This is a genomic window from Halodesulfovibrio oceani subsp. galateae (genome assembly GCF_055397225.1).
In genome coordinates this window covers 173,014-1,095,759 of sequence record NZ_AP042453.1, presented here as the reverse complement: position 1 = coordinate 1,095,759, position 922,746 = coordinate 173,014, and the positions used below count along the sequence as shown (strand labels likewise).

Sequence of the window (922,746 nt, the reverse complement as noted above, 5' to 3'; positions counted from 1 at the left end):
GAGCCATTCCTGCACGTCCATCCAGAAATCTTGCTCTGGAAGAACCCCCGCACGAATTGAAGAGAAATTAACCTGTGACAAATCGCCGGAAAGTGAAGCGTACGAAACCCCCAAATCGGCCGCGATAATATGTAGGTTTGTTGTAATGAACTGCTGATACTCACCCTGCGGAAACTGCGGACTCCATTCTGCGAACTTATAGCCAACCGGAAGCACATCAAACGTGCCCGGCTCTGCATCCATTGGAATATCTTCCGCGTCGTCGTCCTCATCGGGAAGATCTACTTTGTCAGGATCAAGCTCGAAAAAGCCTTGTTTAGACGCACCGACACGAGCGTTAACAATCGACGCTTCCGTGTATTTATCCAAATGGTGCATTTGAGGCAGTGAACCAGCCAACCAAGAGAAGCCGCGCTTCTGTCCGATCATCTCCGCAGCAAACAAGTGAATCATGTCTTCTGCGGGAACGCGGGTTGCTTCCTGATAGCTGGTTACCCCCTGCATGTAGTGCGGATCTTCGTTAACTACATAATAGGCAACAGGTCGCCCGTACGGGGTGTACTCAATGCCAGCAAAGATACGGTTGCCGTTGGAAAGTTCTTTCTTGAGATTAACGGGTACGCGGGTCGGATCAATAGCCTGTAGCTGATAGCGGTACTTGCCGAAGCCTTTACCACGTAGCTTGCGAATGAATATTTCCCCGTCTGTAGCAACTGTACGCATGGCAAGCTTTTCTAGCTCATGCCATGAGTACAGTCCTGTTACTTCCGGATCTTTACCCCAATCTGCAAACGCTGCTTTAATAGCCTCACGCGCAAGAGTATCCGCTTTGCCGTTGTAAGAAACAGCCGGAGAAATCTGCATTCCCTTATGACCAATGACATTAGTGGTACACAGACGAAGGAACTTTTTAGCATGGGGTTTGTTTCGAGCTGCTTCGCGTCCACGAGCGCAGACAGGTTGCCAGCAGTGTTCAACAAGAAAATATGGACTCACTGGCGTAGTCGTCCATCCGGCGGTTAGTCTGTCCGCATCTGCCGCAGCAAGTGCACCTGTAGCGGTGCCAAAACCACGCCCAAGATTTCCACCGCCGCCAATGCGGGAGAACTTCGGCATCGATGCGCCGGAGTTCGCGGGTACCTGTGCAACGCCGTTGTTACCTCGAAAGAAATCAAACAGACTCATAACCACACCCGCACAGGTTTCGGCTTAATACCGCGCTCTTTGCGAACAAGCGTTACGTAAAACGCCCGTAGCTTCAAAAGCTCATCGACGCTGTAACGGGTGAGGCTACGACCTTTGATGGTGTAACTTAACTGGTCTTTGCTTGCCTTTCCTGCGAGGCAAGCTTTAACGGCATCCAATCCTTTTTCAGCATCGGTTCTACCGTCAAAGCCTGCCCCTTCATTCAGGAGGTTCGGACTTACATTCAACGCGCCACTTTCGAGGAGTACTTTTGTTTCCTCACGTTCTGCAAAAAGCTGCCAGTAATACCGACCAGCTTGCAGATTCGCAGGTAACGAAATCTTATGTGCATCACCTTCCGGCTGACTGAGAACAGTAGCCGCGCCCACACCGCGCAGGGCAAGCACAAGGCTGTACCCTGCTGACGGCGGGAATCCGTCCGGTGTAATCAGGCATTCCGCTGGAGTATTCGCAACGAGTTTTTTAGGTATGCAACGCAACAATTTTTATCCTGATACAAAGCCGCTCCTTTTACGGGTTCGGCGTTTGCGCTTAGTTGTTGTTTTAACTTTACGCTGTTGTATCTCGGTTTCGTTTTCCGATTCCAGTGTGGTTTGAAACTCTTCAACTGGTTTCAGCTCTGCGGCGCGCTTTTCAATTCGTTTCTGATAGCGGATAAGGGAAGGGTTCATAATATTCAGCGCAGCATAGGCATAGTTACGACAATCAAGTGCTTCGTTACGCGGACGGATCTTCACCCATTCACGTTTCGGGAATCCCTTAATGTAGCGGGTAATGCACTTTTCTGCTGTGAGCTGTTCAAAGTATGTATCCGGATAATGATCGGGAAAATGGCAACTGCCCTTTGTTCCCACCTCTTTTTCCAAGCGGCGATACAGCAGCGTTTTACACTGATCTACGCCCACCATATACAAATCAACAGGCCGCCCGCGCTTGCCGGATTTCTTTTTCTTAGCAGCAGAAACAATCGGCACCCCAACGCCGCCCTGTCCTTTGATGGCATAACGGCGGGAGCTTTTACGCTTGGCGCAATACTTATAGACCGATTGGGTATTGTTACCGCCGGAGTCTATGCACGTTGCGAGGATAGAAAGCTCTACACCGGATTCATGCATAAACTTACAATCACATAAATCATCCAACGCATTCCATACACTATGCTCTCCGAAGTCATCAGGATCGCCCGGAAGAACTGCATAGGCAATGGACCAACTTTCTTCGTTCATGCCCCAACCGACCAGCTCAAGCTCCAACCTATCCGGCTGAACATCTACGCCCACGGTAAGAACAATTACACCTTGCGGACATTCTGCCGCGTACGCTTCCTTGCGGCTCATCAAAGTAGATTCGTTGATTGTCTCGCCGTCCTCTTCCCACGTTTCCGCAAGAGAGACGTTTACGAATGACTGCGAATCGCCCGCTGCTTTCTTGTCTATGCATGACTGTGCAATCTGCGCCCATGTTCTCCACGGGCTATACATCTCATTCAAATGAAAAGAGGCATGTCCCATGAACGGCTTGGAGCCAATCCACACACCTTTTTGCAGCATCCCATATTTGTACTTGTCCTCAATTCCAACGCCGCAGTGTTCACAGAAATACAAGGCGGTATGCGGTAGATGTGTTCCGTCTTCGCCCTTCTCCCACTTAACCTGTCCCCATTGGAACCTCTGCAACTCGCCGCAATGCGGACAAGGCACATAAAAATATCTCTTATCTCCAGCTTCAAACGCCTTTTCAATTCGTGAGAAGCCTTTAATTGTAGGCGTGCTGATCTCAAGCAACTTGCTCAGATCGCCAAACGTAGCGGAACGCTGGTGAAGAAGCTGTACCGGATCACCTTCCTCCGTCACGCTGTAGCCGTCCACTTCATCACATACGATAATTGGAGCAGATCTCCCGCGCATAGTGTTCGCAGATCCCGACCACGAGAACATGAGAAAGCCGCCCGGGTAGGACTTCATGAGCTGGTTGTTTACACCATCCCTACTACGCGGTTTTGCAACCACTTCCGAAATTTGTTTTGTATCAGTCAGCAGCGGAGTAAGCTTTGTTTCCTGCCACGTTTTCAAGTCCGACTGCGTAGGCTGCATGAACATGACGGACATAGGATTCTGCCCGATATGGTAGCCCACCACGTTGTTAGCAATTTCTGTCTTGCCAACCTGTGCCGACCACATAAGCGAAACGCGCCTAGTCCTGCGGTCACTCATACAATCCATCGGCTCACGTTGATACGGAGCATTGTCCGTTTTCCACGGTCCCGGTGTTGCGTTGGCTGCACCGATGATTCTAAAATTATCGGCCCACTCAGAAATATTCATCCGCACTGGTGGCTTGAGCATCTTCATAGATTTTTTAAAAACCGACAGCACGCCTTGCCAGTTTGAAAGGGGGTTTTCCTGCACTGCGCTACTCATCCACAACATCCTCCAGCAGCTCTTGCTCACACAATCCGGAGAGCGCAGAGTCTATTTCAGATTCAAGCAGCTCCTTAACTGAAACCACATCATCACAGGCCAGCACTCGCCCGCCTACACGGTCAGGAATGGAAAGCATTGCTTGGCGAACTTCCACGAACGTAGTGGATAACGCGCGCTCTACTTCTTCCAGCGGAGCCACTTCACCTAGCAGCTTGGCAACCTCAAGCCGATCACGCTGAACTTTGAGCCGCAGGGATTCCATTTCAAGATCTCCCTTTGTCATGCCATCATCAAGCACCGTTGCGCTTCGATTAACTTCGCGCTGGGTGTTCCACTGGATGCACTCGGCAAGGTCAAACTGCCACGACTTGCCTAGCCCCCCTTCCTCCACAAACGGCATCCCTTCGCGGATTCGAGCACGAAGAGTAGGAAGGCTCATAGAAAACACCTGCGCGAGTGTGTTCATGTCCACAAACTGCCGTATGAGAGTGCTCTCAATTTTCTGTTTTTTCTTTTTCTTATCCGTTGCCATTTCAAGACCTTAATCCGGTTATCCACAGGGTTCACACGTAAACAACAGAAAGCCGTTTCAAAACTCCACGCACAATGCGAAACTCGCGATAGCCATTCACCCACAGAGCACCCCCCTCGGGAAGAACCTATAAAGGGAAAGAACGTCCGTAATTGTCCCTCATTGCTTCAAACCTTTTTGTTTTAGGGAAAGTTGTAGGTTTCTACCTTTCTCGGCTTATGCACGTTTATTGGCTCTTAATTCTGTGTCTTCAACCAACGATAATAGACCGTCTTCACAGACGACACAGACATACCCATTGCACGGGCTATTTCTAAATGCGTCAGCCCTTCACACCTCATCTGGATAATCTGCCCATTACGCTGCTGCTTAATCAGTCCCGAACATTTAGGAATGCTCAACGGCTCGCCCGCGTACTCTGCCGCCAGCTCACGCGCTGCATCTTCCCCGATGGTCTGTATGAGCCAATGAGAAGCCCTCATACGGCTAGGTGCTGGCACGTATATATTCCGGCACTTATCCTGCTGCTTGCCCCGCACCAGCTCCATTGTCTTCTCGATACCGATAACGTCCGCAATGGCCTGTGCTGTTGCTGGTAAAGTTGCTTGTTGCTGCATACCTACCCCCATCACTTTCTGAGTTTGATATTCTCGGCGAATTCACATGTTCTCTTGGACAAAATATCCAGAAGCTTACCGCCGTTGTATCCTGCCAATCCGGTAGCCGCTGCCTTCTGATCCGGAGTAAGAAACGCCACGTCTTGCAGGAACAATGACACCACAACGCCAGTAAATGCAGCCACCAACATAGCAATCATTGTGGCTTTAAACGTGCAATTGGTCCGCACCGCCCGAACAAGGCCGCCTAGTATCGATATGACGATAGGGGGCAAAAGCCCCCATGCTTGCGCAAGCAGATCCTTTTCAGGCATCAGACACGCGCCTCTGCGGGTAATGGAGAATTGCCTTCAGGAAGATCCGGAAGGTTGCGGAGCTGCAAAGTACGCCGCTGGAACTCATCAAGCCCCGGCACTTCATATCCAGCAGCAGAAAGCCGCACTGCTGACTCATAAGCTTTGATGCCAAGCCCAAGCCCTGCGGAGATCAAATTGATTGTGTCCTGTGTGTTCATAGCCATGCTATTTGTCCTCCTTACTGGTGATTTGAAGCATCAACCTTGCAGCGTCTTTCAATGCGTCCTGTGCCCCTTTCTTCAGACGATCATAATTATCCGGTTTCTCTTTGTACGCGGCGTAGATGTACGCGGCATCTCGATACAGAACGATTGCGCCCTTAGTTCTATTCAAAACAGGCGCGACCATCGTAGACATGCGCTGCTTTAATTGCGGGCTAGTTGTTTTATCGTTGTACAATTGCAGATACTCGCCATGCATGGACGCATACTGCAACCGTAGCTCTTCACCTGCACCAAGTGACTGTTGATCTGGTGGTAGATTCTTAAACGCACATGCAGAAACCATAAGAGGCGTTAACAGCATGAACACAAGCATCAAGTTAGCCTTTTGTTTTGAACTAACTTTCTTCACCTGAACTTTTGTATTTGCTTTTAATCTTCCATAAATTGCAAAAATTGACGCAATTACACCTCCAAGCGTTGCAAGTTGATTTACAAGTTCAGTTTTTGAGCTTTTATCAACTTCAATTCCAAATTGCATAAACACAATGCATAAGATAGAGACAACACAACCCCATACTGTTTTTGATTGCAATAATCCTTTAACTTCGTTCATAGAACATTCTCCAAACTAATTAAGATAATAAAAAAGGCATGGACTTAAGTAAGTACATGCCATAATAGTAGTTATGCATAAAAAAAGCCTGTGCATACACATGTATACACAGGCAACTAGTAAATTTTATTACAAAATATCAGACAGCTTTTCTTGAGTAAGAAGCTCCAACCCGTTTTGCATAGAAGATAAATAAATCTCTACAGAAATCTCACTATGCCCGCACCGCTTACAGATCCGATGCCGGACGATATACTTTTCATCGGAGATATTCGAACGCGGCACATGCGTCTTGCCGCCACATGAAGGACATAACATGTTTACCCCCCTTCTATACCAGTAACGGCTCGTTCATTCATGAATGCTATCAAGTCGCCTTCATTCACGCGGTACACCGCGCGTTCGCCCTTGCTCATGTTTGCCGCTGGCAGCTCACCCGACGCAATGGCAGCGCGTACCCATTTAGACGATACAGAAAGCCGCTCTGCAACTTCCTTTGTGCTCAAGTAATTAATCAAACATGCCTCCAAGCTCTGCAATAGCATTCTTGCGGTAGTGATCTCTAAACGTAATGTAGTGTGTGGTGCTCTTCGGATCTTTATGACCTAACGCTTGGCTCAGTTCCATAAACGGATCAATGTGCTCACCACGCTGCCGCATAGCAATAAATTCGTCATACATCATATTGGCGAAGGTCTTACGCAGTGTATGCGTTCCCACATTTTCGACAACACCCACCCGCTGCATTGCCTCAATAAGAACCATCCGCGCCCGCTCGTAACTAATAGGCTTATTGGTATCACCCTGTGCTTTAAACAGATACGTTTCAGGATTCGCCCACACCATCGCCTTAACCTGCTCAAGAATCGCACTACGAGCCGCCGGAGCCAGATACACACTGCGCGATTCGTGCTTTCCTTTCATAAAACGGCGTTTCACTTGAATTGTGTTACGAATACGCTTATTTACAACAACGTCTTTCACACGAAGCGACAACATTTCTTTGATACGAAACCCTGCCAGTACACCAAGCACAAAAAGGCACTTGTCACGACTGTGGTAACGTCCTTGGAAAGCGTTGGAGCACTGTAGTGTTTCTTCTTGTGTTAATGGTCTACAGCCGGACATAAATTTAATCGAAACTACCAATTAGGATTAACATGGATTTCTCTTTCATTGAAAAATTCTTAGATACTGACGCAGGTATTAAAACACAAAGAAAAAATATTTTAACCCTTTCAGTGATTAGCATTATACTCACAGCAGTTTACAAAACTAATACATCAAAATTATCGATCACCAAGCTACCTGATACGATACAAGTAATAATTGAATTTATACAGCTAAATGGTCAAACCGTGACGCTTGGAACATTAGGACTAGCTTTAACCTATCTAACATTTAATTACACTATTACGTTATTTCATGAAGGCCTCTCGAAAAACATTACGATTCTTAATTCTAAATTAACGCATTGCCATGATAAGAAAGTAGAGATTGCCCAGAAGTATAATTCTGTAGAAGACGAATTAAAATTACTTGAAAAACGCAATAGTGCTTTTGTACGAGTTTCAGACGAGGATTACGATCCCTACAATGATGACAATGAGGTTAAAGAGCTATGTAACCTCGAAGATATGTTAACCAATAAAAAATCCTGGGTAACTAAATGTCATTACAGTCTAAGTCACATCAGAAATATTTCTTTGATTGCAATTCCAATTATTATCCCTATCTATGCAATTATTCTTTTAGCTCCTCATAGTTATCATTTAATTGGTCGATTACATACTACCCCCAAAACAAATGATTCACGGCTTCATTCTCCAACTATGCAGATTCATCTAAAGACACCCCCTGCTTCTAGCAAAAAATTCCCATATTGTACTTCCTGCCATTATCTTCCTTCTTGGTACGAAGGAACATTCAACGTATACAAATCGCAACTAACAAATCGGGATAATGACTTAACTAGGATTAAATTTTATGATTATAAACAAATTAGTTGAACTCGAAAACGACATTCAAAAAAACTGTCAAAACACTATCCTATTATCCTTGTTCAGCATATTTTTAGTCATTTCGACTCATAACATTAACTCTTTTGACGACCTTTCTCTTCACTTTCCAACTTGGTTCTTACCAACAAATAATTTTTCGTCTTTCTTGTTCGCCTACTTTACAACCCATATAAGCAAATTTTTATGTGGAATTATTCCTTTTTTACTTCTAATTAAAGTTTTTAATCTGTGCATGTTAATTGCTGTGCTACTCAAACAACATACTGCAAATGATCTAAAAGACACCATAAAAGCAGCACAGGAATCTCTTCAATTTTTAGATTCCCCTGAAACGAAACAAGAAGCTAACTTAGCTGAAATGAACATGAAACTCATTCATGATTATTGCTCAGCGACTCAATCAGCGAGATATAGAAAATTCATTAACTTAATGGCCACTTGTATCCTTCCTATGCCATTTGCATTTATAGCCCTGAATCTAACTTCACCATACTGTGCTCAACTCATAGTACATATTATGAAGCTGTAGCCTCTCTACAAAACTAATCAACCTCCTCATTCCTCCCAAGCTGTCCCATATCAAAATGGAACCAAGACATGCCTTAAAAGCTTCAATGCGCTGGATGTATTCAAACTCCGGCGCTTTTTCATATCACACTTGAATTATCACACAAATACGCTTAGTTAGAAGTCACCATTCACACGAAGCGACAACATTTCTTTAATACGAAACCCAGCCAGCACACCAAGCACAAAAAGGCACTTGTCACGAATGTGATACCGACCTTGGAAAGCGTTGGAGCATTGTAGTGTTTCTTCTTGTGTTAATGGTCTACAGCCTGACATAGCTACACACAATTAACTTATAAGCTAAAGCGATATATATGATCGATAAATTACTCTCAATTTTTGAAACAGACCCACAACTCTCAATCATCTCAAGAAATGTGATTTTCGTATCTTTTACAATTATCGTTATACACACAAGCTACACTATCCTCCTACAACCACTACTTAAGTTTTTAGACAGCGAGCTGATAAAAATATTATTGTTTATTGTTCCAATTCTCGTATTAGGGTTTCTCTTTTTCATTTTAGCTCTTCTAACAATACATTTTTTTGGGGCATGTTTTATTTCTATCTGTGAATTAGAAAAAGAATCAGCAAATGCCATCAAAGAAGAGTTCCCAACACTTGATGAAATCAAAAGACTTGAGCAAGAATACGACCTTGAGAAACAAAAATTTGATTCAGAGAACTCTCGAGTAGATTACAAGTTAAGCTTAGCTAAAGAAGAACCTAGCAAAGAAAAACTTGATGAATTAAATTCCAATTTATCTTCTTTAGAAGCCCAACTTAAGCGATATACTGAAATTAAACGAAAGCTTGCCTGTGAACAAAAGCTGCTTGAATACCATCAAAAATTTACTAGATATTCTCGTACCAGGTTCGTTATTAGCTTCTTCTTAACAAGCATAATTATCACCATTGCCATATCCTTCTCTCTCCCCAATGCCTTTAATATCTACCTTTATTACTCTGGAGCAAAACAGCTTATTGTACTTTCAACATTTAATATCCCACTAGCAATCCTCTCTTAGCACTAAAAAGCTTATTAGCTTTAGCTCTTAAAAGGCGCTGGAACACTGTAGAAATTCTTCTCGACATATTTTACCTTTTTAAAAAACAAACATGGATAAATTAAATAATAGTCTTTTGGTCATATCAAACTGGTTAGATGCATCTGAAAATAGCCCCAAAATTCGTCGTAACCTTATAGCAATTTCATTCATTCTCATCTGGTTAAAATGCTTTGTAATTCCATTACAAGCCCACACAACCCTCCTCACTCTCTTCCCATTTTCCACCTTACCAGAACAAGGGAACCTCACGTTCTTATTAACATTCTTCATCTATAAAGCGAGCAACCTGCTTATTCCAATACTAACCGTTATTTTGCTCTACTTAGTTGTTATTTATGAGCTCAAAAAGAAAGTTGAATCACTGGGATCTAGATCAAATGGTTTATCAAAGGCTTATAAAGAGGTTTGGGAGGCTCCTCCCGATAAAATAAATTTACTGGCTAGAGACGAAGCCAAAAACCTGTCATATATTTTAGATGACATTGACAACAAACATCAAAAATTATCGAGATACCTTTCAACAATTCAAAATGTCGTACTTTATAGTTTAATTTCCTTCGCGACCATTTATAAATTTACCTCCATATTTAAAAGCTTTATCAACTAGCCTACCTTTTAAATAAATGCAGAAATATCGGCACAGTTTACTTTTCCACCAATAACTTGAATCACTTTGTCATGTATCTCCCTATGTCCCATATCAAAATGGAACCATGACATGCCTTCGAAAGCTTCAATGCGCTGGATGTATTCAAACTCCGGCGCATTTTTATTTTTACGAAGCTCTGCCCAGATCTCAGGCGGGGTTGTATGTTTGAATTTGCAATCCATAGCGCGGAAAAACTTGTGCTCGGAAAGCTCCGCTCCTTCTGGGCAATCCAAAGGCCGCCAGCCGGAATATCGGAACACATGCGAAGCCTCGTACCATTCCGACTCGTTGAACAGGTTCCAGTTATTCACACTGCATACACCGTATCGTTCTCGCAGCCGATCCAGCGTTACAAGCATACGGTAGTCGAACAGGCGAAAAAGCTTGTTCTTGTCCCTGCGGAATACATCCCGAATCGGAACCGGCAGCAACTTCGGTGGAGGTAACAGCTCCTCAATTTGAAAATGCTTGGGAATTAAGCCGTTATACATAGGAAACCCACTTTCTTATCTATCTGTGTCGTATATAGTCCCAACTCGTTACAAATCGGCTACTCACTTCTAACAACTCACTTTTAAAATTTTTAAATTTGAAGGTGAGTTATGAAACAATTCTTTCGGAATCTACTTAAAACGATTTCAATTAACTTCGCTGTAACTTTTGCGAAAACATTTGCCACACTTCTAGCAACATATATTTTCATTCTCTTAACCAACTAGCTTCTTACCCCTATCGCGATCTTTTGACTTACTTCGTCAACAAGCATGGTGATAGGGGTTGTCTTATTCCCACCTACTGCAAGCGCGGCCTGTGCCTTCCCTGCATCGCCAATCAAAGCAATTTGCTCTTTATGCGGCTTGAAGTGTGCCTCGTTTGCTATGGCTGTACGTCCTGCCAGTTCGCCGAAGTGGCGCACGTTTTGGCGAGTAAAGCTTGCGTAGGTCTTGCAAAAGTCTTTGCGGAACCACTTTTCATCTTCGGCTCGCATTTCGCTGCACAGCTTCACCCAGCCGCCGAAACCTTGTTCTACCACTGCAGCAGTAACAGCGTTGTCGAAGACTACGGAGCGATACGCCCCGACGCGGGTTATGGCTGTCCACACCTTGCTTGCTTCAACCTCTGCAGCATCTTCCGGACTGCCCTCTATGAGTTCAATCAGCTCCACAGGCTTTGGAAAGAATTTGCAACGCACAATGGCCTTATCGATACCCCGCACTACGTCTTGCACGTCAAAACGGGACAAGGCTCTAAAATACACCTTGGTGTTGAACTCGTTTGTCTCTTTGGAAAACAACTCACACAGCCCCATAAAGCGTTCCAGAAAAGCGGCACGGTCTTGCTTATTTTCCCACTGCATCTAGTCTTCTCCCATGAGTGAATCCATGACGGACTTGTTAGTCTCAGTAACGCCGCTAGCCTTGCCCTGCTGTTTCTGCGCCTTACCCTTACCCTGTTTCTCCAAATACTTGCCTTCCTGCACCTTGAGCATGTTGTTCACGTTCAGCAGCCACTCAAAATCCGCAGACCATGAATTAACCTCGCCCATCAGGTACGGGCAGCAATGAACGCGAGTAAAATACGTTTCCCAGCCTCCCAAATCATGAAACTCTGCATCGGACTTCATACGAGCACGAATAAGCTTTTTACGCTTATCTGTGAGCTTAGTAAGCTTTGTCAGCTTCCGGCCTTCTGGCTGCTCATCAACGAGGATAGCGTTGTACAATGCCGCAACGTCGAAGAAAAAAGCCTCTTCTTCCTGCGCCTTGGTTTTACCCTTCACGGCTTCAGGTTTAGAAATCGGTTCCGGCTCGGATTCGATATGCACACCAGAATCGGATTCCGATTCGTCTGGGCTTTTGACGTATGTATTATCTTCTCTCTGTTCTCTGCTCTCTGTTCTCTGATTAAGGGAAGCTTGCGCTAGCTCTTCCGCAAAGGTTTTAAGGAAGGCTTCCCGAAAGCCTTGCGAAAGTCCGTCTACCAACGCCTTAACGCCAACAAGTATGTCTGTACGAAGCTCACTTTCTGGCAACTCCATGTATCCATAATGCCAGCTCTTAACTACGTTCGGAGACTCCGGCAGGTTGTACCTTAAAAAATTAGGGAACCAAAAGAGTAGCTTCCCGTCATGCTTAACAATCCCTTGCGTTAAGACTTCCTGAAAGCCTTTCGTGAAGGTTTCCAAATCCATACAAAGCTCACACGCCAGACCGGGAACATTTGCCCGTAACGCTCCGAGCTGAGTCAAATCCGGATGCGTAAGCATGAAGAAAACAATCAGCTTTGCATCGTTAGACAGGGCCATAAATTTAGCATCGTTCCAAATGCACACAGATATTTTACGGTAACGCCGTTTAGTCATGAATTTACTCACTAAATTTGTTGCATTGCGAGTTAAGTTCTTGCGCGTAGCCCCGCTTTGCGGCATAGTGCACGCCTTAACCCCCTAGTTAAGATTTATCTTATTGCGCTCAGTGTTACCGCACTGGGCGCTCTTATTTTACCCTTCCCGCTCCATCCTCACGGCGGTAACAGTCTCTTCAATTTCTGACTTTGCATTCTCTGCAAGCCGTTCTATCTCTCGCAGATCCGCACCGTTGCGAATTGCTTCGTGCAGTTCCATAAGCGGCGGGTAATCGTCTAAACACTCGCCCTCTATGCTGTCCTTATCCGGCTGCTTACAACTGTTCGGCGTTACGTGCATGTCTGCACCTTCTGCCATGTAGTTAAGAATGCCCTCTGCAAGCTCACGCTCTCCACGCTGATCCAGCTCGTACACAAGCACTCGAATCCGCTGAATAGGTGACCGAATAAAGTCCTCTGTAAAATCAGGGTTCCGCACCTGCCGATAAATCTGCATATGCCCTACCCCTAAAATGCGCCCTAAAGAGGGAACCCCAAGCACATCCTTCGCCGCGCTCATAAGCTCCCAAGGCTCTAACATCACATTATCCATATACTTTTCCCGTTGCTTAAAAACTTGCCCCTCGCTATGCGTAGTTCCACAAACATTACGCAAAACAATAAGGAACAAGCATCATGGATATTAATTCACCATTTGATTCATTTACTACTGGTAGCAGCAAGGCACTTGAAGCTGCATACAACATCACGTTAGCCCACGCTCAAAAAACTGATAAAGCAGACTCACCAGAATACTTTTCACAGATGTTTACGAGCCTTTATGAAACAATTTCTGGAATAGAAGCTAAAGATAAAGATTCTACTTCAACAGATACTCAAGAATAGTCTTTTTAATTTCGTCCTTAGAGAGCCCAATTTCTTTAAGGACGATTACAATCTCAAACAATTCTCTTCCCTTCTCACTTGTCATTTGTGAATTAAATGGCATCGTTTCTCTCCTATCTAAACAGTGAATACACACGCACACATTATCTGTGCACCTTTTGACACCAAATGTTATAGTGCGGTATCAATCCAATTCTTTGTCCCTAATACAAATCAGGGCGTAAATTCTGCAAAGGGATGCCGAGCTTTACGTGATAACGTAAGGCTGCTTCTCCGCTTAACGTGCACTCCCCTTTGCAATGCCGAAGGACAATGCTCCGACTAAGATCGCAACGCCGCCCAATCTCTGCATAGGAAAGATCATTATCCCGTCGATATTGATTTAATATGTTCATGAGCATTATGTTTTCACATGGAAACAAGGAGTGTCAAGAAAAAGTGTTTACACACGGCAACAAAAAACAACGTACCAACCTACAAATGGGAAAGTACGATCCAGAAACAGCCCAAGCATGGGCACTCATTATGAAAAGAATCCAGCTGCTTCGCGCTGAAGGTCACACACTAGAAGCCGTTGGCAAACTTATGCATGTTGGTCGAGCCGCTGTCTCTCGCTGGCTTAGCGAGGATGTTGGTGGGGAAAAAACTACTTACGGCGATATGATTCGCTATGCGAAAGCCTTGGGTATCCCCCGAGAGGAACTACTCGGTAAAACTAGTCACAATTCTTCAGTTACACCTTATGACAAAGCTGTTGGAAGGATTCTTGAAGAATTTACAATGGATTCTAAATTAACCATTACTGACATTGCCAACCAAACCGGACTGGCTCCCGTAACTGTTAACTCAATATTTGTTGGCACAACTGCTGCCACTTCGAATTCATTGTATAAAATATGCTCTGCCTTAGAAATTGGTGCAAACATCGTACTTAACCGTGCGTCAAGGCGGATTGAAGAACCTGACAACGATATTGCTTAGCTAGTAGAACCGTGGGGACGGCTCTAGTAATCTAGATGTAATATCGTTTGAGACACACCATTATCTAAAACTAGTCCCAAGGGGGAGATGATGGATTTTGCTGATCGCGTTGAAAACTTTACTACTCGTGTAAAAAATAGAAGCGACCAAATTGCTACTGAAGAAGCAGCCAAGAGCGCACTGGTCATGCCTTTCCTTCAAACTTTAGGCTATGACGTCTTTGATCCATGCGTAGTCATACCTGAATTTACCGCTGATGTAGCTGACAAAAGGGGTGAAAAGGTCGATTACGCCATCATTAAAGATGGACAACCGATAATGCTTATTGAATGTAAAGCCCTCGGCGATGCACTTGATAAGAAAGCTACGGCTCAACTTGAAAGATATTTCCAATGCACTGATGCGCGTGTTGGCGTTTTAACAGATGGCGTTCGCTATAAGTTTTTCTCTAACTTAGACAGAGTAGAAAGAATGGATCAACGTCCATTTATGGATATTGATTTCAATCAGTTTGATAAAAATTTACTTGAAGATTTACGAAAGCTTACTAACGACAAGTTTGATGTGGACACAGCCCTTTCTGCCGCTCAAAACTTGAAATACACTCGTGAAATTAAAAAGATTTTTGCTGCAGAACTTGAAGATCCGACAGACAATTTTATTCGGCATTTTGCATCACAAGTCTATTCAGGTCACCTTCGAGCAAACGTAATCGAAAGTTTTAAGGAACGCGTTGTCACAGCAATTGAAGGCCATATCACCGACGTCATTAATGGACGCCTACAGTCTGCAATGGTTGGCGGCAACAAATCAGCTACCCTGCCTAAAGAAGTAACAACTCAAGTGGTCGAACCTGAGACCGCCTCTACCGAAAACAACGATGATGGCATTGTTACTACGCAGGAAGAAATTGATGGATTCTTAATTGTTAAAGCAATCCTAAGCCAAGTTATTGCGCCTGAACGTATCATTATGCGTGACAAAAAGTCATATTGCGGCGTATTGCTTGACGACAACAATCGTAAGCCACTGTGTAGACTACATTTCAATACTGCACAAAAATATTTAGGTTTATTAGACGATGAGAAAAATGAAACTCGCCATGCAATTGAAAAGCTAGATGATCTTTTCAAGTTTGCAGATCAATTAAGAGAGCGAGCAATAAGCTACGACGCTTAGCCCAAAGGCAACTCAAAAACCCCACTTAGGTGGGGTTTTCTTTTACCTTCTCTCAATTTGCCAGAACTCACTGATAATTTTTTTTGCAACAACTGTTTCCTTGTGTAAACATTTTTGCTTGACCTTTTTGTTTCCACCTGTAAACATTTCTCCACGCCGCAAGAAAAAGACAAAACGCAACGCGAGTATAGCACCGTTGTTAGTCCGTCACTTCTTGGGTGCATGTCTGCGGCATACGCATAGCGGTGCAATGGATATGGTTGGTGATACTGGTAAGAATGCTGACTAGCTGTGGTGCAGCCTTGCAAAATAACGGCTGCAAGGCTGCACCACTAAAAAAACGAGAGGGCTGCATGTACGCAAGCAGATCAAAAGAATGGCCTACGACGGCTTTTATTAACCGCCTGTTCATTGCTGGCATTTTGGCACTTAGCTTTGCTGCCCTGCTCAGTTATGGCGAAATTTTAACGAGGTAAGGAATTATGAGTTACGAAGTAACCCTCGAAAGTCTTAAAGGCGGAGCCGCTGTTGAGATGGTGAACAACGCCCTTGAGGAAGTATGGGCAAACGTTCTTGATCCGAACACAAACGCCACAGCAAAGCGTTCTGTGGTTATGAAAATCGAATTTAAACCAGCACAAGACCGCGCAAGTTCACCAGTAAGCATTGCTGTTGAAAAGAAATTAGCTTCTCAGGCTGCGGTATCTGCACACGTTAATATTGGCACCGACAACGACGGAATAGCCACCGCTTCTGAATACATGAATCCAAATCAGAACGAGCTGCCAATTGACCAGAAAAGCGCATCCTCTGGCGAAAAGACCGCGCCCATAGCTGAGAACGTAACTCCGTTCAGATCGGCCGCGAACGCGAACTAACCTCACCCTCTAACTACTTCGAGAAATAACCATGGAAAGCAATACATTTGAAACTGCGGAACTGCTCATTAACACTGGTAAAGAACTGACGCGCGAAGAGCTGAAAAACGAAAATGCTTTCGTTGTGCACGAGCACGAAGGCCGCCCATACATCAAAGGCAACTGGAACAAACTTTACAAACCAGAAGCCGAAAGCTTGCACATCCACACTCTCACAGGCTTGAAAGACTACCTCGAAAGCAACCCCGACAAGCTCGATTACGACGAACTCATGGTGCATGTCGTAAGCCACGACACCGTACTTATCCGCTCCGTTCCATACGGCCCGCACAAGCAACGCCCTACGTTCATGCAATCCGAAGCTATCGTTCCAGTGCATATGTTCTCCAGTGCTACACGCCCTGAGTACCACTCTCCAGAGCAATTCTTGCCATACATGCAGTCCTGCTTTGTAGAGACGGAAGGCGACCACCTGACCGACGTAATTCAAGTCTGCGGCAATATCTCTACTTCTGCAGAAGTACAGCAGCAGGACGACGGCATGAAGCAGAACGTAACGACTCGCGCTGGTGTAGTTACTAAAGAATTAACCGAAGTGCCAAATCCTGTAATTCTTTATCCGTTCTCCACATTCACAGAAGTTGCCCAGCCTGGTCGAAAAATGACGCTCCGTTTCAAGGGCGGCGACAACGGCGCAAAATGCGCTCTCATCGAAGCCGACGGCGGCGCATGGAAGATCACCGCTATGCAATCGATTGCTGACTGGCTTCGCGAAAACCTGCCGGAAGAAGTAAAAGTTATCGCCTAACTCCCCCCCTCCATACACTGCGCCGGATGCAACGGGAATGCATCCGGCATAACCAAAGGAGCAAAGAAAATGGTAGCAACAATTTTGAATCAAACAGGTCAGCTCGAACTCTCCGGCCTTGCCGAACAATTTCGCGGCAATCTGCACAACTCCCCCTACTATCTCGAAGTAGATACCGTTGCAGGTGTTCCGGTAATAGCCCACTGCGACTGCTGCGGTCACCTGATCTGCGAAGGCGAAGTACACACCAGCAACAACCACGGTGTATGGTGCACCCGCTGTATGCCGAGGGGGTGTTAAGAGAATGACGAAATTCACTGTGACCGTCAGTATAGACGGCATGCGGCTTAACGCTGCTCAGAACTACGCAACTGCTCACCGTACACTTGAAACACTCTTCGAAGAAATGAACGGAGCATACAGCCATCTTACTGATGAAGTTAAGGACGCAATGAACGATCTTGGCATATCAATTCAAAACCTTTTTTACATCCACCTACCCGAAGTCAAAGATTTCTCCGATCTGACTGACGAAGTAGACGAAACTTTTCCAGAAGCCTTCGACTTGGATTAAAAAGACAAGGAACCACCATGCACCACTCAATTACCACACAACAACTTCCCCCTATTGCCAATCTTGATGAAATGGCCGAGCTTGTTAAAATGAGCAAAGGTAGTCTGGCTGGTGTATGGAAACAATGGCCTCACTTCTACGTGGGTACCGGAAGAAACGCCAAAGGCGCACGGTTCATCCCCGCCGATGTGATTGCCTATCTATATGAAAATGGAGGATTCGATGTCCGTAACAGCCTACCAAACCAAGAAGGGGCGACGTTACAAGGCCGTTCTGTATCTGGACGGAGCCGTGGTCAAAACAAAACGAGGGTTTCTAACCAAAAAAGTGGCTCGTCAGTGGGAACAGACGGAAACAAGAAAACGTACTATGAAAACCCCGACAGGCACGAGCTTCGGCTTTGTGGCTAATGGGTATCTCGATTTCATGCAGGAACGACGGCAAGCTCAGACTTTCGCATACAAGCGCACAGTAATTAATCGCCTTCTGGAGTTTCTAGGAGGCGATTTTATTATCGAGGAGCTTCCAGATTCAACAATTGAAAACTACCTTGTGCACCTGAAACAAGCCGCCAGCGGCAAAACTGCTAACAGGCATTGCAAAGAACTTTCAATCCTCTGGAACTGGGCAATACGTCGAAACCATATTCAAAAAAATCCATGGAGAGCTGCCGAGCCTTTTCCAGAAGAAAAATTTATTCGTCACGTCCCAACACTGGAAGACATTCTAAAGGTTCGAGAGGTTGCAACAGATGAAGAACGAGACTGGATAGATGCGCTCTATTACACAGGCGCACGGATAGGCGAAATTACGAGTCTTAAATGGGACGATATAGATTTTGAGCTGAACACCATTACGCTCTACACGCGAAAGCGCAAAAGAGGGAACCACGAGCCGCGAACGCTCTCTATTTCGCCAGCGTTTAGAGAAATGCTTGAAAGAAGAAACCAACGCCGCACCGCTGATCTGGTTTTTCCGACACGATACGGGAACCCGCAACCGCGCTCCGGGAGCTTTCTAGTTGGTCTATTTTCTAGGAACTGCCACAAGGCAAAGGTGCCCAAATTCACTGCTCACGGAATACGCCACCACGTAGCAACGCGGCTTAAAGATAGTAGGCAAGCAACCTCCTACCAGATTCAAGCATTCTTGGGGCATATGAACCACTCTACTACAGAGCGATACTTGCATGACCTCGCCGTGGATCGGGACGTTCCGCACCTGCTCACGTTGGAGGGGTTGGAAGAAAAGGAAACGTAGTTTGTAACTCAGCAAAATGTTAAAGGGCTTTATCCAGTAGGATGAAGCCCTTTTTATTACAATTCAAATAGATAGCTAGCACCTGCTGAATACGAATAACGTAACGACCGAAATAAGCTGTGGCTTAACTCAATGATCTTCCGCAATCTAATGATTCTTCCTTCACTGCCACAAAAGTAGGTCAGAAGATTTTAATTCTTAAATATATAGACTTGTTAAAGTCTAAATGGCAAGTCATCTCCTGTAATGGGAGGGCATTCATTTAAAAAATGCTCCTTCACTGCTCCATAAACCAATATAGGGTCGTCATCATGAAAAAAATACTCCCACTCTTTCTAGCTATCTTTCTATCTCTAGTGTCTCCTGCAATGTCAGGTGAGAAACCCGACTTTCATTATTATGACTTTGGGTATGCAACCAAAATTGTTTCATATAGTTATAGAGCAAATGGCTCAGCTATAATTACCATTACTCCAATTGGGGCTATGGGTATGAGCGCTCATTTTAATGGTAAGAAAGAACATTTTATGTACTTAACCATAGAAGATCTAAAAAAAATGAGGTTGCACCTTCAAAAAGCTATTAAATGGAGCAAAATCTCAATAGAAAAAGATGTTGATCATGAAAAAGACTTAGGGACTTTTCATAGCTATAAAGCAAAATGGAGTTCCAATTACAATAAATTTGGAAATAAACGGTACGTAATCTTAAGCTATTCTGGAGAACGTAGACTATATGGGTTCGAATGGGAGCTTGAGTTTTACGGGATAGAAACGATGGAAAAGGCACTGAAGACTATCAAAAAAGTTATTAAACATTATGATTACTATCTTGCATACGAAAAAAAACGAAAGAAAAAACTACCTCCAGAAATGAGTCATGCTGAAAAAGAAAAGTTATTCCAGTAAAGATTGTTGCATCACAGCACACGATCAACATAGCTTAAAGAGGCTTGCATGGGTTCACCGTAAATCGGGATATCCCACACCTGATACGCTTGAAGATTTCAATCAATATGGAACGTAGGTTGTGACTCGATTTTGACTCGATAGAGTCTAAAAAAGACTACTTTAGACAATCTATTATTCCGCTACAGCCCTTGCTACTCCAGATTCTACAGGAATAGCGAATTACTTGGATTGACTCGAAATCGTGCTTAGGTCTTAAAGCCTAACGAGGGTTCGAATCCCTCCCTCTCCGCCATTAAGTGAATAATAAAAAGGCTTTAGTCAACTGACTAAAGCCTTTTTATTATTCAACATTCGTACGTTTTTAAGTCTTACACGTTAAAAATCGACATTGAATCCAACTTGCACATACTGATCTGGCGCTGCGTAGTAGTCATTATCAAATGCAAAACCAAATTTGATCATTAATTCAGCTCCAGCTTCTGGAAGCCAACTCATCGTAACACCAGCATCGCCCCAGTCCTGATCAATTTTGCCTTCACCGTAATCAAACGAGGTAACACCGATTAACTCACCTTTCATTGTAGGGCCTTCATCTTCGTAACGATGGTTCCAAGCGCCCCATATAGAAAGCGTCAGGTCATCTCTAACCATATATCCAGTTTCAAGACCAAGACGAGTTTTATTTGTCAGAAGATCTCGATTTTCATACTTGGCGGGGAAAGGACCTGTTTCTTCTGTATAACCATTTATCTCAATCTGTTGTATTTCATATTGAACAAATGGCTGTACAAGGAACACACGCTGAAGTGCAAACAACCATGAAATATGTGCTACACCACCCAACACATACCCGTCCGTATCGCCTTCTGATGTGGTTGTTCCTGTACCATTACTGTAGGCACGATCTAGTTTAAGATTCACATAGTTGTATATGCCGCCTACTTTTACCTTTAAGCCTGTAGCCTCAGGCATGTACCCGATAAAGACACCCGGACCTACGAGGGTTGAATTTTGTCTGCCTCCGAAAGAAGTCTGAAGTGTTGTATTGCCAACAAACACACCACCACCAAAACTCCAGCCGGAACGACAGAAGTGCGTCATACCGACAGCACCATAGCCATTTATGTCTTCACCGGAAAAATTGTAATCTGAACCAAAGGTTCCCAATCCCCAAAAATTATCCAATGAATCTTCGGAATAGCGTTGAGCCTCCAGAAGAGAACGAAGTGTTAAAAGGGACATGCCCGAAATACGAGGGGTTATTGTAGAAAGATCTTCGAGCGATTCGTTAACATCTTCAAATGTCGTCAGCCCTGCAAATCCATCATCATATTTAGCAATCCACGATACATCACTGCCGTCAGGAGCAATACCAGCACCTGTTATGATCTTACCATCTTCTGAAATATCGGAAGCATTTTCTAGAGCGAAACCATCCAAAGGAACTCCACTGTCACTCAACAGCTTCTTAAGTGGCTTCATCCCTGTAGGTTCAGACCATCTGAAAGCCTGCCCACCGCCGCTAGAGCGTGAAGTACCTACAACAATTGCACCGTTACCACTTACTGCTTGTGCCTTTGACAAGTCTCCTCCAGACAAAACCCCTAGGCCCTTCATACCATCTTTTTCTGTCCATCTAAATGCTTCTTCGCCAGTTGTAGCTGTTGCGCTACCAACAACAACAGAACCATCGGAACTAACATCCGTGGCTTCTGAATAAAAAAAGCTACCAGGCAAATCTCCCAACCCAACCATACCTGTAGATTTTGTCCACCTAAATGCTTCTGGGCCCGATCCAGAAATTGAATAACCAACAATAACTTGCCCGTTTGCACTCACGGCGTTTGCTGATGAAAGAAAAATACCACCGGTTAAATCTCCAAGTCCTTCCATACGGCCTGACTCCGTCCACTTAAACGCCTCTTCTCCATTAGCGGAAATAGAAGTCCCCACAACTGTTGTACCATCTTGGCTAATGCCATTTGCAGTAGAATAGAATGCTCCTCCGGGTAAATCTCCTAATCCAACCATACCTGCATCTTGTGTCCACTTGAAAGCCTGTGTTCCTCGTAAAGATTCAGAAGACCCAACAACAATTTTTCCATCACCACTAATATCCAAGGCATTCGATTGCCCAGATGGAGTTAATGCTCCTAGATAAACATAACTACCATCTGCTTTCCTAATCATTGCCTGAGTAGCAAACCCTACAAAATTTCTCCCGACACTAACCGAACCATCTGAGCTAAGCGCGTTAGGTCTAAACTCTGTATCAGGCCACGAAGAAAAATCAGCGTAGGCAGTTGTTGTTAAAAAGGACAACATCATGCCGAACAAAAGAACTATCTGGCATAACCGAACCATCTGCTTCATTAGTCGAACCATAAGGCACCTGCATTGTTTTGTGATTAAATTCATTATTCAATGTATAGGCTAAGCATATATATCGTTATGTTTTAATTATACATTTACAGACAATACAAACAGATAGAACCATCACACCCAAAAAGAGGTGCCGGAATGTGATTGAAAAACAACCATTCTGGTACCTCTTTCATGCTCGGTGTCGTTTTAAAAATCGACATGAAATTAAGACTAAATATATAGATCAAGTGCTAGGCAGGGTCACGTCAAATGTAGTGTCTGAACTATGCTTCTCGATGAACTGATGAGTAGATAACTTCATAAAGAGGCACAGCTAGATGGGCAACGGTTCCTGTGTGGGTGGTACCGTCTTCAACCATGATATCTGCATGAACATAAGCGGTAGTCCACGCCATCTGGATAGGATAGGTGCCGGGCAGGATATGGTAGAAAAAAGTCTCCTGCACTTTTGGGTCATACTTCTCGCGATACTGCATTTTTCTTGGAACAATAAGGGAATTATTTTTAATGGTAGGCATACCTGCCTCCTTGTAAAAAGTTATTCCACACTATTATCGTCTCAAAAAATGGTGAGAAAACAAGATGATAATCATGATTGTGATTATAAGAGAGTAAAAACGTCCGTGCTTTCCCTGTTGTTGAAGAGAGGTTTTCCAACCTTTGTAGCTGATAAAAAAGAACTTCACACCGCCGCAACGGGCACAACCTCCAGAACCTTACCAACAACGCATTTTCCGATAAAACTCTCGCCTCACTGTCTACCAAATTGATAGAAAACTACCCAGCTATCCACGCAAAAACATCCCACTATCATTCCGCTGTCAGCTCACTCGCAGCTTACGGCAGAACCAATCCTTTTCGTGACAACTATTCCCATCATTGAGCAGAAATTTTCATTCTAGACACAAAAACACTTGCAGCATTGCAACTTGTTTTGTTAACGGACGCAGTCCTTTCCAACAAATTCATGATGAGTTCAACGTGAATAAAAAGAAGGACCTACAAGTTACCTCGTAAAATAAAACATTGAAGAATCTTTGGACAATATAAACCAACGCCATAAAGCGCGCCGTATTCGCACTGCTATGGAACTGTTGGCAACGAGTGCCCTGCTGCAACGCAGGCATTGGAACACCGTAAGATTTACCGATGACAACATAATGATGAACAGCTTTACCTCATAAAACCAAAGGGACCAACTGTTCACGCCACAATTTGCATGTGCTGGCACATTGCGGAAGGAAAAACGGATGGATATAGTAAGTTACACACTTGGAATGATAGGAACAGCGGCTTTTGCAATAACTGCTGTGCTTGAATCTTCCAGACAACGCATCGCATTATTCGGTGCATGCGTACTCGGAGTTATCACAGCCATCGGCGGCGGCACCATCAGAGACTTAATTCTTGATGTTCCCGTCTTTTGGGCAAGCGACCTGAACTACATTTGGGTTGGTCTTGTTTCAAGCCTCATCACCTTTGCAGCGACTCCATTTTTCAAACGAAGATTCATCTATTCACTTATGTTGTACATTGATGGACTTGGTGTATCTCTTTTTGCGATACAGGCAATGGATAAAGTTTCTGCATTAGACTTTGCGATGCCTGTTGGGCCTATCTTATTAGGTGTTATAACAGCTGTTGGAGGCGGTGTAACCCGTGACGTAGTTGCGGGACGTACAACACTCATTATGACACGAGAACTCTATGCAACGCCTGTACTTTCAGGTTGCATACTCTATTCTATTGTCACTCACATTTTCCCTGAACACAGAGCTACGTTGGGATCTATCTGCATTGTCACCATTTTTGGGATTCGCTCTGCTGCGATTCACTGGAAACTTTCTGTTCCAGATTGCTTTATGACTAAAACAGCAGAAGACGAACCAAGCTAGACCATAGCTTTAGGTTTCTCGCACTACTTCAAAAAAACAAGCTCATAACTTTTTAAAGATTATGAGCTTTTTCTTTTAGCCGCTGTCAAAAATCTAACGCAACACAACGCACAAAGTACAAAGCAAGCAAAAGCCCAGCTACCTAGGCCTTCTCGCGTTTTAGACTCTAAACGCTTTCCATTTTTGCATTGTTTTGCACGTAACAAGCTAAAAAAAGAGAACTCACACTAAGCAGAAAAAAGTTTAGGGGTGTTTACTAACTTTTTTTAGCCTCTCACTCTCATCCTACAGCACTAAATTTGTGAATAAATAATGTTGGTTATAAATTCATTGTAAAAGGTTAAATGCTGTTAGTTTTTTGACATGCATTATAAATTTGATACTACGTATAGTAAAAAAATTCATTTTGACTATAACATTTTTTCTACTGCATCCGATTAGATACTTACATATTAAATTTGCACTTATTTTACTTGCAAATAATGTTTGTAACATCTGAGTTAGTGTTTCTATTAAAATATGAGGTCATAAAAATGAGACAATCCCATTTTGAACTGCTGTCAAATGGATCAACAGCTTGGAACAACTGGAGAAACGAGTACCCGGAAGTAGAACCAGACTTATCTTCTGCCGATTTGTCTGAAAAGAACTTGAGTGGATACAATTTACATAGTTGCAACTTACGACACGCTACTCTTGCCAACTGCGATCTTCAGGACGTTAATTTAACCAACGCAAACCTTGAAGGTGCAAATTTAGCCGGAAGTTATGTATATTGGACCACATTGCGAAATGCCAAAATTTGTATGCTTCAATTAGCAAAAGCTAATGTTTGGAAACCAATTCTGTAATAACAAGCAGAAAGTGGAACAAAGAAGGCTGGTAACACCATGTTACTACACAACTAAGCGCATAAATAAAAAAGCCCCCTACCGTACTAGGGGGCTTCTTGATTGCATTCTATTGTCTATTAACTATTCAGTTTCGCAGGCATCAAGAATCTCTTCTATTCTCTCAGCTACAAGCGCAGTTATCTCTTCAGGGTCAACTTCATATGCTTCAGATTCCGCTTCTACAGCAGCTTCCAGAATAGCTTTGGCAACATCTTCAGGCTTTTTCTCTGCCTTCAAGGCTTCACTCTTCGCCCAGTCTTTAGCCAACTCTATCGCATCTTCTCTTTCAGCTTCAACCTCTTCTTCAATAATCGTTTCTTCATAAGCTTCAATTATGAAAGATAAAACTGTTGCTGCCTCCCGACTAGAACTCACGAGCCAGCCATCAACCTTTACACCGTAGGATACTTTCTTTTCATCAGGGCAAATGCTGATTGAATGTTCCTCGAATGTTCCTTCCAACGTTCTACCTGAACGCATAAAAGAATCCATTCTCTCAATCCAGTCACTATGACTGGGAGCATAATCATACATTGCAATATCCTTTGTAATTAGTTGATGAAGGCAGTCTTCACTAAGGGGTGAATCAACTATCATGTATAAAAAAGCATAACAACACCGAATAATTAGTCAGTTATTCAAAGTAGAAACATCGTCTTTTGGCTTATAGCAAAAGATTCTTTTTTCGTATTGTATGCATCTTCCTATCGCACCCCTGACAGTTCTGCCTGGTAAAGATAGCAACCGCCACCTACTCCCTTTGTAAATTTAATAGAGACAATGCAAGCTACATATGTTTTTTCATAACGTATCCATACGTTAGAAAAGACAAGATGGTGCAATGAACCTCTGTTCCAGATATTTATCCGTATGCTTGACGGGCACAGAAAAAACGATAGAGTTTTTTAATAAATACCGCGTGTACTCACACGCTAAAAAAGTTTTAAGCGTAGCAATGTTGTTTGCTACAAATTATACAAATTTCCTATAAGACTACATGCATCATCATGTGCTTAAAAAACAGAGAGACTACAATGGAATACCCAATTGATAAGTTAATTCTTCTACTTTCCAAAGGCTCATCCTTAACTGTTTCTACCTGCGACATCATTCCAGAAGAGCTCGAACAGCTTCTCACCGTTGCAAACGAATCCGGTTCCAGCTTAAAAGTTATTGCAAACATGTCCGAAACCAACTTTGCAGTAGCAGAGCTTGTATCAGAATATGCTTGCCCCAATATTTCATTAAACATTGCCGCAACAGACAAAGCGTAACAACAAAAAGTCCTCTGCTGAATTGTAGAGGACTTTTTTATTTCCACATACGAACCTAAAAAGCGCTTACAGTAACTTGTAAGCGCTTTTTTTAAATAATTTTATAGGTTTTCTTTTAAAACAATTTTGACTATAGGTTCTCGCTGCTTATTTCGCAGATTATTAGGAGAATACTATGGGAATTTTTGATGCCTTATTAGGCAATGCATCCGAAGTTGATGCAAAAAAACTATACAAAGATTTAGAGCCGATTATGGTTGAAGGCGAAGAGATTGAACGCGCTTTCAAAGTAATCCGCGACATGTATATATTTACTTCAGGACGCCTTCTTTTGATCGACAAGCAAGGTATGACAGGTAAAAAAGTTGATTACCTGACCATTCCATACAAATCGATCACCACTTTCTCCGTTGAAACCGCAGGCCATTTCGACATGGACTCAGAACTCACCTTGTGGATTTCCGGCCGCCATGCGCCAATCAAAAAAGAGCTCAAAAAAGGCAGCGACGTTGTGGGGATTCAGAAACTCCTTGCAACCAAAATGCTGGGCTAGAAGAGAGAAAGAAAAAGCCCTGCTCATTTGCCTGCCCTTCTCACAGGATGCAGACAAATTAGCAGGGCTTTTTTCGTATGTTTTCGATGGCTAGTTACATTTTGCATTAACCGAATTTATATAAAACCCAATAGCTCTCAAGCAACTCCACACGTAACCAGAGCAGCAATCACACGCTCTCGCTTGCCGTCACCTAATTAGGTGATGCGATCACATACAAAAACTCCCATCAACTGATGAGAGTTTTTCTTTTATCTTCGTCCAGTCGTTTATTTGAACTGGTTGCTTATTCTTCTGGTCGAACTAGTCGCCTATTCTTCTTTTCAAACTGTTCGCACTATTCGCACTGGTTGCTTATTCGAACAGGCCGCACTGATCGCGTTACTTGCGCCTCTTCTTCTCGTTAACAACCAAACCCTGCCGTCGTATCTCGTACCAGATAAAGGGAGCGTAGCGGGCAATCTGAGCGTTTGTAAGGGCATCATCACGGGTGCGATCTTTGTAGCGGGCGTAATACTCTGCGCGTTCTATGTCGTACATTTCTTTGTCCAGACTCAAGGCATCTAAAATCTCATACGCTTTGTCTTCCTGCTCCATTGTCAGCTCTTCAGAAACCGCGATCATGCCGGTATCCAACATCAGCTCAAAGGGATAGAAATCCAAATCATACGGACACGTCAACGTCTCCTGCCCACGGGAGGAATTTACGCGCCTGTCCGCAAGGAGATAATTCCGCCACTCATACGCCTGCCATGCATCCTGTGCTTTAGGAATAAAATGCTCTACGCTGCCTTCGCGATTTCCTGAACCGTCGGTATCAGGATCAAGATATACGCCAAGGTACGCACAAATATCGTGATAGCTTCTATGGAGCATGGGTATGGCTCGGCTCCAGAACCTTCTCCATGGGAAATTTGCAGGCGGAGGATCACCCTGTTTAACATGATGACGCTTTAAAAACATTCTCCCCGGCTTTCTGACTTTCTTATTGAAACCTAAAGGCTCCGGAGCGCGGGTCACTGGGATCATAAATTCCAGCCCCGTTTCTCTGCACGGGTACGCCAGAATGACCAGAACGGGTCGGCCTGATGCAACGCGGCGACCAATTTTTGATGAACAACTTTGGCTTCTGCTTCGCTAACGCGGTTACGCACTGCCAGCCTTGCCTCTTTAATCGCTTCCTCGCGCTGTTCTGAAGAGTCTGTTTCCAAACCGAAAACAGGGCTTGTAAGCCACGCAGCAGAAGACCCGCGCCGTACCCATTCTTCTTTTTTCAGCTCTATTTCACACTTTTCTTTATTCATATCAAAAGTATAGAGCGCGTCCTCCTCTTCATCAAAAATAGGATCAAGAGACGCCAGAACCAACGGAGAATGTGTGGTGCAAACTAGCTGCGTAGAAACATCGTACCCTGTGAGCAGGTTGCCCATGACGGATTCGAGAGATTTCAAAATACTGCGCTGCCATTGCGGATGCAGATGCGCTTCCACCTCGTCGACCATGAGAACAATTTTTGAGGCTGCCTTCATGTTGTACTTTTCGCACAGCTCAATGTGCTCATTCCATGCCCATGTCATAGCATAGAGAAGAGACAAAATTTTACGGATACCTGCTGATGCGTAAATGAGTGGGGTTTCTTTGCCGAACTCAGATTTGATTGTAGGAAACTTGCGGCTGTCGTCTGCCTTAACCCTGCGCAAACTGCCAATAGAAAATGGCTCACCCTTCGGGGATAAATGACGCACGCCCTTCTTCAAACACTCATAAGCAAAGCTGTCTTCACGCTGCCAGTCGCCCCAGTCTGCAATCAGACCATTAAACTCCTGCCTGCGACGCTTCTGCACACCGTTCCAAAGTTCTGCCTGAGAATATATACGGGTAGTTTTCTGCGTAAAAGAAATGCTCACGTTTTCATAATGCCGCGCACGTTCCTGTACAAGCGCCCGTGCAAATTCATCTGCCTGCGCTTTAACCGGATCGTACATAGCCACGGTTCCGTCATATTTCATATACAGCACAATGGAATCACTCGGGGAGTTACCTTCTATAATCCGTTCGTCTTCGTTCGAATTACAGCTCCACACCTGCCCCAGAGGCTGAAACACATAATGCTGCACCACATCCATTTTATTAATGGAATCAAACTGGCCGCGAATAACCGGCTCCGGCTGGTCACTATTATTGTAGGAAGCAGTAATCAGCGATTCCGGCATTGCCATCTCGCCAGCCCACTCCTTTGTGAGCATCCACCATGCAACATCAAGAACAAAACTCTTTCCCAAGCCGTTATCACCCGTAAACACGGTGAGTCTGTCCCCGAACTCTATTTCTAGATGTTCGGAAGGGCCCACGTTGTTAAGCTCAAGAGTTTTGATCATCATCTTCTCCGTGAAAAATATATACGGCGCAGCCCGCGCTAATAAACTAATTTGTTATGACTAATATAGTCCACTTGGCTATTTTGTCTAGTCGACTCAACTTCAACTACGCCACCATCACTTACAGCTTCATTCTATCCACAGCCTGACTTTTATACGAAATCTCCCCGTATTCCGCACAAACGACGCCCGCCACATCTCAAATGAAGCTTTTATTTTTTACAGTCGCACCACACGGCAGCTCCACATTTTTTCCACAAAACAATTCCACCAACCCGAAGCTTGTTGTAGAATCATAGTTCGAACATCCTCCCATAACCTTTGGCGGCAAATGCAGGGAACTATATGCAGCACCTTACTCCACAAGAAATTTTTGATGTAATATCTCAGGACTTTGGAAGCAAAGTGCGATTCACAGAAGCTGATCGCGTACTCTGTGACGACCGTATAAATAGATTCAACAACCAATCACCCCAAGAGTATCAATGCAAGTACCAATGTTTTCTTAGATACGATGGTTGTTGCGGAGCGCACAACACAGGTAGAATCGCCTATTTGATTAATCCGGATCATGAAAAAAAGTTTGAAATAACTCTGAACGTGCACGTAACAATAGATGAAGAGACATTTTCGCGAGAGCTTCTGCTCGTCCTTCCACCAAGTACGAAGCTGGGTTTAAGCTGTACAAAAACATTCACCCAGCCGGAAGCGACTCTTCGCTTTACCATCTTAAATGAGAATATAGTGTAACTAACACAACAGATAGACTACTAGCATGGAGATTAGCGCCTTAGTTTTTACAAAATTTTTAAACAGGGGACGGAACATCACACACCGCCCCGCATAGCACCATGCTAGCCAAGGAAACACACATGAAACTTATATTGTTACTTTTAGTTGTATACATCGGCATCGGAACTTTGATCCTGCAACACCTGCTCAATCTCGATCGCTTTGACGATGCCATATTCCCGGGCATCGCCATCGGTATCCTGGCAACAATAATTCACATCAACATCAAACGAAAAATGAGTAAGCAAGTAGAAGAAGATCCCCACGTATAAAGCCCACAGCAAAGCCCCTGAAACACAACGCTTCAGGGGCTTTTTATTCGTTACCTCATCGACAGAACCAACCATGTTCTGCTTTCCGAGATCTTACCCGCCGATCCTTTCAATCTGCCTTGGCAGACCGGCACGATCGCCGCGGTTACTGATTACGTAAATCGCCTTTCCATAACGGGCGTGTTGTCCCATATCAAAATGAAACCACGACATACCGCCAAAGGCTTCAATGCGCTGCATGTACTCAAACTGCGGCGCATTAGCATCCACAAGCATTTCATCCCACACCTCGTCCGGTGTAGTATGGCTGAATTTGCAATCCATAGCGCGAAACAGTTTATGTTCCGACAACGCCGCGCCTTCACAACAATCCACAGGTCGCCAGCCAGAAAAACGAAACATAGAAGGAACGCTGTCTACCCATTCCGCTTCAGAAAATTTATGCCAGTTGTTAATCGAACACGCCCCATAGCGTTCACGCAGTCTGTCCAGTGTTACCAGCATACGGTAATCGAACAAACGAAACAGCGCAGACTTATCCTTATGGTACACAGCCTCAAAGGGCGCAGGTAGCAAAGCAGGCGGCGGCAGCAGCTCATCAATGCTAAAATGTTGCGGAATATAGATACTACCCATCCAGTGCCTCCACTGCGAGTTTTTTGCCGACACGGCCTGTCAGCATGGCAATCGGGGTTCCCTGCTTTATAACTCCGGCTTCGAGCATCGCCTGCGCTTTACACGCATTGCCCACCAGTGCCACCGGCTCTTCATGCTCGTTGCAGTGCGCGTCGTTAGCAATGGCAGCCTGCCCTGCCAACGCGCCTTTAAACTGAACATTCTGCCGTGCAAAGCTGACATACAGTTTGCAAAAGTCCTTACGGAACCACTTTTCATCTCTGGCAGTCATTTCGCTGCAAAGCTTCACCCAGCCGCCGAATCCCTGTTCAACAGCAGCAGCCGTTACAGCATCGTCAAAGACTACAGATTTCCATGACCCCACACGTTTTACCGCTTCAATAACCTTACCCGCTTCCACTTCGGCTATGTCTTCAGGGCATCCCTGAATAAGCTCCAGCAGCTCCACAGGCTTTGGAAAAAAACGGCACTGCGTGATGGCTCTATCAATCCCCCGTGCCACTTCCTGCGCTGAAAAACGATTCAACGCCCGAAAATACAATTCTGTTTTAAACTCGTCAGCAGCAACGCCGAACAACTCGCACAGACCCAAAAAACGTTGGAGGAACACGTCGCGTTCCGCAATATTATTCCAGTCCATCCCCTATCCCCGCTGCATCATAGATTCATACACAGCGCGGTTCGTTGCACTAACACCAGCCGCTTTCTGCGACTTCCCCTGCTTAGGCAGATAGTTACCTTCTTCTATTTTTATCATATTGGCAGGCTTCACAATCCAGTCAAAGTTTGCCGTCCAACCCCGATCATTTTCACCCGCCAAAAAAGCGCTTTCATGCACTAAGGCAAAATAACGTTCCCACCATGCCAGATTTTTCCGGTCTAAACCAGAGTTCCATACAGATTTTAGCCGAGCCTTTCTTAACGGCGTAATTTCTCTGCATTTTGGGAGTCTCGTACAGGTCGCATTGTAAGCTTGCTGAATCCTTTCATATGGGCATGGAATGCGGGTTTGCTGCACATTTGAGGCAAGGGTTTTAGCGTCTGAAGCAGAGGGATTTTCTTCGGTATTTTTTATGTCTGAGGTTGTTTTCTTGTCTCTGGTGGTTTCATCGTCAGTGGCTGGCTTATTGCTTGCGGCGGCTTTTTTGCCTACGGCAGCTTGTTTGCCTCCGGCGGGCAAGGGGGCTTCCCCTTGCATCCCCGCGAGAGGGACGCCCTCTCGACTGCGATTATGGCTATCGAGACTTAGGGAAGATTCATGAAAGTTTTGGGGAGAGGTTTCATTAGGCAGCTCCGTTAATGATGTTGGGTGGATTTTCATTGGAGTAAAAGGATGAGACGAGTTTTTAGGCTTCACAACAAAGGAGTTCAGTGACTGAACATTCTGTTTGGGAGGTGAATAAGGATCAGGGGAAGCATTGGGTGAAGCGGGTTGTGACAAGGCAGCCGGAGAGTCACCGACTCTCTTTTCTTTCTCCTGTTCCCTGTTATCTGCTCTCTGATTAAGGCAAGTTTCCGCAAGTTCTTCCGCAAAAGTACATGTAAAAGCTTCCCGAAAGCCTTGCGTAAGTGTTGCTACCAATTCCTTTACACCCAAGAGGATCTCTGACCGCAGTGCTGTTTCCGGCAACTGGCGGTACCCATAATGCCAGCTTTTCACCACATTCGGGCTTTCAGGTAGATTATGTTTCAAGAAATTAGGAAACCAGAACAACAGCTTTTCGTCATACTCCACAATCCCTTGGTGCAACACTTCCTCAAAAGCTTTACCAAAGGTTTCCAGTTCCATGCCCAGTTCACACGCAAGCCCCGGAACCGTTGCCCGCAAAGCTCCAAGTTGCGTCAAATCCTGATGCGTAAGCATAAAAAACACTACAAGCTTAGCATCATGCGACAACGCCAAAAATTTAGCATCGTTCCAAATACACACAGAAATCTTTCGATACCGTCTTTTTCCCATACATAGCCAAACCTTGTTGAATTGCAGAAGAAAAGGTCTTCCAATCAACAAGATACCCTAACGAAAGCCTTTCAGTAAGATATGCCACGCCATGCTAGTACCATCGCATCACCCCCTTCTGATCGCCGCACAGGTGCATTCGCTTTTTTAACAACGCCGAAACAGTAGACCGTACAGCAAAATCTATTTTTCTTATCAATCTGATATTGAACTTTTACGCATGAATCATTAAGGTCACTCGCGAGGTGAACATGCTAAATAGATTTTTATTACTGATCAGTAACTGTGTCCTGTCCTTCACTCTTTTTATAACCTTTCTATTTGTATTAAGTTCTTCCGCTTATTTCCAGTAATGGCTCCACAACGCCAGACCTGTACATTTTTTGAATAAGCACTGCTGACACCTGCTCAAAACTCGGTAGCAGTGCTCATTTCCCATATTTTTCATAAAAAAAACCGCCTCTACCTAAGTAGAAGCGGTTTTTTTGTATCCATAATACCACCGGCACACATTCTGCGCCTGAAATACAAAGCTGAAAAAAGCAGCCAACGCAGATTAAGCGTTACTAGCTAAACGTCCTGTACGATTCCTCTGCCATTACTCTCGGCTAGTTGTAATGCAGACGCAATCCGCAGACGGTTTCCAGCAACTCATCCAGTGGAATAACCTTATACATAGGCAATTTCAGATGCGATGCCAGCGTTGTAATATCGATGAGCCGCTCTTCTTTACTGCTCCTGTCCAATCCCTGCAAATACACGTTACCGCCTGTATCCTGCACAACTGACTTCAACGTAAATTTTATGTTTTCCGCATCCGCGCGCTTGCGGGTGTATTCAAAATCCATGGGAAAACCTTCATCAGTAGCCCACAACACAGTCAGTTCTGAATCCCAGTCACGGTTGTTCGCGTATTTTTTACGCTTACGTGCTGCAACGTGTACATCTTTCACTACATCAGGCCGCTTTGATACGATCTCTGCAATCAATTCTTTATAGTTACGTACAATACTTCTACGCCACCAGCTATTAAAAGCTAATGCAATAACTGCGATGATAACAAATATCCAATACATGTAACGCTCCTATATCATACAAGATGCAGAAAAAAGACATTCAACAGTAAGTGAGTTCAGTAGAATAGAAAATTAGAACGCATCTTCATAGCAAGTTATCATTCACTAACTATAAGATTAGTCTATATATAATACAGCGCCTCATTAAACGCTAAATAAAAACTATACATTCAAAAAGAGGAGGATTTCTATGTCAGGCGAATGGACACAATTTAGACCATGCACAGACGGTGAATGCTCCAAACTTCAACAAGTACTAGGCATTGGTGTTCAATACCAGCCGCTTTCTGTGTCAACTCAAGTAGTTAATGGTACAAATTACTGCTTCTACTGTAACGGTACAGTAATATCACCCGACAGCCCTGCTAGGCCATACAAAATTTATGCATATCTGCCTCAAGGCTCGCAGAAATTCGACCCTAACCAAATCGAGATAGAAGAGCTACCTATCAAGCCTTAGTTACATTGAAAAACTGCCCTCACATGAGGGCTTTTTCAATGCTTCCGGCTAAAAAACACTATTTTCACGAAAAAACACCCATCCACGCTAAAAAACATTCTCCAACTCAAAAAAGTAAATCCCTTCCATACCCCAAAAGAACCCAATCTACACCCCCAAAGAGAACCACTCTCTTGATTGTGGATATATTACCGCCATAGACTTCTAAGCCCCCCCTCCCCGGGTGACTTATTTCCCCTTTACGATCAAGAACACATCTCTGCTCCTGCATACGCCCACTAGTTCACCCCCCTAACAATAAACAGGTAGTACAACCTCATGAACAGAGAGTTAATATCACGAACAGGAAGTTCAACCTCGCGAACAGGAAGTTCAACCTCGCGAACAGGGAGTACAACCTCGCGGTCAAGGGGGCGTCCCCCTTGCGGGGATGCAAGGGGAAGTCCCCTTGCCCGCCGGAGGCACAACAACAGCCCCTTCTGCCGCTTAAAAATCCATGCGAGCAAACATTACTGTCAGAGGTCACAGACACATAAAAAAAGCCCCACGAACAATATGTTCCGGGGCTTTTTCTAAAAAACTATTTTTACTTATCTCAAGCTGATCATGACACATCAGCACTACTGAGTGCGCTACTTTTTCATTTTGCTACGGACAACGGGGATTATGCCACTGCAAAGGATAACCGCTGCCCCCAGTATTGCTAAGCTATTGGGTGTTTCAGCAAATATCAGATAGCCCAGCACCATTGAGTACACAATCTTTATGTACTGCACGTTGATGATAATATTAGCTTCACCAAGGCTAATGGCCGTCATAGAAATCCATTGTCCTAGAGATGCTAACCCACCAATCAGGAGCAGCAAAAACAATTCTTCCATTGTAGGAGTCTGCCATACAAACAAGGTTGGTATGAAGGCGAGCAGACCGACAAACACCGCTTGATACACCATCAGGGACAATACTGGCTCTGTACGTGAAATCCATTTGATAGATATGGCGGCAATTGAGGCGCCAAAGGCACCGGCAAGTCCTGTCAGCGTGTAAGTCAGCGTCAGGTTATCAAATGAGGGCTGTACAACGAGTACAACACCGGTAAATCCTATGGCGATAGTCAACCGCCTGCTCCATCCGACGTACTCACCGAGCACTACAGTTGAAAGCACAGCCACAAACAATATGTTCGTAAAGCTTAATGCAGTTGCTTCTGCTAACGGAAGATTACTTACGGTAATGAATCCCAAGCAAAGCCCACTAAATGCTCCGACAACACGAAAAGCATGGGGAAGTAGATTCTTTGAATGCCGCAACGTCTTTGCATTGCGACATATTGCCGGAAGCAATAACGTAATAAGAACAAGCTGCCTGAAAAACACAATCTGAAACACATGGATACGATCACTGACAAGGCGTACTATGATGGCAACACACAAAATCACTGCCGTAGAAATAAGCGCTAAACACACACCTTTTTGATTATCTGTCAGATTTGGTGCAACTCGCTGTAAAACTCTTTCAATCAACGGCTCTCTCCCACAAAAATTTCTCTATAGCATAACATTAAAGTCGCGCTGTTGGACTATGAAATACTGGTGCGGTCAACCATTTTATCATTTTGGTCATACGCTGCTAAAAATTGAAAAGCCCCATGAACAAAATGTTCCGGGGCTTTTTGTTCATGGGGCTTTTTGCTTATGTTTTTTTGCTCATGGTTTTTTTGTAATGTAAAACCAAAAGCAACAACCAGCCGAATGGCCTGTCGTGTGAGTTTTCTTTTAATCGATTGTAACAATCGCCTTTTCGGGTTGTTTTCCCCGCAGCGCATAGTCTTAGTAATTACTAGTTGGCGACATTAAGCTTGGCACCAAGCTGATTGCCTACTATGGCAAGGTTAGACTGTACTGATATTTTGTACGGACACTAACATGAGGTATCACATCTTGATTGGTTCAACCCATATGCGTTTTTGGAGATCATAGAGCCCGTAGCGCATTTCTCTTTCAGGAGCCTTTTGCTTGCCAACTTTGAGCAGCCCGTTATCACTCAGTGAAAAGAGCGTGTATTTGCAGGGCAATACGGTTTTTCCAGAGAAATCCAATATTCCTACCCCGTCATCGTCTGTTACTACGTATCCGAAGGTGTCGACATAAAGACTGCAATATTTTGGCGGAACAATTACAGTTCCGTCAGCCAGCAGCACGCCACCCTCTTTTTTGTCATTCCAGACAATGTAGGCATTCTTCACACCAAAATTGTTGATGCTGTAGGCTTTAGAATAGGTGTCTGCATCGCTACGGTTCTGCGGATTCAAAGTTCGCAACTGAGAATAGAGGCGAACAATTTCCTTAATACCACCAGTTCGAGGCTGCCTGTGCGTGCATCTGCTATGGGCGTTTGCAGATGCGATTCCGGCTGTTGCAATCATGGTCGCAGCCTCACGCGGCATATCTGCCTCAGCGGACAAACCGGAACCTACGACTGCTGCATCTCTGAGTGCCACACCGCACGGCTGCGCATCTTTGTTGCAGCAATTCACATTCTGTAGAACTTCATCGTTACTCGCGGTGGAGATATCCTTTGCAGATTCGCTTGTTTCAGCGGCACAGGAAACACCGGAGATAACGGATCTGCCGACTATATGCAGACCGGAAATTGCATCATATTGATGGTATACAGCAACGAGCGCGTTACTTTTATGATCATAATAAATAACTCCGTCCGGTTCGCGAAATAGAATATCTCTTGGCGAACGCACGGTGGAGGTAAGGAAACGTTCCCATTGAACGGCATCCTTTGAGCCCGGAATGACTGCCACAATAGCAGCGCCGTAATCAACGTCGTAGAACGATGTTCCGGCTGTTGTATTTGTGGCGGAGAGTCCGTCAAACCGCAGCCCGAGGGCATTGTTGGCAAACGGAATCAATGTACTGCCAAGCGGCAGTTTAATGGTAAAATCTTTAACGGAATGCACAGCACCCGAAAAACGTTGTATACCGAGAGTTGTGACCTTGTTACGCAATCGTTTGAGACGTACGGTGTCTCCTGCGTGCTGTTTTTGTAAAGAAGAAACAAACTCTGTAGCAACGTTAGAATCACTCTGTAGAGTGTTACTTGCATAGGCGCATTGAACCACAGTGAGTAGTAGCAACATGTGCAGTGGAGTCATTCTCAATACAGTAGGCAAAGTAAAAAACACTATTGAACACCTTTTGTTATCATTCTATAACGACGTAAAAGCATCCCCCTGAGCGCACTGCATGGCAACGACTATATTTCGCAAAATAACTATGCATCGTGCTACTATCTTTCATCCCCCAACAAAAAATAGTACACACTCACCAACAGAAATACCTGCGGCAAGTCAAGCAAAAAGTACATATAGACACGCACATTGATTATAAACACACTGAAACTACAAATTATTTCATAACTGCCGAATACTATATTCGGCATCATGGTAACGATGCGCTTAAACTTTGGGAAAAAAAAGAGCTGTCTAAGACAGCTCCTTTTCATGTTATTTATGCATGGCCTGCATAATCCGTCGGCAATTGAGCTGGTGCCCCCCCACTGCCAGATGGCGATGCCGTCTTACGGGGCAATCTGTGCAATTCTACAATACGGTTTTCAAACTCGAGTAAATTAGGGACAGTATAGCCCGCCGCTTCAATACGACGTGCACTTTCATATGCTTTGATACCTAATCCTAACCCTGCAGCAATGACATTAATCGTTTCCTGAGCACTCATTATAATCCCTTTACTATGTTATAGACTAGCCGATATTAATGGCGTAGTTATTAATACGAGCAGCGCTATTATTTTATGGACATACAAATATCACAACACAGTAGGGAGCGCTATGTGCATACATATGTATCCGCATAAACGTTAAATTATCTCATTGTTGTAAGGATTCTTCTTTTTTCTGCACCAGAAAATTAAGCCCTTTTCGCATTGAAGATAAATATACCTCAACCGATATTTCTTTGTGTCCACATTGCTTGCAAACACGTTGACGCACGATACAATTGTCGTCTGACACGTTTGAGCGCGGAACATGTGTTTTTGCTCCGCAGACAGGACATAACAACATCCCAACTCTCCTATGTTATAAAGTGCACTGCCTGTGCTTATAGCACGTCATTATCCACATCTTACGTAGATATTTGTATCAACATCCTGAGTTGTTTCTAAAAAAGATGCAGAATTCACCTCTTACATATATTTTTTCATTAAGAAAATGCTCATTTCAAATGCAACACATAAACAGAACGAATACTGAGACAGCAGTTATGAGTTGCTTTATTCAATGACAATGCATTACAACTACAAAATTTTATTAAAAAAAACATTTTTTATTAACATGCAATACATACTTCTACTTTTGACATAGTGAAACATGCATTTGTACTCAATATTTTATCTATTTAATAATTTATTGTTGTGTTTTATTTTAGTATTTTAATTTTTACATAAACATGTACATTTATATATTTCCATACGTCATTTTGACACTGCTCTTTACAGTGTGGTATCAATTTTTTTCTGTCGTTTAATACTCTAAGTCCTTCGTACAACCGACCAACTACATCGTTCATGCACCAATGATGCGTCAACACAACAAAAAAAGTCAAGCCCCATGCTAAGACAACAAGACAAAACGCGCACAGCCTCCAAAACAGTCGCCAAACATGACCCTGAAAATGCTCAGGCATGGGCTGTCATTATGGCAAAGATCCTAGCTCTACGAGCGCAAGGCAAGACGATGCAGCAAATAGGCAACTTGTTCGGCGTTGGACGCGATACCGTCTCCCGCTGGATAAGCAAAGAATTCGGCGGTGAAAAAACTACTTTTGGAGATATGCTCCGATATGCAAAGGCACTGGAAGTACCTTTTGAAGAGCTTCTTGGAACCCCCTGTAAATCGACTTGCGTGTCTGCGTACAACCGCACTGTTGGCGATATCTTGCAGGAATTCGCACAGGACAGCGGCATGTCCACTACAAACATTGCAACCACGGCAAACCTCTCAGCCGACGAGATCAACGCTGTCTTTTCCGGTCAAACAGCCGCGACCCCTGAACAGCTGTACGGCATATGCACAGCCATAGAAATTAATGCTTCTATCGTACTGAAAAGAGCTGCAAAAGAGGCATACAGCACGACCTAAAACAGAGAGACAACGCTTCCCAAAAAATTCTTAGAATCATTCTTAGGAACATTTTCAGGAACTCTCTCTGCAAACTCCACCTGAATGACATCTTTCAACGCATTCAAAAAAATCAGAGTACTAATTTTCATTTTTTGCGGATGCCACATGCTAATCTTTTTTAGGCTTTGTCTAGATTTTCAGTTTTAAGCAATCATCCAGCTTCAAAGAATTTTTTGCTTCGAACAAGCCCCTTATTCCTTCAGCGAATAGCCAATCCAGTCGAACATTTCGCCAAAAAATCAATAAGAGCACTCCAGAAACGGGGTGCTCAACACCCACCGATACACGCATAACCGTCCCCTGTTATGCAGCGCATGTCCTTACTTACAGCATCTTGATGTGCCAGCACAACAAAATCCTTACTTTTCTGCCAAAAAAGAATTCAAAGGCGCTTCAGACCACTTTCATCTGTACAACTCCCACCCTATTTACGTACTATCAAACTAAGCCTTATTGTTCAGGCACCCCCAAGTGAACGCAATCACCACACGGAGAAATACATATGCTGACGACATTTCCCTGCTCCAACTGTGAATCTACCGTTTCATTCACCATTAAGAATATTGAAAACTATGCTGTACACAGCGTTACATGTCCGCAGTGCAACGTCGCCAACAGCAATGAAAACATAGACAACCTCGCCAATCAGGTGGGGAACAGGTACCGACGCAAATCCACAGAAGACGAGAACATACACATTCTCATTCGCAACGAACCCGTGGAAGACGTGAACAATGCCATGGCGCACAGCTTTGCGTGCTCTGAATGTAATGCCGAGGTGCAATTCAGCCCCACAAAAATTCAGAGTCACATAGAGCACACAGTCACCTGCGCAAAATGCGCCACCCGCAACAGTAACGCCTCTATTGACGCCAAAGGGGTGTCCACGTGCAACAGCTTTATTGTCATTAATACTGACGGAAAACTCATGCCGCAGACGTAGCTTTTAGTTGCTTGATTAGAACCTAAAAAAGCAATATACTTAACTTTTCGTATAAGGTACTCAGATAATAAGAGTAGGATTTTTTTTTGTAACATACGTCAAGTGAGTGTTGCCATGCAGTACTATAATGACCATGCGTTCGAGTATTCAAAAAAGACCTTGCCCATCAGTATGACTGAACAGTACGAAAAGTTTTTGCGTGTACTTCCAGAAAACGGATTTATTCTGGATGCAGGCTGCGGCTCCGGCCGTGATGCTCTTCACTTTCTCAAGAACGGGTACAAGGTCGATGCGTTTGATGCCTCTATTGAACTGGCAAAACTGGCAGAAGACCTTACCGGTCTGGACATCAAATGCCTCCGCTTTCAAGAGTTCGAGCCCAAACCTATTTATGACGGCATCTGGGCGAACGCCTCTCTGCTACATGTTCCGCACGAAGAACTACACGACGTGCTCATATCGTTCAGGAACTCCCTTAAGCCGGGCGGATCGCTCTACTGTTCCTTTAAATATGGGAAACAGGATTCCATAGACACGGCAGGCAGAAGCTTTACCAATAGAACCTGTGAAGCGTTGAATAAAGACTTAACCCTCGCCGGATTCACGGCACGACGCACCATCACGTTACAACAAAGCACCACACCGGAAGGTGCTCCGCAAGAATGGGTTATAGGACTTGCCATCGCTCCGTAATTATTCATCTACTTCGAACTAGCGTACTATTTGCCTATGTGATCTCCGGTACTAAAAACATAAAAAAGCCCCTGCATTTCTTTGCAGGGGCTTTTTTATGTTGAAGCAACTTTTCTTATCCGTTCATAATCATGAAGATTAGACCGTAATTTTGAATAGTAGTCTGTGGTTATTCAACTTTAGTACCTTTCACAATTTCACAAATATCAAAGAAAGACGTATATGGGATGCATGTTTTTCGGTGCCTGTCTCGCTTTATAAAACGGCAGGTAAAAAGAGACCACACAGGAACACCCATAAAAAACCTCTGCATGCTCATCACACAACTTGCTCATTATACGACTTGCTCACCACACAAATTGCTCACAAACAATCCCTGCTCCAGCTAGTCGAGAATCACCTGAGCATCCACCCTCTCGTCGGCAATGCGCTCGACACACCCATGCCACGGGCAGGCAGTTTAAGCTCGTCAGCCCACACACACAGCCCGTTACTCTGTACACCGTATCTTCTACACCGCGAGAAGCCCTTGAGTGGCTGAAATCCCCATCATTTCAATCCCCCGGCAAGGATTGTCGCTATACCATTTGCCGAGTCGCCTATCACCTCCATAGAATAAAAAAACGGTCCTCTCAGTCCACTCTGGCCACGCAGTTTGGTTTGAAGAAAAAGACTGAACGGAAATTAAGGCGGGAAGAAGGAATAGTTGACAAATAGCATTTTGAATGACAACTAAATTGTCATATTGACAATCTAGTTGTCATGGTTGCTTTCGCCATATCAATAAAAACAAGGAGGACATTATGAGAGCCGACACCAACTTCAGTCCGAAGCCTGATTCCCCAAATGTGAACATTATGCCGCCGAGAATGTTTAATATTTGCCTTATTTTCGGGATTGCAATGGAATTCTGCTGGACTAGTACGCTGCCTTTTATTCCTGCCATTTTGCGAATGATACTAGGGGGAGGCATCGCCCTTGGGGGTTTTATGTTTATGATGTGGGGTCATAATCTTTTTACCACCCTTGGTGTTAAGGTTCCAACTAACTTGCCTTCCTCCATGCTGGTTACCGGTGGTGCGTATACAATCAGCCGTAATCCAATGTATGTAGGGTTTGTCTCTATTCTCATCGGACTTGGACTTGCGGTTGGAAGTGTATGGATACTTTTGACTTCCCTGCCTATGGCGTTGTATCTAGGGCTTCACGTTATTCCACAAGAAGAGGCATACCTTGAGAAAGCCTTTGGGGAAGACTATCGCCAATACCGTTTAACAGTACGAAGGTGGCTGTAACCAATGCCCATATCCGACCAACGCAAGCGTACCGGTGGTGCAACTGAAAGCTCCGTTGACATGCAAATAAAAGAGCAATCCGATACACCTTCGCGTCCCAGTGGACATGCCACCGGTCACGACCTGCATGATCTTTTTCGAAATGTGTTTGCCCTGCATGCAAGCCTGTCCTCAGCTATGGACAGTGTGCACGAGCACTCTGGCTTACGTACTCCCCAAGTGCGGGTCGCCAACAGACTTTCGCACGGTCCGGCAACGGTTCCTCATGTTGCGACAGACCTTGCCGTGTCACGGCAGTACGTACAGACCGTTTGCAACGAGTTGCAGGAGCAAGGCTTGATGGAGTTTGTTGAAAACCCCAGACATAAGCGTTCCAAGTTGGTGGCATTAACAGAAAAAGGGCAGAAGGCGCTTGCTCAAACCCGTGAAAATGAAGCGGCGCTCATTCAGCAGAGTCTTCCTGACATTTGCAGTCAGCAGGTAACCGAAGCCTCTACCTTGCTTAAGGAGCTTCGTGAGAGAATAGAAGAGACCCGTTTTGAAGGTAGTGAAAACTCTTAGGTGATTTATTTTACGCTTCAATCCGCGCAAATTTATATATCAACAGTGTAAGGCGGTCCAGTTTGGATCGCCTTTCTTTCTAACTTCTTCCCAATAAACTGAACCAGTTACAATATAGATACTTGGCAAAGCAACCCATTGTAGATCAATAAGTTCGCCATGAAAAATACGAAGTTAACCGATTAACAGACCGCTTTCATGTTACGACAAGCTGACAGCTCAAAACTAGAACTTGTTAGTACAAAGAGCGAGTTGAATTAAAAAGTACGAAAAAGCTCCTTATCAAATTGATATGCAGGGGCTTTTTTATGTTTAACCAATTTACGTTATCAATCTGTAGTTATTCAACATTACTATCTTTCACAATTTCGCAATTCTCAAAGAAACGCGTATGTGGAGTACATGTTTTTCGGTATTCACTGCGCCTTATAATTCAGCAAGTTATAGAAGCACTACCCTAATCCCCCCATAAAAAGCATCAAAGCACCTATACATAATTCTAGGTAGAAACATACGACTTTATGCTTGTTGCACCTGCATGATTTTCAACAGATGATAATTCCATAATTCAGACGATGTGCATTTTTCTCTTGTTTTATAAAACATCTTCAACAACGAGACGACATTCTGTTCATGCAGTGAGACATACATCACTATATGAACACTGTATAAAATAGTCTTCTTATTTGTGTACAACTGTATGCAACATAAGAAAGTTATCTATTTTTTACATATATGAATGCTGAACGTCCTATTGCTCACGTTCTAAAGAGCACAATTTGGATAGCCACCAGATTGTTTTAGTACAGTGAGTATTTTTTGGACATCTCGGTATAAAATTTTGAACGGCTTTTGTTTTTGAGTCTTTTTTGAATTTAAGAAGGAATTATCATGAAACGTATTATTACTCTTGCACTCGCAATGTGCATGGTATTCGGCGCAGCGCTCAACGCTTCTGCAGCTGAAATCAAAGCTACTGGTAACATGTGGGTTGGTTACGACTACCTCAACAAAGACAACGACGGTAAAACAAACGACTTTGTTCAGCGTTTCCGTACTCAGATCGACATCGTTGCTTCTGAAGCTCTTTCCGGTACCGTATTCTTCGAAATCAACAACAAATGGGGCCAGACCAAAGCAGGCAACGTTGGCGGCGGTTCTGGTGGTGCTATTGGCGCTGACGGCGTTAACATCCAGACACGTCGTGCTTACCTCGACTTCCTCATTCCTAACTCCACTGTTAAAGTACGCGCTGGTATCCAGGGCTTCGCTCTTCCAGGTGCAGTAGCTGGCAACGTTGTTCTTAACGACGACCTCGGCGCAATCGTAGCTTCTACTAGCTACTCTAACGTTGACCTCACCGCTTTCTACGGCCGTCCTTACGACCGCAAAGACGCTGATGGTAACGACATGTCCGATTCTTCTGTTGACATCTACGGCCTCGTAGCTGGCATCAACTTCGACACAATCACTGTTTCCCCTTACGCTATGTTTGCTGCTGCAGGCAAAAACGCTCAGCGTACAGACGGCACAGCTTACAACAACGACACTCAGTGGTACGGTGTAGCTCTCGAAGCAACCCCTATCCAGAACCTCGTTCTTTCTTTCGACGGTGTATACGGTAAAGCAGCTGACAAAGACGCTGGTTTCCTCGTAGCTGGTAAAGCTGCTTACACAACAAATTACTGCATCCCTGCATTCATGGCATGGTACGGTTCTGGCGACGACAGCGATGGCGAAGGCCTCATGCCTACCCTCGATAACGGTGGCGACTTTGCAGCTACTACTCTCGTAGGTGAAGGCGCTGTTGGCCCTACATCTGACGCTGTATTCGGTAACGCACTCGGCAAATGGGGTATCGCACTTCAGGCTGAAGAAATTACCTTCATCGAAAAAGTTTCCCACATTGCACGTATCACATACATCCGTGGTACTAACGATGATTCCAACACAAACCTCGACATCGAAAACTGGGGCGAAGACGACTCCGCTCTCGAAATCGACTTTGTTACTACATACAGCATGTACGACAACCTCGACTTCGTTGCTGACCTCGCATACGTAGCTACCGACTTTGACAGCGATAACGCTGCAAGCAACGTAGACAACGTATTCAAAGCTGGTATCCTCGCCGTTTACAGCTTCTAGCATCACCCCCATCTCAAAAACGAAAAGCCTAATTAAGGGAGTTGCTGTTATAGCAACTCCCTTTTTTTACGCCCTGTCACTTCTGCGGACGGGCATTTTTCGGTTTACATTGCGCATAAAAAAAAGGCTCCAAGTTTGGAGCCTTTTTCGTGCCAGTCGTCCATTTCGTACCAGTTGTCTATTTCGTATCAGTTACCTGCTTCTCACAAGTCATCTGTTTTTTGACGCCGTCTATTTCTATCAGGCGTCCATTTCTTGTAAGGCTATTTGTCCTTAAACAGATACAAAAACTCGCCGTACCCTTCTTTTTTCATATCGTCTTTAGGGATAAAGCGCAGTGCTGCAGAGTTGATGCAGTACCGCAAATGGGTAGGCGGCGGGCCGTCTTTAAATCTGTCACCCAAATGTGAATCAGATGTTTTGCTGCGTACTTCAAACACTTCTCCAAAGAAGGAGAACTTTTTATGCAGCGTAATATATTTAGCGTCTATAGGTTCGGTGAATGCAGGCCAGCCGGAGCCGGAATCAAACTGTGTGGTTGTGCTGAACAACGGCGCACCGGATAGTAGATCCACATAGATGCCCTGCTTTGTGTAAAACTTGTAATACGGGTTTTCAAACGATCGTTCCGTACCGTCTTCCTGCGTAATCTTATACTGCAACGGAGTAAGAAGCTTTTTAACTTCTGCGTCACTTGGCTTTTTATACGAATCCCACGGTGCGGCGTCTGCCATGGCGGCACCGGCTGCGAAACAAAAAACAGTACACATAGTCAAAATAAACATTACCATATTCTTCTTCATTATTCCTCCAAAACGTATCCATAACGTCTGTCATATATAATGATGTTCGAGCTACTTCAGTTACAAGTTTTCGCGGCTACTGCTCGTTGTATCGCATTCTCGCGCCGCTCTTCTAGTATTTATTCTCAATCTATGATGACTCCTTAACCCTGTGCAAACCTTACCTTCCTTATGGTGCACGCGATCAACAGGTACGCAACGACATAGATAACTTGATATTATTGCATATAAAAATTGATATACACCAGAAAAATGCCGTCAACTTGAGTTCATCCGTCCTATCCTGTAGAGACACAGAGCCTATTATAACTGGTAACGGGGTGGGAAATGAAACAATTATTGTGCGTGTTACTGATATCAGTAGCACTATTAGGCGGTTGCGCTGCTATGCAGCAGGAAGAGCAAAAAGCTTTACTTCAACCGTACTATTTAGGCGACACCACAACTGCTTCCACAATCCTTGATACAGAATACGACAAGGCGCTGCCTTTCTTGCTCGACGCAAGTATGGTTCGCTTCAATCAGGGACGCTTTGAGGATGCATACACACTCCTGAATGAGTCTGAAGCCGAAGTAAAAAGTGATGAGACTGAAAGCGATGTTTACGCGGCATCAAAGGTTATGGGGGAAATTCTCTTTAACAGGGAATTCATGGACTACGAGCCTAAGACAAGCGACACAGTTCTCATCAACATGTACAAAGGTGTTTCTTTGCTTGCGCTCAATAAAGGCAGCAAAGCACGTGTAGAATTTAACCGCACACTGGATCGACAGCGCCGTGCTGTAGAAGAATATAAGGAAGAAATTAAAGAGCTGCAGAACGACGCAAAAGAACAGCGTGCAAAGCAGAACAGACAAATTTCATCCCGAAGAAGAGGCGATGATCCAGTACTCGACTTGCTCCGCATTCAAGATTTTGCAAAAGAGTCTGTGGATCAATCCATGCCGGAAGTTAACCACTGGACAGGCTACGGTGATTTTGTAAACCCGTACGCAACATATCTTTCCGGTTTATTCTTTTGTGTGAACGGCGAAATAAAAAGCGACTACAACAAGTGTAATACTATGTTGAAGCGCGTAAAGGGCATGGTTCCAAATAACTCATATGTAGAGCTGGATACCGCCATGTCCAGAGACTTTGCGCGCGGAAGAAAAAACAGCAAATATCGCGAACCCACCGTCTGGGTTATTTTTGAAAACGGCCTTGCGCCGGAAGTAGACGAGTTACGGGTTGATATTCCGCTATTTATTGCTGGCGAACGTGCGGGAGTCTCCATGGTTTCTTTTGCCATGCCGAGATTACAGACACGCAACGCAGCCCTGCCATTTATTCAGACCACATCAGGCTCTACACAATACACTTCGAAGATGCTGTGCAACTTTGACAGGGTAATGCAGGCAGAATATAAAGCGCATCTAACGTCGACAATCACAAAAGCTGTGGCTTCCACCGCGACAAAAACCTTCGGACAGTATCTGGCACAACGCAGAGGCGGACAGCTTGTGGGACTTGCCACCGGCATATTTACATCAATAATGACACAGGCGGACACCCGCTCGTGGCTCTCATTACCTAAAAATGTCCAGCTGATGCGCGTACCGAAACCGAAAAACAAAACACTACGCATTCAGGCACCAAACGGCAGCTTGCTGGCATCAGCAACATTGCCGGACACTACATATTCTATTGTGTACGTCCGTATGCCGCAGACTGGCAGCATACCGTACGTGCAGACTATTCCTCTTGGAAATTAGCTCATACAGAACTCTGTATATATTTATTCATTCCTTACAACGGAGCTTATAATGAAAAAACTTTTACTCCTCCTTCTGGTTGCTCTTATGGCAGCTACCACCGGTTGTGGTAAACGCAACGCTGCTACCATGATTGATCCAAATAACGACACCAACGCACGCATTATGGGTCTCGGTTACAGAGACTTCGAACAGGCAGCTTCCACTGCTGTTAACGAAATGCTCTCCTCCGGCGCAGTATCCAAACCGGGTGGCGGTCGTTACGTTATGGTTGTGTCCCGTGTACTCAACGACACAATGCAGAACATCGACACTGACCAGCTCATTAAAAAAATTCGCATCGATCTGCTTCGCAGCGGCAAAGTTGTAACAACCACCGCCATCGGCATCGACGGCGCTGAAGACCCGATGGTTGCAGAAGCTCGCAAGCTGAGAAAATCTCAGGAAGTGAATCAGAAAAACGTAGCACGCAAAGGCCAGATTGTTGCTCCGGACTTAAGCTTATCCGGCAAGATCATCCAGCGTAACCACCGCATTGATTCTGACACAGACCAGATTGAATACTTCTTCATGCTCACGCTTACAGACATCAACACCGGCCTTGCTTTCTGGGAAGGCGAAACTCCGATCATCAAACGCGGTGATTCCGGCACAGTGTCCTGGTAACATACTGTTTTCTTGGGGCTGAAGTCGTTCAGCCCCTTTTCATTAGGAGAATCTAACTATGCAGATACTTTTTTCACGCTCCGCACAGCGCTGCATCGCAGCACTTGTTGCATTACTCATTCTGCCGACTCTATCCTTTGCACAGGGCGTAACAACCCTTGAAGCACCTGCTCCGGCAACACTGCAAGAGGCCATTGCCATCGAAGAAGCAGTTGCAGAAGCCGCAGTACCGCAGGTTCTTGACCCAAAGGTAGAGCTTAATGACCTCATCTCCATGTACAACGACTCGGGTAAAGGTGCCCTCTTCCTGCGCAGGCAGGACAAAGGCCAGCTCTTCTACACCGTAAGCACAGCGCGCGTAAAAGTTGCCGCAGACCATCCGGACTGGGCAAACTTCCGCACCATGGCGTTTGAAGAAGCGTATTTAAAGGCGCAGGCTGAGTACATGAAATACCTTGGTGTTACTGTACGAGCACAAGCCCTTCAAAGCATCAAACAAGACCCCACAATGCCGGAGTTCACCCGCGAGGAACTTGGCAGCACTAACAAGTTTGAAGAAATTTTAGACAAAGCTGTAGCCGTGATGGGCGGCAAACTCGACACCATGCTGAATGAAAATGGTGTTGATCCAGAAAAATTCAAAGCTTTGCCAATGGAAAAGAGAAAAGATCTTCTCCGCAGTGCCATTGAAAAGCGCACCATCACAACAGCCAGTGCAGAGCTCAGCGGTATGATTCCGGTGCAGACATTTGAAGCCAACAACTCTGAAGGCAGACACGAAGTTGCCGTTGCTGTTGTTGCGTCTCCAAAATTCAAAAGCTGGGTAAACTCTCTCATCGCAAACAAAGGCGAGCTGCGTCCTAACCCACGCAAAGCTGGCGGTGAGTCCGTTCGTAACATCATCGGCAGCAATCCTGCCGCCCTTTTCCAGCAGTTCGGCATCCGCCGTATCTACAATGAAGCTGGCTACCCTGTGCTCATATCCTACGGTCAGGCAGGCAATGCCTACACCGGCACCGACTACGACGAGCGCGCAGAAGGCCGCGAAATGGCTCTGCGTCATGCGGATGCACAGGCGTACGCAAACTTTGCGTTCCTGTTCAAATCCCACGGCATGTTCAGTCAGGAAACCGGACGTAAAGAGATTGAAAAAACCATCGGAATCATAGAGCAGCAAGCGGATGGCAGCACCTTCAGCAGTAAAGAACGCTCCAAGCAGTTCATCAGCACGCTCAACCAGACCATCAACGCCAAAGGCCACGTCAATAATCTTCCAGGTGTGCGCAAGCTCACCACATGGATATACAAGCATCCTGAGTACAATCAGGAAATTGTAGGCGTAATTTACACATGGTCACCACAGTCAAACAAGCTTGCAAAAGACTTGAAAAAGGCTGTTATCACTACAAAGAAAACCACAACCCGCAAGGCGAAAAAGCACACTTCGTCAAACGCAGTTATGGGTCAGGAGATGATGGATGTTGACGATTTCTAAAAAAACACCACCTAAAGCTATTCTGCGCATTCTTACCATCGCCTGCATGATGCTTCTCATTTTTTCTGTAGAAAGCCATGCAGACATCGTAAGCGCTACCGCCACAGGCACCGCAGCGTCACGCGAAGCAGCCATTGAAGATGCATTGATTCAGGCAGTGCGCCAGATCAAAGGCGTCAGTCTGAAGTCAGCCACAACCGCCGTGCGCTCCAGCAAGACCAAAACGGAAAATGGCAAGCGGAACACCAAATTCACGGCAGAAAGCACCTCCGTAACCGACACAAAAAGCTCCGGTGTCATCGCAGGCTACAAAATTATAAACGAGAACAAGACAAACGGTCTGTGGAACGTAACCTTAAAGGCGAAAGTAAACGTCTACGAAACACCCGGCTTACCACCGACCACTCGACGTAAGCTTGCCATCGTAGGATTTAAAGCATCTTCAACAAACCGCAAACGCGGCGTGCCGCAGATCTTCCAGCAAAAGCTTACTGACAGCATTGTACAGAGCAGGCGTTTCACCGTTCTTGATCGCGAAGAGGAAGCCCTCTACCAGCGTGAAAAGAAAAAGTGGAAGAGTGACGATTTTGCAGTGGAAGAGAAAGCAAAGCTTGGAATGCGCCTTGGTGCTGATTACATTGTGACAGGCAAAATTCTCTCCTATGTCACAAAAAGCACCCGCATGGGCATCACAATCACCGGCGAAAGCTACTACAGAGAGCGTATCGCGGCGCAAGTTTCCTACAAAGTAATCGTGCCCGCCACCATGCAGGTTAAATGGTCATCCACTGTCACCGTCGACAAAACCTACGAAGGGGAGATTCCAACCTCCATCGCTACGCTTTCCGCGCGCCTGTCCAAAATGGTCTCACAAAAGATCAGCACACAGTTGTTGCAAGCCATATATCCCCTCAAGGTGATCAAGGTTACAGGCAAGCAGATTTACTTAAACATGGGTGGCGGAAACCTCAAAGAAGGCCAGCGTTACAATGTATACCACCTTGGCGAGCGACTCATTGATCCTTACACAAAAGAATCCCTTGGACGTGCAGAATCAAAGATCGCGACCATCAAGGTTACTGAAGTCAAAACAAAGTATGCCGTTGCAACCGTGCTGCAAAGATCAGCCGCCATCATCAAGGGCAACATCTGTCGTCCTGCAAAGCGCGTATACAGCAGCAAGAAAAAGCAGCCAGCGCCGCAGAAAAAATCCTCCGTCAAATACATAGACGGGGGCGGTGTGAAGTTGCCATTTGATTAGCATACTGTTTATTAACCCTGTGTTAGCCTGCGGCGCTTTCTGTGGGTTTTATGCCTTCGGCGAGTCTCCGACGGGTGGGCTCTGCCCTACACCCGCAAGAGGGACGCCCTCTTGACTGCGAATTAGCGAGAGCACTTTTTTACAAAAAATTGTTCGCGGCTTCTTTGCAGGAAGGCCTGTAGAATTTTTCAGGAGAGTTTATCAGGGCAGGTATAGCCAAAAAAGTTGTATTTAAGGGTGGAGTTTTTTAGCTCCGCCCTTTTTCTATATGTAGGAAAAACATTGTGGGGCATTTACAGATACTTTATGTGCAACGTAGCCGTTGGGGATTGAGGAAATAGATCAATTCAAGAATATGGTTTTAAAAGTAAATATTTTTTGGGGAGCTAAATAATGTCAGAGCTTATTTGTTACTGCTTTGGGTACACTGCCGAAGACATAGAAAAGGATATTCTCACTAACGGAAAATCCACTATTTTCATGCGCATCATGAACGAAAAAAAAGAAGGCAGTTGCCAATGCGCTGTTAAAAACCCAAAAGGTCGCTGATGTCTCTCCGATGTCCGCCAGTTGGTGGACAAAGTAATGCGTGAGAACAATATTAAGCAAGAATCAAAAGGTAATATCAGCCCTTTTTAAATAGCAGCTTCCAGTTTTTAAACTCAGGAAAAAACATTCTAGTGTGCTTCATATACTCAACATATTTCTGTCCAAAAGCTTTGCGCATAACGCCCTCTTCCTGACGGGCAAGATATATATAAGCAATCACAATTACAGGAAAAAGAAGTAGCGTCAGAATCGTCGGCCAATGAACCAGTTGGCCGAAAAGGATCAAAAATATACCCGTGTATTGCGGATGTCGTACGTATGTATAAAGACCGTCGGTTACAAGTCGGTTGTCTTTCTGCGCCTTATAGACTTGTGACCACCCTCTCGCCAAAAGAAGCAGCCCGAGTATTACCAACCCGAGGCCAATGATCATTTCAACCATCGCGCCCACATCACCCAGCCCTAAAAGAGTAGACCAAAGGTGCCCGCGCATGTGCAGCCACGGAATCTCCAACCCAAAAAAGCCAGTTAGCAAATATATGGTTAATGGAAACCCGTACATTTCTGCATATAAAGCAATAATAAAGCCTTGGATCAAGCCAGCGTTTCGCCATTCTTTAGCGTTTTGCGGAGCAAGATATCTATAGATAACCCATGTTGCTAAGATGATCATAATGATCACCAGCACCCAATGTCCTCCCAAAGGCATATTGCTCATTTCCATGACCTCTCCTCCATTCACTATTTCTTTCTACTACAGACAAACGCTGACTCGATAGTACGGCTCGCCCTCGTTAATCCGGTTGCACCATATCGTTCATGCTACCTATAAAGACTAACGTTAGGGTAATCCTCATAACGCCGTCTCTCATAGGATATCTACAATCCAAAACGTGTTGCTTCGTTCTCAAAAACCAACTTCTGCACGGGAATACAATCAATTAAGCATGGGGAATATATGCGGGCAGATTGATTATTTATTCGCTATTAAATCGAAATCGAGAGTTATGGATACCCATCGCCTTTGAGGGTTTGGGGAGCCTCACTCAGGCAACTGTCAGTCGATTTAGCTCATGGGTGCATTATGTTTTCACGCTGCTATGCATGGTTGCAAAAGGGTGCTCGACACGCCTTGCAAGCTTATTACTTTTGACAACCATATCAGTGAACTATCAGAAGAAAGACACGGTGGCGGTTTTTTGGTTCATCAACTCGGGCTTTAAAAAACTCAAAAAATTTCCACCCAAACCTGACTGCTCTGTGATAAGATGATTTCGCCTTGCAACTGTTATTCATGGAGCAGCGTTATGGAACTTTCGAAGAAGACTAAAATCGGTGGATTGATTAAAGAATACCCATTCCTACTAGATTACTTTGTAGACAAATCCCCAAAATTTTCTAAGCTCAAAAATCCGATCATGCGTAAAACCATCGGCAGCATTGCTACGCTGGAACAAGCATCAGGCATGGGCAACGTTGATCTTGGCGAGCTGTTATTAGAAGTCGCCACGCAAATCTATCACCACACAAGCGACAACATCACCATAATCAACCCCAACGAAAGTCCGCAGGTTGCATCCTCTTCCGGTGAAGACCGCGTGGAGGTACTCAAGAATATCGTTATGCGTCTGCATAACGGAGCCTCTATTGACGAAGTTCGCAAAGAATTTCTCACGCTCCTGCACAATGTTTCCCCTGCTGAAATCGGGCAGATGGAACAAAAGCTCGTAGCTGAAGGCATACCGGAAACAGAAATTAAAAAATTATGCGATCTGCATGTAGAATTATTTGAAAACTCGGTAGCGCAAAGCGCATTGCCGGAGCTTCCAGCAGGACACCCGCTGCACAGTTTCCAAGAAGAAAACAAAGTAGCAGATGAAAAAGGTAAGGCGCTCCTTGAAGCAATCAAAGGCGCAAAAGACCCGCTGGAATTTTTCGCAGCCAAAAGCGGCATAATTGCAGAAATTGAAAGCCTTGCAGAAATCATCAGGCATTACGAGCGCAAGGAAAATCAGTTATTCCCGATCATGGAAAACCACGGCCTCACAGCGCCTCCACAGGTCATGTGGGAACTACATGACGACATACGCGCCCTATTCAAAAAAGCACGTACAGAGCTTGCAGAGGATGAATTAAACAGCACGCTCGACACAGTGCACGATCTTGCAGTTGCTATCTGCGACATGATTCATAAAGAAGAAAACATCCTCTTCCCGATGGTCTTCGAAACATTTTCTGATGAAGATTGGGCTCAGGTCTACGAAGGAGAAACAGAGATAGGCTACGCATGGATTACCCCCGGCACAGACTGGGAACCTGTAGAGGGTGCCACCATGCAGACACCGCAAATCGGCGAAATATCTTTAGACAGAGGCGAGCTGGAACCGCACGTCATTAACGCAATTCTCAAATCACTCCCAGTTGATTTGTCATTCGTAAATGCCAACGACAAAGTTGCCTACTTCTCACAGACAGAAGAACGTGTCTTCCCGCGCAGCGCCGGAATCATCGGACGCGACGTATCCAAATGCCACCCGCCGAAAAGTGTCTACATGGTGGAAAATATCCTCAAAGCATTCAAGGCAGGAGAACGCGATGTTGCCGAGTTTTGGCTGGAGCTCAACGGCGTATTCATCCATATCCGCTACTACGCAGTGCGCGACAAAGATGGAACCTACCTAGGTTGTCTGGAAGCCTCACAGGATGTAACCGGCATTCGAGCTCTCACGGGCGAACAACGTTTGCTTAACTGGGAATAGGTCTACTCTGCCAGAAACGACTATGTGGTCATAAAGGCTAAAAAGACATATATCCTGCCTGCTAAAATTTAGACAAAAAAAGGGTGGAGTTAAAACTCCACCCTAAATTTATGAGATCCTCAAACGACAGTAACAAACATCATCACATTGCAGCAGCAAGCTGATGACCAGCCCTTACCGTAAATATGTACGCAGTACATATGCTACAGCGAAAAAACCATAGCGAAACCTTGGGCAACGTGGCAGCTAACGCGTTTGAGGCACAATATTTTTTTCAATTAACACGCCGAAGCTTCTGTAGCCCTAGCAAACAAGCAGTCTTTATTTCTTGTCATTCCACTTAAACAGCTTCCAGCCACCCTGTGCATTAAGCCTTTTCTTGCCTGCGGCGGCAAGAGCACGGTTAATGTTCTTCAGTAGCTGCGGAGTTGCACCTGTTACTCCACTCTGGGAATCTGTAATAGCAATCCCTTGCTTATTAAGCGCGAAAACACGGCTGCTAGCATCAACCCAAAAAATGGCCTTATCAGCCTTTACAAGTACACCATTGGCCAAAACATCTTCTGACCATACGTCTACTTTATCTTTTTCAGTCGGCAACAATGCAGAGTAAACAAGTTTACTATAGTTACCGTCCGGTGCAGCAGGCCCACATCCTGCAAGTAAAAAACAACAAAGAAAGCTCATTAGTATGTATTGAACTCGAAGCATACTCCCTCCATCAGTAAAAAAGATGCGCCAACCTATCACATCATATGCAAGATGCAAAGTGGGACATCAACTATCTCATTAGATTTTAACGTTTCTTCACGGGAGTGCGGAGCAATACTACGCATGGCATCGACACACCTATTTTTTATAGCAAAAAAGTTTTTTGCCTCGCACAACAAAAGTTAACATTTCATCAGGGCTATCCAACCGTAGACTCCAAAGTTTTTATGGCGTATATACCCCGCATGGAACAAGTTCATCAGCAAAAAACGGCTAAAAAACCGCCGTTTGGTAAATACACATACTCTCGCGAAGGCATTGATTGCGTACTCTTTTTTGACGAAAGAAGAAGATGGCGCATGACTATTAACGACATCACATCTGATGCTAAATTTAAAAAAGCAGAATCTTGTCTGGAAGAACTCGTTGGCAACGAAATTATGACTGCCAGCGGTGTTGATTCCGAGGTTCTTGCACTGATCCCAATTGAATTGGATCTGTGGAAACGCCACAAAGCTTAACAATTTTCTTCTTAACCGCACTACGCTGTGTAGTGTTGTTATGAGCGCAAAAGCCCCTGACGCAAACCGTCAGGGGCTTTTACTTTGGTGTATGTAAAAACACGCAACTGAGTAGCAAAAAACGTTTGTAGACGCCGTATACGTCGTAAATTTAGCAAGCCACACGGACTGTCACAAGCTGTATACGTCGTCGACCTAGTAGTTCCTCGGCTTCCTTTAGATTTCTGTAACTTCCTGAAATTTCCTCAGATCAGATAACTCTCGCTGGTTCCTATGCTCTTGTGAACCAGCAGTTTTCCCAGAGTCTCCGTAGAGCTGTAGAGTTGTTGAATTGTAGAATTGTAGAATTGTAGAGCTTTTTAGTATCTCCGTAGATTTGTATACCAAAAAAAACTCAAGCTCACGCTCCTTGCAGATCATACAAGTTTTGCAGATCGCACAAATCTCGTAAACCAGCGGGAGTTGCCAAATTTACGAGACTTGCGGGCGTTGAATAAAAATATTTTCAGTACGTAATATCAGACTATTTCAGTAAAAAAGGCCTGCGCCCAATCGATTAAAAAAAACTGACATCACCTAACATTACAAACAATTTAAATTTTCACAAAAAAGTTTGAGCCAGAACGAGCCACTGACTTTACCTCATTGCTTTTGTCTTTTGTTCCATCACTTGCTGCAATTGATTGTTCAAAAGCGAAAGCTGCTCATTTTTTGCGCCAAGCATGGTTTGCTTAACGTCATCCGGCATATTTGAGCTGCTAAGTTCTTGGATACTCTGCTCAACTATTTTGATTTTCTTTTTCAACTTTTCAATCAGCTTATCAACTTCGCTTTGGCTGCCTTCTGTCTTTTCAGCCCCAGCGCCGCCTTCTGCTTTGCCACCCTTCTCAGATTTATCTGCTGTGTCAGCTTTATCTACTTTGTCAGCTGGCTTTGATTCATCTGTTTTTTCAGAACCCTGTTTGGCACCCGCACCAGATTTCTCTTTATCCTGAGAAAGCGCACGACCTTCTTCAGATATAGTAACGATATCTCCCCTCACATCTGCTTTCAAACTTTCTGTATTTTCAGAAGCTCTATTTTCAATTTCTTTTGTGAGGAGTTTTTTTACAAGAGGGTCCAGTTCATCACGGCCCATAGAGTTAATAGATATAGCCATACGCTCTCCTAACCTTATATCGTAACATCTAAATTTAATTCGCTTTGCACTACCTATATATTTATCGAACACCCTGAACATTTCTTTACGTAAAACTTATACATAATCTTTTTACAAATAAAAATTTGTAGATATGAGCCCTGCCCCCTTCTTATTAATCCCCTTACAAAACAGGCTGTTACTCTAAAACATCTTTATAGTCAGAATCGATAACAAGCATGTTGAAGGCCAAACAAAGTGACAGAAATCCAACATGTCCAAAAGCCATTTTTCCAGTTTTTCAGGAACTACTATCGAGAACACAAAATCAGCGCCAAGTGCTCGCACACCAGACAAATACATAATCCTCAAATTCAGAAAAAATGGAAAAACTACAAATCAGGGATTTGCTTCACAGCCTCAATTTTGAATTCTTCCGCGTAGCGCTTGTCACTCATCGCATCCTCCTGGCGTTACGATCCATAACTCAAGAGTGCCTGCAAACTAGGAGAGGTTCAATCTTTCAACTCAAAAGTGCTTACAAACTAGGGGCGATTCAATCTTTCAATTCAAGTCTGCACCACAACATATAAAGAAAGGCCGGATTTGCTTAATTGCAAATCCGGCCATCATATATAGTTCGTGCCTCAATAGGCTATATTTTATTTCCACTTCCTATTTGGTGGGGCGAAATGTCCTTCGACCTTGTTTCTCTGTCAGGAGTTTCCTGAGGTACTATGGTCATGCTTCATTTCATCACCCTTTTTCATCATGTCATCACCTTTTTGCTTCATCATATCATCACCTTTCTGCTTCATCTGGTCATGATCATGCTTCATATCATCACCCTTCTTCATCATGTCATCGCCTTTTTGCTTCATCTGGTCATGATCTTTCATCATGTCATCACCTTTTTGCTTCATTTGATCATGAGAAGAAGCAACCGTGTAGCCATCTCCTTTCTGTATACTATTAGTAGCAAAAGCAATAGATCCAGTAAGTACCAAAAGCACTGCTGTAGTAAGTGCGATAATTTCTTTCTTCATAATAAATAACTCCCTTTCATTGATTCGTGTGTCTTCCGCAATGTATATATCACAATTTTCAACAATATAGGGTTATTGCTTTTATATATTGACACTGTAGGAACATGAAAGAGTTATGCAAAAAAGCATACAGCATTGAAAATTTATCTTATTTTACATGTAAAGGGCTACTCATCTATAGAAAATAACTTCAACAGCAGGCTCTATACCCCATGGACACACCTTCCTGAATAAAAAGAATGCATAATGAACAGAGAGATGACGCAAAACGTGCACTAAGAAATGTGTTGTAGTTAAAACACTCTTTTGTGACGTTTTCTGGCTACTTGCCTATTTTCCCGTTACTTACATAATGGGGAGACATAACACAGAGTAAGAGAACATAGTTGTAAGTATGTCGAGAGGTGTTAGTAAATTAGCGACAATTCAATTCAAGGGGTTCGAGTAGGATCTAGTACTATCCGCCTTCTTGATGAGCACCTCTCACCAGATCAACAAAAAGAACGACCTAAAAAGTTATCTCGCTATTTTTTATAAACAGCGCCGCACGCTGCTTTGCTACAGAGCGGAGATTTATTCCACGGCATCAATAAAAGAACACGCGCCATACCGCAGTTGCCGCTGACTCCAGCGTAGATCATTGCTGCGCCGAAAAATCCGACGAGGGCGACAAATTTTGTGGAAACAGCCAACACGAGTAACAATGTAATAAGCAACAAAGTACCAACCGTAATTAAAACCTGACGATCAAGCGGAATGCGCCTTACGCCATCTTTTACCGGCAGCCCTGTGCCGTTCCATGCCACGATCCCGCCATCCAGAACGGCAGTATCTATAGAACCAGCCACCGCTTCCGCGGCCTGCATTGCCCTACCGCCGGAGCGACAGACAAAAACAACTTTTTTATCTGTACCGATAGTCTCTTTTATGCGCTCCGCAGATACCAAATCAAACGGCATCACAATGGAGTCAGGAATCTCCTGTTCCAAAATTTCTGTAGGGGTTCGCACATCCAGCAACACCGCTTTATCTTCCTGGAGCAACTTCGCTACCGATGTCGCATCCATTTTTTGTACTTTGGTCATATAAAAACTCCTTGTTCGTATAACAAGTTTTATTATTAGGAATAATACCTAATAAGCTATTTTTGTCAACTCACATTCCATGAAGAATTGCCCCAGAAACCCAGCGTAAAATAATGGCTGAAGAGAGAAAGAATTTGTGTTTCGGGCTAAAAAGAATTATAGCCGCGCGGAGCCAAAGGTTTAGAAATTATTCTGGAGAAAAAAGTTATGGCACTGAGCATCGGTATCGTTGGGCTTCCCAACGTGGGTAAGTCTACCCTTTTCAACGCCCTCACAAAGGCACAGAACGCAGAGTCTGCGAACTATCCTTTCTGCACAATTGAACCCAACAAAGCGACTGTTCCTGTGCCGGACAAGCGCATTGACATCCTTACAGAAATTGCAAATCCGCAGCGCACACTGCACGCGACTGTAGATTTTATTGATATTGCCGGTCTTGTACGCGGCGCAAGCCAGGGCGAAGGCCTTGGTAACCAGTTCCTTGGTAACATTCGTGAAGCAGCGGCAATTTTGCAGGTTGTCCGTTGTTTTGAAGACGAAAACATCACGCACGTTGACGGTACTGTTAACCCGATTCGTGACGTTGAGACCATTGAAACTGAATTGCTGCTTGCAGACGTACAGTCTGTAGAAAAACGTCACGACAAATTGGTTCGTTCCACTCGTGGTAACAAAGCAATGATCCCTGTTGTAAACGGCATTAAAGAGCTGCTGGATCACCTTAACGAAGGTAACCCTGCATCTACTTTTGCAAAACGCGACAGCGATGTTTTGGCAGAACAGCTCAACGAGCTTTCCCTGCTTACAGACAAAACGATTATTTACTGCGCAAACGTTGATGAAGACGGCCTTGCAGAAGACAACGAGCATGTGAACACTCTGCGTGAATTCGCAACGAGCCGTAACTGCCAGTTGGTAAAAATCTGCGCTAAGGTTGAAGAAGAGTTGCAGGGTCTGGAAGATGACGAAGCACTGGAACTCCTTGAGTCTTACGGCATCAGCGAAAGCGGACTTGTACAGGTAATTCAGACCAGCTTTAACACTCTTGGTCTTATCTGTTACTTCACCGTAGGCGTTAAAGAAGTTCGCGCATGGACTATCGAAGACGGCTTCACCGCACCGCAGTCAGCAGGAGTTATTCATACCGATTTCGAACGCGGATTTATTCGTGCAGAAGTTATCGCGTATGATGCTTTTGTAGCAAACAAAACCGAAGCAGCCTGTCGCGCCATTGGTGCTCTGCGCTCTGAAGGTAAAGAATATATCGTTAAAGACGGGGATGTTGTTCACTTCCTCTTTAATGTATAGTACAAAGTTTCCAAGCTGATATGGTTACCCTGTTAAAACAGGGTAACCTGTTTGGGAGGAACTTGTGAACAAACTATACGCAAAAACCATTGCTACAGTTTTCTGCTTTTTATCGATTTTTCTTTTCTACTCAACAAGCTATAGCATCTCTCTTACAGAGATCCGCGCCCGCGGAGAGCTACACCATCTAGGCGTTCCCTACGCCCGCTTTGCAAACAACGATGCTGACGGCCTTGATTGCAGTCTTATACGCAGGTTTGCAGAATATCTTGGTGTCCGATACAAATTCATCCCCACAACTTGGAGAAACGCCATTCCTGATCTTATAGGAATGCGTCCCACTCCGTCCGGCATTGGTCAGCCCGTCACAAGAATCCGTGGTGACATACTCGCGAACGGTCTCAGCATGATTCCGGAACGCACAGAATATGTACTTTTTTCCAAGCCCACGTTCACTGCACAGGTATGGTTACTTGCGAAACCCGACGCTGAAATTGTACCTATTCAGCCGACCGGAAACGTGGAAAAAGATATTGAGATGACGATTGCAAAGACTGCGGGAAAAACAGTCTTCGGCATCAAAGACCTTTGTATCGACGTAAAGCTTTTCCCAAAGCTACGCGATGCGGCACACACTGCCGTAAATATCCCGCTCCATATGCTTCCGCAGCCAATTTCTTTTTTAAAATCATCATATGACATATTTCTCATGGAATCTCCCAGTGCTTTAATGGCATTAGGGATGTGGCCTTATTCTTTTAAGATAATCGGCCCAGTAGCAAAGCAACAAAATATGGGCGTTGCTTTTGCTCCGGATTCCTTGGAGCTAAGAGAAGAGTTTAACCGCTTTTACACTGCTTTCTGGGAAAGTGGTGAATATCAAAAGCTGGTTAATAGCTATTACCCTAATTCATTCCAGTACTTTAAAAAATTCTTTACGAAGAGTTCGCCATAATGAAGAAGCCGCTTGAACAACTTTTTTCGGGTGAAAAATCGTTCAATTTAATATTGATGCTCTGTGCCATCATTGTATGTGCCTTTTTAGTACTGGGCATTCTGTTGCACCGTTCCCAATATTCGCTGCAACAAATAAAACAAGAACAATTTGTTAATGACTCGCAAAAAGTTTCCAGCGCATTCAAAGGTTATTTTGCTGAACGTAATAGAGATTTACGCACCCTCGCCTCTGCTCAGGCATTTTCCAGCTACTTCCATAATAAAGCACTGGGTATATCGCTCGATTACGGCATGCTTGCCATCATCTCCGACATCAAGCAGGTGCTGCAACGATCCATTATGGAATATAAGGTTCAGGGCGAATACATTTTCTCCGAAGTAGCTTTTACAGACTACAAATACAAAATGCGTATTCGGGCAACCGCAAACCCTAATCCCGGCAAGGCTGTTATCATTACAACGACGACGGAAGATGTTTCCGTTGACCCAAGCGCTCCGCTCGGCTTGCAACAGCGACAAGATAGCCGCGAGCTGCAAGTTGCCATTCCTTATTTCATCATGGGCAAACATGTTGGCGAACTCACGGCAACAATTTCGTCCTCTGCCATTAAAAAATATCTACTGCTGCTCCAGAATTCTGAAAAATTCAACGTCATCCTGCTATATAATGACACCCCGTTTACCCGCATTATCACAACACCAGACCTTACGTATAATGTTCAGAAACTCTCATCAGTGCCACCGAGTACCTCGTTCCAGCTAAACGAGGCCGCTCATCTTAATGACCTCCCCGTTCCTATGAAGGTACGGCTTATGCCGGTACTGAACAGAACCATTACGGCAATCTCATTTATTGAAGTTGCCAAGCTCAAGCGCGGACAGTTCTCCGATAGCATTCTTCTCATTTTCTACGCCGTGTTTCTCGCGGCTGCTTCCAGTATCGCCGTTGCTGCGCATATGATCATAAAAAACACTTCACTTGCAAAAAGCCTCAAAGAAGCAGCAGACAGCAAAAAAGCTACAGCCAAGCACTTAAGCAAACTGCAATCAGAAATTGTGGTTCGACGTAATGCAGAAATCCGCGCACTGACGGCACGGCAAAAGGCAGAGCAGCTCACGCACGTGGTGCCGAGTGCCGTGTTCACCATCACCATGGATAGAAAGATAGACAGCTGGAATAAGCGCGCAGAAGAACTTACAGGCTACAAAGCGATCGAAATGATAGGCCGAACCTGCTCCGCTATTTTTCTGGATACCTGTAAAGACGAATGCGCACTGTATCCGCACTCGCAGCACGCCACATGCGGCAATCAGCACTCTCTGCGGCAGAAAAACGGTGAGCTACGCACCATTATCAAGAATACAGAACCAATGCTGGACGGTTTCGGGCAGCTTATCGGCTTGATTGAATGTTTCGAAGACATCACAGATCAACAGAAAACACTCGCCGCACTTGCTAAGACCGAAGCAAACTACCGCGACATTATTCAGAACGCACAGGACGGAATTTTCCAGAGCACACTTTCCGGCGAAATCCTTAACGCCAACCCTGCATTCCTCAATATTTTTGAATTCTCATCTGTGGAAGAAATGCGCAGCACGTTCCGCGGGTTTGAAAACCATTTTTACGTGAACAAAACGCGACGTGCTGAGTTCGTCAACACCATGCTCAAAAAGCGGTTTGTATCCAACTTTGAATCACAAATTCGCACCAACCGAGGGCGGCTCTTATGGGTGATGGAAAGTGCCCGCCTTCGCACAGCGCCGGACGGCTCCATTCGTTTTGAGGGGTTTGTGCGAGACATCACGCTACAAAAAGAAGCAGAGCACAACCTCATCGCCGCCAAAGAAGCAGCAGAAGCCGCAAACGTAGCAAAAAACAACTTCCTCGCAAATATCAGCCACGAGCTGCGAACGCCTATGAATGCCATCATCGGCATTTCCGAACTCAGCCTCCGGTCCGAACAAGACCCCGAGCGCAGACGCAACATGGAGGTGCTCTACAAGGCATCAAGTTCCCTGCTCACACTGCTGAACGATTTGCTCGATTTTTCCGCCATTGAATCCAACGCACTGTCACTCAAATTCGCGCCGTTTTCCGTACTAGACATGATGCGGAACATCCGCGACCTCATGCGCGGAGAAGCATCAAAAAGAAAACTCGACTTTACTGTTTCGACTGATAAAGCCATTCCGCCGCTGCTCACCGGCGATAAGGAACGAGTTAAGCAAATTCTTGTTAACCTTATCTGGAACGCGCTCAAGTTCACCAACAACGGCAACGTATGTGTTACCTGCACCGCACAGCCCATACCGAGCGATGAAAACAGTCCCTCGAGCCTCCTTGAACCTGAGGCAATGGTACTGACTAACGGAAATGCTCTACAAAGCGACAGTCAGCCAACAAGCCGCCACATCCCGCAGAAAAAGGTAATGCTCACCTGCGCCGTGTCTGACACAGGCATTGGCATTCCTTCCGCCAATCTTGAAGAAATTTTTGAAAGCTTCGCACAACTGCAAGCATTCAACGTAGCACCGCATGGTGGCGTAGGGCTCGGGCTTGCTATCTCTCAACGGCTTGCAGTGCGCATGGGCGGCAGCATCACCGTAGAGAGCAATGTCAACGAAGGCTCCACATTCACCGTGCAGATCCCGTGTCATATCTCTGCAATGAATACCGAACCAGCGCACCATCTCTTTTCCGAATCACACCAGGATGTTGCTCCAATGTCAGCTCTCAATGTGCTCGTGGCAGAAGACAACGAGTTCAGTCAGGAAGTTCTGACCCAAATGCTCAAAGAAGACGGGCACACCGTATACCTTGCTGAAAACGGCGAACAGGTACTCGACATGCTCTCACGCATCACCGTCGACATCATTCTTATGGATGTTCAGATGCCTGTTCTCGACGGCTTAGAGACCATTAAACGCATCCGTGCGGGCAACGTGCCTAACCTCGATATCACCATCCCGATTGTAACCATCAGCGCACACGATTCCATTACATCAAAAGACAACTTCCACGATGGTGAAGTAACCGAATGGCTGCAAAAACCAATCACTCTCTATGCGCTGCAACAAGTACTACGTTCTATCTTCAGCAACGGTTCAAACACCCGCAAAGTACACGTCAAAAACAATTGTGCATTGCCAAACATCACAGATTACTCTACTCCAAAGGTCATAAATTTTGAGACTATTTCTGAAATGGTGAATGGCAGACAGAACATAATTCAGACTGTTCTCAGCACATACTTAACGTCATTACCTGCATCTCTAGAGCTACTGAAAAATGCATTTGATGAAAACAATGCGGACGAAGTAGCGCGCCTTACCCACACGCTCAAAGCAACTATGGGTTCCGTAGGCGCAATGCCACTTGCGGAAACAGCGCAGCAAATAGAACGCCACGCCCGTGATCAGCAGCTCTACGACGCGCTTCCGCTGCTACATCAGTTTATCACCAAAGCAGAACAGTCACTTGAAGAGGTTACCGACTACCTTGCTCAGCAGCAGGCTGAACAACGCGTGTCGTAACGCTTTCATCGTTTCAAGATTACTACGATTTCATGAAGGTCTCTGCTTTTGGGAGGGTCTCCGACGGCGCTTGTCAGCGGGACTTTAAGAACCTTGTTGGAACAAGGTTCTTAAAAATCTCCAAAAACTTTTAGGGGCGAGTTACGCCCGTAAGTTATGGCGCTGGTAGCCGCGAGGGGACTACCCCTCCTTAATTTAAGAAAATTAACAATATTTCGTTGTAACTCATCAGCCTTTTCATCCGCTTAAAACTGGTAGTTACCGCTAAGCTCTCCAACATAATAAACAACCTATGTCACACGCTAATAAAAGTTTTTGAAGGGGGTCTGGGGGAAACTTTTTGAAAAAAGTTTCAGCCCAGCCGCCGGAGGCAAAAAAAGAAAAAGAGCGTCGCAGACTTTCTTAAACGCACGTCAGTTATCCTTCAGGTGCAGCATCAGCCGTGGTAAAATTTCGCCCAAAGAGAACTCACCTGATAGGTTTTAGAATATAAAGAATAAAACATAAGGAAGCATATAATGGCGATCAGTCCAAAGGCCGGTAAAAAGGCACTTCCATCCGACTTGGTAAATATCCAGAAGCTGATTACAGCGTACTATACTGTTATCCCTAATATTGATGACCCACAGCAGCGAGTTGCTTTCGGCACATCTGGCCACCGTGGCTCAGCTTTTGGCGGCAGCTTCAACGAGCCGCATATCGCTGCGGTGACGCAGGCAATTTGTGAATACCGTAAAATGCAAGGCTACACCGGCCCGTTGTTTATGGGCAAAGACACCCATGCACTTTCAGAACCGGCGCACCAGACAGCGCTTGAGGTACTGGCAGCGAACGGCGTGACTGTGAAGATTGAAAAAGACGACGCGTATGTTCCGACGCCTGTTATCTCCCATGCTATCCTTACGTACAACCGTGACCATGATGATATTGCTGACGGCATTGTTGTCACCCCTTCGCATAACCCACCGCAGGATGGCGGCTTTAAATACAACCCACCTAACGGGGGGCCTGCTGATACAGGCACTACTAAATGGGTTGAAGACCGCGCCAACGAACTTATCCGTGAGGGTAACGTGAATGTTAAGCGTACGGTGCGGGCTGATGCATTGGCCGCCTCGACCACACAGCGCTACGATTACCTTACTCCGTATGTTAATGACCTTGAGAATATTATCGACGTAGAAGCAATCAAGAAGGCTGGCGTTCATATTGGCGTAGACCCTCTTGGCGGCGCTGGTGAAGCGTACTGGGAACCGATTGCAAAACGGTACGGGCTGAATATTGAAGTGGTGAACAAGACAATCGATCCTACATTCAGCTTCATGCCTATGGACAGAGACGGCGTAATTCGCATGGACTGTTCTTCACCGTGGGCAATGACGGATATGATCAAATTACAGCCGCATTTTGATATTGCGTGCGGAAACGATCCAGATACTGACAGGCACGGCATTGTATGCAGTAAGGGACTGATGAACCCGAACCACTACCTTGCTGCTGCCATTGAATACTTGTTTACACACCGCCCTCAGTGGAAAAAAGATGCAGTTGTCGGCAAGACGCTGGTTTCCAGTCAGATGATTGATCTGGTGGTTGAATCACTGGGCAGAAAGGTTGCAGAAGTGCCTGTGGGCTTTAAGTGGTTTGTGCCGGGTCTTATTGACGGCAGCTACGGCTTTGGCGGCGAAGAAAGCGCTGGCGCGAGCTTCCTGCGTAAAGACGGTTCCGTGTGGACTACGGACAAAGACGGGATCATCATGAACCTGCTTGCAGCGGAAATTCTGGCTGTAACCGGCAAAGACCCGCAGCAGCATTACGATGCCATGACTGAGAAATTCGGCACTCCAATTTACGAACGCTTGCAGGCTCCAGCTTCACCGGAGCAGAAAGCCGCACTCAAAAAACTTTCTCCTGATATGGTGAAATCTGACACGCTTGCGGGTGAACCTATCCTTACAAAGCTGACACAGGCACCAGCGAACGGCGCGTCCATCGAAGGCTTGAAAGTCGTAACAAAATCAGGCTGGTTTGCCGCCCGCCCTTCTGGAACTGAAGATATTTATAAAATTTATACAGAAAGTTTTAAGGGTAAGGATCACTTAGCACTCCTACAAAAAGAAGCGCAGGACATGGTTTCTGAAGCATTTAAGGCCGCTGGTGTGTAGTCACTTCACTCCATTACCCCGTTTTGGGCGTCTTGCGTTATCGAGCCTGAACTGTAACTATGCCTTTTGCCTCAGGTTATAATCCGCAGGCTCTATGCAAAAAGAGGGTGTGATGGTATAGCGATAGTCCTATATGGAGGTTTCCCAAATGAAGTTTCTAATTGTTGATGACGATTTCGACAGTCGCCGACTCGTGCAAAAAATCCTTCATCCATATGGTTATTCCGACCTAGCTGCAGACGGCGAAGAGGGCATTGAAGCTTTCCAGCAAGCACTTAAAGCAGGCGAACCATATGATGTTGTTACACTCGATATTATGATGCCGAACGTTGACGGGCAAGAAGCCCTGCGCGAAATCCGCGATCTAGAGAAGGAACATGGGATTCTTCCGGAGCAAGGTGCAAAAGTGATCATGATATCTGGACTCGATGACAGCCAGGAAGTGCACGACGCATTTTTCTTAGGCAATGCAACGAGTTTCATAGTCAAACCAATCAGAAAACGAGCGCTACTCGAAGAAATCCAAAACCTCGGGGTATGTTTGGAGTCCTGATAGAGCGCACAATCCATCAATTTTTGATAAAAAAATGGCCAGATCCTACATTTTATGTGATCTGGCCATTGTTTTTCCTTCAAATTAGACTTATGACCCAAGTATCTGTTAGACGAAATATATTTATGTCATAACGATAAAACAAACCATATCTACACAACAACACAAACCTTTTCAGGAGGACTCCATGGCCTACCCAGATAATCTTCTCTACAGCAAAAGCCACGAGTGGACAAAAATTGAAGGTGACGAAGCTACCATCGGTATTACAAGCTTTGCTCAGGAACAGCTTGGCGACATCACTTTTGTTGAACTCCCTGAAGTTGGCGACAACCTCGCCATCGGTGACGAGCTGGGCTCTATCGAATCCGTTAAAGCTGCAAGCGAACTTTACATGCCAGCAGGCGGCGAAGTAATCGCAGTTAACGAAGATCTCGAAGATACACCGGAAAAAGTAAACGAAGCTCCTTTTGAAGGCGGCTGGCTTGTTAAAATCAAGCTGACTGAAGAGCCTAAAGGTCTCCTTTCTGCCACTGAATATGCAGAACTGGTAGCTAACGAAGCACACTAGTACAAAAAAGGAGACGTTATGCCGTATACCCCGCATACTTCTGAAGAAACTCAAGCAATGCTTGATATTATCGGTGTTAGAACCATTGACGACCTCTTTGCAGATATCCCTGCAGAGATGCGTCCTAAAAGCTTTGACCTGCCTCAGGGTCTTAGCGAAATGGAATCCTGTGCCTACTTTGAAAAGCTTGCCGGTAAAAACAATACCGATCTCGTAAGCTTCCTTGGTGCTGGTTTCTATAACCACTATATTCCTAAAGCCATCGACAACCTCGTTGGTCGTGGTGAATTTTATACTGCGTACACTCCGTACCAGCCTGAATCCTCTCAGGGGACTCTTCAGGCTATTTTTGAATTCCAGACTGCCGTCTGTAACCTCCTTGAAATGGACGCTGCAAACGCTTCTGTTTACGATGGTGGAACCGCTATCTTTGAAGCGATCATGATGGCAGTACGCGCAGGACGCAAACGCAAAAAAATCGTTATCGATGAAAGCGTTAACCCGTTCTACCGCGAAATGGTCGACACCTACACCGATAATATTGATATCGATATCGTTGTAGTGCCGCACACCGAAGGCTTATCTAATTTAGAAGCTCTTAAAGCTGCTATTGATTCAGATTGTGCTGCCGTTGTGGTTCAGAACCCTAACTTCTTCGGTAACGTTCAAGACTTTACCGAACTGTTCGAACACGCTCACGCTAACAAAGCTGCAGGTATCATTTCCGTTTACCCTGTTATGCAGTCTGTAATGAAAACTCCTGGTGAAATGGGAGCAGACATCGCAGTTGCTGAAGCTCAGAGTCTCGGTCAGCCTCTCTCATTCGGTGGCCCGTACCTTGGCGTTATGTCCTGTACTAAAAAAATGATCCGCCAGATCCCTGGTCGTATCGTTGGCCGTACAGAAGATATTGACGGCAAAACAGGTTACGTACTTACCTTGCAGGCTCGTGAACAGCATATTCGCCGTGCAAAAGCTACCTCCAACATTTGTTCCAACCAGGCATTGTGTGCGCTGCGCGCTCTTATCCACATGTCCCTGCTCGGACCTGAAGGGCTTATCCGCACCGCTGAATTAAGCATGGAACGCGCTCATTACCTTGCAGACCGCCTCTCTATGATCGAAGGCGTTGAGCTTATTAACGACGCGCCGTTCGGTAACGAATTTGCCATCCGCCTGCCTATCAATGCTGAAGAAGCTATTGAAGCACTTATGGACAAAGGTTTTGTTACCGGCTTCCCTGTTGGCCGTTTCTACGAGGGCATGGACGATGTTCTCCTCGTTGCTTGTACTGAGCTGCAATCATTTGAACAGATTGGTGTATTCACCGAACTGTTGGGAGGTATTCTCTAATGAAAACCATTTTTTCCCAATCCGTTCCGGGTCGTACCGCTTGCCTGCCGCCAATGCCGGAAGAACGCGCAGAGCGTTTTCTTCCTAAAGAGCTCATGCGTGCAAAACGTCCTGCACTGCCAGAAGTTAGCGAACTTGATGTTGTACGTCACTTCACCAAATTAAGCACTTTCAACTACGGTGTAGATTCTAACTTCTACCCGCTTGGCTCTTGCACAATGAAATACAATCCGAAGTTTACGGAATTCATTGCTGCATTACCAGGTTACACCACCCCGCATCCAGCTCTCGCACAGTTGCCTAAAGGTGCCCAGTATACTCAGGGCTCTTTGCAGACAATGTACGAAGCAGAAGAGATGCTGTGCGAACTTACCGGTATGGAAGCTTTCACCTCCCAGCCTATGGCAGGTGCTAACGGCGAACTTACCGGCGCGCTGCTTATTGCTGCGTACCACAAGCACAAGGGTAACAAAAAAACCAAGATCATTTGTCCGGATGCAGCACACGGCACCAACCCTGCCTCTGCTGTACTTGCAGGATACGAAGTTGTTAACATCGAATCCAAAGACGGCATCGTAGATCCTGAAGCTCTCGAAGCCGTTCTCGATGACAGTGTTGCAGCAGTTATGATGACTTGCCCGAACACGCTTGGTCTTTTTGAAAGTCACCTCCCTGTTATTGTAGAAAAACTGCGTAAAGTTGATGCACTCCTCTACTACGATGGTGCTAACTTTAACGCTATTATGGGTAAAATGCGTATCGGCGACGTTGGTTTTGACGTAGTTCACCTGAACGTACACAAAACCCTTGCTACCCCGCACGGCGGCGGTGGCCCTGGTGCCGGTCCGGTTGGTGTAAGTGAACGACTTGTACCGTTCCTTCCGACACATCGTCCTGCGAAAGCTGCCGATGGCACCTACTACCTTGATACCGATATTCCTGAATCCATCGGGCACATCTCTCCATTCTACGGCAGCTTTGCAGTAATGCTCAAAGCGTTTGCCTACATGGTTCGCCTCGGTGGTGAAGGTCTTACTCAGGCAACAGAACGTGCAGTTCTTAACGCTAACTACATGCGTAAGCGTTTAGAAGACCATCTCCACATTCCTTACAACCGCATCTGCATGCACGAATTCGTTGCATCAGCCAGCAAGTTGCAGGATGAATGTGGCGTGCGTGCACTCGATCTTGCAAAGGGTCTGTTAGAAAAAGGACACCATGCTCCTACTATCTACTTCCCGCTCATCGTAAAAGAATGCCTCATGTTCGAGCCAACTGAAACAGAAAGCAAAGAAACCCTCGACGGTTTCCTTGATGACCTTATTGACCTCATCGAAACAGCTAAAAAAGATCCTGAAGCTCTTTTCTCTGCACCTCACAATACTCCTGTTCGCCGTCTCGACGAAACCAAGGCAGCACGTGAAATGGTGTTAGTCGATGAAGTATAATATTGTTGTAGTGGGTTCCGGCCCTGGCGGACTTAAAGCAGCCACTCGTGCTGCGTCCTCCGGACTGAAAACCGCACTTGTTGAAAAAGCCGATATTGGTGGAACCTGCCTCAACTGGGGTTGTATTCCTACCAAGATGTTCCTTGGTGCAACGGCTGCCAGCCCGCTCCTGCATACACAAGCAAAAGCGAAAACTGCCACAGGAAGCCTTGGTTTCGATCTGCCGACTCTCGTGCAGAAAAAAGACCGCTTCATTAAAGGCACTCGCAATGCAGCAGAAAAGCAACTGGCAAGCCTCGGTGTAGACATACTCAAAGGCACTGCTTCTTTCAGCAACCCGACTACCCTCACCGTTACTAACGATGAAGGTTCAAGCGACGTTGCATTTGATAAGTTGATCATTGCCACAGGTTCCATGCCAACCGCATTTCCGGGGCTGGAGCCAGACGGGGATTGTGTCCTCAACTCTTCCCATGTACTTACGCTTACAGAGACTCCAGAGTCTCTCATCATCGTAGGTGCTGGCGCTATCGGGCTCGAAATGGGTGACTTCTTTAGCCGACTCGGCACAAAGATCACCATCGTCGAAGCTCTGCCAGGGCTTGCTCCTACAGAAGATCCGGATGTTGGGGAAACCTTCCGTAAGATCCTCAAGCGTGAGAAATGGGGAATTCGTACCGGTGAAAAAGTGCAGAGCCTCAAAACCGTTGACGGTAAAGCGGTTCTCACATTCGAATCCGGTGAAACACTCACTGCGGACAAAGCACTCATGGCCGCCGGCAGAAAACCTGCATCCGAATCACTCACCCCTGCCGCGGCAGGAATTGATTGCATCGGCGCAGGCTGGATTGTCACAGACGACCACTTGCTTGCAGCAGAGAACATTTACGCCATTGGTGACGTAAATGGTCGTACCCTGCTCGCACACGCAGCTGATCATCAGGCTGGTTACGCCGTAGCCCACGCCGCTGGTAGCATTACCGCAGCGTACGACTCCGGCCCAATGCCAGCATGTATCTACGGGCATACTGAAGTTATGCGCGTCGGCCCTAACACTGCTGAACTGCAGAAGGCAGGCCACACCGTAGAAACATCTACCTCAATGCTCGTAGCAAACCCTATCGCGCAATCCTACGGGTCAACGCAAGGGTTCGTAAAAGCTCTCTGGGTAGATAACAAAGTGCACGGCATCGTAGCAGTAGGCCACGGGGTATCTCACCTCGTCGCCGCAGCAACCATCATTGTTAAACAACAATGGGCTCCAGAAGATGTACACTCCATCATCTGGGCACACCCAACGCTCGATGAAGCGCTGGAAATGGCGCTGCTCGCTCCGCGTAAACCTGCATAAGCTACTACATACAAAAAAGACCGTCTCGTTGAGGCGGTCTTTTTTTATGCCTATGCATTTTTCTTTCTTCTTTTCTTTTTGTCTTTTTGTCTTTTTGTCTTCGACGAGCCTCCGGCGGCCAGAGAACCTTTTTGAAAAAAGGCTTCTCTGGACTCTCCAAAAACTTTTACTTGCGAGGTCATCACGTTCTTTGCGTAACCTCGCGGCTTATACATCACTACCTTGCCTGAACTAAAAAAGGGCTGTCCTACATAAATAGGACAGCCCTTTTCTCATTATTCAAGTCAGTGAAATTAAGCCGCGTGAGTAATACATTTACGAGCGTTCTTCGCATAATAAAAGTTTCTGGAGATTCTTAAGAACCTCTTGCAAGAGGTTCTTAAGCCGCCGGAGGCAAAACGTCGTAGACCAAAAACATCGCAGACACCCCGCTGGCAAGCGTTGCCAAAGGCACACCACCGCCTCACCCAAAAAAATTCAACCGTTGACCTGTCTATAGCTTCATACTGTATATGTGTGCTGAATCCATCCTATTGGGCTGAAACATTCATATAATATGTAAAGAGGATACAACGATGAATATCAGTATTAAAAAAACAAGCGTTAGCGATCTTTCGGAAATCATGCGTGTTGAAGAAGAGGCATTCGGATACCCAAAAGAGGCGAATCTGGTACGCGCTCTACTAAATGATCAGACTGCGGAACCGGGATTATCGCTACTGGCTTTTGATGGCGATGAAGCCATTGGGCATATTATGTTCACGGCTGTCAAAATAGAGGGCAGTGATATTACGGCTTCTATTTTAGCCCCCCTTGCGGTTGTTCCTAAATCTCAAAAAAAGGGCGTAGGCGGAAAGCTTATCAGTACAGGGGTAGATTTATTGCGCGAGGCAGGAGTCAGCATCGTGTTTGTGCTTGGGCACCCTACATATTATCCTAAGTACGGTTTTGCTCCTGTTCATCCCCATGCTATTAATGCTCCATACCCAATTCCGGAAGAATATCGCGATGCCTGGATGATGCAGATTCTGGATGATACCGTACCGGAAACCATTAGTGGAACAGTTGCTGTTTCTGACCAACTGAGCAAGCCGGAGCACTGGCGAGAATAATTAGACAAGGTGAAGTTCATGTATACAGTCGGCAGACTTGCCAAAAAATTTGGCTTATCCAGAAGTACACTCCTCTATTATGATTCAATAGGGTTGCTTTCCCCTACTCAGCATACAAAAGGCACTTATCGCCAGTATTCAGAAGATGATGCAGAAAGATTACGTCGTATCTGTATGTATCGGGAGACTGGCGTAAGCCTCAAAAACATTACTCAGATTCTGGCTTCAGAAACAACATCTGAAACTGCCGCTGTACTCGAAGAAAGGTTGCAGGCGCTGAGTAAAGAAATGGCAATGCTACAGAATCAGCAAAGGATTGTGGCAGATTTACTCCAAAAATCTGCCCTGCCGGCTACCTCTGTAAACACAGACACATGGACAACCATGTTTAAAGATGCAGGCTTAAGCACAGAAGACATGCGCCGCTGGCATGCAGACTTTGAACATCTGAGCCCTGACGAGCATGTTCAATTTCTCAAAGGACTGCATATGCCGGAAAAAGAAATTTCTATGATCCGCTCATGGGCGGGCGCACCACAGTCCATCTTAAAGTTACAGCAGGAGTCAGAAGAATTTATGACAACTTTTTTTCGTTTCTATGAAGGGCTTGATAGAAAAGGGCCGGGCAACTATGCGGAAACATACCGAGCGCTACAGCTTTGTACTGATATTCCAGCAGAACCAAATATTTTAGATATTGGTTGCGGCAGCGGAAACAATGCTGTTGACCTTGCAAAAATGTCCGCTGGCACCATTACGGCAATAGACATTTATGAGCCATATTTGAAAGAAGCACGGGATAAAGCGCATGCTGCCGGTGTGGGCGACCGTATTGTCACGCGAAAAGAAGATATGGCAAAACTGCCATTCAAAGCTGAAGAATTCGATATTATCTGGTCGGAAGGTGCTTCATACATAATGGGGTTTGACGCTGCACTTGCTTATTGGAAGCAATTCGTCAAGCCGCGGGGATACCTTGTAATAAGTGAAGCAGTATGGTTGCGTGACGATAACTCTGAAGAATTGCAGAGTTTTTGGAAGGAAGCGTACCCCGCAATGCGTAACTCCGAAAAGAACATTAACGCAATAAAAGAAAAGAGTTACACGTTAGTGGGGAATTTTGTTATACCCGAGTCAGACTGGGATATTTTCTACGATGCACTTGAGTTGCATGTACAAAATTTACCCCTTGCATTGCTCGACGAGCCATACGCCGAGGACATTTTGGCGCTCATACACCGAGAAATCCAGCTCTACAGGCGGTTCAGAGGGCACTATGGATACGAATTCTATGTGATACAAACGACCTAATAGCACATGTAGTTCAATGCGCCGCATTCGCGCCCACAAGGCTACCTCTACTACCCATTCTAACGGAGCTGAAAAACAGAAAAAAAACTTACGTAAATCTAACAGCCTCCAACCTAGTAATATTTGTAGCCTTATACTGTGCCTACAGGAAAAAATCTGCACGGAATCATCGTTTTTCGTAAGGCTTTAATTTCATTACTCTAATTATTCTTTTGAAAATAAGCACATAGTTTCATAAACATCCTTGTCGCACTCCTCTGGTTGCCATATATTACATCTTGACCACGCATAATTTGACCTAAACCAGAAAAACAATACTAGCCGGAGGGGACCAGTATGACGATTAAGAGAACATTGCTTATCGCGCTTTCTCTTGTGTTGTTTGCTACATCCGTAGTCCAGGCGCAAGAGTACATCCTTCAACCTAAAGTTGCCAGTTTCAACTTCCTTATTGATGACTCTGGCTCCATGATGATGCACGAAGCGCAAACAGGAAAGAAAAAGATCGTCCTTGCAAAGAACATTGTTCTGATGATCAACGAAGCGATGCCGCCGCTACCTTACATGGCAGCAGCTCAGACCTTCACTCCTTTCCAACCTATCGTTGGCTACGGACCGCATGATGTTGGAGTAATGGCAAGAGCAGTTAACTCCATCACTACAGACAAAGAAATCCGTGCACGTTGGACCAAAATTGGTGAAGCATTTGATCTGCTCACACCAATGGCAACCAAAATGGCATGCAGTAATGCAGTGATCCTTGTTACTGATGGCGTAAGCAATATGGGTCCAGACCCAGTAGATTCCCTTATGGGCTTCTACAATGCTAACCCACAGACTTGTGTACACTTCATCTCTTTTGCAGACACAGCAGAAGGCAGCGAAACATTGATGGAAATGTTTAACCTTAATTCTTGTTCAGTAATGGCAGACGGTAAAACATTGCTTAATGATCCGATTGCATTCAACGAGTTTATGGTTGACGTATTCTACACACCAATCGAAGTTGCTGACGAAGTTATCGTAATTGATAACGTACTCTTCAAGTTTGATTCATCTGCACTCCGCCCTGAAGTTCGTTGCATCTTAGATGAAGCAGCAGCTATGATCTTAGCTAGCGGAAATTGCACAACTGTTATTGGTCACACCGATTCCATCGGTACAGCCAAATACAACATGGGACTGTCACTACGTCGTGCAATGTCTGTCCGTAACTACCTTATGAAAAAAGGCGTACCGGGCGACTCAATCGAAGTAGTTGGTAAAGGTGAATTCGAACCTGAATTCACAAACGAAACAGCCGAAGGTCGTCGACTTAACCGTCGAGTAAACATCGTGCTCCAATAGTCCATACAACCAATGCCCGGCAGGAAGCCCTGTCGGGCATTTCTGATTGTTAAAATTCGCATTGTGCCTTACTAAAACGAACATACGACACATACTAAGCTCATACTTCTCTTCCTGCCCTCTTCTTAAAATCTCACGCTCCCATTCTTCTTCAGCCATACTTTCTGCTCACAACCAATGGCACTGCACCACATTATCCTAACAAGAGAAATTACAACTGACCATGACAACACCCTTAGCAGTTAGCCCCTGCAGGTATTTTCGCAGCAGCGACTTCTGGTATTGTCATCCAATCTTCAGGAGATTCTCATGAAAAAGGTTTTGGTTCTGTTCATTATGGCTTGCGCGACTTGCCTGCTCACCACACCTTCTAGTGCTATTACTCAACAGGAACTACAAAATTCTCTGCGCCTACATGCAACAGAACATCTTGACACGATGTGCAGACAGATGCCTGATTGCGGCGGAAAAGTGAAAACTGAAAAACGCCCAGACGGTACATGGACTCGTTCCTATTGCGAGTTAAAGAAAGACAGTATTAAAGTAGCCGTCCATGAGGTTAAAAACTCAGGAGCTTATGTTGGCACCATCAAATATGTAAAAGTAACGTACGAAGCGATGGGACGCTCAAAGCAAGAGGTTATGCAGCAGCAATTCCGTGTTGCTGAAAAGAACCGCGTTACTAAAATCCGCCAATATAAAAACGGCCACTGGCAATAGTTTGAAACACGCATCCAGGCGCAATCTACACAGAACTAGCCCTCCGCTCATCCGTAACCAGCACCACCGCCTGTTGATGCACTTAACTAAACACCACGATAAGATTTAAAAGAGACCTGACGCATTACGTGTCAGGTCTCTTCTTTTGATTTAACCACGCATATGGCACAAAAAAAGACCTGATGTCATGAACACAGGTCTTTTCTATTTACAGTCTATTCCAGAAATTTATTGACCGCTGCGTAGTGCTTCTATGTTATTTCCTACGACAGCCTCTAGATTTCGGGTGATTTTTTCTTTTGACCAATCCCACCACGCTATATTGGTAAGCTCACTGATGGTGGTTTCATCAAAACGATATTTAAGCACTGTTGCTGGATTTCCGCCCACAACTGCGTATGGCGGAACATCTTTTGTTACAACAGCCTTGCTGGCAATAATAGCACCGTCTCCGATGGTAACACCGGGCATGATGGTTGCGTCGTATCCTATCCACACATCATTGCCTATGACGGTATCTCCCTTAAATGGCAGATCACCGCTTTCGGGCATTACTTTTTCCCACCCGTTACCAAAAACCTGAAAAGGATATGTCGAGAATCCAGAGACCTTATGGTTTGCCCCATTCATGATAAATGTTGTCGCGCGGGCAATTGCACAAAATTTACCGATGATTAATTTGTCTCCAATGAAGGGAAAGTGATAGAGAACATTCTTTTCAAAGTTCTCTACACCGTCTGGATCATCATAATAGGTGTAGTCACCAACGATAATATTTTCAGATGTGATGAAATTTTTAAGATATCCGACTTGCGGAAATCCTTTCATAGGCTCTTTGTCATTCGGATTTGGACCAAACAAGGAGTATCTCCATACTAGTTAACGGACAAAAAATAGAATTTCCCATCTCAAAAGGTAGTTCCGCTTAAGCCGCGAGCAAGCTTAAATAACGTGCTGGCTCGCAAATAAAAGTTTTTGGAAGGGGGTCTGGGGGAGAACCTTGTTTCAACAAGGTTTCACCCAGCCGCCGGAGGCTCGTCGAAGACCTGCCAGAGGCACAAAACTGTCTAACTTCTCTTGGTCAACCCATACTTGCGTAACTTGTACTGAAGCGTACGCCTGCTGATGCCGAGCGCATCTGCTGTGCGTTCACGGTGCCCACCGTTGGCATTGAGCGCCTCTATGAGTGCTTGCCGCTCTGCGTCATCAAGAGTCTTGGGTCTAGAAATAGTCCGTGATCCGTTGCCATTTTGTGGCGGCATTTGCTCTGCTTGCCCGTTGTACCCTTGCTGCCCGTTATAAGCTGCTTGATTATTGTAGCCACCTTGACTGCTGAAGTCGGTACGATGGAAATCTGTAGGGGTAAACTCTGGCTGCCCGAACCCGTTTTGTGCTGCTGCTTGACCCGAAAAATCTGTACCGGATGGTGCATTAAGATTCGCCTGACCATAATTCTGCTGCCCTGAAGGCATGCCATCCTGCTGTGCAAACTGTGTCTGCATGGTCGGTGCAACCTTTGGTGGCTCGATAAACACTGGCGGCAATGACTCGACGTTGAGAAGCTCTGAACGCGAAAGAATGAGCGCTCGTTCGAGTACATTCTCAAGCTCACGGACGTTACCGGGCCATGCGTGCGTGGTGAGCTTCTGCATAAAATCAGGACTGACACCGCGTACACTTTTACGGTTCTTGCGTCCGAGCTTGTCGAGAAGACGGCTGACGAGCAACGGCAGGTCATCAAGACGATCACGCAGCGGCGGAGAAATAAGCTCCAGCACGTTAAGCCGGAAATAGAGGTCTTCGCGGAACTCGCCTTTTGCAACGGCTTCGCGGAGATTACGGTTTGTTGCCGCAATAATTCGTACATCAATCTCAACTGGTTTGACTGCCCCAAGCGGCTCTACCACGCGCTCTTGCAGGGCACGGAGAAGCTTGGCTTGCAGCTCAATCGGCATTTCACCGATCTCATCAAGAAAGATTGTTCCACCCTTTGCGAGCTGGAATCGACCGGGCTTGTCTTTAACTGCTCCGGTAAAGGCACCACGGACGTAACCGAACAGCTCACTTTCGAGCAGGTTACCCGGTAAGGCTGCGCAGTTGATTTTCACCATTGGGAAAGCGGCACGGTTACTGCGCTCATGCAGTGCTTCTGCAATAAGCTCTTTACCGGTACCGGATTCACCCATGACGAGGACGGTTGCCTCGGTTGGTCCGATTTGACGGATAAGCTCAAGCATATCCTGCATGGCTGCACATCCGCCGATGATTTTCTCGGACGGATCGTTGCCAATAAATTTTTTGCGCAGATTATCGTTTTCCGCAAGCAGCCTGCCGTGGGTGTACGCTTTTTCAAGCACGGCTATAAGTTCATCGTTGTCTGCTGGCTTGCTGAGATAATCAAATGCACCGCGTTTCATTGCTTCAACGGCTGAACCGACTGTGCCGAACGCAGTAAGCATAATTACAGGCAAGTTTGGATATCTTTCCTGAATAATGGCGAGTGTTTCACTGCCGTCTATGCCTGTCATCCGCATATCAAGGAGAACTACGTTCACATTGTGCGATGCAAGATGTTCGATACCGGCTTCACCGGAGCTTGCCTCGGCAACACTCCAACCTGCATCTTCTACAACCGCACGCACCATCATGCGCAGTGCCGGTTCATCATCTATAACTAAAAGCTGTTTATTATATGACATAATTTTCCTCATCTTCCACGTCGGGGAAAAAGAGTGCGATGGTGCATCCACGTCCGGCACTGGATTCAATCAATGCCTTTCCTTCGTGTTCCATCATGGTTTTGTTGATTAAGGCAAGCCCGAGGCCAGTACCTTTTGATTTTGTAGTGTAGAACGGTTCGAATGCTTGATCTATCTGCTGCTTGTCCATGCCGGGGCCGTTATCCCGAACAAAAATCCAAACACCATCTTCACCGTGAGCAGACGCAATATGAATCTGCTTTTTCTCGGTTCCGGCTGCTTCCATCGCATCAAGGCTGTTGAGCATCAGGTTAATAACGGTCTGCTTCAATAAATCAGCATCTGCCTGCACATATGATGACTCGAGGCTGACTTCCAACTGAACGTCTTTTCCTTCCAGATCAAGACGCAGTAAGTTGCTGATGCCCTCTGAAAGCTCCAGAAGATCGACTTTTTCTTTTTGAACAGCACGAGGGCGGGAAAGATACAGCAGGTCTGTAATTACGCGGTTCAGCCTGTCAGCTTCGGTAATCATAGTCTGAGCGTATGTTTCGTCCGGCTCTTTGCCTTTAAATTTTTTGGCGAAATATTGTGCAAAACCACGTAATGCGCTGAGCGGATTTCTGATTTCGTGCGCCATGCCAGCGGCAATTGTGCCGAGGGCAGCCATCTTTTCAGCATCCTGCAAGCTTTTTTCCAGCTCGCGGAAACGCGTTCTGTCACGAATCAAAACGAGACGAGAACCGGCTTCTTTGTGCTCTTTAAGCGGCACGGAAAGAATTTCCAGATGCGAACCCTGAACCGTTACCTGTTCCCAGTTTGCGTTGGAATCCAGCGGTAAATTTTTAAGGCAATTTGCAAGATCTTCAGGAAGATCTGATACCGAGAGTCCGGCAAGCCCGCTGCCCTTTGCTTGAAAAACATCATGCGCGGCGGGGTTTGCGGCTCGGATCACATTATCCGGACTTACAATAAGAAGCCCATCCGGCAGGTTATCAAGCAAACGCGCCTGAAAACGCTCAAGCTGCAAGGCTTTGCCTGCAAGCTCTCGTCGTTTGAGCAACGCCATAGCAAGCGCCCATGTAAAAATTGCGGCTATGAGAATATATGCAGCCTGAAACAGTGCGTTCTGCTTAAACCCTTTGTAAATGGCAAAGTGCTTAGTCATGTCCAGACCAACAACAAGGAAGGTGTTTCTCTTCGGTGCATCCGGTTCCAGCGACTGAGTTTCCAGCCCCTGACTATGCTTGGCATACACGTATACACGGCGGTCACCGAACTTGGCGATGCCATCCCATGTGCCAGTCTGCACCATTGTAGGAATAGCCTGCTGCGGGAACAGAATGGTATTAGAAGCGCCACCCTCGAGGGAAGAAAGAATTTGGCCGCCCTTTTCATCAAGCAGACCAACAAACATTACTTCACCGCTTCGCTGTAACTCGCGAAAAAACTTTGCGGTACTCGGTAATCCCGCCACCTTATCATTTTGGGTAAGAATGCCGGTGCGCAAAGAAATATCAACAGACTGAAGTACCGAGCGTGCAGTTAATTTAAGATGCTGCAAGCGCGCTTCTTCCTGCTGACGCAAGGTTTGTCCTGTCGAAACAATAAGCGAAAGCCCAATTGTAATCAGGGTTACAATTGCGATGATGATTGTGCTTCGCTCTTTACTTAAATCTGCAATTTCCATGTATATCCTGATCTCATCAAACTGATGGGAAGTAGTGTAATCTATTTATATGTAGACGTTTTCTATGCCGATATATGAAAAAGTCGTGCCAAAGTGAATTTTTCTGCACAACCGTAGTCATTACTGCAAGTTGTTACACATACTGCGCATAAAAAAAGGTCTCCAATCACAAGGATTGAAGACCAAGGTGCATTTTTTTTCACATTTGCACAAGTCGTTTGTGCAACTAATTGCACTGCACAAGTTGCACTTATTTGCTGGACGGGAGTAAATCCAAGGCTCTAAATGGAATGAGTACGGCATCTTTAAGAATGGAGAAGACACCACCACCAATTTTACCGACAGTACGCGGAACAACGCTTAAGCCGTCCACTGTAACTTTAGGATCATTCCAGTCTCCCACAATGGTTACAGGAACCGTTGGAATACGGGCGTATGTTACGTTTACCTTGTAATCAATATGCCTCTTCGGCAGGTCGATTTTACCACCACCGCTCATATCAACAAAAGGTGAAACAACAGCTGTGTTGGTACTACTCAAAACACCCTGCTTAATATCACCATCACTCACCGCGGAGGTAAATGTTGTTTTTTGGATCTTGCCTTTTTTATCTTTGCTGAATCCGAAGAAGCCGTCTTTTACTGAAATACCCCAAATGCCATCAAGGTTTGCAAGTATGTCGTAGCTGGAACCTAGTTGCCCATGGGCTTCCACATAGCCTGTGCCCATTCCACCAAGGTAATCCTCGCCCGCAGCACCCTTTGATGCCAGCGCCAAGTCTACGTTGTTGGCATTAGCCACAATTTTACTATCCAGCTTACCATTGAGGACGCCCCCGAATTCACCGGAGAACGTACCATTATACATAGTTGCTTCCAACGGCCCTATCTGCACCTTGCCATCACCTATGCTAATAGGCGTTACCAAATTCTGTGCATCAATAGGATCAAAGCGTAGGGAACTTACTTTCAAACTGCCCTTCATATCAATTTTGTTCAGCCAATCCAAATCCCACGGTTTTTCATTGAAAACTTCAGCACGCACATCCACGTCTTCCGGCGGGAAATAGCGCGTCAGCATAATATCACCAAGCGCTGCGTCTGCACGTATAGTTGGAATTGTACCGTTAAGGTTAACCAGCACAGAACCTTTCAATGCGGAATCATCCACGTACCCGACTACATTGTAGAGAGCGTAGCGTCCTTTTCGTAGATCAAATTCACCACGCAGACTTGCACGTCTGAATGCAGCTGCATCACGCGGCTGCCAGCGCAACAGTTCAAGCGTAGTTAAAAGCGGTCGCAGATCAAATTCCTGTCCCGCAAATGTGCCCTTGATTTCAGGAGCAGTAATAAACTGCTTACCGTTGCCCTGAACGCTGAAACTCTGGTTATCGAAGGTAAACATACCGTCGCGGATAGACAGATCTTCTGTCTCCATATTGTATGTGCACTTGCTTACCAGACGTGCTGTGAGCGGAACCCGTGTTTCGTTTACAGCCATAGTCCCGTTCCAGGTCATATCCAGATCGATATTATCACCACGCACAGGTAACACCCGTTTTGCGCTCATAGTGATCGGACCTTTAACTTTGGTAAGGTACGAAACAGCGGAATCTTTTCTGTCGAAAAATACAGACAGATCCCAGAAATATGGAAGATCATTACCAGCTTTATCAGGCACCTTTGTCAGGCTTTTACCGGACAAATCAATTTTCAGTTCTTTAAAAAAGTTTTTTCTAGATGCGATCTTACCGTCAGCCCGCTGCTTACCCAGAGACTTCACATACCCATCTCTAAAAATAGCATTAATCTTGCCGCCAAGCCCTGCTACCAGACCAAACACAGTACGTGCTTTTGCGCGAACATCGATTGTGCCATCCGCAACACCTGCGATAACCGCATCGCCTGTAAGGATACGGGCAATCTCTGCTGTTTTCACCTTCTTGAATGTAGCTTTCAAACCAAGCTCATCGGTAATCCTCAGCACGGAATCTAGACTGCCGCCGTATGCGTTACCAATCTTGTAAGAAGTAAGCGTGTCATTGTTTGGCGCTGGCCAGCAACGGAACGCAAGATTATTAACAACAAAGCCATACGCCGTGGCACGTTTAGCACCTACGCGGATATCGTAGCCCACAGAAAAATCGTCAAGCGGGTCAGCTTTAGCTTTGACATTGGCTTTAGCTTTTGAATTTTTATCCGCAACCGATTTAGCATCTGCTGGCTCATCAGGCGTGTAGCGGAAAATTGGCGGAGAATCATCCGTCGGCTTAGGTAATACCTTCGGCGGGTTCAGTCCTATTTCCGGAAAAATTTTGTTTACATCAATGTCATTGCCCTTAGCATCAATATAGATCACCGGATCAGAAAAATCTTTAACGCCGCCGACACCAGTAAGCTTCATGCCCAGCACATCAGCTTTTAAGTTGTCAGACCACACGCGATCCTTTGTCATCACAACAGTAAGTGTACCGTCGATGCTATCAAGTGCGTGATTCAAGCTAGTCGGCAGATTCTCTGTAAAACCAAACCAGTACGGCAAGCTCAAGTCCTGCACAACCGCATCACCTGCAAGCTTCCAGTTCTCGTTGGTAATATCTGTAAGCTTACCATTAAAGGCCAGTCTGCCCTTGGCAACTTCTGCCTTAACATCAGTAAGCTTAACCTCACCCGCAGGCCAGTTTACATCATACACGACGTTAATAGCTGTAGGAACAACACGTCCTTCCAGTTCAACACTGCCAGTCCAGTCCAGCGAACCGATAACGTTTTCGATGGTAAGGGTTTTGGACGTAAAATCAGTCTCACCAACCAGCTGCAACTGCCCCTGTGTAGGCACAATATTGCTTTCAATGGCGCACGATATATCGAATAATGTTTTTGTACTAAAATCAACCTGCAAGCTCATATCTGTTGCAGCAACAAACTCTTTTCCGTTGTCAGTCTTGCGTTCCCATACAACACGGCCACGTTGAATATCGATGCCCTGCAAGTCAAAACCACCGGCGATATCACCCATGGAGAACTTCACATCAACATCGGCCATGTCGTCTTTATCTCTCGTCAGCAGTTCGTCAGAAAGAACAACTTCCAAGTCTTGCAAGCTCAAATGGTCAATAAAGACCTTGCCCTCAAGCAGTGTTGGAATGTCTACGCTGGATTGTACGCCGCCGACGCTCACAATAGCTGTGCCTGAATCAGGATCAACAACCTTCACGTCCGAGGCTTCAATGGCTAACGGAACAATAGAGAGATCCAACTCACCATTAATATTCCACTGATACCCCGTCGCCTCTGTGAGGTTACGTTCAATCAGTTCTGGAAAATTGGACGATTGGATGTACCATCCCGCATACGCCAAAAGACCACCGAGACAAACGACTACCGTAAGGAAGAAATAAAAAACTATACGTATTGCTACACGCACTACTAACCTCATACAAAAAATATGTTTTAACGCTTTTTACTGTGACACTGTACTATACACAGGGCATAAAGCAAATAAGTGCCGAACGAATGGTAAAAGAAATACACTTTACCGAACTCTAAGGCTTGCATACAGTAAAACGGCTAACTTTGCTGTTGCATTAACAAAATTGAACGCAGAAAAACACTTCTTAACAAACTGCCTAAAATACAAATATCTCTGCAAAAGCAAGGGATACTAACAATACTGGAGTAACGAACAATGAAGACGGTAATTCTTGATGGCCAAACGCTTAATCCCGGCGATAACCCATGGACTCCTATAGAAAACATCCATTCCGTTACCCTTTACGAGAAAACTCAAGAAGAAGACATTATTCCGCGCAGTAAAGATGCAGAAATTTTGCTTACCAACAAAACACCGCTCACAAAAGAAACACTCCAGCAGCTACCGAATCTTAAATATATTGGGGTGCTAGCCACAGGCTACGATGTCGTAGACATCAAAGCCGCTGCCGATCTCGGGATTCCGGTAACCAATACCCCCGGCTATGCTAACAACGCAGTACCAGAACACGTCTTTGCGCTTATCTTCGAATGTTACAGACAAATAAGCTTACATTCCCAGCAAGTAAAGCAAGGAGAATGGGGACAAAACGGTCAGTTCTGCTTCTGGAACACGCCTCAACGCGAAATTGGCGGAAAAACCCTCGGTATTATTGGATTTGGCAACACCGGCAACAACGTAGCGCGCATCGCCAACGGTTTCGGTATGAACATCCTCGCCTACGCACCGCGTCCCAAGCCAGTGCCAAGTTACAACAATTTTGCCTACGCAGAACTGAACGAAGTGCTCGCAAAGTCAGACATCATAACGCTGCACTGCCCACTTACCCCCGACACAAAGCACATCATTAACGAGCAGTCACTCAAGCTCATGAAAAACGACGCTATCCTCATCAACACAGCCCGCGGGCCACTCATTGACGAGCCAGCAGTGGCAAACGCACTCAACACAGGCACCCTCGGCGGGCTAGCCGTAGACGTTGTAAGCAAAGAGCCAATCGCAAAGAATCATCCGTTCCTTTCTACGCCCAACACCTTCGTTACACCCCACCTCGCATGGGCAACCATCGAAGCACGCATGGCGCTTATGCAAATCGCCGCCGACAACATAGCAGCTTTCATCAACGGTACACCTCAAAACGTTGTGAACGGGGTAACAGCTAAGTAACAATTTTGTTTTTGCCTAATTTTTGCCGTCGGCGAGCCTTTTTTGTCTCCGACGGCTGGGGGAAACCCTGTTACACTGTCGCTTTCTGTAATCTCTCGTACCTCGAGAACAGCTACCGCTTTGGAAAAGGGTTCTCCCCCAGACCCCCTTCCTAAAACTTTTATTATGCGAAAAAAGCCCGTCATTTAATATTTCACGCGGCTTAATCCCACTGACTGGAATAATAAAAAAGGCTGTCCCAAGATAATAGGGGCAGCCTTTTTCTTTTTGAAAAGGTAGTGAGAGTTAAGCCGCGAGAGTAGGCAAAAAACGTGCTGCCCTCGCATAATAAAAGTCTTTGGAGATTTTTAAGAACCTTTCTCCTTAGAAAGGTTCTTAAAGCCCCGCTGGCAAGCGTTGCCGAAGGCGTCGTTGAAGACCCGTCGGAGACACACAAGACTACAAAAAACAAAAAAAGACCTGATACACAGAATGTATCAGGTCTTTTAGAGTGCGAGATTAGTTAGAACACTGAGGATCTTCTTCGATCATCTTGTAAGCGCAGAATTTGCCACACATGGCGCATTCGCGATGGTCTTTATGTTCTTCTCTACGCTTATCAACCATTTCCGGATCGAGAGCGAGGGTTTTCATACCTTCCCAATCGAGAGCTTTACGCGCACGGGAGATACCGATTTCGCGTTCTACAGCTGCTGGTCTGCCCATGCAGGCTTCAGCGGCTTGAGCAGCAATACGGGACGCAATTACGCCTGCGTGAACATCTTCGATGCTTGGCAGTGTAAGGTGTTCCGCCGGAGTCAGGTAGCAGAGGAAGTCAACGCCAGCTTTAACAGCAATTGCTCCACCGATTGCGCCTGCAATGTGGTCGTAGCCCGGGCTGCTGTCGATAACGAGCGGTCCGAGAACGTACAGAGGTGCGCCATTGGTAAGCTTTTTAATGCTGATAATCTGAGCTTCAACTTCGCTCAGAGGAACGTGTCCCGGTCCTTCGATCATGCACTGAACGCCAGCTTCAAGGCCACGTTTAGCCAGCTGACCGAGTACCATAACTTCTTCCCACTGTGCTGCGTCACCGGCATCGGTGCCAGCACCAGGGCGAAGACCATCGCCGAGGGAAAGAGTAACGTTGTACTTGCGTGCAATCTCAAGAATACGATCGTATCCGGTGAGAAGCGGGTTTTCTTTGCCGTTTTTCAACATCCAACGAGCGAGGATGGAACCGCCACGGGAAACAATACCCATGGTACGGCTACCGTCTGTCGCAAACTGAGCACCGCGCATAGTAAGACCGCAATGAACGGTCATGTAGTCTACGCCCTGCTTTGCTTGCTTTTCGATTTCTGCAAAAAGCTCATCCGGCTGAATATCAGCAGGATCGCGGTCGCTATCAAGGTAAACCTGAGCAACTGCGTACATTGGAACGGTGCCCAATGGAAGCTTGGTTGAAGAAACCATTTCTTTTCTGATTTTATCGAGATCACCACCGATGGATAAATCCATCACGGTATCAGCACCTGCGTTAATGGCAGTTTGCAGCTTAACCATTTCACAGCGTACATCGTTTTTCAACGGTGAGGTACCGATGTTGGCGTTAACTTTTACAGACGCCGGTTGACCGACCAGCGTCGGAATTACCTCGGGGTGTTCAGGGTTACCGAGCAGTACCATGGTACCTTTTTCGATAGCCTGTCTGATAACATCAGCTTCCAAACGCTCTTTTTTTACTAACTCATCAATATGTGTTTCTAACAAACCGGCGAGTGCCGCGTTTTTTGTCAAGATAGACATGTTATCACTTCCTATTGTGTGCGTAGAAAGAGCTATGGAACAAACAACAACGGCGGCATTACAAACGAATGTTGTATAATATGCAAGCGGCACAGACAATTTTTATGTAAAAAATCGTCTGCGCCGCAGAATATTCTATGGAGTGATGTGACTACTGTCCGGTAGCAGTGCGAAATTCATCGCGATATTGTTTCATATTCTCACCGGAGATGCGGTTAAAGAGCACAAGCACTTCTGCTACACCCATTGAGCTGATATTTCTCTTTTTATACGCTTCAGCCTTGGTGACATCGTCATTATCGATATGTCCTTTGGACAGCAGGTATTCAACAAACGACATATATTTGTAGCGTTCTTTTTCTAAAACACGCTCATTTTCTGCCTGTCGGGACTCCGCAAGAGACCGTTCCAGCAACATGTATTCTTTTGTATATTCTGCTATACGCTCACTTAACGAGCCAATTTCAGCTTCGTAAGCGTCCTTTTTCATTTCCATACTATTGTTTTCTGTCTCAAGCGTTGCAAGCGTATCGCGCAGTTCATTATACTTCTTCAGCAATGACAAAAGAATAAGAATCAGGGTTACACCGCACGCGAGAACAATAAAAAACATAGATTCCATACCAAGTGGCTCCATTCAAAAAAACAAATCTTATATGCTTAACGCAACACGGCTCGAATAGAGCCATGGACTTCCGTAAATGTATAAACGATGCAGCGACCTATTTATATGTTGGCTTATGTTCTCCGGCAATGACCTTCAGGGGTTTTCCGGTAAAAAAAGAACTGTAACCATCAATAGATATTCATGTTTTTCTGTGCATCATTTGTAACAGACAAAATCTACCTGAAACACCTATCGGATCTTTTTCAACTATCTTAAGGCCATATATATTTTTTATTTTCTCTACGAAAAATGGAACCCGACCAGAAAAGTACTTTTTGCCAGCATGTGCACTTTTATGTATGACACAACCAACTCAACCAAATTCACTACACAGGCGACTACGCCTGTTATTTTATAGAGAGAGATAATGGCTTCTTCAAATATTCGCCCAAAGCTTCTTGTGGCAGACAAAGACGGTAACATTTACGACCATCCAGAACTGCTTATGCTGTGCCGCCGTGGTAACGACCTCGCTCAGCCGCGTCCGGATGAGCTCATGCCGCTTCCTGAAGGCAGTGACATTTTCATGCTGCCGGGTCGCCGTGCACTTGGTCTGGACGGAGAAGACGGCGAAGTTGAGCAGATGGAAGAATTTGCAGTGGCAGCATTTGTTGCGCCTGCACATACTCTTACTGCCCACGCCGCCTACAAAAGCGATGATGACGCACCTACCCTGCCGCTGTTTGCATACGGCGCTGTAGGCTTTGCCAACGGCAAATTTTATGTAGCAGCAAAAAGAGTAGATCAGGACGTACGTCAGGTTTTCAAAGGCTTCTCCGGTAAAAAAATTAACCGTTTTGCCAACGTAATCTTAGAAAAATACAAAGAAAACCGTCTCATGCAGCACATCATGAATAAATGTGTGCTCAAGTACTCCTGCCCGGCAGCAAAAAACCTTGCAATCGGTCGTTACGAAGCACCACTGCCTACGTCCCGTACCTGCAACGCACGCTGTATCGGCTGTATTTCTTTTCAAGAAAACACTTCCCAAATCTGTGCTTCCCCGCAGGATCGTCTGGACTTTACCCCGACAGCGGAAGAAGTTTGCGGCGTAATGCGCCACCATGCAGCGAACGAAAAAGATAAGCCAATCTTCTCATTCGGTCAGGGCTGCGAAGGCGAACCGCTGACTGAAGCAAAAATGATTACCGAAGCGATTACCATGTTCCGTGCAGAAGGCGGACGCGGTACCATCAACATGAACACAAACGCTTCCTTACCGGACAAAGTGGCAGAACTTGCAGACGCAGGCTTGTCATCCATCCGTGTAAGCCTTAACTCTGCCCGAGAAGAAGTCTACACCCGCTACTATCGTCCAAACGGCTACTGTTTTGCGGATGTAAAACAGTCCATCTTGGAAGCAAAAGCGCGCAACAAGTGGGTTTCACTCAACTTGCTCTACTTCCCGGGCGTAACAGATTCCGAACCGGAATTTGAAGCGTTAGTCAACCTTATTACGGATACAAAGCTCGACTTCATTCAGCTTCGTAACCTTAATATTGATCCGGAAATGTACTTGGAGTTACTGAACGGTATCGATTTTGGTGCAAGTATGGGCTTTACCTTCTTTAGAAAAAGACTCAAAAAGGCATGTCCTTGGATTAACTTCGGGTACTTCAACCCGTTTGTTGACGAAGAGTAGCACCGCTACGACAGCTATCAACAAATCTGCATCCAAGTTATTGGGTGCAGATTTTTTTTGCCTCTGGCGGCGGGCTTCCCTGAGGCGGCTTGCGGTTAGCGAGCCTGTGGCTCTGGTAACTTTTGCCTCTGGCGAGTCTTAACTAGCTATTTGCCTCCGGCGGGCCTTCGACGAGCCTCCGGCGGCCAGAGAACCCTGTTACACTGTCGCTTTCTGTAATCTCTCGTACCTCGAGAACAGCTACCGCTTTGGAAAAGGGCTTCTCTGGACTCTCCTAAAACTTTTATTATGCGAGAGCCATCCGTTAATTATGTCGTTGGAAGCCGCAAGGGACTATCTTTCTGTGTTGATCAATTTTTTTTGGAGTAACGATTCATGAGTACCTCTACAGAGTCCTTGAACGAACATGCATACAGAAAATCGCCTGCAAAAACCTTTGCAAGCATGTCTGTTCCAGTGCTCTTATCCCTCATTGCGGAGCCGCTTACCGGTCTGGTAGACACCGCATTCGTTGCCAAGCTTGGTACAGAGCCGTTAGCAGCTCTCGGTATCGGCACTATGGTACTTTCTTCAGCGTTCTGGATTTTCAACTTTCTCGGTATCGGAACACAGACAGAAATCGCGCACTGTGTCGGAGCGCAAAACAAAAAAGAAACTGCAACCACCGCCAGCACAGCGCTCATTCTTTCGCTCGCCATCGGTTTTATAGCAGCCCTGTTACCCATATTCTTCCTGCCACAAATTTCAAAGTTCATGGGCGCTGAAGGCGTCATGCAAAGTCTATCCATCGACTACATGACATGCAGACTCGCAGGCGGCCCCGCCGTGCTCTTTACCATGGCTGCCTTCGGTATTTTTCGTGGATTGCAAGACATGCGCACGCCGCTCATTGTCACCACCATTGTAAACGCACTTAACGTGGTGCTCGACTGGGTACTCATTTTCGGCATAGGTCCGTTCCCAGAGCTCGGCGTCACAGGCGCAGCACTGGCTACAACCTTCAGTCAGTACGTCGGCATGGCAATCACGCTCTACGCATTGCACAAAAAACTCGGCATCAAACCAAGATTTGATGCACCACGTTGCAGACGCCTGCTCTCCATCGGTTGGGACATGACCGTCCGTACAGGGCTTGTCATTGCCTTCCTACTCTATTGCACGCGCACCGCAACACAAGCTGGCGCAATCGAAGGTGCAGCGCATCAAGGTATTCGCCAGTTTGTTATGTTCAGCACCATGTTGCTCGATACGTTCGCCATCACAGGACAAAGTCTCACAGGATTTTTCAAAGGCAAAAACGACACCCTCATGATCAAACAAGTTATCCGTCAAACATTCGGATACAGCTTCGTAACCGGCATCATAATCGGCGGACTTATGATCGCAGGAGCCGACCTTTTTGCAGAATTACTTATCCCGCCAGCATCATATGCTGTGTTCTATTCCGCATGGACTATTGTAGCTCTTTTTCAGCCTACTAACTCGCTATCCTACGCAACAGACGGCATTTTATGGGGTATCGGTGATTTTGCATTTACCCGAAACGCCATGTGCATCTCCTGCATCATCGGTATCGGATTCATTATGCTCATCACAATGTTCGAGCCTTCGCAGCCTGTCATGTGGATTTGGCTCGCAACCGGCGCCATGACGCTTATACGCTCCGCCCTCGGCTGCTACCGTTGCTGGCAGTTGACCAAAGCTTAGCGGGAAGGGATTAAAAAGCTCCAGCGGCTTCACAGTGCTTCTCTTGCCAACTGAATCTTCGCTAAATGGAAGGTTAGACGAGTGCAATGCGGATCATAAGAAATTATGAGACCTCATGAAGAAAAGTCTGTTCCCAATATTATACATTGTTTCCTGCTAAAACTTACTTATGGTGAATTATGATGAAGCAAATAAAGCAGATAATTTTTGGCCCGTCAGCCGCGGGAAGCCTGCGATACATCATGAACGAGTATCGCTTGAATCAAGACGTAATTTCAATCAATGATGATCTTTCAAATGGTCCGTTGCATACGATAGAAGACAGAATCAAATTCGAGAAAAAGCTGATTAACAGCATTGAACCAGATGATGAAGAGTTTGCAAAATACGTTGAGCTGGCAATAAGATCATGGCCTGCTCCTGAGAATTTTACAGATTGCAAAGTTATTCTTTGGCATTGTGAAAATGCGCCAGAACAGCTCATGCTTCAAATGGTCGTGAAGCAACTTCAGGATTTTGAAGAACTCTATGAAGTTGCTTTAGATAATAAAATTTCATTAGCCAGAGGAACAGGCGAGTATACTCCAGAAAAATTAGGCTCATTAATTGGAACTGAAACAAAGATTTCGCTCGAAAGAAAACATGAGCTTATTAGAAACTGGGATCAAACTGTTCAGCAAAACGGCATATTGCGTATTTGGGAAAATGAAGCAGTTGTAACCGTTGATGAAAGATATTACGACGCTCTGCTCCTTCATAACTGCAAAAACGAATTTGTAAATGCTGCCAGAATTGTTGGCGAAGCGCTTGGCACAACAGACCAATTACTTTCTGACACATGGCTAAACTACCGCCTTTTGCAGTTGGTACAAATGCATAAGATCCAAGCCAGAGGAAATTTGAATCAGCTGAGAAGTTTTGAAGTACGCTTGATTCAATAAGCAATACGCATACACGTTGTTTTAATCCCCCTCGCTGTAGTGTCCTCCTTTACGTTTTCGAGTAATAAAAGAAGCAGAAAACTTTATAAAAAACTCGCAGTAGTTCTAAAGTTTTTTTTCAAAACAACGTTTCATTGCGGATAATTACAAAAAAAGGGCTGCCCTTCTAAATGAAGGACAGCCTTTTTTATTTCATGTTGAAACACTATTTTTGATGTTTCTGTGCACTGTGTGCTTACCACTTTGACTACAGCAATACGGTAACTGCAATCGACAATGAGGAAGCTTCTGCAAATGCAGAGAACACAGCACGGTAAAACATTGGTGAGAATACAAATTGCTTCTCACAACTCGTATTTCTTTATTTATACAACACATACTCGCTACAAAACTTGGCAACAACCTAGCCTCATAACAAATGCTTTATCGACGGCGAGATACCGAAAGATAATGACCTGATCGCCGTGGTGAGCCGCTCTCTTTCGGAGGATTTTTCATCTCTAATTTTGGGGTATGAAAAGCCTCATGCGCTATAATTTCGCCTTCCGGGTCTTTCTCTGAAAAAGAAAAACCAAGAACAAACTGTTCGGGGACTCCTGAGTATGAAAGCCCTGAAAAACTCTTGAAACCAAAGCGGGTGTAGTATTCTGGATCACCTACCAAAACAATACCTTCTGCACGGCTTCCTTGCAGCTGCATTAAAACTTCACGGATCAATGCAGACCCTATTCCTTGACGCTGTTTATTGGGTACAATCCCAACAGGACCAAGAAGATACCAGCCCTGATTGCAGTCACCTACGCTTGCGGGCGATATGGCAATATGCCCAAGAATTTCTCCGTTTTCTTCCGCCAGAAGCGAAAGCGTTAACGCGTCTGCGGCACGTAACCGCTCGACTATAAGATGCTCTGTGGGCGCAGCTCCGGCATGAATAGGATGTCCGTCGAATGCAGCAAATTGTATCTCTGAAATACGATCAACGTCGTTTTTATGCTCGTTTCTAATCAGCATTAGTCCACTCCTGTGTGCAATAACATTGTATAGCCGGTACGCCGACTTACAAATATGAATAGGCAATACGCGCAACATGGTTGCTGTGTTACCCCGATATTATACGCAAAATAGTGGTTGCCAGACGAGAACGACAAAGCTGTCCAAACGAGGACAGTGTCAGTAATGAGCGAAACAAGTCGCTATCATAAACAGGACGCGTAATTCACATCATGTGAACCACATCCTAAAAAACATTACTGATTGCGGCTCGCGCTAACAACCAGCTTCACAAGATCCATTCTTCTATTCAAAAAAACCTCTCTTATTATTGGTAAGATTAAAGGTGCTACACTTCGACTAAATCTATGTCAACTATACCAAACAGATAGAAAACCCCGTCATGAGATCACTAACTCTAAAGAACAATAAAGAAATGTTATTCAGTAGTAGTCTGGATATCAAAAAAGGCTGCCCTATCATCAGGACAGCCTTTTAATGGAAAGGTAATGGGGTGGAAAGCCGCGAGGTAAACTTAACAAAAGAAAGACCTCGCAAATAAAAGTCTTTGGAGATCTTTAAGAACCTTTCGAAAAAGAAAGGTTCTTAAAGCCCCGCTGGCAAGCGCCGCCGGAGGCACACACAGCCTTACTACCTGTTACAAGTTGGCAGTCTCAGCCACGCGTTGTTCTTGCGTCATGCCTGCGAGCTTGCGAACATGCTCTAAATCAAGCTTAAGCCCTTTCGCGACACGTTCGCCGTAATCCTTGTCTGCAAGATAGAAGATGGCACACTGGCGTAGCTTAATGCGAAGCGGTACGTCTGCCATGTGCCCTACAAGGTTGGTTATGAGACTGTTGCGGTCGGCATCTGTCATAACTTCACGGTAGAGATTGCCGGCTTGCACAAAGTCATCATTCTTGTGTGCAAATTCATATCGGGAACCGGCACCTTCTAATGGGATATCCGGCTCTTCATTTTTCCCTTCGGGCGCGATTGGGCTGAAACTATTCGGCCAATAGTTCGGTCTGCCCAGTCCGTTATCATCCACCCGCATGGCACCGTCACGTTGCTGATTCAATTGTGGTGAATGCTTAGGCTGGTTCACAGGGATAAGATGATAGTTTGTGCCTAGACGATGCAGATGCGTATCGTGGTAGGAGAAGAGACGCCCTTGAAGCATTTTGTCCGGAGATACACCGATTCCGGGCACAAGACTGCTCGGGTTGAATGCTGCCTGCTCAACTTCTGCAAAATAGTTCTCAGGATTGCGATTAAGCACAAGCTTGCCGACGGTAATCGGCGGAACTTGGCTGTGCGGCCAAATTTTAGTGATATCAAAAATATCCCATTCAAACACTTCTGCTTGCTCAGGAGTAAGAATCTGCATTTCCAGCGTCCATGACGGGAAATCGCCATTTGCGATAGATTCATAAAGATCACGGGTTGCGTGGTCGGGGTCTTTCCCGCACATTTCCTTAGCCTCGGCACCGGTAAAGTTTTTAATGCCTTGGTCAGTTTTGAAATGATACTGCACCCAGAAATATTCATCTTTATCGTTGTACCACTTGAAAGTGTGGCTGGAATAACCGTTCATGTTACGGAATGTGGCTGGTGTTCCCCTGTCTGAGAACAGAATGGTGACCTGATGGATAGATTCCGGCGTAAGTGACCAGAAATCCCACGCCATGGTTGCGCTTTTCAGGTTTGTTGCAGGGTCACGCTTTTGGGTATGGATGAAGTCAGGAAATTTTAGTGGATCACGGATGAAGAACACAGGCGTGTTGTTGCCTGTCATGTCGTAGTTGCCTTCTTCCGTGTAGAATTTAAGCGCAAAACCGCGTGGATCACGTTCTGCGTCAGCGCTGCCTTTTTCGCCGCCAACGGTGGAGAAACGGGCAAAGACATCTGTCTTTTTACCCACAGAGGACAAAAAAGCGGCCTTTGTGTACTTGGTAACGTCTGCTGTCACTTCAAAATAGCCATACGCGCCAGCGCCTTTAGCGTGCACAACCCTTTCTGGAATACGCTCACGGTCAAAATGTCCCAGTTTTTCCAGAAGATGCACATCCTGCATCAATACCGGCCCGCGTTCTCCAGCAGTCAATGAATTCAAATCGTTCCCGACAGGACGCCCAAAGGCTGTTTTCATTGTATCTTTTTTGGCCATACCAAGATTCCTCTCTATCTTATTGTGCTATTTTATTTGATTACATAAAAGCCCTACGCACGGATTGAGATAAATCTACTACATCTACTTTGTGACACCATTGATAAACCGACAAAAGCAAGGAAATAAGAATTGCTGAAACTGCTGCCACAGGCATATTCTCTACCTAGAGTGGCGTATTTTCTCCGCACTGCCTCTGGACTTTTTTAAAACATATACACTTCGCACCAGCCACAACATTTCGATTTTATTATTATAACTTTCGTTGTAGTCACCTGCAATGCCGAGAGACATATGTTTGAATCGTACCAAAAAGTTCCAGAATGGATTCGCTGGCTGCTACTTGTACCCCTTTTCTTCGCAATTATGATCTCATTCGGCTTCATTTTCCGAATGATGAGTGTGCATCTAGCCGGAACATTCTACTATGACAGAATCTTCGCCCCACTCGTGGGAGGCTTTGTGCTTGTATTTGTGGCAACACGGCTCATCCCCAGAGCAAAGCTCATTACAGCTTTCGTTCTTTGTTGCTTCTGGATACCGCTTGTGGGGCTTGGCATTCTATCTGTTATCGAAATCTCACCAAGCCAAGGCGGGCTTACAGGGAATGATCTGATTCAAGGCTCCAGCGCGCTTGTAGGCTCTCTTGCCGCAGCGCTGCAAGCGTATAGAAAATATCGGAAGCGCTAGTTGGCATAACATTCGTCCATAGCAATTTGTAATAGGCTCTTATTACAATATATATCTTTCCAACAACCAAAGCCTCAGCCGCGAAGCAACATTAAAAACGTGCTTACCTCGCAACTAAAAGTTTTTGGAGAGCCCAGAGAAGCCTTTTTACTTAAAAGCGGTAGCCGTTCTCGAAGAATGAGGGATTACGGATAGCGACAGTGAAACAGGTTCTCTGGCCGCCGGAGGCAAAACAAAAAATAAAAAGCACAAAAAAAAGCCCCCGCTGCATGCGGGGGCTTTTTTTGCATTCATGTTGCTATAACAACTTGTCCGCCTGAGATGGCGGGAGAGATTTTGGCTCAACGACGGTTCCACCTTCGATAGCATTTTCGGGGCTGATATCGATAGGACGTTTACCATCAAGAGTTGCATCAGCGATCAGCATTCTACCATCGGATGTGATTGCAGTTTTCTGATCAATGATTGCGATGCCGGTGCGTTCAAGAACTTCGCGTCTAAACGCGTATTCTTCAGCGACTCGGCGGGTGCGGTACATAAAGTACATTTTACAGACATAGCTTGTGATCCATGCAACGACTAGTCCTACACTGATCCATATGGCGAGTTCCGCCGCAGCTTGCCCAAGCTTTAAAACAAAATCGATAATGATATCCATATTAAACAGGATCATCCCTACAAACAAGAACCCTGCGAGGAGGATTGTTGTAGGCATGCCATTGACAAGATGGATCCAGTTTCGCATTTTTTCAGGAATATGTTCATTGTCGACTTCGTTCATAACAGGATCACCGTTGATAAAGCGGTTGAATCCCATTCCGATAATCTGGATGATGAACATAACTGCAATTGGAGCGAGCAATACAGCTACAAGGTACGCTTTCCAAGGGAAAAGGTACTCCATATTCCCTTCAGCTGTCGGGTGCAGATTAGTAACACCATGAAGAATAGCAACTACTGTCACTACGCATTCAACAATAATGATACCGAGTGCAATGTATGTAAGAAGAGACTTTTTTTCTTTCTCATTGAGGACGGCTCCCAAACTGCCGGCCGCAAAAGAAGTCGTGCTCTTTTTTTGGGTATCGTTTTCGGTTTCGCTCATTATCCTATCTTCCTCCTGCAGCAACAAGTGCTGATTTCTATACAGTCTAGGACTTGCTACAGGACTGAACTGTTTTTTTCAAGCATGTAAAAAAGAAAAAAAACTTTCTATGCAGTTCAATGCCCTGATTTTTATAGGTGAAACGAAGAATACAACGCGTTATTGAAAGCTCTGTACAGGATGTTTCATCAAATATTCCTGCACATCGTTCGGCAACTGATCTTTCTCTATTGGTGCAAACCGCTTCACACGTGTTCCGTCTGCCAACTCTTTCTCCCCAAAAAATTCCGCTGCCGGTCGCGTAAACCATGCATAATCACTTGCGTAGAGCGTCCGATAGATAACAACTACTTCCTCTGTTGTGGTATCGAGCGCTTCTGAAACAGTCTGATAGAACTTTCCTTTGAAATGCCGGTAGTACACTGGTTCCCCTCTCTGTTCGATATCGAAAAAGTTCTAACAAAATGATATTACTGAGTATCTAATAAGACTGTCACAATTTTGACGAGAAAAAAAAGAACACGGTTGATGTTCAGGGCGGTTAATTGTTCCCTATCACACCAAACCGTGGAGTTAGAATACCCTTGCAGTCTACTTCTTGTAAAGCCTGCAAGTGAAACTTAACTGACATACCTTTTACACCTTACTGACGCCTGCAACACACGATGATCAGTAGCTTTGTAGAAAATACAATGTGAGGCTGCTCCAATTTGACAAAAAAAAAGCCAAACCCTGTGCAATGTAACTTGCTGTGAGGGTTTGGCTTTTGGTTCATTCTGGAATGTGTTGATTACTTACGATTGGTTACAAAGTTTTTTCTACCAGATGAGGTAACCCAGATTAGGTAACACTATTCAGTGCAACCGTTACCTGCTTTGCTATTCTGTGATGAAGACTATCAAGTCGGTAGGCCCGTGCACACCGAACTGGAGAATCAACTCAATATCTGCGGTCTTGGAAGGACCTGAGATTAGTAAAGCGTTCGTAGGAATTGCCGCATTCCATTTTAATTTTTTGATGGCATCCTGAAACGACGTATATATCTTGCTTGCTTCCACCACCACAACATGCAGCGGAGGAACAATAGACATAAGACGCGGCTCGTCGATTGTAGGCCACAGGATAACAGCTGCGGATTCCGCAATGCCGCCAAGGCATCCGGTGACTGCGCCATCACAGGCAAACAGCTCATCCTTATACTCTTCAATAGAGCCTTCCCACGTTACCAGCTTGCAGGAACTCTTCTTTTTCCAGTTCTCTGCCAAAGCCTTCCCTGTAGGAGTTGCCGGAGCATACAGCAAAGTCTTTTGTCCGCGTTCTTCCACCAATTTTTGCAGCTCAGTCACCCAAGCTGCTCCCTTGGCGCGAAAAACTTCTGTCCGGACAGCGCTCATGCGTTCTGTGAATTCTGCAATATTTTCTTCTTTGGAACGATTCTTAATGTTCCACACTTTTTTCTGCGGAATATAGGCATCGCGTCCATACTGCTGCGCATTGTATAAGCGCCCTAAGATGCGTTCTCTACTTTCTGTACTACTACTCATGACGCACCCCCTCTTTCTTCACTAAGTCTTTCAGACTATTCTTCCCGAACGTAGGCTTGCTGCGCACACTCATCCATGACTTCAACGGCCCAACAGCCGGAATCCACTTACCGAACAGCGCAAGCCCTTTCAGCATAACTTTGTTCATTGTCGGGCAGGTCTGCGACATGCGCCAACTGCGCCAAACCATACTTTCGAGGCAACTCTTTTTGTAGCCGTTCCCTGCAACGCTTGCGTGTTCGCCGTTACCATAACTTTCGTCACGCATACGGCGGATAATTTCAGGAATCGGGATACGAACCGGACACGCCTCGGAACAGGCATCACAAAGAGAGGATGCTGTTGCAATAGCGCCCTTAGGATTCAGTCCTTCAAGCTGCGGCACAAGGATCTCACCAATAGGCCCCGGATATGTAGAACCGTAGGCATGACCGCCAATACGGGTAAACACAGGACAGTGATTCAAACAGGTTCCGCAACGAATACATTTTAGCACATCGCCAAGCTGCGGATCGTTCATAATCCGTGAGCGACCGTTATCCAGCAGTACAAGATGCACTTCCTTCGGACCATCGCGTTCACCTTCCATACGGGGACCTGAGATCATATTAAAATAAGTAGTAACGCGCTGCCCTGTAGCAGAGCCACACAGCAGCCTGTAGATTGCAGGAATATCTTCCACATTCTCAATAAGCTTCTCAATACCCATTAATGCAATATGCAGCGGCGGTACGGTTGTACACATACGCCCGTTGCCTTCGTTTTCGACAAGGCACAGGGTTCCTGTCTCTACAATGCCAAAGTTAACACCGGAAATACCAGCGTCCGCTGTTTTAAAATGCTCACGCAAGGTGCTGCGTACATTTTCCAGCATTACGTCCACGTCTTCCGTGTACTCCATGCCTTCAACATGCTCAGCCAGCACCTCTGCAATCTGCTTTCTGTTCTTATGCACAGCAGGAACAATAATATGTGACGGAGGCTCGTTACACAGCTGGATAATAAATTCACCAAAATCTGTTTCTACAACTTCCTTATCGTGCTTTTCCAGATAGGAGTTGAGGTGAATTTCTTCCGACGCCATGGATTTACCCTTAACCACCTTCTGTGCCGAATGGTCATCAAGAATGGAAAGAATAAGCTCGTTTGCGTCCTTAGCAGTCTCTGCCCAGTGCACAATTATGCCATTCTTAACACACTGATCTTCGAACCGTTCCAGCAGATCCGGCAGGTTCGCCAACACATCTTTTTTCATAGAGCTACCTACGTCGCGCAGGTACTCCGTTTCTTCCGGCGTTGCGAATACGGTGCCGCGCCGCTGGATCAGTGTATCCGTAGCGAAACGGAAGTTCGCTCGTAGCTGGCTGTCCGCCAGCGCCTCTGCCACGTTTTGCGCAAAATTGAACTTCTCGTTACTAGCCATTGATACGCTCCCAGATAAATTCCGCTATATGCTGACCCTTTACATCGATTTTTTCTTTTTCCATATGCCCTGTAATATTCAGCAAACATCCACAGTCACCACTCAGCACCACAGAAGCACCAGTTGCAACAACATCCGCAACCTTGTCCGAAACCATGGCACCGGAGATCTCCGGTTGTTTAATTGAGAACGTGCCGCCAAAGCCGCAACATTCCCGTTCGCGTTCCAGTTCAATCAACTCAACATTGCCCAGCTGCATGAGCAACGCCTTGGAATCGGCAACACAGTTTGCTTCCCGCATCGCATGACATGAAGAGTGCCACGTTGCCTTAATCGGCGCGCCCTTGTCCTCATACTGTGCATTCGCGTGCTGGTGTAAGAATGTGGTCAACTCAACCACTCTTTCACTAAAGCGCTTCACTGTGAAAAGATCGGGCGAATCTTTGAAGAGTTTCGGGTAATGCACTTTCATCATACCCGCACAGGAACCGGACGGCACAACAATCGGATAATCATGTTTTGCAAAAATCTGCACCTGCTTCCATGCAACATCTTTCGCTTCTTCCGGGAATCCCGAGTTATACGCAGGCTGCCCACAACAGCTCTGTTCCATGGGGTACACAACCTCATAGCCTTCCCGTTCTATAAGCCGAATTGCTGCCATTGCAGAGTCTGCGTACATCATATCCGCAAGACAAGTTCCAAAGAAATATACCGGAGTCTTCGCCGCGTTGACTTTCTTCATGTTCCACCCTTTGCTCACGAGCTTAATTGACTGTAAACGCTATATTTTTTCACTTAAAAAAAACGCTTGATTAGTTGCACGAACAGGCATAAAAGCGTCCTCACACTTTGCACATCAAAGCATTTTTTAGAGTACCATCCAGCAACGATATTGTCTTTTATAGCAGGGAAAACCATGCCAACTTCCATGATCTTCAATACCTTTACTGAAACCTACATCCGCTTTTTCTTCATTCTGACTCCGTTCTTCGTAATCAGCATGTTCTTGGCACTCACTGTTGATATGCCAAAAGAAAAGCAACGCCACACAGCAATACGCACAACTTTTGCTGTTATCATCGCAGCGTTCACGCTGTTCTATTTCGGGAACACCCTGTTTGCGATCTTCGGAATTACGCTCGACGCATTCCGAATTGGCGCAGGCGCACTTCTGTTCCTCTCAGCCGTACACCTCATTCAAGGCACCAAAAAGCCTATTAAAAACCCTGACGATATCGACGAAGACGGCGACATCAGCGTTGTTCCGCTCGCTATCCCTGTTGTTATCGGCCCAGCAACCATCGGTACCCTGCTCATTATGGGTGCACAGATCACAGATACCACAACACGCATTGCAAGTAGCTGCGGGCTTCTCGCTGCTATCCTCTCCGTAGGGTGCCTGCTCTATGTGGCTCCCCAGATTCAGCGCCTTATCGGAACTATCGGACTCTCAATCATGAGTAAAATCAGCGGACTCATCCTTTCCGCGCTCTCCGCACAGATTATGTTTACAGGTATTAAAAATTTCTTATTCTAGCCTGTTCCATATCACAGAATAACCAAAAAGCCAGAACACTTGTTCTGGCTTTTTTTGTTTGTATCTATCGAGTTGTCTCCGACGGGTAGGCGGGCGCTGCCCCCTACACCCCCGTAAGGGGGGATTCCCCCCTTAACCCCTTTTATGGGTATATGTTGCGGGAGGGTTCATGGTGACTTACTTTGGCAATCATACTTCTCGATTACTTGCTGTTATTTAAAGTGGTAACCAATTATATTTATGCTAAAATGCTTTCCATTCTAACATTTTATTATTACTAGCAGAGCACAAAAACAGCTTGAGATAATTCATCCTTGATGAATAAAACATAATGAGTCATTTCCAACGCGACAACTAACTGTTTTAAAAATAAAAATGACTCTTTTTATAGAAACAATATTACTAGGAAATGTTATGCCACATCAGATAAATAAAGACAGTTGTCTAGTAATTGAAAAAGAAATGTTAACTAAAACAACATGCTTTCATAAATTGACCCAAAATATGTTTCTAATAATTCGGAAAAGGTCCTTACAAGAAAATATTGCCATTGAAGATTATGAAGAACGCCTCGAAGACACCAAAAATATTATTACCAGACTTGGTAATGATATTTTTACAGAAGAAGTAAGCCATAGACTTAATGCCCAACGACCTGTCTTATCACATGATGATTTATCTAATAGTTTAACTACTGACTCGAACTCACCATTTGAAAGACATGAACTTGAAGCTGTCGCTTTCGAATACAGAAACAAAAAGTGGATGCAGAGTGATGATGTAGATTTACTGTTAATACAATACTGCTGCTTTCATGAAATATTAAGCTACAAAGCTCACTTAACAACCCGAGGGCGCTTGAAAAAAGAACCAAATTCAATCGCCTCAGTAATTGGGCCTAGATTTTTTTCCTTTATATTCAAATTTCTAGGGTACTTTTTATTAACATCGTCTGTCTGCAGTTTGTTTACTGCTGATTTATTGCAACTTTTCTTTGTATCAAGCCTACTTTCATTTACTATCGTACTAACTAAGCCCAAAAAGAATGAAAAAGAATATGACCTCATACTGTTAGAGAATCTTTTGGCACTTGTACCTTTTTTAAGCTCATCAGATTTTAATCCGGTAATTCTTGAACACTTTCTCACAAAGAATTCAATTATGATCCCATCGATAGGTTTTGCTTTGGTATGCGATCAAAAAAGTCGCTTTCTCAAATCTAATTGGCGAATGCAAAAGGCATAACCTATTAATAATATTTCATATTTCATATATAATTCTTCCCGACCTGTTCAAAATACTCATCGCAGTCGAGAGGACGTTCCTCTCGCGGGGATGCAAGGGGCTGGCCCCTTGCCCGCCGGAGGCACCCACGCACACTCAAAAAAAACAAAACCTCAGGCGCACCTATGACATTACTTATTACATTCGCCCTACTGTTCATGATTACATGCTTCGTGGTGGCTGTTGTCACGTACATACTGTTTTGGTACGAGCACCAATCCCGCATAGAAAGTTTATTCCCTTCGCGTGACGCTGCACTGCACGCTGCACGCCACGGAGTTTTTTCTGCTTTTTGCGCAGAAATTTTCAGCTTCAGCATTTATCTTGGCGGGACATTTTTGCAGTATTGGCGAAAGCGTGTCCCGAAACTACCTGCGGAACCAAATTCACCGATCATAATGGTTCATGGGCTTTTTCATAACAGCTCTGCCTGGGTTCTTTTCAGACATTGGTTCAGAAAGGTAGGACTTGGGAACTGCGCAACCTTTTACTACTCAAGCCGTAAGCCGTTTGATGTGGTGAGTGCTGAATTGGACAAGTACTTGGAAGCAGTGCTGAAGCAAGCGCCGGACTCAAAGCCAGTACTTATCGGCCATAGCCTTGGCGGACTGTTGCTGCGCAATTGGCTCACAACCTCTGATCAGGCAGATAAGGTTGCTGGAGTGATTACGCTCGGCACACCAATGCTTGGCAGTAAGCTGGCTACATTTTCCGCAACATATCTTGGTCAGCAGCTGGACTTTAAAGGCAAGCTGATTTCAGAAATTGAAGAACGTGAGGCAACGCAAGAAATGCCGATTGTGCCGTGCTATGCATTTTATTCCCCTGTAGACAACATGGTTTTGCCGCAGGAAAGTGTTTCAACTCCTCCAAGGGGTTGGAATGTGGTTAAAACAATACCAGTAAGCCACCTTGCTATGCTGAGCAGTAAAATGATTGCGAAACAAGTTGCAATGACAACAAAAGAACTTTTTTCAAAATAAATTTTATTTATTCTACGTAGGGTTCCTAATCCCTTTTCGTTATTCTTTTTATATTCATTTCCGTCCTGTTTTTAAATTTTCAAACATTGCTGAATCTTAGAAAACCCTCGTCTCACGAGGGTTTTTTCTTGCTCATCCTTTGGCTACGTTATACTGAGAAATTCCATAATCTTGCGAGTCATTATTTTGACTTTTTACTTCCTCCCCGCTTTCTCTATTCATTTTCCTCCTAGAGCGCCAAGATCATGAACTATTCGGCACACTCTTTGCTAAACCACTATATACGCCACTATTATCACTTTGATCGGCAAATCTTGCCGCAATTTTTTTTGGGAGGATACCGTGAACGGCCAAACTAAGAAGCTCATGTGGGGACTGGGCATCAGTGATGAAGATGCAAATGTCATCCAGCACGCCGCTGGTGGTCGCTTTGCACTTAGCTGCTTTCCCATCGGTGTCACTCCTACAGTGGACCAGTTGGAAACAGACGAGCCGTGTCTACTTTGGATATCCAAGCAGGGGTGGGATACTCTTAAGACACTGCCATCAAGTGACACAGCACATATAGACGTTACTTCACGCATTCTGATCATGGGTGGGGACTACGATCTTGCAGAGCTTGAATCTCTGCTGGAGTGTGGTTTTACCGAAATCATCAAGCCGCCTATTACAAAAGAGCGTGCCCGCGACGTTTTGCTGTCCGCGGTTGAAACGCAGAATCTGTATCAAGACATAATGCACATGACACGCGAGATCTGTCTCGAGCGTGAAATGCTTGAACGCAAAAACGACATGCTCAGCTTTATTGTGTCGTTTTTGGAAAAAGTAACGCAGCATCTTGATCCAGCAGAAATTTTACGTGCAGCACAGACAGAGCTTAAAACCTTGCTTCCAGTATCAGCCATAAATGCTATTTGCTGGTCTCCGCAGGTCTCTGAAAATGTACACGCCACTATTTATGTTGCAGGCAGCGAGAAAAACGACGTTGCACGCGCATGGACAGAAATGCTGAAAACGCACGCACAGCGTTTACTCGGCGATGGTGTTGTCAGCACAGACATGAACTACATGGGCACTGTTAAAACAGAAATTCTGCCCTCTTCTGACACACTCCTTGCTATTGATCTTGAACACGGCGGCGCAACCTTTGGCGTGGTACTGGTTCAGTGCCATGAGCACCCGCAGCTTGGTAAAGATCAGATACAAATTTTACGTTCCGCAATTTCGCATCTTACACTGGGGCTTAATAATGCCATGCTTTATACAGCAGCCCAGCACAATGCAGATATTGACGGACTGACACGGCTCTACAACAGGCGCCACTTTGATGCCCGTATTGTAGAAGAAAACACCAGACACAGACGCTATGGTCATTCCTTATGCCTGATGATCGCCGATATCGACAACTTCAAGAATATTAATGATACATACGGTCACCTTGCCGGTGATGATGTATTAAAAGATTTGAGCAGAATTCTCGAAAGTTCGCTCCGCACATCCGATTACATTGCACGTTTCGGCGGTGAAGAATTCGCGGTATTACTGCCGTGTACTTCTGCCAGTCACGCAACAATGCTGGCAGAGCGAATCCGCATCCAGATTGAAGAGCACAACTTCGTAACTGACAAGGGTATACTTAACGTGACCGCCAGCATTGGCGTAGCATGTATTGATCATACCCATGAAGAGTCGCCAGTGGAGATTATCCGCCGTGCTGACGCAGCGCTCTATCAAGCCAAAGACAGTGGCAAAAATCAGATGAGTATTCTGTATCCTGACAAAAGCCTGCTGGTTGCCGGAGGCTATGCAACTTGACCTCATGACGATTAGAGCCTATTTACGAGGCCGACAAATCGGGCTGTTTTCCCGGTTTTAATCGCTTCAAGGAGTATTCGTCATGAACGAAGTTTTATGGATTAGCTTCGCAATTACAGATCTCTGTATTGCACTGTTGCTCTATAGGTTCTTTGGCAAGGTCGGCCTGTTTGCCGTTATTGTCTTCAACCTTCTTCTTTGTAACCTTCAGGTTCTTAAAACAGTAGAGCTGTTTGGGCTTACAACAACACTCGGTAACATTTTGTACGCCGGTGTTTTCTTAGCAACCGATATGCTTAGCGAATTCTACGGAAAACGCGAGGCACAAAAAGGCGTTCTGCTCGGGTTTATTACACTTGTCCTTATGACAGTGTACATGCAAATTGCTTTACATTTTGCACCTGCTGCAGACGATTTTGTACAGCCGCATCTGGAAGCTATTTTTGGTTTCCTTCCACGCATCGCAGTTGCTTCTATGCTCGCGTATCTTGCATCACAAACGCATGATGTTTGGGCATTCCATTTCTGGAAAGAAAAAACAAACGGCAAAATGCTGTGGCTGCGTAACAACGCATCAACGCTTGTTTCGCAACTTATCGACTCCACAATCTTCTGTCTTATCGCCTTCTACGGTGTATTCCCGACAGCAGTTCTCGTGGAAATCCTCATCACCACAGTTATATTTAAAGCTATCGTTTCTGTACTGGATACACCGTTTATCTATCTTGCTAGACGTGTCCATGCCGTGCTCCCAGAGCATGCGCACTAAGTAACGGCTAATGGTTAACAAAAAACTCCTCGGATCATATGATTCGGGGAGTTTTTTTATGCTGGATGAACTCATGACTAACAGTCTACAACATGTAGTCAAAGGGAAAAGGTCTGCCCTTCTTGCTCGCAAAAAGAAAGCCCCTTACCCATTCAGAATTGAGAAAATTTGTCTGATCATAAAAGAAAGCACACAGAGTCTCCGCTTGTCCATTGTGAACAATGCAAAGCCAAACATGTAGACATGCAACCTTTGTCATAATATTGTAATGTTTTATACGACTTAGAAAAGGGTACTACGACATGGCGAACTACTTTACACACGAAGAATACGAAGACAAAGAATTTGTCGGACAAGATTTATCCGATGAAAAGATTCGCGACATATCCTTCTTTAACTGCACCTTTGAACGATGCTCATTTCAATACGCAGACATCAGCCACAGTTCGTTTGACAACTGCGAGTTCAAGCATTGCAATATTTCCCTGACAAAGTTTGAAGGAACCCACGTCTTTGATGTTAAATTCATAGGCTGTAAACTTATGGGCATCAATTGGGGCAGCGTGAGAGGACTCTTCAAAGCAGATTTTACTGACTGTATTTTGGATAACGCAGTTTTTCCGGATGTGAACCTGAAATATTTTATCTTCAAAGGCTGTTCTTTCGACGGTGCATCTTTTGTTGATACAAATTTGACCCACGCGGTCTTTGATGACTGCAACTTGGGCGGCTGTCTTTTCGATAACACAATCCTCACGCAAGCAGATTTATCCACTGCCTACGGATATGCCATTGATGTTTCAAAAAACACAATTAAGCAGGCCAAATTTTCCCTTCCTGAAGCAGTTTCGCTACTACGGAACTTTGATATTGAGTTAGTGTAGCAGTAAAAATATCACCTTGAAAGCACCTCAAGTGCCTCTGGTAACTTGTTTTCTATCCCATGAATTTTTGTTCTATCTAAAAATTCTTTCTTTACATACAAAGGAAAACCTCTTCGAGAATCGTTTTTTCTATAAAACTTCACATAACCTTGGTCTTCCAAGTGAGCACAAATACTAAAGAAACTTACAAGAAAACCTAGGGTAACAAGACCTGCCACCCAACTCCAAATTCTATTCCATTTCTTTTTTGCCTTTCTGGATACCCTTTCAGTTCGCTTTGAAGTTATTACATACGCAGTAGATATAACAGGTAAAACAATTATCGCATATATCACTAAGTAACATGCAAATGAAAAATTCAAGATCGTTTTTCCTTGAAAAATACCAATAAAATCTGGGATGCCAACGGTCAGAAATTTATAGCAACCATACAGAGCAAACAGGCCACCCAGAATAACTTTCACTGGCCCGACTTTCTTTTTTGTAGGGCAAGAAACATGTTGAGTTAGTTCAGGCTCACGTTTCAATACAGCTTTTTTTATCGCTCTTTTCTTTTTTTCATACATGCATAATCTCGATTCGTTATTACTTAGCTTAAGGCCATGGAAATAAGGCAGTGTTTGCTGTAAAAATAGCCTCAATAACAACCTGCTAATATTTAAAGAGGATGTCTGATATATTCAGACATCCTCTTATGTAAAGACAATTTATCCATTTGTTCCAACTACAAAAACATCTCTCCCACCAAGTTTCCCTCATCTCAAAAAAAATTCTGATAGTACTCTATTGGCTTCATGGAGAGCTTTTTTTACTGTGCACTATTACACTTTTTTCACAATCTAACTTTAACTCTTTTAAAAATAAAATCTTTACATAATAATAGTAAGTATTTATTTACACCGCCGTCTTAATAAATACCAAAACTGGTCGATAGTATACATATACATGTACACCTAATAGCGTGTGGCGATTGGGTGCCTGCATACTTTTTTATTGCATATATAAAAAGTATAGAGGGCGGGGGCAAATATTTTGTGCATGTGTTTCAATACACAGTCTTGCATACTGTGTTAACAGTGTTCAGTTTTAACTTTATAAATCTACTACGCTCTCATTGCATTGCTAACTTCTTAACTACTTGAGAGAGAATATGCAGTTTCTAAAAAACCTACGCGTTACTGTAAAGATTTGGGGTGGATTCTCCCTTGTACTTATTGCAATGGCATTCTTATCAACAGAATCTATTGTTAACCTACAAAACAATAAAGACGGTTTTGCTTCTTACCGTGCACTTGCACGTGACACAAACCTCGCTGGCAGGCTTCAAGCAAATATTCTGCTTATGAATATTGCTGCAAATGAATACATTAAGAACTCTTCGCAGACAGCCCTTAATGAATATCAGACTCGGGAAGCAAACATTTTAGAATTTCTAATTACTGCTAAGAAAGAAATTCAAAATCCAAAGCGTGCTGAGCTTGTGACTTCTATTGAACAAGACGCGAACAAAATTGTCGCAGACTTTGCATCCTACCGTGATGTGAACAATGTCGCCATTCAGGAACGATCTGAGGGACAAAACGTTACGATTTTACTAGACCGTGCCCTGAATGACACCATTGAAACTTCCGGTAGAACAAACCCACAGTTTGTACAGGCGCTGTCCAATTGCGCTATCGCCTTTACGCAGGCACGCATGAGCATTCTTACAGCACTGTATGCACCGACGGTTACGCTTAATAAGGATCATCTCGATTCCTTAATGATCCGCACCAAAGAACAGCTTATTGTTGCAGAAAAATATATGTACGACTCAACCGAACGCAGTGCGTATCGACGTTGTACATCTCTGCTCACTCAGTACACAGATATCGTGCAAAAACTTTACGGCAGTATAACAACACTGCGTGAGCTGAATAAAGACATTACCCGTCATGGACAATTGGCAGCATCTAAAGCAGAAAAAGTAAAACTTTCTGTCATGGCCGATCAGGACATTCTGGGCCCTAAGATGCAAGCTAACAACGTTGAATCACTCAACGCCCTGCTCATGTACGCCGCCGCAACGCTGCTCATCACACTGCTCTTATCTTTCTTTACCTCCCGTTCCATCACCAAACCACTCAGCCTCATCCATAATTTCGCTACTTCGTTGAGCAAAGGCAACCTGTCTGCTCAGCTTGTGATTACAGAAGAAAACGAAATAGGTGCCATTGCCAACGCACTTACCAAGATGGGCAACACCGTTTCTGATATGGAACGTGAATTAGATTCCCTTGTTACCGCCATTGCTTCCGGTGACATTATGGCAAGAAGCACCGAATGCGAACTAGCCGGTGGCTATCAGCGTGTTCTCGACAATGCGAACAGCATGGCGGACATGTTCACCCACTTTACGGATGCCCTGCCGCTTCCTGTCCTCATGCTCGATTCATCTCTTAACGTTCTGTATGCCAACACACTTGCTCTGTCCCTTGCCAATACCACGTTAAAAGAATGCAAAGGCAAACCGTCTTCCACCCTGTTTGCGACAGAAGACTTCCAGTCTGTGGGATGCGCTTGTACCAACGCCATCAAATCAAAATCAATCCAGAAAGCCTCAACCACTGCGAAGGCTCATAACCAGACTCTTGATGTTGACTACATTGCTGTTCCGGTCATTCAAGATGGTCAGGCAGTGGGTGTTATGCAGGTTCTGCTCGATCAGACAGACATTCGCAGTGCTCAGCGTAGAATTCAATCAGCAGCGCAGGAAATTGAAACAATTTCTATCCGCCTTAAAGCAAACAGCAACAACCTTGCTGACAACTTTAAAGATGTAAGCGACGGCGTTGAAATTCAGACACAGCGCACCGCAGAAACTTCCACCGCTATGGAGCAGATGAACGTTTCTGTTTCTGAAGTTGCTATGAACGCAGCCAAAGCGCACACCAACGCGCAGGAAGCTAAACAGGAATCTGAAAACTGCTCCTCTGTTGTATTCAACTCAGTACAGTCCATTTCCGAAGTAAGCGAAACAACCAAAGCGCTTCAGCAGAACACTACGGAACTGAGCGGGCAGGTTGATGCCATCGGTTCCATCATGAATGTTATTTCAGATATTGCAGACCAGACAAACTTGCTCGCACTGAACGCCGCAATTGAAGCTGCACGCGCCGGTGATGCAGGTCGCGGTTTTGCGGTTGTTGCTGATGAAGTTCGTAAGCTTGCAGAAAAAACCATGCAGGCCACCGAACAGGTATCAAAAAGTGTAAGTACTATTCAGTCTGCTGCTCAGCACAACTTTGAAATCGTAGGTAACTCTGCACTTACTGTAGAAAAAGCCAGCGCGCTCGCGAGTGAGTCCGAATCATCACTGCGTACGATCATGGGTCTTATTGATCAGAACTCAACACAGGTGGGCGAAATTGCCACAGCATCTGAAGAGCAGTCCGCAGTATCCGAACAGATTGCGCGCTCCGTTGAAGAAGTTGCAGAAACTGTCCAGAGATCCTCTGAAGGTATCAGCGTTTCCGCAACCTCCATTCAGGAAATTGCAGCCATGTCTAACGAACTGCATAATCTTGTAGGCGACATGACAGCTTCTTAGCTAACAACACATCATAAAAAACCTCCTCCCAAGCGCACTGCACTTGAGAGGAGGTTTTTTTATTATTCTCATCCCCAAATTTTCAGACAAGTTCATTTTTCAAAACTGCGTTTCTATCGGAAATAATTTGAAACCGCTTCGAAAGCCCTGAATGTATCTATGGCGTAATCATAGTTAGGTGTATCCCAAGTTGAAAACTTAACTATGACCAAATCAATGTCCTTATCGATATAAACCATTTGGCCACCGTAACCCAACGCTGACATAATTTTTCGCTTGTTATCTGTTATCCAGAACTGTCCTGAATAAGCGCCTTTAGGGAGCATCTTGTAATAATTCTTAAAGGCGTTGTGGTCTCCTTGGCGAAGTCTTTCTATCCACTCTTCAGAAACAATCTGCTGGCCGTCAAAACGACCACCATTAGCGACCATCTGTCCCCAACGAGCCATATCGCGCAGTGTCGCACCAAAACCACCCATCACAACACTGGCACCTTCTCTATCAACCATACACTGGGCATCTTCTTCAGCGCCCAGCTTCTTCCAAATTCGTTGGCTCATTAATTCTGCTGCCCCGACCCCCGTTACACGCTCCATTATCCATCCAAGTATGTCTGTTTCACTTGAACGATAATGGAAAAGGCCATCAGGCTTTTCATATTTATTCATTGCAGTAAGGAACTGGCGGTTGGTTGCAGGTCTACCTAGCCCAACATTTCGCCACCCGACGGCTGCCTCATGCATCCAAACTTCAGCAACCGGATTATCAAACTCTTCTCTATATTGAACGTCTGAACGCATATCCAAAACATCAACAACCTTCACGCCATCCCATGAAGTGCCTACCAGTTCCGGTATATAGGTAGTGACCAATTCATTCAATTTGATCTTACCTTCATCAACATAGGTACCAAAAAGAATGCTCGTCATCGATTTGGAAACACTCATCAGGTGATGGCGGACGTGCGGAGCAAGGCCATTAAAATACGCCTCAGTGATAATCTTACCGTCCTTGAGTACCAAGAAACCATTTGTATAGGTTCGATCCAGCAATTTCCCGAGCGATTCTTTTTTACCTAACAAATTTTCAAAGGTAATGCCTCGGAGATTCTGTATGTCATATTCGAACGATACTTCTTTCTTATCTCCCCTCCAAACAACAGCTGTAGGAAAGGCTCGGCTTATTTGCTGATATACAAAGGCATTGCTGGGTGCATTTTGCCAACTACGACCAAAATCTGAAAATGGATCACCTCGCAACTCATCAACCATTGCAGGCAAAAAACGTGCATCCATTGGTGCTTGCCCAGTAGGATTTGCCAGTTCTGGCAACTGTGACGTACCCTTTGGAGCTTGCCCTGTACTCTTAGCCTCGGGAACAGCAAGCGAGAAACACACCAGCAATATTACCACTACAATCATTTTGGTTTTCATTAGAAAAATTCTCCTGACGTATCTGAACAATTTCAAAAAACAGCTGGCTCCTCGTTACTGGCAATCTTGTGTGTGGCTATGCTGAACCTAGCTATATCAAATATGGCTATCTCGAATATGGCTATGTCGAGTTCAACCAACATCTCTAGTTAACAGGCAAATTCATTCTGCCTGAGCTGCCGATAAATAAATGATGACCAATAGAGCCAAGAGCCTACTTTTAGAATACTAGAATTTTCCTTTGTGTCAAAAATGCCGCAAGCGATTTATCTCTCATTCGCATACTTGCCCATGCCACGACCTTTGCTATTTGAACGGTATCTCTTTGTTTATTGATAGATACGCATAAAAAAACGCCCCCGATGAATACATTCATCGGGGGCGCTTTTTTAAACTTTGGAATAATCAGATACGTTATACAATAAACATTGTCGCTAAACCAAGAAAGATAAGGAAAACACATCCATGGTTATCGCGTCACATACTCTATTTCAATTCAACAGGTTCTTTCTTCTATCGTAAAATAGAAAGAGTGAACTATTCACTTTTTTCTAAAAACAAATACGCATGGCGCAAGCGACGATACAATGTCACCATACAACCAGCCACCATTACTAAGAGCACTAGCAGGATTATGCTATTTGAATCAAAGAAAACTTGTTCTAACGAAGCGAGAATACACCCCGCAGTAAGTAAAGCCATGCGATGCTGCTTTGCCATGGGGCCTTGGAAATCTGCTGGAACACCCATTGATGTTGTTAAAGTGCGCACGTACGCTGTCAGCACAGCCAGAACACCTACGAACCACCCCAGTTCTCCACCCCAGCTTACGCCCATTATGGAGTATCCCGCCGCAACAAGAATTAACACATCCGCAGCTCTGTCCGGAACATCATTAAACAGTTCACCGGATGCAGTACTTTTCTTCCCTTCTACTGCGACCATGCCATCAAACAAGTTACAGAGCAGCCGCATTTGAATAAATAATGCTGCCAGCAGCGGCATGATCACGCTAGTATCTCGCCATGCAGAAAAACATATGGCAGATAAGGCAGCAAAACCAATGCTAGCCAAAGATATTTGATTCGGAGTAACGGATTTACCACTAAGCCAACTAGCAATTTTCCTTGCATAGCGCGCATCACGAACTTTAAGAACTCGACGATTCAATATTTTTTCTTCTTTCATATGTGTAATTATCCAATATCTAATAAGTAAAAGAAAATATGGTTATTCCCATGGCGCAAACCCACCTTCAGCAGAAAGCGTTGTCATCTCTTCTTCCAACGTGCGCATAAACTCTTTGCGGTTACCGCCCCATGTAAGCTTGTTACCAATAAAAACATCACAGAAAAATGGTACAAGAAGTGCCTCACCTTTTGGCAAAGCCTTTCCAGCTCCATGAATAAATATCGGAATAACTGGCACATCGGGACACTCTGCTACGAGCTTTGTTATACCACTTTTAAAACTTGTCATCTGCTCCGGCTCACCCCTGCTGCCTTCAGGGTAAAAAATGAGCACTTCATTGCGACCCAATGCTTCTATGCACGGTTCCAAGGGGTTCGATTCACCTTTCAACCGCTGTCGCTTAATGGGCAAAATGCCAACAATATTCACAGCAAACCAGCTTAGGATTCGATTTCGCATAAAGTAATCCCACGCCGCAACAGGCCTTGTTTTAGAAAGCATTTTTGCCGGAAGCAAAGACATGAGTACCATCGTATCCATGTGGCTATTGTGGTTTACAACAAATAGCGCTGGCCCTTTCTTCGGAAGGCGTTCTCTATGGCGAACATTAAGCCCGAGAACAATAAGCACTACAAACCGGACAATTCCTCTATAAAAGAATAGCTGTAGGAGCGATTTCATTTGTTCTCACCCTAATAATAGAAGTAGTATACAAAATGGAAAAATAGCGGTGCGGTATAGATAAGACTGTCCACACGATCCAGAACTCCGCCATGCCCCGGAAGCATCGTCCCACTGTCTTTTATACCCAAGTCACGCTTGAGAGCAGAAATAGTTACATCACCAACAAAACCTGCACAGCTGATGAGAACACCTGCTGCTGCCGCCATAGGCAATGCCATAGGAGTAAGCCAAGGGGAAAGCCCCAAAGCAAGCACAGTTGTTGTCAGTACCCCGCCGCCAAATCCTTCCCAAGTTTTATTCGGACTTACTTTCGGAATAATTTTATGTTTCCCAAATTGCTTACCCCAAATGTACTGGGCAACATCATTAGCCTGCGTCAAAAAGACAAGAAACAGCATCATGCCCGCTCCGCCGACAACTGCATTGGAAGCTGGAGGCAGCATCAACAAATACGAAACATGACTGAGGCTGAAAACAAAAGCCATAACTCCCCAGTGAGTGGTTCCTGCCGCTTGAAGAAAGTTTTTAGTATCCCCGATAAGCACCATTCTGAACGGAATAAATAGGAATAAATAGATTGGAATAAAGATGAGGAACATGCCGTACCAGCCTATGGATACAAAATAAAACTGTATCGGAATTGCTAGATACGCCCAAAAAAGTACTCTTCTATCCGCCCTGCGCACAGGAATAATGGAAAAATACTCTTTAAGGGTCAGAAAGCTTACAAACCCTAAGAATACGATTGATACTGTACGGGTAAGTAACATAGCAAAAGAAAACACCATTACCATTATCCACCATGACCGCACACGTTGTTTCAGTTCAGTAAACGATTTTTCAGGATACTTTTTTCCAAGTATCCACGTGATGCAGCTGGCAAAAAACAAAATAAGATAAATTCCACTAAGCATATAAATTACAACGGGATCAAAACTGATTGAAGGCATTGTGATTTCCTGACTAATAGTGTGTAACAAAGTTCAACATTACAGATTCACATCGTTTTTTTATTCAAAAAGCTATATCAAAAAGTAATCGCAGACGACTTCTGATGTAAAGTTTTTTCTTACATACCGCTTCGTTGCAGCAAAGCTCACACTTAAGGCAATACAATCCTGCGCATATTGTAAAACTTTATTTATATGAATGTACTATATCCAATTTTTTCATATTGAAGTTGTGTTGCATCAACAAAAGCATTTAAAAAGACTTTTTTCAGTGGTAGCTACAAAAGGCTCGCACATACAACATCAATATAGACCTCGTTGAAATATCCTTACGCACATTAAAAAACAAAAAAGCGCCCCGATGAATACATTCATCGGGGCGTTTAACTTTTTTGCTCTAAAATAATCGTCTAATGTACAATAAACATTGTCGCTAAACCAAGGAAGATAAGGAAGCCACATCCATCGGTTACCGCGGTTAAAAATATGCTTGATGCCTGAGCAGGGTCACGTCCAAGTTCTTTAAGGATCAGCGGTATGGATGCACCGGCAAGTGCGCCCAACAGCATATCCAACCCTAGAGCAGCAGCCATGACCTGAGCAAGTAGCAGGTTCTGGGTAAAGAGGAATACTCCCAGCATGACGAGCAGGCTTACAATAAGCCCGGTCAACGCCCCTACTTTAGCTTCACGCAGTACTGCCTTCCAGCTTTTTCCGCGGTCAAACCGCTCTACTGCCAGCTGTCTAATCATAACAGCAAGCGCCTGTTGACCTGTGTTTCCTGCTTGGTTTGCTACAATCGGCATAAGTACAGCAAGAATTGCCATTTGCGCGATGGAGCCTTCAAACAGGAAGACTACGTACGCAGACACACTGGAGTTCAACATATTAATAAACAACCACGGCAGGCGAACCTTTACAGATTCCAGCCACGGGGTATCGACGGTTTCGTCCTGACCCGCACCAACCATGCCGAGCATATCTTCTGTAGCTTCATCATGAATAATGTCGATGACGTCATCATAGGTAACAACACCGAGCAGTCTGCCTTCGTAATCCACAACAGGCAATGCCATGAAGTTGTAACGGGACAAAATATGCGCTACGTTCTCTTTATCTTCATCAAAGAGAACAGAAATAAGACTTTGATCGGAAAGTTTTTCTTCAAGAACAGTACCGGGACGGCACAGAAGCAAGTTACGTAAGGAAAGCACACCTACAAGACGTTCAGCGTCGTCCACAAGGTACGCATAGTATGGAATCTCTTTATCTTCCATCTCACGACGAATGTGCATAATGGCTTGATCTGCGGTGAGTTCCTGCCCGAGAATAATAATCTCGGTGTTCATGATACCACCAGCAGTATCCGGATCAAAAGCGAGCAGATTACGAATCTCTTCCGCATCGTCGTCTTCTAACCGTTCAAGCAATACATCCCTATGTTCTTCATCCAGTTCATCAAGAACGTCAGTCGCATCATCCGGTGACATCTCCGAAAGAATTCGAACAGCCACGTCAACGTCGAGGTTCTCAATAATATCCGTCTGGGCACGGTCTTCCATTTCGGCAAGAGTTTCAGCAGCATCTTCGGTAGAAAGATGCTCCATCATACAAACCTGCTTCTCAATGGAGAGATTTTCTATATGATCAGCGGCATCTGCCGGGTGGGCAAACTCGCCTGAGGAAATCGCCTTCACTTCATCACGGCAGTTTTTTTTGGACGTAACTACCTTATTTTCTTCAGAAGCTTTCTCGAATCCATCTTGTTTGTCATGCTGCTTTTTTGTATCAGTCATGCTCTACCACCTGAGACCCACGAGCGTGTGAAATTTATCATTTGTCAAGACCGCTTGACGAAACTGTCGCAGCCACCTAAACACCGCCTAAGAGGGATGGAACGACCCCCACCCACTTGGCTTTGTGCCTCTACCATTAAGAGGGTCAATAACACAATCCATGCATACAGAAAAATTTGACTCATTTTTTCAAAATAACGCCCGAATCCACCTGAATAGCGCTATCAAACTTGCGTTAGACGAAGATGGGCCGGATTTGACCTCGGAAGGAATTTTTCCTCCAGGTCATACGTTATCTGCGCAGATTATCAGCAAAGAAGACACGCTGGTCGTTGGTCTTCCGCTTATTCCGCTTATCATGGACGCTTGTGCTGATACGGAATGGTCATGGAACGCCCTTACCGATGAAGGCGATCTTGTTCCAGACCGAACCGTAGTAGCAACTATTAAGGCCGATGCGAGTCATTTGCTAAAAGCAGAACGTATCATACTTAATTTTATAACACATCTTTCTGGCATTGCGAACCTGACCAAGCTGTATGTTGATCAGCTTAAAGGTTCCGGCACTGCCTTATTGGATACGCGCAAGACTTTGCCTTGCCTGCGTTATCCGGAAAAATATGCTGTTCTTATGGGTGGCGGGCAGAACCACCGTAAAGATTTAACAGAAATGCTCATGCTGAAGGACAACCATATTGACCTTGCGGGCAATATGACTGCTGCGGTAGAAAAACTGCGCGCAACATATTCTCCGTGTCCTCCAATTGAAGTTGAATGTCGTAACATGGAAGAGGTACACGAAGCCGTTGCCTGCCATGCAGACAGAATTATGCTGGACAATATGGACATTCCCGCGATTCAGGAAGCACTTAAACATATTCCTGAATCTATTGAAACCGAAGCCAGCGGCGGCGTAACACTCGAAACAATTCGTAGTATTGCTCTTGCTTCTGACCTTGGACCGGATTACATATCTGTCGGAAGATTGACCCATTCTGCTCCTATTGCAGATTTCAGCATGCTTGTAAGCGAATAAGTCCTCATTATACAGATTGAAACAGCCCTGTGCAATGCAGTGTATGAGAAAAAACCAGTATGCATGCACAGTTAATAGCATGTAACTTTTTTGTTTTTTCAAAATAACGCACGTCAGCCGTAGGCACAATTTCAAGCCGTACGGAAACAAGTACCCTATGGGTGCGCTGCAATGTACTATTTTGTCGCAAACTGAATCTGGAGAATAGATAATGAACCAGTATCAAAAAAGAATTACCGAGCTTCGGGAAAAACTGGGTGAAGACCTTATTATTATGGGTCATCATTACCAGAATGATGCCGTAATACGCCACGTTGACTTAACTGGCGATTCTCTCGAACTTGCACGTAAAGTTACAACCATTGATGCCAAGCACATTGTTTTTTGCGGTGTGTATTTCATGGGCGAATCAGCAGCGCTGCTCGCTAATGAAGGGCAGAATGTATATTTACCGGAAGACGATGCCAACTGTGTTATGTCTCAAATGGCTCCATACACTCTTGTAGACAAAGTACTTACCCGCATTAAAGAATCCGGTCGCAAAATTGTTCCGCTTACATACGTTAACTCTTCCGTTGCTGTTAAAGCAGTATGCGGCAAGCATGGCGGTTCTGTTTGCACTTCTGCTAACGCAGAAAAAATGGTGCGCTGGGCTATGGAGCGCGGCGACAGTGTTCTCTTCCTTCCAGATAAAAACCTTGCGCGTAACACCGCAAAAACTATCGGTATTCCTGAAGAGAAATGGCACATCCTGAATATCAGAGGCGAAGGCTCCCAGATCGATATGGACGCCGTAAGCAAGTCTGAACTCATCATGTGGCCTGGCTGCTGCGCAATTCACGCTCGTTTCAACGAACGTCAGATTGAAGCTGCACGCACCAAATACCCAGATGTGAAGATTGTTATTCATCCGGAAGCTGCCCCGGACGTTATCGGAAAAGCTGACGCAGCCGGTTCAACATCCTTTATTATTAAGTACGTTGAAGCTGCACCGGAAGGTTCTAACATCGCCATCGGTACCGAGCTTAACCTCGTTGAGCGCCTTGCCGACCAGTACGAGGGGTCAAAGAACATCTTCCCATTGCTGGAATCAACCTGTTCACACATGGCACTTGTGACAGAGCCTAAGTTGCTCAAAACACTTGAAGCTATTGAGAACGGTACAGCTAAGCCTGTTACAATTCCAGCGGGTCTTGTCGAGGACGCAAAAATCGCATTAGAACGTATGCTGATCGCCTGCGCTTAGTTATTTTTTCTTAAGCTTAACAGGATGTTGTAATGAGTGATATCCGTCACTACACAACGGTGCTCGTCATTGGTTCCGGCATTGCCGGTTGTACCGCTGCCCTGCGCCTTGCTGACGAAGGTGTACATTGTACACTTATTACATGCAGTTCTTCTCTGGATCACGGCAACTCTCCTCTTGCCCAAGGCGGAATCGTTTTTAAAGCAAATGATAACGATAGCCAACGGCTGGAAAAAGACATTCTTACTGCCGGACACAACTTTAACTCTATAAAAGCTGTTCACAGTATTGCGACCTTAGGGCCACATACTGTGGAAGACATTCTGGTTAAACGCCTCGGAATTCCTTTTGCCAGACAAAAGGCACCTTCCGAATGCGAATGGGATTTAACCAGAGAAGGCGGACACGACGCACCGCGTATTCTGCACTGTGCAGACTACACAGGTCGCGCCATTATGGACGGATTGATTCGTGAAATCACGGCGCATCCGAACATTACCGTCAAAAAGAACAGAACAGCTATCGACTTGCTCACAAGCCACCACCATGCAGACAACCCTCAGTTCATGTATGAGCTGGAGAACGAATGCATAGGTGCTTACGTCTACAATGAAGACGAAGAGCGCGTTGAAACCATGTTAGCAGACTACACCATTGTTGCCACCGGCGGCATCGGTCAAATTTACCTGCACACAACAAACCCGCAAGGCTCCATCGGTTCCGGTGTAGCAATGGGGTTCCGTGCCGGTGCAACAGTCCACAACATGGAATTTGTTCAGTTCCACCCTACAGCTTTCCACCACCACTCCGGGCAAAAATTCCTGATTACGGAAGCAATGCGCGGCGAAGGTGCCAAGCTTATGAACTCCAAGGGTGAGTACTTCATGCCTAACTACGATAAACGTGCTGATTTAGCACCGCGTGACATTGTTGCTCGCGCTATCGTGGATGAAATGCTCAAAAATGACGACGACTGTGTCTACCTAGATACAATGGAAATGAAGCACGATCTTGCGTCCCGCTTCCCTACCATCTACAAGCGTTGTCTTGAACTTGGTGTCGACATTCGCAAAGAGCCTATACCGGTTGTACCGGCTGCTCACTATAGCTGTGGCGGTATTCTGGTCAACGAACACGGTAGAACCACCGTTGCGCGTCTTTACGCTGTGGGTGAATGTAGCTGCACTGGTGTGCATGGCGCTAACCGCCTTGCATCAACCTCACTGCTCGAAGCACTTGTATGGGCAGATACTGCTGCTCAGCATATTAAAGAACGTGCGCACATTAACATCACTCAGGAATTGCGTGACGTCGTTCCAGATTGGAACTCACTCGGTGATGACCATAACGACGACCCTGCTCTTATCGCGCAAGACTGGAGCAGAATCCGTAACACAATGTGGAACTATGTAGGCATTACTCGTACCTCTCAGCGCCTGAATCGCGCTCATGAGGATATGAGGGATCTTTCCAAACACCTGCATAATTTCTACAAGAGCACGCCGCTCTCTAAAAGACTTATCGATCTTTTCCATGGCTGCCTTACCGCGTATATCATTACCATGGCAGCGAAAAGAAATACTAAAAGCATAGGCTGCCACTACAGAGCAGACTAAGCCTACCAGTATACCCCGTTTTGTTTTGAATGAGTTATGTACTAAAAAAGCAACATCTTTGGATGTTGCTTTTTTGTTTTTTTAGTGACGTTTTGTTTTTGTTTGTCTCCGACGGCTGGGCTGAAACTTTTAAAAAAGTTTCCCCCAGACCCCCTTCCAAATTTTTTATTTACGAGCCCAGATCGTTCTTTATACCATTTTACGGCGAAAATCCCATAAATTTTATTCTGAACTCTAAAAAAAGGTCGTGGAGATTAAAACGCGTAGCGAATCATTTTCACTTAATCCTTCGACCACTTGCCCTATCTGTAGCAGACTGGCCTCATCATATGGACGGCCTATCAATTGAGCACCAAAAGGCAAACCGGAAGAATGAATCCCGGCAGGCACACTCAATGCGGGGAATCCGACAAGGTTTGCCGCAGCATTCATCCGAATAAGTGTTTCGAGAACACTCTCTTCCTGCCCGTCAGGCCATAGAAACGTCTTCTGATCCCGTGTCGGCGCAACCATAGGACTTGTAGGAGCAAAAAGCACATCAATATGCTCGAACATTGCACTCCATGCCCTGCGCAACGCAGCTTGCATTCTTTTGGCCTTAAGATAATCCTGCGCCGATAACAAGCTACCAGCCTGAAGAAAATCTCTTACATCATCACCATACAGTTGTGGCGTTTTCCGAATTGGCTCGGCATGAACCGAAGCTGCTTCCGGCATCACAATACCCCATTGAGTAGGCAAAATAGCATCCGTTAACGGCACGGCGACTTCAATCAGTTCGGCACCCAATGCTTCCAATGAACGTAAGTGTTCCCGCAAACTTTCTTCTATCTCCGAATCAATCTGGTCAAAAAAGAAATTCGACGGCACTCCCACACGTAGCCCAGATACGCCCCTTCCCAATTTTGAACCAAAACTATGCCCAACTAATTGGGGGATGGCTATAGCATCCATTATGGGCGCCACATCAGCAACCGTCCGCGTAATCGGTCCGGCATGATCAAGCGAAGGAGATAAAGGAACAACACCATCCAGCGGCACTAGACCGTAAGTCGGCTTAAGCCCGACAACTCCGCATAGCCCTGCAGGAACTCGAATTGACCCGCCTGTATCCGAACCTGTCGCGGCCAGTGCTCCGCCATACGCCACAGCTGCTGCAGACCCACCACTTGAACCGCCCGGAGAATGATTCAACTCCCAAGGATTGCCGGTTTGCGGTGTCATCGCACCAAAGGCAAATTCATGCGCATGAGTCTTACCAAGAAACACCACTCCTGCATCACGCAAGGCTCGAGTAACATACGCGTCTTTTGTTGCTATGTGGGTACTGCGAACTTTCGAACTGGCGGTCGTCGCCACTCCTTTCATATCGAATAAATCTTTCAAAGCGATCGGAATGCCGTGTAAGGCACTGCGCCTTTTTCCAGCAACCAGCTCAGCCTCAGCTTGACGCGCGTCTTTAAGTGCCTGATCCGCAAACACGGTGACATATGCCCCGATAATATCATCAACTTGAGCAATACGTTCAAGGACAGACTTTGTCAGTTCCACTGGTGACATCGTGCCGCTTTCAAGCTCGTCAATTGCTTCGGTAAGGGACAACTCATACAGTTGCATCTTCATCCCTCCAAGCCAGATATTCATCTTGAAGCATAACAGTATCAAGAACGGCAATCTGGGCTCGCATGTACGTCAGATTTCCAGCCACAGTTTCCAGCTGTTCAACAGGCAAAGGTAAATTCTCACGCTTTGCCATCTCGGCTATTAGTTCTGCTGTATACGGCTCTAAACTCATAATCACTGCTCCGTAAATTTAGGAAACTGCTTTTCTCCGCTATCCATAACGAATGTGAATCTGTCACGTAGATGCAATTGATTGAGTTCTGAAGAGTAGGGACAGCGTATTTTTTTGAACAAAGATGTACGTCCGTTGCCTCACCAGACGAACAGTGCGAAAACCTGAACACCGGTAATTATCTGGAGAAAGGCAAAAAAGCAGAGCAAAAACCCAAGTGCGCCATGCGCAGCGCACAGAACCGAGCGTCTCTTTTTGAACAATTCCATCCAGTAACCGGTAATAAATGTGGTGAGCAACAACGGAAGCATGAACATGCCTACTATATAATGCTCACCTGTAATGCGGTAGTTGTTCCACTCCTTGTGGGTAAAATACAACCCGACACTGATACCAACTAGCCAGAGAAAGATTGCTATTTTACCGTACAACACATGATGATTCCACGGAAACGAGAACTTCATTTGCCTATGAACAACTAGGAAGCGTTTTGCGCCCCAGTACATTGCAATGTATCCAAAAACGATACCCAATAGCTGAATGGCTGGATGAATATACAGATGAAGTTTTGTTTCTTGGATCATAAAAGCCCCCGCAACAGCTAGAGTTGTATCTCGAGTTGCCTAAAGTTGCACAAGAACCGCTCCGAACAATATGCATACTGACGCTATATCAAAGAGATAAAACGATGTAAGTCGCGTCAACGGCAGCATACTTCCGGCTAAAAAAGCACTTCCCAGTATTGTTCCCACTAATGAAGGAACTCCAAGTCCCCATGTGCACACTAGGGCAAAGATCATAACGCTGCACACATAAGCGAAGTACCAGATACGCATAAGCATTTTTTGATGCATAAGAACAAAATAGCTCACAGGAATAGGACTGAAGCGGGACAAGTACTCTTCCTTGTGTATGTATATTCTCATCCATACATGCGGAATCTGCACAAGATACCAGATTACGCAGTTGGTAAGAATAAGCGGAGCAAACATACTGCCGCCAGCGGCAACCCAGCCCATAAGAGGCGGCATTGCACCAGCAATGCTCCCCACCAGAAGAGCAAATGGAGTGCGGCGTTTCATGGCGGTATACAGTCCGTTGTAAATAACTAGCACCATAGCGGCGACGATCAGTGTTCGACTGGACGCAGTCATGGCGTAGAAACTCATAGCCAGTGAAATCCACAGGACTGCTATCATGATGGCCGTTTTAGAACTCATGTAACCCTGAGGAAGTGGACGCGTCATCGTGCGGGAAAAGTACCCGTCAGTGCGTTTTTCCTGCACCTGATTAAGAGCGGAACAACCAGCGCAGAGGAAAAAGCTACCAAAACCTGTTGCAAACAGTGCTATGGAAAATTCTGGTGAATGCAACAGATACCCGAGCATAGACACAACGGCCACAGCCACAGAGACTGGAACGCGCGCAAGAACAAGCAGATTTGTAAATAATCTGCGTGTATCCGTCTTAGCTTCTAAGCGATAGACATTCATGTTCCCTCCTCTGTTTATTGTTTGTCACTTTTTTTGCGATCTTCATCAGCCGTTAACGTCTTCAAGTACTCCGCAATGGCGTTCATCTCGTCAGGCGTTAAGGTGTCATACGCTGGCATCATGACTTTCCAGCTTCCGTCGCGTACAGTTTCCGGATTCCGTAAAATTTGTTCCAGAACTGCCCTGTCCATTTTTTTGCGGATACTAACTCCGCCCTGCTGTAGCAGGAGGCGCTTACCCCAAATACCTTTCAGGGTTGGCGCTTCAATTATGGAACCATCTGTTGAATGGCAGGATAAGCAACCGTTGTCTTCCAACAGCACTTTCCCGTCCGGTTTCTTTTCAATCTCTCCGGTCATCCACCCGATCATAAGCGCAAGATCATCCTCAGGTACTTCCCCTTTGTAGGAAGGCATAACTGCCGGATATCCTTTTGTTATGTACTTATTCGGCTCATAGATGGCCTCTCGTAAATATTTCTTGTCAACGACGATGGTCTTTTCGTTACCATCAGGCTCCACAACCACCTGCTTTGTGCCGAACAGGTTCAGCAATGAAGGGCCTGAACCTCTGCTGCCGTCCAGAGAATGGCACCCTGTACAGCCGTAATTTTCAAACAGAACAACCGCCGTTTGTTGTGCTTTGGATTCACTTTTCAGCCATTTTTCATAATCTTCCCTGCTCACCACTTCAACCGTGGAAAGCATATTCGCATGCTTAATGCCGCAGTATTCAGAGCATAAAATATCGTAGCTACCCAGTGTCCTCGGATCAAACCATGCATATGTTTCCATCCCCGGCACGGCATCCATTTTTATTCTGAATGCCGGAATGTACAGACTATGAATAACATCGTCAGATGTAATATTCAGACGTATCGGTGTACCGACAGGAACATACAAAACCTTGCTTCGCTTGCCGTCCGGATATTCAAAACTCCACGAGAACATGCGCCCTACAACCTGCACTTCCATTGCTCCATCCGGTACGGAACGCAGTGCCTTAAATCCAATCCAGCCATAGTAGAACATAGAGATAACAAGCAGAGACGGCAGCAGTACCCATATAATTTCGAGCCATACATTGTCTTTTAATTTAGATGCAACAGGATGCCGCTCGTGATGATAACGATACACCATAAACAGCGCCACCAGCGTTATCCCGAACAGGAGTACGATGGATATTCCAAAGATAACGTAGAATGCAAAATCTACTTGTTGTACTGGGTTTATCGGCTGATCCATAATGACCTCATTAGTAGCGCCACCCTACATCAAAAAAAGTCATACCTATTGCTATGCCAAGCATTAAGAAGCACAGCAGGACAAGATAGGCGAAAAATGTTTTTTCGTATTTAAGGTACATATAGTAGTACACAATAAGAAACGCTTGTACCGAGGCGATACCAAGTGTGAGCACCACATCAAACAGACCAAAATCTATGCGGGAAAGAACCACCGTAAGAATTGTCAGTACTAAAAGTGCCAACAACACATACGTGTTCTGCCTATAGGACCCGCTATGGATTTTTCGTCTGTGCGTCATGATAAGGAACCCTCACGCAATCAAATAAAAAAGTGGAAAAATAAAAACCCATATCAAATCTACAAGATGCCAGCACAGAGCTGCATTCTCCAGCAGTGCATTATCTTTCCAGTTAATTTTACCTATTTTCAACCACCAGAATGCGAACAACAACAAGCCGCACCCGACAGCCACATGAATTCCGTGCAGACCGGTCATCAAGTAATACAATCCAAAGAAAAGAACTTCGCCATCCGCTTTTGTCGCGAACAGGGAGGAGTTGGGATACAACCCCTCAGAAATTTTGCTATGCCACTCAAAGCCTTTGTTCACTAAAAAAATTAGTCCTAAAAGCACTGTCAGTAACAGCATGCTCCGGCTCATCACAGTACGTTCTCTATGCAAGGCACTGATGGACATAGCTATTGTCCACGAGCTTACAAGCATTATGACGGTATTGAATGTTCCGTAAAACAAACTGAGCTTTCTACCCGCCACATAAAATTCATTCGGAAAGCGATACAAGTACGCTGCATACAATAGAAACAGTCCGCCGAAGAGCAAAAGTTCTGTGAGTAAAAACAGCCACATTCCAAGCTTTGCGACTTCCGGGTCTTTAGCAGGCATCACCGTTCTCCGGACTCCGCGCACTGTCCAAAAATTCGTATGGTCCCGATGTCACTACAGGCTCTTCTTCAAAATTTTCATGTGGCAGCGGTGAAGCAATCTTCCATTCCAGCGTTTCGCCGCCCCACGGGTTATCCGCAACAGGCTTGCCCTTAAAAGTTCCGTACAGCACGTTCACAAACATCATAATCAGTCCGGCAAGCAGCACCCATGAGCCCAAGGTTGAAGCAAACTGCAATGGTGCAAATTCTGGCAGATAGTCATAGTACCGGCGAGGCATTCCCTGTAGCCCCAACAGGAGCATTGGGAAATACAGCCAATTAAAGCCCACGAACAGCACGACGCATGCCCACTTTGCAATCCTGCAATTGTACATGCGGCCTGAAATTTTCGGCAGCCAGTAATGCATTGCTGCAAAGAATCCAAAGCCCAGTCCGCCGAATATTACATAGTGGAAATGCCCCACCACAAAATATGTATCGTGCACATAAATATCCGGCCCCGCAGCGCCCAGCACCAGCCCCGTCAGTCCCCCCACTGAGAACAGAAAGATAAACGCCAGTGCATACCAAAACGGCGGGTCAGTATAAATCGAGCCTTTGTACAGTGTCGTCACCCAGTTAAACACTTTAATTGCCGAAGGAATGGCGACAACAAAGCTTAAAAAGGAGAACACAAGCACGGCGAAATCGCTCATGCCGCTTGTAAACATATGGTGCGCCCACACCAGCGAGCCTGCGAAAGCAATCATCAGACTCGAAAATGCCATCATTTTATACCCGAAAATATTCTTCCGCGCGAAGACCGGAATGATATCCGAAATAATACCCATGGCGGGTAAGATCATGATGTACACAGCCGGATGCGAGTAAATCCAGAACAGGTGCTGATACAACAACGGGTCGCCCCCCTTGGATGGGTCGAACATTCCGACACCAACGAAACGTTCGACCATCACAAGGAGCACTGTTATTGCCAGAATTGGCGTCGCAAGGATCTGAATCCACCCTGTTGCATACAACGACCATGTAAACAGCGACAGACGCGTCCACGTCATGCCCTCGCACCGTAATCTATGGATGGTTGTTACAAAATTCAGACCTATAAAAATTGACGAGAAGCCAAGAATAAACACGGCAAAAACAGCAAGGCTCACATTAGTAGAAGTTACCTCACTAAACGGCACATAAAACGTCCACCCTGTGTCCGGCGGGCCCCCGCCCGTAAACAAAGAGCACACGATCAAAATTGCACCGAAAATATACATCCACCATGAAAGTAAATTAATACGCGGAAACGCCAGATCGTCCGCGCCCAGTTGAATCGGTAAAAAGATATTTCCGAATGTTGCAGGAACGCTCGGGATAACCACAAAAAAGACCATTATGACGCCGTGCAATGTGAAAAGAACATTGTACGTTTGCGCGTCCATAAAATCCATACCCGGACGAATAAGTTCGAACCTCATAAGGCCACCGAGTGTAATGCCCACCAGGAAAAACGCCATAATAGTATACAGGTACAGTACGCCAATCCGTTTATGGTCGAGCGTAAACAACCACGAGCGAATCCAGCCTTTGCCGTCCTGCGTCGGCTTATAAAATGCGTCTATGTTTCTGGCTGGTGACACGGCGTTTCCTTTTTTCTGTATGCCTTTGGTAGCCCTGCGGGGCTTTTTTTGTCTTCGATCAGCCTTCGTTCTGTTGTGTCTTCGACGAGCCTCCGGCGGCTGGGGGAAACCTTTTTGAAAAAAGGTTCTCCCCCAGACCCCTTTCCTAAAACTTTTATTTGCGAGACAAGCCGTTAAAAAATGTTCATTTTCGGCTTATACACCACGACCTTGTTCAATCGTAGAGGTTAATTTGTTCACGTATCGACAGGCGTGCGTTGATGGTGATCTGCTCCAGAGGAGTCATTAGAATTGTAGTCACCTCTCAACAAACCTGTTCTATCCACACACTTCACCGCTAACGCTTGGCTACTTCAATGTCATCTTTGTTTGAAATCTTAGGTAATCTTCTGACTTCACAATCTTTCGGTACAACAAGGTAAGATAATTCTCGTAAAGTTCTCCAACGTGTCGTGCTCTCCAAGTACTTCTATGGACGCGGTACAACTGTTGATTACGTTCTCTCACTCGTATGCTCCACTTGATTGAAGGTATGTTTTCGAATCTGCCTTAGTTGCCAAACTTCAGAATCAATCACACAGCAAACATCAGGTAGTCCGCGTAAAGCTCTCCTGCGCCTTAATCAACGGGCTGCTATCAAGTAGTAAAGGGGTTAAAGATTATTACAAAAGGTTACTGGTGGTATTTCAAAGCACCCGAAAGTGCAGAATAATGAACACTGCCAAAAGAAAAAGTGCAAACACAAGCGTGCTGTCCAGTCTTACTCTTCACGTTTCTTTTTCCGCTTCTTTTTGCCCCCGAAGGACAAAATTAATGCAAGAATTACAACGAATCCGATCACACCGAATCCGGCAATCTTCATCGTATCAAAGACGTACTTTTTGCCCTTAGGATCATAAGAAAAGCAGAGCTGCGCTATGCGTTGAACAGAGAATAGCGGCGTGTCTGTTTCGCTCTCTGTTAACGCCATAGTCACATCAAACGGAAGAATGTTAGTGCCGTAAAGATAACGGGTAATCCTTCCTTCAGGTGACACTGCCACAAGAATAACCGGATGCACAAAGTCTTTACCGATACGCTTAAACCTAAAGCCGATCTCGCTCATTAACGTATCGATGCTTTGTTTATCGCCAGTAAGAAATTTCCATGCATCCGGTGGAAAGGATGGGTCAGCTGCATGTAGTGCATGCATAAAATTTTTCTTCTTCTTTGCTGCCAGTTCCGGTGTGTCCAATTCATCAAAACTTACCATAATTATCCGGTAATCTTTATCCGGACTAAGGCGCACACTAGGCAGCACTCCGGCAATGGAGCTCATAAGGATATGGCAAACGCCCGGGCAAGAGTAATACACAGGCGCAATAAGTACGGGTGATGTCATTAGTGAACGAATGTCGACCCGCTTGCCTGTGGAATCTGTAAAATAGATTGGTGTTGTTATGGTTTCACCAAGACGCTCAGTAACTCCTGCTTCAACAGAATCAGCCGCTGGCGTTGGATGCACATGACCGGACATATCCGGCACGGAACCATCATTCGGCGGCAGCACACTGCCTTCACGATTCTTCATGTTTATGTGCAGGGAATGCCCTGCGTTATCGGTGGCATCAGAATCAGAGTGTACATCATGCATCTGCGAACTTTGATCACCCACCTTTTGTGGTGACTCCGCAGGGGCTGAATGATTCATATGATCGGAAGAGTCTTGCAATGGACTTTGCGCTTCAGTGCTTTGATTCGCCTCTTGAACAGGCTCCTCAGCACGGGATAGACTGACAAGAAGGAACAAAGCAAAGGCTGCAATCACAGCAAAGCGCAATATTCGTATAAAGCCGCGTTGTTTAAATACTGACACGGAAACTCTCCCGATCTTTGTAACAAGCTAAAATGTACTAATGTATTCGGACACTTTAACGCGATCTTCTTCTTTCATACGCTTTGCAATACCGACCATGATGCTTTTTTTAGAACCACCATACGTGCCGTCAACGTACCCGTTAAGTTTCTCAAGAATTTGATTCGCGGTCTGACCTTTTAACGGTTTGCCTACGCCCAGAGCCATTGTTTCACCAGACTGCCCATGACATCCAGCACATGATTTATACAGCGGTTCACCGGCGGTACCACTTGCAACACTGAGGGAAGCACAGACCAACAGGAAACTACAAATTGCAAAACAGACTGCCACTTTCTTCATCATAATTCTCCGTTGAATTCGTGAAATATAGATTTAAACCATAACATACCACCAACAATGGAAAAAGATCAATAGAGCAATCGTTGATAACTCTTCTACCCTTTAAATTTCATGTTTTCCGCGTAGATTCTACAAATCGACAATCTACGTCAGTGCTACAAACTTTCATCTAATCTTCTGAAACAAGACTTTGTCGCAGCCACTCACAAGGCCAAAAAAAAGACGCCCCGAAAGGGGCGTCTTTATATCTACGAAGCGAGAGATACTTACACTGTACCGTCTGCATGGTTGTGGGATTCCACTTCCGGCTCCGGAATTTCGTTCGGGCTGAATGCGTAAAGCACTGGGCTTGCAACGAAGATGGAGGAATAAGTACCAACAGTAACACCAACAAGAAGTGTCAGTGCAAAGTCGTGAATAATTCCGCCACCGAAGAGGAAGAGAGAAACCAATACCAACATTGTAGTACAGGAAGTCAGCAACGTACCGGCTCAAGGTCTGGTTAACAGCCTTGTTAATTACTTCACCGTAAGTTGGTGCGGTACGCTGGAAGATGTTCTCACGGATACGGTCAAATACGATAATAGTATCGTTAAGAGAGTAACCAACGATGGTAAGCAATGCTGCTACGATGGTCAGGTCAAACTCTTTACCGAGAAGGGAAAGAATCCCTATGGGTAATAAGAACGTCGTGAATAAGCGCAATAACCGCACCGAGTGCGAAATTGAGCTTCAGCTTCCAGCAAATACCAAGCGTAAGCAGCATGGCGATGAGAACCTGCAACTGCTTCGGAGTACCCATCAAGTCGAGAAGGTACATACCGGAGGCAAGTCCTGCGGCCATGATGCCCGCGGTAACCCAGCGTTGTTCGAATCGACCGGAGATATAGATAGCAGATAAGAAGTACTGCAAAGTACAACCGCTTCTACAGCTGCGGAACGAAGGTCAGCACCAATCTTTGGACCAACCATATCGAGGCGTTCAATGGAGAATGTATTGTTCGGCATATTTTGACCGAACTGCGCTTTCAGAATCTCTGGAAGACGCTTGTCTACTTCACCAACGGAAGAGATACGCAAAAGATATTCGGTATCGCCGTCGCCAAAACGCTGTACAGAAAGTCCCTGAAGTTTAGCACTTGCGAGACTATCTTTAAGTTCCTGAGGCTGCACTGCTTTTTCAAAACGAACCTGTGCAAGCACACCACCGGAAAAGTCGATGCCGTACTTAGGGCCGCCATGAAGGATGAGGGAGCCAAGGCCAAGCAAAAGGAGCGCAAGGGACAAAATAACTGAATATTTACGCAGTCCGATGAAATCAATTTTGCTATTTGGTTTAATAATGCTCAGACCCATGATCTATCTCCTTATATGCTGAGCTTTCTGCCCGGCTTACCATTGATCCAGAGACCAAAGATGATGCGTGCGCAGAAGATAGCTGTGAACATGGAAGCCAAGATACCGAGGCTAAGCGTTACCGCAAAACCACGAATAGGGCCTGTGCCGAACTGGTAGAGAATGATTGCCGCAAGCAATGTAGTTACGTTTGCGTCAAAAATTGTCAGAGTCGCACTGGAGAAACCTTCATCAACTGCTTTGAACGGAGTAAGGCCGCGTCGAATTTCTTCGCGGATACGTTCAAAGATAATTACGTTAGCATCAACAGCCATACCAAGAGTAAGGATGATACCAGCGATACCAGGCAATGTAAGGGTTGCACCGAATGCAGCAAGACCAGCTACGATGAATACGATGTTCATAAGGAGAACAACGTTAGCGATAACACCGCTGAAACCGTAGTAGATCATCATAAAGACCATTACGAGCGCGCCACCGATAAGTGTCGCAGTAATGCCCTGATCAATCGATTCCTGACCAAGGGAAGGTCCTACGGAACGTTCTTCAAGAATTTTAACCGGTGCAGGTAAGGAACCGGCGCGGAGTACGATAGCGAGATCGTGTGCTTCTTCAGTAGTAAAGCTACCGGAGATAGAAGCGTGTTTGCCGCGAATTTTTTCCTGAATTACTGGGGCAGAATAAACTTTGCCATCAAGTACGATAGCCATACGTTTTTTAATATTCTGTCCGGTCAGTTCTTCAAAGCGACGAGCACCGACGCTATTGAACGTAATAGAAACATACGGTTTATTGAACTGGTCGTATGCAACACGCGCATCAGTGATAGTATCACCTGTAAGCGCTGCGTCTTTGTTCAGAACAATAATAGATTCTGAATAGGTTTTATCAGGGTTACGGTGCATCTGCGTCACAGGCTCTGTACCCGGAGGAACAATACCTTTAGCCGCTTTTGCAGGGTCTACCCCTTCACGAACCATTTTAAATTCGAGGTGCGCAGTCTGACCGATAATCTTAATTGCACGCTCGGTATCTGTAAGGCCAGGGAGCTGTACCTGAATACGGTAGTCCTGCTGCTTACGGATGTCCGGCTCGGCAACGCCGAACTGGTCAACACGGTTACGGATAGTTTTTACAGCCTGATCTAAAGTAAGATCAGCCACGTATTTTCTGTATTCCGATGTGTAGGTCAGTGTGTAACGAACTTTTTTGTTATCAAGAACGGTAGATTCCGCATCTAAACGGCTGAAGCTTTTTTCAAGCAAAGCATCAAGAGCTTCTTTCTGTGAAGACTTAAGAAGTACAAACTCAAGCTTTTCGCCCTGCACAAGACGCGGTTGTAAAATGAAAATTTTATCTTCGCGTGCTTCAGTGCGAATATCCTGCCCCATAAGGGAAAGGTTATTGGAAAGTGCCTTATCAACATCTACACCGAGAACAAGGTGGATACCACCCTGCAGGTCAAGGCCAAGGCTGACCTTTTCTTCAGGTAAGAACTTTTTGATTGGGGATGTTCCGATCGCTGGAATGCTTGGTAGAGCGTATACTACGCCTACTGCGAGCACAAAAATCGCGATCAGTAATCTCCATCGCAACCCCTCTCTCATTATAACTCCTTGATACTATTCAAACAGCAAAACCCGATACGAAACCGATCGGGACAACAACAGCGTTGTGCTGAACAAGCAGGAAACTGAATAAATCCAGTTCCCTGCTCGACAAATTATTTCTTTTTACCGTCTTTTGCTTTTTTATCAGCAGCAGGAGTAGAAGACTTAAGACCGGAGATGTACTGGCGACCTACGTTAACGGTAGTTTCACCAAGATCAACGGAAATAACGTCGTCTTTGATTCCTACGATGGTGCCGATAAGACCACCGCCTGTTACAACAGTCTGGCCTTTCTGGAGATTATCCAACAGAGCTTTGTGCTCTTTCGCTCTTTTCTGCTGAGGACGGATAAGAAGAAAGTAAAAAATAACAAACATTAACGCGAGTGGTACGAAGGCCGCAATCGGGTTGCCTTCCTGACCTGTCTGGCCACCGCCTAATGCGCCCATAGCCCAAGCTGCTTCTGGAAAGAACATAAGAACTCCTTAACGGTTATCAAAAAATCGTAACGTCGCAGCAAAAATATTCTCTGAGTTTTCCATTAAATCAAATGATTATCGAAATACTCTCAAAAAATAATGCGACTGGTAATCATTAAAGCCAAACTGGCTTTGTTTTTTACTCGTAATAACAAAAAGCTATAAACCTGAATCAAGTACCTTTTCGTCAAAAAACATGCAAGTTTTTTAACTTTCAGTGTTTCTAACAGAAATAAAAGAACATGCATTTGCAATGCATGCCACCTTTAATTTACGCCTTTTTCTACAACGCAATTGTTACAATTCTGTTTCAACAGCTTTTGTGCAGCATCTCCAAATGTAACATTCCGTCTTTACATGACTATAGATTGCGCCCTACCAATTAGCCGCTACAATTTCGCAACAACAAAAATATGCCCGGCGAAAAATATTCGCATGACACATCCTACCATCACGCTTGAACGTTTTGAAATTTTCGGTTTTTTAGAAGAGTGTTTACTTGCATGTGCAGTAACTGAAAAAGAGCTGCAAACCGGAATTGAACACCTCATCGCAGGATGTGACGACATTGGGCTGCTAGAAATTTACCCAGATTTAATAGAGTGCGGTGAAGATCGTACAGAGCTTTTTCACGCTTTTAATAATATTACGCATCTCTTTTATGACAGTCCTCTTCGATTGTCACAATCGTTTGCACTCAAGGCATTGCCCTAAAGCGAGGGTTCGACATGTTCGACCACACTGCTTTGGAAGAAAAAAGAGAGAGGATGATGCTGGAACGCTATCCTGAGGTAGAAGACCTGTTCCGCCGGACGTTCCCATTTATAAATTTCTAGTTCACCCTACTTTGTACTGCACAGCATTCACAACACTCGCTGTACAACACTGTCCCCTTCAGCTGCCAACCTTCTGTCAAAAAGCGAAAAGCCCCCATGCTAATAATGAGGGCTACTTCTTCATCGAAAATTATCGGACAATTATGATTCTAAATCGTGGATCGTGACGGAGACAACTAAACTACAACGTAGCTGTATCTCCTGTCTTTTCATCCTCTAACAGTTCCTTCTTTTTCATTTCCGTGTCCATTTTAAGCTTAGTAAGCCACTCTACATAGGCTTTCTGGTTGATAAAGGGATGCGGTTGCCCTTTCGGACGTTTTGAAATTGAAGGTCCAACCTTAATAAGGTCATTCACTGTCATCGGGTGCCCAACCACTCCCACAGTAACGTTGTCATCTTTAACAATACCTATGACACGGTTCACTGTGGCAATAAATTCGTCGAAATCCTCTGTTTTTCTAGAATACGCACCTACCCCACCAAGCATGAAAGCAGTATATTCTTTCCCGCGATCTTTCACCGTAAACTCTAATGAAAGAGCACCGTTTGTGTGACCGGGAGTTTCGTAAAATTTAATAGTCTTATCGCCAAGAGTAAGTACGTCACCATCAGACACGTAACGACTTACCGTTGGGGCTGTAATTGGAAAATCTTTCTGATTTCGGTCTAGCTTTGTTTTCTTATGCGCAGCATCAGTCATTATGACTTTTGCACCATACTTATTATGATAGCATGCAGCCCCTCCCACATGCGCAAAGTGTCCGTGAGTCACAATCACATACTTTATGTCTTCAGGTGAGAAGCCTAATTTTTCTATGTTCTTCTGGCCTACTTCAACATAAGGCTCGTGCAGAGTGTCTATCAGAATCAATCCATCGCCGGTATCCAACAGATACGCCCCTACCCATGCAAGCCCCACATAATACAGATCATCAAAGTATGCGAACGGTTCAATAATTTGTTTCTCTTTATCGTAGATAATCTCGGTAGGATCCCCATCCAACTTGGAATAGGTAGTCAACTTTTCACAGGGGTTAACCAGAGTATTCTCTCTGTATCGTATTGCAGCCAGCGCCACAAAGGCAACTAACGTTACGCATAAGACAGCTAACCCCAGAAACTTTACACCCTTCATACCAACACTCCTCTGCTTATCAGTTACGAGAAAAAGTATATCCCGTGTTCTGCAGCTTTGAAATATTGAGTCTAAAGTTATCACTATGGGAATAAAAACAACTAAGCAAAACCAAACAGACCATTCCCAGCCCTTGTTACTGCTCAGCGGAAAAAACATACATTACAGCTTGTTACATCTATGTAAGCACCCCTAGCAGCAGCTGTAAGTACATATGAAAACAACTGTTACGACATTTGAGAAAGGATACAATTCCTCTTTTTTAAAAGGAAACAGAGTTAACGATGATGATCGCCAACAGCTACTAAATTTTTACCTTTAGACAATAGAAAGCCCCCATGCCAATCATGGGGGCCATCCGTTTTGGTCGTCTATCAGTCAAGCTTAGGAGAAGTTTCCTCAGTTTGAAAGAAACTATCCAGCCGCTGCTTGCTAGGAATGTTCAGAAAAAGTTTCTGACACCCTAGTTAGTTCCCACGTACATGTTGCCGTATGGACGGTGGGAGAACGGCGTTACTTTTTTAAATTCGCCCTGCATCACTTCTTCCACATCCTTATCGAATGCTTCAGCCCAGTCAGAGACATGGGAACGGATGAAAGCGACGTCTTCTTCATTAATTGGTTCGAGCTGTAAACCAGGTCCAAGCTGGTAATCAGGAACGTCACCACGGATGTAAATAATACCCGCGTGCATTCCGGTACCAAGGCTTCTACCAGTGATAGGTGCTGCTTCGTCCATAGTTGAATCCATGCCGAGGAGGATAATTGCTCCACCCGCCATGTACTCACCAAGGAAGTCACCAGCTTTACCGCCAGCTACGATTACAGGCTGCTTTTCCATGTAAGACTTCATGTGAATGCCTACACGGTAGCCCACATCCTGTCTGATAAGGATACGACCGCCACGCATTGCGTAGCCGAGAACATCGCCAGCCATACCGTTGATCTGGATTTCTCCATCATCCATGGTATTACCTACGCCGTCCTGTGCGTTGCCTTCTACGCGCATTGTAGCGCCGCGCATAAACATCGCAAGGTCCTGTCCTGGAACACCGTGAATCAGGAAGTGAACGGGGCCTTCAATAGAGTTACCAATGTATCGCTGACCGCGAATATTTTCTAACTCAATCTCTGTTACACCGTCACGCACAGCTTCACGAATTTGCTCGTTCAATTGGCGGTAGTACACGCCTTCAGCGTTGATAGTACATTTTTTAGCCATGCCTAGTCCTCCAGTTTCACAATCACCGGCTCGCCGGCTTTTGGTGCCCATACTCTGTCGAGATCTCGACAAACTTCACGGATGGAGCTCTCTTCACTGGACATGAATACCATATCGTCCTTTTCACCGATAACAAGCGGACGAAGCTTAACGCGGTCGTTAAGTCCCATCATGCCGTTTTTGTCGGTTACAAGGATAGCAAACGGGCCGTTGAGCATTGCCGGGCCGTAGACCATACGCAGCGCTTCATACGCTTCACGTTCATCTTTCGGCATACGCTCAATTTCATCCCAGAAAGGCGGTGCAAAAACTTTACATGCCATTTCGTGAGAAAGACCGTGCTTACGGATAAGAAGGTCGAGCAGGTATGCTACAACTTCGGTATCCGTCATCATGTTACATTCGTAATCGTGCTGACACAGGTAGCGTCTGTTAATACCGTAAGAGGAAATCTCTCCGTTATGAACAATCGCCCAGTCCAGCAGGGTAAACGGATGTGCGCCGCCCCACCAGCCCGGAGTGTTAGTCGGGAAACGGTTATGACCAGTCCACATATGGCCGCTGTATTCTTCTAATTTAAAGAATTCTGCGATGTCTTCTGGAAAACCAACACCCTTGAACGCTCCCATGTCTTTACCACTGGAGAATACAAAAGCACCCGGCACTCTGTTGTTAATGTGCATGACGATGTTTACTACGTAATCATCTTCACCAACATCCTGCCACTTCGGACGTTCTGCCTTTGGAGAAAGGAAGAAGCGCCACATAAGCGGGGATTCTGTAATGGCTAACACCTTACGGGTTGGAATCGGCTCAGAAATCTTAATATCAAAGTACTGTTTGATAATCTCTTCAGCGCGGTCAAGGCCTGCCTGATCATCACACATCAGGTGGAAGGCATACAAATCTGCATGCTCAGGATAAATACCATATGCAGCAAAACCACCACCAAGACCGTTACCGCGATCGTGCATTGTTGCCATTGCATCGATCGGCATAGTACCAGGTATCAGTTTTTTCTTCTTATCAATTACCCCGAAGACACCACAACCTGAGATGTCTTTATCAAAATGCCAAAAATCTTTGGGAGCTTTCATATCTATCTCCAAAGCCCTCTACTCAGCAGCAGGGGTCCACTTTGTATCAAATTCTTCTTCCGGCCAGAGCAGTGCAGATGGTTGACCTGCGATAAGCTCGTCTTTCACGTCTGGAGTAATATCCAGACCGAAGCGAACAAAACCGGTGTACAACCCTGCAAAATCGACCTCTCCCACAAGCACATAGCCAATCAGCTTTTCATCACGGAAAATCAGCTTACGATATGATCCGTTTTCTTCGTCAAGTTCGGCAAAGACTTCGCAACCCTCGTCTTCCGCCGGATTAACATGACCAAGAGAGGCTGTTGGCAGCCCGTAGAAAGAAATTGCGTTCATTGGTAAGCCGCCAGGATGCGGAGATGCGTCCTCGCTCGCCATATTAAGGCCAGCGTGGTAGCCCTGACTGAATGCGTTAGGCCAGATTGGTGTAACTCTGGCTTCCTGAGCAATCATATCAGGTGCTTCAGCAACGTCACCTGCGGCGTATACGCCATCTGCGCTGGAACACATATTGTCATCAACTTTGATGCCTCTGTTCACAGCAATTCCGGCATCCTTAGCAAGGGTAAGGCTTGGCACAACACCAATGGCAACAACAACGGCTTCACAAGCCAGTTTCTGACCATTGGCAAGACGTACGCCAATAACTTCGCCCTGCTCTGTACGCAGAATTTCTTCCACAGTAGTACCGCAACGAATAGCGATACCTTTTTCTTCGAGCCTTTGAGCTACAAGGCCACCGGCTACATCATCGAACGCTGCGGAAAGCACGCGGCTTCCAAGTTCAACAATAGCAGTGGAAAGACCGTTGTAACGCAGTGCTTCTGCGGCCTTAAGACCGATAAGCCCACCACCGATAACGACAACTCTGTGGATTCTTTTAGAAAGTTCCAACAGCATGTGTGCGTGGTTCAGCGTAGTAAAGTTATATACTCCGCTGCCTTCAATGCCTTTAAGTGGAGGCATAAAAGGTACACCGCCTGTTGCCAGTAAGAGCTGTTTGTATTCAATCTGCTCTCCGGCTTCAGTGGTAATGGTCTTGGCTGCTTTATCAATGGCAGCCACACGGGTGTCTAGCTTAACTTCAACGTTGTTCTTTACGTAGAATTCATCAGGTCGAAGACTTACTCTTTCAAGACCGATTTTTCCTGCAAGAAAATATGAAATCAGCGGACGTCCATATGTAGGAGTATCTTCTTCACTTATAACAAGGATCGGAGTTGTTTTATCAACTTTACGAATCCCCTCGATAGCTCCGACAGACGCAACACCGTTTCCAACTATTACATACGACATGGACGAGCTCCTGCTATCAGCGAGATTCGAAAACCAGTGCGCCGTTAGGACAGGCTTCCACACATGCTGGCATGTCGCGGCCTTCACACAGGTCACATTTAATAATCTTACCCTTAGTAACATTGCGGCGAACCGCACCGTAAGGGCATGCCATCAGACATGACCAGCAACCAACACACTGTTCTTCATCATAACAAGTGCGGCCTGTTTCCTGATCTTTGTATAACGCGCCGGAAATACAGGCGGATACACAAGATGGGCTGTCACAATGACGACAACTGAGAGCTACAGAGATCTGACCCTTGTCGTATACTGCCTTACATGGCTGTAAACCTGTCACCGTTTCTTCATTAGCGGCGATAACAACATCCTGACTAGCGGAATGTGCTGTTAAACAGGCAACTTCACAAATATGGCAGCCAATACAGACATCTTTATTTGGATAAACTCTACGCATATCTACTACCGTCCTGCGTGTTTAACGCCGAGAATGTCCAGCTCAACTTCGTTAAGACCAAGACCACGCAGCTTATCGCGGTTACCACGCAAGCTTTCAATGGAGTTGAGTCCCATACCGCCGAGCATTTCCTGAATCTCGTGTCCCCATGCGCGGATGAGGTTCGCAAGACGCTTAGCAGCAACTTCTGGATTCTGACGTTTTTTAAGACGAGCTTCGTTGGTAGCAATACCCCAAGGGCATTTACCAGTGTAGCAACGTCCGCAAAGAGTACAGCCAACAGAAACCAAGGCAGCGGTACCAATGTAAACTGCATCCGCGCCCAGAGCGATTGCTTTAATAGCATCCGCAGAGCAACGTACGCCACCAGCAACAACCAGAGATGCGTGGTTACGAATACCTTCGTCACGCAGGCGGTTATCTACAGCAGCAAGAGCAAGTTCCATCGGAATACCAACGTTATCACGGATCATGGTAGGAGCAGCACCCGTACCACCTCTGAAGCCGTCAATAACAACAATATCTGCACCTGCGCGTACAATACCGGAAGCGATCGCCGGAGCATTATGTACAGCCGCAATTTTTACAGAAACTGGAACCTTATATTCTGTTGATTCCTTAATTGCGTAGATAAGCTGAAGCAAATCTTCAATAGAATAAATATCGTGGTGAGGCGCAGGAGAAATAGCATCTGAGCCGACCGGACACATACGGGTTTTAGAAACCTCTTCGTCGATCTTTTCACCTGGCAGGTGGCCGCCGATACCCGGCTTAGCACCCTGACCAATTTTAATTTCTACTGCACTACCTGCGTTCAAGTAATCTTTATGAACGCCGAATCGACCTGATGCTACCTGTACGATGGTATTCTGACCATATTTGTACAGATCAGGGTGCAAGCCACCCTCACCAGTGTTGTAAGCAATACCAAGCTCAGTAGCAGCCATCGCCATCGCCTTGTGCAAGTTCAAGTTAATTGAACCAAAGGACATAGCAGAGAACATGAGCGGGTAGTTAAGCTTAAGCTGTGGGCCGATTTTAGTAGTAAGTTTCGGTCCGTCAGGTGTATCCTCAAAGCTCACTTTGTCCGGCTTAGAGCCAAGGTACGTGGTGAGTTCCATTGGCTCGCGAAGCGGGTCAATGGACGGATTAGTTACCTGACTTGCGTCAAGCTGGAGATTATCCCAGTAGATTGGCTTATCACATGGTGAACCCATGCCGGAAAGCAAAATACCACCGGTATCGCCCTGCTTGTACACGTGCTTCATATATGTAGGAGTCCAAAGAGCATTGTCTCTGAAGTCTGCCGGATTTTTCTTAATAGTAAGACAACCGGTAGGACAGAATGCTTCACAACGGTGACAGCCTACACATTTAGTATGATCATGGCTCACGCACTGACGAGCATCATCCCAGTAATGGGCTTCATACGAGCACTGACGCACACAAACTTCGCAATTGATACAGCGATCGTTTTCACGAACGATAACAAAGTCGCTAAAATTCTGACTGATAGGCTTAAACAGCAAAGTAATATCTCCTCGTGACACAAAGCGCCCGCGCGCGTCATTCGCATTTTTTTCTGAGCTAAATCTGAAACCGGTCAGTTACCACTAGCTGGCAACTGCCATGGATTATATTTACCGAAAAATGGTCAAATTTGTCAAGATTGTAATATTTAGTTTTTAGATTCTTCTAAAAATACTTTTTTTATTAAACAAATACGAGCGCTTAACTGCTGTTTATACAAATTTGTCATTATTTTAAATACACTCTGTTTTTACAATTTTGTATAAACAGTCCTCTTTACGAACTTGTGCACTAACTCAGCCACCCTCGAAGAGGTTTCCACATGGGTCGTAATCACGTGATGTCCTGTAACTTTTTCTTCAATTCGCAATAGTTTGACCGTAATTTCCTTCGAAGCGACTTTTTTTGCGATTAAAAAAACATTTTCGAGAGGGACACTCTTATCTGTAGGGGCTTGAATCGCTAAAACTGGGGCGCTGATAGCATCTACTTCACCGCGCACCTTCTTTACCCCTTTCATAAGCTCATGCAATTGCTGCATACTTACAAATTCGTCATATCCTACCCACGGGGCTATTCGTAAGTGCTCAGCGTCGCGCCTTTTCAGAGAAAAAATTGGCTTAATATGCTTTACTATAGGCGTAAAAGGCATCCGCCAATCCTTCATCTGCCACGGAAAGAATGAATACAAAAACAGTGGTGCCGCCAACGAGACAACCCCTGCCACCGGATATTTAGACGCCAAGTGTAACGCAAGCGTGCCGCCCATGGAAAGACCTATCACAAAAACTGTATCAACCTGCGCCGCCAATACCTCATACTCCTTATGGGCTGCCCATTCCCAATCACCCCACCCCGTCGTTTGAAAATCTTCAAACGTCGTTCCGTGACCAGGTAACATTATATTACGAACAACATACCCCTCTGACTCCAACGGTGCGACCAGTGGCTCCATCTCAAATGGACTCCCTGTCCAGCCGTGGATAAGCAAACAGCCTACTTTCATATTTTTTCCTTATACTTATTTGTTTTTTATTTGCCTCCGGCGGCCAAAGAACCTTTCTGGAGAAAGGCTTCTCTGGACTCTCCAAAGACTTTTATTAACGAGGTACATCTACTGTTTAATACGTTGGAGAGCTTAATAACAGCTACCAATCATGAATAATCAGTCTATGTTCAGCAAGGTAGTGGCGCATAAGCCGCGAGGCAATCACACAGGGCAGTAGACCTCGCAAATAAAAGTTTTTGGAAGGGGGTCTGGGGGAGAACCTTGTTTCAACAAGGTTTCACCCAGCCGTCGGAGACACTCCCCGCAGGGTCGCCAAAGGCTCGCCGAAGCCATCTACAATGAACCACTCACCGCCTCACAAGACGGGTTGTTTAAGCTACAACAATACACTACAGTGTCGCACTCACAACGTAGGATGATAATGAGGAGTTTTCGAATGCAGTCATGTGACACTTTACTATTTGCAGAGATCATCGTCACTCAGGACGAGTCACGTTCTATCATATATAACGGTGGCGTAGCTATTTCTGAAGGCAACATTATGTGCATAGACACGGCAGCTGCCGTGCGTTCACAGTACACTTCAGAAAATGTTATGGAGCTTGGCAACTCTCTTTTGATGCCTGGGCTTATCAACAGCCACACCCATGCTGCTATGACACTGCTTAGAGGCGCTGCTGACGACCTGCCGCTTATGGATTGGCTCAACAACCATATCTTCCCTGTAGAACAGAATTTGACGGCAGAAAAGGTCGAGCTTGGCGCTTTGCTGGCATGCGCAGAGATGACTCGTTACGGCACCACATCCTTCTGTGATATGTATCTGATTGAAGATGCAACATATAAAGCTGTAGATCAATCTGGATTACGCGTTTTGGGCGGCGAGGGGCTGTTCATGTTCCCGTCTCCGGCATATCCAGACTTTGACGCAGGCATAAAACTTGTTCGTGAGTTGGAAGCGAAATGGAACAAACATCCGCGCATCCGACAGGCCGTGACGCCACATGCGGTATACACAACCACTCCCGAAATTCTTACAACCTGCCGCGAAATTGCTGAAGAGCTGGACATACCTATTCATATCCATTTAGCAGAAACACCTGCCGAGACTAAGGCATGCGTTGAAAGCTTTGGCAAACGCCCTGTTGAGTACGCTCACAGCTTAGGCTTGCTGAGTGGACGCACCACGGTGGCTCATGCAGTTGATGTTACAGACGACGAAATTTCTTTGCTTGCTGAAACAGGCACTAATGTTGCGCATAACCCTGAAAGCAACATGAAGCTTGCTTCGGGCATGGCACCAGTTGAAAAAATGCTCGCTAAAGGCGTAAATGTAACTTTGGGAACTGACGGCGCTGCTTCCAACAATGCACTGAATATGTTTACCGAGATGGCATCTTGCGCATTTTTGCATAAAGTCCAGCGTCTTGATCCGACTGCGGCAAGTGCTCAGACTGTGCTCGATATGGCGACACGCAACGGCGCACGCACCATGGGACAAAACAACATTGGATCGCTTGCTGTCGGTAACCAAGCAGATATCATTGCAATTGATCTCACACAGCCTAATCTGCTGCCGATGCATAACCCTGTGTCACAGCTCGTTTATTCAACGACTGGAGCAGAGGTTCACATGTCTATGGTAGCGGGTGAAGTCTTGTATCAAGACGGCAAATATTTAAAAATTGACTACCCAGCCTTAATTGATGCTGTGAAAGATGTTGCTAAATGGGTACAAAAGAAGATACAGAAACGCAGCTAACAGAGTGAAACAAATCCGCGCATTGTAGCGTAACTTCGAAAAATGCAAATTTTAACAGACAACTAAGCATGAAGTTGATCTCGGTATCCGTACTTTTAGGTGACCTCGAGAACGATTACTGTCTGCTAAATGAGTTTTTTTCTCGCGCCGCACACTGCGCAAAGTCGTTTCAATCTGAGCAACAAAAAGCTTAGTAATAAGTTATAAGGAGAACTCCTTATAACCTTGTCAAAATACACTGACCATATGTTTTTAGTTGACTTTTCGTCAAAAAAATATAATTGGACATCGCTTCAAAGATAATATGCGCGCGTAGCCCGCGCGACCTCAGGAGGAAATTAATATGAGTGCTAAAGCTACTGTAAGCTTCGCCGATGCTAAAATGACTGAAGAAGGCATGCTCTTTAACGGGTTTACTTGCCAGCCAGTGGTCGAACAGTGTCAGGGCTGCGACCGTACTGGTGAATTCGAAGGCCAGACATACTGTACAAGCTACCCAACCCCTAATACCAAATGGGCTCTTGGCGCTTGTAACTTTGCTACCCACATCAAAGCTACTGTTGATAAAGCTGGTAAAGTTAAAATCAACCCACTTAAGGCTTCCAAACGTGCCGCTCGCGGTCGTTAAGCTGCTATATTTTGGTTAGAAAGGGGGAAGGTTGGATTACAACCTTCCCTTTTTCTTTTTCAGGAAGAAAGAATTCAGCGCAGGTAAGTCTCCATTGATGCGTTGCTTCTAAAAATTCCAACTCCTATGTAGCCTGCTACACTCCGAGCTGAATTTTTTCACGCTTCGCCTCCCCTCAGTCATCACATTCAAAAGCTGATGACAAAAGACTACACTGCGCTCAACCCTCTCTTCCTGAACATTGTATTGTCAGGCATATTGCTAAATTAAACACCCCGATCCCCTGACGGAGAACTCCCATGAGCGAACAAATTCTTGCATTTCTTGATGACCAGCATGATCTCGTAATTGAATTACAAAAAGAGATGACCGCACGTCCTGCACTTTGCCCAACCAGTGGCGGACAGGGCGAAAAAGAGAAAGCAGACTACCTGCTCAGCTGGCTTAAAGAAAACAACATTACAGATGTCGAAGAAATGCGCGCTCCGGATTCCCGCGTTAATTGCGGCTACCGCCCTACTATTATCGCTCGCATTCCGGGTAAATCTGAAAAAACTCTCTGGATCATCGGCCACACAGACGTTGTACCGACCGGCGATCATGACCTGTGGGAAAGCGATCCTTGGACTCTACGCGTAGACGGTGATTACATTTATGGTCGCGGCGTAGAAGATAACCAGCAGGCTATCGTTTCTGGCCTTCTCGTTGCCAAAGGTCTTGTAGACAAGAACATTACCCCAGAATACACCCTCGGGCTCATCCTTACTGCTGATGAAGAAACCGGCAGCAAATTCGGCCTTGAATACGTTGTAAAAGAGCGCCCTGAACTCTTCAAAAAAGACGACCTAATCCTCGTTCCAGACATCGGTGATGCTGAAGGAACAATGATCGAAGTTGCTGAAAAGTCCATCCTCTGGCAAAAAATTTCTGTAATCGGCAAGCAGTGCCACGGCTCTACACCGTCCAAAGGCATCAACTCCCTCGAAGCTGCTTCCGCTTTCATTCTTAAAGTTAAAAAGCTGCACGGTATCTTCGATCGCGTAGACAACCTCTTCGATCCACCTATTTCCACCTTCACGCCGACCAAAAAAGAAGCAAACGTACCGAACATCAACACTGTTCCGGGTCTCGATGTCTTCTACGTTGATTGCCGTATCCTCCCGGGTTACGAGCTCAACGAAATCCGCAGTGAAATGAAAAAACTTGGTGACGAAGTTGTCGCTGAATACGGCGTAAAAATTCGCTACGAAGAAGATCAGGCAAACCAGTCCACAGCACAGACTCCTGTTGATAGTGAAGTCGTAACTATGCTCGACCGCGCAATCAAGAAAGTCTACAATGTTACTCCGCAACCGAAAGGTGTTGGCGGCGGTACCGTAGCAGCGCATCTGCGTGACGAAGGGCTCCCAGTAGCTTGCTGGAGTAAGCTCATTCCTAACGCGCACGTGCCGAATGAAAAAAGCCGTATCTCTTGCAACATCGGTGATGCCAAAGTTATCGCCACCATGCTGTTTGATACAACCAAATAAGTAAGTTTTATATTGCCTCTGGCAGATCTGTGATTATAAAGAGTTGTCTTGGACGATCTTGTTTTGCCTCCGGCAGGTCTTCGACGAGCCTCCGGCGGCCAGAGAACCTTTTTGAAAAAAGGCTTCTCTGGGCTCTCCAAAAACTTTTACTTGCGAGTCCTACTTCCCTGTATGGACACCTCGCGGCTTACGCACCACTACCTTGGTAGGATAAGTCCGGTTGTCCCTGTTTGGTAGCTTCATTTAAGCTCACCAACATAATAAAAAACAGGAATATCTCGCTAATAAAAGTCTTTGGAAAGGGGTCTGGGGAAGAACCTTTCTACAGAAAGGTTTTCCCCAGCCGCCGGAGGCTCGCATAAAGTCCCGCTGGCAAGCGCCGTCGGAGACACAGTTCAAAGTTGCAGTTTTGTCAGAGGCAAACGTAGATAAATAACGAAGAAAGAAATTATGATAAAAACACCCCCTCCAGCTATTTTTGATGTCATTGTAGTAGGCGCAGGTCACGCCGGTGCCGAGGCCGCTATGGCGGCGAGCAACCTTGGCTTGACCACGTTATTGCTGACGATCAACTTGGATCACATCGGCGCATTGTCTTGCAACCCAGCCATTGGCGGCCTTGCTAAAGGTCATATGGTTCGCGAGATCGATGCACTTGGCGGCATGATGGGGGTCTGGGCAGACCAGTCCGGTATCCAGTTCCGTACACTGAACACAAGTAAAGGACCAGCTGTACACGCAACCCGCGCACAGATTGACCGCGACGAATATATGCGTGTTGTTAAGCGTGACGTTTTCGCACAGGAAAACTTGTGGATCTGGCAGGACACTGCACATTCTTTGCTGACTGAAGACGGACGTTGTACTGGTGTTCTCACACAGCTGGGTCAGGAATTTGCGGCTAAAACTGTTATAATTACCGCCGGCACGTTTATGCGCGGCCTTATCCATGTTGGTATGAACAATTTCTCCGGCGGACGCCTTGGCGATCCGGCAAGCAGCGGCTTGTCTGAATCCCTTAAGAGCGTAGGTCTGGAACTTGGTCGCTTAAAGACTGGTACTGTTCCGCGTATCCTTAAAGATAGTATCGATTTCTCCGTGATGGATGAGCAGCCGGGTGACAACCCGCCACCTCCGTTCAGCTTCCGTACGAAAGAAATCCCTCTTCCGCAGCTGCCTTGTTACCAGACTTGGACAAACGAAGAGACGCATGAAATTATCAAAACTGGTTTCGACCGTTCCCCACTGTTTACGGGCGTAATTGACGGAACCGGCGCACGCTACTGCCCTTCTATTGAAGACAAGATTGCGCGCTTCCCTGATAAAATCAGACACCAAATTTTTGTAGAGCCTGAAGGACTGAATAGTCCTGAGTGCTACCCTAACGGTATATCCACAAGCTTGCCTCTGGATATTCAGAAGGCAATGCTGAAGACTATTCCTGGTCTGGAAAATGCACAGATCATTCGTCCGGGTTACGCTATCGAATATGATTACGCGAACCCGACTCAGTTGCGCCCTACTTTGGAAACCAAAGTTTTGCCGGGTCTGTACCTTGCTGGTCAGGTCAACGGCACTTCCGGTTACGAAGAAGCTGCTGCACAGGGTCTGTGGGCTGCGCTTAACGCATTCAGCGCTCTTACCGGACGCGACCCATTTATTCTTGGACGCGATCAGGCATACATCGGCGTCCTCATCGATGACCTTGTTACCAAAGGCACGAAAGAGCCATACCGAATGTTTACTTCCCGTGCAGAGCACCGTCTGCTGTTAAGAGAAAGTAACGCCGACATGCGCCTTACTGATATCGGACGCAAGATTGGTCTGGTAAAAGATGATCAGTGGGTAATGTTCGACGCAAAACGCGCTGCACTTTCCACCATGCTGAAAGAACTAGACGAGCGTCGCATCAAACCTGATGCTGGAGTTCGCGCCATTTTTGACGAACTTGGTGAAGCGCATCCTGTTAAAAGCCTTACTCTTGCTGAAGTACTGCGTCGTCCGGCACTGACTATCGATGACTTAAAGCCATTCTGGGCTGAAATTGTAGACTTCCCTGAAGATGCAAAAAAAGAAGCACAGGTTGTTGTTAAGTACGCGGGCTACCTGAAACGCCAGAACGAACTGGTACTGCGCTTTAGCCGCATGGAGAACGTTCCTCTTCCTCAGGATCTCGACTACACCGAGGTTGCAGGACTCACCCGCGAGGTTGAGGAAAAACTTGCAGCCGTACAGCCGCTTAACTTAGGTCAGGCATCACGTATTTCAGGTGTTACCCCGGCAGCAATTTCCTGTCTGGAAGTCCACTTGAAAAAGCTTGGCAAAATTTAATACATCAATAAAAAAACAGCCACCGTTCTCGGTGGCTGTTTTTTTTGATCTTTTTTTAGAGAACACTACGAGGGCGCAACGTTATAATATCGCATCAAGGATCAAGTTCATTTTTGGTGCTATTTTTGCAAAATAAAGTTTATTTCACAAAGCTGTAAACAGCATTCAGGTAAGGCTTTACTGCCAATTTTCTGATATACAACAAACCTGTTCACATTATTATAGTTTCAGTATATTTTTCCGAAACCTGTCTCAGCATAATTTTGCATTTAACAGTACAAAAAGCAGAGTATTACGTTGCCCTATCTCTCATTCAGCGCCTCTACAAGTAATAACTTCTTTACCCAGATCGGGAATAACTTTTCTGCTTCGTCTTTTCGAACAGAAACGGCTCTTTACACTGTTTATGCATTACTCTCAGTCGTTGTTGCACTGATTGCAGTGATCATCTTCATGTGGTTCAAAAACCGCAAAAGCGCAAAATATGTCCCGCATGACTGGGTTTTGCACCCCTCTCATATTTCCAATACGTTAGGTATGGCACGCGACGAACACGAGAAGTTCGAACTTCAATTCCATTCCAAAGGCGAAAAGCGCCGCTCTACCTCTTGTCTGCTGACAAATATTACTCCTGAAGCACTCACAATCGAGTGTAGCGGACTTACAAATCTACAAAGTACGTGGGTAGGTAAGGATGTAGATTGCTATTTTCAGGTAAAAAAATCCAGCACCGGCAATACGTTTTTCATGTTCACAACACCAATTATTGGAATTAGGGGCTATACAGACGGCACATCCGTGCTTACTCTGAAGACTCCCAACAAACTGGAACAACGACAAAAGCGTGCTTCGTTGCGTATTTCGCCGCCAAGCCAGTATGTCATGGGGCTCGCAGTGTGGTCTGCACCAGAAAATATTTCTGCAAAAGGCACACTTGATATCCGCCAATGGGGGCGCCCTGTACTGACATACCTTCCTGAAAAAAATTACCAGATTACACTGGATAATATTTCCGCAGGCGGCATCAAAGTTCGCATACCACGAGCTGAAGTGCGTAACTGCAATTTAGATTTTTCAATTGGTGACAAGCTCTTTTTACTGCTCGACATGTGGGACCCTGACACGGGCCAGCGTGTTCGATACTGGCTGTTATGCAGAGTACAGAATCCATTTATCGATTTTGTTACGCATGATGCCGAGCTTGGTATGCAGTTTCTTTACTTGGCACAGCCGGATGCAAAGAATGCTGCGGAATTACGCTGGAACGAGGAGCCGATTGGCTCTGGGCTGGACAGCATTGGTAACTGGGTAATGCGCAGACATCTTGAACTGTACCGCGAAAAAGGTCTCTAACCACCGCAGTATCGTACAGAAAACACATATGTACGCATCCAATGCTTGCACAAGACGAAACTCATCGGTACAGTATACATAATGTATATTGCCCCATTTTATAGTAACTTTAAAAAGGAGACCCATCTTGGACGGAGGTTCTGAGAGTCGATTGTGGAACGTACTTGCAAATCTATTCAGTAAAACGACTGAAGAGGACGTTGAAAAAGCCATTATCGATGCCCGTGAGGAAGGCGAGCTTGAAGCCGAAGAAGGTTCCATGCTCCTCAATGTACTCTCACTTGATGAAACTCAGGTCCATGAGATCATGGTTCCTCGCACCGACATAGTCTGTGCAGAGACAACCACATCCATTGGCGACCTTGTTGAACTCATTGTTGAATCTGGACATTCACGAATTCCTTTGTACGAAGAAAACAGGGACAATATTGTTGGTCTTATCTACGCAAAAGACCTGCTTATTCACCTGCATGACCCTACCCTGCGTGACACTCCGCTTATAAGCTTTATGCGCAAGCCGTTTTTTGTTCCGGAAACCAAAATAGTAACAGATCTATTGCAGGAATTCCGTACCAGAAAACAGCATATGGCTATCGCTGTGGACGAATACGGTGGAACATCCGGCCTCATCACTATTGAAGATATTCTCGAAGAGATTGTCGGTGAAATTGAGGACGAATACGACACCCCTAAACTTGAAGATATTCGCACCACAGAGGATGGGAACTACATTATTACAGGTCGTGCAGATCTTGATGATGTGAGTGAAGAACTTTCAATCACGCTTGAATCTGAACAGGTGGAAACACTTGGCGGATTTTTGAGTGAACTTGCAGGGCATGTCCCGCAATCCGGTGAATCTTTCCACCTTTCTGGATACGACTTTACCATTGAAGATGCGGACGCCAAACAAATCCGACTTATTCGGACTGCAAAATCTGAGGACTTGCCCGAAAAACACTAAGTCTTTGTTTGAACAAAACGATACACACCCTGCTTTTGCAGGGTGTTTTCTTTTACTCTCGGCCTTTTTTCCAGCTTGTAGCAACTATTCACTACAATTTGAGTTTCTTGACCGAAGCACAAAAAAACGTCAGGGTGCAGCAATGCTTCAATTTGCCTCATTACTTGCCATGGGTACAGTGGGACTTGCTATTGGTTCTGCCAATACTATCTACCAGTTACCCCCTCTTGTCTTGCTCTATCCAGCCTGTTTATACCTTGTTGGACTACAGGCAGAATCTAGCTCTGTCGCGTTTCGAAGAGGTTTGATAACAGGTACCGCAGCGTTTACCGCCTGCCTGTACTGGATTGCCGTCCCTTTTGCAGAACAAACTGCCATGCCTTGGTACCTCGCCATAAGCGGGCCTATTGGTGTTTCGTTTGTAATGGGTCTTTACAGCGCGATATTCTCATGGCTCTGCTATAAATTTTTACGAAAAGCCTCCCCGCTATATGTAGGGATAAGCACTTTTTTTGTCTGGGGTGCGCTAGAACTGGGACGCGGAGTTATTCTCAGCGGATTCTCATGGGCGTCACTCGCAGCAGCATTTGCTGACTGGCCTGCATTTGTTCAGCCTGTAAGTATTCTGGGTGCAGAAGGCTATTCCGCCCTGCTCGCAGCGCTTGCCTGTTATGTTACAGCAGCGTTGATCACAAGCTCCGTCAAACATTCCGTCACTGCCCTTGTGGCTCTGGCGTTACTGTTTACAAGCAGCTACTATTCATGGATCCAGCCTGCGGACGCTACTGCCAACATAGAAATTGCTATGGTTCAGGGTAATGTCGATCAGGGTGCAAAGTGGGACAAGCGTTACATGCGCGGCACGGTTGAGCGCTATGTAACCTTGAGCGAACAAGTACTCAGCCACCCTGTTGATCTGGTCATCTGGCCGGAAACCTCTATGCCGTTCTATCTGCAAAGCAGCAGAAAATACTTACCTATGGTACGAAGCCTTGCCATTGCAAGTAAAGCACCGTATCTCATCGGCACTCCTGGCTTTGCCAAGGGAACAGAGGGACGCAAATACGATATTTTCAACAGAGCATACTTAGTTGACTCCGAAGGCCTTATGCTTTCGTGGTATGACAAAATGCATCTTGTTCCGTTCGGTGAATATATTCCATTCTACATACCTTTTGCTGACGAACTCCTTCAGGGTTCAGGCGCTTTTGTACCAGGTACCGTGTATCAGCCTATTTCTGTTGGAAATCTTGCAATAGGTGTACTGATTTGTTATGAAGCTACATTCACTGAACTTGCACAGGCCAGCGTTGAAAACGGTGCGAATTTATTGGTTAATATTAGCAATGACGCATGGTTTGGAAAAACGGCCGCACCTAAGCAGCATCTGGATATGACTATCCTGCGGGCTGTAGAGCAAGGTCGGTACGTTGCCCGTGCAACAAATACTGGCATTACTGCTATCATTGATCCAAAAGGGAACATTACAACCAAAGGGAAATCTTTCCGTGCGGATGTTATTTTTGGATCAGTGGGAACACGAACCGGCTTTACATTCTACCATCGGTTCTTTTCGTTAATCCGCGCACTCCTTATTGCCGGAGCTATAGCAATATTGGCCTACTCAATTTATACAAATAAAAAGAAAGAAATATAACATGCTTCAATTAGCAGATTTAAGAACTAAGAGTAACGCTTTAACCGAACAGTTCAACTCCTTATGGAGGAGGCTTTGACCTAAAAGGCAGTAAAGACCGCCTTGATGAAATCGAAAAACAGCTCTCAAGCCCCGGTGCATGGGATAATCCAGAAAAGTTGACGCCTGTATTGCAGGAAAAAAGTCAGTTAGAGTCGCAAATTGACCGTCTGGAAACACTTATGCAGGTTAAAGACGATGTAGCGGAATGGCTTGCGCTGGCTGAAGAAGATCAAAGCCCAGAAGTATTGGATACGCTGCATGCGCAATCCACACTTCTGGGAGAACTGTTAGAGCAGACTGAACTTAATCTGCTGCTAGGCGCACCGGAAGACCAGAACGACGCAATTCTGGAAATTCACCCCGGTGCAGGCGGCACAGAAGCTCAAGATTGGGCTAAAATGCTTCTTCGCATGTATGCGCGTTGGGCAGACAGGCATAAATTTAAAGTCGAATACCTCGACTTACTCGATGGCGATGAGGCGGGCATTAAAAGTGTTACGCTACGTATAAAGGGTGATAATGCTTACGGATTCCTTAAAGGGGAAAAAGGTATCCACAGGCTTATACGTATTTCGCCGTTCGATTCCTCAGGACGAAGGCACACTTCGTTTGCATCCATTGATATTATTCCAGATGCCGGCAAAGGCATTACTGTAGATCTTAAAGAGAGCGATCTGCGAATTGACGTGTTCCGTTCCAGCGGCCCAGGCGGCCAGAGCGTTAACACGACAAGTTCTGCTGTACGTATTACGCATGTCCCGACAGGCGTAACCGCACAATGCCAGAACGAAAAATCGCAGCACGCAAACAAAGATACTGCAATGCAAATTCTTAAATCCAGATTGTATGAAATTGAACTGCGTAAAGTGCAAGACGAACGTCAGGCAGAATACGCAGGTAAATTGGATATAAGTTTTGGTAGTCAAATACGTACATATACGCTTCAGCCATACCGTCTTGTGAAAGATCACAGGACAAACTCGGAGATCGGGGATGTTGATTCGGTTTTAGATGGAAAACTGGACCAGTTCCTGCGTGATTTCCTGCTTTATCTACATGCAGAAAAGACTACATAATATACGCCCAGAAGGGCTAGAGAACCTGACAGCCGAACTGGACACGCTGCGTCAGCTTATTTTGACGCACGCACACTCCACCCCGACACCTCAGGCTGATCAACAACTAGCGCTTACGCGACTTATCCCAGGCCTGACTATGGATAGCTGGAATGCCCTGTCTGAAAGATACGGGTTTTCCGAATGGCTTGCGCTTGATTTAGATCATTCAACCTATTTCAATCTTGCGAACCTGCAAAAGGTTATCGATGACCTTACACATAAGTCAGAACGTGACCCTTTAACTGGACTGTACAACAAGCAAGCCTTTGAGAATAAACTCACAATGGAATTGCAAAGGGTTGAACGCAGTAACGGTCAGCTAAGCTTAGCTATGATTGACCTCGACAACTTTAAAAACATCAATGACACCTATGGTCATAGCTGCGGCGATGAAGTCATCAGAACACTTGCTGACATGTTGGACGCATCAACTCGCGGATATGACCATGCGGCACGCGTAGGTGGCGAGGAATTTGCACTCCTATTGCCAGGTGCCGGCCCCATCAGAGCAAAAGCTATGCTGGACAGGTTATGTTCACTCTTCGCTGACACCTTCATAAAGTGCAAGGATGCCAGCGTGCAGTGCACTTTCTCTGCTGGTGTTGCCTCCCTGAAAGGACGCAGCAAAGCAAATGGGCAAGACCTTTTTGAAGTGGCAGACAAGGCTCTGTACCAGGCAAAAAATGCCGGTAAGAACCAAGTACGCGTCACCCGTCAGCTCATTGAGTTCGAATACGACCGCTCCACCATGGTGCATTCTAACGAAAAACAATTCCTTTTTTCTGGATCTAAATAAGGCAGTTACCCCGTATGAAAGCCAATAATACTCTCACAATTTCTATTCTAAGCGGCAAGGGCGGCGTTGGGAAAACCAATATCGCGTTAAACCTTGGCTACTGCATGTACAGGGGCGGCTTCCCTGTTATGCTGATGGACTGTGATTTGGGTCTTGCCAACCTTGATGTTCTGCTTGGTGTTACCCCGGACACGAATATGCAGAGTCTGTTAGACACTGACACTCCCGCAGATGAAGTCGCTTTTCCTATCGAACCCGACGGATTTGATTTTTTACCAGCTGCATCCGGCGTACCAGAACTAGTAGAAATGGATAGTGACCTGCGAAACTTACTCTTCCAGCGTCTTAATCCACTCTTTAACAGTTATGAATATCTGTTAATGGACCTTGGTGCAGGCATTACTCCTACTGTACTTGCTTTTGCAGCAATGGCACGGATACGTGTTGTAGTTGTAACACCAGAGCCGACTTCTCTTACAGATAGTTACGCGCTTATGAAAGTTCTCTCTACGCAACATGACGTAAAGGACTTTTACATCATCGTGAATCAGGCTGAAGATAAAACTGAAGAAACAAGCACTTACAATAGACTTGCAACAGCCTGTGAACGTTTCCTCGGCTTTACTCCTGAGTTCCTCGGCGGTATTTGTCAGGACAAAATGGTGCCTGAATCTGTCCGAAAACAAACTCCTTTGATGAAACATGCTCCTAACAGTCGCGCTGCAAAAGACATCTTCGCTATTGCAGTTAAGTTACAGAAAATCAAAAAAAGCATGTTAGATGACATTTCTAAATCAATTTTTACAGAAAGTATGAGTGATATCAGCAATTAAGTCTTGAACAATTAAACAGTTTGCTGCATAATGAATTATATCACACAGCTAGAAAGCACATACTTACATAAACATAAATCCAGAACATCTACGCTGTATTGTACAGTGGGAGTTGAGAATGAACAAAAGCGAACTGATTAAAACTTTGTCCGAAGAGAATAACATTGCTATTGAAGAAGCAACCATGATGGTTAACGTCTTCGTAGATAACATGAAAGATGCACTTGCTGATGGCAACCGTGTTGAAATTCGTGGCTTCGGCAGCTTTAAAATGAAAGAGTACGAAGGCTACACCGGCCGTAACCCAAAAACCGGTGAAGTTGTAACAGTACACCCTAAGCATCTTCCGTTCTTCCGCGCAGGCAAAGAACTTAAAGAGTTTTTAAACAGCTAGTCTGTTTTATATATCTCTGTGAAAGCGCAGGCTTCGGCCTGCGCTTTTCTTTTGCCCTATGAACAGCGTTTACGACATGTAAAAACAATTCTTCTATATCTCACATCACTTTCCCCGTTTAAGCCTTTAAAAGGCCTTTGAGGCTCCATCTCTCCCTCCTCAACGGGCACATCCAGCAAGAAGGATGACCCTGCCCTGCTCCATCGAAAATTCTCGCCCCTCTAGGCTGAAGAAATAAGTAACCCAAACAGAAAAAACGAACAGCACAAGTACGACTCTTGATAATTGGTTAGAGGCTTTGATTAATATGTGTATGTGATAAAACATTTTTCATCTCTAGCGGGTAACGGGTTGACCTTCTCCCTTTTGTACAGCAGAATCATAGGGAGTAGATAAACGAAGGTGCCTGACGTTGCACACCGTCAGAAAACCTTCCACACACTATATTGATTTGATGATGAAAGTTTTTTCATCCATTTTTTCGCATCTGTATTTGCTTTACCGGTACGAAAAATCATACGTAATGTTTTTAGTTTGGGTGACGCGGTAGACACGGGCACGTTCTGCCGGCACCGGGAGTTCACATGAATCCTACTATGGATCACGTAGCTATTTTCAAAATGCAGGGCTGCGGCAATGACTTTGTGTTCATTGACAATCGGGAATACAACGTGCCTGTTTCGCATATGAGTGAGTGGGCTCAAAAAATCTGCCGCCGCGCATTTGGCGTTGGCGCAGACGGCCTAGTTTTCTTAGAAGAATCAGACGACACCACTCTTGACTACCGCTGGCATTTTTACAATGCAGACGGTTCCCGAGCAGAGATGTGCGGCAACGCATCGCGTTGTGCTGCCAAGCTTGCAGTCCAGATCGGCCTTGCGGGTCCTGTTCACACCTTTGGAACAGACGCAGGCCCTATTCGCGCAGAATCTTGCGACGATGGTGAGTTCAAAGTTGAACTCACTCCGCCTTTAGGACTGGAATTAAATAAACCAATTACTCTGAAAGACGGTGACGACGAAATCCATTTCGTTAACACCGGTGTTCCGCATGCTGTATACATTGCAGAAAATGCATCTGCGCTTAACGTAAAAGAGCTTGGTGCTCTTGTTCGTTACCATGATGTGTTTGCCCCTGCTGGTACTAATGCGAACTTTATGAGTGTTATTGACCGCGAAAACGTACATCTTCGCACGTACGAACGCGGCGTTGAAGATGAAACTTTTGCCTGCGGTACTGGTGCTGTAGCTGGCGTTGTTGTAGCAAACGCCCTTGGGCTGACCGGCACTAATGTACGTGTAAAGTCTTCCGGCGGAGAAATTCTCAGCATATCCATTGAAGGTAAGAGCGTTTTCTTAAAGGGTAAAGCGCTTGTTATTTACTCCGGCAATGCTTTGCTTGAATCACTCGGACTTACGTTAGACTAACACTACAAACCCGCTGCGGGCAGCACTTTTGCCCACATGAGGAGGCTATATGAATTTTTCCGGAGCCTATACTGCACTGGTTACTCCATTTCAAGATGGCAAAATTGACGAAGACCGCTTTCGTGCTCACATTGAATGGCAGATTACTGAAGGTATCCACGGCTTAGTACCGTGCGGCACCACTGGCGAATCTGCGACTCTTACCCATGATGAGCACAAAGAAGCCATCCGAATCTGTGTGGATCAGGCAAACAAGCGTGTGCCGGTTCTCGCCGGTGCCGGTTCCAACAACACAAAAGAAGCTGTTCACCTCACCCAGTTTGCAAAAGAAGCAGGTGCGGACGGCGTTCTTCTCATAAGCCCTTACTACAACAAACCGACTCAGGAAGGCATTTACCAGCACTTCAAATATATTGCTGATACAATCAGCATCCCTATGGTGCTCTATAATGTACCGGGTAGAACCGGCAGCAACATTATGCCTTCAACTGTTGCGCGTTTGCATAAAGATATTCCTCAGATCGTTGGTATTAAAGAAGCTACTGGCAACCTTATTCAGGTATCTGACCTCATTGAACAGTGCGGCACTTCCCTTAACGTGCTCTCCGGCGATGACTTCACCCTGCTGCCGCTTCTCTCTATTGGCGGTGCCGGTGTTATCTCCGTAGTGTCCAACCTTCTGCCTAACAAAATGGCAAATCTATGCAACGCATGGAACAAAGGCGACATTCCGACAGCACGTAAACTGCATTTTGAAATGCAGCCACTGAACAGAGCCATGTTTATGGAGTCTAACCCTATTCCAGTTAAAACTGCTCTTGCTTTACAGGGCAAAATGGATACAGATTTCAGACTGCCTATGGTGCCACTTGCTGACGAAAACTTAGAAAAACTTAAAGCGATTATGGCAGACTCCGGTCTGCTGTAAAACGTAACGTCATAGTATATATGTAAAGCCCGCAACTGCGGGCTTTACTCATTTAATAAGGCATCAATTTTATCTCAGGGGGTTGCACTATCGCGCCTCACAAGGTATTACACGATATCAAAAATGACGGCTGAACTCATATCAACTTTAGCAATACCAATACGATATGAATGAAAAAGATTTACCACTCGAACGCCCGTGGCTGGACAACTACGATCCGGACGTACCGGCGAATCTAAAGTACAAGAATGTCTCCATTCCGAGCTTTCTTGACGAGGCGGCGAAAAACACGCCGAAACGTAACGCCGTAGTATTTAAAAACTACAAGCTTACATACAAAAAGCTACACATTCTGGCAGAGCGCTTTGCAGCAAATCTGCGGGAACAAGGTGTTAAGCCTGGTGATCGCGTATCTATCATGATGCCAAACTTGCCACAGACCATGGTCGCACTTTGGGGAGTGCTCAAGGCTGGCGGCATAGTTGTTATGACCAACCCTCTCTATATGGAGAAGGAACTGGTTCATCAAATTCATGATTGCGGCGCAAAGCACATGATCACGCTTGACCTTGTGTGGCCCAAAATCGCAAAACTGCGCAAAAAACTTCCTATCGAAAAATACTTTGTTACACGTATTTCCGATGCGCTTAGTTTTCCGCTGAACACTGTTTATACACTTAAAAACAAGTGGCAGAAAACACACATCGATATCCCGTACGACAACAAATCCGTATTTCCTTGGAAAACACTTTTCGCATCTAAAGAACAATTAAGTGTCCCTGTTAAGGACCCTAAAAACTCTGTTGCTCTGTTACAGTATACTGGCGGCACTACAGGCGTTTCCAAAGGTGTAATGCTTTCTCACGCCAACCTTACAGCTAACGTTGAGCAGTGTAATGCCATGCTGGCAGGCATCTCCGAAGAACATCATACGTTCCTCGGTCTGCTTCCGTATTTCCATGTTTTCGGTCTTACGGTTAGCATGCTGTTCCCATGCGTCATCGGCGCAACGGTTATTCCTTTCCCTCGATACGTACCTAAAGACGTTCTCGACGGGATTCAAAAATACAAGCCGACCATCTTCCCGGGTGCGCCGTCTGTGTACATTTCACTTATGCAGCAAAAAAGTCTTCCTAAGTACGACTTAAGTTGCATCAAGTACTGTATTTCCGGTTCATCACCGATGCCGGTTGAACAGATGAGACAGTTCAAAAAAATTACCGGTTCCAAGCTGCTCGAAGGTTTCGGCCTTACAGAAGCCTCTCCGGTAACACACTTGAATCCGCTCATGGGTGTGTCTAAAAACGGCTCCATTGGTCTGCCGTTTCCAGACACAGAAGCGCGTATTGTTGATATGGAAGTGGGCAGTGTTCCGCTCCCTGTCGGCAAGATAGGCGAACTTGTTCTCCGCGGCCCACAGGTTATGATGGGGTACTGGAACCGTCCGGATGAAACAGCTTCTACGCTGCGTAACGGCTGGCTGTATACTGGCGACATCGCCACTATGGATGAAGAAGGATATTTCTACATTGTCGATCGTAAGAAAGACATGATCATTGTTGCCGGATACAACGTGTATCCGCGCGAAATTGATGAAGTACTCTACGAACATCCAAAAGTGCAGGAAGCTGTTACTGTCGGTGTTCCGCACAAAACCCGTGGTGAAATCATCAAAGTTTTCATTGTGCCGAGAGTCGGCGAAGAGCTTTCCAAATCGGAAATTCTTTCCCACTGTCGCGAAAAGCTTGCGAACTACAAAGTTCCTAAACAGGTTGAGTTCCGTGAAGAACTGCCGAAAACTATTGTCGGCAAAGTTCTGCGCCGTGCGCTGCGTACAGAAGAAGAACAGAAACAGGAAAGCAAAAAAGCTGCGGCTAAAGCTCAATGTGAATGCACTGAAGTTGACAAGGAACAGGGACAGTCTGATCCTGTCACTTCTCAGAAGGCTACATCTGAAGAAGCTCAAGCTGAAGCTACTATTCAACAAGAGCAGATGATTCACGCAAAAGTGGCACCAGATGAAGGCGAGGCTGTACCCACCGCCACAACTGAAACTGCTGTTGAAGCGACTACTGAAACCAAGACTGTACAGTAACTATGAAATTACTATTACAACGAGTAAAAAACGGAGCCGTCCATATTGACGGAACCTCTGTTGCTTCCATAGATACCGGCCTTGTTGTCCTTGTTGGCTTTGGCGAACAGGACACTGAGGACATGCCCTCTCAAACAGTATGGAACACCATGCTGCAAAAAATGATTGGCTTACGCATCTTCTCTGATGAACAAGGGAAAATGAACCTGAGCCTCAAAGACACAGGTAACAGCTTGATCCTGGTTCCTCAGTTTACTCTCTATGCAGACTGTAAACGAGGGCGTAGACCATCATTCACATCTGCATGTCCTCCTGCTGTTGCAAGCAAACTGTTCGACACCTTTGTGGAACAGTGCAAAGCAGAACTACCGGACCTAGTACAATGCGGCGTATTCGGAGCAGAAATGGATGTATCGCTCACCAACTGGGGGCCAGTCACCATCATGCTTTCGTCTGACGACTTTGCATAGCAAAGCACAAAGCAAACCACCAAAAAGCTGAGTAGGTATCTACTCAGCTTTTTTTATGCCTCACACTTAAGTGTTGCTTACCCAATGATAGGTAGACGCCATCGATTGTACGGGCAACCACCTCAACACACAGCAGCAACCCACTGTTTTTTGAATATTATTTGCTTTTTTGAGTCAATCCTTAAATTGCAGTTACTTACTTTTTATATTAGAAAACACACGTATCTATAAGGTAAAGGCGAAACAAACCGATATGGTTCACATTGGGAATACTACAGGTACTGCGGCTGTTTCGTGCCACAGCTCCTGTACCGCTTCTACACTGGCATCAAGAATCGAGAACTATATGAATCCAGCTAACACGTTCAGATTAGGCTCTGCCTTAGTGCTGCTATACAAGAACGACCTGACACACGAATTATGTCAGCCTCTTAAAGAGCACTTTGAAACCCTTGTAGCAGTACAAGACTATCAACACGTTGTAGTGGATTTAGCTGATATGGGTGCCATTGACGAGTCCGGTCTACATCTGCTTGTACACTTAAACTCGCGCGTGCGCGGCCACGGGAAAACATTGTACCTGCTTTCCCCTCCGCGGCATTTCCTTGAACTACTGCAAAAAAAACAACTGTTACGTTTTTTTAATCTTTTTCGGAATGAGGACGACATGCTTTCCAGTCTTCCTCTCTAGTGGGATGTTCTCGTATGACATACTATTTACGCCACCACTTCGATCCCTTTTTTAATCACACAAAGCTCTCACCAGCTGCCGTATCTCGCGGTCGTGTCGATCATCACTGCCTTGGATACGTACAGAACGTTATTTCCGGTCAGGTTATTGCCGAGTTCGTACCAACACCGGAAAACACTGAATTTCTTGATCCACAATTTATTTTTGATTCACCCGTACTGCCTGCAGGGCCTAATACGGTAGTGAACCCAGAAAACAGCCAGCAACTTCTTGCCGCACAAAACGGATATGTTTTTTACCATGAAGACCTCATTTCAGTTAAAAAACTGTTGAATATTCATGGTGATGTAAACTTCAGCACAGGGAACGTTATCTACGTAAACGATCTTTGCGTTCACGGAACAGTGCGCACGGGCTTTGAGTTGCAGGCACGTAATATTCTGGCAAAAGATATTGTGGAAGGTGCAACAATTCGTACGTTAGATGCGTTCACTGCAGAAAGAGGGATTAAGGGCGCTAAATCCTGTGTCATCGATGCAGGCAGCAATATTCGAGCTGGTTTCTGTGAAAATTGCGACCTGCAGGCAGGTAACGACATTTATATTGAAGGGTCATCTCTTCACTCAAAAATGTCACTAAACGGATCACTTATCGTCAAAGACAGGCTGCAAGGCGGTAAGATTTACGCCAACAACATGGTATATGTTGGCGAACAGCTTGGTGGCGGCATCAACACACCCACGTCCATCATCATGGGCTATCCTCCGGCTCTAATGAGAAAGCTAGAGTGCATTGAGGACAAGATAGAGACGGTTGATGAAACCATTAAGCAGCTATTGAAGACCAGCGCTAAAAGCGAACTTCACCGTACTGAAACCCGTGAAAAACTCGAATTTGAAGAGAAACGAATGGGTTCACTACGCAGGGAACAGCGGCGCATTATGAAATTAATGAAAAAAAACGCAAACTCAGAACTTTGCCGTGTCATCGTGCCGGGTACAATCCGCCCAGGAGTGGATATCAGTATCGGCGGGCACTACACAAAAATTAACGATTATCTGGAAAATGTAGCTATCAGTTTACGAGACGGTGAACTACGCTTTACATCACCAGCAATTATTAAGAAGTAATTACATGGACATAGCAACAATTATCGGCCTATTCGGCTCATTAGCACTTATCATCGGTGCTATCGCCGTCGGTGGCAGTCCTGCAGGTTTTATCGACGTACCCTCAATGCTCGTTGTATTTGGTGGTACCATTGCTGTAGCTTTCATCATGTTCCCTCTCGGCACTGTGCTGGGTTCAATGAAAGTAGGCATGAAGGCTTTTTTCTCTAAGCCTCCAGACCCTATGGATTCTATCGACATCGTTATCGACCTTGCAGAACGGGCACGTAAAGAAAGTCTTGTTTCGCTTGAAAAAGTCAGTATCGACAATGAATTTTTAAAACGCGGTGTTCTCCTTGTTGCGGATGGTACAGAAGAGTCGCTCATCCGCTCCGTTATGGAGATCGACGTTGATATCATGAAGAAACGTCACCGCACCGGTCAGGAAGTATTCAAAGGCATGGGCAACATGGCTCCGGCATTCGGCATGATCGGTACACTTATCGGTCTGGTACGAATGCTTCAGGCGCTTGATGACCCGTCTTCTATTGGACCTGCTATGGCGGTTGCGCTGCTTACAACTTTTTATGGCGCAATTCTGGCTAACTGCATATTCCTCCCGCTAGCAAAAAAGCTGGAAGAACGCTCCAATGAAGAAGCCATGAACATGGAACTGATGACTGAAGGCGTGCTTTCCATTTTAAATGGTGAACACCCGAATATCGTAAGAGAGAAACTAAACTCCTTCCTTCCGCCGTCAAAACGTCAGGAACGATAGTATGGCTGATTCTCGAAAACGCGGTGGGGGGGAACCACCAGCTGAAGAAGGGCTACCACTTTGGATGGCGACTTTTGCAGATCTTGTGACGCTGCTCCTTTGCTTCTTCGTTCTTCTGCTCTCGTTTGCACAGCAAGATGCCAATAAATTTAAAACACTTGCTGGCTCTGTTAAGAATGCATTCGGTATTCAGGTAAAACGACAAAAGGCAAACTTTGCAGCATTTTCGCCAGAAAAATTTGAACGCTCAGACGTTAAGCTTAAGAAAGAAGATCAGATGATCTTGGGTATGTTGCTTGAAATTAAAAGCTATATGCTCGAAGACCCATCGCTACACAAAGTGGCAACAGTAACAGCGGATAATAAAGGGCTTATTCTCCGTATTCCAGTAACAAACTTTTTTGAACCCGCTTCTGCTAGTCTGAAACCGGGAAGTGAAAAGCTACTGGACGGCGCAATCAACATTTTGAAACAGCACACCGTTAATATGGTGGTGCGCGGGCATACATCCAATACAGTGGACGAGACAGAAGCATACCCGACGAACTGGGAGCTTTCCTCAGCCCGTGCCGCGGCATTATTACGTGCGGTTATGGCGCGTTCCGAGCTTCCAGCATCGCGCATGAAGGCTGTTGGCTATGCAGATTCACGTCCATTATTGCCAAACACCACAAAAGAGAACAAAAAGCTTAACAACAGGATGGAGTTCTACATTCACCGTCCTCAAGACAAAAGCTGGTAAACCAACTCTACTGACTTACTTCAAGTCAACTTGATGCAGATTTACAAACGTAAAGGCGGCTTCCTTCGAAGTCGCCTTTTTTCCTGCACGATTCTTCAGATTACAGTAAGTACATTTTGCCATCAATAAGCCGTGATACGTAAGTCTAAAGTTACCTATCGGCAATTTTTTCCCACGATACAGAACATCAATACACTGACATCATTATCTATTTTTATGGAACGCTTCTTGCTTTTTAACACAGCAAGGAGTCCCATGATGCAAATTTCGCCTACTGCATATCTAACCAAACAGGTTAGTAGAATTACGACGAACAATTCCGCAGGAACTGATTTCGACGCTATCTTTGACACCGTTCAGAAGAACAGTGCTAAGTATCGTGACAACTATAATCAGGCTAAAGAGAAAGTAAGACAGTCGGTCAACGACGAAGTCGCCTCGATCAAAAAACTTCCTATCAGTGCAGACGATTTTAGCGCCATTGAAAAGAAGCTTGAAAAAGCTGGAGTTCAAAAGGAAACGCTCAAACGTTTACAAGAACAAGCCGAAGATCAGTCCCTTACGTGGGATAGTCTTTTCGGTATTCTTGAGCAGACTGCAAAGTTTGAATTCAAGCCCGAGGTCGACACGCTCTCTCCTGATGCGCAGAATCGTATTTCATCTTTCTTGCAGCAAGCCGGAGTTGACCCAACTCAGACACACGACATCCTCAAAGATCTTCAGGCAGGTAAAACTGATAAAGCTTGGAACAGTATCTCTGATATATTGAAGAACGCTGACGGCACTACTGAGCTTTCCATTACCGAGGATGAGTTACTCGCTCTTGGTAAAGGGCTTCAGCTCGACAGCAACACCCTTGCCAAGCTGAAAGGCATGGTTACCGGCCCTAACAGCACAATGAACAGCACTGATTTAAAACAGCTTGCTGCTCTACTTGACTCTTCTATAGATGCGCAGAGCGCCACAGGCGAAAAACTACTGGAAGAAATTAAGCAACAGCTGAATCCTCTGATCGCAAAAGCCATTGAAAATGGCGATAAGGCTTCTTCAGGTATCCATGCCACAAAAGAAGAAAGTGCCGCACAAATTTTACGAGCTGATCAGGCGACTGAAAAAAGCCTCGGCTTCATGCAAAGTGTCAACAGCAAAGAAAGCACAACGCAGGCACAGCCTACAGCCAATACTGCTGACACGCAGACCGGACAGGCTACCGCCACCGCTGCTGCAGTTGCAGGTGCTGCTGGTGCAGGATCAGCTGGTTCCGATGCAGACTCCTCACCGAATAGCAACCAGAATGGCACTGGCAACACATGGATGAATTTCTTTAATAATATTGTAGTGGCAGATCCTGCCTCCTTAGGACAATCCACTACAGCAACAATGACTGACCTTCTTAACCAAAACGTTTCTATGAAGCAGACAAATGCTACGATTCTGGAGCAGATTCAGAACGGGGTATTCAGATCCCTTCGTAGTGGCGTCAGTCAGCTCTCTTTGAAAATTGATGCTGCCGACCTCGGACCATTAACAGTGTTGGTATCAACTAAAAATGGCGAAGTTGCCGCCAGCATCCGTACAGAAAACCCTGAAGCTGCCAAAACAGTACAGGAAAACATGCACACCCTTCGTGCTTCTCTGGAAGCACATGGTTTGAAGGTTGAAAAGTTGGATGTACAGAGTGGCGCTCATAACCACCTTAATGATCAGGGGTGGAATGACGCAGAACAGCACAACGCGCAGCAGGAAGCACAGCAGCGCTTTATGGCTAAGCAGCAGTTCCGTCAGCTCAAAGATACAAAAGAAGATCTGATTAACGGCAACACTCTTGAGCAACAATCAGCCAACTCACAAAGTGGGCTGTACCTAGTTGCCTAGTTGCCTAGCAATACGACAAAACAAAAAAACGGCAGACTACAAAGTCTGCCGTTTTTTTTGTTTAAATACGATAGGGTGATATTAACCGTACGCAATATACAACCAATCCTCTCAATACAAGCCTGCACACTCTCTTTATCTGTAAACCCAGTCGGCGCTTTATCCATTATCGAGCGATTATGACAGAGCATAGATCATCACCAACAGGTACTTTATTACCATCACCATCCCGCTGCTCTTTCTATTCCTGGCACCCTGCAAATTCTGCCAGCTTATTATAAGCTTTAGGCTCACTGTTCGAATTATAAGGAAAAAATGACCTAAATTCTTTATTAAGAACGACTTAATTTTTCTTCATAAAACATTAACACACTGTTTAGATTGATATTTTTAAAGTTGGCACCTCCATTGCTTTATACATAGCAGTACAACATGGAGGTTATACAATATGTCTTTAGTTATTAATCACAATTTGATGGCAATGAACGCAACCCGCAACCTGAACGATTCTTACGGTAAACTCGCAACATCTACCCGCAGACTCTCTTCAGGACTTCGCGTTGGCACCGCAGCTGACGATGCTGCTGGCCTCGCAATGCGCGAGCTTATGCGTGCAGATATTAAAACCCTTGGTCAGGGTCTGCGTAACGCAAACGACGGTATCTCAATGATCCAGACTGCTGATGGTGGCCTTGGCGTTATCGATGCCAAACTCATCCGCATGAAAGAGCTTGCCGAACAGGCAGCTACCGGTACCTACACCGATGTTCAGCGTAAAATGATCAACCAAGAATACCAGCTCATGGCTAAAGAAATCACACGTATCGCACAAGATACAGATTTCAACAGCAGAAAATTACTCGCTGGTTCCGGTCAGGAAATTTTAGTTGAAAACAGTGTTGCTTCAAGCACTGGTGCAAAAGACGCTGTCAAAGTTAACGAAGATGGCAACACCGAAACTTGGTCTAGCAACGGCCCTGCATCAGAAACTGCAGCTGGTGCTTTAGCTACAACAGTTCTTGGAACCGCGGACGCAACTGGTGTACGCACCATCAACGCAACCGTTGCTGACACACTTACGTACACGTCAAGGTCCGGCAAAGCAGTAATTGAAAATGCTATTCCTATTGCTGCAGGATCCATTGATACAAAAACTGGTGAGATGACTGGCGCAGCTGCCACGCTTGCCGGTGCTGGCTCGACGATTACTACAGGTCAATACGCAGGCACTAAAGTTACAATTGAACAATTTGATGGTACTAACTGGGTTGATATCACAGCAAAAGTTGATGATGGCTCCTATGTTGCCGCAAATAAAGATATTCGTATCTCATCTGAAAATACTGATGGCTCTGTAATCCGAGATACGTTTTCAAACAACACTGCCGGAACATACACCTTAACACAGAACACTCTGGGTACAGACTACACTATCGCTACCGGTACATTCTCTACCTCAGCGATTCAGGTAAAATCTGAGGTTGCTGCGTCTAAAACATTTACCCAAACGACTAAGACCGGCGTGTCTGTAACAAACGATGCTGTCTCTTTCTTTGAGGATAACTCTGCAAACATTATCCCTAACAAGGCAAGCTTCACTCATGACGGAAAAACTGGTGAAATTAACGAAGCCAAATCCGTAGAATCTTCTGCTACAAGCAGTTATGGCTCTGTAAAAACACCTGTTCAAGAATACACCATTGAAGCATATAACGAGACCACTAACACTTGGGATAAACTCTCTCTTAATGCTACTGCTGGTAGTACGCTTGACATCCCAAGCAGTGTTAAGGAATTCCGCATCACTGCAGAATACAGCGACAACCAGATGGTTCGCGATACGTTCTCTAACAACACAGGTGGTAAATTTACCATAACCAAAACTCAGTACGGTATGGATCTGGGAATGACAACTGGTGCAGGTGCACAGGACTCTTCTACCCAGTTGAACGTTAAATCTGAAGATTTGGTTGTTGTAAACGTACACTTTGGTTCCGGTAGCCAGGAAACCGACAGCTACGATACCTACATCAACATGGCGACTGCTAAGTCCCTTGGTGTTGGTGAAGAAGCAGGCGACAATATCGAAACTCAGGACAGTGCAAAGAAAGCTTTGGACAACCTGACTATCGCTATCCGTAGAAAAGACGAAATTCGTGCAGAAATTGGTTCTACTCAGAACCGCCTTTCTGCAACCATCGAAAACGTATCTATTCAGAAAGAAAACCTGCAAGCTTCTGAGTCCCGTATCTCTGATGTGGACGTAGCAACCGAAATGACTGAATTCAACAAAACTCAGATCATGACAAACGCTGCAGTATCCATGCTCGCACAGGCTAACTCCCTGCCGAAAATGGCTCAGAAACTCCTCGACGCACGCTAGTAGCGTACGTCCCCTTAATACATATAAAAGCCGGGGATTATTCCCCGGCTTTTTTTCCAACGATTTTGCAGTCGTTTTTTAAACGCATCGTCACTGCTGTTAGATAGCTTTGTAGAACATGGAGGTTATACAATATGTCTTTGGCCATTAACCATAATATGCTGGCAATAAATTCCCAATACAGCCTTAACCAGAGCTACGGAGGCATAGGTAAATCTACCGAGCGCCTTTCTTCCGGTCTTCGTGTTGGAACAGCAGCAGATGATGCAGCAGGTCTTGCTATTCGCGAGATTATGCGCGCAGACATAAAAACACTCGGTCAGGGATTACGTAACGCAAACGACGGCGTATCTATGATCCAGACAGCAGATGGTGCTCTTGGTGTTATTGACGCCCAGCTCATCCGCATGAAAGAACTGGCTTCACAAGCAGCTACCGGTACCTTTTCTGATGCACAACGCGTGCTGATCAATCAGGAATACCAAAAAACTGCTTTAGAGCTTACACGTATTGCTGAAAGTAGTGTTTTTAACACTAAGCACTTACTGAATGGCTACCAGCACAATTTCACAGTAGAGCATGCAGCCCCCACTGCCACGGGCACTGCCGCTGTAGATGCGGCAAACAAAGCTATATCCACTATCGGCGCTGGTGACACTGCTACGTTTACGAACAGAAACGAAGACGGTTTTGCCGTTACCACTACTGCTACATTCTCACACAAGGGAGTAGGCGGCGCGGTTCCAACAGACGCCACCTATACCTATAATGCTGATGGCACCACTTCTATTACACCTGAGCCACAAGCTGTTGCAGGCGATCAGGAACTTGTAAGCTCTGAAGTGTATAGCCTGAGCAAGCAGTATGAACCAAGCGATGCCACAAGCGTTCGCTACGAAATTTCTTCAGACGGCGGCAAAACCTGGAAAGATTTGCCTACCGCCGGTACCGTAACAACAAACGCCGGTGAACAACTCCGTGTTACAGCAGATTACCCTAAGGGTGAAATCATTGAAACCTTTGTTGACCCAAGCAGCACTGATCCTGCACTTGCTGGGGATGATGGGAAAATAGCATTCGTTTATGATGCTGCAACTCACACCGTCAGCTATAAAACGGTCCCTGTACACGGGACACCTCCACTGACTGAAGCACAAATTGATGAAAACGGTGCACAGGCAAAGGCAGATCTCACAACAGTGCAGAACAATATCAAAACGGATTCTGCTGCTACGATCACCTTTACCTTTGGTGCACGTAACGAATCAACCGATCATTACGGTATTAAGATTGATAAAGTCAGTGCAAAATCATTGGGCATCGGCGACGCTTCTGGCGACTCCGTATTAACACAGGAAAGCGCACGCAAAGCACTGGACAACCTTTCAGCAGCTATCATCAAAAAAGATGCTATCCGTGCACGCATCGGTGCAACGCAGAATCGACTGGGCGCAACCATCGATAACATTGCTATCCAGCGTGAAAATGCACAGGCTTCAGAATCTCGTATTTCCGATGTTGATGTTGCAGACGAAATGGTTGAATTCAACCGCAAGCAGCTTATGGCAAATGCTGCAATGTCTATTCTGGTACAGGCAAACTCTCTGCCGGAAACAGCACGCCAATTGCTTAGTCAGTCCTAGTCTGTTTACAAAGAACAAAAAAAAGCCGGAGAATTTCTCCGGCTTTTTTTATTGGCTCATATATCGTCAGTTATACATCAAGCCTGTCGAGTGCTATGCTGGCTGCATACTGTTCTGCACGTTTTACGCTTGGACCTTCTGCGATAACAAAAGTTCCATCTGGTAAACCAAGCTCAACCTCAAACACCTTTGCGTGTTCAGGGCCTTTACTGCTTTTAAGCGTATAGGACGGACGGTCTTTAAATTTTTTCTGTGTCAGTTCCTGTAAGCGGCTTTTGTAATCTTTAGCTTTCGTGTTTTCCGGTTCGTTAGGCCACTTGCCTTCAAACACGTTATCTATATATGCCAGCGCGCTGTCATATCCGCCATCAAGGAATACTGCACCAAGCACAGCCTCGAACGCATCACTCAATAAAGAATGTCTGTCACGCCCACCCTGTGCTTCTTCACCTTTGCCAAGCTTCAAATAAATTTCAAGCTGCATTTCAATAGCCAGATTCGCGAGAGACGGTTTACTTACCAGCTTCGCGCGCATACGGGTTAATATGCCTTCTCTAGCCTTAGGAAACTTGGCAAATAAGCGTTCGGAAACGCAAATTTCAAGAACTGCGTCACCTAAAAATTCTAATCGTTCGTTATGTTCTATCGCTCCGCCATGTTCATTCGCAAATGAACTGTGTGTAAGAGCTGTTTCAAGCAATGAAATGTCGGTAAATGTATAACGAATGTATTCTTGCAATCTTTCGAGCATACTATCCTTCTCGCACACAACGGTGCTTTTCTGCTAATAAATGCCTGGGTAAAAAAGAAAATAGCTGCCTTTTCTACACAATTCTTATCAACAGCATACTGTGATCGTATAAGTTTGCATTGGCGGTTATCTTTTTTTTGTCCGCATGTAAATACAGATGCTATTTTTCTATCAATTATGTCCAAAACTATGTAATAAACATTGCATTTGTGCAACATACACTACACATTCATAACATACACTCAATTAGATATGCGAACAGATGGCTCGTTGGGCACCCTGAACCAAAAAACAGTGAATATCTTCCTTGATTTTCTCTGTTATAATACGGCAAAGTGTAACTCGCATTTTAGCTCAAACTGCTTTATCTGTTTTATTATACTTTTTTAGTCCGTCGTCTATTCACGGCTGACTACTTTTTATGATATTGTTCCGACATCTGTGTTAGTATTTTCTGCTCAACTGTGCATACGTAACACAGTACGATTATATAGTTTTTTGACAGGAGGACGCAATGGCTGCAGGAATTTATATTGGCTCTACATCCGGATATTCCGGTAAAAACATGGTTGTTATGGGCATTGGTCTGCGTCTTCAAAAAGAAGGGTTTGATGTAGGTTACATGAAACCAGTGGGCGCTGTGCCGGAAGAACGTGACGGAGTGCTCGGTGATCAGGATGCATTTTTTGTTCAGGATATTCTTGGACAAGACGCACCACCGCAGTTTGTCAGTCCGGTCGTAGTAACACAGGACTTTAAAGTTCGTGCTTTCAGCGGGCAGTTTGATGACCTTATGCCATCAATTAAGCACGGGTATGAACAGCTTTCAGAAGGCAAAGATGCCATGGTTGTTGCAGGCTCCGGCTCTATGTACTCTGGCCGTTATTGCAACATTGATGGCATGCGCGTTGCTAAAGCGCTCGGCCTGCAAATTATCGTTATCGATCGACTCGATAAAGAATTGAACTACGACTACCTAGTCGTGCTTAAAGATGTTCTCGGGGACAGCCTCGCAGGCGTTATCTTAAATGACATTCCTTCCAGCTTTATGAATGAAGTGGATGGACTCATTAAGCCGTTCCTCGAACGTAATGACATTAAAGTACTCGGCGTGATTCCAAAAGATCCGCTTATGGGTGCGATCAAAGTAAGTGACCTTGCAGAACGCCTCGGTGGTAAGGTTATCTCCTGCCCGTCCAAGTCTGGGAAAGTTGTTGAAAACTTCCTCATCGGCACCATGCAGGTTGAAAACTTCATGACGCACTTTAGAAAGAATAAAAACTCCGCCGTTATTGTGGGTGGTGACCGTTCCGACGTGCAGCTTGTTGCCCTTGAAGGCAACTGCCCGTGCCTCGTGCTTACCGGTAACCTTTACCCTAACGACATTATTCTCACCCGCTCAGAGGTGCTGAATATCCCTATTGTTGTTGTTCGCGACGATACCTATACCGTGGCAAAAAAGATGGAAACAATTCTTTCCAGACACAAATTGCGTGATGTTATTAAAATCCGCCAGGGTGCTCAGCTTGTGAGTTCCTCAATCGATTTCGAATACATCAAAGAACGTATGGGATTAGTTAACAAATAATTTTTCAGATTGTTACTCCGGCGGCTGGGTAAGTCTCGCTAAAGCTAGATTTTCACAGCCGCCTTTCAAAAAAATTCTACCAGCAGCAAGTACCCGCACGCAGCTCTTTCACAACGTCATAATACACTGTAACTTCTCCAGAATATTCCGCCATCAATAATACCTCTACATTCCGAACAAGAGCTATGCATGTCTACAGCTACCCCACAACACAACGCGCTACCTTTTCGCACTGCATTTCCCTATCTTTGCCTTGTTGCGCTCATTTTCTATTTTAATTGTGTTGAACGGGCACTCCTATCGCCCCTACTTGTTTCCATTCAAAAAGAATTTCACTTCTCTTACACACTGACAACCAGCTTACTTGTTGTGCGCTCGCTTGGGTTGAGCGTTAGCCTTTTTGCGAACAGCTTTCTTGCTACCCACTTCACACACAAGCATATCATTACAGCATCTATATTTTTTTCCGGTGCAAGCTTTGCCCTCTTATCCCTCACGACAACCTACCTGCAACTGCAATTAGGCTTATTGTTTTTCGGGCTTTCTGCTGGTCTGTACTTTCCATCCGGCATGGCAACACTTGCCTCCCTTGTCAAAAAAGATGACCTGAGCAAAGCGTTCTCCATTCATGAACTAGCACCCAACCTCGCATTCATTACCGCGCCGTTCATTGTAGAAATCATGCTTCTGTTCACAGACTGGCGCGGCGCTATGCGGTATGTGGGCATAGCGGCAATGCTACTTGCCATTTTCTTTGGGCTGTTCAGCAAAGGAGGCACAGGCAATGGAGCACCGCCACGCTTTGCGACCCTCAAGCGGATCATCACCAGACGTAACACATGGATCTTCTTTGTGCTTGCCGGCATCGGTCTTACGCTAGAAATTGCTCCGTATTATGTGCTGCCACTGTTCCTGGTTGATCAACAGAATATGACAAGCCCAGAAGCAAACAACCTGCTTGCCATATCAAGACTCGCAACACCAGCCATGGCTCTTTCTGCCGGTTTTATGTCCAGCAAAACAGGGGTTAAACCTCTACTTTTCTCGGGGCTGTTCTTAAGCGGAGTATCCCTTGCGCTCATGGCAACAATGCAGGGTGCGCTCCTCACAGCGGCAATAATTGCACAACCACTATTTCCAGCTATTCTATTCCCTGTAATCTTCAAGGTTTTTTCGGATTTTTTTCCACCGGAAGAACAGTCACTTGTTCTCGCATTTACCATGCCCTTTATTGGATTCATCGGCTCAGGTATCATGCCGAACTTTTTGGGATACTGTGGTGACGTGTTCTCCTTTGAGGCTGGTTTTGGAATACTAAGCGCCCTTACCTTCGCAAGCATGCTCGCGCTATTCATTACGCCTTCAAAAGATTAGCACACTGAATAACTTGACAGTTGCAGAACGAATACCTACCTAAAGCCGGAACTTACTTTAAGGAGCAGAACATGGCTTATGAAATTAAATTAGTTAAATTGGTGAGCGGCGACATGCTCATTGGCAAAGCAAACGTTGAAGATAACATGCTTACCGAAGTTGCTGTTTTACAGACTGTACCAACTCAGCAAGGCGTACAGATGATGCTCCTGCCTTTCGGGTATCCGTTTGAGCAAGATTTCGACGCTAAAATTTCTACCGCACACGTGATCTACGAATACAAAGAGTGTCCGGAAGATCTTAAAACAAAATATCTCGAAGCTACTTCTAACCTTACCGTTTCCACCGGTGGTCTTGGCAACCTCGACCTTCAGGGTGGCGCAGGCGGTAACGTTACCGATATCTCCCAGCTTCTGAAAAAATAATTACGCTATTTTACAACAGTTTCTAAGAGGCGGCATTTTTGTCGCCTCTTACCTGTTTTGCACGACATAACTTTTTACGACACATCACGAACGTGAAAATGTGTCGCAGATACAAGCGCCGTTACCCTGCCAAAGGTATAAAATAAGGACATTCCATGCGTGAATTGCTGCAATTGGTTCCAAAACCAAGCCGTTACCTCGGCATTGAAGAAGGAACCGTTCATAAACAAGGTAAAGACATTTCCATCCACACCGCACTTGCATTTCCAGACATGTACGAAGTGGGTATGTCATACCTTGGTCAAAAGATTCTTTACGGAATTCTCAACGAGCGTGAAAACTGGTGGGCAGAACGCGTTTTCACCCCGTGTGTAGATACCGCACAGGTTCTGCGTGACCACAATACACCGCTTGCAACGCTGGAATCCGATACACCTCTTGGCGATCTCGATATGGTTGGCTTCCATGTTACTCACGAGCTTTGCTACACAAACATCCTGTACATGCTCGACTTGAGCAATATTCCGTACCGTACAGCAGATCGTGGCGACACTCTCGACATACCGATCATCATGGCTGGCGGCGGCTGCACGTTATCTGCCGAACCACTTGCACCATTCATGGACCTCATGACTCTTGGTGAAGGCGAGTTCATGATGGTAGATCTGCTCGAAACCCTCGAGCAGTGCAAAAAAGAAAACACATCACGACACGAATTTCTCCTTCGTGCGGCGAAAATCCCGGGTGTATACGTACCGTCCTTCTTTGAAGAGAAAGAAGCAGGTGCTATGCTCGTGCCGACCGAAGACATTACCGCACGCCCAACTCGCCGAGTTGTACCGGAAATGGACGATGCAATTTTCCCTACCAGCCAACCGATTCCGTTCGGCGCAGTACATAGCCGCCTTGCGTTGGAAATCGCACGCGGTTGTACCCGCGGCTGTCGTTTCTGTCAGGCTGGTATGACCTACCGCCCTGCACGTGAACGTTCCGTACCGAACGTGGAAAAAATCGTACAGGAAAGCCTCACAACAACAGGCTACGACGATCTTTCTTTCCTCTCTCTATCCACCGGTGACTTCTCCGCTCTTAAAGAGCTGTTTATGAACACCGTAGATCGCTGTACACAGGAACAAGTTTCCGTATCATTGCCTTCATTACGCGTTGGCTCCATTGATGATGACATCATGGAAAAAATGGCTTCCATCCGCCGCACGGGTGCAACCCTTGCTCCAGAAGCAGGCAGCCAACGTCTTCGCGATGTAATTAACAAAGGCATTACAGAAGAAGCCATCATCACCCACGTCCGCAAGCTCTGGCAGCACGGCTGGCAGCAGGTCAAACTGTACTTTATGATCGGCTTGCCTACTGAAACCTACGAAGATCTCGATGAAATTGTCGAGCTTTGCCGCAAAGTACGCAGCGCAGCTGGCAGAAAAATGCAGGTAACCGCAGGTATCTCTCCATTTGTTCCAAAGCCGAACACTCCGTTCCAGTGGGAACCGCAAATTTCTTACGAAGAAATCCGCAACCGTATTTTCTACCTTCGTGACCAGTTCAAGAAAGAAAAAAATATGCGTATGCGCTGGCATGAGCCAGAATCCAGCCTTCTCGAAGGCATCTTCTCCCGTGGCGATCGTCGTCTCGCAAACGTTGTAGAAACTGCCTACGTCAAAGGTGCTGTATTCAGCAGCTGGATGGAGCATTTCTCCGTTGATCCGTACCTCGAAGCACTCGAAGAACACGGGCTCACCATTGAAGAATACACAGGCGGTCGCGACACCGAAGCAGCCCTCCCGTGGGATCACCTGAACAACGGTGTGAATAAAGAATTCCTCCTTCGTGAACTCAAACGCGCGAAAGAAGAAAAAATTACTGACGACTGTCGATACGGTGCATGCCGTGCATGCGGTGCATGTGACAAAGGCGCACTTGAGTCTGAGCTGGAACGTCTTACCGAAGACACAAAATACCAGAACATTCTCAACAACGAAGCACGAGATCAGGAAGCACACGAGCTTGAGCTGGACGAGAAAGGCCGGATCGTCATAAAGTCCGCTGCCTCCAACAAGCCGCCAAAGCTTGCAGAGCACCTCACTGTTAAAGCTGCGCACCTGCGCATCTGGTACAGCAAAGAAGGCGCAGCCATTTTTCTCTCACAGTTGGAACTGCAATCCATCTTTGAGCGTATCTTCCGTCGCGTAGAGCTTCCGCTCACCTTCTCTCAGGGCTTCCACCCGCTGCCGCTCATTTCTTTCGGCCGTGCGCTGCCAATCGGCGTAACAAGCAAAAAAGAATGGGTGAACATTTTCATTCGTGAGCCGTTCACACCAGAAGAAGTATTCAAAAAGCTCATCCCTGCATTACCTACCGGCATGTACCCAGTTGCCGTAGAAAAGCTCACCTTGTCCAAAAAACAAGCCCAGCCATATGCAGAGACATTTAGTGTTGAATACGTTGGTGACGAAGCACGCAAAGACGATTTCATTCAGGCATTCAAGGATATGCTCGAAGAAGAATCCATCATGTGGACGCGCCCTACCAAAAAAGGTGACCGCACCATGGATGTACGGCCTGTGTTCGCCAAAGTTATCTTCAACGAAGACAACATCACCATCACCCTCGACTGGACAACCAACTACGTGTCGCCAGTCAACATCGTTAAAGCCATCACACCAGGTTTCGACATCCTTGATTTCAAAATGACCAAGCTCGATCAGCACATGCCTTAAGCAGCTGGTCGAAAATAAGTTAATAGAAGAAGAAAAGCCCGTCACGTTGTGACGGGCTTTTCTTTTATTGTGCCTGCGGCGCTTTTTATCTTTTTTATGCCTCCGGCGGGTCTTCGACGAGCCTCCGGCGGCCAGAGAACCCTTTTGTAAAAGGGCTTCTCTGGACTCTCCTAAAACTTTTACCTGCGAGGTCAGCACGTTTCTTATGGCTACCTCGCGGCTTATGCGCCATTACCTTTTCATGGACTAAAAAAAGGCTGCCCTTCACATAAAGGGCAGCCCTCTTCTTATCATTCAAGTCAGCGGTTTTAAGCCGCGTGAAAACATCTTTGACGCAAACCACTCGCAATAAAATCGCGGTCAAGGGGGCGTCCCCCTTGCGGGTACAGGGCAGAGCCCTTGTCCCTCGGAGAGCCGTCGGAGACAGAACAAAAATGTCACATACCTACCAGAGGCGCCCATCAAATATTGTTTACTCTTTCCCACCAGGATGTGCTTTGTCGTAAACTTCAACGAGCTTGGCTATGGTGAGATGCGTGTAGCGCTGCGTGGTGGTGAGGCGTGCGTGCCCGAGTAGCTCTTGAACACTGCGCATGTCGGCTCCTGCTTCGAGTAGATGTGTTGCGAAAGAATGTCGTAAACTGTGCGGCGAAACGGCTTGCGGTAGACCTACACGCTTGCAGAGATCTTCTATAAGCCGTGCTGCCTGACGACGGTTGAGTCTGCCACCACGAGCACCGAGAAACAACGCAGGCTCCTGCCCTGTTCCGTCGAGGTTACTCCGGACAGAAATCCATGCGTTCATGGCATCTTTTGCAGTGTCTGAAAGAGGCACAACGCGATCTTTTTCGCCTTTGCCTGTCACTCGCACTATGCCTGAATTCACGTTGATATCGTAAAGATCGAGTCGCAGCGCTTCGGAAATACGTAATCCAGAACCATAAAGAAGCTCAGCTAATGCGAGATCGCGTAGTAATTGCTCTTCGCCGTAGGCGCGTTTGCGGGTGGATTCTGCTGCTACTTGCTTCTTTTTATTCAGCACTTCAAACGTTTGATCAACGTTGAGAGCTACCGGATGTTTTTGCGGTGCCTTGGGGTTGCGGACGCCCTCGGTTGGGATATTTTCAATAAGCTTACGCTTTGCCATATACTTGAAAAAACCACGCAGGGCAGAAAGTTTGCGCCCCATAGAAGTTTTGCCAATTTGTACACGATGCAGCTCTGCTAAAAAACCGCGAATGTGCTCGCGTCCAATTTTTTCTGGCGTATCAAGTGTATTTTGTGTTCGGTGCAGGTACGTTTCAAACTGGAACAAATCCCGTGCGTATGCTTCGATAGTCGCACCTGAATATCCTTTTTCAATACTCAAGTGCCCTATGTACATTTCCGCCATATCAGGCAGGTCGGGTAATTCACCATCAAACGTATCGTCCGCAAACATGATCTTCTCCATCTAATCTGAGATGTAGCAACGTCTTTTTATAGAAACAAAAAACTGTGAGAAACGGTCAACAGCCGTCAACAATAGAAAGTTGGTGTCTGAAGAATACTGACGTGCCGCACCGGATGATTGCTAGACTTTTGCGTACTTCATTCCCGGAACCTGCCGCACTATCCCTGCCACTTCGAGCATCAGTAAGGCAGTGCTAATCTGCGATGCAGGAACGCTGAGCATTCTGCTGAGCACATCTATATGCACAGACTCTTCGCCTGTTAGTAGTAAAATTATCCGATCATCGAGCGGCGCATCTGGATCAATAACTTTTTCTTCCAACGGCAGAATATCGGAATGCACCCAAAGCTTAGCCTTAGGAAGCACGACATCATCTTTGGAGTTCAAAACAGAATGATCACTCTCGTTGCTAACATTCGATTCGTCTGAAGCTACGTCCGTTATTACAGGTTCATCACTTGCAACAGGCGCTGACAAAGGAATCTCAATAACTTCAGGAATCGCTTGAAGCTGCTCTTCAATGCTTAACTCACGCTCAACAGCTCGTTCGTTGTAATCAGGCTCAACGGAATCTGGTTCCGCAAAAGGAGATTCGGCTGGCTGAGCAGATTCTTCTAGTTTGACAACTTCTACTTTGACAGTTTCTTCGGGTGTAGCCGTTTCTTCAAGCTTAATAATTTCTTCAGGCTTAAAAGTTTCTTCAGATTTAGCAATTTTTTCAGGCTTAGAAATTTCTTCAACTTTAGTTGGTTGTTCAGGCTTAGTAGCTTCTTCACCGTCATGAGATTCATCTGTTTGATGAGGTTCGACACCTACACATACAACATCAGCAGCCTCCGGTTCTGGGACATCCGGCATCGGAGCTACAACAGAAGGTTGCGCAGAAGAAACTGAGGTTGAGATATTCCCTGTTCTGGTGAAATTATCAAGCGAGATTCCGAGCAAAGGGGCGATAGATACAAGAATATCGTCACAAGAGAACACAGCGGTTGCCCCCTGACGGATAAGATCATGACACCCTGATGAAGAACGCGCCTGCATACGCCCCGGCACAGCAAAAACTTCGCGACCTTGCTCCAAAGCATGGCGTGCAGTAATAAGGCTACCACTTTTAGGTACTGCTTCGATGACGAGCACACCAAGAGACAAGCCGCTAATGATACGGTTTCGTAAAGGAAAATTGCGCCCTTCCGGAGGCATATTGGGAGGAAATTCAGTAACGATAATGCCGCGGTCAGCAACATCAAAAAATAAATCCCTGTTTTCCGGCGGGTACACATGCGAGATGCCTGTACCAAGAACAGCAACAGTGCTTCCCCATCCCGCAAGAGCATGGGCATGAGCAACGGAATCAATACCGCGTGCAAGGCCGGAAACAGTCGTCACACCGGAGGCAGACAATGTTCGGCTCAGCATCTCAGTGGTACGTATTCCGTCTTTAGAACAGCGTCTGGAGCCGACAACTCCGATAGACGGATTCGTCAGCAACGAAACATCGCCCTTATAGTACAGAAATAGTGGTGGATCGGGGATTTCGCGCAACAGGTCAGGATATGTAGGATCAGACCACAGCAGCACCTCGCAAGCAACTTGCGCGGCGTTCTCCCACTCTTTTCGTGCCTGCTCCCGCCACTGGTTGCTAAGCACAGCCTGCACAACCTTTGCGGAAATAGAAGCCCGCGCAGACCAGCCTTTAATGTCTTTCATAGCGGCATTGGCAGAACCATACTCAACCAGAAGCCGCTTGGCGGTTCTAAATCCGATGCCCGCAGTGTACCGTAGCGCCAACGACGCCCAAAAATCTTCTCGTCTATCTTCCGACAAAGTCGCAAGGCAGCTTACAGGAGTTGCATTCATATCTATCTATTAAATACCGGAAAGCATTTTGCGGGCAAGACGCGCTTCGTTCGTTTTTGGATATTTCTCAACCACTTTAAGAAGGTATCGACGCGCTTCAGAAAATTCATCCAGCCGCTCATAGGAATAACCAATTTTCAACATTGCCGCCTGTGCTTTACTGCTATCTGGAAAACGACGAAGCACTTCACGGAACAAGTCCACAGCAATGAGATAATCTTTTTGCGAATAGAACGACTCACCCACCCAATACACAGCATTAGGCATTAGTGGATCATGTGGAAATTCAGTTAAGAATTCTTCAAGACGCTCACGCCCTTCTATGTAGCTTCCTTTATAAAGAAGCTGCAAGGCATGTTTGTACATAGAAGTGGAGCCGGTCTTCATTACAGGCGGACGAACATTTCTTTTAGGAGTCTGAGGAACAATACGCGGCGCAGAACTAGCCAATGTAGCTTTTGGTGTTGTAGATGTTTTTACAACAGGAGTTGGTGCAGCCGTTTTGACAGATTGAACCGAAGCCGTTGCTGCTGGCTTTACAGAAGACGATGCGGAAGGCTTGCCAGAAGATGTACGCGAAGGCTTTTGGGAACTCGTGGTACTAGCAGCCAAACGCTGCGATGAAGGCTTCGCGGAGTCCTTCTTCAACGGCACAAAAGGCACCCGTTCATTTCCTTTCGCCTGTGCAGCAGGACGTTGATTCGCTTCAAGAGATTTTTCTACAGCTGAATTGTTTGCATCAGCGTTCTTTGAGCCAGAGCTTCTTTTAACCGCTTTTCGGGTTCCGCTAGACAATGCAGAACCACTAAGATCGTCTGCCATACTCTGTTTCGGAGCAGTAACACTACGAGGCGATGTAAAAACATGCACATCTGATGTTAGCTGAGCAGACGAACCGATCAATTCTTTTTGCGACGAGACAGGAAGACCCAGTTGCTTCTCTAAATTTGCAATACGCGTTGAAAGATCAGCTTCGCGCAACGCAGCATTTTCTCTAAAATCCAGAAACCGCTGCTCCAAATTTTCCATACGCCACTTAGTACTTGCCACGTCCGTATGCATAGTCGTCGTACTACACCCGCAACATACTAATATCATACTACCTACGAATAACCGCCGAATCATTGCCGCTCCTCTATGCCTGCTCGCTGCTATCAAGCCATTTTCCGAATGCAGCAGTCGATAACTACACCTGCAACCCAATCTAACGCGCAGCATACCTTCAATTTGTTTTCAACTGAAGTTATTTTTTCAAGAAAGAACACCTGTTACACCTTTTTTCGTGCATACTGGCAAACACAGGGAAACTTGCTTTTCGTGTATAAATGGTGCAATAAACCATTGCTCGGCATAGAAGCCGTGCAAATGCATCCAAAGGAGTTCTTGTAGCATGAATGGGCTACTCAACGACCCTCAGTTTTTAGGACTTAGACTTGCCGGCTTTTTAGTCATTATGACTGTTCTCGCCGTGCCGTCTCTTCCTCTTATTTCTGCTATCAGCCAGAGCATCGCAAAATCTCAAAAAAAGAGTTTCTACGATAAATTCGGCAAGCAGCTTACACGTATGTGTCTCGTTTTCGGTGGCACCACGCTGGCAATACTCGCCCTTGGAGTTGCCCGCTACCTGACAGTTGATCCGATTATGCTTCAAGGCCCGTATCAACTGCCACTGTTTATAACGATCGGCGTTATCGTACTCGCATCAATCGTCTTGACCGTGTACTTCAAAGCTTGGAAAGCTATGCGCAAACAAAAAAGCGCGCACATAGCTCTTGGTCTGACAAGTTCTGCTCTCTTGTTCTGTGCAGTTATCTGCATTGGAATGTTTGCAAACGTGCTTCAGTCCATTGAACATTTCCTTCCTTCTGTTGGCACACCGCTCGAGATACTGACCGCGCTTGTTACGGCCGCAAGTTCAAAAGCATTCATTACCTACATCGGTCTTGGTCTCATCACAGGCTTCGCCCTGTGCGGCACCTTCGGGCAAATGTACCTGATATCCCGTAGAGAAAAAGACGACTTCGGTCGTGATTACTATAAATTTGCAATACCATACGCAGCCAAATGGGCTATTGGTGGCACCGTGCTCCAGCTTGCAGCTTCCTTTGCAATGCTTGCAGCTACCCACCTGTCCGTTGTTACTGAACTCATAACCACGAGTATGTTTAAAGACCTGTTGCAGAACCCAATTGTAATGGCGTGGGCTTTTGCCCTTCTTCTGCCTGTCTTTGCCTGCATTCTCTGGACATTTATTGTACTTAGCGCAACACCAATGCGCAGAAAAGTCAGCATCTACTGTGCCGGAATCGTCATGGTTATTGCCGACATCAGTCTATTGTTCGCAGCCTACATTGGCATCATGATGACCATGGTACAGCCAATAATTGTTAGCTAGCGTCCAACTCATTGCGAGTTTTTAGAAAGCCCGACGCAGATAGCGTCGGGCTTTCTTTTTTCCTCACACTTTTTAACACAATTAGAACTCGCAGCTGAACTTACACTATTGTACAAAAGTCGTTGACAACATATGTTAATCTGTTCAAATATTCTTCAGATTGACTGAATATTGGTGAACCACCAATTTGAATTATAAACGGTATGCAACCGGATAGAAGAGGATTCTGGAATGGATTTTAAACTTGATTTGCTCCCTGAAGAAAAACGGAATCACGAATGTTTGTTAGAGCTTGAAACACTCTCATTCGGCCAGATGCGCAGTGACCACATGTTCCTTTGCGATTACGAAGATGGCGAATGGAAAAACGGACGCATTGTTCCTTATCAGGACTTCTCTATTGCCCCTGGCGCTATGGTACTCCATTACGGTCAGGCTATTTTTGAAGGTGCAAAAGCATTTCAGCGCAATGATGAGATTTTCACATGGCGCTTTGATAAAAACGCAGAACGCCTTAACGAATCTGCACGAATTCTCTGCATGCCTGAAATTCCAGTAGATCTTCAGGTTGAAGCACTCAATCGCCTGCTCGACGTTGAACGTGACTGGTGTCCAAACATTGAAGAATCTTCTCTGTACATTCGCCCGTTCATGTTCGCGACACAGGACTCCCTTGGTGTACATCCAAGTGCTAAATACACTTACTGTATCATGCTTTCACCAAGTGGCCCTTACTACGCTGGTGGCTTCAGCAACACAGTTACACTGCTCGTAACAGAAAAGTTCCACCGCGCTACACCAGGCGGCACCGGTGCTGCTAAAGCATGTGGCAACTACGCCGCGTCCCTGCGTGCACAGGAATTTGCAAAATCAAAAAATTGTGCTCAGGTACTCTACCTTGATACAACCAATACCTACCTTGAAGAAGTTGGTGCAATGAACCACTTCCATATCAAGAAAGACGGTACTATCATCATTCCAGAATTTACCGACACAATCCTTAAGTCCATCACTTCTCAGTCAGTGCTGGATCTTTTCCCGAATGCTCGTCAGGAACGTATCAAAATTGCTGATTTCCTCGAGCAAATTGAAAACGGTGACATCATCGAAGCTGGCGGTTTCGGTACCGCAGCAGTAATTACCCCTGTTGGTAAATACGTAACCGATGCTGGCAAAGAATACGTTGTAGGTAACGGCGAAATCGGTGAACACACCCGCGCTATCTACGATAAATACGTAAGCATGCAGCGCGGCGATACTGAAGCTCCAGAAGGCTGGCTCGTTCAGGTTCCTCGCTACTAAGCATCACCTGCCCCTAGAGAACTAAAAAGGCGCCCTTTTGGGCGCCTTTTTTTTGTGGCTAACTCAACTTAGTGAATGCCTTCGGCGAGGGGGCGCTGCCCCTCCACCCCGCAAGAGGAGTCCTCTTGACAGCACAACGCGACTAACTCCATTTGTTCTATCTTTACTTACCAGCGCGATTCTTATTTACTATATAACACCTGATGATAAAAGATAAGAAAAATATAAGCAGCTACCTACAGCTGTCGTATTTAAACCTTATCAGTGCTCTTTATCACTGGGAGAATATATGAAAGAAGTTGTTGATGACATCATAAAGATAAACGAGATGCATAAAAACTTTTGGTCAAATGCACGCGGGTGGGCTCCTGACAACTCAGCAGAACTATTAGCCACAGCTCAACTAGATTGGCAAATATCTCTAGCTCACTGTCTCAAGAAATGGATAAACCACTCCAATTTATCATCAGGAGAATTAATTTTAGCTTGGGCAAACCTTGGAGCCTTAGTCGAAGGTACGCTAAAATTATTCTACTGTGTATATTTGAATGATTATCTTAAGCACCCGAATAAGAAAAGAAATGAAAGAATTATTACACCAGACAAGCTAACTTTTGAACCACTCAAAATCCTTTCAAGCAAACATGCTAACTTCGATGAAACTACAATTTCTTTTTTGAATAACATTCAAAAACATAGAAATATCATCCATGCATTCCAAGCACGGCCATCTAATTCAATTGGAACAACTGATGACCTGTTTGATTCAATATATAACTACCTATTATTCTTAAAAGAAATTGACGTTCGGCTCCCTTATCCAGATTGAGTATTCTAAATATATTCAAAAAAAGCATACTAGTTTCATTCACCAACCTCTGGCTATCAAAATAAAAAAAGCCCCTACCTATGAGAGGTAAGGGCTTTTACACACCGAAATTTGTTGTAGTAGCTAAAAAGCAGTTACTAGCGACGTGGCTCGCGTGCTTTAGCTTCGGAAAGAGTTGCTGGGCGACCCATCAAGTTTTTTCCATTAAGGATTTCAATTGCAGCGTCTGCTTCATCAGCATCCATGTCTACAAAGGCAAACCCGCGGGAACGACCAGTTTCCTGATCTTTCATAATGCGTACACGGATTACGGTGCCACATTCTTCAAAGAAGTCACGCAAGTCGTCGTCTTCAGCAGACCATGCAAGGTTGCCAACAAAAATACTTTTTACCATCTGATTCTCCATAAAATTTCACGGCTCTCCCGTGGTTCTGCTGCAATATACCGAAATTGGGAGTGGTCGCAACGAAAATATACGCCCAATAAAATATCCCGCAGAATATTCTCCCCCCACAACCTCACCCGATACCTACTTCCCCTTGCATATCCCACAAGCTCCACACTGATGTGCTCTACCCCGCGCACACAAAGAAAAGCTGACTTAACCAGACACACTTCAAGTTAATCATATCAAGAGAACTGACACACAACAGACCATACCCAAGATAGCGAGGCATAAGCCTAACAAACCCAAAGATTAAACAAGCAACCCAAGGTAGTGGCGCATAAGCCGCGTGAGACCATAATATACGGGACACCCTCGCTAATAAAAGTCTTTGGAAAGGGGTCTGGGGAAGAACCTTTCTACAGAAAGGTTTTCCCCAGCCGTCGGAGACAAAAAAGCGTCGTAGACCTGCCAGAGGCATCCCGCTGATAGGCGCTGTCGGAGACATCCCGCTGCCCCGCTAACAAGCACCGCCAGAGGCTCCTTGCTGGTAACCACAGCTAATGGTTTCCCCAAAAAAACCAACGGTGGACATCGTAAAAAAGCACAAAAAAAGGAGACAGCAACCGCTGCCCCCTTTGGGAATCTATGTTGTCCGACTTAGCTAAGCCAGTCGTTCAATTCTGCAATCTGTGCTCTTACAGCATCGGGGCCAGTACCACCCTGAGTTCTGCGACGAGCGACAGCATTTTTGTAGGAAAGTACTTCGTACACATCGTCTGCAATCAGATCAGAAACAGTATTGAACTCTTCGATGCTGAGATCTTCGAGTCCTTTGTTCTTGTCTTCTGCAAGCGCCACCGCAGCGCCGGTGATGTGGTGAGCTTCACGGAACGGAACGCCTTTGCCTACAAGGTAGTCAGCGAGTTCTGTTGCGTTAAGGAAGCCCTGTTTGAGCACTTCTTCCATGCGTTTTGTATTGAAACGCAATTCGGAAAGCATACCTGCCATTATGGCGAGGGATGTTGAAACTGTTTTATCAGTATCAATAAACGGCTCTTTATCTTCCTGCATGTCACGGTTGTAGGTCATTGGAAGACCTTTAACTGTAGCGAGCAGATTCATGAGAGAACCGAAAGTACGACCTACTTTACCGCGCATGATCTCCGAAACATCAGGGTTTTTCTTCTGCGGCATGATGCTTGAGCCGGTGGCGTAAGCATCTGGCAGGTAGATGTACCCGAAGTTAGGGTTTGCCCAGTATACGAGTTCTTCGTTGAGACGCGAAAGATGCGTCATAACGAGTGAACCGTCGAACAAGGATTCCAGAACAAAATCTCTGTCGGACACCGCATCCATAGAGTTTTTGAAAGTTCCGTACATGCCGAGTTCTTCTGCAACTGATGCAGGATCAAGCGGGTATGTGGTGCCTGCAAGTGCTGCTGCACCAAGCGGACACACACGAGCGCGTTTGTCGCAGTCTACCAGACGATCGAAATCGCGCTGAAGCATCCATGCGTAGGCAAGAAGATGATGTGCAAGGGATACAGGCTGTGCTGGCTGCATATGAGTGCAACCTGGAAGCAAGGTATCCACGTGCTCTTCTGCCTGTTTAACAAGCTCAGCAACTACGCCTTTAATAAGGTCCTGCCATTCGCGGATAGAGTCAGACACGTACAGGCGGAAATCAAGCGCCACCTGATCGTTTCTGGAACGTCCGGTATGCAGGCGTTTGCCAGCATCACCGATAAGTTCAGAAAGACGGCTTTCGATGTTCATGTGAACATCTTCGTACTCAGTTTTCCACTGGAACTGACCGTCTTCAATTTCCTTAAGAATAGCATCAAGGCCGGATACGATGGAATCTGCATCTGCCTGAGAAATAACCTGCTGACGAGCGAGCATACGCGCATGGGCTTTAGACCCTGCGATATCCTGCTTGTAGAGATTTTTATCGTAGGAAACAGATTCTGTATATTCTTCTACGAGCGCAGCGGTTTTCTGACGAAAACGTCCGCCCCACATCTTTTTTTCTGCCATGATGAAAACCTACTTTTTGTAGCCGAGCAGACGTAAGCCCTGAAGCTTAATGAAGCCAGCTGCGTCTGCCTGATCGTAAACATCGTCCTCTTCAAAAGTTGCGAGGTCTTCGCGGTAGAGAGAGTAAGGAGACTTACGGCCAACAGGAGTAGCGTTGCCTTTGTACAGTTTAAGACGAACAGTACCGGAAACGTTTTTCTGGGTTTCATCGATAAGTTTCTGCATTGCTTCACGCTCTGGAGCGAACCAGAATCCGTTGTAGATGCAATCAGCGTACTTAGGAATCAAGGAGTCACGCAGGTGCATGGTGTCACGGTCGAGGCAGATGCCTTCGAGATCGCGATGAGCAACGTGCAGAATTGTGCCGCCCGGGGTTTCGTACACGCCACGTGACTTCATGCCAACAAAGCGGTTTTCAACCATATCGAGACGACCAACACCGTGTTTACCGCCAACAGTGTTAAGCGCTTTAACCATTTCGGCTGGGCTTAATTTTTCACCGTTAAGAGCAACAGGGTCACCGCTGATAAATTCGAGTTCAATGTACTCTGCTTCGTCCGGAGCCTGTTCTACTGGAACAGACATGAGGTAGGAACCTGGACCCGGCTCAAGCCAAGGGTTTTCCAGCTCGCCACCTTCAAAGGAGCAGTGAAGCATGTTTCTGTCCATGGAGTACAGTTTACGGGACTCAGCAACCGGAAGCGGAATGTCGTGCTGCTCAGCAAAGTTGGTGAGATCAGTACGGGAACGGAAGTTCCATTCACGCCAAGGAGCAATAACTTTGATGGATGGATCAAGAGCCATTGCAGAAAGTTCGAAACGAACCTGATCGTTGCCTTTACCGGTTGCGCCGTGTGCTACTGCCTGAGCGCCTTCCTCGTGAGCAATTTCGATAAGGCGTTTGGTGATAAGCGGACGCGCAATGGAAGTACCGAGCAGGTAGCGGCCTTCGTAGATTGCGTTAGCGCGCATCATCGGAAAGATAAAATCGCGTGCGTACTCTTCACGAAGGTCTTCAACGTATGCGCGAGTAGCACCGGTAGCCAATGCTTTTTCATCTACGCCGTCGAGATCTTCCTCCTGACCTAAGTCAGCAGTAAGAGTAACAACTTCACAATTGTAAGTAAGCGCAATCCATTTGAGGATTACAGAAGTATCGAGCCCGCCGGAGTATGCGAGCACTACTTTTTTAATATCATTAGACATTTCGTACCTTCCATTCTTTTATTGAAAAGCGGAGCACATTACATGCTCCGCATACTATCTAGCAACAAATCTCAAAAAATCAGCAACGTAATGTGTATACTGCTTTGAATTTATATTCCTAGCAGCGACACAGTCTGTTGTCTGTTTGTCTTAATCTGCTTTGAATACCCATTCGAGAATTGCTTTTTGCATGTGAAGGCGGTTTTCTGCCTGATCCCATACAATTGAAGCCGGACCTTCGATAACTTCTTCACTCACTTCTTCACCGCGGTGTGCCGGCAGACAATGCATAAACATTGCGTCCGGGTGAGCAAGAGCCATCATCTTCTCATCAATCATATATCCTGCAAATGCTTTTTCACGACGCTTTTGCTCTTCTTCCTGTCCCATTGATGCCCATACGTCTGTGTTTACGTAGTGTGCACCGTCGAGAGCCAATTTAGGCTCATGAGTACAGAAGATTTTAGCTCCAGCCTGCAACGCAAATGCAAGCAGCTCTTTATCCGGCTCGTAGCCTTCCGGAAACGCCATAAACAGCTCAAACGGAAAGTACATTGCAGCTTCAATCCATGAGTTGGCCATGTTGTTGCCATCGCCAATCCATGCAACACGTACTGCGTCAAAGTTAGGAGTGCGCTCGTGGATAGTTAAGAGGTCACTCATAATCTGACATGGGTGCCCTTGGTCAGTAAGCGCGTTTACAACCGGAATATCACCATAGTGTACCAGCTGTTCAATGTTTTCCTGACCGAAGGTTCGAACAATCATACAGTCATTGTATCGGGAGAGCACTCGAGCAGTATCTTTTAACGGTTCACTTCGACCCAACTGGCTTTCAGCTGGAGTCATAAAAATGGTTTTACCGCCAAGTTGGTACACAGCAGTTTCAAAAGAAACGCGTGTACGGGTGGATGCCTTCTCGAAAAGCATAATCGCTGTTTTACCAGCAAGAAGTTCACTTCGGTGATCAGTGTCCTTCATCTCTTTAGCGCGGGCAATAAGGTCATATGCAGCTTGGCAACCCAAATCTCTGATACGTGTAAAGTGCTTGGTCATCATGACCCCCTGTAATTATGTGCTTTCCCAATAAAATCCTTAAAAAATAGTCTCAGACTTTCAGCAGAACTTGCAGCTTTTAAAGCTATTTTTACCGGATTGAAGCAAATATGTGCAGTGCAAAGTGCAAAAAAACCAAGATCAAAGCATACATAGAGGTATGTGACATTTGGCGCTTTAAAGCAGCAAAGCAATGTACAAGGTTGCCATCAATCTGGAATATCCTTGCCGAAAATAACCTGAAGCAGATGTTTTAGGCTGAATGACCAATCTTGTAAACCCACGCCGTATGAATTTCTCGTGGAATATCCACTTAAAACACTGCCCTGCACTACTGTAGCGCCTCATTTTAACCGGAGCTCACATTACAGACCAAAAGGCGTTGCCCTATGCCTCTGTCATCAATATGCAAACGGTTCCATTTTTGAAGTGTTGCAAAACTATGCAAGCCTCGGTATATGTTCACAATGAGTACAAAAGCATACAGCAATCCCCTGCGACATTATCGGCAGCAGTATACGCGGCACGATGATGAACAGGCATTTCAAGTTTTAGTCGAAGAGACAGACTTGCATGTGACTGCATGTAAAAATCTATCTCTAGAGATTGCCGCGTATGTGACAGAACTACGCGGCATGTTGAAGTCCTATATCACATTTCACCCCGAGTTTTTGGAAAGCTTTTCCCCTGTAGTTGTGCCGGAGCACGCGGCACTCATCATTAGACGTATGGCAGAAGCTGCCAGCATTGCTAATGTTGGACCTATGGCGGCAGTGGCTGGCACTATCTCACAGATGGTGTGCGAAAAATTTGCATATCAGAGCCCCGAACTTATTGTTGAGAACGGCGGCGACGTATACATGCTTTCGTCCAAACCAAGAATTGCAGGTCTGTTACCGGACCCTAACAGTGATGCCACCGTTGGTATTAAGCTGGATGATACAGACTTCCCTGTGGGGATCTGTGCCTCCTCCGCTACCATCGGGCATTCCATCAGCTTAGGCTCGGGCGAACTTGTTGCAGTTCGATCCAAAAACGGCAGCCTTGCGGATGCATGTGCAACCTCATTTTGTAATATGCTGAAACTTCCCGGCGATGTGGAACGCGTTACAGAAGAGGCCGTGCGCTTGCAGCACCACGGTATTGAAGGCGTTTTTGCCCAGTGCGGTGACAAAGTCAGCGTATGGGGCAAAATGGAATTAGCCGTTGTTTAAGAATTGGGCACAACATACCAATTTATCCTGCTGAATCTCGCATACCAACAAACTCTACGAGCATAATGGAAGTAAACCGTACGACCTGATACACTGCTCTGACGAGGTGTTGATATGCGAGAAGCAGCAGTAGTCTTTCCCCATCAGCTTTTTTTGGATCACCCTGCCGTTGTGCAGAACCGTCCTGTCTTTTTATTGGAAGAACAGCTTATGTTTGGCGATCACCGCTGGCAGAGCAACTTTCATAAACAAAAACTCATGCTTCATCGCGCCAGTCTGAAGGCATATGAGCACCGTCTGCAACAGGCGGGACACGCAACCACGTACATTCCTCACCATCCATCGCCAGACATGCACAATCTGTTTACAGCACTGGCAGAAGCCGAAATTACTCACATCTACATTGCCGCCCTTTCAGATTACCTGCTGGAAAAACGACTCGAGCGAGAATGCACTGCTCGCAACATCATCCTGACCACACTACCTACCCCTTTATTCTTTTTGCAAAAAGACGAAGCCGAGACGCTGTTGGGCGACAAGCCGCGTCAGGCATCATTCTATTCTGCCCAGCGTAAAACGTTAAACGTACTGCTACAGGAAAACGGAAAGCCAGTGGGCGGAAAATGGTCCATGGATAGCCAGAATCGCTATGCGTATGATGGTATTGTGCCGGTTCCCCCACCGCCACCGGATGTAACATCTCCGTTTGCCGCAGAGGCATACGCGCACGTAACAGCAACCTATCCAGATGCTTTCGGTTCAGACTTACAACTTCTCTACCCGCACACACATGAACAGGCACAACAATGGCTTGATGACTTCATCGAACACAAGCTGCCGCACTTCGGTATCTATCAGGATGCCATCATGCACGATCACGACTTCCTTTTCCACGCCCTCATATCTCCGGCACTGAACATAGGATTGCTTAGTCCGCAGCAGGTGCTTAATGCGGTTCAGGATATATGGGAAGAACGCAAGATTCCTCTCAACTCTATCGAGGGATTTATACGGCAACTTATCGGCTGGCGGGAATTTATGCACGCAACTTACTGCAAACTGGGTGTGCAGCAGCGTACATCAAACTTTTTCAAACATACCCGTCCAATTCCACCATCGTTCTACACCGGCACCACTGGAATTACTCCTGTGGATACAGTCATCAAACGAGTGCTGGAACACGGATATTGCCATCACATAGAACGGCTTATGATTCTGGGGAATTTCATGTTGCTCTGTGAGTTCGATCCCACGCAGGTGTACACGTGGTTTTTAGAGCTTTTCATAGATTCTTACGACTGGGTTATGGTGCCCAATGTGTACGGCATGAGCCAATACGCGGATGGCGGACTCATTACTACTAAACCGTATGTGAGCAGTAGCAATTACGTACGCAAGATGAGCGATTTCCCTCAAGATGAATGGTGCCCTATCTGGGACGGGCTATACTGGCGTTTTATCTTCACACATTATGAACTATTTGAAGGTAACAACCGCACACGCCCCATGATATGGGGATTGCAGCGCATGGATGAAGCCAAGCTACAACAACATCTGTCCGTGGCGGAAACCTACCTTGCGTCGCTACCGCCAGCTATTGACGGTTCGCAATAAAGATACCGCAGACGATCAGAAAGCCGGACAAGCCATGCACCCATGTGATTGCTTCACCTAAAATTAGCCACGCCTCAATACCACAAAACAGGGGCAAGCTGTAATATACAATGCCCGCTTTTGCAGGGCCTATGCTTGCGATGGCATAGTTCCAAAAGAGGTATGCCAAAAGAGATGCGCCTACACCAATATATAAGATAGATCCTAAAACATGCGGTGCTGGCATAACAGGCGGTGCGTATGTCCACTCCCACAACACCCATGGCAACAGCATTATCCAACCAAGAATAAAGTTAGCACCAAGGTACGCTGTCGGCAGTAACGTAACCGGCTTACGGCGGACTAAAATGGTGTAGATTGCAAAAATGAGTGTGGCAAACAGCATCAGCAAATCGCCTTCATTAAACTGCAATTCAAGCAACAACCCAAGGTCACCACGGGTTGTTAACATAACAACACCCAGCACAGAAAGCACAACACCACACAGACGCGTGATAGTGATGCGATCATTCAAAAAGATATGCGCCAGAACGATAATGAAGACTGGTGAGAAAATAGCAATCAACGACAAATTCAGCGCCGTAGTCTTATGCCCTGCAATATAAATTAAGGTGTTAAAGACGGTAACACCCATAAATGCTGTGGGGATAAGATGACGCAAACTTGAAAGCAGCTCTGTACGCTGGCGGTACAATGCAGCAAATGCAAACGGCAACAAAACAACTGTCGCGGTTGTCCAGCGGCAAAAAGCAAGGGTAACCGGAGCAATCTCACTGGATAATCCACGGGCAACAATAAAGTTACCGGACCAGATAACGGTGGCCATCAACGCAAACAGATATCCGCCATAACGAGCAAGCTGAGGAGGAAGATTCATTATTTTCTCATTGTAAAACGTGTTAGCACTCACAAACTTTATTCAGTAAGTTAGTGAGTTGCATAATGCAAGCTCATTCAATCACATCACTCTATACCCGCCCACCCCTTCTATTAGTTTATTCAATTTGTTCTATCTCCTCAGGTAGGTTATCAAATGGAAAATCTTTTTCGGGAGTCTTCATGGCGTTTCGCACCATTGTATACACATTCTTTGCTCTTCTTATTTCCACAGCAGCTTTTGCTACCACATTTCCCCAGCTCGACACAGCGCAAGTTGACACGCTGCGCAGCCAGCAAGGTACACGTATTGTGGATGCACGTAATCCCAATGCCTTTAACGGCTGGGCATTACAGGGTGAGAAACGCACGGGACACCTTCCCGCTGCCACCAACCTTTCAGCTTCCTGGGTTACACAAGACCTTCCCCGTACTGCTGAAGTAACTGCGGCAAAAAATCTCTCCGCTGCCAAATCCATTATCGTCTACGGATACACGCTAGAACAGGCTACCATCGTAGCTAACTGGCTTGTAGAACAAGGCATCAGCGCACCTAAAATTTCCCTCTATAAAGAATCCTTTGCCGCATGGGCACAAGCAGGATTACCTCTTGAGCGTCTGCCGCATTACGAAGGTATTGTTCCTGCCCAATGGGTACAAAAACGTCTTGCTGAAAAAAGCATTCTCGTTGTGGAAGCCTCATGGGGCGAAGGCAAAGTATACAATCAGAACCACATTCCTACAGCTGTGCACCTGAATACCGACCTTCTTGAATCTGAAGCACGCAGATGGAACTACCTTCCAGCTGATGAAATTCGCGCTAACCTGCTCTCGATCGGCGTTACCGCAGACACACCAGTGGTACTGTACGGTGAAGCTGGAATTGACGCAGCACGCGCAGCCGTTGCCATGCGTTCCCTCGGCGTAAAAGACGTTCGAATCCTTAACGGAGGACTTTCCGCATGGAAGGCAGCCGGATTCAAAACAGAACGAACCGAAGTAACGCCGACACCAGCCACGAATTTTGGTACAGCGACTCCAGACACAAGCCTCATCATCGACATGAAAGAGGCAAAGCGAATTCTTAAAGATAAAAATGGCGAGCTTGTTTCAATCCGTACATGGGATGAATACATCGGTGAAACAACCGGCTACTCATATATTAAGCCTAAAGGGCGCATCAAAGGTGCTACATGGGGACATGCAGGAAAAGATTCCTACAACATGGATGACTTCCGAAACCCTGATAACACCATGCGCGATTACACCGAGATTGCAGCATTCTGGAAAGAATGGGGCATTACTCCGGACAAAGAAGTTTCTTTTTATTGCGGCACTGGCTGGCGCGCCAGTGAAGCGTTACTGTATGCTCAGGCTATGGGGTTCACCCAAGCTAGTCTCTATGATGATGGTTGGCATATTTGGAGTATGAATCCAGCTAACCCTACTGCAACAGGCACACCTGTGAAGTAGCAGCCAGCCTCTTTTCATCCTTACTGTCGGTATGTCCCCTTAACTACCAAACCCCCTCGGTACAGTAAGAGATGTTATGAAAGCCAGAATCACATGTGTATAGCAGCAATGTGATTCTGGCTTTTTTTGCGTCCGCAAGAGAGAATTAAAAAAAAATAATTAAACGGGGATGCTATAGCTTCCCCTCTGCGCAAAAATGGATAAAGAATAAAGTGTAAGAATTTTAGACGGTAATAAGAATTTCTGTCATATATTTTTAGATATTCAATTTTTCTTACATAAAAATTAAAAACATTAAACTATGCTACACAAAAAACTCTCCCTATAACGACCTTACACATTCACCACAAATGAGGTCGCCATGAACCATCCGAAAACTATTATTCGAGTCGCTGATCTTCCTACTCCTACTGCCGGTCTTGCTCTTGGTATTGCCAGCCTTGGTTGGTGTTGGGAAAATGCAGCACCTTTACAGGGCTACGCACAGTTAACAGGTGCAGCTATTGCTGCCATGTTACTCGTTGCGCTCCTCGCTCGTTTTGTTTTCTACCCTAAAACGTTGCTGAACGATCTTGCTCATCCCGTTGTTGGCAGCGTTGCTCCAACATTCGCCATGGCAACAATGGTTATCTCCAACGCAGTTTCAAAATTTGCTCCAATGGCAGGCGAAGCACTCTGGCTTGCAGCTGTCGGAATTCACCTTATATTTCTTGCATTCTTTATTTTTCACCAGATCAACGACTTTTCTTTACAGAAAATGGTTCCGAGCTGGTTTGTGCCACCAGTGGGCATTATCGTAGCTAACGTAAGCTTCGCTGGCACACACTTCTACTCTTTTGCAACATTATTATTGTACTTCGGCATGGTTGCTTACGCCATCATGTTGCCGATCATGATCTACCGTCTCATCTTCTGTAATGAAATTGTGGACGCAGCAAAGCCGACCATCGCAATTATGGCAGCACCGGCAAGTCTCTCACTTGCAGGCTACCTGTCCATGACAAGCACTCCTTCTGCACTTATTGTTGCAGTATTACTCGGCATTGCAGTACTCATGACATTTGTACTCTACGTAGCCTTTACAAAGCTTCTTCGTCTTCCTTTCAGCCCTGGATTCGCCGCTTTCACATTCCCGCTCGTAATCGGGTCTACCGCACTGTACAAATCCAGTGCATGGATGAGCGCACAGGGATGGCAGCAGGAGATTGTAGATCAGGTAGCAAGCCTTGCAACAATGGAACTGTACATTGCAACCATTATCGTTTCCTACGTTGCTATCCGCTACGCACTCTTTTTCTTCCCGAAGGAAGCGATTTTCCCGTCCTTCCATAAAGCGCGTATGGTAGCAGGAACAGTTTCTCACTAATTTTTTCCGCCTAGCGACAAAACAGTATTGCCCAGCGTGATCCTCACAAGTGCAATGCAACGGCACTAGAAAGAGCCAAAGTCTAACATCCATTGCATGTTAGATTTTGGCTTTTTCAATATGCAGCCTCATTTCGTGAGGATAACCGAGAAAAGCCTTTATGCTTGCAATCTACCCGCTTACACTACCGTTCCGGTCACAACGTAGAACCTCATACGCCAAACTTCTGGCTACGATAGAAATAGAATTGATGGAGAACGTTATGTGTATTTTCAAAAACAAGATTGCCTGGCTATTTCTGATAGCAAGTTTGGTCTGTGGCATTAGCTATAATGTCATTGGATCTCATATAGATGAAAACGGCTTCCTCATTGAACCGTTTTTCCTTATTCCGCTCACATGGTTGTTTTTTTTCATCAGCATGCTCTCCTTCATTATTGGATTCACCCGCACGGTGTGCTTCCACAAAAAAAAACATCCTTAAAAAACTCACGAGCATACAACGGCCTGAAACACACACTGTCTTTTACAAGAAGTGCTAACCAAGGCGTAACACCAAAAATTCCTGTTTAAAGGAATCTACAAATTGCTGTGGGTGAACATCGTTACTTAGTCCCAACGATGTTCTCTATACTGCGAGAGCCGCTATATTGATTTTTCAATATGGCGGCTCTTTTATATTCTATCTTTAACGCATGTTGACTTTACTTTATAACCTCATATTATTACGAGTACTGCAAACATAACCTCTAAGTAAAAGGTATTTACTTTATGCGTACTCTTTCAGAATGCGAAATCATAGTTAAAGACGTATTACAGGACAGCCCATACTGTGAAAAATACATTTGGGATGACGCTACAACTGCTTCCGCAGAACAAAGCGCTCACTTGAACCGTGCTGACGGCATGGGCATGACGCTGTTTCTTGCAGAGCTTTTACAGGATAACAACGCCCCGTGTGTTGAAGAAGTAATCGGCCTGCTGGAAGAGTTTGTACAGGAATGCACAGCGACCGAAAAAACGGCCCTGCTGGACGAATTAAGCGCGTCCCTCAACAACGCTGGTTAATTCTTAACCAATAGTGGACAATGCTTTACAGCCAGTGCTCAGTGAATTCTACCTGAAATTCTGTTCTGAACCACATGCTGTACAAGCAGGAACCAGACGTTCGCTTCGGGTATCCGTTGACTTGCAGTTTTCCTCACCTTATTATGGATGTTCAAAATGAAACACATGAGCCGTCAAGCTCTTACCATAAAGCGAGATTACACATGAACGGATGTATACGTTGTGGCGACAATAAGATGATTAATTACTACTGTGAAAAATGTGGCATGCTTGGATTCTCCAAAGGTCCAAATGGCGCATGGGTTGCCAACACTGGCGACGTAGTAAAAGTTGTTCAAGCTGGCGGCGTTAAAAACGGCTGTCCAACTTGCGGCGGCAAAGTTACCGAACGTGAAGAAAAATTCTGCGTTTGGTGCAAGCCAGAAGAAGAAAAATAAGATTTTCCGTACATAAAAAGCCCCGTACAGTTCGCTGTACGGGGCTTTTTATGCGCTTACATCTATAAAGGTCATGCCAGAGGTGTCCATAGTTCAAATATGAACTGAATGCTGCCTGCAAATGTCCCTGCCTTTCGCTCTAACTTGAAGGCGCATCTTTTAATGCCTTCAACCCTTCAGCAGACCGCACATGCAGATCCATTTGCGGGAATGCAATTTCAATTCCCAGCTCTCGGAAAATTCTATCTATCTCATAGCGTAAATCAGACATTGTTTTTAACGTAAAATCAATGTCATCAATCCATACGCGCAAGATAAAATCCAAACTACTCGCTCCAAAGTCATTGAACAAAACCCGAGGTTCCGGTTTCGATAATACTCGCGGGTGATCGACAGCTATTTTCATGAGAGTTTTCTCAATAAGCTTTGTATCTGAGCCGTATGCAACTCCAACAAGAATATCCCTGCGCAATGTAGGATCGTCTTTTGTCCAGTTTGTTACCTGTGTTGCAATCAGATCGGAATTGGGAATTATGATGCTCGCATTTTCGAACGATTCAACGACCGTGGTTCTAATATTAATTTTTTTCACAGTGCACCACAGCTGCCCTACCTGAATAATATCTTCCTGCTGAATGGAGCGACCAAAAAGTAAAATTAAGCCGCTAATAAAGTTATTAAAGATAGCCTGCATACCAAAGCCGATACCCACAGAAAGACCACCTGCGATAACAGTGAAGCTTGTTAAGTTTACACCAAGAAATCCCATTGTAAACAAGGCAAACAACGCCCAGAATGTGTATGCCGAAATGGTTTCTAAAGAATGTATTGTGCCGCGCTTTGACCTTGGCCACTTTTTTCCTTCACGATTGATATAGGTTTTAACCACTGCAATTGCCGCACGAGTCAGAAAAAAAAGAGCCACAACCATAACTACATTGAACAGCTGCAACGAAAAACCTTTCCAACCGAATTTGAAATCGCTTGTTGCTTTAAACACGCCTGCACCGAAGAAGTCGTAAAGCCAAGATCCAGCAAGTGCTGCCGATGCTGCCCATATTAATGGAGACAATATCCCCATAAGCAATGCACGAACGAATGCATATATGCCGGTATCCGGCAAACGGGAAATTCCATACGCTGCGAGGCACGTTACAGCCATGCCTATCGTATAGATATAATAGCCGGTATAAATCAGCATTCCCACCAGGACGGCAAGCCGACCGAATCCTAACAACGCCATAACGACAGAGGCTACCAGCCCCCACAGCCAGATAGTTTGTTTGATTCTAAGAGAACGAGCAGAGAGGCGACGTTTCATAACGGCGACAATGATCACAACCAATAACACCCATACAAAAACAACAAGTTGCTCCGGCAGACCAGTTACAAGCAAAAGCCCACCCACTGCAAACAACCACGTTAAAGGAATTCTGGAGGGGTTGTCATAGTCACTAAATGTACGCCGAATAATATCTCCCGCCCACATTGAACCGAAGCTATAAATGCTCACTCCCAGAATGGCGACTATACCGGTCACATGAGGGTAAAAATGATGCTTGGTGAGCATAATGGAAGCACCGATACTCACCACCACACTGGCAGCTATAAATTTCGGCAGGTCAGACTTATGTTCATTTTTAAGGAAAATGCTTTTCCCAATGAACACTCCCAGCCCGCTCAAGAGTAACAACACTGAAGAAAAGAAGAGAACTTTACTGGTATAATCTTTTGAAGCAACAGAAAGGCGTCCTAACCAGACAGGAAGCCGTAACGAAAGCCAATGACTTGGGGAAAAATCACTTGTCCAGAAGTCACTTGATAATGGCGGATTTTTCCCTACCAGAAAATAGCTTTCCCACTTGGAAGGAATCTCTTTTTCCATGCGAGTCAAAAGAGTCATCGATTTCTTTTCTAGCCGCTCTGCAATATCTAATTCAATCTTTATTCGTACGGATTGTTGCTTTAATGTCTTCTGGAGTGCGTTTAGTCGGACGGTATATTTTTGATAATTCCAGTCTTCTTCGGATGACAATGGCGCTTCGTTCTTACTGGAAAAATTTCCTGACGCATTTTCCAAACCATCAAATCGTGTTTGAACCTGTTTTTGTAGAACTTTCAATGCGTCAAAAATATCAGAACTTTCTTCATTAATACTGGAAAGGTGTGCATAAAACTCACAAAGCACCATTGGCGTGGTGCTCGCTATCCCCAGACTTAAAATTATCTGCCGATACCCAGAGTTCAAGAACTGTAATTCGTCTCTAATTTCATCCAGCTTAGTATCGCCTGCTTTAAGCAAAGAAGTTTCTTCATCTTCAAGAATTGCCAGAACGTTAAGACGGCCAGTATCAACGGAATTCGCTGACGTATCATCATCTTGAGCGACAGCTAAGACAGGGAAAGCAAGAACCCACATGAAACAGAAGACAAAGAATAAACGTCCCATAAGCTGAAACCTCTTCGTAAGAGTGGCAAACATTACGCCAGCGCACACAACACCCAATCTCACCTATTCTATATTCCTTACCGAGTTCCTTACATTACAAATTCATCCAAAGCTGTTTTCTTGTAACCGTCGAACCACCTGCACCTTCTATCAATTGATGAAAGAAGGTGCAGATGATTGTACGATTACAAAGAATCTCTTTAGAGAAGAAAAAGTGGTGCCACCGCGGATCGTATGGGTGAGACGGAAGGTGAGGTTTTTAATTTCATTCGTGGTGTGTACGCAAGGCTCTCTCAAGATTCTCCATTGATATAATTTCAATAACCTTGGACGGGGAGAGCACTTTTTTGTTTTGTAGGTCTTTCAGAATGCGGTTTATACTTCTTACGCTCGTACCGAGATAGTTGGCGATTTCATCTTTTGAAATATCCAATCTTTTTGACACATTTTGAATGGAAGCCATTTTAAGGAGCTTCAAAACGGAATATTCCATGGGATAGGAAAGGTGGATAGCAGCTCTTTTGGTAATGGCCTGAAGTCGGTAGGAGATTATTCGGTTAATTAATAGTGCAAACTCATGGTCGTCTTTGAGCCAACGCCTATAGGCATTCTGCGAGATCTTCGCGACTTTGCTTTCAGTCAGTGCAGTTACAGAACAGGTGGCAAGGTCTTCAGTCAGGGCTTCGACTTCCCCGATTAGCTCCCCTGGACCTCCAATGGCCACGAGATATTCAGTGCCCTTGGTTGTAGTTAGATGGATTTTCATGCTGCCGTAAAGAACAATAAATACGCTTTCAAGGGGCTCCTCCTGATTGATGATCGAGGTTCCCGGGGAGACCGCTGTCTCCGTTATTTGAGCCTGAGTTTGTTGACTTTGGCGTGCGTATGCATCGAGAAGTTCTTGGGCGAGTTGGTTGTGAATTGATTTCATGTAATTACTTTGTGGGACAAATGTCCTTTTTCCATAATTCTTTTTTATATATTGCTTTCTGCGGAACGACTGACCTTACAAAAGCAATTTATATTGGTGTATTATCATAGCCTGTACACTTGGAGTTATTTTGAAGACTATAGATATAACTCAATGGAAAAGAAAAAGTTATTTCAATTTTTTTTCCGAAATGGACTACCCTCATTTTAACGTCTGCTTTGATGTAGATGTCACCGCCACCCGAAATTATGCGAAAGAGCAAGATATTAAGTTTTTCAATTTAATTTTATACCTTTCTTCCTATGTAACAAACCAGATTCCGGAAATGAAAACCCGCGTTCGTGATGATCAAGTAGTAGAACACGAACTCGTGCACCCCTCTTTTACCATAACAGGTGCGAACAACATTTTTAATTACTGCAATGCTCAGTTTAGCTATGATAGCCAACGTTTTTTTCAGGAAGTCGACGAAAACACGCAAGAGATTAAGCAAGCAAATCATTTGATGCTTGGTGATCCGAAGCAGGACGATTTGATTTATATGACCTCCCTGCCTTGGATTAAATTTACAAGTATGCAGCATCCGGTACATTTGAGCCGCAATGATTCCATTCCAAGATTGTCATGGGGCCGTTTTACCCAAAAAAAAGATCAGTGGTGGATGCCATACTCTTTTCAGGTGCATCATGGACTCGCAGATGGATATCATGCGGGTATTTTTTACGATACCTTTCAGGAAGTGCTCAGCAGACCGGAATCGTATCTTACCATTGAGCAATGTAAATAAGTTATTACCCGTTTTGCTGTCTAATCAATAAAAGGATGAAAAATGTTGCTTAGTGAAAACATGGATGCAGTGTGTTGTTTGCTGGATTTCTTGCGCAGAGCAGAGGCCTTAAAAAGCACACTGCGGGCAACTTGGACGCAGTCAGGAAGACAGGAAAGTACAGCTGAACATAGTTGGCGGTTGTGTCTTTTTGCAATGCTCGTAAGTCGAGAATACCCGGAATTGGACGCACTGAAGATATTGCATCTTTGCATTGTTCACGACCTGGGGGAAACGATTCATGGCGATATCCCCGCACCGGAACAGAAAGGCCCTAAGGATGAACAAGAGCGGATCGACATGGTTGATCTATTGCGCCCACTCCCTGAAGACATACAGGAAGAGATAATGGATTTATGGGAAGAGTACGAATCTGCTAAAACTCCCGAAGCACGATTAGTCAAGGCCTTGGACAAGCTTGAAACTCTTTTGCAACATGCGCAGGGTGTTAACCCTCCTGATTTTGATTACGCATTTAATCTTAATTATGGAGCGCAGTATACTGGGATGGACGGTTTTGTCAGAGCGTTAAGGTCTGCTGTAGACCTTGAAACGGAATCTTGTTTGCTTTCTCGAAGGAATCATCTTTGAACAACCGCCCATACAAAGCTACGCTTATCGTCAATAAACATAACAGTACTCGTCTAACTACCTATACCTCCCATTTATTATCTGAAGGCTGTGTCTTATGACACCGCCTTCAGATTGCTGATAAACCCCAGTTTCTTTCTTAGGCTGAGATATTCTTTCGGCATTTAGAAAATTATGCGGATTGTGATAAGTCGCTGTTTTGCCAAGCTGCAATGTGTGTTTTCCAATCTCGCTGCTTTCTCGTCATATACGTCCTCCTTGGATGAGAAGGACTATGACATGACGGGACATAAATGAAAAATTACGTTTTCTACGCTTCAAGCATTCTGCGCATTCTTCCATGTTCATAAACGAAACCAACTAAAAGCCCTTCCCTCATCTGCAATAACTACTCACAACTCTTCACCACGCCTTCTAATTCTCAATTAACAAAACTTCTTTTCTCCATAAAAAACGTCCCTGTTTTCATTCGAAGACAGGGACGTTCGTTCTATTTTGTATATTACATTCCGACTGATGGTGTGCCTGTAGAAAAAGCATGGATGCTGCTTTACTCTGCTGCCAGTACCTATCGGATCAAATTTTATATCATAAGAATATTCTTACAAACCCACGACCCACCGGCAATTTTTATTCCTGCTCCTGTTCCTGCTCAACCTGCTGTGCTTGCTCATGCCTTTTGCGCATGAAGAAAAGCGCCACAAGAGGAATAATCGCCGCTGCAATACCCATTTGAGAAATAACAGCCGGTTTGCTGACCCAATCAAAGGAAATGAACTGCATGGCGAATGCGCCAAGAATAAAATAGGTAAATGTGAGAATAGACGCGGCGGTACCTACGTCGGAATCCACAGTTTCCAAGATCATATGGTTACTTACAGGTCGGCTTACACCGATCGAGAAGGTCATACAGAACATGGTAATTGCAAACCCTATCGCGGTGTGCCCAAAGAAATACAATCCAATACTCGAAACCAAGATGCCAAGAAGCGAGCCTTGCAATATTTCCATAGAAGTCATGCCGATACATAAACGAGAGCAAAGCAGAGAGCCTAGCATAAATCCTAACGCGTTAAAGCCGAAAAAGATTGCATACTCTTGTTCCGTCAGTCCGTATGACAGAATATAAATATCTGCGGAGCCAGCAAGAAATCCGAAAAATCCGATACCCATGAAGGAAAAGGTAAAGCAGCTTAATGAAAATGGCACATTAGACAATACCGCAGAGTAACGGGAAACGACTTTCCAAACAGAACCGCGTATCTTTTCAAACTCCGGTTCGTCAAAAGTAATGCTTCCGTACATTGCCAGTGTTGCAAGCACAGCCTGACATACAAAAATCCAATTCCATGATGCGAATTCCAACACAAAACTACCGAACAACGGTGCAAGCATTGGACACAACGGGACAATAACACCCATGTACGCCAGCACTTTTTGGCGTTCCGCACCTGTGTACAAATCTTTTGCAAGAGCCATAGATAGTGCAGAAGCAGATGCCGCCCCGGCTGCCTGAATAATACGAGCAGTAACAAGTAGCCAGATACTTTGAGACAAAGCGCATAGCAGGCTGCCAAGAATATAGATGGTAATGCCGCCCAGCAATACAGGACGCCTGCCGACACGGTCTGATAGCGGACCGTAGATCAACAGCGAAAAGCTGAAAAACACAAAGAAAAGTACCAGCGACAAGTTCGCGGTAGCCAGCGGTATCCCCATCTGTTCCTGAATAATAGGCAACGCAGGAAGATACATATCCGTAGACAGCGCCGGGAACGCCGCCAAAAGCGTAATAAAAACAAAATTTGACATATCTTTCCATGTACCCAAAGTTCAAATTGCTACTAACCCAAAACAGGCTCTAAAATGTTCAGCCTACAGTACCCGTTGCAAAATAGTACTGACGATTATTTACCCTGCATATGCTTCAAAGAGCCCCTCACCTTTAGGCTGGAATAAATCTGAGCAATGTTACAATACGGAAAAATCCAAGCCCAAAGCCATACAGCTGTATGTAAGAATTTGATTTTTTTATGAAGTTCGATCAGGCAATCGCGTGAAGTAAGAAAGCCATGCAACAACAAGTATTCGTCGCAGAATGTGTTCGTTTTTCATCAGTCTGCAATTACAGACCTTTTTTAGTGCAGTAAATAAAAACACTTACACCTATGGCAACCCCTGTCATCATAATTGCCCAAGCCAGCTTCGTATAAAAAGGATCATTTTCTTTCATAGTTATGCTCTTATCTTGTAGTGGAGTGCATCTGCAATATAAACAGACAATTTACGTACAATTTAATACGTAATTTTACTGAGACACACATACTTGCCACTGGTCACTATGTACACTACAAAGGCTGCGTCTACCTAAATATCAGCGTATTGTTACAATGATACGATATGGAATTTTTTATAGGAGGGAATATGGATATTTCCACTTTTGATAAAGAGGTTAAGGCGGCGCTTGGAACACTTCCTGAAGAGCCAATTAAGTATGCAAAAGTAGTTGTAAACACTGCGGAGAACTTCATAGATTTCTACTTTGTGGACATCACTTGGAACGACGGATTAAACGAAACAACCACGCAGCTCAAAATAAGCCGTGAAATTTCTTCCAAAGAAATTCATGAAAAAATTACAGCTGCATACGATTACGCTTCTCTTCAAGCTCTTATGTAATCACCGCACATAAAAAAGCTCCATCTACGTTGTCTATAGATGGAGCTCTTTTTATCGGGGATGTACTCAAGTACCCTCAACCACGTCTCCTCTTTCAAGGCAGTGCGTTATCAGTCAATGACGTTAAGCCTTACGCCAGTTCCACTTAGTCATTGTCCTTCCTACCTCAACGATCAGACAAAGTTACAGATACTAGCAAGAGACTCCCCTTAGGCACGGTATTATCAAATATCCTTCTTCCGCATTGCCTAATGCCTCGTACCTGCCACAAAGATAGAATAATCCTACAATGGCAGATGTAATGGCATCCAATTCATCGTGGCTGATCTTTATTCTTTTTTGTGTGACAGCTTTTTTGACGGAAGAAGCTTGTGTTGAATTTTTTTTCGCCGAAACACCATCTAACGGTGTCCGGTTATCCACGTGCTGACTCCAGCTGGCTTTAGCGCGTATTTTTTTAGGACTATTCGTGATGTTGCTGGGAACCTGCGCTTCTTCCTTCTGACTCATTGCGTCCTGTGTAAATTGACCTGTAATACCGAACTCAATCAGCCCCTCAATAAGATCTGCCAATCCTGCCTGCTTGCGCGGAATAGAAAGAATGTCCTGCGTGCCGCCGGGGTATCCTTCAATGACTTCCAGACCAAGTGCTTTAAATTTGGCCGCAAGCCCCATGCCCCGCTGGGTTAACTTTTGCATACTGGGAATAAGACAAGGATAGCTCGAAATCCCGCGCTGCTTTAACACCCTTTCGCATTCACGAGTAATGCCATACTGCTCACGCATGATGTCATCATCCCAAAACGTTATTCGTCCATGCGGGATACCAAGCGGGGAATCTATAGAAATCAAATTGGCACCTGCAACAAGTGCCGCTTCTATCATATCTTCATCAGTCTTCATGCGTGATGTCGTAGCAACATTGCCACGCAGAATACAAAATCCGGACTCCCTTTTTTCTGACGCAACGAGATCTATTCCCACAACACAAACATCATCAAGCGACATGTCTCCTTGCAACTGGCTGTAGGTCACAGCAGGAGCTTTATCACCTTTGTATGCAGAAATTTTAATGCCGGAACTAAAGCCACGGCTCGTTGCCTTTGCCCACTTGATTACACTTGAATATTTTGCAAAACGCACTGAGGAACGCACAGCAACAGGAATAGATTTCTTGGCGTACAAACGAGCGATACAGGCATCCAGCAACACTTTCTGCGCTTCAATATCCGCATGGTTATGCGTGATCATCCGCCGCAACGCAGCTGAATCTCCACGACGATAACGATGCCACAACACTGGTGCGGACTCGGCAACTGTGAGACGAACCAACCCGACAGCATGTTCAATGACTGTTCTGCCACCAGACAATCCTGCCCGCTTTGCGCAATATCGTAGATCAATATGAACAGACGGCAGTACCATTTCTGGAAAGTGCTTCTGAATAAATTTGCAGTCGTGCATCGTACCGTTAAATGTCACAACAACTTTTGCGCGCCGTATTGCTTCTACAAATGCACTCGAATCCTCCCCCGCCACATACACATTGTATGTTTTACCAAACGACCAGCCTACCATAGTGAGCGAATCATAATACAGGCTGCTTCCGGTAGTTTCCACACGCAAAAACATCACATCGTCAGGAAACTCCAAAGCAATCCTGTAATGCTCCGCCTTTGGCAAGGCACGGGCAAAAAACTCAGCATCCCCTGAACTAAGTGCATCGAGAGAATCATTCAACGCGCAGGGACGTGAAACCGGCGCATCCTTCGCAAACAACGTCCAGTCCGTTACCCCCTGTTGCCAGAGAACTTCTTCCTGCCGTTTGCTGATTCCTCTAATATGAAGAAATGTATTTGTGATCATCAGTATTGTATTCAGTACGCCTATAACAGGTTAGGTGACGAAAGTTTTTTCAGCGCAATAAAGATCACACAGGAAAAAACAGCCAAAATTGATGCCAGCACCATTGCTCTATCAAATTCACCACTGAACACAGCGTTGTAAATTTCAAGAGACAGCGTGTTGGTTTTACCGATAATATTTCCACCCAGCATTAGGGTTATACCCACTTCACCAAGTCCCCTCCCAAGGGCAAGAAACCAACCGGTCGCTATACTACGACGAATATTGGGAAGAAGAACCTGCCAGAAGGTCTCCCAATCATTCTTTCCCAGCACATGGGCAAGCTCCGCCAGCCGCCGTACATCGCCCCTCAGTGCCGTTTCGACAGACTTTACCATAAGCGGCAGCCCCGCCACAAACGAGGCTATGACTACCCCTGTGAAACTGAACACAATATCTACAGGGAGCGCAGTGCCTATAAGCCCTGAGCGTCCAAGCAACATAAGTAGCACAAACCCTGTGGCGATTGGCGGGAACACTAGCGGCAGCGTTACCAAAAAATCCACCACAGAACGCATCATGCTTTTTTTACTGGTCAGATAATACCCGAGCAAAACACCGCTTACTAAATGCAGTATCCCCACAAGACATAACGTCTTTAGCGTAAGATACAGAGGAGCAGTAGTTTGCTGCTCCGATAATATTGCAAAAAAATCCATACAGACTACAGCCCGTGCTTATGAACAATGGCCTGCGCTTGGGGCGTATTGAGAAATTTCAAAAAGTCCTGCTGTTCTTTTGCCTGCGATTTGTTGGCAAGTACACCCACAACAATTGAAATGGGAGAGTACAAAGACTCATCCACCATCACATACCCGCCAAGCTTATCTGCAACATTCAACGCATGGGTAAGGTTCAAGAATCCCATATCAACTTCATTGGTTGCTAAGTATGAAAACACCTGCAGAACAGTGGAAACTTCCACAAGCTTAGGCTGAATCGCAGGAATCCTTCCGCTTGATTGTAAAAATTCACGCGCTGCCTTGCCATAGATAGCTTTCTTACCATCCGGCAACGCAACGCGAGTTATCTGCGGAGTATCCAATCCTTCAACAGTTGATGCCATTGCGGATTTGGAAAATGCCAGCACAAGCTTGCCGCGTCCGAGTTCCTGCATCGATTGCATGGAGAGATGTGCTTTTTCCAAAAAACCGGTGTCACCGAGCACCAGCCCTACCTTATCCCCCTGCTTTGCCAACGTGGTAACACGAGCCATATTGCCAAAGATAAGATCAACAGAATTCCCTGTCTGCTGCGCATATTCTGCAACAAGAGCGTTCACCATTTTTTTGTATCCAGCACCGGATGCCAAAACAACATCGTCAGCCAAGCATGCTGTTACTGAAGTAGCAAACAGAAATACGCCCATGAGAGCAATTCGAAGTAAATTCATAATATTTATCCTTACATAGATACAAAAAAACATAACGCACAACGCTGATTCTCTATGTAAAGCCAACCTCAAACACAACCAAGTCACGTAAACAATAAAAAACGTGACATCATCCCTTGCGCGTACAGCCACAACCAGATGTCACAATAAAACTAAGAATCTGCACAACAACATCTTACAATTTCAAATAGTTAGAAGTTCAACTTCTTCAAAAATTCTAATACTCGCCCTGCACAATGGACGCTGTATAGACTTGCTGGATTCACTACTGCGGAGGTTATTATTTCTAACATATACGGACGGTTATGTTTCTTCAAAAATATGGGAGTACATACTGTTTCAAATTAAGAGCAACACTCATAAAATAGAAGGCATACGCTCTCACTGATACGTTGATGGCGACACCTCGTGTCGCCCAAGGAGTGTCTTCGCTCTGTATTTGGCAGTGAATGTCTGCACTCTGTCTATTTTTCGGTATATTTTAATGAAGAGCTGTACTCCGTATATTTTCACCTTCGACGTTCAGGTTCACCTCACTGGTCGCCGAACACCAAAAATAGTACAGCAATGAGCGCAGTTCCCCTTTGTGTCCTCTTTTCGTCAGTTCAAATTAACTTAAGTTATGGAGACTGCTATGCCTATATGCGAACAAGTAAATGGATTTTTTATTCCAAGCGTTACCTTGATGGGAATCGGAGCACATAAAGAGCTCCCCGCTAAAGTCCGCTCGTTGGGTGGAACCAAGCCGCTGCTGGTAACAGATAAGGGAATGACTGCCATCGGCATGACTCAAAAAATTGTAGATCTGCTTGTGGCGGACGGTATTCGCTGTGTTGTTTTTGATGAAACAGTACCGAACCCTACAGATAAAAACGTAGCGGACGGACTTGCCGTATATCAAAAAGAGCAATGTGATTCGCTCATCACCCTTGGTGGCGGCAGCGCGCACGACTGCGGCAAAGGCATAGGACTGGTAAGCACCAACGGTGGTACTATTCACGATTATGAAGGGCTGGATAAATCAGAAAAAGGTATGCCGCCATATATAGCAGTTAACACCACTGCCGGTACTGCTTCAGAAATGACACGCTGCTGCGTTATTACCAACACGGCGCGCAAAGTAAAAATGGCCATCATTGATTGGCACGTAACACCTGCCATCGCGCTAGATGACCCGCTGCTGATGATGGGAATGCCACCCGCCCTCACAGCAGCAACCGGCATGGATGCATTAACACATGCCATTGAAGCATATGTATCCATAGCAGCAACACATCTGACTGATGCATGTGCGGAAAAAGCAATCAAACTTGTCTCAAAGCACCTGCGCCCAGCTGTTGCCAACGGGCAGGACATTCATGCTCGCGAAGGCATGTGCTACGCTCAATATCTGGCAGGAATGGCCTTCAACAATGCAAGTGTCGGGCATGTTCATGCTATGGCGCACCAGTTAGGCGGCTATTACAACCTGCCGCATGGCGAATGTAATGCTATTCTCTTACCATTTGTTGAAGAACGGAATCTGATCGCTAAAATGGATCGCTTTGCAGAAATGGCTGCATGGCTGGGTGAAGATATCGAAGGCGTCAGCACCCGCGATGCTGCTAAAAAATGTATGAAGGCAATCCGCGCATTATCTAAAGATGTCGGCATCCCGAGCGGATTAAAAGAACTTGGAAAACGCTACGGTAAAGATGTAACAATCGCTGATATTCCAATCATGACTGAAAATGCTCAAAAAGACGCATGCGTACTCACAAATCCACGTACACTCACTCATGAAGAAGTTATGGAAATTTATGAAGCCGCTATGTAACTAAACCATCATACACAACGACATCCCCATGCTGTTGTGTTTTCGCTCCTCGCAAAACCAAATGCCCCCTTCTCATGCACTGAGAAGGGGGCAAAAGGCTACAGGAGGAAAAAGTTCATGCAGCCGATACGGAACTGGGGTAAATTTGGGGTATGTAGCCCCTACGCCAAGAGCTACATACTCTTATTATGCGGTCAGCAGATGCAGGTTGGGTGCATAGCTGATTTTTTGGAAAACATGGGAACAAATGCCATATCATGACATCGTCGCTCTGCACCTTTCAGCAACCTGAAAGCGTACATAAATTTTTTATGCGCTACGTTTTCAGTCAAAGATTATTGACTAAACTCGTCTTAGAAGAAGAACTTCATAATGTAGTCGAGAACAAACCAGCTTGCACCGAGTAACGCAAACAATAGCAAAATTTTACTGAATCCATTCTTAGCTTTTGTCAGCTCGACACGTTGATTTGTGTCATCCACCAATTCGACTGTATAAAAACGCGGTTTGTCTGGTTCCAAGATAAACACAACAAGCCCGCCTTTTGCGACCAAAGACTCTTCCAAAACCATATTGTCAAAGTCGTACTGCTCGTTTGTCGTTACATTAACAAAGGAGTATGTGCTGAACCGCATATTGTCGTCATCAGCATATTCCAGCTCTGCCGCTGCATCACATTCGTCTGCTATCACTTCTACGCTCATTGCATCTGCTCCTTAACAATAAGTACGGGACAAGCGCTGCTGTATACAAGTTTATGCACCACACCACCCACTAAAAGATGGGACAGCTTACTGCGAACACCCGCCCCAATAACGACCAGCCCTGCGTCCTTTTTCTGCGCCTCTTCAATTAACACCTTGTGTGTTGGATTGCCGTAGCGCACTGCCACATCAAAATCCCTTACATCCGAAGCGTCGACTATGCTTTTCACGGCTTCCACAGCCAGTTCTGTTTTCTCCACCACTGTACGTTCTACCACTGGTGAAAGGCTGAACGCCTCCATGTCCATTTCATAGGCGATACCGGCTGTAAGTCGAGAACCATAGCGTTCTGCCAACGCGCTCGCCTGTTGCGCTGCAGCATTGGCTTCTGCGCTTGCATCATATGCTAGAAAAATACTTTGTAATGAAAGTCCCTTGTTTCCTGTGATGACCAGAAGGTCACAATCTGTCTGACGCACTACGGTACCGGCAACAGAGCCAATCACTATGGATTGCAAAAGCTTTTTTGAGTGCGTGCCGAGTGCGACAATGTCACACCCGAGGGAGGCTATTTGCTCCACAAGAACATCTTCCGGATTTCCTATGCAGAAATGCCCCCGAACCTTTATCCCTTCTGATTCACATAACGAGACTGCATTATTAAGAGCGTTACGAATGTTTTCATACATATCGTACAGAACACTTGTATCACCTTGGATTCGCAAATCACCCTGATACTCCGGACAAACCGTAACAATATCGATCATGGAATTTTCAGAACGTGCAAAGCGTGCTGCCTGCCGAACTATATCCAAGGATGATTCTGCGCCGTCAAAAGCTACAAGCATTTTTTTATACATTCGTAACGCCCTTTTGTGCTTAGATTACATCGTGCTTATGCGTTAGAGCCTGCACCCATTTCCATTTCACGTTCTTTTCTGCGACCAACGATCATACCTTTAAGAATGATGTACGCGCCTACGCCCAAAGCAAAACACATAAGTCCGAAACTTACCTGACTCATGCTACTGATAAGACCGGAGTCCCAGTTAATAGCATCAAGCTGTTTTAAGTATTTAGGGATAGCAAGACCGCGACTGAATGCAACGATCAGCATAATAGTCGCCATTACGTATTTGATTACATAATCCTTAACATACGTAGTACCGATTGCGCCAAGCTGAACACCAAATAATGAACCGGCAAGAATGATAAGGGTAAGGCGAATGTCTACCATACCATAGAATGCCCAGATGAGCGTGCCGCCAAGACCCATTACAAATGCAACAACAAGCTCGGTTGCAGATGCCATAAGGCTGGACATACCGATAATGTAGATCATACCCGGTACGCCTGCGAAACCGCCAACAGCAATAGTAGCTGCAAGCAAACCTGCTGCAAGGCCAACCGGTGCGGTAAACCAGAATGAAATTCGGATGTCGCTGCCTTTAAAGGTCACCATTGGCCACAATTCGATGCTTTGCAGTTTTTTAGCAAGGTTGGTTACTTTTTCTTCACCACCGTTACGTTTTGTGGTGATGGCATCTTTCATAACAAAGCTGCCAACGGTAACCAGAACAAACACAAATGCTAAGGAAACGTAAAGGTTTGAACCAGCTGGCCCCCACATCTCAAGAATAAACTTTTGAACCTGAATGCCGAGCTGCACGCCAACCTCGGCAGAGATACCGACAATCAGACCCATTTTAATATCTACCTGACCGTACTTGTAACGCTTCAATGCGCCTACAAGTGCTTTAGGGAATTTATGACACATGTTACTTGCAACAGCGACAGGTCCCGGAACGCCGAGACTCATCATACCCGGTGTAAGAACAAATGCGCCGCCGGAGCCGATAAAGCCACTTACCAGTCCGCCTACGAAACCTACAAAGAAGAGAAAAAGCACACCCGCAAGAGACAAGTCTACAAAGCGCGCGCCGTCTAATAATAAATCATGCATGGTATATCTCCTGACTATTCGTCACTGCTACGCATTCATTGCCGCGCGACTTCGGGTGTCTTTACGCTGAGTTGTTTCTGCCTTTTTAGTCTTTCTCTCAGCAGTTGAAGAAGCTTCAATGCCTAATGCTGTCCAGACGTTACTGGCAAAGTTCCCATGTACATAGGAAAACAAAAATACAGTTGAAACAGGCAGCAAACAGTACGCGCCACCTTTTGCATATAAAGTGACCATAGGATCTGCCAATTTAAAAACAGCTGCGTATAAGGCGATACTTACTGCGCCGAATAATAGAGCTTTAATTTTTGCTTTTTTCTTTCTGTCGTGAGCGTTCATTATATCTCCTTCGGTACTACCTGCGTTTGGTGTTACGCACGTAACTGAGGTCTTTTTTTTGCGTTCTTTGAAGCCTGTCTGTTAGATGTTGCTTTTTTCCCCTTATGCTCGTTGACGATACGATTAGCCGTATCACTATCGCCACTCTCAGCAAACACGACCGCTACAAATAGCCTTTCTAGCGTTTTAAACAGATTCACAACGCCCTCCTTTATCAAGCGTAGGACCTCTGCGTTACTCAGCATCTCCCCATGCTAAGTATTCGTCATAAAAAAATAGGGCACATCTATGTGTAATTGAGCTGGTATGCGTTCTTCACACCGCAGAAGAACAAATTCTACTTCTCTCGTTTCATTGCAAATATTTCGTACTGCCTCGCAAAAGCTCGAAAACACAACAACTTGCCTGGCATTAATGCTCGGGGTGGAACCCGGTAATTTGGCGACCTCCTCGCTAAATATTTGTTTGAAAGAACGGTTTGATGATTCAAGAAACTTTTTGCTCAGCTGCCCTGCTTTTGCTTTGCCCAGCACGCAGGCGAACAACAGTTCGCACCCTAAACGTGCTGCAATAGGCAACGCAGCTTGGATAACCTGCCTTTCGGCTGGTTCTCCCTCATAGGCGACGATGATCTTCTTTTGCTTCTCATCTGCCTTCATCATTTCCAGAGCCGTATCCCACTCACCTGCTTCCGCAAATGCTGCTGCGGTTGTTACGGACTCCAGCATCTTAAGTATCTTCATGAATTATCTCACCATTCTCCTCGGGGTTATCTCCTCCAATAAAGCAGCATCCGTGCCAACATATAACTTACTGTTTTAACTGATTTTACTTTACAGATGCATTTTTGCTACAGAAAAAACCGCTACATATTACAGCGGTTGCAATTATATCGCTGCAATTTGCAGCAATTCATTTGCAACATGGGATTATATCGCAAAAAAAATGCTGCATATTGCAGCAGCGGAATACATAGATTTACTGATATCAACCTGATATACATAGATAAACAAAAGGCGGGAAAGATGGGACTTTTTAGCAGACCAGAGAACATTGCCCCTGTACCGGAAACAACCGCAACCACGCAGGAAGAGCTGCGTAGCGCCGTTGAGAAAGCAAAGCTGCCTGAAAATGTGCGGCACATTGCACTGGAAGAAATCACCAAGCTGGACAGAACAGATCCGTCCATTGCTGAGTTTGGCGTTGGTGTTACCTATGTAGAGATGCTGCTTTCGCTTCCGTGGAATATTTCATCTCAGGATAATCTGGAGCTGGAAAACGCCGTCACCGTGCTTAATCAGGAACACTTTGGGCTGAATGGCGTAAAGCAACGCATTCTAGAGTACTTAGCTTCCAACATCACCTGTCATATTAAAAAAAGTACCGTACTTGTTGTGGATGATGAAGAAATCTCCCGCGACAATATGGCGTACGCACTTGGTAAACTTTCCTGCGAAATCCTTGTCGCCTCAAATGGTCTGGAGGCTGTAAGTATTCTGGAAGAGCGCAATGTGGATTGCATTGTAACCGACCTTAAAATGCAGAAAATGGATGGGCTTGAGTTGCTTAACTATGTTCAGGAAGAGTGGCCGGACACCAAGCTTATTATTGTTACTGGTTATGCAACCGTAGACAACGCCATTGGCGCACTCAAACAAGGTGCTCTGCATTATCTGCCTAAACCCATCAACTTAGAGATTCTCCGCAATACCGTTCAAGAAATTTTAGAACAGCAGAAACAGGCATGTTCCGTTTCCGGCCCAATCCTCTGCTTCACGGGCCCTCCGGGTACCGGCAAAACATCCATCGGTAAATCTGTCGCCAATGCCCTTTCCAGAAAATTTGTCAGACTCTCACTTGCCGGAATGCGCGACGAGGCAGAACTTCGCGGACATAGACGCACGTACGTGGGCGCAATGGCTGGGCGCATCATCAGCGAACTGAACAAATGCGGTGTAAATAACCCCGTCTTTATGTTGGATGAAATAGATAAAATTGGTCAGGATTTCCGAGGCGATCCTGCCTCTGTCCTGCTGGAAATTCTTGATCCTGAACAGAACAGACATTTTTTAGACTACTATATTGATACGCCATTCGACCTTTCCCGCGTCATGTTCATTACAACAGCAAACGTGGTGGAAAATCTCCCCGCACCTTTGCGGGACAGAATGGAAATTATCCCCTTCTCCTGCTACACCTTGAATGAGAAAAAACAGATCGGGTTGGATTACCTTGCACCGCGTCAGCTACGCACTCTCGGCTATTCTCAAAACGAAATTTCATTCACACCGGAAGCCATGTCCACACTCATTTCCGGTTACACCAGAGATGCAGGACTGCGCAGTGTGAACAGAGAAATAGGTAACGTCTGCCGCAAAATTAATTTAGAAATTCTGCAACAGGCCAAACAACCACCTATCTCTGTTTCAAGCGACGATATTGTTTCACTACTGGGGTACGAACGATACACTTTTGAGGCAGCAACAGCGCAGCCGCTTATCGGTGTAACAGCGGGATTGGTATGGAGCGAATACGGCGGGCAGCTTATTTATATTGAGACAGCCAAAATGAAAGGCACCGGACAATTATTGATGACAGGCTCGCTGGGAGATATTTTGAAAGAATCCGCCCAGACAGCACTCAGTTTCATCCGGAGCAATGCTACGCAGTTTTCAATTGATGAGAATATGTTTGAACAAACGGATATCCATGTGCACATCCCCGCTGGCGACATCTCAAAAGACGGTGCATCAGCAGGAATAACAATCGCCATGGCGCTGCTGTCACTACTCACAAGAAGACCTGCACGACGGGACGTTGCCTTGACTGGAGAATTTACCCTGAGCGGGCGAGTATTACCTGTAGGAGGATTGCGCGAAAAGATTTTGGCGGCGCAGCAAGCCGGAGTTCGTACTATTCTGCTGCCGGAACGCAACAAGAGAGAAGTGCTTGTTATGGATGATGAAGTACGCACCGCAGCGGAACTGCATTTTATATCTTCTATCAATGAAGTGGTAGATTTAGTGCTCCTGCCATCCTCAGAGTTACAGCACGCGCACGGAGAAGGCTAAGACACAGAAGACATGCTTTCAGAGCAAAAGCAGCAAGAGTAGAACAACACTGATGAAAAATTAAAACCAATGAACACCTACGGGCTAATTATCAAGCCCGAGCCGTTTCATTTTTCTCCATAGTGAGCCTCTATTCAAGCCCAGCAATTCTGCTGCACGGGTTTTGTTGCCCTCTGCCTGTTCCAGAACCCAACGCAGGTATCGGCGCTCGTTATCTTCAAGCGACACCACGTCATCAAACTCAATGGGAGAAGTCGACACTGTTGACCGGAGCAACTTATCACCCCATAAATCAGGCGGTAACTGTGCTACGCGGATTACTTTTCCGTTGCACAGCACAACGGCACGTTCCATTAAATTCTCCAGTTCGCGAACGTTACCGGGAAAAGCATATCCTGACAGAATCTTCAGCACTTCATCATCAATGTCGGTAATTTTCTTCTTGAATACAGACGCAAATTTGTTCACGAAAAAGCCAGCCAACAACGGTATGTCATCTTTACGTTTACGAAGCGGCGGAACCTCAAGCGTTATGACATTTAATCTGTAATAAAGGTCACGGCGGAATGTTCCGTGCTCCACCATGCTCAATAAATCTCGGTTTGTTGCTGCGATAATGCGCACATCAACCGGCACCTCTATTGTTCCGCCAACTCTGAGCAGCTTTCTCGTTTCAAGAACTCGCAACAAGTTCGCCTGCATACTCAGTGGCATATCTCCGACTTCATCCAGAAAAAATGTGCCGTTATCCGCAGATTCGAGTAAACCTTTCTTTGCACTATGAGCACCTGTGAATGCAGATTTTTCATGCCCGAACAATTCGTTCGCAAGCAACTCTTCATTAAACGAAGCACAGTTAATGGCGAAGAATAAATTCTTTCTTCTAGGGCTTCCCATATGCAGAGCTTTAGCAACAAGCTCTTTGCCTGTTCCTGTTTCACCTTGAATAAGCACTGTGCACCCCACAGCCGCAACTTGATCTATCTGACGCTTCAGAACATTGATCGGCGTGCTGTGCCCCACTATTCTATCAGAACCGGAAGTTCCCAGCTGCTGTCGCAACATGGCTACTTCTTCTTTCATCCGTTTCTTTTCCAGCGCCTTCTGTGTCAGCAAACTCACTTCATCAAGACGAACCGGTTTTGCAAGATATTGAAACGCACCTCTGCCCATTGCCTGCACGGCATTATCTACAGTGGCGTATCCTGTCAGCACGATAACCTCTGTATCCGGAGCCTTGGCCTTAATAAACTGAAGCAATTCCATCCCGCTGATGTCGGGCATACGCATATCCGTCAGCACAACATCGTACTGATCTTTTTCCACAGCGGCCTGTGCCTGCGCACCGTTTTCTACAGCGGTAACAGTTGCACCCTGTTGAGTTAATACATGCGCTAAATTTTCCCGAGCAATTAACTCGTCTTCAGCAATTAATATCTTCGCTTCATTCATAACGCCCTACATATGCTTTTGAGCCGAACACCACCGCCGTGATAACGGTAGCTGCCAGCCGCTTGAATGGCTCTTTCAGGCGACACTCTCATCGCTGGTCACCAGCGGTAAGTCTATATAAAATCTGGAACCGACGCCGAGTGTGCTTTCTACGCGGATCTCTCCATCAAATTCTTCTATTATGCCGTATGCGACCGAAAGTCCCAGCCCCGTGCCTTCACCCACATCTTTGCGTGTAAAGAACGGATCAAACACCTTGGGCAAATCAGCTTCACTAATGCCCCTGCCGGAATCAGTTACAACAAGTGTTACAGATTCTTCAGCATGTTCTTCAAGTACAGTTATCGTAATGAAGCCCGAAGTGTTCACCTTCATGGCTTGAATAGCATTAATGATGAGATTGATCAGCACCTCACCCATTCTCTGTGGATCAATATGCACATAAATATCTTCTGGCACATCCACTTCCAAAGTCACTCCGGAAGGAACCTGCGACGAAACAAGCCGTACAGCATTCTCCACAACATTCTTCAACGACACTGTGCGTACAGACAAATCTGCACAACGTGCAAATTCAAGCAACCCACGGACAATATCCCGCGCACGCGCTGTTTCTGTTTCAATATTATCGAGCAGTTTTTTAGCGAAAGGATCGATGGAGCTACTCAGTTCACCTTGCAGAATTTGCGCTGAGGTAGAAATATTGTTGAGTGGATTATTCACCTGATGGGCGATACCGGCACTGAGCGTACCGATGGATGACATTTTTTGCGCCTGAACCAGTTGCGATTGCCGATGCTCCAGTTCAGAAACCATACGGTTAAAAGCGACCTGAACTTGTGCAATTTCATCATGCACATTTTCCACTTCAACAGGTGCAAAGTTACCTTGCGCAATTTGCTTTGTGGTCTCTTCAATAATCTTAAGCGGACTCACAATCCGTTTGGTGATGAAATACAGGGTACACAGGAATAAAAATGTCACTGTCAAAATAGAAAAAAGCAACTGCTTACGCAATTGCCTGTTAATTTTAAGAATATTTTCACGTTCCAACGTAGCAATACTCTGCGCCTGAATAACCAGTTCCTGCCCGATTTCACGCAGCTTTACTATCTCAGCCTTCAGATTCCGCCCCTTTTGTGTTGCAACAGTGTACATGGAAATGATGCCTGCCCGATAAGCAGAAATCGTTTTCTTCAGCTTAATTATATTGCCGATCATGGTTGCATCAAAATTCAAATCAGAATGCTGATTCAACAACAGCAGCGTATTTTCTATTTCTTCAAGGGCGAGATCATAACTGCTTTCCTCTCCATACAGCAGGTAGTTTTTTTCCTGCCGACGGAAATTCAAAATAGAACTTTCCACATCATCAATAAATTCAACAGAATATGTTTTATCCTCAACAAGAAGTAATTGCTTATAGGAGAAGTATGTCTGCCCTCCTAAGCAAATAGAAAGGATGAGAAAGCCTGCAATAATCCGCTGTCGAACGTTAAGTCTCAGCATCCACCCTCCTGACCGAACCACACAACACATTGAATTTATTATACCTGAATAGAAATATTCTATTGTGATTTTTAGCACAAAGTCAAGGCGCAAGATAATAACCTGAACAGATTAGAGCCCATAACCATGATTAATTTTTTAGTAACTGTTCATATATGCAGATTCATCATCGCAAAAGCAAGATTGTACAATACGGCACAATCGACTGCCTATACTTTGCTGGAAACACCAAGGAGTATACCAATGAACGTTTCTACAATTGCCAATAATACAGTCTACTTTTCCCACAGCTCAAAAAACCTTACCGATGTTGCATGGGTTGATCATCCCACTTTCAAAGGTATTCAGATCAAACATTTGCTCACAAGTGCTGAAACAGGCAGCACCTTCAGCTCCCACCTAATTAAAGTTGCCCCACAATGCGGTCTGGAATCTCACTGCCACGAAGAACAAAAAGAGTTGCACGAAATTATAGACGGCAGTGGAGAATGTGTTTTAACCGGAAAAACAATCTGTTATGAACCTGGAGTAATGACAGTAATTAATGAAGGTGAGCCCCATCAGGTGATGGCTGGTACGCAGGGGCTCATTCTGTTAGCAAAATTTTTTCCACCGCTTGTATAGTGATAGACGTGGGTACGAATGGTAAAAGAGAAAAGTGAAGTCCGCATTCTCAATTTTTCTGAAGAATGGGGAATTGAAGCAATATTCGGGAAACGAATACAAAACTCCTTCCAACGCCATATCCACTCAACCTACCTCTTCGGACTTGTTGAAGTGGGTACACGGAGTATTACATGTGGCGACGATACGTATTGTATTGCCGCACAGGAACTGTTTGTACTGCACCCCGCACAGGTTCATGCATGTACGTGTAGCGCTGATCATTGCTACAACATTCTCAGTGTGAAACCTGAAATGGTGGAAAAAATTGCTGCTCAACATTTAGGCAGTAAGCATTCTCGCCCGTTTTTTTCGCAAATTTTCCACAAGAATGAACACCTTTCTCAGCAACTTCAAAACATTTTTACCCTCATAAAAACACAGGGCATGAATCATCATGCCCTTACTTTAATCCAGCAATATATAACTTCCCTACTGCAAGACCAGCCTACAACATCGCCTAAAGACACTCCGCCCCCTGAGCCAGTGGTGGACAGCGCTTGCCAATTTCTTAGAAAGAACCACGCCCAAAAACTGCCTTTATCTTCTCTTGCAGAGCACGCATGTTTAAGCCCGTTTCACTTTCAACGGATCTTCACGAAACGTATGGGAATAAGCCCCAACGACTATCTGCAAGCGCATCGAGTCGCCGAAGCAAGACAACAACTGAGCATGAGCATCCCGCTATGCGAGCTTGCCATCTCACTGGGCTTTTTCGACCAAAGTCATTTCACGCGCACCTTCCGTAAAATAATGGGCGTTTCACCTGGGAATTACCGCAAAACAAATTCCAAGTAGGACACACCCTGCCCTTTTTCTGTATTTTTCTTACATCAAAGCCATTATCTTTCCCTTACGATAACCACTTTTTCTTTACCTTCCGCGCTAACCAAATTTTTTTGCAAACATTATATGGATAGTCGCATGGAATGTTGCATAAAAAAGAATGTAAAACAGATATACATTCTGCTGTTAGATGATCATTTCTCCTAACAGTACAACCAGTTACATCAACAAGCAGCATTTTACCCCTAACAACTTGAGATCGCTTAAAAAAATAAGAAAAAAAATTGCTCATAACCAATAAAAGAACTAAAAGATCCGCTAAGGAGAAAGTATGTATAGATTAGCCACACTCAGCCTTATGGTTATCCTGACTATTTTTGCTTCAGGATGTGGTGCACAGCATCACCAGAAAGGCGTTGGAATTGAAGACGGAAAAAAGCTTACACCTGGTGTAGTGCAAGCTAAAATTCAGAAAGGAATGAGTCAGCCTGACGTTATTGCTACGTTGGGATCACCTAACATCGTAACAAAAGACTCTTCCGGTAAAGAAACATACATTTGGGATAAAGTTAGCTCAGCAAAAAGCTACTCTAACAGTTCCAATGGATATTTTTTGATCCTCCTTGGTGGTGAAGGCAGCGCAGGTGCAGTGCAATCTTCCCAAAACACACTCACAGTTATCATCAAATTTGTTGAAGGATTCGTAGATGAGATTTCGTATCACTCAAGCAAGTTCTAAACTGCTTCTCATATCACTTTGTTTAATGTTCCTTGCAGGCTGCGCGCATTCCCCTACACCGCCACCTGCACCTGATATGACACAGCTACAGATTCGCCAGATGCAGACACGCGAATACTCTGGCATAACAGAACTGCAAGTAGTTAAAGCTGTTATTGCTGCGCTTATGGACGAAGGCTTCAGCATCAGCTCAACAGACAAGGAACTAGGCGTAATTACTGCCGCTAAAGAAGTTTACGAACTTGATAGCAGCACAAAATTTGCCGCAGAATTTAACCTTGGTGCAGGTGCTGGCACATACCAGACAACACTCCGCTCCGAGGCTTCATCATTTATTAAAACCTACGGAAAAAATGTTCAGGTACGAATCAGTATCGTACAAAAAGCCGTAAGTAACGCTGGCGGTAATATCTGGTCACAGCCTGTATATAATGCCACCGTGTACCAAACTATTTTTTCTAAAGTCGGCAAAGCTGTTTTCCTTGAAAAAGAAAACATGTAGCAGCCGCAACGCTCTGTTTTTCAGCGTGCCTTGTTGAAACTGCTGACAGATATTTTTGAGACAAATTAAGCCTCTCACCAATGGTGAGGGGCTTTTTTTGAACCTTTGCAATGTATTACATATTCCGCGGTGCGATCTTTTCTCAAAGAAAAACCCAACCAGATCAAGTAGTCCCCACCATCACGGATACTGCTTGAAAAAGATAGCCAGCCTCATCCTATACAACGTATACCGATACTAATTGACACAAAAAAAGCAAGACAGCAGTCTAGCCGACAGGATAACCATATGATTTAAAAGAGGTATACCATGCACTACTACGACCCTGCTGAAGGCTGGTCTAGAGACCAGATTTCTCAAATTCAAGTTGAACGTCTTCAATCAACAATGAATCAGGCTGCAAAGGCACCGTTTTATCGACAGCAATTTGCAGATGCTGGTGTTACCCCTTCATCCATAACTACTCCCGAAGATATCCAGAAACTTCCTTTCACAACAAAGGACGACCTGCGGTCACAGTATCCAGACAAAATGACCACAGTTCCACGGACTGAAATTGTACGGATGCACGCATCCAGCGGTACAACGGGTTCGCCAACTGTTATTCATCACACTCAAGAAGATTTGAATAACTGGACAAGCCTTGTTGCCCGATGCCTTCATATGGTGGGAGTACGCCCTACTCATGCCTTCCAGAATATGACTGGATATGGTCTCTTCACTGGCGGCCTTGGCTTACATTACGGTGCAGAACGACTGGGTTGTCTCACTATTCCATCAGGCCCCGGCAATACTGCACGACAGTTAAAGCTTATGCAGGACTTCAATACCCATGCAGCCCACATAATTCCATCCTATGCCCTCTATCTGGGCGCCTCGCTACAGGAACAAGGGTACTCTCCTGAAGAACTGCCTTTGGAAATTATCGTCACGGGCGCTGAACCACATACGGAAGAAACACGTCAGCGCATTGAACAATTCCTCGGCGCAAAAGCATACAACTCATATGGTCTTTCAGAGATGAACGGGCCGGGTGTGGGATTTGAATGCACCTATCAGTCAGGCTTGCATATTTGGGAAGATGCATTCATTGCAGAAATTGTTGATCCAATGACGTTGCAGCCTGTTCCTGATGGAGAAATCGGCGAATTGGTCATGACGACACTCAACAGAAAAGCAATGCCGATTATTCGCTACCGAACTAGAGATTTAACACGTTTCATTACCGGCGAATGTGAGTGCGGCAGAGTCCACCGCAGGATTGATAGAATTTTGGGACGAGCCGATGACATGCTGATCCTCAAAGGGGTGAATATTTACCCGATGCAGGTGGAAGAAGTTCTGATGAACTTTCCGGAGGTTGGAGAGAATTACGTCATTGAGCTTGAAAACGATAGCTTCATAGACCAGATGCGTATCAAAGTTGAAATAAAAGAAGAATACTTTGTAGAAGACATGCGCGTCCTTCAGGGACTTCAGCATAGAATTGCAGATCAGCTCCGCAGCGAGATCCTCATCACACCACGTATTGAGCTCGTACAGCGGAACAGCCTCCCGAAATCTCCCGGTAAGGCACAGCGTGTTGTAGACAATCGCTAGCCCCGCTCTATTCGACTATATTTTGCAGAATCCAGACATACTTTGTGTCTGGATTTTGTATTTACATAGACAAATCATACGACCCGTTCCCAGAGATTCACAAACAACATATACATTACAACGACCACGCCACCATTTAATCTACTATAATGCGGGAGAACCTTTCACCCAAAAAAAACACGCTATGCAGTACAATTCGTATATTCCAGACCCCATTCAGTCATACTTAATCAAGATCATTATTGACCTTGGTGATGAGAGCTGGGCTGTCGGTTCCGGATTCATACTATACTATAAAAACACACAATATCTCGTTACTGCATTCCACAATTTAAGCGGCGGCATATCTGCTGAAGCCCATTTCAAACAAAAATTTCCGCCCCGTCCGTCCCGTATAGAACTCTACTATGCGGACAAATTGTTGCTGTCATTCGTTCCATACGTTCACAACAAAAGCTTATTTACAGTGCACCCCGCCGCAACTCATTTACGTGGCTGCGACGTTGCCACACTTAACTTACACACAATAATTCCGGAAGAAACGACAATCCCAAATTGGAACAACAGGCTTGGTTTCCCCCTAGATTCCAATCAAAAGACACCAACACCGCCGCATCATATTGTGACAGACATGTTTCTGCCTGCCGGAAGTAATGCGCTGGTGTATGGCTATCCCGGAGGAAGAGACTACAACGGTCATCCCATCGCTGTCGGAAGTAAAATAGCAGCGTATGATCCAAACGAGCCGACAATCCTGCTTTCCGGCTACACATCATCCGGCTGTTCCGGTGGTATGGTTATAGCTCGCGACACAAACGGCTACCTGAAGACAGATGCAAATAACCATGTGACGCGTGCGTTCAATTCCTACCCTCTTGTTGACCAACTTCTCGGAGTCTATGCAGGGCGACTTGAAGGACTCACCACAGGCTCTTCAAGCTTCATACGTACACACATAGGCGTAGTCTGGACAACGCAAGTCATCCTCGAAACGATCCACGCCCATTGTCACAGCACGTGCTAAGCGCTATTCCGCATCATCCAGATTGTACTTATGCATTTTTTTGTACAGTAGCGGTCTTGAAATTCCCAGCAGCTTAGCAGCCTTTGATCTGTTGCCTTCCGCAACACTCAGCGCCTGCGTTACCGCGCGCCTTTCTGTATTCTCAACAAGAACAGTCAAACTGAATGGCGCACCATCCAGTTCGTCATGAGCAGAAGCTGTACGAGCCTCGTTCTCAATAAGAATATTTTGTAAATCGTGCTCTGTAATCTCATTATGCTGAATCATAACCAGCGCTCTTTCGAGCACGTTTTTCAACTCACGAATATTTCCATTCCAAGGACGCGATTGCAATTCCTGAAAAGCCATATTCGTCAGTCGCTTATGAAAAATACCATTTTTAATGGAAAGCTGACGCCAAATATTCTTTGCCAGCAATGGAATATCTTTCGGACAGTCACGCAATGGGGGAACAGTAATAGGAATGACGTTCAGTCTGTAAAACAGATCTTCCCTGAACCGCTTCTCAGCAATCATTTTCTGCAAATCACAGTTTGTTGCGGCAATAATCCGCACATCAACGGTAGTCCGTTTCTCACTGCCCAGCCGATCAACTTCCTTTTCCTGAATAACACGCAGCAGCTTTGCCTGTGTTGAAAGAGGCATATCGCCAATCTCATCCAAGAAGATTGTACCGCCGTGAGCTAATTCAAACTTCCCTTTCTTGCCGCCTTTACGTGCTCCGGTAAAAGCACCTTCTTCGTAACCGAATAATTCGGACTCAAAAAGCGTTTCCTGAATTGCAGAACAGTTCAGGCGAATAAAAGGCCCGTCTGCTCGAGGGCTTAAATTATGAATGCTCTGTGCAAAGCACTCCTTGCCCACACCGGATTCTCCGTGCAGCAACACGGTGGCTTGCGCCATTGCTGCCTGCATTGCCGTCTCTTTTGCCTGCTTCAGCGCAAGCGTCTTTCCCTGAATATCATCGAAAGAATATTCTGTCCCTGCGCTCACGCGGCGAACTTCCCGCATGGCTAAGATCTTTTTCTGTAGCCTTTTAATGTTGTCACTAAGCGCAGCAACCTCATCTACATATCGAAAACGAACAATTCCGACAGCACCACGGCACTCGCCTTCCTCGACGATAGGCACACGGGAAACAACATATGTCTTCCCGTTAATCTGCTGCACGTCATCGTGTTCACTAACACCGGACTCGGCAACAAGGTGCATACGGGTATTCTCGATAACATCACTTACGTGCATACCCTGCACATCAAGCTTGTCCACATCGTGCAACTCACAAAAACTGTTATTCACAAAAATAATCTTACCAAAACGATCTACAACCATCAGGCCATCTGCAGAATAATCTAATACTTTGCTCTGAAACTCTACAAACTGCCACAATTCAGGAAACATATCGACTTGTTGAAACATGAATTCACTCCCCGAAACATTTATGTGTAATCAATAGAGACACCTGTCACATATCATTACACCTGCCGTCGGCTTTCATTACACGGACAATTATCCCCTGTATACAAGGGGAATCGCCCATATCTTCGAATAAATCATCCTATTATCATCAAGCGGCATCATCCAACTGTCACGCTTTGTAACACCTGTTATCTACAGGACTTTTTTCAAAACACGAAAACTATAACCCAACTACCCAAAATAATACAGCTTCTTCATAATATTTTCTCACGACAAACCTTGGCACGCTTTGTGAAATGAGTACTCACATCAATTGATAAATTACGTTTTACTAGACAATTATCAACTCGGAGGCAGCAATGGCTAAGACTTTTAAAGAAGTCATGGCAGATGCCGGTATTTCAATGGACTTTCAGGCATGCGGTAAAGCACCTGAAGAAATTGTAGACCGCGAAATTAGAATTGAACCACATCCACGAGTAAAAAAACTCAAAGATATTTTCATGGAGACCCTCTCCAGTGCGAACAACGAGTTTTCTTACTGGTACACACGTGAGTACATGAAAAACGACGGCGAAATCCCTGTTGTTCGCCGCGCTAAAGCACTCAAACGTGCCTTCTCTAATTTGACTCCGGTAATCTTCCCTGGTGAAAAACTTGTCATGCATAAAGCATCTTACTTCCGTGGCTCATTCCCGATGCCATGGTTGTCCGAAGGCTTCTATGTTGCTCAGGAAGAAGCATTATATCAGGAAGCATTAGAAAGAGGTTCTGCTTCCGCTGATGAACATTCCAAATTTGGCCAAGGCGGCGGTAACGTTGTCGCAAGTTTTGGTAATGTAGTTTCAATTGCTGGTAAATTCGGCATGCGTCAGGAAGAAATCCCAGCGCTTGTTAAACTCGCTAAAATGTGGGTTGGCAAATCAGTTGATGATCTCGGACACAAATACGAAATGATGGTTCCAGACTATAATGTTAAAGAAAACATTATGCGTAACATCGTCTGTATGTTCGACTCCGGCTACACACTCCCGCAGGGTCGTGAAGTAGTTAACTACTACTTCCCTCTTGAGTACGGTTTTGACGGCCTCATCAAAATGGCCAAAGAATTACGTGACGAAGTTGCAGGACGTGCAGATGGCGACGGTATGGTCGGCACAAACCGTCTCTTCAACTACCATGCAGTAATTTACGCTATCGAAGGCGTGCAGAACTGGATTCTGAACTACGCTAAAGAAGCACGCAGACTGGAAGCTATTGAAAAAGATGACAAGCAGCGTGCTGAATACTGCGAAATGGCAGAAATTTTAGAATGGATTGCACACAACCCTCCTCGCACCTTCCACGAAGCATTCCAGCTCATCGAAACAATCCACCTTTCCGTACTGAACGAAGATGCTATCTCCGGTCTTTCTCCAGGACGTATCGGTCAGGTTCTGTACCCTTACTTTGAACAGGATATGGAAGCAGGACGCATCACTGAAGATGAAGTACTTGAACTTCTCGAATTAGATCGTCTTGTTAAAAGTTCAATTGACTGTTTCGCTTCAATGGGTGTTGTTGGCGGCGTACTATCCGGTAACACATTCAACACCGTATCCATCGGTGGTCTTGATAAAGACGGCCGCGCAGCAACCAACAAACTTGAATATCTTGTTCTGCGCGCTGCTGCTTCCAACGCAATGCCGCAGCCGACTATTGCTCTTCTTTATGATGAGAAATTGCCGGAAGATTTCCTCATGCTCGCTGCTGACGTAATCAAAACCGGTGCTGGCTACCCTGCATTCATGAACACCCCTGTTGCTCACAGCTTCCTTATGAAGCAATACGGCCCGGAAGGTATGACAGAAGAAGAAGCCCGTGCATGGGCTATCGGTGGCTGTCTTGAAACATCCGCATGTTGCTGGAAACCGCTACACCTTAATGACAAAGAATATTGGATTCCTGGTGGTGCAGGTCAGCCGACTTCCGTTGGTGTTCACTTTGTTTCCATGCCTAAAGTTCTTGAACTCACATTATGGAATGGTTTGGATCAAAGAACTAAGGAACAGGTTTTTGCACCGCATGACCGTAAACTGGATTCCTACGATACCATCTGGGATCAGTTCAAGTTGTACTGGCAGAAAGCTTGTGATGTTCTGGCACTTACCAACAACGTACAGCATGATGTTTGGCGTAAGAACAATATGGGTGTCTTCCACTCCATGCTGAAACCGGATTGCCTTGCAACTGGACATCTCATTAACGAGCTTGGCTACCGTTACAATGCAACCTACAACGTAGAATCTGCCGGTACCATCACAACCATCAACTCTCTTGCAGCCATCAAGAAACTTGTTTTCGAAGAAAAAACAGTTTCCCTTGACGGCCTGAAAGAAGCAATGGCAAACAACTTTGGCTTTAGAACAGCGCACGAAGTTAACTCTTTCTCCATTGCTGACCAGCAGAAAAAAGATCTGGATCACGGTGAATGGGATAAACTCCACTTCCAGTGTCTGCAGGCACCAAAATACGGCAACGACGTTGAGTATGCCGACTCCATCCTGCAAGACTGGGAAGACTTCTTCTGTCCGGATTGTTCAAACTACGAATCCCTTTACGGCCATCCTATGTACCCATGTCAGATCTCTGTATCTACACACGGTGCAATGGGCTCAGCAACCATCGCGTCTGCTGACGGACGTCTTTCAGGTACAACGTTCGCTGATGCTTCCTTGTCAGCATACCCAGGTACAGACCGCAATGGTCCGTTTGCATTGATGAGCTCCGCTGCCGGTTGGGATCATTCCCAGTCACAGAACTCACAGCTCAACATTAAGATCCACCCAAGCGCAATTAACGGCGAAGCTGGATCACGCAAACTTATCGACCTTACCCGTGCGTACATGCGTAAAGGTGGCTTCCACGTTCAATACAACGTTGTTGACTCCAAAATGCTTGTCGATGCTCAGAACAACCCGCAAAACTACCGTGACCTCATGGTTCGAGTTGCTGGCTTTACCCAGTACTGGGTTGAAATTGGTAAGAGCGTTCAGGATGAACTTATTGCACGTACCGAATACGAAGGAATCTAATTATGGAACTTACATATCGTGATACCCGTGAATTTGTACCTGTTGACGTGGACAAAGGACTCGATCGCCTCACTGGTGAATGGGTAAAAGCTGACGCAACAGCTCCTTCCAACTATACCATGATGCCTAAATGCAAGTTCTGCCAAAATTACACAGAATCTGATACATACATTGGACAGTGTGAAGCCAGCGAACAGGAAAATAAATTCATCGCATACGGTGACATGAATGCTGTAACCTGCGAAATGTATAAATCTAAATAACCAGCCCGAGGCGGGAGCAGCAATGCTTCCGCCTTATAAAAGCAGGAAAAGAATATGCAAGATAAGCGAAAAAAATACGGCTGGTCTGTTGTCGCTGCATCAGGTCTGGCTATGTTCTGTCTATTCGGATACCGCGCAACCTTCTCAATCCTTAAGGTGCCTATGAGTGCCGATATGGGTTGGAGTCAGGCTGAGGTAACACTCGGCTACTCTTTCATGATGGTATGTTACGCACTCGCAGCTTTCGGTTGCGGTATGATTCTCGATAAATGGGGCACAAAACCTGTATTCTTCCTTGGTGCAATTCTTGGAGCTGCCGGTTTTTGTGTAACCAGTCAGGTCCACTCCCTGTATGCGTACTATGCTTCCTACGGTATCCTAGCCGGTGTTGCTACAGGTATGCTCTGGGTTTCTTCAACCATTTCCATCCGCAAATGGTATGTAGGTAAGCAATACGCTAAAATGTTCGGCATCGCCTTTGCCGGTGCTCCGCTCTCACAGGTCGTTATGAGTCTGTTTGTAAAACAGAGTCTTGCCGGTGCAGAAGGCGACGCATGGCGTTCTGCAATGATACTGCTTGGCGGATTAACTTTTGTTTGCCTTATTGCTGCAGCCTTACTCGCCAAAAAGAGCCCCGAAGATTATGGCATGAAGCCATTTGGCGAAGTTCCATCTGCATCCGGCCAGCCTGAATACGTATGGGGTGTTAAAGAAGCATTCTCTACCTATCCAATCTGGGGTGTTGTTCTCACCTTCCTGACCAGTATGCTTGCAGAATTTCTTGTATGGACACAGGTTGTCAGCTACTGGACAGCTGACCTTGGTCATACCCTTTCAAAAGCCACCAACATGTACATCATCATCGGCATCGTTGGTATTTTCTCCATGCCGCTGCTCGGCATTGTTGCAGACAAAGTTGTTCAGTTCTCTTCCTGTGAAGCACAGGGACGTAAAAAAATGCTCATTTTCGGCCCTGCAACAGGTATTTTAGCATGTGGCTTATTGCTACTTCAAACGCCGGAAAGCACAATTTTAGGTATAGCCGCCTGTTTCATCTTTGCTATCTACTGGGCAATCGTCCCGGGTGGCGTTGTCGGCTACACAGGAGCCGTTTACGGACGAGCTACTCTTGGTAAAATCTGGGGACTTGCTACCCTTATTGTCATGGGCATCGGCCCATTCATCGGGCCTCTCATCGGTGGTTACATGAAAGATACATACGGCAGTTACCAGTACTCTATCGTCTTTGCCGCATGTGCATTTGGTGTTTCCGTTCTCTTTGCTTCCAGCTTGCCGCTTTCTACAGCCCCAGCAAGTGAAGCTATTTCTGAAGAACTTCCTGCGAACTAGTTCAAGAGATTGTCGGGGAGCTGTTCATTCAGCTTCCCGTTTTAAAAACGTCCACACTGAGAGAGACAAATGTCGCAAGCCCCACTTTCCACCCAACCCGTTCATGATATTAATTCTAAAGGCCTTATCTTCGACATTCAGGGACACTCAGTTCATGACGGCCCCGGAACCAGAACAACCGTTTTCTTAAGTGGATGCCCACTAAACTGTCTTTGGTGCAGCAATCCGGAAGGGTTGTTCAGAAAGCCTGTGATGATGTACAGAGAAAGCCGCTGTCAATGCTGCGGCAACTGTATAGAAACATGCCCGAATGATGCTGTGGAGTTAGTTGACGACAAACTCAACTTCAATCGCGAATTCTGTGATGTATGCGAAAGCATGGATTGCATCTCTACCTGCTATTACGAAGGCGTGGTTTCAAGCGGTGTTGAATACACAATTGACGAACTGATGCGAATTTTTCAACGCGACAGGCAGTTTTGGGGAAGTAACGGCGGTGTGACATTCAGTGGTGGCGAGCCTCTTCTGCAACGAAATTTCATTCTACCCATGCTCAAAAGCTGTAAAGACAGCTACATTCATACATGCATTGAAACCACCTCATGTGTCGCAACCGACTTTTATCTCGAAGCATTGAGCTATGTTGACTGGGCATTTATCGATATCAAGCACATGAACTCCGAGAGCCATAAGGCACTCACCGGAGTAGGAAACGAGTTGATCCTTCATAACATCAAGGCAGCAGCTCAAAGTGAGAACCGAGGCGTAATGGTTCCCCGTATCCCAGTTATTCCGGGATTAAATGCAAGTGAAGAAAACATCAGAGAAACTGCAAAATTTATTGCAGACATTGGCTTAGATGTTTTGAACCTGCTTCCATTCCATAGACTGGGTGAATCCAAATACCGCCAGCTTGGTACCACCTATGCGCTTGAAGACCAGAAACCACCTTCCAACGAAGATATGCAGCGCTTTAAAAAGATTGCCGAAGAAGAAGGGCTCATTTGCTTCACAGGTTGGGAAACACCTTTTTAAGACTAATTATACTCATGCAACGACATCATGGAGTGGACAAATGAACAACCAAGATACGCATGACACTTTAATAGAACAAATTGTAGATATTGAACTTGAAATGTTTCAAGGAGCAATATCTACTATTCACTCACCATGTCAGGAGCGCATTAAAACGTTCCGGAGTATGCGCTGGATGCATCATTCTGTCTCCACGCAGGAAACACTGGAATCACATCTTTACGATATTACAGTCGCAAGAATGCATGGTCGAAATTTAATGACTGAAAAGTATGCCCGCATGGAAAATAAAATTCCTCCTCTCAATGAGCATCCGGCTATTAAGACTATCGCAGCCATTGAAGTTCAATGGATGAGTCAGTTTGCAGCGGAAAAAACCGATGTTTTCAATGGAGATCACGAAGGGTTTACCCGATACATATCCGCAGAGCTTGAAACGCTTTCCAAAAAAACGTTAGACCTCACATTGCAGTCCACATTGGAAGCCAAAGCTAATAAACTCAATTTAGTCGAACAGCGGTACAACAACCTCTTTGAACGATACAATATTGAAACAGCGTAACTCAGTATAGCGCCGCTATTCTGTACTCGCCCTTCAAAACCTAAAAATTAAAAAAAGGCAGCACAACTTTTACGTTGTGCTGCCTTTTTTACTGCCTAACAGAATCTGTATACGCTACTAATAGGCTTCTTGAACCGAAACCGCAAAGTACCGTTAGCTGCAAAAAACCTTATCAAATTCTTTTTCAGAAAGAATACGCTGAGTCACAAACACACCATTATTGAAGACTGTGTAGTTTGTATATGGCACACAGTGCGCTTGTGCCTCTTCTTTTGATTCAAGCTTACGAACAGTAATTTTTTTGCCACGCGCAGTTGCCACGCGCACCAAGTCTTCAACGTAGTATTCCGTAAAGGGGCAGGCGTTGGTGTAATATACAGCCAAGCCGTCTTTAATGGAACACTCACCAGACTTGGCCGAAGCTTTAAATGCAGGCCGAACTCCATTTTTTGAAAAGCGTTTCCCCCACAGCTCAAAATATGGTGGCGCTGCATCCAGCAGTTCAAATCCTTGCTTTTTAAAAAAGCGTTTATCAGACATAAACGGCTGCTTTGTCTTGCCAGTAACAACAATTACTCCATCCTTGCCTTCGGCATCTGCCATGCATTCTTCAAGTAATTTTTGTCCGTACCCCTGCCCTTTGTACTTACCTGAAACCCAGAAGCAGTTGATCAAGACATAGTTAGGCGCATCAACAGGCACCCATGCATGTTCTGCCGGAACATATTCAATAAAAACTTTACCGCGCACATCCAGCTTTTTAAAAACATATCCATTTTGTAACTGCCCTGCCAGCCAGTCCTTTTTTGCCTGATATCCGCGTGCACATTTCTTATCCGCTATGGCGCAACATAGGTGCTCGTCATCAATATTTTCTTCAGAAAGTTTAACAATCGACTCCATCCTTCCTCCAAGATTAACTGCCGCATACTAGTATCATGTCATATATAGAAAAAACAAAAAAAGTACTACTAACAGACAGTTGTAACATCTTATTCCGACACTTTTCTCTTTACATCACATGTTCCCATCTTGGCTGACAGTTCATACCACCTTGTTCTAACAAAACATCTTCGGCAGAAGGCACTCTGCAGCCTCCATCAATCAGCTCATTCTTCTTAGGAGTGCTTATACGTTTCTGCTAAAGAAATTAGTCAGTTTTATGCAAACAAACCGACCAGCGTGAGTCACTTACGACTCTAAGAACCAAATTTGGTTCAGCCTGTGAAGCTTACAACGCGGCAACAATCGCACAGCTGAGTCAATATGCACTCATCTATATTATAACGCTATATGACTACACAAACAGTACATATCGTAACTGTCTAATTTAAAAGAATTAAAGAAAATAACGCAGATCTTTTTCTTGGCACACCTATTGCTTTAATTACTCAATAAATTTCAACAGTTAGTTACAAATAAGAATACAGTTCTATTTTATGGCACCACGTTCATATTCAAAACTAACTCTTTCTAAATTTATACGTTTACTTTGCGACCAGATTACTTTGAAGCACTCGGCCTTCCCCGACTCTGCCCAACCTGTAGAGCTAATTGAAAAAACAGCATTCTAAATAGGACTGTAACTTCCGTTTATTAGATCGACGATTATCCCGAACATTCTCGACCTTCCTCCTAATAAACCGCCTTACACAACTATTTCCCTACACGCGCTGTTTCTCTCACACTAACGTCTCGGAGGCATCCATGCGACTAAATTCCCTAAAAGTTAAACTGCTCATTCAAATTTCGGCGTGTATTATCGTACTGTTTGCCGTTTTGCTGACAACATCCATCAGCTTTACGCGCTCCGCCGCCATACGAGATGCACAAGCTATCAGTTACAAAATTGCACAAGAACAAGTCTTGCTCATTCAAGAGCGATTTAATGACGGCTTCACCATTGGCAGAACCATCTCCCAATCAATCGAGGCTATTGTTAAATCAAACCGCCCTGCCGACCGTGATCTCATTGTTGAAATGCTCCTGAGAACCGGCGAAACTAATTCTGAACTCTTTGGAGTATGGGCTGTACTTGAACCCAACGTGTACGGAAAAGATTCTGATAACCTCACGGAGATGACTCACAGCACTGAGCAGGGAGTGTTTGCACCATATTGGAATAAGAAAAACGGAGCACTTGCTCTTTATTCCTGCAATAACTTAGATAAGCCATGGTACACCTACAGCCGTGACACCAAAGAAGAAAGTGCTTCTGCTATTACCGCGTATAAAGACAGACAAGGCCTCACTTTCACCATTTCAAGCCTTTCTGTACCAGCAATCGTTGGTGGAAGAGCTATCGGCGTTGTGGGTGTCGATCTCTCTGCAGACTTCCTCAATAACATCGTGAACGATATTGATGCATTTGAGGGCAACAGCCGAGTGGCCTTGGTTGACCCTACCGGCAAAGTGCAGGCAGCAACTGACAGGCAAGATGCTCTGGGGACTCCCTACGATGACTTGGTACAGAATGGTCACCAGCTTTTTATCCGCGCTCAAGATGGTGAAACAGTCATTAACGAAACAGATGAGACTCTTCGGGTTCTTATGCCTGTTCGATTCGGTAAGTCTGAAAAAAACTGGGTCGTATCTCTCTCCGTTCCTATGAACGTAGTTCTTGCTGAAGCAAACAACCTCACCCGTACCCTGCTTCTTACTGGTTTTGCCTGCATTTTGGCTGCTTTTGCAGGGATTTTCTACCTTGCAGGACTTATTTCCCGTCCAATCGTCGACACATCCAAGGTCATCAGCGACATCGCAAATGGCAAACTTGATTCTCGCTGTGCCGTTAAGGGGCATGATGAAATTGCAGACATGCAGCAAGCAGTGAACACGATGGCTGCCAAGCTTCAAGAGAACATGAAAGAAATTGAAGACAACATGAAAAAAGTCAGCCTTCATTCTGAAAAAGCCAAAAAAGCAACAGCACAAGCCGAGCAATCGGAAAAAGAAGCCCTTCAAGCACATAGTCAGGGCAAACTTGCGGCAGCAGAGCAATTGGAAGTTTTTGAACGCGATCTGACAACTGTTTCTTCCCATATGACTGAAAGCGTGCGCACAACTGCAGACGGCGTAAGCCAGCAGGACATGCGCAACAGCGAAACAGCCACTGCTATGGAAGAGATGAACAGCACAATTTTAGAAGTTGCACGTAATGCATCTGAAGCAGCAACAAGCGTAGACACTGTATTCAATGAAGCAAAATCCGGCTTGCTGGTTGTAGAAGAGTCCGTTTCAACCATTAAAAACGTATATTCATTAAGTGAGCATCTAAAGAAAGAAATGGGCGAACTTGGAACACAGGTTGGTTCTATTAGCGATATCCTTAATGTCATTAGCGACATTGCAGACCAGACAAACCTGCTCGCCTTGAACGCTGCGATTGAAGCAGCAAGGGCTGGCGATGCCGGACGCGGTTTTGCTGTTGTAGCAGACGAGGTGCGAAAACTTGCTGAAAAAACCATGGATGCCACAAGACACGTTGGCGATGCCATCCAGTCTATCCAATCCGGCACCTATCAAAACATTGAAGCAATGACGAACACTGCCAACGCGGTAGAAGCTGCTACTCAGCTCGTTACAGAATCCGGCCATGCTTTTGAGCGCATTGTTGAAAAAGTTACGCCAGCAACAGACCAAGTAAGAGCAATTGCCACAGCGGCTGAACAACAATCTTCTGCCAGTGAAGAAATTACACAGGCAATCGAAGAAATCAGTCACATTTCAACCATCACTGCTGAAAAAATGCGAGATGCTGAAAACTCTGTGCGTGACCTCAGTACTGTTTCCGACTCACTCAAAAACATGATTCAGGAACTTCAACAGGGTTAGCATGAGCAGTTCATATATAAGGATGAGGGTTCAAACGCCTCGCTAAAAAATACAGGTAAGATTGGCCTTCTAACTTGCACATACGTTAAGGGCTGCCCCCATCTTACAATCCCATAAAAAAGGGTCATAGATACAAATCTATGACCCTTTTTTATATAAAATTTTCTGCAACTAATGTCCTTGCCATATCTCAAGAGACGATCCTTCCCGCACTTCTGCCCCCGTATCACCCGCTATATTCCTAACTGTTGCAAAGCATTTTCACGCAAAAACTCAAGCACAGCACAAAACTGTTCCTCTAATAATCACAGCAAGTTCACACCCAAGAGAACACCTAAAAAGGTCTCTGCCAATAGACCAATCCATCACTTGTCTAGATTATCAATGGCAGTCAACGCCCTGCAATATTTGTGTAACAAAGTTTCCACATTCACCCCGTAGAACCATCACATCAAAAACAAAAAACTCTGTTTTGAACGGTTCACGAGGAAATGACGTATGCAAAATGTTACACAGGTAACCATTAATAAACAAACACCAGCCATTGCTACAAACGGACTGACCAAAGTCTACCCCAATGGTACGCGTGCTGTTTCAAATGTGTCACTCACAGTGGCATCAAATGAATTCATTTCAATTATCGGATCATCAGGGGCAGGGAAATCTTCTCTGCTTCGATGCATCAACCGCCTTATCCGCCCGACCTCCGGAACACTTGAACTGTTCGGACAGGACATCACTTCCGTATCCGGAAAACAAATCAGACAAGTGCGCAGCAAGGTCGGAATGATCTTCCAGCAGTTCCATCTGGTTCGCCGTCTTACTGTTCTGGAAAATGTTCTGGTCGGACGTCTACGCTTCAATAATTCAATTTTCAGTCAATGCTGCTCGCTTATGCGCCACTTCAGTACAGATGAAAGAGAAGCCGCCTTTGAATGCCTAAAACAAGTCGGCATCGCACACCTTGCTTTTCAACGGGCAGACACACTTTCCGGCGGACAGCAGCAGCGTGTTGCCATTGCCCGCGCACTGGCGCAGGAGCCGGAAATATTCCTTGCTGATGAACCAATCGCAAGTCTTGATCCACACAGTGCAGAGGTTGTTATGGATACCCTTCGGGAGATTCATGAAACTCGCGACATTCCGGTTCTTGTAAACTTGCATCATATCGACTTTGCCACCCGATACGGCAAGCGCATTGTCGGTATGCGCAACGGCGAAGTCATTCACGATGTCTCACCGTTAAATCTTGATGATGACATGATCACAGAGATTTACGGAGCACGTATTAACGAGGCTATGGGCGAGCTTGCTGCTTGTGCCTAGCGTAGACGGATACCAACTCTTTATTTTTAACATTCTGGAGAACACTATGTTTCGTCGTTTAGTTGTAAGCATTGTTGCTGCGTTTATGCTTATCTCATTGGCAATGCCTGCCCTTGCTGCTGTCGGGCAGGATGCATGGCCTGCAAAAATCCGCATCGGATTTATCCCTACAGAAGGAAATGCAGACATTAAAAAACGGTTCGAACCGCTTACCAGCCACTTGCAAGACATTCTGGGTGTTGAAGTAGAAGCATTCAGCGCATCAGATTACGCAGGCATCATCACCGCAATGACCCACAAGCACATCGACTTCGCTTACTTCGGCCCAAAAAGTTACACAGAAGCTGCTGAAAAAGCAGGTGCTCAGGCACTCGTTATGGAGCTGAACAAACAGGGTCAGCCAGGCTACACCGGCATCATCATTGTTCGCAAAGATTCTGACATGAAAACCCTCGCGGACATCAAAGGCCACGTCTTCGCCTTCACAGATCCTAACTCCACCTCCGGCTACCTTGTTCCGAACGTACTCTTTGCCCGCGACATGAACGTAAAACCTAAAAACTACTTCAAACAGGTCAAGTTTTCCGGCTCTCACGGGGCTTCTATCCTCTCAGTAAAAAACAAAGGTGTTGAAGTAGCAGCCACCAACAATATTGATCTCGATCGCATGATTGAAAAAGGTCAGGTCTCCATGAATGACTTCCGCATCCTGTGGCGCTCAGAGCTTATCCCGGGTGCTCCAATGGCTGCTCGCAGTGACCTTCCTGAAAGTCTTAAAGCTGCATTCGCAGGCGCAATGCTCATGTTCAACGCAGATAAAGCCGGTATCGAAAAATTACAGAACGGTGGCTACCAGTTCACCAACGACACCAGCTACGACATTGTGCGCTACTTGAAACGCCTGAAAAAAGAACTCGCTGCCAAGTAGTCAACTGACTAACTGACTAATTGGACAACTAGTCAACTGGCCAAGGCAACTGACAAAACCCTTTTTACTAGATTGAGACAAACCTGTGCATTGCAAGACGCAGGTAGAGCCAAGTTAAAACCAAACTTCCCCCTTGTATGAATGCTTGGCTCCCGCAAGTCTCAACCACCATGTGCAGGTTTGTTTCAATCTACGTTTTCAGTTCAGGAAAGGAAGACAATGACAGATGTAACGTTAAATCAACTCACGCCTCGAAAATCCCTCGGACAGAAGGCACTTCTAGGAACCCTGAGTATACTTTTTGTGGCTGTACTCTCCATCACCTATATCTGGTGTGGAATTGATCCCATAAAATTATATGAAAAGCGTCAGAATGCTGCGGAATATCTTTTCGGACACGATGTGACAGCAAGCGACAAAGACGCTGCCATGGCACAGGCAAAGCGTCTGCCTGCCATCATTGTCCGCCAAGAAGCCATGACAGAGGTACGCAACAGGATGAAAGCATCCGGCAGTACAGATTTTACAGAAATGGCGCGGCAAGGAGATGAACTGGCTAAGCAGCGCATGGCGACTCTTGATCCAGTTACGCAGCAGGCAATTATTGAAGAAGAATATGCCCGTGTGCTTGATGAAAAGCGCGGTGGCTTCTTCCCGCCGGAAATGCGAACAGGCCCCCTTCTTGAATACACAAAAGCCCTTGTAGAAACACTTGCCATTGCTATTTGGGGAACACTTATTGCTTTTGTTGTATCCATTCCGGCATCCATGTTTGCAGCGCGGAACACGCTAAGAATCATTATCCCAGGCAGCTCTCCGGTTCGAAAAAAACTGCGCCACACTATTCAGTTTTCCATGCGCCGGTTACTGGATTTCTGCCGAGGCTTTAATGAATTCGTCATGGCGCTGATCTTCGTCGCCGTTATCGGTCTTGGCCCTTATGCAGGGGTGCTTGCACTTGCCATCCACTCTTTCGGCATCCTCAGCAAAGTATTCAGTGAAGGCATTGAAGCTATTGAACCGGGTCAGGTTGAAGCAGTTGAGGCCAGCGGCTCAAGCGCCATTCAGACCATCGCATTCTCAGTACTGCCCCAAATTATGCCCCTCATTGCCAGTTACAGCCTGCTTCGTTTTGAAACAAACGTCCGCAGTGCTACTATTCTCGGTTTTGTAGGCGCAGGCGGCCTTGGCTTCCTTATCTTCGATAAGCTCAACGGTTACCTGTATCGCGAAGTCTGCACCATGATGATTATGGTCATCCTTATGGTTACAGTTATCGACTATCTTTGCGGCAAAATCCGCAGGAAATTTGTCTAGCATGACACGCAACACACCAACAGAGCGCCTGATGCTAGTCAGAATCGATAACAAATTGAATCCGATCGGCAGCCCATACGCAGACACTGTATTCAACGGGAGTCCCCTCGCTATCAATGTTAACGGACTCCACCACCATGACAGGACTATGACGGCTCAATGTAAGAATACGCGCCTCTTCCGCATCTGCCACCTTCGCCATTATTCGGGTAGATTTTCGTACATAATCGGAAACACCGAGGGCATGGAAGGTTGCGGTAACGGATCGAGTCTCCGCGTAGATATCGGCAAAGGCGGGAAACCGCTCCTGTGGAAAATATTGTGTGGTGCAGCACAGCGGGTATGCATCCGCTCTGCCCACAGAACGCAACCGGACGAGGGATGCAGTGGGACGAAGACACAACGCTTTAGCGCAGACAGAGTCCGCAGAAACCACATCATGCTTCAACAATTCTTCGCTAGGAACTTTGCTCTGCCGCAACAGGTTTTCACGAAACCGGACACGGCGGGCAAGAAAATATTCAAGTTTGTCTCTACGCGCAAATGCACCGCGCCCCTGTTCAACAACAATCAGCTCCTTACGTACCAATTCAGCCAGCGCCTGACGCACAGTGTGGCGGTTCACATTAAACCTCTCCGCAAGCTGCTTCTCTGTAGGCAACTTTTCTCCGGCAGGATACGCACCTTCAAACAGTTCTTTCTCCAGCGCAGACTGAATCTGATGCCAAAGAGTCACCCCTTGTGCGCGAATAAGCTTTTGTCGCCCAGTTTCGTTTCCCTGGTGTTTCATAATGCATTCTCCTTTATGCAAATCACTTGTGTAAGTGCGTAACCATACACGCGATTCAAGGAGAACGTATGGCGATTTTGTTACAACAACTTGTAGAGTTATCTAGACAACTTTCACCCATTTGGAACGACTATGAATCAGATACCAATTGAAAATAGACAACATTGGATGAGCGTCCTTGCTCGTGCACCACTTGCAGATATTCAAGCTGCGTGGGGAACAGTATCCGACAAACCGGAATATACGTTCCTGCGTCAGCCGGAGACGGGCTTAGTCATGATTCACGCTCGTACAAACGGCAGTGGCAGTCCCTTCAGCATGGGAGAAATGACACTCACCCGCTGTGCTGTGACAATTAACAACACTGTCGGGCACGCATACATCGCAGGGCGCGACAAGCAGCATGCAGAACTGGCAGCTGTCTTTGACGGCCTGCTTCAAGATCCGACGCACAATACGCTACTGACAGAAACCGTCATCGCACCACTTGAACAAAAGCTCACGGAACAGCAGCAGGTCAAAGCAAAACAAGTTGCCTCCACCCGTGTAGACTTTTTCACCATGGTTCGCGGGGAGGACTAGCATGAACAGCCAACAGATTCTTTCCGGTTTCATTAATCCGGTACACAACAGCCAGCAATGGTATCGAGTCATTCTAGACGCCATGTCCCGACCGGGTAATGTGTGCATTCCTATATCCACAAAAGCATTTCCGCAGGCTCCAGAGTCTTGCAACAAAACCACAGCAGCCATTGCGCTCACCTTGTTCGATAATGACACCGCGATCTGGCTTCAATCTGAAGACACAAGTCTCCCCTGCTGGCTGAAGTTCCATTGCGGGTGCGCTCTTACAGACAAACCGGAAGCTGCAACGTTTGCCCTGATTACCGACAGAAATAACCTGCCGGATCTTACACTCTTTGCCATTGGTACTTCTGAATTTCCTGACAGATCAACCACGCTGGTTATTCAGGTCAATTCCCTTGCAGAAGGTGACACCGTAAAGCTTTCAGGAGCTGGAATAGCCACGACAACAACACTGCGAGTTTCAGGATTACATGAATCATTCTGGAAAACGCAGGCTGAGAACACGGCCTTATTTCCACAAGGCTTTGATACCATACTGGCAGCCCCCGACGGGGTCGTCTGCATTCCACGCACAACAACCATCCGGAGGCAGAACTAATGTATGTAGCTGTCAAAGGCGGTGAGAAAGCCATCGCCAACGCCCACCAATACCTTGCTGCGGAGCGACGTGGCGACACAACGCTTCCGGAACTTACCGTTTCACAAATTAAAGAGCAGATGCGTCTGGCTGTCGACAGGGTTATGACAGAAGGCTCTCTGTATGATCTTGATCTGTCTGCCCTTGCGCTCAAGCAATCACGTGGGGACAGTATCGAAGCAATATTCCTGCTCCGTGCCTACCGCACCACCCTGCCGCGCTTCTATACATCCACCCCGCTCAACACATCTGCAATGCAGATTACACGCCGCATTTCCGCAGCGTTCAAAGATATGCCGGGCGGGCAAATGCTCGGGCCAACATTCGACTACACGCATCGCCTTTTAGACTTCAGCCTTGCAGATGATGCAACGCATAATGAATTTCCACCACCAACCAAGGAAGAAGAGGAAAAAGACGAGGATGTTTCCGCAAACCCGAATGAAGAGACACCACGCATTCTTGACTTCCTCCAAAGTGACGGACTCGTGGAAGGTGTCGGCAATACTGAATCAAGCCAAGTTGGTGACATAACCCGCGAACCACTGGAACTCCCAGCCGGTCGAGATATCAGATTACAAAAGCTCACACGGGCAGATGAAGGCTTTGTGCTGGCAATGGGTTACTCCACCCAGCGTGGTTTTAAGAACTCCGGAGGACACCCCTTTGCGGGAGAAATACGCTCAGGAAGCGTAGCAGTGGAAATTATTCCTGAAGAGTTGGGTTTTCCCATCACAATCGGGGACATCACTGTTACTGAAAGCGAAATTGTTTCCATTTACGACGGGTCAGAAGAAACGCCGCCGCAGTTCTCGCGCGGCTACGGCATCACTTTCGGCAGTGGAGAGCGAAAAGCCATTTCCATGGCACTAGTTGATCGAGCGCTGCGTTGTAACGAATTGAAGGAAGACATCATTGCCCCTGCACAGGACGAAGAATTTGTTCTCATGCACAGTGACAACATCGAAGCAACTGGTTTTGTGGAACACCTAAAGTTACCGCACCATGTTGATTTCCAGAGTGAATTGGACATCCTGCGCCGTTTACGAAGCAACTGGTCAGACAACAAAGCTAAACGCGAAGCCGCCGAAATGGCAGCATCACAAACGCAATCTCAGGTGTCACAACAGACATCATCAAAAGTATCAGAAGAGGATTCAGCGAAGTCATTCCAATATGAACCTCAGGTTCATGCGCAGGCTGTCCCGCAATCAGATCAATCTAAAACCCCCGCTGTAAAAGGGGCTGCATAATGACACACACAACAAACCATACTTCAAAATCTACATCTGAATCAATATTGACAAAGCAAATGTTGACAAAGCAAGAACAAAAAAATGATACACCGCCGCTTCAAGATATAGCGAAAAACTCTCAGCCCAATCAGCCATTGTTGAAACAAGGCTACAACTTTGCGTTCCTTGATGAACAGACAAAACGCATGGTTCGTCGAGCTACTTTGAAGGCGGTTGCAATCCCTGGATATCAGGTTCCGTTTGCCAGCAGAGAAATGCCCATGCCGTATGGATGGGGGACTGGAGGCATTCAGCTTACAGCGTCCATAATCGGAAAGCAGGACACGCTAAAAGTTACCGATCAGGGTGCGGACGATACAACAAATGCTGTTTCCATCCGCAGCTTTTTTCAGCGAACAACCGGTATTGAAACCACTGAAGAAACGGCAGACGCTACCCTCATTCAAACTCGACATCGCATTCCTGAACAACAGCTGACTGAAGATCAAATTCTCATCTACCAAGTACCAATTCCAGAACCGCTACGCTGGATGGAGCCACGCGAAATGGAAACACGTAAAATGCACGCACACGAAGAATACGGCGTCATGCACGTTAAACTGTACGAGGATATTGCCCACCACGGACACATTGCCACAAGCTTTGACTATCCCGTGCAGGTTGCAGATCGCTACATTATGAGCCCATCCCCTATCCCGAAATTCGACAACCCGAAAATGAATAACAGCCCAGCGTTACAAGTTTTCGGTGCAGGACGCGAACAGAGAATCTACGCAATACCACCTTACACAAAGGTGCATAGTCTCGACTTTGAAGATCACCCGTTCACCGTACAATCGTGGAACGAAGTATGCGGACTCTGCGGCGCAGAAGACAGTTATCTTGATGAAATCATCCTCGATAATGCAGGAAACCGGATGTTCGTCTGCTCGGACAGTGACTATTGCCAGAAACGACTCGCAGCAGGCCATGTTGGGGCAATGTCAGTACCAACAGCTTCCCCCGCCGCAACGAACACCGACACAAACAAGGAGTTGAAGAATGCATAACCTTCGTTCCATCTCCACCACCGACACTCAGATCCAACCCACTGCGGTTTCGAATGCACGTATCGAAACAGAAGAACAGCCGCTCCTTTCCGTTGAAGGACTCAGCAAATATTACGGTGACAGAGCGGGCTGCCTGAATGTTTCTTTTGACCTCTACCCCGGTGAAATTATCGGCATCGTAGGTGAATCCGGTTCAGGCAAATCCACACTGCTGAACTGCATTTCAGGAAGGCTCAGCCCCACGTACGGTGCTGTAAACTACCTGCAAAAAAGTGGTGACCTGTGCGACATTCATTCAGCACCCGAACATCTCAGGCGTATGCTTATGCGCACAGAATGGGGCTATGTGCACCAGCATCCACGCGACGGCCTCCGCAACAATGTCAGCGCAGGCGCTAACATCGGGGAACGCCTCATGGGTGTGGGAATGCGCCATTACGGCAACATTCGTTCAAAGGCTTCAACATGGCTTGATCGAGTAGAAATTTCTCAAGACAGAATGGACGACCTGCCGAGAACGTTTTCCGGCGGTATGCAGCAGCGATTGCAGATTGCCCGCAACCTTGTTTCCAACCCGCGCCTTATCTTTATGGATGAACCGACAGGCGGGCTGGATGTTTCTGTGCAGGCGCGACTTCTCGATCTTCTACGAGAGCTTGTGGCAGATATGGGACTTGCGGTTGTCATTGTAACGCATGACCTCGCCGTGGCGCGAATACTGGCTCACCGGCTCATGGTTATGCGCGGCGGGCACGTGGTGGAATCCGGCTTAACCGATCAGGTGCTTGATGACCCGCATCACGACTACACGCAGCTTCTGGTGTCCTCAATCCTACAAGTCTAGCTGCTTGTCTGGGGAAATCTGGCTCCATCTGGTTCCTTTTGACTGTACCTGACTACAGTTAATTATGTCTGGAAAAAATAGAATCTGCTGAACAGCACACTACCTTGGACATAACGCCCCAGATCAACTGAGTCGTATCATCACCGTTAACCTTTCGACATAAAAATACAGGAAAATGACGTATGACTGTCATGATCGATGTACAAAACGCGTGTAAAAATTTCGTATTACATAACCAAAATGGAACCACTATATCTGTTTTTGAAAATCTGTCTCTACAAGTTCACGCAGGAGAATGCGTTGCACTTTACGGGCAATCCGGTGCGGGTAAATCCACACTGCTTCGCTCGTTATACGCAAACTACAAACCAACTTCCGGTGCAATCAACATTCGCCATCGTGAACAAATGATCGACATAGTATCTGCGCCTCCACGAAAAGTGCTGGAAATGCGAAAGCACTCTATCGGATATGTAAGCCAGTTCTTACGGGTTATTCCCCGCGTCTCTGCTGTAAATATTGTAGCAGGCGCACGAAAAGAACTTACGGGGGACATGGACGATGCTTTGGAAAAAGCAGGCACTTTACTCAAACGGCTGAATATTCCTGAACGTCTGTGGAATGTTGCACCAGCAACGTTTTCAGGTGGGGAACAGCAACGAGTAAACATCGCACGTGGCTTTGCAGTAGAGTATCCGATCCTTTTATTAGATGAACCGACAGCATCACTGGATGCTGCAAACAGGCAGATTGTAGTGGACTTGATTGAAGAAGCCAAAGCGAACGGTACAGCTGTTGTGGGAATTTTCCATGACGATGAAGTACGCGAAGCTGTGGCAGACCGTGTGATTGATATGCAATCTATGGAGCACGCTGCATGACACAAGAAGTAATTTTCACCAACGCCCAAGTGGTTACTCCGCAGGAAACCATCTTCGGCACCGTGGTTGTTCGAGACGAAGTTATCGTTGCCATCGACGAAGGTAAATCCAACGTCGGCAGCACATGTGAATGCGAAAGCAGTCTCGTTCGCGATGTACAGGGGGATTACCTTATCCCCGGATTAATTGAGATGCATACAGACCATCTGGAAACCCAGTTCCAACCCCGCCCTGGGGTACTGTGGCCTTCCTCTCTTGCGGCACTTGTAGCGCACGATACGCAAGTTGTGGGTTCCGGCATTACAACAGTGCTGGACTCTATCTGCTGCGGTCAACTGAACGAAGGCAAAATGCGGCATACGCTTCTCGATATGTCCATTTCTGCCATTCGGGATGCTCGCACGAAGGATATCCTTCGCGCAGACCATCAAATCCACCTGCGCTGTGAGATTTGCGATCCGCACGTTATGGAAATGTTTGAGCCATACGTAAACGAGGAAAATTTACGCCTTGTATCACTTATGGATCACACTCCGGGGCAACGTCAGTTCTGCGATTACACCAAGTACCGCGAATACTACAAATGCCTCGACTGGAGTGATGAACAGTTCCAGACGCTAGTGACCCAGTTAAAGGACGAGCAGGAAACCAACGCAGCAAAAAACCGCGCCATACTTCTTGCCATGTGCCACCGCCGTAACATTCCAATGGCAAGTCATGACGATACTACGGTAGAACATGTAGAAGAAGCTGTCCGCGAAGGGCTGACAATTTCTGAATTCCCTACAACGCTGGAAGCAGCGCGCAAAGCACGTAAGGAAGGATTAGGAATCGTTATGGGTGCACCAAACGTAGTGCGCGGCGGCTCCCATTCCGGCAATGTATCTGCACGTGAACTCGCTGAAGAAGGATTGCTGGACATCCTCTCCTCTGACTATGTTCCCGCAAGCCTGCTTCACGGCGCATTCATGCTTAACGAGACGCTGGACATCCCGCTGCACGAGGCACTTGCCACTGTTACCAGTAATCCGGCTCGCCTGCTTAATCTCGATGACAGGGGCGAACTTTCTGTTGGAAAACGTGCAGACATTGTACGTGTAAAATCTATAGACTCGGTACCAGTCGTGCGCACCGTATGGCGCGGCGGCAAACGCCTTTTATAAAACTCATGCCTGCTATTCGCTTTCCGCATACAGCGGAAGGTGAATAGCGCACAAGGATGACGCAATGACTGCCCGTTACGCAATCTACTACACTCCTCCGCGTAATTCGCTTTTAGAATCAGCAGGAGCACACTGGCTGGGGCGCACAGCACTCCGTTATGGACAAATCCCCAAGGAAATCCCTGAAGGTTTTTTCAAACAGGAATATTATCAAATTATTGAATCTCCGCGCTGGTACGGTTTTCACGGAACAATACGTGCCCCGTTTGAACTCGCAGAAAATTGCACTCCTGAGCAATTTACAAAGGACGTTAAACATATCTGCGCCGCCCATGCCCCCTTTGCCTTTTCCGGCCTTGCTATAAACTGCTTTGGTGGATTTTTAGCCCTCACTCCTACTGCTGGATATCTTGAACTTGTCAAACTCCACTCAGATCTGGTTCGCAAGCTCGACGGCCTACGCGCTCCTCTCGCAAGCTTCGACCTGAAACGGCATCTTGATAAAGAATTATCTGAACGGCAGGAACGACTCCTGCGCCGTTTCGGCTACCCTTTTGTGCTGGAAGAATATCGATTCCATATGACCCTCACCGGCACTATCGACGACAGGGTACGGCGCGCCTACAAAGAAAAGCTTGAATACATACTTAATCCGTATCTCACTCAACCGGTTCCCGTAAACGAGGTTACCATTTACATGCAGCCAGATAGAAAGACCCCGTTTGTAGAATACGCACGCGTTCCTTTAACTGGAGTAAGTGAGGAATAAGATGGCAGGTACACTTTTTTATCTTATGGGACCTTCCGGAGTCGGCAAGGATACGCTTCTCAATACACTGCGTTCACGTTTGGAAGACAAGCCGGTTATCGTGGCACATAGATACATTACCCGTCCCGTCACACCCACTGGCGAAAACCATGTGGCGCTTTCCAAAAAAGAATTTCACCGCATGTTGCTTGCAAACAGCTTCGCCCTGCACTGGCACAGCCACGAACGTAATTACGGCATCGGGATAGAAATCAACAACTGGCTGAATCAAGACATCTCTGTCGTTATCAACGGCTCCCGCGCCTATCTTCCTCAAGCACGCGAAGAGTACCCTGCACTACAACCGGTGCTCATTACCGCACCGGAAGATATTATTGCAGAACGTCTCTACAGGCGGGAGCGCGAAACAGAAGCAGAAATTATTCAACGGCTGCGCCAAAACACAGAGTTAAATGCTACCTGCTCCGCTAATTCCGACGGCGGACGACAAACCGCCATTGTCATGAACGACAGCACCATTGAATCAGCTGTCGACCAACTGCACACAATTATCTGCAACAAGAAACTCCCCCAATCCGCATAAGGCTGGGGGAGTTTTTTCTTATAAAACTTGTCGAAGAAAACGGCACGTTCCCGTGCTCTGCATTTCATCATATAGCAGATTCCTACAGACTGCTTAGTCCTCAGATGGAGGAGCCATAAATATCTCACGGATAAAGGTGTGCAGCTCGTCCTCTGAATCAAAGTAAGCAGGAACTGCAAACGGGCTCATATAACATTCACGCAGCAGCCCTTCACTCATTTCAGGAATGTCCTCAACCTGTATCATCTCCGGCTCAGGAACCGTTCCGATCTGTTGACACAATTTCGTTACGGCATCTCGTAATCCATAGGCTTTATCCCACTCTGTTGCACCAGCAATTCCCAGCTGGTCTGCCATCTTCGACATTTTATCCGGTGCCTTTTCCGCATACATGGTCAAAACAGGCGGCAAGCCAATGGCACACGCCAATCCATGAGGTATTCCATAAAATGCACCTAATTGATGCGCCAGAGCATGAACCCAGCCAACACTTGCCCTTGTAATGGCGAGCCCTGCTAAGTGAGACGCCTCTGCCATTTTTTGTCTGACAACTAGATCGGAGGCACCATCACCAACGGCATGAGGTAGAAATTCAAAGATAAGCCTTGTCGCATCAATGCTACACCGCTCTGACTCCGGCGTTGCAAATCCACTCAGATATGCCTCAATGGCATGAGTTAACGCATCCATGCCTGTTGCTGCTGTTAACGTGGAAGGAATCCCAAGCATCAAGCGCGGATCGAGCACCACCAAGTCTGGGATCAAAGCCGTACTGATAACTTGCTTTTTCTGGTGGGTATCATCTTCTGAAATAATTGAAGCAATTGTTGCCTCAGAGCCGGTTCCAGCAGTTGTTGGAATCGCGACAAAGAAAGCGCCCTTCTTGCGTATCTTAAACATGCCTGTGCTTTTTCGTGGGTTGTATCCATTCTGCGCACAGGTGTTTATCACTTTAGCAGCATCCATTGAAGACCCGCCGCCAATAGTAATTACAGAATCAAAACGATGGCTCATACAAGCGGCTATGCCTTCTTCCACAACGTTGAAAGTTGGGTCTGGCGTAACACCATTAAAAAGGTAGTAGTCTACATTTGCGTCTTCCAGCGCACCAGTCAATAAATCAAACTCTGGTCGCTTGCTGAAGTTTTTACCTGTAATGATAACAGGACGATTAACTTTTTTCTCTTGTAAAACGGTAACCATTTCAGACATGCAATGATCACCGCTAAGCTGCTGTGCTATCGGGATAGGCAAGAATTTAAAAACAGGCTTTGCCAGTTTTGCATACTGCTTAAACAAAGTTCTTTTTATTTTAAACGTATCTGTTTTCATACTATTCCCTTTTACTTCTCATCACGCATGGCTACCGAACCATCATGTTGTATATCTTATTGAAAAAGGTTCCATAAGGTGGATACAAAAAGCGTGTCTGCGCAAATCTGGACTGATAAAAAACGGGACGCAGTTTTGTGAATTCTAAGAAACCTTCGTATCCGTGATACTGTCCCATTCCCGAATGCCCTACGCCGCCAAACGGCATATCATGTTGCAACACGTGCAAGCCGCAATCGTTAATTGAAACTCCGCCAGACAGTGTTGAATACAACACCTTATCAACCAGCGCTTTATCATTAGAATAGAGATACAAAGCTAACGGGCGTTGGCGTGCATTGATATAGTCCAACACCTCATCAATAGAATCGTAGGTGATAATAGGCATAATCGGGCCAAAAATTTCTTCATTAAGTAACGTCAGCTCATCATTCAGTTCTGTTTCAACAAACATCGGCATAAATTTACGTGCGTCTTCGTCAAACCTCTCTCCCGTCAGCAGATCGTGCACAACACATCCTTTTCCTTCTGCTTCACGCACATATGACTGCAAACGCAGGAATGCTTTTTCATCTATGATCGAGGTATAGTTCGGATCACGTATACTCGAATACCGCTTCTTCAGTATCTTTTGAGCAGTGCGGATAACCTCTTCAACCTTCGAACTGTGTACAAATAGATAATCTGGAGAAATACATGTTTGCCCTGCATTTAAATATTTTAGAAACAGAATTCGTTTCAGCGCCAGTTTGGTAGAGAAATCTTTATCAATAATAGTTGGTGACTTGCCGCCGAGTTCCAGCGTCACAGGAGTTAAGTTGTTTGCAGCCGCACTCATCACTTGCTTGCCGGTAATGGCAGAGCCTGTAAAAATAAGGTGATCAAACGGCAACGCTGAAAACATACGCGCAGAGGCATGCGGTAGAAACGCAATCACATCTTCTGAGAAATATCTTTTAAACAGCGGCTCAAGAACGTTTTTTAAATGCTGAGAGTTAGAGGCCATCTTCAACATGCAACGGTTTCCTGCTGCAATCGCTGACGTCAACGGCCCAAAGCTTAAGAAGATAGGATAATTCCAAGGTGTAACAATCCCGACCACGCCTTTAGGTTGAGGGATAACTCGACTTTTCCCTGGTTTAAACCATATGCCTGTCGATCTTCTTTGAGGTTTCATCCATTTTTTCAAATGACGCACGGCATCATCAATGTTTGAAACAGACCCGTATATTTCCGCAAGTTTGGTTTCCTGTTCCGGCCTATTACCAAAATCTTTATTTATCGCCTGTGCTATCTCAAGCTGATGGACAACCAACAATTTACGCAGGGCACGTAAATGCCGTATTCTTTCATCATACGGCATGAATGGCTCAATATTCACAGCATCTTGCATTATTCTAAGGTGCTGTTCCAACAACTCTGTAGGTTCAATTAACCTTAAGCTTTGATCCTGTGACATTACTACCTCATAGTTTCATATGTACGAAGTCTTCACCAATCCATCCCGTAACTTTTTTACTCTCGCCTCTAAAATACACAGACTCTCGGTTCAACGCATCATGTGTAACTAGATAATCACGCCGCCTTGTACCTTTCCAATAAGAGCTCCCCCAAACCATATAGCCTTGGGGGAGTTCCATTTCTGATATCTTCAACCGAGACTTCTGAAAGACACGGGCTAAGCCTTCACACAAAGCGTTCTAAAGTACTTCTTACCGCCCTTCTCAATGCGCTCCACGCCATGAATATCACTCTCGTACCCCGGGAAGTGATTTTCGAATGCTTCCCGAGTTTTCAAATAATCTAAAATAGGCTGTGCCGCACTATCCACTATCTCTCCGCCCATAAGAATCGGGATTCCCGGAGGATACGGAACGAGCATAACAGCAGCCACATGGTTAGGCAGCTCTTTCAACGTTACATACTCTACATTTTTCTTAACCACTTGTTGATACGCATCAGAAGGCTTCATGATCTGATTCGGGATAATTTCGAATGCATCATGCATTTTACCCAGCAGGTTATGCTCTTTGTAATACGCATGAATTTTATCACAATGATCCCGCAATCCTAATTCCTTGTATGCATGCGGGTACTGCTTTACGAGATTCGGGAAGACCTCAGTCATCGGCATATTATGATCATAGCATTCTTTAAATTTAAGTAACGCAGTCAGCAAAGTGCCCTGCTTGGCCTTTGTTGTGCCTATAGAATTGAGGAGCAGGAACGAATAGTAATCTGTTTTTTCACACACAATACCATGGCGGATTAAATAGTCCGTCACGATCATTGCCGGTATGCCCGTACGCTGATAGGTGCCGTCTGTGTTCAACCCCGGTGTGGTTATCGTCAGCTTGATAGGATCAAGCATTACGAAGTTGTCTTCTATATCATCAAAGCCATGCCAGTTGTTTTTAGCATCCAGAACCCATGGTTCCTGCGTTGTGCTCAAGTACGTTGCCGGAACCTGTGTAAACGGAACAAGGGTATGCTCAAACTCAACCTTTTCCGGTTGCCACATGGAGAAAAACCAACTGTCATTATCTTTCATCTCACCTGCAATGCAGGCTATTTTCTGCCGAAGCACCACAGCATCATGAATACAATCTGCAAGCAAAACCTCTCCGCTGTCTTCCATGATCTTTGTAGCAACATCCAGTGACGCAATCATGCTGTACTGAGGAGATGTAGAACCGTGCATCATGTACGATTCGTTCATTTCTGTCTGGTCTATCTCCACATGACTGCCATGCTTAACATGCAACATGGACGACTGGGAAAATGCTGTAAGTAATTTATGGGTAGATTGAGAGCAGAAGATTGGGGGATGATGTTTATGCGGTGTTTCAGCCATCCCGAAATGATTTGTATATATAGGATGAAACTTCGCATACGCGTACCATGCTTCATCAAAATGCATATTCTTTACGTTCTTTTCCAACTGCTCTTTGATGGTAGACACGTTGTAGCACATGCCATCATATGTAGAATTAGTGAGAGCGGACATGACGGGGATTGCCGCTTTTTTAGCATCAGGAATAATCGTACTTTTCTTAATACTTTTTTGAATTGTCTCTCTGCTGAATTCTGCAAGTCTGCACGGGCCGATAATACCAAGATGATTACGACGCGGCTGCATGTACACAGGGTAGATGTCTGTAATGACCATGGAATAGTTAAGTGACTTATGACAATTACGGTCAACAACAGCTATGTCATCACGCACAGCCTGCGAACGCCAGACTATCTGGTTGGCATTGGATGTTCCGTTAAGCACATAATACGTGAAATCTGCGCCGAATGTTTTTGCAGAATTGCGCTCTGCATCACCAACAACGCCGTCATGATCAAGCAATGATCCAAGCTCCGGTACAGAAATGGACAAATCTGCACGGAATACATTTTCCCCAAAAAATTTATACATCCCTATCCCAGCGGGACTTTTCAAAAAGCCTTCGCCCCCCATATGTCCGGGAGTATGCCACGCGTACTTGTATGCCTCTGCATATTGTACCAGCGTAGAAAAAAACACAGGATTGATGCGCTTAATATATTCAAGCAGCAAAGTTTCAATTCTACCCGCCAGAAAATCTACCGTATCCACATGCTTCCACAATACTTCATCAAGCATACCAAGCAATTCTGTAGAAACGCTGCCCTGTGCTGCTCTATCAGTCAGCAGGCAAACCGGCACACTCTTGTTTCTGGTACGAATTTCTTTCAACAGCGCTTCAGGGCATCCACATAGCACTTTAGACATCTGCTCTTCTTTAATGTCCCAGTCTATGACTATGACTCCAATATCAGCGCGACTATGCACAATATTTGCTGCATCTTCGTAGCAGTATGCCCGAAGCACGCTACAATTCTGTTCCGAAACCAACGCCTGCTCTAGTTCCCGAACTCTGTTCCCTGCATCGTTCTTTACGTCAAAGAGGCTGGATACAATAAGTATCGGCCAATCTACTTTTGTAAGTTTCATTCAGCTCTCCTACTTTCAACAACGTATATTGGATTCTGATTTATTTTGATTGGATGGCAAAAACCAACACGTACCCGGCAAGGGCAACCATCACGCACGCAATTACAAGCCACAATTCCGCAAAGTTTGCCGATTCAAAAGCAGACAATATGAAAATGGAAGAGAGCGAAACTATCGTAATATCAAAATAGGAGTGTTTGCCTGTCTCAAACCCTTTCTTAATAAGGGCAATGCCAGACCAGAAATACGGGAACAGTACGAGGAGTACGGAGATGGTTACTGTCAGATTAAATGCCACAGCAATATTACTGCCTAAAAACATAAGGCCAAGCTCAACAACCGTCATAATTGCTGCGTTGAGAAGCAGCCCGTGGCTGCCGACATTGTACTTGTTGGTGTACGAATAAATTTTGGGCAGAAAGCCCTTATCTGCACTTGTTTTCGCAGCACTTACCACAGAGATATTCCACACAAGAAAACTGGAAAGACAGGCAATCGCCATCACAATCGATGACAACTGACCAAGCAGTTCCGAATTAAAAATATGTGCAATGGATAATGAAAATGAAGCTGGCTGATTCTGAATAACTTTGGCGGTGAACATTCCTTCAATCACAGTTGTGGAGACAATATACAGTATCGCAACAATGACGAACCCGACGATTGTGGCGATAGGTACATTTCTTTTAGGATTGTTCACATGTTCATAGTTATTCGCAACAGCCTCAACTCCCACATAGGAAAAAAGAAGCACTGCAAAACCGGAAAGAACAGCTTTGCCCGGAGGCAGGTTAGTCACATTCCAATTCTGTTCAAACAAATGAACATCAAACGAGAACCAGCCCAAAAAAGCTGTCAGAAAGACTGATAAAAGAAGGACGGTAACGGAGCAGGAGACAACAAGCGTAACAAACTTGGCTCCGCGTAAGGAAAGGAGTGTAAACACCCAGATGAGGCAGATAACAACGATCCCCAATACAATGGGATGATTTAACGAGGGAACAAAGTATGTGATGTAGCCGAGTCCGGCAATAAGGATAGAAACGTTGGAGATGAGGTTTGAATATACGTAGAAAAGCCCGCTTTTTGCGCCCAGAATGGGATTCACATACGTGGACAGTCCTGTCGGGCTGGGATCATCAAATAATGCCCCTGCCCTCACATACACCAACGTCAGACATAACGCCCCTGCTGTTACAAGCAGAAACGAGAGCAAGGTAATTGAGCCGATAGCCGCCAGCTGCTGCGGCAGAGCGATCACTCCGCTCCCCGCAAGGCTGGCAACAATAAAGAATATAGCTCCGACAAGACCAAGCTTGTGTTTAGATGCTTCCATGGCGAGCCCTTTATGAATAAAAAATCTTTCTACAGATTTCTAATTCTACGGCACCAAAGAATTTACATCCTTTATTTCTGAAGTTCGTTGGCTCACCCGTTTTACGAATAAGCTCTGGTTAGTAAACGTACCCCGAACGCTTAGCTCAAGCGTTCAACATCGATAAAGTCAGGGGTAATTGTATGCACTTTAAACTCGTGCCCTTTAATCGTAATTATCGGTGTTCCAAGAGGCACAGAAATAGGTTTTCTATTGATAACACGCGGCCTGCTGCCACCTTTAAGTGTTCGTACTTCAAAGTGAACAGCCATACCTTCTTTCTTCACAAATCTGATGACATAATGTGTTTCAGATGACGGTATAACTTTACTTCGAGTAATGTGTTTAAAGGTAACATCAGCAGGCTTTACTGTTGCGACAAGCTTTTTGTACACATTCGGCTTGCTTGTCGGCATGTAAAAGTCTTTTGAAAGACGTCCATTTTTATCCGGAACAGCAAAAACAGTATCGAGCAGCAGAACGTCCCCTGTAAGAGAAGAGGTTAACAGCTCGTATGTGACATTTGAATAACCGGCAATGGTTGTGTCTATTTCAGCAGCAGCAGTAGATATAACTGGGTTGCTGAGTCTGATGGTAAAATCTTTGTTGGGACTCATTTTAGGCAAAATAAGAACCTCTTCATTATACTGAAGCACGCGCAATATATCGCCACCTGCGACAACAGTTTCGCGTTGACCAACTTTCATTGTCTGCGAGTTCGTTTTACGAATGCTATTTTTTTGCGGAATTTCAGCCAAATCAACACGCATCATAACTTCGCCAGCAGAAAGCTTTGGAGGAGAAGGTTTCTGCACGACAATTTGAGGTGGTGGAGTTGCGCCTGACTGAGAAGACGCCGTTTGAAAATTAGCGCACCCTGTAACAATAAATGAACATGCTATAAAAAGACATGCATACAGGGAATGTCGCCAGCTTTTACGAACCAAAGTTATCCATTGCATACTGTACCCGTTCTTTTTCGGAGTGCAAATTGTGGTGTGCTGCCTCAACCTTGTCTAATCTGCTCTGTAAGCCTGTTTTGTTTGCAACTTGAATTGCCAGCCCGGGACGGGCATTCAATTCAAGAATCAACGGCCCAAGGTCTTTATCGAGCACAATATCAACACCAAGGTATCCAAGGCCTGTCACTGAGTATCCTAACGAAGACTGTCGAAGTAATTCTTCCCAACCGGGAATCTGCACACCTGAAATAGGCTGCAAGGTATCCGGATGTGATGCATGGTTATCATTTTTCCACACAGCATGGGTTGTTTTTCCGGTACGAATGTCGATGCCACAGCCCATAGCCCCTTGGTGCAGGTTTGCTTTACCGTCGGACTCACGGGTGGGCAGTCGCAACATTGCCATAACCGGTACACCTTTATATACGATGATTCGAATATCAGGAACACCTTGATATGCTATTCCTTTAAATACCGGATCAAACTTTACACAATATTCTACCAAAGCCTTATCCGGCATGCCGCCAAGGCTGTGCATGCCGCTAAGAATGTTTGATATGTGGAAATGAATCTCCTCTGTGGAAACAAAAGAGTCGTCCGGTTTCAAGAAATGAGAACCGAGCTTTCCAGTAATTACCAAAATCCCGTTACCACCAGCACCGCGCGCAGGTTTAATTACAAATGAATCAAGATTTTCCAACATTGCTGGCAATTGCTTTAATTCATGCGGCGCGCGGAACACACCGTACATTTCCGGAACATTCAGTCCGGCATCTTGCGTGAGACGCTTCGTCGTCTCCTTGTCATCCACAAGCGGATACAATTTACGCGGATTATGGGGCAGCACATAGGCTCCATTGCGGGCATTCATGCCCACAATGCCATGCGCTTTTAATTTTTTAAAAAAACTGAACATGGGCTACCCTCTAAGAAATGTGCGGAAGCGAACCAAGTCTAGCAGGCGATAACCAGTGTATCGTCCCAATAGAACAGTGAGCGCCAACAGCACTAAAAAGAGTTCCGGGAACACGAAGAAAAGATGTTCCACGTAGCTGTTTGTCATAACAAGATACGCAAGCACAGCAACAGCCATAGAGCCTACAGCCTGTTGAATTGCTTTTCCTGCCCCCATTTCATCCCACATCACTGAGATACGTTCAATGGTCATACTCAAAATAACCATCGGGAACAGGCTTACAGACACGCCGCGCGGAATGCCGAGCTTGAAGCACACAACGCTGATCCCTGCCATAAGCAGGACAACTGTGATTAAAACACAGGCTAGGCGCGGAACAAGGAGCAGTTTCAGGTGCTCCAAATACAAACGCACACCAAGACCAAGCATAATAACCACTGAGAACAGCCCTACGCCCCAAAGCAGCTGCGTTTCCCTGAAAGAAAGAGCAATCAAAACAGGCATAAACGTACCGAAGGTACTAAACCCAATGACGTTTCTCAAGAATACCAAAAGAATGGCACCAATCGGGATAAGCAAAATGACTCTGTAGGTAGCTTGTGCCTGAACTGGCAGACTAAATAACGAGTAGTCGAAGAAAGTCGGATGGGTGGTTTCAATGCGATCCACAACATTTTTCATGGCGTCAATAGCATCAGGAACTACAGAAAGTGAAACTTGTAAGTCTTTACCACCTGTAATTTCAGCCAGCGGCGCATCTCCGCGCCACCAAGGCACAAATTTCACCGGCGTACTGAACACGCCTTTTGCGACATCAAACATATGCCACGCACCGTCCTGATACAGCTCCAGCCAATGGCTGATACGTGCATCACTGGATGTTCCGAGCGTGATGCCATGTACTGACTGCGCGGGGATACCGGCAAGGTGCAGCAATCGAACGGCAACGTTTACTATGCCGCGACTATTTTTTGCATCACGTAGAAGATAGGCAGCATTGGAATTCTTTTTAGGATGTTGCAATTCCTGCATCAGAAGAGGAACAAACGATTCCATATCCGCAGATTCTTTACCGATTCTGGAAATGAGTGCATTGGCAGCAACACCTTCCGCTTCAGCAAACCGCGGATCGCGGAGTTCCGGAATATCCTGCGGCGGGCTCCATGTCGGGAATTCATCTGAGGATTCAGGACGAAGTACCGCAGAATAAATAAGATCCTGCTTTCCGTCTGCCAAACGCTTTGACCAGATTACTACAGAGTTCTGATCATAGGCTTCATTAGTGAGTTTTTCGTCTGTAATTTTTTGACTGACGCGTTGGCGTCCGTACCCTGCACCAATAAAAAATTCATCCGTAACGGCAAATCCGGAGACACGGTTAAGAGTCTGGAGCACTACCTTTACGGGGCTGTCTTTTCCGTCAAAAGCGACATGAGCTTCCACATTCCATGCGGATGTTTTTTCAGCAGGAACCAGCGGGAATCCCAACACAAAAACTTTGTAACTAAAAACGCCGAGCCCGATTGCCAGCAATATACCGACAAGCAGCTTTAACTGTAATTTATTCATTCAATTTGATCCGAGAAGATAAGAATAGTTAGCACATTGGAGCTCAAAATAGCACCAGCACTAAGGGGTGTCAGGTTTACCAAACCGATACCGTTGTGAGGAATCAATCAGTAACCCCTTACGCAAATCCTTGCGACCGATGAGGAGTTTGTAGGCAAAATTAGTTCTGTCCGTCAGGTTGATTTGAGCATCAATTACTTTAGATGCAATGCGGATTTGTGCCGCAATTACAGGTCGTAAATCAATTCCTGAAGGACGTTTTTTTACCCGAACTGTACGTATGTACGGACAGGTAATACGTCGTGATTCACCATGACTATCAAGACTAGTGAAGGTTACTTTTTTCTTTTTTTTATTAATCACGATATCTGTGGCGTGAAAAGAGGTGCTGTCTGCACCTGTATCAAGCTTTGCATCAACTTCGATAGGAAGCGTTTGGCCACAAATGCTAATGGAAGCAGTTTCTACGTATCCTGCAATAAGCTTATTTTTTTTCGTGGATTTAGTCGCGGCAGAAGCTACTACCAGAACATTCTCTTGAGAGGAAATTGAGGAGGATACATTTTCTTGGAACTCAGCAAAAGCTGTTGTGGTGTTAAATATAAGCAAAATCGCCAGGCACCATGTATAGTACATAATTACATCCTGTATAAGATTACAGCACTACGCGAAATGATCTATAATAACAGTAAAATTTCTTGTTGTTTCCAAATTTGTCAGGGAATCTATAACAAGTATTGCGTAATGCACATCGTCGGTAAGTACTCGTTGCTATACTTTTCGTCAAATCGGCCTTTCGTCCGTTATATTTTGAGAGACAGTACAACAATTATCGTAAATCAAACAGCGCGGATAACTACACATAACATTACTCAAAACATGCGGCTACATCAGGGTATGGGGCGGAGTGAACGATGTTCTCAAAAAATATTTTTTTACAAATTTTAGAAAAAAGAGTTCTCTCCCCGTCCTAACACTTCAAATCAATACAACATTATCTAGTCTTTTCCATGTAGATAAAAACATTTATTCTCACCCCGTTTTCATAAAAAAAAATCCCCGCCAAAAGATTGGCAGGGATGATAAACAGCGTATCGGGGCAAAAAAGTAGTCTGGATATTTTTTGTAGTACTGAATCAACTAATTTTGCCTGCATCAGAATAGGAAGGAGAATCCACTCCGGCATAATCCAAGGCATCTCAATCATTCTCAACCGTAATATGTCAATAACAAATAGAAACAATTACAAACGCCGTTTCAAAGACAGTCTGACCACTAGCCTAATTGGATCTTTCTGAAAGCTGCTGCTGTCAGGTGCTCCATAAGCTCCAGCGAGCCTGCAACGGCTTGCTTCTCATTTCCATACGCAACTGCTTGCATAATTGTACGGTGAATCAGGCTGCCCTTTAAATTATCTGCCTCTTCCTTATTAGCAAACCAAAAGCGTCTTGAAAGGCTCTGTACCTGCTCCATTGTATTATGAAAATACGGATTACCAGTGGAAGCCGCCACAAGGGTATGAATATCCTGTAGACATTGCAGAATCCCCTCTTCGTGCCCTTCCTCAGAACAAGTTACAATCTTATCCCCTAAAAAAAGCATCGACTTTTTCTGCTGCGGTGTACCACGCAAAATTGCAAAACGCAGACAGATAGGTTCAATCTGTCGACGCACTTCCAGCATCTGAATCTGCTGCTCAGCTGTGATACTCAAAAACTCAATCCCTTTTCGCGGATGAACTTTCAGCATGTCATCATATTCAAGCTTTAACAGTGCCTCGCGCACTGGAGTACGCCCTAAGTTGAGCAAAGAAGCCAACTTATTTTCGGAATAAAGTTTGGACACATCAATCTCACCAAAAACAAGCTTGCGCTCTATTTCAAGACGGGCAAATTCAGACTGCGATTTATTCTTAATCATAACCGGCGGTACTCTCTAGCTGGAAAATATTTCTGCATACACAACGACGATACTCTCTTTAAACACTCATTCGTGAAGACTGATATATCAAATATATCTCTTTCATTCAAACTAAACTAATCAGGTTCAGTTTGCAATTCAGAAACATTTGATACTTCAAAATTCACTTTAAAATCAGATAATTAAAATTATAAAACCTAACATATCACAGTCAAAACTCTTCAAGATTTTTTTCTATCATTTGCAATAAAACACTCCAAAACCCGCATGCACACACAAAAACATATGCACTTTGCTACTTTTTTATTTTTCTGTTGCTACAAAATAAAAACTGACATATCAGTTTAGCAGAAAAAATGATTATAACGATTTCAAAAGCCTTAACGGCTTTAAATACAGACATGAGAATAGACATATCAAGGAGCACTCTTTGAAATTTTGGAACGAAAAAGCGCTGTCTCAACAAGCAGATCCTGTCCTGAAGGAAGTAGACGTTATCGTCTGCGGCGCTGGCCCAGCAGGGGTTGCGGCAGCCACTGTTTGCGGCAGAGAGGGGCTCAATACACTTCTTATTGAAAAGAACGGATTTTGCGGCGGAGCTGCTGTTGCCGGACTTTCCGGCACTATCTGCGGCCTATACTTGGCTCAAGATGAAATCGAAACCAAAGAAGCAGTACAAATTGTCTTTGGATTCGCAGAAAACTTCAAACAACGCCTTCAGCAAAAAAGTGGCGTCACAGAGCCTCAGATATACGGCAACACACATGTGGCGACATTTGATCCATTTCGTTGGAGAGAAGCTGCTGACGACCTGTTAGAAGAAGCCAACGTTCAGGTACTGTTCCACTCTCTCGTTACTGAGATATGTCAGCAAGACGATCATATTTCTGCTATCCGTATCGAATCCAGTGCCGGACATACCTACATTAAAGCAAAGGCGTTTATTGACTGTACCGGAGATGCTGCAATTGTCGCCAAAAGTGGCCTTGATTTCACTTACGGTGACAACGGTGCAATCCAGAACCCGACAATGATGTTCCGTGTAAACAACGTAAATGAAGAAGCATTTTATCAGTACTTCGGCAAAGACACTATCTGCCCTGATGACTGTACACGAATGCTTGCAGAAGCCTTTAGCACAGGCAAGTACAACACACCCCGTGAGCGCATTTGGATCTTCCCTACCCCGCAAAAATCCATCTTTCTTATGAACTGCACTCAGCTTGCAGGTCAGCACGGAGAAATGCTTAACGTTATCAATCCAGAAGATAGAACTCATGCTGAGATATCAGGCCGCCGCGCTGCACGGGAATACCACAGGTTCTTTAAAGACAATGTTCCGGCATTCAAAGACTCAGAGATTATCGACATGGCACCTGAAGTCGGTGTCCGCCAGACACGTACCATTATTGGCGAAAAAAAACTCAGCAACAATCATGTAATGAACTGTATCAAATGTGATGACGGCATTGCCCGTTCATCCTGGCCAATTGAACTTCACGCTGGAGAAGTCTCAAAACTCAACTGGCTCATTAATGATTACTACGAAGTTCCTTACAAAGCATTAGTACCTAAAAATACAACAAATCTTATCGTCGCAGGCCGTTCACTCTGTGCAGACCACGAAGCTCTTGCTTCTTCACGCGTTACTGCACAGTGCTTTGAATATGGACATGCCGCAGCCGTAGCCACTGTTCTCAAATTTGAGACAGGCTGTAGCTACAAAGACGTAGATACTAATGAGCTTCGCAAGCGCATGGTTGCGAATGGAAGCTCTCTATAATTTGCCATCAACACAATTTTAAAAGCTATCTAGTGAGAGGAGAAAACTATGAAAGACTGCAAAATTAGCCGCGTTGAGCTGTACGCTGTTGCCGACCGTGAAGCACCACCAATTCCGTGGGCCGACAATCAGGAACCACTACTTTACACTAACAACATTGTCAGATTGATTACTGAAGATGGCGTTGAGGGTGTCGGCGCTACCATCAGTTACACAGAAAATGACTTTGACCGCTGCATCATCGAAGGCATGCGCACTATTGTTCCGGGCTTGATCGGCAAAAACCCGCTCATGACTGAGGAACTCAATGCATGGCTTGGCGCGCGTTGCTCATGGGGCGGCTTACCTGCAAAATCCCCTATTGATATTGCAGCTTGGGATATCAAAGGTAAAAAAGCAGGCATGCCTGTGTACATGCTACTAGGCGGCGCACGTAATAAAATGCTCTCCTACGCATCCACCCCGATGTTTGACACCGTAGAGGAATACTTCCCGTTCCTTGACGACTGCATCGCACACGGTTTTACAGCCATTAAACTGCATTGCTACTGCGTCTTCAAAAAAGACCTCGAACTCGTTCACGAAGTTCAGAAACGCTACGGCAACACCAACGTTCGTTTCATGCTTGATACAGCCACTTTCTACACTCCTGAAGAAGCTATGAAGATGGCTCAACTGCTGGAAAAATATGACTGGGAATGGCTTGAAGCACCTGTTTCAGACTACGATTACAAAACATACCAGCGCCTTGTTGAGAAGACCAACCTTGAAATCTCAAGCCACGGCAACTGCCTGCTCACATTGCAGGAAGTTACCTACGCTCTCGGCAACGGTTTCTGGTCAGATGTTCGTCAGGACGCCACAGTATGCGGCGGCATCACCCCGCTTAATAAATGTTTTGCGATTGCAGAAGGTCACTCGAAACGCCTTGAAATTCAGTCCATGGGCTACACCATCACGCAGGCTGCCAACCTTCACGTAGCTTTGGCACATTACAACTGCAATTACTTCGAGCAGTTCTACCCATATGAAAGCTTCGAATTAGGATGCAACACCCCAATCCGTACCGACAAAGAAGGCTACGTTCATGCGCCGGAAGGTAATGGACTAGGCGTTGAGATGGACTGGGACACAATTAAAGAAGCTTCCATTGCTTCCTACACTTTTGAATAGGCTCCGGGGGAGGACACACTGTGAAATTTAATAAACTTGAAGTTGATATAAAACTCACCATAGTAAGTTTTTCTTTCGTATTACTGCTGGGCATACTCGCTGTAATGTTTCCAGAGACTGTAAAAGGCACTATGAGTGCTATGCTCGATTTTACCGTCATTAACCTTGGAACCGGTTTCCTTTGGTACACCATTTTTGCGACTGTTGTGCTGCTGTTTCTTGCTCTCTCTAAGTACGGCAACATTCGTTTGGGCGGTGACAAACCAAAATTTAAAAAGTTTCAGCTATTCGCCATGGCTCTTTCCGCAGGCATGGGCGCAAGCACCATGTACTGGGCTTTCATTGAATCTATCTACTACTTCATGGACCCACAGTTCGGCATTGTAGATAAACCAATGGCTATGGAATATGCGACTGCATACAATATGTTCCATTGGGGTGCCGCAGGTTGGTTCACCTACCTGATCGTTGCTGTTCCGTTCAGTATTGTATTCTACATTAAAAAATCTCACAGAATGAGCCTTGCAGGTGTTGTTAACAGCATGTTCAATGATGCCCTGCCTGTTCCAGTTCAAAAAGTAATCGATCTACTCTTTATTGTTACAACCCTTGCTGCGACTGCACTGACTTTAGGGCTTGGAATCCCGATGATTTCAGCCAACCTTAGTCAGCTTACAGGCATTCCGAACAACTTGTTCCTTGGAATCGGCGTCATCTTAGCCCTTTCTGTCATCTTTTCTCTCAGTTCATACATTGGTATTGAGAAAGGTATGGCTCGTCTTTCCAACGCAACCATCTACATCTGTGCAGGACTTGTCGGGCTCATATTCATTCTTGGCCCTTCCGCACTGATGATTAACAACACCACAAACGGTATAGGTGTAATGCTCTCCGAATACATCCGTATGAGTACAAACACTGATCCGTACGGAACATCCCTGTTTCCTCAGTATTGGACTATTTTCTTCTTAGCTAACTGGATTTCATACTCCCCGGGAATCGGCGTATTCATCACCAAAATTTCCAAGGGACACAAACTCCGTGACGTTATCCTCATCCTCGTAGGAGCAGGAACTCTCGGCACATGTCTGATCTTCGGCATTTGCGGAACATTCACAATGAGCTTGCAGAATAGCGGCGCAGTTGACGCAGCAAGCCTTATTCAGTCCGGACAGCCGACAGAACTTGTTAAAGCAGTTTTCGGACAGACTCCTTTCCCTGCACTGGTAACTGCCATCTACTTGCTTGCGATGATTCTATTTACAGTGACAACTCTTGACGGAACCTCGTACTCACTGGCCAGCATTGCAACAAAACGCCTTGATAAAGAAGCAAACGTTTCACCAATGTTCCGCTTATTCTGGTGTCTGCTTCTTACAGCACTGCCAATCGTCTTCTTACTCATCAATGCCAACTTGAACATTCTGAAGGCCTTCCCTGTACTTATTATTGTACCGATGATGCCAATATTCACGATCTTGGCGTACAAGACTCTTGGATACCTCAAGGAAGTTTTTGGCGATATGAGTGCTGAAGAAATTGAAAAATACTCCGTTGAAATCTCAAACAGCGACGATTTGTAGCATCCCACTTTACGCTACCCATTAAGCTACCCTACATACCAAAAAGCCCCCCTGACTTCTCGCCAAAGTCAGTGGGGCTTTTTCTATATCAATATACTACGTTGTTACTTCACTGGGTACGAATATCCAATGCGTACCAAACAAAAAAACCGCCTTTATCCTAAAGATAAAAGCGGCGTTACGTGTATGACTATTCTTTTCTCAAATCGTACTTTCGCATTCGTAAATACAATCGCTTTCGTGGAATTCCCAACTCTACTGCGGTCTTTTCAACGCGCCCGTCATTACGAACCAACGCATCAACAATAAGTTGCTTTTCATAGCGTTCTACAAGTTCATCGAGAACGGCAACACCGGAGGCGGGAACGTCGCTTAAGCCAGCATCGTTCTCACCGGAAAGATCCAACGGTAAGCCGAGAACCAGCTGCTGAGCTACGTTACGCAGCTCGCGCACATTCCCCGGCCATGGATACTGCTGAAGGCGGTTGTTCACTTCTGACGCGACATCTGGTGCCGGTCGATTAAAACGGTCTGCCATTACGCCCATAAAGTAATGAAGCAACGGCATAACATCTTCAGCTCTGTCGCGTAACGGCGGGACGTTTATTCGGGCAACATTAAGGCGGAAAAATAAATCTTCTCGGAATGTTCCATTACTGACAGCTTCACGCAAATCAATTTTGGATGCAGCAACTACTCTGAAATCTACTGGGATAAGTTGGTTGCTACCCACACGTTCGATCACACGTTCCTGCAATGCTCGTAACAGTTTTACCTGTATATCAAGAGGCATGGACTCAACTTCATCGAGAAAAAGAGTTCCGCCCTGAGCCAATTCAATCTTACCGATTCGTCGACTGGAGGCGTTGGTAAAGGCACCGCGCTCATGACCGAATAATTCGCTCTCCACCAAACTGCCCGGTATAGCGCAGCAGTTCAACGGAACAAATTTTCCGTTCTGTCTATTTCCGCAATCATGCAGTGAACGTGCTGTAAGCTCTTTACCTACACCAGTTTCTCCTAACACAAGGACATCAACATCAATCGATGCCAATGAACTTACAGTCTGACGCAGCTGTGTAATCTCAGCAGACGAACCGAGAATCCGTGATTCTAAATCAAAATCAACAGCAAGACGCTGTTTTAGATTACGGTTCTCAAGACAAAGACGACGAGCCTCTAACGCACGCTTAGCGACCTCAATCAGGTATTCAGGGGGTGCTGGCTTTTCTAAAAAATCATACGCTCCGGAGCGGATTGCATCCAGCGCCATTGGCACATCGCCATGGCCTGTTAAAATAACCACCGGAAGATCAGGCGCAATACTCCTGATACGATTCAAAAGGGCAAGCCCGTCCATCCCCGGCATTTTGACATCACTGATTACCACCCCGAGCCAGTCGGGTGTAATATGCGGCAGAACCTCTTCCCCTGAGCTAAAGGTTTTTATTGTGTACCCTTCAAGCTCAAAGGTCTGCTGACACGCCTGTCGAATTTCAGTTTCGTCATCGACTAAGAAAATTTCACCAATCGGAGTCATAATTATCCAGCAGCTTTTTGAAATGAAAGAGTGAACTTGGTACCACCAGTTGCAGCATTAGTGGCGCTAATCTCCCCTCTCATATCCTTCACAATGTTATAGGAAATAGAAAGCCCAAGCCCGAGTCCTTTACCGACCTCTTTGGTCGTATAAAACGGGTCAAAAATTGATTCTTTAACTTCTGGCGGAATCCCCGCCCCTGTATCGGTAATTTCAATAGAAATAGTTTCTTCTGCTTCAATAACATCAACAGAAATTTTCCGTTCCCCTTCGTCCTGTTGCCCCACCGCATCAATGGCATTACCAAAAACATTAACCAGCACCTGCTCAAGCCGAATATCTTCTGCAGTAATGATGTACGACTGCTCTTTGTAACGCGGTTCGATAACAATGTTATCTTCAACAATTCTCGCCGTAAGCAAAGCCAGTGATTGTTCGATAACTGGAACTACTTCTACCGGATGCAGCTTGTTTGAAGGAAGACGAGCAAACTTTTTCAAGTGATTGATCATCGTGGCCATTCTTGCACTCAGGTTATCAATTTTGTCGATGTTTTCCTGATGAACTTCAATCTGTCCGCGCTCTAAAAGCAATCGGGCATTGTGCAGATAATAGCGGATCGCAGACAATGGCTGGTTCAACTCATGAGCAATCCCTGCTGAAAGTTGACCAAGAGCCGCCAATTTACCGGCCTGCACTAATTCATCCTGCACCCTGCGACGTTCTTTAACTTCCTGACGGAGTTTGGCGTTTGTTACACTCAAATGATCAGTCTTTTCCCGCACCCTCTTCTGCAATAGCTCCTGAGCCTTTTCACGCTCTGTCACATCATGCAGGGTAATCATCAAGCTTCGCTGGTTCCGCTGCTGAACAGGACGAATGACCACCTCTATCGGAAATTCAAAACCGTCGCTTTTGACGCCCTGATACACGTTCACGATCTGCCCGTTATTCTCAGAATTAAATGCCAGAGAACACGCATCGCAAAATGCCTGCTCTTCCGGTACTGACACGAAATAAGACAGATTCTGTCCGATCATTACCTGTGGATCAGCATTGAATAAGCTGACAGCCATCATGTTGAAAAAACGAATGGTTCCATCAGGGTCAGCAATAACAAGCCCTACCGCGGCGTTATCAATAATAGCCTGAGCATTTGCCTCTTCTACCGCCTGAGCAGTATCGCGGAAGACGCGCAGTGCACCGGCCATCTTGCCAATTTCATCATCGCCAGCTTCCGGTATGCTGTATTGCAGCTCTCCTCCGGCAATGGCTTGCATACTGCTCGCCAAGGCATTGAGTCGTGCCACAATACTGCCGCGTACATAAAACCACAAAACACAGGCAGCAAGAATCAAACTTACAAAAACCAGCCCTAGCTGTGCCCACCGAGCACGTTCTAACTTGCCCTTGGTCATAGCTGCCGCACTCAAGGCTTCAGCCTGCGTACGTGTTACAACCGTTCTGATGACAGTACGCAGCTGCCCCACAATTCGAGCATTCTCAGCAAGGATATCCTGCCCTTTGATATTATTTGCTATAATTCGCTTTTTTAGAGCAAAAACACCATCCGGCCCTTCAGCCCGAGTAAGCACTTCTGAAAACACCTGATGCAATGTAAGCGCACTTGCCTCGTCAGAGTAATGCTCCAGACTAAACCGTAGAGAAGCAATGGTGTCACTTGCAAGAGCAGCCAAGTTATCAACCTGAGCATCTTGTTGCGCCGATGAAGCCTGTAACAACAGACTCACCAGTAAATCGCCATTACTACCGATACGATCAACTATCTTTTTAAACCGACGGTTGGAGCGAAGCTTTGCAGCAGAAATATTTTTTTCGCCCTGCCCTGCTGCGCTACGGATTCGATCAATTTCAGCATCAAGATTATAGTTTAAGTCCTGACTGAGGGGCTCAATCTCCTCAAGCATATCAGAATAAAGCCAGCGCAAACGCTCCATATGCTTTTGAAGACGTTTCTCCTCTCTTAATCGATCCGTTACAACAATCTGTAATGAGAACAGGTTGTCTTTCAAACGCCCAAGCAGGTCATCTATTCCACGACGAAGCTGGGGGTTTGTATGTTCGAGAAGCCCCACCTCACGACTGAACTGCTGCAACAGCAAATCAAGATCCGCACGTATTCTTTTTTGGGTCTCTTCATCCGGTGCCGAGGCAAGGTTAGGGGCAATCGCAATAATTTGTCCGCCAGTCTCTGCCACGTCAGCGACTTGCGCTAATTCCGGCAAGTTTTTTTCTGTAATTGTCGCAAAAATTTCGCTTGAACTGTCCAAAAGAAAAAGCGCTGTCAAAACCGCCAGCACAGTCATTCCCGCAATTGCACCAAAAGCAAGGAGCAGTCGCTCCCAAATGCCTAATTTAGTAAAAAACGATGGTATCATTACTTTCTTTGCACTGAATCCAACAGCTTGTTGGCTTTTTTCAATCGCTTTTCTATAAACTGCTGCCACTGCTCTATCTGCTGCTGCTGTTCGGAACTTCTCGGTGTTCCCGTAAACGAATTAAAAAATATTGCATTGTACACAGGGTCTAGACTCTGCTTGTCAGTTACAGGAATCTCACTAAGCAGACTGTGCGTCTTTTTCTTTACTGAAAGAAAATACGGATCATTTGCAGCATATTGACTTTCCAACAAAAGCAAACGCTTCCAAAGCTGACGTCGCTCTAACAACTTGTATGTAATAAATTCTTCAAACAGATTATTCACAAGGTTGTAGCGCACCTGCGACAAGGAAGAATTGTACGGCTTTGCCTTGCCTTCCTTGATCAATTTGAACAATTGAGACTGTGCAAGTTTGCCGCTGTCGTACATCTGCTGAGCAACAGGAAGGCGACGAATCTGCGGCTTAAGCAGAACAGCTTGCCCTTCCGGCGACAGCATAAAGTCTATAAAAATTTCTGCTTCACAAGAATTCACACTGTTTTTTAGTGCCCCAATCCCCGCAGGCATCAGAAGAACAGGTTCGCCGTATCGAAACTTCACATCCTTTACATCCGGCGCACGACCCAGAATATCGATGACCAGTCCCACACCATACAGTCCGCTCTTAACCCCTTCTGTCACACTAAAGCTGCGGGCAGAAAGAGTTACAAGGTTACCGGACATGCGTAGCAGATACGCCCAGCCTTTTTCCCACCCCATCTTCTGCAAAAGACTTTCCACAATAAGATGTGTCGTCCCTGACCGCAAAGGAGTCGACATGACCACATGGCTGTAATATTTTGAATCTTCTAAGTCCTGCCAACGTTTCGGAGCATCAATGTTTTCATTTTTTAAATATGAATCGTTCCACATCCACCCCACACTGGACAACGCAAATCCATAAAAATAGCCGTCAGGGTCATCTACAGAAAATCCTTCACCACTCATTGCCTTGTACTGCCGCGCCCGTTCTGTGCGTCTCAGCATGCTGCCCTGTTTCAAAATCTCAAACGCATCGGGTGACGATGACCAGAACACATCAAAGTTTCTGTTATTTCCACGCAACAGTTCAGCAACGGCAGAAGCCGTTTTTTTATTTAAAATCGAAACCTTGATTTCAGGATGGAGAGACTTAAACCGTTCAATAAACGGTTCATAAAAATCGGGAGGGTAAGAAGTAATTATTCGCAAAGAAGACGATTGAACGGCTTTCGCCGCAGCAGGTACAATCCCGCAAAAAAGTAGAGCACAAACGACTCCGACCATACACCAGCAGACGTATCGAACTCCCCTTAAGAAGCCAACGTTCATTACTAACCTCCAGATGGTACCGCAAACCAGCATGAACAGTGTACCTGCATTCGGATGTGCTACGTATAAGTAATTGTAAAATATGACTTATATAAAAATTTATAATAACACTAAGCGGCAATCGCGAAAGTATAAAAATGTTTCTAACATGGGTCAAGAACACGTTCGGAATTTTCTACCAAACTTCACGGAACGCTCTACCCACTTCGCAAATTTTCTTCGGCTCAGCCTCTGCTCTGTCTTCAATAACAGCCCCCACTTCAACCAAATGCTTTCCCGTAGAAAAAAGTCACGGGTCATTTCCGAACATGTACGTGTCAGAAACGACCCACATTATATCTATTAAAAATGCTGACATTTTCGTCATTTACAACAAATTTAAAGCATTACCCTCACATCTCTCGATGGCACAATATTTGATTAATAATGACAAGTACTGTGAAAAATTTTGTCACGGTAGGAAGAGGGGAGCTATAACCAACTCTCTTTTTTTTTGCACAATTATGATGCTGCCGGTTGATGGATTGCCGGCTGTAATTGTTAACCGGCGGATATATGCCGCACACAAAGCACGGAGTATGTAATGAAAAGAATTTTAGCATTACTCATGGCACTCGTTTTTGCCTTCCCTATGTATGCTATGGCTGAATACCCAAGCAAGCCAATCACAATTGTTGTTCCTTCCAAAGCTGGTGGATCAACTGATACAACTGCCCGCATTTTTATTAATGCAGCAAAAAACTACTGGCCTGAGGCTAATTTTGTAGTTCAGAACATTCCTGGTTCTGGCGGCCAGAAAGGTTTTGAAGCTATCGCCCGTGCTAAAAAAGACGGCCACACAATCGGCTTAGTTTTTACCACTCAGATTGTATCTCACATTGTGTCCAAACGTGCTCGCTACACTCTCGACAGCTTCCACGTAATGGGCAACGCTGTAGACGATCCATTACTCATTGCTGTTCCTAAAGACAGCTCAATCACTGACCTCGCTTCTTTCATCAAAATGGCAAAAAAGAACCCGCTGACCGTTGCTGTTAACGGCATTGGTTCCGATGACTTTATTGCTGCCAAAAAATTTGAAAACAAAGCTGAAGTTACATTCAACCTTCTGCCTACAAAAGGTTCTACTGAGCAGAAAGCACTGATCCTTGGTGGTCACGCAGATGCAAGTATCATGAACCTTTCCCAGATGCAGGCACAGCACAAAGCGGGCACCGCTCGTGTTATCGCTCTCCTCAATGCAGAGCGTTCCGACGTTCTTCCAGAGGTTAAAACTGCTACTGAACAGGGTTACGCTGTAAACATGACTGCTACCCGCGGTTTTGTTGCTCCTTCCGGCATCGACAAAGACATTCTTGCTAAGCTTGATGCTCTTCTCGTGAAAGTTAACAGCGATCCTAACTTCATTGCTGACTGCAAAAGAAATGTCTACAGCCAGCTGCCAATGTCCGGCGAAGACTACCGCGCATACCTTGAAGGCCTTCAGACAGAAACACAGTCTTTCTACGACAAGAACCCTTGGTAATACAATATGACAAAAAGATTTGCTGAGTTATTGCTCCTCGGCGGATTTTTGGTACTTGCGGTGCTGCTTTACAACAGCACCGCAGCGTACCCAAAATTCGTTCAGGGCTCGACAGCCGCATATGTTCGCTTTTTGGGAATTTGTCTTGGCATTCTATGCCTTACAGAGCTGTTCTTTGCGTCCAAAAAGAAAGAACAGGACAACCAGAAAGCACCTCTTAACATGGCAGACGCTCCCCGCCGATTCTGGGGACTTTGCATCCTGTTATTTGTCTATGCTGCCTCATTTGAGTTCTTAGGATTCTATCTGGCATCAGCAGTTTTTCTTCCGGTAGCTATGCTTCTACTTGGAGCACGAAAACCAATTCTTATCAGCCTTACCTCTGGAGGAATTTTGCTTTTCGTCTACCTCGTTTTCGAAAAATTGCTTGGAGTTTTTCTCCCGACAAGTAGCTTGTTCGGATAAGGATACATCGTATGATCTTAGAATCAATATATTCCCTGATGGCACCTTTGCCATTGCTTGCTGTAGTTCTCGGAACTATTTCCGGCGTAATCATCGGCGGTATGCCGGGTCTGACAGCGACTATGGCAGTTGCGCTCCTAATCCCTGTCACCTTTACTCTTGATCCACTCATCGGTCTTGTTCTTATGGGCGGCGTCTACTGTGGTGCCATGTACGGCGGCTCTATTCCAGCGATTCTTCTGCGCACACCGGGCACTCCGGCAGCAGTAGCAACCGCACTGGAAGGCTACCCGATGACACAACAAGGTCGTGCGGGCTTAGCGCTTAAAATTTCTGTTATTGCAAGTTGCGTCGGGGGCGTATTCTCAACAATCATTTTGCTAATTCTGGCTCCAATCCTTGCAACATTTGCACTCTCTTTTGGACCGCCAGAATACTTCCTGCTTGCGATTCTCGGACTCGCGGGTCTTGTTTCCATGGCTGACGAAAAAACCGGCCTTATCAAGTCCCTAATCTCCGGTGTGATTGGTTTGATCATTGCTGTTGTCGGCACTGACCCTATCTCCGGAATGCTCCGCTACACAGCAGGACTGACAGACTTGTACGACGGTGTCGCATTTATGCCGGTACTCATCGGTCTGTTCTCTATTTCGCAGATGCTTTCCCTGACCGGTAAAAGAAGTGTTGTAGATAACGCTGCACTCGTTACCGAGATCAAACGTGAGCCAATGCCAAAAGGTATTTTCAAATACATCAGCATCGGTTCTCTTACCGGTACTCTTGTGGGTATTCTGCCTGGTGAAGGTGCAACCATTGCGGCGTTCCTTTCCTATAACATCGCAAGACGCCGTTCTAAAAATCCTGAGCTATTCGGCAAGGGTAATCCAGAAGGCATTGCAGCTGCGGAAGCAGGTAACAATGGCTGCGTAGGCGGTTCGTTGATTCCGACTCTTACGCTTGGCATTCCCGGCAACAGTGTTGCTGCGGCATTGCTTGGTGGCTTACTGGTTCACGGTCTGATTCCGGGTCCAGAGCTGTTCACCACCTACGGGTCAATGACCTATGCATTTATCTTCTCTCTGTTCATTGCCAACATCGTATTTTTGATTCTGGGACTGTACATGGCACCGTACTTTGCGAGAATTGCACTCACTCCTACTGAGCTGCTGATTCCTGTTGTTTGCCTGTTCTCAGTTCTTGGCTCTTACTCAATGAACAACAGTGTGCTTGATGTCTTCCTCTGTCTGCTTTTCGGTCTCGGAGCTGTCCTTCTGCACAAAACAGGCTTCTCCCTTGGCGCACTTATCCTCGGGCTTATCCTTGGGCCAATTGCCGAAACAGGCTTTGCACAGGCGCTTATTATGAGCAGAGGTAGCGCAGCTATCTTCTTTAAAAGCCCGCAAGCAATTGTACTGTGGTTCATCATCTTCCTGCTGTTAGTACCACCACTCATCAATATTCTTAAAAAGCATCGTACAAAGTCAGTGTAAAACGCCACACACTAGTCTTATCGAGTGATTTCACTTTGTCGTTCTCCCTACCTATTCTACGACAAAGTCACAGATCGCCTAGAGTGACACACTATGGCTTTCCCCCTGCATCAATTGATGCAGGGGGGTTTTCTATTTTTATAATTTAGGATTAATTTCAAGAAAATAGCATTGTTGCAAAGCAATGATTCGGAAGCTAGGTGCGTATACTACAACGCAGTTCACGCACCCATAATTTCAAAATTTTCATAGCAGACCCAATTGCTCTTAAGGTTTCGAGCCAAACATTCTCTTGTCCACTTCTTCCTTAAGTCTAATACCTGACGGAGTGGTGCACAAACCGCCCTTACCGGTACAACGCAACGTATCCGGCAATGCATTTCCCACTTCCCACATGGCGCAGATAACTTCATCAAGGGGTAATGTTCCGCGAAATCCGTACATAGCAATGTTAGCAGCAGTTACAGCATTGCTGACCGCAGCGACGTTACGACCTATGCAAGGAACTTCCACCTGCTCTGCCACAGGATCACAAATGAGCCCCAAGGAATTCTGCATAGCCAGTGCCGCAGCATTACAAGCTGCTTCTGTTGATCCGCCAGCCATTTCAACCATTGCTGCTGCCGCCATACTGGCTGCAGAACCACATTCTGCCTGACAGCCACAGACTTCTGCTGCAAACGTTGCCTGTTCATTAATAAACACGCCGATAAGTCCGGCAACAAGCATTGCCTTTGCTGCTGTTTCCACTCTAGCATCTTGTGGCACCTCAAGCTGATCAAGCATGCTGAACACCGCGGCAGGCAGCACACCACAAGAACCAGCAGTCGGCGCAGCCACAACACAGCCCATCGCCGCATTAAGCTCCATCACAGCCACGGACATCACGGTGGCCATGTCCAGCATACCGGTTGGAATAAATTTGCCATCCATCACAGCATCGCGAAGTTTGCTTGCAGAAGGACTCAGGAAACCCTTCATTGTAAAGTCACCAGCCAGACCAGTTGAAACCGCCTCTTCCATCACTCGAATTATTCGTTCCATCATTTCTAAAACTTCAGAGACACTCACCCCTCCACGGGCTGCCTCATACAACGCAGCCGCTTTCCATAACGGTGCATTATGTTCTGCACACCAATCCAGCATTGCCGCAGCGCGAGTGAACGGCACCTCGCAGTCAGCAGATGCAAGCACAGGCATTACCGGAGTAATGATACGCACACTGGCATCACCACAACGGATCTTTATTGTTTCCAACAAACTCTGTGGAATTTGTTGTCGTGTGTGAATAACAATAACACCTCGCCAGTTATCACTATTTTTTCCATTTTCGCTTATACTAGTACCATGCGCGACAACATTCGCCTCACGTAACAACGACTCAACGTCGCCACACACACTCTTCATAGAAGAAGCAGTGCCGCCTGACTGTAAAATAACAAGTTCGTAGTAGTCGCCAGCCAAAGAAACTGGACATTCATTTATCTCATTCAGCTCAATGCACCCTCCACCGATTGACAGACCGCTTACAGAAACAGTTCCGCCATTCTCATCCATCAATTCCAACAAGACAGTGTTAGGGTGATCTGCTTCAAAATCTTTTACCTCAACGACCAGTTCAATCCCCTTTGCCTTGATAAGAGAAAGTGCATCAGACAGACGCGGGTCTTGCGGGAGCATCCCCAACAAACCCGCTGCCAAACCCTGATCAGATTTCTGCCCCTTATACGTCATGGCAAAGGAACCATTCGTTTCAAACATCACTTTCACACATGTGAGCCTGCCGCCGCACAATTGCCCTGCAAGGTAGCCGATACGGGCAGGGCCGGCTGTATGAGAACTGGATGGCCCGACCATAACAGGACCAATTACGTCATTAAAAATGCTTGATGGTAATTTTTTCATATCGCTTCCTTATATTGCGTCAGCATCTCCATACTAACTTCCCAGAAACAGTTTAACTGGCACCGCACAGTAGGTAATGGGTAAAATCATCCTATTTTAATAGCAATATATTACTCTTCCATTCACTAATTCCTCTTCCTAATTTGGCAAAGAGAGAATAAAAACACTCAATCAGTGAATATTAACATACTCGAAAAGGAATCCCTTATGCGCAAACTCATTATCATCGCCCTCTTACTGTTCGCCCTTCCGCTCGCAGCAACAGCAAATGATTGCAAAGCCACATACGGCAACGGCAACACTGTATTTACTCTTGCAACAGGAAGTCCCGGCGAATTGGGTCTTCTTGAAGCATTAGCAGACAAGTTTAACAGCACAAACGACACCACTATGTGTTGGAAAAAAGCTGGATCAGGAAAATCTTTAAAGCTTTTGAAAGCAAGAAAAGTAGACATCGTTATGGTTCATGCACCGGCTGCTGAGAAAAAAGCTGTTGCTGATGGCTGGGCTGGAATGCGTACCCTCATTGGTTCAAACGAATTTTACGTGGTCGGGCCAGTTGCTGACCCTGCAAACATCGCAAAAGCTCAATCCGTAGCTGAAGCGTACGGTAACATTGCCAAAGCAGGTGCACTGTTCTACTCACGCGGCGATAATTCAGGCACGCACAAAAAAGAACTCAAAATCTGGAAAAAAGCCAACATCGCTCCGAAAGGAAAATGGTACCAGACTACCCATAAGTTCATGCAGGCTACGTTGCTTAAAGCTGACCGTAACAAAGGTTACTTTATGACTGACTCCTCCACATGGGTTGCCACAAAAAAGGATATCAAAAATCTTAAAGTACTCTTCAAGGGCGATCCTATGTTGATCAACACATACCACGCTCTGCTTTCACCTACAGGCCCACAGGCAAAAGTTACAAAGAAATTTATCGAATTACTCAAAGGCGAGGAAGGCCAGAACTTGCTCAGAACCTTCGGTAAAGCTGAACACGGTGAAGCCATGTACAACGATGCAGCCTACGCATCTCAGTACGATCATTAAGCGTACATTTTGCCGGACACAGAATATGTCAATATTCTGTGTCGCTTAGCGAAATACGACTCATAAAAAGAGCAGTTATGGACATCATCCATAACTGCTCTTTTTATTGAGGTGTCGCACTTAGTTATTACACCCATCTGACCATGCCGCAATGTACCCTGCTCCTTCATCACGACTCAGCAAACAAGCACAAATTACACGCTCATGATCATCGTCACAACATCTCGCAGGCTTTCCACTTGACCTGTCTACCAGTGTAGGCCTGATAACTATCTTTGCCGTGTGGCATCGTTCAATATCAGGAGTTACACCATTGATGAAACAATTACATACATTGTTTTTCACTATAGTTATACTGACTGCCGTTACGCTGACAGCAATTGCCAGCCACACTCAGCCAACCTATCAGCTTGGGCATCGCGAGATTACCTTACAAATTAAAGAGCTACAAAAAAGACAGGAAGGCACCATGCAGTCTGTAACCTACACCAAAAAATTTACCATGAACCAACCGGTAGATGTCCTCTTTCCATTATTTAGCGCGGAAGGCGAAACATTGTGGGTTCCCGATTGGAAATATAAAAACGTTATGGGATCTACAGAATTACATGAAGATTATGTTTTCCTGACACAAACTCATGACCATGCTTCCACAAAAGCTGTCTGGCTTGTAAAAAGATATGATCCGAAAACATATTTTGTTCAATTTTACAAAGTTGAGCCAAACGATAAGGTGGGCATTGTAACTGTAAAATGCACTCCCATAGACGCAACAAATACTGAAGTTCAGGTTAGCTACCAATACATCGGCATTGATGAAAAAGGTAACAAATTCATCAGCACCTTCACTGCGGAAGATTACTCAAAGTATATTGATGAATGGGAAACACTCCTCATCAAATATTTCGCATCGCTGTCCTAACGAATAATTTGGTGACCGCGACAATCCAGTAACGGGTCAGTGCACGTCGATGGCGGTCACCAAGCATAACTGGTAGGCTAAAAGCCCTTTTGCTGAAAAATATGAATCTGCAATATAGATACTTACGATGACAGGATAGTACGATGATCACAGTTTCCCAACTGGCTAAAAAATTTGGTATATCACGAACAACTATTCTCTATTATGAACGAGCGGGTTTACTTCTGCCAACAAAACGCTCTTCAAATAATTATCGCTGGTATGGTGAAAAAGAAATTTCAAGACTGGAAATGATCATGGCATACCGGTCATTTGGTTTACCTGTCGCGCAATTACCTGAACTCTTAGATCGGGATGATGAAGCAACACAGGAGCAAATCCTATGCAATCAATTCAAAGCTCTTGAAACAGAGATACAGCAACTCAGATTGCAGCAAAAAGCCATTATGACCCTTCTTAAGCATCCTGACCTGCTAGAAAACCAGATGGTCACTAAAAAACGCTGGAGCAACATTATGAAGGCTGCAGGCTTGAGCGATCAAGACATGCACAACTGGCATCAGCAGTTTGAAAAAATGGAACCTGAAGCACATCAACAATTTTTAGAATCCCTCAATATTTCACCAGATGAAATAAAAAAAATACGCAGCTCCACTCAAAAAAAGTAGTAAAAAAAGCATCATTACTCAGCTACGACCATTACTACTTTGGGAGCATACGAACGCCGCACAACAATTACACATTGTTTTGCGGCGTTTTTAATCGCTACCTGACACTTATGTAAACTCTTCCCCTACGGGAGGGGCTTCACAAAAAAACTCTATTCGCTATAGTGCAACCTCAGAATATAACAGACTCAATCCAGCACTCAAAATTATTGAGTTCGCACAATGAAACCTTCAGGCGCAACAGACTGTAATCAAGCACTAGCAAACCAAAGGAATCTTTTTATGACCTGCACTACATCTAGCGACAACAACCCTACGGACAACATCAGCAGCACACCGCAGCTGCCTATACGCATTCAGCGCCTTAAAGATGCTTACCTGAAGGTGAAGCCGAGTATCACCATAAGACGCGCTCTGGCGTACACTGAGGTCACAAAAGAGTACCCGAACCTGCCAATCAATGTGCGTCGCGCCAAAGGTTTTAAAAGAGCCTGCGAAACCGCACCGCTGAGAATTCAAAGCGGTGAGCTGATTGTAGGACACCCTTGTGGTAAACCTCGTGCCGGTTCATTCTCTCCTGATACAGCATGGAAATGGCTTCGGGACGAGCTGGACACCATAGGAACCCGTGCTCAAGATCCGTACGAGATTAGTGAAGAAGATAAAAAGATAATGCGCGAAGAGCTCTTTCCTTTTTGGGAAGATCGGTCTCTTGATGAAGCATGTGAGGATGCTTTTCGAGAAAAGGGATTATGGGAGTTTTCTGCCGAAGCCTGCGTAAGCGACTTGACCTACCACCATACCAGTGGCGGCGGAGACACAAGCCCTGGGTATGACATCATTTTGTTTACCAAGGGAATTAATGGCGTAAGAGCTGAAGCAGAAATGAATCTAGCCCAATTACCAAAAGAGGCTGATGCAACCAAAGACGACGCAAAGAAGATACATCACTACCAAGCAGCGCTCGAAATCTGTGACGGAATCCTTATTTATGCAAATCGTCTTTCTGCTTATGCACTGCAATTAGCACAGGAAGAACAAGACCCTACCCGCAAGGCAGAACTTGAAAAAATAGCCGAAGTTAATGCCACTGTTCCCGCCAATCCGCCCCAAAATTTTCATGAAGCCCTGCAAGCCATCTGGACTATCCAGTCCCTCTTCTTGCTGGAAGAAAACCAGTGCAGCACTTCTCTTGGTCGCTTTGACCAATACGTTTATCCATGTTTTGCAGCAGACATAGACTCTGGTCGAGTATCAGAGGCAGAAGCCTTTGAGTTAATGAGTTGCTTCATCCTCAAATGCTCTGAAATGATCTGGTATACTCCTGGAGCAACAGCTCAATATTTCGCAGGCTACATGCCATTCATCAACCTTTGTGTTGGCGGAATTAAACGGCAAGGCGGCGACGGAACCAACGCCCTGACATACCTTGTCATGGATGCTGTCAGCAAAGTAGGAGTGTACCAGCCTTCTCTTGCCTGCCGAATCCACAATCAGTCTCCGCAAAAATATCTGCAAAAAATTGTTGAAGTAATTAAAGCTGGTAGTGGAATGCCTGCCTGTCATTTCGACGATGCGCACATAAAGATGATGCTCCGAAAAGGGTTCGATTATGAAGATGCCCGCGACTACTCCCTCATGGGTTGTGTTGAGCCACAAAAATCCGGACGCATCCACCAATGGACAGCAGGCGGCTTTACGCAGTGGCCTGTCGCTATCGAATTTGTTTTCAATCACGGTGTGCTGGAATCTTACGGTAGCAAGGTGGGGCTGGATACCGGCGACATATCACAGTTTAAAACCTATGAAGATTTTGATGCCGCAGTCAAAAAGCAGATCGCTCATATTTTAGACCTAACTGCGCAAGGCACGGTTATCAACCAAGAGCTTGTCCGCGACACGATGCCTACGCCGTACATGTCATTATTTGTTGATGGCTGTATGCAAAACGGCAAAGACGTTACTGCCGGTGGCGCTGTTATGTACGGTGGCCCGGGTACAATATTTGCCGGACTTGGTACCTACGTTGACAGTATGGCAGCAATTAAGAAACTTGTTTTTGATGAAAAGAAATACACTGTTACAGAACTGAAACAAGCGCTTAATGCAAACTGGAAAGGGTATGAAGAATTGCAGGCAGATTGTCTTAACGCTCCCAAATACGGGAATGATGATGATTACGCAGACATGATTGCAACAGACCTCATCGATTTCACAGAAAAAACAAGCAATCAGCACAAAACATTATATGCTCATCTGATTCACGGCACGTTGTCTCAGTCATTCAACACTCCACTTGGGGAAATGATTGCAGCCACTCCTAATGGCCGTATCGCGAATTCTCCGTTATCAGATGGCATGAGCCCTTCCCAAGGCGCAGATAAGAATGGTCCTACATCGATCATCAACTCTGTGGGCAAACTCAACGTTGAATCCATGAGCCTTGGGATGTCGCACAACTTCAAGCTGCTGAAGGGAACCCTAGAATCACCTGAAGAGAAAGCTGGCTTAATCACGTTACTGCAAACGGCTTCAATGTTAGGTAACGCGCAAATGCAATTTAACTACCTTGATAACGAAGCCCTAATCCAAGCACAAAAAACCCCTGAAGAATATCGAGATCTCATTGTCCGCGTGGCTGGATATAGTGCTTTCTTTGTAGAGCTATGCAAAGAAGTGCAGGACGAAATTATTAGCCGTACGATACTGGGCTACAATAATTAACCAGCACCTGCATTCTAAAAGTGTAATAAAAAAGGCATCATTAATGATGCCTTTTTTCATTACAACTGAAGCAAAAGAGTACGTCATCGTCTGTAACAGTAGATTTACCCCCCTACTGTTACATGTGCCACGTACTTGCTGGCAACATCCTTCATACTATGCACAATAGCCTTATCGAGTGGTTCAATACCGTGCAGTGGATATGTTCGCTCCAACTGTTCCCATTTCGGTTCACCAAGCCTGTGGTATGGCAGAATATCCAGAGATTCAACAGCCGAGCCAAGTGATGAAACAAACTTAGCCGTTGCCTCAATATTTTCCACAGAATCGTTGCAACCAGGAATTAATGGAACTCTTATACGCAACTTCTTCCCCATCGCCGCAGCGATGGCAATGTTGAGCAGAATTTGCTCATTAGAAGCCCCTGTAAGCGCCTTATGCTGGTCAGAATCCATATGCTTTATATCAGTCAGTACTAAGTCCGTATGTTCTAATACTTTCTGAAATGTTTCAGAGGTAGTCATTGCACAGGTTTCGATTGCAGTGTGCATGCCCCTACGCTGAGACTCGCGCAAGCATTCAATCAAAAACTCTGACTGCATAGTCGGTTCGCCACCGGAAAATGTTACGCCTCCGTTGGACGTCTCATAAAAATGCCGGTCACGCTCCACTTCATCCATCACCTCATCTACTGTCATGAAACGACCAACAATAGTCATCGATCCAGCGTAACAATGTTCAACACACTCTCCACAGTATGTGCACTTATCACGCTCAATAATAAACTCGCCCTGATCATCAACAGACAAAGCGTTTTCCGGACATTTTTCAATGCATTTTCCGCATCCGATGCATAAATGAGGAAGACGCATTAACTCCGGCTTCGGACTCATTGATTCCGGATTCTGACACCACTTACAGTGCAGTGGACATCCTTTAAGAAACACTAATGTTCGAATCCCGTTACCGTCGTGAACAGAGAACCGTTGAATGTCAAAGACTGTTCCGGTTAATGCAGCGTTATCTTTGTCAGACAACCGAAAGGAATGTTGGCGTTCTTTCCACGTCATGCTCTATGTCCTTTGTAACGCGGAGCCGGACCTCCCGACTCCGCGGCGTTGCTTAAAAGGTCTGTTCGGTACGGGCAATAATGTCGTCCTGAAGCGATTTATCCAACGCTGTAAAGAATGCACTGTATCCGGCAACTCGGACTACAAGTCCTTTATAGCTATCTGGATTTTCCTGAGCTTCTTCCAACGTTTCACGGCTGATCACGTTATACTGAACGTGGAAGCCGCCATTCTGGAAGTACGTTTCAGTCACTGCTTTCAAGTTATCCAGACCATTTTCACCTTCGAGTGCTGATGGATGAAACTTCTGGTTAAGCAATGTTCCGTTTGATGCAATTTCATGATCAAGTTTAGCAACGGACAACACTGATGCCGTCGGGCCGCAACTGTCGTAGCCTGAGATAGGGGAGACACCATCTGCGAGCGGACTCCAAGCCATGCGGCCATCAGGAGTCGCAGTTACAACAGAACCAAGCGGCACGTTTGCTGAAGCGGGATACAGACCCGGCTGGAACTTGCCACCGCGCGGGTTTTTGTACCGGTTCACTTCGTTGCAATAGATGCCTGCCGCTTCTTTTGCGACGGCATCGGCAAAGTCGTTATCATTACCATACTTAGGCGCGCGGTTTACGAGCATAAGACGCAAATCTTCTTGCCCTTCAAAGTTATTGTGCAATGCTTCCTGCAACTCTCTGGCGGTAATTAACTTATCTTCAAAGACAAGCTTCTTAATTGCAGCAAGAGAGTCACCGGCATTAGCAACTCCAACACCCTGCGGGCCTGTAAAGTTGTAAATAGCACCACCTTCCTGAAGAGACATTCCACGACCAATGCAGTCTTCTACTAATCCGGAGAGGAACGGTAGCGGACAATGCTTGCCATGGGTCATATCGACAGCGTTATCCGCCGCAGCCATGAGCTTTACGAAATAACTTGTCTGGGCTTCGTAAGACTTCATAACTTCATCAAAGCTCGTAAAGTCTTCTAGCTTACCACTTTTAGATCCAATCTGCTTGCCTGTACGTCTGTCCACACCGTCGTTCAAGCAAAGTTCGATAACTTTAGACATGTTGAAGAACGCAGCGTCATGCCACCCTTCTGTCTTACCGCCAACCTGTGGTTCTACACAGCCGATAATGCCATAATCTCGAGCATCTTCTCTGCTCAGACCTCTAGCAAGAAGAGCCGGAATGATCACACGGTCGTTGTAATATGCTGGATATCCTAATCCTAAACGACTTACCTCTGCTGCACGTTTGTACAGAACATCAGGTGTGCCTTCATGAATACGGATGGAAAGAGAAGGGGCATATAATTTTGTGTTCGCACTAGCCTGCAACACAAGGAAAGACATGGCATTCGTGGCATCAGCACCATCTCGGGACTGTCCACCAACAATGAGGTTCATAAACATTGGGTAGCCAGCAAAAGCCATAGTGGAAGCTTCGTCACGAACCTTATTTAATTCAGAGAATTTAACCCAAAGCATATCGAGCAGTTCCTGCGCTCTTTCAACAGAGGTAGAACCTTCCTGCAGGAACGGATTCATATATTGATCAAAGCGCATAGGAGAGATCGAATGTCCGTTTGACTCAATCTGTACAACAAGATGTACAAACCAAAATGCCTGCAGTGCTTCCTGTAATGTAGTTGCAGGGTGCGCAGGAACCTGACGGCAGATGCGAGCAATCTCTAACAGCTCTTCTTTACGCTCATCATCACAAGTTGCAGCTTTTTCTTCTGCAAGAGCAGCAAAACGTTCTGCAAAAGCGATAACAGCTTTGTTTGCAATAATTACAGACTCAAGAAAACGGCGTTTATTTTGAGCGTCAGCATCGGTGAAATCCAACTGTTCAATGGCTTCTTCAGCAGATGAAATAACTGAGAAAACACCCTCAGTGAGTACTTTATTGTAATCAGGAGAAATATGCCCCACACCGTTATAAAAGTAGTTACCCACTGTATAGACGACATCGTTGTGCGCTTCCAATGACTCTGGAGGCATAAATGCTGCTGCTATTTCGTTAGTAGTTCTGCCATCCCAGTATGTGAATGCGCTCCGAAGCTTATCTTTTGTTTCTTCAGAAATAAGAAAAACATCAGCAGTTCTTTTTTCCAGACGATCAAGCTCTTCTTCTACCCACTTGCAGGAAAATTCAGGAAAAATTGGGGCAGAACGCGGCATACTGCACTGGTTACCAACTACAAGTTCGCCATCCTGAATAAAGATGGACATGTTTGTCAGCACATTTTTTAATGCCTTTGCACGGCGAATCGCAATTGGTTGTCCTTCTGTTGCCTTGTAAGATTCAGTTAAAAGAACTGCGCGCTCTGCACAAATTGCTGGTGCAGTATTAACGAAACGGTCAAGCGCTTGAGAAACGCGGTCTGTTGGGCCATACAGTTTCGGGATCACCATTTTCGGGGGATTAGTCGTCATAAATTTCTCCTTACATATTCCCTGTTAACAATACGCACTCAAGCCAGCACTGGCGCAAGCAATATCTTGCTCCACACTTCCACCACTCACACCAATTCCGCCAATAATTACGTCCTCATGTGCTACAGGGAGTCCACCACCAAAAATAACAAAACGTCCCTGTTTGTCTGTCTGGATTCCATATAAACTCTGACCCGGTTGTGCGAGCTCTCCAAGAGTTTCTGTGGAGACCTTTACAGCCACAGCGGTGTAGGCTTTATTCAGGGCAAGATCGATACTAGCCAACAGGGCGTCATCCTGACGAACCTGAGCAATCAAGTTTCCACCCCTGTCAACAACGGCAATAACCATTGGGACACCTAACTCATCAGCCTTCTCTTCAGCAGCTGTGATCATTCGTAATGCTGTTTCTTTTGAAATATACATTGGAACTCCCGTAACATTTGTTCTGAAAATTTCAGCAAGGCATCTACAGAAAAACGTTCATCTAATTATTAAGATGTAACCTGACCCGACGCACTGCTAAACAAAACTTCGTAACAACCAAGAGCGTATCTCATCTGCTTATAGGAAGATTTATTCCAAACAAAATTTAATTCTATATCTCAGATAGTTAAAACAAGACAACATGCTTCACAGGTTAGAAAACCCTCCTTTTTGTAAACCGCAGTTGACATTCCTTCTCGCTATCTGTTTGTATTCACGTAGATACTCGCCAACCATCTACGTTAACCTGCTGTGTTTGTTTGGTTGACACATGGTTTACACGCTTTAGCAGCTGGAGAATGTATGCCTGCAAATGCCGCACGCAATAATGATGTTCTATTGTCGTTACATGGAGAAATAGCGTCACTCCAAGAACGCATTACGTTGCTTGAAGCAGAAGAAACCCTGTGGAAAAACCTCGGACAATCCTGCAACTTTCCGCCCGAATCAAACACTCTTCTTCCCGATGAAATTCATTTCAAATTTGATAATATTTTTGATCTTACTGCGATCCAGAAAATTCAAGATGCCTTTGCAGAAGCAACCAATGTGGCTTCAATCATTACAGATCCTGAAGGAAGACCAATCACTAAACCGAGTGGTTTCTGCAGCCTGTGTAATGATGTTATTCGTAAGACTAAGTTGGGGCTAAAAAACTGTATGCGCTCAGACGCAGCATTCGGAACACTTAATCCCCTAGAACCTATCATGCGACCATGTTTAAGCAGTGGGCTTCTGGATGGCGGGACAAGCATTTATGTAGGCAAACGCCACATTGCAAATTGGATTATTGGGCAGCGTCGAACGTCTTCTGAACCAGATCAAAAGATTATTGCATACGCGAAGGCGATTGGAGCAGATGAAGAAGCATATCGAACAGCGTATGAAAACGTACCAATCATGCCTAAAGAACAATTCTACAAGGTATGTAATGCGCTGTGCCTCATTGCAAATCAGCTTTCCACGCTCGCACAACAAAATTACCGACAAGCGCAAGCCATTGCCAGACGCCAACAGGCGGAACATGCATTGCGGGAAAGTGAAGAACGCTTCAGACAACTTTCCGATTCCACTTTTGAGGCAATCTTTATCCACCACAAAGGGAAGATACTGGAAGCGAACAAAGCCGCTATCACCCTGTTTGGTTTCACGCGGGAAGAACTCATAGGCAGGACAATCAACTCTCTTGCTGCACCTGAATTTAGGGAAGCGATTCGTGAATATTCTGAGCAAGGTGGGAATTTATGGTTTCAGGGGGAATTTCAATGCAAAAATACGCTGTCGATAATCTGTGAAGTGCAAGAGCGAAACATTACGTTTCAAGGCAGAAACGTTCGTGTTTGTGCTGTTCGCGACATCACTCAGCGCATTCAGTCTGAGCAAGAGGCAAAGGAAAAAGAGCAGCAACTTATTCAGGCAGACAAAATGGTTTCGCTGGGGGTTTTAGTTTCGGGCGTTGCACACGAAATCAACAATCCCAACAGCTTTATGACAATGAACTTGCCGCTCATTAATGACGTTTGGCAAAGCATTACGCCTATCCTGGACGACTATTACAAAGAGAACGGGGACTTTCTGGCAGGAGGATTAGAATATTCTTCGTTACGGGAAGAGCTACCGAACCTAGTTTCCCGTATGCAAGACGGCGCATCACGGATCAAGGGAATCGTTAACAACCTGAAAGATTACTCACGTGTTGAGCCAAGCCAATTAATGTGGGACGTCGACATAAACGAAATGATCCGCAGCTCCCTTCCTCTTCTGGAAAAACTTATCTCCATGCACACCAGCAGCTTTACCACCAACCTCGCTACGAGCCTTCCACCAGTACAGGGTAACAGACAGCGCCTTTCACAAGTCTTCATCAATCTACTCGTTAACGCCTGCGAGGCTCTTATCAACAAAGAGGATAACGTCACAGTCACATCACAATATCTTGTAGACTTACAGATAGTTGAAATTGTCGTAGCCGACACAGGAAGCGGTATTCCTGAACATTTATTATCGAAAATTACCGATCCTTTTTTCACTACCAAACGAGATTCCGGAGGTACAGGTCTCGGCTTATCCGTTTCCTCAGCAATCGTGCAGGAACATTCCGGAACGCTACAATTCATCCCCCACCCCGACGGGGGTACCATTGCACAACTCCATCTACCAATAGCTCACCATGGAGAAAAAGATGTCCGATAACTATCCAAGACACCCTATTTTGCTTGTAGACGATGAAGATTCATGGCTCGCCAGCTTCAAAACAACTCTACGATCTAAAGGAATTGGCAATGTTGTAACAGAAAACGACAGTAGCAAGCTCCTTTCCATTTTGGCATCACAAAGATTCTGTGCGGTTGCGATTGACCTTATGATGCCCAAGCTGTCAGGCGAAGAGCTTATTCCGCAAATAGTCACCCAGCATCCTAATATTCCAATCCTTGTAATCTCCGGACTTAATCAGGTAAAAAGTGCTGTTAACTGCATGCGCCTTGGTGCTTTTGATTTTATAGTTAAGACAGAAGAACGCGACACTCTCATTGCCGCAGTCCGTCACGCCATCGAAATGTTTGAGCTACGGCAGGAAAACTCTTCACTTCGAGAACGTTTTTTCAAAAAAGAGCTGGATCACCCAGAATATTTTGAAAATATCGTCACGCAAAACAAAGAAATGCATTCCATCTTCCAATATATTGAAGCAATTGCTGAAACTTCCCGTCCTGTACTCATCACAGGAGAAAGTGGTGTCGGCAAAGAGCTAGTAGCGAGAGCTGTACACAATTCCAGTGGACGTACTGGAGAATTTGTTGCTCTCAACATTGCTGGTCTTGATGATAATATAGTTGCAGATACACTGTTCGGGCATACTAAAGGAGCATATACAGGAGCAACAAAACCCCGAATGGGGCTTGTAGAAAAAGCAAAGAACGGCACACTGTTTCTTGATGAAATTGGAGACTTGAGCCTTGCTTCACAGACAAAACTCCTACGCCTTCTTCAAGAACATGAATATCTACCACTTGGGTCAGATATGGCAAAGCGTTCCTCTGCACGTATTGTCGCTGCTACCCACCAAAATCTCAACGAATTACAAGAAAGCGGCCAGTTTAGGCGAGATTTATTTTACAGACTGCGAGGGCATTTACTGCACATACCGCCCCTTCGTGATCGCAAGGAAGACCTTCCTCAACTCATCTCACATTTTGTGCATGAAGCAGAAATCAATTTGGGAAAGATGGTTACATCAAACCCAACGGAACTCGCTGATTACCTATCGCAATACACGTTCCCGGGGAATATACGAGAACTGAAAAATCTCATACTAGATTGTACAGGCACCTGTGTTGACGACTTTCTGAGTACTACGCATGTGCAAAGACTTCTCACCCACTCCTACGACTACCAACCTGAATCTGCAAAAGCACAACAGCCTGAAACTCCAGTTACATTTGGCCCCACCCTTCCTTCATTAAAAGAAATTCGGGCAGCTCTCATCAACGAAGCCCTCATACGCACAAACAACAACCAATCCGGCGCTGCGCAGCTTATAGGAGTGACACGTCAAGCAATAAGTAAGTATCTGCGAGAGTAATAAGGTTAAAGAGAGTTAGACTAAGCACACATGCGCTAAAGATATACCTATCTGTTTTAAAAAGATTTTTCATAACAGTATGTTTCTTAACACTGTCCCAAGCAGCCAATGACATATTTTTGTTACATAGTTAGTCAGCAAAAATACATTTTTATTGATCGCATATCGTATTAGATCTATAATCAAAGAAAATTTAGTAAGGGAGACATATATGAAATACGTTCAAGTTTCTCCAGAGATGTGCGCTGAAAAAGACGGTGAACAATACCCTACAAAAGTCATCTGCGAAGCGTGTTTTAACGTCATCATGAGCAATCCGGAGCAAAACCTTATCTCTGCTGATGCAGCAGGAACACCAGAGCCTGAGGCCGAATGTGAGTTCAGAATTGCTCACGACTGTGAATCTCTTTAGCAAACATTGTTAGACCATTAATAAAAGCAACGGGAATTTTCTCGTTGCTTTTTTTATTGCCAATATCTTCCACATACCATGCTCGTCCCTGCCGTCCTTGCCACCCTTGCTATCTTTGCCGTCCTTGCCGACCTTGCCACCTTCGACAGCTAACCGCCTTTTTTATCCCCACTGATCCAACTCAAGAAATACACATCTTCGCTATCTTCAGACTCTGACGATGCGGCTGGAATGCATCTAATCACAATTCGCCCATATTCTTTCAAAGACTTCACCATTCCCAATCAAGTCACGTCGCGCATACGCACAATACAGAATTAGATGAAATTACATATCGTGAGATTCTTCGTCATCCCCCCGACAACACATTGAGAATTTGAGACTCTTTCGTGCTCGATTCAATGCAAAACTGTCAAGACTTCACGAGAGACACTGCATTTCACTCTTAACCTCTCTATATACAACTCTAATCGTATCATTTTTTGTATTATTTCAATTATACTTTCTCTTTTAGAGTTGTTTTTTCTTTTCACAAAAACTCATCACTGATTCATTTACAACTTCTGAGCATAAGTATTTTTTATCATGTACAGCTTAACTTTTTATTCTATTATCTTGTTTACATATCTTTATTTTACAGAGTCAAAAAATAAGAGTTTTTACAACTTGAACTACGTCCCTTTCGGACATGTTCATTCTCATTAACAAGCCAGATCAAACAAGAGCGGTCTAAGGTGGTTAAAAATGCAATTATTCAGGTTAGCTGATGTTGCCGCGAATTATGAAGAACCAAAAAATCGCAGCACAAAACAGAATGCTTCCTCTGAATATTTCACACAGGATTATATTTAATCCTGAATTTGAAACCCCATAAGGATATCCGCACTTACAACGTGCTTAAAACAAAACCCTTATTTCATTCTTTTCAGACACTTAAACAAATAAATTTTAACAAGCTGGCGGCAATACATTACACAACTATCCGCCTAACGGAGAAATTTATGATAACTGCTCGAATCAGTGCACCAACTAAAGAAGCTTGCCAGTTGCCAGCAGATTGTAAGCACACTGGCGTACAAAAAAACGACCAGACTATTTTTGTTTTTTGTCCTGTTAAAGATAAAGAGCGAATACATAGTACTCTTTTGCAAAACAATATTTTGCATAGAATTAACGAGTATTCAGCTTCTTTCGATTCTGATTCTATTCTTTGCCACTTTAAGAGCTGGAATTTACCAGCAGTGCAACAAAATCAGTTAATTGATGCCACTAAAACCGGGGCTTGGGTCGAACCGCTTACATGCTTTTTGGACAGGTACTTGGGATATACCGAAATAGAATTATTACACGAGCAGTACTTTCTTCACCAAAAAGCATTTCCCATTTTATCTCGCAAGCGGCACGCCTTCATCAAACGGATCTTTGATGTAACTTTTGCCTTTCTGCTACTAATATTCACATTACCAATCTGCCTGCTCACCGCATTGGCAATCAAATACGAGTCAGAAGGTCCTGTTCTTTTTAGACAACGACGAACAGGACAACATGACAAAGAATTTGATGTGATCAAGTTCAGATCAATGAGCATCGATGCTGAAAAATACGGGGCACAGTGGGCTTCTCAAAATGACAGCAGAGTTACCAAGGTAGGAAATTTTATACGAAAAACGCGCATTGATGAACTACCCCAGCTCATTAATGTCATCAAAGGTGAGATGTCTCTCATTGGTCCACGTCCAGAACGAGAAGTCTTTATTCATGAGTTAGAAAAAGTAATCCCGTACTACCGCTTCCGCCACACAATTAAGCCCGGGATATCAGGCTTAGCACAAGTAAAATATGCATATGGCGCTTCTGTGGAAGATGCGATGTGGAAACATAAATACGATACGTATTACATTAAACACCACAACATGCTCTTAGACATTAAAATTCTACTCTGGACCGTCAGAACCGTATTATTCAGGATGGGACGATAAACTTGTCTCTACTATAGCAAGTGCTCAATGCAATGTTACTGCAATAACTAAAAATGTTGTAAAGAATTAGAAAGAGTCTGCACAATCTCATATCATTATACAGAATCAGCAGGGTTATTTTAGGACAATGCTAATAAGGGAAGCTTTACAAATGAAGATAGTTGTTGACGGGCGTATGATTAATCATTCTGGAATCGGTGTTTACACGAACGAACTACTAACGTTGCTTAATGATAAATCCTATTCCGTTGTGGTTTTACTTAGTAAAAAAGATGCGTCAAAGTTCAGTTTTAAGAATTTACAAGTAGAGACAATTGAATTCGGTAGATATTCTTGGAAAAATTTATTGTATTTGCACAAGCATATTAAAAACTCTGATGTTTATTTTTGTCCTTTTCTTTCTATCCCCCCTGTTTTCTCTTCAGTCCCTGTCGTAACAACAGTTCATGACCTTTGTCCTGTATCCGAACGTAAAGTTTTTGGTACACGAGTTGCGATAGCGTATTGGGCGATAATGCTCCTTCAACTTGTTGTAAGCAAAAAAGTTGTCACCATTTCAAACTTTACGCGCTCAGAAATCAGCAAGTGGTTCTGTAGCCTCTTTGACGATAAAGTGTCTGTCGTCTCGAATGGCTTGTCTGTTAAAGAGCAAGCCAACCATACAAAATCTACATATCCCGTCGACTCTCCTTATATACTCACCGTCGGAAATATTAAGCCTCATAAAAACATCATGAATTTAGCTAGGACATTCTTGCAAAGTAAATGGTGTACCACACACCGCTTAGTAATCGTGGGCGATCATCAAGGATTCCGCACGAAAGAACGGGATATAATGATTGATGACAGCCGAATCATTTTTACAGGTAAAATTTCTGATGCTGAACTGGATCAACTGTATCAACACGCGCACTTGTTTGTATATCCGTCTTTTTATGAAGGGTTTGGTTTACCATTGCTCGAAGCTATGTCCTACCAATTACCAATTGCATGCTCGTCCATTCCTCCATTTCAAGAAATTGCCGGAGACAGCGTAACGTATTTTAATCCGCACCATCTCAATTCTTTTTGGAAAAACTTAGAGCCCTTTGATTCTGCAAACCATTACGATGCAATTCTTAACAAATACACATGGAAAGCAACCTTAGAAAAGTTATTAACTATTTTTAAGCAGTCTTCATCTGCTGGCCACCAGAACCTTACGCATGAGGGATAGAACATGAGCAAAAGAATACTACAGTTAGGAAAACTCTTCCCTCCTTTTTTTGGTGGCATTGAAAGTGTATCTTATGAACTTGCATTGGGAATTAAAGAGGCAGGACACGTTAGCGATGTCTTATGCGTTAATGAGGTAGGGAAAAAAGACTCTTTTGATGATGTTCGCGGTGTACATGTCACGCGCTGCGCTTCATTTTTCAAATTTGCGAGCGTGTATTTTTCTCTCAGTTATATTCTAAACTGGATAAAAAGCAGAAAAAAATACGATGTTATTCACGTCCATTGTCCCAATCCATTAGCAAACATCGCACTCCTGTTCTTTCCGACACGAGCCCATGTTGTAGTTCATTGGCATAGCGATATTGTTAAGCAGAAAAAACTAAAAGTTCTCTACCAGCCCCTTCAAAACTGGCTATTGAAACGTGCAAACAGAATTATTGCTACGAGCGAGGTCTACGCAAAATCTTCTTCAGATTTACAGCAGTTCCTGCATAAAATTTCGATAATTCCAATCGGTATCGACCCAGATAAACTTGAAACAACAAGTGACGGCGCTGGAGTCATCAGATCAAGATATCGGGGTAAAAGAATTGTTTTTTCCTTAGGCCGACACGTGTACTATAAGGGCTTTAAATACTTAATCGCGGCTGCCAAAGAGCTGCCTGAAGACTACATCATACTGCTTGGCGGCACTGGGAATTTATCCTCTGAACTGTATCAACAGGTTGAGCAGTATGGTCTTACAGAAAAAGTTCAATTTTTAGGAAAGATATCGACAGAAGAATTGGGCGATTACTACTCTGCTTGCGATGTTTTCTGTCTTCCATCCATTGAACGCTCTGAAGCCTTTGGGGTGGTTCAGCTTGAAGCTATGAGCTTAGGAAAGCCTGTAGTGTCGACTGCTATTCCCGGTTCGGGAGTAGGATGGGTGAATAAAGATGGTATATCAGGAAGAGTCGTTTCACCTAAAAACGTTACAGCGTTACGTGATGCAATAGTTGAGCTTTGTGACAACCCAATTCCTCAGGATACTATCCAGCAACACTTTGCAAAAAACTTTTCTTCATCTGTTATGGTCAACCGCACGCTAACGCTCTACAGTCAACTACTGTAACATTTACTGCAATTTCTTAACTGAATATTGAACCTAACGAAGGCAGTTTTGAACGTCCACTGTTACAACCGAACCGAACCGTTCAAAGTGCCCCACTCGGTGACGCTTGTGCCGACCGACAAGTAATATCAAATCGATTTTCCGGTTCATTTGTTAACGAAGGCACTCAGGCTAAATATTATTTTAAACATGTATAATCAGCAGATGAACAAAACCTTACAATTCGTCTATTTTAATAACAAGAATGGCCAGACCTCCAAGTGGGTAATAGCCTCCACTATCCCCATAGAAAAGCTCTACAACTGTAGAGCTTTTTCTTCGTACCATTCTTCATATGATTCAATCTCATTGCTGAAATCCAGCGTAATCAGGAAAACTCTATTGCAGAGCAAAGCATACGGCTGGATAACAACCTGTCATTTCAAAACCTTATACTACGCCAAACGCCCTGCCAAACTAAAACATCAATCATGGATGGTGCAACGATCCCGTCACAAAGACGCTTTCTGCTAACAACAAGAAGACCTAGTGGTTAAAACCGAACGCAATCTTTTCTTTAACAGTTTCATCTGATGATCAAAAGTTCTACTTTTAGGGATATTACTTGTCAGGTGGATTTCTCTCAAACTTCAAGCAATTTCTTTCGAAAAGCCCTTCTTCGTCGCACCCGCCAAGATTCGGTTTTGGGTTGGTCACCATTGTACGTAAAAGAAGCAGCTCCAAGTAACAGCCAAAAATAACTTCGTTGCATACTTGATTCAAGGAGCAACCCAATCAACATAACTATTATGACATTCCGCAGTGTTGGGTCTGTCCCCTTGCCTGTGAGGCCGAAGAATAAATAGCACAAGAAAGAGAACAAAAGAAGTATCCCACCCTCGGCGGCCATCTCAATAAATACGTTTGTCGCAGGCGAGTGTGCAATATTATGATACGGAAAAAACTCTGGATAACTATTTCGGATTGCTTCAGCTTTATCAAAACTGGCGTAAGCTCCCGGGCCTATTCCATGAATGACATTATTCTGAAACACATCCAGAGCAACAAGCATTCTTGGATAGCGATTTCCACCCCGCTCAACACACTGCTGAAATACATTATCACTTTCCAAAATCCTACGAACAGTTAATGCAACTAAGTCATCGCCGATTTGACTGTACAGCCCAAGACCAATCCCTATAATAGTCAAAAAAATAGTCATTCGTGCTAAAGACTTGATTGAAAGAGAACTCAGGTTGCTTACAATTATTGCTACCAAAACTAGCAACATCAAATTTGCACTCTTGGTTATCTGTACCGCTATGAGAATCAATATCCAGTCAGGCCAACTTAGTGCTATATGCTTTTTAGCTGTAATGTAGAGATAAGGTGTCAATGCTATCGCCCAGAAAGAAGGCTCGTAAAAGAAAAGAGCGATTCTTGCTTGCAAGCCTAAAGCGGCAATGAAAATACCTGCAAAAATCTGAGCCCGTGCACAAAGAACCAGTCCTGCCTTAAAACCTTCAGGACTCAATGAAAAAAGAGCTTTTCCTACGCTCGCTACACAAACAATATTAAAGAGCAGCAGGAAAGTGTAGGCAATACTTCTTGAAGGTTCTACCGAATACAACGAGCTGAATATACACGAAGCAACTATTCCGATTACACAAAGTAACTCTCCCCTTGTGTAATAGATATGTCTGCCCAGTAAAAAATACAGGCACAAAAAGATTCCTGTTGCAAGCTTCAACTGCCCAAATGGAAATGATACCGCAATAGTATCTGCGCCTGCCCAGAAATACGCGATTGCAACCAGCAAAGCTACGGAGGACTCTGTAGCCTTAAAAAATGGCCGTTCAATACAATTGATCGCGGCAGTATATGGTAGGTAACAATTCAAAAGACACCCTCCTAGGCAGGAACGAGGCTCGTCACCCCATGTTTCACAGACGATCTATTGAGAAATAGCACTGTAAGATTCATAAAGACCATCCCTAAAGGAATTGCTTGAACCTTCAGGAGGCCGCTTAACGTAAACACAGTGCCTACAAAAACCAACGCGCCAATACTCTGATTTATAATGATACTTCGGTCAGCACCCACCGAATACAATTGATAATGTGAGACAAGTCCGAACACTTGTAATGAAACAGCAGCCAGCAACGTTGGTAACAGATACATATTTTCCAAGAAAATATCCTTCTTCAACCACGTTACGTAGCCGTATATAAAGAGATAACAAACAGGAATGAAAACGAGAACGAGTAAGAAAATATGCAAATACATTTTTTGAGCAAGGCCAAAAAACGCTGAATATTTTTTTTCCTGCCAATTTTTGATTTGTTGAGGATAGTTGAAATGGAAAATACAAGCATCTGCAAAAGGGATAAGCGCGCTGACTACACTGAAAAACAAGGTATAAACACCCAAAAGTTCAGCTCCACCGATCCGGTCAACCAGGTACCGGTCAATGGTGTAGACCCCTTGCGCAATGAGCGTCGAATATAAAAATGGCAAAGAGCTCAACACGCCTTTTTTTATCCATTGAAAATCAATGGTCTTAACCCGCTTAATTTCAATGTCTCTTTGTATAAACAATACTCCCAGAAAACATGAGGTCGCAGAGCCAGCCAACCATGTACAAAATAGTACTTTTAATGTTCTGAATTCTGGAAAGATCAGGCAGAGAATAATCAAAACAATCGGCCAGATTCCACTTCTTAAAAACAACAATAACGTTGCCTGTAACGGTTTTGATAGCGCTATTAGCCACCGTTGTTGCTCTTGAGAAATATGCTCCGCCAGCATTATAGGAAAGATCAATACAAATAACTTAAATGGAATTATTTCAGAAAAAATCAAATATGACGCAACAGGAACCAACAGTAGGTACATAAAGAGATGAAAGATGAGTTGTTGTTGAATGATCCAGCTATGGCCTTCTTCCGTCTTAACCAATAACCTTGTTGTATATGAATAGAACTGGCCACCAACTATTTCGTTACAGTACGCCACAGTAACTAAAATTAATCCATATGACCCAAGGTCACTGAGTGAAAAGAATTTTGCCAAAAAAAGTGTAAGAAGCAATTTAGAAACTAATGTTGCTCCTCTCATGGCAAGATTCATCATGCGTTGAAAAAACAAATAATACTCCAATTTGCTTATCACAACTTTTGGTGGCTACAGGCACATTATGAAAAACAGCCGACGACCTCTTCAAATGCAAATCGTATTTTCTCTAGATTCTCTCGCTCAGCCACAGCCTCATAGCTACGACTATCAGCAAAGTTTCCTTCAAAGCTATTACACAAGATGCGCTCAAGTTTTTTAATCCTGCTTTGTGGAGAATTCTCGATCTTGCTGCTTAACGAAAGCAGCTCTTCCACAGAATCTTTGTATGGATTAAATTGATCCACCACCATGAGGTCACTAAAGTACATTTTGCTGGCCGTTACTGCGGGAACTCCCAGCAACGCAGCCTCAAAGCAGCTTGTGCCTGTAACTGAAATTACCATACTGGCTTTCTTGATGAGCTGATGACTGTCCTCTTTAGGACTCACTAACACCACGCCAGAAATCTTAGATAACTCTTTGTAAAACCCTTTAGGCCGGCAACCTACAGAGGGAAGATGCTCTTTAACTAAAATTTTATATTTTGCCGGAGTCGTTTTTGATATTGCCTGTATAAATTCTATCTGGTTGGCAAAGGTGTTCCCATAAACGTCTATGCTTGATTCAGGCTGAACATGCAGGGTTATCAATATATACGAAGAAGGCACTACCATCTCAGCTGGAAAGACAACGGATGTTTCAAGCAGAGCTTTTCGTAAAATAGCCGTTTTTACTTTATCAAGAATCAACTGATGCAAACTTGGGGTGCACATTGAATTCTTTTTCCCGGATACCATCATGCGAACCTGTCGAAAAAGTGAAATAAGATTTTGTTTGTTTGCAATATTAGATGGTTCTTCTAAATAAAAGTAATCCGGTTTTTCTCCTTTGTTCACAACAGCAGAAAAGGCATCAGATGCAATCTCTTCCATATTACAGGCATTTTCTCGCTGGTACATATCATCGGGTGACAAATATTCAAAAAAACAACTTCGGGACGAAGGAATGCGGACTGTTTGAGGGAAGTAGTTTTTAATCTTTAAAACCTTAGCAACCTCTGCGATCACAATTTCTTGAGCCCACGTAGACTCTTGAAAAATAACGTTAATATCATGCTTTGTTAGGAACATATCAACGCTTTGAGCGATAAATCCTAAATAGCAAAGAGCCTGTTCGTAACTCTTTTCCCTAAGAATACGATCCATCGAAATAATTCTATTTAATTTCACAGAGAACTGCTTTTCGTAACGCAAAGCTATTTCATAAAGCTCAGCATGTTCATGCTCTAAGCTCTCAAATTTCTGCATAGAAATATCGCAGATATGTTCAGCTGGAATTCCGTGTTTTGTGTAGTAGTCGAATTCTGTCTTCTGGGCACAGAGAATATAAGGAACCAACAAAGAAGAACTGTTTATAGCTTCAACCCATGTCCGCGTAGTCAAGTAGCTTTCAACTATAGCAATATTTTTCATATGCTCATCCATCTTTAATGTAATATGTCCCAACTCACTGGCGTACCCATTTCAAGATCAGTGCTCGCTTTTCGTCCAATTACAGTCTCTAAGTAACGAGGGTGTAAGCCATTTCCGGGACGAATAGAGCGTACATTCTCCGAAGTAAACAACTCCCCTTTTTTCATGTCCTTAACAACAAAAAGGGAACGTCTTACAGTTACAGTTTCCTTTTCCTTCTCCGTCAGCTCATAGTTGACATGGCCTAACGCCTTTTCAACAACTCTGATGTCTTGAACCAACTGTTTGAACTCATGCGGCTCCATAGAAAAACTTGAATCAGCCCCACCATCTGCCCGAGAAAGCGTTACGTGCTTTTCTATTACTTTAGCTCCCAGACTCACAGCAGCCACAGCTACTGCAGAACCCAGCGTGTGGTCAGACAACCCGACAGGACAATTAAACGTTTGCGCCAAGTTTGGAATTGTCAAAAGGTTAGCCTCTTCCGGTAAAGCTGGATAAGCAGAAGTGCATTTCAGCAGTACAATGTCCGGACAACCACCTTCTCGTAACGTGCTGACCGCCTCATGAATTTCAGAAAGCGTTGCCATGCCTGTAGACATAATTACAGGCAGTTCAGTCGAAGCAATTTTTTTAAGTAACGGTATGTCAATGACTTCGAAACTTGCCACTTTGAAACAAGGAACACCCACATCCATTAAATAATCAACGGCTGTATTATCAAATGGAGTTGAGAAACAATCCATTCCCAGCTCATTGGCAAGAGTCTTAAGATGCTGATGCCAGTCCCACGGCATGTATGCTTCTTCATATAAGTCATAAAACGTTCTTCCAGCCCAGCATGATGTGCCTTCAATTTTGAAGTACGGCTGCGACGACGGAATCGTTAAACTGTCTGCAGTATACGTTTGCAGCTTAATTGCATCAGCACCAGCGTCCGCTGCTGCTTTGATGATTGCTTCAGCTCTTTCTATGCTGCTATTATGATTAGCCGAGAGTTCAGCAACAATATAAGTATGTTGTTCTTTGAGCATTTTCTTAAAAAAGTTAGTTTGCGACACTAAAATCTCCTGTTACGATCTCTACACATCTATCAGGACCAAGGTGAAAAAACGTATCAAGGCAAGCCATAAACGGGACAAACTCTGAGTTCTGCTGTGTATATTCTATGAGTTCAGGGTGGTGATAACGCACGTCGATATTTGAGTTTTGAAACGCCTCCTCAATCCCATACGCTTTCCCGTTACCTCCTGAAACATACTCTGTAGCTCCGGCTAATACGCAAATATCTCGTATCTTTTCAGGCCCGTAATCAGCGCATTCCCCTCGCGTCTCTATATCCGTGGCAAGAGCCAACTGAGGGGTAAACCCTAAGTAAGAACACAGCACTTCGAGTTGGCTACGAATGACCGTTGTATAATCCCCATCACTCTCAAAGAATGCCTCTAAAATTCTTTTTTCAAGCATATCCAGAAGAGAACTGTCATAGTACTTCGCATCAGCGTAATACCTTTTCACTACCGAGATATGATCGGTAATCCACTGACTGTCCTGTATCTTTGTATTGCATATTAACGCCCTGCTTGAAGAGCTGATCGGAACTGTCAACCATTTGGAATCAGGAACAAGCAGCTTGTTTCTATTTTCCCATCCCCGCCCTTGCCGCTGCACACTATCCAGCAACACAAACAAATCGGCGTGGTATAATCTTTGTAGATAGCTCATTACAGGCAGATATCGTGGTTGAGAGATAATTATTCGCATGGCTATTTTTTCTTAGCTACGACGTTAAACGCTGAATGAACAAACTGATCAAAAAGACTCGTTTTTACTACCTCATCAAACTCCACGAACTCCCACTCATCAGAGAAAAGAGAACGAAGTTCTTCCTCGGAATAAAATGTTCCACATCCACCTGCCACAATTAACGGTTCTATATTTTCTTCATCCAGACCATTTTTGACAGATGTATAATGCGAATGTTTCTTGCTATACATCTGCATGAAGAAAACGCCGCCTTTGACCATTGAATCCGCGATTAACTGCACAGCCTTTCTGGCATCTTCTCTCGCACAGCAATAAAGAGAGCCTCTATCAATCGTCATATCAAAGGAATCAGGAGGATAAGAAATTTGAGTAAAATCCTTCACCAACAAATCACCGTTGACTCCAGCCTGCTCAAAACGCTTTTTTGCATCAGTAATTGCAGTCACAGAACCATCGACACCCGTCACAACGGCTCCCTCTCCTGCTAGCGCTCTAATATTACTTCCAGTTCCGCATCCGACTTCAAGAACCCTCGGAGCAGCACCAAATAATGACCTATATTGAAAATAGAATGTTATTACAGAATCCCAGGGGTAATTTTGATTATGGCCATTCTGGTATATGGCCTCCCACGCTGGATCAAACGCTTCACTCATAATTAGCTCCTAAAAAATTAAAATCGCGCTCTGTACAATACAAAGGCCTCTGCAGCATTACACCCACTGTGTGCACCACGTAACCGAGCAAGATGCTCTACAGCTTCAAAACTGCGGGGATGGGGAAATGCCCGCATCTCCGATCGGTACGCTTCTAGGGCGCTAAACTTCTCAGAAATAAATTCAGAAATGTTTACGTAAAAATTAGGGACAAAAGTTGGCATCGCATTCGGCGTTGCATATTCAGTGCTGGAAAGTACTTCAAAACCCAAAAGAGACACCTGCTTCGCTTCAGGAAGAGGACGAAACGCTGTCATTACAGCACGGTGTGTTATGGAATGATCAACATTCAGATCACCACTGTGATGTGTGATTACTAAGTCCGGTTGAACGTTCTCAGCATGTTTTTCTATAATTTTTATGACGTCCAAAAGCGGAACCGTATCAAACTTGTTATCAGGAAGGGCTCCATAATATATGTTTGCAACTCCCAACGTCTGTGCGGCAATTTGAGCAGAATCTGTGGCATGAGTCCGCTCTGAAACCGATGAAGAATCTTGACGGGATGTTGGCCCTTCTCCCAGCAGCAAAACAGAAACTTCCATTCCTGCTGCAACAGCTTTTGCAATTGTTCCGCCGCAACCCAAAACTTCATCATCGGGATGTGCAGCAACAACAAACATTTTTTGGGAATTACTTAGCATATCCATTCAACCTATAAAAAGAGCTTGTTGTGCTATCGCCCTCGACATCACCTTCAAGACAAAAGCCAGTACTTAAAACAAGTTGTATTGCAACGGGATTCGTTTTTTTAATATACGCCCTCAACTTAGCGTCTGGATTTCTCATAAAAAAGCATTCCGTTGTAGTCATGGACGCGTTATGCCCCCGACCACCGCCTCGAGCGTTCTTTGCTAGTGCGATGCTTGCGACATAATCAGCTCCATCCTTGTCGAAGCGAACAAATCCTGCGACTGCCTGATCCTTCATTACAACATAAAACGGTTCGTCTTTCTTTAGTCGTTCCGCGAACCAGGCAAGATGATGCTCCAAAGAGAACGTAGAAGTTGAGAAAAATTTCCTTCGGGTTTCTTTAGCTGCGACGATAGGATATATCTCTTCAGCATGTTCACTCTTTACCGGCATTATCGAGAACGGAAAAAGGAGCATGCTTCCTGCCACCAGACCACTACCGTCAACAGGAATATCTATGGAGTCCGGGACAATTTCCCCGTTAATAATTTTCTGAAGCTGCCCTAACCCTCTCAAAGAGTTTTTAAAATACTGTGCAATTTCCTTCTGATTCTCCGCAACTTCAAATACGACAAATGGAACGTTAAGAGCACCTAGTTCCCAGCATGTTGAACCACCTGCAGTAATACAAAAATCTGCCCACAGCATATGTCGGGACATGTCATGCGCCTGTTGTATTATTTCAACAGTTGCAGGAGAATCTGCCAGCAATTCATTCCATTTTTCTACTGCAACACTACCGGCGATAACACGTAAGGTGCGCCCTTTCATTTCCGCTGAATGAAGCACCTGCTTGAGCTGGTCAAAAGTATGCGACTCGTCTCCTCCACCAAGAGTAAGGAGTATGTTTTTTATTTGCGAAGAAGGAGTGCATTCTTTAGATAAATGCCGTGCTTTAATGATGTCCTGCCGCAATAACACATAATCTGAACCGAGCAGACGAGTGCCAATCTCACCACGGTATTGGATGGTTGGCGCGTTAATATTTTGATTAAGCAGAATGTCGCAACAATATTCAGGCAGATGGTTATAATCATCTATCACCAGCAAACGATGGCCTGCATTTTTCACGGCCTTCTGGCATTCAAGCGAAAAATGATAGCCGTCCAGCACGACCCAGCTCGCATCGTAATCGGACAATTCACTCAGAAGAACTGAAGCATCTTGCTCCGGCGCTACATCCCCTTCCAGATAGTTAACAGAAACACCTTCTTTACTCAGGCGCTCCCGAACCCAAGGGACTGTAATATGCCCGACAATGACAGATTCATGCCCGACTCTTTCCAATGCCTGCATCAAGGCTAAGCAACGCATCACATGTCCTGTACCCATGCTGGGGGTAGCGTCAGCACGTATAACAATAAGTTCACTCATAACTGTCCTGCCCCTTTTAGAACTCGATACATAATTTCAGCCCTAGCCCAATCATCCATGTTATCGATATCCTGAGTTCGATAGCGCGGAACTTGAATCCCCACAGCACGTCCTGCCTGAATGTCATTCCCGCTTAAGAAAAACTCACCGGTTCCCCAATATATCTGCCCTGTATCATGAAATAATTCAGGAAGGTCTTGCGACCTGACATCCAGATATTCAGGTTCAAGCATTGACATCCGCCCTTGATCATCCTGCTTCAAAGCCCAAAAAGGAGGAGCCGCAAAATTCGTCACAGTAAACGCAGCAGGGGCAGTTTTTAACGCATCATGCCCACGGGTGAGATCCTCAACTGTTGTGAATGGAGACGTCGCATAAATACAACAGATAGCATCAACCTTTTGTCCCTGTTCTTGAAAATGCGTTAATGCATGCATGAGTACCGGACCCGTACCTGTAAAATCATCTGCTAACTGTGCTGGTCGCATAAAAGGAACATCCGCTCCAAATGATCTCGCCACGTCTGCGATTTCTTCATCATCCGTTGAAACTATTACGGATGAAAATAGTCCGGAACGTAAAGCAACATCAATTGAATAGGCTATAATCGGCTTGCCACAGAAAGATCGAATATTCTTTCTGGGGATTCGCTTACTCCCGCCTCGAGCAGGTATTACAGCTATATTCATATGCCCCTCTCCCTATGCAATCCTGCCAAAACCAGAAACCGTAGGCTTCCCGACAAGCTTAGACATGATATCTTTTGTGTTTGCGATTGCTGAAAACGCGATATCTGTAGCATCCAAGTACTGCTCTACCTGTTCAAAAGTATGAGCGTACATCGCGTAATAGCTTTCACCTGCTAAGAAACCTTGCTCAAGCATCAGCTGAATAAAGTATGCATTTTTTACGGACTCTTCTTCCTCAAAGGAAAAGTGTCCCATTGGCTTCATTCCACCAACGTGAATGTCTAATCCATATTTTTGTGCCAATCGTACCCAGCCTTCTTGCACAGCAGTTCCCAGTGCGACTAAGCGATCACCTGCATTCAGTTCACGATGTTTCTTCAATGTTGCAAGAGCCGCGACCGGCCCTATTCTTTCAGTCCAGTTGGTAGAGCTGATAAAAGAATACTCAGCAGCGCGCATAACACGTTCTTTACCAATGACAGCCGCAATGGCGTACCCATTGCCCAAGCCTTTTGAGAACACTGCAATATCAGGCTCAAAACCAGGAAACGTCAGGTGCGCTCCACCTGTGTTATAGCGTAAGCCTGCAGAGATCTCGTCAACGATAAGCGGCACATCATACTTGTCTGCAGTGCTCCGCAAAGATGAAAGAAACGCTTCCGTAGGTTCAAAATTCCGAATCGGCTCAGTAACAATAGCTGCGAGATTGTCTTTATGCTCTTCTGCCAGTCGTTCCAGTTCAACCGTATCGTTATATACAAACGGGAAAGCAGTACCGCATAATTCTCGCGGTGCACCCTGCGGAGAAAGACCCGCAATCAAGTGATTATCTAATGCGCTTTCGTCCGCAATATTTGCGGAAATATACCAGTCGTGCCATCCGTGATACCCGCAAAACAACACAACGCTCTTACCTGTTTTAGCTCTGGCCAGCCTAACTGCAACTGCCATTGCTTCTCCTCCAGAACGGGTAAAGCGTACCTGTTCTGCCCAAGGGTGAAGTGTGCATAATTCTTCAGCCAAATCGACTTCTTCTGCACAATTCAAACTTGAGGCAACACCATTATGTATTGCGTCGCATACGGCAGCATCTACATCTTCATCTGCATATCCAAGAATGCACGCTCCAATGCCCGAAATCGACATATCAAGATATTTTTCCCCATCTAAATCCCAGACATATGCACCCTTCGCCTTTGAAAAATACGACGGCCAGATGCCCTCACTAAAACGGGTCGGATTTTTGGATAACAACTGAGTAATTCCGGGAATAAATATCTTCGCTCTTTCTTGTGTACTTATAGATAGTGACATTCTTATCTGCTCCAATATAACGGACTGAGCACTTGTTCCTTTTGAGGTGGAAGAATAGCAGTCAGTTTTTCCATCAAAAAATCTTCATTAGCCAATGGTACAGCTTCGAGATTTTCCAGAACCTGCTGCGCTGTCTCTGCTCCAAATAAAACAGAAGCGTCCGGATATGATGTCAAACACCAGGCCAATGCTGCTGCCGCTGGTGTAATCCTTCTCTCGAAACAAACTGAACGAAACTCAGTCAAAGACGGGCTGAGTTCCTGCAAAAACGGAGGTAATTTTTCTGGTTCCATGCACAACACACCTTGAAGTAAGGTGCTGCGAATATGAATTTCTTTTCCCAAAGTCTTAGCTTTGAAGAAAAAACCAGCCGATTCAAAACGTCTGTCAAAAAGTGATGCAGGGACTTGGAGCACATTAATTATTGAATGTTCAAGCGCTTCCAATGCACGTTCAGGCGTGTACACAGAGATACCAATTCGTTTTACTTTCCTCTGGTCAACTAATTGCTGCAGTGCATCGCCGATTTCTCCATGAAGTAGATCCAAGTGATCTTCATCATGCAGCATCAAGCAATAAAGTGATTTCACTCCTAAGCGATCTAAAGAGCTTTCTACATCACGTAACAACTCGTCCCCGGCATTTTCTGACAATTCAGGCGAACACTTGGAAATAATTTTAGCATCTCCAATGCCTCCTTCCTTCAAAGCTCGACCTAACACTGTCTCACTTTCACCATATGCCAACGCTGTATCAAAACATCGAATCCCACCACCATAACTAGTGGCGACAATTGAATTTGCTATATTTTGCGACGGCTTTCCTGAAGTATTGGCTATACCATAATCAAGCCCTAACTGAACTGTCCCTAAAACAAGCCTACTCAGCATAGTATGCTCACTAATGTTACGATTTTTAATCGAAGAACCTAGCCACTCTATCGATATCCGATTCGTGCATCCCCACCCACATTGGCAAACTCATGATTTCTGCATAAGCCTTTTCTGCGTTAGGGCAGATGCCTTTGGAATATCCGAGAGATTGGTAGTAAGGATGTAAATAGACAGGAATATAGTGCACATTGACGCCAATATTACCTTCCCTCATCTTGAGGAAGAGCTCGTCTCGGCATTTAGTGCGCACCACATATAAATGATAAGCATTTATGACATCACCAGAACATACTAACGGGGTCGCACATCCATTCTCCAGTTTGGGAGAATAAAGTTGTGCAAGCTCATTCCGCTTTACAAGCCACTTATCCAGCTTTTCTAACTGGGAAAATCCTAATGCACACTGAATGTCGGTAAGGCGATAGTTAAAGCCAAGCTCCGTCATTTCATAAAACCATGCGTTATCTTTATCTCTTTGACGAGTATCTACTGCTATTCCATGGCTGCGAAACGCACGCATTTTTTCGGCTAAGACCGTGTCGTTAGTAACTGCCATTCCGCCTTCGCCGGTAGTGATATGTTTCACCGGATGAAAACTAAAAACAGTTATGTCTGCTAATGTACCAATTTTTTGGCCTTTATATTCTGCTCCGATCGCGTGGCAGGAGTCAGCAACAAGACTGAGATTATGCTTTTGGGCGATAGCTCTTAACGCATCCCAACCACAAGGATGCCCTGCATAATCGACAGCGATAATGGCCTTCGTCTTCGAGGTGATGTTTGCTTCAATGGACTCAACATCAATCAACAACGTATCGGTAGACACATCTGCAAAAACCGGTTTTGCACCACAATACAATACACTGTTAGATGTAGCAGCAAAGGTGATAGCCGGAACGACTACCTCATCCCCTGCTGCAATCCCTAAAGCATGTAATGCGGCATGCAATGCGGCAGTTCCGCTATTAACAGCAACGCCATACATTGCACCGGTATATTCACAGATAGCCTGCTCAAACTGCGCAACTTGGGGGCCTGTTGTAAGCCAGTCTGACTGAAGCACAGAGATTACAGCCTGAATATCGTCGTCATCAATAAGCTGCCTGCCATAAGGTAGAAACGCTGCATTTTCCATTTGGGTTACTCTTCAGCGTACTGGTCAAAGTCGAGAATTCTCTCAACTGACAAAAACTCAGGGTTTGTACCAGAATGATAAGCATCCCCTTGTGGTACAGGCGCTCCATGTTCTCCAAGGGGGTTACATGTGTAGTCACACTCGATGGCATAGAAGACAATTGATGGGCGGATGACGTAATGGTCATTAAACTCGAGTGTTAAATGAGAATCATCAGCCGGACACATAATTTCATGCAACTTTTCACCCGGGCGGATCCCGACGATTTTAACAGGCGTACCTTTGCCGTATGCCTCTGCTAAATCCATAATTCTTACTGATGGAATTTTAGGGACAAAAATCTCACCGCCTTGCATCCGTTCAAAATTTTTCAATACAAAATCAACGCCTTGTTGCAAGGTAATCCAAAAGCGAGTCATACCTTCATGCGTTACTGGAATATGCGTTGCGCCGTCTTCGAGCAGTTTTTTAAAGAAAGGTACGACTGAACCACGAGACCCCACGACGTTGCCATAACGAACAACAGCAAACCGTGTATCTTTTCCACCCGCGCTATTGTTAGCCGCTACAAAAAGTTTGTCTGAAGCAAGCTTTGTCGCACCATAAAGGTTGATAGGATTCGCAGCCTTATCAGTTGAAAGGGCAATGACTTTTTTAACGTTGCTAGCAATTGCGGCTTTGATTACATTCTCTGCCCCGTAGACGTTTGTTTTAATACACTCCATGGGGTTATATTCTGCTGCTGGTACCTGCTTTAACGCTGCAGCATGAATAACGTAATCAACTCCATTCATTGCCTGCATCAGACGCTCACCATCACGTACGTCGCCAATAAAATAACGCATACATGGATCGTTGAAATGCTGCTGCATTTCAAACTGCTTCAATTCATCACGAGAAAAAATAATGAGCCTTCTCGGCTTGTAGCGTTCTAAAATCGTTTTGGTATATTTTTTCCCAAATGAACCGGTTCCGCCTGTAATTAAGATCGATTTATTATTAAACATGAATCACCACTCTTCTTGAATGTTCATATGACTAAAAATAAAAAAATTACATCAATACGAATCCAACTCACCCATAAAAACATCAGCTCCCCATCTGTGACTCCAGCATAATACAACTTCAAATTACATTGATTAGATCAAAACAGATAACTTACTAATTTAACAACATATCACAGCAACACCATCAGCACTGCAAGGACGCCGGACACAATAGCACTTGCCCCCACAATAAACTCTTTTTTCGTCTTTAAAGGTTGATGCCCTAATTCAGGAGCAGAAAGCACGTGCAATGAAATAGTTGAGCCGACTTCATCAATACGGGCACTTACAAGTTGCTTGCTTGCGGCCTTATACATTGTATATAGCGCATCAAGCTCGTATTGAGATTCTTTAGACTTACTCTGTGAATTAAGAACCTTCGCTTCCAGTACATTAATAGCTGTTTTTAATGTTGCCAGTTGCTCTTCAATTGCTTTGCGATGCTGTATTAATGGATTATTTTTTTCGCTCCGAACATACTCCTGCAAACCTTTGACTCCAGCATCTGCCAGTTTTTTAGCTGACTCAGGAGACGTAGATGTCCATGTAATAAAGACTGTTTCTCCATCCGCGTTCAACGAGACATCAGGAATGGAATTACAGTACTCGGCCATCTGACTGAAACGGTATGAAGCTAGATCCGCCTGACGTTCTGAATTGCAAGGAATACCGACTTTAATCGCGACTTCAGAATAGTACTTAGGAACAAGTACCTTGTACGCAACACCTCCAGCGCACATTGTACTTATCATTACAGTTGCTATAATAAATATTTTTTTGTTCCATATACGCTGCCCAATCTCTTTAATGTTCAATTTTTTTTCTATTGTATCTTTCATTTTACTCTCATCTTTTACTTACTTTTCATTTTTTTTACTTACGACTCACTGAATTTGTTTTTATTGTAAAAAATAAATCATCATAGATATTAAAAACACGTATTAATTATTTTATTAAGAAAATTAAAATTAAATTTAACTTCAGAGTAAAAAAAATTGCACTATGTGATCATATTTACTGTTTTATTAAGAATAAAAACATGTTCTTAATACTACTATTGCTATCATCTATTTTCAGTTTTCATTATTATACAATGATAATATAAAAACATTTTTCTTTTCGCAGTGAAATACTCACAAATATCATGTTTTCACAATTCATCAGTGCTGATCAAAACTTACTCCCTGCGGATAGATCATAATAAGTATGAAAAAAGTTGCCTAAATATACTCTGATCTACACATTGTTAAAAAAACAAATGGGAGATTTTGGACACATAATAGCTCAATAAGTTGGACTGTATATGATAAAATTATACTTGAGCTAAAGCTCTGTCACAAAAACAAACAAGAGCTTGAGAAAAGCATATAGAGTCTTACGAAAACAATTTTTATCCATTTAAAACAGAAAGTTAGTCCATATGTAAATTCATTATGCACTCGCCTTTGCGTTCAACACATTGGAAAACAGAATAAAACTCCAAAAACAAAAAAAGGGACTTACGTTTTAACGTAAGTCCCTTTTTTATCTAAACATAGACATCAATAGTTTCTACTCTACGATTCTTTTAAGCTATAAACTCATAATTTCAAAAAGATACTAAAAGTAGCGAACACTGTCAGAAGAATTCAAAATTCAGATTATAACACTTCTATGCATGCTCGAGCGAGATAGGAAATGTTACCAAAGAATTAATAGGGGCGGTGGGTAAAGCATAGAAAAAGGCTATGGAAGGAGAATCTCTAGATATGCGACTTCTTTTAAATCAATTCCAAATAAATATGCTGATATGCCATATCAACTGCAACAAAGAACAACATAACGCCCATAAGGTAGTTTACATACGTAAGATAAGAAGTCTTTATTACACTTTTAGAAAGTAACGAGCCAAATATTGAATAAATAAATGGTGCTCCAAAGCCAAGACAGCCAAGCAAAATAGACCAGGCGACAATTGCTCCCCCCTCAATACCAACAGCAGGAAAATGCACTGTCGCTATTGGCAACACAACCAACATACATTTGGGGTTTAACAACTGCATCAGTAATCCTTCTTTATACGTAAGATTAACTGCCGCGCTGTCTTTATCAAATGCGCTGCCTGAAGAAGACAGTATTTGATACGTAAGATAAAAAATAAAACAAACGCCAACTCCAGCAATAATAGGCAACTGCTTTTCGCTTATCAGTGCACTTCCGGTGTATCCAATCAAGAGAAACCAGAAACATAAAGCTGTTGCGACGCCTAAAGAAAACGGAACATGCTTATATGAAGCTCTCTGCATTCCGTTAGTTAAACTAAGAATGTTAACTGGACCTGGAGTATACATTACTCCAATTGCATAGAAAATTATCCCTAACATGTCGTTGCCATTATCCTTCTATTTGTTTTTGATATTGCCTTGGAGATATCCCGTACGATTTTTTAAAGTGGCGCGTCATATGGCTTACATCAAAAAAGCCATACTCCATCGCTACATCTGTTGAAGACAAGCCAAGCTCAAGAGATTTTCGCACCAGATTAATTTTATAGTTCAGTATGAATTTATGCGGAGGCAAACCGAACTGGCTCCGGAACAGGCGGATAAAATGATATTTGGACATATGCACCTCGCTACTGAGGTCATCAATCGACATATCTTGTTTGATATTATCGCAAATATACTCCTTAGCCCTTACTAACAGGCTATCTTTTTTATCGCACCACGCATCCGGCTGGAACGTCCCCATCCTTTGACTGAGACGTCTCGCAAACTGATAAAGGAACCATTCATACTCAAGTGAAGAGTTCTTTGCTTCACTGACATGTTTTGACATTCCCAAAACAAACGAATGCAGTACCTTATCAACAAAAAGATTCTCTTCACTTCGGAAAACGTTATCATTTTTCTTAGCGGCACAATCCAGAAGCGGGTAAAACTCGCTGGGGTCGAAATACAGCATCTGGTAACGTAACGTCAGATTCTCAGCAGGGTTTCCATTATGTACTTCTTCCGGATTGAATAAGATAACACTCCCGGGGAATGCTCTAAGCTGTCGCCCCCTACATGAAAATTCTTGAATGCCATTTAAGGGAGCCCCAATTGCAAACTCCTCATGCGCATGCTTTCCATAAGAGAAATCAGTCATAACTGCTTTTAGCAGCATCACTCCTGCACACTTATCTGCACTCAAAAACTGAAACTTATTCTTCTGCTTTGCTGACATTCTCAATCCTTTGCCTTGTTTCAAAGACTAAACAATCTATTAGGCAAAATCTTGGACAAAATTGCTCAATTAACTATCTTCCTGATACCACAGGGGATAACAAGTTACTATCAACTCTCATTTAGCCTTTTATGATGAATAACCTACCATCAAAACGTAAAGGACAGGAAAGGGAAAAACCAGAGACAGAACGCAAAAAAGGACTTTCACCACACCTGCTGGCATGCCGTAAGCCCTCAAACTATATAAATCCACCAATCAGAATTGAACCGAATCCCTACTGAGTTACGACCCTCAGTTTACATGTTCAATTCACGCCGCTGGGTCCAAATGTTACCAGAAATGCCCTCGACAGGTATCACTTTTCCCTTTGGCGAACATGACCTTAGGATACAAACCAAAAATCAGCCAAACAATAAAAGCTTTCCCCAATCATCAGCAGTCTGTACCCGCCACGTAAAAACGTCCTCTCTTCTATTTAACCAACAGACAGAGCTGTCACATAACCACAACCTGTTCCACAAAAGTGGCAAAATCATCCACCCGCTGTTCAGGAAGATTAGGCATCCTCGCCCTCTTCATTAGGTTCGCTATCAACACAAACTGGTATCACTATCTCAAAAGTGCTCCCCTGATTCTCAGAGCTACTGACTGATATTTCCCAACCATGTTCTTCCACAATTTTTCTAACCGTACAAAGCCCCATACCCACACCATCAGCAAGAGAAGAAAAAAATGGATCAAAAATGTAGCTTACAATCTCAGAGCTTATCCCTACGCCATTATCCTCGATTTTAAAGAGACACCCCTCCTTAAGAGGCTCTGCAGTAATTGCTATGCGGCAATCCTCTTTTCTGAACACAACAGCATTCATTAACAACTCTTCCAACATACGGACAACAAGACTCCTGTCTGCTTCAATCATCAGATCATCAACATCAACACTCATTGTTGCAACTTCTGCAAAATTGATATCCTTAGATGCAAGCTTCTTTTCCGTTGCAGCATATGCTTCGTCCACAACCGTTTTCAACAAGACATCCTTTTTCACTCCACGCGAGAGTGAAGCAAAGTCGGAAACAGATGACACAAGTGCTTCCAGACGGGCGGCCTCTACTCGAATAGTATCCAGCTGAGGAACAACATCTTCTCCAGCCATAAGTTCTCTGACGGCAATATTCGCGAATCCTGCAATGCTCATGGTTCTGTTACGAATCTGATGGGCAACAGACATTGCCAGTTGTAAGAGACGCTGACGATTTGTATCTATTGTTTTTAAATCACGGAAAGAACGTAATGCCGTGGTAACAGTGACAAACAACTTCTGCGCTGTCAGTTCTGTTTTTTGTTTGTAGTCATTGATATCAAGTTCAGAAATAACTTTGTTTTCAGGAGCCTGACCCGGCTGCCCCGTGCGCAAGATAATACGAGTAAAAGGATTGTTTAACTCCTCACGGATACGCCGTGCGACATCCAAACCGGCATGATTATCTTCCATCACGACATCTAAAAGCACTACGGCAATATCTTCAGTATCCCGCAACAACTCTATAGATTCCTTGCCGCTATAGGCACTGATCAAATCAAGTCCGCGTCCCTCGAAGGTAAAATCGTTAAGAACCAAACGAGTTACGGCATGAATTTCCTCCTCATCATCCACAATAAGTATCCGCCACCGCTGCGGTTCACGAGCCACTGGCTCTAAATCTTCCTCATCAGCAAACAACAGATCTTCATCAACTACCACAGGCCATCCCCCTTTCAGGTTTAACTCTCTGTTTCCTGCTCAGGTAATATTGGAAACGTGATAACAAATCTGGCACCCTGACCGAGTTCACTGTGACATTCAATAACTCCACCGAGCTTACGTGTCACAAGATTCCACACAATATGCATGCCGAGCCCAGAACCACCACTGCCCATTTTTGTCGTAAAGAATGGCTCAAAAACTCGCTGTATTTGCTCCGGCGTCATGCCTTTTCCATTATCCCGATAATCAATGCTTATATCTCCATTTGTACGCCTTAAAACAATTTCTACAACACCATTCTGCATTTCTTCAAAACCATGCACCAACGAGTTGCTTATCAAATTCGACATAATTTGCATAATCACCCCGGGATATGTCTTAACAATCGTCCCTTTGGCATCTCCTTCGGCATGCAACTCAACAGTATGCGTTGAACGCTTCCAGCGTGGACGCAAGCTTGCCAACACCTCTCCCAGATAGCCGTACAATTCAAACTCACGTAGCACTTCAGAAGTCTGATCCACAGCTACCTGCTTAAAGCTTTGCACCAAACTGGCAGCCCGACGCAAATTAGTGACGGTAGCGGCCAAGCCCTCATCGGCAACATGCATAAACTGCTCAAGTGTTGAACGTTTGAAGCTCCCTGCCTTGTACTCTTCTTCAAGCTTTGTAAGGCGTTCTTGCAGGTAAGTAGCACTTGTCAAACCGATACCTAGCGGTGTGTTAATTTCATGAGCAACTCCGGCAACCAATCCACCGAGTGACGCCAGTTTTTCCGCCTCAACCAATTGCTGCTGTGCGTTTTGCAAATCCGTTAAAGACCTTTCCAGCTCTGCCGTACGTCGTCGTACTCGATCTTCAAGCTCCTGGTTTAGCGAGGCCAACTCAGCCTGTGACTTTTTAAGATCTGTAACATCAGTTATAAATCCCTCAAGCATTGCTTCCTCTTCCGCCTCCTTCACATACCGCCCTCGTTCTAATACGTGGCGCACTTCACCGGATGAAGAATGCAGTCGATATTCAACAGTAAAACTATTACTGTGCTCAAGCTGTGCATCAATAGTCATTCTGGCTTTTTTTCTGTCTTCATTTGCAATAAGTGACGAGAAGGAAACAACTCCACCCTCCTGCAATTCTTCAGGAGAATATTCTACAAGATCCTTGCTCCCCTCACTTACAAAACGCATAAGCCAATCGGAACCAGATACACTTCTGTATGCCATCCCGGGCATATTTTTCAACAGTACAGCGAACCGCCTACGACTTTTACGCAATGCCTTTTCAACAACTCTTCGCCGTGCAATATGTACCATCTGAAGAAGAACAATAAGAAAAAGAACACCAATTATGATTTCAACTATAATAATATATTCTCGGTACATCTCAAAAAAAGAAACGGGGCGGTCCAAGATGATACTTCCCTTAGGCAAAGTGTCCTCAGCAATATTCCAACGCTGCAATTCTGGATAGCGGAACATAAACTTGTTTGCGCCAGTGCGAACAATAGGAATACTATTAACAGCTGCTCCCGCCAGAATACGCTTTGCCATCTGGGCGGCCGACTTTCCCTGAAAATATCCGCTGATGACATCTCCTCCAATAACTCCCTTGCGCAAATTGAACCCTAAAAGACAGTATACCGGAACCGGTATATCTGCCGTAAGAAGTTCACCGATGCTTTCATATGTATAGAACTGCCGTCCCTCGCTGTCCCTGAAATAGACCCCGAGCAAAACCGCGGTATCTTTTCCCAGTGAAAGCAGTCGTTCGCGTAAACGACCAACTGGCTCTTCTATGTTATGTTCAAAGTCCACACGGTCTTCAAGGTCTCTGAGCTCTTTCAGAATGTACCGCCTCCAACTTTTACCTGTCTTCAGGTAATCATTAATCACGAATATTTTCTTGATATGAGGATGGTTACGGAGCATTTGCTCCACGGTGGCACGGGGCGAAGGAGTTTCTTCAGTTCCGGTAAAAAGTGAAACATTCTTAAGCATGTATGGCTTCAAATCAGCTACACCACAAAAAACAACGGGGATATTCGGCCATAAATCATCACGATGGTAGCGCAGGAAGTCGAAAGCATAGTTGTCTGAAGAAATAATAACACTAAAAGAAATGCCCTTATAGCGTTCCGCAAGCAGCTTTTTATAAGCGAGAAAATATGCTGGTGAGAACACCATTTTGGTATCCATATTATCAATATGGAGTATCAAATTGTTTTTTTCAGGCTCCAAAACATCCACAACAGCACGGGTCAAATTTTCCACCCACGTCATTCGTTGGTGATATGAGTTCAGCAGTAGAACATGTCGTGGTTCATTCTGTGCATACAACGATGAAGGCAGCATAGCCATGGCAGTCCAGATTACTCCCAACAAAACCAAGGCAACAGAGAGTTTGTGGCATCGCTTCATTCCATTCCCCCTCACAATCTACAATTCAGGCTACTACCAGTGTACGTTATACACACCTCCCTCACATTATTATAACAATCGAACCATGTTCCATTCTTTACAAAATAGGATGGCAAAAACGGTTCCACCAGACAGGTAGAACCGTTCATTTCGGAACCAACTAATCAAGAATTTCCCAAAAACAAAAAACCTCCTTATACTTTCTTGCATAGGGAGGCTTATTTTACTGGAGCCAACAATCGGAATTGAACCGACGACCTACTGATTACGAATCAATTTTTTTGCTTTCAAACCACTTCATAGTACATCATACAACAATCTATTTAAACTAGACTTTCTTTAAAAAGACACTCATTATACGTCATCACATTTCAGCTTGTTATTGTTAAAAAGTGGTACCAAAGTGGTACCGCAAAATGATACTTGCTTTTGCGAGGCGAATATGAGCAAAGAAAAAAGAAAATGGATTACATCAAGCAAACATACTGGTGTTCGTTGGTATCAACATGAAAGCCGCAAGCATGGAGTAAAGTTCGATCGATGCTTTGGGCTTCGCTATGCTGCTGCCGGCAAACGCTTTCAGCCAACCCTCGGATGGGCTAGCGACGGCTGGTCAGAAAGCAAAGCAGCCATCGAACTTGCCAAGCTTAAAGAGGCCTATAAGCTCGGAGAAGGAGAATACTCTCTCTCCGAAAAACGCAAAAAAGCTGCTGAAAAAAAACGACAAGCTGAAAAACTATTAGCTAGACAGCAAGTTGGGAAAATTACTTTCTCAGATTTTTGGGAAAAACATTACTGGCCAGCTCAACAGCACAAAGCAAACGGCTCATTGAATACTGAAGATGGCCTTTATAGAAACTGGCTACAACCTGCCGTTGGCTCTCTTGCTCTAAGCTCTGTCACTCCCGGCACGCTAACGCTGATTAAAAACGACATGCTAGCGCAGAAGAGATCTCCCTCCACTATCAAATACGCGATGACCCTATTCTCTCAGGTTTGGAATACAGCCAAAAAAGAAGGGATAGTTACGGGTGACAGTCCTAGTAGAGGCGTTTCAATTCCAAAAGCTGACAACGCCCGTATTCGATTTCTCACTCCTGAAGAAAGCAAACTACTTCTGAACACTCTTAAACCAAAGTCAACACAAGTACACGATATGGCAACACTTGCCCTACAGTGTGGCCTACGCTTTGGAGAAATTGCAAAGCTCACATGGTCACATGTTGACCTCGATCATAAAACCCTGACTATTGTTGACTCCAAAAACAAATCAAAAAATAGAACAGCTTTTATGACAACAAAAGTTTACGAGATGCTTCATAGCCGAAAAGAGGAAGAGTCGAACACAGTAGACTTAATCTTTCCAAGCAGAGTTGGAACAATCCAACCCGCTGTATCCAAAACATTCGCCCGCACAGCTGATGTCCTGTTCAATCAAGAAGTTCAAGACTCACGCCAGAAAGTCTGTTTCCATACACTTCGGCACACTTTCGCCAGCTGGCTTGTTCAACGCGGAATCGACCTTTACAAAGTCAAAGAACTCATGGGGCATGAGGATATAAAAATGACACAAAGATACAGCCACCTAGCACCAGACGGGCTCCGTAAGGCTGTAGAAGTGCTTGAAGAGTAACGGCCTTCAGGAAATGAATTAAAAAAATATTATCTCTCTATAATTGAACGATACTTTTATATAGTTGGCAATTTCTTGCTCACGTTGGCAAGAAATTGCCAACGTTTACTTTTATAAGTGATCACACTATGTAATGACAAATCCCTTAATTTTACTACGTTATTCACTGATAAGGATTTGTGATGGGAAATCATACACTAGTTAGGACTGACCACTTAGATCAATCTATGGCAACAAAGATTGAAGGTAATATAAATGCAGTTTCCACAACGCAATTGCAGAAAGTCGCCCCAACAGGACGAAGCCTTTCATCGATAAGAAACGAGCTAGAACGTGGCGAATCCACACTTATTTCAGAATCACCCCACACGTCATTGTTTGTTGAAACTGAAGACGGCTTGGAACTAAACACTGACCACGCAATTACATTGGCACATGATGCTGTACAGACATTGGTTAGCCGCCTTATTCCCGCGCCCGTTGCAAACTGGTTCAGCCAAACCTTCTCTGAAGAAACAACTGACAGCCTCCCCCCTGCGGTTGAACCCGAGATGTTGCCACCAGAGAACACACCACATGACCCCGCTCCCCAATCGACATACCGATATAATCTAGAAGTTGCCTGCCCTCCAGATATGCATCAAAGATATCTTCCCGGGATAGTAAGCCTTGCGAAAGTTTCAGGAAAAGAAGATGCGGTAACTCTCTCTCGAAATACCGAAAAACTAGAGCACTATTGGCTCAAAGCAATGACCATTACAAATGACTCAAGAAATCTATACTATAAGCCTCAAGGCTCAACGTGCAGTCATTTGTTCTCTTTTGAGGTAGCACTTGTTGATGCAAATACGGAAAGAGCTGATGAGGCATTAGTGCCCATCACCCCCGCTGTTCAGGTTGGCAAACGACTCGGTTTTCCAACAAAGGGATATTTTTACCATTTTTACAACGGAAAACTGATTCAAGAATTTAAGATAAAAGAAGGAACATGTTCATTTTCTATCACAAGCTCTTATGCAACCACGTTAACTGACGATATAAAATTTAATAAGCTTCAAAGCCATATACTACTATATTGGCGACTCCATGGTGAAAAAGTCACTAATCAACATGTCTTGTACTGGGAAGAAAAGTTAACTCCAGAAGAACTGCAACATGTAACTAACGTATGGCTTGATGAAAATGGGCTCCGCATTGAACTTGCTGCCATATTTGCTGCAAAATCAGAAAGCATCGTATCAGGCGAAATTTCCACTTTACCACGACAGATACCACAAAAGTATCAACGACCAGAAAACGCTACCTACAGTTGCCCTTCAACTTTGAGCCTTGGGACAGGCATGAAACCTGTTACCGAATCAAGCATTGACCCTCAATTACCATTAATTAACGTTAAAGAGATTCCATGCTGTCCTGATTGTGGAAAAATTGGGGAATGTAAGGTCAATATCGATTATGGATTTATTAAGGAGAGAGAAGGGACAAGGCTGCAAGGATACGTACCTGATCCAGAGAATAGTGAAAGCGGAGTAACAATTTCTTCAGGCTTTGATCTTGGGTGTAGGAATATTTTAGATTTAAAACGACTTGAATTAGATGAGGCTTTAATAGAAAAATTGACACCATATTTAGGAAAAAAACGGTATGATGCATTAACTTTCCTGAACAATTGCCCGCTAGAAATTTCACCGTCTCAATCCACGGAAATATATCGAAAGGTTAAAAAAGAGTCTACTCGACGCTTGATCCAGCGGTATAATCAAGATTCATTGGTGAAATTCAAATGTCTCCCCAAAGAGGCACAAACCGTAATTGCTTCAGTTTATTATCAGTTTGGAAATAAGATTTGGAACTATAATTTTGGAGAACATATTTTACACCAAGATTGGCAAGCAACTTATGATGAACTGATGAATTTTGGGTGTGAGTATCCATCAAGAAGGAAGAAAGAAGCTTTGGTAATAAAGAGGGTTTTATGAAAAAAATTATAGCAGTTACAGTTGTGCTAGCAAGTATGCTTTTAGCAAATAATGGTCACTCGGAGCCAACCCCAAAGCAAATATATCAATCTTTTAATATGCGAACAGTGAGAAGTTCATTTGGTCAAGGATTGAAAGCCTTCTGCGGTACTTATCCCAAGGATTTTTTTAATCTTTCAACTGCAAAATTTGAGAAAAACAAATTAATATTAGATGCAAAAGAAGATTATTGGCTCATTGAAATAATTAATGATCATGAATTTATAATGATAAACAAAATAAAAAGTGGAACATACAACAGTAAGTCTAAGCATAAATACATAGTTGACAAAGTAACAGGGGAGATACGGTGTAATAATTTCTATATTCCTGAATCAACCCCGTGCAAGCCTTATCCTGAAGATTGGAAAACTGGAAAACATAACGAGTAAGTACATACCATCAAACTGCACTCCCTCTCTATGTCAGGGTGTTGGCACTGTTGGAAAATTAAAAAAGTTCTCATCGTCTTGATGAGAACTTTTTTTATTTGCATATCTTGATGGAGGAAATCGCTCAGGTAGACAGATGGATTCCTGACAAATCAAAATTTAATTCAACACAGCTAGCTAAAAACAAGTGATAAAGTAGACCCAAGTAGGTTCTATCCTACAACTTACCTATCGACATAGCACATGTAGTATGTCTAACAGATTCCAGCTAGACGTAGAATTTCCACGCCGTCTTTTCCCATAGCTCTACAAATATGAAAAAACTCGACGATATCGAGTCGACGCTCTCTGCTCTCGATCTTTGAAAGAAAAGACTGAGGCTTGCCTAATTTACTGGCTAGTTGAGCTTGAGTTATTCCAGCATGTTTACGTTCTGTCACAAGCGCACCAATTACAGCCTTATATTCCTCAGAATATATTGATTTCACCACATTATCCTCCACATAGATAGAGGCAAGGGTATGTTGTGCTTACAAATATCCCAAATTGGGATATTTCTTACTCACAGCAAATCGAAGAGGTGCTCGCTCAAGTTTCGGCAAGCAATGTCCTCAACGTATATCAATACTCACAACTCACCGAGAATGATATCACACAAGATGGCTAGAAGTTATACTCACTGAAGTGCTCAGAAAATTTTATTATTAATTGCCAAAGTAATTGCACCTCAACTCTCTACGCCGCATTCTCCCTACTCCTAGCTGTAGACCCTACACAGCTGGACACATTAAAGACCCTGCCTAAAAAGCAGGGTCTTTTGAATGTTCGGTTCTGTAATTTTTTGAATCGCGAGAGCGGGTCGTCCCCAGAGGCCGCAATGCATCAGGGGAGAGTGTTAAAAACGTTCCAGTTCGAACGGTGCAAGACTGGTATTTTTTTTACCGGTTAAAAGCATAGTAGATACATCCTGACCAATCATCGGGGAAAGGGCAAAACCGTGTTTTGAAAAACCGCACACATGTGTTAGCCCCTCATGCACAGAGGAACGATCGATAATAGGTTTTAAATCTGGGGTTTCGCCATCTAACCCAGTCCATGAACGGACTATTGTTAAATCATCTGCTATTTCAAACAAGTCATGGGCAACTTGAACACATGCTTGTAATGTCCTGAAATTCATGTGTGTTTCAAATGTTTCTTTATTAATATCAGCTAAATAACCACCACATATAAGCAAAGTGCCGTTGCGAGCCTGATTGAACCACAATCGACGCCCTTGTACAGCGACAAAATGACGAAGCAAGCGAGGCATACGTGCAGTAACCATAACGCTGGCTCCCACAGGATCAATTGGGAGGCTATCCCCTAACATAGCAGCAACTCTGCCAGCCCATGCTCCTGCGCAGTTAACAACTTGTTCAGCATAAAGTGTTCCATGCGTGCTCGTATCAACACTAAATCCGTTAGCGCCGCTTGAAATATTGAAAACTTCACAGCCGGTATGAACAATTGCACCTGCTTTTTGGATTGCGTTATAAAACGCACGGCACGTCTCTGCTGGGGATGCATGGCCGTCTTTTTCGGACACAATGCCGCCAACACAATGATCTTTAACAATAGGGGCTAGTTCCTTGAGTCGCTTTTTGTCTATGATCAGTTCATTCGTGTAGCCAAGGGATTGTGTCTCAGCAACGCGAGATTCCAGTTGACGCATGGCATCATCACTTTCAGCAGCAACAAGATAGCCTGTCCTATAAAAACCACAATCGGAATCAACTATTTTATCCATCTGGTGCCACATATCCAGAGAGCCATGGATGAGTGGTAAATAATCAATATCGCGTTTCAAGCTGCGAATACCACCAGCATTCACACCAGAGGCATGCTTCCCAATAGTATCTTTTTCCAGCAGTACTACGCGTTTTCCTTTACGAGCAAGATGCAACGCAATGCTCATGCCCATCATTCCGCTGCCGATCAAAATAAAATCTGCATGTGACATTATGCGTCCTCCTCATTTTTGGGTACTGGTAGCAATGTCATCTTGGCAAGTTCACCTAACGGTAAATTTCGTACAGGAGGACGCACTTTCGGGGCAGTGACACTTTCCACAGGCATACCAGTCTTGGCTGCAACAATTTCATTAAGTGCAATAGTACACATTCGTCCCTGACAAGGTCCCATACCGCTGCGTGTAATGGCCTTAACCATTTCCGACGTTACATCACCCATAGAGGGTATTGCTTTTCGTATTGTTCCTGCTGTTACTTCTTCGCATCGACACACAATAGTGTCATCAGGCATGTCGTATAAAGATGGGCGTGGGCGATAGAGAACATCCACAAAATGGCGAGGGCTGCACTCTAAACGCAACGCAGCCTGAAGTGGATCGACAATCTGCTGCGCATGTTGAGAGGTCACTATTCCAAGGTCTTCCATTAATGCCACAGCCGCAACCCTGCCTTTGATTTCAGCAGCAACACCACCATGTACGAAGGCACCATCACCGATCATGAATATTACTGGATTACTGGTACGCCCGAATGAATCAACTTCGGGATACCAGTATCGTTGTGTCTCATCCCACTTGTGATTAAGATTAAGCTGACGGCTGAATTCGGTACGGGAAATAATGCCCTCATGTACCAGCACCGTTTGAGCAGGAATAGTCATTGGTTTGCCATTTTTAACAGCAGTAATTGACTCGACTTTTTTATCCCCATGCACAGCATAGGATGTAATGCCTGTATTTTTTTTCTGCACAGCTCTTGCGGTACTAAAGAGCATCCCCACCCCCTTCAACAAATAGAACGGGCGACGAAGAGCAGAGGGCAGGCTGGATAGCGCCCCTACTATGGCGTTTGCAGGAGTTGTATCTAGCAGATGTTCAACTTCAATTCCTGCGTGAACTAAATGCTGCGCAACTAGTAATAATAAAGGGCCGCTTCCTACTAAACATACTGGACCAGAGGGAGCTACACCGGATGATTTAAGTAGTGCATCTGCTCCACCCGCTGTTATCACACCTGGCAATGTCCAGCCGGAGAATGGAACTGGACGTTCCATAGCACCTGTGGCGATAACAATGCGCCTTCCTTCTACTTCGTGTGAAACTCCGTTATTAGAAAAACAGACTCTCCCTTCTGGATGGATATGCCATGCGATTGATTCTGGTAAGTACGTGACATCGCTTTTTCTGAAATCCTGAACAAGCTTCAGCCCCTTAGCGTAGTCTTTACCGAATATCTTCATAGCCGCCTGCGGCTGTTGCTCAACCTGCCTATATAGCTGACCACCTGGGACAGGCTGTTCATCTAAAACAAGTACATTCAGCCCGCCTTCTGCTGCGGAAGCAGCGCACGCCATTCCTGATGGCCCTGCCCCAATGATGATTACGTCATAGCTTATTTGCATCTATTGCCCCTCCTGTACGTGCTGCTTACGAATCTTCATCCCTGCACGCACGACTATGGCACAAGCCTGCTGGTTTGGCCGTCCGTCAATTTCAACCAAACACTCATGGCAGACCCCCATAAAACAGTAGCCGGATCTTTCTTCGCCGGAAACAAACGAAGTTCGGCAATCGTTTTGCTTTGCATAACCCAAAATGGCAGCAGCAACGGTTGTTCCTTCCGGAACATCCAGAAAAACTCCTTCAAATTCAATTGATACGACGGGGGTACTTCTTGGAAATATTGTAGAAAACATTAGCACTCACTCTGTAAGACGTCAGATTGTCCAGTCTCACGCTCCAATGATTGTTTCAAAACGCATCGGAGTGAAAACATTACCGCTAAGGCACAGGCAGAGCTTGTGCTTTAACGGCATTGAGCAAGGAGCATACCAAGAGTGAGGGGGAAGACTTGAGGCAGGCTATCGTTAGAAATAAACGATGCCCTATGAATAGACATCGGAAGAGCAAGAGCTCGTCGTAGACACTTTTGTTTTTTATAGACAAAAATGTCTACCATATGTGTTTGATTGGCTCATTAGAAATTAAGTTCTGTACGAGATATCCCTAAACGACTGCACTTAACATAGAGACCGCTACGAGATATGCCCAATAATTTCGCTGCAAGCGTCATATTGCCACAGCATCTGTTAAGGGCTTCACGGATGCCCTCTTCTGTATTGCCATCCAGCCGTCCTTGTAGAGTATGCATCGGCTTAATAGCTGCGGCTACGGCAGAGGATTCTTCTGTTTTTTGCTGAGTTCTTTTATTTACTGCTTCAAGTAGATATTCCGGCAAACTAGCAATGTCGGCTGTAAAATTGCTACAGTTCAAGCTCATATAAGCAATAACATTGCGAAGTTGTCTAATGTTTCCAGGCCAATGGAACTGTGTGAGTATGTGCATAGCCCCATCTGTCACCCGTAAATGAAATCCAAGCATTTGTGCGGAAAGGTCATGGATAAGCAATGGGATGTCTTCCGTACGCTGTGAAAGAGAAGGGAGAGCAAGAGACAAGGTTGATATACGATAGTATAGGTCACTTCTGAAAAGACCTTTTTCCACCATATCCTCAAGGTCCTGGTTCGTCGCTACAACAAGCCGGAAATCTAATTTATGGCTTGTTACCCCTCCGACGGGACGAACGCATTTTTCTTCAAGCACACGCAGAAATTTTTTTTGGGAAAGCAAAGGTGCTTCAGCTATTTCATCAAGAAAAAGAGTACCCTTGTTTGCCAATTCAAAAAGGCCAACTTTACCTTTAGAACGGGCGCCTGTGAATGCACCAGCAGTATAGCCGAACATTTCTGCTTCAAATAAATCGACCGGAATGGATGAGCAGTTGATGGAAATAAACGGGCCTTGTGCTCTTGTACTGCAGGAGTGTAACGCTTGAGCAAAAAGCTCTTTGCCGACACCAGTTGCTCCTTGAATCATGACAGAATAATCTGTGCGGGCAAAAGTGCGTATCCTGTCCCGTGCAATTCTAATTTGTTCGCTTTCACCAATAATATTGTCTAGCGATGTATCGGTTGCGTATTGAGTAGAAAGCTGGTTTTTGTACTGTTCAAGCTCTAACTGAAGTTCTTTTACACGCTTATCCAACAAATCTACATTGCTGTCTTCCATAAAGGCTGTTTCCGTAAGAAGTCCCAAAAGTTTTTCACCTTCGTAAACGAATGTACGACGAATCTGGATAACAGACGGACCATCACTGGTTACGGTCTGCATATATGTTGTTGATGGCTCGTTATGCTCGAAGACTTCCATGACGGGAGAATTTGGAAAAACTTCCAGCACAAATTTGCCTGTGGCTTCTTCTACAGTTGTGCCTGCATGCGCTGCGTACATCTCATTAATATATTGAATGACTCCTTCTGTATCACAGAAGAAAATTCCATTTGTACAACTGTTAATAAGTTTTTCGTATGAAGGTACAACCATTATGCAGCTCTCCCGATTACAAGTAATGAAGACCCATTAAAGAAAGTATGACTGTTACTCTTACAAGACGCAAGAAATCCATACCACCTGCAGCGCGTAGGACAAAATTACCTGTTACTGTATATGTTGAGATTCGTGGTGTGCTATTAGAATAAGATAGACTAAAAGCACACCACATAGCTTCTGCGGGCTATTCACCTTCCAGATGTGCAGCAGCAACTAATATCTTCTTAGCATAATTTTTTACATGCCATGTAACTCGAAGCCCCTTAGGCACTACAAAAGATGACCCAGCATCGAACGTATGGATAATTCCAGATTCTTCTTCGGTTACATCCACACTTCCTTCAACAATGTAGCAAAATTCCAGCTGCGGATGATTGTGTTCCCAACTTCCAGCCGTGCAGTCCCATGTGCCTACTCGAAAATTACCTGAACTGTGGTCAAAGTAATTCCAGGTATTGTTGAAGGGATTTCCAGAATTAGGGTTAATTTTTGCTGCAGCAATATGCTTGACTACAGGAGAAGAACCAAGAGTAATAATTTTTGACTCAGACACTGTAATAGCTCCAGTATAGCAATATGTTCATCGATACATAACGACACTTCACGTCAATTGGCTACCAGCTGACTGTCAGCCAAAAGCAAAAGATGAACCAAGTTGAGCAAAAAAATATTTTACCAACTTAACATACTGTTCTTAAAGAAATAAAAAAGTTCAAGAATATTGAGAACTCCCTCTCTCTTTACACAGAAAGCGCTGACTAGACACTTTTGTCTATAGCCCAAATACTGTATTCTTCTTCAGCAGAGCCATCGTAAGCTTCCCCCAAAAGACACAAGTCAAAAATAAGAGGCATCATGTTACTGACAAACTTAAAAGTTACCCTAATGCGTTATTATGAGATAAAAAACGCCCAATAGAACGGCCAACCCGAAAATCCATATCTGTTCCGATAATATTTAACTAGCCCGCCTGTTGTTTAAAGACATCAATAAAGTTGTTTACCAACGGGCATTCATGCGCGCGGCTCCATGCCATGCTAATACGTAAATTCAGAAAAGGTTCTCGTATCCGTTTGTACGTCAATCCACGTCTGCCCATTCTGCATGAGGTAGACGGAAGCAATGTGTATCCGAAACCGCCTGCAACAAACATTTCTGCTGTTTGATCCATCACGACCTCAAAGCCGAATTTCGGCATAAGACCATATTGGGCAAAGCCGTTCAAAACCCAGTTGTAAATGCCTGGGTTATTGCGATGGGGGAAGAAAATAAGTGGTTCTTTCGCAAGTTCGTATACGGAAACTGTTTCCTGTTCTGCCATAGGATGATCATTTGCCAATGCAACGATATACGGTTCGCTAATAACATTGATGTGAGACAGTTCGTGTGTTTTCGCTAGGTGGGTACGGACAAAGCCGATGTGCAAGCTCCCTTCTTCTATTGCAGCCACCTGCTCTACAGATACCTTTTCCTCCAGCTCTATAGTTACATTGGAGTACTGCTCTTTAAAGCGCCCCATGGTGGTGACAAAGCGTTCAGTGATGGACGAGTCCACAAAGCCGATGCGCAGTGTGCCTGCCTCGCCATCCCCCATGGCTTTCAGGGTGTGTTGTGCGGCTGTCAGGCGCGTGATGATGGCCTTTGCCTCCTGCAGAAAAAACGCTCCTTCCACCGTTAATTCCACCTTCCTGTTGTTCCGTTTGAAAAGCATAACCTCTAACTCGTTTTCAAGAGCTTTGATTTGTCTGCTTAGCGGTGGCTGTTGTATATGGAGCAGCTCTGCCGCTTTTCCGAAATGCAGTTCCTCTGCCAATACTATGAAGCTTTTCAGTTGTTGTATGCGCATAATAATACCTAAATCGCATCGTTCTGGATGTAAATGGTATTGGATTGGTCTCATTTTCAGTTGTATTATCCTTACAGATAGACAAGGTGTGAATGAGAGCAAAACGAAAAAACAGAGGAGAGACACATGGTAAGAGCACTTGCGATAACCTTTTTAATTCTTTGTGGCACCGTGGCGCATGCGGAAAACGACGTTGCGAAACGTCTTCTTTTGGCGAGAGACCACAAGGGAGTTTTGTATGTAGGATATGCAGAAGAAGGACGAGTAGCTGCCCAATATGAGGATGGTTCGCAAACAGATCTAGCGACGGGGCTAGGGAAACTTGCAGGTATAGCCGTGGACGATGCACGAAATGTATGCGTGAGTTCCGTTTCACATGGTGTGGTGTATTGCATAGACAGACAGGGGGGGGTGACCGAAGCAGTGCGGAATGTTGTGGGAGCTGGGGATATTGCGCTGACCCGTGACGGGGATGTTGTGCTGGTAACGAAGGACGGGGTGCGGACGTTTGCCAAGGCTAGGCAATAACAGGGCTAACATGAACTGCGAACGAAGTGAATCTAATCCCCCCTGCGTTCAACAAGGCTCCTTTGCAACAGTAGATTCAACTTACAAAATTGCAATGTTACTTTTGAAAATAGGGTTTCTTCATTACGTATATAGCGGACATAACGGAATGATCAGAAGCCCCCCTAACACAATCAAAAAAGGACCATACAGGTAAACTGCATGGCCCTGCAAAGAGCTTTTAAGTATCAACGCCAAGTGACGGACGCCAACCAATTAGCTCTAGAGAAAACATAAATAGAATATATTGTTTTGCAATAATTGTTGTACAGTTAATACATCAAACAATGCAGCAAGTTCTGTTTCGACACGTGATTACACAACTTCCTGAGCATAATCAGGTACGGATTCTGCTATTGGCACTTCTTTGCGTTTAAGAATGGCACCGCAAATCAATACACCTGCTATACACAACCCAATCGCTCCATAAAAAATGTACGTATAGCCTGTATTTCCGTAGGTATCGAGTAGATAACCGAAAACAGGTGGGAACAACGCGTCCGGCGTATAACCAATCAAACTAATTACTGCTACTGCCAGCCCAGTTTTTTCCGGTGGAATTTGTGTTTCCTCAATGCAAGAAAGCATTAAGTTGTAGATAACAAGACCAACAGCCCCGAACAGCAAGGTAAGGGCAACAATCAACGTATTCGAAGTTTCCGGTGGAAGCATGAGCACAACAACAGTTGTTATGGCTACAAAACCAAACGCACCAATGAGAACTTTAGCAGTAGAACCAATTTTGTCTGCGATCACGCCGCTAAGCGGTCCGGTAAAGATGCGTAGTCCATAGGTGCGGATTGTACCAAGCACACCACCCATAGCAATGGAAGCACCCAGCACATTGGTAGTATAAGGGGTTAAATACCCGATACAAAGGTAAATACCATACCCACAGAAAATTAACACAATCATGAGCTGGACAGCACGCAGCTTAAGAGCTTCCTTAATACCGGATAAACTGATTGCTGCCTGCTCTTCATTGGAGCTGGTGGCTTCCGGATGTTTTTTAACAACAAAATGTACACCAGCAGCGGCAACAAGACAGAATGCAGCCTGAACATACATTAAGTTGTTAAACGCAAGCCCAAGGCTTTCTGGATGAAAAGCCACAAGCTTAGCACCGGTTAAACCGATCAGTGTAGAAAAAACTCCCGTTGCGGCATAAAAGCAACCAAACATTTTACCTTGCTCTTTTGCTGAACCAGACTCACGCACAGCTTTTACCATAGGCACCCAGAACAAAGGCATAATCACGCCTGACACAGCCCAGGCAATGAGCCCGCCTGTATTGTTTGGACTCAATATAACAATAATATGAGCAAGCGCCTGAAGGATCAGAGCAAATGTCATCAATAGCTTTGCCGGTACACGGTCTGTTATTGCTCCGGTTGGAATATAGCAGCACATTGCAACCACTGTGTATACGGTAAGGAACATACCTAACTGCTGGTTGCTTACATCCATTACTCCCGTAATCAAATCGTACAATTTAAAATGGATATACGGCAAAGCCATACACGAGGAAAAACCTAGTCCCAAAATTGCCAACTGTGCATACTGACGAAATTTAGTCATACCTACTCCCTTTTTAGCGAGAAAAAACTTGCTTGCCACCTAACACTGTGGTGCGCACTTCAACTGTTTCAACTGAAAGTGGATCTATAGAAAATACATCTTTTGATAAGGCGATAAAATCAGCCAGCTTGCCAACTTCAAGCGTGCCTTTTATGTGTTCTTCAAAAGATGAATAAGCAGCATGTGATGTAAGTGCTGCAACAGCGTCATACATTGGCACAGCCTGTTCCTCGCCAAGGACAGCACCGGACTGAGTACGACGAGTTACAGCACAGGAAAGAAGACGGAACGGATCCAGCGGGGTTACGACGTAATCCGTATGAATTGTGAATGGAATATTGCGTTTTTTGGCACTGTTAAGGGGACTGATACGCCTTGCACGTTCTTCCCCGAGGAATGTACTGCTGTGTACATCTCCCCAATAGTAGACATGATTCACAAAGAAACTTGGGATAATGTTCAGCGCAGCTACTCGATCAAGTTGATCTTCGCGAATGGTTTGGGCATGAATAAGTATGTGGCGCCCCTCAAAATCAGGATAGCTAATCTGGGCATATTCAATAGCATTAATAGCAAGCTCGATAGCGGCATCACCATTGCAATGCAATGCGACCTGACAATGGTTCTTATGTGCATGCAGGACCCCTTGATTCAATTCATCCTGCGTAAAATGGGGAATGCCGTCGCAAATCCCTGACACATGGTACGGCTCGCTTAAAGCTGCCGTATACCCTTGGATAGAACCGTCCACGAGAAATTTTACTGATCCGAGACGCAAACCGTTATCTCCAAAACCAGTTGAACAGCCGCCTGCAATTATCCCACGAAACTGTTCATCCATCATCGTGAGATAAAAACGCATATTCAGCTTTTTTGCCGATTTCAGCTCGGACAGCGCATCGATTATATTCTTCTGATTTCCAAGCCAGCCGATTGAACCATCTTGAACAGAGGTAATACCGAGGGAATTGGCATATGCAATCCCTCTCTGGTACGCATCCATATACTTTTGCTTACTGTGGGTCGGAGCCTTCTCCATCACAAGAGTATAGGCATGCCCGAGAAGCACCCCATTGGGTTTTCCGTCCTCTCCTAATATTATTTCACCATTCCCCCCATGAGGAATTTCCGTTGCCGAGGTTACCCCGGCGAGTTCAAGCGCCTTTGTATTCGCGTACAAGATATGTCCGGACACATGAAATAACGCTACTGGAGAACTCGCGCAGACAGCATCTATGTCATGCCGTGTCAAATGCCGCATTTCAGCAATGGTACTGTCATTGTAGCCAGTACCAAGAACCCAGGCACCCTCTTCGATAGTCTCTTGATTTTCTTTAATTAACTTTAGTACCTCTTCAATTGTTTTAGCTTCGTGACAAGCAACCTCTATATATTCATTAATGAATCCGTCAGTAATATGGTTATGCGGTTCAATGAATCCTGGAAGAACCGTATTACCCTGCAAATCAACATACAAAGTATTCAGATCTGCATATTCCTTAACTTGTTCCAAAGAACCTATAGCAACAATGACTTCACCATTAGAGCATATTGCATCTGCAACATCGCCCTCTTTCTTCATTGTTACTATCTTTCCATTATACCATATTGTTTTTTGCATAGTCGCCACACCTTCAACAAATGAAGTGAAAATTAACAGGTATGGCATAGTACGTACGCAATGCAAAAAAACAATGAAGAGTTCCCCCTAATGTGCAAGGAGAAATTCCCTAGAGTGAGTCTTTGCACTTGCCTTTTTTCTCGGCATCCTTAACGTGAAAGAAAGGTGGGGTGTATGCAAACAGATATTATCAGGATTGTGTTGGTTGAAGACCATGTGCTATTTCGCTCTGGAATTACACAGATGCTTTCTATTGATCCTCAATTTTCTATTGTAGGAGAGGCAGGAAGCGGACTGGAGGGGCTAAAACTTATTGAAAAACTACAGCCTGATGTTGTGCTGCTGGACATCACGCTGCCTGAATTGAGTGGAATTGAGGTTGCAAGCCGTGTTCGGAAAAATTTTCCAGACATTCGCATTCTTATTGTGTCTATGCACAGCTCCGTGGGCTATCTGCGTTCCGCTCTTCAAGCTGGCGCAGATGGTTATGTGCTAAAGTCCTCCGATGTAGATGAGTTTCTAGTTGCATTAAAGGCCATTACAAAAGGAAAACAATATATTTGCTCAGAATGTGCTCCACATGTGGTCGAGTCCTTCACGCAGAGCGACTCTGAAGTAATCAACCCACTCGAAGCACTCACGCCTCGTGAGCGAGAAGTCCTTATCCTTATTGCAGAAGGGAACAGCAATAAAGAAGTTGCTACGAAGTTAGATCTCTCTGTCAAAACAGTAGATAATCACCGGAGCAATGCCATGCGCAAATTTGAACTTCGGAACCTGCGCGACATTATCTTCTTTGCACTCGAACATAACTTGATAGCAAAGGTGTAACCTGTTTTGTACAAATTCAAACAAGCATGCTGCATTTTCTTTACGGTACTCTGCCTCATTAGTATTCCGACCCCCAGTCTATATGCACGTCCACCTTCTATGATTACAATCGGGTTAGAGGACACTCCCACTTCCATCTTTCCATTCATTGTCACAGGAAGCTTATCCGGCCAAATTTCTGCACAACTATTTGCAAGTTTATGCAGACTCTCAAGCAAAGGAAAACTTGAACCTTATCTGGCTGAAGAATTCACTTATTCAAAAAATTACACCACTCTTACACTCACGCTCCGAAAAGATGCATTCTTCCATGACGGAACACCTATCACAGCCAAAGACGTCGTATTTTCACTACGTACAGCCAAAAAACTGCACTTATTCTCTGTGGTCTTTTCACCTATCAAATCCATTAGAAGCGTGAATGAGCATGTCGTCACAATAACCTTTACGTACCCGCAACCGCATTTTTTAAAAATATGCATCCCATCGTTACTTCCAATCATTCCCCAACATGTCTACCAGCAGACAACCGACTTTAAAAACATCACGATTGATTCTGTCATAGGCTCAGGCCCCTTTAAAGTAGCCTCTGTCACCCCATCCAAAATCGTTTTAAAAAAGTTTGAGAAGTTCTTTATAAAAGGACGGCCATATCTCGATGGGATCACATTTGCCATCTATAACAATGTTGGTGACAGCTACTACAGACATGTTGCTCAGGAATTAGATATTTCTGCGTTCCGTTGGGACTATGCTCCCAAACAACTTGTCAGCAAATACAGCTACTTAAAAATCAAAACTCAAGAGTACCAGCATATTAAACCCTACTTTGTTCTCCAATTTAATCTCAACAGGCCTCCCTTTGACAATATTCTTGTACGTAAAGCACTTACACTTGCTATTAACCGTAATTTCCTCGCACAAAACGGTTTAGGACAACATAGTGGCGCTGCATCAATCCCCATGAACTCACCTTTGCCTCCAAGCAGTCCCTATCACAGCACTCCATCCTATCCGTACGGTTACAATGTAGACTTAGCAAATAAGCTGCTCGATGCTGCTGGATACCCACGAAATGAAGTTGGGATGCGAATGAAAATTGAAGTAAGCATCCCTCCATATATTAACAAAACATTTATGTTGGTTGAATACTTACAGTATATTTTTGCTCACACTCTGGGTGTTGAAGTCGTCATAAATTCGTCAAAACAAACTCCTGAATGGGAAAAGCGTATCGGCTCCGGTAACTACCAAGTAACGATTGACGAACTCTTCGGCTGGCACGACCCATCAGTAGGTATCCATCGCCTGTATGCATCAACCAACAGACACCATAACCGGCCATGGACAAACACTATTGGCCTCACCGATCCAACCGTAGACGCCTTATTACAGCAGGCAGCCAGCGCGGTTTATACAGAGACACGTAAGGCTATCTACAAAAAACTACAAAAACATCTTGGAGAACAATACATAAGCGCCTGGATTGCAACGGCACCGTACACAACAATCTACAATACTCGTGTACATGGGCTAGACGACCTCTACCTTGGCACTATGTCACCAATGGACAATGTTCATGTAACAACATCAGCGCCTCAAAAAGTTCAGGAGAACCAATAGTGAATATTTCTCCTGACAAAAGAATACATTTAGCAACAAAGGCAAAACTTGCCCTTGGGGCAGCCACGCTTCTCATTTCCTGCACACTCTTGGTTGTTTATTTACACCTAACTTTCTTTTCCGATAAGCTTTCAGCCACCCGTAGTGAAACTATCCCAAGCCTCGTTCACAGTTCTACTTTGGCGCAACAAAGCATGTGGCTACGTGAGCAAATGGAACAAGCTATAGCAACGCCCAACCCTCTCATACAAGAACATATTGTCAGCACAATGCAATCATACGATGCGTACAAAAAGACACTTATGTCATTACGAGAAGTACACGCCACTCCTGATATGCTTATGACGTTAGAAACGGAGTTCAACACACTACGTAACCTAATTATTAAGGCTATTTTAAACCATATGGAGCTAGGCAAACAGCACGAACAGATGCGATACATCTACAACCGGCTTCACACGTTACTCCAAAAGTTGTCATATTATCCGGCACAGACAAAAGATGAACAACAACTTATCGCCCTCACAACTCGACTCATTTCCAGAATGTTAGCCCTTCATCGAGAGAAAAAAGAATGGGTGGTTTCCAATCTCATTTCACAATGTACCGCAGAAATAGCTCACAAGGAGTCTCTTTCAGCCTCTCTCGACAATGAACAGACTTCCCAAGCTAACCTAGAGAAAATTTTTGACGAATGTTCAAGCCTACTCACATCACCCGCAGGTCTCATCACAAGCAAAAGAAAAGAGCTTGTCCTTTCAACCAGTTTTACAGAAACATATACCCGTGCTTCTTTTATGGGGGCAACAATCGTTCAAAGCTGTACGCAACTTTTGAAATCTTCCGAAAACAAGCTGTTACAAGTACAGGAACATACAATACAGCGCTTCAGCACTGTTCAACACATTACATTTTCATTCTTCGCCATACTCCTGATTATGTTTATGGCTATGTACCTATTCTTGCAACGCAACGTTCTTAAACCAATCAAAAGGTTAACTCGTGCTATTACTGGTGGAATTGCAACCGTACAACAAGGCAAAGATTACACCACACCTCTTCCAATAAGCGGAGAGCCTGAAATTCAAGATATCGCACAGGCTACCAGCTTCTTTTTACAAGAAATCACTGCCCAGCGCGCCGCCTTGGCTCAATCCCATGCTCACTTAGAAGAGCAAGTGCGTGAACGCACCAAAAACATCACAACACTTTCTGGAAAATTAATTCAGGCTCAAGAAACAGAAAGAAAACGCATTGCAGCAGAACTGCATGATGATGTGGGTGCGACCATCAGCGTAATTAAAATTGGAATTGAACACGCAGCGCACATGATGAACGTTGTCCCATTGCCAATCGAAGACATTACGGCAGGACTACAGAAGCAAAAACAGCTTATCCAGCAAGTTGCTGCCCAACTTCGTGCCATTCAAACAGATTTGACCCCACCGTACCTTGAACTGGGATTACACGAAGCTCTTCAGGTCTTATGTGAAGACTACAATATGATGCATGGGCGAATTAAATTTTCGTATACATTTTCAGCTAAAAACGTCCCTGAGAAGCTACATTTAGCGATTTACCGCATCTTGCAAGAAGGGCTGACAAACATTCTTAAACACAGCGAATGTTCTAAAGCCCGTATTGCACTCTGCCGGGATGACGATTCACTACTCTTATCCATTGAAGACAATGGAATTGATTTCTCTAAGACACCATCTTCAGGAATGGGGTTACTTAACATTGAAGAACGGGCGATTGTTTCAGGTGGTACGTTGCGGTTTGAACAAACCCCAAAATGGAAAGGACTAATCGTCGAATGGAAGTTACATGACAATCAAGCTTAAAGATCTATTTGCAATCAAAACTATTTTCCCAATACCGCTTTGCTTCAACATCAAAAACAGCGTGTTATACAAACTACTTCCCCAACGACCAACCACGTTTCTTCTTCATCTTTAGCTTCTTCTGAAGCTGCTTTTCTGCAAACTGCTGGAGTCGGAGAGTAACTTTTCGGAGATTTGAGCAACAGCGCTCAAGCTTTCGTCCAAGTGGCTCTGAAGCTGCTTGGCCATGCGGAGTTCGTTTTCCAATTTGCCTACTCTGCGGGAAAGGTACTGCACCGTTTCCCGTTGTTCTACTTGTTCCTCGTGCATCTTTGATAGCGTCTGCAAAATTTGTTTTTTGAGTTCTGACATTGTCTATTTCTCCAATACTACTGCGGGGGAACCGTCGTTGGTCTGGGCTATAGATATCCCCGTCCCTTTGGGAAACTTGAGAAAACGAACGCCCCGTGCTGTGTGGGGTGTAATCTGCCACGCCCAAAGGTTGTTCACCTTCTCTTGCATCTTCCTGCCGGCTATTTCCAAGCTTCTGTTTGTCTCCAGTTGTTCCGCTACTTTTCCTTTCTCGTAATTGATCCAAAGGGATGTCATACCGATTGTGGCCGCGCAGCCCAAGAGAGTCACTAGAACCGTTATCCCTACTGGCAGAATCAAGGTACGACGCAAGTTCTGAAACATCTCGGCCTGCACCTCTTTGCTGCGCTTCACCCCGTCGGCCAAAACGTTTTGTATTAAATGTAGCTCGTGCTTTACGGATTTTTGCAACTCGCTGCTCAAGCTCTGCAATGCGTCTTGCATTATCTGCTGTGATTCGCTGGTCTGTTCTTCCATCCGAGCTTTCAGCTTGCTGGCCAAGTCCAAGGCTTTGTTCTGCTGCGTTCCATGACTCTGCATAGAGTGCTCCTTTCAATCGTATTCGTTGTGGCTTTTTCTGTGTGGTGTCTGACGGCACTTCAACCGTGATATAGTCCTTACCTTGACGCGGAACCGAGAAGCCAATGCCCTCGAGTGCTGCGACTATCCCTTGTCTGTCGGTAATGGCTCCAGCTTGCACTCCTTCTATAAGTGCTTCTGTAACAGCGGTTCGAACCTCCGCTGCCGTTCCGGAACGATAGCTTTCAAGAGTAACTCCGGGACTAACCAATCGCGCTCGTGTTGCCTCGTCCGGACGTGCCCAATTGTTCCGTCTGTTCCACAACTCGCATAGCGGGTTGTACTGCTTATCCCAGCCAGGTGGGCATGGATTCAAAGCCCTATCTGTTCTCAGTTCTGTACGCGGAATGACAAAATGCATTTCATGACGCCCTGCATGGCTATGCCGTACCCATAGAATTGAGTATTGATCTGGCTCCATCCCTGCGAAGGCATGACTTTCGAAACTATCCATGAGCTGCTGTTCTTGCTTTGGCGTAACCTTATCGTCAGGTGCCCATGACAACACGCCGGATGTGTACCGCCACTTTCTACTTGTGGTATCAATGAGCTGCTTTACTTGCTCGGGATCTCCACGCAAAACAGTTGGCGGGCTATGTTGCCGCTTCGAATCTTTGGCATCCAGCACATAATTTATGACACTGGCACCACGTCCGACTCCATGACGAAAAACCTTCATAAGCATTTTATCCGCTCCTCGATCTCGGCAAGCTGCATATTCACCTGCAAGGCATCACACGTATGCTTGTAGGTGTTTGCCCATCGAGCGATCTGGTTCAGATTATTTCCGATACGAGCAAGCTGAAGAATCTTTTCGCGCTCTGCTTTTGTCTTCCTCACTCTTGGCGTATTGAGTTGGCTTCGAAGGAAGTCTCCGACACTCATTCCGTCAATTTCAGCGAGCTGCAAAATCTTCTCTTTTTCTTCTGGAGTAACTCGAAAGGAAACGTGTTTATCTCGTAAAATTTTGTCATCCATTTTCTGATTTCCTTGGCATCGCGAAGTAGAATATGAAGCAATTCTTCACGCAGGGTTCGAAGGGAGCGCGCTCACTCGCCAGTTCCAATGTGTAACATTGGGTAAACTGGCTCTGACATAAATCGAACAACGCCCCTCTACCAGATGGCCTCAATATTGAGCGCGAATCATCACCCCTCAACTCCAATCAGCAGACTTCATTTTTTATATTACATGTACGAATTAAACGAACTAAACGAGTTAATCCCACTTCAAGACGAAGTGTTTTGTTCTTTTAATTCGTTTTTTTCGTAGAGATAAAAAATATTTCGAGGCCGTCCCCTGCTCCCTGTTTTTTGCTTTTCAACTCGAATTCGTGAGTTCGCAATTAGGGCAGACAATGCTTGCTCAAGTTTGCTTTTGGTAATGTTGCGGGAAAAGATATTATACAAAGCGCGTGTGTCGAGTCCGTCAGATTCTTGCAGCGCATCAATAATGCGCCTCTCTGTAGAATCTGCATCCACTTCACCAAAAATGAAATTGGTGGATTGTTCGCAGTAATCCCACAAGGCAAGAGCTGAACGTAAATGTGCAGTGGTTATCTGTGAGGATGAGTCGAGAAACGCATACAGCAGCGCGAGGCGTAGCGTGTTCGTCTCTGATCTATTCATAATAGCGCCCGGCAAACCGGAACGCTCTTTTGAAAGTGAGACGTATATTTCAGCCCAAAGGTTTCTTGCATTAGGACTAAAAAGAACTTCGCCCTGCCTAGCGCTCTTCTCAAGAATGGTGATTAGACTGAGTTTGAAATCGTAGAGTGCCCTATCATCTAGTTCCTTTGGGAAGGGTACCAATTTCGGACGGCGCACACACAGCCAAAGGAAACGGTTAGCAAAGCCATTGAATGCTTCAACTGTATCCATTTTGCTGCTTAGTTCATGGGTTGTGATGTGAGTAACAATAGATAGGTGGGGATCAGTAGCAGTAATCTTACTACTCTTCGTTAATGGCTCGACTTTATGGCCATCATATAGCGCGCGGATAATCGTGGAAAGCGTGTTCCCATCCCGCTTCGAACAAGACAATGCTCCGGCAAACTCTTGATCGAGAACAAAAAGCCTTTTGTCCTCAATGCCCGGATCAATAACAATGTCCTTGCCTGATCCATTATGCTTGTTAACAACATATTCTATCCGTTCGTCCCTAACGGCAAAGATTAACCCTTCCCCACTGGAAAGAGGCCCCGGGCTGACTTGTGCTACTTTCCAGTCTTCTTCAGGAAGCTTAAATAGCTCACGAACAGGAATTGACGAAGTGCCCTTTCTTGCTTTTGAACTTTGGCCCACAAGAACAGCATTGATACGAGCGTGCTGACGCTCTCCTGCTGCAATAAACGGGCTGCGCCCCACTTCGACTCCAAAACGAGCTAGAAAGGTGACTAGCACTGCCATTGGGTCAGCTTCTGAAGATTCTGTAGCAAACTGAACAAACTCTCCTGCAAAGCCTGTAAAAATAGCCTTATCCGCTATCGGCCAAGGGAACACATTCAATTCTTTGGGTGGTTCCCCTAAAAGAGAAGTCTCACCCGCAGGGATTATCCTTTCTGATTGCTTAGTTGAAGAAGAATCTGACAGGTTGGAATTGTACATAGCTAAGAATCCCCAGTACGGGACTCAAGCCATTGAACAAAGGATTCCCGTTCATACACCACGCTGCCGCCGATTCGCCGATAATCAGGACCAAGGCCAGCAGAATCCAAGTTGGCCAAGTAGCCAACACTAATCAGGTTGCCGATGTATTTAGGAAGTTCTTTCCTGGGAATGATAGGTGGTAGGTCGTTTAAAAGAGTTTGGAAAAAGGAGTCCTGCCCCTTCGGCCGTTGTACAGTTTCTTTCAGTTTTTTAAATCCCATGTAATACCTCCAGTGTTGTGATTTGTTCTGAAGGTAACAAGGACGTTAGATAATGCTGCTAATATTACTAATATTATTCTCCTCACAAAAAGCCTGTAACTCTTTATAAATCCTATTCATTTTTGAAAAACTATTTCTGAACACGCTATCTTTACTAATTTCCTTCGCCCAATCAGGATTATTCAACACTCCACGATGTTCAAGCAGATCGCCGCAGATGCTAATTTGAATTGGGTGTCCTAACATCTCAGTTCGAAAAGGTTTGTTTGATAAATGCTCTTCCATCCATTCCCACAATCCCTTGAAAGATGGCTTTTTTGTAGATAAATAGTACTTCTCAGTCGCTATTGTAAAAAAAATATCTCTTCGATGATGCTGCTCTTCTAACGTTGCAATGAACTGAATAAATAGCTCAGCAGGGGTGTCATGAATCTCGACTATTTTTGTAACTTTTCTCTCGTCTGAATTGGCAGACAAGTCATCCGCTGGAAGCAATGGAACAACAAGCTGTTCAGTCTGATCTAATGCCATTACTTTTAAGGCATCTTCTCTTTCCTCTTCAGCATCGATGAGCACCCTAATGGTTAAGTTAGGAGAAACTAAAAAACAAAGTTCACTCCTATTTACTACCAATTTTTTGATTAATTGAGCATCTAGCACGTCATCATTCTCAAAATGATGAATAATTCGAGACGTAGCAACGCGTAGCTCCATAACAACCCGTAGAAATAGCATCACATGTCTTTTATGTTTTCTGCGACGCTCATTATTCACTTCCAAGAAACTCCACTGCCTCATCTTAGTAATAAATATAAACTCTGGAAGCTCAACATCTTTAGCATACCTAAAGATTAAATCTTCATTATCTTTATTGCCCTCTTCCAACATCCCATACCGTGAAGAAAACAAAAAAGAATTTGCAGGAAGATCATTATCGATCGCAATATCCCAACTCGTCATGCTATCAAGTCTGAGTCCTTCGAGGGCAGTGACATGAAGGTTACGTGCTGATTCATAGGCCTTAGTTAATAGTCCTTGTGCGAGGTGTGTTTCAATCCTTTCGATGTGGTGGCACAACTCACGGGCTATAATTTTGAATTTAGCCAGCTCCACCGCTAGCAATTCTTTTTCACGCTTATCTTCCGTAAAGCTTTCTTTTATGAGCTCGAAAATGGATAGCGATTTTACTGTCACAACAGGACGTGCGAAAGGGTCAGAACCTTTTCTTCTGAAGAATTTTGAAAACATAAGTAACCTCGTGTGCTGATCTCTATAACGTACTGTGACATAATATGATTTCATTTAGAAGAGAGGGAGAGAAGAATGGATTCAACTGGTACCAAAGTGGTACCTAAATCTAGAAAAACAAAGAAAGGGTTATAGCATAAATGCTATAACCCTTTGTATTTACTGGAGCCAACAATCGGAATTGAACCGACGACCTACTGATTACGAAGACTTTTATGCGATAAAAAAGATGTCCCTCTTCTTGCAAAAAGTATTGAAAAAACACATAAATGCATGAAACCAGATTTTGAACTAATCCTGTTCTTAGGTCTCCAGGGAGGGACAGGAGAGGGACAAGGAGGGACACATGGCTCGACGTTACCACAGCGGAATTTCCGGAGTGTATTGCAGAGACCATAAGACGCGTCGACACGGACGCAAGCCGGACGTCTATTACATCATCCGTCTTAAGAAAGATGGCAAGATGGTAGACGAAGCGCTCGGCTGGGCGAGTGACGGCTGGACTATTGAAGAGGCTGCCAGATACGTCGGCATCATCAAGAAGAACATGCGGATCGGACGCGGCGCTCAGTCCTTTAAGGAGCTTCAGCAGGAAGCCGAAGAAGAGCGTGCCGTTCTCGCGGATCAGCGTGCAGAAGAACGCCGCCTCCAGCTCATTCGTCACATTAACTTCAGAGAAGCTTCTGTGCGCTTTATGGAATGGGCAACCTACAACACCAAGCCAACCACCCATCAGGGCTACGAGCAGCACTTGCGCCTGCATATTCTGCCGGAGATTGGTGAATTGCAGCTCAAAGCCATCACCACGCACGAAATCATGCGCCTGCGCGCCAAGCTGGAGCAGAAGAAGCCCACTCGCGGCCGCGGCAAAGTCCTGTCTGCCTCCACCATTACCGGCTGCCTCGGTGTAGTGCGCGAAATATTCAACTACTGCATCGAAACCCAAGTCTCTCCCCAGTATCCCGACATTCAAATTTTCTCCGGAGAGAATCCTGTGAAGCACAAAAAGTTCGGTGCATCCAAGATCCTCCCTAAGAAGGACAATAGAAACCTTCGCGTCATGTACGACGACGAAGTCGACACCGTTCTTCAGGCATCCTACGACTGCAGCATAGACCAGTATCATATTACGATGATCGCCCTGCACACCGGCATGCGTGAGCAGGAAATCGTCTCGCTGCATCGCGAGCATCTTACTGCTATTGATAGACGTATTATCCATGTACTCGACTCCAAAAGCGGTACTCGTATAGTGAGCTTCCCGCCTGTATTAGATGAAATTATGCATATGCGAAAAGACGCAACGCGTAACTGGCTTTTTCCCGGTAATGGTGTTGGGGGCCATAGAACTGCTGCCAGTGTTTCCCGCCAGTTCACCAGAATTGCCGACGCCATCGGCATTAACACCGGAATCAACGACAACCGGCTGCGCGCCACTTTTCATACTCTAAGATCAACGTATGCTGTGCGAATGCTTATTGGCGGTATGGATTTGGAAAACCTCCGCCTGCAACTCGGCCATAAAGACATAACCACAACAACGAAAAACTACCTGCCGCTGGTAGAAAGCTTCCGCGTGGAGAGCGTCGCACGGGCGCATGAAAACGGATCAATCAAGCGCCTCGGGTAACGTTACGCAGCAGTATCAAACTTCTTTCGAACAAGAACTCGCATACGCGGATTCCGTTCCAGATACTCCAATAAGTATAGAGATGGATAACAGATCATTCGCTGAATTCTGAACCGAACCCGCGGGCCTTTTCCTTTGCCGTCGTCAACGCTGATCGCATGCTTAGATGCAAAATTGAGCACCCCGCTTCCTATGTCGCAACGTCTGACAATTGGAGGCAGCTGAAACAGCAAAGGGCGAAACATTTCAACATCCGGCGGCGTGGTATCAAACACTTCTGTCCATATCTCAGAGTCAATAACAAACTGGGGCAAAGAAGGCGGCTGCTGGCCGGTAATGATCGTCGCCTTGTATATCCGCATGTATTCCATCAGCATGTCGTAATAAGCCGTCATAAACTGTTCACGTAGTCGTACATTCTGAATCACAATAGAATCCTCCGAATTAATAGATATCGCCTCTTACGCCGCATCACGCACGCATTGCATCTGCATTGCCCCGCGTAATTTTTCCGCTAACGAATAACACTCCAGCCGTCTGGCCAGAACTGTAATCAACATCACTTCCTCACTTGCTCCGCTCACCTGCTTTGCTTCGTGGATCAGCTCAGAAACAGGAAGCTCACCAAGCCGTTCAGCATAGGCAAACAAGTCTACCTTGGCAGCCGTGCCGCCAGAATCAGCGTCTGTATTAGTCATGGCATTCTCCTACATAGGATTATGATAAAACTAAGCGTCAGCCCCAGTGCCAGCCCCAAAACAGCCCATTGAAACGGGTCAAGCTGCGGGATCATGATCGCCACCACTTCCGACACGCTTTGCAAGTGCCCTGCGTGCTGCACGATTCAAACAATCCGCCGCCAGCGCCCGACGATTAAGCGGGATAATAGCGTGACCGGACAGATTCAGCTTGTGCCGGTGGCGTTCATCAATCTGCGCGATCATGCGATAGATGTTGCTAATGTTCTGCTCATCCTCAGGCGTAATTCCTTCCTGCTTATTCAGAACACCAACAGAGTTGCGAACGCATTCAACCTTACGGCGAATAATTACGGATGGATTGATCATGTTGCCTCCTGTATCGCTCTCATAGCGACGATTACTTCGCGATAGCGGGACAGCACATCGTAGGATTCACGTATGATCCGCCTGCTCTCCTGCTTGTCGATTTTGCCGTCATTGGCGAGCGCGTTGTTTACTGCATCGTTAACATCGCCCATTTCCTTTCCTATCTGACTAAGCAGCCGCAGCAGCTCCACCTCCGACAATCTAGGGACTCTTTCATGCTTCCCAAGGCGCAACTCGTTCGTGTTCACTCGAAGCCAATCCAAAAGAACATCGTTGCCGAGGATCGCGCACAGCTGAGGTATGGAAGGCATGTTCGGCCAGTAATTGTCGTCGTGGCTAAACACGCGGCTCGTCTTGCTAACACTCCACCCCATTCCGTGGCCGACGTCGTCGCGAGTAAGCCCACTTTCACCCAGCGCAAGATCAAGCGCGCTGGCAAATGCTAAATTTGCTAATGATTTCATAGTGTAATCCGCTCCTTGTTTATTACCGTGGCACCATGCATAACTATGCGGCATTATAGGCAGCATCAGTCAGCAGAACAGGCGCGCGATGCTGTTATGCAGCCTGCTCCATACGATTTGGTTCAGTGTCCTCAGCAGAAACTTTCCGCTTCGGCTTTGGACCAGGAGCAATGTCACGGGCAGGAGGGAGAAGAATGTCTGGAATGCCAGCTTTAAGCAGCTGAGCATGTCGGTAGGTGGAAACGTGCTCACCATGAAGCATCTTGTACGCAGAGGTACGGGATACTTTGATAGCCTCACCAATATTGGTGAAGGTAATCTTTTTGCGCTTCATGTAGATTTCTAGCTTTTCACTGCGAGTCAAATCGGATATGAATTCGGGAATCAAGTTTCGTTGTTCCATCAATTAACCCCTTGCGGTTATTTTCAATTGTTCGTTTCGGTTTCACTGTTTCGTTAAAATCAGAATTAAGTAAAAATGAAAACTCAGTCAACAGAAATAATAGAGTTTTCTGTAAGGTTTTATGTCTGAAAAAGAATTTAAACAAAGATTAAGGGATGTTATTCATTCTTTAAAAATTGAAGACCAAGTTTTCGCAAACACAGGTGGAATATCAAAAGCTACGCTTTCTGGTTACTTCAATTCTGACCGCCTTCCAAAACAAGACGCCCTCACGGCGTGGATAACCACTTACAATATAAACGCTAACTGGTTGATGGCTGGAACTGGCAGCATGTTTCTTGGGGAAGAAACAGATACGCAAAAAAAAGAGCAAACAGAAACTGTAGAAACAGATCTGATTGCTCAACGTATGAGAGTTGCTGTTGAATTGCTGGAAAAGGCAGGCGCTTCGCCGGAAACTATCCAGCAAGCGATAATGAAAATTTTAGATTCTCCAAATGAGCCACACACTCAGGCAGAAGAGAACATAAGTGCTCCGGATTTCGCGAACGATCGCGATCGGAGTATAAAACAACCGTAGACTTTAACGAGTGTCCCTGCCCTCGCGCCCGCTGCAAACTGGGGAGAGCTAGGTGCTGCCGGTGGAGACAATGAGGGGGGAGCCATGTTCGGCTTCGACGTTTCAGAAATTATCCTGCTCATCATCTGGATAGGTTTTGGGTTCTTTGCTGCGTCTATCGCAAAAAGCAAAGGACGCTCTGCACCACTCTGGGGAATTCTCGCCTTTCTATTCCCCATCGTACTTTTCATACTTCCATTTCTCAAACCCATCGCACCCGTTCCAGGTAAATGGAAAGAGTGCCCTTCCTGTGCCTCTATTATTAAAGAGAAAGCACAAGTCTGCCCGCATTGCCAGCGGGACGTTACACAGCCACCTACCGATACAACTCAATCCAAAATTTAGGACACCACCATGGATTCATGGTGGCGTCCTACTACCCACAACTCTTTATTGTCGTTCCTCTTCAGTTTTCCAAAGCAAAAATATTGCTAAGTTATTTAACGATATTTTGAATCAAATTTTACACCCAACCACGTAAGTAACTACTTACATGAAAGCGTAGTAATCTGATTATATTTGGAGTTAGTGCGAACGCAAAAGAAGACGTTAGTCAGATACGACTTGTTATACACTTTTTTTAATATTTAACGGTAAGCGATTACCCGTTCTAGGAAAAAGCATGAATATTTCAAAAGTACAAATTAAAAACTTCCGATTGCTACGTGATACGGAACTCTGTTTTGCAAAAAATTCTACGGTTATTGTTGGGCGTAACAATAGTGGTAAAACGTCTTTGACTGAACTTTTTAAAAGAATTTTTATCGATGACACACCGAAATTTAAACTAGAAGATTTTTCACTAGGTGCACACAACGACTTTATCGAAGCCGCTAAGCTTTTCCGAAATGAAGAAGAGTTAAACATAGTTCGCGAGAAGCTACCACTTATCGAGCTTCGTATTCATTTAAACTATGCAGAAGATCAAGACGACTTTTCCTCACTCAAAGGGCTCATCATCGATCTCGATCCTGAGACAACAGAAACCATTATTGTCGTTCGTTATCAATTAACTGAAGGCAAAATGGAAACTCTTTTCAAAGATCTCAATCCGACAGAAGTCGACTTCGACTCTGTTAAGTTCTTTAAAGAAATCCAAGATCGTCTCTCAAAGACATACTCTATTTCAGCTTACGTAGAAGATCCAAGTAACGAAAACAACACATCGGAACTCAAACTTACCCAACTTCAAGCAGCTATTCAGGGGAATATCATAAGCGCGCAGCGTGGCCTTGATGATGTAACTACTTATGACAAGGGAGTGTTAAGCCACGTTATTGAAGCTCTCTTTACAGCTGCTCTGTCTGAAACTGCCAAAGAAGATGACAAAAGCCTTGCATTAAAAGTCACAACCCATCTCAATGAACTAGAAGGCGACCTGAGCAAAGAATTTGCCCAGTTCGTTAAAGACTTAGTTCCACAATTTGAGTTTTTTGGATTTCCAGGACTTAACAATACAACCGAGCTATCAACCGAAACCTCTCTTGATCCAACCGCTCTCTTAAAAAAGTTTACTAAGATTACCTATTCGACAGGCGGTGACATCACTCTCCCTGAATCCTACAACGGCCTTGGAACTCGAAATCTTATATTCATTCTATTAAGACTTTATGAATTCTACAAAAGCTATGTATCCAAAGAAACACAATCAGGAATGCATCTTATATTTATAGAAGAACCTGAGGCACATCTGCACCCACAAATGCAGGAAGTTTTCATAAAAAAATTAGACGAAATTGCTACAAAATTTTCTAAAACCTACGGTGACGAAAAACAATGGCCAGTCCAGTTCATTGTTACAACTCACTCTTCACACCTCGCAAATGCTGCACAGTTTGATGCAACACGCTACTTCACCTCGACATTAGATGGCAATAAAGATCGGACAACTACAATTAAAGATCTTAGCATTGGCCTTAAAGACATAGATCCTAAAGACAAAGGTTTTTTGCAAAAATACATGACTCTTACACGTTGTGATTTAATGTTTGCAGATAAAGCCATTTTAATTGAAGGCACTTCTGAACGTTTGCTTCTGCCTGAGATGATAAAAAAACACGATGCCCCTCGGCCTCAAGAAAATAAGCTTGGCAGTCAATATATTTCAATAGTTGAGGTGGGAGGAGCGTACGCCCATAAATTTTTTAGACTAGTGGAATTTCTTGAACTTCCAACATTGATTATTACAGATATTGATACGGTCGCCGTAAAAGAAGGAAAGGTACAGGCTTCAGCTTGCAAAGTTAGCATAGGCGAAAAAACAAGCAATGGATGTATCAAAGATTGGTTTACAAAGACAATCACTCCACCAGAACTACTATTAAAGTCAGAGGAAGATAAAACAAGAGAACTTCTTAGACTAAGCTATCAAATCCCAGATGATACAGCCATTTGTGGAAGAAGCTTTGAAGATGCATTCATTCTTAAAAATCCATCACTCTTCGAGCTAGAAGCGACCCCTCAAGAAGAATTAGAGCAAGCGGTCTGGGACGAAGCGAAAACTTGGGCTAATAAGAAATCCGAATTTGCATTAAAGCACGCAATTGATAATACAGACTGGAATACTCCCAAATACATACAAGAAGGCCTCGTTTGGCTCGCCGACACGCCAAATCTAGCTTCAATCGACACGGGTTCTTGCGATGGAGGAATTGAGTAATGCCTAACAATGCAACAAACCCTGCAATTATCGCATCTAACGAAGCATTTGCTGAAGTACTAGAAAGTATCGAAGCAAATAAAAGCTTTGTACTTGAAGCTGGAGCTGGAGCTGGGAAAACTTACACTCTTGTTGAAACCTTAAAATACCTTATTAAAAAACAGGCTGTACAACTTTTAAAAGAGAATCGGCACATAGCTTGTATTACCTATACAAATGTAGCGAAGGATGAAATCAATTCGCGCATCGACAATCACCCAGCAGTATTTACAGGGACCATTCATTCATTTTGTTGGTCAATTCTCAAACGATTTCAATCTACTTTAAAAAAAGAACTTCCTAGCATTGGAAAATGGGAAGAACGACTAAAAGATATCGAAGATATTGATAGCTGTGTTGTTATCTATGACTCTGGCTACCCAACGGTCAAAGATAATAAGATCTCTTTATATCATGGGGACGTGTTATCCCTCATGACAAAACTTCTAGGGATTAAAAAGTTTCGACATATAGTTGCAAGCGAATATCCAATAATATTCATCGACGAATACCAAGATACAAATAAGCACTTTGCTGAAGCATTGCGCCTCGCTTTCATTGAAGAAAAAGAATCTGTACTTATTGGATTATTTGGAGACCCTTGGCAAAAAATTTATGACGATGGATGTGGAGACATCATCCACAATAATTTAAGACGGATCGGCCTTAGGTCTAACTTCCGATGCACTGCCCCACTCGTGACCCCTCTCAATCGAATTCGCCCTGAGCTTCCACAGGAAGTGGTTGATCCAGGATCAACAGGTACCGTCTCTGTTTTCCATACTAACAACTGGAAAGGTGAAAGGCGTACGGAAAAAAACTGGCAAGGTGATCTACCAGTTGAACATGCTCACAAGGCATTGGAAGAAACCAAACAGATTCTAGCAGAAAATGGTTGGGATTTTTCTCCTAAAAAAACCAAGATATTAATGCTTACTCATAACACCCTTGCTACTGAGCAAGGCTATTCTTCTTTGATAAAAACATTTCCAAATTATCGAGATGATCTGATCAAGAAAGGGGATCCTCACATAGCCTTCCTAGTGGACAAACTTGAGCCTGCATGCCTTGCTTTTTTTGAACAAAAATACGGTGAAGCTTTTGGGCTACTTGGACAGAAAGCGCCTTTACTTACCTCCCAAGCAGGTAAAGAAAAATGGAAGGTGTTCATGGATTGCTTAAATGAAAAACGTGAAAATGAAACGGTAGGAGCTGTCCTCAATTTCCTTCTTGAAAACAACATTCAGATCTTACCTGAAAAAGTAAAAAAAAGAGAAGAAGAACTAAGAAAAGATTATGTTACGCCGAATGACGAAGAACCTTCTTACATAACAAGGCTCCGAGGTCTTCATGTCATTGCTTATAATGAAGTCATTGCATTGGATCGCTTTATTGACGAAATGACTCCTTTTAGCACTAAGCATGGTGTAAAAGGTGCTCAATATGAAAATGTTCTTGTGGTCTTCGGTAAGGGGTGGAACTACAATTTTGATAAATTCCTTACTTTACGTGCTTCAGCAACTATTCCGGCAAAGCAGCAATCCACATACGAACGAAACCGAAATTTATTTTATGTAGCCTGCTCTCGACCTAAAAAAAATCTTGCCTTACTATTCACCCATACTCTTTCAAATTCTTCTCTAGGGACGCTAGAGGCTTGGTTTGATGAAGAAAATATTGCGACCTTAGACTTATGACCTCGCTTTATCTAACTATTCTGAAAATCCTCACCCTCTATTATTATATTGGAGAAAAACATGTCTTCGTTCCCAATCGAAAGAATAGATGATATTCGTTCTAACCCACAAAATTTCAGGCTCTTAGAACGCGTTCCACTTACTGATCCGAATCTTAATTTTCCTTGTTTACTTTCTGATCCTGTCGGTGATGAAATTAATGTAGTTTTTTTAGATGTAGAAACCACAGGTTTAACTGCTGGAACAGATAAAATTATCGAATTGGGTATAGTAACAGCAGACTATAGTCCATCCGCGCAAAGAATGACACAAGTCACAGGTTTTTTGGATCACTTCGAAGATCCGGGCTTTCCCATTCCTCCTGAGATAACTGAACTCACAGGCATTACAACTGAACAAGTTCAAGGACTGAGAATTGATGACAATCTAGTCTCTTCTTACCTTGTTGGTGACCCGATCATCATCGCTCATAACGCAAAATTTGATAGAAAGTTCTTTGAAACAAGGCTCCCAACTCACAGCAATTTAAGATGGGCATGCTCTTGCTTCGATTTAGACTGGACCAATAAGGGGCTTGGCGGAAAATCCCTCACATCATTGTTGGCTGGAGAAGGCTACTTCTTTGATGCACATCGAGCAGCAACAGATTGCTACGCAACGACATGGCTATTTCATGTGCTTCCTCAGTACTTTTCGGCTCTCATCAACTACGCAAATGCCCCCTCTGTATTTTTAAATGCTTACGGCTTCCCGTTTGATTATAAAGACCTTCTCAAAGAGCGAGGGTACAGGTGGGATGCTGCCAATAGAGTATGGGGAAGAGAAGTTTTGCAATCTGATTGTCTAAGTGAACTACAATTCTTGGACACTGTTGCAGGATATTCCTCCGCTCGAGTTCAACAAATTCCATTAACAGCTCGCGAAAGACACAAATAAAAAACACGATAAAAACAAAAAGCCCGTTCAATTGAACGGGCTTTTATTTCATCGTAAGTCCTTATCATAGCCTCTTCCCCCGCTCAGTAATCACATAACGCCTCTTACCCTGCTCATTATATTCAATACGGATAAATCCTTTTGCAATAAGCGACTCTACCGATCGAGGCGGCATGCCCTTATCTACCTTCAGCTGCATCATAATCAGGTTGTAGCTCTGCTGCACTCGCCTATAGATGGCTTGTACCTTGGCGGCTTCCCTGTACCGAGAGTCAAAGCACACTTCTATCTGCTGCTTGCCATCCTGTGGCAAGCCAAGACGAACAGTTACACCCTTATCCCGCAGAAATTTCACCGGATCATATAACATTGCACGTTTCATACGGCCTAGCTTAACGCAAAACACAAAAAAGCGTTACAGAGGCTAATCTGCAACGCTTTTATTGTACTAAGATAGAGCTAGGCTACATGTATGGAGTAATCAGCAAACAGGCTGTAATTGATACCCCTATCACGCCAAGCAATACGAATATTTTTTTATACTGTTTTTTAAATTGCCTTTTAAGCAGCGTGGCACAGCCTATTCCGAATAAAAGGCTCAGGGGAGCAAATACTGTGAATAAATAATTCAAAAAGTCTGAAGTATAATCAGCAGCACCCTCTTGGTAATGCCCATACATCCATTCGTAGTAATATGGAAAAGTTAATGGAGCGATAGAGAATGCAAAGAAGGTCATAAAAATATAAAATAAACCAACGACAGCGCTAGCTAGTAGTATCCATTTAATCATTTTATTTCCCAAAGAGAACTACTCTGGGCAGAACTGCTTATCTACTGCATAGTGCGAGGTTCCAAGCGGTTTAACATCTTCTTTGCAATAGACATACCCTCGTCCTTTTATCGTCATAAGAAACCATGCCCCTGCACAAATATTGACAACAAAAGCTACAGCAAAAATAAACACCATTACCCTAACAAGAGCCAGCTCAACCGAGAAAGGCATAACGCCACCCGTTCGCAGCTTCCAGCCAACTAACACCATAAAAGGAAAAAAAATTAACGGAGCAAACATGGCAAACGCTGCTGCCCAATGAAACCAAATTAACGGTTCATCAGAGAACATCGATATAAAAATATCGCCTGACAACCAACCAATTCCCAATGATGCAGGATAAATAACCCCTAACAAAACCAATGCATTTTTCTTATCAAACACAACGATGTGCTTTTTCTTCTTTCCCATAACTATGCCCCATGCATGGTGAAGTTTTAATGGCAAACATACTTATCGACTTCTTTTAACGTAACTTTTCTATTCACATCCAACATTTCATCTTTAAGCATCTCAACCAAATCGATAAAGCCGTCTTTTGCTGCCCATGCAAACAACGCTGCCTGCTGCGATGCTCCTTCACTAGTGTCTACGAAGCTAGATGCATTCTGGCGCAGTAATAACAAATGAAGACAATAAAAAAGCGTTACAGACTCGAATCTGCAACGCTTCGAACGTACATACTAAATAATCACTACCGCTTTACACACAGTGCTTCGTCAAGAACATAAACACTTATCCCACGAGCAGTCTCACGATCGGAACAATAAATGTATTTATTTTTTTCCAAATAGTCTGTGGCCCAAATATGAAAAGGAATTGAAACAAGAAACCAACAGACAAAAAGAGACACAAATATTTTTACGAAAACAGCATGAATTACTGCAGGAAACTCCCTACGCAGGGTCACGTACCACACGCCAGTAATGTACAACGGTAAAAAAACGAATACTGACAAAACAAAACTGGACAAGAAAGGTGTGTATTGAATCATCTGTGAAGGGGGAACGCTAAAAAAATACTCTTCAACACTCTGCCATCCGTAATATGACACCGCGAAAGTAAGTGGCAAAATAAAAAGCAAACTAATCCAACCGCCACGCACACGCTGTTTTAAGGTGTAATCAGATACTCTTCCCAAGAAAGCTCCTCCGTTGTCAGTTCATGAGAAGAAGCACAACGATACTTTTCCAATTCACCCAAAGTAAACGCTCTGCCTGAAGCTAACAGGCCATCTTGCTTCATTTTATAAAGATCAACTCCCCATTCGCTATCATGACATGCAAAAGTCTCTGAAGAGGTTGCCACCGCAGCATAACCCGCGGCCTGCTGCCTTTTCCCTTCCAAATACTCAGTCAACCTATCTGTAACCTTATAATAATCATCAAGTGCATTCAAAATAACCATTCCACCTACACCGACAAAAATCAAAGCTGCAAAAGGAGCCAACGCATAGCCAGCCCCAACAGCCAAACAACTCAAACCGAGAGAACCACCTGAAACAATTGCAAGCTTTGCCCAGTCAGTCAAAATTTCAGCTTGATACCGTGAAAAAGATTTTTCTTCAGTTAATAAAAATTCTACTGTTCGAATAAGTGGCGAAACAACGAAAGCAACGACAGTGCCATTAACAGCTCTCTTTACAACCCCAGTGACGCCGACTACCGCATTAATCACTTTAAAGTGTTTTGCTCCCCAGACAGGCGCTTGCAGGATGGCTCTGCATCCCGGTCGTCCAAAGAACTTAACAAGTTGAGTCCCATTCTGATTTGTATAAAATTCACATCGAACATTTATGCGTCCAAAAGCCTTCACCAACTTTGAGAAGTCAAAAAGATCCCCAGCCACAAGGCCGTATGTTGAGATCACATTATACCAGATACTCTGTTGTGTTTTTTTCCAGTAGTAATGAACTACCTTCATAACTTCCTCTAGTGTCGCAACCAAGACATGATTCACATTCCCTCTAAGACGTAATCGTAGTACTTCATCCTTATCTGGGTAGGTATTTTTAAGTTCTTTCAAAATCCCCAAAGGGTCATTTACACTTTCATGGGTATTTATGTGGTTCCCATGATAATCCCAAACAGCATCTGACATTTTCTATTCCTTTATATGCTCAAGCGTCCCTTCCTAAGCATCCAAAAATAGAACGTGCTATATTTTGCAAAAATTTTCTACCACTAATTATAACAATAGAATAATTTTCTTAACATCTTAGCTTCCATAAAAACAAAAAAAAGCGTTACAGGAGCGAACCTGCAACGCTTTTTTTGATACAAAATCAAAGCTATTACTTCAAACATAAATTTTCATCTAATGCATAAACCTGTATTCCACGTACAGCTGGACGTTCAGAACAGAACACATAACCATTATCTTCTAAATAGTTAGTAGCCAAAAAATGAAAAGGCACTGCCTGTAACACCCATAATATGCATAATACCGTCAACATTTTTGAAAAAAAATTACGGAGTAAAAGCGGCATGGGTTTACGCATCACCACATACCAGAGATTCGTAATATAGACTGGTGCAAAAGCAACTACTAAAATAGTCAAACACATAAATAGAGGTGAATAACGAACAAGCTCGGGTGGAGAACCAAAACCGAAAAAAAACTTTGTATTTACCCAGCCAAAATAAGACATTGCAAGCAGCACAGGAAGACTAATACACAGATTGAGCCACCCAAATTTTATTCGCTGCTTTAGGATATTATCAGATATTTTTTCCAAAAAAAGCCCTCTTTTATTAGCCATACTTTCAAACGCCCCACGTTAGCGAACTGAAATAGAACGTGCTATATTTTTCAAGAAAACTCTACAACTAATTGTAACTATGAATGAATTCCTTTTAACATCACGAATGTCAGCTACGCCCCCTCATCCACCACAAAATACTCCTCCCCGCCATAGTGAACAGCTAGGAAAAAGTGCACTGCCATCAGTGCCCGAGCTGGCAGAAGCCACTTACTCTTTTGGGTGCACAGAAAGATCATGTTGGCCAAAAAGTAGAGATCTGCTTTTTGCTTATCTTCTCCCTCCTGGTACATCCAGTCGTGAATATTACAAGCCTCGGCAATGCTTGCGCCTAGAAGATGTTCCGGAACAAGTTTGCCGATTAATCCGTCTGGGCCGCAGCCGTTGCAGATTCGATTTTTAAGTTCGTTTGAAGCTTCTAAGTAGGTAGTAGGTGCAAGTAGTTTCATTGGTTACTCCGGTAAAGAAAAGATAATGGAAATAGCCTCAACCTGTTCAACTGTGGTGCAAGCTTCCATCGCATCTTGAAACGCCAAGCGCTGCCCTGTGGCATGGCCTGCGAGCACTGACCATGCCTGTGTATTCGTTTGTATACGCCGCGCCATTTCTACCACATCCATGCCGCGTGCATTAGCGATCGCGCGAACCAACGGCGCTGCAACTTGTGGATCAGCGAGAAGGGCGCTTGCTTCGGTGCGCTGACTATCCCATGTTTGCCGCTCCATCTCGGAGTATTCTACCGACTGAGATTTTAGGAACGCATCGTGCGCGGCTGCGATCTCGCGTTGCTTTGCGGTGCAAGCTTCATCAAGTGTTTGTGGTGGGAGTACAATAGCTTCAAGTCGTGCTTTTTCTGCATTCCACGCTTCCACATATGGCTGCACTTCTAATTCAGATATTGGCGCAGTGGTTACGCCTCCGTCCGGTGTTTCAAATTCAATATGTCCTTCCTGCCCATCAAACTGGATAGCGTGAAGAGTTTCGTCAAAATAAAATTCTGGCAACTTAAGGGCTTCACCACCAACTAAAATCAACTTGTCTGGTGCAATAACTGTTACGCGCATGATAACTCCTAAAGGCGTTTGATGAGGAATAAGCCAAGGTAAGGGGGACGGTTTTCATGAGCTTGCCCATCTCCGACAGAGTCAGTTGAATATGAACTTTTTACAGTCGCGGCACTTGTGAAAGGCGTAGCGCCGCCTATATTGGAAGTATTTCCAGACTCAATAGTATGTACATGTGGTGCTGATGTACTATTTGTAATCGTAACCCTGTCAGCACCACCGCTTGCTCCAACTTCATATTTCCCACCAGCAACAACTATAAACTTATCTCGTGCGTTAACCGTCGAAACTTGACGTCCATCGGGTGATTCATATGTGCGCCCATCGCATACACCAAATGCCAACATTGCCTCGCTTGTTATGGGATCAAGAGGACGCCCTTCGCTGTTGACTGCACCATCAAAAAAAAGGCAGCCACCGTGGGGTACACCAGACTGCGAGATAGCATTACCCTGTGTCTGCAATTTCTCCCGAATATCTGCATGTGCATCCGGTGCAACGTTATGATTCTCCATATCCGCACTTGTCACAGGCGCAGTGCTTTCAATGCGTATGTCAATCTGTGACGTGCTCGAGCACGCAATACGCAACTCTACAGGAATTTGCATAAGGTGTTCACTGGCAGGGCTAATCCATGTTGATTTAGCCGCTTCCACACTATCCACCATATAGAGCACTTCGGTGTCGTCTGCTTTTTTCGCGATCACACCCAGCTCGGTAAGGGCAAAGCCTGTTTCCAACGCGGCGTTAGTCAACACACAAGTAATATCTGCTACACCGCCAGCCTGTTCCCCACCGCTAGGGGCCACGCGCAGCACTTCGTTTTTAAGCGTGGTTAAGTTTCGTGCTGCGTATTCTTCTTCCGTCCATATGCCGCTACCGAATGCAATGCCGGTAACTCTCAACTGCTCGCTTCCTGCATGGACTTGTGCCAATAACACCTGTCCTGCTTCGGTGGTTTGGATGTTGGTAAATGTTGCCATAGGTGTTCCTTCTACGGTTGAGAGTTACACGTAATTTTAGGGAGAAAATATGCCACGCCAACACTGCCGCATTGTCCGGTGCCAGATGTGTGATGCTGCATAGTGCCAATAACAGGCCGCACCACTTCGCATATGCCTCCGACAATGAGCGTGCCTTCTGCACCACGCGGTATGACAATGGAGTCCAGATGCTGGCTTTGCCGTTTGGTTTCGGAAAGTATGCGTCTGAGCCTTTCTAATGAATTTTTTGTCATTGGCTCATCATTTTCTACATACACTTTAAAGGTGCCGCGTGTGCCACCGTATTCGTGCCATTCCTGCATGGATGCCTTGCCGTATACGGTTGCAAGCGCATCATCCACGCACCAGCTTGTGCCGCGTGTCATGTTCCAGACAGGAGCCTTTTTGATAATCTCGCGCTTGTGCTCAACTGAAAGAGCAGGCTCCCAGAACGGCGCACACAATTCACGCGCTAAAATGGAAAGTTCCGGTTCCACCATGTCATCAACACGCAGCAGAAATTGCGGCACGTTCATTGTCGCCAGCAGTAGCGAGAATTCTATATCAATTACTTCTGCCAGCACTTTGGTTGTGGGGTCGTCTTTAATGGAGTCCGGCAGCAGGTCTACAAAATGGAGTTCGGTGAGTGTTGTCATTAAGCTTTCACTCCACCAAAGTTAATATTGGTAGTGGTACATATAGCAACCTGTGTGGTTGCAACTGCCGTGTATGCTGGTGAAACAACATTCACGTTCTGAACGCCTACGCTACGTAAACGGTGAATCAACTCAGAAGGGTTAATGTCACGCCCAAGGCGCAGGCGTTGCCACTGGATGTACTCAGCAACAATGCGGTCAACTTCTGTTGCAAGTGCTACCTGCTGCTGCACGGAAGGCGCGTGCCATGTAATATCGAGCGCATATTCAATCTGCGCTGGTGCAAGCACTCGTACAACATCACCCTGTGGGCGTACCTTTTTAGGAGTAAGAACAGCCTCAACTTGTGTCAGTTCTTCAGCAGTTGGGATACGGCCTTTTTCCATAAGTACATACACCTCAATCTCGCAGGGCTGCGGGGAGACTGACACAGCGTGAGTAACTTCCTGATGTGCAGACATGGCCCACCAACCGTATGCGCCTTCTGGCCCCGCAGTACTAAATCCGCGTGGTGCATCAAGGGTGCGTTCGCGTAAGTGGTCGTTACCTTCCACATCTGCACCGCCCATGCTTGTGGCGGTGTTGCGTACAGAAAAAATACCCGCCAACGGCTTTACAAGCCTGTTAATCTGGCCAGTTGCAAAACCGTTCGCAGCTGCTCCCGCAGTTTCACATATGGCCTTGACCGTTATTGTTGTATTGCCTGCAACAAGCCCTGCATTTTCAGTTGTGGCAAACATAAGCTTGCCATCTGGTGTAATCTGCGAACCCTTGGGAATAACGATGCCTGTATGTTCTGCCTCTGCCACAAATTCAAAAGGGCACGCAGAATGTGCCGCATCGAGCCGCTTGGTAGCAACAAATGCGCTTACATGATCAAGATGCTCATCTTCTGCATAGGTGGCTAAATTCTGCTTTGCGCTGTGGTCGAACTCGCTGCGGATCAGCGCGAACTCCATTGCCGCACTTTCCAGCAACAGACGTTCAGGCGCGCCCGGATACAGCTTTTTGTTTGAAATGGCCTCAAAGTTACTAATCATGCGCGATTCGATCTTTGCGGGGTCGTTATCGACAAATGTAATATCTGGAAGATTCATTCTTTCATCTCCAACGTAACAACGGGATAGAGTTGCCCGTCTGCTGCATCATTCGTGCGGGGGGCAAACTCAACACGCAGCACACGCACACGCGGTTCCTGCTTCTCAACCTCTGCGATTACTTCCCCCGTAAACAGCGCCATTGCCTCTGCCTGCGGTTTATCCAAAAATGTTTGGCGAATGCCGAAGGTTCTATCCAGAGGCACAGTGCCGCGCGTGGTGGAAAGTATGTTCCGCACGTTCTGCAAAATTGCTGTAATGCTTGTTGCGCCGTACTGCTGATGCCATTCGGTTGTGGTGTCCACGGTGTACATTTAAAAATATTCCTTCAGTTTCAATTGAACTTCTGCGGACTGAATCGCGCCGCCGTGGCCGAACTTGTTCACGGTCACATCAAGATTTAACAGGGCGTAATTGCCGTAGTTTCGTCCACCTAGTACGAGCGGGTACGCCTGTTCGCTTTCCTGTATGGCTTCCAGATCTGCTATGCGTGCAGCCGGCCTTTTGCAGAATGGATGCATCAGCTTGATAGTGATTGAGATGGCACGCAGGCCAATCCCAAGATGTTGGCCTTTGGGCGCAGCATGCAAAATAGCGTGTTCTGCAAAACGGGCAGGACGCGACACGTTGAATTTTTCCGGAGTGATGGTGTTCTCGCGTGAAACCTGAAACGCGATTGTGCCGAAAGAACCTATAGGGCTTTGTGGAGGCGCGGCCTGTGTAGTTGTCATGCGGTGCGACGTTGGCACGGGCTGCGTTTTTACAGGCGCAACTTGTGGCGCAGGCATAGAAATGGTTTCTGCGTGTACCTGTTGCATACTCTCAGTAATCTGCGGTACTGGTTGCTTGTCCTTCATGCCTTCCAGTGCGGTATCTACAAGCTTGGAGCGCAGGCCGTTGTCGTTTGCAACGCTCCAGCCATCGACCGGAACTTTTACGAACCGACCATGCAAAAATCCGTTGGCAACTTGGTCAAGTGTTCCGCCGGCTGTTGCGTTTCCTGTTGCTTCGTAAAGATCACGCGTAAGAGCAGAATACTCACGTGCCATCTGGCGTGTAACTAGGGTAAGTCCTTCGCGCTCGAGCGTGGTTCCTGCGTCTTCTGCAATTTCGCGTGCGACCTTAGGAATACCTTCTGCGGCGCGTCCGTTTGCAAACAGTTCTTCGCTGATTATGGAAAGCAAGCTAGGCATTGGGCGCTCCTGTATCGCCACCATGCGGGCAAGGGTGATTGTGGCTGTTGAGTGATACCTTTGCCACTACATCAGCATCGGTTGAAATGTTGTCTGTAGTGTGCAGCTTACCTTTAAATGAAGCATCTCCGCTATTGGAGCCGCCACCTTGAGAGAGTGCGCCGTTGATAAAAGTTTTACCGTTAAGCGTAATCGTCGGAGCATTGAGGGTAATAGATTTTTTAGATGTTCCGGTAATGGTTCCGTCAGCTGTTGCGGAAACATTGCCGGTTGTTTTTATGGTGGCATCACCGGGGATAATTGCGGAAAGAACATGCGCTTCTCTGTCGTACTCAATGCTTGCACCGTCTTTAAATTTCACATGCCACTTGTCGCGGGTCGTAACAGGCACGGGATCAGTTGCAGAGTAATACGCGCCCAACACAAAACCTTGTTCGTTTCCAGACGGGAGAAAGGCACACAACACCATTTCACCCACATCTGGCATAATGTATTGCTTGTCCTTGTGCGTCTTGGCTTGCAGCACACGCAGGTCAAAGCTTTCCATATTATCTGCATCCGGCATCACAACGCGGCAGGTTCCTGCTGCATCGTTAACAGACGTCACCTTGCCTATCTGAAATAAGTTGCCGAGAACCGCAGCCAGTGCATCAATGTCGTGGGTGTAATCTTGCATTAGTAGTTTACCGTCCTACGGATAGAGAGAGACACGGTATATCCACCTTCGCCCGTTGTATGAGTGGATTTCTCAATAGCGTACAAACCGTTTAAAACTCCGAATCCACCTAGCGTACAGACAGTACCTGCAATAAAATGCGGGTTGCCCATGCAAGAGAGGGAGCCGCTTGTTTCAAGCTTGTTTTTCCTGCGTAAAGCTGCGGTTGCTTTTTTGCGTGCGGCGTCCAGCGATTCAACCCGTGATTTGATTTTGAGAATCTGACCAGAGGTGGGAGCGCCTTCTGGTTTGCATACGTATTTGTGCGTCTCGTTCGTTGCAGCGTCATGGTATTGAATCTCGCAGGCTGAATAGATGTCCGTACTTTTGTCGGTAATCTCAACGGAGAGCACCATGTTTTTGTTGATGATGCCCACGCTTGTTTTTTTGTCCTGCTTGGCTTCGTCCATCAAAATGACTTTGCCGTCTGCCAGCTTCAACGCATGCCCATGTGTTTTGGCAAGGCGACGAATAAAGGCAATGTCGCTTTCAGACTTTTGCTCAATGCGAGTAAACTGCACATCATCACCGGTGAACACGCAGCCGAAACCATGCTGGGCAGCAATCTTGTTTGCTATGGCAGAAAAAGTAGTATTCTCCCATGCGCGGCTTTTCTTTTCGCGCCGGATCGCGCCTTTAACCATTGCGGAAATAGCTTTAAGCGTAACCGTGTCACCAGCGCCGCTAAACTTGTGGGCTGTTTCATCTATCTCAAATACACCACAGTTAACTACAAGCCGCTCATGCTCATTGTGCCAATGCTCGGTAATAAGCTTTGCTGTCAGCTTATCGCCTTTAGTGGGCTGCCATGCTCCGGAGAAAAGGCCATCTCGGTTATCCAGTTCAATGTCCAAGCTGTCTGCTTCGGTAGAGTTGGCAGCATCCGACCACGTAACGGACGTAATATACGGCGCAAGCTGCGTGGAAACATTCTTACCGCGAATGGTTATGTCGAAGTAGGCGTTTCTGGTATGCATGGTTATTCCCAAGGAGCTTTGATGGTCGTTGTTGCTGCTGGAAGATCAGGCACGTTGAGCATTTCACCACCGGCAAAAAATACAACGGTTCTATACTGCGGGTTAGCATCAACAAGCCGCTGAAAAAGCCGTTCATCGTTCCACAAATTGCGGGCGATCGCGTCGAAGGTTTCTCCCGTCTGGGCAATGTAGCTAGTCAAGGGCAGTTCTCCTGCTCGCGTTTTGTGCGTCCGCTATAAGTTTAGGAAATTGTTGAACTGCCTTTGCTTGCTCCTGCTGAACAACTTTTTTAACTTCCTCAATATTGCCACCATTAACAGTAATGTTGCTCTGACTGTGAACCATGACATTGGGTTGTGGTGCCAAAACCTTATCCGAAGACTGTACAGCCTGTTCAATGCCATCAAACTGCTTACCTGCTGCGCCGCCGAGCAAGTCTCCCAGCATGCCGCCGCCCATACCACCTAAGAAACCGCCAATCACCGTACCAATGCCGGGAAGAATAAACGAACCGATAGCAGCACCTATAGCAGAACCAGCCATGCTGCCGCCTGTACCACCCGCCATACTGCCAACGGTTTCGCCAACTTTTTCACCGGATGAAAGAGAGTTAACCAGAGAGCCTGCGCCCATCATCATACTGAGGGGACGGAAGCCTTTACCGAGAAATCTTCCTGCCTTGCTGCTCACAAGGTTTCCCACCATGTTACCGGCTCTACTATTAGCGAGCTTACCGAACATGCGCCCAGCTCTGGATTTACCAAGCCTTCGTGCAAACTTTCCCTTTCTGCGACGGGACTTTTTACCGCTTCCGTCTTCGCCCATTCCTAAGCCGTCGGAATCTCCCAACGAGCCAGAATTAGTGACCGTAACGGGAACGGGTCCACGAAACCCTTTTTGCAGCTTGCCTCGTTTTAAAAACTCGAAACCTTGCCCCATAATGGTGCGGAAAATTCCAAGCCCAAGTGCCGCAGTTTTTAGCGCAATAAGGCCACCCACAAGGCCGGTAACAGTCTTGGTTACGCCTGTGTGTTCGCGTGCAAAATCTGCCAGTACGTTTACGCCACTGGCAAAGGTTCCAAGCATCATGTTTAGTTCTGGTGCAACGGCGGAGGACATAACGTCCGCAAGATCTGTAAGGCTGTTTGTAACCTTGGCGGCATTAGGTGTGGCGGTTTTGAGGTAGTTGGCAATGTTGGAGTCAACAACGCCACGGGCACCTTCACTAACGTCTTTGACAGTGGCAGAGAGGGAATCAAGATTTTTCAGCATCGGCACAATAGCTTTTGATCCTTCTTCACCGAATACCTTTTGAATGGCCTGCGCCCGTTCATCCTGCCCCATACCTTCGAGTGCAGCGTTCACCTGCTCCAACGTGGCGACCATATCAAGCTGTCCGTTAGCGCCGCGCACTAAATCAATGTTCCACTCTTTTTGTGCGTTACCTAACTGACGAAGAACCGCATTCATGCCCGTACCAGCCTTGCTACCACCTTGGCCTGCGGAGTTCAGTACACCCAGCAAGGTAACGCCTTGTTCAAGATTCACATTGTAGTTCGCAAGTCCGGCAGCCCCTTCTTTCATGGACTCACCAAGCTGCCCGAAGTCTTTAATCTGAAATTTAAGCTGCGTCTTTGTAAGCAGATCCCCGATTCGGGCAAACTTTTCTTCGTTTGTTCCAACAAGGGAACTGCCTAAGTTGTTATATGTAGTTGCAAGCACTTCACCCACGGATTCAGCTTGTCCGTTTGTTACCTTGGAAACTTTGGCAACAATGGAAGATCCGGCACGGGCGGCAGCTGCATCAAGTCCCGCAGAGTTGAGAGCATATTGAATGTCATACGCTTCTGTAAGAGACGCCAAGCCTTGGCGGGATAATTCCCGCGCTTGTTTACCAGCATCAACCATTGCTGCGTTTTTGTTATCGCTGTTAATGGCAGTACTTAAACGAAACTTTGCCTGTGCGACCTGTTCCCCAACAACAAGGGGAGCCGCAGCTGCACCAGCCATTGCAGCGGTACCGACAATTTGCCCTTTAAGGTTTTTGCGTTGTTCTGCATATTTCTTCGATTTTGCCATACTGGCGGTGTATGCATCTTGCCTTTGTTTTGCCTTCGTGAGTGCGGCATTTAATCCGCCATATTCTTTGCGCATGGCAGCAATGGAGCCTGCGTGTTGCTTTGCTTTAACAACATTGCGCCCATAGCTGCGACCTTCGCGTTCCATTGCTTTTGTTACTTTGGCAATGGTTGCTTCGGTACGTTCAATTTTACGGGCAAGCAGGCCGGAAATTTCTCCGGCTGCTTCGCCCTGTTGGTTCAATCGTTCAAGTTCTGTTTCAGCTTTTTTTAACTGGGTGCGGTAGTCGTTAATGCGTTCACTCTGGCGCGCAAGATCATTCCCCAAACGTAACGCCGGCATTTTGTTCAAGCTGGTAACAGCGTCACCAATGCGACTCAGTCCGCGTTCTGTGCGGTTCATATTCGCAGTAAAGTTGCTATTCAGCGTAGAGCCGATAACAAAATCAAAACCAACTTGTTTAATTGCCATGTTTACCTCTTTCGTAATGCGCGTAGCCAGTTATCCAGTTCACCAAGCGGCATCTGCACAACGTCTGCTAATCGTTGTCCGGATTGCTTGCAGAAGACGAGACAGGCGCGCCTGAGATCATCGGCGCTGATTGAGACTTTCCCATATCTTGATATTCCTGCATCAGCTTGAAGTAGTTGGCTTCTGGCATCTTGATAAATACGCCAAACGGAATGTCGGTCAGCTGCGCCAGCAGGCATGCTTCATAGCGCGCATTGCTTGCGTTGGGGCCAGCCATGTCCGCAGCTTCTAGGTGGTCGTTAACAATGGCCTCGCGCATGGTAACGGTTGAAATAGCTTCACCATCAATGGTGATGGGCTTAATCAGAGTAATTTCTTTTGCTGTAGGTTCTGGCATGGACTTTCCTCTCTAAGGTAAAAAGTAGTAGTGATTAACCTTCGCGGCCAAGATCCTTGCGCACCTGTTGCAGATAATCGGTATCGCCTACCTTGTGGATCATGTTGAACTTGTCGATCTCTACAACCGGCTTGTTATCAATCCACATCTTCAGATAATCGCAGGCCAATTCCACAGGCACATCCTGCATTTTCCCGGACTCAAATTTGCCAAGCCCTACAGATTTTGGAGTACCTGCCACCATGATCTTTTGCGGGAAGGTGGTAAGCGCTGCACCATCGGAAAGTGCGCGTGCCTGCGTGGATGCACGGAAAGTAAGGCTATGGCGCTTTGGTGCACCAAGCTCCAGTGCATGCTTTGTTGCAGTGCGGAACTTAATTTTCACGCTCATGTTGCTGGTGTGCCCGATAGTTGGTGAATCAAGTTCACCGGCAATGCCGGCACCGGAAAGCGTTTCAGACATAAACTCAATGTTCGGCAGTTCTGCATCCGCAACGCCCATAAAGAGTTCAGAGCCGGAATACACATCAAACGAAATAATCTTTTCTGGCTGTTTGCTACTCATTAGTTACCCCCGAAAAGGTTCTGGAAGTTGTTCACGTCAAATTCCAGAATGTTTACGATCTCACGCGCGGGAGTAGGTGGCGTCATCTTGGTATGGAAGCGCACAATCCCGTCAATCAAATCAGTGGTAGGGTTTTCGTCTGCGTTGAATAAGATCTCACCACCGAGGATGATTTCCATCTGCTTGAATCCATTCAGACGAATGTTTTCACTGTCCACAATGGTTTCAATAAAGCGGCGTGTGGTGGGGCCGTCCAGCTTTTGGAAGTACGTAACCACGAAGGTGTTAGCGTGCCAGCTAAAGAAACGGCGCACAGGGATAAATGCGTCTTTCGGGTCCGTGTTGGAGGGGTAGCAGGCGGTACGGTTGCCGAATGCTTTCCAACCGCCGTCAAAGTTAAGCACGGTAACAATGCCTTGCCCGTTCAAGTATTCGGCTTGTGGCAATTCAAGGTGTACGGGCTTACCGTTTGCGATAGCGCCGTTAATGGACATACGGCGGTTTGATGGAGAAACGTATGGGATGCCTTCATAATCCGCATCGGTCTGGGCGATAAGTCCGGCAAGGTGGCTGGACATATGGTACACGCGATCACCAAGCTTTACTTTAGGCCAGCAGCATACGGTGTGCTTGCCTGTGTAGTTGTTGGTTTCCTTCCAGCTTGGCACGTCTGTGTACTTGGTGCAGGTTGCATCTGGAATGTCACACAGGGCAATACAAGAGAAAATCCCGTTAATAGAACCGGCTTTAGTGTCCATAACCACACCAACGGCAGGGTCATGAGAGAAGCCCGGTGCAAGAATTTGTCCCGGTACAATACGGAATTTCGGGAAAACCTTAGAAACAAGCTCAAGCCCTGTAGAAGTTCCGGCGCTTGCGTCATAGCCGCCAACAATATCTGCGGCAGCCACTTTGGTAACGTCAGCGTCTTCACCGGTTTTATGTGTTGCAGGATCAAACACGTTAATAAACACAATTGGTGCAACATTGTATTTGCCAAAGAATGTGTCAGCAAATTCACACAGTGAATATTTAAACATGTTGTTTGCGTCTGCTTCATCAGTAAAGCCTAACTGCTCAACAAATTCTTTAAACGTGTAGCAAAGCACAGGCTCATTAATGGGCTTGTGTTGTCCTTCCGGAAGCAAATCTACTGGCGCAGTCCCTACAACAACAGGGATACTGGCGCTGATACGGCGCGGAGGCACAATAGCGGTTGGCACTTCGCGTGTATGGACTCTGTGGTAATAACCGGACATACGTTACCCCTGTGTTGCGGCAAAAGCTTTAGCAATTGCGCTGTTAGGGTTTGCAAGGTCACGCTTTGCTGCACCGGCCTTTGATACAGGCACAAAAAGCGCAGCAAAGTTATCATCTGTTTTTACGGCCTTCTCTAAATGAGGAGGCAGCTTGCCACGCACAAACACGGAGCCATGCACAACGTGGCGATCTCCATTGAGAGAAGTGCCTAAGTACATAACAGCCTCTTGCTTGGCGGTGGGTTGTTTTTCTGTAGCCATTTATAAATCTCCTGTATTGAGTGAAAGATATTGTCCCTGCCATGTGGTGCGCACAACACCCATATGCATATGTTTGTGCTGTTCTTCCGGTTCCGGTTTTGCAAACTTCACAGGCCGAACAAGTTCCCAGCTGCCTAAATGGTTCAGGGTGGAAAGCTTGCGGCGCAGCCTGCCGGTTACAACTGCAATCCAGTCTTCTGCATGAGCAAAACCCTCGCGCGAATACACGCCGCAGAGTAAGTCAACTTGTTCTGTGCAATAGCCTTCCTCATCATCTTCGCCGCTGATCCACCGCACCACGACGCAGGGGAAAGTCTTTTCTGCGTCAGTGTCTTTCGGCACAGCACTTTTAAAAACCTTCACAGCGCCGAGTGTGTCTGAACCCTTTTGCTCCATTGCAAGGTCTGCCACTGCTTCAGAAACAAACTGTTCAACGCGGTCGAGTAAGTCTTTAAACATCAGCCGATAATCCCGTTTATGAGTGCTTGGGCATGGTGGGAAAAGTTCTTTTCAAAACGCTCTTCAGCTTTGCGTTGGAGATCCCCTCTAATGTCGTCATCTTTGAACAAATTGGGATAGCCCGGGCCGTACAAAGCATGAATGGGGTTTCGCTCTTTTCCGTCACGTTTAAATATGAGCGTTGCGTGGTTACGTCCCTTGGCAATAAAGGCATCATGAATGGGCTTTCGCGCACCTGTTTTATGAACCTGAACCGTGGCACCTTTACGCTTGGACATTTTCCTGTTGATAGCGACAGAGCGCCCGCCGTAGCGCATCAAAGAAACGTTCTTGCTATCTTCAAGTCGTAAATGCGCGCGTAAGTCTTTCCGATTAGATTTGAATATGGATATGTGATTTCGCACTCGCCATTGAGGCACGTTGTAGATTCCGCAAACAGTCTTCACGATGTCAGTACGGATGCCCGTAATCGTGCGGTTCATTGCATGCGACGTCACTTTTTCAATGCCTTGAGGAACAAGCTGCAAGGCGCGTCCTGCTTTCTTCACAGCTTGTTCAATCTGGGCGCTATCAATATTCACCAGAGGCATTAAAAGACCTCCTGAAACACTTGCAATTTTAGGGTGGTTCCCATGCATAGCTTCCAACGATTGCTGACCGTCCATGCTTCACCGTTGATGTTCAGATCAGCGCCAATCTTTGGAAGGTTAGGCCAGTCGTCAGCGATAAAACGTAGCTCCATGATCGATGCTGAACCGCCTAAGCCTTGGCGTTCGTCTCCATCACTAAGCATTTCCGTTCCACCGTCTTTGACAATGGCGAGCAGCTCGGTATCGTTAATCGTGACCAGCTGCCCGACATCATCAAGGATGGCGCGAAAATCAGAAATCATCTGTTCGCGGGAAAGCATGGCTAGTCGTCCTTAAGGTTGATGCCGTGTTCTGCAAGAATCTCGTATGGGTCTTTAGAATCTTCTTTCATGTTTCGGATTGATTCTGGGGTGACATTCCCAGAGCGGCATAAGTCGATAATCCCTTGAACAATGTCGGGACCAACTTCGAGAGTAAGCTCGATAATATTTAGAATCTTGTCGTTTCTACTCATCGCCTTTCTCCTTCAGTTCGGTGTATGCGCCTTTAGCTTCGTGCCAATAGGTTTTGAGTTCATCCAGTCTGGTTCGTGCTAGAGAAACCGCAGCATCTAAAGAAATACGCTTCACCTCCTTATTCACAGCATCGCCGGATTCTTCTGCCACTTTGTATTCTTCCAAGGCGGTACAGGCAGCTTTCCAACTGCTGTGATAGATGGCGGCAATATGCGCTACACGGGCAACTGTATCTTTGGTGATGAAGCCTTGGTTAAAGGCAACTGCGGAACCGTCCATCACGCCGTTGTAAGCAATGTCACATGCTTTCAACACCGTTGCCGTATTCTCCGTCAGCTCATCACAGCCCGCCAGCGGCAGGCAAAAGGCAACTACCAATGCAAATGCAACGAGTCGTTTCATGATGTTCTCCTATGGGTAGATCTTCAAAAGACCGTTTGCTGTGTTGTAATTTCGGGTATCAAAATGGAACCAGCTCACGTTCATTTCAATGCAGGTAATGTACTGGTAAGCGTCGTCGTCCGGATTCTCTAAAATGTGAACGCGGACTTCTTCAGCCGGATATTTTTTAAAGATTATGTCCCCAGCTCGGCCAAACTTGTGGGAGGAAAGATCAGCACCCACGGGACAATCAAAGGGCCGCCATCCACGAAACTGGTTACGTCCGTTCCAGTACCAGTCATTCATTGTGGCAGTGCCGAATCGCTCCTGCAGGCGGTCAAGCGTCCACAACATGCGAGGGTCAAACAATCCCCAGCCGGTTGCTGTTGAAAGTACGGAAAATTGGTATTTAGGCAGCAGCTCATACAACGCAAAATGATCTGTTCTGTAGCCTGTAAGGTTTCTCATTTAGAACCTCCCTGCGGCAGCTGACACTCATGCAAACAGTCGCGGTAATTTTTTAAGCGGTCGCGTAACGCCTGCGGGATTGGCACCCCAAAAAAAGATAAATGCTCGATACAGGAAAGAGCTTCTGTGACGCACAGATAAGAGATCATCAAATCTCGTATGGGCAAAAGATTACCCAGGGAAAACTCGGTAAGCCCCATCACAAGAATCGTGATCATGTAGAGCACTATTTTAAAGAGCCCTGCCCTGAATTTGTGTCTGGAAAGACTGCCAAGTCGCCACGCTCTTTTGAATCCAAGAACAAAATCCAGCACCCACAATGCTACAAGTGCAGACATTAGCGGGACGGAACCACCAAACACAGCGCCAAGCGCAGCACCGAGCAATGCTGGAGTACCTTTTAAATCTGCGTTGCTAGTAAATTGTTGTAGATACGTCTGTACTAGTTCCTGCATTGCGGTTCCTTATGGCCCTGCCCGACCAAATCGATACTTGGGGGGAGTATCAATTCAGCCGGACAGGGGTTTTGCGGAGGATTGCTACGTGATTACTTAATGCCTGTGATCAATAAACCGCAGCGACGGGAAATATCGCTGAGGACTTTGTCAGTTTCCGGATCTGTAGAACGCAGAAGCTTTGCATCAACATCGTGGCGCACACGGATAATGTCCGCACGGTTTGCATCTTCACGGTAATCTTCAACAACAAACTCTTCGCGCGCGCCTTCATTCCAAATAAAGGTACGCCCTACGCACGGCGTCACTACTTGAGCATCCTGCTGAGCTGTAAGGCACAGCAACGCGCGTTCATCTGTCCAAATACCGTCAAGCTTCGGCTCTTTCTTGGCGTTGGCGCTGTTAAAAAGCGCACCCGCCACAACAATGGAAATATCAAGGTAGGTTTCAAGGTGAGTCAGGGTAATATTCCCTGTCTTCTTGGTGTCTGGGAAAAGGTAATGGATGGCATCCTTCACCGATTTGCAGTTAATCAGGTTCATGTACTGCGCCCAGCTCACCTCAAGCGTATTCGGGCTTACGCCACGGGAGCGCATATCAATTACGCCCTTCGTCACATCTGTTTTAGGATCAGCAGTCTCATGGTCAGCCCAAGGCGCGCTGGCGTCCTGAGTCGGGAAGTTGTTCACGTCCATAAGCTTGTTCGCCACGCGAATCTCATGCGCGTGCTGAACCTTGCCCATTGTCAGCTTGGTAACAGTCTCTTCCATGTCCAAAACGTCTTTGTAGACAGCTGCATTTCTGTCATCAATCGGCCCTTCAAGACCATGTTCACGGGTGCGGAAGTTACCCTGTTCAAATTCTTCAAATGCGCGGTTGTAGGCACCGCTTGAGGTGCGGTTTGTGTCCGCAGTGTTGTACAAAGATTTAATCGGCATTACCGGATACGTGCCGGAATCGCGATTAACCCAGCAGTACGGCATAAGACGTGTTGCCACATAGCCGGAATGTTCTGCCTGATTGAGCACATCCTCTGTGATCATGGCGCTCAAATCTTCGCGTGGTAAAAATCGTCCAGTAGCTCGCATAGTGTTTTCCTTATGGTGCGGATAGTGCGGTCAAAAATTACACGGTAACAGGCAGGCAAGCGCCGTTTGGTGCCACCTCAACGCCATCGCCGTCAGCCTTTGCTACAGTCAGCGCAACGCCGATCTTGTAGTACGTTCCGGCATCTGCAGGCAGCATGCTCACTTTGCCGTCAGCTGCTGCGTACACATCCGCACCCGCATTAATGGCATCACTGGCAATCATTATCTGCGTCCCAGGCTTGTTGTAGAGAGCAATGGTTGCGCGCGGATCATCAAACGGGGAATCAAACACAGTGCCGAATCCGGCAGTGTCTGCACCTGCAATCACACAAACGCCGTTGTCCTGCTTAACGCGCAAGTTTTCGGTTAAACGATCCGCAACCGGAAGAGTCACATATCCAAGATCCTTGTATCCCATACTCATGAGAAATCTCCTTTGTTCCACGTTGCGGGTTTATCGATTAAGCCACGCCTGATACGCTTCAGGATGCTGCCGAGCCATTGCTTTTGTCGCTTCGCCTCTGCCAATCTTTTCAGCTTTTGCATGGTCGGCAACCAGCGCCATAAAGTCGGGCTTTTTACCGCCGCCGCCAGCATCATTCGGTTTCTTTTCTTCGCCTTTGGCATCCACCCCTTCACCAAGGGAGCCTTCCATACTGGCAAGCGCATCAACCTTGCCTTCCTGCATGGCTTCCACCATCTGCTTGTAAATATCGTGGGCAGGTTCGCCGCCCTCAATTGCCTTCAGCGCAAGCTCGTTACTTGCACCGGATTTAATAATCTCAACGGCGCGGCTGCGCTCTGCATCCATTGCGCCTTTGGCGGCCTTGGCAATAGTTTCAGAATTGTTTGCAGCTTCTCCGGCAATCGCCTGCGCCACATCCGGTGCATTAGCCTTCAAGCCTTCCACGGTCAGGGCTGCATAGTTGATGCTTTGCTCTGCCGCTTGTTTGACTGCGTCATTTCCCATGTTTTTCTCCAGATTAAAGTTTGCAGCGAGCTGCCCTGCCAAATTCAGGGCAAACTCCATGTCGCCTATGTGGTCAACAAGGCCAGCGGACAGAGCCTGCTTGCCTGTAAAAATTTTTCCGTCTGCCATTGATGGGTGAACCGCGTCGATTGCAACGCCTCGATGCTCTGCCACTGCTTCAACAAATGTGTCGTAAGCTGCCTGCAAATGGTCTTGCATGTATCCAAGGCTTTCATCTGTGAGCGATTCACTCATAGCAGCCTTGTAGGCACCTGCTTTTATGATGGTGCGCTTTACGCCCCGCGCTTCATCCTTGGCGGATTCGTCGTAGTGCGTAGTAAAAACGCCAATGGAGCCAACGGTGGCGGACTTGGTAGAAACTATTGCAGTTGCGGAACTGGCAACCCAGTAGGCAGCGCTGCACATATTCGCGTCGGTGTAGGCAACAATGGGTTTCACTTTTCGGCCACGCATTATGGTTCCGGAAAGTTCATCAAGCCCCGCAAGTGTTCCGCCCGGGCTGTCCACATCAACAAGCAGTGCCTCAACAGCATCGTTCGCCAGCGCATGGTTTATGTGCTTGCCAAGCGTCCTGCAGGAGCACCCGCCGCACATCTCTTCAAACGCATCAAGCCTGCGCCCCATCACGCCGTACATGTTGATTACGGCAACGCCGTTCTGTGTTTCGTATGGCTCTTCTTCGCGATTGCTGCGCTTTGTAGATCCGGTAAACGCAAGCGGTTTGCCGTCTGCATGCGCTTCAACAATCTCGCAAATGGCTTCCAGCTTCTCCGGTAAGATGGCGAAAAGTTCGCCTTGCAAAATTTTACGACTCATCCTCATCCTCTTTTGTTGTTCCTTCGTCCTCGGCAACTGGCGCAACGGCAGAAAGGCTCACGCCATACTTTTCTTCCAAATCTTTGATGTGTTTCTTTTCCTTGGCGCGCTGCTCTGTTGCCACACGCCAGTCTTTGCCGTCCCTGCCGTAAACATCTTTCAGGGAAGTCGTGTTGCTGTTCAGTGCAATCACGTCTGCTTCAGCTGCTTTTTTACGGTCGATCTGGCGCATTGGCTGCGGGAGGAATTCTGCGGAATAATAAGCGTCTATGTTGGCAATAAAATGCGCTGCGGATGCAACAGGAAGGAGCGTGCGAAGGCACATTTCGTACAGCATCCACGCCATTACAGGCGCGTTAAAGGCACGGTTAAGAATGGTGTGTTCGTAGGCGGCAACCTCTTCAGCCTTTTCAAAGCTGGCCTTGCTGGCAGAATAAGAGGCTTGGTACTTGCGCAGAATATTTTCCTGCCCGCGCGCAGTACCAACGCCAATTCGGTCATGGATCATGCTGGTAAGGTCAGTCAGATTTTGCGGTGCTGCGGTATGGGAGAACCAGTCCATGGACTCGCCCTTCAGCCCCTGCAAAATGGTGCCGTTGTCGGTTTGGATAATGCGCTCTTCAACGCTCAAATTCTTATCAGTACCGGTAGCACTAACAGCGTTGATAAAACCAACGTACAGGTTGCGCACAACAGCACCCACAAGCACGGCGTCGCTCATGTCGTTTGCATCGCGCAGGGTTTTAATAAGGGTCGCGTAAATAGAGTCCTGCTTGTACTCGGCAACGTTTCGAACGTCGCAGGTAAGCAGCAGTTTAGGCAGTCCCGTTTTTTCATCGCGTATAGGTACGCGTTCAAAACAGTCTGCCGTGTTTCCGGTAGGACGGTCAGGCTTGCGGATATAGGCATGGGTAGGTTCGCCATACTTGCCAATCTCAATACCGTCGAAAACTTCGCCAGTAGCATTGGAAGGCGTACCCAAACGGGAAGGACAAATAGGAAGCAGCGCCAGCCCAAGCGGGCGAAGCGGATCTTTACGGACAACAACCTGAGCAAGCCCGATGCCGAATATCTTCCACTGAAAATATTGCAACGCCTGCAGGCCATACATGTCTAAACGCCGCTGAGCATCACACCAAAGGTGTACGCCAAGACCCCAGCGGTTAAACATCTGATTCGCGCGGGATTCAAAAAGCTCTGCCCATGCCGCATCTTTGCCAATCCATTCAGCACGGGGAGTAAAAGAAGGAGTAAGGCCGATGCCGACAGTTTCAATAAGACCGCCCTCAATGACACCATGCCCCATAGAATCGTTGGTATAGAGATCAAGCGCACGTTCAACAACGCGGGACTTTTCCCGCTCTGCCATACGTTCGCTAATAACCGTGCTCACATAGTTGGCCATAGTACCTTGGATACTGGCACCACTACGGCGAACGGTTTTCCCGTAAGAACGTTTACGGGAGAATGCGCGATTAGCCTGCCCACGCATGCCCTACCCCCTACGAGGAATAGGGTTAAAGCCACGTTGCAGCAAATTACCGCGCTCTGCCGCCTGTTCAGCAATCAGCTCACGGCGCACCGCCATAATATCGCGAATGTTATGGCTCTTCTGCGAAAAGCCATCCACTGCATATTCAGCACCGCGCTGCAACGCCTCTTCAAGCGCATTTTCTGTTTTTTCAGGAGTAAGAGAATCGGGAAGGGATTTTTCGGACATAACCACCTCATATGATCAGTGTGTGAAATTCACGAACGATCATACGGTGGTGGTAAAAATTTTGTCGATAGATGGGGCGTAGTAGAAGTCTGGGGGTGGAAGGTTACTTGATGTCAAAAAAGTGTAGTTGTAGAGGGAAGTTATTTGACTTTGTTTTTACAATTCCAGTATTAAAGCGAGCACTCACTAGAACCTAATAACAAAACAAGCAGAGAACGGGTCGCTTTTAATGAAAGACATCATAAAAAAATTAAAAAAACAGGGAATAACCGTCAAAGGTGAGCTTCATGAATTTTGGTTTGAGCATGAAGAAGAATGCACAGCTGCAATAAATCATTATGGCAACCCGTTGGCACAAAAAACTGTATGCATATTACGATGGAAAACACCACTAGGACAGCCGCTAAGACAAGCAGTCTTGAATTTTATTGAAGCACGACAAACAAAGCACAACCAGTTTATGAAGGAACACTGGCGGGAAAATCTAACAAAAGAAGAATACCTATGCCATATTGATTTCAACGAACTAGCTTTTAATTACAATGGAAAAATCTGTCCATTTAATGCAGCTCTTGACCAAATAACGAGCAGGGCTGGACAGCATCAAGGTTGGGCGGACTTAAGAGGAATCAATTTAGATAACATTAGGTTTTCAAATAGCACCATAGCAAATGCATGTTTTGCGTATGCAAGCCTGAAGAACTCCAAATTCCAGTGCGTTCAATTAGAAAATATAAACTTTGCAGACTGCAACTTTGAGCAAAGCCATCTAACATGCCTTACTGGTAAATTTTCTCTTTCGGATGCAAATCTTGCTCTATGTGGAATCAATGCAATAAAACTTACTGCTAATTTCTTTGGAAGAAATCCTAGAATTACGAAAATCTCATACATGAACCTACTGTCACGTTTTTTTCACTCTCCCAAAAAGAAATTAGAAACTGAATTCTCGTGCAATGAGATCACCATGTCAGGTAGTGTCGAAGAGCGAAGCGCACTAGAATATGCCTACTGGTATGAAAATACTACACGAATGATAGAAAACTCTCGTTTCGGTAAGGGAAAAGGAAAACTTTTTCTTTCATGCCTCTTCACTAAGAACTGGAGCTCTATTCCAGTAGTCCTACTTTGGGATCTTATTTTTATCATTTTTTTTGCCGCATGCTACTACGCCCTTCCAAATGAATTCATCGAGATAAAAGGTGAATTACTTAAATCTGTATACCTAAGCGTTGTGACATTTACGACCTTAGGCTACGGCGATATCACCCCCAAAGGCTCTTTAGGAATGCTACTGGTTACTTTAGAAGTCATCACTGGTTATGTCTTTTTAGGTATCTCGGTAATTTTAGTTGGTAGACAGATCAAAGTCTAACCTTCCAAACTGAAACAAAAAAACGAGAGAAATAACGTGTCGTCAATATTTTCAGAACTAAAAGCCTTAATTGAAGAGTTAGGGAACAGTCCAATATCATTACCAGCATTCGTGAAGCTGATAAAGGCAATTGGAATCATTGCTGCGCTTACCACATGTATACTAATTTATTTTTTATCAACTTCAATTCCAAAAGTACTTGTGTATAATCCCTATTGGTTTACTCCTGCAGACTTCCTCAAATATGCTCTTATAGCTATTGTTGTCACAACAATCTCTTTTGTTATCATCTATCTTTCTTCAGACTTAGTGCAGCAACACAAAGAATATTCTAGAGAGATTTTGTTCCAAAACACCGAAAAAGAAATAGCAACATGGGATGATGAAGAAAAACCCTCTAATTCTGGATACGATCTAACTAAAATTGATATTGATAAGGCAGTTGGTGAGTCCATTGAGAAAGTAACCAACCATTTTTTCAATAGTTATGAAGAAGAATTAAAGCAATTCTCAAACACTAATCTTGTTTCAGAACCTGTTTCGAAACATATTTATAAATTAGAACGAATTCTTATAACGCTCGGCAAAAGAGCAAATGTCAATCTTGTCATTGGTATTGCCATCTCTATTTCCGGAATTGCAATGTTGTATTTTTTCGTGTCGCAACACCTATCTGAAATGACACCTGAAAAATTTACTTATATATTTCTCCCAAGGCTATCTCTTGTAATTATTATTGAAACTTTTGCATATTTCTTTCTTAAGCTTTACAAATCAACACTTGCTGAAATTAAATATTTCCAAAATGAAATTACAAATATTGTTTTAAAAAACTCAGCAATCACTGCATGCTTACTCACAGAATCAGCACCTTCATTTCAAGAGATCCTACTTGAACTAATTAAAACCGATAGAAATGCGATTCTTGAGAAAGGGCAAACAACTGCAAGTATCGAACTTGCAAAAATTGATAACCAAAACACAAATGCTGTCTCTGAAAAACTTACAAATCTTCTTGCAAACAACAATTGATAAAAGCCCCCTCAGCATCAGCTAAGGGGGCTTTTAAAATATCTTTCTATGTGTATTTATTCAGCAGAACTCATCACGCTCTAAGCACTACCTTTCTGCACTATCTCAGTGTCGTAAGAGCCTTTCACGCCGAGGCTGCCGAACTGCTTTTCTAGTGCGTCTGTCAGCTTTTCCATTTTGCCTTCTGCATCGTTGCAAAGGGCATCAAGAACGTAACCCGCAAGGGATGCATGATCTACATCACTTCTTTGTAAAACTTCTGCGTATGCTTGGATTGGATAAAGAATGTCATTTAGGTGGCTCATAAGAGCAGTGGGTGTGGTTGATTTAGGCATGATGCCTCCTGTATTTACGGTCGTTTCAAGGACCAAAATTAAAAATGTCGGGAGCTTGAAACAACGCAATACAGTGCGCCCTGCAAACTTTTCCCATACGGGTATTGTATGGCTTGCAGACTCCCGACAAAATAGAGGCAAAATAATTTTGGATGCACTTTTCCTAAGGAACGTCTGGAAAAAGGGCATAAAAAAGCCACTGCTGACGGGAGCGGTTGGCCGCTGTATTCAAGGTGTGTTTCAAGCACCTTTTTTTATTAAGCATGGAAGTTGTTGGGGTGTCAAGGAAGAGCACTTTAAACCCACCTGTAAGAATTCGTAAATTGTTTTGAATTTTATGGAGTTACTTCTCTTGAACCTTATCAGAACAGCATGTAGAGAACGAGTTCTTAAAAAAGGAGACACACAAACATGTCGAGTTGCTCTAACCAGTTCACCAAAAAAGAAAAAATATCCTTGGCTGTAAACGGACTACCATCATTTGTCGCACTTTTACTTTCAATAATTAGCATCTTTTTCACCTACAGTAATTACAATGAAGAAAAGATGCTTAATAATATAGAACGGTTTCAACTCCATAGAAACATGTTTTTTAATGAACTAAAGATACTAGAAAAAGGATTAAAGCATGTAGAATTTATTGCGCCTAGAAAAACTTACCTTCTCTTTTTTCCTCACAATGATACTGCTAATGTTGAAATCAAACTTACTCAATCTGATTTAGATGAAGGTTTAGCCAAAGACTATGGTAATAAAGTGGGAGAAAGAAAAGTATATCGTTTAGAATTAGCCAGTAAATTAACAGAAATTCCTTCCAATATAAGAGAGCTAGAAAAAGAGGTAAGAAAAAATGGATATAGTAGCAAGGCAGGCAAGTTAACGAATCGCATTGAAGAAAAAATAAATTCAACAATGTGGCAACTACCAATTAAAATAAATGGTCACGACTCATTACAACATATGAAATCTCTTGATTGCAATATTTCAAAAGAGATAGAATATGTTACTACTATCATTTCAACACTGTTTAATTTTGCTAGCTATCATGATTTTAAAGAAAATTTTCGTTTCTCTAAAAGAATTATGGAATTTTCATTTTTAAAATCAAATTTAGATAAATATAAAAGAATGTTGAATGACAGCCAATTTCGCTTACTTAATATTATTTTATCAATGCAAGAACTTATAATTACAAACAACATGACTGAATCCAAAACATCAAAAGAACTTCTTTGGAAGAGTCCAGCATTGATAGCTTACATGAAAAATGAAACCAAATTAGAAAAGCATATAGAAATGTTAGCAGACGATATAATTTTCACATATGGACAACACACCAACTTCACTACAAAAAAAACAAAATATGACCAGCTAATGAACTTAAACAGATCATTAACTGATTTTTACTAATTTGATTGATCAAAAAGACCAATTAGCCGAACACCACTTTTTATGCTCGCACAATGTTCTAAACAAAAGCTGATAATATCTATCAGCTTTTTTCACTTCTATTTGAATTAATTGTCCTCCTCAATGCTTCGATACTTAAAACGTCATTCCGCCTCCGATGTACGATTGCATGACAGTTAGCACAAAGAGGTGCCAAATCCCGAATAGGATCCACGAAATGTTTTCCACCCTGCTCATGAAGTGGATTGATGTGATGGATATGAATATATCCTTTGCCATACTCACCGTAGTTTTTTTCAAAATTAAACCCACAAGCCACACATGTTGTTCCATGATATGCAATTGCAATTCTTCTTAATTTTGGATTACGCTCATATACAGAAGAATAAACATTTTTTTTTCCACCCTCTGTTCCTTCAGATCCAAAGTTAAAATTTAAATCGTTGAACTCTTCATCCTGGCCAGGCATTCCCCTTAAATCTGCACCTTCAACGATAAGCATATATGCTGCTTCATCAATTTCACGCACTCCATCACGCCAATAGTTTTTTTTTCTACTTTCCGGAATTTTTTCAAGATATCCATCTGTTGTTTTGGCTAAGACAGGCTCTGCGAACGCAAAGAAATTCTCGATCTCTCCAAAACAATCATCTTTTGAACTTTCTGTATCCGGAAAGATTTTTCCCATAATAGCGGTACCAAAGTAGTGCATTTCCTTGGTAAGCCTCTTCCCTTCGTACTCTTTATTTCTCATCCGCCCTTTATAGTAAATCAATCGCGTACCCGGATTCAGAAACTTTAAATATCTTTTAGGAAAATGGTACTGCCTGCCAGTAACATCATCCCATTTAGACTCATCGTTCTCTGTAATAATTGCGTATTGAGGCATACATTTTCTCCTGTACTAAAACGTAATCTTCTAATCATTCTGCTTAAGTAGTTCAGAAAATTTATTATAAAATTGCTAAGTTAGTCTATTCAAAAAACGATTACCCTACGCGGGCCCATTTATCTCATGCCCTTGTTGATCAAACATAAACAAGTTCATCACGCTCCGGGAAAAATGCCCACGTTATCCAAGCCTCTTACTTGCACCTTCCTCCACATTCTTAAAATAATCCCCGCATTCCGCACAGCGGTGATACCGCTCATCTGTATCCCCATTTGTTATTTCACCTTTTGTTTGACAAAGACTGCCATCACATAACACTATTCCCGATCAAACAACTAAGCTTTAGGACTTGCCTCAATGAAAGAAAAAGTCTCGCTGCTCCTGATCTTCCTGTTCGTTGTCACGCCGCTGGTCACTATTGCTTTTCTGCCTGCAAATTTGTGGGTTCTATTCAACATTGTGCTGTTCACCATCGTTATTGCCATAAGCTACAATATGGAAAACAAGGAGCACGCCCCAAGCCCGATTGCTCAAAGCGGTCTTATTGCGGGCATCCTGTGCTTTGAAACTCTGCTCTGGGGTTGCGGTAATTACATCTTCTCAAATCCGGCTATTTCCACCGTGACGCTGTGGCAAACAGTAGGTGTACTGGCTGCCAGCAGCCTCACAGCGGTTGCCTCTTTCACTATTCTTGGCAAAAGACTCGAACAAATCCAAAAAGAAGGCTAATTCGCCTAACCCCACTAAGCAGCCTCAACACTCTTGAAGCAGTGCCCGCATTTTGCGCATCTATGATACCTCTCACGCGAGTTTTGGTGCCAAGCTATACTTCGGGTCACCTTACACCTTTCAGCGCCGCAAACGGGACAAAAAGCACCATATCGAGAAGTATAGTCCACCGCCTTTGCTTTGCTCACTTCACGCATAATCTTGCGGAAGGTTTCCTTCGGGAGATTATGTAAGTCCGCTATACACTTCTTGTTATCTTGCATTTGGGTTAATCCTCCCCAGTCGTTTCATGCGACCGTTAAAGGCTTTTGTGGGTGTTTGCTGCGCTGGCGCTTCTGCTTTCGGCGTCGTTAGGTTCCAGTGTGGTTGATCCAGCGTTACAAGTGCTGGCATCCAGTCCGCGTGGGCGCACGCAGCGGCGTAAACTTCGCAATCCAGTAAGTGGTTGTTGGCACTTTTAGCGCGCCATACAACGGCTCCGTTCTCTTTTTCCACCCGCTCTTCTGCTGTCAGCTGGGTGAAGTATCGCTCGTCTGTGTCCTTGTGCAGCCACATGGGCTGCCGTGCGTTTTCACCAACTCGTGCTGAAAAAATCGTGTCCTTCAGGTCGTTGGTATCCAGCGTGTACAAACCTATTTTGTCCTGCCCTGCTGCTGCATCAAGCGGGTTCAGCTGCATGCGTGATGCGCGAACTGTTAGCTGCTGCGTTCTGGATGCCCCTTTGATGCCGGTAACAACGTTGTCAGGAAAACCGCGACTCGGAAGTGTTACAAGCCAGTTCTTAACTTCGTCAGTTTTCGACCAGCCTTCTATCTCCGTTTCACCACCGCCAATGTCGATGCCTGCGCGCCAAATCGGATAACGCACGTTCGTGCGACTCACATGCGGGAACGTGGTGTTGAACAGCAGCTCTTCCACGTCTTCCCAAGTATCAAGCCAGCCGTACTGAATCAGGAAAGATTCGCGAGTCCGCAACCAACCGCGCACCGTAAACCAAAAGCCCGCCATCTGCATATCAATGCCGCAGGTCAGGGCAAGCACACCTTCCGGCACAACCATCGAGTCACACTCTGGGCGCACCATTTTGCGCAGCACGTCCGCATCAGTCTGCACAGCCTGCACCTTGTACGGCATGGCTTTGTGGTCGTTGTCATACTTGCGCAGCAATTTGGGATCGCCGCTGTTGTACGACTTGAACCAGTCCGAAACCACCTTGGAAAGTTTGGTAAAAGGAGAAATCCAACTCGGCAGGTGGTAGCCCACCTTTGTCGGCCTCTCTATCTCACGCTCGGCGTACATATCGCCGCCGCGTACTGCCAGATCACGCATGTGGTCGTTCCACAACGCGCCGCACTTTTCGCACCGGTAACGGGCTAAATCCTGAACAAGAATACGCTGCGGGTCGCTTATGGTTTCCATTTTCCCTTCACAATGCGGGCAGGTTTCAGCATCCGGAAAGCCCTGCCAGCCGCAGCCCTTGCACAAACGCGGCACCACAATATTTTTATCCGTCATAATCTGCAGGTGTCCGCAAAGCTCGATAGGACAACGCGCCCGCACTTGGTAAATTACCTGCGCGTCATGCTTCAGGCCGCGCCAGATGGAAGAGGTTTTTTCATTTCCGCGAGGTTTGGAATAGCGCATGGTCTTAGCTTCATCCCCGTAAGAGATCTGCCGCTCCATCATGGTCTGCACTGCATACGGTGCATACGCGTCTTCTTCATCCAAACCGAGATCACGCATGGTCACGGAAGACATGGAAGCTTCAGAGTGCGAATACATGCCGTAAATGGTGGAGCCTTTAAACCGAACCTGCCCCTTGTTCACGGTTTCGCCGTCGGAAAGCATTCTGCGCAGCTGACTGGAAGCAAGAATGTGCTTTGCAATCTTCTCATCCATCACGCGCTTTAAGTTTTCTCTATCCGGCATACCAAGCCCCGCAGGAGCTGGGGAACGGTACTGATTTGCAAGCAGGCAGTCATAGGCTATGGAAGTTTTAGCAACCTGTGATGTGCCGCAAATGATGATTTCGCGAATCTCCGGCCTGTCCCACATGTCCATGATGTGCTTTGCCCAGGGAATTATGTCGTGCCTAAAGTTCTGCCCTTTGAAGGGGCCTGTAACGAGAAAGAAATGCTTGCGGGAAAAGTCATACGTAGAAAGCCATTCCCGCACTACAAGCACTTGTTTTTCCCCTTCGCGTAGCTCAAATGGTGGCGGTAGGTAAGTCATTACGCGGCCTCCTTCGGTAAAACCCAATACTGGGCAAGAATCGCGGTAAGTGTCGCTTCCACTGCTTCCGGATCAATGTCAGCACCCAGCAGCTCAAGCACATCTTCCGCAGCTTCACGGCTGGCATCTTCGCGGTTCAGTTCAAATTCTTCCCATGCCTCGCGCATTTCTTCCGTAAACCACTGCCCGCTTCCAAACTTGCTAAGCGCTTCAGTCAAACCTTTGCGGAACAAGTCCACAAGCTCCGCCTTGCGGGAAAACATGTGCTGAGAAAGAGCATCCGCGTGGGCTTTGTCACCATGCACCAGTTCAAGAACTCGCAACGCTTGCTCCGGATCACCGCCAAGCATGGCAAGAATGGTGTCTGCTTCTGCCACAAGCCAAGAGCTTAAGAACAGCTTGATGGAAAGCCAGCGGTCAGCAAGTTCGCGCTCTACCGTCACGGTCTGGGTGTACAGGCCGCGCTCACGCATAAAGGCAAAATGCTCGCGCCGCTCTTTCATCTCCATGCCGCTAATCTGGCGTTGCAGCTTTTGCTCATGCAGCCCCGGAGTAACTTTTTCTTCTGCCGGCAGTTCCGGTTCCGGAGTCGGGTCGGCCTTCTTCGCAAGGTGAGCTCGAGCAAACTGGTCAACGGTACGCTGGGCAAAGCCGCCCTTTCTGCGTTCCACAAGCTTGCGCTCATCAATGGCCTTGCGCAGGGTGTTGTAGGCAACCTTCCAGCCTTGCGCTTTCAAATACGTGTGAACCTGATTCACGTTTTCAAAAAATTCGCCTGCCATTTATGCTGCCTCCTTCCCTGTGGTCTGTCCTGCCGCGCCCGCAACAGAAGCTTCTCGCAATTTTTTTTCTCTCAATCTCTCAACCCGTCTCAAAACATTGCTCGGTAATCCTGCTGAAAACCAATCCCAAACAGAAAGCCCGCTCCGTGGCAGATCGCCTGCATCCTTGCCCGCCGCTTTCGGCACTGGCCAGCGAACAGAGTGCGGATATTCCACCTGCCAAGAAAACTGCCCGTGCGCGGTCGGGTCAAACTTCCAGCTGTTTTTCAGCCCTGCAGGGTCTGCATCCATCGCGTTCACAACAAGCTCTGCCTCAAGCAAAAGTTTGTGCGCTCCTTCGTCCGGCCTATTGGAAGCACCGCCTATTGCCATTACGCTCACGCCAAAGTGTCCAAGCTCCTGCCAGATCAAAATCGCATCGCGCACCGTTTCCACAATCACCCAAACTTTGGAATCATACCTGCCAAAAACGTAGTACTGGGAACTTGCACCAGTAAGCTGGAGATAGCTCGGCAAATTATCCGTTCCGGCATTCTCGCAGCGAATGTGCATACGCGCTATGCGGTACTGCTTCCCGTCGCTACGGTAGCCGCAAAACACAAACCCTTTCGGCAAACGTATGCATCGCTCGTTGCCTTTAGCGTTCAGCTGCAACGGCAAACCCCAGTGGGTAAACTTGCGGTATGCTATTTCGCCATGCTCACCTGCTGCAGCAAACCAGCCAATCTTGGCTGCCTTGGCAACCGCCGGAGTAATGCCCCATTCTTTCAAGCGGGCAAGCTGCTCCGAATTACGCTGCAAGGCATCCACGCACTCGTCCACAAACTCCTGCGCCTTCAGGCTCCACCGTTCCGGCGGCATATCGTGCGCCTTTGGTTCCCACTTTGGCTGCTCTGTAGCCACAAGGGCTTTGCGCTCCTTGGGCATAAAATGCACAGAGTCGTCCAGATACGTGGAAACAAACTCGCGGAACCCATCGCCGTCGTCACAAGCGCGACCGTTCACAGCGTTAAAAATTCCCACCAGATCTGCCCAGTCACCGCAGCTGTAGCACCTGCCCACGTCCTCGGTCGGGTCGTAGAAGAATGCCCCGCCCGGGGTTTCTTCCGTGTGAAACGGACAATTCGCCGGAATCTTGCCGTTCTGCAGCGGCTTATCGTCCACCAGAATACTTCGGGCTATTCGTTCCCTGTCCGCAAAATGAAGCTGCTTAGCAACGCCCATATAAAACTCCTTTCCAACGCCCCCACAGGGGCTTTCCGCCAAACTAGAAAGTGAGATCTACTTCCCTGAGAAACTCTGTCGGCTCCAAACTCTGATGTTCAGGGGAGTTTTCGGCTCAAAAGTAGAAAAAAAGACTTTTCTTGAACCGACAGACTTTTTCAAAAAACTATATCTTCTATTTTTTTCTTTCTTTTCCTTTTTTTCTTTTTTCTTCTCTTCTTTCTTTCTTCTTCTATAAATCTATAAAAAAGAAAAAAAGAAAGAGAATATAAGGAGTTAAGGGAAAAGAAATCTTATAGAAAGCCTCAGAATTACAACGTCTTTCTAGTGCTTTCACGCCATTACGACTTTTCGCTAAAGAACTCAGGACGTAGGCTAATGCCATGAAAGAAAGCATAATTAGTTGTTTTCTTTGTAATTCCTTGACGCCGAACGAGGTCTGACACAAAACTGCTGAAGACTGGAATCGCTTTTTCCGGCTTATCCGTTTCTTGCGCACAAAACGCCTTAAAAGCGCTATAAAGTGGCTTAACTTGGTTCTTTTGCTTTTCGCCCAAAATGCATCTCATTTTGATAAATTCACCAATAACATCAGCATCTTCAATGTACTCTTTGGTGTATCTCAGCACTTCTTCAGGAGGTGTTAAATCCATGCCATTTAGGTACATTCTTGCCCCATTTACGACATAAGAGAGGATCGCCGGACCAGCCATTTTTAGCTGTTTTTCAATGACATTCATGGGTTTTCCCATGTAAATATGTTTTTCCTCATCAACCATTTTTGTGTCGTTCACAAAACGCGCTGTGAACGGAATTATGCGTAAACGATCCATAAAAGCATGGTCGCCGCCATGCGCTCTCGGAATGTAGTTGGTGTGCAAAAACAGCTTGCAAGGCATGCGGATCTCAGTCGGCGCTTCATACAACCCACGCACAACTGTAGCGTCAGAACCCGTAACAAGTTTGATTCTATCCATGCTGAATTTACTGCCTTTTTTAGCTTCACTGGCTACAGCCATTCGCTTATTCCGAAGGGCAATCCAAAACGGATCTTCGTTGTTCAGCATCTTTCCTTCCAACAACAATTCTGTGCGTAACGTAGCCGCGTAATCGCCCAGAACGTCACACATGGCGTTAAAGAACATAGACTTGCCATTGTTCCCCAACGGGCCAAATGCAGCGTAAAATTCCTTATGCGTAAGAAGCCCCGTCGCCGCGTAGCCTATGACCTTTTGCACGTAAGACATCAGGCCATCCGAGCCGCAAAGCAGCTTCTCCACCATGTCGTCAAAGAAGGGATCTCGGGCATGCAATCCCACATACGGATACGGCGATCTCTGGCGGATAAACATCTTAGGATCTGGCGGATAGAGCTTGCCTGTTTCCAGATCCACATAGCCGTTCTGTGCTGCCAATAACGTTGGATATTTGTCCCACTCTTCTCCGGACATCGCCATGGATTCTTCTCCTACTACTGCTGTACGCATCACCGATGTTCGGCGCGAGCTGCCGCGTAAAGATTTCGCTCTGGAAGTAAACGACTTATGCAATAACTTTGCTTCAGTAAGCTTGCCTTCTTCCACTGTTTTCGGGTTCTGCACCACCTTCCACTGCTTCTGGGCTGCCCCGTCGAAATGTTCGGCAAGGTTCATTACTTCCCTCCCGAACTCACTCACAGCATCAGGCCGCCACACACCGTCAAACATCCACCATTCTCCGGATTTTTTATCAAAGCAGTACTTGCCCTTGCTCCTGTTCAAAAGCATTTCAAGATCACCCAGCTCGTTCCTGTTCATGTAGTGTTTTAGTTGCTTCATGGAGTACGTTTTGAGCTTCTCTTCCTTAGGCGCTAAGCCCTGCCAAATGGCATACGAAGGTGGCGGCGTTTCCCGCTTCACATCAAGCTTGTCAGGAAACTTTTTGCGCGCTTCATCCCACGCGGCCTGCTCTTCATCCTTTACCTGTTGGGTGATCAGCGCACGCAGTTCCTCGCGCGTCATTTCGGACGGATGTTTGCCTTGAATATCAGGAGAGGTTGATTCTGGTTGCTTAGCCACGCCGCACCTCCATCTGGTGAATTGAAAGGAAAACCACATATTGCCTACATAAAGAAATGGGATATGCTCGGACGCTACTGTCTTGCGCCTCGACCAACCAGAGGGACAGAGCGCGCTGCTCACTCTTCCGAGCAGCGCGTGAAACAATCCGCTGGACGTAGCTCATCACAATCAGCACGGGCAATACTGTTAAGGCCCTAGCCAAGTGCACGCTTTTCACTTTTTCACTTTTTTCCCAGCCCACCATCCGTTCAAGCTTTGCGCTTCTGTGTACCCGTGTCCGACGAAAACGGTGAAAGTACCTACGCCCAATTTGGGGCATAATTAGCTCTGACTGGTGTCCATTAGAGTTTCCGCTGGGTCTTAGGAATGGGGGGAGGGGGAAAGAGAGGGACAGCACGGGCATAGCGTCAGGCGCTTCCCTACGGTCGCGACCGACGTGAAAGAAGGATGCCGCTAGCGCGGCGACAGATGTATAGATGCTGCTGAATGGATCTTGGTGAAGCGTCGTGCCTAGATACGAGGAGGGACAGGAGAGGGACAAAATGGGGACAGAACGCAAAAAAGGACCTGCACCACACCTGCTGGTGTGACGTAAGTCCTTGAAATCATATGGAGCCAACAATCGGAATTGAACCGACGACCTACTGATTACGAAACAGTTGCTCTACCGACTGAGCTATGTTGGCTTATGTGAGGAATGGTTTTTATCGCAACAGATTCTTTGGGTCAAGAGAAAGGTCTTTATATTTAGAGAGGATACTACTCACAAACATACTCACCACACACTTGGCAGCGCATTCCTGTTGAAGGTGGTGTGCGATCAACTACAATATGAATACGTCGTAATGAATTCGAAGTTTCTCCCGGAAGCAAAACATTTTCGATAACAAAACGATGTTATGTCTCGCACTGCTTGTCGAACCGCTGATGCTCATTTCCATTAGTCTCAATACCGCAGCCGTCGATTACTATAAACGCGGGCAATCTAGACAGCAAAACGTCTAATAACTATTGGGTCAGGAAATGTATCACTTTTCTCATATGCACTACTGCCATATCCGACAAAGTCCAACACACCTGCATAAAGAACAACCGCCTTTCCATATAAATCTGCTTTCTCGAACTGCTTTGCAATCGGCATCGTCTCTGTACAATCAAAAACTACGGCATCAACTTCACCAGTATAGTTAGTCGGTTCAGCCGTATAACAATCTGAATATGTGTCTATCTTTCCAATAGCATTTACTGAATCTGATTGAGATTTTGCCCACTGATATGCAGGATGCTCCTCTGCTATTTTTATGTGTAACGGTACAAGGTTCATATGTGTCTCTTCAACTGACTGTTGAAACCTAGAATTCGTATTTGCCTCGTCAAATAAGCTCTCAAATCAACACTTCTTCAATGTTTGCGCAAGGCTTCTTAACATTGCAGAATGCCCCAATCCCCATCACGTTTCTAGATAAACAGAAAACATTTGCTCACTGAAAAGAATCTACACGCTATCACATAGACCTAAACAAATCCTGCGTGGTACTCTTGCTCTACATTTGTATAGAAAGGAGAGTATTTCATGGCTAACCAAGATTATCCCGGTGTTTGTATGTCCTGCTCAAACAAAAGCTGCCAAGTTGTCGCCTCTGATATTGATGCAGTGCGTGAAAGAGTTAAGCACGACCCAATATCTGGATACACAAAAAATATCGTTAACAACCTCACCACGGCAATGAGCGACAAATTTGCTGATGATTATGAAGCATTCCTCGCATTTGATGTGATTAAAGCAGCAATCGTAATGGGTCTAAAAAACGGTCAAGTCATTGACCTTGGTGGATTCGGCGAATTTAAAGTTGATACCGTAAATGGCCAAAAAACTGTTACATTTAAGGCAGCACCAAGCCTTAACGCAGTTATTAAAGAATAACCCCTGCCTTGAGTCAGCATACAAAAAAAGGCGACATCATAATGATGCCGCCTTTTTCTATGTACTATTGTATGACCCCGAAAATCCATAAAAAAAAGCTGAATGTTCCAATAGGTACATTCAGCTTTTTATTTATTCAAAACGGACTTCTTTTTCACACAGGGCAAGAGGAGTAATTTTTGATACACGTTTTTCGTACGCAATCTTCGAGTTATAAATATGCCTACGCGCAAGATCGTTCAAGACCTCGAGATCTTTCTTCCTCAATGCATCAATAAACTCTAAATGCTCTTCACCCGACTGAATGATGTTTTCTCTTTTATCCCAAGCGGCAAAACGAGTGATATAAAGTTTAATGTGCAGATCGGTAATAATCTCGAGCAAAGGAATATTATCCGCACGTTTGTAGATAATATTATGAAACTCTGTGTTGAGCCTGCTCAATTCTTCAATACTTGCCGTGTCTACGCTATCAAGAAATTTTTGCGCAATGGTTTCTAGCCCCGCAAAGTCTTCTTCATGCATATTGTTCAAGGCAAGACTGTAAGCAAAACTTTCTAAATTAATGCGAATGTCAAACACGTCGCTGATTTCTTTCATAGAAAGACTCACAACACGTGCACCTTTGTATCGCTTAATTTCGATAAGTCCTTTGCTCTCAAGCACCTTGAAGGCATCACGAATTACGTGACGCTTAACAGAAAATCTATCTGCCATGTCTGTTTCGCCAAGACGCTCTCTTGGCAACAACTGACCCGAAAGAATTAAATCTTCCAAGTGGTCAGCAACACTCTGGCTAGGTGGACAGTCCTTCATACCAAATTCCTACCATTACTATCTTTTAGAATAACCACCATAAAAATGGCGGTCTGGATAATACCCAACTTTCCACAAAAGGAAAGAAGCTGAGTAAAGTATCTATCATCCTATGTCCAGCTATCGTACAATTGATGAATAACAACCTATACAACAAAATTGTTGACAATCTTGTCAAGCCCTGACAGAAATTTTTTAATGACCCGTTGTTTTTACCTTTTTATTGCGATCAAGGAGTGTGACTGTGCGTAAGATCTGTTCTCTCATCATCATTGCTGCGTTTTTGACCATGAGCATTCCTGCTATGGCTCAAAACAATAAACGTCTCATCATTGCAACCGCTACAACAGGTGGCACCTATTACCCTGTCGGTGTTGGCATCGGCACTCTCATTAGCCTAAAGCTTGCTAAAAATGACGGCATTACCGCTACTGCGATCAACTCCGCAGGTTCCGGTGAAAACATCGAAATGTTGAATAATAAAGAAGCCCATTTTGCAATCCTTCAATCACTGTTCGGATTTCAGGCATCCCGGGGTAAAGGGTTTTATCAGGGTAAGCCTGTAGACTCTTTCCGCTCCGTAACCATGCTATGGCCGAATGTTGAACACTTTGCCTTAATGAATGAATACGTAAAAACCGGAACAATTGCCGATATCGGCGCGCTCACCGAACGCTTTTCCATTGGCAAACGCGGAAGTGGCACAGAAGGCTCCGGACGTGCTCTCCTCAGTGTTCTTGGAATTGACCCAAGTAAGTTGAAACTCGAATTCCTTGGCTACACCCCTTCTACACAGGCAATGCTCGATAACCGCATCGCTGGCGCAAACATCCCTGCCGGTGTACCCGCCGCAGCGATAACTCAGCTCTTTGCCATGAGTCACGGAGACGCCACAGTTCTCGATTTCTCCGATGAACAACTCGCACGCATCCAGAAAGAATTCCCTATCTGGTACCGCTATGTCATCCCCGCAAAAACATACCCCGGTCAGGAAAAAGATATTCGTACTATCGCACAGCCTAACTTCTTAGCTGTACGTGCCGACCTTCCAGACGAAGTAGTCTACAAGGTTACCAAGACCATCTACGAAAACCTCAACTTCCTCGGTACAATCCACTCCGCTACCAAAAACATGAGCCTCGACAATGCTCTTTATGGCTTGCCTGTGGCACTGCACCCCGGTGCGGTTAAGTACTACCGTGAAGTCGGTATTGAAATTCCTGATCGCCTTATTTCCAAATAAGTTAAATGCCCCGCTAAAGGGTTTGGGGATGCCTCCTGCGGGAGGCATCATAGACAACAAAAGTTACTGACAACTAACGGTATAGAATAAGGTTCAGGTATGGGATTGTTTAGAAAGAAGGGAGTCAAAGCCACAGAAGACTCCGGTGAAGTAATGGTCAGCACACGCGAGCTAACAAGCCGCCCTGCTACTGTTTTTTACTGTCTATGTATTGCTGCAAGTGTGTTCCATGTACTCACTAACACGGTATGGTTAATGCCGGAGATTCAAAGAAATGCACTTCATTTTGCTTTCTTTGTTCCACTTGCTTTTATGATTTATCCGTTCAACTCCAAAAGTCTGGACAAGAAGCCATATCTGGATTGGTTTCTTGCAGTACTTAGCGTTGTCTGCGGACTCTATTTAGTATTTTTTGAGGATGCACTGCACGCCCGAAACGAGCAGATGATAGGCCTTGATATATTCTTTGCAGGACTGACGTTGCTACTCATGCTGGAGATCGCACGCCGCGCCGCAGGTAAAATTATCCCTCTGCTCGCTGTGTTTTTCCTGAGCTATGCCCTGTACTGGGGACAATTTCTTTCTGGCAACTGGAACTTCCCCGGAGTAACCACCTCGCGAGTACTGTACCGTATGTACTTTGCACCTGACGGAATTTTCGGCAGCATCGCAACAATCTCTGCATCGTATGTATTTTTGTTTGTGCTGTTCGGCTCGTTCCTTGTAAAATCCGGTGCTGGTGATTTCATCATTAAACTTGCCATTTCAATTGTCGGGCGTAGCGTTGGCGGCCCTGCTAAAATGGCGGTCTTTTCCAGTGGATTAATGGGTTCTGTTTCCGGCAGCGCGGTTGCAAACACCGTGAGCACAGGCTCCATTACTATTCCGATGATGAAGCGAACCGGTTTTAGTCCAAAATTTGCTGCTGCTGTAGAGGCTGCGGCAAGTACCGGCGGCCAGATTATGCCGCCGATTATGGGCGCTGGTGCTTTTGTAATGGCACAGTGGACGCAGATTTCTTACCTGAAAATTGTCGCCATCTCATTTATTCCGGCGATCCTGTATTTCGTCAGCGTAATCTTTTTTGTTCACTCCCGTGCCCGAAGTGAAGGGCTAAAACCAACTGCTGAAGAAGATATTCCACGTTTCTTTGAAGTCTTGAAAGAAGGCTGGCCGTTCTTTATTCCTATTGCCGTGCTCATCACACTTATGAGCATCGGCTACACACCGACCTATGCGGCTTGCTGCGCAATCGGTGCTATTGTCGGGGCTAGCTGGATGACGAAGAATCACCGTATGGGCTTGGCTGACATTGTTGATGCGTTGGCACTCGGCGGCAAAAACATGGTAGCCACAGCTATCATTTTACTTTGCTCCGGCGTAGTTATCGGCATCGTTCTGTTAGTAAGCCTTGGTGTAAAATTTTCTATGCTTATTTCAACAGTTGCAGGGGCAAGCCTACTGGTGACAATCGGACTCATTGGAGTCGCATCACTCATTTTAGGCATGGGGTTACCCGTAACCGCTTCATACATCATTCTGGCTACGTTGAGTGCACCGTTTCTGGTTAACCTCATCAAGCTCCGCTATGTACAGGCTGTTAACCCACAGTTCATTGAATCCATGGGACTGAGTCTCAACATGATCTCCGACCCGACAACCGCCGGAGCTTTGTTCGCCATCGTTAATTCACAGGTACCACCAGAGCACGCCACAATCTTTATGCTTGCAGCGCATCTGCTTATTTTCTGGTACTCACAATCTGCAAACGTTACCCCGCCAGTATGTCTAGCAGCATACACAGCTGCGGGTATTGCAAAGTCAGACCCGTTCCAAACTGGGATTCATGCATTCAAGCTGGCAAGCGGGCTCTTTATCATCCCGATTATGTTTGTGTATGAACCGGCAATTCTGTTCTTGGGCCCGTTATGGCAGACCATTTTAACTGTCGGGATTATCGTGTTGGCACTCTTCTGCACTGCAGTCTCGCTTGAAGGCGTATATATTCGTAGACTCCATCCGCTGCTTCGTCTTGCATTCGGCTGCACAGCTGTTCTGCTTTATGCCCTGCCGGAGCTTCAATGCTGGATTGGAGTAAGTATTTTTGCTACCCTCACAGCAATACTTAAGTACACGAAAGCATTCGACTTAGATGAGCAACCGGAAGAATCCGCGTTAACCGAAGCAGCATAGCAGGAAGATAATGACGTACCCTCTTTTCTACGACGTTGAACAAACATTTGAGACGTCCCAAATTAATAATATTGCAAAGACCGTGGATGCGGTCTTTGCTTCTTTTGATCGTTCTACAATAACACAAGGCGCAACGGTCGGAATAACTGTAGGTTCACGCGGGATAGATCGAATTGTTCCCCTGCTGCAAGCTGTCGTGTGCAATCTCAGTGCCCTTGGACTACGTCCATTCATTATCCCTTCAATGGGCTCACATGGTGGATCTACAGCGGAAGGACAAACAGCAATCCTCTCCAAGCTTGGCATTACGGAAGAATCCGCAGGTTGCCCAATTGTCTCTTCTGTAGAGACTGTGAGCTTAGGTGTTCTGGAAGAAGGCGCTGAAGTTTTCGTGGCGAAAGATGCGCTGGAAGCTGACTATATTTTTGTAATGAATCGCGTAAAACCCCACACCCTCTTTCATGGGGAAGTGGAGTCCGGTCTATGCAAGATGCTTGCAATTGGACTTGGTAAACCGCGCGGAGCTGACAATCTGCATAACTTTCCGCTGGAAACTGTTATTAAGCCAGCAGCACTGCGCATTTTGGAGCATATCAACCTGCTGGCAGGTCTTGCCGTCGTTGAGAATGCTGTAGAGAAACTACACAGTATAAAATTATGCACGAAAGAAGACGTCGTAAAAACAGATTCGTCTCTGCTTTCTGTATCCGCAGCCATTCTGCCGCGTATCCCTATTGATTCGCTTGACCTTCTCATCATTGATGAAATGGGAAAAAACATCAGCGGAACCGGTATGGACACTAACGTCATCGGCGCATGGCGTCGAATGGCAGGCGAACGCAAACCCGAATACAAAACTCTCGTAGTGTTGAATCTTACCCCGCAATCACAAGGTAACGCCCACGGTATCGGCATGGCTGACCTCATTCCCCAACGCCTTGCGGATTCCATAGATACCACTGCGACCTACGCAAACTCACTTACCACCGGTGTATGGGCAAGCGGACGATTACCGATCACTCTCCCCACAGACAAAGCCGTTATTGATGCTGCACTAGCAAAAGCTCCGAAACCAATACGGGCAGTGCGCATTACAAATACGCTCTCGCTACAACATTTTTGGGCAACAGAAGCTGTCCTTGATGATCTGGAATCAGCCGGAGTATCAACACACCGCACGAGAACTCATTCTCTCAAATTTAGTGATTCACACATTCTACAACAATTCTCGTAAGTTCTCGTCATCAGCGGATCTCACGACTTCGCTAACAGCTTTAATACTCAAACTAAGCCCTCTCTCTCTGCTATCATAGTGCAAGACACACTTAGCAGCAGCGTACCCAAGGCGCTAGAGCCAACGCTTCAGAAGCGACGCTGCCAAGGAGAGACACATGCTTCGAAAGATTAGTTTACTAGTCGGGTGCATTCTGCTGTTTGCTCTGTTAGGAGGGTGCACAGTTACCGCCGGAGGCGGCTACGGCTACTACGGTGGCTCTGGCTACTACTATCCATATGGCGGATATGGCTACAACAGCAACAACTACTATTACAGTAACCGAAACTACTATTACAACAAACATAATCACAACCGGAAATATAACCGACCTAGGAACAGAGGTCCCAATCGCGCCAAGTACCGCGGAAATAGAGGCTACAATCGTAGTAAGTACCGCGGTAATAGAGGCAGCAGCAGGCAAACGCGTGCTCGCGGTCGCTCGCGTGGTGGCAGCAGCCGCATGCGTGGTGGCAGCAGTCGTGGCGGCGGCCCAAGGCGTATGCGTGGAGGCGGTCGTGGTCGTGGTGGCGGCGGTCGTGGTCGACGATAAAATTTTATGTCCGCCAAATTCCTAAAGAGCAACAAGACCCTCTTTGTACACAGTACATTGAGGGTTTTTTCATTCTACATACTTCATGGCACGCTATGGGCATAAATAATTGTCATTTCGAACAATTTCCGTACGTATTACCATCATAAACACATTGAAATATCAGGAGACTAAGATGCCTGCAAAACGAATTCTTATGATCGTTGGTGATTTTGTGGAAGATTATGAGGTAATGGTTCCTTACCAGATGCTTTTGCTTGCCGGACATTTTGTCGATGTCGTTTCACCAGATAAAAACACTGGAGATTTTGTTGCCACAGCAATCCATGACTTTGAAGGGCACCAGACCTACACAGAAAAACGCGGTCACAACTTCCTGTTAAACAAAAATTTTGATGCCGTGGACGTTGAAGATTATGACGGGCTGATCCTTCCTGGTGGTCGTTCTCCTGAATACTTACGTCTTGATGCTCGGGTGCTCACAATTGTTCGCGCAATAAATGAAGCAAAAAAACCGCTAGGTGCTATATGTCATGGCCCGCAAATTCTTGTGGCAGCAAATATCCTCAAAGGCGTTTCCTGCTGCCCATATCCATCAGTTAATCCAGAAATTTTGCAATCCGGCGGTACATTGGAATTATTTAACGAAACCTATTCCAACGCCTGCGTCAGCGGAAACATTGTCACCGCTCCCGCTTGGCCTGCACATCCAGCTTTTATTAAGGCGTTCCTTGATCTGCTGGGAACAACAATTGAGCCATAATTCGCTTTTCAAAAAACAAAAACTGCACTGTTGCCTACGCGATTGTGCAGTTTTTTTTGTAACATCATCGACGTAACTTATACTTTCCTCACTACGTAACTATTTTATTGTATTCATTACCCAAATAGATTCAAAAAACGTAGAGAGGAACATATGCCCCTTCATAATCATAAAGTTAATATCGATGATCTCTTCACTTCAGAATCCATGGCTAAGCCCCTGAACGTACACCGCATCTCACGCAAAGAACGGAATCCGAAAGCCGTATACCAAATGATTCATGATGAACTGCTTCTTGACGGAAATGCACGTCAGAACATGGCAACCTTCTGTTCCACATGGCTCGAGCAAGAAGTTCATGAACTCATGCAAGAATGTATCGACAAGAACATGATCGATAAGGATGAATATCCGCAAACAGCAGAAATTGAATCACGTTGCATTTCTATGCTTTCAAATCTCTGGAATGCTGAAGAATGTGCAGACCCCGAAAAAACTCAATGCTCCCCTGCAATAGGCTGCTCCACGACTGGGTCAAGCGAAGCCGCCATGCTCGGTGGTATGGCACTAAAGTGGAACTGGAAGGCTCGCCGTCAATCAATCGGCAAATCCCACGACAAGCCCAATCTGGTTTGCGGTCCAGTACAGGTATGCTGGCACAAATTTGCCCGATACTGGGAAATAGAGCTTCGAGAACTTCCGATGCGAAAAGATAGCTATACGTCCTCTCCAGAAGACGTCATCGCTCACTGCGACGAAAACACCATAGGCGTAATTCAAACCCTCGGCACAACCTTCACCGGACACTACGAGCCAATTGAAGAGGTACATGCAGCCCTCGACAAGCTTCAGCAAGAGACAGGGCTCGACATCCCTATGCATATTGATGCTGCAAGTGGTGGATTTGTCGCCCCGTTCATGCATCCGGAAATTAAATGGGATTTCCGTCTCCCCCGCGTAAAATCGATCAACGCATCCGGTCACAAATTCGGACTCGCCCCCCTCGGCTGCGGCTGGGTCATCTGGGCAGCAAAACAAGATCTTCCAGAAGATCTCATCTTTCGCGTCAACTACCTAGGCGGACAAATGCCAACCTTCGCTCTAAACTTTTCCCGTCCCGGTGGCGAAGTAATAGCGCAGTACTACAACCTCCTCCGACTCGGCTACGAGGGGTACATAAAAGTACAAGAAGCAGCATTTGCAGCAGCAGAATATTTTGCCGCAGGGCTTGAGCAATTCGGCCTCTTCGTTTTCCTCAACAACAGTTCAAAGGGGCTCCCGCTCGTCTGCTGGAAATTTAAAGATGATGCCAATATGCCCTTCAGCCTTTACCAATTATCCGACGGCCTGCGTCAACGCGGTTGGCTCATACCAACGTACACTCTGCCGCCAAACTGCGAAGAGACCGTTGTACAGCGCATCGTAGTGAGGCACGGCACGTCTGTAGACATGCTCTGTCTGCTGCTCAAAGATTTTAAAGAAGTAATCGCGGAACTCATGGAGTCGCCGCCGTGTCATCCAGACAAGAAACACACATCGTTTAACCATTCCTAGTAGCGATGTGTTGTGATGTTGTTGCCTCCGGCGGGCAGGAGGGCTCCGCCCCCTACATCCCCCGCAAGGGGACTCGTCCCCTTAACCCCTATCAGGGCTGAGTTTTAGTAACGGAAACTAGTGTTCTTTCGGACGGATAAGGGCGTGTTTAATCATGGGAGCGCATAGCCGCGTAGAAACATATTCAACAAGATTCCCTCGCAATTAAAAGTTTTTGGAAGGGGGTCTGGGGGAGAACCTTGTTTCAACAAGGTTTCCCTCAGCCGCCGGAGGCAAGCCCCGCCCGTCGGAGACCCGCCAGAGGCAAATAAAAAACGCCGGAGTTGCCTCCGGCGTTTTTTGATCATAACTTGAATCAGGTTGCTGCTAAACTTTAGCGCCCTGAAGTTCTTCTGCGGTGAAGTCCCATTTCACGTTGTGTGGCGGGAGAGCTTCTTCGGTGAACCAGCGTGGGAGCTGATCGTCTTTATCGGTAAAGCCTGCACGACGGTTGAAGTCGAGTTCATCCTGAAGTGCGCCAACACCGAGGTTTACTACGTCATCTACGCTGTATTCGGAACCAAGAAGACCGGCAACGAGTTTCGCCATGCATGGTACACCGCGTTCGTCATCGAGAACAGCGAATGCTACGAAGAGACAAAGACCAAGGGAGTCAACAGCTGCTGTTGCAATCTGAAGGTTCTTGGAAGTCTCAACGTTACCTTCTTTGTTGTGACCATCAACATCGCCACCACATTTCAGAACGTTCTGACATACAGCGTAACCAGCAGTATGGTCAGCACCCATTGGTGTAGTTGCGTAGGTAACACCAACGCCTTTAACTGCACGCGGGTCATATGCTGGCATAGACTGGTTTTTAACGGTTGGAATACGGTCAACACCGAACGCTGCTGCGGTAAAGCCTGCGCCGTTACCAAGGATACGGCCTACAGGATCACCGGTACCAACTTTTCTGAGGTATTCGAGTGCTGCTGGTCCGTCGCCCCATGCGATGAGGCCGCCTTCCATTGCCATTGCAAGGGAGCTAGCCATTTCGATCGTATCCATGCCGATTTCGTCACAGGTACGGTCCATGGTTGCGATAAGGTCGAGATCGTCGATGAGAAGATGCGCGCCAAAGCCCCAAATGGTTTCGTATTCAAAACCGGTTGTGAGCATTTTGCCGTCTTTATCGTTGTACACCTGTGAACACTGGATAATACAACCTGTGTGACAACCATGAGAGACTTTACCTTCACGCTTGGTGATGGTGTCCGCAAGAGTTTCACCGGAAATTTTCTCAGCGTTTTCGAAACGACCGGTACGGAAGTTTTTAGTTGGCAGCGCACCTGCTTCGTTAACAATGTTAACGAGAATTGCGGTACCGTATGCAGGAAGTCCCTGACTAGTTACTGGGTGGCTGCGAAGGATGTCTGTCCACTCTTTACGAGCAGCTTTAAAGCCTTCTTCGTCGCCCATGAGAACTTTGCCTTTAACTTCATGGTCAAGAATAAGAGATTTAACTTTCTTGGAACCAAGTACAGCACCCATACCACCACGACCAGCAGAACGGGTAGGGAGCCCTTCTGGGTCGGAGAACTGGATGGTTGCAGCCTGCATACAATGTTCGCCAGCAGGACCACAGAGACAAGTAACAGCTTTTTTGCCGAACTCTTCCTGTAATTTTTCCTGTGCAGGATAGTTGTGCATGCCAACAATTTCTTTAGCAGAAGTAAATTTTACTTCGTCCTTAGAAATGAAAATATTGGTAAATTCTGAATCGTCTTCCGGCTTATCTTCGAGGATAATTGCCTGAAGGTCCATTTTACCCATCTGGTTAGCGAACTGGCCACCAGAGTTACTTTCTTTGATACCACCGGTAAGTGGAGATTTAGAGCCTACAGAAACACGGCCAGAGTTAGCAGCGTTGGTGCAAGCAAGAACACCGGAAGCAAAAACAAGCTTGTTTTCTGCGGAAAGTGCATGACAGTCAGCGGGAACTTCTTTGTTTACAACGCGGGAAGTAAGTGCACGGCCACCAAGACCTGCATACTCTCCAAGCTCTTCAAAAGCATATTCCTGAGTACGAGTATTAATTCTAAGAATTCTCATCTTTCAACTCCTTGTATTGCTCCGGTTTTCACCGGCAGATAAGTCCAGATAGGCTTATAGAAATAAGTCGAATTCAAGAATCTCTCAATCAGGGAAAAGTAGAAATGCAGTAAGGCTTTTCCTTAACATGTTTAATTTATTCAATATTGATTGAGTACTTAAACAGTCGTTAATCCACAACGAATTGCATACTTTGTGAGTTCTGCCACGCTTGTATATTTTGTTTTCTGCATAATCTGCCTACGGTGTGTTTCAACGGTCTTAGCACTGATACACAGCATCTCTGCTACTTCTTTGGTGCTATTGCCTTCTGCAATTAACTTAAGCACTTCGCTTTCTCTAGCAGATAACGCGACCTCTTCATCCTGAGGTTTACGCAGGGTACCTATGTAATCCATAACGACAGAGTCTCTAAGGGGTTGGCTTAGACAGATCTCGCCCTTCATTGCAGAACGCACAGCATGTGCTAACTCATCGAAACAGCAGTCTTTTAGCAAGAAACCATATGCATTGGTTTTCAAGATTTCTCGTACAAACTGTGTATCCTTATGCATCGACAAAGCGATTATGCGCGTATCAGGGAATTCCTGAGTAATTTTCTGCGCTGCGACAATACCATTCATACCCGGCATACTAATATCTGAAATAACCACATCAGGAAGCAACTTGGCGACCAGTTCCAACAACTCTACTCCACTGGCGGCCTTGCCTACAATTTCGATGTCTTTTTCGTCTTTAACCAGCGAGCAAAGACCTTCTAAAAAAACTTTGTGGTCATCTGCAATGACAACACGGATAGTCTTATCCATTGTATGTTCCTGTTGCTGCACTCATTTCCACATCCAGCGCGGGTGCAGTTTGTTTGAAAGGAATAAAGATGAGAACATTGCCGCCAATACAGTCGGATGTAAATGCTACATCCCCCCCGAGATGACGAACAGATTCCTGAATTGTGAGCAGCCCGAATCCTTTACGGAACCCTGCTTTTGATGTCCTGTCCGGAAATCCTTTGCCATTATCATGAACAGTAATAACAACGCCGTCTGAACGATTGCTAAATGCGATTGTGCAAGCCGAAGCACCAGAATGCTTTACCACGTTCGCCATAAGTTCCCTTACAATACGGAACGTCATAATCTTAAAGTCGCTACCCCATACGCTACATTCCATCTCGTCTTCCACTGCGAACGAAATGCTATGCTCTTTAGCGTATTTTTCACCAAGCCATTCAACCGCAGAAACAAGTCCCAATGCATACAACGTAGGAGGACTTAATTCCCACACGAGTGTCCGTGTCAACTCAATACCGCTTCCTAATTGCTCCATGCTGGAATCCAGCAATTCAAGCTCGTCGCCTTCCGATAAATAACGACGCAGCAAGTTAAGGCGCATCTTAACAATAGCTAAAATTTGACCAAGACTATCGTGTAATTCAACAGCAATTTTACGGCGCTGTTGCTCTTCAGACAAAGCAAGTCGAGTTGATAACACCCGAACAGCCTCGCGGTTACGTTTCTCTTCTGTAATATCGCGGGCAACCCAAACAATTTTCCGAGGTCCGCAACCACGTTGAGGCAACGCAAGCGCTCTCCCCTCAAGCCAATATTCTTTGCCTGCATGTTCTACACAGTATTCGATTACTTGTAGGCGCTTGCAATCAAGGCTTTTGAGTAACGGACGACGAATAGTATCCAAAAGCTTCTCATCGAAAAGCTCAGTCAGTTTTTTCCCCACAGGGTCTGTCGCATGGCAAAATTTCAACAAATCGTCTCTGGATGTAATGACATCAAGACAAACACAAAACTCATCAAAAACGTAATACACATTCTGTGAAGCATTAAAAATAGACTGCATCAACGACTTGTTACGCTGCAGAATATGAGCCTGCAATTTTGAATCTGCCAGCTCTAACAATAACGCTTTATTCTGTTCCAGTACCTCAGCCTGTTGCACTCGATGCAGCCAAGCCACTCCTCCCAACACCACAGCAAAAGTGCCGCATGCTAAAAGAAGCAAGCCCTGTTTACTCAACTCAACATCGAACAAGACACCCGCAGCAGCAATAGCAAAGCACAACGTTATGCCCGCTACGCATAACGCTTCAGCATATACACGATTTCTAACAGTACTTGGCAATTTGAAATTCTCCCTGTTACAGCGCACCTTATGCCACGCAAAACTAGCGCGAGCAAAAGAAATACTCTGTGCAGAACTCATACCGCGAATCAGAAACAAAAAAAAGAGCAGAGACTCTCACAGAAGGACAACGCTACTCATTGCCGCAACTCTATGAAATCATCTGCTCTTTCTATCATTCAATGTCAAAACAGCCAGACTTAAAGACTGCTACAGTCTTTCCAACACCCTGTCACAACGCAATTTTTTAAGGAAAAATGGCTGGTACCGTGAATACATAGTCACTATCTTTCAAAGGTGCATGGCATTTCACGCACCCTTGCACGTCTGCCTTGAAATCTTCCGGAAGCTCCAACTTTTCAGTCGCCCAAAAAGCGAAACCCCACCCAAGCGTATCCCCAAACTGCTCCGTATCTTTATACATCGTCGCAACACCAATAATCTCTGAAGGAACCCAAGATTCTTTCCAGGTAGGCAATCTGCGTTGACGCCACAACACCTTAACCAGCAACGTTCCTTCAGGCCAAGGATTGTACATCTTCTGACGGGCAGCTCGGATAGCCACATTGTTTCCAAGAATTACTCGAACAGATGCCCTGTCTTCCCGATGCGAGACGCTCAAAACTTTCCAGTCACGGTAATCTACAGGAAACGGCAGCTTGTTCGGTGCCATCCGAGGCGGCTTCCACTTATGTCGGTTACCGTCCCACGCATTAAACGCCTTTTCCCACTCTTCAAAGGTTGCGACTTCGTCTGAAGGCACTGACAAAGCCAATGCCGGACATGCCAACAAAACAGCAAGACACATCATCATCAAAATTTGTCGTATATTCTGCACGGACTCTCCCACAGGATTACTCTTTTCATACAAGGTGCTTTTCTTATTGTATTTTCTGAGTATCTTATCCAAAGGGGATGGTCTCAAGTATATATGGGCGCGTAGATTTATTATCTTTTTTTGATTTTTGTTGCCTTCGGCGAGTAGGCGGGCTCCGCCCCCTACACCCCCGCAAGGGGACACTGTCCCCTTAACCCCTGTTATGGGTTTTTGTTTTTCTAGGGGACTATTAATCTAGTCTTATAATGAAAATTTAAGGAGGGCTACTGGGGCAAAACAGGTAAAAAGGCATCGACCACAAGGCTAGGTTTTAAAAATATCTTTAAAGCTTGCTGCACGTCAGAGTTGTAACGCCCTAACGCTCGCAAGCCACAAATAAAATTTCATAAATTTACAAAGCGGCTACTCTCAAAACAATGACGTGAGGTGCACCAAACAGTGCCTACCGGACAAAAAACTCCCCTAAAAGGGGTCAAGGGGACAGTGTCCCTTTGCGGATGCAAGGTGGAACCTGCCCGCCGGAGGCAACCGTATCAAAAACTAGAACCGTCCATCACAATATCCTATTACTTGGAACACCCATGTTTTTTCATAAGCTCATACAGATGCCCACGCGAAACACCTGCAAGGGTATGCGCTTGCTTAATATCACCATTGGTGTGCAGTAATAAGCCTTCGATGTATTCTTTTTCTTTGATCAGACGATGTTCTTTTAACGACTTAGGCACGAACATGCTAACAGATGATACTGGCGAAGATGCACCCATGGAGTGTTGAGATGGTGCGAAAGAAAAGGGTTCTGTAGCTGGTGGAGCATCAAACTTTTTACCTAATTGTTTGTCTGTCTCCGCTCTGGCAACACTTACACGTAATTCAACAGGAAGATGGGTGCTGTAAAGCACGGACTCCTGCCCTACTGTGGTGCAGGCTCTATCCATACTATGGATAAACTCGCGGATGTTTCCGGGCCAATCATATGCCATGATGGTTTCCATGAAATCGTCAGACACCACTTTTACTTGCTGCCCGTGTGATTCAGCACGCTTATCGAGCCACCATGTCACGAGTTCCGACAGATCTTCTTTGCGGTCTCTGAGAGGTGGCAACGTAATAGAGAGTCCACGGAGACGGTACAAAAGATCTTCGCGGAAAAGTCCGAGTCGAACCATCTCTCGCAAATCTTTGTTTGTTGCGACAACTAAGCGAAAATCGCTCGTAATTTCTTTCGTTGCGCCTACTGGACGAAACCGTTTTGTTTCTAAAACTCGTAGGAAAGCACTTTGCTGCTGCATCGGAAGCTCGCCGATTTCATCAAGAAACAATGTGCCGCCGTCGGCTGCTTGTAGCACCCCTTCTCGGTCAGCGGTTGCACCTGTGAATGCGCCCTTTTTATGCCCGAACAGATGGCTTTCAAGTAATGTTTCTGTGAACGAGGCACAGTCCAGCGCCACAAAAGGCTTGCTTGAACGGCTGCTGTTATCGTGAATGGCGCGACTGAACAGCTCTTTACCGGTTCCCGTTTTCCCCTGAACGAGTGTATTTACAGAAGTTGCTGCTGCCTGCGCTACAAGATCAAGCGCTTGCATCAACGACGGGCTACTACCGATAATTTCATCTCGCTTTAAGGACGACTTCAGCTGCTGGCGTTTTTGCTCACGAAAGGCAAGCACTCGTGTCAGTGAGCGTACAATGTGTTCCACAGTAAACGGCTTACGCAAATATTCCCATACACCGTGACGCACCGCTATTTCTGCATCGTCAGGCGTTGCATGCCCTGTCATTATGATCAATTCAGGACACGATGAGGCAAGGCGGATGTCATTAATAGACTCAAGTCCGTTCCCGTCGGGCAGGAGTACATCGAGATAAATAACATCAAAGCAGGTTTCTTTAGCTGTTGCTAATCCCTCTGTTAAATTTTCTTTTACTACAACGTCATGCCCAAGGGAGCCAATGACTTCAGACAGCATTGTGCGGATTAACAGCTCGTCATCGATAACAAGAATTTTAGCCACGTTCCACTTCCTTTATAGCATCTGCGATTGCAACACGAGTTTGCGTCATAACCGTTGTGAGATTTGAAACGGCTTTGCTAATACCATGGCTGGTGCTCTGTGCATTTTTTGAAGGCGGCATATCATCTGGCAGTATTGTACTATTCAAACCATCGTCAGAGTCACCGTACGCTTCAACAATAGCACGACAATCAGCCTCTATGACCTCTGCGGCGTCCTGTAACGCGATGGCACATAATAGCCCTGCTGAATTCTTAATGGCGTGAGCGGCAACCATGGCACCCTGCCAATCCTGCCCGTTTACGGCCTGTTCGAGATTCGCTTCTTTTTCTTCTGATTCTTGTAAAAAACTTGAACATAATATTGTGAACAACTTTGTGTTCCCCGCCATTGCTTCCATTGCTTTTTCCACGTCCAGAACAACCAATGCATTCACCTCGTCTTTAGAATCAGTATGAAGCTCTACAGTGACACTGGAATCATCGTGCTTTTCAATTGAAGACTCTGCAATGTTCTGCACGGCATGAGAAGTCGAATTATCTTCCGCAGAGCCAACGACAGTCTCGCCCAATACCTCTTCAAGCACATCGAGCAGCCCTTGCGCTTGTAGCGGTTTGCTCACGTAATGGCTCATACCAGCACGCAGAAAACGCTCTCTGTCCCCATCCACAGTAAAGGCAGTTACCGCCACAATGGGAACATCCGCCGCAACGGCTAAGTCGTCACGTCTTCGTATTTGCTGTGTTGCCTCAATGCCGTTCATTATCGGCATCTGTACGTCCATAAATATTATATCGACACATCTGTGTTGCAGAAGGGACAGTGCTTTTTCACCATCCTCAGCAAGCAAGATTGTGTGTCCGTGCGATTCCAAAATTTTCTGAATATAGACCCTGTTCAGCGAGTTATCGTCTACCGCAAGAACAGTATATCCAGCAGGGAGTGTTGAGTTGCCGAACAAGCCGAGACAAGTCTTACCATCGTCCAGCAAGCGTTCATCTTCGTCTGGTAGTGCAAAGGGAATTTCAAACGTGAAGGTTGAACCAACACCGAGTTTACTTTTTACCCAGATGCGTCCATCCATCATGCCGGTTAACTGACGTGTTATAGACAGTCCTAGTCCTGTGCCCATACGCCCGTCTTCCAAGGCGGCTTCGCCTTGGGAGAAACTGTCGAAGATGGTGGAGAGGTGAGACTGTCTGATGCCTATGCCTGTGTCCCGAACAGAGAAACGTAACGTACAGATGCCGTCTTTTATTCCCTGATTACGGATGGCAAGCGTTACTGAGCCATGCTGTGTGAACTTCACACTGTTTCCAAGTAAATTCCCAAGCATTTGCCGAAGACGAAATTCATCTCCAATCAGCTGATCCGGCACATCGTCCATGATCACACTTTCCAAAACAATGTCTTTGCGAGAGCAAGCAAAACGCACCATATCCAAGCTCTGTTGTACTAGGCCGTTCAGAACAAAAGGACGTTCTTTCAAGAACATTCTGCCGGATTCGATGCGGGAAAAGTCAGTAATATCGTTTACAATTTCTAAAAGATTGCTTGCTGAAAGCTGTAGCAGCGATGCGTATTCTTCCTGTTCATGCGCTTCCGGCTTCATGCGCAACAATTCCGACATACCGATAATACCGGTAAGCGGCGTACGCATATCGTGGCTCATGTTGGCAAGAAACATAGATTTAATTCGGCTTGCTGTTTCAGCTTCATCACGTTTGCGGATAATCTGCACAGCACTATAGCCAAAGCCGACAAAGCCGGTAATTCCGACCACGAGAAAAACCAAGCCCATGCGGTCTAAGTTCGCATCTGCCAATAGCAGTAACGGATTTGCCGCAATGGAAACACTGATCCCCCCGCGAATGTCACCCTTTACAGCAGCATCTGCACCATAATGGCACTGTATACAGGAGGATGTAGCGTACAACGGTGCCATATATCGGTACGTCGCCTTGTCAGTTCCTTTCGCAAGATATTCAAAGCGCTCCGACTCACCATTTTTAAAAGCAAGAAGTGCACTCTTCTCCCACTCATCCGCAAAGTTTGCAGCACGCTTGGGTTTAAGGCTGGTAATATGGAAGGATACGCCTGAACTTGTGGACATAATTTCAGACAACTGGCGGGTCATGTAGGCAGGATTGATCTTTGTGAACATTTTCCCGTTCACAGTAACAATATCCCGATCTTTCCCTTCTAAATACGGATTCGGTTTAACTGAGCCGGTCACCTCTACGTACACGCCTCCATGCGTAGAGTTCCACTCCCGTGTCGTCACAACCTGACTGAAAAAGGCTTTAGCCTGCCGCAAAGCAATCTGCTCAATATGCTGCTGCTCACCCATTACAAACCAACTGAACAAGGCAATAATCAGCCCTGTCCAGAGCAGTAATATTACGCCTGGAAAGAATAGAATCTTTGTCTTCACCGCACACCCGCTTCAGAAAAATATGACATCTTTTTCAGATTTATCTGAATTATTGTCAGATTTTTCTGACAAACTCAATAGCGTCAACCCGCCCCATTTATTGATAAAATCATAAGACTACAGAATATAAAACAATTTTATATTGCCAAAACATTCACAATTGCTGGCACGTTTCTTGGAATCATTTTCATAACAACATGACTCAGAAACCTGAGGGTAGCGTGTGCTCCACGCTCAAATTCTCTCCGGAGAACCCCTCTCTACTAACTGTTAAGGGGGTGATTTAATGCCTGTAAAGGCAGATGTAAGAAAAAAATCAAGGCGCAACATCTGGCTCAGCGGAGCCATAATGGGTGCTTTGCTGACAGTCGTCAGTGTGCTTGCATCTGGCTACATGGTTGAAGCAACCAATACAGATACATTCTGTGTGAGCTGCCACGTTATGAAACCATTCCAGACTTCGTGGAAGGAATCAAAGCACGGCGGGATGAACTCCAAAGGGTTTCAGGCGCAATGCGTAGACTGTCACCTGCCGCATGGCTCCTTTGTGGAATATCTCACAGCAAAAGCAATCACCGGAGCATCTGACGTAGTCAACAACATGCTTATTGATCCGTACACATATGATTGGGAAGGCGCTGCCGATCGTAACCGTACTAAATTTACCTATGATAATGCGTGCCGCAAGTGTCACGTTAACTTGTTGCCTAAGGAAATTTCAAAAGGCGGTCTTATCGCTCATAGAGATTACTTACGCGGCGACAGCGGCAAAAAGTGTGCAAGCTGCCACGAGCATGTAGGCCATAAAAACATGCGAATTCACACTAGAGAGTACTTTGCTACTAAAAAGTAACAACGCATTATACCGATTATTCTTAAGGAGGAACGTGTGAGGACATTTCTGCATAAACTTACGCTGTTAAGCATTTTTGTAGTCTGTGGAGTTATTATGACTGCACTTGCTGCCAATGCTGGCGTAGTTGGTGAAAAGAAACTTGTAATAAAACGTGGCTATACCAAAGAAGCTGCGTCTTGTATCGAGTGTCACTCTGTTAAAACACCGGGCATTATTCACAGCTGGAAAAACGGTCGCATGGGTAGCGCTGCTATCTCCTGTTACGACTGTCACGCAGTAGAAAAAGATTCCCCTATGGCCAGCCAGTGTGAGGGCCTTAGAGGCACAGACATTTACATTTCCCCAATGGTTTCCGCAAAAACTTGTGCGCGTTGTCACCCGCACGAAGCAGAAGAGTTTTCTAAATCTGCTCACGCTAACCTTGCCGGTAAACCAATTATCGAATCCGAAAAGTTCAAAAAGCTTATCTCCACAGAAGGTGCAGACTTCCTTGGTGAGAAAAAAGGCTCTATGGTAAACCGTGCTTCAGGCGCTGGCGGTTGTCAGGCTTGTCATGGTACCGAAGTTGAACTTGGTCCGGACAACAAACCTGTAAACATGACATGGCCTGGCGGCGTTGGAACACGCTACCCTGACGGCGGCATTGGTAACTGTACTGTATGTCACACCCGTCATCAGTTCTCTGTTGCAGAAGCTCGTAAGCCGGAAGCATGCGCTTCCTGTCACCTTGGCCCTGACCATCCACATATTGAAATCTACGAAGAGTCCAAGCACGGCCAGATCTTCAACGCCCACGGCGACGAATGGAACTGGGAAGCTGCTTCCGGCGCATGGCAGCCGGGCGACTACACTGCTCCTACCTGTGCAGTATGTCACATGAGCGGTATCGGCACACTTGAGTCTACCCATAACGTAACATCACGTCTCAAATGGGACCTCGTTCATAAGCGTTCTGAAATCCGTACCGGCGAACGCGGTGACGGCATTGAAGGCGACAAAAAAATGCGTCAGGTATGTGTAAGCTGTCACGGCGCAACTCATATCGAAGCACAACGTCAGCTTCTTGATAACACCGTTGCTCTCTACAACAAGTACTGGGACGGCGCTGTTAAAATGAAGAAAGAGCTTGCCGAGAAAGGTCTGCTCAAAGAAGACAAGTGGAAAGACCCGTATCAGGAACTTATGTACTACCTGTGGCACCATTGTGGTCGTCGCGCTCGTCATGGTGCAGCCATGAACGGCCCTGACTACTCACACTGGCATGGTTTCTTCCAGGTGTTCCAGGTCTACAAAGATATGGAAGATCTCTACAACTGGCGTATTAAAAACAATAAAATTGAAGACCTCAGCCCAGTAATGAGCACCGGTCCAATTTAGTAGACTCCTCTTACACGGGTACCATTCTGGTGCCCGTGTCTTAACTATAGATGCTATGCAAAAAGGTTAGGACAGCTTCCTTGCCCTGATTCATGACAGCGTTGATGACAGTATACCCAGACATAGAACAAACCATGTTACCTTCACAGCACGTCTATAGTTGAGATTAATGAAAAGCAGGTACCCGCCCACACGGATACCTGCTTTTTTATCGCCTTTTCACAAAACAAAAGGAGCCTCTAACAGTTTATAGCCTATTCAGACTTTCGACCACGCCTAAGCAAATTAGGAATGCGACACTTCTGTCGAGTTAGTTTCAGTTTATCCGAACCAACTGCGATTCCTGCTACCAAAAATAAAACAAGCGCCAACGGCACATCAAAAATCATCATTAGTTACTCCACTTCGACTATGTATCAGTAATGGCTTTGCGCAGCCTATCTTCATCCTCATGTGAAAGTGATGTTTGCATCACATGCCCACCGCTTCCTTTCAACCGATCGAGAACACGACTTGAAGTCATTTTTGAGCTCAAAACAAACAAAGCAGAGGTTCCCGGAGTCAGTTTACCGCCAAGCTCTTTCATAAAACGGTCGCTAATCCCTACATCGCTTAAAGCACCGGCTGCGGCACCGGCACCAGCGCCTACCACCAATCCGAGTAGAGGATGCAAAGCAAGAAGCCCTATAAACACACCCCAAAAGCCACCACCGATGGCTCCTGCGGTTGTCAGTGTATGCATTTGGTGCAATTTAACTTTGCCATTCTGCTTATGGATTGCAATTGCGGCATCTTCGATATCAACGAGATATTCACCGGCCATCTTTAATAATTCAGCACGAACTTCTTCAGCACGCTGCTCTGTATCATATGCAATTACCACCAAATCAGCCATTCTGAACCTCCAAGCCTATTTTGATCATTGCAGCCAGAATACAGTGAGCACCAGCAAGGCGTTATGATAAGTACCAAGGCAAAAGCACAGGCAGAGCGCATAACTCTTTGCCCATAAAAAGAATATTGACGATTAACAGCATGGTTATTTTAAAATTAATGCCTACTGTAATGCCGTAGTCACTATGTTTCGGGACTATTTTTTGCACCAAGAGGATAGAACCAGCTCTCAACCTCTTTTCTTGCGTATTGTATTAGGATAACAATAGTAACAATCCGAAACGTAACCCATGCTATGCAACAAACAACTCAGATTTTTCGGGAGGAAGGAATTATGAAGCTAGGATATGTAACTCTTTATGTAGATGACATTCAAACAGCTATTACGTTCTATGAAAACGTACTCGGCCTTACACTCCGGTTCAAACACGAAAGTAACCTGTATGCAGAAATGGAAACCGGCAACACCGTTCTGGCTTTTTCCCATCATGACCTTGCAACACAGCTTGTACCGCAAGGCTACCAGAGAGCACATCCAGACAACGAAGCGCTTGGACTGCAAATCGGTTTTGATGTTGATAACGTAACCGAAACCTACCGCAAGGCTCTTGCAAACGGTGCCAGCACCGTGGACCCACCAGAAGTAAAACCATGGAACTTTGAATCAGCAATGGTCAAAGATCCAAGCGGCCACCTTGTAGAATTTTCAAAACCAGTACACGCAGTCAATCCTTCATAACTGCATCTCCGACAAAACGCCCATACAACCTATTTGTTGTATGGGCTTTCTTTATGGTAATACCAACTTATGAACATTAAAGATTTTTCCCAAGCCACCAGCCTGTCACCACACACCATCCGATATTATGAAAAAATTGGCTTGCTCAAAAACATTGAACGCAATGCCAGCGGACATAGAGTATTCTCAAAAAATGATCTTCTCTGGATGGATTTCATTACGCGCCTCAAAGAAACAGGGATGCCTCTCAAACAAATTCTCACATATGCCGACCTACGTGATCAAGGTGAGCACACTGCAACTCGCCGTATGCAATTGCTCAAAGACCACGCACAAGCTCTTGAAGAACGCCTGACCCAAGAAGCACTGCACCTAACGAAGCTTAGAGAAAAGATTGCGTACTACGACACACTCATTACTTCGAAAAAAGCTTGACCTAGAGTGAACTCTAACCTGTACGCTTGATGTTTGAAACCAAACATTCATCTGCAAAAGGAGAGTTCCATGAACAGTCAACGCTTTACATCCGGTTTAGAAAAACTTCACGAAATCGACGGCGAAGCAGGAAAAACAGTCATAGACAGCCTACAGTCTATTGCGCCTGATCTTGCCAAATATACCATCGAATTTCCGTTCGGCGACATATATCAACGTCCCGGGCTAGACCTTCAAAAACGAGAACTTGTAACCGTTGCAGCGCTTGCCGCACTCGGTCATTGTCAGCCACAACTACGCGTGCATACACATGGAGCGCTCAACGTAGGCTGTAAGCCGGATGAAATAGTCGAAACCGTTATTCAGATGGCTGTGTATGCAGGATTTCCGGCAGCCCTGAACGCTATGTTTACTGTGAAAGAAGTCTTCATCGAACGTGGCATAATTGAGGCTGAGTAGCACGCAACGTTATTGAGCCAACTGAGTCTGCGACAATTCTTTATTGAATTATGTTGCTTCCGAAGGCGAAAGTTATCCGTTCACAACGGCTTTCCCTGCTTTCACATCTCAAGAACACCTGCACGGCATCTCTGCCCCCTCTTAGTTCTCCTAACTCGTAACCACCCCATGTACCGCTTTAAAAAACAGGAAAAAGGGATGGAGAAAACTCTCCATCCCTTTTTTATACATTGTATTTGCTGAAAATATGTACTTATCTTTAGTCTTTTCTCGCTGGTTCAAAAGCGACTTTCATCCAAGCTCTAACACTTCTGTGCTCTCCCCATTAACATTTCGAAACATTACTCTCTAAAATATTATTATTTCTCAATAAGTCACTAGCAAAAGGCGTCTTAATCTATTATTAACCACCTGTTCATTATAAGGAAAGTAACAAACTTTACTTTTTACATTTTCTTTACAACTATTCAGGAATTCCAAATGGCTCTTTCACGTCCGAATATTACTATTTCTTTACTCGCTGTAGCTTTCGCAAGCATGATGTACGTACCACTATCACGTCTTACTCCTGCATATGCCCTTTTCGCTTTTTCATACTTAGTTCTCTTTAACTACAGTATCTTTTCAATCGCGATACGGCTCAAAAAAATTGTATCTATTCTGCTGCCAGTAATTTTCTGTATGAGTCTTGTCGGGGCATATTTGTATACGTTCCTGAACATCAAGATCAGTGACAACCTTCTCTTTCTATTATTAGAAACAACAACAGGAGAGGCAAATGAAGCCCTCACCCCGGGATTCATTCTTTCCATTGTCACTGCACTTGCCCTTTCCATAGCAGCACATATCGGCATAAAAAAATGTGAAAAACCACCAAAACTGAAATGGCCAATTATCCTACTGTTGCTGCTTATTCCTATCAATATTGCACTCTCAAAATTCAGCAAACATCCGGTAGCAAAACAACTACGTCCTGCTATCGCGACAAAATATGCATTCCCATTCTGTGTAATTGATTCTGTTGCCAACTTCTCAATCCGCTGGGTTCAGTACAAAACACGACCAAAACCACAAAGTTCTGCTTTGCTTGAATCGGAATTCGTATCCCAAAAGCAATCGGATCCGCTAACACTCATTTTTGTTATCGGGGAATCCGCAAGGGCTGACCATTTCCAAATCAATGGGTATGGCCGCAACACCACGCCCCGACTGGCAAAAGAAAGAAATGTCATCACATACGGTGGGATTAAATCATTTGCGGCAATGACACGTGTATCTGTTCCTGCCATGCTCACACCAGCGACAAGCAAAAAACCTACAATTACAACAAACTCTTTTCTCGATTTATTTGTAAAATATGGGTTCGCTACAGCATGGATTTCTGCAAACAGCCGTGTTGCCTTCAGCAGTGATATGCCAACAACTCGCATCATGGGCAACGCTCAACAGACCATTTTTCGTAATGACTTTACCACCGCCGACTACTCCGAATTCAGAGATGAAATGATGGTACCCGTAGTCCAAAAAGTACTCGCAAGCACACAAGGTAACAGAGTCATCGTAGTACATACCCGTGGAAGTCACTTCAACTATTCAACAAAATATTCTGAAAAATACCGCACATTCACTCCAGACAAATACAAGAGCTATTCCAATCTGGGCACAGTGATAAACGCCTATGACAACAGCATTATCGCAACCGATGGATTCTTAGCAAACGTCTATGACATGGTGAAAGAGCAAAACGCGCTCGTCATCTACTCATCAGATCATGGTGAATCTCTGGGCGAGGATGGCATCTTCATGCACGGTAACGACAAGAGACCAGAGCAGCGCAACGTCCCCTTCATTGTCTGGTACTCTGACAAATATGCCGAACTAAATCCGACATACGTTTCCGCACTCAAAAATCAAGTAGGCAAAAGGCTCTCCCATGATGTTCTATTCCCGTGGACTGTGAACCTCGGGGGAATTACACTCAAAAACACATCACTGCCTGTCTTGATTGCTAACTAGCCCGTTCTCACAGAACTTTTTTGAGAATTCTTTTTCAGGTGTTATTGCCTGCGGCGCTTTTGTTTTGAATTTTTGTGCCTTTGGCGAGTCTCCGACGGCTCCCCGAGGGGCGGGGCGCTGCCCCAGCACCCCGCGAGAGGGACGCCCTCTCGACTGCGAGGTTGTATTCCCCTGTTCTCTTGTGAGTAACTGTTAGGGGGGATGTCAGAGTAATTTCACCTTTTCTACTATCTATAAGACAACAGCAAAAAATATTACCTCATTGAAATATTCAACACGCTATCTACAAATCAAAAAAAGGATGGAGAGATCACCTCTTCATCCTTTTCCACTTTTCCACTTTTCCACTTTTCCACTTTTCCACTTTTCCACTTTTCCACTTTTCCACTTTTCCACTAGTAACTCTTTGAACTTAAAATAAAAACAAGACTGACAGCTAGATATTTCAAATTCATCTCCCTCCCTTCACCAATAAACTCCCACCATTCCTCCTCTCACAACCACCCCATGCAATTATTTGAATAGCCCAAAAAAAGAACAGCCCACATTCAGCGGACTGTTCTTCATAGAAACTACGTATAAAATTCAACGGGTAGTGCAAACTCGCAGTCGAGAGGGCGTCCCTCTCGCGGGTGCAGGGCAGAGCCTGCCCGTCGGAGACTCGCCGAAGGCAATAAAACGTCAAAACGAAAAGCTCTACTCTGGAGTAACGCCTGCCATCATAAGCCCGATTGAGTCGACTTTTTTGGTATCCGATTTTGGGAACTGGTCGATAATCCGTCCGCGGTACATAACTGCGATGCGGTCTGCGAGTTGCAGTGCTTCGTTCAGCTCTGAAGTGATGAGCAGAATACCTGCGCGCTTACGCACTTCAAGTAGACGCTGCCATACTTCTTCGGTTGCTGAGATATCAAGTCCCTGCGTCGGGTTTTCTGCAACGATGATATCTGGCTGGCGAAAAAATTCGCGCCCGATAACAAGCTTTTGCAGGTTACCACCGGAAAGCGAACGCGCATCTGCGTCGATGTGCCCGGGCTGTACGTTAAACTGCTCGACAATCTCTACTGTTTGATCGATTGCTTTGTTGCGATTTAAGAACGGGCCTGTTGTAAACGAATGACGCGTTGTGAGCAGGAAGTTGTCAACGAGGTCGACAAACTTACAAGTTGCAAGACCTTGACGATCTTCTGGAATGTAGGCGAGTGACCGCCCTTTCCTTGGAGGCCTTGGATAGAAGTCGTGCCAGTCCAATCCAAGGATTGAAACTTCACCTTTGATCGGCTTACGGAGTCCACAGATCACTTCTACAAGCTCTTTCTGACCATTCCCTGCTACACCGGCGATGGCGACAATTTCACCTTTCTTGACGGAAAGCATTATGTCTTCGAGTCCGTCGCCTTCAAGATCTTGTACATCCAAAACGGTTGCACCGAGTTCTACTGGCTGCGCATCAAGAGAAAGCTCAACGTCACGACCGACCATGCGATTTGCAAGCACGGTTTCGTTTGGAACATCTGCTTCTTTAAATTCATCTACCACTTCACCTTTACGGAGAATGGCGACCTCGTCTGCCACAGCCATAACTTCTTTAAGCTTATGGGAAATGAAGACGAGTGATTTACCTTGGTCTGCCATGCGCCACATGGCATCAAAAAGCTGTTCTGTCTCGGTTGGTGTAAGTACCGCTGTTGGTTCATCAAGAATAAGCACGCGGCTATCGCGATACAAAAGTTTGAGGATTTCAACGCGCTGTTTTTCACCCATGGAAAGAGAAGAAACAATTGCGGAAGGATCAATCGGCAAGCCGTATTGTTCAGCTAATGCTGCTACTTCTTTTTCCTGTTCTTTTGGATTGATAAGAAAAGCTTTTTCCTGACCGAGGAGGACATTCTGCGCCACAGTCATGGATTCTACCAGCATAAAATGCTGATACACCATGCCGATACCTGCTTTGATCGCATCTTTTGGAGACGCAAAAACGGTGGGGATATCATCTACGAGGATGTCACCGGAAGTCTGTTGAAATCTACCGGAGAGAATAGACATAAGGGTCGATTTACCAGCGCCATTTTCTCCAAGCAAAGCTTTAATCATTCCGGGGCGAATATCGAGATTAATTTCGTGGTTAGCACGCACTTTACCAAAATGCTTGCTGATGCCTTGCAGACGGACAAACGGAGTCTGCCCTCTAAAAGCGTCACGATTGGTTCGTTTATTAACGTATTCTGCCACGACTATTCTCCCGGCTCAATATTCACGCCGAGAGCCGCAGGAGCCTGACGCCCCTTGCCTCGAGCTGAGGAAAAAAGAAGAACAACAATTGTCAGCGCGTAAGGAAGCATAAGCAGCAATGATGACGGTAATGTTGCACCAACTGCCTGTAACCGCATTTGGAACGCCATAATACCACCGAAGAGGTATGCGCCGAACATTGCGCGCCCCGGACGCCAGAATGCAAAGATAACTAACGCTACTGCAATCCAACCACGCCCTGCTGTCATGTTGTTTGCCCATAAGTGGGTGTAGGCGAGAGAAAGATATGCACCGCCGAGACCACACAGGAAACCGCCAAAGAAAATACCCACCCAACGCAACTTCACTGGATTGAGACCTGCGGCAAAACATGCAGCAGGGTTCTCGCCAGCCGCACCAAGAGCAAGCCCCCAGCGGGTTCTGTTCATGAAAAACCAGAACAAGAACGGCAAACAGTAAGATACGTAAACAAGCGCATCCTGTTTAAAGAAAATATCGCCGATGACCGGAATGGACGAAAGTACCGGAACATCAAATGCTGAAAAGCCTACAGCAGACGTTCCTACGAAACCTGTACCGAGGAAGTCCGCAAGACCAACACCAAGAATAGTAAGAGCAAGACCGGATACAACTTGGTTACCTTGGAAGATAAGACAAACAACAGCGTGTGCTAATCCGAATACACCAGCAATGATGCCGGCACAGACAAATGCAAACCAAGGATTCCCTGTGTAGTATGAGACAAGGAACGCGAAGAACGCGCCAATAATCATCATACCTTCAACACCAAGGTTCAGCACGCCGGAACGCTCCGTCAGCATCTCACCAAGAGTTGCATACAGGATCGGTGTACCGGACTGAATAGTCGCAGCCAGAATAGGAATAATAAGTTCTAAGCCCACGATTATCCTCGCTTGCTTCTCTGGAATGAGTACCAGTTAAAGAACTGTCCAGCCAAAACGCTTAACAGAATAAGCCCCTGCATAATGCCGGTAAATGAAGCTGGAACCTGCAACTCAAGCTGCAAATTTTCTACACCTACGCGCAACCCTGCAAGCAAAATAGAATATCCTGCAATGGAGGTAACACGCAGACGAGCAAGCCATGCCACAACAATAGCTGTAAAGCCGTAACCAACAACAACTGTCGGCTGGAGACGGTTAAGCGTTGCAGAAGTTTCGATAAGCCCTGCCCAGCCAGCTAGCGCACCACATATTCCCATTACCAGCACAACAAGCGCACTGTATGGCATACGGGCGTAACGGGCAGCACGAGGATTTTCACCACTGACCATGATTTCGAAACCAAGGCGAGTGTGTTTTAAAAATACGGTTAATGCAGCAGCTGCACCCGCACAGACCAATACTCCCCAGTGAATTCGACCGAATAATTCGCCGATAATCGCTGTGTCAGGGAATACAATAGTCATCGGGAAGCCGAAACTTACCGGATCCTTCCATGCGCCGTAGACGAGAAACTGCAAGAACAGGATGCCGATATAGTTAAACATCAACGTCGAAATGATCTCGTTCAGTCCCATCTTTTCACGCAGCAATGCTGGAATAATAGCCCAGATAGCACCAAGCACCGCAGCCGCGAGGAACATAAGCGGCATAAGCACCCAAGCAGGCGCAGTCGGCATACTTAGTACAACCCAAGTTGCACCAATGGCGCCCATGGCAAACTGCCCTTCTGCACCAATGTTCCAAATCTGCATACGGAAGCAAACAGCTACCCCTAAAGAACAGAGAAAAATCGGGATGGCTTTAAGGACTGTATCCTCAAGCGCCCAATCGTGTGCAAATGCTCCGTCCCATAACAAGTACATTGCTTCCAACGGTGGTTTTCCCTGAATAGCCAGCAACAATCCGCTTACGCCAAGGGAGAAACTCATCGCGCCCAGAAAGATAAAAAAGGAGCCCCACTTTAGGGGCTCCTGACGTTTTTCAATAGTAAAACCTAGCATATGCTAAGATACTCCAGATTAGCCCAACGGCTACTGGTTAGAGCCCTCAACGCCTTCAACAAACCAATCCATACCAGCAAGCATTGCGTCAGAAGCAGTTTCGCCTTCTGCAACGCGAACAGTACCGGACTGATCTTTGATAGGGCCAGCAAACACCTTGAATGTACCATTTTTGATTTCCGCTTTGCGAGCGTTAACCATTTTCTGAACATTCTCAGGAACCATGTCACCAAACGGTGCAAGGTCAACTACGCCTTCGGAAAGTCCCCACCAGTAGTTGTCAGCTTTCCATTCGCCTTTTTTTACTTTCTCGATAACTACAGGGTAGAATGCACTCCAGTTCCAAATTGCAGAAGTAAGATGTGCATCAGGAGCAAACTGGGACATATCAGAGTTGTAGCCAATGGAGTAAATTCCAGCTTCCTGCGCAGCTTCCTGTGGACCAGGGGAGTCCTGATGCTGTGTAATAACGTCGGCACCGATGTCGATAAGAGACTTAGCAGCTTCTTTTTCGGTTGCTGGGTCGTACCATGTTTTAGTCCAAACAACGTGTACTTTTGCTTTTGGGTTCACAGCGCGAACGCCAAGTGTAAATGCGTTAATACCACGTTTAACTTCTGGAATAGGGAACGCAGCAGCGTAACCGATGATGTTAGATTTAGTCATGGAACCAGCTACGAGACCTGCAAGGTAACGGGCCTGGTAAATACGACCAAAGTATGCAGACATGTTCGGTGCGGTTTTGTAACCGGAACAATGCATAAAGGTGGTATTAGGAAATTTCTTTGCGACTTTGAGCATTGGGTCCATGTAACCGAAACTTGTAGCGAAGATTACATCGTACCCTTTACGAGCCATATTGTTGATAACACGAGCTGCATCAGCACCTTCCGGTACAGATTCAACATAAAAAGTTTTTACGCCGTCCATTTTAGCAACAGCCTGACGCCCCAGATCGTGAGCGTAAGAGTAACCAGCGTCACCAACTGGAGATACGTACACAAAACCAACTTTCAAATCTTTCGCCTGTGCTACAGTTGCGCCGAAACCAGCAACAACAACCATAGCCGCGAGCATTGCAATACCCACAAATTTACGCATTGTTTCCTCCCAAGAAACATCAATCCCGAATATTAATAGGAGCTGCAGAAATGCTCTACAACGTCCAAGTACAACTAATTAGCTATCACTAACCCGCTTAGCGAGTGGCTCTGTAAACTGCACTTCAGAATCCCAAGGAAATAAAATCCAAGTATCCTGAGAGTATTCTCTGATAAATGTATCTACAAGCGGCTTGCCTTCCGGCTTTGCATAAAGGGTCGCAAAATGTGCTTTTGGCAACATATCACGCACAACCCGTGCTGTTCCGCCAGTGTCCACCAGATCATCAATAATCAACCAGCCTTCGCCGTCCCCTTCTGCTTCTTTCAAAACGCTCATCTCACCCTGATTTTTCCAGCTGTAACTGTTGATACAGATAGTTTCAATCTGGTAGATTTCCATTTCCCTTGCAAGAATAGCAGCAGGAACCAAGCCTCCACGCGTTACAGCGTAAATGCCCTTCCAAGTACCTTTTTTAAGCAAATCCCAAGCAAGCTGCTTGGCATCTCGTTGCAACAACTCCCAAGATACAGGAGTAACCTTTGAATAGCGGTTGGAATCAGACACTGTAGTAATCCAATATGTATTAAAAGTGGAACTATTACGGTAACAAATAGAATTTTCAGGCTGAGAGAGGCTTGTGCATGCCCCTCTCAGTCTGAAAATAAAAGTCTACAACAACCTAGCTAGCTGGTTGTTTGCTTGCCTTTTTGGAACCAGAGTACATCTGGTAGCCAAGAAGCTTACATTCAATTTTAGCACTAAAGAATGTAACGCGCCTAAAGGTACGTAAGCCAACCTGTTTTGCTAAATCTAAGTTACCTGTAAAGATAAACCCGTCGTAGCCCTGACACTTCTGTTTGAAGAAGTCGCCAATAGCCTTATAGACTTCGCCAAGGTAACGGACATCACCAAGACGTTCACCATATTCTGGGTTCATAATCACAATGCCGCCGCCTTCAGGAATTTCTGTCTCACGGAAGTCGCACACACTAAATTCGATGTAGCGATCAACGCCAGCAGCAATTGCGTTCTTTCTAGCAGCTTCAATAGCTTCGACACTTTGGTCTGTAGCAATAATTCTAAAATCAAGTGCACCGAGTTCTTCAGATTCTGCTTCACTGAGAAGCATATCCCAGCGTTCTTGACTGAAGTCCGGCAGGTGCATGAAACCGAAGTTTTCACGCATAAGACCAGGAGCACTGTTTAAACCGAGAAGTGCAGCTTCAATGGCAAGAGTACCACTACCACACATTGGGTTTACAACATTGCTTTTGGTATCCCAGCCACTTGCAAGCAAGGAAGCTGCGCCGAGCGGTTCGGACATAGGAGCTGTCCAAGGAAGTTTACGGTACCCACGACGGTTCAAAGGCTCGCCGGAAGTATCAAGATACAGCTTACAACGGTTCTGAACCCAATGCAGGAACAGTACTGTGCCTGTCTGCTCAGGGCCGGAATCCGGTCTGCGACCATGCTTATCGCGCATGAAGTCACAAATGCCGTCTTTTACGCGAACGTTGGCATAGCGAGCATCACGAATTGAATCGTTCTGCACAAAAGATGAGATGGAAAGATAGCCGTCCGGGGTGATGATTTCATCCCAGTCGATGTAGTCACGAATGTACTTGTACACATCGTCGGCAGTGTATGCCTTGAAGGATGCCAGTTGGAACTGAACACGCTGCGCTGTGCGCAAATGCAAGTTCAACCGCATGCAGCCAGCCATTGTAGTAAATGTTTCTACAGCAGCGGTAAGTTCGTGTTTAACAGGGAAATTAAGTCGCTTGATTTCATCAGTCAGGATAGGTGCTGCGCCACGTGGGCATGTAATCAACACTGCTGACTTTCGATTAAAAATACTCATGATTCTCCTGCACTCTTCGTGCAGCTACAAATAAAAAATCCGGTAAAATTACACGTTCCGTCCGCATAACATTACCAGATACGAAACAAGACTTGTGCCTTGTACCCTTTCAATTACTCCGCAAAAAAGTACTGAAGGCTCGCGCCAACTCACGGTTTTTATTGCGAAGTGGATCTTACTCATTGATTTTCCGATATTTTTTGTAAAAAAATCAGTATCAGTTGTTAAGATGCACACGATATATATGACTACGCAATAAGATGCAAATGCGCACTGCCTGAGACACTTTTACGTCTCAATGTGTATCAACCCTCATACGCGCTGTATCAACAACAAAAAGCATCCGGCTACAACTGGTCACTTTCTACAACATCAATCAACAACATCTTCTATCGATGCGGTTGCCTGTTTTTCCAGATACGTTTACTAGAGAAGAATACTATTTCAGTACTCGGGCACACGCTTCAGCCGCCACTGACAGATGACACTCAAGCACATTGCTGCGCTGCTACAAAAAGTTTACGACCTCACGGATGGTTACCATTTGTAGAAGGTTACTTTTTTACATGCCGCAGCTTGCGCCTCCTGATCGTATCCATCTACCACAGCTTTGCTTACAAATTGTATCATTATATATGGCGACGCCCGATACGATACACATTCAATCCCCCTGCAGAATGCATATTATGACAACAACTACACTTTCCATACTTGTTTCATGCATCAGCTCAACCGAAGCTGTTGCCTTGTCTCTTGCCTCATTAACTAATCTGCCCAAAGATATTGAGTGTGAAGTGCTCATTGTGGCAGACAGTGAAGTGACACCTGTTATCGCTGAGCTTATTGAAGAAGTAGCACCACTGCTGCCAGTACACCCGAAAGTGATTAAGCTTACTGCGCCGATCAGCAGAGCGCGAGCATTCAACCTCGCAGCGGACAGTGCAGACAGTGAATACCTGTTCCTCCTCGAAGCTGGAACTCAGGTAACAGCGGAAACCATTGTGCCGCTTCTCCAGCATCTTAAAAATAATCCATCCGCAGGTATTGCGGCACCACTTCTCATTTGTCCGCAATCAGGGCGCGTACAGAGTTACGGCACAACATTTACTCCGTCACTCCGTGCACAGCCGCTTTTTGCGTCTTTTCCCGCAACACATCCAGCCGTAAACAAGCAGCGCTCTTTTCAAGCAGTGCCTGCAAACGGCATCTTCATGCGTGCGGAGACGTTCAACGACGTTAAGAAATTTGATACCAAGTACAAAACCGGTATGGAGGTGCTCGACCTCTGTTGCGCAATACGCAACAACGAGCAAACAATCGACCTCATCCCGCAATCAACACTTCTTGAGCCAGACACAACAGCATCCATCGTTGAAGATGATCTGAGTGTCGACACTATGCGTTTGAACGACCGCTGCAAAGGCTGTTTCGGTCCCGACAAGCATCTGATTGCACAAAAAGAAGGATACCAGTTCACCATCTCCCCATGGATGGAGAGCTACATGATTCTTACGCCAGAACGCGAACAAGAATTAAACGAGCAAATGATGCAGTCACCTGACCCATCAACCTGCCTCGCACTTATTATCGAAGAACCGCTCTGGCAAACAGGGTACGTTCAGCTTGCCGCGTATCTTGAATCAACAGGGAAATTTGAAGAAGCATGCGGAATCCGTTTGCTGCAAACATTCTTCTTCCCGATGCTGCCGCTTTATCGCAAACTTGCTGCTGTAGCAGAAGCCGCGAATAACGACAGTCTGTTACAAATGGCTAACGACAAACTCTCGCATATCGATGCTCAGCTTGAAGATATCGGCGCACTTACCAAAAAAGCTGCCGGACTCGCCAATTGGGCACGAAAAGCCAAGGAAACAGAACTCCAAGCCCTCTACGAAGGCTGGCTGAAAGATTTAGGACTGCTATAAAGAAACGCCGATCTGTGTAAAACAGATCGGCGTTTTTTTTATAAAATATATCTCAGTAGAAAATTAGCGTTCGAGCCAATCTTCAAGAGTTTCTTTGTATTCTTCGTCAGTGTAGGTCGGCTCTTCGTACTTGCCGGAAAGCTGACGCTGGCGAGAAGCTTCGGAGAGGATTACTGCAGCTGCAACAGAGACGTTGAAGCTCTGAATCATACCGAACATTGGAATGTAGACTTCACCGTCTGCAACGTCCACGAGTTCAGGATCAGTACCACGGTGTTCGTTACCCATGATTACAGCAGTTGGCTCAGAAAGGTCGTAATCGCGAAGCGGCTTTGCTTTTGGAGAACAACTTGTTGCGAGAACCTTCATCCCCTGTGCACGCAATGACTTCATAAGATCGTCTGCGTTATCATGACGTTCTACATCAACCCATTTGCGTGCAGATGCAGAAGATTTATTCCCGAGTTTCGGAAATGCAGTATCTGTGTAGTAAAGGTGAACCTTAGGCACACCGAAAGCATCACAGCTACGCAGAATAGCAGATACGTTATGCGGATCATGTACATTCGCCATAACCATGGTCAAATCTTTCTGACGGAGTTTCAATACTCGTTCGAGCTTAGCAGTTCTTTCAGGCGTTCTTTCTTTTGTCATCTGCACACCATATATCCTGTCTATATCCGCCGCACTTATGTCAGCAACAGGTTTGTTGTTGTATTAATAACACTTACCTAATGAAACACCGCGGTAGTTCATCAGTATAAGACTTTGCAATCATAAAAAACATGCGCGCAAAAACCAAATAATCAGTACATAAAATCTTCGAGTACTGCTTCATCTCAATGCGCATATTGGCATTAAATCGATTTTCTTTCTTGTAAAGTTACGCGAACTGGGTGTACAGGCTTTTACAACTCTTGTCACGCAATGCAACCTTAGCGCTGAAACCGGTTATATTTATAATTTTTCCCGATAAGTCTTGAAGATCTAACCGAACGATTTTCAAAACAAAATGGACTAACTCGCTGCAAATTATATTTTTTTACACTCAACCTATTGAAATGTGCATTGTGTCCGAGTAAAAGAGCCACTTGTCTTCTAGTTTAATCCAAGAAGTTCGTGAATATACCAAATCCCGTTGCACCCACATGCAGCGACGAAATGTCGATAGTTGTCTTTATTTATTGCGCATTCTGAATGGTATATTTCGCTTTGTATCTTTTGATACACAACTTGTATGAAGGAGTCTTACGCTGTGTTTACCTTTTTGAAATCTAAAGCTATTGCTGGTCTTAGCTTTGCTTTAGCAGGATTGTTGCTTCCTGCTATGGCATTCGCGTCCGCTTCTGCTGGCGCGCCACATCTTGATGGTGCATCCCTTTCTGCATTATGGGTAATTCCATTTGCATGTATGCTGCTGTCTATCGCAGTTGGTCCAATTGCGGCGCCACACTTCTGGCACAACAACTTCGGTAAAATTTCTTTATTTTGGGCACTCTGCTTTCTCGTGCCATTCACTATGGCGTACGGTTTCTCCCTTGCGCTTTATGAAGCTTTGCACGCTCTTCTTCTTGAGTACTTCCCGTTCATCATCCTGCTTCTGGCTCTGTTCACCGTAGCTGGCGGCGTTCGTCTCAAAGGTAACCTTGTTGGTACACCTTTAGTGAACACCGTAATTCTGCTTATCGGTACTGCTCTCGCAAGCTGGATGGGTACTACAGGCGCAGCAATGCTCCTTATTCGCCCACTTCTTCGTGCTAATGCTCATCGTAAATACAAAGTACACTCTGTTGTATTCTTTATTTTCCTCGTAGCTAACATTGGTGGTTCCCTTACTCCACTTGGTGACCCACCACTCTTCCTCGGCTTCCTGAAAGGTGTTTCCTTCTTCTGGACCACCACACACATGTTGCCACTTATGTTGTTTGCAGCTGCTATACTTCTTGCAGTTTACTTCTTCCTCGACACCATTCTCTTTGCTAAAGAAGGCAAACCAGTACCTCCAACAGATTGTTGCGAAGAAGAAGCACCTGCTACTCCGGGTCGTTGTCGTTTCGAAAACGGCCGTCAGATCTACGACTGCGGTCCTGCTCCTAAACTTGCGATTGAGGGTAAAGTTAACCTTCTCCTCCTCCTTGGCGTAATTGCAGCAGTACTTATGTCCGGTATGTGGCATCCGCATGTTAGCTTCAACATCTTCCATGTTCATGTTGAACTGCAGAACGTTGTTCGTGACGTTATTCTTCTTATCATCACCGGTCTTTCTCTTAAACTTACCGACGATGAATCCCGCCGTCTTAACGACTTCAACTGGTTCCCGATCCTTGAAGTTGGTAAACTCTTCATTGGTATCTTCTTGTCCATGATCCCAGCTATCGCTATCCTGAAAGCTGGCGAGAACGGCGCTCTTGCTTCCGTAATCAACATGGTTACCAGCAACGGCGAACCTGTGAACACCATGTACTTCTGGCTCACCGGTCTCCTTTCTTCCTTCCTGGACAACGCACCTACCTACCTTGTGTTCTTTAACACTGCTGGTGGCGACGCAGTTCACCTCATGGGCGACATGGCAAGCACTCTTCTTGCTATCTCCGCTGGTGCTGTATTCATGGGTGCTAACACCTACATTGGTAACGCACCTAACTTTATGGTTCGTTCCATTGCAGAAGATCAGGGCGTAGCAATGCCTAGCTTCTTTGGCTACATGGCATGGTCCTTCGGTATCCTCATTCCTCTCTTCGTTCTCATTACCTTTGTATTCATTTCATAGGTAAAACTTGAATGACTGTATCGCCCCCGTGCTCTGCACGGGGGCGTTTTTTTTTGCCTATGCCAAAACACTGTTAGGTTTTGAACCTTCCTGACACTCCGCCGTATTATTCAAAACGACACAATAGCGTTCTTCACCCATGCGTCGTAAAAATGTGTCGATCTGAAATCCACTTCATTGCCAACTTTCCCTTCTCGAAAAAAAATATTTCGAACAAAAAACAGCACTCTCTCAACCTGCCCTATATATATAGTTAGAAATCCCCGAAAGTCGCAGGTTCTAAAGCTTCTCGCGTAAAAAAACAATTTTAGTTTGATTGACAAACACTTCTCCGTTTAGTTAGAAAATCAAACAGTCAGCCATTACTTCGGCTGACTATACGCTTTTTTATTACGACCTAAAGCAAACACTAACACCGAGAATCCATTGACTGTTTCTCGAAATTAATAGTAATTGCCTACGTTAAATGTATTTTAAACAATGCTGGATTTGAGAAAAGGAGTTTGAGTTTATGTTGACGGGTAAACCTTCTGTTCTGTTTGCAAAATTGCTAACAGTCTTTGCAACGCTTCTGCTGCCATGCGCCGCGTTTGCAGCTTCCGCAGGTGCACCGCATCTTGACGGCGCCATGCTTTCCGGTTTGTGGGTTCTGCCGTTTGTCTGCATGCTGCTGTCTATCGCAGTCCTCCCACTAGTTGCGCCACACTTCTGGCACAGCCACTTTGGTAAAATTTCTTTATTCTGGGCTCTTTGTTTTCTTGTCCCGTTTACGCTGAAGTTTGGTTTCTCCCTTGCTTTATACGAAACCTTGCACGCACTTTTATTGGAATACTTTCCGTTTATCATTCTCCTGTTAGCGCTCTTCACTGTTGCGGGTGGCGTACGTCTTACCGGTACTCTGGTAGGCACACCAATTGTAAACACACTTATCCTCTTAATTGGTACCTTACTCGCCAGTTGGATGGGTACAACTGGCGCAGCAATGCTGCTTATTCGCCCGTTGCTGCGTGCTAACGCACACCGTAAGTACAAAGTACATTCCGTTGTTTTCTTCATCTTCCTTGTAGCTAACATTGGTGGTTCACTTACACCTCTGGGCGATCCGCCACTTTTCCTTGGATTCTTGCAGGGCGTTGACTTCTTCTGGACAACGACCCACATGCTGCTTCCAATGCTTTTCACAGCAGCTATTCTCATAACTGCATATTTCCTTATCGACACCTACCTCTTCGGCAAAGAAGGTCGTCCTGTTCCTGAAGGTGTAGACGCCTCCAGCTCCGAAAAGCTTGGTATGGAAGGCAAAGTAAACCTTCTTCTCCTCCTTGGTGTTATCGGTGCGGTACTGCTGTCCGGCATGTGGGATCCAAACATCGAATTCAACATTTACCACGTACATGTTGAATTACAGAACCTCACTCGTGATCTGCTTCTCCTTTTCATCACTGGTCTTTCTTTGAGACTTACTGATGATGAAAGCCGCAGATTGAATGACTTTAACTGGTTCCCGATTCTTGAAGTCGGCAAGCTGTTTATCGGTATCTTCCTGTCCATGATTCCAGCAATCGCAATTTTGAAAGCTGGTAAAGATGGCGCACTTGCAGGAATCATCAATCTGGTGACAGATGCAAACGGCAACCCTGTAGACATCATGTACTTCTGGCTTACCGGTATCCTGTCATCCTTCCTTGATAACGCACCGACCTACCTTGTGTTCTTTAACACTGCCGGTGGCGATGCTTCACACCTTATGACTGATATGGCGAGCACTTTGCTTGCAATCTCAGCCGGTGCTGTATTCATGGGAGCTAACACATACATTGGTAACGCACCTAACTTCATGGTTCGTGCTATTGCTGACGATCAGGGTGTAAAAATGCCTAGCTTCTTCGGCTACATGGCATGGTCATTCGGTATTCTTATTCCGACCTTCGTCTTGGTTACCCTTGTATTCTTTTAAACCGATCCTATAATCAAAAGCCCCTTGCATCACGCAGGGGGCTTTTTTTGTGTCTGTCAGTTAGGCGACCAAGCGTGTCTTTTTTTAAAATTCGTAACACGTTGACGATAACCTTCTCTGAATGGTATCGGTATGCATCACACCAACCAATTAGACCATTGGATACGTATTATGCATATTGCCGAAGGGGTTTTGCCACCAGTCATTCTTGCTTCCTGCGCTGTTTTATCAGCCGGAGGGGTTTGTATCGGTTTGAAAAAGCTTGATTATGATCGAATCATGACAACAGCAATTCTTTCAGCCTCTTTCTTTGTCGCATCGCTTATCCATATCCCTATTGGCCCTGTATCCGGTCATCTTATCTTAAACGGTCTACTCGGATTAATGCTCGGTTGGGTTGCTTTTCCTGCCATTCTGGTTGCTCTTGCACTTCAGGCAATCCTATTCCAGTTTGGCGGCATTACCAGCCTTGGTGTGAACACCTTGAACATGGCTCTTCCGCCCGTTCTCTGTTTTTACATATTCCGCCCCATGCTCAATAAAGGCACTTTTTCACTGCGAATTGCAGCCTTTTTATGCGGCATGTCAGCCGTTGCTTTTTCTGCCTTACTTACATCAGGCACGCTTGCTTTAGGTGGTGACAGCTTTCTGAATTCTGCAAAAATATTATTGATTTCCAGCGTTCCAGTCATGGTGATAGAAGGACTGATTACAGCCGTAGTTGTCGGTTTCCTTGCTAAGGTGAGTCCGCAAATTTTCGACTTCAAGATCACGGCACCAGACCCAGTTATGGCCGCACAGACCTCATCCAGCGCTACAGAGTAACGTATGTCACTCGAATCCTTTGCCGAGGGCACCAGTCCGTTTCACACCATGGATGCGGCATCCAAAGTTCTCGCTGCAACACTATTTTCAATCTGCACAGCACTGCTTACTTCCATAACCACCGCCTGCGTCGCATTGATCATAGGCATCACCCTTCTCTGCATTGCACAGCTTCCAATAAGAACTCTTTGCAGAAGGCTGCTCTTCATCAATGCATTTATCGCGTTTCTTTGGCTTACACTGCCAGTTTCGACAGCAGGAACACCCGTATATTCACTAGGTGGTTTCACCGTCACTCAAGAAGGTATTGATTTAACGTTGCTCATTACGCTCAAATCAAACGCCATCATCACAACTTTTATTGCGCTTCTCGCCACATCAAATATTACAGACATAGGATCAGGCTTTGCCAAACTGCACGTACCGCAAAAACTCAGCCTGCTATTCCTTTTCACTTGGCGTTACATTCACGTAATTCTCGAAGAGTATAAACGCCTGTCCACCGCCGCAACGCTGCGCGGATTTGTACCGACGACCAACAGTCACACCTATAAAACCTACGCAAACCTCATCGCTATGGTGCTTGTAAAAAGTCATGACAGAGCAGAACGTGTTTCCAACGCCATGAAACTCCGTGGCTTCAACGGAACATTCCACTCACTTTATCGTACTAAAGCGCAACCCACCGATGCAGTAGTCGCTGCGGTCATTGCTTTTCTCGGAACAGCGCTGTTTGCTGCCGACTATTTTCAGCTTACGGAGTTATTCTAATGACCACCCCATTGCTTTCCCTCACCGACATCCACTACACCTATGCAGGCACCACAATGCCAGCACTCACAGGGGCAAATTTAGAGTTGTTCCCTACCTCCAGACTCGGAGTGCTCGGGCACAACGGCAGTGGTAAGACAACACTTTTCCTCGCAGCAATGGGAATTCTTCCGCCCAACAAAGGCACCATCACCTACGCAACTTCCCAACTCAAAACAGAAAAAGATTTCAGACTACTACGTTCAGAAATCGGCTACCTGTTTCAGCGGTCAGATGATCAACTTTTTTCTCCCACCGTCATAGACGACGTAGCGTTCGGCCCCTTAAATCTCGGTAAAACACCAAAGCAAGCACTGCGCATTGCAGCAGAAAAACTTTCGCTCGTAGGGCTACAAGGATTCGAAAATCGCATCACCCACAAGCTATCCGGTGGTGAAAAGAAAATGGTTGCTCTTGCCTCAGTATTAGCAATGCAACCCAAAGCGCTACTCCTAGACGAGCCTACAAACGACCTTGATCCCGACACGCGTGAGCGGCTCATACATATTCTCAAAAACCTCGATATCGCTCTTTGCATTATCTCCCACGACTGGGATTTTCTCGACAGAACGTGTACCAGCTTTCTTAGTGTCGAAAACGGTGAAACCAAAGCCACCGAGTTCATCCCGCACACGCATGTCCACACGCATCAAGGTGGAAACGTCACTCACAAACACGAATAGCCTCTGCTTGGCTGCGGTGCTTTTTGTTTTGATGTCTTCGATGAACCTGCGGTGCTTGCCTCCGGCGGCGCTTGTCAGCGGGACTTTAAGAACCTTGTTGGAACAAGGTTCTTAAAAATCTCCAAAAACTTTTATTATGCGATGAACTCTCGTAGATAATTTTTTCACGCGGCTTTATCTTGCTGACTTGGATAGCAAAAAGGGCAATTCTTCATATGAAGGACTGCCCTTTTTTATTTCATGAAAGGTAATGGAGCATAAGCCGCGAGGTTACATAAGCAACAGGCTAGGCTCGCAGTTAAAAAGTTTTAAAGGGGGTCTGGGGGAAACTTTTTTAAAAGTTTCAGCCCAGCCGTCGGAGACATCCCGCTGATAAGCGCCGCCGGAGGCAGCAAACATTGCAGCCTTGTCAATAAGCTTACTTCGTCCCCTTGGCCTTAGCGGCAGCCGCTGCTGCATTTTCGTCAGCCATGTTCTGTGCTGCTGCCGAAAGATCTTTTATTTCTTCAGGAGTCAGATCGGCACCCTCGGGTACATGTACTCCGACTGTCGGACGCGCAAACTCAATACCTTCTTCTTTAAATATCTTACGCATCTTGTCGTATACGATTTTCCTAATACTCCACTGCCCACCTGGTACTGTCATAAACTTCACACGCATCCGCAGCCCGTACTGTTCGATGGATTTCACACCTTGTGACTTGATGTCATCGAGGAGTAAGGCGTCGAGTGCTGGATCTTCGCGTACTTCTTTGTTTATACGCTTCATAATTTTTTTGATCTTGTTCACGTCTGTGTCGAACGGAACGAGATACGGCAGTTTCATAATGGCAAAACCACGGGACATGTTTGTAACAAACCCTATGGTTCCGAACGGAACAATGAAGAGTGACCCACGCGGATGCCGCAATTTTAAGGCGCGGATAGATATTTCTTCCACTGTTCCCATGGAATTACCCACCTGAATGTAGTCATTCACACGGAATGCGTCATCCATAAGAAAGAATATGCCTGAGATAATATCTTTGACGAGAGTTTGTGCCCCAAAACCAATTGCGAGACCGAAGACACTGGCACCGGCGAGGAGTGGTGTGATGTCTATACCGAGAGATGAGAGAATGATGAGCGATACAACAATAAGCAAGAAACCAAACAGGAATTTACGGAACAATTGCAGAAGAGTTGCGAACCTGTCGCCGCCCGCACTGCCGCCTTCACCACCGGAGTCCCCTCCGTCTACTTTATGCCCGCTAATTTTTCGTTCTATTGCTACGCTGATTAACGCCCAGACAATATAGGCCACAACAACGGTGAAAAGAATGCCAATGAAAGAACGTGCCGTATCTAATCCTACTCGAACCGGAACGCCCCACACGAAAAGCAGCCCCATGAGTAATAATAAAAAGATCCCGACACGGAAGCAGCCTCTAAGAATATCGCGAAATCGTGCGGCTGTAGAAACATGCGTACTGTGCACTTCTTCATGTTCTGTCTCTTCTGCCAGCTCTATAGGCTGTTCTGTAGGCTGTTCATCTATAAATTCAGGAACCTGCTCTGTGGACGATACATTTGTAGCGACTGAAGATTGTTCTACGCCTGTATCCCCTTCTGCTGTCTGCTCTGACGTTGATTCTTTTTCTACGCAACCAGTCCCAGCAACAACATCTTCGTCTGGTTTTAAGGACATGCCACTCATGCAATCTACAAGCTGCTGTGCAAGCCAGTTTGCTATACAATACGTAGGCACACTCAATAGGGTTGCAATGGCTGGAATAACGGCACTGGAGCCTCGAACCATTAAAACCACAAGCCAACACAACCAACCGAGAATCAAAGCTGTAACAAGCATTATATGCCATATGCCAGCAACCTGATATCGTAACGAACCTTCCTGCGCATTTTCTCGCAGTGCCTCTGTGCCGTTTTTTGCTTCCCATATAATAAGTAACGAAATACCGCACACAACGACAAAGCTCGTAATGGCAAGCGCGAGCAAATACCAACGCTCGGCCTCACCTTGCAGCAGCATGAGAAATGAAATCAGCAAGCCAAGAGCACCTATCCGGCTTATCCATTGCGTCCACTTATAAATAGTCAAAGCTGTTTCGTTTGATAGCGGAAGATAACGGAGCCCTTCAGCCTTTGGAACCAGAACAAAACGAGAAACGAGTCCTACTAAATCCACCAACAATACAGCAATAAACCACGATGCAATTATCGGCTTTGCCGCACTGCTTTGTTCATAATATAAAAGATACAGTCCGAGGATAACCACGCTGGAAAGCATAATTCCCAGCAAATCGAGCCCTGCTCGCAAGCAAAGCCGAAGAACCTTTTTAAAAAAGCCCCACTCCTTCGGAGTTGTCTCAATAATTTTCCGTAAACGTCGGGTTTTTCTTCGGTACAGCAGGCGTACTGCTATCCACACAAACGTAAGTAAAGCAATGCCGCGTGCCAAATTTGACATCGGCACTTTACCACTACCACTCACTGCTTTGAACAGAACATCCGGTATATCCTGAGCTGTTTGTGCGGCATTTCCGAACAAATACTCAAACCTGTCATGCACTCGTGAGAGCCTTGCATTAAATGTTAACGCAAAATTTTTATCTTTTTTTGTAGTGGCAGAGGCAGCCGCTTCTTTACGTAATTCTTCTATAAGTAATGCGCGCACCTGCTCATCACTCATGCCCGCAAGAATTGCGTCGACCTGAGCACTTGTGGCATTGGCGGGAATTTGTGGTACTTTCTCTGCTGCCCTACTCACGTTGACCAGCAGACAGCCAAGTAAAATCAGTACCAATGCGATGCAAATTTGATTTCGTATACTCACGGGTGCTCTCCTAGTATTATCCTGTAAGCATACTCTTTTTTTACCTTTTATTCCTATGACATAAAAAAAAGAGTAAAGCCTGAAGGCTCTACTCTTATATCTTTCAATCGTTACATCGGCGTGAATCCAATGTTACCTATTTCTTTTTTAGCGGCTTCCCACAACACTGTAACGGCACTGAACATCTCTGCTCTACATCCCCGTCAGTCTTGCATCCACAGCTTTTTTCGATCTTGATCTCTAAATGACATGACGGACAATAATACACATCGCCTTTTTTCATTTCACTACAAACAGCCATAAAGTCCTCCTTAGAATTGAGAGCAGTGTAGCACATTCGAGCTAAGTACGTTGTATATATCTTCAGCGTCTATGCGAATAGTTTTTTCTTAGCGTCATTCCACACCATATCTGGGGTAATGGAATGCATACAGTTAAAATGACCCTTAGGACATGTTTTAGGACCATGTAACCCGCACGGACGACATTCAATATCTGTTTCAAGAACAGTCGAAGCTTCTCCACGCGGGAAGAATCCAAGCTCACGAACAGTAGGACCAAAAATGGCTGTTACAGGAGTCCGCTGTGCCCACGCAAGGTGCATAGGGCCGGAATCGTTTGACACATAACAGTTCAGCTTATTTAAATATGCAGCCAGCTGCACCAGTGTAAGAGCACCGGAAAGGTCAATAAGTCTATCAGAATCCTGCGCGCCGCTCTTATCAATAACTTCCTGAGCCATTGATTCTTCCCCCGGTCCGGCAAACACCATAACCTGCGCACCTGCATCAATGGCTTTAGCAACCACATCTGCATAGTACTCGGCAGGCCAGCGTTTTGTTGCCCACACAGAACCGGGGTGAACCCCGAGCACTGGCGAGTCTATATGCTTACTCCAGAAGGTCTCCACTTCATCATACGCTGATTGCGGCAGCACCATTTCCGGCCAGTCGAGAGTTTTCGTAATAGAAAGCGGCTTTACAAGCTGCAGGAGTCTGTCAATTTCTTCCAGCTCTGGAAATTTTCTATCCACAGTTGTGGTGTAGAGCCAGTTATTGAACAGAGGTTTGTTGTAACCGATACGGGTATGAGCAGATGTCCAGCGCGCTATCACACCACTTCTCAAACTGGTATGAGCAGAAATCCATAATGAATATTCTTTTTGCGCAAGCTCGCGACCGTAGCACATGGCAGAGAAAATTGATTTCTGTGCACCGCGCTTGTCGTATCCATAGACATTGTCCAGTTCCGGCTGAGCAGTAAAAAGAGACTCCACGCCCTTACGGACATAGAAATCTATCGGAGAATCTGGAAATGCAGCCTTTACTGTCCGTATAAGCGGAAGCGTTAAAACAGCATCTCCGAGAAAAGCGGTATTCCATATACCTATTCTGCCCATCTAGTTGTCCCCTTGTACCAGCTCGTTAGCAATCCAACGTGTCGCAGCAGAAAGATCCTTAGCAACGGCGAGTGTCCATCCATTCTCGGTAGAAACAGTCACGTATCCTGTAGTCTCGTCAACTTCAGGAAGCTCCAGCTTCTGGCGTTCTTTTTCGCCTTTGCCAGTAAGAACAAGAATAGACGCTGCTAATCCGGCATTTTTTCCAAGATCAACATCCGCCTGCTTGTCACCGATCATAACGGACTCTTCCGCCAATAATCCATACATATCCTTAAGCTGAGTCCACATACCGGTAAGCGGTTTGCGACAAGTACAGTCATCCTCAGGTGCGTGCGGGCAGAAAACTGTATCTTCGATCAAAGCGCCGAACAGTTCTGTAAGTTCATCAAGTCTAACTGTGCACGCGTGCAGATCATCTTCAGTAAAATATCCACGCCCAATGCCGGACTGGTTGGTGAGAACATACATGCGCATACCTGCCTGCTGAAGCGCGGCAAGAGCTCTGCCTCCTTCCGGAACAAGCTCTACGCCATCCGGATCAGAAAGGTAATGTTTGTCTACAATCACTGTACCGTCACGATCAAGCAGTATATTTTTAATCTGCGCCATTTATTTTTTCCCTGAGCTTCTGTTATCAGTTATGCTGGAGTTGCGTTCGCGATTCTTTCGCACGGCATTCAGTTTTTTGCAAGAAAATGAGACAGAGATCACATCTTGAATAACGGCACAATGATAGCTAAACCGCCTAATATATTTTTCTAACAATATATTTTTTTTACATCGTTAAGATATTGCTATCTCGTTAGTAAGTTAATAATAATTACTTGCACTCGCGGGCAAGGGGCAAGCCGGATATTCACATGCAAGCCTCACGTACTATGGAAACAGGCTTTCCAGGGGTTCTTGAAGCAACAAAAGCCCCCCACTGTAAGCACGTTTCCCCAAAACACGCGCCTGCGATAACAATGCGGTAACTACCTATCGGTACACATATGAACACCGTGACGATTTATTTAATCTATCTGAAGGAACTACATGTTTGAGTTAATAACCGCCGTAACATTTTCTATCGTTGTTTCGGCTACATGCTCTATTACTGAGGCTGTTTTATACTCCGTTCCGTGGAGTCATATTGAACGGCTCCGTAGCTCCGGTTCTAAAGCCGGTAACCTGCTATTTAAACTTCGTAGTGATGTGGAACGTCCTATCACAGCCATCCTTACACTGAACACCGTCGCCAACACTGCCGGTGCAACATTGGCAGGTGCTGCGTTTACCAAAGTGTATGGCGCAGAATACATGCCATATTTTGCGGTCGGCTTTACTATAAGCATCTTAATCTTTTCAGAGATTCTGCCTAAAACAATCGGGGTTTCTTACGCCAACCAGATAAGCAGATTTATTGCAAAACCGCTAAACTATCTTGTTCTCGCACTAGGTCCGGTTATTTACATCTGTTCATGGATGACGCGTAAACTTACACCTTCCCATAAAGGGCCGAACGCCACTGAAGATGACATCCGCGCAATCGTAACCATGTCCCGCCGTGCAGGCGAAATCGAACCGAGCGAAGCTATATCTATCCAGAATATTCTTTCACTCGATAGCAAGCATGTAAACGAAGTTATGACTCCTCGCACAGTAACCTTCACCCTGCCGGTGGATATTACTGTAAAAGAAGCACAACAACAGCTAAACATTAAGCATCACAGCCGTATTCCGGTGTATGCTGAAGATAATGAAGACATAGTGGGCATTGTTATGCGCCGCTACATATATGAAGAACTTGCTGCAGGTCGAACTGAAACCAAACTTTCAGAACTTATGCGCCCTGTGCATTTTGTGCTCGATTCAGTCACACTTGATAAAGTGCTTAGAAATTTTCTTGAACGCAGAGACCACCTTTTTGTAGCCATTGATGAATATGGCGGCATAAGCGGTGTTGTTTCACTTGAGGATGTGCTCGAGGAAATTCTTGGTAAAGAGATTGTGGACGAAACAGACCGCATTGATGACATGCAGCGACATGCAAGAAATAAAAGAAAACAGCTGGGTAAAGGTAAATTGATTAAGCGCTAATAGTAATGTATATCATTTTATACTAGAAAACTAAAAGGCGTATTCAAGCGCCCTGTTTATGCAGCTAACTTTCGTTAAAAGGCATAAAAACAGGGCGTAGTATTCCGATACCCAAAAACTATTTGTTGCAATGAACCACCAAACCAATTATTCGAAAAAGGCATCTGAACCGGGGGAGAAAGGCTCAGATAGCACAGGACATTTCTGTCCATAAACTCGACACTGTCAGGAGACACTATGGCAAAGAAAAACGGCAAAAGCGTATATATTGCTGCCCTGCTTCTTTTTTTAGGAGGCCTCGGGTATCTGCTTTTCACCGGTTTTTCACAGAACAGCGTATACTTCCTGGAAGTTTCTGAAGCATTAGCTATGACGCCGGACCAGCTTGGTTCTGCCCGACTTTTCGGTACCGTTAAATCTGGCAACATTGAGCGACATGAGGAGGGTCTGGGCGTAACCTTCATTCTTGAAGATGCTAATGATAAGAAGCTTGTATTACCTGTTGTTTATAAAGGCGTTGTACCGGACACATTTAAAGCCGGTGCTGAAGTCATTATTGAAGGTAATATCGATAACGCCACAAAGGCGTTTCAGGCACGTACACTGATGACTAAATGTCCATCGAAATACGAAAAGAAAAACAGGGAATAACCGGCTGCACACTGGTTTGATTCCACCTGTATTACTTCCCCCACGTCGCCGTTTATCGGCTGAAGGAGCATTATGCATCTCTTAGCATTTTTGCTGCTGGTGGCGTCTTTGCTGTTTGCCATTGGCTTCGGCGCTGTCGCTGCGTTGCAGATTTGGCAGGGACGCTCTACCCTGCTGCATTGGATCGAAAAATCGCAGATGATGATTACAACTCTCATCACTGTGAGTTCGTTCATTCTTCTCTGGGCACTGGTTAATTTTGATTTCTCTAACTACTATGTATCAAGTTATACCAGTCTCGACCTTCCACTTTTCTACCGCATTACCGCCTTCTGGGCTGGTCAAGCTGGCTCTTTGCTCTTCTGGGCATGGTCTGTAGCTTTATGCGGCATCATTTTTCTTTACACTAACGCGTACAGAGCACTTTCAGACGGCACTAAAATGTGGTTCTGGATGTTGTTCCTTACGTTTATTGGTTTCTTCTTATTCCTGTTAACCACATGGTCCAACCCGTTCTCACTTATCAGCCCGGTTCCTGCTGATGGTAACGGCTTGAACCCATTGTTGCAGAACCCAGGCATGATTTTTCATCCTCCGCTTCTGTTCCTTGGTTACGGTGGTTTCACCATTCCTAGTTGTCTCGCCCTCGCTCAGGCTCTTAACAGAAGCCAACATGAAGAAGGAAGCTGGACAGACGCATCCCGCAACATGATTCTGTTTGCATGGCTCACCCTTACCGCAGGTATTATCCTCGGTTGCTGGTGGTCATACATGGAACTTGGCTGGGGTGGTTACTGGGCATGGGATCCTGTAGAAAACGCATCGCTTATTCCTTGGCTCGTAGGGTCTGCATTCTTGCATACTTCTGTTATCGAATCACGCCGAGGCAAGCTGCACAGAACAAACACCTTCCTTGTTGCACTCACAACTATTTCTGCTGTGTTCGCAACCTACCTTGTACGTAGTGGTGTTGTTGAATCCTTGCATGCATTCGGTGACGGTGGCGTTGGTACTCCACTGCTCATCTTTATTATTTTCTTTACCGTGTTGTCCTTGTTTGCGGCAATAACCAGCAAGAACCCTAAAGCAAAGCCAATGGCTGATCTTCTCAGTCGTGAAGGTATGCTGCTGGTTGCTGCATGGTTCCTTATTGCACTTGGTGTTATCATGCTCATTGCTACAATGTGGCCGGTATTCTCCAAGTTCTTTACAAGCAACCCGCAGGGACTTGATCAAGACTTCTACAACAAAGTCTGTATGCCACTGGCAGCTATCCTCTCCGTACTGTTGATGATCTGCCCGTGGATGAAGTGGAACGGCGGTGTTAAGAGCGCAACCATGCTCGGCGCTGTTGTCGGCGTATTCCTCGTCACTGGTGTAGGCATGTATGTTGCCGGATACCAGATTCCAGTTTCTATTCTTGCTGTAGCTTCCGCTGCTGCATGCATTGTCGGCATTGTACTGCTGTTTGCTACAGACGCATCTGTACGCAAGAGCAACCGTGCTATCGGCGCATACGGCGTACACCTCGGTGTTGCACTTATCGTTATCGGTATTGCATTTTCCGGTTCGTACAAGCAGGAAATTCAGACTCAGATCAGTCGTAACGCAACTGTTACTCTTGATCAGTACACATTCAAATACAACCAATTGTATGAAGGCGAAGCAAAGGAATATATCTTCCTGCAAGCCGAGATTGACGTTTATGAAGACGGCAAACTCATTGGAACGCTTGAACCTCAGCGTCGCCTCTACAACAAGTTCGGCAAAGACAGATCCTTCGCAGAAGTATCCATTATCCCGTCCCTTGGTGAAGAGCTTTACGCTTCTCTCTTAGGTGCAGACGCTCAGGGTAACATTACCGTTACATTGAGTATTGAACCGATGGTTAACTGGTTCTGGATTGGTGGTACGCTTATGTGTCTCTTCCCGTTCATCGGGTTTACCAGATTCCGCAAATCTGAAAAGGTAACGGATGCTGCTTAAACTGGACAAGGTTGCCAAATTTTACGGCAACCGTCTGATCATCAAGGATGTTTCCTGCACTGTTGAACCGGGCACAGTAACCATACTGGCCGGCCCTAACGGTGCGGGCAAATCAACCTTGCTTAAGATTATGGCAGGTCTTTCCGAGCCTACGGCCGGAGAGGTTGAGCTTACAGTAGAAAACGACAGTATTGGGTATGTAGGACATCAGACCTTCATTTATCCTGATTTGTCAGCACTTGAAAACTTGTCGTTCTGGTCTTCCCTCCACGGGCAGAAGAATGACGAAGAAACACTGCTTGCCGCACTTGATCGAGTGGAGCTTAAACGCTTTGCTTTTGAACGCGCAGGCTGTTTCTCACGCGGCATGGCGCAGCGTTTAAATCTTGCCCGTGTCTTTTTGCTTCAGCCGTCCCTTATTCTGCTCGACGAGCCGGGTACAGGACTGGATGTCCGTTCTATGGTCATCCTGCACAACGAAATTGCTGCTGCAAAAGAACGCGGTGCGGGGCTTGTGTGGATAAGCCACTCCGTCGCTGCCGATCTTGTGCGCGCCGATAAAGTACTCGCCATTCGAGATAAGAAGGTTGAATACTTTGGTGATGCACAGGGTTACACACCGGAGGCGGCATGTTAAAAGCTGCTGTTTCCATTGCTGCAAAAGACCTGAAACTTGTGCTCGCACGAGGAACAGGACTTATTCAAGCGCTTCTACTCGGCTTACTGCTTATCTTTGTATTCAGTTTGTCCCAGCAGGTTGGTGAAAAAATGAGTGCACAGGCTGCTGCTGCCATCTTCTGGTTGGCATCAGTGTTCTGTCAGGTACTTGTCTTTAATACATTATTCAGTTTGGAAGAACAAAACGGCGCACGATTCGGCCTGCTCCTTTCCCCTGCACCTGTGCAGTCGGTCTGGATCGGTAAAGGAATTGGCGGATTCGTTCTTCTGTTATGTGCTCAAGCGGTATTTCTACCGGCAACGATTGTATTCCTAGGTCAATCTGTATCCGAATTATGGCATATAGGACTGGCAATGGTTTTTGCCATTGACCTTGGATTAGTTTTGCTTGGTGCCCTGCTTGGTGCACTTTCACAGGGACAGGCTGCTAAAGAGTCACTACTCTCTATCATTTTGTTCCCATTGCTTATTCCTATTCTACTCGCAGGCGTGCGTATCGGTTCTGCTGCTTTTTCCGGAATCATTCCGGAAGGATTCGGCGACTGGCTGGGCATTGTTTGTGCGTTTGATGCGCTGTTCGGCGCTGCGGGGCTTTTGCTCTTCGGCTACATCTACAGCGGCGAAGAATAGGGTTGATGACAACACCGCACACGTTGCGTTGAGTTGTCCCACCCTCATTAGGAAATAACTTTGTCAGTTACTGACTGTTTTGCTATAAAATCAGGCAGTCAGACATGCAGATAACAGTTACAGAGGATATGATGCGAACAAAATGGATAGCACCTGTGGCGCTTTTAGCCGCACCCGCAATGGCATTATGCCAGTACCTCATCTACCAGTATGCCCCTGTTGAACAGGTTATGGGCATTGTGCAGAAGGTGTTTTACACCCACTTGCCACTGGCATGGTGGTCACTCTTCAGCTTCTTCTGTGTATTCATTGCCTCCATTCTGTATTTGAAAACCCGCAAGCGCTTCTGGGACAACGTCGCAGCAGCATCAGCAGAAGTGGGTGTTCTTTTCAGTGGATTGGCACTGGTTACCGGTATGATCTGGGGACGACATAGCTGGGGTGTTTGGTGGACATGGGACCCGCGTCTTACCACTACACTTGTTATGTGGTTCGTATACGCAGGGTACTTAATCCTGCGCTCCATGTCTCTTTCAACAGAACGTAAGGCTGTGGTCAGCTCCGTTGTCGGCATTGCCGCCTTCATTGATGTACCGCTTGTTTTCCTTTCCGCCCGATTATGGCGCTCAATCCACCCTGCTGTATTCAACAGCGAAACAGGTGGGTTGGAGCCGGAAATGAAAATTACGGCCATTGTCTGTGTTGTCTGCTTCGGTCTTATCTGGGCTACTTTTGTGGGCATCCGCTCATCACAGATGGCTCTTTCTGACCGCATAGATAACCTGACAACTCACGACGAAATATAACCATCTGAACGAATAAGGCACATAAGGTATCCATCATGGAAAGCTCTAATTGGCTCATCATGACTAACGTTGCAGTGATTGTCAGTGCGATCTGCTTCGGTCTTATTTGCGCCGCCCTTGTGGGCATTCGTTCTTCACAGGTGGCTCTTACTGACCGTATTGAAAAGTTAACATCACACAAATAAATATCAGCGCCTGAATTTACTAGGCACTCAAGGAGATTCATCATGGAAAGCTCCAACTGGCTCCTCATGGCTAACGTTGCAGTATGGGTAGGCATTGCAGGCTACCTCTTCTTTATCGCACGCAAACATTGCGAGCTGAGCAAACGTGTTCGTCAAATGGAGTTACTGAATGACTAATGCTCCAATGAAGCAACCAACATCGGTTGCAAAAATATTCATTGCTGTAATCCTTTTAGGATTTGCAATAATGCTTGTTACCTCCGGTGTGTACCGTACTAAACATCCGAGTCTGACAAAATTTGTTCAGGTTCGTACCGATAACGCCGCCGAAGCAACATCAGACAACTCAGCGCACATTGCAGACCTTATGGGCAAGCTCAAAAGCGACGCAAACAATGTTAAGCTGATTGAAGAAATTGCTCAGCACTTTATGGAAGATAAAGAGTACAGTCAGGCACGCAAGTTTATTCAGCGAGGCATAGTGGCCCAGCCGAACAACGCGCACCTGTTCTACATGCTCGGCATGGCTAACTTCAAGCTGGAGAGCTACACAAAGGCAGCCAAAGCCTTTGAGACCTCTCTTACGCTTGCAGAAGATCCTTCCGCACGTTACAATTTAGGGGTACTACTTAAATACTATCTGGATAAACCGGCAGAAGGTATTGAGCAGTTCCAAAAAATTATTGAATCCTCTGCCAATAAAGATCTTAAAGCCGCTGCGCAGAAAGAACTCGATGATAAATAAAACTACACAAATACAGTAACGCACAAAGCGCATTGCACTTGCAATGCGCTTTTTTTATACCCGTGACGTGCCGCGTACGTAACGTATTTGTCTCATGCTGTATCAGATAATCTTTTTTGAATTATATGGTACAGTGCCTACGATTCGGTTTCGCTACTAATAAAAAGTATAATCAACCGTTGACAGGGACTCAAAGGGCGCATACGCTAACGGGATTACCTAAAGTACTATTCACCTAAACACACTAGGTATGAACGTACTGAACTACAGGCCGGTTAAACGCGTGAATTTACGCGACTGTGGCCTTTTTTAATAGCTACCCAAAACTTATTTGGAGACCCACACCATGAGCGTAATCTTAGGCAAAGCACTGACTTTTGACGACGTGTTGCTTCTTCCTGGTTATTCCGAAGCCACGCCGGATCAGGTGGATATTTCCACCATGCTCACAAGCTCCATCGCACTGAACATTCCGCTTATTTCAGCAGCAATGGATACTGTCACCGAATCTGCAATGGCCATCGCAATGGCTCGACACGGTGGCATCGGTGTTGTTCACAAAAACATGCCGCTTGAGCAGCAGTGCCATGAAATAGAAAAGGTTAAAAAATCCGAATCAGGAATGATCCTTGATCCGGTGACTGTAGAGCCTACCTTGACTATCACTCAGGCTCTTGAAGTTATGTCCACCTACAGAATTTCCGGCCTTCCTGTCGTAGAAAACGGAAACCTCGTTGGTATCATCACCAACCGTGACGTTCGTTTTGTTGACGACTCTGACGCAACTCTCGTTTCTGACATGATGACTAAAGATAAGCTTGTGACTGTTCCTGTGGGCACCACCCTCGAACAGGCTAAAGAGCATTTGCACAAGCACCGTATCGAAAAACTGCTCGTTGTTGATTCTGACAACCACTTGCAGGGCATCATCACCATGAAGGATATTGAGAAAGAAATTAAATATCCAAAAGCATGTAAAGATGAAAACGGCCGTCTCCGTGTTGCAGCAGCACTCGGTGTTGGTGAAGATTGCATTGAACGCGCTCAGGCTCTGCTCGATGCAGGTGCTGACGTTCTCGTTCTTGACTCTGCACATGGTCACTCTCTTAACATTCTGAAAGCTGTAGAATCTATTCGCACCTCCTTCCCTGAAGCGCAGATTATTGCAGGCAACGTTGCTACCTACGAAGGTGCAAAAGCTTTATTCGAAGCTGGCGCAGACACCGTTAAGGTTGGTATCGGACCTGGCTCTATCTGCACTACTCGTATTGTTGCGGGCGTTGGTGTTCCACAGATTACAGCCGTGCAGGAATGCTGCAAAGCAGCTAAAGAATTTGGTCGTCACATCATTGCTGATGGTGGCATCAAGTACTCCGGCGACATTGTAAAAGCCCTGTGCGTTGGCGCATCTTCTATCATGGTCGGCTCCCTCTTCGCTGGTACAGATGAATCCCCGGGTGAGACTGTTCTCTATCAGGGTCGTCGTTACAAAAACTACCGCGGCATGGGTTCCATTGATGCAATGAAAGCCGGTAGCTCTGATCGCTACTTCCAGGAAAAGAGCAAAAAGCTTGTTCCTGAAGGCATTGTTGGACGCGTACCGTACAAAGGCCCTGTACAGGACTCCGTACACCAGCTCTTAGGTGGCCTTCGTGCCGGTATGGGCTACATTGGCGCAAAAACTATTGTTGACATGCCTGAGGTTTCCAAAATGGTGGAAATTTCTGCTGCAGGTCTTCGTGAATCTCATGTTCACGACGTTATCATTACGAAAGAAGCTCCCAACTACCGAGTTGAGAACTAATCTCTCTTTTTAGAGGAACTTATGGACGCACTTAGCAAAGTCATTATTGTTGACTACGGCTCTCAGTTTACACAGCTTATTGCTCGTCGCGTACGCGAAGCAGGCGTATACTCTGAAATTCACCCTTGCATCGTAACAGCCGAAGAAGTCAAAGCAATGAATCCTTCCGCTGTGATTCTTTCCGGTGGTCCTTCAAGTGTAGGCGACGTTGACGCTCCTACACTTGATATGGGTCTGCTTGAACTCGGCGTACCAGTACTCGGTATCTGCTACGGCATGCAGTTGCTCGCTCAAAACATGGGTGGCCAGCTTGCAAGCTCTGAAACCCGTGAATACGGCCCAGCAGATTTCAACATGACTTCAGACTGCCCTCTCTTTGCTGACCTTAACCGTGAAGAATCCTTACGTGTATGGATGTCTCACGGCGATCAGGTTAAAGCTGTTCCGCCTTGCTTCGAAGTTATCGGTTCTACCGAGACCCTCGAAGTTGCAGCAATGGCATGCGTTGAGAAAAACATCTACGCGCTTCAGTACCACCCGGAAGTACATCACTCCGAAGGTGGCGACATCATGATCAACAACTTCCTCTTCAAAATTGCAGGTATCAAACCAGACTGGACTATGTCCGGCTTTATTGATTCTGTTATCAAAGATTGTCAGGAAACTGTTGGCCCTGAAGGCAACGTAGTTTGTGGCCTCTCCGGCGGCATTGACTCTACCGTTGTTGCTGTTCTTCTGAACAAAGCAATCGGTCACCGCCTCCACTGCATCTTTGTTGACAACGGCCTCATGCGTCAAAACGAAGTTGAAGAAGTTTCCAGCTACCTGCGCGAACACTTCGACCTCAACCTCACTGTTGTTGACGCACGCGAACGCTTCTTGTCCAAACTTGTAGGCGTTGAAGATCCTGAGAAAAAACGTAAACTCATCGGTTACGAATTCATCGAAGTATTTGATGAAGAAGCAACCCGTATTGATAACGTAAAATTCCTTGCACAGGGTACACTCTACCCTGACGTAATCGAATCTATCTCTCACAAAGGCCCTTCTGCAGTAATCAAAAGCCATCACAACGTTGGCGGCCTGCCTGAAGATATGGAACTTAAACTCATCGAGCCGCTTCGCGAGCTTTTCAAAGATGAAGTACGTAAAGTTGCTATCGAACTCGGCATGCCTGATTCCGTAGTTTGGCGTCAGCCTTTCCCTGGTCCAGGCCTTGCCATCCGCATTATCGGTGAAATTACCGATGAACGTCTCACTATTTTGAGAAAAGCAGACAAAATCGTACAGAACGAGTTGACTGCATCCGGATGGTATCGCAAAGTGTGGCAGGGCTTTGCTGTTCTGCTGCCGCTTAAGACTGTTGGGGTTATGGGCGACGACAGAACCTATGAAAACGTTATTGCCCTTCGAATTGTGGATAGTGTAGATGCTATGACAGCGGACTGGGCACGCCTTCCTTCTGAACTTCTGGAAAAAATTTCCAGCCGTATCATCAATGAAGTTAATGGCATCAACCGCGTTGTATATGACATCTCATCCAAGCCACCGAGCACTATCGAGTGGGAATAAGCCAACCTTAGCTAATTGGGCGTGACTGCATGTTTGGAATCGGTACTACTGAAATACTGGTTATTCTTGTTGTAGCACTTATTGTGCTGGGTCCTAAGAGTTTGCCAAAAGTGGCTCGTACACTTGGGAAAGGTCTTGCGGAATTTCGCCGTGTTTCTACAGACTTTCAGCGTACTATCAACACTGAAATCGCTTTAGATGACCACGCAAAAGAGAAGAAAGTTGCTGAAAAGAAAATTTTCGGTGAAGAAAACTCTAAAGCGGAAGCAGCACCTGCACCTGAACCGGCTACTGAGCCATCAACTCCGGACTCTACCGGAAACCTTGCAGTAGCTCCTGATAATGCAGAAGCACAGCCAATAGCTGAGAATGCTGACAAGAAGACCGAGAAGGAACAGGCGTAATGAGCGTTGATAAAAAAGATGACGCTCAGCCTTCTGAAGCAGACGAAACTGCTTCCAGTAACGAGCACAATGAAAACGATGAATCTTCCAGTAAGATTGATGATTCTGATGTGCGCGAAGAAGGAAGCGATGATTCTGACCCTTCTGCTGAGATGAACTTCTCAGACGGTCCTCGTCCTGATCGCATTGAAGATCACGACGATGAAGATATAGATAACACCGCGTCCGAGGCACAAGCTGCCTCGGACGGCGGTGATTCTAATGAAGAAGAGCAGGAAACTTCCGACTCTGTTACTCTGACTGATCGTATTGATGCGATGGAAGATGAGGACGAAGAAGACGAGGAAGAAGAGGCCATGACCCTCTTGCAGCACCTTGATGAACTGCGTGTGCGCTTAAAGCGCATCAGCTTTGCTATCATCATCGGCTGTCTTGCCTGTTACAGCTTTGCCGAACAGCTTTTTGACTATCTGGTTCTGCCGATGGTTGCTGTGATGCCGGATCAAAGCTCTTTCATCTACACAGCGCCGCACGAAGCGTTTGTGACCTACCTTAAAGTAGCTGCACTGGCAGGCTTTTTTGCTTCCAGTCCATACATTTTCTATCAAATTTGGGCATTTATTGCACCGGGACTCTACGAAGAAGAGCGCAAGTACATTGTACCAATCGCATTCTTCTCTGCTGCCTGCTTTATCGGCGGCGGCGCATTTGCCTACTTTGTAGTATTCCCGTTTGCTTTTGAATTTTTCATGAGCTTCAACACTGGCAACATTCAGGCTATGCTCAAGCTGAACGAATATTTAAGTTTCTCGATGAAGCTTATCTTCGCCTTCGGTCTTGTGTTCGAAATGCCGCTGTTTGCCCTGTTCCTGAGCAGATTAGGACTTGTTACAGCAACTATGATGCGTAAAGCACGTAAGTTTGCTATACTATTCTCATTTGTTCTGGCCGCTCTTCTTACGCCACCGGATGTTGTATCCCAGCTTCTTATGGCGGGACCGTTGATGATTCTTTATGAAATCTCAATTGTCATCGCTGCTGTTTTCGGTAAAAACCGCCGTTCTGAGAAAGAAAGCGACGATACCGAAGACGACGATGAAGCAGTGGCCGAGTCTTAACAGACTCCTTCAACACTTTTCAGGTGTACTACAGGCCGGGCTTTTGCCCGGCTTTTAACCATCCACTGACTAAACCTGAGGTAAACGTATGACTCAACGTACCGCAACCATTACAAGAGACACAAGTGAGACCAAAGTAGCACTTACTCTTACTCTGGACGGAACCAGCAATGTAGATGTGAAAACTGGTTGGGGATTTGCCGACCATATGCTCACTCTTATCGCATTCTGGGGCGGATTTGATCTCCATATTCATTGTGACGGAGATTTACACGTTGATGCACATCATACACTCGAAGACATTGGCATCTGCTTTGGTAATGCCCTCCGCGAAGCTCTTGGTGACCGAAAAGGCATCAACCGCATCGGCATGGCTAAAGTACCAATGGACGAATCAATATCTGAAGTGAACATCGACATTTCCGGCCGCCCTTATCTTGTCTACCGAGGCGACGACTTACTGCCTCCTGTTATTGCTGGAGATGAGTCAGATTTGTGGCGCGAATTTTTTAAATCAGTAAGCTATGGTGCAAGAATAAACATGCACATTTCTTACCTTTATGGTAAAAATGGACATCACCTGCTCGAATCAGCATGCAAGGGCTTAGGACTGGCATTGCGTATGGCTGCTTCTTGTGATCGAAACCAACTACTCAGCACCAAAGGGAGTCTCGATTAATGCATAAACACCTTCGTTATACCGGACTTATTATTTGCCTTCTTGGCTTGTTCATGATTGCCGGTTGCTCTAAAGCAAAAGCACCAGCCCAGCTACCACCACTTGCTATGGGTCTGGCCATGTTTACCCAGCCAACCAACACTGGGGACCTGCTTGCTGGATACATCCCTTCTGATCAGTACAAAGTTTCCCCTGAAACACTGGATCAATTGGATGCTGATTTTGATAAACTTTTGAGGACAGAAACTCGCCGCATATACACAAAAGGTGCGGCTGCACGCCAGTGTTACGAGATTGTCACTGCACAGCGCAGCGAGACTCCTCTTAATGCGCTTAAGTTCTGGAATCAGGTTGGCATATGTATGAAAACGGACGTTCTTATTATCCCGCAAGTAATTGACTGGACTCCACGCGAAGGTGGCGAAATCGGCGCATTCCAGTCTGCCGGCGTTAATATGGACTTCTATGCATTACGCGTTGATGTTGAAGAGCCTTCTATATCTCGTTTTCATTTTGAAGAAACCCAAGAAAGCCTTTCAAACAACCTTCTTAACGTTAAAAAATGGTTCCAGCGCAAAGGTCAATGGATCACCGCTGAACAACTTGCTGAAGAAGGAATGCGTCAGGCTATAACGGAGCTCGGTCTGTGATAATTTTTCCTGCTGTAGACATTAAAGGCGGACAAGCAGTTCGTCTTAAACAGGGTAAAGCCGATCAGGAAACAGTGTTTTCCTCCGATCCGGTAGCAATGGCAAAGAAATGGCAGGAACAAGGCGGTAAATGGCTCCACGTAATTGATCTTGATGGTGCTTTTTCCGGTGAACCAGTTAACCGCGAGCTTATTAAAAATATTTGCTCCAGTGTTGATATGCCTGTTCAGCTTGGCGGTGGTATTCGTGATCTGGAAACAGCTAAAGCATATCTTAATGCTGGTGTTTCCCGTCTGATCATTGGAACAATCGCACTGACCGAACCTGAACTGTTCGGCTCTATCTGCAAAGCATTTCCGGGTAAAATCGGCGTGTCTCTTGATGCAGAAGGCGGCATATTAAAAACTAAAGGCTGGGTAGAAGACAGCGGCCTTACAATCTACGATGTTCTCCCACGCATGGAAGAGCAAGGCGTAGCATTCATTATCTACACCGACATCGACCGCGATGGTATGCAGACCGGAGTTAACCTCCCTGCACTTACCAAACTGGCACAGACTTCTTCTGTTCCGGTAATCGCAGCAGGCGGCGTAGCTACACTTGATGATATCAAGGCACTCTACCCGCTTACAAAAGAAGCGAACCTTGAAGGCGCTATTTCCGGTAAGGCTATTTATACCGGAACTCTCGACCTTAAAGAAGCTTCCGACTGGATTGCAACTCAAGACTAGCAATTCTATACAACACAAATAAAAAAGCGAACCTGCATGCAGGTTCGCTTTTTTATTTACCCTTTACAGGGTTATTGAGAGTAGTTATTACTTTTAATCACAACTTTCCATTGTATAACAGTTCATTTCTCCACAGGCGCGTATACTACAGCAGGAAACACTCAGCTAAAATCAGGCGCACAACATTATGAAACGTATTTTAGCCGCTGACATTGGCGGAACAAACAGCCGCTTTGCGGCATTTACTGTACATGGAAAAACGATAAGTCATGACCGTAGCATTTGGCTTTCTACAAGTGCTGCGGATAGTTTTGTGCATTTACTGGAACTATTGGCAAGTTCCAACTTTGAACTACAACCGGACAAAGCAGACGCGGTCGTCTTTGGCGTTGCAGGGCCAGTTATAGATGGGTTCAAATGTGACCCGCCGAACATTGCATGGGATATTGATCTCAACGTAGTGCCCAAAAAACTGTGTTGCAACAATGCGTTGTTAATTAATGACTTTCTTGCACAAGCCTACTCAACATTTACTCCTGCTTTTGAAGACGCCATTGAGGTAATCGCGGGAGAGCCTGTTCAAAACTGCCCTATAGCAATTCTTGGGGCGGGTACCGGTCTTGGAAAATCTTTGCTCATTCCCAACGGCACCGGAAAATATCTGCCAGTTCCGTCCGAAGGCGGACACAGTGTTTTTCCGTTTACCAACAAAGAGGAAGCGGAATACGCAGATTTTTTACGTACCAAACTCGGCTGCGAAAAAGTTATTCAAGACTACATACTCTCCGGTTCCGGCCTTGCGCATCTTTTTGAATTCCACACCGGAGAAATTGCACCATCTCATAAGGTGGTAGCACACTTTTCTGAATATCCAGTTGTTCTGGAATGGTTTTCGCGATTCTATGGCAGAATATGTCATAACTTTGTGCTCGATACTTTTGCACTCGGCGGCTTGTACATTACAGGTGGCATCGCTGCTGGAAACCCTGTAGTTGTTAAACATAAAGAGTTTGAAAAGTCGTTTCGCGACTGCGAACAATATCGCAACATGCTTTGCAATGTTCCCATAAAACTTAACCAGAATGAAGAAGCCGGACTCTGGGGAGCTGCTCAATACGGGGCAGACCATCTCATGCATAAAGCTACCCCACGCCCAACAGTCGAAGGAAAATAACATGACAGCAATTCAGGCAAAACGGATCGGCATCGTTACGACTATTGCGTTGATACTTGCGATAGTCTGGTACTTCAACCTCACTGACTATCTCACACTTGAATACGTCAAGGCCAAACAAGATGCGTTTCGAATGTTGTATGGGGAAAACATGTTCCTCGTAGTAGGCGGTTTCATCATCCTCTATATCATTGTGACAGCCTTATCCATACCGGGCGCAGCGATAATGACGCTTGCCGCAGGCGGCTTATTCGGGTTCTGGACAGCCCTGATCGCTGTCTCATTTGCATCTACTATCGGCGCAACACTCGCCTGCTTTGCATCCCGCTATATTCTGAAAGACTGGGTTCAAAATACATTCGGTAATAAAATCGCGAAAATCAATGAAGGCGTAGAAAAAGAAGGTGCATTTTACCTCTTTACCCTGCGCCTTGTACCAATATTTCCATTCTTCGCAGTAAACTTAGTCATGGGCATCACAAGCCTGCCACTACGAACATATTTCTGGGTATCACAGCTGGGAATGCTACCGGGTACAGCTGTATTTGTTAACGCAGGCAAACAACTTGCCACTATTAATGATGTTTCAGACGTCCTTCACCCTATCCACTTAATCTCCTTTGCCCTTCTCGGAATTTTCCCTCTTATCGCGAAATATCTTTTAAAATTTATCCGCAAAGTAAAAGAGAGCAAATAACATGGCAGAATACGATTTTGATCTCATCATCATCGGCAGCGGCGCAGCCGGACTAACCATTGCGTCCGGTGCTGCACAACTTGGTGTTAAAGTTCTACTTATTGAAAAAGAAAAGCAGATGGGTGGCGACTGCCTGCACTATGGTTGCGTGCCAAGCAAGACGCTCATAAAATGCGCCAAAGTACGTCACCAAATGTCCAAAGCAGAAAGCTACGGGCTTCCCGCTCCAAAGCTTGACCCTGTCGATTTCTCAAAAATTTCAGCGCACATTACATCTGTCATAGAAACAATCCAGCCACATGATTCACCAGAGCGTTTTGAAAGCCTCGGCGCAGTGGTACGCTTCGGCATTGCGTCCTTTACTGATGCGCACACAATCGCCCTTGCCCCGCAAGACGGTGGAACACCAGAACACATATCCGGCAAAATTATTGTCATAGCAGCAGGCTCTACGCCATCTGCACCACCATTCAAGGGATTGGATCAAGTAGAATATCTCACCAATGAAACAGTCTTTTTTCAGCAATCATTACCACCGAAACTCACAGTAATCGGCGGTGGTCCCATAGCCGTTGAAATGGCACAGTCTCTACACCGACTCGGTTCTCAAGTAACTCTGCTCCAGCGTTCCGCCAACATTCTTTCAAAAGAAGACGCGGACATGGCAGAAGTTGTCGAGCAATCCCTGCGTGAAGATGGCATCAATGTCATAACCAACAGCAGCATTGAAGAGATCACCAAAGACGGTGATCAAATCTCCGTTCATTACGGAACTAAAGAGCATCCAGCACAAAAAGTTACCAGTGACAATCTACTCGTAGCTCTAGGCAGAACACCGTCAGTACATGCGCTTAATCTTAAAAATGCAGGCGTTGAATTTTCTAAAAAAGGCATTCCTGTTGACGAGAAAATGCGTACAAACGTACCGCACATCTATGCAGTTGGCGACATAACCGGCAAGTACCAGTTTACTCATGCCGCAGGATACGAAGGTGGCATTGTCATCGCCAATGCTGTGTTCAAAATGCCACGCAAAGCCGATTACACTCTCATACCGTGGGTCACCTACTGCGACCCCGAACTCGCATCCATCGGTTACAACGAAAAACGCGCAAAAGATGCAGAAATAGAATACACCGTCCGTACAGAAGAGTTTGCATCTAACGATCGCGCACTCGCTGAAAACCAGCCAGAAGGCAAGCTCAAGTTATTACAAGACAACAAAGGGCGCGTCATAGGCGTTCAAATTGTCGGGATACACGCAGGTGAGCTCATTAACGAATGGGTCGCCATCCTTGGCGGAAAAGTGAAGCTATCCACCCTAGCAGGCGCCATCCATCCGTACCCGACGCTCGGTGAAATTAACAAAAAGGTCGCCGGTTCCATACTTAGCGAAAAAGTCTTCTCTCCGTTTACACGAAAGGTGCTCCGCACCCTGTTTAAATATCGCGGCAAAGCCTAACGTGGTTACAGCTGCGAACGTTTGCATCCAGCAGGTCTTCAACGAGCCTCTGGCAGCGCTTGTCAGCGGGACTTTAAGAACCTTTCTGTAGAAAGGTTCTTAAAAATCTCCAAAGACTTTTACCTGCGAGGCAAATCCGTTGAATATGTTTTCACGCGGCTTACGCTCCACCACCTTGAATAACAAAAGGGCTGTCCCTCATATGAGGGACAGCCCTTTTCATTTTTAGAAAGGTAATGGTGCGTAAGCCGCGAGGTGACGTAAAAAACGTGCATAACTCGCAACTAAAAGTTTTAGGAGATTCTTAAGAAGCCCTTTTCCAAAGCGGTAGCTGTTCTCGAGGTACGAGAGATTACAGAAAGCGACAGTGTAACAGGGTTCTTAAGCCGTCGGAGACATCCCGCTGATAAGCGTCGCCGGAGGCCAGAACAACCTGTAACTCTACTGTTTCAACTCAGCCATGAGTGATTCAAGTTCAACAGCTTGCGTGCGCACATCAAACATGGAGCGGCTAAAGTCGCTCATAGAATCTGTGGTGTTTGTTGCAATGTCGCTCACTTCTGCCACAGCGTTGCTAATCTGTTCACTTGTTGCAGACTGCTGCTCGGATGCGGTTGCGATTGAACGAATACTGTCGGCGGTTTCGATGGCCATTGCGTTAATCTCTGTTAACGCGACAAGCGCTTTGTCAGAACCGCTTGTTGTGATCTCTACGGACTTGTCCATTTCGTTCGCAACGGTTGTTGTTCCTTCCACACCACGCTGAATTCCACCAACTTGATCGATAACTTCACGAGTTGCGACCATGGTTTTTTCTGCAAGTTTACGAACTTCATCTGCTACTACAGCGAAGCCGCGCCCTGCTTCTCCTGCTCGTGCTGCTTCAATTGCTGCGTTAAGAGCAAGGAGGTTGGTCTGGTCTGCAATATCGGAAATGGTAGAAATTACACCACCGATGTTGTTTGCCTGTACACCAAGATCGGTGATTACACCGCGAAGATCTTCTGCACTTTGCGCCACAAAACCGATTGCGTCTTTAAGCTCTGCAATAACGCGTGCACCTTCATCAGAACGCCCGCGAGTTTGGTCTGCCTTCTGTGCAGCATCACTTGCGTTGCGGGCAATATCTAAAACAGTTGAGTTCATTTCTTCAATGGACATGGCTGTTTCTGAAATGCGGGAACGCTGCTCATTGGCACCGGCTTCAATCTGACCAATTTGATCGGTTAACGACTCTGTGGTTGCTACAACGGAACGCATTGTTTCACTGGATTTGTTTGCAGTGGTGATGATTTGCGTGGAAATTTCTTGAATTTCTTCTTCACGCGCTTCAACTTGCGCACGCGCGGCATGTGCTTCATTAGTGCTTCTTTCTGCAATAGTTGTTTTTTCTTTCGCATCAAGAATCTGTTTATGAAGACTTTGAACCATGTTGGTGAGTGCACGTGCTAATAAGCCCAGTTCGTCTGGACGATTTTTATCCAAAGAAGACACTGAATCTGGGTCATCCCCTACTCGTTCTGCCACACCGGCAACAATGCTTAATTCACGGGCTGTTTTTGCATAGCCAAGGCAAACCGCAATAAGAAGTGAAATCACCACAAGGATTGTTGCTATGAGTGCGTAGTGCAGTAGACTAAGCGCACTTGCAAATTCTGCAATGGAATTTGCTTTCAGCTCATCATAATATTTCTCTACAACTTTAAACCCTTCAAATGCAGGTTTATCGCTGATCTTCACAATCGAATCAATTTCTGCAGGCTTTTTACCTTCACCCCATAGACGCTTTACGAGGCGGATATTTTCAAAATAGTGACCTACTACGGTCTCAATTTTCTTTAAAGCCTGTCGTTCTGCAGGTGTAATATCTTTAAGAGATTCGTACTCTTCAATGGCATCAGTAATGGCCTGCTGGTTATTCGTTACGCGGCTGTAATACTTATCAGTTCCGCGCAGCACATAGTTCTTAAAGTTATGAATGATGCCACCATAACCGAACTGCGACTTCATAGATAACAGCAGTTCCTGACGTGTAACAACCCGTTTAGAAAAGTCATCATATGCAGAACCGAGATGTTCTAATGAGTAATACAGCACTGGTGTACCCAGTAACACTGTAACAATTCCCACTAATAGAAAATTGGATGCTTTTTGTTTAATATTCATAAGCTCTCTGTATCCCCCGTAATTCGGTTCCAACCAGAAATGTGTAATACTAGAAGAATGTTCTCAGTATCAAAACAGTGCCGTTGCAATAATACGTTCTTAATAAAATTTCGTGGTGCAATTTTTCAACTACCTATAGCCATTAGTGTTGAAAAATATTCAATACTGCTATGTGAATGAAACTAAAACCCGCCCCTTGCGCTATAGCAGTACACTTTGCTTATCGGCAGTTATGTATCGACTTTAACCATTATGGTAAAAAAACAGTCTTTTCCTTCAAACAATTTGATAACTTCTGATTACACAAAGAAAAAAGCCGACATCTGTCGGCTTTTTTCTAGAAATATTTGGCGAACTATTCTGTTAATCGTAGGTGAACCCTCTGTTACCAGACAAAATTGGATATGGTAACAACTGGGAAACCATAATCATTTTTACATCACCTCTATCCGGTTCAACTGCTGCAAGGATGCCGCGTCCGAACTCGAACAAAAACTGTCTGTCTTCAGCAGTCGGGGCGATAACTGATCCGTCAGGAGCAAGTGCTGCCACTGCACGGATATCGTATTCGCCGTCTGCAATCGCTTTAAGCATTGCAGTTTTAATGGCAGAAACAGTTTCTTTGGCAGTTTCAACGTTACAACCAACATATGTTTTACCGGAACGAGTAAGCACAGCTGCACCTACAGGAACTTTTGAATATGGAGCATATGCATTCACAGCGGCTTCTGAAGCGGCTTCAAACAACAGGTTAAGCTCATCTTCGTATAATTCCGGAACAAACCACTTACGGTAAATTCTATCGTATTCACCCGTTGCAACAACGCGTTGGAATCCTTTGTTCACCATTTGCAGAACACGCCCTTTGTCACGGTTAACCGAAACAAAAGATTCTGTAATGCGCATAAGGCTACCAACAGCACTAATCTTGCCGTATTTAAAACGATTCAAGTAATAGTATGCTGTCTGCTCTGGTCCACAATATGCCTGCACTTCGTCACGACCAAGTGCGTGGATTGCATCCACTTTAGTTCCGAACGACTTCACATTCATGCCACCAAAATCCTCCAGAACACGCTGCTGGAATGAACCACGCTTTACGGACACTTTCTGCCCGCGCAACAAGGTAATGTTCCCGACTCTATTTGGAGTTTTGGTAAACAGACGAATTTTCATCGGCAATGTCGGTTTCTCTGAAAAAGTAAAGAGCAAGCTACGCTGCTTTGTTTTTGCCATACCAGTGGTCAAATCAATTGCGCCGGAAGAAAGCTCCATTAAAACATGATCCCAAACGAGCGGGCGTGTTACCAGCTTAACGTTTTGACCTTTAAAAATTGCGCGGATCAGATCAACATCGAATCCGACAGCCTTCCCTTTTGCTTCTTCAAAAGAAAATGGCGGAAACTCTCTGTCAAAGCCATATACAACTTTAACAGGCGCTTCTGCATATGCATTAGGCACAACAACAAAGGTAAATACACTCAGGGCAATGCCCATAAACACAGCTAAAAATCGACAGCGCATTACTATCTCCTGAAAAATAAACATGCTTTTCGGTAAGCCTGTAAACGTCTCTAACAAAATGACTGCTGCCAGTTCTTAACTCGCCATATACAGCGAGCAATACAAAAAGGCAGCGTACAATACTCTTCGACACAACTAGCGAAAACTGTAGTTAATGCCACAAGTACTGTTGCACTGCCTTTTTAATGCGTAATTTTTAATTCTTTTTCAAGATCTCGAGTATAGAATTTATCTTTTCCCGATCTCTTTTATACACTTTTGAAGCATGTCGCTTAACAAGCATCGCGACAGAATCTTCAGACTGGAGGATTGTATCAAGCGGCGGCAATTCTGGAAGCTCCATTTCAGCAAACTCTTCGCACGGCACCAGCAACATACACAGATCATCACCTGGGATACACCCAGCTTTACTGGTAACTGCTCCCACCGCACGTTGCTTGGCCATTTTTTCCACATCCATACCGCGTACTACACTTAACACCTGCGATGGTGAACGATCTCGGTTAACCTTCTTAATGCGTATATTCAGATCTTCACACCATTCCATGTACCGATAATACCCTGTGGTTCTGCCGTATTTTTCTATCGTGCCTTTCTTTTCGTACGTCATGCCGTGCAGGAAATATTCAAAAGCATTGCACATGCGCTCATACGTTTCCAGAACACATTTTTTATAACGCCCTTCTGTTGTAAAGGCGAAAGGCAATTCCATGCTCAGCCATGGGTCTGGAAAATCAACACGACGCAAAAAATCTGTAGGCACACCAATGGCACGCAGCAATTCTTCCAAATCTTTTTCGCTAGTCAACAACGTTTTCAACTGCGCACAGGTATTTAATGCACGCTGCTCTGCGAGTCGGATGTCACTTTCTATATATTCAAAAAGCTCACATTCATCGTCTATAGCTTTGCGCGCCCCGAAAAAACCGTTAGCAATGTCGACCATGACCTCGCCTTGAAGGGCCAACGAAATAGAAGTAAAATCTGCCATGTTTCCGCCTCCTGTTCTTCATGCTATTCTACATTGGACGCAGAGCCTCTTGCAAGGACTGCTTGCTATGCCTCTCGCGCAGTGATAGCGGTTATTCAGGGAGTTATCATATGCATATTCCAGAATTATCCACTCAAATTGTAGAACTCGGTGAGTTGCTTCGCCAAAATAAATACATGCTCGGCACGGCAGAATCATGCACTGGCGGGCTTATTTCCATGCTGCTTACCGAAGTTTCCGGCTCATCCGACTGGTTTAGGGGAACAATTGTTTCCTACGCAAATGAAGTAAAAGAAAACATCCTTCATGTGCCACATGAAACCTTAGTCAAACACGGAGCTGTAAGCGAACAAACAGCACTGGCAATGGTACGGGGAGTTCAGGAAGCCTTGAATTTGCAGGTAGCAATATCTGTAACAGGTATTGCCGGCCCCACCGGAGGCACCGAAGATAAGCCGGTTGGAACAGTCTGGATAGGATTTGCTCTAGGCACGCAGCACTTTGCTCTGCATCACGTATTCAGCGGCGGCAGAGCCGATGTTCGTTATCAGACTGCTATGGCAGCAATTACAACGCTGCTGCATGAACTAAAACGTTAGCAAAAATAAATTTCATTCTAGAATACAAAAGAAGGCAGCCATCAGGCTGCCTTTTCTTTTTCTATTCAGTACTGCAAGGAGATCTGCTGTGCTGCAATCCATCCTTGCACACCACTTCAGTCTCTCATTAAGAAACGACAGCGGCGTCTTGAATATTACGCGAGATAATCCCCGCGGTTCAATTTAAACTGTTCAGTCACGGTCATAACCTCAAGCTCATTACGCACGGTGTCCAACTCTGGAAAATCAGATTCAAGAGACGGTGCAGTCTGTTTGAGCGTAGCAAGGTTATAGGCAAGCTCTTTAAGTGTGCCAAACGCGCCCTTAAGATCCGGTGAGCCTTGGGTACTGATCTGTGTGGAATATTTTTCCCACTGATCAAGAATGCCTTCTAACTCATCTGCAACCTTATTCGGATCAACAGCAGTCTGAGAGACTTGCTGATCCGCGTTCAGACGCGGGTCAAACGCAATAGAGCGGGTACCGGGAGGCAACATTGCCTCTGTTGCAGATTTACTCTGCAACTCAAGTTCCTGAGAAAGCAGGTTATGGAAACCATCGGCAGCTCTTTTAGGAGCTGTGGTTGCCTGATTCTGCTTAGCAATCGATGTAATTTGATCTGTCGTATTTATTCTCATAACAATATCCCCGGCGATTAGGATTTACTCCTAACGTAGCAAAGAGCTTGCCAAAACGTCTGAACCCTTGAAAACAGTACATTTTCATTTTTCGGGCATGAACCACACGGCATTTTCTGCCTATGATTTGCGGGAAAAAATGCACAACTTCTGCAAACTACATAAGAACGTTATCCTTGTCTATCTTCACAGAGTGTGTGTATATGGTGTATAAAACAAAGCAGTTAACCGCTATAGACAGATACTCATTATCCTTGAGGAGGTAGTATGGTTGCTATAAAAAAAGCTGTTGTGGCTGTCGATTTTTCTGACGAAAGTACCTATATCGCAGAATATGCAAGACTTTTTGCTGAAAAATTTGACGCTGAACTGATCGTTGTTTACGCAGCGCCTTCATTAAACCAGTATGTAGGTTTCCACGTCCCGCCGAATACAATCGAATCCTTTGTTGGTGAAATTGTTACCGGTGCAGAAAAAAGTATGGACAATTTCCTAGAAAAACACTTCTCCGGTGTAAAAACCACAGGTAAAGTTGTTACAGGTTTTGCCGCTGAAGAAATTCTTGAAATTGCAGCCGATGCAAAAGCCGACCTCATTATTATGGGTACACACGGCAGAACCGGCATAGACAGAATCCTGTTTGGTTCTGTAGCTGCCAAAATTGTTCGCGGAGCAGATATTCCGGTCCTTACAGTAAGGCCAGATTTTACCAAGTAACACGCTGCCACTTGCGATATACATTTTAGTAGTCTATTCAAAAGGACGACCCATATTGGGTCGTCCTTTTTATTGTGCATAATTTTTTTGATGCATAACTTGCTCAACTATTGTCTAACAACCGACTACTGCCTCTGATTTTGGTGCTATAACCTTATATAATAGCCAAAACAGCCACAGACGGTATGTCAAAAAGCAAATTGAAGAAAAATTGGGAAAGGGGCAATACATGAGCTCAAAAGTATGTGTAAGTGAAGCAATTCGCGCTGAGGTTAAAGGCTTTTCGCCCTACACGGCAGGAAAGTCCATCGACGAGGTAAAAGAGGCATACGGTCTCGAATCCATCATCAAACTCGCCAGTAACGAAAACCCGTTGGGAACGTCCCCGCGTGTTCAGGATGCCATCAAACTTCATGCAGCATCCACATTCCGTTATGGTCAGGTTGGAACCCCGCATCTCATCGAAGCAATTGCCCATCATTTTCATATCCCAGAAGACACCATCGTAACCGGAAACGGCTCTGATGAAGTCATCGACATGCTCATTCGTGTTAAAGCAACACCGGGAAAAAACAACATTGTTGCCTTTGACCCTTGTTTTTCCATGTATCAGGTTCTTTCATGCCTAAACGGTGTCGATTTCCGTCAGGCTCCATTAAATAAAGATTTTACGTTTGATTGGGACAGCCTGCTTAAGCTGGTTGATGATCAGACATCCATTGTATTTATCACCACACCGGACAATCCTTCCGGCTATGCACCGAATGTTGAGGAAATTCTTTCCCTCCACTCAAAGCTGCCCGCGGACTGTCTTTTGGTTGTAGATGAAGCATACATGGATTTTGCAGAAGATTTGGACAGCTATTCCATGCTGCCTCGCTTTACACAATACGAAAACGTATGTGTGCTAAGAACATTCTCTAAATGTTTCGGTCTTGCCGGCCTTCGTCTCGGTTTCGGGGCTATGCACCCTAGCCTTGCAGAATACCTGCGCCGCATCCGTGCACCTTTCAACGTAAACGTATTAGCAGAACAGGCAGGCATTGCCGCGCTGAATGATACGCCTTTTATTGAAGAAACCCTGCGTGTAACACGCGAAGGTCGCACCTACCTTACGCATGAGTTAGAGGCGTTAGACTTTAAAGTCTACCCGTCTCTCGCAAACTTTATTATGGTAGAAGCTCCAAAAGACGGCAGCTATCTTAATGAAGAGCTGCTGAAGCGTGGCCTCATTATTCGTCCTCTTGTAAAAGGCTACAATCTACCTAAACACTTGCGTATTTCTATCGGCACTGCCTATGAGAACCAAGTGCTTATTTCTGCTCTCAAGGAGATTCTTAATGCAGAATAACCTGCGCGTCGTTACACTCGACGGTCCCGCCGGTGTCGGCAAGACAACCCTTGCCAAACGCGTTGCACAGGAACTTTCCATTGCCTACCTCGATACCGGAGCTATGTTCCGTATCTTTGGCTGGAAATTTGGAGAAGCTGCTCCAACCATGTCTGAACAGGAACTGGAAGCGCATATTGCACAATATACTTTCTCCCTCTCCGGCATTGGATTCAAATCTGTACTCTCCGTCAACGGCACTCCTGTCGGTGACGAAATTCGTACAGAAGAAGTTGCCGCCTTGGCTTCTTCCGTAGCAAAACTTCCAGTGGTGCGTGATGCCCTGAAACGAGTCCAGCGTGAAATTAGCACGCAGACTTCTCTCGTGGCAGAAGGCAGAGACATGGGCTCTGTTGTTTTCCCTACAGCCAGATACAAGTTCTTCCTTGATGCAACGGCAGAAGAACGCGGCTTACGTCGCTTTAACCAGTTGCAGGAAATGGGGAAACCGGCAGATCTTGACCTCATCATCACGCAGATTAAAGAACGTGACATGCAGGACAGAACTCGTTCTATTGCACCGTTAATTGCAGCGAAAGATGCTAATATTATTGATACAACTGAACTTGATATTGAAGGTGTATTTACAGCAATCATGGATTACTTTGAATAGTATAAGAACAATTCAAGCTATTCCATAACAGACTTTCAAGCCTCTGCCGGACACCTCCGGTGGAGGTTTTTTACTGTAACAGCACTTGACACAGCACACCAACTATCCAATATGTTTGCATTAGAGCCTATAACATCTTTTCACACATATATTTACAAACTTATGGCATAGTGCAATCTCTGAACTTATTACATTCTCCTCATTTTTCTGCAATTTTTTCTACTTTTTTTGAACTAACCACCACACGATATATTATGAAGCCCACTATTACAGAAGCAGAATTGCGTTTTCTGCTGGACGAACACGAGATCGATGAATCTAAGATCCGGCAGGTAGAACGACTGGAAACATGTGCCTCTCTACTACGTGCATTACAAGCCATTTATCCGGAAAAAATGCGGCACTACCTAGCCCTGTTTATTATATTTTCCATACTCAACCCTTTGGAACACAAACTCATTACCCCTATGCACCCTCAAGTCGTGCTGTTTGTTATTACCATTGCTACCAACCTCCTTGGATTAGTCATCCTTAAAGTAAACGGAGCAGACTGGATAACCATCTGTTTAGAGGATGTTCAAATAGGACTCCTTCCACCGGTTACGGCATACCGTTCAGCACTTATCACACTTGCCGCCATGCTGTTTCTTCTTCCAGGGATCATGTTCAGCATCATAGGGATAATTATCCTGCTTCCCCCGATAACAACGGTCATCGCAATTTTTCTACAAAAAAGAATTCTTCGGAAATTTGAATAAAAAAGCCCCTGCCGCATATGCGACAGGGGCTTTAGCCTTAATTGGACGGTATGTCAGGCTATGCGCGATGTTTCGGTAGAATGAGGTTCAGAACAATACCGATGATACCGGCAAGACCGATACCTTTGAGACTGAATGCTCCAGCGCTGAAAGCCATGCCGCCAACACCGAATACAAGAATTACAGCCATAATTGCGAGGTTGCGAGGTTCCATAAGATCCTGACCCGCACGAACGAGGGAGTTCATACCAACAACTACGATGGTACCGAAGAGCAGTACAAGGATACCACCCATTACAGGAACCGGAATTGTTGCGAGAACCGCACCGAGTTTACCAACGAACGCCAGACAAATGGCAATAATTGAAGCCCATGTCATGATGCCCGGGTTGAAAGATTTTGTAAGAGCAACTGCACCGGTTACTTCAGAGTATGTGGTGTTAGGAGGTCCGCCAAGCATAGAAGCAAAGGTAGTTGCAATACCGTCACCAAGCATGGTGCGGTGGATACCCGGTTTTTTAATGTAGTTTTTACCGGTAACAGCGCCGATAGCAAGAACGTCACCCACATGTTCAATTGCAGGAGCAATAGCAACTGGAACGATGAAAAGAATTGCTTCCCAGTTCCATTCAGGAGTTACAAAGCTAGGAACTGCAAACCAAGGAGCATTTACAATCGGAGTAAAATCTACAATACCGTAGAAGAGGCTTAATGCGTAGCCTACAACAATACCGCACAGAATTGGAATCAGTTTAAGCATTCCCTTACCGCAAAGGGAAACAAGAATAGTTGTTCCAAGGGCTGACATGGAGATAATGAGTGCTGTTGGTTCAGGGATAAGCTGAATAGCACCATCACCAGTTTTGCCCAGTGCGTTAAACACAGCAACAGGAGCAAGCATAAGGCCGATAACCATAACAACCGGACCGGTTACGATGGTAGGTAATACGCGCTCAAGAATTTGTGGTCCCTGAACTTTAATAAGTACAGAAAGTCCCATGTACAGAAAGCCTGAAGCAGCAAGGCCACACATGGTTGACGGAATACCCCAAGTCTGTACGCCATAAATAATTGGGGCGATAAACGCGAAAGAAGATGCAAGAAAGATTGGTACAGAACGTTTTGTAACAAGCTGGAACAACAAGGTTCCGACACCGGCAGTAAAGAACGCCACGTTAGGGTTAAGCCCTGTAAGCAGTGGAACAAGAACAAGCGCACCAAATGCAACAAACAGCATCTGCGCACCGAGCAAGCAGTCTTTAAGCCTAAAAGAATATTCCGTATTTATGTTTGACACCATTCCTCCTACTGTGAGTTTTTGTAACTCAATTCTCAATAAAATAGCGCAACACACTGATATAAAACACTATATCTGCACTAAACCATATCCTGACCGCCCAAAAAAAGAGCACCCTTCCCCCGAGTCCACAGCTTTAAAAAAAGCTGGAACAGGGGTCAAATGCTCTTCCCGTTCAAAAACGGATCGAAACGCTATTTGGTTCCGAAAATCTTATCACCAGCGTCACCGAGACCTGGTAAAATATATCCATGCTCATTGAGTCTTTCATCCACAGATGCAGTGTAAATATCTACGTCAGGATGCGCTGCAACAACACGTTCAACACCTTCTGGTGCTGCAACGAGGAACAGACCGATGATTTTTTTGCATCCAGCTTTTTTAAGCAAGTCGATGGTCGCGATAAGTGTACCACCGGTTGCAAGCATAGGATCCAGAATAATCGCGGTACGCTCATCAATGTTTTTTGCGAGCTTAACGTAGTATTCTTCAGGCTCAAGAGTTTCTTCATTACGGAACATACCAACGACGCTAACTTTAACGCCTGGAATCATATCCATAAGACCGTCCAGCATACCAATGCCAGCGCGGAGAATTGGAACTACGGTAGCTTTCTTTCCTTTAATCTGGTCTACTTCTACAGAACCAGCCCATCCTTCGACGGTACATTTCTCTGTTTCGAGATTTTTGGTTGCTTCGTAGGTGAGAAGACGACAAATTTCATTGGAAAGTGCACGGAATTCAGCAACAGAAATATCTGCTTCGCGAATTCTTCCGAGTTTATGTTTGACCAGCGGATGGTCAACCACGTAAACAGCCACATCGGCCTCCTTGGGCGATTACTTGAAAAAAGCGGTCTAAAAAGACCGCGCCTAAACGAATGGTATATACTCCAAATAAACGCCAGCGGTCAAGAAACAAAAACAACAAGCAAGAAATATTATGACAACACCCGAAGAATACAGTGATTTTTCCAAAATCAAGCACCGTGTCCCTGCACTTATTGATGGCGTCAGACTAGACAAGTACCTTGGCGATATCCTTAAAAATGAGTCTATTAGCAGAGAAAAAATTAAAAAACTCATTAAAGATGGTTTTGTGACTGTTAACGACGAAAAGTGTACAAAACCCAAAAATAAAATTTTTACCGGCATGAAAATCATCGTTACTATCCCCCAAGTGCAAAACGACATCAATCCTGAAGAAGGTGATGTTGAAATTTTGCACCGCGATAATGATATTATTGTCATTAACAAAGAAGCTGGTCTTACTGTTCACCCATGCCCGAGTTGTCCTGAAGGAACTCTTGTACATCGCTTGGCACACTCCGTTCCACAAATCACACAAATGGAAGGACTTCGCCCGGGCATCGTGCATCGAATCGACAAAGATACTTCCGGTCTTCTCATTGTTGCACTCAATGAAAAGACCCGCCTTACCCTTTCTGATGCATTTGCCGAACGTATTATTTCTAAAGAATACCTTGCCCTCGTGCACGGTACTCCGCCTGAATCCGGCGAGATCATGGAACCAATCGGCCGTGATCCTAAAATGAAAGTTCGTATGGCTGTTGTACCGGAATCCAAAGAAGCACATTCATCGTACCGTACACTATACTCCGACCCGAAAGGCAAATTTTCGCTTGTTGCCGTTAAAATTTTCACAGGCAGAACACATCAGATTCGTGTGCACATGAGCCACATCGGCTACCCGATCTGGGGAGACACACTGTACGGTGGTGGTGTTAAAGACAATTCCCCACTGGCCCCTTACGCCTCCCGCCAGATGCTTCATGCATGGAAACTTGATTTCGAGCAGCCGACAACTAAAGAAACCATGTCATTCACCTGCCAGCCTCCGCAGGACTTTATTGAGCTTATCGAACGCCTCACACTTTCTGTACAGCGAGTTGCTCTTACCGGTATGCCGGGATGTGGTAAATCCGTTGTTCTTTCTGCCCTTGCAGAAAAAGGCATTGCCACATGGAGCGCAGATTCAATCGTTAATAAACTGTATGAAAACGGCGCAGACGGCTGGTATGTACTCCGCGGACGTTTCGGCACCGAGGTGTCCCCTGATGAAGGCCCTGTAAACCGTAAGGTACTGTTCGCACGTATGCAGGAGAAAAAATCCAGCCGTAACGAAGTACAGCAGCTTGTTCATCCATTGATCTTGCACGATCTCATGCGGTTCTGGCAGGAGCACGCTGCAGATCCGTTTGCAGTTGCTGAAATCCCACTGCTTCATGAATCACACTGGGATCGGGATGTAGACATTATTGCCGGTGTTCGATGCGACAAAGAATCTCGTCAAAGCCGATTGCAAAATGTTCGAGGCTGGGATGAAGATCTCATCGCAACCATGGACTCGTGGCAATGGACAGAAGATGATAAGATGAAAGCGTGTCACATTATTCTTGAGAACAACGGCTCGCTTGAAGCACTCAATCAGTCTGTAGACAAATTTATCGACGCCATTATGCGTGTGCGTACGAAAAAACTGCAACAGACAATCGATGCAATCACTGTTCTGTGGAGCAACTAGTTATTCTCAGACAATAAAAATAGTGCAAGAGGCTTCTAAAGCCTCTTGCACACAACAACATGTAGGCGTATTGCACCCTCATGGCTAAAAAGACGTTACTTCCTTTTGTGCTTCCTGTAGCAGCCTTTAGTACAACAATACTTGTTGGTGCTATGCTACTGTACGATTTTTCATCTACAGGCACTATGAGTTGGATAGACGCACTTTTCACCGCAACATCTGCGGTATGCGTCACAGGACTTACGGTTCTCGACCCTGCTACATCGCTGACAGAGGGAGGGCAAACTACATTGCTTGCCCTTATTCAGCTCGGCGGACTTGGTATTATGACATACTCAAGTCTTGCTCTGTATCTAGTGAGGAGACGAGTTACCCTCACAGACAGGCTTGCCGTCGGGCAGGCTCTTCTCCACAACACATCATTCGACTTAGGCCGCTTTTTACTGCGCCTCGCCTCCATGACATTTACCATAGAAATTATCGGTGCAATTCTGCTTTATTTCTTCGGTGATGATCGATTTACGGTGTTTTCAGCAATCTTTCATGCGGTATCCGCTTTCTGCAATGCAGGGTTTTCCCTTTTTCCAGATAATATGATGAGTATGGTCACCAACACAGGGGTCAACTTCACCATTATGCTGCTCATCATTCTCGGTGGATTGGGCTTTTCTGTGCTTGATGAACTTCATCTATGGTTCCGGCAAGGTAGGAAGGGAAAAATATCGTTTGTTACTAAAATAATTCTTTCAACATCTGCAATGCTTATTATTGGCGGAGCAGTTGTGCTTTTCATTTCGCGCATATCCTCCCCTAACGACGCACCGTTAACAACCAATCTACTTACATCCCTGTTTCAGTCTGTAACGGCTCGTACTGCCGGATTCAACACAGTAAACATGGGAGAAATGACCAACCTGTATCTCCTGTTCATGATTTTCTTAATGATTATCGGAGGAGCGCCGGGGTCGTGCGCTGGCGGGATTAAAGTAACCACATTCCGCGCACTCGGAGCATTTATGCTGGCGCAGGTTCGAGGGCGTGAACAAGTTGTCATCGGCAACAAGGCACTAGACTCAAAGACCATCAACAAAGTTGTTACGCTTGTTTTTATCGCCACTCTTATCGTTGGTTTTGCCACTGTGGCACTCAACCTGACGGAAGGCGGCAACAATTCTCATACACAGTTACGCGGACAATTTTTAGAAATATTTTTCGAAGTTGTTTCAGCATTCGGCACAGTTGGCCTCAGCATGGGCTTAACCGCCAAACTTACCACAGCCGGTAAGTGCATCATCATCGCCCTTATGTTTATTGGCCGTATCGGCCCCATCTGGCTGCTGACAATATTACAGCAATTTCATTCAAATGTACGGTACAAAGTACCGGAAACAGACCTTCCAATCGGCTAGGAGCATATACATATGAAAAAAATGGAAGTCGGAATTATTGGACTCGGAAAATTTGGCAGTGCACTTGCTGAATCTTTATCCGACCTCGGACACACAGTTATTGGCGTGGACGGCTCCTCCAACGCCACCAAGAAAGCAGAAGAATTTCTTTCACAGACATATCAGGCAGACGCCACCGACGATGTCGTACTCAAACAGCTTCGTTTTATGGATTTAGACAAAGTAGTTGTCAGCGTTGGCAAGTCCATGGAGACATCCATTCTGATTGTTCTGAATCTACAAGAAATGGGTGTGAAAAAACTAGCTGTAAAAGCCATCAGTCATGAACATGCGATTGTTTTGCGCAGACTCGGGGTAAAAACTGTAATTCAGCCGGAACGCGATGCAGCAAGCCAATTTGCACACCGCATAGCAAATCCGGGAATGCTGGACTTACTCCCGCTTGGCGGCAATATTTTGCTACAGGAACTGGAAGTTCATAACTGGGTGGGAAAAAGCCTCATAGATCTCGGGCTGACAAGTTTCGGCGTCATGGTTGTTGCCACCAAAAAGAAAGGCGATAAGGAATATGAATTTGTTCCGCCTGCGGACAGAACACTGGAAGAGGGAGACATCCTCGTTGCCATCGGTAAAGAATCCGATCTCCTGGAACTTGAATCGTAAGCACCCCGCCGCAACGCACAATAATTACACGCAAAAAGGGTGGAGTATTAAACTCCACCCTTTTTTTATAAACAATCGCCTGCCTGAAAAAGGGCTTATGCCCCCACGACTATGTCGGAAAGCTTAAATGCTTAGTTATAGCAAACAACAGCTCCAAGCATCTTTGCAAGTGAGTAAGCCCCGTTAATTCCAACTAGGTAGCCAAAAACAATCGTTTACTAGAAAGTCCGCACCGCAAGGAACGTCTATCTAATAATAAAATAAAATTTACACACAAACACCGAAAACACTGTGTAGATGCTCTGACACATCTGCTGCATTTTCTGCATATTTATTTTTAATCTCGAGCACTGCCGGCAATTCTTTCAAGAAAACAGCAACAAGTTTAGGATCAAAATGTTTCCCTGCATTTTCTTGAATAAGCGCAACAGCATCTTCCACAGCCCATGCATGTTTGTACGGTCGCTCTGATGTCAGTGCGTCAAACACATCGGCAATGGCTACTACTCTACCTGAAAGAGGAATGTCATCGCCGGACAGGTTGTACGGGTAACCGGTTCCATCCCATTTTTCATGATGCGTCAACGCAATTTCACGAGCCATGGACAGCAATAACGATGAGTGGTCACCTATAATTTCAGCGCCATATTCCGGATGCTTTCGCATCGTTTGCCATTCTTCTTCAGTAAGTTTACCAGGCTTACTTAAGATAGAGTCAGGAATACCAATTTTTCCAACGTCATGCATCGGAGCCGCCTGAAATACCAACTGAACCCATTCATCACCTGCATCAAGCTGTTGAGCTATGATACGGGCATAATGGCTCATTCTGATAACATGCAACCCCGTCTCGTTATCTTTGTATTCAGCAGCCTGCCCCAAACAGCGAATAAGCTCCAAATGGGTGTTCTGCAACTCCATTGTCCGCTGCAAAACAAGCTCTTCCAAATGATGCGTTTGATCTCGCAAAGCCAACTGAGTGCTTACACGAGCTTTAACAATGGCAGGCAAAACAGGTTTTGCGATGTAGTCCACAGCCCCCAACTCAAAGCCCTGCGTTTCATTATCCGCTGAATTTTTTGCAGTAATAAAGATTATCGGTATTTCTGCCGTTGCCGGATCAGCTTTTAAACGGCGGCACACTTCATACCCATCCATCACCGGCATGACGACATCGAGCAGAATCATGTCAGGCGACGGATTGTTCCGTGCAATTTTAAGTGCTTTTTCACCTGTTCGGGCAGCTTTAACTTTATACTGCGGTTGTAGGATAGTCCGCAGTATCTCAATATTTTCCGGTGCGTCATCGACCACCAGAACTGTTAATTTGTCTCTATTCACAGGACTAGCCCCCCATGCCTATATACTGTCAACATACCCACTACGTAGCCAACTCTCTATCTACAAATGCGATTGATATATAAATTTGTCTTCATTTCAAGAAAAACTTATTTATCACTGCAATTTTACATACTAAAACAATTTATTATGCAGAAAGCTTCTGTACACCTGTCTCAAGCTCTTCCAATAAGACTAGTGCATTCTCAAAATCATAATCACGTACTAATTCAGACATGTTACGAACAAGGTTCTGTAAATTTGGAGCACCACCCATATGACGCTGAATCTCTTCTATCAAATCCACAGCCTCTGTATCATCATCATCCAGCAGCGCACGTAATTGCAGCAGCTCGTCACCTAATATCTCTTTTGAAAGTTGAATATTAGAAATCACTGGCGCAAGCACAAGTTTATTTCGGATATCATTCACGGTAACAGCCAATGCTCCATCAAGTGCATTTATGAGCTGACGCTGCATAGCACTACCATTCTCCGCAGTAATATTTGCATCAAGCTCTGCAGCGAGTTCCTGAATCTTTGTTGCTCCGATGTTGCCTGCCACCCCTTTAAGAGTGTGCGCATACCTGCTTGCTGTTTCAATATCATCTTTCTGCAACGCATCGTTCATCAATATGCAAAAATCTGCCTGCGTTTCTGCAAAGCGTACAAGCAGCCGCCGCAACAAGTTTTTATTCTGCTGGCAAGTAGACAACCCTTTTTCAAAATCTACACCGGTAATGTTCGGCAGCATATCACCGCTGTCTGCATCCTGTGCATTCAGTTCTACACCAGTGGAGGGAGTGATCCAGCGAGCCATTTTTGAGAACATATCAAGTAGTTCCAATGGCTTTGCAATATGATCATTCATACCGACTTCAATAACTTTTTCCCTATCTCCCACCATTGCATTTGCTGTCATAGCAATGATTGGCAACCCAGCAAAACGTGCATCTTCACGCAATCTGCGGGTTGCTTCATATCCATCCATAACCGGCATCTGACAATCCATCAGCACACCGTCAAATTTTTTCTCTTCAAGAATATCCAAAGCTTCTTGCCCGTTTGTTGCTACAGAAACAATCATACCGTTCGACTCAAGCAATTCCACAGCAAGCTCTTGGTTTACCTCATTATCTTCAACCAGCAACATAACGGCGCCTGCAAGTTGCTGCAATGCACTGTCGACAGCATTTTTCCGCCCGTTGTTTCGCTTCTCTGTCGCGTTAAAGGTTCCTTTAACGGAAGAAAGAACCTGCAACAGTGAATTCTTGGTAAGCGGTTTTATCACACAAGCATCAATAATGCCTTGTTCCGCAGCGTCAGTGGCAGCCTCACGACCAAATGCAGTAACCATAATTAAATCTGGGCAATTTTCCGAACCATACTGTTCTTTGATTAAACTTGCTGTCGTGATGCCATCCATATCAGGCATACGCCAATCGAGAACAATCATCTCGTACTGCTCAGCCTTTACAGACTCTTTAACCATTTTCACAGCATCAATACCGCAATCAACGGCATCCGTTACATACCCCAGCTCAGTTAACAACGAGCAGAGGATATCGCGTGAAGTTCTACTGTCATCTACAACAAGCACCCGTGCACCGTTAGACAAGGCAACAGAAGCCTGCCCCTCACTCTCTACGTCAACAGTGAGGCAAACATTAAAGGAAAACGTGGTTCCACTTCCGTATTCACTCTCAACCCAAATTTCTCCACCCATAAGCTGAGCAAGACTACGCGAGATTACAAGCCCCAGACCGGTGCCGCCATATCTACGGGTTGTTGAAGTATCCGCCTGAGAAAAAGATTTGAACAACTTGTAGATCTGTTCACGCTTCATGCCGATGCCAGTATCCTGGACAGAAAATAGAAGCGTAATGTTGTTTTCTGCCACAACTTCCACATCAACTGTGACAACAACTTCACCTTCATCGGTAAATTTCACTGCATTATTGCCAAGGTTGATCAACACCTGCGTCAGCCGCAAGGGATCACCAATAAGCTTTGACGGCACTTCAGGACAAATTCTAAAGAGTAATTCCAGCCCTTTTTCTTCTGCCCTCAGCCCTACAACGCCCGCAACATCCTGCATGACGTCATCAAGGTAGAATGGCACAGATTCTATCTGTAATTTGCCTGCTTCGATTTTAGAGAAATCTAGAATGTCGTTAATGATACCCAGCAAGGAATACGCAGCTCTATGTACTTTTTCGATAAAGTTACGCTGCCGCCTGTTGAGTTCTGACTGCAAAGCCAGATGGGACATACCAAGAATTGCATTCATCGGAGTGCGAATTTCATGACTCATATTTGCCAAAAATTCACTCTTTGCGTTGGATGCCTCTTCAGCAGTTATTCGAGCTGACTCAAGCTCCTGTTCCATCCGTTTACGCTGCGTAATATCAGTAAATACAATTACGCAGCCCTGAATTTCTTCTTCATTAATAATAGAACGACATGTGTACTCGACAGGGAAAATATGTCCTGATTTCGCCTGAAAAAATTCATTACGATTCGTACTTGTCTGTCCGGAATGTAGCGCATCATAAATACAAGATCGTGTAGTACTTGGCTCCTCGCCTTCATCTGAGGTAAACAAAATCTGCTCAAGAATCTTCTTCCCGATAATTTCATCATCAGAGTATCCAAGATTAAACAATGCTGCATCATTCGCAAAAATTACTTCCCCATCACTATTCAATCCAAGAAGCCCCTGCCCTACGGATGTCAGGATCAGACGCCATTGCTTTTCAAGCTCTTGTAATTCCTGGGTTCGCTCTAAAACTTTATGCTTCAACTCTTCTTTTGACTGGAGCAGGCTTTTATTTGCCTTTCTGCCAAGGCTAAGCGTGAAAAGAATAGATGGAATTGTGAACGAAAGCATAAGGAACATAATGGCAATAACGCTATATTTAAACCGCGTGTACTGCTCTAATACTCCCGTTACTTTGCTCTCAGCGACCAACCCGATATTTAATCCGGGAATCCAGCGAGCAAGACCATACACATTTTCTTCTTGAGGGCTCTGGTACTCAACTAAACGCATGCCCCGATGTGCTTGAGTGCTTCCTTTTGTATCGACGTTAAATGGAACATCTATTCCCGCAAAGGCGCTAAGGTGTCCTTGAATATGGCTTTTGTTATTAACAGAAAGCCCCTGTATGCAGGTGTCGTACAAAACTTCACCAAACTGGTTCACAGCAAAAATTTCTCCATGCTGCTCCGCTGTACTGTCGTTAATAGAAAGATAGAAATGTTCATTCACATCAAGCTGAGCCGCCACAACCGCAACAGACTTACGGGAGGAATTTACAACAGGCATAAGCAAATACATACCGCATTGCTGCCCACCTTTTGAAGCTCCCGCATGATAGCATGGCGGTACAAAAACAGTTTGCCCTGCAAGAGCTTTTCGGAACAATCGAGGATGCCGTTTTGCAATATTGGCGCCCTTATCGTTTTTGTCACCGACAATAACCTCACCCTGTACTGATAACAGAATGCGGGACTGTTCGCCGGCGAGAACACTATACTGCTCCCAGTAACTCTCCAGTGATTGCAATATACGTATATACTCAAAAGTATCTCTATTACCCGACATCGATGCAACCTGATCGACAAGCGTAAAAAACATACCTCTGCCTACCATGTATTGAAGAATACGAGAGTGCATATCAATCATGCGCAACAAACGAGATTCTGTTGATTCAAGTCTTTCAACAAGCGATTGCTGCTCTTTTTGAAGAATATCCTTCCGGCTCTCTGTTAAAATAAACCATGACGTCCCAGAACAGAACAATACAAACAGCGCGATTGCAATTAACAGCAGTCGCGCAAAATTAATCGAGCCAAACGCAAGCCCTTCACTATATTTTGATTTTTTATTTAGTGCACGGACAATTAAAAAGAGAGAACACAGCAGCGCAAAAAACAGCAAAAACAATAGCGCCACATCTCTTTCAAAAGTGTTCTCACTCGGCAGGCTCTGCGCTGCAGTATTACGGGCAAGAACATATCGCTTTGTTATTTCGTCTTTGTCCGCTTCGCTTACAGAATTTAATGTTTTTTCAATAATAGAATGTAGATACGGCTCATCTTTGGCCGTAATAAAATGCAGTGACTGAGATGGGAATGCGTCCTGCGGGACAGCTTTAATGCCTGAAAGACTGTTCTCTTTTTGTGCATAAAGAACCGCCATATGTGCATCCAACAACGCATCAACTTCGTTATTTAACAGCGCGGCAATTGAATCTACCAAAGCCGGAGTTGAAACGACTTCGATACCCGGGAATCTTCTAGGAAGCAGGTCTGCTGTTAGATATCCTTTGACTATGGCAACCCGTTTCCCACGCAGATCACTCATCTTCTTTATGGAGTAGTCATCCTGCCGGACAAACAAAAAGTCCCGCACGCTCATAAACTGCGTTGAAAAATCTCCAAAAGTCTCACGTGAAGGATGATAGTAGACATTAGGAAGCAGATCGAGTTCACCCTGTTTAAACTTTTCCATCAGTTCAGAAAATGTTCCGAGGACGTATTCAAAGCGCACGGGAGCCCGCTCGGACATTTTAGCTATGAGATCGACAACAATCCCTCTAGGTCCTTCACCGGGCACAACATAATTAAATGGCGGCCACTGTTCGATTCCGACACGAACCACAGGATTCTTTTCCAACCATTGGCTCTCTATCTCAGTAAGCCACACACTTCTGTCTTTACTGGTTCCGAGTGAAGGGTCCTGATAAAAAAGTTCCAGCCTGCCTATCGTACTATCTTCATAAATGATGGATGATGTATATTTTGGAAACTGCTCAGCAATAAGAGGGATTTTTTCATTAAAAACATGCTCGCGACGGGATCTATAGTAAGTAAAAAACGGCTCACCAGTAATGGTATCCACCACTCGCAACGCTTTTATGTATGGTGTCCTTTTAATGATAACGGAAAGTGTTCCCTCAAGTTGTCTCACATCAAGGTTGTACAAAAAGACTGCACTTAAATGAGACAGCTCACTCGCAAGCTCAGAACCGCTCTGCGTAGATCTAGCATATGCGTCATCAATCTGCGCTTCTGCCATAGGCACAAACGCAACAAATATGAGTAACGCAACAACACAAGTCAGAGCATATTCAAAATATTTTTTCACCGCTATCTCCACCCCCGGGTTCCGCCCCGCACGCTCGTCATTGTACTAATTCTGAGCATTCCGAAACCAATCAAGACGCCATACAACAAATTTTTATCTCAAAACAAAAAGCTCAAGATCTCTATGAAGCTAAGAAAGTTCATACCAGAAATACCATGTGCCTTACACAATGCCGTGTACAACTCTACTTGTAACGGTCAAGAATGATTGCGAGTCGCCCGCTGTACTTCATCCTAAGCAACGCAGCATCAATCCGCGGAACCAACCATTCATGTTGCCTATTTAAGCGCAGCCGCATTGCGTGGGTTGAAATAGGGTCAGATGCAACCACTTTGTAGGTATTCCCACGCAGTAAATAGCGGAAAATATCCTGAGGCATAACTGTATAGTCACATCGTTTCTTATCTATCATTTTAAGAAGCTGCTTTTCCGATAAGAAATCTACCCGACTTTTCTCGCTGCTGCCCTTTGGTTTACTGAACCCTAAAATTCCACAGAACTTATCACCTCTAGGTATATTCAATTCTGAATCAAAGCTGCCTTGCCTTGCACTAGTCACATAGACTTCTTTTGATTCCATAAAAGGAATTGAATAAACAGAATTCTTTATTTCTGCTTTCTTCTTGCGCCATTGCTTGGCAATTCCCATTTCAACATCAATTTTGCCTACGGTCATATACAAACGAATGCGTGCTTTTGGCAGTGCTTTGTATGAAAAATGAAGGTCAGTCTCTTTTGAAATTTCATCTAGGACATCAATGAAAAGCCCTCTGTACCCACCAGTTTCATCTCTCCAAAAATACGGCGGCCTATCTGCATTCATTAATCCAACTACAAATGACTCTGCATTTGCATTAACAGCACAAGTACAGCCATACAGCACCATGACAAGACACAGCAAAAAACGTTTCATTGCGCCCCAACCCCCGTCATATTAGTAATGATAATTATACTAAACATGGAAACACAAGGAGATACCAGCTCCTTATGCAGTCGATGAATAGCAACAAACATGCACTATGTGTTACATACGACCCTGTAATGACAAAAATTGAACATATCGTATCTACCTTTAACAAAAGAGAAAAATACAACATCAACCGTCAATCTTTCAATCATCCTCGCGATATTGAATGAAAGACATAGTGGCTTTCCTCTCTGCATAATCACTCTATTTTTTCATTTTTTTTGTTACATTACAGAATGTTGTACCTAACTTTACTGGATTATCAAAGCTTTAATCCCTCGTAACTGTATAAAACATTTCCACTACTCCACTATATACAATTCACTGTACAGTGTTCACGCATTGCATTTAGTCACAATTGACTTTTTATACACACAAGTGTTGTTTCAAATGTACTAGGCAGGTCAGTATGTTTGGTTTATAGTGAGGTATGATCCCACTCCACGACTCTATACCACGTGTCCATAAACCATACATGCTGTATGCAATCATTGCAGTATGTTCTATTATCTTTTTATTTGAAAAATCACTGCCAATATCTCAGCTTACTGAATTTTTTTATGTATATGGCGTTGTTCCTGCGCGTTTTACTAATCCAACGTGGGCAGCAAGCATGCATTTTCCACCTGATGCAGAATATGTATTTATTACGCACCTGTTTATTCATGGTGGCTGGTTACACATCATTTTTAATATGTGGTTTTTGTGGATATTTGGTGACAATATAGAAGACGTAATGGGACCATTGCGCTTTTTGCTCTTCTATCTCACCTGCGGTGTTGTTGCTATCTTCATTAATATGTTGTTCAACCCCACAAGTACTGCGCCTGTGGTAGGTGCTTCAGGTGCTATTGCGGGAATTATGGGGGCGTATTTCCTGCTGTACCCACACGCGAAAGTTCTTACACTCATCCCCATCGTCATTATTCCATTCTTTTTTTATCTACCAGCGGTCTTCTTTCTTTTATTATGGGTAGGAATACAGGTCGTACTCGGCATTGCAGCATTAAGCGGTCATGCCAGTAATTCCGTAGCATGGTGGGCACATATCGGCGGATTCATCAGTGGCATTCTATTACTACCGTTGTTTCGGAAAAAGAACCGATGCTATTACTGTAAAGTACCGGAAGGCACACCACCTGTCAGACCAGAGATCATTACCCCGAAGCCGGACACGGTTCGCAATCCAAAAGAATGATAAGCCACCACTTACCAACCTTTAAGAATTAATTTGCAACTCAAAACACGATTGACTTGAGCCGATTGATACCGCATAACGGGACGTCCAGTTACAATAGTCGTGACTGAAAAAGGATCCCGTAAGGACGGTTCTCTCATGCTTGAAATTAAAAATCTTCACGTTAACATCGGCGATAAAGAAGTTCTGAAAGGAATTGACCTCATTATCGAAGACGGTGAAACGTTTATTCTCTTTGGCCCAAACGGCTCCGGTAAAACTACCCTGCTTATGACCCTCATGGGTTTTGGTAACTACACTGTTACTGAAGGGCAGATCATTTATAAGGGTCAGGACATTACATACGCTCCAATGTATGAACGTGCCCGCCTCGGCATCGGCATGTCCTTCCAGCGCCCTCCTACAATTCACGGTCTTAAAACCAGCCATCTCGTACGGATGTGCGGTCAGGGACGTGAAGTTGATGTTGAAGGCCTTGCTAAAAAGGTTAACTTCAGCAACTTCCTCGATCGCGACATTAACGCAGGCTTCTCCGGTGGCGAAATTAAACGCTCCGAAATGCTCCAGTTAATGGCACAGCGTCCTGATATGGTTTTATTTGACGAACCAGAATCCGGCGTTGACCTAGAAAACATGGCTCTCATCGGCAAAACTGCACGCAACTTGCTCGATGGCCTTGCAGAAGGCTGCACCATGAAAAAGGCAATTAAGCGTTCAAACACTTCCGGTCTTATTATTACCCACACCGGCCACATTCTCGAATACGTGAATGCTGACCGCGGTCAGGTAATGTACAACGGTAAGCTCTGTTGTGAAGCGAACCCACGCGACATTCTCGATCATATTTCCAATCACGGTTACCAGGAATGTCTGCGCTGTCTTTCCGCTGAAACCGGCGAGATCCTCGACCTCTCCAGCTTTAACGAGGCTTCATAGACATGAAAAAAATCGATCTTTCCCAGTACAGCACTGAAGGTGCTACTGAAGCAGCTATCGAAGATTTCTCCGGCTTTTCTGCTGAAGATAAAGAACGTCTGCTTTTTGCGGGCATTGATGTAAACAACCCGAGTGAGTCCGGCGCGTTCATGCATTTGAACCACTCCGGTGTTCACTGCAAGACCAAACGTGAAGGTCTTGAAGTTATGGACATCAAAGCTGCTCTTGAAGAGTTTGACGGTCTTCCGGAATACTACTGGCAGCTTGTTGATAAAGACAAAGATGAATTCACCAGAGCAACATATGACAACCTGCATGGCGGGTACTTCATTCGTGCTAAAGCTGGTGCAAAAATTACTGAACCTGTTCAGTCATGTCTCTTTATCGACAAAGCAGGCATCTCACAGAACGTTCATAACATCGTTGTTGTTGAGGAAGGCGCAGAGCTTCATATTATCTCCGGTTGTGCAACTGCACACGGCGCTAAAGAATCTGCTCACCTCGGCATCTCCGAATTTTACGTTCATAAGGGTGGCAAGCTTACCTTCACCATGATTCACAACTGGAGTGTCGATACAGCAGTACGACCACGCTCCGCAGGTGTTCTGGAAGAAGACGCTGTTTTCCTTAGCAACTACGTTCTGCTCAAGCCTGTTAAAGACTTGCAGATGTACCCGAAAATTACCCTTAAAGGTGCAAACTCTGTAGCACGATTCAACTCTGTTATCGTTGCTCCGGAAGGCTCCTACATTGACTGCGGTAACCGCATTGAAATGCAGGCTCCTAACACCCGTGCAGAAATCATCGCACGCACACTGACCACCGGTGGTACTATTATCAACCGTGGTTACATTGGTGCTGATGCTGTTCCTGCTCGCGGTCACCTTGAATGCAAAGGTCTTATTCTCGGCGGCGGCCGTATTCATGCAATTCCTGAACTTGATTCCGATCAGGACGGCGTTGAGCTTTCTCACGAAGCTGCCGTTGGTAAAATCGCTCAGGAAGAAATTGAATACCTCATGGCTCGCGGTCTTGACGAAGACGAAGCAACCTCTACCATTGTCCGCGGCTTCCTTAACGTGGAAATGGATGGGCTTCCTAAAGAGCTTCAAAATGCTATTGAACAGCAGATTGATGAGCTCGACGCAGGCGACGCAATGTAACCTGCTATTTTCGTACAGAATAAAAAATCCCTCTGAAGCCGTACTTCAGAGGGATTTTTTTGTATGATACAGCACACAAACTATACTGGAATGAAACGTCATGAAAAAAGTACAGTTGAACAATCCAGTACTATTTTATAACAAGCTACAGGAGATCTATTGTGAAGAGATTCGCAACAATAGCTTTTGCTATCATCTGCACATACATGCTGTCTTTCAGCATGCCCGCATACGCTAACGAAGAATGTATTAATTACGCAAAGCCACTTGCAAGCAGTGCCCGATTACTGGCCAAATCAATCGAAGTATCCACAGAAGCACTTGTAGCCATTAACAAGCGCGCCAACGAAAATGAGATCACTTCGTTTAATGACTTTGTTGAATCCTCTCAGGAACGATCTGAAAAAATGATTCGCAGCCTTGATGAAAAACAGCAGACCATAATGGACCGGGCTGAATCCACAACAGATTACACCTTATGCAAGAAAGACATGCAGGATGAGCTTGAGGAACTAAAAGCTGAGACAAAAGAAGCACAAAAATTGCTGATTGAATTGAAAGATTCCATCAAAAGTATGCTTGATGAATTAAAAGGCGCGTTCTTTGGATAAAGCCGTCACTGGTGTGGTGCTAGGGGACAAAGGGATGAACAAGCATCCCTGACTTCTGACGTAAACAATGAATACGAACCATACCATTATTCAAGAGAAAGCACCCTGCGTCCTACAACCTTATTATCCTGCGGCATAAACTCGTTTTGAGCTTCTAAAAACGGGGAGACGCTTCCTACTATAGGCTCAAGCTTTTCTTCATCAAAAAGAACAGCCACGGAAGCAAGAACTTTAGTGTTTCCTTGAGAAACAAAAAGATATTTTGATTTCTTAGCGGTGAAATATGAAGAGACGATGCCTAGACGATCGCGTTCTGGATGAGTCGTAACATAGACACCCTTTGATGTGAGATGCGGTGCAATCTCTTCAAGATTCCAAATACCTGCCACATCAAAAACAACATCATAGGTTTCATCAGAATGTAGAATTTCTTCCTGAGTGTACTCAATAAAGTTGTCCACCCCAAGTCGCAGCAATTCATGCTGATGCCATGAACGCCCTTGAGCGGTAATTTCTGCACCGAGCATTTTGGCAAACTGCACAGCATAAATGCCAACACCACCAGAAGCACCACTTAACAGAATGCGCTGGTTCTTTTTTAAACCTGCCAACACCTGCAAGGCTCGCATGGATGTCATGCAGCCAACGGGCACTGTCGCAGCCTGCACATGGCTAAGCTTGTCAGGTTTATAAAAAATCATGCCTTCAGACACACACACATATTCCGCGTGGGCCACTCCGCCCTTACGAAAGTTTGTATATCCAAAAACATCGTCGCCCTCTTTAAAGCGCTCACCAGCAATAGCTACAGATCCAGAAAATTCATATCCGGTAATGACACCCCGCTCAGCACGACGTCTTTTCGTACGCCAACCCAACTCATCCATGGCAAACAAGTGCTTGTCACGCCCGCCAATAGAAGTTGCACGGACTCGCACCAGCACCTCACCCTTTTCGGGCACAGGAACAGGACGTTCTTCAAACACAATCTGCTGTTCGAGTTCGCGTTCTGGATACAAGACCATAACGGTCATGGTCTGCTGATGAAAAGACATATGCGAAACGACTCCTTGTTACACGTTTTCGCAACATACTTTTACCAGTCTACCTAAGGTTCCAAGGTATAAGCAGTATTGTTTCGTTGTAACGACAAAGAACGCAACTTACATATTTGACTTTAGGGTCTCTTCAAGTTCTGGATTCAATTTTACAAGGAGGGAGCCTTCAGCTTCCGCACGCACTTTACCGGCAGCAGCGCCTTTAATTTTGCGTACATTTTTCACTCGGGCAAACATAATGCTAGCCTGCTCAGCTTCTCGTTGCCAACTTTTAACACCAACAAGAATAGCGGCTTCGTTCAAGGTCTGCTCAGGAATCTGCTGATCAGGGTAATCTAAATGCAACACAAGGTGGGCACTCGGTCCATCTTCTGCGTGGAACCACAAATCATAGGATGAAACTCTATTCAGAATTTCATGGTTCCCTTGAGCATTGCGTCCACGAAGCATGAGAAAACCGTCAGAGCTTCTGAAACGCTGGATAAATTTATCCTTCGCCTGCTGTTTCTGCTGACGTTTTAACGCACCACCTTTAAGCTTCTTCTCCGTTTGCAGCTTAGGAACTTCACCCTCGCCACGCTGGAGTCGTGCGTATTGCATCTCAAGAACCTGACGTCGTTCAGCAAGCATATCTATACCGCGTTTACCACGGGTAGCCTGTTTAAACAGGTGCGCCATATTTTCACGAATACTTTTTCGGGGATCAAGCGTGATAGTACACTCTTCACCAGCCACCAATCCATCAATACCTTCCGGAACTGTCAGAGTGATAGAAGGAAGTTTACGGTCTGCATCAATCTGCCACAGGCTAGCCTGCAAAAGTACGGCTTGTTGCTGCCCTGCAATCATGCGCTCGAGACGATCCTTTTCCTGATTCAACCGGCCAAGGGTCTTCTTTGTTCGCTTTAATGCAGCAACAACTGGCTTCGCTGTAATGGACGCTTCAGCCTGAGCAAGCTCTGCAAACAGGCGCATTTCACCAATTGCTGTGGCAGCTTCAATAGCTGTTGCTACCGGCTTTTCTTCACGCTTTCCGCGAATTGCTTCCGGTAACGGCCAGACATATGCATCGGTAGGTTTGCCGTCTTTAGTATATAGATAGACTTCACCAAGCTCATCAAGATCGTCTTGCGTCTCCACAGTGCCGTAGCCGTATTCCAAGTCTACGAATAAAGCCTGCGCATCCATCGGATCGTCATGAATCAGTGCTGAAAGTGCTTTTCGTAACGGTGGAGTCAGTTGTGGATACTTGCTCCACACATCACTACTGGCCAAGACTTGCGGTAAGTCTTCCGGCTCGCACCATGCGGGTTCAAAACCAGCCCAGTCCGGCTCTTCTTTTGTAATGAACACGCCATTACATAAATCAAGCACAAGCCACGTTACAGGAGTTGTTGTAAGCGGAAAAGCAATGCGACGATTACACCAGTCTACAACGGGAGTGCCCAGTCGTTTACCGGCGGCATATTTACGCAGCCACATTGATTTTGCAGAGGGGTTGTCCGGATTAACAGGACGTTTGTCACTGAGAAATAGGAGGGGAAAACGGCGACCGGCCTGAAACAGTAGATTCTGCTTCCGGCCGGTGCGGTGTATTACTATTGTAGTTGTATCAGGGGCTGGCTCAAAGAACTTTTCAATACGTGCTCCTGTAAGGTGCACTGAAAGCTCTACACACAGCCGCCGAAAGAAATGTGCTTCCATTGTTTACTAGTCAGCGCGCTGGCGCTCGTCCTCTTCCTGTTTACTTTTGCAATTAATGCATAATTTAGTAACAGGACGTGCTTCCAGTCGTGCAATACCAATATCTTCGCCACAATCGTCACAAACGCCAAAAGAGCCTTCGTCAAGACGAGTAATAGCAGAACGAATCTTTTTAATAAGCTTACGTTCACGATCGCGAATACGTAATGTAAACGCACGATCGGATTCAGCGGTTGCACGGTCTGCAGGATCTGCAAACATTTCACTATTATCAGTTAGATCGTCCAGAGTTGCGTCACCTTTCTGCTGTGCTTCATCAAGCATCCCCTGCAGAAGTGTACGGAAGTGATCAAGATCTTTCTGTTCCATGTATGTCCTCCTCGGCATCTATCAAACTGAGGCCGTCACTCTCATAACAGCCAAAACTACACTGCAAATAACGCCAAGAGTGTGGTCGTATGCGCATTACCATAAAGAAGAACAATCCAATAAACTAAAATATCTCAAAAAGCAAAGCTCTCGTTATGAGTTATAATGCGTTTGGGCTAATTGTGTTGTATCCCATTAAATGTAACGTCAGAAAGTAAGGTTACCATTATTAAAGAACACATTAACCATACGGCTTGACTTAATAATATGTACCACTGAACAAAAGCTAACAGTTTATCACCTACAGCAAGCAGGAATACGCTCGTTTTTGCAAGCCGTACATCTACACAAACCCAACAACTACATACCACACTCACTCCGTAAGAGTAGATACACACTTCATATAGTCGTTTTGTGCCATTTTGTTGAAAAATAGAAAAAATTTATCTTTTTTGCTTGACCGGCTGGTACCCTCTGCGTATACACCTCCCCCGTTGGGACAAACAAGTTTCAACGCAACGAGCGGGAATAACTCAGTGGTAGAGTACAACCTTGCCAAGGTTGGAGTCGCGAGTTCAAATCTCGTTTCCCGCTCCACTAAAAAATTTAGGCGCAGTCAATTTAGGACTTGATTATCATAAGAAAGTCCCTTAAAAAGCTGACTGCATTGCTGAAAAGCAACACGAGCGGGAATAACTCAGTGGTAGAGTACAACCTTGCCAAGGTTGGAGTCGCGAGTTCAAATCTCGTTTCCCGCTCCACTAAAAAAATAAATAAGCAGTCACATTAGGGCTTGATTATCTCATCAAAGTTCTTTAAAAGCTGTCTGCATTGCTCATAGCAATATGAGCGGGAATAACTCAGTGGTAGAGTACAACCTTGCCAAGGTTGGAGTCGCGAGTTCAAATCTCGTTTCCCGCTCCATATTTTACTTTCGTTACAGTTTATTTTAGACTGTGCGATGATGAGCGGGAATAACTCAGTGGTAGAGTACAACCTTGCCAAGGTTGGAGTCGCGAGTTCAAATCTCGTTTCCCGCTCCATTTAAAATTTAAGTTTTTTCTCTTGAGGCGACATAGCCAAGCGGTAAGGCAGAGGTCTGCAAAATCTCCATTCTCCGGTTCAAATCCGGATGTCGCCTCCACTCAAGAGCGGGAATAACTCAGTGGTAGAGTACAACCTTGCCAAGGTTGGAGTCGCGAGTTCAAATCTCGTTTCCCGCTCCATTTAAAAATTTACTTTTTCTCTTTTGAGGCGACATAGCCAAGCGGTAAGGCAGAGGTCTGCAAAATCTCCATTCTCCGGTTCAAATCCGGATGTCGCCTCCACTCAAAAGCGGGAATAACTCAGTGGTAGAGTACAACCTTGCCAAGGTTGGAGTCGCGAGTTCAAATCTCGTTTCCCGCTCCAAGTGCACTTTAAGCCAGTTCTTTGAACTGGCTTTTTTTGCGTCTATCATCTCGCAAGCACAAGCACCCACTCTAGAACTCCCCTACTCTCTTAGCTGTTATCTTTTCAATATCCTGAAACACACGCTTCCACCTATCCATTTTATCCCAACAGCGGCACCTCGTTATCCCCCTATATATAATGATACGCAGCGCTACAAAACGCCTTCATGTGCTCGTGTACCATTTGATGAAAGAAACAGCCCGTTAGGCCGTTAAGCCGTTAAGCCGTTAAGCCGTTAAGCCGTTAAGCCGTTAAGCCGTTAAGCCGTTAAGCCGTTAAGCCGTTAAGCCGTTAAGCCGTTAAGCCGTTAAGCCGTTAAGCCGTTAAGCCGTTAAGCCGTTAAGCCGTTAAGCAAAAAAAATCCCCTGTACGCAATTTGTACAGGGGATTTTTATTTCTTATTTAGCAGCAGGCTAGAAGAAAGGCCAACTGATAGTATTACGAATCGTCATCAGGCAATACCGCGCGCCTTATTAAAGTATTTCTCACGCACTTTATCGAAAACAATAACAGTACGGAAACACGATACGATAATGGCGAATATTGAGAATCCTAGAATTAGCTGTTTCTGAATATCCCATTTCTCTTTAAACAAAAGCCCCGTTGCCCATTCCATGCCCGACTGTTGCCCATAGAACATGGACAAAGGCAATGCGATGACAACAATGCACATAAAGGCAACCTCTACCCAGAAGAAGGTACGAGCCATAATGAGCATGAACAGCGTGGAATCTCGAACAACTTTTAAGAATTTTAAGCGGTTTTCGAGCTTTTCAAGACGCTTTTCTTCTGTCTCTGCGACAGTCTGCGCTTTCTTAAAAATATCTGCGACCTGAAAATGAGTCTTCAATGCCCATTTAATATTCGCAGCACACACATTGTAGTTTTTATTAAACTCAACAAGTGCTCGTGGGAACGGGAACCATGCCGCCTCTTCCCTAATATATCTCAACCGTTCTCTTTGATCCTGAAATTTCTTTTTCAGCTCGCCTGCTTCTTTCGTGACATATCTGTCCAAATCCTTAGAAAGATCTTGGCAACCATGGAGAATAAGCATGAACGATACATAGTTTTTAATGTCGCTTGCTGCGGTCATTCGTTCAATCCGCTTCATACTTTTTACAAAAAATGGGCTTCCATCATCAAACCACTCGTTGACTTCTTTTTTCAGCCCATCCAGCTTTTCTACTGCCTTTTCCACCTTGCTTTCAGCTTCCATCCAAGGCCCATAGAGAGCTGATAAAACCTGAATATGCCCACGCTCCATCTCTGGATCAATAAGCACTCTGTTAAAGTAGTGAGGTGTTTTTTCAACTAATAAAATAAGTGAAGACATGGCCTGTTCTGCAAAGCCAATTTTAACCTGGCAGACGGACTTACGATACTGAGCATCCTGCATTGTTGGACACATACGCAGCACTCGGCTGTACAGTTCAGAAGCCTGTTGGAACTGGGAAGTAAATTCGAGCAGTCGTGCCTGCAAAAATACGCAGTACGCTTGTTTTACCATCGGACCGGAAAGAATTTCTGCTTCTTTCCACATCATCATGGCTTTATGATAGTCACCCCGCTCCATTGAAACAAAACCAGCAAGCATTCGCGGCCTTGCATCACGCGGTGCACGGATTCCCAAGTTTGAAAGTTCCTTGTCCGCTACAATCAAATCACCTGAAAGCACATACGTTAGCGCACTCCAGACGGGATTATCATCACGCGGAACTACATCATTCAAGCCTTTCCCAAAATCTTTGCCACGGCAAATCCACATGTGTTGCATCATACGCAACTGCGAAATTTGGTTCACACCATAAACTGCATTCAGCAGAACACCATCATGTTCTTTTGAAGCCTGAATATTGGTGAGTACTGTATCATCCTTAGTACTAAGCTTTTGCTCAATCGTTTCGAATGCTTTGTTGAACTCATCAAAATTTAATTTTGAAAGTTCATGCCACACTTTTGGCGCAAGCTTAGTTAACGAGCGCGTAGGGCATTGATGAGATGGGTGCGTGCGCATGCCACAATAAAAACAATGGTCATGGCTGCCTGCAATAAGATGCTTAGAAATTTGCACCGGCAACATGCCGCTTTCTACCGAATGATCAACCGTTAGTGTAACTTTACACCAGTCATCAACGCTGCTTGCATCTAAAGAGAAGTTAACATCGTGCACTTCAAAAGAGCGCCCGAGCAAGTAGCCGGAGCGGAAGCTCATGTGTGGAAAATCTGGAACAAGCTGGTTCCAATCCAGTGCCATTTTTTTCGGCAAATCAGGGTTAAAGTTCAACCCGCGCTTGTTTGTCACAGCAACAACAGCAGGCCAATATGCTTCCCGCTTAGTTGCTTTAAGATTTTCCACATGCATCAAGTGCTCGCGCGTCCATTGGCGAAGCATATGCAAGTTTTCTATTTGAAAAACTAAATAGCTATCCTGAACAAGAAATTTAATTTTCAACCGTTCAAAAAGAGTTTTCATTTCTCTGGCGTAAGCACGCCAGCCTTCGAGAAAATTCTTTTCCATGGTGTTACCAAGCGGCTTAATAACACCGTACCACCCCAAAGAAGACTGATACGGAAGCCGCGGATCAACCATCAGCGATGCCCATTCCACAGGAGCCAAACCGGATCGGGTACCTTCCGGCTTAAATGTCAGCCCCGGAAGCCCCCTGCCATCGTTGCGGCATTTGGGATGCACCAAAATCTGGCAGCTATCGGAAACAATAACGGACTGCGCCATTAATGACGGTTCAACTGAAAACGTAATTTCACGTTTCGGGCTGAACAATAGTTTTGCCGGAATTAGCTGAGCATAGAGTTGCAAAGCATTAAATTTAGCCCAAACACTTAATCTGGCTGCTGCCAAAAAAACATCAGAACTAAAAAAGAACCATAACGCTTGATCTCTATCAACTTCTACCTGCAATCCACCATAGTCCTGCAATGTCTGCACTACTGCCGGATTAAGTTCGCCATTCCAGCTAATCCACATGCCATAGCCAGTGGCTACCATGCGGGATTCCTGGAACATAGGAAGTTTGTTGAGCAAGTTTGATAAATGAGGCATATCTACCTTTCACCATTACTTTTGGGAGGACTTATGGACATTACCAGAACTCTGGCTGAACTGAAAAAAGACCCGGGTTTTGCCGAAAATGTCGGCATGACACTTATTCATAACGGTACAGTACGCGGTTGGTCTCGCAAAGACCGACGAGAAGTTAAAGCGATTCGTGTTCGTCATGATTACGATAAAATCGAAAGCATTCGTAAAGAGCTTGAACAGAGCGAAGGCATTTACCGCATTATTACCGAAGCGTATGAAGGTGACTTCACGCCCGGTGACGATGTAATGTACCTTATTGTTGCAGGCGACATTCGTGAAAACGTAAAAGCAACTCTTGCTGAACTGCTCGATAGAATCAAGTCCGAAGCAGTTACCAAAGAAGAAATTTTTGCCTAAGTAATAATCGGCATTTTTCTGTTTTTCACTAGTTCCGGACAGACTATGTTCAAGAAAATGACACTTTTTTCCGGATGCACTGTTTAATAGATAATTTTGCAAGATTTATTCCAATAAAAAAGAGCCTGCACACTCAATGCAGGCTCTTTTTTATTGGAACACTATTTCCGATCACAGGCTCGTCCTGATTGCGGACAATGAATGTTTAAAACACTCTTTAGTACAATCTCCAGCTCCACTGGATCCATTGATTCAAACTGCCGTAAATCCATAAATTTCCTTTGAAGACAAAAAACATCCAGCATACAGCGTAACGCTAACGGGTCATTTGGCAACAAGCCGCTACCTTCAACAGTTTCTGCATAACTACGCAGCAACACGCCGCCTGCATTTCTGCGCCACACTTCACCCCATATTTCAAGCTTATCCTTATCTTCAGAACGTATGAATGAGGCATTGTATAAAACACTTAGCGCGGTGTACTGAAGAGAATCAAGCAGATCAACCACATCACGTAGCGAACTATCTTTGAGCCTGCGAGCTGTAAACGAACGATGTTTCTGCCCTTCAAAATTGACAAACAGAAAATCTTTACCTGTGTAAAAGACTCTTCGAAGGTACAAATTGCCGTGCAATCGAATTTTATGGCAGTCATACGAATATTCAAGAAATTGCTTTGCATCTTCAAGCATCATCTTTTTGCGCTCAAGTAACATATCTACATGCGGAATAACACTGCTATCCAGCCTTCCTCTCTTCCGTTTAAGCTTTTCCATCGTGCGTTTCATCACACTTTGTACACTTTGGTAGACGGAACGCGTATACAATTTAGAATATGCTTCAGGAGCAAAATCCTTACTTGCTTCACGTCGGCATAGCGCCAGATGCATTTCACCAAGACGTTTCCCCAGTAGGGTAAACACCGTAACATCCGCTTCTGTCAACACCTCTGCACTATTTAACTCAGGACGTTCAAAAGCTATTTCGAACACATCACCATCAAGCTCTTCCGGTGTTTTTTCAATGGCACTATCTATCGCAAGTCTACCTTCATAGAATCGCGTAATGCTATCCACCACCATTTGGCGTAAATCAGATTCAGAATGCGTGTACTGACTATAAACACCTACATAATGCTCATCTCCACGTTCACAAACATACTTCACAGCACCAAAGTAACGCGGAACATTCGGGAATCCACATGTTACAGATAGATACTCAAGCATCTCTGCATCCGGGTTAATACCATCGCTTAACCTACGATACATACGGAAAAATAGATCATCACCACAAACAACGGCACTGGATTCCGGATAATCTTTCCACCAGCCAAAACAATCACGGAATACCGGAAGCCTACGCCTATCCTGAATCACAGAAAAAACACCATTCCTACCGGAAATAGTTTTCAACTGCTTATATAAATTGATAAACGACTCGCAACTCCGCCCTTCAATAAATCCTTCCACCAACGCAGCGGAATCCGCACCTTCGTTAAGTGTGCAGATAAGCTCAGGAGTTCGCGCTGTAATAATATCTGTTGCCGTTGTCCCTTCTACTCGACTTACAAACAACGTATACAATTCTGAAGGTTGTTGCATAAACTGCACAGACACAACAAGAAGCCATGACTGCTGTGTTTCTTTACCAAACGGCATTGCTTCCCGAATAGAAATATCCCGCAGGATAGTATTCGTCGTCAAAAGCTTATTACGGCGTATGAAATATGACGGAAGCACACTCTCCAGCCCGCTTCTAAATTCCTTATCAAACATATTCACAGTCGATGCCGTAATATCTGGAACCACTTCGGAGCGTGCCACCTCTTCTGCAACATTACGATGCAACGTAAACATGAAATATCCGTGAGGGTTAAGCGTCAAGTCATACATCGCAGTTCGAACCATAGGGAATTTGGTATGCGACATAAGCTCAATTGGTTCGCACCCTTCATAGCCGACCAGATCAAGTGAAGCAGCTTGCGGGAAACGCGACAGGTTGCAGACAATTAAAATATTTTCTTCACCGTAGGTGCGGATAAAAGCCAACACCCTATGGTTATCCGGCATAAGAAAAGACACATCGCCCCGCGCAAAAGCAGAATATTTTTTACGCATGGCAATCATACCCTTCAGCCACCAGAACAACGACGACTTGTTCCCCTGCGCTGTCTCCACATTCACAGCCTCATAGTGATACTCAGGATCAATAATTACCGGCAGGTATAAACTCTGTGGATTGGATCGAGAAAAACCCGCATTCCTATCGGCGCTCCACTGCATAGGCGTACGAACCCCGTCACGGTCACCGAGGTAATAGTTATCGCCCATAGAAATTTCGTCACCGTAATACAGCACCGGAGTTCCCGGCATGGAAAACAACAGTACGTTCATCAGCTCAATCTTGCGCCTATCGTTGCCAAGCAACGGAGCAAGCCTGCGCCTGATCCCTAAATTGATTCGGCTTTTAGGGTCGCGTGCGTACATCCTGTACATGTAATCCCGCTCTTCATCCGTCACCATTTCAAGCGTCAGTTCGTCATGGTTACGCAAAAAAATTGCCCACTGTGCATTCTCCGGAATTTCTGGAGTTTGTTCCAAAATATCAATAATCGGGTATCTGTCTTCCATCTCAAGAGCCATAAACATGCGCGGCATTAAAGGAAAATGGAACGACATATGGCATGCATCACCATCACCAAAATATTCCGCAGCATCTTCCGGCCACTGGTTTGCCTCTGCAAGCAACATCCGGTCTTTATATCGAGTCTCAAGGCGTGCGCGCAGCTTTTTCAAAAAGGTAAAAGTTTTCGGTAAATTCTCGCAGTTCGTGCCCTCTTCTTCATATAGATACGGCACAGCATCCAGCCGTACACCATCAACACCAAGCTTGAACCAAAAATCAAACACTTTGAAGACGGCCTTATGCACCTGCGGATTTTCATAATTCAAATCAGGCTGATGATGGTAAAATCGGTGCCAATAGTACGCATTGGCAAGCGGGTCCCAGCTCCAGTTGGAAGGCTCAAAGTCCTTAAAAATGATGCGGGCATCCTCATACTTTTCCGGCGACTCGTTCCACACATAAAAATCTCTATGTGAAGATCCGGCAGGCGCAAGGCGTGCACGTTTGAACCATTCATGCTGGTCGGAAGTATGGTTCAACACCAACTCGATAATAATCCGCAAGCCACGCTTATGCGCCTCACGAATAAGTTTTTTTACGTCCTGAATCGTCCCATAGTCGGGATTAACATTCATATAATCCTGAATGTCATACCCATCATCCCGCAATGGTGACGGAAAGAACGGTAACAACCATACAGCAGTAACGCCAAGATCCTGCAAATAATCTAACTTTTCAATAACGCCTAAAATATCCCCTTTACCGCTCCCTGTGGAGTCGTAAAACGATTTAATATGCAATTCATAAATGATCGCATCTTTATACCATGTGGCAGTATTGGAATCTGAGTTTGTTTTTTTCGGCATACAACTTCCTGAGAGTTAGGTGTCGTGATCATCTAACCATAACAAGGTCTCACGAAGGTTGAAATGCGATTATTTTGCCACGGGTTTGTTTTATAGCCGGTGATGCCTCCGGCGGCGCTTGCCTGCGGGGCTTTAAGAACCTTCTTGAAAAAAGGTTCTTAAAAATCTCCAAAAACTTTTATTACACGAAAAAGCCCGTAGATATATTTTTTACACGGCTCAATTTCACTAACTTGAATAACAAAAAGGGCTGTCCTTCATATGAAGGACAGCCCTTTTTCATTTTACGAAAGACTGTGGAGTATAGCCGTGTAATTACAAAAACAACGGGCTAACCTCGCAAATAAAAGTTTTTGGAGAGTCCAGAGAAGCCTTTTTACAAAAAGGTTCTCTGGCCGCCGGAGGCAAAAAAAAACATCGCAGACGCCTTAGCCTAAGGCATCCTTAGAATGCGCCAAGACCTTTAAGCAATACGATAAACACGAGGATTGGTGTAATCCACTTTACGAGGAAGAACCACACCTTGAGGATACCTTCGTTAGAAAGAGTACCGTTGTTGGTAAGACATTCTTTAGAACGTTCCCAGCCCCATACCCAACCTACGAACAGGCAGATAAATGCGCCGCCAGCAGGAAGCAGAATATTTGAACTAAGGAAATCGTACATATCAAAAAAGTTCTTACCGAAGATTGTCACGTCTGCAAGAGTGCTGAATGACAACGTTGCCGGTACACCGCACAGTCCAATACCAACTGCAACGATGATTGTTGCAACTTTACGGGAACAGGACGGGATAGTTTCGATAAGGAATGCCACTGGAACTTCGAACAGGGAACACATAGCACCAATGGTTGCTACGGATGTAAGCACGAAGAACATGGTCATGAAAATCTGTCCACCAGGGAGCGCGCTGAATACTGCTGGCATAGTCATAAAGAGCAGGCCCGGACCAGCTGTTGGAGCAAGACCGTAGTTGAATACGGCAGGGAAAATAGCGATACCTGCAAGCATTGATACAGTAAGGTCAGCGAGCATAACGCGCATGGTGGTTTTAGGGATATCTGCTTCATCAAGGAAGTAGCTACCGTAAGTCATCATAGTACCCATGCCGAGGGAAAGCTTAAAGAAAGCAAGACCCATAGCATTAAGTACTACTGCGACTGTTACCTTAGAAAAGTCTGGAGCAAACAGGAACGCAAGACCTTCGCCTGCTTTTGGCAGCATAAGGGAGCGCACGCAGATAGCGCAGAGCATAAGGAACAGAACAGGCATCAGGATTTTAGTTGTTTTTTCAATACCCTTTGACACACCCGCGATAAGGATAAGTGCAACAAGAGCAAGAACAAACCACTGCCATGCTAAAGAACCGATTGGGTCAGATACCATGGAACCGAATGCAGCTTCACCAACGGCTTTATCAAGCCCGTTAAGCTGACCGGATGCAGCCTTAACTACAAAAGCAAAAACCCAGCCTGCTACATCTGTGTAGAAAGCCATAATACAGAAAGCAGCAAGTACGCCGCCACAGCCCACAAGGAACCAAGGGGAACTAGGCGCAAGCTTGTGCCATGTACCAATTGCGTTTTGGCGAGCCTTACGACCAAGCATAATTTCGCCAATCATTACAGGAAGGCCAACTACAAGAGTGGCAAGCAAATATACGATAAGGAACGCGGCACCGCCGCCTTCACCTGTCATGTACGGGAATTTCCAAATATTACCCAGGCCAACTGCCGAGCCTAAAGTCGCAGTGAGCACACCAAGAGCAGTGGCGAACCCATCGCGATTATTCACAGGAGACGTCATTTTCCACCTCAACGAGTTTAACAGTTTTGTTATTTGTCGCCCCGTTGTAGTGTGCAACGGCGATGCATTCAAGTCTTTTTAGTCACATTTACCATTCCAATTTGTCATACCCTACCGCGACAGTCAGTAAATACGGAAATACTTTCTGTATTTTCAAATAATAGCGCAACCAATTACTAGCGTTTACCGTTGTAACCCATTTATTGTCTTTATTATAGATACAACCTAACTGTTGTAGATACGAAATAGTCGCTGAAAAAAAACATTTTTCCCTTTATTTTTCGTCTTTGAACAAAAATGACAAACTAACGTACGTGTTTCTGCAGTTTTATAATTTGACAATAAAGACAAAAAAAAAGAGAGCTCTTTCACAGATGTGAAAAAGCTCTCTAATATGACCCCGGATTGACCGTTACCGGTGAAACCTTGCAAAATCCTTTAATTAAAGGATATGGCAGCCGCCGCCAGGAGCAACTCAATCCCCTTTGGTGACAACGGCAAGGTGCCTGCATTTGATAGTATTGATTCTGCCTACGTGTCAGCGGCTCACGAATCATCCAGGAAATTCTATTATTTCGCGCGGGCACGAGCCTCGTCGCGTATTTCTTCTTTTGCATTTGGCCAAAGCCATTCAGCCCAGCCCATTGGTGTTTCTCGCGTTGGAGTAACAGTAAGGATACGTTCTTCTTTGTTGTCCTTACCTATAGTTACTACACTCACTTCAATTGGAACGCCAGCTTTTTTTGCTTTTGGAGAGTAAGAAGCCGCCCATGCTGCTGCATCAGCGATTGTCTCTTCTGTCCACGGAGCACCTTCAAACTGACGACCGATGGAGATAGGGCCCGGATAGTCAACAACCTTAAAAACTATGTCTGTATCCAACTTTATCTCAAGAAGCAGCTCATTGTCTATCTGGTTTCGACCAACAGACATCCAGTGCGTTCCAGACCAATACTGACGTCCTACGTTGGCGAGCTTAAAGTCTGCCACAGAAGGTGTCGGAGAAAATTTGAGCACAGGCCAGTAGCGTCTGGCATTCTCACGTTCAGTAAGATTACAGCCGCCACCAGGTGAAGGAACTTCAGTGAACTCGTAATGTTCAGCAAGCTTAAGCTGCTCTTTACGTCCGCGTCCAAAAAGACCTAACAGTTTATCGCGCTGCACCAGTCCAGACTCTTCCATTGGGGTCGGGTCCTGACATAATGCACACAAAGGGCGAAGCAGTACGGATTGCACGTCTGCATCGCGCTTAATAACATTAAGAGTGTCTCTACGCTGCGACATCGGGCGCTGCCCGATAACCTCACCGGAGATAATAAACTTTGCGCCGAAACTTTCCATCAACTCATGTGCTTTTCTGAGCATCAGGATTTTACAGTCAACACATGGGTTCAGAGTTTTACCAAACCCATGTACAGGGCGTTCCACCATCATACGTACGTACTCTTCCGACACATCAACTGCGTCGATTTCCATATCGTATATTTCTTCCCAGTGGGGCACCAAGTCCGGTTTACCAAAAAATGGAGTTACAAAATGTAACCCTTTTACCCTAAGCCCCTGATCCTGTATTACTTTTACAGCGAGCAGAGAATCCAGTCCGCCGGACAGTAATGCCACGGCGTCATATTGCTTCGTTACCTTTTCCATGCACGCCAAATAAGACCCATTACGTATAAAAGCAAGACTAGTTTTACCCTCCAAACCCTATTCGTCTGATTTCATGAATAAAGATTTTCGGACACATATTTTTTTGATACTCTTGATTTGTACAATGTACATAATCAACGTTGTACTTTTTGGAGATTGCCCCTGACTCAGCGATTTGCTATTCACGATGAGCGCTCCCAAAACAACACTTCCCGCACGGAGATAAAAAAAATGGCTACTAAATCCGCAATGAGTCCGGATGATATGCGTCGTGAGGCTCTTACCACGGCTATGAGCACTATTCAGCGAAAATACGGACAGGGTTCCGTAATGAGACTGGATGACGATGCACATGTCGCAATCCCTATTATCCCATCCGGCTCCATTACACTGGATATCGCACTGGGCATCGGTGGTATTCCGAAAGGCCGTGTTACAGAAATTTTTGGCCCTGAATCCTCCGGTAAAACTACCCTTGCACTGCATGCCATTGCACAATGCCAGAAGCAGGGCGGAACTGCGGCATTTATTGATGCAGAACACGCACTTGACCCGACATACGCTCGCCGCCTTGGTGTAGACACTGAAGCGCTGCTTATCTCCCAGCCGGATTACGGCGAGCAGGCTCTTGATATTGCCGACATGCTTGTTCGTTCCGGTGCTGTCGATATTATTGTTATCGACTCCGTTGCTGCGCTTATTCCGCAGTCAGAACTGGAAGGCAACATGGGCGAAACACAGGTCGGCAGTCAGGCTCGACTTATGTCTCATGCCCTGCGTAAACTTACCGGTACAATCCATAAGTCCAATGTATGTGTAATGTTCATCAACCAGATCCGTATGAAGATTAACACAATGGGCTACGGTAACCCGGAAACTACAACTGGTGGTAACGCACTTAAATTCTACTCTTCTATCCGTATTGATGTACGCCGCATTCAGTCTCTTAAGGATAAAGAAGAAGTGTTCGGTAACCGCACACGCGTTAAAATTGTTAAAAACAAAGTTGCACCACCATTCCGTGAAGCTTTATTCGACATTTTGTACGGAACAGGCATATCCCGTACTGGTGAATTGATCGATCTTGGTGTAGAACACGGTATAGTAGATAAAAGTGGTGCCTGGTATGCGTACGGCTCTGAACGTTTAGGTCAGGGTAAAGAAAATGTTCGAGCTTTCTTGAACGACAATGACGCAATCAGAGATCAGATTGAAAAGAAATTACTTATACATTTGGGCGTAATTGAGGAAGATAATGGAGAAGCAAAGCCGGAACCGGCTCCTGCTTCTAAAAAATCTTCCAAAAAATAACATCGCTTCTCATATTTGAGAATAAAGTACGCCGCCCTGACTACAGGGCGGCGTTTCTTTTAACAATAAGCCGTTAATGTTTTTCCAAGGGAGACAACGCTGTGATTACCGCAAACGAAATTCGGGAGAAGTTTCTCAAATTCTTCGAGGACAAGGGACATAAAATTGTGTCTTCTTCGGCCCTCATTCCTGCCGACGACCCCACTCTGCTCTTCACCAACGCAGGTATGGTTCAGTTTAAAAAAACATTCCTCGGTCAGGAAAAACGAGCGTATGTACGTGCCACCACTTCCCAGAAGTGTCTGCGCGTAGGCGGCAAACACAACGACCTTGAAAACGTAGGCCGTACTGCACGCCACCACACATTTTTTGAAATGCTCGGCAACTTTAGCTTTGGCGATTACTTCAAAAGAGATGCTATCCGCTTTGCATGGGAATTTCTTACTGTAGAGCTTGGTCTTCCTACAGATAAGCTTTTCATCACCATCTACAGCGATGATGATGAAGCTAAAGAAATCTGGATGACCGAAGCAGGCGTGCCTGAAGAAAAAATTTTCCGTCTCGGCGAAAAGGATAACTTCTGGTCTATGGGTGACACCGGTCCTTGTGGTCCGTGTACAGAAATCCATATAGATCAGGGCGAACACATGACCTGTGGTCCTGACTGTGGCATTGGCAAATGTGATTGCGACCGTTTCCTTGAAATCTGGAACCTCGTATTCATGCAGTTCAATCAGGATGAACAAGGCGTTCGCACACCACTTCCTAAGCCAAACATCGATACCGGCATGGGTCTTGAGCGTATTGCAGCGGTTTGTCAGGGTGTAAACTCAAACTATGACACCGACCTTTTCCTCGAGTTCATCAACTTTATTGCTGATCTTGCAGATGTTACCTACAAAAAAGACGGCGACGACGTGGACACTGCTCTTCGCGTTATCGCTGATCATAGCCGCGCTATTGCTTTCATGATCAGCGACGGCATCCTTCCTTCCAACGAAGGCCGCGGATACGTTCTGCGCCGCCTTATCCGTCGTGCATACCGTTTCGGTCGCCTGATGGGTCTCTCCGGCTGCTACATCCACAAGTCTGTTGCTAAAGTTGTTGAAGTTATGGGTCCTCAGTACCCAGAACTTTGCGACAACGCAGAATTCATGGATCGCGTCGTAATTATGGAAGAAGAAGGCTTCAACAAAACTTTGGATAAAGGTCTTGCTCTTCTGGAAGACGAACTCCTTGCTGTTGAAAATACACCGAAAAAAGAACTCAAAGGCGAAACAGTATTTAAACTGTACGACACCTTTGGTTTCCCTATCGACATCATCAATGACATCGCTGAAAAACGCGGTATCTCTGTTGACGAAGAAGGCTTCACAGCTTTCATGGCACAGCAGAAACAGCGTGCTAAAGCTGCTTGGAAAGGCGCTGCTGGCGACACACTTGCTGCACGCTTCCAGTCTCTTCTTGAAGAAGGCACACGCAGCGAATTTGTTGGCTACAACAGCCTCGGCACCGAGAGCCGTATCGCAGTACTCATGGATGAAAAAGCAGAAAATGTTGAGTCCCTTGCTGTCGGCCAAAAAGGCTACCTTGTAACCAGCAAGACTCCATTCTACGGCGAATCCGGCGGTCAGTCCGGTGACCATGGCGTCATCACTGCTGATTCCGGCAATGCTACCGTGCTTGATACTATGAAACCAAATGCAGAACTTACCGTTCATCACATTGAAGTTTCTGAAGGCAGCATCCGCAACGAACAGGCTGTGAACATGCAGGTTAGCGAAGAAGTTCGTCTCGCTTCTGCACGTAACCACACTTGTACTCACCTACTCCACGCAGCTCTTCGCCGCGTACTTGGTGATCATGTTAAGCAGTCCGGCTCACTGGTAACTCCAGACCGCCTGCGTTTCGACTTCACCCACATTTCCGCACTTACTCCAGAAGAAATCAAAGCGATTGAGCTGGATGTAAACACAGCGATCATGGCGAACATTCCGCTTGATGTTGCTGAAATGGAATACGATAAAGCAGTTGAGAAAGGCGCAATGGCTCTCTTCGGTGAAAAATACACTGATAAGGTTCGTGTTGTTGCTATCGCCGACAACTCTGTTGAACTTTGCGGTGGTACTCACCTTTCTGCTACAGGTCAGGCCGGCTCTTTCTTCATTCTTTCCGATGGCGGCGTTGCTGCCGGTATCCGTCGTATTGAAGCAGCAACGGGCTTTAACGCACTCAACCTCTCCCTTGCCAACCGCGAAGAGCTGCAGTCAATTGCCGGTCTCGTTAAGGGCAAATCTGGCGATGTTGCTAACCGCGTTAAAGTCTTGCAGCAAGAAAATCGTTCCCTGCGTAAAGACATGGAAAAGCTTGCAGCGAAAGCAGCTTCCAGTCAGGGCGGCGATCTCATGTCAAACGTAACTGACATCGACGGTGTAAAAGTTCTCGCAGCACGCGTTGACGTTCCTAACGTGAAAGCACTGCGCGACATTATGGACGATCTTCGTTCTAAACTTGGTTCCGGTATCGCTTGTCTTGCGACTGCAGACACTGAAGGTAAAGTTACCCTTCTCGTAGCGGTTACTAAAGACCTCAATGACAAGTTCAAAGCTGGTCAGCTTATCGGTCAGATTGCCGGTGAAGTTGGCGGTAAAGGCGGCGGACGTCCTGATATGGCACAGGCTGGCGGTAACAATGCAGATGGTATCAACGCTGCATTCGAAAAACTTAAAGCCCTCGTAAAAGGCTAACCAGCTCTATCCCGTAAAGTCAAAGCCCATGCACGAAAGTGTATGGGCTTTTTTATTGAGACATCATGTGAATTTAAGCATGTCGTAATAACGCAAAAAAGGCTTGAGATAATCTCAAGCCCTTTTTCCATATGTGCTGTGCCAGTTTACTAATCTACAAAACGTTTGCACCACCATTCTGGTGATCAATCGAAAATAGCCATGTCCCGTCTTCTTGACGTTCCAATACTTCTATTCCGCTGCTCACAACCTCTTCAGTCTTTCCATCAGGGGTTTTGTACACTGAGCTGTATTTTGATCTAAAAAGTACTGTGTCTTCAGATTCAACCTGATACACAGTTTCAATCTGGAGTGTTTCCACCATGTCTACCATTATGGAAAACACTCTACGGATACTGCTTTGTCCGCTGACTTCTAATTTGCCATCACGCAGTACCATTACTGCATCATCTGTATACATTGCGCATAGTTGATCTATATTCTTTTCATTTATCGCCTTTACAAACATCTCATGTGCCATATCCGGATCTGTAATCTTTTCCAAAGGAATCGTCTCTTGTTCAGCAAAAGCACCTACAGGTAGAAACATACACATAATCAGGAAGCCGATTAGTTTTTTCATACACTCTCCATACTCAATTATTACGCGTAACTATCTTTAGATTTCTATTCGATAGTACACACTCCCCCTATAAGTAGCAGCGGGCAATTATTTCATACGGCTTATCACACCATTTAATAAAAAAGGCTCGCAACTAATGTTGCGAGCCTTTAACTTACGGTATGTAAAGAGAACTATGAAGCGTTGTATATTTCTTCATCAAGTTCATTTTCGGTGCGTGATACAAGAACCGCGGTCATTGCGTCACCAGAGATATTAACAGTTGTACGCGCCATATCAAGGACACGGTCAATACCGGCAATGAGAGCGATACCTTCCATTGGAAGGCCTACAGAGGAAAGAATAAGGGAAAGCATAATAAGACCAGCACCAGGCACACCGGCTGTACCGATTGAAGCAAGGGTACCTGTAAGCATGATGGTCACAATATTACCCATGGTAAGATCAATATTGTATGCCTGCGCAATAAAGAGTGCGCATACGCCCTGATAAATCGCTGTGCCATCCATGTTGATGGTAGCACCAAGCGGAAGAACAAAGCTAGAAATAGAAGGAGAAACGCCGAGGTTCTTTTCTGCACAGCGGATAGTAGCAGGAAGAGTACCCGCACTGGAAGCTGTAGAGAATGCAACCATAAGGGCATCAAGAATACCACGGAAGAACTTCACAGGGTTCAGACGGCCAATTACCGTTACGTAACTACCGTATGTGAAGAGAACATGGACAATTGCGCCCACGTACATTGCACAGATAATTTTTGCCAGAGGCAGCAGCGCATCAATACCGTACTGACCAACTACTTTAGCGATAAGAGCAGCAACACCGTATGGTGCGCATGCCATAACAATAGACGTCATGGAGTACATTACTTCTGCAAGAGATCCGAAGAAGTTCTTTACAGGAGTACCCTTTTCACCAGCAAAGTTGATAGAAAGGCCAATGAAAATTGCAAATACAATGATCTGCAAAATGTTACCTTTTACCATTGCATCAATCGGGTTCTTAGGAATAAGGCCGGTTAATGTGTTGGTAAGGGAAGGAGCTTCTTTGGTTACCTGTTCACCGGCAGCGGCAAGGTTCATACCCGCGCCCGGCTGGAGCAGTTCACCGATAATGAGACCGATAGAAATCGCAACCAGTGTAGTGGTAAGGTAAATGCCGATAGTTTTAAGGCTGATGCGACCAAGTTTTTTCACATCGTCCATGCTGGTCATACCAGTTACGAGGGATGCAAAAACCAAAGGCACGATAAGCATTTTAATCGCATTAATAAACAGGGTTCCAACAGGAGTAATGTAAGGAACAACAGCCGGTACAAACGCACCAATAACCACACCTACGACCATACCGATGAGGATTTGAGTCCACAATTTCATTAAAGATCTCCTTTACTTGCCGGATGCAACAGCATCAAACAAAATTTATTCAAAACAGCAGCCACCGGATTTGCAGTGACTAATGGCAGCACAACCTGCACCCTCCTCTCTGAAAATGCAGCTTGCTCGTCACAACCGGTGTTTAGACACCTACGCGTATGCGTTACGCATTTAGTCGGGTGTTCTCCGAGCAAATATCTATGGGATATTTATTAAAAATATCTTTACTTACTGTCACTCAAGCAACAAAAAAGGCAGACTTATGACTGCCGTTACGTGACCTGATGTAGACAAAAAATTATAGTGCTAACGCTAAAAGCTTAGGGTGAATAGCGCACCTTTGCTTTTTCGTCAAATCTGAAAAAAATCCACTATTACAAATAAGTAACGAATACTTTCTCTCTCAAATATTAGTTTGAAAATCATAGTAAAAAATATTTTTTGACATTTTCGTCATGCAAGACAACCCGTATATATAGAAAAATTTTCTATCTTTTCTGCACGGTACAAGAAAAACCCCTGCACAAAATTTTTGTACAGAGGCTTCATCTAACAACAGTAAATTTTTACCATTTATGTAAAAAACACAAGAGGCATTTCTTCTCATTCATCATTCAAGCCAGCTTTAAAAACTTGGAACAAAAATTTTATTTTAAATATATTTTGTTTACACAAAAACTGGACTGCCATCTCTATATGTTTCTACAAGGTGCTTTTTTGACTACAAATTTTGTGTTTAATGCTCTCGCCTTCAATAATAAAAACAACAGCTTCACCAATATTTGTAGAAAGGTCACCTACTCGTTCCAAACTGCGAGAGGATAAAATTGCAGCGACAGCTCGCTTAACAGCAGGAGATTCATAGCCCATATAGTTCACGAGCTCTTTGATCACTTCCACATCAAGCTCGTCGCACTCTTCATCCATGCGGCACACCTCACGGGCAAGCATGGAGTCCCCTTCCCGCAAAGCAATAATAGATGTTTTCAGCATATCCAGAGCTACGGAACAAAGTTCTTCCAAATTTGCTTCGAAAGGTAATGCAGGTCTGGATGAAAGATATTTAGCCTGTCGTGCGATGTTCACAGCCTGATCCCCGATTCGCTCAAGGTTCACTGCCACACGCATCATTCCTACAATGGAACGCAGATCAATCGCAACAGGGGTATCCAATGCAAGCAGGCGCAAGGACATATCGTCCACTTCGCATTCTATTTCATCAATAAGTCTATCTTCTTTGATGACACGCTCTGCCAGATCTACATCCCGTTGTAAAAGTGCCACGGTGGCAAATTCAACAGCGTTTTGTGCTCGTGCAGCCATTTCCAGTAATTTAGCTCGTAAAGCATCCAGCTTTACATGAAACTGAGTCTCCATGTATTTTCTCCAAAAAAGTTGTCGTGGGCATTTCGGCGACTAAATGGTGATTGCGAAAACGCTAACCAAATCTGCCGGTAATGTAATCTTCTGTCTGCTTCTGCGAAGGTCTTGTAAACAGTATCTCAGTTTCACCATGCTCAATAAGCTTGCCCATGTAGAAAAAGGCTGTGTTATCGGAAACACGGGCTGCCTGCTGCATACTATGCGTTACAATAATGATGGTGTACTGTTTCTTAAGCTCAAAAATAAGCTCTTCAATCTTCTGCGTAGCAATTGGATCGAGTGCAGATGCAGGCTCGTCCATAAGAAGCACTTCTGGCTCAACGGCCAACGCACGAGCGATACAAAGGCGCTGCTGCTGTCCCCCCGAGAGTCCTAAAGCGGATGTCTCAAGGCGATCTTTTACTTCATCCCACAGGGCAGCATTTTTAAGACTTTCCTCAACTTTTGCAGCAATAAATGAAGGATCCTTAATGCCGTTTACCCGCAGACCGTAAGCAACATTCTCAAAAATAGTTTTCGGGAACGGATTCGGTTTTTGAAAAACCATCCCGACACGGCGGCGCAGCTCTACAACATCAAGCTTCGGGGTATTAATATTGGTACCATCAAGAACAATCTCACCTTCCACCCGCGCCACAGGAATAAGGTCATTCATTCGGTTTAAACAGCGTAAAAAGGTAGATTTACCACAACCGGAAGGGCCGATTAGCGATGTCACCTGATTCTGTGCAAACTCAAGGTTAATATCTTCCAATGCCTGAAAATCACCGTAGTAGAAATTCAGCCCCTTGGCATACATCTTCATATTGATTTACTCCACCATTGCTACAATCATTCTGCTGTGCTGTATGCTCAGCAAAAAGCTATTCTTTGAATCTGTATCCGACACCACGCATGGTTTCGATATACTTTGCGTAGTCCCCGATTTTTTGGCGTAGTCTACGCACATGTGTGTCTACTGTGCGTGCATAGCCTTCAAATTCGTATCCCCATACGGTATTCAACAGCTGGTCGCGTGTACGAACACGGCCTTTATTCTTAAGCAATTCTGCGAGTAGTTTAAATTCTGTTGCTGTCAGCAGCACTTCTTCATTATCGATAAGAACTTTATACGCATCCATATCTACAACAAGGCCATCCATTTTAAGGCTTGTTGCTTTGGAAGCCGGTTCTGGCGGCGCATTACGTTTAAGCACGGCACGCACACGCAAAACAAGTTCCCGTGGGCTAAACGGCTTTACTACATAATCATCTGCACCGAGTTCCAACCCGACGACACGATCCACTTCTTCACCACGTGCGGTGAGCATGATTACCGGAATAGATTCAGTCTCTGTATTACGCTTGAGCACTTTACAGATATCCAGTCCGCTCATGGAAGGCAGCATAATATCCAGAATCACAACATCCGGAGTTTCTGCCACGGCTGCATCCAGCCCTTCCTGACCATCTGAGCGCGTAATGACATCAAATCCTGCTGCTTCAAACGTAAACGTGAGCAGCTGTCTAATATCTTCATCATCTTCTACAAGCAAAATAGTATTAGCCATCTGTTTCCTCCGACTCGCATGACGGTTACATCAGTAATTCGTTACAACCTAAGGGAGACATGGTTACATCAATATGACAAAATGAAGTATTTATTAACAATGGTTCGGAATCATACCTTTTTTGTTTCAAAAAAACAAAAAAGGTCGGAATCATACGATTCCGACCTTTTTTGCATTGCTAAAACGCATTGCAGTAATCAAAGGGAAATGCCAGCCATAAGGCCAGTCTCTTCCATTCTAATGTGAATAAGGCGGCTAATCCAAGCATCAGTAGCAGCATATACTATCTGCTGATGAGTTAGCTCTTTGTTCGCCCAATTGGAGCATTGCGCTCCTTTTGAAATCCTGAATTCCAACAAGTTTGCAGCAAGATTGCGCAATCCGTGGGTTTCAAGACCAATGTGACGGGCGATCTCTCCCAAGTCAACCACACCTCTGTCTCTGAACGGGGACAGCTTCTGTAAATCTTTAATGTCGTCTCTGACGGCTACTCCGGTTTTCAGAATAGAGTTGTCGGCAAGTAACGAAATAAGAGGTTCACTAAAAGGCACCCAGTTCAGCTGGATGAGGAAGACAACATCCGAGCACGCTAATTGAACCAGAGAAGGAAGATTTATTTTGCCTTTTCTAAAGGTAGGTCTCGTTTCGGTATCAAAACCGAGCAAGTCCTCCTCTCGCATGCGATCTACAGCGTACTGCAGTTCACCTTCTGTGCGGATAAGACAGATGTCGCCATCATATCTTCGCAAAGGCAACGCGTTGATCTCTTCTTTGGTAATTTTGCGCTTATATTGTTCTGGATCATACTTCATAGTCATATTTAGTGGACTGTAAGAATACATAACCACAGTGGTCTCGTAAAGCCCTTTGGCTGAATACGGTCGACTATCTACATTCTGGCCACACCTAAGAAGATTGCATGCAAAGATGTAACTAGCACTACAAATATATGAGTAAACTTTGGTGAAGCAAAACCGAGGAATCGAACTTCAGCCGCTCCATGCTTACACACTGCGGTACAATCACGACATAGCGAACAGGAAAATGCAGGAGAACCTGCTTCTAACCGCTCAGGAGTAATGGCATTATAACGGCATACAGCAACACACGCATTACACTTGGTACATGCATCTGAAAAACGCAGACGCCATGGACTTATCTTTCCAAGCAGGTTTGACATGACACCTAAAGGGCAAAACGCACTGCAATGCACCATCATCTTCATCCGGCGGCTCACAAAAAGCATTATCGCAACACCGACCAGTCCAAAAATTGCTGCAGCCCATACCGCAACCAGAACCGGCACACCCGCTAAGCCCATGCCCAATGCAGCAGCAAAAACTACAACAGCAAGAACAATACGAACCTTAGGAGCCCACGTTGGCAAGCGCCCTGTTTTTCCTTTGTACACACGACTCATTCTGTCATCCCATGCGCCGATGTAGCATAAATGGCTACACCATGCCGCACCCACAAGCAGTACAGAAACCGAAAAAAGGATGAGCATAAAAAAACCACTGCCTCTATACAACGGCCCTGCAACAATAAGGGCAGGTATCGGAAGATGCAATGAACCAGTCATAAGAAACGTTGTAAAACCAAGCAATCCGAGCGCAAGTTGGCCAAAGAAAATAAAGGAGAAAAACGCCCATGCATACGAACGTGCCTTACGCTGCGTACGCTTGTCCAAGAGTAAGCCGCACAGCCATGCTGCATAAACGGCTATAATAAAAATTTCGATAACCCCGCTTCCGGGAACGAACCGATCAGCAATGAGTAACGTCATATTCTTAGGCATTGCACGACAAAGCCAAAGCCCACCGCTCGCAAGAATAAAAACAGCTGCCTGACTTATAGCTGTTGTCCTGCCTTTGAAAAAGCGAACTGCCGCTTTTTCTGTGCTGAGAATCCATGCTCCGAACAAACTAAAAGCACAGACACTCCCCATAATCGCTACGAGTCTTACCCACGGTTGTCCCACCGCCATGCGGATCTGAACAAACTCTATTCCAGACTGCACCCACAAAAAAGATCCCGCAAACAATACTACGGAGCACACAATACGCGCCCAGCCAAGTCTGGTGAAACACAACCCAGCCATAGCAACAATCGATAACGCAAGGCCCATGTTACCGAACCGCAAAAAGTGTGCAGCCAGAATTATAAAACCCAATACAGGTACAGCCAACCAGCCAGCACGTAGCGGAGAAACAGAAGAGACTTCACAGGAAGCATCTCCTGTCGGATCACACTTTTTTTGCGGTGTCGTCATTCGTTATCCTTTGCAGCGAACGGTGTTAGCAAACTCCAACCGCTGCAGTAATGCGTCATAATTTTCTTCAACAAGAGTACCGAAACGCAGTTTTGGACGATACTGCTCCATGTAATAAAATACACTTTTAACGACAATAGCGAGCACCTGTTCTTCACAGAAAATACCGTCCAGTTCAGATGCAAGGCGCGGGTGTCTGCCAAGCTTTCCGCCAAGAACAACTCGATACCCGTCTTCAGAAGCACGGATAGCGCGTTCCGGACATTTTTCCATACACATACCGCATTTCATACACTGCTCATGGTCAAAGACGGGCTCGCCTTTGTCATACGAGATAGCTTTGTCCGGACAAATACGTCCACACAGTCCACAATGGGAACACATGTCAGGAATAAGTTCCGGTCGCTTGGCGCGAATAATACCTATATCGGCAATATGTGGACGTGAACATCCGTTGGGACATGCAGCCACAGAAATTTTGAGTGTATGATGGTGCAACAATGGGCCGCGAATCTGCGTACGCAAGAAACCATCCCATCCTGTTTGCTCTACAACCTTACGTATAGCGGCTGGAAATGCTTCGTTGGCATCCATAGCAAATCGACAGTTACCGCCTAAGATACCGCGACAGGCGGTAATTTCTACTGATTCTACAGCTGGTTTAGACATAAAAACTCCATACATAAAAGGACTGCCCCAACTCAATGCCTCCATCACACAACAGCACACGTTGATCGGATAGATTTATTACGATGGCTCTACCAAGAGAGCTATTGTAATAAACCAAAGCATCAGGTTGAAGCAGTAGAATAATAATAAAAAAACGGCACAAGATTGCTGTGACGTACATCACACACTTGTGCCGTTGTTCGGGTATAATCAAGCGCTTATCGAGAAACTATCCTGATAATGAATAGTACTCAAGCCTTTTACTTCTACTTACCGATGCAGAAACTCTCAAAAATTTTATTCAAAATTTCATTCGGTGTCGTTTCGCCTGTTATTTCAGACAAAATGGAACACGCTGTTTCCAGACGTACACCAAGTAAGTCATATGGAATCTGCATGGCATGATCTTCAAGCAACCCTTCAAGCTCTGTGACTGACTGCTCAAGAGCGTGGCTCTGACGAAGGTTGGGAACCAAATCGCCTGCTTCCGGCTCCTTAGCATCACCATTACGGCTCAGAATATTACTTCGAATTGCTTTAACAAGCATATCGAGCCCATCACCATGTTTGGCAGAAATTTGTACGATGGAACAGTCTTCAGTCTCAATATCTTGCGACTCGTCAACCAAGTCTACTTTGTTCCATACGAGAAGAATTTTCTCTGCACCGACAGATGCGATGAGTTCTCTTTCGTGCGGACCAAGGCCGCGGGTTGCATCAACAACGAGTAGAACGAGGTCAGCCTGTGAGGAAAGGTCACGACTAAGGCGAACGCCCTCCTGTTCTACAATGTCACCAGTCTCGCGAAGTCCTGCGGTATCAACAAGTCGAATAGGCAAACCGTCGAATGTAAGATGCTCTTCCAAAAAATCGCGCGTTGTGCCCGGGATTTCTGTAACAATCGCACGTTTACGACCAAGCAAGCCGTTCATGAGGCTGGATTTACCAGCATTAACCTGACCTGCGAGTACAACAAGAGCACCGTCGCGCCAGCAACGTGCACGAGTGAAGTTACCGAGCAATATGCGGATAGCTTCCAGTACAAAAGAAATATCGTTTTTGAATTCCTGTGGATCAAGACATTCCAAATCTTCTTCTGGAAAATCCACAGCAACACACAGCTTCATACGAACAAGTTCAAGGCGGGCACGTAATTCCACAATACGCTGCCCAAGCAAGCCATCAAGTTTTGCCTGTGCAAGGCGGACACCTTCACGAGCCGGAGCTGCAATCATCTCCGCAATGGCTTCAACCTGAGTTAAATCCATACGCCCGTTCAAAAATGCACGCTTGGAAAATTCGCCACAGTCCGCCGGACGTGCACCAAGTGCAAAGATTGCCTCAAGTACGCTACTTAAAATTGCCGGTCCACCATGACAGTGGATTTCTGAACACTCTTCACCGGTAAACGTTTTTGTTCCCGGCATATGCACGACCAGTACATCATCCAAATCTTCGCCTTTAGCATCTAAAATGTGCCCATGATGGAGCACCCAAGGGCGAAAGTCTGTAAAACTTGTATTGGAAGAGCGGAACAGTTTGCGAAGAATAGTACCGGCTTCAACACCGCTTATGCGGATAATGCCAATACCACCCTGCCCCATTGCTGTGGCAATCGCTGCAATTGTATCGTTCTGGGTCATGACTGTGTCCTAAAATATTTTCAAAGAGAGTAACACAAAAAAGAGGAGCCGAGGGCTCCTCTTTTTCAATACTGTATCGTCAAAAACGCTATTTGCGTTTACGACCGATGATAACACGCTTGAGCGGGCCATCACCTTTACTGCGGGTCTGGATTTCGTCATCCTCTTGTAAAACAAGGTGAACCACGCGGCGATGATAAGAACTAAGTGGACGAGTAGACTGCGGTTTGCCCATAGTTTTAGCTTTTTCAGCTAAATGAAGAGCAATGTCGCGCAATTTTTCATCCTGACGTTCCCGGTAATCACCAGTATCCAGTTGTACTCGCACTGCAACACCGAACATCTTAGCGACAATACGGTTTGCAAGGTACTGGAACGAAGCAAGTGTCTGGCCTTCACGGCCAATCAGGAGCCCTGAGTTGTCGCCACTTGAGATGGAAGCTTTAACGCGTCCGTCTTCAATACGGGCTTCAACCGGAGTCTCACCGATTACAGGAGTAATAAGGCGGTTTACTACTTCTGTTACTACCTTCAACAGCTCAGTCTGATCGAGCTCGTCAAGGTTTGCTTCAGGAATCGGATCAGCTTTAACCGGTTCAATAACAGGTGCCGGTCTAGCCGGACGCTGCTGTCTTGGAGCCGGTGCATTATCCTGTCTAGGAGAATGCTCTTTCTGAGGACGACGACGCTGGCCATTACGACCGCGCTGCTGCCCTTCCCTGTTCTCTTCGCTTGCCTCTTGTTTCTTACGAGCAGGTTTTACACCTTGAGGCTTTTCGGAAGGCTTCTGGGTCGGTTTTTGACCTCGGTTGCCTTCAGGCTTGGAGCGCTGGGGGCGTCCACGTTCCTGTTTTGGTTTTGCAGTCTGAGCTTCTTCAGAAGAGGCTACAGGCTTTTCTTTAGGTTTTTGTTGTCTAACAGGCTGAGGTTTTTCAGAACGTTTATTAGGACGTTCCTGCCGTTGTTTCGGCCTCTCAGTCTTCCGCTCGGTTTCTGGCTCCGCCGTAACCGATGCGGTACTTTTCTTAGAGCGTCGGGAAGTCTCTGATGGGGCAGACAGTGCCTGCGAATCAAATTGAACCTGCATTCTGCGGGCTCTGATTCTAGCTTTCTTCGCCCCAACTAGACCAAAAATACCGGTCTTCGCGTCATTAATGAGGTCAATTTCCAGTTTTTCCCGAGGACTATTGAAGTAGCTACACGCTTCCTCGATAGCGCTGTCAAGGGTCTTACCCTTGAACTCTTTGTATCCATCCATGCATACACCTCAGAAGGTAATCGCGTTTGAAAAACAGAGGCGTTACGCCTTACGTAGCATGAGCCACTGCTGGAAGATGGAAAGCACGTTGTTTACAAGCCAATACACTACGAGCCCGGAAGGGAAGTTTAAGAACATAAACGTAAAGACTACAGGCATGATGAGCATCATCTTACGCTGAGTCGGGTCACCGGTGCTCGGGCTGAGCAGCTGCTGAAGCAGCATTGTTGCACCCATCACGATAGGAGTGATGTAATATGGGTCTGGTGCAGACAAGTCAGAAAGCCAAGGCATGTTTGTGAACGGCAAGAAATCAATAAATGAAGCATGACGCAACTGAATTGCGTTAAGCAACGCCTGATACAGGCCGAAGAATACTGGAATCTGGATAACCATTGGCAGACAGCCACCTACAGGGTTTACCTTGTAAGTTTTGTACAATGCCATAACTTCCGCATTCTGTTTTTCGCGATCATCTGCATATTTTTCGCGAATTTTCTGCATCATTGGCTGGAGTTTTTTCATAGACTCCATAGATTTATAGCTCTTACGAGATAATGGCCAGAATGCAATCTTGATAAGAATAGTAAGCAGGATAATTGCTATACCGTAGTTGCCCACATACTGCTCAAAGAAGTTAATCATTTTGAGCATTGGCACTGCAAGAACAGTAAAGAAACCGTAGTCTTCAGCTGCACTCAAAACATTAGGAGCAACAGCAAGATACTTGGTAATCTTAGGGCCAAAGTAATAGGTAGCAGTCTCAGTTGACATGCTGCCCGGAGCAATTCCAATATTATCTTTTTCAAGTGCAAGTCTGTACACGCCGCTCTGGTATTTAGCTTTCAGAGCAAGGTCAGCACTTTTAGGTGCAATGGCAGCAATAAAGTAGTTGCTTTCCACGCCTGCCCACATCATAGGCAGGGTACTGCTGATGCCTTGACCGAGATCATCGATATCTTCTTCAGTATCAAGACCTTCGGTGTCAGTAAACCATGCAACACGCGTTTTATTGTACGGGTTGTCAATGTCGGCCATACTGTCGGTATCAAGAGTGTAATCTAATCGAACATTACGCGGGTTAGTACCCACGTTAATGATATTAGTCTTTTCTGTAATAGTGTAGGTGTCTGCTGTAAATGAGAATTCTCTCTCAATACGCAAACCATCTACTTCACCAACAAACACAAGCATGCCACCCTTACCATTTTCAATGGTAAGATCAGAGCCTTTTAAGCTCCAAGCTGCTTTTTCCCAAGTGCGGTCGCCATCAATGAGGAGGCCAAGAGGAGCAAAAGCAGAAGCAGGTTTGCCGATGAGATCAACATTTGGAGAATCGGGGGTGTTTTCAGCTTTGTAGTTCTTAAGAACAAAGCTCTGCAGCACACCGCCGTTAGAGTGAAATGTTGCGGTGTAAAGGGGAGTATCAACAGTAACAGTGCGTCCGCTTTCAGCAGTGAAAGCAGGCAAATCTGGTGCTGGTGTGTTTTGTGCTGGCTGAACCTTAGCAAGGGAGTTGGAATCTACATTGGTAGTTCCTTCTACCGCGGTCTGCTGAACAGGCTGCGGTAGCCATCCCATGTACTCGGCAAGATAGTTCCACCCTACGGTGATAACAAGGCAGAGTACAACGGTAATTATGACTCGGTTTTTATCCATGGGCCCTCAATAGCTCCTATGCATCGGGATTATTTTCTTTGGAAGGCGGGACGGGATCGTGCCCCCCTGCAGACCAGGGGTTACAACGCAAAATGCGCCATCCGGCGAGAGCTGATCCCTTCAAAAAGCCGTGGCGCATCACGGCCTGCGCTGCATACTCTGAACACGATGGAACAAAGCGACAGGCAGGCGGAAAAAGAGGCGAAATACAGAGCTGGTAAAATCGTATAGGCGCTACCAGCAGCGTGCGGAAGGTTTTCTTCATTACGCTTCGTTTTCCCCAACCTGAGCGGACCTTTCACGCAATTTGTGAATGATCGGTAAAATTTCCTGTGTGACAAATTTTAGGTCAACACGCTCAGGATCTAATCGGCGTTTTGGCACAACAACTAAATCAATGCCGTTCGGTATTTCCCGCTGATTCAGTCGAAAAAACTCACGCAACACACGTTTTACGCGGTTACGTTGTACTGCCGATCCTGTTTTCTTCGTTACAGCCAACCCCACTCGCCATAAGGCGAGGGGTTCTTCCTTTTCTAAAACAAACAGAACGAAATTTTTAGAAAAGTATCGGCGACCATCATCGTAACATTTAACGAAGTCTGGCCGCCGGGTCAGCCGATGTGTTCTTGGGAACGTTAGGCAGATAATTTCGCACGACCTTTAGCGCGTCTGCGACGAAGGATCGCACGACCACTAACGGTTTTGAGGCGAGCACGAAAACCGTGGGTTCTTTTGCGTTTGATTTTGCTAGGCTGGTAAGTTCTCTTCATGAGATGACTCCTTTAAAAAAATGAACGGCCTCTTCTACAGAGTATACGCGTTCACGTCAAGTTTATCATAAACATACAAAACGTCAGCCCCCATTTTACTGGCAGCTGACTAAAAATAATAAAATATAGTACCGAACAGCTGTGTATACATAGAGGGTTTTGCCTGTCCCATCAAGCATAAACACTCACTTATAGCGATTTTTCACTACCTTTTTAATTCGGAAGCATTTGCCGGGGCATTCAGGACTGGAAAGTTGGTCATTTCTATATCACCATCTGCCTGCGGCCTGATTAAATCAGGTGAAGACAACTGTACACCTTTTCTAGCTTTTCCGCTTTTTCTCTGTGTTGCATATGCATTTGGACGCTTGTTAAACATCGCCCACAAGTCACGCTGCTCATCTTTGTCTTCACGAAGCAAAACAGCAAACTCACGTCTACTTTTTAACGTGTACTCGTGTGCTGCCATAACAACACCGTCCGCAATACGCAGCAATCTAATAGAAACATACACTCTGTACGGTGTCGGCACATAGCTGCCGACCAGCACCACTTGAGCATTGTACTCTTTTTTCATCAGTTCGGATACATCTCGGCTTAAAATAAACTCACCCTCTTTAGGAATGATAGAATACTTTTTCTTAAGACGTGATTCCAAAACTTTATATCCGAACTGGCTAATGCGCGATGAAATTTGCTGCATCACGAGTCTTCCAAGCATGGAAGAATGACGAAGGTCGTTCAACTGAACCATGCTCGCAATAAGCACAGGACTGTTACGGCTCACCTTGCCACTCATCTGCTCTGCAATCACATCGGCAGCCATAAAGTTTTCAGCAGAAAGTGATGAAGGCTCAAAACGCAATTCCGGCAAGGTTACAATCTGCTCCGGCGCTGGAGGTAAAACGCTTCCGTTTTCTGCAAATGCAGCCGCTGGCAACAAACATGTAATCGCTACTAAAAGAATCAGAACGTTTCGCATTACTATTCTCCTGTAACCTTGATTGTTCGAGTAGGAAATTCTTCCACCTGATATCCGCGTTCATACGGAGAAACAAAATTTGCCTGCTGGTCCACAGCAACACGCAAGATTGATGATGCATGCATGACATACCGATTATTATAGCTCATACCTACAGAGAGGATCACAGCTCTATCTTCATCACTATCAGATTTATCGTAATATGTTGAGGTAACATTATTGCTATCATCAAGCGTATCATCACCGGATGAACCAATAAGACGCGCATCACTGCTGGCCTGCATAAGTCCGCGACGCTCAGTTGAAACAGGAAGTGTTGCATAACTTAAGATAAGCATTTCTTCTTCCCGCTGCACAGCAACCTGCAACCCGCGGCTTACCAGCTCAGTATGCAGCAAGCTGTAGAAACCAGTAGCAAACGCTCTGTCGTTCATCGGGCGCATATAAATTGGTTTGCCTTCAAGGTCTGGTCGATCTTTAATAGACTTGGCTACGTGATTAGCTATTTCAGCCGCCCACTCACTCCAGTCATCCACAGCTACAAACTCTTCATAAACTACGGGCGACGCTGTACGCGCAAATGTAGCCTTTCGCCTTACTTTTAAGCAACCTGCTGTTGCTAATACCAAAACAACCACAAGAGCGATTGTCCATATTCTTCTTACATTATGCATGTGCGCCTCTTCACGTTAATAGTACAAATCGTCCCCGAAGACGTTTTCTAACTACTTTTCGGAAGACAGCGCAGTATCTTTAAAAAAGTGTTCATACACAAAAAAGGCCGGAGTAAAAACTCCGGCCTTTTAATAGCGTGATAGCTAGGTTGGACTGTACTAATTAGTACATGCCACCCATGCCACCCATGCCGCCCATGCCGCCTGGCATTGCAGGAGCTGCAGCAGCACCAGCAGGTTCAGGCTTATCTGCGATTGCGCACTCAGTGGTGAGCAGGAGAGAAGCAACAGAAGCTGCGTTCTGCAGAGCGATACGGGTTACTTTTTTAGGATCGATAACGCCGGACTTGATGAGGTCTTCGTATTCGCCGATAGCAGCGTTGAAGCCCATGCCGTCTTTACCGATTTTAACTTTCTCTACGATTACGGAACCTTCGAAGCCAGCGTTGCCAGCGATTTGACGGAGAGGCTCTTCGATAGCGCGACGGATAATACGTACGCCAGCAGCTTCGTCGTCATCAGCAGGTTTTACTTCGTCGAGGATAGTAGAAACGCGAACGAGAGCAGTACCACCGCCAGGCACGATGCCTTCTTCAACAGCAGCACGAGTTGCGTTGAGAGCATCTTCTACACGGTCTTTTTTCTCTTTCATTTCGGTTTCAGTTGCTGCGCCAACGTTGATAACAGCTACGCCGCCAACGATTTTAGCGAGACGTTCCTGAAGTTTTTCACGATCGTAGTCAGAAGAAGACTCTTCGATCTGAGCACGGATCATTTTGCCGCGTGCTTTGATGTCTTCAGCTTTACCAGCACCATGAACGATGGTGGTGTTTTCTTTGTCGATTACTACACGTTTAGCGGAACCGAGTTCTGCAACAGTGATAGCTTCGAGTTTAACACCAATTTCTTCAGAAACAACCTGGCCACCGGTAAGGATAGCGATGTCTTCGAGCATTGCTTTACGACGTTCGCCGAAACCAGGAGCTTTAACAGCAACAACGTTAAGAGTACCGCGGAGTTTGTTAACTACGAGAGCTGCAAGAGCTTCGCCGTCTACATCTTCAGCGATGATAACGAGTGGCTTAGACATTTTAGCAACCTGTTCGAGAACAGGGAGCATGTCTTTCATGTTGGAAATTTTCTTTTCGCAGATAAGGATGAGAGGCTCGTCCATTTCTGCAACCATTTTGTCTGCGTTGGTCACAAAGTAAGGAGAAAGGTAACCACGGTCGAACTGCATACCTTCAACTACGTCAAGAGTAGTTTCGAGGCCTTTTGCTTCTTCAACAGTGATAACGCCTTCTTTACCAACTTTGCTCATTGCTTCAGCAATGATGTTACCGATGGTAGCATCGGAGTTAGCAGAGATGGTGCCAACCTGTGCGATTTCTTTCTGGTCGCGGGTTGGTTTTGCAAGAGCGTTAAGTTCGCGAACGAGAGCTTCAACAGCTTTGTCCACACCGCGTTTGATAGCCATTGGGTTACGGCCAGCAGCAACGAGTTTAACACCTTCACGGTAGATTGCCTGAGCGAGGATGGTAGCAGTAGTTGTACCGTCACCAGCGATGTCAGAAGTTTTAGAAGCAACTTCTTTAACCATCTGTGCGCCCATGTTTTCGAACTTGTCTTCGAGTTCGATTTCTTTAGCAACAGAAACACCATCTTTAGTGATAACAGGAGCACCGAAAGATTTTTCGATAACAACGTTACGGCCTTTAGGGCCGAGGGTCACTTTAACAGCGTTAGCAAGTTTATCAACACCGCGAGAAAGGCTTTCGCGAGCTTTTACGTCAAAAAGAATTTCTTTAGCCATTTTGGTATATCTCCTAAGAATCTAAAGAGAGGAAAAAAATATTAAGCGATAATTGCGAGAACGTCTTCTTCGCGCATAACGAGGAATTCTTCGCCGTCGATATTGATTTCGTTACCTGCGTATTTGTTGAACAGAACAACGTCGCCAACATTAACAGTCATAGCGATGGTGTTACCATTTTCAACACGACCAGGACCTGCAGCTACGATCTCACCACGAGAAGGCTTTTCTTTGGCAGTGTCAGGAATGTAGAGACCGCCAGCAGTCTTCTCTTCAGCTTCAAGGCGTTTTACCAGAACTCGATCGCTCAGTGGCTTCAGATTCATAAGTATAAACCTCCAACATAATGTTACTATCTAAATTCTCAACTGCCACATCCGGATGTGTCAGTCTTGCGCCTTGCCTTATAATATACTTAAAAACAAGCACATTACATAAAATCAGGCAAAGCCACCAATTACTATTTAAATCAGACCCGATAAAGATAACTCCATCGGGTTGCATACTTATTCAAAACTGTCAGGGAGTATAAAGCTGTTTTCATAATTGAAAAGGGGGTGAAGTACTTTTTTTTCACCGTTTTTCAATTTATGTAGAAAAAACAAAATGTTAAGCTTTTTATTTTTTCTACATATTTGCATTATTTTCGCCAGCACAACCTGTGTTTGAATAACAAGGCAATGCTATATCGTTGCGAGCAGTTAGCAGCATGAAACAATAAATCCCTTAAGCAGGTGCACGGCTATATCCCAAGCACAACAAACTCTCAAGCATTAATCGTACAACATTGATTTCTGCCAGCATCTACTAACGCAAAATGAAAACTACTTTTCGAACTGTGAAAGCTCGGTAATTCGTGCTTCCACTTCTTCCCAGCGTTGCATTACAGCTTCCTGTTCTTCAGCAAGAGACTCTAGACGGTCTGTTGCTTCATCAAATTCTTTAGGGCAGTTAGTATAAAATTTAGGGTCAGCGAGCTTAGCTTCCACCGCTCCCTGTTCTTCTTCCATACTTTCAAGCTTTGCAGGAATTTCTTCCAGCTCTTTGCGCAAGTTGGTCATTTCGCGCTGTTCATTATATGTTAGCTTTTTCGGCTTATCGGCTTCTTTTTTTGATTCAGGCTTTTCTTGAGCAGCTTTTTTGTTAGCCGCTTTTTCTGCATCAATATCCTGACGCTGACGCTGCCAGTCATCGTATCCGCCAACATATTCATTAATCACACCGTCGCCCTCAAATGCCAATGTAGATGTCACTACATTGTTCACAAAAGCACGGTCATGGCTAACGATAAGAACAGTACCTGCGAATTCAACAATCTGTGCTTCCAACAACTCCAATGTTTCCACATCAAGGTCGTTTGTCGGTTCATCAAGCACCAGAACGTTGCACGGCTGCGTAAACAACTTTGCCAGCAACAAGCGGTTACGCTCACCACCTGAAAGTGTATTAACCGTCATATTCATGCGTTCAGGGTCGAACAAAAATTCTTTTAAGTATCCGACAACATGCTTATGTACGCCGCCAATTTCAACGGTATCGTTTCCGTTCGCTACGTTATCCCGCACAGACATTTCTTCATTCAACACGTTACGCAGCTGATCAAAATATGCCACTTCAATCTTGGTGCCGTCTTTAATTGTTCCAACCTGCGGCACAAGCTCACCAAGCAGCAAACGCAGCAAGGTAGTCTTACCCACACCGTTAGGACCAATAAATGCTATTTTGTCACCGCGAGAGACAATGGTAGAAAAATCTTTGATTACCGGAACCATGGCATCAGGATACGTATATGTTACGTGATCAGCTTTTACCACAACTTTACCGGAACGATCTGCCACTTGCACCGCCATGCCCACATTACCGGAGCGATCACGACGCTTTGCGCGTTCTTTACGCAAGTCCTGCAATGCTCGTACACGTCCCATGTTACGAGTACGACGCGCTTTGATGCCTTTACGGATCCAGATCTCTTCTTCTTTGAGCTTCTGATCCATACGGCGCCATTCTTCGTCTTCCGCATGCAGCACTTCTTCTTTACGAACCAAAAAAGTATCGTAGTCGCAAGACCAATCCGCAAGGTGCCCGCGATCTAGCTCTACAATACGGTTCGCTACTTTGCGCATAAACATTCTATCGTGAGTAATAAGAACGAGCGACTTTACATAGCGCTGCAAAAATTCTTCAAGCCATGTAATAGATTCCACGTCAAGGTGGTTAGTAGGCTCGTCAAGCAGTAACAAATCCGGCTCAGAAGCAAGTGCACGCGCAAGCATAGTACGACGTTTCACACCGCCAGACAGTGAAGAAAATTCAGCATCAGGATTCAATTTCAGATGATTTGTCACCGTTTGAATCTTCTGATGCAACTCCCAGCCGCCCCGCTCATCAAGAACATGCTGCGCGTCGGACATTGCAGCAAGCGCAGCATCCGTATCAGTGCCTGTATCCAGCAACACAGATGCTTCATGATACGCTGCAAGAGCTTCGCCCAACTCACCAAGACCGGAAGCAACTACGCTATAGACGTTACCCGTAATAGCTTCAGGCACTTCCTGAGAGAGCATTGCAACCTTCAAACCCTGCTGACGTGCAACCACGCCTCCATCAGGCTTGATGTCGCCGAACATCAGCTTCATAAAGGTTGATTTACCCGCGCCGTTACGACCAAGCAGGCAAACCCGCTGCCCTTCTTCAATCTGCAAGCTTACACCGGACAACAGTTCCGGGCCGCTTAGAGTAAGTGAAACATTCTGAATACTTAAAAGTGCCATATATTATCTCCAAACCGAACATACATAAAATTCAGGTTTGTGTTGTATATGCGGGAACGATAATTCGCAAGAAAGCAATGTACAGATACCATTTTGCACCGGCAAACGTCCTGTCCGATTCTTGCTCCTTGGAATAACCAAATTTCGGTGCTACCATTCTCTACAAATGGAGGAACAACACATGCGAGTGCAACCGATAGATGAACTCATATCCGTACTTTCAGAACAAGCTGAGCAAGTAGGACACTTAGAATCCCTTGCCGCAGAGCTAATTCAAGATCCGCAACAAATACAACGCTACCGCTCTATCCTAGAAGAAAAAGCGCGCCTGCTCTCTGGACTCGCACACCTTACGCAGCCCATAACAAAAAAAATGCCTCCAGAAAAAGCTTCGTCTTTGCAAAACATGCTGAGCAAATTCTCACAAAGTGCGACCACCTCGCTTCGCATCGGATCTCCATTTTATATGGCCGCGCTCCTCTATCCTCAAGATTATCAACAAGGACAGCCAAATGACCTTGAGCTGTTCATTCAACAATTGAAAGAGCAACAATAAGCAAAGAAGTTGCCTCCGGCGGCTGGGCTGAAACTTTTAAAAAAGTTTCCCCCAGACCACCCCCTTCAAAACTTTTTATTAGCGAAGTTAGCACGTTTTTTATGTAACTTTGCGGCTTATGCTCATTACCTTTCGCGAAATAAAAAGGGTTGTCCTAGACATCTAGGGCAACCCTTTTTGGTGTTTAAGTCAGTGAGAATAAGCCGCGTGAAAAAATCATGAACGGGCGTTTGTCGCATAACAAAAGTTTCTGGAGATTCTTAAGAACCTCTTGCAAGTTTTAGCCGTTAACAAGTCTTCGAGTTCTACGGATAAAGACAGCAGAGCGAGGTTCTTAAGCCGCCGGAGGCAAATTTCGTTAACAACCTACTGAAAAATAAACTTACTAAAACTATTAGTTTTTCATATTCACAAACTGAAGAGGAATACCGTAATCGCCTTCACGCAGCATTGCCATGACGGCCTGAAGGTCATCAAGTTTTTTGCCGGTTACACGCAACTGGTCATCCTGAATCTGTGCTTGAACTTTAAGTTTAGAGGCTTTGATCTCCTTCACCATCTTCTTAGCGAGGTCTTTCTCAATGCCTTCTTTAAAGACAACATCACGCTTAAGCGCACCCTTAGAGGTTGGCTCTGGATCTTTAAATTCAAGAATCTGTGGATCAACCTTACGGCGCAAGAAATGAGTTTTGAGCATTTCTTCCACGGCTTTCATTTTCAACTCATCACCTGCAAGAATGCTAAGGCGTTTATTGCCTTTATCAAGGCTGAGTTCAGTTGTTGTACCACGGAAATCATAACGGGTTTCAACTTCTTTTCTCACGTTGTTCACAGCGTTATCAACTTCCTGCAAATCAACTTTGTTTACTACGTCAAAAGATGGCATTGTATAGTCTCCTGCTATGACTGACTTTCATCAATTTCTTGAAATTTCTTTTCTTCTATTCTCAGCTTCTTAAGCTTACGCGGCGAATGCGGTTGCTTGAGTGCTGTGCGTGATGCTGGACGCAAATTGACGACTTCCAGCTTAATCTTTTTCTCTGTCGGCTTCGAAATAATTCGCGCTTGAGCCTGCGGACGCCCCGGCATGTTCTGACGTGCAGGACGATTTCTCGGTGTAGATTGTTCTGCACCGATTATAGAACCTTTTTTACGGATTCGTTGAGGCCGCGGCTGCTTTCTCAACTGTGCAGGCTTCGCTGCCGTACTTCGTTGCTGCGCACTGTAATCAAAATCGTCCACGTAGCAACAAGCAATATCATCTCCGAGGGCACGCTCCAATGTTTTCATCATTGGTGCATCCTCCGGAGCGACAAAAGTGAAGGCACTGCCTATGGCACTCGCCCTACCAGTTCTGCCGATTCGATGAATATATGTATCAACTGTCGGCGGGAAATCGTAGTTAATAACATGAGAAACGCAAGAAATATCCAACCCACGGGCAGCAATATCTGTTGCTACCAAAATTGCATACTTACCACGCCGAAATCCGCACATGGCTTCCTGCCGTCTGCGCTGGCTCAGTTTACCTTGCAAACAGGTAACATCAAACCCTGCGTTCCCCAACTGTCGCCACAACCGTTTTGCTCCGTATCGGGTACGAACAAAAACAATTAATGACTGAAAATCCATCGACCGCAATATATTTTTTAGTAACGGAGTCTTTAAATGCTGTTCAACCGGATAAATATCATGGGAAACACTTTCAACAGGTGCAATTGAATCTACCTGAATATGTAGAGGGTTACTCATGGCATGGTTTGCCATGACTTCCAACTCTTCCGGCATGGTTGCAGAAAAAAGTAACGTCTGATCACGTTGATTAGTCAGTTGTAAAATTTGCTGAATATCTTCGATAAACCCCATATCAAGCATCATGTCCGCTTCGTCCAGCACCAGCATTTTCACTTTAGAAAGATCAATAGATTTACGGCGAACATGATCAAGCAATCTGCCCGGACACGCCACTACGACATCTACATTTCCTTTAAGCTGCTGCCGCTGAGCATGCAGACCAACACCACCAAATATAGTAACGCAACTCAGATCTGTTTTACGGATCATTTGCTGAATATCAGAAGAAATCTGTACTGCAAGTTCACGGGTAGGCGCGACGACAAGCGCACGGACACCATTGCCGGAACTAGTGAGCAACTTGTGCAAAATAGGCAGCACAAAAGCCAAGGTTTTTCCGGTTCCAGTTCTGGCTAATCCTAGCAGATCATGTCCAGCCAAAGCTGGCGGTACTGCTTTTTCCTGAATTGGAGTCGGTTCTGTAAAACCCTGGGCAGAAATGGCATCCAACAACATGGGATGCATAGAAAAATGAGCAAAACTCACGGTACAATCCTTGAAAAACGATAAGAGCAAAAACCCTGCACAACTTCTTAACAATACCCATCTGACCCGCTAAGCGCAATGTTTTACCGCATACATCGTAGCAATTTACTTACGAAAACGCTTTCATCGCTTTTCAATTTAGCTGGACACCGTTGCACTCAAAAGGTATCTTACCAAATCAATATTAGTTACTATTAATAAAAAAATATTATGAAAACACTTTTTGAAAAATTTTCTCTCACTTTTGGACGGCAACGCCCTGACATAGAAATCCCCGGTAGCCCGGAGCGTTGTATTGCTCGCTTTGTTGCTGAAGATACTAACGGGACACTGTGGCTTGTGGAAAAACTTAAGGAAGCTCAGGCAGGATGGCGCAACACGCTGGGTACACTTCTTACTGATTTACATCACAAAAATGTTCCATTCGTCCATGCACCAGCTCGGACAAGCGACGGACAGGCTGTGATTATTCATGGGGGTGTACCATATCAGATGACGCCCTTCATAATTGGGACAGAACTTCCACGTCCCGCATACTGTGCAGACAAAGTTCGTGGCCGAGCTATAGGCACCTTTATTAACGCGCTGCAATCGGCAGGACAGCAAATTCCAACCCCGCTCTACTCCACACCGCCTTTGCCGGAGTATGTAGCAGACATCGTCACCACAATTACACAACGGCGGCCAGACATTGCTCGACAGCTAGAAACTATTCTTCCGCACTTGGACACATTTTTCACTGAGCAAAATGTTATCCCGCTTGCATTAGCGCACGGGGATTGCCACCCGCTCAACATCATATGGCATCAAGCAAATATTGCAGGCGTTATTGATTGGGAATTTGCCGGAGAAAAAATCGTACTTTATGATGCAGCAAACTGCATTGGATGTGTCGGAATTGAACACCCAAACTGGCTGATTAATGGGCTTGTGCCTGAACTGGTCGCGACACTGTACACAGAAAACCCTTTGTTTGCCGCAAACATTCATCACCTAATCCCTGCGGTTATCGCATTACGTTTCGCATGGCTTTCAGAATGGCTACGTAAAGACGACACCGAAATGCAGGAACTGGAACTGGATTATATGCGTTTATTGGCTAGAAGCCGTGCAGAAATAGAAAAATTTTGGAAACAACGATACACGATGTAATAGCTCTTTATCCTCCTAATCATATCCCCGTCACGTTTTTGCTGTGCTAAACTAATGGGCGTACCTCAAAGGAGAGCATTTATGTTTACATACAAACCAACTCTTTTAGCATTACTCTTGGTGGGTGTTATGACAAGTTTCACCGCACAGGCAAATGCTGCACCTCAAGCCACTGCTATTTTTGCAGGTGGTTGTTTCTGGTGCATGCAGCCTGCTTACGACAAGCTTCACGGAGTGCTGGATACCGTTGTGGGTTACACAGGCGGGACCACATCAAATCCAACCTACGAACAAGTTGGTACTGGTACTACCGGACACTTTGAGGCAATCAAAGTGATCTACGATCCACAAAAAGTTACCTACGAAGGCTTGCTCAAGCTTTTCTGGCGCAACATCGATCCATTCGATGCAAAAGGCCAATTCTGCGACAAAGGATCTACTTACAGAAGTGCAATTTTTTATATGAACGCGACTGAAAAAATCGAAGCTGAAGCCAGCAAAAAAAAGGTGGAAAAACGCTTCGACCGCCCTGTTGCAACACTCATTCTCAAGGCCAAAGAGTTTTGGCCAGCTGAAGAGTACCATCAGGACTACTACACCAAGAATCCAATTCGTTACAAATTCTACCGCTATCGTTGCGGAAGAGATGAACGACTCATGGATATTTGGGGTATCGAGTACAAGCATTAGGCAAATCAATAAAAAAGCCTTCCACGTTTAGATGGAAGGCTTTTTTATACGCTATGGAATACGTAAACGGACAAGAAAAAAGCTGGAAGCATATGCTTCCAGCTTTCTTTTAGAGCTATTCTTTTTCCTGTTTGAATGACATCCACTCAAACAAGAGACTGATTTCTTCACTACGCAGGTCAAACTGAGTTCGACTGCATAAATCCTTTACGTTACGCATAAATGCCTTTTTCACTTCGTCGATCAAAACCACATCCTGTTCAGAAAGTGGGTAACCGCCGCGTGAGATGCCAACAAGAACAAAGTTTACGTGCGCTCTGCCAACTGGCACGCCTGCTTCTACACACTTATCGCGAACATTGCGCGATGTATTCGTGAGGAAGAAGCCATTCTCGTTTACCTCATCCACAATAAACTCAAGAAGCTGATTGTAGTGTGCAGGCATTAACAATGGAACATCTGTAAGACGATGAACTCTAAGTGCAAAGTCGAACAGTTCCGGATACTGTGCTTTAAATTCTGCTCGTACGCTAGTTTCTTCCGGCTCATCATGTCGACTTGGATCATACACATATCCAGGTACAACATTAGAAATTTCCAACTCGCCAAGCTCAAGCGCTTCTAAAAATTCGCGGAATCTACCATACCCGAACCAGTCATGCCCTGCGTCCAGTTCTTTTTGGAGATTATGCGATAGCTGCGCAAGAGGTACCGGAGAAGAAGAATCCTGAACCATGCTTTTTACAACATCAGCTCCACGAAGAATGATGTCTGCATTGGTATCTGTTTTTTCTTCTTCCTCTGCCCGAGGCTGTGCCGGATACTCTTCAAACCCTTTTTCTTCAAGGGCCTGCTGTACAAACCAGTCTTCACGGATACGCCAAGAACTTGCTGCTGTATACGCTGGGGATGCATACCCCACAGAAAGCACTAATGTGCGACGCGCATGTTCCTGCAACCTAATTAGAAGCGGCGTAAAATCCGCATCTCCGGAAAGTACAATAAATTCATCAAAATGTGTTTTATGGCTCAAGGTATCCATCGCATCCATTACGAGATGAATATCTGCACTTGTCTTACCTTGATTAGTAAGAGGCGGACAATCAATCACGTTAAATGCTGCACGGATAAAAAAGGGCCTGTATTGATGGTAACAGTGCGGATTGAGATAACAGCAACGCATTAAAATACGACGGCGAACTCCATCACCGTAAAGCATTCTTACTGCATGAGTTTCCAACCACTTTAGCCATCGCTGAGGGTTAGTTGCAAACACATGTGCTGCTGATGGTTCTATCTCTTCCAAGCGCGTGTATATATTGTCGAAATCGACGAATAAAGCGCTATACACCTCCTCAAATCCATACTGATTTCGAAAACCTCTTCGATCCATATTTTCCTCATTACGGATAGAAATAACAAATCAGATTATAAAAGCATAACTCTAGTACCTATAGTGATACCTGCCCAGCATAGAAATAGCAACTATGAACTATTCCTAACTGCTTGCTCTGCAACTAAATATGTACCAGTGACAGAGTTAGTGTCGTTGATAATCTCTTCCGGAGTACCCGCAGAAACAACGCGCCCACCATTCTCGCCACCACCGGGACCAAGGTCGATCACATAGTCAGCTGCCATTATAACATCGGTATTATGTTCAATAACAATAACAGTTGCGCCTTTATCTACCAACTTTTGCAGTACACGTATCAGCTTGCCAACCTCGTGCATATGCAGTCCGGTTGTCGGCTCATCAAGGATGTACAATGTCCCAGGCAGGTTACGTTTACCAAGCTCTCTAGAGATTTTAATACGCTGAGCTTCACCACCGGAAAGAGTTGTCGCAGGCTGTCCAAGACGGATATATTCAAGTCCCACGTCTTCCAGAACAGACAGACGGCGTTTCAATGTAGGGTGATTTTCAAAGAACGCTTTCGCCTGACGAACCGTCATACTTAGAACATCTGCAATGTTTTTATCTTTATAACGAACCTCAAGGGTCTCATGGCTGTAACGCTTACCACCGCAAACATCACAGGTAACATACACATCTGGGAGGAAATGCATTTCAACGCGAATCTGACCATCACCGCTACAGGCTTCACAGCGTCCGCCACGAACGTTGAAGCTAAAACGCCCCGGCTTGTAGCCGCGTTTTTTTGCATCCGGTGTCATGGCAAAGATATTACGGATCTCATCAAAAATTTTCGTATAGGTCGCAGGGTTAGAACGAGGTGTTCGTCCAATAGGAGTCTGATCGATTGCAACAATGCGTTCAATATCTTCCAGCCCCTTAATCCCCTTAATTTGCCCCGGGTTATCCACCTTAATGGAATTCGCCAGTGCGATGTGCTTGTACAAAGAATCCACAACAAGCGAACTTTTACCGGAGCCAGAAGGCCCAGTTACACAGGTAAGTGTACCAAGCGGGAATTTCACATTCAGGTTCTGCAAGTTGTTCGTAGAAACGCCCTGCAGTACAAGATCATTTTCAGCAACTCGGCGTACTTCAGGGATGTCGATCACCATCTCACCGCGCATATATTTAGCAGTAAGAGTGTCTGCTTCACTAAGCATTTTGTCGACAGTGCCATTAAACATAATCTCACCACCGAGCATACCGGAACCAGGTCCAAGCTCAATAAGCGTATCTGCTTCACGCATTGTAGCTTCATCATGTTCAACAACGAGTACGGTGTTGCCACGCTTCTGCAAACTACGAAGCGTATTGATGAGACGGACATTATCTTTAGGATGCAAACCAATAGAAGGTTCATCCAACACGTAAGTTACCCCAACAAGGCCGGAACCGAGTTGAGAGGCAAGACGAATACGTTGTGCTTCACCACCGGACAATGTGGACATATTACGGCTAAGAGAGATGTAATCCAGCCCTACGTTCACCATAAAGCCGAGACGGTGCGTCAACTCTTTCAACAACGGCTCTGCCACCACCATATGTGATTCTGAGAATGTCTGCTGTTGTAGCCACTCAAGGGCGCGCCAGATAGAAAGAGAACAGAACGCGTGAATTGAATGCTCACCAATGCGCACAGAAAGAGATTCTTTTTTCAAACGAGCACCATCGCAAACCGGACATGGATGGCTTTGTCTGTAGCGAGAAAGCTCATCGCGCCATGCATGGCCAAACTGCATACCACGTTCAAGCAAAGAGACAACACCAGGCCAGTCGCCTTGACCTTGAAATAACGCCTTCCATGCTTTTGCAGAAAAATCAGCGAAAGGAGTTTCCAGCGTAAAGCCGTTCTTTTTGCCCAGAGCCGTCAAGTCATCAGAATAACGCTCCATGACTTTAGGATTCTTCCAAGGCAACAGGCCGCCTGTTTTAAGGGATAAGCCCTTGTTCGGCGCAAGTAAATTTGGTTCGAAATAATCTACAGAACCGATACCGGAGCATCGAGAACATGCACCCTGTGGGCTGTTGAAGGAAAATAGCTGTGGAGAAAGACGCGGCAGACTGATCTTACAGGTAGGACAAACCGACTCAGTAGAAAGGGCTCTATCTTCACCACCGACAATAGAAACAATGAGTCTCCCTTCGCCATATTTAAGTGCAAGTTCAACAGAGTCCGCTAAACGTCCGCGTAAACCTTCTTTAATAACAAGACGGTCGATAACAAGGTCAAGTGTATGCTTCTTGTTTTTTTCAAGCTCTGGGGCGTCATCAATGGTATGCATTTCCCCATTAATGCGCACACGAACAAAACCCTGCGCCTTCAGCTTTTTGAACTTATCAGCATGGGTGCCCTTCTGATGTTCAACAAGCGGAGCCAACAGCATAAACTTTGTGCCGTTTTCCAGCTCTAAAATTTCACTAATGATTTCATCTGCAGCGCGGGCAGAAATCGGCTTGTCACACTTAGGACAATACATGGTTCCAAGGCGAGCATAAAACACGCGCAGGAAGTCATAGATTTCTGTAACCGTACCCACTGTAGAACGCGGGTTACGAGTAGAGGCTGTCTGTTCCAAAGATATTGCAGGAGAAAGTCCTTCAATTTTATCCACATCCGGCTTATCCATCTGCGGCAAGAACTGACGAGCATACGCAGAAAGAGATTCCACATAACGTCGCTGACCTTCTGCATATACAAGGTCAAAAGCAAGCGTAGACTTCCCAGAACCGGACGGGCCACATACAACAACAAGCTCATCTCTCGGGATATCGAGAGTAAGATTCTTTAAGTTATGCTGTCGGGCACCTTCAATATGAATCACATTATCTTTGGTCATTGTTATCTCATATGTGCAACGCACTATTAGTAACTAGTTATCATTAAGAAGTAGACACTAGCAGTATGTAATCAGTTATCCAGTTTACGCAACCCCTGAATTGTGGAAAAGCAAGATTGGCAGAAAATCATGCCCACATCTTCACAGTTTTGTCTCAGTCAGCTATGTTTTTTCAAAAAAATGAAAAAGATTACGTAAACCTGTTGACAGCGGGCGCTACTTCTCATAGACACATTTTCACACATGCCGGGATGGCGGAATTGGTAGACGCAGCGGATTCAAAATCCGCCGGCTTTACAGCTGTGGGAGTTCAAGTCTCCCTCTCGGTACCATGTGCATTTTCAAGGGGTTACGTACTGTCTTTACGACGGATCGTAATCCCTTTTTTCGTGCTCAAAGCCCGTTTTGGTACGGTCTTGGTACGGTTCTGCGAATCTACCGCAGGAATACTGCCTTCATATCCTATCAAGAATACAACAAAAGATGCCGCAACAGCGGCCTCCTTATCCAACGCCGGCAGCGAAGCTCCGGCAAGGGCAACGCAAGCGTTCCCCCTACATCTCCCCCTCCTCTCTATCTCAAAGACCACAAGAAAGTCTAAAGGGCAGCTATTGCCCAACGATTGCACGCAGCATCGTAGGTTCTTTCCAGCCTTCAAACCCACAGGGGTCGTTTGGGGCGCGTCGCGTTTATGGATGCGATGTTTAGAAAAAAGTGAAAACTTGAAAATCGTGCAAGCTCAGACCCCGTCAGCACCTCATTCGCTCCTGCAAGTTGGATGGAGATTTGTTTCACGGAACTTGATCGCCTCAATCAAAATATCTTTGCACTATCATTCGCATGAACTCTACGCCGTTTCTTTAAACTGGCAATGTGTCCCAACTCGCTTTGATTATACATTGGAGGTGGCAGCATGAGCCGTGCAAAGAAATCTGCCCCTGCAAATTCTGTTGATAAACAGCAGAAGACAACCTCTCCCAATAGTTCTCCCAATAATTATCTCAGTCCGGCAGAAGTAAACGCACAACCAGCTGCGCCAAAACTTACTGCCATTGAAGTTGCACAGCTCAGCCAAGCAGACTTGCGCGCATTGATACAAGCACAAGTAGCTGAAGAACGACAATCAATATGGGAGCAAACCAAGAAAAACTACCCGAACAAAGACAACGCGCCCAAGCGCCTACGTGATGATCTGGAAACTCCACCACCGCCGGTGATGGTTTGGCAGGTGCTACACGTTCCGGAAAAGCGTGGGCCGCGTGTTGATCGTCTGGTGGAATCTGTCCGCCGCCAACAGCTTGGTGATGCAGAGCTCTTGATCGAGTTAATAGGTGATCAATTTTGCTACGACCACAAGCGGCAGCAGTTTATGCGTTTCGTCAACTCTCACTGGGTAGATGACGCCAAGAAACAGCATAGAAAAGAAGTTGTACAACTGGCTGATCATTTTGAAAGAGGTGCCAAAATGCTGAATAAAAATATTTCCGAACTCCAAGAACAGATCGAAAAACTTGCCAAGAAAATAAGTGCTGCAGAGGAGCCAACTCAGGCCGATCTTATTGCGCTGACAGAGAAGGAAAAAGAATTGTCTAAAGCGCATCACAACAGAAAAAAATTCTATGACCGCGCTGACAGACTTCGCAATGACCGCCGCACATCCGGCATTCTGAACATGGCAACCAGTGGCGAAGATACCCTTGGAATGGATGGCACTGAATGGGACAAAGACCACATTCTACTCCCCTGCGCCAACGGCATAATTGATCTACAAACCGGATTCCTGCTGCCACCAGATCCAAAACACAAAATGCGTCACGCTTCTGAATATGAGTATCGCGGCCTTCACGAAGAAGCACCATTCTGGACAGACTTTCTGCACAAGGTGTTTTGCGGCGATCAAGAGCTGCTTGAATATTTTGAGAAGGTAATCGGCTACGCAGTCACCGGCCTAGACAGCCACAAAGAAATTTATATTGCGTATGGCCCAAGTGCTGACAACGGCAAATCCAGTTTGTTCGATACAATCATGAAGGTGATAGGCGGCTATGCTTCTGTATTAAGTGACAGCGTCCTTCTGCAGAACGGAAAGAAAACTGGCGGCCCTGATCCTGAGCTACTCGTACTGGATGGCCTACGAATGGCTGTTGCTTCCGAGCCAGCTCAAGGGCAAAAGTTCAACAAAGAAAGTATTAAGCAGATTACTGGCTCTGACCGCATTCGTGCCCGTGGCCTGTACACAGACACAGTTGAGTTTAAGCCTCGTTGTAAGCTTTTCATCCACACGAACTTCATGCCGCAGGTTAGCGGAGCTGACCGCGCTTTCTTCAACCGTCTGCGCCTTATTCCGTTTAATGCAAGGTTTACTAAAGACCCAAACGAAGTTGATGAATCCAAGCACATCTACCTCGCTATGCCGCGCAACATGGTTGATGAAAAACTTGCAGAAGAAGCTCCAGGCATTCTTTCTTGGATAGTCCGATGTGCTCGAAAATTCCTCACTGATTTGTCGCTTATCCCACCACTAATAGTGGTGCATGAGGTCGAAACTTATCAGGAAGATATGGACCCAGTCGGCTCATGGATTAGCGACTGGTGCGAAGAGCACCCACACGACCCAAATGTGCGAACTCAAGCCAAAGATTTATACGAATCTTTCGTCTGCTACAGCAAAGAGGAACACAAGACTGAAGATCGTTTTATCATTAAACAACGGACGTTTGGCGATCAGATGAAGCAAAAATTCAAGAGACAAAAGATAGGGGTCTACTTCTACTTCGGAATCTCAATCAAGCAGGGGTTCAAGGCTGCAGATCGGCCCAATATTAGTGACACCTAAACGGACCATTGGACCCATTTTCCGGACTAAATCTTGACCCAAAAAAGGCAACCGTCCACCCCATAACCTTTCTAATTTTCACCTCTTTTTCTTAATCCGGACTATTCTTTACCTTCTTTTCTAAAGTTAACGGTAAAAAAAGAATAAAATAAGAGAAAAAGAGGTGAAAACAAGGGGCATAGTGAAAAGTGTAGAGAAAAGTTTCCGCACAATCGTCCACCTGTCCAGATTGCTAAATTTAATATTTAAATACAGATAGTTAAACGTCCATAAATGGTCCATCTGAATCGTCCATATTTTTTTAGAAAAATTCACAAAAACATTCGCTCATTACTTAGGCGGAGATAACTATGGGTTACGCATTAGAATTCCTTGGACACCATGAACGCGAAGTAATTGCACGTTCTCTTTTACAAGGCATTGATGAACAACACAGCACACAGGACAAGGTTTCTGCCCACTGCCCTATGCACACAGAAGGAACTCCGGGTGGTGCCTTTATCTATTATCCTGAATGGGACATGGCCAAGTGCTATTCCTGCGGCGGTATTACCGACCTTATCGGACTGTACAATTTGGCACACGGTAGGGAAACCGGAGATCCTGACGGGATGCGCGAGTTCATTAACGAATACGCGCAAGGGCAAACAGGCATGCGCTCCGCAAAGAATCGCGCCCGTGATGGAGAATTTGAACGAAAAGTAAACTTAAAGCCTGAAGAAAAAGCACCACAGCAATGGTCTGATCATGCGCTAAAGTTTGCCAAACACTGCAACGAGATTTTGCTCAAATCTCCTGAACTGCTCGAGCAGCTTTGGAACTGGGGCATCCAGATCGAAACTGTAAAAGAGCAGCTCATAGGCTGGAACCCAGAACGTGCATTTCGCCCATATTCATCATGGGGCTTGGCAGCTGAGAAAAACGAGAACGGTCGTGAACGCTGCATCATGCTTCCGGCAGGTTTTGTTTTCCCCTGCCTGCAAGATGGCGTTGTGACGCGCATGCAGATCCGGCGCGAAGATGGGCAGCCTAAATACTACCAGATCAAAGGTGGTGGCAAAGACCCCGTAATCATTGGTAATCCGGACAGCAAAATTTTCGTACTGATTGAAACCATCCGCGATGCAGAGTTGGCTTTTCAAGAATTAAAAAAATACGGCGCAGCTGCAATGGCTCTTGGCGGTGCATCTGTTCGCCCTACTGAAGAGCAACACGCCCTGCTGAACAAGGCCGACTTGATTCTTAATGCTCTGGATGCAGATCAAGCAGGAGCAACAAACAGCCACCACTTTGAGCCATGGAACAACGCCCGTTTTGCCTGGATGAACATGTATCCAAATGCAGTGCGCTGGCCTGTGCCTCAGTCATGTGGAAAAGATTTGGGAGACCTGACCAATACACCGCTTTCTGTTGAAGCATGGTTTCTTGCCGGCCTTCCAGACCATATGAAGAAAAAAATTTCGATAGATACCGCTACGCAAGGGGATGCACAGAAACAGGCAGCGCACCAAGAAGAGGATGTCGCAAAGCAGCCTGTGCCGCAGCAATCAGCCGATGTTGTAACAAAAGAGGCTCCAATATTGAAACCTGTTCCAAGTTCAGCCCGTATTGTGCGCCCACTGCCGCCACCGGAAAAAATACCGATCGAAGTCTACAAAAAGCTACATGGGTACGCGCAACCAAGAGGAGCACAACTTGTTCTTGAAAAAGGAAAACTAGAAATTAAGTGGCGGCAAAATGAAGATAGGAAACTAATCAACTGGGGCAAACGCTCACTAGATGGACAACCGACAATGGTTGAATTGCTCAAGAAGTATATGGAGGCAGCGTAGCATGGCAGGACGTATTTTTGAAAACCCGCACCAAGTGCATCAGTATCTCACCAACGAGTGTGGCTACCAGTGTTCCGGCGGCAAAGTACGCAAGGCTATAGCTGCCCGTAAAATTCGATCACGCAGGGGCGGTGGTTTTTCTCAAGCAGAAGTTGACCAATACGGCCATAGCAATCTTGAGAAGAAAATTACTGTCACTTCCCCACAGGACAGCATCCCAGTGGGTGGTGATGGGCTTGCACCGGAAGCCAAAACAAAAGCAGAAGCAAAACTTAAACAGGTGCAAGCAGAACGGGCGCAGTTTCTGCTGGATAAAGAGCGCGGCAAGTTTATTCCCACCACAGTAATGGAAGCAGAACTTGGGCAACGCGCTAAAGCATTTAAGCTGGGACTGGAAAAGTTTGCTCCTGATAATGCCGTAAAAATTGCTGAGATATTTGGCGGCTCCGAATCAGCTGCACGGGAATTATGCACTCGTCTCAATGCAGATCCGGAAGAAGGAATCCCGCTGGTGATTGATTTTTCTCATTCCCGCGTTGAGCACTTTACGCGCATGTGGCGCAAACAGGTACTACAGTTCTTGGATTCATACGCCACAGGCACATGGTGGACAGAAGAAATGCAACAAGCCTGGGAAAAGATGCTTGAAGCTGAGGAGAATGAAGATGCAGCCTAGCCCGATAGCTTTTACGCCAAGTGAATGTGAATTCTTTTCCATGCCGGAAGCCATGCGCAGCTTTGATTGGATTCGTAAAAACGTGCGCGTTGTAGCAGGCCCGTACAAAGGTCAGCTTTGGAATCCGGCAATATCTCCCAGCGCGGAAGAAATTCTTGATATTTTGGATGATGAGCAAGTGCGTAAGGTCTTTTTGATTGCGCCTTCGCAGTCTACCAAAACGACGATTATTATTACGTGGCTGCTTGCGGCGCTTATGCGCAGACTCGACAACGTGGGCTATGGTCTTGCGGATGAAAGTTCTGTGCGCCGAATGTTCACCAAAACGCTGCATGAATATTTTCGACTCTGCACTCCGCTGAAGAAGAAGCTTAAAGGGACTGACTCGCTACAGAACACAGAGATCCAGTTAACCGGTGGCGCTGCTCTTCTCGGCATGTGGTCCGGTTCTGATTCCCGTGCCCGCTCTTTTTCTGCACCTATCGTAGTTGTCGATGAAGAAGACAGCTATCAGGACAAGTCCGCAGTGCTGGCAATGGAAGAACGCACAGACGCTTATGCAGGACTTGGGCTATCCAAGATCGCACGGTTGTGTCGTCCCAAAGGGAACGAGGATGAGTCTACGATCTGGCTTGATGCCAACACCGAGGCCGATGCATGGCTTGTGCGCGAAGCTGTATGCCCTGCCTGCCGTACTGCACAGATTATGGAACACCACAACATTGTAGCGCGTGATGGCAGCACTGATCCGCAACGTATTCGCCGTGAAAAGCTTGGGCGTTATCGGTGCGAGAAATGCGGCTATCTGTGGACCGATCAAGCGCGTAACCAAGCGCTCATGAACGGGCAGCTTGTTTCTATCCGTGGCAAACGTAAAGGCGCGGTTGTTATGGCTGTGCATATGCGCGCATGGGAATCTCCGCTCGTGTCGCTCTCCGACATACTTTGCCAGTGGTTTGAGGCGCAAGGACACCCGCGCAAGCTTCAGCGCTTCGACAACAACGTGTGCGCAAAGCCCTACAGGTTTGTGCAGCTCAAACAGAGCGAAACAGAGCTTGAGCGTTGCATCTCTAAGCACCTTCCTGTTGGCATAGTTCCAGACTGGGCAAAGTGCCTGACCTTTGCAGCTGACATGCAGAAAGATCATTTTAAATATTCCGTATGCGCGCATGGCCTACCCCGTGCTGAACATATTGTGGATTATGGTGTTGTAAGAACTTTTGAAGAACTGCAGCAGCTCATTTTTGAAAGCCGGTACAAAACGCTTGAAGGAAATGAACTTGGAATTTGGCGCGCTGCTGTGGACACAGGCGGCGGCAAGAACAAGGACGAACAAACCACCAGAACCATGCAGGCGTATTTATGGCTGCTGTCTTTGCGTCCGGGTGTTGTGTTTGGAACAAAAGGTATGAGCCGCATTCGCGTTGGCGAAGCCGTTTATCACAAGGTGCTGGATAAGTACCCAGACGGACGCGCCATACGGGGCGGCTTGTCTCTGCATTTTATCGATACAGATTTATTCAAACGTGACTGTTTCTGGAGATTGGCTGAAGGCTGGGAAGAAGAGCCGATAACCTTCCACAGCGACACTACACAGGAATACCTAAAGGAAATTGCTTCTGAAGAGCTTGAGCGGCAAAAAAACGGCAAAGAAGTATGGGTGCGCAAGCGCGCAAACCACTGGCTGGATTGCCTGACAACACACCTTGCCCTTGCCCACTGGCAATGGAAGCCAAGTTTAAATGAACTTGCAGGCAGTATGCAGGAAGCGGCTCCGGTGGAAGATGCAGCGATCGAGACGAAAAATAAGCCAAAAAACAAGAAAACCCGTTCACAGATGGCATGACATTATTTGGAGGTGAGTATGAATAGCAAAGCAATCGTAACAATTATCGCTCAAGCAAAATCCGGCGTTGATTACGGAACACATGGGGCAATCTGCCCCTGCTGCAGCAAACGTGCGCGGGTTCATACCACTAAAAAATCGGAGGGCGGTATTCGTATTCGCTACCACAAATGCAAAAACCCCGATTGCCTATTACAGCAGATCGGGGTGGATATTAAGAGTGTGCAGTGTGATGAGGCGGCTTAAAAAGGCTAGTCGCAAAATGGAATCCATAAAGGCTCATTACTTAATTTCAGGTGCTTACTTGCCTTTCTAAACTGTTTTAAAAATTCCTGCCGCTCGGGATATTGATCAACTTCAGCCTGATAGATCAGCCCTGCGACAAGGTGATCTAACCATACATTGAAATCTGCTTTAGCCTCTAATCTCCAAAATGTCTTATGGTTTGTAATTACAGTATTTACTAGTGCATAAGAAGAAGCTGCAAAGGAATTTGAATACGGATAAAGCAATTTAAGCAATTCGAATAAGTTATACAAATATGCATTATTTACTTGAAGATCAAACCCTTCTTCGTGACAAATAACGTCAGAAATTAAAATTCTAAACAAACTTAAATCATCGGGAATTATTAACGATATTTTTGGTTTCCCAACAAATGACAGTATCGCGTTCAGCCAACTGCAGAGCTTAGCTACATCGTCTACTGGATCATAAATATTTAACCCAATGTTTTTGGTTAAGAATTTAACATCACCATCTTTTTTCGAAATAGGCGCACAACCAACCATATCAAATAGTAACTTATGTAATTTCTTCAAAAAATCTCGGGTAGCATCTCGCTTACAATTCAATGAATAATTTTCTGTCTTATCTATTTTATCTAATAAAAGCTGTAAGTCATTGAATTCATCTTCGAGTTTTGTAAAAAAATCTGTTTTAACTGAACGTACAGAAAAAAAGTGTATTGAGTTATTAGGAAATATTTTCTCATAAAAAAGCATCTTGTGCTGAATAACAAAACGTTGCTTCAAATCATCTTCATACAAATATAGCTCTTTTAAAAAAAGTTCCTTATGCTTCTGTACTTTTTCTATGCGTGTTATATCGACAAGATTAGCTTGCTGAATGCAAAGAACAGTTAGAGTCAATAACGTTAGACAAGCAACAACAATAGTCCCAGTTCCTGAAAGTAACGCTGCATACTCATTCCAAGTAAAAAAAACTGAATTAAGAGAAAGATGAATCTGATTATAGTTAACTAACAGATAGATGGAAAAGAATATTCCAGCCACTGAAAATAGAATCATGATTACTAGCAACAACTGTTTTACTACCTTCACTTGAACCTCTTCACATAAGAACTTTATAGGTACGTAGCTTGTTATTTTCAAATGAATTCACTTACATCCCCTCTTTCTCAGTGTAAAGCCTTCCTCTTGACACAAAGCGCTATGCCTCAGTTGCAAGACATGTGCTCTGCTCCCTTTGCAGTGGCGCTGGCCATAGAATGGAAAAAATTAAGTGACGGACTAGAAGACCAGTTCGGCTCTCTTACTATTTTGGATTCGCTTCGTACTGAAGTTATGCAGGGCAACTGCCACGACAGGCAGTAACCTCCCTGATCTGATCGATTGTATGTAAAAAAAACCCCGACTGCCTTTACAGGCAATCGGGGTTTTTTTTATGAAAGTACAGAATGATGAAGCGGCTTAATCTTTTTGCAGGCACTTTGGTTTTATCAATTTTAATCTTCTTCCATGTCTCTTCTGCACTTCTCAGTAAAAGGTACACAAGGTACTATCTCATAGTCTATGTAGGTCTCATTCGTTCTAATATCTTTATTTTTTCCATCAAAGAAAACAGGGTGCTGAGATTTTGTGGAATAGCTCCTGCCTTTAATAATATCTGTCATTTCAACTAAATCTTCATCTAAAATCTCTAGCTTTAGATACCTTGTCTTACTCTCAAAAACTACAGATTTTGGTGTCACTTTGATATCTTTTTTCTCAAAAAAGTCTTTTGGGTAATCAGCACAATACATCTTTAAAGTTTGTGCATATGAACTATACACAGTTCTTAAGTTGAAAGATTGAATAAGTTTTTCTGGAGTAATTGAGGCCCCATATGAAGAGCTAACACTAGCCAGTAACATAATTGCGATAAATATCGCTTTGACTCTGTTCATATTTCTGACTCCCAATAATCAGCTTCATATTTTCGTCTTGAAGAATAATCATCACCAAAGTTTCGTAATGTTGCATGAGCCTTCTTCCAATCTTGCTTCGTCACATGACCCCAAAATATTGGAGCTCTTGTCCCATACTGATAGCTAACTGAAGCAATGACCGTTTGTTTTTTGGAAGAAAGACATTCAAACTTTACTTTACTATCCCGATTATATCTTCGCACTACTTTAGCTGTTTCATCCTTTTTGACTTTCCAATAAAGCTCTGTGCCTTCAGTAGATGAAATAGTTAAAGGCTTCTTAGCCAAAAAATTATAAGCAGTCATTTTTGTTTTCCCTAAGTAAGGGGTAAACTTAGTGATTAATGCCGTAGACAGATTCATTTTTCGTAAATCAACCAAACTATGATGTCCTAAGTCAAAGCCACAACCAATAGTTACTCCGCTTTGGCTCTTTTTAGGATTAGGAACGTTTGCAGTAAGGATAAATCCCTCTCGTGCTTTAATGAAGTCGTAATCGATGTCTACCTTACACACTTTCTCTTTCCCACAATTCGGGCAAAGCTTAAGAGTCCTAATGTTTACAACAGCGCAAGTCGAATCAACTAAGCTCTCTTGAAAGGCTAATATAGTTGGAATTAATATTTTTTCTTTCGATGCATAACAGGCATTTTCCTGCCGTTGAAAAGTCTTGGGCTTCTCTACTGGTTGCTTTTTAGAAGCATCTGGTAAGTTAATCTTTTCACCTATCGAAAGTAACGACGAAGTACGAAACTTAGGATTTAATGTTCTAAGTTCATCGACTGTGGTGCTCTTCTTTTTTGCTATTTTTGAAAGAGAATCTCCACTTACCACTTTGTAAGTTGGTGCAGGGGGACGCTCGATAACTTTTTCGTCTAATGTTGCACGAAGAGCCGCAACATCTATCTCAACACCATATTCATTGAGCCAATTCCCAGTTTCAGCTAGTGCGATTTCAGCAGCAGTAATTTTCTTTTTTAAATATACAAGGTGCTGTCCAGTAACAACGCTACCATTTAACCGACAATAGATAAGAATGTGATGATGAGTTTTAGTAATTACAATTTCATCACTTAAAGTTTTCAAATGAGAACGAGTTACTGCAAAAATACACTCGTCCTTATTCGCTGTTACTTTAAACTCTTGAATAAGCTTCTTCTGATAAAAATGGTAGAAATACCCTTCTGTAGGAAAACCTAGACGTTCGTCGATCTGTACAGCAGGTATCACGGGAATCAAAACTTCATTTGCTCTCGAAGGCTTCTTTTCAAACAAATTCACGTCACAGGCAAACAGGTTACTCCCGCCTCCAATTCCGCTTTGAGGCTTATAATATAATTTTCTCTTTTTATTAAAGGCTGCTTTGGTAGAAAGCCAAACGGTTTCCGTAATAGAAGTATCTTGTGCTAACACCAAGCTCGCCTCTTCACCTCTTAGTTCAGCCAAATTAAAAGTTCCCGGAGCATATGTTGTTCTCTTGTCAGAGGGGCATACTATCTCAAGATGATAACTATAATTTTTTTCTGGCTCAATTCGCGTAGCCGCTGCAACTTCTGAAGCTACGTATTCAGGTTCTTCTGCAGGTGGCAGACTGTCGCTTGAATCACATACTGCAGAACTCGAAAATTCAGGTGAAGATGTAGCAAGCCTGTTTTCAGCATGCGTTATAGCCTCTGATGAAAGTGTCATCGCATGCAAATTATTTAAAATCAGTTCACCATCGACATCACTAAAAAGCGGTGTATCTGGTGATGCTGAAAGAAGAAACAGCTCTCCCCGTTGCAAGTCATGTTGAATAGACCGCAACATTCTTCCTGTAGGTAATATCCGCTGCAATTCAGCTTTTGTAACTGCATCAAGATTTCCTTCTATCAGCGTTGCGTTATCTCTGCTTAGCTTCTCAAATCGTTCTAAGTAATAACTCATAATCTTATCTATATGTGTTTGTTGTTATATTGAAAACTTTGCATAACGCTAAATTATTTAAAAAGTAAAGGTGATTAAGGCTGCTCCTTTCTGAGAATACAATAAACCCCGATTGCCTATTACAGCAGATCGGGGTGAATATAAAAGAACAGCCCACGCACAGATCAAGTGACTTTTTTATGTTTTTTCAATATCAAACAAGGCTGTTAGCGCTTTTTAGTTATTAAAAATCGCAAAGGGATGATGCACTAAGTGGAGATTAGGGATGAGTATAAAAATAGAACTTCAAGATTTTTTAAACCGGGAACTCGCCGATACTCAATATTATCATAGGAACGTTGAATTAATTTCCTATTTTTTTGGTTTTGGCGACGCTGTATGGCCAACCTTAGAAGAAACCGGCGCTGCATTTGGTGTTGGTACGAGAGAACGTACGCGCCAAATAATTAATAAGTATTTTTATAAAAAAGTTACAAAAGCAGATATTCCAAGTGTTCGAACGTTTGCAGCGCTCCTCTGCCAACAAGATAAGTGGCTACAAAGCGAACTCGTAAGTGCCGGTAAAGAAGCCGGCCTGATAGAAGACAACGTAAGCATACGTGGTATACTTAACTTAATGAAAGGGCTTAAAGTGGCTAGCGGCTATGAATTCTATACTCCCACTTTAGATAAAGCGAGCCGGACGACTTTAACACAATTTGAAGAAATTTTTATCATCAACAAAAATAAGATTTCATCACTCAGAAAAAAACTAAAAATTGCTGTAGGAATTCCTGGTGAAATTGGGGTCGCGAAACTAGCCTATATCAAAGATCAACTAGGTGATGATTATTCTTTTATTAAAGAGTTAATTAAAAATTCACCGACATCTTGGGTGAAAGAAAACGCTAATGACTTTTGGTATTTATTTGAAAATAAAGAAAATGTATTAATCAATTATAGTGAAAAAGTCTTTTCCGAAATCACAAAATGTCACTCGTCTCGCCTCGCTACTGCTTTTAGAAATGCCCTTGATGGACGCACTAGGAAAAATCCTTACCCCCCTCAAACTGTTATCGAAGAATATTTATTAACATCCATTTATTTTAAAAATAATAATAGAGAGTTGTCTTTTCTCAATGAAACAACTCAGCTTACAAAAATTGAACACGAAATAGCACAATTCTTTGCTGAAGTAGGCGAAACGGATTTTCCCACAATTCGCAATTTTCTTGAGGAAAAAGGCTATATCCTCCCTACAATATCAAAAAACGTAGGCAACTCCCCGTTAGTATTTGTTGATAAAACTAAAGGACGTTCGCATTATAAATATTCGTTCATTAATAATGATTCGTTACAAAAAATAAAAAAAGATGATCGCTACGAGATCTATTTTGACAAGTTGCGCAAACTACAAACCACCGGAACTGACACCTCAATAGAACAACAAGCAAGAAAAGAACAAGGAATCTTGCAAGACTGGCTTTTTGGAAAAAAAGCCTCTGAATGTTGTGCTATTTGTGGGAAAAAATATAACACTAAAGCGCTTGTCACTGCACACAAGAAAAAACGAAAAGACTGCAATGATGCGGAACGGCTAGACCCACATATAGTTTTCCCTTTATGTGTTTTTGGTTGTGATTATCTTTACGAAAACGACTACATACGAATACACAATGGAGCTGTATTGCAAGGAAAAAACGAATCAAAACTGTTTAGTGAAAAAAAACTGTTGCAGGAAGTTGTAGGAAATTCGCTTTCTGAAAAATGGTTCAGAGGGAACTTGTCGTACTTTGAACGTAACTAGGATTGAGATTCTTACTCTATCGTTATTTGCTAATCATTTTTATGAAGATACAACCTAGGAATTTCCTATTAATAGGAGTTTCCTACTCACTCCTCTCTCCCCCAATATGTAAAGCTAACGGCTAATCACACCATCTCGGTTTGATTAGCCGTTTTTCTATTTACAGGGGGCAGCATGTCAGATTTACAACCGGCACCAATTACCACTGAAGAGCGTCTTGCTTTGTACCTTGCGTGCGAGAAAGCGATTTTGAGCGGGCACCAGTCACAGACTATTGACGGCACCACGTATACACGTGCCGATCTCCGTACTGTTCAGATGAATATCAAAGAACTGCAGTACGAACTTAATGCTGACAATGCTTCCTTTACCCAAACACCGGTGACGTTTGTATGAGTGAAGTCCAGCGTTCCAAATTTTATGACGGGTTAACAGACCTCGTATGCTCCGTGCTTGCCGTGAAAAATCCCCACGCGGCTATGCAGTATCGTGCTGAGCGGAACCAGCAGTATTTGTATGCTGCTGGTTCTCGCCAACGGAAACCGCATGCCATGCGCCCCAACAACAAATCTGCTGATGAGCTGATCACAAAGGACATGAGCAATGCCCGCGCTGAATGCCGGCAGCTGGTTAGGAACAACCCTAACCTTGCCGGTGCGATGCGTGAAATGGGCAACAATGTTGTGTTTAAAGGGATTATCCCACAAGTGCAGCTCACAGAAGAAGCTGAAAACACCAACGTTGAACATGAGTGGAAGCGCTGGAGCAGACAGGTAAAGCTACGCCGCAAGCTGAAACAGACAGTGACGCACCTGTGGCAGGATGGCGGAATTTTCTGGTATTTTGCACCGTCTAAAACCTTGCATGAACGTGGCGTGGTTCCGCTCAATTTAGAACTGCTTGAAGTGGATCATCTCGATCACATGCTTAATGCAGAACTTGAGAACAGTAACGTGATTAAACACGGAATCGAATACAACTCTGAAGGCTTTGTGGTTGCGTTCTGGTTATTTGAAAACCACCCAGGAAGTACTCACGGGATGGTGCGCGGCAGCCTGTACAAATCTAAACGCATTGATGCCAACCAGTGCCTCCTCATTGCAGATCCTGATCGCGCTTCGCAGTCTCTACCTATTCCACGACTTGCCAGCATCGTAGTAATTCTGCGTGACTTTGAGCAGTACCAGAACTTCGAGCGTCTGGCCGCGCGTCTTGCTGCAGCCTTCTCCGTTATTGTGAAAGAAACTTCTGGGCAGCCGCATGCCGGACGCGGCCTTGATGGCAGCGCAAGCTCTGCCACAAGTGCTGATAAGGCAAGAATTCCTGCAACCGAAGCATTCATTAATCCGGGGTCCATTACCCGCCTTCCGGAAGGACTTGATCTGGAGACTATCTCCAACCCGCGCCCTAGCAACACCTACAGCGACTACTCGCGAAACAATCTGCAATCTACGTCCACCGGTGTTGGTCAGTCTTACGAAACATTCACCAACGATTTTACAGCCGCTTCTTTCTCCAGTGTGCGCCAAGCCATTTCAAAAGAACGGCGCGGCTACATGGAGCAGCAACAATCTCTTATTGAAGATGCGCTTGATCCTGCTTTTGAGCTGTGGTGCAAGTTTGCCTATTTGTTCGAATTTATCAGCACTGAATCTGTGCCAGTTGCTTGGCAGACCCCGGGCTGGGAATACATCAATCCGCTGCAGGATGCGAACGCAACCAAGATACTTATGGAACTTGGACTTGAGAACAGCATCGATGCTGCAGCTGCACGAGGTCGCAACTATGAAGACAACGTGAAGAAGCAAGCCCGTGCAAAGCAGCTGACCAAAGATGCCGGACTGGAAGATAAGGAGCAGACCGATGCTGAAACCCCGTAAAGGCGAAGGCAAGCAAGCGTTCTTTAAGCGCGCTGTTTCCCAACTGAAGAATGCAGGGAAAAACGATGCTGACGCCGTGGCAGAAGCTTCCGCAATTTGGAACCAGCACAACCTTGCAGACGGTGGCAACGGCATGATGCGTCTGTTTGCTCCTGTCGAATTCCTTAGTGAAAGCGATGAAGAGCAAGCACAAGAACGGCGCTTCTCCATCCTCGCATACAGCGGCGATGTTGTTCACCTTGAATGGTACTCGTTCATCATCAACGTGAAGGGAATCAAACATAAAGCCACCTTCCCGTGTCTGCGTGAACATGCGCGCGATCGCATCGTGGGTACGCATGACAAGGTTTCCAAAAAGAACAACCAACTCTTCTGCTTTGGCAAGTTTCATAACACCGCAGATGCAGCTGAAGTTCTGGAACTGGCAGACGATGGTTTCCCTTGGCAGGCATCAATGGGCATCTGGGCGCACAAGGTTCGGTTCTTAGAAAAAGACGCAAAAACCAAAGTGAACGGGCGCGAAGTTATTGGCCCGCTTTACATTTGGGAAGAAAGCGAAATGAAAGAAAACAGCATTTGCTCGTTGGGAGCAGATGGTGAAACGGCGGCAATAGCTATGAGCTGCCCCACAAATAATACGGAGTTTTTTATGGAATACTCAAAAGAATTGAAGCTGGCCTTAGGTCTTGCCGCCGACGCCTCCGATGCAGAGGTGGAAGCTGCTCTTGCTAAACTTAATCTGAGTCTTGGAGAGAATGCAGCAGAGTCTGCAATTTGGGCAGCGCTTGCTGCAGGTGGGCATCTTGCAGGCTCCGATGAAGGTGAAACTGAAGAAACACCACAACCAACTGTACCAGCTCCTGCAGCCAACCTTTCCGGCGGCGCTCCGGCTCCGGAGGCAGCCAATGTGGAAACCATTGTTGCCCAGCAGCTTGATCAAAGACTTACTGCAGAGCGCACCCGCGCAGCTGATATTCACCAGATTGCCGCAAAGCTAAGTCTTGGTGAAGACTTTGTTCAGGAACACATCAACAAGGGAACATCTAAAGAAGATGCTCTATCTCTTGGAGTAGACCTTGCCTCCCAGCGAACTCCTTCCTTTGGTGTGGGCGGGTTAACTGAAGGCACAAGTGAATCAGACAAAATCCGTAAACTTGCAGCTGAAGGGCTTTGCTACCGCCTTGGTTTGACCACTAAAGAAAAGCTTTCTGACGGTGCCAGTGAATTCACCGGCATGTCTCTTTTACGCTTGGCAGCCATGCAGCTTTCCCGCTCAAACATGCCTGTTCTGCAAATGAGTCCTGACCAGATTGCACGTGAGATTCTGAAACCTGCAGCACGGCTCCATGCCTCTACCGCAGATTTTATTCATGTGTTCCGTGATGTGGCAAACGTGGCGTTGCTTAAAGCATACGCAGAATCCCCTATTACCTTTGAAGGGCTGGTCAGCATTGTAAGTGCGTCAGACTTTAAAGAACTGCACGGGGTAGCACTTTCTGAAGCTCCAGATATGGAACTCATTGCTGAAAACGCCGACTACCCAGTGAAGACTCTCTCCGATAGCGGAGAAAGTTACCACATTGGCAAATACGGTGAAATCCTCCGCCTCTCCTACGAGATGATCGTAAACGACAACTTGCGCGCCTTCACTCGCATTCCACTTCTTTTCGGTGCAGCTGCACGTCGCAAGCAAGGTGATCTTGTTTACGGCCTTATTACAAGCAACCCAGTCATGGCCGATGGTAAAAAGCTGTTTAGCGCTGATCATGGCAACCTTTGCCCAACAGCAGAAGCTGGGAAAATTAGTACCGCTTCACTTTCTGCAGCACGCAAAGCCATGCGTAAGCAGAAAGGATTAAAAGGCGCGACTCTGGATATTCGCCCGCGCAGCTTACTTGTACCGACCACACTGGAAACTGACGCAGAAGTCATGCTGCGTTCCATGTCCGCTCCAGAAGGTAACAACGCCGGTGTAACCAACGTGTTCCAGAACAGCCTTGTGCCGGTTTCTGATCCACGCCTTGACGATCACAGCGAAGGTGCTTGGTACACCGTGGCTGACCCGAATCAGGTGGACACCATCGAAATCGCGTACCTCGACGGCAACCGCCAGCCTGAAATTTTTGAAGACGAAGATTTCAACTCTGACGGCATCAAATACAAAATCCGCCAGTGCATGGGCGTTGGTCTCATGGATCACCGAGGCATGTACATGAACCCGGGGCCTGCTCCGGAATAATAGCAACAAAGTTCCACGAATAGATCCCCTCCTCCACGACCGCCCTGTCTGGCTGTGTTCTCCTCCACACGCCGGACAGGGCAATAAGGAAACAAGATGCAGGAACTAGTACAGACGTATCTACAACAATTTACTAGCAACGCAGATTTAAAAGGCACCTCTGCCCTTTTCGGTGCTGCGCTTGGTGCTGTGTTTGGTGGTTCTGTCCCGCTCATGTCTGCCCTTGTAGCATTGTGGGTGTTGGATTTTGTTCTTGGATTTAAACGTGCATGGCGGCTTGGCAGTCTTTCCAGACACAAATTTAGAGCAGGACTTTTTAAAATTGTGCTCTACATGATCACGATTCTTGTAATGGGACTTACCGAGTTTTCCCTGGGCAATCTTCTGCCCATACGAGATTTGATGATCTCATATCTCTGCGTCACAGAAGCTCTTTCCTGTATCGAGCATTTATCTTTTTTTGGGGTGCCAATTCCGCAAGCGTTACGCGACCGCTTAAAAAACTACCGTGATTGTTTGCACGAATGCCAACTGCCGCAGGGAGGTTCTAAATGAGAAACCTTACAGGCTACAGAACAGATCATTTTGCGTTGTATGAACTGCTTCCCAAATACCAATTTTCCGTACTTTCAACAGCAACCGGCTGGGGATTGTTTGACCCTCGCATGTTGTGGACGCTTGACCGCCTGCAGGAGCGTTTCGGCACCGCCACAATGAATGATTGGTACTGGAACGGGCGTAACCAATTTCGTGGATGGCGTCCCTTTGATTGCCCCGTGGGTGCTGATCTTTCTTCCCACAAGTTTGGCCGAGCTGGGGACATAATCTTTAAGAAATATCCGGCAGAAGAAGTCCGCGTTCACATCTTAGAGAATCCGGACGATGACGCGTACCAGTACATTACCTGTATTGAAATGAATGTGAGCTGGTTCCATTTTGATACTCGCAATCACAACACAGTAAACGGTCTTTTGAAGATCTACCCATAGGAGAACACCATGAAACGACTCGTTGCATTTGCATTGGTAGTTGTTTTTTGCCTGCCGTTGGCGGGCTGTGATGAGCTGGCGAAGAATACAGCAACGGTTTTGAAAGCATGTGACATTGCTTACAACGGTGTGATGGACGGTTCCGCCGTTGCCTTTAAACAAGGCTTTATCACCAAAGATACAGTTGCCCGTGTAGCGCATATTGCCGCCATTTATCACAGCAGCTGGAAAGCTGCCTGTACCGCCTTGGAAGAATACAAAGTGGCAGAAGAATCCGGCGATGCTGTGGATAAGGAGGTGAAGCGGATTGCCCTAAATGCTGCGGTTTCCTTAGCACGTACCAGACTGGATGAACTCAAAACCTACTGGCACGAAGCCAAAGGCGCATACACCGAACTGAAGGAAAAAAACGATGAGTAGAAACGACAAGATTCTCAATATTATCGAGCTTACTCTCGAAGTTGGTCCCGACATTGTTCAGGGGATTATCGACTTATGCCGCTCTGGGAGCGTCACCCCTGAATCAATCCGAAACATGAAAGAAGCTTCCAAAGATCCATACGAAATTTTAGCAGAACACGGCATTACGTTTGAGAAAAAATAGGCAGCGCCATGAACGACTCCTTCTTTGAAATTCAACAGCGCGACCTTGCCGTCCTGATTGAGGAGCACGGGGAAGCTGTGACGCTTACACAGAACAAGGCAGATACGCCCATCAACATGATGATCGTTTCTGTGCCCGATGCTCCCAATTGGGTGCGTGAATACCGCCAGCGGGACGAAACAAACTGGTTTGTGGCGCGTGTGGTTGGAAGTGACTTGCCAACTGGCCTGAGTGCAAAAGTGACGGTTACAGACAGCATTGGCGTAAAATTCACCATGCAGGATTTTAAGCCCATTGGCAGACCGCACAACGGCAAATTTGTTGGATACATGTTGGCGCTGGTAACAAATACACGCCTTGGCGGGCTGTAATGGCAAAGTTGCATGGCAGCATGGCCTTGTGCCGAGTTGAAGATGAGGCACAGGGCCAAATGGAATGGCTGGCAAAGCACTTTCCCAATGAGTTTGGCAGAGCGCTGCGCCATGTGGGTTGGCGGTACAAGCAAGCAATCAGCGGTGCAATCTATGCAGGCGGCAGTCCTGCGAACTCTAACCCCAAGGTTTCTCTCATGCGTCAGTATCGACGCATGCACATGCTGAAATCTGCGGGACAAGGCAACCAGAGCGCACAAAGCAAGCTTGGGTTGAAGCGCAAAAGTAAGAAGCAAAAGCGATTGGAAAGAAACGGCGCGACTCCCACAAGGGACATGACCCGTTGGAAACGATGGGGACGGTTAGGACGCGAGCATTCTTTTCAGGGCAGCTTGGCCAACACCGTGCGCTACAAATATTATCCGGACAGTCAGGTTGTACGCATCGGCTTTTTAACTCCTTCAGCTGCAAAAGCTGCAGAGGCAGTTCAGGCAGGTAAACGCGGCGCAGATGGCAGCATGAACTTTACCCGTAGGCAGCCGGTGACAGATAAAATGCGTCGGGCTTTTTGGGCAGCCGGTGTGCCCATTAGCAAAAACACAACCGTGCTTGAGCAACCGGAACGTCCGATTATTCAGCCAGTGTTTGATCTTATGAATCCGAAATTGCCACAGATAGTTGAAAAGCGAATTTACAGCATCATTCAGAAATCAAAGGGAAGCGTATGGCCTCTGCTACCAGTTGGAAGATAATAGAAAGTTTTGCAACTGCACTGCGTAACCACGCCGCATTGAACGCTTGGGCGCAGGCTGAGTATGAGCAGCCCTTGCGTATTTTGCAGGGCATCAACATGGCAGCGCTTCCGCGAGAAGAGGACTGCCCATTGATCGCCCTTGTTCCGGAGAGTGGAAAGTTTGGACGCATTGCAGAACATGCAACAACTATCCGCGTGATCCTGACGGTGAACGATGAGCGCTTTGTGGATGATGAACTGGCTGGCCTAAAGCAGCTTGCCACAAATTTTGGTTCTCTAGTTTTGCAAGCTCTGCAGGACGGGGAAGACGGTTTTTATATTGGTGAAGTGACAGACCTGTACGAGCTTGCCGACTTTCCGCTGCTGTACAGAGAGTTGCGCGTAACGGTTACCGGTTCCACCTGCGTTGGTAACAAGAAACTGTAAGGAGAATTTTATGACACAGGCAAAAGGAAGCAGCGCCAAGGTTGTTGCCGGATTTGAGGGCACGTACAAGGCAGGCGCTGGAGCAACGGGAACTGTTATGCCGCGCGTAAGCTTTTCCGGCGGTGCATCGCGCACATTGAACACATCAAGCGTGGTTACAGGCAGCAGAAGTCCTTCTGCACCAAGTGCCGGCAATACGGATTACTCAGGCAACATTGTTGTGCCGGTGGATGCGCAAACGTTTTTGATCTGGCTGATCGCTTTGTTCGGTCTGCCTACATCAACTGCTGATGGCGATAATTTCAAACACGTTTTTACTCCCAACGAAACGCAACCTTCTTTGTGGATTGAGAAGCAGTTTCCAGAACTCAGTAGCTACATGCTCGGTTACGGCATTAAAGCCTCCAGCCTTGCACTTTCTGTAACTTCTGAAGGTGAAGTTACGGCAGATATCGGCCTTATTGGCGCTGGTGAAAGCAGCAATTCAGCTGCTGCTGTGGCAAACCCAGCACAGCTTGCATCTCAGCAGTATCAAAACTTCCAAGCGACCATCAAAATGGACAACGTGGCGCTTTCTGACCGCATTACAGAGTTTTCCCTCAGCTTGGATTGCGGCCTTGATGCTGACTCCTATTGTGTCGGCGGTGGCGGCGAACGTGGCAACATTGCAGAAGGTGTGCTTGGAATCTCCGGCAACATTACTGCGCTGTTTACAGACAAAACCTTGCTGCAAAAAGGTGCGGACAACGCAACCGTAAGCTTTGCGGTCGAGTATGTTTTAGGTGCAACTAAGCTGCTTATTGAACTGACTGAAGCCAAGATTAACCGTGCTTCTCCTGCCATTGAAGGCCCCAAGGGGATTAAGGAGAGTTACTCCTTCCAAGGTTTCGCCAGCACCCCTTCGCTTGATGCTATCCGCGTGACTGTAACTAACGATGTTGAAACGTACAGCCTTACATAGGAGTTGATATGAGTGAAGTAAAACAGCTTGCAGTAATCGTTGGTGACGTTGAGGTGGACGTGAAGTCTATGACCCGTGCGCAGATGCAGGAGCTGAATGCACTGCGTAAAGCAGCACAGAAAGACAAGGACGATGAGAACGCAGCGCAGGCCGTGCAGGATCATATGGAGTGGATTTTAAAAGATCTGTACCCGCAGATTGCAGACGGCTTTGACGAACTGCCCAACAGGGAATTGATGGTGCTTGCCACGGTTACAGAGCAGTTCTCCGCTGCCGTGCCGGTGGAAGTAATAGAGACGCTTTTAAAAAATGCATAGCGGTCTGGGACTTTTTTACGAACCCGGACCGCACAGAATATTGCAGAGAATGCCGCAAGATCCACAGCGGCAAGGAGTGTCCTGCTTGTAACTACATGCAGGATGCTCCAAGGCTTTTGCCCCAGTGCTTTGATGCGTGGACGCTATGGCTTGAAATTCAGACACAATGGCGTGTGAGTTTTGGCGTTCGCACTGGGCTTGATATGGCAGCGGTTAGGGCCGTTGCAGAAGTGCTGGATATTGAACTTACACCGCCAACGTACCGCATACTTCGTGGGCTTGAATTGCATGTATTGCAAAACGTAAAAACGGATGAGGATGCCGCATGAGCACTGTAAGTACTCGCATTGTAATCTCCGCTAAAGATACCGCCACTGGTGTGTTCCGCAGAACGGGCATGCAGGTGGAAAATTTAAAGCGTAAAGTGTTCAGCCTTAACTCTGCTGTTGCAGGGTTGGGGCTTGGGCTTGGTGGTATGGAGATGTACCAGCAGGCGCGAGACTTTGAAACAGCGCTTACGGATATGAGCAAGGTTACTACCCGTGATCTTGGCTTAATCCGTACAGAGATTATGAGCCTGCCTCCGGAGCTTGGCAACGCAACCGAGCTTATGCGTGGGTACTATCAGGTAATTTCCTCCGGTGTGACTGACCCTGCCAAGGCTATGGAAATGCTGGTTACTTCCGCCAAATCTGCCAAGGCTGCCCACACTGCGCAGGATGATGTTGTAAAAGCCCTGACCAAAACAATGGCGGGCTTTGGCGGCGAAGTTAAAAGCGCAGCTGAGGCCAGTGATCTTTTGTTCTCCATTGAGAAGGTAGGTCAAACCAGTTTTGCAGAGCTGGTTCCGGTTGTTGGTGATCTCTCCACGCTTTCCCATGCCTTGGGATTAAACACGGCAGAACTTGGCGGCGCACTTGCCCACGTAACGCAGACAGCTGGCAGCACTTCGCAGGCTGCCACGCAGTACAAAGCAGTTCTTATGGGCTTGTACAAGCCGACTGAGAGCATGCAAAAGCTGCTGAGTAAAATGGGGTATGAATCCGGTAAAGCTCTTGTTGCAGACAAAGGTTTTGTGGGTGCGCTGCGTGCCGTTAAAGAAGAATCTGAAAAGTCCGGCATTGCCCTGGGCAAAGTGTTTGAAAGTTCCGAGGCGCTTATTGCCTTGAATGCGTTGTTCTCCAATTCCTTTGAGACGCTTACCAAAAATATTGCAGCTGTTGAGCAAGGTGTTGGCGGCAGTAACGCAGCTTGGAATCGTTGGCTCACCACCTCTCAGGCAATGGAAGAAGCACTTAAGAATCAACTTGGGAATACACTTACTGATTTAGGAACTGAGCTGCTGCCGCTTGTTAAAAGCGGAATGACTGATCTTACAACGTGGGTTGGCCAGAACAAAACAGAGATTGTTGGCTGGGGTGAAGATCTTCGTGTGGTGCTGACCTCCGTTGCCAGTGAGACGGGGAATATTTTGAGCATCTTTCATTCCCTTCCGGACTGGATGAAAGAAAGCACCGGCATGGGATTGATTGGCGGTATGTTGTTTGGGCCGAAAGGCGCAGCAGTTGCAATGTTACTTACAACAACCGTGGACGCTGCGGAGAAGTTTTCCAAAGGGCATAGCGCATACAAAGACGGTACAATCTCGTTTGGAGAATGGGCTGGTTCCGATGACAAGGAACTGGCTGAGCTGCTGGCAGAACGTAACAGCACACAGGGCAAAATAGCGCAGCTTGAAATTGAGCGGGACAAGTACGTTAACTTCAGCCAGAGCCGATACTACGCGAATGATCAGGAATTGTTGCAAGGCAAGATTACAGAAATTACCCGTAAGATCGATGCGCTGAAGTTGGATCAGGAAGCGCAGCGCTTAGAGCTTGCCTCGCGTCAATTTGCGAACAGTGCTCCACCAGTTAAGCCCACACCAAAAACAGCAGCTGGCGGCAAGACTTCTCCTAAAGGCACAAAAGCTGACCCGCTTACTGTAAATATTTCAGGTGCTGAAACGCTTTGGTCAAAGCTCGGGATAGATAAAAACTCCTCCTACGCTTACGACCTGAACAACATGGACTCTTATTATTCAGATCGTGATGAAGCTATGGACAGAGCTTTTGAGCAGGCAGCAAAACGTCAAGCCAGAGCCATGGCCAAAGCACACAAGAGCGCTGCAAAGGACGCTGAAAAGGCTTGGCAAGAAAGCACCGGTTCCATGCAACAGGCCAGTGAAAGTGTAGCAGGCACCGTTGGTGATGCTATGGCGGAAATGGCAAGCGGCGCAGAGGTTAATTTTGAGAATATGGCCAACGCGATCATTCGCTCCCTAATGCGCATTTACGTTACTCAGCCGTTAATTGATGGCTTGGGTGGCATCTTTGATACGTTCACAAAGTCATTCATTGGCGGCAACAATGTAGGCGGCGCGCTTGGTTCTTCTACCGGAACAGGTGGCGGCTACAACATGGGCAACGGCGTTGTTACCGGCCTTCATACTGGCGGACTTGTCGGTCAGTCTTCAACATTTACTCGCAGCGTTCCCCATTCCCTTTTCTCCGGAGCCGATCGCTACCATTCCGGCGGCACTATCCTGCGCCCGGGGGAAGTTCCGATTATTGCAGAAGTTGGCGAACGAGTTCTTACCCGCGAACAAAACGCGGGCTATGAGCGCATGCGCAAGATTCCCTCTGCAGTGCCACAAATCACCATCAATATTACCAACGAAGATGGCACAAAATCAGAAGTAACCAACGAAGAGTCATTCTTTGATGGTGAACGCTGGGTGTGTGACATGTGGATGCGTGGCTACAAAAACAACACCAACGGCATGCGCGATAATTTGGGAGGCAAAAGATAGCTATGGATAACTGGCCGAATATTCCATTACCGACCACTTGCCCGCTTGGCATTCGTGATCCGCTCCTTGAAGACGAATTTCAAAGTGGAGACGATGCAGCAAGGCCGCAGTTTGCCGCGCCGCGTTGTCTGCCTATCACCTTGTCGTGGAACTGGATGCACAAAACGCAGCTTGCCACCTTAAAGAACTTTCAAAAGACGCACAGGGCAAGCCTGTTTTTGTGGACCGATCCTTTCTCCGGAGAACAATGGGAGGCTCGTTTTTCCGGTGAAGAGCCGATTAAATGGAACCCCATTGCGAAGCTGCCCAACTATGCACAGGTAACTGCCGTGATTAAGCCCATAAACGAGGTGAAGTAATGCCTAGTTTATCTCAGTGCATTGAACGCAATCGCACGCATTCCGAGCATAGCTACGTGCTGCTTGCCAAACTGACCTTACCGGATGGTGATGAAATACGCCTTGCGCGTAATCCGCATTCTCTCGTGTTTCCTTCCAACAAAGGTGTGCAGCAGTACGTTGAACAAGTCGCAGATGTGCTGGCGTTAACCAATACCAACGCTGAATACGTGGAAGCATCCGTTACCGGAGAATTTACCGGTGAAATTCTTTTTCAGCAGCTGCAAGGCGGCACATGGCACACCATAGAAACCTTTGTTGCGCCTTCCTCCAGTACTTTTGCTGCGCTGCCTAATACGCAGTACCGCTTGTATGTTTCTCGGCTTGATGCAGGGAAACCGTTTTGCGTTTTGGCAGATCAAGGCGGCCTGTGGCAGGCAATGGACTTTTTACCGGGGGATATTGAGGAGTCGGATTCGTATGAGACTCGCGGTCTTTCTCTTTCCATCGGCAACGGTGGCGGCGTGATGCAGCCTTACCTTGAGCAGCTGGATGCATGGCGCAAACTGCACGGTAACGAGTTTGTACAGATAAGCTTGCTGGTGGTGAACACGGGCTTGCTTGATGATCCAGATCCTGTGGGCGAATGGCATTTTATTGATGACGGTATCAGCCTGCCTGCCCCAATGGACAAGTGCGAAATTAAGCTTGGCATTGATGATGTGGGCACCGCTCCCATTCCGGCCCGTGCAATTAACCGTGATTTTTGCCACTGGCGCACCGCAGAGCAATGCCAGTATTACGCGCTGTGCAACCATACCCTTGCCATGTGCAGAGCTGATTACAACCGCAGCGAATACATTGGCGCGTTCCCAACGGTGGAACAGGGAGGCGTGTATGGATAATGCTCTGCGCGCGCTCTGCAACGGTCGCTATGTTCCGGAAGGACGCGGTGAACTGGATGCACATGGCGTTCACCAGTTCGACTGCTGGGGCTTTGTGATGGCTATCTTTGCGCACTTTGGCGTGGAGGTTCCAGATTACACAGAGCATCCGGACAACTTTGATCTTGTAACCAAACGTTACGAGGCGGCTTGTGTGTCTCCGTTATGGGAGCGCATCGATGCTCCTCAGGTACCGTGCCTTGTGGCAATGGCTACCGTTCGACCGGATGTGTGCAATCACTTTGGTGTGTTCCTTGGCAACGGCGTGTTTGTACATGTTCAAAAGAATCGCGGCGTTCATACCGATCGCATAGACACCGCCCCGTGGCCTCGGTTCGTTCATAGCTTCTGGAGGTACGTGGGATGAATGTTCTTGTGTACGAACAATTAAATTTTATCGACCCACTTTCCTGTCACAAAAGCGCAGTCTCTTGGCAGGCCGGAATGAAGCTGCACGATCTTGTTCCGGAGCGCATAGATGTGCCTTGCGGGCTGGACGTGATCTGCTCTGTAAACGGGCATGAAGTGACCGACTTTGAAGCCGAGCTGTACCGCGTAAAGCCGAATGATGCAGTGCTCTTTCGTGTGGTTCCACGTGGTGGAGGCGGCGGTGGTAAGAATCCGCTAAAAATGATCGCAATGGTTGCGGTTGCCATTGTGGCTGCATACACAGGCCAGTGGTACGCAGCAGGCTTGCTTAAAGCAGGAACAATTACGGCAGGCAGTGTTTCCGCAATTGCAGGCATCACAACCGCTGTTGTGGGTATGGCGGGCACAATGTTGGTCAATGCCGTACTTCCACCAGACAAGCCTACCCAAGCCGGTGCCAGCAATGTAACAGAGGATTCCCCCACGTATTCATGGCGCGCTGCTAACCCGAGCAAAAATGGTTCGCCCGTTGCTATCGTGCAAGGTGATTGCAAGAACATACTGCCGTTCAAGCTCTCGCAGTACATCAGCACAGATGGTGATAAGCAGTTTTTTAATGCGCTCTATGGAGTAGGTGAAGGTGAGCTCGAGCTTTCCAATTTCTGCATTAAGGGAATGCCGGTTGATCAATACAACGATGTGACTATTGAGCAGACCTCCGGCACTGCAAATCAAGCACCACTAAAAGGCTTTCAGGATGGTGTGTTTGAGCGTGCCGTTTCTATGAAGTTAACTCACAGTGAATGGACATATTTTGATGGTGAAGGTGATGCGATTCAAGCGGCAGGCTTTGGCATTTCCTGTCCTTCCGGTCTGTACTACGCCAACGACAATGGCAGCTTTGGCACAACGCAGGTGCAAATTGCCATAGAGCGCGCACCGCACGGCACAACAAACTGGCAGCGTCTTGCAACACATACAATATCTGCGGCGCAGCGTACTGCAGTTCGTAAGTTCTGGCGGTTTGATTTGCCAAAATCACGGCATGCGTACAGGGCAAAACTTGCGGTGCAGCCGCCTTCCGATGCAACCCGCTACGTGAATGATGTGTGGTGGGAATACGTGCAGGAGATTGTTCCGGATGATTTCCGGCATCCGTATACCGCATGCTTTGCACTTAAAGGACTGGCTACAGATCAATTTTCCGGCTCGTTCGATAGCTACCGCATTACCTGCAACGCAAAGCGTATGACTGCCCAGCTGCCCGATGGCAACGGCGGCCTTGTGGAGCGCAGCTTGACGAACCCTGCATGGATGGCGCTGGAACTTGCCACAAATCCACGTTTTGGTGCTGGGCTTCCAGAGTCCCGCGTGATTGTGGATGAGTTTGCAACTGCTGCAGAATGGTGCGACAGCCTCGGCATTTCTTCCAACATGTACTGGGACACGCAAACAGATCTTGCAAGCGCTTGGGATGAGCTGGGACGCTTCGGGCGGTTTCGCGTAATCCCTCGCGGCACTCGGTACGGCGTAATTTCAGACAGACCAGTCTTGCTTCCGGATCAATCCTTTATCGCGGCAGATTCCAACTCGCTGCTCGGTTCTACCTCCATTGACTATTTGCCCGTTAAAGAACGTGCAGAGGCGATTGAGGTAACGTGGTTTCATCCGGAAAAAGGCAGACAAATTTTACGCCGGCACAGTCCTTATTTTCATCAGCTGAAAACTCGGCTGCCGTCCACAGCAAAGATCACGCTTGCAGCTTGCAACAATTTTGAGAGCGCATGGCGTTACGCAGGCTACCGCCTTAACTGCAACCGATTTATTACCCGTACCATCAAGCGCACCATGTCTGTGGATGCTGCAAGCGTTCAGCCCGGGCATGTTGTTCAGGCCGTTGTGCGCGACTGGAACTGGGGAGAATCTGCAAGAGTACGTGGTGGTACCACGACGCAGATCACACTTACGCAGCCGGTGACGCTTAAAAAGAATACGTCGTACTCGCTGCAGGTGAAGCATGGCGGTGTGCAGAATACTAAAGGGCAGGAGCTGATCGACATGGCGGATATTACGCCTGTCACTGAGGACACAGTAACAACCTCGCTTACGCTGTCCGAACCGCTTTCTGCTGTGCCGCAGGTTGGCAGTGTTGCCACTGTGGGCAAGGCGAACGATGCGCTGCATTTGTTTCGCGTTTCCTCCATCCGTCGCACTAGTAAAAACAAGGTGGAGATTACCGGCATCGAGTACGCAGAAGAAGTGTATGCCGATGCGGGAGATCTGCCGGTTGTTGATGGTGATGCTGGCAACATTGGCGCGCGTAATCTGACGTGTAGCGTTCAGGCCGTGGATGAAGACGGGCTGCATAAAAAACTGGTGCATCTTTCTTGGCAAGGCAATGCCATCACATGGCGCATTTTCGTGCGCAAAGTGGGCGCAGGTATTACGCCTTGGCAGCTGTATGGAACAACCCGCAATACGCAGACAACCCTGCGCGGCATTGAAGATAAAAACTTTTACCGCATAGCAGTAAGCCACACGGATAATCCGGCAGACGGCGCAGTGACTGAAGTTCTTTATGATCCAGATGTGATGGGCACAGGCACAATCAGGCCGCTGCGTGTAATTAAGGAAGATCAATCCGGATTCGAGCCGTTAATGTACGTAACCGAATCAGGCGAAGTGCTGCAACTTATGGAGGTATTTTAAATGAGTGGATTCCACAGAGACATTAAAGGGGATCAAAACCACGTAATTCACTTTCGTGAGTATGCCACAGCTGCGCTACGAACGGCTGATACTGCGCTTGATGCTTCTCATGTAAAAAAGGTCGCCTTACAAACTGATACAAACACCTTTTGGGTGCTCCTTGATGCGGCACCAGTAACGTGGAAGGAACTTGCTCCGGAGCCACCTCCACCGGAAACACCGGTGCATGGCAAAATAGAAATGTTCTGGGGAACAATTAATTCGGATGGACGTCCTATTGACCTGAAAACAGGGCTTCCTGACATGCGCTATGGCTATTGTGATGGACGCACCTACTCAGCGCCAGATGGACGACAGGTGACAACTCCAAATATGCGCGAGCGTTTTCCTGTGTGTTCAGGCGATAACGCAAGCAACAAGGGACAGACTGGCGGTGCTTCCTCTATCACTCAAAGTTCTGCTCAAATGAAAAGTCATAACCACGCGCTGAAGACATATAAGTACTCGGGGTCAAGTGCATCAACGGTAAATCCAGTGAGCAGTCACCAGTATAATACAAGCGGCGCTTATGTCACCAGCGCGGGTGGCTCTTCTGCTATGGAGAACAGACCTCCGTATATTTCTATCCCGTTCATCATGTATCTTTAGGAGCTGAATATGCAGGTAACAGTAATAGTGCCGGATAAGTGCATAATTGTTGATGGGGATATGATTGAGCCCGTTGAATTTGATTATGATGAAGGCGTTCACGCCATCCAATGGGATGGAACGAACGGGCATATTGAGTTCATCATGGAAGATGGCGGGATTATGACAACGCCTGTGTCACAGCTGGAAGTTCAGCCCTATGTGGAAGCATGGCAGGCAGTAAAAGATAAGCTAAAGAACATTCCTCCATTAACCTTGGCAGAAGCAAAGGCTGCCAAGCAGGCAGAAGTACGCGATGCCCATAATGCCTTCCTATTGGAACGCGGTGTGGAATATTCAGATATGGAGCGGCAAACATGGGATACCCAGCGACTAGAGGCGCAAGCTCTTCTCGCTGATCCACAAGCAGCAGCGCCGCTAGTTCGCGCGATCGCTAATGCCAGAAGTATGGAAGTGCTCGAACTGGCGCAGCGTATACAATTGAATACACAAGCATGGTCAGTACTAGCAGGTCACGCCACAGGACAGCGCTTGGCGTTTCAAGATGCGCTGGAGGCTTGCACCACAGTTGAACAGGTTGAGGCTATTACTGTTACATTCACAACACCGGAGTAACCAATGAAACTACTCGCACCTACTACCTACTTAGAAGCTTCAAACGAACTTAAAAATCGAATCTGCAACGGCTGCGGCCCTGACGGATTAATCGGAAAACTTGTTCCGGAACATCTTCTAGGCGCATGCATTGCCGAGGCTTGTAACATTCACGATTGGATGTACCAGGAGGGAGAAGATAAGCAGAAAGCCGATCTCTATTTTTTGGCCAACATGATCTTTCTATGCACCCAAAAGAGTAAATGGCTTCTACCAGCTCGAGCACTGATGGCAGTTCACTTTTTCTTGGCTGTTCATTATGGCGGGGAGGAGTATTTTACAGATAACAACGAAGGCATTGTGCTTAAGGATGCTTCATAAACAAATGCCCCTGTCATCAGGGGCATTAAAAATAGATATTCATACATTGGCCAAGAACCCTATATTATATTCTAACTCATCACCTTCAGCCAATACTTCACAAACAAATTCCAAAGTCACCCTGCTTAAAGTCGTGGGTAAATCAATCTCTAACGAACGACCATCCTTAAGTAGTACTTGCAACTTGTCTTTTCCATTCTCTTCATAGCACCAGCTTTCTTCATACTTATCTACGAACCCAGCTTCCCCATATTCATCAAATTTTATTTTAATTTCGAACTGTTCGCTACCAGTCATAACTCTCCTAATTCTATGTATAACAACTTCAGCGGATAGATATGTACTTTTACTATTAGGTCAAGAGGTTATGTGCGAGTATTGAAATAATTTCACGTTGCACTCCACCAAGTGCAGCGCTGTGTTCTTTCCTGCGCTATCATACAACCTATGAAGCGCCCATTTTTATACGACCCAATAAAGTACCTTCGAGATAAAGGTGTTACCGTCCGCAAAGGTTTTCCTCAGAATGGGGAAGATGAAATTGCTCTTACCTTTGAACAAGGGCGATATTGGACACCACCCCGCGTGTTAGCCATGTCTAAGCTTGTGCAGCAAAGCCGCACGCTCATTCTTATGCAATTAAATGTAAGCAAAGGAATGCCTCCGCTCTCTGTAGAGTCCTTACTTGCTAAAGACTACATCCGCATTGCATGCGACGATCGCGGCAAAAGGCGTTATGTGATTACGGAGCGAGGGAAACGATGGATGAATTAATGCTAAAAAAGCCCGTTCAATTGAACGGGCTTTTTTATTGTTCCCCTTCGAAATAATGGGGCAACCATGCAGCAGAGATTGCATGAGTAGCATTTTATTTTTATTAGATTTATACACATTTTCACAATTCAAAAATACTAAGCTGCTTACTCGAAAGGATTGCTATGCTGCCTAATATGCTTTTCATTAATATTGGCTGGATGACTAACTATAAAGGACCAGAAGAATCTGGAACAATAGGCAACCACGCACATTTAAAGAAGAACAAAACCGGCTTTGAATGCTACAACTTTCACCCTATTGAGGGATATCGCTACGGCTATTTGCCGGGGCACCGTTTCCCAAACATCACCAACTTAGGTGCAACTCGAAAAGATGAAAGCGTAGATGGTGTACTTGTTGTCTGGATGGCTAGAAACCCAACAACGAATCAAACGTGTATTGTTGGATGGTACCAAAATGCCACTGTCTACAACTCAAAGCAGGACTTCCCTGTTTTCCCACAAGGTGATGCTGACGCCATCTGGAACTACAGCGTTAAGGCGGCTATCAGCGACACAAAGCTCCTCTCCCCAGCCGAACGAACTTTTGTAATTCCAACTTACCACGACGAAGAAGGTGGTTATGGGCAAAGTCCCATGTGGTACGCATCTAAGCGCCCAGACATAAGGGAAGAAGTATTCAATTACATCAAAGAAAAATTGTCAGGCTACCCTATCACGTCTCATTCATGGACAATTCTGTCGGATGCTGTGGCCGAAAAAAAACTTGATCACTCTGCTTTTGAACACAATGGAACGGGTATACCTAAAGAAATAGTTTCCTTTTTTGATTACTCACCTGAAAAAGGAAACGTCGCTGTTACTCTTAACTATAACAACAAGGCATACTCAGCACATTTTGCTCCTGACCCTAAAGAAAGAACTCGCTTGTCTTGGCTTTCTGATTTTAAAGATTGTCTCCATTCTTTCTTTCCGCGAAAAAACAAATCCAATGGCAAAATGCGATTGATCAAAATAACCCCCGCCACCTACCAAGTAGAGTTAGTACAACCGAGTTTCAAATCTATTGAAAAGGCACTTGCTGAAGATCAAAAGGAAGACGAGAAAGAGCTTGAGGTAGCTGCTCCTCACCTTGAAAAGAAACAGTACTCGCTTCACCGAAAGGTCGACCGAAATTCAAAGCTCATCAAAGAAGTTAAGCGCCACAAGGGGTATTGCTGCGAAGCATGCGGAATGTCCTTCACCAATATCTATGGTTCCATTGGTGAAGAATTTATTGAAGCGCATCACCTTATCCCCCTCTCCACCTTGGAAGCAAACATGTCTGTTCAGTACGACCCGATAAAAGACTTTGCTGTACTTTGTTCCAACTGCCACAGAATGATTCATAAGCTGGATGATCCTGCTGACCTTTACGGATTGAGAGACCTTCTTAAAGCAAACGCAAACTAAGCCACTGCTGGTCAAGTTAAGCGTCCCCCGATTGATGTAGCAATCTCTCACTAATGCCTTATCAGCATCGTAGGCGATGACTGGAGGTGGATAAGGTGTGGTATTACAGAACGAGGATGAATTTAACTTTGTGTTACAGATAATGTTGCAGTCTAGTTAAGGCTATACTCTTTAAGGCATTATTTTTTGCATAATGGGTCGCCAAAGACTATCTATAAAAAATACCGCCGCATTCTATTGGAAAGAAGACGGCGGTATTCATGAAAGCATTAATATTTATTAAACTAACAAATTGAAATTACTACCACTCTTTATTTTCAGAACGCAAACGATATGCGATAATACTCGTAAAGGAGATTAACTCCTCATATGGCCGATCTGAATAAGACATTTCTTTAATAATATCACCAATCTTCTGTGAAGAAAAATTGCTTTCTGAAACCATTGCAACGTAATCAGCGATCTCCAACTGTTGTACTTTTTTACTTTTAGGAGGTGCCTCTGCAACTTTAATTAATGAATCAGAATAACCATGAACAACTTCATTGCGAATCGCTGTCATTTTTCCTTCATGGCGAAACTTTAATAAGACCTTTTGCCCAAAACTTGTTGTACCCCATCCCCAAATAAAAGCACCTTGTTCTGCGACAGGTTTCAAATCTTCAAGAACTCCAAGCCCAAGAAGTAACATTTTGTCGTCTTGCTTTACTATGTAATCTGCTTGAGCTTTTGGAGGCGTCCACTCAAAAAGATCCGGATAACAAAAAGAATCAGTTTGTTTTCCTGTTGAGATATCATACATTCTCAATGCTTCACTTGTAATATACTCTTGATCAACAACTTGTTCAGTGAATATATTTTTTGACACACCACCAATAAGTGCTCCTGCCATAGTTCCTATCGTGTCTGTATCAGTGCCCAAAGTATTGCATATTTCAACAAGTTGTTTTCGAGGACTTTCCTGTTGAAGGTCATGAGCCGCAGCAAGAGCCAAAATTACAGTGACCGTTCCCGACCCTCTTGACTCTGCTTTGTAGCCACCTATCTCATTTGCCAGCGAAGAATAGATAGACATTGATGAAGTACGGCAAAGTTGTTCGTAGATTTCGATATAGCCCTCAAGTTCATCAAGGGTATCCAAAATTGCGCTTTCAAAAGAAGAACTGGTAGCTCTTTCCCAAGCGGGAATCCAATACATTCCGACTTCATGGTCTTCGTGAAGCAATCTTAAGTTATCAGCAATAAAGGCAAGTGCTTCGCGCCAAATTCTTGGGGAAGGTATTTGGTCATCCATTAATGTATATGACAAACACATGGAATAAAGCATTGCCCCAACAATACCCCGAGGATGCCCATGTGTGCATATTGAATTGCGAAAAACATCAAGTAAATATTTTTTTGGATTCTGCTTATGTGCAGTGGCCCATATATGAGGCTGGACGCGCATAGCTGCGCCATTTCCGCCGCAATTTACATATTGACGTTTTCCTGAAAAAAAGTTGTTAAACCAGCTTGTAGTTTTTTTTGAAAGCTCTGATGCTGCGTATTTTGACCCAATCCCTGCACCTAAGGCATAGCTTTGCCATACTGGTAATTCAATCTTAGAAAATGCTTCAACATCAAAAAAACCATCAGCTCCAATGGAGCGTGACGTTGCTAGGCGCAACTGCGTGTCATCTGAGTAGCAACCAGCAGGCAATTCAAGAGTTACCCCGAACTTGCCACCAATTTTTCGACTCCATGCCTGAGTTGTACTAAGAAACTTCTTACCAGTTCGAATACGAAGGATTCTTTGCGAAGCTAACTCTGTCATAAAGCCTAAAGCATCACCATACGCCGCCCAAAGTGCAGAGTTAACAATTTGTGAGCACTCTTTATTCATATTTATCCCTACTCAAACATAGTATGATCTACAACGACCTCAAAAGAACAATTAAGACCTGCAAAAATTTGACTTGTTTGATCAGTATCTTCTTCTTTTTGTACATAAATACGTTGTAAATAGTCATTTGAAAGTTCTCGTGGATATAAAACTTCAGCTTGCCTACAGGTCGGGTAATGAGAAGGCATCTCATCATAACGCCGAGCATAGCGAGTTTGATATTGATGTACAGAATCGTTAAATAACGCTTGCAACCCAGCAAGTCCAGCAACTCGCCTAACACCTGAATAAATATTATTTGTTGTCGAAAAGAACACACCTTCATGTGTTAATATTTCAGGACGATATGACAAAATATACCAAGTATCATCTGGATGCCAGTTCCTAGCCTTATTAAAAAAATCAATGTTGATTCTTGAAATCGACATATTCACGTAATCTGCCCATTCAGGATCAAGAACGCGATCGGCATTATATTCATAAATAAATTCTAAGCGTTCCTCTTCAGGCAACTGAATACGAGAAAGACTTTTTCCTGAAGCAACAATACCGGTAAGGCCACTGTGCCTTGTGAAATGCAAAACCTCTTCAATCTTCCTTTGCGCGATTAATGTTGATGGCATTAAAACTTTACCTCTTCATAAAGTGTGTCGTCCAAAAAATCTATTAATGCAGGCCTGTCACTTTCTTTATAACCAAGAATGACATCCTTTCTTGCTCGACCAATGCCCATTGCTAATAATTTTCTAAATTTCACTAATAGGTCGTCGTCATGCTCATCACCGTGCTCAAAATTTTCTTGAGCTAGGCCAATAATAAAAACATAGTCAAATTCTAATCCCTTTGCAGAAGCAAGAGTAGACAATGCAATATTTTCACTTCCAGTCGGCCATGCAGGCCTCCGTGTCATTCGAACATAAGGCAGTCTTGCCTTATTTAGTTCCCCTTCCAAATATTTAAACCACCCCACAGGATGTAAAAACGCGACGGTCTCTTCAGACAAATCAACATTTCTCTTAATAAAATCGAGTGCATAAGAAACTTGATCATTATAAAATCCAACAAGCACTCGAGGAATGATGCCAGATTCACGACAATTTTCAACTAAAGGGAGTGCTGTATCTTGATCTGGTTGAAGTCCTTCAAGTACTCCACGAGCCAGTCCAGCAATTTCTTTTGTGTTTCTATAATTTTGGGAAAGAACATTCGTATCTTGAGGCCGTACAGTGTAACCAGCTTCTAACCAAGTAAAACCTCGAGCATAAATTCGTTGTGCTGTGTCTACGATAAAGGTTAACGAGTGCTGTTCTGCTAAGTGATTGGCTATTGCACGTAATTGATTTGCAGAAAAATCTTGAGTTTCATCCACAATAACGATGTCGTATTGATGAAAATTCTCTTTAGCTAAGAGAATTGCCATGTCATTCCAATCCACAACTTTTTTTTCTTTTTTTAATTTAGTATAAGGATATATTACGTTATCCAGTATTTTTCTGCGGTCTGTTTTATCAACTCGAGGCGAAGCCCCTCTTCCGTCTCGTCTAATTTCAATATAATCTTCAAACTGCTCTGGTAAAAATCTACCAAGCAAATATTCAACTTCGTCTTTAAGAAATGATGATGAATATCCCAAAGAAGCTCCAAGCTCTTCAATTCTCGCTCTTCGATTATCATCATCAAAAATATTCTGAACACCATGCCGTGCTTCAATTAACTCTTTTGCCCAGTGAGAAAAAGTGTTCACTGTAATATTAACATTTGCAGTCCCAAGGGTTTGAATCCGTTTAGTTTGGTCTTCAACTATTTCAGAAACATACCCCTTCAAAGTTCTATTAAAAGTTAAAACTAAAACTTCTACAGGACTAGTTATCCCCTGCCTTCTGTTTCTATTTGCAAATCGCCCAACTGCCGTTTTTAAACGATGAAGTGCGGTTGTTGTTTTCCCACTTCCAGCAGCCCCCCTAATAACTTCGACCCCTTGTGGTGGGTTAGAAATTAATTTCAACTGCTCATCAGTTGGCTCAATAACAGATAAATACTTCACTTTAATTCCCCCTAAATCCAATAGGTTAAGATAATAATGTAAGTAATCAACCACTAACTAAGCTGTTAAAAAAAATTATAACAGCTATGAAATACTATTTTCTGGCTATTCTAGTGACATCCCTATTCTAAAGGAATCACTATCTCATTACGCAAACGCTCTGGTAAATGACCTACCAGTGACACGTCTCGTACTTCTTGCAGACTGACATAAAGATCCAGTCCGCTTTCATTACAGCCAGATATTTTCATCCTATCCCCCTCGCCAAAGCCTTCACGAGCAGAATAGTGATGTATATCTCCACAAACAGGACAGCGAAAAAAGAGTTGTCCCCAATGCGTATAGCCATTCTGTGTTGAAGGGCCAAAAAGTCTCACAACAGGAACCGTCAGATTAATCTTCGAACTTCCCTCAACCACAGCAGCGTGTAATATTTGGGCAGGCTGATAGCTGCTACGGATATATCTTTTCCGGTGGCGTGGTTTTTCTTCAAGAATAAAATCTTGCACTAAACTCGATGCCCACATCCCTTCGGATGCCAGTCTGGTTGCGGCATCATTCAGCAAATTTTTTCCGGAAAGAGGGAACATATGCTGAAGCACATGGGGCACAGAAACTATAGGGTCAACATATACGCTTGATGCAAGGTAATGTGCACTCTTGAATTCTTCCAAGACACTTTCAATAGTTTGGATACCGCTCATGTCGTCCTCCCTTCCCTATTGAATAGGCAAGTCTACTGTCTCCACCTACAGCACCTAGCCCTCCCTAATTTGCAGCGGGCGCGTGGGCATGGACATCTATTAAATTCTACGGTTGTTTTATACTCCGACCGCGATCGTTCGCGAAAGCCGGAGTACTAAGAGTCTCTTCTGCCTGAGTGTGTGGCTCGTTCTGTGAGTCTAAAATTTTCATAATAGCTTGCTGAATAAACTCAGGAGATGCGCCTGACCGCTCAAGCACGTCTGTTGTAGTTTTTATTCGCTCAGCAATCGGATCAATAAATCCGCTTGAGCCTTCAACACCCTCTTCATTATTTGACGACTGTTTGCATTTTTTGACATCAGGTGCATCAACGTCTTGATTTAAGAAAATGTCACCCTTCCCAGTCAAAAGCCAATTAGCATCAAGTTGAAACTTATCTACCCATAATGACAACGTATCTTGTTTCGGAAGACGGTCAGTGTTGAAATAGCCAGACAACGTTGCTCGCGAAATATTTCCAGCGCTTGCAAACTCTGAATCATTCAAACCCAACTCATTGATTATTCTACGCAATCTATCTCGAAACGTTTTTTTACTCATAATTTTATTCAAAATTGTGTCAAACTTTGTTGACAAGTATTCATTATTTTACAATATTCGTTTTCACGAGACAAAAAAAACACCAATAAACAAAAACACCTAAACCGAAACGAGGGAAAATGATGTCACATTTAACCTTAATTCCTGAATTAATATCGGATTTAACTCGCGCTGAAAAGCTTGAAGTGTATATGAAGCGCAAAAACATTACGTTTTCAAATATTGCCAAATCTATTGGCGTTGCCCCCGCTTCTGCTCGCCGTATGCTGCTCAATGAATCCATCCCCACATGGCGGCACAATCAACTCCTCGCAGCCGGCATCCCTGATGTGCTGCTCCCCCCTGCCCGTGATGTTGCTCCAGGCAGAAAGCCTAAAACACCACCACTCGAAGAAACAGACCCAAATACTTTGGGACAGGCCGCATAACCATCCAGCCACCTGTCCTGCGTAACGATGTAAGCAATGGTGCCAAATAGTTACGCTAAGTGCCAACGTGTCATTTTCTGGAGAAAGTACACATGAATAATCTACAGCATCTTACCTTCGCCAGCGCCCTAGACCTTGCCCTTGGCGAAAGCAAACTCTGCCGTGAAGACGTAGGCAATACAATGGGCTGGAGCACCAGCAAGACAAGCCGCATTTTCAATGCAGAGGACAACTATTTCCCCACCATGCCTTCAGTCCCGCAACTGTGCATGGTTCTTGGTAACGACATCCTTTTAGACTGGCTAAGGGTAAACACCAACGAATTACGTTTAGGGCGGCACGACCGCGCGCCAAAGCTTACACAGCTTGAGCTGCTGCAACTGCTTAGTGAAATCAGCAAGGAAGTTGGAGACGTGAACAAGGTAATAAACGAAGCACTCAAAGGTGATGGAAGTATCGATAAGCCGGAAAGCAAACGCATTATCCGCGAAGCTTACGATGTTTTGTCCCGCTTTCGTGAACTAGTCGCCGCCATGCGCGCGGTACAGGAGTAGCAGAATGGAAAACATCATCAAACAAAGAATGAGCATTATGAAAAAGGCCGTGCAAATGCACGGTGAAGAAGGCGTAACCGCAGTTGTTGAAGCCTACGACGCCATGTGGGGACGCATTATCAGTAGCGAAGCCAGCACGCCAACAAGCCACACCTTTGTTGGGGAACTTGTAGAAAAATTTATTGCCGAATGCCTTGAACTGACCACAGATGATCGCAAGCTTCAGGCTAAAGACCTGTATCAGGCGTTCGTTACTTGGTGCGAAAAAAAGCAAGTAACGTCTATCCCTACCCAGCGTGCTTTTGGGACAGAAATGGTGATCCGTTTTGAACGAGTTAAGCAAGGTACATATTGGTACATCGGCATGGCCCTACAAAAACAGGAGCAAGCTGCATGATGAATCCCTCAGTTATTATCCGCCGTAAACTGGAATGCGTCCGAAATTCTGTTGAAGTTTTGTCGAAACAGGAAGGCATTACTGCAGAAGATAGACTGAACATTAGCAACCTCTACCGCATGATCTCACTGATTGATAATCGCCACCGCGACAAGCTGAAGCTTAACGGCCACGCCGTTATCCCGTTACGACGCAAAGCGCTGGCGGCTGACTGCCTAACACCTGCAGAACGCAGAGCGCTGGCAAAACGAGTTCACGGTGGTGGGCACCATGATCCCGCAGCTTGACCCATTTCAATGGGCAATTCTTGGACTGGCTTCAGGGCTGACACTAAGCTTCATCATTATCTTATGTCGCACCCCTTCATGCAAAAAACACCAGTAACGACACGACAACTCAAGGCCGCCTAGCGCATATACAGGACACTCTAGCCGCTCCGGAAAGAGCAAAGGACGTTATCTATATGGCACAAAGCGTAAAAGAAAAAATCAGATGTTGTAACTGCGACAAGCTCCGTATTGCTGCCGGCTATAGCCTTTGCCGCACCTGCTATAAAAAATTCGTCAATGGTGACTTTCACCACCCGCTAGGCATGCCGCTTGTTAAGCGCGGGAACTGCACCCACCTCCCTATCTCAAACGTCAAGTCAGACTCTGACGTCTCTACCCTATGCAATCACAATCCGCACAGTTTGCCGTTCTACGTTGAGGAGCAGCCGGCAGACCCGAACCGTGATCCATTTGCATGGTGGGAAGCAGCCTAAGCTACACATCACATTTCAAATTTTATCGCCTTATACGGCGTAACCTCAAACATTCGTGGAGAGAATCATGAAAAGAATCGATTGGGACAGAGATCTTACTGAGGAAGAAAAAGCATTTTTAGAACACATGATTGATGGCTTGCCGAACTACATTGCACGGAAAAGAGTTGATGTGTTTCTTGGTGGCTGGTTTGGAAGCAAGACACTGGCAAATGCAGAGACTGCCGGCAACGGCCCGCGCTCTATGATCAAAGGTGGCCGAGATGTTTTATACGAAACTCGTATTCTTGTAGAATGGGCTATCCGTTACTTCGGAATCAAACGAATCGATAACAAGCTACTCCTCGCCCGATCTAAGGCGGCATAATGCTTCTACAGCATCTTGCGTAGCGTCCGGTAATAAGTGTGCATAGCGTTGCGTCATCGTTAGCGTCTTGTGGCGCATCAACTTACGAATGCGATTTAAATCTACCCCGTTCATTGCCATCCAGCTCGCAAACGTATGGCGCAAGCTATGGAACACTATCCGCTGCAGATTACTTGTAGCGTCGTCGTTCAAACCCAATTCGTTTACCAGTTCGGAGAACGTATGCGAAATATCTTTTACCTCACCCCACATAGGCGGAACAACGAGCTTCTGCCGCTTATCGCGCTGCTTATTGCGGCGCGTAAGCATTTCACGGACAATAGAATTCATCGGAACAGAACCGCCAGGCTTTCTATCTCTTTCGTTCTTGATAGTAATCATGCCGGCAAAGAAATTTACGTCTGCCCACTGGAGGCGTTGGACTTCACCAAGGCGCAGCCCTGCGTACAAGGCAAGCACAATGCTGTCATGAACGTCCTGCCAACCTTGAGCATGCATAGCATTCTTTGTGTTCTCACAACGGGTAAGGCAAGTACCGAGCACCAGATCAGCTTCATCATACGTCAAAAAGCGTTCACGTCTGTTCGTAACAACAGGCATCTCAACACGCGCCATTGGCGATTCACCAGTAAACACCGGAATCCCCTCTATGGACGTCATTGCTGCCACGTTGAACACCCTGCGGATAACAGCAAGCACATGCTTTACAGTGCCGTCACTAAGGCCATCTTCGTACAGTTCATCACGAAGGCGCTCTATGCGGTCTGGCTTAATCATATCGAGAGGCAGATCACCGATGCTCGGATGGATGCGCTTCTCTGCGCGCAGGACATCATCACGCCAAGTACGCTTACGCTTCTGCGCCTTTGGCACATAGTGATCATTAAAGAATTGTCTGAAGGTCAACCGACCCGCCTGAGCCTTTGCGTACTCAACGGCTTCGGTCTGTATGCGCAAGTCTTCAAGTTCTCGTGCCTCAGTGAGAGTCGTGGGCTTAACACCACGTCTGTAGTTCTGCTGCAGCTCACCAAGAACGCCACTGATCGTAGCAACATTCCATCCCTCAGAAGCCCAGCCGATAGCCTCGGACCGCTCTTTGCCGTCACGATACCAACGCACAACGAAGTACCTATCAGGTCTTCCGCTATGCTTTCGAGTGGCATGCTCTCTGTACTGAAGGCCACGAACATTTGGAACTTTGATATACTTGCTCATTGGTACGGTATAGGTACGGGTTTGAAAACGGTCAAGATGATTTCTCGGAACACAAAAACAGGTCAACTATCCGTTATTATTGGAGTAGGAAAAATGAAGACACCACAACCGTGCCCAAAACTGTATTCAAAATCCGCCGGCTTTACAGCTGTGGGAGTTCAAGTCTCCCTCTCGGTACCATGTGCATATTCAAGGGGTTACGTACTGTCACTATGACGGGTCGTAATCCCTTTTTTGCGTTCTATGGAATAACTTCCCCCGTTACCCCCCTCTCCAAGACCTCGCAGGAAGGTCTAAAGGGCAGTTAGTAGCTCCAATTTATCGATCCAAACCACATAGATTCTTTCCAGCCTCCCAACTCATAGGGGGCGTTTGGGGCGCGTTGCGTTTAAGGATGCGATGTTGGGAAAAACGTGAAAATTTAAAAATCGTTCAAGCTCACGGTTCAGTCCCACCTCATACTTGAACAACCCTAGTTTCGTGGATACTCTTCAGTTATATATATAACTTCAAGGAGACACGACAACTGACAAGTGCTGTATCGAAAATTCAAAATAGAAAATATTTAACTTTAATATCAGGATATTAAATGCATTGGTGGCGATTCAGACTGCTAATACTGCAACCTGTAATAATCTTATATTTAAGACATTCCTTAACAGCGCGTCATAGCTTAATAAGCTAAAAAAATTAATTCATAAGTCCATCCATATATGAATACAGCATGTTCCCATTTGAATTCAAATATAACGACATCAGATCACATACATAAATATGGCTGTAAGGATTCCCTCACAGCCATGTAATCAGCATTTAATTTCATCAACATACTTAGAAGGGAAAAATCAACTTGTTAAAACTGAAGCTGAAAACCACCGCCCCATCCATAATCTGAGTGCCATTGTGCCATAAGAGAAAATTGATCCGAGATGATGTAGTATGCGCCAATAATTCCTTCCCAGTAATCATGTGTATCAAACTGAGCTTCCCCCTTTATGGAAAAGCGCGGAGTAAACTGGAGAGTTTTTTCTAAGGTACAGCGTGCTCCACCTTCTGAATCAACCCATGTACGCGAGTCTATATTAAACGGCAGTAGGTAGCGAATACCTAACACCCCTCGACCAACCTCTGTGTCTGTATTATTAAGAAACATATCGCCCCCCGCAAATGGCGAGAAAAAACGATTTACGTAATAATCGTATGTACCCACAAACTCAGATTCCACATAATCAATTAGCTGCCAGCCTACTTCCCATGTCGCCATAAAAATATGTCGGGATGAACTTACCTCCACAAAACCCTCAGTGGTATTGCTTAAAATATTTGCTTCACCAAAGGCAGTCCATTTTTCGTCGTAGAGATCAGGACGCACCTCTGCAAGAGCAGGATACAGTTCGAACCCTTCATAATGAACCACACGGGCCATACCGGCTTCTAGATGATAGAGCAGATGACAATGGAAGAACCAGTCTCCAAATTCATTTGCATCAAACTCTATAACCGTTGTGCTTAGTGGCGCGACATCTACAGTGTGTTTCAACGGCGCACAATCTCCATATCCATTTATTACTCTAAAAAAATGGCCATGCAGATGCATCGGGTGGTGCATCATTGTTCTATTAATCATGATAAAGCGCACAACTTCGCCTTTTTTAATCTTAATAGAATCGCTCTCTGACAATACTTCGCCGTTGATCATCCATACGTATCTCTCCATGTCTCCATCGAGTGTAAGACGAATTTGTCGTACAGGTTTGTCTGAGGAAAATGCAGTGTTCTGTAGGGAACGAAGTTTGCTATATGGAGGCCAAGGGCGCTCCGGTGAGCTTCCATCAACAATCAGCGGGGTTGAAGAAGCTACATCTGAAGCAAGTAATCCAAAATCCCAAGCAAAACGTTTTCCGCTCGGAGAGTTCGGGACAGGATATGCAAGATTGGTATCATCTCTTGCCGTTTTAACAGTGTGTTGAATAGAGCTTTCTGTTCTGACCTTCTGCGAGGCAGGTGGTAGAACTGTGGGCATTGAGGATGAGTCTGCTTTGCTGGATAATGACATTTCAGGGCTCATAGTTTTTTTATGCTTCAGCGATGCCATTTTCTTAGAATGCATCAGTCTACCGGGGACATCAAAGTCTCCTGCAGCAACACGGGCATCGGTCAGCCCCATAACATCATTAGGGGCAATTGCGAAAACCTGTCCCCAAGAGAGTTCGCCCATCTGAAAATACAAATTTGCCTTCGGGATATTCTTCGCCGCATGCAAGCAACCTTCTCCTATCCATACTGAAGCATGTGCGGAACCGTCCTGTGCTGTGGCACGAAATTCATACATTCCATCCTCAGGCACCTTAATAACGATGTCATATGTTTCTGCAACGCATATGAGAAATCTATTTTCATCAACAGGTTCCACACGTTGGCCATCCGCAGAGATGATCGTCATTGGTCCACCGGCAAACTCCAACAGGAAAAAAGTGCTTGCAGAACCATTGATAATCCGAAGACGGATGGTTTCCCCTGCTTTGGCAGGCAGGTGCGACTGAGGCATGCCGTTGGCTAGAAAACGATCGTACGCAATATCTGCAATATCAATATCCGGCATTCTACGCAGTTCACGCATGAAGTAATCACCCAACATGCCAAGGCTTGCCGCTCCAATAATGCTTTGAGATGCACCTTTTTGTAATGAAGGAGCATCACTTCCCCGTTTAAGCCAGCGGTACACAAAACCAGGTGAAGTGTCTGTCCAATCAGAAAGCACAATAACTTCGTCACGGTCTGCAACCGGCGTATCAGCAAGAGGATGTACAACTATCGCACCGTACAATCCGCGCTGTTCCTGAAAGCCGGTATGCGAGTGGTACCAGTATGTTCCATGTTGTCTAATGGGATATTCATACGTAAAGGTGGTATGCGGTTTAATAGGCGGGAAGCTTACATATGGCACCCCGTCCATATCAGGGGGAACAAGCATGCCATGCCAATGGACGGAAGAGGGAGTATCCATTGTGTTATGAACGTGGATTCGCGCAATATCGCCTTCGGTGAAATGCAAGGTGGGGCCGGGGATCTGCCCGTTTACAGTAACGGACTCTATAGGAGTTCCTGTTATGCTTACTTTCTGCTGTGCGATAGTAAGGTTATACTCCACAAGCTTGGCCTGCGACTGAAGTGCAGCAACTGGCATTAGAAGTAAAAACAAGGCCAAAACGACATTATAAAAACCCGCTTTCATACACGGCTCCTGCTGGCGCATCGATTGTTGAGACAAACAATATCCAAAGTAGTCAGGTACTTTGGATGATTACGATACTACAAAAGCAGCCCTATAAGTAGGGAATAGTTAGTAATGTTATTCTTTATACGCAGGCTAACAAGCATTTAGTCAGTATAAAGCCTCCCTAATAAACTGCACCAGCCAACATAGCGCAATTATGGAACCACTCAAAAAAACTCAATTAAAAATCCAGAAGCAAAATTCAAACTCCATCAGCTTACAACTGTAAGAGTTCAAATCACCCTTCAGCGCATGCAAGAACAGGCACCTACGTAGAAATACGCGGGCGCCTGTTTTATACTAACAGCAATTTTACAAACCTTGCCCATCATTTCAACCCAGTTAACTTGATGCCTTGCTTACTTCAGCACCACTTCCCCCTCAACACTTGTTACAGCGCCACTATTACTCATTGTGTGCGTTGCTTTGGTGATGATCCATTCCCCGTCAATTCCAGTACGAAATTGCTTCAGGATAACTTTCGACTCTGCCACCAAGTCAGGACTTAAGGGAAGAGAAAGAGAGAGCGTCCACCTACCTCTTTTATAAAAATTTAAACGCTTCTCTGCGGCCATTAGTGCGGCTTGCTTATTGGCGTATACACCTTTAATACGGAAGACAGGTTCTTTATTCTTAGCCGTTACTTCCATATCCTCAGCCGTTACTTCAACATCTTTAGCTGTTGCGATATCCCGATATGTTGCTATAACTTTTTTAAACACTCCGCGTAGAGACAGCTTAGCAGACCCACTCGTTACTTGCTGCTTTGTAATTGTCATTACAGGCATTTTTTCTCCACGCGTGTTCCTTCCTTTGCCTCGCTCAACAAACAATAATTTACCACCGTTTGCCTTTGAAATGGCATCGTGCTCTTTCGCTATCCGAGTGAGCAAGTGCATATCAGATTCATCTATTTGATCAATATGCGGCAATAACATCTGAGCTAAACTGGGAGCAACGGCCGGCTCAAGCCCATGTTCACTTGCGATTGCACAAACAAGAGCATTTATTGTCCCCGCAGAAAATGATCGTGATTTTTGAGACTGCAAGGGAGAAAAACCAGACGTACTGTTTTCAAATGGAGCAGAGTTAGCTGAAATAGCCATGCTATCCGGAGGAAAGCTTAACGCCACTTCATCTACAATATACTTCCCCATAAAACACAGGTGATCCTTCTCACCCAGCCGCACGGTCAACTCTGCACCAGTAGCGGGCATTGCAATTCCCGGATCATTCAGTTGGATACTTAATTTATCAGATTCATACCCAGCAGCATCAGTAACCGTAATTTTTGCGCTATGTTCTTGAAGCAGTTTGGTAATATCTTTACCATTTGCCTTTATTTCATAATCAAGAGCGTATCCTACTACCATAGCCGCACGCTCTCTTTTACGGTTGGCTTAGGCAATTCTGGAAGATCAACCTCTACCCCTGCAGGTAAAATCGCACCATGGTCAGCGATTCCTTTATTTGCGTCCAGTACCTGTTCAAGTGCTCCAGGCTGTCCATCGTAATATTTGAAAACAACCGCATCCAGCACATCGGCTTGCTTCGTTCGATACATTACACTCATGCTTTTTCCCCATAATATTTAAGTTCCAATGTAAACTCTATTTTCTGGGGGTACCCTCCCGCTAAAAAATCACTTGCTTTCTCTTTTATGGATGTGATGCACCAAAACCCTTTCAGGTCTCCAAATCCATCCATCAATTGAAGTGGTTTTCCATGCCCCGCAAGAGCGCGCATTTCTACTACCTGTTTTAGACCCCCTTTAAATGTCGGTAAAATAATACCCGGTAAACTGATTGTCTCAGCACCCACACCAGTAAATTGTAAACATGGATTAGTACCTATCCGAGCCTGTTCTGCCCAGTTATAAGAACTTGAACGGCTCATGCTCTGAAACGCCGCAGTATTTAAAGAAAACACAAAATCGCCTAGCTTCATCATCGCCGTTGGCTCAACGATAATTGGCCTATTAAATTTCTCAATATCCGTTGGTTTCGTAGTACTTGGCCTGTTAGCATGCATCATACAGCACTCCAGCATCATTATTTAGAACCACGAACGTCTCCTGCGCTATTTCTTTAGGGCTCTGTCCCTCTGTTGCATGTACGTTGATAGTAATATTGCGATTATCAATATTCTGTCTAGACTGGACGAAGTTTGAAGAGGGAGATGGCATCAGTGGTAAAGATCGAACATTCACAGTCTGTGTAGCATCCCCACCTGTGTACGCGTTATTTCCATGACATGATTCATCTTGCTGTCGCCTCCATACGTCTGGCTGCGTACCTACCGAAGACGTCAAGTTAGGCTTAGACAAGTGTGTTTTTTGGGTAGTAGTTCCTACTCTAGGTAACTCAATATTGGCAGGACCTGAAGACTTATTGAATTCTCCTTGCTGTCGTCTTAATGCGTCTTGATTCGTGCTTCCAGATGAAACCAATTCAAGCTTAGACAAAGGAGTTTTTGGGGTAGTAGCCCCTATTCTAGGCAACTCAATATTGGCAGCCCCTGAAGGCTTATCGAATTCACCTTGCTTTCGTCTTAATGCGCCTTGATTCGTGCTTCCAGAAGAAATCAGCTCAGGCTTAGACAAAGGTGTTTTTTGGGTAACAGCTTTTACTCTAGGTGACTGAATACCGACAGCCACTTGAGACTCATTTGATTCGCTTGACTTTCGCCCAACTACATCTGGTACTTCACCTCTCGCTAACGTCGGTTTGGACTTAACTGGAGTTTTTTTATTTTCCTCTTCGTCATCTCCCCCGATCCCAAAAAAGGTTGCAGCCGCGCCTAAAATTCCACCTTCTTTAAACGATTTTTTTAGATCATCCCAAGCATAAATTAACCGCCCTACAGCCAGAACAGCCAAACCAATAATTGCGGTAATCGGGTTAGACATTACTGCAAGCCCTACGGCTTTAATCCCAGCGATAAGAGCTGGAAAAGCAGTAGACGCAATTGAAGAAATTGTTGTGCCTACTGCCATAAACATCGACGAAAGATAAGGAAGGGCTCCAGAAACCAGCGGGGCAAGGGCCTTACCAATACCCCACAACGAATTCGCCATTTGGTAACCGGAAAATGCAAATTTCGCGGTCATAACAGCACCTACGATAGCTGCAACGGTTCCAAAACCGCCGACTGCATCAATGACACTAAGAACAGTACTACCAACAGAGGTTAATACTTTTAAAAGAGTAAATGCAAACTCGCCAATTTTTGGCAAAGCCTCGCCGAGCATCTTACCAAATTTTTTAATGTCATCTCTATGCTCATTAAAAAGCGCACCAATTTTAGGAGCCAACGTTTTAACATACGGCGCAAGCGCTCCGCCAATAAGGCCGGAGAATTCTGCAGAAGCAGAGGAAACCACAGTTCCTATCCCGCCCATAGCCTCTGAATATTTCTCTGCGCCTTGGCGACCTTCTTCAGTGAGTAAGCTTTGCTTTGCCTGCTTATTGTAGATCTCATCCATACTCCCGCTAAGGGTTCGAATATGACCAACAAACTGACTGGAATCACCACCAAAAACCTGTTTCCCAAGGGACTTTGCTAGATCTGCGTCATCCAGTTTTTTAAGTGCGGAAGTTATTGTTTTAAACTTCTGTTCTGGCGACATTTTTTCTATGTCTTTAAATGACAACCCCATCTTTTCGAGCGCACCGCCAAAAGGCTTCCCATTACCTAGCTGTTTAGATTTGCCAATTTTATTGCTCATCTCGTTCATGAACTTACCAACACTGCCAGCCTTAAGCCCAGCCTCCTGAGCCACACCTTCCCACGTCTCAAGCCCTTTAGCTGAAACTCCCAGCGACTTAGCCAAACTCGCCTGCCCAGCAGTAATGGCATTTACGCTTGCAAGCTTCTTCCCCATATTAATGGCAAAGCCGATTCCACTAGTAAAAGTTTTGGCATTGTTAGCTGATGAAGCAAAAGCCTTACCGAGCTGCTGAACACTCTTGTTGCCCTTAATTGCGCTCAGCTTCTCCTGTTGTTCTTTTAACTTACTATAATAAGTACCAACCGTTGATAGTTTACCCTTTACAGTCTGCACCACAGAATCAAATGAGGGCGCAATTGCGCCCCCAATTTCAACCATTACAACCTCTTCATTAGCTGTCATTCAGCCTCCCTACCTCATGTACCCACATGGCAAGTTCCTCGCACGACATGTCCATTAATTCATTGTATCCCCACCCTGTATAACGCGTAAGGTACAGCACATAATTTCGCGCCAGCTCAGGCGTTAGGACAAAAAATCGCTATAAGCCACGTGAAGCTGGTTATAATCCGCGATTTCAAGTTCTTCGAGTACAGATTTTGAAATTTCGCACAAATTCGAAAACAAGGTCAGTTCCATATCCTCTTTACCGGCTGCTTTCTGCGCTACAATCTGGTCACGTACTTTAGGAGCACGCATAGTGAGAGTGGAATATTCATGACCATCAACAGTAACTGGATATTTCAATTCAATCTGTGAAGTACGCATTTTTTACCTTTTCATTTTTATATTTAAGAAGAACATAGCAGGCGCATGAAAAAAGCCAGATGCACATCGAAGTGCTGCTACGAGAGCACCTGACTTTTTCCAAACAACCCGACTCAACCGTAACTACACACTACGGGAGCGGATGTACCTTTCGGTACGCCAAAGAAGGAATAACTATTAGCCTATTACAATCCGAGATTGTTACGATGCTCTACAAGCTGGTCTGTACCGTTAATGACGCGCTTCATGTTCAGCACATCGATTTCATGCACAACACTGCCGTCCTGAGTGTATTTGTAATAACTCAAGTTCACGGTGTATCCAGTGGAAGCCTCGCCACCTTCTGTCCATGCTGTTGGAGCAATTTTTGTAATTGTACCGACCATATTCACAGTCACAGGCGTAACCGTACCATTGTAACTTTCGAGACTGGCTTTTACTGTAAACTGCACACCTTCGTTCTTACGTACACCCAACAGTCCAAGGGTCTCACTGCAATGCTTGGTGGTAGAGAAGGTTGTAACGAGTTCTTCCATCCCTTTATCAAGAGACACCGGTGCATCCATACCGCCAGCGCGGAACTGCTCAAGCTTCAGGTTCAAATCTGGAAGCTTTACTTCTTTAAGGTTACCGGCAAAGCCGCGACCATCCACAAACAAGTTAGCGCTTTTTAAAACATTTTCTGCTACTGGCATTACTTAAATACCTCCTCAACGTAGCCGTTAGTCATACGGCTACGGAATGTCACACGTTCTGCTGTATAAGCCGGGGTAAAATCAAAATCGAAGTAGGTATGTCCCTGTTCAATCTCACTTGCGCTGTTGATTTCTGCATCAACCCAGCATTTGCCACCCAAAATGGCACCTTTCTGTTCCAAAGTTCGTAAGAACTGGTTTACGGATTCCTGCACCGCTTCAAAATAGATGCGGCCTACCGGTCTATCGACTGCCCACATGTGGGCCTGCTGGATAGACTCGTTAATCATATCCGCGATACGGCGGGTTGAAAGGAAAGACCAACGCGCATCACTGGAAGTAGTACGGTTGCCCCAAAGTCTGTAGCCATCTTCGCAAATGATGGTGGCAATCTTTTTTTCGTTCAGCACATTGGCTTCACTTGCAGTATCACCAACTTCGAATGGAACAGGACGCGCGACACCGGAGATGCCGAGAATCTCTTTGTTGGAAGGAGACCACCAGAAGCCCTTTTCCGCATCAGTACGTGCAATAACACCGGCAACACGGGCAGAAGATGGCTCATCCACAAATACACCGTTACGGTACACAGTGACAAAAGGATCAACGATGTAGGTACGCGCAGATCCAAACAACGCTGCATCCTGCATTGCTGCTTCAGAGTTAGTGTTACAACCATCTTTGATCGCGATTGCGTTAAGTTTCTCAGCAATTGCTTCCATTTCTGCAGCAACTGGGTTCTTAAGGTATGTTCCTAAATTATCAGGATCTTCAAAACGCTGATGGGTGAAGCCCGACGCAATCAGAATTTTCGGTTTAACGGCACACTTGGATTTTGCACCAAGGAACGCATGCACGCCTTTCATACCTTCATTTGTAGTGCCACCCACAACATTGGTCATGGTAGCTTTCTCATCTGCCCCCTCCGCAACGCGGACTACAACAACCAAACCATGATGCTGATCAAAAATTGCATCCATTGCATTGGGCAGCGTACCAGCACGAGTGCCTTTAGTATCCAGTTTAGCGGCCTTACGAGGGCTGCCATAAATCAGAACTGGAGTATCAAGCGGAAATTCAGTTTCATCTGCGTCCGGAGCAGTACCGACGATACCAATCACAGAAGAACGCACTACTTTTACAGGACGACCACCCTCATCAATTTCAATAAATTCGACACCATGTAAAAAATCAGTACTCATTATGCATCCTTAATTATAAAATGTTGCCTTCGGCGAGGAGGCTCTGCCCTCCACCCGCAAGGAGCTCGCCCCTTGACCCTTTGTAAAAACCACTAACTAATAGGTGTTAAAGAATGATTGAAAAATTCATCGCCCGCATAAAACACAGCCAAAAAGAATTTGACAGCAAGCCATGCCTGAAGCGGTAACAACCACTTACTTTTGCAGGAACAAATGAAAATCATATTTGCCAAAAAGAATAGGTCTGCCTTTTGTTTGTCCTCACCTTCCTGATACATCCAATCATGAATATTACAGGCTTCAGAGATATCCACGCCTGCTAGCTTTTCAGGTACCAACTTCCCGATAAGTCCAGCTGGCCCACAGCCGTTACAGACTCGGCTTTTTAATTCCTCTGAAGCTTCTTCATATGTTTGAGACGTTAGCAGTTTCATTCTGCCTTCAACGCTGCCAGCTCTGCACGTAATGCCTGAGCTTGCTCTTCCAGCTCTACGAGTCGGGCATCATCAAACTCAGTCGCTGTACCTGCCACTTTTGCTCGTAAAGGGCGTACAGAGGCGAGGTCATTAGTGGTGAGTTGTTGCTGGACCTCTGTGATCCGCTGTTGAACTTTTTCGGCTTCGGTTGGCTCTGGCTTTGTTAAACTTGCCCCTTCGGGGAGCAGTCCTTCAATTTCTGTAATTTCGTCTTCAGAACCGTCTGGGGTGTAGTATTTTTTTCCGCGCATATCCTGCACGTAATCCCACGCATTACCGTTCCATTTTGGATGGTAGCCTTCGCGTTGCACCGGAGCCTCGCGAGTTGCATTCACAGGGCAGGCAAATTCAGGATTTGCATAGCCTGAATCAACATAATAGCCGTCATTATCAAAATAGTAATTTTGCATTATGTGTTCCTACACAGCTGGCAAGTAAACAACAGGTGTCATGCCAATGTTTTTTGGGCGGTTTTCATGTGAGGTTGGGACTACGCGGGAAGCGTTAAAGTCAAAACCGTTAAAGGCTCCTGAAGCCCCTTCTGCTTCTTGCCCTCTTTTTAAACCAAGGGCAGAAATTGCTCCTGAAGATGTTCCCTTAGTAGATTGTCCGCTTGAGGCTTGTTCCCATTTACCGCTGATATTACGAATGGCATCGCCCTGCTTATGTCCCACACGCCGAGTAGAGCCATTTACGGCACGGAAAAAATACCCATCACTCCCACTAAAAACATTGGGGAGAAAAATATGCGTTGAATTTTCTGTTATCCCCCAATCCGACTTGTACGATGACGGCATGGCACGCAGTGTTTTACCTGCCGCAGATGTTTTTAATAATCCTTCACCGTTACACATATAGAAATCTTGCGGCAACGCATCAGGACGAAACGGGACAAGGTCTATGCGCCCAACGGCTACAAGCGCGAGCTTTGCCCATTCGGAACGATCAACCTTGTTCTCGTTAATTGCCGCCACCTGTTGCGCAAGTACCTGCATATCAAGTTGTGCAGCATTTATGGCCACATCAAACGCTTTGATACAGGGCAGAACATAGGAAGTATTTGGTCGAGTTTCTGAACCACCTGTCGACTCTGTACGAATTTCATCAGGCCCTCGTAGGTCATGGTCGTGTGCAGCACCACCATGTGCATCCCCTACAATAAGAGAACCGGTGTACATTGTGTGGCTATGTGCTTTAAGTTCTTCAGGGAGCCAACTGCCAGCAGGGTTATTTGCATTAGCAGTGGCAAAATGATGCTGGTAACACGGCAGAATAAAATACTCCCCACCATCCCAGCAGTACTTGCCGCATGTACCATCTTGTGCGGCTGCTTCGGCATCCCATGCTGCTTCATCCGTAAGGTGCGTTCCGCCCTTCATCCATTCAAAAAGCTGTGGGTAAAGAGCACAACGTACTTTTTGCTTTACGTTAACAGGAACCGTACCGGGCAACGCTACGTTGTTTGTCGAAAAACAAAGTTCACCAACTGGGACACCAGTAACAGCCCCCCATGCAATACTACCGTCGTCCTGCTTTATAAGAACCTGCCATGCTTCACCTTCATCAAGTGGCAATCCGTGGGGGGTGGTATCCTCCAAGTGCCCTGTAAACTTCTTGTAGACTTCATTCACAGCCTTCGGCGTAGCAAAGGTGGTTGTGCTAGCATTTGTGATTGAGCTGCTTAATAACGCCTTAACTTTTGTAACAACACCATGTGGATCATTTGCGCCTAAATGCCCATTCATTTTAGAATCAACACGATCTTGCGCTTTGTGCGGGTCTGTTGCCGACTTATGGGCATTCAGATTGTCATTAACAGTCTTCACCGCTTTAGGACTTGCAAAGGTCGTTGTACTGGCACTCGTAATCGAGTTGCTTAATAAAGCTTTCACTTTCGCTACCACACCATGTGGATCGTCAGCAGTCTTATGGGCTTCAATCCTATTAAAAACTTGGCACACAGCATTTGATGTTGCAATTTTGAGAGTGCTAGTCGATGCACATGCATTACTCATTAAAGACTTGAGCAATTCCCACACACCAAACGGAGTACAAGCAACAGTCTGTACAGCCTTAGCTTCATGCTCTTCCACTGTTGCGAGACGAACAAAACCTGTTTGCGCAGTTGTTGCCAGTCGATGCGCCTGTGGATCTTCGTTATGATCCGCTATGTCCTGCTTTGTTGCTAAAACAATAGCAGCGTTAATTACTAAATTTACTACGTCCGCATTTTCAAAATGCAGAGGCAAACGAACCACCAAATCACGCACGGAACCATTTACGGCAACGGGTTTTTCTGTATCTGGAAAATTACCAATACAGAACAGCTTGCCACTTTCATCCAGCAAACCAACTTCTCGAATGGTAAAACCGCCTGTATCTGCTGGAATCGCAAATTCAAAAATAAAGGTATTAGGGTCTTCTGGATCAACCTTTATTCCTGAAACATCCCCGCGCCATACTTCGTTAACAAGGGTGGTCATCCCCTTATTGGGAATAACTGCTAAACTGTTCCCATCGCCCACAACAGCTTGAGTAAGAGAAAAGCTCTCCCCTTGTGTGGATGCAAGCCCTAATGCTTGAAGCCCTGTATCAGTCACCACGGTGTAAAAATCAGGCATACCGTTTCCTAGTTTACTTTAATTCGACCAAGCTCATAAAGAGTCACAACTTCACCACAGAACACAATTCCGGATACAACCGGCTGTTGTGTTAACGCTGCTGGAGTAATCGTAATTTTCCCAAGATGAGAGCGACAGTTTTTAGCCGCATTCACGACACGTTCAACCTCTTGATAAGTTGCTTCATCTGCTTTGTATCCGGCTGGAAGCTGTACCTCTAAGTCGTACGTTCCAGATACGCCCTTCGGCTCTATTTCCCACCATTGAATTGCACGGACAGTAATCCCCAATGCACCTAGGGCTTCCTCTACAGCTCCGCATGTGCCCTTTTTTTTATGCACACTTACAGAACGCGCTGTTACCTGCCTTTTCTGCTCCTCGCTCCAATCCTCATTCCATTCATCAACCGACCATTCAAACGCCAACCATGGAAGAGCCTCCAATGGACATTCAAACGGGTTTCGCAATGTGTTGATAAGAACAGGCAGCAAGAACGAGCGGGCACACGTTTTCTCTAACGCTCGTTCATACTTCGTGGCATTGGAGGGAAGTAGCGTCATTCACTGCTCCCTTGCCCCAAAGTAATCTTGGTACAAAATGCAGCCTCATGCCCCTGAGTGATGATATCCGCGGGTGGAGAAACAATGTCTACGCGGGACACACCTGCAATGTGCAAGGCTGCATCGATACCGGAACGGGCAATGCATGTACCGAGTTTATGGTTGTCGGCAACGTACTTTTCCAAATTCTTCCGCGCTTCTTTCAAAACGGTATCTGAGGACGGACCAGGTAAAATGTATATTGTTGCCACTACTTCGTACTCCTGCATAACAGCAGGCAGTACTTCGAGATAGTCGGTGAATGGTCGAACATCTTTGGAAAAAACTGCAGCAACGTTGTCTAGAATAGCTTTTTCCGGAACCCCATTCCCCTCTTTACCCAGCACGTACAGTTGAACATGCACAGGTGCAGGAGAATGCGGATGCGCATCCTTTACCCCCACAACCGACAGTGCATGAAAAGTGTAGGCACCTTCCGGCCCCGCTGTGCTAAATCCTTCCGGAGCCATCACAATACGCTTCCGAAAATCCTCACAGGCTTCGTACACTGGTTGTGTTGGCGGGTATGCATTCGGGTCGCCTGCATCCAACAACTTGCGTTGCAATGGAACAGAAGCCGCCAGGTGATCCAAATCTGTACCGGTTGCATACGCAACAAGTACTGCCTGCACTGCCTCATTAATTCGCTGACGCAACAGAAGCTCCCTGTATGCATTAGCTTCAAAGATCTTATATGCAGGATCAGAAGGAAGCGGTGCCGTAAAATCCGGATCCAATTCTTCGTGATACGCAATAAGCTCTTTAAGAATCTGCTCTACGCTCAAAGATTCTATGATCTCTGGAGGTGCGAGCTGTGAAAGATTGATCGCATTGAATGCAGTCATTTAACCTCTACTCCCTCAAGCGTGATTCGCTTACCATCCGGCAGGTATTCACCTACCAAATTGAGTACAACAACGCCGTGTGACGCTGATGCAATACGTACGCTTGTTAGTTTAAAACGCGGCTCCCAGCGACTTAACGCTTCTGCGGTGGCAGCGTAAAATTCAAGGGAAGTTTCAGCATTCACTGGCGCATCAATTAGTGACGGTAACCGCGAACCATACTCTCGGTTTAAAACACGAGTTCCAATTCGGGTTGACAGAATATCGCAAATTGATTGCCGCAAATGCTCTATGCCAGAAAGTCTCTCTCCTGTTTCTCTATTAATGCCATTCATGAGTGCAAACTAGCAGTGTGGAAAGATATATTCCAATGCACTTTGTGACTTTTGATATTTAATACATATTTTTTCATATATAAATTCACTTCACCTTCTCACTATGTAAAAAAAAGGTATTGTAAAAAGCTTATTTTCAGCTTCTTACAATACCTTATATATTTAGTTGCATTGCTATTTATGGTTTTATTTATAGCATACCATATTTTAGCAACATTAAATCATAAAATGAACAACGCACAAAAGTGACACCACTCACACAACAACAGACATTTTTTTTGAATTAAGAAACCGCCCGCACACTCCAGCCAATAAACCAGCTAGGCCAACCATCCGTCATTACGAACTAGGCGACCATGTCTTACCTTCCCTGCAACCATGCGTATGCCCATTCAATGAAACATTCGCTACCACATCGCTATCCGTAGTGATCTTACCAGTCGTATGTAGAGAACCATTAAAAGACGCACTCCCTCCATTGCTGCCACCACCTTGAGAAAGCGATCCGTTAATTACTGTTTGACCATTTAAGACAATATTCGTTGCGGTAATGCTTGCAGACGTCCCAGCGGTTACATCAATCGAATCAACTGCTGTAGCGTATATATTCTTCCCTGCTGCCGCTTGAATATCTCCTGTCGCATCAACTGACACATCACCTTTAATGTTCGCAGTAAGTTTATGCGTTGACCTGTTGTACATAATTTCAGAACCGTCTTTGTAGACGGTTTTCTGTATTTCAGGACTTTCCTCCGGCGCAGCGAACTTGGACTGATTCAACACGCCTATAATTACACCCAACGCTTGCCCGGAAGGCGTAATAACAAACACCTGTTCGTCCACCTCCAAAGAATCATACGTGAGGTTTCCCGCAGCTCTTCTTGTGAGCCACGGTAAGTAATCTGTTACGACTGCTCCAAACGCCACTCGCGCTAAGTTCTTTTTATAGTCAACGGAATGCACAGTCCCTATCCGCACCATATTATTAAACTGCCGAGTTAATTCAGCCAGTTCAAAACTCATCAGACACCTCTCTTATATACCAGCGTGTATTTATCAATATGCTTAAGCCCTATCTCGGGAGCCATGGAAACATATACTTCATCAGGCGGTATAAAATCATCGATAGAACTTGATGACTCGAGACATATTGAGACCTGAAATTCAAGCAACCACGGCGACAGATGAGACAATGAAGGTAATGACGAGTCCTGTGCAGCTTGTAAGAAACGCGTTCCTCTCATGGGCAACCCGAAATTATTTCCATCGATCAAGAGAGCCACCGCGGCAACAAGCTCGCGAACCTTTCTCTCTTTGTCTGCTCCGTCGAAAGCTCCAAGAATTCGCCCTTCAAAGTGCAAATCGACCGCCAACAGACCATCGCCCGTTTCAGTATCACGAACAAATGAAGGCATGGATAAAACAAAGGCTGGTAGCGGACACGGCGTAGCGCCCGCACCTCCTTCAGTATCTATAGTCAAAGAAGTGTAATCCTCGACAGTCTGGAACAACGGAAAAGCGGTACGCACTGCCTCTAGTATGCCTTTGTGCACTTCTTCAACGGTCACCCCGCTATTATTGTTTTGCTGTAAATCTTTTTCCATTTCTGCTCCGTATCAAGACAGTGAAAAATTTATGGATACTAAAAATACGCTTTCACGCACTATCAGCTCTTGCTCCATTTCCCGATGGTGCAGCTGTACATAGCTCTGCGCAACGTTTCCAATGCAGTTTGTGACCACCTTTTCTTCAAGTTACTTTTTCACTCACAAGTTCAGAGTGTTATGCTATTCCAGTGTTACTTTTGCACGTTACACTATTACTACTATGAGCATGCATCCATCGACTGTAGACCATTTTTACTGCTGACACATTCATTCCCAAGGCGTCGGCTATAGCCTGATACCGGACTCCTTGCTGCCGCATCTGGATTATCCTCTTATTACGCTCCAATTTGATAACACTTGAGCACTTGGGAATAGTCAAAGGTTCACCTGCATATTCCTGAGAAAGCTCCCGAGCAGCCTCTTCCCCGATAGTCTGAACCAGCCAGTGAGAAGACTTCATACGGCTAGGACTTGGAACATAAAGACTCCGACATTTAGTTTTTTGCTTACCTCGCACCAGCTCCATTGTCTTCTCAACCCCGATAACCTCCGCAATGTCCTGTGCCGTAAATGGCAACTGCTCCCGTTGCATCTCCATACCTACCCTCATTACTTTTCGAATTTGAAACCTCAACGAGGCCACAACCAGACAGCAAAGCCAGACCAAAAGTGTACCGTTAAAACAGATAGCAAACAGGATCGGCGTCATATGCGTTATGAAAACGCTCATTTCTTCCAGACGAATTGTCTCCTTCCGCCTTTGCAGAAAAGTTAAAGCAAGTCATAGCAAGCGATAAACCACGTTCCGACTCACACTCCAAACCTCTTTGGCAGTGCTATGCATGGCCAACAATTCTCGATGAATATGTTCCTTTTCTAGCACGTCTAGGCGAGGTACGAAGCTGTGCTGCACGTCGGTGAAATTCATCAACACCCGGAACGTAGTAACCGGCAGCAGAAAGCCGCATTGCTGATTCATACGCTTTAATACCAAGCTTAAGTCCAGCAGAAATCAACTTGATCGTTTCCTGTGTCTGTTCATTCATATTATCCATCTCCTTGCTTAAGGTTTCAAAGCAACATCGAACACATTCTATTCGATGCTCTTTTCAAAATTTATTTTGATAATTTATTCTGTTATTTTATCAAAACTATGTATCAAAATACATAAACATGAATTGCTTCGTACATTTTGTACATAAAAAATAATTCATGAAGCATAAAAAACGTTTTCATAATCATTATTCAATATTATTTATTTTGCTCAATGACTAAATTTTACGTTTCACAATCAAAATTTGTAGACTTTTCATTTTTTCAAAATAAAAAACATGCAGAATATTTTCATACATTGCTAACTATAGAATTAAAAAACAAAAAAGGCACATACTGTTTAAGTACATGCCTTTTATCATTGGTAACTATTTCAAGCTACGTGCATACATTTATGTATGTAAAACCTACCGTATAGCTTGCTTCTTACACTACTAAATGTTGCTAGAATAATTACTCGTAGTGTAATGACAAAACCCTACTCACAACAGTAACAAATAATCTTCTATATATTAATGCTACAGTAGCTTCACTTTGCTTCTGCTATAAACTTACGTGGCATAAGCTAGGCCATTATTCTGAATCAAGCGAAATGTGACCCTCATCCATTCTGAAGAACTGTTTGCCAAATGGGATATGTCGGGGGTATTGGTGCTAGTTATCTTGCGTTAACAATACAGCTTATCAAGGAATACAATGCTGAAGCATTCCGACAGCAATCTGTCTGCTGCAGAAAATGCAGAAACATATCTTGCTGATTATCTTGAACACATCCCTGCCATTGTCTGGCGAATCGATATTGTAAGGAATGAAATATCCTTTCTTAACTCGTACACTATTCCCGCGCGCGAGGAAAAAGTTCGAGCGATTCTACAGGACACCCACCTAGCTAAAACAATGATTCTGCCTGAAGACAGGGAACAGTTTACTAAATGTTACAAGCAGATTCGCAACCGTATCAAAACTGCGTGTGTCTTTAGGTTACGCCTTGAGAAAGGTGTCACCAGATGGTTCAAACTTGCCGCCATGCCGGATCCTAACCATCACACCAGTTCCATCGGCATGCTCATGGACATATCTCCACAGGTAAAAACGGTACTTGCCACCGATGGTATGCCCACGCTTTCTACCAAGATTGACCTCATCAAAGATCCCGTGCTGCTTGTCCATTTTTCAGACCGTAAAATCCGTGCTGCTAACAAAGCGGCCAAGCAATTTCTACGATATGATGATGACAAGTTACTTTCTTTGACCTTTCAGGAACTGCTGCAACACAACACCAGCACAAGCCTACACCAGATGTACGAAGGGCTTATTTTCTCAGACAGCTGGAGTGGCAAGCTTAACGTGTCCGACAGCCAAGGTAGAAGCCACCAATGTTCCACACACGTTCAGGCAATTGCCCACGCCGAGGAAAACTTGCTGTGGGTCACAATGACACACAACAATGACTGCCTAACATGCAAAGGCACCCCAGTTCACGGTAATGAAGCAGTGCCACTAGAGGCCGTTACAAACTCTATGCGAAAATGTGGCACCATAAAAGAGCTGTTAGAAGCCATGCTCAAAGCACTTCCCACAGACTCCCCCACGGATGCCATTATGCTGTCCCGTATTTTCATCGACAAGAATACAGTGGTCGTTATAGGAGCTGGAGAACCCTTTGAAACCGTGTCGGAAAACCACATCCATCCATACGAAGGTTCCATCGCCGAAAACATTGTCCGTTTCGACCTACAGAGCCATGTGGTCATGGAAACATCCAAGAGCATTAAGCCGATAGACTGGGCACTCTTCATTCCGCGCGGCATTCGTTCCTACTATGCCCAACCTTTTTATGAAAAAGATGTTCTAACAAGTGTTCTTATCTTTTGCTCCACAAAAGGGCAGAGCTACGATCCGGACGCGAACGCCCCGCTACTTGCGCTTCACGAAGAATTTTTGAAAAACCTTAAGCGCTGTTTGCACGACAGGTGACAATACTGGCCCAACCACTTTGCGAAAAATTATCAGGCGTGGCAGAAAAAACTCTGCTGCGCCATTTTTTTTGCCCCATTCCCCCTTCTTTCTGACAACAGGTCATACTGTTCTATTTCAGACAGTTATAATGCCATCATGACCAATACAAGCTATGAGACACAGAAATTGGCTCAACCAGTTCGTCTGCAAATATCCTACAATCCCTTGCCCTTCGAGTTCTGCCTCAATAAAAGAACATTCAGGCAGTAGTTAGCGCTTACAAACACAAAACTGGTTGGACTAGATATGGCTTCAACGCAACGACCACTTCTTTGCCAAAAGATTACAGCAATGCTTCAGGGTAGCTCTTTCTCCATTGGAGATCGGTTGCCTGGAGAACGCCGTCTTGCCGAAATGTTCAACACAAGCCGAAACACCATTAGAGAAGTGCTCTGTAATCTCGAAACGATGGGATACCTCGAGATACGCGAAAAAAGTGGCTGCTACCTGAAAAGCAAGGAAGGTCGCATCAGCTGGGAAATGCTTCGCAGGCGTAAAAGTCTCGTCGCGAACCGCCAAATCGTCGAGACTCTCATGTTTATGGCACCAAAGCTTGCACGAGCCGAAGCCTCCCGCCTCTCAGTCAATGACATTGGAAAGCTGGAAACAGCCACGTCAAAACTCGGTGAGGCTATCGTTAATTTCGACCTGCCAACGGTCAGTCGCGAATACATCGGGTTTTTTCTGGCGTTGGCAGAGGTCTCAGACAACGACTACCTCATATTGCTCATGAAAGAGCTCGCCAAGGCCTCCCAAAATATTGAGCACGGTGGAACCAGCCTTTCAGAAGTACAGATTCACTCCCTGTTTGCCTATCATGTGGAACTGTTCAACGCCCTGAAGAATGGCCAGCCCGATCAAGCGGAAACGCTTGCCGAACGTTGCATGCAAACGTTCTATCAGCTGATTCTTCCTGAATAATAAGAAAAGAAAACAGTTATGAAACGAAGAGAATTTTTTAGCCGCCTCATTCCCGGAAAAAGCCAGAAAAAGAATGTGCCAGAAACCGTTCACCAGAAGGAGTTGCTTCCCAAAGCTCCGATGTCTGAAAACGAACGTTTTTTGCGCGCCATGGAACTGGGAATTGACCCGGCTACAATAACACCCGGGCAACTAGAAGAACTGGTTTCTGAATAGAAACCATCAACCTAACTCTAGAATAGCGTAGTTGGGACACGAGGACTGATCACCTTCGCGACGAACTCGTAAAGGATTAGTAACATGGACAATAGTAGTTTCAGCTACCTTGAAAGTCGAAAACTAGTCAAACGCTGGAATGGCCCAATTCCAGCTTTGGTTAATACGATTATCATTTTTGCATTCTTTTATGTAACCTGGTGGATTTTCCAAGATCCACGAGGCATTATGCGTATGTATACCCCGTATGTGGGATACATGGTCTGCCGTTGGCTCCTGATTCTGTTCATCTGGGTGGCCTATATTTTTGACTTCTGGCCGTTTAAACGATCATGGCTCCAAAAGACGCATCCTTTGATTAAAGGTTCAGTGCTTACACTCGTCAGCGTCGCAGCCATGATCATTCTTATGAAAGGCTTTTTTGTAGAAATCCTTGGTAACTTCGGTATCCCTTACTTCAACCCTGCACGGCTTGAAGCCATGGGCATCACCGATTTTTATTCTATCGAATATGCAGCTGAAGCCATTATGATGTTTGCGGCAATTGCTTCTTGGCTTTCTCCAAGCTGGGTTGTTGCGTGTGAAAATGCACCGTGGCAAGACTTAAAACAGCCTGCTCGAGGCATCACAATTGTCCTCGTAACGTTCTTCTTCAGCATGATTGTCTTCTTTTTAACCATGCATTCCCACATGGCGATTCTCTTTTACCCTTGGCAAAAATTTACTGCCATTTGCCCGCCTTATTGGGAAGATTTTGCCAATACGGTTTCCGGCAACTTCCATATCGCATGGATTATGTGTTGTACCGTAATCGTTTGGGTTTATGAAACTATTTGGGAACGTTACCCTTTCAACCTTATTAAGAACAACGCGCTGCGCCGCACAACTTCCTTCTTTGGAATTATCGCCATCGCCGTCGCACTGTGCTTTTTCCTGTTCTATGCACAGGATCTCGTTTGGGGCGAAACCATTCGCGGCACCCGCCGTATTATGGCTCCGGACTGGCGCTGGTTGCACGTTGGCGAAATGGCTATCTTCTGGCTTGTTCCAACGTTGTTCCTCACATTCTATTGCAACAACTGGCCGACCAAATTCAGCCGTCCAGTCAATGTGTGCATCCGTACCCTGCTGACAGCTGCTTTAGCTGTGCTTGTCTATGTGGTTTACTACAAAACTTCTCACCTCTTCCTTGGCACTCAAAAAGGTATTTCCCATCCACAGCAGTTCCCAATGATTCCTATGATCTGGCTGATCAACATTTTCTTGATCAACGTCTGGTTCATGGACGGTTGGCCTGGTTGGAAAGCTGTACCTAAAACCAAAGAAGAGCTTGAAGAAGTCAAAGAAGAAGTTGTTGCACATGACGTGAAGTGGTCCCCAGGTATTGCCAAAGGTCTTATCTTTGGTCTGGCTATCGGTCTGGCGCTTTATTTCGCTGTGATCAGCATTCTGCCGTGGATTGGCACCAACTTCACCATCATTAAGTAAGCGCAGGGAATAAGGAGCGATAGAATGAGCAACGACAAAAAGAACCTCAGCAGACGCGACTTCGTCAAAGGCGCCGCAACCGGCCTTGTGGCAGGCGCTTTTGCTGGTATGGGTATGTATTCCTATAGCCCGATGGCGTATGACCGCCTTGAGAAACCACAGCGTAAACAGCACGACTTCGGCGCATGCCGCAATGTCCGCGTGACCAACATTTCTGAAACAAGTTGGTTTAACAACGCACACCTCATCGGCGATATTCATGAAGCTGGCGGCCTGCTTGTTAACCAGTACACCTTGAACTGGCCACCGTTCGCCAACGGCAAAGGCTCTGCGCAAGGTAATTACGAAGAAGGCATCGGCTCTATCAAAGAACTGCTTCCAAACGACTTAAAGAAAGCTTGGGAAATCCAGAAAGAGCTTGCTTTGCATCCTGATAACGCTGGGGGCTACTCCTGTCTTATCGAAGTAGAAGCTCTGGACGGCACCATTCACAAATACCTGCTCGACACCGGCTGGTCCTACGAATGGATGGAAGATAGCTTTAAACGCGAAGGCATCGACAAAATGCTGCGCGATCAGGAAATTGAAGCCCTGATCATTTCGCATGAACACTGGGATCATTTCTGGGGTCTGCCTGCAACCGTGAAATATGACAACCGCATCCCGTTGTATGTTCACGATGGCTTTTATGAAGAAGGTCTCCAGTACATTGAAGATTGTGGCTACAAGGGTGACCTGACCATTGTAGACCAACCAATCACTGAAATTGTACCGGGCATGGCAGTACTTAAGTTCGACGTACCTATCATCAACCGCGTATTCGGTGAAACGTCTCTCGCTTTCAACATTAAGGATCGCGGCCTAGTACTAATCTCCGGTTGTTGTCATCAGGGCATCCTCAAGTTTGCAGACTTTGCCTACACCAACTTGAAATATGATAATGACAAGTTCTACGGCATCTATGGTGGTCTGCATATCTCACCTTTCGAAGACTGGGACCCGAAATATGACGACCTTGTAATCTCTCTTGGCCAATGGGGCTTTGAACGCATCGGTTGCAACCATTGCACCGGTCACCTTACCGCTAAGAAGTTTATCGAGGCTGGTTATCCTGTTGTACGAGGTACTGCTCGTTTCCGTTCTGCCTCAAAGGACTACCTTGGCAACGGCGATAAGATTACCTTCGGCTGCTAAACAACTTCCCATACCTATAACGGTCTGCCCCGCTTTTTACAGCGGGGCAGACCACCTATAAACGAGAACGACCATGAACCTTTCCGCCATTCTTCCTCCGCAGCGAAACAAAAACGGGCAGCTCAATCTGCCGGAAGTGCTGGTTAATTGCATTTTAGCAGCCTGTCAGCATGATGAATTTAAACGGTTAGTCGGTTGGAAAGGTCTAGCTGTGTGTCCTATGGGTATGCAGGCATGGACCATGAAATTCCGTACCCGATCTGGGGTGTATGGCCTTTTAGCAGAACAGAATTCTGAAAGTGATTCCGATCAGCAAGCCGCTCTCGGATTGTATTATTTTCCTTCCCCTGACGAGCAGTTGCTTGAGTCTATGTCTCTTGCCGCCAACCATGCGGTAGTACAAGACGACTATACGCAAATGCTTCGACAGTTCTCGTCCCGCATCCAGTGGGCAGCTCCTTTTCGTATCGCCTCGTTAACCTTTACGTTAGGGGCAGAAGAAGATGCGCTAAGCTTGCAGATGTGTGCCGATGACTGCAAGCTGTGTATTGCACAAGACGGTATTGCAACCAATGATGGTCAGTGGATTATTGCACCGGGTGAAGCTGAAGAAGAAATCCCAGCTCATGCTATAGCAACAGACTTTTTGCTCGTACTTGCCGCAGCCGTTTCTAACAGCCTCGGAACGCCTCCCTGCCAATTTGCTAGAAACGAAGTTGCGAGCAAAGGTCTTGGCTATGACACACAGGGCAACACATTTTCTACTTCCCGAGAAATCCTCACCCTCACAGACGTCCTCGGATGGGGGAAAAAAGAAACCGTTGAAAGGCTCGCATCCCCAGTTCTTTCAACGTCTACTGTTTCAGGAAACGCATCCAACAGGAAGACCCTCCCCGAACCTGTCCGTTCAGCGCTTTTTTGGGAGACTCACGACCTTGCCGCCATTGCTGACAAGGGTGAGCATGAGTATGCATTTGACACTCGCCCAAGCCTCATAGTGCTTAGCGGATTCCTCGGTGCTGGGAAAACCACGTTCCTGAATCAGATTCTTGAATACCATGCGGCTCGTGATGAACTGGTTGCGATTATCCAGAACGAAATAGGTAAGACCGGTGTTGACGGTAAGTTGCTTGAAGGAGATGACTCCATCATCGAACTGGATGAAGGATGTGTCTGCTGCACTCTGGCAGGCAATCTTTCTAAAGGGATTGAGCAGCTTAAAAGCCAATTCAGTCCAAAGGTTATCGTGCTGGAAACGACTGGATTGGCAAATCCGTTTAATATTCTGGGCGAACTGGGCACACTACGTCCACATGTTCGGTTAGACTCCATCACTACACTGGTGGACGCTGAAAATGCTCCGGCGTTGCTTTCGGAAAGTGACATCGCTCGTAATCAGATTAAGGCAGCAGACACCATCATCATCAACAAATGTGATCTTATCTCTGAACATGAGCAGCAGGCGCTTACTGAACGCCTCTGCACATTGAACAATCGTGCCCTTATGGTGAAAACTAAGCACGGCGCTATCAATCCCGGAACACTTTACGACTTCGATCCGCTTACACAGCTTGCGGCAGGACTTCTGCCTAGTCCTTTAACATCTCCACAGCACACACACGCCATGGAAGGTTTTACTTCCCGCCGTTTCATTTTTAGTAAAACTTTACTACGAGATGAACTACTGAACACTTTGCAATTATTGCCGAAAGAGATATTCCGACTTAAAGGGATTGTAAAAATAGCCGAAGATGACCAGCCCAATGTGGTGCAATATGTTTCCGGCCGTTATGAAATCTCGCATCTTGGCAGTGAATTTGTTGATGAGAGTTTTCTCGTAGCCATTGGACGAGATATGGATCTTTCAATACTAGAAAAGTTGGAACGGGGGCATGCATGAACATTCTTCAACAAGGCGGCTTAATGATGTGGCCGCTTCTTATCCTCTCTATTGCATCCTTTGCAGTCGTGGCCGAGCGTTTCGTGATATTTACAACACGCCGCTTTCCTGCAACGGATAACCTTAGAGACCTCTTTACGCTCGCCCGAAACGGTGACAAGGATGCGGCTCTTGAGCAAGTAGAAAACGACGCACCAACCTATCTACCTTTGTTCAAAATTCTTTTCAGTGACAGCCCTGAAAAAGAAAAAGGACAAGAGTTACAGATTGCAGGTGAGAACCTTCTATTCTCTCTAAGCAGACGTCTGGATTTTCTCTCAACAGTGGTTGCAACCGCACCGCTTATTGGATTGCTGGGAACTGTATTCGGTATGATTGAAGCGTTCTCACGACTTTCGGCATCCAACAACGTGGATATTACTATGCTTGCCGGTGGCATCTGGCAGGCACTGCTAACCACCGCAGCCGGGCTTTGCATAACCATTCCAACCCTGCTCGCTCATGGTTGGTTTTGCAGACAACATGAAAAGACTGCTTATGCTATGCAGCGCGCAAGCAATGCCTTTCTCGAACAAGAGCTGTAGAGAACACTATGATCTCGTTCAAACAGCATTCGCCGCGTCCGGCTAGTCCCAATTTGACATCACTTTTGGATGTAGTGTTCATTCTTCTGATCTTTTTTGTGATCTCAGCTGTCGTTACGGTGAAAGGCATTTCCATGGAACTACCGCCCGCAGAATCTTCCAAGCCAGTTTCCGACAAGTCCATGGAAATTGAATTACATGCGAACGGTGATCTCTTTTGCGACACAAAACCCGTCACACTTCACGACCTTTCACATCGGCTTCGCATTATTGCTGAAAAACCTTTTGCCATGCAGCCCGAGCATTTCTTGCTCAAATCTGCCCCGCAGGCACGGGTACAGCAATTTATCTCCATCGTAGATGTTTTACGGAAACATGGTTTTAGCAACCTTGTAATTGTTACAAACAACAAAAAAGCACAACAAGAGACTAAGGGGAATTTATGACCCCGCGCCAACTGTTATGCTTGTGTGTTGTAGGCTCATTTTTTTTCCACATCTGGTTAGTGCAACAAACGTGGACGGCTGAACCAGTTGTGAGTGAAGGATACATTGTTGTACCTATGAATTTTGAAGTGGCTGCGAGTAAGCCAAGTAACGCCCTTGCCTTAGAGCAAGGGGTTGAAGAACCTTCTGATGCAGAAGATTGCGAAGAAGCAGCGCAACGGCTAATGCGGCTTGCTGTAAAACGCTACTTAAAAGAAGTTCATGCGTCGATTGAACGCCGAAAGTTTCTTCCCGGTAACGGTGACCTCTCCAAATTGATAGGTAATGTTCTTTACTCCTTCCATATCCAACCGGATGATAGCTTCACAGACATCCGGCTCGTGCGTTCTTCCGGTGATTCATCCCTTGATGCGGCTGCACGTCGAGCCATTGTCGCGGCTAGCGGAGTAACAAAACGTCCAAAAATGATTCGCGGTCAACAATTCACCGTCAGCATCACGGTAAAATATCAATACAGCATGTAGTAACGCATGCTGGCTCAAAATGTTGGTGCAACCTGCTGGTGTAAACAGACTTCAAGCTTCAACACAGCCACTATGAACTACAAAGCTATTCACAAAAAACAGCACTCTTACCCTAGCGCCTTCCACATTCCCAAACTAATGTGTTCGCAATTGGGCAAGCTCTCCACGCAATTTTTCTAAAACATTTGCGAAGGCTTGCTCTGAATGCAGAATCATATCCAATTGGCGGGTGTGCATAAGCAAGTGTCCCACTACATAGAGCCTCTGTTTTATATCTTCTTCTGACATGTTTTCGCACCGAGCTGTAAGTCTGTCCTTTACAACAGTCACTCTAAAGTCGTGCTCATCCAAAATGATTGCAATGAGGCGAACCCTTGCATTCTTTTTTTGCAGATCAGCTGCGCCACCGGAAAACTTCATCGATATAAAGTTTTCTGCGGCTACATTCCCACCAAGAGTTTCCACTGTGCAGAAGTGATACCCGAACCGAAACTGCAGGCAGCAGAACTTACTGCTTATAAGAAAGTAATTACGCATGGTATAGATAGAACGTGCATCTGGAACAAGAGACGGGTCACACGTAGACTCTGCAAGAATAGTTAAAAAGCTTTTCGCACTTACAGGGGGCGGCCCTGCCCATTTTACAGCCGTCATCCCTTTCCAGATGGCATGCATGGGAACAGAAGAGATATTATCGAATGTTACAAATTTCCCCGTCGGGTACGTTATGAAACCATCATCTAAATCCACAACCCAGTATTGCATAGGACAGTTTTCATAAAGCTGTTTTGTCTTACCAGATGGAATATGCATATCGCGTCCGACTCGAAACATTTCATCGACTGCGTATTCATGGCAAAATCGTGTGATGTCATGAAGCGTTGTACAATTTTCTGCGGTAAATTCAGGACTTGTTGGGTCGGTTAAGTGTAGCGGAACAATTTTCTCAACCGCTGATGCAAGCATTTCATAGACAGGGGTGCCTTTCATGGAACGACTTTTTTGACTCCATAGCTCTAACAATGCATCCACTTTCCCTGCATACACCTTTCTATATTGTGCATCCAACGTGGCATTACCCTTGTACAAGGCTAGATTTTCAACATTCCCGACTCCAAAAATTCCCGGAACTCCATATTCTCTAGCTACGGTTGCAAGATGCCCCGCACGAGAGCCCGTTCCTGAGATAACACCACTGGCCTTTGACAACAGTGGAGCCCACCTTGGTGACGCATACTGAACAACCAAAATGGCACCTTCAGGAAACGTCAGTGCGTCTACTTCCCGTTGAACAAAAATTAACTCTCCATACCCGACACCAGTTGAAACAGTATCCCCGCCGGAAAGAAGCAAAGGTTCAGCAACTTCAATTGAATGCTCTATGCACGACGACTGAAACAAGGGTCTGCTTTGAAGGAACAGTACATCTCTGTCTTTAGTCATTCCCCATTCAATGTCTTGAGGACAACCGTAATGCTTTTCAATCTTCGCAGCGTAACTCTGCAACGATTTAAGCTCACCAAGCGTTAATACTGGAACATATTGCATACTCTGAGGAACAGGCACAAGCTCAACGCCTCCGTCCACGGAAACATACTGCTTCTCTTTATTAGCAATATCCTGCTCAACAATAGCCGCACCTGCGCTCTGATCCTTTCGCATTGTAACGATATCCGCCGCAACTCTGCCATCCACAACACCCTTTGGCAGTCCATAAGCAGCATGGATTGTGGATACGTTCTGTGAACAAGTAATCGGGTCAGTACTGTAAATTACTCCGCCCGCTATCACGTTTTGCATTGGCATAATGGCAACACACACCGCAAGATCACGTGCCGCAAGTCCCTTTGCTTTACGATAAGCAACCGCTTCGGGAGAATATTTAGATGCGACAACCTCCTTCCATGCAGCAAGGATTTCATCATTGGCAACATTCAAACGGGAAAGGTACTGCCCTGCAAATGCGTGATGCCGACCATCTTCACCGACAGCACTACTTCTGACGGCAAAAGAGTGTAAGGAAGAATCACCCATGTCTTTGACTAGACGAAGAATCTCTGTAGAAATTTCTTCCGGCACAGAGGCTTTCATAATATCCTGACGAATTGTTGAACACACTGCATACAGTTCTGTAAGGGAGTGAGACGTTACCTGTCGTAATCTTCGGTCGCACACTTCATGAAGTTCATTATGACGCATGAACACCCAAAAAGCATTAGAGGTTGTTGCGACGCCATCGGGAACCGCGACACCGACGTTGTTCTTCAACTCCCCAAGATTTGCAGCCTTGCCGCCTACAATAGATGCGTCGCTTGCGGTAATCTGTGAAAAAGGCATGACAAGAGGGCTCTCTGTACTGGAGGGAATACTCAACAACTCGTTGTTCAACGTTTTTTGAATCTCCAAAAAACGCTTTTTTATCGGAGCAAATTTTTCAGGCGAATACCCTTCAATGCTCGAAATAAGCTGATACACAGCAGTATTGACGCGTGTGACCTGAGTCCGAACATACGTCACGTCGAACTCATCTCCTTCCGCCAATGTCAGTTCCATCTGAGCCATGACGTCCAGAGCTTTATTGTTCGCACTTATTAAGCGTTTAAAATTGGACGCTGCTTTAGTAAAATCTTGCTGCAAAACCTCTTCCCCTCCGTCATTATCGGAAGAGAAGAGGCGTTGAGTCTTTTCAGCAAGTCCCTTCAAGCAATGTAAAACTTGATGAAGGATCTTCATTCACTACACTTCCTTTTTAGAGCCACCTTTCATAGCGAGTCCAACACCTTCACATAAGTGGAAAAGTGCGTACCCCCACCATAGTGTGTAGATAACATAAAAGATCAAAGCAAAGGAGAGAATTCCATAACTATTCGAGGCTCTTTTTGGTTCAATACCAAAATAGTTATACCCCACTTCCACCCCTTTCAGGATAACAGCATTTACCACAACCGCCTCTGGGAACATTTTCTGACGTTTGAGCGCTTTTTCTGTTTCTTTAAGGGTCTGCCACCATCTATACATTACCACTTTAGGAAGCATCCCATACCGTTTCATAAGCGTTGCTTCATCATTATAGAAGGCAGTATCACTATCTGTAATTGCGGATGAGAGCATGGAACCGAGAGTTCCTGAGTACTCAAGGCTAGTTTCATCTTTCATTACAACATTGCCTGTATTTTGGAGCAACAGTGCTGCCTGCTGAGCAACTTCCTGACTACTATACTGTAATGATACTGCGACCGCGGTATTTTCAACCGCCTGATTGCTCTCTCTCAAAAAGTCTATGTAATGCGTCGAACCCTTTGAGATAGAGTTAAACAAATCATCCGAAGCCTGAAATGCACACCTGCCGTTGCCGTACCAAGGCATAAACATTCCCGCGAATACGCATCCAAAACTTATGGCCATAACCAACCCAAGCATGAAATTTTTATGATCTCGTATTAGCATCACTAATCCCTCCTCAGTGTTGGTATGTTGGTAACAAATTTAGAAATTACCCACAGAGCAAAAATAGTAACCACAATGAAGAATGCGTAGTTGCCCCATGTTGCGATTGTTTGTGCAAACTCCGGAGAAATATCCAGCACTTCCATCTCTTGTAGTTTTGCAGGCAATGCCAACAGCCTGTTAACGAACCCTGCTAAAATTGCTGTTGCATAAAATCCACGGATATAGATGCCTTTTACAACGCGTGTTGTGAGTGCGCCAAGCTGAATACCCAGCAAGGAACCTAAAAGCATGCCCATGGCGAGTGTGTAGAAGATAAAGCCATAAATGGCGTACTGTGTGATGGAAGCAAAACCGGCGGTAAAGATAATCTGTAAGATATCTGTACCAACAGTTGTAAAGCTTGAAACACCCAGAACATATACGAACATAGGGAAGGTAAGGAATCCGCCGCCAACGCCCATGATTGCCGCAGCAAAACCTACAAAAACACCACAGATTGCAACAAACACACCTGAAATCTGCTTACCACCCGGAACCAGATCTTCATCAAAGGTGATCATAGGTGGAAGGTTTACACCTTGCAGTTTAGACGCAAGCCCCTGTCCGTCTGCCGGAGTAGAACCATGAGCATCACCGCCGTCATCCTGATTACGCAGCTTCAAAAAATCGATCAAAGAATAGAAGCCAAGGAACCCTAACAGTACAACATAAATGGCACTAATAAAGGCATCACTAAGCACAGGGTTAATTTCGTATAGTGCCCTGTTCACAAGGCCACCACAGATAACACCACCTAGAGAACCTACTAGAAAGGCTCCAGCAAGCTTAGGTGAGACATTACCGAGTTTTTTATGAATGACAGTTCCCATAATTGCCTTTGCAAAAATATGGAAAAGGTCGGTACCTACTGCCAAGATACCTTTAATGCCAGCACTCATAAGAGCCGGAGTAATAATGAAACCGCCGCCAGCTCCGATACACCCGGTTATAAGCCCTGCGAAGAGTCCGATAACAATTGATACTACAAAAATTCCAGGCGTGTAAAAAGCAGGTGAGTATGCCTTTTTTCCGCCTAAAATTTCCGGCATCACATCGCCGGCCACTGCCAGAGACACAAGAATTGCCGGTAGCGCGAGCGCCAAAAGTATCAACATACGTTTTTTGCTTCGCAATATATTGTGCGAAACTTCTAACTCCCACCTCGCATGCGCTTGCGAAGCGGCCATAAATACAGCATAAAACTTCCTCATAACTTCCTCCTGGATAACTAACCACAAGTTCTGTGCGTAATGCTAAGAACGGTGTGAATTATGTACATTTACGGCATCATGAACTTTGAACATGAGCTCATCGATGTCAGCAGGCTTTAACAAATAGTCATATGCCCCCAATGCCATTCCACTGATCGCAACATCGAGATCTGCATGGCCTGTCAGCATAATTACTTCCACATCAGGCATGAGCTCTTTGATCCGCCGCAGTGTTTCAATGCCGTCAATCCCCGGCATCTTCACATCTAAAACAACAACCTTTACAGGATCTGCTTCCAACTTTTCCAATGCTTCCAAGCCGGAAGATGCAACGCTTACTGAAACATTTCTTCGTGCCAGCCTGCGTGCAATTACGGATAAAAAATCCGGCTCATCATCAACTAATAATATTTTTAATTCTTCCATGTAATCACTTCTCCTTGGTCTAACAGCCTACAATGCAGGTAAAAAATCTACTTCTGCCACTGGCAGAGTCAGCGTGAAACTACTTCCTTTTTCAGGGCTTGATTCCACGGTAAGTTTTCCGTTGTTCCGCCTTGCAAGAGAATGGGAGATTGATAAGCCAAGACCGGTGCCATGCCCCACTGCCTTTGTTGTGAAAAATGGTTCGAAAATTCTATTTTTAAGCTCAAGAGAAAGCCCTATTCCTGTATCTGTCACACGGATAAGAACCGTCTCTTTTGTGCTGAATGTAGATACGGTAACCCTGCGCTCTTCTCTATTGCTCGCGGCAACAGCATCAATGGCGTTGTTAACGATATTCAACAGAATTTGTTGCACATGGCCTGACGATGCATACGCTGGCACAAAGGCATTGATTTGCGATTTAAACTCGATTCCAAGCTCTAAAGCCTTCGGCTGCAATAAGTGCATTACGTCCTGAACAACCACATTCACATCCACTTCAGCTTTATTTTCAGCACCCTTGCGCGACATTCGCAGCAAGCCATGCGTAATATCCGCGCATCGCTTACCCTGCTTGCACATCACATTCAGCGATGCATCCATCTCTGCAAACGTTGCACACAGCGCTTTCCTAGGCTCTTTATTAAGCAATTCGACATGTTCCTGTAGATCCTCAAGCAGTTCCTTTACCCATCCGGCTTCTTGAATAATTATGGCGAGTGGCGTGTTAATTTCATGCGCTATCCCCGCGACAACTCTTGTCTGAGCAGAGAGCCGGTTGGATTCAATCAATTTTTGCTCAAGCTTTTCCCGCAGCACGGTCTCCTGAGCTAATTTCTCGTGAACAAAACTTGAAAAGATAATGGAATTAAAAATAGATGTAACAAGCAGAGAAAAAAACAGAGTCAGACACAGACCAAAGGAAAAGGTTGCACCAGGTAACAGAGACTCTATGGAGACTCCGTAGAAAACACTGCCCGCTTCCGGCATATAGACGTGCATCCACACACTGGAGTTTGGCAGTGGTAATTTTGGAGCATATATTGAGCTTGAATGATCACCATTCTGACTGTGAACAACATCCACCAGTCGTAGTTGCTCAGCGCTATCTTCAATATTTGAAGATGTAATTTCATTGGATTCGTTCTGGATGATCCACTGCCCGTCGGGAAGCAACATAGACAGCTTTTCACGCAACTCTTGCGTAGTATGAACCTCTTTGTTCTCAACCATCGCCTGCGCATACCGAAGTGCAGGTGCTGCGGCATCATCCAGAAAATTTTGGACAACACGACTGCATAAAACAACAGAGAGGATAAAAAGAGGACCGATACCAATCAGGAAGATTCTTGTTGCAAGCCAGCGGAAGGAGTTATGCGAGGAAATATACATATCCTTACCCCTCCCGCGTAGCTATGCATGACAACACAAAACAACTTGCTCCTACAATGTCTTCAGCAAACATCGAAATTCTCGCTAGCAAGTGCTTCTGCTGGTCGTACGGAACAGTAACGTTACCCAACAGGCGTGGCGTCGTTAGAAAAGAGAGGTATGCAATGCAACCAGACACAATGCTAGCCTTCACAACAGAGCTGCAACCCGTAGTAAAAGATAAAAAGTTATCTCTCTGGCTAACTACGGGATGCATAGCTCCACAGGTGCCGTTCCCAATCCCGCCGTATAATGAAAAGAAGATGTCAATCTTTTCATCCCACATGCTAGAATGACGGGCTTGGTCAACAAGCACTGTCGAGAAGTTATATAGAGTTACATTGCATACCATGCTTTCTATTAGGCAAGCTGTGTGCCAAACATCACAACCGAGTACAAGATCGACAACACACCGATTTACAACACTTTTCTTCAGACATAAAAAAAGAGTGCGCCTCAAAGTGGCACACTCTTTCGTCAGAATCTTTTACGATTGATGTAATTTTTTTTTACAGTCCAACCTGTTGAGTACACATGAATATGCATACGGAAGGTTACTCTTTAGACTCCATTCAACGAACAGACTGGCGCAATCTTATACACTCACAGTCCACTTAACCAAACTAGATGCCACATAGCATGCATGCATCTAAATAAGACACCAGCAACCTACCGCCCAGTTTCCTTCAGTCCATACTTTTCAATTCTGCCAAGCAGTGTCGGTCTGGACATGCCCAGCAATTTTGCCGCACGGGTTTTATTCCATGAAGCCAATTCAAGTGCTTCAGAAATGACAATCGCACCAAAGCGATCTGCAAGCGTTTCAAAAGTCTTTTCATGATGCTCGGTAAGTAACGTGCGCGTAACCCATGAGCGAACGTCTTCCTCATCACCAACAGTTTGAGGGGTTGCAGCGGCTCCCTCTACAAGCTTCACAAAATCGTCTTTATCTAATGGAAGGCCACGGCTAAAAATAAGCGCCTTATGCATTTTGTTGCTTAACTCTCGAACATTCCCCGGCCATGAATATTTTTGCATCATAGCCAGAGCTTCATCGGTTAAACCGGGATTATGCATATCTGATGCGCTGGCATGCATGGACAAAAAATGCTCAGCCAACATAGGGATATCCTCTGTTCGCTCGCGGATTGGAGGAAGGGGAATGTTTACTACATTCAAACGATAGTACAAATCTTCCCTGAATTCTCCATTTGCAACGGCCTGTTCCAAGTCTTTATTTGTAGCAGCAAGAACTCGAACATCTACAGATATTGGATGGCTGCCACCCAGTCGCTCTACTTGCCGTTCCTGTAGCAGGCGTAAAATTTTAGCTTGAATTGAAGTCGGCATATCGCCAATTTCGTCTAGAAAAACTGTTCCGCCGTTTGCCAGTTCAATCTTACCCGCTTTACGATGAGACGCACCGGTGAATGCCCCCTTCTCGTACCCGAACAGCTCACTCTCAAGTAGCGTATCTGGAATAGCAACGCAGTTAATAACTTGAAACGGTGCCTTTGAACGCAAGCTGTGCTTATGGATTGCCTGTGCAACAAGCTCCTTACCGGTGCCGGATTCTCCACGAATAAGAATGGTGGCATCCGTTGGTGCAGCTCGTCCAATTTTTTTGCAGACATCCTGCATCGCCCTGCTTTTTCCAAGAAGAATAGGCGTATTCGACGGCATAGGGGCAGTACGGGCATTAGCTGATGCAGCCTGAATTGCTTTTTCGATAAGGGACAAAATTTCCGGGACATCAAAGGGCTTCATGACATAGTCAAACGCACCCATCTTTGTTGATTCGATGGCAGTGTCAGTAGTGCCGTATGCCGTCATAATAAGAACCGGCAGATCAGGATACAATGCACGGAGAGCTTTAAACGTCTCAAGCCCGTTCATACCCGGAAGACGAACATCCAGCACGGCAATGTCCGGCCTTTCTTTTTCGGCCAATTCAACACCAGTTTCACCGCAATGCGCTTCCACAACCTCATACCCTTCAGTATGAAGAATATTCTGAAAGCTTTTACGTAACTGAGCGTCATCATCTACTAAGAGAATTTTTGCCATGTGTTTCCTCTTGTTGCAGGAAGCGCGAGTAAGAATGTTGTGCCCTGATTTTTAGAAGATGTTACATGCAACCAGCCGCCATGCTCTTCCACAATCCGTCTTGCAATGGCAAGCCCGAGCCCTGAACCCTCTTCTTTTGTACTGAAAAATGGTTCGAAAATTTGCTCTATAACATCCTCAGCAATCCCCGGCCCTGTATCTTCGATTCTGATAAAAACTATTGTTCCAAGCGGCTCAACCACATCCGTTTTCTCCGTAATAGTAATCGAGCCTCCCTGGACCATTGCATCACAAGCGTTCAGAATCAAGTTAACAAGTGTCTCCTTTAACAAGCCTCCATCAATAGGTATCGCTGGTAAAAGCCCTGTTCGCTCAACAGAAACATTCACTTCCTGCGATTCAAACCGGTGCTTAAGGAGCCTAAGTGCCGTATCTACAACTTCAGACGGACTTTGAATTTTCGCTTTCAATTTTGGACGGCGGGCAAATTCAAGGAAGTTTTTCATAATGTTATCAATATGCAGAATTTCTTCGCTCACAACATCAAAATCTTCCTGCTGCTGTTCATCCAGCTGTAGCGATCTTTCCAAAGAAAACAGTCGCATCTTTACAGAAGTAAGTGGATTACGAATGGAATGGGCAACACCCGCTGCAAGCTTGCCGACAAGCGCCATTTTTTCTGACTGAAGGAGCGTTTCCTTATTCGCATCAAGCTCTTTCTGGGTGTCATCAATATGTATGATTAACGATTCAACTTTATTACTTAGTGTAAGCACGTCGTTCTTGGTGGATGGAGAAGCACTGTCACCAACCTCACCCGTGGCATGAGCAAGATTTCGAATAGGGTCTAATATTTTTCTGTATAAGAAGACGATAAGGAAAAGTTCGATAATTGCCGATAAAATCAAACCAGCCATAATGACCTTATTGACTATCCCAGCTTCTTCCGAAAACTCCTTACGATTCAATTCAATAGCCTGCACATAAAGCGTTCTGAACTCTTTGCTTAAAAGCAACAATGTGTTGAATTCATCGCGAATTTTCCAATGCAGTTCAGCTCCGGCGTCCGGATTTCCCTGTTTGTAGCTTTCAATAACTTCTTTTCTGCTGGCATCATATTCTGCATACAAAGATTCCAACTCAGAAAGAACCAGAAGACTTTCAGCAGAAAAAGCGGATTCCTTTGCTTTAACAAGCCATCCTTCAAAAAGTTCGCGCTTGGCATTAAGCTCTTTTAACCATGACTCATCATGCGAAAGCAGGTAGTAGGTTGTGTTGCCCTTTTGATCCATCAGTGATGCAGACAAACCATGTGATGCTTCCAGCGCTGCCACATTTTTAGCAGAAAGCTGCACTTGCAGACTTTGCGTCCGGTTGGTGTACCACAATGTTATGCCCGCACCTGCCAGATTTAGAGCAATAACACAGAACAGTAACAACGCTATTCTCGTGCGTAATGAAAACATGCTTACAACCCTTCTACTGTTTTCCATAAAAGATAACGGGCCAACCTTATCATGCAGGTAGACCCATTATACAAGTGCGCCAATGCTATAACCAATATCTACTCTGTGCATTCCACACAGAAGGCATCACTATGGTTCTACACTTATCTGCTCAAACGCTGCCATGATCGTAATGATTAGTGTTTCAAAATCTACCGGCTTTGTCATGTAGGCAAAAGCGCCTAATTGCATTGCCCGCGTTTTTTCTTTTTCACCACCATGGCCTGTTACAATAATTACCTGAACATTGGGATAATTTTCTTTAACCCGTTCAAGCACTTCCAGTCCGTTAATACCCGGCATCATTATGTCGAGCAACATAACATCCGGAACTCCTTCTTGTACAATAGATAACGCTGTTTCACCGTCTAACGCGACTGTTGAGCCAAAATCACGCAGACGTAAACGCTCTGCCAGAGTTTCTACAAAGTCCTGTTCATCATCCACAAGCAATAGCTTTATTTCGCGCATATCTACTCAACTCCACGTTAAATGGTTACAAGACCATAGCGTATCTGATCTGGTCTAAGTCCTACTGTTTCCATAAAGGACACAAATTCGTACTCGCATTCAGCCTGCGGAACCTCTTTGCCCATAAGCTGCAATGCAACATCCGGCTGTCCAGCTTCTGCGAACGTCAGCGGAACAAAATAGTTATCCATCATGTCAAAAACAGTAGATTCTTTTTTGCGATCAACGCAGACAGCCCAGTCACCTTCTGTCATTGCTGCACACACCATCTGCTCTTCAAACCACCCTTCTGCAGGGCTTGGAAGTTTTGCAATATCCCGTGCTGTGGAATGAAAGCCAGCTTCCGCAAACGTAGCTGCCGTAAACGAATTCTCAAGAAACATTAAAACATTCTGCATAACTACCTCCTTAATGCTCTGTCGCTGCTGGTACCGACACCCGTGCGGCGAGGCGAATTCAACAACGACTCAAACAGTTTGTAATCCTAAGCCTTTGACTCAGCTGAGAACGGCAATGTTACGGTAAACACACTACCGGTTCCCACATGGCTGGTTACTGAAATATCACCGCCTAACTTTCGGATAATGCCGTATGAAATAGCCAATCCAAGTCCGTTTCCGGCGTTTCTCTTTGTGGTAAAAAACGGTTCAAATATTCGGCTCATGGTGTCTTCGCTCATGCCGCAACCATCATCGCCGATAATAATTTTGACCCCGTTCTCCACAGTTTTACTTTCAACATATATGACTCCGCCCTCATCTACTGCTTCCAGAGAGTTGCTTACAATATTAAGAAATACCTGCTGCAACTGCCCCTTATCGGACTCAATTTCTGACAACGATTCTTCCAACATCATATTTATGGAGATTGAACGTTTAGTGATTTCCTTTTCCAAGAATTCAAGAACTTCGCTCACAATCTCATTTACGTTCAACCATTCATTTTTTGCTTCAACCTTACGGGCAAACCCAAGAAGCCGGTGTGTAATAGCGCTACACCGCTCTACTGACGATGTAATTCCGTTTATCTGCCGTTCAAGCACACCCGTTACTTCTGTTGCAGGCGACCTCGCCAGAATATCCATCATCAATCCGGATTTCTCTTTTATGACAGCAAGCGGGTTATTGATTTCATGCGCAACACCAGCTGCCAAGCGACCAATTGAAGACAGTTTTTGTGTGTGCTCTATCTCTTTCAATATGTTTTCACGGCATTCATCCGCGAAAATTAGCTGGCGAATAAGTATATTTGTCAACCCGAAGGCAACTATGGTGATAAGAATTGCGCCGCCAATAAGGACACCGAGCAAATCAGTCCGCAACGAAAACCATGCTCCGGTTGCCTGAGCCGCAGGACGTACCGCCATTAACACAAACTCAGGTTGCATAAAGTTTACATAGGTAGCAGAAAAATCACCTTTATCAGTCGATAGAAGCGCATTTCCGCCTCGATACTCTGCGTGAGGCAATTGGAATGGAACAGGGCTTAGTACAGAGCCGAACAAACGAGATTCCGTTTGAAGCACTCTATTTCGGTTAAGCAAAAAAGCATCCACACCCGGAGCTAAGTTCATGAAGGAAATAAGCTTCGAAAATGGCTCCGTTGCGATGGTTGCCCGCAAAACCCACGGCTCGCCACCTGCGGTTACACTTTCAACCGCTATGGCAATATGAGGTAACTTTCGATAGCCCAAAAACACACTACTTATATATGTTCCACGCACTCTGGTTTCATTAAACCAATCATGTTCTGAGTAATCATTTCCCAACAATTTATATGGTCCGGCATAGGCAACTTGTTTTCCTTCAGAATTGATCAGTCCTAAATCAACAAGCCCTTCAAATTCTTGCTTTGCCGTATGAAATATCTTCCTGATGCTCTGTGTATCTGAAAGCTCTTCAAAGCTATGGGTTGCTGCAATAAAGCTCACAGCAGAAAGACGTTCGTTCAGATACAATTCAAAAGAATATTTCGTTTTATTTACAAGACTCAGCATGGAAAGACGCTGCTCTTTATCCAACGATGTCTTGTAGATATGAAAATTAATCAACGCCATAAGGCACAATGGAACAAGGGCTACCAACCCGAACAGGCCAATCATTTTAAACCGCAGCACATTGTACCGCCGCAATCCGGCTTCTTCTTTAGGTACAAAGTACTTCACAAAAAAATTTGATAAACGGCTTAATGCAATCATGTACGAATCCACACTATAGAAAGTCATTACAAGGCTTATGGTCATTCCACTTAATGAGATAAAGGCAAAACACATGCCATACTTTTAGTCTTTCAAAACAAGCGGTTACACTTTTACATCATTTCGATTACCCCAAAAAAACGTCAGGTCTTTTTACAATCGTAAAAAAAACTGACGCATACATCGGCATTACAACAACCACTACTCACGGCTTCTCAAGGGGCAGAAAACAAACAATCGCGTGGCTCATTCATCTATAAAGACTTCTGGCAGACTAAAGTCTGAAAATCCTTCAGTGCAACCCAAAAGATACGACCGCTTCGAGCTCGTTTTCAAAAAATACCAAGTCTATTTTATAGTTATAAAAAATATGATTTTGAAGCCCTCTCAACCCGCTAAGTTAGTACAGCGAATCTCCTTAAATACACGGTTTCCGACGATGCAAGTTCCAAACTTCTAATTGGACTTTTCACGCCAGAGTCGTATATTTTATAATACGTTTTTTTTATAACTTAAACTTCAGGAGTCAGCCATGCTCGTTGATTGTTTCAAAGATGCTGACAATTCGTTCAAGGTGTATTTTTGTTCTGCGAACAAAAAACATGAAGCCATTCCAGAGACGGCGCAACTTGTAAGTTCGCAGCCCATAGAAAAATGGCAATGTGCAGCCCTTTACAGAAGCTACAATATCTTTGAGGAAATCCAGAGCCAAGGGGTCTGTATTGTTGACCACGACGTTAAAGGTTAGCCCGAATTTCTATAAAAATGTCCCGCACGAGAACAACTCATGCGGGACATTTTGCGTTATGTAATAAACAAGAAACGAGTGCGAAAATCAGTGAATCAACACCACTTTGATTACGCGGATAGCTTTGCAATTCGATCAGCAATTCACACTGTCGCTAGACTACAAGCTGAATTTCGCTCTCTGAAATGTTTTGTCCAATTGCAATCAAAAAGTCGGACATTGCATCTGAAGGATGCGGGGTAATATCGTACCGCCCTGCTACGTACTGAACAACGCTCGGATTTTCATCACCAATGAAGGTCAGAGCACCTTTTACACGATATACTTTTTCAGGAAGAGCCTGAATCCATGTCTCAAAAGCTTCCCTCTCAATTTCCTTCGGAAGTTTAATTGAGATTGAAGACATATTGTCGTGCGTATGGTTCCGTAAATCTGTCAGCAACAATGGCATCCTTTTCTCTCTTACATTTCGAGAAACATCGGATTCCAATGCAGAAGGATGTACATCACCATGGACTGTTTCCAAAACAGAAGCCCGAGGGTTCATTCTACGAATCTCTTCATGTAGATCTACCAACTGCTCTTGTGTGACCAGATCAACTTTATTCAACAGAATAGTATCTGCCATAGCAGCCTGACTCCGTGCAACTTCAAAGCTTTTCAGGCACCGCATGCCTGCTTCAGCATCAAAAACCGTGGTTACGGAGTCAAAAACAATCAAATCTTCCAGCTCTGCAATCTCTGAAAGCAAGTTCGCCGGATTTGCAAGCCCTGTCGTTTCCACAACAATATAGTCTGGCTGAAATATCTGTGTAAGTTCTATCGCTGCGGCTTTTAACGACCCTACAAGCGAACAGCATACACAGCCCTCATCCACTTCTGTTACGGCATATTCCTGCCCGAGGATTTTGCCATCCAGCCCTTGCTTGCCTATCTCGTTCTGTACAACAGCTACAAACTGATTTCGTGCAATCTGGTACTCAATGAATTCTCGTAAAAAGCTTGTTTTTCCTGAACCCAAAAAGCCTGTCAGAATAATCAGGCGCGGCTTATCCACAATTCCGAGTACTTTTTTATCAAGACTCTTGTTTTGTGAATCCGGTAGCGACTGCCACCAACCTTCCTCAGCATATTCTTCTGGAATCTGCTCATTATGACACCAAAGATCATGCAACGGGGCACTCCATGACGGATCATGCAGGACAGCGTTTGCACTATCTGAAATGGTGCCGTACTCAAGTACCAATTGTCTCTCGTGCTCATCCGTGTCCGGAACTGCATAACATGCGCCCTTGGCAGTATAGTGAACCATACGCCCTTCGCGGCTACGCTGCATCATCCTCCCCGGTTGATGCTGCATACAGTACGAAGCTGAGGCCGCAAGTACGCGGAAAAAATCGTATGCCATATCCCAAGCGGGAATATTTTGGTCAAAATCTCCGGCAGCAATTACTTCTGCCAACTCTGTGCCCTCTCCGGCTACCACCCCATCGACAGCAACAGATGCCAAACGCGATGAAGACTCCAAACCCAACGTAAAGCCTGTCCCATCAGGTAACACCGCAACATGCACGGCACCTATCGTAAAGGCATCACACAAGGCTTCATGCTTCACATATTCGCGCAGCAGCGTTTTGTATTCTTTCAACTGCGTAATCAGTCCTGCCTGAACAGAAAATGATTCAACTATGTCCTCATCCGGCTGTGGAAAGTAGCTTACAGGAAAAACACCGACGGAAACTCCGTCCTGCTCCACAACAGTTGCTCGACGGATTCCGAATACACCGGAATACCCCGCGAGTTTCATCGTCCATGCATCAGAAGCGAAACAGCAATCTTTGACGCCGCGCCAGCCTAACTGAAAACGAATTCCCGGAATAAAATTAGAACGAACAATGATTGCCTTCAGCACTTCTGATGCCGCAACATCCGGTTCCTGCAAGGCAACCTGAGGACAGATTGAACTTGGAATCACGCGCATAAAAACTCCTGGGGACCGCCTGAAGCCCCTTTCGGGAGCGTAGTGCTTCAGGCGGTTCAAATGGACTTACTATCCCCTTTGTAGGGAGTGCAGGGGAGTTAGGGAGCTATCCAAATGTAATGGTATCACCATTACCAAGATAGGCTGTGTCTTTAGAACGGAATTGAGCGGTACCTTCTACGACAGGGTAGCCGGCGTTAATAAACTTCTTGGCACACAACACACCCGTACAATGGTTGCAGCCAATGCGCTCAAATCCATATTTCCCTAGGGAGATAACTAAGTCGTCATATTTTGGATCCCAGTCGTCAAATGGAGATATATGCAGACCGCCATAGATTCCATGGAAGTTGTCGTTCTCGTACGCAATTTCCTGATAGGCAGTTTCTGCGAACCGGATAATGCCCTGATGGCAACAGCCGGTAACACTTACAAGCCCTTTATCTGCAATGTTGAAGTACAATGACTGTTCACCGTACACTCGGCAGATAATCGGAACAGGGAATACGTAGGTAGCAAATCCCGGTGCGACTTCAAATAATCCGTTTTTAACGGTATGAACCTCACCTTTGTGTCCGCAGTCCTTAATGTACTGCAGCCCTTCTTCATAAAACCCTTCAGGTATATAAATGGTTATTTCCGGATCATATTTTAATGTAACCGGCAATCCCCAGTAATGGTCAAAGTGTTCGTGGGAAATGAACAACGCTTCAATTTCTTTATTCCGCAGCATGGTATCGATGCCTTCGCGCTTAAAGCACTCGTCCATCCATTTATATGACCAGCCGGAATCCAGTAGAAACTTACGCTTGTTACCATCCATTTCTTCCATTTCAACAAGGCAGGAGTACCCACCAGGGTTCTCTGGATGGATGCAATTTTCTAAAATTACGTCCCACGCCTCATCAAGACGATCAGGAAGGAACTCTTTAATCTTGGCCATACCTTCTTCGTATGAACCTTTGCCGAGTCCTTTTCCGTTACCAAACGGTGGCCAGTTGTAGTCGTACTGGTTTACAAGCAATCCGCCAGCTTTTTTGATATCACCAATCAATGTGGCGTTATCAAACCAGCTTGTTTCTGAAATGTTTGTAACGTGGATAGACCGGCATACGCCGATATCTTTTTGCTTACGCTCCACTTTAGGGAACATTTCTTTACGAGCATCAGAATATGAATACATACCCATGGCTGCGAATACGCCAACACCAACACCGGTTGCTGCGCCTTTTAAAAAGTCACGGCGTTTCACTTCTTTCTTTTCAGTAGTCATGACAGCTATCTCCCTTGTACTACTTTAGAATATCGACGGCTGCGTACAGACCCGGAAGCGCGTAGATGGTAAATGCATAGAATGCTACCCCTGCGAGCGCGCCCATACCCAATCCGGCACCGAGACTTGGAGACCAGCGTACATCATCAATGTCTGCCTGCTGCGCTGCATGGTCTGCTTCAATTTCTTCCACAGTTTTCGGAACCATTTTCCAACCCGGCCAGTTGTCCATAAACCAGTGGTTTACGAGCCAAATGTTAACGAGCCAGATCATAGGAATCATAGGGAACTGCTGCGGATGCGAAAACCCTTTCTGAGTTCCGAGGAACAAGTGGGAAACCTTGTAGTAGCCGATGTACAGTGCAATCGTGGCAACCAAAGTAATGATGGTTCGCACAAGCACGTTAACAGGCATACTGAATTTTTTTGGCCAGTTACCGCAGTAGAAATGAAGGAACAGAGCCGGAACAAGGAAGAAAATAGCCATCTCACCTACGTGCAACCAACGCCAGTCCGGTGCAAAAGCACGACGGGTACCGCGGATAGCCTCACCCCATGTCAGTTCCTGTGCAAAGTACAAGAAGAAGTGCATGGCAAGAGAGATAGCAAGAATGCCGAAGAATAACGCGAAGCGTCGTAACCACGGGTGACGGATAAGATTGAACGGGTAACGCTGCCAGATTGTTTCAACCAGCCAGACAACAACCGTACAACACATAATCCATGAAACATGAAAGTTACCGGAAACAGTATCAGCAAATTGTTCCCAATATGGCGGTGCAATAGATGTAAAAGACTGCCAAGGGTGGTAGAGAATACCCATGTGTGGGTGCATTGTTACAAAATACACAATGGTTGAAAGAAAGAAGGTGCAGATAAGCATACTGAACCCTTTTGCAGGCTGTGGGAGCTTACTCCACGGCTCTTCTTCCATTGCAACAACCCATGCAGGACTAAGCCATGATGCAATAGCTGCAAACATGAGAATAGCCAGACAGGAATATTCTACTGCAAAAAATTCCGTAATTCCGGGAAGCTTTACCAGCTGTTCCGGATTAAAATATGCGAGCCCGTAGTTACCGAGCAAGCCTTCAAAAAAGCCTTTGATGAGGATATACAGCACACCCACAGATACCGCACTGAGCACGATCCCTTTGGTAAGCGGGTGAGTAGATTCCAGCCATTTGCGTTTAAACGGCCAGAAGTTGAATAAGTATACCATCCAGATCATAACGATCAGCCACCAGCGTGTGTACATGTACCCCACATACGGAGTATACATGCGCATAACACCTCGTGGATCATGGAAGAACCACCATGTGGCGTAAAACACGATCAACGTGAAAAGTAGATTAAGCAGAGCTGGGGTTGGTCCAGACCACCGTTTTACAAGCTTTCGCTCTTCTAGATAATTAGTCCCGTACCGTTCCATTAGCGACCTCCTATTCCCTTGCGGAATGCATTTGTTCTATAACAAGACTCTATGAAGAATTTTTGCAGCTTTCCAAGGCAGCTTGGATAGCCCGACACACCTCGTCGCTATCAGCATCTGGCGATAGCCCCAGTCGTTCTGCTTCCATTGCAAGCAACTCGGCTGGAAACTCGCTGAAAAGCTCCGTACTGACTTCAGTAGAGTCTGTATGTTCATTCACAATATCAACCGGTGTCTCATCAACGGATGATGCAAATGTAAATGGTGCAGAGAGAAAGCCCCTTCTGGTCAGTTTCATGACCAATCCCCCTCATACTCCTGCATTGCAGCAAAAACCAAATCTGTTGCTTTCACATTGCAATGCCCTTCGGCTGCGTGTGAAAAAAACAAGATATACCTTTTCATTATCTCAGCAGCGTGACCCCTATCTCGCTCCCGCAGTGCATGAATCAACTTCACATGAGATGCGAACATCTTGTTCCGTTGTTCCTGCGTCAATCTGGTTATCGTTGTTCCAAACAAATCTGAATAAGCGAAAAGATGCTCAACAACCGCCACCAAATATTGGTTATTGGTACCTTGCGCTAAAATACGAAAAAAACTCAGCACATCGTCGTAGATCATGGATGTAGCACCGGACAGCAAGCTGCGAGACAACGCAATATTTGCCTGCTGCAATTTATCAATAAGCCGCACCCCGATATTATCTGCACTCTGTGCCGCAACAATGGGAAGAATCAAAAACGACCCCTCATTTCGTTCTGCCATTTGCCTTTCAGAGTCATGTCCGCTTGATTCCTGTACATCTTCAAATTCGAGTAAACATGTATGTAAAAAGGTACCGCTACCTTTTCGAATGGAAACAAGCCTGCATGCTTCAAGCTTATGCAAAACATTCCTCAGCGTATTTCGTGAGACTCCCAGAAGTGGCGCAAGCACCCTTTCCGGTGGCAGGCGGTCTCCGGGCTGAAGATTATGTTCGTGCACAATGGCTGATAGCTTTTTCAATAACTCCTGGTAACCTTTCACAGTCCCTCCAGCAAAGATTCTGCTGTATTGCTACAGGTTAGAGTAAGTAGGTAGTTACCTGCGCCAAAAATCAATAACAATAAAAAGTGTTTTTTTATTCTACTATTGACCCAATCTAATTAATTTGTAACCCAAAAACCTAATTGGGTGAGCCAATTATAATAAAAAACCACCCTAACTCTCGTTAGGGTGGTTTAATTGTGGGTCATTTATCATAAACCCGATATCTTTAGTCGACTATATTTTAGCGTGATCCTGTCTGCGCCAAGGACGTGCAACCTTCATGAAAGGCTCTAAAATATCATCATACGAATCAATCAATTTATCTTTAAACGCGGCAGTCTTTTTAGAACAGATAATTACCACGCTACGCAGCACTCCCCGTACATAATACGGTTTGGCATAGTAGGAACGAATCCCACGCGGAACAAACAACGCCCAGTCAATTGGCTTAATGCTGTCCAGCGTATCGTCCACAATAAGGTAATTAAGATTGTACCGTTCAATATCTTGAGCAATTGTACCCTTGTACGGGTAAACTTCTCCCTGAACAGCACCTTCAAAAACTTTACCACTATAGTATACACTTACTTTGTTCTTTCGGGTCTGCACATCTGAAAACAGCAAACCATCCGTATGCTCCTGCTGATGCAACCGTTCGTACATAGCCGTCAACGCATCCGATATATTGATTTCATACTGGCTTCCGGTTGGTGCCACCACTGCCGCGGGCTTATCTTCCTTCAAAACTACTTGTGAACCTTCGACAAGCTCTTCTTCAGCTATCCTTGTTACCACTGCGGCTGTGTCTGTAACATCACTTAATGTACCGTGATAATAATTCGGGTCGCAAGAACTACGTGTACCAATGAGCTTAAGCCACATGAGCACACCAGACTTGTTGATAATACGAAAAACGGTAGAAGCACTTTTGCGCTCTTTCATTTTATCAAAAAAAGCATCTACACGCCCTTTTTCACCAGGCAACAACAGCTCATCCCTAAAGGATATATTCTTCATAAAAAGTGAAGTATTCTCACCTAACCCTTCGATGACGAATTCATTCAAAATCTCAATTCGGGAACGGGGAATCTCAACTCTCCATAGCAGTGCTTGAAAATCGTTCACAAAACATAACAAGTCCTGATCTGATATATTTGCTATGGTTCTGATACACCCATTTTTTTCCTGATACATGCTCAATCCGTCTTTAATAAATGCGAGTTGGTGAAATAATATGTGCAAGAGATAAAGATATGAAGCTCTCTATGCAAATTGCAAGCTCTAAAAAAATAAGTTCTTACTTTTTTCTTTAATCTAAATAACATTCTGTTTTTAAAAAGAAAAAAGCAAATATAAATTTCATTTTAACGCTATTGACATAGCAACACATGATATAACAACAGTATGTATATACAAATTTTTTGCACATCGCACACCGTCAATCTGGTACTTTTCTACTAGACAACTTCCTTGCGAAGAAAATCTTATGAATAGCCCGTCGGTAACAAGCTTCTGAAGAAAGTCACACTTTCCTCACAAGCTTGACATGATGGAGCATATATGTCGGATTAAGTATGTCACCCTTTTTGCCTTAGTTGTCCATACCAAGTCTTTCAAACAAAACTTGATCATTTTTTAGGTACAACCAACAAGACCCCAACGAGATAATTATGCACTCTCCATTACCAGAATCACAAACCGGCACGCACAAGAATATGCCGGTATTAACATTTAAGAATGTCAGCTTCTCATGGCCCGGCGGAGCCGGACTACACAACATGTCATTCAGTATTCCGCAAGGCCAGTTTGTTCTCATCTCCGGCGCATCCGGTTCCGGAAAATCAACACTTCTACGTCTTGTCGTACGCCTTGAAGAAGCCTCCAGTGGGGAAATACTCTTACGCGGCACTCCAATTACGTCATTCTACCCACCCACCTTACGTACCCGTATAGGATTCGTGCAACAGCAGCCGACACTTGTTCCAGGCTCTGTTCGCCAAAACCTACTATTTCCATTTGCACTACACAGCAGAAAGAACTGTATGCAGCCAGAAGAAGAAATACTTCTTCAATGGCTTAAAAAATTAGCACTGGATAATGTTTCACTGGACGCACCCGCTGAAACCCTGTCGGTCGGACAACAACAACGACTCTGCTTCATCCGTGCAGTGCTTACCAATCCTGATGTTATCTGCTTTGACGAACCCACAAGCTCTCTTGACCGTGAAAGCAGAGAACGTGTTGAACATGCAGCTGAAGAACTGGTACAGCAAGGAACATCAATCATGATGGTAAACCACACCAGTTACCATCCAACCTGTCCGCATATGCATATTTCCGTTGCAGACGGCACTGTGAGTATACTCCCATGACATCATTCATCTCCATATCATGGATGCAGCTTGTCATAGCTCTCGGGCTTGTAGGCATCTCCGCAGCAGCATCACTGTATTATCAATTAAAGCTTGAGCGCGACTTGTTTGTAGGCGTAATCCGCACTTTTGCCCAGTTGCTGGCAATGGGGTATTTGCTGAACATCCTTTTCGGTCTCGACAACGCATTCCTTGTACTGACTGTCTACATCATTATGACATTCTTCTCCGTGCACATTGTCTACGGGCGAGTGAAAGAAAAGCAAGTGGCCTACTTTGCTCCCACAACTCTTGCCGTAATGATCAGCTACACGCTCATCACAATTCTTGTTACGAAGATTATTATCGGTGCAGATCCTTGGTGGAGTCCGCAATATTTTATTCCTATTGGTGGGATGGTGGCCGGCAACTCCATGAATGCCCTTTCACTTACCCTGGAAAGGTTCTTTTCAGAGCTAAGGACAAAGCGCGATCAGGTTGAAATGTACCTATGTCATGGTGCAGATTACAAAGAAGCCACAGAAGGGATTTTTCGCACATCACTTCGCGCAGGTATGATTCCGGCAATTAACTCTATGATGAGTGTCGGGCTGGTCTCCATTCCCGGCATGATGACCGGTCAGATCCTCGCAGGCGTTGATCCACAGGAAGCTGTCCGCTACCAGATCGTCGTCATGCTTATGATTGTCGGATCAACGGCGCTTGCGTCAATTCTTGTACTACTGCTGGTTCGCAAACGCTGCTTCACTTCAGCAATGACACTTGTACTTACGAAGCACATCCCGTCATAATCATTCGCTGCGTGTTACCGCAGTGTAACACCCGCAGTATTGATCCACAGACAAAAAAAAGAGCCTGACACTAATGTGTCAGGCTCTTTCAATAGCAATGTTTATCGTCTAAATGCGTTTCAACCCTTCGATAACCTGTGAAAGCTCACCGGAAAGACGCGCAAGTTCTGACATCGCCAATGCTGACTGACTCATAGACTCAGCAGTTTCACCAGCGATCCTGTTCACCTCTTCTGTGTTCTGACTAATCTGTTCAGAAGCAGCAGACTGCTCTTCAGCAGCGGTAGCAATAGTACGTACCTGATCAGAAGTATCTTCTACGATACGGACAATAGCGCCAAGAGCTTCACCGGCTTGTTCAGCCAGTTCTGTACTTGAACCAACGGTTTTTACTGCATCCTGCATACCTACGATATTTTCGCGGGTTCCCTGCTGGATTGCAGATACAGCGCGCTCAACCTCAGAGGTTGCCTGCATGGTTTTTTCGGCAAGTTTACGAACTTCATCCGCTACTACAGCAAAGCCTCTACCCGCTTCACCTGCACGTGCTGCTTCAATGGCAGCATTGAGGGCAAGCAAGTTCGTCTGATCTGCAATATCAGAAATAACGCTCATAATGTTGCCGATACCTTCAGCCTGTACACCCAAGTCACCTAAACCGGATTCCAGTTTACGTGCTTCTTCGTTCACACGCTGAATAGACTTAACCACGCCTTCAACGATTTCGCCACCGGACTCTGCATTTACACGGGCTTCATCAGCACTCTCTGCTGCCTGACCTGCGTTCTGTGCAACTTCAAGAACGGTCACGTTCATCTGTTCCATTGCGGTAGCAGCTTCTGCTGTACGTTCACGCTGAACATCGGCTCCGCGGCTTGCTTCATCAACCTGAGCGGCAAGTTCATCAGAGGCAGAAGAAATCTGCATAACAATACCTTCAAGTTGTGATGCCGCCTGAAGCATTCCTTCACGCTTAGCAACTTCAGCCTGAGCACGGGCTTCTTCAGCCTGCCCCAATGCAACCTCAGCCTCGCGACTTTTGGTTTCTGCTTCCTGTGTTTTGTCGTCAGCCATGCGCATGTTCTGCACCAGCTTGAGTACCATGTCTTTCATGGCAAGATGCAATGTCAGGAACTCACTAGAGAAACGATCATCCTCCGGCAATGCATCGTAATCACCAGCTGAAACATCCTGTGTAGCTTTAATCAATAATGCAAACGGCTTGGTGAGATAAGTGACAATACCAAAAATCACCAAAGAAATAAGCAAGATTGCTATAACTGAGAATATCAGACTGAAACGAAGAAACTCGTTTGCGTCCTTGAGAATAGTCTCTGTAGGGATAATAACGAGAATATTCCAAGGGCTGTCTGTTCCTGTAATAGTGATCGGCTGGAAAACGTACATGTTCTCTTTGCCGTCCAAAGGAGATACTGCTGTAAACTGGAGAAACTCTCCGTTTCTTACTGCATTACTTACCTTGTTTCTATCTTCAGGAGAAAATGCTTCTGTAATGTTCTTGCCTACAAGATCCGGATTTGGATGTGCTACAAGGTAGCCGCTTGTAGACATAATTGCAGCACGCCCTGTGCCCATCGGCTTAATTCGCTGAATCATCTCGTCAAATGAAGACAAGGTAAAATCGACACCGACAATACCGAAGAATTTTCCTGCTTCAAACAACGGAACACAGATGGTAGCCATGTATTTTTTCGCAACAGGTGCAAAATACGGCTCTGTCAGTACGATAGAACGTTTGTCTCTAGGTTCCATGTACCAGCTTCTGTTTGTTTCAGGACTGTGCTGTGTTAAATCTTCAGCCTTGAATGTTCCGTTAGCTTTCCAGAAATATGGACCATATCGTCCGTCTGCCCCCCACCACTCACGTGTGCCAGCATACTCAGCGTCACGACCATCAAGACCGTTCGGCTCAAATACTGCCTGAATACCGTAAAAAGATTTACCTTTACGAATAGACTCTTTCATCATGGTATCGATTACGTCTCGATCCATTGTCTCAGGATGAGTGCGCATTGACCGGATAACTTCAATCAATGTTTGTGAGACGTTAAGCGCTTCTTCGATCTCCAGTTTTACCTCGTTACCGTATTTCCCCCCCACAAGCTTAGCTTGTGCCTTTGCCTGTGCAACAGACATGTCACGTGCTTCTCCGGAAAGCTGGAATGAATACACGCCAAAAACAACACACATTGCAATACACAGACAAAGAATAATCTTATTCCTAAACTTCATGCGATCGAACATAGTATACCCTTCTAACAAATACGAACATCACTGCCCCCAGTGCCTGTTCATTTGTGTTAACCGTGGATAAGCAAAGGGAATAACCACCCCATGTTTCTGCCATTGTGCCGGTCGCAATAATCCAGACTTGGTGCTATAAAAAGCATCAACTGCCCTCTTACGCCTTTAATATTGTCAACAAAACAGTCAGCATACGTCTATACTGACTGTTATCCAAATGAGCTTTGAAAAACTAAGTGTTTATTCATATATTACCACCATGGTAATATGGCTCTATATTCAGCACATACGTCAGCAAAATCTGCCGACATCTTCCTATCGGCTAACAAATAGATAACATTACGAGAAAAACCCCACTGTATCGTTGCAACAATCCAATATATAGAGTTAACCTCTTAATTACTATGAGGTTAACTCAACGCATTATTTTACCAATACCTTTCAACAACCCTTGAAGTGAATACATCTTTACTAAGTAGTTACGTACTACAGAGGTAGATAAAGAGTTCTGAAACATCAGTTTTGCAAGGAAACGAGAGTTCTTCTGTGCCAATTCAACCCGTTCTTTTTGGCGTATTACATACTTTTTCAATGCTAAAGCAAGATACTCTACATCAGTACGAGACAATTCATCTGCAAGAACAGACGCTGAGTTCATAGCCATAGACGCGCCTATACCCGCCGTAGGTAAAAACGCAGTCGAGGCATCTCCCAACAGAACAACACGCTTAGAAAACCACTGTGTTGCACGACAATCTTCCATATCCCAAAAATATGCGTCATCAAGCCCTTCTAAAGACTGCAAGGCAGAATGCAGGATACCGGTAGGTAATTTTGTGCGCAGCAACTCTACAAATTCTACAGCAGTAGTTGTAGAGAGATCTTTCTTGTTTCCCCCCAAGAACACGGCAAGCTTGTTCTGAACAGGATAGAGTCCGATAAACCAACCATCAGCCCACAGTTCTCTATAAGTCGCTTCATCAAAACCTTCCAAAGAACGCCACACGCCCCAGCCACCCCAGCCTGTCGCCTTGTAGGCAAACTCATTTTGAGAAAAGATCATTCCTCGAACATCTGAATGCATTCCGTCTGCCCCAACAACAAGATCAAACTCATGCGCTGAACCGTCAGAAAAAGTCACTACGGCACCATGGGGGTTGTTCTGTATATGCTGAATCGTTGTATTGTAGAATACGTTTTCGTGCGGAACGCTGCTCCGTAACAAAGCAAGCAATAAGCCCCTGTCCACTCCGCGGATGTCCCCGTATCTATCTGTAAATTCGGCCAGCGGAAATTCTTTCAACACATCACCGGTTGACTCGTGCAGAATATACCGCTCCATTCTTCGGCTTATCTGCCGGTACCTGCGGTACATACCAAGCCCATGCAAAACTCGCGCGCCTAAAGGATACAAACCGAGAGCATACCCACCTGCATCATCTTTACTTCCACGCTCAACAACTACAGGAGTTTCGCCGTGCTGATGCAGCAACGCTGCCAACGTACTACCTGCTATGCCGTAACCGACAATGAGAATGCGTAATCGAGCCTGAGCCAGCACAGAGTTCACACCACCACCAACAGTCAAACGACACTCTTTACTTTGCGTACTCATAACACTCCCCCTTATGTAAAAGGACTTGCCTTATAATACGAAAATAACGGCAGGACGACCTGTATATTGTGTCCCCCAAGCTACAAACCCGTTAACTTTACCCCCCGTTGTCCACAAAAAAAGCCTCCCTATTTAGGAAGGCTCTTTATAACAATGTAAATTTATGGCTACAGTCGGTCACACGCTTCAGCATTTTTTTTATCATCTTCCAATGCCTGTTCCCATGCGACTCTACTGATGGCTCTAATTTCAGTATCCCCATATTCCTGAACCCATGTATCTGCCGAAGTTGTACCGTCTGTAATAAAGTAAATACGTTCAGGTGCCTCTGTATTTGTTACAAGCACATCAGCATTAGGAAACGTTTCTTCAAGAGCAGTGCGCACCACTTTACAGTATTTTTCCCGTTCTTTTATAGAAGGATTCTGGACATCAGTACGCAACACATTATATTCAATTCCTTTAATTCGTGCATAGTCGTCGTGCATTTTTTGCCCCTTTTTGGTGACAATTTTACCACACCCTTCGCACAGAAACAGCAGAACTCCGCCCGTTGATTACGATTAATCATCCCTCATAGTAAAACAAACTATGTAGCTAAGAAATAATAAGCACAGTCAACGACACATCTACCGGACATAACTGAATAATAACTCACTTCCAATTGTCCATTTTTCTCACTGATAATAACGGGGTACGGCAAGACAATACGACATAGGAGAGCACGCATAATGCTTGCAACAGAATTCCATAGAATATTGCAGCTAGGAAACAAAAATTTACTCCTCTTCAGCATGTTCATCGCAATTGCTCTAGGCGTACGCCTTCCTCTTTCTCAAGAGATGCTCCAATCCTTTAATTTTACAACACCCCTGGTTGCTTTCATCTTTATTGCACAAGGGTTGAATATGGATTTCACCCATGCCAGCAAGATTAAAAAATACATAAAAATTCTTGTGGCAGGAACCATCATTGCCGTTGTTGCGTATCCAGCATTAGCGTTTGCCTTTACGCGCATATTTTCTCTTACAAACGACTTTGCTCTTGGGTTCATTCTTATCTGCTGCTTTCCGAACTCACTCGAAGCAGCTATGGCAATGACCATGAGTGCCAGCGGTAACCGTATTACCGCGGTTGTACTTTTGGTGGGGCTATGCCTTGTGGGTATCATCAGTATTCCACTCAACATATATATGTGGATCGGAGACACTGAACAGATCAGTGCCTATCTCGTGCTCGTTAAAGTAATCGGCTACGTTTTTGTACCGATTTTCTTCGGGCAACTTCTGCGCAGATTCTTTCCGAAGCTTCCAGATCAAACCCAAATGCTCTCCCACTATATTCCGATCCTTTGCCTGTCTGCACTTGTCTATATTTCCTGTTCACGCGAAGCTACGATCATCCACGAACTCAGGTTAGGGGATATTGCACACACCTTTTTCCCGAGCGCATCTCTACACCTGTTCGTACTCATCAGTGCCCTTCTTGTTGGCAAGTACGTTTTGCACCTCAGCAAATCCGACAACCGTTCTTTCATCTTCATAACCTCAGAAAAACCCATGTCACTCTCTGTAGCGTTATGGAGCGTGACATATGCAGGGACGCATCCAACCTCGATATTTCCGATCCTAGTTTTTTACATTACTCAGATGATTATCGATAGCTTCATCATTTCACGCCTCAAATTACGTGATTACACAGAAATCGAGCAACAAAAAAGCGCGGCCTGATTTGACCGCGCTCGTGGTATCGTGTCTATTTTTAGATCGAGAATCCGGCTCGCTTCCAAGCCCGAATTCCGCCATCAAGATGTATGAGCGAAAGCCCCGCATCTTTCATAATCTTTTTTGCATGTTGGCTGCGATTACCGGAACGGCAATACACTACATACGTTACATTTTTGGGCAGACTGAACACAGAACGCTTAAAGCTGGATGCTGAAATAGGGAAAAATTCCGCACCCGCAATATGCCCTTCAGAATATTCCTGAATGCTCCGTACATCGAGAATAAGAAACTTCTCTGTTGTCGTACTAATGTAGTCATGCACCTCAGTCGCAGAAGCATCAATAACCTTTTGTGCCTGCGCAGTTACTGCAAGCAGCAAAAGCCCCAATACCAAAACAATCTGTAGTCTCTTCATATGTTGCGGCTACCCTGCAAGGTTCTCTAACGGTTGTCTTTGAAAGCTATTTTACTGAAAAGACAAGCTCAACACGTACACTGCATGTAGATGCCTGCGGCTCGTACATGTTTTCATCTGCTGCCATAGCAGATTTAGCCAAGTACATACGCGGTGCAGCATCTGAATTGATAACTGCAGTGTTGATTCCACCAAGCTTGCTGTCCATCAGCATTGCCATAACTTCAGCACGTTCTTTACCACGCTCAACAGCTTGTTTTAAAGCTTCTTTCTCACAGGAACGACGGGAGGTTTCATCAATCAGGGTATAGAGCTGTGAAACTTCTTCCACACCACTTTTCAAAACAGCCTGAGTTACATCCTGAGCTTTTTTAAGATCAAGTACTGTAATTGAATAGCTGGTTCGAACCTGATAGCCAATAATCGTGTTCTGAGAATCTATCCGTTTGTAGTGAGGGGAAAAGGACGCATTTGCATCAAAATCTTTGGTGAAAGACTTTGCAAACTCCAAATTCTTTTTAATGGTGCTTGTTAATGCTTTTGCCTGCGCAGCAAGTTTGTCTTTTGCTTCCTGTGCAGTCAGAGCTTTACCCTTACCCTGTTTAAGAAGCACAACTGTCACCTGAGAAAAAGAAAGAGTACCGGATGTCGGCATAACTTTAGATTTGCCAGTTTCATTCAAAATAATCTGTTTTGGAGGCTCCTGAGCTGCCGAAGAGGTCTGGGTGAACACCGGTGCCAGCAATAATGCAAAAACAATAAAAGCTGAAATATATCGCATACGTTTTCTCCTGATTATTTCTAAGATTTTTTATCCGCCGCACAAAGCAGTCTTTGCACTGCGTTACTATATACGCATTCTTCTCAAAAGTTCATATTTTTTCAATGTGTTTTTTACCTACACAAAATGTTCTAGCTGTAAAAAAGAGTAAAGCTACCATTAAGAGGTTCCTGACACTAACTTTTGACATCACAGCAACATCTACTGGAACAGTGTTCATAAAACTTACAATTCGGGAGCAATTTTCCATCCGATTTGTGTAATTTTTTCAACATTTTCTACATTGTATTCTCATACCAATAGAAATCTGTAACACGCATTAATAAATAAACTTTTTTACATTTTTTTGACAGAATTTTGACATGTTTCCAACCGCTAACTTGAAAAACTTTTTCCGATTCTATTGTCTTAACCGGTTACATACTCTATTAGAGGCGAAGAATAGGTCGTTCGAGTTTTTTTCGTTTAACGATGTATCGCACACTGTTCTGGTAGTGCGAATTGCTTAGCTCTATGCTGGAGAAACACATGAAAAAAATTATGTTGCTTGTTGCCATGGCATTTCTGTTAGCGTCTGTTCCTGCTCTCGCTGCAGACTGCACCAACCGTAGTGGTTTGGATTCCAAATACTGTGATGAGGACAAAGACCTCGTTGCTGACCTCGCTCCTGCTGGCGAGTGCAAGGATCCTAGCACATTGGTGTTTACCTACACTCCTGTAGAAGACCCTGCTGTTTACAGAGATGCTTTTGCTGATTTCCAGGAATACCTTGAAGAAGCAACCGGCAAGCGTGTAATTTACTACACCGTACAGTCTAACGCTGCTGAAGTTGAAGCAATGCGTTCCGGTAAACTTCACATTGCTGGTTTCTCAACCGGCCCTACCGGCTTTGCTGTTAACCTCGCAGGTTATGTACCAATGGCTGTTAAAGGCTACCCGGAAGGCTTCCAGGGCTACAACCTTATCGTTGTAGTACCGCAAGACAGCCCTATCCAGTCTTTAGCTGACCTTAAGGGTAAGAAAGTAGCACACACATCTGCTTCTTCTAACTCCGGTAACCTTGCTCCACGTGCTATCTTCCCTAATGAAGGCATTACACCTGATACAGATTACACTGTTGTTTACTCCGGTAAACATGACCAGTCTATTCTCGGTGTAGTACATGGTGACTACGATGCAGCACCAGTTGCTTCTGACGTATATGACCGCATGGTAGCCGCTGGCCGCGTTAAAGCAGATGCTCTTCGCATCGTATACCGCAGCCCTAAATTCCCTACCTCATCTTTCGGTTACTCAAGCCAGCTTTGTGCTCCGCTTGCTCAGAAAATCGTTGGCGCATTCAGCACCTACCGTTTCCCTGAGTCCATGCAGAAGTCATTCCACGGCGCTGATCGTTTCTACCCAATCACCTACAAGGCTGACTGGAAAGTTATTCGCGACATCGCTGATGCAACTGGCACTAGCTACAATGCTGAAGGCCTGAAAAAAATGGCTGCTAAAGAAGCTGCTAAAAAAGCCAAAAAAGCTAAAAAGAAATAAGAGTCATACGTGCCTGTTGAAAATACCATTAAAGGGAACGAGGAAACTCGTTCCCTTTTGATCGAGAATTTGGAAAAGGAATATGTAAAAGGAAAACCTGTTCTTAAAGGTCTTTCTTTTGAAGTTTCTGGCGAAGAAACTGTTGGTATTATCGGACCTTCCGGTACCGGTAAATCCACTCTTTTGCGCTGCATCAACCGCCTTATCGAACCTACTAAAGGTTCCATCACAGTAGCTGGCCACGACCTTACTACCTGCTCTGGTAAAGAACTGCGCCTTGCGCGCCGTCGCATCGGCATGGTTTTTCAGGAATACAACCTCGTTGAGCGCTTAACCGTCATCGAAAACGTACTCTGTGGTCGTCTCGGATACATTCCTGTTTGGCGTGCTTGGCTTCGTAAATTTGAACCAACTGACATTGCCCGTGCGTTTAAACTTATCGACCACGTAGGTCTTAGTGAGTTTGCAACACAGCGTGCAGACAGTCTTTCTGGCGGTCAGCGTCAGCGTGTTGGTATTGCTCGTGCAATGATGCAGGGCCCTGCTGTCATTATGGCAGACGAACCAACAAGTTCACTTGACCCTAAAACTTCTGTTGAGATTATGGAACTGCTCAAGAAGGTTTCTTCTACAGAGCACATTCCTGTACTCATCAACATCCATGATGTGAACCTTGCTAAACGCTTCTGCGACCGTATTATCGGTATGAGTAAAGGTAAAATCATCTTTGATGGTCCACCATCTGCACTCAAAGACAGCCACTTATCTGAAATCTATGGCGGTGAGGACTGGCTCTCATGACCTCGGATGCACAAAGAAAATCTCCATTCAAAGCAAGTGTAAAAACACGACTCGGCTGGCTTGTTCTGGCCTGTTATGTTTTCTATGCTTTGAATGCACTTGATTTTACGTGGGTACGCTTCATTAATGGTCTTGGGAACGGTGCTGACTTTCTTGGCGAAATGATCCCGCCAAACTTTGAGCGTTGGAAACTGCTTGTAGGTAACTTGATTGAAACCATCGAAATCGCAGTAATTGCTTCTGCTTTCGGTATTGGTTTTTCTTTGCCTATCGGTATGTGTGCTGCACGAAATCTTATGCCGGACTGGGTAACATGGCCTGCTCGTACTATTATTGCAGTATGTCGTTCATTCCACCCGGTTATCTTTGCGATTCTTTTCGTTAAAGCAGTTGGTTTTGGTCCACTTGCAGGTATTCTTACACTGATCTTCCTTTCAATCGGCTTTATCGGCAAACTTTTTGCCGAAGCTATTGAAGAAATATCTTTGAAGCCTGTTGAAGCTATCAGAGCTGCTGGTGCGCCTTTTATGAGCGTGATTGTTTTTGCAGTACTCCCACAGGTGTTTAACCGATTCATCGGTTTTGCCACCTACCAGTTCGACGCAAACCTGCGTAACTCTACCATGGTTGGTATTGTTGGTGCTGGTGGTATCGGCGGTACTTTGTTTGCTGCATTCCAGCGCTTTGATTATGATTTCCTCGCAGCGATTCTTATGTCAATCGTAGCACTTATCATGCTTAGCGAACTTCTTTCCGTAAAGATAAAGGCGATTTTCAATGACTGATACTATGACATGGGAACGCTTCACTCCCGGGCAGCGCCTTGCCCGCTTTACGGTGTATCTTTGCGTAGTTTCCCTGTTTGTATTTTCTCTGAGTACAGTAGAAATTATTCCAGAATTTCTCTACGACGCGCCGTACCAGTTGCAGGATTTATTTACCCGCATGTGGCCAATTGACTTTGCGTCATACACTCAAGAAAATATTCACGAAGCACTCATCGAAACACTGAATATTGCATCGCTTGGTACCGTCCTCGCGTTGTTCTTAGCAGTGCCGGTTGCATTACTTTCTGCAAACAACATTACCAAATCTCCAGTTCTTAACTGGTGTGGTAAGTTCATTCTTGTTTCTTCACGTACAGTAAACTCACTTGTATGGGCTATTTTGTTTGTAGCAATCTTTGGACCTGGTGCATTGGCTGGTACCTTTGCTATCGGCTTCCGTTCCATCGGTTTCTGTGGCAAGTTGCTCGCGGAAGCACTGGAAGAAGTCGATCAGGGCCCTATCGAAGCGCTTCGCGCTGCCGGTGCTCCAACCGTTAGTATCCTTCTTAAAGGTTACTGGCCGCAGGTTGCTCCAGCTTTTTGGGGTCTCGCACTCTTCCGTTGGGACATTAACGTTCGAGAATCCTCTGTTATCGGCCTTGTAGGTGCTGGTGGTATCGGTGTTGCACTTGATACCGCGCTTAACCTCTTCCGCTGGCAGCAGGTTGCACTCATTTTGCTGTGCATCTTCTCCATAGTTATTGTTGCAGAAGTAGTTGTTACCAAGATTCGTCAAAGCATTATCTAGGACAACGAAACTGTGTAGTAAGTGCAGCATGCATTTACAGATTACAAACAAGAAGAGGGCAAAGCTATTTGCCCTCTTTTTTTAAGGGATTTTTCTCATTATTGACCCGAGAATTACCCGGGGAACGCATTTTTCATGAAGCCTTTTTCTACTATGCCATCAGATGTTAAGCAAAACATCCGCTACATTCTTACCGATATTGACGACACCCTCACAGACGAAGGTCGCCTGCGCGCTGAAGCTTACACCGCTTTAGAAAAGCTGCGTGAAAACGGCTTTGTTGTCATCCCAATTACCGGACGCCCTGCAGGCTGGTGCGACCAGATTGCACGTATGTGGCCTGTAGATGGAGTTGTGGGCGAGAACGGCGCATTCTACTTCCGCTACGACGATGCATCTAAAAAAATGATCCGCCGCTATGCTACCGCAGGCGAGCTACGCGCTCAGCACAAAACCAAACTCGTTGAGCTTGGCGCGCTGGTTGTGGAAGAAGTACCCGGCTGTGCGATTTCCGCGGATCAGCCATACCGTGAAACAGATATCGCAATCGACTTTTGTGAAGATGTTCCTGCTCTTTCAATAGAAGCCGTACACAAAATCAAAGAAATTTGTACCAGTGCTGGAACAACCGCAAAAATCAGCTCAATCCATGTAAACGCATGGTTTGGCCAGTACGACAAACTCGCTATGTCTGCCCGTATTCTTAAAGATGAGTTCAATGTTGAGTTAGAAGCTGTGCGTGAGCAAGTTGTCTATGCAGGCGACTCTCCAAACGACGCTCCTATGTTCGGCTACTTCCCTAACTCTGTGGGTGTGGCAAACGTACTTGATTTTAAAGATGCCATTGAACATAAACCATCATGGATTACTGAAAAACGCGGTGGTGCTGGCTTTGCTCAAATTGCTGAGGGATTGCTGGCAGCCAAATAGCGGGTAACCTCTTGAGAGACTTCCGGCAGCCAGAGACAATTCCCTCAACGTTGCAGTGAAGTGCCCCCTCGACTCTGTAATTTTTCCCAAATGAAGGTTACGGCTCATCATTAATCTCAATTCATTTTGATAAGATGTTTTTTTATGGATGCGCTGAAATCTGTTCCTTAAAAAGCAAAAAGCCCTCTTAATGAGGGCTTTTTTTATACCTATACTGAAACAACTAACACATCCTGAAGGGATAGCTCAGCTTTTCAATTGACCATCTATTTTTCCAATAAAAACGGCCCTTCCGAAAGATAATTTGTCTTCTCTGTCACGACCACTTCGTAGATCATATTTGTTTTAAAATTTAGCGTCATAACAAGTGTCTGTGCATACTCTTTGCTTCGCCAAGTAAGATAAAAGACCTCATCGTCAACCTGCACTACATCAAATTTGATGGTGCTGGGATTTTCCATCTTCATGCCCGACTCAACAGAGAGTTGCATGGTATTAGGATCAACAATGAGCAACAAATGGGAAGCACCTTTAAAAGGTCCGGTCTGCCAAGTGTAGGAAATAGTTCTACCAACTAAATCCTGCATTGATATCGTATTATCCTGCTGCACCATAACGGCTTCGTCTTCTTCTGCATTACTTGCAGTCGCAAAAACCAAAGTCAGCATTAAAACTACTAACAGCCTTTTCATAACCACCCCGCCTATTGTTCACTTGTCGCTTCTTTTTTGAACAACTCCGGTAAGTCTTTTCTGTCTTTCATTCTGTCTTTACTTTGCTCTATCGTAAAAGTGCCCTGCAACAGAAAATCTCGCTTGCTCTCCACAATCACACCAAACATTTTCATTGTCTTAAAATTGTAGGTTACGATTGCCTGAGAACCCGTTGTTTCTTCACGCCATGACACCTGTAGAATTTCACGCCCAACTTTTGTACACGCGTACTCTACTTCTTCACTTTTGCCTTTCAAATTTCCCGTTAGTGCATACCACCGCATGGAAGTTGGCGTCAGAATACTTGTTTTATATGAAGCTCCTACAAAGCTTCCTCGTCGCCATGTTTCTGTCAGTGTCTTTCCTATCAGATCATCCGGTTGGATATCTATCTGTTGCGCCATACCGCATGCAGTAATTTGCACAAAAAATAGAAAAAACAGTAGAATGGGAATTTTACGCATAACTACACCCACTATGTACTTATCCATTAAGAACCCTGAACTACTCGAATGCAACAACGCCCTCGGATAATAAATTTTGTCCTTTATCAACCCGCACCAAAAAACATCGTTCTGAATCAAAATCCATTGTGACAACATAACTGACGTGTGCTCGATCACTACGCCATGTCACTAAAATGGTTTTGGGATTTACTCTGGAAATCAGATAATCCGCTGCACCAGTCGAATTTCCCAAATTTCCTGTAAGTTTCCACACAATATCTTTGGAAGAAAGAAACTGCATCGTAATAGTAGAATCAGGAAATGCCCCCGACTCCAGTGTCACAATTACTGTCTGCCCCACTAGTTGACTGGGCGTAATCTTAGAATGGAAAAGATTACACCCGGACAGGACAAACAAGAGCAACAGAAAACCAAACACTCGCTGTTTCATGAACAAACCTCACATGCTCTAAATAGAGGAACTGTTCGTCATGAAGAACAGGAAACAGAGCCCCGTTTCCTGTTCCTTCACAAACTATGTGTTCAGCATACCTGTTACTGAATTGTTCTGTTCAGAGGTATTCTGTTCTTCAGAGCTATTTTTCTCAGGCATAGTTTTATCCATGTCATCTTTCATGGAACTATCATCTTTCTTCATGGTATCAGTGCCCATATCTTTATTGTCAGCACCGTCCTGCATCATCTTGTCCTGCGACATACCTTTATCAACATTTTCTTCAGGCATAGCTTTTTCTACGCCAGCATCTTTGTTGTCCATTTGATCATTCTGCATTGTGTCAGGAACTGTATCTTGTTGTACTTCCTGCTGTGTTTCAGGTGCTTTTGTGTCTGTAGCAGGTTTATCGCTACCGCAACCAACCATGAACAATGCTGCACAAATAGCTAATAATATACCATATTTCTTTAACATACTTTTTCCCCCGTTATAGATACGGTCTGATTTAATTGTCTTAAAATGACATAAAAAGATATGCACTAGATAGTATAGGCATAGAAAAATAATTTAGATTTCAGTATATAATAATGAAAAAAAGACTAGTACTTTGCAATTACATACTATTTTCAAAGCAACTTTAAAAAATAACTATTTTTAGCGAGTTACAACAATAAAAATGCAACCACTTGTCGATATTACAATATATATTTCAAGCACACATAACATACTGCTTTCGTAGTTATTTTCAAAAACGCTTCTTGACTTCAAAAAGCAACTTCCTAAAATGCGCAAAGAATTTTCCACTAAAAATACTCACAGAAAAAACCGTAACACACTGAAAAGGATATCTATATGTTCATCGTATCCCTCACATACACATGTGAAATGGCACAAGTTGATACACACTTAGCAGCACACGTTGCCTACCTTAAGGAACAGTATGCATTGGGGAACTTTGTTGCATCAGGCAGAAAAGTTCCTCGTACAGGCGGCATCATTCTGGCTCGCTTTGAATCCCGCGAAGCACTTGATGCAGTGCTCGAGCTTGACCCGTTCCACAAAGAAAAACTTGCTGCTTACGAAATTCAGGAATTTATTCCGACAATGGTGGGCGAAGGTCTTGAGGCGATGCGAGAAGACGCGTAATTGATGACAATGAACAAATCATCTTCTGATAAAAAGACAGTGGTGGAGCAGGAAAACCTGCTCCAATCCAGAGGTTTTTCGCGAGCTCCAGAGGGGAAAACACCTCTTCCCGGGCAATATGCTATTGAGCAAGATACAGACACCGCAACAACGAACGCGAATGGAACACAGACCTCATACTCGTTCCTTGTCAATTCAGGGCACTGCCTAAAAAGACTGACTGGCTTTACAACTAGCCCTTAGCACAGACACTTTTTCAGCTTACAAGGACCACATCATGGGACACATCATTGCAAAAGATATCTACAAAGAACTCGGAGAAAAACTCGACGGCTCTCTAGTACGCATGCCTTGGAATGATGCCATGAAAGAGATGGTGACCTATCTTTACACTCCTGCTGAAGCGGAACTTATTGTAGCAATGCCGTACAGACCGTCCACACTTGAACGAATTGCGGGAATGACTGGTCTCAATGAAACAAAGCTCCGCTTTATGCTCGACGGCCTGTGTAAAAAAGGACTTGTTTGCGACATCTGGGACGGCAATCAGTACGAATATATGGTCAGCCCTTTTGTTGTCGGATTCTTTGAATTTACGATGATGCGTACTGGTCCGAATTTGCCACAAAAAAAATGGGCAGAACTCTTTCAGGGATACATGTTCGGGAAAAAAGAATTTCTGGATGCTAACTTTGCCGACGGGCAGGAAATTTCGGTCATGCGTGCCTTGCCGCACGAAGAGACCATCATTGCCGACTCGCATGTTGAAGTGCTGGATTATGAACGTGCGGCTACACTCATTGACGCTCAATCATCTTTTGCAGTTGGGCTATGCTCGTGTCGACATGAAAAGCACCACCTTGGTGAACAGAAATGCACAGTTCCATTGGATACTTGTACGACTATCGGCGAGGGCGCAGAGTTTCTGATCCGAAATAATCTCGCACGTCGCTCCAGCAAAGACGAAATGTACGACATCCTTGATCGTTCTAAAGACATGGGATTCACCCTAACAGCAGATAATGTGAAGCAGGATGTAGGCTTCATCTGTCATTGCTGCGGTTGCTGTTGTAACCTCATGAACGGAATCAAAAAGACCGGATACACCAATATTCTAGTGTCATCTTCTTTTGTTATCACATGTAGCGGTGAAGACTGTATAGGCTGCGGCCTCTGCGCTAAAGCATGTCCGGTTGATGCCATCACCATGCAGGAACGCCCGGGAGCTGTCACCGGTAAAAATCGTCCTAAAAAGCTCGCAATTATCGACGAAGACCGCTGTCTCGGCTGTGGTGTCTGTGCATTAAAATGTAACCCCAAAGCCTTAGTTCTTGAAAAATCTAAGAAACGTGTGATTCACCCTGAAGACACCTTCGAACGCGCAATTCTTCAGTCACTGGAGCGAGATACTCTTCAAAACTTACTATTCGACAACCCTAATAGTAAGGCAGAGAACTTCATGCGTTCCGTTCTTGGCGGTTTTCTCAAATTACCATCTGTTAAAAAAGGTCTCATGAGCGACAAGCTGCGATCCCGTTTTTTAGAAACTCTGAGGAATTTTTCATAAAATTAACTCCTAGTTAACCTCTCTTAATGTAAATTAAGAGATTTTTCATTGCATTCCTTGTATCAAAACTATTGATACTCTTGCCCACAGGGAACCTTTCCCGTCAAGGGCACTGAATACTGAGCTTATACGCTCGCTATCAGTAGAAAAAGGATTTGCAATGACCTGTCTCAAAAAAGAAAAAAAGCGTTCAGTTTATTACGATGAAGAAAAAAACAGTATATCAAGATTTTTACTCCTAAATTTGAGCTAAAGCTTAAATACTGGCTGCATCTACGAAAGTATCCAGGACTCAACTTTGCTCATATTGCTCAAAAATTACAAACTTTGGATTAAACACACCTTCGATAACTTCCGCTGAAAAATACAAAGTCGTAACACAAGAAATTGACGCACCAACGCTTGAAGAATATTTGAACAACACCAATGACCAAACCATAGAATCAAGACTCGTTGAACTGATCGCGTCGATTTTGAATTCTGGAGTTATCTTTTTCGACTTTCATTACAGAAACTTTCTCTACAAAGACAAAGAAATTTACGTCATTGATCTTGAAGGGTACTGCGATTCTGTCTTTGTATCCCGAGGGCGTTCCGGTGTTCTTTACCGGATTGAAAAGCACTTAGGCCTCCACTTTCGCCAAGAGGTTGAAAAACGCTGGACAAAGACATCTCTACCTCTAAAAAGTTCTGATATGTTTCAAAAATTACGAGGTAAGAAATAGCTCATTGACGCCGAGCCCAGTTCGTCCTACCTGTGTCAGATAATGCCAAAGACACTTATTATTGCAGAAAAACCCTCGGTTGCCCGCGAGATTGCCCCGCATGTAAACGCCACCAACCGCAAGGAAGGCTATTTAGAAGGTGCCACCCATATTGTCAGTTGGGCAGTGGGACACCTTGTGGGCATTGCTGAACCCGAAGAACAGCATGAAGCATGGCAGGGTCGTTGGACTATAAGCCAACTGCCTATAATCCCCCCTAAATTCAAACTTACCGTCCTTAAAGAAGGTCAACGGCAATATGCAGTTCTCAATCGTTTACTGAACGATCAGAACGTGTCTGACATTGTCAACGCAACGGATGCCGGGCGCGAAGGTGAACTTATCTTCCGCCGCATTTACCTCATGGCAGGCTGTGATAAGCCTGTGAAGCGTCTGTGGGCGAACGACATGACCGAAGAAGGGCTGAAAAAGAGCTTAAACAAGCTCATGCCTGACTCAAAAAAACGAAATTTGGGACTTGCCTCATTTGCCAGAGCTGAAGCTGACTGGCTGATAGGCATGAACTTTTCCCGCTTATTCACGGTAAAAGCTAACCGCCTCATTTCTGTGGGACGTGTGCAGACCCCTGTACTCAGGCTGCTGACTGAACGCAGTAATGAAATCGATCATTTTGAGCCTAAAGACTACTGGACTGTTGAAGCTACCTTCTGCCGTCCTGATAAGCCGAGTGCTCCCAAAGAAATCGATCCAGAATCCGGCGCACAGCAGGAAGCCCCCGCTGAATGTTTTTCCGCTACCTATCATCTCCCTGAAGATGAAAAGGAAACACGCATAAACTTTGAATCCCGTGCTCAAAAAGTAGTCACGGAATGCAAAGACGAAGCAGGTAAAGTCGAAGGCGTGGTAAGCCGTAAAGGCACCACAAAACCTCCGCTCCCGTTTGACCTCACAACACTCCAGCGTGAAGCAAACACTCGTTTCGGGCTTTCAGCAAAGGACACGCTTGGCATTGCACAGGCGTTGTACGAGCAAAAAAAGCTTATTACCTACCCACGTACCGATTCACGCCATTTAACTAAAGAACTGTTTGCAGAAATCCTCACCTATTTCCGTGCAATCTATCCTTTATATAAAGAGGAAACAGTTCCGGCAGTAAACAGAATTAAAGACGGTAAAAAGTTTCCGTGTGTGAACGATAAGAAAGTTACCGATCACCACGCCATCATTCCCACAGCTCGCAAAGCAAATATTCTTCAACTCTCCGGTGATGAGCAAAAAATTTATGAAATGATCTGCCGTCGATTCATTGCGGCATTCAGTCAGGAAGCTGTGTACCAGTCCTCCACCATCCGCGTCCTAGTGGGTGAACATTTGTTCATTGCAAAGGGAAAAGTATTTAAGGACAAAGGGTGGCTTGTGGTTGAACCTTGGAGAACCGCGCAGGACAACCCTCTGCCGTCCCTCCGCAAAGGTTCCACTGTAGATACACAGGCAATTGATACCGTAAAACGCCAGACGAAAGCTCCTGCGCATTTTACTGATGCATCTCTTCTGAGTGCAATGGAAACTGCCGGTAAATTTGTAGAAGACGAAGAGCTACGCCTCGCAATGAAAGAACGTGGGCTTGGCACTCCTGCAACTCGCGCACAGGTGATTGAAACCCTGCTTTCGCGAAAATACATTGCGAGAAACGGCAAAAAACTTCAGGCAACAACTTCCGGTCAGGAAGTTATTGAAGTTATCTCCGCCATGCTGCCCGATATCGTTTCTCCCGAAATGACTGGGCAGTGGGAAAAGAAACTCAAGGACATTGAAGGTGGCACTGCCACCTATCCAGAGTTCATGCATTCCATCCGCCATCTCGTTGCGGGTAGTATCCATAATATTAAAGATAGAAGCGTTGCACCGATTCTACTGGCAATGAAAGCCAAAGAAGTCGGAGAACGGGAACCGGACGGAAAATGCCCGCTCTGTGGCGGTGAAGTTACTGATCTGGACAAGCGATACGCTTGCTCAAACTGGAAACGTGACGACGGCGGTTGCCTTTTTGTTATTTGGAAAAATATGTTTGGCAGAGCCATCGACAAAACAATCGTTGATGAATTGCTTACCAAAGGGCGCACAGCAGAACCACTTGATCTCATCTCCAAGGCTGGCAAAGAATACTCTGCCTATTTAAAGATAGAGCTTGGTCAAGTTAAGTTGGAATTTGACAATTCCCCGCGCCAACATGCTCCGAATCAGCAGTTCCAATCAACTCAACCGACGCAACAGGGTCAACCATTTCAATCGTTTCAAGAGGCTGCACCATACGACGGTGTCGACCCCGAAGATATGCCGCCGCCATCACCGATTCCTGGACAAGAGGATTTTATGCCTCCTCCAGCGCATGATGAACTATCAATGGCACAATCATCACCGAAACCTCCATTAAATGAAGAACCTACTGACGGATCTTCACAAGATTAAACAGCCTTCTTAGAAAAAAATATAAGCCCACAATTTATTGTGGGCTTTTTTTATGAAGCTTCATCAAATAAAAATTAAATCAATAAATACTGGCAATAAGACACAACAGAGGTACGTTACACACTTAAGAATGCACCTTGTATTGCATTCAACAGCTAGAGAAAGTTAGAAAAAGTTCTTTTTCCGCTTTACAAGAACACTACCTTTCTATAAACAGTAATAATTCCTATTAACAAACTGCGTAACAACGAATCTGACGGAGTAACCCATGAGTAAGACTGCTGAAAATTTGATGGCTGCATTTGCAGGTGAATCACAAGCCAACCGTAAATACCTTGCCTACGCTGCTAAAGCAGAAAAAGAAGGTCATCCACAGGTTGCAAAACTTTTCCGTGCTGCCGCGGATGCTGAAACCATCCACGCACATGCACACCTTCGCAATGCAGGACAGATAGGTACCACCCTTGAAAACCTCAAGGATGCCATCGCAGGCGAAACTCATGAATTTAAAAATATGTATCCAGAAATGATCAAGGACGCTGAAGCTGAAGGGCAAAAAGCAGCACTTCGCTTCTTCCAGTATGCCAACAAGGCGGAAGAGGTACACGCTACCTTGTATCAAAAAATGATGGATACCGTAGATAATCCGGTAGAAACCGACTATTACAACTGTTCTGTTTGCGGCTACACACACGAAGGGCCGTTTGAAGGTGATAAGTGCCCTATCTGTAACGCATCCCCTTCAGCGTTTTACAAAGTAGACTAGCACTTATACGCTGCCAATATGAGTATGTGCTGATAACGAAATACAAAAGCAGGAACCTGTACAACTCCACTTGTATTCAGGTTCCTGCTCTTTTTTAGGTGAAGCATATACATTGCTGCGGATACTTTCCAACAGACAATGTACGTCGATTCTACCCGTTTGCTGGGAAACCTTTAATGCCAGACGCTTTAAGGATAACCTCTGTCCTGTGGCAAATTAGGGTTTTCCAGCAAACCTTTTCCCTACTATTACAAAGCATACTACGCTGAATGTTTTGTAATGCTGTGAAGATAAATTTTTTCGAAGAAAAATAGAACTATATAAAAAAGTTATTTTTTTACTTTACAAACTTGATTGAGAAATATAAACAGTAATCATTCCTGTTAAGGAAGATCTAAATAACAAATAAACACACTTGTGGAGTGAATAATGTCCAAGACTCTTGAAAATCTCATGGCTGCTTTTGCTGGCGAATCTCAGGCTAACCGTAAATACCTTGCTTACGCTAAAAAAGCAGAAAAAGAAGGTCATCCTCAGGTTGCAAAACTCTTCCGTGCTGCTGCTGATGCAGAAACCATCCACGCACATGCACACCTTCGTAACGCTGGCAAAATCGGTGACACCGTTGCTAACCTTAAAGACGCAATCGCTGGTGAAACTCACGAGTTCGAAAACATGTACCCTGCAATGATCAAAGACGCTGAAGCAGAAGGCGAAAAAGTAGCAGCACGTTACTTCGGCTTTGCAAACAAAGCAGAAGCAATTCATGCTGGCCTCTACACAAAAGCTCTCGAGAACATTGAGAACCCAGTAGACGTAGATTACTACAACTGTTCCGTTTGTGGCCACACCCACGAAGGTGAAACTTCTGAAAAATGTCCAATTTGTGGTGCAGCAGCTTCTGCGTACAACAAAGTAGACTAATATAGATAATAAAACCGGATTTGTTTCCGGTACCAGTAGAAAGAGTTACTGCCACTGGCACCTCTTACTAAACTGAGCGCGAGCCCCTCTTTATCAACGTGATAGAGAGGGGTTTTTCTATAAGAATGGACACAGCTGTTTGGCCTTCCATCATTCCATACATCTGCTACTCAAGTTTCTTGCGGGTGGACATGCTTTACTCTATTATTCCGCAAAATCTTCATACGTAGTACCATTACGGCAAACCAAGAATACAGAACATGGACAACGCCCTCCCGTTACAGGCATAATAAATCCGTACAGCACACAGGCGCGGGCTCGGTACTTCAACGAATATCCTTGAAAGTGTTTTACGTAGCGCCAGTCTACCGCAGGCCAATTTCCCAACCCGTTGGGAATAAAATGCCTTAGGAGACGCCGCAATATGCAGAGGGACTCACCCTGCACGCGGCACACATTCTTGGTATACCAGTAGTGTTTTCTTCAACCCAGCTTGATATAAAAGGAAGTTCTTTTGCGATACAGAAATACACAGCAGCTTATTGCTGATCTGGAACAAAGTGGGCAGCTCATACGCATCCATGACGAAGTTGACCCGCATCTGCAAGTGGCTGAAATCCAGCGCCGTGCTTTTCGTGCAAAAGCACCTGCAATCATGTTCACCAACGTAAAAGGCACCAAATTCCCCATGGTCTGCAATATTTTCGGCACCATGGAACGCACCCGTTGGATCTTCCGCGACACTTTGCGCGCACTGGAAGGCATTTTCAAGCTGAAGGTTGATCCGTTCGATTTCTTCAAGCATCCATGGAAGTATGCCGGTGTTCCACGCGCTGGGTACTCCACAATACCTAAAAAGGTAAAAACTGGGCCTGTACTGGACAACACCACCACAGTAAGCCAACTTCCGCAGTTACATTCATGGCCTATGGACGGTGGCGGCTACGTCACTCTTCCGCAGGTATATACAGAAAGTCCGGACAAACCAGGTTTCATGAATTCAAACATCGGCATGTACCGTGTGCAGCTCACAGGTGCTCCGTTTGAAAAAGATAAAGAAATTGGCCTGCACTACCAGATTCATCGCGGAATTGGCTACCACCATGCCGAAACAATCCGCCGTAATGAGCCACTCAAAGTAAACGTGTTTGTAGGTGGTCCTCCTGCCATGACAATGGCGGCTATTATGCCGCTACCAGAAGGCATTGCAGAACTTATTTTTGCCGGTGCCCTCGGTGGGTTCCGTATGCCTATGATCAACCGCGAAGGTCAGCTTCCAATCCTTGCTGAGGCAGATTTCTGCATCTGCGGCACAATCTACCCTAACGAGCAGAAGCCAGAAGGACCATTCGGCGATCATCTGGGCTACTACAGCCTCGCGCACGACTTCCCGCTCATGCATGTAGACAATGTCTACCATCGCAACGATGCTGTCTGGCCATTCACAACTGTTGGGCGCCCTCCACAGGAAGATACAATATTCGGTGAATTTATTCATGACCTCACCGCAGAACTCGTGCCTACAGTTTTCAACGGTGTGCACGAAGTACACGCAGTTGATCAGGCGGGTGTACATCCCCTCCTTCTTGCCATTGGTAGCGAACGATATGTCCCGTACGCAGAAGAACGTCAGCCGCAGGAACTTATCACCTGTGGCCTGTCACTGCTCGGCACAACACAGACCTCACTTTCAAAATACGTAATCCTTGCGGCAAAAGAAGATAATCAAGGACTTACCACGCATAACTACAAAGAATTTTTTACGCATATGCTTGAGCGTACAGACTTTGCGCGTGATTTCCATTTCATAACACGCACGACAATCGACACACTCGACTACACAGGAATCAGTCTTAACCAAGGCTCCAAACTTATCTGGACAGCTTGCGGTCCCGTAAAACGTACACTTGGTTCAAGCATTCCATCTCACTTCACTCTGCCGGAAGGCTTTAGTGATGCCAAAATGTTCATGTCCGGTGTCATTGTTGTCAAAGGACCTAAACATACCGCTGCACGTGACGAACACGACGACGCAATGTTCCGCCTTGCAGAACACCTGAAAAGCATCGGTAAGCTTGACTCACTCCCGCTTGTCGTGGTTGCGGATGATGCAGACTTTACCGCTGCCAACTGGGACAACTTCCTCTGGGTAACATTCACCCGTTCTGACCCTGCCACAGATATGTACGGTGCTGGCTCATTCACCCACTGCAAACACTGGGGTTGTGCAGGACCCGTTGTTATTGACGCCAGACTCAAATCCTTCCACGCTCCGGCACTGGAAGAAGATCCGGATATAACGAAATCCGTCGATAAAATGGCAGCCAAAGGTGGCAGCCTGCATAATATCATTTAGATAAAGAGCCTGCGGTGTTGCCATTCACCGCAGGCTCTTTTCTATATTCTCCGCCTTCAAGCGACTCCTTTTTCACAAAGATTATACTTCCAGCTTCTCCTCAGTGTGGTAGTGGGTAAATTCATCCGTAATTTCATGCCATTGTACCGTGTGAGATATAACTAGTTTTGTGAAAAGGGAGTCAACATGACTACATCCGGTTCTCGCAACACACATTCAAAAGCAACTGTTCGCAGTGAAAAGTTTTCAAATACACCGGAACAACAATATGATTCCGCATCCACTCTCGCTGCCTACGCCGAAAAAATGCGCGAAGAGGGAATGCCAGCGAAAGTCATTGACCTGTTCACAAGCTATTTAGCAGATGTATCCGAACTCGCGACTGGGCATATTCCAGAGATGCACATCTCACCGATAACACAATCACATCTCAAACATATTGATGCGCTGGATAAATACGAAGAAGCAGGAAAAGCCATTGCTCACGAAGCCGTTGCTATTAAATTAAATGGCGGGCTGGGCACAAGCATGGGAATGCAGTTTGCTAAGTCCCTGTTGCCTGTCAAAGATCATATGTCATTTCTGGACATCACAGTTAAGCAGGCTATTGCGTGGCAGGAACAGTACGGCGGTCCACTTCCGTTGGTACTCATGAACAGCTACAACACGCATACTGATACGCTCAGTGAATTACGGCACATGAGTGGATTATCCCAGCTACCGCTTTGTTTTGTTCAACATAAATTTCCTAAAATACGTCAAGATACATTGATGCCCGCTGAGTATCCCGATAACCGTGAATACGAATGGAACCCTCCCGGACACGGCGACATTTACGCATCGCTCTATCTTTCAGGTGTGCTCGAAACACTTATCCGGCAGGGACGTAAATACGCACTCGTGTCTAACATAGACAACCTTGGTGCTACGTTAGACATGCGCATGTTAGGCTATATGGCTGAAGAACAAGTTCCGTTTCTTATGGAAGTTACCGAGCGCACAAAAAACGACAGCAAAGGCGGACATCTCGCAAAGCATAATAACGGACGTCTTATCTTACGCGAAGTCAGTCAGTGTCCTGAATGCGATCTGGAAGAATTCCAGAACATCACACGCCATCGTCTTTTCAACACCAACAATATTTGGATTAACCTTATTGAATTGAAAAACACCCTGCATCAGTTCGGACTTCCGAAGCTTCCGCTTATTTTAAATCCTAAAACAGTAAACCCGCACGATGAATCCTCTACTCCGGTGTATCAAATCGAAAGTGCCATGGGCGCAGCAATCTCTCATTTTGTAAATGCACAGGCCATCGTAACGACTCGTGACCGGTTTATCCCAGTTAAACGCACTGACGACCTACTTAAGGTTATGTCAGACTATTACCTACTCGATCCCTCCGGCACGCTCAAATTAAATGAAGCAAACATCGCGAAAAACCTTCAGGTAAACCTCGATCCTCGATACTACAGCAAATTCGACAACATCTATGAAAAATTCAAAGAGGGTGTACCGTCTCTTGCCTCGTGCACTAAGCTTGGTATTTCCGGCGATATTATCTTCAATCCTTCCATATCGCTCGTAGGCGACGTCAACATAGACAATCAGACAGGCAATGTTCTGCTAATGCCGGAAGACATTACGCTACAAGGGACAGTAGACATCAAATAGGTATGCCCGATAGATAATTGCAATACTTTTCAAGCTATCTTACTTCTATATTGATATTTTTATTTCGGACTCGGTACACTCCGAAGATTTACCCCAGAGACACATGGGAGGTTCTTCTGTATGCCGCAAGTAGCCGCTCGTATCACAAACGAACAGGAAAAATGGCTGAAAGACTACTTCCGCACAAAAAGTGCCGGAGCAGAATTCATCCTGCCTTGGGTTGTGGATACCTTTTTCCGTGCAATCACGTCCATCAAGCACAGCTTTTCTGACAGTGAACTTGCGCTCATTATCGCTGCGCACAAAAATCTACGAATTCAGCCGGACAATTCCAGCGGAGACTACTTGCGTCTGCGCGTTGAAGATGCCTGCAACACCAATCAGCTACATAACGTATACGGCATCAGCAGAGAAACACTCGAAGCAAAGCTCTGCCGACTCAACAACACCGATGCCGCCGCACTCATGGTATGGGCTGCCGCCTTCTGGGTGAGTAAAAACTGCTCTGCCGACAATATTTCAGAATACATCAAGCAATATTAGGCACAAAAAAAGGTGACGCCATAAGCGCCACCTTTTCTGTAGGTATGTTTTTTTTGGGAGGGGAGTGCCTCCGGCGGGCGGGGTCTTGCCCCTGCACCCCACAAGAGGGACGCCCTCTTGACTGCGATTATGGCCGATTCTTTTTGGGTGGATACGCACGATCTTTCGAACAGGAGAGCATCCGTCACTTTTGGCAGCAGCTCTAAGGTACTATGAAAGATATATTCGTGAAGCTACTCTTTTGGCTTAAACCATCGCAAGCGGAGTGCATTAGAAACAACCGAGACTGAACTTAACGCCATAGCGCCTCCAGCAATCATCGGGGACAATGTCGGACCATTAAACAACGCGAACAACAGCCCCATTGCTACGGGAATTCCAAGAGTGTTGTAACCGAATGCCCACACGAGGTTTTGTTTAATATTCCTAACAGCTACGCGGCTCAGTTCAACCGCAGTGATCACACCAGTTAATTCACCGGACATAAGCACCACATCACCAGCCTCAACAGCCACATCAATGCCCGTTCCCATGGCAATGCCCACATCAGCAGTAGCTAACGCGGGAGCATCGTTGATGCCGTCACCAACCATAGCAACGAGCTTTCCTTCCTTCTGAAGATCAATAATAGTATCGCTTTTATCTTCCGGATGAACTTCAGAAATAACAGTATCAATGCCCGCCTGCTTTGCCATTGCAGCTGCTGTAATGCTGTTATCACCTGTAAGCATAACAACAGAAACACCACGTGCCTTCAGTCGAGAAACAACAGAAGCTGCCTCCGGCTTAATAGTATCTGCCACAGCAACGAGCAACGCAGGTTTATCATCAACGGCCATGACAAGAGCTGTACGGCCTTGCAATGCCTGCTTCTTCATTCGTTCCATAACATCCGTATTCTGATCTACTCCGGCATAAGCGGCGTTACCAATACGAATGGTTTTACCATCCACCGTGCCGTAAATACCTTTACCGGATTCTGCGGTTACATCCTGCGTTTCGAGTAACTCTACTCCACGCTCTTTTGCACCCTTCACAATGGCAGTTGCCAGTGGATGCTCTGAAAGACTTTCAAGGGATGCAGCATACGTCAGCGCAGTCTTTTCATCGATTCCATTCAATGATTCCACATGAACAAGCTCAGGCTTACCATGTGTAATTGTGCCGGTCTTATCGAAAACAACAGTTTGAACACGCCCTGTCTGTTCCAACGCTGTGCCGTTTTTGAACAAAACACCAAGTTGTGCACCGCGTCCTGTAGCAACCATGATAGATGTCGGTGTTGCAAGTCCCATGGCGCACGGGCAAGCAATAACCATTACAGCCACAAATATCCGTAACGCAAACGGGAACGATGCTCCGGCAATAAGCCATGCAAGACCGGAAAGTAGCGCAATGCCCATAACAATCGGTACAAAATACAAGCTGACCGTGTCAGCCATGGATGCAATCGGCGCTTTGGAGCCTTGAGCATCCTGTACGACACGAATAATTCGAGAAAGAACAGTATCTGCACCCACATGCTCTGCTTTCATAGTCAAAACGCTATGAGTGTTTACAGTACCACCAGCAAGAGAATCTCCAACTGTTTTTGAAACAGGCAAAGATTCACCCGTCAGCATGGATTCGTCCACACTTGAGGAACCTTCTACAATACTACCGTCAACCGGAATACGTTCACCCGGGCGAATGAGTAGAATGTCACCTGCGGCAACTTCTGTTGCAGGCACTGTCTGCTGCTCTCCATCTACAATACGGATAGCGGTATCAGGTGTTAACTCCATCAAACCTTTAATAGCATCTGATGTGTGCGCGCGGGATCGTGTTTCAAGGAATTTACCAAGCGAAACAAGTGCAATCAGCACACCGGCTGCCTCAAAATACAAATCCATAACACGAGCCATGACATCAATACCGAGATAAATTTCTACGGTTCCCCAAAGGCTGTAAGCAAACGCTGCGCCTGTTCCCACAGCAATGAGCGAATCCATATTCGGAGCGCCCCTGAAGAGATTTTTGAAACCGTGTATATAGAAATCACGCCCTGACCACATGATAGGGATAACCAAAATCAATTGGATAAGGGAAAAAGTTCTTGGTGAAGAGTGAGGAGCCAACCACTCAGGCAGACTGATTCCTGCCATTTCTGTCATGGCAATAATCAATAAAAGGGAAGCAAAGAAAATTTCTGGAATCAGCTTAGCTTTCATTTCAGCAAGGCGTTCCCGCATAGACTCCTGCTGATCTTCCCACATAGCGGTCACGTCCTGCGCACCACCGTCTTCGGCTTCCTGCAATGTTGCACCAAAGCCTAGCATGGCAACTTTCTCGGAAAATGCTGTTACTGCGGAATCTTTATCAATATCAGCGGCAGGGGTTACTCTGGCTGACTCTGTTGCAAGGTTCACCTCAACAGCTGCAAATTCCGGCATCAGCGCTGTAACTTTTTCAATACGTGCAGAACATGCGGCACAATGCATTCCTGAAATTGAAAAGCGCAGTGTTCCACCGTTATCAGAACTTGTTTCCGGTACCACCACTTCGTATCCTGTATCAGCAACCTTTTGCACTATGTCAGCAACGTTGATCTTCGAAGGATCAAACTCTACCTGCATAGAATCGGTGGCCAAGTTTACGGCAATAGTGGTAACTCCCTGCACCTCTGAAACACCCTTTTCAATACGGGCGGCACAAGAAGCACATGTCATACCTTTTACAGGCATGGTGACCTTACGAAGTACCTTTGGATCAATTGACTCGATATGGTTATCAGTCATAACAAACCTCATTTTTTCGAACAGATACCATCACATATGTTCAGTACCGGAACAAAAAAAGCTTGAATAGTTGAGCGATATTAAATGATTCGGTATGCTACGCTTGAGACTGAGTTAATACAATTCTTTTTAAACAGTTGCATGAGGATTATATAATGCCAGCAATTACTGTTACCGGAATGTCCTGCCAGCACTGCGTAAGCGCAGTTACCAAAGCTCTTGAAGCTATTGATGGAATTTCCGATGTTACTATTGATTTGCTTTCTGGAAAAGTAGAATGGAAAGAATCTACCCCTGTTCCTATGGAAACCATCGAAGGTGCCGTTACTGGAATCGGGTTTGAAATTAAAAAATAGCTGTACCATGCAGCAATAAAAAAAAAGAGCCGGAATACTCCGGCTCTTTTTTACAACCATTTTTATTTTTTGAATAAACAGGGAAAGTTCAGCGTACCCGCCCTATTTCATAAGTATTGATAATGTGCCGTTGGTCTGAGTTGCAGACCAGTTAGGTGGAAGCGTCCCTTTCAAATCAAGAACAATACGGACTCGATCGTCATGACGTCCCAAGCGTACAGTCTTAACCAGACCATCCTGTATAACCTTCGGTGCAGGCAACTCTTCACTAAACCGCCCAACCACATCTACAACGAACCTGTCTGGCTCTTTCAATCCAAAAATTTTGTACGTAAATTTATTTACAGCAAATACTGTAAGCTTTTTATCCGCATACGAAACAGAAACGAGAGGCGGAAGCTCATCACCCTTTTTCTTAGCAACCACATTTTCAGGCGAGGTTACAGTTTCTTGCTGTGAAGGTTTTTTTTCGACCGCTGGTCGAACCTCTGCAATCGTCACCGTTTTGGTAACAAGAGTAAGCATTTTTTCTGTATCTGCCTTCGGGGGTGTAACGGCGGTTGCTTTCGATGCAGAAGCTGGGGCAACTTTCGCAGTGGGTGACGTTGTGCTACTCACATCAGAAACGGCTGATGCTAGAGTGTCCGACGTACTTTTGTCGATAACAACTTCTTGCAACGCCTTACTTTCCTGTGCGCCGACATTCACTGCCAGTTGAGAGGACGCCTTACTGGAAATGGTGTACGAATCTCTCATTATCCATTTATTATAGCCAATAAGAACAGTCCCGACCACAAGTGCCAATAAAATCAACATCGAAATATTGCGGTTCATGCATCCTCCCCTCAGCGGTTACACCATCTATTTTGCTGCTCGTCCCTCACTGCGTACATACTCAAGAAAGCGCTGTGCCGATTTCAAGTTTTCATTAAGCGCAATCGCACGGTTCAAGTATCGAATGGTATTACCATAATCACCCATATCATAATACACTCGGGCGACGTTAAATAACGCATGATCATCTTTTGGACTAAGTTCAACAACACGAAGCTGGTGCTGCAATGCTGCGGCAGGTAACTTCTGTTTGCGCAAGTCTGAACCAAATCCAGCAAATACGTGCTTGTGTTCCGGCAAAACACCGTCTTTTGAATCTGCCAACTTGGTAAGCAACTTTAATGCATTACGCCTGTCTCCACTCTCAAGAGCATCAAGCGCTTTTTCAAAGTCTGCCTTCAAATTTTTTGCTACATTTTCCGGAGTTTTTTGTTCACGGGCAAAAGCTTCAGCCTCTTCACGGGCAATATCAAGAGCCTTTGAAGAAGAAACAAGCTCCGGAGTAACATCCGCACCATGCTTGTCTTTAAGAACAAACATATACGGCTCATCCGGCAAAGAGCGTGCTTCATGCTCCACCAGATGCGCATGGGCAAGCACTTGCGGCTGCAACAGAACATCCGGTTCTTTAATAAACCTGTGAATAAAGTCTTCAACCCTAAGACGATACTGCTTTCCGGCAACAGTACGCTGCGCAGACAGTGCTTGAATCATTACAGTGTCGTTATCTGTAAACCAGACAAGCCAGTAGCGTTTTACCTGTTCTGTTAACGCAGTCCCCTGCTCAGACTCAAGTGTGGAGTACACACCTTTATATTCTAATTGCAACACAACGTACTTCCTAATGACGTTCGAATTACTGTGGATATTACCTGTTTTTTATTGCCTGCAAAAATTTTTGAGCAGGCTCAAGCTGTGGATTTGCCACAAGAGCACGATGCAGCCATCTTTTACAATCGGCCATTTTTCGCAAATCATAATAAACGCGTGCAATGTTATAGCATAGATGATCATCATTAGGAGAAAGCTCCGCAGCTTTCAAGTAATGTTTCAATGCTATTTCAGGCTGTTGTTCTTTTCGTAAACGCTTTCCAAAATCATTAAATAAATGTTTATGCTTTGATTTCCACGGTACATCTTTATCTGGAACAGCCAGCAACATCCGGCGACCTTGCTTTAAATATCCGCTGCGAAGCATTGTCATGCCTCTATCAAATTTCTCCGTAGCCTCTTCTTCTTCTAACTTTAAGCCCGTCTTCTTGGCTCGATGAGTGGGCACTCTTGACAGCAACGCATTTGTCTCATTAGCGGAAGCTGTGTTTTGCAGTTGAAGGTCCTGCTGTGCTGTACTCACATTAGTAGATTGTACAGCAACGGCTAACAGACCTGGTTCAAACACATATTCCTGTTCAAATTCTTCAAGTTCTACAACTCGCTTATCACCAATTGGAGTTAAGTTACTTGTGAGAAGCTGAACCTCTACGTTGCCTTCTGTCCCTATACTCGCGTACCAATATCTCTTCGAAATGCTCTTACGTCTCGTTGCACCCGACCCAATCCAAAGATTGGACGAGGTGCGATAAACACCTTCTGTCATCTATTGCCCCCAATATATGCACTTATAATGTATCTAACCCCTATCATACCCGTTTTGTCTTGAAAACAGCATGTTAGGACATCAAACTAGTATTTTAAAAACATTGTGGACGGTTAATATGTTTTCCTTTACGTTTCTGACATGCATGAAATGGCAATAGCAGCAAGTCTAATTGATATCGTCAAGGAAGAGATGGCAAAGCATAATGCCTCTAAATTGCTTATGGTTCGAGTTTGTTACGGTAAGCTGACTAACCTTGTGCCCGACGCACTTTCGTTTGCCTTTGAAGTACAAACCAAGCAAAGCCCTTTAGAAAATGCTGAGCTGGAACTTAAAGAAATTCCTGTCACTGTTACTTGTGGTGAATGCTCAAAAGAGTTCACACCGGAGGGAACGGATCTATTTTATATGCCGTGTCCGTCGTGCGAAAATTTATTCGGCCACGCAGTGCTTACAGGAAAAGAACTTTACGTAGATCATCTTGAAGCGGAGTAAATAATCCCAATGGAAATCCCAGTAGTACGCAACATACTTGAAGCGAATGACAAAATCGCAGTAAATTTAAAAGAACTCTTTGCCGAGCACGGCATTCTTGTTCTTAACCTCATCAGTTCACCTGGCGCGGGCAAGACATCTATTCTTGAACGCACTCTTACAGACCTTAAAGGTGAATTTAAGATGGCTGTCATCGAAGGTGACTGTCAGACAGATAATGATGCCCGCAGAGTTGCAGAAACTGGAGCTAAAGCTGTTCAGATCAATACTGACGGCGGCTGCCACCTTGACAGCAACATGATTACTGCTGCACTCGCTAACTTTGATATGAACGAGATCGATATTCTGTTCATTGAAAACGTCGGCAACCTTGTTTGTCCTGTTGAATTTGATTGCGGCGAAGATTTTAAAGTCGCTCTGCTCAGCGTCCCTGAAGGCGACGATAAGCCAGAGAAATATCCGGCCTTATTTGAAAAATCTTCAGCAATGATTCTGAACAAATGTGACCTGCTCCCATACGTTCAGTTTGATGTTGAACGTGCAATGCAGTTTGCTACTCAGTTGAACAAAGACATGCCAATTTTCCAGACTTCCTGTACTACCAGCGAAGGTCTCGATACATGGTACGACTGGCTGCGCAAAGCACATGCCGGAAAACAAAAATAGCATCTGACACCTGATATTTCGTATACAGGTAGTTCTTGAATATATGCCCCCGTATCACGGGGGTTTTTTTTCACCAAAGTTTGACCTTAGTAGTGCTAGCATCACCAAATAAAACCAAAGTACATAAAAAAAACACGTTGGCCTCTGGACAACCCATATGTTAGTGACTACTGACTTTATACTTAGATTTCACACAATCTGCCTTAATTAATCGCCGCACTGGACAGATTGTTTTTTTCAACGCGGCATATTCTACTGTTTGGAGACCAACATGAGTACTGACTGCAGCAGTGGTGACTGTTCTTCCGGTTCCTGCGGCGGAGCACCTACTGAATTAGATGCTGGCGAAGCACGGATGAAACGAACCATCAGCCGTATTAAACATAAAATTGTTGTTATGTCCGGCAAAGGTGGTGTTGGTAAAAGTACCGTTGCGACCAACATCGCTATCGGTCTTTCACTTGCTGGTAAAAAAGTCGGCTTGCTCGACGTAGACGTACACGGCCCTAGTGTGCCTCGTCTGTTAAGCATGCGTGATTCCAAAGTGCATATCGAAGAGTCCTTCATTGAACCTATCGCATGGAGCAAGAACCTCTCTGTTATGTCTCTGGGCTTCTTACTGCCTAACTCCTACCAGCCTGTTGTATGGCGTGGTCCTGTAAAAATGGGTTTTATCAAACAGCTTCTTTCTGATGTTGTTTGGGGCGACCTTGATTACATGGTTGTTGACTGCCCTCCGGGTACTGGCGACGAGCCTCTTTCCGTTATGCAGCTCCTTGGCAACGACGCACAGGCAGTTATCGTAACAACCCCACAGGGTGTTGCTATCGATGACGTACGCCGCTCCGTTACCTTTGTAGGTGATGTTGGGAATCAGGTACTTGGTATTATCGAAAACATGAGCGGCATTGTGTGTTCACAGTGCGGCAATGTTGAGAACATCTTCGGCAAAGGTGGCGGTAAAGACCTTGCTAAAGAGGTTGGCGTACGCTTCCTCGGTGACATTCCACTTGATCCGGAAGTTGTTCGTTCCGGCGACGAAGGTTTCTCACTTCTTACTGTAAAGCAAGATAGCCCGACAGCTCAGAGCTTCCAGAAAATTCTTAAACCGATCCTTATGCTTGATGACGGCGCAGAACCAGCTAACAAACTGCACCCGATTCTTCCACCGCATAAAGGTACAATTAAAATCGCACTGCCTGTTACCAAAGGTACCCTGTCCCCATCCATGCATTTGGCTGAACAGTACATTATCGCAGTAGCAGATGCAGAGACTAAAAAGATTGTATCTACAGAAACCGTTGATGCTCCAGCATACGAGCCAAAAGCAGCAGCTTCTTTCCTCGAACGCCTTGATGCAGGATATGTTCTGGCAAAAGACGTACCGCAGGACGCATGCGATGCATTGAAAGAAAAACATATCTCCCTTGTTAAAGGCATCACTGTTAATGCACCTGTGGCAGTAGTGACTGACTTTATTGAAGGAAAATTGTTAGCCGCTGGTTAAGTAACTATTTTTTAATGATCACGCTGATAAGCAACTCCTTTTCCTAGTTGAAAAGGAGTTGCTTTTATTTTTTATGACAGGCAATCTGAGCAAGTTTCTCAAAACAAATTTCATAATAAAATCTTAGATTACAGACAGTTCAAGGAATTCTAGAGATGTTAGTATTCGATAATAAGTATCTTTCAGCGATTCTTGCTATTGCATTTTCAGCGATGATGCTTCCAGACTTGATGAGGCTTCCTTACCTTTATGCTATCCCGTCTGTAATCTACCTACTGTGCTTCAACTTTTGCGTGATGTATATAATCTCTCAGGTGCGTGGTCTTGCCAGTATACTTATTCCACCCATCTTTTTCGTAAGCGCGCTCACTAGCTACTTCCACGGTATCTACCGAATTAAAATCGATAAAGAGCTCCTCTTTCTTCTGCTGGAAACAAACAGTGGAGAAGCCGGTGAATTTGTAACATCCAAGCTCCTTATGTTTGGAGCAATAGCGTTACTATTCTCATTCATTCTCGGATATTTATTGAAGCGTTCCACTGGCAAATTTCAAATTAAGACACTTGCTTTATTGTTGCTATTTATTGTACCCGCAACCGTTCTTCTGGGTAAATTCAAAAAAACACCCCAAGTACAAACAGTTCGTCCAGTTGTGGCAATTAAATATGTATTTCCATATTGTGTATTCAACGGACTCGCAGAATTTTCTGGGCAGTATGCAAAAAACATTACCCAAAACGAACTTATCGGTTCAGCAGAACTTGATTCACTAGCCTTGAAGCAAGAAACGCCGTTGCAGGTTATTGTCATCATCGGCGAATCAGCACGAGCAGATAGATTTCATTTTAACGGATACCCTCGCGAAACGACTCCGCGCCTTAGTAATGAAAAGAACTTTGTTAACTTTGGTGCCATTACTTCTTTCGCTGCCTACACACGTCTTTCTGTTCCAGCCATGATCACCCCTGCAACATTAGCAAAACCTGAAACCACCATGGATTCCTACCTCGGAGTCTTTAAGAAACATGGTTTCAAAACAACATGGCTGTCTGCAAACGACCGTTTCACAAGTAACGACACCCCTACTACGAATGCTATCGGCGAAATTGACCAAAAATTATTTCGAAACAAATTTGGGCGTACTTCATATAATAAATTCCATGACGCCATGCTCCTTGAGCCCCTAAAGGGCGTGCTTAAAAACGCCTCAGTTAACCAAGCAATCACTATTCATACTCGTGGTAGCCACGCAAATTACGCTGCACGATATACAAAAGAATTTAAAAAATTTCTTCCAGATAACTATGGCGAAGATATGCAGATAGACATGGTTAACAATGCATATGACAACAGTATTCTTGCCACTGACGCTTTCATCGGATCGATTATCGACCTTGTCCGCAGCAAAAATGCAATAGTTATTTACAGTTCAGACCACGGTGAATCTCTCGGCGAGGAAGGTCGTTTCGGGCATGGTGACCCCGACATTATTGAGCAACGAGAAGTTCCATTTTTTGTATGGTACTCAGACACCTATAATATGCTTAATCCGGATCTAGTTGCAGCATTAAAGAAACAGCAAGGTGCTAAACTTTCCCATGATGTGTTCTTTCCATGGGTCATTAACTTAGGGGGAATACTGCTCCCACATAGTACGCAACCTGTTCTTGTTACATCCAGAAACGTGCAGGCTCTACAAGAATAAAAAAAGGGAGAAGCTGATTATCAGCTTCTCCCTTTTTCATTTCTATAAAGAAAATATATTACATGTAAATGCCAGCAAGCGCGCCTACAAAAAGCATTACAGAAATGAATCCGTTCATTGTGAAAAATGCCATATTCACACGGCTCATATCGTCGGCACTGATAATGGAGTGTTCCCAGTAAAGGATACCGGAAACAACAGCCCACACAGCAAAATAAGGCCATCCAAGCCCTGCTGCCCAGCCGCCCATCAGGAACATCATTGATGTTACCACATGACAGAATGATGAGATAACAAGAGCTGATTCAAGACCAAAATGTGCAGGAACTGAATTCAGCCCTACTGAACGATCATACTCAGTATCCTGGCAGGAATAGATAATATCGAATCCTGCAACCCAGAACAAAATCCCCCACGCAAACAACACAGCAGGAACTGTAAACTGCGGATCAACACTAATCCAACCTGCTAGTGGTGAAAGCGCAAGTACAGCTCCAAGCCAGAAATGACAAAGCCATGTAAAGCGTTTGAGAAGACTGTAAAACGCAGCCACAAACAGCGCGATGGGCGAAAGTTTAAAACTAAGGTCATTTATAAAGAAACAGGCAATCACGAAAATTGCAGCCATAATCGCGATGAACACCCATGTTTGCGTTGGTGAAATCTCACCCGTCACAAGAGGACGCTGCTGGGTACGCGGATTTTTTGCATCAAACGGTAAATCAATTACCCTGTTGAATGCCATTGCAACAGAACGCACAGCCACCATTGCTACTGTGAGCAACAAAAACGGCTTTAACGAAGGAAATCCGCCAGCCGCAATAAACTGTCCAAGATACGCAAATGGAAGCGCAAAAACTGAGTGCTCTATCTTGATCATTCGGCACACAGCGCCAAACTTCTCAAGGGGTGTTGAAGCCGAACTCATGAAACATCCTTAGCGACAATACCGTACTTGTTGTACAGTACTTTTGAATAGTTAGAAAAATGCTCGAGGGCTTGGGTCTGCCCTTTACAACGCAATTCATTGATCTCATCATATCGCTCAATGAGCACTTCAACAACAATAGGATCAAGTTTATTTGAATCGCCAAGCTGGCGTAAAACTTTTGTTGTCTGCTTAAAGTCCATACCGCCACGATACGGACGATCTTCTGTGATCGCAGTAAACACGTCTGCAACCTGAAGAATACGAGATCCCAGTGAAATATCTTTACCTGCAATCCCTCTTGGATAACCGGTTCCATCTAATCGTTCATGATGCTGACACGCCCAGTCACGGATCACTTCCAGCCCCGGGATACCGGAGAGAATATGTTCTGTGTACGTTGCGTGACGCTGAATAATAGCAAATTCTTCCGTTGTTAACCGACCGTTCTTTTCCAGAAGTGCTGCTGGAACTGCAAGTTTTCCGATATCGTGCAAGCGTCCTGCAATCTGGAACAAAGCCTGCTCGACTTTATTAAATCCAAGCCAACGTCCAAGCACACTGGATGTTACAGCCACGCCTTGTGAATGCGTAGCGGTAAAACGGCTACGAAAATCAATAACTTTAGCGAACAAACCAGTAAAGTCCAAGACGCCTTCAGCATCAAGGATATCAGAGTCGAACTGTGTCGAAAGATTTAGGGATTTTTCTGTGCGTTCAGAGTGTAGCCGGTGGAAGTAATTACGTTTCGATTCAGCTTCACGCAGCGCTTCAATATAGTCAGGATTAAACATTGTGCCGGAATGCTTACGGCACAACTCAATTAAAACCGGAAGCTGGTGTCTCACCGGACGGTCTCGACGGGTATGAACATCAATGTAATCAGCTAAGTTAATAATATTACTGATTTCATAATGTTTATTCATACCCTGCAATTCTTCCCATGGGGTATGATGATACTCCACAAGCTTAGAAACATCCTGTAACTTTTTCGATGAACTTATGATCACCGAGCCAGCTATAGAATGTTTAATTGTATCATCTTCAAATAAGAGAGAATCTACAGCGGGATATAGCGAAACAGCGCCGATGTCGTGCAGCATAGCCGCAAGAACAACATTGCGTTTCTCAAAGCTGCTCAACCCATAGCACTCAGCTATGCGCGACGCATAAAAACCGACATTAGTATGATGCCCCGCAAGAGTTTGCGAAACCATATCCAATGACCGAGCTAATGCGCTGACAAGATCGAACAACCGAACTTTAAAATTACTACCTTCTGTAAAAGCTAGCCCCGGCCCCTGACACTCATGCTGAAATACCACAGCTTCTCCTACCTAGTTCCCGCAATCAGCTGGGTCGCCCTGAAGTTTGGCAATGGTGTGACCAAACGCAGGAAGAACTGCCTCTAAATTTTCTGCAACTGCCTTTGTACTTCCCGGCATATTCACAATCAAAGAAGTACCTAAAGTACCTGCGATCGCGCGTGACACAACAGCATGCGGAGTTTTCTTCAAACTCGCTGCCATCATTGCTTGTTCAACCCCGCGAAGGCGACGATCAATAACCTTAACAGTTGCTTCAGGTGTAACATCACGAGGAGAAACCCCGGTGCCGCCTGTTGTTAAAATCAGATCGAATTTTTGGTGCAGCGCCAAATCAACAAGTAGCTGACGCAGCTGTAATTCTTCATCCGGAATCATGTATCCGCGAACATATGCAAGCTCGTACTTATCCCGAACAATTGTTTCAATTAAAGGACCACTCGCATCCTCACGCTGCTTACGCGCCCCTTTGTCAGAAAGCGTAACCCACGCGAGACTCAACGCTTCTTTTGTGGGAGTAACGGAACAGGAAGCCCCTTCATCAAAACCGGAAAGCATCTTTACCCACATGCCTTCAACAGAATGTATGCCGTTATGCGAAGGAAAATATCCATTCTGAACGACTATGCAGCAAGGCTTTCCAGCATTATCTGTGGCAACAAATGTAGTGCCCACAGGAAAGAATGCAGGAGGCAAAGGAGTATTAATGCTCGCTGCGAGATCAGCGTCTTCACCAGTTCTACCGATGAAAACAATATCACCCTGAGCTAACACCTGTAATGCTGTAAGAGAATATATATTCATGTATTTTCGGCTGCAATATATTGCAGGTCAGTTTTCTTCTACATTTTTTAATGATCGCATAAGGCCGTGCAGTATTACATTACGTTAAGTCAGTAACGCTTACGACAAAACATACTACCATCAAGCACTGAGGCTCAACAGCTTATTATTGTACTGTTTTTAACTGACAATAACAGCGTTCACCCTTTGCAACCCAGAACAACTATATCAACCTTAATCCAGTTTGCTATCCTAGTGAAAATTTACAACAAAAACAATACACGTTTTTGTTACTTTCTTACTAAAATAGTAAAAAAAAATGAAAGAACTGTTTTCGTAGCAACCTAATAAACTTAACAAATCTTTTATTTCAACCAGTAAAAATCTAAGTCTAAATAATTTCATACAACGTCAGTACGGAAGCTATTAGCCTTGCGTTACGGATTGAGCACATAAAAATTGCAAAAAAAAGAACGGACTCAAATTGAGGCCGTTCTTTTTCTTTACCAAAAGCTGTTTAACTTACAGATGTCTTATAAAATCTGACTCAGGAATAATTTGGTGCGTTCGTGTTCCGGATTCGTAAAGAAATGCTCAGGCGTACCCTGCTCAACAAGCATACCCGCATCCATAAACACAACACGGTCTGCTACTTCACGGGCGAAGCCCATTTCATGAGTAACAACAACCATAGTCATGCCTTCTTTTGCGAGGTTTTTCATAACATCAAGAACCTCACCAACCATCTCCGGATCAAGGGCGGAGGTAGGTTCATCAAACAACAACACTTTTGGGTCCATTGCTAAGGCACGGGCAATAGCAATACGCTGCTGTTGCCCACCGGAAAGCTGATCCGGATACACATTGTATTTATGTGCAAGACCAACTTTTTCAAGCAACTCCATACTCTTTTTCTCTGCATCTTTCTTAGAGCGCTTGCGCACAGTCATCTGCGCCATAGTGATGTTATCAAGCACGCTCATATGAGGAAAAAGGTTGAAGGACTGGAACACCATACCAACTTCTGCACGAATTTGGTTAATGTCGCAGTCAGGATCAAGAACCTCGGTGCCTTCAATGGTAATGGAGCCACTGTTAGCAAATTCCAAACGGTTCAGACAACGCAGGAAGGTTGACTTACCAGAACCGGAAGGGCCGATAACAACAAGCACTTCGCCCGCTGCAACATCCAGAGAAACATCTTTAAGAGCATGCAGTTCTTCTGGAATGTAGAAATATTTATTAACATTCTTCGCGCTGATCATCGAACCGCTCTCCTTTCAAGGTACTGAATCGCCACAGAAAGGGCAAAAGTAAGAACAAGGTACATAATAGCACAGGAAATCCACAGCTCGTATGACATAAGGGACGAACTAATAACTTCTCTGGTCGCCTTGGTGAGTTCTCGCACAGCAATTACGCCGAGCAGTGAAGAATCTTTAACAAGGCTGATAAATTGCCCCGCAAGCGGAGGAAGAATACGACGAAAGGCCTGAGGAAGAATAACCTTACGCATAGCCTGTGTCCCACTCAAACCCAGTGCTCGCGCAGCTTCGCTCTGACCGCGATGGACTGACTGTACACCCGCACGAACGATTTCTGCCACATATGCACCGGTAAAAATAGCCAATGCAAATACACCGTACCATAATGCAGGGATTGCGTTCAGGCCGATCTTATCAAGCATGGCGTTAACAAGAGATCCAACGACAAAATACCAGAGGAAGATCTGAACAAGTAATGGTGAGCCACGAATAAATTCAACATACGTGATGGAAAGCCAACGCAAACAAGGGTTTTCCGAAATTCGCATTAAGCCGGAAAGAATCCCCACGACAATGCCAAGGATAATAGCAAGCATGGAGACTTTCAGTGTTACGAAAGTAGCCTCGAGCAAAATACCCGGCTGACTTACGCGATACTCAGCAAGAGTATCACCCATGTATACGTAATCACCTTCAACCATGAAAATATTAGCATGAGGTGGCAACTGAACGACTTCGTCGTAATTGCCATCTTGAACAACAAGTGTATAACCTGCAGCTGTTTTATCAATCTTAACCAGTTCGCCTTCAGCTTCAGATCGAACTTCAAGATCTTTATCAAGCCAGAAATACTGAGGCACCTGTTCCCAGCGCCAGTTGTAATCTACAAAATCTGCAGCAGCATAAATAAAGCCGAGACCAAACAGGCAAATTGCCACAAACATGGCTTTCCAAAACAGGAAATAGCCCGGCTTTTTAGGACGATCAAGTCCTGTATAATTCATCATCTGCGTATCCTTATCTCAACACGTTACAAACAAGTTCCATAAAACAGTAAACCTTCCGGCTTCATATCACGCTGTGTATACCACAGCGGGTCATGAAATCAGAAGGAAGCTTTGCCTTCAAGTATATACACTGTCCCTGTAGTACAGGTGAGCGTGACAGCGGAATAAAAGGGATCGGCCAAAGCCGATCCCTTAGTAGACAAAAAAAACTATTTCTTCAACTGGGATTTCCAAGCTTCAGAACGGAACCATTTGTCGTAAAGACGCTGGTAACGACCGTCGTTTTTAAACTGGAAGATGAAGTTGTTAAGGAAGTTAGCAAAATCAGGATCGCCCTGTTTGTAACCAATTGCCATAGGCTCAAAGGTGAAAGGATCGTTCAGTACGAACACTTTGCCTTTACCCTGAACAGAAGCGATGTTTTCGAGAGCAGGAATGTCGAAAACAAAAGCATCAGCACGGCCGGAAATAACTTCCATGCCGCAGTCTACTTCTTTCTCAAAAGATTTGTAGGTTGCTTTTGGCAGGTATTTTTTAACAGCTTCTTCACCGGTAGTACCAAGACGGGAAACAACAACGTACTTAGGATCGTTCAGCTCTTTGTAACGAGCAATTTTACCCTGAAGTTTGTTGGAAACCATAACGCCCTGACCCATGAGGAAGTATGCATCGGAAAAACCGATCTGCAAGTTACGCTGCTGGGTAAGAGTCATACCGGAGATGATAACATCAAATTTATTAGAGAGCAGTGAAGGAATAATGCCGTCAAAGTCGGTGTTAACCGGCACAAATTTCACGCCCATAGATTTTGCGAGCTCTTTGCCAAGATCGATATCAAAACCGATGTAACGGCCACTTTTATCAGTGATTTCAAAAGGAGCATAACTTGCGTCAAAACCAACGCGAAGTTCGCCACTTTTAAGAATTTTGTTGATTGTGGATTTCTTAGCAATTTCAATATCAGCCGCAGAAGCAGGTGCAGCAAGCATTAAAGTTAATGCGAGCACCATAAGTACTTTTACAAATTTCATCCCTATTCTCCCATAATAAATAAAAAAGATATAACCACTAAGAGTTAGTATTTCCCTTCGGTCAAAACTTCCTTAATGACCATCTCCCGCTTGCACTTGTCGCATTTCGGCATTGGCTCTTCGGGAACAGCGATAATTTGAGTTTTACGGCATATTGGACATATAACCTCAACAAACTCACGCTTATAACGATCTTTAAGTACTCGTCCCATACCTACTAACTCCTTACAGAAAAAATGACACTTGAGCATTACGCTAAAGGCATTCCCTCAACGTTTTTAACATATATGTAAAACTTGAATAAAATCAAGCTTCACAAACAGCCTTCCTGCTTCAAGTCATTCTTCAATGGTTAACCAAATAAAAGCCACATCGGATTCCCTCCTAGTATACTGCAATCATACAATTAAGATATGTACAGCATATAGGTCCGACACCGGCGGCAACAGCTGTTTCCCGCAGCTTGGTTGCCGATTGATATGTGTAGTATATTCACTCCCTAACGTCCACTCCAAAACGCGCTGATCCGCATTATTCTTGCGTTGGAGCAGACTTGATCCGTTTTATTCTACCTCAATATGTCTCGTACAATGTCTCACTATATGTTGAATTGACAGTATGCACTCTCAGGCATATTGCCCTCGTGACTTTTCGATGCTGTTGCCTGCAAAGGTCAGTTCCAAACAGCATATTTTTTTATGAACGATCCCTTCGCGGAGGACACATGTCGCAAGTACTTTTGAGCAATGCGCTCATTCTTTCCATGAACGAAAATCGAGAAATGTTCGTCAACGGCGACATTCTCATTACTGATGACCGCATTACTGCTATCGGCGCAATTGCTCCGCACGATCTTGCTCCTGATGCAGAAGTTATTGACTGCACAGACTCCATCGTTATTCCCGGCTTAATCAACACACACGTGCATTTGTGTCAGCAACTAGGTCGCGGGCTCGGTGACGACGTAGATCTTCTCACATGGCTGCATGAACGCACATGGCCGTATGAGTTGGCTATGACCGAAGAAGACGTAGAAATTTCCGCTCTTGCCTGTTGTGCAGAGCTTATCCGCTCCGGTGTCACTTGTTTTGCAGAACCGGGTGGACAGCACGTTGATGCAATGGGACGTGCCGTCACCAAAGCCGGCATCCGCGGCATCCTTGCCCGCTCCACTATGGACTGTGGCGAAGGTATCCCTGAAGATAGACAGGAAACAACAGACGAAACTCTTGATATCCAGCTCGACCTCATCAAACGCTGGAACGGTGCCGAAAGTGACCGTATTCGCTGCTGGTTCGGGTTACGCACGATTTTCAACAACTCAGATGAACTTATTGTACGCACCAAAAAACTTGCAGATGAATTGAATGTCGGCGTCCACATGCACGTGGCTGAGATTAAGGAAGAAGTAGAATTTGTCCGCGAAACGCGCGGATCAACAACGGTTGAGCATCTCGCCAAACTCGGCGCACTCGGCCCTAACTTTCTTGCAGTACACACAGTATGGCTTACAGAAAATGAAATAGCTCTCTTCGCCAAGCACGATGTAAAAGTATCTCACAATCCGGGTGCAGCAATGCGCGTACTGGGATTTGCTCCAGTACCGGAAATGCTTAAACAAGGGATCTGCGTCACCATTGCAACAGATGGTGCACCGTGCAACAACCGCATGGACATGATGGACGAATTGTACCTTACTGCACTCATCCATAAAGGTCGTACCCTCGACCCAACGACTGTCCCTGCAGAAACCATTCTGGAAATGGCAACAGTCAACGGCGCAAAAGCACTGCTTTGGGACGATCAGATCGGTTCACTAAGCGTAGGCAAAAAGGCAGACCTTGCTATCATCAAGCCATCTCTTATGCCCGGTTCTGTTCCTGTACATGACCCTGTCTCCAGCCTTGTCTACTCCATGCATTCAACAAACGTTACCCACACCATGTGTGACGGTAAATGGTTGATGAAGGACAAAGAGATTCTGACATTTGATGAAAAATCGCTGTTGAAAGATGCACAACAACACGCAGACGCCATCAGGAAACGGGCCGGCATTACGCTTAAACCGCGCTTCCCCGTTGTCCACGTTCGATAACATACGAAAAGCCCATGTGATTAATCACATGGGCTTTTTTTGCAGAACAGGGCTCGAGGAGAGCGTAACAACTAAGGGGGAGCGTTACTATCCCTATTACTGCAAGGTGCATGGTGGGAAACAAATTTTGTGCCTCCAATATTAGGAAGCCGTTATCAGGGCGTACCCAAAAGGGTACGCCCTTCATACATTATGCTACCTGTTCACGGATCTTGAACAGAATTACGTAAAGCGTCGGCACTACAATCAGTGTCAACACTGTTGCAAAGGTAAGACCTGCCATAATGGTTACTGCCATTGATACAAAGAATGCATCAGCAAGCAACGGAAGCATACCAAGTACAGTTGTACTGGCTGCCATCATTACAGGACGAACACGACTTACAGAGGCGTCTAGTACAGCTGCAAACGGCTCTTTACCTTCACGAATTTGCAGGTTGATTTCATCCAGCAACACAATTGCGTTTTTAATGAGCATCCCCATGAGGCTCAGAAAACCAAGCAGAGCCATAAAGCCGAATGGCTGGCCTGCACCCAGCAGTCCCCAGGCGACACCGATAATTGCCAGCGGAACTGTGAGCCAAATGATTAACGGCTCTCTTAAGGAGTTAAAGAGCGCAATAGTGATGATAATCATCAGTACGATGGTTGTCGGGATGGTTGCAAATAAACCAGCCTGTGCATCGGTAGAATCTTCATACTCACCGCCCCACTCCATAGCGTAGCCGGCCGGAAGCTTGATTGATTCAATCTGTGGACGCATTTCTTCAAACAAGACCGTCGGGAGTCCAACTTTGGCTTCACACGAAACGGTAATAGTGAGTTTTCTGTTACGTCTATGTAATGCGTTATTTTTAAATTCAGTTTTATATTCTGAAACAAGCTGTCCCAAAGGAACCATGCTGTTGGAAACTTTACTGAAAACCTGAATAGAATTCACAGACCCAACATCAGAACGCTCGTTTTCCGGTGGACGTACAACAATCGGAAGCAATGTGTCGCCATCGCGATATATTCCGACCGGCACACCAACGTAAGCACCCTTAAGCGCTTGCGCAATATCAGGACGATCTAGCCCTGCACGACGTACAGCCTGTTCATTAAGTACTGGAACAACAACTTTTGCTTTCTGACGCCAGTTATCGCGAATCCCACGAGAGTTACTGTTTTCGCTAAATATATTTTGAGCTTCACGAGAAAGAGCACGAAGCACCTCTGGATCTGGACCGGAAAAACGCACCTCAATAGGGTCATCTCGCCCCGGACCAAGGCGTACTTTTTTAAACTTAAAGAACGCTTCAGGGAATGTCTCACTCGTATATGCTCTGTATTCGTCGATCATTTTCGGAATATTGTGATAATCTTCGATTGTCACAATAATCTGACCATAGTTCGGATAGTTTTGCTCTGGGTTGTAAACCAGCATGAAACGCGGAGCGCCAGCACCTACAAATGTAGTGGTGAACGTTACACGCTCATCCTGCGCCAGTTTTTTCTCAAGCACTTTCAAATCATTGCTAACAGAACTTATATCAGACCCTTCCGGTTTCCACACATCAATAAAGAACTGTGGCTGTGTTGATGCCGGGAAGAACATCTGGTCAACATACTTCATGGCATAGCCAGAGGCGAACAGCATTACGAGTAAAGTACCAACAGTTAGCCAGCGATGGTTCAAACACGCTCTCAGGCATTTACGGTACACTCTGAATAAGAATCCGCCATACGGATCAACGTCCGCTCCGTTTTTACTCTTATGGAGAAACATCTCACAAAAGAGCGGCGTAATGGTCAGAGCTGTTACCCAACTAAGCATCAATGAAATGAGTAAAACCCAGAACAAAGAGCCACAATATTCGCCAGTAGAGTCAGAAGACAGACCAATTGCAGCAAAAGCCAAAACTGCTACGACAGTTGCACCAAGAAGCGGCCACATGTTCTGCGCAACAACACTACGCGCTGCCGCTATCTTATCTTCACCTTGCTGAATACGTACGAGCATGCCTTCCGTGACAACAATGGCGTTATCTACCAGCATCCCCAGCGCAATAATCAACGCACCGAGTGAAATTCTTTGTAGCTGAATGTCCATCATCTTCATGAAGATGAATGAACCACAAACGGTGATTAACAGTACGGCACCAATGAGCAAGCCACTTCGCAAGCCCATAAAGACCATCAAAATAATTACTACGATACCCACAGCTTCAAGCAGGCTGACTGCAAAGCCATCAACCGCTTTGGTTACGTAGTCCGGCTGAAAGTACACAGGCTTAATTTCAAATCCGACAGGCGTAGAACTGTCTAATGCGGTAATGCATTTGGTAACGCGATCACCAAGATCAACAATGTTACCGCCTGACGCCAGAGAGATTCCGACAGCAAGCGAACGAGTGCTACCCTGTCGCATAATATTTGTAGAAGGCTCGATGTATCCGCGTGTAATGGTCGCAAGATCCTGCAGATATACTAATTTTCCAGAACCTTCGTCCGTTACATAAATATCTCCCAGTGCCTCGACAGAGGTTATTCCGCCGGATGGAGATATGCGAATGTATTCAGAGCCGACATGAACATTACCGGCATCGGAAACAAGGTTTCGCTGTTTAAGAGCATCAAGGATGGACTGAGCTGATACACCTAGCTGACGCAATTTTGCGCGCGGCATCTCGATAAACACAGCCTCTTGCTGTTCGCCCCAAACAGTTACTTTTGCAACATCCTGAATAAGGAGCAGTTCCTTACGTAAAAACGTTACGTAATCCTGCAATTCTTTATATGAATACCCGTCTGCTGTTACGGAATATAGAATCCCGTACACGTCGCCGAAGTCATCGACGACCACGGATGAATTGACACCCGGAGGCAAGTGGCCCTGAGCATCGCCAACTTTTCTTCGTAATTCATCCCATACCTGAGGCAGGGTTTCTTTGTCATAGCTGTCTTTAATTTCGACAGTGATAATGGATTTACCCGGAATAGATACGGAAGTAACCTTATCAAGCTGTCCAAGCTGCTGAATAGAACTTTCCAGTCTATCTGTAACTTCTTCTGTGACTTCTTCTGCTGTAGCGCCCGGGTATGTGGTAATTACCAGAGCCTGTTTGATAGTAAATTCCGGATCTTCTAATCGCCCCATGGACTGGTATGCGAAAAGCCCCCCAACAATAAGTATTGCAGTGATAGTAAGCGTTGTAACGCGCTTACTAATCGCCCATTCTCCAAGACTCATGACAGCTATTCTCCAATCTCGCCCTGCAGCACTCGCACAGGTTGTCCTTCTTTAAGGTAGTGCACACCTGCAGTCACAACCTGCATGCCGAAATCAAGACCCGATTTCAAAATATACTGATCCTGCAACATGTCTCCAAGTTCAACAGAAACACGCTTTACAGTGCCATCCTTCTGAACAACCCACACAAACGGCGCATTATCTTTATCTACAGCAACGGCATTAACCGGTACGCGGACACCTTCAATTTTGCTGTTTGTATTACCCGGAAAAGATCCGACAACTTCTGCGGTCATGCCGGAATAGATGCTCACACCATCAGGCTGTGGCAAGGAAACTGTTACTGTGTAGGTACGGGTCTGTTCGTTAGCAGTAGTCTCAAATTCTTTAAGTTCACCTTGGAAAAGCTTGTTAGGCATTGCTGCAAAACGAACCGAAGGCTTTTTGAGCATTGAAGCATTTGCCCGAAGAATAGCGATAACCAATTCAGGAACCTCAACTTCTACATCAAGGCTTTTAACATCATCCAGACGCGCAATACGTTGCTGCGCTTGAACGTTTTCAAAGTTCTTTACATATGTCTGTGCAACCACACCATCAAATGGCGCACGTAGCACCGTATATTCTAAATTAAGCCGAGCCTGTTCCCGTTGCTGCTCAAGATGTTTCACTTGTGCACGTGCATTTTCAAAAACACTATGCGCGCTGTCATATGTTGCCTTGGAAACAATATCGTCTTTCAACAACACAGAGTTACGTTTAAAGTTGAGAACTGCCTCCTGCAACGATGCACGGGCACCGAGCAACTGTGAATCCAACCCACGTAACTGAGTCTGAAAATCGCTGGTATCTAATGTAGCGATCACCTGCCCACGCTTCACGTGTTCACCGGCTTTTACAATAATTTCACTTAGCTGACCTGCAACGCGAAAGCCTATCTCAGCTTTCTCACCGGCAACTACGGTTCCAGGGAAGGCACGTTCTACAAACCCAGCCCCCCCGCTTACAACTACAGCTTTTACTGGTTTTATAACGACTGCTTCTTTTGTCATTTCGTCGCCATTACAGCCCTGAAGAACCAACAATGCGAGCCCTGCAAGAACAAAAATTAAACTTCTAACTCTAAATTTTTCCATGAAATGCTCCCCAGCAAATACAGAATAATGCTCCTCGAAAGAATTACTCTGAAGTCATGAATTTATAAGGCTAAACCAACAAACGATATAGATTGGTCATTCCATAACATTTTGGTTCGTAATAATTAAACACTGCCGAAGGTCTTTTTTACTGTTTGTTTCTGCCTCAATGACCATTAGCTTTTTTGAAATATTGTCTCGTAGACGTATTAGATAAAAAGCCAACATTAAGCAGTCATTACGGTGAAACATGTTTGGTGATAATGTGCAGATTTATTTGGTTCGGCAGTTTTTTTACTTTAGCAAGCTGCGTGCCAAGAAAATAACCTTGTAAAAACAAAAAGTTACTTCTTAAAGTTATTTTATATCATCTATCACTGTTGTATTTGACAGTATGCCTGTTATATTTAACAGAACAGAAGAAAACTATCACATACGACAGACGAAAGGGGCTCCTATGCCACCACAAGACTTTTTTAGAAGTGTGACGAATATCATTTGTTCAACGCTTGATCTGCAAAATGCAATTTCCAACCTCTACCAATACCTTCAAGAAAATTTACCTGTAAACACGATCGGTTTTGACATCTATGATGATGAAAATCGTATCCTGCATAACATCATTTCATTGCATGAAGGCAAAACACGCCCTATTGCAGACCTTATTATCAGTAAAGAAATTCATGACATAATCATGGTTGAGGCTACAGATGAGACTGTTCTTTCTGCATATACTGAAAACTCTTCCGATGAAGAGATCACACGACAAGTCAGCAAGCGCATAGGGCATAAAAATTTTTCCGGTGTCATTTGTTATCTACGTATTGATGGAGAACTGCTTGGTGTAGCTACTTTTTTACGCTCCAAGCCATATGCTTTTTCTGAAGAAGAAATAGAAGCCCTATCTTCCCTTGGTGACCCGCTTACCATTGCTATGGTCAACGCTCTCAAATTTGATGAATTAAAAGCCGTTAAGGAACAGCTTCAGGACGACAATAAATTCCTGCAACGAGAGCTCGCCAAAAAAGCTGGTGAGACCATTATCGGCGCACGCACTGGCTTGAAAACGACCATGAATATGATCTCTCAAGTCGCAAACACAGATGTGCCGGTTATGCTGTTAGGAGAAACTGGTGTTGGTAAAGAAGTACTGGCGAACGCACTGCACCGCATGTCCCCCCGACACGACAAACCGTTCATCACGGTCAACTGTGGGGCTATTCCGGATTCTCTCGTAGACAGCGTCCTTTTCGGACATGAAAAGGGTGCATTCACCGGTGCGGTACAGCAACGCAAAGGTCGCTTTGAACGAGCCAACGGCGGCACATTACTTCTTGATGAAATCGGCGAACTTCCGCCGGATGCTCAGGTTCGACTTCTTCGGGTTTTGCAGGAAAAAACTATTGAGCGCGTTGGCGGTGACACTGAAATCCCCATAGATGCCCGAATAGTCGTAGCCACACACAGAAATTTAAAAAAGCTGGTGAATGAAGGAAAATTCCGCGAAGACTTATGGTTCCGACTCAGCACATTTCCAGTTGTTATTCCGCCATTACGTGAACGCCAAATGGATATTCCATTACTGCTTGCCCACTTCCTGACCAGCTGTTCTGCAAAGCTTGGTGTGCAGCAACCAGCGGTCACTCCTGAAGGCATTGAAAATTTGACTAATTACCATTGGCCGGGAAACGTGCGTGAAATGCATAACGTTGTTGAACGTCAGATAATTTTAGGACAGGGTGCTCCCTTAACCTTCTCAATTCTCACCTCACCTGAAACAACCGTAACGCCTTTCCCTCAACCCACATACAACATCGCACCCGCAGCGTTTCCCGCCGCAACGTCCGCGACTCTAGAGACACAGGGAACATTCCCTACATTGGATGAGGTGACGCGTATGTACATTGAAAAAGCACTGCGTCACTGTAATGGTAAGATTGAAGGCTCTGAAGGAGCTGCCCAACTTTTGGGGGTCAACGCCTCCACCTTGCGCCATAGAATGCGCAAACTTGATATTTCGTTCGGTAAAAAAAGATAACTCAAAGCATCCCCGCTTATACATCAGCACAAGCGGGGATTTTTTTTATTACATAGGCTTTCGAATAGATGTCTCGATGGACAGGACATCCATCTTTGCGCTCTCAATTAAGTGACAATAGGACAAGCCACTGCCAACGCTAGCCTAGCGAGCGTTTCTATCAAAGTTGTGCGTTATGACGATAGTTCGTTATAGGCTGTTGGGCAATCGAGAGACTTTTCAACAACGGCTCTGCTAGAGCGTATCAAGCAGAGACAAAATTTCAGATGGTTCGAGTCGGACGGTGTAGTCCGTATCCAGAAACGTGTACAAAATGGTTCCGTCCGTATCTATAATATAGACAGCCGGAATCGGCAGTTCCCATTTGTCGTTACCGTTCGCTTTTTCAAGATCAAGATTAAAGCTCTTGTATATATCGCGTAACGCTTCATCTAAAGAAAAAACAATCCCGAACTGACGGGCAATGCCGTTGTCTGGGTCAGTCAATACTTCAAACGGGATCGCAAGCTTATCTTCATCGGAAAGCGAGTTGTCAGGCAACTCAGGTGAGATGGCTATCAAGGTTGCGCCACGGGCTTCGATATCTTTTTGAACATCACGCAATGCCTTCAACTGAAGGTTGCAGTATGGTCACCAACCGCCTCTATAGAAGCAGATCACCACACGTCTATCTTTGCGTAGCGCTCCGACATCCACAGACTCGCCCTGAATATTTTTTAATACAAAATCAGGAGCCCGATCTCCAACATGCTTAGCACCATCAAGAAGGCCTGAATCCTTAAGGTGTTGTGCAGACTTTTTCATCACTTCTTGAGCTGATGGAGGAGCCATCTTTGTGAACTCTGCTCTTCGAGCGTCAAGTTTCTCTGATAATCTTTCAACCATGTCTATGTCCCTTCTTCACTGTGTGTTTCACTACATTGGGATAATAACATTCCGGTATCGCAACACGTCATAAAGCTCTGTCAAATTGGCAACAGTAATGGTCGGCTCAACGCCCCATGGGTCAAAAACACTTGAGGCTGAACGACGAATCCACACTGCCTGCAATCCGGCAACTTTTGCGCCGATAACATCAAACGGGTTAGAAGAAATGAGCCAGACCGTATTCAAGTCCGGTAATGATAAAGAGCTCCCCTGAGAATGTGTATCTGATTCGTCCTCGTCGTCCATACCGGATTCTACATAATGCAGACAACCACGTTCTGGAGCATTCAAATCTGCTATTTGTGGAGGAACGTCAGCCGCTTCTTTTTCTTGCTTTGTGACTATGTCTGGGGTCTCAATACCGGCTTTATAGCGTGCAATACTTTCGGCCAGATACATGTACGCAATACGCGAAGGCTTGAACATTTTGATCGGATCTACGCTTATTACATCCTGCAAATAAGGGCGAATATCGGCATACGTCAGCACAGCATTAACATCCGCTGCTGTACCATTACTAAAAGCAAAACAATCTGCATCGGTCAGAGCAAATTTCGGCATAGCAGTCGACACATCATCAAATGCCGGAAGCGACAAATTACGAAGGAATAAAGCCTCTTTTTCTTCGTCTGTAAACGAAACGCAGAATTCTTCACACGTATACTCAAAAGCGTACCGCATACACTGCGAAAAAGGCTTATACCATCGCATCAATCCCATCCGATACGAATACTCCAGCTGTTTATTCCGCCATTGTTTGGCAAAAAAAGCAGCCCGCTCGCCTAATTTCACTTCAAGCAGCGTAATGATATCCGTTGTATCGACAAGGGTTCCATATACATCAAAAACAAGGGTGTGCATTGCTACTCCTGTCATATCGCTATCTTCTAAACCAGCCTTCACAATACCACAGCCAACTATCGTCAGCGATGTTTTTTTGATTGCACGGCTCGATTTCATACTATCTTCGTAGTAATATCTGCACAGTTCTGGCTAATTCTCTTAACTCAAAAGGTTTTAATAATACCTTACGAATTCCACTCTTTCCTTCGGTGATGGAATCAATGGCATCAGAATAGCCGGAACATAATACTATAGGCACTTCAGGTCGCAGTGCATGAATCGCAGCTGCCAATTTGTCGCCTGTAAGGTTTGGCATTGTCTGATCAGTAATAAGAAGGTCATAAGCATACGGGTCTGTCTGAAATGCTTCGAGGGCTGCGGATGGATCACTAAACGAACGGACATCGTATCCTAAATCGTTCAGAGCCTCGGAATAGACATTAACAAGATCAATCTCATCATCAACAAGCATTATGCTTCCGTCGCCGTCAGTAATAAGTGCAGCTGTTGTTCCTTTCTCTGCCTGCTCTCCTTTGCTGTACGGAAGAAGGATGACAAAGCTTGTTCCCTTGCCTTCAGTACTTTCCACTGCAATATGACCGCGCATACTAGTGATGATCCCATGCACCATGGAAAGTCCCATACCAGTACCCTCACCCTTAGGCTTGGTGGTAAAGAACGGATCAAAAATACGACGTACATTCTGTGTTGAAATCCCCTCACCTGTATCTTCCACAGTCAGAGAAACATACTGCCCAGTTGGTAACCCCATCAGACGAGCTCTTTCAGAGAGCAACTGTATAGTGGATGTTGCAATGTTCAGAGCACCACCATTTCTACGCATGGCATATCCGGCATTTGTTCCAAGGTTCATTACGACCTGATGCAACTGGCTGGCATCTGCCATAACCGTGCAGTCATCGGAAAGCGTACTCTTTATTTCAATGGTAGAAGGTAATGAGGAACGAAGAAGCTGTAATACCTCTTCTGCCATTGCAGAGACATTTACAAGCACCCGCTCCGCTTTACGGCGACGGGAGAAGACAAGAATCTGATGCACCATTGCCCGCGCCCTTTCAGCCACTTGCTGAATCCGCTCAAGATTTATGCGCGCACGGCTTCCATCTTCTGTCGAAGGTAGTGCGAGCTCTGCATAACCGGAGATTGCTGCAATAATATTGTTAAAGTCGTGCGCAATACCGCCAGCCAGAGTACCCAACTCCTCAAGCTTCTGACTCTGTTTCAGATGCTCTTCCATCTTCCGCTTTTCTGTGACATCGCGAATAAGCTCAATAATATTTATGAGCTTTCCTGCTTCATCAAAAACAGGGGTCGCTGTAACTTCCGCAGCAATTTCTTCACCGGTTTTCTTTACATAGACGGTTTCACCACGCCATACAGCACCGCTACGCAAGACAGTCCACAAATCTTCAAAAAATTCCTGCGGGTGTTTTTTCCCTCGTAACAAAGAGATATGCCGCCCAAGCATTTCTTCTTCTGTATACTTAGTAAGGTGCAGCAAAGACGCATTCACATATTCCAGAATGCCTTCTGTATCCAAAATAAAGATACCGTCTTCTGCCTGATCCAATGCCGCCAGAAAACGCGTTCTATCTTGCAATTCCCGTTTAAGCTCTTTGGTTCGTTCATTCACACGCAGGCGCAATGTTCTGTTCCAGAGGATAATCCCCACAAAGGCAAGAATGGTAAAAGATGCGACACTGACGATAATGTACCAAAGAAAACGGCTGGACATAAACGCGGACAGGTAGTCCTGCTGTAAGTGAACCCAGCGTTTTAAAATACGCTGTCTTTCAACAGGCGTGATGCTATCCAAGGCTTTCTGAAGAATGTCCGCAAGAATAGGCAGATCGGAACGCACACCCATTCGGTAATACAAACGATAGTCGGTATATCCCGCCACACGCAGATTTGTGATTCCTTTATCTTCAATAAAGTAGCTTGCCTGAGGAAGAGAGATGATGGTTGCATCAATTTCATTAAACGAAACGTGCAACAACGCGGCAAGATAGTTGTATGTGGTTTGAACATGGATATTGGGATAAAATTTTTCCACATAGGAAAGAACGTCATATCCTTTAGGAAGTGCCAAATCCATTTTCTTTTCACTTATGAGGGAAAGCGTAAGTGGATCTTTTTCGCTTCTGTTCGCAAGGATCGCTGTGGACAACTCAAGATATGGATTCGTAAACAGCATAAAATCCGTATTTGCAGGATTACCCGCAAATGCAGCAATCACATCAACCTTGCGCTCTTTTGCAAGCTTCAGCAGTTCCTGCATATTAGCAGTTTCTACCACTTCAAACTCTATGTTCAAATCTTCAGCAACTCGGTGCATGTAATCTGCAACCATCCCCTGATACTCGCCCCTGGCATTTACAAACTCCAGCGGACGCGTATCCGGTGTCACCGCAAGTACGATGGGACGGTCGAGTTCTGCCAGCCAGTTTCGCTCAGTGGCGGACAACGGATCAGTAAGACGTGTATTTTCATATAAGTACAAATACACCGGAAACGTCGCACATAGTGCCAACAGCAACATGAGTACCAGATACACCGGATTTGCCTTTCGCAAAGAAGAGAAGAGTTTACTAATCATAACAATATATTTTGTAAAAAGGTTGCTGGTATTGCATACTAACTATCTACACTACTTCTGTAACAGCCTACGTTACCTTTCTATTTTTCATTTTTGTACATTTGCATAGTATGGCGTATTATATTCAGATAGCTTGATTAATACAGTGCTGTCGTTTACTAAAGCTTGCCTTACAGATTGCATATTCCATATAAAAGCTAATGTAGAGTCTACAGTACTTCTATATGTTTTCGCATCGCACAGAGTTTGAGAAACGCTGGAGCCGTGATGTTTCGTATATTGATCATTGATGATGACCCCAACATTTCCGACATCATATCACAACTAGCAGATGACAGCGGATATGCCCCATCCACCGCCAGTAACCTTACTGACGGTCTTATGGTACTGCAAAGCGAGTCATTCGACCTTGTGTTTCTTGATGTACGCCTGCCAGACGGTAGCGGGCTAGACGCTTTACCACGTATTCGCTCCTCTAAGGGACAGCCGGATGTAATCATTATTACTGGTGCAGGCGATCCTGACGGCGCGGAACTGGCGATTCAAAATGGCGCCTGGGACTATATAGAAAAAGGAAGCAGCTTAAAGCAGATTACTTTTTCTATGGAACGTGCGCTTAAATTCCGCGAGCGTAACAAAGAATGGTCTGAACGTATTATTAAACGAAAATCGCTCATTGGTGACAGCCCCGCCCTGCATTCTGTTCTAGAAAACCTTTCCGTAGCTGCCACTGGTGACGCCAGCGTTCTTATCACAGGTGAAACTGGTACAGGTAAGGAAGTTGTTGCTCGTACTGTCCACGAAAACAGCAATCGTGCAGAAGGTCCTTTTGTGGTTCTCGACTGTGCATCTATTCCAGAAAATCTTGTGGAAGGCGAACTGTTCGGGCACATCAAAGGGTCATTCACCGGAGCTACCACATCCCAGAAGGGTGTTATCGAACAAGCAGACGGGGGAACTCTCTTTTTAGATGAAGTCGGCGAACTGCCTCTTCCTACTCAGTCTGCATTCCTGCGCGTATTACAGGAAAAACGCTACCGCCCGATCGGGTCTACTTCTGAAAAAACGAGTAATTTCCGTCTTGTTGCTGCAACAAACCGTAATCTTGAAAAAATGTGCGAAGACGGCACATTCAGAACAGACCTGTATTACAGACTAAAATCCTGTTCCATGGAAATCCCCCCATTACGAAATCGTCTTGAAGATGTTCCGGCGCTTGCAGAATTCCACACAGCGCGACTCTGCGCTAAATACAGCACTTCCACCAAAACGCTCTCAAATGAGCTCATTGCCATACTTATGCACTACGAGTGGCCGGGCAATGTTCGCGAGTTAGTGCAGACACTTGAACGCACTATTATGCGTGCAAAAGGTGAACCAACGCTCTATCCAGAACATCTGCCTGTAGACATCCGTGCACGTGCTGCCGGTAAAATGCTACGCCCTGCGGAAAAAAAACCACCGTTCCAAGAAAAAGACGATTCCAGCATTCTGGAGCCAGTACCTGCTGATGTTGTTTCATCCCTTTTTAGCAATGAGTTCCCAGCATTCAAGGCTTTTCGCACTACCTGCATTGCACAGATTGAAAAAGTATACCTTGAAAATCTCATCCGTCAGGCCAATGGTTCCATTAAAGAAGCGTGCAAACTTTCCGGTCTGTCACGCACCCGCCTTTATGTTCTGATGAAAGAACACGATATTTCCAGATAGTCCTATCTAACGACCTTTCCCTACTAAAAAGTGAACGAGCAAGCAGCTAACTGTTCACTTTTACGGAACATTTTGTTTGTTCAACCAAACAAAACCTCTTCAAAACTTACTCTCCCTTCATTTTGAAAGCAGAAATACCTACTTTCAACCCACTAACAACACACTGCATCACCCTACCCACAGCCCCATTACAGACTATAGACAGCAAATTATCACATATAACAAATTCTAAATCTCCTAAGATCGAACTCAGTGTTCCGTTTTTGTGAACACAAAAGACAGACTGTCCCGCTTTTGTGAACATTTAATTCTATATTTCATGTTACTTTTTTAAAGGTAGCACTCTCCACTTCAACCAAACAACTAGAAACATGAGGATTTGTAAATATGGCACACTCCAAGCAATGAAAGAATCCGTGAGGAGACACACTCACTTGAGAGGAGTGCTCTGAGGGAACTCAGAGTCTTATCAAAATTTTTCAGGAGTTACTGTAATGAAACGTATTGCTGCACTTATGCTTTGTTTTGCAGCTGCACTTGGTCTTACCGCATGTACCGGCGGCGATGATCAGGCAGCACCTACAGGTAAGAAAACCGAAAAAGTTGTTCTTAAATTTGCTACCCAGCATCCAACAGAACACATGGCTCAGAAATCAGCTGAGCGCATTAAAGCTCGTATCGAAAAAGAAACTGATGGCCGCATCGAAGTTAAAATTTACCCGGCTAACCAGCTTGGTGATGCAAGCCAGCTTTATGAAGAAATTATCCGTGGCTCCATCGACATCGCCCACATCACCGTACCTGACCAGTTTGACGCTCGTCTCGGTGTAGGCTTCCTTCCTTATATTGCTCGAGACTACGAACAGGCTCGTAAAGTATACGATAAGGATGCGTTTCTCCCGAAAGAAATGGCAAAAATGCATGACGCTCTCGGTGTAAAATTCCTTGGTTACTACGGTGAAGGCTTCATCGGCGTAGGTACTGTTAAGCCGCTTGAAAATGCTAGCAAGCCTGGCGTTGAAAAAGGCTTCATGATCCGTGTACCTGGTCTTGACGTATTTAAATTCGGCGCAGAAGAACTCGGTTTCCGTACTTCTTCCCTGCCTTACACCGACACCTACTCTGCATTGCAGACCGGCGTTGTTGACGGCTGGCTCGGCGGCCCTCCAAACCTTAACTACCTCGGCTTCCGCGATGTAATTAAGGAGTACTACCAGTACAACGTTAACTTTGAGTCTACACAGTATGTAATGAACAAAAAACTCTTCGAAGGCATGAGCCCAGAAGATCAGAAAATCGTTGCAACTGCATTTGGTGATGAATCACAGAATTCATTCCTTATGGCTGAAAGCGAAGACGAAATGTACCGTAAAAAGCTTTCTGAAGCAGGCATCGAAGTTATTATGTTCACCACCCAGGAGCTTGAGCAGATGGCAGACTACGTTCGTGCAAAAGCATGGCCGCGTCTTGAAAAGAACCTCACTCCTGAACTCCTCAACGGAATTAAAGCTTCTTACTAGTAAGACAGCACTACTAACTAAGCTCTAACCTTACACGGCGGTGCGGTATACCGCACCGCCGAATTTTTCTGAGTAGTTCAAGGGACACACAAGATGAATAAAACTCTTCTAAATGCTCTAAGCATTCCGTGGAAAGGACTTGGCCTTTTCCAAAAATTTGTAATGGCAAGCACCAGCATCATTATTGTTTGCATGATCTGTTACACCATTATGATTCGCTACATTTTCGGCTCTGACTTTTACGGTTCTGAAGAACTTATCTCTATGCTGGCCTTCTGGCTCTACTTTATGGGTGCCGCACAGGGAAGTCGCGAAAAAAGCCAAATTTCAGCTGACCTTCTCTCCTGCTATATCCGAAACCCGCACCTCAGAGGTGCAGTTCTTCTCCTAAAAGATGCCATCACATGCGCTGTGTGCATACTCTTTACCGTCTGGGCACTACAGTTTGTATCCTGGGCACTGGTAATGAACCCAAGATCCCCTGTTTTCCGTCTGCCAATGCTCATTCCACAAGCTGCAGTTGGTCTGGGTTTTGTTCTCATGTCTTTGTATCATGTCACATATTTCGTACAGGATCTTATCGCATTTATTAAAGGCGACAGATTCGGCTGCTCGGGGGATTTTTAAATGTCAATTCCTATCATAATCGCAATTGCCATTTTGGTATTTACTCTGTTCATCGGTGTACCAATTCCGTTTGCGTTCTTCAGCTCTGCTGCATACTTAATTTTTCAGGGTGGCTATGATCCTAGCTTCCTGCTGCCATACGGTTTTGCAAAAATGAACTCCGTTGTTCTGCTCACCATCCCGCTCTTTATTATGGCAGGTGGTGTTATGGATAAGGGGGGCATCGGGGACAAGCTTATTGATGTTGTCGATGTTCTCGCCGGTCGTATTCGCGGTGGGCTTGGTGTTGTATGTGTTATCACCTGTGCTATCTTTGGTGCAGTATCCGGTTCTTCTTCCGCAACCGTATCCTGTATCGGCTCCATCATGATGCCTAAGCTCAAGCGTGCAGGCTACCCTACCGGACATGCGGCGGCGCTCCTCGCAAGCTCCGGTGTACTTGGTATCCTTATTCCACCTTCCATGCTTATGATTTTGTACGCGTGGATGGGTAACCAGTCCGTACTTGCCTGCTTCCTCTCAGCATTTGTTCCGGGTCTTATTCTTACGACTCTGCTCAGCCTTGTTAACTTGTACATGCTGCGTAACAACAAAAATATTCAAGTTGCAGATCACGGTGACTTAGCAACGACAGGTAAACTCTTTGTAAAAAAGAGTGTTAAGGCTTCTCCAGCACTCATGATGCCTGTCATCATCCTCGGTGGTATCTACGGCGGTATCATGACGCCTACAGAAGCCGCTGCTGTTGCAGTACTGTATGCTATCCCTGTTGCTATGTTTGTATACCGCGGGCTTAAAGCACGCGACCTCATGAAGACTCTTATTGAATCAGCAACGACTACAGGCGTTATTATGGCTATGACCTTTGCGGTTATGATCCTTTCCCGCCTGTACATTATGGAAGATCTGCCATCTCAGGTAATGAATGTTCTGACTTCTGTATCTGAAAATAAATACGTCATTCTTATGATGATCAACGTATTCATGCTCATTATGGGTATGCTCATGGACGACGTTTCCGGTATTCTGCTCGGTACTCCACTGCTGCTGCCACTCGTAACACAGCTTGGTGTTGATCCAGTTCACTTTGCAGCCATCATGGGTGTTAACCTCGGTATGGGTAACGTTACGCCGCCAACAGCGCCATTGCTTTACCTTTCCGGTCGAATATCCGGCGCACGGGTAAACACAATGCTTAAGCCGACCATTATTCTAATTCTATTTGCATGGCTGCCTACATTGCTTATTACCACGTACATTCCAGAAGTATCACTCTGGCTTGTTAAACTGGCCATGGGTTAAGGAGTAGTCCTTATGCAGAGCATCAAAGAATTATATCGTATCGGCCTTGGCCCTTCCTCTTCACACACAATGGGACCTAAGTTCGCCGCAGAACGCTTTTTAGCCGCTCATCCACACGCAGCCAGCTACAGAGTACATTTGTTTGAAAGCATGGGTGCCACAGGCAAAGGCCATCTTACAGACTGGGCCATCCTGCAAGTTCTCGGTGAAGAACGTACCGAAATAGTATGGCGCCCAGAGGACAAACTTCCTGACCATCCGAACGGAATGATTTTTGAGGCTCTGGATGCTGATGGAAACATAACCGCCGACTACACTGTCTACTCAGTAGGTGGTGGTGCGTTATGCGAACCGGGCTCTGAAGGCGAAACCGCTCCACCAGTCTACGATCTCACCGACATGGCTTCCATCATGGAGCACTGCTCCGATGCTGGCCTTACCTACTGGGAATACGTGGAGAACTGTGAAGGAAAGGAAATCTGGGACTTCCTCAAAGAGATTTGGGAAGTAATGTCCACTTCTATTGAGAATGGACTCTCCAATCAGGGAGTACTTCCGGGTTCTATCGGCTTACGTCGTCAGGCTTGGAACTACCTCAAGAAAAGTAAACTTGCCGGAAGCGTATTACAGCAGACAGGTCTTGTGACAGCATATGCCTTAGCAGTTTCAGAAGAAAATGCTGGTGGCGGAACCATTGTTACAGCACCGACGTGCGGATCATGCGGTATTGTCCCTGCCGTCTTGCGGTATCTTAAAGAACATCATGACTCCACGGAAAAAGACATTCTACGCGCTCTTGCCACTGCCGGACTCTTCGGTAATGTCATCAAGCACAACGGTTCTATTTCCGGTGCAGAGGTCGGCTGTCAGGGCGAAGTTGGTTCTGCATGTTCCATGGCCGCTGCAGCTGCTACCCAGCTGTTAGGCGGTTCCATCAAGCAAATTGAATATGCCGCAGAAATGGGTCTTGAGCATCACTTAGGACTCACCTGCGACCCTGTTGACGGACTAGTACAGATTCCCTGCATTGAACGCAATGCCTGTGCTGCAACCCGTGCACTTTCTCTCGCGGAGATGACACTCTTCTCAGACGGCTCCCATCATATTCCATTTGATGAAGTCGTGGCTGTCATGACCAAAACCGGTCATGACCTCCCGAGTCTCTACCGTGAAACCTCTACCGGCGGGCTTGCTGTTGCCTATGCTGACAGAAAATCCTGTCGTGGCTGCAAAGGCTGCGACTAATAAAAGATACACTTCTTAGGGTAGCCTAAGACATATAGAGCACGCAAAGGCGCCATCGGGATCATCCGCCCGTTGGCGCTTTTGCACGTGAATTGGATATGATGAAGGAAGATGGCATTGTCTTAAACAGACAGCGAAGAAAATGACAGGAATGACAAACTTGGAAATTACTCAGAAAAAGCACTTCTAAAAGCCGCCATGAAAGTCCATAAAACACGAATGAGACCGGTGATGGTTCACCGGTCTCCCCCATTGGCTCACTCTACGTTGCGAGAAGAGTTAGCTTTCAGCCCCTTGCATGGGCATGATTTGGTATTAATACAAGTCTGCTGAACTTGTACTAACTATCATTCGTGCAGCCTGTAGCTGTTTGTTTCTAACGTCCGTTACTGCTGAGAACTAATCAGCCACGTCGTATTCAGGTCCCACCACATAGAAAGGACAAACAACTAAAGGCAACAAATTTGTCTAAAGAATAGCGCAGAAATAAAACAAAATTCGATTTTTCTTCAAAAATGTCATTTCTGCTGTAAATCTTGTTTAGCCCTATCTTTTCAAAATAGTCAACACCTGCAAATGCACATTCAACACCGATAATGAGTACTTATTAACTTTCAAGCCGCTTACTCAAACTACAACCAATTGACTATTTTAAACTTTTTACTCTCAAACACTCGCCGCGCGCTTTTAACTTTTTTGTAATTTATTTTATAACAAACAAGAAAAGCCCACTGTAACTAGTGGGCTTTTCATTTTTTTCATGGCAACTAACCGGCATAACCACTCGTAAAACAAGCGGTGATATTAGCTACTTCACATTATTCTTTAGTTCAAACAAAACACCGGCGAAAACGTCGGATACATTCTTTTCATCAAGCCAGCGCACATCGCCGGTATGCAAGTCATACACACCACCAGCAATCTTAACATCGCCATTAGCGTATTTATCGCGAATAAGCTTACTCTGCATAAACAAGTCATGCAGCCCCTGCCAAATGTTCTGTTCAACAGAAGCATCAAGGACACTCTGTCCTTTCAGTTCAGTTTCTCTATTAAGAACATTAACAACAGCAGGTTTAATTCTTGCGAGAATCGCATTAATGCTTGGAGTAAGCTCGGCTTTATCGCCAGCCAACTTATCAATAGTCGCTTGTACAGCACCACATTGCGTATGCCCAAGAATGACAAGTAATGGAGTTTCTACAACCCCAACACCGTATTCTACTGATCCTGTTTGATCGACGCCGATTACGTTACCGGCAGCACGGACAACAAAAGTATCCATTATACCGACATCGAATATACGTTCGACAGGCACACGGGAATCAGAACAAGCTACCACAGTCGCAATCGCATGGAAGTTCTGATCGAGCTCCTTAGCCATAATTGTATGCTCATAGCTCGAGCGCGGGTGTGCCGATTCGTTAGAAACGAATCGCTTATTCCCCTCTTGCAAGGCCTTGAGCGCGCTTTCTGGAGTTCTATCGCGCATATTCGCCCTCGCTTCATTTATTGTGAAACACATCATACAACAAATTGCCAATGTATAGCACAGTACTTTTTGCATACGATCCTCTTGTTATTGCGGTAGGATATTAAAAAGTTTCCCAACCCTCATTGGGGAACAAAATCTCTACTCAACGCAAGTTTCAGTATGCAAAAGTTCGTAGTGATACCCTTATGATTAACAGTAGGCAACCACCAAATACTAATCTGGCTAATTTGTTGTATGCCTTTAGACACAAAAAAAGCGTCCTTCGTTTGAAGGACGCTTTACTAAGTTCAAATCTTAGAAAGTGAGTCCCGGTAATTCAAGGTACATTTTGTAACTGTCGTCAAGCGGCGTAAACTTTGCCTTGAAGATCAACCTAAAGCATTGGTGATTATAAATCAAAGAATAACTTTGCTCATATGTCTCATTATTCTCAAAATCATATTCATAGTACGCAACAAAATTGAAAGGATTAAAATAGTTTACAGCCAGAGTGTTTTTCCAAACATTAAGATCTTCTAAATCTGTTCCGGCAAAATCTTTGTTTGTTTCAAGATTATTTCTAAAATCAACGCCGGTTGAAACTTCGCCATAGTCAGGCGCAGTCAATGTCAGTGTATGATCATGACGATTCAACTGATTATCGTAGTATGAATAGAATGTTCGGGAGGAAAATGTAACATAGCGCCAAGGGTAAAAGCGAAGCTCTGCTTCTAAGTCATTCCAAGGACGGCGTTCATATTTTGAATCGTAAATAAGGATTTCTTCATCACGCTTTGCTTCTTCAAAGTCATAAGATTGAAGCAGGCGGAACCATAACAGTTCATCAAAAGAAGTTGATACAGAAGGATCAAGACCCTTCTCTTCGTTTCCGGATACAATAGCGGCTCGTTTTCTCGTAATGAGGTTTACGAGCGAAACGATGAGCTCTTCTTCATTACCAAGTCTATCTACGAAATCATACATAGGGGTATCACTCAAGTTGCTACCAGAAACATGTCGGTACTCAAAGCGAGGCTGAATAGCGTGCTTAAGGCCAATAATTTCTGATTTGCCTGCATTTTCCTGAGTAATAGCCAAAGTACGATCATAGCTATAAACTCGAGCAAGCTCTGTGTAACCAGTGACGCCATATTTCATAAGAGTACGGTTAGTCCTACTATCATCACCGTTGGCACTTGGTAGAGGATCACGCTCTCCGGTATTATACCAAAGCTGCTGCATTCCGACTTCAGGAGTAATTGTACCGTAGGAAGTAACAATTGGCAGACCAATCATCGGCATAACATCAATACGGTTACCGTCAGTACCCTCTTCGCGGGCAAACTGTACGGACTGAAAATCTGCAGTTAATGTAAGCGGCACCGCTTCTAAGCCAGGCACTCTGTTTTTAAAGAGATATGTATCGAATTCTGGTAAACGCTGAAGAGTAGTGTCAGTAGAATAGTTGTCATTACCATGCCCTAATGCGGAGTTCTGGTTGTATTCACCAAGCAACGCTGCACCAAAACGGTTCCAGTCACGAGTAAACAACAATCTACTTGTACGAATTGGGTCACTAATATCGTTCAACGAACGACCGAAACGGTCTTCCAATTCGCTTTGGGAATCATCAAACCCAGCGGTTGTTCTGTTAAACTCTCTGAGCATGTCCTGATCAGACGCAACATCGATGTCTGCTTTGAATTTCCATCGTGGATCAGCAAATTCACCGCCAAACATACCACGAACCCAGTATCGGTTCTCATTGGTACGCAACAGGCCATCATACCCGAAGTCACTTGCATCAGCAGCATCATCAACTGTTATGGCATCGTTCAGCCAGTCAGCACGCATCCAAACTTGATTCTCTTTGGAAGTACGCGAGCGATATTCAACACCCGGCATAAAGCCACGTTTGCTCATGTACTGTGAATAGACAGTCAGGTCACGTTCTTGATCAATAGCGAGAAAATATGGGAGAGTTGCCCAGGTGCCTAACAGATTTGTGGTACCGAATTCTGGACGAAGAAATCCGGATTCACGACGGGTTTTTACAGGGAGAACAAAATACGGAATACCAAAGACTGGATAGTCGCGAATCTGAACATCCGCGCCTTTAATGACAGCGTACCCTTCTAATTCAAGTGTAGCTTCTGATGTATCTAATGACCATGCTGGCTTGTCGCCATCACAGATAGTAATTGTAGCATTATTAAAGGTGTACGAGTCACCCAGGTTTTTCTTAATTTTTTCACCGGTAAAATAAACGTGAGGTCCTTGCATGAAGACCTTACCGTTTTTCATCCAGCCAACTTTCTTACCTAAATCAAATTCGGCTGTCTCGGCAGTCAAATTATCATTATTCATAAAAATCTTAACATTACCGGATAAATATACCCAGTTTGTAGCGGCATAGTATCTAGCAAAGTCGGCCTTAAGGTAATCATTACCTTGTTTAAGAACGACATCCCCTTCGGCTTCGACGACTTCTGCGTCATTCAGCGTTGATACCTTCTGTGCGGACAACTGCCATTCGACAGCTTCCTGATCTTCATTGGTCGCGGTTAGTGTTGCACTCTCCCCGACTGTAACAGTTAATATAGTAAAGGCACATAAAAAAAGGACAACAACTGCTCTGCGAAGCGATACTAACATACATTTTTCCCAGCGATTTCAGATAGAAAACCAAATCTATTACCCACTATCAAGGTAACCACGTACAACAGCGTCAAAGCTATACCACAGCTTAACAAGCAGGGAAAGCATATAAAGCATGCGCTATAACCAGAAAAGGCCTGCACAGCAAGGCTCACCAAGCTTTCATACAGACTTGGTCAGTTTCTAAAGCTGTACGCAATTCTCTGCTTAGAGTTTTTTTCTGTTTTGATGTACTTTCTCATGCTCATAAGGTGACAAATTTATAGCCATCTGCTATCTTCGCGATCACAGAATTGGGTTGACAGAATTCACCCTCTGCTTTATTAACCCTCGTTCTGCCTTGCTCCCCTATTGTAGAGGGCGGGCCAACAGTCCATAAGGAGATTGGAATGAGAAAATTCGAAACACTTTTGCTGCTCTCCCCTGAGTTAGCAAGTGATGCTCGCGAAGCTTTGCTGAGCACTATTACTGGTGTTATCGAGCGCGTTGAAGGCAACGTACTCGAAGCTGACCACTGGGGCATGCGTGACCTCGCATACCCAGTGCAGAAATTTATGCGCGGCTACTACGTTCGTCTTGAGTTTGAAGCTCCTGGCACCGCTGTTGCCGAACTTGAGCGTATCATCCGTATTACAGATGGTATCTTCAAGTACGTAACTGTTAAGCTTGAGGAGGCAAAATAAGATGGCTTTTAAAAGACGTTTTACTCCACGCCGTAAATTCTGCCGCTTCTGTGCAGATAAAGATCTTCCGTTGAACTACAAGCGCGCGGACATCCTCCGCGACTTTATCACCGAACGTGGTAAAATTATCGCTCGTCGTATCACCGGCACATGTGCTTTCCACCAGCGTGCTCTCACCCGTGAGATCAAACGCTCCCGTCAGATGGCACTTCTCGTGTTTACGTCCACTCACGCTAGTGACGTGAAAAAGAAAAGTACTTTATAGGAGATTTGTAATGAAACTTATTCTCCGCGCTGACGTAGAGAACCTTGGCGTTCTCGGCGATATTGTAGAAGTTAAAGCTGGCTACGGTCGTAACTACCTCGTACCTCAGGGTCTTGCTATGGTTGCTACTGCATCTAACATGAAAGTTTTTGAGCTCGATCGCAAAAAACTTACAGACCAGATGGAAAAAGTTCGTGGCGCAGCTCAGTCTCTGGCAGAAAAACTGGAAGCAGCTGAAGTTATCATCGAAGTTCGTGTTGGTGAAAACGACAAGCTTTACGGTTCCGTTACCGCAAGCAACATCGCTGATGCTCTTGCAGTACTCGATCTCGAAGTAGATCGTCGCCGCATCCTTCTTGATGCTCCAATCCGCGTTCTCGGCGATTACACTATCCGTGTACGTCTCCACGCTGGCGTTGTTGCTGATGTTAAGGTTACAGTTAAAGCTGAAGGCCGTTTCATCGAAGAAGAAGCTCCAGTTGAAGCTCCTGTAGAAGAAAATGATGCAGAATCCTCCCTGGAATCCGCAGAATAGTTCGCAGAACAGCTTTCATACCGAAACCTTCGCCCAACCGGGCGAAGGTTCGGTTTCCGATGCGTTTGAAAATGTATCGGATGAATTGCTGCGCAACGTTCCTCCCCACAGCATCGAAGCCGAACAGGCTGTGCTCGGGGGTATTTTCTTACGTGCGGACGCTCTGAATACCCTCGTAGATATCGTCACCGAAGACGATTTCTATGCCCCTGCCCACAAAATACTCTTTGGCGCCATGATGGAGCTACACAGACAGAGTGTTGCTGTTGACCCCGTAACCGTGGGTCAGTACCTGCGTGACAAAAGCTTGCTCGAACAAGTTGGCGGCGCAGTTTACATTGGCGAACTCGTTAACTCCATCATCAGTGCAGCAAACGCTGAACACTACGCTAAAATTGTTCGTGACAAATCCCTGCAACGCAGCCTTATCGAATCTTGCTCTGATATTATCGGCAAGTGTTACGATCAGGGAACAGAAGTAGATAAACTTCTGGATGAATCCGAACAGTCTATTTTCGCAATTTCTGAAAGAACCTCCGGTCAAACATTTATTGATTCAAAAACACTCATCAACAGAGTGTTCGACCAGCTTTCTATCCGTATCGATAGTAAAGATCTCGTAACTGGTGTTACGACTGGTTTTTATAACCTCGACAAAATGACCGCAGGTTTACAGCCTACTGACCTCATTATTATCGCAGCCCGTCCATCCATGGGTAAGACCGCGTTTACGCTTAACCTTGCAGTTAATGCTGCACTTGAAAGCGATACTCCTGTTGTATTCTATTCCTTGGAAATGGGTATGGATCAGCTCATGGTTCGTATGCTGGCAACCGTTGCCGGCGTTGATATGAACAAACTGAGAACAGGCCGCGGAATCGATAATGACGACTGGGGACGTTTGCACTATGCAGCAGACGTGCTTGGCAAGGCACCAATTTTTATTGATGACAGCCCGTCCCTTTCTACGCTTGACCTTCGTGCTCGTACACGTCGTCTGAAAGCAGATAAGAATATTGGAATGGTTGTTGTCGACTACCTTCAGCTTATGCGTTCAAGTCGTAAGACAGATTCACGAGAACTGGAAATTTCAGATATTTCCCGTAACCTCAAAGCTCTTGCTAAAGAATTGCATATTCCTGTTGTGGCACTTTCACAGCTTAACCGTAAGGTTGAAGAACGTGCAGATAAACGCCCTATGCTTTCTGACCTCCGTGAATCCGGAGCGATTGAACAGGATGCTGACGTTATTATGTTCATCTACCGTGACGCTGTGTACAACAAAAAAGAAGACCGCGCAGACATCCACTCCGCTGAAATCATTATTGGGAAACAGCGTAACGGTTCTGTAGGTACTGCACAGCTCCAGTACAATGGCCAGTTTACACGATTCGAAAACCCTACAGATCTCTACCCTTCTGAAGAAATTCCTGAAGACACAGGTATGTAGCGCTCTAGGATGTTGAAGGTCTCCCCTTCACACACTCAAGAAAAGAAGAAAAAGCCAGTATGTGCAAACATGCTGGCTTTTTCTATATGCACAACAATAAGTAATTACATATAAAAAATTTCGAAATTTCTTCGCCATTAAAATTGCTAAATGCACACACTCAAAAACTCGACTATTTTTCCAATTGCTTTTACTTAGATCAAAAGGAAAGCATCTTTTATTTTTTAACATGCTCGGTTTACCCGCCCAACTCATCAGCAAAATTATCTCGTTATGCAGCACACCATGCGCATACCACCGAGCTGTAACCCAATAAAATCAAATTTATGTTCGCAATAAGAGAACTATACGTAGTGTTGGCCATTACGACCTTCCTATCTTCAGTAGTACTGTTTCGACTTCATAATAGTACGTACTCCACGCAGGGAACCCTGCATTGTGCTATTGGAATATCTGCATGCTGCATCGGTGAATTACTCATCATTTTGAGGGGGTATGTCCCGTTCTATGTCTCGGTTATTGGCGGGAATGGATTGGGACTTTTGGGCTTACTCATGCTCTGGATTGGTATTAGAAAATTTTTCAATCTGTCTGTTAGTTGGCGGATTTATTTATTCGGCCTACTGAACCTACTTACCGCCTCATTCTTTCTTTACTGGTTCTCGATAATTGAATTCAATGTCGCTATCAGAATCGGTGCCTTTAACGCATTAGTGTTACCGTATCATGCTTTCATTGCACACAATGCACTCACCAGCCAAAGCTCCTATCGTGGTGCGCGTGCTTTGGGTCTCCTCAACATACTTGGCTCCATCGTCTGCCTTTTGCGTATAGTTACTTCGCTGGCTGCCCCTCTCTACGAAAGCTTTTTTGCTTCCGGTTTGGGGACTGCAATCTATATAATATGGTTAATGTTCTATGTCATACTTACGGCGGCAAGCATTACTATGCTTGCTATTAATAAAAAACGAAGTCACCACCCACATACGGACGCTCTTATCCTCTAAAAAGCTATAGTTATCGTATCGGTGATGATGAGTTCCTTATCATCATGCAAGGTGCTTCATTTGCAAGCGTTCAATCGCTTGGAGAACGTATTAGAAAGCACATAAAACAGACTCCGTTCGGCAACACTTCCGAACGTAATTACCATATTGTAAGCATTGGCCAATTTTTTCCTGCCTAACGATTCCTGTTGAGAGTCTGTTACTGAACGCCCCGACACAGCTTTGTATTGCGTAAAGGATCATGCCCGAAACAAGGTCAAGCTAACTGACATAGCTATATAATTAATTCATAAAAAAACGCCCCGAATTACTTCGGGGCGTTTTTTTATGATCAATGCAAAAGCTCTTATTGCGTCGGTGCTTCTTCATCTAGAAGCAACGCCAACGGTACAAATGGTCCAAGTGGGATTAATTCAAAATCGATCAATCCTGCCTGTACCATAGGCATTCTATCAATAAGGCTGCGTGCATCTTCCATGGAAGGCGCTTCAAGTACTAAAATGGTACCGGAGCGATCCTGACGGAAATACATTTCACGAACCACATCAGCAAGATACATCTTAACTGTATGGTTCACTTCTTTCATAAACGTGTCTTTAACTTTATCCGGAGTTGCTTCCGGCAGTACTTTATCAATTGCAAGAATCTTCATTTACTTCTCCTTTCTAACACGCTGTAGGACAGCCCCGTTCACTAACGGTCACAGTTTGGTGAGCATTCTGCCAAAGCGCTCATCCTGCAACAGGGCTGTTTTTTACGAAGCCTGACAAGATACACTATCTGTCAACAATTGCGCTACATCGCAAAAAAATCAGCACACAAGGAGTACGAAATTTTCTACCGTACCTCAATATATTTATGAGGATGTACCTGCTGCGGCTGATTCGGCTAGTTTGGATTGTGCAACCGGACAAAAATATCCTTCGTTATTAACAAGCACGCTAAAACATTTATTGCAGCTAATGCATTCTGCTCTTCTTAAATCCCCTGCTGCCCACCGTTTCAGCAAATCAGGCTCTCTCAAAAGAGGTCTGCTCATAGAAACAAAATCGATGAGCCCTTCGGCAAGCAATCCCTCAACAACACTGAAGCTACGGATACCACCCACAAGGATTATCGGCAGCTTAGTGCGCTCTCTAACTACACGCGCAGCCTCTCGATACCATGCTTCTTTTGCCGGAGTATCAAAACGACCTACACGCACAGACGATTTAGATGGACTGTTAGTAAGCAATCCACCGCTAATTTCAACGGCATCCAACCCAATCATTTCAAGTCCTTGAATAACACTTGCGCTGTCTTCCAGCTCAAGACCGCCTTCAACATAATCTTCACAGTTTATTTTTAACGTAACAGGGTAATTATCTCCCACTACACGACGGATAGCTTCATACACACGCACCAGTGGACGCATACGGTTTTCGAAAGAACCGCCATACATATCTGTCCGCTTGTTAATGTGTGGAGAAAGAAACTGGCTTAAACAATAGCCATGCGCTCCATGAATCTGTACACCATCAAACCCTGCCGCTAAAGCCCGTGAAGCAGCCTGCTGAAAGGCATTCACCATGTCATCAATATCGTTTTCTGTCATTTCCAGACAGACTTCACCATCTTTTCGGGCAAAAGGGCTTGGTCCCAATGCAGGCATTCCGGTAATTGCCTGAGCAGCTTGACCACCAGCATGGGCAAGCTGTGCGACGATGACACTTCCACGTTCATGAACTTTTTTCACCATAGAACGCAGACCGCTAATATACTCGTCTGCATAAACAGCAAGCTGACGCTCTCCGGCGCGACCCTGTTCTGCTACAAACATGTGACCGGTAATAATCATGCCTACACCGCCGTCAGCAAGTTCAAGCATTGCATCTTCAAGTGCAGGAGTAACAAAACCTTCTGCAGAGGCCAGTCCTTCCCACGTGGCAGAACGAACCAGCCGGTTCGGCACGGTCACTCCATTAATTGTCATTTTATCGTAAAACATCATGTCATTCCCCAATATTCATTAGTGTACATACAGCCGAGTACCTTACTCTATAGCCGAAGACAGCATATAGAAGCAACAGTTCGGATCATTGATTATAAAAAAGCCGCAGGCACTAATTTATAGTGTCTGCGGCCTCTATACATCAACGTTTTGTCGGAAATGATATGCTACATTTCTTCTGCATGCAGAAGTTTTCGAGAACGCTGTAACCAGCTTTCGCCGGAATATAACGCAATAGCGCTCCAGATAAACATAAATGAAAGCATGTGCCCCATCGTAAATGGTTCATTAAAAAGAAAAACACCCTGCATAAATGCAAGACTTGGAGCAATATATTGAATCAAGCCAAGAGTGGTCAGACGTAATCTGCACGCTGCAAACGCAAACCACATAAGAGGCAAAGATGTGATGATACCTGCACCGACAAGGTACATATCTGTCATACGGTCAACATGCAAAAACGAGGCTGTACCCTGCAATTCAAGGCTGCCTAGATAGATGAGCACAAATGGTATAAGCAGTACGGTTTCAAACATCAGCCCTGCCATAGATTCAACATTCGCAAGCTTTCTGAGCAATCCGTATAGACCGAAAGAAAAAGCCAGCACCATAGAAACCCACGGCAGTTCGCCAACAATTATCAGCTGGACAACTACCCCAGCCACAGCAAGAAATACCGAACAAAGCTGAATAGGACGAATTTTGTCCTTAAAAACAGCCACGCCAAGCATCATGCTTACTAAAGGAGTAACGTAGTACCCAAGGCTTGTCTGAAGAACCATATTATGATTCACAGCCCATATATACAGTCCCCAGTTACCGCCAACAATAAGGCCGCTTAACGTAAGAAGCAGCATTGTTTTTTTCGAAGAAAAAATCGCTTTGAACGTGCTCCATCCGGAACGCAAGGAAAGCATAAGTCCTACAAAAAATAATGACCATAAAATCCTATGGCATAACACTTCAAATGCAGGAACATGTGCTACCTGCTTCCAATAAACGGGTGCCATTCCCCAAAAAACAAATGCGCAGATGGCAGCAATTGCCCCTGCTCTGGTCTGGTCATCTTCGTACACAGTGTTTTCCTTTATGCTGCACGCCAGCAGCCATAAAAAAAGCGGGAGCAACAGCTCCCGCAAAATTTTGTGTTAAATCCTAACCAAAGGATTTTTCAAAAAGTTCAGCGATTGCCCTTTTACCGTTTTCTTCAAGGAAGCGGGTACCGGTTGCTGTAAAATGACGATGAGAAATAGTTGGTGTTTCTACTTCAAGCCATTCATTTTTTTCCCAGCGGAACCAAGCATTCTTAGCCTGTCCGAACACGAACAGAGGCTTATTACAAATCTTAGCAAACTCTGCACCCCAACCAGTGCCACCTTTGACAGTGTTGTCATCCTGAATAACACCTACAACATACACTTCATGTCCGCTGGAAACCTGCCAGCAAATGGACTGAAGTACTCTGCGGAACAATGGTGCAACAGAATAAGAACGACTCATCAAACGGGACACGTAGGTAAGACTCACGTCTTTAAGTGCCAGTTCATCAGCAGTCAGCACGCGTAAGCCTCGGGAACGCTCAAGCTTGTGACCATCAAAGCTGTAGTTAACTTCCTGAAGCCCGTACTTTTCTGCAAGTTCACCGAAGTATGTTTCCGTGCCTCGTGCACCACCGCTATACAGAATATGTTCTGAAGGATTCGCCATTATGAGACCTCTCAGTGTTGGATTAAATAAACTGCGCACCTCACGCTGAAAGAACAGTGAGATACGCTATGCAAAAACAGGTGCTTCGTATTTAGATACCTATCTAAGAGCGTTCTTTTTTACAAGCAATTTCGAATATTGAAGCACACAGAGTAGATACCATCACATCGCCGCAGGCACTGCCATCTGCTGCCGCATATAGCGACTTAACCAATGCAAATCGCCAGTGGTTAATGGAGCAAGGGGAGAGGAAACATTCAACGTTTTAAAAACAGTGCCAGACGCCTGAACAATCTCCACACGCCCTTTTCCTGCTCGTGGAACTGCAATACGAACTGTTTTAACATCTCGCAATTCGAGCATGACTGAGGCGTATTCTTTTCCAAAAATTGAAGCACCAAAACGCACGGTTTCATCATCCCAGACAACAAATCCTTTTCCAGCCAACGAACGAACAAGCCGCCAGAGAATCATGTAAGCGAAAAAGCCACATACAAAAAGTATTATGCCTCCTGCTATCAGGCTTCCTTCTCCTTCAGAAGCTTTCCACACACCATATCCGCCGCCATACAGCAGCCCAGCTGTGGCAAACATCATCAAGCCAATGTACAGACGTCCGGGAGAAAGAGACCATGAGAAGCCCTTTTTGCCATTAATAGAAATTGGTTTAAGAGCTGAATACGGTGGAACCTTTTCCGTAACGTCTCCAGAAACAGGTGGATACTCAGAACGGGCAGTGCGGGAAAATCCCACTCCTGCGTGATCTTCAATTCCAAAGCCCGTCACTTCCGCAATTTTCAATGCTGTTGCGGCAAGGTCAGGCCCCATAACGGATCTATCCAAGGTTTCATAACCGGACGTACGTAGTACCACATCTAAATGAATGGGATATCGTCCGTGGCTGCCTTCCTCAGGCACAAAATCAGACGAGATAAGTTCCCCTTGAGCATTACGGCGTGTAAGCCTGAGCGCGGTAATCATTCCAAAAGGAATGGCATACACATCTGTTTTTCGTCTGCCCAGAAAGTATATACAACTATCAGGCAAACTTATTTCGATAACCCGCTGCTGTCTCCGCAAGATCATTCCAACGGTCATAAATATTAAGCAAAGATATAGCACTGCAAAGCGTACCAGCGTAATGCCATTCATCAATGCTCCAATAAAGCCAAGACAAATTGCACACCCGACGAGTGCACCGACAGCTGTTTGCTGTTCTGCCGATGGTACTAAACGCAAGGTGGACGAGGATTTTCTTTCTACAGTTGTTAGACTCATACCACACTAGTAACCTGTTGCAATACATACAGCAATTACATTATGACCTCTTTATGGCAGAACACCGCACACAGCAAGAGCGGCTCTGCCTAAACAGAACCGCCCCATGTATGTGGTCATACCGCACACGTTGCCCTCAACTGCGCCGGATAAAATTCCGGCTTTCAGCCCCCTGATAAGCTGGCATTCGTCTCGCTACGATACCAAAGTACGGAGAGTACGGAGGCTTTTTCCCCCTCGGAAAAATCACAACTAGATGGAGTGCTACATTTTTATGAACATTGCTTATGAAACATTGCAGGAAAACTCTTTAGCTCGTGTTTTGTTATTTGATACGAATATTCCAACACGAAATTTTTCTGTCACACTTTCAGTAATGCCCTTTTTCTTTTCAACGTTTTTCTATATTCAACTGCATAAAAGAAAAAAGATAGTGTGTTTTTCTTATTATCGCGTAACTAAAATAGTAAATAAGACATATATGCTGTTTTCACCTTTTAGAATAACCAAGAAAACAACTCTACATACATTAAATCCTGCTTATACAACATGTAAAAGCAATCTATTGCAGTCAGATTAATTAATATCACACAAAAAAGCGTTTTTATGAACCATATGGTAACCACATGATTCATAAAAACGCTTTAAATGCTAAATAATAGGCTGGGCTAGTAACTGCTTCAGCGGCTTGAATATATCTCCCGATATACATCCCGCAGTGCTTTTGCCCACAAAGCTAAATCAAACCCTTTCGGGCCACCCATAAAAACAGGTGCTTGACCATATTTGTTTAATTGCGCCGCATACGCCGGAATCAACCATCGCCCTGCTCTGCTGGATGCAACAACATACACCTGTGCCAACTTTCTATACTGCTCTTTAGTGTATGCAGGATCGGGAATTAGCGAGGAGGAATCCGACTCAGCGTCGTCTATATTCGTTCGAATTGGCTGAATAAGGCCGACATGCAAAAAACGCCCTTTTGCTTTTGCACCCGCATCACGAGTTTCAAAATACGTAGAGCGCAACGGCTGGAAGAAATCAATCAGAGTTGTTGAAGCTCCGCCGCGACCAATAAGCACATGCCAACGCCTGCCAAACTGGCGAAGGTCATTAATATGGGTAGAAACATTAATATCTGGAGAAAAGGTTCGCGTTCCAAAATCTGGACCGGCAGAATCATGCAATACAAAAAAGAGAGCTGATTCACCACGAGCGCGGGAAACCCTCAGACCCAAAGCGCCTCCCAATTCCCCTTCACTCAAGCCATGCTCTTCAACATACGCCTCAACAGCTTCGCGGGTAAAATCAAATTCTCGCCCCACAAGCTCATCCAGTGTTGACGGCAAGCCTTCTTCAAGCTTTTCCACAACACCATTAGCGCGAACTGCCGGAGTTAAGCACAATGCCTGTTGAATGGAATCACCACTAAACTGCATTGTTCCACTATCCCAGTAGCATTTCGTAGCAGACAACGCTGCCACGGGCATAAGAATCAAACAGACGCTTATCCATATACTCACCGTACTGTTTTTCATACCTCGATATTCCCGTTCATAATTCAACAGAGGTGACACAATTCCGAATACCATACAGATACAGCTACACACGCTGCGAGAGCGATGTGTAATTTACATACTCTTCACACAACAGATTAAATAAATCAATTAAACCGCTTAGATGTTTTCTCTAAAAACCGCTTACCGTAAGGATTTTTCCGTGCTACAAGTGATCGGCAGGAGAGATACATGGATAAATATATTGGATACTTACAAATAATAGCAGCTGCCACCCTGTGGGGTTTACTCGGGCCTATTTCAAAATACGGTTTACAGGATGGCATTACACCTCACGAACTTGCGTTCTGGCGTGCATCACTCGGAGCTGTCTTCTTTCTTCTACATTCAGCCAAGCACAACTCTCTTACAGTGCAACGTAAAGATATTCCAATATTTATTGTATTCGGTGTTCTTGGCATTTCTGTATTCTTTGGTTCATATCAGATTGCCATCAAACATGCAGGCGCGGCTGTCTCTGCTATTCTCCTTTACACCGCTCCAATCTGGGTAGCCATTTTTTCTCGTATTCTTTTTAAAGAAGAGCTCTCACCTGCCAAAATTCTTGCGCTCGGTGTCGCTCTCACAGGTACAGCACTTGTCTGCTTCAGTGGGCAAAGCGGTGATGTTTCACTGCCGCTGACCGGTATCTTCTTCGGGCTGCTTTCCGGCTTCACCTATTCGCTGCACTACATCTTCGGTAAAACGTTTCTTAAAAATTATCAGGCTGCAACACTCTATGCATGGTGCCTACCGGCCGGTGCTATAGCTTTACTTCCGTGGGTAACATTCACCGCCTATTCACCGGTAAAACTCGCGGTCATAGTGGCTATTGCTTTTCTCTGCACGTATCTCGCCTATTACTTCTATTGTGCTGGACTTAAGCGCCTGGAAGCTACTCAGGCTGCTATTGTTGCGAATATTGAACCAGTTGTTGCCGCAGCACTTGCTGTACTCTGGTGGAATGAACAGCTGTCGGCTTCTGCCTACATTGGCGGCACCCTCGTTATCAGCGCTGTTATAATTATCGCACGCATACCTGCAAATCCGAAGAAAACCGCACAGCCAGTTATCGACAATTAATTTTTTTCTCTTCCAACGTGCAGAAATCCTAGAATTCTCTGACACCGATGCCAACACCAACAGCCCCAACTCCCATTTCGCATCGTTATTATTTCAACATGTTACAGAGCCAACTGTTTGTTTTATGGAAAGAATAACACTTCACAACGCCTATCCTTAATGCTACCAAGGCTAAATATACCATTCTCGATATGGTGTTTGGACACCTGTCATACGATCATTGTACTCTCGTAGCATCATAATAGGGTGAACGGTTTTTTCGGGGATAACCAACATAATGATTCCCAAGGGGGGCATCATGTCCGATAAAGAAGCGCCAAAAACAAATACTACTAATCTCAAACGGGCACTCTGGGTCGCGCTTGTCATTCTCGCAATAGTTCTTACAGGTCTTTGGACATTTGAACCCGAAATTGTTGAGACAGAAGAGCAAGTCGTTCCTACCGGTGAAGTCACAACACAAGTACGTATTCCATTACGCACAGCCGCTGGCTCCCAGCCTTCAGAAGGCACTTCTGGAACTTTATCCGAAGCTTTATCTGGAGTTTTATCCACAACAACATCCAGTACAACAAAAGTAGAACCAGTAACTCCTGAGCACAAAAAAGTTACTGAAGATACTGTCATACTGCCTAGTTTCATTACAGATTTATCGCATTTACTAGTTAATTCGTATCATCCGAAAGGTAGCCATCCGGCTGCAAAAAAAGAATCAAAACTTTTGCTCGATGCAAAAGTAATTAATGTTCATTACGGTATTGAAATGACCGGCCTCTCATGGAGTGGAGACGATCTTGCCATCGGCAGACGTTCAGTTATGCGCTACGCATTGCGTCCAACCATGATCAACGCTCTTTACGCGCTCTACAAACAACGTTTAGTTGATGCTATTAATACAGACATCAGCACAATAGAACGTTCCTTTAATGGCACCGAGCGGACTCTGACACCGGAAGAACGTAAAACCTTCTATGCTCTTACTGCCAAGCAGTTACGAGCTACTGCAGGCGTAATTAAAAGCTGTGCAAAGGTTAACTCTTCTTTGTCTGACATTTCTACATGGCTTCAGTCTGAACGCGATGTGCTGGCAGCAAACCAGCGATTCCAGTCTGCACTGCACGACTATCAGGTTTCTACAGACATGAACGCCACACAGTCCGTGACAGATGCAGCAGAGAATAAAATGAAAGCCAAAGGCGCCGATTACGAAAAAGCAATCCGCGACCGCGAGGCATACAAAGTGGCTCTGACCAAAATGATCCGCAAATACAAGTGGACCAAGGATCAGGACGACGAAACCAACCTGTACATCGCATCGTGGGTTTTCCGTCGCAGCAAAGACCTGTCGAATCCTAAAGAAGTTATGATGACTATTCAGGACAGACTGCTCGACCTTGCAAGCACGATGGACGCTCAGGCCAGCTTATAGCTTACAAATAAAAAGCCGCACCGAGTGCGGCTTTTTTTACACACAAAATTTGATATCGCGCGCCTCTCCAGGCACAACATATTTTTTTATTCAACAGGAAAATAGCAATCATGGCAAAAAACTACGTCCCTCATATGCATACTGCTGAACATATTCTTAACGGAACCATGGTCAGCATGTTCGGCTGCGATCGCTGCTACTCTGCTCACATCAATACAAAAAAATCTAAATGCGATTACAAATTCGAACGTCCGATAAATGAACACGAAGCCATCGCGTTACAGTCCACTGTCAACGAACAGCTTCAGCGTAACCTTGAAGTGACCGAAGAAATTATGCCTCTGGCACAGGCTCAAGAACGCTACAATCTCTCCAGACTCCCGTCAGACGATATTACAAATATCCGTATCGTCCACGTTGGGGACTACGACAGCTGTCCATGTATCGGTGAACACGTACAGAACACCTCAGAAATTGGGGAATTCATCATCAACTCTTTTGACTTTGAAGACGGACGCTTACGTATTCGCTTCAAATGTAAATCTGAGGATTAAACGAAGACGTCATGACTCGAAAAATTTTAAAAAAACACACTCTTCTTTTCTTAGCATTGCTCTTCACTATGACCACAGGCTGCTTTCGAACTCCAGACTTCCTTAAAAGCACAGGCTTCTTTAACGAACCAGCCATCATAGTCTCCTCCAACTACTACTCTGCAATCAAGAAACTACCGCAAGAGCTGCAACAAAAATTACCAACAGAAGTTGTATTCTACACCTCACAGCAGGCAACAGATGCAAGCATATCTCCACAGCAGTTCAGCAAGATAGCATACAACAAACTATCACTTAACTTTCTCTGGACCGGTGCCCAGCACGACCTGTCCGTAGTAGGGACGACATATTCCAATATGCCGTCAGCAGGGCAAACTGCCACGCACAACGGTACAGAACTCATAATAACAAGTGAATTCAGTCAGGAAAATCTCTCGCTCCTCGCAGTCCTCGACTGGGATGAAACAGGCAGCACAGACTGGTTAGTCTCCTATTCGTTCAAATCTCTCGTGCAGGAAGAAACGTCCTCAAGGCTTTTGCTTATTCGTAATGTCCGACCGAACGCAATATTAACGGCAACAGTACTCTCCGCCTCCGAATGCTACGGCAACAACTGTAAGGAATATACCGGCAGATCACTTGCCAAGTTCCTTGAGTATCAGCCTAAATATTAAGCGTTTTCTTTTTCTTTTTTTTGCCTCCGGCGGCTTAAGAACCCTTTTGAAAAAGGGCTTCTTAAGAATCTCCTAAAACTTTTACCTGCGAGGGCAGCACTTTTTTTACGATCCCTCGCGGCTTATGCACCACTACCTTTCAGAACTAAAAAAGTGCTGTCCTACATAAATAGGACAGCACTTTTCTCATTATTCAAGTCAGTCAAATTAAGCCGCGTGAAAAATATATCTACGAGCGTTCTTCGCATAATAAAAGTCTTTGGAAAGGGGTCTGGGGAAGAACCTTTCTACAGAAAGGTTTTCCCCAGCCGTCGGAGACAAAAAAAGCGTCGCAGACACCCCGCAAACGTCCCGCTGACAAGCGCCGCCAGAGGCTCGTCGCAAAACCAGCAGAGGCAAAAAAGCCTGCTATTACTTTTCGAACTTGTCCTTTTCATGCTGCGGCATGGCAAAGGAGTGCTCTGGCGCTGGGAAACTACCGTCTTCCACTTCACGCTTGTAATCGCTTATTGCTGACGCTGCGGTCTCACGCAGGTTTGCATACTGCTTCACAAATTTTGGTACGAATCTATCAAACAGGCCGAGGATATCGTGGAACACGAGAACTTGCCCGTCACATTCAGCTCCGGCACCAATGCCGATTGTCGGGATAGTTAACTCTTGAGTAATGCGTGCGGCTATTGGAGCGGGGATCGCTTCGAGGACTATGCAGAATACGCCTGCTGCTTCGAGAGCTTTTGCTTCTTCGAGAAGTGTGTTGGCGGCTTCTGCGGTTTTGCCTTGAACTTTAAACCCACCAAGACTCGCAACTCGCTGGGGTGTCAAACCTATGTGCCCGACTACAGGAATTCCTGCATTAACGAGAGCTTTTACTTGCGGCACAACTGTATGACCGCCTTCAAGCTTAACAGCACGCGCTCCGCCTTCCTGAAATAGTCGTGCTGCGTTGCACATGGCGTCTTCTGTGCTGACTTCGTAGGACATGAATGGCATGTCTGCTATGACGAGAGATCGAGTTGTTCCACGTACTACCGCTTTAGTATGGTGAACCATTTCGTCCATTGTTACGCTGATGGTATCGTCTCTTCCCAGCATGACCATTCCAAGAGAGTCACCTACAAGAATCATATCGATGTCGCATTCATCAACAAGCGTTGCAGATGAATAGTCGTATGCGGTCAGCATGGTAAGTTTACGATCACCTTTGCTTTGACGAATATCTAAAGAGGTAACAGGCTTTACACCTGTTGCAGCTGTCTGCTTGCTCATTGTCACTCCTTTTTTATGCACTCTGTAACTACGGGGCGTCGTAAGAAACTATTCTTACGGTGAGTTACGTATTTTTCTGCGCGGAAATTATCTCGCTAACCATTGATATAAAAATCGATGAAGCAACATTTTCAGTATAAACAGTCAATATTATATATGGGAATACCCTTTGCGTCGAACTCAAATTATAACGGCTAAAAGCTGCTGGCTTTCAATACTTTTCACTGTTTTTCGTATTCAGCCTTGACCTTGGCGAATTCCGATTTATTATTGCCGTAGTATTTTATTTCAACTTTTATGACATCTCATAGGAGCCTCTTCGTATGTCACAATCATATGAATTTAAGACTGAAGTTCGAAAACTTCTTCATATCATCACACATTCCCTCTACACTAACCGCGAAATTTTCCTTCGTGAGCTTGTTTCAAACGCATCTGATGCTCTCGACAAGCTTCGCTTTGCCGAAGCAAAAGGTGAGGAAATCGCTGCTGCTGAGTTAGAGCCTTCCATCTCTATCACGCTTGATAAAGACGCTAAGATCATTACCATTACCGACACTGGCATTGGTATGAACAAAGAAGATCTCGTAGACAACCTCGGCACCATTGCCCGTTCCGGCTCTGAGCGTTTTCTTGCTGAATTATCAGAAAGCAAAGACTCCGCTAGCAACATTATTGGTCGCTTCGGTGTTGGTTTCTATTCTGTATTTATGATCTCTGAAGATGTGACTGTGACTACCCGCAGCTACAAACCGGGCTCCGAAGGTTTCACTTGGAAATCTGATGGGTTGGGCTCTTTTGATATCACCCCTGCTGAAGATGCACCGGAACGCGGTACCGTCATTACTATCAACGTAAAAGACGATGCTGTAGAATTCCTTGAAAAATTCCGTCTGGAACAGGCTCTGAAGCAGCACTCCAGTTTTATTCCTTTCCCTATCTACCTTGATGGTGACCACCAGAATACCACTCCTGCATTATGGCGTGAGCCTAAGAGTTCCATCTCTAAAGAGCAGTACAAAGAATTCTACAACTACCTTACCTTTGACGATAAAGAGCCGCTTGCAACCATTCACAGCGCAGTTGATGCACCTGTACAGTTTACAAGCCTTTCCTTTATCCCAACTTTTGGTCGCGATTTAAACAGCATGGGCCGTGAAGATTACGGTCTCGACCTGTATGTGCGTCGTGTTCTTATCCAGCACGAATGCAAAGATTTGCTTCCGGACTACCTTTCCTTCATCAAAGGTGTTGTAGATACAGAAGATCTCCCACTGAACATTTCCCGCGAAACTTTGCAGGAAAACGTTCTTATCCGTAAAATAAATCAGACTGTAACAAAACAGATTCTTTCTCACCTTGACCGCATGGCTAAAAACGATGCTGATGCGTACAAAGAATTCTGGAATGTTCACGGTAAAATATTCCGTCTCGGCTACAGCGACTATGCTAACCGCGACCGCTATGCAAAACTGCTTCGCTTTAACACCTCAACACATGAGGCTGCAGAAGAGCTTACTTCTTTTGATGAGTACATTGAGCGCGCAAAAGAAGGCCAGAAATCTGTTTACTACATTTCTGCAACAAGCCGCGAAGCAGCTAAGCTTAATCCGCATCTTGAAATCTTCACCCGTAAAGGTCTTGAAGTTCTCTTCCTTTACGAGCCTGTCGATGAATTTGTAATGGATAACCTTGGTAAGTTCGGCGAATTCGATCTCGTATCTGTTGAGACCGTTAGTCCTGACAGCCTGAAAGACTTTGATGATGTAGTGAAAAAAGAGAAAGCAGAAGAGCTTTCCGAAGAAGAAACCGCGACTCTGAGCGATCTTTTGGCACACATCAAAACACTGCTTGGTGACAAAGTAACCGACGTACGTTTGTCTGAACGTCTCTCCGGTTCCCCTGCGGTTCTTAGCAGCCCTGATGGCGCGACCTCTTCCATGGAAAAGATCATGCGCATGATGAATCAGGATGAATCTATTCCGCAGAAAGTGTTCGAACTGAACTCTGATCACCCTATCGTCCGCAACCTGCTGCGTATCTACAAATCAGATAAAGACGATGCTCTTATTAAAGAAACTGTTGAGCAGTTGTTCGAATCTTCCCTGTTGCTGGAAGGCTACCTGAAAGATCCTCATGCTATGGTTTCCCGTATCAATGACATCTTAGAAAAAGCTGGCAGCTGGTACTCTGAAATTAAGAAAATCTAGTATTACCATTCGTAGGCGGCAGGCTTAGCTTGCCGCCTATTTTTTCGCCTTATCCCCACTCTTCACGGGTTGGTAAAAGGCAAAAAAAAACGACGTTTCACATACCACTGTGAATCGCCGATTTTTTTCAACCGATGCCATATCGGTGTGCAGATTACTCTGCATAATGCGAGAGAAATATTCGCCAGAAATTTCTCCCAAGACCTGAAGCACTACCAACAGATCAATCTCTTAAAAAAAATGCCGGTCTTCTTTAAGAGTCGATGACATTTGAACTGCAAGCAGAACAAAGACATCAAAGACAACACGATTTCCTTCCACAAAGGAAGAGACTTGCCGTATTAGTTGCCACAACAAGTAACGCCAACCTACACAGCCAGTTTTTTTACGTCCATAAATCAGAAAATTATGTGAAGTCTTTTTTTTATCTTTGTTATTCTAGTAGCACCAAAACAATAAGTTTTTTGAATATTATCAGTGCATTAGTACTTCAAAATTTTATTTTTTGACAGCATACCAATTAACTCCGTTTGCGCTGATCAAACAAAATTGGTTGTACCAATAATCTTACATATTCAACAAATTCAAGAGAAAATGTTGAAAAAAAGGCGAAAAAAAGCCCGCCACTGCGGGGGCAGCGACGGGCACCAAACATGCTACAAAGTCACATAGTCGTAGAAAAGATTTCTAGCCCAAAGCCTTCTCTGCGATCATCCGAAAGTGCTTAAGTCCTATAGAGTCACTCTTAAATTCACAGCTCGGGCAAACATGACATTCATCCCCATAACGGCGATAAATGGCGGCAACTTTACCCTTGGAAATGTTCTTTCCCCCATTGGTATGAATATTACCAGACTGGGTGAACTTAACGCCTAAACTCTCGGCAGTATCAAAAAAGTGATCTGCGTACTGTTCAGGCTTTGCGAATTTCACTGGTCTCATGACAACCTCCGTTTGACTCTACAGGATTCAGCAATCAGCATGATGGCCACCTCTCACGGTGGGAGCGTACTCATTGCCTCAACCTAACGATGCGCTTCGACCCACAAAGCAACATCTATAAAGAAAGAGGACTTCTCCAGCGACGCTATAAGCACATAAAACCAATACCAGGTCAAGCATTTAAAACTGTTTGACTATTCAGTTTGCTCTATTCTGATTGTAATGATCCGTGCATCTCCATCATGTAAACAATACCACACCAGAACCGATATCTAGGTACCGGAAATTTCTCTCTATTATGGTTGGTTCCAAAATAACTTTTATTACATCTTATGCAGTCATTTAGAGACGGAGGCGAACGGGTCTGCAAGCGAAAATGAGCAATGCTGCAACTCAATCTGTATTTGCACCATATATCTATTAGTAAGGTGCAATCAGCATAAAGCATTTCATACAAAACGCCCCAGCCATACGGATTATTCGTAATTCCTACTTAGCGCAGCAAAATCGAAAAGTGCATTATTTTATAATTATGTGCTGCATCCCGTAACAATTTTGCACTTTGTACTTTCTTTAATGTACGTACTTACATGCAATTTACTGTTTTCCCACCTGCTTTGAATTCTTATCTTTTCTTTCACATGCAAACCTATCTTATTAATAAAAAAGACTAAAATTAAAAAATGTGAGATTTGAGCAATTTTATGCAACTTTTTCGCTTGACTCTTAGATGGTAATAGTTACTATTTACCCAACACAACGAAAAAGCATTCCTTACCTACACAGGCAAAATATGGCGGGAAGAGTGTGGCAGTTCTTCCCGCCACTTTATTCAGGACAGGATCACATAGCGTTTGATAATATTGGAGGAAAAATGAGCAACCTTTCACAATTCAGTGATTTACAAATTGATTGGAACATGAGTCCCGAACATGCTGTAACAATGTACCTTGAGTGGGGAAACAACGACTACCACGCTGAATACCCTCCAGTACGTTCGAAATCAGATTACTCAACATATTTTGTAGTGGACACTTGGGGAGATCGACCTGTTGTTCGACTAGTCCGTCGTAACTCCGAAGCAGCAATAGATCTTATTGAAGTACCTTTACCACCACGTGTCGCAAATACCTTCCTCGCCGAATTCGGTGACTTGAAAGGATTATTTGAACCTACACCCGATATTAAAAAGTGGCTCAAAAAAGAGCTCTATCAAGAATAAATCGACCTCCTTACCCCTCATTCATTAGATGTGAATATTGGCGGTAATTCCCTGGACCGGTAGCATCATCGGGGCTGCTACCGGTTCTTTTTTATTTTCTCTTTTTTATTCAAAAAATTTTTGAGATTTTATTCATTTTATATCTATTATTCTGATGATAAAATCACAAGTATCACCCATTCCCCCCCAAACACACCGCTCTCATTGACTTTACAGGCGCAGCTTCAATATGTACTCTAGGAAAAAATAAAACGCCTAGAGGATATACGCGCTATGAACGAATTCCCAAGAATCGACAGATTACCACCCTATGTATTTGCAGTTGTTAATGATTTAAAAATGGAACTGCGACATCAGAATATCGACGTCATCGATATGGGCATGGGAAACCCTGATCTTCCCACACCCGATCACATCGTGGAGAAGCTTACAGAAGCGGCACACAAAGGCGTTAACCATCGTTACTCAGCTTCCAAGGGCATTCCGAACTTGCGTAAAGCTATTTGTGACTGGTATCAAAGAAAATATGATGTCTATCTTGATCCGGATACTGAAGCTATTGCAACTATGGGAGCCAAGGAAGGCCTTGCGCATCTCGCTCTTGCTATGCTCTCACCGGGTGATGTAGTCTTCGCCCCGGACCCGACCTATCCTATCCATACATACGCCGCTATTATTGCGGGAGCAGATGTCCGTAGGATTCCAATAGGTAAGGGACGAGATTTTTTTGAGGATTTGACAACCGCCACACAACAAACGTGGCCGCAGCCTAAAGTGCTTATGCTCAGTTATCCGCACAATCCGACAACTGAGCTGGCAACCCCTGAATTTTTTCAAAAAGTCGTAGACTGGGCTAAAAAGTATAATGTGTATGTCATTCATGACATGGCGTACGCAGATCTCACCTTTGACGGTTACGTTCCTCCAAGCTTCCTTCAGGCAGAAGGTGCTAAGGACGTAGGGGTAGAATTTTACTCCATGTCAAAAAGCTATTCTATGGCTGGTTGGAGAGTCGGTTTTTGTGCTGGCAACAAAAAGCTGGTTCACGCACTTACCAGAATCAAGTCTTATCTTGATTATGGTATCTTCCAACCAATTCAAATTGCTGCGACGGTTGCATTAAACGGTCCTGATGATTGCGTGCATGAAATAGTCGAAGTATACCAAAAACGCCGCGATGCATTAATTGATGGTCTTGGACGTGCAGGATGGGATGTTCCTTCACCAAAAGCCACCATGTTTGTATGGGCAGAGATTCCTGAACAATTCAAGAAATTAGGTTCAGTAGAATTTGCAAAAACCCTGCTGCTTGAAGCTAAGGTTGCGGTTTCACCGGGGCTTGGTTTTGGTCACTTCGGAGACGATTATGTTCGCTTCTCACTTATTGAAAATGAGCACCGCATTAATCAGGCGTGTCGTGGAATAAAAAAGTTTTTCCAGAAAGAAGGATGTATTTGTGCCAAGGAATAAACCCCTCGTTTTAGCCATTGCCGGTTTCGGTACTGTTGGCAGTGGTCTTCTAAAAGTTATTAAAGAAAACCGTGATTCTATTGTTGCACGTACCGGTAGAGAGATTGTTGTAAAATCTGTTCTCGTACGCGACTTATCCAAGCCACGTGCTGCTGACCTTCCAGAAGGGACAGTACTTACGGACAATCCGGACATCCTTGTTAACGATCCGGAAGTTGATGTTCTTGTTGAGCTGATCGGCGGCCTTACCGCTGCAAAAATGCTTATCACCGCTGCTATTAAAGCAGGTAAGCATATTGTTACTGCTAACAAAGCACTGCTTGCAGAAGATGGTCATGACCTCTTTGCACTTGCAGAAGAACACAACGTACATCTTACATACGAAGCAAGTGTATGCGGCGCTATCCCTATACTGGACAGCTTAAAGCAGAATCTTGCTGGCAATCAGGTACAGAGCCTTGTGGGTATTCTTAACGGTACAGCAAACTATATCCTGTCCGAGATGACCACTAAAAAGCTTGATTTCAACACCGCTCTTAAAGCGGCTCAGGAGCTTGGTTTTGCAGAAGCAGACCCGACTCTGGACATTGAAGGATTTGATGCTGCACACAAACTGTGCCTGCTCACCCGTCTCGCTTTCGGTGTTGAATATCCATTCACCAAACTACCTGTTGTGGGTGTTTCCAACATTCATCCTCAGGATATCGAATTTGCCCGTGAATTCGGCTACCGTGTAAAACTGCTGGGTCAGGTTCGCAGCGTAGATGGCAAAATCGAAGCTGGCGTATTCCCTATGCTGGTGCATCACACCCTGCTTATTGCCCGTGTGGGCGGCGCGTACAACGCAGTCCGTCTTGAAGGCAACGCGTGTGGTCCTATATTCATGCATGGTCAGGGTGCTGGCGATCTTGCAACCGCGAGTGCAGTTATTGGTGACATTCTCACCATTGCCCGTGATGCAAATCCTAACAACACCGGCTACGTGAAACAGGTTCCCCCACTTGCAGATATCCTTGCTCCGGAAGACGCTACTTCACAGTACTACTTCCGCGTAATGGTACAGGATGTACCGGGCGTACTGCGCGATCTGGCAGGTACCCTTGCTGAACAGGAAATTTCCATAGCTCAGGCTATTCAGAAAGACGGTACTGAAACCACTGCTTCTGTTGTATTCCTTACACACGAAGCACGCGCAGAAGCTGTTCACAAAGCAGTGGAAGGAATGAAAGAAAAAGGGCTTGTTCTCGAAGAGCCTGTATTCTACCGGATTCTGTAATGCAAAAATTCATAGTCTGCATAGCTGACGGCGCCGCAGACGACCCGTCTTTGTGTCCCGAAGGTACGCCTTTGGAACTAGCAGAGACTCCTGTTTTAGATTCTATGACCCGCCACAGTGTGGCGGGTCTTTGCTATACTATTCCCGAGGGATACAGCCCAGATTCCGACGTGGGTAATATGTCTCTGTTCGGATATTCTCCTACCCTGTACCATAACGGACGTGCCCCCATTGAAGCCGCAGCGCTTGGCCTCTCCGTTTCTGCAGATGACCTCGTCTGGCGCGTTACCTTCTGCCATACAAGGCACGGAACCATTACTGCACCTTGTGCTTCTTCCATCACGCAAAAAGAAGGAGAAGCTCTGATACAGGCATTGAATGCGGAATGCAGCGACAAATCCTTTACCTTTGTCGCAAACAAAACATATCGCCACTTGTTGATTCAAAGAAACGGGCGGTTGCATCTTGAAGAGCACAACCAAAACAATGGTGAACAAGGGCTCCCTGCATTTGCCACCTCCGGCCCGCATATGCTGCAAGGTATCTCACTGGACACAAAGCTCAGTTGCTATCCGGCTCCGTTACAGAATATCATCAAAAAAGCTTCAGCAATTCTTGCAGAACGCTCCTCCAAAACGAATGCCTTATGGCTTTGGGGACAAGGTAGCCCATACACGTTGCCCGCCTTTGCGACCCTGCACCAAACAAACGGTTGCATCGTTTCCGGCATTCCTCTCCTCCATGGTCTTGGACATATGGCTGAAATGGAGGTCATATCACATCCGTCTTTTACCGGACTTCCAGACACAGATCTTAAAGCAAAAGCACAGGCTGCGCTTACCTTCCTTCAAGAACCAGACAACAGCATCGCGTTTATTCATGTTGAAGCTCCAGATCATTGCGGGCACCTTGGCGATGCCGCCGGTAAGAAAAATGCCATAGAGCGAATTGACCAAGAGCTGTTGCCACTTCTCCTAAAGGAGATGCCGGATGCGTGTATTACAGTCACAACTGATCATCTCACTCCTGCCGCCACAAAAGCCCATGCTCATGGAGCTGTTCCATTCGTTGCCTACCACCATGCGCTCCCGTTACAGACATCCGTACGTAGATTCACAGAAGCAGAATGCAACAAAGGAGTGCATCTAACTAAAGACACACTCCTTCTCGACACACTTCAAGACCTTACTATCTAGAAATTTATCTTGCTATGATGGCAACATACACAAACTTGAATCAGAAAATGTTAGTTCAAACTCAGTCCCTCTGTCGGTCGTAATAATAAGATCGGCAGATAATTGCTCAACAAGAGCATGAACAACCTGCATACCTAACGAGTTGGATTCCTCTATATCAAATTGGAAAGGAAACCCTACGCCATCATCAACAACCTTAAGAACGATTGAGCTGTCACGCAGCCCAGCTGACAGATACAGCCTTCCGTGTGACCTACCGATGAACGCATGTTTGTACACGTTGGAAATAAGTTCATTGAGAATCAGTCCACACGGCACTGCGGTATCAACAGATAAGTGAATTCGTTCTAAGTCCACAACCAATTCTACCGGAACAACTGCAGAAAAAGCCTGTTCAATGCGTCGTGCCAACTGTTCTACATAATAGCTAAAATCAATACAGGAAAGATCATCTGTACGATAAAGCTCTTCATGCACCAAAGTCATGGACTGAATGCGCCGTTGCGAATCAAGAAAACGCTCACGGTCTTCCAAATTTGAAATGCGCTGCGCCTGAAGACTCAACAGGCTGGAAACAAGTTGCAGATTGTTCTTCACCCGGTGATGCACTTCCTTAAATAAAATTTCCTTCTCTCTTAAGGAGGCACATAAGGCGTCATGTGCGCGCCTTCGTTCCGTAATATCTTCGGCTACACCTACATGTCTGTATATTTCACCGTTAAAATCACTTACGGGGAAGATACGAAAACCAATCCATTTTACTTCTTTTTCTGCACCCACCAAAAAACGATATTCAAAACTTCCAGGCGACTGCCCTTCGTATACTTGCAAAATTCTCTCTGTTGCTTCTTCCCGATCTTCAGGATGAAGCAACTCGAGCACCAAACTAGAATTCAATGCAAATTCATCCGGCGTAAATCCAAACATCTCTGTTGCTGCCGGACTAACGTACGTAAATTCTTTGGTCTTCGCATTACGTACAAAGAATGCTTCACGTACTGTCTCTACAAGCTGCCTGAAACGAGCTTCACTCTCTGTTAAGGCTGCGGCATATTCCTGCCGCTCTTTTGCTTCTCGTCTCAAAAGTGCATTTGCTCGTTCAAGCTCTTCTGTGCGGCTACGAACAAGCTCTTTTAGATGCTCTCCTTCCAAAGCAGCTTCTCGTAGCAGCTGTGCTCTGGTGAGATTACGTTCAATCGCATCTATAAGTATATCCATATTCTTAAGCGGCTTACGCAGGTAATCCCATGCGCCGCGCTTTAACGCTTCAATAACTTCACCGACTTCATCAGTTCCGGATACAACAATAATCGGCAGTGTCGGGTTAACACTACCAAGTTTTGAAAGCACTTCTCCACCTGAGATGTCCGGAAGACGCCAATCAAGCAAAACTGCATCAATCTTTTTTTCTCGAACCAGAGCAAGTCCCTGTAGTCCGCTTTCAGCCTGTGTTACCGTATATCCTTCATCCGCAAGATATGCCGCAATGGTTTCACGCACTACAGGATCATCTTCCATTGTCAGCACATTGGTTGAAACAGTCACGCTATACTCCCGCTGTTTTTCGGTGCCCCACCAGACGACAGACATCCCCGCACTGTTCATCTTTGCTATGCTAATTTTCCGTACCATAGCCACCAGTTTAACGCGCTGTAAAGCTCTCAAATTTCATTATAAAAAAAATCTCTCTGACTATTTTGATAATCAGAGAGATTGATATTCTTTAGGTCGCACCCACCGGCGGCAGCGATTTGGACTATAGAAACGAGGTCAACACAGTCCCAATAAAAAACTACTGCAAAAATTCACTCAACCGCTGGGCAAGATACGTAAAACGCTTTTGCATTTTGTTATTCTTAATTGCTATAGTAAGCGCCTTTGAGGCACCTACAAGAATAACAAGTTTCTTACCGCGAGTTACACCGGTATAAATCAGGTTACGCTGAAGCAATACATAATGCTGAGTAAGCACAGGAATAACCACAGCCTGATATTCAGACCCCTGCGATTTATGAATCGATATTGCGTATGCCGGAACCAGTTCATCCAATTCGTTAAAATCGTAGATGACGTTCTTTTCATCATCAAATCGAACTGTAAGCTTTTTGTCTTCAGTATTTACCACGCAGATACGCCCGATATCGCCGTTGAACACGTCTTTATCGTAGTTGTTACGCAGCTGCATAACTTTGTCATCAAGACGATATTCACGATCGCCGCGCTTCAGACACAATGGTTGCGGATTCAATGCTTCCTGCAACAAGTGGTTCAGATTGCCGGAGCCAGCTGAACCCTTATGCATTGGTGTCAGTACCTGAATCTGATCAATTGCATCGAAACCGAAGCGACGCGGAATATGATTCTTTACCAAATCCACAATCATTGCTGCGCAACGCTCTGGATCATCCTGCCGGATGAAATAGAAGTCAGACAACCGTTCCTTGGAAGATTCCAAAAATGGTACTTCGCCGGCGTTAATCTTATGCGCGTTGGTAATAATATCTGATTCCTGCGCCTGACGGAAAACTTCATGCAGTTCAACCACATCCACAACGCCGGATGAAATAACGTCCTTAAGAACGTTGCCCGGGCCAACAGATGGCAACTGATGTACATCACCGACAAAGATTACGGTAGCGCCAAGCGGAATAGCTTTGAGCAGATGGAACATCAACATGGTGTCCATCATGGAAGATTCATCGATCACAATAAGGCTGCACGCAAGGGGATTGTTTTCGTTACGCTGAAAGCCATCTTCGCGTGGAGAGTATTCCAGCAAACGGTGGATAGTTTTTGCTTCCACCCCGATGGTTTCAAACATGCGCTTAGCCGCACGCCCCGTTGGTGCACACAGCAAAATTTTTGCCTTGAGCTTCTTGTACGACTGCACAATGGCCTTGGTAATTGTTGTTTTACCAGTACCCGGCCCACCTGTGAGCACCATCATCTTACTGCGGACAGCAGTATGCACAGCTTCAAGCTGCTCTTCAGCCAAATTGATTCCAAGATTTGCTACAACCTCTTCAACAATTTCATTCGGATTTTTGATAAGCACAGTTTTCGGCGAACCAAGAATCTTTTTTATGTAGGTCGAAATGCCGGATTCATATGCGTGGAATCGTGTGCGGTAGACAGCAACCTGCCCGTTGGAAAGCTCTTCGATTACAACTCGATCTTCACGTTCGAGAATTTCGATTGCATTTTCAACGAGATCAGCTCGAATATTCAAATTATCGGATGTCTTAGTCACCAGCGCATCAAACGGAAAGTACACATGCCCTTCGTCTGATGTTTTAGTGAGCATGTACAAGGTGCCCGCCTCTGCACGCAAAGGAGAATCCACCTCAAATCCAATTTTCTGAGCAATGATGTCGGCTGTTACAAACCCGATCCCGCTAATATCCATAGCAAGACGGTATGGGTTTTCCTGAACAACACTCAGCGCATGTTTTCCGTAGAACTTATAGATACGGACTGCGTACGCTGTGGAAACACCATGCGGTTGCAGAAACATAATAAGATCGCGGATGCCACGATGCTCTGACCATGCTTCTTGAATACCTATCGCTGTACGCTTACCAATACCTTTTACCGCTGAAAGCCTTTCGGGTTCATTATCCAAAATCGCAAAGGTGTCGTCGCCGAAGGCTTCAACAATGCGTTCAGCAGTCTTGGGGCCGACGCCCTTGATAAGACCGGATGCAAGATAATGACGGATACCTACAAGACCAGCCGGAAGACTGGTTTCATACGTAAGCATTTTAAACTGCCGTCCAAATTTTGCGTTATCCACCCACTCGCCGGTAAGCTTTAAAGAACTCCCGACTTGTGGATCTGCAATATTTCCCACAACAGTGTAGTTATCCCCTGCTGCGGTTTTAAACCTGAGCACAGAATAGCCATTCTCTTCATTATGAAAGACTATACGTTCCAGAGTGCCATCAAGATTGGCGGCACTCTGGGGATTGTTATCGATAGGTAAGGTAGGTTGCATGTAGCTCATGTACTGGCAGTTATATTATTCGTCAAACCCTCTGGGTTCTACAACGCCCGAAACAGGCGAAAAAAATTGCTTACTTTGCTGTAGCAGTAAATCTGCAAGCACAAGTGCGACCATAGATTTTAAAACAGGCACAACACGCGGAATAGCGCAGATGTCGTGACGCCCTTTAATCTGCATAGTGCATGGCTCACCACTGCGTGTGACTGTATGCTGTTCTTTTGCAATGGATGGAATAGGCTTAATTGCGGCACGGGCAATAATAGGCATACCGTTTGAAATGCCGCCAAGGCTACCACCGCAGTTGTTTGATGTGAATCCTTCAGCATTCATGCCGTCGTTATTTTCACTTCCCAACATACGTGCAGCTTCAAAGCCCTGCCCAATTTCGACACCTTTCACCGCTCCTACACTCATAAGAGCATGCGCAAGCAAGGCATCAAGCTTATCGAAAACAGGCTCACCGAGTCCGGCAGGTACGCCGACAGCTTCAATCTGCACTATACCGCCAAGGGTATCGCCATCTTTTTTCACTGCTTTTACTCGTTCATTCCACGCATCAACAATTGCGTCATCCGCTGCAAAGTAGGGGCGCTTCTGTGCTCCTGTTGCATCTATTGTAGAAGCAACAATGCCGCCAACTTCAACTGTGTATGCATTCACACTAATGCCCTGCGTTGCTAGAAGTTGCATTGCAATTGCGCCGCCAGCAACACGGCTTACGGTTTCACGTCCGGAAGAACGTCCGCCGCCGCGGTAGTCACGAAATCCATATTTTTGATCGAATCCGAAATCTGCATGACCCGGTCGCCACTTTTCTATGATGTCGCCATAGTCGCGTGACCGTTGGTCTGTATTCTCAATAATAAACCCTATAGGTGTGCCGGTTGTTCTACCCTCAAACACACCGGAAAGAATGCGCACTGCGTCTGCTTCTTTGCGTGCGGTAGCAGCAATGCCACCCTGACCGGGTTTGCGTAAATCCAGTTCACGCTGAATATCCGCCTCTGTTAATGCAATACCGGATGGGCAACCTTCAATAGTGCCGCCCAAAGCCGCACCGTGAGATTCGCCAAACGTACTTAAGCGAAACAATGTGCCGAACGTATTACCGCCCATATCAGGCTCCTTACTAAAAATCGTCAATGGTTGCCGTTCAAACAAAAGAAAGGGGAATCTTTCATTATGAAAAATTCCCCGATATATACTGAAAAATTATTTCTTAACGAATCACTGTTACAGGACACTCTGCAAGTTGCAGCACTCTATGCGTTGTGCTGCCAAGGAACAAGCCTTTAATGTCTGAATACCCACGAGAACCCATAATGATTATGTCACAGTTCTCGCCCTTCGCTACTTGCATAATAGTATCTTCAGGAATTCCTCCAAGAACCATCTCCGTAACCGACACATGAGCTTTAGCGAATATGTCTTTATATGGTCCTAAAAGTTCTTCTGCATGTGCATCCAGATCGGTAATTGCCTTTTCATACAATTCCTTACTCAACAGCGATGTTACTTCTAAACGACACGTGAGCAATACAACAGAAGCTCCGACCATTGATGCAAAATCTGCAGCATATTCAACAGCCCTTCGGGAATATTCTGAACCATCTACCGGAACAAGAACCTTTTCGATCTTCATATTGTTCTCCTCGCATCGTGTTAGGAATATATTTTTTTGATTATGGAGTATCTAACTATGAAATTGGTTTAGTTTCAAGTAGTTCCATGATGTTATCAATAATTTCCTCAACAGACTGCGTACCATCAACCGTTATATGTGATGATTCGTCATATAAATGCATCCGTGCCGCTAGTACCTCCTTGATTTCATCAACAAGAGATTTTCCTGTTAATGAAGGACGCTGGGCATCCAAAGGATCTGCATTCAAGCGTCGGGCAAGCTCAGTGGGTGGTACATCAATAAAAATAACGACACCGTGTTCACGCATGAACGTACGGTTCTGCTCTCTCAACACCATGCCGCCACCCGTAGCAATTACCGGCGCACTGTCTCCAGTAGCAGCAATTAACGCTGCAGATTCACAGTCTCTAAATGCATCCCAGCCTTCAGATTCGACAATTTCACTGACACTCTTGCCCTGCATCTCGCATAAAAACGCATCAGTATCTATGAAACTGCATTCTAAACGTTTTGCCAGTCCCACTCCCACAGAGGTTTTACCACATCCTCGTGAACCGATAAGATATATCCGCTTTGAACATTCCACGTCGCTTACCTGCTGTAGGTTAAATGTTTAGCAATCGCATGTTTCAATAACTCTGCGCCGTTTCCTTCCACAGAATTGTAAGCAAGAGGCAGTGTTGTCCAGCCGCCCGCAGCTAACGGAATTTCAAAAGACGTGGCAATATGCAGCAACACACGGTTGTATGCGTCATGCACTGCATCCTGACATTTCAGGGTATACTTTATATTGGATGGGTTCATTCTGCACAGGAATTTAAATTTCTTTGAAACCCACGTACGACACACCATCGGGCGTGCTTCGTAGCATGAACATTCATTATTCAATAAAAAAGGACAGGGCGCAGTCAATTTTTCTGTCAGCGTTCCCAACTCGTCCCATTTATCTTCCTGTAATGCTTTCCATAACACTGGCTGTTGCGGTGTAAAATTTTCCTGCCATGCTGGAAAACCCTCCGCAAATGCCGTTGCTATATCGTCACCTTCCATACAGTGGATACAAGCCACAGCCTCAAAAATATCCATGAAGATAGGCTGAGAACAGCAATAGCTGCATCCCTTGGCACAGGTTTGTGTATGGTGCGGCACTTCACGTTCAACACTGTCATCCACAAATTTCCAAAAACCACGCATAAGGGCAGCAATGCTGCCCGCTGCTTCTTCCGGAGTCTCAAACAACAGCTCAGGCAACATTTCCGACTCATTGAACAAAGCGGTAAATGTTTCCTTGCGAATAACTCGTTCTTGTTTTGTTTCTGAAACCAAAATGTATCCTTATCCGTTATACCAAAAGAAAATTATCACATCTATTTTTTTGCAACAGAGCCACATTATGACCATTACTGTCAACAATCAGAGCCGCAACTTTCTATATTGGATAAAAAAGATGCTTGCGGTTCGGGCTTTGAACTCAAAATATTCCATGCTACAGAAGCTAACCACATACTGTACTGGAGGACGAAATTGACTGTCGGACATATTACTCGAATTTTATCTGCACTACTTATTATCAGTACTATTTTCTTTGCAGGGTGCAGCCAGTCTCCCCCACCGACCGAATCTGTTGATCCGGTTATTGAACAACCCGAAGGGGAGCGATTCATAAAACTTAGTGAATCGGAAGCCGATACTGTGATTCAAACTCTCACAATTGGCAAACAGGGAATGAAATCATGGATGGATTTTGCTCCCGCCCTTGAACGTTCCGCTCTTTACGTCTCCAGAAAGCCACAGTCCAAACTGGCGCTTAACAAATACGGATTGAAAGTTACGTGGAAAACACTTGCGGAAGCTATTAAACGTATGCAGTTGCTTTTGCCTGAACTTGATGCAAATCCTGAATTACTGGCAAAGAACTTTACGTTTTATAGGCTTGATGCAGACCCACAATTTACTGGATACTATGAGCCAGCCTTAGAGGCGAGCCTTACCAAAAAACCAGGCTATGCATATCCACTGTTCGCAAAACCTTCCGATCTTCAGGTACTGAACCTCGAAGACATTCATCCACGATGGAAAGGACAGCGTGCAATATACCGAATAGACTCCGGCAAAGCCGTTCCATACTATGACAGAAAGGCTATCGACCTTGATGGTGCTCTTAATTCACGTGGTCTTGAAGTCGCATGGGCAAAAGATCCGCTGGATATTTTTTTCTTACAGATTCAAGGTTCCGGTCGTCTCCTTCTGGAAGATGGATCAACCACACATATTCTGTATGACGGAAAAAACGGTCGCCCATATGTTTCTTTAGGTCGAGTCATGCTTCGTAAAGGCTTACTGCCTAAAGATGGCGTGTCCATGCAGGCTATACGCAAATACTTTGATGACAATCCGGAAGACACATATAAGCTTCTGGCCACAAATCCAAGCTATGTGTTTTTCAAACTCTCAGACAGCGGCCCGTATGGCGCAATGGGACAAACCCTCACACCGCGTGTCTCACTGGCAACAGATCCGTCATATATTCCTCTAGGAAGCATGTTCCTTTTTGATGTGCCAATGCCGGAAAAAGATGAAAAAGGCGCATTCCAGTACGGCGATAATATGAAAGGACTAGGACTCGCACAGGATACTGGTGGCGCTATCAAAAAACACCACTTGGATCTCTTCAGCGGTTACGGTGAAGATGCTACATGGATTGCTGGCCACATGAATGCAGACGGCGCAGTTTGGCTATTGTTACCTAAATAATTCACCAAACATTGTTAAGTACAAAAGGAGAGCATGAGCTCTCCTTTTTTTATGTAGGTTGTTGTCTTTGCAACAGACTCTTGTGTTTGTTTATTGCAGGGTTGGTTCTCGTTAAAGTACGTAATGAAATGGTTATGTACTTTTGGGGTGAAAAAGGAGGAGGAATGGAGCGAGATCGGGAGTACCGCTTCTTATTATTCCTAGTCTGGTAAAGCGCATTACCATACTCCCTGCTATTAGGAGTTACTATGGGCTCTGAAAGAAGAAAGCCATCACTCTTGTGGGCTCTTCTAACCTTTTCCCTTCCTGTTGCCGTTATTCTATACGGTACAGTTATCCTCGGCGTACGCCCTCCGGTGCTGCCACTGTTAGTTGCCGTGGTGCTTGCTGGCGTCATGTCACTACGAATCGGATATTCATGGGAAGAATTACAAGAAGGCATGCTGTCTGCCGTTGGAAGAATCCAGCTGGCTGTTGCCATTTTAATGATCGTCGGAATGATTATTCCGGCATGGATGGCTTCCGGCACCATCCCAGCGATTATTTATTGGGGATTAAAATTTATTTCTCCTGAACACTTTCTTGTTTCAACCTTTATTCTCTGCTCTGTGGCATCGCTGGCCACAGGTACATCTTTCGGCACCATGGGCACCATTGGTGTAGCACTGCTTGGGGTGGGCGGCGCTATGCAATTTGATCCTGCATGGACAGTTGGTGCGATTGTTTCCGGTGCGTACTTTGGAGATAAAATGTCTCCAGTATCCGATTCCACTAATATTACAGCGACGGTATGTGGAGTTCCGCTGTTCACACACATATCATCTATGCTCTGGACAACTGTTCCAGCAGCAATAATTACTTTGATTGGCTACTGGCTGCTCGGCTCAATGCATACCGGAGACTCCGGTAGTGTCGCCAATATCAATGTGATTCTTTCTAACCTTGAAGCATCATTCAACCTGACCCCTATCGTATTTATTCCACCGGCATTAATGATCATTCTTGCGTACAAAAGATTCCCTGTATTGCCGGTAATGATTGTCTGCCTCGTAAGTGCGCTTGCAATTGCAGTCTTCGAAGGCTCTACCGTTGCAGAACTCGCAGGACAGATGACCCGTGGCTACAAAGCTGCCACTGCTTCACCGGAACTGAACAAACTTCTTTCCCGTGGTGGTCTCATGAGCATCATGGTTACAATTCTCCTGCTTACAAGCGGTATGGCTTTTGGGGGTATTCTTGAAAAAGCACGCGTTCTCGAAGTATTGCTTGAAGCTATGCTCCGTGGCGCCAAGTCTGCCACTAGCCTTGTAGGTGCAACATTGGTTGCTGCATACATTATCCTTCTCGGTACAGGTAGCCAAATTCTGGCTGTTGTTGTTCCGGGACGTGCATTCAGCGACTCATATAAGGATGCTGATATCGCCCCGCAGGTTCTCTCCCGAACATGTGAAGACGCCGGAACTCTCGGCTGCCCTCTTGTCCCATGGAGTGTGCATGCTTTCTATATTCTAGGAGTTCTCGGTGTGAGTGCTGTCGACTTTATGCCGTACGCATTCTTTAACTTCACCATACCACTCATTTCCATGGCATGTGCTGTCACAGGATTTGGGATTTTTAATACGAAAGGTGAGCCGGTTCGCCCACTCGCCCTGAGCAAAGAAAGTAGCACAGCATAATTGTTGAAGGATTTACTATGCCTCGGAAAAACATCAAAAACGTTCTATTCATCATGCTCGACACGTTGCAGTTCAACTATCTTGGCTGCTACGGAAACAAAGAAGTAAAAACTCCTAACCTCGACAAGTTCGCGGATAAAGGATTTCTCTTCGAGAATGCATACAGTGAAGGACTACCTACCATTCCTGTACGCAGAGCATTAATGACAGGACGTTTTACTTTACCATACAGCGGCTGGCGTCCTCTTACTACTGAAGACACCACAATTACAGACATGCTCTGGTGTCGTGAAGTTCAGACTGCTTTAGTCTACGACACACCACCAATGCGCTTGCCTAAATATGGATATTCACGTGGTTTCGATTATGTCCGTTTTTGCAACGGACATGAGCTGGACCACGAAACATTCAGCAACGTCCATCTTAATGATAAGTTTAAAGGAGAAGATTTTCTTTCTCCTGAATGGCTCAAAAAGAATGCAAACGGCGAATACGATGATTCAAGTAAATCATTAATTCGCGAAACCGAATGTTATCTCCGTCAACGTCAGGACTGGCAGTCTGATGCAGATAACTATGCATCAGTAGTTATCTCTGAAGCTGACAACTGGATTAAAGAAAAACGCGATCCAAACCGTCCGTTCTTCTTATGGCTCGATTCATTTGATCCGCATGAGCCTTGGGATCCACCTTCCGTATGGGAAGAAAGACCATGCCCATACAATCCGGATTACAAAGGGAACCCGCTTCTCATTGCGCCTTGGACTGAAATTGAAGGCGTAATGACCGAAGAAGAATGTGAACACATTCGCGCACTGTACGCTGAAAAAGTGACACTGGTGGATAAGTGGCTCGGCAAGTTATTCGATTCTCTGAAAGCTCAAGGTCTGTGGGAAAAAACTATGGTCGTTGTTACCTCCGACCACGGACAACCTATGGGTAATGATGAGCATGGCCACGGTCTCATGCGTAAATGTCGCCCTTGGCCATACGAAGAACTTGTACACGTACCACTGCTCGCACATGTACCAGGTCTGGAAGGCGGTAAACGTATCGATAGCTTTGTTCAAAACGTCGACATTACAGCCACAATTCTTGATGCACTTGGACTTGATGATTCAAATGCTCTTGAAGAAACCGGACACGAAGGCATCAACACTTTTGATGCAGACGAACTTCAGGGAATCAGTTTACTCCCAGTAATGCGGGGGGAAGCTGAAAAGGTTCGTGACTTTGCTATTGCTGGATACTACGGTATGTCCTGGTCTATAATCACTCATGATTATAGTTATATCCATTGGTTGCAAAAAGAGATCGACACGGATTCCATGAACAAAATCTTCTACGATGGTTCAGGCTCAGGCGGTAACGCTGGTGAACAGTCTGCAAAACTAGAAGTAAAAGAAGAAATGTGGACATGTGTTCCAGGGGCAGAAGTTTCTGTACCTCAATCTGATGAGCTTTTTGACCGACGGGCTGACCAGTTTCAATTAAAAAACATCATTAACGACAATCCGGAGAAAGCCAAAGAACTGCTACAGCAATTAAAGCTGTTCATTGGTGAACTCCGCACCACATAAGTAAAGATAACGAGAACTGAATAGGCTCTCTTGTATTGAGAAGGACGAATCATGATCACACACGATGTAGACGAATTCTGGCGAGTTCACGTTGATAGCCATGCCTGGGAACAGGTGTTGCACCTCGGAAGAAAAAAAGAATTCAAGCACGGTGAAGTCATCATCAATGCAGGAGAGCTGGTTCAGGAACTCTGCTACTTGCAGTCCGGTATTGTGCGTATGCAACGCACGGCATGGGATGGCGCGGAAAAGATTATTATGCATATTGAGCAGAACTCGTTATTCAGCGAAGCTCCGTTCTTTATTAATAGACCTATACGCAGCTATTTTTCCTGCTATCAAGATGCTACAGTATATTTCTTCTCACGAAAAACTGTGGAAGAAATGCTACCTCAGTATCCGGAAATTGCAAAAGACATCATTCGTACGCTCTCTGAAAAAATAAGCGTCCTCAGCAACCAGTCAGCTTCTTTAGGCTTAGACTCGCTGGATCAGCGGATAATTAAATTTATTCTCCTACGCTATAACTCAGCACCGCTTCACGCAAACGAAGTTATTTCTTTAGGCTCATTACGAATGAAGGACATCGCCAGCATACTTGGTGCGCACAGGGCTACGCTATACAAATCACTCAAGGAACTAGAGAAGGCAGAGCTTATTAAAATGCTGCCGAAGAACAAGATACACATTCTCGACATAGAGGGTCTATCTTCTCTTGTTTACGAATAAAATTTTCTGGAGATATTTCTATGAGCACTATTACCTCGGTTCCAAAAGAACATCTCGATAATTTCTTTGCATCACTTTCTGACGCAATTCTCTTTTTCCATAAAGAGCTGTGTCCACATTGCAAAAATATGGAAAAAGTTCTGATTAAATTTTCTGCAAAAGCTCCATCAGTAGAAATTTACAGCATAGATAGTGAAATCCATCCTGAATTAATGAAAAAGCTTTCATTTGAACGTGTCCCAACACTCGTGTTTGTTCGCAACGGTGAAGTTGTAAAGGTTCACTCCGGTTTAATGAACCCGCGTGAACTAAAAACTCTCCACGCCTCCCTGTAACTCGTAACGTCAGGGATAACGACATGAGCACAACATACGATCTAATCATTCTAGGCGGCGGCGTTGCAGGCATGACATCTGCCATTTACGGAGCGCGTGCGAACCTGCGCGTTCTCATCCTTGACGAGAACGCATGTGGCGGACTTGTTAACTGGACAAAAGTCGTTGAAAACATGCCATCCTACACCAGCATAGGTGGGATGGAATTAGTTGAACGCATTCAAGAACAGGTGGAAGCTCTTGGTGTAGACATAGAAGAAGCAGCTTGTATTGATGCCATCGACTTCTCCGGTGAAGAAAAAATTATCGAAGCCGACGACACAGTCTACAAAGCAAAAGCGGTGATCGTGGCAACAGGACGCAAGCCTGTTCCACTAGAAGTAGCTGGAGAATGTGAGAACGTCCATTTTTGTGCCATTTGTGATGGCGCTGCGTACAAAGGGAAAAAAGTTCTTGTGGTGGGTGGCGGCAATAGTGGTTTCGATGAAGCCATTGCCCTGCTTGACCAAGGGATTGAAGAACTCATGCTTGTGGAGAAGATGGATACCTTCTTTGCAGCGCAAAGCGCACAGGATGAATTACAATCACGCCCTAATTCAACGATCTCGCACTCAACAGAAGTGACTGCTGTTGATTACGGTGAAAAGCTCCAGTCAGTTACGTTGCGTAATGTTGTAACTGACGAAATAATCGAACATGAATGTGACGGCATATTTGTATTTATGGGACAAGAGCCCGGAACAGACGTTTTTGAGGGACAACTCTCACTCGATGAAAACGGATATATTGATACTGACGATCTGATGAAAACATCCGTAGCCGGTGTCTTTGCAGCAGGCGACGTACGACAGAAAAAGTATCGTCAAATCACCACAGCAATGGCAGATGGAACTATCGCCGCACTCGAAGCTGAACGTTTCATTCACAGTATTGCAGAGTAGCCCATGGAAACGCTCCAGATAACCATTCTGGATCCAGACACGAGCAATGCACAGCATGCAGCAAGCCAGCTTCGAATCTTACTGAAAAAGAAAGGTCTGCCTGCTTTGGTTCAAGAGATAACTTGCTATTTAGAAATTTCACGCCAAGGTCTGAACGGAAAAACGCCTGTAATTGCTGTGGATGGTAAAAACTTTCAATGTAAAAATCTAAGCTCTGAATTGCTCGAGCAATTCACGCAATGGATGGCAACAAATCTAAATGACTAAAAATGCACCTCCAGAATATCCCAACCATATTCTGATCAAGCTCTTCGTATGGTGAACTAGTTCCTATTCGATTGTCTTGCAGTAAAAAGGCGCTTATCCGAGGATAAGCGCCTTTTTCAGTACTTTCTATGCAAAGCGTAGGTAAATAACCAATCAGAGTCATGGACACCAGTTAAAAGCATTCTGGTGTGTCCAAGAGCAAGAATTCAAACGCAGAGAGAATGAAAAGCCAGGCACAGTCGTTTGCAAGGAATAACCATTGCGGATGGCTTATGCATCTGGGAGGTTGCTTCCCCGGTTCTACAAGGGAGGATTTAAAGAAAAGTCCTACCATTATGCCCACACATAACAACTCCCCCCCTACTTAGCGCTTCTATGGTTCTTCTCGACATTGTTTTTAGTACACAGTGCGCCACTGGAAAATGTGCTGCACACCATAATCATTCCGTGGATAATTTCAGAAAGAGCAAGTTACCCCCATTCATTCCTTCTAGCTGAAGTCATTATTCTCGGCATTGTTTTTCGTACCTGAAGATGCAAAGCGAGCTTCTTTTGAGCCGCCGCGAATCTTCCGAGAATCATTACAGAAAGAGGAAGCATGGGATCACTCGTTAAAGCTCGGGGAATAGAAAGGTAGCGGCAGCCGTTAGCAAGGAACGAGCATACGAATGGCTTATGCAAAGCTGCGCTAGCGTTTGAGCGCCCCGTCCCCCTACGGGAGCGTGGAAAGAGAAAGCTTGGGACTTGGTATCAGTCAAAGCAACTGAAACACCATATCCACCAAGAACAGTAAACGGTACTCACCACAAAAAAAACAAAAGCCGTCTATCCAAAGATAGTCGGCTTTCATAAAATTCAAAGCTAGATCCTTTCTTCTTCATTCAGTGAACGGAAAAGCAATAGTCAGAGCTCAACAGCCTATTCAGCCAGAAAAGCTGAAAACAAAGCAAAGGGATAGACATATGAATATTTCGACCTAAGTGTCTCTACTTAGTCATAGAAATCATAGATAAAGGAAAAGGGCAAAGCAGAAAAAGATAGATGAGAAGAGAAAGAAAAACTAAGCGAAGGTCGAAGATAGGAGTGCAGATTAAGAGAAGAGGAATACAAAAGGCTCAACCAAACTCCGCTCTACAGAGATCATCACTTTCTGACTTCATAGAATAGTTTGGCTGGCGGCGTAATGCCTTAGACCAAACCTCGCGCCCTTTGAGCGCTCATCGCCTGTGGTAAAGCAAGCCGCAATGAAAGATTGTTGAACAAAAAAAGATCGCGTTTCAAAAGAAACGCGGTCTTAAAATATATCTTGGCAGCGACCTACTTTCCCACAGGCTCCCCTGCAGTATCATCGGCGATGGTTGGCTTGACTTCCGAGTTCGGAATGGGATCGGGTATACCCCAACCTCCATGGCCACCAAGAAAAATCTCAGCTTACTTTATAAATACGGAAAGATGTAAATCACATCGTACTCACAAGTAATAAATATATTCTAGCAACGACCTACTTTCCCACAGGCTCCCCTGCAGTATCATCGGCGATGGTTGGCTTGACTTCCGAGTTCGGAATGGGATCGGGTATACCCCAACCTCCGTGGTCACTAGAAAAAAAATCGGGTCAGTCAGATATCCGGAAAGGCAAACAATATATACCTTGTTGCGCACATCGAATGGCTAACCCTAAATATTAATCTAATAGGGAGGAAAAGAATGATTTAGTGTAGAAAAATAAGGCTCACGGACTATTAGTACTGGTTAGCTGAAGGCATCACTGCCCTTACACACCCAGCCTATCAACCTGGTGGTCTACCAGGGTCCTTTAGCTCAATAAATGAGAGGGAGATCTTATCTTAAGTGAGGCTTCCCGCTTAGATGCTTTCAGCGGTTATCCCTTCCGAACGTAGCTACTCAGCTATGCCGTTGGCACGACAACTGACCCACCAGAGGTTCGTTCACCCCGGTCCTCTCGTACTAGGGGCAACTCCTTTCAAATCTCCTACGCCCACAGCAGATAGGGACCAAACTGTCTCACGACGTTTTAAACCCAGCTCGCGTACCACTTTAAACGGCGAACAGCCGTACCCTTGGGACCTGCTTCAGCCCCAGGATGTGATGAGCCGACATCGAGGTGCCAAACCGCGCCGTCGATGTGAACTCTTGGGCGCGATCAGCCTGTTATCCCCGGCGTACCTTTTATCCAATGAGCGATGGCCCTTCCATGCGGAACCACCGGATCACTAACACCAACTTTCGTTCCTGCTCGAGATGTCTCTCTTACAGTCAAGCTCGCTTATGCGTTTGCACTCAACGACTGGTTTCCAATCAGTCTGAGCGAACCTTTGTATGCCTCCGTTACTCTTTAGGAGGCGACCGCCCCAGTCAAACTACCCACCAGACACTGTTTCCTAACCGGATAACGGTAGAGGATTAGAGCCTTAGACTAGCAAGGGTGGTATTTCAAGGTTGGCTCCACAAACACTGGCGTGCCTGCTTCAAAGCCTCCCACCTATCCTACACATGCTAGCCCAAAACCCAATGTCAAGCTATAGTAAAGGTGCACAGGGTCTTTCCGTCTTGCTGCGGGTACACGGCATTTTCACCGCGAATTCAATTTCACCGAGTCTGTAGTTGAGACAGTGCGGAGATCGTTACGCCATTCGTGCAGGTCGGAACTTACCCGACAAGGAATTTCGCTACCTTAGGACCGTTATAGTTACGGCCGCCGTTTACCGGGGCTTCGGTTCGCTGCTTCGCCGAAGCTAACAACTCCCCTTAACCTTCCGGCACCGGGCAGGCGTCAGTCCATATACGTCGTCTTACGACTTTGCATAGACCTATGTTTTTAGTAAACAGTCGCCACCGCCATTTCTCTGCGGCTCTCCATTGCTTTGTTTCGCGAGGAAACTAACAACAAGGAGCACCCCTTATCCCGAAGTTACGGGGTCATTTTGCCGAATTCCTTAACTACAGTTCTCTCGAGCGCCTTGGATTACTCATCCCGCCCACCTGAGTCGGTTTGCGGTACGGTTTGCATAGACTAAACTTAGAAGCTTTTCTTGGAAGCATGGACTCAACACCTTACGTTCTTGCGAACTCCGCATCGTGTCTCAGGCATGTAGAGGTACGGATTTGCCTATACCTCAACCCTACGCACTTGCACTGGCTATTCCAACAGCCAGCGTGTCTATCCTACTCCGTCCCTCCATCGCACATCTATACAAGTACAGGAATATTAACCTGTTTCCCATCGACTACGCTTTTCAGCCTCGCCTTAGGGGCCGACTAACCCGGGGCAGATTACCTTTACCCCGGAAACCTTGGGCTTACGGCGGATGGGTTTCTCACCCATCTTATCGTTACTCATGTCAGCATAATCACTTCTCTACCGTCCAGCATGCTTCACAGCACACCTTCAACCAGTAGAGAACGCTCTCCTACCACCAGCACAAAGTGCTGATCCGAAGCTTCGGCACCATACTTAGCCCCGTTACATTTTCGGCGCAGAATCTCTAGACCAGTGAGCTATTACGCTTTCTTTAAAGGATGGCTGCTTCTAAGCCAACCTCCTGGCTGTCTAGGAAATTCCACCGCCTTTTCCACTGAGTATGGATTTGGAGGCCTTAGCTGTCGGTCTGGGCTGTTTCCCTTTCGACTACGGCCCTTCTCAGTCGCAGTCTGACTCCCGAGGATCATTTATACGGTATTCGGAGTTTGATAGGGTTTGGTAAGCTGGTGAGCCCCCTAGCCCTGTCAGTGCTCTACCCCCGTTAAACTACCTCGAGGCTATACCTCAATATATTTCGGAGAGAACCAGCTATCACCAGGTTTGATTGGCCTTTCACCCCTATCCACAAGTCATCCAAATCGTTTTCAACCGATACTGGTTCGGTCCTCCACTCAGTTTTACCTGAGCTTCAACCTGCTCATGGATAGATCACCTGGTTTCGGGTCTAATCCACTGTACTTGTCGCCCTTATCAGACTCGCTTTCGCTACGGCTCCACTTTCGCTTAACCTTGCACAGTAGATTAACTCGCTGACTCATTATGCAAAAGGCACGCGGTCACATCTCAAGGATGCTCCCACAGCTTGTAGGCAACTGGTTTCAGGTTCTATTTCACTCCCCTAACAGGGGTTCTTTTCACCTTTCCCTCACGGTACTGGTTCACTATCGGTCACTAGTTAGTACTTAGCCTTGGAAGATGGTCCTCCCAGATTCCCACGGAGTTTCTCGTGTTCCGCGGTACTCAGGAACAGTCAGTGTCATGTTCGACTTCAGGTACGGGACTTTCACCCTCTACGGTCAAGCTTCCCAGCTTGTTCCCCTATCTAATAATGAATCACTTGATGACTGCCCTACAACCCCGCCATGTCGAAACATGACGGTTTGGGCTATTCCCCGTTCGCTCGCCGCTACTAAGAGAGTCTCGTTTGATTTCCTTTCCTCGGGGTACTGAGATGTTTCACTTCCCCCGGTTAGCCTCTCTAAACCTATGTATTCAGTAAAGAGATAACGGGACATAACTCCCGCTGGGTTTCCCCATTCAGAAATCTATGGGTCAAAGGATGTTTGGCTCCTCACCATAGCATATCGCAGCCTACCACGTCTTTCATCGCCTTCTAGTGCCAAGGCATCCGCCAGTTGCCCTTAATAACTTATTTTTCTACGGACATTCTTTTCCGTCCCTATCGATTGTAAAAGAGCAGAAACCCGAAGGTTTCAGCCAAGTATAATACTTGGATTGTTACCACTACTTAACATTTAAGTAATGACCACTACCAAAAATTTACTTGTAAAAGAACTGTATGCTGTTCCACCAAAATGGTGGAGGCGAACGGGATTGAACCGTTGACCCCCTGCGTGCAAGGCAGGTGCTCTCCCAGCTGAGCTACGCCCCCACTTGGGTAGATGGTGGGCCTGGGAAGATTTGAACTTCCGACCTCACGCTTATCAGGCGTGCGCTCTAACCAACTGAGCTACAGGCCCATTCAGCCTAATGACAAAAGAATCGCCTGCCGGCGGTGCTTTAGTTACAACAATCTTTCTTATTAGAAAGGCTGCTGTGTCATTTAGTTGTAAAGAGCATGCGACCATAAGTTGGTCAACGCAAAACTCTTTGCAATTAAATAGCGAATCGGATTTTTTTTCTTTAAAGGAGGTGATCCAGCCGCAGGTTCCCCTACGGCTACCTTGTTACGACTTCACCCCAATCATCAGCCCCACCGTAGACAGCTGCCTCCATTGCTGGTTAGCTCACTGGTTTCGGGTAGAACCAACTTTCGTGGTGTGACGGGCGGTGTGTACAAGGCCCGGGAACGCATTCACCCTGGCATGCTGATCCAGGATTACTAGCGATTCCGACTTCAAGGAGTCGAGTTGCAGACTCCTATCCGGACTGGGATGCACTTTATGGGATTAGCTCCACCTCACGGTATCGCAACCCTTTGTATGCACCATTGTAGTACGTGTGTAGCCCCAGGCGTAAGGGCCATGATGACTTGACGTCGTCCCCACCTTCCTCCCGGTTAACCCGGGCAGTCTCCCTAGAGTGCCCAACATTACTTGATGGCAACTAAGGATAGGGGTTGCGCTCGTTGCGGGACTTAACCCAACACCTCACGGCACGAGCTGACGACAGCCATGCAGCACCTGTCACTGCATTCCCCGAAGGGCACTGTCTAATTTCTAGGACATTCGCAGGATGTCAAGCCTGGGTAAGGTTCTTCGCGTTGCATCGAATTAAACCACATACTCCACCGCTTGTGCGGGCCCCCGTCAATTTCTTTGAGTTTCAGCCTTGCGACCGTACTCCCCAGGCGGGGTACTTAACGCGTTAACTACAGCACCGAAGGTCAAGCCTCCGACACTTAGTACCCATCGTTTACGGCGTGGACTACCAGGGTATCTAATCCTGTTTGCTCCCCACGCTTTCGCTCCTCAGTGTCAGTAATAGTCCAGGAAGTCGCCTTCGCCACCGGTGTTCCTTCTGATCTCTACGGATTTCACTCCTACACCAGAAATTCCACTTCCCTCTCCTATACTCTAGCGATGCAGTATCAAATGCAATTCCACGGTTGAGCCGTGGGCTTTCACATCTGACTTACAAAGCCACCTACGAGCGCTTTACGCCCAGTGATTCCGATTAACGCTTGCACCTTCAGTATTACCGCGGCTGCTGGCACTGAATTAGCCGGTGCTTCCTCTAGAGGTACCGTCAATTACTAAGAGTATTATTCTTAATAGGTTTCTTCCCTCTTGACAGGAGTTTACGATCCGAAAACCTTCATCCTCCACGCGGCGTCGCTGCGTCAGACTTTCGTCCATTGCGCAATATTCCCCACTGCTGCCTCCCGTAGGAGTCTGGGCCGTGTTCCAGTCCCAGTGTGGCAGGCCACCCTCTCAGGCCTGCTATTCATCGTTGCCACGGTAGGCCGTTACCCCACCGTCTAGCTAATGAAACGCGGACTCATCTACTGGCGAGAGCTTTCAAGAAGAGGCCCCCTTTCCCGTTTCCAGCGTATACGGTATTAGCAGTCGTTTCCAACTGTTGTCCCGTACCAATAGGTAGATTATCCACGCGTTACTCACCCGTGCGCCACTCTACTCGTCTCCGAAGAGACTTTCGCGTTCGACTTGCATGTGTTAGGCACGCCGCCAGCGTTCAATCTGAGCCAGAATCAAACTCTCCAGTTTAATAATTCTGTATTGAATTGTCCGTTACCGAAGCAACGAACAACGCTAGCTGATCTCTAAATCAATCCGATTCGCTATTTAATTGTCAAAGAGCTTTTTAACAAAAGCTCCACTTGGCTAGTTAGCCTTGTGTCGAGTTGGCGTTTATGCCAGCCCACATCGACTCAGTCAACAAGTTTTTAAAAATAAATCATCATCTTATAAACTCGTTAGAGCCCTGCTCTCTTTTCTCAAGCGCAGAAGTATTTTTTACGAAAAAGACACTCTCGTGTCAACAATTTTTCAAAAATAAATTCTTCGTCACTTTCGCGTCGAAAGCTGTGTTGCTGCCTCATCAGCAGCGGAGAGGGAATCTACGCTCTTTTATTCACAAGTCAACACGTTTTTTATTTTTCCTAACATTACGCTTTTAACATTCTGTTTTTACGTTATATATTTTTTCAATCTGTTACTCGGTCACGTTGTATCTTATAATCTGGCGTACTGTTCAAAGATGCGCTACACACTCCCATATACATAAGGAGAGCAACATGGGTTTTTTAAACGCCAGTACTTCATTTACTCGATATAAGATTACAGAGCCTGTTCCTAAAGAGCTCTGGCCAGAAATTCCTGAGAAACTTCGCATGTTTTCCTTCAAAGAGATTGAAGACTCTGCCGAGGAGCGTGGTTGGGGCTGGGTATGTTTTGACGACATGCTTGATTCCCACTGGCACACAGCGCCACCTGAAAAAGGTGCTTACCTGACCTTTTCTTTGCGTCTAGACACACGACGTATCCCTGCAGCGGTTATGAAAAAGCACGTTGCTATTGCGGTTCGTGAAGAAGAACGCAAGGTCAAAGAACAAGGAAAGAAATACGTTTCCCGCGAGCGTAAGAAAGAATTGAAAGAACAAGTACAGTTAAAACTTCGTGCGCGTAGTTTCCCAGTACCTGCGGAATTCCATGTTGTATGGAACATGCAAAATAATGACGTATACTTTGCGTCTACCCAGTCAAAAATGTTAGAACTGTTCGTAGATTACTTTGCACAAACCTTTGGTGTCGATCTCGAGCCAATGACTCCATATTCCCTTGCGATTTCACTTTTGGGTGAAGATGCCGCTGAAAAACTTGATACACTCGAACCGACTAACTTCGCATAGGAGACATCATGGCTGATTACCTTGGTCAGACTACAGACATTATATTAGGTCAGGAATTCTTAACCTGGCTGTGGTTTAGAAGCGAAGTAACTAACGGCAACTTCACTTCTAAAGAAGGGCGCCCTTATAATTTATATGTTGAACAGCGTGTTTCTGTTCAGGGCGGCGAAGGCGAAACGCTGGAAACTGCGACTGTGTCCGGCAGCACATCCGAACTAAAGGAAGCGCGCCTTGGCTTATCCATGGGTAAAAAAGTTACCCGTGCATTGATTCGTATTGAACAAGACACAGAAGCATGGCAACTTACATTAAAGGCAGAAGATTTTTCTATTGGCAGCCTTAAGACTCCTAAAGTTGAAAAAGCTGATGCCAACGAAGAAGATGACGTTGATGGTCCATTCCTCGAAAAAATCTTCCTTATTGAAAGCTGTCTTACGCTTCTGGATGATGCGTATAGAACCTTCTTAGAAACACGTCTTTCCAATGATTGGACTGGAACTGTTCAAAAAATGGGACAGTGGCTCAGCAACTCGGAGTAGTACCCTACTATGGAACATGCGCCAGCGAGCGAGATAACTCCTTCTGTTATCCTCCGCCGCGTCTTATACAAAGTTTGTAAGAAAATTGGCATGACTATGCTGATTCTCTTCGGCATTACGGTCATAAGCTTTTGGGTTATTCACCTTGCTCCCGGCTCTCCTACCGATTTACAGACGACATTGAATCCACAGGTGGGTGCGGCAGCCCGTGCCCGCCTTGAACGTCTGTATGAGCTAGATCAGCCAGTGCATGTTCAATATTACAGATGGGTCAAACGCATAGTGCAGTTTGATTTCGGTAGATCCATGTCTGGCGACAATCGTCCGGTCTGGGATAAGATTAAGGAACGAATGCCGCTCACCATTGGCATGAACATTACTTCCCTTATCCTGACGTTACTCTTTGCTATCCCCATCGGGGTGGGAGCCGCCTATTATCAGGGCCAATGGTTTGACAAGGCGAGTACGGTCTTCGTCTTTATCGGGTTTGCAATGCCCGGATTCTGGCTCGCACTATTATTGATGCTTTATTTCGGAATCTATCTGCAATGGCTCCCCATCTCCGGCCTTACGTCACTGGACTATGACAGCCTGTCTTTCTGGGGAAAGATGGGCGATCTAGCACGCCATCTGGCTATGCCTATCTTTATTTATACATTCGGAAGCCTTGCCGGCATGTCACGCTTCATGCGTTCCTCCATGCTGGAAGTGTTGAGACAAGATTTTATTCTTACAGCCAAAGCTAAAGGGCTACCGCTGCACACTGTTATCTATAAACATGCGCTGCGTAATGCCCTGCTTCCGGTCATCACAATCCTTGGTCTTTCCATTCCAAGCCTTATCGGTGGCTCTGTTATTATTGAATCAATTTTTGCCCTTCCGGGGCTCGGACAGCTTTTCTATACGTCTGTTCTTGCACGTGACTATCCAATGATCATGGGGAACCTTGTCCTTGGTGCAGTTCTTACTTTGGCTGGTAATATGATTGCCGACCTCTTCTACGGACTTGCTGATCCACGTATCCGCAACACGGGAGGTGGTGCATAATGCTTCCAATCACCTCACGTGCTTTCTGGAGTAAATATGGAATGCTCACGATTGGCCTGGCCATCGTGGGTGTTATGACGCTTGCCGCAATTCTTTCTCCGCTCATTTCACCGTTTAATCCTGATGCATTAAATCTCGACCTCATTTTACAACCACCATCAACCGGACACCTCATGGGTACTGATGCCCTCGGGCGTGATGTGCTTTCCAGAATGCTTCACGGTGCACGTATATCTTTGTGGGTAGGGTTTGTAGCAGTCGGTATTTCTATATCTATAGGATTGGTACTCGGCCTTGTTGCCGGTTACTTCCGCGGCTGGGTGGATGAAACGATAATGCGATTTGTTGACGTGATGCTGTGCTTTCCATCATTCTTTCTTATCCTCTCAGTTATCGCTTTCCTTGAACCAAGCTTGATCAATATAATGATAGTGATCGGACTAACCTCATGGATGGGGGTCGCTCGACTTGTACGAGCAGAAACCTTGAGCTTACGAGAACGAGACTTTGTTGCAGCATCCCGACTAGCGGGAGCATCATCAGCACGGATCATTGCACAGCACATTCTGCCAAACGCCCTTGCCCCCGTACTTGTCTCTGCAACTCTCGGGGTGGCTGGTGCAATCCTTACAGAATCCGCCCTCAGCTTTCTAGGTCTTGGTGTTCAACCACCTACTGCGAGTTGGGGCAATATGCTGCTGGAAGGAAAACAGGTATTGGAAATTGCCCCATGGCTTTCCATGTTCCCCGGCTGCGCTATTCTTATTACAGTGCTTGGCTATAACCTACTTGGTGAAAGCCTGCGTGATTTGCTTGACCCGCGTTTGAAACGATAGTCCCTTGAAAAGACGACTGCCACAGATTGCCAAAGCTTACAGCTCTGTATATGAATATCTGTGCGGCAGTTCTACAATCTTTCTTAATAAATAATTACAGGCTATTACAATGCTCGAACTTCTCCGAATACGTCACCTTGCGTTAATTGACGATATGGAACTTGAGTTTGCCGGAAGAATGAATGTTCTCACCGGCGAAACAGGCGCCGGTAAAAGTTTTATTCTAAAGGCACTTAACTTTCTTACTGGTGAAAAGATGCGTGCGGACCTTGTCCGTGCTGGTGAAGAAAAAGCACAGGTAGAGGCTATTTTTCTCATTGATGATGAGGAATACATCATTCGCAGAGAACTTGTAGCTGCTACAGGACGTAGCCGCCTATATATTAATGACAAGCTAAGCTCGCAGGAAACCATACGCGCGCTTAAGCCTAAGATGCTCGTCCATACCAGTCAGCACGGGCAGCAACAGTTGCTGCAACCAGCATTTCAGGAAAAGCTGTTAAACGGTTTTATCCAACGCCCTGAGCTTCTTGAAAAACGTAATACTATTCTGAAAAAGCTACGTGACATTGCAGCACAGCAGGTCGAACTTCGCGAACGCGCACGTACTTTGGAAGATAAACGTGATTTTCTTGAATTTCAGCAAAAAGAAATTGCAAAAGTAGCACCTCAGGCTGGAGAAGAAGACGACCTCGAAGCCAGAAAGCAGGAAACCCGCGAACAGGGATTGGTTCAAGAAGCTGTAGACCACACGTTGGGTCTATTTTACACAGACAGCGGCGCACTGGACGACGTCATAAGCCGTCTTGAAAACAGCCTTGATAGTGTTTGCCGTTACATTCCGGAATACAGACCGGATGTCGAACGCATCTTGGAATTTCGTCACACACTGGGTGAGGTCGAAACACGCCTGCGCAACCAGCCGATTGCCAGGCCAAGCGAAGATTCCATTGAAGAGATTGAAGCACGTCTCTACGAATTGTCTCAGCTTAAGCGAAAACTGAACCGTTCTATTGATGCTATCGTGAATATGCAGGAAGAGATTGAAGAGAACCTGTCTTTCCTCGACACATGTAAACTCGACTTGATCCTACTTGAAAAGCAAGAAGACGAATCACGCGTCATGCTTCAAGAAGTTTTAGAAAAGATAAATAAACTTCGCGAAAAAAAAGGTGATCAACTCTGCCGAGCCATTGAGGTTGAGTTAAAAACGCTCGGCTTCTCTGAACATGTTCATGTAGAATTTGATTTCACACCTACCGAAATTTACTCAGAATGCTTTGAACACAAAGCTCGTCTCATATGGGTACCAAACCCGGGACAGGCACCGCAGCCATTGGATAAAATTGCATCCGGTGGTGAACTATCCCGATTCCTGCTTGCAGTCGTCGGTTTAATGAACAAAGACGAAACGCCAACACTAATTTTTGATGAAGTGGACGCCGGCATCGGCGGTATCACGCTCAACTATGTGGCAGATGCGTTGACAACGCTTGCTGAGCGCCAACAAATGCTTCTTATCACTCACTGGCCACAGCTTGCAGCACGAGCTGAAAAGCACTTCCTCGTACGTAAAGATGTCCGTAGCAGTGCAACCTTTACTAGTTGTGATGCTCTGTCCGAGACTGGCATTCGAGAAGAATATGAACGAATGGCCGGTGGCGGTCAGCAAGGTGAAGTGCTCGCGCGCCAACTATTAGGAACTGGATAAAAAAAGCCGCTTCATGCATGAAGCGGCTTTTTCGTTATTAACCTAACTAGTTAATTTCTTCTGAACAATGACTACCTAGAATTCTATATTCACATTCGCTGCAATGCCCCAAGTATCGCCAATATCCTCTGCGCTGCCTGTACGATTGTGTGCACTAGTGTAAAATTTCATTCTCCGTGCAAAAACATACTGCGGCCCAAATGAAAAGGTTATGTTTTCCATGCAATTCCAATCTGCAAACAAGGATACTTTTGCTTCTCTCTTTTTCACATATCCGTTTCTTGCGACATCACTGCTACTAGAAAGTTGATATACGCCGCTTTCAAGCCCGATATCTACCCGCAGTGCAAAACTGTCGGAAAAGCGATACGCCACATTTGATACAGGGAAGGCCAATTTTACTACCCATTCATCATAGCTGTACTGAAAACCAAGTACGGGTAACACATTCCAATCGAGAGGGTTATACCCCGCCACTACGCCAATTGTTACAACAAAATTTGGGGTAAATGCGTAATTATAGCCCACAAGGCCGGCAAGCGTTATTGAGTCACCGGTAATAGCATCTTCAAACTGTGATGATGCCTGAGCAAAATAAACAAGAAAGTTCTTTTCATCAAAAGCATAGCGGTTTCCGTATCCGACACCGAGCTTTTGTAGCGAATTCCACGGCGTGTTACTCCCCTTAACAAAATCAATGTCTGAGCGATTATTCCAACTGTAAGTCTCGTTCTCGTATATTACAGAAAAATTATACGCCGTAACTTCCACTGCTGAATTCACTGTTGAAAACGAACCTGAGGAGTCATCAAGCTCTGCATCGCCCAAGTATGCTGAATTTATTGATACGGTAAAATTTGTTTCTTTTTCCTGAGCAGCCTCTTCTTCTGCAAAAGCATTACATACCAACAAAAGACTAATGATAACGGTGTATATTAGTAGTTGTTTTTTCATAACGACTCACTCATTTTAAAATATAGTATGCAAAATGAAGGATCACTTGAGATCAGCCATCAATCCAACCCTGAACAAAGTACAACCTAACCACTATACAAAGAATCACGCACAACAAACCAAAATCATTCGTATTTATCTATTTTAGAAAACTTATAAAACGGCCATGCGCTTGTTACGTTTTTTTTGCATAAAAAAAAGCCCCACTTTGTAAGTGGGGCTTTCATACTATATTTTTGACAACCTAATCAGCTACGTCTTCTTCCCGTAGCTTCAAGTTGATTTCCATTCGGGCAACGTTCACGTCATAGAGCCAGACTTTTACAACCTGTCCTAAAGCAAACCTACGGGCCGTTCGCTCACCTACCAGCTCGTTTCGTTCTGAGACATAAACATAGTAGTCGTCATCAATGCTGGATAACCGCACCATGCCTTCTGCCATAACTTCTTCAAGTTCTACCCAGAAACCGAATTCTGCAACGCCGGATACAACGCCTGTAAATTCAGCGCCAACCTGACTCAACATGTACAACGCGGTTACACGCTTCAAGATCTCGCGTTCTGCTTCCATTGCAACACGTTCACGCTTGTTGAGATGCTCACCGATAGTCTGGATTTTATCCACACCGCGGATATTCTCATACCCTTTCACTCTCAAAGCATGTTTAAGCGCACGGTGAACGATAAGGTCTGCGTAACGACGAATCGGGGATGTGAAGTGACAATAGCACTCAGAAGCAAGACCAAAATGGGTCTGATACGTTGGCGTATATTGCGCCTGCATCATAGTACGGAGTGTAAGGCGGTTAACCACAAACTCCTGCTCGGTTCCTTCTGCAATTTTTAATACGCGCTGCAAATTTTCCGGTGTCGGTTCATTTGGAAATGCTTCACCAAGGTCGGTGCGATGCAGCATCTTAAACAATGCATTAAGCTTATCCATTTCCGGTGCAGGGTGAATACGATACAAGAACGGAACTTCAGCTTCTGTAAGGAATCGTGCAACGGCCTCGTTTGCAGCAATCATAAATTCTTCAATCATCATATGACCGAAGTGACGAGTCTTGCGGTCAATGGCAATAGGATCGCCAGCAACGTCAAAAGTTACAGCTGCTTCCGGCACATCAAAATCGAGACTGCCGCGATCGTTACGCTTCTGCTTCAATGCTCTTGCAAGCTCTTCAGCTCGTTCAAGCATTGGTAGAACTGGAGAGATCACTGCCCGTTCTTTTTCATCCTTATCCAGCAATGCACGTTTCACCTGATCATATGTCAGGCGTGCTTTACTTTGGATAACTGCCGGATAAAATTTAGACTTACCGTAACTACCGTCGGCAAAGAAGTACGTTTCTGCCACCATAGCCAAACGTGGCACTCGTGGATTCAAACTGCACAATCCATTAGACAGCGCTACGGGGAACATAGGTTCCACAGACTGCGGGAAGTAGTAAGAGTTCGCACGCTCTACAGCTTCCTCGTCCAGAACGGAGTGTTCCGGCACGTAGTGACTTACGTCTGCAATGGCTACCCATAAACGGAAACCGTCACGCTGCTCTTCCACATATACCGCATCATCGAAATCTCGTGCTGTTTCACCATCAATGGTGACAAAGTCGAGATTTCGTAAGTCGATGCGATCTACAAAATCTTCTTCAGACGGCACACCGGGCAAATCTTTTGCAGCATTAAGTACTGCATCCGGAAAACTTGTAGGAATGTCGTGGTTAAGCTTAACCAGACGTTCCTGTACGTTTCCATCTTCCTCATCACCAAGGCTTTCGAGAATTGTTGCAGCCCATAAACCGGACTCAACTTGCTCGCGCGGCTCTACGACAAGTAGTTCATTTTTCTTCGGACGACGCTCCAGAGCATCACCCGTAGCAAGAATAGAGAAGTTCAAGCGTGAATCTGTCGGACGACAAATAAAACCACCCTTGCCCATCTTTTTGATGACACGACAAGTGATAGTATCGCGGGCGCGTTCAAGAATACGGACAATGCGTCCTTCCTGATTTTTGCCTCTATTACCCGGCAGCAATGTCACGACAACGGTATCACCGTGCATTGCGTTACCAAAGGAAGACGGTGCAACAAAAATATCTGCACGTCTCTTATCATCCGGCAGAACAAAACCTACGCCGGAACGCTGCACCTGCAATTTGCCGGTGACCATATGTAAATTTTTAGTTAATCCCCATGCGCCACCGCGCAACCGGATGATCTTGCCATCTTTTTCGAGAAACTCAATCATCGCCTCAAGATCACGTCTCCAACGCTTGCTCAAATGCATAAAGCGATAGAAGTCATTCATCTTCACGGGGCGTTTCACTTCGCGAAAAAGCTCTATTATATCTTTAGGGGAAATCGGGCATTCACCGGATTTCTGTTTTTTCTTTTTTACCATTATGTATGCTTATACCTTTAACAATTGTTACTGGAAAGTTTGTAACTATCCGACATTGTCACTGGTTATTGTTATATTATTTTTCGTTTTTTAAAACAGGTCGCGGAGTTTCTGTAGCAACAGCCGTTTTCTGTTTTTGCTTTTTACGAGTGCTGGAAGTTTCGCGCATTGCGTCCCACTGTTCCTTCCACCAATCTGTAAACGTTTTGCCTGTAAACATAGAGTCGCCAAACTTAGTACGTAAAGCGAATGTCCAGACTTCAATCCCTAAGACTTCCGGAACCTTCACGGCATCCTTAGGTGTACAAACCAGCGGCAAACCAACATTACCCATTTCAGCAATTTCTGCTTCTGTATATGTATGATGGTCTGCATAGCGCTGATGCTTATACGGGGAGCGTCCCATAAATTTCTTAGCAGTTTCTTCTACCTGAGCAGGTTCGCCAACTCCGTTGAATAGAATATAGTTTTCCAATGCTACAGGTCGATGTTTTTCTTTTGCCTTTTCGAAGACTTCCGTCGCAGCCTCGCTTACCGGAACCAGCTTCTGAGGAACTAAGGAAAAACTAAAAACAGGCACACCATACTTACCAAGCCTCTCTTTTATAACACTTTTAAGAGGCGCAAGCGAGTTTGTTTTTATCAAAAAAGCATGTGCCTGTGACAAAGCACTTTCATCTTCTCTCCATGAGCCGGCAGGGATCACCCTATCCCACTCAGAGGACAAATCATCCGGTTTAAGCAGCACTAGATTCAAATCTCTTTTTACCGCAAGGTGTTGAAAGCCGTCATCCAACACCACTAACTCAGGTCTAAAACTCTTTTCTGCCCAAGCACCGGAGCGCATCCGGATCGGGTCAACAACAATACGTGCTTTGCGATGTGCATTCGCTAGCATAACAGGTTCGTCCCCTGCCTGTGCTGCTGTACTGTCTGGAGTAACCAAGTACGGGGTTTTCGGTGGTGAAGCCTTGTATCCACGAGTAAGTACTACCGGTGAATAATGGTTAAGTTCCGCCCACTCTAGCAACCAGCCTACTACCGGAGTTTTACCACTGCCCCCCCAACTAATATTCCCCACTGAAACACAAGGTGCTTTAGGAGAAAACTGCTCTTTTGCGCCTGCCTCATATTGTTTTCGGCGATACGACATGGCAAAAGAATAAATTTTACTAAACGGATATAAAAGTGGGAACAGTGCACGTTGCACTGGCAGTGAAGACATAACCTCTCCTGAGAGCTTTCAGTTGCAATAAGTAAGTGTATTCGATGTCAGAAAATATGTCTCATGTAAAAAAAGGAGAGCCGTTGCAGGCCCCCCTTATTTCATCAACTATTTGCGAATTTCCAAAAGAAACTAGTCGCGGCTCGCTCCGAACAAACGAAGCAACATGAGGAACAAGTTAATAAAGTCGAGGTACAATGTAAGCGCGCCAAGGATAGTACCACGGCGAACTGCGGTTGCATCGTTGGCAGGCATGGATTCGCCCATTTCTGCAAGACGCTGTGTATCGTACGCGGTTAAACCGGTAAATACAATTACGCCGATTGCGCTAATTACAAGCTGCATTACGCTAGAAGCGAGGAAGATGTTCACTACCATTGCGATAATGATACCGAACAGTCCCATCATCATGAAGCTGCCCATGCTGGTCAGATCACGCTTGGTTGTCATGCCGTACAAACTCATCGCACCGAACATACCGGCAGCGGTGAAGAATGCAGAGAAAATAGTACTTGTAGCGTACACAAGAAGAATGACGGACAACGTCACGCCGTTCAATGCGCTATACAGTAGAAACAATCCGGTAGCAGAGCCAGCGGACAGTTTAGAAATACGGGCGCTCAAGTACATGACCAAACCGAATTCAGCAATTATCAGCCCGATAAAGATGAATTGGTTACTGAAAACAAGCTGCTGGATGGCAGGCGATGTTGCAGTTAAAAATGCAAATACAGCGGTCACAAGAAGACCCAGCATCATCCAGCCATACACGCCACGAAGATACGCGTTTACAAGCTCAGCACGGCGTACATTAGGTGCTGCTGCGTTACGTCCTAACATTCCATCCTCCGGAATTGTTTATATTCAATTTATACCGTTTTTTTAAAATACGTAAAATCACGGTATCAAGCTCACACCTGTATTGCAAGTTTATCAGCAAACGGTTTTTTTCTAAATAAAAAAGCCCGATCATTGATCGGGCTTTCTATGGGCGTACGGTGTGGTTTACTTATAAACCACAGGTGCGAAGATCTTCGCCAAGGTATTCACGTTCATTCTCGCCGAGAATACCAAGAGACAGAGCAATAAGAGTCCATAAATGAACTACATGGTAGCCTGCACCGAAGTGTTCGGAAAGATCGTGAATCTGAGAGTGACAGTTATGACAAGGTGCAATGACATAAGGTGCACCAGTCTTAACAATCTGCTCGTTTTTGATTTTACCGTAATGACGACGCGCTTCTGGATAACCTGCCTGAAGAGACCCACCACCACCGCCACAGCAGTAGTTGTTGGATTTATTAGGCCATGTATCAATAAAGTTCTCTTCGCCGACAACTTTTTTGATCACGTAGCGCAAATCATCCGCTGCAATATCGCCGTAGCCCTTACGGACTAACTGACATGGATCCTGCACGGTAAATTTAACGTTGTTAACGTTCCAGTCTGAATTAACCTTCAGAACGCCTTCTCGTACCCAGCGGGCGTAGAGACGGATAATGGATTCGATTTCAAATTTAGGCTTAATATTGAATTTTTGCAGTCCGGACCGGAGTGCGTAAAGTTCGTGGCCTCACTCGGTGTTGAGCCAATATTTGGCGCCGAGGTCCTCCACAGCCTTGACTTTTGTTCGAACAATTTTTTCCCAGGACTCATCGTCCGCTGCGAACATACAGTAGTTCTCAGCAGCCCAGCCGTTAGAGCCGTAAGTCCAGTCATCACCGGTGCCGATGTTCATGATTTTCCAAAGAGGAACCATTTCATCCGGCTCAGTTACCGGTTCGCGGGAGTTCTGGTTGAGGTAGTACTTTTTACCGAGTTCATCAAAAGGTACTTTCAGATGATCCATACCTTCTTGATCGGTCTGTACTTCTTCAAGAACGTCTTCCACTACAAACTTAAAGTCTTCAGAGGAAGCACCCATTGCGCTGTGGCCGGGGTTACGCATGGCCACGTCACATGAGTTAATAATACCTTTCGGACGGTCTTCGCGCGGCCAGGCCTGACGTGCCTGGTACACGAGCTGCGGGATGTTAATCTGCATTGGGCAGACATACGTACACCGCTGACACATCGTACACATCCATACCCAAGGGGTAGAGGTGATTTCTTCATCCATTCCCAGTGCGGCAAGACGCAAGAATTTGCGGGGGTCCATATCCTCAAGTCCAGTTGCGGGACAGCCTGCAGAACAAGCACCACAAGTAAGACACATGTTGAGGTTACCACCTTCCGGCAGTAGATGGGCTACACTTTCTATGAAAGAACCACCGCACTCCTTCTCAGGATGCTGCTTTGAATCTGACATATACATTTACTCCTTAACCGCTTCGCGCTGCTCATTGTGTTGCGTTTTTTTAAACAAAGCGGCTTGCGCTCTATTATAATGGGTTAGCTTTGGTTACAAGGTAAAGAACGCAAATTGCTCAACAAATAACATTTTTTTGCTCAGCAGTTACGCAATCCTAAAGCCTTGAACCTAATTATAATAGTCCTGCCCACATTTTTTACAGCATTTAAAACCTAGTCAACATCATATAAAAGAGAACAGCTGTAGAAAGGACTATAAAACCTGCTAACCCCCAGTGGTTACACGAATTATAATGAGCGCACCAGCTTTTATGCTTTAAATCGCATGGCGGTTCCCAACCCTATTAGCAGCATTTTTGCGTTCCGTCATACTGATTATCGATGAAACCGGTTAACTTTACATTTAATTGACATCGCCGTTGTTTTACTGATATTTTGAAACTCAAATAAATTGGTCAGACAACCAACAACACCAGAATATAGCTATAACAAATAAGCTGTTATTTTCTGGTACATTCTAACATCTTCTACAACAACATACTTGACCACTAGCCAAGTATGTTCTACCTCATAATTTCGCCCGCCATGTCGGGCGCTTTTTCTTGTGTAGAAGAAACGGCCTCCTGTTCGCCGGAAAAATGCAGGAAAGAATTTTTTAAGGGAAAAATGATGAGTAGTATTCCTATTTCTATTGAAGGCTTTGAAAAAGTAAAGCTAGAGCTCGAAGCTCTCAAAAAAGAGCGTCCAGCAATCATTCAGGCTATTAAAGAAGCCCGAGAAGAAGGCGACCTGAGTGAAAACGCAGGCTACGATGCAGCACGTGAGCGTCAAGGTATGCTCGAAGCTCGCATCTCCTACATCGAATCTCAGATGTCTCAATACAACGTTATCGACCTTAGAACCCTTGGCGGCGACAAAGTAACCTTTGGTGCAACCGTGGAAATTGAAGATCTCGATACCGGTGAAGTGAAAAAATACACCCTGCTCGGACCAGATGAAGCTGAGTACGAAAATGGCAGCATTTCCGCACTTTCTCCTGTCGGCAGAGCTATGCTCGGCAAGGAAGAAGGCGACGAATTTGTTGTTAACGCACCTAAAGGTCGCATTTCTTACGAAGTAGTTTCAATCGAATTCAACCACAAATAGCAGGACACCCAACTGGGTGGCTCCTGCTTTCTCGAGCAAGAAAAAAGCCATGCCTCATCACATTAGCGTGATGGGGCATGGCTTTTTATGTTGCAACAATAATTTCAGTTAAACAGCACGACTCAGTTTTTTGTCCAAAATCCCAAGCACGGTTACTGCTTCACCAAAATCAGGATTTACTTCCACTGCTTTGGCTAACATCACTCGCGCTTTTTTAAACTCTTTAATCTCAATTAGCACCCGCCCCATATTGTAGAGCAAATGTTCATCAAGTGCAGATAATTTTTGAGCTCTGCTATAAAACTGTAGCGCCTGTTCATACATTTTATTTTTTCGAAGTTTAATGCCGAACTCGTTAAACATATGCTTATGCTCTTCTGCAAAAGCTGCTTCAATTCCCACTAACTTCGTAAAAACGCCCTGCGCTTTATCTATTTCATTCCTATCTAAAAACGTCAGCCCGAGGCCAAATGTCGCACGAACATTATCCTCGTCCATGTTTAGAACCTGAAGAAATTCAACTTCAGCTCCGTACGGCTGCCCGTTCACACGCAAACGCTCACCTCTGGCAATGCCTTGAGCAACCTTACGCATAGCTGGATAAATATCTTCTTGATACACCCCAGGTTCGGGTGAGTACTCTTCCATCAGCTTCTCAAATGAAACTTTATCGTACTTTTCAAACGGAATATGATTCTTGTTAAGCTTCCATAAGATAATATCTCCATTACCTTCCTGTTCTGCATATAACATTACTACAATTTTGTTTGTCCGCTTAGTAGCACCAAAGCCAACCCGTACCAATTTTTCAACAGAAAAAGCCCCACGAATGGGCTGTTTCTGATGGCTGCCATTCATACGCATACCTCTAGATAATCAAAAAAGCTCACTACAACCTGTTAATACAGAATAAATAACTCATACAGTGTTGTTATAACGCTACATAATCACGCTAACGGCCATCTGTCATCCTTTTATGGTACAATTTTCCGAATTGAAGCATCACGGAGGAGTTATGTCCCGTTACCTGTGTATTCACGGCCATTTTTACCAACCACCTCGGGAAGACCCGTGGTTGGGTGAAATTATGCCCGAAGGCAGTGCCGCACCAATGCTCAACTGGAATGAACGTATCACACGTGAAAGTTACATCCCACTTGCCTTTGCAAAACGTCTTAATGGCGAAGGTAATATTATTGAACTGGTAAACTGCTATGAATGGATCAGCTTTAACGTTGGCCCGACACTTATGCGGTGGATGGAAACAGCATTCCCCGCTATCTATAGTCGAATCATCGAAGCGGACAAAGCCAGTGTCCATCGATTTGGGCACGGCAACGCAATTGCACAAGTGTACCACCACACCATTCTCCCGCTGGCAAAGCAAAGGGATAAGGATCTTGAAGTTCAATGGGCGATTCAAGACTTTGAAAAACGCTTTGAACGAAGACCCGAAGGCATGTGGCTTGCCGAATGTGCTGTGGATACGGACACACTGGAAACTCTTGCAGCGCAGGACATACGATTTACCATTCTTTCACCGCATCAGGCAAAAGCAATAGAAAACAACGGCGACTGGTACACCATTGAGAATGGAACGTTTGATACGTCTGTGCCGTACCGTATAGACCTTCCTAGCGGACGTTCTATTTCTGTATTCTTTTATGATGCAGAGATTTCGCAGGCAGTGGCCTTTGAACGTCTATTAGCCGATGGCGATAAATTCTGGAACAAAATCAAATCATTCTCCAACAACGGAATTCTCACCGTCAGTACTGATGGAGAAACATACGGTCACCATTTTAAATTTGGTGAAATGGCACTCGCTCATGTTCTGGATAACGCACGTAATGCCCGAGATGATATTGAACTGACCAACCTTGCAGCGTTTCTTGCCAGTAATCCACCTCAGCAACAGGTGCGTCTGTTTGAACCATCTGCATGGAGCTGTGCTCACGGTGTAGAGCGCTGGCGGAGTAATTGCGGCTGCACAGACGGCGGGCATCCTGACTGGAATCAGGAATGGCGCAGGCCATTACGAGACGCCATGAACTTTATGAAAGACTGCGTTGATAACTACTTTGATTTAAAAGCGCATGAATATTACATGGCACCGGAGGAGGCACTATGTGCTTACGGAACTGTCATCTCCGGTCAAAGACATCGTGATGATTTCATATCCGAATATGTCATTAAAGGACTTACAGAGCAGCAACAGCATGAGGCGACGCTTCTGCTGTTTATGCAAGAACAAGCACTTTCCGGCTTTGCAAGCTGTGCATGGTTCTTTGACGAAATAACCCGCATCGAAGGAAAAAATGCATTGTCATTTGCCTTACATGCATTGGATATTCTGGCAGATTTTGAAGGGCACACACGACTTGATGATTTCGCAGAGATTCTAGCAGATGCCGTGTCCAACAAAGAAGGGCACGAGACAGGCAAAGAATTACTGTATGGTCGCATTCTTCCGCGAAGAGAATCTGAAGCGTCGATACTGCTTCAAGCTCTTCTTCTGCTTAATAATGATAACGAGTTCCCGCAAATAGAGAAAACCTACATCGTCACGTGGAACAATATTACTATCAAAGTTACACCTGAGAAAATTGAAGGTAACCATTATTCCGGCAACGCTGTAATATATTGGAAGGACTCAACGATAGGTACTCATCTGGCATGGCAATATGCTAAACTGCCATCAGGGTTTATGAACAGCTCGACCGTAACTGCCACCATCGAAAGTAAGGGCGGACAAAGCTGTATTTACACTGCTCTACCACGAAATAAGCGGCAAGCAATCGCCGCCCATTTTGTTCAACATGTTCTTGACCAGCTTGTAGAAACATACACCCCGCTAGGTCTGGATGCCACAGTGCTTTTTGAGCCATGGACAGAAAGCCAATATGACCAGCCAGCCGGTCACCTTTGGAATATTGTATGTCCGGCACTCATCGAAGGATACATCTTCTCAGAACATTGTGAAGTACAGATTAAAACGGAACAAATGAGATGCTTGCGTAAATACATTCACGAATGGATTACCCGCAAGCAATTCGATCCGACGATCACTATGGATAAAGTTGAAACAAGACTTATTGAAATTCTATCCCAAGATGATCCAACATACTTTAAAGCTACAGGCATCCTTGAACGGGCAAAAGAACTTTTCCCAAATGCCCCTACGGATCGCCTACTCTACTTCCTGTGGCTAGAAAAACAGCATGATCCGCATATCCGCGATATTGCAAGCCTTGTAAACCTATCGCTTTCATAGCCGTTACAACCAAATTAAAAACAAAAGGATGGAGACAACTGTCTCCATCCTTTTGTTTTTAAAGGTAAAATAACGCTGCCACATAGTTATAACATTGCGTCACAGACTTGTACAACATGCGACACGCTTCCGTAACACAGGTTAATTAGTTTCCTTCCAACGCAACGAAAACATCTACGCGTTTAATTTTGCGCTTTAAATCTACTGCTTTTAATTTTGGAGGAATCACTATGCGTTCTTGGTACTATATTCTTTCTGCTTTTTTAGTAATCAGTTTTGCTGCACCTGCTATGGCATCTAACGCCGTTACAGTAAAAGGTTCCACAACTGTTTTACCTATCATGCAACGAGCTGTTGAAGCATTTATCGCTGAAACCGGCACTCCTGTCGCTGTTTCCGGTGGTGGTTCTTCCAACGGCATTAAGGCGCTTCTCGATGGCAGCACCGATATCGCCATGGCATCCCGTAAAATGAAAGGCAAAGAAATCAAACTTGCCAATTCTAAAGACCTCAAGCCAGTTGAACACATTATCGCTCTTGATGCGGTTATCCCAATTGTTCACCCGTCCAACCCGATCAGCAACCTTACCTCTGCACAGCTTAAAGCTATCTACGAAGGCAAAGTTACTAACTGGAAAGAAGTTGGCGGAGCAGACGGCAAGATCATTGTTATTTCCCGCGATACATCTTCCGGCACATACGAAACCTGGCACAAGATCATCATGAAAAAAGCACGCGTATTCCCGGGTGCATTGCTTCAGGCTTCTTCCGGTGCAGTTATGCAGGCTGTTTCTAAAAACAAAAATGCAATCGCATACGACGGCATCGGCTACATCAACAGTACAGTAAAACCACTTTCTGTAGATGGTGTTACAGGCAGCGCCACCACTGCTAAAGACAAATCGTACCCAGTGGCTCGTACCTTACAAATTTACACTTCAGCTGCACCTGCACCTGCAGCAAACCAGCTCGTTGAATTCATCCTTTCTCCGAAAGGTCAGGATATCGTCGAGCAGGCTGGCTTCATCCGCCGTTAGAAAAGCCACCGAGCCTATCTGCCTGCCTTTCCATCCCATCGGGAAAGGCAGGCTTCATGCATCTGCACTATTGGGGACATACTATGCGGATTTCAAGACAACATAAGGAAATGGCAATCCACGGCAGCTTCTTTGCCATTGCCTCTACGAGTATTCTCGTTCTCACCCTCATAATGGTGTTTCTCATTATGGAGGGGCTGCCCATTTTTAACCAGATATCTGTTCCGGATTTTGTATTCGGTCAATTCTGGTACCCGACAGATGATCCTGCGGACTTCGGCATTTTGCCTATGATCACAGGGTCACTCGCTGTAACAGCATTTTCTTCCTGCATTGCCATTCCTTTGGGACTTATGACGGCAATTTATCTTGCAGAAATTGCCACACCGCGCATGCGTAGTTTCATCAAACCTCTTGTTGAAATGCTGCAGGCGCTCCCGTCAGTTGTTATCGGGTTTTTCGGTATGGTTGTGGTTGCTCCCCTGCTTCAGGAATGGTTCGGCATTGCAACAGGGCTTAACCTGTTTAACGCATCTGTCATGCTTGCTTTCATGGCAGTACCAACAATCACATCCATTGCAGAAGATGCGATTTTCAGTGTGCCTGAAGAACTCAGAGCTGCTTCACTCGCCCTTGGTGCCACAAAATGGCAGACCATTTCAGGTGTAGTTATTCCGGCATCCCTTCCGGGAATCAGCACTGCTGTCATTCTCGGGATGGCTCGTTCCATCGGCGAAACAATGGTTGTTCTGATGGTTGCAGGTGGTGCTGCAATGACACCTTCATCCATTTTTGATCCAGTACGCCCAATGCCAGCATCTATTGCAGCAGAAATGGCAGAAGCCCCATTCCAGAGCGAGCATTACTACGCCCTCTTTGCGACTGGCATGGTTCTGTTCTTGTTCACTCTGATGTTCAATATTCTTGCAGCATATATTGCAGAAAAGAAAAAACAAATCGGTACGGCTACGCTGTAGCAACGAGGAGAAGAGTATGTCTCAATTAGCAGACGCTACAGGAACATCCATGACACAGCTTACTCCGAATTTTTCCGGAACACGCTCGATGCGACAATTCATTCAAAAATGTATGTTCACCTTATTCAAGATGAGTGTAGCCATTAATGCACTTGCGTTAGCGATCATCTGTGGATTTGTATTATATTACGGTGCCCCAGCCATCTCATTAGAGTTTTTACTCGAAAGCCCGCGTAACGCCATGACAGAAGGCGGCATTTTTCCATGTATTCTTGGAACAATAGCTTTATCATACGGTGCAATGCTTATCGCTTTGCCGTGGGGTGTAGCCACTGCCATCTATCTTCATGAATATGCAAAACCGGGCAAAATAGTTCACCTTATCAGGCTAGCAATTAACAACCTAGCAGGTGTCCCCTCTGTTGTGTTCGGCTTATTCGGTCTGTCTCTCTTTGTTACCGTCCTTGGGATGGGAGTCTCGCTCCTCGCGGGAATGCTCACACTTGCTGCACTGGTTCTTCCTCTTATCATCGGAGCTTCAGAAGAAGCATTGCGAAGTGTTTCCCCGACATTCCGTGAAGCCTCTTTAGGACTTGGTGCAACAAAATGGCAGACAATCTACCGCATAGTACTCCCAGTCGCCGCACCGGGTATTTTAACTGGCGCAATTCTCTCTGTCGGACGCGCAGCCGGTGAAACTGCTGCAATTATGTTCACCGCCGCAATGTTCTTCTCACCACTGCTTCCGCAGTCTATTTTCGACAGTGTAATGGCGTTGCCATATCATATTTATGTTCTCGCTACAGCCGGTACAGATATTGAAATGACAAGACCTCTGCAGTACGGCACATCCCTTGTGCTTATTGCACTGGTATTGAGCATGAACTTTCTTGCAATTATGCTTCGTGCACGGATGCAGAAAAAACTTTCATAGCTAAATTAGTCCCCAAGCTAGAGCCACAATATAAAATGAGCCCGCAGAGTCACAACTCTACGGGCTCATTGCTCATTCAACTATTTCAACAAGACTAAACCGTTAGTGCTTGCTTAATGCTTGTTATTCGTTGCTAGCCACCGGTATTCTGTGTATTTTATGAAAAAACATGCAAGGGGCGCATATGGCCAACGAAAAATATCTTCTGAATGATGTGAGTTTTCTTGATATCCGCAACAGAAATGAAACACGCGTAATCAAGATTATGAAACAAGTTATGGAGACCCCTCCATACTACAAACCATCTGAAAAAGACCTGTTCGATATCTATGCATTGTCGCTCAATTCTCTCCCTGCACGCTATGCACAACAAGGGACAATTGTTTTGCGCGACCCTGTCCGAGACAAAGAAATTGAGGACTCTGTCCGTAAAGCATTCGCCATTGTTGTGGAAAACCCTAAACAATAATCTAGGACTATTATGATCTCCGTTGATACCCACATACACACGTTGTACTCCCACGGCAAAGCCACACCTGAAGAAATGTACGAGGCTGCCGTAAAAAAAGGGATTCGTGTATTCGGCTTCTCTGAACATTCTGCACGACCGCTCGCTATGAGCTACCCACGAGAATACAGAGAGCATTTAGCAGCACATTGGGACACCTACATTGAAAAAGTGACAGCTCTGAAAGACAATAATGACGGAGTTACTGTTCTGCTGGGTATTGAGATGGATTGGATGGAAGGGAACGAAGAGTTCATTAAATCTGAACTTGCAAAGCACGACTTCGACTATGTGCTCTGCGGCATCCATTTTCTGGAAAACTGGGGATTTGATTACGCGAAAGCTGACTGGGAATCACTGCATCAAAATGAGCTGGTCGCAATTTATGAGAAGTACTATGACACCATGATCACCATGGCTGAAACAGGTATTTTTGACACCATTGCTCATCCGGACATCATTAAAATTTTTTCCTGCGATCAGTTCTCTACATGGATCGCTACAGAAAAAGCACAGATTTTAGTACGCAAGGCACTAACTGCGGTTCGTGATGCAGGTATGTCCATGGAAATTTCTTCTGCCGGTATTCGTAAACTGTGTCAGGAAATTTACCCATGTGAAAGCATCATGAGTATCGCAGGCAGTCTTGAATTACCGATTACATTTGGTTCCGATGCACACTCAACCATGTCTGTTGCATTCAACTTCGATAAACTCGAAGAGCACGCACGCAAATTCGGGTACACCGAGAGTGTCTATTTTAAAAATCGAAAAATGCATTCACGTCCGTTCTAACTGACACGTATGCTGAATAAACATTCCAGATTCCACAGCCTCATACAGATTGCAGGAGTCCACGACGTGCAGGAAACACACATGCTTGCTGATTGTGGCGTGCACTGTGTGGGGCTGCCTTTACGTTTACCGGTTAATAAAGAAGACATTACTGAGGATGAGGCACGCACTATCATCCAGATGACTCGTGCACAAATTCTTCCCGTATGCATAACTTATCTAGCTAAAGCAAAAGACATTGCCCAATTCTGCAAAGAACTGGACGTTACCCATGTACAACTCCACGGACACATTGATCTGAAGGAGTTGCAAAAGTTAGCCGCTATTGCACCGAATCTCTATGTCATCAAATCGCTGGTGGTAGAGGCAGATGGAAGCAACAAAGAAGCCCTGTTACAAGCTGTTGCCGAGACTGCCCCGTATGTTGATGCATATATTACTGACACGCACAATCCAAAAACCGGAGCAGACGGTGCTACTGGCTTAACGCACGACTGGAATATTTCTGCCCTGCTCGTTCAACAGTCACCGCACCCTGTTATTCTGGCAGGCGGCTTAACTGCTGAAAATGTTGCGGACGCTATCCGCTTTGTAAAACCGGCAGGAGTTGATGCGCATACTGGTGTAGAAGACTCTACAGGTAGGAAAAGCCAAGCTTTCGTATGCAAATTTGCTGAAGAATCAGCTAAAGCGTTCGCAGAAATCACGGTCTAACCGCTTCTCCCCCAAGGAATTACAGCGCTTCTGCCAGTTCTATCTTCTTGTGAATCTCATTGATTTACAGTATGTATCCTGCGTGGGCTAAGAAATTTCAAGAGCTGGCAGGCTCAACAGACAAGGAGTGACAGAATGGACTTTATTTTCTTTTTTCTCGGAATGGCAGCAGTATTTGGTGCATTATACTTCATCAAAAAAACTAGCTAATAGCCGCAACCACGTACCGTGTGGGTACTGGTTGACCGGAATACCGGTCTATTTTAGGACATGAACTCATGCAGTTCATGTCCTTTTTTGTGGTCTACATCACAGCAAGCACGTAGAAGTTAGCATAGTATGAGAAAATATTTTGCGAGCAATCCACCTAACTCTGCAAATAAGAATTTTGCATAATAGGGTAAAAAAATAATTTTTTCCATCACAAGGCATTAATACTAAGTGTAGTAGTCGCTACTACACACCTTCAAAATTTACGGAAAAAATCTTTTATTATGTCGAGCGCGGGTTTAATAGCCCAACCAACTAATTTTCCCGACATAAAAAGATCAAACCTAATCGGGGTCAAGGGGACAGTGCCCCTTGTGGATGCAAGGCAAAGCCTGCCCGCCGGAGGCATCACCACAGGCGCCAAAGCCCTCCATATAAAAAACATCTGTCAGCTAACCGACAGATGACTAAAGCATTACAGATGTACTCTTTCCCCAGAATTACTGTTTTTTCACCAAAAGTAGACGAGGTTGTAGACGATGTCTCAAAAAATTGTAACGCCCCATATCCTACGGCGCGTTATTCAGTATCTTTTTCTCTTTTTCTGTCTCTTTATTGGCTACCGCCTCTTTCAGCATTTCATATGGGCAACAGGACAATCATCTGCATTCGTCCCAAAGCCGCCTTCTGTTGAAGCATTCCTTCCTATCAGCGCACTCATGGCAGCAAAACAGTTCATTCTCACGAACAAGTGGGACATGGTTCACCCTGCCGGACTAACGCTTTTCTTTGCCTTCATCTGGATGGCGCTTCTTTTCCGGAAAAGTTTCTGCGGATACATTTGTCCTGTAGGTCTCATTTCCAACCTTACAGAACAACTTGGTCGTAAATTAAAATTACAAAAAGAATTGCCTCTAAAAGCAGCGCGCATTCTATCTATCCCCAAATACATTATCCTCGGCGGATTTGCTTATTTCATTGTCATTAATATGAGCACTCGCCAGATTAGCAGCTTTCTGACTCTTCCGTACAACTATGTTGCTGATTCCAAAATGCTGGCATTTTTCCTTGCCCCGTCTGCAACAACACTTATTGTCATTGCCGTTCTCGCCATTGTCTCACTTTTTATCCGTAATTTCTGGTGTCGATTCCTCTGCCCATACGGCGCCCTGCTAGGGATCTGTTCAACATTCAGTCCGACAGCAATCACACGAGATGCTGACACTTGTATCTCCTGCGGTAAATGTAGAAAAATATGTCCCGCAGCTATCCATGTTGATGAGCGCAAGGCAGTGCATTCTCCAGAATGTGTTGGTTGTGCAGAGTGCATAGGAGTATGCCCAGTTAACGATTGCCTCACGGTTCGCACATTCAACAAAAAAGTTCCCTTCGCGACCATTGCCGTCGGGTGTCTCGCCATTCTGTTAACATTCTATGGAATCGCCGTACTCACAGGTCACTGGTACTCAGATGCCACGCCCGAGCTTATCCGCAAATTCCATATGATGATCTTCAACAAATAACACCCTCCTCTTATTAGATTAAGAGAAGAAACAATTTAAGCATGTTAGGCAACCTTTTCCATTCGAAAGGTTGCCTTTTTTCTGGCACGTCTTATACATTCCAGATAAAGAAATTTATTCATATTCATTCAGGCCATTGATCATTTTCGTAAGGAGACTCGAGAACAATGACAAGCAACTTAAAAACAATGATGTTACTTGCCCTACTCTCCGGTATTATTATCTTTTTGGGCGGTGTACTTGGCGGTAAAGGCGGAATCATAATCGCTTTTGCTCTGGCACTTTTCATGAACGTTGGTAGCTACTGGTATTCAGATAAAATTGTTCTTCGTATGTACGGCGCACAAGAAGTAGGCCCGCACGACGCACCAATGCTGCATCAAATCGTAGACGAACTAGCACATAAAGCTGGTATCCCAAAGCCGCGTATCTGTGTCATTCCCGAACAGGCACCAAACGCGTTTGCTACAGGTCGTGACCCTGAACACGGTGTTGTAGCCGTTACTCAAGGCATCATGCAGCTTCTTTCTACTGAAGAGCTTAAGGGTGTTCTGGCACACGAGATTGGCCACATTACCAACCGCGATATCCTGATCCAGTCCATTGCTGGTGTAATGGCTACCGCCATCGTCAGTATCGCTAACTTCATGCAGTTTGCCGCAATCTTCGGATTTGCAAGTGGTGACGATGAAGAAGGTTCAAATCCGTTTGCAGCGCTGCTGCTTGCGTTTGTCGCACCAGTCGCAGCCAGCCTTATCCAGTTTGCAATCTCCCGTTCTCGCGAATATCTCGCAGATGACACAGGAGCACGTCTTGCTGGTAACCCGCTCTATCTTGCATCCGCATTGGAAAAGCTTAATGGCTATTCGCAGCGCGTGCCGATGCAACATGGTAATCAGGCAACCGCTCACATGTTTATTGTTAATCCTTTTGCAGGCGCAAACATGGCTAAATTATTTAGCACACACCCGCCAATTGAAGAACGCGTAAGCAGACTTCGCCAAATGGCACACAGGTAATCACCAGCCCCGCATTGCGGGGCTTTTTTTATGCTGCTAAGTTGTGGTAATAGCCAGCGTGTTTGTCTTCGACGACTCTCCGAGGGGCAAGGGCTCTGCCCTGCACCCGCGAGAGGGACGCCCTCTCAACTGCGTTTTTTGAGAAACGACTTATTTTGAAATATTAGCTAAATGTTAACCACACTTGCTTAGCTATACGATGTTAGAAACGAGAATCAGGAGATGCTTGCTAAGAGTTTCGCAAGGGGCTACAACCCGACTCTAATTTACGATTAATAAAAGAGACTGTAGAGAGCATTTATGATTGAACTTGGTGAATTAATTTCTTCTGTCGGCGGCTGGAGCAACATTTATGTTGTTAAAGATGCACCTAACATGTGTGTTAAGGTGCTTGCACCACACCGCAAATATCAAGGTGAAAAACCTGATCCTAATCTAGTGGCGAAAAAAAAATACGGCATCGATAACATGCTTGAATTTGAATACGCTAACTATCAGAAGATTATTAATTGCGTGCCTGACACACTCAAAAAACACTTTGTACGCATGGAAGGTATGCAAATGACCTCCATCGGCGTTCGAGGGTTAGTTATGGAGCGCGTCATGACTACCGACGGTTCCACTGCGCCAAGCCTTGATCACTACAAGAGCACTCCACTTCCTGATGCTTTCTTCTGCAAATTAGAGCAACTTAGGCGTGATGTGTTTCTTAAACATTCCCTTGATCACTTTGGCGTTGCACGCAGAAATGTGCTTGTGAAAGATGACCATACTCCGGTACTTATCGATTTTCAGAAAAACCGTCGTATCTACCGTAGTCAAATTAATCTTTATATTCCGTACTTCACACGCCTCAAAGTCACTCGTAACTTTCAGCGCCTCTACAGAGAAGCACAAGTTCAAGATTGGACAACCGTTTCTAAACTCAACTGTACTGAATAGCTCGTTCGCCGTTCTCTAACACATGAAAGTTTGGTGATAACAAAAACATCACAGTAATAAATCACCCTACGATACTAACTTCCCGTTCCTATACAAAAGCAAAAGCTCAGAACTTACCAATAGTTCTGAGCTTTTTTTATATGCAAACTTTATAGTTAGGATTCATCAAGCTACTACATCGAGCCATATGAACATTGCTTATTGCGAAAACTGCTTACCACATAGTTAAACGATACAAATTCGCGGTCGAGGGGGCGTCCCCCTCGTGGGTGGAGGGCAAAGCCCCTCGCCGAAGGCACCAAAACGCTTCGCGCCTGCCTCACTTTCAATCCACCTATCATAATCTAGACAATTGCAGACAATGCCGTTTCTACATACACTACTTGCATGAAAGACATTCACCACGAACTTATCGACTTTATTGAATCCGGCAGCCCCTTTCACCGATTCCTTAACATCCAAGTAATTGATGCTAAGCCCGGCTTCATTAAGCTACGCCTTCCGTACAAGGAAGAGTTTGGCGGGAACATGGAGCGTGGAATATTACATGGGGGTATATCCTCCATGTTTGTTGATATTGTTGCGGCATCTACTTTGTGGACACACCTTGGCCCAGAAGATAAGACCGCAACTATTGACCTGCGTGTAGACTACCAACGCCCTGCAATGCTGGAAGATTTGATAGGAGAAGGCGAAGTGCGAATGCTTGGAAACTCAATTGCGAATGTACATGTCCGACTCTACAGTGCTTCAACTCCAGACACAGTTCAGGCGGAAGGACGCGCTGTTTTTCATATAAAACGCAAGAAATAGCGAACTACTTACACCCAATTAGATGCGATATATAGCACATACAAAAAACGCTGTTCAGATTAACTGAACAGCGTTTTTAAACTGTTTCTAAGCAGAGAGGCGTGAGTACTGCTCAGAGACAGGGTCTACTATCTTCATGCAAAACCTTACAGAACGCCCCTTCCCCCGAACGGTACGCTTTGAACAGAACGAATCTGTCTATAAGATTTCGCAGCACACAACAGTGTGCTTAATTTTTCTAGTCGGCCTGCTTACGAATAAAAGACGGGATTTCGAAATCTTCTTCGAAAACAAAAGTGTCTTTTCCAGGTTCGTGAGCGTGACGTACTTTTTGGGCGCGCTGTGCTGCTTGAGCACTACGGCGAATGTACGTTGGCACGTTAGTGTCATCAGCTTTAAAGTCGTAACCTTCACGTGCTGGCTCTGGATGGGTAATATCCATCTTTGGCTCTACACGAGGAGTAGATACAGACTGTGGCTCTCTAACTGGCTGCGGAGCAGCTTGAGTTGGCTGAGCATGCTGAACCGGCTGTACGGGCTGTACGGGCGCTACCTGAGCTGGCTGAACCGGCTGCACTGCAGCAGGCTGTACAGGTTGTACTGGCTGAGCTTGCTGTGGCTGCGGAGTAGGCTGTGCAGACGGAGCAGCATATACCTGCTGTGTCTGAGGAGCCTGTACCGGAGCTGCCTGAACAGGCTGAGCCTGCGGAGCCTGATATGACTGAGACTGAGGAGCTTGGTATGCCTGTGTCTGCGGAGCAGGGGCAGCTTCAGCACGTGGTGCACTTGCACGGGCGGATGATAGAGACGTTACGCTGCGCGCACCATTGCTGTTAATCGCAACGCCTGATCCGTTTCCCTGTGTTCCAGTGTCCATAGTATCAATGCCGGTAGCAATAACTGTAATACGCATTTCATCACCAACAGTATCGTCGAATACAGTACCAAAGAAGATACGTGCATCGTCGTGTGCTGCTTCCTGAATTGCGCCAGCTGCTTCACTAACTTCATCAATAGTAAGATCCGGACCACAAGTAATGTTCATCAGAACACCACGAGCTCCGTCAATAGATACATCTTCAAGCAGTGGACTGGTGATTGCCTTCATCGCGGCTTCGCGAGCACGGCCTTCACCAATAGAACTGCCGGAACCCATCATAGCAAGACCGGATTCGCCCATGACTGCTTTTACGTCAGCAAAGTCAAGGTTGATAAGACCCGGAACCATAATGAGGTCGGAAATACCTTTAACTGCGAAGTATAAAACTTCATCAGCTTTTTTAAGCATTTCTACGAAAGTTGCTTTTTTGGAAGCCAAAGAAAGCAGACGATCGTTAGGGATGGTGATGAGAGAATCTACGTGCTCACGGAATGCCTCTATACCAGCATCCGCAGCTTCCTGACGCTTTTTGCCTTCAAAGAAGAAAGGCTTGGTTACTACACCAACAGTCAGAGCGCCCATCTCTTTTGCTACCTGAGCAATAACTGGTGCTGCACCAGTACCGGTGCCGCCACCCATGCCTGCGGTAACAAAAACCATATCCGCTTCGCCGATGGCGTTACGAATTTGGTCAATAGATTCCTGTGCAGCTTCACGGCCAACTGCAGGATTCGCGCCTGCACCTAAACCTTTTGTGAGCTTATCACCAAGTTGAATTTTAATTTCTGCCTGAGAATTGTTAAGCGCCTGTACATCAGTGTTTGCAGTAATAAACGTAACACCCTTTAGTACGGAGCTTATCATGTTGTTGACGGCATTGCCTCCGCCGCCACCAACCCCGACAACCTTAATCTTCGCTTGGCTGTCGTTTTCAATTTCATGAAATTCCATACGCCTCTCCTTTTGCCAATACCTAGGTTACTTGTAGACCCATTAACGTATTATTAGTTACAGGAGCGTCTAAGAGACATCTGTAAACCATTTTTTCATTGTCGTTAGCACTTTATTGAATGTAGAGCTTTCACGCTTTGGACTGCTGCTACTAAAGTGTATATCGAAATCTTCTTTTTCAGATCCGTAGTTAAGCAGTCCAACTGCTGTTGCGAACTTAGGACTGTTAACGACATCCTTCAGACCACCCACACCGCGCGGGTAACCGATTCGGGTTGGTAGTCCAAAAATTTGCTCACCAAGTTCCTGGCAACCTTCAATAAGTGAAGTGCCGCCTGTAAGAACAATGCCCGCACCAATAAGATTCTTAAACCCGGACCGTATTAGCTCTTGATCAACGAGAGTAAGAATCTCTTCCATGCGCGGTTCACAAATTTCTGCCAAAACCTGACGAGAGAGCTTTCTCGGTTCTCTACCGCCAACGCTTGGCACTTCGATAACTTCATCACCTTGCACTATTTCAGCCAGTGCACAGCCGTACTTCATCTTAATTTTTTCCGCACTCACCATTGGAGTACGCAAACCAAAAGCAATATCGTTGGTAAGATTCTGTCCACCAAGCGGTATAACCGCTGTATGTTTAACAGAATCATCTGCAAATACGGCAATATCGGTAGTTCCGCCACCAATATCTACGAGTGCAACACCAATTTCATTTTCTTCTGCGGTAAGTACAGCTTTTGAGGACGCCCAAGCTTCGAGAACTATATCGGAAACATCAAGGCCGCTTCTATGACAAGAACGAACAATATTTTGAGCGCTTGTCACTGCCCCTGTTACGATATGTACCCGAACTTCCAGGCGAACGCCCGCCATGCCGAGCGGATCAGCAATCCCGTGCTGATCATCAACAATAAATTCTTGTGGCAATGTGTGAATTACTTCGCGGTCAAGTGGAATAGCTACAGCTTTTGCTGCATCCATCACTCGCTCAACGTCACGGCTACAAACTTCGCCGCCTTTTACAGCAATCACACCATGGCTGTTGAAGCCTTTTATATGGCTGCCGGCAATACCGGTATATACTGAAGCAATTTCGCACCCCGCCATTAATTCAGCTTCTTCCAAAGCCTTCTTAATTGACTGTACGGTCTGCTCGATATTTACCACCACGCCTTTACGCAAACCAGTGGATGGAGCGGTTCCAATGCCCACAATATCGACCCCGCCCGGAGAAGGTTCTCCGACTACGGCACAAATTTTTGTCGTTCCAATATCAAGGCCCACAATGAGGTCGGACTTAGACATGCAACACTCCTCTTTATCTAGCTTGCCGGTTTGGACGTAATCCCAGTATTCACCCAGACGTTTTTATCTTCCGCCTTGATGCTGCGAACATTTGCAAATTCGCTACGTCGTTTCAGGTCGTCAATGGTGGCGACCAAATGACGCACGTTTGAAGACCAGTTTTCTACGCCAATACTCAGCAGAATATTTTCTGACTCCAGAAACATCGTAATGCCACCGCTCAAACTCAGTTTAATCCATGCAGCCTTTTGTGATGAAACTGGAAGTCTAGAAGAATCCAGTTCTGCCACCAATTGTGGCAAACGCTGCAATAGATGCTCTGTGCCGGCTTCTACAGATAAAAAAGGAAGGGAGGCAAATTTATACGTGCCTACGTAGTCAATGGGGTTTCCTTTTTCATCTGCATACACAATACGATTATCTTGCCGCATCCAGTACCTTGGTTTGCGCTCTTCAATAGTGATCGCAAGATTACCCGGTAACTGACGCTTAACTGATACGTTTTCAACCCAAGGGCTGCGAAGCAGTTTGTACTCTATATCGGAAATATTTACTGCTAGACTGTTCTCACCATTTTTAAGGTGAGCTAGATTCAAAACGTCTTCTTGTTCCAAACGAACATTTCCAGAAATCTGAATTTTCTGCACCGCAAAAAAAGTACTGTTTGTAATGGAACGATAACTGAATAACAGTCCGATACTTATTATGACAATAAATGTCGATCCAGTAAAGAGGGTTATCGCCCAAGAAAGCAACAAAGAAGTACCTTTTGCATGGATAAAATCGGAAAGCAGACGTCTATAGCTTTTCTTCACTAAAGAATAAGGAGCTTTTTTTTGCCTTCTTGCAGCCATAGTGCGTTACCCAATTACTTTTACTTCGAGCTCTAATGAATACCCAGAATCGGCCAAAACAGTTTGTTGCGCCATATGCAACAACTCGAATGCTTCTTTGCTTGTGCCGTTATTAATGTTGATAAGAAAATTTGCATGCAGTGGTGAGAAAGCAACACCACCATAAATTTTTCCTTTAAATCCAGACCTATCGAGAAGCATACCGGCACTAATGCCTTCCGCAGGATTCTTAAAAACACACCCTGCGCTGTGTGCAGAAACGGGCTGAGTAGCTTTTTTTCTTATTAGATTATCATCGATAACTTTTCTTATTTTTTGAGAATCGCTTTTATATAGCTTGAAGGCGCTACTCAAAATAACGGGCTGCTCATTTACAGTCGGAATAGAAAAATGTCTATACTGTAATACTACATCTGTTTTTTTGAACACTGCAGTACCAATTTTTTTTATGAAAACTTCTACAAACTCTAAACAGTCTACAACCTCACAACCGTAAGATCCGGCATTCATTGCCACTGCTCCGCCCACAGTTCCGGGTACTCCGGCCAATCCTTCCAGCCCTGCATACCCATGATTTGCGCACCAATTTAAAAAACGGGGCAGGCGGTAGCCCGCCCCGACATGTACAGTGACAGTATCATCGGTTTCATCAATGCAAACCGGATCAGTGGTAACAGCAGGATTAACAATCACTACTGGCAGCTCGCCATCTTTCGCAAGCAAATTGCTTCCGCGTCCAATAACAAGGGGCTCTCCGCCCAAAGAATGTAGAATATCCGGCAACTGTTCACAGTCATCAGCGTGCGTCAACACCACTTCCGCAATGGCGCTGCCGCCCATGCGAAGTGTCGTACGCTTACTGAAAGAAAAAGTCTGATGAACAGTAATCGCCATTAGTTAGCTCCATCCAAATATCCCTGACCAACAGTCCAGATATTGCCCGCGCCCAATGTAATGAAAACATCGCCGTTCTGTAATTCCTCAGGCAACTTTGCAGAAACTGCTTCAAAATCTTCGCAGTATTCCACTTTAGTTGAAGATGCCTGACGAATGCCGTGTGCCAACGATTCACCGTTAATGCCTGGAATCGGAGACTCGGATGCTGGATAAATTTCTGTAAGCAACAGCTTGTCCACACCTTCGAATGCGGTGCAGAACTGGCCGAACAATGCCTGAGTGCGGCTGAAACGATGCGGCTGGAATGCCACAACAAGCCTGCGATCAGGGAAGCATTGACGCGCTGTACGAATTGTAGCTGCTACTTCTACAGGGTGATGACCGTAATCATCAATAACGAGAACGCCATTGCGCTCACCTTTACGCTCAAAGCGACGACCAACGCCGTTGAAACCGGTAAGGCCGGAGAGACATTTTTCCGGAGAGATGCCGGATTCAATAGCAACGCCGATTGCACCAAGGGCATTTAAAATATTATGACGTCCCGGCTGTGAAAGCAGAACATCGCCAAGTTCTTTTCCGTCAAAAACAACGGTGAACTCAGATTTTTCGCCGCATGACTTTTCAATAGCGCGAATATCGTTTCCTTCTTCAAAACCGTAAGTGATCACGCGGCGCTTAATCTGCGGGAGAAGACGCTGTACGCCTTTGTCATCACCGCACACAACGTTTGCGCCATAAAATGGAACACTATTCATAAACTGAACAAACGCTGCATCGATTTCTTCCTGTCCGGAATAGAAATCAAGATGATCACAATCAACGTTGGTAACAACAGTGATGATCGGGAACAAGCACAGGAATGAACCATCAGACTCATCTGCTTCTGCAATCAAGAACTCACCGGCACCAAGACGTGCATTTGCACCATACGCGTTAAGCCGACCACCTATAATAACTGTCGGGTCCGTATTTGCTTCGTCAAAAATAGCTGCAGTCAGCGAGGTGGTGGTGGTTTTACCATGAGTACCGGCAATCGCAATACCAAGACGAAGACGCATAAGCTCTGCAAGCATTTCTGCACGCGGGATAATCGGAATGCCCATTCGGGCTGCTGCTACAATTTCCGGATTATCGGCAGAGATTGCCGTGGAACGCACAACAACCTGTGCGTCTGTAATATTGGCTTCTGAATGACCGATGTTCACATTTGCGCCAAGTCCGCGAAGTCGCTGAACAGGGGCACCATTAGATACATCAGAACCAGTTACGTTAAAGTCTAGGTTCAATAATACTTCAGCAATGCCGCTCATTCCTGAGCCACCAATGCCGACCATGTGGATATTTTTAATTTTAGAAATCATATTCTAATCCGTTGATTCATTTTTTTCCGGTTCATTATAAGGGTGAACCAGAGATTCAAGAGAAGATTTGGGCAGCAGATCCAGTATACAGCTCACAACACTTGCTGCGGCCTCCGGTCTACCAAGTTTTTTGGCTGCCACACTCATAGACTGAAGCTTTTCGTCGCTTGTCAGTAATTCAGTCACGATGGAATTCATATCTTTTTGGTCAAGCTCACGTTCTTCCACCACCACAGCTGCACCCTTTGTTTCCAAATAGCGGGCATTATGCACTTGGTGATTATGCGTTGCATGAGGATACGGAATATAGAGCGCCGGCTTACCGGCAACTGTCAATTCTGCAATTGTCGTTGCACCTGCGCGGCAAATAACCAAGTCAGCTGCGGTATACGCCGCCGCCATGTCATCTACAAACGGTTCAACAATGTATTGATCCATCCGTGCTTCAGCATACGCAGCCTGAATTCGTTCAAAATCAGTCTTGCCTGTTTGATGATGGACTGTGCAGCCAAGTTTTTTCAATGTCGGTAACATATCGACAACTGCACTGTTTACAGCTTTAGCACCAAGGCTGCCACCGCAAACAAAAACAGACGGTGCAGCAGCGTCCAATGTTTTAGAAGCATTACGGATATCCGCAATGGCTGCACGGACAGGATTACCTGTCAGGACTGTGTAGTCCGGTTCAAAAAATTCCTGTTCATCCGGCAGTGAGATAAAAATGCGCTTGGCAACTTTACTCAGCAATCTGTTAGTTAAGCCGGGAACAGAGTTCTGTTCGTGAATTGCAACCGGAACGCCGCATAATTTGCCGCCAACGCAACCGGCAACAGCAGCATAGCCACCAAAACCGATTACAACATCCGGATTGAATTTTCGAATAATGCGCATGGACTTAAGGGCTGAAATGCCAAGTCCAACAAAAGCGCCGATGGCTTTTACCCCGCGACCGAGTACACCGCGAACAGGAAGAGCCACAAAAGGGATACCTGCTTTTTCTACCATCTGACGTTCCGGACCGTACTGTCCCCCGATAAAGAGAAACTCGGCCTCTGGAAAACGTCTTCTAATCTCTTCGGCAACAGCCAAAGCAGGAAAAACATGCCCGCCTGTGCCACCTGTGGTTAATACTACTCGTTTCATTTTCTACCTCTACTCTCGCGCTCTTCTTGGGAACGGGAAAAATTCAGTAAGAGACCAGTGCAGAGCAACATTGCGATAAGGTTACTGCCGCCGTAGCTCATAAAGGGCATGGCGATTCCTTTTGGAGGAGCAGCACCCATAACAACTGCGAGGTTCAACACAGCACCAAGGGAGATAATAAGAGCCAGTCCAAAAGTGATAAACTTATCCCGCAGTTCGGTCTGCTTGTAGGAAATGGTAAATGCTCTGAAGAGCACCATTCCCATCAACACGAAAAAGAGGGACATGCCCAAAAATCCGAGTTCCTCACCTACAACGGCCATAATAAAGTCGTTGTGGGCTTCCGGCAGATAGAACAACTTTTGCTTTCCTGCTCCAAGCCCTTGTCCGCTAAAGCCTCCTGAACCGAAAGCATAAAGCGATTGCACGAGCTGATAACTGATGCTGTCTGCATCCTTGAACGGATCAAGAAATGCCAGCAAGCGTCTATAGCGATACGGAGATTGCACAATCAACAGAGAACCGGCGCCTAAAGCAAGCAATCCGGAACCGCCGAGGTACAATGGACGAGTACCGCCATACCAGCACATGAAAAAGAGCAAAGCTGCCAGTACTGCTGCACCGCCGAAGTCCGGCTGAATCAGCAACAAGGCACATAAAAATGCAGTTATTAAAAACGGTGGGATAACACCTTTTGAAAACGTTTTGACTAATTCCTGCTTGGTGCTGAAAAAGTAGGAAAGGTACAGCACCAGAGAAATCTTCGCGAATTCCATCGGTTGAACCGAAAACGGCCCAACACTGATCCAACGACTTGCACCATTAACCTTAACCCCTAACGGAGAAAGTGTAATAATCAAAGCACATATTGACATGCCAAGCAGTGGATAATGCAGTTGATAGATCAGGCGTTTTGGCAGCATTGCACAAATACTCATGGCCACAAGACCAATACCGGCAAACATAAGTTGTCTTTGGAAAAAGTGATACTTACTTCCAAAATTACGCTCTGCCATAATGCCGCTGGAACTCAGAACCATTATCAGCCCGAACGCAAGAACACATAGGACTGCGATTAAAAGCATCCAGTCCATTGAAATTGTTGTGTCCTGTCGTTTATCAGCCATGCAATGACTCCACACTTCGCCGAAATACTCCGGCAATTATCTATAATTATTCGCTGAGCACACCGGCGATTCGTCTAAAATCATCGCCGCGTGCTTTGTAGTTTGCATACTGGTCAAAGCTTGAAGTCGCAGGTGAAAGCAACATTACGTCACCTTCATGCGCCTTGTGCATTAGTGATCGAGCGGCTTCTTCCATAGATTCATGCCACTCAAGATCAACAACGCCATTCCATGCAGATTCAAAAGCGGTACGACTGTCACCATAAAGTGCAACAGCACGAACATGCTTTTTCAACAAATCTGCAAGAGAGCTCAAATCACCGCCCTTGTAATGACCACCAGCAAGAAGCAAAACAGGTTCTGTAAAACTTTCCAGTGCCGCGCGGACAGAATCAACGGTTGTGGCTTTGGAATCATTAACAAAAACAATCCCACGACCTTTGGCAACCGTTTCCAATGTATGCGGTGCTGCAGAAAAACCTTCAACAGCTGTAAGCGCATCTTCAAGTGTCACACCGAACTGTTTGGTCGCTGCAAAAGCAGCTTCCATGTTCAAGCGATTATGCACACCGTGAAGAGAAGCCTTCACAAATCTACCAGTATCAGAAAACACATGCTGCTCGGCACGCTGCAATCCATCGTTGTTGCTACCAGAAGCAAGCTTCTGCGCTTCTTCACCCAGCAGTGCTTTGTCGCCCTGTTCCATATTGGAGAACAGTTGCAACTTGGCGTCGGTGTATTCCTGCATATCTTTGTGATAATCGAGATGATCTTCGGTTACGTTAAGCAGCACTCCGACAGTCGGACGGAAATGGCGGCATGTCTGTAACTGAAAGCTCGAAACTTCCAGTACAAGAACGTCCGCTTCCTGCTGCTCCAAAACAAACTCACTAAGCGGTGTCCCGATGTTACCACCGAGAAAAACACGCTTTCCGGCTTCACGAAGCATCGCATCGCAAAGACGTACAGTTGTTGTTTTTCCGTTTGTTCCTGTAACCGCAATAGCTGGAATATGAGGCACGCATGACCATGCGAGTTCCATTTCAGCCAGCACTACGGCCTGTTCAGGAATAAACGAAGCAAGCTTGAGCATTGCAACGCCCGGGCTTGGCACTACGATATCTGCGCCTGTAAACTGTTCTGAAGTATGAGGGCCGAATGCGGTTTCGAACCCGCATTCGGCTATAATTTTACGGAAGGATTCCGGAACAGACTCCTCGTTCATGTTCACAATGCGTACAGAGGCACCAAGAGAATGCAGCAACTTTGCAGCGGCCTGACCTGAACGGCCGGTACCGACAACTACGGCTTTGCACCCTGGTGTGACTACCTGTGGTCTATATTCCACGAGTAACTCCTTAACGCAGTTTGAGAACACTGAGAGCCATTACGCCGAGTAGAATCGATATGATCCAGAAGCGGATAATGACTTTAGATTCCGGAATACCACTTATTTCAAAGTGGTGATGGATAGGTGCCATCTTGAATATTCGTTTCTTACGCAGCTTATAGGAACCTACCTGTAAAATTACAGACAGTGTTTCCACAACAAACAAGCCGCCGACAATAACCATCATCAGTTCCTGTTTGCACAGCACAGAAATAAAACCAAGGGTGCCACCAATGGAAAGCGAACCAACATCACCCATAAACACCTGTGCCGGATACGCATTGAACCACAGGAAGCCAAGTCCTGCGCCGACAAGCGCTCCGCAAAACACGGTGATTTCGCCTACACCCGGCACTGCTGCTACTTGTAAGTATTGTGACAATGCAGCGTGACCGGCAATGTATACGAACACGCCGTACACAAGTGCGGTGACAACAGCCGGAACAATGGCAAGGCCATCCATACCGTCTGTAAGGTTCACACCGTTTGATGAGCCGAGAATAACGACCATGGCAAACGGAATATAGAAGAGCCCTAAATCTGGACTCACATTTTTAAAGAGCGGAACATATAATTCAGTAGAGTATGCCGGAAGCTGAACCAACAGGAACAACGCGAGTCCGGAAATAACTATCTGTCCTAAGAATTTGGAGCGGGCAGATAGTCCCTGATTTTCTTTACGGCGTAACTTTGTAAAGTCATCCATAAAACCAACAAGGGCAAACCCTACATATACTAGCAACGTAAGCCAGACATACTGGTTGCTTAAGTCACACCATAAAAGGGTACTTATAATAAGTGAAAACGCGATCAAGATACCGCCCATTGTAGGCGTACCAGCTTTGCCGGTATGACAGGCTACTTCAGACTGAATGTACTGTCCGCATTTGACCTTTTTTAACCAGTTAATAAAATATGGACCTAAGGCAATGGAAAGGATGAGGGCTGTAAGTAACGCCCCAACAGTTCTAAATGAAATGTATTTAAATACATTCAAAAAGCTCAGATCAGAGCTGAGCGGGTAAAGCAGATTATAAAGCACCAGTAATCCCCGTTGTTCTACAACGACAGAAATTGTCGCAGAACACAGAAACAAAACGCTCAAGTTTATTACCTCGGGAACCTTTAAATAAAATGGCTCCGTCGTTTACACCTAGCGTTTTGCACAAGTTAAGAAATTGCTGCGGCGTTTCCACGCAGTGGAATTCCCCGGAAAAGTCAGTCTCATCAAGACCTTCTTTCACCGCATTGCTGTTTTTGCCAATCCAGCACACAACGTCAGCATTAGATTCAGTAATCTTTGTGCCAAGATCTTTGTGTGCCTCGTAAGCCTGCTCCCCCAGTTCCAGCATCTCACCCAATACCAAAACAAGCGGCTTATCTTCTGCCAGCTCAGACGCTGTTTCCAGCGCGCGGACACAAGACAGCGGATTCGAATTGTAACAATCGTCTATAACAAGCCAGTTACCACGCTGGGAACAATTGAACCGTCTTTCCGGTAACGTTGCCTGCGCGAAACCCTGAATTATTTCTGTAGACTTAAGTCCGATAATGTCTGCGGCAGCAGCTACTGCGATTACATTTTCGGCTGCGAACGCGCCCCTGAAAGGAGCAATTACATCGAACTCTTTGCCACATAAGTTAACGCGATATTTCCCCTGAATGTCTGAGACAGCCCCACTGTACTCTGCGTAATACGCACACTCAGGATCTTTAGTGCTGAAATACCGCATTTCATCAAACTTTTTAGTGCATGCTTCTGTCAGGTCAGGATAGTCCGCAGAGACAAGCCCTACACCACCCGGCTGAACATATTTCAAAAGCTGCGACTTGTAGTGAGCTACACCCTTGTCACCCAGACCTTCTGTATGACCTTCACCCACGTTCAAAATAATACCAAGGTCAGGTCGCAAAATGGCACCAAGCTCGTCCATGTCGTCCGGCTTGCTGATACCTGCTTCCATAACCCAATATTTTTCATCACCGGTTGCGCCAAGAATGGACACCGGCAATCCGATCTGATTATTCAAATTAAGATGGTTTCTGGCTGTGGTACCACGGACAGAAAGGACTTCTGCAAGCAGTTCCTTTACAGTTGTTTTGCCCGCAGTTCCAGTAATACCGGTGACAATAGCTTTAGTCAGCAAGCGGTGATATGCCGCCAGTCTTCCAAGAGCCACTACACAATCCTGCACCATCAAAAGTGGTACGCCGCCTTCGTGACATTCCATCTCCATCATCTCATCCATAGAGAAAGGAGGACGTTCTGCCACTATGCCGCATGCACCGCGTTTTAAAGCCGCTTTAGCAAAGTTATGACCATCAAACCGCTCGCCTGAAATACAGAAGAACAGCTCACCGCGCTTCAGCACGCGGCTATCAGTCTGTACGCCAACAAATGCCATATCTTCCGAGTCACCAAGAAATCCGACAGCACCCATTGCGCTCTGAATTTGACCGAGCGTTAACTTCACTAGAGCAACTCCTTAAGAATTGCCTGATCGCTGAATGATACTTTTTTTGTGCCGATAACCTGATAATCTTCGTGGCCTTTACCGGCTACGAGGATACAATCACCAGGATTTGCAATGGATACGGCAAGCTCGAGAGCTTTTTTACGATCCACTTCAACGTGCACTTCTTTACAATCAGCAAGACCCGGCTTCACATCATCGAGAATAGCATCGGGATTTTCTGTACGCGGGTTATCAGAAGTAAGAACCGCGACATCAGTCCCTTTTGCTACTGCCTCACCCATAATCGGACGCTTTGTTCGGTCACGGTCACCACCGCAGCCAAACACGGTGATAATGCGTTCAAATCCTGTCTCACGAAGAGCAGAAAGAACGTTTACCAGCGCATCAGGAGTATGTGCATAGTCTACAAAAGCATAAATGCCTTTGCTGGTCGGAATGCGCTCAAGACGACCGCAAACCCCATTGTATCCTGAAAGGCTTTGCATCTGTGCGGGGGTAAGCCCCATTCCAATCCCTACAGCCATTGCTGCAAGCAGGTTGGAAGCGTTATGTGTGCCTACCATCGGTGAATCAATCGTCCATTCCTTTCCTTCGAAAGTGGTATGGAGTTTGAGACCGTCAACGGTAGATTCTACAATATCACCACGCAGAATACGGCAACCTTCAATTTTTTGATCGGTTAACGTAAAGCCGATACCGTTAGTCAATTCCGGTAATAAACGCTTACCGTAATCGTCATCCAGATTCACAACGCCAAGTTTTGCGACGTCAGGAACTGTGGTAAATAGCTTTTTCTTTGCTTCATAATACGTTTCCATATCACCATGGTAATCCAGATGATCCTGCGTCACGTTTGTGAGCACACCACCGGAGAAATGAATTCCGGCTGATCGGTTCTGATCTAGAGCATGAGAGGATACTTCCATGAATGCATTTTCAACACCGGCAGCTTCCATGCGGGAAAGCAAGGAATGTAATTTCAAACAGTCCGGTGTCGTCATGTTGGCAACTATCTCAGTACCCGGCCAGCGATACGCAACAGTACCGATAACACCGGTTTTGCGTCCTGCCTGAGCAAAGAGATATTCAAGAATACTGGTGACAGTTGTCTTACCGTTTGTGCCGGTAACACCCACCAGTTTCAGGTTAAGATTAGCCGTGCCGAATCGGGCAGAGGCTAATTTGCCGAGAGTTTCTTTAGGATCTTCTGTAATAACAAACACTGCGTCGGCAGGGTCTGTTGGAATATTTTCTTTGCGGCACACAATGTATGCGGCACCATTCTCGATGGCGCTTCCAATAAATTTCCCGCCGTCACAAGAGGCACCTGGAAGCGCGATAAACACGTCTCCCTGCGTCACTTTGCGGGAATCGATATGCAGTGTGAGCAAACCAGTTGCTACTTGCTGCTCCAGCTGTTCCATAGGTATAGACTGCGCCATATTACGATTGCTCCGATAGCCAGAGTGTATATTGCTGTTTACTTCCGGCAGACCACTTTGCACCTGCTGCCGGTTTTTGTTTTTTCACAAAAGCTCCACTACCCTTTACGGAAGGAATAATGCCCTGACGAGCATATACTTCCATTGCGAAGCGTATAGATCTGCCCCGTAAATCAGGAACCGAATTACCGGAAGCCTGAGGCTTGCCGCCAACACCAAAACGTCTTTCACCGTATTTCGGTTTAATCGTCGATGGAGCTGCTGATGCGAGCATACGGGACTTTTCAAAGTCGGGTAATGTGCCATTGAGAGCCATGTACCGCATCGCGATTTCTTTAAACGCTGGCGCGGCAACCTTGCTCCCGTAATAGTTTTTAGCCGGTTCATCAACTACAACTAATGTGATGAACCTCGGATTTTGCGCCGGGACCAGCCCGACGAACGAAGAAGTATACTTGCTGCCGTACCCGCCACTGCGCTTTGCTTTTTGCGCTGTACCTGTTTTTCCGCCAATGGAAACACCAGAGATCGCAGCGCTTTTGCCGGTACCGGAATCAACAACGTCCTGCATCATTTTGAGTACAGTATGAGCTGTTTCTTCTGAAAAAACCCTCTGGGAATTTTCTTTGAGTACTTTTTCATTTAGTGGAAAATTTTTTACCAGCCGCAACGGTTTTCGCACTCCACCGTTTGCAAGAACAAGGAACGCTTCTGCCAATTGAGGCATCGTAGAAGCAAAGCCCTGCCCGAAAGCTGCGTTGGCAAGGTCTACCTGTGTCCATTTATTTAATGGACGTAAAATGCCGGTAGACTGCCCCGCCAGCGGCAGTGCCGCTTTTTTACCAAATCCCAATCGGACAAGGTAATCTCGATACTTAGTGGCACCAAGTTCAAGTCCAATTTTGGCTGTGCCGATATTACTTGAATACGTCAGTACTTTTTTGACAGTGAGCCACTGCATTTTTTTTGTATCGCGGATGCGAACATTATGAAGCTTCCACCTGCCATTTTCACAAAAAAACAGCGTATCCGGCTGAACAACGTTCTCTTCTAATGCTGCTGCTATAAGAAATGGCTTAATAGTCGAACCCATTTCAAAAGCATCCTGCGAGATGCGGTCCCTACGTTGACTGGCAGAATACTGCCCGAACACGTTCGGGTTGAACATAGGAGCCTGAGCCCATGCAAGGATGTCACCACTGGCAACATCAACAACCATCGCTCCGCCCCATTTGGCATCATATGCATTCACTGCATACTGTACTGCCTGTTCAGCAAAAAATTGAATTTCAGAATCAATCGTCAGGGTAACGTTATCACCCTTGAGCGGAGTCGTTTCTTCTGCACCCTGTAAAAAGAGTCTTCGTCCTGCAGCATCTCGCTGCACAACAAATTTTGAAGAAGAGCCAGTAAGCGTTTTGTTAAACGCATATTCAATTCCGGCCAGACCCTTTTCATCTACCCCCACATAACCAAGCAGGTTACCACTCAGCATTTTGTTGGGATATACGCGTCCAAATTCAGTCTGAAGATATACGCCCTTCAGTCCCTGCTTTTTAATAGCAGCAGAAGCTCTGTCGTCGATCTTTCTTTTGATCCAGACAAAGTTCCGACCCTTTTTAATCTTCTTGCGAATATACTTTGGATCAACTCCAAGAATTCTGGCAAGACGAACAGAGACGGTATACGGACTTTCAACTTCATAAGGACGAACAAAAACGGACTTAATAGCAAGAGTAGACGCCAGAACTCTGTTATCTCTGTCGAGAATCTTTCCTCTACGTCCTGTAACTAATTCCGAAGTAAGATGCTGGCGAAGAGCTCTTCCACTCAGGTTTTGGGTATCCACAACCTGAAGACTATATGCGCGTCCCCATAAGGAACACCACACTACTGCAAGACCTACTGCAACGCACAAAAACCGCACACGGCTCCAGTCCCGCTTTTGTGGAGCAGAATCCCGGTTCGCCGAGGCGGTTCTTTTTGATTTGGTAAGTGATCTATTTCGCGTTGCCTTAGCCACGGGCACTCCGTCAATCCTTAACAGGTTTGTTTGCCATGCGCCTTAATTGCCCGACTTGAGCGGCTTGCATACCAAGTCGGGCGGCATCTTTCTTCAGCCTATACGGAGACAGTAAGTTGTCCCGTTCTAACTGAAGTCTTGCTGTATGGGCTTTCTTTTTATTGACGTCTACCTGAAGCTCTTTCAGAGCATAGCCCATGTTCACCTGCTCGATGTTCAACCACACAGTGGTAAGACATAGAGCCAAGGTGACCACTCCGGACAGGATCAATGCAAGAATCCATACATCAAACTTTTTTGCCATCGGCTTCTCGCTACAGTTTTTCAACCACGCGCAATTTTGCACTGGAAGAACGGGAGTTCAACTTACGTTCTTCATCGGTTGCAGTAACTGGCTTTCTGGTTATCAGCTTTACGTTAGGAGTATGGTTACAAATACAAACAGGAATCTGTTTCGGACAAATACATCCGGTAGATTCTTCTTTGAACATGTGTTTAACCATACGGTCTTCCAAAGAATGGAAGGTAATTACCGCAAGTCGTCCACCAGGGCGCAAACGATCCAGAATGCGTTTCAAGAATGCTTCAAGCTCTTCTAATTCGCTGTTGACCACCATACGCAACGCCTGAAAAGTACGTGTTGCAGGATGGTTTCTGGATTTAGCACGCCATTTGGCCGGATACGCTTTTTCGACAATTGAAGCCAACTGTGTAGTTGTTTCAATTGGAGCGATAGATCGTGCTTCGAGAATTGCTTTTGCAATACGTCCGCACATTGGATCTTCGCCGTATCGACCAATAATAAATTTAATTTTTTCGTATGTGGCCTTGTTAACGATAGAACTCGCAGGCGGCATGCCACCGGACGGGTCCATACGCATATCAAGCGGGCCTTCTGTCTTAAAGCTGAAACCGCGTTCCGGCTGGTCGATCTGCATGGAAGAAACACCGATATCCAGAAGTGCTCCGTCCAGCTCGTCCCAGTTCACATCACGCAAAACCATTTCAAATTCGCTGAATCTGGCATGGGCGGTTACAACATTATCTCCAAACGGCTCAAGGCGCTTGCGGGCGCGCTCAAGCGTATCAAGATCTCTATCGATACCGAGAAGATGCGCTTTTCCTTCAGTTTTTTTCAACAAAGCTTCGCTATGCCCAGCAAGACCAAGTGTGCCATCTAAGTAGTAGCCACCCGGCTTAGGGTCGAGATAGTCGATCACTTCGTTCAGCAATACAGAGACATGGTCGTCCCATACTTGCTGGTTTTGTGCGCCATCCTGTTCGGAAGTCATTACTAATCACCTTATTCCTAAATCGGGAAATCAATCCCGCTTTCTGTTAATTCATCGGCAACGTCATCAAAGTTGAGTGTCATCAACTCTTCAAAACGAGTGTTATCCCAAATCTCGAACTTGCTTCCCTGCCCAACAAGCACTATTTCTTTCTGAAGTCCACCATAAGCTACATGGTCGGCAGGAATTCGTATGCGTCCCTGCTTGTCCACAATAATTTCTTCGGCTCCGCCAATAACGAGTCTTCGGAAATGACGCAACTTAAGAGATGGATTTTTTAGGCGATGGAATTTTTGTTCGAACTCTTCCCAATCAGGCAATGGAAATCCCATCACGCACCTGTCATAGGTAGTAAGGATGAGAGTCCCGCCTTCTGAGCGAGATAAAAGGATGTCCCTAAAGGCAGTAGGCAGCATTACTCTGCCTTTATTGTCGAGACTTCGGTGGGATCGGCCTCTGAAATACATACGTCACCTCTACCACCTTTTACCACACTTTACCACCCCCTCTATTATAAGAATGGTATAGGACGCAAAGTTGTAACTAGGCGTATGTAAACTAAAACCGGTTTCACACCTCAATAGCTCTTGACAATATGTCGCAAATCACAAAATATCGATACCATGAGAACTAAAATTATTGCCACCATTGGTCCGGCCAGTAATTCCAGACAGAAATTGTCTGAACTTATTGAAGCTGGTGTACGAATTTTCAGGCTTAACTTCTCGCATGGCGATGCAACCATGTTTGAAGGTCTTATTGCACTTATCCGCGAACTCGAAACAGAGTACGACACACCTATTACAATTCTTCAGGACCTTTCCGGCCCTAAGATGCGTATTGGTCAGCTCAGCGAAGATAGCTACACGCTGAAAAAACATGACCGTCTTGTACTCGGCCCTTCAGGTTCCGAACACGTGCGTCAACTTCCATTTATCCCGTTTGATGTTCCTGCGATCATGGAAACACTGGAAATCGGCGACAAGATCGTCCTTGCAGATGGTGTACTTCCATTCCGCGTGACTGAAAAACTCGACCTCGGCGCATTCGAGATCGAATGCCGTAACGACGGATTCCTGACCTCCCGTAAAGGTCTTGCTCTTCCAGGTAAGCCGATCAATCTTCCGGCTATGACTGATAAAGACAAGAAAGACCTGGGTGACGGCCTGCGTCTCGGCGTTGATGCTTGCGCACTCTCCTTTGTTCAGACTCCTGAAGACATTGAAGTAGCTCGCAAAATCATCCTTGAAGCTGGAAAGAACATTCCAATTATCGCAAAACTCGAACGCCAGAATTCTGTTAATAACCTCGATGCAATCCTCGAAGTTACTGACATCATCATGGTTGCCCGTGGTGACCTTGGTGTTGAGTGCCCGCTTCCGCAGCTTCCTGCTATGCAGAAACGCATTATCGAAGCATGTAACCGCGCAGGCAAACCTGTAATCGTTGCAACCCAGATGCTTCTGTCCATGGTGAACAACCCTGTTCCTACCCGTGCAGAAACTACTGACGTAGCGAACGCTATCCTCGACGGCACTGACTGTCTTATGCTCTCTGAAGAAACCGCTATGGGTAACTTCCCGGTTCAGACAGTTAAGTACATGACTAACATCGCTCAGGAAGCAGAAAAATACTACTTTGAGCAGGAACGCGACATGACTCCAAGCAAAGGTCAGTCCACACCGGACTTCCTTGCATACTCTGCATGTCTCATGGCTGAAAAAGTAGAAGCTAAAGCACTTGTATGTCATTCCAACAGTGGCGCATCTGCTCGACTTATGTCTGCCCGCCGCCCGAACCAGCTCGTTCACGCACTGACTCCAAACGAAAATGTTCGTCGTGCATTGAACTTCTCATGGGGTGTTGTAACCGATCCGGTTGACAAATCTATTGAAGCCCACCTACAAAGGGCTGAAACATTTGTTGAAACATCCCCTGAATTCCGTGCTGGTGATCGCGTTGTTATTACTGCAGGACAGCCAAAATCCGGAGGACAAGCCAGGGGTACAAACTTGGTTAAAATCTACCATAAGTAAGTATGACAACTGATCACTCCGCTGCTTCCGAAAGCTTTAGAGAGGCGTATTACCAGATAGCAAAGTCTATTCTGGAAAGCTTCCCGAAATACAGGCCACCACTGGATCTGTTTGTGTTTAAAGATGAGTCTGCCACGCTTGAGACCTATTGCCGTAAAGGCCATAGACTCTCCAATGATCAGGTAGATGAAGTCCACAAGCTATGTGCCAATGGAAGCCTGTTTGTAGCCCGAGCAGACCATGCGGTTTACTTTAAGCATATTGTCAAACAGCTTGACCTTGTGCTTGTTGATGAAAACTTGAAACAGACTGAAATCGCTGAAGTTATTATTCAGGCGTTAACCATCCGTCTTGAAGAATTTATTGACCAGCCTGTACGCCCAGTGTTTGAAACATTGTACAAGGATGTCATGGTCTTCACCGAGTTTCTTTCTCATGACAAGTTCCGCATTAAGCTCTTCATGCGTCGCCTAGCACTGAAAGAGCATACGCTCAGTTCGCACTCTTTTAATACTGCGACTGCCGGACTCTGGCTCTTCTTTGAAACCCGTAAGGACTTCAAACGCAGAGATTTAGACAAGGTTGCGCTGGCACTGCTTTTACATGATATTGGAATGTCAAAAGTACCTTCCTTTATCTTGTCCAAAACAGAGCCACTTAAACGCGACGAGCGGGCAAAGATCATCGAACACGCCCTTCAAGGCGGTAAGGTGGTACACAAGCTTGGTTTTGCTTTCGACGAAATGGTGCAGGCTATTATGCAACACCATGAGCGGCTGGATGGGTCAGGGTACCCTAACAAACTTAAAGGTGATGATATAGGTTGGTTCGGCAGAATTACTGCTGTTGCAGATTCTTTCAGCGCGATGATTACAGACCGTAATTACGCAAAGGCGTTGCCGCCTGCTGAAGCTGCTGCGTCCCTTCAAAAGGACGACAAACGATACGACAGCAAATACACTGCGCTGCTTAACGCGGCATACGCCACCAATCAGTTTTAGCATCACCGCTATTACGCCCATAAGAGACCACTGTTTTTCAGTGGTCTTTTTTTATGCCTGCTGTTCTGCCCCTCCCTGAACCGCACATGATTATTCCCCTGCACAATCTCTTAGAATAGCTATCATACTCATATATAGAGTACAGTTTACTGGCCACAACACGCAAAAGGACACACATGAATGCGTAAACGGACTGCTATTCTTCCATCTGTGCTCATAGCTGTATTGCTCCTGCTTGGAGTAATATGGTTCTTTGTTGCGCAACAAAACAGCAACTCCCCTCGCGTATTACGGGTCGCCGAGGCGCAGCGTGGCAGTGTAACTGTGCAGCTGAAATCCACAGGTATCATTCAGCCGCAAGTTGGTGCCATTGTAAAAACTGGTACCCGCGCAACTGGCGTTATTGAACGTATGCTCGTTCAAGTCGGTGATAATGTGGAAAAAGGTGTGCTCATTGCAAAAATCGACGATAGAGAACAACGGGCGCAATATCTGGTTCAAGAAGCAGCATTGAGACAGGCACAGGCAGATCTGGCTAACGTTAACAAGACATTCCCCATTCAAATTGAACAGGCTCAGGAAACACTTAACGGCTCACTTGCTGAACAACGCTTCACGTACCTCACATGGCAGCGCAATACAGCACTTGTGGCCACTGGCGTACTGGAACAATCTGCTCTTGATGAAGCCTATCAAAACTATGTTTTGGCAGTAACTCAGGCCAAAGCAAATGAAGATGCTCTTCACCTTTTGGAAGAAAACTATGTCACGGCGATCATTAATGCAGTTGAAACGGTTGCGTCCGCACAAGCGCAGCTGGAAAACGAGAGTATCCAAATCAGCTATACAGAAATTTATGCTCCCATAACCGGCCTTGTCAGTCAGGTGACGGCGCAGGAAGGCGAAACCGTAGTCGCAGGTTTACAGGTTGCAAACCTTATTACCATCCTCGACCCTACCCGTCTTGAAATGCTGATCTATGTCGACGAAACAGACGTTGGAACCGTAGCTCGCGGCATGGCGGTTAACTTTACGGTTGATGCGTACCCCAATGTAATTTTCAGAGGAATGGTTGCTGACATTTATCCCGAAGCTGTCGTGCAGGACAACATAGTCTACTATCAAGCCCTTGTACCACTTACACCAGAAACAGCTCTCCAGCTCCGGCCGAAGATGACAACTCAATGTTCCATCATAACCAAGGAAATTGATAGCGTACTGGTCGTTCCTAATGACGCAATCAAATGGGTAGATGGTAAAAAGTATATCTATGTTGTTGATGCTGACGACAATGCAACGCCAGTTTCACCAACGCTCGGAATCATGGGAGAAAACAACACCGAAATCATCTCAGGTGTTGAGGAAGGCGATAAGGTTGCCACGCGCGTCATCATTCCAACTATAGAAACTGAAGACGACAAGTAAACAATATGAACAAGCCAGTAATTGAAACAAAAGGGTTAACACGAACCTTTTCTCAAGGTGGACTAACTATCAGTGCGGTTAAGCCTCTTGATATGATCATCAATCACGGAGAACTTGTTGCAATACAGGGAACTTCCGGCTCGGGTAAATCCACCTTGCTCCATCTTCTTGCGCTACTCGATCGCCCCACTGCCGGTGCATATTTTCTTGATGGTACAGACACAGCAAAGATGTCTGACAACGAACAAAGTGACGCCCGAAACAAACTCACCGGCATTGTATTCCAAAATTTCTACCTCATCCCATATGCCACTGCCGCTGAGAATGTTATGCTTCCTGGTCTCTACCGACGTGGAAAACAAACTCGAATACGCCAACGCGCTGAAGAACTTCTCGACTCAGTAGGACTCGGAGATCGAATCAACTTTAAGCCCTCCAGCCTTTCCGGTGGACAGCAACAACGTGTGGCACTGGCGCGTGCATTGTTTAATAACCCACCGCTTTTACTGGCGGATGAGCCCACAGGTCAGCTGGACACACATACCAGTAACGAAATCCTCGACCTGTTTGAGAAAATTAACGAGACCGGAAAAACCATCATACTCGTTACGCATGATCCGCTCACAGCAAACAGCGCCAGACGCCGCATCGTTTTTAAAGACGGCGAAGTCATAAGCGACCAAGAACAAGAATCTGTCCGCAACAAGAAAAGCCCGCAGACAGTTTCATAGAATAAATAACAACAAGCGAGGATACATTATGTATAAGCAACTAATTACATTTCTTTTTGCAGTGGCATTTGTAGTATCTGCTGTTCCCGCTTCAACGGCATCAGCGGCTATAAGATTTGCAGTACCGCCATGGCCCGGTGCGATGGTAAAAACAGAAGTTGCCTCCCAGATACTTGAAGCAATCGGATACGAGACATCCACTACATCCATGGACGCAGGTGAAGCCTACAAGGATCTTGGGGACGGTAAAATTGATGTATTTATGAGCGCATGGCTTCCGACACAGGAGATGCTACTTCAACCGCTTTTAAAGAAAAAAACTATACGGATAGCAGGCGTTAACGTTCAGAGCACCCACACCGGCCTCTGTGTTCCGGGATACGTTAATGCTGAAGGTGTTAAAAGCATTGCCGACCTCGCACCTAATGCCAAAAAATTTGATTCCACGATCTACACAACGGAACCAACCTCCGGCATGTATATTCTTGTCGAAGATCTCATAAAAAAAGATTTTGAAGGACTCGGCAGCTGGAATCAGAAAGGTGAACGTGTAGACAAGATGCTCGACGACGTAATCAAAGCCTTCAAAGATAAAAAATGGATTGTATTCAGCTGCTGGGAACCACACTGGATGAACCTGACTCTCGACATGCGTTACCTGAAAGCCATGCCCGGTTCCACCAAGCTTATATCAGAGAGTACCATCAACACCCTTATCCGAACTGACATTAAAACAGAATACCCGGACGCATTCATGATTCTCTCACGATTCAACGTAAGCAAACTCACACAAGGCAAATGGACATACGATGTTTCATTGAAAAAACAGACTGTTGAAGAAACTGCTACAGCATGGATTAAAGGGAACCTTGGCGTTGTTCGACAATGGTTAGGTAATCTAAAAGGTGCAAACGGCGAACGGGCTGTGGATATAATAGAAACAAAGTTTTAAATTTACCAAAACCGAACTTGACAATTTTGTAGAACAACTTGTAGAAGGAACCCATGAACAAACTCAACACCAATACCTTTTTTGCGTTTTTTGGTTTCCGCGGCATTCAGGCCTGCGGATCGGTTGAGTGTGTTCGAACGTAACACAATATAGCTCTATACACCGATGAAACCGCAGGCGAAAGCCTGCGGTTTTTTTTTGCACTTAATTACAAGGGGAAGATACATGTTACTAGGACTTGGAAGCATTGAAACCGCACTGCCGTACTGGCTTTGCATTCTATCTACAATTGGTTGCGTTGCTTACGGAATTAAGAACTGGAACAACGCAGGCGAGCCTGACACCGTTACAGCTGAAGTTGAATCAATAGTGCAAGACTGCACGAACAAATAAGAGGGGAATCTGACGTGGCCGTCAAACTCATTACCGCAATGCTGTACTTTGCAGCAGTTTTTTATCTGGGCTGGAAAGGCTGGAAGGAGACCAAGGGCGCAAGCGACTACATGCTTGCTGGCCGCTCGGTTAACCCGTTCATTATGGCCATGTCATATGGTGCTACATTCGTATCCACCTCCGCCATCATCGGCTTCGGTGGTGTGGCGGCAATGTTCGGTATGCCGCTGCTCTGGCTTGCCTTCCTTACCATCTTCGTGGGTGTATTCATCGCGATGGTATTCCTTGGCAAACGTACACGCCGCATGGGGCTTACTCTCAACTGTCACACGTTCCCAGAACTGTTAGGCAAGCGCTACAATTCTAAATTTGTGCAGTCCTTCTCCGGCGGAATCATCTTTTTCTTCATCCCAGTCTACGCAGCAGCTGTGCTCACAGGGATCTGCCGTATGACTGAGGTGTCCCTCGGTTTACCATACGAATGGATGCTCATCGGTATTACAGCTATTCTTTCCCTCTACGTGATCACTGGCGGCATGAAAGCCGTAATGTACACAGATGCGTTTCAGGGTACAATTATGGCAGCCATGATGGTCTTCCTGCTCGGGTACACATACTACCTGCTCGGCGGAGTTATTCCCGCGCATGAAAAGCTCACAGCCATGGCACATCTCATGCCTGAAGCACTCCAGAAAGGCGGAATCCTCGGCTGGACACAGGGCTCAGCGCAAGGCACACCGCTCTGGCTCGTTATCTACACCACCCTCGTCTACGGCGTAGGTATCGGCGTATTGGCACAGCCGCAGCTTGCTGTTCGTTTCATGACTGTAGCCAGTGACAAGGAGCTCAACAGAGCTGTCCTCTACGGTGCAATTTTCCTTCTGCTCACAGTGTTCGTAATCTTTGTTGTAGGCGCGCTTTCCAATGCTATCTTCCTCGACCAATACGGCAAGATCAGCATCCAAATGGCTGGCGGGAACCTCGACAAAATTATTCCGGTATTCATCGAAAGTATTATGCCGCCATGGTTCTCCGCAGCGTTCCTTCTCGCAATGTTTGCCGCTGCCATGTCTACACTTTCAAGCCAATTCCACATTGGCGGTACATCACTCGCACATGATGTATCTCAGGTAGTCATGCCGACAAAACGCGATTCCAAGCAAGTGAACCAGCTCGGTATTATCGCAACAATTCTTGCCACACTCATCTGGGCATGGCTGCTTCCTCCGTCCATCGTTGCACGCGCAACCGCGTTCTTCTTCGGACTCACAGGTGCAGCATTCCTTCCGGCATACGTCTTCGGACTCTACTGGAAAGGCATGACCAAAGCCGGAGCAAAAACATCCATGGTCGGCGGTTTCACCGTATCCATGCTCTGGATGCTCTTCATCCATAAAAAAGAAGCCGTAGCAATCGGCCTCTGCAAAGCGCTCTTCGGTAAAGCCACACTCGTAGCAGACGCTGCACCGGGCAGCACAATGTTCCTGCTCCAGTGGGTTGATCCAAACGTAGTTGCGTTGCCAGTGGCCATTACTATAGCTGTAGTCGTAAGCCTCGTATCTCGCAGCCTTGCGGAAGAACACATTCAGCTTTGCTGGCAAAATAATTAATTACGGCTGACGGGGGGGGGAGAGATGCTTTATGTGTTTGTCTCCGACGGCTCTTCGAGAACTCTCCGAGGGGCAAGGGCGCACCCCAAGGGCACTTGTTCCCGTACGGCTCGAAGATCGCCTACGGTTGACTGGCGCTGCACCTGCACCCGCAAGGGGAACGCCCCCTTGACCGCGATTAACCGCGTTTCCACTTAGCAGGAAATGTTGTTGGAAGCCGCGAACACGTTACCTTTCCATTATCAATTAAAAACGGGTTGTCCTATCTATAAGGGCAGCCCGTTCTTTATTATGTAAAACATATTTCCAATCAACAACGGTTTGTTCTCAAAGACTCCCGTAACGGATAGTTAGCTTATTCGCGGCTTCCAACATGAATGTTTCAAGATTTAGACGCGAATAAAAGGGTCAAGGGGCGAGCCCCTTGCGGGTACAGGGCAGAGCCCTTGTCTCTCGGAGAGCCGTCGGAGACTCATCGAAGAGTTCTTACCCCACCGCCGGAGGCTTCATTCCCATTACATTTTTCGACTATATCGAAAAAATCATACTTTTCCGCTTTATCGAACTTGACATTTTTGTCTTATAACGTGTAGTAATTGACCTATGGAAACAATCAACCGCCATATGAATAGCTATTTTTATGCATATTATGGTTACCGCGTCATCAAGACCTGCGGATCGGTTGAGTGCGTGTAAGGCGCACAGATTATGGAAATTATACCGACGAACCGCAGGTGAAAGCCTGCGGTTTTTTTTATGCAAAAGGAGGACATTATGCTGTTAGGACTCGGAAGTATCGAGACTGCTTTGCCTTACTGGCTTTGCATCATATCCACCATCGGCTGTGTTGCGTACGGCATTGCGAATTGGAACAATGCGGGAACGCCGGACACAGTGAATATTGAATCGTTGGTGCAGGAAAGCACCGATAAGTAACGGGAGAAATACGACATGGCCGTCAAACTGATTACCTCACTGCTCTACTTCGGGATCGTCTTCTACTTAGGCTGGAAAGGATGGAAGGAAACAAAAAACGCCGGAGACTACATGCTCGCCGGACGTTCTGTTAACCCATTCGTTATGGCTATGTCGTACGGTGCAACCTTTATTTCCACTTCAGCCATTATCGGCTTTGGTGGCGTCGCGGCAATGTTCGGCATGTCGCTTCTGTGGCTGGCATTCTTAAATATTTTTGTGGGAATTTTTATTGCGATGGTGTTTTTGGGCAAACGCACCCGTCGCATGGGCTTAGTTCTTAACTGTCACACTTTTCCGGAACTACTTGGCAAACGCTACCATTCAAAATTTATTCAAGGGTTTTCCGGCGGCATCATTTTCTTCTTCATTCCGGTATACGCTGCTGCGGTTTTAACCGGTATCTGCCGCATGACAGAAGTTTCTTTAGGGTTACCATACGAGTGGATGCTTATAGGTATTACTGCCATCTTATCCCTTTACGTTATTACTGGCGGCATGAAAGCCGTTATGTACACAGACGCATTTCAGGGAACAATTATGGTTGGTATGATGGTCTTCTTACTGGGCTACACCTACTACATGCTCGGTGGCGTTGTTCCTGCACATGAGGCTCTCACTTCTATGGCAAATCTTGTTCCTGAGTCATTGCAGAAAGGCGGAATCATAGGCTGGACACAAGGCACAGAAACAGGCTCACCATTGTGGCTCGTTATCTACACAACTATTGTTTACGGCGTAGGTATCGGTGTACTTGCTCAGCCACAGCTTGCCGTTCGATTCATGACCGTTTCCAGCGACAAGGAATTAAACCGCGCGGTTCTGTACGGTTCCATTTTTATCCTGCTCACCATTGGTGTCGTTTACGTAGTAGGCGCACTTTCCAATGCAATTTTCTTCAACCAGTTTGGTAAAATCAGCATTCACATGGCTGGTGGCAACCTTGATAAAATTGTCCCTATTTTTATTGAAAAAGTAATGCCACCTTGGTTTTCTGCCATGTTTTTGCTGGCTATGTTTGCGGCAGCCATGTCCACCCTCTCCAGCCAGTTCCACATTGGTGGTACCTCTCTCGCTCATGATGTTTCAAGGAACATCATGCATAGTAAAAGCAAACTGAGCGCTTCATCCATAAGCCAACTCGGTATTGTTGCTACTATCATTGCCACTCTTGTATGGGCATGGCTGCTTCCTCCATCCATTGTTGCACGTGCTACAGCGTTCTTCTTTGGATTAAGCGGCGCAACATTCTTACCTGCATACGTTTTCGGTCTTTACTGGAAAGGTATGACAAAGACTGGAGCCAAGGTTTCCATAGTGGGTGGCTTTACCGTTTCAATGTTGTGGATGCTGTTCATCCATAAAAAAGAAGCAGCGGCTATCGGCCTGTGTGAAGCACTGTTTGGCAAAGTAACACTTGTTGCAGATGCAGCTCCGGGCAGCACCATGTTTCTTCTCCAGTGGGTTGACCCGAACGTAGTTGCTCTGCCGATATCTATTGCATTGGCTGTAGGGGTTAGTCTTGTGTCCCGCAGCCTCGCTAAAGAGCACATTCAGCTTTGCTGGCAGAACTGCTCGTAGTTTCGTAAAAATTGAGACCCGTATGGTAGCAGAAAAAACACAGCAGTTTGAAGCAATTTAAATCTGCACAGAGCATGTGTTTTTTCTGCTACCTGCACGGAACCTCTTTTAATATTTATTTAGTCAAAAGAACGATTGGTGTACGCGTTGAGCCTGTCTCACTCCATACAAACGTCTCTGTAGATACATTTCCTGCCTTATGTATCTACCTAGGTTGAAAACATCCCGAACTTGCTTTCACACGGGCACCAGTCATTGATGCTCCCTCCCTGGAGCGTCACAGTTCTTTTGAATCCCCCAGCGTCCGGCCTCGCAGTGTGTGCGTGATGCCGGACGCACTTTTTATAAGCAACGTCCTGCCAACCAGTTCATTATTCTACAAACTGCGCCAAATATATACGCAATCTCTCTTGTTCAAGTATTCATCTCAGGTACAATGACATGAATGAAACTTGATAACTTCAAATCAGATTTAGTCATTCTTGGCAGAACAGGACTCCTCGCGCTTCAAGCGCTGTGGGCGTATAAGATTCGTTCGCTCTTTGTTATCATTTCAGTATCTTTGGGGATTGCTTCATTAACAGTCATTATTGCCGCCCACGACGGAGCAAACCAGAAAGCAGAAGAGCTGACAGAATCCTTCGGGCCGGATGCTGTACTGGTGCTCGGTGGAGATATTTTCAACCGTCCTGTAGGGCAACGAACATTGACCCTTTCATGGAATGACCTGAAGCAAATAAAACGTTCTCTTCCAGGTACATACCTTGTAGTTCCATTACGTTCTGTAAGTGGAAAAACAATCCGCTACAAAAACAAAAACTGGAATGTTTCACGCATTATCGGAACATCTGCCAACTACAGCGAAGCTTGGAACTGGCCGCTCATTTCTGGAAGAGATTTTACAGAGGCGGATGTGACACAGGCTTTGAAAGTTTGCTTAATCGGCGAAACGGTTGCAAACGCGTTGTTCGCGAAAGACGAAAGTCCTGTCAGTAAAACTATATTTGTTGGCTCTATTCCATTCACGGTTATCGGTGAACTTTCACACAGAGGATACAGTGGCGGCAGCGGTACAAGTCTTGATGACCGCATCATTATTCCCCTCACCACACTTGCACAGCGCTTTGGTGCCGACAGGCAATACTTCAGAGGCTTACGCATCAAATACATCGACGCAGAAAACATGCAGGCTAACGTCGATAACCTAACCAGCTTCCTGCGTCATTTGCATAAACTCAAGCCAGGAGAACCTGACGACTTTACCATTCTTTCCGCTGAAGAAGTTCAGCAATTTCTTTCTACCCTCAAAGGCGGGCTGACTATCTTTCTGGGAATTACCGCCGCAACGGCCATGATCGTAGGCGGTTTTGTTCTGGCAAACTTGTTCTACCTTTCCGTATCTGAACGTACATTGGAAATTGGACTAAAGCGCGCTATTGGCGCTAGCAAAGGCGCCATTGTGCGACAGTTCTTATTTGAAGCTGTTCTTCTGACTATCATTGGAGGATTACTCGGAATTGTAATGGGAATTGCTTTAGCGCGGGTGCTTTTTATCTTTAATCTTATTGAGATCCGGCTTTCGCTCAAAATATTTCTTTCAGCATTGGGTGCGGCTATGGCTGTCGGACTTATTTTCGGTCTCAGCCCTGCACGGCAGGCAGCAGAACTTGATCCAATCAGCGCGCTTCGGGGAGACGGATAGTGTTAAATTATCTACGCATTGCCCTGCGCTCTCTTGCCGCGCATAAGCTTCGCTCTGCCCTTGCTATGCTTGGTGTTTTTCTGGGGACGCTGGCGCTCACTGGAGTCATTCACGTCTCGGAAGCGCTCAAAGAGCAGGCTCGACTTGAAACTGAAAAACTTGGCCCCAACCTGTTGGTGGTACTCGCAGGACAGCCGACCTTCAGACGTAGTGGGACATTGCGATATGGTGGATTAACCACCACCTTTAAAATGGAAGATGTCGACGCCCTATTAGAGAACAATCCCTATGTAAAACAAGGCACAGCTTTTGTTACCAAAAACGCTACCATCAGCTATCGCCGCAATTTTGTGAAATCACAACTTATTGCAGCCAGTGCAAATTTCCCATCAGTTCGTGCAGCACCAGTAACGCTCGGGCATTTCTTTACCAGCCAAGATGTTGAAAAGCGGGCAAAGGTTTGCATCCTTGGCTTCACCATTGCGAATCAGCTTTTCAAGCACCACACACAAGCTCTCGGTAAAATTGTCCGCTATGGGCTCACCAACCTGCGTGTTATCGGCGTGATGCCTAAGCGAGGGCGTGACCTCGCAGGAACGGATCAAGACGAACAGGTCTTTGTCCCTCTAACAACCTACATGCGCAGGATGTCGAATCAGGACTGGGTATCCGGTGTGTTTATGACTCTTTATTCAGACAAGGATGAAGAGGTTGCAAAACAAGCTGCCTACGAAATTATGTTGCAACAACATCTTGTCACACGTAAATCTAATGAAGACTTCCTTGTGCTCTCCGCACGGGATGTGTCTAAACTCAAAACACAGGCCTTGCAATTAGTATGGCTTCTCGGGCTGATGAGCTCATCCATTTCCTTTTCCGTCGGTACGATGGGCGTATTATCCATCATGATTCTGCTCGTGCAAACACGAAAGCTCGAAATTGGCGTCCGTCGTGCTATCGGAGCCCGCAGAAGCGCAATCATGTCTCAATTTTTATTTGAATCCAGTCTACTGTCCGGCATTGGCGGCACTCTGGGTGCCCTTGTCTCTCTCGTTATCATCACCATTATCTACTACGTTGCGGATTATCCGTATGTGTACGATCCCATCCTTATTATCGGTGCAAGCATCGGCTCCTGTATCCTTGGCATTATCGCAGGTGCCTACCCTGCTTGGGTTGCCTCCAATGTCGACGTCCTAGATGTACTAAGAAACAAGTAGCGTTCGCTTATGATAGATTACTATGTAGTTTTTCAGCAGACCTCTTTAGTCTTCAAATTACTTAAAATCTTATTGTAAAACGATAAGATTTTATTGTTTTCTAATAACAACCTTGCTACGCTTAATCTCCAATCAATCAAACGGGAGATATTTTTATGGACAATTTGTTAAAAATTAAAAAGTTAAGTAAAAAATTTCACCTACTAATTTCTTTAATGATAATTGTAATACCCCTTTACTATGTCGCTTACTGGGCGTTCATAAATTTTATCCCAGAAACATTACTCACCGTCAATGTTGGTTCAGCTCCGTTAATTCCCAATCCTTTGACAATAAATTTACAGCTGATAGGATTTGCTACCAGCCTACTTCCCCTTTCTGCACTGCTTTATGGGCTTATAAATATTAGGAAGCTATTTTCCTTCTACAAAGAAGGTGTGATATTTTCCTTTGAGCATGTCACTATTTTTAAAAAAACTTCAAAAGCTCTTTTTTTGTGGGTGTTCTTATCCATATTGTATGATTCCGCCAAGAGTATCTTGTTTTCACTTGGCAACCCTCCAGGACAACGAGTCGTAAGTGTAGGAATTGGTTCACCGGAAATTACAACACTTCTGGTCGCGGGGATTGTTTTTGTAATTGCGTGGGTAATGGATGAAGGACGTGTTATCGCTGAGGAACAGCAATTAACTGTTTAGCTGGAGTTCTCATGCCCATAATTATTAACCTAGATGTGGTTCTGGCAAAGCGTAAAAAGAAATCGATTGAACTAGCAAAGGCAATCGGAATTACTGAACAAAATCTATCAATATTGAAGACTGGAAAAGCTAAGGCTGTTCGCATCTCTACATTGGATGCCATTTGTAAGTATCTGGAGTGCCAACCTGGTGATATTCTTGAGTACAAGGAGTAGCCATCATGGGAATCCGGTTCTGCTGTCCTTCTGTAGAATCACATGATTGAATTGTCTCACTCACATTAACACCGGAGCACATACTTAGACGTTCTGTTTATTTGGAACGACGGAGAGTCGGTGCACTGCTGGAATGTTACACCTTGAAAGCGCTTTTGAGTACTTCCACCGTTCTCGATCACCCCGTAGACAAATTTAATTTAAATATAAACATTTCATCGATGGTTACAGCCGTGTATTCATATCACGCTGTAACCACCGTATCTAAAAAGTACCCTTCCCCCTCACCCTCGTACTTCATGTATTGATTCAGAAGGGGCACTACACATGGCACTGAAAGATATAGAATATTAAACCAGTTAGACCTATCAAACAGACCTATCCGGTAAATCTTGCCTTGCCGCACCTGCCGTTCTTTCTGAAGAAGCTGCCACAAATTGCGCACCGTTCATGGGTATCGGGTAAATTTCTGCTGCAAAATACCGTTGTATGAGTGCTAAGTGAGCTTACCTTTACTGTCTACGCTATCCGTATGTGTACAATCCCATCCTTATTGTCGGTGCAAGCATCGGCTCCCGCACTCTCGGCATTATCGCCGGTGCCTACCCTGCATGAGTTACCTCCAATGTCGACGTCCTTATGTACTAAGAAGAAATAACGTTATTTTATAACATATTGACATGTAGTTTCTTTTTTAGAACACATAGCTACATTAAATTATGTTGGGGAATCCGCTATCAAAAAAGTACATAAATACAAGTACAACCTTATTGGAGGACGCAATGACGTTGCATGGACTTTGTTGGAGAAAAATCCAACTCTCTATGCTGATTGGCCTTGCTTTAGTTACAATTCCTATTGCCACTTCAGCAGCCACTAATATTAAAATGAGTTACAATGGTGCACCTACGGAAAAAGACAACGCTGTGCACGTCTTTGCTACCCACTTCAAACAGATTGTTGAAAAGGAAACTAACGGTACAGTTGCCATAAAACTCCTGCCTAACAGCGAGCTTGGTAATGAACAACAACGAATGCAACTGGTCATGAAATACCCAATTATTAACGTTGCATCATTTGGTGGTATGGAAGCTGTTTTTCCAGAAATCTTTGCGACAAACGTACCATTCCTTTTTAACAGCTACAAAGCTGCACATATCTTTTTTGACTCAAGCCCTGTCATGGCAAAACTTCGTAAAGAATTTACCAAGCAAACAGGCATACTTTTACTGGAAGTAATTGAAGAAGGGGGATTTATTGCATTCACCAGCACAACTCCTATTAACTCACCCAAAGACTTTAAGGGTGCAAAATTTCGAGCAATGGATGCAAGTCAGATAGCCATGTATAAAGCCTTCGGTGCCACAGGAACCACTCTACCGTGGACCAAGGTCTATCAGGCATTAAAAGATGGTACGGTAAATGGACAAATGAACCCGCTCACCTATGTCATCATCGGCAGTTTCTATGAAGTTCAACAATATCTAACCCTTGCCAATGTGCAGTACTCAGATCAATTCCTTCTGGTTAACAATGCGCTAATGAACGGACTCACAACCAGAGAACGTTCTGTTCTACGCAATGCTGCACATGCCGCGAATAAACATACCCGCGTATTTGTGGAGTCTCAGGTAGAAAAGCGAATTAACTACCTTCGGAATAAAGGTATGCACATTTACAAGCCTACGCGTAAGGAAATGGATATGTTCAAGAAACTCAGCACACCTTCATACATCGAATGGTTAAGCAAAGTTATTGATCGTGAATGGATAGACCAAACAATTGCGGATGCACGACGGGCGAACAATGAGGCAAGACGTCTTCTTCTACAATAAGGCAGTTTCTGCTTCTACAATATTATCTTAGAAAAAATGTTCAAACATATCTGGCCTTTTGTTCGACTGAAGCTTATTTGCCAATTGCTGTTTATTTTTGTGCCGCGCTATCCCTCTGGCTACCGCGCTTGTTGGGATATTAACAGCACGTTGACCTATACGTATTACTGGATTTGTCATGCCTGATAAAATTGTACCACCCATTCATGGACTGTTTGAACCATCATGGGAATCCGTTTATGCTGTCCCTTCTGTAGAATCACACGAAGAAGTTGTATCACTCGCTTTAGCGCCGGAGCACATGCTCAGCCGTTCAATTTATTTTGAACGACAAATTGTCGGTGCGCTGCCGGAATGTTACGCGCGTGAAGGCGTTCTTGAACGCTTACAGCACGCTTCTTCCCTTCTTCCATCCCATCTACGCCTTATTGTTCTGGATGGCTGGAGATCCACTGATGTGCAGTCGTTCCTTTTTGCAGAATGCAAAAATGCGCTCGCAATCATGTATCCGGACAAGCCCGCAGAAAAAATCGTCACCATGGCACAGCAATATGTTGCCAAACCGATGAAAGACGTCAGCACACCGGCTCCGCATTCAACAGGCGGCTCGGTTGATGTTGTCATTGCAGACCGTGCAGGCAAAAAGCTTTTCTTCGGTGCCCCATTTGATTTCCCCGGTGATATTTCCAACACTCAGTATTTTGAAAACAAGCTGGAGCAAGGCCATACGTTAACAAAACGTGAGGAAGAAGCACTCTACAACAGACGTCTTCTCTACTTTGTTATGACGCAAGCCGGTTTTGTAAACTTCCACTGCGAATGGTGGCATTTTGAATACGGAACCCAGCGTTGGGCATTATCAACACATGCAGATCATGCAATCTACGCCCCTACACAATTCTCACTCAACCCGTATGCAAATTTGGACCAAATATAAGTATTTCACTGGTGGTTGCAGTCGTGTATTCATACAACGCTGCAACCACCAGTATCTAAAAAGTAATCCGCACCCCTTGCCCTCGACACATGTCAGTGATAGCTAACATGCTTATTCAAAAGGGGAATTACACATGAGACTGAAGGGCATAGAATCTTACACCATTAAAACCTATCATACAGACCGGTTCGGTAAAGCTTGCCCGGCCGCATTTGCCGCTTTTTTTGAAGAAGCAGCCGCAAACAACGCACGGTTACATGGGTTCCCGGGTGAATTCCTGCTACAGCATGGCGTTGTATGGGTGCTAAGTAGACTTACCTTTACTGTAGACCGCTATCCGGATGTTGGAGAAACCATCTCCATCCACACATGGCCTTCTGCCCATACCCCCAATCTTGCTTTACGCTGTTTTGAAGTTTTTGATGCAGAGAACCATCTCATTGCCGAGGGAACAACCGCTTGGCTTGTCATAGATATTAAAAAGCGTAAGCTCGTTCCGGTGCCGGAGTTTATCACCAAAAATTATCCGGTTAACAACCCGCCATGCAAAGAATTTCCCACCCGTGTCGTACCACGGTTACGTAATTCAGAGCACGAATGCCCACTCGTCAGCAGAAAAGCAGACGTTGACATTAACGGGCATGTCAATAACGTGCGGTACCTCGGCTGGATTCAAGAATCCATGCCTGAAGACTTCATGTTAAAATACGAGCCAGTACTCATCGACATTAGTTATCGAATGGAATGTGGAGCGCTTCAAAAGCTCACCAGCAAATCAGGTGTCACTGATGATGGAGACTATCTGCATTCCGTCTCTCAAGATGAAACAGGTAAAGAGCTGTGCAGAGCCCGAACTGAATGGCGAAAACGGCAACATATTGACGTGCCGTACTTACAGCACCACATATAATATCTACTGAATAAATAGAGGGAATGACTATGGCAGAATTTCCGACTCCTGAAACATGGCTCGCGCATCGTGTTTCCTACGGTGAAACAGATGCTATGTCCGTCATGTACTACGCCGAATATCTACATTTATTCGAGCGAGCCCGTAGCGAATACATTCGCGAACAAGGCATGAGCTACAACACGGTTGAAGAACGGGGCATACTGCTTCCTGTTCGTGAAGCGAAGTGCCGTTACAAGCGCCCTGCCCGTTATGATGATTTACTGTACGTACGCGTCGGCATCAGCAAATGGGGTCGCGCATCCATGGTATTTGAGTACGAAATTTACAACGAAGCAAAAGACACGATTATTGCCACCGGTCACACAGAGCATGCCTGCACCAACGAGAAAGGGCGTCCTGTAAAAGTTCCGGACTGGCTGAAAGAACTCTTCGTAGGAAAATAACTTTTAATATTAAAAGAACGCTGCACTATTATGTATCTCGATTTCCACACTCACGCATTTCATCCTAAAATTGCCTCCAAAGCTGTTGAGCATTTGAACTCCCATTACGGGTTAACATGCCAATGCACCGGCATAATGGATGACCTTATCCGCCGAGTTAAAAAAGCCGGTCTGGATAAGATGGTGGTACTCTGTGCAGCAACATCAGCCGAGCAAGTTATTCCCGCGAACAACTTTGCATTGTCTCTAAAGGCTGCACACCCCGATGCAATTCCCTTCGGTACCATTCATCCCGACTTCGATGATTGGGAAAATCAACTCGCACGCTTAAAAGCACGCGGCATAAAAGGGCTTAAGCTCCATCCTGATTTCCAAGGATTCAGACTGGATGAAAAGCGCCTGCTGCCTATGATCGAAGCTGCGCAGGATGATTTTGTTATGCTTTTCCACATAGGTGACAAGCTAGCCCCCAAAGACAACCCGTCCTGTCCGTACAAGCTTGCGGCACTGCTCGACAACTTCCCGAAAGCACGCTTTGTTGCAGCGCACTTTGGAGGCTATCACCAATGGCAGCACGCCTTAGAAGTACTCATAGGAAGAAATATCTACATCGACACTTCAAGCACGCTTGATTTTATCGATGACATGACCTTGAGCGCGATCATGAAAAAACACCCGCATGAGAAAATTCTCTTCGGGTCAGATTATCCGCTCTACAGTCCTGAAAGAGAAGTTGCGAAGCTTAAAAAACGACTCAAGCTCTCACTACCAAAGCTGGAAATGTTCCTTAGCAACGGTGCTGAGCTACTTGGATTAGAATAAAGCTCTTGCCTCCGGCAGGTCTTCGACGCTTTTTTTGTCTTCGACGAGCCTCCGGCGGCTGGAGGAAACCCTTTTGAAAAAGGGTTCTCCCCCAGACCCCCTTCCTAAAACTTTTATTTGCGAGCGCAGCCCGTTAGATATTTTCTCACGCGGCTTATGCGCCACCACCTTAAATAGTAAAAAAGGGCTGTCCCAAATACATGGGACAGCCCTTTTTATTTCACGAAAGGTAATTATGCATAAGCCGCGAGGTTGCGTAAAGAACGTGCGAACCTCGCAGATAAAAGTTTTTGGAGAGTCCAGAGAAGCCTTTTTTCAAAAAGGTTCTCTGGCCGCCGGAGGCAAATAACAGACCTCTGAAGCGGGCAAAAAACTACCCTAAAATTTTTTCAGGCGGGCGGCGTTCGGGGATAGCCACTTCGTCATGATCTTCTTTATTGTACTCTTCTGTCACGTAGAGACCGCAATAGCAGACGCCAAACTCTTCTAAATCGGGGTCGCGGTACTCGCACGGGCAGACTATATCTCTATCTTTATCAAACTCACCGTTAGGCAAACGGCAAGGGCAAGCCATGTAGCCGTACTCTTCCTTATTAACAAGAAGGCTTTCAAGCAGCGGTAAGGTCATGGACATATCTTTATTAAAGAAGAATCCACGCGGCTCTTGAATTTTTTTGAGCATTTCATAAAGCGTTTCAGCTGTCATTTTATTACTCATAGGTCTAGCGCCTCCTCAATTTGATTTTTGTGGAAGCCAACAATGATGCACTGCCCTTCGGCCACTACCAGTGTCGGAAAGGAAAGTTTTGGATTGTAATTTCGAATTCTATCAATAATTTCTTTTCGCTCATCGCCTCTCAGCTTATCTACGAAAATATTATCAAAATTCACATCATTGTCTTCTAAGAAGATTTTCATTTTTTTACAATGAATGCAGGTAGAAAGTGCATACAGGGTACATTCTTTCGACATTTCGCCCCCATTTGGAAAATGTAGTACACGTCAAACTGGTTGAAAAAAATTGGACGCAACGAAATCAGACTACCACTCATATACCACCAAAACAACATTCAGTGGTTATTATGCAAGTAGTTGCTACTTACTCATGGTTCAACAACATTGGCAATTTCTCGAGCAATAATGCGGATAGTTTCCTCTTCCGTTTCAGCCTCACGGCTTGTGATAACATCTCCATGCTCATCCTTGCGTTCAATAAGAAAGCTTTGATGCATGGAAACATCATCCGAAAAATCCTGTTCACTACCGCTAAGAGAGAATTGTGTTAGCCGATGTGTGATCTCTACATATGTTTTTTCGAAAATAATCGCCACACTGTCACGGTTATTTTCTATGGTAAATCGCTTTTCTTCCGGCAATGCAGCGTTCATTTCTTCTAGTGCCTGCTTCACAGGAAGAAGCTTTTTTACCCCTGTATCCCGGATTCTTTCTAAATTGGCAGCAATCTGCTCCTGCTTTTCCCGCCGCTGATTCAATTCATCTTCCATAATTCGCGCAGGTGACTTTAAACTATGCAAAAAGTTTCTCACTATCCACACAACAAGTGCAATGAAGACTATTCCAACAAGTATATTGATGTACATTTGTACTCCCAGATCAGCAGTATTGTCGTAACCAAAAATTAATGACGGATTATATTTCTACAAGTTACGATAAAATTCAACATAAAGGTACGTATCCGTCTGAGAATTTGAAAATTTCGTCTGAAAGGTTGACAAGTACCGCCACGTTATACAAGGTGACACCATAGGGGTGCCCCCTAAAACAGCACATTGGTACCCCCTCTAGACAAGTTATGGAACACCGTAGTTTGCATTCTTAGCAAGCATAATCCCCTAAAACTACATAAGGGAGAAGGTATATGGCCAAGACACTTGATTCTCAGAGAACTTATGCCCTTGTGGGCACGGGAGGAAGTGGAAAAACCTCGCTGGCTGAAATGCTTATGTTTCAGTCCGGGGTTATCAATCGCCTTGGGAAAATTGAAGAAGGCACCACTTCGCTCGACTATGAACCAGAGGAAGTAAAGCGCAGGGGGTCTATTCAACCTGGCTTTGCCACCATTGACTGGAACAAAAATCGCCACTTCCTTATGGACGTCCCGGGCGACAATAACTTTGTAGGCGACATTAACCACCTATTGTTCGGGGTTGATGGCGCCGTTTTTGTTATTGACGCAGTTGATGGCGTCCGCCCACTTACAAGCCGTCTTTGGAACTTTGTTCAAGACGCAAACCTTCCTTCTATCGTCTTCATTAACAAGATGGATCGCGATCGCGCAGATTTTGACACGGCCTTTAACGGGTTGTCTTCAATCCTTGGAATCCGCCCTGTTTTACTACAAATGCCAATCGGTCAGGGTGACGATTTTAAAGGGTACGTTGATGTTCTTAACAACAAAGCATTCTTCTTTAATGAAGATGGAACAGCAACAGAAGGCGATGTGCCTGAAAATCTTTCCGATGAAGTATCCATGCTTCGCGAAACGACTATCGAAAACATTGCAGAAAGTAATGAAGAACTGATGGAAAACTACCTTGAGACAGGCGAACTATCTCAAGAAGAAATCACAACTGGCTTACGTGACGGCGTGCTCTCGCGTGAACTTATTCCGGTTATGCTCGGGTCTTCCCTGGAAAACCGTGGTGGTGCTGAACTTCTCAATGCCGTACAAGACTTATTGCCTTCACCTCTGCAACACGCTCCATGGATGGATGAAGAAGGCAACGAACGCCTATCTTCTCCAGATGAGCCGTTGGCTTTACTTACCTTTAAAACCTTGTCAGATCCTTTCTCAGGTCAGCTCTCCATCATGCGCGTTCTGTCCGGCTCATTTAACGGCGACGCAACTCTGAAAAATGTTACTCAGAGTGAGACTGAACGTATCGGGTCCCCATTATTTATGAATGGTAAAGAATCTGAACCAGCCAAGGGCGAAATTGGCCCGGGTTCTATTATCGCTGTTCCTAAGCTTAAAGCTACAAAAACAGGCGATACACTGGCAGATCCTAAAGCTACTTTTAAAGTTCTTATGCCGGCACTTCCTCCTAATCTTATATCATATGCTATTGCTCCTAAAGAGAAAGGCGATGAAGATAAGATTTACACAGCTGTCCAAAGATTACTTGATGAGGACATTACCCTCACCCTTTCCCGCGATGCAGAATCAAGCGACATTCTGCTCTCCGGTATGGGACAGCTGCACATTGAAACTAGCGTCGAACGCGCCATGCGCCGTTACAAATGCGACATGGTTTTGAAGACCCCTAAAATTCCGTACCGTGAAACCATAAAAGGTAAAGCACAGGTTCAAGGCAGACATAAGAAACAGTCTGGTGGACGCGGACAGTTCGGCGATTGCTGGATTGAAATTGAAGGAATGCCGCAGGGCTTCGGCTACGAGTTTGAAAATGCCATCGTTGGTGGCGTTATCCCTCGTCAGTACATCCCTGCAGTGGATAAAGGCATTCAAGAAGCTGCGCACCGTGGCTGCCTTGCAGGGTACCCTCTCGTTGACTTTAAAGTACGGCTCTATGATGGTTCATACCACAACGTAGACTCCTCAGAGATGGCCTTTAAAATCGCCGGCTCCCTTGCACTTAGGGGTGCACTGGATCAGGTAAAACCAACATTGCTTGAACCGATTGTATTAATGACCGTACATATCCCTGATGAATTTATGGGTGACGTAATCGGTGATTTATCTTCACGGCGTGGCAAAGTACTTGGTTCTGACTCAAAAACAGGCATCACGGAAATTAAAGCACATGTTCCAATGGGCGAAGTACTCCGCTATGCTCCAGACCTCCGCTCTATTACCGGCGGTCAGGGTGTTTTCACAATGGAATTTGACCATTACGAAGAGGCACCACCTCCAGTAATTGATAAAGTTGTTGCCGAAAAACAAGCTAGCTAGTGATCCAAACCGCCAACTAAAAGAAAAGTCCTCGTTATTGTGGGAATAATAAGAAAGCCCTCTCATCTTTTGATGAGGGGGCTTTTGGTTCTGAAAAAGCATACTGCCCAACAAGTTGCTATAACAGTGTCACGCATCAAAACTATGCATCGTCCATCGCTGACAAGTCCAGTTTATCATCCTATCCCAAACTTTAATTCTCTCATTCAAAGCCCGGGCTCAACTTTCGTTATCCGCAACCATATATGATCGGTAGCCAACTTTTAGTCCTTTAACGAGAGACTTCACCACAAAAAAGCTTATCATATGGAGCTCCGCTTAGAGCCCATATGCTTTACGGAAAGCCTACAAAACAATCGGCCGACACGATAACGTATCTCGAGAAGAGACCATGATCAGGCTACCGGAGGAATCATGAAGCCGACAGACTTAACGTTAGATGAGCAATTACGAATTACTGCCCATGAAATTATCAGACGGAAAAAAATCTTTCATCTTTCAGAAGAAGATATTCTGAACTTACAGGAAGTTAAGCCTTTCATACTCTCTGATTTAGAAAAGATCGTAACTAGTTTCTATATAGAACTTGTAGAAGTCGAAGGAGTATCGCAAGTAATTGGTGATGCCGAAAGCCTGTATCGCCTTAAAAATCACTTGCAAGGTTATCTTCGTTCACTCTTTGAAGGACCGTACGATATGGAGTATGTTCAAACCCGCCTTCGTATCGGGCTTGTTCATAAACGTATTGGAGTTCCTCCAAAACTTTACATCGCAGCGTATAAAATACTCAGTAAAATATTGCGAGCCAAAGTACGCGAACAGAACAACGAGAAATTATGCGAACTTTGTACTAGTCGTATAAGTTCATTGGAAAACCTAATGCTCTTTGATCTTGTATTGGTTTTTGATACATACATTCAAGGACTGGTTAATGAGGTTAACCGTAGTAAAGAGGACCTCGAAATATACGCACGGGAGCTTGAGGGCACTATTGCAAGCCGTACAAAAGAATTAGCCGAACAAGCTAGCAAAGACGGCCTGACCGGTCTGTACAATCAACGAACATTTTATGAATATCTTGGTACCGAACTGTCTAGGTCTCAGAGACGCGCTGACACGTTCACGCTTTGCTATTTTGATCTGGATAACTTCAAAAAGGCCAACGACACTCATGGGCACAAGTTCGGTGATCAAGTTCTTACAAATGTTGCAACCGCAGTAAAACAAATTTTGCGAGACGAAGATATCGGCGCAAGATATGGCGGAGACGAGTTCTGTATGATTCTCCCAAATGCTTCCGCCGAGGAAGCTCAAACAGTCTGTAAAAGGCTCATAAACGTTTTTTCAAAAATTGATCCTGACTGCATTGTTACCATGAGCATCGGTCTTGCAGAATTCATCCCGGATTCAGGGCTTGATACCGACTCGCTAATCAAGAGAGCTGATAACGCCATGTATTCATCAAAAAATCAGTCAGGGCATTACATAACTGTATATTCAGACGAAACTACGAAACCCGAAAAAGAAGACTTTTACCCGATAATTTAAAAATGTTGGCCAACTTTTATTGCAGTTATCGATAAAAGTTGGCCTTTTTTCTTTCATCAAATCAAAAATCTCACGTCTTTATCCAACCTGCTTTCGCAATTGAAAATTTTCTAACACAATAAAGTGCTAACGGCTTCTTCCCCCTCCGTGCTACAAGCACCGCATCATTACAATGCGCCCCGGCTTTCTAAACTTGAGTCTGGCGCTGATTTTGTTTTTATTTACCAGCTCACTTTTTATTTGGAAAACGTATGATACGCACAATCTGGTTTTATTTTTCCTTTCTAATTACGACACTTTACGTCTGTATTTTTATGCCGATTGCAGCAGCATTAAATAACTCCGGAGAAATGGTTCGACACTTTGGACTATTCTGGTGCAAATCTGCTCGCTTTTGTTCGCAAATAAAGCTCATTACAGACACAGATAATATACCAACTGATGAACCGGTAATTTTTGTTGCCAACCATCAAAGTCAATTCGATATCCCGCTTTCAACCGTTGCGTTGGCAAAGGCACTTCCTGCATTTATGGCAAAAAAGAGTCTTCAGGAGCTGCCGCTCATCGGACGTTGTTTCAGATTGTTCGGTAACATTTCGGTTGATCGCAGCAACAGACGAGCCGCAATGAAATCTCTTGAAGATGCTGCCACAACAATCCGTAATGGTCGCTCTGTCATTATATTTCCAGAAGGCACACGCCAACAGCAGTTTGACGAACTCGGTGAATTCAAAACCGGTGCTATTATGCTGGCTCTTAAAGCCGGTGTTCCTATTGTACCAGTTATTATTGAAGGTAGCGGTGACATTCTGCCAAAAGGGCGCGTGAAGCTCAGCAAACGAAAAAACGTCTATATTACAGCAATGGACCCTATCAGCACCGCTGAATATACCGTTAAGCAGCGTAACGAGTTTAGCGACATGCTCCGTGAGCACATGAACAAAAAATACATGGAGATGCGCGCATGTCACAAAAACCAAGCGTAACACTTACGCCGTTGGGCGGCATGGGCGAAATCGGTATGAACTGTACCATGTGGTCTACAGAAACAACTACCGTTGTCGTAGACTGTGGTCTCATGTTCCCCCACGACTACCATCTTGGTGTCGATGTTGTTATTCCGCAATTTGAGCATATTCTTAAGCAGAAAGATAAAGTCAAAGGCATTGTGCTCACCCACGGACATGAAGATCACATTGGTGCACTTCCATGGCTTATCCGCTGGCTCAGTGTGCCTATTTACGGCTCTCCATTTACCCTCGCCCTTGTTGAAGGGAAATTGCGTGAAGCAGAACTGCTCCACCGCACAAAGCTTATCCCTGTAGCTCCACGAGAACGTTTAGAGCTTGGGGATCTGGCCTTCAACTTCTTCCCTGTTTGCCACTCCATCGTCGATGGATATGGATTCGGTGTTGAGACTCCGGCTGGCAAAATTGTTCACACCGGTGACTTCAAACTCGATAAGACTCCAATTGATAACCACCGCACAGACCTCGAAGGCTTCAAAGCTTTTTCTGAAGACGGAGTTGAACTTCTTCTTTCCGACTCAACAAACATTGAGCGTGAAGGTCATTCATTAAGCGAACGTGATATTAAAGGTGCATTTGAAGATCTCTTTGCCAACGCAAAGGGACGCATCATTGTCACTCTATTCTCCAGCCACATCCAGAGGATCCAGCAGGTTCTCGATATTTCTGCCCGTTACGGTCGTAAGATCGCCGTATCCGGCCGCAGCCTAGTTAAAAACATAGAAATCGCCGATAATTTAGGCTTCCTTCGTATTCGTACTCCACTGTACATGGACACACGAGATATGCCGGAATTGCCGGACGAAGAAACAGTGCTGCTCCTTACCGGCTCACAGGGTGAACCGCTTTCTGCACTCTCCCGAATTGCCCGTGGTGAACATAGACACCTTGCAATTCAGGAAGGCGATACAGTTGTAATGTCATCCCGTTTTATTCCGGGTAACACCCTTGCGATTACTCGCATGATTAACGACATGTACCGCATGGGTGCAGAAGTTTTTTATGAAAGCTTCCGCAATATTCACGCATCAGGGCACGCCTACCGCGATGAACTGAGTGAAATGCTGAATACGGTTGCTCCTAAACACTTCATTCCAGTTCACGGTGAATACCGTCATCTGGTAAAACATTGCCGTCTTGCACAGCAGTGTGGTGTTGAGGAAGAAAATACATTTATTGTTGAAGACGGTCAGCCTGTCACCTTATGTGAAGGCACCCTCACCCGAGAGAAACCGCTCGAACTTGAAGAAATTCTTGTAGACGGTAAAGGTGTCGGAGATGTGGGACTCACCGTATTGAAAGAACGCCAGATTCTTGGCGGAGAAGGAATGGTTGTGGTCTTCATGGTGCTGGACGAACAGCTCTGGGAGATACTGCACGGCCCTACCATCGTTTCTAAAGGCTTTATCTTTGAGGCTCATTTCGATCACGTTCTGGAAGACGCTAAATGCATCATTCTGGAACTCCTTGAAAACATCGGCCCTGAAGACATCCAGTTACTGCAAGACAGAATACGTTCCGGTCTTCGCCGATTCTTCCGCAAAGTGCTGGAACGCGACCCTGTTGTCGTTCCGGTTATTACGATGGTCTAAAATTACACGTAAAAAAAGCCCCGCCCGAATATATTCGGACGGGGCTTTTTTTATTCTTTGATTATACTGAATCGACTAAGCACCCCACCTTAGGGGTACGAAGCGCGATAACTAAAAAAGCTACCCAAGCCAGCACAAAGGTTAACAGACTAATAGCCACTGCTACACGTAATGAAATCAAACCATCCAGCGAAAAAAGACCGCACACCACTGGAACACCAATAGGCACAATGGCTAACAAAACACCAAGAACTATTGGCTGAAATCCAGCCAACACACTTATATTTTTAGCCCACTTCCAAGTTGAAGATAGCAATAATCCATAAACAACAATGGAAAGAAAAAAAAGAATACAGGTTAACGCTACCATAAGAGACATTCCCTCAAAGCCATTACCTATCGCCATAGCGAATGCTACTACACCACCAGGCACATAAATTAAAAGTGGGCACAACACGAAGAAAGGTACTATTGTTATTAACATATCTTTCAGTGCCCCTTTACCGACTTTATAAGCTGTAAACAGATTCCAATAGGGAATAACCCAATGAATCCAATGGGGGGCGACGTTCCTGCGTAGTGCTAAAATCCAACAAGGGATTACCAACATTATATGAGCAAGAATCGTCAGTAGAAATGATAGCACCTCGCTAACAGCATCGGATTCAAACATTATTAATCTCCATCAAACAATTCACTGAACAAAATTTTCTATAACGTAATACATTGCATAATAAATATATCTACAATGTAAGCCACACAGAACGTAATTCGAGATTTTCTGAATTACTCAATACTTTCGACAGTTACACAGAAAACTATAGACAAGCACACATACTTTTCTATTTAATTATATAAAAGCCGATACCATTTATCGCAAGCTGTCAAAACTGTCTACTGTGTGATTAAAAACAACTGGAAAAAAGATGTTAGAAATAGCGACAAGGTACTTTCGTTATCTTCATACAAAAACCCCCTTGTACGATCTTGGATAGTACAAGGGGGTTTTTTTTTGCTGTAAAATTGCTTTCTGCTACATCATATTTAGTTACCGCAGGAGGCTAACGCGCATAACGTCTATTCCTTACCGAGAATGAAGTCCGGCTCAGCCTGATTGCTCCGTGGTGTTCGCAATGCAATAATCATAAAGATGATCCACGTAACAAAGCTGATAAGATTTTCTGATCCTCTTACTTCCATTGGCGAAATGACACCCTGACTAACAAGTGCGCCACCAGCCAATGCTAAAACACACGGAATAACAAGCATCACCATTGGAAGAAGCATCGGATGCCTTCCGGCAAGAATACTGATGTTTCGTAACCAGTTATAGGCGACATATATCCCAACTACGAGCGACAAAACAAAAAGCACAATCCCTGCTATCGCAAAGAACTGAGCTTGTTCCTGTAGTGCAAAGGCACCAATGCCAGCTAGAAAAAACACCAATGAGAGAAACAAGTTCTTTAATGATCCGTTCCCGATGCGAAATGCAATATACAGGTTCCACAGAGGAATCACCCAGTTCCACCAACGAGGTGCAATATTTTTTCGTTTAGCAATAATCCAGCAAGGCAGGATTACTACTATGGAATACAACACAAATCCGGCTAAACAAATCAGCACCATTGCCAGCATTCCGGTTTCACTCATCTGTGGCATACGTCCTCCTGTATTGCATAAAGCGTTGCGGTATTCTCAGGAGTAGCACACCGCTTGCATCATCTCATTTATATCATCTAATTCTGATGAGGCTAACTCCGACCTCGTTCACAAGAATGGCCTCTTGCTATGGCTATAAAAATGGGCATCAGCATTTATTTCTATCTATAAATAACAATTCCACCCTATCAATTCAGACTGCCGTTTCACTATCTTCAACATGCGTTTTCGGATCATGGAACTGAATGGCTTAAAAACCACCCAATATGCTTTAAAAAATCTGCGTGTCACGCTAGACAAGCAAAGAATTCGTGTTTCGGTTCTAACCTTTGTCAGTCCCGGACTAATTTCAAATAAACTGAAGTTGCATGCGACTTTTACTTTGGCCGAAAACGAATGTGCTAGAAACTCTTTCGCATCAGAAATAGGAACAACGCGACTATTTGCCAAAAAGCCGATTAGGTGTTCAATAGGATAGTTTTCTGCAAGGCGTGAAAATCCGAGATCGTCAATAATCCCCTGCAATGTCATTCTACGTGTAGGTAAGCCACGGAGTTTAAATAGAGTCACGATCAATGTAGATTTTGAAAGGTCTACATTTTTTGTTACTTCGTACACTTCTTCAATAGGACTGTTCACGATAATTTCGTGACATTCATTAAATGTGTACTCAGGTAAAAACCTATCAATCAAAGCAGGCTCAAACATTACGGACTCCTGACGGGCAGAAAAAAAATTCGTATATATCAGACTGAAATTACATTCAAAAACATATCCTATAATAATTGGATAAACTGGGTAATCGTACATAAAAAGAAGATAATGTAACACTTTTTTTGCCATAATGACCAAGATTTGCACATCCGTTACCAGCAGCATAGAAATTGTAGGCACAATGCTGTCGTAATCATAGTTTCGACCAATACATTCTGTCATAAGATACAAATATCATTATAGGAGTGTGTCATGAAAATAGTTCGAGTCCATTACCAATATAAAACATTCTACGCAGCTCTCGAAGACGGACTCTTGCGCTGCCTCACTCCGCACATCGGAATTTCAGAACGGTTTCCACTGGAAGAGGCACAACTTCTTCCCTTAGTGACTCCATCAAAGGTTGTGTGCGTCGGACTCAATTACAAAGATCACGCAGCAGAGCTTGGAATGCCGCTACCGGAAGAGCCTATGTTTTTCCTCAAACCACCGTCCTGCATCATTAATACTGGTCAGCCGATATACATCCCACCGCAATCGACACGGGTAGACCACGAAGCAGAGCTTGCCATTATTATAGGACGGGAAGCACGCTTTCTCTCTCCTCAGGCAGTACCGGAATACATCTTCGGCTACACCTGTGCCAACGATGTGACAGCCCGCGATTTGCAAAAAAGTGATGGTATGTTCGGCAGATGCAAAGGGTTCGACACATTCCTGCCTATAGGCCCATGGCTTGAAACCCATATCCCAGACCCTTCAGACCTTTCTGTGAAGCTCTATAAAAATGATCAGATCATCCAACAGGGCAACACCTCAGACATGCTATTCAGTCCACACGAGCTTGTAGCAGATATTTCTCATGTAATGACGCTGCTACCCGGTGATGTAATTTTAACGGGAACCCCGCATGGAGTCGGCCCTCTAAAAGAAGGCGATGAAGTGCAGGTAGAGATTGACGGCATCGGCACCCTTATCAATCCGGTTAAAAACTTCATCCAGCGGAAGGACTCGTCAGGGCTTCCTGTTCAGTAGATTCTGCGATACAGTAAAAAAAGTGGCGAGGAGATCGTCATACATAAAAAATGCGAATGAACGGCAAGAATGCTTGCCAAACTCATTTATTCGCAGTATGTATCCCTGCCTTTTAATACAAAGCACACTCCGATGCATCTTCCCTGGGTGCCTTGAGAATTCGTAAGATTCTTGAGGTGGAGGGACTTGGCACGGGGTGGAAGAAAAACCCATTGAAGGAGATTACAATGGCTTACGTAACTATGAAACAAATGTTGGAAACTGGTGTTCACTTTGGTCACCAGACTCGTCGTTGGAACCCAAAAATGCGTCCGTTCATTTTCGGCGCTCGCAACGGCATCCATATCATGGACCTCCAGCAGACTGTAAAACTGTACCGTCGTGCTCACGACAAAGTAGTAGAAACTGTTGCCAATGGCGGCAAAGTTATCTTCATCGGTACAAAGCGTCAGGCTCACGAAGCTGTGAAAACTGAAGCTGCTCGTTCCGATCAGTACTACGTAACCAACCGCTGGATGGGTGGTACACTCACCAACTTCCAGACAATCCGCAAGTCTATTGACCGCCTCAAAAAGCTCGAGATCATGTTCGATGACGGCACCGTCAACCGCTACCAGAAGAAAGAAATCCTTCGTCTGCGTCGCGAAATGGACAAACTCGAAGCTACTCTTGGTGGTATTAAAAACATGGAACGCCTGCCACAGCTCGCTTTCATTGTTGACCCTAAGCGTGAAGACATCGCTGTTAAAGAATGCCGTAAACTCGGTATTCCAATCGTAGCAGTAACTGACTCTAACTGCGATCCTGACGTGATTGATTACATCATTCCAGGTAACGACGACGCTATCCGCGCTATTAAGCTTTTCGTTTCTCACATTGCTGACGCATGTGCAGAAGGCGGCGCTATGTCTAAAGATGGCAAAGACGCTGAAGCTGAAATGGTTAAAGCTGCTGAAGCTGAAGAAGCTGCTGCTGCAACCGCTACCGCATCCGAATAATTCACTCAGAGGGAGAATAGATCATGGCTATTACTGCTGCTATGGTTAAGAGCCTGCGCGAAAAAACTGGCGCCGGCATGATGGACTGCAAAAAAGCACTCGTAGAAAACGACGCAGATGAAGCTGCAGCACTCGACTGGCTCCGCCAGAAGGGTCTGTCCAAAGCTGCTAAAAAAGCAGGTCGCGCTACCTCTGAAGGTCTCGTTGGTTGCGTAGTTGAAGCTAACCGCGCTGCTATTGCTGAATTTAAATGCGAAACTGACTTCGTTGCTCGCAACGACAAGTTCCAGGATATCGCTGCTAAATTTGCTGCTGACGTTCTCGAAAATGGTGCTGAAGATTTTGCCACACGTGTTGAAGCTGAAGTTAACGATGCTATCGCTACTCTCGGTGAAAACATGTCCGCTGGCCGTGCTCACCGCATGGAACTTTCCGGCGAAGGCATCATCGGCTCCTACATTCACTCAAACGGCAAAATCGGCGTTCTCGTAGAGATCCTCGGTTCTGACGATGCTGACATGGCTAAAGGCGTTGCAATGCAGATTGCTGCAACCAACCCAGTAGCTATCGACGAAACTGCAGTTCCTGCAGAGCTCGTTGCTCGCGAACGCGAAGTTCAGCGTCAGAAAACCCTCGAAGAGGGTAAGCCTGAGAACATCGTAGACAAAATTGTTGACGGTCGTATGGCTAAATTCTTCAAGGAAATTACCCTTGTAAACCAGCCTTACATCCGTGACGACAAAATGACTATTCGCGACCTTCTCAAGGGCGCATCTATTGCTTCTTTCGCTCGTTTCGAACTTGGTGAAGACGCTGCTAAAGAAGAAGACGCTGAATAGAGAACCTACGGTAATCTAACAGCTTATAAGGGGGGAGAGTTTTCTCTCCCCCTTTTTTTAAGGAAAAAACTATGCCTTCAATCACTGGATTGGTTCTCACATACAACGGCGACCGCCTTTTAGATAAGTGCCTTACATCACTGTCTTTTTGCGATAAAGTTGTCATTGTTGATTCCTTTTCTTCAGACGAGACTCTATCCATTGCTAAAAATCACAAGGCAACCATTCTTCAAAACCCATGGGGCGGCTTCAAAAAACAGTTTGAATTCGGTCTCGAAAACATTGAGAGCGAGTGGATTATTTCACTTGATCAAGATGAAATTTGCTCAGAAGAATTGAAGACAGAAATCCTTAACGAGCTCAAAAATGCAGATTCATCCATAACCGCATTTCGTCCCCGTCGACGCAACTGGTACTACAACCGCTTCATGAAGCACTCCGGATGGTATCCTGACAGGTTGATTCGCATCTTCCGCCCTGAAAAGCTTACAGTGACACAAAGTGGCTCACACGAATCCTTCAAGTCATCTGGAACAGTTAAGGATATCGATGCTGACATACTGCATTATCCTTATGAAAGTTTTTCTCATCACCTCAGCAAGATAAATCTCTATGCTCAGGAAGGTGCAGAAGACCTAAGAGCAAAGAATCGCAAAGGCGGTATCGCCGTAGCACTGGCTCATGCCACAATGCGCTTTATAAAAATTTACTTTTTCAAGCTTGGTATGCTTGATGGAAAAGCCGGGTTCATCAATGCAATGCACGGCTTTTTTTATGTGTTCTTGAAATACGTCCGTATTAACGAAGGAAGCTGGGGCACACCTTTTGATGCAAAGTGATAAGCAATCGAACAACGATTCCATTTTTTCACATCCCCCAGTTTTTACGTCTCCCAGTTAACTAAGGAGTTATTGATATGAACAACATCCCAAAACTTATCGACATTGAAACACATAAAACAGAAAAAAGTGGTTCTCTGTCTGTTATTCAAGCCAACACACACCTCAATTTTCCTATTCGCCGTATATACTACATTCATAGTATTGAAGATAATAACGCCCGTGGATTTCACGGACATAAAAAACTTCAGCAATGTATTGTTGCGACCTCAGGCAGTGTGACGCTTTCGCTTGAAGGATATGGAAATACATATTCCTTCGAACTGGATTCTCCGAATAAAGGTGTCCTTGTTCCTGCTGGATACTGGCGGGAAATGAGTGATTTTTCAAAAGATGCTGTTCTTATGGTACTCGCTTCCGATGATTACGAGCCTGAAGACTATATCCACGACAAGCAGATGTTTAATGCATTTGATGCGGAACGTAATGTTATCAGCAAGGTAGGTTACCTTGCTATGCACCGTCGTTACGAAGAATTTCGTCTCCAGTTACAGCAAATAACAGAAGATGTGCTTGATGAAGCCCATTACATCATGGGACCACGCCTTGAAAAATTCGAAAAGTCTTTTGCTGCCGAGACTGGCGCAAAATATTGTATCGGAACAGGCAACGGACTTGATGCACTGGAAATCATCTTACGAGCTTCAGACATTGGTGCCGGTGACGAAGTCATCGTGAGTGCTGGCGGCTTTATTGCCACAATTCTTGCGGTACTGCGCGTTGGCGCAACACCTGTTCTCGTAGAATCTGGCACTTGGGGCAACATTAATCCCGATAAAATTGAAGCTGCAATCACAGAAAAAACGAAAGCCATTCTGCCGACTCATCTTTACGGTATTCCGGCAGATATGGATGCAGTTCATGCTGTTGCAAAGCGACATGACTTACTTGTTTTTGAAGATGCCTGTCAGGCACATGGTGCAGAATATAAAGGCGGCACATGCGGAGCTCTTTCCGATGCTGCTGCATTCAGCTTCTATCCTACAAAAAATCTCGGTGGGTTTGGAGACGGTGGCTGCTTAACAACAAGCAGTAAGAAAATTGCAGATACAGCTCGCCAGCTTCGTAGCTATGGCGCCTCAGTAAAGTATCATCACGACATTGTGGGCTTTAACTCCCGTCTTGATGAAATGCAGGCTGCCTTATTGCAGTTCCTCCTCCCTAACTTACCAGAATGGAATGAAAAGCGTCGAAAGTTAGCTGCGCTCTATCTTGACCAATTATCATCTATTGAAGAAATCGCACTACCTGTGGTAGATAAACATTCGGTACCAGTTTGGCATGTTTTCCCGATCATGGTTCCAGCAGAAAAGCGCGATTCTTTTTGCAAATATCTCACAGAAAAAAATATTGGCTACAACATTCACTATCCAATTGCTATGCATTTGCAGCCTTGTTGCAGCCACTTACAGTATAAAGCAGGAGATTTTCCTGTTGCTGAAAAACTGGCAGATTGCGAAATCAGCCTGCCTCTAGACCCGTACCATACTACCGATGAAATCAATTTTGTTATCAAGGCTATTCTAGATTATTTCGCGTCTGATGCCGTAGAAGACTAGACCGCCACGTAAACCATATGGGGAACTAATGGAAAGTTTAAAATTTAAACGCGTGCTGATTAAACTTAGCGGCGAAGCACTTGCTGGCGACGGCAAGTTTGGTATTGATCCGGAAACAGTTGCAGGCGTCTGCGCTGAGATTGCTGAACTCGCTGATATGGGATTGCAGATTGCTCTCGTTATCGGCGGCGGTAACATTTTCCGTGGTCTTTCCTCCTCTGCAAAGGGTATGGAACGTTCCTCTGCTGATTACATGGGTATGATGGCAACCGTGATGAACGCAGTTGCTGTTCAGGACCACCTTGAAAAACACGGTCACCCGACCCGCGTTCTTTCTGCTATTACCATGCAGGAAGTATGCGAGCCGTATATTCGTCGCCGTGCGGAACGCCATTTGGAAAAAGGCCGCATTGTTATTTGTGCAGCCGGCACCGGCAATCCGTTTTTCACTACCGATACCGCTGCAGCACTGCGTGGTATGGAATTAAAATGTGAAGCTATCATTAAAGCTACCAAAGTAGATGGCGTTTATGATAAAGATCCTGTAACCAATGAAGATGCAGTTATGTACAAGTCCCTCAGCTTTATTGAGGTGCTTCAGAAAAACTTGCGAGTAATGGATTCTACTGCCATTTCGCTGTGCATGGAAAACAATGTGCCAATTTTGGTTTGTAACTTGTTCAAGGGTGACGTTCGTAAAGTTATTCTTGGCGAAGATGTTGGTACAATCGTACACGGAGGCTAATCATGGATGATATCTTACTTGATGCCGAAGACAGAATGGAAAAAGCGTTAGTTGCACTGGAACGTGAATTTACCCGTTTACGCACCGGTCGCGCACACGCCAGCCTTGTAGATCACATTATTGTTGATTACTACGGCGCACCAACCCCTATTGGACAGCTCGCATCCGTTGCTGTTCCAGAAAGCCGCACCCTTACTATTCAGCCTTGGGATAAAGGTGCTTTTCCTCTCGTAGAAAAAGCTATCATTAACTCTGACCTTGGTCTGAACCCAATGAACGACGGTAAACTCATCCGCATCTCTATTCCGATGCTGACTGAAGAGCGTCGTCGTGAGCTTGTAAAATTAGCTAAGAAAAGCGTTGAAGATGCAAAAATTGCTATCCGTAACGTTCGTCGTGATGCTAACGAGCAGATGAAGAAGCTTGAAAAAGCAAAAGACATTTCCGAAGATGATTGCCACCGCGGTCAGGATGATGTTCAGAAACTTACTGACACATTCGTTGCAAAAGCAGACTCAAAAGGCAGTGAAAAAGAAGCAGAGATCATGGAAATTTAATTTCCTGATTGCTTCGGCTGAATTTCAGTCATAAAAAGGCCGGATATTTCATCCGGCCTTTTTTGTTAGATTGAGATGACACGCCGGATTCGCTTTCTTGACGGAAGACAGGCTTTCCCCTTATAACTCAACGTTTCTTTTACTACTCAAACGCATGTTGAGGTGTGTTTTGTCAAATTCACAATTACTGGACTGGGCAGCTCCTGAAGCTCTTCCTGTACATGTTTCATTCATCATGGATGGAAACGGACGCTGGGCAAAGCGTAAAGGTGACGAGCGTACGACAGGACATCGTGCCGGCTCTGACACCGTACAGCGTATTGTGCGAGAATCCCGTAAACTGGGTATCAAACATGTGACCCTGTATACGTTTTCACGCGAAAACTGGTCTCGTCCTAAAAAAGAAGTCAGTTTTCTTTTTGAATTGCTCGTGAGCTTTTTGAAGAAAGAACTTCCTTCCATGATTGAACAAGACATTAAGCTCAACATTTTCGGTGAAATGAGTGATTTGCCGCTTGCTGCGCGTACCGCTTTGCAGCACGCCATAAAAAAAACCGAAAAGAATACCTCTATGACGCTTAATCTTGCCTTAAACTATTCTGGTAGAGATGAGATTATCCGTGCTGCGAAGCAGCTGGCTACTGATGCAATTTCTGCGGACGAAATCACTGAAGAAACATTTGCCGCCAGACTTTACTCTTCCGGCGTTCCTGATCCTGATTTGATGATCCGCACGAGTGGAGAGGTTCGCCTTTCTAATTTCATGCTTTTCCAGCATGCTTACAGCGAAATGTATTTCACCGACACTTTATGGCCGGATTTCTCTATTGAGGAATTCCACGACGTGCTTAAGGCTTACGCCGCACGAGAACGCCGCTTCGGAAAGACTGGAGACCAGCTTAACAATGACTAATTCACACAGACAACGTTGGATGACTGCACTTGCTGCATTCCCCCTACTTATTGCCGTTCTCGTTATTGGCGACTGGGCACTGCTCGCAGGGCTTCTTGCTGCAAGTGTTGTAGGACAGTACGAATTCTACTCCATGTTCTGGCCTCGCAACGAGAAAATGACACTCAAACTGATTGGCTGCCTCATGGGCATTGCTATCCTCATTGCGTCGTACCTCAACATGCCGAATGTTGTTATCGGCTTTCTTGTGCTTACTTTCTGGATCAGTAACTTTGCCTTTCTCGGTAAATACGGCATCAGCATGCGTGACGATGCAGATTTTACCCAATCGCAAATTATTACTGGCGGTGTCCTCTATCTGCCACTGCTCTTACAGGCAGCATTCAGCTTTCAACGTGTGGAACTCATCCTTGTCCTGTTCGCAGCTTTCGCATCAGATATTGGTGGATTCTACGCGGGTCGCTTCTTCGGTAAAAACAAAATTTGGCCTCGCGTCAGCCCGAAAAAAACAGTTGAAGGTTCCCTTGGTGGAATGCTCGCTTGTTGCATAATCACACTCGGCATCGGGCTAACCTTCGGAACTGCCCCTTGGTATGCTCTCATTATGCTCGGCATTATGCTTAACTGTGCATCACAGCTTGGTGACTTTTTCGAATCTGCACTCAAAAGAACCGTTGGTGTAAAAGATTCCGGTGCAATCTTACCGGGTCACGGCGGCGTACTTGATCGTGTTGACTCAATTCTTCTTGTGCTGCCTACCTACTGGTTTGCACAAAGCATTTATCCATTCTTTTAACTATCAGACAGGAATGACTTATGGGTGATACACATAAGCACCAGTCCCTTGACCTTGAGCATTTAGACGACCACCTCGAACGGGTTACCTCTATCATTGGTGACTACATCAAGCACATTTCAGATGCGCCTGTAGTTACACAAACTCCAATGGAAGAAATTAGAGAGTCCTTGTTTGAGGATATGCCTATGGATGGCACGTCACCGGATGATGTTCTTGATCAGGTTGAAAAGTCCTTCAAGTCTGCATGTACCCGAATCGGACACCCCCGATTTCTGGCATGGATCACCACCAGCCCGTCACCTGCGGGTACTCTTGGTGAATTACTCAGCGTCGGATTCAATCAGGCACCGCTGCTCTATAAGGGCAGCCCGCCAGCTACAATTTTAGAAAAAGTTGTGCTCGGCTGGTTTGCCGACCTGTTTGGATATCCTGACACATGGGGTGGAACGCTTGTTTCCGGCGGCACTGTTGCCAACCTTATGGGAATGACTGTCGGACGCCACACTCATGCTCCGGAAGTTGCAGACAAAGGAATGCAGGCTCTCGACAAGCCCCTTACTGTCTACGTCTCCGATCAAGGGCATATGTCCATTTATCGTTCAGCCATGCTTCTCGGAATCGGGCACAGCAACGTGCGCAGCGTTCCTACAGATGATAACTGTCGCATGATCCCTGAAGAGCTCCGCCGCATGGTCGAGACAGACAGAATGGCTGGTATGCAGCCGTACTGTGTTATTGCGCAGGCCGGTGCAGTTTCCACAGGGTCGGTTGATCCACTCAATGCCATTGCAGACATCTGCGAAGATATGAATTTATGGCTGCACGTGGACGCCTCGTATGGCGGCGCTGCTATGATCTCAGACAAACTTCGCCCTCTTCTTGACGGCATCGACCGTGCAGATTCTATTGCTGTTGACCCGCACAAGTGGTTTTTCATTCCCCTTGAATGCGGCATCACACTCTTTAAAAATAAGAAACAGCAAAAAGAAACTTTTATAGCAAAGGCTGTGTACCTTGGTCAGGAAACAGACTGGGATTTGAAAAACACCAACTTCCAGCTTTCCAGACAGGGACGAGCTCTCAAGCTATGGTTTGCCTTCAAAACATACGGCGTTAAACGCCTTGCAGAAATTGTGGATCGCAACCATGAGCATGCAAAACTTTTTCACAAACTCACAACGGACTCTCCTAACTGGGAAACCGTATGCGACGTTGAGCTATCCATGGCTTGCGCACGCTATATTCCTGACAACTGTTGTTCATGGTCAGAAGCGGAACTGGACAACCTTCAGGTTGCCATCTTAAGCGAATTGGAAAAGAGTGGTCTCGGTTTTATGACTCCTGCCCGCATTTGCGGCAAAGGCGTTATCCGTCTGTGCGTTGCCAACCATCGCACCACTGACGAAGACATTACGCTGCTTTACAACTTTATGACCGAGACAGGCGCAACGCTTGCTGCTCAACACGCTTAGGACACCTAGTGATACACTATATATCATCAATGCCGGATGCGACGTACGCGGCTACCTTTCCGCGCTCAATAGTTATAATGGGATCAACAGGTTCCATTGGTACAAACGCGCTCAAAGTTATTGAAGAACAGCCGGAACAATTTACTGTCGTCGGTTTAGCTGGTGCCCGCAACATTACACTGCTCGCAGAACAAGCTAATCACTGGCGCCCGCCATATCTCGCAGTCCTGACTGATGATGCTGCCGCAGAACTTCGCACAAAACTTCCTGCCGGATATTCTCCGGAAATCCTTGTAGGTGGCGACGGCTATGCAGAGATGGCACGGTTGGACGAAGCATCCACTGTTCTCTCAGCACAGGTTGGTGCAGCCGGTTTACGAGCGACCTTTGCAGCAGCAGAGGCTGGAAAAGTAATCGCGCTTGCCAACAAAGAATCTCTGGTACTCGCTGGAGATCTTATCCGCGAAGTTTGCCAGCGCACAGGGGCAGTGCTACTGCCCGTTGATTCCGAGCACAACGCTATATTTCAGGCTCTTTCAGGGCACGACTCCGCAGAAGTCCGCCGGATCATATTAACAGCCTCCGGTGGCCCTTTTCGTGGAAAGCAACAAGACTTCCTGTCTACCGTTACCAGCAAAGAAGCACTTGCTCATCCCAACTGGTCCATGGGACCCAAGATCAGCATTGATTCCGCAACGCTTATGAATAAAGGCTTAGAAGTCATTGAAGCCTATCATTTATACGGTGTTCCGCTGGACACTATTGAAGTTGTAGTGCACCCTCAATCTATCATTCATTCGCTTGTCGAATACAATGACGGCTCTCAAATTGCCCACATGGGCCCTCCCGACATGCGTATCGCCATAGGCTACTGTATCGGTTGGCCAAAAATAATGAAAACCGGCGTTACGCCGCTTGATTTAATTTCTTGTGGTGACTTGACCTTTGAAAAACCTGATATACTATCTTTTCCGTGTCTTGAACTAGCACGAGAAGCATTACGGGGCGGTAAAGGACTCTGCGTAGTTCTTAACGCTGCAAACGAAATTGCTGTTGATCTTTTCTTAAAAGACGACATCAAATTCCTGCAAATTCCAGAGCTCATCAAAAAAGCTATGGACGCACACGACATGGTCACCCCAGCTTCTATCGAAGACATCATAGCGCTGGATACTGCGACACGCGAACGCTCCTTAGAATGGGCTCGCACGCTGTAGCCGGCACTACTTAACTTACGGAGTATCTAAGCAGTATGCTAAGCAGTGCAATCGCAATCATTCTTGTTCTTGGTGGACTAATCTTTTTCCATGAACTCGGGCACTTTAGTGTGGCCCGTGCATTCGGTGTGGGCATCCGCACCTTTTCTCTTGGATTTGGTCCTGCAATTTACAAGTTCAAGCGTGGTAGAACAGAATACAGACTCTCCGCAGTACCTCTTGGCGGGTACGTCTCCATGGTCGGGGAAAGTCCTGACGATGACATTGACTCTCCTGAAAATAGCGAATTTACAGAAGTAGACAGCTTTGTAAAACGTAAGCCCTGGCAGCGCATGTGCATCGTCGCTGCGGGTCCTATTGCAAACCTGTTACTTGCATTTTTAATCTACTGGGCTCTCTTTGTCGCAAACGGACAATTCCAGCTTCTTCCTGAAGTAGGTAATGTTCGTCCAGATAGTCCTGCCGCTGTTGCCGGTATGGAAAAAGGCGACTCCGTATTGTCCATTAGCGGAACCAAAATTGAATACTGGGAAGACATTTCAAACACCATCGCTCAAGGCGGCGGTAAGGAAATTGTCATAGTAGTTAACCGTGGCGGAAAAGATCTGACATTAAACGTCACTCCGTCCCTGCTTTCCCGTAAAAATCTTTTTGGTGAAGAAGAAAAATCATACCTGATCGGTATTCAGGCAGCAGGCAAAACTGAGAAAATTCAGCTTGGCTTTATCGGCTCTGCAACTGCTGCGGCAGATCAAACATGGTCTATGACCATGCTTACCGTTGAAGGCTTTGTAAAACTTATTGAGCGCGTAATTCCTGCTGACACAGTCGGCGGCCCTATTATGATTGCTCAACTTGTAAGCCAGCAGGCAGAACAAGGCATTGTTGCCGTTCTTGCTCTTGCAGCGCTTATCAGCATTAACCTAGGTGTACTTAACCTGCTTCCGGTACCTGTACTGGATGGTGGTCACATAGTAATGCTTGTATATGAAATGATCGTGGGTAAACCTGTTCCTGCCAAAGTCATGGACTACTCTATCCGCGTCGGTATTTTCTTACTGTTAACTCTCATGGTATGGGCTACATTCAACGATGTCCGCAGACTCTAATATTACGCTTGTTTTTAATAGTGCAGAAGCCCGTTTGCAGATTGTTTGCGGACAAAAAGGCCAACTGCTTTTTTCAAAAGAACTCTTTTCCCCGCGTCAAGGTATGCAGGTTCTGATACCGGCACTCATGGATGGTCTGGAAAAGATGTCGTTATCTCTTAACAACATAGGTAAAATTGCCTGTGTTCGCGGCCCCGGTTCATTCACCGGCCTGCGTCTTGTGCTTGCAACAGCACTCGGCCTTGCTCGCGCGCACGGATTTCCTATGGCTGGCATTGACTACCTTCCTGCGCTTGCAATGGATACCTGCGCAACCACAGACAAGGAAGTTTGGGTTATCACCCACGCCAGACGCGGCCAGATTCACTATCAGGCATTTCAGGGGACATCTTCTGATGGTCTGCCAACTGTACTGACAGAACCGGCCGCCGGTACCATTGAAGACCTTGCAGCCATAATTAATGCACGCGATGCCGCGACTGTTTTGCTTGGTACAGGTGTTCAGAAAAACCGTGAATTCTTTGAAGCTGAAATTCAAAATGCAACTTTGCTCGGGGAGCGCTTCTCGCATCCCAAGCCTGAAACCTTGCTGGATATTTCTGCAACGCTTGAATACGGCGATGCTCCTGTTGAGCCACTCTACCTGCGTCCATGCGATGCAGAAGAAAATCTCGACTACATCGTTTCAATGAAAGGTGTTGATCCAGATGAAGCACGCCAAAGGCTTGCACGGCTCACCACTACGTTGCCAAAAGCATAGTTCTTTTTCTCTACGAGTTAAAAAGTAATTTGTGACTCTTGGTAACAGCACATCATTAGCCTTAATCTAATAAAAAGGGTGGAGTTTACAACTCCACCCTTTCTTTGTTTAGTGTCCTCAAAAGCCCATTTCTGCATTAAGAAAGACTATCTCCAATCTTCTAACAACCTGCCAACTACATTTCTTTATACGATCTTTACTATGTTCTTCTAAAGGCATCGTCCTAAATGCCGATACACTAAGTAAGCACGAATGGTGACGGGTACATACGCCATCTTCAGCTTGGCATTCACTTTGCTTTATCCATAGGGGACAATTGCAAACAGGAAAATTTTGCCGCTTTTACATTACGGGTTTTCCGTATAATGTTTGGCAGGTATGTTTGCCTTACTCCCTCTAGTATCAATAATAGTTTGTTAGAAGTTTATGAGGAGCACGCAATGAAAACGGCCGCACAAGCCTACTTTTCTACTCAGGTTTCCACTACCTCGCAGGGACAGTTGCTGATTATGCTGTACGAAGGCTGTATCAAGTTTTTGAATCAGGCCAAAACCAGCATTGAAGAAAAAGACGTGGCAAAAAAAGGCATGCTTATCACCCGTGCAATGGATATTATCAACGAGCTTGATAGTAGCCTTAACGCAGAAGCCGGTGGTGAGATTGCAAAAAACCTTCATGAGCTCTACTACTTCTGCAACACACGTTTGCTTAAAGCTAACCTGTTGATGGACACTGGCTGCATTGATGAAGTTATCAAAATTATCGACGGCGTACGCGATGCATACGCTCAGATTATTGATACTCCAGAAGCAATTGAAGCTATGAAGAACAACGCTGCTATGCCGAGCACCCAGACCACTGCACACGCTAACTCTGGTGTATTCAACCAGCAGCCTGTTCCGTCTGCTCAGCCTGTTGCACAACCGGCAAAACGCGCCGGTGCTGCCATGTACCAGAAGATGGCAACATCCGCATAGGCACCCACAATTTTCTTTGCTTGTAGAAAAGCATAAAAAAAGACCACGTCTTATGATGTGGTCTTTTTTTATGCTCTGGGAATTTTTTTCCGTATGCAATCAGCTAAAACGCGGCATTCTCTTCAGAACTATTTTCCTGTTCAATAGCTGCCCACTGCCTTGTCCACCCTTGCACCGGTTTTTTCATAGACCGTGCAATAGCTGTTGTCACAACCCACATGGGATCAGACGGCAATCTGGTTTCTGCTTTAAATAATAAGAAGTCACGAGTCCTGTCTTTATCCATGTACGCAAACTGGTTCATAGACCAAATCAAGGCACCTGTTCTGGTATCGTAAATATTAAGCGTAACGCCGAGTCGTGCACCTGTAACACTTCCGCCGTCATAAAAATCTGTCAGTTCGCCCGTAATAGCAAACAATGCACCACGCTGCCGCGCAAGGCGCACTGCGTAGCTTGGAGAATATGACGTTGCCAGTTCACTGAACTCTAACACCGTAAAAGGTGCATCGCGCAGCCATTCACGCCAGAAACCTTTTGCCACAGCAGTGCCTGTCTCAAGCGGGTCGCGCAGGCTAACGGTCGGCAGGAACGGGAAAAACACTGCGGTTGGCGCAGCGTCCGGCTTGGTTTGCGGATATACGGCAACTTTAAGTCCACCACCGCGAACCCACTCATCCCATACCAAGGTATCATTCCAGTTCAACTCAGGAGTAAAACCGGATGGAATAGGTTCTATTGATGTTTGAACAGCAGGAGTAGAACAACCGCCGATTGTCAGCAAACCAACGCACAACATTACCAGCATACAAAAAGATACTATTTGTTTCATAACAGCCCTTACTCACAATGTCAGAAAAATGGCATTTCATTACCTATACCAAGACTTATGCAAAAAAAATGCCTGATAGAGACTTCAGTGAATCCACTGGGTATCTATCAGGCTTTTTATTCAATTTTTTAGCAATTTATTCTACTGAAGAATATCCGTAGCAACGGGCGTTGCTTGCATCGTATTAAGCAAATGTCGTTTTGAATCTACTAAAGATTCATGCAATTCCAATCGACGCTGTACGGAAAGCCTCCGAAATTCAGCCCTGCCCGTCAGCTCTATAAGCTGTCCTGTCTCTGATTGGATGCGTTTTATCCGATCAATGGGCGTAACTTCTTCATTCGCAAACATTTCAGCCATCTGAGCCAACTCACACAGCTCAGCAGCCAATACTCGAATTGCTTCCGGTGATACTTTTTCTTTGTATCTAATACTGTCTTTAATACTGCTAAGTACTTTAGCAAGCCATGCAAACATGCTCGCAACTCCTTATGCTACATAAATGTAACTCCTGCAGCTATAGCAATAAGCACTGAAGCTGCAAACAACAGAAGAACTACACCTACCAGTACAACTGATTTAAATAATGACAAATTATAACCAGTACGAACGCCGCTAACATATAATAGTGGTAGATACATAAGAGAGACAACAGCACCCAGTACAGGAATAAACAGCCAGCAAAACGCGCCGCTACTGTATGAAACTGTTTTTACACCAGTGCTGAATGGTACAGGGTCGCCGCCTAACAATCTTGCTCCTGCCGTAGTCGCAGCGCCGAGGACAAGAGGCAGTAATAGCAAGCTGCAACCGAAAAGCAACATTATTGCCGGAGCAACATCGGACCAAACCAATGTTTCAGGAATAAGTCCCTGCTGTGGCAATACAGGTTGTATCACGGCCACCACATCTGTCCAGTTGGCAACCAGCATTTGCAGTCCCACTGTCAACGCTACGCACGAAAGCACGGACATGAATAAGGAAAAAAGCATTGGAAGCATTACAAGAGGCTTCGCATTGATGCCACGCCAAAAACGAACAGGATGCATAAACATACTACTGAAAGTGCCTGTTACGCGTCCAAGAAAATTCAATCGGGAATCTTCCCAGGGAATAATATTGACCTGCGCGCCACATCCGGGGGCAAAAGATTCAGTACATTCCGGCTCATCACCCATTGCAGAAATAGCATCCCAAATATCGGACTTTTCTTCTGTCTCAGGCACAATATGCGAAGAAGCTGCCTCTACGACACTGGATCCTTTTTCCTGTTCATAACGTCTGATGGCCTCATCCTCTGCATCTGTCGCGTCTATGGAGACAACACCGCGTTCACGTAGCGCCTGTGCGGACGCTGAACGCTTCACAAAAGTTTTCTGTTTTTCGTTCTCTGCTTCAGCGTGTATTTCAACATGATCGTCAGAGACAACTTCGGAGGCGGCTTCATGAGCATTATCAGTAAAGGAAAGAGGAACTTCGTCATGGGGGACAGGCTGCTTCTTAACCTCTAAGGAAGGAGGAGCAGGTTTCGACTCTGCCATATTTCCGGCAGGTTGCTGCGGCTTCTCGCCAAAAGAAGGCTTTTCAGCATGTAATTTTTTATCGTGTTCAGCCTTATTGAATTTTTCAGTTTGATTAAGTTTTTCAACCTGATTACTTACATCGGACTGCTTTCGCTGTTCAGCTTCTTTATGCTCTTCAGCATCTTCAGCCTTCAATAGCTGCTCAATCTCATCCTGCATCGCAGCAACCATTTCAGACTCTACGTAATCGTCATCAATGGTTGTTTCTACGTGCAAACTGTCGCCGGCAGCCTTCTTCAAAGAAGCTTCACTCGCAACCTGAGGCTTTGCTGCTACGCCCAGCTCGTCTTCAACATTTTGTGCAACAGGTCTTTCTTCAACGCTTTCCACAATTACCTGATCTTCATCATGCAATATGCGAAATCTAAATTTAGTTTTACAACGTGGACATGTGGCAAGCTGTGCCTTGGACGGAATTGAACTCGCGTTTATGTTTCGAGCAAACTGACATTCAGGACATGTTATAAGCATGAACCAATCCTCTTAAAATCGGAAAACTCACACTCTAAAATTTGGAGCGCGACTGATTCTAACCAATAGCTTTGACTAGTTGCAGACGACTGCAACATAGTACTAAATAATACCCTGTAATTGTAAACTATATACCACAAAAGACACAAGGACGAGCACCAGAATTATCACAGGTGGAAGAACACGGGTATAGGTTGTTCCGTGTGCACTTTTTAATCCTTTCACGATAATTATCAGCTTCAGCACACCGCCTACCAATGGGCCGACTATCGGAATAATCGCAAGAAGATCCGCAGTCGCGGCATAGCATAGCACTCGAAGCGTTACGCCCATCCTGCCGTTTGCTGCACCGGTTAATTTAAGTGCCCCGTGGAGTACTGACCCTGTCACGAACAAATAAACTACAAGAATTAACGGGCTGACGAACATAATAGAAAACAGTTCATCAATAGAAAGTGATCCAGCAACATCCGATGGAATAAGCGGGTTACCGAACACACTCTGCCAAACAGTTTCTACAAGCACTGACACAAGAGAGATAATGATAAAATAACTGAACGGAATGGAGAACTTACCGTTCTTATTCATAATCTCGAAGAACAAAGAAGGCTTAAGCAATACACCTTTTATGGTAGCTGAAATTGCGGGGAAAAAGCCCAATTCTTTTACTTCTGCCCATGGAACATCCTGCGGCATACCGTCCAACGGCTGACCATCGGTGTACACCATTCGCAACGGATCTTCTTGCCTTGAAGTAGACTGTGTTTCTTCAGATTTCCAGAATTCGTCATCTGAAAATTCTTCCTGCTTAGGCGCATTGTCGCCGTGTACAGAAGGTGGATACAGATCTTCAGGACGAACAGGACGCTGTGCTTCGTCTGAAGGCTCATCCATGCTTGAAGTCTGAATAGACGCAGAAGGCTTTACCTGAGACTTTTCAGAGTCCTGACCTAAAACAAAGTCAGGTTCTTTCTCTTCGACCAAACGGAAACGAAATTTAGAACTGCATTTCGGACAGGTAGCGACAGTCAGATCAGACGAAACTGAGTCCGGATTGACATTACGAGTGTACCCGCACTCTGGACAACGGATTTCCATATTCTATCCTTATATAGTTACGTGACATCCGGCGGCAAAAATAAAAAAGCCGGAGTACTACAAAAATCAAAGGTGTGTGACCTGCATCAAAGCAATATACAAATTCTTACCTTAGGGAAAGAGTAGCCTGCATACGATAAAAAACACGGGGAAATTCACAAAAACAACAGGCAAAACCCTACTCCACTCCGTGCCATGCACAGCTTTTAAGCTGTACGCCAGAAAAATTGAGGCATACATTACAGCGGTAAACGTTCCCGTATACGGAAAAACACTTAAATACAGACACGGTGCAGCATAACATACACACTGCATTGTTGCAGCATAAGATGCTTTTTTCCCACGCGCTACCCAAAGTAGAGTATGCAAAAAAGCAGCTAGCAGCACTAGCCCGATTGCATAAAATGGCATGAGAACAACCTGCTTCTGCATAATTGCAAGCGGTGTTTCCCACAATGAAAATGCAACGATGACACTGTACGGTCTAAAATAATTTTCTCCAAAAATACCGACAAGGTTCCCAAGCCCGATTCGAGCAAGCGGGATACTCATCAAAGTAAGAACAGCAAAAAAAAGAGCACGCAACGGCAAGCTTTTTCTTTGTTGTGTGGAAAAAAACTTTGTAGGCCTCACATACGGATCTAGAAATGTAACTAGCATATATTTATGGAGTATTATGTAAAAAAGACGTAGCACGACATGTGCTGGTACATATTGAATTTATGCGGTATACAGATTTTATATCAGTACTAATTACTACTAGCAAAGCTATTCCTTCAGTGGAAACACACGATTAAACAACTCTCTTCCGTACTTTCTTACTAATACCGTTATCTTTTACTGAATGCAAAGACTGCCTTTCCTACTTTATTGGTTCCAAATTATACAAAAAAGTTTGATTGTATTTAAGACTTCGGAAATTCTTTGCCCTGTGCGAGGTAGTTTGGTAAGGAAAAGCTGCGTCGTTCGTTCGCTCTACGTTCACGCACCAGCAAAATTTTATATATGTTGTTAAAGAGGGGACCTTTCCCTTTTTTATTTTTTTATTGAGATTCTTTGAATCTCTCATTGGGTCAGATGGCTTTACGCCTTTTCATATTATAAGGAGTCACAATGATAGGCATTTCAAAACTTTACTGTGGTCAGGTTGAACCTTCCGACGCGTTGCGTTACGGCAGGGACTCTGGCAAACTTCCTTCCCACCTGCTGCAGTTTTCAAAAGATAAAAAGCCTGTTGTCGTATGGAATATGACCCAGCGCTGTAACCTTAAATGTGTTCACTGTTACGCACATGCTGTCGATCCTGAAAAGCATGAAGACCTCATCAGCACAGACAAAGGTAAAGAGATCATTGACGATCTTGCTCAGTACGGCGCCCCTGTTATGCTGTTCTCCGGTGGCGAACCACTCGTTCGTAAGGACCTTGTAGAACTTGCACAGCATGCAACCGACAAAGGTATGCGCGCTGTTATTTCTACCAACGGTACACTCATCACCAAAGAAAAAGCACGCGAACTTAAAGAAGTTGGTCTTTCCTACGTTGGTATCTCACTTGACGGTATGGAAGACGTACACAACAAGTTCCGCGGCGTTCCTAACGCTTTCAAAAAAGCACTCGAAGGTATTGAGAACTGTAAAGCAGAAGGCCTCAAAGTAGGCTTGCGTCTCACTATCAACAAACAGAATGCTCCTGAAATTCCAAAAGTTTTCCAGCTTCTTAAAGATATGGAAATCCCACGTATCTGTCTGTACCATCTTGTGTACTCCGGCCGTGGTTCCGAAATCATTAAAGAAGACCTCGACCATCAGGCAACCCGTGACGTTGTTGATCTCATCATGGATGAGACCAGAAAACTTCATGACGCAGGTCACCCTAAAGAAGTTCTTACCGTAGATAACCATGCTGACGGTCCATACGTATGGATGCGCATGATGCGTGAAGATCCTGCCCGTGCTAAAGAAGTATTTGAACTGCTTCAGTTCAACGAAGGCAACAGCTCCGGTCGCGGTATCGGTTGCATCAGCTGGGACGGCAGTGTTCACCCTGACCAGTTCTGGAGAGAAAAAGTATTCGGAAACGTTCTTGAACGTCCGTTCTCCGAGATCTGGGATGACATGGACATTGAACTTCTTTCCAAAATGAAAGACAAAAAACAGCATGTTGGCGGACGCTGTGCTACGTGTCGCTTCCTCAACATCTGTGGCGGTAACTTCCGTGCTCGCGCAGAAGCTGTTTACGGCGACGAGTGGGCACAGGATCCAGCGTGTTACCTCACCGACGACGAAATTCGTCCTGAGTAGCAGCTCCCCCGCTAAATTATGATTCTACCGGCTCCCGCTGTTCCGCTCTGGAAGAGCGGGAGTCCTTTTATAACTAAGTTTCAGCAGCACAACCAGCCCTACCCTTGTAGCTCGCCGGTTCCATCAACTTCTTGTCACCTCTCCTGCTGAAACAGATACGAACCGATCCTTAACGATCAGGAGGATTCAATGGCTGACTTCTTCAGAGGACGACGTCTTCGCAGCACAGCGGCACTGCGTGCGCTTGTGTGCGAAAATCGTGTTACAGCGCAAGACCTGATTATGCCATATTTCATCGTGGATACTGACGAGTCATCATTCCGCAAAGAAATTTCTTCCATGCCGGGGCAATTCCAACTTTCTTTGGACGAATTTGAAAAGCAACTTGCAGAAGCAGTTGCTGCCGGTCTTCGCTCCATCATTCTGTTTGGTATTCCTAAATGCAAAGATGCTATCGGTTCTGAAGGTTACGCAGATGACGGCATCGTACAGCGCGCTGTACGTCTTGCTAAATCCCGCCATCCAGAGCTTGTTGTCATCACCGACGTTTGTCTTTGCGAATACACAGACCACGGCCATTGCGGCATTCTTCAGAAAAAGGACGATGACGTTACCGTTGCAAACGACTCCACACTAAAACTTCTTCAGCGTGTAGCTGTTTCTCATGCAAAAGCTGGTGCGGATATTGTTGCACCATCCGACATGATGGATGGACGTATTCAGGCACTACGTGAAGCATTGGACGATGAAGGCTTCATTAACCTTCCGATAATGTCCTACGCTGTGAAATACTCATCCGCATTTTACGGTCCCTTCCGTGATGCTGCTGAGTCTACCCCGCAAAGCGGTGACCGCAAAAGTTACCAGATGGACCCTGCAAACAGCCGCGAAGCACTTCGCGAGGCAACAGCAGATGTTCTGGAAGAAGCAGATTTTCTCATGGTAAAACCGGCAGGCGCATATCTCGATATTATCCGTATGCTCCGTGACGGTTTTGATCTGCCGCTTGCCGCCTATCAGGTGAGTGGAGAATACTCCATGATCATGGCAGCAGCGCAGAATGACTGGATCGACCTTGACGCAGTTGGAATGGAATCACTTACTGCCATCAAACGCGCAGGTGCCGATCTTATCATCACCTATTTTGCCGAAGACTTTATTAAACGCGGACTGGTACAATAAACATGTCTGATAAAAAAGAATCTCTCTGCGGCTGTGCATCCAAAGATATTGGACGCATTGCCGAAAAAGCACCACTTGGTCATATGCACGCTCACAAAGAAGCAATTCTTGATACAGGATTGCCTCCAAAGAATCGCCCTGCAGAAGCAGAAAAGCCTGCCGGACATCCTGAAATGCCTAAAGGTCACCCTGAGGGAATGCCTGCGGGACACCCGCACGGTAAAGCACCTGCTGTTCATCCTCATGGCAACGGTCTTTCCGGCTCTATGGCGCGCACTCTTGAAGACGGCTCCCCTTCCTGCAAACTTATTGCATGGGAAGTAACCCGTTCTTGTAACCTTGCTTGTAAACACTGTCGTGCAGAAGCACATGAAGAACCATATCCGGGTGAACTTGATACCGATGAAGCAAAAGCACTGATCGACACCTTCCCGAGCGTTGGTAATCCGATCATCATCTTCACCGGTGGTGACCCTATGATGCGTTCCGACGTATACGAGCTTGTCGCGTATGCGACAGAAAAAGGGTTACGCTGTGTTATGTCTCCTAACGGCACTCTGATTACACCAGAAACCGCTCAAAAAATGAAAGAGTCCGGCGTGCAGCGCTGCTCTATCTCTATTGACGGCCCTGGTGCAGATTTCCATGACGATTTTCGTGGTGTCGAAGGCGCATTTGACATGTCTTTGCGCGGCATCGAATATCTGAAAGAAGCTGGAATTGAGTTTCAGATCAACACGACTGTAACCCGCCAGAACCTTCCATACTTCAAACAGATTTTTAATCTGTGTGAAGAACTTGGTGCAGTTGCATGGCACATCTTCCTGCTTGTTCCAACCGGACGTGCGGCGCAGATGGGTGCAGAAGTTATTACAGCAGAAGAGTACGAAGAAGTGCTCAACTGGTTCTACGACTTCCGCAAAACCACAAACATGCACCTCAAAGCGACCTGTGCTCCGCATTACTACCGCATCATGCGCCAGCGCGCTAAAGAAGAAGGTCTTGCTGTTAATGCTGAAAACTTCGGCATGGATGCATTCACCCGCGGTTGTCTAGGCGGCACCGGTTTCTGTTTTATTTCCCACACAGGTCAGGTTCAGCCATGCGGTTATCTCGAACTTGACTGTGGACAGGTAAAAAACACCCCGTTCCCAGAAATCTGGCGCAAGTCTGAACACTTCCGTCAGTTCCGTACAAAAGAAGAATACGACGGAAAATGCGGTGTATGTGAATATCACAATGTTTGCGGCGGTTGCCGTGCTCGCGGGTATTCAATGAAAGGTTCACACATGGCGGAAGAGCCATTGTGCAGCTACACCCCTCGTCGTCAAAAATAGCACAGCCTGTAAACGCCCATATCATCGAGGTCGAAATGGATAAACAACTGGAATCTGCACTGAGCAGCACTGACCGAAAAGTTCTGACAATTATTCAATCCGGTTTTCCGATTGCTCCACGCCCGTACGAAGTTATTGGCGAGCAGGTAGGTCTTACTGAAGCAGAGGCATTGGCGACTGTTCGCTCATTAAAAGAACGAAGAATTATCAGACGCCTCGGCGCAAACTTTAACTCTAAGGGACTGGGCTGGCGCTCTACTTTGTGTGCCGCAAAAGTCCCGGCAGAACAGATTGATTCTTTTGTTGCAGAAGTTAACTCCCACACAGGCGTAACTCATAACTACCTGCGTGATCATGACTTCAACATTTGGTTTACTTTTATCGGCCCAAATTGGGAAACGGTAGTAGAAACCCTTGCGGCAATCACAGAAAAAACCGGTATCGAGGTTTTAAATCTGCCTGCAACAGAGCTCTATAAGATTAAAGTTGATTTCAATTTGACGGAAAACGATTAGTCGTCACACTGCACCAACTTCTCTATATTACAAATGGCGCAACTACTAATAAATTATGTAGTTGCGCCATTTACTTATCTTTTCTCTGATAGTATAGAAGGCCATCCTATGCCTCATATTGCAAATCCATACTTTATCATACTCTTACTACTACTGTACACAGGCGTAGTACTCTTTCTTGTGTTCTATTTACTAGTGTATAAAAAGCCAGCATGGATATACAAGTGGGCATGCAATAGAATAGCTGCATTCAAAGATTTTGGAAGGTTCAGTCCACAGTTTAGGGCGAAGCTATATAGTTCCGGTGCTATCATAGCCATTCGGTTCAATCTAGATACAGGTATAGTAAGCGCTATTAACAAGACAGGTGCAGACCTACTCGGAATTACAAAAATTAATGATGAAGTGCATGGCAACTTTAAGCATGGAGAATTTCTTTCACAGGAATCCAGAAAAGGATTAATAAAAGAACTTGATCTCCATAAGAGAGTTGAAAACTACCCTGCTACATGTGTTGTTAACAACGCACTTGTTAAAATGCTCATTACTGCAGAAAAATATGAGAATGGTGACGTTGAAGCAATGATCATCGATATCACAAAGCACTTCAACATCTATCAGCAAATAGAAGATCAATACCTTTTTCTGCAAAACATACTTAACGCTTTGCCTGTTCCTGTATTTGTGCGCGACAAAAGTCATCAATACCCTTTCACCAACCAAGCATTTAATAATACGTTTGGTGAGATAAACAGTGACTCCTTTAATAAGTATGCATTTCTGATTCCCCCTGACTTTGAAGAATCTGATGCTCCAACATCTGAGGCCTCACAGCATCAGACATCGACTTCATCAAAATTTCAGGCTGAATTTTCTACTGCTATGAGCAACGGAGTTCATCATTTTGAAGTTCGCAGGCGCCCTTTAAAGAAAAAAAATGGACAAGTATTCGGAGTAGTCGGGGTCGCAACAGACATCACACATCGCAAACGAATTGAACAAGATTTACGCGATACGACCAAACGATATAAAAATTTATTCTGGAATGCTGCTGAAGGCATAACAACAGTGCAGCATGACGGACGCCTTACAGAAGTAAACCCCGCAATGGCTTCGATTTGTGGATACGATTCACCCGAACAGCTTTTGAAAGAAGTTCATTTTGTCGACAAATTTTGGCGCTATCCTGAACAACGTGCTGAATACATAAAAATTGTTCTCGAAAACAAAACAGCTGTTGGTTTTGATTTTGAATTTGTTCGCAGGGATGGAACCATCGGCTGGATGACCATCAGTTCCAGTGGTAAATTTGATGAGCATGGCAATCTTGAATACATTGAAAATATTATTTCCGACATTACCCTGAAGAAGCAATCTGAGATTGAACTTACGCGTTGCGCAACAATCGACAGTACTACTGGGATCTGTAACAGAAACGCTTTAGAGGGACATCTAATAACCCTCCTCAACGCAAAACCTGCCACTCCATTTGCTGTAGTCTTTATTGATTTAAATAATTTTAAACCGGTAAATGACAACTACGGTCACTACACAGGTGACAAAGTTCTAGAAATTATCGCTCAACGCCTTGCTGCTAACTGTCGTGAAACAGACTTTGCAGCTCGCCTTGGTGGTGATGAATTCATAGTTATCCTCAACAAAGTGAATAACAAGAAAACACTTAGTGGCATTACCGATATGTTGCTAAGCACCATTAAGGAACCAATTCTTCTTGGCGGTATCACCCACGTTATTTCTGCCAGCGCTGGAGTCAGCCAGTACCCGACAGATGGCAACACAACCGCGGACTTACTCAAAGCTGCCGACGCATCCATGTACGACATGAAACGTTCAAGCAAAGCTAGCAAGATTAATAATCAGCTAGAACTCCTAGCCAACAGCTAACAAGCTACATTTTATTAGCGGCATCCAACCCTGCAAGGTCTTCTAAAACTGCCTCCGCACTTCTTAAGGCACTTTCCAGTGTCTGGTTGATCCAACATACTGTTGCAAGCTACTACAAAGCACACTCGCCCTCCCCGTCGATCCTTCATTGAACTCACCACATGTACCTCATACGAAAGTAGGCACACGCCTTTCGTATGAATCATCGTGGGCAACAGACCCTAAGAACAAAAAAAGCCCAACTGCGAACAGTTGGGCTTTCTTACTGGATGGATTAAAGCTGAGCTATGCTTAGAAGCCAAATCCGCTGTCATCGTTACCGGAAGCACCGAAACCGAAATCATCCGGTACGGAACTGCCAGCTTCTTCAGCAGGAGCTTCTTCAGCAGGTGCCTCAGCACCGTCTGCTGCAACTACAGCTGCGCCAACAGGAAGAGATGCAATAGCATCTTTCACTGCGCGTGAAACGATGTCTTTTACAGAAGATTCAACTTCTGTTTCGTTGATTGCAACTTTGCCGTCGAAAGTTTTGAGTTCTTTCTTAGCTTTTGCGAGATCAGTCTGGGCAGCTTCAAGCTTACCGGAAAGATCTTCAACTTTTTTAGTCAGATCAGCGGCCTGAGCTTTAAACGGCTCAAACTCAGCTACATTAGCCTGAAGGCCTTCAATTGCAGTAGCTTGCTCTGCAACGGTAGCTTTAGCGTCTGCTAATTTATCGAGAACGATAGAAATGCTTGCCATATCTGCAGCTGGAATCGGCTCAACGGAAACGTTGCTGCCCAGCTTGGATGCCTGTTTCTTAGTCCATGCATCAAATGGTTCGCCTTCTTCGTAGCAACACTGCATGAAACGTGGTTCCATGCTGTAAAGCCAGCCTTTGGACATTGGTGCTACTACACCTTCTTCGTCAGCGCAAAGTTCGCGCTGTGTGAGGTAGCAAAGTAAATCAGAAACATCGGTGCCGCCTTTACCAGCGATCAAACCGAGGATTGTTTCCATTTTGAAAACTCTACGAGCTTCATCAGACATTGGGGCCTCCTATTATCAAGGAAAGATTTTTTCTTGTAATGGTCTTTTCTTGTTTTAAGAAGTGTGCCTGCCTAAGCAGGCACATAGTCGTTTCTTATTGGCGTCCCATGTGACGTACATAGGTAAGCGCGATGGTACGGTACACAATATGGCCAAGCTTAGACCAAGGTAGGTACGCGAAGAGCATCCATACAGCTACCAGGTGGACGTAGTACACGGAGTACGCAATCTGGGGGATGGCGGCCAAGCGGAAGAGCTCGGATAACACGCCTGTCAGAGCGACTGCCCAGATGACATTCAACAGATACCAGTCGTAGTAATTAGACTTGGTTTTTTCCGGATCATTACCGCGACGGTTATTGGTAAGGATAGCCATACCAACGATCAGAGCAATAGCACCAAGGTTAGCCAGAAGCTTAACTGGGTTAAGCAGGTTAAGCGGTGTATGCAAAAGATCAATCATCGGGATAAGTTTGCCACCCCAGTGGGATACAGCAATCAATCCGGTAACTACCATCAGTGCAAGGAATGAGTAGAATACAAGCAGGTGACCGGTTTTACGATCGGACTTGTCGTCCCCACAATCTTTGAACTTTTTATGTGTTGCTACTTCTTCAATAAGGACATCAATAAAGCATCTGAACATGGATTTTTGTTTACCAAGTACGAGTACTTCGCCTTCCGGCTTAAATGTTGCCAAGAGATTCCTGGCACCTTTGAAGAAGATTGCCACCATTCCGAAGAAGGTGATCATGAAAATAGGGTCAATGGTGAAATCACCAGGGAACAGCTTGCCGTAAACAATCTCACCTTCTGGGAAGAAGGAACCAATCTGCCCTGCACGAATGAACCAAATTACGGCCCAAAGGATTGCAGGAATGGCAATAAGATTAATCAGGTATTTAGGGCTGGAAAGCCATGTACCGATTATAGGCATCGGGTTGATGCGCTTGTATGCCATGTTACGCAGAGCTGCGAGGAGATCGCCTGGTTTTGCACCACGTGGACACATGTCTGAACATGTACCGCAGTTGTGACAAAGCCAAATATCAGGGTTATTCAGAAGCTTATCTTTAAGCCCCCACGAAGCCCATACCATCTCCTTACGTGGATAAGGATTGCTTGCTGGAGAGATGGGGCAGGCTACGCTGCATGTGGCGCACTGGTAGCACTTTTTCAGCGAGTCCCCACCAACAGCTTGCAACTCTTTTACAAACTGGAGATCAGGTTCGATTCTTTGAGCCATTTTCCATCTCCTCCTAGTAGCCCTTGAATGGGTTAGGACCTTTCTCGAAGACCATGTCCATAAAGCCGTCAATCATGCCAGGTACTTTATCGTACTCGTCAATTGCAACTTCGTACTGTTCTACGCGGTCAGGTTCAACACCAAGGCGTTCCAGAGTTTCAGCGATGTTTTCTTTACGGCGATTACAAATCTCAGAGCCTTTTACAAAGTGGCACTGGTAGTCATCACCGTATTTACAACCGAGCAGCATAACACCGTCAATACCCTTAGACATTGCATCAGCAACCCAGATGGCGTTAACAGAACCAAGACAACGTACTGGAACAATACGTACGTATGGGCTCCATGACTTACCACGAATTGCAGCCATGTCTAGTGCAGGGTATGCGTCGTTTTCACATGCAAGGATCAGAACACGCGGTCCGTCAGCTTCCATATCATCCGGCACATCGATTTCACGGATCATAGAACCGATCTGATCAACACTGTAGTTATCAAAGGAGATAACACGTTCCGGACAAGCACCCATACAGGTACCACAGCGGCGACAGCGGCTGAAGTTAGGAAGCGGAGTACCTTTCTCATCATCATCCAGAGCGCCGAACGGACACTCTTCGGTGCAACGCTTACACTGTGTACAACGAACAAAGTTGAATACAGGGTAGCTAAGGTCACCAGAACGAGGATGAACAGACACACCATGGTTCGCTGCTTCAACACACTGAATAGCTTTCATGGTAGCGCCAATTGCGTCTTCTTCTACAGCGTCCATCATCATTGGCTGACGAACACAACCTGCAGCGTAAACGCCGGTACGACGAGTTTCATATGGGAAGCAGATGTAGTTAGAATCTGCAAAACCGTCGAAGAGATCAAGATCCGGGAATGCTGGACCCTGACGGTATTCAAAGTTCATTACTGGATCTTTCGCAGTAGCAGGAACAATACCGGTAGGAAGAACAACCATGTCTACTGGAATTTCTACGTCTTCACCCATAAGGGTGTTGCCGGCAGAAACTAAGAGAGAGCCGCTTTCTTCAGTAATGCCTTTAATATCAGCCTTGGACATCATGATGCCAAGACGATCCTGCGCTGCTTTGTAGTAGCGCTCATGAATACCGGGAACTACCATGGAATCGTACAAAACGTATGCACGTGCGTCTTCATGCGCATCGCAAAGGTAGTTTGCCTGTTTAAGAGCAATCATTGAGTTTACGTAGCTGGAGTAAGCAAGGTGACGTACAGATTCTAAATCATCGTGCACGTACCCTTCTGGCTTCTCTTCATCAGATTCAGCTGTTTCTTCAGCTTCTTCTGGTGCTGCGTAAATGTCGCCGCCTGTTACAGTTTCGGTATTAACGATAAATGCAACACGCTTTGCGTCAAGTTTGCCGTCTCTAGCAAGCAGTTCATATTCAGCAGAAGTAACAACATTCGGCATGCTACCGTAACCTAAAGGAGCGAGCAGTTCGTTATCCATTGGCTTCCAGCCAGCAGCAAGAACAACTGCACCAATACTGTATTCCTGACCTGCAACCTGTGCAGTGTACTGACCAGGAGTACCAGCGAGTTTTTCGACAGTTGCGTTAAGTACTACCTTAACGTTCTCGTGGGCTGTTACTTCTTCAATTTTTGCTTCAAGACCAGTGTCGTGAGCTTCTTCATACGGGAATGTAAGTGGAACAGTTTTAAGCATGTTCAGCGCTTTACCGCCGAGTTGTGCATCTTTTTCCACAAGAATTACATTGTAGCCGTAATCAGCAGCCTGTTTTGCTGCAGTAAGACCTGCCCAACCACCACCGAGAACGAGGATAGTTTTAACAGATTCAAACTCAGGTGGCGCTGGAACTGATGTTTTCTGAAGCTTAACTATACCCATGGTTACGTAATCTTTCGCCATGGCCATAAGAAGTTCAGGAGCAGTACCGCCAGCAGCAGGGATGGTTCCATCCGGGTTCTTATACGTCATTGCACATTGTTCGCGCAGGTTAATGCGCTCCACAAGAACGTTTTCAAACTCGTAGATGTCCCAGTCTACACGAGGGGAAGAACCACAAATTGCGATTCCGTCCAACTCATGCTCGACAATGTCTTTTTTAATTTCTTCACGTGCACTTGATGCAGCAAGTACAGGAAAAATTTTTACGACAGGGCAGGCATCGCCAAACTTTTTAGTAACGCCAGTGCTCAGCTCTGCAGCATCAATGATGCCGAGTGCGGACTGGTCAAAATATACGCCAATTTTTTCGGCCATTCTACCTACCTCCCACGAACCGTCTGGATTGCTTTGAGCGCAGCGCTAGTACCAGACTGAGCAGTACGCATAACATCCAGAGGTTTTTGAGCACAACCAGCAGAGAAGATGCCTTTGGCTTCGCCATCAACAACAAAGCCTTCTTCGTCAAGTGTAACCCCAAACGGGTTAGCTTCGCCTGCAAGGCTAGGCTGCATACCGGTAGCAAGAACTACCATGTCATGACGGATTTTAGCTTTGTGGCCTTTTACAGCATCTTCAACTTCTACAATGACATCACCTGTTGCAGCATCTTCTTCTACACCAGCCACTTTACCTTTTACGAGATGTAATTTCTCATCGGCAATAGCTTTGCGCATAAACTTGTCATAACGACCAGGGGTACGCATATCGATGTAGTAGATAGTAACGTCAGCATCTGGGTACTGTTCACGAACATAGAGAGCCTGTTTAAGCGAAGCCATACAGCAGATGTACGAACAGAAGCCTAAGTGGTTCTGGTCACGGGAGCCTGCACACTGCACGAATGCGATCTTGTCAGGAGCTTTACCGTCGGTAGGACGGAAAATGGAGCCGCTGGTAGGACCGTTAGGAGATGCAAGGCGTTCCATCTGCATGTTAGAAATACAGTTCGTAATCTGGCCTGCGCCAAGGCTGGTAAGGTTGGTAACATCATAAGGTTTCCAACCGGTAGCAAGAATGATGCTGCCTACGGAGAGTTCGATCTCTTTTGCAGCTTCATTAAGATCACACGATTCAGAAGCACCAACTTTTATAGCGTCAGCACTGCTCAATTTTTTTGGTTCCAGAACAAAACGGTTCGGGAACGCAAAAGGTGTGTCCATGTAAAGTGGTTTTCGGGTTGCGAGCCCAAGGTTAAACTCATCAGCTACTTCACCTTCAAGAGACGAAGCGAGTTCACCAAGGTCAGCACTGCTCGGAGCAGTACAGCGAGGAGCGATAGCAACTTTAACAGTAAAGTTTCCAGTTTCACCTTCAACAGAATCCACAGTTGCCATTGTTAAAAACTTAACATTTGGATTCTTTTTAATACGCTGGAACTGAATCTCCAATCCACAGGATGGAGGGCAGAGCTTTGGAAAATATTTATTCAGCTGTGCCACTCTGCCGCCGAGAAATGGAGATTTCTCAACGATGTACACTTCGTAGCCGAGCTCAGCAGCTTCAAGAGCGGCAGTAAGGCCGCTGAATCCGCCTCCGACGACGAGTATGGAGTTCGACATTTAGCAATCCTCCCTACAATTGTTTCAGGCCTATAGTCAAAACGGCCTAAGCTAAGACAACAAGTTGAGAGCACTTACTGTCTCAGCTTAGACCGAATTGATAAGGGAAGAAAAAAGGGGCGATTGCGGTGTCCCGCAACCGCCCCGGACGTTCAGTGAGAAGCTCTACAGATTATGCAGTAGGAATGATCTGGTAGTAAGGCTTCTTGTAGATGGTGGTTTCACCAGTCTTAGGATCGTATTTGGAGTTACAGAAGCACTTCCATTTTTCATCATCGAGGCCCATGAAGTCAGCACGGTAGTAGAAACCAGGGTAACGAGTTTCTGTACGGAAAGAGATGTGCTGCATGTGCAGACGAACGGTCCAGAGACGATGGTAGTTTTCCCAGCAACGGAGAAGTTCGTGAAGGTCACGAGCAGCCAGTTTGAGGGAATCTTCTTCGAGCATATCAAGAAGGTGGAAACCAGTCTTGAGAGCTGCTTCAGAAGTGGTGTAGTATGTGCTACAACCGCCACCGTATTCGTCAGTTGCTTTAACCAGGCGCATCATGAAGTTCTTAGGAGAGATGTACTCTGGGTTAACAACAGGGTCTGTGGATACGTCTTTACCAGCCATGTAGTTGTCGAATGGACGATAGATCAGCTTAGCGAGATCTTTAGAGTCTTCAGCAACTGCAGGTTTGTAATCTTTGTGATCGATGCACCAGCGTACCATCTGTTTACCACAAATACGGCCTTCAGCGTAAGAACCAGAGGAGAACTTGTGACCAGATGCACCAACACCGTCAGCACAAGTCCAGAGGCCCATAACGGAAGTCATACGGTTGTATACTTTGCCGTTAGCTGCGCGCACTTTGTAGTCTTCAGGAACCCATTCTTCGTCTGGACCGGAAGCCCAGATACCACAGCAACCGGAGTGGGAGCCGAGGAGGTAAGGTTCGGTAGGCATGATTTCAGAACCAGTTTCTTCAGGCTGAATATTCATTGAAGCCCAAAGGTTAGCCTGGCCAACACACATATCGAGGAAATCTTCCCATGCTTCAGACTCAAGATGCTTCTGTTCTGCAGGGCTAAGAGTTTCGAATGTGGTCTGAAGTGCAGTCTTGGTATCCATGTAAATTGGACCACGACCTTCACGCATTTCACGGAGCATCATGTGGTTACGCAGACATGTTGGGATAACATGGCCTTTAGCGTAGCCGCGATCTTCGTAAGGCTTCAGCATAGCACGGTTAGTTTCACAGTAATCTTCGCCGCGGAAGTTAGTTGCTTTCGCTTTAAAGAGAAGGAACCATGCGCCAACCGGACCGTAGCCGTCTTTAAAACGAGCTGGTACGAAGCGGTTTTCCATCATGGTCATTTCTGCGCCAACCTGAGCACACATGGTGTATGTGGAACCTGCGTTCCATACAGGGTACCATGCACGACCCATGCCTTCACCAGTTGAACGAGGTTTGTATACGTTAACTGCGCCACCACATGCTACAACCATAGCATTGGAACGGTAAACGTGTACTTCGTTCTCACGAAGGTTGAAGCCAACTGCGCCAGCAATGCGGTTTTCTTCGGTAGCATCAAGAAGAAGCTTAACGATGAAAATACGTTCCTGGATGCGTTCTTCACCAAGTGCGTTTTTAGCAGCTTCAGCAACGATGCATTTGTATGCTTCACCGTTGATCATCATCTGCCAGCGACCGGAGCGAACTGGGGAATCACCGTTACGGAGAGACTTGCCAGCAGCTTTAGCAGCAGCACCATCAAGGTTCTTTTCGTTCTCGTCTTTAATCCAGCAAGGCAAGCCCCACTCTTCAAAGAGGTGAACAGAGTCATCAACGTGACGACCAAGGTCAAAGATAAGGTCTTCACGTACGAGACCCATGAGGTCAGTACGAACCATACGAACGTAGTCGTCTGCTGAGTTATCACCAAGGTAGGTGTTAATTGCAGAAAGACCCTGTGCTACAGCACCGGAACGTTCGAGAGCAGCTTTATCAATGAGCAGAATTTTCAGCTCAGGTGCGTATTTTTCAGCCCAACGTACGGCTTCAAATGCTGCACCACAGTTACCCATACCACCGCCAACCATGAGGATATCTAAGTCATGTTCTACGATTGCAGGTTCTGCGATCGCAACGCCTCGTGGTTGTTCCTTTGTGGGAATCATCGGCATGATAATATCTCCTTAGGAATAAATTCCGTAAAAATTAAACCGCAGAGGCCTTTTTGACCATTGTGATGCCAGCTTCTGCAACTTCAAACTTCTGACCCATAGCTTCGATTGGAGCAACGAGATCTGCTTCAGTAAAGAGCAATTCGTTATCGAGATCAGTTGGCTCCGGCTTACCTTCGAAAGGCTTAATAGAGCCTTCAGGGGTAGTACGGATTGGGAATTTGAAGCGTTTTACATTACCGTTACGGAACTTAACGGTCCACATGATAGAATCAGCGGAACGCATTGGGATACAAGTGCCACCAAGAGGTGCAAAGTCAGCATATGGACGTGCTGTAATTGCGCCCTGAGGACAAATTTTAACACAGGAGTAGCATTCCCAGCATGCTTCAGGCTCCTGGTTGAAGGCCTTCATTTCATCTGCATCGAGAATCATGAGGTCGTTGGGGCAGATGTACATGCAAGCGGTTTTCTCGCCACCTTTGCAGCCATCACACTTGGACGGGTCTACATATGTCGGCATACCTAATCCTCCAACACAACGATTAAGGGGTTTACCTAAAAAGCTTTTTTCCCACAATGGGGTCCACCACTCGATGGAGTCGATAAAGCAGGAATTTGTTCCTGCCTCATTCAGGCTCCACCGAATCAGGGGGAGTCAGCGACGCGGGCGCTTTCCGTGTCGCTTGTGAAAGTTCTAACAAAGCTTTGGAGAGAAGGTCAAGCATCTTGTGCACTTTTTTCACAAAGACTTTGTCTTTTCTCTTAAATAACTGTTTTCACTATCACTTTTTCAAGAACAACAATTCTTGCCCTGTTGAGCTTTTCCTATTGGACGCCTAACATTTACAATTATTGGCAGGATGTTGCAAGCAATTCAGACAGAACTTTATACTTTTTTTCACTTACTCATTCTCAGAGCCTGAACAGCTTAGGGCATTACGTTGCAATTCTAACTACTTAGTTAGATCGAGCAACACATTTGTCACATTCACTGCTTGTTCACTCATTCACAATGCTCGCTCTATTTTCGCATTATAACGCCTTTGTGAAAATATGCACATTAGATTTACCTCCTCTGACCATCAGCTCTCCCTACTATATATAAAGGAGCTAACCACATTCCGCCAGCTTCCATTTTGTTTTATAAAACGCACCGTCTCTATTCTTATGATACATTCCTTCAAACAAGAATTTTTGCAAGAAAGCCAGATTTCCACTTGCGACTCTAGCAGTTTCAGGCTAGGGGAACGCCACACCCACAAAGTAAGGCTACATTCTAATGAAAAAAAATATGACCCTTGTTGAAGAAATTTCCGAACTTGATCTTGAGCTTTTGAAACTGCTGGCTCGTCGATCAAAGCTTATTAGCAAAACCCGCCGTCGCAAAAAAGAAGGCGCGGGTACTGATTCTATTTCAAACGAAAAGCGAATTCGTCTGGCATGGGAAGAGTCTGCTTGCAAATTCAGCAAAGACCCTCGCCTCGCACACCAGATGTTTACTTTGCTTCAGGATATTGAATTTATCTCCCGTGACGATGCGGATGAACAGAACACTTTCGGTCTTGCGCCTAACACACAGCCTGTGAAGATTGACATTCCTGGCCCGGCTGCACTGAACGCTACCCAGATCTGGATTGCACTTGCCGCTGCTAACGGCGTTGAATGCAACCTTACTGGCATTTCTACTGCTCATCCTATTTCTGACATCGTTAAAGGATTCAACCAGGCTGGCGCACGTCTCAGCTGGAAAGGTAACGATCTTTTCTGCAAAGAGTCTAAAGGACTCGACTTCGCAGACAAGGTTATCTTTGCTGGCAACAGCGAATTTAACGTTTACCTTCTTACACTTCAGGCTGTTGCCAAACACGGCACACTCAAGCTGACAGGCGGCTCTACCCTTAAAGATGCTGATCTTTCTGCGTTCCGCAACTTCCTGACACAGCTTGGCGCACGCATCGCACACGTTGTACCTCGTTCAAACGGCTTACCAGTTCGTCTCGAGTGCTCCGGTGTTCTCCCTGAAACTGTTGTTATTCCGGAGAACCTTCCTGAAGAAGCAGTAGTTGCTACTCTGGTAGCTGCAGCCACTTGGGGCGCAAAAATTTCTCTCGATCTTTCACAGAACGAAGCTGCAGCAAACGCTCTTGCGACTGTTACTCCTATCTTCGAATCTGCTGGCATCGCATATGAAGTTGAAGGTACCAACTGTGTAGTTCTTCCTGAAGAACCAGATTTCCCTGTGTACCCAGCAATCACCATGGATCCAAAAATCTGTGCAAGCATTCTTGCTTACCCTGCATTTGTAGGTGGTAAAGTTGCACTGCACGGAACTTGGCCTACCGACACTGCTGAAGGCGACGCTGTTGTTTCATTGCTTAAATCCGTAGGACTGACTGTTGCAGTTAAGCCGGACAGCATCGTAACAGTTAAACCGGAACGTGGTCACACCACCGACCCGATTGACATGCAGAACCTTCCTGCAGGCTACTTCCCACTCGCTTTGGCACTTACCTGCATTAAAGCAGTTGTAGCCAAAAGCCCTGTACAGCTTCCTACAGCTCCTGCTGGCACTTCCGTTGAAGTTATCGAAAGCTTTGTGGCACAGGCCAACATGCTTCTTGAAGATAATAAAGTACATCCTAATGCAGACGTTCCTCACGCTAAAGTGTGGACCAGCCCTGATGCTTTCTGGACAATGGCACTCGGACAGCTTGCGTTCATGAATCGCCCGCTCCATCTTGCCAACCCGGGCAGCATTACAGACCTGATGCCTACATTCTGGATGTTCTACAACACACTTCCAGAACCAACTATGGTTCGTAAGCCTAGGGAGGAAATGGATGGGGACAGACCAAAGAGACGCAGAGTCTTCACAGACGGCGACCCTAAAAACGAAGAACGCCAGCCAAGAGAGCGAGACAACAACTCCAGAGACGGCGGCTTCTCAAGGGATAGAGATCGCGGCTCCAGAGATGGTGGCTACTCCCGAGACAGGGACAACAACTCAAGAGACCGTGGATACTCCCGAGATCGTGACAACAGCTCAAGAGATCGCAACTCCAGAGATGGTCAGTCAAGAGATCGAAAAAGATATTAAGCAATTCGATAACGAGCTTAAAGCTATCGAAGACGCTTTTCGCGAATTAATCGCAACAGAAGATCCTGCAAAGGGCATCTTCCACGCCAGCGAAATTCATGAAAACCGTCAGCAAAAAAGCATTGCAGAAGTCAACCGACAGTTTGCAGTGAATAAAAGGAACAGAATCCGATTGGAAGCTGAGCCGTTTTAAGAATAAAAAACGCCGCACTAATTAGTGCGGCGTTTTTTTGTCTCCCAAAACTGGACACTTGCCTCAAGATTGCCTATCAATTTGCTGATTAACAATTTAGTAATTATTGACGCATTTCATACGAGGTATCTCATGCAAATTCTTTCTTCTCAAATTACAGGGTTCATGGAAAATTCTTCATGGATCAGAAAAATGTTTGAATCCGGCATTGCCCTTAAAAAGCAATACGGTGCAGATGCAGTATGCGACTTCAGTCTTGGCAATCCAGATGTTCCGGCTCCGGCAATGATCGGCGACATTCTCAACGATCTCGCTAAAGAGACCTCCACACCGTTTACTTTTGGCTATATGCCAAACGGCGGCTTCCCATGGGCGCGTCAGATTATTGCAGATCTGGTCAAGAAAGAACAAGATGTTGAGATAACTGCTGACGACGCCATACTCACTTGCGGTGCAGCCGGTGCCATGAACGCGTTCTTCCGCGCAGTTATGGAACCGGGTGATGAAGTTCTTGCAGTTGCCCCTTTCTTTGTTGAATACGGCTTCTACACTTCAAACCATCAGGCAACGTTCCGCACAGTCATGTCCAAACCGGACACCTTTGAACTGGACGTTGACGCAATCGATGCTGCGATCACCCCCAACACTCGCGCTATCATTATAAACTCACCGAACAATCCTACTGGCGCAGTATATACAATAGAAGAACTCAAGGCTCTTGCCGCTGTGCTGGAAAAGCACAACAAAGCAAACAGTCGTCCAATCTTTCTTATTTCTGACGAGCCATACCGATTCCTCGCCTTCGACGGCGTAGATGTTCCAAGCATCCTTCCGCTGTACGACTACGCGGTAGTTATGTCTTCCTTCTCTAAAAACCTCTCCATGGCAGGCGAACGTGTCGGCTATATTGCTGTCACTCCACGCATGGAAGCAAGACAGGAACTCATCAACGGCCTTATGCTTACAAACCGCATCCTCGGCTTTGTAAACCCGCCTGTTGTCGGCCAGCATATGCTCAAGGCTGCGCTCGAAGCTCAGGTTGATCCTGCAATCTATGAGAAGCGTCGTGACGCGATGGCTAAAGTCCTCAAAGAAGCAGGATACGACTTCCATCTTCCAAAAGGTGCATTTTACTTTTTCCCTAAAGCACCTGGTGGAGACGACGTGGCATTCTGCAACCGTCTTATGGAAGAAAAAATTCTCGCAGTACCGGGTTCCGGCTTCGGTGGTCCTGGCTACTTCCGACTCACTTTCTGTGTAGAAGAAGAAGTTATCAACCGATCCGCAGACGGTTTTAAACGCGCTATCGACAGCATGGCGTAATTCGCTGAAACGCAATAAGGGTGTGGAACTTTAGTTTCACACCCTTTTTTTATTCTCAACAAGCCATCGACAAAAAGCATTAAATAACTGAATTTTAAAAATAATAAGCATATGTTTTTTCAAACATCCAGACTGGCGAAGCCGTCATCAAACGAATTCAGGGGAGTGATGCACCATGCAGATCGATATGCATTATTACGGAACATACACCTTGGCACGAACCGCAGGACTTGATCAGGAAACTGCCGAGCTCATAGCGACCGCATCCCAATTTGTTGATGACAACACTTCCGTCTCCACTATTCGCTTTTCAGACGGTGGGCAGATGACAACAGCCGCTACCGGACATCATTTTGAACAGACCGAAAACATATCTTCCAACGCGCAACGGAATATCTGGATTCCATTCCACTTCCTGCCAGGAGCGTACGGAGACACTTTTAGCGAACGACTTATCTGCAAAAAGAACAGTGCCACAGCAGCGGAAATGACAGAAAACCATCTCCGCCTCTCACACAAGCCTTTTTCTCCACTACTTATAGGGATTGCAGCTCACGTTATTGCGGATACGTTCTCTCATTTCAACTTTTCCGGTGCGAGTTCACGTAAAAACAGTATCGACCAAGCATCCATAACAGTACTGGAACCTCAAAATGAAGACACCGCCCTTGCCGAAGAGCGGATGCGGTTCTTTGAACGCTTTAAATACGTTCGCCCTAATATCCGAACGATTCCAGAGGAAGAGTTGATGGGTACACTGGGACACGGAGCAGCAGCATCGTACCCCGACCTCCCCTATCTTGCATGGTCATACAACACAGAAGAAGCCCCTGCCCAAACCATACGTCGTCATAATCAAGATGACTTTATGGAAGCCGCAGAAATGCTCTATTCCCTATTCGTACGGTTTGCTGAACAAAGACCGGACCTAGCAGAATCACCACCAGTACCGTTCGACTCCATACAGGATTCACTTGCTATCATCTTTGCAAGCCCCGGCAACAAGCACCAACGTTCCGGCTTCTGGCAATTTGCTATGGCTCAGGGAGTATTCTTAGAAGGTCGGCAGGAAGAAATCCCACCTTACAAAGGACAGATGTGGAAAAACAGCTGTGAAGAGCTTGCAAGTTGCCCGGACTGCGCTCTCATTACAGAAATGGATATTTTTAAATTCTATCAAGCTGCATCTATACATAGAACGTATGTATTGCAGGAACTGCTACCAGCACATGATATCAGCGTACATTAGCAAGCTGTCCTAAATCACAGCTATGTCCCTCACAGCTGAGGACAAAAAATCCATATACTCATCAAGAGACATTCCTAAAAAGGATATGGTGTAGCCCGTGTAGCTTTCAGCACCAATAGAAAAGCACAGTGAATGCTCTCCCTCTGCTCCCACGCTTTCTATGGGACGATTGTCCAACAGACTCTCCATCGTTTCAGTTTCTAACACTGACTCTATTCGAAGAGAATCCGCTCCTAGTTCGAACTTCTCAAGAATTAAAATCTTTCCTGCCCAAGATTTATCCGCATGAAAGGTGAGGGCAACATCTCCCCAACTGCAATCAAGTAAATCCATTATAATGTCGCCATCATCTGGCAAGGAGGTTTGAAGCGAATCGCGTTGGCCATCCGGCTCCTCCCCTGATCTATTTCTGGTACCTGGGGCTCCATTCTCAAGAACTCTCCCTGATGACTTATCCATTGGCTCAAGAACAACCGGAACACCTATTTCTATAGGCTCCCCGTCATAAAAATTAATCAGATCATCATCACCTGTATCCAACCGCTCGCCGCCAAGAATTCCTTCCACCGTTCTGAAGTCATAGGCACATGAATCATCTTTTGTCTGAGTAGCATCTGTGTCGTTTTGTACTTCAGCAAAATAATGATTTACTGTTGAGAACGATGTTTCAGAAAACGGACTGGTATCATTAAATGAAGATTGATCCACATATTGATGATAATGATTGAGATCAGGCGGAGTACTTGGTTGAAATTCAGTAACCACGTCCGTGTTTATTTCTGAGCCTACATTTACCCCCCGTAAGGAACCAGTGCTTAAACTGCTAACCACTTGCTCCACAAAGCAATCAAAAGGATCGACTACATCTAGCTCATGGAGAAGATCAGAAAAAAAAGTCGCACTTTGTTCACCAAAGTGCGCCATGCAGTCAAAAAAATGGGAAGAAGGTTCATCAACCCCGAGAATGTTCTCTCTATGCACGAAGCTGAGTGGCAGGAGACACGAGAGATCACCACCAACCATATCTTCCATCAAGCATGTTGAAACGCTGCCATCCTTTTCTATTGCTGGCTGCGCCCCCTGCTCACAGGTAGAACATTCTTGCTCAGAATTCTTTATTTCTATATTTTCACCGTCAGAAACGACTTCATTTTCTGTTTCTCTACTCTCTAACCGTTGCATCAGCACTCGACGAATAACTGAGGGGGTACGAAGTAAATACATATTTCGACATTAATCCTTTCGATCGACGATAAAGAGACCTACCAGCCTAGGGCTATATTTATTCTCCATCAGCTCAGGTTGATATTATAACCTGTCGAATCTGACTAAAAGACTCAACAAAGCTATATGCAAAATATTTTGAATGCGGAAAGCTAACGTAAAGATGTTACAACCATCCAAAACCAAACACTATTTATCTATAATTGTTGGCAAATTGCATGCACTGCAAAATGCTTACTTTCCTTTCATAGTGAAATAAAGTACACCTCGCTTGCCGGTTAAGGCGCTTGGGCCTCTGCCATTCTAAACTTGACTTATTTCGTAATCTCACTTAACGAACCATCTCTTATGTCTATCTTGCGGAGTGCTGATGTTTGAGACCTTATCTGACAGATTAAACGGTGTATTTGAAAAGTTCAGTGGTCAAAAGACCTTGAACGAAGAAAACGTACAAGCTGGCCTGAGAGAAGTGCGCCTTGCACTGCTCGAAGCAGACGTTAACTTTAAAGTTGTTAAAGAATTTGTTGCCCGTGTTGGTGATAAATGTCTTGGTCACGATGTACTAAAAGGTCTCGACCCTGCTCAGCAGGTAATCAAGATTGTACATGATGAGCTGGTTGAGTTGCTTGGTGGTGACACCACCGACTTAGACCTTACAGGCTCAAAACCGGCAGTCATTATGATGGTCGGCTTGCAGGGTTCCGGTAAAACTACCTCCTCTGCAAAGCTTGCAAACGTGTTGCGCAAGCAGAACAAAAAGCCGTTCCTTGTTCCGGCTGACGTTTACCGTCCAGCTGCTATTGACCAGTTGCAAACACTGGGCAAACAGCTCGGTATTCCTGTGTTCAACTCATCTCCGGACATGAATCCGGTTGATATCGCATCTGCTGCTCTCGCTGAAGCTAAAGAGCAGGATTACGATGTTGTACTCATCGATACCGCTGGTCGTCTGCATATCGACGAACAATTGATGGAAGAACTTGCGACTATTAAGCGCAACGTTTCTCCACAGGAAATTTTGTTCGTAGCTGATGCTATGACCGGTCAGGACGCTGTAACTGTTGCAACCTCGTTCAACGAGCAGCTTGAAATTTCCGGTGTAGTGCTCACCAAAATGGACGGTGACGCGCGCGGTGGTGCCGCACTTTCCATTAAATCCGTTACTGGCAAATCCGTTAAATTTGTCGGTATGGGTGAAAAACTTTCTGAGATGGAAATTTTCCATCCAGACCGTATTGCAGGTCGCATTCTTGGAATGGGCGATGTGCTTACGCTCGTTGAAAAGGCGCAAGCTGAAGTAAGCGAAAAAGAAGCCGAAGAAATGGCTCGCAAGATGCAGAAAGCGGAATTCGATTTCGAAGATTTCCGCACTCAGATGCGCCGGATGAAAAAAATCGGCTCACTGGACAGCATCTTAAAAATGATTCCGGGCATGGGTGCGCTCAAGAACAAACTTGGCGACCTTAATGTTCCGGAAAGCGAACTGAATCGCGTTGAGGCAATTATCAACTCAATGACGAATCAGGAGCGCCGCAATCCGCAGCTCATCAATCAGAGCCGCAAAGAGCGTATTGCTAAAGGTTGTGGTCTTAAACTCAAAGACGTTAACGACCTTATCAAAAACTTTACGCAAATGCGTCAAATGATGAAACAAATGATGGGTGGCGGTAAGGGCAAGAAAGGCAAATTCCCTAAACTCCCAGGAATGGGCGGTTTAGGTGGCGGCGAAATGCCTGATATGAATGCCCTTGGCGGTATGGGCGGTATGCCTGGCATGGGTGGTTTACCTGGTATGGGTGGCCTCTCAGGCATGGACGGTTTTCCGGGAATGGGAGCGGATGATTCCTCCACCCCTTCCAAAAAGGAACTCCAGAAAAAGCGTGACGCCCGCAAAAAAGAAAAGAAAAAGAAAAAACAGGGTCGTAAGAAGAAATAATTACGCTCCTAATTAAAGAAATATACTGACTCAATAACGTCAGTATTGCATTCTTGAAAAAAAACCATATGATTACAAAATATAATGGGAGAACAACAATATGGCCGTTAAGTTGAGACTGACCCGTATGGGCAACAAGAAGCGTGCATTTTACCGCGTGGTGGCTGCTAACAACCTGAGCCGTCGCGACGGACGTCCTCTTGAGTACCTCGGTTACTATAACCCAATGGTAGAACCAGCTGAAATCAAGCTCGACATGGAAAAGATCGAAAAATGGCTTGCGGAAGGTGCAGAACCTACTCCAACCGTTCGTGGTCTTATCAAGAAAGCTAAGTAGCTTTTTCTGTTGACAGCTTTCTCTCAGCAGGTCATCGATAGTTAATATTGATATCATGCTGAACAACGAGTGGAGGTGAGTCGTGTTGAAAGATCTAGTTGAGTATATCGCTAAGTCACTGGTGGACAACCCTGACGATGTTGTCGTTACTGAAGTTGAAGGTGAACAGACATCTGTACTTGAACTCAAGGTTGCTAAAGAAGACCTTGGCAAGGTAATCGGCAAACAGGGTCGCACTGCTCGTGCAATGCGCACCATCCTCGGCGCCGCCTCCACAAAAGCCAAGAAACGTTCTGTTTTGGAAATTCTTGAATAGAACGTCCTAAGGGCACATGACTGAAACTCATTTCATTGAAATTGGATTGATAGTCAAGCCACACGGATTGCGGGGGGAAGTCTGCGTAAATTACTTCGCGGACTCCCCTTTTCTCTTGAAGGACACAGTCTGGCTTCAAAAAGGCAAAAGCGCCCCTGTTGAACACAAGGTCGCTTCATCCCGCCCCCACAAAGGGCAGGCTTTGCTTACGCTTGAAAGTTGCCGTGACAGAAACTGTGCTGAAGAACTTCGCAATGTGAAGGTTTTGGTTCCCGATGCTGAACTACCGGACCTTACTGAAGAAGAAGTGTACCTCCACGAACTAGATGGCATGAACGTTGTGCTCGAAAACGGCTCCTTAGTTGGCCGTATTACAGCATTCCAATTCAACCTCGGTTCAGAAGTCTGGGTTATTACAACCGATGACAAGAAAGAAGTACTCTTCCCTGCTACAGAAGAATTCGTTGTCGACATCGATATTGAAAAAGAAACTGTTACCATAGCGCCGCCTCCCGGCTTACTGGAACTCTACCTAAGCGAGAAGTAGCGCAAAATGCAGTTTAACATTGTTAGCCTCTTTCCAGAGTTTTTTGACTCTGCGCTTACATGCGGGCTTATGAAAAAAGCGTCGGACTCCGGTCTGGTCGCTTTTGATTTTCACAACCCGCGCACGTTTGCATCCGACAAGCATCAAACCGTTGACGCCCGCCCCTATGGCGGCGGCCCCGGCATGGTTATGATGCTTGACCCGCTTGTTCAAACATTGCGCAGCATTAAAAAACCCGGGCGCATTCTTATGATGGCGCCTAAAGGAAAGCCCTTTACCCAGTCCATGGCTAAAGAACTTTCCAAGGAAGATAATCTTACGATCATTTGTGGTCGATATGAAGGGTTTGATGCCCGTTTAGAAGAGCTTTTCGACATTGAACCAGTCTCCATTGGTGACTACGTTCTCAACGGTGGCGAAACAGCTGCTCTATCGATAATTGAATCCACAGCCCGTCTTGTTCCCGGTTACATGGGACATGAAGATTCCGGCGAAGAGGAAAGCTTTTCCTCTGGACTGCTCGAGTACCCGCACTACACTCGCCCTGTCGAGTATGAGGGTTTGACTGTTCCGGATGTTCTACGTTCTGGTGATCACAAGCGCATTGCAGAGTGGCGTAAAGAACAAGCGTTAAAAATTACCCTGCACGAGAGACCCGACATTCTTCATAGTGCCCCACTCGACGCTAATGACATGGAAACTTTGAAGAATGAGGACAGAGAACGTCTTGGAAGAAATCTCTATTGCGCACTGGTACACTATCCAGTGGTCAATAAAGAGAATAAATCTGTTGCCGTTTCTTTGACAAACCTCGATATTCACGATATAGCCCGCTGTTCATGCACCTATGGTCTAGGTGGGTACTATATTTCAACGCCTATTGAAGACCAACAACAAATGCTTGCAGATATTCTCAAGCATTGGGTTACAGGCGCGGGAACAACCGCTAACCCCGACAGAGGGGAAGCCCTGCAAATTATCAAGGGCGTCCGCTATGTTGAAGAAGCGATTGAAGATATTATAGAGCGTACAGGCCAACGCCCTCTACTGGTTGCGACGAGTGCCAGAGGGGCTGGAGACATACATTACGAACAATTTCGTGACGTAATGGTGGACCGACCTATACTGCTCCTGTTTGGTACAGCTCACGGTCTTGCACCGCAAATTCTGGATATGTGTGACAGAATGCTGCGTCCGGTTAGATACCTTGATGGGTACAACCACTTATCTGTAAGAACTGCTGCTGCTATCATCATTGACCGGATATTAGGTGATGCCCTATAGGGCTAAGCCGTAACGTAATTTTATAACGCAGACTCGTGCTGCGAAGAAAGGCATTAATATGAATATTATTGAAAAAATCGAACGCGAACAGCTTCGCATGGATATCCCTAAGTTTAAAGCTGGTGACACTGTTAAAGTTCACATGCGTATTATCGAAGGCGAAAAAGAACGCATCCAGGTTTTCCAGGGTGCAGTAATCCGTGTAAGTAAAGGCACAACCGACGCAACTTTCACCGTACGTAAAATTTCTGACGGTGTTGGCGTTGAACGTGTATTCCCTACACATTCCCCATCCATTGAGCGCATCGAAGTTGTTCAGGAAGGCCGCGTACGTCGTAGCCGTCTTTACTACCTCCGTGACCTCAAAGGTAAAGCTGCTCGTATCAAGCCGAAAAACCGCTGGTAGTCTTAGGACTTCAACGATTTGGTCTTCAAAGGGAGTTGGCAATGCCAGCTCCCTTTTTTACGGTCAACAATCTCTATATTCTCTGCCCAACACATGCTACGCTGCACCCTGTAATGTAACGACACGCTTATGAATCAAAATACACTCACTATTTTTACCGCTTCACCCGAAGAAGCAGACTGGCCAACGCCATTTGCCGGCATCGATGAAGCTGGTCGCGGTTGTCTTGCAGGTCCTGTAGTAGCTGGAGCCTGTATTCTTGATCCGTCCAACCCTATTGAAGGGCTCACGGACTCAAAGAAACTTACAGAAAAACGCAGGCAAGCCTTGTACCCGCAGATCAAAGAGAAATCTCTTGCATGGGGTATTGGTGTTATCTGGCCGGAAGAAATTGACCGTATTAATATTCTGCAATCCACCTTTCGTGCAATGTTCAAAGCAGTAAATTGCTTAAAAGTAGATCCTGTTTTGCTGGCAATTGACGGCAATGCCACCATTCCTAAAGAAATTGCAGGGTCCATTGATCAGCAATGCATTATTAAAGGTGATTTGAAAATTCAGGCTATTTCTGCCGCATCCATTCTTGCAAAAACGTTCCGCGATGAGCTTATGGTCAAACTAGACAAGCGATACAGCGGATATGGTTTTGCAGGTCACAAAGGATACGGCACAAAGGCGCATATTGCCGCTATTGCAGCAAACGGCCCGTGCAGGATGCACAGACTCACATTTGCAAAAGTAAAGCCTGAACCGCCAAAACAGGAACAAAAATCCCTATGGTAGCACGCCACCTTGAAACAGGCACAGCCGGAGAAGACGCTGCAACCGCCCATCTTGTTGCCCGAGGCTATTCAATTGTAGCTCGCAACTGGCGCGCAAAACAGCTCGAACTGGATATCGTCTGTACCAAAGGTGACTATGTTATTTTTGCTGAAGTAAAAACACGTTCCTGCTCAGGCATGAGTCCGGCTATTAACGCCTTGTCCATGCCTAAAATGAAAAAGCTATGCAAAGCTGCACAGCTCTATATTTCTCAAAACAATCTTTGGGATACCCCCTGTCGTTTTGACCTGCTTGCAGTAACCAGAACCGACACCGAGTATCAGGTGGAGCACATTCAAGATGCCTTCGAACTCTCCCAGCTTATGGGTGGTGGCAACACCGCTTGGCAACCATGGTGATCTTTCCCCAAGGGCACAAGAAGTGCTCGCCACAGTCGATATGGTTCTTTCAGAAGATACCCGCCGTACCGGTCTGCTTTTTAAATCTACAGGTGTCACCGCAAAAAAACTTGTAAGCTTTCACGATCATAACGAAGAAGCAAAAGCTCCCGGTATTATTGCTGCAATGGAAGAGGGTCAGGTCTTTGCGATTGTTTCCGATGCTGGAATGCCGCTGTTTTCTGATCCGGGCTATCGTCTTGTGAAACTCGCCCGTGAAAAAGGCATAAAAGTTTCCGTTGTCCCCGGTCCAAGTGCACCACTTACTGCTTTAGCTGCAAGTGGCATTGCTCCGCAGCCATTTACCTTCGTCGGTTTTCCTCCAAGGAAAACCAACGATCAAAAAAAACTTTTTGAAGAATTTTCCATGCTGCGCTCTACTATTGTATTCTTTGAACGCAAAAACCGTTTAGCAGCAACGCTTAAAGCCGCTTTTGAAGTTCTTGGCCCACGAGAACTATGTGTGGCTCGAGAATTGACCAAGCTCCATGAGGAGTTTATCTTAGGTCGACTGGAAAAACATGATGAAATACCAGAAGATTTGTTAGGTGAGATAACTGTTGTTATCGGCCCTCCGGAATCCAACGGTAAAACAAGCGAAGCTGAACTGCTTGCACTTATTACTGAAGAAACTGAAATTGGCGGCAAACCGAAAGAGATTGCCCGCCGTGTTAAAGAAGAAGCTTCCGGCTGGACAGTAAAAGCCGTGTATCAGTTCATGCAGGACAATTAATCCCAACACGTTGTACGCTCAGGATTACTAATGCTTACTGCCCGCACTCTCATAACCTGTTTCCTCCGTACATACCTTGTAGGTACGGGATTCAACACTCGCGGCCTGCAAAACACAGGCTTAGTGTTCACTATGGAACCGGGACTGCGGGAACTGTATAAAGATCCTGAAGCATTGCGTGAGGCCAGAGGCCGTTATTTAGAGCTATACAATACCCATCCTTTTTGGACGCCTCTTCTTGTAGGCGTGTTCCTTTCCATTGAGTCGCATATTGCAAAAGGCAATCTGCCTGCAAAAATGCTCGGTTCAGTTAAAGAAACTACTACCTACACCCTCTCTGCAATTGGTGACTCCTTTTTTGGAGGAAGCTTGCTGTCCATGTGGGCGCTGTCCACAGTATGCATGCTTGTCTCAGGATTTGATTATATTGCCTTAGCATGGACGCTGCTACTCTTTGCAGCCTTGCAGGCATTCAAGTTCTTCACCTTTGTATCCGGAGTCCGGAACGGCCTACAGATGATTACAAGCCTCAGGAACTGGGATCTTATTAACTGGGGAGAAAAGATTAAAATCGCTAACTCCTTCATCCTGGTTCTTATGTTGTATCTTTTCTGGCCGGGTACCCACAGCATTCCTGAGTGGTCGCTTATTGCGGGCACTTTATTAAGCGCAAGTTTTGTTGTGGGAAGACTACATTTATCACGCGTATTGCTGGTATACCTTTTACTCTTTCTTATGTTTTTTATACTACCGTGGATTAGCAAGGTTATTCCACTTTCCCCAATCTAGAGGAATTGACAACCAATGGAACCTACAGGTGAAAATAACAGCTTAGAAGCAGTTGTTTGCGTAGAGAACGAGCTAGGACTGCACGCACGTCCGGCAGGCAAAGTTGCTCAACTTGCGCAATCATTTCAGGCTGACATTGCTTTTTGGGTGGCAGACCAACAAGCAGACGCAAAGTCCATTCTGGACATTCTCTCCCTTGCAGCACCGCAAGGCACAGAGATTTGCATTAAAGCTTCCGGCTCGGACGCCAGTGAAGCCCTTGAACAAATCAGTCAACTTTTTCATGACAAGTTCGAAGGGGATAGATAGTGGCTCGTAAAATTCTTCGCGGCATACCTGTTTCAGCAGGTATCTCTATCGGCAAGGCTTACTTTGTTAACCGCCAGAAAGAACGCCGCATACCGCGCGAAACCATCCCCCATCATCTGGTGGGTATTGAAACCGAACGACTTCACAACGCTGTTGAAGAAGTCCGTCAGGGATTCATGGATGCCCGCGCGCGTATTCCAGAAGAATTAAAAGAACACGGCGCTATCATCGATTCTCACTTGATGATTTGTCAGGACCCAAAACTTATTGCGTCAGCAGCAAAGAATATTGCTGACCGAGCTATCACCGCAGAATGGGCGCTTGAGCGTTCCATCAACGCTATTGGCAAAGCGTTCAGCGCTATTGATGATCCATACATTCGAGAACGAATGCAGGATGTACGCGTTGTTGGTGATAAAATTATGCAGGCACTTATTGGCACACCGAAACCGGTAGATTTACCGGCTGGTCGCCGCGTTCTTATGGCGCATGACCTGACACCGGCTGACGCCATTGAGATTGAACTCAGCAGAATTATGTCTTTTGCTACGGCAGAAGGCGGAAAAACCTCACATACAGGTATTCTTGCACGTTCCCTGCAAATTCCTGCCATCGTAGGCGTTGAAGACCTTGAAGACTCCATCAGAGATGGAGATCTGGTCATTGTCGACGCGCTGAAAGGACTTATCTTCATTGACCCGAGTGAAGAAGAGCTTGCCCACTACGGTGACAGAAAATACCAATTTGAAGACTATCAGAAAGCCATTGTAAAACAGTGCCACCTTCCGGCCGAAACCGTAGACGGCTACCGGCTTGAGGTTTGTGCTAACATTGAACTGGCAGAAGAGCTTGTTCAAGTAAAAGACAATGGCGGTCAGGGTGTCGGGCTCTATCGTACTGAATATGCGTTTTTCAACAAAAAGAAGATGCCGGACGAAGAGATGCTGTATGAAGAATACACCACTCTGGCAGAGCAGCTTTCACCGGGTAAAGTAATTTTACGTACGTTGGACGTAGGTGCAGACAAGTTACTAGATGAACAGGCCATGTTAGAAGAAGCCAACCCTGCATTGGGGTTACGCGGTATCCGCTTCTGCCTGCGCTATCAAAGTCTCTTCCGTATGCAGCTGCGCGCCATGCTCCGGTCATCTGTCCATGGTAATGTTTCCATCATGTTCCCAATGATCTCCGGCTTAAAAGAGTTGCGTCAGGCACGTTTTGTACTTAACTCTGTTAAAAGCGAACTTGATGCCGAAGGCGTTGCCTACAATCCGGATATTCCAGTGGGTATTATGATCGAACTGCCAAGCGCAGTCATGATCGCAGATACCCTTGCCCGGGAAGTAGATTTCTTCTCCATCGGAACAAATGATCTTATTCAATATTCACTGGGTATTGATAGAACAAACAAACATGTTTCCTATCTTTACCAACCGCTACATCCAGCCATTGTACGTTCGATAAAGTACGTTATCGATGCCGCGCACAAAGAAGGCATTGAAGCGTCCGTATGTGGCGAAGTAGCATCAGACCCGTACTGTGTACCGATTTTAATGGGCATGAGGGTTGACGGAATTTCTATTGCGCCGCAAGCTATTCCGGGAATTAAACGAATAATCCGCCAGATTGATATGGAAGAGTGCATTGAACTGTTGGGCGACGTGCTTACACACGCCACCGTATCCAGAATCAACACTAAAGTTCGTAAGCGTATTTTTAAACGCTTCCCTGAGGAACTTTCATTCTTCGCATCACTCATTGAGCAGGATGATATAACGGAACCGTAATGAGCAAAAAGAAAAAAAAGAAAAGTGGCGGCAGCTTTATTGCCGTTAATAAAAAAGCACGTCGTTACTACGAAGTGCTGGATACCCTTGAAGCAGGCATGTCACTCCTTGGCACTGAAGTAAAGTCAATGCGCGCAGGACAAGTGGCCTTTACCGACAGCTACATCAGCTACAAAGACGGTGAGGCATGGATCGTAGGGCTGCACATTGCTCCTTACGAAAATGCCGGCTACTCACAGCACGAACCAGAACGCGACCGTAGACTTCTTCTCCACCGTCGTGAAATTGAAATGTGGATGACTAAAGTTGAACAGCGCGGCCTAACAGTTGTGCCTCTTAAACTGTACTTTAAGAACTCCCGTATCAAACTGGAAATCGGTCTGTGCCGTGGTAAAAAACTGCATGACCAACGTGAAACTATCAAGCAGCGTGATGCCGCTCGTGATGTTGCACGCCAAATGCTGGATCGCTAACCATATCTTACCTATGCCGGAAATAACGTATTCGTACGTTCTTTCCGGCATATTCTGTTGTATGGTACAAGATAGTTTGCTGCGGGCAACACTTGTTCGCTGAATGTCTTTAGCGAACAAACTGTTTGTCATCTCCGGTATCCAAAGAACCCGACACAGTCGCTAGCCGTATCCTTCTATTCATCGAGAATGGCTACCGCTTTTATAAAAAGGCTTCTTTGAACTTTCTAATAACTTACTTGTGAGTAATTTTTGATTGGCAAATACGCCCAGCGTCTTATTCGCCAATCACTTTCAGGATAGATGTATGCCGCTACTTTCTCTTCCCCAGCGTCGTTTTTTACAAGATCTTTTCTCCGATGCAGATTGTCTGCTGACACCGGAAGAAATGGTTGTTTACGAAGCCGATGCGAGCCGCCTTGAAGGCACCCCCCTTGCTGTTGTTCGTCCAGAAACAGATGAACAAATTATTGAGCTCATGCGTTGGGCGCATAATGGATGTATTCCGTTATATCCAAGAGCCCGTGCAACAAACGTTGTAGGACTTTGTGTTCCGCAACAACCGGGGATTGTCGTTTCAACGCTAAAAATGGATTCTATTCTAGAAGTCGATTCTGACGACTTCATTGCCAGAGTTCAACCGGGTGTCATCACTGGCGACCTGCAAAAGCGTGTAGAACAAGACAAGCTCTTCTACCCGCCAGACCCAGCAAGCTTAGGAATTTCCACAATCGGCGGCAACGTAGCCACCTGTGCCGGTGGTATGCGTGCGTTAAAGTACGGTGTTACCCGTGAATGGGTATTAGGCTGCAAAGCTGTTTTACCCGGTGGCGAAACCATCACCTGCGGTGGTCGTAACCATAAAAATGTTGTGGGACTTGATCTGCTTCGACTGCTGACAGGCAGTGAAGGCACGCTTGCGTTCATGACAGAAATCACGCTCAAGCTTATTCCAAAACCGGAATCCACAGCATCTATTCTCGCAGGATTTGCGAACCTTGAAGAAGCACTGCACGCTATTAAAATTATGTTTAAAGCAGGCATGCTTCCTGCTGCCCTCGAATTTATGGGGCCAGAAGTTCTAACGGCATTAAAAGATGCCGGAACGGTTCCATGGCCTTCTACAGTCACAGCTTCACTGCTGCTTCGTTTCGATGGTTCACATCAGGCTTTGAAAGCAGATCTGGACAAAGCTGAGGCCATCTTCAAAGCATGTAACGTGCTCTGGTCTACCACTGGTCTTGGTAAAGAAGAGGAAGAGCCACTTTGGGATGTTAGACGTTCCATCAACCCTGCCTCCTTTAAAGTAGCGCCAAACAAATTTTCCGATGATGTTACCGTTCCTCGCGGCAGACTTTTAGAAGCTGTTACCGGCATCCGTAAAATCGCAGACACGTACAGCCTGCCGATTCTTACATTCGGACATGTGGGTGATGGCAACATTCACGTTAACATCATGCACGATGCTACAGACGCAGACGAACTGGCTCGTGCAAAAACAGCTAAGAAAGAAATTTCAGAATTTGTTCTCTCTTTACGAGGAACTCTTTCCGGTGAGCACGGTGTAGGATTGATTAAAGCACCGTACGTTCATTTACAGCTTAGTGAAACCGAACGCTCACTCATGAGGCAGATCAAACAGATATTTGATCCGCACTCCATTATGAACCCGGGCAAAGCGTTTTAAGGGGATAGAAAAATGACACAAGACAACTCACAAAAAACTACCCCTGAAGCCAAAAGCCTTACAAAAAAAGAGCGCGAAGCAGCCTGCATTCTTTGTGGCAAATGTGTTTCTGTTTGCCCCGTCTTTCTTGCCACCAAGCAGGAAGAACTTACACCGAAGGCAAAACAACGTACCATTGCTTCCCTCAAAGAAAATACGCAAAAGCTGAATGTTACAGACTGTAACAAGTTAGCAGAGATGTGCATTTCCTGCGGTAAATGCGCTCAAACTTGTCCTCAGGGACTTAATTTTCCAAAGCAGCTTGCCAACATGCGTGCAGCCCATTCCGGCTGGCGTCAATGGGTATGGAACCGCTGGGTTAATCAGGGCACTGTGCTTTGGCCCATGCTTTCCACCTTAAGCAAAGCCGCACCGGACTCTAAAGGGAAAAACGAAGCAACCCGCTTCGTGCAGTCTATTCAAGCGATGCAATCCCCGACAGATATTCCACCGTACATTGCCATCGCCAAATACGATCAAGAGCTGGCAAAAGGACAACGAGTACTCCTTTTTGCAGGATGTACCGCCAACCGCGTGCAAAAAAGCTGGAAAAAGAAAAGCGAATCCATTCTTAAAAACCTTGGGTACCAGCTTCTTCCTGCCAAAGAGTTAACGTGCTGCGGACTGACTCTAGATCACGCAGGCGTGCCAGAGGCTGCACACAAAAGCCGGATGCAGAACCTACGCGCATGGCGAACAGCAGAACGTCCTCTTCTCGTGACATTCTGCGCAACCTGTTATCTCGGATTAGCTGAATATGCCCATGATGAGTCTTTAGACTGGGCAGAAGGCGAACAAGAAGCGTGGACAAACGCATTGCGCCCTCTTTCTTCGTTATGGGGCGATTCACTGTTTACAGTCGACACGCCAAGCCATCTTCTTATCCGTTACCATCAGCCGTGCCACTGGCATGGAAAAGATGCAGATTATGCATGGCTGAAGGAAGTTCTTTACGAAGAAATAAGTGCGCCGGACTCCGCATCATGTTGCGGCATGGGCGGTATCGCGCAACTCGGCAACCGTAACCTTACCCGAACCGTTGCAAGTCGCTGTTGGGATAATTTACTCCAAAAGCCACTAAAAAAAGACGACAGTATTCCATGTTACAGCAAACCGCAGGGAAACTGTCTTTGTGATCTTTATGACGAAGAAGATGAAGAAACACTGGAACTTTGTGACGAGGTAGAATCGACATATCTTGTTATTACCGGTTGCAGCGGGTGTACACTTCAGCTTCGAGGAACATCGCCAACGCACAACGGCGAAAAAATAAAGGTGGGACACTGGCTCGATATTCTCGCGCCATAATCGTTCCTAGGTGCCTATAACAGGCAAAAAGAGGCTGTGCCCCTTGCCAATCCTCATTGCGTTATTAACTGTAATCCAGTACAAATTGTTGGATTGTCCTGTGTCTCAGTGACAACGATCACAGCCCGATTATTACAAATTTTCCTCTCCATGTTCATTTGGAGTTATATACTGTTTTCAGGAGAAAGAATGATCAACTTCGTTATCAAAAAAGTATTCGGCTCTCAGAACGAGCGCTACTTAAAAACCCTGCGTCCGCTGATTGCTGAAATCAACGCACTTGAACCTAACGTTCAGAAAATGCAGGATGAAGACCTCCCAGCACGTATCGCCGAACTCAAGGTAGAAGTTGCCAACGGAACAGAGCTCAAAGAAATTCTCCCTGAAGTTTTTGCAATTGTTCGTGAAGCCAGTGTGCGCGTACTTGGTATGCGTCACTACGATGTACAGTTGATTGGTGGCTGTGCACTGCACGACGGCAAGATTGCTGAAATGAAAACTGGTGAAGGTAAAACACTTGTTGCTACCCTGCCGGTTGTCTTGAACGCGCTTACAGGTAAAGGCGTGCACGTAATTACCGTGAACGACTATCTTGCCACCCGTGATGCTGAATGGATGGGCAAACTTTACAGCTTCCTCGGTCTCACCACGGGTATCATTGTTCACGGCCTGAATGATGAAGAACGCAAAGCCGCTTACGGTTCCGATATTACATACGGTACCAACAACGAATTCGGTTTTGATTACCTGCGTGACAACATGAAGTTCTACAAAGAACAGCTCGTACAGCGTCCGCACAACTATGCGATCGTCGATGAAGTCGACTCCATCCTCATTGATGAAGCCCGTACTCCTCTCATCATCTCCGGTGCCTCTGAAGATTCCACCGCCCTGTACGGAAAGATTGATACGATTGTTCCGTACCTTACAGAAGATACTCACTACACAATGGATGAAAAAGCCCGTTCTGCATCTCTTACAGACGAAGGCGTTGTCCGTGTAGAAGAGCTCTTAAAAATCGACAACCTCTACGATCCAACCAACATCACCCTGCAGCATCACGTATTGCAGGCACTGAAAGCACACAAAATCTTCAAGCGCGATGTAGACTACATCGTTAAAGATGATCAGGTTGTTATTGTTGATGAATTTACCGGCCGTCTCATGCCGGGTAGACGCTTCTCAGATGGTCTGCATCAGGCACTGGAAGCAAAAGAAGGCGTTAAAGTTGAAGCAGAGAACCAGACACTCGCTTCCATCACCTTCCAGAACTACTTCCGCATGTACGAAAAATTGAGCGGCATGACTGGTACCGCAGACACAGAAGCTGTTGAATTCCAACAGATTTACAACTTGTCTGTATGTTCTATCCCGTCAAACCGTCCGCTGACCCGTAAAGATTTTCCGGATGTTATCTACCGCACCAACCGAGAAAAATTCAATGCTATTGCAGATTCCATTGCAGAGCTGCACAAGGCTGACCAGCCAGTTCTCGTTGGTACAATCTCCATTGAAACATCCGAGCTTATTTCTCAGCTTCTCAAACAGCGCCGCACCCCGCACAGCGTATTGAACGCAAAGCACCACGAGCAGGAAGCGGAAATTATCGCTGAAGCAGGCCAGAAAGGCCGCGTTACCATTGCTACCAACATGGCTGGTCGTGGTACTGACATCGTGCTCGGTGAAGGCGTAACAGAAGCTGGCGGCTTACACATTCTTGGTACAGAACGCCACGAATCACGCCGTATCGATAACCAGCTGCGTGGTCGTTCCGGTCGTCAGGGTGATCCGGGTTCCTCCCGATTCTACCTGTCTCTGGAAGATGATCTCATGCGCTTGTTCGCATCCGAACGTATGTCCGGAATGATGCAGAAGCTTGGCATGGACGAAGGCGAGCCTATCGAAAACAGCATGGTTTCAAAAGCAATCGAAAACGCACAGAAACGCGTTGAAGGTCGCAACTTTGAAATCCGTAAAACTCTTCTCGACTACGATGATGTTATGAACCAGCAGCGTGAGGTAATCTACACCCTTCGCCGCGACATCATGATGAACGAAAGTCAAGAAGAGCTTATTCAGGAATTCCTCGGTGATCTCATGGATGCCCTCTACGAACAGTGGAATGCAACCAAGCCAGAAGATCGTAAAGAACTTGCTGAAACTCTGCCAGCACAGCTGGACGAAGTTTTCAACCTCTCCGCATCTATCGACATTAAGCCTGTTCCATCAGAAGAAGAAACACACAAAGCGGTTCAGGATCGCCTTGCTGTGCTCAAAGATGACGCAAAAGAAGTATATGAAGATGTACTGCGCTACTTCCTTCTTGAAGAACTCGATCGCTGCTGGAAAGAACACCTTCTCACCATGGACCATCTCCGCGAAGGTATCGGTCTGCGTGGCTACGGTCAGCGCGATCCTAAGCAGGAATACAAACGTGAAGGCTTCGAACTTTTCCAGGATATGCTTTTCCGTATCCGCGAAAACGTGTTCAAGGCACTTACCCGTCTGCGCATCCAGCGTCCTGAAGAGGAAGAGCAGGAAATTCTTCGCGACGAATTCCGTCACAAAGAAGAAACAGACGTTACCTACTCCGGTAGTGAAGATGAGCATAAGCCGTCCAAACGTGCCGAGCCAAAAATTGGTCGTAACGCCCCTTGCCCTTGCGGCAGCGGCAAAAAATACAAGAAATGCTGCGGCGCTTAAAGCAGGAATAGAACATATAGCCTGCGGCGCTTTTTTGAAAAGAATTGCCTGCGGCGCTTTTTATTCTTTTTTTGAGTTTTTATGCCTTCGGCGTGTCTCCGACGGGGAAGGGCTCCGCCCCTCCACCCCGCAAGGGGGAATCCCCCTTGACCCGATTAGCGAAAAACGCACGTCTCTAAAAACAATTACGACTTAATTACGCTTTATTAAAGGGTGGAGTTTTTAACTCCACCCTTTTTCTTTTTTGCGATAAAATTCAAAAGTACTCCCAACAAAAAATTTTGTTCTAAGACAAATCTCTTTTTCAAGCATTTACCACGACAAAAGATTGTCTTGAGACAGATCCTCCGCCTTCTTCCCCTTAACACCAAAGTCAGTGGTGCATAAGCCGCGTGAGAACATAAGCAACAACATGTCTCGCATAATAAAAAGTTTTGAAGGGGGTCTGGGGGAAACTTTGCAAAGCTTTAGCCGTTCTCGAAGTATGAGAGATTACGGATTAAGACAGTGAAACAGTTTCAGCCCAGCCGCCGGAGGCAAAGCCCCGCAGGGTCGCCAAAGGCAGCCACCTCTGGAAAAAAAGCGTCGCAGACCCGCCAGAGGCAAACACAACAGGTCAACTGAGCACAAGTTACCATTGAACTTATTGCTAGCCATTGACATTCTAAGAAGTCTCGCAAATTATGACGTGTTGATTAATGGAACTACGTTTTAACCAGTAACAAAGACGAGAGATGCCGTGGATACTCCTAAAGGATACAAATACGCTGCCATTGAAGGGAATTTAAAGTATTCTGGCAGACTCGACCTTGCTCTTATCGTAAGTGAAACACCTTGCGTTGCAGCAGGTACGTTTACGACAAATAAATTTCAGGCTGCTCCTGTATTGGTCGCCAAAGAGCTTGTAGAAAATTCTTCACGAGTTCAGGCTGTAATGATCAACGCTGGCAGCGCCAACGCATGCACTGGCGAAGAGGGGCTTGCAAATTGTAGGCGATCACTGGAGCTTGTTGCTTCTGGTCTTGGGCTTACATCTGATGCAATTCTTCCTGCTTCAACCGGTGTCATCGGCTTACAGTTCGACATGGAAAAATGGGAAGCTGCGGCACCTGTTCTTGTTAATGCTGTTGGCAACCATACGGGTGATGATTTTGCTGATGCAATCATGACCACGGATACCTTCCCTAAAAAAGCCAGCCGATCCATTGTTGTTGATGGTAAGACTGTTACCATTGCAGGCATGGCGAAAGGCGCAGGTATGATTTGCCCTAATATGGCAACCATGCTGGGCACTGTAATTACAGATGCTAAGATTGACGCTGCTATGTGGAAACGCATTGTGAAGGTCGCTGTTGACGGCTCATTCAACTGTGTTTCTGTAGACGGTGACACTTCTACAAACGACTGCGTTCTTGCTTTAGCGAACGGTGCGAGTGACGCGTGTATTACGGATGCTACTGAAGCAAAATTTCAACACGCTGTAACTGCGATCATGCGTGAGTTATCCTATCAGTTGGTGCAGGATGGCGAAGGTGCTACCAAAGTAATGCAGATTATGGTTTCCGGCGCTAAGAACGACGCTGAAGCCGATCAAGTAGCACGTACTGTTGGACATTCTCCGTTAGTAAAGACTGCCATCTACGGTAAAGATGCTAACTGGGGTCGTATCGTCGCAGCAATTGGTCGAAGTGGTGCAGAGTTTGAAGCAAACGATGTACAGCTTACCATGTGCGGAATTGAATTATTCAAGAATGGGCAGCCTACTGATGCAGACTTTGACACCCTTCTTAAGCCGTATTTAGAAAAACGTGATATTCTCATCGACATTGTTCTTGGAAATGGTGAAGGTAAAGCTGAATTATTTGCATCTGATCTGACTCATGAGTATATTAACATCAATGCAGATTACCGCAGTTAGCAGCGGTTTTCGCGCAACCCTACAGAAAACGCCGCATATTTTAAATTTATTTTTAAAATTGCGCTTGACAGTTACCCCTCGTTTTCTGTAAACACTCTTTCGTCGCAACGAAGCAATGTCTTCGTGAAGACCACAAAACACGGTGAGGTGTCCGAGTTGGCCGAAGGAGCTCGCCTGCTAAGTGAGTATACGCCTTAAAAGCGTATCGAGAGTTCGAATCTCTCCCTCATCGCCAGTGTTTATTTGGGTTGTATCGCAAGATACAACCCTTTTTTTGTGCCCGCTGTTCAGTTGGCACGTCATCACCTTCCCCATCTTCGATGCTTTTTGTAAAGCGAATCAAGCAAGTTCTGTGCTTTCATGCCTGTAGGCTTCATGCTCATGTTTGCAAACCGTATGAGTGCTTAATCGTATACATGTCTTTCTATGGATGTACTTCTGGTATCCATGTGTCTGTGCTTATCCACACGTACACTATGTTTAAGCATGTTACCGGCTACAACCCACTCCGTTTACATTCACTTATCACACGACTACTCAGCCATACTCATTCCCATATTCTTTTAAAGAGAAGTCTTTCTTTGTCTGCAAAAAACTTCTGGGAATTGATGCATAATATTCGATGATCACTTCATTATAAAAACTTCCTATTCATATTCTATAGAATAAAGAGGCTTTTTCTCCGTATTCAATCTGTACTTTTATTATCTTTCTTCCAGTCTATAATGTTGGCTAACGTAAAAAACACGCAATACATTCGTATTGTGTGTTTTTTATTGATATGTATTCCAACTTTTCCGGAAGGGATGATTAATGAAAAAACTTCTCCTGCTTATATCTATTGCTTTCTTTGCAACCTATCCATCCACTTTATCCGCAGAGATATACAAAAACCTTATTCCTCAAGAGAACATTTCTGAATGTATAGTTCACCACGACTTCTATTCGCTTGGGTATGATGAAGATACAGAACAAGCAGCTTGGGTCATGTACGAGTATACCAAGGAAGAAGCCAACACTCCTAGGGTACAACGAAAAGACAGGTTCCGTCCTGACCCTGCGATTCCTACTCGCTCCGCGAATTTACGGGACTACAAAAAATCCGGATTCGACAGAGGACATCTTGCCCCAGCCGCAGACATGGCCTTTTGCACACGGGCAATGCGTGACTCCTTTTTCATGTCAAATATGAGTCCACAGCAACCTAAATTTAATCGCGGTGTCTGGAAAAAACTCGAAGCAACAGTCCGTCGCTGGGCACAGCATGACACTGTTATCATAATCACTGCAGGCGTCCTTCATGGTGACCGATTTATCGGACGAAATAAAGTTCTCGTTCCCGATGCCTACTATAAAATTGCGTACATACCCTCCCAAAACAAGGCTATTGGATTTCTTCTCCCGAATGAAGGTTCAAAGAAAAAACTACATTCTTTCGCCGTGCCGATTGATACCATCGAGACAGCAACAGGTATCGATTTCTTTTCTGCACTGGAAGATTCTCAGGAAAATGCACTGGAAAGCCAATGCGACATACAGAGCTGGGAATGGGGGCGTTCAAAGTAATCCTGACTGCACAAAATATCTGCTAGATAACGCTCGCGATAACATTACTTTCATGTTTAACTGCACCTAACGTTAATCTTGTATATGCCATCAGCATCTAAAGAATTTTAAAAGTTTTCCCTTACTATATTGCTGCATTGGGAAAGCTGCTGCAACCATCAGATTAAATTCTAGAAGCGCACACTGATGCATATTTCATCAACAGCCATCACGTTGCGGAGATCCTATGAACGAGCAATATCGCATTGAGCGTGACTCTCTTGGCGAATTTCAAGTTCCTATAGATGCGTATTACGGGGTACACACAGCCCGTGCTGTACTGAACTTCACCATCACCGGCATCCCCTTGCATCACTTTCCGGAGTTAGTCGTATCACTTGCACGCGTAAAAAAAGCGTGTGCTCTTACAAACTTTGAAAGCAAACTCCTTACAGACATTCAAGCCAATGCCATCATTGAAGCATGTGACGACATTATTGAAGGTGATCATCACGATCAATTCATCGTCGACATGATGCAGGGCGGCGCAGGCACCTCTACAAACATGAACGCCAACGAGGTTATTGCAAACCTTGCTCTGGAAAAAATGGGCTATGAGAAAGGTGATTACATCCACCTGCACCCGAACGATCATGTTAACTGTTCACAATCCACAAATGATGTGTATCCGACCAGTGCACGCATTGCAGTTTTGAGCAAATGCAAAGCGCTGACAGATCAGCAGCTGGAACTCAGTGAAGCTTTTAAGGGACGGGCAGAAGAATTCAGCACAGTTCTAAAAGTCGGTCGAACCCAATTGCAGGACGCAGTGCCGATCACACTAGGCTCTGAATTCGCGGCATATTCAGTGACCATCGAAGAAGATGTTGAACGCGTTGATCAGCTGTCTCAATTGCTTAAAGAGATTAATCTCGGCGGCACAGCTATAGGCACTTGTATTAACACTCCCCCGCATTTTTCCTACAAGGCAGTCCGTCACCTCAGTAAACTTGTCGGATACGAACTTACTCCCGCTGCCAACCTTATTGAAGCGTCATCAGATATGGGTGCCTTTGTTACCTTCTCTGGAACGCTTCGCCGTATAAGCGTAAAGCTTTCCAAAATTTGTAACGATCTCAGATTGCTTAGCAGTGGCCCTTGCGCAGGTTTTGGTGAAATATCACTACCTCCGGTACAGGCTGGATCGTCCATCATGCCGGGTAAAGTAAATCCGGTTATTCCCGAAGTCGTAAATCAGGTTGCATACCAAGTTATCGGGCACGATGTAACAGTGACCATGGCTGCGGAAGCTGGACAGCTCCAGCTTAATGTTATGGAACCTGTCATTATTTTAAACGTGTTGCAGTCTGTTCACATGCTTATTAACGCAATGCACGCCCTTGCAACCAAATGCGTTAACGGCATCACCGCTAACGAAGAACGTTGTGAAGAGCTTCTGCATAACAGCTCTGTAATGGCAACTGTCTTGGTACCAATTATCGGCTACGAAAAAGCTGCAGACATCGCAAAACTTTCTCTTAAAGAACGTATTCCGGTTGCTGAGGCAGCCGCTAAACTTGGGATTCTGACAGAGGAAGAAGTCTACGACGCCTTTACCACATGCCATTTGGCATAGCCCTATTCATTTTTCTGTAATCCAGTACATAACAAAAACGCCCCTGACAGAGTGACTCTGTCAGGGGCGTTCATTTTATCAGGATAACAGGTAGCGGCTAAGCGGCATCACCTGGTGCAGAATCTGCACCCTTTCGTTTTTCATTTTCTTCTATGGATTCTTTCAAAACTGCCTCAGTATCGTTCTCTTCTTGTGCTTTTTTATTGGTCAATTTTTCCCAGCGCACTTTTGCGCCTTCTTTAAGGGAACAAAGCACAGGTACAACAAGCAAGGTGAGCATTGTTGCGACAAACAGACCGAAGATAACTGCTACAGCCATCGGACTCCACCATTCAGTTGAGTCTGACTTCGTAATGAACGAGAACGTAAAGAAGTCAAAACTAATGCCCACTGCCATCGGCAGCAAACCTAGAATGGTTGTAATCGCGGTAAGCAGCACAGGGCGGAAACGAGTAAGGCCAGCCTTAACAAGCGCCTCACGTGTTTTCATCCCTTTAGCTCGCAACTGTTCAAAGTAGTCAATAAGTACAATTGCGTTGTTAACAACAACCCCCGCCAATGAAATTACACCAACACCTGTCATAACGACACCGAACGGCATTCCGCAAATGAGAAGCCCTCCGAACACGCCGATAAGAGACAGTAATACGGATGTAAGAATAATAAACGGCGTTGCCATTGAATTGAACTGCGCCACCAGCACAAGGAAGATAAGGAAGATCGTCGCAACAAATGCTTCAGTAAGAAACTCCGAAGCTTTACGCTGCTCTTCCTGTTCTCCCGAGAAGGTGTATGAGTAGCCGCGAGGCCAGCTCAGTTCTTTAAGGCGCACATCAAGCTCACGAATAACGTCGTTTGCAAGACGTCCTTCGACGTTTGCAGAAACCGTAACAACTCGTTTCTGGTCTTTATGGTTAATAGCACCAAGACCGGAGGCAAGCTTAACAGAGGCTACCGATGTAAGCGGAATAGGTTCGCCATCTGCGCCGGATACGGTAATACGACGTAACGCTTTAATAGACTGACGTTCGCTTTCAGGAAGCTTTGTCAGAATATCGTATTCGTCTTTTCCTTCGCGGAATACGCCAACTTTTACGCCGTTAATCGCTGCCTTGATGGTGTATGCAATTGTATACGTATCAAGACCGAGCAATGCTGCACGTTCTTTATCTACACGAATCTGTATTTCCGGTTTACCGGAAACAAAGTCGTCTTTTATATCAACAGGTCCCGGGATATCACGCATGACAGCACGAATGTTATCAACAATCACACCAAGCTCGCGCATATCCTTACCGTACACTTCCAAGTTGACTGGAGAGCCGGTTGGAGGACCACCTTTTTCTTCTTCAACACGCACTTCTGCACCGGTGATCATAGCGGTAAGGCGGTCACGCACCTCATTAATAATATCAGAGGACTGAACTCCACGTTCTGCGATTGGCTTAAAGTCCAGAGTTACAGCACCAAGATGTGTACCAGTGCCACCGCCGCCGAATGTTCCGCCGGAGCCGGAACCTGTGTTGGCAATAACAAAACGAACATCTTTATACTCTTCCCCAACACGTTCAACCACACGCATAAAACGGTCTGTGGCATCAAGGTTTGTTCCCACAGGAGCCTTGATGTTTACGTTTGCGCGCTTAGGTTCTGCTTTTGGAAAAAACTCAACACCTTTGCCGTAAGTTCCGAACGCAAAGATAGATGCGAAGAACATTACTACAGAAATACCAAGGACTATAACCCGATGATCCAAAGACCAATTCAACATCCCAAGATAGATACGTCGTACACCCGTAATATGTTCTTCACCGTTATCCATAAACTTAGCCGGAGCCGCAGTTTGGAACCGTGATGAGAAGACAGGGTTAATAACCAACGCAACAAACAGGGAGCCAAAAAGTGCAAGGATTACTGTACGAGGCAGATAGGACATAAATTCGCCCATAATGCCCGGCCAGAAAATCATCGGGAAGAAAGCACCCACAGTTGTTAATGTAGAGGTAATAACAGGCCATGCAACTTCATTCGTACCATCCATTGCAGCCTGAAATCTGCTTTTTCCTTCCTGCATATGCCTGTAGATATTTTCTACAATAACAATGCCGTTATCCACCAGCATCCCGAGCGCAAGAATAAGCGAGAACAGCACAACCATGTTGAGCGTGATGTCCAGCATTCGTAGCAGCACAAAAGTAATAAGCATGGAAAGCGGGATTGCTATGGAAACAAAGAAGGCAGATCGTCCACCGATAAATAAGAATACAACCGCAAGTACCAGCACAAGACCAGTGAGAATGTTGTTCTCAAGGTCAGACACCATCATGCGGACGTCTTCTGCTCTATCGCCGACAACATCAAGAATCAATGTTGGCGGGAGGAACTTTTTAGCCTCTTCAAGCGCTACAGTAACGCCTTTGTTTACCTCAATAATATTCTCACCGCTTCGCTTAATGATCTGAAGCGTAACGGCATTTTGTCCGTTCATACGGCTCCGCGTTACAGGATCTTTGTAATGATCCTGAATTTCGGCAATATCTCGAAGGTAGACAGGCTTTCCATCGCGCACAAATGCAACAATGCTATTAATCTCTGAAGGAGTTTGAAAGTCCTCTGGAACACGAACCTGATAGCGGGCGTCACCAATATTCATGGAGCCGCCCGGCATGTTCACATTGCCCTTCTGAACAGAGTTCACCAAAGCGCTAAACGGAACATTGTATGCACCGATACGATCAAGGTCGAATTCAACATGAATCTCGCGTTCGAGGCCACCCATAAGGCGCGCGTCAAGAACACCTTGAACAGATTCAAGTTTGTCTTCTAAATCTTCAGCAAAAACCTTCAGCCGTTTCAAGCTAAAGGGACCTGACAATACAATCTGCATTGTCGGCATATCAGAAAAGTTCGCTTCCGAAACAAGCGGGTCATCTTCTAAATCGCCCGGAAGGTCGCCTGTTGCCTGATCAACTTTATCACGCACTTTCTGCAGTGCATCATCAATAACTACGCTTGGTAAAAACTTAATCGCAATGGCGGATTCACCATCTTTAGATGTTGATCTAAGCTCTTCAACATCTGCAAGACCCTTGAGTTTTCTCTCAAGAGGAATAGTTATCAGCTTTTCAATATCTTCAGGGGCAACACCTTCGTAAGTTGTATTTACGAAAATATATGGAATCGTAATATCTGGCTCAGCTTCACGCGGCAGTGAAAAATAGCTACTTAAGCCAGCTAAAATTATAAGCCACAGTAGAACAAATACTACAGACTGCCTCTTCAACGCTACTTGGTTAAGTATCATCGAACATCCACCTTCACGCCGTCTTCAACTTCTCGCTGCCCTGCTACAATCAGGTTTTCACCGACATTCAGACCGGCAATAATCTGCACCCTGTCGCCATCAATAACGCCAAGAGTAACTGTACGGGCTTCTGCTACGCCATCTTTTTCAATAAATGCGATACGTTCTCCGCCTTTATCGATGACAGAGAATAGTGGAACAGATACGATATCGCTCAAAGCACGACGTATAAAACTTGCACGCGCAATCATACCCGGACGAATACGACCGTCTGCATTTTTAACAATGATTCGGACGGGGAACGTACGGGTTGCAGGGTCTGCTTTCCATGCAACGAAATCAACAACGCCGCTCCAATTCTCATTCGGGTAGGCATCAAACACAACTGGTGCAATCTGCCCTTTAGAAAGAAAGCGGACATCCATTTCCGGCACACTGAACGTAATTTTAATCTGATCAACGTTCACAATGTTTGCTATAGGATTGCCTTTAGAAACATATTCACCCGGATCAACATTAACTTTGTTCACAACACCGGAAACAGGAGAAACAACAATACCGTGCTCGTAGTTAACTTCTGCTTCTCGCAGATTTGTTGCAGCAACAGTAAACTCTGTTTCAGCCTGCTCCAATTCTTCGCGTGAAAGGACGTTACTTTTGTAAAGCTTTTTACGGCGGTTAAGCTGGTGTTTTTTCATTGTAAGGTTTGCATCAGCACGATCTTTGGCAGCTTTCAATGCCTCAAGATCAATACGAACTATCTGCCCGTTTGCCGCAACAGAATCCCCTTCTGTTACACCAACCCATTCGATAAGTCCGTCTTGCTCTGCGGCTAGTGCTACATCGTACATAGCTTCTGTTTGACCCGGCAGCATAATTTTATCTGTAATTGCAGCTGGAATCAGAGTTTCAACCTTAACATTTACAACATATTCTTTTGCAGTCTGCACATTCTCTGTCGTGTCGCTTGCTTCATCGTTGCTACATGCCGTCAGACTTACGAGCATGCTTGCAACAATCAGCATCGCACAAATTTGGGAAATCAATTTCTGCATCCATCAACTCCGAATAGTTCTTAATGCCCCCAATAGAGAAGGCAGTAATATGTTGTGCAATACCAAAGACTTCATCATCAGTGAAAACTTTCTGATTTCGAACTAACAATAAGTCATCAATATGCATTGCGTAGAAAAATAGCTGTGAAAAATAGCCGCTTGTCAACGAATCAAGTTGTTTTGGCCCCCATACATTCCCAGTCATTGCGTCGATAATCGGGATAACTTCCCCGCGTAATTCGAGCCAATCTTTCTCTGAGACATGCAAGAATTCTTCAAAATCATTAATGAAGGCATCAAGCAGTAACTTGTTAAGTTCCCAATACTCATCACCATGCGAGATAAGCATTCCACTCACGCAAGCCAACGTAAAACCAAACAATCGTTCTTCGGGTTCAGCAGAATCTGTTAATCCACCATGCAGCGGGTATATCCCCCGAACCTCATGCAAGAACTCTTCTAAAACAGCAGCCAATAGCCTATTTTTATTACCAAAATGATAATTTACAGCAGACACATTAGCATTTGCAGCAGTACAAATTTCACGCACTGTTGCGTTGTGTCCCTTTTGAGAAAAAATGATGCGGGCCGTATTAAAGATACGGCTACGGGTATCCAACGCACTTTGTGCTTGATTACGCCGTTCTCTCCATGCGTGTAACGCCTGTTCCCGCGATTTATAATAATTACGCGCAATTTCTTTAAACTGCGCGGGAATTATCTTTCTATCCATTCGAACCTCACCTCAAGCAAATTCAAACACCGTTTGAAATCTTATTTCAAACAGTGTTTGAATCTGTCAAGTGGTTTCTATTTTTCGCGCGAAATGAACCTGTTGAGACAAAGAACTTAGTCACATTCTGACACTTCTTTTTTTTCACTTACAGCAACAATAACCATAAAGCATGAAAATCTGTTCTTTTTACTCAATACAAACAGACACTTACTTTATCCATAATTCCAAACCCTATATCGGCTCCGGTTAAAGTTTTTTCTAAAATTTCCGATAGATAACTACACCGAGTTACAACTTTCATTCTTTATTATGAAATTTATATGTGCAAACAAAATTTGATTATAGAACTATAAATAACAGCTCACTACTTACTTCAAATACAGAACTCAACCAGCAGTACATCGTGCACGCTGGATAAATGGCTTGCTAGATTGGTACATCATGACCACCCATTGGTGTATCAAAAAACAATCACAACTATCGGGGGCTAGAAGAATGGAGCTAAACTTTAATCGCAAATTGATCGGCTCTGTATTGCTTGTAATTGTCACACTGTTAGGTGTTCTTAGTTGGAACAACTACTCAGTTTCACATAGTGCACTGGTAAAACTTGGTGATCAGTTTATCAGCACAATGGTTGTGGGACTAAAAGACAGTGTGGAAATGCAGCACCAAATTACACTTGAAAAACTCGAAACCGATGTAAGTGTTTTTGATGATGAAATCGAAAACCACGGTGGGTTACGTGTAAATTCACAAAAAACTGTAACAACTACTATCACCAACCAAATCAGCAAAAAGTCTGAATCTGTAACAATTCCAGTCCTTCAGCTTGGAGCAGAGGATTCCGCTACGGTGCTGAACACAAGCAACAAACTTGTTGATAAAGTTCAGGACATGGTCGGTGGTACTGCAACAATTTTTCAGGCACTTCCGGGAAAACTTCTGCGTGTTTCCACCAACGTCAAAAAACTTGATGGGAACCGTGCAACTGGCACGTACATTCCTGCCACCAGCGCAGTGTACAAAACAGTTATGAACGGTCAAACCTTTCGCGGTAGAGCCTATGTAGTAAACGCATGGTACGTTACAATATATAAGCCACTCAAAGATTCCAGCGGCAATGTTATTGCCGTTGTGTACTGTGGTAGGCCTATGATGACCCCGCCCCTGCTCGAGATGATTAAAAAGATCACCTACGATGGACATGGGTATCCGTTTATTGTGCGTTCTGACGGTAGCTTCGTATATCATCCGGACGCAGCACTCATGGCCAACAGCAACTTGAACGACACAGAAGCCGGTAAGATTATGATGAAGAATAAAAACGGCTTCACCCAATACGAATACCAAGGTACAAAGCGTCTCTCATTTTCTCAGACTATTGAAGCCAGAGACTGGCTGATCTATTTCACAATACCAGAGAAGTACTTGAGTCTTGGTGCCGATGAAACTTTACAAAAGTTAAGCATTGCAAGCATTGCAGGCGGCATTCTTATTTCAAGCCTTGTTCTTATATTCCTGCTGCGTAATTTACTCCGCCCTCTCGAAGAATTAAGCAATACCACAAAAAAAATTGCTGCTGGCGACCTAAATGCACGAACTGATTATCATCTAAATGATGCTATCGGAAGTACTGTGACTTCAGTTAATACAATGGTTGCAGAACTTAAGACCAAGCTTGGTTTCTCAGAAGGTGTTCTAAAAGGCATTCCAACTCCGTGTTCCATCATCGGACCGGACTTCACAGTAACTTGGGCAAATCAACATCTCTGTGACTTAATCGGAAAAACAGGAACTCCTGAAAGTTATGTCGGTGTAAGCTCCGGCAAGTTCTTCTATAACGATGACAGCCGTGAAACTTTATCTGACAAGGCTATCCGTTCTGAACAATCATTACAGAACGACATTGAGTACAAACATCCTGACGGAAATATTCTCTACATTGCTGTCAGCACCACTCCTTTCTATGACATGGATGGTAAACTGCTCGGTTCAGTAGCATTCTGGCATGATATGACAGAAATCCATGAAAACGAGTCTGTCATTCTTCGTCAGAATGAGCGTATTGCTGACACGGCTGCACAGGCACATTCCATTGCAGATCAAGTGTCCTCTGCTGCTGAAGAACTGTCTGCACAGGTAGAACAGTGTAGAGTCGGCGCCTCCACTCAGGCTGCGCGCGTCGGTGAATCTGCCATTGCTATCGAGGAAATGAACTCTACCACCCTTGAAGTAGCTAGAAACGCATCCGATGCTGCAGAAAATGCGGATGATGCTCGTAAAACAGCCGAAGAAGGCGCAACGGTTGTCTCTCAGGTAATGACCTCAACAGAAGAGGTACATTCCCACGCCAGCTTAATGCAAAAGACTCTTACGGAGTTAGGAACACAGGCTGACGGGGTTGGTAATATTATCAGTGTGATTAATGACATTGCAGACCAGACAAACTTGCTCGCACTCAACGCTGCAATTGAAGCAGCACGAGCAGGAGAGGCTGGACGAGGCTTTGCAGTTGTTGCGGATGAAGTCCGCAAGCTTGCTGAAAAGACAATGAATGCAACCAAAGAAGTTGAGTCTGTGGTACAGGGCATCCAAAAAAGCACCCACGGCACTCTCGATCATATGCAAGGTGTTGCTGAACTTGTAGAAAACACCACTGCCCAAACACATAATGCGGGCAAGGCGTTAGGACAAATTGTAGATACGGTTATGGAAACTTCTGACAGAGTACGATCCATCGCTACGGCTGCCGAAGAACAATCCGCCGCCGCAGAACAAATTGCCGGAGCAGCCGGTGAGGTCAACCGCCTTGCGGATGAATCAGCACTGGCGCTTACGGAATCTTCACACGCAGTGGTTGAGCTTTCCAGACTAGCTCAGAGTTTAAAAACACTTATTGATGATCTCCAACAGTAATAATGAAAAAAGAGTTCGTGTGTTAGGCACGGGCTCTTTTTTTTATGGTTTCGATATAATTTTCGCCATCCAGATCACGCCAACAAACACATCCGCACTTGAAAATGCTACCAACGCTCCTTCATAACTTCAGTCTTCACTCTCTGCCCTATGGGTGATATGGCGTTCTTGTCGGTACATAAAACCATGCAAGCATGTATTGCTGCCACCACACCTTGCTATATATTCAACGTAACATTGGCAGACTGTACAGGAGAAGACTGTGTTTACTGAAAAAGCTAACGAATGCATTACGCATGCGCATCGTGGTGCACGAGCTTACGCTCCGGAAAATACCATGCCCGCGTTTCATATAGCCCATAAACTTGGTGCTGAAGCGATAGAGCTTGATGTAAACCTGACTAAGGATGGATACGCGGTTATTTTTCATGACTACGTGCTCACCCGCACCACCAACATTGCAGAACTTCCACATCTGCAAAAACATGGCGAAAAAACAGGTATTCATCACCTGACACTCGAAGAAGTGCAAACCCTTGATGCTGGCAAGTGGTACGCAGAAAGCGACCCGCATGCGCAGATTAAAAACGGCAAAGTTTCCGCTGAAGCTGCATCAGCATTTACCGGCACTACCATTCCCACATTAGACGAACTGCTCATCTTTATTAAACAGTCAGGCATGCTGCTCAATCTTGAGATAAAAGATCAGACTACAATCGATGATCACAGCCATACCATTGTGCACATCATTCTCGAACAAATTCTCAAGCATGACGTAAAAGAACAGACAATGATCTCTTCTTTCAACCATGACTATCTAAAAACTATTCACACAGAAATGCCGGACATGCCTTTGGGAGTTCTAACTGAAGAGCGCATCGAAAAACCTGTTGAATACTGTAAACAGCTTAACGCTTCCGCATACCATCCATGCCGCACTTTTACGACAGCAGACGACATCAAAGCCCTGCACGAAGCCGGACTCATGGTTAACATCTGGACAATTAACTGCGAACATGAATTATACGCCTTTGCAAACTGGGGAACTAGCGGCCTTATCTCCGATTTCCCAGATCGTGCCATTGCCGCCATACAAAAAGTAATCTCAAGCTAGCAAACACAATTAACAGGAGTTCTCCGTGCCGACATACTCAGAAAAAACTCTTCAAGAATGGAAAACAGATCCTCTTATCCGTGATGCAATAGCGCTGGCTGAAACCACATGGTTCAATCCGGACACTCTACCGTTTGTCGATGCAATGAAACACATTGCACTTTCAAAAGCAGATGTTGAGGATGCAGCAGCACGGCTCGAACGGTTCCGTCCATACATCGAAAAAGTTTTTCCTGAGACACAACAGGCTCAAGGACTTATTGAATCTCCGCTTCGGCGCATCTCGAATATGCAGAGTGTATTAGCAAACTATTTCAATATGTCGTTGTCTGGAGAACTTCTGCTCAAATGTGACAGCCACCTGCCTATCTCCGGTTCGATCAAAGCTCGTGGTGGCATCTACGAAGTTCTCAATCATGCAGAAAGCCTTGCGTGCGGAACCGGACTCCTTTCCCTCTCCGACGATTATTCAAAATTGGACAGCGCAACATTCCGTCAATTTTTCAGCAACTACACCATCGCCGTCGGCTCTACAGGCAACCTTGGACTCTCCATCGGCATCATGAGTGCTCAGCTCGGATTCTCCGTGAGTGTTCATATGTCAGCAGATGCAAGGCAGTGGAAAAAAGATATGCTGCGCTCAAAAGGAGTAAACGTCATCGAGTACGATTCCGATTACTCCCTCGCTGTTGCGGAAGGTAGAAAACAGGCAGAAGGCGACCCAAGCTGCCATTTTATCGATGATGAAAATTCCGTCACACTCTTTATGGGATACGCCGTGGCAGCGGAACGGCTCAAAAAACAGCTAACAGAAGCAAACATCACAGTAGATACAGAGCACCCGCTTTTTGTTTACCTCCCATGCGGAGTAGGCGGTGGCCCCGGCGGAGTTGCTTTCGGTCTCAAGCTTGCCTTTGGTGACAATGTTCATTGTTTTTTTGCAGAGCCAACCCATTCTCCAGCCATGCTCATCGGCTTGCATACAGGCTTGCACGATGCTGTTTCTGTTCAGGATTTTGGAATAGACAACCGCACAGTTGCAGACGGCCTTGCCGTCGGTCGCCCTTCAGGCTTTGTAGGCAAAACATTACAACACCTGATAGATGGTGCTTTTACCGTCAGTGATGATACCATGTTCGAGCTCTTGGCACTGCTTGCAGATACAGAAGATATTTGGATGGAACCTTCCGCACTTGCCGGAATGTCGGGCATTGCGCGCATTCAACATAACGAAGAGTACCTGCATCAACACGGGCTGCAAGATCATATGAAAACAGCAACACACATTGCGTGGGGAACAGGCGGGAGCATGGTACCGCGTGAAGAAATGCAAAAATATTACGAAGCCGGCTGCAGGTTGCGCGACAAGCCTTAGCCAATCACGCCCTCGAGCGAACACAATGCAAGTATCATCAACACGTTACTGAAAGATACAAAGAGAGAAGTCTTCTCCTTTCATCCAAACGTGTTACGTGATATTTGCTCCGTACTTAATACAAATTTTATGCTACCAATCATATATAAGGATAGATCATGACTGAACGCGAAGCTCTTGCCCGCCGCATTGACATGGCGGCTGGACGAACTCCAGTAGATACTCTCATTACTAACTGTAAAGTTGTTGATGTGTTCTCTCAGACAGTCTTCGAAAGCTCTGTTGCCATCGGTGATGGTAAAATTGTCGGTTTCGGCGAATACGAAGCTGCAAAAACCATTGATGCTGCTGGTGGATACCTTATGCCAGGTCTCATCGACGGGCACGTTCATATTGAATCTTCTGTTGTCTCTCCCGCACAGTTTGCAAAGTGTGTTCTGCCATACGGCACAACCACCATCGTTGCAGACCCGCATGAAATTGCGAACGTATGCGGTCTGGAAGGCATTCGCTACATGCTGGATGCATCCAAAGACCTACCGCTTAATGTACGCATCATGCTTCCTTCTTGCGTTCCAGCAACACCGTTCGAAAACTCCGGTGCTATCCTTGAAGCAAAAGAACTTTCCGAGCTGATCGATCATGAAGGTGTGCATGGTCTTGCTGAAGTTATGAACTTCCCTGCTGTTATCAACAGCGATCCAGCAATGCTGGACAAAATTTACATGGCATCCTCACGCAATCGCATTGCCGACGGTCACACTCCGGGCTTATCCGGTCGTGATCTCATCGCATATGCCGCAGCCGGAATCAAAACTGATCACGAGTGTTCTAGCATAGAAGAAATGCACGAGCGTATTCGCCTCGGCATGTACGTGCTCATCCGTGAAGGTTCAGCAACCAAAGATCTCCGCGTACTCGCAAAAGGTCTTACCGATGCAAATTACCGTCGCTGCGTATTCTGCACAGATGACCGCGAACCAGCAGATATTCTTGCAAACGGTCACATAAATACGAACCTGAAAATTGCTGTAGAAGAAGGCGTTGACGCACTTAAAGCAATTACCATAGGCACCCTGAATGCAGCAGAATGCTATGGCCTTAAAGGCAAAGGCGCAATTGCACCAGGCTACGACGCTGACATTATGATCGTCCGCGACCTTACCAATTTTGAAGTGAGCCACGTGTTCACAGATGGTAACCAGATTGCCGAAAACGGCGTCTTGCTTGTTGAACCAAAAGAGATTGTACGTGACTCCGTTCGCGACACTGTGAATCTTGCCGACATCACACTCAACGATCTCAAGCTCAAGCTTTCCAGCAACAACGTACGCACCATAAGCGTTATCCCTGACACAGTACTTACCGAGTGCGTTATCAAAGAAGTTGTTCTGGATGAAGAAGGCTGCTTCAACGCAAAGCAGAACGAAGGGCTTACCAAAATTGCTGTGGTTGAACGACACAATGCAACTGGCAACATCGGCCTCGGCATCTTCGAAAACTACCACATCAAAAATGGTGCAATCGCCACCACAATCGCACACGATTCACACAACATCGTAGTTGCAGGCGATAACGACGAAGACATGCTCGTTGCCATCAACGATCTCAAAGAAATTGGTGGTGGCATCACCCTCGTTCGCGACGGCAAAGTGCTCGGGCACCTCTCACTGCCAATCGCAGGGCTTATGTCCGACCAGCCAGCGCAGGAAGTTGCTACAAAAATGGAAGAGCTGCTGAATCTTTCCAAAGAATTTAGCATCAACCCGAAACTGCAGCCGTTCATGACCCTCAGTTTCATGAGCTTGCCAGTAATTCCAGCCCTCAAACTTACAGACGGCGGTCTCTTTGATGTGACCACCTTCTCCTTTGTTCCTGTTGAAGCTGACTAATAGTAAGTAGAGTGGCCTCCGGCGGGTCTTCGACGAGCCTCCGGCGGCCTAAGAACCTTTCTGTAGAAAGGTTCTTAGGAATCTCCAAAGACTTTTATCTGCGAGTTTAGCCCGTTGCTTATTTTGTTTCGCGGCTTATGCTCCACTACCTTTCGGTAAATAAAAAAGGCTGTCCTTCATATGAAGGGCAGCCTTTTGTTATTATTCAAGTCAGTGTCATTAAGCCGCGTGAGAAATTACTCTACGGGCGTTCTTCGCATAATAAAAAGTTTTGAAGGGGGTCTGGGGGAAACTTTGCAAAAGTTTCAGCCCAGCCGTCGGAGACATAAAAAAAAGCGTCGCAGACAAAAACCTAACTAACTACGGCTTAGTATTACCATATAGCATGTAGCGAAGCTCTGGCAGACTACGCCCTGTTTTTTTTGAAAATTTGACGAGCTCTTCGTACTCAGGCTTGGAAATTGTCATCCCGTCGACACTGTAGCTTTTGCCATCCATCTCGCCGAAGGGGGTTTCTGTACGCTCTTCTTTGCGTGGCAGGAGCACGCGTTCTGTTTTCTGCCTGCGAATACCGAGGGTATGCGTGTGGGCAAAGAACAGCTGCTCTATTTTTGCTAACTCGCTTGGCTTGCAGAGAACTTTAAGACTTCCCGCTGGTCGATTTTTTTTCATTACCCCTGCGGTGAAAAATACGTCCAGCGCTCCGGCATCCATGAATATGTCGAAACAACGCCCTAACTCCTCGCCTGTCAGATGATCGATATGACTTTCGAGAACGTAAATTTCATCCGTAATTGTGTCAGAAGTTGAGGGAGTTGTTTGCTCCGGCGTCTCTAACTCAAGAAGACTTATGCGAATTCCGCCACCGGATTCTCTTTGACCGTAGCCGAGACCTGTTTGCAACAGAACTCCTTCAGCACCGGAAGTAAAATTCGTTACGAGTTGATCTATGAGTAGTGCTCCGGTGGGAGTGATGAGTTCTTGTTCGCATTCTGTGGCGAATACCGGTTTTCCCTTGAGTAATTCAAGAACAGCTGGCGCGGGAAGTGGTAACGTGCCGTGTTCGCACTCAACAGTTCCAGAAAACCACGGTAATTTGGAAGCGGTGATACTTGTAATGCCAAGCTGCTCTACTGCCCAAAAAGCACCAACCACATCGACGAGTGTGTCTATCGCACCCACTTCATGAAAATGTATGTCCTGCACGGCTTTACCATGGACGGCAGCTTCGGTTTCCGCCAGTCGCTCGAATGCGTTTATAGAGCGTGTCTGCACATCATTGGAGACTGCAAGCTTTTCGATGATCGCTACAATCTCTGGTAAATGTCGAAGCGGCTGTCCATCTGGCCATTCGATAGAAAGAGACGCGCCTACAATTGATTGTCGCATTGTACTTACAGGTGCGATTGATACGTAAATTCCTGCTTCAATAAAAATGCGCTGCAATCGCGACAAATCCACACCCAGATCATGCATAGCAGCCAGAAACATATCGCCGCCAAGTCCGAATCGACAATCAAGATACAACGCTTTCATTCTCTATTTCCTTTCATCACAGGTATATTAAGGCTACCGGCCCATGCACGACACGTTATAAAACACTAATCTGATCTAATATCTACTAAGCCAACAATAGTGCAAAGTACAGTCGCTTTGATATAGCAATTTTCGCTTGTTCACCCATAAAATAAATGCTTATATATAAAACAAGTATACTATCAATGATCAAACGTATGTGTGTATTTCAGGAGGAAAAATCATGCTGATTCGTGACTGGATGGCAAAAGATGTAATTACTGTCTCGCCCGATACATCAATGATGAAGGCCTCCAAGGCTTTAAAAGCACACGACATTAGCCGTATCCCTGTTGTGGATCACAGCGGTCGTGTCGTCGGGATAGTCTCAGATAGAGATATAAAAGAAGCCTCTCCTTCCAAAGCTACGACACTTGATGTGCACGAGCTTTACTACCTGCTCTCAGAAATCAAAGTTAAAGACATCATGACGGTTGATCCGCATGTTACAAGCCCGACCAACACTGTTGAAAATGCTGCCATGATGATGATTGAAAAAGACTTTGGTGGTCTTCCTGTGGTTGATGAAGACGGTAAGTTGGTGGGTATCATTACCGTAAGCGACATTTTTAATGTTCTTATCACCATCACCGGTGTCCGTCAGGGTGGTGTTCAGTTTGGTATTCGTTTGCCAAACGAAGCTGGTACACTGCGCCCAATCCTGAACGTTATGCGTCAGCATAAAGCGCGTATTGTTTCTATTCTTTCCTCTATGGAAGAAGAGGAAGGAAAAGGCACACGCGAAGTAAACCTCCGCATTATGCCGATGGAACGCACCAAGGAAAACCAGATTATCGAGGATCTTAAAGAACAATTTGATGTTATATTCTGGGCACGTGACAACGTTCACCCTCAGTAAAAATCACTCGTCTTGTAGATTTTTAAGCGGCTCTTTTGGAGCCGCTTTCTTTTTGGCACTCACACAACGAACGTACTCACTCGCAGCCCTTGTCAAATCGCCATTCACGTCGATATGTGTCTGTTTTGCAACACGCACCGTTGCAACAATGCAACCGGTTTTATAATTCACACCGTTGTCACATTAGATTAGCTCTTCATAGGGTTATCTTTTTTTCATCAGACAGCGGTAGCTCACTATGATCCTTGACAATATCAGCATGTTTGGAAGCTTGTGTTTTTCGGAACACTGTGGCATCTTAGCGCCGTTGATAGCACTTGTTTTTTCCTTTTTTTTGTTCCGTAAGGCGACAAGAAAAATCGAATTTTATGGGCTTGCCCATTGACAAAATGACTATCACGGCTTTAACAAGTCAGTGTTTGCTTTATAGAGCAAATCTGTATGGAGACAAGCAGTGGATCACTGCTTTACATCAGGTTGTCAGCTGTTGCTGCAACCCGGCATATGTCTGAGCTAAATATCACGCTTATAGACCATGTCCAAGGAGGACAAAATGGCTGAAATTACTTTTGAAGGTAAATCTTTCGAGGTTGATGAAGACGGCTTCCTGCTTAAGTTCGAAGAATGGTGCCCTGAGTGGGTTGATTACGTTAAAGAATCTGAAGGCATCTCTGAGATCTCCGAAGATCACCAGAAAATCCTTGATTTCCTTCAGGATTACTACAGAAAGAACGGTATCGCTCCTATGGTGCGTATCCTTTCTAAAAACACCGGCTTCAAATTGAAGCAGGTATACGAACTCTTCCCTTCCGGCCCAGGTAAGGGAGCATGTAAGATGGCTGGTCTTCCTAAGCCTACCGGCTGCGTATAGTCAGCTGATCTTACAGTTTGAGCATATAAAGCGGGAGATTTTTTCTCCCGCTTTTATTTTGTCCAAAAAAAAGCAGCAAGCGCACTGCGCTGCTGATTCTCACTCTTTAAACACACACGTCCCCTCAATGCTTTTCGCATCAAGGGGACACATGCCACAACTAAATCGCCTAACAGTCTGATATGAGAATAGCTTAATGCTCTGTTGTCATATCTGCGTTATCAAGCAAATCAATCCATTTTCTTTCTTCTTGCAACAACTCGCTTTCGAGAGCTAACTGCACGGACTCTTGTGTTTCACGCATAGTTCCAAACAGGCTTTCAACGTGTCCCACTATATTACGCATAACCTCGGGAGTGACGACAAAATCTCCGCCGTCATTTTTCTTCACAGAACGCACAGTTCCAGAAAATTCAGAGAATTCTTTCCCAAGTTTTGAAATCATATCATCCATTGCATTTTTGATCACGATGACCCTCCAGCGTATATATTTCATTTCCCGATTCAGCTCGTACTCTTTCAATCGATCGAAAAAGTTAAGCTTTCAAGACGTCGCCTAAAACATCCGCGGGAAATATGAGCTATTAACCTAAATTTACTGAACTTTTCGTTCAGAAACTTATTTTTTCTCTTGCTTGAAATGCACACTAGAACGCAGGTACTTTTGCAACAAGTATATTTTTTTCCACAAGCAGTGCAAAGTTACGAACAAATTCAAGTATACTGGTGATACACAGAGTTTTTTTATCTCTAAAAAAGGGTCAACAATAAACAAGCTCACTTGGCTAATTACAATAACAGTAGCAACTAACCTCTCTAAAAACCAATTATTTCTTCAACTGTTAGATTCTAACGAAACAGCTCGGATCAGCAAATCACATAATGCTTGCTCAGCCCTTGCAGTGTCTACGTTAACAGCAACCTTGACCTTCGACTTGGTTGCGTAATCAGCAGTTTTACACAAAGAATCTACATCCTGTGGAAAAAGTTCGTATCCTGCTAGAAACCTTACTATGTCTGCATTCATATATCTGTATGTACATACTGACGTGTCCAGTAGCGCGAGTATAGTTAAGGGGTCATGCATGTGCGCACCAACCAATTTCCGTTCAAAAATACTCCACTCAAGCCACGGCTCAATGTTACGTATAAGAGTTTTTCCCAAAATCCCATGTGCAGCTGATTGAATCTTTTGCATGTGCTCATGTCGCAAATAATAATGGCTTGTAACATTGGCTGTAATAAAGCGAACCGGCATACCTGCCTTCAACACTTCAACGGTCGCCTGTTTATCGTACCATGTATTAAACCTAAGCGTTGTTTCCCATATTTCCGGTGGAATATCCGCCGTATCCCATTCGAATGCCAATTCGCCTTCCTGAGGCTCAAACGAGCCACCCATGTGAATGACTTCTTTAATAAGCGGAGCAATGTCCGGATCTTTTTGCAATGCTAACGCAAGGTTAGTAAAGCTGCCCAATGCGACTACCACTATCTTGTTTGGATTCGCCCGCACAGCCTCAATCAGTACATCAACTCCAGACGGAAGCGTGGAAACATCTACAGCTGGAACCTCTGGCGCATTATCCCAGTAAGCCGTGCCTGCGCTGTGTGCTTTTGCTTCCAGAAATTGATGATGCGCCTCTCTATCACCGGAAAGGGGCGTTTCCGCTCCCAATCCTACTGGAATATCAGTAATTCCAAATTGCTTAAGAAGATACAGAGTGTTTTGCGCCGCCTCGTATGCCCTGCAATTACAGGCCGAAGCAACAATAGCCTTCACGTCTACCTTTTCTGACACAAGGCTTACAATAAGCGCTATGCCATCATCCAGATCGCGCACCGGCATTCCAAAAGCATTGTCTGTATCAATAACAAGCGGAATTGCGTCACTATTTTTTAAGAACATGCTCTTCCCAACCTTGTTCCAACGCTTCCAACCACTCAGAAGGAATCTCAGGAACAGCTACAGCACTTAGTTCAGCAGGCTTCAAGGTTGCCTGACCAAGATCAACAGCAGCAAACTGTGCTACAACCTCTGGGGATAATTTGTTCATATCCAATACAGGGAAATCGCCCCAAATATTCGGAGAAAACTTCGAGAGCTGTGCCTCTGGGGAAAGCAAATAGTTCATAACAATAAGTGCTCCGGATTTGTTTGGAGCATTCTTTGGAATAGCAGTAAAATGGGTATTGTAAATTGAGCCTTCTTCCATGACGAAAGTGCGGACACTTTCAGGATATGTTCCGTCTATAACTCGGTTCTGTGCATGAGTCGGATGGTACGCCATCATCACATCAATTTCTCCACGAGAGAACAACGTAGCCTGAAATGCTGGATCTTTCGGATATGCTCTTCCTTCCTGCCACAGGTACGGTGCAATATCGTTCAAGTATGCCCAAAGCTTTGGTGCATTAGCATCAAACAACGCCTGATCAAATCCATTTGAATACTGCTCATGCCCGCCGGTTACTGCATAAAAAACCTGACGAATAAATGCGGAACCTGTGAAATCAGGCGGAGACGGGTATGTAAATTTGCCAGGATTCTTCTTCACCCATTCTTGTAATTCAGCAAATGACTTTGGTGGATTCGGCGTGCGAGCACTGTCGTACTCAAAAACAAATTGCGCACGACCATACGGTGCCTCATACCCCTCCACCGGATATCCAAAATCTGTCGCTGCCTCGTCAGGATTCACATAGGCTAAATAGTTTGGAAGAAGCGGCGTGACAGGCCCTTCTATAAGATCAGCCTTACGGGCATTCTTGAAATTTTCACCATTTATCCACAGCAGATCAATACTGCCTGTGGATTTTCCAGCACTCTTCTCAGCCAGCATTTTATTCATAAACACTGGAGCACTCATAGGCACTCGTTCAACCGTTACCCCGTACTGTTCTTTCACAGCAGGAGCGATGACATTGTCTATCCAGTCGTTGACGTTATTCATGCCGCCATACATGTAAAAACGTACGGTCGTGTCTTTTGCACGAACCACATGCTCATCCCAACTGATATCCGTTGTTGCCTGCTGCTTTTCTTCTGCACCGCAACCCGCTGCCAACAAAAGCAGCAAGCATACCGCTCCCGTTGCAAAAAAACGAATAAACTGTTTCACAAATCACCTCGGTTTGTTGAACGCCAGATATGCCGGAGCAACTGACTAAAGTCATTTCTTCAGATTAAGACTATGCGCCCAATGCACCGCTTCAATCTTAAACGCACAAAAAGGGACAAAGATAAGTAGAAGTTACGATTCAGCAATAGCATTGCAAAACGCATTTTCTCATGCAATCTGAGTCTTAGTTTCAGTATTATTGATATTGCTGATAAATAACAACCACCAACATGCATTTTTCCTTATCATTACGCACAGAAAAAGGCACTCTATCTAATAAGAATAGAGTGCCTTTATAGATTCAGCTTACTTGTATCAACTAAAACAGACTTAGAAGCATCTTCGTTGCCACAACAAGCAGTAATGCAGCAAAAATTTTAGTTAATTTTCCAACAGGAAGAGAATGTGCGAGTTTGGCTCCAAGAGGAGCTGTAAACCAACTGGCACTGATGATGCCGAGAAGAGCTGGAATGTAAACATACCCGAAAGAGTATGCAGGCGTGGACGGATCAGAAAACCCCGTTGTCACATACCCGATTGTTCCGGCAAGCGCGATTGGCAATCCGATAGCGGAAGCAGTACCAATTGCAACACGTAACGGGACGTTACAGAAAGACAGGAACGGCACAGACATTGTACCACCACCGATACCTACAATGCTGGACACCATACCGATAATACCACCAGCACCTGTAATACCAACAGTTCCCGGAAGTTCACGGCTGGCTTTCGGTTTGATACCGAGCAACATCTGAGAACCTACGTAGTATAAGAAACAAACAAAAATACCTTTCAGCAAACTGGAGGACATACGGGAGGCAACCTCTGCTCCCAGCAAGCCACCAATAATAATACCCGGTGTGATCATACGGAACACATCCCAGCGTACTGCACCACGCTTATCGTGTGCTCTAAAACTTGCAGTCGAGGTAAAGATAATTGATGCGAGAGAAGTACCCAAAGCAAGGTGCATCAACACATCCGGAGAAATCCCTTGTAATGTAAAACTAAACACCAGCAGCGGAACAATAACCAGCCCGCCGCCAATACCAAGCAAACCTGCCAGCACACCTGCAAATGCCCCAACAGCCAGATATAAAAGTACCACTGAAATCATAGAAGTTCTCCATTCTCATTACAACAACCGAGGGGGCGAGGCACTACCCTTCCCCTTCCAATTCGGAAAGCGCTAGCGATTCAACATACGCTATATGCTCATACATTTCCTTGCGTGCCGTCTCAGGGTCTCTATTCTCAAGCGCGCGCAAAATACGTTCGTGAGTCTCAATAGCCCAGTGCCTGCGATGACTGTTTTCCAAGGTAAATTCTAAACTTTGCGACACAATATCATGAATTCGCGTGACCATCTCCAGCATAACGCTGTTTCTGGTTCCGGCTGCAATTAACTTATGAAATTCACAGTCAGCCTCAGAGCCCGTGCGCCCCTGACTTATTTCATCAATCTGTTCATCCAGAACCCGTCGCAATTCAATCAATTCGTCTTCCGTAATATACTGTGCTGCAATTGCGGCTATCTGCGGTTCAATAACCTTTCGTAATTCAAGCACTTCCACATACCGACACTTATTTCTGTCAAGAGCTGCCGAAACAGGCTTTCTGCCCTGTGCTTCTTCAATTCTTCGCACATACGTACCGTCGCCCTGTCTCGAAAAAACAAGCCCCTGCTCTTCCAGCTTACGCAAAGCTTCACGTACCCCGTGTCGCGATACTGAAAAAATTTCTGCAAGCTTACGCTCTGAAGGAAGCCTTTTCCCCGGAAGAAATTCTCCTCGAGTAATAAGATCGCGCAGCTGATCTGCTATGTTTTCATGCACCCGGCGCTGCCTTGTGCTGTGATTGCTTGTTCCCTTTTTAGACGACGTCATACCCACTCCTTCGTATTGCAGCTCACTATACCATGAGCAGGTTCACCCCAGCCACCCGCATTGGTCAGACCAATACGAACGTGATAGCAAGCCCAAAATCGTCTGTAAACAAAAAAGACATCTGCTATGGATTCTCAAAGTCATTCAAAACAGCCAATTACATATTATATATCTCTTTTTACACAAGAACATAAGATCCGACATACGATTTTGCCTACAAAAAAAGCCAACTTTTGACATGCATATTGCAAATCAAAACTTGGCTCTTCTTATGTGATTACATTCTTCACTAGTTGCAACTTCTACCCTTCCAAAATATGCTCAAGCGCTGTGGAAAGCAGCACTGTCACATGATCATCTGCAAGGGAGTAATATACATTTTTCCCAACCTTTCTATACCGCACAAGTTTAGCGGTTCGTAATAATCGCAGCTGATGTGAAACAGCAGGTTGGCTCATTCCGATAATCGTAACAAGGTCACAAACGCATAGTTCGTGATGCGACAACGCGTTCAGGATACGCATGCGTGTCCCGTCGCCTAAAATTTTAAATAATTCTGAAAGACTATTCAAGTGCTCACTAGGAGGCATGGCTTCTCGGACTTTCGCCACTGCTTCGTCATGAACACAAGTAATTTGGCAAACAGGTGTAAGTTCTGCCACCCGCTCCTCCTGCAAAGTTAGTATGCTACAGAATAAATCTGATTATCGGTGATGGTACTTTAGTCTACTGATAAAGTCTATTTAGGCTGCTCCGAAAAAACAAAAGCTACTCACTCGTGTCTACAGCACAAATAGGAACCGCTGCTCGAACCAGTGTTCCCTCACCATTAAGAGATAAAATATCCAATCTACCGTTCGCAAGCTCAATTCGCTCGCGCATACTACCAAGCCCTACACCTGCTCTTGAACAATTATCCACAGCAAAGCCTACACCGTCATCCTGCACATACAGTACGCAGTCATTGCCTTCCTGTTTAATGTGGAGCCAAATATTATTGCCTCGACTATGTTTTGCCGCATTGGAGAGCGCTTCTTGAGCCACGCGAAAAAGAACAGTTTTCTGCAATTCACTAAAAATTTGTTCAGATAAGTCAAAAGTACCGGAGAAGTTAAAGGAAGGATGTAGAATAGATGCTTCGTTCAACAGCCAGCGTAATGCAGAAATAAGCCCTAGATCATCAAGAATTGTCGGACGCAGCGCCATAATAATATGCCGTAACTCAACGATCGCACCTTGTAGCAGTTCAATCATTTTGTTGAGTCGTGCAGGAGCAACCTCTGCTCCCCGTTCCATACGCGCCACTTCACTTTCCAATAAATATTTGATGCCGGAAATGGTCTGCGCAGTGCTGTCATGCAATTCCCGTCCGATCCGCTTACGCTCGTCTTCCTGTGCGGAAAGCACTCGTTTTGACAGTAGCTTCATTTGTTCTGCAGTACGTTTTTCAAACGTAATATCTTCCGCATAAATCGCAACAGCACTAATATCCAGACTCTCGGTGAACACCGGAAAAAAGGAAACATTCCAGCATCGGCACACGTCTATTTCTATATGCTCTGCCATCCCCATAACCAACACAGCATCAAAAGCACCGCGCCATGCATCTGCAACGCGTTCACCCAATATATCAAAAATATTCACACTGCCCGCAGGCTGTCCCACACATTTAAATTCCTGTCCGGCGGCATGGTTCATGGTAATAACCTGCCCCTCCGGATCAACAAGCAGCGCGCAATCGCCCATCGCATTCATTAATGCTTTCAGGTTATTTTTGTGTTCATGTACCTTGCGTTCAGCTTCGATCCGTTCACTTATATCAATAATGAATGCGTAAACGAGTAGGCGGCCTCTGTTCTTGGCGCCGACAAAGTGAACTTCAACATACTTCATTTCACCATTTGCCTGACGATGAAGCGCAGTAAATGAAACCTGTCCGGAGCGCTTCACTTCATCAATTCTGTCGTGAACAGCTGAAATAGACATCCCCGTTATCTTCTGCAACGGCTGACCGATCATATCACCTTGTTCATATCCATAAAATTCCGCCGCGCCACTGTTTGCTTCTTCTATTTCAAACGTAGCGGTATCCCACAACAAGCGAACACCATGCTTGTTTAAAAAAATATTGCGGAACCGTTCTTCACTCTCCACAAGCGCCTGCTGCTGGCGTTTGCTTCGCGCAACTTGCTCTTCCAATGTGTTGTTCACTTTTGCAAGAATGGTGGTGCGTTCTTTTACCCGTTCTTCAAGTTCATCACGAGTTTGCTTCAATCCTATCTGCGCTGTTTTCTGGTGGGTGATATCTGTAGCTACATACAAATAGACAACTCCTGCACCATCAGCCTTAACGATCTGTGTACGAGTCTCAAACCACACGTATGTGCCGTGTTCGCTTAACTTACAGCACTCACCATTTGTTTCTTGCTGCCTTTCCCTAACTGCAAACACATTTTGACCAACGCAGCGCCACAGGCTCGTTTTCGTTTGTGTTAGCCTTTCAGCATTGGCACCTTCAAGTGAACCGAAATATTGCTCAAAGCGGTCATTCCAATACATGGGACAACCTGTCTCAGAAAACAATGCAATCGCCATCGGGCCTGAATCCAGAACCTTTAGCAACAACTCGTATGGCAAAACAGATTGCGAAGACGGCGCTGCATCCGCATAGCTTGGAACTTCAGCATCACAAATATACTGCGCAACAAATGCCTCAAAGTCGTTTGCACTTTGTTGTTTGTCCGCATTACTTTTTATACGCCCATTCTTTCCTGACACACCTGCCATGCAATTCTCCAATAATGATGTAGGCTCTTCGGCTACTCATACTCATACGGAAAACAAGGTTAATTGCAATACGTTACGCGATTTTCTAAAACGTTTGGGCATAGTATTTGGATTCTATAATAACTACAAAACCGTTCACAATTCGCTCCTCTGATCGGTAACACACTATTATTCATACTTATAATAACAAAAACACCCCGCAAAGAGTAGTCTCTGCAGGGTGTCACCTGTTTTACAAAACATCGCATGCCTCCTTTAAGAAAGGAATCACCAACGATGTTATATCTTATATCAATGCTAAACGCTTACACCAGCCATCAGCTCTGTGGCTAACAAGGCAATACGATCCGGATCATCACTGGAGAGCAGCTCCTGCAATGCTTCGAAAGGCAACATAGTACTGTCGTAATCAACAGTTAATGTTTGCGTAAAAATGTTCAGATTAGTCTTCTTAATGGCAGAGCTTCCACCTTTGGCTGCATTCTGCAATTCCGGGAACTTAGGATGATTACGGATACCTAAACTAACTTTAACCTTCAATCGACCCGGAGTATGTTGTTTCACTGTAAGGTATTCTTTTAAATCTGCTAAAACGCGTAAATCCATTATACAAGGTCTCCTGCGAGCTACTCACATCAGATATTACAAATGAGAATATTTCTAAAATAAAATGCAGTGGTTCATTACCACTTCAACCAGTTATTTGCAAACCACATCAAGGCTGTTTAACCATGCTTAATTACAACAAATCAATGATATGGAACATGACGAGGAATTGTAACTTTCAATGTTCCTACTGTTATTTTCCCCACACAAACGGCAAAATAACTGATCCAGTATCTACTGACACGCTTTTAGATTTTCTTAACAACAATAATGGCCGTTGGTTAGTGGGAATGACAGGAGGAGAGCCTTTCATTTATCCTGACTTTGTCTCTCTATGTGAACAAGTTACGCAAAATCATTATATTGGTGTGGACACAAACTTAAGTTTATCTACTCAAATAGCAGACTTTGCAGAAAGAATTTCTCCTTCACGCGTTAATGATATCTATGCATCTTTGCATATAGAAGAACGTGAAAAAAGAAATGCAGTACCACAATTTATTAAAAATTATCATACACTTGCTGATGCAGGGTTCACCATTAAAGTTAACTACGTACTGCATCCCTTAATGGAAGATAGATACCCTGCTGATGTCGAATTTTTCAAAAAAAGTGGTGTTCCTATTACACCCCGTCCATTCAAAGGTATCTACAACTCACTAAAATACCCGCAAAATTACTCTACAAACATCAAAAATATTTTTGCTCATCATCCGGGAGCAGGCACGAAAATGGTGTTCAACTTCCGTGGTGTTAACTGCAAAAGTGGTCATTCTTTTATTCGTATGGAACCGGACGGAACAATATTACGCTGTCCGGGAGACAAAACCGTACTCGGTAACATTCATAATGATGTCAGCCTCAACGCCGGTGCCACACCTTGCGCAGTTGACAGATGCCCGTGTCAGGGAATCAATTATGTAGACCTTAATCCTGCTGAGGGATGGTTTATTGAAGGAATGCGCTCATTTCTCACAGGTTCAGAAAAAAACGCCGCCAATGCCTTCCGCCAAACACTCGTCTATGACAGCGAGCACTCCAGCGCACTGAACAATATTGGAATCTTTGCACACGGTAACGGGGACTATGCTCACGCCAAACGACTTTTCGAACACGCAAACAGCATCCACCCACACATCCCGTTGTATAAGCAGAACCTTGCCATAATAGAAGATATTATCAGTGAGCAAAGACTATCTTCTGCCCATCCTGAAGTCAGCGAAATAGTGCGGCCGAGCGCGACAACAGCAGAACATTTTGTCGCAACCGGACAAGCAATACCGCTGACGGAAGAAAAATAACGTTTCACTACGGGCTCTTACAAAAACAATAATACTATTTTTTTCTGTAATGATTCACAGACTTAGATACTTGCATTCACTGTGAACATCTTACCAAGGTGCGGTAATTACTCATGAGTTCTACATACAATATCCTCATGTATTCCCATGATACATATGGACTTGGGCATATACGAAGGACAATGGCTATTGCACGGAATTTAAGTGCGCCCGGCGTTAATATTCTTATTCTGACAGGTTCTCCCATCGCCGGTCGTTTCCCCATTCCTTTCGGTGTCGACTTCGTCCGCATCCCCGGTATGATTAAGCAAAGCAATACCGTCTATGTGCCCCACTCCATTAAAGTTGATCCACAAAAAGCTTTGGAAATACGGCAGGAGATCATAACTGCCACGGCAAAGTCTTTTGACCCTGACCTGTTCATTGTGGACAAAGTTCCTGTGGGTCTCAAAGGGGAAGTACTACCGGTACTCCAATGGTTTAAAACATCACGTCCCGACACTAAAGTTGTGCTGGGATTACGTGATATTTTAGACGATTCAGCATCCACCCGTGCAGAGTGGAATGAAAAAAACTACTTCAACGTACTGGATTCCCTGTATTCAGAGATATGGATTTACGGACAAGAAAATTTTTACAACCCGATTGTTGAATACGGCCTTCCCCCTTCCATCAGCAACAAGTGTGTTTTCACCGGCTACATACCTCGCCAGACACCCAATCGAAAAATCACACTCAAGCAACTTATGAATGGAAACGGCAACGGAACAGCTGATTCCAGCAAACTTATTGTTGTCACCGCCGGAGGCGGAGGCGACGGGTATCACATGCTGGATACCTATCTAACAATGATAGAAGAAACACCGGACATCCCATTTAAAACCTATATGGTTTCTGGTCCTTTTGTTCCGCAGGACTTGCAGGACTCTCTTGCAAAAAGAGCAAAAAAATGTGGTGTAATCTTTGCCACTTTCCATAAACGGTTGGAAAAGATCATGGCAGCAGCTGACCTTGTAGTGAGCATGGGCGGGTACAATACTATCTGCGAAATTTTATCTCTCAAAAAACCATCGCTCATTATTCCACGGGAAAGCCCGCGACTTGAACAGCTTATCCGTGCACGCGTACTACAATCCGCCAAACTGGCAGACTATATCAAATGGGATTGCCTCACCCCGTTATCGCTGCGTGAAAAATTGGTCACTATGCTCGAAGACTCTTCACAGTACGAGCAAAGTATTAACGCATTTTCCATGACCGGACTTGAAATCATTCGCTCACGACTCTCCGCATTTAAAGGGGATACCATCGATGCATAGCGTGCCTACACTTGGTATGATCCTGAAAGGATACCCGCGCATCTCTGAAACTTTTATCTCCAACGAGATCAAATTATTAGAAGAACAAGGCTTTACTATTCACATTTTTTCAATGCGAAAACCGCGTGAAACATTTTCACACAAATCAGTAAAGTCCATCCACGCGCAGGTTACATATTTACCGGAATATCTTTCTCTAGGTTTCCCGCGTCTGCTGTGGAACACGCTTTTATGTGCCCTGCTGCACACTCCAACGTTCTGCAAGACGTTCAAATTCTTTCTTTCCCGCTTCTCAGGAACCGCGAAAGTCCACACATGGATTAAGCATTTTATGCAGGCATGTGTGGTGGCCAATACGGTTCAAGCAAAAAATATTACCCATCTCCACAGCCACTTTGTGCATACTCCAACATCCGTTGCAATGTACGCAGCCAAGCTTGCGAATGTTCCGTTCAGCTTTACCGCCCATGCAAAAGATATCTACACGCAAAAGCCGGAACGAGTTGCAGAAAAAATGCAACACGCTCTTTTTGCTATCACCTGCACAAAATACAATAAGCTTGCGCTGGAAACTATCGCCAGATCATACCCAGCCCCTAATGCTCCGCCCCATTATGCTTTGGCTCCAATAGAAGACGGCTCTCCGGTTCGAACTCCACAACCCGGCTATTGCCCTGTCCATACAATTTACCACGGTATAGACTTGTCCCTCTTCTCTACAAATAAGAACGGACTTACAAACCACCCTCCCTATTCAATTCTTACGGTGGCACGACTGGTGGAAAAAAAGGGACTCGATACAATTCTGGAAAGCCTTCGCCTTCTCTTTTTACGCAACCTGCCCTTCCGGTACACACTTATCGGCGAAGGACCATTGTTAGAAAAGCTTGAAAGCATTGTGTACCAATATGGGCTCACTGATTTTGTAGAATTTACCGGCACGCTTCCTCACGAGGAAGTACTGCGTCATTACCGCAAAGCTGACCTGTTTCTTCTAGGGTGCACCACCGCGCAGGATGGCGACAGGGACGGCATTCCCAATGTGCTGGCAGAAGCCATGGCAATGGGAGTTCCTGTGGTTGCAACCCGCGTGTCTGGAATCCCTGAACTTGTAGAACACAACAAGTCGGGTCTCCTTGCTCCTTGCGACAATGCGGATGCGTTAGCGAATGCCACAGAACAACTACTCACCAACGAGGCACTGCGGCAGACCATCATATCCGGTGCCGAACGTAAGGTTCATAAAGTATTCAACAACAGACAGCTTATTATGCAGCTCGGAGATATCTTTGAAGAAAACGGCATTGTTCGGGAAGAAGCAGACACCATGTCAGAAATGGAGTGGTCATCTTCATGAAAATTGCGTTCTGCACCCCGTTCAAACCGCTGACACATCCCCGCATATCCGGAGATGTGACCATTGCAGAAGACTTAGCAACATTTTTTAAGACTCAAGGGCATGACGTATGGATAGTTCCACAAGTATCTACACGCTATATCTGGAAACAACCCCGCCAATGGGGGCAAGCATACGCAACCGCCCAGCTTGTAAAAGAGATTCTGCAAAGTAGTGAGAAACCCGATGTATGGTTTACCTATCATTCGTACTATAAGGCTCCGGACATTCTAGGATCTCTGGCAGCAAAAGAAGATATTCCATACACAATTTTTGCCCCGTCCCATGCCCCCAAGCGAAAGAAAAGCTGGAACACAAAGCCGGGGTATTATCTCAATAAAAAAGCGCTGCAACAGGCAACGCATATTTTTGCAAACAAACATCGAGATATGGAGGGGCTACAGCAAATTATTCCCTCCAATCGTCTCACATTCATCCCGCCCGGTATCCAGACAACTAAGTTCACACGGGATGAAACATTACGCGCAAACAATCGCACCGCATGGAATGCAACAAACAGCATTGTGGTGCTGACAGTTGCCATGCTGAGAGAAGGAACAAAATCGGAAGGTGTAGAGCACGTCATTAACGCTTGCCATGATCTGATCTCTCAAGGGCATGACATTCAGCTGATCATCGCCGGAAACGGCATAATGCGCGCATATCTCGAAAGAAAAGCTCAGCAATTGTTGCCGAACCGATACACGTTTCTGGGCACTGTTCCTTCAGAACAATTACCGCAAATCTATTCCAGTTGCGATATTTTTGCCTTTCCCGGCATCGATGAGGGACTTGGAATGGTGTATCTGGAAGCCCAAAGCTGTGGATTACCAGTCGTTGCATGGGATCATGACGGTGCCCCGCAAGTTGTGAAAAATGGAAAGACAGGCATCATTACCCCGTCGTACGACAACAACGCTTTTACTCAGGCAATTGCCAGACTGGTAGAATCGAAAGAATTACGAACAACCATGGGCGCGGCTGCAACCACGCATGCTGTAACCAATCATAATATTCAACATAACTATGAAGAAGTAGACGCAAAGCTTCGCGTCATCACAAGAACAACATCATAAGCCAACGACTCCACCCCAGAGGTTGCCATGAAACAAACACATATTGGTCTCCTACGCCACGCTCCCACAGGCTGGAATGCCGTGAAACGAATTCAGGGACAATACGATGTTCCGCTTCCGCAAGAAAGCTACGAAGTCATTGACGGATGGATTCCTTCCATCATGCAACATCCATGGACACGAATCCTCACCAGCGACCTATCCCGTGCGTACTTCACCGCACTGGCATTAAACAAACATTTGAATCTCCCGTTTGATCTTGATTATCGCCTACGGGAGCAGGACTGGGGCACATGGACTGGCGATTCAATCCACCATCTGCGTGAAATTGCCCCTGAAGAAGTAGCTCGTCAGGAAGCAGCAGGATGGGAATTTACACCACCAAGCGGTGAAAGCAGAACAAAGGTTCTCAACAGAACGCTTGAGGCACTGCATGATGCAACCCTTCGCTGGGAAGGGGAAAATATCCTCGTTGTGACCCACTATGGCAATATCGCAATCATAGCCAACCATCTTATGCATAAAAATTTTCTTCCCGAGGAAGGAAGGCTTATTGAAAAACATGCCTTGCATCGTCTTGTTGCAGAGCAAACCACACCGGAATCAACACAATATTCAGTGTTAGCCCTTAACGAGGTGCTCTAATGCGCATTGTTCACTACTGCCAGCATGTGCTCGGCATGGGGCATTTTTTCCGTAGTCTGGAGATAGATAAAGCACTCGAGGGACATGATGTAACACTCATTACAGGTGGCACTCCTTTATCCATCACCTATCCGCCTCATGTACAGGTTATTGAGTTACCCTCCCTCTCCATGGATGAGGAGTTCGGTGCATTCATTCGTACAGACAAAGACGGCACCAAGCATGTTCTCACAGAACATGAGCTTGATGCCATTAAAGCCCAGCGCACAACGATTTTAACAGAATCACTCAAGGCATTGCAGCCGGACATTTTTCTAGTGGAACTTTTCCCCTTTGGTCGTAAGCAATTCAGCTTTGAACTTATGCCTGTTCTGGAACTTTCAAAACAAAACGCCTTCCCCAATATGAAGACCGTATGCAGCGTGCGGGACATCCTTGTCGAAAAAACAAAACAGCAGGAATTTGAAGAGCGTGTTCTTTCTATTTTGAACACCTATTTTGATGCTGTCCTCGTGCATACTGATCCAAAAGTGATCACGCTGGATGCAACCTTTCCCCGAATCAACGACATCAAAATTCCAATTTACAATACTGGATACATCACACCGCTACCTCACGGTATCAACCCGAAAGCAGTTCGTGAGTCACTCTCAATTCCACCCGACACGCCATTCATTCTCGGCAGTATCGGCAGCGGTTCAGTGCATTCGGAAATTATGGAACAACTTGCAGCCGCATCCATCCAACTTAACAATTCAACGCCCCACAAACTCCTCATCTCCACAGGGCCTTTCATGCGGCAGGATAGCCAGGCACACATTCAACAGCTTTGTGAACCACACCCGCATATTACTGTCACCGATTTCATTCCGGATTTCATCAATCATCTCAGCGCAGCTGACATATCGTTGAGCATGGCTGGATACAACACCACCATGAATTTACTCGCAGTAAACACCTACGGATTGGTGTATCCGTTCGATCAAAATCGCGAACAACGTATGCGTTCAACAAGTCTGGAACAGCTTGGGGCACTCAAAATTCTTGAACAGGAAGACATGCAATCAGATCACCTTTGCAATCTACTCACGAAGTATATCGAGACCCCGGCACCGCCACCGCATCATCAAGTTGATCTACAAGGGGCAGCAGAATCTGTTCGAATATTAGAGCAATTATTGAGTCATAAAGCAGCAGGGTAAAGACGACCTGTCAAAACACTACTCTGTCAAAGATAACTCTGCTGCAAAATAGTTATGTGAAAGCTAATTATGTGCATTTTTAACCTATTGGAGGCAGTGAGACTATGGCAAAACAACGACCGTATATTTCAGCGCTATGGCATGCAGTGCCTTCCAATATTCTGGCATTACTTGCACAAACTATTCAGGCAGGCATAGAAGCACACGCAGAAAACGGCCACCCTATGGGAGAAGAGCCTACAATCTTTTTCCGCGCGGATGACGTAGCCATTCCATCAACCCCATGCCGAAAGATGCTGCAAATTTTTGCAGATCACGACACACCGCTAGCACTGGCTGTCGTCCCTGCATGGAGCACAGAAAGGCATGTTGATGCTCTTCAGTCCGTAGCACCAAATAAAAACCACCTGTGGGGCTGGCACCAACACGGTTGGTCACATGTAAATCACACAACGCATGGCCGTAAGTGTGAGTTCGGTAGCAACAGACTTCATCAGACATGCGCAGAAGAATTGCAGCAGGGGTATGAAACCCTGACATCGCTATTCGGAGAATCTTTCTCTCCTATATTCACCCCACCGTGGAACAGAATTTCAGATTCGAACATCCAAATTTTACAAAACATTGGCTGCAAAGCCATCTCGCGAGCCTCTTCTGCACCCCATCAAGAAATTCTACCGGACATTCCGGTTAATGTTGATCTACACACCCGTAGCGAGCTCACAGCGGCAAGTGGCTGGAATGGACTCCTGAAAGAATTGCACTCAGGCATTGCTTCCGGCCGGTGCGGCATCATGCTGCATCACGATAGAATGAACAGTGCTGCCGAGGATTTTTTGCAACGCCTGCTGATAATCTTACAAAGCTACCCTGTACGACCTGTTCCCATATATTCCTATATGCTATGATGTCGATTACTCATGATTTTGCTCAACCATAGAACACAACTTTACAGCGTGCAGTCAAAGGTTGTTCCTTTTATTGCATAGTTTCGGAGAACATCCTTCTCTACGAAAAATATGGGTTGGTCTGTTGAGCAGCAACTGTAGGGATAATTATGCCGGAAAAAACATCACGCACCGGATTTTTCACTCAAGACGCAAGCCATCGCATCGGCTTTCCGTGGAGTAAATCATTCGACTTTGCGGTTCAAAATTTACGCAACCGATTCACCCGCTCTCTCATCACCATGAGCAGCCTTATCCTCGCGGTTGCATTTCTTGCGTTTATTCTGGTCAATCTGAATATCGCGACCGGACTTGTTCAATTCGGTGGAACCCAATTTGCGTCACTCCTCACAGAAATGGGGTTTGATGTTGATACCGCCCTCGGCACTGTCACAACAGGCCCCAAAGAGCGCTGGATAGTCCTTCTCTCTCTTCTCGTATGTACTGTCGGCATCATCAATGCGCAGCTTATGTCCGTTACAGAACGCTTCCGCATTATCGGTATATTCAAGTGCCTTGGTGCACTTGATTCTATTATCCTCAGATTATTCCTTATTGAAGCAGCAATCATCGGTATTATCGGTGCAGCCATCGGAGCAGCCGCAGGAATCGCTTTTGCGTTCCTCAACGGGCTGGTCAATTTCGGTGTGGCATCCTTAATTCTTGTTTCGTTGGCCGATGTCTTTGTCTCATTCCTTATTGCAACAGCTACCGGATTTACGCTGAGTATTATCGGCGTATTGTACCCCGCAATCCTTGCAGCACGCATGGAACCAGTAAAAGCACTTAACGCACAGCACTAGGAACTACGCATGACACGCACGCTCTCACAGTCCAAACGCAACCGTATGCTCACTGCTTTATGGTACCTGTTGCGCAAGCCGCATAAGGCGCTGAAATCTATTTATCGCGATAGGCACGACACGCAATGGTGGCAGCAATACGTTACGAAATCATACGGGCTGGGCCTCGGCCTGCCACAAGTGGATCTTCTTGAGCTTATACCGGAATTTGAAGAAACAATTACGCCGTATGCCATGCTGGAAGCCGCAGCAACGCCTATGGACATTGCCCTGCTGAAAGGACTCGCCCGATCATATGACGACTGTGATTATCTGGAGATAGGCAGATGGCGCGGTGAATCTATTACCAATGTGGCACCGCATACCAACACCTGCTATTCCCTGAGCCTTTCCCCGGCTCAACAGTCACAAGCGGGATTCAGCAATTCCATGATCCGGCAGGATGGATTTTTTATTACACCTGAGCAGTATCCCAATATTACCTGTATAAATTGTGATACACTTTCATTTGATTTTTCAACCCTTACAGAAAAATTTGATCTTATTTTTGTCGACGGTGATCACCACGCAGCAGCAGTCACCAGTGACACTCAAAATATTTTTCCTCTGCTGAAAGACGATGACTCGATGATTGTATGGCATGACTACGCCGATTCACCGGAAAAAGTTCGATGGGCTGTTCTGGCTGGCATTATGGACGGCCTGCCACCGGAAGAGCACCAGAACCTGTATCATGTCTCCAACACTCTTTGCGCCATCTACACACGAAAAAAACTGTCAGCAACGTATCAGGAGTTTGCCATAACTCCGGATAAATTTTTTGAAGTAACCATCCGCGCCCATAAGCTGGAAGCACCGGCAACAGCGCACAGCCAGGGAGAGGCTCGATGGAAGAAAAGCAGATAATTGTCCGAGTTGAAGGCGTTAAAAAGACCTTTAAGATGGGTAAACAACACGTGCATGCACTGCGTGGTGTTAATCTGGAAATCTACTCTGGTGAGTACCTCTCCATCATGGGCTCTTCCGGCAGCGGTAAAACCACGTTGTTCAATATGATCGGCGGGCTGGATAAACCGACTGAAGGAAAAGTCTTTATCGATGAAGTGGATATTTCGCAGTTGGATGCCTATGAACTGGCGTGGCTGCGTAACCGAAAAATCGGGTACATATTCCAGACCTTCAATATTATTCCAACATTGACCGCGTTGGAAAATGTCACCCTGCCTATGACTTTTGCAGGCGTGCATAGTGATGCCGCAACAGAAAAAGGATTAGAGCTGCTTGACCTTGTAGGGCTTGGCTCCCGTCATCAGCATAAACCTCTGGAATTATCCGGCGGCCAGCAGCAGCGAGTCGCCATTGCACGTTCCTTCGCGAATGATCCTGCCATTATTCTTGCGGATGAACCTACAGGTAACCTTGATCAGCGCACCGGTGAAGAAGTCATCGAACTGCTCCGTACCCTGTGCAGAGAACGCGGGGTAACCATCATTACCGCTACACACGATTACAAAATGATCAACGTTTCTGATCGAGTTGTATGGGTCAAAGACGGACGTGTTGATAAAATAGAACACCGCGACGAACTGAATGTTTCTCTTGGAACAATCGGAGAGAAGGAGCGCTAATGAACTCCATCTTTGCCATACCTATCCGCAAGGTCTTATCCTCGTTATGCATAGCTATGCTTTTTGCATCTTGTTTTGTGTTCTGCTTCACCGTTCAAGACAGCTTTGCTAAAAAAAATTCAGACAGTGCCAAACAGTTTAGAAAGACTACCTACGCTCTTTCTTTACTCCATGACAGATTCACAGGATCGCAAGGAGCAAAGGAAGCTGCGCGCTTTATCCATGACCATTTTGAAGCAGACTTTTCGAATCACAAGTCTGTCAAAACCGGCATTCAGTCCTTTCTTCTCCCTGTTACACATTTCAAAATCGGCACTCTTAAACGAGCCGGCATCATAAATCAGCAACCAGTAATACTCCCGCCTCTGCGCCTGAATGCCGTCACTCCGCCAACCACCACAAAGGAAGGCATAACAGGTCACATTATTTACGTTAAAAATGGTGACCTTGTTGAGTTCAATGGCAAAGATGTACAAGGCGCCATTGTCATCATGAATCTGGCATCAGGGAAGAACTGGATCAACGCTGCACAACTTGGCGCATCAGCCCTTATCTACGTAGATGACGGGCATATGACACCACCAACAAAAGCTCTTTTTACTGACAAGTTTGAGCTTACACCTATCGACTTTCCCCGCTTCTGGATTTCACATCAGAAAGCGGTAGAACTTTTTGGCGATCTCGACGCGCTCTATGACCAAACCATGGCGCAGAATCAAGAAATCAAAGTGACTGTCTCTGCCAATGTCCAATGGGTTCAGGCAGAAGGTGAAAACGTATGGGCATTTATTCCCGGAACAGGGGAAGATGCTGATAAAGACTTTATGCTCGTAGAGGCATTCTACGATACGGGCGCATTCGTTCCAGAACACGCCCCGGGAGCAGACGAATCAACTTCCATCGCCACGCTCCTGTCCATTGCTGAACGACTTGGCGATAATCCGCCTGAAGAATCTGTTCTGTTGCTTGCTACATCCGGGCACGCCCAAAGTAATGCGGGAATGCGCTCCTTTGCGTCGCTATTAGCACAATCAGTGGGTGACATAAAAAAACTATCCACAAATCTTGCGCAAAAAGCGTCTGACACACGAGACACCATTGCAATTCTCAACAATCCAAATTTGCTGGATACGCCGCAATCGTTATCCACTTATTCCGCAAGAGAATGTGAGCTGCTTCGGCTCGCGCTCGACTCAGTATCCAAAACGCAAGCAGATATGTACACGCGGGAAGTTTCACGACTGCGCCTTGCCGCAACCGACTCAGAAGAAGATAACAGGCGCATTAAAGAACTCGCAGCAAAGCGGCTGGAGCTTCGTAATCTCCTCTGGTTAAGCTCTAAACAGCAAGCAACACGCCCTATTCCACCAGAAGAACTTACAATATTACGCAGTCTCTTATCGCTCGCCACTGCAGAACAGCAGGAACGGTTCGCCGATCTTGTCATTCGTTTACGCAGTGCTGAAAGCAAACGACTTTTAAAAGAAGCAATTGGCGAACGCACATTGCAAGCAGGTTTCGGGCTCTATCTTTCCACCCACAGTACTGGTGTCGGAGGATTTACCCGAGGTTACTTATATGAATTAAAACCGAGCATTAATCGAACATCATTCTTCGGGCCATTATCAGAAATGGTAACGGAACATGCCAAAACATTACCGAACTATGACGAGCTCTGGCAGGATTCACTGCACCCGACTCCGACAACTCCATGGCAAAGTTACCTTCCAGACAATCCGAAGTTCAGTAGTGAAGTTTTGGCCATTGCCGGCTTCCCGATGATCAGTCTTGCGTCCCTGCACGATTTCCGTCCGTTGTGGGGAACTCCGTACGATATTCTGGACGCCACAGACCAAGAATACGCACTGATTCAAAATGAATTTGTTACGTCACTCATTACGACCATAGCCAACAATCCTCTGCCTGTTATTGACCGTGGCAGAAATGGCTCTGCAACATTGGGCGGCAGCGTAAACTTACAGCGTCAGGGTGAACCTTTTCCGGATAAACCTGCCGTGGGTACACTTATTCTTGCCTATCAAGGACCTACCCGTTTTTATTCCATGGTTAATACAGATGGCAGTTTTGATCTTCCGGGACTCGCCACCTCCCAGTTCACTGTGCACAAAGCTGTCATTGAAGCCTATAAAATAAATCCTGAGACCGGCCTTGCCGTATGGGCAGTGGACAAGCCGACTACCGGTAAAAGCAACTACCGAGTAAAAATGCGCCGCAATAACATGGGGACACAGCTCACCATGTTTGACTGTGCACAAACCACGCTTTTTAACCTGCTTGATGCACGAACACTTGCGTACCTGTATCGAACAGAGATTATTGATGCGCGGACTGAAACCAGCCCGTTACGCTTCTGGTATTCTCGACTGGATACGCGCAGTTCGACACTGGGGACGTTCTTCCTTGAACCGGAAGTACCTTTCAAGCTCACACTTTCGGACACCGTTCTCGGTAAAAAAGTTCTCCTGTTGAATAACACTCCTGAAGACCCGTTGGGTAAGGGGTACCTCATCAGCAAGTGGCCTGTAATTCCGTTTACCGAATACCATGCAGCCAAAGACATGTGGACACTGCTCATTCCGCGTATTGCAAATCTGGAAAGCAAAGGCATTCACAACGAACGTATATCCAGTCTCTTCAGCCAAGCCCAACTGCTGTTAACGCAGGCAGATGAATACTATACGCAAAAAGACTGGGTCGGTTTGCTTAACACATCCCGCGCATCACTTGCGACAGCTTCGCTTGTGTACAACGATATTGAAGGGACCCAACGAGACGTTCTCTCCGGTGTGCTCTTCTACATTGCGCTGTTTGTACCGTTTGCCTACTGTCTTGAACGCCTACTCTTCGGGTATGCTTCCATCTATAAACGAATTCTTGCATTCCTCGGCCTGCTCACAGCCACAATTCTTGTTGTCTATTTTGTACATCCTGCATTCCAGCTCACATATAGCCCGCTCATTGTAATTCTAGCATTTTTCATCATTGGGCTTTCGTTCCTTGTGTCGATGATCATATTCCTCCGCTTTGAGCGAGAGATTAAGAATTTTCAGGAGCAATCGCACAATATACGAGTTTCTGAAGCGAATAAAAGTGCGACCTTTACTGCTGCGATGGCTATCGGAGTAAGTAACTTACGTCGCAGACCGTTGCGTACTGCGTTAACTATTGCAACGCTTACCATTCTGACATTTACCATTATGAACTTTACCTCTACCAAAAGCATCCGTACTGCCGGATGGGTAGAGTTCAGTGACTCTGCTCCATATTACGGGTTACTTCTAAAGAACCCGAACTGGCGTGATATGCCGGTAGAAACACTCCAAATCACCACTGATTTGTTTGGAGCAGAAGGAGTATTATCCCCGCGTGTATGGTTTGAAATCCAAGACAAAACACGCGCCCCGTTCCTGCCTGTGGAATACAACGGCAAGGAATCATCAGCACGCGCACTCATCGGGCTTGCTCCTTCAGAAAGAGACATGAGTACGGTAAGTAAGCATCTTATTTCCGGATCATGGTTTGAGGAAAGCGATCAGCACGCAATTATTCTACCGGAAGAAATTGCAACCCAGCTTGGCATAACCCACATCGGTGCAATTGCTCCTCAAGTTCTATTCTGGGGAATACCTTACACTGTACGTGGCATCATCAAAAACAAAGCGCTGGCTGAAAGTAAAGACCTTGATGGCGAGCCGATCACGCCGATCATTTACCCTAACATTGCCGCTTCCGACCTAAGTGATACTGAGGCCGAAGCACTCAATCGAGGGGAAGATCTCTTACGTTACGAAAGTCGTTACGAACATATAAGCGGCGCACGTACCGTTATTATTCCTGCACGCACGCTTCTATCCGAAGGCGGCTCACTTAAAGCTGTAGCCATTAAAACAGGGAAAGATAAACCGGACGATGTAAACCATGGTCTACTGAATCTCGGCTACCGCTTCGGTATGCTTATATTCAGCGGCACTACTTCTGGTACATATCTGTACTATGCCTCTAATTTCATCAGCTACAGTGGTCTTTCCACTATCCTGATTCCTATCGGCATTGCTGTACTGATTGTACTGAACACCATGATCGGTTCAGTGTATGAGCGACGCGGTGAAATCGGCGTCTACACATCTGTCGGGCTGGCTCCGTCCCACGTGGCATTCCTCTTTGTGGCAGAATCCCTAGCTTTTGCGGTCATCAGCGCAGTGTTCGGTTATCTCATAGCGCAAACGGTGTCCGGCTTTATGTCCGGCACGGAGTTATGGGCAGGGATGACTGCTAACTATTCCTCCACTGCCGGTGTCATGGCTATGTTGCTCATCATAATTGTTGTGCTCATATCCTCCATCTACCCTTCCAGAATTGCATCAGAAATTGCCATTCCTGATGTCACACGGGCATGGAAACTGCCGGAGCCGGAAGGCGATGTTATGCGCATCGAGTTGCCATTCCTTGTACGAAGTTCTGAACAGGCCTTCGCCGGAGGCTTCCTGTACGAGTACTACCATGGACACGCAGACATATCGCATGGGGACTTCTCTACGGAAGACATCACATGCTCTTTCCTGCCGCCGGATGATCTTGTTGAAAAAGGGCTCATACCAGACGCAGTACAGCAGGATGCCGCAGGTGACGCATGCCTTACTTTCGATTTTAAAACTTGGCTTGCCCCGTTTGACTTTGGAGTACGTCAAAATGTGCAGCTCATCATGTGTCCTTCTGAATCACATCACGGCTTCAAAGAAATTCATGTAATCCTGACCCGTGAGGCCGGAGAAAAACGTGTCTGGCAAAACCTGAATAAACCATTCCTGCATGGTCTGCGGAAACAACTTCTTGTATGGCGTTCTATCGAAAAAAGCGCACGCAAAAGCTATGAAGACGACTTTAAAACTGCCTTTGCTGAAACAGGACAAGAGGTTCCGCCTACAGCGATGGAGACCAAAGGAGACAGCGCATGAATACGTTACGACTCCCCGCTCTAGCCTTTGCCATTCTTCTCGGCATACTCATGTGCGCAGCAGGGCCATTCAATACCGCATGGCTTGGCGGTACACCGCTTGGTGGTGGACATTTCCCGCTTGCACCGTTTTTCATTTCATTCTTTTTGTTTATTGGTACAGCAATTATTGCCACATCAACAAACACAAAACCTTTGCTGAATGGTACGGAGCAACTTGTAACATGGCTCTTTATGGTCATCGGTATCGGCATCGGATATTCCGGACTGGCAGAATCATTCTTTCTTAATATTACCGCACCGGTTTATTACCAGACTGGTGGATACAACTGGGTAAAAACACTTACGCCGTACCTGCCTGACTCATGGTATATGAACGACCCTTCCGTGGTGAAGCCGTTGTATGAAGGATTCATCGGCGGACGGAATATGAGCCTCCTTCAAGTTGTTCAACAAATCCCTTGGGTAGCATGGACAGGTGTTCTCACATTGTGGGGACTGTTCATCATGATGGCGTACCTCACTATGCTTTGCCTCGTTAACCTGTTCGGCAGGCAATGGGTAGAAAACGAACGCGTCAACTTTCCTCTCCTACGCGTGCCGCAGTTTTTGAGTGATGCCTTAGACTCCGGAAAAATGCGGGAGTTCCTGACCAATAAATTTCTCCTCTGGGGTATTGGTATTCCAGTATTTATCCACATGATTAACGGACTGAGCTACCATTATCCGTCCATACCTCAACTCCCGATGATCGTGCTTGCCGGACAATATTTCCCAAAATACGGGCTCTTTTCCGGTTTCAACAAACTGCAACTGTTCCTAGTTCCAGCATATATTGGCTTTGCCTTCCTTGCCACGCGGCAAATCGCGTTCAGCTTCTGGTTCTTCTATATCTTCGGTGCACTTTTTATGGGCATCTTATATGTACTGGGATTCAATGTGCCTCAATCTGCCATGGGCATTAACTTCGGACCAAACCTTGCGCGTCCGGCAGAAGCAATGGTCATGGGCTCTACCCTGATATTCTTTTTGTTTATTCTCTGGCTCGCACGTGAGCACTTGGTAAATGTTTTCAAATCAGGCTTACGAAATACAACAGTTCATCAAGGTGAAATTATACCTGCTTCGTGGTCTTTATGGGGCGCAGTTGCCGGTATCGCAGCCATGATGGTCTGGTGCCGATGGTTCGGTATGTCCATTGGTGGCTCTGTGGTAATACCTGTTGTCTTCTTTGTAATCTTACTGGTTATCTCCCGCGTCATCACTCAGGGCGGATTGCCACAGTTTATGCTTACTGCTGCACCTTCCGACGGTGTTACCGGCATACTGGGAACCCGCTTCCTTGGCGCAGCTGGTATTGCCCTTACGGCTGTGATGCAAAAAATGATGTTCCTTGATGTTCAGGAGTCCCTCATGCCGAACCTTGTGCACGGCAACAAGATTTCTGAAAACACAAAAAGCAAACGGCGCTTCTTCCTTGCGCTGACAATTCTTCTCGCCCTGTGTGTCTGCACCGCATTCTGCTCCATGCTCATTCTTGGATACAAAACAGGACTGCGTGATCTTCAACTCGAAGTTCAATCACAGTCCATATTATCCATCTATGAAAATGCAGGCAGGTTAATTGATGCCCCACTGAGTGCCAACTCGTGGACCACATCTTTCGCTATGATTGGTGCTATATTTATGGGTGTTCTTGTCTTCTGTTTCTACAAATTCCCTTGGTGGCCGCTTCATCCATTAGGTTTTATCGCAGCGTACAGCAAAAGTATGCGTATCCTGTGGGTTTGCTTCTTCCTCGGGTGGCTCTGCAATTATCTGGTACTGCATTACGGGGGCACAGCTCTCTATCGAAAAGTTCAGATGGTGTTTGTGGGGCTTGTTATCGGCGACATGCTTATGGGCGGCGTATGGGCTATCGTGAGTCTCTTCTCTGGAATTGTGTATCCAGTATTTCCGGTACTTGGGGGATAGGTCATGTATCAAGATAAAGAATTACAAGAATATCGTGATCTACTTCAGCCGCCTACTCAATTTGAAGAAGGCTTTGACTGGAAAACCATAATCGGTGCTGTCTTCATCGGCTTCTTGATGATGCCGGGCAGCATGTACTTGCAGCTGGTTATTGGTCAAGGGATCGGTCCTGCTGCACGTTGGGTAACCATTATTCTCTTTGCAGAAGTAGCCAAGCGTTCATACACCGAATTAAAACAGCAGGAAGTTTTTCTCCTGTTCTACATGGCAGGTGCTGCGCTTGCATCACCATTTTCCGGTCTTTTATGGAGTCAGTATCTTGTCCAATCGGACGCGGCCAAGATGCTGGGACTTACAGAATTTATTCCAACGTGGATTGCGCCACAACCCGGCTCAGAAGCACTGGCGGACAGAACATTTTTCCATCAGGATTGGCTCATTCCAATTTTGCTTCTAGCGGGCGCGCAGCTTGTTCAGCGTATTGACCATTTTGGTCTGGGCTACGCTCTTTTCCGTCTTACATCTGATGTGGAAAAACTACCGTTCCCAATGGCACCGGTTGGTGCACTAGGTACCATGGCTTTAGCAGAGTCCACTGAAGATCGTAAATCCGGCTGGAAGTGGAGAGTGTTCTCCATAGGCGGGGTCATCGGACTTCTTTTCGGCTTTTTCTATATACTGCTTCCGGCGCTTTCCGGTTTGCTTTTTGAAGAACCCATACGGCTGATCCCGATACCGTGGATCGAGCTGACACGACATACAGAGTCGATTCTCCCTGCGGTTGCTACCGGCTTCCAATTTGACCTGACGCTGGTTTTTGTTGGTATGGTTCTTCCGTTCTGGGCAGTTATCGGTGGTCTTGTAGGTCTGCTTGTAACCATTGCCGCAAACCCTTTCCTCTTCGATGCAGGCATTCTCCATCGTTGGAAACCGGGAATGGAAACTGTTGAAACAGTCTTTGCAAACAACTTCGACTTCTACATGTCTTTCGGTATCGGTCTAGGTCTTGCCATTGCGATTATCGGTATCTGGCAGGTTATCCGTTCTTTCAGTTCGAAAAGCGGAAAGCTGGACTTTTCAAAACTTTTCAAGCCACCTCCGGGGCGTGGTGATATTAACTTCTGGCTTTCAATCGGTATCTACTTCTTCTCAACCATGACCTACATACTCATTTGTCGCTGGTTGGTTCCAAGTTTCCCTTGGGTTTTCTTTCTCATTTACGGATTCATTTATACACCGATTGCATCATACATCAGCGCCCGTATGGAAGGTATTGTCGGACAGTTTGTTTCCCTGCCGTTTGTACGTGAAGCGAGCTTCATCGCTGGAGCTAAGTACTTCGGCTACAACGGGATAGAAATTTGGTATGCCCCGATTCCTTTGCATAACTATGGTGAAGCAACCGTTCAGTTCCGTGAAATCGAACTTACCGGTACAAACTTGCGCGGCATTATTAAAGCTGAGTTTGTAGTGTTCCCGATTGTTATTATTGCCTCACTCATATTCTCCCAGTTCCTCTGGAGACTGGCACCGATACCTTCGGCAAGTTATCCATATGCCCAAAAGATTTGGCATTTGCAGGCACTGAACTCACTTCTCCTGCAATCATCAACGCTTGAAGGGAACTCGCTCTTCTATCAGGCTCTCAGCTACGCCTATGTTGGCTCCGGTGTCGGACTCGGAATCATTCTGTACGCGTTCCTATCCGTATTCGGGCTCCCCATAATGCTGATTTATGGAGTTGTTCGCGGTCTTGGACAATCCACCCCGCACGGCATCATTCTAGAAGTTGTCGGCGCGCTGTTGGGACGCTATTTCTTCCTAAAAAAATACGGGAAGCAATGGAGGCACTACGCGCCAGTTTTACTTGCCGGATTTTCCTGCGGCATGGGGCTCACCGGTATGCTTGCCATGGGTTGCACACTGATTCTAAAGTCCTTAAGCCAACTTGCGTATTAGGGGAGATTTCATTTGTTACCTCCCCATACATTCTAAAATCATAACTTACTAATCTGACACCATAAAAAACAAAAAACCGGAAAATCGGCACACGATTTTCCGGTTTACTTTGTCTAACGCTCTGTTATTGACAGAGCTTAATCAAAACTTACTATAATAGTATTATCTACTAACCACCACCTCGCCTCTTTTGTCCGCATTCGGTACACAGTGCTTCCTTCACAGAATGGCATTCATCCTGTAAATACAAGCACTGTAACCATGTCGACCTTCAGTTACGTATTCGTTCATCATTTCAATACATAACGTGCGATGTGCTTTTGCTTTAAACAAACAATGTTCATTCTGGTTATTTCTGGTTTCTTTTGGTTATACAACGTCATGCAATTTTTCGTACAAAAACTCACGTTGTGTAACACTATGAGCAGGAAATAAAAGCGTTGTTCTCACTCGTACTCACGATACAGTACGACCTTCCTGAATGTTCAGATATAAATCTTCCTGAGGAGATAGCATGGAATTCGATCTTGAATTAGAAACAAAAAGACTTGAACGTAAACTTAAACATATCGCTGGAAAAGGTTTTCTCCCTCAAGCTCTTTTACAAATCGTAAGCAACACCGCTGTGCTTCAACTTGCAAGCCGTGTTAATGTTTCTGTGCAGCCTCTGCGTCCTCAAGTTACACAGGACATGCACATTCAAGGTGCACCGCTTGTAAACAGAGCTACGTTTACGTATGATCCTAAAGAAACTGCTATTCTCTTTGGAAAATTACTGGCAATGCTGGATAAAGCTGAAGAACCGCTGGCATCTTCTGCTGTTAAAATCCGTGAAGCCATTGAAAAACAAGAATTAAGCATTCAGGAAGCATGTGAAGCATTTATTGCAGATGACAACATGTTTTACGCTGACTGGGCTGCCCGTATTCCAGAATCACCGAGCCTCGTACGTTTTCTGGCTCAAGGCAGCCTGACCCCGTCATTACAAGTACAGACAGATCTTTTAAAAGAGCACAGAAGCGACGAAGAACCTTGGCCGCATGGACATTGTCCGCACTGTGGTTCCCAGCCGCTCATCGCTACTTTGAAAGAAAAAGAAGGTTTTAAACACCTCACCTGCTCCTTCTGTCGTCTTGAATACCGTGCAAAACGCTTACAGTGTGCTTTTTGTGGTGAAGAAGGCCACGACAAGCTTGAATACTTCAAAGCTGACGGCGAACCGGGGTATGAAGTACATGTATGTAAAACATGCACCTGTTATATCAAAGTTAGCGATTTCCGCGAATTTGACCGGGTGAGCATCCCAGTCCTTGATGATCTTGAATCTCTCACTCTTGACATTCTAGCACGTAAACAAGGATACGCTCGCCCTACACTCTCAGCATGGGGGTTCTAATGCCAAAAAATGAAACTCGTTGTAGCTGCGAACCGAAACCAATTACGGTTACGCAGTATAAAGACGGCCAATGGGCTGTGCATCCTGACGTCGTAAGTATTGAAGTACCTATCAAGCTGAACTTCAACGGTGAGCAGCACATGCTATGGGCATGGCCGGAGCACCTTGAAGATCTGGTAGCAGGACATGCTCTGCTCGACCTTGGTGGCGGTAGTGTTAAAACTACGGTTGAACAGGTCAGTGAAGGCGAATTTACCGTGACCACTGGTGATGTCATTGAAAACAACCTTGAGCCGGGAAAACTTCACGGTTCAGAAATGCTCGGAGCAATGGCTACCTTTATTGCAGAAGAGGGCCAATGGCATGGCACTGGTTGTTTCCACCGTGCCGGTGTTTACAATGCCAGCACACACGCCATGCTCCACCGCACAGAAGATATCGGACGTCACAACTGCGTTGACCGCCTTGCCGGATGGGCAAGCCGAACAGAAACGCCGTTGTCCGGTCTCGTACTCATGGTCTCTGCCCGCGTAACAGCTAGTCTGTGCGCCAAGGCCATCCGTGCTGGATACAAGTTTATTATCAGCCGCTCAGCCGTAACAAGTGCTTCCATTGCAATGGCAGAAGAACACGATGTTACACTGGTAGGCTTTGCTCGAGATCAAGAAAAACGCTTTACCGTTTTTCACGATTTACAGACTCCGAGGGTTCTTACCTAATGCATAAAGACGGTTCTGATCATCTCACCGGAATCGTTCTTGCTGGTGGATTAAGCTCCCGCATGGGTCATGATAAGACTCGAATTCATGCGCATGGAGATTCCGAACCTGATTTGCTTGTGTATACATGCAAGCTGCTTGAATCAGTGTGCTCAGAGGTCTGGATTTCCAGTAGGGATGTCAGACCGCACGCGGACGGGTATCTCTGGGTTAAAGATGAAATTGAAGGCAAAGGGCCTATAGGCGGTGTAATGACCGCCTTGCGCGCTGCGCAGGGCCCTGTGCTTGTACTTTCATGTGATCTGCCGTTTATGAATCCGGAAATGCTGCAACAGCTTATCGACTTCTGGAAACAGAAGCCTGAAGGAACGTTGCACACAACCTTTTTACAGGCAGAAACAGGCTTCATAGAAGCTCTTGTTTCTATCTATGAACTCGAGGCGCTGCCCCTTTTTGAACGTGCAGTTGATGACGGGATGTATAAGTTGAGTCGCGTTGTTCCTAAAGAACAGCAACACTGTTTGCCATATGTCCAGCAGGAGTCACTACCGTTCTTTAACGTAAACTATCCCGCAGACCTTGAAATGGCCCGCCGGATCATAGCTGCAATATGACACATACCACATTAAGTGCAGAGACAAAGGCGTCCTTAGCTCTTACCGATAATCACGGGCGTACTGTCAATTATCTGCGCGTTTCGATCACTGACCGCTGCAACCTGCGCTGTATGTACTGTTGGTCTGCCGACGGCATGCAGTTCATCCCTCACGAAAACATTATTACCTACGAAGAGATTGCCAGACTCGTCGACCTTTCCGTCGAAATGGGAGTCAGCAAAGTCCGCCTGACCGGAGGCGAGCCTTTTGCCCGACGCAATTTCCTTGATCTTATCGAGATGCTGCTTAAAAAACATCCCGATCTTGATCTGCGTCTTACCACAAACGCAACTCTTATGAATGGCAAGGCGAAAGCATTAGCTGACCTTGGTGTCCGTCACATAAATATCTCTCTGGATACCTTTGAACGTAAAAAGTTCCAAAGTATTACAGGCCGTGACATGCTCCGAAACGTTACACGTTCCATTGATGAATGTTTAGCAAGCGGACTTAAGGTAAAAATCAACACTGTTGCGCTTAAAGGCGTTAACGATGATGAGCTGCCAATCTTCGTCAACTTTGCTAAAAATAATCCGGTAGACGTACGTTTCATCGAATTCATGCCTATGGGAAGCTGTAGCACATGGAACGAAAGTAACTTCTGGTCTGCCGATGACATTTTTGAAGAAGCCAGCAAGCTTGCTGTTCTTACAAAGCTTGAAAAAGGCGAACGACGCTCCGGCCCTGCCAAGCTGTTCGGCATACAAGGCGGCAAAGGACGACTTGGTTTTATTACGCCAATGTCCAACCACTTCTGCTCTTCTTGTAACAGACTGCGCATTACTGCTAACGGTATGCTGCGCACCTGTCTTTTCTCTGACAGTGAGATCGATTTACGCACCATGTTGCGTAATACTTCGATTACTGATGCAGACATAGCCAACGTAATGCGTGAAGCTAATGTTGGTAAGCCCCTTGGGGTTGAATTGCTTAAGGCAAAAAAGCAAAATGAAGTTGCGTTAAAGCGCATGAACGCCATTGGCGGCTAGTTTTACCTAAAACATAGCGGCAAATGCATGCTGCTATGTGCCCCGACCATACCTGAGAATCAAAAGAGTGGATGCAACTATGCATCCACTCTTTTTTATTGGAAAAATAGTAAAAACTTATTTTTACACATGCAACATATTGTAAATGTGGAACTTTACATCACATGAACACTGTTTTTATGTGTAATGCCGCATTGATAAGCTAAAGTATTGCACTTATAACCCGATTTGGATGAATTGCGATCAAGGTAAATGCTGTGCATCAACAGCTGTTACCTCTTTGTATATTCACATTCATAACCCAACACGCCTCGGAGTTATATATGAACTTCAAATCGCTAAAGCTGAAATTACTCGTACAAATTTCTGCTTGCTTCATTGTATTCATTGGACTTCTCCTCGTCATTTCAATCAGTTCTATTCGTGAAGAAGCTATTGATTCTGCACATCTTTTATCAGAAGAAGTGGTACGGGAGCATAAACTATCGATCGAGAAAAATTTTGATAAGGGCTTTACTATCGCCCGAACTCTTTCACAAACCATTGAAGGAATATTCAACGCGAACACACCAAAAAGTCGAGAACAGCTCGTTCAAGTGTTAAAAAATGTTGCTGTAGAAAACCCCGATCTATTCGGAGTTTGGCTGGCGTTTGAGCCGGACGCCTTCGGTGAAGACTCTGCTTATCTGAAAGAGAAAACATTCAGCATGAGTAACGGTCAATTTGCTCCATATTGGAGCCGCTCAGGAGGGAGATTAAGTTTAGCGCCTTGCCCGCCGCTTAATGACTCATGGTACACTTACAGTCGCGATACGCGTGAAGAGTACGCAACTGAAGTCACAAGTTACACAACCTCATCGGGTAGTTCCTACAGTGTTTCAAGTCTCTCTGTTCCGATTATAGTGAACGGAAAAGCCATTGGAGTTGTCGGTGTCGATCTTTCGACCGATTTCCTCAATAACATTGTAGATACGCTGACCGCATACAACGGCAACTGTAACTTAACACTTATAGCTTCAAGCGGTAAGGTTCAGGCTCATACAGGCAAGCCGGACGCATTAGGAACATCAATCGATAGAATCATCCCGAATGGTCGATCATTATTCCAGCGCGCACAGCAAGATGAAGTTGTTCAGATAGAAAACGATGACCTTCTCCGTGTCCTCGTACCGGTTCAACTCGGCAATACAAAAATGAAATGGGTTGCCACCCTGTCGGTAGCTAAAGACGTTGCACTTGCCAGCGCAAATGATCTGACTCTGAAGATGATCCTGCTCGGCCTGCTATGCATCCTCGGTGCACTAGGTGCCACCTTCTACCTTGCCGGTTTTATCTCCCGCCCTATTATTCAAAGCTCTGATGTTATCACTGAAATTGCACAAGGCAATCTATCCGCCCGTTGTCATCCAAAGGGACAAGACGAAATTGCCACAATGCAACACGCCGTAAACGCTATGGCTGAAACACTTCAGGAAAACATTCACGAAATTGAGCGGAACATGAAAGAAGCACGCGCCCGTTCTGAAGAAGCAGAAAGAGCCACAACGCAAGCGAAGTCTGCTGAAGAAAACGCGTTGCAGGCGTACAGTCAGGGACAGGAAGCTGCGAAAGAACTTGATCTGCTTGTGCTGAATCTTACCTCAGCATCATCAGACCTAAGCGTTCAGATCCAGAGCACTTCAGAAGGTGTTAACCAGCAGGATGCACGTAACAGCGAAACAGCTACTGCAATGGAAGAAATGAACAGCACGATTCTAGAAGTTGCCCGAAACGCTTCAGAAGCTGCTTCCAGCGTGGACGTTGTTTTCCATGAAGCAGAGTCCGGACTTGCTGTTGTGGGAGAATCCGTTTCTACGATTCAAAATGTATCCAAACTTTCAGCACATCTTACAAAAGAAATGAGCCAGCTCGGTTCGCAAGTTGAATCCATTGGAGAAATTCTTAATGTGATTAGTGACATTGCAGACCAGACAAACCTGCTTGCACTGAATGCAGCTATTGAAGCCGCACGTGCAGGCGATGCTGGACGCGGATTCGCGGTTGTTGCGGATGAAGTACGTAAGCTGGCTGAAAATACAATGGAAGCAACCGGACGCGTTGGAACCGCCATTCAAAACATTCAAGCTGGAACTCAGCAGAATATTAATGCCATGACCAACACAGCCAATGCAGTAGAAAATGCAACAACATTGGTTACCCAGTCTGGCGAAGCTTTCGAACGGATTGTAGCCAAAATCACCCCTGCCACCGATCAGGTACGTGCCATTGCAACAGCAGCAGAACAACAGTCTTCTGCAAGCGAAGAGATCACACAGGCAATTGAAGAAATCAATCGTATTTCTTCAATGACTACTTCTAAAATGAATGATGCTGAATCTGCCGTACACGATTTGAATTCAGTTTCTGATTCATTAAAAGTAACTATGAATAAATTGTTAACCGTCTAAAATTTTTGCCCCGATACAAAAATGATGGATATAAAAAGAGCGACCCGAGGGTCGCTTTTTTTATATCCAATATCTACAACTAGTACGGAAGTACTCTTGTGCGTCCGTTTGGTGAAGTTACCACCCGAACACGCTGACCTACGCTATAGTTTGACCCTTCAGCTGCCTGTACAATTGATACAGACCTTCCGGCATCTAATCTTACAGTAATCTGTACACCGTCGGTTTTTTGAAATTCTTCTTCCGCAACTGCACCAGCTACAGCACCTACAATTGCCCCACCGACAGCACCTACAACGGCACCGGAACCACCACCAATCTGACTACCAAGAACGCCACCGGCAACACCGCCGCCGACCAGGCCTACGCCTGTATTATCATCCTTAATAGTCACCGCATTCATACGTGTAATTGTTCCGTAGCTGATATTATCAGCCTGCATTGTCTGATTACCGGAGTAAACATTAGGACTATGTCTATTTGTACAACCTGCTAAAACAGCAAGCGCAATCAATACCAGCAGTATTTGATACCGTTTTGTCGTTGACCGTGTCATGTCTCACCTCCTGATAGTTAGGTACCTTGTAAAAAAATACAAAAAAGCTACCAGACTGAACACGATTTTTTTAGCAATATCCCCATAATTCGGGGCTTAAAAGCCAATCACGTAGCCTAACTATCAAGCATCGTGGACTATATCCTACATTTCCAATTCTTGTATATTATCTACAAACGTTGCAAATCTAGTTACACCCATGATTTCAAACACATTACGGAAGTTTTCTGACAAGCCTGAAATAACAACCTTGCCACCGTCGTTGTAGAAGGAACGGATTGCATCCGTTAATAACGCTATCGCAGCACCGTTGATAGATGTGTTTTCTGCAAAATCCAAAACTATCCGCTGCGCTTTTCCAGCACCTTTAAAGGCGTGTTTTATCTCTGACTCATCCGCTGTACCAAGTGTACCGCGAACGGTTATTACCATTGTATCGCTTGTGAATCGTGTGGCCAGTGTTACAAATTTTTCTGTGCTCAACTTAATGCGCTCTTCCACTCGTTCCAAGGCTTTTTGAAGCACTTCAAGACGGAGAGGCTTGTTGATGAAGTCTGTAGCATCAAGGTTTAGCGCCCGAATAGCAACATCCATATCGCCATGCCCTGTAATAACAACCACTTCAACACTGGGCTCTTCTTCTTTAAGACGGCCGAGCACTTCAATACCGTCCATGCCCGGCATTTTAATATCAGTTAACACCAGCGGCGGATGATGTTCTGCAAAAACTTCAAGCCCGCGTTCTCCGGAGTTAGCGAGCAGGACTTCGTGTCCTAACGTACTTAATAACAATTCAAACATTGTTAGCGTAGGCTGCTCGTCATCAATCACTAAAATCTTCATACAAATTACCTTTCCCTAATTGGCTGCAAGAGCCACCTCTTGACGCGGGAAACGAACAGTAAAGCATGTGCCGTCACCTACTGCGCTTTGAATATTGAGTTCTCCTCCATATTCACGCACAATGCCGTAGGATATGGCAAGGCCCAGTCCCATTCCTTGCCCTGTGGCTTTTGTTGTAAAGAATGGTTCAAACACCTTCTCTGCCACATGGTCAGGAATACCGGTTCCGTTGTCTTCTACCGAAACAGATACTCCGTCGTCGTCATATTCTGTTCGAATCAGGATACGGCCTCTCACATCCGCTCCATCTTCATTTCTTTCTACAATAGCGTCACGGGCATTAATTACCAGATTCAGCAACACCTGCTGCAACTTGTTGTGCTGTGCAGTAATGTACGGCAGTGCCGGATCAAGTTCTGTGACAATATGAACATCTTCAATAAGGAATTGCCTGCTAAGTAATGAAACAACAGACCCTACCGGCTCGTTCAAATTAACGTCTTCAAGCAACAAATCTGCCTTTCGACCGAACGACCTGAGTGTATTAATGATGTCAGAAGCCCTGTCTACCTGAGTGCTGATTTCTGTAACAACCTGTACATATTGTTCTTGCGGGATTTCAATACCCTGCTCATGTACCATGGTTAAGAAATCGCTGCCCATACGGATAGCATTCAATGGCTGATTAAGCTCATGTGCAACCCCTGTGGACATTTCACCAAGAGACTTCATTTTAGATGCCTGAATAAGCTGGGCATCTTTTTCTACAAGATCGGTAACATCCGTTGTAGCAACAATGATTGCAGGACGAGTACGATAGCTAATGAGGCACGCAGTTACGTTGACGTACATAGGAATGTTACCGTTACGCAAATGCACAACACGCGCGGACTTCATCGCCTCTGCGCATAAATCATCATTATTAAAGTACTCAAAGCATTCTTTCGCATGCTCTTCACCCAGAACTGAATATCGCATACCGACCAGTTCATCACGGGAATACCCGTAGATTTCTTCTGTTCGCGGGTTTGCGTCCACAAGTTGCTGCGTAAGTACATCCACAACAAAAATAGGGTCAGGACCACTGCGGAACAAGGAGCGGTAGGTGCTTTCAGATTCTTGCAATCTACGACGGTACAAGCGAATAGACCACACCATATTACGGAAGGACGTGGTTAACTGCTGTACTTCATCGCCATCGCTCGGCTCATTATAGAATGCACACTTCTTACAACGGTGCGGCCTGGCTCCCGGTTTCGATCCCGCTCGCTGTTCATCAAAATGCCAGCAAGGGAGATCCGTATCGTGGAAGGCAGGACACGCTATTTGCTCCTCAGTATTCATAAGATCTGAAGAGCTAAAATTACCCCGCGACAAATCATCCGATATCTTCGTCAGCGTCATGACAGGATCAGCAATATATTTTGTTAACCTGTGACTGACCCAGAACGTGATAATAATGACCGCGGAAATAAATCCTAAGAACATTGCGCGCAACTTTCCAACGAGGTTATCTATATGCGCCTTAGATAACCCCACATGAACCGTACCTATTTGGTAAATACCCTCTTTAATGGGTACTGCAATATCATACGCTTCATGCTCTCCAAGTGGCACAACCTCCACACTCTTCTCCACCCTTTCGGTTACGGGGTTAACTCCCTTTAACCTTTTAGGAAACGGGGTGGTAAAAGTATGGCTGAGTATTTTTCCGTTTTTTCCTTCAACGTAAATATACGCAACGAGATTTCTACGTTCGTTGAGTTGCTTTTCATCAAAAAGAACATTCAGCAAATGGTCTGTGTCATTCTCTAAAATATATTCTGTGCCACGCGTTGCAACACTGTGCGCGATGGCTGTACCCCGCATTTCCAGTTCCTGAGTCAAACCGGAAATAAGAATCCAACGCGCGAGCAAAGCAATAGTGCCGCTGATGAGCAGAATAACTATCAGGATAGAAAAGAAGAATTTATTCTTCAAACTAAGCTGTGCAAATTTTGAGCGAATCATTGCTTAACAGGCTCCTCAAGTTTGACCAAAGCTCTACGCTTCAACAATAGGTCTGTGTCGTCAATCAATTTAAATTCGCCATTCTCTAACACGGTATAATACACCATATCCAAGCCCTGATGATCTTTAGGCGTAAACGCCACAGATGCATGGCCGCCAAGCGGAAATTCATCCATGGATTCTAGCGCATTCATAAAACTTTCACGGGTTAAATTTCTTCCTGCTCTACGCAGCCCCTCAACCAATACCCGTGCATTCAGGTAACCCTCAAGACCAACCGCATTAGGAACGTCGTCCGGATAAAATTCTTTCAAATGACGTACATAATCATCTGCAATCCCCATCAGGTCGCGAACCTGAGGCGCAGACGGAGGAGGAACAACTTGTGAAACAAGCACCTCTCCTTTTATGTCGTCCGGCAGACGTCTGGCAAGCTCTTCCGCACCAACAAAAGACAAATTAAAAAACGCGGCGTCCAGCCCGAGAGCATCCGCTTTTTTTATAAATTCTGCACATGGCTCGTACGTACCGACAAGCACAACAGCATCCGGCTGAGCACCGACTATACGCTGTAACGCTTCATCAATATCAACACCGCCCCGAACATATGAGCCACGGGCAACAGGCGCAAGCCCTACTTCACGCAAAGCAAGCTCAGTCCCCATAAGACCGTCAAATCCATACGCATCGTATTGATAAAAAACTGCAATACGCTTGTACTTCATGCGAAATACAAGCAAATCAACAGCGGCTTTTGTTTCCTGATAGTAGGATGCGCGAATATTAAAAACATATGGATTGAAAGGCACACGCAACGCATTGGCACCTGTAAAGGCTCCAATTAGCGGTATTTGCGCATCTTCTATCAAAGGTAAGACACGTACTGTGGTGGGGGTTCCTACAAAACCGAAGAGAGAAAAGACGTTGCCACTACTAATAAGCTGATGCGTATTAGCAAGGCATCTGGTCGGGTCATACCCGTCATTGATGGCCTGCAACGTGATGAGCCGGCCGTGTACGCCCCCAAGGGCGTTGACATTGCGTAAATAGCTTAACGCACCACGCAAGGTTTGCGTGCCCAGATAACTGGCGTGCCCCTCGAGGGCAAGCGAGGAACCAAGGGTGATTTCAGTGGAAGAGACACCTGGCACCATGGCATGTTGTCCAGTTTTTTTCACTTCCGTTTCACATCCCAGCAGTACAAAACAAAGTACTGCCCAAGCCGCAAACTTGAATGCTTCACGCATACACTCTCCCTAGAAAAGCAGGAAAAAACAAAGGGACTCTTCTTATATGATGTATACTCTCAGGTAGTTATTCGCAAGTTGTTTGTAAATCAAAGCTGACTCTTACAGACTTCCTACGTTGACATATACAGTATTTTGCAAATTATATAACACTTAATAATTTCACATTTTTGATTGTGCAACCAACTAAAAAGAATGTAGTTCTTGCGGTAGTGTCAATTTAGCAGTAAGTAGGCTGTATGCAAGAAACAGCAGTTTTCGACCTTTCAATGCTTGATTCTGAAGAAGCAGCATTAGAATACCTTCTTTCTTTTTGTTGGCCTTCTGGTGTACGGTTTTGTCCAAGATGTGGACAACACAAACTTTACACACTGTCGGGAGGTCGCTATCGCTGTGCGACTTGCAAATATACATTTCAGGATTTCAGCGGCCGCTGGATTAACAACGGCAGTCTGTCTCCTTCCACATGGCTCCATCTGGCACACATGTTCTTGCAGGAATACACTGTGCACGAACTGGCACAAGAAGTTAACCTTTCCTACAACGCTGCCTACAAAGCAGTAACGACCATCCGTTTCGCCCTGCTTGCGCATGCAACTGACGCACGCCAGCTTCTCGGGCCGGAAACCGGTCTTGGCAAATACATCAACGGAAAGAAACTCACCGGTGCACCACCTGCCAGAGCCAAGGGTGCCATCCCTGTTTTCGGAATTATGGAACGAAACGGCTGGGTCTTTATTGACCTTGTCAGTGGTATAGAGGCAGAAACTGTCTTCCACTTCAACCATAGCTTCCACCTTACTCTCTTCCGCGCCGGTAACATTATATACACGGGTAAATACCGTCAGTATGATGCACTCATCCTATGCGGAGATGATTCCCTGCCGTATGAATACATACGAAAATACAATCACGACTTCCCGATTAAAGAAGGTTCCTTCTGGGAATTCGGTCACTCCCGTCTTAAACGCTTCAAGGGTATTACCCCACAGCGTTTCCCGCTCTACCTCAAGGAACTTGAGTTCCGCTACAACAATAAAGAGGGCGACACTCTCTCCCTTTTATTAAACCAGTTGTGCGACCTTGTTCCTGATTTTGACCCCTTCAAGAAGTAAGTAACCACTGTAAAAATTCAACATGTTAGACACTTACGCCCTATACGGTGCCAAACTGTGCGTATATATTGTGCCAAACCGTGCGTAATTGATTTTTGCCACATCACAACATGCTGATTTTACAGGCTATACACCGTATACCGAGTGCAGTAGACCTTCTAAGTTCTTTTCTTTTGTCGAATGCTTTCTTTCATCGCTAATATACCTCCATCATAACGATTACATCGTGTCTCCAACACTGTGATCATTTTGGAAGGGGTTTTTGTTATGGAACGTAGAATTCGTTCGCAACACAATGAAGCTAAGTTGCTTCCTTTTTCAGGACTCGGGATATCCTTATCCTGCGTTAGTACGCGTGCAGCGTTGTGTGAACTTACGCCCATCCCAACTGAAAAAGTGTCCTCTATTCGACCATTGCTTTCTGAATACATACCGATCTGTAACGGATACGGCTCCGGATTCAGCATGTTAATTGCGCTTGGTCGTGAAATTAGAGGCCGATGACAACTCTTCATTACTAGGAGGAACAATGACAGTCTCCCGTAGGCAATTCCTCAAGCTTTCTGCAGGCGCTGCCACCGCGTCTGCATTTGGCGGACTTGGCATTTCTTTAAAGCCAACCGTCGCGAAAGCTGAGCTCCAAAAGCTTAAATGGGCTAAACAGACAACGTCCGTATGCTGTTACTGTGCTGTAGGCTGTGGCCTTATTGTACACACAGCTAAAGACGGTGAAGGCCGTGCAATCAACGTAGAAGGCGATCCGGATCATCCGATCAACGAAGGGTCCCTTTGTGCGAAAGGCGCGTCCATCTGGCAGCTCGCAGAAAATGCAAACCGACCACAAACTCCATTATACCGTGCTCCTAACAGCGGAGAATGGAAGCCAGTTTCATGGGACTGGGCACTCACTGAAATCGCTAAGCGTGTCAAAAAGACTCGTGACAAATCTTTCCAGCTCAAAAACGACAAAGGCGAACAAGTTAACCGTACCGAAGCAATCGCTTCTGCGGGCTCAGCAGCTATGGATAACGAAGAATGCTGGGCATATCAGTCATTACTCAGATCTCTCGGCTTGGTGTACGTAGAACACCAAGCACGTATCTGACACAGCGCAACTGTAGCGGCTCTGGCAGAGTCGTTTGGACGCGGTGCGATGACGAACCACTGGATCGATCTTAAGAACAGTGATTGTGTATTAATCATGGGCAGTAATGCTGCCGAAAACCACCCGATTTCTTTTAAATGGGTGATGAAAGCTAAAGACAAGGGTGCAACACTTATCCACGTTGACCCTCGCTTTACCCGTACTTCCGCTAAGTGTGATGTGTATGCTCCTATTCGTTCCGGTTCGGATATTCCGTTCCTTGGCGGTCTGGTTAAATACATCCTCGATAATAACAAATTCTTCCACGAGTATGTTGTTAACTACACCAACGCATCATTTGTAGTTGGTAAAGACTTTGAATTTAATGACGGTTTATTCTCCGGTTTCGATCCGAAAAAAGGTTCCTACGACAAGTCCAAATGGGCTTTTGAAATGGACGACAAAGGTGTGCCGGTTCGTGATGAATCGCTCAAGAACCCGCGTTGTGTATTTAACCTGCTTAAAAAGCACTTTGAACGTTACGACGTAGATACCGTATCCACCGTTACCGGAACTCCTAAAGAAGATATTCTTAAAGTTTACGAAACATACGCAGCATCCGGTGCTCCGGATAAATCCGCAACCATCATGTACGCAATGGGCTGGACTCAGCACACTGTCGGCGTTCAGAACATCCGCACAATGGCCATGGTGCAGCTCCTCCTTGGCAACATCGGCGTAGCCGGTGGTGGTGTTAACGCCCTGCGTGGTGAATCAAACGTACAGGGTTCCACCGACCACTGTCTGCTCGTCCACATTCTGCCGGGCTACCTTGGTACTCCTAAGTCCAAATGGTCAGACCTTGCAGCGTACAACAAGAATTGTACTCCACAGTCTGCAGACCCTATGTCCGCTAACTGGTGGGGTAACAAGCCTAAGTATGTATCCAGCTTTGTAAAAGCAATGTATCCGGAAGCATCGCCTGAAAAAGGCTACGAAATGCTGCCGAAGCTTGATGCACACAAGCAGATGACTGAATACTACTGGCTTTCCATGTTCGAAAAAATGCACAAAGGTCAGTTTGACGGCTTCTTTGCATGGGGACAGAACCCTGCCTGCGGTGGCGCAAACGCCAATAAAAACCGTGAAGCAATGGCAGAACTGGACTGGCTTGTTAACGTAAACATCTTTGACAACGAAACAGCCTCCTTCTGGCGTGGTCCTAAGATGGACCCGAAAGATATTAAGACAGAAGTATTCTTCCTTCCGTGTGCTGTTTCCATCGAAAAAGAAGGCTCAGTTACAAACTCTGGCCGTTGGATGCAGTGGCGTTACAGAGGACCTAAGCCATACGGACAGACACTTCCTGACGGTGACATCATCCTTAAACTCACCGACAGAATTCAGCAGCTCTACAAAACAGAGGGCGGCGCTTACCCTGATCCTATCGTAGGTCTTGGTCTTAACGATTGGCAGAACAGCCATGGTCATTTTGACCCGCATGGCATTGCTAAACTTATCAACGGTTACTTCTTAAAGGATACCGAAGTTAAGGGTAAGCAGTTCAAAAAAGGCCAGCAGGTTCCAAGCTTTGCCTACCTTAAAGATGACGGCTCCACCTGTTCCGGTAACTGGCTCTACTGTGGTTCCTACACAGAAAAAGGCAACATGGCTGCCCGCCGTGACAAAACTCAGAATGGCGCACAGGCAAACATTGGTCTGTACCCTAACTGGGCATGGTGTTGGCCTGTAAACCGTCGTATTCTTTACAACCGCGCATCAGTTGACCTTAACGGTAAACCGTATGCACCTAAAAAAGCGGTTATCGAATGGACCGGTGACAAGACCAAATGGCAAGGCGACATTCCTGATGGCGGCTGGAAACCGGGTACAAAGCATGCATTCATCATGCGTAAGCACGGCTTCGGTCAGATTTACGGACCGGGACGCGCAGACGGACCATTCCCAGAGCACTATGAACCGCTCGAATGTCCAATTGCGAAAAACCCATTCTCTTCCCAGCTGCACAACCCTACTGCTTACCAGATTAGCAGTGAGGAAAAAGCAGTTGCCAACCCGCGCTTCCCATACGTTGGTACAACCTACCGCGTAACAGAGCACTGGCAGACTGGTCTTATGACCCGTTATCAGGGTTGGTTGATTGAAACAGAGCCACAGTTGTTCTGTGAAATCAGTGAAGAACTTGCGAAGAAAGAAAACATTGATAACGGCGAGACGGTTAACGTTTCCAGCCTACGCGGCAAGCTCGAGTGTGTTGCCATCGTTACCAAGCGCATCAAGCCTTACAAAGTCCATGGTCAGGACGTACATCTCGTTGGCCTGCCTTGGCATTATGGCTGGGTGACACCGAAAAACGGTGGTGATTCTGCAAACCTCCTCACACCTTCTGTGGGCGACCCTAACACCGGTATTCCGGAGACTAAGGCGTTCATGGTTAACGTGAGCAAGATAAAGAGAGCGTAAGCCATGGCTAAAAAATTCCTCGTCGATCTTACACGTTGTACGGCATGTCGTGGTTGTCAGGTAGCGTGTAAGCAATGGAAAAAGCTTCCGGCTGAAGCAACCGTGAACTGGGGCTCCCACCAGAACCCTAGAGATCTGAGCTTCAACACATTGCGGCTAGTCCGCTTTGAGGAAGTCGTTAATGATGGCAAAGTTGACTGGCTGTTTTTCCCTGAGCAGTGTCGTCACTGTTACGAGCCACCTTGCTTGGGGCAGGCTGAACTTGATGACGAACGCGCTGTAGTTCAGGATGAAGAAACCGGTGCTGTTATCTTTACCGAATACACTAGAAATGTTGATGCTGAAGGCGTTCGCGAATCATGTCCGTACGATATTCCACGTAAGGACCCAGCAACGGGACAGCTCTCCAAATGTGACATGTGTATCGACCGTATTCAAAACGGCATGAAGCCGTCCTGCGTTTTATCCTGTCCAACAGGCGCTATGACGTTTGGCGAAGAAGAAGAAATTGATGCACTGGCAAAAGAACGACTCGCGGCTGCGCAAAAACGCTATCCAGAAGCCGTTCTCGGTGATCCGGACGATGTACGCGTGGTCTACCTGTTCCAACAGGACCCAACCAGGTACTTTGAAAAAGCAATTGCAGCGGCTTCACCAAATATGATGAATCGTAAGCAGATGTTTGCACGTCTGCTCGGCACAACAAAAGCATAATAAGTCGCGATCCTGATACGAGGCACGCAGATACCCATCTGCGTGCCTTTTTTTATTTGAAGATAACAATGCTTGATTTTTCCTGAACCGGAGGCGAACATACATTTTTAAACAACGTATTGAGGTTTCCGTCATGAAAGCAGTCAGCATTGTTGGATACAAAAAATCAGGCAAAACTACTCTCACCCGTAAAATTGCAGATGCTCTAGAAGCACGCGGCAAAACCGTGACAATTGCAAAGTTCACTCACTCAGGGTTAACAAAACCAGATACCGACACTGGCCACTTTATGAAAGACGGCAGAACCGTGATCGGTCTTAGTGAAAAAGAGTGCGCCATCCATTGGGGAGAAAAAAAGATGCTTCCCGATATGCTTCCTTTAACACAGGCTGACTATTTGCTCGTTGAAGGCGGAAAAACCTTGAGCTGGTTACCGCGTATTGTTCTTCTTCGTGAACCGGAAGAACAAGAAGCTCTAGATAGAGGTCTCGCCATCGCATCCTTTGGAGATCTCAAAGCGACAGGTGTTCCAAACTTCACATCTGCAAACTTTGATGAGCTTCTGGATCGCGTTGAAGAAAAGGCCTTTATGCTTCCAGCACTAGACTGTGGAGCCTGTGGTGAAGAAACCTGTGGAGCAATTGCTCAAAAGATTGTTGCGGGTAAAGCCACCATGAAGGCGTGCAAATCCATTAACAACTCTGCAATGACGATCACCGTAAACGGCTCCCCTGTCGGGCTGAATCCGTTTGTGGAGAATATCATTCGAGGTTCCATTGAAGGGATGCTCGGTTCCTTAAAAGGATATGCACCGGGTAGCAAAGTAGAAATAAAAATTTCTAAATAAAATACATGAGCCGATCAGGAATCCCTGATCGGCTCTTTTTTATTTTCATGTAGAAACACAAATCTTGAGTCATATACTTTTTGCCAGACGCATCTCAAACAAGACATCTAACGGATGAATACGTCTGACAATCTTACGCAACAGAATGCAGCGTGCCAGAAAGAAACTCACAGCCACCACTCGCGATAATGTATTTTTTTAAAAATCGCTCACCGCATCATCACGGCTTGTATACATTCCGAACAACTGGTCATAACCGGATATTTCAAAGACTTCCTGAATGTAATCCCGTGCACAGCATACTGCCACTTTGCCACCATTCGGATGAAGCTGCTGATATGCCATAACCAGAATACGAAGGCCTGCACTATTAATGTAATCAAGCTCTTCAAAATCAAATAACAAGCGTGAGTACCCGCCGCCTATCAATTCTTCCACTTTGACTTCAAGCTCTTTTGTATGGGAACCATCCAGACGATTGCTCATGGCGAGAACCGTACAATTTGGTAATTCAATGGTTGATAATGCCATATCTGGCTCCTTTCTAATGAGTTTCCGGATCTATTTTCGTACAAATAAGAACATAATTTTTGCCTGCATGCCGATAGTATGTGAACGAATCCATAAGCTTACGCACAAGGTGAACCCCCATACCTCCCACAGGCTTTCGCCTTTCTTCTATCGGCTTATCAAACTCTGGTTCCTTAATTTGAGAAATATCAAACGGTATTCCGTCATCTATTACTTTTGCGTAGAATACGCCCCGTTCAATACACACAACAACATCTACCTTTGGTTCCTGTGTGTCTGAAAACGCATAATCAAAAATATTACTTATCAGTTCATCCAGTGCGAGAGTAATTTTGAAGACTACAGAAGGCGCAATTGAGCGTTTATCTGCCATTTCATCTATAGCAGATACAAGCTTAATGAATTCATCACGGGAATGAATCACCATTCTATAGCAAATACGCCCGTTACTCATTCTTATCCTTCTCTTCCATGAAGAAATCAAGGTTGCAAATAGATACTTCTTCACACCCTTTATTAGCATTTTTATCTTTCTTAATAACAACAAGAGTTACATCATCTGCATTCGGGACATTCTTTTGCCATGCTTCTACAGCTTCAAGCACGTAGTCTCGTATCTCTTCTGCTGATTTTGATGCATGTTTACGAATGAGTTCTCGTACACGGTCTTTACCGTACAAGTCACCGTATCCACCCTTACGAGCTTCCCAGATACCATCTGTACCTAATAATATGATTGTACCTTGCTGAGTAAGATCAACTTCACTCTCTTCATATTCAAAACGCTCAATAACACCAAGCGGCAAGCCTTTGCCGCGCAATTCAGTAAATTCTTTTTGTTCCGGTAAATATACTATTGCTGGATCATGCCCTGCTCTAACCCACCGTACAGTATCACTATCTAACATTATTTCCAGATAAAACAGTGTCATAAACTGCCCAGTACCATGGATATCCTGTGCGAGTAGATTACTTACCTGAGAAACTCTGCGAGACGCACTTATACGTGTGCACTCTGTATGTACTCTCAACAATGCACGTGCTGTGGTCATCAACAAAGCTGATGCAACACCATGACCGGAAACATCACCGACAACAACGGATAGTACGGGGTCACCATCACACGCTGTCATGTAGTAATCGTAATAATCCCCGCCCGTCTGATCACAGTAGCGAATTGCACCGGAAATCTGCCATCCCGGTAACTTAGGGCTTCTAGCAGGAAGCAGGTTTTCCTGAATCTCATGCGCCACATCCAGCGCTTGCTGAGTCTCCAGTAAATGCTCCAATTGAGGCCCGATCCGGTTGAAGGTCTCCACAAGGGTATCGCGTTCATCACCGGTTTTAAATTCAACACGAGCACTAAAATTACCCTGAGCAAGCTCTTTAAAGGCTTCCACCATCAAGTTCATCGGTTTGGAAATAGTCTGACTCGCATACATGGCAAAAAGAAATGTCAAAAAGACAATCACAACAACGGCGATTTCCACCACACGCTGTTGAGCAGAGCTTGCCCAATAAAGATAGGCAAGTATCTTATTAGTAAGGTGCATTACGTCATCTTCAGGTACTACCGCGATGAAATAATTATTATCTTTAAACGGTGCCCACGCCACAAGGCTGGATTCTCCATCCCACGGCATTAACAAGGTACCGGATGTTCCTGAAGCAATGGCGTTCATAAATTTGGCCTTCACTTCATCATTCTTAAACTTGACCCACTGCTCTTTTGAACCGCCCATGACCCATGTGTATTCACGGTCAGTCTTCCCACGCTTGTAAGTGTGGGCAATTGTGCGCAGCCCCGCGCTTCCGGTAACTTTGTCATCTGCCTCATCTGCGAGAATCAGGCGGGCGTGATTCGACCACGCAGCGGTAATATTCCCACCGGAAAGTCCCTGTTCCATGAGAACGTCAAGACCGACAACACCGATAATTTCTTTTTTTTCATTAAACAACGGAGCCGACACGGTGAACACAAGCCTGCCTGTTGAAATATCCCGCAGCGGTGCGCGCCAGACCATTGTTTTTTCCTCAACGGCCAGCCGGTACCATACACGCTTGCGCGGATCATACGTTTTAGGAATACCACCATGAGCAGGATAATACGCTAACAGCCCGGACTCAGTACCAATGTAGAGGTTGTAGATGAATGAGCCATATGATTTTTTGAGCTCTTTGAATAAGGGGAGCAGTAGAATCAATTTTTCCGCTTGAAGCTTTGCAGTGGCTCGCTCTGTCTGATCCTGCGGCAGGAAGTATGCGATATCACCAAAGGAAATATACTTGCTTATGTCATTGCCATATTTGACCATATACTGACGAGTGGGTGCGTGCTGGGGATCGACGACAAGATCTTTGGGATACGGAATATTCGGTTTGATTTGATCTGAATAAAGCAGTTTTTTCTTGGATGGAGCATGCATCTCAAGAAAGTGCTGAGCAGAAAGAGCCACTACATCGATAATGACGCTTCGCATCCGCTCACTGTCCTCGAGATTTTTTGCAAAGTTAACGGCGATATTTTCAATAGAAAGACTCGCCTGTTTCACCAAGTCTTTACGGGTACTTTCATACAAATAATCTTTAATATCTGTTTCCAGCTGTTGCACCGTTATCAAAGTGCCACAGATGGGCAACACACTGAACAATACCAGCGTGAGGAACAACTTCCATCGTAAGGACAATCTATGGATAAAGGTCAACTTTTTAAGTGCCATTACACATAGTACCGTACCTTGCTTCTTAATATTGTTATATATGCCCGCACGATGTGTCTTTCTTACATCAAAGGATACCAAGCATGGCAAATGAGTCTACACCGGTTACAAAGCGTTCCATGTACTACTGGGTTTTATATAAAAATAGACCGCTTCAGCTGGCCATGATTACGATCATTGTTGTAACGGTTGCAATGCGACTTGTTCCTATTGAAATGCAAAAACGTATTATTTCTGATGCCATTCAGCTAAAGAAAGTTGATGCTCTCATCTACTACTGTATGATTTACATCACTGCCGTATTCTCTGCTGGTATCCTCAAGTATGCGATCAATATACTTCAGACCAAAGTCGGTGAAAGTACACTTTTTAGAATTAGAAAACACCTGTACGACCACATTCTCACACTCCCCATGCCTTTCTTCCGCAGAACATCACCGGGACTTGTCGTTTCTACACTCATGACAGAACTGCTTCCTATGGCAACATTTGCAGGGATGGCTATCTCTGCACCGCTGGTCAACATACTCACGTTCTTCGCATTTGCTGGATACATGCTCTACCTTGACCCGCTTCTTGCCGGACTTTCTGTATCAATCTATCCAATTGAAATGCTGATTATTCCTATGCTGCAACGCAAGTACAACAGTCTCAATCGTCAAAAGACAAATGGTTTGCGCCATACAAGCAGCATCATCAGCGAATCCATGACAGGAATTCATGAAATCCAAGGCAACTGCGCATTTTCGCTTGAAGAAACCAAATTCAAAAAATCAGCACATTGGCTTTACAACATTACCTACCGTCTCCTGATCGTAAAATTCGGTATCAAATTTACAAACAACATATTCCAATCTCTTGGCCCTTTCATTTTATTCCTTGTTGGTGGTTATCTGGCAATTCAGGGCAAATTCCAGCTGGGTGCACTGGTCGCATTCCTGTCAGCATACGAAAAACTATACGATCCATGGAAAGAGCTCATGGAATTTTATCAGCTCTATCAGGACTGTATCGTACGCTACAAACAGGTAATGGATTATTTTGATCTCGCGGCAGAATTTGATTCAGTTCCGGAAGGCAGAGCTACCTATACACTGAATGGCGACATTCATATTAAAGATCTCTCTTTCACCATCGGAACCAATATTCGTATTCTTGATAATATTGATTTAGATATTAAAGCTGGTGAGCACCTTGCTCTTGTAGGCTTTTCAGGGAGCGGCAAATCCACTCTCGCAAGTGCCGTAGGGCAAATGCTCAAATATACTGGCGGGAATGTGCAGCTGGATGGATACGAGGTTGCTCAACTGAGTAAACAGGATATTGCAGAAAACGTCGGGATTGTTGCACAGCACCCATTTATTTTCGACGGCACTATTCGTAACAACCTAGTATACAGCAGTGAAGCTCTTCTGCGCCAACGGGGTGAAACAGACCCTGTACTTCCAGACTTGGATCGAATCATTGAAGTGGCGCAGCAGGTTGGGCTCTTTGTTGATGTGCTCGGTTTTGGTCTGCGCACAACGCTTAAAAAGGACTCATCACCTGAGTTAATAGAAAGCCTGATTCGAGCTCGTGAGCAGTTCCAACAATTGCATGGTGCGAAGCTTCATAACGACATTGAATTCTTTAATTCTGAAAAATATCTGCAATATGCTTCCATCGCTGAAAATATTGTGTTCGGCGCATCACGGG

815 protein-coding genes, 13 tRNA genes, 4 rRNA genes and 5 pseudogenes (2 of these 837 cut by a window edge) are annotated in these 922,746 nt (G+C 45.4%); 434 read left to right on the top strand and 403 right to left on the bottom strand.

The features are described from left to right. The 10 genes from ACZ5V1_RS04910 to ACZ5V1_RS04865 all read right to left on the bottom strand — a co-directional run. Nucleotides 1–1,185, bottom strand: the 5' portion of a protein-coding gene (locus ACZ5V1_RS04910; protein ID WP_464390890.1) for a phage portal protein. 390 nt of this gene lie to the left of the window's left edge; the window shows 1,185 of its 1,575 coding nt (coding positions 1–1,185); its start codon is at nt 1,183–1,185; its stop codon lies beyond the left edge, outside the window. Then, complete coding sequence (locus ACZ5V1_RS04905; protein WP_464390889.1) at nt 1,182–1,688, bottom strand: hypothetical protein; 507 nt, start codon at nt 1,686–1,688, stop codon at nt 1,182–1,184. Before ACZ5V1_RS04905 ends, ACZ5V1_RS04910 begins: the two co-directional genes overlap by 4 nt. A 3-nt stretch (nt 1,689–1,691) precedes the next feature. Beyond that, on the bottom strand, nt 1,692–3,626 hold the full coding sequence (locus ACZ5V1_RS04900) for a phage terminase large subunit family protein (protein ID WP_464390888.1): 1,935 nt from the start codon (nt 3,624–3,626) through the stop codon (nt 1,692–1,694). Further along, on the bottom strand, nt 3,619–4,068 hold the full coding sequence (locus tag ACZ5V1_RS04895; RefSeq protein ID WP_464390887.1) for a hypothetical protein: 450 nt from the start codon (nt 4,066–4,068) through the stop codon (nt 3,619–3,621). The genes ACZ5V1_RS04900 and ACZ5V1_RS04895 overlap by 8 nt, the downstream gene beginning before the upstream one ends. Nucleotides 4,069–4,397: 329 nt before the next feature. Further along, nucleotides 4,398–4,778 (bottom strand): Mor transcription activator family protein, encoded by a 381-nt coding sequence (locus ACZ5V1_RS04890; RefSeq protein WP_464390886.1) that lies wholly within the window; start codon nt 4,776–4,778, stop codon nt 4,398–4,400. A gap of 11 nt (nt 4,779–4,789) precedes the next feature. Beyond that, nucleotides 4,790–5,092 carry a phage holin family protein gene (locus ACZ5V1_RS04885; RefSeq protein WP_464390885.1) on the bottom strand — a complete coding sequence of 101 codons (303 nt, stop codon included), beginning with the start codon at nt 5,090–5,092 and terminating at the stop codon, nt 4,790–4,792. Continuing rightward, on the bottom strand, nt 5,092–5,298 hold the full coding sequence (locus tag ACZ5V1_RS04880) for a hypothetical protein (RefSeq protein WP_464390884.1): 207 nt from the start codon (nt 5,296–5,298) through the stop codon (nt 5,092–5,094). The genes ACZ5V1_RS04885 and ACZ5V1_RS04880 overlap by 1 nt, the downstream gene beginning before the upstream one ends. 1 nt (nt 5,299) lies before the next feature. After that, nucleotides 5,300–5,911, bottom strand: a complete 612-nt coding sequence (locus ACZ5V1_RS04875) for a hypothetical protein (protein WP_464390883.1) — start codon at nt 5,909–5,911, stop codon at nt 5,300–5,302. Nucleotides 5,912–6,231: 320 nt separating this feature from the next. After that, complete coding sequence (locus ACZ5V1_RS04870) at nt 6,232–6,429, bottom strand: helix-turn-helix domain-containing protein (protein ID WP_160713416.1); 198 nt, start codon at nt 6,427–6,429, stop codon at nt 6,232–6,234. Next, entirely contained in the window at nt 6,422–7,039 is a 618-nt protein-coding gene (locus tag ACZ5V1_RS04865; protein ID WP_464390882.1) for a tyrosine-type recombinase/integrase, read from the bottom strand. Before ACZ5V1_RS04865 ends, ACZ5V1_RS04870 begins: the two co-directional genes overlap by 8 nt. 32 nt (nt 7,040–7,071) lie before the next feature. Between ACZ5V1_RS04865 and ACZ5V1_RS04860 the strand changes: the two genes are divergently transcribed. From ACZ5V1_RS04860 to ACZ5V1_RS04845, 4 genes are all read left to right on the top strand, one after another. Beyond that, complete coding sequence (locus ACZ5V1_RS04860) at nt 7,072–7,920, top strand: hypothetical protein (RefSeq protein ID WP_464390881.1); 849 nt, start codon at nt 7,072–7,074, stop codon at nt 7,918–7,920. Further along, a complete protein-coding gene (locus ACZ5V1_RS04855) occupies nt 7,898–8,461 on the top strand; it encodes a hypothetical protein (RefSeq protein WP_464390880.1) in 564 nt (187 codons plus the stop codon). The genes ACZ5V1_RS04860 and ACZ5V1_RS04855 overlap by 23 nt, the downstream gene beginning before the upstream one ends. A 355-nt stretch (nt 8,462–8,816) precedes the next feature. Next, complete coding sequence (locus ACZ5V1_RS04850; RefSeq protein WP_464390879.1) at nt 8,817–9,533, top strand: hypothetical protein; 717 nt, start codon at nt 8,817–8,819, stop codon at nt 9,531–9,533. Nucleotides 9,534–9,624: 91 nt separating this feature from the next. Further along, complete coding sequence (locus ACZ5V1_RS04845; protein WP_464390878.1) at nt 9,625–10,182, top strand: hypothetical protein; 558 nt, start codon at nt 9,625–9,627, stop codon at nt 10,180–10,182. An 8-nt stretch (nt 10,183–10,190) separates the two neighbouring features. Here ACZ5V1_RS04845 and ACZ5V1_RS04840 read toward each other — a convergent pair whose 3' ends face one another. From ACZ5V1_RS04840 to ACZ5V1_RS04825, 4 genes are all read right to left on the bottom strand, one after another. Beyond that, nucleotides 10,191–10,715, bottom strand: a complete 525-nt coding sequence (locus ACZ5V1_RS04840; RefSeq protein WP_464390877.1) for a hypothetical protein — start codon at nt 10,713–10,715, stop codon at nt 10,191–10,193. Nucleotides 10,716–10,939: 224 nt separating this feature from the next. Beyond that, complete coding sequence (locus ACZ5V1_RS04835; RefSeq protein WP_464390876.1) at nt 10,940–11,581, bottom strand: DUF6475 domain-containing protein; 642 nt, start codon at nt 11,579–11,581, stop codon at nt 10,940–10,942. Further along, the gene (locus tag ACZ5V1_RS04830; protein ID WP_464390875.1) at nt 11,582–12,586 is read right to left on the bottom strand and encodes a hypothetical protein; all 1,005 of its coding nucleotides are present in this window, start codon (nt 12,584–12,586) and stop codon (nt 11,582–11,584) included. A 138-nt stretch (nt 12,587–12,724) separates the two neighbouring features. Then, nucleotides 12,725–13,180 (bottom strand): hypothetical protein, encoded by a 456-nt coding sequence (locus ACZ5V1_RS04825; protein WP_464390874.1) that lies wholly within the window; start codon nt 13,178–13,180, stop codon nt 12,725–12,727. An 83-nt stretch (nt 13,181–13,263) separates the two neighbouring features. Between ACZ5V1_RS04825 and ACZ5V1_RS04820 the strand changes: the two genes are divergently transcribed. Continuing rightward, nucleotides 13,264–13,473: a hypothetical protein gene (locus ACZ5V1_RS04820; protein WP_464390873.1), complete on the top strand. Its 210-nt coding sequence runs from the start codon at nt 13,264–13,266 to the stop codon at nt 13,471–13,473. Here ACZ5V1_RS04820 and ACZ5V1_RS04815 read toward each other — a convergent pair. Further along, nucleotides 13,448–13,576 (bottom strand): hypothetical protein, encoded by a 129-nt coding sequence (locus tag ACZ5V1_RS04815; protein ID WP_464390872.1) that lies wholly within the window; start codon nt 13,574–13,576, stop codon nt 13,448–13,450. The genes ACZ5V1_RS04820 and ACZ5V1_RS04815 overlap by 26 nt on opposite strands. A 100-nt stretch (nt 13,577–13,676) precedes the next feature. Next, entirely contained in the window at nt 13,677–13,868 is a 192-nt protein-coding gene (locus tag ACZ5V1_RS04810) for a winged helix-turn-helix transcriptional regulator (protein ID WP_464390871.1), read from the bottom strand. A 43-nt stretch (nt 13,869–13,911) separates the two neighbouring features. On the opposite strand from ACZ5V1_RS04810, the gene ACZ5V1_RS04805 reads away from it, so the two are divergent. Next, complete coding sequence (locus ACZ5V1_RS04805; RefSeq protein ID WP_464390870.1) at nt 13,912–14,454, top strand: hypothetical protein; 543 nt, start codon at nt 13,912–13,914, stop codon at nt 14,452–14,454. A gap of 90 nt (nt 14,455–14,544) precedes the next feature. After that, nucleotides 14,545–15,633 carry a type I restriction endonuclease gene (locus ACZ5V1_RS04800; protein ID WP_464390869.1) on the top strand — a complete coding sequence of 363 codons (1,089 nt, stop codon included), beginning with the start codon at nt 14,545–14,547 and terminating at the stop codon, nt 15,631–15,633. Nucleotides 15,634–15,832: 199 nt separating this feature from the next. On the opposite strand, the gene ACZ5V1_RS04795 is transcribed toward ACZ5V1_RS04800, so the two are convergent. Further along, a complete protein-coding gene (locus ACZ5V1_RS04795) occupies nt 15,833–16,054 on the bottom strand; it encodes a hypothetical protein (protein WP_464390868.1) in 222 nt (73 codons plus the stop codon). Nucleotides 16,055–16,115: 61 nt separating this feature from the next. On the opposite strand from ACZ5V1_RS04795, the gene ACZ5V1_RS04790 reads away from it, so the two are divergent. From ACZ5V1_RS04790 to ACZ5V1_RS04760, 7 genes are all read left to right on the top strand, one after another. Further along, nucleotides 16,116–16,511: a hypothetical protein gene (locus tag ACZ5V1_RS04790; protein WP_464390867.1), complete on the top strand. Its 396-nt coding sequence runs from the start codon at nt 16,116–16,118 to the stop codon at nt 16,509–16,511. A 31-nt stretch (nt 16,512–16,542) separates the two neighbouring features. Beyond that, nucleotides 16,543–17,319: a hypothetical protein gene (locus ACZ5V1_RS04785; RefSeq protein ID WP_464390866.1), complete on the top strand. Its 777-nt coding sequence runs from the start codon at nt 16,543–16,545 to the stop codon at nt 17,317–17,319. A 69-nt stretch (nt 17,320–17,388) separates the two neighbouring features. After that, entirely contained in the window at nt 17,389–17,619 is a 231-nt protein-coding gene (locus tag ACZ5V1_RS04780; protein ID WP_464390865.1) for a hypothetical protein, read from the top strand. 4 nt (nt 17,620–17,623) lie between these two features. After that, on the top strand, nt 17,624–17,893 hold the full coding sequence (locus tag ACZ5V1_RS04775) for a hypothetical protein (RefSeq protein ID WP_464390864.1): 270 nt from the start codon (nt 17,624–17,626) through the stop codon (nt 17,891–17,893). 17 nt (nt 17,894–17,910) lie between these two features. Continuing rightward, nucleotides 17,911–18,303 (top strand): hypothetical protein, encoded by a 393-nt coding sequence (locus tag ACZ5V1_RS04770; RefSeq protein WP_160713384.1) that lies wholly within the window; start codon nt 17,911–17,913, stop codon nt 18,301–18,303. Further along, complete coding sequence (locus ACZ5V1_RS04765; protein ID WP_464390863.1) at nt 18,263–19,153, top strand: tyrosine-type recombinase/integrase; 891 nt, start codon at nt 18,263–18,265, stop codon at nt 19,151–19,153. Before ACZ5V1_RS04770 ends, ACZ5V1_RS04765 begins: the two co-directional genes overlap by 41 nt. Nucleotides 19,154–19,464: 311 nt before the next feature. Beyond that, the gene (locus tag ACZ5V1_RS04760; RefSeq protein WP_464390862.1) at nt 19,465–20,061 is read left to right on the top strand and encodes a hypothetical protein; all 597 of its coding nucleotides are present in this window, start codon (nt 19,465–19,467) and stop codon (nt 20,059–20,061) included. Nucleotides 20,062–20,439: 378 nt separating this feature from the next. On the opposite strand, the gene ACZ5V1_RS04755 is transcribed toward ACZ5V1_RS04760, so the two are convergent. Together ACZ5V1_RS04755 and ACZ5V1_RS04750 are read right to left on the bottom strand one after the other, a co-directional pair. After that, nucleotides 20,440–22,449, bottom strand: coding sequence for an autotransporter domain-containing protein (locus tag ACZ5V1_RS04755; RefSeq protein ID WP_464390861.1), 2,010 nt, complete (start codon nt 22,447–22,449; stop codon nt 20,440–20,442). 263 nt (nt 22,450–22,712) lie between these two features. Further along, on the bottom strand, nt 22,713–22,967 hold the full coding sequence (locus ACZ5V1_RS04750) for a hypothetical protein (protein ID WP_464390860.1): 255 nt from the start codon (nt 22,965–22,967) through the stop codon (nt 22,713–22,715). 732 nt (nt 22,968–23,699) lie between these two features. On the opposite strand from ACZ5V1_RS04750, the gene ACZ5V1_RS04745 reads away from it, so the two are divergent. Next, nucleotides 23,700–24,344 (top strand): trimeric intracellular cation channel family protein, encoded by a 645-nt coding sequence (locus ACZ5V1_RS04745; RefSeq protein ID WP_373793904.1) that lies wholly within the window; start codon nt 23,700–23,702, stop codon nt 24,342–24,344. Between the two features lie 533 nt (nt 24,345–24,877). Then, nucleotides 24,878–25,195 carry a pentapeptide repeat-containing protein gene (locus tag ACZ5V1_RS04740; protein WP_464390859.1) on the top strand — a complete coding sequence of 106 codons (318 nt, stop codon included), beginning with the start codon at nt 24,878–24,880 and terminating at the stop codon, nt 25,193–25,195. 123 nt (nt 25,196–25,318) lie between these two features. Here ACZ5V1_RS04740 and ACZ5V1_RS04735 read toward each other — a convergent pair whose 3' ends face one another. Further along, on the bottom strand, nt 25,319–25,717 hold the full coding sequence (locus tag ACZ5V1_RS04735) for a hypothetical protein (protein ID WP_464390858.1): 399 nt from the start codon (nt 25,715–25,717) through the stop codon (nt 25,319–25,321). 554 nt (nt 25,718–26,271) lie between these two features. Between ACZ5V1_RS04735 and ACZ5V1_RS04730 the strand changes: the two genes are divergently transcribed. Both ACZ5V1_RS04730 and ACZ5V1_RS04725 read left to right on the top strand, forming a co-directional pair. Beyond that, on the top strand, nt 26,272–26,511 hold the full coding sequence (locus ACZ5V1_RS04730; protein ID WP_464390857.1) for a hypothetical protein: 240 nt from the start codon (nt 26,272–26,274) through the stop codon (nt 26,509–26,511). A 175-nt stretch (nt 26,512–26,686) separates the two neighbouring features. Further along, a complete protein-coding gene (locus ACZ5V1_RS04725; RefSeq protein ID WP_464390856.1) occupies nt 26,687–27,064 on the top strand; it encodes a PH domain-containing protein in 378 nt (125 codons plus the stop codon). A 381-nt stretch (nt 27,065–27,445) separates the two neighbouring features. Here the strand turns inward: ACZ5V1_RS04725 and ACZ5V1_RS04720 are convergent, their stop codons facing one another. Further along, a complete protein-coding gene (locus tag ACZ5V1_RS04720) occupies nt 27,446–27,940 on the bottom strand; it encodes a hypothetical protein (RefSeq protein ID WP_464390855.1) in 495 nt (164 codons plus the stop codon). A gap of 149 nt (nt 27,941–28,089) precedes the next feature. Next, the gene (locus ACZ5V1_RS04715; RefSeq protein ID WP_464390854.1) at nt 28,090–29,442 is read right to left on the bottom strand and encodes an AAA family ATPase; all 1,353 of its coding nucleotides are present in this window, start codon (nt 29,440–29,442) and stop codon (nt 28,090–28,092) included. Between the two features lie 345 nt (nt 29,443–29,787). Between ACZ5V1_RS04715 and ACZ5V1_RS04710 the strand changes: the two genes are divergently transcribed. Continuing rightward, nucleotides 29,788–30,192, top strand: coding sequence for a hypothetical protein (locus tag ACZ5V1_RS04710; RefSeq protein ID WP_464390853.1), 405 nt, complete (start codon nt 29,788–29,790; stop codon nt 30,190–30,192). A 143-nt stretch (nt 30,193–30,335) separates the two neighbouring features. Here ACZ5V1_RS04710 and ACZ5V1_RS04705 read toward each other — a convergent pair whose 3' ends face one another. From ACZ5V1_RS04705 to ACZ5V1_RS04685, 5 genes are all read right to left on the bottom strand, one after another. Further along, on the bottom strand, nt 30,336–30,581 hold the full coding sequence (locus ACZ5V1_RS04705) for a hypothetical protein (protein WP_464390852.1): 246 nt from the start codon (nt 30,579–30,581) through the stop codon (nt 30,336–30,338). An 18-nt stretch (nt 30,582–30,599) separates the two neighbouring features. Next, nucleotides 30,600–31,142, bottom strand: coding sequence for a hypothetical protein (locus ACZ5V1_RS04700; RefSeq protein WP_464390851.1), 543 nt, complete (start codon nt 31,140–31,142; stop codon nt 30,600–30,602). Then, entirely contained in the window at nt 31,135–31,782 is a 648-nt protein-coding gene (locus tag ACZ5V1_RS04695; protein ID WP_464390850.1) for a DUF6475 domain-containing protein, read from the bottom strand. The genes ACZ5V1_RS04700 and ACZ5V1_RS04695 overlap by 8 nt, the downstream gene beginning before the upstream one ends. 3 nt (nt 31,783–31,785) lie before the next feature. After that, nucleotides 31,786–33,102, bottom strand: a complete 1,317-nt coding sequence (locus ACZ5V1_RS04690) for a hypothetical protein (RefSeq protein WP_464390849.1) — start codon at nt 33,100–33,102, stop codon at nt 31,786–31,788. Between the two features lie 608 nt (nt 33,103–33,710). Beyond that, entirely contained in the window at nt 33,711–34,178 is a 468-nt protein-coding gene (locus ACZ5V1_RS04685; protein WP_464390848.1) for a hypothetical protein, read from the bottom strand. A gap of 190 nt (nt 34,179–34,368) precedes the next feature. Here ACZ5V1_RS04685 and ACZ5V1_RS04680 point away from each other — a divergent pair, with 190 nt between their 5' ends. Next, nucleotides 34,369–34,638 (top strand): hypothetical protein, encoded by a 270-nt coding sequence (locus ACZ5V1_RS04680; protein WP_464390847.1) that lies wholly within the window; start codon nt 34,369–34,371, stop codon nt 34,636–34,638. A gap of 632 nt (nt 34,639–35,270) precedes the next feature. Here ACZ5V1_RS04680 and ACZ5V1_RS04675 read toward each other — a convergent pair. From ACZ5V1_RS04675 to ACZ5V1_RS04660, 4 genes are all read right to left on the bottom strand, one after another. Beyond that, nucleotides 35,271–36,161 carry a DMT family transporter gene (locus ACZ5V1_RS04675; RefSeq protein ID WP_464390846.1) on the bottom strand — a complete coding sequence of 297 codons (891 nt, stop codon included), beginning with the start codon at nt 36,159–36,161 and terminating at the stop codon, nt 35,271–35,273. A gap of 56 nt (nt 36,162–36,217) precedes the next feature. Continuing rightward, on the bottom strand, nt 36,218–36,463 hold the full coding sequence (locus ACZ5V1_RS04670; protein ID WP_464390845.1) for a hypothetical protein: 246 nt from the start codon (nt 36,461–36,463) through the stop codon (nt 36,218–36,220). Between the two features lie 108 nt (nt 36,464–36,571). Beyond that, entirely contained in the window at nt 36,572–37,834 is a 1,263-nt protein-coding gene (locus tag ACZ5V1_RS04665; protein WP_464390844.1) for a hypothetical protein, read from the bottom strand. A gap of 325 nt (nt 37,835–38,159) precedes the next feature. Further along, nucleotides 38,160–38,387, bottom strand: a complete 228-nt coding sequence (locus ACZ5V1_RS04660) for a hypothetical protein (RefSeq protein ID WP_464390843.1) — start codon at nt 38,385–38,387, stop codon at nt 38,160–38,162. A gap of 892 nt (nt 38,388–39,279) precedes the next feature. Here ACZ5V1_RS04660 and ACZ5V1_RS04655 point away from each other — a divergent pair. From ACZ5V1_RS04655 to ACZ5V1_RS04630, 6 genes are all read left to right on the top strand, one after another. Beyond that, the gene (locus ACZ5V1_RS04655; RefSeq protein ID WP_464390842.1) at nt 39,280–39,810 is read left to right on the top strand and encodes a helix-turn-helix domain-containing protein; all 531 of its coding nucleotides are present in this window, start codon (nt 39,280–39,282) and stop codon (nt 39,808–39,810) included. Nucleotides 39,811–40,354: 544 nt separating this feature from the next. Then, a complete protein-coding gene (locus tag ACZ5V1_RS04650; RefSeq protein WP_464390841.1) occupies nt 40,355–40,795 on the top strand; it encodes a hypothetical protein in 441 nt (146 codons plus the stop codon). A gap of 114 nt (nt 40,796–40,909) precedes the next feature. Beyond that, on the top strand, nt 40,910–41,488 hold the full coding sequence (locus ACZ5V1_RS04645; RefSeq protein ID WP_464390840.1) for a class I SAM-dependent methyltransferase: 579 nt from the start codon (nt 40,910–40,912) through the stop codon (nt 41,486–41,488). Between the two features lie 803 nt (nt 41,489–42,291). Next, on the top strand, nt 42,292–42,783 hold the full coding sequence (locus ACZ5V1_RS04640) for a methyltransferase family protein (protein WP_464390839.1): 492 nt from the start codon (nt 42,292–42,294) through the stop codon (nt 42,781–42,783). A gap of 3 nt (nt 42,784–42,786) precedes the next feature. Next, nucleotides 42,787–43,344 (top strand): MarR family winged helix-turn-helix transcriptional regulator, encoded by a 558-nt coding sequence (locus ACZ5V1_RS04635; RefSeq protein WP_464390838.1) that lies wholly within the window; start codon nt 42,787–42,789, stop codon nt 43,342–43,344. An 891-nt stretch (nt 43,345–44,235) separates the two neighbouring features. After that, the gene (locus ACZ5V1_RS04630; protein ID WP_464390837.1) at nt 44,236–45,492 is read left to right on the top strand and encodes an outer membrane homotrimeric porin; all 1,257 of its coding nucleotides are present in this window, start codon (nt 44,236–44,238) and stop codon (nt 45,490–45,492) included. Between the two features lie 263 nt (nt 45,493–45,755). Here the strand turns inward: ACZ5V1_RS04630 and msrB are convergent, their stop codons facing one another. Continuing rightward, a complete protein-coding gene (gene msrB, locus ACZ5V1_RS04625) occupies nt 45,756–46,295 on the bottom strand; it encodes a peptide-methionine (R)-S-oxide reductase MsrB (protein ID WP_464390836.1) in 540 nt (179 codons plus the stop codon). 327 nt (nt 46,296–46,622) lie between these two features. On the opposite strand from msrB, the gene ACZ5V1_RS04620 reads away from it, so the two are divergent. The 5 genes from ACZ5V1_RS04620 to ACZ5V1_RS04600 all read left to right on the top strand — a co-directional run bounded on the left by ACZ5V1_RS04620 (nt 46,623) and on the right by ACZ5V1_RS04600 (nt 52,021). Then, nucleotides 46,623–48,050, top strand: a complete 1,428-nt coding sequence (locus tag ACZ5V1_RS04620) for a COG3014 family protein (RefSeq protein WP_464390835.1) — start codon at nt 46,623–46,625, stop codon at nt 48,048–48,050. A 51-nt stretch (nt 48,051–48,101) separates the two neighbouring features. Continuing rightward, the gene (gene lpoB, locus ACZ5V1_RS04615; RefSeq protein WP_464390834.1) at nt 48,102–48,716 is read left to right on the top strand and encodes a penicillin-binding protein activator LpoB; all 615 of its coding nucleotides are present in this window, start codon (nt 48,102–48,104) and stop codon (nt 48,714–48,716) included. A gap of 58 nt (nt 48,717–48,774) precedes the next feature. Next, the gene (locus ACZ5V1_RS04610; protein ID WP_464390833.1) at nt 48,775–50,211 is read left to right on the top strand and encodes a DUF6844 domain-containing protein; all 1,437 of its coding nucleotides are present in this window, start codon (nt 48,775–48,777) and stop codon (nt 50,209–50,211) included. Continuing rightward, nucleotides 50,195–51,472, top strand: a complete 1,278-nt coding sequence (locus tag ACZ5V1_RS04605; protein WP_464390832.1) for a CsgG/HfaB family protein — start codon at nt 50,195–50,197, stop codon at nt 51,470–51,472. Before ACZ5V1_RS04610 ends, ACZ5V1_RS04605 begins: the two co-directional genes overlap by 17 nt. A gap of 393 nt (nt 51,473–51,865) precedes the next feature. After that, on the top strand, nt 51,866–52,021 hold the full coding sequence (locus ACZ5V1_RS04600; RefSeq protein ID WP_464390831.1) for a bacterioferritin-associated ferredoxin: 156 nt from the start codon (nt 51,866–51,868) through the stop codon (nt 52,019–52,021). A 76-nt stretch (nt 52,022–52,097) separates the two neighbouring features. Here ACZ5V1_RS04600 and ACZ5V1_RS04595 read toward each other — a convergent pair whose 3' ends face one another. Continuing rightward, nucleotides 52,098–52,745, bottom strand: coding sequence for a methyltransferase family protein (locus ACZ5V1_RS04595; protein ID WP_464390830.1), 648 nt, complete (start codon nt 52,743–52,745; stop codon nt 52,098–52,100). A gap of 583 nt (nt 52,746–53,328) precedes the next feature. On the opposite strand from ACZ5V1_RS04595, the gene ACZ5V1_RS04590 reads away from it, so the two are divergent. Next, nucleotides 53,329–54,780: a DUF438 domain-containing protein gene (locus ACZ5V1_RS04590; protein ID WP_464390829.1), complete on the top strand. Its 1,452-nt coding sequence runs from the start codon at nt 53,329–53,331 to the stop codon at nt 54,778–54,780. A gap of 321 nt (nt 54,781–55,101) precedes the next feature. On the opposite strand, the gene ACZ5V1_RS04585 is transcribed toward ACZ5V1_RS04590, so the two are convergent. After that, nucleotides 55,102–55,491: a hypothetical protein gene (locus tag ACZ5V1_RS04585; protein WP_464390828.1), complete on the bottom strand. Its 390-nt coding sequence runs from the start codon at nt 55,489–55,491 to the stop codon at nt 55,102–55,104. A gap of 245 nt (nt 55,492–55,736) precedes the next feature. Here ACZ5V1_RS04585 and ACZ5V1_RS04580 point away from each other — a divergent pair, with 245 nt between their 5' ends. Continuing rightward, nucleotides 55,737–56,012 (top strand): hypothetical protein, encoded by a 276-nt coding sequence (locus ACZ5V1_RS04580; RefSeq protein WP_216846864.1) that lies wholly within the window; start codon nt 55,737–55,739, stop codon nt 56,010–56,012. Nucleotides 56,013–56,649: 637 nt separating this feature from the next. On the opposite strand, the gene ACZ5V1_RS04575 is transcribed toward ACZ5V1_RS04580, so the two are convergent. From ACZ5V1_RS04575 to ACZ5V1_RS04565, 3 genes are all read right to left on the bottom strand, one after another. Next, nucleotides 56,650–57,171, bottom strand: a complete 522-nt coding sequence (locus ACZ5V1_RS04575) for a hypothetical protein (protein WP_464390827.1) — start codon at nt 57,169–57,171, stop codon at nt 56,650–56,652. Nucleotides 57,172–57,866: 695 nt separating this feature from the next. Next, nucleotides 57,867–58,196, bottom strand: a complete 330-nt coding sequence (locus ACZ5V1_RS04570) for a hypothetical protein (RefSeq protein ID WP_464390826.1) — start codon at nt 58,194–58,196, stop codon at nt 57,867–57,869. A 524-nt stretch (nt 58,197–58,720) separates the two neighbouring features. Further along, nucleotides 58,721–59,281 (bottom strand): rhodanese-like domain-containing protein, encoded by a 561-nt coding sequence (locus tag ACZ5V1_RS04565; protein WP_464390825.1) that lies wholly within the window; start codon nt 59,279–59,281, stop codon nt 58,721–58,723. A gap of 207 nt (nt 59,282–59,488) precedes the next feature. On the opposite strand from ACZ5V1_RS04565, the gene ychF reads away from it, so the two are divergent. From ychF to ACZ5V1_RS04500, 13 genes are all read left to right on the top strand, one after another. Next, nucleotides 59,489–60,589 carry a redox-regulated ATPase YchF gene (gene ychF, locus ACZ5V1_RS04560; RefSeq protein WP_464390824.1) on the top strand — a complete coding sequence of 367 codons (1,101 nt, stop codon included), beginning with the start codon at nt 59,489–59,491 and terminating at the stop codon, nt 60,587–60,589. Between the two features lie 64 nt (nt 60,590–60,653). Beyond that, nucleotides 60,654–61,544 carry a transporter substrate-binding domain-containing protein gene (locus tag ACZ5V1_RS04555; protein WP_464390823.1) on the top strand — a complete coding sequence of 297 codons (891 nt, stop codon included), beginning with the start codon at nt 60,654–60,656 and terminating at the stop codon, nt 61,542–61,544. Next, the gene (locus ACZ5V1_RS04550) at nt 61,544–65,083 is read left to right on the top strand and encodes a PAS domain S-box protein (RefSeq protein ID WP_464390822.1); all 3,540 of its coding nucleotides are present in this window, start codon (nt 61,544–61,546) and stop codon (nt 65,081–65,083) included. Before ACZ5V1_RS04555 ends, ACZ5V1_RS04550 begins: the two co-directional genes overlap by 1 nt. Before the next feature lie 518 nt (nt 65,084–65,601). Beyond that, nucleotides 65,602–67,248, top strand: a complete 1,647-nt coding sequence (pgm, locus tag ACZ5V1_RS04545) for a phosphoglucomutase (alpha-D-glucose-1,6-bisphosphate-dependent) (RefSeq protein WP_464390821.1) — start codon at nt 65,602–65,604, stop codon at nt 67,246–67,248. 148 nt (nt 67,249–67,396) lie between these two features. Beyond that, the gene (locus tag ACZ5V1_RS04540) at nt 67,397–67,801 is read left to right on the top strand and encodes a response regulator (protein WP_464386046.1); all 405 of its coding nucleotides are present in this window, start codon (nt 67,397–67,399) and stop codon (nt 67,799–67,801) included. A gap of 187 nt (nt 67,802–67,988) precedes the next feature. Continuing rightward, the gene (gcvH, locus tag ACZ5V1_RS04535) at nt 67,989–68,372 is read left to right on the top strand and encodes a glycine cleavage system protein GcvH (protein ID WP_464390820.1); all 384 of its coding nucleotides are present in this window, start codon (nt 67,989–67,991) and stop codon (nt 68,370–68,372) included. Between the two features lie 18 nt (nt 68,373–68,390). Beyond that, the gene (gene gcvPA / locus ACZ5V1_RS04530) at nt 68,391–69,725 is read left to right on the top strand and encodes an aminomethyl-transferring glycine dehydrogenase subunit GcvPA (RefSeq protein WP_464390819.1); all 1,335 of its coding nucleotides are present in this window, start codon (nt 68,391–68,393) and stop codon (nt 69,723–69,725) included. Then, nucleotides 69,725–71,173 carry an aminomethyl-transferring glycine dehydrogenase subunit GcvPB gene (gene gcvPB, locus ACZ5V1_RS04525; RefSeq protein WP_464390818.1) on the top strand — a complete coding sequence of 483 codons (1,449 nt, stop codon included), beginning with the start codon at nt 69,725–69,727 and terminating at the stop codon, nt 71,171–71,173. The genes gcvPA and gcvPB overlap by 1 nt, the downstream gene beginning before the upstream one ends. Next, nucleotides 71,163–72,524, top strand: a complete 1,362-nt coding sequence (locus tag ACZ5V1_RS04520; protein WP_464390817.1) for a dihydrolipoyl dehydrogenase family protein — start codon at nt 71,163–71,165, stop codon at nt 72,522–72,524. The genes gcvPB and ACZ5V1_RS04520 overlap by 11 nt, the downstream gene beginning before the upstream one ends. 575 nt (nt 72,525–73,099) lie before the next feature. Then, nucleotides 73,100–73,636 (top strand): GNAT family N-acetyltransferase, encoded by a 537-nt coding sequence (locus ACZ5V1_RS04515; RefSeq protein ID WP_464390816.1) that lies wholly within the window; start codon nt 73,100–73,102, stop codon nt 73,634–73,636. Between the two features lie 18 nt (nt 73,637–73,654). After that, nucleotides 73,655–74,947 carry a MerR family transcriptional regulator gene (locus ACZ5V1_RS04510; protein ID WP_464390815.1) on the top strand — a complete coding sequence of 431 codons (1,293 nt, stop codon included), beginning with the start codon at nt 73,655–73,657 and terminating at the stop codon, nt 74,945–74,947. Nucleotides 74,948–75,283: 336 nt separating this feature from the next. After that, the gene (locus tag ACZ5V1_RS04505; RefSeq protein WP_464390814.1) at nt 75,284–76,294 is read left to right on the top strand and encodes an OmpA family protein; all 1,011 of its coding nucleotides are present in this window, start codon (nt 75,284–75,286) and stop codon (nt 76,292–76,294) included. A gap of 309 nt (nt 76,295–76,603) precedes the next feature. Next, nucleotides 76,604–77,014, top strand: a complete 411-nt coding sequence (locus tag ACZ5V1_RS04500) for a hypothetical protein (protein WP_464390813.1) — start codon at nt 76,604–76,606, stop codon at nt 77,012–77,014. A 228-nt stretch (nt 77,015–77,242) separates the two neighbouring features. Here the strand turns inward: ACZ5V1_RS04500 and ACZ5V1_RS04495 are convergent, their stop codons facing one another. The 4 genes from ACZ5V1_RS04495 to ACZ5V1_RS04480 all read right to left on the bottom strand — a co-directional run bounded on the left by ACZ5V1_RS04495 (nt 77,243) and on the right by ACZ5V1_RS04480 (nt 84,833). After that, entirely contained in the window at nt 77,243–77,842 is a 600-nt protein-coding gene (locus tag ACZ5V1_RS04495; RefSeq protein ID WP_464391604.1) for a Vat family streptogramin A O-acetyltransferase, read from the bottom strand. Between the two features lie 239 nt (nt 77,843–78,081). After that, a complete protein-coding gene (locus ACZ5V1_RS04490) occupies nt 78,082–79,713 on the bottom strand; it encodes a sigma-54-dependent transcriptional regulator (protein WP_464390812.1) in 1,632 nt (543 codons plus the stop codon). Beyond that, nucleotides 79,703–81,403: a two-component system sensor histidine kinase NtrB gene (locus tag ACZ5V1_RS04485; RefSeq protein ID WP_464390811.1), complete on the bottom strand. Its 1,701-nt coding sequence runs from the start codon at nt 81,401–81,403 to the stop codon at nt 79,703–79,705. The genes ACZ5V1_RS04490 and ACZ5V1_RS04485 overlap by 11 nt, the downstream gene beginning before the upstream one ends. A gap of 250 nt (nt 81,404–81,653) precedes the next feature. Beyond that, nucleotides 81,654–84,833 (bottom strand): AsmA family protein, encoded by a 3,180-nt coding sequence (locus ACZ5V1_RS04480; protein WP_464390810.1) that lies wholly within the window; start codon nt 84,831–84,833, stop codon nt 81,654–81,656. A 261-nt stretch (nt 84,834–85,094) separates the two neighbouring features. On the opposite strand from ACZ5V1_RS04480, the gene ACZ5V1_RS04475 reads away from it, so the two are divergent. Further along, nucleotides 85,095–86,066: a D-2-hydroxyacid dehydrogenase gene (locus ACZ5V1_RS04475; RefSeq protein WP_464390809.1), complete on the top strand. Its 972-nt coding sequence runs from the start codon at nt 85,095–85,097 to the stop codon at nt 86,064–86,066. A 498-nt stretch (nt 86,067–86,564) separates the two neighbouring features. Here ACZ5V1_RS04475 and thiC read toward each other — a convergent pair whose 3' ends face one another. Next, complete coding sequence (gene thiC, locus ACZ5V1_RS04470; protein WP_464390808.1) at nt 86,565–87,854, bottom strand: phosphomethylpyrimidine synthase ThiC; 1,290 nt, start codon at nt 87,852–87,854, stop codon at nt 86,565–86,567. Between the two features lie 151 nt (nt 87,855–88,005). Then, the gene (locus ACZ5V1_RS04465; protein ID WP_464390807.1) at nt 88,006–88,476 is read right to left on the bottom strand and encodes a hypothetical protein; all 471 of its coding nucleotides are present in this window, start codon (nt 88,474–88,476) and stop codon (nt 88,006–88,008) included. 412 nt (nt 88,477–88,888) lie between these two features. Between ACZ5V1_RS04465 and ACZ5V1_RS04460 the strand changes: the two genes are divergently transcribed. The 3 genes from ACZ5V1_RS04460 (at nt 88,889) to ACZ5V1_RS04450 (ending at nt 92,811) form a co-directional block, all read left to right on the top strand. Beyond that, nucleotides 88,889–90,163 (top strand): radical SAM family protein, encoded by a 1,275-nt coding sequence (locus ACZ5V1_RS04460; protein WP_464390806.1) that lies wholly within the window; start codon nt 88,889–88,891, stop codon nt 90,161–90,163. Between the two features lie 375 nt (nt 90,164–90,538). Further along, nucleotides 90,539–91,870, top strand: a complete 1,332-nt coding sequence (locus ACZ5V1_RS04455; RefSeq protein WP_464390805.1) for an MATE family efflux transporter — start codon at nt 90,539–90,541, stop codon at nt 91,868–91,870. A 179-nt stretch (nt 91,871–92,049) separates the two neighbouring features. Further along, nucleotides 92,050–92,811, top strand: a complete 762-nt coding sequence (locus ACZ5V1_RS04450; RefSeq protein WP_464390804.1) for a DUF1835 domain-containing protein — start codon at nt 92,050–92,052, stop codon at nt 92,809–92,811. 423 nt (nt 92,812–93,234) lie between these two features. On the opposite strand, the gene ACZ5V1_RS04445 is transcribed toward ACZ5V1_RS04450, so the two are convergent. Together ACZ5V1_RS04445 and ACZ5V1_RS04440 are read right to left on the bottom strand one after the other, a co-directional pair. After that, nucleotides 93,235–93,822 (bottom strand): GNAT family N-acetyltransferase, encoded by a 588-nt coding sequence (locus ACZ5V1_RS04445; protein ID WP_464390803.1) that lies wholly within the window; start codon nt 93,820–93,822, stop codon nt 93,235–93,237. A 637-nt stretch (nt 93,823–94,459) separates the two neighbouring features. After that, on the bottom strand, nt 94,460–95,971 hold the full coding sequence (locus tag ACZ5V1_RS04440) for a catalase (RefSeq protein WP_464390802.1): 1,512 nt from the start codon (nt 95,969–95,971) through the stop codon (nt 94,460–94,462). A 294-nt stretch (nt 95,972–96,265) separates the two neighbouring features. Here ACZ5V1_RS04440 and ACZ5V1_RS04435 point away from each other — a divergent pair, with 294 nt between their 5' ends. Then, on the top strand, nt 96,266–96,661 hold the full coding sequence (locus ACZ5V1_RS04435; protein WP_464390801.1) for a hypothetical protein: 396 nt from the start codon (nt 96,266–96,268) through the stop codon (nt 96,659–96,661). A 298-nt stretch (nt 96,662–96,959) separates the two neighbouring features. On the opposite strand, the gene ACZ5V1_RS04430 is transcribed toward ACZ5V1_RS04435, so the two are convergent. The 5 genes from ACZ5V1_RS04430 to ACZ5V1_RS04410 form a co-directional block, all read right to left on the bottom strand. Beyond that, a complete protein-coding gene (locus ACZ5V1_RS04430; protein WP_464390800.1) occupies nt 96,960–97,766 on the bottom strand; it encodes a hypothetical protein in 807 nt (268 codons plus the stop codon). Nucleotides 97,767–97,925: 159 nt separating this feature from the next. After that, nucleotides 97,926–98,189: a DUF1653 domain-containing protein gene (locus ACZ5V1_RS04425; RefSeq protein WP_464390799.1), complete on the bottom strand. Its 264-nt coding sequence runs from the start codon at nt 98,187–98,189 to the stop codon at nt 97,926–97,928. A gap of 455 nt (nt 98,190–98,644) precedes the next feature. Beyond that, nucleotides 98,645–99,310, bottom strand: coding sequence for a LutC/YkgG family protein (locus ACZ5V1_RS04420; protein ID WP_464390798.1), 666 nt, complete (start codon nt 99,308–99,310; stop codon nt 98,645–98,647). Further along, nucleotides 99,303–100,733 (bottom strand): LutB/LldF family L-lactate oxidation iron-sulfur protein, encoded by a 1,431-nt coding sequence (locus ACZ5V1_RS04415; protein WP_464390797.1) that lies wholly within the window; start codon nt 100,731–100,733, stop codon nt 99,303–99,305. The genes ACZ5V1_RS04420 and ACZ5V1_RS04415 overlap by 8 nt, the downstream gene beginning before the upstream one ends. Then, a complete protein-coding gene (locus ACZ5V1_RS04410) occupies nt 100,726–101,478 on the bottom strand; it encodes a (Fe-S)-binding protein (RefSeq protein ID WP_464390796.1) in 753 nt (250 codons plus the stop codon). The genes ACZ5V1_RS04415 and ACZ5V1_RS04410 overlap by 8 nt, the downstream gene beginning before the upstream one ends. A gap of 174 nt (nt 101,479–101,652) precedes the next feature. Here ACZ5V1_RS04410 and ACZ5V1_RS04405 point away from each other — a divergent pair, with 174 nt between their 5' ends. From ACZ5V1_RS04405 to ACZ5V1_RS04380, 6 genes are all read left to right on the top strand, one after another. Next, nucleotides 101,653–102,273 carry a MarC family protein gene (locus ACZ5V1_RS04405; protein WP_464390795.1) on the top strand — a complete coding sequence of 207 codons (621 nt, stop codon included), beginning with the start codon at nt 101,653–101,655 and terminating at the stop codon, nt 102,271–102,273. 414 nt (nt 102,274–102,687) lie between these two features. Continuing rightward, entirely contained in the window at nt 102,688–103,518 is an 831-nt protein-coding gene (locus ACZ5V1_RS04400; protein ID WP_464390794.1) for a hypothetical protein, read from the top strand. Between the two features lie 164 nt (nt 103,519–103,682). After that, nucleotides 103,683–104,540: an esterase/lipase family protein gene (locus ACZ5V1_RS04395; RefSeq protein ID WP_464390793.1), complete on the top strand. Its 858-nt coding sequence runs from the start codon at nt 103,683–103,685 to the stop codon at nt 104,538–104,540. Nucleotides 104,541–104,882: 342 nt separating this feature from the next. After that, nucleotides 104,883–106,355, top strand: coding sequence for a sensor domain-containing diguanylate cyclase (locus ACZ5V1_RS04390; RefSeq protein WP_464390792.1), 1,473 nt, complete (start codon nt 104,883–104,885; stop codon nt 106,353–106,355). 82 nt (nt 106,356–106,437) lie between these two features. Beyond that, the gene (locus ACZ5V1_RS04385) at nt 106,438–107,124 is read left to right on the top strand and encodes a queuosine precursor transporter (RefSeq protein ID WP_464390791.1); all 687 of its coding nucleotides are present in this window, start codon (nt 106,438–106,440) and stop codon (nt 107,122–107,124) included. A 302-nt stretch (nt 107,125–107,426) separates the two neighbouring features. Beyond that, nucleotides 107,427–108,008 carry a pentapeptide repeat-containing protein gene (locus ACZ5V1_RS04380; protein WP_464390790.1) on the top strand — a complete coding sequence of 194 codons (582 nt, stop codon included), beginning with the start codon at nt 107,427–107,429 and terminating at the stop codon, nt 108,006–108,008. Nucleotides 108,009–108,019: 11 nt separating this feature from the next. On the opposite strand, the gene ACZ5V1_RS04375 is transcribed toward ACZ5V1_RS04380, so the two are convergent. After that, nucleotides 108,020–108,574 carry a hypothetical protein gene (locus tag ACZ5V1_RS04375; RefSeq protein WP_464390789.1) on the bottom strand — a complete coding sequence of 185 codons (555 nt, stop codon included), beginning with the start codon at nt 108,572–108,574 and terminating at the stop codon, nt 108,020–108,022. Nucleotides 108,575–109,158: 584 nt separating this feature from the next. Between ACZ5V1_RS04375 and ACZ5V1_RS04370 the strand changes: the two genes are divergently transcribed. Next, nucleotides 109,159–111,597 (top strand): methyl-accepting chemotaxis protein, encoded by a 2,439-nt coding sequence (locus tag ACZ5V1_RS04370; protein ID WP_464390788.1) that lies wholly within the window; start codon nt 109,159–109,161, stop codon nt 111,595–111,597. A 113-nt stretch (nt 111,598–111,710) separates the two neighbouring features. Here the strand turns inward: ACZ5V1_RS04370 and ACZ5V1_RS04365 are convergent, their stop codons facing one another. The 5 genes from ACZ5V1_RS04365 to mgtE all read right to left on the bottom strand — a co-directional run bounded on the left by ACZ5V1_RS04365 (nt 111,711) and on the right by mgtE (nt 117,651). Then, nucleotides 111,711–113,030 (bottom strand): serine hydrolase domain-containing protein, encoded by a 1,320-nt coding sequence (locus ACZ5V1_RS04365; RefSeq protein WP_464390787.1) that lies wholly within the window; start codon nt 113,028–113,030, stop codon nt 111,711–111,713. A 537-nt stretch (nt 113,031–113,567) separates the two neighbouring features. Further along, complete coding sequence (locus ACZ5V1_RS04360) at nt 113,568–114,218, bottom strand: CDP-alcohol phosphatidyltransferase family protein (protein ID WP_464390786.1); 651 nt, start codon at nt 114,216–114,218, stop codon at nt 113,568–113,570. Nucleotides 114,219–114,260: 42 nt separating this feature from the next. Then, on the bottom strand, nt 114,261–114,902 hold the full coding sequence (locus tag ACZ5V1_RS04355) for a lysophospholipid acyltransferase family protein (RefSeq protein WP_464390785.1): 642 nt from the start codon (nt 114,900–114,902) through the stop codon (nt 114,261–114,263). Nucleotides 114,903–114,913: 11 nt separating this feature from the next. Next, entirely contained in the window at nt 114,914–115,855 is a 942-nt protein-coding gene (locus ACZ5V1_RS04350) for a phosphatidate cytidylyltransferase (RefSeq protein WP_464390784.1), read from the bottom strand. A gap of 410 nt (nt 115,856–116,265) precedes the next feature. Continuing rightward, the gene (mgtE, locus tag ACZ5V1_RS04345; RefSeq protein WP_464390783.1) at nt 116,266–117,651 is read right to left on the bottom strand and encodes a magnesium transporter; all 1,386 of its coding nucleotides are present in this window, start codon (nt 117,649–117,651) and stop codon (nt 116,266–116,268) included. 160 nt (nt 117,652–117,811) lie between these two features. Between mgtE and nadC the strand changes: the two genes are divergently transcribed. The 3 genes from nadC to nadB all read left to right on the top strand — a co-directional run bounded on the left by nadC (nt 117,812) and on the right by nadB (nt 121,549). Further along, the gene (gene nadC, locus ACZ5V1_RS04340; RefSeq protein ID WP_464390782.1) at nt 117,812–118,687 is read left to right on the top strand and encodes a carboxylating nicotinate-nucleotide diphosphorylase; all 876 of its coding nucleotides are present in this window, start codon (nt 117,812–117,814) and stop codon (nt 118,685–118,687) included. Nucleotides 118,688–118,898: 211 nt separating this feature from the next. Next, nucleotides 118,899–119,933: a quinolinate synthase NadA gene (gene nadA / locus ACZ5V1_RS04335; RefSeq protein ID WP_464390781.1), complete on the top strand. Its 1,035-nt coding sequence runs from the start codon at nt 118,899–118,901 to the stop codon at nt 119,931–119,933. A gap of 32 nt (nt 119,934–119,965) precedes the next feature. Then, the gene (gene nadB / locus ACZ5V1_RS04330) at nt 119,966–121,549 is read left to right on the top strand and encodes an L-aspartate oxidase (RefSeq protein WP_464390780.1); all 1,584 of its coding nucleotides are present in this window, start codon (nt 119,966–119,968) and stop codon (nt 121,547–121,549) included. A gap of 234 nt (nt 121,550–121,783) precedes the next feature. On the opposite strand, the gene ACZ5V1_RS04325 is transcribed toward nadB, so the two are convergent. The 13 genes and pseudogenes from ACZ5V1_RS04325 to yajC all read right to left on the bottom strand — a co-directional run bounded on the left by ACZ5V1_RS04325 (nt 121,784) and on the right by yajC (nt 134,257). Continuing rightward, a complete protein-coding gene (locus ACZ5V1_RS04325) occupies nt 121,784–123,166 on the bottom strand; it encodes an amidase (protein WP_464390779.1) in 1,383 nt (460 codons plus the stop codon). Beyond that, the gene (locus ACZ5V1_RS04320; RefSeq protein WP_464390778.1) at nt 123,153–123,344 is read right to left on the bottom strand and encodes a hypothetical protein; all 192 of its coding nucleotides are present in this window, start codon (nt 123,342–123,344) and stop codon (nt 123,153–123,155) included. Before ACZ5V1_RS04320 ends, ACZ5V1_RS04325 begins: the two co-directional genes overlap by 14 nt. 140 nt (nt 123,345–123,484) lie before the next feature. Next, nucleotides 123,485–123,928 carry a DUF4079 family protein gene (locus tag ACZ5V1_RS04315; RefSeq protein WP_464390777.1) on the bottom strand — a complete coding sequence of 148 codons (444 nt, stop codon included), beginning with the start codon at nt 123,926–123,928 and terminating at the stop codon, nt 123,485–123,487. 39 nt (nt 123,929–123,967) lie between these two features. After that, the gene (locus ACZ5V1_RS04310; RefSeq protein ID WP_464390776.1) at nt 123,968–124,837 is read right to left on the bottom strand and encodes a UbiA family prenyltransferase; all 870 of its coding nucleotides are present in this window, start codon (nt 124,835–124,837) and stop codon (nt 123,968–123,970) included. A gap of 14 nt (nt 124,838–124,851) precedes the next feature. Further along, nucleotides 124,852–126,081: a cytochrome c oxidase subunit II gene (gene coxB, locus ACZ5V1_RS04305; protein WP_464390775.1), complete on the bottom strand. Its 1,230-nt coding sequence runs from the start codon at nt 126,079–126,081 to the stop codon at nt 124,852–124,854. Between the two features lie 10 nt (nt 126,082–126,091). Further along, a complete protein-coding gene (locus tag ACZ5V1_RS04300; RefSeq protein WP_464390774.1) occupies nt 126,092–126,382 on the bottom strand; it encodes a cytochrome C oxidase subunit IV family protein in 291 nt (96 codons plus the stop codon). A 12-nt stretch (nt 126,383–126,394) separates the two neighbouring features. Beyond that, on the bottom strand, nt 126,395–126,988 hold the full coding sequence (locus tag ACZ5V1_RS04295) for a cytochrome c oxidase subunit 3 (RefSeq protein ID WP_373793952.1): 594 nt from the start codon (nt 126,986–126,988) through the stop codon (nt 126,395–126,397). Then, nucleotides 126,978–128,618, bottom strand: coding sequence for a cytochrome c oxidase subunit I (locus ACZ5V1_RS04290; protein ID WP_464390773.1), 1,641 nt, complete (start codon nt 128,616–128,618; stop codon nt 126,978–126,980). The genes ACZ5V1_RS04295 and ACZ5V1_RS04290 overlap by 11 nt, the downstream gene beginning before the upstream one ends. Nucleotides 128,619–129,378: 760 nt before the next feature. Beyond that, nucleotides 129,379–130,473: an SCO family protein gene (locus tag ACZ5V1_RS04285; protein WP_464390772.1), complete on the bottom strand. Its 1,095-nt coding sequence runs from the start codon at nt 130,471–130,473 to the stop codon at nt 129,379–129,381. Between the two features lie 27 nt (nt 130,474–130,500). Continuing rightward, nucleotides 130,501–130,818 (bottom strand): c-type cytochrome, encoded by a 318-nt coding sequence (locus ACZ5V1_RS04280; protein WP_464390771.1) that lies wholly within the window; start codon nt 130,816–130,818, stop codon nt 130,501–130,503. A gap of 263 nt (nt 130,819–131,081) precedes the next feature. After that, nucleotides 131,082–132,171: pseudogene (secF, locus tag ACZ5V1_RS04275) on the bottom strand (protein translocase subunit SecF). 11 nt (nt 132,172–132,182) lie between these two features. Beyond that, the gene (secD, locus tag ACZ5V1_RS04270; RefSeq protein WP_464390770.1) at nt 132,183–133,778 is read right to left on the bottom strand and encodes a protein translocase subunit SecD; all 1,596 of its coding nucleotides are present in this window, start codon (nt 133,776–133,778) and stop codon (nt 132,183–132,185) included. A 116-nt stretch (nt 133,779–133,894) separates the two neighbouring features. Further along, complete coding sequence (gene yajC, locus ACZ5V1_RS04265; protein WP_464390769.1) at nt 133,895–134,257, bottom strand: preprotein translocase subunit YajC; 363 nt, start codon at nt 134,255–134,257, stop codon at nt 133,895–133,897. 438 nt (nt 134,258–134,695) lie between these two features. Here yajC and ACZ5V1_RS04260 point away from each other — a divergent pair, with 438 nt between their 5' ends. After that, on the top strand, nt 134,696–134,974 hold the full coding sequence (locus ACZ5V1_RS04260) for a hypothetical protein (protein WP_464390768.1): 279 nt from the start codon (nt 134,696–134,698) through the stop codon (nt 134,972–134,974). A gap of 303 nt (nt 134,975–135,277) precedes the next feature. On the opposite strand, the gene ACZ5V1_RS04255 is transcribed toward ACZ5V1_RS04260, so the two are convergent. The 7 genes from ACZ5V1_RS04255 to ACZ5V1_RS04225 all read right to left on the bottom strand — a co-directional run bounded on the left by ACZ5V1_RS04255 (nt 135,278) and on the right by ACZ5V1_RS04225 (nt 142,842). Further along, nucleotides 135,278–136,234, bottom strand: coding sequence for an MBL fold metallo-hydrolase (locus ACZ5V1_RS04255; protein ID WP_464390767.1), 957 nt, complete (start codon nt 136,232–136,234; stop codon nt 135,278–135,280). Nucleotides 136,235–136,697: 463 nt separating this feature from the next. Then, on the bottom strand, nt 136,698–137,456 hold the full coding sequence (locus tag ACZ5V1_RS04250; protein WP_464390766.1) for a GltB/FmdC/FwdC-like GXGXG domain-containing protein: 759 nt from the start codon (nt 137,454–137,456) through the stop codon (nt 136,698–136,700). 2 nt (nt 137,457–137,458) lie between these two features. Next, nucleotides 137,459–138,553: a class II glutamine amidotransferase gene (locus ACZ5V1_RS04245; RefSeq protein ID WP_160715806.1), complete on the bottom strand. Its 1,095-nt coding sequence runs from the start codon at nt 138,551–138,553 to the stop codon at nt 137,459–137,461. Nucleotides 138,554–138,571: 18 nt separating this feature from the next. Next, a complete protein-coding gene (locus ACZ5V1_RS04240) occupies nt 138,572–139,849 on the bottom strand; it encodes an NAD(P)/FAD-dependent oxidoreductase (RefSeq protein WP_464390765.1) in 1,278 nt (425 codons plus the stop codon). 16 nt (nt 139,850–139,865) lie between these two features. Further along, complete coding sequence (locus ACZ5V1_RS04235; RefSeq protein WP_160715802.1) at nt 139,866–140,306, bottom strand: 4Fe-4S dicluster domain-containing protein; 441 nt, start codon at nt 140,304–140,306, stop codon at nt 139,866–139,868. A gap of 5 nt (nt 140,307–140,311) precedes the next feature. Continuing rightward, entirely contained in the window at nt 140,312–141,835 is a 1,524-nt protein-coding gene (locus ACZ5V1_RS04230; protein WP_464385985.1) for a glutamate synthase-related protein, read from the bottom strand. A 251-nt stretch (nt 141,836–142,086) separates the two neighbouring features. Next, on the bottom strand, nt 142,087–142,842 hold the full coding sequence (locus ACZ5V1_RS04225) for an alpha/beta hydrolase (protein ID WP_464390764.1): 756 nt from the start codon (nt 142,840–142,842) through the stop codon (nt 142,087–142,089). A gap of 439 nt (nt 142,843–143,281) precedes the next feature. On the opposite strand from ACZ5V1_RS04225, the gene ACZ5V1_RS04220 reads away from it, so the two are divergent. The 23 genes and pseudogenes from ACZ5V1_RS04220 to ACZ5V1_RS04110 all read left to right on the top strand — a co-directional run bounded on the left by ACZ5V1_RS04220 (nt 143,282) and on the right by ACZ5V1_RS04110 (nt 170,393). Then, a complete protein-coding gene (locus tag ACZ5V1_RS04220; RefSeq protein WP_464390763.1) occupies nt 143,282–144,607 on the top strand; it encodes an amidohydrolase in 1,326 nt (441 codons plus the stop codon). Between the two features lie 343 nt (nt 144,608–144,950). Beyond that, nucleotides 144,951–145,235 (top strand): PxxKW family cysteine-rich protein, encoded by a 285-nt coding sequence (locus tag ACZ5V1_RS04215; RefSeq protein ID WP_373793962.1) that lies wholly within the window; start codon nt 144,951–144,953, stop codon nt 145,233–145,235. Nucleotides 145,236–145,534: 299 nt separating this feature from the next. Beyond that, complete coding sequence (locus ACZ5V1_RS04210) at nt 145,535–146,764, top strand: M20 family metallo-hydrolase (RefSeq protein WP_464390762.1); 1,230 nt, start codon at nt 145,535–145,537, stop codon at nt 146,762–146,764. Nucleotides 146,765–147,214: 450 nt separating this feature from the next. Then, nucleotides 147,215–149,095, top strand: a complete 1,881-nt coding sequence (mnmG, locus tag ACZ5V1_RS04205; protein ID WP_464390761.1) for a tRNA uridine-5-carboxymethylaminomethyl(34) synthesis enzyme MnmG — start codon at nt 147,215–147,217, stop codon at nt 149,093–149,095. A gap of 453 nt (nt 149,096–149,548) precedes the next feature. Further along, nucleotides 149,549–150,448 (top strand): PilZ domain-containing protein, encoded by a 900-nt coding sequence (locus ACZ5V1_RS04200; RefSeq protein ID WP_464390760.1) that lies wholly within the window; start codon nt 149,549–149,551, stop codon nt 150,446–150,448. A 127-nt stretch (nt 150,449–150,575) separates the two neighbouring features. After that, the gene (locus tag ACZ5V1_RS04195; RefSeq protein ID WP_464390759.1) at nt 150,576–151,412 is read left to right on the top strand and encodes a hemolysin family protein; all 837 of its coding nucleotides are present in this window, start codon (nt 150,576–150,578) and stop codon (nt 151,410–151,412) included. 142 nt (nt 151,413–151,554) lie between these two features. Further along, complete coding sequence (gene lnt / locus ACZ5V1_RS04190) at nt 151,555–153,069, top strand: apolipoprotein N-acyltransferase (protein WP_464390758.1); 1,515 nt, start codon at nt 151,555–151,557, stop codon at nt 153,067–153,069. 1 nt (nt 153,070) lies between these two features. Next, nucleotides 153,071–154,187 (top strand): peptide chain release factor 2 gene (prfB, locus tag ACZ5V1_RS04185; RefSeq protein WP_464390757.1). Its coding sequence is split into 2 segments (ribosomal slippage): nt 153,071–153,145 and nt 153,147–154,187, totalling 1,116 coding nucleotides; the frame shifts between segments, so codons are not numbered across the junction. Further along, a complete protein-coding gene (locus tag ACZ5V1_RS04180; protein ID WP_464390756.1) occupies nt 154,168–155,025 on the top strand; it encodes a GGDEF domain-containing protein in 858 nt (285 codons plus the stop codon). Before prfB ends, ACZ5V1_RS04180 begins: the two co-directional genes overlap by 20 nt. A gap of 14 nt (nt 155,026–155,039) precedes the next feature. After that, entirely contained in the window at nt 155,040–155,858 is an 819-nt protein-coding gene (locus tag ACZ5V1_RS04175; RefSeq protein ID WP_464390755.1) for a MinD/ParA family protein, read from the top strand. Between the two features lie 73 nt (nt 155,859–155,931). Then, nucleotides 155,932–156,252 (top strand): HU family DNA-binding protein, encoded by a 321-nt coding sequence (locus ACZ5V1_RS04170; protein ID WP_464387697.1) that lies wholly within the window; start codon nt 155,932–155,934, stop codon nt 156,250–156,252. 584 nt (nt 156,253–156,836) lie between these two features. Beyond that, nucleotides 156,837–157,679 (top strand): diaminopimelate epimerase, encoded by an 843-nt coding sequence (gene dapF, locus ACZ5V1_RS04165; RefSeq protein WP_464390754.1) that lies wholly within the window; start codon nt 156,837–156,839, stop codon nt 157,677–157,679. A 49-nt stretch (nt 157,680–157,728) separates the two neighbouring features. After that, nucleotides 157,729–158,607, top strand: a complete 879-nt coding sequence (dapA, locus tag ACZ5V1_RS04160) for a 4-hydroxy-tetrahydrodipicolinate synthase (protein ID WP_464390753.1) — start codon at nt 157,729–157,731, stop codon at nt 158,605–158,607. 166 nt (nt 158,608–158,773) lie between these two features. Next, a complete protein-coding gene (locus ACZ5V1_RS04155) occupies nt 158,774–160,702 on the top strand; it encodes a long-chain-fatty-acid--CoA ligase (RefSeq protein ID WP_464390752.1) in 1,929 nt (642 codons plus the stop codon). 2 nt (nt 160,703–160,704) lie between these two features. After that, nucleotides 160,705–161,172, top strand: coding sequence for a D-aminoacyl-tRNA deacylase (gene dtd, locus ACZ5V1_RS04150; RefSeq protein ID WP_464390751.1), 468 nt, complete (start codon nt 160,705–160,707; stop codon nt 161,170–161,172). 346 nt (nt 161,173–161,518) lie between these two features. Then, the gene (locus tag ACZ5V1_RS04145; protein WP_464390750.1) at nt 161,519–161,863 is read left to right on the top strand and encodes an STAS domain-containing protein; all 345 of its coding nucleotides are present in this window, start codon (nt 161,519–161,521) and stop codon (nt 161,861–161,863) included. A gap of 14 nt (nt 161,864–161,877) precedes the next feature. Beyond that, nucleotides 161,878–162,993: a FapA family protein gene (locus ACZ5V1_RS04140; protein WP_464390749.1), complete on the top strand. Its 1,116-nt coding sequence runs from the start codon at nt 161,878–161,880 to the stop codon at nt 162,991–162,993. A 4-nt stretch (nt 162,994–162,997) separates the two neighbouring features. Next, on the top strand, nt 162,998–163,750 hold the full coding sequence (locus tag ACZ5V1_RS04135) for a motility protein A (protein WP_464390748.1): 753 nt from the start codon (nt 162,998–163,000) through the stop codon (nt 163,748–163,750). 1 nt (nt 163,751) lies between these two features. After that, the gene (locus tag ACZ5V1_RS04130; protein ID WP_464390747.1) at nt 163,752–164,492 is read left to right on the top strand and encodes a flagellar motor protein MotB; all 741 of its coding nucleotides are present in this window, start codon (nt 163,752–163,754) and stop codon (nt 164,490–164,492) included. Between the two features lie 255 nt (nt 164,493–164,747). Then, entirely contained in the window at nt 164,748–166,367 is a 1,620-nt protein-coding gene (locus ACZ5V1_RS04125; RefSeq protein ID WP_464390746.1) for a flagellar hook-length control protein FliK, read from the top strand. A 448-nt stretch (nt 166,368–166,815) separates the two neighbouring features. After that, a pseudogene (locus ACZ5V1_RS04120) lies at nt 166,816–167,236 on the top strand (flagellin N-terminal helical domain-containing protein); the annotation flags it as partial. Between the two features lie 1,253 nt (nt 167,237–168,489). Further along, a pseudogene (locus tag ACZ5V1_RS04115) lies at nt 168,490–168,750 on the top strand (flagellin); the annotation flags it as partial. 134 nt (nt 168,751–168,884) lie between these two features. After that, nucleotides 168,885–170,393, top strand: coding sequence for a flagellin N-terminal helical domain-containing protein (locus tag ACZ5V1_RS04110; RefSeq protein WP_464390745.1), 1,509 nt, complete (start codon nt 168,885–168,887; stop codon nt 170,391–170,393). Between the two features lie 70 nt (nt 170,394–170,463). Here ACZ5V1_RS04110 and rnc read toward each other — a convergent pair whose 3' ends face one another. Beyond that, nucleotides 170,464–171,144, bottom strand: a complete 681-nt coding sequence (gene rnc, locus ACZ5V1_RS04105; protein ID WP_464390744.1) for a ribonuclease III — start codon at nt 171,142–171,144, stop codon at nt 170,464–170,466. A gap of 514 nt (nt 171,145–171,658) precedes the next feature. Here rnc and ACZ5V1_RS04100 point away from each other — a divergent pair. The 4 genes from ACZ5V1_RS04100 (at nt 171,659) to ACZ5V1_RS04085 (ending at nt 177,263) form a co-directional block, all read left to right on the top strand. Further along, nucleotides 171,659–172,732 (top strand): phosphotransacetylase family protein, encoded by a 1,074-nt coding sequence (locus tag ACZ5V1_RS04100; RefSeq protein WP_464390743.1) that lies wholly within the window; start codon nt 171,659–171,661, stop codon nt 172,730–172,732. A gap of 189 nt (nt 172,733–172,921) precedes the next feature. Further along, nucleotides 172,922–174,106, top strand: coding sequence for an MFS transporter (locus ACZ5V1_RS04095; RefSeq protein ID WP_464390742.1), 1,185 nt, complete (start codon nt 172,922–172,924; stop codon nt 174,104–174,106). A gap of 71 nt (nt 174,107–174,177) precedes the next feature. After that, nucleotides 174,178–174,531, top strand: coding sequence for a hypothetical protein (locus tag ACZ5V1_RS04090; protein WP_160715750.1), 354 nt, complete (start codon nt 174,178–174,180; stop codon nt 174,529–174,531). A 155-nt stretch (nt 174,532–174,686) separates the two neighbouring features. Continuing rightward, nucleotides 174,687–177,263, top strand: coding sequence for a TIGR03960 family B12-binding radical SAM protein (locus ACZ5V1_RS04085; protein WP_464390741.1), 2,577 nt, complete (start codon nt 174,687–174,689; stop codon nt 177,261–177,263). A gap of 472 nt (nt 177,264–177,735) precedes the next feature. Here the strand turns inward: ACZ5V1_RS04085 and ACZ5V1_RS04080 are convergent, their stop codons facing one another. The 3 genes from ACZ5V1_RS04080 to ybgF form a co-directional block, all read right to left on the bottom strand. Then, a complete protein-coding gene (locus ACZ5V1_RS04080) occupies nt 177,736–178,704 on the bottom strand; it encodes a tyrosine recombinase XerC (RefSeq protein WP_464390740.1) in 969 nt (322 codons plus the stop codon). 132 nt (nt 178,705–178,836) lie between these two features. Then, nucleotides 178,837–180,573, bottom strand: a complete 1,737-nt coding sequence (gene dprA / locus ACZ5V1_RS04075) for a DNA-processing protein DprA (RefSeq protein ID WP_464390739.1) — start codon at nt 180,571–180,573, stop codon at nt 178,837–178,839. A gap of 9 nt (nt 180,574–180,582) precedes the next feature. Then, a complete protein-coding gene (gene ybgF, locus ACZ5V1_RS04070) occupies nt 180,583–181,623 on the bottom strand; it encodes a tol-pal system protein YbgF (RefSeq protein ID WP_464390738.1) in 1,041 nt (346 codons plus the stop codon). Nucleotides 181,624–181,963: 340 nt separating this feature from the next. Between ybgF and ACZ5V1_RS04065 the strand changes: the two genes are divergently transcribed. From ACZ5V1_RS04065 to ACZ5V1_RS04055, 3 genes are all read left to right on the top strand, one after another. After that, on the top strand, nt 181,964–182,968 hold the full coding sequence (locus ACZ5V1_RS04065) for a hypothetical protein (RefSeq protein ID WP_464390737.1): 1,005 nt from the start codon (nt 181,964–181,966) through the stop codon (nt 182,966–182,968). A 231-nt stretch (nt 182,969–183,199) separates the two neighbouring features. Further along, nucleotides 183,200–184,270, top strand: a complete 1,071-nt coding sequence (locus ACZ5V1_RS04060; RefSeq protein ID WP_464390736.1) for a branched-chain amino acid aminotransferase — start codon at nt 183,200–183,202, stop codon at nt 184,268–184,270. A 289-nt stretch (nt 184,271–184,559) separates the two neighbouring features. After that, nucleotides 184,560–185,099, top strand: a complete 540-nt coding sequence (locus ACZ5V1_RS04055; protein WP_464390735.1) for a hypothetical protein — start codon at nt 184,560–184,562, stop codon at nt 185,097–185,099. Nucleotides 185,100–185,236: 137 nt separating this feature from the next. Here the strand turns inward: ACZ5V1_RS04055 and ACZ5V1_RS04050 are convergent, their stop codons facing one another. The 4 genes from ACZ5V1_RS04050 to argF form a co-directional block, all read right to left on the bottom strand. Beyond that, nucleotides 185,237–185,494: an RNA recognition motif domain-containing protein gene (locus tag ACZ5V1_RS04050; RefSeq protein WP_464390734.1), complete on the bottom strand. Its 258-nt coding sequence runs from the start codon at nt 185,492–185,494 to the stop codon at nt 185,237–185,239. A gap of 651 nt (nt 185,495–186,145) precedes the next feature. Then, complete coding sequence (gene argH / locus ACZ5V1_RS04045; protein ID WP_464390733.1) at nt 186,146–187,525, bottom strand: argininosuccinate lyase; 1,380 nt, start codon at nt 187,523–187,525, stop codon at nt 186,146–186,148. A gap of 9 nt (nt 187,526–187,534) precedes the next feature. After that, nucleotides 187,535–188,731, bottom strand: coding sequence for an argininosuccinate synthase (locus ACZ5V1_RS04040; protein ID WP_464390732.1), 1,197 nt, complete (start codon nt 188,729–188,731; stop codon nt 187,535–187,537). Between the two features lie 150 nt (nt 188,732–188,881). Then, nucleotides 188,882–189,787: an ornithine carbamoyltransferase gene (argF, locus tag ACZ5V1_RS04035; protein WP_160715732.1), complete on the bottom strand. Its 906-nt coding sequence runs from the start codon at nt 189,785–189,787 to the stop codon at nt 188,882–188,884. Nucleotides 189,788–190,254: 467 nt separating this feature from the next. Here argF and ACZ5V1_RS04030 point away from each other — a divergent pair, with 467 nt between their 5' ends. After that, a complete protein-coding gene (locus tag ACZ5V1_RS04030; RefSeq protein ID WP_373793983.1) occupies nt 190,255–191,001 on the top strand; it encodes a UPF0280 family protein in 747 nt (248 codons plus the stop codon). A gap of 114 nt (nt 191,002–191,115) precedes the next feature. Continuing rightward, a complete protein-coding gene (locus tag ACZ5V1_RS04025) occupies nt 191,116–192,615 on the top strand; it encodes a cryptochrome/photolyase family protein (protein ID WP_464390731.1) in 1,500 nt (499 codons plus the stop codon). Here the strand turns inward: ACZ5V1_RS04025 and ACZ5V1_RS04020 are convergent. Further along, entirely contained in the window at nt 192,596–193,492 is an 897-nt protein-coding gene (locus ACZ5V1_RS04020) for a DMT family transporter (RefSeq protein ID WP_464390730.1), read from the bottom strand. The two genes, ACZ5V1_RS04025 and ACZ5V1_RS04020, sit on opposite strands and share 20 nt — an antisense overlap. 182 nt (nt 193,493–193,674) lie before the next feature. Between ACZ5V1_RS04020 and ACZ5V1_RS04015 the strand changes: the two genes are divergently transcribed. From ACZ5V1_RS04015 to ACZ5V1_RS03995, 5 genes are all read left to right on the top strand, one after another. Continuing rightward, nucleotides 193,675–194,964, top strand: coding sequence for a rhodanese-like domain-containing protein (locus ACZ5V1_RS04015; RefSeq protein ID WP_464390729.1), 1,290 nt, complete (start codon nt 193,675–193,677; stop codon nt 194,962–194,964). Between the two features lie 361 nt (nt 194,965–195,325). Then, the gene (locus tag ACZ5V1_RS04010; protein ID WP_464390728.1) at nt 195,326–196,330 is read left to right on the top strand and encodes a TDT family transporter; all 1,005 of its coding nucleotides are present in this window, start codon (nt 195,326–195,328) and stop codon (nt 196,328–196,330) included. A gap of 160 nt (nt 196,331–196,490) precedes the next feature. Then, the gene (locus ACZ5V1_RS04005; protein WP_464390727.1) at nt 196,491–196,814 is read left to right on the top strand and encodes a DUF3955 domain-containing protein; all 324 of its coding nucleotides are present in this window, start codon (nt 196,491–196,493) and stop codon (nt 196,812–196,814) included. Nucleotides 196,815–197,101: 287 nt separating this feature from the next. Then, nucleotides 197,102–197,398: a hypothetical protein gene (locus ACZ5V1_RS04000; protein ID WP_464390726.1), complete on the top strand. Its 297-nt coding sequence runs from the start codon at nt 197,102–197,104 to the stop codon at nt 197,396–197,398. 203 nt (nt 197,399–197,601) lie between these two features. Further along, nucleotides 197,602–197,835: a hypothetical protein gene (locus ACZ5V1_RS03995; protein ID WP_160715724.1), complete on the top strand. Its 234-nt coding sequence runs from the start codon at nt 197,602–197,604 to the stop codon at nt 197,833–197,835. A 139-nt stretch (nt 197,836–197,974) separates the two neighbouring features. Here the strand turns inward: ACZ5V1_RS03995 and ACZ5V1_RS03990 are convergent, their stop codons facing one another. Further along, the gene (locus ACZ5V1_RS03990; protein ID WP_464390725.1) at nt 197,975–200,284 is read right to left on the bottom strand and encodes a mechanosensitive ion channel family protein; all 2,310 of its coding nucleotides are present in this window, start codon (nt 200,282–200,284) and stop codon (nt 197,975–197,977) included. Nucleotides 200,285–200,549: 265 nt separating this feature from the next. Then, entirely contained in the window at nt 200,550–201,215 is a 666-nt protein-coding gene (locus ACZ5V1_RS03985; RefSeq protein ID WP_464390724.1) for a Crp/Fnr family transcriptional regulator, read from the bottom strand. 130 nt (nt 201,216–201,345) lie between these two features. Between ACZ5V1_RS03985 and ACZ5V1_RS03980 the strand changes: the two genes are divergently transcribed. Next, on the top strand, nt 201,346–202,002 hold the full coding sequence (locus ACZ5V1_RS03980) for a CatA-like O-acetyltransferase (protein ID WP_464390723.1): 657 nt from the start codon (nt 201,346–201,348) through the stop codon (nt 202,000–202,002). A gap of 42 nt (nt 202,003–202,044) precedes the next feature. Further along, nucleotides 202,045–202,632 carry an HD domain-containing protein gene (locus ACZ5V1_RS03975; RefSeq protein ID WP_464390722.1) on the top strand — a complete coding sequence of 196 codons (588 nt, stop codon included), beginning with the start codon at nt 202,045–202,047 and terminating at the stop codon, nt 202,630–202,632. 630 nt (nt 202,633–203,262) lie between these two features. On the opposite strand, the gene ACZ5V1_RS03970 is transcribed toward ACZ5V1_RS03975, so the two are convergent. After that, complete coding sequence (locus ACZ5V1_RS03970; RefSeq protein WP_464390721.1) at nt 203,263–204,444, bottom strand: Bcr/CflA family efflux MFS transporter; 1,182 nt, start codon at nt 204,442–204,444, stop codon at nt 203,263–203,265. Between the two features lie 612 nt (nt 204,445–205,056). Between ACZ5V1_RS03970 and ACZ5V1_RS03965 the strand changes: the two genes are divergently transcribed. Then, a complete protein-coding gene (locus ACZ5V1_RS03965) occupies nt 205,057–205,311 on the top strand; it encodes a hypothetical protein (protein ID WP_464390720.1) in 255 nt (84 codons plus the stop codon). A gap of 192 nt (nt 205,312–205,503) precedes the next feature. On the opposite strand, the gene ACZ5V1_RS03960 is transcribed toward ACZ5V1_RS03965, so the two are convergent. The 3 genes from ACZ5V1_RS03960 to modA are packed head-to-tail and all read right to left on the bottom strand — an operon-like array spanning nt 205,504 to nt 208,609. After that, nucleotides 205,504–207,177, bottom strand: coding sequence for a ribonuclease H-like domain-containing protein (locus ACZ5V1_RS03960; protein WP_464390719.1), 1,674 nt, complete (start codon nt 207,175–207,177; stop codon nt 205,504–205,506). Between the two features lie 20 nt (nt 207,178–207,197). Continuing rightward, nucleotides 207,198–207,875, bottom strand: a complete 678-nt coding sequence (locus ACZ5V1_RS03955) for a molybdate ABC transporter permease subunit (RefSeq protein ID WP_464390718.1) — start codon at nt 207,873–207,875, stop codon at nt 207,198–207,200. A gap of 5 nt (nt 207,876–207,880) precedes the next feature. Beyond that, a complete protein-coding gene (gene modA, locus ACZ5V1_RS03950) occupies nt 207,881–208,609 on the bottom strand; it encodes a molybdate ABC transporter substrate-binding protein (RefSeq protein ID WP_464390717.1) in 729 nt (242 codons plus the stop codon). Nucleotides 208,610–209,243: 634 nt separating this feature from the next. Between modA and ACZ5V1_RS03945 the strand changes: the two genes are divergently transcribed. After that, the gene (locus ACZ5V1_RS03945) at nt 209,244–210,425 is read left to right on the top strand and encodes an iron-containing alcohol dehydrogenase (RefSeq protein WP_464390716.1); all 1,182 of its coding nucleotides are present in this window, start codon (nt 209,244–209,246) and stop codon (nt 210,423–210,425) included. Nucleotides 210,426–210,778: 353 nt separating this feature from the next. On the opposite strand, the gene ACZ5V1_RS03940 is transcribed toward ACZ5V1_RS03945, so the two are convergent. The 6 genes from ACZ5V1_RS03940 to ACZ5V1_RS03915 are packed head-to-tail and all read right to left on the bottom strand — an operon-like array spanning nt 210,779 to nt 214,156. Next, entirely contained in the window at nt 210,779–211,129 is a 351-nt protein-coding gene (locus ACZ5V1_RS03940) for a hypothetical protein (protein ID WP_464390715.1), read from the bottom strand. After that, nucleotides 211,126–211,989, bottom strand: coding sequence for a universal stress protein (locus ACZ5V1_RS03935; protein WP_464390714.1), 864 nt, complete (start codon nt 211,987–211,989; stop codon nt 211,126–211,128). The genes ACZ5V1_RS03940 and ACZ5V1_RS03935 overlap by 4 nt, the downstream gene beginning before the upstream one ends. 35 nt (nt 211,990–212,024) lie before the next feature. Continuing rightward, on the bottom strand, nt 212,025–213,092 hold the full coding sequence (locus ACZ5V1_RS03930) for a sulfite exporter TauE/SafE family protein (protein WP_464390713.1): 1,068 nt from the start codon (nt 213,090–213,092) through the stop codon (nt 212,025–212,027). Nucleotides 213,093–213,119: 27 nt separating this feature from the next. Then, nucleotides 213,120–213,428 carry a hypothetical protein gene (locus ACZ5V1_RS03925; protein WP_464390712.1) on the bottom strand — a complete coding sequence of 103 codons (309 nt, stop codon included), beginning with the start codon at nt 213,426–213,428 and terminating at the stop codon, nt 213,120–213,122. Between the two features lie 32 nt (nt 213,429–213,460). Further along, entirely contained in the window at nt 213,461–213,628 is a 168-nt protein-coding gene (locus tag ACZ5V1_RS03920) for a hypothetical protein (RefSeq protein WP_160715712.1), read from the bottom strand. A 54-nt stretch (nt 213,629–213,682) separates the two neighbouring features. After that, nucleotides 213,683–214,156 (bottom strand): hypothetical protein, encoded by a 474-nt coding sequence (locus ACZ5V1_RS03915; protein WP_464390711.1) that lies wholly within the window; start codon nt 214,154–214,156, stop codon nt 213,683–213,685. 297 nt (nt 214,157–214,453) lie between these two features. Here ACZ5V1_RS03915 and ACZ5V1_RS03910 point away from each other — a divergent pair, with 297 nt between their 5' ends. Continuing rightward, on the top strand, nt 214,454–216,499 hold the full coding sequence (locus tag ACZ5V1_RS03910) for a S16 family serine protease (protein WP_464390710.1): 2,046 nt from the start codon (nt 214,454–214,456) through the stop codon (nt 216,497–216,499). An 84-nt stretch (nt 216,500–216,583) separates the two neighbouring features. On the opposite strand, the gene ACZ5V1_RS03905 is transcribed toward ACZ5V1_RS03910, so the two are convergent. Together ACZ5V1_RS03905 and ACZ5V1_RS03900 are read right to left on the bottom strand one after the other, a co-directional pair. Beyond that, the gene (locus ACZ5V1_RS03905) at nt 216,584–217,951 is read right to left on the bottom strand and encodes a sigma-54-dependent transcriptional regulator (protein ID WP_464390709.1); all 1,368 of its coding nucleotides are present in this window, start codon (nt 217,949–217,951) and stop codon (nt 216,584–216,586) included. Nucleotides 217,952–218,026: 75 nt separating this feature from the next. Then, the gene (locus ACZ5V1_RS03900; protein ID WP_464390708.1) at nt 218,027–219,460 is read right to left on the bottom strand and encodes a sensor histidine kinase; all 1,434 of its coding nucleotides are present in this window, start codon (nt 219,458–219,460) and stop codon (nt 218,027–218,029) included. A 243-nt stretch (nt 219,461–219,703) separates the two neighbouring features. On the opposite strand from ACZ5V1_RS03900, the gene ACZ5V1_RS03895 reads away from it, so the two are divergent. The 6 genes from ACZ5V1_RS03895 to ACZ5V1_RS03870 all read left to right on the top strand — a co-directional run bounded on the left by ACZ5V1_RS03895 (nt 219,704) and on the right by ACZ5V1_RS03870 (nt 224,773). Then, nucleotides 219,704–220,084 carry a cupin domain-containing protein gene (locus ACZ5V1_RS03895; RefSeq protein WP_464390707.1) on the top strand — a complete coding sequence of 127 codons (381 nt, stop codon included), beginning with the start codon at nt 219,704–219,706 and terminating at the stop codon, nt 220,082–220,084. 18 nt (nt 220,085–220,102) lie between these two features. Next, nucleotides 220,103–220,921: a helix-turn-helix domain-containing protein gene (locus ACZ5V1_RS03890; protein WP_464390706.1), complete on the top strand. Its 819-nt coding sequence runs from the start codon at nt 220,103–220,105 to the stop codon at nt 220,919–220,921. Nucleotides 220,922–221,240: 319 nt separating this feature from the next. Further along, the gene (locus ACZ5V1_RS03885) at nt 221,241–221,648 is read left to right on the top strand and encodes a hypothetical protein (protein ID WP_464390705.1); all 408 of its coding nucleotides are present in this window, start codon (nt 221,241–221,243) and stop codon (nt 221,646–221,648) included. Beyond that, on the top strand, nt 221,617–222,150 hold the full coding sequence (locus ACZ5V1_RS03880) for a hypothetical protein (protein ID WP_464390704.1): 534 nt from the start codon (nt 221,617–221,619) through the stop codon (nt 222,148–222,150). The genes ACZ5V1_RS03885 and ACZ5V1_RS03880 overlap by 32 nt, the downstream gene beginning before the upstream one ends. A 309-nt stretch (nt 222,151–222,459) precedes the next feature. Continuing rightward, nucleotides 222,460–223,749: a phenylacetate--CoA ligase family protein gene (locus ACZ5V1_RS03875; RefSeq protein ID WP_464390703.1), complete on the top strand. Its 1,290-nt coding sequence runs from the start codon at nt 222,460–222,462 to the stop codon at nt 223,747–223,749. Between the two features lie 184 nt (nt 223,750–223,933). After that, on the top strand, nt 223,934–224,773 hold the full coding sequence (locus ACZ5V1_RS03870; protein WP_464390702.1) for a hypothetical protein: 840 nt from the start codon (nt 223,934–223,936) through the stop codon (nt 224,771–224,773). A gap of 3 nt (nt 224,774–224,776) precedes the next feature. On the opposite strand, the gene ACZ5V1_RS03865 is transcribed toward ACZ5V1_RS03870, so the two are convergent. Next, a complete protein-coding gene (locus ACZ5V1_RS03865; protein ID WP_464390701.1) occupies nt 224,777–226,192 on the bottom strand; it encodes a sigma-54 interaction domain-containing protein in 1,416 nt (471 codons plus the stop codon). Nucleotides 226,193–226,551: 359 nt separating this feature from the next. Between ACZ5V1_RS03865 and hpdB the strand changes: the two genes are divergently transcribed. From hpdB to ACZ5V1_RS03840, 5 genes are all read left to right on the top strand, one after another. Beyond that, on the top strand, nt 226,552–229,266 hold the full coding sequence (gene hpdB, locus ACZ5V1_RS03860; protein WP_464390700.1) for a 4-hydroxyphenylacetate decarboxylase large subunit: 2,715 nt from the start codon (nt 226,552–226,554) through the stop codon (nt 229,264–229,266). Between the two features lie 2 nt (nt 229,267–229,268). Then, nucleotides 229,269–229,529, top strand: a complete 261-nt coding sequence (hpdC, locus tag ACZ5V1_RS03855) for a 4-hydroxyphenylacetate decarboxylase small subunit (protein WP_464390699.1) — start codon at nt 229,269–229,271, stop codon at nt 229,527–229,529. A gap of 54 nt (nt 229,530–229,583) precedes the next feature. After that, complete coding sequence (locus tag ACZ5V1_RS03850; RefSeq protein ID WP_464390698.1) at nt 229,584–230,879, top strand: MFS transporter; 1,296 nt, start codon at nt 229,584–229,586, stop codon at nt 230,877–230,879. Between the two features lie 69 nt (nt 230,880–230,948). After that, entirely contained in the window at nt 230,949–231,914 is a 966-nt protein-coding gene (locus tag ACZ5V1_RS03845; protein ID WP_464390697.1) for a glycyl-radical enzyme activating protein, read from the top strand. A gap of 40 nt (nt 231,915–231,954) precedes the next feature. Next, entirely contained in the window at nt 231,955–232,476 is a 522-nt protein-coding gene (locus ACZ5V1_RS03840; RefSeq protein ID WP_464390696.1) for a DUF4125 family protein, read from the top strand. 153 nt (nt 232,477–232,629) lie between these two features. Here the strand turns inward: ACZ5V1_RS03840 and ACZ5V1_RS03835 are convergent, their stop codons facing one another. Further along, on the bottom strand, nt 232,630–233,379 hold the full coding sequence (locus ACZ5V1_RS03835) for a GNAT family N-acetyltransferase (protein WP_464390695.1): 750 nt from the start codon (nt 233,377–233,379) through the stop codon (nt 232,630–232,632). An 804-nt stretch (nt 233,380–234,183) separates the two neighbouring features. On the opposite strand from ACZ5V1_RS03835, the gene ACZ5V1_RS03830 reads away from it, so the two are divergent. The 4 genes from ACZ5V1_RS03830 to phnE (ACZ5V1_RS03815) all read left to right on the top strand — a co-directional run bounded on the left by ACZ5V1_RS03830 (nt 234,184) and on the right by phnE (ACZ5V1_RS03815) (nt 239,881). Continuing rightward, nucleotides 234,184–236,310, top strand: a complete 2,127-nt coding sequence (locus ACZ5V1_RS03830) for a methyl-accepting chemotaxis protein (RefSeq protein ID WP_464390694.1) — start codon at nt 234,184–234,186, stop codon at nt 236,308–236,310. A gap of 498 nt (nt 236,311–236,808) precedes the next feature. Further along, complete coding sequence (phnC, locus tag ACZ5V1_RS03825) at nt 236,809–237,636, top strand: phosphonate ABC transporter ATP-binding protein (RefSeq protein WP_464390693.1); 828 nt, start codon at nt 236,809–236,811, stop codon at nt 237,634–237,636. Nucleotides 237,637–237,682: 46 nt separating this feature from the next. Beyond that, nucleotides 237,683–238,564, top strand: a complete 882-nt coding sequence (gene phnD, locus ACZ5V1_RS03820; RefSeq protein WP_464390692.1) for a phosphonate ABC transporter substrate-binding protein — start codon at nt 237,683–237,685, stop codon at nt 238,562–238,564. Nucleotides 238,565–238,783: 219 nt separating this feature from the next. Continuing rightward, complete coding sequence (gene phnE / locus ACZ5V1_RS03815) at nt 238,784–239,881, top strand: phosphonate ABC transporter, permease protein PhnE (RefSeq protein WP_464390691.1); 1,098 nt, start codon at nt 238,784–238,786, stop codon at nt 239,879–239,881. 34 nt (nt 239,882–239,915) lie between these two features. Here the strand turns inward: phnE (ACZ5V1_RS03815) and phnF are convergent, their stop codons facing one another. Beyond that, on the bottom strand, nt 239,916–240,671 hold the full coding sequence (gene phnF, locus ACZ5V1_RS03810; RefSeq protein ID WP_160717309.1) for a phosphonate metabolism transcriptional regulator PhnF: 756 nt from the start codon (nt 240,669–240,671) through the stop codon (nt 239,916–239,918). A 132-nt stretch (nt 240,672–240,803) separates the two neighbouring features. Between phnF and phnG the strand changes: the two genes are divergently transcribed. The 9 genes from phnG (at nt 240,804) to phnN (ending at nt 248,441) form a co-directional block, all read left to right on the top strand. Then, nucleotides 240,804–241,253 (top strand): phosphonate C-P lyase system protein PhnG, encoded by a 450-nt coding sequence (gene phnG, locus ACZ5V1_RS03805; protein WP_464390690.1) that lies wholly within the window; start codon nt 240,804–240,806, stop codon nt 241,251–241,253. A gap of 1 nt (nt 241,254) precedes the next feature. Beyond that, complete coding sequence (gene phnH, locus ACZ5V1_RS03800) at nt 241,255–241,857, top strand: phosphonate C-P lyase system protein PhnH (RefSeq protein WP_464390689.1); 603 nt, start codon at nt 241,255–241,257, stop codon at nt 241,855–241,857. Then, a complete protein-coding gene (locus ACZ5V1_RS03795) occupies nt 241,857–243,149 on the top strand; it encodes a carbon-phosphorus lyase complex subunit (RefSeq protein WP_464390688.1) in 1,293 nt (430 codons plus the stop codon). Before phnH ends, ACZ5V1_RS03795 begins: the two co-directional genes overlap by 1 nt. A 188-nt stretch (nt 243,150–243,337) precedes the next feature. Further along, complete coding sequence (locus tag ACZ5V1_RS03790) at nt 243,338–244,201, top strand: alpha-D-ribose 1-methylphosphonate 5-phosphate C-P-lyase PhnJ (RefSeq protein ID WP_464391603.1); 864 nt, start codon at nt 243,338–243,340, stop codon at nt 244,199–244,201. After that, entirely contained in the window at nt 244,194–245,045 is an 852-nt protein-coding gene (gene phnK, locus ACZ5V1_RS03785) for a phosphonate C-P lyase system protein PhnK (protein WP_464390687.1), read from the top strand. Before ACZ5V1_RS03790 ends, phnK begins: the two co-directional genes overlap by 8 nt. A 182-nt stretch (nt 245,046–245,227) precedes the next feature. After that, on the top strand, nt 245,228–245,926 hold the full coding sequence (gene phnL, locus ACZ5V1_RS03780) for a phosphonate C-P lyase system protein PhnL (RefSeq protein ID WP_464390686.1): 699 nt from the start codon (nt 245,228–245,230) through the stop codon (nt 245,924–245,926). Then, nucleotides 245,923–247,089 carry an alpha-D-ribose 1-methylphosphonate 5-triphosphate diphosphatase gene (locus ACZ5V1_RS03775; RefSeq protein ID WP_464390685.1) on the top strand — a complete coding sequence of 389 codons (1,167 nt, stop codon included), beginning with the start codon at nt 245,923–245,925 and terminating at the stop codon, nt 247,087–247,089. The genes phnL and ACZ5V1_RS03775 overlap by 4 nt, the downstream gene beginning before the upstream one ends. A 64-nt stretch (nt 247,090–247,153) precedes the next feature. Beyond that, on the top strand, nt 247,154–247,858 hold the full coding sequence (locus tag ACZ5V1_RS03770) for a DUF1045 domain-containing protein (RefSeq protein WP_464390684.1): 705 nt from the start codon (nt 247,154–247,156) through the stop codon (nt 247,856–247,858). Nucleotide 247,859: 1 nt separating this feature from the next. Beyond that, nucleotides 247,860–248,441, top strand: a complete 582-nt coding sequence (gene phnN, locus ACZ5V1_RS03765) for a phosphonate metabolism protein/1,5-bisphosphokinase (PRPP-forming) PhnN (protein ID WP_464390683.1) — start codon at nt 247,860–247,862, stop codon at nt 248,439–248,441. Between the two features lie 93 nt (nt 248,442–248,534). On the opposite strand, the gene ACZ5V1_RS03760 is transcribed toward phnN, so the two are convergent. From ACZ5V1_RS03760 to ACZ5V1_RS03720, 9 genes are all read right to left on the bottom strand, one after another. Continuing rightward, nucleotides 248,535–249,773: an iron-containing alcohol dehydrogenase gene (locus tag ACZ5V1_RS03760; RefSeq protein WP_464390682.1), complete on the bottom strand. Its 1,239-nt coding sequence runs from the start codon at nt 249,771–249,773 to the stop codon at nt 248,535–248,537. A 31-nt stretch (nt 249,774–249,804) separates the two neighbouring features. Beyond that, entirely contained in the window at nt 249,805–251,136 is a 1,332-nt protein-coding gene (locus tag ACZ5V1_RS03755; protein ID WP_464390681.1) for a coniferyl aldehyde dehydrogenase, read from the bottom strand. 315 nt (nt 251,137–251,451) lie between these two features. Beyond that, nucleotides 251,452–253,755, bottom strand: a complete 2,304-nt coding sequence (locus tag ACZ5V1_RS03750; RefSeq protein WP_464390680.1) for an Orn/Lys/Arg family decarboxylase — start codon at nt 253,753–253,755, stop codon at nt 251,452–251,454. A gap of 40 nt (nt 253,756–253,795) precedes the next feature. Beyond that, nucleotides 253,796–255,091: an amino acid permease gene (locus tag ACZ5V1_RS03745; RefSeq protein WP_464390679.1), complete on the bottom strand. Its 1,296-nt coding sequence runs from the start codon at nt 255,089–255,091 to the stop codon at nt 253,796–253,798. Nucleotides 255,092–255,231: 140 nt separating this feature from the next. Beyond that, nucleotides 255,232–256,092 (bottom strand): hypothetical protein, encoded by an 861-nt coding sequence (locus ACZ5V1_RS03740; RefSeq protein WP_464390678.1) that lies wholly within the window; start codon nt 256,090–256,092, stop codon nt 255,232–255,234. After that, a complete protein-coding gene (locus tag ACZ5V1_RS03735) occupies nt 256,067–257,008 on the bottom strand; it encodes an alpha-L-glutamate ligase-like protein (RefSeq protein WP_464390677.1) in 942 nt (313 codons plus the stop codon). The genes ACZ5V1_RS03740 and ACZ5V1_RS03735 overlap by 26 nt, the downstream gene beginning before the upstream one ends. Before the next feature lie 3 nt (nt 257,009–257,011). Beyond that, entirely contained in the window at nt 257,012–258,577 is a 1,566-nt protein-coding gene (locus ACZ5V1_RS03730) for a UUP1 family membrane protein (RefSeq protein ID WP_464390676.1), read from the bottom strand. A 60-nt stretch (nt 258,578–258,637) separates the two neighbouring features. Continuing rightward, nucleotides 258,638–259,213 carry a putative ATP-dependent zinc protease gene (locus ACZ5V1_RS03725; protein WP_464390675.1) on the bottom strand — a complete coding sequence of 192 codons (576 nt, stop codon included), beginning with the start codon at nt 259,211–259,213 and terminating at the stop codon, nt 258,638–258,640. A gap of 639 nt (nt 259,214–259,852) precedes the next feature. Next, entirely contained in the window at nt 259,853–260,497 is a 645-nt protein-coding gene (locus ACZ5V1_RS03720) for a GntR family transcriptional regulator (RefSeq protein WP_464390674.1), read from the bottom strand. A gap of 430 nt (nt 260,498–260,927) precedes the next feature. Here ACZ5V1_RS03720 and ACZ5V1_RS03715 point away from each other — a divergent pair, with 430 nt between their 5' ends. From ACZ5V1_RS03715 to ACZ5V1_RS03705, 3 genes are read left to right on the top strand one after another with little or no spacing between them, the layout of a single operon-like run. Further along, complete coding sequence (locus ACZ5V1_RS03715) at nt 260,928–262,280, top strand: FAD-dependent oxidoreductase (protein WP_464390673.1); 1,353 nt, start codon at nt 260,928–260,930, stop codon at nt 262,278–262,280. A 48-nt stretch (nt 262,281–262,328) separates the two neighbouring features. Then, nucleotides 262,329–263,453, top strand: coding sequence for a mandelate racemase/muconate lactonizing enzyme family protein (locus ACZ5V1_RS03710; RefSeq protein ID WP_464390672.1), 1,125 nt, complete (start codon nt 262,329–262,331; stop codon nt 263,451–263,453). Nucleotides 263,454–263,473: 20 nt separating this feature from the next. Then, nucleotides 263,474–265,036: a BCCT family transporter gene (locus tag ACZ5V1_RS03705; RefSeq protein ID WP_464390671.1), complete on the top strand. Its 1,563-nt coding sequence runs from the start codon at nt 263,474–263,476 to the stop codon at nt 265,034–265,036. 190 nt (nt 265,037–265,226) lie between these two features. Here the strand turns inward: ACZ5V1_RS03705 and ACZ5V1_RS03700 are convergent, their stop codons facing one another. The 3 genes from ACZ5V1_RS03700 to ACZ5V1_RS03690 are packed head-to-tail and all read right to left on the bottom strand — an operon-like array spanning nt 265,227 to nt 270,327. Continuing rightward, nucleotides 265,227–266,576, bottom strand: a complete 1,350-nt coding sequence (locus ACZ5V1_RS03700) for a sigma-54-dependent transcriptional regulator (RefSeq protein ID WP_464390670.1) — start codon at nt 266,574–266,576, stop codon at nt 265,227–265,229. A 2-nt stretch (nt 266,577–266,578) separates the two neighbouring features. Beyond that, nucleotides 266,579–269,044, bottom strand: coding sequence for an ATP-binding protein (locus ACZ5V1_RS03695; protein ID WP_464390669.1), 2,466 nt, complete (start codon nt 269,042–269,044; stop codon nt 266,579–266,581). Then, complete coding sequence (locus tag ACZ5V1_RS03690) at nt 268,975–270,327, bottom strand: ABC transporter substrate-binding protein (RefSeq protein ID WP_464390668.1); 1,353 nt, start codon at nt 270,325–270,327, stop codon at nt 268,975–268,977. The genes ACZ5V1_RS03695 and ACZ5V1_RS03690 overlap by 70 nt, the downstream gene beginning before the upstream one ends. Before the next feature lie 583 nt (nt 270,328–270,910). On the opposite strand from ACZ5V1_RS03690, the gene ACZ5V1_RS03685 reads away from it, so the two are divergent. From ACZ5V1_RS03685 to ACZ5V1_RS03675, 3 genes are read left to right on the top strand one after another with little or no spacing between them, the layout of a single operon-like run. Next, the gene (locus tag ACZ5V1_RS03685) at nt 270,911–271,852 is read left to right on the top strand and encodes a Bug family tripartite tricarboxylate transporter substrate binding protein (protein ID WP_464390667.1); all 942 of its coding nucleotides are present in this window, start codon (nt 270,911–270,913) and stop codon (nt 271,850–271,852) included. A gap of 6 nt (nt 271,853–271,858) precedes the next feature. Continuing rightward, nucleotides 271,859–272,317: a tripartite tricarboxylate transporter TctB family protein gene (locus tag ACZ5V1_RS03680; protein WP_464390666.1), complete on the top strand. Its 459-nt coding sequence runs from the start codon at nt 271,859–271,861 to the stop codon at nt 272,315–272,317. An 11-nt stretch (nt 272,318–272,328) separates the two neighbouring features. Then, nucleotides 272,329–273,807 carry a tripartite tricarboxylate transporter permease gene (locus ACZ5V1_RS03675; protein WP_464390665.1) on the top strand — a complete coding sequence of 493 codons (1,479 nt, stop codon included), beginning with the start codon at nt 272,329–272,331 and terminating at the stop codon, nt 273,805–273,807. A gap of 267 nt (nt 273,808–274,074) precedes the next feature. Here ACZ5V1_RS03675 and ACZ5V1_RS03670 read toward each other — a convergent pair whose 3' ends face one another. Beyond that, complete coding sequence (locus ACZ5V1_RS03670) at nt 274,075–275,712, bottom strand: L-serine ammonia-lyase, iron-sulfur-dependent, subunit alpha (protein WP_464390664.1); 1,638 nt, start codon at nt 275,710–275,712, stop codon at nt 274,075–274,077. A 207-nt stretch (nt 275,713–275,919) separates the two neighbouring features. Between ACZ5V1_RS03670 and ACZ5V1_RS03665 the strand changes: the two genes are divergently transcribed. From ACZ5V1_RS03665 to cutC, 4 genes are all read left to right on the top strand, one after another. After that, complete coding sequence (locus ACZ5V1_RS03665) at nt 275,920–276,759, top strand: ABC transporter substrate-binding protein (RefSeq protein WP_464390663.1); 840 nt, start codon at nt 275,920–275,922, stop codon at nt 276,757–276,759. 316 nt (nt 276,760–277,075) lie between these two features. Then, nucleotides 277,076–277,681 carry a hypothetical protein gene (locus ACZ5V1_RS03660; RefSeq protein ID WP_464390662.1) on the top strand — a complete coding sequence of 202 codons (606 nt, stop codon included), beginning with the start codon at nt 277,076–277,078 and terminating at the stop codon, nt 277,679–277,681. Between the two features lie 143 nt (nt 277,682–277,824). After that, the gene (locus tag ACZ5V1_RS03655; protein ID WP_464390661.1) at nt 277,825–278,349 is read left to right on the top strand and encodes a MerR family transcriptional regulator; all 525 of its coding nucleotides are present in this window, start codon (nt 277,825–277,827) and stop codon (nt 278,347–278,349) included. Between the two features lie 282 nt (nt 278,350–278,631). Next, entirely contained in the window at nt 278,632–281,073 is a 2,442-nt protein-coding gene (gene cutC, locus ACZ5V1_RS03650; RefSeq protein ID WP_464390660.1) for a choline trimethylamine-lyase, read from the top strand. 104 nt (nt 281,074–281,177) lie between these two features. Here the strand turns inward: cutC and ACZ5V1_RS03645 are convergent, their stop codons facing one another. Genes ACZ5V1_RS03645 through ACZ5V1_RS03635 form a run of 3 tightly spaced genes read right to left on the bottom strand, consistent with a single transcriptional unit; the run spans nt 281,178 to nt 285,009 of the window. After that, nucleotides 281,178–282,143: a glycyl-radical enzyme activating protein gene (locus ACZ5V1_RS03645; protein WP_464390659.1), complete on the bottom strand. Its 966-nt coding sequence runs from the start codon at nt 282,141–282,143 to the stop codon at nt 281,178–281,180. A 52-nt stretch (nt 282,144–282,195) separates the two neighbouring features. After that, nucleotides 282,196–284,583, bottom strand: a complete 2,388-nt coding sequence (locus ACZ5V1_RS03640; protein ID WP_464390658.1) for a glycyl radical protein — start codon at nt 284,581–284,583, stop codon at nt 282,196–282,198. A gap of 24 nt (nt 284,584–284,607) precedes the next feature. Beyond that, on the bottom strand, nt 284,608–285,009 hold the full coding sequence (locus tag ACZ5V1_RS03635; protein ID WP_464390657.1) for a GlcG/HbpS family heme-binding protein: 402 nt from the start codon (nt 285,007–285,009) through the stop codon (nt 284,608–284,610). Nucleotides 285,010–285,372: 363 nt separating this feature from the next. Between ACZ5V1_RS03635 and ACZ5V1_RS03630 the strand changes: the two genes are divergently transcribed. The 6 genes from ACZ5V1_RS03630 (at nt 285,373) to ACZ5V1_RS03605 (ending at nt 293,375) form a co-directional block, all read left to right on the top strand. Then, complete coding sequence (locus ACZ5V1_RS03630; protein ID WP_464390656.1) at nt 285,373–287,262, top strand: PocR ligand-binding domain-containing protein; 1,890 nt, start codon at nt 285,373–285,375, stop codon at nt 287,260–287,262. Next, nucleotides 287,252–288,652: a sigma-54-dependent transcriptional regulator gene (locus ACZ5V1_RS03625; protein WP_464390655.1), complete on the top strand. Its 1,401-nt coding sequence runs from the start codon at nt 287,252–287,254 to the stop codon at nt 288,650–288,652. The genes ACZ5V1_RS03630 and ACZ5V1_RS03625 overlap by 11 nt, the downstream gene beginning before the upstream one ends. Before the next feature lie 211 nt (nt 288,653–288,863). Then, nucleotides 288,864–289,064 (top strand): hypothetical protein, encoded by a 201-nt coding sequence (locus tag ACZ5V1_RS03620; protein WP_160717373.1) that lies wholly within the window; start codon nt 288,864–288,866, stop codon nt 289,062–289,064. 893 nt (nt 289,065–289,957) lie between these two features. Beyond that, nucleotides 289,958–291,043, top strand: a complete 1,086-nt coding sequence (locus tag ACZ5V1_RS03615) for an exopolysaccharide biosynthesis polyprenyl glycosylphosphotransferase (RefSeq protein WP_464390654.1) — start codon at nt 289,958–289,960, stop codon at nt 291,041–291,043. 151 nt (nt 291,044–291,194) lie between these two features. Beyond that, complete coding sequence (locus tag ACZ5V1_RS03610) at nt 291,195–292,259, top strand: glycosyltransferase family 4 protein (RefSeq protein ID WP_464390653.1); 1,065 nt, start codon at nt 291,195–291,197, stop codon at nt 292,257–292,259. Nucleotides 292,260–292,262: 3 nt separating this feature from the next. Next, entirely contained in the window at nt 292,263–293,375 is a 1,113-nt protein-coding gene (locus tag ACZ5V1_RS03605) for a glycosyltransferase (protein WP_464390652.1), read from the top strand. Between the two features lie 622 nt (nt 293,376–293,997). Here ACZ5V1_RS03605 and ACZ5V1_RS03600 read toward each other — a convergent pair. The 18 genes from ACZ5V1_RS03600 to ACZ5V1_RS03515 all read right to left on the bottom strand — a co-directional run bounded on the left by ACZ5V1_RS03600 (nt 293,998) and on the right by ACZ5V1_RS03515 (nt 314,941). Then, nucleotides 293,998–295,254 carry an O-antigen ligase family protein gene (locus ACZ5V1_RS03600; protein WP_464390651.1) on the bottom strand — a complete coding sequence of 419 codons (1,257 nt, stop codon included), beginning with the start codon at nt 295,252–295,254 and terminating at the stop codon, nt 293,998–294,000. An 11-nt stretch (nt 295,255–295,265) separates the two neighbouring features. Next, nucleotides 295,266–296,501 (bottom strand): lipopolysaccharide biosynthesis protein, encoded by a 1,236-nt coding sequence (locus ACZ5V1_RS03595; protein WP_464390650.1) that lies wholly within the window; start codon nt 296,499–296,501, stop codon nt 295,266–295,268. Nucleotides 296,502–296,548: 47 nt separating this feature from the next. Further along, nucleotides 296,549–297,940: a capsular polysaccharide export protein, LipB/KpsS family gene (locus tag ACZ5V1_RS03590; protein ID WP_464390649.1), complete on the bottom strand. Its 1,392-nt coding sequence runs from the start codon at nt 297,938–297,940 to the stop codon at nt 296,549–296,551. A 14-nt stretch (nt 297,941–297,954) separates the two neighbouring features. Beyond that, nucleotides 297,955–299,001, bottom strand: coding sequence for a pseudaminic acid synthase (gene pseI / locus ACZ5V1_RS03585; RefSeq protein WP_464390648.1), 1,047 nt, complete (start codon nt 298,999–299,001; stop codon nt 297,955–297,957). After that, the gene (locus tag ACZ5V1_RS03580) at nt 298,988–299,704 is read right to left on the bottom strand and encodes a WbqC family protein (protein WP_464390647.1); all 717 of its coding nucleotides are present in this window, start codon (nt 299,702–299,704) and stop codon (nt 298,988–298,990) included. The genes pseI and ACZ5V1_RS03580 overlap by 14 nt, the downstream gene beginning before the upstream one ends. Nucleotides 299,705–299,706: 2 nt before the next feature. Continuing rightward, complete coding sequence (locus ACZ5V1_RS03575; RefSeq protein ID WP_464390646.1) at nt 299,707–300,363, bottom strand: class I SAM-dependent methyltransferase; 657 nt, start codon at nt 300,361–300,363, stop codon at nt 299,707–299,709. Nucleotides 300,364–300,380: 17 nt separating this feature from the next. Further along, on the bottom strand, nt 300,381–301,067 hold the full coding sequence (locus ACZ5V1_RS03570) for a PIG-L deacetylase family protein (RefSeq protein WP_464390645.1): 687 nt from the start codon (nt 301,065–301,067) through the stop codon (nt 300,381–300,383). Further along, entirely contained in the window at nt 301,057–302,490 is a 1,434-nt protein-coding gene (pseG, locus tag ACZ5V1_RS03565; protein WP_464390644.1) for a UDP-2,4-diacetamido-2,4,6-trideoxy-beta-L-altropyranose hydrolase, read from the bottom strand. Before pseG ends, ACZ5V1_RS03570 begins: the two co-directional genes overlap by 11 nt. After that, on the bottom strand, nt 302,487–303,179 hold the full coding sequence (pseF, locus tag ACZ5V1_RS03560; RefSeq protein ID WP_464390643.1) for a pseudaminic acid cytidylyltransferase: 693 nt from the start codon (nt 303,177–303,179) through the stop codon (nt 302,487–302,489). Before pseF ends, pseG begins: the two co-directional genes overlap by 4 nt. A gap of 12 nt (nt 303,180–303,191) precedes the next feature. Then, nucleotides 303,192–304,493 (bottom strand): aminotransferase class III-fold pyridoxal phosphate-dependent enzyme, encoded by a 1,302-nt coding sequence (locus ACZ5V1_RS03555; protein ID WP_464390642.1) that lies wholly within the window; start codon nt 304,491–304,493, stop codon nt 303,192–303,194. A gap of 2 nt (nt 304,494–304,495) precedes the next feature. Then, on the bottom strand, nt 304,496–305,383 hold the full coding sequence (locus ACZ5V1_RS03550) for an aldo/keto reductase (protein WP_464390641.1): 888 nt from the start codon (nt 305,381–305,383) through the stop codon (nt 304,496–304,498). Nucleotides 305,384–305,408: 25 nt separating this feature from the next. Next, entirely contained in the window at nt 305,409–306,521 is a 1,113-nt protein-coding gene (gene pseC, locus ACZ5V1_RS03545) for a UDP-4-amino-4,6-dideoxy-N-acetyl-beta-L-altrosamine transaminase (protein WP_464390640.1), read from the bottom strand. Nucleotides 306,522–306,526: 5 nt separating this feature from the next. After that, nucleotides 306,527–307,528 carry a UDP-N-acetylglucosamine 4,6-dehydratase (inverting) gene (pseB, locus tag ACZ5V1_RS03540; RefSeq protein ID WP_464390639.1) on the bottom strand — a complete coding sequence of 334 codons (1,002 nt, stop codon included), beginning with the start codon at nt 307,526–307,528 and terminating at the stop codon, nt 306,527–306,529. A gap of 170 nt (nt 307,529–307,698) precedes the next feature. Further along, nucleotides 307,699–308,406, bottom strand: coding sequence for a hypothetical protein (locus ACZ5V1_RS03535; RefSeq protein WP_464390638.1), 708 nt, complete (start codon nt 308,404–308,406; stop codon nt 307,699–307,701). Nucleotides 308,407–309,327: 921 nt separating this feature from the next. Beyond that, nucleotides 309,328–309,930, bottom strand: a complete 603-nt coding sequence (locus ACZ5V1_RS03530; RefSeq protein ID WP_464390637.1) for a LysE family translocator — start codon at nt 309,928–309,930, stop codon at nt 309,328–309,330. Between the two features lie 10 nt (nt 309,931–309,940). After that, nucleotides 309,941–310,774, bottom strand: coding sequence for an AraC family ligand binding domain-containing protein (locus ACZ5V1_RS03525; RefSeq protein ID WP_464390636.1), 834 nt, complete (start codon nt 310,772–310,774; stop codon nt 309,941–309,943). 559 nt (nt 310,775–311,333) lie between these two features. Beyond that, nucleotides 311,334–312,521, bottom strand: a complete 1,188-nt coding sequence (locus ACZ5V1_RS03520) for an ATP-binding response regulator (protein ID WP_464390635.1) — start codon at nt 312,519–312,521, stop codon at nt 311,334–311,336. A 20-nt stretch (nt 312,522–312,541) separates the two neighbouring features. Further along, a complete protein-coding gene (locus ACZ5V1_RS03515) occupies nt 312,542–314,941 on the bottom strand; it encodes a sensor histidine kinase (protein WP_464390634.1) in 2,400 nt (799 codons plus the stop codon). A gap of 442 nt (nt 314,942–315,383) precedes the next feature. On the opposite strand from ACZ5V1_RS03515, the gene ACZ5V1_RS03510 reads away from it, so the two are divergent. From ACZ5V1_RS03510 to ACZ5V1_RS03500, 3 genes are all read left to right on the top strand, one after another. Continuing rightward, nucleotides 315,384–316,574, top strand: coding sequence for a tyrosine-type recombinase/integrase (locus tag ACZ5V1_RS03510; protein WP_464390633.1), 1,191 nt, complete (start codon nt 315,384–315,386; stop codon nt 316,572–316,574). 227 nt (nt 316,575–316,801) lie between these two features. Continuing rightward, on the top strand, nt 316,802–318,553 hold the full coding sequence (locus ACZ5V1_RS03505; protein WP_464390632.1) for a pesticin C-terminus-like muramidase: 1,752 nt from the start codon (nt 316,802–316,804) through the stop codon (nt 318,551–318,553). Continuing rightward, complete coding sequence (locus tag ACZ5V1_RS03500) at nt 318,550–318,984, top strand: hypothetical protein (RefSeq protein ID WP_464390631.1); 435 nt, start codon at nt 318,550–318,552, stop codon at nt 318,982–318,984. Before ACZ5V1_RS03505 ends, ACZ5V1_RS03500 begins: the two co-directional genes overlap by 4 nt. A 254-nt stretch (nt 318,985–319,238) precedes the next feature. Here the strand turns inward: ACZ5V1_RS03500 and ACZ5V1_RS03495 are convergent, their stop codons facing one another. The 7 genes from ACZ5V1_RS03495 to ACZ5V1_RS03465 form a co-directional block, all read right to left on the bottom strand. Continuing rightward, nucleotides 319,239–319,475: a helix-turn-helix domain-containing protein gene (locus tag ACZ5V1_RS03495; protein WP_464390630.1), complete on the bottom strand. Its 237-nt coding sequence runs from the start codon at nt 319,473–319,475 to the stop codon at nt 319,239–319,241. A 404-nt stretch (nt 319,476–319,879) separates the two neighbouring features. Next, complete coding sequence (locus ACZ5V1_RS03490; protein WP_464390629.1) at nt 319,880–320,986, bottom strand: NAD(P)/FAD-dependent oxidoreductase; 1,107 nt, start codon at nt 320,984–320,986, stop codon at nt 319,880–319,882. Then, entirely contained in the window at nt 320,986–322,398 is a 1,413-nt protein-coding gene (locus ACZ5V1_RS03485; RefSeq protein WP_464390628.1) for an FAD-dependent oxidoreductase, read from the bottom strand. The genes ACZ5V1_RS03490 and ACZ5V1_RS03485 overlap by 1 nt, the downstream gene beginning before the upstream one ends. After that, nucleotides 322,399–322,692, bottom strand: a complete 294-nt coding sequence (locus ACZ5V1_RS03480; protein WP_464390627.1) for a (2Fe-2S)-binding protein — start codon at nt 322,690–322,692, stop codon at nt 322,399–322,401. Nucleotides 322,693–322,973: 281 nt separating this feature from the next. Then, nucleotides 322,974–324,380 carry a sigma-54 interaction domain-containing protein gene (locus tag ACZ5V1_RS03475; RefSeq protein ID WP_464390626.1) on the bottom strand — a complete coding sequence of 469 codons (1,407 nt, stop codon included), beginning with the start codon at nt 324,378–324,380 and terminating at the stop codon, nt 322,974–322,976. 190 nt (nt 324,381–324,570) lie between these two features. Then, nucleotides 324,571–324,939: a cupin domain-containing protein gene (locus tag ACZ5V1_RS03470; RefSeq protein ID WP_464390625.1), complete on the bottom strand. Its 369-nt coding sequence runs from the start codon at nt 324,937–324,939 to the stop codon at nt 324,571–324,573. 408 nt (nt 324,940–325,347) lie between these two features. Continuing rightward, nucleotides 325,348–326,232: a LysR family transcriptional regulator gene (locus tag ACZ5V1_RS03465; RefSeq protein WP_464390624.1), complete on the bottom strand. Its 885-nt coding sequence runs from the start codon at nt 326,230–326,232 to the stop codon at nt 325,348–325,350. Nucleotides 326,233–326,358: 126 nt separating this feature from the next. Between ACZ5V1_RS03465 and ACZ5V1_RS03460 the strand changes: the two genes are divergently transcribed. Continuing rightward, nucleotides 326,359–326,760, top strand: coding sequence for a hypothetical protein (locus tag ACZ5V1_RS03460; protein WP_464390623.1), 402 nt, complete (start codon nt 326,359–326,361; stop codon nt 326,758–326,760). Between the two features lie 354 nt (nt 326,761–327,114). Here ACZ5V1_RS03460 and ACZ5V1_RS03455 read toward each other — a convergent pair whose 3' ends face one another. Then, complete coding sequence (locus ACZ5V1_RS03455; RefSeq protein WP_464390622.1) at nt 327,115–328,377, bottom strand: MFS transporter; 1,263 nt, start codon at nt 328,375–328,377, stop codon at nt 327,115–327,117. Nucleotides 328,378–328,390: 13 nt separating this feature from the next. Next, on the bottom strand, nt 328,391–329,998 hold the full coding sequence (locus tag ACZ5V1_RS03450) for an amidohydrolase (protein WP_464390621.1): 1,608 nt from the start codon (nt 329,996–329,998) through the stop codon (nt 328,391–328,393). A 174-nt stretch (nt 329,999–330,172) separates the two neighbouring features. On the opposite strand from ACZ5V1_RS03450, the gene ACZ5V1_RS03445 reads away from it, so the two are divergent. From ACZ5V1_RS03445 to ACZ5V1_RS03435, 3 genes are all read left to right on the top strand, one after another. After that, nucleotides 330,173–330,829, top strand: a complete 657-nt coding sequence (locus tag ACZ5V1_RS03445; RefSeq protein WP_464390620.1) for a response regulator — start codon at nt 330,173–330,175, stop codon at nt 330,827–330,829. Between the two features lie 99 nt (nt 330,830–330,928). Next, nucleotides 330,929–332,452: an ABC transporter substrate-binding protein gene (locus ACZ5V1_RS03440; protein ID WP_464390619.1), complete on the top strand. Its 1,524-nt coding sequence runs from the start codon at nt 330,929–330,931 to the stop codon at nt 332,450–332,452. Further along, complete coding sequence (locus ACZ5V1_RS03435; RefSeq protein ID WP_464390618.1) at nt 332,452–334,296, top strand: ATP-binding protein; 1,845 nt, start codon at nt 332,452–332,454, stop codon at nt 334,294–334,296. Before ACZ5V1_RS03440 ends, ACZ5V1_RS03435 begins: the two co-directional genes overlap by 1 nt. Nucleotides 334,297–334,369: 73 nt before the next feature. Here ACZ5V1_RS03435 and ACZ5V1_RS03430 read toward each other — a convergent pair whose 3' ends face one another. The 5 genes from ACZ5V1_RS03430 to ACZ5V1_RS03410 form a co-directional block, all read right to left on the bottom strand. Next, a complete protein-coding gene (locus ACZ5V1_RS03430; RefSeq protein ID WP_464390617.1) occupies nt 334,370–335,911 on the bottom strand; it encodes a relaxase/mobilization nuclease domain-containing protein in 1,542 nt (513 codons plus the stop codon). After that, complete coding sequence (locus ACZ5V1_RS03425; protein WP_464390616.1) at nt 335,902–336,204, bottom strand: plasmid mobilization protein; 303 nt, start codon at nt 336,202–336,204, stop codon at nt 335,902–335,904. The genes ACZ5V1_RS03430 and ACZ5V1_RS03425 overlap by 10 nt, the downstream gene beginning before the upstream one ends. Nucleotides 336,205–336,455: 251 nt before the next feature. Continuing rightward, nucleotides 336,456–337,832 carry a DUF3987 domain-containing protein gene (locus tag ACZ5V1_RS03420; RefSeq protein WP_464390615.1) on the bottom strand — a complete coding sequence of 459 codons (1,377 nt, stop codon included), beginning with the start codon at nt 337,830–337,832 and terminating at the stop codon, nt 336,456–336,458. Between the two features lie 2 nt (nt 337,833–337,834). Continuing rightward, nucleotides 337,835–338,095 carry a hypothetical protein gene (locus ACZ5V1_RS03415; RefSeq protein ID WP_464390614.1) on the bottom strand — a complete coding sequence of 87 codons (261 nt, stop codon included), beginning with the start codon at nt 338,093–338,095 and terminating at the stop codon, nt 337,835–337,837. Nucleotides 338,096–338,140: 45 nt separating this feature from the next. Next, entirely contained in the window at nt 338,141–339,343 is a 1,203-nt protein-coding gene (locus tag ACZ5V1_RS03410) for a hypothetical protein (protein WP_464390613.1), read from the bottom strand. 346 nt (nt 339,344–339,689) lie between these two features. Between ACZ5V1_RS03410 and ACZ5V1_RS03405 the strand changes: the two genes are divergently transcribed. Beyond that, entirely contained in the window at nt 339,690–340,973 is a 1,284-nt protein-coding gene (locus tag ACZ5V1_RS03405) for a tyrosine-type recombinase/integrase (protein WP_464390612.1), read from the top strand. Between the two features lie 2 nt (nt 340,974–340,975). Here ACZ5V1_RS03405 and ACZ5V1_RS03400 read toward each other — a convergent pair whose 3' ends face one another. From ACZ5V1_RS03400 to ACZ5V1_RS03380, 5 genes are all read right to left on the bottom strand, one after another. Continuing rightward, on the bottom strand, nt 340,976–341,401 hold the full coding sequence (locus tag ACZ5V1_RS03400) for a hypothetical protein (RefSeq protein ID WP_464390611.1): 426 nt from the start codon (nt 341,399–341,401) through the stop codon (nt 340,976–340,978). Nucleotides 341,402–341,434: 33 nt separating this feature from the next. Then, complete coding sequence (locus tag ACZ5V1_RS03395) at nt 341,435–341,671, bottom strand: hypothetical protein (RefSeq protein WP_464390610.1); 237 nt, start codon at nt 341,669–341,671, stop codon at nt 341,435–341,437. Nucleotides 341,672–341,749: 78 nt separating this feature from the next. Then, the gene (locus ACZ5V1_RS03390) at nt 341,750–342,040 is read right to left on the bottom strand and encodes a hypothetical protein (RefSeq protein ID WP_464390609.1); all 291 of its coding nucleotides are present in this window, start codon (nt 342,038–342,040) and stop codon (nt 341,750–341,752) included. After that, entirely contained in the window at nt 342,037–342,504 is a 468-nt protein-coding gene (locus ACZ5V1_RS03385) for a phage regulatory CII family protein (protein WP_464390608.1), read from the bottom strand. The genes ACZ5V1_RS03390 and ACZ5V1_RS03385 overlap by 4 nt, the downstream gene beginning before the upstream one ends. A gap of 94 nt (nt 342,505–342,598) precedes the next feature. Beyond that, nucleotides 342,599–342,907: a hypothetical protein gene (locus ACZ5V1_RS03380; RefSeq protein ID WP_464390607.1), complete on the bottom strand. Its 309-nt coding sequence runs from the start codon at nt 342,905–342,907 to the stop codon at nt 342,599–342,601. Between the two features lie 121 nt (nt 342,908–343,028). Here ACZ5V1_RS03380 and ACZ5V1_RS03375 point away from each other — a divergent pair, with 121 nt between their 5' ends. The 5 genes from ACZ5V1_RS03375 (at nt 343,029) to ACZ5V1_RS03355 (ending at nt 348,857) form a co-directional block, all read left to right on the top strand. Continuing rightward, nucleotides 343,029–343,487: an XRE family transcriptional regulator gene (locus tag ACZ5V1_RS03375; protein ID WP_464390606.1), complete on the top strand. Its 459-nt coding sequence runs from the start codon at nt 343,029–343,031 to the stop codon at nt 343,485–343,487. Between the two features lie 84 nt (nt 343,488–343,571). Continuing rightward, the gene (locus tag ACZ5V1_RS03370) at nt 343,572–343,871 is read left to right on the top strand and encodes a hypothetical protein (RefSeq protein WP_464390605.1); all 300 of its coding nucleotides are present in this window, start codon (nt 343,572–343,574) and stop codon (nt 343,869–343,871) included. Between the two features lie 277 nt (nt 343,872–344,148). Next, nucleotides 344,149–346,185, top strand: coding sequence for an ATP-dependent nuclease (locus tag ACZ5V1_RS03365; RefSeq protein ID WP_464390604.1), 2,037 nt, complete (start codon nt 344,149–344,151; stop codon nt 346,183–346,185). After that, a complete protein-coding gene (locus tag ACZ5V1_RS03360) occupies nt 346,185–347,921 on the top strand; it encodes a UvrD-helicase domain-containing protein (protein ID WP_464390603.1) in 1,737 nt (578 codons plus the stop codon). The genes ACZ5V1_RS03365 and ACZ5V1_RS03360 overlap by 1 nt, the downstream gene beginning before the upstream one ends. Nucleotides 347,922–347,981: 60 nt before the next feature. Next, the gene (locus ACZ5V1_RS03355; protein ID WP_464390602.1) at nt 347,982–348,857 is read left to right on the top strand and encodes a 3'-5' exonuclease; all 876 of its coding nucleotides are present in this window, start codon (nt 347,982–347,984) and stop codon (nt 348,855–348,857) included. 64 nt (nt 348,858–348,921) lie between these two features. On the opposite strand, the gene ACZ5V1_RS03350 is transcribed toward ACZ5V1_RS03355, so the two are convergent. The 33 genes from ACZ5V1_RS03350 to ACZ5V1_RS03190 all read right to left on the bottom strand — a co-directional run bounded on the left by ACZ5V1_RS03350 (nt 348,922) and on the right by ACZ5V1_RS03190 (nt 371,651). Further along, nucleotides 348,922–349,239: an archaellum operon transcriptional activator EarA family protein gene (locus ACZ5V1_RS03350; protein ID WP_464390601.1), complete on the bottom strand. Its 318-nt coding sequence runs from the start codon at nt 349,237–349,239 to the stop codon at nt 348,922–348,924. An 82-nt stretch (nt 349,240–349,321) separates the two neighbouring features. After that, nucleotides 349,322–349,648: a hypothetical protein gene (locus ACZ5V1_RS03345; protein ID WP_464390600.1), complete on the bottom strand. Its 327-nt coding sequence runs from the start codon at nt 349,646–349,648 to the stop codon at nt 349,322–349,324. Nucleotides 349,649–349,666: 18 nt separating this feature from the next. Beyond that, nucleotides 349,667–350,101: a hypothetical protein gene (locus ACZ5V1_RS03340; RefSeq protein ID WP_464390599.1), complete on the bottom strand. Its 435-nt coding sequence runs from the start codon at nt 350,099–350,101 to the stop codon at nt 349,667–349,669. Between the two features lie 283 nt (nt 350,102–350,384). Further along, nucleotides 350,385–350,831 carry a hypothetical protein gene (locus ACZ5V1_RS03335; protein ID WP_464390598.1) on the bottom strand — a complete coding sequence of 149 codons (447 nt, stop codon included), beginning with the start codon at nt 350,829–350,831 and terminating at the stop codon, nt 350,385–350,387. Continuing rightward, nucleotides 350,804–351,790: a hypothetical protein gene (locus ACZ5V1_RS03330; protein WP_464390597.1), complete on the bottom strand. Its 987-nt coding sequence runs from the start codon at nt 351,788–351,790 to the stop codon at nt 350,804–350,806. Before ACZ5V1_RS03330 ends, ACZ5V1_RS03335 begins: the two co-directional genes overlap by 28 nt. Before the next feature lie 193 nt (nt 351,791–351,983). Then, nucleotides 351,984–352,451, bottom strand: a complete 468-nt coding sequence (locus tag ACZ5V1_RS03325) for a hypothetical protein (protein WP_464390596.1) — start codon at nt 352,449–352,451, stop codon at nt 351,984–351,986. A 113-nt stretch (nt 352,452–352,564) separates the two neighbouring features. Further along, on the bottom strand, nt 352,565–352,900 hold the full coding sequence (locus ACZ5V1_RS03320) for a hypothetical protein (protein ID WP_464390595.1): 336 nt from the start codon (nt 352,898–352,900) through the stop codon (nt 352,565–352,567). 3 nt (nt 352,901–352,903) lie between these two features. Continuing rightward, the gene (locus tag ACZ5V1_RS03315) at nt 352,904–353,515 is read right to left on the bottom strand and encodes a hypothetical protein (protein ID WP_464390594.1); all 612 of its coding nucleotides are present in this window, start codon (nt 353,513–353,515) and stop codon (nt 352,904–352,906) included. Nucleotides 353,516–353,523: 8 nt separating this feature from the next. Then, nucleotides 353,524–354,498 (bottom strand): hypothetical protein, encoded by a 975-nt coding sequence (locus tag ACZ5V1_RS03310; RefSeq protein WP_464390593.1) that lies wholly within the window; start codon nt 354,496–354,498, stop codon nt 353,524–353,526. 11 nt (nt 354,499–354,509) lie between these two features. Beyond that, nucleotides 354,510–355,154, bottom strand: coding sequence for a phage tail protein (locus ACZ5V1_RS03305; RefSeq protein ID WP_464390592.1), 645 nt, complete (start codon nt 355,152–355,154; stop codon nt 354,510–354,512). After that, entirely contained in the window at nt 355,154–356,251 is a 1,098-nt protein-coding gene (locus tag ACZ5V1_RS03300) for a baseplate assembly protein (protein ID WP_464390591.1), read from the bottom strand. The genes ACZ5V1_RS03305 and ACZ5V1_RS03300 overlap by 1 nt, the downstream gene beginning before the upstream one ends. Next, nucleotides 356,248–356,565 carry a GPW/gp25 family protein gene (locus ACZ5V1_RS03295; protein ID WP_464390590.1) on the bottom strand — a complete coding sequence of 106 codons (318 nt, stop codon included), beginning with the start codon at nt 356,563–356,565 and terminating at the stop codon, nt 356,248–356,250. The genes ACZ5V1_RS03300 and ACZ5V1_RS03295 overlap by 4 nt, the downstream gene beginning before the upstream one ends. Then, complete coding sequence (locus tag ACZ5V1_RS03290) at nt 356,566–357,444, bottom strand: phage tail protein (RefSeq protein ID WP_464390589.1); 879 nt, start codon at nt 357,442–357,444, stop codon at nt 356,566–356,568. It abuts the gene before it with no gap. Next, nucleotides 357,437–358,120, bottom strand: a complete 684-nt coding sequence (locus ACZ5V1_RS03285) for a phage baseplate assembly protein V (protein WP_464390588.1) — start codon at nt 358,118–358,120, stop codon at nt 357,437–357,439. Before ACZ5V1_RS03285 ends, ACZ5V1_RS03290 begins: the two co-directional genes overlap by 8 nt. Then, a complete protein-coding gene (locus ACZ5V1_RS03280) occupies nt 358,120–359,136 on the bottom strand; it encodes a phage late control D family protein (RefSeq protein WP_464390587.1) in 1,017 nt (338 codons plus the stop codon). Before ACZ5V1_RS03280 ends, ACZ5V1_RS03285 begins: the two co-directional genes overlap by 1 nt. A 2-nt stretch (nt 359,137–359,138) precedes the next feature. Continuing rightward, entirely contained in the window at nt 359,139–359,336 is a 198-nt protein-coding gene (locus ACZ5V1_RS03275) for a tail protein X (protein WP_464390586.1), read from the bottom strand. Then, nucleotides 359,329–361,686, bottom strand: coding sequence for a phage tail tape measure protein (locus ACZ5V1_RS03270; RefSeq protein WP_464390585.1), 2,358 nt, complete (start codon nt 361,684–361,686; stop codon nt 359,329–359,331). The genes ACZ5V1_RS03275 and ACZ5V1_RS03270 overlap by 8 nt, the downstream gene beginning before the upstream one ends. Nucleotides 361,687–361,753: 67 nt before the next feature. Continuing rightward, nucleotides 361,754–362,083 carry a phage tail assembly protein gene (locus tag ACZ5V1_RS03265; protein WP_464390584.1) on the bottom strand — a complete coding sequence of 110 codons (330 nt, stop codon included), beginning with the start codon at nt 362,081–362,083 and terminating at the stop codon, nt 361,754–361,756. A 34-nt stretch (nt 362,084–362,117) separates the two neighbouring features. After that, complete coding sequence (locus ACZ5V1_RS03260; protein ID WP_464390583.1) at nt 362,118–362,648, bottom strand: phage major tail tube protein; 531 nt, start codon at nt 362,646–362,648, stop codon at nt 362,118–362,120. After that, nucleotides 362,648–363,907 carry a phage tail sheath family protein gene (locus tag ACZ5V1_RS03255; protein ID WP_464390582.1) on the bottom strand — a complete coding sequence of 420 codons (1,260 nt, stop codon included), beginning with the start codon at nt 363,905–363,907 and terminating at the stop codon, nt 362,648–362,650. Before ACZ5V1_RS03255 ends, ACZ5V1_RS03260 begins: the two co-directional genes overlap by 1 nt. A 3-nt stretch (nt 363,908–363,910) precedes the next feature. Next, on the bottom strand, nt 363,911–364,168 hold the full coding sequence (locus ACZ5V1_RS03250) for a hypothetical protein (protein ID WP_464390581.1): 258 nt from the start codon (nt 364,166–364,168) through the stop codon (nt 363,911–363,913). Beyond that, on the bottom strand, nt 364,169–364,627 hold the full coding sequence (locus ACZ5V1_RS03245) for a hypothetical protein (protein ID WP_464390580.1): 459 nt from the start codon (nt 364,625–364,627) through the stop codon (nt 364,169–364,171). Then, on the bottom strand, nt 364,627–365,217 hold the full coding sequence (locus ACZ5V1_RS03240) for a phage tail protein (RefSeq protein WP_464390579.1): 591 nt from the start codon (nt 365,215–365,217) through the stop codon (nt 364,627–364,629). The genes ACZ5V1_RS03245 and ACZ5V1_RS03240 overlap by 1 nt, the downstream gene beginning before the upstream one ends. After that, nucleotides 365,217–365,537, bottom strand: a complete 321-nt coding sequence (locus ACZ5V1_RS03235) for a hypothetical protein (RefSeq protein WP_464390578.1) — start codon at nt 365,535–365,537, stop codon at nt 365,217–365,219. Before ACZ5V1_RS03235 ends, ACZ5V1_RS03240 begins: the two co-directional genes overlap by 1 nt. 2 nt (nt 365,538–365,539) lie before the next feature. Beyond that, nucleotides 365,540–365,731, bottom strand: coding sequence for a hypothetical protein (locus ACZ5V1_RS03230; protein ID WP_464390577.1), 192 nt, complete (start codon nt 365,729–365,731; stop codon nt 365,540–365,542). Next, on the bottom strand, nt 365,724–366,134 hold the full coding sequence (locus tag ACZ5V1_RS03225; protein WP_464390576.1) for a hypothetical protein: 411 nt from the start codon (nt 366,132–366,134) through the stop codon (nt 365,724–365,726). Before ACZ5V1_RS03225 ends, ACZ5V1_RS03230 begins: the two co-directional genes overlap by 8 nt. A 9-nt stretch (nt 366,135–366,143) precedes the next feature. Next, a complete protein-coding gene (locus ACZ5V1_RS03220) occupies nt 366,144–366,581 on the bottom strand; it encodes a peptidase M15 (protein WP_464390575.1) in 438 nt (145 codons plus the stop codon). Next, the gene (locus tag ACZ5V1_RS03215; protein WP_464390574.1) at nt 366,578–367,036 is read right to left on the bottom strand and encodes a phage holin family protein; all 459 of its coding nucleotides are present in this window, start codon (nt 367,034–367,036) and stop codon (nt 366,578–366,580) included. The genes ACZ5V1_RS03220 and ACZ5V1_RS03215 overlap by 4 nt, the downstream gene beginning before the upstream one ends. Nucleotides 367,037–367,128: 92 nt before the next feature. Then, nucleotides 367,129–368,124, bottom strand: coding sequence for a hypothetical protein (locus ACZ5V1_RS03210; RefSeq protein ID WP_464390573.1), 996 nt, complete (start codon nt 368,122–368,124; stop codon nt 367,129–367,131). 37 nt (nt 368,125–368,161) lie between these two features. Continuing rightward, nucleotides 368,162–368,548 carry a hypothetical protein gene (locus tag ACZ5V1_RS03205; protein ID WP_464390572.1) on the bottom strand — a complete coding sequence of 129 codons (387 nt, stop codon included), beginning with the start codon at nt 368,546–368,548 and terminating at the stop codon, nt 368,162–368,164. 30 nt (nt 368,549–368,578) lie between these two features. Continuing rightward, entirely contained in the window at nt 368,579–369,931 is a 1,353-nt protein-coding gene (locus ACZ5V1_RS03200; protein ID WP_464390571.1) for a S49 family peptidase, read from the bottom strand. Further along, the gene (locus ACZ5V1_RS03195; protein ID WP_464390570.1) at nt 369,921–371,423 is read right to left on the bottom strand and encodes a phage portal protein; all 1,503 of its coding nucleotides are present in this window, start codon (nt 371,421–371,423) and stop codon (nt 369,921–369,923) included. Before ACZ5V1_RS03195 ends, ACZ5V1_RS03200 begins: the two co-directional genes overlap by 11 nt. Nucleotides 371,424–371,426: 3 nt before the next feature. After that, a complete protein-coding gene (locus tag ACZ5V1_RS03190; RefSeq protein WP_464390569.1) occupies nt 371,427–371,651 on the bottom strand; it encodes a hypothetical protein in 225 nt (74 codons plus the stop codon). A 229-nt stretch (nt 371,652–371,880) separates the two neighbouring features. Here ACZ5V1_RS03190 and ACZ5V1_RS03185 point away from each other — a divergent pair, with 229 nt between their 5' ends. After that, the gene (locus ACZ5V1_RS03185) at nt 371,881–373,026 is read left to right on the top strand and encodes an ion channel (protein ID WP_464390568.1); all 1,146 of its coding nucleotides are present in this window, start codon (nt 371,881–371,883) and stop codon (nt 373,024–373,026) included. A 36-nt stretch (nt 373,027–373,062) separates the two neighbouring features. Further along, nucleotides 373,063–374,058 carry a hypothetical protein gene (locus tag ACZ5V1_RS03180; protein WP_464390567.1) on the top strand — a complete coding sequence of 332 codons (996 nt, stop codon included), beginning with the start codon at nt 373,063–373,065 and terminating at the stop codon, nt 374,056–374,058. An 80-nt stretch (nt 374,059–374,138) separates the two neighbouring features. On the opposite strand, the gene ACZ5V1_RS03175 is transcribed toward ACZ5V1_RS03180, so the two are convergent. Then, nucleotides 374,139–374,393 (bottom strand): hypothetical protein, encoded by a 255-nt coding sequence (locus tag ACZ5V1_RS03175; RefSeq protein WP_464390566.1) that lies wholly within the window; start codon nt 374,391–374,393, stop codon nt 374,139–374,141. A gap of 411 nt (nt 374,394–374,804) precedes the next feature. On the opposite strand from ACZ5V1_RS03175, the gene ACZ5V1_RS03170 reads away from it, so the two are divergent. After that, nucleotides 374,805–375,803, top strand: coding sequence for a hypothetical protein (locus ACZ5V1_RS03170; RefSeq protein ID WP_464390565.1), 999 nt, complete (start codon nt 374,805–374,807; stop codon nt 375,801–375,803). An 82-nt stretch (nt 375,804–375,885) separates the two neighbouring features. On the opposite strand, the gene ACZ5V1_RS03165 is transcribed toward ACZ5V1_RS03170, so the two are convergent. After that, on the bottom strand, nt 375,886–376,692 hold the full coding sequence (locus ACZ5V1_RS03165) for an HNH endonuclease (RefSeq protein WP_464390564.1): 807 nt from the start codon (nt 376,690–376,692) through the stop codon (nt 375,886–375,888). Between the two features lie 360 nt (nt 376,693–377,052). Between ACZ5V1_RS03165 and ACZ5V1_RS03160 the strand changes: the two genes are divergently transcribed. Beyond that, nucleotides 377,053–377,424, top strand: a complete 372-nt coding sequence (locus ACZ5V1_RS03160) for a hypothetical protein (protein WP_464390563.1) — start codon at nt 377,053–377,055, stop codon at nt 377,422–377,424. Nucleotides 377,425–377,676: 252 nt separating this feature from the next. Here ACZ5V1_RS03160 and ACZ5V1_RS03155 read toward each other — a convergent pair whose 3' ends face one another. The 6 genes from ACZ5V1_RS03155 to ACZ5V1_RS03130 all read right to left on the bottom strand — a co-directional run bounded on the left by ACZ5V1_RS03155 (nt 377,677) and on the right by ACZ5V1_RS03130 (nt 385,046). After that, on the bottom strand, nt 377,677–379,656 hold the full coding sequence (locus ACZ5V1_RS03155; protein WP_464390562.1) for a terminase gpA endonuclease subunit: 1,980 nt from the start codon (nt 379,654–379,656) through the stop codon (nt 377,677–377,679). Further along, a complete protein-coding gene (locus ACZ5V1_RS03150; protein WP_464390561.1) occupies nt 379,656–380,438 on the bottom strand; it encodes a hypothetical protein in 783 nt (260 codons plus the stop codon). Before ACZ5V1_RS03150 ends, ACZ5V1_RS03155 begins: the two co-directional genes overlap by 1 nt. Continuing rightward, nucleotides 380,439–381,662: a hypothetical protein gene (locus ACZ5V1_RS03145; protein ID WP_464390560.1), complete on the bottom strand. Its 1,224-nt coding sequence runs from the start codon at nt 381,660–381,662 to the stop codon at nt 380,439–380,441. A 341-nt stretch (nt 381,663–382,003) separates the two neighbouring features. Next, nucleotides 382,004–383,719 carry a DNA primase family protein gene (locus tag ACZ5V1_RS03140; RefSeq protein ID WP_464390559.1) on the bottom strand — a complete coding sequence of 572 codons (1,716 nt, stop codon included), beginning with the start codon at nt 383,717–383,719 and terminating at the stop codon, nt 382,004–382,006. A 613-nt stretch (nt 383,720–384,332) separates the two neighbouring features. After that, a tRNA-Thr gene (locus ACZ5V1_RS03135) sits at nt 384,333–384,408 on the bottom strand. A 299-nt stretch (nt 384,409–384,707) separates the two neighbouring features. Next, on the bottom strand, nt 384,708–385,046 hold the full coding sequence (locus ACZ5V1_RS03130) for a hypothetical protein (RefSeq protein WP_464390558.1): 339 nt from the start codon (nt 385,044–385,046) through the stop codon (nt 384,708–384,710). A gap of 249 nt (nt 385,047–385,295) precedes the next feature. Between ACZ5V1_RS03130 and ACZ5V1_RS03125 the strand changes: the two genes are divergently transcribed. Beyond that, complete coding sequence (locus ACZ5V1_RS03125; RefSeq protein WP_464390557.1) at nt 385,296–385,646, top strand: hypothetical protein; 351 nt, start codon at nt 385,296–385,298, stop codon at nt 385,644–385,646. 132 nt (nt 385,647–385,778) lie between these two features. On the opposite strand, the gene ACZ5V1_RS03120 is transcribed toward ACZ5V1_RS03125, so the two are convergent. Next, a complete protein-coding gene (locus tag ACZ5V1_RS03120; RefSeq protein WP_464390556.1) occupies nt 385,779–386,462 on the bottom strand; it encodes a GntR family transcriptional regulator in 684 nt (227 codons plus the stop codon). A 244-nt stretch (nt 386,463–386,706) separates the two neighbouring features. Here ACZ5V1_RS03120 and ACZ5V1_RS03115 point away from each other — a divergent pair, with 244 nt between their 5' ends. The 6 genes from ACZ5V1_RS03115 (at nt 386,707) to ACZ5V1_RS03090 (ending at nt 394,041) form a co-directional block, all read left to right on the top strand. Further along, on the top strand, nt 386,707–387,705 hold the full coding sequence (locus tag ACZ5V1_RS03115; RefSeq protein ID WP_464390555.1) for a TAXI family TRAP transporter solute-binding subunit: 999 nt from the start codon (nt 386,707–386,709) through the stop codon (nt 387,703–387,705). A gap of 99 nt (nt 387,706–387,804) precedes the next feature. Further along, a complete protein-coding gene (locus ACZ5V1_RS03110) occupies nt 387,805–389,898 on the top strand; it encodes a TRAP transporter permease (RefSeq protein WP_464390554.1) in 2,094 nt (697 codons plus the stop codon). Between the two features lie 10 nt (nt 389,899–389,908). Then, a complete protein-coding gene (locus tag ACZ5V1_RS03105; RefSeq protein WP_464390553.1) occupies nt 389,909–391,132 on the top strand; it encodes a nickel pincer cofactor-dependent isomerase, group 22 in 1,224 nt (407 codons plus the stop codon). Between the two features lie 157 nt (nt 391,133–391,289). Then, nucleotides 391,290–391,724: a hypothetical protein gene (locus ACZ5V1_RS03100; RefSeq protein ID WP_464390552.1), complete on the top strand. Its 435-nt coding sequence runs from the start codon at nt 391,290–391,292 to the stop codon at nt 391,722–391,724. A gap of 175 nt (nt 391,725–391,899) precedes the next feature. Continuing rightward, nucleotides 391,900–392,487 (top strand): DJ-1/PfpI family protein, encoded by a 588-nt coding sequence (locus tag ACZ5V1_RS03095; protein ID WP_464390551.1) that lies wholly within the window; start codon nt 391,900–391,902, stop codon nt 392,485–392,487. A 153-nt stretch (nt 392,488–392,640) separates the two neighbouring features. Next, the gene (locus ACZ5V1_RS03090; protein ID WP_464390550.1) at nt 392,641–394,041 is read left to right on the top strand and encodes a glutamate decarboxylase; all 1,401 of its coding nucleotides are present in this window, start codon (nt 392,641–392,643) and stop codon (nt 394,039–394,041) included. Nucleotides 394,042–394,407: 366 nt separating this feature from the next. Here ACZ5V1_RS03090 and ACZ5V1_RS03085 read toward each other — a convergent pair whose 3' ends face one another. From ACZ5V1_RS03085 to ACZ5V1_RS03060, 6 genes are all read right to left on the bottom strand, one after another. Then, on the bottom strand, nt 394,408–396,132 hold the full coding sequence (locus tag ACZ5V1_RS03085) for an aldehyde ferredoxin oxidoreductase family protein (protein WP_464390549.1): 1,725 nt from the start codon (nt 396,130–396,132) through the stop codon (nt 394,408–394,410). Between the two features lie 158 nt (nt 396,133–396,290). Then, nucleotides 396,291–396,941: a response regulator gene (locus ACZ5V1_RS03080; RefSeq protein ID WP_464390548.1), complete on the bottom strand. Its 651-nt coding sequence runs from the start codon at nt 396,939–396,941 to the stop codon at nt 396,291–396,293. Continuing rightward, nucleotides 396,934–398,268 carry a PAS domain-containing sensor histidine kinase gene (locus ACZ5V1_RS03075; RefSeq protein ID WP_464390547.1) on the bottom strand — a complete coding sequence of 445 codons (1,335 nt, stop codon included), beginning with the start codon at nt 398,266–398,268 and terminating at the stop codon, nt 396,934–396,936. The genes ACZ5V1_RS03080 and ACZ5V1_RS03075 overlap by 8 nt, the downstream gene beginning before the upstream one ends. A 247-nt stretch (nt 398,269–398,515) precedes the next feature. Then, nucleotides 398,516–399,106: a cytochrome P460 family protein gene (locus ACZ5V1_RS03070; RefSeq protein WP_464390546.1), complete on the bottom strand. Its 591-nt coding sequence runs from the start codon at nt 399,104–399,106 to the stop codon at nt 398,516–398,518. Between the two features lie 566 nt (nt 399,107–399,672). Then, entirely contained in the window at nt 399,673–401,121 is a 1,449-nt protein-coding gene (locus ACZ5V1_RS03065) for a sigma-54-dependent transcriptional regulator (RefSeq protein WP_464390545.1), read from the bottom strand. Next, nucleotides 401,114–403,555, bottom strand: coding sequence for an ATP-binding protein (locus ACZ5V1_RS03060; protein ID WP_464390544.1), 2,442 nt, complete (start codon nt 403,553–403,555; stop codon nt 401,114–401,116). Before ACZ5V1_RS03060 ends, ACZ5V1_RS03065 begins: the two co-directional genes overlap by 8 nt. 286 nt (nt 403,556–403,841) lie before the next feature. Between ACZ5V1_RS03060 and ACZ5V1_RS03055 the strand changes: the two genes are divergently transcribed. Together ACZ5V1_RS03055 and ACZ5V1_RS03050 are read left to right on the top strand one after the other, a co-directional pair. Further along, a complete protein-coding gene (locus ACZ5V1_RS03055; RefSeq protein WP_464390543.1) occupies nt 403,842–404,408 on the top strand; it encodes a cytochrome c3 family protein in 567 nt (188 codons plus the stop codon). 96 nt (nt 404,409–404,504) lie between these two features. Further along, the gene (locus ACZ5V1_RS03050; protein WP_464390542.1) at nt 404,505–405,788 is read left to right on the top strand and encodes a multiheme c-type cytochrome; all 1,284 of its coding nucleotides are present in this window, start codon (nt 404,505–404,507) and stop codon (nt 405,786–405,788) included. 254 nt (nt 405,789–406,042) lie between these two features. Here the strand turns inward: ACZ5V1_RS03050 and ACZ5V1_RS03045 are convergent, their stop codons facing one another. Together ACZ5V1_RS03045 and ACZ5V1_RS03040 are read right to left on the bottom strand one after the other, a co-directional pair. Then, nucleotides 406,043–406,180, bottom strand: a complete 138-nt coding sequence (locus tag ACZ5V1_RS03045) for a hypothetical protein (protein ID WP_373794062.1) — start codon at nt 406,178–406,180, stop codon at nt 406,043–406,045. A gap of 17 nt (nt 406,181–406,197) precedes the next feature. After that, complete coding sequence (locus tag ACZ5V1_RS03040) at nt 406,198–406,683, bottom strand: DUF1269 domain-containing protein (protein ID WP_464390541.1); 486 nt, start codon at nt 406,681–406,683, stop codon at nt 406,198–406,200. Nucleotides 406,684–407,016: 333 nt separating this feature from the next. On the opposite strand from ACZ5V1_RS03040, the gene ACZ5V1_RS03035 reads away from it, so the two are divergent. From ACZ5V1_RS03035 to ACZ5V1_RS03020, 4 genes are all read left to right on the top strand, one after another. Then, on the top strand, nt 407,017–407,421 hold the full coding sequence (locus tag ACZ5V1_RS03035; protein ID WP_464390540.1) for a VOC family protein: 405 nt from the start codon (nt 407,017–407,019) through the stop codon (nt 407,419–407,421). A 69-nt stretch (nt 407,422–407,490) separates the two neighbouring features. Next, the gene (locus ACZ5V1_RS03030) at nt 407,491–407,856 is read left to right on the top strand and encodes a MerR family transcriptional regulator (protein WP_464390539.1); all 366 of its coding nucleotides are present in this window, start codon (nt 407,491–407,493) and stop codon (nt 407,854–407,856) included. A 69-nt stretch (nt 407,857–407,925) separates the two neighbouring features. Next, a complete protein-coding gene (locus tag ACZ5V1_RS03025) occupies nt 407,926–408,315 on the top strand; it encodes a carboxymuconolactone decarboxylase family protein (protein ID WP_464390538.1) in 390 nt (129 codons plus the stop codon). A 480-nt stretch (nt 408,316–408,795) separates the two neighbouring features. Continuing rightward, nucleotides 408,796–410,331, top strand: coding sequence for a phosphoethanolamine transferase (locus tag ACZ5V1_RS03020; protein WP_464390537.1), 1,536 nt, complete (start codon nt 408,796–408,798; stop codon nt 410,329–410,331). A 696-nt stretch (nt 410,332–411,027) separates the two neighbouring features. Here ACZ5V1_RS03020 and ACZ5V1_RS03015 read toward each other — a convergent pair. From ACZ5V1_RS03015 to ACZ5V1_RS02990, 6 genes are all read right to left on the bottom strand, one after another. Then, the gene (locus ACZ5V1_RS03015) at nt 411,028–412,563 is read right to left on the bottom strand and encodes an ABC transporter ATP-binding protein (protein ID WP_464390536.1); all 1,536 of its coding nucleotides are present in this window, start codon (nt 412,561–412,563) and stop codon (nt 411,028–411,030) included. A gap of 2 nt (nt 412,564–412,565) precedes the next feature. Continuing rightward, on the bottom strand, nt 412,566–413,486 hold the full coding sequence (locus tag ACZ5V1_RS03010) for an ABC transporter permease (protein WP_464390535.1): 921 nt from the start codon (nt 413,484–413,486) through the stop codon (nt 412,566–412,568). Nucleotides 413,487–413,488: 2 nt separating this feature from the next. Further along, on the bottom strand, nt 413,489–414,550 hold the full coding sequence (locus ACZ5V1_RS03005; RefSeq protein ID WP_464390534.1) for an ABC transporter permease: 1,062 nt from the start codon (nt 414,548–414,550) through the stop codon (nt 413,489–413,491). Nucleotides 414,551–414,580: 30 nt separating this feature from the next. Beyond that, nucleotides 414,581–415,651: a BMP family ABC transporter substrate-binding protein gene (locus tag ACZ5V1_RS03000; RefSeq protein WP_160716711.1), complete on the bottom strand. Its 1,071-nt coding sequence runs from the start codon at nt 415,649–415,651 to the stop codon at nt 414,581–414,583. Nucleotides 415,652–415,729: 78 nt separating this feature from the next. Continuing rightward, nucleotides 415,730–416,218, bottom strand: a complete 489-nt coding sequence (gene gpt, locus ACZ5V1_RS02995) for a xanthine phosphoribosyltransferase (RefSeq protein WP_160716710.1) — start codon at nt 416,216–416,218, stop codon at nt 415,730–415,732. A gap of 115 nt (nt 416,219–416,333) precedes the next feature. Beyond that, entirely contained in the window at nt 416,334–417,515 is a 1,182-nt protein-coding gene (locus ACZ5V1_RS02990) for a THUMP domain-containing class I SAM-dependent RNA methyltransferase (protein WP_464390533.1), read from the bottom strand. A 686-nt stretch (nt 417,516–418,201) separates the two neighbouring features. Between ACZ5V1_RS02990 and ACZ5V1_RS02985 the strand changes: the two genes are divergently transcribed. Next, nucleotides 418,202–419,440 (top strand): glycosyltransferase, encoded by a 1,239-nt coding sequence (locus tag ACZ5V1_RS02985; protein ID WP_464390532.1) that lies wholly within the window; start codon nt 418,202–418,204, stop codon nt 419,438–419,440. 63 nt (nt 419,441–419,503) lie between these two features. Here ACZ5V1_RS02985 and ACZ5V1_RS02980 read toward each other — a convergent pair whose 3' ends face one another. Then, complete coding sequence (locus tag ACZ5V1_RS02980) at nt 419,504–420,094, bottom strand: TrmH family RNA methyltransferase (RefSeq protein ID WP_160716707.1); 591 nt, start codon at nt 420,092–420,094, stop codon at nt 419,504–419,506. Nucleotides 420,095–420,767: 673 nt separating this feature from the next. Here ACZ5V1_RS02980 and ACZ5V1_RS02975 point away from each other — a divergent pair. The 5 genes from ACZ5V1_RS02975 to ACZ5V1_RS02955 all read left to right on the top strand — a co-directional run bounded on the left by ACZ5V1_RS02975 (nt 420,768) and on the right by ACZ5V1_RS02955 (nt 426,485). Continuing rightward, nucleotides 420,768–422,210: a sodium:proton antiporter gene (locus ACZ5V1_RS02975; protein ID WP_464391602.1), complete on the top strand. Its 1,443-nt coding sequence runs from the start codon at nt 420,768–420,770 to the stop codon at nt 422,208–422,210. A 511-nt stretch (nt 422,211–422,721) separates the two neighbouring features. Further along, nucleotides 422,722–424,167 (top strand): sodium:proton antiporter, encoded by a 1,446-nt coding sequence (locus ACZ5V1_RS02970; protein ID WP_464390531.1) that lies wholly within the window; start codon nt 422,722–422,724, stop codon nt 424,165–424,167. Nucleotides 424,168–424,338: 171 nt separating this feature from the next. Then, nucleotides 424,339–424,992, top strand: a complete 654-nt coding sequence (cbiM, locus tag ACZ5V1_RS02965; protein WP_464390530.1) for a cobalt transporter CbiM — start codon at nt 424,339–424,341, stop codon at nt 424,990–424,992. A gap of 3 nt (nt 424,993–424,995) precedes the next feature. After that, nucleotides 424,996–425,763, top strand: coding sequence for a cobalt ECF transporter T component CbiQ (gene cbiQ, locus ACZ5V1_RS02960; protein ID WP_464390529.1), 768 nt, complete (start codon nt 424,996–424,998; stop codon nt 425,761–425,763). After that, the gene (locus ACZ5V1_RS02955; protein WP_464390528.1) at nt 425,763–426,485 is read left to right on the top strand and encodes an energy-coupling factor ABC transporter ATP-binding protein; all 723 of its coding nucleotides are present in this window, start codon (nt 425,763–425,765) and stop codon (nt 426,483–426,485) included. The genes cbiQ and ACZ5V1_RS02955 overlap by 1 nt, the downstream gene beginning before the upstream one ends. Nucleotides 426,486–426,903: 418 nt before the next feature. Here ACZ5V1_RS02955 and ACZ5V1_RS02950 read toward each other — a convergent pair whose 3' ends face one another. From ACZ5V1_RS02950 to ACZ5V1_RS02940, 3 genes are all read right to left on the bottom strand, one after another. Then, nucleotides 426,904–429,318 (bottom strand): mechanosensitive ion channel family protein, encoded by a 2,415-nt coding sequence (locus tag ACZ5V1_RS02950; RefSeq protein WP_464390527.1) that lies wholly within the window; start codon nt 429,316–429,318, stop codon nt 426,904–426,906. 370 nt (nt 429,319–429,688) lie between these two features. Continuing rightward, nucleotides 429,689–430,717: a glycosyltransferase family 9 protein gene (locus ACZ5V1_RS02945; protein WP_464390526.1), complete on the bottom strand. Its 1,029-nt coding sequence runs from the start codon at nt 430,715–430,717 to the stop codon at nt 429,689–429,691. Beyond that, nucleotides 430,718–431,329 carry a D-glycero-alpha-D-manno-heptose-1,7-bisphosphate 7-phosphatase gene (locus ACZ5V1_RS02940; RefSeq protein ID WP_464390525.1) on the bottom strand — a complete coding sequence of 204 codons (612 nt, stop codon included), beginning with the start codon at nt 431,327–431,329 and terminating at the stop codon, nt 430,718–430,720. A gap of 426 nt (nt 431,330–431,755) precedes the next feature. Between ACZ5V1_RS02940 and ACZ5V1_RS02935 the strand changes: the two genes are divergently transcribed. The 19 genes from ACZ5V1_RS02935 (at nt 431,756) to ACZ5V1_RS02845 (ending at nt 448,771) form a co-directional block, all read left to right on the top strand. Further along, the gene (locus ACZ5V1_RS02935; RefSeq protein ID WP_464390524.1) at nt 431,756–432,799 is read left to right on the top strand and encodes a hemolysin family protein; all 1,044 of its coding nucleotides are present in this window, start codon (nt 431,756–431,758) and stop codon (nt 432,797–432,799) included. Between the two features lie 237 nt (nt 432,800–433,036). Then, the gene (locus ACZ5V1_RS02930; protein ID WP_464390523.1) at nt 433,037–433,450 is read left to right on the top strand and encodes a cytochrome c maturation protein CcmE; all 414 of its coding nucleotides are present in this window, start codon (nt 433,037–433,039) and stop codon (nt 433,448–433,450) included. A gap of 72 nt (nt 433,451–433,522) precedes the next feature. Next, on the top strand, nt 433,523–435,436 hold the full coding sequence (locus tag ACZ5V1_RS02925) for a heme lyase CcmF/NrfE family subunit (protein WP_464390522.1): 1,914 nt from the start codon (nt 433,523–433,525) through the stop codon (nt 435,434–435,436). Continuing rightward, a complete protein-coding gene (locus tag ACZ5V1_RS02920; RefSeq protein ID WP_464390521.1) occupies nt 435,426–436,073 on the top strand; it encodes an ABC transporter ATP-binding protein in 648 nt (215 codons plus the stop codon). Before ACZ5V1_RS02925 ends, ACZ5V1_RS02920 begins: the two co-directional genes overlap by 11 nt. Further along, nucleotides 436,067–436,744 carry a heme exporter protein CcmB gene (locus ACZ5V1_RS02915; protein ID WP_464390520.1) on the top strand — a complete coding sequence of 226 codons (678 nt, stop codon included), beginning with the start codon at nt 436,067–436,069 and terminating at the stop codon, nt 436,742–436,744. The genes ACZ5V1_RS02920 and ACZ5V1_RS02915 overlap by 7 nt, the downstream gene beginning before the upstream one ends. Nucleotides 436,745–436,875: 131 nt before the next feature. Then, the gene (locus ACZ5V1_RS02910; RefSeq protein ID WP_464391601.1) at nt 436,876–437,550 is read left to right on the top strand and encodes a cytochrome c biogenesis protein; all 675 of its coding nucleotides are present in this window, start codon (nt 436,876–436,878) and stop codon (nt 437,548–437,550) included. A 35-nt stretch (nt 437,551–437,585) separates the two neighbouring features. Next, nucleotides 437,586–437,735, top strand: coding sequence for a hypothetical protein (locus ACZ5V1_RS02905; RefSeq protein WP_464390519.1), 150 nt, complete (start codon nt 437,586–437,588; stop codon nt 437,733–437,735). Nucleotides 437,736–437,777: 42 nt separating this feature from the next. Then, entirely contained in the window at nt 437,778–437,912 is a 135-nt protein-coding gene (locus ACZ5V1_RS02900; protein ID WP_019999436.1) for a CcmD family protein, read from the top strand. Further along, nucleotides 437,905–438,480, top strand: a complete 576-nt coding sequence (locus ACZ5V1_RS02895; RefSeq protein WP_464390518.1) for a tetratricopeptide repeat protein — start codon at nt 437,905–437,907, stop codon at nt 438,478–438,480. The genes ACZ5V1_RS02900 and ACZ5V1_RS02895 overlap by 8 nt, the downstream gene beginning before the upstream one ends. Nucleotides 438,481–438,826: 346 nt before the next feature. After that, complete coding sequence (gene guaB, locus ACZ5V1_RS02890) at nt 438,827–440,284, top strand: IMP dehydrogenase (RefSeq protein WP_464390517.1); 1,458 nt, start codon at nt 438,827–438,829, stop codon at nt 440,282–440,284. Nucleotides 440,285–440,305: 21 nt separating this feature from the next. Next, the gene (gene guaA / locus ACZ5V1_RS02885; RefSeq protein ID WP_464390516.1) at nt 440,306–441,856 is read left to right on the top strand and encodes a glutamine-hydrolyzing GMP synthase; all 1,551 of its coding nucleotides are present in this window, start codon (nt 440,306–440,308) and stop codon (nt 441,854–441,856) included. A 29-nt stretch (nt 441,857–441,885) separates the two neighbouring features. Then, a complete protein-coding gene (gene tatB, locus ACZ5V1_RS02880) occupies nt 441,886–442,260 on the top strand; it encodes a Sec-independent protein translocase protein TatB (protein ID WP_464390515.1) in 375 nt (124 codons plus the stop codon). Nucleotides 442,261–442,616: 356 nt separating this feature from the next. After that, the gene (gene tatC, locus ACZ5V1_RS02875) at nt 442,617–443,378 is read left to right on the top strand and encodes a twin-arginine translocase subunit TatC (RefSeq protein ID WP_464391600.1); all 762 of its coding nucleotides are present in this window, start codon (nt 442,617–442,619) and stop codon (nt 443,376–443,378) included. An 88-nt stretch (nt 443,379–443,466) separates the two neighbouring features. Next, nucleotides 443,467–444,057: an imidazoleglycerol-phosphate dehydratase HisB gene (gene hisB, locus ACZ5V1_RS02870; protein ID WP_373794082.1), complete on the top strand. Its 591-nt coding sequence runs from the start codon at nt 443,467–443,469 to the stop codon at nt 444,055–444,057. Beyond that, nucleotides 444,057–444,707, top strand: coding sequence for a hypothetical protein (locus tag ACZ5V1_RS02865; protein WP_464390514.1), 651 nt, complete (start codon nt 444,057–444,059; stop codon nt 444,705–444,707). The genes hisB and ACZ5V1_RS02865 overlap by 1 nt, the downstream gene beginning before the upstream one ends. After that, entirely contained in the window at nt 444,704–445,438 is a 735-nt protein-coding gene (gene hisA, locus ACZ5V1_RS02860) for a 1-(5-phosphoribosyl)-5-[(5-phosphoribosylamino)methylideneamino]imidazole-4-carboxamide isomerase (RefSeq protein WP_464390513.1), read from the top strand. The genes ACZ5V1_RS02865 and hisA overlap by 4 nt, the downstream gene beginning before the upstream one ends. Before the next feature lie 187 nt (nt 445,439–445,625). Then, nucleotides 445,626–446,612, top strand: a complete 987-nt coding sequence (locus ACZ5V1_RS02855) for a glucokinase (RefSeq protein WP_464390512.1) — start codon at nt 445,626–445,628, stop codon at nt 446,610–446,612. A 1-nt stretch (nt 446,613) separates the two neighbouring features. After that, nucleotides 446,614–447,309 (top strand): TVP38/TMEM64 family protein, encoded by a 696-nt coding sequence (locus ACZ5V1_RS02850; RefSeq protein WP_464390511.1) that lies wholly within the window; start codon nt 446,614–446,616, stop codon nt 447,307–447,309. A gap of 1 nt (nt 447,310) precedes the next feature. Then, nucleotides 447,311–448,771: a dihydrolipoyl dehydrogenase family protein gene (locus ACZ5V1_RS02845; RefSeq protein WP_464390510.1), complete on the top strand. Its 1,461-nt coding sequence runs from the start codon at nt 447,311–447,313 to the stop codon at nt 448,769–448,771. A gap of 441 nt (nt 448,772–449,212) precedes the next feature. Here ACZ5V1_RS02845 and ACZ5V1_RS02840 read toward each other — a convergent pair whose 3' ends face one another. From ACZ5V1_RS02840 to ACZ5V1_RS02830, 3 genes are all read right to left on the bottom strand, one after another. After that, the gene (locus ACZ5V1_RS02840) at nt 449,213–450,937 is read right to left on the bottom strand and encodes a methyl-accepting chemotaxis protein (protein WP_464390509.1); all 1,725 of its coding nucleotides are present in this window, start codon (nt 450,935–450,937) and stop codon (nt 449,213–449,215) included. 363 nt (nt 450,938–451,300) lie between these two features. After that, nucleotides 451,301–452,461 carry a cytidine deaminase gene (locus tag ACZ5V1_RS02835; RefSeq protein ID WP_464390508.1) on the bottom strand — a complete coding sequence of 387 codons (1,161 nt, stop codon included), beginning with the start codon at nt 452,459–452,461 and terminating at the stop codon, nt 451,301–451,303. Between the two features lie 196 nt (nt 452,462–452,657). After that, the gene (locus ACZ5V1_RS02830) at nt 452,658–453,452 is read right to left on the bottom strand and encodes a hypothetical protein (RefSeq protein ID WP_464390507.1); all 795 of its coding nucleotides are present in this window, start codon (nt 453,450–453,452) and stop codon (nt 452,658–452,660) included. Nucleotides 453,453–453,562: 110 nt separating this feature from the next. Here ACZ5V1_RS02830 and ACZ5V1_RS02825 point away from each other — a divergent pair, with 110 nt between their 5' ends. Next, on the top strand, nt 453,563–454,051 hold the full coding sequence (locus ACZ5V1_RS02825; RefSeq protein ID WP_464390506.1) for a CinA family protein: 489 nt from the start codon (nt 453,563–453,565) through the stop codon (nt 454,049–454,051). Nucleotides 454,052–454,206: 155 nt separating this feature from the next. Here the strand turns inward: ACZ5V1_RS02825 and ACZ5V1_RS02820 are convergent, their stop codons facing one another. Beyond that, entirely contained in the window at nt 454,207–454,689 is a 483-nt protein-coding gene (locus ACZ5V1_RS02820) for a hypothetical protein (protein WP_160717577.1), read from the bottom strand. Between the two features lie 267 nt (nt 454,690–454,956). On the opposite strand from ACZ5V1_RS02820, the gene ACZ5V1_RS02815 reads away from it, so the two are divergent. From ACZ5V1_RS02815 to ACZ5V1_RS02800, 4 genes are all read left to right on the top strand, one after another. After that, entirely contained in the window at nt 454,957–455,406 is a 450-nt protein-coding gene (locus ACZ5V1_RS02815; RefSeq protein WP_160717579.1) for a universal stress protein, read from the top strand. 229 nt (nt 455,407–455,635) lie between these two features. After that, a complete protein-coding gene (gene hisC, locus ACZ5V1_RS02810; protein ID WP_464390505.1) occupies nt 455,636–456,757 on the top strand; it encodes a histidinol-phosphate transaminase in 1,122 nt (373 codons plus the stop codon). After that, a complete protein-coding gene (cmk, locus tag ACZ5V1_RS02805; RefSeq protein ID WP_464390504.1) occupies nt 456,747–457,409 on the top strand; it encodes a (d)CMP kinase in 663 nt (220 codons plus the stop codon). Before hisC ends, cmk begins: the two co-directional genes overlap by 11 nt. Before the next feature lie 254 nt (nt 457,410–457,663). Further along, a complete protein-coding gene (locus ACZ5V1_RS02800) occupies nt 457,664–458,167 on the top strand; it encodes an FxsA family protein (protein ID WP_464390503.1) in 504 nt (167 codons plus the stop codon). A 58-nt stretch (nt 458,168–458,225) separates the two neighbouring features. Here the strand turns inward: ACZ5V1_RS02800 and ACZ5V1_RS02795 are convergent, their stop codons facing one another. Both ACZ5V1_RS02795 and upp read right to left on the bottom strand, forming a co-directional pair. After that, nucleotides 458,226–459,467, bottom strand: a complete 1,242-nt coding sequence (locus tag ACZ5V1_RS02795; RefSeq protein WP_464390502.1) for a uracil-xanthine permease family protein — start codon at nt 459,465–459,467, stop codon at nt 458,226–458,228. Nucleotides 459,468–459,658: 191 nt separating this feature from the next. Then, nucleotides 459,659–460,285, bottom strand: coding sequence for a uracil phosphoribosyltransferase (gene upp / locus ACZ5V1_RS02790; RefSeq protein WP_160717589.1), 627 nt, complete (start codon nt 460,283–460,285; stop codon nt 459,659–459,661). A gap of 121 nt (nt 460,286–460,406) precedes the next feature. On the opposite strand from upp, the gene coaE reads away from it, so the two are divergent. The 3 genes from coaE (at nt 460,407) to ACZ5V1_RS02775 (ending at nt 464,080) form a co-directional block, all read left to right on the top strand. Beyond that, entirely contained in the window at nt 460,407–462,008 is a 1,602-nt protein-coding gene (coaE, locus tag ACZ5V1_RS02785) for a dephospho-CoA kinase (protein WP_464390501.1), read from the top strand. A gap of 80 nt (nt 462,009–462,088) precedes the next feature. Beyond that, nucleotides 462,089–463,417, top strand: a complete 1,329-nt coding sequence (locus tag ACZ5V1_RS02780) for a TrkH family potassium uptake protein (protein ID WP_464390500.1) — start codon at nt 462,089–462,091, stop codon at nt 463,415–463,417. A gap of 12 nt (nt 463,418–463,429) precedes the next feature. Beyond that, the gene (locus tag ACZ5V1_RS02775) at nt 463,430–464,080 is read left to right on the top strand and encodes a potassium channel family protein (protein ID WP_464390499.1); all 651 of its coding nucleotides are present in this window, start codon (nt 463,430–463,432) and stop codon (nt 464,078–464,080) included. A 267-nt stretch (nt 464,081–464,347) separates the two neighbouring features. Here ACZ5V1_RS02775 and ACZ5V1_RS02770 read toward each other — a convergent pair whose 3' ends face one another. The 3 genes from ACZ5V1_RS02770 to ACZ5V1_RS02760 form a co-directional block, all read right to left on the bottom strand. After that, nucleotides 464,348–465,421 carry an HD domain-containing phosphohydrolase gene (locus ACZ5V1_RS02770; protein WP_464390498.1) on the bottom strand — a complete coding sequence of 358 codons (1,074 nt, stop codon included), beginning with the start codon at nt 465,419–465,421 and terminating at the stop codon, nt 464,348–464,350. A gap of 145 nt (nt 465,422–465,566) precedes the next feature. Continuing rightward, nucleotides 465,567–470,570: a response regulator gene (locus ACZ5V1_RS02765; protein ID WP_464390497.1), complete on the bottom strand. Its 5,004-nt coding sequence runs from the start codon at nt 470,568–470,570 to the stop codon at nt 465,567–465,569. Between the two features lie 184 nt (nt 470,571–470,754). Continuing rightward, nucleotides 470,755–471,483 (bottom strand): substrate-binding periplasmic protein, encoded by a 729-nt coding sequence (locus ACZ5V1_RS02760; protein ID WP_464390496.1) that lies wholly within the window; start codon nt 471,481–471,483, stop codon nt 470,755–470,757. 484 nt (nt 471,484–471,967) lie between these two features. On the opposite strand from ACZ5V1_RS02760, the gene ACZ5V1_RS02755 reads away from it, so the two are divergent. From ACZ5V1_RS02755 to ACZ5V1_RS02740, 4 genes are all read left to right on the top strand, one after another. After that, nucleotides 471,968–472,735: a rhomboid family intramembrane serine protease gene (locus tag ACZ5V1_RS02755; RefSeq protein ID WP_464390495.1), complete on the top strand. Its 768-nt coding sequence runs from the start codon at nt 471,968–471,970 to the stop codon at nt 472,733–472,735. A gap of 138 nt (nt 472,736–472,873) precedes the next feature. Next, nucleotides 472,874–473,671 (top strand): ABC transporter ATP-binding protein, encoded by a 798-nt coding sequence (locus tag ACZ5V1_RS02750; protein WP_160717615.1) that lies wholly within the window; start codon nt 472,874–472,876, stop codon nt 473,669–473,671. 2 nt (nt 473,672–473,673) lie between these two features. Then, nucleotides 473,674–474,834 carry a SufB/SufD family protein gene (locus tag ACZ5V1_RS02745; protein WP_464390494.1) on the top strand — a complete coding sequence of 387 codons (1,161 nt, stop codon included), beginning with the start codon at nt 473,674–473,676 and terminating at the stop codon, nt 474,832–474,834. 161 nt (nt 474,835–474,995) lie between these two features. Continuing rightward, nucleotides 474,996–475,445: a hypothetical protein gene (locus ACZ5V1_RS02740; RefSeq protein WP_160717607.1), complete on the top strand. Its 450-nt coding sequence runs from the start codon at nt 474,996–474,998 to the stop codon at nt 475,443–475,445. Between the two features lie 86 nt (nt 475,446–475,531). Here the strand turns inward: ACZ5V1_RS02740 and ACZ5V1_RS02735 are convergent, their stop codons facing one another. From ACZ5V1_RS02735 to dksA, 3 genes are all read right to left on the bottom strand, one after another. Next, nucleotides 475,532–476,500: an NAD(P)-dependent alcohol dehydrogenase gene (locus ACZ5V1_RS02735; RefSeq protein ID WP_464390493.1), complete on the bottom strand. Its 969-nt coding sequence runs from the start codon at nt 476,498–476,500 to the stop codon at nt 475,532–475,534. Nucleotides 476,501–476,608: 108 nt separating this feature from the next. Beyond that, entirely contained in the window at nt 476,609–478,207 is a 1,599-nt protein-coding gene (locus tag ACZ5V1_RS02730) for an NFACT RNA binding domain-containing protein (RefSeq protein ID WP_464390492.1), read from the bottom strand. A gap of 6 nt (nt 478,208–478,213) precedes the next feature. Continuing rightward, on the bottom strand, nt 478,214–478,576 hold the full coding sequence (dksA, locus tag ACZ5V1_RS02725; protein ID WP_464390491.1) for an RNA polymerase-binding protein DksA: 363 nt from the start codon (nt 478,574–478,576) through the stop codon (nt 478,214–478,216). Between the two features lie 522 nt (nt 478,577–479,098). Between dksA and ACZ5V1_RS02720 the strand changes: the two genes are divergently transcribed. The 8 genes from ACZ5V1_RS02720 (at nt 479,099) to ACZ5V1_RS02685 (ending at nt 479,986) form a co-directional block, all read left to right on the top strand. Next, a tRNA-Gly gene (locus ACZ5V1_RS02720) sits at nt 479,099–479,173 on the top strand. 89 nt (nt 479,174–479,262) lie between these two features. Further along, nucleotides 479,263–479,337 (top strand) — tRNA-Gly (locus tag ACZ5V1_RS02715). Between the two features lie 88 nt (nt 479,338–479,425). After that, nucleotides 479,426–479,500, top strand: a tRNA-Gly gene (locus ACZ5V1_RS02710). Nucleotides 479,501–479,544: 44 nt separating this feature from the next. Next, nucleotides 479,545–479,619, top strand: a tRNA-Gly gene (locus ACZ5V1_RS02705). 26 nt (nt 479,620–479,645) lie between these two features. Next, nucleotides 479,646–479,720, top strand: a tRNA-Cys gene (locus ACZ5V1_RS02700). A 7-nt stretch (nt 479,721–479,727) separates the two neighbouring features. Further along, nucleotides 479,728–479,802: transfer RNA gene (locus ACZ5V1_RS02695), tRNA-Gly, on the top strand. Nucleotides 479,803–479,829: 27 nt separating this feature from the next. Then, a tRNA-Cys gene (locus ACZ5V1_RS02690) sits at nt 479,830–479,904 on the top strand. Between the two features lie 7 nt (nt 479,905–479,911). Beyond that, nucleotides 479,912–479,986 (top strand) — tRNA-Gly (locus ACZ5V1_RS02685). A gap of 493 nt (nt 479,987–480,479) precedes the next feature. Here the strand turns inward: ACZ5V1_RS02685 and ACZ5V1_RS02680 are convergent. Next, nucleotides 480,480–483,092, bottom strand: a complete 2,613-nt coding sequence (locus ACZ5V1_RS02680; protein WP_464390490.1) for a tetratricopeptide repeat protein — start codon at nt 483,090–483,092, stop codon at nt 480,480–480,482. A 33-nt stretch (nt 483,093–483,125) separates the two neighbouring features. Between ACZ5V1_RS02680 and ACZ5V1_RS02675 the strand changes: the two genes are divergently transcribed. Next, nucleotides 483,126–483,488 (top strand): molybdenum cofactor biosynthesis protein MoaE, encoded by a 363-nt coding sequence (locus ACZ5V1_RS02675; protein WP_464390489.1) that lies wholly within the window; start codon nt 483,126–483,128, stop codon nt 483,486–483,488. Between the two features lie 161 nt (nt 483,489–483,649). On the opposite strand, the gene treS is transcribed toward ACZ5V1_RS02675, so the two are convergent. The 3 genes from treS to ACZ5V1_RS02660 all read right to left on the bottom strand — a co-directional run bounded on the left by treS (nt 483,650) and on the right by ACZ5V1_RS02660 (nt 490,435). Next, nucleotides 483,650–486,979 carry a maltose alpha-D-glucosyltransferase gene (treS, locus tag ACZ5V1_RS02670; RefSeq protein ID WP_464390488.1) on the bottom strand — a complete coding sequence of 1,110 codons (3,330 nt, stop codon included), beginning with the start codon at nt 486,977–486,979 and terminating at the stop codon, nt 483,650–483,652. Between the two features lie 444 nt (nt 486,980–487,423). Further along, complete coding sequence (locus tag ACZ5V1_RS02665) at nt 487,424–488,785, bottom strand: sodium-dependent transporter (protein ID WP_464390487.1); 1,362 nt, start codon at nt 488,783–488,785, stop codon at nt 487,424–487,426. 570 nt (nt 488,786–489,355) lie between these two features. Next, complete coding sequence (locus tag ACZ5V1_RS02660; RefSeq protein ID WP_464390486.1) at nt 489,356–490,435, bottom strand: tRNA(5-methylaminomethyl-2-thiouridylate) methyltransferase; 1,080 nt, start codon at nt 490,433–490,435, stop codon at nt 489,356–489,358. 231 nt (nt 490,436–490,666) lie between these two features. Between ACZ5V1_RS02660 and recA the strand changes: the two genes are divergently transcribed. Then, on the top strand, nt 490,667–491,746 hold the full coding sequence (recA, locus tag ACZ5V1_RS02655) for a recombinase RecA (RefSeq protein ID WP_464390485.1): 1,080 nt from the start codon (nt 490,667–490,669) through the stop codon (nt 491,744–491,746). Between the two features lie 101 nt (nt 491,747–491,847). After that, complete coding sequence (gene alaS / locus ACZ5V1_RS02650) at nt 491,848–494,493, top strand: alanine--tRNA ligase (RefSeq protein WP_464390484.1); 2,646 nt, start codon at nt 491,848–491,850, stop codon at nt 494,491–494,493. Between the two features lie 154 nt (nt 494,494–494,647). Here alaS and ACZ5V1_RS02645 read toward each other — a convergent pair whose 3' ends face one another. From ACZ5V1_RS02645 to ACZ5V1_RS02555, 19 genes are all read right to left on the bottom strand, one after another. Continuing rightward, on the bottom strand, nt 494,648–495,115 hold the full coding sequence (locus ACZ5V1_RS02645) for a YybH family protein (RefSeq protein WP_160716946.1): 468 nt from the start codon (nt 495,113–495,115) through the stop codon (nt 494,648–494,650). 173 nt (nt 495,116–495,288) lie between these two features. After that, the gene (locus ACZ5V1_RS02640; RefSeq protein ID WP_464390483.1) at nt 495,289–496,491 is read right to left on the bottom strand and encodes a dicarboxylate/amino acid:cation symporter; all 1,203 of its coding nucleotides are present in this window, start codon (nt 496,489–496,491) and stop codon (nt 495,289–495,291) included. A 702-nt stretch (nt 496,492–497,193) separates the two neighbouring features. Beyond that, complete coding sequence (gene phoU, locus ACZ5V1_RS02635; protein WP_464390482.1) at nt 497,194–497,868, bottom strand: phosphate signaling complex protein PhoU; 675 nt, start codon at nt 497,866–497,868, stop codon at nt 497,194–497,196. 61 nt (nt 497,869–497,929) lie between these two features. Further along, complete coding sequence (gene pstB / locus ACZ5V1_RS02630; protein WP_464390481.1) at nt 497,930–498,679, bottom strand: phosphate ABC transporter ATP-binding protein PstB; 750 nt, start codon at nt 498,677–498,679, stop codon at nt 497,930–497,932. A gap of 58 nt (nt 498,680–498,737) precedes the next feature. Beyond that, nucleotides 498,738–499,424, bottom strand: coding sequence for a response regulator (locus tag ACZ5V1_RS02625; protein WP_464390480.1), 687 nt, complete (start codon nt 499,422–499,424; stop codon nt 498,738–498,740). Nucleotides 499,425–499,621: 197 nt separating this feature from the next. Next, on the bottom strand, nt 499,622–500,236 hold the full coding sequence (locus ACZ5V1_RS02620) for a 3'-5' exonuclease (RefSeq protein ID WP_160717092.1): 615 nt from the start codon (nt 500,234–500,236) through the stop codon (nt 499,622–499,624). 77 nt (nt 500,237–500,313) lie between these two features. Further along, complete coding sequence (locus ACZ5V1_RS02615) at nt 500,314–501,696, bottom strand: 4Fe-4S binding protein (protein WP_464390479.1); 1,383 nt, start codon at nt 501,694–501,696, stop codon at nt 500,314–500,316. 3 nt (nt 501,697–501,699) lie between these two features. After that, on the bottom strand, nt 501,700–502,365 hold the full coding sequence (locus ACZ5V1_RS02610; RefSeq protein WP_464390478.1) for a 4Fe-4S binding protein: 666 nt from the start codon (nt 502,363–502,365) through the stop codon (nt 501,700–501,702). Nucleotides 502,366–502,631: 266 nt separating this feature from the next. Beyond that, a complete protein-coding gene (gene mnmE, locus ACZ5V1_RS02605; protein ID WP_464390477.1) occupies nt 502,632–504,008 on the bottom strand; it encodes a tRNA uridine-5-carboxymethylaminomethyl(34) synthesis GTPase MnmE in 1,377 nt (458 codons plus the stop codon). 88 nt (nt 504,009–504,096) lie between these two features. Further along, nucleotides 504,097–505,266 carry a Jag family protein gene (locus ACZ5V1_RS02600; RefSeq protein ID WP_464390476.1) on the bottom strand — a complete coding sequence of 390 codons (1,170 nt, stop codon included), beginning with the start codon at nt 505,264–505,266 and terminating at the stop codon, nt 504,097–504,099. 42 nt (nt 505,267–505,308) lie between these two features. Further along, complete coding sequence (gene yidC / locus ACZ5V1_RS02595; protein ID WP_464390475.1) at nt 505,309–506,925, bottom strand: membrane protein insertase YidC; 1,617 nt, start codon at nt 506,923–506,925, stop codon at nt 505,309–505,311. A 16-nt stretch (nt 506,926–506,941) separates the two neighbouring features. Continuing rightward, complete coding sequence (gene yidD / locus ACZ5V1_RS02590; RefSeq protein WP_464390474.1) at nt 506,942–507,190, bottom strand: membrane protein insertion efficiency factor YidD; 249 nt, start codon at nt 507,188–507,190, stop codon at nt 506,942–506,944. Further along, a complete protein-coding gene (gene rnpA, locus ACZ5V1_RS02585) occupies nt 507,190–507,543 on the bottom strand; it encodes a ribonuclease P protein component (protein ID WP_464391599.1) in 354 nt (117 codons plus the stop codon). The genes yidD and rnpA overlap by 1 nt, the downstream gene beginning before the upstream one ends. Nucleotides 507,544–507,563: 20 nt before the next feature. Further along, entirely contained in the window at nt 507,564–507,698 is a 135-nt protein-coding gene (rpmH, locus tag ACZ5V1_RS02580) for a 50S ribosomal protein L34 (protein ID WP_464385682.1), read from the bottom strand. A 205-nt stretch (nt 507,699–507,903) separates the two neighbouring features. After that, entirely contained in the window at nt 507,904–508,680 is a 777-nt protein-coding gene (locus ACZ5V1_RS02575) for a FlgO family outer membrane protein (protein WP_464390473.1), read from the bottom strand. 2 nt (nt 508,681–508,682) lie between these two features. Continuing rightward, on the bottom strand, nt 508,683–509,354 hold the full coding sequence (locus ACZ5V1_RS02570; protein ID WP_464390472.1) for a hypothetical protein: 672 nt from the start codon (nt 509,352–509,354) through the stop codon (nt 508,683–508,685). Between the two features lie 163 nt (nt 509,355–509,517). Continuing rightward, nucleotides 509,518–511,167, bottom strand: a complete 1,650-nt coding sequence (gene groL, locus ACZ5V1_RS02565) for a chaperonin GroEL (RefSeq protein WP_464390471.1) — start codon at nt 511,165–511,167, stop codon at nt 509,518–509,520. A gap of 41 nt (nt 511,168–511,208) precedes the next feature. After that, nucleotides 511,209–511,493, bottom strand: a complete 285-nt coding sequence (gene groES / locus ACZ5V1_RS02560) for a co-chaperone GroES (protein WP_290923553.1) — start codon at nt 511,491–511,493, stop codon at nt 511,209–511,211. Between the two features lie 498 nt (nt 511,494–511,991). Then, on the bottom strand, nt 511,992–513,938 hold the full coding sequence (locus tag ACZ5V1_RS02555; RefSeq protein ID WP_464390470.1) for an ATP-binding cassette domain-containing protein: 1,947 nt from the start codon (nt 513,936–513,938) through the stop codon (nt 511,992–511,994). Between the two features lie 187 nt (nt 513,939–514,125). Here ACZ5V1_RS02555 and ACZ5V1_RS02550 point away from each other — a divergent pair, with 187 nt between their 5' ends. Then, entirely contained in the window at nt 514,126–514,494 is a 369-nt protein-coding gene (locus ACZ5V1_RS02550) for a hypothetical protein (RefSeq protein WP_464390469.1), read from the top strand. A 394-nt stretch (nt 514,495–514,888) separates the two neighbouring features. On the opposite strand, the gene ACZ5V1_RS02545 is transcribed toward ACZ5V1_RS02550, so the two are convergent. Both ACZ5V1_RS02545 and ACZ5V1_RS02540 read right to left on the bottom strand, forming a co-directional pair. After that, nucleotides 514,889–515,380, bottom strand: coding sequence for a YajQ family cyclic di-GMP-binding protein (locus ACZ5V1_RS02545; protein WP_464385676.1), 492 nt, complete (start codon nt 515,378–515,380; stop codon nt 514,889–514,891). Nucleotides 515,381–515,394: 14 nt separating this feature from the next. Further along, nucleotides 515,395–516,834 carry a DEAD/DEAH box helicase gene (locus ACZ5V1_RS02540; protein WP_464390468.1) on the bottom strand — a complete coding sequence of 480 codons (1,440 nt, stop codon included), beginning with the start codon at nt 516,832–516,834 and terminating at the stop codon, nt 515,395–515,397. 210 nt (nt 516,835–517,044) lie between these two features. On the opposite strand from ACZ5V1_RS02540, the gene ACZ5V1_RS02535 reads away from it, so the two are divergent. Next, the gene (locus ACZ5V1_RS02535) at nt 517,045–517,986 is read left to right on the top strand and encodes a phosphotransferase enzyme family protein (protein WP_464390467.1); all 942 of its coding nucleotides are present in this window, start codon (nt 517,045–517,047) and stop codon (nt 517,984–517,986) included. A gap of 81 nt (nt 517,987–518,067) precedes the next feature. Beyond that, nucleotides 518,068–518,676 carry a peptide-methionine (S)-S-oxide reductase MsrA gene (gene msrA, locus ACZ5V1_RS02530; RefSeq protein ID WP_464390466.1) on the top strand — a complete coding sequence of 203 codons (609 nt, stop codon included), beginning with the start codon at nt 518,068–518,070 and terminating at the stop codon, nt 518,674–518,676. 115 nt (nt 518,677–518,791) lie between these two features. Here msrA and ACZ5V1_RS02525 read toward each other — a convergent pair whose 3' ends face one another. Then, nucleotides 518,792–520,069, bottom strand: a complete 1,278-nt coding sequence (locus tag ACZ5V1_RS02525; RefSeq protein WP_464390465.1) for an NYN domain-containing protein — start codon at nt 520,067–520,069, stop codon at nt 518,792–518,794. Nucleotides 520,070–520,161: 92 nt separating this feature from the next. Continuing rightward, entirely contained in the window at nt 520,162–522,933 is a 2,772-nt protein-coding gene (uvrA, locus tag ACZ5V1_RS02520; RefSeq protein ID WP_464390464.1) for an excinuclease ABC subunit UvrA, read from the bottom strand. 245 nt (nt 522,934–523,178) lie between these two features. Between uvrA and ACZ5V1_RS02515 the strand changes: the two genes are divergently transcribed. The 6 genes from ACZ5V1_RS02515 (at nt 523,179) to ACZ5V1_RS02490 (ending at nt 530,369) form a co-directional block, all read left to right on the top strand. Continuing rightward, a tRNA-Leu gene (locus ACZ5V1_RS02515) sits at nt 523,179–523,265 on the top strand. 581 nt (nt 523,266–523,846) lie between these two features. Further along, nucleotides 523,847–525,769, top strand: a complete 1,923-nt coding sequence (locus ACZ5V1_RS02510; RefSeq protein ID WP_464390463.1) for a phage/plasmid primase, P4 family — start codon at nt 523,847–523,849, stop codon at nt 525,767–525,769. Nucleotides 525,770–526,119: 350 nt separating this feature from the next. Further along, entirely contained in the window at nt 526,120–527,601 is a 1,482-nt protein-coding gene (locus ACZ5V1_RS02505; protein ID WP_464390462.1) for a hypothetical protein, read from the top strand. Nucleotide 527,602: 1 nt separating this feature from the next. Next, the gene (locus tag ACZ5V1_RS02500; RefSeq protein ID WP_464390461.1) at nt 527,603–528,277 is read left to right on the top strand and encodes a hypothetical protein; all 675 of its coding nucleotides are present in this window, start codon (nt 527,603–527,605) and stop codon (nt 528,275–528,277) included. Continuing rightward, complete coding sequence (locus ACZ5V1_RS02495; RefSeq protein ID WP_464390460.1) at nt 528,267–530,123, top strand: terminase gpA endonuclease subunit; 1,857 nt, start codon at nt 528,267–528,269, stop codon at nt 530,121–530,123. The genes ACZ5V1_RS02500 and ACZ5V1_RS02495 overlap by 11 nt, the downstream gene beginning before the upstream one ends. Before the next feature lie 18 nt (nt 530,124–530,141). Continuing rightward, nucleotides 530,142–530,369, top strand: a complete 228-nt coding sequence (locus ACZ5V1_RS02490) for a transcriptional regulator (protein WP_464390459.1) — start codon at nt 530,142–530,144, stop codon at nt 530,367–530,369. A gap of 5 nt (nt 530,370–530,374) precedes the next feature. Here ACZ5V1_RS02490 and ACZ5V1_RS02485 read toward each other — a convergent pair whose 3' ends face one another. After that, the gene (locus ACZ5V1_RS02485; RefSeq protein WP_464390458.1) at nt 530,375–531,466 is read right to left on the bottom strand and encodes a hypothetical protein; all 1,092 of its coding nucleotides are present in this window, start codon (nt 531,464–531,466) and stop codon (nt 530,375–530,377) included. A 111-nt stretch (nt 531,467–531,577) separates the two neighbouring features. On the opposite strand from ACZ5V1_RS02485, the gene ACZ5V1_RS02480 reads away from it, so the two are divergent. Beyond that, entirely contained in the window at nt 531,578–531,739 is a 162-nt protein-coding gene (locus ACZ5V1_RS02480; RefSeq protein ID WP_464390457.1) for a hypothetical protein, read from the top strand. A gap of 131 nt (nt 531,740–531,870) precedes the next feature. Here the strand turns inward: ACZ5V1_RS02480 and ACZ5V1_RS02475 are convergent, their stop codons facing one another. Together ACZ5V1_RS02475 and ACZ5V1_RS02470 are read right to left on the bottom strand one after the other, a co-directional pair. Then, entirely contained in the window at nt 531,871–532,311 is a 441-nt protein-coding gene (locus ACZ5V1_RS02475; protein WP_464390456.1) for a hypothetical protein, read from the bottom strand. Next, on the bottom strand, nt 532,308–534,257 hold the full coding sequence (locus ACZ5V1_RS02470) for a pesticin C-terminus-like muramidase (RefSeq protein ID WP_464390455.1): 1,950 nt from the start codon (nt 534,255–534,257) through the stop codon (nt 532,308–532,310). The genes ACZ5V1_RS02475 and ACZ5V1_RS02470 overlap by 4 nt, the downstream gene beginning before the upstream one ends. 265 nt (nt 534,258–534,522) lie before the next feature. On the opposite strand from ACZ5V1_RS02470, the gene ACZ5V1_RS02465 reads away from it, so the two are divergent. The 22 genes from ACZ5V1_RS02465 to ACZ5V1_RS02360 all read left to right on the top strand — a co-directional run bounded on the left by ACZ5V1_RS02465 (nt 534,523) and on the right by ACZ5V1_RS02360 (nt 553,418). Further along, nucleotides 534,523–536,043, top strand: a complete 1,521-nt coding sequence (locus tag ACZ5V1_RS02465) for a hypothetical protein (protein WP_464390454.1) — start codon at nt 534,523–534,525, stop codon at nt 536,041–536,043. 174 nt (nt 536,044–536,217) lie between these two features. After that, entirely contained in the window at nt 536,218–536,439 is a 222-nt protein-coding gene (locus ACZ5V1_RS02460) for a hypothetical protein (protein ID WP_464390453.1), read from the top strand. Continuing rightward, nucleotides 536,436–537,923 carry a phage portal protein gene (locus ACZ5V1_RS02455; protein ID WP_464390452.1) on the top strand — a complete coding sequence of 496 codons (1,488 nt, stop codon included), beginning with the start codon at nt 536,436–536,438 and terminating at the stop codon, nt 537,921–537,923. The genes ACZ5V1_RS02460 and ACZ5V1_RS02455 overlap by 4 nt, the downstream gene beginning before the upstream one ends. Then, nucleotides 537,907–540,162 carry a phage major capsid protein gene (locus ACZ5V1_RS02450; RefSeq protein WP_464390451.1) on the top strand — a complete coding sequence of 752 codons (2,256 nt, stop codon included), beginning with the start codon at nt 537,907–537,909 and terminating at the stop codon, nt 540,160–540,162. Before ACZ5V1_RS02455 ends, ACZ5V1_RS02450 begins: the two co-directional genes overlap by 17 nt. A gap of 96 nt (nt 540,163–540,258) precedes the next feature. Further along, a complete protein-coding gene (locus ACZ5V1_RS02445) occupies nt 540,259–540,717 on the top strand; it encodes a phage holin family protein (protein ID WP_464390450.1) in 459 nt (152 codons plus the stop codon). Continuing rightward, nucleotides 540,714–541,151: a peptidase M15 gene (locus tag ACZ5V1_RS02440; RefSeq protein WP_464390449.1), complete on the top strand. Its 438-nt coding sequence runs from the start codon at nt 540,714–540,716 to the stop codon at nt 541,149–541,151. Before ACZ5V1_RS02445 ends, ACZ5V1_RS02440 begins: the two co-directional genes overlap by 4 nt. Nucleotides 541,152–541,160: 9 nt before the next feature. Next, nucleotides 541,161–541,571 carry a hypothetical protein gene (locus ACZ5V1_RS02435; protein ID WP_464390448.1) on the top strand — a complete coding sequence of 137 codons (411 nt, stop codon included), beginning with the start codon at nt 541,161–541,163 and terminating at the stop codon, nt 541,569–541,571. Further along, the gene (locus ACZ5V1_RS02430; RefSeq protein ID WP_464390447.1) at nt 541,564–541,755 is read left to right on the top strand and encodes a hypothetical protein; all 192 of its coding nucleotides are present in this window, start codon (nt 541,564–541,566) and stop codon (nt 541,753–541,755) included. The genes ACZ5V1_RS02435 and ACZ5V1_RS02430 overlap by 8 nt, the downstream gene beginning before the upstream one ends. Before the next feature lie 8 nt (nt 541,756–541,763). Continuing rightward, nucleotides 541,764–542,126: a hypothetical protein gene (locus ACZ5V1_RS02425; protein WP_464390446.1), complete on the top strand. Its 363-nt coding sequence runs from the start codon at nt 541,764–541,766 to the stop codon at nt 542,124–542,126. Then, the gene (locus ACZ5V1_RS02420) at nt 542,126–542,878 is read left to right on the top strand and encodes a hypothetical protein (RefSeq protein ID WP_464390445.1); all 753 of its coding nucleotides are present in this window, start codon (nt 542,126–542,128) and stop codon (nt 542,876–542,878) included. The genes ACZ5V1_RS02425 and ACZ5V1_RS02420 overlap by 1 nt, the downstream gene beginning before the upstream one ends. Then, nucleotides 542,851–543,306, top strand: coding sequence for a hypothetical protein (locus tag ACZ5V1_RS02415; RefSeq protein ID WP_464390444.1), 456 nt, complete (start codon nt 542,851–542,853; stop codon nt 543,304–543,306). Before ACZ5V1_RS02420 ends, ACZ5V1_RS02415 begins: the two co-directional genes overlap by 28 nt. 10 nt (nt 543,307–543,316) lie before the next feature. Next, entirely contained in the window at nt 543,317–544,267 is a 951-nt protein-coding gene (locus ACZ5V1_RS02410; RefSeq protein ID WP_464390443.1) for a phage tail tube protein, read from the top strand. A gap of 8 nt (nt 544,268–544,275) precedes the next feature. After that, on the top strand, nt 544,276–544,584 hold the full coding sequence (locus ACZ5V1_RS02405; protein ID WP_464390442.1) for a hypothetical protein: 309 nt from the start codon (nt 544,276–544,278) through the stop codon (nt 544,582–544,584). Between the two features lie 95 nt (nt 544,585–544,679). Beyond that, a complete protein-coding gene (locus ACZ5V1_RS02400; protein ID WP_464390441.1) occupies nt 544,680–544,913 on the top strand; it encodes a DUF1799 domain-containing protein in 234 nt (77 codons plus the stop codon). Continuing rightward, a complete protein-coding gene (locus tag ACZ5V1_RS02395; RefSeq protein ID WP_464390440.1) occupies nt 544,910–547,435 on the top strand; it encodes a phage tail tape measure protein in 2,526 nt (841 codons plus the stop codon). The genes ACZ5V1_RS02400 and ACZ5V1_RS02395 overlap by 4 nt, the downstream gene beginning before the upstream one ends. 2 nt (nt 547,436–547,437) lie before the next feature. Beyond that, entirely contained in the window at nt 547,438–547,794 is a 357-nt protein-coding gene (locus ACZ5V1_RS02390) for a hypothetical protein (protein WP_464390439.1), read from the top strand. Continuing rightward, nucleotides 547,794–548,678, top strand: coding sequence for a hypothetical protein (locus tag ACZ5V1_RS02385; protein ID WP_464390438.1), 885 nt, complete (start codon nt 547,794–547,796; stop codon nt 548,676–548,678). Before ACZ5V1_RS02390 ends, ACZ5V1_RS02385 begins: the two co-directional genes overlap by 1 nt. Continuing rightward, nucleotides 548,671–549,084: an NlpC/P60 family protein gene (locus ACZ5V1_RS02380; RefSeq protein WP_464390437.1), complete on the top strand. Its 414-nt coding sequence runs from the start codon at nt 548,671–548,673 to the stop codon at nt 549,082–549,084. The genes ACZ5V1_RS02385 and ACZ5V1_RS02380 overlap by 8 nt, the downstream gene beginning before the upstream one ends. Continuing rightward, nucleotides 549,081–551,795, top strand: coding sequence for a TipJ family phage tail tip protein (gpJ, locus tag ACZ5V1_RS02375; protein ID WP_464390436.1), 2,715 nt, complete (start codon nt 549,081–549,083; stop codon nt 551,793–551,795). The genes ACZ5V1_RS02380 and gpJ overlap by 4 nt, the downstream gene beginning before the upstream one ends. Beyond that, a complete protein-coding gene (locus ACZ5V1_RS02370) occupies nt 551,796–552,443 on the top strand; it encodes a hypothetical protein (RefSeq protein WP_464390435.1) in 648 nt (215 codons plus the stop codon). Between the two features lie 9 nt (nt 552,444–552,452). Beyond that, nucleotides 552,453–553,058, top strand: a complete 606-nt coding sequence (locus ACZ5V1_RS02365) for a hypothetical protein (protein ID WP_464390434.1) — start codon at nt 552,453–552,455, stop codon at nt 553,056–553,058. Between the two features lie 3 nt (nt 553,059–553,061). Then, nucleotides 553,062–553,418: a hypothetical protein gene (locus ACZ5V1_RS02360; RefSeq protein ID WP_464390433.1), complete on the top strand. Its 357-nt coding sequence runs from the start codon at nt 553,062–553,064 to the stop codon at nt 553,416–553,418. A 39-nt stretch (nt 553,419–553,457) separates the two neighbouring features. Here the strand turns inward: ACZ5V1_RS02360 and ACZ5V1_RS02355 are convergent, their stop codons facing one another. Then, the gene (locus ACZ5V1_RS02355; RefSeq protein ID WP_464390432.1) at nt 553,458–553,715 is read right to left on the bottom strand and encodes a hypothetical protein; all 258 of its coding nucleotides are present in this window, start codon (nt 553,713–553,715) and stop codon (nt 553,458–553,460) included. A 150-nt stretch (nt 553,716–553,865) separates the two neighbouring features. On the opposite strand from ACZ5V1_RS02355, the gene ACZ5V1_RS02350 reads away from it, so the two are divergent. Together ACZ5V1_RS02350 and ACZ5V1_RS02345 are read left to right on the top strand one after the other, a co-directional pair. Next, nucleotides 553,866–554,192, top strand: a complete 327-nt coding sequence (locus ACZ5V1_RS02350) for a hypothetical protein (protein WP_464390431.1) — start codon at nt 553,866–553,868, stop codon at nt 554,190–554,192. 164 nt (nt 554,193–554,356) lie between these two features. Beyond that, nucleotides 554,357–555,646: an HNH endonuclease gene (locus ACZ5V1_RS02345; RefSeq protein WP_464390430.1), complete on the top strand. Its 1,290-nt coding sequence runs from the start codon at nt 554,357–554,359 to the stop codon at nt 555,644–555,646. A 301-nt stretch (nt 555,647–555,947) separates the two neighbouring features. Here the strand turns inward: ACZ5V1_RS02345 and ACZ5V1_RS02340 are convergent, their stop codons facing one another. From ACZ5V1_RS02340 to ACZ5V1_RS02320, 5 genes are all read right to left on the bottom strand, one after another. Next, nucleotides 555,948–557,528 carry an ADP-ribosylglycohydrolase family protein gene (locus tag ACZ5V1_RS02340; RefSeq protein WP_464390429.1) on the bottom strand — a complete coding sequence of 527 codons (1,581 nt, stop codon included), beginning with the start codon at nt 557,526–557,528 and terminating at the stop codon, nt 555,948–555,950. An 8-nt stretch (nt 557,529–557,536) separates the two neighbouring features. Continuing rightward, nucleotides 557,537–558,151, bottom strand: a complete 615-nt coding sequence (locus ACZ5V1_RS02335) for a DarT ssDNA thymidine ADP-ribosyltransferase family protein (RefSeq protein WP_464390428.1) — start codon at nt 558,149–558,151, stop codon at nt 557,537–557,539. Further along, nucleotides 558,151–559,572: a UvrD-helicase domain-containing protein gene (locus ACZ5V1_RS02330; RefSeq protein ID WP_464390427.1), complete on the bottom strand. Its 1,422-nt coding sequence runs from the start codon at nt 559,570–559,572 to the stop codon at nt 558,151–558,153. The genes ACZ5V1_RS02335 and ACZ5V1_RS02330 overlap by 1 nt, the downstream gene beginning before the upstream one ends. Before the next feature lie 122 nt (nt 559,573–559,694). Beyond that, nucleotides 559,695–560,276: a hypothetical protein gene (locus tag ACZ5V1_RS02325; protein WP_464390426.1), complete on the bottom strand. Its 582-nt coding sequence runs from the start codon at nt 560,274–560,276 to the stop codon at nt 559,695–559,697. 106 nt (nt 560,277–560,382) lie between these two features. Continuing rightward, nucleotides 560,383–560,823: a helix-turn-helix domain-containing protein gene (locus ACZ5V1_RS02320; protein ID WP_464390425.1), complete on the bottom strand. Its 441-nt coding sequence runs from the start codon at nt 560,821–560,823 to the stop codon at nt 560,383–560,385. 173 nt (nt 560,824–560,996) lie between these two features. On the opposite strand from ACZ5V1_RS02320, the gene ACZ5V1_RS02315 reads away from it, so the two are divergent. From ACZ5V1_RS02315 to ACZ5V1_RS02290, 6 genes are all read left to right on the top strand, one after another. Further along, nucleotides 560,997–561,305, top strand: a complete 309-nt coding sequence (locus ACZ5V1_RS02315) for a hypothetical protein (RefSeq protein ID WP_464390424.1) — start codon at nt 560,997–560,999, stop codon at nt 561,303–561,305. Between the two features lie 92 nt (nt 561,306–561,397). Next, nucleotides 561,398–561,859 (top strand): phage regulatory CII family protein, encoded by a 462-nt coding sequence (locus tag ACZ5V1_RS02310; RefSeq protein ID WP_464390423.1) that lies wholly within the window; start codon nt 561,398–561,400, stop codon nt 561,857–561,859. A gap of 4 nt (nt 561,860–561,863) precedes the next feature. Next, a complete protein-coding gene (locus tag ACZ5V1_RS02305) occupies nt 561,864–562,256 on the top strand; it encodes a primase-like DNA-binding domain-containing protein (RefSeq protein WP_464390422.1) in 393 nt (130 codons plus the stop codon). Continuing rightward, complete coding sequence (locus ACZ5V1_RS02300; protein WP_464390421.1) at nt 562,253–562,543, top strand: hypothetical protein; 291 nt, start codon at nt 562,253–562,255, stop codon at nt 562,541–562,543. The genes ACZ5V1_RS02305 and ACZ5V1_RS02300 overlap by 4 nt, the downstream gene beginning before the upstream one ends. Nucleotides 562,544–562,719: 176 nt before the next feature. Next, nucleotides 562,720–563,019: a hypothetical protein gene (locus tag ACZ5V1_RS02295; RefSeq protein ID WP_464390420.1), complete on the top strand. Its 300-nt coding sequence runs from the start codon at nt 562,720–562,722 to the stop codon at nt 563,017–563,019. A 67-nt stretch (nt 563,020–563,086) separates the two neighbouring features. Continuing rightward, the gene (locus tag ACZ5V1_RS02290) at nt 563,087–563,386 is read left to right on the top strand and encodes a hypothetical protein (RefSeq protein WP_160717068.1); all 300 of its coding nucleotides are present in this window, start codon (nt 563,087–563,089) and stop codon (nt 563,384–563,386) included. Here ACZ5V1_RS02290 and ACZ5V1_RS02285 read toward each other — a convergent pair. The 19 genes from ACZ5V1_RS02285 to ACZ5V1_RS02195 all read right to left on the bottom strand — a co-directional run bounded on the left by ACZ5V1_RS02285 (nt 563,357) and on the right by ACZ5V1_RS02195 (nt 581,802). Then, on the bottom strand, nt 563,357–564,505 hold the full coding sequence (locus ACZ5V1_RS02285; RefSeq protein ID WP_464390419.1) for a tyrosine-type recombinase/integrase: 1,149 nt from the start codon (nt 564,503–564,505) through the stop codon (nt 563,357–563,359). The genes ACZ5V1_RS02290 and ACZ5V1_RS02285 overlap by 30 nt on opposite strands. A gap of 949 nt (nt 564,506–565,454) precedes the next feature. Beyond that, nucleotides 565,455–567,836 (bottom strand): multicopper oxidase domain-containing protein, encoded by a 2,382-nt coding sequence (locus ACZ5V1_RS02280; protein WP_464390418.1) that lies wholly within the window; start codon nt 567,834–567,836, stop codon nt 565,455–565,457. A gap of 401 nt (nt 567,837–568,237) precedes the next feature. Further along, on the bottom strand, nt 568,238–569,251 hold the full coding sequence (locus tag ACZ5V1_RS02275; RefSeq protein WP_464390417.1) for a contractile injection system protein, VgrG/Pvc8 family: 1,014 nt from the start codon (nt 569,249–569,251) through the stop codon (nt 568,238–568,240). After that, the gene (locus ACZ5V1_RS02270; protein ID WP_464390416.1) at nt 569,245–569,451 is read right to left on the bottom strand and encodes a tail protein X; all 207 of its coding nucleotides are present in this window, start codon (nt 569,449–569,451) and stop codon (nt 569,245–569,247) included. Before ACZ5V1_RS02270 ends, ACZ5V1_RS02275 begins: the two co-directional genes overlap by 7 nt. Beyond that, the gene (locus ACZ5V1_RS02265) at nt 569,448–569,912 is read right to left on the bottom strand and encodes a phage tail protein (protein WP_464390415.1); all 465 of its coding nucleotides are present in this window, start codon (nt 569,910–569,912) and stop codon (nt 569,448–569,450) included. The genes ACZ5V1_RS02270 and ACZ5V1_RS02265 overlap by 4 nt, the downstream gene beginning before the upstream one ends. Continuing rightward, a complete protein-coding gene (locus ACZ5V1_RS02260; protein ID WP_464390414.1) occupies nt 569,899–572,010 on the bottom strand; it encodes a phage tail tape measure protein in 2,112 nt (703 codons plus the stop codon). The genes ACZ5V1_RS02265 and ACZ5V1_RS02260 overlap by 14 nt, the downstream gene beginning before the upstream one ends. A 123-nt stretch (nt 572,011–572,133) precedes the next feature. Then, nucleotides 572,134–572,376, bottom strand: coding sequence for a phage tail assembly protein (locus ACZ5V1_RS02255; protein ID WP_160714210.1), 243 nt, complete (start codon nt 572,374–572,376; stop codon nt 572,134–572,136). A gap of 185 nt (nt 572,377–572,561) precedes the next feature. Continuing rightward, a complete protein-coding gene (locus ACZ5V1_RS02250; protein WP_464390413.1) occupies nt 572,562–573,071 on the bottom strand; it encodes a phage major tail tube protein in 510 nt (169 codons plus the stop codon). Continuing rightward, on the bottom strand, nt 573,071–574,273 hold the full coding sequence (locus ACZ5V1_RS02245; protein WP_464390412.1) for a phage tail sheath C-terminal domain-containing protein: 1,203 nt from the start codon (nt 574,271–574,273) through the stop codon (nt 573,071–573,073). Before ACZ5V1_RS02245 ends, ACZ5V1_RS02250 begins: the two co-directional genes overlap by 1 nt. A gap of 92 nt (nt 574,274–574,365) precedes the next feature. Continuing rightward, nucleotides 574,366–574,707, bottom strand: coding sequence for a hypothetical protein (locus ACZ5V1_RS02240; RefSeq protein ID WP_464390411.1), 342 nt, complete (start codon nt 574,705–574,707; stop codon nt 574,366–574,368). After that, nucleotides 574,704–575,159 carry a hypothetical protein gene (locus ACZ5V1_RS02235; protein ID WP_464390410.1) on the bottom strand — a complete coding sequence of 152 codons (456 nt, stop codon included), beginning with the start codon at nt 575,157–575,159 and terminating at the stop codon, nt 574,704–574,706. The genes ACZ5V1_RS02240 and ACZ5V1_RS02235 overlap by 4 nt, the downstream gene beginning before the upstream one ends. A 9-nt stretch (nt 575,160–575,168) precedes the next feature. Continuing rightward, nucleotides 575,169–577,370, bottom strand: a complete 2,202-nt coding sequence (locus tag ACZ5V1_RS02230) for a phage tail protein (protein WP_464390409.1) — start codon at nt 577,368–577,370, stop codon at nt 575,169–575,171. A gap of 8 nt (nt 577,371–577,378) precedes the next feature. Beyond that, nucleotides 577,379–577,930 carry a phage tail protein I gene (locus ACZ5V1_RS02225; RefSeq protein ID WP_464390408.1) on the bottom strand — a complete coding sequence of 184 codons (552 nt, stop codon included), beginning with the start codon at nt 577,928–577,930 and terminating at the stop codon, nt 577,379–577,381. Beyond that, nucleotides 577,927–578,814: a baseplate assembly protein gene (locus ACZ5V1_RS02220; protein WP_464390407.1), complete on the bottom strand. Its 888-nt coding sequence runs from the start codon at nt 578,812–578,814 to the stop codon at nt 577,927–577,929. Before ACZ5V1_RS02220 ends, ACZ5V1_RS02225 begins: the two co-directional genes overlap by 4 nt. Beyond that, nucleotides 578,811–579,149 (bottom strand): GPW/gp25 family protein, encoded by a 339-nt coding sequence (locus tag ACZ5V1_RS02215; protein WP_464390406.1) that lies wholly within the window; start codon nt 579,147–579,149, stop codon nt 578,811–578,813. The genes ACZ5V1_RS02220 and ACZ5V1_RS02215 overlap by 4 nt, the downstream gene beginning before the upstream one ends. Nucleotides 579,150–579,488: 339 nt before the next feature. After that, on the bottom strand, nt 579,489–580,112 hold the full coding sequence (locus ACZ5V1_RS02210) for a phage baseplate assembly protein V (RefSeq protein WP_464390405.1): 624 nt from the start codon (nt 580,110–580,112) through the stop codon (nt 579,489–579,491). A gap of 59 nt (nt 580,113–580,171) precedes the next feature. After that, entirely contained in the window at nt 580,172–580,753 is a 582-nt protein-coding gene (locus ACZ5V1_RS02205; protein ID WP_464390404.1) for a hypothetical protein, read from the bottom strand. Nucleotides 580,754–580,931: 178 nt separating this feature from the next. Then, entirely contained in the window at nt 580,932–581,354 is a 423-nt protein-coding gene (locus tag ACZ5V1_RS02200) for a hypothetical protein (RefSeq protein WP_464390403.1), read from the bottom strand. Nucleotides 581,355–581,592: 238 nt separating this feature from the next. Next, nucleotides 581,593–581,802, bottom strand: a complete 210-nt coding sequence (locus ACZ5V1_RS02195; RefSeq protein ID WP_464390402.1) for a hypothetical protein — start codon at nt 581,800–581,802, stop codon at nt 581,593–581,595. A 703-nt stretch (nt 581,803–582,505) separates the two neighbouring features. Here ACZ5V1_RS02195 and ACZ5V1_RS02190 point away from each other — a divergent pair. The 9 genes from ACZ5V1_RS02190 to ACZ5V1_RS02150 all read left to right on the top strand — a co-directional run bounded on the left by ACZ5V1_RS02190 (nt 582,506) and on the right by ACZ5V1_RS02150 (nt 591,101). Next, the gene (locus tag ACZ5V1_RS02190; protein ID WP_464390401.1) at nt 582,506–583,786 is read left to right on the top strand and encodes a diguanylate cyclase; all 1,281 of its coding nucleotides are present in this window, start codon (nt 582,506–582,508) and stop codon (nt 583,784–583,786) included. A 288-nt stretch (nt 583,787–584,074) separates the two neighbouring features. Beyond that, the gene (locus tag ACZ5V1_RS02185; protein WP_464390400.1) at nt 584,075–584,749 is read left to right on the top strand and encodes a FadR/GntR family transcriptional regulator; all 675 of its coding nucleotides are present in this window, start codon (nt 584,075–584,077) and stop codon (nt 584,747–584,749) included. Nucleotides 584,750–584,767: 18 nt separating this feature from the next. After that, nucleotides 584,768–584,965 carry a hypothetical protein gene (locus ACZ5V1_RS02180; RefSeq protein WP_464390399.1) on the top strand — a complete coding sequence of 66 codons (198 nt, stop codon included), beginning with the start codon at nt 584,768–584,770 and terminating at the stop codon, nt 584,963–584,965. A gap of 84 nt (nt 584,966–585,049) precedes the next feature. Beyond that, complete coding sequence (locus ACZ5V1_RS02175) at nt 585,050–586,453, top strand: hypothetical protein (protein WP_464390398.1); 1,404 nt, start codon at nt 585,050–585,052, stop codon at nt 586,451–586,453. Between the two features lie 24 nt (nt 586,454–586,477). Next, complete coding sequence (locus ACZ5V1_RS02170) at nt 586,478–587,647, top strand: MBL fold metallo-hydrolase (RefSeq protein WP_464390397.1); 1,170 nt, start codon at nt 586,478–586,480, stop codon at nt 587,645–587,647. 73 nt (nt 587,648–587,720) lie between these two features. After that, nucleotides 587,721–589,547: a CobW family GTP-binding protein gene (locus tag ACZ5V1_RS02165; protein ID WP_464390396.1), complete on the top strand. Its 1,827-nt coding sequence runs from the start codon at nt 587,721–587,723 to the stop codon at nt 589,545–589,547. Continuing rightward, nucleotides 589,544–590,131, top strand: a complete 588-nt coding sequence (locus ACZ5V1_RS02160; protein WP_464390395.1) for a MotA/TolQ/ExbB proton channel family protein — start codon at nt 589,544–589,546, stop codon at nt 590,129–590,131. Before ACZ5V1_RS02165 ends, ACZ5V1_RS02160 begins: the two co-directional genes overlap by 4 nt. Before the next feature lie 8 nt (nt 590,132–590,139). Beyond that, nucleotides 590,140–590,577, top strand: a complete 438-nt coding sequence (locus ACZ5V1_RS02155; RefSeq protein WP_464390394.1) for an ExbD/TolR family protein — start codon at nt 590,140–590,142, stop codon at nt 590,575–590,577. After that, nucleotides 590,574–591,101 carry a TonB family protein gene (locus ACZ5V1_RS02150; RefSeq protein WP_464390393.1) on the top strand — a complete coding sequence of 176 codons (528 nt, stop codon included), beginning with the start codon at nt 590,574–590,576 and terminating at the stop codon, nt 591,099–591,101. Before ACZ5V1_RS02155 ends, ACZ5V1_RS02150 begins: the two co-directional genes overlap by 4 nt. A gap of 135 nt (nt 591,102–591,236) precedes the next feature. On the opposite strand, the gene ACZ5V1_RS02145 is transcribed toward ACZ5V1_RS02150, so the two are convergent. The 10 genes from ACZ5V1_RS02145 to ACZ5V1_RS02100 all read right to left on the bottom strand — a co-directional run bounded on the left by ACZ5V1_RS02145 (nt 591,237) and on the right by ACZ5V1_RS02100 (nt 603,898). Further along, nucleotides 591,237–593,834, bottom strand: coding sequence for a PEP/pyruvate-binding domain-containing protein (locus ACZ5V1_RS02145; protein WP_464390392.1), 2,598 nt, complete (start codon nt 593,832–593,834; stop codon nt 591,237–591,239). A gap of 3 nt (nt 593,835–593,837) precedes the next feature. Next, entirely contained in the window at nt 593,838–594,551 is a 714-nt protein-coding gene (locus tag ACZ5V1_RS02140; RefSeq protein ID WP_464390391.1) for a hypothetical protein, read from the bottom strand. Then, nucleotides 594,551–595,801, bottom strand: a complete 1,251-nt coding sequence (locus ACZ5V1_RS02135) for a sulfite exporter TauE/SafE family protein (protein ID WP_464390390.1) — start codon at nt 595,799–595,801, stop codon at nt 594,551–594,553. Before ACZ5V1_RS02135 ends, ACZ5V1_RS02140 begins: the two co-directional genes overlap by 1 nt. Nucleotides 595,802–595,843: 42 nt before the next feature. Further along, nucleotides 595,844–596,227, bottom strand: coding sequence for a response regulator (locus ACZ5V1_RS02130; protein ID WP_464390389.1), 384 nt, complete (start codon nt 596,225–596,227; stop codon nt 595,844–595,846). 27 nt (nt 596,228–596,254) lie between these two features. After that, on the bottom strand, nt 596,255–597,619 hold the full coding sequence (locus ACZ5V1_RS02125; protein WP_464390388.1) for a sensor histidine kinase: 1,365 nt from the start codon (nt 597,617–597,619) through the stop codon (nt 596,255–596,257). Nucleotides 597,620–598,327: 708 nt separating this feature from the next. Continuing rightward, a complete protein-coding gene (locus tag ACZ5V1_RS02120; protein WP_464390387.1) occupies nt 598,328–599,725 on the bottom strand; it encodes a sigma-54-dependent transcriptional regulator in 1,398 nt (465 codons plus the stop codon). After that, nucleotides 599,707–601,191, bottom strand: a complete 1,485-nt coding sequence (locus ACZ5V1_RS02115; protein WP_464390386.1) for a sensor histidine kinase — start codon at nt 601,189–601,191, stop codon at nt 599,707–599,709. The genes ACZ5V1_RS02120 and ACZ5V1_RS02115 overlap by 19 nt, the downstream gene beginning before the upstream one ends. Before the next feature lie 129 nt (nt 601,192–601,320). Continuing rightward, nucleotides 601,321–601,701: a response regulator gene (locus tag ACZ5V1_RS02110; RefSeq protein ID WP_464390385.1), complete on the bottom strand. Its 381-nt coding sequence runs from the start codon at nt 601,699–601,701 to the stop codon at nt 601,321–601,323. A 17-nt stretch (nt 601,702–601,718) separates the two neighbouring features. Next, complete coding sequence (locus ACZ5V1_RS02105; protein ID WP_464390384.1) at nt 601,719–602,099, bottom strand: hypothetical protein; 381 nt, start codon at nt 602,097–602,099, stop codon at nt 601,719–601,721. Between the two features lie 86 nt (nt 602,100–602,185). Continuing rightward, entirely contained in the window at nt 602,186–603,898 is a 1,713-nt protein-coding gene (locus tag ACZ5V1_RS02100) for a sensor histidine kinase (RefSeq protein ID WP_464390383.1), read from the bottom strand. Between the two features lie 532 nt (nt 603,899–604,430). Between ACZ5V1_RS02100 and ACZ5V1_RS02095 the strand changes: the two genes are divergently transcribed. After that, entirely contained in the window at nt 604,431–604,646 is a 216-nt protein-coding gene (locus tag ACZ5V1_RS02095; RefSeq protein WP_373794822.1) for a hypothetical protein, read from the top strand. A 154-nt stretch (nt 604,647–604,800) separates the two neighbouring features. On the opposite strand, the gene ACZ5V1_RS02090 is transcribed toward ACZ5V1_RS02095, so the two are convergent. From ACZ5V1_RS02090 to ACZ5V1_RS02065, 6 genes are all read right to left on the bottom strand, one after another. Further along, nucleotides 604,801–606,627, bottom strand: coding sequence for a CobW family GTP-binding protein (locus ACZ5V1_RS02090; protein ID WP_464390382.1), 1,827 nt, complete (start codon nt 606,625–606,627; stop codon nt 604,801–604,803). Nucleotides 606,628–606,733: 106 nt separating this feature from the next. Next, a complete protein-coding gene (locus ACZ5V1_RS02085; protein WP_464390381.1) occupies nt 606,734–607,900 on the bottom strand; it encodes an MBL fold metallo-hydrolase in 1,167 nt (388 codons plus the stop codon). A gap of 19 nt (nt 607,901–607,919) precedes the next feature. Next, on the bottom strand, nt 607,920–609,332 hold the full coding sequence (locus ACZ5V1_RS02080; RefSeq protein WP_464390380.1) for a hypothetical protein: 1,413 nt from the start codon (nt 609,330–609,332) through the stop codon (nt 607,920–607,922). Nucleotides 609,333–609,381: 49 nt separating this feature from the next. Further along, complete coding sequence (locus tag ACZ5V1_RS02075; RefSeq protein WP_464390379.1) at nt 609,382–609,630, bottom strand: hypothetical protein; 249 nt, start codon at nt 609,628–609,630, stop codon at nt 609,382–609,384. After that, nucleotides 609,627–610,361, bottom strand: coding sequence for a FadR/GntR family transcriptional regulator (locus ACZ5V1_RS02070; protein WP_464390378.1), 735 nt, complete (start codon nt 610,359–610,361; stop codon nt 609,627–609,629). Before ACZ5V1_RS02070 ends, ACZ5V1_RS02075 begins: the two co-directional genes overlap by 4 nt. Nucleotides 610,362–610,598: 237 nt before the next feature. Continuing rightward, nucleotides 610,599–611,489, bottom strand: a complete 891-nt coding sequence (locus tag ACZ5V1_RS02065; RefSeq protein WP_464390377.1) for a hypothetical protein — start codon at nt 611,487–611,489, stop codon at nt 610,599–610,601. Between the two features lie 545 nt (nt 611,490–612,034). Here ACZ5V1_RS02065 and ACZ5V1_RS02060 point away from each other — a divergent pair. Both ACZ5V1_RS02060 and ACZ5V1_RS02055 read left to right on the top strand, forming a co-directional pair. After that, the gene (locus ACZ5V1_RS02060) at nt 612,035–612,736 is read left to right on the top strand and encodes an ABC transporter ATP-binding protein (RefSeq protein WP_464390376.1); all 702 of its coding nucleotides are present in this window, start codon (nt 612,035–612,037) and stop codon (nt 612,734–612,736) included. Continuing rightward, nucleotides 612,733–613,527: an ABC transporter permease gene (locus ACZ5V1_RS02055; RefSeq protein WP_464390375.1), complete on the top strand. Its 795-nt coding sequence runs from the start codon at nt 612,733–612,735 to the stop codon at nt 613,525–613,527. Before ACZ5V1_RS02060 ends, ACZ5V1_RS02055 begins: the two co-directional genes overlap by 4 nt. Nucleotides 613,528–613,635: 108 nt before the next feature. Here the strand turns inward: ACZ5V1_RS02055 and ACZ5V1_RS02050 are convergent, their stop codons facing one another. The 3 genes from ACZ5V1_RS02050 to ACZ5V1_RS02040 form a co-directional block, all read right to left on the bottom strand. Then, on the bottom strand, nt 613,636–615,792 hold the full coding sequence (locus ACZ5V1_RS02050; RefSeq protein ID WP_464390374.1) for a methyl-accepting chemotaxis protein: 2,157 nt from the start codon (nt 615,790–615,792) through the stop codon (nt 613,636–613,638). A gap of 415 nt (nt 615,793–616,207) precedes the next feature. Continuing rightward, nucleotides 616,208–617,407, bottom strand: coding sequence for an FAD-dependent oxidoreductase (locus ACZ5V1_RS02045; RefSeq protein WP_464390373.1), 1,200 nt, complete (start codon nt 617,405–617,407; stop codon nt 616,208–616,210). Nucleotides 617,408–617,574: 167 nt separating this feature from the next. Then, nucleotides 617,575–617,895 carry a hypothetical protein gene (locus ACZ5V1_RS02040; RefSeq protein WP_464390372.1) on the bottom strand — a complete coding sequence of 107 codons (321 nt, stop codon included), beginning with the start codon at nt 617,893–617,895 and terminating at the stop codon, nt 617,575–617,577. A gap of 243 nt (nt 617,896–618,138) precedes the next feature. On the opposite strand from ACZ5V1_RS02040, the gene ACZ5V1_RS02035 reads away from it, so the two are divergent. Then, entirely contained in the window at nt 618,139–619,137 is a 999-nt protein-coding gene (locus ACZ5V1_RS02035; RefSeq protein WP_464390371.1) for a bile acid:sodium symporter, read from the top strand. Nucleotides 619,138–619,168: 31 nt separating this feature from the next. On the opposite strand, the gene ACZ5V1_RS02030 is transcribed toward ACZ5V1_RS02035, so the two are convergent. After that, nucleotides 619,169–619,549 carry a rhodanese-like domain-containing protein gene (locus ACZ5V1_RS02030; RefSeq protein ID WP_464390370.1) on the bottom strand — a complete coding sequence of 127 codons (381 nt, stop codon included), beginning with the start codon at nt 619,547–619,549 and terminating at the stop codon, nt 619,169–619,171. A 46-nt stretch (nt 619,550–619,595) separates the two neighbouring features. Continuing rightward, on the bottom strand, nt 619,596–620,330 hold the full coding sequence (locus ACZ5V1_RS02025; protein ID WP_464390369.1) for an SIMPL domain-containing protein: 735 nt from the start codon (nt 620,328–620,330) through the stop codon (nt 619,596–619,598). 528 nt (nt 620,331–620,858) lie between these two features. Here ACZ5V1_RS02025 and phnD (ACZ5V1_RS02020) point away from each other — a divergent pair. The 5 genes from phnD (ACZ5V1_RS02020) to ACZ5V1_RS02000 all read left to right on the top strand — a co-directional run bounded on the left by phnD (ACZ5V1_RS02020) (nt 620,859) and on the right by ACZ5V1_RS02000 (nt 625,175). Beyond that, nucleotides 620,859–621,869 (top strand): phosphate/phosphite/phosphonate ABC transporter substrate-binding protein, encoded by a 1,011-nt coding sequence (phnD, locus tag ACZ5V1_RS02020; protein ID WP_464390368.1) that lies wholly within the window; start codon nt 620,859–620,861, stop codon nt 621,867–621,869. A 9-nt stretch (nt 621,870–621,878) separates the two neighbouring features. Beyond that, on the top strand, nt 621,879–622,670 hold the full coding sequence (gene phnC / locus ACZ5V1_RS02015; RefSeq protein ID WP_464390367.1) for a phosphonate ABC transporter ATP-binding protein: 792 nt from the start codon (nt 621,879–621,881) through the stop codon (nt 622,668–622,670). Then, nucleotides 622,667–623,455 carry a phosphonate ABC transporter, permease protein PhnE gene (phnE, locus tag ACZ5V1_RS02010; RefSeq protein ID WP_464390366.1) on the top strand — a complete coding sequence of 263 codons (789 nt, stop codon included), beginning with the start codon at nt 622,667–622,669 and terminating at the stop codon, nt 623,453–623,455. Before phnC (ACZ5V1_RS02015) ends, phnE (ACZ5V1_RS02010) begins: the two co-directional genes overlap by 4 nt. Continuing rightward, nucleotides 623,448–624,245, top strand: coding sequence for a phosphonate ABC transporter, permease protein PhnE (gene phnE / locus ACZ5V1_RS02005; protein ID WP_464390365.1), 798 nt, complete (start codon nt 623,448–623,450; stop codon nt 624,243–624,245). The genes phnE (ACZ5V1_RS02010) and phnE (ACZ5V1_RS02005) overlap by 8 nt, the downstream gene beginning before the upstream one ends. Before the next feature lie 135 nt (nt 624,246–624,380). Then, nucleotides 624,381–625,175: an HAD-IIB family hydrolase gene (locus ACZ5V1_RS02000; RefSeq protein WP_464390364.1), complete on the top strand. Its 795-nt coding sequence runs from the start codon at nt 624,381–624,383 to the stop codon at nt 625,173–625,175. A 266-nt stretch (nt 625,176–625,441) separates the two neighbouring features. Here the strand turns inward: ACZ5V1_RS02000 and ACZ5V1_RS01995 are convergent, their stop codons facing one another. The 4 genes from ACZ5V1_RS01995 to ACZ5V1_RS01980 all read right to left on the bottom strand — a co-directional run bounded on the left by ACZ5V1_RS01995 (nt 625,442) and on the right by ACZ5V1_RS01980 (nt 627,265). Beyond that, entirely contained in the window at nt 625,442–625,867 is a 426-nt protein-coding gene (locus tag ACZ5V1_RS01995; RefSeq protein ID WP_464390363.1) for a hypothetical protein, read from the bottom strand. A gap of 11 nt (nt 625,868–625,878) precedes the next feature. Then, on the bottom strand, nt 625,879–626,379 hold the full coding sequence (locus ACZ5V1_RS01990) for a MoaF-related domain-containing protein (RefSeq protein WP_464390362.1): 501 nt from the start codon (nt 626,377–626,379) through the stop codon (nt 625,879–625,881). A gap of 13 nt (nt 626,380–626,392) precedes the next feature. Next, nucleotides 626,393–626,785: a MoaF N-terminal domain-containing protein gene (locus tag ACZ5V1_RS01985; protein ID WP_464390361.1), complete on the bottom strand. Its 393-nt coding sequence runs from the start codon at nt 626,783–626,785 to the stop codon at nt 626,393–626,395. An 84-nt stretch (nt 626,786–626,869) separates the two neighbouring features. Further along, entirely contained in the window at nt 626,870–627,265 is a 396-nt protein-coding gene (locus tag ACZ5V1_RS01980; RefSeq protein ID WP_464390360.1) for a hypothetical protein, read from the bottom strand. Between the two features lie 378 nt (nt 627,266–627,643). On the opposite strand from ACZ5V1_RS01980, the gene ACZ5V1_RS01975 reads away from it, so the two are divergent. The 8 genes from ACZ5V1_RS01975 (at nt 627,644) to ACZ5V1_RS01940 (ending at nt 638,961) form a co-directional block, all read left to right on the top strand. Continuing rightward, nucleotides 627,644–627,937, top strand: a complete 294-nt coding sequence (locus tag ACZ5V1_RS01975; protein WP_464390359.1) for a YciI family protein — start codon at nt 627,644–627,646, stop codon at nt 627,935–627,937. Nucleotides 627,938–628,214: 277 nt separating this feature from the next. Continuing rightward, complete coding sequence (locus ACZ5V1_RS01970; protein ID WP_464390358.1) at nt 628,215–629,504, top strand: 4Fe-4S dicluster domain-containing protein; 1,290 nt, start codon at nt 628,215–628,217, stop codon at nt 629,502–629,504. Between the two features lie 767 nt (nt 629,505–630,271). Further along, nucleotides 630,272–632,698: a DNA topoisomerase 3 gene (locus tag ACZ5V1_RS01965; protein ID WP_464390357.1), complete on the top strand. Its 2,427-nt coding sequence runs from the start codon at nt 630,272–630,274 to the stop codon at nt 632,696–632,698. A gap of 268 nt (nt 632,699–632,966) precedes the next feature. Then, the gene (locus tag ACZ5V1_RS01960; protein ID WP_160714090.1) at nt 632,967–633,464 is read left to right on the top strand and encodes a rubrerythrin family protein; all 498 of its coding nucleotides are present in this window, start codon (nt 632,967–632,969) and stop codon (nt 633,462–633,464) included. 429 nt (nt 633,465–633,893) lie between these two features. Further along, entirely contained in the window at nt 633,894–634,388 is a 495-nt protein-coding gene (locus ACZ5V1_RS01955; RefSeq protein WP_464390356.1) for a rubrerythrin family protein, read from the top strand. Nucleotides 634,389–634,902: 514 nt separating this feature from the next. Beyond that, complete coding sequence (locus ACZ5V1_RS01950; RefSeq protein WP_464390355.1) at nt 634,903–636,744, top strand: UbiD family decarboxylase; 1,842 nt, start codon at nt 634,903–634,905, stop codon at nt 636,742–636,744. 186 nt (nt 636,745–636,930) lie between these two features. Then, on the top strand, nt 636,931–638,418 hold the full coding sequence (locus ACZ5V1_RS01945; RefSeq protein WP_464390354.1) for a UTP--glucose-1-phosphate uridylyltransferase: 1,488 nt from the start codon (nt 636,931–636,933) through the stop codon (nt 638,416–638,418). 120 nt (nt 638,419–638,538) lie between these two features. Beyond that, the gene (locus ACZ5V1_RS01940; protein WP_160714082.1) at nt 638,539–638,961 is read left to right on the top strand and encodes a hypothetical protein; all 423 of its coding nucleotides are present in this window, start codon (nt 638,539–638,541) and stop codon (nt 638,959–638,961) included. Nucleotides 638,962–639,194: 233 nt separating this feature from the next. Here ACZ5V1_RS01940 and ACZ5V1_RS01935 read toward each other — a convergent pair whose 3' ends face one another. Then, entirely contained in the window at nt 639,195–641,738 is a 2,544-nt protein-coding gene (locus ACZ5V1_RS01935; RefSeq protein ID WP_464390353.1) for a heavy metal translocating P-type ATPase, read from the bottom strand. 155 nt (nt 641,739–641,893) lie between these two features. Between ACZ5V1_RS01935 and ACZ5V1_RS01930 the strand changes: the two genes are divergently transcribed. Further along, the gene (locus ACZ5V1_RS01930) at nt 641,894–642,094 is read left to right on the top strand and encodes a heavy-metal-associated domain-containing protein (RefSeq protein WP_464390352.1); all 201 of its coding nucleotides are present in this window, start codon (nt 641,894–641,896) and stop codon (nt 642,092–642,094) included. 102 nt (nt 642,095–642,196) lie between these two features. On the opposite strand, the gene ACZ5V1_RS01925 is transcribed toward ACZ5V1_RS01930, so the two are convergent. Genes ACZ5V1_RS01925 through ACZ5V1_RS01915 form a run of 3 tightly spaced genes read right to left on the bottom strand, consistent with a single transcriptional unit; the run spans nt 642,197 to nt 644,525 of the window. After that, on the bottom strand, nt 642,197–642,928 hold the full coding sequence (locus tag ACZ5V1_RS01925; RefSeq protein ID WP_464390351.1) for an AMIN domain-containing protein: 732 nt from the start codon (nt 642,926–642,928) through the stop codon (nt 642,197–642,199). A 27-nt stretch (nt 642,929–642,955) separates the two neighbouring features. Next, complete coding sequence (locus ACZ5V1_RS01920; protein ID WP_464390350.1) at nt 642,956–643,759, bottom strand: tetratricopeptide repeat protein; 804 nt, start codon at nt 643,757–643,759, stop codon at nt 642,956–642,958. A gap of 37 nt (nt 643,760–643,796) precedes the next feature. Beyond that, complete coding sequence (locus ACZ5V1_RS01915; RefSeq protein WP_464390349.1) at nt 643,797–644,525, bottom strand: hypothetical protein; 729 nt, start codon at nt 644,523–644,525, stop codon at nt 643,797–643,799. Nucleotides 644,526–644,717: 192 nt separating this feature from the next. Here ACZ5V1_RS01915 and ACZ5V1_RS01910 point away from each other — a divergent pair, with 192 nt between their 5' ends. The 4 genes from ACZ5V1_RS01910 (at nt 644,718) to ACZ5V1_RS01895 (ending at nt 648,899) form a co-directional block, all read left to right on the top strand. Next, entirely contained in the window at nt 644,718–645,020 is a 303-nt protein-coding gene (locus tag ACZ5V1_RS01910; RefSeq protein ID WP_464390348.1) for a hydrogenase maturation nickel metallochaperone HypA/HybF, read from the top strand. Nucleotides 645,021–645,029: 9 nt separating this feature from the next. Then, nucleotides 645,030–645,686 (top strand): hydrogenase nickel incorporation protein HypB, encoded by a 657-nt coding sequence (hypB, locus tag ACZ5V1_RS01905; protein ID WP_464390347.1) that lies wholly within the window; start codon nt 645,030–645,032, stop codon nt 645,684–645,686. Between the two features lie 271 nt (nt 645,687–645,957). Continuing rightward, nucleotides 645,958–647,193, top strand: coding sequence for a P-loop NTPase (locus ACZ5V1_RS01900; RefSeq protein ID WP_464390346.1), 1,236 nt, complete (start codon nt 645,958–645,960; stop codon nt 647,191–647,193). A gap of 155 nt (nt 647,194–647,348) precedes the next feature. Next, nucleotides 647,349–648,899 (top strand): phosphoethanolamine transferase, encoded by a 1,551-nt coding sequence (locus tag ACZ5V1_RS01895; RefSeq protein WP_464390345.1) that lies wholly within the window; start codon nt 647,349–647,351, stop codon nt 648,897–648,899. A gap of 58 nt (nt 648,900–648,957) precedes the next feature. Here ACZ5V1_RS01895 and ACZ5V1_RS01890 read toward each other — a convergent pair whose 3' ends face one another. The 7 genes from ACZ5V1_RS01890 to ACZ5V1_RS01860 form a co-directional block, all read right to left on the bottom strand. Further along, nucleotides 648,958–649,827, bottom strand: a complete 870-nt coding sequence (locus ACZ5V1_RS01890) for a 4-hydroxybenzoate octaprenyltransferase (protein ID WP_464390344.1) — start codon at nt 649,825–649,827, stop codon at nt 648,958–648,960. Beyond that, the gene (locus tag ACZ5V1_RS01885; protein WP_464390343.1) at nt 649,824–651,152 is read right to left on the bottom strand and encodes an HD domain-containing phosphohydrolase; all 1,329 of its coding nucleotides are present in this window, start codon (nt 651,150–651,152) and stop codon (nt 649,824–649,826) included. Before ACZ5V1_RS01885 ends, ACZ5V1_RS01890 begins: the two co-directional genes overlap by 4 nt. 12 nt (nt 651,153–651,164) lie before the next feature. Beyond that, the gene (locus ACZ5V1_RS01880; protein WP_464390342.1) at nt 651,165–651,956 is read right to left on the bottom strand and encodes a MogA/MoaB family molybdenum cofactor biosynthesis protein; all 792 of its coding nucleotides are present in this window, start codon (nt 651,954–651,956) and stop codon (nt 651,165–651,167) included. Between the two features lie 512 nt (nt 651,957–652,468). Next, entirely contained in the window at nt 652,469–653,200 is a 732-nt protein-coding gene (locus tag ACZ5V1_RS01875) for an amino acid ABC transporter ATP-binding protein (protein WP_464390341.1), read from the bottom strand. After that, entirely contained in the window at nt 653,197–654,207 is a 1,011-nt protein-coding gene (locus tag ACZ5V1_RS01870) for an amino acid ABC transporter permease (protein WP_464390340.1), read from the bottom strand. The genes ACZ5V1_RS01875 and ACZ5V1_RS01870 overlap by 4 nt, the downstream gene beginning before the upstream one ends. Nucleotides 654,208–654,416: 209 nt before the next feature. Further along, nucleotides 654,417–655,238 (bottom strand): transporter substrate-binding domain-containing protein, encoded by an 822-nt coding sequence (locus tag ACZ5V1_RS01865; protein ID WP_464390339.1) that lies wholly within the window; start codon nt 655,236–655,238, stop codon nt 654,417–654,419. 44 nt (nt 655,239–655,282) lie between these two features. Beyond that, nucleotides 655,283–655,450: a hypothetical protein gene (locus ACZ5V1_RS01860; protein ID WP_160714052.1), complete on the bottom strand. Its 168-nt coding sequence runs from the start codon at nt 655,448–655,450 to the stop codon at nt 655,283–655,285. Nucleotides 655,451–655,962: 512 nt separating this feature from the next. Here ACZ5V1_RS01860 and ACZ5V1_RS01855 point away from each other — a divergent pair. After that, nucleotides 655,963–657,333 carry an amidohydrolase gene (locus tag ACZ5V1_RS01855; protein ID WP_464390338.1) on the top strand — a complete coding sequence of 457 codons (1,371 nt, stop codon included), beginning with the start codon at nt 655,963–655,965 and terminating at the stop codon, nt 657,331–657,333. 190 nt (nt 657,334–657,523) lie between these two features. On the opposite strand, the gene ACZ5V1_RS01850 is transcribed toward ACZ5V1_RS01855, so the two are convergent. Beyond that, nucleotides 657,524–660,565, bottom strand: a complete 3,042-nt coding sequence (locus tag ACZ5V1_RS01850) for an efflux RND transporter permease subunit (protein ID WP_464390337.1) — start codon at nt 660,563–660,565, stop codon at nt 657,524–657,526. A gap of 5 nt (nt 660,566–660,570) precedes the next feature. Beyond that, nucleotides 660,571–661,701, bottom strand: coding sequence for an efflux RND transporter periplasmic adaptor subunit (locus tag ACZ5V1_RS01845; RefSeq protein WP_464390336.1), 1,131 nt, complete (start codon nt 661,699–661,701; stop codon nt 660,571–660,573). 457 nt (nt 661,702–662,158) lie between these two features. Between ACZ5V1_RS01845 and ACZ5V1_RS01840 the strand changes: the two genes are divergently transcribed. Further along, the gene (locus ACZ5V1_RS01840; RefSeq protein ID WP_464390335.1) at nt 662,159–663,739 is read left to right on the top strand and encodes a sigma-54-dependent Fis family transcriptional regulator; all 1,581 of its coding nucleotides are present in this window, start codon (nt 662,159–662,161) and stop codon (nt 663,737–663,739) included. 234 nt (nt 663,740–663,973) lie between these two features. On the opposite strand, the gene ACZ5V1_RS01835 is transcribed toward ACZ5V1_RS01840, so the two are convergent. From ACZ5V1_RS01835 to ACZ5V1_RS01820, 4 genes are read right to left on the bottom strand one after another with little or no spacing between them, the layout of a single operon-like run. Beyond that, on the bottom strand, nt 663,974–664,351 hold the full coding sequence (locus ACZ5V1_RS01835; protein ID WP_464390334.1) for a peroxiredoxin-like family protein: 378 nt from the start codon (nt 664,349–664,351) through the stop codon (nt 663,974–663,976). Between the two features lie 18 nt (nt 664,352–664,369). Then, the gene (locus ACZ5V1_RS01830) at nt 664,370–664,624 is read right to left on the bottom strand and encodes a hypothetical protein (RefSeq protein WP_464390333.1); all 255 of its coding nucleotides are present in this window, start codon (nt 664,622–664,624) and stop codon (nt 664,370–664,372) included. A 30-nt stretch (nt 664,625–664,654) separates the two neighbouring features. Then, complete coding sequence (locus ACZ5V1_RS01825) at nt 664,655–665,626, bottom strand: HAD-IA family hydrolase (RefSeq protein ID WP_464390332.1); 972 nt, start codon at nt 665,624–665,626, stop codon at nt 664,655–664,657. A gap of 1 nt (nt 665,627) precedes the next feature. After that, on the bottom strand, nt 665,628–668,129 hold the full coding sequence (locus ACZ5V1_RS01820; protein ID WP_464390331.1) for an ATP-binding protein: 2,502 nt from the start codon (nt 668,127–668,129) through the stop codon (nt 665,628–665,630). A 267-nt stretch (nt 668,130–668,396) separates the two neighbouring features. On the opposite strand from ACZ5V1_RS01820, the gene ACZ5V1_RS01815 reads away from it, so the two are divergent. The 5 genes from ACZ5V1_RS01815 (at nt 668,397) to ACZ5V1_RS01795 (ending at nt 674,533) form a co-directional block, all read left to right on the top strand. After that, entirely contained in the window at nt 668,397–669,839 is a 1,443-nt protein-coding gene (locus ACZ5V1_RS01815; RefSeq protein WP_464390330.1) for a sigma-54-dependent transcriptional regulator, read from the top strand. Between the two features lie 494 nt (nt 669,840–670,333). Then, the gene (dctP, locus tag ACZ5V1_RS01810; RefSeq protein ID WP_160714034.1) at nt 670,334–671,359 is read left to right on the top strand and encodes a TRAP transporter substrate-binding protein DctP; all 1,026 of its coding nucleotides are present in this window, start codon (nt 670,334–670,336) and stop codon (nt 671,357–671,359) included. 93 nt (nt 671,360–671,452) lie between these two features. After that, nucleotides 671,453–671,986, top strand: a complete 534-nt coding sequence (locus ACZ5V1_RS01805; RefSeq protein WP_160714032.1) for a TRAP transporter small permease — start codon at nt 671,453–671,455, stop codon at nt 671,984–671,986. Beyond that, nucleotides 671,987–673,288: a TRAP transporter large permease gene (locus ACZ5V1_RS01800; protein WP_464390329.1), complete on the top strand. Its 1,302-nt coding sequence runs from the start codon at nt 671,987–671,989 to the stop codon at nt 673,286–673,288. 12 nt (nt 673,289–673,300) lie between these two features. After that, nucleotides 673,301–674,533, top strand: coding sequence for an L-serine ammonia-lyase (locus ACZ5V1_RS01795; protein ID WP_464390328.1), 1,233 nt, complete (start codon nt 673,301–673,303; stop codon nt 674,531–674,533). 808 nt (nt 674,534–675,341) lie between these two features. On the opposite strand, the gene ACZ5V1_RS01790 is transcribed toward ACZ5V1_RS01795, so the two are convergent. Beyond that, the gene (locus tag ACZ5V1_RS01790; RefSeq protein ID WP_464390327.1) at nt 675,342–676,025 is read right to left on the bottom strand and encodes a carbonic anhydrase; all 684 of its coding nucleotides are present in this window, start codon (nt 676,023–676,025) and stop codon (nt 675,342–675,344) included. A gap of 297 nt (nt 676,026–676,322) precedes the next feature. After that, nucleotides 676,323–678,662, bottom strand: coding sequence for an LPS-assembly protein LptD (locus ACZ5V1_RS01785; protein ID WP_464390326.1), 2,340 nt, complete (start codon nt 678,660–678,662; stop codon nt 676,323–676,325). A 392-nt stretch (nt 678,663–679,054) separates the two neighbouring features. On the opposite strand from ACZ5V1_RS01785, the gene rpsF reads away from it, so the two are divergent. The 5 genes from rpsF to ACZ5V1_RS01760 all read left to right on the top strand — a co-directional run bounded on the left by rpsF (nt 679,055) and on the right by ACZ5V1_RS01760 (nt 682,605). Next, nucleotides 679,055–679,348, top strand: a complete 294-nt coding sequence (gene rpsF / locus ACZ5V1_RS01780) for a 30S ribosomal protein S6 (RefSeq protein WP_464390325.1) — start codon at nt 679,055–679,057, stop codon at nt 679,346–679,348. Between the two features lies 1 nt (nt 679,349). Then, nucleotides 679,350–679,613, top strand: coding sequence for a 30S ribosomal protein S18 (rpsR, locus tag ACZ5V1_RS01775; RefSeq protein WP_160714018.1), 264 nt, complete (start codon nt 679,350–679,352; stop codon nt 679,611–679,613). Between the two features lie 10 nt (nt 679,614–679,623). Continuing rightward, the gene (gene rplI, locus ACZ5V1_RS01770) at nt 679,624–680,148 is read left to right on the top strand and encodes a 50S ribosomal protein L9 (RefSeq protein WP_464390324.1); all 525 of its coding nucleotides are present in this window, start codon (nt 679,624–679,626) and stop codon (nt 680,146–680,148) included. After that, nucleotides 680,114–681,598, top strand: a complete 1,485-nt coding sequence (gene dnaB / locus ACZ5V1_RS01765; protein WP_464390323.1) for a replicative DNA helicase — start codon at nt 680,114–680,116, stop codon at nt 681,596–681,598. The genes rplI and dnaB overlap by 35 nt, the downstream gene beginning before the upstream one ends. 554 nt (nt 681,599–682,152) lie before the next feature. Continuing rightward, a complete protein-coding gene (locus tag ACZ5V1_RS01760; RefSeq protein ID WP_464390322.1) occupies nt 682,153–682,605 on the top strand; it encodes a hypothetical protein in 453 nt (150 codons plus the stop codon). A gap of 346 nt (nt 682,606–682,951) precedes the next feature. On the opposite strand, the gene ACZ5V1_RS01755 is transcribed toward ACZ5V1_RS01760, so the two are convergent. The 6 genes from ACZ5V1_RS01755 to ACZ5V1_RS01730 form a co-directional block, all read right to left on the bottom strand. Continuing rightward, on the bottom strand, nt 682,952–683,257 hold the full coding sequence (locus ACZ5V1_RS01755) for a YciI family protein (RefSeq protein WP_464390321.1): 306 nt from the start codon (nt 683,255–683,257) through the stop codon (nt 682,952–682,954). A gap of 204 nt (nt 683,258–683,461) precedes the next feature. Beyond that, complete coding sequence (locus ACZ5V1_RS01750) at nt 683,462–684,595, bottom strand: NADH:flavin oxidoreductase (protein WP_464390320.1); 1,134 nt, start codon at nt 684,593–684,595, stop codon at nt 683,462–683,464. Between the two features lie 167 nt (nt 684,596–684,762). Continuing rightward, on the bottom strand, nt 684,763–685,671 hold the full coding sequence (gene rarD / locus ACZ5V1_RS01745) for an EamA family transporter RarD (protein ID WP_464390319.1): 909 nt from the start codon (nt 685,669–685,671) through the stop codon (nt 684,763–684,765). 79 nt (nt 685,672–685,750) lie between these two features. Further along, nucleotides 685,751–686,302, bottom strand: a complete 552-nt coding sequence (locus ACZ5V1_RS01740; protein ID WP_464390318.1) for a hypothetical protein — start codon at nt 686,300–686,302, stop codon at nt 685,751–685,753. Between the two features lie 162 nt (nt 686,303–686,464). Continuing rightward, nucleotides 686,465–687,580: a hypothetical protein gene (locus ACZ5V1_RS01735; RefSeq protein WP_464390317.1), complete on the bottom strand. Its 1,116-nt coding sequence runs from the start codon at nt 687,578–687,580 to the stop codon at nt 686,465–686,467. A 680-nt stretch (nt 687,581–688,260) separates the two neighbouring features. Then, a complete protein-coding gene (locus ACZ5V1_RS01730; protein WP_464390316.1) occupies nt 688,261–689,118 on the bottom strand; it encodes a hypothetical protein in 858 nt (285 codons plus the stop codon). Nucleotides 689,119–689,328: 210 nt separating this feature from the next. Here ACZ5V1_RS01730 and ACZ5V1_RS01725 point away from each other — a divergent pair, with 210 nt between their 5' ends. From ACZ5V1_RS01725 to ACZ5V1_RS01710, 4 genes are all read left to right on the top strand, one after another. After that, nucleotides 689,329–690,219 (top strand): DMT family transporter, encoded by an 891-nt coding sequence (locus ACZ5V1_RS01725; RefSeq protein WP_464390315.1) that lies wholly within the window; start codon nt 689,329–689,331, stop codon nt 690,217–690,219. 298 nt (nt 690,220–690,517) lie between these two features. Then, nucleotides 690,518–691,648: a hypothetical protein gene (locus ACZ5V1_RS01720; RefSeq protein ID WP_464390314.1), complete on the top strand. Its 1,131-nt coding sequence runs from the start codon at nt 690,518–690,520 to the stop codon at nt 691,646–691,648. 110 nt (nt 691,649–691,758) lie between these two features. Beyond that, a complete protein-coding gene (locus ACZ5V1_RS01715) occupies nt 691,759–692,202 on the top strand; it encodes an alanyl-tRNA editing protein (protein WP_464390313.1) in 444 nt (147 codons plus the stop codon). A gap of 11 nt (nt 692,203–692,213) precedes the next feature. Next, nucleotides 692,214–692,876, top strand: a complete 663-nt coding sequence (locus tag ACZ5V1_RS01710) for a hypothetical protein (RefSeq protein WP_464390312.1) — start codon at nt 692,214–692,216, stop codon at nt 692,874–692,876. Nucleotides 692,877–693,287: 411 nt separating this feature from the next. Here the strand turns inward: ACZ5V1_RS01710 and panB are convergent, their stop codons facing one another. Beyond that, nucleotides 693,288–694,145, bottom strand: a complete 858-nt coding sequence (gene panB / locus ACZ5V1_RS01705) for a 3-methyl-2-oxobutanoate hydroxymethyltransferase (RefSeq protein WP_464390311.1) — start codon at nt 694,143–694,145, stop codon at nt 693,288–693,290. Between the two features lie 323 nt (nt 694,146–694,468). On the opposite strand from panB, the gene htpG reads away from it, so the two are divergent. Further along, a complete protein-coding gene (gene htpG, locus ACZ5V1_RS01700) occupies nt 694,469–696,355 on the top strand; it encodes a molecular chaperone HtpG (RefSeq protein ID WP_464390310.1) in 1,887 nt (628 codons plus the stop codon). Between the two features lie 687 nt (nt 696,356–697,042). Here the strand turns inward: htpG and ACZ5V1_RS01695 are convergent. Then, nucleotides 697,043–697,297: a hypothetical protein gene (locus ACZ5V1_RS01695; protein WP_464385570.1), complete on the bottom strand. Its 255-nt coding sequence runs from the start codon at nt 697,295–697,297 to the stop codon at nt 697,043–697,045. A gap of 874 nt (nt 697,298–698,171) precedes the next feature. Here ACZ5V1_RS01695 and ACZ5V1_RS01690 point away from each other — a divergent pair. The 4 genes from ACZ5V1_RS01690 to apgM all read left to right on the top strand — a co-directional run bounded on the left by ACZ5V1_RS01690 (nt 698,172) and on the right by apgM (nt 702,461). Beyond that, complete coding sequence (locus ACZ5V1_RS01690; protein WP_464390309.1) at nt 698,172–698,519, top strand: DVU0772 family protein; 348 nt, start codon at nt 698,172–698,174, stop codon at nt 698,517–698,519. Nucleotides 698,520–698,792: 273 nt separating this feature from the next. Next, nucleotides 698,793–699,989, top strand: a complete 1,197-nt coding sequence (locus ACZ5V1_RS01685; RefSeq protein WP_464390308.1) for an aminotransferase class I/II-fold pyridoxal phosphate-dependent enzyme — start codon at nt 698,793–698,795, stop codon at nt 699,987–699,989. Then, on the top strand, nt 699,976–701,265 hold the full coding sequence (locus tag ACZ5V1_RS01680; RefSeq protein WP_464390307.1) for a homoserine dehydrogenase: 1,290 nt from the start codon (nt 699,976–699,978) through the stop codon (nt 701,263–701,265). The genes ACZ5V1_RS01685 and ACZ5V1_RS01680 overlap by 14 nt, the downstream gene beginning before the upstream one ends. After that, nucleotides 701,265–702,461, top strand: coding sequence for a 2,3-bisphosphoglycerate-independent phosphoglycerate mutase (apgM, locus tag ACZ5V1_RS01675; protein WP_464390306.1), 1,197 nt, complete (start codon nt 701,265–701,267; stop codon nt 702,459–702,461). Before ACZ5V1_RS01680 ends, apgM begins: the two co-directional genes overlap by 1 nt. Nucleotides 702,462–702,473: 12 nt before the next feature. Here the strand turns inward: apgM and ACZ5V1_RS01670 are convergent, their stop codons facing one another. The 6 genes from ACZ5V1_RS01670 to ACZ5V1_RS01645 all read right to left on the bottom strand — a co-directional run bounded on the left by ACZ5V1_RS01670 (nt 702,474) and on the right by ACZ5V1_RS01645 (nt 709,435). After that, nucleotides 702,474–704,006 (bottom strand): sensor histidine kinase, encoded by a 1,533-nt coding sequence (locus tag ACZ5V1_RS01670; RefSeq protein ID WP_464390305.1) that lies wholly within the window; start codon nt 704,004–704,006, stop codon nt 702,474–702,476. A 247-nt stretch (nt 704,007–704,253) separates the two neighbouring features. Then, nucleotides 704,254–706,455: an SF1B family DNA helicase RecD2 gene (gene recD2, locus ACZ5V1_RS01665; protein ID WP_464390304.1), complete on the bottom strand. Its 2,202-nt coding sequence runs from the start codon at nt 706,453–706,455 to the stop codon at nt 704,254–704,256. Between the two features lie 24 nt (nt 706,456–706,479). Beyond that, nucleotides 706,480–707,580: a chorismate synthase gene (aroC, locus tag ACZ5V1_RS01660; RefSeq protein ID WP_464390303.1), complete on the bottom strand. Its 1,101-nt coding sequence runs from the start codon at nt 707,578–707,580 to the stop codon at nt 706,480–706,482. Nucleotides 707,581–707,683: 103 nt separating this feature from the next. Beyond that, entirely contained in the window at nt 707,684–708,106 is a 423-nt protein-coding gene (locus ACZ5V1_RS01655) for a universal stress protein (RefSeq protein ID WP_160713980.1), read from the bottom strand. Nucleotides 708,107–708,161: 55 nt separating this feature from the next. Next, on the bottom strand, nt 708,162–708,695 hold the full coding sequence (aroL, locus tag ACZ5V1_RS01650) for a shikimate kinase AroL (RefSeq protein WP_464390302.1): 534 nt from the start codon (nt 708,693–708,695) through the stop codon (nt 708,162–708,164). 5 nt (nt 708,696–708,700) lie between these two features. Beyond that, nucleotides 708,701–709,435, bottom strand: coding sequence for a YkgJ family cysteine cluster protein (locus tag ACZ5V1_RS01645; RefSeq protein WP_464390301.1), 735 nt, complete (start codon nt 709,433–709,435; stop codon nt 708,701–708,703). A 198-nt stretch (nt 709,436–709,633) separates the two neighbouring features. On the opposite strand from ACZ5V1_RS01645, the gene mltA reads away from it, so the two are divergent. The 7 genes from mltA to ACZ5V1_RS01610 all read left to right on the top strand — a co-directional run bounded on the left by mltA (nt 709,634) and on the right by ACZ5V1_RS01610 (nt 716,391). Further along, entirely contained in the window at nt 709,634–710,863 is a 1,230-nt protein-coding gene (gene mltA / locus ACZ5V1_RS01640) for a murein transglycosylase A (RefSeq protein ID WP_464390300.1), read from the top strand. A gap of 248 nt (nt 710,864–711,111) precedes the next feature. After that, nucleotides 711,112–712,539, top strand: a complete 1,428-nt coding sequence (nhaC, locus tag ACZ5V1_RS01635; protein ID WP_464390299.1) for a Na+/H+ antiporter NhaC — start codon at nt 711,112–711,114, stop codon at nt 712,537–712,539. Nucleotides 712,540–712,556: 17 nt separating this feature from the next. Next, on the top strand, nt 712,557–714,119 hold the full coding sequence (locus ACZ5V1_RS01630; protein WP_464390298.1) for a sulfatase: 1,563 nt from the start codon (nt 712,557–712,559) through the stop codon (nt 714,117–714,119). 51 nt (nt 714,120–714,170) lie between these two features. After that, a complete protein-coding gene (locus tag ACZ5V1_RS01625) occupies nt 714,171–714,848 on the top strand; it encodes a Crp/Fnr family transcriptional regulator (RefSeq protein ID WP_464390297.1) in 678 nt (225 codons plus the stop codon). A 20-nt stretch (nt 714,849–714,868) separates the two neighbouring features. Continuing rightward, entirely contained in the window at nt 714,869–715,183 is a 315-nt protein-coding gene (locus ACZ5V1_RS01620; protein WP_464390296.1) for a thioredoxin family protein, read from the top strand. 23 nt (nt 715,184–715,206) lie between these two features. Further along, nucleotides 715,207–716,124: an NAD(P)/FAD-dependent oxidoreductase gene (locus ACZ5V1_RS01615; protein WP_464390295.1), complete on the top strand. Its 918-nt coding sequence runs from the start codon at nt 715,207–715,209 to the stop codon at nt 716,122–716,124. A gap of 3 nt (nt 716,125–716,127) precedes the next feature. Beyond that, entirely contained in the window at nt 716,128–716,391 is a 264-nt protein-coding gene (locus ACZ5V1_RS01610) for a hypothetical protein (RefSeq protein ID WP_464390294.1), read from the top strand. 1,304 nt (nt 716,392–717,695) lie between these two features. Here ACZ5V1_RS01610 and rrf (ACZ5V1_RS01605) read toward each other — a convergent pair. The 6 genes from rrf (ACZ5V1_RS01605) to ACZ5V1_RS01580 all read right to left on the bottom strand — a co-directional run bounded on the left by rrf (ACZ5V1_RS01605) (nt 717,696) and on the right by ACZ5V1_RS01580 (nt 723,081). Continuing rightward, a 5S ribosomal RNA gene (gene rrf / locus ACZ5V1_RS01605) occupies nt 717,696–717,810 on the bottom strand. A gap of 69 nt (nt 717,811–717,879) precedes the next feature. Next, a 5S ribosomal RNA gene (gene rrf, locus ACZ5V1_RS01600) occupies nt 717,880–717,994 on the bottom strand. A gap of 118 nt (nt 717,995–718,112) precedes the next feature. Beyond that, nucleotides 718,113–721,049 (bottom strand): 23S ribosomal RNA (locus tag ACZ5V1_RS01595). A gap of 161 nt (nt 721,050–721,210) precedes the next feature. Next, nucleotides 721,211–721,286: transfer RNA gene (locus ACZ5V1_RS01590), tRNA-Ala, on the bottom strand. An 11-nt stretch (nt 721,287–721,297) separates the two neighbouring features. After that, nucleotides 721,298–721,374: transfer RNA gene (locus ACZ5V1_RS01585), tRNA-Ile, on the bottom strand. Nucleotides 721,375–721,539: 165 nt separating this feature from the next. Beyond that, nucleotides 721,540–723,081, bottom strand: a 16S ribosomal RNA gene (locus tag ACZ5V1_RS01580). Together the 16S, 23S and 5S rRNA genes with 2 tRNA genes alongside form the textbook arrangement of a ribosomal RNA operon. A 530-nt stretch (nt 723,082–723,611) precedes the next feature. Here ACZ5V1_RS01580 and rdgC point away from each other — a divergent pair. The 5 genes from rdgC to ACZ5V1_RS01555 all read left to right on the top strand — a co-directional run bounded on the left by rdgC (nt 723,612) and on the right by ACZ5V1_RS01555 (nt 728,359). Then, nucleotides 723,612–724,226, top strand: a complete 615-nt coding sequence (gene rdgC / locus ACZ5V1_RS01575) for a recombination-associated protein RdgC (protein ID WP_160716929.1) — start codon at nt 723,612–723,614, stop codon at nt 724,224–724,226. A gap of 8 nt (nt 724,227–724,234) precedes the next feature. Further along, nucleotides 724,235–724,765, top strand: coding sequence for a hypothetical protein (locus ACZ5V1_RS01570; RefSeq protein ID WP_464390293.1), 531 nt, complete (start codon nt 724,235–724,237; stop codon nt 724,763–724,765). A gap of 90 nt (nt 724,766–724,855) precedes the next feature. After that, nucleotides 724,856–725,812 (top strand): ABC transporter permease, encoded by a 957-nt coding sequence (locus ACZ5V1_RS01565; RefSeq protein ID WP_464391598.1) that lies wholly within the window; start codon nt 724,856–724,858, stop codon nt 725,810–725,812. After that, nucleotides 725,812–726,648: an ABC transporter permease gene (locus tag ACZ5V1_RS01560; protein ID WP_464390292.1), complete on the top strand. Its 837-nt coding sequence runs from the start codon at nt 725,812–725,814 to the stop codon at nt 726,646–726,648. Before ACZ5V1_RS01565 ends, ACZ5V1_RS01560 begins: the two co-directional genes overlap by 1 nt. A 109-nt stretch (nt 726,649–726,757) precedes the next feature. Beyond that, the gene (locus ACZ5V1_RS01555) at nt 726,758–728,359 is read left to right on the top strand and encodes a DNA repair protein RecN (RefSeq protein ID WP_464390291.1); all 1,602 of its coding nucleotides are present in this window, start codon (nt 726,758–726,760) and stop codon (nt 728,357–728,359) included. 75 nt (nt 728,360–728,434) lie between these two features. On the opposite strand, the gene ACZ5V1_RS01550 is transcribed toward ACZ5V1_RS01555, so the two are convergent. The 5 genes from ACZ5V1_RS01550 to ACZ5V1_RS01530 all read right to left on the bottom strand — a co-directional run bounded on the left by ACZ5V1_RS01550 (nt 728,435) and on the right by ACZ5V1_RS01530 (nt 735,250). After that, on the bottom strand, nt 728,435–729,313 hold the full coding sequence (locus tag ACZ5V1_RS01550) for a hypothetical protein (RefSeq protein WP_464390290.1): 879 nt from the start codon (nt 729,311–729,313) through the stop codon (nt 728,435–728,437). A 244-nt stretch (nt 729,314–729,557) separates the two neighbouring features. Further along, nucleotides 729,558–731,717 (bottom strand): ribonuclease R, encoded by a 2,160-nt coding sequence (gene rnr, locus ACZ5V1_RS01545; RefSeq protein ID WP_464390289.1) that lies wholly within the window; start codon nt 731,715–731,717, stop codon nt 729,558–729,560. Nucleotides 731,718–731,793: 76 nt separating this feature from the next. Next, nucleotides 731,794–732,942, bottom strand: a complete 1,149-nt coding sequence (lpxK, locus tag ACZ5V1_RS01540) for a tetraacyldisaccharide 4'-kinase (RefSeq protein ID WP_464390288.1) — start codon at nt 732,940–732,942, stop codon at nt 731,794–731,796. Nucleotides 732,943–733,074: 132 nt separating this feature from the next. Further along, on the bottom strand, nt 733,075–733,782 hold the full coding sequence (locus ACZ5V1_RS01535; RefSeq protein WP_160716915.1) for a Bax inhibitor-1/YccA family protein: 708 nt from the start codon (nt 733,780–733,782) through the stop codon (nt 733,075–733,077). A gap of 169 nt (nt 733,783–733,951) precedes the next feature. Further along, complete coding sequence (locus ACZ5V1_RS01530) at nt 733,952–735,250, bottom strand: (Fe-S)-binding protein (RefSeq protein WP_464390287.1); 1,299 nt, start codon at nt 735,248–735,250, stop codon at nt 733,952–733,954. Between the two features lie 671 nt (nt 735,251–735,921). On the opposite strand from ACZ5V1_RS01530, the gene greA reads away from it, so the two are divergent. After that, a complete protein-coding gene (greA, locus tag ACZ5V1_RS01525) occupies nt 735,922–736,398 on the top strand; it encodes a transcription elongation factor GreA (RefSeq protein WP_464390286.1) in 477 nt (158 codons plus the stop codon). Nucleotides 736,399–736,506: 108 nt separating this feature from the next. On the opposite strand, the gene ACZ5V1_RS01520 is transcribed toward greA, so the two are convergent. Further along, complete coding sequence (locus ACZ5V1_RS01520; RefSeq protein WP_464390285.1) at nt 736,507–737,256, bottom strand: tetratricopeptide repeat protein; 750 nt, start codon at nt 737,254–737,256, stop codon at nt 736,507–736,509. Between the two features lie 157 nt (nt 737,257–737,413). On the opposite strand from ACZ5V1_RS01520, the gene ACZ5V1_RS01515 reads away from it, so the two are divergent. The 11 genes from ACZ5V1_RS01515 to ACZ5V1_RS01465 all read left to right on the top strand — a co-directional run bounded on the left by ACZ5V1_RS01515 (nt 737,414) and on the right by ACZ5V1_RS01465 (nt 749,144). Further along, nucleotides 737,414–739,672 (top strand): DUF3536 domain-containing protein, encoded by a 2,259-nt coding sequence (locus ACZ5V1_RS01515; RefSeq protein WP_464390284.1) that lies wholly within the window; start codon nt 737,414–737,416, stop codon nt 739,670–739,672. Between the two features lie 230 nt (nt 739,673–739,902). Further along, nucleotides 739,903–740,709, top strand: coding sequence for a phosphate ABC transporter substrate-binding protein (locus tag ACZ5V1_RS01510; protein WP_464390283.1), 807 nt, complete (start codon nt 739,903–739,905; stop codon nt 740,707–740,709). 83 nt (nt 740,710–740,792) lie between these two features. Next, nucleotides 740,793–741,686: a phosphate ABC transporter permease subunit PstC gene (gene pstC, locus ACZ5V1_RS01505; RefSeq protein WP_464390282.1), complete on the top strand. Its 894-nt coding sequence runs from the start codon at nt 740,793–740,795 to the stop codon at nt 741,684–741,686. Between the two features lie 49 nt (nt 741,687–741,735). Next, a complete protein-coding gene (gene pstA, locus ACZ5V1_RS01500) occupies nt 741,736–742,620 on the top strand; it encodes a phosphate ABC transporter permease PstA (protein WP_464391597.1) in 885 nt (294 codons plus the stop codon). 184 nt (nt 742,621–742,804) lie between these two features. Next, on the top strand, nt 742,805–743,089 hold the full coding sequence (locus tag ACZ5V1_RS01495; RefSeq protein WP_464390281.1) for a late competence development ComFB family protein: 285 nt from the start codon (nt 742,805–742,807) through the stop codon (nt 743,087–743,089). 12 nt (nt 743,090–743,101) lie between these two features. Next, nucleotides 743,102–743,923, top strand: coding sequence for a histidinol-phosphatase (locus ACZ5V1_RS01490; protein WP_464390280.1), 822 nt, complete (start codon nt 743,102–743,104; stop codon nt 743,921–743,923). Nucleotides 743,924–743,989: 66 nt separating this feature from the next. After that, complete coding sequence (locus tag ACZ5V1_RS01485; RefSeq protein ID WP_464390279.1) at nt 743,990–744,637, top strand: phosphoribosylanthranilate isomerase; 648 nt, start codon at nt 743,990–743,992, stop codon at nt 744,635–744,637. Between the two features lie 749 nt (nt 744,638–745,386). After that, the gene (locus ACZ5V1_RS01480; RefSeq protein WP_464390278.1) at nt 745,387–746,370 is read left to right on the top strand and encodes a 4Fe-4S binding protein; all 984 of its coding nucleotides are present in this window, start codon (nt 745,387–745,389) and stop codon (nt 746,368–746,370) included. Between the two features lie 167 nt (nt 746,371–746,537). Continuing rightward, nucleotides 746,538–747,389 (top strand): zinc metalloprotease HtpX, encoded by an 852-nt coding sequence (locus ACZ5V1_RS01475; RefSeq protein WP_464390277.1) that lies wholly within the window; start codon nt 746,538–746,540, stop codon nt 747,387–747,389. Between the two features lie 300 nt (nt 747,390–747,689). After that, nucleotides 747,690–748,331 carry a YrbL family protein gene (locus ACZ5V1_RS01470; RefSeq protein ID WP_464390276.1) on the top strand — a complete coding sequence of 214 codons (642 nt, stop codon included), beginning with the start codon at nt 747,690–747,692 and terminating at the stop codon, nt 748,329–748,331. 387 nt (nt 748,332–748,718) lie between these two features. Next, entirely contained in the window at nt 748,719–749,144 is a 426-nt protein-coding gene (locus tag ACZ5V1_RS01465) for a PaaI family thioesterase (protein WP_373793305.1), read from the top strand. An 879-nt stretch (nt 749,145–750,023) separates the two neighbouring features. On the opposite strand, the pseudogene ftsZ reads toward ACZ5V1_RS01465, so the two are convergent. The 15 genes and pseudogenes from ftsZ to mraZ form a co-directional block, all read right to left on the bottom strand. Further along, a pseudogene (ftsZ, locus tag ACZ5V1_RS01460) lies at nt 750,024–750,975 on the bottom strand (cell division protein FtsZ); the annotation flags it as partial. 69 nt (nt 750,976–751,044) lie between these two features. Further along, a complete protein-coding gene (gene ftsA / locus ACZ5V1_RS01455; RefSeq protein WP_464390275.1) occupies nt 751,045–752,283 on the bottom strand; it encodes a cell division protein FtsA in 1,239 nt (412 codons plus the stop codon). Nucleotides 752,284–752,300: 17 nt separating this feature from the next. Next, entirely contained in the window at nt 752,301–753,137 is an 837-nt protein-coding gene (locus ACZ5V1_RS01450; RefSeq protein ID WP_464390274.1) for a cell division protein FtsQ/DivIB, read from the bottom strand. A gap of 6 nt (nt 753,138–753,143) precedes the next feature. Then, nucleotides 753,144–754,031, bottom strand: coding sequence for a UDP-N-acetylmuramate dehydrogenase (gene murB, locus ACZ5V1_RS01445; protein ID WP_464390273.1), 888 nt, complete (start codon nt 754,029–754,031; stop codon nt 753,144–753,146). After that, nucleotides 754,031–755,398, bottom strand: a complete 1,368-nt coding sequence (gene murC, locus ACZ5V1_RS01440) for a UDP-N-acetylmuramate--L-alanine ligase (protein WP_464390272.1) — start codon at nt 755,396–755,398, stop codon at nt 754,031–754,033. Before murC ends, murB begins: the two co-directional genes overlap by 1 nt. A 3-nt stretch (nt 755,399–755,401) precedes the next feature. Next, nucleotides 755,402–756,541 (bottom strand): undecaprenyldiphospho-muramoylpentapeptide beta-N-acetylglucosaminyltransferase, encoded by a 1,140-nt coding sequence (gene murG / locus ACZ5V1_RS01435; RefSeq protein ID WP_464390271.1) that lies wholly within the window; start codon nt 756,539–756,541, stop codon nt 755,402–755,404. Continuing rightward, entirely contained in the window at nt 756,538–757,668 is a 1,131-nt protein-coding gene (ftsW, locus tag ACZ5V1_RS01430; protein ID WP_464390270.1) for a putative lipid II flippase FtsW, read from the bottom strand. Before ftsW ends, murG begins: the two co-directional genes overlap by 4 nt. 46 nt (nt 757,669–757,714) lie before the next feature. Beyond that, the gene (murD, locus tag ACZ5V1_RS01425) at nt 757,715–759,016 is read right to left on the bottom strand and encodes a UDP-N-acetylmuramoyl-L-alanine--D-glutamate ligase (protein ID WP_464390269.1); all 1,302 of its coding nucleotides are present in this window, start codon (nt 759,014–759,016) and stop codon (nt 757,715–757,717) included. Nucleotides 759,017–759,026: 10 nt separating this feature from the next. Next, nucleotides 759,027–760,100: a phospho-N-acetylmuramoyl-pentapeptide-transferase gene (gene mraY, locus ACZ5V1_RS01420; RefSeq protein ID WP_464390268.1), complete on the bottom strand. Its 1,074-nt coding sequence runs from the start codon at nt 760,098–760,100 to the stop codon at nt 759,027–759,029. Further along, nucleotides 760,090–761,532 (bottom strand): UDP-N-acetylmuramoyl-tripeptide--D-alanyl-D-alanine ligase, encoded by a 1,443-nt coding sequence (locus tag ACZ5V1_RS01415; protein ID WP_464390267.1) that lies wholly within the window; start codon nt 761,530–761,532, stop codon nt 760,090–760,092. Before ACZ5V1_RS01415 ends, mraY begins: the two co-directional genes overlap by 11 nt. Continuing rightward, on the bottom strand, nt 761,532–762,977 hold the full coding sequence (locus tag ACZ5V1_RS01410) for a UDP-N-acetylmuramoyl-L-alanyl-D-glutamate--2,6-diaminopimelate ligase (protein WP_464390266.1): 1,446 nt from the start codon (nt 762,975–762,977) through the stop codon (nt 761,532–761,534). Before ACZ5V1_RS01410 ends, ACZ5V1_RS01415 begins: the two co-directional genes overlap by 1 nt. A 1-nt stretch (nt 762,978) precedes the next feature. Then, nucleotides 762,979–765,000 carry a penicillin-binding transpeptidase domain-containing protein gene (locus ACZ5V1_RS01405; protein WP_464390265.1) on the bottom strand — a complete coding sequence of 674 codons (2,022 nt, stop codon included), beginning with the start codon at nt 764,998–765,000 and terminating at the stop codon, nt 762,979–762,981. Nucleotides 765,001–765,010: 10 nt separating this feature from the next. Continuing rightward, a complete protein-coding gene (locus ACZ5V1_RS01400) occupies nt 765,011–765,304 on the bottom strand; it encodes a hypothetical protein (protein WP_464390264.1) in 294 nt (97 codons plus the stop codon). Nucleotides 765,305–765,314: 10 nt separating this feature from the next. After that, on the bottom strand, nt 765,315–766,292 hold the full coding sequence (rsmH, locus tag ACZ5V1_RS01395) for a 16S rRNA (cytosine(1402)-N(4))-methyltransferase RsmH (protein ID WP_464390263.1): 978 nt from the start codon (nt 766,290–766,292) through the stop codon (nt 765,315–765,317). A 17-nt stretch (nt 766,293–766,309) separates the two neighbouring features. After that, nucleotides 766,310–766,759, bottom strand: coding sequence for a division/cell wall cluster transcriptional repressor MraZ (gene mraZ, locus ACZ5V1_RS01390; RefSeq protein WP_464385521.1), 450 nt, complete (start codon nt 766,757–766,759; stop codon nt 766,310–766,312). Between the two features lie 156 nt (nt 766,760–766,915). On the opposite strand from mraZ, the gene pyk reads away from it, so the two are divergent. The 18 genes from pyk (at nt 766,916) to ACZ5V1_RS01300 (ending at nt 785,781) form a co-directional block, all read left to right on the top strand. Then, the gene (gene pyk, locus ACZ5V1_RS01385) at nt 766,916–768,328 is read left to right on the top strand and encodes a pyruvate kinase (protein ID WP_160716867.1); all 1,413 of its coding nucleotides are present in this window, start codon (nt 766,916–766,918) and stop codon (nt 768,326–768,328) included. Nucleotides 768,329–768,330: 2 nt separating this feature from the next. Next, nucleotides 768,331–769,329 (top strand): HD-GYP domain-containing protein, encoded by a 999-nt coding sequence (locus ACZ5V1_RS01380; RefSeq protein WP_464390262.1) that lies wholly within the window; start codon nt 768,331–768,333, stop codon nt 769,327–769,329. Between the two features lie 180 nt (nt 769,330–769,509). Next, entirely contained in the window at nt 769,510–770,754 is a 1,245-nt protein-coding gene (locus ACZ5V1_RS01375) for an efflux RND transporter periplasmic adaptor subunit (RefSeq protein ID WP_464390261.1), read from the top strand. A gap of 5 nt (nt 770,755–770,759) precedes the next feature. Next, nucleotides 770,760–771,485, top strand: a complete 726-nt coding sequence (locus ACZ5V1_RS01370; protein ID WP_464390260.1) for an ABC transporter ATP-binding protein — start codon at nt 770,760–770,762, stop codon at nt 771,483–771,485. A 28-nt stretch (nt 771,486–771,513) separates the two neighbouring features. Continuing rightward, the gene (locus tag ACZ5V1_RS01365; protein ID WP_464390259.1) at nt 771,514–772,437 is read left to right on the top strand and encodes a glycine betaine ABC transporter substrate-binding protein; all 924 of its coding nucleotides are present in this window, start codon (nt 771,514–771,516) and stop codon (nt 772,435–772,437) included. A gap of 225 nt (nt 772,438–772,662) precedes the next feature. Next, a complete protein-coding gene (locus ACZ5V1_RS01360) occupies nt 772,663–772,830 on the top strand; it encodes a symporter small accessory protein (protein ID WP_162859884.1) in 168 nt (55 codons plus the stop codon). A gap of 14 nt (nt 772,831–772,844) precedes the next feature. Further along, on the top strand, nt 772,845–774,440 hold the full coding sequence (locus tag ACZ5V1_RS01355) for a sodium:solute symporter family protein (RefSeq protein ID WP_464390258.1): 1,596 nt from the start codon (nt 772,845–772,847) through the stop codon (nt 774,438–774,440). 774 nt (nt 774,441–775,214) lie between these two features. Continuing rightward, nucleotides 775,215–775,376, top strand: coding sequence for a symporter small accessory protein (locus tag ACZ5V1_RS01350; protein ID WP_464390257.1), 162 nt, complete (start codon nt 775,215–775,217; stop codon nt 775,374–775,376). Nucleotides 775,377–775,391: 15 nt separating this feature from the next. Continuing rightward, nucleotides 775,392–776,996, top strand: coding sequence for a sodium:solute symporter family protein (locus tag ACZ5V1_RS01345; protein ID WP_464390256.1), 1,605 nt, complete (start codon nt 775,392–775,394; stop codon nt 776,994–776,996). A 445-nt stretch (nt 776,997–777,441) separates the two neighbouring features. Then, nucleotides 777,442–778,698 (top strand): ABC transporter permease, encoded by a 1,257-nt coding sequence (locus tag ACZ5V1_RS01340; RefSeq protein WP_464390255.1) that lies wholly within the window; start codon nt 777,442–777,444, stop codon nt 778,696–778,698. Further along, nucleotides 778,698–779,918: an ABC transporter permease gene (locus ACZ5V1_RS01335; RefSeq protein ID WP_464390254.1), complete on the top strand. Its 1,221-nt coding sequence runs from the start codon at nt 778,698–778,700 to the stop codon at nt 779,916–779,918. The genes ACZ5V1_RS01340 and ACZ5V1_RS01335 overlap by 1 nt, the downstream gene beginning before the upstream one ends. 155 nt (nt 779,919–780,073) lie before the next feature. After that, nucleotides 780,074–780,616, top strand: a complete 543-nt coding sequence (locus ACZ5V1_RS01330) for a DUF2975 domain-containing protein (RefSeq protein WP_464390253.1) — start codon at nt 780,074–780,076, stop codon at nt 780,614–780,616. Between the two features lie 11 nt (nt 780,617–780,627). Then, nucleotides 780,628–780,831, top strand: a complete 204-nt coding sequence (locus tag ACZ5V1_RS01325; RefSeq protein WP_160716848.1) for a helix-turn-helix domain-containing protein — start codon at nt 780,628–780,630, stop codon at nt 780,829–780,831. Nucleotides 780,832–781,613: 782 nt separating this feature from the next. Next, nucleotides 781,614–782,666: a TRAP transporter substrate-binding protein DctP gene (dctP, locus tag ACZ5V1_RS01320; RefSeq protein ID WP_464390252.1), complete on the top strand. Its 1,053-nt coding sequence runs from the start codon at nt 781,614–781,616 to the stop codon at nt 782,664–782,666. Between the two features lie 178 nt (nt 782,667–782,844). Further along, entirely contained in the window at nt 782,845–783,603 is a 759-nt protein-coding gene (locus tag ACZ5V1_RS01315; protein ID WP_464390251.1) for a M15 family metallopeptidase, read from the top strand. Between the two features lie 133 nt (nt 783,604–783,736). Beyond that, a complete protein-coding gene (locus ACZ5V1_RS01310) occupies nt 783,737–784,513 on the top strand; it encodes an acyl-[acyl-carrier-protein] thioesterase (RefSeq protein ID WP_464390250.1) in 777 nt (258 codons plus the stop codon). 29 nt (nt 784,514–784,542) lie between these two features. Beyond that, nucleotides 784,543–784,959 carry an acyl-CoA thioesterase gene (locus tag ACZ5V1_RS01305; RefSeq protein WP_464390249.1) on the top strand — a complete coding sequence of 139 codons (417 nt, stop codon included), beginning with the start codon at nt 784,543–784,545 and terminating at the stop codon, nt 784,957–784,959. A gap of 30 nt (nt 784,960–784,989) precedes the next feature. Then, nucleotides 784,990–785,781: an amidohydrolase family protein gene (locus ACZ5V1_RS01300; RefSeq protein ID WP_464390248.1), complete on the top strand. Its 792-nt coding sequence runs from the start codon at nt 784,990–784,992 to the stop codon at nt 785,779–785,781. Between the two features lie 373 nt (nt 785,782–786,154). On the opposite strand, the gene ACZ5V1_RS01295 is transcribed toward ACZ5V1_RS01300, so the two are convergent. From ACZ5V1_RS01295 to ACZ5V1_RS01285, 3 genes are all read right to left on the bottom strand, one after another. Further along, complete coding sequence (locus ACZ5V1_RS01295) at nt 786,155–786,499, bottom strand: ferredoxin-thioredoxin reductase catalytic domain-containing protein (RefSeq protein WP_464390247.1); 345 nt, start codon at nt 786,497–786,499, stop codon at nt 786,155–786,157. Then, on the bottom strand, nt 786,496–786,753 hold the full coding sequence (locus ACZ5V1_RS01290; RefSeq protein ID WP_464390246.1) for a glutaredoxin family protein: 258 nt from the start codon (nt 786,751–786,753) through the stop codon (nt 786,496–786,498). The genes ACZ5V1_RS01295 and ACZ5V1_RS01290 overlap by 4 nt, the downstream gene beginning before the upstream one ends. Before the next feature lie 131 nt (nt 786,754–786,884). Continuing rightward, on the bottom strand, nt 786,885–787,286 hold the full coding sequence (locus tag ACZ5V1_RS01285) for a hypothetical protein (RefSeq protein ID WP_464390245.1): 402 nt from the start codon (nt 787,284–787,286) through the stop codon (nt 786,885–786,887). Nucleotides 787,287–787,660: 374 nt separating this feature from the next. Between ACZ5V1_RS01285 and ACZ5V1_RS01280 the strand changes: the two genes are divergently transcribed. The 4 genes from ACZ5V1_RS01280 (at nt 787,661) to ACZ5V1_RS01265 (ending at nt 793,883) form a co-directional block, all read left to right on the top strand. Continuing rightward, on the top strand, nt 787,661–789,715 hold the full coding sequence (locus ACZ5V1_RS01280; RefSeq protein WP_464390244.1) for an elongation factor G: 2,055 nt from the start codon (nt 787,661–787,663) through the stop codon (nt 789,713–789,715). 414 nt (nt 789,716–790,129) lie between these two features. Beyond that, the gene (locus ACZ5V1_RS01275) at nt 790,130–791,263 is read left to right on the top strand and encodes a diguanylate cyclase domain-containing protein (RefSeq protein ID WP_464390243.1); all 1,134 of its coding nucleotides are present in this window, start codon (nt 790,130–790,132) and stop codon (nt 791,261–791,263) included. A gap of 251 nt (nt 791,264–791,514) precedes the next feature. Beyond that, nucleotides 791,515–792,249: a lysophospholipid acyltransferase family protein gene (locus ACZ5V1_RS01270; protein ID WP_464390242.1), complete on the top strand. Its 735-nt coding sequence runs from the start codon at nt 791,515–791,517 to the stop codon at nt 792,247–792,249. Continuing rightward, on the top strand, nt 792,228–793,883 hold the full coding sequence (locus ACZ5V1_RS01265) for a ribonuclease J (RefSeq protein ID WP_464390241.1): 1,656 nt from the start codon (nt 792,228–792,230) through the stop codon (nt 793,881–793,883). The genes ACZ5V1_RS01270 and ACZ5V1_RS01265 overlap by 22 nt, the downstream gene beginning before the upstream one ends. Nucleotides 793,884–793,944: 61 nt before the next feature. Here the strand turns inward: ACZ5V1_RS01265 and ACZ5V1_RS01260 are convergent, their stop codons facing one another. The 3 genes from ACZ5V1_RS01260 to ACZ5V1_RS01250 all read right to left on the bottom strand — a co-directional run bounded on the left by ACZ5V1_RS01260 (nt 793,945) and on the right by ACZ5V1_RS01250 (nt 796,481). Beyond that, on the bottom strand, nt 793,945–794,556 hold the full coding sequence (locus ACZ5V1_RS01260; RefSeq protein ID WP_464390240.1) for a hypothetical protein: 612 nt from the start codon (nt 794,554–794,556) through the stop codon (nt 793,945–793,947). 404 nt (nt 794,557–794,960) lie between these two features. Further along, entirely contained in the window at nt 794,961–795,545 is a 585-nt protein-coding gene (locus ACZ5V1_RS01255) for a hypothetical protein (protein ID WP_464390239.1), read from the bottom strand. A 165-nt stretch (nt 795,546–795,710) separates the two neighbouring features. Continuing rightward, the gene (locus ACZ5V1_RS01250; RefSeq protein ID WP_464390238.1) at nt 795,711–796,481 is read right to left on the bottom strand and encodes a hypothetical protein; all 771 of its coding nucleotides are present in this window, start codon (nt 796,479–796,481) and stop codon (nt 795,711–795,713) included. A 30-nt stretch (nt 796,482–796,511) separates the two neighbouring features. Here ACZ5V1_RS01250 and ACZ5V1_RS01245 point away from each other — a divergent pair, with 30 nt between their 5' ends. The 14 genes from ACZ5V1_RS01245 to fliS all read left to right on the top strand — a co-directional run bounded on the left by ACZ5V1_RS01245 (nt 796,512) and on the right by fliS (nt 810,138). Further along, the gene (locus tag ACZ5V1_RS01245; RefSeq protein WP_464390237.1) at nt 796,512–797,294 is read left to right on the top strand and encodes a fumarylacetoacetate hydrolase family protein; all 783 of its coding nucleotides are present in this window, start codon (nt 796,512–796,514) and stop codon (nt 797,292–797,294) included. Between the two features lie 227 nt (nt 797,295–797,521). Then, nucleotides 797,522–798,292 (top strand): 30S ribosomal protein S2, encoded by a 771-nt coding sequence (rpsB, locus tag ACZ5V1_RS01240; RefSeq protein WP_160716814.1) that lies wholly within the window; start codon nt 797,522–797,524, stop codon nt 798,290–798,292. A 23-nt stretch (nt 798,293–798,315) separates the two neighbouring features. Then, nucleotides 798,316–799,131 (top strand): translation elongation factor Ts, encoded by an 816-nt coding sequence (gene tsf, locus ACZ5V1_RS01235; protein WP_464390236.1) that lies wholly within the window; start codon nt 798,316–798,318, stop codon nt 799,129–799,131. A 71-nt stretch (nt 799,132–799,202) separates the two neighbouring features. After that, on the top strand, nt 799,203–799,970 hold the full coding sequence (locus tag ACZ5V1_RS01230) for a glycosyltransferase family 2 protein (protein WP_464390235.1): 768 nt from the start codon (nt 799,203–799,205) through the stop codon (nt 799,968–799,970). A gap of 77 nt (nt 799,971–800,047) precedes the next feature. Continuing rightward, nucleotides 800,048–801,589, top strand: a complete 1,542-nt coding sequence (locus ACZ5V1_RS01225) for an aminotransferase class V-fold PLP-dependent enzyme (protein WP_464390234.1) — start codon at nt 800,048–800,050, stop codon at nt 801,587–801,589. Nucleotides 801,590–801,617: 28 nt separating this feature from the next. Beyond that, entirely contained in the window at nt 801,618–802,334 is a 717-nt protein-coding gene (gene pyrH, locus ACZ5V1_RS01220) for a UMP kinase (RefSeq protein ID WP_464385489.1), read from the top strand. A gap of 2 nt (nt 802,335–802,336) precedes the next feature. Beyond that, nucleotides 802,337–802,891, top strand: coding sequence for a ribosome recycling factor (gene frr / locus ACZ5V1_RS01215; protein WP_464390233.1), 555 nt, complete (start codon nt 802,337–802,339; stop codon nt 802,889–802,891). 169 nt (nt 802,892–803,060) lie between these two features. Continuing rightward, a complete protein-coding gene (locus tag ACZ5V1_RS01210; protein ID WP_464390232.1) occupies nt 803,061–803,804 on the top strand; it encodes an isoprenyl transferase in 744 nt (247 codons plus the stop codon). Next, a complete protein-coding gene (locus tag ACZ5V1_RS01205; RefSeq protein ID WP_464390231.1) occupies nt 803,797–804,600 on the top strand; it encodes a phosphatidate cytidylyltransferase in 804 nt (267 codons plus the stop codon). The genes ACZ5V1_RS01210 and ACZ5V1_RS01205 overlap by 8 nt, the downstream gene beginning before the upstream one ends. A 20-nt stretch (nt 804,601–804,620) precedes the next feature. Next, on the top strand, nt 804,621–806,075 hold the full coding sequence (locus tag ACZ5V1_RS01200; RefSeq protein WP_464390230.1) for a pyridoxal phosphate-dependent decarboxylase family protein: 1,455 nt from the start codon (nt 804,621–804,623) through the stop codon (nt 806,073–806,075). A gap of 8 nt (nt 806,076–806,083) precedes the next feature. Next, nucleotides 806,084–807,292: a 1-deoxy-D-xylulose-5-phosphate reductoisomerase gene (locus ACZ5V1_RS01195; protein ID WP_464390229.1), complete on the top strand. Its 1,209-nt coding sequence runs from the start codon at nt 806,084–806,086 to the stop codon at nt 807,290–807,292. A gap of 35 nt (nt 807,293–807,327) precedes the next feature. Continuing rightward, entirely contained in the window at nt 807,328–808,401 is a 1,074-nt protein-coding gene (gene rseP / locus ACZ5V1_RS01190; protein WP_464390228.1) for an RIP metalloprotease RseP, read from the top strand. Next, on the top strand, nt 808,385–809,161 hold the full coding sequence (gene tsaB / locus ACZ5V1_RS01185) for a tRNA (adenosine(37)-N6)-threonylcarbamoyltransferase complex dimerization subunit type 1 TsaB (RefSeq protein WP_464390227.1): 777 nt from the start codon (nt 808,385–808,387) through the stop codon (nt 809,159–809,161). The genes rseP and tsaB overlap by 17 nt, the downstream gene beginning before the upstream one ends. A 440-nt stretch (nt 809,162–809,601) precedes the next feature. After that, nucleotides 809,602–810,138, top strand: coding sequence for a flagellar export chaperone FliS (gene fliS, locus ACZ5V1_RS01180; protein WP_464390226.1), 537 nt, complete (start codon nt 809,602–809,604; stop codon nt 810,136–810,138). Between the two features lie 103 nt (nt 810,139–810,241). Here the strand turns inward: fliS and ACZ5V1_RS01175 are convergent, their stop codons facing one another. The 4 genes from ACZ5V1_RS01175 to ACZ5V1_RS01160 all read right to left on the bottom strand — a co-directional run bounded on the left by ACZ5V1_RS01175 (nt 810,242) and on the right by ACZ5V1_RS01160 (nt 814,122). After that, nucleotides 810,242–810,970 (bottom strand): hypothetical protein, encoded by a 729-nt coding sequence (locus tag ACZ5V1_RS01175; protein ID WP_464390225.1) that lies wholly within the window; start codon nt 810,968–810,970, stop codon nt 810,242–810,244. A 141-nt stretch (nt 810,971–811,111) separates the two neighbouring features. Then, complete coding sequence (locus ACZ5V1_RS01170; RefSeq protein ID WP_160717831.1) at nt 811,112–811,447, bottom strand: hypothetical protein; 336 nt, start codon at nt 811,445–811,447, stop codon at nt 811,112–811,114. 17 nt (nt 811,448–811,464) lie between these two features. Continuing rightward, nucleotides 811,465–813,024: a zinc-ribbon domain-containing protein gene (locus tag ACZ5V1_RS01165; protein WP_464390224.1), complete on the bottom strand. Its 1,560-nt coding sequence runs from the start codon at nt 813,022–813,024 to the stop codon at nt 811,465–811,467. A gap of 102 nt (nt 813,025–813,126) precedes the next feature. Further along, nucleotides 813,127–814,122 carry a YIP1 family protein gene (locus ACZ5V1_RS01160; protein ID WP_464390223.1) on the bottom strand — a complete coding sequence of 332 codons (996 nt, stop codon included), beginning with the start codon at nt 814,120–814,122 and terminating at the stop codon, nt 813,127–813,129. Nucleotides 814,123–815,235: 1,113 nt separating this feature from the next. On the opposite strand from ACZ5V1_RS01160, the gene ahbC reads away from it, so the two are divergent. The 5 genes from ahbC to ACZ5V1_RS01135 all read left to right on the top strand — a co-directional run bounded on the left by ahbC (nt 815,236) and on the right by ACZ5V1_RS01135 (nt 821,362). Further along, the gene (gene ahbC, locus ACZ5V1_RS01155) at nt 815,236–816,423 is read left to right on the top strand and encodes a 12,18-didecarboxysiroheme deacetylase (RefSeq protein ID WP_464390222.1); all 1,188 of its coding nucleotides are present in this window, start codon (nt 815,236–815,238) and stop codon (nt 816,421–816,423) included. Nucleotides 816,424–816,612: 189 nt separating this feature from the next. Beyond that, on the top strand, nt 816,613–817,605 hold the full coding sequence (gene hemB / locus ACZ5V1_RS01150) for a porphobilinogen synthase (protein ID WP_464390221.1): 993 nt from the start codon (nt 816,613–816,615) through the stop codon (nt 817,603–817,605). Nucleotides 817,606–817,778: 173 nt separating this feature from the next. After that, nucleotides 817,779–818,942, top strand: a complete 1,164-nt coding sequence (ahbD, locus tag ACZ5V1_RS01145) for a heme b synthase (RefSeq protein ID WP_464391596.1) — start codon at nt 817,779–817,781, stop codon at nt 818,940–818,942. 35 nt (nt 818,943–818,977) lie between these two features. Beyond that, on the top strand, nt 818,978–819,457 hold the full coding sequence (gene ahbA, locus ACZ5V1_RS01140; RefSeq protein WP_464390220.1) for a siroheme decarboxylase subunit alpha: 480 nt from the start codon (nt 818,978–818,980) through the stop codon (nt 819,455–819,457). 108 nt (nt 819,458–819,565) lie between these two features. Beyond that, nucleotides 819,566–821,362 carry a sensor domain-containing protein gene (locus ACZ5V1_RS01135; protein ID WP_464390219.1) on the top strand — a complete coding sequence of 599 codons (1,797 nt, stop codon included), beginning with the start codon at nt 819,566–819,568 and terminating at the stop codon, nt 821,360–821,362. A 291-nt stretch (nt 821,363–821,653) separates the two neighbouring features. On the opposite strand, the gene ACZ5V1_RS01130 is transcribed toward ACZ5V1_RS01135, so the two are convergent. The 6 genes from ACZ5V1_RS01130 to aprB form a co-directional block, all read right to left on the bottom strand. Continuing rightward, complete coding sequence (locus tag ACZ5V1_RS01130) at nt 821,654–822,391, bottom strand: hypothetical protein (RefSeq protein WP_464390218.1); 738 nt, start codon at nt 822,389–822,391, stop codon at nt 821,654–821,656. 94 nt (nt 822,392–822,485) lie between these two features. Beyond that, nucleotides 822,486–823,637, bottom strand: a complete 1,152-nt coding sequence (qmoC, locus tag ACZ5V1_RS01125) for a quinone-interacting membrane-bound oxidoreductase complex subunit QmoC (protein ID WP_464390217.1) — start codon at nt 823,635–823,637, stop codon at nt 822,486–822,488. 13 nt (nt 823,638–823,650) lie between these two features. Beyond that, nucleotides 823,651–825,891: a hydrogenase iron-sulfur subunit gene (locus tag ACZ5V1_RS01120; RefSeq protein WP_464390216.1), complete on the bottom strand. Its 2,241-nt coding sequence runs from the start codon at nt 825,889–825,891 to the stop codon at nt 823,651–823,653. 5 nt (nt 825,892–825,896) lie between these two features. Continuing rightward, a complete protein-coding gene (locus tag ACZ5V1_RS01115; RefSeq protein ID WP_464390215.1) occupies nt 825,897–827,135 on the bottom strand; it encodes a CoB--CoM heterodisulfide reductase iron-sulfur subunit A family protein in 1,239 nt (412 codons plus the stop codon). A gap of 172 nt (nt 827,136–827,307) precedes the next feature. Next, nucleotides 827,308–829,305 carry an adenylyl-sulfate reductase subunit alpha gene (gene aprA, locus ACZ5V1_RS01110; RefSeq protein WP_464390214.1) on the bottom strand — a complete coding sequence of 666 codons (1,998 nt, stop codon included), beginning with the start codon at nt 829,303–829,305 and terminating at the stop codon, nt 827,308–827,310. A 34-nt stretch (nt 829,306–829,339) separates the two neighbouring features. Beyond that, nucleotides 829,340–829,828 carry an adenylyl-sulfate reductase subunit beta gene (gene aprB / locus ACZ5V1_RS01105; protein ID WP_160714824.1) on the bottom strand — a complete coding sequence of 163 codons (489 nt, stop codon included), beginning with the start codon at nt 829,826–829,828 and terminating at the stop codon, nt 829,340–829,342. Between the two features lie 759 nt (nt 829,829–830,587). Between aprB and ACZ5V1_RS01100 the strand changes: the two genes are divergently transcribed. The 4 genes from ACZ5V1_RS01100 (at nt 830,588) to ACZ5V1_RS01085 (ending at nt 835,170) form a co-directional block, all read left to right on the top strand. Continuing rightward, nucleotides 830,588–832,405 carry a chorismate mutase gene (locus tag ACZ5V1_RS01100; RefSeq protein WP_464390213.1) on the top strand — a complete coding sequence of 606 codons (1,818 nt, stop codon included), beginning with the start codon at nt 830,588–830,590 and terminating at the stop codon, nt 832,403–832,405. Then, nucleotides 832,374–832,598, top strand: a complete 225-nt coding sequence (locus tag ACZ5V1_RS01095; protein WP_464390212.1) for a hypothetical protein — start codon at nt 832,374–832,376, stop codon at nt 832,596–832,598. Before ACZ5V1_RS01100 ends, ACZ5V1_RS01095 begins: the two co-directional genes overlap by 32 nt. Before the next feature lie 132 nt (nt 832,599–832,730). Next, entirely contained in the window at nt 832,731–833,921 is a 1,191-nt protein-coding gene (locus ACZ5V1_RS01090) for a pyridoxal phosphate-dependent aminotransferase (protein ID WP_464390211.1), read from the top strand. Between the two features lie 175 nt (nt 833,922–834,096). Further along, on the top strand, nt 834,097–835,170 hold the full coding sequence (locus ACZ5V1_RS01085) for a DUF6765 family protein (protein ID WP_464390210.1): 1,074 nt from the start codon (nt 834,097–834,099) through the stop codon (nt 835,168–835,170). Nucleotides 835,171–835,179: 9 nt separating this feature from the next. On the opposite strand, the gene ACZ5V1_RS01080 is transcribed toward ACZ5V1_RS01085, so the two are convergent. Next, nucleotides 835,180–836,394, bottom strand: a complete 1,215-nt coding sequence (locus ACZ5V1_RS01080) for a hypothetical protein (RefSeq protein WP_464390209.1) — start codon at nt 836,392–836,394, stop codon at nt 835,180–835,182. Nucleotides 836,395–836,764: 370 nt separating this feature from the next. Here ACZ5V1_RS01080 and ffh point away from each other — a divergent pair, with 370 nt between their 5' ends. From ffh to ACZ5V1_RS00980, 20 genes are all read left to right on the top strand, one after another. Next, nucleotides 836,765–838,330, top strand: a complete 1,566-nt coding sequence (gene ffh, locus ACZ5V1_RS01075; protein ID WP_464390208.1) for a signal recognition particle protein — start codon at nt 836,765–836,767, stop codon at nt 838,328–838,330. A gap of 100 nt (nt 838,331–838,430) precedes the next feature. Further along, on the top strand, nt 838,431–838,667 hold the full coding sequence (gene rpsP / locus ACZ5V1_RS01070; protein WP_066852338.1) for a 30S ribosomal protein S16: 237 nt from the start codon (nt 838,431–838,433) through the stop codon (nt 838,665–838,667). An 82-nt stretch (nt 838,668–838,749) separates the two neighbouring features. Beyond that, a complete protein-coding gene (locus tag ACZ5V1_RS01065; RefSeq protein WP_020000350.1) occupies nt 838,750–838,983 on the top strand; it encodes a KH domain-containing protein in 234 nt (77 codons plus the stop codon). Between the two features lie 16 nt (nt 838,984–838,999). After that, on the top strand, nt 839,000–839,530 hold the full coding sequence (gene rimM / locus ACZ5V1_RS01060) for a ribosome maturation factor RimM (RefSeq protein ID WP_464390207.1): 531 nt from the start codon (nt 839,000–839,002) through the stop codon (nt 839,528–839,530). 6 nt (nt 839,531–839,536) lie between these two features. After that, nucleotides 839,537–840,814, top strand: a complete 1,278-nt coding sequence (gene trmD / locus ACZ5V1_RS01055) for a tRNA (guanosine(37)-N1)-methyltransferase TrmD (protein WP_464390206.1) — start codon at nt 839,537–839,539, stop codon at nt 840,812–840,814. A 58-nt stretch (nt 840,815–840,872) separates the two neighbouring features. Continuing rightward, a complete protein-coding gene (gene rplS, locus ACZ5V1_RS01050) occupies nt 840,873–841,220 on the top strand; it encodes a 50S ribosomal protein L19 (protein ID WP_464385459.1) in 348 nt (115 codons plus the stop codon). Between the two features lie 129 nt (nt 841,221–841,349). Beyond that, the gene (locus ACZ5V1_RS01045; protein WP_464390205.1) at nt 841,350–842,003 is read left to right on the top strand and encodes a ribonuclease HII; all 654 of its coding nucleotides are present in this window, start codon (nt 841,350–841,352) and stop codon (nt 842,001–842,003) included. After that, nucleotides 841,997–842,401: a YraN family protein gene (locus tag ACZ5V1_RS01040; RefSeq protein ID WP_464390204.1), complete on the top strand. Its 405-nt coding sequence runs from the start codon at nt 841,997–841,999 to the stop codon at nt 842,399–842,401. Before ACZ5V1_RS01045 ends, ACZ5V1_RS01040 begins: the two co-directional genes overlap by 7 nt. After that, nucleotides 842,343–843,173: a 16S rRNA (cytidine(1402)-2'-O)-methyltransferase gene (rsmI, locus tag ACZ5V1_RS01035; RefSeq protein ID WP_464390203.1), complete on the top strand. Its 831-nt coding sequence runs from the start codon at nt 842,343–842,345 to the stop codon at nt 843,171–843,173. Before ACZ5V1_RS01040 ends, rsmI begins: the two co-directional genes overlap by 59 nt. 30 nt (nt 843,174–843,203) lie before the next feature. After that, nucleotides 843,204–843,962, top strand: coding sequence for a PTS system mannose/fructose/sorbose family transporter subunit IID (locus ACZ5V1_RS01030; protein ID WP_464390202.1), 759 nt, complete (start codon nt 843,204–843,206; stop codon nt 843,960–843,962). A 15-nt stretch (nt 843,963–843,977) separates the two neighbouring features. Beyond that, nucleotides 843,978–844,271, top strand: a complete 294-nt coding sequence (locus tag ACZ5V1_RS01025; protein WP_160714852.1) for an HPr family phosphocarrier protein — start codon at nt 843,978–843,980, stop codon at nt 844,269–844,271. Next, a complete protein-coding gene (ptsP, locus tag ACZ5V1_RS01020) occupies nt 844,271–846,058 on the top strand; it encodes a phosphoenolpyruvate--protein phosphotransferase (RefSeq protein ID WP_464390201.1) in 1,788 nt (595 codons plus the stop codon). The genes ACZ5V1_RS01025 and ptsP overlap by 1 nt, the downstream gene beginning before the upstream one ends. Beyond that, a complete protein-coding gene (gene smpB, locus ACZ5V1_RS01015; RefSeq protein WP_464385453.1) occupies nt 846,058–846,531 on the top strand; it encodes an SsrA-binding protein SmpB in 474 nt (157 codons plus the stop codon). The genes ptsP and smpB overlap by 1 nt, the downstream gene beginning before the upstream one ends. 307 nt (nt 846,532–846,838) lie before the next feature. Then, a complete protein-coding gene (locus ACZ5V1_RS01010) occupies nt 846,839–848,218 on the top strand; it encodes an FAD-binding oxidoreductase (protein ID WP_464390200.1) in 1,380 nt (459 codons plus the stop codon). A 12-nt stretch (nt 848,219–848,230) separates the two neighbouring features. After that, nucleotides 848,231–849,565: a (Fe-S)-binding protein gene (locus ACZ5V1_RS01005; RefSeq protein WP_464390199.1), complete on the top strand. Its 1,335-nt coding sequence runs from the start codon at nt 848,231–848,233 to the stop codon at nt 849,563–849,565. A 189-nt stretch (nt 849,566–849,754) separates the two neighbouring features. Beyond that, nucleotides 849,755–852,268, top strand: a complete 2,514-nt coding sequence (secA, locus tag ACZ5V1_RS01000) for a preprotein translocase subunit SecA (RefSeq protein ID WP_464390198.1) — start codon at nt 849,755–849,757, stop codon at nt 852,266–852,268. 739 nt (nt 852,269–853,007) lie between these two features. Further along, nucleotides 853,008–854,186, top strand: a complete 1,179-nt coding sequence (argJ, locus tag ACZ5V1_RS00995; RefSeq protein WP_464390197.1) for a bifunctional glutamate N-acetyltransferase/amino-acid acetyltransferase ArgJ — start codon at nt 853,008–853,010, stop codon at nt 854,184–854,186. A 141-nt stretch (nt 854,187–854,327) separates the two neighbouring features. Next, nucleotides 854,328–854,421, top strand: a tRNA-Ser gene (locus tag ACZ5V1_RS00990). A gap of 578 nt (nt 854,422–854,999) precedes the next feature. After that, nucleotides 855,000–855,752 (top strand): DNA/RNA non-specific endonuclease, encoded by a 753-nt coding sequence (locus ACZ5V1_RS00985; protein ID WP_464390196.1) that lies wholly within the window; start codon nt 855,000–855,002, stop codon nt 855,750–855,752. Between the two features lie 226 nt (nt 855,753–855,978). Then, nucleotides 855,979–857,367 carry an aspartate ammonia-lyase gene (locus ACZ5V1_RS00980; RefSeq protein WP_464390195.1) on the top strand — a complete coding sequence of 463 codons (1,389 nt, stop codon included), beginning with the start codon at nt 855,979–855,981 and terminating at the stop codon, nt 857,365–857,367. A gap of 97 nt (nt 857,368–857,464) precedes the next feature. Here ACZ5V1_RS00980 and ACZ5V1_RS00975 read toward each other — a convergent pair whose 3' ends face one another. Genes ACZ5V1_RS00975 through ACZ5V1_RS00965 form a run of 3 tightly spaced genes read right to left on the bottom strand, consistent with a single transcriptional unit; the run spans nt 857,465 to nt 862,459 of the window. Continuing rightward, on the bottom strand, nt 857,465–860,671 hold the full coding sequence (locus tag ACZ5V1_RS00975; protein ID WP_464390194.1) for an efflux RND transporter permease subunit: 3,207 nt from the start codon (nt 860,669–860,671) through the stop codon (nt 857,465–857,467). Next, nucleotides 860,668–861,726 carry an efflux RND transporter periplasmic adaptor subunit gene (locus ACZ5V1_RS00970; RefSeq protein WP_464390193.1) on the bottom strand — a complete coding sequence of 353 codons (1,059 nt, stop codon included), beginning with the start codon at nt 861,724–861,726 and terminating at the stop codon, nt 860,668–860,670. Before ACZ5V1_RS00970 ends, ACZ5V1_RS00975 begins: the two co-directional genes overlap by 4 nt. Then, nucleotides 861,653–862,459 carry a TetR/AcrR family transcriptional regulator gene (locus ACZ5V1_RS00965; protein ID WP_464390192.1) on the bottom strand — a complete coding sequence of 269 codons (807 nt, stop codon included), beginning with the start codon at nt 862,457–862,459 and terminating at the stop codon, nt 861,653–861,655. Before ACZ5V1_RS00965 ends, ACZ5V1_RS00970 begins: the two co-directional genes overlap by 74 nt. A gap of 444 nt (nt 862,460–862,903) precedes the next feature. On the opposite strand from ACZ5V1_RS00965, the pseudogene ACZ5V1_RS00960 reads away from it, so the two are divergent. The 5 genes and pseudogenes from ACZ5V1_RS00960 to ade form a co-directional block, all read left to right on the top strand. Beyond that, nucleotides 862,904–864,430 (top strand): annotated as a pseudogene (locus ACZ5V1_RS00960) (Cache 3/Cache 2 fusion domain-containing protein); the annotation flags it as partial. 6 nt (nt 864,431–864,436) lie between these two features. Continuing rightward, a complete protein-coding gene (locus tag ACZ5V1_RS00955; protein WP_464391595.1) occupies nt 864,437–865,381 on the top strand; it encodes a methyl-accepting chemotaxis protein in 945 nt (314 codons plus the stop codon). A gap of 262 nt (nt 865,382–865,643) precedes the next feature. Continuing rightward, on the top strand, nt 865,644–866,495 hold the full coding sequence (locus tag ACZ5V1_RS00950; RefSeq protein ID WP_464390191.1) for a glycerophosphodiester phosphodiesterase: 852 nt from the start codon (nt 865,644–865,646) through the stop codon (nt 866,493–866,495). A 25-nt stretch (nt 866,496–866,520) separates the two neighbouring features. Beyond that, the gene (locus tag ACZ5V1_RS00945; protein WP_464390190.1) at nt 866,521–867,870 is read left to right on the top strand and encodes a D-serine ammonia-lyase; all 1,350 of its coding nucleotides are present in this window, start codon (nt 866,521–866,523) and stop codon (nt 867,868–867,870) included. A 158-nt stretch (nt 867,871–868,028) separates the two neighbouring features. Beyond that, on the top strand, nt 868,029–869,762 hold the full coding sequence (gene ade / locus ACZ5V1_RS00940) for an adenine deaminase (protein ID WP_464390189.1): 1,734 nt from the start codon (nt 868,029–868,031) through the stop codon (nt 869,760–869,762). Between the two features lie 360 nt (nt 869,763–870,122). Here the strand turns inward: ade and larC are convergent, their stop codons facing one another. Further along, complete coding sequence (larC, locus tag ACZ5V1_RS00935; protein WP_464390188.1) at nt 870,123–871,298, bottom strand: nickel pincer cofactor biosynthesis protein LarC; 1,176 nt, start codon at nt 871,296–871,298, stop codon at nt 870,123–870,125. Between the two features lie 223 nt (nt 871,299–871,521). Between larC and ACZ5V1_RS00930 the strand changes: the two genes are divergently transcribed. Continuing rightward, nucleotides 871,522–872,196: a CBS and ACT domain-containing protein gene (locus ACZ5V1_RS00930; RefSeq protein ID WP_464390187.1), complete on the top strand. Its 675-nt coding sequence runs from the start codon at nt 871,522–871,524 to the stop codon at nt 872,194–872,196. A 553-nt stretch (nt 872,197–872,749) separates the two neighbouring features. Then, nucleotides 872,750–873,067 carry a TusE/DsrC/DsvC family sulfur relay protein gene (locus ACZ5V1_RS00925; RefSeq protein ID WP_160714886.1) on the top strand — a complete coding sequence of 106 codons (318 nt, stop codon included), beginning with the start codon at nt 872,750–872,752 and terminating at the stop codon, nt 873,065–873,067. 193 nt (nt 873,068–873,260) lie between these two features. Here the strand turns inward: ACZ5V1_RS00925 and ACZ5V1_RS00920 are convergent, their stop codons facing one another. The 8 genes from ACZ5V1_RS00920 to ACZ5V1_RS00885 form a co-directional block, all read right to left on the bottom strand. Next, complete coding sequence (locus tag ACZ5V1_RS00920; protein ID WP_464390186.1) at nt 873,261–873,536, bottom strand: hypothetical protein; 276 nt, start codon at nt 873,534–873,536, stop codon at nt 873,261–873,263. Nucleotides 873,537–873,902: 366 nt separating this feature from the next. Continuing rightward, nucleotides 873,903–874,976: a nucleoside hydrolase gene (locus tag ACZ5V1_RS00915; protein WP_464390185.1), complete on the bottom strand. Its 1,074-nt coding sequence runs from the start codon at nt 874,974–874,976 to the stop codon at nt 873,903–873,905. After that, nucleotides 874,960–876,147, bottom strand: coding sequence for an ABC transporter substrate-binding protein (locus ACZ5V1_RS00910; RefSeq protein ID WP_464390184.1), 1,188 nt, complete (start codon nt 876,145–876,147; stop codon nt 874,960–874,962). Before ACZ5V1_RS00910 ends, ACZ5V1_RS00915 begins: the two co-directional genes overlap by 17 nt. A 361-nt stretch (nt 876,148–876,508) precedes the next feature. After that, entirely contained in the window at nt 876,509–877,306 is a 798-nt protein-coding gene (locus ACZ5V1_RS00905; RefSeq protein ID WP_464390183.1) for a sulfite exporter TauE/SafE family protein, read from the bottom strand. A 43-nt stretch (nt 877,307–877,349) separates the two neighbouring features. Then, nucleotides 877,350–878,075: a FadR/GntR family transcriptional regulator gene (locus tag ACZ5V1_RS00900; protein WP_464390182.1), complete on the bottom strand. Its 726-nt coding sequence runs from the start codon at nt 878,073–878,075 to the stop codon at nt 877,350–877,352. A gap of 302 nt (nt 878,076–878,377) precedes the next feature. Beyond that, nucleotides 878,378–878,737 carry an ArsR/SmtB family transcription factor gene (locus ACZ5V1_RS00895; RefSeq protein ID WP_160714896.1) on the bottom strand — a complete coding sequence of 120 codons (360 nt, stop codon included), beginning with the start codon at nt 878,735–878,737 and terminating at the stop codon, nt 878,378–878,380. A gap of 106 nt (nt 878,738–878,843) precedes the next feature. Further along, nucleotides 878,844–880,862: a PAS domain-containing sensor histidine kinase gene (locus ACZ5V1_RS00890; protein ID WP_464390181.1), complete on the bottom strand. Its 2,019-nt coding sequence runs from the start codon at nt 880,860–880,862 to the stop codon at nt 878,844–878,846. 297 nt (nt 880,863–881,159) lie between these two features. Further along, nucleotides 881,160–881,468 (bottom strand): hypothetical protein, encoded by a 309-nt coding sequence (locus tag ACZ5V1_RS00885; RefSeq protein ID WP_464390180.1) that lies wholly within the window; start codon nt 881,466–881,468, stop codon nt 881,160–881,162. 125 nt (nt 881,469–881,593) lie between these two features. On the opposite strand from ACZ5V1_RS00885, the gene ACZ5V1_RS00880 reads away from it, so the two are divergent. From ACZ5V1_RS00880 to ACZ5V1_RS00795, 18 genes are all read left to right on the top strand, one after another. After that, nucleotides 881,594–882,769, top strand: a complete 1,176-nt coding sequence (locus tag ACZ5V1_RS00880; protein ID WP_464390179.1) for a radical SAM protein — start codon at nt 881,594–881,596, stop codon at nt 882,767–882,769. Nucleotides 882,770–882,882: 113 nt separating this feature from the next. Continuing rightward, on the top strand, nt 882,883–884,088 hold the full coding sequence (locus ACZ5V1_RS00875) for a glycosyltransferase family protein (RefSeq protein WP_464390178.1): 1,206 nt from the start codon (nt 882,883–882,885) through the stop codon (nt 884,086–884,088). After that, nucleotides 884,081–885,445 (top strand): glycosyltransferase, encoded by a 1,365-nt coding sequence (locus ACZ5V1_RS00870; RefSeq protein WP_464390177.1) that lies wholly within the window; start codon nt 884,081–884,083, stop codon nt 885,443–885,445. Before ACZ5V1_RS00875 ends, ACZ5V1_RS00870 begins: the two co-directional genes overlap by 8 nt. Continuing rightward, nucleotides 885,442–886,560 carry a glycosyltransferase family 4 protein gene (locus ACZ5V1_RS00865; protein ID WP_464390176.1) on the top strand — a complete coding sequence of 373 codons (1,119 nt, stop codon included), beginning with the start codon at nt 885,442–885,444 and terminating at the stop codon, nt 886,558–886,560. Before ACZ5V1_RS00870 ends, ACZ5V1_RS00865 begins: the two co-directional genes overlap by 4 nt. 27 nt (nt 886,561–886,587) lie before the next feature. Further along, the gene (locus ACZ5V1_RS00860) at nt 886,588–887,205 is read left to right on the top strand and encodes a histidine phosphatase family protein (RefSeq protein WP_464390175.1); all 618 of its coding nucleotides are present in this window, start codon (nt 886,588–886,590) and stop codon (nt 887,203–887,205) included. Then, nucleotides 887,205–888,407, top strand: a complete 1,203-nt coding sequence (locus tag ACZ5V1_RS00855) for a glycosyltransferase family protein (RefSeq protein WP_464390174.1) — start codon at nt 887,205–887,207, stop codon at nt 888,405–888,407. The genes ACZ5V1_RS00860 and ACZ5V1_RS00855 overlap by 1 nt, the downstream gene beginning before the upstream one ends. A gap of 104 nt (nt 888,408–888,511) precedes the next feature. After that, complete coding sequence (locus ACZ5V1_RS00850) at nt 888,512–889,315, top strand: DUF2334 domain-containing protein (RefSeq protein WP_464390173.1); 804 nt, start codon at nt 888,512–888,514, stop codon at nt 889,313–889,315. A gap of 149 nt (nt 889,316–889,464) precedes the next feature. After that, the gene (locus tag ACZ5V1_RS00845; protein ID WP_464390172.1) at nt 889,465–890,157 is read left to right on the top strand and encodes an ABC transporter permease; all 693 of its coding nucleotides are present in this window, start codon (nt 889,465–889,467) and stop codon (nt 890,155–890,157) included. A gap of 9 nt (nt 890,158–890,166) precedes the next feature. Next, nucleotides 890,167–891,063 (top strand): class I SAM-dependent methyltransferase, encoded by an 897-nt coding sequence (locus tag ACZ5V1_RS00840; protein WP_464390171.1) that lies wholly within the window; start codon nt 890,167–890,169, stop codon nt 891,061–891,063. Next, nucleotides 891,045–891,785, top strand: coding sequence for an ABC transporter ATP-binding protein (locus tag ACZ5V1_RS00835; RefSeq protein ID WP_464385421.1), 741 nt, complete (start codon nt 891,045–891,047; stop codon nt 891,783–891,785). Before ACZ5V1_RS00840 ends, ACZ5V1_RS00835 begins: the two co-directional genes overlap by 19 nt. Continuing rightward, nucleotides 891,785–896,761, top strand: coding sequence for an FtsX-like permease family protein (locus ACZ5V1_RS00830; RefSeq protein WP_464390170.1), 4,977 nt, complete (start codon nt 891,785–891,787; stop codon nt 896,759–896,761). The genes ACZ5V1_RS00835 and ACZ5V1_RS00830 overlap by 1 nt, the downstream gene beginning before the upstream one ends. Then, a complete protein-coding gene (locus tag ACZ5V1_RS00825; protein ID WP_464390169.1) occupies nt 896,758–898,734 on the top strand; it encodes a DUF6785 family protein in 1,977 nt (658 codons plus the stop codon). Before ACZ5V1_RS00830 ends, ACZ5V1_RS00825 begins: the two co-directional genes overlap by 4 nt. A gap of 3 nt (nt 898,735–898,737) precedes the next feature. Next, nucleotides 898,738–900,693 carry an OPT family oligopeptide transporter gene (locus ACZ5V1_RS00820; RefSeq protein WP_464390168.1) on the top strand — a complete coding sequence of 652 codons (1,956 nt, stop codon included), beginning with the start codon at nt 898,738–898,740 and terminating at the stop codon, nt 900,691–900,693. 514 nt (nt 900,694–901,207) lie between these two features. After that, on the top strand, nt 901,208–902,089 hold the full coding sequence (locus tag ACZ5V1_RS00815; RefSeq protein WP_464390167.1) for a formate dehydrogenase accessory protein FdhE: 882 nt from the start codon (nt 901,208–901,210) through the stop codon (nt 902,087–902,089). Continuing rightward, nucleotides 902,089–902,808, top strand: coding sequence for a formate dehydrogenase accessory sulfurtransferase FdhD (locus tag ACZ5V1_RS00810; protein WP_464390166.1), 720 nt, complete (start codon nt 902,089–902,091; stop codon nt 902,806–902,808). Before ACZ5V1_RS00815 ends, ACZ5V1_RS00810 begins: the two co-directional genes overlap by 1 nt. Further along, nucleotides 902,808–903,422: a molybdenum cofactor guanylyltransferase gene (gene mobA / locus ACZ5V1_RS00805; protein WP_464390165.1), complete on the top strand. Its 615-nt coding sequence runs from the start codon at nt 902,808–902,810 to the stop codon at nt 903,420–903,422. The genes ACZ5V1_RS00810 and mobA overlap by 1 nt, the downstream gene beginning before the upstream one ends. Continuing rightward, the gene (gene moaA / locus ACZ5V1_RS00800) at nt 903,419–904,453 is read left to right on the top strand and encodes a GTP 3',8-cyclase MoaA (RefSeq protein WP_464390164.1); all 1,035 of its coding nucleotides are present in this window, start codon (nt 903,419–903,421) and stop codon (nt 904,451–904,453) included. Before mobA ends, moaA begins: the two co-directional genes overlap by 4 nt. Nucleotides 904,454–904,776: 323 nt before the next feature. Next, on the top strand, nt 904,777–906,900 hold the full coding sequence (locus tag ACZ5V1_RS00795) for a methyl-accepting chemotaxis protein (RefSeq protein WP_464390163.1): 2,124 nt from the start codon (nt 904,777–904,779) through the stop codon (nt 906,898–906,900). A 79-nt stretch (nt 906,901–906,979) separates the two neighbouring features. Here the strand turns inward: ACZ5V1_RS00795 and ACZ5V1_RS00790 are convergent, their stop codons facing one another. The 4 genes from ACZ5V1_RS00790 to ACZ5V1_RS00775 form a co-directional block, all read right to left on the bottom strand. Continuing rightward, on the bottom strand, nt 906,980–907,456 hold the full coding sequence (locus ACZ5V1_RS00790; protein WP_160714940.1) for a glycine zipper 2TM domain-containing protein: 477 nt from the start codon (nt 907,454–907,456) through the stop codon (nt 906,980–906,982). A 144-nt stretch (nt 907,457–907,600) separates the two neighbouring features. Further along, the gene (locus ACZ5V1_RS00785; RefSeq protein ID WP_464390162.1) at nt 907,601–908,299 is read right to left on the bottom strand and encodes an STAS domain-containing protein; all 699 of its coding nucleotides are present in this window, start codon (nt 908,297–908,299) and stop codon (nt 907,601–907,603) included. A gap of 15 nt (nt 908,300–908,314) precedes the next feature. Beyond that, nucleotides 908,315–910,309: an ATP-binding protein gene (locus ACZ5V1_RS00780; protein WP_464390161.1), complete on the bottom strand. Its 1,995-nt coding sequence runs from the start codon at nt 910,307–910,309 to the stop codon at nt 908,315–908,317. Continuing rightward, a complete protein-coding gene (locus ACZ5V1_RS00775; protein ID WP_464390160.1) occupies nt 910,306–911,556 on the bottom strand; it encodes an ABC transporter substrate-binding protein in 1,251 nt (416 codons plus the stop codon). The genes ACZ5V1_RS00780 and ACZ5V1_RS00775 overlap by 4 nt, the downstream gene beginning before the upstream one ends. Before the next feature lie 239 nt (nt 911,557–911,795). On the opposite strand from ACZ5V1_RS00775, the gene ACZ5V1_RS00770 reads away from it, so the two are divergent. From ACZ5V1_RS00770 to ACZ5V1_RS00750, 5 genes are all read left to right on the top strand, one after another. Then, on the top strand, nt 911,796–912,671 hold the full coding sequence (locus ACZ5V1_RS00770; RefSeq protein ID WP_464390159.1) for a transposase: 876 nt from the start codon (nt 911,796–911,798) through the stop codon (nt 912,669–912,671). A gap of 267 nt (nt 912,672–912,938) precedes the next feature. Beyond that, complete coding sequence (locus tag ACZ5V1_RS00765; protein ID WP_464390158.1) at nt 912,939–913,175, top strand: hypothetical protein; 237 nt, start codon at nt 912,939–912,941, stop codon at nt 913,173–913,175. A gap of 25 nt (nt 913,176–913,200) precedes the next feature. Then, on the top strand, nt 913,201–916,239 hold the full coding sequence (fdnG, locus tag ACZ5V1_RS00760) for a formate dehydrogenase-N subunit alpha (RefSeq protein WP_464390157.1): 3,039 nt from the start codon (nt 913,201–913,203) through the stop codon (nt 916,237–916,239). A 3-nt stretch (nt 916,240–916,242) separates the two neighbouring features. Then, the gene (locus ACZ5V1_RS00755; RefSeq protein WP_464390156.1) at nt 916,243–916,953 is read left to right on the top strand and encodes a 4Fe-4S dicluster domain-containing protein; all 711 of its coding nucleotides are present in this window, start codon (nt 916,243–916,245) and stop codon (nt 916,951–916,953) included. Nucleotides 916,954–917,086: 133 nt separating this feature from the next. Next, complete coding sequence (locus ACZ5V1_RS00750; RefSeq protein ID WP_464390155.1) at nt 917,087–917,800, top strand: molybdopterin-guanine dinucleotide biosynthesis protein MobB; 714 nt, start codon at nt 917,087–917,089, stop codon at nt 917,798–917,800. Nucleotides 917,801–917,998: 198 nt separating this feature from the next. Here ACZ5V1_RS00750 and ACZ5V1_RS00745 read toward each other — a convergent pair whose 3' ends face one another. The 3 genes from ACZ5V1_RS00745 to ACZ5V1_RS00735 are packed head-to-tail and all read right to left on the bottom strand — an operon-like array spanning nt 917,999 to nt 921,051. Next, complete coding sequence (locus ACZ5V1_RS00745) at nt 917,999–918,331, bottom strand: STAS domain-containing protein (RefSeq protein WP_160714958.1); 333 nt, start codon at nt 918,329–918,331, stop codon at nt 917,999–918,001. Between the two features lie 13 nt (nt 918,332–918,344). Beyond that, entirely contained in the window at nt 918,345–918,785 is a 441-nt protein-coding gene (locus ACZ5V1_RS00740; RefSeq protein WP_464390154.1) for an ATP-binding protein, read from the bottom strand. After that, the gene (locus ACZ5V1_RS00735) at nt 918,778–921,051 is read right to left on the bottom strand and encodes a SpoIIE family protein phosphatase (protein WP_464390153.1); all 2,274 of its coding nucleotides are present in this window, start codon (nt 921,049–921,051) and stop codon (nt 918,778–918,780) included. Before ACZ5V1_RS00735 ends, ACZ5V1_RS00740 begins: the two co-directional genes overlap by 8 nt. Nucleotides 921,052–921,134: 83 nt before the next feature. Here ACZ5V1_RS00735 and ACZ5V1_RS00730 point away from each other — a divergent pair, with 83 nt between their 5' ends. Then, nucleotides 921,135–922,746, top strand: partial view of an ABC transporter transmembrane domain-containing protein gene (locus ACZ5V1_RS00730; protein ID WP_464390152.1) — the 5' portion only. 917 nt of this gene lie beyond the right edge of the window; only the first 1,612 of its 2,529 coding nucleotides appear in the window; it begins with the start codon at nt 921,135–921,137; the stop codon falls past the right edge of the window.

Coding starts and splice junctions, on each gene's coding strand:
- ACZ5V1_RS04900 (WP_464390888.1), bottom strand. CDS start 3,626: ATGAGTAGCGCAGTGCAGGAAAACCCCCTTTCAAACTGGCAAGGCGTG.
- ACZ5V1_RS04895 (WP_464390887.1), bottom strand. CDS start 4,068: ATGAGCCTTCCTACTCTTCGTGCTCGAATCCGCGAAGGGATGCCGTTT.
- ACZ5V1_RS04890 (WP_464390886.1), bottom strand. CDS start 4,778: ATGCAGCAACAAGCAACTTTACCAGCAACAGCACAGGCCATTGCGGAC.
- ACZ5V1_RS04885 (WP_464390885.1), bottom strand. CDS start 5,092: ATGCCTGAAAAGGATCTGCTTGCGCAAGCATGGGGGCTTTTGCCCCCT.
- ACZ5V1_RS04880 (WP_464390884.1), bottom strand. CDS start 5,298: ATGGCTATGAACACACAGGACACAATCAATTTGATCTCCGCAGGGCTT.
- ACZ5V1_RS04875 (WP_464390883.1), bottom strand. CDS start 5,911: ATGAACGAAGTTAAAGGATTATTGCAATCAAAAACAGTATGGGGTTGT.
- ACZ5V1_RS04865 (WP_464390882.1), bottom strand. CDS start 7,039: ATGTCCGGCTGTAGACCATTAACACAAGAAGAAACACTACAGTGCTCC.
- ACZ5V1_RS04860 (WP_464390881.1), top strand. CDS start 7,072: ATGGATTTCTCTTTCATTGAAAAATTCTTAGATACTGACGCAGGTATT.
- ACZ5V1_RS04855 (WP_464390880.1), top strand. CDS start 7,898: ATGATTATAAACAAATTAGTTGAACTCGAAAACGACATTCAAAAAAAC.
- ACZ5V1_RS04850 (WP_464390879.1), top strand. CDS start 8,817: ATGATCGATAAATTACTCTCAATTTTTGAAACAGACCCACAACTCTCA.
- ACZ5V1_RS04845 (WP_464390878.1), top strand. CDS start 9,625: ATGGATAAATTAAATAATAGTCTTTTGGTCATATCAAACTGGTTAGAT.
- ACZ5V1_RS04840 (WP_464390877.1), bottom strand. CDS start 10,715: ATGTATAACGGCTTAATTCCCAAGCATTTTCAAATTGAGGAGCTGTTA.
- ACZ5V1_RS04835 (WP_464390876.1), bottom strand. CDS start 11,581: ATGCAGTGGGAAAATAAGCAAGACCGTGCCGCTTTTCTGGAACGCTTT.
- ACZ5V1_RS04830 (WP_464390875.1), bottom strand. CDS start 12,586: ATGACTAAACGGCGTTACCGTAAAATATCTGTGTGCATTTGGAACGAT.
- ACZ5V1_RS04825 (WP_464390874.1), bottom strand. CDS start 13,180: ATGGATAATGTGATGTTAGAGCCTTGGGAGCTTATGAGCGCGGCGAAG.
- ACZ5V1_RS04820 (WP_464390873.1), top strand. CDS start 13,264: ATGGATATTAATTCACCATTTGATTCATTTACTACTGGTAGCAGCAAG.
- ACZ5V1_RS04815 (WP_464390872.1), bottom strand. CDS start 13,576: ATGCCATTTAATTCACAAATGACAAGTGAGAAGGGAAGAGAATTGTTT.
- ACZ5V1_RS04810 (WP_464390871.1), bottom strand. CDS start 13,868: ATGAACATATTAAATCAATATCGACGGGATAATGATCTTTCCTATGCA.
- ACZ5V1_RS04800 (WP_464390869.1), top strand. CDS start 14,545: ATGGATTTTGCTGATCGCGTTGAAAACTTTACTACTCGTGTAAAAAAT.
- ACZ5V1_RS04795 (WP_464390868.1), bottom strand. CDS start 16,054: ATGCCAGCAATGAACAGGCGGTTAATAAAAGCCGTCGTAGGCCATTCT.
- ACZ5V1_RS04790 (WP_464390867.1), top strand. CDS start 16,116: ATGAGTTACGAAGTAACCCTCGAAAGTCTTAAAGGCGGAGCCGCTGTT.
- ACZ5V1_RS04785 (WP_464390866.1), top strand. CDS start 16,543: ATGGAAAGCAATACATTTGAAACTGCGGAACTGCTCATTAACACTGGT.
- ACZ5V1_RS04780 (WP_464390865.1), top strand. CDS start 17,389: ATGGTAGCAACAATTTTGAATCAAACAGGTCAGCTCGAACTCTCCGGC.
- ACZ5V1_RS04775 (WP_464390864.1), top strand. CDS start 17,624: ATGACGAAATTCACTGTGACCGTCAGTATAGACGGCATGCGGCTTAAC.
- ACZ5V1_RS04770 (WP_160713384.1), top strand. CDS start 17,911: ATGCACCACTCAATTACCACACAACAACTTCCCCCTATTGCCAATCTT.
- ACZ5V1_RS04765 (WP_464390863.1), top strand. CDS start 18,263: ATGAAAACCCCGACAGGCACGAGCTTCGGCTTTGTGGCTAATGGGTAT.
- ACZ5V1_RS04760 (WP_464390862.1), top strand. CDS start 19,465: ATGAAAAAAATACTCCCACTCTTTCTAGCTATCTTTCTATCTCTAGTG.
- ACZ5V1_RS04755 (WP_464390861.1), bottom strand. CDS start 22,449: ATGGTTCGACTAATGAAGCAGATGGTTCGGTTATGCCAGATAGTTCTT.
- ACZ5V1_RS04750 (WP_464390860.1), bottom strand. CDS start 22,967: ATGCCTACCATTAAAAATAATTCCCTTATTGTTCCAAGAAAAATGCAG.
- ACZ5V1_RS04745 (WP_373793904.1), top strand. CDS start 23,700: ATGGATATAGTAAGTTACACACTTGGAATGATAGGAACAGCGGCTTTT.
- ACZ5V1_RS04740 (WP_464390859.1), top strand. CDS start 24,878: ATGAGACAATCCCATTTTGAACTGCTGTCAAATGGATCAACAGCTTGG.
- ACZ5V1_RS04735 (WP_464390858.1), bottom strand. CDS start 25,717: ATGCGTTCAGGTAGAACGTTGGAAGGAACATTCGAGGAACATTCAATC.
- ACZ5V1_RS04730 (WP_464390857.1), top strand. CDS start 26,272: ATGGAATACCCAATTGATAAGTTAATTCTTCTACTTTCCAAAGGCTCA.
- ACZ5V1_RS04725 (WP_464390856.1), top strand. CDS start 26,687: ATGGGAATTTTTGATGCCTTATTAGGCAATGCATCCGAAGTTGATGCA.
- ACZ5V1_RS04720 (WP_464390855.1), bottom strand. CDS start 27,940: ATGCTCCATAGAAGCTATCACGATATTTGTGCGTACCTTGGCGTATAT.
- ACZ5V1_RS04715 (WP_464390854.1), bottom strand. CDS start 29,442: ATGATCAAAACTCTTGAGCTTAACAACGTGGGCCCTTCCGAACATCTA.
- ACZ5V1_RS04710 (WP_464390853.1), top strand. CDS start 29,788: ATGCAGCACCTTACTCCACAAGAAATTTTTGATGTAATATCTCAGGAC.
- ACZ5V1_RS04705 (WP_464390852.1), bottom strand. CDS start 30,581: ATGGTTGGTTCTGTCGATGAGGTAACGAATAAAAAGCCCCTGAAGCGT.
- ACZ5V1_RS04700 (WP_464390851.1), bottom strand. CDS start 31,142: ATGGGTAGTATCTATATTCCGCAACATTTTAGCATTGATGAGCTGCTG.
- ACZ5V1_RS04695 (WP_464390850.1), bottom strand. CDS start 31,782: ATGGACTGGAATAATATTGCGGAACGCGACGTGTTCCTCCAACGTTTT.
- ACZ5V1_RS04690 (WP_464390849.1), bottom strand. CDS start 33,102: ATGGGAAAAAGACGGTATCGAAAGATTTCTGTGTGTATTTGGAACGAT.
- ACZ5V1_RS04685 (WP_464390848.1), bottom strand. CDS start 34,178: ATGTATTGGATATTTGTTATCATCGCAGTTATTGCATTAGCTTTTAAT.
- ACZ5V1_RS04680 (WP_464390847.1), top strand. CDS start 34,369: ATGTCAGGCGAATGGACACAATTTAGACCATGCACAGACGGTGAATGC.
- ACZ5V1_RS04670 (WP_464390845.1), bottom strand. CDS start 36,463: ATGCGCTGCGGGGAAAACAACCCGAAAAGGCGATTGTTACAATCGATT.
- ACZ5V1_RS04660 (WP_464390843.1), bottom strand. CDS start 38,387: ATGAGTGCTCAGGAAACGATTAATGTCATTGCTGCAGGGTTAGGATTA.
- ACZ5V1_RS04655 (WP_464390842.1), top strand. CDS start 39,280: ATGCTAAGACAACAAGACAAAACGCGCACAGCCTCCAAAACAGTCGCC.
- ACZ5V1_RS04650 (WP_464390841.1), top strand. CDS start 40,355: ATGCTGACGACATTTCCCTGCTCCAACTGTGAATCTACCGTTTCATTC.
- ACZ5V1_RS04645 (WP_464390840.1), top strand. CDS start 40,910: ATGCAGTACTATAATGACCATGCGTTCGAGTATTCAAAAAAGACCTTG.
- ACZ5V1_RS04640 (WP_464390839.1), top strand. CDS start 42,292: ATGAGAGCCGACACCAACTTCAGTCCGAAGCCTGATTCCCCAAATGTG.
- ACZ5V1_RS04635 (WP_464390838.1), top strand. CDS start 42,787: ATGCCCATATCCGACCAACGCAAGCGTACCGGTGGTGCAACTGAAAGC.
- ACZ5V1_RS04630 (WP_464390837.1), top strand. CDS start 44,236: ATGAAACGTATTATTACTCTTGCACTCGCAATGTGCATGGTATTCGGC.
- msrB (WP_464390836.1), bottom strand. CDS start 46,295: ATGAAGAAGAATATGGTAATGTTTATTTTGACTATGTGTACTGTTTTT.
- ACZ5V1_RS04620 (WP_464390835.1), top strand. CDS start 46,623: ATGAAACAATTATTGTGCGTGTTACTGATATCAGTAGCACTATTAGGC.
- lpoB (WP_464390834.1), top strand. CDS start 48,102: ATGAAAAAACTTTTACTCCTCCTTCTGGTTGCTCTTATGGCAGCTACC.
- ACZ5V1_RS04610 (WP_464390833.1), top strand. CDS start 48,775: ATGCAGATACTTTTTTCACGCTCCGCACAGCGCTGCATCGCAGCACTT.
- ACZ5V1_RS04605 (WP_464390832.1), top strand. CDS start 50,195: ATGTTGACGATTTCTAAAAAAACACCACCTAAAGCTATTCTGCGCATT.
- ACZ5V1_RS04600 (WP_464390831.1), top strand. CDS start 51,866: ATGTCAGAGCTTATTTGTTACTGCTTTGGGTACACTGCCGAAGACATA.
- ACZ5V1_RS04595 (WP_464390830.1), bottom strand. CDS start 52,745: ATGGAAATGAGCAATATGCCTTTGGGAGGACATTGGGTGCTGGTGATC.
- ACZ5V1_RS04590 (WP_464390829.1), top strand. CDS start 53,329: ATGGAACTTTCGAAGAAGACTAAAATCGGTGGATTGATTAAAGAATAC.
- ACZ5V1_RS04585 (WP_464390828.1), bottom strand. CDS start 55,491: ATGCTTCGAGTTCAATACATACTAATGAGCTTTCTTTGTTGTTTTTTA.
- ACZ5V1_RS04580 (WP_216846864.1), top strand. CDS start 55,737: ATGGAACAAGTTCATCAGCAAAAAACGGCTAAAAAACCGCCGTTTGGT.
- ACZ5V1_RS04575 (WP_464390827.1), bottom strand. CDS start 57,171: ATGGCTATATCTATTAACTCTATGGGCCGTGATGAACTGGACCCTCTT.
- ACZ5V1_RS04570 (WP_464390826.1), bottom strand. CDS start 58,196: ATGAAGAAAGAAATTATCGCACTTACTACAGCAGTGCTTTTGGTACTT.
- ACZ5V1_RS04565 (WP_464390825.1), bottom strand. CDS start 59,281: ATGACCAAAGTACAAAAAATGGATGCGACATCGGTAGCGAAGTTGCTC.
- ychF (WP_464390824.1), top strand. CDS start 59,489: ATGGCACTGAGCATCGGTATCGTTGGGCTTCCCAACGTGGGTAAGTCT.
- ACZ5V1_RS04550 (WP_464390822.1), top strand. CDS start 61,544: ATGAAGAAGCCGCTTGAACAACTTTTTTCGGGTGAAAAATCGTTCAAT.
- pgm (WP_464390821.1), top strand. CDS start 65,602: ATGGCGATCAGTCCAAAGGCCGGTAAAAAGGCACTTCCATCCGACTTG.
- ACZ5V1_RS04540 (WP_464386046.1), top strand. CDS start 67,397: ATGAAGTTTCTAATTGTTGATGACGATTTCGACAGTCGCCGACTCGTG.
- gcvH (WP_464390820.1), top strand. CDS start 67,989: ATGGCCTACCCAGATAATCTTCTCTACAGCAAAAGCCACGAGTGGACA.
- gcvPA (WP_464390819.1), top strand. CDS start 68,391: ATGCCGTATACCCCGCATACTTCTGAAGAAACTCAAGCAATGCTTGAT.
- gcvPB (WP_464390818.1), top strand. CDS start 69,725: ATGAAAACCATTTTTTCCCAATCCGTTCCGGGTCGTACCGCTTGCCTG.
- ACZ5V1_RS04520 (WP_464390817.1), top strand. CDS start 71,163: ATGAAGTATAATATTGTTGTAGTGGGTTCCGGCCCTGGCGGACTTAAA.
- ACZ5V1_RS04515 (WP_464390816.1), top strand. CDS start 73,100: ATGAATATCAGTATTAAAAAAACAAGCGTTAGCGATCTTTCGGAAATC.
- ACZ5V1_RS04510 (WP_464390815.1), top strand. CDS start 73,655: ATGTATACAGTCGGCAGACTTGCCAAAAAATTTGGCTTATCCAGAAGT.
- ACZ5V1_RS04505 (WP_464390814.1), top strand. CDS start 75,284: ATGACGATTAAGAGAACATTGCTTATCGCGCTTTCTCTTGTGTTGTTT.
- ACZ5V1_RS04500 (WP_464390813.1), top strand. CDS start 76,604: ATGAAAAAGGTTTTGGTTCTGTTCATTATGGCTTGCGCGACTTGCCTG.
- ACZ5V1_RS04495 (WP_464391604.1), bottom strand. CDS start 77,842: ATGAAAGGATTTCCGCAAGTCGGATATCTTAAAAATTTCATCACATCT.
- ACZ5V1_RS04490 (WP_464390812.1), bottom strand. CDS start 79,713: ATGTCATATAATAAACAGCTTTTAGTTATAGATGATGAACCGGCACTG.
- ACZ5V1_RS04485 (WP_464390811.1), bottom strand. CDS start 81,403: ATGGAAATTGCAGATTTAAGTAAAGAGCGAAGCACAATCATCATCGCA.
- ACZ5V1_RS04475 (WP_464390809.1), top strand. CDS start 85,095: ATGAAGACGGTAATTCTTGATGGCCAAACGCTTAATCCCGGCGATAAC.
- thiC (WP_464390808.1), bottom strand. CDS start 87,854: ATGTCTATCTTGACAAAAAACGCGGCACTCGCCGGTTTGTTAGAAACA.
- ACZ5V1_RS04465 (WP_464390807.1), bottom strand. CDS start 88,476: ATGGAATCTATGTTTTTTATTGTTCTCGCGTGCGGTGTAACCCTGATT.
- ACZ5V1_RS04460 (WP_464390806.1), top strand. CDS start 88,889: ATGGCTTCTTCAAATATTCGCCCAAAGCTTCTTGTGGCAGACAAAGAC.
- ACZ5V1_RS04455 (WP_464390805.1), top strand. CDS start 90,539: ATGAGTACCTCTACAGAGTCCTTGAACGAACATGCATACAGAAAATCG.
- ACZ5V1_RS04450 (WP_464390804.1), top strand. CDS start 92,050: ATGATGAAGCAAATAAAGCAGATAATTTTTGGCCCGTCAGCCGCGGGA.
- ACZ5V1_RS04445 (WP_464390803.1), bottom strand. CDS start 93,822: ATGCTGATTAGAAACGAGCATAAAAACGACGTTGATCGTATTTCAGAG.
- ACZ5V1_RS04440 (WP_464390802.1), bottom strand. CDS start 95,971: ATGGCCAAAAAAGATACAATGAAAACAGCCTTTGGGCGTCCTGTCGGG.
- ACZ5V1_RS04435 (WP_464390801.1), top strand. CDS start 96,266: ATGTTTGAATCGTACCAAAAAGTTCCAGAATGGATTCGCTGGCTGCTA.
- ACZ5V1_RS04430 (WP_464390800.1), bottom strand. CDS start 97,766: ATGAGCGAAACCGAAAACGATACCCAAAAAAAGAGCACGACTTCTTTT.
- ACZ5V1_RS04420 (WP_464390798.1), bottom strand. CDS start 99,310: ATGAGTAGTAGTACAGAAAGTAGAGAACGCATCTTAGGGCGCTTATAC.
- ACZ5V1_RS04415 (WP_464390797.1), bottom strand. CDS start 100,733: ATGGCTAGTAACGAGAAGTTCAATTTTGCGCAAAACGTGGCAGAGGCG.
- ACZ5V1_RS04410 (WP_464390796.1), bottom strand. CDS start 101,478: ATGAAGAAAGTCAACGCGGCGAAGACTCCGGTATATTTCTTTGGAACT.
- ACZ5V1_RS04405 (WP_464390795.1), top strand. CDS start 101,653: ATGCCAACTTCCATGATCTTCAATACCTTTACTGAAACCTACATCCGC.
- ACZ5V1_RS04400 (WP_464390794.1), top strand. CDS start 102,688: ATGCCACATCAGATAAATAAAGACAGTTGTCTAGTAATTGAAAAAGAA.
- ACZ5V1_RS04395 (WP_464390793.1), top strand. CDS start 103,683: ATGACATTACTTATTACATTCGCCCTACTGTTCATGATTACATGCTTC.
- ACZ5V1_RS04385 (WP_464390791.1), top strand. CDS start 106,438: ATGAACGAAGTTTTATGGATTAGCTTCGCAATTACAGATCTCTGTATT.
- ACZ5V1_RS04380 (WP_464390790.1), top strand. CDS start 107,427: ATGGCGAACTACTTTACACACGAAGAATACGAAGACAAAGAATTTGTC.
- ACZ5V1_RS04375 (WP_464390789.1), bottom strand. CDS start 108,574: ATGTATGAAAAAAAGAAAAGAGCGATAAAAAAAGCTGTATTGAAACGT.
- ACZ5V1_RS04370 (WP_464390788.1), top strand. CDS start 109,159: ATGCAGTTTCTAAAAAACCTACGCGTTACTGTAAAGATTTGGGGTGGA.
- ACZ5V1_RS04365 (WP_464390787.1), bottom strand. CDS start 113,030: ATGAAAACCAAAATGATTGTAGTGGTAATATTGCTGGTGTGTTTCTCG.
- ACZ5V1_RS04360 (WP_464390786.1), bottom strand. CDS start 114,218: ATGAAAGAAGAAAAAATATTGAATCGTCGAGTTCTTAAAGTTCGTGAT.
- ACZ5V1_RS04355 (WP_464390785.1), bottom strand. CDS start 114,902: ATGAAATCGCTCCTACAGCTATTCTTTTATAGAGGAATTGTCCGGTTT.
- ACZ5V1_RS04350 (WP_464390784.1), bottom strand. CDS start 115,855: ATGCCTTCAATCAGTTTTGATCCCGTTGTAATTTATATGCTTAGTGGA.
- mgtE (WP_464390783.1), bottom strand. CDS start 117,651: ATGACTGATACAAAAAAGCAGCATGACAAACAAGATGGATTCGAGAAA.
- nadC (WP_464390782.1), top strand. CDS start 117,812: ATGCATACAGAAAAATTTGACTCATTTTTTCAAAATAACGCCCGAATC.
- nadA (WP_464390781.1), top strand. CDS start 118,899: ATGAACCAGTATCAAAAAAGAATTACCGAGCTTCGGGAAAAACTGGGT.
- nadB (WP_464390780.1), top strand. CDS start 119,966: ATGAGTGATATCCGTCACTACACAACGGTGCTCGTCATTGGTTCCGGC.
- ACZ5V1_RS04325 (WP_464390779.1), bottom strand. CDS start 123,166: ATGCAACTGTATGAGTTGTCCCTTACCGAAGCAATTGACGAGCTTGAA.
- ACZ5V1_RS04320 (WP_464390778.1), bottom strand. CDS start 123,344: ATGAGTTTAGAGCCGTATACAGCAGAACTAATAGCCGAGATGGCAAAG.
- ACZ5V1_RS04315 (WP_464390777.1), bottom strand. CDS start 123,928: ATGATCCAAGAAACAAAACTTCATCTGTATATTCATCCAGCCATTCAG.
- ACZ5V1_RS04310 (WP_464390776.1), bottom strand. CDS start 124,837: ATGAATGTCTATCGCTTAGAAGCTAAGACGGATACACGCAGATTATTT.
- coxB (WP_464390775.1), bottom strand. CDS start 126,081: ATGGATCAGCCGATAAACCCAGTACAACAAGTAGATTTTGCATTCTAC.
- ACZ5V1_RS04300 (WP_464390774.1), bottom strand. CDS start 126,382: ATGACGCACAGACGAAAAATCCATAGCGGGTCCTATAGGCAGAACACG.
- ACZ5V1_RS04295 (WP_373793952.1), bottom strand. CDS start 126,988: ATGCCTGCTAAAGACCCGGAAGTCGCAAAGCTTGGAATGTGGCTGTTT.
- ACZ5V1_RS04280 (WP_464390771.1), bottom strand. CDS start 130,818: ATGATGAAGAAAGTGGCAGTCTGTTTTGCAATTTGTAGTTTCCTGTTG.
- secD (WP_464390770.1), bottom strand. CDS start 133,778: ATGAGAGAGGGGTTGCGATGGAGATTACTGATCGCGATTTTTGTGCTC.
- yajC (WP_464390769.1), bottom strand. CDS start 134,257: ATGTTCTTTCCAGAAGCAGCTTGGGCTATGGGCGCATTAGGCGGTGGC.
- ACZ5V1_RS04260 (WP_464390768.1), top strand. CDS start 134,696: ATGACACATCCTACCATCACGCTTGAACGTTTTGAAATTTTCGGTTTT.
- ACZ5V1_RS04255 (WP_464390767.1), bottom strand. CDS start 136,234: ATGAAGGGTGTAAAGTTTCTGGGGTTAGCTGTCTTATGCGTAACGTTA.
- ACZ5V1_RS04250 (WP_464390766.1), bottom strand. CDS start 137,456: ATGGCTAAAAAATGTACTATCAACGCTGAAGGCGTGTACTACCGCCAA.
- ACZ5V1_RS04245 (WP_160715806.1), bottom strand. CDS start 138,553: ATGAAAGCTCCCAAAGATTTTTGGCATTTTGATAAAGACATCTCAGGT.
- ACZ5V1_RS04240 (WP_464390765.1), bottom strand. CDS start 139,849: ATGTCGTATGTAATAGTTGGAAACGGTGTTGCGTCTGTCGGAGCTATC.
- ACZ5V1_RS04235 (WP_160715802.1), bottom strand. CDS start 140,306: ATGCGTAGAGTTTATCCAAATAAAGATGTCTGTATTGGCTGCCATATT.
- ACZ5V1_RS04225 (WP_464390764.1), bottom strand. CDS start 142,842: ATGAAAGTAGGCTGTTTGCTTATCCACGGCTGGACAGGGAGTCCATTT.
- ACZ5V1_RS04220 (WP_464390763.1), top strand. CDS start 143,282: ATGCAGTCATGTGACACTTTACTATTTGCAGAGATCATCGTCACTCAG.
- ACZ5V1_RS04215 (WP_373793962.1), top strand. CDS start 144,951: ATGAGTGCTAAAGCTACTGTAAGCTTCGCCGATGCTAAAATGACTGAA.
- ACZ5V1_RS04210 (WP_464390762.1), top strand. CDS start 145,535: ATGAGCGAACAAATTCTTGCATTTCTTGATGACCAGCATGATCTCGTA.
- mnmG (WP_464390761.1), top strand. CDS start 147,215: ATGATAAAAACACCCCCTCCAGCTATTTTTGATGTCATTGTAGTAGGC.
- ACZ5V1_RS04200 (WP_464390760.1), top strand. CDS start 149,549: ATGTGGTTCAAAAACCGCAAAAGCGCAAAATATGTCCCGCATGACTGG.
- lnt (WP_464390758.1), top strand. CDS start 151,555: ATGCTTCAATTTGCCTCATTACTTGCCATGGGTACAGTGGGACTTGCT.
- ACZ5V1_RS04180 (WP_464390756.1), top strand. CDS start 154,168: ATGCAGAAAAGACTACATAATATACGCCCAGAAGGGCTAGAGAACCTG.
- ACZ5V1_RS04175 (WP_464390755.1), top strand. CDS start 155,040: ATGAAAGCCAATAATACTCTCACAATTTCTATTCTAAGCGGCAAGGGC.
- dapF (WP_464390754.1), top strand. CDS start 156,837: ATGAATCCTACTATGGATCACGTAGCTATTTTCAAAATGCAGGGCTGC.
- dapA (WP_464390753.1), top strand. CDS start 157,729: ATGAATTTTTCCGGAGCCTATACTGCACTGGTTACTCCATTTCAAGAT.
- ACZ5V1_RS04155 (WP_464390752.1), top strand. CDS start 158,774: ATGAATGAAAAAGATTTACCACTCGAACGCCCGTGGCTGGACAACTAC.
- dtd (WP_464390751.1), top strand. CDS start 160,705: ATGAAATTACTATTACAACGAGTAAAAAACGGAGCCGTCCATATTGAC.
- ACZ5V1_RS04145 (WP_464390750.1), top strand. CDS start 161,519: ATGAATCCAGCTAACACGTTCAGATTAGGCTCTGCCTTAGTGCTGCTA.
- ACZ5V1_RS04140 (WP_464390749.1), top strand. CDS start 161,878: ATGACATACTATTTACGCCACCACTTCGATCCCTTTTTTAATCACACA.
- ACZ5V1_RS04135 (WP_464390748.1), top strand. CDS start 162,998: ATGGACATAGCAACAATTATCGGCCTATTCGGCTCATTAGCACTTATC.
- ACZ5V1_RS04130 (WP_464390747.1), top strand. CDS start 163,752: ATGGCTGATTCTCGAAAACGCGGTGGGGGGGAACCACCAGCTGAAGAA.
- ACZ5V1_RS04125 (WP_464390746.1), top strand. CDS start 164,748: ATGATGCAAATTTCGCCTACTGCATATCTAACCAAACAGGTTAGTAGA.
- ACZ5V1_RS04110 (WP_464390745.1), top strand. CDS start 168,885: ATGTCTTTGGCCATTAACCATAATATGCTGGCAATAAATTCCCAATAC.
- rnc (WP_464390744.1), bottom strand. CDS start 171,144: ATGCTCGAAAGATTGCAAGAATACATTCGTTATACATTTACCGACATT.
- ACZ5V1_RS04100 (WP_464390743.1), top strand. CDS start 171,659: ATGGCTGCAGGAATTTATATTGGCTCTACATCCGGATATTCCGGTAAA.
- ACZ5V1_RS04095 (WP_464390742.1), top strand. CDS start 172,922: ATGTCTACAGCTACCCCACAACACAACGCGCTACCTTTTCGCACTGCA.
- ACZ5V1_RS04090 (WP_160715750.1), top strand. CDS start 174,178: ATGGCTTATGAAATTAAATTAGTTAAATTGGTGAGCGGCGACATGCTC.
- ACZ5V1_RS04085 (WP_464390741.1), top strand. CDS start 174,687: ATGCGTGAATTGCTGCAATTGGTTCCAAAACCAAGCCGTTACCTCGGC.
- ACZ5V1_RS04080 (WP_464390740.1), bottom strand. CDS start 178,704: ATGTTTGCGGACGATACGTTTGATGGTGAATTACCCGACCTGCCTGAT.
- dprA (WP_464390739.1), bottom strand. CDS start 180,573: ATGAATGCAACTCCTGTAAGCTGCCTTGCGACTTTGTCGGAAGATAGA.
- ACZ5V1_RS04065 (WP_464390737.1), top strand. CDS start 181,964: ATGAATGGGCTACTCAACGACCCTCAGTTTTTAGGACTTAGACTTGCC.
- ACZ5V1_RS04060 (WP_464390736.1), top strand. CDS start 183,200: ATGGATTTTAAACTTGATTTGCTCCCTGAAGAAAAACGGAATCACGAA.
- ACZ5V1_RS04055 (WP_464390735.1), top strand. CDS start 184,560: ATGAAAGAAGTTGTTGATGACATCATAAAGATAAACGAGATGCATAAA.
- ACZ5V1_RS04050 (WP_464390734.1), bottom strand. CDS start 185,494: ATGGTAAAAAGTATTTTTGTTGGCAACCTTGCATGGTCTGCTGAAGAC.
- argH (WP_464390733.1), bottom strand. CDS start 187,525: ATGGCAGAAAAAAAGATGTGGGGCGGACGTTTTCGTCAGAAAACCGCT.
- ACZ5V1_RS04040 (WP_464390732.1), bottom strand. CDS start 188,731: ATGTCTAATGATATTAAAAAAGTAGTGCTCGCATACTCCGGCGGGCTC.
- argF (WP_160715732.1), bottom strand. CDS start 189,787: ATGACCAAGCACTTTACACGTATCAGAGATTTGGGTTGCCAAGCTGCA.
- ACZ5V1_RS04030 (WP_373793983.1), top strand. CDS start 190,255: ATGAGTACAAAAGCATACAGCAATCCCCTGCGACATTATCGGCAGCAG.
- ACZ5V1_RS04025 (WP_464390731.1), top strand. CDS start 191,116: ATGCGAGAAGCAGCAGTAGTCTTTCCCCATCAGCTTTTTTTGGATCAC.
- ACZ5V1_RS04020 (WP_464390730.1), bottom strand. CDS start 193,492: ATGAATCTTCCTCCTCAGCTTGCTCGTTATGGCGGATATCTGTTTGCG.
- ACZ5V1_RS04015 (WP_464390729.1), top strand. CDS start 193,675: ATGGCGTTTCGCACCATTGTATACACATTCTTTGCTCTTCTTATTTCC.
- ACZ5V1_RS04010 (WP_464390728.1), top strand. CDS start 195,326: ATGAACCATCCGAAAACTATTATTCGAGTCGCTGATCTTCCTACTCCT.
- ACZ5V1_RS04005 (WP_464390727.1), top strand. CDS start 196,491: ATGCTTGCAATCTACCCGCTTACACTACCGTTCCGGTCACAACGTAGA.
- ACZ5V1_RS04000 (WP_464390726.1), top strand. CDS start 197,102: ATGCGTACTCTTTCAGAATGCGAAATCATAGTTAAAGACGTATTACAG.
- ACZ5V1_RS03995 (WP_160715724.1), top strand. CDS start 197,602: ATGAACGGATGTATACGTTGTGGCGACAATAAGATGATTAATTACTAC.
- ACZ5V1_RS03990 (WP_464390725.1), bottom strand. CDS start 200,284: ATGGGACGTTTATTCTTTGTCTTCTGTTTCATGTGGGTTCTTGCTTTC.
- ACZ5V1_RS03985 (WP_464390724.1), bottom strand. CDS start 201,215: ATGAAATCAATTCACAACCAACTCGCCCAAGAACTTCTCGATGCATAC.
- ACZ5V1_RS03975 (WP_464390722.1), top strand. CDS start 202,045: ATGTTGCTTAGTGAAAACATGGATGCAGTGTGTTGTTTGCTGGATTTC.
- ACZ5V1_RS03970 (WP_464390721.1), bottom strand. CDS start 204,444: ATGTCAAATTTTGTTTTTATTACGCTTTTGGCGGCGTTCCCGGCGCTG.
- ACZ5V1_RS03965 (WP_464390720.1), top strand. CDS start 205,057: ATGGATATTTCCACTTTTGATAAAGAGGTTAAGGCGGCGCTTGGAACA.
- ACZ5V1_RS03960 (WP_464390719.1), bottom strand. CDS start 207,177: ATGATCACAAATACATTTCTTCATATTAGAGGAATCAGCAAACGGCAG.
- ACZ5V1_RS03955 (WP_464390718.1), bottom strand. CDS start 207,875: ATGGATTTTTTTGCAATATTATCGGAGCAGCAAACTACTGCTCCTCTG.
- modA (WP_464390717.1), bottom strand. CDS start 208,609: ATGAATTTACTTCGAATTGCTCTCATGGGCGTATTTCTGTTTGCTACT.
- ACZ5V1_RS03945 (WP_464390716.1), top strand. CDS start 209,244: ATGCCTATATGCGAACAAGTAAATGGATTTTTTATTCCAAGCGTTACC.
- ACZ5V1_RS03940 (WP_464390715.1), bottom strand. CDS start 211,129: ATGAGCGTAGAAGTGATAGCAGACGAATGTGATGCAGCGGCAGAGCTG.
- ACZ5V1_RS03935 (WP_464390714.1), bottom strand. CDS start 211,989: ATGTATAAAAAAATGCTTGTAGCTTTTGACGGCGCAGAATCATCCTTG.
- ACZ5V1_RS03930 (WP_464390713.1), bottom strand. CDS start 213,092: ATGCATGATTTATTATTAGACGGCGCGCGCTTTGTAGACTTGTCTCTT.
- ACZ5V1_RS03925 (WP_464390712.1), bottom strand. CDS start 213,428: ATGAACGCTCACGACAGAAAGAAAAAAGCAAAAATTAAAGCTCTATTA.
- ACZ5V1_RS03915 (WP_464390711.1), bottom strand. CDS start 214,156: ATGCTGGAGTCCGTAACAACCGCAGCAGCATTTGCGGAAGCAGGTGAG.
- ACZ5V1_RS03910 (WP_464390710.1), top strand. CDS start 214,454: ATGGGACTTTTTAGCAGACCAGAGAACATTGCCCCTGTACCGGAAACA.
- ACZ5V1_RS03905 (WP_464390709.1), bottom strand. CDS start 217,951: ATGAATGAAGCGAAGATATTAATTGCTGAAGACGAGTTAATTGCTCGG.
- ACZ5V1_RS03900 (WP_464390708.1), bottom strand. CDS start 219,460: ATGCTGAGACTTAACGTTCGACAGCGGATTATTGCAGGCTTTCTCATC.
- ACZ5V1_RS03895 (WP_464390707.1), top strand. CDS start 219,704: ATGAACGTTTCTACAATTGCCAATAATACAGTCTACTTTTCCCACAGC.
- ACZ5V1_RS03890 (WP_464390706.1), top strand. CDS start 220,103: ATGGTAAAAGAGAAAAGTGAAGTCCGCATTCTCAATTTTTCTGAAGAA.
- ACZ5V1_RS03885 (WP_464390705.1), top strand. CDS start 221,241: ATGTATAGATTAGCCACACTCAGCCTTATGGTTATCCTGACTATTTTT.
- ACZ5V1_RS03880 (WP_464390704.1), top strand. CDS start 221,617: ATGAGATTTCGTATCACTCAAGCAAGTTCTAAACTGCTTCTCATATCA.
- ACZ5V1_RS03875 (WP_464390703.1), top strand. CDS start 222,460: ATGCACTACTACGACCCTGCTGAAGGCTGGTCTAGAGACCAGATTTCT.
- ACZ5V1_RS03870 (WP_464390702.1), top strand. CDS start 223,934: ATGCAGTACAATTCGTATATTCCAGACCCCATTCAGTCATACTTAATC.
- ACZ5V1_RS03865 (WP_464390701.1), bottom strand. CDS start 226,192: ATGTTTCAACAAGTCGATATGTTTCCTGAATTGTGGCAGTTTGTAGAG.
- hpdB (WP_464390700.1), top strand. CDS start 226,552: ATGGCTAAGACTTTTAAAGAAGTCATGGCAGATGCCGGTATTTCAATG.
- hpdC (WP_464390699.1), top strand. CDS start 229,269: ATGGAACTTACATATCGTGATACCCGTGAATTTGTACCTGTTGACGTG.
- ACZ5V1_RS03850 (WP_464390698.1), top strand. CDS start 229,584: ATGCAAGATAAGCGAAAAAAATACGGCTGGTCTGTTGTCGCTGCATCA.
- ACZ5V1_RS03845 (WP_464390697.1), top strand. CDS start 230,949: ATGTCGCAAGCCCCACTTTCCACCCAACCCGTTCATGATATTAATTCT.
- ACZ5V1_RS03840 (WP_464390696.1), top strand. CDS start 231,955: ATGAACAACCAAGATACGCATGACACTTTAATAGAACAAATTGTAGAT.
- ACZ5V1_RS03835 (WP_464390695.1), bottom strand. CDS start 233,379: ATGGAGTCGATTGTTAAACTTTCTGAAGAAAATATTGATGACGAGCAC.
- ACZ5V1_RS03830 (WP_464390694.1), top strand. CDS start 234,184: ATGCGACTAAATTCCCTAAAAGTTAAACTGCTCATTCAAATTTCGGCG.
- phnC (WP_464390693.1), top strand. CDS start 236,809: ATGCAAAATGTTACACAGGTAACCATTAATAAACAAACACCAGCCATT.
- phnD (WP_464390692.1), top strand. CDS start 237,683: ATGTTTCGTCGTTTAGTTGTAAGCATTGTTGCTGCGTTTATGCTTATC.
- phnE (WP_464390691.1), top strand. CDS start 238,784: ATGACAGATGTAACGTTAAATCAACTCACGCCTCGAAAATCCCTCGGA.
- phnF (WP_160717309.1), bottom strand. CDS start 240,671: ATGAAACACCAGGGAAACGAAACTGGGCGACAAAAGCTTATTCGCGCA.
- phnG (WP_464390690.1), top strand. CDS start 240,804: ATGAATCAGATACCAATTGAAAATAGACAACATTGGATGAGCGTCCTT.
- phnH (WP_464390689.1), top strand. CDS start 241,255: ATGAACAGCCAACAGATTCTTTCCGGTTTCATTAATCCGGTACACAAC.
- ACZ5V1_RS03795 (WP_464390688.1), top strand. CDS start 241,857: ATGTATGTAGCTGTCAAAGGCGGTGAGAAAGCCATCGCCAACGCCCAC.
- ACZ5V1_RS03790 (WP_464391603.1), top strand. CDS start 243,338: ATGGTTCGTCGAGCTACTTTGAAGGCGGTTGCAATCCCTGGATATCAG.
- phnK (WP_464390687.1), top strand. CDS start 244,194: ATGCATAACCTTCGTTCCATCTCCACCACCGACACTCAGATCCAACCC.
- phnL (WP_464390686.1), top strand. CDS start 245,228: ATGACTGTCATGATCGATGTACAAAACGCGTGTAAAAATTTCGTATTA.
- ACZ5V1_RS03775 (WP_464390685.1), top strand. CDS start 245,923: ATGACACAAGAAGTAATTTTCACCAACGCCCAAGTGGTTACTCCGCAG.
- ACZ5V1_RS03770 (WP_464390684.1), top strand. CDS start 247,154: ATGACTGCCCGTTACGCAATCTACTACACTCCTCCGCGTAATTCGCTT.
- phnN (WP_464390683.1), top strand. CDS start 247,860: ATGGCAGGTACACTTTTTTATCTTATGGGACCTTCCGGAGTCGGCAAG.
- ACZ5V1_RS03760 (WP_464390682.1), bottom strand. CDS start 249,773: ATGAAAACAGATACGTTTAAAATAAAAAGAACTTTGTTTAAGCAGTAT.
- ACZ5V1_RS03755 (WP_464390681.1), bottom strand. CDS start 251,136: ATGCCGTATGATGAAAGAATACGGCATTTACGTGCCCTGCGTAAATTG.
- ACZ5V1_RS03750 (WP_464390680.1), bottom strand. CDS start 253,755: ATGAAACTTACAAAAGTAGATTGGCCGATACTTATTGTATCCAGCCTC.
- ACZ5V1_RS03745 (WP_464390679.1), bottom strand. CDS start 255,091: ATGGAAGCATCTAAACACAAGCTTGGTCTTGTCGGAGCTATATTCTTT.
- ACZ5V1_RS03740 (WP_464390678.1), bottom strand. CDS start 256,092: ATGCAATGGATAACTTTGGTTCGTAAAAGCTGGCGACATTCCCTGTAT.
- ACZ5V1_RS03735 (WP_464390677.1), bottom strand. CDS start 257,008: ATGTTCAGTTTTTTTAAAAAATTAAAAGCGCATGGCATTGTGGGCATG.
- ACZ5V1_RS03730 (WP_464390676.1), bottom strand. CDS start 258,577: ATGAATAAATTACAGTTAAAGCTGCTTGTCGGTATATTGCTGGCAATC.
- ACZ5V1_RS03725 (WP_464390675.1), bottom strand. CDS start 259,213: ATGTACTATACATGGTGCCTGGCGATTTTGCTTATATTTAACACCACA.
- ACZ5V1_RS03720 (WP_464390674.1), bottom strand. CDS start 260,497: ATGATTAAGAATAAATCGCAGTCTGAATTTGCCCGTCTTGAAATAGAG.
- ACZ5V1_RS03710 (WP_464390672.1), top strand. CDS start 262,329: ATGAAAGACTGCAAAATTAGCCGCGTTGAGCTGTACGCTGTTGCCGAC.
- ACZ5V1_RS03700 (WP_464390670.1), bottom strand. CDS start 266,576: ATGACTCCGATTGGTGAAATTTTCTTAGTCGATGACGAAACTGAAATT.
- ACZ5V1_RS03690 (WP_464390668.1), bottom strand. CDS start 270,327: ATGAACGTTGGCTTCTTAAGGGGAGTTCGATACGTCTGCTGGTGTATG.
- ACZ5V1_RS03685 (WP_464390667.1), top strand. CDS start 270,911: ATGAAAAGAATTTTAGCATTACTCATGGCACTCGTTTTTGCCTTCCCT.
- ACZ5V1_RS03680 (WP_464390666.1), top strand. CDS start 271,859: ATGACAAAAAGATTTGCTGAGTTATTGCTCCTCGGCGGATTTTTGGTA.
- ACZ5V1_RS03675 (WP_464390665.1), top strand. CDS start 272,329: ATGATCTTAGAATCAATATATTCCCTGATGGCACCTTTGCCATTGCTT.
- ACZ5V1_RS03670 (WP_464390664.1), bottom strand. CDS start 275,712: ATGAAAAAATTACCATCAAGCATTTTTAATGACGTAATTGGTCCTGTT.
- ACZ5V1_RS03665 (WP_464390663.1), top strand. CDS start 275,920: ATGCGCAAACTCATTATCATCGCCCTCTTACTGTTCGCCCTTCCGCTC.
- ACZ5V1_RS03660 (WP_464390662.1), top strand. CDS start 277,076: ATGAAACAATTACATACATTGTTTTTCACTATAGTTATACTGACTGCC.
- ACZ5V1_RS03655 (WP_464390661.1), top strand. CDS start 277,825: ATGATCACAGTTTCCCAACTGGCTAAAAAATTTGGTATATCACGAACA.
- cutC (WP_464390660.1), top strand. CDS start 278,632: ATGACCTGCACTACATCTAGCGACAACAACCCTACGGACAACATCAGC.
- ACZ5V1_RS03645 (WP_464390659.1), bottom strand. CDS start 282,143: ATGACGTGGAAAGAACGCCAACATTCCTTTCGGTTGTCTGACAAAGAT.
- ACZ5V1_RS03640 (WP_464390658.1), bottom strand. CDS start 284,583: ATGACGACTAATCCCCCGAAAATGGTGATCCCGAAACTGTATGGCCCA.
- ACZ5V1_RS03635 (WP_464390657.1), bottom strand. CDS start 285,009: ATGTATATTTCAAAAGAAACAGCATTACGAATGATCACAGCTGCTGAA.
- ACZ5V1_RS03630 (WP_464390656.1), top strand. CDS start 285,373: ATGCCTGCAAATGCCGCACGCAATAATGATGTTCTATTGTCGTTACAT.
- ACZ5V1_RS03625 (WP_464390655.1), top strand. CDS start 287,252: ATGTCCGATAACTATCCAAGACACCCTATTTTGCTTGTAGACGATGAA.
- ACZ5V1_RS03620 (WP_160717373.1), top strand. CDS start 288,864: ATGAAATACGTTCAAGTTTCTCCAGAGATGTGCGCTGAAAAAGACGGT.
- ACZ5V1_RS03610 (WP_464390653.1), top strand. CDS start 291,195: ATGAAGATAGTTGTTGACGGGCGTATGATTAATCATTCTGGAATCGGT.
- ACZ5V1_RS03605 (WP_464390652.1), top strand. CDS start 292,263: ATGAGCAAAAGAATACTACAGTTAGGAAAACTCTTCCCTCCTTTTTTT.
- ACZ5V1_RS03590 (WP_464390649.1), bottom strand. CDS start 297,940: ATGAAAAATATTGCTATAGTTGAAAGCTACTTGACTACGCGGACATGG.
- ACZ5V1_RS03580 (WP_464390647.1), bottom strand. CDS start 299,704: ATGCGAATAATTATCTCTCAACCACGATATCTGCCTGTAATGAGCTAT.
- ACZ5V1_RS03575 (WP_464390646.1), bottom strand. CDS start 300,363: ATGAGTGAAGCGTTTGATCCAGCGTGGGAGGCCATATACCAGAATGGC.
- ACZ5V1_RS03570 (WP_464390645.1), bottom strand. CDS start 301,067: ATGCTAAGTAATTCCCAAAAAATGTTTGTTGTTGCTGCACATCCCGAT.
- pseG (WP_464390644.1), bottom strand. CDS start 302,490: ATGAGTGAACTTATTGTTATACGTGCTGACGCTACCCCCAGCATGGGT.
- pseF (WP_464390643.1), bottom strand. CDS start 303,179: ATGAATATAGCTGTAATACCTGCTCGAGGCGGGAGTAAGCGAATCCCC.
- ACZ5V1_RS03555 (WP_464390642.1), bottom strand. CDS start 304,493: ATGTCACTATCTATAAGTACACAAGAAAGAGCGAAGATATTTATTCCC.
- ACZ5V1_RS03550 (WP_464390641.1), bottom strand. CDS start 305,383: ATGCTGAGTAGGCTTGTTTTAGGGACAGTTCAGTTAGGGCTTGATTAT.
- pseC (WP_464390640.1), bottom strand. CDS start 306,521: ATGGAAAATGCAGCGTTTCTACCTTATGGCAGGCAGCTTATTGATGAC.
- pseB (WP_464390639.1), bottom strand. CDS start 307,528: ATGTTTAATAATAAATCGATCTTAATTACAGGCGGAACCGGTTCATTT.
- ACZ5V1_RS03535 (WP_464390638.1), bottom strand. CDS start 308,406: ATGAAAGATACAATAGAAAAAAAATTGAACATTAAAGAGATTGGGCAG.
- ACZ5V1_RS03530 (WP_464390637.1), bottom strand. CDS start 309,930: ATGTTAGGGATAATTTTCTATGCAATTGGAGTAATGTATACTCCAGGT.
- ACZ5V1_RS03525 (WP_464390636.1), bottom strand. CDS start 310,774: ATGTCAGCAAAGCAGAAGAATAAGTTTCAGTTTTTGAGTGCAGATAAG.
- ACZ5V1_RS03515 (WP_464390634.1), bottom strand. CDS start 314,941: ATGAAGCGATGCCACAAACTCTCTGTTGCCTTGGTTTTGTTGGGAGTA.
- ACZ5V1_RS03510 (WP_464390633.1), top strand. CDS start 315,384: ATGAGCAAAGAAAAAAGAAAATGGATTACATCAAGCAAACATACTGGT.
- ACZ5V1_RS03505 (WP_464390632.1), top strand. CDS start 316,802: ATGGCAACAAAGATTGAAGGTAATATAAATGCAGTTTCCACAACGCAA.
- ACZ5V1_RS03500 (WP_464390631.1), top strand. CDS start 318,550: ATGAAAAAAATTATAGCAGTTACAGTTGTGCTAGCAAGTATGCTTTTA.
- ACZ5V1_RS03490 (WP_464390629.1), bottom strand. CDS start 320,986: ATGTCACATGCAGATTTTATTTTGATCGGCAGCGGAATGATGGGCATG.
- ACZ5V1_RS03485 (WP_464390628.1), bottom strand. CDS start 322,398: ATGCAAATAAGCTATGACGTAATCATCATTGGGGCAGGGCCATCAGGA.
- ACZ5V1_RS03480 (WP_464390627.1), bottom strand. CDS start 322,692: ATGTTTTCTACAATATTTCCAAGAAGTACCCCCGTCGTATCAATTGAA.
- ACZ5V1_RS03475 (WP_464390626.1), bottom strand. CDS start 324,380: ATGGTTGTACCTTCATACGAAAAACTTATTAACAGTTGTACAAATGGA.
- ACZ5V1_RS03465 (WP_464390624.1), bottom strand. CDS start 326,232: ATGCGCATACAACAACTGAAAAGCTTCATAGTATTGGCAGAGGAACTG.
- ACZ5V1_RS03460 (WP_464390623.1), top strand. CDS start 326,359: ATGGTAAGAGCACTTGCGATAACCTTTTTAATTCTTTGTGGCACCGTG.
- ACZ5V1_RS03455 (WP_464390622.1), bottom strand. CDS start 328,377: ATGACTAAATTTCGTCAGTATGCACAGTTGGCAATTTTGGGACTAGGT.
- ACZ5V1_RS03450 (WP_464390621.1), bottom strand. CDS start 329,998: ATGCAAAAAACAATATGGTATAATGGAAAGATAGTAACAATGAAGAAA.
- ACZ5V1_RS03445 (WP_464390620.1), top strand. CDS start 330,173: ATGCAAACAGATATTATCAGGATTGTGTTGGTTGAAGACCATGTGCTA.
- ACZ5V1_RS03440 (WP_464390619.1), top strand. CDS start 330,929: ATGATTACAATCGGGTTAGAGGACACTCCCACTTCCATCTTTCCATTC.
- ACZ5V1_RS03430 (WP_464390617.1), bottom strand. CDS start 335,911: ATGCTTATGAAGGTTTTTCGTCATGGAGTCGGACGTGGTGCCAGTGTC.
- ACZ5V1_RS03425 (WP_464390616.1), bottom strand. CDS start 336,204: ATGGATGACAAAATTTTACGAGATAAACACGTTTCCTTTCGAGTTACT.
- ACZ5V1_RS03420 (WP_464390615.1), bottom strand. CDS start 337,832: ATGTACAATTCCAACCTGTCAGATTCTTCTTCAACTAAGCAATCAGAA.
- ACZ5V1_RS03415 (WP_464390614.1), bottom strand. CDS start 338,095: ATGGGATTTAAAAAACTGAAAGAAACTGTACAACGGCCGAAGGGGCAG.
- ACZ5V1_RS03410 (WP_464390613.1), bottom strand. CDS start 339,343: ATGTTTTCAAAATTCTTCAGAAGAAAAGGTTCTGACCCTTTCGCACGT.
- ACZ5V1_RS03405 (WP_464390612.1), top strand. CDS start 339,690: ATGGCTCGACGTTACCACAGCGGAATTTCCGGAGTGTATTGCAGAGAC.
- ACZ5V1_RS03395 (WP_464390610.1), bottom strand. CDS start 341,671: ATGACTAATACAGACGCTGATTCTGGCGGCACGGCTGCCAAGGTAGAC.
- ACZ5V1_RS03390 (WP_464390609.1), bottom strand. CDS start 342,040: ATGATCAATCCATCCGTAATTATTCGCCGTAAGGTTGAATGCGTTCGC.
- ACZ5V1_RS03385 (WP_464390608.1), bottom strand. CDS start 342,504: ATGAAATCATTAGCAAATTTAGCATTTGCCAGCGCGCTTGATCTTGCG.
- ACZ5V1_RS03380 (WP_464390607.1), bottom strand. CDS start 342,907: ATGGAACAACGAAACTTGATTCCCGAATTCATATCCGATTTGACTCGC.
- ACZ5V1_RS03375 (WP_464390606.1), top strand. CDS start 343,029: ATGTCTGAAAAAGAATTTAAACAAAGATTAAGGGATGTTATTCATTCT.
- ACZ5V1_RS03370 (WP_464390605.1), top strand. CDS start 343,572: ATGTTCGGCTTCGACGTTTCAGAAATTATCCTGCTCATCATCTGGATA.
- ACZ5V1_RS03365 (WP_464390604.1), top strand. CDS start 344,149: ATGAATATTTCAAAAGTACAAATTAAAAACTTCCGATTGCTACGTGAT.
- ACZ5V1_RS03360 (WP_464390603.1), top strand. CDS start 346,185: ATGCCTAACAATGCAACAAACCCTGCAATTATCGCATCTAACGAAGCA.
- ACZ5V1_RS03355 (WP_464390602.1), top strand. CDS start 347,982: ATGTCTTCGTTCCCAATCGAAAGAATAGATGATATTCGTTCTAACCCA.
- ACZ5V1_RS03350 (WP_464390601.1), bottom strand. CDS start 349,239: ATGAAACGTGCAATGTTATATGATCCGGTGAAATTTCTGCGGGATAAG.
- ACZ5V1_RS03345 (WP_464390600.1), bottom strand. CDS start 349,648: ATGATTAAATGGATACTACTAGCTAGCGCTGTCGTTGGTTTATTTTAT.
- ACZ5V1_RS03340 (WP_464390599.1), bottom strand. CDS start 350,101: ATGGGAAAGAAGAAAAAGCACATCGTTGTGTTTGATAAGAAAAATGCA.
- ACZ5V1_RS03330 (WP_464390597.1), bottom strand. CDS start 351,790: ATGTCAGATGCTGTTTGGGATTATCATGGGAACCACATAAATACCCAT.
- ACZ5V1_RS03325 (WP_464390596.1), bottom strand. CDS start 352,451: ATGGCTAATAAAAGAGGGCTTTTTTTGGAAAAAATATCTGATAATATC.
- ACZ5V1_RS03320 (WP_464390595.1), bottom strand. CDS start 352,900: ATGAAACTACTTGCACCTACTACCTACTTAGAAGCTTCAAACGAACTT.
- ACZ5V1_RS03315 (WP_464390594.1), bottom strand. CDS start 353,515: ATGCGCGTAACAGTTATTGCACCAGACAAGTTGATTTTAGTTGGTGGT.
- ACZ5V1_RS03310 (WP_464390593.1), bottom strand. CDS start 354,498: ATGGCAACATTTACCAACATCCAAACCACCGAAGCAGGACAGGTGTTA.
- ACZ5V1_RS03305 (WP_464390592.1), bottom strand. CDS start 355,154: ATGACAACACTCACCGAACTCCATTTTGTAGACCTGCTGCCGGACTCC.
- ACZ5V1_RS03300 (WP_464390591.1), bottom strand. CDS start 356,251: ATGAATCTTCCAGATATTACATTTGTCGATAACGACCCCGCAAAGATC.
- ACZ5V1_RS03295 (WP_464390590.1), bottom strand. CDS start 356,565: ATGTACACCGTGGACACCACAACCGAATGGCATCAGCAGTACGGCGCA.
- ACZ5V1_RS03290 (WP_464390589.1), bottom strand. CDS start 357,444: ATGCCTAGCTTGCTTTCCATAATCAGCGAAGAACTGTTTGCAAACGGA.
- ACZ5V1_RS03285 (WP_464390588.1), bottom strand. CDS start 358,120: ATGCAAGATTACACCCACGACATTGATGCACTGGCTGCGGTTCTCGGC.
- ACZ5V1_RS03280 (WP_464390587.1), bottom strand. CDS start 359,136: ATGCATACCAGAAACGCCTACTTCGACATAACCATTCGCGGTAAGAAT.
- ACZ5V1_RS03270 (WP_464390585.1), bottom strand. CDS start 361,686: ATGGCAATTAAACAAGTTGGTTTTGATTTTGTTATCGGCTCTACGCTG.
- ACZ5V1_RS03265 (WP_464390584.1), bottom strand. CDS start 362,083: ATGCCAGAACCTACAGCAAAAGAAATTACTCTGATTAAGCCCATCACC.
- ACZ5V1_RS03260 (WP_464390583.1), bottom strand. CDS start 362,648: ATGAGTAGCAAACAGCCAGAAAAGATTATTTCGTTTGATGTGTATTCC.
- ACZ5V1_RS03255 (WP_464390582.1), bottom strand. CDS start 363,907: ATGTCCGGTTATTACCACAGAGTCCATACACGCGAAGTGCCAACCGCT.
- ACZ5V1_RS03250 (WP_464390581.1), bottom strand. CDS start 364,168: ATGGCTACAGAAAAACAACCCACCGCCAAGCAAGAGGCTGTTATGTAC.
- ACZ5V1_RS03245 (WP_464390580.1), bottom strand. CDS start 364,627: ATGTTTAAAGACTTACTCGACCGCGTTGAACAGTTTGTTTCTGAAGCA.
- ACZ5V1_RS03240 (WP_464390579.1), bottom strand. CDS start 365,217: ATGCCTCTGGTGAATATTGATAGCGCCCAGATTGAACAAGCTGTGAAG.
- ACZ5V1_RS03235 (WP_464390578.1), bottom strand. CDS start 365,537: ATGCTTTCCCGCGAACAGATGATTTCTGATTTTCGCGCCATCCTTGAT.
- ACZ5V1_RS03230 (WP_464390577.1), bottom strand. CDS start 365,731: ATGAGTAGAAACGACAAGATTCTAAATATTATCGAGCTTACTCTCGAA.
- ACZ5V1_RS03225 (WP_464390576.1), bottom strand. CDS start 366,134: ATGAAACGACTCGTTGCATTTGCATTGGTAGTTGCCTTTTGCCTGCCG.
- ACZ5V1_RS03220 (WP_464390575.1), bottom strand. CDS start 366,581: ATGAGAAACCTTACAGGCTACAGAACAGATCATTTTGCGTTGTATGAG.
- ACZ5V1_RS03215 (WP_464390574.1), bottom strand. CDS start 367,036: ATGCAGGAACTAGTACAGACGTATCTACAACAATTTACTAGCAACGCA.
- ACZ5V1_RS03210 (WP_464390573.1), bottom strand. CDS start 368,124: ATGCGAGCTACTGGACGATTTTTACCACGCGAAGATTTGAGCGCCATG.
- ACZ5V1_RS03205 (WP_464390572.1), bottom strand. CDS start 368,548: ATGAGTATGGGATACAAGGATCTTGGATATGTGACTCTTCCGGTTGCG.
- ACZ5V1_RS03200 (WP_464390571.1), bottom strand. CDS start 369,931: ATGAGTCGTAAAATTTTGCAAGGCGAACTTTTCGCCATCTTACCGGAG.
- ACZ5V1_RS03195 (WP_464390570.1), bottom strand. CDS start 371,423: ATGCGTGGGCAGGCTAATCGCGCATTCTCCCGTAAACGTTCTTACGGG.
- ACZ5V1_RS03190 (WP_464390569.1), bottom strand. CDS start 371,651: ATGTCCGAAAAATCCCTTCCCGATTCTCTTACTCCTGAAAAAACAGAA.
- ACZ5V1_RS03185 (WP_464390568.1), top strand. CDS start 371,881: ATGAAAGACATCATAAAAAAATTAAAAAAACAGGGAATAACCGTCAAA.
- ACZ5V1_RS03175 (WP_464390566.1), bottom strand. CDS start 374,393: ATGCCTAAATCAACCACACCCACTGCTCTTATGAGCCACCTAAATGAC.
- ACZ5V1_RS03170 (WP_464390565.1), top strand. CDS start 374,805: ATGTCGAGTTGCTCTAACCAGTTCACCAAAAAAGAAAAAATATCCTTG.
- ACZ5V1_RS03165 (WP_464390564.1), bottom strand. CDS start 376,692: ATGCCTCAATACGCAATTATTACAGAGAACGATGAGTCTAAATGGGAT.
- ACZ5V1_RS03160 (WP_464390563.1), top strand. CDS start 377,053: ATGAAAGAAAAAGTCTCGCTGCTCCTGATCTTCCTGTTCGTTGTCACG.
- ACZ5V1_RS03155 (WP_464390562.1), bottom strand. CDS start 379,656: ATGACTTACCTACCGCCACCATTTGAGCTACGCGAAGGGGAAAAACAA.
- ACZ5V1_RS03150 (WP_464390561.1), bottom strand. CDS start 380,438: ATGGCAGGCGAATTTTTTGAAAACGTGAATCAGGTTCACACGTATTTG.
- ACZ5V1_RS03145 (WP_464390560.1), bottom strand. CDS start 381,662: ATGGGCGTTGCTAAGCAGCTTCATTTTGCGGACAGGGAACGAATAGCC.
- ACZ5V1_RS03130 (WP_464390558.1), bottom strand. CDS start 385,046: ATGAACCTTGTACCGTTACACATAAAAATAGCAGAGGAGCATCCTGCA.
- ACZ5V1_RS03125 (WP_464390557.1), top strand. CDS start 385,296: ATGGCTAACCAAGATTATCCCGGTGTTTGTATGTCCTGCTCAAACAAA.
- ACZ5V1_RS03120 (WP_464390556.1), bottom strand. CDS start 386,462: ATGAAGGACTGTCCACCTAGCCAGAGTGTTGCTGACCACTTGGAAGAT.
- ACZ5V1_RS03110 (WP_464390554.1), top strand. CDS start 387,805: ATGGGATTGTTTAGAAAGAAGGGAGTCAAAGCCACAGAAGACTCCGGT.
- ACZ5V1_RS03105 (WP_464390553.1), top strand. CDS start 389,909: ATGACGTACCCTCTTTTCTACGACGTTGAACAAACATTTGAGACGTCC.
- ACZ5V1_RS03100 (WP_464390552.1), top strand. CDS start 391,290: ATGCTTCGAAAGATTAGTTTACTAGTCGGGTGCATTCTGCTGTTTGCT.
- ACZ5V1_RS03095 (WP_464390551.1), top strand. CDS start 391,900: ATGCCTGCAAAACGAATTCTTATGATCGTTGGTGATTTTGTGGAAGAT.
- ACZ5V1_RS03090 (WP_464390550.1), top strand. CDS start 392,641: ATGCCCCTTCATAATCATAAAGTTAATATCGATGATCTCTTCACTTCA.
- ACZ5V1_RS03085 (WP_464390549.1), bottom strand. CDS start 396,132: ATGAGAATTCTTAGAATTAATACTCGTACTCAGGAATATGCTTTTGAA.
- ACZ5V1_RS03080 (WP_464390548.1), bottom strand. CDS start 396,941: ATGGATAAGACTATCCGTGTTGTCATTGCAGATGACCACAAAGTTTTT.
- ACZ5V1_RS03055 (WP_464390543.1), top strand. CDS start 403,842: ATGCCTGTAAAGGCAGATGTAAGAAAAAAATCAAGGCGCAACATCTGG.
- ACZ5V1_RS03050 (WP_464390542.1), top strand. CDS start 404,505: ATGACTGCACTTGCTGCCAATGCTGGCGTAGTTGGTGAAAAGAAACTT.
- ACZ5V1_RS03045 (WP_373794062.1), bottom strand. CDS start 406,180: ATGATGATTTTTGATGTGCCGTTGGCGCTTGTTTTATTTTTGGTAGCA.
- ACZ5V1_RS03040 (WP_464390541.1), bottom strand. CDS start 406,683: ATGGCTGATTTGGTGGTAATTGCATATGATACAGAGCAGCGTGCTGAA.
- ACZ5V1_RS03035 (WP_464390540.1), top strand. CDS start 407,017: ATGAAGCTAGGATATGTAACTCTTTATGTAGATGACATTCAAACAGCT.
- ACZ5V1_RS03030 (WP_464390539.1), top strand. CDS start 407,491: ATGAACATTAAAGATTTTTCCCAAGCCACCAGCCTGTCACCACACACC.
- ACZ5V1_RS03025 (WP_464390538.1), top strand. CDS start 407,926: ATGAACAGTCAACGCTTTACATCCGGTTTAGAAAAACTTCACGAAATC.
- ACZ5V1_RS03020 (WP_464390537.1), top strand. CDS start 408,796: ATGGCTCTTTCACGTCCGAATATTACTATTTCTTTACTCGCTGTAGCT.
- ACZ5V1_RS03005 (WP_464390534.1), bottom strand. CDS start 414,550: ATGCTAGGTTTTACTATTGAAAAACGTCAGGAGCCCCTAAAGTGGGGC.
- ACZ5V1_RS03000 (WP_160716711.1), bottom strand. CDS start 415,651: ATGCGTAAATTTGTGGGTATTGCAATGCTCGCGGCTATGGTTGTTGTT.
- ACZ5V1_RS02990 (WP_464390533.1), bottom strand. CDS start 417,515: ATGAGTATTTTTAATCGAAAGTCAGCAGTGTTGATTACATGCCCACGT.
- ACZ5V1_RS02985 (WP_464390532.1), top strand. CDS start 418,202: ATGACAACAACTACACTTTCCATACTTGTTTCATGCATCAGCTCAACC.
- ACZ5V1_RS02980 (WP_160716707.1), bottom strand. CDS start 420,094: ATGACAAAAGAAAGAACGCCTGAAAGAACTGCTAAGCTCGAACGAGTA.
- ACZ5V1_RS02975 (WP_464391602.1), top strand. CDS start 420,768: ATGGCATTCGCGTCCGCTTCTGCTGGCGCGCCACATCTTGATGGTGCA.
- ACZ5V1_RS02970 (WP_464390531.1), top strand. CDS start 422,722: ATGTTGACGGGTAAACCTTCTGTTCTGTTTGCAAAATTGCTAACAGTC.
- cbiM (WP_464390530.1), top strand. CDS start 424,339: ATGCATATTGCCGAAGGGGTTTTGCCACCAGTCATTCTTGCTTCCTGC.
- cbiQ (WP_464390529.1), top strand. CDS start 424,996: ATGTCACTCGAATCCTTTGCCGAGGGCACCAGTCCGTTTCACACCATG.
- ACZ5V1_RS02955 (WP_464390528.1), top strand. CDS start 425,763: ATGACCACCCCATTGCTTTCCCTCACCGACATCCACTACACCTATGCA.
- ACZ5V1_RS02945 (WP_464390526.1), bottom strand. CDS start 430,717: ATGGGCAGAATAGGTATATGGAATACCGCTTTTCTCGGAGATGCTGTT.
- ACZ5V1_RS02940 (WP_464390525.1), bottom strand. CDS start 431,329: ATGGCGCAGATTAAAAATATACTGCTTGATCGTGACGGTACAGTGATT.
- ACZ5V1_RS02935 (WP_464390524.1), top strand. CDS start 431,756: ATGTTTGAGTTAATAACCGCCGTAACATTTTCTATCGTTGTTTCGGCT.
- ACZ5V1_RS02930 (WP_464390523.1), top strand. CDS start 433,037: ATGGCAAAGAAAAACGGCAAAAGCGTATATATTGCTGCCCTGCTTCTT.
- ACZ5V1_RS02925 (WP_464390522.1), top strand. CDS start 433,523: ATGCATCTCTTAGCATTTTTGCTGCTGGTGGCGTCTTTGCTGTTTGCC.
- ACZ5V1_RS02920 (WP_464390521.1), top strand. CDS start 435,426: ATGCTGCTTAAACTGGACAAGGTTGCCAAATTTTACGGCAACCGTCTG.
- ACZ5V1_RS02915 (WP_464390520.1), top strand. CDS start 436,067: ATGTTAAAAGCTGCTGTTTCCATTGCTGCAAAAGACCTGAAACTTGTG.
- ACZ5V1_RS02910 (WP_464391601.1), top strand. CDS start 436,876: ATGCGAACAAAATGGATAGCACCTGTGGCGCTTTTAGCCGCACCCGCA.
- ACZ5V1_RS02905 (WP_464390519.1), top strand. CDS start 437,586: ATGGAAAGCTCTAATTGGCTCATCATGACTAACGTTGCAGTGATTGTC.
- ACZ5V1_RS02900 (WP_019999436.1), top strand. CDS start 437,778: ATGGAAAGCTCCAACTGGCTCCTCATGGCTAACGTTGCAGTATGGGTA.
- ACZ5V1_RS02895 (WP_464390518.1), top strand. CDS start 437,905: ATGACTAATGCTCCAATGAAGCAACCAACATCGGTTGCAAAAATATTC.
- guaB (WP_464390517.1), top strand. CDS start 438,827: ATGAGCGTAATCTTAGGCAAAGCACTGACTTTTGACGACGTGTTGCTT.
- guaA (WP_464390516.1), top strand. CDS start 440,306: ATGGACGCACTTAGCAAAGTCATTATTGTTGACTACGGCTCTCAGTTT.
- tatB (WP_464390515.1), top strand. CDS start 441,886: ATGTTTGGAATCGGTACTACTGAAATACTGGTTATTCTTGTTGTAGCA.
- tatC (WP_464391600.1), top strand. CDS start 442,617: ATGACCCTCTTGCAGCACCTTGATGAACTGCGTGTGCGCTTAAAGCGC.
- hisB (WP_373794082.1), top strand. CDS start 443,467: ATGACTCAACGTACCGCAACCATTACAAGAGACACAAGTGAGACCAAA.
- ACZ5V1_RS02865 (WP_464390514.1), top strand. CDS start 444,057: ATGCATAAACACCTTCGTTATACCGGACTTATTATTTGCCTTCTTGGC.
- ACZ5V1_RS02855 (WP_464390512.1), top strand. CDS start 445,626: ATGAAACGTATTTTAGCCGCTGACATTGGCGGAACAAACAGCCGCTTT.
- ACZ5V1_RS02850 (WP_464390511.1), top strand. CDS start 446,614: ATGACAGCAATTCAGGCAAAACGGATCGGCATCGTTACGACTATTGCG.
- ACZ5V1_RS02845 (WP_464390510.1), top strand. CDS start 447,311: ATGGCAGAATACGATTTTGATCTCATCATCATCGGCAGCGGCGCAGCC.
- ACZ5V1_RS02840 (WP_464390509.1), bottom strand. CDS start 450,937: ATGAATATTAAACAAAAAGCATCCAATTTTCTATTAGTGGGAATTGTT.
- ACZ5V1_RS02835 (WP_464390508.1), bottom strand. CDS start 452,461: ATGCGCTGTCGATTTTTAGCTGTGTTTATGGGCATTGCCCTGAGTGTA.
- ACZ5V1_RS02830 (WP_464390507.1), bottom strand. CDS start 453,452: ATGGCAGATTTTACTTCTATTTCGTTGGCCCTTCAAGGCGAGGTCATG.
- ACZ5V1_RS02825 (WP_464390506.1), top strand. CDS start 453,563: ATGCATATTCCAGAATTATCCACTCAAATTGTAGAACTCGGTGAGTTG.
- ACZ5V1_RS02820 (WP_160717577.1), bottom strand. CDS start 454,689: ATGAGAATAAATACGACAGATCAAATTACATCGATTGCTAAGCAGAAT.
- ACZ5V1_RS02815 (WP_160717579.1), top strand. CDS start 454,957: ATGGTTGCTATAAAAAAAGCTGTTGTGGCTGTCGATTTTTCTGACGAA.
- hisC (WP_464390505.1), top strand. CDS start 455,636: ATGAGCTCAAAAGTATGTGTAAGTGAAGCAATTCGCGCTGAGGTTAAA.
- cmk (WP_464390504.1), top strand. CDS start 456,747: ATGCAGAATAACCTGCGCGTCGTTACACTCGACGGTCCCGCCGGTGTC.
- ACZ5V1_RS02800 (WP_464390503.1), top strand. CDS start 457,664: ATGAAGCCCACTATTACAGAAGCAGAATTGCGTTTTCTGCTGGACGAA.
- ACZ5V1_RS02795 (WP_464390502.1), bottom strand. CDS start 459,467: ATGGTGTCAAACATAAATACGGAATATTCTTTTAGGCTTAAAGACTGC.
- coaE (WP_464390501.1), top strand. CDS start 460,407: ATGACAACACCCGAAGAATACAGTGATTTTTCCAAAATCAAGCACCGT.
- ACZ5V1_RS02780 (WP_464390500.1), top strand. CDS start 462,089: ATGGCTAAAAAGACGTTACTTCCTTTTGTGCTTCCTGTAGCAGCCTTT.
- ACZ5V1_RS02775 (WP_464390499.1), top strand. CDS start 463,430: ATGAAAAAAATGGAAGTCGGAATTATTGGACTCGGAAAATTTGGCAGT.
- ACZ5V1_RS02760 (WP_464390496.1), bottom strand. CDS start 471,483: ATGAAACGTTTTTTGCTGTGTCTTGTCATGGTGCTGTATGGCTGTACT.
- ACZ5V1_RS02755 (WP_464390495.1), top strand. CDS start 471,968: ATGATCCCACTCCACGACTCTATACCACGTGTCCATAAACCATACATG.
- ACZ5V1_RS02750 (WP_160717615.1), top strand. CDS start 472,874: ATGCTTGAAATTAAAAATCTTCACGTTAACATCGGCGATAAAGAAGTT.
- ACZ5V1_RS02745 (WP_464390494.1), top strand. CDS start 473,674: ATGAAAAAAATCGATCTTTCCCAGTACAGCACTGAAGGTGCTACTGAA.
- ACZ5V1_RS02735 (WP_464390493.1), bottom strand. CDS start 476,500: ATGTCTTTTCATCAGCAGACCATGACCGTTATGGTCTTGTATCCAGAA.
- ACZ5V1_RS02730 (WP_464390492.1), bottom strand. CDS start 478,207: ATGGAAGCACATTTCTTTCGGCGGCTGTGTGTAGAGCTTTCAGTGCAC.
- dksA (WP_464390491.1), bottom strand. CDS start 478,576: ATGGAACAGAAAGATCTTGATCACTTCCGTACACTTCTGCAGGGGATG.
- ACZ5V1_RS02680 (WP_464390490.1), bottom strand. CDS start 483,092: ATGCCTCATTTATCAAACTTGCTCAACAAACTTCCTATGTTCCAGGAA.
- ACZ5V1_RS02675 (WP_464390489.1), top strand. CDS start 483,126: ATGGACATTACCAGAACTCTGGCTGAACTGAAAAAAGACCCGGGTTTT.
- treS (WP_464390488.1), bottom strand. CDS start 486,979: ATGCCGAAAAAAACAAACTCAGATTCCAATACTGCCACATGGTATAAA.
- ACZ5V1_RS02665 (WP_464390487.1), bottom strand. CDS start 488,785: ATGACGTCTCCTGTGAATAATCGCGATGGGTTCGCCACTGCTCTTGGT.
- ACZ5V1_RS02660 (WP_464390486.1), bottom strand. CDS start 490,435: ATGGAAAAGGTAACGAAGCAATATGACGCCGTGGCATTACTGTCCGGC.
- recA (WP_464390485.1), top strand. CDS start 490,667: ATGGCTACTAAATCCGCAATGAGTCCGGATGATATGCGTCGTGAGGCT.
- ACZ5V1_RS02645 (WP_160716946.1), bottom strand. CDS start 495,115: ATGAAAAAACTAATCGGCTTCCTGATTATGTGTATGTTTCTACCTGTA.
- ACZ5V1_RS02640 (WP_464390483.1), bottom strand. CDS start 496,491: ATGAAATTGTGGACTCAAATCCTCATCGGTATGGTCGTAGGTGTGGTT.
- phoU (WP_464390482.1), bottom strand. CDS start 497,868: ATGGAGACTCAGTTTCATGTAAAGCTGGATGCTTTACGAGCTAAATTA.
- pstB (WP_464390481.1), bottom strand. CDS start 498,679: ATGAAGATGTATGCCAAGGGGCTGAATTTCTACTACGGTGATTTTCAG.
- ACZ5V1_RS02625 (WP_464390480.1), bottom strand. CDS start 499,424: ATGGCTAATACTATTTTGCTTGTAGAAGATGATGAAGATATTAGACAG.
- ACZ5V1_RS02620 (WP_160717092.1), bottom strand. CDS start 500,236: ATGAAGTATGATCCAGAACAATATAAGCGCAAAATTACCAAAGAAGAG.
- ACZ5V1_RS02615 (WP_464390479.1), bottom strand. CDS start 501,696: ATGACGACACCGCAAAAAAAGTGTGATCCGACAGGAGATGCTTCCTGT.
- ACZ5V1_RS02610 (WP_464390478.1), bottom strand. CDS start 502,365: ATGTCTAAACCAGCTGTAGAATCAGTAGAAATTACCGCCTGTCGCGGT.
- mnmE (WP_464390477.1), bottom strand. CDS start 504,008: ATGACCCAGAACGATACAATTGCAGCGATTGCCACAGCAATGGGGCAG.
- ACZ5V1_RS02600 (WP_464390476.1), bottom strand. CDS start 505,266: ATGGATGGATACAAAGAGTTCAAGGGTAAGACCCTTGACAGCGCTATC.
- yidC (WP_464390475.1), bottom strand. CDS start 506,925: ATGGATAAAAACCGAGTCATAATTACCGTTGTACTCTGCCTTGTTATC.
- yidD (WP_464390474.1), bottom strand. CDS start 507,190: ATGAAGAAAACCTTCCGCACGCTGCTGGTAGCGCCTATACGATTTTAC.
- rpmH (WP_464385682.1), bottom strand. CDS start 507,698: ATGAAGAGAACTTACCAGCCTAGCAAAATCAAACGCAAAAGAACCCAC.
- ACZ5V1_RS02575 (WP_464390473.1), bottom strand. CDS start 508,680: ATGCGAAACGTTCTGATTCTTTTAGTAGCGATTACATGTTTGTTGCCA.
- ACZ5V1_RS02570 (WP_464390472.1), bottom strand. CDS start 509,354: ATGCATAATGTAAGAAGAATATGGACAATCGCTCTTGTGGTTGTTTTG.
- groL (WP_464390471.1), bottom strand. CDS start 511,167: ATGGCTAAAGAAATTCTTTTTGACGTAAAAGCTCGCGAAAGCCTTTCT.
- groES (WP_290923553.1), bottom strand. CDS start 511,493: ATGAATCTGAAGCCACTGAGCGATCGAGTTCTGGTAAAACGCCTTGAA.
- ACZ5V1_RS02555 (WP_464390470.1), bottom strand. CDS start 513,938: ATGGCACTTTTAAGTATTCAGAATGTTTCACTTACTCTAAGCGGCCCG.
- ACZ5V1_RS02545 (WP_464385676.1), bottom strand. CDS start 515,380: ATGCCATCTTTTGACGTAGTAAACAAAGTTGATTTGCAGGAAGTTGAT.
- ACZ5V1_RS02535 (WP_464390467.1), top strand. CDS start 517,045: ATGAAAACACTTTTTGAAAAATTTTCTCTCACTTTTGGACGGCAACGC.
- msrA (WP_464390466.1), top strand. CDS start 518,068: ATGTTTACATACAAACCAACTCTTTTAGCATTACTCTTGGTGGGTGTT.
- ACZ5V1_RS02525 (WP_464390465.1), bottom strand. CDS start 520,069: ATGGATCGAAGAGGTTTTCGAAATCAGTATGGATTTGAGGAGGTGTAT.
- uvrA (WP_464390464.1), bottom strand. CDS start 522,933: ATGACCAAAGATAATGTGATTCATATTGAAGGTGCCCGACAGCATAAC.
- ACZ5V1_RS02510 (WP_464390463.1), top strand. CDS start 523,847: ATGAGCCGTGCAAAGAAATCTGCCCCTGCAAATTCTGTTGATAAACAG.
- ACZ5V1_RS02505 (WP_464390462.1), top strand. CDS start 526,120: ATGGGTTACGCATTAGAATTCCTTGGACACCATGAACGCGAAGTAATT.
- ACZ5V1_RS02500 (WP_464390461.1), top strand. CDS start 527,603: ATGGCAGGACGTATTTTTGAAAACCCGCACCAAGTGCATCAGTATCTC.
- ACZ5V1_RS02495 (WP_464390460.1), top strand. CDS start 528,267: ATGCAGCCTAGCCCGATAGCTTTTACGCCAAGTGAATGTGAATTCTTT.
- ACZ5V1_RS02490 (WP_464390459.1), top strand. CDS start 530,142: ATGAATAGCAAAGCAATCGTAACAATTATCGCTCAAGCAAAATCCGGC.
- ACZ5V1_RS02480 (WP_464390457.1), top strand. CDS start 531,578: ATGCCTCAGTTGCAAGACATGTGCTCTGCTCCCTTTGCAGTGGCGCTG.
- ACZ5V1_RS02475 (WP_464390456.1), bottom strand. CDS start 532,311: ATGAACAGAGTCAAAGCGATATTTATCGCAATTATGTTACTGGCTAGT.
- ACZ5V1_RS02470 (WP_464390455.1), bottom strand. CDS start 534,257: ATGAGTTATTACTTAGAACGATTTGAGAAGCTAAGCAGAGATAACGCA.
- ACZ5V1_RS02465 (WP_464390454.1), top strand. CDS start 534,523: ATGAGTATAAAAATAGAACTTCAAGATTTTTTAAACCGGGAACTCGCC.
- ACZ5V1_RS02460 (WP_464390453.1), top strand. CDS start 536,218: ATGTCAGATTTACAACCGGCACCAATTACCACTGAAGAGCGTCTTGCT.
- ACZ5V1_RS02455 (WP_464390452.1), top strand. CDS start 536,436: ATGAGTGAAGTCCAGCGTTCCAAATTTTATGACGGGTTAACAGACCTC.
- ACZ5V1_RS02450 (WP_464390451.1), top strand. CDS start 537,907: ATGCTGAAACCCCGTAAAGGCGAAGGCAAGCAAGCGTTCTTTAAGCGC.
- ACZ5V1_RS02445 (WP_464390450.1), top strand. CDS start 540,259: ATGCAGGAACTAGTACAGACGTATCTACAACAATTTACTAGCAACGCA.
- ACZ5V1_RS02440 (WP_464390449.1), top strand. CDS start 540,714: ATGAGAAACCTTACAGGCTACAGAACAGATCATTTTGCGTTGTATGAA.
- ACZ5V1_RS02435 (WP_464390448.1), top strand. CDS start 541,161: ATGAAACGACTCGTTGCATTTGCATTGGTAGTTGTTTTTTGCCTGCCG.
- ACZ5V1_RS02430 (WP_464390447.1), top strand. CDS start 541,564: ATGAGTAGAAACGACAAGATTCTCAATATTATCGAGCTTACTCTCGAA.
- ACZ5V1_RS02425 (WP_464390446.1), top strand. CDS start 541,764: ATGAACGACTCCTTCTTTGAAATTCAACAGCGCGACCTTGCCGTCCTG.
- ACZ5V1_RS02420 (WP_464390445.1), top strand. CDS start 542,126: ATGGCAAAGTTGCATGGCAGCATGGCCTTGTGCCGAGTTGAAGATGAG.
- ACZ5V1_RS02415 (WP_464390444.1), top strand. CDS start 542,851: ATGGCCTCTGCTACCAGTTGGAAGATAATAGAAAGTTTTGCAACTGCA.
- ACZ5V1_RS02410 (WP_464390443.1), top strand. CDS start 543,317: ATGACACAGGCAAAAGGAAGCAGCGCCAAGGTTGTTGCCGGATTTGAG.
- ACZ5V1_RS02405 (WP_464390442.1), top strand. CDS start 544,276: ATGAGTGAAGTAAAACAGCTTGCAGTAATCGTTGGTGACGTTGAGGTG.
- ACZ5V1_RS02400 (WP_464390441.1), top strand. CDS start 544,680: ATGCAGGATGCTCCAAGGCTTTTGCCCCAGTGCTTTGATGCGTGGACG.
- ACZ5V1_RS02395 (WP_464390440.1), top strand. CDS start 544,910: ATGAGCACTGTAAGTACTCGCATTGTAATCTCCGCTAAAGATACCGCC.
- ACZ5V1_RS02390 (WP_464390439.1), top strand. CDS start 547,438: ATGGATAACTGGCCGAATATTCCATTACCGACCACTTGCCCGCTTGGC.
- ACZ5V1_RS02385 (WP_464390438.1), top strand. CDS start 547,794: ATGCCTAGTTTATCTCAGTGCATTGAACGCAATCGCACGCATTCCGAG.
- ACZ5V1_RS02380 (WP_464390437.1), top strand. CDS start 548,671: ATGGATAATGCTCTGCGCGCGCTCTGCAACGGTCGCTATGTTCCGGAA.
- gpJ (WP_464390436.1), top strand. CDS start 549,081: ATGAATGTTCTTGTGTACGAACAATTAAATTTTATCGACCCACTTTCC.
- ACZ5V1_RS02370 (WP_464390435.1), top strand. CDS start 551,796: ATGAGTGGATTCCACAGAGACATTAAAGGGGATCAAAACCACGTAATT.
- ACZ5V1_RS02365 (WP_464390434.1), top strand. CDS start 552,453: ATGCAGGTAACAGTAATAGTGCCGGATAAGTGCATAATTGTTGATGGG.
- ACZ5V1_RS02360 (WP_464390433.1), top strand. CDS start 553,062: ATGAAACTACTCGCACCTACTACCTACTTAGAAGCTTCAAACGAACTT.
- ACZ5V1_RS02355 (WP_464390432.1), bottom strand. CDS start 553,715: ATGACTGGTAGCGAACAGTTCGAAATTAAAATAAAATTTGATGAATAT.
- ACZ5V1_RS02350 (WP_464390431.1), top strand. CDS start 553,866: ATGAAGCGCCCATTTTTATACGACCCAATAAAGTACCTTCGAGATAAA.
- ACZ5V1_RS02345 (WP_464390430.1), top strand. CDS start 554,357: ATGCTGCCTAATATGCTTTTCATTAATATTGGCTGGATGACTAACTAT.
- ACZ5V1_RS02340 (WP_464390429.1), bottom strand. CDS start 557,528: ATGAATAAAGAGTGCTCACAAATTGTTAACTCTGCACTTTGGGCGGCG.
- ACZ5V1_RS02335 (WP_464390428.1), bottom strand. CDS start 558,151: ATGCCATCAACATTAATCGCGCAAAGGAAGATTGAAGAGGTTTTGCAT.
- ACZ5V1_RS02325 (WP_464390426.1), bottom strand. CDS start 560,276: ATGAGCGGTATCCAAACTATTGAAAGTGTCTTGGAAGAATTCAAGAGT.
- ACZ5V1_RS02315 (WP_464390424.1), top strand. CDS start 560,997: ATGATGTCACATTTAACCTTAATTCCTGAATTAATATCGGATTTAACT.
- ACZ5V1_RS02310 (WP_464390423.1), top strand. CDS start 561,398: ATGAATAATCTACAGCATCTTACCTTCGCCAGCGCCCTAGACCTTGCC.
- ACZ5V1_RS02305 (WP_464390422.1), top strand. CDS start 561,864: ATGGAAAACATCATCAAACAAAGAATGAGCATTATGAAAAAGGCCGTG.
- ACZ5V1_RS02300 (WP_464390421.1), top strand. CDS start 562,253: ATGATGAATCCCTCAGTTATTATCCGCCGTAAACTGGAATGCGTCCGA.
- ACZ5V1_RS02295 (WP_464390420.1), top strand. CDS start 562,720: ATGGCACAAAGCGTAAAAGAAAAAATCAGATGTTGTAACTGCGACAAG.
- ACZ5V1_RS02290 (WP_160717068.1), top strand. CDS start 563,087: ATGAAAAGAATCGATTGGGACAGAGATCTTACTGAGGAAGAAAAAGCA.
- ACZ5V1_RS02280 (WP_464390418.1), bottom strand. CDS start 567,836: ATGAAAGCGGGTTTTTATAATGTCGTTTTGGCCTTGTTTTTACTTCTA.
- ACZ5V1_RS02275 (WP_464390417.1), bottom strand. CDS start 569,251: ATGGTAGTAGGATACGCTCTTGATTATGAAATAAAGGCAAATGGTAAA.
- ACZ5V1_RS02270 (WP_464390416.1), bottom strand. CDS start 569,451: ATGAGTGTAATGTATCGAACGAAGCAAGCCGATGTGCTGGATGCGGTT.
- ACZ5V1_RS02265 (WP_464390415.1), bottom strand. CDS start 569,912: ATGATGCATGCTAACAGGCCAAGTACTACGAAACCAACGGATATTGAG.
- ACZ5V1_RS02260 (WP_464390414.1), bottom strand. CDS start 572,010: ATGACAGCTAATGAAGAGGTTGTAATGGTTGAAATTGGGGGCGCAATT.
- ACZ5V1_RS02255 (WP_160714210.1), bottom strand. CDS start 572,376: ATGCGTACTTCACAGATTGAATTGAAATATCCAGTTACTGTTGATGGT.
- ACZ5V1_RS02250 (WP_464390413.1), bottom strand. CDS start 573,071: ATGCCAGTAGCAGAAAATGTTTTAAAAAGCGCTAACTTGTTTGTGGAT.
- ACZ5V1_RS02245 (WP_464390412.1), bottom strand. CDS start 574,273: ATGAGTACTGATTTTTTACATGGTGTCGAATTTATTGAAATTGATGAG.
- ACZ5V1_RS02240 (WP_464390411.1), bottom strand. CDS start 574,707: ATGAAACTGCTAACGTCTCAAACATATGAAGAAGCTTCAGAGGAATTA.
- ACZ5V1_RS02235 (WP_464390410.1), bottom strand. CDS start 575,159: ATGCAAAATTACTATTTTGATAATGACGGCTATTATGTTGATTCAGGC.
- ACZ5V1_RS02230 (WP_464390409.1), bottom strand. CDS start 577,370: ATGCCTGATTTTTACACCGTGGTGACTGATACAGGGCTTCAAGCATTA.
- ACZ5V1_RS02225 (WP_464390408.1), bottom strand. CDS start 577,930: ATGACGCTACTTCCCTCCAATGCCACGAAGTATGAACGAGCGTTAGAG.
- ACZ5V1_RS02220 (WP_464390407.1), bottom strand. CDS start 578,814: ATGACTGCATTCAATGCGATCAATCTTTCACAGCTCGCACCTCCAGAG.
- ACZ5V1_RS02215 (WP_464390406.1), bottom strand. CDS start 579,149: ATGAATGGCATTAATAGAGAAACAGGAGAGAGACTTTCTGGCATAGAG.
- ACZ5V1_RS02205 (WP_464390404.1), bottom strand. CDS start 580,753: ATGGAAAAAGATTTACAGCAAAACAATAATAGCGGGGTGACCGTTGAA.
- ACZ5V1_RS02200 (WP_464390403.1), bottom strand. CDS start 581,354: ATGGAGATGCAACGGGAGCAGTTGCCATTTACGGCACAGGACATTGCG.
- ACZ5V1_RS02195 (WP_464390402.1), bottom strand. CDS start 581,802: ATGAATGAACAGACACAGGAAACGATCAAGTTGATTTCTGCTGGACTT.
- ACZ5V1_RS02190 (WP_464390401.1), top strand. CDS start 582,506: ATGCTGAAGCATTCCGACAGCAATCTGTCTGCTGCAGAAAATGCAGAA.
- ACZ5V1_RS02185 (WP_464390400.1), top strand. CDS start 584,075: ATGGCTTCAACGCAACGACCACTTCTTTGCCAAAAGATTACAGCAATG.
- ACZ5V1_RS02180 (WP_464390399.1), top strand. CDS start 584,768: ATGAAACGAAGAGAATTTTTTAGCCGCCTCATTCCCGGAAAAAGCCAG.
- ACZ5V1_RS02175 (WP_464390398.1), top strand. CDS start 585,050: ATGGACAATAGTAGTTTCAGCTACCTTGAAAGTCGAAAACTAGTCAAA.
- ACZ5V1_RS02170 (WP_464390397.1), top strand. CDS start 586,478: ATGAGCAACGACAAAAAGAACCTCAGCAGACGCGACTTCGTCAAAGGC.
- ACZ5V1_RS02165 (WP_464390396.1), top strand. CDS start 587,721: ATGAACCTTTCCGCCATTCTTCCTCCGCAGCGAAACAAAAACGGGCAG.
- ACZ5V1_RS02160 (WP_464390395.1), top strand. CDS start 589,544: ATGAACATTCTTCAACAAGGCGGCTTAATGATGTGGCCGCTTCTTATC.
- ACZ5V1_RS02155 (WP_464390394.1), top strand. CDS start 590,140: ATGATCTCGTTCAAACAGCATTCGCCGCGTCCGGCTAGTCCCAATTTG.
- ACZ5V1_RS02150 (WP_464390393.1), top strand. CDS start 590,574: ATGACCCCGCGCCAACTGTTATGCTTGTGTGTTGTAGGCTCATTTTTT.
- ACZ5V1_RS02145 (WP_464390392.1), bottom strand. CDS start 593,834: ATGAAGATCCTTCATCAAGTTTTACATTGCTTGAAGGGACTTGCTGAA.
- ACZ5V1_RS02135 (WP_464390390.1), bottom strand. CDS start 595,801: ATGAGGAAGTTTTATGCTGTATTTATGGCCGCTTCGCAAGCGCATGCG.
- ACZ5V1_RS02130 (WP_464390389.1), bottom strand. CDS start 596,227: ATGGAAGAATTAAAAATATTATTAGTTGATGATGAGCCGGATTTTTTA.
- ACZ5V1_RS02125 (WP_464390388.1), bottom strand. CDS start 597,619: ATGTATATTTCCTCGCATAACTCCTTCCGCTGGCTTGCAACAAGAATC.
- ACZ5V1_RS02120 (WP_464390387.1), bottom strand. CDS start 599,725: ATGGCAAAAATTCTCTTAGTAGATGATGACGCTCAGTTACGTAAAAGC.
- ACZ5V1_RS02115 (WP_464390386.1), bottom strand. CDS start 601,191: ATGTTTTCATTACGCACGAGAATAGCGTTGTTACTGTTCTGTGTTATT.
- ACZ5V1_RS02110 (WP_464390385.1), bottom strand. CDS start 601,701: ATGCGCGAAATAAAGCTATTGCTTGTGGATGATGAACAGGACTTTGTA.
- ACZ5V1_RS02105 (WP_464390384.1), bottom strand. CDS start 602,099: ATGCAGAATGTTTTAATGTTTCTTGAGAATTCGTTTACGGCAGCTACG.
- ACZ5V1_RS02100 (WP_464390383.1), bottom strand. CDS start 603,898: ATGATTGCATTAAGCCGTTTATCAAATTTTTTTGTGAAGTACTTTGTA.
- ACZ5V1_RS02095 (WP_373794822.1), top strand. CDS start 604,431: ATGCTCGTTGATTGTTTCAAAGATGCTGACAATTCGTTCAAGGTGTAT.
- ACZ5V1_RS02090 (WP_464390382.1), bottom strand. CDS start 606,627: ATGCGCGTGATTCCAAGTTCAATCTGTCCTCAGGTTGCCTTGCAGGAA.
- ACZ5V1_RS02085 (WP_464390381.1), bottom strand. CDS start 607,900: ATGACTACTGAAAAGAAAGAAGTGAAACGCCGTGACTTTTTAAAAGGC.
- ACZ5V1_RS02080 (WP_464390380.1), bottom strand. CDS start 609,332: ATGGAACGGTACGGGACTAATTATCTAGAAGAGCGAAAGCTTGTAAAA.
- ACZ5V1_RS02075 (WP_464390379.1), bottom strand. CDS start 609,630: ATGAAACTGACCAGAAGGGGCTTTCTCTCTGCACCATTTACATTTGCA.
- ACZ5V1_RS02060 (WP_464390376.1), top strand. CDS start 612,035: ATGCACTCTCCATTACCAGAATCACAAACCGGCACGCACAAGAATATG.
- ACZ5V1_RS02055 (WP_464390375.1), top strand. CDS start 612,733: ATGACATCATTCATCTCCATATCATGGATGCAGCTTGTCATAGCTCTC.
- ACZ5V1_RS02050 (WP_464390374.1), bottom strand. CDS start 615,792: ATGTTCGATCGCATGAAGTTTAGGAATAAGATTATTCTTTGTCTGTGT.
- ACZ5V1_RS02045 (WP_464390373.1), bottom strand. CDS start 617,407: ATGAGTACGCAAAGTAAAGAGTGTCGTTTGACTGTTGGTGGTGGTGTG.
- ACZ5V1_RS02040 (WP_464390372.1), bottom strand. CDS start 617,895: ATGCACGACGACTATGCACGAATTAAAGGAATTGAATATAATGTGTTG.
- ACZ5V1_RS02035 (WP_464390371.1), top strand. CDS start 618,139: ATGCTTGCAACAGAATTCCATAGAATATTGCAGCTAGGAAACAAAAAT.
- ACZ5V1_RS02030 (WP_464390370.1), bottom strand. CDS start 619,549: ATGAAGAGACTACAGATTGTTTTGGTATTGGGGCTTTTGCTGCTTGCA.
- ACZ5V1_RS02025 (WP_464390369.1), bottom strand. CDS start 620,330: ATGCGATATATTTCAGCTTTTATTGTTTTTGCATTATTGCTGGCACCG.
- phnD (WP_464390368.1), top strand. CDS start 620,859: ATGAAAAAAATTATGTTGCTTGTTGCCATGGCATTTCTGTTAGCGTCT.
- phnE (WP_464390366.1), top strand. CDS start 622,667: ATGACCTCGGATGCACAAAGAAAATCTCCATTCAAAGCAAGTGTAAAA.
- phnE (WP_464390365.1), top strand. CDS start 623,448: ATGACTGATACTATGACATGGGAACGCTTCACTCCCGGGCAGCGCCTT.
- ACZ5V1_RS02000 (WP_464390364.1), top strand. CDS start 624,381: ATGAAGCCTTTTTCTACTATGCCATCAGATGTTAAGCAAAACATCCGC.
- ACZ5V1_RS01995 (WP_464390363.1), bottom strand. CDS start 625,867: ATGAAAAGGCTGTTAGTAGTTTTAATGCTGACTTTGGTTTTTGCGACT.
- ACZ5V1_RS01990 (WP_464390362.1), bottom strand. CDS start 626,379: ATGGATAAGTACATAGTGGGTGTAGTTATGCGTAAAATTCCCATTCTA.
- ACZ5V1_RS01985 (WP_464390361.1), bottom strand. CDS start 626,785: ATGAAACAGCGAGTGTTTGGTTTTCTGTTGCTCTTGTTTGTCCTGTCC.
- ACZ5V1_RS01980 (WP_464390360.1), bottom strand. CDS start 627,265: ATGTTAAAGAAATATGGTATATTATTAGCTATTTGTGCAGCATTGTTC.
- ACZ5V1_RS01975 (WP_464390359.1), top strand. CDS start 627,644: ATGTTCATCGTATCCCTCACATACACATGTGAAATGGCACAAGTTGAT.
- ACZ5V1_RS01970 (WP_464390358.1), top strand. CDS start 628,215: ATGGGACACATCATTGCAAAAGATATCTACAAAGAACTCGGAGAAAAA.
- ACZ5V1_RS01965 (WP_464390357.1), top strand. CDS start 630,272: ATGCCAAAGACACTTATTATTGCAGAAAAACCCTCGGTTGCCCGCGAG.
- ACZ5V1_RS01960 (WP_160714090.1), top strand. CDS start 632,967: ATGAGTAAGACTGCTGAAAATTTGATGGCTGCATTTGCAGGTGAATCA.
- ACZ5V1_RS01955 (WP_464390356.1), top strand. CDS start 633,894: ATGTCCAAGACTCTTGAAAATCTCATGGCTGCTTTTGCTGGCGAATCT.
- ACZ5V1_RS01945 (WP_464390354.1), top strand. CDS start 636,931: ATGACTACATCCGGTTCTCGCAACACACATTCAAAAGCAACTGTTCGC.
- ACZ5V1_RS01940 (WP_160714082.1), top strand. CDS start 638,539: ATGCCGCAAGTAGCCGCTCGTATCACAAACGAACAGGAAAAATGGCTG.
- ACZ5V1_RS01935 (WP_464390353.1), bottom strand. CDS start 641,738: ATGACTGATAACCATATCGAGTCAATTGATCCAAAGGTACTTCGTAAG.
- ACZ5V1_RS01930 (WP_464390352.1), top strand. CDS start 641,894: ATGCCAGCAATTACTGTTACCGGAATGTCCTGCCAGCACTGCGTAAGC.
- ACZ5V1_RS01925 (WP_464390351.1), bottom strand. CDS start 642,928: ATGAACCGCAATATTTCGATGTTGATTTTATTGGCACTTGTGGTCGGG.
- ACZ5V1_RS01915 (WP_464390349.1), bottom strand. CDS start 644,525: ATGACAGAAGGTGTTTATCGCACCTCGTCCAATCTTTGGATTGGGTCG.
- ACZ5V1_RS01910 (WP_464390348.1), top strand. CDS start 644,718: ATGGCAAAGCATAATGCCTCTAAATTGCTTATGGTTCGAGTTTGTTAC.
- hypB (WP_464390347.1), top strand. CDS start 645,030: ATGGAAATCCCAGTAGTACGCAACATACTTGAAGCGAATGACAAAATC.
- ACZ5V1_RS01900 (WP_464390346.1), top strand. CDS start 645,958: ATGAGTACTGACTGCAGCAGTGGTGACTGTTCTTCCGGTTCCTGCGGC.
- ACZ5V1_RS01895 (WP_464390345.1), top strand. CDS start 647,349: ATGTTAGTATTCGATAATAAGTATCTTTCAGCGATTCTTGCTATTGCA.
- ACZ5V1_RS01890 (WP_464390344.1), bottom strand. CDS start 649,827: ATGAGTTCGGCTTCAACACCCCTTGAGAAGTTTGGCGCTGTGTGCCGA.
- ACZ5V1_RS01880 (WP_464390342.1), bottom strand. CDS start 651,956: ATGAATATATATTCTCTTACAGCATTACAGGTGTTAGCTCAGGGTGAT.
- ACZ5V1_RS01875 (WP_464390341.1), bottom strand. CDS start 653,200: ATGATCAGCGCGAAGAATGTTAATAAATATTTCTACATTCCAGAAGAA.
- ACZ5V1_RS01870 (WP_464390340.1), bottom strand. CDS start 654,207: ATGATGAATTATACAGGACTTGATCGTCCTAAAAAGCCGGGCTATTTC.
- ACZ5V1_RS01865 (WP_464390339.1), bottom strand. CDS start 655,238: ATGAAATTTGTAAAAGTACTTATGGTGCTCGCATTAACTTTAATGCTT.
- ACZ5V1_RS01860 (WP_160714052.1), bottom strand. CDS start 655,450: ATGGGACGAGTACTTAAAGATCGTTATAAGCGTGAGTTTGTTGAGGTT.
- ACZ5V1_RS01855 (WP_464390338.1), top strand. CDS start 655,963: ATGTCGCAAGTACTTTTGAGCAATGCGCTCATTCTTTCCATGAACGAA.
- ACZ5V1_RS01850 (WP_464390337.1), bottom strand. CDS start 660,565: ATGAGTCTTGGAGAATGGGCGATTAGTAAGCGCGTTACAACGCTTACT.
- ACZ5V1_RS01845 (WP_464390336.1), bottom strand. CDS start 661,701: ATGGAAAAATTTAGAGTTAGAAGTTTAATTTTTGTTCTTGCAGGGCTC.
- ACZ5V1_RS01840 (WP_464390335.1), top strand. CDS start 662,159: ATGCCACCACAAGACTTTTTTAGAAGTGTGACGAATATCATTTGTTCA.
- ACZ5V1_RS01830 (WP_464390333.1), bottom strand. CDS start 664,624: ATGGTTGAAAGATTATCAGAGAAACTTGACGCTCGAAGAGCAGAGTTC.
- ACZ5V1_RS01825 (WP_464390332.1), bottom strand. CDS start 665,626: ATGAAATCGAGCCGTGCAATCAAAAAAACATCGCTGACGATAGTTGGC.
- ACZ5V1_RS01820 (WP_464390331.1), bottom strand. CDS start 668,129: ATGATTAGTAAACTCTTCTCTTCTTTGCGAAAGGCAAATCCGGTGTAT.
- ACZ5V1_RS01815 (WP_464390330.1), top strand. CDS start 668,397: ATGTTTCGTATATTGATCATTGATGATGACCCCAACATTTCCGACATC.
- dctP (WP_160714034.1), top strand. CDS start 670,334: ATGAAACGTATTGCTGCACTTATGCTTTGTTTTGCAGCTGCACTTGGT.
- ACZ5V1_RS01805 (WP_160714032.1), top strand. CDS start 671,453: ATGAATAAAACTCTTCTAAATGCTCTAAGCATTCCGTGGAAAGGACTT.
- ACZ5V1_RS01800 (WP_464390329.1), top strand. CDS start 671,987: ATGTCAATTCCTATCATAATCGCAATTGCCATTTTGGTATTTACTCTG.
- ACZ5V1_RS01795 (WP_464390328.1), top strand. CDS start 673,301: ATGCAGAGCATCAAAGAATTATATCGTATCGGCCTTGGCCCTTCCTCT.
- ACZ5V1_RS01790 (WP_464390327.1), bottom strand. CDS start 676,025: ATGCGCGATAGAACTCCAGAAAGCGCGCTCAAGGCCTTGCAAGAGGGG.
- ACZ5V1_RS01785 (WP_464390326.1), bottom strand. CDS start 678,662: ATGTTAGTATCGCTTCGCAGAGCAGTTGTTGTCCTTTTTTTATGTGCC.
- rpsF (WP_464390325.1), top strand. CDS start 679,055: ATGAGAAAATTCGAAACACTTTTGCTGCTCTCCCCTGAGTTAGCAAGT.
- rpsR (WP_160714018.1), top strand. CDS start 679,350: ATGGCTTTTAAAAGACGTTTTACTCCACGCCGTAAATTCTGCCGCTTC.
- rplI (WP_464390324.1), top strand. CDS start 679,624: ATGAAACTTATTCTCCGCGCTGACGTAGAGAACCTTGGCGTTCTCGGC.
- dnaB (WP_464390323.1), top strand. CDS start 680,114: ATGATGCAGAATCCTCCCTGGAATCCGCAGAATAGTTCGCAGAACAGC.
- ACZ5V1_RS01760 (WP_464390322.1), top strand. CDS start 682,153: ATGCTCTGGATTGGTATTAGAAAATTTTTCAATCTGTCTGTTAGTTGG.
- ACZ5V1_RS01755 (WP_464390321.1), bottom strand. CDS start 683,257: ATGAAGATTCTTGCAATTGATAAAGTACTGCCGGAAGCAACTCCGGAT.
- ACZ5V1_RS01750 (WP_464390320.1), bottom strand. CDS start 684,595: ATGATGTTTTACGATAAAATGACAATTAATGGAGTGACCGTGCCGAAC.
- ACZ5V1_RS01740 (WP_464390318.1), bottom strand. CDS start 686,302: ATGGCGAATCCTTCAGAACATATTCTGTATAGCGGTGGTGCACGAGGC.
- ACZ5V1_RS01735 (WP_464390317.1), bottom strand. CDS start 687,580: ATGAGTCTAACAACTGTAGAAAGAAAATCCTCGTCCACCTTGCGTTTA.
- ACZ5V1_RS01730 (WP_464390316.1), bottom strand. CDS start 689,118: ATGAAAAACAGTACGGTGAGTATATGGATAAGCGTCTGTTTGATTCTT.
- ACZ5V1_RS01725 (WP_464390315.1), top strand. CDS start 689,329: ATGGATAAATATATTGGATACTTACAAATAATAGCAGCTGCCACCCTG.
- ACZ5V1_RS01720 (WP_464390314.1), top strand. CDS start 690,518: ATGTCCGATAAAGAAGCGCCAAAAACAAATACTACTAATCTCAAACGG.
- ACZ5V1_RS01715 (WP_464390313.1), top strand. CDS start 691,759: ATGGCAAAAAACTACGTCCCTCATATGCATACTGCTGAACATATTCTT.
- ACZ5V1_RS01710 (WP_464390312.1), top strand. CDS start 692,214: ATGACTCGAAAAATTTTAAAAAAACACACTCTTCTTTTCTTAGCATTG.
- panB (WP_464390311.1), bottom strand. CDS start 694,145: ATGAGCAAGCAGACAGCTGCAACAGGTGTAAAGCCTGTTACCTCTTTA.
- htpG (WP_464390310.1), top strand. CDS start 694,469: ATGTCACAATCATATGAATTTAAGACTGAAGTTCGAAAACTTCTTCAT.
- ACZ5V1_RS01695 (WP_464385570.1), bottom strand. CDS start 697,297: ATGAGACCAGTGAAATTCGCAAAGCCTGAACAGTACGCAGATCACTTT.
- ACZ5V1_RS01690 (WP_464390309.1), top strand. CDS start 698,172: ATGAGCAACCTTTCACAATTCAGTGATTTACAAATTGATTGGAACATG.
- ACZ5V1_RS01685 (WP_464390308.1), top strand. CDS start 698,793: ATGAACGAATTCCCAAGAATCGACAGATTACCACCCTATGTATTTGCA.
- apgM (WP_464390306.1), top strand. CDS start 701,265: ATGCAAAAATTCATAGTCTGCATAGCTGACGGCGCCGCAGACGACCCG.
- recD2 (WP_464390304.1), bottom strand. CDS start 706,455: ATGCAACCTACCTTACCTATCGATAACAATCCCCAGAGTGCCGCCAAT.
- aroC (WP_464390303.1), bottom strand. CDS start 707,580: ATGGGCGGTAATACGTTCGGCACATTGTTTCGCTTAAGTACGTTTGGC.
- ACZ5V1_RS01655 (WP_160713980.1), bottom strand. CDS start 708,106: ATGAAGATCGAAAAGGTTCTTGTTCCGGTAGATGGTTCAGAATATTCC.
- nhaC (WP_464390299.1), top strand. CDS start 711,112: ATGGGCTCTGAAAGAAGAAAGCCATCACTCTTGTGGGCTCTTCTAACC.
- ACZ5V1_RS01630 (WP_464390298.1), top strand. CDS start 712,557: ATGCCTCGGAAAAACATCAAAAACGTTCTATTCATCATGCTCGACACG.
- ACZ5V1_RS01625 (WP_464390297.1), top strand. CDS start 714,171: ATGATCACACACGATGTAGACGAATTCTGGCGAGTTCACGTTGATAGC.
- ACZ5V1_RS01620 (WP_464390296.1), top strand. CDS start 714,869: ATGAGCACTATTACCTCGGTTCCAAAAGAACATCTCGATAATTTCTTT.
- ACZ5V1_RS01615 (WP_464390295.1), top strand. CDS start 715,207: ATGAGCACAACATACGATCTAATCATTCTAGGCGGCGGCGTTGCAGGC.
- ACZ5V1_RS01610 (WP_464390294.1), top strand. CDS start 716,128: ATGGAAACGCTCCAGATAACCATTCTGGATCCAGACACGAGCAATGCA.
- rdgC (WP_160716929.1), top strand. CDS start 723,612: ATGGGTTTTTTAAACGCCAGTACTTCATTTACTCGATATAAGATTACA.
- ACZ5V1_RS01570 (WP_464390293.1), top strand. CDS start 724,235: ATGGCTGATTACCTTGGTCAGACTACAGACATTATATTAGGTCAGGAA.
- ACZ5V1_RS01565 (WP_464391598.1), top strand. CDS start 724,856: ATGACTATGCTGATTCTCTTCGGCATTACGGTCATAAGCTTTTGGGTT.
- ACZ5V1_RS01560 (WP_464390292.1), top strand. CDS start 725,812: ATGCTTCCAATCACCTCACGTGCTTTCTGGAGTAAATATGGAATGCTC.
- ACZ5V1_RS01555 (WP_464390291.1), top strand. CDS start 726,758: ATGCTCGAACTTCTCCGAATACGTCACCTTGCGTTAATTGACGATATG.
- ACZ5V1_RS01550 (WP_464390290.1), bottom strand. CDS start 729,313: ATGAAAAAACAACTACTAATATACACCGTTATCATTAGTCTTTTGTTG.
- rnr (WP_464390289.1), bottom strand. CDS start 731,717: ATGGTAAAAAAGAAAAAACAGAAATCCGGTGAATGCCCGATTTCCCCT.
- lpxK (WP_464390288.1), bottom strand. CDS start 732,942: ATGTCTTCACTGCCAGTGCAACGTGCACTGTTCCCACTTTTATATCCG.
- ACZ5V1_RS01535 (WP_160716915.1), bottom strand. CDS start 733,782: ATGTTAGGACGTAACGCAGCAGCACCTAATGTACGCCGTGCTGAGCTT.
- greA (WP_464390286.1), top strand. CDS start 735,922: ATGAGTAGTATTCCTATTTCTATTGAAGGCTTTGAAAAAGTAAAGCTA.
- ACZ5V1_RS01520 (WP_464390285.1), bottom strand. CDS start 737,256: ATGAATGGCAGCCATCAGAAACAGCCCATTCGTGGGGCTTTTTCTGTT.
- ACZ5V1_RS01515 (WP_464390284.1), top strand. CDS start 737,414: ATGTCCCGTTACCTGTGTATTCACGGCCATTTTTACCAACCACCTCGG.
- ACZ5V1_RS01510 (WP_464390283.1), top strand. CDS start 739,903: ATGCGTTCTTGGTACTATATTCTTTCTGCTTTTTTAGTAATCAGTTTT.
- pstC (WP_464390282.1), top strand. CDS start 740,793: ATGCGGATTTCAAGACAACATAAGGAAATGGCAATCCACGGCAGCTTC.
- pstA (WP_464391597.1), top strand. CDS start 741,736: ATGACACAGCTTACTCCGAATTTTTCCGGAACACGCTCGATGCGACAA.
- ACZ5V1_RS01495 (WP_464390281.1), top strand. CDS start 742,805: ATGGCCAACGAAAAATATCTTCTGAATGATGTGAGTTTTCTTGATATC.
- ACZ5V1_RS01490 (WP_464390280.1), top strand. CDS start 743,102: ATGATCTCCGTTGATACCCACATACACACGTTGTACTCCCACGGCAAA.
- ACZ5V1_RS01480 (WP_464390278.1), top strand. CDS start 745,387: ATGTCTCAAAAAATTGTAACGCCCCATATCCTACGGCGCGTTATTCAG.
- ACZ5V1_RS01475 (WP_464390277.1), top strand. CDS start 746,538: ATGACAAGCAACTTAAAAACAATGATGTTACTTGCCCTACTCTCCGGT.
- ACZ5V1_RS01470 (WP_464390276.1), top strand. CDS start 747,690: ATGATTGAACTTGGTGAATTAATTTCTTCTGTCGGCGGCTGGAGCAAC.
- ACZ5V1_RS01465 (WP_373793305.1), top strand. CDS start 748,719: ATGAAAGACATTCACCACGAACTTATCGACTTTATTGAATCCGGCAGC.
- ftsA (WP_464390275.1), bottom strand. CDS start 752,283: ATGTCTAAGTCCGACCTCATTGTGGGCCTTGATATTGGAACGACAAAA.
- ACZ5V1_RS01450 (WP_464390274.1), bottom strand. CDS start 753,137: ATGGCTGCAAGAAGGCAAAAAAAAGCTCCTTATTCTTTAGTGAAGAAA.
- murB (WP_464390273.1), bottom strand. CDS start 754,031: ATGGCGATTACTGTTCATCAGACTTTTTCTTTCAGTAAGCGTACGACA.
- murC (WP_464390272.1), bottom strand. CDS start 755,398: ATGATTTCTAAAATTAAAAATATCCACATGGTCGGCATTGGTGGCTCA.
- murG (WP_464390271.1), bottom strand. CDS start 756,541: ATGAAACGAGTAGTATTAACCACAGGTGGCACAGGCGGGCATGTTTTT.
- ftsW (WP_464390270.1), bottom strand. CDS start 757,668: ATGGCTGATAAACGACAGGACACAACAATTTCAATGGACTGGATGCTT.
- ACZ5V1_RS01410 (WP_464390266.1), bottom strand. CDS start 762,977: ATGGCGCAGTCTATACCTATGGAACAGCTGGAGCAGCAAGTAGCAACT.
- ACZ5V1_RS01400 (WP_464390264.1), bottom strand. CDS start 765,304: ATGGCAAAAAAGTTTGATGTATGGATTCTTGCATTGATCCTGTCCGGA.
- rsmH (WP_464390263.1), bottom strand. CDS start 766,292: ATGACTTCCGAACAGGATGGCGCACAAAACCAGCAAGTATGGGACGAC.
- mraZ (WP_464385521.1), bottom strand. CDS start 766,759: ATGTATTTCAGAGGCCGATCCCACCGAAGTCTCGACAATAAAGGCAGA.
- pyk (WP_160716867.1), top strand. CDS start 766,916: ATGAGAACTAAAATTATTGCCACCATTGGTCCGGCCAGTAATTCCAGA.
- ACZ5V1_RS01380 (WP_464390262.1), top strand. CDS start 768,331: ATGACAACTGATCACTCCGCTGCTTCCGAAAGCTTTAGAGAGGCGTAT.
- ACZ5V1_RS01375 (WP_464390261.1), top strand. CDS start 769,510: ATGCGTAAACGGACTGCTATTCTTCCATCTGTGCTCATAGCTGTATTG.
- ACZ5V1_RS01370 (WP_464390260.1), top strand. CDS start 770,760: ATGAACAAGCCAGTAATTGAAACAAAAGGGTTAACACGAACCTTTTCT.
- ACZ5V1_RS01365 (WP_464390259.1), top strand. CDS start 771,514: ATGTATAAGCAACTAATTACATTTCTTTTTGCAGTGGCATTTGTAGTA.
- ACZ5V1_RS01360 (WP_162859884.1), top strand. CDS start 772,663: ATGTTACTAGGACTTGGAAGCATTGAAACCGCACTGCCGTACTGGCTT.
- ACZ5V1_RS01350 (WP_464390257.1), top strand. CDS start 775,215: ATGCTGTTAGGACTCGGAAGTATCGAGACTGCTTTGCCTTACTGGCTT.
- ACZ5V1_RS01345 (WP_464390256.1), top strand. CDS start 775,392: ATGGCCGTCAAACTGATTACCTCACTGCTCTACTTCGGGATCGTCTTC.
- ACZ5V1_RS01340 (WP_464390255.1), top strand. CDS start 777,442: ATGAAACTTGATAACTTCAAATCAGATTTAGTCATTCTTGGCAGAACA.
- ACZ5V1_RS01330 (WP_464390253.1), top strand. CDS start 780,074: ATGGACAATTTGTTAAAAATTAAAAAGTTAAGTAAAAAATTTCACCTA.
- ACZ5V1_RS01325 (WP_160716848.1), top strand. CDS start 780,628: ATGCCCATAATTATTAACCTAGATGTGGTTCTGGCAAAGCGTAAAAAG.
- dctP (WP_464390252.1), top strand. CDS start 781,614: ATGACGTTGCATGGACTTTGTTGGAGAAAAATCCAACTCTCTATGCTG.
- ACZ5V1_RS01315 (WP_464390251.1), top strand. CDS start 782,845: ATGCCTGATAAAATTGTACCACCCATTCATGGACTGTTTGAACCATCA.
- ACZ5V1_RS01310 (WP_464390250.1), top strand. CDS start 783,737: ATGAGACTGAAGGGCATAGAATCTTACACCATTAAAACCTATCATACA.
- ACZ5V1_RS01305 (WP_464390249.1), top strand. CDS start 784,543: ATGGCAGAATTTCCGACTCCTGAAACATGGCTCGCGCATCGTGTTTCC.
- ACZ5V1_RS01300 (WP_464390248.1), top strand. CDS start 784,990: ATGTATCTCGATTTCCACACTCACGCATTTCATCCTAAAATTGCCTCC.
- ACZ5V1_RS01295 (WP_464390247.1), bottom strand. CDS start 786,499: ATGAGTAATAAAATGACAGCTGAAACGCTTTATGAAATGCTCAAAAAA.
- ACZ5V1_RS01290 (WP_464390246.1), bottom strand. CDS start 786,753: ATGTCGAAAGAATGTACCCTGTATGCACTTTCTACCTGCATTCATTGT.
- ACZ5V1_RS01285 (WP_464390245.1), bottom strand. CDS start 787,286: ATGGAAGATGAATTGAATCAGCGGCGGGAAAAGCAGGAGCAGATTGCT.
- ACZ5V1_RS01280 (WP_464390244.1), top strand. CDS start 787,661: ATGGCCAAGACACTTGATTCTCAGAGAACTTATGCCCTTGTGGGCACG.
- ACZ5V1_RS01275 (WP_464390243.1), top strand. CDS start 790,130: ATGAAGCCGACAGACTTAACGTTAGATGAGCAATTACGAATTACTGCC.
- ACZ5V1_RS01270 (WP_464390242.1), top strand. CDS start 791,515: ATGATACGCACAATCTGGTTTTATTTTTCCTTTCTAATTACGACACTT.
- ACZ5V1_RS01265 (WP_464390241.1), top strand. CDS start 792,228: ATGTCACAAAAACCAAGCGTAACACTTACGCCGTTGGGCGGCATGGGC.
- ACZ5V1_RS01260 (WP_464390240.1), bottom strand. CDS start 794,556: ATGTTTGAATCCGATGCTGTTAGCGAGGTGCTATCATTTCTACTGACG.
- ACZ5V1_RS01255 (WP_464390239.1), bottom strand. CDS start 795,545: ATGCCACAGATGAGTGAAACCGGAATGCTGGCAATGGTGCTGATTTGT.
- ACZ5V1_RS01250 (WP_464390238.1), bottom strand. CDS start 796,481: ATGACAGAATGTATTGGTCGAAACTATGATTACGACAGCATTGTGCCT.
- ACZ5V1_RS01245 (WP_464390237.1), top strand. CDS start 796,512: ATGAAAATAGTTCGAGTCCATTACCAATATAAAACATTCTACGCAGCT.
- rpsB (WP_160716814.1), top strand. CDS start 797,522: ATGGCTTACGTAACTATGAAACAAATGTTGGAAACTGGTGTTCACTTT.
- tsf (WP_464390236.1), top strand. CDS start 798,316: ATGGCTATTACTGCTGCTATGGTTAAGAGCCTGCGCGAAAAAACTGGC.
- ACZ5V1_RS01230 (WP_464390235.1), top strand. CDS start 799,203: ATGCCTTCAATCACTGGATTGGTTCTCACATACAACGGCGACCGCCTT.
- ACZ5V1_RS01225 (WP_464390234.1), top strand. CDS start 800,048: ATGAACAACATCCCAAAACTTATCGACATTGAAACACATAAAACAGAA.
- pyrH (WP_464385489.1), top strand. CDS start 801,618: ATGGAAAGTTTAAAATTTAAACGCGTGCTGATTAAACTTAGCGGCGAA.
- frr (WP_464390233.1), top strand. CDS start 802,337: ATGGATGATATCTTACTTGATGCCGAAGACAGAATGGAAAAAGCGTTA.
- ACZ5V1_RS01205 (WP_464390231.1), top strand. CDS start 803,797: ATGACTAATTCACACAGACAACGTTGGATGACTGCACTTGCTGCATTC.
- ACZ5V1_RS01200 (WP_464390230.1), top strand. CDS start 804,621: ATGGGTGATACACATAAGCACCAGTCCCTTGACCTTGAGCATTTAGAC.
- rseP (WP_464390228.1), top strand. CDS start 807,328: ATGCTAAGCAGTGCAATCGCAATCATTCTTGTTCTTGGTGGACTAATC.
- tsaB (WP_464390227.1), top strand. CDS start 808,385: ATGTCCGCAGACTCTAATATTACGCTTGTTTTTAATAGTGCAGAAGCC.
- fliS (WP_464390226.1), top strand. CDS start 809,602: ATGAAAACGGCCGCACAAGCCTACTTTTCTACTCAGGTTTCCACTACC.
- ACZ5V1_RS01175 (WP_464390225.1), bottom strand. CDS start 810,970: ATGAAACAAATAGTATCTTTTTGTATGCTGGTAATGTTGTGCGTTGGT.
- ACZ5V1_RS01170 (WP_160717831.1), bottom strand. CDS start 811,447: ATGTTTGCATGGCTTGCTAAAGTACTTAGCAGTATTAAAGACAGTATT.
- ACZ5V1_RS01165 (WP_464390224.1), bottom strand. CDS start 813,024: ATGCTTATAACATGTCCTGAATGTCAGTTTGCTCGAAACATAAACGCG.
- ACZ5V1_RS01160 (WP_464390223.1), bottom strand. CDS start 814,122: ATGGAAATCCGTTGTCCAGAGTGCGGGTACACTCGTAATGTCAATCCG.
- ahbC (WP_464390222.1), top strand. CDS start 815,236: ATGATAGGCATTTCAAAACTTTACTGTGGTCAGGTTGAACCTTCCGAC.
- hemB (WP_464390221.1), top strand. CDS start 816,613: ATGGCTGACTTCTTCAGAGGACGACGTCTTCGCAGCACAGCGGCACTG.
- ahbD (WP_464391596.1), top strand. CDS start 817,779: ATGCCTAAAGGTCACCCTGAGGGAATGCCTGCGGGACACCCGCACGGT.
- ahbA (WP_464390220.1), top strand. CDS start 818,978: ATGGATAAACAACTGGAATCTGCACTGAGCAGCACTGACCGAAAAGTT.
- ACZ5V1_RS01135 (WP_464390219.1), top strand. CDS start 819,566: ATGCCTCATATTGCAAATCCATACTTTATCATACTCTTACTACTACTG.
- ACZ5V1_RS01130 (WP_464390218.1), bottom strand. CDS start 822,391: ATGTCTGATGAAGCTCGTAGAGTTTTCAAAATGGAAACAATCCTCGGT.
- qmoC (WP_464390217.1), bottom strand. CDS start 823,637: ATGGCTCAAAGAATCGAACCTGATCTCCAGTTTGTAAAAGAGTTGCAA.
- ACZ5V1_RS01120 (WP_464390216.1), bottom strand. CDS start 825,891: ATGGCCGAAAAAATTGGCGTATATTTTGACCAGTCCGCACTCGGCATC.
- ACZ5V1_RS01115 (WP_464390215.1), bottom strand. CDS start 827,135: ATGTCGAACTCCATACTCGTCGTCGGAGGCGGATTCAGCGGCCTTACT.
- aprA (WP_464390214.1), bottom strand. CDS start 829,305: ATGCCGATGATTCCCACAAAGGAACAACCACGAGGCGTTGCGATCGCA.
- aprB (WP_160714824.1), bottom strand. CDS start 829,828: ATGCCGACATATGTAGACCCGTCCAAGTGTGATGGCTGCAAAGGTGGC.
- ACZ5V1_RS01100 (WP_464390213.1), top strand. CDS start 830,588: ATGAAAAAAAATATGACCCTTGTTGAAGAAATTTCCGAACTTGATCTT.
- ACZ5V1_RS01095 (WP_464390212.1), top strand. CDS start 832,374: ATGGTCAGTCAAGAGATCGAAAAAGATATTAAGCAATTCGATAACGAG.
- ACZ5V1_RS01090 (WP_464390211.1), top strand. CDS start 832,731: ATGCAAATTCTTTCTTCTCAAATTACAGGGTTCATGGAAAATTCTTCA.
- ACZ5V1_RS01085 (WP_464390210.1), top strand. CDS start 834,097: ATGCAGATCGATATGCATTATTACGGAACATACACCTTGGCACGAACC.
- ACZ5V1_RS01080 (WP_464390209.1), bottom strand. CDS start 836,394: ATGTATTTACTTCGTACCCCCTCAGTTATTCGTCGAGTGCTGATGCAA.
- ffh (WP_464390208.1), top strand. CDS start 836,765: ATGTTTGAGACCTTATCTGACAGATTAAACGGTGTATTTGAAAAGTTC.
- rpsP (WP_066852338.1), top strand. CDS start 838,431: ATGGCCGTTAAGTTGAGACTGACCCGTATGGGCAACAAGAAGCGTGCA.
- rimM (WP_464390207.1), top strand. CDS start 839,000: ATGACTGAAACTCATTTCATTGAAATTGGATTGATAGTCAAGCCACAC.
- trmD (WP_464390206.1), top strand. CDS start 839,537: ATGCAGTTTAACATTGTTAGCCTCTTTCCAGAGTTTTTTGACTCTGCG.
- rplS (WP_464385459.1), top strand. CDS start 840,873: ATGAATATTATTGAAAAAATCGAACGCGAACAGCTTCGCATGGATATC.
- ACZ5V1_RS01045 (WP_464390205.1), top strand. CDS start 841,350: ATGAATCAAAATACACTCACTATTTTTACCGCTTCACCCGAAGAAGCA.
- ACZ5V1_RS01040 (WP_464390204.1), top strand. CDS start 841,997: ATGGTAGCACGCCACCTTGAAACAGGCACAGCCGGAGAAGACGCTGCA.
- rsmI (WP_464390203.1), top strand. CDS start 842,343: ATGCCTTCGAACTCTCCCAGCTTATGGGTGGTGGCAACACCGCTTGGC.
- ACZ5V1_RS01030 (WP_464390202.1), top strand. CDS start 843,204: ATGCTTACTGCCCGCACTCTCATAACCTGTTTCCTCCGTACATACCTT.
- ACZ5V1_RS01025 (WP_160714852.1), top strand. CDS start 843,978: ATGGAACCTACAGGTGAAAATAACAGCTTAGAAGCAGTTGTTTGCGTA.
- smpB (WP_464385453.1), top strand. CDS start 846,058: ATGAGCAAAAAGAAAAAAAAGAAAAGTGGCGGCAGCTTTATTGCCGTT.
- ACZ5V1_RS01010 (WP_464390200.1), top strand. CDS start 846,839: ATGCCGCTACTTTCTCTTCCCCAGCGTCGTTTTTTACAAGATCTTTTC.
- ACZ5V1_RS01005 (WP_464390199.1), top strand. CDS start 848,231: ATGACACAAGACAACTCACAAAAAACTACCCCTGAAGCCAAAAGCCTT.
- secA (WP_464390198.1), top strand. CDS start 849,755: ATGATCAACTTCGTTATCAAAAAAGTATTCGGCTCTCAGAACGAGCGC.
- ACZ5V1_RS00985 (WP_464390196.1), top strand. CDS start 855,000: ATGAAAAAACTTCTCCTGCTTATATCTATTGCTTTCTTTGCAACCTAT.
- ACZ5V1_RS00980 (WP_464390195.1), top strand. CDS start 855,979: ATGAACGAGCAATATCGCATTGAGCGTGACTCTCTTGGCGAATTTCAA.
- ACZ5V1_RS00975 (WP_464390194.1), bottom strand. CDS start 860,671: ATGATACTTAACCAAGTAGCGTTGAAGAGGCAGTCTGTAGTATTTGTT.
- ACZ5V1_RS00970 (WP_464390193.1), bottom strand. CDS start 861,726: ATGCAGAAATTGATTTCCCAAATTTGTGCGATGCTGATTGTTGCAAGC.
- ACZ5V1_RS00965 (WP_464390192.1), bottom strand. CDS start 862,459: ATGGATAGAAAGATAATTCCCGCGCAGTTTAAAGAAATTGCGCGTAAT.
- ACZ5V1_RS00955 (WP_464391595.1), top strand. CDS start 864,437: ATGGATGGTAAACTGCTCGGTTCAGTAGCATTCTGGCATGATATGACA.
- ade (WP_464390189.1), top strand. CDS start 868,029: ATGACTGAACGCGAAGCTCTTGCCCGCCGCATTGACATGGCGGCTGGA.
- larC (WP_464390188.1), bottom strand. CDS start 871,298: ATGAAAGCGTTGTATCTTGATTGTCGATTCGGACTTGGCGGCGATATG.
- ACZ5V1_RS00930 (WP_464390187.1), top strand. CDS start 871,522: ATGCTGATTCGTGACTGGATGGCAAAAGATGTAATTACTGTCTCGCCC.
- ACZ5V1_RS00925 (WP_160714886.1), top strand. CDS start 872,750: ATGGCTGAAATTACTTTTGAAGGTAAATCTTTCGAGGTTGATGAAGAC.
- ACZ5V1_RS00915 (WP_464390185.1), bottom strand. CDS start 874,976: ATGTTCTTAAAAAATAGTGACGCAATTCCGCTTGTTATTGATACAGAC.
- ACZ5V1_RS00905 (WP_464390183.1), bottom strand. CDS start 877,306: ATGATTTCAGTGGTACTTTTATATCTGGCTGTTGGGGCATTTGCAGGT.
- ACZ5V1_RS00900 (WP_464390182.1), bottom strand. CDS start 878,075: ATGACGTCGTCTAAAAAGGGAACAAGCAATCACAGCACAAGGCAGCGC.
- ACZ5V1_RS00890 (WP_464390181.1), bottom strand. CDS start 880,862: ATGGCAGGTGTGTCAGGAAAGAATGGGCGTATAAAAAGTAATGCGGAC.
- ACZ5V1_RS00885 (WP_464390180.1), bottom strand. CDS start 881,468: ATGGATTTACGCGTTTTAGCAGATTTAAAAGAATACCTTACAGTGAAA.
- ACZ5V1_RS00880 (WP_464390179.1), top strand. CDS start 881,594: ATGCTTAATTACAACAAATCAATGATATGGAACATGACGAGGAATTGT.
- ACZ5V1_RS00875 (WP_464390178.1), top strand. CDS start 882,883: ATGAGTTCTACATACAATATCCTCATGTATTCCCATGATACATATGGA.
- ACZ5V1_RS00870 (WP_464390177.1), top strand. CDS start 884,081: ATGCATAGCGTGCCTACACTTGGTATGATCCTGAAAGGATACCCGCGC.
- ACZ5V1_RS00865 (WP_464390176.1), top strand. CDS start 885,442: ATGAAAATTGCGTTCTGCACCCCGTTCAAACCGCTGACACATCCCCGC.
- ACZ5V1_RS00860 (WP_464390175.1), top strand. CDS start 886,588: ATGAAACAAACACATATTGGTCTCCTACGCCACGCTCCCACAGGCTGG.
- ACZ5V1_RS00855 (WP_464390174.1), top strand. CDS start 887,205: ATGCGCATTGTTCACTACTGCCAGCATGTGCTCGGCATGGGGCATTTT.
- ACZ5V1_RS00850 (WP_464390173.1), top strand. CDS start 888,512: ATGGCAAAACAACGACCGTATATTTCAGCGCTATGGCATGCAGTGCCT.
- ACZ5V1_RS00845 (WP_464390172.1), top strand. CDS start 889,465: ATGCCGGAAAAAACATCACGCACCGGATTTTTCACTCAAGACGCAAGC.
- ACZ5V1_RS00840 (WP_464390171.1), top strand. CDS start 890,167: ATGACACGCACGCTCTCACAGTCCAAACGCAACCGTATGCTCACTGCT.
- ACZ5V1_RS00835 (WP_464385421.1), top strand. CDS start 891,045: ATGGAAGAAAAGCAGATAATTGTCCGAGTTGAAGGCGTTAAAAAGACC.
- ACZ5V1_RS00830 (WP_464390170.1), top strand. CDS start 891,785: ATGAACTCCATCTTTGCCATACCTATCCGCAAGGTCTTATCCTCGTTA.
- ACZ5V1_RS00825 (WP_464390169.1), top strand. CDS start 896,758: ATGAATACGTTACGACTCCCCGCTCTAGCCTTTGCCATTCTTCTCGGC.
- ACZ5V1_RS00820 (WP_464390168.1), top strand. CDS start 898,738: ATGTATCAAGATAAAGAATTACAAGAATATCGTGATCTACTTCAGCCG.
- ACZ5V1_RS00815 (WP_464390167.1), top strand. CDS start 901,208: ATGGAATTCGATCTTGAATTAGAAACAAAAAGACTTGAACGTAAACTT.
- ACZ5V1_RS00810 (WP_464390166.1), top strand. CDS start 902,089: ATGCCAAAAAATGAAACTCGTTGTAGCTGCGAACCGAAACCAATTACG.
- mobA (WP_464390165.1), top strand. CDS start 902,808: ATGCATAAAGACGGTTCTGATCATCTCACCGGAATCGTTCTTGCTGGT.
- moaA (WP_464390164.1), top strand. CDS start 903,419: ATGACACATACCACATTAAGTGCAGAGACAAAGGCGTCCTTAGCTCTT.
- ACZ5V1_RS00795 (WP_464390163.1), top strand. CDS start 904,777: ATGAACTTCAAATCGCTAAAGCTGAAATTACTCGTACAAATTTCTGCT.
- ACZ5V1_RS00790 (WP_160714940.1), bottom strand. CDS start 907,456: ATGACACGGTCAACGACAAAACGGTATCAAATACTGCTGGTATTGATT.
- ACZ5V1_RS00785 (WP_464390162.1), bottom strand. CDS start 908,299: ATGAAGATTTTAGTGATTGATGACGAGCAGCCTACGCTAACAATGTTT.
- ACZ5V1_RS00780 (WP_464390161.1), bottom strand. CDS start 910,309: ATGATTCGCTCAAAATTTGCACAGCTTAGTTTGAAGAATAAATTCTTC.
- ACZ5V1_RS00775 (WP_464390160.1), bottom strand. CDS start 911,556: ATGCGTGAAGCATTCAAGTTTGCGGCTTGGGCAGTACTTTGTTTTGTA.
- ACZ5V1_RS00770 (WP_464390159.1), top strand. CDS start 911,796: ATGCAAGAAACAGCAGTTTTCGACCTTTCAATGCTTGATTCTGAAGAA.
- ACZ5V1_RS00765 (WP_464390158.1), top strand. CDS start 912,939: ATGGAACGTAGAATTCGTTCGCAACACAATGAAGCTAAGTTGCTTCCT.
- ACZ5V1_RS00755 (WP_464390156.1), top strand. CDS start 916,243: ATGGCTAAAAAATTCCTCGTCGATCTTACACGTTGTACGGCATGTCGT.
- ACZ5V1_RS00750 (WP_464390155.1), top strand. CDS start 917,087: ATGAAAGCAGTCAGCATTGTTGGATACAAAAAATCAGGCAAAACTACT.
- ACZ5V1_RS00745 (WP_160714958.1), bottom strand. CDS start 918,331: ATGGCATTATCAACCATTGAATTACCAAATTGTACGGTTCTCGCCATG.
- ACZ5V1_RS00740 (WP_464390154.1), bottom strand. CDS start 918,785: ATGAGTAACGGGCGTATTTGCTATAGAATGGTGATTCATTCCCGTGAT.
- ACZ5V1_RS00735 (WP_464390153.1), bottom strand. CDS start 921,051: ATGGCACTTAAAAAGTTGACCTTTATCCATAGATTGTCCTTACGATGG.